Source organism: Paenibacillus sp. FSL H8-0317, from assembly GCF_045040685.1.
Lineage (GTDB): Bacteria > Bacillota > Bacilli > Paenibacillales > Paenibacillaceae > Paenibacillus.
In genome coordinates this window covers 4,900,856-5,823,601 of record NZ_CP150294.1, presented here as the reverse complement: position 1 = coordinate 5,823,601, position 922,746 = coordinate 4,900,856, and the positions used below count along the sequence as shown (strand labels likewise).

The 922,746-nt window shown below is 45.2% G+C and carries 795 protein-coding genes, 15 tRNA genes, 3 rRNA genes, 1 other RNA gene, 10 pseudogenes, 1 riboswitch and 4 other annotated features (2 of these 829 only partly in view); of the genes and pseudogenes, 666 read left to right on the top strand and 158 right to left on the bottom strand.

Features of this window, described 5'->3' with window-relative positions; translation table 11 throughout:
- Positions 1-960, bottom strand: partial view of a dipeptidase gene (locus tag MHB43_RS26080; protein WP_340387382.1) — the 5' portion only. 396 nt of this gene lie to the left of the window's left edge; the window shows 960 of its 1,356 coding nt (coding positions 1-960); the start codon lies at positions 958-960; the stop codon falls past the left edge of the window.
- 215 nt (positions 961-1,175) lie between these two features.
- Here MHB43_RS26080 and MHB43_RS26075 point away from each other — a divergent pair, with 215 nt between their 5' ends.
- The 7 genes from MHB43_RS26075 (at position 1,176) to MHB43_RS26045 (ending at position 13,820) form a co-directional block, all read left to right on the top strand.
- Positions 1,176-3,581: an AraC family transcriptional regulator gene (locus MHB43_RS26075; protein ID WP_405130739.1), complete on the top strand. Its 2,406-nt coding sequence runs from the start codon at positions 1,176-1,178 to the stop codon at positions 3,579-3,581.
- 335 nt (positions 3,582-3,916) lie between these two features.
- Positions 3,917-4,846 carry a sugar ABC transporter permease gene (locus MHB43_RS26070; RefSeq protein ID WP_221821028.1) on the top strand — a complete coding sequence of 310 codons (930 nt, stop codon included), beginning with the start codon at positions 3,917-3,919 and terminating at the stop codon, positions 4,844-4,846.
- A gap of 12 nt (positions 4,847-4,858) precedes the next feature.
- Positions 4,859-5,746 carry a carbohydrate ABC transporter permease gene (locus MHB43_RS26065; protein WP_017692544.1) on the top strand — a complete coding sequence of 296 codons (888 nt, stop codon included), beginning with the start codon at positions 4,859-4,861 and terminating at the stop codon, positions 5,744-5,746.
- Positions 5,747-5,764: 18 nt separating this feature from the next.
- Complete coding sequence (locus MHB43_RS26060) at positions 5,765-7,270, top strand: extracellular solute-binding protein (protein ID WP_405130738.1); 1,506 nt, start codon at positions 5,765-5,767, stop codon at positions 7,268-7,270.
- A 129-nt stretch (positions 7,271-7,399) separates the two neighbouring features.
- Complete coding sequence (locus MHB43_RS26055; RefSeq protein ID WP_405130737.1) at positions 7,400-10,747, top strand: glycosyl hydrolase; 3,348 nt, start codon at positions 7,400-7,402, stop codon at positions 10,745-10,747.
- 17 nt (positions 10,748-10,764) lie between these two features.
- Positions 10,765-11,586 (top strand): polysaccharide deacetylase family protein, encoded by an 822-nt coding sequence (locus tag MHB43_RS26050; protein WP_405130736.1) that lies wholly within the window; start codon positions 10,765-10,767, stop codon positions 11,584-11,586.
- Between the two features lie 56 nt (positions 11,587-11,642).
- The gene (locus tag MHB43_RS26045) at positions 11,643-13,820 is read left to right on the top strand and encodes a glycoside hydrolase family 105 protein (protein ID WP_405130735.1); all 2,178 of its coding nucleotides are present in this window, start codon (positions 11,643-11,645) and stop codon (positions 13,818-13,820) included.
- Between the two features lie 190 nt (positions 13,821-14,010).
- Here the strand turns inward: MHB43_RS26045 and MHB43_RS26040 are convergent, their stop codons facing one another.
- Positions 14,011-14,886 (bottom strand): DUF72 domain-containing protein, encoded by an 876-nt coding sequence (locus tag MHB43_RS26040; protein ID WP_405130734.1) that lies wholly within the window; start codon positions 14,884-14,886, stop codon positions 14,011-14,013.
- 232 nt (positions 14,887-15,118) lie between these two features.
- On the opposite strand from MHB43_RS26040, the gene MHB43_RS26035 reads away from it, so the two are divergent.
- The 5 genes from MHB43_RS26035 to MHB43_RS26015 all read left to right on the top strand — a co-directional run bounded on the left by MHB43_RS26035 (position 15,119) and on the right by MHB43_RS26015 (position 19,214).
- Positions 15,119-15,862, top strand: a complete 744-nt coding sequence (locus MHB43_RS26035) for a class I SAM-dependent methyltransferase (protein WP_405130733.1) — start codon at positions 15,119-15,121, stop codon at positions 15,860-15,862.
- A 27-nt stretch (positions 15,863-15,889) separates the two neighbouring features.
- A complete protein-coding gene (locus MHB43_RS26030) occupies positions 15,890-16,873 on the top strand; it encodes an MBL fold metallo-hydrolase (protein WP_405130732.1) in 984 nt (327 codons plus the stop codon).
- A 194-nt stretch (positions 16,874-17,067) separates the two neighbouring features.
- Positions 17,068-17,484: a hypothetical protein gene (locus MHB43_RS26025; RefSeq protein WP_405130731.1), complete on the top strand. Its 417-nt coding sequence runs from the start codon at positions 17,068-17,070 to the stop codon at positions 17,482-17,484.
- Positions 17,481-18,524, top strand: a complete 1,044-nt coding sequence (locus MHB43_RS26020) for an FAD:protein FMN transferase (protein WP_405130730.1) — start codon at positions 17,481-17,483, stop codon at positions 18,522-18,524. The genes MHB43_RS26025 and MHB43_RS26020 overlap by 4 nt, the downstream gene beginning before the upstream one ends.
- Positions 18,525-18,560: 36 nt before the next feature.
- Positions 18,561-19,214 carry a ferric reductase-like transmembrane domain-containing protein gene (locus tag MHB43_RS26015; RefSeq protein WP_405130729.1) on the top strand — a complete coding sequence of 218 codons (654 nt, stop codon included), beginning with the start codon at positions 18,561-18,563 and terminating at the stop codon, positions 19,212-19,214.
- A gap of 162 nt (positions 19,215-19,376) precedes the next feature.
- On the opposite strand, the gene MHB43_RS26010 is transcribed toward MHB43_RS26015, so the two are convergent.
- Entirely contained in the window at positions 19,377-19,943 is a 567-nt protein-coding gene (locus MHB43_RS26010; protein WP_017692570.1) for a phosphatidylglycerophosphatase A, read from the bottom strand.
- A gap of 271 nt (positions 19,944-20,214) precedes the next feature.
- On the opposite strand from MHB43_RS26010, the gene MHB43_RS26005 reads away from it, so the two are divergent.
- The 9 genes from MHB43_RS26005 to MHB43_RS25965 all read left to right on the top strand — a co-directional run bounded on the left by MHB43_RS26005 (position 20,215) and on the right by MHB43_RS25965 (position 30,413).
- Positions 20,215-21,270 carry a GerMN domain-containing protein gene (locus tag MHB43_RS26005; protein ID WP_405130728.1) on the top strand — a complete coding sequence of 352 codons (1,056 nt, stop codon included), beginning with the start codon at positions 20,215-20,217 and terminating at the stop codon, positions 21,268-21,270.
- Positions 21,271-21,389: 119 nt separating this feature from the next.
- Positions 21,390-22,145 (top strand): ribonuclease PH, encoded by a 756-nt coding sequence (gene rph, locus MHB43_RS26000; RefSeq protein ID WP_017692572.1) that lies wholly within the window; start codon positions 21,390-21,392, stop codon positions 22,143-22,145.
- 1 nt (position 22,146) lies between these two features.
- Complete coding sequence (locus tag MHB43_RS25995; protein WP_017692573.1) at positions 22,147-22,770, top strand: XTP/dITP diphosphatase; 624 nt, start codon at positions 22,147-22,149, stop codon at positions 22,768-22,770.
- Between the two features lie 350 nt (positions 22,771-23,120).
- The gene (locus MHB43_RS25990) at positions 23,121-23,963 is read left to right on the top strand and encodes an STM4015 family protein (RefSeq protein WP_405130727.1); all 843 of its coding nucleotides are present in this window, start codon (positions 23,121-23,123) and stop codon (positions 23,961-23,963) included.
- A gap of 21 nt (positions 23,964-23,984) precedes the next feature.
- Positions 23,985-25,232: an STM4014 family protein gene (locus tag MHB43_RS25985; RefSeq protein WP_405130726.1), complete on the top strand. Its 1,248-nt coding sequence runs from the start codon at positions 23,985-23,987 to the stop codon at positions 25,230-25,232.
- Positions 25,225-26,010, top strand: coding sequence for an STM4013/SEN3800 family hydrolase (locus MHB43_RS25980; RefSeq protein WP_405130725.1), 786 nt, complete (start codon positions 25,225-25,227; stop codon positions 26,008-26,010). The genes MHB43_RS25985 and MHB43_RS25980 overlap by 8 nt, the downstream gene beginning before the upstream one ends.
- 47 nt (positions 26,011-26,057) lie before the next feature.
- On the top strand, positions 26,058-27,446 hold the full coding sequence (locus MHB43_RS25975; protein ID WP_405130724.1) for an STM4012 family radical SAM protein: 1,389 nt from the start codon (positions 26,058-26,060) through the stop codon (positions 27,444-27,446).
- On the top strand, positions 27,443-28,303 hold the full coding sequence (locus MHB43_RS25970; protein ID WP_405130723.1) for an STM4011 family radical SAM protein: 861 nt from the start codon (positions 27,443-27,445) through the stop codon (positions 28,301-28,303). The genes MHB43_RS25975 and MHB43_RS25970 overlap by 4 nt, the downstream gene beginning before the upstream one ends.
- A gap of 412 nt (positions 28,304-28,715) precedes the next feature.
- Positions 28,716-30,413 (top strand): methyl-accepting chemotaxis protein, encoded by a 1,698-nt coding sequence (locus MHB43_RS25965; RefSeq protein WP_405130722.1) that lies wholly within the window; start codon positions 28,716-28,718, stop codon positions 30,411-30,413.
- A gap of 146 nt (positions 30,414-30,559) precedes the next feature.
- Here the strand turns inward: MHB43_RS25965 and asnB are convergent, their stop codons facing one another.
- A complete protein-coding gene (asnB, locus tag MHB43_RS25960; RefSeq protein ID WP_221821026.1) occupies positions 30,560-32,404 on the bottom strand; it encodes an asparagine synthase (glutamine-hydrolyzing) in 1,845 nt (614 codons plus the stop codon).
- A 192-nt stretch (positions 32,405-32,596) separates the two neighbouring features.
- On the opposite strand from asnB, the gene MHB43_RS25955 reads away from it, so the two are divergent.
- Positions 32,597-32,896, top strand: coding sequence for a hypothetical protein (locus MHB43_RS25955; protein ID WP_145325243.1), 300 nt, complete (start codon positions 32,597-32,599; stop codon positions 32,894-32,896).
- Positions 32,897-32,926: 30 nt separating this feature from the next.
- Positions 32,927-33,283 (top strand): hypothetical protein, encoded by a 357-nt coding sequence (locus tag MHB43_RS25950; RefSeq protein ID WP_145325244.1) that lies wholly within the window; start codon positions 32,927-32,929, stop codon positions 33,281-33,283.
- A gap of 165 nt (positions 33,284-33,448) precedes the next feature.
- On the opposite strand, the gene MHB43_RS25945 is transcribed toward MHB43_RS25950, so the two are convergent.
- A complete protein-coding gene (locus tag MHB43_RS25945) occupies positions 33,449-33,742 on the bottom strand; it encodes a DUF4870 domain-containing protein (protein WP_062837822.1) in 294 nt (97 codons plus the stop codon).
- Positions 33,743-34,022: 280 nt separating this feature from the next.
- Here MHB43_RS25945 and MHB43_RS25940 point away from each other — a divergent pair.
- The 3 genes from MHB43_RS25940 to MHB43_RS25930 all read left to right on the top strand — a co-directional run bounded on the left by MHB43_RS25940 (position 34,023) and on the right by MHB43_RS25930 (position 39,431).
- Positions 34,023-34,096 (top strand) — tRNA-Arg (locus MHB43_RS25940).
- Between the two features lie 199 nt (positions 34,097-34,295).
- Positions 34,296-35,069 (top strand): class I SAM-dependent methyltransferase, encoded by a 774-nt coding sequence (locus MHB43_RS25935; RefSeq protein WP_405130721.1) that lies wholly within the window; start codon positions 34,296-34,298, stop codon positions 35,067-35,069.
- Between the two features lie 393 nt (positions 35,070-35,462).
- Positions 35,463-39,431, top strand: a complete 3,969-nt coding sequence (locus MHB43_RS25930) for a S8 family serine peptidase (RefSeq protein WP_405130720.1) — start codon at positions 35,463-35,465, stop codon at positions 39,429-39,431.
- 129 nt (positions 39,432-39,560) lie between these two features.
- On the opposite strand, the gene MHB43_RS25925 is transcribed toward MHB43_RS25930, so the two are convergent.
- The 3 genes from MHB43_RS25925 to MHB43_RS25915 form a co-directional block, all read right to left on the bottom strand.
- Entirely contained in the window at positions 39,561-40,790 is a 1,230-nt protein-coding gene (locus tag MHB43_RS25925) for an MFS transporter (protein ID WP_221820874.1), read from the bottom strand.
- Positions 40,791-41,154: 364 nt separating this feature from the next.
- Positions 41,155-41,364, bottom strand: a complete 210-nt coding sequence (locus tag MHB43_RS25920; RefSeq protein ID WP_221820873.1) for a hypothetical protein — start codon at positions 41,362-41,364, stop codon at positions 41,155-41,157.
- A 58-nt stretch (positions 41,365-41,422) separates the two neighbouring features.
- A tRNA-Arg gene (locus MHB43_RS25915) sits at positions 41,423-41,496 on the bottom strand.
- A 194-nt stretch (positions 41,497-41,690) separates the two neighbouring features.
- Here MHB43_RS25915 and MHB43_RS25910 point away from each other — a divergent pair.
- From MHB43_RS25910 to yajC, 66 genes are all read left to right on the top strand, one after another.
- Positions 41,691-42,665: a hypothetical protein gene (locus MHB43_RS25910; RefSeq protein WP_397376256.1), complete on the top strand. Its 975-nt coding sequence runs from the start codon at positions 41,691-41,693 to the stop codon at positions 42,663-42,665.
- A gap of 138 nt (positions 42,666-42,803) precedes the next feature.
- On the top strand, positions 42,804-44,144 hold the full coding sequence (tig, locus tag MHB43_RS25905) for a trigger factor (RefSeq protein ID WP_221820872.1): 1,341 nt from the start codon (positions 42,804-42,806) through the stop codon (positions 44,142-44,144).
- Positions 44,145-44,523: 379 nt separating this feature from the next.
- Positions 44,524-45,114: an ATP-dependent Clp endopeptidase proteolytic subunit ClpP gene (gene clpP / locus MHB43_RS25900; protein ID WP_076216932.1), complete on the top strand. Its 591-nt coding sequence runs from the start codon at positions 44,524-44,526 to the stop codon at positions 45,112-45,114.
- Between the two features lie 12 nt (positions 45,115-45,126).
- Positions 45,127-46,380, top strand: coding sequence for an ATP-dependent protease ATP-binding subunit ClpX (gene clpX, locus MHB43_RS25895; protein ID WP_076216933.1), 1,254 nt, complete (start codon positions 45,127-45,129; stop codon positions 46,378-46,380).
- A gap of 120 nt (positions 46,381-46,500) precedes the next feature.
- Positions 46,501-47,598 carry a flavodoxin-dependent (E)-4-hydroxy-3-methylbut-2-enyl-diphosphate synthase gene (gene ispG, locus MHB43_RS25890; protein WP_405130719.1) on the top strand — a complete coding sequence of 366 codons (1,098 nt, stop codon included), beginning with the start codon at positions 46,501-46,503 and terminating at the stop codon, positions 47,596-47,598.
- Between the two features lie 167 nt (positions 47,599-47,765).
- The gene (gene lonB, locus MHB43_RS25885; protein WP_405130718.1) at positions 47,766-49,520 is read left to right on the top strand and encodes an ATP-dependent protease LonB; all 1,755 of its coding nucleotides are present in this window, start codon (positions 47,766-47,768) and stop codon (positions 49,518-49,520) included.
- A gap of 86 nt (positions 49,521-49,606) precedes the next feature.
- The gene (lon, locus tag MHB43_RS25880) at positions 49,607-51,946 is read left to right on the top strand and encodes an endopeptidase La (RefSeq protein WP_405130717.1); all 2,340 of its coding nucleotides are present in this window, start codon (positions 49,607-49,609) and stop codon (positions 51,944-51,946) included.
- A gap of 156 nt (positions 51,947-52,102) precedes the next feature.
- A complete protein-coding gene (gene yihA, locus MHB43_RS25875) occupies positions 52,103-52,759 on the top strand; it encodes a ribosome biogenesis GTP-binding protein YihA/YsxC (protein WP_405130716.1) in 657 nt (218 codons plus the stop codon).
- Positions 52,760-53,026: 267 nt separating this feature from the next.
- Complete coding sequence (locus tag MHB43_RS25870) at positions 53,027-53,614, top strand: non-ribosomal peptide synthetase module (RefSeq protein WP_405130715.1); 588 nt, start codon at positions 53,027-53,029, stop codon at positions 53,612-53,614.
- Positions 53,615-53,950: 336 nt separating this feature from the next.
- A complete protein-coding gene (speD, locus tag MHB43_RS25865; RefSeq protein ID WP_091011877.1) occupies positions 53,951-54,352 on the top strand; it encodes an adenosylmethionine decarboxylase in 402 nt (133 codons plus the stop codon).
- Between the two features lie 342 nt (positions 54,353-54,694).
- Positions 54,695-56,080 (top strand): glutamyl-tRNA reductase, encoded by a 1,386-nt coding sequence (gene hemA, locus MHB43_RS25860; RefSeq protein ID WP_221820868.1) that lies wholly within the window; start codon positions 54,695-54,697, stop codon positions 56,078-56,080.
- A gap of 14 nt (positions 56,081-56,094) precedes the next feature.
- Positions 56,095-56,922, top strand: a complete 828-nt coding sequence (gene ccsA, locus MHB43_RS25855) for a cytochrome c biogenesis protein CcsA (protein WP_371129100.1) — start codon at positions 56,095-56,097, stop codon at positions 56,920-56,922.
- 5 nt (positions 56,923-56,927) lie between these two features.
- Positions 56,928-57,578 carry a bifunctional precorrin-2 dehydrogenase/sirohydrochlorin ferrochelatase gene (locus MHB43_RS25850; protein ID WP_405130714.1) on the top strand — a complete coding sequence of 217 codons (651 nt, stop codon included), beginning with the start codon at positions 56,928-56,930 and terminating at the stop codon, positions 57,576-57,578.
- Between the two features lie 2 nt (positions 57,579-57,580).
- Positions 57,581-58,537 (top strand): hydroxymethylbilane synthase, encoded by a 957-nt coding sequence (gene hemC / locus MHB43_RS25845; RefSeq protein ID WP_076216941.1) that lies wholly within the window; start codon positions 57,581-57,583, stop codon positions 58,535-58,537.
- A 4-nt stretch (positions 58,538-58,541) separates the two neighbouring features.
- Positions 58,542-60,104 (top strand): uroporphyrinogen-III C-methyltransferase, encoded by a 1,563-nt coding sequence (gene cobA, locus MHB43_RS25840; RefSeq protein ID WP_237177855.1) that lies wholly within the window; start codon positions 58,542-58,544, stop codon positions 60,102-60,104.
- 105 nt (positions 60,105-60,209) lie between these two features.
- Positions 60,210-61,211: a porphobilinogen synthase gene (gene hemB, locus MHB43_RS25835; protein ID WP_017692601.1), complete on the top strand. Its 1,002-nt coding sequence runs from the start codon at positions 60,210-60,212 to the stop codon at positions 61,209-61,211.
- Positions 61,212-61,237: 26 nt separating this feature from the next.
- Entirely contained in the window at positions 61,238-62,542 is a 1,305-nt protein-coding gene (gene hemL, locus MHB43_RS25830; RefSeq protein WP_405130713.1) for a glutamate-1-semialdehyde 2,1-aminomutase, read from the top strand.
- Positions 62,539-63,447 carry an RluA family pseudouridine synthase gene (locus tag MHB43_RS25825; RefSeq protein WP_405130711.1) on the top strand — a complete coding sequence of 303 codons (909 nt, stop codon included), beginning with the start codon at positions 62,539-62,541 and terminating at the stop codon, positions 63,445-63,447. The genes hemL and MHB43_RS25825 overlap by 4 nt, the downstream gene beginning before the upstream one ends.
- A gap of 366 nt (positions 63,448-63,813) precedes the next feature.
- The gene (locus MHB43_RS25820; protein WP_405130710.1) at positions 63,814-65,397 is read left to right on the top strand and encodes a LysM peptidoglycan-binding domain-containing protein; all 1,584 of its coding nucleotides are present in this window, start codon (positions 63,814-63,816) and stop codon (positions 65,395-65,397) included.
- 155 nt (positions 65,398-65,552) lie between these two features.
- Positions 65,553-65,833 (top strand) — a binding site (T-box leader).
- Between the two features lie 61 nt (positions 65,834-65,894).
- On the top strand, positions 65,895-68,561 hold the full coding sequence (locus MHB43_RS25815) for a valine--tRNA ligase (protein WP_405130709.1): 2,667 nt from the start codon (positions 65,895-65,897) through the stop codon (positions 68,559-68,561).
- A gap of 78 nt (positions 68,562-68,639) precedes the next feature.
- A complete protein-coding gene (locus tag MHB43_RS25810) occupies positions 68,640-70,016 on the top strand; it encodes a folylpolyglutamate synthase/dihydrofolate synthase family protein (RefSeq protein ID WP_036673600.1) in 1,377 nt (458 codons plus the stop codon).
- A 56-nt stretch (positions 70,017-70,072) separates the two neighbouring features.
- Positions 70,073-71,392: a UDP-N-acetylmuramate--L-alanine ligase gene (gene murC / locus MHB43_RS25805; RefSeq protein ID WP_047841184.1), complete on the top strand. Its 1,320-nt coding sequence runs from the start codon at positions 70,073-70,075 to the stop codon at positions 71,390-71,392.
- A gap of 118 nt (positions 71,393-71,510) precedes the next feature.
- Positions 71,511-72,740, top strand: coding sequence for an SPOR domain-containing protein (locus tag MHB43_RS25800; RefSeq protein ID WP_405130708.1), 1,230 nt, complete (start codon positions 71,511-71,513; stop codon positions 72,738-72,740).
- A 145-nt stretch (positions 72,741-72,885) separates the two neighbouring features.
- Complete coding sequence (locus MHB43_RS25795) at positions 72,886-73,128, top strand: DUF4321 domain-containing protein (protein WP_047841183.1); 243 nt, start codon at positions 72,886-72,888, stop codon at positions 73,126-73,128.
- Positions 73,129-73,222: 94 nt separating this feature from the next.
- Positions 73,223-73,834, top strand: coding sequence for a nucleoside triphosphate pyrophosphatase (locus tag MHB43_RS25790; RefSeq protein ID WP_091037560.1), 612 nt, complete (start codon positions 73,223-73,225; stop codon positions 73,832-73,834).
- A gap of 37 nt (positions 73,835-73,871) precedes the next feature.
- Positions 73,872-74,561, top strand: a complete 690-nt coding sequence (radC, locus tag MHB43_RS25785) for a DNA repair protein RadC (RefSeq protein WP_339178855.1) — start codon at positions 73,872-73,874, stop codon at positions 74,559-74,561.
- 183 nt (positions 74,562-74,744) lie between these two features.
- A complete protein-coding gene (locus tag MHB43_RS25780; RefSeq protein ID WP_017692612.1) occupies positions 74,745-75,779 on the top strand; it encodes a rod shape-determining protein in 1,035 nt (344 codons plus the stop codon).
- A 185-nt stretch (positions 75,780-75,964) separates the two neighbouring features.
- A complete protein-coding gene (gene mreC / locus MHB43_RS25775; protein ID WP_405130707.1) occupies positions 75,965-76,837 on the top strand; it encodes a rod shape-determining protein MreC in 873 nt (290 codons plus the stop codon).
- Positions 76,837-77,370: a rod shape-determining protein MreD gene (gene mreD, locus MHB43_RS25770; RefSeq protein ID WP_091037552.1), complete on the top strand. Its 534-nt coding sequence runs from the start codon at positions 76,837-76,839 to the stop codon at positions 77,368-77,370. Before mreC ends, mreD begins: the two co-directional genes overlap by 1 nt.
- 74 nt (positions 77,371-77,444) lie before the next feature.
- Positions 77,445-78,107, top strand: a complete 663-nt coding sequence (gene minC, locus MHB43_RS25765) for a septum site-determining protein MinC (protein ID WP_017692615.1) — start codon at positions 77,445-77,447, stop codon at positions 78,105-78,107.
- 3 nt (positions 78,108-78,110) lie between these two features.
- Positions 78,111-78,905 carry a septum site-determining protein MinD gene (gene minD / locus MHB43_RS25760; protein WP_053783092.1) on the top strand — a complete coding sequence of 265 codons (795 nt, stop codon included), beginning with the start codon at positions 78,111-78,113 and terminating at the stop codon, positions 78,903-78,905.
- A 148-nt stretch (positions 78,906-79,053) separates the two neighbouring features.
- On the top strand, positions 79,054-79,902 hold the full coding sequence (locus MHB43_RS25755) for a M23 family metallopeptidase (protein WP_339178853.1): 849 nt from the start codon (positions 79,054-79,056) through the stop codon (positions 79,900-79,902).
- Positions 79,895-80,755 carry a M50 family metallopeptidase gene (locus tag MHB43_RS25750; RefSeq protein ID WP_339178851.1) on the top strand — a complete coding sequence of 287 codons (861 nt, stop codon included), beginning with the start codon at positions 79,895-79,897 and terminating at the stop codon, positions 80,753-80,755. The genes MHB43_RS25755 and MHB43_RS25750 overlap by 8 nt, the downstream gene beginning before the upstream one ends.
- Positions 80,756-80,861: 106 nt before the next feature.
- A complete protein-coding gene (locus MHB43_RS25745; protein WP_036605911.1) occupies positions 80,862-82,112 on the top strand; it encodes an Rne/Rng family ribonuclease in 1,251 nt (416 codons plus the stop codon).
- A 56-nt stretch (positions 82,113-82,168) separates the two neighbouring features.
- Positions 82,169-82,253: a sequence feature (ribosomal protein L21 leader region), on the top strand.
- Between the two features lie 14 nt (positions 82,254-82,267).
- Complete coding sequence (gene rplU, locus MHB43_RS25740; RefSeq protein WP_017692620.1) at positions 82,268-82,579, top strand: 50S ribosomal protein L21; 312 nt, start codon at positions 82,268-82,270, stop codon at positions 82,577-82,579.
- Between the two features lie 14 nt (positions 82,580-82,593).
- Complete coding sequence (locus MHB43_RS25735) at positions 82,594-82,923, top strand: ribosomal-processing cysteine protease Prp (protein WP_036605912.1); 330 nt, start codon at positions 82,594-82,596, stop codon at positions 82,921-82,923.
- Between the two features lie 23 nt (positions 82,924-82,946).
- Positions 82,947-83,258, top strand: coding sequence for a 50S ribosomal protein L27 (gene rpmA / locus MHB43_RS25730; protein ID WP_017692622.1), 312 nt, complete (start codon positions 82,947-82,949; stop codon positions 83,256-83,258).
- A gap of 90 nt (positions 83,259-83,348) precedes the next feature.
- Positions 83,349-84,146: a Spo0B domain-containing protein gene (locus tag MHB43_RS25725; RefSeq protein WP_017692623.1), complete on the top strand. Its 798-nt coding sequence runs from the start codon at positions 83,349-83,351 to the stop codon at positions 84,144-84,146.
- 17 nt (positions 84,147-84,163) lie between these two features.
- Positions 84,164-85,474 carry a GTPase ObgE gene (gene obgE, locus MHB43_RS25720; RefSeq protein ID WP_076216952.1) on the top strand — a complete coding sequence of 437 codons (1,311 nt, stop codon included), beginning with the start codon at positions 84,164-84,166 and terminating at the stop codon, positions 85,472-85,474.
- Positions 85,475-85,702: 228 nt separating this feature from the next.
- On the top strand, positions 85,703-86,140 hold the full coding sequence (locus MHB43_RS25715; protein WP_017692625.1) for an ACT domain-containing protein: 438 nt from the start codon (positions 85,703-85,705) through the stop codon (positions 86,138-86,140).
- 61 nt (positions 86,141-86,201) lie between these two features.
- Positions 86,202-87,488 carry a homoserine dehydrogenase gene (locus tag MHB43_RS25710; protein ID WP_221820856.1) on the top strand — a complete coding sequence of 429 codons (1,287 nt, stop codon included), beginning with the start codon at positions 86,202-86,204 and terminating at the stop codon, positions 87,486-87,488.
- Between the two features lie 115 nt (positions 87,489-87,603).
- The gene (thrC, locus tag MHB43_RS25705) at positions 87,604-88,674 is read left to right on the top strand and encodes a threonine synthase (protein WP_036605915.1); all 1,071 of its coding nucleotides are present in this window, start codon (positions 87,604-87,606) and stop codon (positions 88,672-88,674) included.
- Positions 88,671-89,639 (top strand): homoserine kinase, encoded by a 969-nt coding sequence (gene thrB, locus MHB43_RS25700; protein WP_221820855.1) that lies wholly within the window; start codon positions 88,671-88,673, stop codon positions 89,637-89,639. The genes thrC and thrB overlap by 4 nt, the downstream gene beginning before the upstream one ends.
- Entirely contained in the window at positions 89,636-90,508 is an 873-nt protein-coding gene (gene pheA, locus MHB43_RS25695) for a prephenate dehydratase (RefSeq protein ID WP_221820854.1), read from the top strand. Before thrB ends, pheA begins: the two co-directional genes overlap by 4 nt.
- Before the next feature lie 148 nt (positions 90,509-90,656).
- Complete coding sequence (gene ilvE, locus MHB43_RS25690; protein ID WP_017692630.1) at positions 90,657-91,541, top strand: branched-chain-amino-acid transaminase; 885 nt, start codon at positions 90,657-90,659, stop codon at positions 91,539-91,541.
- Positions 91,542-91,736: 195 nt separating this feature from the next.
- Positions 91,737-93,365, top strand: a complete 1,629-nt coding sequence (locus MHB43_RS25685) for a LysM peptidoglycan-binding domain-containing protein (protein WP_405130706.1) — start codon at positions 91,737-91,739, stop codon at positions 93,363-93,365.
- Positions 93,366-93,914: 549 nt separating this feature from the next.
- Positions 93,915-95,467, top strand: a 16S ribosomal RNA gene (locus tag MHB43_RS25680).
- Between the two features lie 312 nt (positions 95,468-95,779).
- A 23S ribosomal RNA gene (locus tag MHB43_RS25675) occupies positions 95,780-98,707 on the top strand.
- Between the two features lie 78 nt (positions 98,708-98,785).
- Positions 98,786-98,902: ribosomal RNA gene (gene rrf, locus MHB43_RS25670) — 5S ribosomal RNA — on the top strand.
- The 16S, 23S and 5S rRNA genes sit together here with 9 tRNA genes alongside, the layout of an rRNA operon.
- An 84-nt stretch (positions 98,903-98,986) precedes the next feature.
- Positions 98,987-99,062: transfer RNA gene (locus MHB43_RS25665), tRNA-Asn, on the top strand.
- A 4-nt stretch (positions 99,063-99,066) separates the two neighbouring features.
- Positions 99,067-99,138: transfer RNA gene (locus MHB43_RS25660), tRNA-Glu, on the top strand.
- A 122-nt stretch (positions 99,139-99,260) separates the two neighbouring features.
- A tRNA-Val gene (locus tag MHB43_RS25655) sits at positions 99,261-99,336 on the top strand.
- A 17-nt stretch (positions 99,337-99,353) separates the two neighbouring features.
- Positions 99,354-99,427 (top strand) — tRNA-Met (locus MHB43_RS25650).
- Positions 99,428-99,454: 27 nt separating this feature from the next.
- Positions 99,455-99,532 (top strand) — tRNA-Asp (locus tag MHB43_RS25645).
- 23 nt (positions 99,533-99,555) lie between these two features.
- Positions 99,556-99,630 (top strand) — tRNA-Gly (locus tag MHB43_RS25640).
- Positions 99,631-99,636: 6 nt separating this feature from the next.
- Positions 99,637-99,713: transfer RNA gene (locus MHB43_RS25635), tRNA-Arg, on the top strand.
- Positions 99,714-99,729: 16 nt separating this feature from the next.
- Positions 99,730-99,808, top strand: a tRNA-Leu gene (locus MHB43_RS25630).
- Positions 99,809-99,815: 7 nt separating this feature from the next.
- Positions 99,816-99,889 (top strand) — tRNA-Pro (locus MHB43_RS25625).
- A 204-nt stretch (positions 99,890-100,093) separates the two neighbouring features.
- Positions 100,094-100,786 (top strand): BofC C-terminal domain-containing protein, encoded by a 693-nt coding sequence (locus tag MHB43_RS25620; protein WP_221824769.1) that lies wholly within the window; start codon positions 100,094-100,096, stop codon positions 100,784-100,786.
- 308 nt (positions 100,787-101,094) lie between these two features.
- Positions 101,095-101,598 (top strand): crossover junction endodeoxyribonuclease RuvC, encoded by a 504-nt coding sequence (gene ruvC, locus MHB43_RS25615; RefSeq protein WP_017686765.1) that lies wholly within the window; start codon positions 101,095-101,097, stop codon positions 101,596-101,598.
- Complete coding sequence (gene ruvA, locus MHB43_RS25610; RefSeq protein WP_036616866.1) at positions 101,595-102,209, top strand: Holliday junction branch migration protein RuvA; 615 nt, start codon at positions 101,595-101,597, stop codon at positions 102,207-102,209. Before ruvC ends, ruvA begins: the two co-directional genes overlap by 4 nt.
- 55 nt (positions 102,210-102,264) lie before the next feature.
- Entirely contained in the window at positions 102,265-103,275 is a 1,011-nt protein-coding gene (ruvB, locus tag MHB43_RS25605) for a Holliday junction branch migration DNA helicase RuvB (RefSeq protein ID WP_221824768.1), read from the top strand.
- Positions 103,276-103,366: 91 nt separating this feature from the next.
- The gene (locus tag MHB43_RS25600) at positions 103,367-105,454 is read left to right on the top strand and encodes a SpoIID/LytB domain-containing protein (protein WP_405130705.1); all 2,088 of its coding nucleotides are present in this window, start codon (positions 103,367-103,369) and stop codon (positions 105,452-105,454) included.
- Positions 105,455-105,460: 6 nt separating this feature from the next.
- Complete coding sequence (queA, locus tag MHB43_RS25595; RefSeq protein WP_405130704.1) at positions 105,461-106,489, top strand: tRNA preQ1(34) S-adenosylmethionine ribosyltransferase-isomerase QueA; 1,029 nt, start codon at positions 105,461-105,463, stop codon at positions 106,487-106,489.
- A 43-nt stretch (positions 106,490-106,532) separates the two neighbouring features.
- Positions 106,533-107,669 (top strand): tRNA guanosine(34) transglycosylase Tgt, encoded by a 1,137-nt coding sequence (gene tgt, locus MHB43_RS25590; RefSeq protein WP_076212514.1) that lies wholly within the window; start codon positions 106,533-106,535, stop codon positions 107,667-107,669.
- 67 nt (positions 107,670-107,736) lie between these two features.
- Positions 107,737-108,051 carry a preprotein translocase subunit YajC gene (gene yajC, locus MHB43_RS25585; RefSeq protein ID WP_145324035.1) on the top strand — a complete coding sequence of 105 codons (315 nt, stop codon included), beginning with the start codon at positions 107,737-107,739 and terminating at the stop codon, positions 108,049-108,051.
- Between the two features lie 125 nt (positions 108,052-108,176).
- Here the strand turns inward: yajC and MHB43_RS25580 are convergent, their stop codons facing one another.
- The gene (locus MHB43_RS25580; RefSeq protein ID WP_017686772.1) at positions 108,177-108,569 is read right to left on the bottom strand and encodes a TIGR04086 family membrane protein; all 393 of its coding nucleotides are present in this window, start codon (positions 108,567-108,569) and stop codon (positions 108,177-108,179) included.
- Between the two features lie 227 nt (positions 108,570-108,796).
- On the opposite strand from MHB43_RS25580, the gene MHB43_RS25575 reads away from it, so the two are divergent.
- The gene (locus tag MHB43_RS25575; RefSeq protein WP_221824799.1) at positions 108,797-109,516 is read left to right on the top strand and encodes a DUF421 domain-containing protein; all 720 of its coding nucleotides are present in this window, start codon (positions 108,797-108,799) and stop codon (positions 109,514-109,516) included.
- A gap of 7 nt (positions 109,517-109,523) precedes the next feature.
- On the opposite strand, the gene spoVB is transcribed toward MHB43_RS25575, so the two are convergent.
- The gene (gene spoVB, locus MHB43_RS25570) at positions 109,524-111,146 is read right to left on the bottom strand and encodes a stage V sporulation protein B (protein WP_405130703.1); all 1,623 of its coding nucleotides are present in this window, start codon (positions 111,144-111,146) and stop codon (positions 109,524-109,526) included.
- 227 nt (positions 111,147-111,373) lie between these two features.
- On the opposite strand from spoVB, the gene MHB43_RS25565 reads away from it, so the two are divergent.
- The 6 genes from MHB43_RS25565 to MHB43_RS25540 all read left to right on the top strand — a co-directional run bounded on the left by MHB43_RS25565 (position 111,374) and on the right by MHB43_RS25540 (position 117,888).
- Entirely contained in the window at positions 111,374-111,613 is a 240-nt protein-coding gene (locus MHB43_RS25565) for a post-transcriptional regulator (RefSeq protein ID WP_036617497.1), read from the top strand.
- A 91-nt stretch (positions 111,614-111,704) separates the two neighbouring features.
- A complete protein-coding gene (gene secD / locus MHB43_RS25560; protein WP_405130702.1) occupies positions 111,705-112,955 on the top strand; it encodes a protein translocase subunit SecD in 1,251 nt (416 codons plus the stop codon).
- The gene (gene secF / locus MHB43_RS25555; RefSeq protein WP_221824764.1) at positions 112,945-113,853 is read left to right on the top strand and encodes a protein translocase subunit SecF; all 909 of its coding nucleotides are present in this window, start codon (positions 112,945-112,947) and stop codon (positions 113,851-113,853) included. Before secD ends, secF begins: the two co-directional genes overlap by 11 nt.
- Positions 113,854-113,926: 73 nt before the next feature.
- Positions 113,927-114,886, top strand: a complete 960-nt coding sequence (locus MHB43_RS25550; protein WP_145150218.1) for a cation diffusion facilitator family transporter — start codon at positions 113,927-113,929, stop codon at positions 114,884-114,886.
- A 40-nt stretch (positions 114,887-114,926) separates the two neighbouring features.
- On the top strand, positions 114,927-117,335 hold the full coding sequence (gene recJ, locus MHB43_RS25545; protein ID WP_221824763.1) for a single-stranded-DNA-specific exonuclease RecJ: 2,409 nt from the start codon (positions 114,927-114,929) through the stop codon (positions 117,333-117,335).
- Between the two features lie 37 nt (positions 117,336-117,372).
- Entirely contained in the window at positions 117,373-117,888 is a 516-nt protein-coding gene (locus tag MHB43_RS25540) for an adenine phosphoribosyltransferase (RefSeq protein WP_405130701.1), read from the top strand.
- 155 nt (positions 117,889-118,043) lie between these two features.
- Here MHB43_RS25540 and uraA read toward each other — a convergent pair whose 3' ends face one another.
- Positions 118,044-119,360, bottom strand: coding sequence for a uracil permease (gene uraA / locus MHB43_RS25535; RefSeq protein WP_405130699.1), 1,317 nt, complete (start codon positions 119,358-119,360; stop codon positions 118,044-118,046).
- A gap of 374 nt (positions 119,361-119,734) precedes the next feature.
- Between uraA and MHB43_RS25530 the strand changes: the two genes are divergently transcribed.
- The 12 genes from MHB43_RS25530 to MHB43_RS25475 all read left to right on the top strand — a co-directional run bounded on the left by MHB43_RS25530 (position 119,735) and on the right by MHB43_RS25475 (position 136,477).
- Entirely contained in the window at positions 119,735-121,912 is a 2,178-nt protein-coding gene (locus MHB43_RS25530) for a bifunctional (p)ppGpp synthetase/guanosine-3',5'-bis(diphosphate) 3'-pyrophosphohydrolase (RefSeq protein WP_036616894.1), read from the top strand.
- A 12-nt stretch (positions 121,913-121,924) separates the two neighbouring features.
- A complete protein-coding gene (dtd, locus tag MHB43_RS25525) occupies positions 121,925-122,386 on the top strand; it encodes a D-aminoacyl-tRNA deacylase (protein WP_221824761.1) in 462 nt (153 codons plus the stop codon).
- Positions 122,387-122,462: 76 nt separating this feature from the next.
- A complete protein-coding gene (locus MHB43_RS25520) occupies positions 122,463-122,630 on the top strand; it encodes a hypothetical protein (protein WP_221824760.1) in 168 nt (55 codons plus the stop codon).
- A 265-nt stretch (positions 122,631-122,895) separates the two neighbouring features.
- Positions 122,896-123,402 (top strand): type 1 glutamine amidotransferase domain-containing protein, encoded by a 507-nt coding sequence (locus tag MHB43_RS25515; protein WP_221824759.1) that lies wholly within the window; start codon positions 122,896-122,898, stop codon positions 123,400-123,402.
- Positions 123,403-123,507: 105 nt separating this feature from the next.
- Positions 123,508-123,954 (top strand): hypothetical protein, encoded by a 447-nt coding sequence (locus MHB43_RS25510; protein WP_405130698.1) that lies wholly within the window; start codon positions 123,508-123,510, stop codon positions 123,952-123,954.
- A gap of 631 nt (positions 123,955-124,585) precedes the next feature.
- Complete coding sequence (locus MHB43_RS25505) at positions 124,586-125,854, top strand: SEC-C metal-binding domain-containing protein (RefSeq protein ID WP_405130697.1); 1,269 nt, start codon at positions 124,586-124,588, stop codon at positions 125,852-125,854.
- Positions 125,855-126,639: 785 nt separating this feature from the next.
- Positions 126,640-127,893, top strand: a complete 1,254-nt coding sequence (gene hisS, locus MHB43_RS25500) for a histidine--tRNA ligase (protein ID WP_405130696.1) — start codon at positions 126,640-126,642, stop codon at positions 127,891-127,893.
- A 217-nt stretch (positions 127,894-128,110) separates the two neighbouring features.
- Positions 128,111-129,889: an aspartate--tRNA ligase gene (gene aspS, locus MHB43_RS25495; RefSeq protein ID WP_076329184.1), complete on the top strand. Its 1,779-nt coding sequence runs from the start codon at positions 128,111-128,113 to the stop codon at positions 129,887-129,889.
- 17 nt (positions 129,890-129,906) lie between these two features.
- Positions 129,907-130,665, top strand: coding sequence for a ThiF family adenylyltransferase (locus MHB43_RS25490; RefSeq protein ID WP_145324006.1), 759 nt, complete (start codon positions 129,907-129,909; stop codon positions 130,663-130,665).
- Positions 130,666-130,908: 243 nt separating this feature from the next.
- Positions 130,909-132,207 carry an NCS2 family permease gene (locus MHB43_RS25485; RefSeq protein ID WP_405130695.1) on the top strand — a complete coding sequence of 433 codons (1,299 nt, stop codon included), beginning with the start codon at positions 130,909-130,911 and terminating at the stop codon, positions 132,205-132,207.
- An 84-nt stretch (positions 132,208-132,291) separates the two neighbouring features.
- On the top strand, positions 132,292-134,070 hold the full coding sequence (locus tag MHB43_RS25480) for an ABC transporter ATP-binding protein (protein ID WP_405130694.1): 1,779 nt from the start codon (positions 132,292-132,294) through the stop codon (positions 134,068-134,070).
- Between the two features lie 226 nt (positions 134,071-134,296).
- Positions 134,297-136,477 carry a HelD family protein gene (locus tag MHB43_RS25475; protein WP_405130693.1) on the top strand — a complete coding sequence of 727 codons (2,181 nt, stop codon included), beginning with the start codon at positions 134,297-134,299 and terminating at the stop codon, positions 136,475-136,477.
- Between the two features lie 125 nt (positions 136,478-136,602).
- Here MHB43_RS25475 and MHB43_RS25470 read toward each other — a convergent pair whose 3' ends face one another.
- The 3 genes and pseudogenes from MHB43_RS25470 to MHB43_RS25460 form a co-directional block, all read right to left on the bottom strand.
- Complete coding sequence (locus MHB43_RS25470) at positions 136,603-136,782, bottom strand: EamA family transporter (protein WP_405130692.1); 180 nt, start codon at positions 136,780-136,782, stop codon at positions 136,603-136,605.
- A 67-nt stretch (positions 136,783-136,849) separates the two neighbouring features.
- A pseudogene (locus tag MHB43_RS25465) lies at positions 136,850-137,425 on the bottom strand (DMT family transporter); the annotation flags it as partial.
- A 77-nt stretch (positions 137,426-137,502) separates the two neighbouring features.
- Positions 137,503-138,246 (bottom strand): SDR family NAD(P)-dependent oxidoreductase, encoded by a 744-nt coding sequence (locus tag MHB43_RS25460; protein ID WP_405130691.1) that lies wholly within the window; start codon positions 138,244-138,246, stop codon positions 137,503-137,505.
- A 136-nt stretch (positions 138,247-138,382) separates the two neighbouring features.
- Between MHB43_RS25460 and MHB43_RS25455 the strand changes: the two genes are divergently transcribed.
- From MHB43_RS25455 to crcB, 4 genes are read left to right on the top strand one after another with little or no spacing between them, the layout of a single operon-like run.
- Entirely contained in the window at positions 138,383-139,273 is an 891-nt protein-coding gene (locus MHB43_RS25455) for a LysR family transcriptional regulator (RefSeq protein WP_221824750.1), read from the top strand.
- Positions 139,274-139,315: 42 nt separating this feature from the next.
- Positions 139,316-140,623, top strand: a complete 1,308-nt coding sequence (locus MHB43_RS25450; RefSeq protein WP_133385886.1) for a replication-associated recombination protein A — start codon at positions 139,316-139,318, stop codon at positions 140,621-140,623.
- A gap of 32 nt (positions 140,624-140,655) precedes the next feature.
- Complete coding sequence (locus MHB43_RS25445) at positions 140,656-141,057, top strand: CrcB family protein (protein WP_339178797.1); 402 nt, start codon at positions 140,656-140,658, stop codon at positions 141,055-141,057.
- Positions 141,054-141,413 carry a fluoride efflux transporter CrcB gene (gene crcB / locus MHB43_RS25440; protein WP_339178794.1) on the top strand — a complete coding sequence of 120 codons (360 nt, stop codon included), beginning with the start codon at positions 141,054-141,056 and terminating at the stop codon, positions 141,411-141,413. The genes MHB43_RS25445 and crcB overlap by 4 nt, the downstream gene beginning before the upstream one ends.
- Before the next feature lie 131 nt (positions 141,414-141,544).
- Here crcB and mnmA read toward each other — a convergent pair whose 3' ends face one another.
- Positions 141,545-142,669 carry a tRNA 2-thiouridine(34) synthase MnmA gene (mnmA, locus tag MHB43_RS25435; protein WP_036616942.1) on the bottom strand — a complete coding sequence of 375 codons (1,125 nt, stop codon included), beginning with the start codon at positions 142,667-142,669 and terminating at the stop codon, positions 141,545-141,547.
- A 321-nt stretch (positions 142,670-142,990) separates the two neighbouring features.
- Between mnmA and cymR the strand changes: the two genes are divergently transcribed.
- Positions 142,991-143,410 (top strand): cysteine metabolism transcriptional regulator CymR, encoded by a 420-nt coding sequence (gene cymR, locus MHB43_RS25430; protein ID WP_405130690.1) that lies wholly within the window; start codon positions 142,991-142,993, stop codon positions 143,408-143,410.
- 177 nt (positions 143,411-143,587) lie between these two features.
- Here the strand turns inward: cymR and MHB43_RS25425 are convergent, their stop codons facing one another.
- Positions 143,588-143,962 carry a hypothetical protein gene (locus tag MHB43_RS25425; RefSeq protein WP_339178791.1) on the bottom strand — a complete coding sequence of 125 codons (375 nt, stop codon included), beginning with the start codon at positions 143,960-143,962 and terminating at the stop codon, positions 143,588-143,590.
- Between the two features lie 132 nt (positions 143,963-144,094).
- Here MHB43_RS25425 and MHB43_RS25420 point away from each other — a divergent pair, with 132 nt between their 5' ends.
- From MHB43_RS25420 to MHB43_RS25355, 14 genes are all read left to right on the top strand, one after another.
- Entirely contained in the window at positions 144,095-145,246 is a 1,152-nt protein-coding gene (locus MHB43_RS25420) for a cysteine desulfurase family protein (RefSeq protein WP_339178788.1), read from the top strand.
- 164 nt (positions 145,247-145,410) lie between these two features.
- Complete coding sequence (locus MHB43_RS25415; protein ID WP_017686814.1) at positions 145,411-145,932, top strand: PRC-barrel domain-containing protein; 522 nt, start codon at positions 145,411-145,413, stop codon at positions 145,930-145,932.
- A 10-nt stretch (positions 145,933-145,942) separates the two neighbouring features.
- Positions 145,943-146,152, top strand: coding sequence for a hypothetical protein (locus MHB43_RS25410; RefSeq protein WP_017686815.1), 210 nt, complete (start codon positions 145,943-145,945; stop codon positions 146,150-146,152).
- A 294-nt stretch (positions 146,153-146,446) separates the two neighbouring features.
- A complete protein-coding gene (locus tag MHB43_RS25405) occupies positions 146,447-147,514 on the top strand; it encodes an AI-2E family transporter (protein ID WP_076212453.1) in 1,068 nt (355 codons plus the stop codon).
- A gap of 436 nt (positions 147,515-147,950) precedes the next feature.
- Positions 147,951-150,572, top strand: a complete 2,622-nt coding sequence (alaS, locus tag MHB43_RS25400; RefSeq protein WP_339178785.1) for an alanine--tRNA ligase — start codon at positions 147,951-147,953, stop codon at positions 150,570-150,572.
- A gap of 129 nt (positions 150,573-150,701) precedes the next feature.
- Entirely contained in the window at positions 150,702-150,962 is a 261-nt protein-coding gene (locus MHB43_RS25395) for an IreB family regulatory phosphoprotein (RefSeq protein WP_036616950.1), read from the top strand.
- Between the two features lie 128 nt (positions 150,963-151,090).
- Positions 151,091-151,507, top strand: coding sequence for a Holliday junction resolvase RuvX (gene ruvX / locus MHB43_RS25390; protein WP_036616953.1), 417 nt, complete (start codon positions 151,091-151,093; stop codon positions 151,505-151,507).
- 12 nt (positions 151,508-151,519) lie between these two features.
- Positions 151,520-151,819 carry a DUF1292 domain-containing protein gene (locus MHB43_RS25385; protein WP_017686820.1) on the top strand — a complete coding sequence of 100 codons (300 nt, stop codon included), beginning with the start codon at positions 151,520-151,522 and terminating at the stop codon, positions 151,817-151,819.
- Positions 151,820-152,134, top strand: a complete 315-nt coding sequence (locus MHB43_RS25380) for a DUF1292 domain-containing protein (RefSeq protein WP_047844066.1) — start codon at positions 151,820-151,822, stop codon at positions 152,132-152,134.
- 76 nt (positions 152,135-152,210) lie between these two features.
- A complete protein-coding gene (mltG, locus tag MHB43_RS25375) occupies positions 152,211-153,251 on the top strand; it encodes an endolytic transglycosylase MltG (protein ID WP_339178782.1) in 1,041 nt (346 codons plus the stop codon).
- 14 nt (positions 153,252-153,265) lie between these two features.
- A complete protein-coding gene (locus MHB43_RS25370) occupies positions 153,266-154,195 on the top strand; it encodes a peptidase U32 family protein (RefSeq protein WP_036616959.1) in 930 nt (309 codons plus the stop codon).
- A 17-nt stretch (positions 154,196-154,212) separates the two neighbouring features.
- Entirely contained in the window at positions 154,213-155,541 is a 1,329-nt protein-coding gene (locus MHB43_RS25365; RefSeq protein WP_221824739.1) for a U32 family peptidase, read from the top strand.
- A gap of 234 nt (positions 155,542-155,775) precedes the next feature.
- Positions 155,776-158,064, top strand: a complete 2,289-nt coding sequence (locus MHB43_RS25360) for a methyl-accepting chemotaxis protein (RefSeq protein WP_405130689.1) — start codon at positions 155,776-155,778, stop codon at positions 158,062-158,064.
- A gap of 238 nt (positions 158,065-158,302) precedes the next feature.
- Positions 158,303-160,000, top strand: coding sequence for a peptidoglycan D,D-transpeptidase FtsI family protein (locus MHB43_RS25355; RefSeq protein WP_405130688.1), 1,698 nt, complete (start codon positions 158,303-158,305; stop codon positions 159,998-160,000).
- Here MHB43_RS25355 and MHB43_RS25350 read toward each other — a convergent pair.
- Positions 159,979-161,175 (bottom strand): AI-2E family transporter, encoded by a 1,197-nt coding sequence (locus tag MHB43_RS25350; RefSeq protein WP_339178776.1) that lies wholly within the window; start codon positions 161,173-161,175, stop codon positions 159,979-159,981. The genes MHB43_RS25355 and MHB43_RS25350 overlap by 22 nt on opposite strands.
- A gap of 174 nt (positions 161,176-161,349) precedes the next feature.
- On the opposite strand from MHB43_RS25350, the gene MHB43_RS25345 reads away from it, so the two are divergent.
- Entirely contained in the window at positions 161,350-162,753 is a 1,404-nt protein-coding gene (locus MHB43_RS25345; protein WP_405130687.1) for a polysaccharide deacetylase family protein, read from the top strand.
- 85 nt (positions 162,754-162,838) lie between these two features.
- On the opposite strand, the gene ilvD is transcribed toward MHB43_RS25345, so the two are convergent.
- The 3 genes and pseudogenes from ilvD to MHB43_RS25330 form a co-directional block, all read right to left on the bottom strand.
- On the bottom strand, positions 162,839-164,524 hold the full coding sequence (gene ilvD, locus MHB43_RS25340) for a dihydroxy-acid dehydratase (protein WP_074096200.1): 1,686 nt from the start codon (positions 164,522-164,524) through the stop codon (positions 162,839-162,841).
- Positions 164,525-164,842: 318 nt separating this feature from the next.
- Positions 164,843-165,085 (bottom strand): annotated as a pseudogene (locus MHB43_RS25335) (KGG domain-containing protein); the annotation flags it as partial.
- 123 nt (positions 165,086-165,208) lie between these two features.
- Positions 165,209-166,249: an acyltransferase family protein gene (locus MHB43_RS25330; RefSeq protein ID WP_405130686.1), complete on the bottom strand. Its 1,041-nt coding sequence runs from the start codon at positions 166,247-166,249 to the stop codon at positions 165,209-165,211.
- A gap of 222 nt (positions 166,250-166,471) precedes the next feature.
- On the opposite strand from MHB43_RS25330, the gene MHB43_RS25325 reads away from it, so the two are divergent.
- The 6 genes from MHB43_RS25325 to mgrA all read left to right on the top strand — a co-directional run bounded on the left by MHB43_RS25325 (position 166,472) and on the right by mgrA (position 171,979).
- Positions 166,472-167,437: a sugar kinase gene (locus MHB43_RS25325; protein ID WP_405130685.1), complete on the top strand. Its 966-nt coding sequence runs from the start codon at positions 166,472-166,474 to the stop codon at positions 167,435-167,437.
- An 87-nt stretch (positions 167,438-167,524) separates the two neighbouring features.
- Positions 167,525-168,190: a bifunctional 2-keto-4-hydroxyglutarate aldolase/2-keto-3-deoxy-6-phosphogluconate aldolase gene (locus MHB43_RS25320; protein ID WP_017686833.1), complete on the top strand. Its 666-nt coding sequence runs from the start codon at positions 167,525-167,527 to the stop codon at positions 168,188-168,190.
- Positions 168,191-168,284: 94 nt separating this feature from the next.
- Entirely contained in the window at positions 168,285-169,049 is a 765-nt protein-coding gene (locus tag MHB43_RS25315; RefSeq protein WP_405130684.1) for an alpha/beta fold hydrolase, read from the top strand.
- Between the two features lie 64 nt (positions 169,050-169,113).
- On the top strand, positions 169,114-169,881 hold the full coding sequence (locus tag MHB43_RS25310) for an HAD family hydrolase (protein ID WP_405130683.1): 768 nt from the start codon (positions 169,114-169,116) through the stop codon (positions 169,879-169,881).
- A 271-nt stretch (positions 169,882-170,152) separates the two neighbouring features.
- Positions 170,153-170,893 carry an NAD-dependent protein deacylase gene (locus MHB43_RS25305; protein ID WP_339178759.1) on the top strand — a complete coding sequence of 247 codons (741 nt, stop codon included), beginning with the start codon at positions 170,153-170,155 and terminating at the stop codon, positions 170,891-170,893.
- 78 nt (positions 170,894-170,971) lie between these two features.
- Complete coding sequence (gene mgrA, locus MHB43_RS25300) at positions 170,972-171,979, top strand: L-glyceraldehyde 3-phosphate reductase (protein ID WP_036674510.1); 1,008 nt, start codon at positions 170,972-170,974, stop codon at positions 171,977-171,979.
- A gap of 80 nt (positions 171,980-172,059) precedes the next feature.
- Here the strand turns inward: mgrA and MHB43_RS25295 are convergent, their stop codons facing one another.
- Positions 172,060-173,034: an AraC family transcriptional regulator gene (locus tag MHB43_RS25295; RefSeq protein ID WP_339305430.1), complete on the bottom strand. Its 975-nt coding sequence runs from the start codon at positions 173,032-173,034 to the stop codon at positions 172,060-172,062.
- 153 nt (positions 173,035-173,187) lie between these two features.
- On the opposite strand from MHB43_RS25295, the gene MHB43_RS25290 reads away from it, so the two are divergent.
- From MHB43_RS25290 to ptsP (MHB43_RS25240), 11 genes are all read left to right on the top strand, one after another.
- Entirely contained in the window at positions 173,188-174,369 is a 1,182-nt protein-coding gene (locus MHB43_RS25290) for a galactokinase (protein WP_405130682.1), read from the top strand.
- Between the two features lies 1 nt (position 174,370).
- A complete protein-coding gene (galE, locus tag MHB43_RS25285; RefSeq protein ID WP_017686840.1) occupies positions 174,371-175,360 on the top strand; it encodes a UDP-glucose 4-epimerase GalE in 990 nt (329 codons plus the stop codon).
- Between the two features lie 14 nt (positions 175,361-175,374).
- Positions 175,375-176,973, top strand: coding sequence for a UDP-glucose--hexose-1-phosphate uridylyltransferase (locus MHB43_RS25280; protein WP_405130681.1), 1,599 nt, complete (start codon positions 175,375-175,377; stop codon positions 176,971-176,973).
- Between the two features lie 148 nt (positions 176,974-177,121).
- Positions 177,122-177,709: an MSMEG_1061 family FMN-dependent PPOX-type flavoprotein gene (locus MHB43_RS25275; protein WP_405130680.1), complete on the top strand. Its 588-nt coding sequence runs from the start codon at positions 177,122-177,124 to the stop codon at positions 177,707-177,709.
- A gap of 93 nt (positions 177,710-177,802) precedes the next feature.
- Positions 177,803-178,966, top strand: a complete 1,164-nt coding sequence (locus MHB43_RS25270; RefSeq protein WP_047844049.1) for an iron-containing alcohol dehydrogenase — start codon at positions 177,803-177,805, stop codon at positions 178,964-178,966.
- Between the two features lie 276 nt (positions 178,967-179,242).
- Entirely contained in the window at positions 179,243-179,779 is a 537-nt protein-coding gene (locus MHB43_RS25265; RefSeq protein WP_221824722.1) for a protease, read from the top strand.
- A gap of 63 nt (positions 179,780-179,842) precedes the next feature.
- A complete protein-coding gene (locus MHB43_RS25260; protein ID WP_145323943.1) occupies positions 179,843-181,396 on the top strand; it encodes a flotillin family protein in 1,554 nt (517 codons plus the stop codon).
- A 166-nt stretch (positions 181,397-181,562) separates the two neighbouring features.
- Positions 181,563-182,417 (top strand): glucose PTS transporter transcription antiterminator GlcT, encoded by an 855-nt coding sequence (glcT, locus tag MHB43_RS25255; RefSeq protein ID WP_076212401.1) that lies wholly within the window; start codon positions 181,563-181,565, stop codon positions 182,415-182,417.
- Between the two features lie 286 nt (positions 182,418-182,703).
- Positions 182,704-184,755 (top strand): glucose-specific PTS transporter subunit IIBC, encoded by a 2,052-nt coding sequence (gene ptsG / locus MHB43_RS25250; RefSeq protein ID WP_221824720.1) that lies wholly within the window; start codon positions 182,704-182,706, stop codon positions 184,753-184,755.
- A 77-nt stretch (positions 184,756-184,832) separates the two neighbouring features.
- Positions 184,833-185,108, top strand: coding sequence for an HPr family phosphocarrier protein (locus MHB43_RS25245; protein WP_036617010.1), 276 nt, complete (start codon positions 184,833-184,835; stop codon positions 185,106-185,108).
- The gene (gene ptsP / locus MHB43_RS25240; protein WP_047844045.1) at positions 185,101-186,813 is read left to right on the top strand and encodes a phosphoenolpyruvate--protein phosphotransferase; all 1,713 of its coding nucleotides are present in this window, start codon (positions 185,101-185,103) and stop codon (positions 186,811-186,813) included. Before MHB43_RS25245 ends, ptsP (MHB43_RS25240) begins: the two co-directional genes overlap by 8 nt.
- Positions 186,814-187,052: 239 nt before the next feature.
- On the opposite strand, the gene gcvPB is transcribed toward ptsP (MHB43_RS25240), so the two are convergent.
- The 3 genes from gcvPB to gcvT form a co-directional block, all read right to left on the bottom strand.
- Positions 187,053-188,492 carry an aminomethyl-transferring glycine dehydrogenase subunit GcvPB gene (gcvPB, locus tag MHB43_RS25235; protein WP_405132470.1) on the bottom strand — a complete coding sequence of 480 codons (1,440 nt, stop codon included), beginning with the start codon at positions 188,490-188,492 and terminating at the stop codon, positions 187,053-187,055.
- Between the two features lie 134 nt (positions 188,493-188,626).
- Positions 188,627-189,982, bottom strand: coding sequence for an aminomethyl-transferring glycine dehydrogenase subunit GcvPA (gene gcvPA / locus MHB43_RS25230; RefSeq protein ID WP_405130679.1), 1,356 nt, complete (start codon positions 189,980-189,982; stop codon positions 188,627-188,629).
- Entirely contained in the window at positions 189,979-191,115 is a 1,137-nt protein-coding gene (gcvT, locus tag MHB43_RS25225) for a glycine cleavage system aminomethyltransferase GcvT (RefSeq protein ID WP_405130678.1), read from the bottom strand. Before gcvT ends, gcvPA begins: the two co-directional genes overlap by 4 nt.
- 320 nt (positions 191,116-191,435) lie before the next feature.
- A riboswitch (glycine riboswitch) is annotated at positions 191,436-191,558 on the bottom strand.
- A gap of 344 nt (positions 191,559-191,902) precedes the next feature.
- Between gcvT and gcvH the strand changes: the two genes are divergently transcribed.
- The 5 genes from gcvH to MHB43_RS25200 all read left to right on the top strand — a co-directional run bounded on the left by gcvH (position 191,903) and on the right by MHB43_RS25200 (position 197,883).
- Positions 191,903-192,295: a glycine cleavage system protein GcvH gene (gene gcvH, locus MHB43_RS25220; RefSeq protein ID WP_047844042.1), complete on the top strand. Its 393-nt coding sequence runs from the start codon at positions 191,903-191,905 to the stop codon at positions 192,293-192,295.
- A gap of 419 nt (positions 192,296-192,714) precedes the next feature.
- On the top strand, positions 192,715-194,169 hold the full coding sequence (locus tag MHB43_RS25215; RefSeq protein ID WP_339178744.1) for a PTS mannitol transporter subunit IICB: 1,455 nt from the start codon (positions 192,715-192,717) through the stop codon (positions 194,167-194,169).
- Positions 194,170-194,207: 38 nt separating this feature from the next.
- Entirely contained in the window at positions 194,208-196,310 is a 2,103-nt protein-coding gene (locus tag MHB43_RS25210; protein ID WP_339178741.1) for a BglG family transcription antiterminator, read from the top strand.
- A complete protein-coding gene (locus MHB43_RS25205) occupies positions 196,307-196,741 on the top strand; it encodes a PTS sugar transporter subunit IIA (RefSeq protein WP_017686856.1) in 435 nt (144 codons plus the stop codon). The genes MHB43_RS25210 and MHB43_RS25205 overlap by 4 nt, the downstream gene beginning before the upstream one ends.
- Positions 196,738-197,883, top strand: coding sequence for a mannitol-1-phosphate 5-dehydrogenase (locus MHB43_RS25200; RefSeq protein WP_339178739.1), 1,146 nt, complete (start codon positions 196,738-196,740; stop codon positions 197,881-197,883). Before MHB43_RS25205 ends, MHB43_RS25200 begins: the two co-directional genes overlap by 4 nt.
- Positions 197,884-197,948: 65 nt before the next feature.
- On the opposite strand, the gene MHB43_RS25195 is transcribed toward MHB43_RS25200, so the two are convergent.
- Together MHB43_RS25195 and MHB43_RS25190 are read right to left on the bottom strand one after the other, a co-directional pair.
- Positions 197,949-198,200, bottom strand: a complete 252-nt coding sequence (locus tag MHB43_RS25195; protein WP_339178737.1) for a cysteine-rich CWC family protein — start codon at positions 198,198-198,200, stop codon at positions 197,949-197,951.
- Positions 198,201-198,338: 138 nt separating this feature from the next.
- Positions 198,339-200,342, bottom strand: coding sequence for an endonuclease MutS2 (locus MHB43_RS25190; protein WP_405130677.1), 2,004 nt, complete (start codon positions 200,340-200,342; stop codon positions 198,339-198,341).
- A gap of 527 nt (positions 200,343-200,869) precedes the next feature.
- Between MHB43_RS25190 and MHB43_RS25185 the strand changes: the two genes are divergently transcribed.
- The 14 genes from MHB43_RS25185 to MHB43_RS25120 all read left to right on the top strand — a co-directional run bounded on the left by MHB43_RS25185 (position 200,870) and on the right by MHB43_RS25120 (position 223,915).
- Entirely contained in the window at positions 200,870-203,206 is a 2,337-nt protein-coding gene (locus MHB43_RS25185; RefSeq protein ID WP_405130676.1) for an AraC family transcriptional regulator, read from the top strand.
- Between the two features lie 282 nt (positions 203,207-203,488).
- Positions 203,489-204,442 (top strand): sugar ABC transporter permease, encoded by a 954-nt coding sequence (locus tag MHB43_RS25180; RefSeq protein WP_145323915.1) that lies wholly within the window; start codon positions 203,489-203,491, stop codon positions 204,440-204,442.
- Positions 204,443-204,487: 45 nt separating this feature from the next.
- Positions 204,488-205,360: a carbohydrate ABC transporter permease gene (locus MHB43_RS25175; RefSeq protein ID WP_076212380.1), complete on the top strand. Its 873-nt coding sequence runs from the start codon at positions 204,488-204,490 to the stop codon at positions 205,358-205,360.
- A 62-nt stretch (positions 205,361-205,422) separates the two neighbouring features.
- Positions 205,423-206,922 carry an extracellular solute-binding protein gene (locus tag MHB43_RS25170; protein WP_405130675.1) on the top strand — a complete coding sequence of 500 codons (1,500 nt, stop codon included), beginning with the start codon at positions 205,423-205,425 and terminating at the stop codon, positions 206,920-206,922.
- A gap of 24 nt (positions 206,923-206,946) precedes the next feature.
- The gene (locus MHB43_RS25165) at positions 206,947-208,059 is read left to right on the top strand and encodes a glycoside hydrolase family 105 protein (RefSeq protein ID WP_405130674.1); all 1,113 of its coding nucleotides are present in this window, start codon (positions 206,947-206,949) and stop codon (positions 208,057-208,059) included.
- Positions 208,060-208,280: 221 nt separating this feature from the next.
- On the top strand, positions 208,281-209,792 hold the full coding sequence (locus MHB43_RS25160; RefSeq protein ID WP_339178722.1) for an extracellular solute-binding protein: 1,512 nt from the start codon (positions 208,281-208,283) through the stop codon (positions 209,790-209,792).
- Positions 209,793-210,130: 338 nt separating this feature from the next.
- Positions 210,131-211,408: an S-layer homology domain-containing protein gene (locus MHB43_RS25155; RefSeq protein ID WP_405130673.1), complete on the top strand. Its 1,278-nt coding sequence runs from the start codon at positions 210,131-210,133 to the stop codon at positions 211,406-211,408.
- A gap of 477 nt (positions 211,409-211,885) precedes the next feature.
- Positions 211,886-215,098 carry a DUF5704 domain-containing protein gene (locus MHB43_RS25150; protein WP_405130672.1) on the top strand — a complete coding sequence of 1,071 codons (3,213 nt, stop codon included), beginning with the start codon at positions 211,886-211,888 and terminating at the stop codon, positions 215,096-215,098.
- A gap of 170 nt (positions 215,099-215,268) precedes the next feature.
- On the top strand, positions 215,269-217,317 hold the full coding sequence (pulA, locus tag MHB43_RS25145) for a type I pullulanase (RefSeq protein ID WP_405130671.1): 2,049 nt from the start codon (positions 215,269-215,271) through the stop codon (positions 217,315-217,317).
- A gap of 481 nt (positions 217,318-217,798) precedes the next feature.
- On the top strand, positions 217,799-220,675 hold the full coding sequence (gene pulA, locus MHB43_RS25140; RefSeq protein WP_405130670.1) for a type I pullulanase: 2,877 nt from the start codon (positions 217,799-217,801) through the stop codon (positions 220,673-220,675).
- Positions 220,676-220,956: 281 nt separating this feature from the next.
- Complete coding sequence (locus tag MHB43_RS25135; RefSeq protein WP_076212356.1) at positions 220,957-221,586, top strand: 50S ribosomal protein L25; 630 nt, start codon at positions 220,957-220,959, stop codon at positions 221,584-221,586.
- A 158-nt stretch (positions 221,587-221,744) separates the two neighbouring features.
- Positions 221,745-222,266: a hypothetical protein gene (locus tag MHB43_RS25130; protein ID WP_339178707.1), complete on the top strand. Its 522-nt coding sequence runs from the start codon at positions 221,745-221,747 to the stop codon at positions 222,264-222,266.
- Between the two features lie 272 nt (positions 222,267-222,538).
- Positions 222,539-223,510 carry a YafY family protein gene (locus MHB43_RS25125; RefSeq protein ID WP_076212352.1) on the top strand — a complete coding sequence of 324 codons (972 nt, stop codon included), beginning with the start codon at positions 222,539-222,541 and terminating at the stop codon, positions 223,508-223,510.
- 42 nt (positions 223,511-223,552) lie between these two features.
- Positions 223,553-223,915 (top strand): HIRAN domain-containing protein, encoded by a 363-nt coding sequence (locus MHB43_RS25120; protein WP_237176987.1) that lies wholly within the window; start codon positions 223,553-223,555, stop codon positions 223,913-223,915.
- Positions 223,916-223,935: 20 nt separating this feature from the next.
- Here the strand turns inward: MHB43_RS25120 and MHB43_RS25115 are convergent, their stop codons facing one another.
- Positions 223,936-225,039 carry a glycosyltransferase family 4 protein gene (locus tag MHB43_RS25115; protein WP_405130669.1) on the bottom strand — a complete coding sequence of 368 codons (1,104 nt, stop codon included), beginning with the start codon at positions 225,037-225,039 and terminating at the stop codon, positions 223,936-223,938.
- 215 nt (positions 225,040-225,254) lie between these two features.
- Between MHB43_RS25115 and MHB43_RS25110 the strand changes: the two genes are divergently transcribed.
- The 6 genes from MHB43_RS25110 to msrA all read left to right on the top strand — a co-directional run bounded on the left by MHB43_RS25110 (position 225,255) and on the right by msrA (position 231,383).
- Complete coding sequence (locus tag MHB43_RS25110) at positions 225,255-225,566, top strand: DUF3817 domain-containing protein (protein ID WP_237176989.1); 312 nt, start codon at positions 225,255-225,257, stop codon at positions 225,564-225,566.
- Positions 225,567-225,840: 274 nt separating this feature from the next.
- Positions 225,841-226,662 carry a TerC family protein gene (locus tag MHB43_RS25105; RefSeq protein ID WP_083657153.1) on the top strand — a complete coding sequence of 274 codons (822 nt, stop codon included), beginning with the start codon at positions 225,841-225,843 and terminating at the stop codon, positions 226,660-226,662.
- 496 nt (positions 226,663-227,158) lie between these two features.
- Positions 227,159-228,622, top strand: a complete 1,464-nt coding sequence (locus MHB43_RS25100; protein WP_405130668.1) for an RtcB family protein — start codon at positions 227,159-227,161, stop codon at positions 228,620-228,622.
- Positions 228,622-229,926 carry an ATP-binding protein gene (locus MHB43_RS25095; protein WP_405130667.1) on the top strand — a complete coding sequence of 435 codons (1,305 nt, stop codon included), beginning with the start codon at positions 228,622-228,624 and terminating at the stop codon, positions 229,924-229,926. Before MHB43_RS25100 ends, MHB43_RS25095 begins: the two co-directional genes overlap by 1 nt.
- Positions 229,927-230,234: 308 nt before the next feature.
- Positions 230,235-230,492, top strand: a complete 258-nt coding sequence (locus MHB43_RS25090; RefSeq protein WP_062835823.1) for a GlsB/YeaQ/YmgE family stress response membrane protein — start codon at positions 230,235-230,237, stop codon at positions 230,490-230,492.
- A 375-nt stretch (positions 230,493-230,867) separates the two neighbouring features.
- Positions 230,868-231,383, top strand: a complete 516-nt coding sequence (msrA, locus tag MHB43_RS25085; protein WP_405130666.1) for a peptide-methionine (S)-S-oxide reductase MsrA — start codon at positions 230,868-230,870, stop codon at positions 231,381-231,383.
- An 89-nt stretch (positions 231,384-231,472) separates the two neighbouring features.
- Here msrA and MHB43_RS25080 read toward each other — a convergent pair whose 3' ends face one another.
- A complete protein-coding gene (locus tag MHB43_RS25080) occupies positions 231,473-232,285 on the bottom strand; it encodes a putative RNA methyltransferase (protein ID WP_405132469.1) in 813 nt (270 codons plus the stop codon).
- 352 nt (positions 232,286-232,637) lie between these two features.
- Positions 232,638-233,906, bottom strand: coding sequence for a hypothetical protein (locus MHB43_RS25075; RefSeq protein ID WP_405130665.1), 1,269 nt, complete (start codon positions 233,904-233,906; stop codon positions 232,638-232,640).
- A 262-nt stretch (positions 233,907-234,168) separates the two neighbouring features.
- On the opposite strand from MHB43_RS25075, the gene MHB43_RS25070 reads away from it, so the two are divergent.
- The 3 genes from MHB43_RS25070 to MHB43_RS25060 all read left to right on the top strand — a co-directional run bounded on the left by MHB43_RS25070 (position 234,169) and on the right by MHB43_RS25060 (position 236,482).
- The gene (locus MHB43_RS25070) at positions 234,169-234,765 is read left to right on the top strand and encodes a restriction endonuclease (RefSeq protein WP_221824687.1); all 597 of its coding nucleotides are present in this window, start codon (positions 234,169-234,171) and stop codon (positions 234,763-234,765) included.
- A 120-nt stretch (positions 234,766-234,885) separates the two neighbouring features.
- A complete protein-coding gene (locus MHB43_RS25065; protein WP_339178692.1) occupies positions 234,886-235,113 on the top strand; it encodes a hypothetical protein in 228 nt (75 codons plus the stop codon).
- A gap of 121 nt (positions 235,114-235,234) precedes the next feature.
- Entirely contained in the window at positions 235,235-236,482 is a 1,248-nt protein-coding gene (locus MHB43_RS25060; RefSeq protein ID WP_405130664.1) for a DNA glycosylase AlkZ-like family protein, read from the top strand.
- Between the two features lie 180 nt (positions 236,483-236,662).
- Here MHB43_RS25060 and fabV read toward each other — a convergent pair whose 3' ends face one another.
- Positions 236,663-237,856 (bottom strand): enoyl-ACP reductase FabV, encoded by a 1,194-nt coding sequence (gene fabV, locus MHB43_RS25055; protein WP_339178688.1) that lies wholly within the window; start codon positions 237,854-237,856, stop codon positions 236,663-236,665.
- Between the two features lie 203 nt (positions 237,857-238,059).
- Between fabV and MHB43_RS25050 the strand changes: the two genes are divergently transcribed.
- The 4 genes from MHB43_RS25050 to MHB43_RS25035 all read left to right on the top strand — a co-directional run bounded on the left by MHB43_RS25050 (position 238,060) and on the right by MHB43_RS25035 (position 241,486).
- The gene (locus MHB43_RS25050) at positions 238,060-239,340 is read left to right on the top strand and encodes an XRE family transcriptional regulator (protein WP_405130663.1); all 1,281 of its coding nucleotides are present in this window, start codon (positions 238,060-238,062) and stop codon (positions 239,338-239,340) included.
- Positions 239,341-239,439: 99 nt separating this feature from the next.
- Entirely contained in the window at positions 239,440-239,673 is a 234-nt protein-coding gene (locus MHB43_RS25045) for a transcriptional regulator (RefSeq protein WP_076329132.1), read from the top strand.
- Positions 239,674-240,176: 503 nt separating this feature from the next.
- Positions 240,177-240,593 carry a hypothetical protein gene (locus MHB43_RS25040; RefSeq protein ID WP_221824681.1) on the top strand — a complete coding sequence of 139 codons (417 nt, stop codon included), beginning with the start codon at positions 240,177-240,179 and terminating at the stop codon, positions 240,591-240,593.
- 98 nt (positions 240,594-240,691) lie between these two features.
- Complete coding sequence (locus tag MHB43_RS25035) at positions 240,692-241,486, top strand: hypothetical protein (protein WP_339185444.1); 795 nt, start codon at positions 240,692-240,694, stop codon at positions 241,484-241,486.
- A 97-nt stretch (positions 241,487-241,583) separates the two neighbouring features.
- Here the strand turns inward: MHB43_RS25035 and MHB43_RS25030 are convergent, their stop codons facing one another.
- Positions 241,584-242,399: a class I SAM-dependent methyltransferase gene (locus MHB43_RS25030; protein WP_036674482.1), complete on the bottom strand. Its 816-nt coding sequence runs from the start codon at positions 242,397-242,399 to the stop codon at positions 241,584-241,586.
- A 73-nt stretch (positions 242,400-242,472) separates the two neighbouring features.
- The gene (locus MHB43_RS25025; protein WP_405130662.1) at positions 242,473-243,414 is read right to left on the bottom strand and encodes a helix-turn-helix transcriptional regulator; all 942 of its coding nucleotides are present in this window, start codon (positions 243,412-243,414) and stop codon (positions 242,473-242,475) included.
- A 308-nt stretch (positions 243,415-243,722) separates the two neighbouring features.
- On the opposite strand from MHB43_RS25025, the gene MHB43_RS25020 reads away from it, so the two are divergent.
- A complete protein-coding gene (locus MHB43_RS25020; RefSeq protein WP_339178678.1) occupies positions 243,723-245,156 on the top strand; it encodes a glycoside hydrolase family 1 protein in 1,434 nt (477 codons plus the stop codon).
- Between the two features lie 162 nt (positions 245,157-245,318).
- On the opposite strand, the gene MHB43_RS25015 is transcribed toward MHB43_RS25020, so the two are convergent.
- Positions 245,319-245,984 carry a phosphatase PAP2 family protein gene (locus MHB43_RS25015; RefSeq protein WP_221824790.1) on the bottom strand — a complete coding sequence of 222 codons (666 nt, stop codon included), beginning with the start codon at positions 245,982-245,984 and terminating at the stop codon, positions 245,319-245,321.
- Positions 245,985-246,152: 168 nt separating this feature from the next.
- On the opposite strand from MHB43_RS25015, the gene MHB43_RS25010 reads away from it, so the two are divergent.
- Positions 246,153-246,725 (top strand): hypothetical protein, encoded by a 573-nt coding sequence (locus MHB43_RS25010; RefSeq protein ID WP_221824679.1) that lies wholly within the window; start codon positions 246,153-246,155, stop codon positions 246,723-246,725.
- Between the two features lie 344 nt (positions 246,726-247,069).
- Here the strand turns inward: MHB43_RS25010 and MHB43_RS25005 are convergent, their stop codons facing one another.
- Together MHB43_RS25005 and MHB43_RS25000 are read right to left on the bottom strand one after the other, a co-directional pair.
- The gene (locus MHB43_RS25005; RefSeq protein ID WP_339305386.1) at positions 247,070-247,855 is read right to left on the bottom strand and encodes an AraC family transcriptional regulator; all 786 of its coding nucleotides are present in this window, start codon (positions 247,853-247,855) and stop codon (positions 247,070-247,072) included.
- A gap of 19 nt (positions 247,856-247,874) precedes the next feature.
- Entirely contained in the window at positions 247,875-248,456 is a 582-nt protein-coding gene (locus tag MHB43_RS25000) for a LysE family translocator (protein WP_221824677.1), read from the bottom strand.
- A gap of 206 nt (positions 248,457-248,662) precedes the next feature.
- Between MHB43_RS25000 and MHB43_RS24995 the strand changes: the two genes are divergently transcribed.
- The 6 genes from MHB43_RS24995 (at position 248,663) to mmsB (ending at position 257,058) form a co-directional block, all read left to right on the top strand.
- Positions 248,663-249,670 (top strand): substrate-binding domain-containing protein, encoded by a 1,008-nt coding sequence (locus tag MHB43_RS24995; protein WP_124116413.1) that lies wholly within the window; start codon positions 248,663-248,665, stop codon positions 249,668-249,670.
- Between the two features lie 91 nt (positions 249,671-249,761).
- Positions 249,762-251,630, top strand: coding sequence for a sensor histidine kinase (locus MHB43_RS24990; RefSeq protein WP_339178670.1), 1,869 nt, complete (start codon positions 249,762-249,764; stop codon positions 251,628-251,630).
- An 8-nt stretch (positions 251,631-251,638) separates the two neighbouring features.
- On the top strand, positions 251,639-252,937 hold the full coding sequence (locus MHB43_RS24985; protein WP_405132468.1) for a response regulator: 1,299 nt from the start codon (positions 251,639-251,641) through the stop codon (positions 252,935-252,937).
- 316 nt (positions 252,938-253,253) lie between these two features.
- A complete protein-coding gene (chvE, locus tag MHB43_RS24980) occupies positions 253,254-254,339 on the top strand; it encodes a multiple monosaccharide ABC transporter substrate-binding protein (RefSeq protein ID WP_076252890.1) in 1,086 nt (361 codons plus the stop codon).
- Positions 254,340-254,360: 21 nt separating this feature from the next.
- Positions 254,361-255,926 (top strand): multiple monosaccharide ABC transporter ATP-binding protein, encoded by a 1,566-nt coding sequence (gene mmsA / locus MHB43_RS24975; protein ID WP_133385831.1) that lies wholly within the window; start codon positions 254,361-254,363, stop codon positions 255,924-255,926.
- The gene (gene mmsB / locus MHB43_RS24970; RefSeq protein WP_036674453.1) at positions 255,895-257,058 is read left to right on the top strand and encodes a multiple monosaccharide ABC transporter permease; all 1,164 of its coding nucleotides are present in this window, start codon (positions 255,895-255,897) and stop codon (positions 257,056-257,058) included. Before mmsA ends, mmsB begins: the two co-directional genes overlap by 32 nt.
- A 69-nt stretch (positions 257,059-257,127) precedes the next feature.
- On the opposite strand, the gene mgtE is transcribed toward mmsB, so the two are convergent.
- Positions 257,128-258,498, bottom strand: coding sequence for a magnesium transporter (mgtE, locus tag MHB43_RS24965; protein WP_405130661.1), 1,371 nt, complete (start codon positions 258,496-258,498; stop codon positions 257,128-257,130).
- Positions 258,499-258,689: 191 nt separating this feature from the next.
- On the opposite strand from mgtE, the gene MHB43_RS24960 reads away from it, so the two are divergent.
- The 11 genes from MHB43_RS24960 to MHB43_RS24910 all read left to right on the top strand — a co-directional run bounded on the left by MHB43_RS24960 (position 258,690) and on the right by MHB43_RS24910 (position 266,529).
- Positions 258,690-259,394, top strand: a complete 705-nt coding sequence (locus tag MHB43_RS24960) for a DNA alkylation repair protein (protein ID WP_221824669.1) — start codon at positions 258,690-258,692, stop codon at positions 259,392-259,394.
- A 42-nt stretch (positions 259,395-259,436) separates the two neighbouring features.
- Entirely contained in the window at positions 259,437-259,991 is a 555-nt protein-coding gene (locus MHB43_RS24955; protein ID WP_221824667.1) for a methylated-DNA--[protein]-cysteine S-methyltransferase, read from the top strand.
- A gap of 218 nt (positions 259,992-260,209) precedes the next feature.
- Positions 260,210-261,436 (top strand): amidohydrolase, encoded by a 1,227-nt coding sequence (locus tag MHB43_RS24950; protein WP_221824788.1) that lies wholly within the window; start codon positions 260,210-260,212, stop codon positions 261,434-261,436.
- Between the two features lie 128 nt (positions 261,437-261,564).
- The gene (locus tag MHB43_RS24945) at positions 261,565-261,975 is read left to right on the top strand and encodes a GNAT family N-acetyltransferase (RefSeq protein ID WP_339305374.1); all 411 of its coding nucleotides are present in this window, start codon (positions 261,565-261,567) and stop codon (positions 261,973-261,975) included.
- A gap of 28 nt (positions 261,976-262,003) precedes the next feature.
- A complete protein-coding gene (locus MHB43_RS24940; protein WP_221824663.1) occupies positions 262,004-262,432 on the top strand; it encodes a GNAT family N-acetyltransferase in 429 nt (142 codons plus the stop codon).
- A gap of 41 nt (positions 262,433-262,473) precedes the next feature.
- Positions 262,474-263,211, top strand: coding sequence for a DUF1361 domain-containing protein (locus tag MHB43_RS24935; RefSeq protein WP_221824660.1), 738 nt, complete (start codon positions 262,474-262,476; stop codon positions 263,209-263,211).
- A gap of 421 nt (positions 263,212-263,632) precedes the next feature.
- On the top strand, positions 263,633-264,577 hold the full coding sequence (locus MHB43_RS24930) for a GNAT family N-acetyltransferase (RefSeq protein ID WP_405130660.1): 945 nt from the start codon (positions 263,633-263,635) through the stop codon (positions 264,575-264,577).
- Positions 264,574-265,314, top strand: coding sequence for a metallophosphoesterase family protein (locus MHB43_RS24925; protein WP_339178651.1), 741 nt, complete (start codon positions 264,574-264,576; stop codon positions 265,312-265,314). Before MHB43_RS24930 ends, MHB43_RS24925 begins: the two co-directional genes overlap by 4 nt.
- Before the next feature lie 34 nt (positions 265,315-265,348).
- Positions 265,349-265,498 (top strand): hypothetical protein, encoded by a 150-nt coding sequence (locus MHB43_RS24920; RefSeq protein WP_165790026.1) that lies wholly within the window; start codon positions 265,349-265,351, stop codon positions 265,496-265,498.
- A 17-nt stretch (positions 265,499-265,515) separates the two neighbouring features.
- Positions 265,516-265,974 (top strand): NUDIX pyrophosphatase, encoded by a 459-nt coding sequence (locus MHB43_RS24915; RefSeq protein WP_339178649.1) that lies wholly within the window; start codon positions 265,516-265,518, stop codon positions 265,972-265,974.
- 27 nt (positions 265,975-266,001) lie between these two features.
- Positions 266,002-266,529 carry a DinB family protein gene (locus MHB43_RS24910; protein ID WP_339178647.1) on the top strand — a complete coding sequence of 176 codons (528 nt, stop codon included), beginning with the start codon at positions 266,002-266,004 and terminating at the stop codon, positions 266,527-266,529.
- Between the two features lie 66 nt (positions 266,530-266,595).
- On the opposite strand, the gene MHB43_RS24905 is transcribed toward MHB43_RS24910, so the two are convergent.
- Complete coding sequence (locus tag MHB43_RS24905) at positions 266,596-267,501, bottom strand: ArsR/SmtB family transcription factor (RefSeq protein ID WP_405130659.1); 906 nt, start codon at positions 267,499-267,501, stop codon at positions 266,596-266,598.
- Positions 267,502-267,674: 173 nt separating this feature from the next.
- Here MHB43_RS24905 and MHB43_RS24900 point away from each other — a divergent pair, with 173 nt between their 5' ends.
- Positions 267,675-269,165 carry a glycoside hydrolase family 43 protein gene (locus tag MHB43_RS24900; protein ID WP_221824654.1) on the top strand — a complete coding sequence of 497 codons (1,491 nt, stop codon included), beginning with the start codon at positions 267,675-267,677 and terminating at the stop codon, positions 269,163-269,165.
- Positions 269,166-269,237: 72 nt separating this feature from the next.
- On the opposite strand, the gene MHB43_RS24895 is transcribed toward MHB43_RS24900, so the two are convergent.
- Complete coding sequence (locus MHB43_RS24895; RefSeq protein WP_338539556.1) at positions 269,238-270,566, bottom strand: IS3 family transposase; 1,329 nt, start codon at positions 270,564-270,566, stop codon at positions 269,238-269,240.
- A gap of 174 nt (positions 270,567-270,740) precedes the next feature.
- Between MHB43_RS24895 and MHB43_RS24890 the strand changes: the two genes are divergently transcribed.
- The 13 genes from MHB43_RS24890 (at position 270,741) to MHB43_RS24830 (ending at position 278,673) form a co-directional block, all read left to right on the top strand.
- The gene (locus tag MHB43_RS24890; RefSeq protein ID WP_405130658.1) at positions 270,741-271,313 is read left to right on the top strand and encodes a hypothetical protein; all 573 of its coding nucleotides are present in this window, start codon (positions 270,741-270,743) and stop codon (positions 271,311-271,313) included.
- 99 nt (positions 271,314-271,412) lie between these two features.
- Positions 271,413-271,958: a GrpB family protein gene (locus tag MHB43_RS24885; protein WP_405130657.1), complete on the top strand. Its 546-nt coding sequence runs from the start codon at positions 271,413-271,415 to the stop codon at positions 271,956-271,958.
- Positions 271,959-271,999: 41 nt separating this feature from the next.
- Entirely contained in the window at positions 272,000-272,422 is a 423-nt protein-coding gene (locus MHB43_RS24880) for a hypothetical protein (protein WP_405130656.1), read from the top strand.
- 30 nt (positions 272,423-272,452) lie between these two features.
- Positions 272,453-272,974 carry a cysteine hydrolase family protein gene (locus tag MHB43_RS24875; protein ID WP_405130655.1) on the top strand — a complete coding sequence of 174 codons (522 nt, stop codon included), beginning with the start codon at positions 272,453-272,455 and terminating at the stop codon, positions 272,972-272,974.
- 47 nt (positions 272,975-273,021) lie between these two features.
- Positions 273,022-273,456 carry a hypothetical protein gene (locus tag MHB43_RS24870; protein WP_405130654.1) on the top strand — a complete coding sequence of 145 codons (435 nt, stop codon included), beginning with the start codon at positions 273,022-273,024 and terminating at the stop codon, positions 273,454-273,456.
- 186 nt (positions 273,457-273,642) lie between these two features.
- Complete coding sequence (locus MHB43_RS24865) at positions 273,643-273,990, top strand: hypothetical protein (protein WP_405130653.1); 348 nt, start codon at positions 273,643-273,645, stop codon at positions 273,988-273,990.
- An 8-nt stretch (positions 273,991-273,998) separates the two neighbouring features.
- Positions 273,999-274,178 (top strand): hypothetical protein, encoded by a 180-nt coding sequence (locus MHB43_RS24860; protein ID WP_405130652.1) that lies wholly within the window; start codon positions 273,999-274,001, stop codon positions 274,176-274,178.
- A 30-nt stretch (positions 274,179-274,208) separates the two neighbouring features.
- Positions 274,209-274,688: a DinB family protein gene (locus MHB43_RS24855; RefSeq protein ID WP_405130651.1), complete on the top strand. Its 480-nt coding sequence runs from the start codon at positions 274,209-274,211 to the stop codon at positions 274,686-274,688.
- Positions 274,689-274,726: 38 nt separating this feature from the next.
- On the top strand, positions 274,727-275,605 hold the full coding sequence (locus MHB43_RS24850) for an aminoglycoside phosphotransferase family protein (RefSeq protein ID WP_405130650.1): 879 nt from the start codon (positions 274,727-274,729) through the stop codon (positions 275,603-275,605).
- Positions 275,606-275,732: 127 nt separating this feature from the next.
- Positions 275,733-276,080 carry a hypothetical protein gene (locus MHB43_RS24845; protein WP_339178621.1) on the top strand — a complete coding sequence of 116 codons (348 nt, stop codon included), beginning with the start codon at positions 275,733-275,735 and terminating at the stop codon, positions 276,078-276,080.
- A 239-nt stretch (positions 276,081-276,319) separates the two neighbouring features.
- The gene (locus MHB43_RS24840) at positions 276,320-277,321 is read left to right on the top strand and encodes an endo-1,4-beta-xylanase (protein ID WP_221824637.1); all 1,002 of its coding nucleotides are present in this window, start codon (positions 276,320-276,322) and stop codon (positions 277,319-277,321) included.
- Between the two features lie 198 nt (positions 277,322-277,519).
- Positions 277,520-277,690 carry a hypothetical protein gene (locus tag MHB43_RS24835; RefSeq protein ID WP_179088539.1) on the top strand — a complete coding sequence of 57 codons (171 nt, stop codon included), beginning with the start codon at positions 277,520-277,522 and terminating at the stop codon, positions 277,688-277,690.
- A 164-nt stretch (positions 277,691-277,854) separates the two neighbouring features.
- Complete coding sequence (locus tag MHB43_RS24830; RefSeq protein WP_339178615.1) at positions 277,855-278,673, top strand: purine-nucleoside phosphorylase; 819 nt, start codon at positions 277,855-277,857, stop codon at positions 278,671-278,673.
- A gap of 120 nt (positions 278,674-278,793) precedes the next feature.
- Here the strand turns inward: MHB43_RS24830 and MHB43_RS24825 are convergent, their stop codons facing one another.
- Positions 278,794-279,870 (bottom strand): LacI family DNA-binding transcriptional regulator, encoded by a 1,077-nt coding sequence (locus MHB43_RS24825; RefSeq protein ID WP_339178613.1) that lies wholly within the window; start codon positions 279,868-279,870, stop codon positions 278,794-278,796.
- Positions 279,871-280,410: 540 nt separating this feature from the next.
- Between MHB43_RS24825 and MHB43_RS24820 the strand changes: the two genes are divergently transcribed.
- The 6 genes from MHB43_RS24820 to MHB43_RS24795 all read left to right on the top strand — a co-directional run bounded on the left by MHB43_RS24820 (position 280,411) and on the right by MHB43_RS24795 (position 286,962).
- Positions 280,411-281,271 (top strand): sugar ABC transporter permease, encoded by an 861-nt coding sequence (locus tag MHB43_RS24820; RefSeq protein WP_223200008.1) that lies wholly within the window; start codon positions 280,411-280,413, stop codon positions 281,269-281,271.
- A gap of 16 nt (positions 281,272-281,287) precedes the next feature.
- Positions 281,288-282,169: a carbohydrate ABC transporter permease gene (locus MHB43_RS24815; protein ID WP_036617174.1), complete on the top strand. Its 882-nt coding sequence runs from the start codon at positions 281,288-281,290 to the stop codon at positions 282,167-282,169.
- A 55-nt stretch (positions 282,170-282,224) separates the two neighbouring features.
- Complete coding sequence (locus tag MHB43_RS24810; protein ID WP_143760332.1) at positions 282,225-283,832, top strand: ABC transporter substrate-binding protein; 1,608 nt, start codon at positions 282,225-282,227, stop codon at positions 283,830-283,832.
- Positions 283,833-283,857: 25 nt separating this feature from the next.
- Complete coding sequence (locus MHB43_RS24805) at positions 283,858-285,333, top strand: glycoside hydrolase family 32 protein (RefSeq protein WP_339178607.1); 1,476 nt, start codon at positions 283,858-283,860, stop codon at positions 285,331-285,333.
- A 34-nt stretch (positions 285,334-285,367) separates the two neighbouring features.
- The gene (locus tag MHB43_RS24800; RefSeq protein WP_221824786.1) at positions 285,368-286,267 is read left to right on the top strand and encodes an ROK family protein; all 900 of its coding nucleotides are present in this window, start codon (positions 285,368-285,370) and stop codon (positions 286,265-286,267) included.
- A gap of 251 nt (positions 286,268-286,518) precedes the next feature.
- Positions 286,519-286,962, top strand: a complete 444-nt coding sequence (locus tag MHB43_RS24795; RefSeq protein ID WP_339178603.1) for a GNAT family N-acetyltransferase — start codon at positions 286,519-286,521, stop codon at positions 286,960-286,962.
- A gap of 242 nt (positions 286,963-287,204) precedes the next feature.
- Here MHB43_RS24795 and MHB43_RS24790 read toward each other — a convergent pair whose 3' ends face one another.
- Together MHB43_RS24790 and MHB43_RS24785 are read right to left on the bottom strand one after the other, a co-directional pair.
- Positions 287,205-288,455, bottom strand: a complete 1,251-nt coding sequence (locus MHB43_RS24790) for an MFS transporter (RefSeq protein WP_339178601.1) — start codon at positions 288,453-288,455, stop codon at positions 287,205-287,207.
- 56 nt (positions 288,456-288,511) lie between these two features.
- Positions 288,512-289,417: a winged helix-turn-helix domain-containing protein gene (locus MHB43_RS24785; RefSeq protein ID WP_339178598.1), complete on the bottom strand. Its 906-nt coding sequence runs from the start codon at positions 289,415-289,417 to the stop codon at positions 288,512-288,514.
- A gap of 353 nt (positions 289,418-289,770) precedes the next feature.
- Between MHB43_RS24785 and MHB43_RS24780 the strand changes: the two genes are divergently transcribed.
- Entirely contained in the window at positions 289,771-290,964 is a 1,194-nt protein-coding gene (locus tag MHB43_RS24780) for an MFS transporter (RefSeq protein ID WP_405130649.1), read from the top strand.
- Entirely contained in the window at positions 290,946-292,268 is a 1,323-nt protein-coding gene (locus MHB43_RS24775; protein WP_339178593.1) for an LLM class flavin-dependent oxidoreductase, read from the top strand. The genes MHB43_RS24780 and MHB43_RS24775 overlap by 19 nt, the downstream gene beginning before the upstream one ends.
- A 127-nt stretch (positions 292,269-292,395) precedes the next feature.
- Here the strand turns inward: MHB43_RS24775 and MHB43_RS24770 are convergent, their stop codons facing one another.
- A complete protein-coding gene (locus MHB43_RS24770) occupies positions 292,396-293,037 on the bottom strand; it encodes a DUF6199 family natural product biosynthesis protein (RefSeq protein ID WP_339178591.1) in 642 nt (213 codons plus the stop codon).
- Positions 293,038-293,330: 293 nt separating this feature from the next.
- Between MHB43_RS24770 and MHB43_RS24765 the strand changes: the two genes are divergently transcribed.
- Positions 293,331-294,158, top strand: coding sequence for a sugar phosphate isomerase/epimerase family protein (locus tag MHB43_RS24765; protein WP_339178589.1), 828 nt, complete (start codon positions 293,331-293,333; stop codon positions 294,156-294,158).
- A 70-nt stretch (positions 294,159-294,228) separates the two neighbouring features.
- Here MHB43_RS24765 and MHB43_RS24760 read toward each other — a convergent pair whose 3' ends face one another.
- Positions 294,229-295,107, bottom strand: a complete 879-nt coding sequence (locus MHB43_RS24760) for an SDR family NAD(P)-dependent oxidoreductase (protein WP_339178586.1) — start codon at positions 295,105-295,107, stop codon at positions 294,229-294,231.
- A gap of 136 nt (positions 295,108-295,243) precedes the next feature.
- Between MHB43_RS24760 and MHB43_RS24755 the strand changes: the two genes are divergently transcribed.
- Positions 295,244-295,705 carry a MarR family transcriptional regulator gene (locus MHB43_RS24755; RefSeq protein ID WP_339178584.1) on the top strand — a complete coding sequence of 154 codons (462 nt, stop codon included), beginning with the start codon at positions 295,244-295,246 and terminating at the stop codon, positions 295,703-295,705.
- 130 nt (positions 295,706-295,835) lie between these two features.
- On the opposite strand, the gene MHB43_RS24750 is transcribed toward MHB43_RS24755, so the two are convergent.
- Both MHB43_RS24750 and MHB43_RS24745 read right to left on the bottom strand, forming a co-directional pair.
- Positions 295,836-296,180, bottom strand: coding sequence for a hypothetical protein (locus MHB43_RS24750; RefSeq protein WP_339178581.1), 345 nt, complete (start codon positions 296,178-296,180; stop codon positions 295,836-295,838).
- Between the two features lie 268 nt (positions 296,181-296,448).
- The gene (locus tag MHB43_RS24745) at positions 296,449-296,745 is read right to left on the bottom strand and encodes a hypothetical protein (RefSeq protein WP_339178578.1); all 297 of its coding nucleotides are present in this window, start codon (positions 296,743-296,745) and stop codon (positions 296,449-296,451) included.
- A gap of 366 nt (positions 296,746-297,111) precedes the next feature.
- On the opposite strand from MHB43_RS24745, the gene MHB43_RS24740 reads away from it, so the two are divergent.
- The 8 genes and pseudogenes from MHB43_RS24740 to MHB43_RS24705 all read left to right on the top strand — a co-directional run bounded on the left by MHB43_RS24740 (position 297,112) and on the right by MHB43_RS24705 (position 304,194).
- Complete coding sequence (locus MHB43_RS24740; protein WP_339185439.1) at positions 297,112-298,059, top strand: YafY family protein; 948 nt, start codon at positions 297,112-297,114, stop codon at positions 298,057-298,059.
- A gap of 67 nt (positions 298,060-298,126) precedes the next feature.
- Positions 298,127-298,561, top strand: a pseudogene (locus MHB43_RS24735) (DinB family protein); the annotation flags it as partial.
- A 129-nt stretch (positions 298,562-298,690) separates the two neighbouring features.
- Positions 298,691-299,167, top strand: coding sequence for an EVE domain-containing protein (locus MHB43_RS24730; RefSeq protein WP_339185438.1), 477 nt, complete (start codon positions 298,691-298,693; stop codon positions 299,165-299,167).
- A gap of 918 nt (positions 299,168-300,085) precedes the next feature.
- Positions 300,086-300,931 (top strand): polymorphic toxin type 44 domain-containing protein, encoded by an 846-nt coding sequence (locus tag MHB43_RS24725; RefSeq protein ID WP_192133377.1) that lies wholly within the window; start codon positions 300,086-300,088, stop codon positions 300,929-300,931.
- A gap of 124 nt (positions 300,932-301,055) precedes the next feature.
- Positions 301,056-301,592 carry a DUF5412 family protein gene (locus MHB43_RS24720; RefSeq protein ID WP_192133379.1) on the top strand — a complete coding sequence of 179 codons (537 nt, stop codon included), beginning with the start codon at positions 301,056-301,058 and terminating at the stop codon, positions 301,590-301,592.
- A gap of 316 nt (positions 301,593-301,908) precedes the next feature.
- Positions 301,909-302,649 (top strand): hypothetical protein, encoded by a 741-nt coding sequence (locus tag MHB43_RS24715; protein ID WP_339178573.1) that lies wholly within the window; start codon positions 301,909-301,911, stop codon positions 302,647-302,649.
- Between the two features lie 572 nt (positions 302,650-303,221).
- Complete coding sequence (locus tag MHB43_RS24710) at positions 303,222-303,815, top strand: YdeI family protein (protein ID WP_339178571.1); 594 nt, start codon at positions 303,222-303,224, stop codon at positions 303,813-303,815.
- Positions 303,816-303,936: 121 nt separating this feature from the next.
- Positions 303,937-304,194, top strand: coding sequence for a type II toxin-antitoxin system HicB family antitoxin (locus MHB43_RS24705; protein ID WP_339178568.1), 258 nt, complete (start codon positions 303,937-303,939; stop codon positions 304,192-304,194).
- Between the two features lie 26 nt (positions 304,195-304,220).
- Here MHB43_RS24705 and MHB43_RS24700 read toward each other — a convergent pair.
- Positions 304,221-304,757: pseudogene (locus MHB43_RS24700) on the bottom strand (DUF554 family protein).
- Between the two features lie 517 nt (positions 304,758-305,274).
- On the opposite strand from MHB43_RS24700, the gene MHB43_RS24695 reads away from it, so the two are divergent.
- Complete coding sequence (locus MHB43_RS24695; protein ID WP_339178566.1) at positions 305,275-305,850, top strand: papain-like cysteine protease family protein; 576 nt, start codon at positions 305,275-305,277, stop codon at positions 305,848-305,850.
- A 25-nt stretch (positions 305,851-305,875) separates the two neighbouring features.
- Positions 305,876-306,673: a hypothetical protein gene (locus MHB43_RS24690; RefSeq protein ID WP_339305312.1), complete on the top strand. Its 798-nt coding sequence runs from the start codon at positions 305,876-305,878 to the stop codon at positions 306,671-306,673.
- A gap of 210 nt (positions 306,674-306,883) precedes the next feature.
- Here the strand turns inward: MHB43_RS24690 and MHB43_RS24685 are convergent, their stop codons facing one another.
- The 3 genes from MHB43_RS24685 to MHB43_RS24675 form a co-directional block, all read right to left on the bottom strand.
- Positions 306,884-307,258, bottom strand: a complete 375-nt coding sequence (locus tag MHB43_RS24685) for an amidohydrolase family protein (RefSeq protein ID WP_405130648.1) — start codon at positions 307,256-307,258, stop codon at positions 306,884-306,886.
- 119 nt (positions 307,259-307,377) lie between these two features.
- Positions 307,378-308,205 carry an amidohydrolase family protein gene (locus MHB43_RS24680; RefSeq protein ID WP_405130647.1) on the bottom strand — a complete coding sequence of 276 codons (828 nt, stop codon included), beginning with the start codon at positions 308,203-308,205 and terminating at the stop codon, positions 307,378-307,380.
- A gap of 197 nt (positions 308,206-308,402) precedes the next feature.
- Positions 308,403-309,014 (bottom strand): TetR/AcrR family transcriptional regulator, encoded by a 612-nt coding sequence (locus MHB43_RS24675; RefSeq protein ID WP_339178560.1) that lies wholly within the window; start codon positions 309,012-309,014, stop codon positions 308,403-308,405.
- A 285-nt stretch (positions 309,015-309,299) separates the two neighbouring features.
- Here MHB43_RS24675 and MHB43_RS24670 point away from each other — a divergent pair, with 285 nt between their 5' ends.
- The 4 genes from MHB43_RS24670 to MHB43_RS24655 are packed head-to-tail and all read left to right on the top strand — an operon-like array spanning position 309,300 to position 314,166.
- Complete coding sequence (locus tag MHB43_RS24670) at positions 309,300-310,355, top strand: MBL fold metallo-hydrolase (RefSeq protein ID WP_339178558.1); 1,056 nt, start codon at positions 309,300-309,302, stop codon at positions 310,353-310,355.
- Positions 310,356-310,359: 4 nt separating this feature from the next.
- Positions 310,360-311,715, top strand: coding sequence for an ABC-three component system protein (locus tag MHB43_RS24665; protein WP_339178556.1), 1,356 nt, complete (start codon positions 310,360-310,362; stop codon positions 311,713-311,715).
- Positions 311,712-312,278 (top strand): ABC-three component system middle component 1, encoded by a 567-nt coding sequence (locus MHB43_RS24660; RefSeq protein WP_339178554.1) that lies wholly within the window; start codon positions 311,712-311,714, stop codon positions 312,276-312,278. The genes MHB43_RS24665 and MHB43_RS24660 overlap by 4 nt, the downstream gene beginning before the upstream one ends.
- Positions 312,268-314,166 carry a hypothetical protein gene (locus MHB43_RS24655; RefSeq protein WP_405130646.1) on the top strand — a complete coding sequence of 633 codons (1,899 nt, stop codon included), beginning with the start codon at positions 312,268-312,270 and terminating at the stop codon, positions 314,164-314,166. Before MHB43_RS24660 ends, MHB43_RS24655 begins: the two co-directional genes overlap by 11 nt.
- A gap of 8 nt (positions 314,167-314,174) precedes the next feature.
- Here MHB43_RS24655 and MHB43_RS24650 read toward each other — a convergent pair whose 3' ends face one another.
- The gene (locus MHB43_RS24650; RefSeq protein WP_076210700.1) at positions 314,175-315,131 is read right to left on the bottom strand and encodes an IS30 family transposase; all 957 of its coding nucleotides are present in this window, start codon (positions 315,129-315,131) and stop codon (positions 314,175-314,177) included.
- Between the two features lie 198 nt (positions 315,132-315,329).
- Here MHB43_RS24650 and MHB43_RS24645 point away from each other — a divergent pair, with 198 nt between their 5' ends.
- The 5 genes from MHB43_RS24645 (at position 315,330) to MHB43_RS24625 (ending at position 323,765) form a co-directional block, all read left to right on the top strand.
- Positions 315,330-316,487 (top strand): hypothetical protein, encoded by a 1,158-nt coding sequence (locus MHB43_RS24645; RefSeq protein ID WP_405130645.1) that lies wholly within the window; start codon positions 315,330-315,332, stop codon positions 316,485-316,487.
- Positions 316,488-316,624: 137 nt separating this feature from the next.
- Positions 316,625-316,894, top strand: coding sequence for a hypothetical protein (locus MHB43_RS24640; RefSeq protein WP_339178550.1), 270 nt, complete (start codon positions 316,625-316,627; stop codon positions 316,892-316,894).
- Positions 316,895-317,093: 199 nt separating this feature from the next.
- A complete protein-coding gene (locus tag MHB43_RS24635) occupies positions 317,094-318,131 on the top strand; it encodes an ROK family protein (protein WP_339178547.1) in 1,038 nt (345 codons plus the stop codon).
- 334 nt (positions 318,132-318,465) lie between these two features.
- A complete protein-coding gene (locus MHB43_RS24630) occupies positions 318,466-319,665 on the top strand; it encodes an MFS transporter (protein ID WP_339185437.1) in 1,200 nt (399 codons plus the stop codon).
- A 305-nt stretch (positions 319,666-319,970) separates the two neighbouring features.
- Positions 319,971-323,765, top strand: a complete 3,795-nt coding sequence (locus MHB43_RS24625) for a DUF4073 domain-containing protein (RefSeq protein ID WP_339178545.1) — start codon at positions 319,971-319,973, stop codon at positions 323,763-323,765.
- Between the two features lie 181 nt (positions 323,766-323,946).
- Here the strand turns inward: MHB43_RS24625 and MHB43_RS24620 are convergent, their stop codons facing one another.
- Positions 323,947-324,552, bottom strand: coding sequence for a DedA family protein (locus MHB43_RS24620; RefSeq protein ID WP_211082661.1), 606 nt, complete (start codon positions 324,550-324,552; stop codon positions 323,947-323,949).
- A 326-nt stretch (positions 324,553-324,878) separates the two neighbouring features.
- Here MHB43_RS24620 and MHB43_RS24615 point away from each other — a divergent pair, with 326 nt between their 5' ends.
- The 6 genes from MHB43_RS24615 (at position 324,879) to MHB43_RS24590 (ending at position 331,790) form a co-directional block, all read left to right on the top strand.
- Positions 324,879-325,202, top strand: coding sequence for a hypothetical protein (locus MHB43_RS24615; protein ID WP_339178541.1), 324 nt, complete (start codon positions 324,879-324,881; stop codon positions 325,200-325,202).
- 254 nt (positions 325,203-325,456) lie between these two features.
- The gene (locus MHB43_RS24610) at positions 325,457-325,759 is read left to right on the top strand and encodes an AbrB/MazE/SpoVT family DNA-binding domain-containing protein (RefSeq protein WP_017687001.1); all 303 of its coding nucleotides are present in this window, start codon (positions 325,457-325,459) and stop codon (positions 325,757-325,759) included.
- A complete protein-coding gene (locus MHB43_RS24605) occupies positions 325,756-326,091 on the top strand; it encodes a type II toxin-antitoxin system PemK/MazF family toxin (protein WP_339178538.1) in 336 nt (111 codons plus the stop codon). Before MHB43_RS24610 ends, MHB43_RS24605 begins: the two co-directional genes overlap by 4 nt.
- A 238-nt stretch (positions 326,092-326,329) precedes the next feature.
- The gene (locus tag MHB43_RS24600) at positions 326,330-329,497 is read left to right on the top strand and encodes a GNAT family N-acetyltransferase (RefSeq protein ID WP_339178535.1); all 3,168 of its coding nucleotides are present in this window, start codon (positions 326,330-326,332) and stop codon (positions 329,495-329,497) included.
- A complete protein-coding gene (locus MHB43_RS24595; protein WP_339178532.1) occupies positions 329,484-330,362 on the top strand; it encodes a TatD family hydrolase in 879 nt (292 codons plus the stop codon). The genes MHB43_RS24600 and MHB43_RS24595 overlap by 14 nt, the downstream gene beginning before the upstream one ends.
- Before the next feature lie 264 nt (positions 330,363-330,626).
- Positions 330,627-331,790 carry an iron-containing alcohol dehydrogenase gene (locus MHB43_RS24590; protein ID WP_221824569.1) on the top strand — a complete coding sequence of 388 codons (1,164 nt, stop codon included), beginning with the start codon at positions 330,627-330,629 and terminating at the stop codon, positions 331,788-331,790.
- 154 nt (positions 331,791-331,944) lie between these two features.
- Here the strand turns inward: MHB43_RS24590 and MHB43_RS24585 are convergent, their stop codons facing one another.
- Entirely contained in the window at positions 331,945-332,370 is a 426-nt protein-coding gene (locus MHB43_RS24585; RefSeq protein WP_221824568.1) for a hypothetical protein, read from the bottom strand.
- Between the two features lie 276 nt (positions 332,371-332,646).
- On the opposite strand from MHB43_RS24585, the gene MHB43_RS24580 reads away from it, so the two are divergent.
- Complete coding sequence (locus MHB43_RS24580) at positions 332,647-334,704, top strand: methyl-accepting chemotaxis protein (RefSeq protein WP_339178525.1); 2,058 nt, start codon at positions 332,647-332,649, stop codon at positions 334,702-334,704.
- 99 nt (positions 334,705-334,803) lie between these two features.
- Here MHB43_RS24580 and MHB43_RS24575 read toward each other — a convergent pair whose 3' ends face one another.
- The 6 genes from MHB43_RS24575 to MHB43_RS24550 form a co-directional block, all read right to left on the bottom strand.
- Entirely contained in the window at positions 334,804-335,190 is a 387-nt protein-coding gene (locus MHB43_RS24575) for a Rid family hydrolase (RefSeq protein WP_339178523.1), read from the bottom strand.
- A gap of 19 nt (positions 335,191-335,209) precedes the next feature.
- A complete protein-coding gene (locus MHB43_RS24570; protein ID WP_221824565.1) occupies positions 335,210-336,586 on the bottom strand; it encodes an amidase in 1,377 nt (458 codons plus the stop codon).
- Between the two features lie 193 nt (positions 336,587-336,779).
- Positions 336,780-337,811 carry an ABC transporter substrate-binding protein gene (locus tag MHB43_RS24565; protein ID WP_221824564.1) on the bottom strand — a complete coding sequence of 344 codons (1,032 nt, stop codon included), beginning with the start codon at positions 337,809-337,811 and terminating at the stop codon, positions 336,780-336,782.
- Between the two features lie 34 nt (positions 337,812-337,845).
- A complete protein-coding gene (locus MHB43_RS24560) occupies positions 337,846-338,718 on the bottom strand; it encodes an ABC transporter permease (RefSeq protein ID WP_221824563.1) in 873 nt (290 codons plus the stop codon).
- Positions 338,718-339,494 (bottom strand): ABC transporter ATP-binding protein, encoded by a 777-nt coding sequence (locus MHB43_RS24555; RefSeq protein WP_221824562.1) that lies wholly within the window; start codon positions 339,492-339,494, stop codon positions 338,718-338,720. The genes MHB43_RS24560 and MHB43_RS24555 overlap by 1 nt, the downstream gene beginning before the upstream one ends.
- A gap of 241 nt (positions 339,495-339,735) precedes the next feature.
- Positions 339,736-341,415 (bottom strand): PucR family transcriptional regulator ligand-binding domain-containing protein, encoded by a 1,680-nt coding sequence (locus MHB43_RS24550; RefSeq protein WP_339178517.1) that lies wholly within the window; start codon positions 341,413-341,415, stop codon positions 339,736-339,738.
- Between the two features lie 351 nt (positions 341,416-341,766).
- Here MHB43_RS24550 and MHB43_RS24545 point away from each other — a divergent pair, with 351 nt between their 5' ends.
- The 4 genes from MHB43_RS24545 (at position 341,767) to MHB43_RS24530 (ending at position 346,366) form a co-directional block, all read left to right on the top strand.
- Positions 341,767-342,792, top strand: coding sequence for a hypothetical protein (locus tag MHB43_RS24545; RefSeq protein WP_339178515.1), 1,026 nt, complete (start codon positions 341,767-341,769; stop codon positions 342,790-342,792).
- Between the two features lie 341 nt (positions 342,793-343,133).
- On the top strand, positions 343,134-343,667 hold the full coding sequence (locus MHB43_RS24540) for a hypothetical protein (protein WP_339178513.1): 534 nt from the start codon (positions 343,134-343,136) through the stop codon (positions 343,665-343,667).
- A complete protein-coding gene (locus MHB43_RS24535) occupies positions 343,606-344,481 on the top strand; it encodes an AbfB domain-containing protein (protein ID WP_339178512.1) in 876 nt (291 codons plus the stop codon). The genes MHB43_RS24540 and MHB43_RS24535 overlap by 62 nt, the downstream gene beginning before the upstream one ends.
- A gap of 40 nt (positions 344,482-344,521) precedes the next feature.
- A complete protein-coding gene (locus tag MHB43_RS24530) occupies positions 344,522-346,366 on the top strand; it encodes an RICIN domain-containing protein (RefSeq protein WP_339178510.1) in 1,845 nt (614 codons plus the stop codon).
- Between the two features lie 132 nt (positions 346,367-346,498).
- On the opposite strand, the gene solA is transcribed toward MHB43_RS24530, so the two are convergent.
- Positions 346,499-347,635: an N-methyl-L-tryptophan oxidase gene (gene solA, locus MHB43_RS24525; protein ID WP_221824558.1), complete on the bottom strand. Its 1,137-nt coding sequence runs from the start codon at positions 347,633-347,635 to the stop codon at positions 346,499-346,501.
- Positions 347,636-347,800: 165 nt separating this feature from the next.
- Between solA and MHB43_RS24520 the strand changes: the two genes are divergently transcribed.
- The 6 genes from MHB43_RS24520 to MHB43_RS24495 all read left to right on the top strand — a co-directional run bounded on the left by MHB43_RS24520 (position 347,801) and on the right by MHB43_RS24495 (position 352,441).
- Complete coding sequence (locus MHB43_RS24520) at positions 347,801-348,358, top strand: GNAT family N-acetyltransferase (RefSeq protein WP_221824556.1); 558 nt, start codon at positions 347,801-347,803, stop codon at positions 348,356-348,358.
- 110 nt (positions 348,359-348,468) lie between these two features.
- Positions 348,469-349,224, top strand: a complete 756-nt coding sequence (locus MHB43_RS24515; RefSeq protein WP_221824554.1) for an exodeoxyribonuclease III — start codon at positions 348,469-348,471, stop codon at positions 349,222-349,224.
- Between the two features lie 234 nt (positions 349,225-349,458).
- Complete coding sequence (locus tag MHB43_RS24510; RefSeq protein ID WP_405130644.1) at positions 349,459-350,442, top strand: alpha/beta fold hydrolase; 984 nt, start codon at positions 349,459-349,461, stop codon at positions 350,440-350,442.
- A gap of 50 nt (positions 350,443-350,492) precedes the next feature.
- Positions 350,493-350,639 carry a hypothetical protein gene (locus tag MHB43_RS24505; protein WP_017687030.1) on the top strand — a complete coding sequence of 49 codons (147 nt, stop codon included), beginning with the start codon at positions 350,493-350,495 and terminating at the stop codon, positions 350,637-350,639.
- Between the two features lie 32 nt (positions 350,640-350,671).
- Positions 350,672-351,250 (top strand): hypothetical protein, encoded by a 579-nt coding sequence (locus MHB43_RS24500; RefSeq protein WP_405130643.1) that lies wholly within the window; start codon positions 350,672-350,674, stop codon positions 351,248-351,250.
- A 213-nt stretch (positions 351,251-351,463) separates the two neighbouring features.
- Positions 351,464-352,441 (top strand): diaminopimelate dehydrogenase, encoded by a 978-nt coding sequence (locus MHB43_RS24495; RefSeq protein ID WP_372238418.1) that lies wholly within the window; start codon positions 351,464-351,466, stop codon positions 352,439-352,441.
- Positions 352,442-352,603: 162 nt separating this feature from the next.
- Here MHB43_RS24495 and MHB43_RS24490 read toward each other — a convergent pair whose 3' ends face one another.
- On the bottom strand, positions 352,604-353,458 hold the full coding sequence (locus MHB43_RS24490; RefSeq protein WP_221824546.1) for a pentapeptide repeat-containing protein: 855 nt from the start codon (positions 353,456-353,458) through the stop codon (positions 352,604-352,606).
- Positions 353,459-353,613: 155 nt separating this feature from the next.
- Positions 353,614-354,999, bottom strand: coding sequence for an NADP-specific glutamate dehydrogenase (gene gdhA / locus MHB43_RS24485; RefSeq protein WP_221824545.1), 1,386 nt, complete (start codon positions 354,997-354,999; stop codon positions 353,614-353,616).
- 388 nt (positions 355,000-355,387) lie between these two features.
- On the opposite strand from gdhA, the gene MHB43_RS24480 reads away from it, so the two are divergent.
- The 5 genes from MHB43_RS24480 to MHB43_RS24460 all read left to right on the top strand — a co-directional run bounded on the left by MHB43_RS24480 (position 355,388) and on the right by MHB43_RS24460 (position 359,860).
- A complete protein-coding gene (locus MHB43_RS24480; RefSeq protein ID WP_221824543.1) occupies positions 355,388-355,861 on the top strand; it encodes a GreA/GreB family elongation factor in 474 nt (157 codons plus the stop codon).
- Positions 355,851-356,357 (top strand): cation:proton antiporter regulatory subunit, encoded by a 507-nt coding sequence (locus tag MHB43_RS24475; protein WP_221824540.1) that lies wholly within the window; start codon positions 355,851-355,853, stop codon positions 356,355-356,357. Before MHB43_RS24480 ends, MHB43_RS24475 begins: the two co-directional genes overlap by 11 nt.
- 3 nt (positions 356,358-356,360) lie before the next feature.
- Positions 356,361-357,566 (top strand): cation:proton antiporter, encoded by a 1,206-nt coding sequence (locus tag MHB43_RS24470; protein WP_221824538.1) that lies wholly within the window; start codon positions 356,361-356,363, stop codon positions 357,564-357,566.
- Positions 357,567-358,086: 520 nt separating this feature from the next.
- Positions 358,087-358,803, top strand: coding sequence for an expansin EXLX1 family cellulose-binding protein (locus MHB43_RS24465; RefSeq protein ID WP_017687038.1), 717 nt, complete (start codon positions 358,087-358,089; stop codon positions 358,801-358,803).
- 109 nt (positions 358,804-358,912) lie between these two features.
- Positions 358,913-359,860, top strand: a complete 948-nt coding sequence (locus MHB43_RS24460) for an alpha/beta hydrolase (RefSeq protein WP_405130642.1) — start codon at positions 358,913-358,915, stop codon at positions 359,858-359,860.
- A gap of 65 nt (positions 359,861-359,925) precedes the next feature.
- Here the strand turns inward: MHB43_RS24460 and MHB43_RS24455 are convergent, their stop codons facing one another.
- On the bottom strand, positions 359,926-360,804 hold the full coding sequence (locus MHB43_RS24455; protein WP_405130641.1) for a PhzF family phenazine biosynthesis protein: 879 nt from the start codon (positions 360,802-360,804) through the stop codon (positions 359,926-359,928).
- 195 nt (positions 360,805-360,999) lie between these two features.
- Here MHB43_RS24455 and MHB43_RS24450 point away from each other — a divergent pair, with 195 nt between their 5' ends.
- Positions 361,000-361,926, top strand: coding sequence for an NADP-dependent oxidoreductase (locus tag MHB43_RS24450; protein WP_339297656.1), 927 nt, complete (start codon positions 361,000-361,002; stop codon positions 361,924-361,926).
- Here the strand turns inward: MHB43_RS24450 and MHB43_RS24445 are convergent.
- Entirely contained in the window at positions 361,910-362,545 is a 636-nt protein-coding gene (locus tag MHB43_RS24445; protein ID WP_339185436.1) for a type 1 glutamine amidotransferase family protein, read from the bottom strand. The genes MHB43_RS24450 and MHB43_RS24445 overlap by 17 nt on opposite strands.
- A 200-nt stretch (positions 362,546-362,745) precedes the next feature.
- On the opposite strand from MHB43_RS24445, the gene MHB43_RS24440 reads away from it, so the two are divergent.
- The 5 genes from MHB43_RS24440 to MHB43_RS24420 all read left to right on the top strand — a co-directional run bounded on the left by MHB43_RS24440 (position 362,746) and on the right by MHB43_RS24420 (position 366,930).
- Entirely contained in the window at positions 362,746-363,483 is a 738-nt protein-coding gene (locus MHB43_RS24440) for a cyclase family protein (protein WP_405130640.1), read from the top strand.
- A 214-nt stretch (positions 363,484-363,697) separates the two neighbouring features.
- On the top strand, positions 363,698-364,237 hold the full coding sequence (locus MHB43_RS24435) for a nucleoside deaminase (protein WP_339178484.1): 540 nt from the start codon (positions 363,698-363,700) through the stop codon (positions 364,235-364,237).
- Positions 364,238-364,586: 349 nt separating this feature from the next.
- A complete protein-coding gene (locus MHB43_RS24430) occupies positions 364,587-365,033 on the top strand; it encodes a LytTR family DNA-binding domain-containing protein (protein WP_221824528.1) in 447 nt (148 codons plus the stop codon).
- Between the two features lie 12 nt (positions 365,034-365,045).
- Positions 365,046-365,474 (top strand): DUF3021 family protein, encoded by a 429-nt coding sequence (locus MHB43_RS24425; protein ID WP_221824526.1) that lies wholly within the window; start codon positions 365,046-365,048, stop codon positions 365,472-365,474.
- Positions 365,475-365,625: 151 nt separating this feature from the next.
- Positions 365,626-366,930, top strand: a complete 1,305-nt coding sequence (locus tag MHB43_RS24420; RefSeq protein WP_221824524.1) for an alpha/beta hydrolase — start codon at positions 365,626-365,628, stop codon at positions 366,928-366,930.
- Positions 366,931-367,203: 273 nt separating this feature from the next.
- On the opposite strand, the gene MHB43_RS24415 is transcribed toward MHB43_RS24420, so the two are convergent.
- Together MHB43_RS24415 and MHB43_RS24410 are read right to left on the bottom strand one after the other, a co-directional pair.
- Positions 367,204-367,704 (bottom strand): AAA family ATPase, encoded by a 501-nt coding sequence (locus tag MHB43_RS24415; protein WP_405130639.1) that lies wholly within the window; start codon positions 367,702-367,704, stop codon positions 367,204-367,206.
- Positions 367,705-367,932: 228 nt separating this feature from the next.
- Positions 367,933-368,133: a hypothetical protein gene (locus MHB43_RS24410; protein WP_091034774.1), complete on the bottom strand. Its 201-nt coding sequence runs from the start codon at positions 368,131-368,133 to the stop codon at positions 367,933-367,935.
- A 205-nt stretch (positions 368,134-368,338) separates the two neighbouring features.
- On the opposite strand from MHB43_RS24410, the gene MHB43_RS24405 reads away from it, so the two are divergent.
- From MHB43_RS24405 to MHB43_RS24395, 3 genes are all read left to right on the top strand, one after another.
- Positions 368,339-368,794 carry a hypothetical protein gene (locus MHB43_RS24405; RefSeq protein ID WP_405130638.1) on the top strand — a complete coding sequence of 152 codons (456 nt, stop codon included), beginning with the start codon at positions 368,339-368,341 and terminating at the stop codon, positions 368,792-368,794.
- A 607-nt stretch (positions 368,795-369,401) separates the two neighbouring features.
- Positions 369,402-370,409 (top strand): ROK family protein, encoded by a 1,008-nt coding sequence (locus tag MHB43_RS24400; RefSeq protein ID WP_405130637.1) that lies wholly within the window; start codon positions 369,402-369,404, stop codon positions 370,407-370,409.
- A gap of 58 nt (positions 370,410-370,467) precedes the next feature.
- Positions 370,468-371,112: a sugar O-acetyltransferase gene (locus MHB43_RS24395; protein ID WP_405130636.1), complete on the top strand. Its 645-nt coding sequence runs from the start codon at positions 370,468-370,470 to the stop codon at positions 371,110-371,112.
- 59 nt (positions 371,113-371,171) lie between these two features.
- On the opposite strand, the gene MHB43_RS24390 is transcribed toward MHB43_RS24395, so the two are convergent.
- The 3 genes from MHB43_RS24390 to MHB43_RS24380 form a co-directional block, all read right to left on the bottom strand.
- A complete protein-coding gene (locus MHB43_RS24390; protein WP_405130635.1) occupies positions 371,172-372,992 on the bottom strand; it encodes an ABC transporter substrate-binding protein in 1,821 nt (606 codons plus the stop codon).
- A 74-nt stretch (positions 372,993-373,066) separates the two neighbouring features.
- Positions 373,067-374,578: an ABC transporter permease gene (locus tag MHB43_RS24385; RefSeq protein WP_221824514.1), complete on the bottom strand. Its 1,512-nt coding sequence runs from the start codon at positions 374,576-374,578 to the stop codon at positions 373,067-373,069.
- Between the two features lie 36 nt (positions 374,579-374,614).
- Positions 374,615-376,057, bottom strand: a complete 1,443-nt coding sequence (locus MHB43_RS24380) for an ABC transporter permease (protein ID WP_397376297.1) — start codon at positions 376,055-376,057, stop codon at positions 374,615-374,617.
- Positions 376,058-376,207: 150 nt separating this feature from the next.
- Here MHB43_RS24380 and MHB43_RS24375 point away from each other — a divergent pair, with 150 nt between their 5' ends.
- Entirely contained in the window at positions 376,208-377,959 is a 1,752-nt protein-coding gene (locus MHB43_RS24375) for an ABC transporter ATP-binding protein (protein ID WP_313771511.1), read from the top strand.
- A 114-nt stretch (positions 377,960-378,073) separates the two neighbouring features.
- Here the strand turns inward: MHB43_RS24375 and MHB43_RS24370 are convergent, their stop codons facing one another.
- From MHB43_RS24370 to MHB43_RS24360, 3 genes are all read right to left on the bottom strand, one after another.
- Positions 378,074-378,853: a hypothetical protein gene (locus MHB43_RS24370; protein ID WP_221824510.1), complete on the bottom strand. Its 780-nt coding sequence runs from the start codon at positions 378,851-378,853 to the stop codon at positions 378,074-378,076.
- Positions 378,854-378,963: 110 nt separating this feature from the next.
- The gene (locus MHB43_RS24365; protein ID WP_405130634.1) at positions 378,964-379,725 is read right to left on the bottom strand and encodes a LuxR C-terminal-related transcriptional regulator; all 762 of its coding nucleotides are present in this window, start codon (positions 379,723-379,725) and stop codon (positions 378,964-378,966) included.
- 26 nt (positions 379,726-379,751) lie between these two features.
- The gene (locus tag MHB43_RS24360; RefSeq protein ID WP_221824506.1) at positions 379,752-380,816 is read right to left on the bottom strand and encodes a suppressor of fused domain protein; all 1,065 of its coding nucleotides are present in this window, start codon (positions 380,814-380,816) and stop codon (positions 379,752-379,754) included.
- A 147-nt stretch (positions 380,817-380,963) separates the two neighbouring features.
- Between MHB43_RS24360 and MHB43_RS24355 the strand changes: the two genes are divergently transcribed.
- The 6 genes from MHB43_RS24355 to MHB43_RS24330 all read left to right on the top strand — a co-directional run bounded on the left by MHB43_RS24355 (position 380,964) and on the right by MHB43_RS24330 (position 389,413).
- The gene (locus MHB43_RS24355) at positions 380,964-381,257 is read left to right on the top strand and encodes an antitoxin Xre/MbcA/ParS toxin-binding domain-containing protein (RefSeq protein WP_083657375.1); all 294 of its coding nucleotides are present in this window, start codon (positions 380,964-380,966) and stop codon (positions 381,255-381,257) included.
- Positions 381,258-381,546: 289 nt separating this feature from the next.
- Positions 381,547-383,004: a glycoside hydrolase family 1 protein gene (locus MHB43_RS24350; protein ID WP_169481317.1), complete on the top strand. Its 1,458-nt coding sequence runs from the start codon at positions 381,547-381,549 to the stop codon at positions 383,002-383,004.
- 135 nt (positions 383,005-383,139) lie between these two features.
- Positions 383,140-384,822, top strand: coding sequence for an S-layer homology domain-containing protein (locus tag MHB43_RS24345; RefSeq protein ID WP_405130633.1), 1,683 nt, complete (start codon positions 383,140-383,142; stop codon positions 384,820-384,822).
- A 48-nt stretch (positions 384,823-384,870) separates the two neighbouring features.
- On the top strand, positions 384,871-386,295 hold the full coding sequence (locus MHB43_RS24340; RefSeq protein WP_405130632.1) for a glycoside hydrolase family 1 protein: 1,425 nt from the start codon (positions 384,871-384,873) through the stop codon (positions 386,293-386,295).
- 233 nt (positions 386,296-386,528) lie between these two features.
- Entirely contained in the window at positions 386,529-387,380 is an 852-nt protein-coding gene (gene licT, locus MHB43_RS24335) for a BglG family transcription antiterminator LicT (RefSeq protein WP_036668684.1), read from the top strand.
- A gap of 128 nt (positions 387,381-387,508) precedes the next feature.
- Entirely contained in the window at positions 387,509-389,413 is a 1,905-nt protein-coding gene (locus MHB43_RS24330; RefSeq protein ID WP_405130631.1) for a beta-glucoside-specific PTS transporter subunit IIABC, read from the top strand.
- 72 nt (positions 389,414-389,485) lie between these two features.
- On the opposite strand, the gene MHB43_RS24325 is transcribed toward MHB43_RS24330, so the two are convergent.
- Complete coding sequence (locus tag MHB43_RS24325; RefSeq protein WP_221824498.1) at positions 389,486-390,388, bottom strand: LysR family transcriptional regulator; 903 nt, start codon at positions 390,386-390,388, stop codon at positions 389,486-389,488.
- A 184-nt stretch (positions 390,389-390,572) separates the two neighbouring features.
- On the opposite strand from MHB43_RS24325, the gene MHB43_RS24320 reads away from it, so the two are divergent.
- Positions 390,573-391,160 carry an ankyrin repeat domain-containing protein gene (locus tag MHB43_RS24320; protein ID WP_405130630.1) on the top strand — a complete coding sequence of 196 codons (588 nt, stop codon included), beginning with the start codon at positions 390,573-390,575 and terminating at the stop codon, positions 391,158-391,160.
- A gap of 50 nt (positions 391,161-391,210) precedes the next feature.
- Complete coding sequence (locus MHB43_RS24315) at positions 391,211-392,554, top strand: uracil/xanthine transporter (protein ID WP_405130629.1); 1,344 nt, start codon at positions 391,211-391,213, stop codon at positions 392,552-392,554.
- A 77-nt stretch (positions 392,555-392,631) separates the two neighbouring features.
- Here the strand turns inward: MHB43_RS24315 and MHB43_RS24310 are convergent, their stop codons facing one another.
- Positions 392,632-393,009, bottom strand: coding sequence for a PilZ domain-containing protein (locus MHB43_RS24310; RefSeq protein WP_036617371.1), 378 nt, complete (start codon positions 393,007-393,009; stop codon positions 392,632-392,634).
- Between the two features lie 188 nt (positions 393,010-393,197).
- Between MHB43_RS24310 and MHB43_RS24305 the strand changes: the two genes are divergently transcribed.
- The 7 genes from MHB43_RS24305 to MHB43_RS24275 all read left to right on the top strand — a co-directional run bounded on the left by MHB43_RS24305 (position 393,198) and on the right by MHB43_RS24275 (position 397,689).
- A complete protein-coding gene (locus tag MHB43_RS24305) occupies positions 393,198-393,665 on the top strand; it encodes a DUF6386 family protein (protein WP_405130628.1) in 468 nt (155 codons plus the stop codon).
- Between the two features lie 28 nt (positions 393,666-393,693).
- Complete coding sequence (locus tag MHB43_RS24300; protein WP_405130627.1) at positions 393,694-394,374, top strand: hypothetical protein; 681 nt, start codon at positions 393,694-393,696, stop codon at positions 394,372-394,374.
- 27 nt (positions 394,375-394,401) lie between these two features.
- Entirely contained in the window at positions 394,402-395,049 is a 648-nt protein-coding gene (locus MHB43_RS24295; protein ID WP_405130626.1) for an SMI1/KNR4 family protein, read from the top strand.
- Positions 395,050-395,063: 14 nt separating this feature from the next.
- A complete protein-coding gene (locus MHB43_RS24290; RefSeq protein ID WP_405130625.1) occupies positions 395,064-395,390 on the top strand; it encodes a hypothetical protein in 327 nt (108 codons plus the stop codon).
- A 36-nt stretch (positions 395,391-395,426) separates the two neighbouring features.
- Positions 395,427-395,828 carry a hypothetical protein gene (locus tag MHB43_RS24285; RefSeq protein WP_405130624.1) on the top strand — a complete coding sequence of 134 codons (402 nt, stop codon included), beginning with the start codon at positions 395,427-395,429 and terminating at the stop codon, positions 395,826-395,828.
- A gap of 180 nt (positions 395,829-396,008) precedes the next feature.
- Positions 396,009-396,557 (top strand): sigma-70 family RNA polymerase sigma factor, encoded by a 549-nt coding sequence (locus MHB43_RS24280; protein ID WP_405130623.1) that lies wholly within the window; start codon positions 396,009-396,011, stop codon positions 396,555-396,557.
- Positions 396,547-397,689: a DUF4179 domain-containing protein gene (locus MHB43_RS24275; RefSeq protein WP_405130622.1), complete on the top strand. Its 1,143-nt coding sequence runs from the start codon at positions 396,547-396,549 to the stop codon at positions 397,687-397,689. Before MHB43_RS24280 ends, MHB43_RS24275 begins: the two co-directional genes overlap by 11 nt.
- A gap of 122 nt (positions 397,690-397,811) precedes the next feature.
- Here the strand turns inward: MHB43_RS24275 and MHB43_RS24270 are convergent, their stop codons facing one another.
- Positions 397,812-399,797, bottom strand: coding sequence for a beta-galactosidase (locus MHB43_RS24270; RefSeq protein ID WP_405130621.1), 1,986 nt, complete (start codon positions 399,795-399,797; stop codon positions 397,812-397,814).
- Positions 399,798-399,911: 114 nt separating this feature from the next.
- On the opposite strand from MHB43_RS24270, the gene MHB43_RS24265 reads away from it, so the two are divergent.
- The 4 genes from MHB43_RS24265 to MHB43_RS24250 all read left to right on the top strand — a co-directional run bounded on the left by MHB43_RS24265 (position 399,912) and on the right by MHB43_RS24250 (position 405,258).
- Positions 399,912-400,754 carry an AraC family transcriptional regulator gene (locus MHB43_RS24265; protein ID WP_405130620.1) on the top strand — a complete coding sequence of 281 codons (843 nt, stop codon included), beginning with the start codon at positions 399,912-399,914 and terminating at the stop codon, positions 400,752-400,754.
- A gap of 286 nt (positions 400,755-401,040) precedes the next feature.
- Entirely contained in the window at positions 401,041-402,084 is a 1,044-nt protein-coding gene (locus tag MHB43_RS24260) for a polysaccharide lyase family 1 protein (RefSeq protein ID WP_036617386.1), read from the top strand.
- A gap of 301 nt (positions 402,085-402,385) precedes the next feature.
- Positions 402,386-403,864, top strand: a complete 1,479-nt coding sequence (locus tag MHB43_RS24255) for a methyl-accepting chemotaxis protein (protein ID WP_405130619.1) — start codon at positions 402,386-402,388, stop codon at positions 403,862-403,864.
- A 185-nt stretch (positions 403,865-404,049) separates the two neighbouring features.
- A complete protein-coding gene (locus MHB43_RS24250; RefSeq protein WP_405130618.1) occupies positions 404,050-405,258 on the top strand; it encodes a GNAT family N-acetyltransferase in 1,209 nt (402 codons plus the stop codon).
- 118 nt (positions 405,259-405,376) lie between these two features.
- Here MHB43_RS24250 and MHB43_RS24245 read toward each other — a convergent pair whose 3' ends face one another.
- Positions 405,377-405,742 carry a VOC family protein gene (locus tag MHB43_RS24245; protein WP_405130617.1) on the bottom strand — a complete coding sequence of 122 codons (366 nt, stop codon included), beginning with the start codon at positions 405,740-405,742 and terminating at the stop codon, positions 405,377-405,379.
- 164 nt (positions 405,743-405,906) lie between these two features.
- Positions 405,907-407,559: an alkaline phosphatase gene (locus tag MHB43_RS24240; RefSeq protein ID WP_405130616.1), complete on the bottom strand. Its 1,653-nt coding sequence runs from the start codon at positions 407,557-407,559 to the stop codon at positions 405,907-405,909.
- Between the two features lie 724 nt (positions 407,560-408,283).
- On the opposite strand from MHB43_RS24240, the gene MHB43_RS24235 reads away from it, so the two are divergent.
- Positions 408,284-410,527 carry a carboxylesterase/lipase family protein gene (locus MHB43_RS24235; RefSeq protein ID WP_405130615.1) on the top strand — a complete coding sequence of 748 codons (2,244 nt, stop codon included), beginning with the start codon at positions 408,284-408,286 and terminating at the stop codon, positions 410,525-410,527.
- A 146-nt stretch (positions 410,528-410,673) separates the two neighbouring features.
- Positions 410,674-410,886, top strand: coding sequence for a hypothetical protein (locus MHB43_RS24230; protein WP_405130614.1), 213 nt, complete (start codon positions 410,674-410,676; stop codon positions 410,884-410,886).
- 134 nt (positions 410,887-411,020) lie between these two features.
- Here the strand turns inward: MHB43_RS24230 and MHB43_RS24225 are convergent, their stop codons facing one another.
- Positions 411,021-412,607: a choice-of-anchor I domain-containing protein gene (locus tag MHB43_RS24225; protein WP_405130613.1), complete on the bottom strand. Its 1,587-nt coding sequence runs from the start codon at positions 412,605-412,607 to the stop codon at positions 411,021-411,023.
- A gap of 231 nt (positions 412,608-412,838) precedes the next feature.
- On the opposite strand from MHB43_RS24225, the gene MHB43_RS24220 reads away from it, so the two are divergent.
- From MHB43_RS24220 to MHB43_RS24210, 3 genes are all read left to right on the top strand, one after another.
- Positions 412,839-413,798, top strand: a complete 960-nt coding sequence (locus tag MHB43_RS24220) for an AraC family transcriptional regulator (RefSeq protein ID WP_339178406.1) — start codon at positions 412,839-412,841, stop codon at positions 413,796-413,798.
- 111 nt (positions 413,799-413,909) lie between these two features.
- Entirely contained in the window at positions 413,910-415,112 is a 1,203-nt protein-coding gene (locus MHB43_RS24215; RefSeq protein WP_405130612.1) for an MFS transporter, read from the top strand.
- A 191-nt stretch (positions 415,113-415,303) separates the two neighbouring features.
- Positions 415,304-415,747: an Hsp20/alpha crystallin family protein gene (locus tag MHB43_RS24210; RefSeq protein WP_405130611.1), complete on the top strand. Its 444-nt coding sequence runs from the start codon at positions 415,304-415,306 to the stop codon at positions 415,745-415,747.
- Positions 415,748-415,882: 135 nt separating this feature from the next.
- On the opposite strand, the gene MHB43_RS24205 is transcribed toward MHB43_RS24210, so the two are convergent.
- The gene (locus MHB43_RS24205; RefSeq protein ID WP_405130610.1) at positions 415,883-416,440 is read right to left on the bottom strand and encodes a DUF1697 domain-containing protein; all 558 of its coding nucleotides are present in this window, start codon (positions 416,438-416,440) and stop codon (positions 415,883-415,885) included.
- 34 nt (positions 416,441-416,474) lie between these two features.
- Entirely contained in the window at positions 416,475-417,125 is a 651-nt protein-coding gene (locus tag MHB43_RS24200) for a hypothetical protein (RefSeq protein ID WP_405130609.1), read from the bottom strand.
- A gap of 286 nt (positions 417,126-417,411) precedes the next feature.
- On the opposite strand from MHB43_RS24200, the gene MHB43_RS24195 reads away from it, so the two are divergent.
- A complete protein-coding gene (locus MHB43_RS24195; protein ID WP_405130608.1) occupies positions 417,412-419,046 on the top strand; it encodes a nucleoside hydrolase-like domain-containing protein in 1,635 nt (544 codons plus the stop codon).
- Positions 419,047-419,131: 85 nt separating this feature from the next.
- Here the strand turns inward: MHB43_RS24195 and MHB43_RS24190 are convergent, their stop codons facing one another.
- Positions 419,132-419,695, bottom strand: coding sequence for a TetR/AcrR family transcriptional regulator (locus tag MHB43_RS24190; RefSeq protein ID WP_339283812.1), 564 nt, complete (start codon positions 419,693-419,695; stop codon positions 419,132-419,134).
- Positions 419,688-420,902, bottom strand: coding sequence for an MFS transporter (locus MHB43_RS24185; protein ID WP_405130607.1), 1,215 nt, complete (start codon positions 420,900-420,902; stop codon positions 419,688-419,690). Before MHB43_RS24185 ends, MHB43_RS24190 begins: the two co-directional genes overlap by 8 nt.
- 218 nt (positions 420,903-421,120) lie before the next feature.
- Between MHB43_RS24185 and MHB43_RS24180 the strand changes: the two genes are divergently transcribed.
- Both MHB43_RS24180 and MHB43_RS24175 read left to right on the top strand, forming a co-directional pair.
- Positions 421,121-421,927 carry an alpha/beta fold hydrolase gene (locus MHB43_RS24180; RefSeq protein ID WP_405130606.1) on the top strand — a complete coding sequence of 269 codons (807 nt, stop codon included), beginning with the start codon at positions 421,121-421,123 and terminating at the stop codon, positions 421,925-421,927.
- 24 nt (positions 421,928-421,951) lie between these two features.
- Entirely contained in the window at positions 421,952-422,935 is a 984-nt protein-coding gene (locus MHB43_RS24175; RefSeq protein WP_405130605.1) for a diguanylate cyclase, read from the top strand.
- A 130-nt stretch (positions 422,936-423,065) separates the two neighbouring features.
- Here the strand turns inward: MHB43_RS24175 and MHB43_RS24170 are convergent, their stop codons facing one another.
- The gene (locus MHB43_RS24170; protein WP_405130604.1) at positions 423,066-424,553 is read right to left on the bottom strand and encodes a DUF5123 domain-containing protein; all 1,488 of its coding nucleotides are present in this window, start codon (positions 424,551-424,553) and stop codon (positions 423,066-423,068) included.
- 102 nt (positions 424,554-424,655) lie between these two features.
- Here MHB43_RS24170 and MHB43_RS24165 point away from each other — a divergent pair, with 102 nt between their 5' ends.
- Complete coding sequence (locus MHB43_RS24165; protein ID WP_017687085.1) at positions 424,656-425,312, top strand: DUF2625 domain-containing protein; 657 nt, start codon at positions 424,656-424,658, stop codon at positions 425,310-425,312.
- A 153-nt stretch (positions 425,313-425,465) separates the two neighbouring features.
- Here the strand turns inward: MHB43_RS24165 and MHB43_RS24160 are convergent, their stop codons facing one another.
- Positions 425,466-426,806, bottom strand: a complete 1,341-nt coding sequence (locus MHB43_RS24160) for an MFS transporter (protein WP_405130603.1) — start codon at positions 426,804-426,806, stop codon at positions 425,466-425,468.
- A 285-nt stretch (positions 426,807-427,091) separates the two neighbouring features.
- Here MHB43_RS24160 and MHB43_RS24155 point away from each other — a divergent pair, with 285 nt between their 5' ends.
- On the top strand, positions 427,092-427,475 hold the full coding sequence (locus MHB43_RS24155; protein WP_237177150.1) for a VOC family protein: 384 nt from the start codon (positions 427,092-427,094) through the stop codon (positions 427,473-427,475).
- Positions 427,476-427,878: 403 nt separating this feature from the next.
- Here the strand turns inward: MHB43_RS24155 and MHB43_RS24150 are convergent, their stop codons facing one another.
- Positions 427,879-430,530, bottom strand: a complete 2,652-nt coding sequence (locus MHB43_RS24150; protein ID WP_405130602.1) for a cation-translocating P-type ATPase — start codon at positions 430,528-430,530, stop codon at positions 427,879-427,881.
- A 310-nt stretch (positions 430,531-430,840) separates the two neighbouring features.
- Between MHB43_RS24150 and hcp the strand changes: the two genes are divergently transcribed.
- The 9 genes from hcp (at position 430,841) to MHB43_RS24105 (ending at position 442,764) form a co-directional block, all read left to right on the top strand.
- Positions 430,841-432,133: a hydroxylamine reductase gene (gene hcp, locus MHB43_RS24145; RefSeq protein WP_340984545.1), complete on the top strand. Its 1,293-nt coding sequence runs from the start codon at positions 430,841-430,843 to the stop codon at positions 432,131-432,133.
- A 298-nt stretch (positions 432,134-432,431) separates the two neighbouring features.
- On the top strand, positions 432,432-433,820 hold the full coding sequence (locus MHB43_RS24140) for a PTS transporter subunit EIIC (RefSeq protein WP_405130601.1): 1,389 nt from the start codon (positions 432,432-432,434) through the stop codon (positions 433,818-433,820).
- Between the two features lie 251 nt (positions 433,821-434,071).
- Entirely contained in the window at positions 434,072-435,697 is a 1,626-nt protein-coding gene (locus MHB43_RS24135; RefSeq protein WP_405130600.1) for a helix-turn-helix domain-containing protein, read from the top strand.
- Positions 435,698-435,799: 102 nt separating this feature from the next.
- Positions 435,800-436,816, top strand: a complete 1,017-nt coding sequence (locus tag MHB43_RS24130; RefSeq protein ID WP_405130599.1) for an ABC transporter substrate-binding protein — start codon at positions 435,800-435,802, stop codon at positions 436,814-436,816.
- Positions 436,817-437,860, top strand: coding sequence for an NAD(P)/FAD-dependent oxidoreductase (locus MHB43_RS24125; protein ID WP_405130598.1), 1,044 nt, complete (start codon positions 436,817-436,819; stop codon positions 437,858-437,860).
- 140 nt (positions 437,861-438,000) lie between these two features.
- Positions 438,001-438,678, top strand: a complete 678-nt coding sequence (locus tag MHB43_RS24120; protein ID WP_405132467.1) for a BclA C-terminal domain-containing protein — start codon at positions 438,001-438,003, stop codon at positions 438,676-438,678.
- A 313-nt stretch (positions 438,679-438,991) separates the two neighbouring features.
- Complete coding sequence (locus MHB43_RS24115) at positions 438,992-439,534, top strand: CueP family metal-binding protein (protein ID WP_405130597.1); 543 nt, start codon at positions 438,992-438,994, stop codon at positions 439,532-439,534.
- 183 nt (positions 439,535-439,717) lie between these two features.
- Positions 439,718-440,719: an ABC transporter substrate-binding protein gene (locus MHB43_RS24110; protein WP_405130596.1), complete on the top strand. Its 1,002-nt coding sequence runs from the start codon at positions 439,718-439,720 to the stop codon at positions 440,717-440,719.
- Positions 440,716-442,764: an iron ABC transporter permease gene (locus MHB43_RS24105; protein ID WP_405130595.1), complete on the top strand. Its 2,049-nt coding sequence runs from the start codon at positions 440,716-440,718 to the stop codon at positions 442,762-442,764. The genes MHB43_RS24110 and MHB43_RS24105 overlap by 4 nt, the downstream gene beginning before the upstream one ends.
- A 286-nt stretch (positions 442,765-443,050) precedes the next feature.
- On the opposite strand, the gene MHB43_RS24100 is transcribed toward MHB43_RS24105, so the two are convergent.
- Both MHB43_RS24100 and MHB43_RS24095 read right to left on the bottom strand, forming a co-directional pair.
- On the bottom strand, positions 443,051-444,223 hold the full coding sequence (locus MHB43_RS24100) for an aminotransferase class I/II-fold pyridoxal phosphate-dependent enzyme (protein ID WP_339178371.1): 1,173 nt from the start codon (positions 444,221-444,223) through the stop codon (positions 443,051-443,053).
- Between the two features lie 94 nt (positions 444,224-444,317).
- A complete protein-coding gene (locus MHB43_RS24095) occupies positions 444,318-446,393 on the bottom strand; it encodes a methyl-accepting chemotaxis protein (RefSeq protein WP_405130594.1) in 2,076 nt (691 codons plus the stop codon).
- Between the two features lie 257 nt (positions 446,394-446,650).
- Between MHB43_RS24095 and MHB43_RS24090 the strand changes: the two genes are divergently transcribed.
- Positions 446,651-447,679, top strand: a complete 1,029-nt coding sequence (locus tag MHB43_RS24090) for a hypothetical protein (protein WP_405130593.1) — start codon at positions 446,651-446,653, stop codon at positions 447,677-447,679.
- 12 nt (positions 447,680-447,691) lie between these two features.
- Here the strand turns inward: MHB43_RS24090 and MHB43_RS24085 are convergent, their stop codons facing one another.
- The 3 genes from MHB43_RS24085 to MHB43_RS24075 form a co-directional block, all read right to left on the bottom strand.
- A complete protein-coding gene (locus MHB43_RS24085; protein ID WP_405130592.1) occupies positions 447,692-448,411 on the bottom strand; it encodes an SDR family oxidoreductase in 720 nt (239 codons plus the stop codon).
- Positions 448,412-448,656: 245 nt separating this feature from the next.
- Positions 448,657-450,720 (bottom strand): family 43 glycosylhydrolase, encoded by a 2,064-nt coding sequence (locus MHB43_RS24080; RefSeq protein WP_405130591.1) that lies wholly within the window; start codon positions 450,718-450,720, stop codon positions 448,657-448,659.
- 33 nt (positions 450,721-450,753) lie between these two features.
- Positions 450,754-452,694 (bottom strand): carbohydrate-binding protein, encoded by a 1,941-nt coding sequence (locus tag MHB43_RS24075; RefSeq protein WP_405130590.1) that lies wholly within the window; start codon positions 452,692-452,694, stop codon positions 450,754-450,756.
- Between the two features lie 870 nt (positions 452,695-453,564).
- On the opposite strand from MHB43_RS24075, the gene MHB43_RS24070 reads away from it, so the two are divergent.
- Both MHB43_RS24070 and MHB43_RS24065 read left to right on the top strand, forming a co-directional pair.
- Positions 453,565-453,924 (top strand): hypothetical protein, encoded by a 360-nt coding sequence (locus MHB43_RS24070; protein ID WP_307416623.1) that lies wholly within the window; start codon positions 453,565-453,567, stop codon positions 453,922-453,924.
- A gap of 34 nt (positions 453,925-453,958) precedes the next feature.
- On the top strand, positions 453,959-455,545 hold the full coding sequence (locus tag MHB43_RS24065; protein ID WP_405130589.1) for an exosporium glycoprotein BclB-related protein: 1,587 nt from the start codon (positions 453,959-453,961) through the stop codon (positions 455,543-455,545).
- Between the two features lie 180 nt (positions 455,546-455,725).
- Here the strand turns inward: MHB43_RS24065 and MHB43_RS24060 are convergent, their stop codons facing one another.
- Together MHB43_RS24060 and MHB43_RS24055 are read right to left on the bottom strand one after the other, a co-directional pair.
- Positions 455,726-457,687, bottom strand: a complete 1,962-nt coding sequence (locus MHB43_RS24060) for an AraC family transcriptional regulator (RefSeq protein WP_405130588.1) — start codon at positions 457,685-457,687, stop codon at positions 455,726-455,728.
- Between the two features lie 163 nt (positions 457,688-457,850).
- Positions 457,851-458,156 carry a DoxX family protein gene (locus MHB43_RS24055; RefSeq protein ID WP_405130587.1) on the bottom strand — a complete coding sequence of 102 codons (306 nt, stop codon included), beginning with the start codon at positions 458,154-458,156 and terminating at the stop codon, positions 457,851-457,853.
- 140 nt (positions 458,157-458,296) lie between these two features.
- Here MHB43_RS24055 and MHB43_RS24050 point away from each other — a divergent pair, with 140 nt between their 5' ends.
- Together MHB43_RS24050 and MHB43_RS24045 are read left to right on the top strand one after the other, a co-directional pair.
- A complete protein-coding gene (locus MHB43_RS24050; RefSeq protein ID WP_405130586.1) occupies positions 458,297-458,683 on the top strand; it encodes a winged helix-turn-helix transcriptional regulator in 387 nt (128 codons plus the stop codon).
- Positions 458,684-458,704: 21 nt separating this feature from the next.
- On the top strand, positions 458,705-459,742 hold the full coding sequence (locus tag MHB43_RS24045) for an NAD(P)/FAD-dependent oxidoreductase (RefSeq protein WP_405130585.1): 1,038 nt from the start codon (positions 458,705-458,707) through the stop codon (positions 459,740-459,742).
- Positions 459,743-459,900: 158 nt separating this feature from the next.
- Here MHB43_RS24045 and MHB43_RS24040 read toward each other — a convergent pair whose 3' ends face one another.
- Positions 459,901-460,752, bottom strand: a complete 852-nt coding sequence (locus MHB43_RS24040) for an ankyrin repeat domain-containing protein (RefSeq protein WP_405130584.1) — start codon at positions 460,750-460,752, stop codon at positions 459,901-459,903.
- A complete protein-coding gene (locus MHB43_RS24035) occupies positions 460,728-461,696 on the bottom strand; it encodes a phosphotransferase (RefSeq protein ID WP_405130583.1) in 969 nt (322 codons plus the stop codon). Before MHB43_RS24035 ends, MHB43_RS24040 begins: the two co-directional genes overlap by 25 nt.
- 634 nt (positions 461,697-462,330) lie before the next feature.
- Between MHB43_RS24035 and MHB43_RS24030 the strand changes: the two genes are divergently transcribed.
- Positions 462,331-462,918, top strand: coding sequence for an imm11 family protein (locus MHB43_RS24030; RefSeq protein WP_405130582.1), 588 nt, complete (start codon positions 462,331-462,333; stop codon positions 462,916-462,918).
- A gap of 454 nt (positions 462,919-463,372) precedes the next feature.
- Positions 463,373-464,932 carry an acetamidase/formamidase family protein gene (locus tag MHB43_RS24025; RefSeq protein WP_405130581.1) on the top strand — a complete coding sequence of 520 codons (1,560 nt, stop codon included), beginning with the start codon at positions 463,373-463,375 and terminating at the stop codon, positions 464,930-464,932.
- A 211-nt stretch (positions 464,933-465,143) separates the two neighbouring features.
- On the opposite strand, the pseudogene MHB43_RS24020 reads toward MHB43_RS24025, so the two are convergent.
- Together MHB43_RS24020 and MHB43_RS24015 are read right to left on the bottom strand one after the other, a co-directional pair.
- Positions 465,144-465,998 (bottom strand): annotated as a pseudogene (locus MHB43_RS24020) (sulfurtransferase).
- Between the two features lie 34 nt (positions 465,999-466,032).
- Complete coding sequence (locus tag MHB43_RS24015) at positions 466,033-466,227, bottom strand: hypothetical protein (protein ID WP_405130580.1); 195 nt, start codon at positions 466,225-466,227, stop codon at positions 466,033-466,035.
- 417 nt (positions 466,228-466,644) lie between these two features.
- Between MHB43_RS24015 and MHB43_RS24010 the strand changes: the two genes are divergently transcribed.
- The 8 genes from MHB43_RS24010 (at position 466,645) to MHB43_RS23975 (ending at position 477,911) form a co-directional block, all read left to right on the top strand.
- Complete coding sequence (locus MHB43_RS24010; protein WP_405130579.1) at positions 466,645-467,070, top strand: hypothetical protein; 426 nt, start codon at positions 466,645-466,647, stop codon at positions 467,068-467,070.
- 719 nt (positions 467,071-467,789) lie between these two features.
- On the top strand, positions 467,790-469,175 hold the full coding sequence (locus MHB43_RS24005; protein WP_405130578.1) for a radical SAM protein: 1,386 nt from the start codon (positions 467,790-467,792) through the stop codon (positions 469,173-469,175).
- On the top strand, positions 469,156-469,455 hold the full coding sequence (locus MHB43_RS24000) for a hypothetical protein (protein ID WP_405130577.1): 300 nt from the start codon (positions 469,156-469,158) through the stop codon (positions 469,453-469,455). Before MHB43_RS24005 ends, MHB43_RS24000 begins: the two co-directional genes overlap by 20 nt.
- 210 nt (positions 469,456-469,665) lie before the next feature.
- Complete coding sequence (locus MHB43_RS23995) at positions 469,666-471,552, top strand: S8 family serine peptidase (protein ID WP_405130576.1); 1,887 nt, start codon at positions 469,666-469,668, stop codon at positions 471,550-471,552.
- Positions 471,553-471,555: 3 nt separating this feature from the next.
- Positions 471,556-473,328 (top strand): ABC transporter ATP-binding protein, encoded by a 1,773-nt coding sequence (locus tag MHB43_RS23990; RefSeq protein WP_405130575.1) that lies wholly within the window; start codon positions 471,556-471,558, stop codon positions 473,326-473,328.
- Complete coding sequence (locus MHB43_RS23985) at positions 473,321-475,111, top strand: ABC transporter ATP-binding protein (RefSeq protein ID WP_405130574.1); 1,791 nt, start codon at positions 473,321-473,323, stop codon at positions 475,109-475,111. Before MHB43_RS23990 ends, MHB43_RS23985 begins: the two co-directional genes overlap by 8 nt.
- Before the next feature lie 20 nt (positions 475,112-475,131).
- The gene (locus tag MHB43_RS23980; protein WP_405130573.1) at positions 475,132-476,274 is read left to right on the top strand and encodes a hypothetical protein; all 1,143 of its coding nucleotides are present in this window, start codon (positions 475,132-475,134) and stop codon (positions 476,272-476,274) included.
- A gap of 41 nt (positions 476,275-476,315) precedes the next feature.
- A complete protein-coding gene (locus MHB43_RS23975; protein ID WP_405130572.1) occupies positions 476,316-477,911 on the top strand; it encodes a hypothetical protein in 1,596 nt (531 codons plus the stop codon).
- Between the two features lie 466 nt (positions 477,912-478,377).
- Here the strand turns inward: MHB43_RS23975 and MHB43_RS23970 are convergent, their stop codons facing one another.
- Together MHB43_RS23970 and MHB43_RS23965 are read right to left on the bottom strand one after the other, a co-directional pair.
- Positions 478,378-479,217: a sulfurtransferase gene (locus tag MHB43_RS23970; RefSeq protein ID WP_405130571.1), complete on the bottom strand. Its 840-nt coding sequence runs from the start codon at positions 479,215-479,217 to the stop codon at positions 478,378-478,380.
- Between the two features lie 63 nt (positions 479,218-479,280).
- A complete protein-coding gene (locus tag MHB43_RS23965; protein ID WP_405130570.1) occupies positions 479,281-480,225 on the bottom strand; it encodes a DMT family transporter in 945 nt (314 codons plus the stop codon).
- A gap of 228 nt (positions 480,226-480,453) precedes the next feature.
- Here MHB43_RS23965 and MHB43_RS23960 point away from each other — a divergent pair, with 228 nt between their 5' ends.
- The 3 genes from MHB43_RS23960 to MHB43_RS23950 all read left to right on the top strand — a co-directional run bounded on the left by MHB43_RS23960 (position 480,454) and on the right by MHB43_RS23950 (position 483,083).
- Positions 480,454-481,356, top strand: a complete 903-nt coding sequence (locus tag MHB43_RS23960; RefSeq protein ID WP_313771507.1) for a polysaccharide deacetylase family protein — start codon at positions 480,454-480,456, stop codon at positions 481,354-481,356.
- A gap of 40 nt (positions 481,357-481,396) precedes the next feature.
- The gene (locus MHB43_RS23955; protein ID WP_221824386.1) at positions 481,397-482,050 is read left to right on the top strand and encodes a YkyA family protein; all 654 of its coding nucleotides are present in this window, start codon (positions 481,397-481,399) and stop codon (positions 482,048-482,050) included.
- A 142-nt stretch (positions 482,051-482,192) separates the two neighbouring features.
- Positions 482,193-483,083 carry a hypothetical protein gene (locus MHB43_RS23950; protein WP_405130569.1) on the top strand — a complete coding sequence of 297 codons (891 nt, stop codon included), beginning with the start codon at positions 482,193-482,195 and terminating at the stop codon, positions 483,081-483,083.
- A gap of 246 nt (positions 483,084-483,329) precedes the next feature.
- On the opposite strand, the gene MHB43_RS23945 is transcribed toward MHB43_RS23950, so the two are convergent.
- Positions 483,330-484,502 (bottom strand): mannitol-1-phosphate 5-dehydrogenase, encoded by a 1,173-nt coding sequence (locus MHB43_RS23945; RefSeq protein WP_405130568.1) that lies wholly within the window; start codon positions 484,500-484,502, stop codon positions 483,330-483,332.
- 47 nt (positions 484,503-484,549) lie between these two features.
- Positions 484,550-485,218, bottom strand: coding sequence for an HAD family hydrolase (locus tag MHB43_RS23940; protein ID WP_405130567.1), 669 nt, complete (start codon positions 485,216-485,218; stop codon positions 484,550-484,552).
- 499 nt (positions 485,219-485,717) lie between these two features.
- On the opposite strand from MHB43_RS23940, the gene MHB43_RS23935 reads away from it, so the two are divergent.
- Together MHB43_RS23935 and MHB43_RS23930 are read left to right on the top strand one after the other, a co-directional pair.
- Positions 485,718-486,644 carry an ADP-ribosylglycohydrolase family protein gene (locus MHB43_RS23935; protein ID WP_405130566.1) on the top strand — a complete coding sequence of 309 codons (927 nt, stop codon included), beginning with the start codon at positions 485,718-485,720 and terminating at the stop codon, positions 486,642-486,644.
- 25 nt (positions 486,645-486,669) lie between these two features.
- On the top strand, positions 486,670-487,917 hold the full coding sequence (locus MHB43_RS23930) for an MFS transporter (protein ID WP_405130565.1): 1,248 nt from the start codon (positions 486,670-486,672) through the stop codon (positions 487,915-487,917).
- A 66-nt stretch (positions 487,918-487,983) separates the two neighbouring features.
- Here the strand turns inward: MHB43_RS23930 and MHB43_RS23925 are convergent, their stop codons facing one another.
- The gene (locus MHB43_RS23925; protein WP_405130564.1) at positions 487,984-490,371 is read right to left on the bottom strand and encodes a hypothetical protein; all 2,388 of its coding nucleotides are present in this window, start codon (positions 490,369-490,371) and stop codon (positions 487,984-487,986) included.
- 678 nt (positions 490,372-491,049) lie between these two features.
- On the opposite strand from MHB43_RS23925, the gene MHB43_RS23920 reads away from it, so the two are divergent.
- The 6 genes and pseudogenes from MHB43_RS23920 to MHB43_RS23895 all read left to right on the top strand — a co-directional run bounded on the left by MHB43_RS23920 (position 491,050) and on the right by MHB43_RS23895 (position 495,587).
- Entirely contained in the window at positions 491,050-491,862 is an 813-nt protein-coding gene (locus tag MHB43_RS23920; RefSeq protein WP_397376299.1) for an alpha/beta hydrolase, read from the top strand.
- Positions 491,863-492,087: 225 nt separating this feature from the next.
- Positions 492,088-492,267, top strand: a complete 180-nt coding sequence (locus tag MHB43_RS23915; protein WP_036615241.1) for a hypothetical protein — start codon at positions 492,088-492,090, stop codon at positions 492,265-492,267.
- A 130-nt stretch (positions 492,268-492,397) separates the two neighbouring features.
- Positions 492,398-492,595, top strand: a pseudogene (locus tag MHB43_RS23910) (RNA polymerase subunit sigma-70); the annotation flags it as partial.
- Between the two features lie 257 nt (positions 492,596-492,852).
- Positions 492,853-493,053, top strand: a complete 201-nt coding sequence (locus MHB43_RS23905; protein WP_405130563.1) for a hypothetical protein — start codon at positions 492,853-492,855, stop codon at positions 493,051-493,053.
- 190 nt (positions 493,054-493,243) lie between these two features.
- Positions 493,244-494,578 carry a DNA sulfur modification protein DndB gene (locus MHB43_RS23900; RefSeq protein WP_405130562.1) on the top strand — a complete coding sequence of 445 codons (1,335 nt, stop codon included), beginning with the start codon at positions 493,244-493,246 and terminating at the stop codon, positions 494,576-494,578.
- Positions 494,571-495,587 (top strand): hypothetical protein, encoded by a 1,017-nt coding sequence (locus MHB43_RS23895; protein ID WP_405130561.1) that lies wholly within the window; start codon positions 494,571-494,573, stop codon positions 495,585-495,587. The genes MHB43_RS23900 and MHB43_RS23895 overlap by 8 nt, the downstream gene beginning before the upstream one ends.
- A gap of 741 nt (positions 495,588-496,328) precedes the next feature.
- Here MHB43_RS23895 and MHB43_RS23890 read toward each other — a convergent pair.
- Complete coding sequence (locus MHB43_RS23890; protein ID WP_405130560.1) at positions 496,329-496,574, bottom strand: helix-turn-helix domain-containing protein; 246 nt, start codon at positions 496,572-496,574, stop codon at positions 496,329-496,331.
- A 406-nt stretch (positions 496,575-496,980) separates the two neighbouring features.
- On the opposite strand from MHB43_RS23890, the gene MHB43_RS23885 reads away from it, so the two are divergent.
- A complete protein-coding gene (locus tag MHB43_RS23885) occupies positions 496,981-497,409 on the top strand; it encodes a hypothetical protein (protein ID WP_405130559.1) in 429 nt (142 codons plus the stop codon).
- 135 nt (positions 497,410-497,544) lie between these two features.
- The gene (locus MHB43_RS23880) at positions 497,545-497,901 is read left to right on the top strand and encodes a hypothetical protein (RefSeq protein WP_405130558.1); all 357 of its coding nucleotides are present in this window, start codon (positions 497,545-497,547) and stop codon (positions 497,899-497,901) included.
- Positions 497,902-498,459: 558 nt separating this feature from the next.
- Here the strand turns inward: MHB43_RS23880 and MHB43_RS23875 are convergent.
- Positions 498,460-498,879 carry a hypothetical protein gene (locus MHB43_RS23875; protein ID WP_405130557.1) on the bottom strand — a complete coding sequence of 140 codons (420 nt, stop codon included), beginning with the start codon at positions 498,877-498,879 and terminating at the stop codon, positions 498,460-498,462.
- Between the two features lie 960 nt (positions 498,880-499,839).
- Here MHB43_RS23875 and MHB43_RS23870 point away from each other — a divergent pair.
- The 12 genes from MHB43_RS23870 to MHB43_RS23815 all read left to right on the top strand — a co-directional run bounded on the left by MHB43_RS23870 (position 499,840) and on the right by MHB43_RS23815 (position 508,027).
- On the top strand, positions 499,840-500,544 hold the full coding sequence (locus MHB43_RS23870) for a hypothetical protein (protein WP_405130556.1): 705 nt from the start codon (positions 499,840-499,842) through the stop codon (positions 500,542-500,544).
- A 234-nt stretch (positions 500,545-500,778) separates the two neighbouring features.
- Positions 500,779-501,150, top strand: a complete 372-nt coding sequence (locus tag MHB43_RS23865) for a hypothetical protein (RefSeq protein WP_405130555.1) — start codon at positions 500,779-500,781, stop codon at positions 501,148-501,150.
- A gap of 27 nt (positions 501,151-501,177) precedes the next feature.
- Positions 501,178-501,495 carry a hypothetical protein gene (locus tag MHB43_RS23860; RefSeq protein WP_405130554.1) on the top strand — a complete coding sequence of 106 codons (318 nt, stop codon included), beginning with the start codon at positions 501,178-501,180 and terminating at the stop codon, positions 501,493-501,495.
- 24 nt (positions 501,496-501,519) lie between these two features.
- Entirely contained in the window at positions 501,520-501,906 is a 387-nt protein-coding gene (locus tag MHB43_RS23855; protein ID WP_405130553.1) for a hypothetical protein, read from the top strand.
- A 44-nt stretch (positions 501,907-501,950) separates the two neighbouring features.
- Entirely contained in the window at positions 501,951-502,466 is a 516-nt protein-coding gene (locus MHB43_RS23850; RefSeq protein ID WP_405130552.1) for a DUF1643 domain-containing protein, read from the top strand.
- A gap of 34 nt (positions 502,467-502,500) precedes the next feature.
- A complete protein-coding gene (locus MHB43_RS23845) occupies positions 502,501-503,016 on the top strand; it encodes a hypothetical protein (protein WP_405130551.1) in 516 nt (171 codons plus the stop codon).
- 52 nt (positions 503,017-503,068) lie between these two features.
- On the top strand, positions 503,069-503,356 hold the full coding sequence (locus MHB43_RS23840) for a hypothetical protein (RefSeq protein ID WP_405130550.1): 288 nt from the start codon (positions 503,069-503,071) through the stop codon (positions 503,354-503,356).
- Positions 503,357-503,414: 58 nt separating this feature from the next.
- Entirely contained in the window at positions 503,415-503,672 is a 258-nt protein-coding gene (locus tag MHB43_RS23835; RefSeq protein WP_405130549.1) for a hypothetical protein, read from the top strand.
- Between the two features lie 29 nt (positions 503,673-503,701).
- On the top strand, positions 503,702-504,229 hold the full coding sequence (locus tag MHB43_RS23830; protein WP_405130548.1) for a hypothetical protein: 528 nt from the start codon (positions 503,702-503,704) through the stop codon (positions 504,227-504,229).
- A gap of 508 nt (positions 504,230-504,737) precedes the next feature.
- Entirely contained in the window at positions 504,738-505,490 is a 753-nt protein-coding gene (locus tag MHB43_RS23825; RefSeq protein ID WP_405130547.1) for a hypothetical protein, read from the top strand.
- A 181-nt stretch (positions 505,491-505,671) separates the two neighbouring features.
- The gene (locus MHB43_RS23820) at positions 505,672-506,358 is read left to right on the top strand and encodes a hypothetical protein (RefSeq protein ID WP_405130546.1); all 687 of its coding nucleotides are present in this window, start codon (positions 505,672-505,674) and stop codon (positions 506,356-506,358) included.
- Positions 506,359-507,415: 1,057 nt separating this feature from the next.
- Positions 507,416-508,027, top strand: a complete 612-nt coding sequence (locus tag MHB43_RS23815; protein WP_405130545.1) for a recombinase family protein — start codon at positions 507,416-507,418, stop codon at positions 508,025-508,027.
- A 103-nt stretch (positions 508,028-508,130) separates the two neighbouring features.
- On the opposite strand, the gene MHB43_RS23810 is transcribed toward MHB43_RS23815, so the two are convergent.
- The 3 genes from MHB43_RS23810 to MHB43_RS23800 all read right to left on the bottom strand — a co-directional run bounded on the left by MHB43_RS23810 (position 508,131) and on the right by MHB43_RS23800 (position 511,888).
- Positions 508,131-508,523, bottom strand: a complete 393-nt coding sequence (locus MHB43_RS23810) for a hypothetical protein (protein WP_405130544.1) — start codon at positions 508,521-508,523, stop codon at positions 508,131-508,133.
- Positions 508,524-508,637: 114 nt separating this feature from the next.
- Positions 508,638-509,264 (bottom strand): hypothetical protein, encoded by a 627-nt coding sequence (locus MHB43_RS23805; RefSeq protein WP_405130543.1) that lies wholly within the window; start codon positions 509,262-509,264, stop codon positions 508,638-508,640.
- Between the two features lie 632 nt (positions 509,265-509,896).
- Positions 509,897-511,888 carry a recombinase family protein gene (locus MHB43_RS23800; protein ID WP_405130542.1) on the bottom strand — a complete coding sequence of 664 codons (1,992 nt, stop codon included), beginning with the start codon at positions 511,886-511,888 and terminating at the stop codon, positions 509,897-509,899.
- A gap of 676 nt (positions 511,889-512,564) precedes the next feature.
- Between MHB43_RS23800 and MHB43_RS23795 the strand changes: the two genes are divergently transcribed.
- Positions 512,565-513,017, top strand: coding sequence for a hypothetical protein (locus MHB43_RS23795; protein WP_405130541.1), 453 nt, complete (start codon positions 512,565-512,567; stop codon positions 513,015-513,017).
- A gap of 183 nt (positions 513,018-513,200) precedes the next feature.
- The gene (locus MHB43_RS23790) at positions 513,201-513,416 is read left to right on the top strand and encodes a hypothetical protein (protein ID WP_405130540.1); all 216 of its coding nucleotides are present in this window, start codon (positions 513,201-513,203) and stop codon (positions 513,414-513,416) included.
- A gap of 401 nt (positions 513,417-513,817) precedes the next feature.
- On the opposite strand, the gene MHB43_RS23785 is transcribed toward MHB43_RS23790, so the two are convergent.
- Together MHB43_RS23785 and MHB43_RS23780 are read right to left on the bottom strand one after the other, a co-directional pair.
- Entirely contained in the window at positions 513,818-514,270 is a 453-nt protein-coding gene (locus MHB43_RS23785) for a hypothetical protein (RefSeq protein ID WP_405130539.1), read from the bottom strand.
- Between the two features lie 759 nt (positions 514,271-515,029).
- Positions 515,030-516,604 carry a DEAD/DEAH box helicase gene (locus tag MHB43_RS23780; protein WP_405130538.1) on the bottom strand — a complete coding sequence of 525 codons (1,575 nt, stop codon included), beginning with the start codon at positions 516,602-516,604 and terminating at the stop codon, positions 515,030-515,032.
- Between the two features lie 716 nt (positions 516,605-517,320).
- Here MHB43_RS23780 and MHB43_RS23775 point away from each other — a divergent pair.
- From MHB43_RS23775 to MHB43_RS23700, 16 genes are all read left to right on the top strand, one after another.
- The gene (locus MHB43_RS23775; RefSeq protein WP_405130537.1) at positions 517,321-517,497 is read left to right on the top strand and encodes a hypothetical protein; all 177 of its coding nucleotides are present in this window, start codon (positions 517,321-517,323) and stop codon (positions 517,495-517,497) included.
- Positions 517,498-517,524: 27 nt separating this feature from the next.
- Positions 517,525-517,971, top strand: coding sequence for a hypothetical protein (locus tag MHB43_RS23770; protein ID WP_405130536.1), 447 nt, complete (start codon positions 517,525-517,527; stop codon positions 517,969-517,971).
- Positions 517,972-519,549 carry a hypothetical protein gene (locus MHB43_RS23765; RefSeq protein WP_405130535.1) on the top strand — a complete coding sequence of 526 codons (1,578 nt, stop codon included), beginning with the start codon at positions 517,972-517,974 and terminating at the stop codon, positions 519,547-519,549.
- Between the two features lie 390 nt (positions 519,550-519,939).
- Positions 519,940-520,695, top strand: coding sequence for a stalk domain-containing protein (locus MHB43_RS23760; protein WP_405130534.1), 756 nt, complete (start codon positions 519,940-519,942; stop codon positions 520,693-520,695).
- Between the two features lie 72 nt (positions 520,696-520,767).
- A complete protein-coding gene (locus tag MHB43_RS23755; RefSeq protein WP_405130533.1) occupies positions 520,768-521,187 on the top strand; it encodes a hypothetical protein in 420 nt (139 codons plus the stop codon).
- Positions 521,188-521,324: 137 nt separating this feature from the next.
- The gene (locus tag MHB43_RS23750) at positions 521,325-521,696 is read left to right on the top strand and encodes a type II toxin-antitoxin system PemK/MazF family toxin (protein ID WP_405130532.1); all 372 of its coding nucleotides are present in this window, start codon (positions 521,325-521,327) and stop codon (positions 521,694-521,696) included.
- Positions 521,697-521,839: 143 nt separating this feature from the next.
- A complete protein-coding gene (locus MHB43_RS23745) occupies positions 521,840-522,076 on the top strand; it encodes a hypothetical protein (protein ID WP_405130531.1) in 237 nt (78 codons plus the stop codon).
- 88 nt (positions 522,077-522,164) lie between these two features.
- Positions 522,165-522,956 carry a hypothetical protein gene (locus tag MHB43_RS23740; RefSeq protein ID WP_405130530.1) on the top strand — a complete coding sequence of 264 codons (792 nt, stop codon included), beginning with the start codon at positions 522,165-522,167 and terminating at the stop codon, positions 522,954-522,956.
- A gap of 165 nt (positions 522,957-523,121) precedes the next feature.
- The gene (locus MHB43_RS23735) at positions 523,122-523,310 is read left to right on the top strand and encodes a hypothetical protein (protein WP_405130529.1); all 189 of its coding nucleotides are present in this window, start codon (positions 523,122-523,124) and stop codon (positions 523,308-523,310) included.
- A 46-nt stretch (positions 523,311-523,356) separates the two neighbouring features.
- Positions 523,357-525,000 (top strand): recombinase family protein, encoded by a 1,644-nt coding sequence (locus MHB43_RS23730; RefSeq protein ID WP_405130528.1) that lies wholly within the window; start codon positions 523,357-523,359, stop codon positions 524,998-525,000.
- Positions 524,939-525,478 carry an RNA polymerase sporulation sigma factor SigK gene (sigK, locus tag MHB43_RS23725; RefSeq protein WP_405130527.1) on the top strand — a complete coding sequence of 180 codons (540 nt, stop codon included), beginning with the start codon at positions 524,939-524,941 and terminating at the stop codon, positions 525,476-525,478. The genes MHB43_RS23730 and sigK overlap by 62 nt, the downstream gene beginning before the upstream one ends.
- Positions 525,479-525,885: 407 nt before the next feature.
- Positions 525,886-526,938: a Wadjet anti-phage system protein JetD domain-containing protein gene (locus MHB43_RS23720; protein ID WP_405130526.1), complete on the top strand. Its 1,053-nt coding sequence runs from the start codon at positions 525,886-525,888 to the stop codon at positions 526,936-526,938.
- A complete protein-coding gene (locus MHB43_RS23715; protein ID WP_405130525.1) occupies positions 526,911-528,437 on the top strand; it encodes a replicative DNA helicase in 1,527 nt (508 codons plus the stop codon). Before MHB43_RS23720 ends, MHB43_RS23715 begins: the two co-directional genes overlap by 28 nt.
- Positions 528,427-529,197 carry a DUF6063 family protein gene (locus MHB43_RS23710; RefSeq protein WP_339186353.1) on the top strand — a complete coding sequence of 257 codons (771 nt, stop codon included), beginning with the start codon at positions 528,427-528,429 and terminating at the stop codon, positions 529,195-529,197. Before MHB43_RS23715 ends, MHB43_RS23710 begins: the two co-directional genes overlap by 11 nt.
- On the top strand, positions 529,181-533,626 hold the full coding sequence (locus MHB43_RS23705; protein ID WP_405130524.1) for a chromosome segregation ATPase: 4,446 nt from the start codon (positions 529,181-529,183) through the stop codon (positions 533,624-533,626). Before MHB43_RS23710 ends, MHB43_RS23705 begins: the two co-directional genes overlap by 17 nt.
- A 421-nt stretch (positions 533,627-534,047) precedes the next feature.
- Positions 534,048-535,409: an amino acid permease gene (locus tag MHB43_RS23700; protein WP_405130523.1), complete on the top strand. Its 1,362-nt coding sequence runs from the start codon at positions 534,048-534,050 to the stop codon at positions 535,407-535,409.
- A 59-nt stretch (positions 535,410-535,468) separates the two neighbouring features.
- On the opposite strand, the gene MHB43_RS23695 is transcribed toward MHB43_RS23700, so the two are convergent.
- Entirely contained in the window at positions 535,469-536,653 is a 1,185-nt protein-coding gene (locus MHB43_RS23695) for a serine hydrolase domain-containing protein (RefSeq protein WP_405130522.1), read from the bottom strand.
- A 170-nt stretch (positions 536,654-536,823) separates the two neighbouring features.
- Here MHB43_RS23695 and MHB43_RS23690 point away from each other — a divergent pair, with 170 nt between their 5' ends.
- Positions 536,824-537,276 carry an Lrp/AsnC family transcriptional regulator gene (locus MHB43_RS23690; protein WP_221824361.1) on the top strand — a complete coding sequence of 151 codons (453 nt, stop codon included), beginning with the start codon at positions 536,824-536,826 and terminating at the stop codon, positions 537,274-537,276.
- 111 nt (positions 537,277-537,387) lie between these two features.
- Here the strand turns inward: MHB43_RS23690 and MHB43_RS23685 are convergent, their stop codons facing one another.
- The 3 genes from MHB43_RS23685 to MHB43_RS23675 form a co-directional block, all read right to left on the bottom strand.
- Complete coding sequence (locus tag MHB43_RS23685; protein WP_405130521.1) at positions 537,388-538,587, bottom strand: MFS transporter; 1,200 nt, start codon at positions 538,585-538,587, stop codon at positions 537,388-537,390.
- Positions 538,588-538,711: 124 nt separating this feature from the next.
- On the bottom strand, positions 538,712-539,572 hold the full coding sequence (locus MHB43_RS23680; RefSeq protein ID WP_405130520.1) for an alpha/beta hydrolase: 861 nt from the start codon (positions 539,570-539,572) through the stop codon (positions 538,712-538,714).
- Positions 539,573-539,628: 56 nt separating this feature from the next.
- Positions 539,629-540,075 (bottom strand): MarR family winged helix-turn-helix transcriptional regulator, encoded by a 447-nt coding sequence (locus MHB43_RS23675; protein WP_405130519.1) that lies wholly within the window; start codon positions 540,073-540,075, stop codon positions 539,629-539,631.
- A 460-nt stretch (positions 540,076-540,535) separates the two neighbouring features.
- Here MHB43_RS23675 and MHB43_RS23670 point away from each other — a divergent pair, with 460 nt between their 5' ends.
- Both MHB43_RS23670 and MHB43_RS23665 read left to right on the top strand, forming a co-directional pair.
- On the top strand, positions 540,536-541,612 hold the full coding sequence (locus tag MHB43_RS23670) for a FecCD family ABC transporter permease (RefSeq protein ID WP_405132466.1): 1,077 nt from the start codon (positions 540,536-540,538) through the stop codon (positions 541,610-541,612).
- 2 nt (positions 541,613-541,614) lie between these two features.
- On the top strand, positions 541,615-542,382 hold the full coding sequence (locus tag MHB43_RS23665) for an ABC transporter ATP-binding protein (protein WP_405130518.1): 768 nt from the start codon (positions 541,615-541,617) through the stop codon (positions 542,380-542,382).
- Positions 542,383-542,527: 145 nt separating this feature from the next.
- Here the strand turns inward: MHB43_RS23665 and MHB43_RS23660 are convergent, their stop codons facing one another.
- Positions 542,528-543,160, bottom strand: coding sequence for a DUF421 domain-containing protein (locus MHB43_RS23660; protein ID WP_405130517.1), 633 nt, complete (start codon positions 543,158-543,160; stop codon positions 542,528-542,530).
- Positions 543,161-543,314: 154 nt separating this feature from the next.
- On the opposite strand from MHB43_RS23660, the gene rnhA reads away from it, so the two are divergent.
- The 3 genes from rnhA to MHB43_RS23645 all read left to right on the top strand — a co-directional run bounded on the left by rnhA (position 543,315) and on the right by MHB43_RS23645 (position 546,337).
- A complete protein-coding gene (rnhA, locus tag MHB43_RS23655; protein WP_405130516.1) occupies positions 543,315-543,968 on the top strand; it encodes a ribonuclease H in 654 nt (217 codons plus the stop codon).
- A gap of 210 nt (positions 543,969-544,178) precedes the next feature.
- On the top strand, positions 544,179-545,048 hold the full coding sequence (locus tag MHB43_RS23650) for an alpha/beta fold hydrolase (RefSeq protein ID WP_405130515.1): 870 nt from the start codon (positions 544,179-544,181) through the stop codon (positions 545,046-545,048).
- A gap of 299 nt (positions 545,049-545,347) precedes the next feature.
- A complete protein-coding gene (locus MHB43_RS23645) occupies positions 545,348-546,337 on the top strand; it encodes a serine/threonine-protein kinase (RefSeq protein ID WP_339178295.1) in 990 nt (329 codons plus the stop codon).
- 181 nt (positions 546,338-546,518) lie between these two features.
- On the opposite strand, the gene MHB43_RS23640 is transcribed toward MHB43_RS23645, so the two are convergent.
- The gene (locus MHB43_RS23640; protein ID WP_405130514.1) at positions 546,519-548,573 is read right to left on the bottom strand and encodes a vWA domain-containing protein; all 2,055 of its coding nucleotides are present in this window, start codon (positions 548,571-548,573) and stop codon (positions 546,519-546,521) included.
- Positions 548,574-549,149: 576 nt separating this feature from the next.
- Here MHB43_RS23640 and MHB43_RS23635 point away from each other — a divergent pair.
- The 21 genes from MHB43_RS23635 to MHB43_RS23535 all read left to right on the top strand — a co-directional run bounded on the left by MHB43_RS23635 (position 549,150) and on the right by MHB43_RS23535 (position 572,464).
- Entirely contained in the window at positions 549,150-551,318 is a 2,169-nt protein-coding gene (locus MHB43_RS23635) for a transcriptional regulator (protein ID WP_091013787.1), read from the top strand.
- A 184-nt stretch (positions 551,319-551,502) separates the two neighbouring features.
- Complete coding sequence (locus tag MHB43_RS23630) at positions 551,503-551,928, top strand: hypothetical protein (RefSeq protein WP_056695746.1); 426 nt, start codon at positions 551,503-551,505, stop codon at positions 551,926-551,928.
- Positions 551,929-552,054: 126 nt separating this feature from the next.
- Complete coding sequence (locus tag MHB43_RS23625; RefSeq protein WP_339178288.1) at positions 552,055-552,516, top strand: DnaJ domain-containing protein; 462 nt, start codon at positions 552,055-552,057, stop codon at positions 552,514-552,516.
- 42 nt (positions 552,517-552,558) lie between these two features.
- Positions 552,559-553,110 carry an FHA domain-containing protein gene (locus MHB43_RS23620; protein WP_127545040.1) on the top strand — a complete coding sequence of 184 codons (552 nt, stop codon included), beginning with the start codon at positions 552,559-552,561 and terminating at the stop codon, positions 553,108-553,110.
- 43 nt (positions 553,111-553,153) lie between these two features.
- A complete protein-coding gene (locus MHB43_RS23615; RefSeq protein ID WP_091013796.1) occupies positions 553,154-553,687 on the top strand; it encodes an FHA domain-containing protein in 534 nt (177 codons plus the stop codon).
- Positions 553,672-554,553 carry a PP2C family protein-serine/threonine phosphatase gene (locus tag MHB43_RS23610; protein WP_405130513.1) on the top strand — a complete coding sequence of 294 codons (882 nt, stop codon included), beginning with the start codon at positions 553,672-553,674 and terminating at the stop codon, positions 554,551-554,553. Before MHB43_RS23615 ends, MHB43_RS23610 begins: the two co-directional genes overlap by 16 nt.
- A 40-nt stretch (positions 554,554-554,593) precedes the next feature.
- Positions 554,594-556,438, top strand: a complete 1,845-nt coding sequence (locus tag MHB43_RS23605) for a serine/threonine protein phosphatase (protein ID WP_405130512.1) — start codon at positions 554,594-554,596, stop codon at positions 556,436-556,438.
- Positions 556,438-557,730 carry a normocyte-binding protein gene (locus tag MHB43_RS23600; protein WP_405132465.1) on the top strand — a complete coding sequence of 431 codons (1,293 nt, stop codon included), beginning with the start codon at positions 556,438-556,440 and terminating at the stop codon, positions 557,728-557,730. The genes MHB43_RS23605 and MHB43_RS23600 overlap by 1 nt, the downstream gene beginning before the upstream one ends.
- Positions 557,731-557,737: 7 nt before the next feature.
- Positions 557,738-558,427 carry an iron-dependent peroxidase gene (locus MHB43_RS23595; RefSeq protein ID WP_339178278.1) on the top strand — a complete coding sequence of 230 codons (690 nt, stop codon included), beginning with the start codon at positions 557,738-557,740 and terminating at the stop codon, positions 558,425-558,427.
- Between the two features lie 32 nt (positions 558,428-558,459).
- Positions 558,460-561,111, top strand: a complete 2,652-nt coding sequence (locus MHB43_RS23590) for a molecular chaperone (protein ID WP_339178277.1) — start codon at positions 558,460-558,462, stop codon at positions 561,109-561,111.
- Positions 561,112-561,142: 31 nt separating this feature from the next.
- Entirely contained in the window at positions 561,143-561,916 is a 774-nt protein-coding gene (locus MHB43_RS23585) for a DNA and RNA helicase (protein WP_405130511.1), read from the top strand.
- A 34-nt stretch (positions 561,917-561,950) separates the two neighbouring features.
- A complete protein-coding gene (locus tag MHB43_RS23580; protein ID WP_339178273.1) occupies positions 561,951-562,589 on the top strand; it encodes a hypothetical protein in 639 nt (212 codons plus the stop codon).
- Between the two features lie 15 nt (positions 562,590-562,604).
- Positions 562,605-564,020 (top strand): phage baseplate assembly protein V, encoded by a 1,416-nt coding sequence (locus MHB43_RS23575; RefSeq protein WP_339178271.1) that lies wholly within the window; start codon positions 562,605-562,607, stop codon positions 564,018-564,020.
- Positions 564,021-564,055: 35 nt separating this feature from the next.
- The gene (locus MHB43_RS23570) at positions 564,056-565,162 is read left to right on the top strand and encodes a pentapeptide repeat-containing protein (protein ID WP_339178269.1); all 1,107 of its coding nucleotides are present in this window, start codon (positions 564,056-564,058) and stop codon (positions 565,160-565,162) included.
- Positions 565,162-565,677, top strand: coding sequence for a hypothetical protein (locus tag MHB43_RS23565; RefSeq protein WP_339178266.1), 516 nt, complete (start codon positions 565,162-565,164; stop codon positions 565,675-565,677). Before MHB43_RS23570 ends, MHB43_RS23565 begins: the two co-directional genes overlap by 1 nt.
- A 15-nt stretch (positions 565,678-565,692) precedes the next feature.
- The gene (locus MHB43_RS23560; RefSeq protein ID WP_339178265.1) at positions 565,693-566,127 is read left to right on the top strand and encodes a DUF4280 domain-containing protein; all 435 of its coding nucleotides are present in this window, start codon (positions 565,693-565,695) and stop codon (positions 566,125-566,127) included.
- A 2-nt stretch (positions 566,128-566,129) separates the two neighbouring features.
- Entirely contained in the window at positions 566,130-569,549 is a 3,420-nt protein-coding gene (locus MHB43_RS23555; RefSeq protein ID WP_339178264.1) for a DNA/RNA non-specific endonuclease, read from the top strand.
- A gap of 17 nt (positions 569,550-569,566) precedes the next feature.
- Positions 569,567-570,022 (top strand): immunity protein YezG family protein, encoded by a 456-nt coding sequence (locus MHB43_RS23550; RefSeq protein WP_192269227.1) that lies wholly within the window; start codon positions 569,567-569,569, stop codon positions 570,020-570,022.
- Between the two features lie 140 nt (positions 570,023-570,162).
- Positions 570,163-571,404, top strand: a complete 1,242-nt coding sequence (locus MHB43_RS23545; protein ID WP_339178260.1) for an HNH endonuclease — start codon at positions 570,163-570,165, stop codon at positions 571,402-571,404.
- Between the two features lie 23 nt (positions 571,405-571,427).
- Complete coding sequence (locus MHB43_RS23540) at positions 571,428-571,898, top strand: SMI1/KNR4 family protein (protein ID WP_339178259.1); 471 nt, start codon at positions 571,428-571,430, stop codon at positions 571,896-571,898.
- A gap of 323 nt (positions 571,899-572,221) precedes the next feature.
- The gene (locus tag MHB43_RS23535) at positions 572,222-572,464 is read left to right on the top strand and encodes an SMI1/KNR4 family protein (RefSeq protein WP_405130510.1); all 243 of its coding nucleotides are present in this window, start codon (positions 572,222-572,224) and stop codon (positions 572,462-572,464) included.
- Here MHB43_RS23535 and MHB43_RS23530 read toward each other — a convergent pair.
- Positions 572,381-573,337, bottom strand: a complete 957-nt coding sequence (locus MHB43_RS23530; RefSeq protein WP_339178257.1) for an IS30 family transposase — start codon at positions 573,335-573,337, stop codon at positions 572,381-572,383. The genes MHB43_RS23535 and MHB43_RS23530 overlap by 84 nt on opposite strands.
- Positions 573,338-573,521: 184 nt before the next feature.
- Between MHB43_RS23530 and MHB43_RS23525 the strand changes: the two genes are divergently transcribed.
- The 39 genes and pseudogenes from MHB43_RS23525 to MHB43_RS23335 all read left to right on the top strand — a co-directional run bounded on the left by MHB43_RS23525 (position 573,522) and on the right by MHB43_RS23335 (position 606,531).
- Positions 573,522-574,055, top strand: a complete 534-nt coding sequence (locus tag MHB43_RS23525; RefSeq protein ID WP_339178255.1) for an SMI1/KNR4 family protein — start codon at positions 573,522-573,524, stop codon at positions 574,053-574,055.
- A gap of 428 nt (positions 574,056-574,483) precedes the next feature.
- Entirely contained in the window at positions 574,484-575,179 is a 696-nt protein-coding gene (locus tag MHB43_RS23520; RefSeq protein ID WP_339178253.1) for a hypothetical protein, read from the top strand.
- Between the two features lie 2 nt (positions 575,180-575,181).
- The gene (locus MHB43_RS23515; RefSeq protein ID WP_133385604.1) at positions 575,182-575,628 is read left to right on the top strand and encodes a hypothetical protein; all 447 of its coding nucleotides are present in this window, start codon (positions 575,182-575,184) and stop codon (positions 575,626-575,628) included.
- A 26-nt stretch (positions 575,629-575,654) separates the two neighbouring features.
- Positions 575,655-576,044 (top strand): hypothetical protein, encoded by a 390-nt coding sequence (locus tag MHB43_RS23510; RefSeq protein ID WP_339178251.1) that lies wholly within the window; start codon positions 575,655-575,657, stop codon positions 576,042-576,044.
- A 278-nt stretch (positions 576,045-576,322) separates the two neighbouring features.
- Positions 576,323-576,898, top strand: coding sequence for a hypothetical protein (locus MHB43_RS23505; protein WP_339178248.1), 576 nt, complete (start codon positions 576,323-576,325; stop codon positions 576,896-576,898).
- Positions 576,898-576,966 (top strand): HNH endonuclease, encoded by a 69-nt coding sequence (locus MHB43_RS23500; RefSeq protein WP_405132464.1) that lies wholly within the window; start codon positions 576,898-576,900, stop codon positions 576,964-576,966. The genes MHB43_RS23505 and MHB43_RS23500 overlap by 1 nt, the downstream gene beginning before the upstream one ends.
- A gap of 36 nt (positions 576,967-577,002) precedes the next feature.
- A complete protein-coding gene (locus MHB43_RS23495) occupies positions 577,003-577,479 on the top strand; it encodes an SMI1/KNR4 family protein (protein ID WP_339178246.1) in 477 nt (158 codons plus the stop codon).
- 145 nt (positions 577,480-577,624) lie between these two features.
- On the top strand, positions 577,625-577,858 hold the full coding sequence (locus MHB43_RS23490) for a DNA/RNA non-specific endonuclease (RefSeq protein ID WP_276324000.1): 234 nt from the start codon (positions 577,625-577,627) through the stop codon (positions 577,856-577,858).
- Positions 577,859-577,869: 11 nt separating this feature from the next.
- Positions 577,870-578,358, top strand: coding sequence for an immunity protein YezG family protein (locus MHB43_RS23485; protein ID WP_339178244.1), 489 nt, complete (start codon positions 577,870-577,872; stop codon positions 578,356-578,358).
- A 704-nt stretch (positions 578,359-579,062) separates the two neighbouring features.
- Complete coding sequence (locus MHB43_RS23480) at positions 579,063-579,470, top strand: HNH endonuclease (protein WP_339185433.1); 408 nt, start codon at positions 579,063-579,065, stop codon at positions 579,468-579,470.
- The gene (locus MHB43_RS23475; protein ID WP_339178243.1) at positions 579,431-579,871 is read left to right on the top strand and encodes an SMI1/KNR4 family protein; all 441 of its coding nucleotides are present in this window, start codon (positions 579,431-579,433) and stop codon (positions 579,869-579,871) included. The genes MHB43_RS23480 and MHB43_RS23475 overlap by 40 nt, the downstream gene beginning before the upstream one ends.
- A gap of 76 nt (positions 579,872-579,947) precedes the next feature.
- Positions 579,948-580,310: pseudogene (locus MHB43_RS23470) on the top strand (HNH endonuclease); the annotation flags it as partial.
- A gap of 15 nt (positions 580,311-580,325) precedes the next feature.
- Positions 580,326-580,793, top strand: coding sequence for a DUF6985 domain-containing protein (locus MHB43_RS23465; protein WP_339178241.1), 468 nt, complete (start codon positions 580,326-580,328; stop codon positions 580,791-580,793).
- Positions 580,794-580,966: 173 nt separating this feature from the next.
- Entirely contained in the window at positions 580,967-582,595 is a 1,629-nt protein-coding gene (locus MHB43_RS23460) for a hypothetical protein (protein WP_405130509.1), read from the top strand.
- A gap of 322 nt (positions 582,596-582,917) precedes the next feature.
- On the top strand, positions 582,918-583,619 hold the full coding sequence (locus tag MHB43_RS23455) for an SMI1/KNR4 family protein (RefSeq protein ID WP_339178236.1): 702 nt from the start codon (positions 582,918-582,920) through the stop codon (positions 583,617-583,619).
- Positions 583,620-584,738: 1,119 nt separating this feature from the next.
- Positions 584,739-585,329: pseudogene (locus MHB43_RS23450) on the top strand (HNH endonuclease); the annotation flags it as partial.
- Positions 585,330-585,346: 17 nt separating this feature from the next.
- On the top strand, positions 585,347-585,814 hold the full coding sequence (locus MHB43_RS23445) for a DUF6985 domain-containing protein (protein ID WP_339178234.1): 468 nt from the start codon (positions 585,347-585,349) through the stop codon (positions 585,812-585,814).
- Positions 585,815-585,987: 173 nt separating this feature from the next.
- Positions 585,988-587,925, top strand: a complete 1,938-nt coding sequence (locus MHB43_RS23440; RefSeq protein ID WP_405130508.1) for a hypothetical protein — start codon at positions 585,988-585,990, stop codon at positions 587,923-587,925.
- A gap of 2 nt (positions 587,926-587,927) precedes the next feature.
- Positions 587,928-588,425 carry a hypothetical protein gene (locus MHB43_RS23435; protein WP_339178226.1) on the top strand — a complete coding sequence of 166 codons (498 nt, stop codon included), beginning with the start codon at positions 587,928-587,930 and terminating at the stop codon, positions 588,423-588,425.
- A gap of 221 nt (positions 588,426-588,646) precedes the next feature.
- Entirely contained in the window at positions 588,647-589,189 is a 543-nt protein-coding gene (locus tag MHB43_RS23430) for a hypothetical protein (RefSeq protein ID WP_339178224.1), read from the top strand.
- A gap of 17 nt (positions 589,190-589,206) precedes the next feature.
- Entirely contained in the window at positions 589,207-590,172 is a 966-nt protein-coding gene (locus MHB43_RS23425; RefSeq protein ID WP_339178221.1) for a hypothetical protein, read from the top strand.
- Positions 590,173-590,189: 17 nt separating this feature from the next.
- Positions 590,190-590,645, top strand: a complete 456-nt coding sequence (locus MHB43_RS23420) for a hypothetical protein (RefSeq protein ID WP_339178219.1) — start codon at positions 590,190-590,192, stop codon at positions 590,643-590,645.
- Between the two features lie 171 nt (positions 590,646-590,816).
- Positions 590,817-593,405: a DNA/RNA non-specific endonuclease gene (locus MHB43_RS23415; protein WP_405130507.1), complete on the top strand. Its 2,589-nt coding sequence runs from the start codon at positions 590,817-590,819 to the stop codon at positions 593,403-593,405.
- Between the two features lie 15 nt (positions 593,406-593,420).
- Positions 593,421-593,885, top strand: a complete 465-nt coding sequence (locus MHB43_RS23410; protein ID WP_339178208.1) for a DUF600 domain-containing protein — start codon at positions 593,421-593,423, stop codon at positions 593,883-593,885.
- Positions 593,886-594,600: 715 nt separating this feature from the next.
- Positions 594,601-595,380, top strand: a complete 780-nt coding sequence (locus MHB43_RS23405; protein ID WP_339178206.1) for a hypothetical protein — start codon at positions 594,601-594,603, stop codon at positions 595,378-595,380.
- Between the two features lie 26 nt (positions 595,381-595,406).
- Positions 595,407-596,120: a pentapeptide repeat-containing protein gene (locus MHB43_RS23400; protein ID WP_339178205.1), complete on the top strand. Its 714-nt coding sequence runs from the start codon at positions 595,407-595,409 to the stop codon at positions 596,118-596,120.
- Between the two features lie 849 nt (positions 596,121-596,969).
- Positions 596,970-597,296 (top strand): annotated as a pseudogene (locus tag MHB43_RS23395) (deaminase domain-containing protein); the annotation flags it as partial.
- Between the two features lie 23 nt (positions 597,297-597,319).
- Positions 597,320-598,009, top strand: a complete 690-nt coding sequence (locus MHB43_RS23390) for an Imm3 family immunity protein (protein WP_339178202.1) — start codon at positions 597,320-597,322, stop codon at positions 598,007-598,009.
- Positions 598,010-598,463: 454 nt separating this feature from the next.
- Entirely contained in the window at positions 598,464-598,685 is a 222-nt protein-coding gene (locus MHB43_RS23385) for a hypothetical protein (RefSeq protein ID WP_405130506.1), read from the top strand.
- Entirely contained in the window at positions 598,682-598,921 is a 240-nt protein-coding gene (locus tag MHB43_RS23380; RefSeq protein ID WP_405130505.1) for a hypothetical protein, read from the top strand. Before MHB43_RS23385 ends, MHB43_RS23380 begins: the two co-directional genes overlap by 4 nt.
- Positions 598,902-599,657 carry an endonuclease V gene (locus MHB43_RS23375; protein WP_405130504.1) on the top strand — a complete coding sequence of 252 codons (756 nt, stop codon included), beginning with the start codon at positions 598,902-598,904 and terminating at the stop codon, positions 599,655-599,657. Before MHB43_RS23380 ends, MHB43_RS23375 begins: the two co-directional genes overlap by 20 nt.
- 10 nt (positions 599,658-599,667) lie before the next feature.
- Positions 599,668-600,222, top strand: coding sequence for a T6SS immunity protein Tdi1 domain-containing protein (locus MHB43_RS23370; protein ID WP_339178191.1), 555 nt, complete (start codon positions 599,668-599,670; stop codon positions 600,220-600,222).
- Between the two features lie 696 nt (positions 600,223-600,918).
- A complete protein-coding gene (locus MHB43_RS23365) occupies positions 600,919-601,980 on the top strand; it encodes a WG repeat-containing protein (protein ID WP_339178188.1) in 1,062 nt (353 codons plus the stop codon).
- 185 nt (positions 601,981-602,165) lie between these two features.
- Entirely contained in the window at positions 602,166-602,645 is a 480-nt protein-coding gene (locus tag MHB43_RS23360; RefSeq protein WP_339178185.1) for an antitoxin YezG family protein, read from the top strand.
- A 387-nt stretch (positions 602,646-603,032) separates the two neighbouring features.
- Positions 603,033-603,530: a hypothetical protein gene (locus tag MHB43_RS23355; protein WP_339178182.1), complete on the top strand. Its 498-nt coding sequence runs from the start codon at positions 603,033-603,035 to the stop codon at positions 603,528-603,530.
- Positions 603,531-603,830: 300 nt separating this feature from the next.
- Entirely contained in the window at positions 603,831-604,412 is a 582-nt protein-coding gene (locus MHB43_RS23350; RefSeq protein WP_339178180.1) for a hypothetical protein, read from the top strand.
- 37 nt (positions 604,413-604,449) lie between these two features.
- Positions 604,450-605,346 carry a nucleotidyl transferase AbiEii/AbiGii toxin family protein gene (locus tag MHB43_RS23345; RefSeq protein ID WP_339178178.1) on the top strand — a complete coding sequence of 299 codons (897 nt, stop codon included), beginning with the start codon at positions 604,450-604,452 and terminating at the stop codon, positions 605,344-605,346.
- A 179-nt stretch (positions 605,347-605,525) separates the two neighbouring features.
- Positions 605,526-605,966, top strand: coding sequence for an Imm48 family immunity protein (imm48, locus tag MHB43_RS23340; RefSeq protein ID WP_339178176.1), 441 nt, complete (start codon positions 605,526-605,528; stop codon positions 605,964-605,966).
- A gap of 31 nt (positions 605,967-605,997) precedes the next feature.
- Complete coding sequence (locus MHB43_RS23335) at positions 605,998-606,531, top strand: RNA 2'-phosphotransferase (protein ID WP_405130503.1); 534 nt, start codon at positions 605,998-606,000, stop codon at positions 606,529-606,531.
- 172 nt (positions 606,532-606,703) lie between these two features.
- On the opposite strand, the gene MHB43_RS23330 is transcribed toward MHB43_RS23335, so the two are convergent.
- Both MHB43_RS23330 and MHB43_RS23325 read right to left on the bottom strand, forming a co-directional pair.
- On the bottom strand, positions 606,704-607,561 hold the full coding sequence (locus MHB43_RS23330; RefSeq protein ID WP_339178171.1) for an SDR family oxidoreductase: 858 nt from the start codon (positions 607,559-607,561) through the stop codon (positions 606,704-606,706).
- Positions 607,562-607,672: 111 nt separating this feature from the next.
- Positions 607,673-608,098, bottom strand: a complete 426-nt coding sequence (locus tag MHB43_RS23325) for an Rrf2 family transcriptional regulator (RefSeq protein WP_150364426.1) — start codon at positions 608,096-608,098, stop codon at positions 607,673-607,675.
- Positions 608,099-608,521: 423 nt separating this feature from the next.
- Between MHB43_RS23325 and MHB43_RS23320 the strand changes: the two genes are divergently transcribed.
- The 17 genes from MHB43_RS23320 (at position 608,522) to MHB43_RS23240 (ending at position 642,312) form a co-directional block, all read left to right on the top strand.
- Positions 608,522-608,998 (top strand): DUF6790 family protein, encoded by a 477-nt coding sequence (locus tag MHB43_RS23320; protein WP_026080959.1) that lies wholly within the window; start codon positions 608,522-608,524, stop codon positions 608,996-608,998.
- Positions 608,999-609,061: 63 nt separating this feature from the next.
- The gene (locus tag MHB43_RS23315) at positions 609,062-625,858 is read left to right on the top strand and encodes an amino acid adenylation domain-containing protein (RefSeq protein ID WP_405132463.1); all 16,797 of its coding nucleotides are present in this window, start codon (positions 609,062-609,064) and stop codon (positions 625,856-625,858) included.
- Positions 625,848-630,044 (top strand): beta-ketoacyl synthase N-terminal-like domain-containing protein, encoded by a 4,197-nt coding sequence (locus MHB43_RS23310; RefSeq protein WP_405130502.1) that lies wholly within the window; start codon positions 625,848-625,850, stop codon positions 630,042-630,044. The genes MHB43_RS23315 and MHB43_RS23310 overlap by 11 nt, the downstream gene beginning before the upstream one ends.
- Positions 630,041-630,298, top strand: coding sequence for an acyl carrier protein (locus MHB43_RS23305; protein ID WP_036668520.1), 258 nt, complete (start codon positions 630,041-630,043; stop codon positions 630,296-630,298). The genes MHB43_RS23310 and MHB43_RS23305 overlap by 4 nt, the downstream gene beginning before the upstream one ends.
- Complete coding sequence (locus MHB43_RS23300) at positions 630,295-631,446, top strand: acyl-CoA dehydrogenase family protein (RefSeq protein ID WP_405130501.1); 1,152 nt, start codon at positions 630,295-630,297, stop codon at positions 631,444-631,446. The genes MHB43_RS23305 and MHB43_RS23300 overlap by 4 nt, the downstream gene beginning before the upstream one ends.
- The gene (locus MHB43_RS23295) at positions 631,443-632,423 is read left to right on the top strand and encodes an ACP S-malonyltransferase (RefSeq protein WP_405130500.1); all 981 of its coding nucleotides are present in this window, start codon (positions 631,443-631,445) and stop codon (positions 632,421-632,423) included. Before MHB43_RS23300 ends, MHB43_RS23295 begins: the two co-directional genes overlap by 4 nt.
- Positions 632,420-633,739, top strand: coding sequence for an aspartate aminotransferase family protein (locus tag MHB43_RS23290; RefSeq protein WP_405130499.1), 1,320 nt, complete (start codon positions 632,420-632,422; stop codon positions 633,737-633,739). Before MHB43_RS23295 ends, MHB43_RS23290 begins: the two co-directional genes overlap by 4 nt.
- A gap of 28 nt (positions 633,740-633,767) precedes the next feature.
- A complete protein-coding gene (locus MHB43_RS23285; RefSeq protein WP_405130498.1) occupies positions 633,768-634,619 on the top strand; it encodes a 3-hydroxyacyl-CoA dehydrogenase family protein in 852 nt (283 codons plus the stop codon).
- The gene (locus tag MHB43_RS23280) at positions 634,609-634,971 is read left to right on the top strand and encodes a hypothetical protein (RefSeq protein ID WP_339178156.1); all 363 of its coding nucleotides are present in this window, start codon (positions 634,609-634,611) and stop codon (positions 634,969-634,971) included. The genes MHB43_RS23285 and MHB43_RS23280 overlap by 11 nt, the downstream gene beginning before the upstream one ends.
- On the top strand, positions 634,941-635,192 hold the full coding sequence (locus MHB43_RS23275; protein ID WP_405130497.1) for a hypothetical protein: 252 nt from the start codon (positions 634,941-634,943) through the stop codon (positions 635,190-635,192). Before MHB43_RS23280 ends, MHB43_RS23275 begins: the two co-directional genes overlap by 31 nt.
- Positions 635,193-635,207: 15 nt before the next feature.
- Positions 635,208-635,471 carry an acyl carrier protein gene (locus MHB43_RS23270; RefSeq protein ID WP_017687156.1) on the top strand — a complete coding sequence of 88 codons (264 nt, stop codon included), beginning with the start codon at positions 635,208-635,210 and terminating at the stop codon, positions 635,469-635,471.
- Positions 635,468-636,352, top strand: coding sequence for a hypothetical protein (locus tag MHB43_RS23265; protein ID WP_179088561.1), 885 nt, complete (start codon positions 635,468-635,470; stop codon positions 636,350-636,352). The genes MHB43_RS23270 and MHB43_RS23265 overlap by 4 nt, the downstream gene beginning before the upstream one ends.
- A 25-nt stretch (positions 636,353-636,377) precedes the next feature.
- Entirely contained in the window at positions 636,378-637,118 is a 741-nt protein-coding gene (locus MHB43_RS23260) for a thioesterase II family protein (RefSeq protein ID WP_405130496.1), read from the top strand.
- Between the two features lie 35 nt (positions 637,119-637,153).
- Entirely contained in the window at positions 637,154-639,487 is a 2,334-nt protein-coding gene (locus MHB43_RS23255) for an ABC transporter permease (RefSeq protein ID WP_405130495.1), read from the top strand.
- 12 nt (positions 639,488-639,499) lie between these two features.
- Complete coding sequence (locus MHB43_RS23250) at positions 639,500-640,267, top strand: ABC transporter ATP-binding protein (RefSeq protein ID WP_047843824.1); 768 nt, start codon at positions 639,500-639,502, stop codon at positions 640,265-640,267.
- 60 nt (positions 640,268-640,327) lie between these two features.
- A complete protein-coding gene (locus tag MHB43_RS23245) occupies positions 640,328-640,963 on the top strand; it encodes a TetR/AcrR family transcriptional regulator (RefSeq protein ID WP_339178147.1) in 636 nt (211 codons plus the stop codon).
- Between the two features lie 20 nt (positions 640,964-640,983).
- Positions 640,984-642,312, top strand: coding sequence for an MFS transporter (locus MHB43_RS23240; RefSeq protein WP_405130494.1), 1,329 nt, complete (start codon positions 640,984-640,986; stop codon positions 642,310-642,312).
- Positions 642,313-642,473: 161 nt separating this feature from the next.
- Here MHB43_RS23240 and MHB43_RS23235 read toward each other — a convergent pair whose 3' ends face one another.
- The 3 genes from MHB43_RS23235 to MHB43_RS23225 form a co-directional block, all read right to left on the bottom strand.
- Entirely contained in the window at positions 642,474-643,298 is an 825-nt protein-coding gene (locus MHB43_RS23235) for a carbohydrate ABC transporter permease (protein WP_405130493.1), read from the bottom strand.
- A 1-nt stretch (position 643,299) separates the two neighbouring features.
- Complete coding sequence (locus tag MHB43_RS23230; protein WP_017687164.1) at positions 643,300-644,172, bottom strand: carbohydrate ABC transporter permease; 873 nt, start codon at positions 644,170-644,172, stop codon at positions 643,300-643,302.
- A 100-nt stretch (positions 644,173-644,272) separates the two neighbouring features.
- Positions 644,273-645,577, bottom strand: coding sequence for an ABC transporter substrate-binding protein (locus MHB43_RS23225; RefSeq protein ID WP_405130492.1), 1,305 nt, complete (start codon positions 645,575-645,577; stop codon positions 644,273-644,275).
- A 178-nt stretch (positions 645,578-645,755) separates the two neighbouring features.
- On the opposite strand from MHB43_RS23225, the gene MHB43_RS23220 reads away from it, so the two are divergent.
- On the top strand, positions 645,756-647,633 hold the full coding sequence (locus tag MHB43_RS23220; RefSeq protein ID WP_405130491.1) for a sensor histidine kinase: 1,878 nt from the start codon (positions 645,756-645,758) through the stop codon (positions 647,631-647,633).
- 4 nt (positions 647,634-647,637) lie between these two features.
- Complete coding sequence (locus MHB43_RS23215) at positions 647,638-648,447, top strand: response regulator (RefSeq protein ID WP_036668535.1); 810 nt, start codon at positions 647,638-647,640, stop codon at positions 648,445-648,447.
- Here the strand turns inward: MHB43_RS23215 and MHB43_RS23210 are convergent, their stop codons facing one another.
- The 4 genes from MHB43_RS23210 to nirB all read right to left on the bottom strand — a co-directional run bounded on the left by MHB43_RS23210 (position 648,448) and on the right by nirB (position 652,932).
- Positions 648,448-649,077 (bottom strand): YfbR-like 5'-deoxynucleotidase, encoded by a 630-nt coding sequence (locus MHB43_RS23210; RefSeq protein ID WP_221821926.1) that lies wholly within the window; start codon positions 649,075-649,077, stop codon positions 648,448-648,450.
- Between the two features lie 208 nt (positions 649,078-649,285).
- Positions 649,286-650,068: a formate/nitrite transporter family protein gene (locus MHB43_RS23205; protein WP_133385581.1), complete on the bottom strand. Its 783-nt coding sequence runs from the start codon at positions 650,066-650,068 to the stop codon at positions 649,286-649,288.
- A gap of 49 nt (positions 650,069-650,117) precedes the next feature.
- Complete coding sequence (gene nirD, locus MHB43_RS23200) at positions 650,118-650,444, bottom strand: nitrite reductase small subunit NirD (protein WP_076214275.1); 327 nt, start codon at positions 650,442-650,444, stop codon at positions 650,118-650,120.
- Between the two features lie 58 nt (positions 650,445-650,502).
- Entirely contained in the window at positions 650,503-652,932 is a 2,430-nt protein-coding gene (gene nirB / locus MHB43_RS23195; RefSeq protein WP_405130490.1) for a nitrite reductase large subunit NirB, read from the bottom strand.
- Positions 652,933-653,207: 275 nt separating this feature from the next.
- Between nirB and MHB43_RS23190 the strand changes: the two genes are divergently transcribed.
- On the top strand, positions 653,208-653,915 hold the full coding sequence (locus tag MHB43_RS23190) for a metal-dependent hydrolase (RefSeq protein WP_036615169.1): 708 nt from the start codon (positions 653,208-653,210) through the stop codon (positions 653,913-653,915).
- A 230-nt stretch (positions 653,916-654,145) separates the two neighbouring features.
- Here MHB43_RS23190 and MHB43_RS23185 read toward each other — a convergent pair whose 3' ends face one another.
- Positions 654,146-654,466 (bottom strand): hypothetical protein, encoded by a 321-nt coding sequence (locus MHB43_RS23185; RefSeq protein WP_076214284.1) that lies wholly within the window; start codon positions 654,464-654,466, stop codon positions 654,146-654,148.
- Positions 654,467-654,625: 159 nt separating this feature from the next.
- Positions 654,626-655,699, bottom strand: a complete 1,074-nt coding sequence (locus tag MHB43_RS23180; RefSeq protein WP_405130489.1) for a M42 family metallopeptidase — start codon at positions 655,697-655,699, stop codon at positions 654,626-654,628.
- A gap of 579 nt (positions 655,700-656,278) precedes the next feature.
- Between MHB43_RS23180 and spoVAC the strand changes: the two genes are divergently transcribed.
- The 17 genes from spoVAC to leuS all read left to right on the top strand — a co-directional run bounded on the left by spoVAC (position 656,279) and on the right by leuS (position 673,421).
- A complete protein-coding gene (gene spoVAC / locus MHB43_RS23175; protein WP_036615164.1) occupies positions 656,279-656,782 on the top strand; it encodes a stage V sporulation protein AC in 504 nt (167 codons plus the stop codon).
- Positions 656,779-657,795, top strand: a complete 1,017-nt coding sequence (spoVAD, locus tag MHB43_RS23170; protein WP_076214289.1) for a stage V sporulation protein AD — start codon at positions 656,779-656,781, stop codon at positions 657,793-657,795. Before spoVAC ends, spoVAD begins: the two co-directional genes overlap by 4 nt.
- 5 nt (positions 657,796-657,800) lie before the next feature.
- On the top strand, positions 657,801-658,151 hold the full coding sequence (gene spoVAE, locus MHB43_RS23165; protein ID WP_036615159.1) for a stage V sporulation protein AE: 351 nt from the start codon (positions 657,801-657,803) through the stop codon (positions 658,149-658,151).
- Between the two features lie 208 nt (positions 658,152-658,359).
- Entirely contained in the window at positions 658,360-659,316 is a 957-nt protein-coding gene (locus MHB43_RS23160) for a MoxR family ATPase (protein WP_221821935.1), read from the top strand.
- A gap of 66 nt (positions 659,317-659,382) precedes the next feature.
- The gene (locus tag MHB43_RS23155; RefSeq protein ID WP_237175703.1) at positions 659,383-660,567 is read left to right on the top strand and encodes a DUF58 domain-containing protein; all 1,185 of its coding nucleotides are present in this window, start codon (positions 659,383-659,385) and stop codon (positions 660,565-660,567) included.
- Positions 660,564-662,777, top strand: a complete 2,214-nt coding sequence (locus tag MHB43_RS23150; RefSeq protein WP_405130488.1) for a DUF4129 domain-containing transglutaminase family protein — start codon at positions 660,564-660,566, stop codon at positions 662,775-662,777. The genes MHB43_RS23155 and MHB43_RS23150 overlap by 4 nt, the downstream gene beginning before the upstream one ends.
- Before the next feature lie 110 nt (positions 662,778-662,887).
- Positions 662,888-663,415, top strand: coding sequence for a YqeG family HAD IIIA-type phosphatase (locus tag MHB43_RS23145; protein ID WP_221822062.1), 528 nt, complete (start codon positions 662,888-662,890; stop codon positions 663,413-663,415).
- Positions 663,412-664,539, top strand: coding sequence for a ribosome biogenesis GTPase YqeH (gene yqeH / locus MHB43_RS23140; protein WP_017687184.1), 1,128 nt, complete (start codon positions 663,412-663,414; stop codon positions 664,537-664,539). Before MHB43_RS23145 ends, yqeH begins: the two co-directional genes overlap by 4 nt.
- A 45-nt stretch (positions 664,540-664,584) precedes the next feature.
- Positions 664,585-665,454, top strand: coding sequence for a shikimate dehydrogenase (aroE, locus tag MHB43_RS23135; protein WP_405130487.1), 870 nt, complete (start codon positions 664,585-664,587; stop codon positions 665,452-665,454).
- A gap of 81 nt (positions 665,455-665,535) precedes the next feature.
- Positions 665,536-665,829 carry a ribosome assembly RNA-binding protein YhbY gene (gene yhbY / locus MHB43_RS23130; protein ID WP_017687186.1) on the top strand — a complete coding sequence of 98 codons (294 nt, stop codon included), beginning with the start codon at positions 665,536-665,538 and terminating at the stop codon, positions 665,827-665,829.
- 15 nt (positions 665,830-665,844) lie between these two features.
- Positions 665,845-666,435 (top strand): nicotinate-nucleotide adenylyltransferase, encoded by a 591-nt coding sequence (locus tag MHB43_RS23125; RefSeq protein WP_076328126.1) that lies wholly within the window; start codon positions 665,845-665,847, stop codon positions 666,433-666,435.
- Positions 666,419-666,985 (top strand): bis(5'-nucleosyl)-tetraphosphatase (symmetrical) YqeK, encoded by a 567-nt coding sequence (gene yqeK, locus MHB43_RS23120; protein WP_221821943.1) that lies wholly within the window; start codon positions 666,419-666,421, stop codon positions 666,983-666,985. Before MHB43_RS23125 ends, yqeK begins: the two co-directional genes overlap by 17 nt.
- A 200-nt stretch (positions 666,986-667,185) precedes the next feature.
- Positions 667,186-667,533 carry a ribosome silencing factor gene (gene rsfS, locus MHB43_RS23115; RefSeq protein ID WP_221821945.1) on the top strand — a complete coding sequence of 116 codons (348 nt, stop codon included), beginning with the start codon at positions 667,186-667,188 and terminating at the stop codon, positions 667,531-667,533.
- Positions 667,530-668,435, top strand: coding sequence for a S1 RNA-binding domain-containing protein (locus tag MHB43_RS23110; RefSeq protein ID WP_405130486.1), 906 nt, complete (start codon positions 667,530-667,532; stop codon positions 668,433-668,435). The genes rsfS and MHB43_RS23110 overlap by 4 nt, the downstream gene beginning before the upstream one ends.
- Before the next feature lie 129 nt (positions 668,436-668,564).
- The gene (locus tag MHB43_RS23105; protein ID WP_405132462.1) at positions 668,565-669,335 is read left to right on the top strand and encodes a class I SAM-dependent DNA methyltransferase; all 771 of its coding nucleotides are present in this window, start codon (positions 668,565-668,567) and stop codon (positions 669,333-669,335) included.
- A gap of 225 nt (positions 669,336-669,560) precedes the next feature.
- On the top strand, positions 669,561-670,517 hold the full coding sequence (locus tag MHB43_RS23100) for a phosphotransferase family protein (protein WP_405130485.1): 957 nt from the start codon (positions 669,561-669,563) through the stop codon (positions 670,515-670,517).
- A gap of 111 nt (positions 670,518-670,628) precedes the next feature.
- Positions 670,629-670,898 (top strand) — a binding site (T-box leader).
- A gap of 78 nt (positions 670,899-670,976) precedes the next feature.
- Positions 670,977-673,421: a leucine--tRNA ligase gene (gene leuS / locus MHB43_RS23095; RefSeq protein ID WP_074095915.1), complete on the top strand. Its 2,445-nt coding sequence runs from the start codon at positions 670,977-670,979 to the stop codon at positions 673,419-673,421.
- Here leuS and comER read toward each other — a convergent pair.
- Positions 673,402-674,247: a late competence protein ComER gene (gene comER / locus MHB43_RS23090; RefSeq protein WP_036615122.1), complete on the bottom strand. Its 846-nt coding sequence runs from the start codon at positions 674,245-674,247 to the stop codon at positions 673,402-673,404. The two genes, leuS and comER, sit on opposite strands and share 20 nt — an antisense overlap.
- A 185-nt stretch (positions 674,248-674,432) precedes the next feature.
- Between comER and MHB43_RS23085 the strand changes: the two genes are divergently transcribed.
- The 3 genes from MHB43_RS23085 (at position 674,433) to MHB43_RS23075 (ending at position 678,602) form a co-directional block, all read left to right on the top strand.
- On the top strand, positions 674,433-675,068 hold the full coding sequence (locus tag MHB43_RS23085) for a helix-hairpin-helix domain-containing protein (protein WP_405130484.1): 636 nt from the start codon (positions 674,433-674,435) through the stop codon (positions 675,066-675,068).
- 39 nt (positions 675,069-675,107) lie between these two features.
- On the top strand, positions 675,108-675,626 hold the full coding sequence (locus MHB43_RS23080; protein ID WP_339178100.1) for a cytidine/deoxycytidylate deaminase family protein: 519 nt from the start codon (positions 675,108-675,110) through the stop codon (positions 675,624-675,626).
- 102 nt (positions 675,627-675,728) lie between these two features.
- Positions 675,729-678,602 carry a ComEC/Rec2 family competence protein gene (locus MHB43_RS23075; RefSeq protein ID WP_405130483.1) on the top strand — a complete coding sequence of 958 codons (2,874 nt, stop codon included), beginning with the start codon at positions 675,729-675,731 and terminating at the stop codon, positions 678,600-678,602.
- Between the two features lie 15 nt (positions 678,603-678,617).
- Here MHB43_RS23075 and MHB43_RS23070 read toward each other — a convergent pair whose 3' ends face one another.
- The gene (locus MHB43_RS23070; RefSeq protein WP_339178095.1) at positions 678,618-679,070 is read right to left on the bottom strand and encodes a hypothetical protein; all 453 of its coding nucleotides are present in this window, start codon (positions 679,068-679,070) and stop codon (positions 678,618-678,620) included.
- A gap of 675 nt (positions 679,071-679,745) precedes the next feature.
- Between MHB43_RS23070 and MHB43_RS23065 the strand changes: the two genes are divergently transcribed.
- A complete protein-coding gene (locus tag MHB43_RS23065; protein ID WP_339178092.1) occupies positions 679,746-680,135 on the top strand; it encodes a hypothetical protein in 390 nt (129 codons plus the stop codon).
- A 135-nt stretch (positions 680,136-680,270) separates the two neighbouring features.
- Here MHB43_RS23065 and MHB43_RS23060 read toward each other — a convergent pair whose 3' ends face one another.
- Positions 680,271-680,573, bottom strand: a complete 303-nt coding sequence (locus tag MHB43_RS23060) for a hypothetical protein (protein WP_221821956.1) — start codon at positions 680,571-680,573, stop codon at positions 680,271-680,273.
- A 352-nt stretch (positions 680,574-680,925) separates the two neighbouring features.
- Between MHB43_RS23060 and MHB43_RS23055 the strand changes: the two genes are divergently transcribed.
- From MHB43_RS23055 to holA, 3 genes are all read left to right on the top strand, one after another.
- The gene (locus MHB43_RS23055; protein ID WP_339178090.1) at positions 680,926-681,474 is read left to right on the top strand and encodes a sigma-70 family RNA polymerase sigma factor; all 549 of its coding nucleotides are present in this window, start codon (positions 680,926-680,928) and stop codon (positions 681,472-681,474) included.
- Positions 681,471-682,754, top strand: a complete 1,284-nt coding sequence (locus tag MHB43_RS23050; RefSeq protein WP_339178088.1) for a zf-HC2 domain-containing protein — start codon at positions 681,471-681,473, stop codon at positions 682,752-682,754. The genes MHB43_RS23055 and MHB43_RS23050 overlap by 4 nt, the downstream gene beginning before the upstream one ends.
- 256 nt (positions 682,755-683,010) lie before the next feature.
- Entirely contained in the window at positions 683,011-684,027 is a 1,017-nt protein-coding gene (holA, locus tag MHB43_RS23045) for a DNA polymerase III subunit delta (protein ID WP_036668560.1), read from the top strand.
- A gap of 189 nt (positions 684,028-684,216) precedes the next feature.
- On the opposite strand, the gene rpsT is transcribed toward holA, so the two are convergent.
- Positions 684,217-684,489, bottom strand: a complete 273-nt coding sequence (gene rpsT / locus MHB43_RS23040) for a 30S ribosomal protein S20 (protein ID WP_024628504.1) — start codon at positions 684,487-684,489, stop codon at positions 684,217-684,219.
- A 175-nt stretch (positions 684,490-684,664) separates the two neighbouring features.
- Here rpsT and gpr point away from each other — a divergent pair, with 175 nt between their 5' ends.
- The 18 genes from gpr to MHB43_RS22950 all read left to right on the top strand — a co-directional run bounded on the left by gpr (position 684,665) and on the right by MHB43_RS22950 (position 702,457).
- Positions 684,665-685,666, top strand: a complete 1,002-nt coding sequence (gene gpr / locus MHB43_RS23035; RefSeq protein ID WP_221821961.1) for a GPR endopeptidase — start codon at positions 684,665-684,667, stop codon at positions 685,664-685,666.
- A 145-nt stretch (positions 685,667-685,811) separates the two neighbouring features.
- Positions 685,812-687,107, top strand: a complete 1,296-nt coding sequence (locus tag MHB43_RS23030; RefSeq protein ID WP_076211676.1) for a stage II sporulation protein P — start codon at positions 685,812-685,814, stop codon at positions 687,105-687,107.
- 53 nt (positions 687,108-687,160) lie between these two features.
- Positions 687,161-687,520: a hypothetical protein gene (locus MHB43_RS23025; protein ID WP_076211674.1), complete on the top strand. Its 360-nt coding sequence runs from the start codon at positions 687,161-687,163 to the stop codon at positions 687,518-687,520.
- A gap of 145 nt (positions 687,521-687,665) precedes the next feature.
- The gene (gene lepA / locus MHB43_RS23020; protein WP_036615097.1) at positions 687,666-689,480 is read left to right on the top strand and encodes a translation elongation factor 4; all 1,815 of its coding nucleotides are present in this window, start codon (positions 687,666-687,668) and stop codon (positions 689,478-689,480) included.
- A 207-nt stretch (positions 689,481-689,687) separates the two neighbouring features.
- Positions 689,688-690,872, top strand: a complete 1,185-nt coding sequence (gene hemW / locus MHB43_RS23015; protein ID WP_339178085.1) for a radical SAM family heme chaperone HemW — start codon at positions 689,688-689,690, stop codon at positions 690,870-690,872.
- Positions 690,873-690,990: 118 nt separating this feature from the next.
- Positions 690,991-691,461 carry an N-acetyltransferase gene (locus tag MHB43_RS23010; RefSeq protein WP_017687214.1) on the top strand — a complete coding sequence of 157 codons (471 nt, stop codon included), beginning with the start codon at positions 690,991-690,993 and terminating at the stop codon, positions 691,459-691,461.
- A gap of 255 nt (positions 691,462-691,716) precedes the next feature.
- Positions 691,717-692,748: a heat-inducible transcriptional repressor HrcA gene (gene hrcA / locus MHB43_RS23005; RefSeq protein ID WP_076211670.1), complete on the top strand. Its 1,032-nt coding sequence runs from the start codon at positions 691,717-691,719 to the stop codon at positions 692,746-692,748.
- A gap of 44 nt (positions 692,749-692,792) precedes the next feature.
- Positions 692,793-693,356, top strand: a complete 564-nt coding sequence (gene grpE, locus MHB43_RS23000) for a nucleotide exchange factor GrpE (RefSeq protein ID WP_076211668.1) — start codon at positions 692,793-692,795, stop codon at positions 693,354-693,356.
- 160 nt (positions 693,357-693,516) lie between these two features.
- The gene (gene dnaK, locus MHB43_RS22995; protein ID WP_339178081.1) at positions 693,517-695,361 is read left to right on the top strand and encodes a molecular chaperone DnaK; all 1,845 of its coding nucleotides are present in this window, start codon (positions 693,517-693,519) and stop codon (positions 695,359-695,361) included.
- A gap of 129 nt (positions 695,362-695,490) precedes the next feature.
- The gene (dnaJ, locus tag MHB43_RS22990; protein ID WP_062835521.1) at positions 695,491-696,615 is read left to right on the top strand and encodes a molecular chaperone DnaJ; all 1,125 of its coding nucleotides are present in this window, start codon (positions 695,491-695,493) and stop codon (positions 696,613-696,615) included.
- Positions 696,616-696,855: 240 nt separating this feature from the next.
- On the top strand, positions 696,856-697,224 hold the full coding sequence (locus tag MHB43_RS22985; RefSeq protein ID WP_017687219.1) for a hypothetical protein: 369 nt from the start codon (positions 696,856-696,858) through the stop codon (positions 697,222-697,224).
- Positions 697,225-697,252: 28 nt separating this feature from the next.
- Positions 697,253-697,432, top strand: a complete 180-nt coding sequence (locus MHB43_RS22980; protein WP_339178079.1) for a YfhD family protein — start codon at positions 697,253-697,255, stop codon at positions 697,430-697,432.
- Positions 697,425-697,817: a hypothetical protein gene (locus MHB43_RS22975; RefSeq protein ID WP_221821967.1), complete on the top strand. Its 393-nt coding sequence runs from the start codon at positions 697,425-697,427 to the stop codon at positions 697,815-697,817. The genes MHB43_RS22980 and MHB43_RS22975 overlap by 8 nt, the downstream gene beginning before the upstream one ends.
- Before the next feature lie 190 nt (positions 697,818-698,007).
- On the top strand, positions 698,008-698,973 hold the full coding sequence (prmA, locus tag MHB43_RS22970; RefSeq protein ID WP_339178076.1) for a 50S ribosomal protein L11 methyltransferase: 966 nt from the start codon (positions 698,008-698,010) through the stop codon (positions 698,971-698,973).
- Between the two features lie 3 nt (positions 698,974-698,976).
- Entirely contained in the window at positions 698,977-699,657 is a 681-nt protein-coding gene (locus MHB43_RS22965; protein WP_339178074.1) for a site-2 protease family protein, read from the top strand.
- Positions 699,658-699,795: 138 nt separating this feature from the next.
- Positions 699,796-700,560 (top strand): 16S rRNA (uracil(1498)-N(3))-methyltransferase, encoded by a 765-nt coding sequence (locus MHB43_RS22960; RefSeq protein WP_339178072.1) that lies wholly within the window; start codon positions 699,796-699,798, stop codon positions 700,558-700,560.
- 2 nt (positions 700,561-700,562) lie between these two features.
- Positions 700,563-701,909, top strand: a complete 1,347-nt coding sequence (gene mtaB, locus MHB43_RS22955; protein WP_339178069.1) for a tRNA (N(6)-L-threonylcarbamoyladenosine(37)-C(2))-methylthiotransferase MtaB — start codon at positions 700,563-700,565, stop codon at positions 701,907-701,909.
- A 113-nt stretch (positions 701,910-702,022) separates the two neighbouring features.
- Positions 702,023-702,457, top strand: coding sequence for an NUDIX hydrolase (locus MHB43_RS22950; protein WP_221821973.1), 435 nt, complete (start codon positions 702,023-702,025; stop codon positions 702,455-702,457).
- Positions 702,458-702,520: 63 nt separating this feature from the next.
- On the opposite strand, the gene MHB43_RS22945 is transcribed toward MHB43_RS22950, so the two are convergent.
- Positions 702,521-703,522: a Na/Pi cotransporter family protein gene (locus MHB43_RS22945; RefSeq protein WP_017687227.1), complete on the bottom strand. Its 1,002-nt coding sequence runs from the start codon at positions 703,520-703,522 to the stop codon at positions 702,521-702,523.
- Positions 703,523-704,076: 554 nt separating this feature from the next.
- On the opposite strand from MHB43_RS22945, the gene MHB43_RS22940 reads away from it, so the two are divergent.
- From MHB43_RS22940 to MHB43_RS22915, 6 genes are all read left to right on the top strand, one after another.
- A complete protein-coding gene (locus MHB43_RS22940) occupies positions 704,077-705,453 on the top strand; it encodes a class I SAM-dependent rRNA methyltransferase (RefSeq protein WP_405130482.1) in 1,377 nt (458 codons plus the stop codon).
- A 232-nt stretch (positions 705,454-705,685) separates the two neighbouring features.
- Positions 705,686-709,189: a helicase-exonuclease AddAB subunit AddB gene (addB, locus tag MHB43_RS22935; protein ID WP_405130481.1), complete on the top strand. Its 3,504-nt coding sequence runs from the start codon at positions 705,686-705,688 to the stop codon at positions 709,187-709,189.
- Entirely contained in the window at positions 709,186-713,613 is a 4,428-nt protein-coding gene (gene addA, locus MHB43_RS22930; protein WP_339178060.1) for a helicase-exonuclease AddAB subunit AddA, read from the top strand. The genes addB and addA overlap by 4 nt, the downstream gene beginning before the upstream one ends.
- A gap of 59 nt (positions 713,614-713,672) precedes the next feature.
- Positions 713,673-714,857 (top strand): exonuclease SbcCD subunit D, encoded by a 1,185-nt coding sequence (locus MHB43_RS22925; RefSeq protein WP_339178058.1) that lies wholly within the window; start codon positions 713,673-713,675, stop codon positions 714,855-714,857.
- Positions 714,854-718,273: an SMC family ATPase gene (locus MHB43_RS22920; RefSeq protein ID WP_339178055.1), complete on the top strand. Its 3,420-nt coding sequence runs from the start codon at positions 714,854-714,856 to the stop codon at positions 718,271-718,273. The genes MHB43_RS22925 and MHB43_RS22920 overlap by 4 nt, the downstream gene beginning before the upstream one ends.
- Positions 718,274-718,862: 589 nt before the next feature.
- Entirely contained in the window at positions 718,863-719,207 is a 345-nt protein-coding gene (locus tag MHB43_RS22915) for a hypothetical protein (RefSeq protein ID WP_237174357.1), read from the top strand.
- A gap of 781 nt (positions 719,208-719,988) precedes the next feature.
- On the opposite strand, the gene MHB43_RS22910 is transcribed toward MHB43_RS22915, so the two are convergent.
- Together MHB43_RS22910 and MHB43_RS22905 are read right to left on the bottom strand one after the other, a co-directional pair.
- Positions 719,989-721,122 carry a bifunctional cystathionine gamma-lyase/homocysteine desulfhydrase gene (locus tag MHB43_RS22910; protein WP_339178053.1) on the bottom strand — a complete coding sequence of 378 codons (1,134 nt, stop codon included), beginning with the start codon at positions 721,120-721,122 and terminating at the stop codon, positions 719,989-719,991.
- Position 721,123: 1 nt separating this feature from the next.
- Positions 721,124-722,074 (bottom strand): PLP-dependent cysteine synthase family protein, encoded by a 951-nt coding sequence (locus MHB43_RS22905; protein ID WP_405130480.1) that lies wholly within the window; start codon positions 722,072-722,074, stop codon positions 721,124-721,126.
- A gap of 220 nt (positions 722,075-722,294) precedes the next feature.
- Between MHB43_RS22905 and MHB43_RS22900 the strand changes: the two genes are divergently transcribed.
- The 24 genes from MHB43_RS22900 to rnpB all read left to right on the top strand — a co-directional run bounded on the left by MHB43_RS22900 (position 722,295) and on the right by rnpB (position 745,120).
- A complete protein-coding gene (locus tag MHB43_RS22900) occupies positions 722,295-722,654 on the top strand; it encodes a histidine triad nucleotide-binding protein (RefSeq protein ID WP_024628477.1) in 360 nt (119 codons plus the stop codon).
- 232 nt (positions 722,655-722,886) lie between these two features.
- Positions 722,887-723,060, top strand: coding sequence for a 30S ribosomal protein S21 (rpsU, locus tag MHB43_RS22895; protein WP_005547957.1), 174 nt, complete (start codon positions 722,887-722,889; stop codon positions 723,058-723,060).
- Between the two features lie 15 nt (positions 723,061-723,075).
- On the top strand, positions 723,076-723,519 hold the full coding sequence (locus MHB43_RS22890) for a GatB/YqeY domain-containing protein (RefSeq protein ID WP_017687237.1): 444 nt from the start codon (positions 723,076-723,078) through the stop codon (positions 723,517-723,519).
- A 282-nt stretch (positions 723,520-723,801) separates the two neighbouring features.
- Positions 723,802-725,124, top strand: coding sequence for an NfeD family protein (locus MHB43_RS22885; protein WP_339185430.1), 1,323 nt, complete (start codon positions 723,802-723,804; stop codon positions 725,122-725,124).
- Between the two features lie 161 nt (positions 725,125-725,285).
- Positions 725,286-726,296, top strand: coding sequence for a flotillin-like protein FloA (gene floA, locus MHB43_RS22880; RefSeq protein ID WP_339178046.1), 1,011 nt, complete (start codon positions 725,286-725,288; stop codon positions 726,294-726,296).
- Between the two features lie 13 nt (positions 726,297-726,309).
- The gene (locus MHB43_RS22875; protein ID WP_339178043.1) at positions 726,310-726,909 is read left to right on the top strand and encodes a hypothetical protein; all 600 of its coding nucleotides are present in this window, start codon (positions 726,310-726,312) and stop codon (positions 726,907-726,909) included.
- A gap of 182 nt (positions 726,910-727,091) precedes the next feature.
- The gene (gene yqfC, locus MHB43_RS22870; RefSeq protein WP_017687241.1) at positions 727,092-727,385 is read left to right on the top strand and encodes a sporulation protein YqfC; all 294 of its coding nucleotides are present in this window, start codon (positions 727,092-727,094) and stop codon (positions 727,383-727,385) included.
- Positions 727,382-728,575, top strand: coding sequence for a sporulation protein YqfD (yqfD, locus tag MHB43_RS22865; RefSeq protein WP_339178040.1), 1,194 nt, complete (start codon positions 727,382-727,384; stop codon positions 728,573-728,575). The genes yqfC and yqfD overlap by 4 nt, the downstream gene beginning before the upstream one ends.
- 6 nt (positions 728,576-728,581) lie before the next feature.
- Complete coding sequence (locus MHB43_RS22860; protein ID WP_017687243.1) at positions 728,582-729,553, top strand: PhoH family protein; 972 nt, start codon at positions 728,582-728,584, stop codon at positions 729,551-729,553.
- Positions 729,554-729,569: 16 nt separating this feature from the next.
- The gene (locus MHB43_RS22855; RefSeq protein WP_036674803.1) at positions 729,570-731,819 is read left to right on the top strand and encodes an HD family phosphohydrolase; all 2,250 of its coding nucleotides are present in this window, start codon (positions 729,570-729,572) and stop codon (positions 731,817-731,819) included.
- A gap of 113 nt (positions 731,820-731,932) precedes the next feature.
- Complete coding sequence (gene ybeY / locus MHB43_RS22850; protein ID WP_036615036.1) at positions 731,933-732,430, top strand: rRNA maturation RNase YbeY; 498 nt, start codon at positions 731,933-731,935, stop codon at positions 732,428-732,430.
- Positions 732,430-732,798 (top strand): diacylglycerol kinase family protein, encoded by a 369-nt coding sequence (locus MHB43_RS22845; protein ID WP_339178036.1) that lies wholly within the window; start codon positions 732,430-732,432, stop codon positions 732,796-732,798. Before ybeY ends, MHB43_RS22845 begins: the two co-directional genes overlap by 1 nt.
- Before the next feature lie 300 nt (positions 732,799-733,098).
- Positions 733,099-733,512, top strand: coding sequence for a cytidine deaminase (locus MHB43_RS22840; protein ID WP_076211616.1), 414 nt, complete (start codon positions 733,099-733,101; stop codon positions 733,510-733,512).
- A gap of 37 nt (positions 733,513-733,549) precedes the next feature.
- A complete protein-coding gene (gene era, locus MHB43_RS22835; protein ID WP_076211614.1) occupies positions 733,550-734,449 on the top strand; it encodes a GTPase Era in 900 nt (299 codons plus the stop codon).
- A 104-nt stretch (positions 734,450-734,553) separates the two neighbouring features.
- Positions 734,554-734,694 carry a YqzL family protein gene (locus MHB43_RS22830; protein WP_074095877.1) on the top strand — a complete coding sequence of 47 codons (141 nt, stop codon included), beginning with the start codon at positions 734,554-734,556 and terminating at the stop codon, positions 734,692-734,694.
- Positions 734,695-734,727: 33 nt separating this feature from the next.
- Entirely contained in the window at positions 734,728-735,480 is a 753-nt protein-coding gene (gene recO / locus MHB43_RS22825) for a DNA repair protein RecO (protein WP_339178032.1), read from the top strand.
- Positions 735,481-735,890: 410 nt separating this feature from the next.
- Positions 735,891-736,778, top strand: a complete 888-nt coding sequence (glyQ, locus tag MHB43_RS22820) for a glycine--tRNA ligase subunit alpha (RefSeq protein ID WP_017687252.1) — start codon at positions 735,891-735,893, stop codon at positions 736,776-736,778.
- Positions 736,771-738,846 carry a glycine--tRNA ligase subunit beta gene (glyS, locus tag MHB43_RS22815; RefSeq protein WP_405130479.1) on the top strand — a complete coding sequence of 692 codons (2,076 nt, stop codon included), beginning with the start codon at positions 736,771-736,773 and terminating at the stop codon, positions 738,844-738,846. The genes glyQ and glyS overlap by 8 nt, the downstream gene beginning before the upstream one ends.
- Positions 738,847-739,075: 229 nt before the next feature.
- Positions 739,076-739,543, top strand: a complete 468-nt coding sequence (locus tag MHB43_RS22810; protein ID WP_017687254.1) for a YaiI/YqxD family protein — start codon at positions 739,076-739,078, stop codon at positions 739,541-739,543.
- Positions 739,544-739,590: 47 nt separating this feature from the next.
- A complete protein-coding gene (gene dnaG, locus MHB43_RS22805; RefSeq protein ID WP_221821991.1) occupies positions 739,591-741,411 on the top strand; it encodes a DNA primase in 1,821 nt (606 codons plus the stop codon).
- Between the two features lie 43 nt (positions 741,412-741,454).
- The gene (gene rpoD / locus MHB43_RS22800; RefSeq protein WP_017687256.1) at positions 741,455-742,594 is read left to right on the top strand and encodes an RNA polymerase sigma factor RpoD; all 1,140 of its coding nucleotides are present in this window, start codon (positions 741,455-741,457) and stop codon (positions 742,592-742,594) included.
- 184 nt (positions 742,595-742,778) lie between these two features.
- A complete protein-coding gene (locus MHB43_RS22795; protein WP_339178021.1) occupies positions 742,779-743,537 on the top strand; it encodes a class I SAM-dependent methyltransferase in 759 nt (252 codons plus the stop codon).
- Positions 743,513-744,628, top strand: a complete 1,116-nt coding sequence (locus MHB43_RS22790; protein WP_339178018.1) for a Nif3-like dinuclear metal center hexameric protein — start codon at positions 743,513-743,515, stop codon at positions 744,626-744,628. The genes MHB43_RS22795 and MHB43_RS22790 overlap by 25 nt, the downstream gene beginning before the upstream one ends.
- Before the next feature lie 82 nt (positions 744,629-744,710).
- Positions 744,711-745,120: RNase P RNA component class A (gene rnpB / locus MHB43_RS22785), an RNA gene on the top strand.
- Positions 745,121-745,375: 255 nt separating this feature from the next.
- Here the strand turns inward: rnpB and MHB43_RS22780 are convergent.
- Complete coding sequence (locus tag MHB43_RS22780) at positions 745,376-746,605, bottom strand: PLP-dependent aminotransferase family protein (RefSeq protein WP_221821996.1); 1,230 nt, start codon at positions 746,603-746,605, stop codon at positions 745,376-745,378.
- 107 nt (positions 746,606-746,712) lie between these two features.
- Here MHB43_RS22780 and MHB43_RS22775 point away from each other — a divergent pair, with 107 nt between their 5' ends.
- Positions 746,713-748,233: a PLP-dependent aminotransferase family protein gene (locus MHB43_RS22775; RefSeq protein WP_405130478.1), complete on the top strand. Its 1,521-nt coding sequence runs from the start codon at positions 746,713-746,715 to the stop codon at positions 748,231-748,233.
- Positions 748,234-748,319: 86 nt separating this feature from the next.
- Positions 748,320-748,577, top strand: coding sequence for a hypothetical protein (locus MHB43_RS22770; RefSeq protein WP_076211601.1), 258 nt, complete (start codon positions 748,320-748,322; stop codon positions 748,575-748,577).
- A 100-nt stretch (positions 748,578-748,677) separates the two neighbouring features.
- Here MHB43_RS22770 and MHB43_RS22765 read toward each other — a convergent pair whose 3' ends face one another.
- Positions 748,678-750,552 carry a S8 family peptidase gene (locus tag MHB43_RS22765; protein WP_405130477.1) on the bottom strand — a complete coding sequence of 625 codons (1,875 nt, stop codon included), beginning with the start codon at positions 750,550-750,552 and terminating at the stop codon, positions 748,678-748,680.
- A 283-nt stretch (positions 750,553-750,835) separates the two neighbouring features.
- Between MHB43_RS22765 and MHB43_RS22760 the strand changes: the two genes are divergently transcribed.
- The 6 genes from MHB43_RS22760 to thiI all read left to right on the top strand — a co-directional run bounded on the left by MHB43_RS22760 (position 750,836) and on the right by thiI (position 755,687).
- The gene (locus MHB43_RS22760) at positions 750,836-751,342 is read left to right on the top strand and encodes a YpuI family protein (RefSeq protein WP_017687263.1); all 507 of its coding nucleotides are present in this window, start codon (positions 750,836-750,838) and stop codon (positions 751,340-751,342) included.
- Positions 751,343-751,507: 165 nt separating this feature from the next.
- Positions 751,508-751,726: a DUF1540 domain-containing protein gene (locus MHB43_RS22755; protein ID WP_076211597.1), complete on the top strand. Its 219-nt coding sequence runs from the start codon at positions 751,508-751,510 to the stop codon at positions 751,724-751,726.
- 36 nt (positions 751,727-751,762) lie between these two features.
- Positions 751,763-752,176: a hypothetical protein gene (locus tag MHB43_RS22750; RefSeq protein ID WP_221822001.1), complete on the top strand. Its 414-nt coding sequence runs from the start codon at positions 751,763-751,765 to the stop codon at positions 752,174-752,176.
- Positions 752,177-752,365: 189 nt separating this feature from the next.
- Positions 752,366-753,118, top strand: a complete 753-nt coding sequence (locus tag MHB43_RS22745; protein ID WP_237174367.1) for a lytic transglycosylase domain-containing protein — start codon at positions 752,366-752,368, stop codon at positions 753,116-753,118.
- A 173-nt stretch (positions 753,119-753,291) separates the two neighbouring features.
- The gene (locus MHB43_RS22740; protein WP_339178007.1) at positions 753,292-754,440 is read left to right on the top strand and encodes a cysteine desulfurase family protein; all 1,149 of its coding nucleotides are present in this window, start codon (positions 753,292-753,294) and stop codon (positions 754,438-754,440) included.
- Between the two features lie 5 nt (positions 754,441-754,445).
- The gene (thiI, locus tag MHB43_RS22735; RefSeq protein WP_405132461.1) at positions 754,446-755,687 is read left to right on the top strand and encodes a tRNA uracil 4-sulfurtransferase ThiI; all 1,242 of its coding nucleotides are present in this window, start codon (positions 754,446-754,448) and stop codon (positions 755,685-755,687) included.
- A 122-nt stretch (positions 755,688-755,809) separates the two neighbouring features.
- Here thiI and MHB43_RS22730 read toward each other — a convergent pair whose 3' ends face one another.
- Complete coding sequence (locus MHB43_RS22730) at positions 755,810-756,520, bottom strand: TerC family protein (RefSeq protein ID WP_405130476.1); 711 nt, start codon at positions 756,518-756,520, stop codon at positions 755,810-755,812.
- An 87-nt stretch (positions 756,521-756,607) separates the two neighbouring features.
- Here MHB43_RS22730 and MHB43_RS22725 point away from each other — a divergent pair, with 87 nt between their 5' ends.
- The 6 genes from MHB43_RS22725 to MHB43_RS22700 all read left to right on the top strand — a co-directional run bounded on the left by MHB43_RS22725 (position 756,608) and on the right by MHB43_RS22700 (position 762,380).
- Positions 756,608-757,267: a TerC family protein gene (locus MHB43_RS22725; protein WP_145323217.1), complete on the top strand. Its 660-nt coding sequence runs from the start codon at positions 756,608-756,610 to the stop codon at positions 757,265-757,267.
- A 298-nt stretch (positions 757,268-757,565) separates the two neighbouring features.
- On the top strand, positions 757,566-758,060 hold the full coding sequence (locus MHB43_RS22720; protein WP_253439362.1) for a hypothetical protein: 495 nt from the start codon (positions 757,566-757,568) through the stop codon (positions 758,058-758,060).
- Between the two features lie 177 nt (positions 758,061-758,237).
- A complete protein-coding gene (gene typA / locus MHB43_RS22715) occupies positions 758,238-760,082 on the top strand; it encodes a translational GTPase TypA (RefSeq protein ID WP_036674819.1) in 1,845 nt (614 codons plus the stop codon).
- Between the two features lie 298 nt (positions 760,083-760,380).
- On the top strand, positions 760,381-760,677 hold the full coding sequence (locus MHB43_RS22710) for a YlaH-like family protein (protein WP_405130475.1): 297 nt from the start codon (positions 760,381-760,383) through the stop codon (positions 760,675-760,677).
- A 90-nt stretch (positions 760,678-760,767) separates the two neighbouring features.
- A complete protein-coding gene (locus MHB43_RS22705; RefSeq protein ID WP_405130474.1) occupies positions 760,768-761,829 on the top strand; it encodes an LCP family protein in 1,062 nt (353 codons plus the stop codon).
- A 98-nt stretch (positions 761,830-761,927) separates the two neighbouring features.
- A complete protein-coding gene (locus tag MHB43_RS22700; protein WP_076211583.1) occupies positions 761,928-762,380 on the top strand; it encodes a pyridoxamine 5'-phosphate oxidase family protein in 453 nt (150 codons plus the stop codon).
- A 7-nt stretch (positions 762,381-762,387) separates the two neighbouring features.
- On the opposite strand, the gene MHB43_RS22695 is transcribed toward MHB43_RS22700, so the two are convergent.
- Positions 762,388-763,086, bottom strand: a complete 699-nt coding sequence (locus MHB43_RS22695; protein WP_405130473.1) for a YhcN/YlaJ family sporulation lipoprotein — start codon at positions 763,084-763,086, stop codon at positions 762,388-762,390.
- A 152-nt stretch (positions 763,087-763,238) separates the two neighbouring features.
- On the opposite strand from MHB43_RS22695, the gene MHB43_RS22690 reads away from it, so the two are divergent.
- Positions 763,239-764,573 carry a PhoH family protein gene (locus MHB43_RS22690; protein ID WP_405130472.1) on the top strand — a complete coding sequence of 445 codons (1,335 nt, stop codon included), beginning with the start codon at positions 763,239-763,241 and terminating at the stop codon, positions 764,571-764,573.
- A gap of 221 nt (positions 764,574-764,794) precedes the next feature.
- Positions 764,795-766,066, top strand: a complete 1,272-nt coding sequence (locus MHB43_RS22685) for an extracellular solute-binding protein (protein ID WP_405130471.1) — start codon at positions 764,795-764,797, stop codon at positions 766,064-766,066.
- A 23-nt stretch (positions 766,067-766,089) separates the two neighbouring features.
- Here MHB43_RS22685 and MHB43_RS22680 read toward each other — a convergent pair whose 3' ends face one another.
- The gene (locus MHB43_RS22680) at positions 766,090-767,169 is read right to left on the bottom strand and encodes a coiled-coil domain-containing protein (RefSeq protein WP_405130470.1); all 1,080 of its coding nucleotides are present in this window, start codon (positions 767,167-767,169) and stop codon (positions 766,090-766,092) included.
- Positions 767,170-767,353: 184 nt separating this feature from the next.
- Positions 767,354-767,590, bottom strand: coding sequence for a DUF2626 domain-containing protein (locus MHB43_RS22675; protein WP_017687281.1), 237 nt, complete (start codon positions 767,588-767,590; stop codon positions 767,354-767,356).
- 315 nt (positions 767,591-767,905) lie between these two features.
- Between MHB43_RS22675 and MHB43_RS22670 the strand changes: the two genes are divergently transcribed.
- The 37 genes from MHB43_RS22670 to MHB43_RS22490 all read left to right on the top strand — a co-directional run bounded on the left by MHB43_RS22670 (position 767,906) and on the right by MHB43_RS22490 (position 810,971).
- The gene (locus MHB43_RS22670; RefSeq protein WP_076211575.1) at positions 767,906-768,556 is read left to right on the top strand and encodes an RsfA family transcriptional regulator; all 651 of its coding nucleotides are present in this window, start codon (positions 767,906-767,908) and stop codon (positions 768,554-768,556) included.
- Positions 768,557-768,705: 149 nt separating this feature from the next.
- A complete protein-coding gene (locus MHB43_RS22665; protein WP_405130469.1) occupies positions 768,706-769,665 on the top strand; it encodes a ketopantoate reductase family protein in 960 nt (319 codons plus the stop codon).
- Entirely contained in the window at positions 769,665-770,039 is a 375-nt protein-coding gene (locus tag MHB43_RS22660) for a DUF3397 domain-containing protein (RefSeq protein WP_237174376.1), read from the top strand. Before MHB43_RS22665 ends, MHB43_RS22660 begins: the two co-directional genes overlap by 1 nt.
- A gap of 153 nt (positions 770,040-770,192) precedes the next feature.
- Positions 770,193-771,890, top strand: a complete 1,698-nt coding sequence (locus MHB43_RS22655) for an ABC transporter substrate-binding protein (RefSeq protein ID WP_221822019.1) — start codon at positions 770,193-770,195, stop codon at positions 771,888-771,890.
- A gap of 189 nt (positions 771,891-772,079) precedes the next feature.
- Positions 772,080-773,012, top strand: a complete 933-nt coding sequence (locus MHB43_RS22650) for an ABC transporter permease (protein WP_076211567.1) — start codon at positions 772,080-772,082, stop codon at positions 773,010-773,012.
- 47 nt (positions 773,013-773,059) lie between these two features.
- Complete coding sequence (locus MHB43_RS22645) at positions 773,060-773,941, top strand: ABC transporter permease (protein ID WP_370511422.1); 882 nt, start codon at positions 773,060-773,062, stop codon at positions 773,939-773,941.
- 17 nt (positions 773,942-773,958) lie between these two features.
- Entirely contained in the window at positions 773,959-775,728 is a 1,770-nt protein-coding gene (locus tag MHB43_RS22640) for an ABC transporter ATP-binding protein (protein ID WP_091028470.1), read from the top strand.
- Positions 775,729-775,885: 157 nt separating this feature from the next.
- Positions 775,886-777,517: a bacillithiol biosynthesis cysteine-adding enzyme BshC gene (gene bshC / locus MHB43_RS22635; RefSeq protein ID WP_405130468.1), complete on the top strand. Its 1,632-nt coding sequence runs from the start codon at positions 775,886-775,888 to the stop codon at positions 777,515-777,517.
- Between the two features lie 44 nt (positions 777,518-777,561).
- Positions 777,562-778,827, top strand: coding sequence for an adenosylhomocysteinase (locus MHB43_RS22630; RefSeq protein WP_047843755.1), 1,266 nt, complete (start codon positions 777,562-777,564; stop codon positions 778,825-778,827).
- A 273-nt stretch (positions 778,828-779,100) separates the two neighbouring features.
- Entirely contained in the window at positions 779,101-779,538 is a 438-nt protein-coding gene (gene mraZ / locus MHB43_RS22625) for a division/cell wall cluster transcriptional repressor MraZ (RefSeq protein WP_017687291.1), read from the top strand.
- 18 nt (positions 779,539-779,556) lie between these two features.
- Positions 779,557-780,507: a 16S rRNA (cytosine(1402)-N(4))-methyltransferase RsmH gene (rsmH, locus tag MHB43_RS22620; protein WP_036614882.1), complete on the top strand. Its 951-nt coding sequence runs from the start codon at positions 779,557-779,559 to the stop codon at positions 780,505-780,507.
- Positions 780,508-780,534: 27 nt separating this feature from the next.
- Positions 780,535-780,963, top strand: a complete 429-nt coding sequence (locus tag MHB43_RS22615) for a hypothetical protein (RefSeq protein ID WP_339177983.1) — start codon at positions 780,535-780,537, stop codon at positions 780,961-780,963.
- 12 nt (positions 780,964-780,975) lie between these two features.
- On the top strand, positions 780,976-783,318 hold the full coding sequence (locus MHB43_RS22610; RefSeq protein WP_339177980.1) for a penicillin-binding transpeptidase domain-containing protein: 2,343 nt from the start codon (positions 780,976-780,978) through the stop codon (positions 783,316-783,318).
- Between the two features lie 94 nt (positions 783,319-783,412).
- Positions 783,413-785,365: a stage V sporulation protein D gene (locus MHB43_RS22605; RefSeq protein ID WP_237174383.1), complete on the top strand. Its 1,953-nt coding sequence runs from the start codon at positions 783,413-783,415 to the stop codon at positions 785,363-785,365.
- 139 nt (positions 785,366-785,504) lie between these two features.
- The gene (locus tag MHB43_RS22600; RefSeq protein ID WP_339185427.1) at positions 785,505-786,992 is read left to right on the top strand and encodes a UDP-N-acetylmuramoyl-L-alanyl-D-glutamate--2,6-diaminopimelate ligase; all 1,488 of its coding nucleotides are present in this window, start codon (positions 785,505-785,507) and stop codon (positions 786,990-786,992) included.
- Positions 786,992-788,404, top strand: coding sequence for a UDP-N-acetylmuramoyl-tripeptide--D-alanyl-D-alanine ligase (gene murF / locus MHB43_RS22595; RefSeq protein ID WP_339185426.1), 1,413 nt, complete (start codon positions 786,992-786,994; stop codon positions 788,402-788,404). The genes MHB43_RS22600 and murF overlap by 1 nt, the downstream gene beginning before the upstream one ends.
- 12 nt (positions 788,405-788,416) lie before the next feature.
- Entirely contained in the window at positions 788,417-789,385 is a 969-nt protein-coding gene (mraY, locus tag MHB43_RS22590; RefSeq protein WP_047843751.1) for a phospho-N-acetylmuramoyl-pentapeptide-transferase, read from the top strand.
- Between the two features lie 3 nt (positions 789,386-789,388).
- Complete coding sequence (gene murD, locus MHB43_RS22585; protein WP_405118022.1) at positions 789,389-790,810, top strand: UDP-N-acetylmuramoyl-L-alanine--D-glutamate ligase; 1,422 nt, start codon at positions 789,389-789,391, stop codon at positions 790,808-790,810.
- A gap of 48 nt (positions 790,811-790,858) precedes the next feature.
- A complete protein-coding gene (gene spoVE, locus MHB43_RS22580; RefSeq protein ID WP_405118021.1) occupies positions 790,859-791,956 on the top strand; it encodes a stage V sporulation protein E in 1,098 nt (365 codons plus the stop codon).
- A 7-nt stretch (positions 791,957-791,963) separates the two neighbouring features.
- Entirely contained in the window at positions 791,964-793,073 is a 1,110-nt protein-coding gene (gene murG, locus MHB43_RS22575) for an undecaprenyldiphospho-muramoylpentapeptide beta-N-acetylglucosaminyltransferase (protein WP_076211539.1), read from the top strand.
- Positions 793,074-793,222: 149 nt separating this feature from the next.
- Entirely contained in the window at positions 793,223-794,128 is a 906-nt protein-coding gene (gene murB / locus MHB43_RS22570) for a UDP-N-acetylmuramate dehydrogenase (RefSeq protein WP_221822038.1), read from the top strand.
- Between the two features lie 17 nt (positions 794,129-794,145).
- A complete protein-coding gene (murA, locus tag MHB43_RS22565) occupies positions 794,146-795,429 on the top strand; it encodes a UDP-N-acetylglucosamine 1-carboxyvinyltransferase (RefSeq protein WP_221822039.1) in 1,284 nt (427 codons plus the stop codon).
- Positions 795,430-795,487: 58 nt separating this feature from the next.
- Entirely contained in the window at positions 795,488-796,255 is a 768-nt protein-coding gene (locus tag MHB43_RS22560) for a cell division protein FtsQ/DivIB (protein ID WP_091014077.1), read from the top strand.
- 293 nt (positions 796,256-796,548) lie between these two features.
- On the top strand, positions 796,549-797,832 hold the full coding sequence (gene ftsA, locus MHB43_RS22555) for a cell division protein FtsA (protein WP_036614863.1): 1,284 nt from the start codon (positions 796,549-796,551) through the stop codon (positions 797,830-797,832).
- Positions 797,833-797,982: 150 nt separating this feature from the next.
- Positions 797,983-799,098 (top strand): cell division protein FtsZ, encoded by a 1,116-nt coding sequence (gene ftsZ, locus MHB43_RS22550; RefSeq protein ID WP_017687306.1) that lies wholly within the window; start codon positions 797,983-797,985, stop codon positions 799,096-799,098.
- A gap of 261 nt (positions 799,099-799,359) precedes the next feature.
- Positions 799,360-800,340 (top strand): sigma-E processing peptidase SpoIIGA, encoded by a 981-nt coding sequence (gene spoIIGA / locus MHB43_RS22545; RefSeq protein ID WP_405118020.1) that lies wholly within the window; start codon positions 799,360-799,362, stop codon positions 800,338-800,340.
- Positions 800,341-800,351: 11 nt separating this feature from the next.
- Complete coding sequence (gene sigE, locus MHB43_RS22540) at positions 800,352-801,074, top strand: RNA polymerase sporulation sigma factor SigE (RefSeq protein ID WP_017687308.1); 723 nt, start codon at positions 800,352-800,354, stop codon at positions 801,072-801,074.
- 111 nt (positions 801,075-801,185) lie between these two features.
- Positions 801,186-801,968 (top strand): RNA polymerase sporulation sigma factor SigG, encoded by a 783-nt coding sequence (gene sigG, locus MHB43_RS22535; RefSeq protein ID WP_017687309.1) that lies wholly within the window; start codon positions 801,186-801,188, stop codon positions 801,966-801,968.
- A 174-nt stretch (positions 801,969-802,142) separates the two neighbouring features.
- Entirely contained in the window at positions 802,143-802,535 is a 393-nt protein-coding gene (locus MHB43_RS22530; protein WP_017687310.1) for a YlmC/YmxH family sporulation protein, read from the top strand.
- Positions 802,536-802,586: 51 nt separating this feature from the next.
- Entirely contained in the window at positions 802,587-803,486 is a 900-nt protein-coding gene (gene pgeF, locus MHB43_RS22525; protein WP_339177967.1) for a peptidoglycan editing factor PgeF, read from the top strand.
- A 6-nt stretch (positions 803,487-803,492) separates the two neighbouring features.
- Complete coding sequence (locus MHB43_RS22520) at positions 803,493-804,194, top strand: YggS family pyridoxal phosphate-dependent enzyme (RefSeq protein ID WP_339177963.1); 702 nt, start codon at positions 803,493-803,495, stop codon at positions 804,192-804,194.
- Positions 804,185-804,652, top strand: coding sequence for a cell division protein SepF (locus MHB43_RS22515; RefSeq protein ID WP_036614853.1), 468 nt, complete (start codon positions 804,185-804,187; stop codon positions 804,650-804,652). The genes MHB43_RS22520 and MHB43_RS22515 overlap by 10 nt, the downstream gene beginning before the upstream one ends.
- Positions 804,653-804,659: 7 nt before the next feature.
- Positions 804,660-804,929, top strand: coding sequence for a YggT family protein (locus tag MHB43_RS22510; RefSeq protein WP_017687314.1), 270 nt, complete (start codon positions 804,660-804,662; stop codon positions 804,927-804,929).
- Between the two features lie 199 nt (positions 804,930-805,128).
- Positions 805,129-805,911, top strand: a complete 783-nt coding sequence (locus MHB43_RS22505; protein WP_091014083.1) for an RNA-binding protein — start codon at positions 805,129-805,131, stop codon at positions 805,909-805,911.
- A gap of 238 nt (positions 805,912-806,149) precedes the next feature.
- A complete protein-coding gene (locus MHB43_RS22500) occupies positions 806,150-806,659 on the top strand; it encodes a DivIVA domain-containing protein (RefSeq protein ID WP_017687316.1) in 510 nt (169 codons plus the stop codon).
- Between the two features lie 57 nt (positions 806,660-806,716).
- Positions 806,717-807,009, top strand: a binding site (T-box leader).
- Positions 807,010-807,347: 338 nt separating this feature from the next.
- A complete protein-coding gene (gene ileS / locus MHB43_RS22495) occupies positions 807,348-810,446 on the top strand; it encodes an isoleucine--tRNA ligase (RefSeq protein ID WP_405118019.1) in 3,099 nt (1,032 codons plus the stop codon).
- A 165-nt stretch (positions 810,447-810,611) separates the two neighbouring features.
- Entirely contained in the window at positions 810,612-810,971 is a 360-nt protein-coding gene (locus MHB43_RS22490) for a DUF5665 domain-containing protein (RefSeq protein WP_017687319.1), read from the top strand.
- Between the two features lie 31 nt (positions 810,972-811,002).
- Here MHB43_RS22490 and MHB43_RS22485 read toward each other — a convergent pair whose 3' ends face one another.
- Positions 811,003-811,740, bottom strand: a complete 738-nt coding sequence (locus MHB43_RS22485; RefSeq protein ID WP_091028495.1) for a TraR/DksA C4-type zinc finger protein — start codon at positions 811,738-811,740, stop codon at positions 811,003-811,005.
- 221 nt (positions 811,741-811,961) lie between these two features.
- Between MHB43_RS22485 and lspA the strand changes: the two genes are divergently transcribed.
- The 8 genes from lspA to MHB43_RS22445 all read left to right on the top strand — a co-directional run bounded on the left by lspA (position 811,962) and on the right by MHB43_RS22445 (position 818,480).
- On the top strand, positions 811,962-812,456 hold the full coding sequence (lspA, locus tag MHB43_RS22480; RefSeq protein WP_017687321.1) for a signal peptidase II: 495 nt from the start codon (positions 811,962-811,964) through the stop codon (positions 812,454-812,456).
- Positions 812,449-813,411, top strand: a complete 963-nt coding sequence (locus tag MHB43_RS22475; RefSeq protein ID WP_370739101.1) for an RluA family pseudouridine synthase — start codon at positions 812,449-812,451, stop codon at positions 813,409-813,411. The genes lspA and MHB43_RS22475 overlap by 8 nt, the downstream gene beginning before the upstream one ends.
- 110 nt (positions 813,412-813,521) lie before the next feature.
- Positions 813,522-814,775: an LL-diaminopimelate aminotransferase gene (locus MHB43_RS22470; protein ID WP_076250778.1), complete on the top strand. Its 1,254-nt coding sequence runs from the start codon at positions 813,522-813,524 to the stop codon at positions 814,773-814,775.
- A 203-nt stretch (positions 814,776-814,978) separates the two neighbouring features.
- Positions 814,979-815,869: a decaprenyl-phosphate phosphoribosyltransferase gene (locus MHB43_RS22465; protein ID WP_405132460.1), complete on the top strand. Its 891-nt coding sequence runs from the start codon at positions 814,979-814,981 to the stop codon at positions 815,867-815,869.
- 18 nt (positions 815,870-815,887) lie between these two features.
- Positions 815,888-816,520 carry an HAD family hydrolase gene (locus MHB43_RS22460; RefSeq protein WP_339177952.1) on the top strand — a complete coding sequence of 211 codons (633 nt, stop codon included), beginning with the start codon at positions 815,888-815,890 and terminating at the stop codon, positions 816,518-816,520.
- A 26-nt stretch (positions 816,521-816,546) separates the two neighbouring features.
- Positions 816,547-816,837, top strand: a complete 291-nt coding sequence (locus MHB43_RS22455) for an EamA family transporter (RefSeq protein ID WP_197997836.1) — start codon at positions 816,547-816,549, stop codon at positions 816,835-816,837.
- Positions 816,824-817,144: an EamA family transporter gene (locus MHB43_RS22450; RefSeq protein ID WP_339177950.1), complete on the top strand. Its 321-nt coding sequence runs from the start codon at positions 816,824-816,826 to the stop codon at positions 817,142-817,144. The genes MHB43_RS22455 and MHB43_RS22450 overlap by 14 nt, the downstream gene beginning before the upstream one ends.
- A gap of 31 nt (positions 817,145-817,175) precedes the next feature.
- Positions 817,176-818,480, top strand: coding sequence for a DUF6080 domain-containing protein (locus MHB43_RS22445; RefSeq protein ID WP_339177947.1), 1,305 nt, complete (start codon positions 817,176-817,178; stop codon positions 818,478-818,480).
- Between the two features lie 95 nt (positions 818,481-818,575).
- On the opposite strand, the gene MHB43_RS22440 is transcribed toward MHB43_RS22445, so the two are convergent.
- Together MHB43_RS22440 and MHB43_RS22435 are read right to left on the bottom strand one after the other, a co-directional pair.
- Positions 818,576-819,903, bottom strand: a protein-coding gene (locus MHB43_RS22440) for an IS3 family transposase (protein WP_405118018.1) whose coding sequence is annotated in 2 segments (ribosomal slippage) — positions 818,576-819,534 and positions 819,534-819,903 — 1,329 coding nt in all. Because the reading frame shifts where the segments join, the coding sequence is not laid out codon by codon here.
- Between the two features lie 141 nt (positions 819,904-820,044).
- Positions 820,045-822,720, bottom strand: coding sequence for a YhgE/Pip family protein (locus MHB43_RS22435; RefSeq protein ID WP_405118017.1), 2,676 nt, complete (start codon positions 822,718-822,720; stop codon positions 820,045-820,047).
- 709 nt (positions 822,721-823,429) lie between these two features.
- On the opposite strand from MHB43_RS22435, the gene pyrR reads away from it, so the two are divergent.
- The 21 genes from pyrR to MHB43_RS22330 all read left to right on the top strand — a co-directional run bounded on the left by pyrR (position 823,430) and on the right by MHB43_RS22330 (position 845,042).
- A complete protein-coding gene (gene pyrR, locus MHB43_RS22430; protein ID WP_405118016.1) occupies positions 823,430-823,993 on the top strand; it encodes a bifunctional pyr operon transcriptional regulator/uracil phosphoribosyltransferase PyrR in 564 nt (187 codons plus the stop codon).
- A complete protein-coding gene (locus tag MHB43_RS22425; RefSeq protein ID WP_036674848.1) occupies positions 823,993-824,904 on the top strand; it encodes an aspartate carbamoyltransferase catalytic subunit in 912 nt (303 codons plus the stop codon). The genes pyrR and MHB43_RS22425 overlap by 1 nt, the downstream gene beginning before the upstream one ends.
- Before the next feature lie 126 nt (positions 824,905-825,030).
- A complete protein-coding gene (locus MHB43_RS22420; RefSeq protein WP_405118015.1) occupies positions 825,031-826,335 on the top strand; it encodes a dihydroorotase in 1,305 nt (434 codons plus the stop codon).
- 434 nt (positions 826,336-826,769) lie between these two features.
- On the top strand, positions 826,770-827,912 hold the full coding sequence (gene carA, locus MHB43_RS22415; protein WP_047843735.1) for a glutamine-hydrolyzing carbamoyl-phosphate synthase small subunit: 1,143 nt from the start codon (positions 826,770-826,772) through the stop codon (positions 827,910-827,912).
- A gap of 1 nt (position 827,913) precedes the next feature.
- Positions 827,914-831,132, top strand: coding sequence for a carbamoyl-phosphate synthase large subunit (gene carB, locus MHB43_RS22410; RefSeq protein WP_047843734.1), 3,219 nt, complete (start codon positions 827,914-827,916; stop codon positions 831,130-831,132).
- Between the two features lie 103 nt (positions 831,133-831,235).
- Entirely contained in the window at positions 831,236-831,976 is a 741-nt protein-coding gene (gene pyrF / locus MHB43_RS22405) for an orotidine-5'-phosphate decarboxylase (protein ID WP_405118014.1), read from the top strand.
- Positions 831,973-832,614 carry an orotate phosphoribosyltransferase gene (pyrE, locus tag MHB43_RS22400; protein ID WP_036674850.1) on the top strand — a complete coding sequence of 214 codons (642 nt, stop codon included), beginning with the start codon at positions 831,973-831,975 and terminating at the stop codon, positions 832,612-832,614. The genes pyrF and pyrE overlap by 4 nt, the downstream gene beginning before the upstream one ends.
- 272 nt (positions 832,615-832,886) lie before the next feature.
- The gene (locus MHB43_RS22395) at positions 832,887-833,834 is read left to right on the top strand and encodes an ABC transporter ATP-binding protein (protein WP_405118013.1); all 948 of its coding nucleotides are present in this window, start codon (positions 832,887-832,889) and stop codon (positions 833,832-833,834) included.
- The gene (locus MHB43_RS22390; RefSeq protein ID WP_405118012.1) at positions 833,797-834,906 is read left to right on the top strand and encodes an efflux RND transporter periplasmic adaptor subunit; all 1,110 of its coding nucleotides are present in this window, start codon (positions 833,797-833,799) and stop codon (positions 834,904-834,906) included. Before MHB43_RS22395 ends, MHB43_RS22390 begins: the two co-directional genes overlap by 38 nt.
- Positions 834,906-837,830 (top strand): ABC transporter permease, encoded by a 2,925-nt coding sequence (locus MHB43_RS22385; protein ID WP_405118011.1) that lies wholly within the window; start codon positions 834,906-834,908, stop codon positions 837,828-837,830. The genes MHB43_RS22390 and MHB43_RS22385 overlap by 1 nt, the downstream gene beginning before the upstream one ends.
- Positions 837,831-837,832: 2 nt before the next feature.
- Positions 837,833-838,696, top strand: a complete 864-nt coding sequence (locus tag MHB43_RS22380) for an ABC transporter ATP-binding protein (protein WP_076211502.1) — start codon at positions 837,833-837,835, stop codon at positions 838,694-838,696.
- Between the two features lie 21 nt (positions 838,697-838,717).
- Entirely contained in the window at positions 838,718-840,169 is a 1,452-nt protein-coding gene (locus MHB43_RS22375; RefSeq protein ID WP_076211500.1) for an ABC transporter substrate-binding protein, read from the top strand.
- A gap of 106 nt (positions 840,170-840,275) precedes the next feature.
- Positions 840,276-840,467 (top strand): hypothetical protein, encoded by a 192-nt coding sequence (locus tag MHB43_RS22370; protein ID WP_047843730.1) that lies wholly within the window; start codon positions 840,276-840,278, stop codon positions 840,465-840,467.
- Positions 840,468-840,538: 71 nt separating this feature from the next.
- Positions 840,539-840,612 (top strand) — tRNA-Met (locus tag MHB43_RS22365).
- Positions 840,613-840,668: 56 nt separating this feature from the next.
- Positions 840,669-840,742: transfer RNA gene (locus MHB43_RS22360), tRNA-Ile, on the top strand.
- 183 nt (positions 840,743-840,925) lie between these two features.
- The gene (locus MHB43_RS22355; protein WP_091014129.1) at positions 840,926-841,351 is read left to right on the top strand and encodes a hypothetical protein; all 426 of its coding nucleotides are present in this window, start codon (positions 840,926-840,928) and stop codon (positions 841,349-841,351) included.
- A gap of 236 nt (positions 841,352-841,587) precedes the next feature.
- Positions 841,588-843,144 (top strand): tetratricopeptide repeat protein, encoded by a 1,557-nt coding sequence (locus tag MHB43_RS22350; RefSeq protein WP_405118010.1) that lies wholly within the window; start codon positions 841,588-841,590, stop codon positions 843,142-843,144.
- A 141-nt stretch (positions 843,145-843,285) separates the two neighbouring features.
- Positions 843,286-843,465 (top strand): hypothetical protein, encoded by a 180-nt coding sequence (locus MHB43_RS22345; protein ID WP_405118009.1) that lies wholly within the window; start codon positions 843,286-843,288, stop codon positions 843,463-843,465.
- 171 nt (positions 843,466-843,636) lie between these two features.
- Complete coding sequence (locus tag MHB43_RS22340) at positions 843,637-844,311, top strand: hypothetical protein (protein ID WP_405118008.1); 675 nt, start codon at positions 843,637-843,639, stop codon at positions 844,309-844,311.
- Between the two features lie 116 nt (positions 844,312-844,427).
- A complete protein-coding gene (locus MHB43_RS22335; RefSeq protein ID WP_083657089.1) occupies positions 844,428-844,553 on the top strand; it encodes a sporulation protein YjcZ in 126 nt (41 codons plus the stop codon).
- Positions 844,554-844,712: 159 nt separating this feature from the next.
- Positions 844,713-845,042 (top strand): DUF1904 family protein, encoded by a 330-nt coding sequence (locus MHB43_RS22330; RefSeq protein ID WP_091028528.1) that lies wholly within the window; start codon positions 844,713-844,715, stop codon positions 845,040-845,042.
- Positions 845,043-845,082: 40 nt separating this feature from the next.
- Here MHB43_RS22330 and MHB43_RS22325 read toward each other — a convergent pair whose 3' ends face one another.
- Together MHB43_RS22325 and MHB43_RS22320 are read right to left on the bottom strand one after the other, a co-directional pair.
- Complete coding sequence (locus MHB43_RS22325; protein ID WP_405118007.1) at positions 845,083-846,306, bottom strand: MFS transporter; 1,224 nt, start codon at positions 846,304-846,306, stop codon at positions 845,083-845,085.
- A gap of 144 nt (positions 846,307-846,450) precedes the next feature.
- A complete protein-coding gene (locus MHB43_RS22320) occupies positions 846,451-846,639 on the bottom strand; it encodes a DUF6199 family natural product biosynthesis protein (protein WP_145323098.1) in 189 nt (62 codons plus the stop codon).
- A 315-nt stretch (positions 846,640-846,954) separates the two neighbouring features.
- On the opposite strand from MHB43_RS22320, the gene MHB43_RS22315 reads away from it, so the two are divergent.
- Together MHB43_RS22315 and MHB43_RS22310 are read left to right on the top strand one after the other, a co-directional pair.
- Positions 846,955-848,103, top strand: a complete 1,149-nt coding sequence (locus tag MHB43_RS22315; protein WP_221825414.1) for a HAMP domain-containing sensor histidine kinase — start codon at positions 846,955-846,957, stop codon at positions 848,101-848,103.
- Positions 848,104-848,212: 109 nt separating this feature from the next.
- The gene (locus MHB43_RS22310; protein ID WP_405118006.1) at positions 848,213-848,695 is read left to right on the top strand and encodes a DNA-entry nuclease; all 483 of its coding nucleotides are present in this window, start codon (positions 848,213-848,215) and stop codon (positions 848,693-848,695) included.
- A 193-nt stretch (positions 848,696-848,888) separates the two neighbouring features.
- Here the strand turns inward: MHB43_RS22310 and MHB43_RS22305 are convergent, their stop codons facing one another.
- Entirely contained in the window at positions 848,889-849,113 is a 225-nt protein-coding gene (locus MHB43_RS22305) for a hypothetical protein (RefSeq protein WP_017687353.1), read from the bottom strand.
- 207 nt (positions 849,114-849,320) lie between these two features.
- Here MHB43_RS22305 and MHB43_RS22300 point away from each other — a divergent pair, with 207 nt between their 5' ends.
- The 8 genes from MHB43_RS22300 (at position 849,321) to MHB43_RS22265 (ending at position 864,108) form a co-directional block, all read left to right on the top strand.
- Positions 849,321-849,770 (top strand): general stress protein, encoded by a 450-nt coding sequence (locus MHB43_RS22300; protein ID WP_124116048.1) that lies wholly within the window; start codon positions 849,321-849,323, stop codon positions 849,768-849,770.
- Between the two features lie 234 nt (positions 849,771-850,004).
- Positions 850,005-850,090: transfer RNA gene (locus tag MHB43_RS22295), tRNA-Leu, on the top strand.
- A gap of 243 nt (positions 850,091-850,333) precedes the next feature.
- Positions 850,334-850,567, top strand: a complete 234-nt coding sequence (locus tag MHB43_RS22290) for a helix-turn-helix domain-containing protein (RefSeq protein ID WP_405132459.1) — start codon at positions 850,334-850,336, stop codon at positions 850,565-850,567.
- Positions 850,461-850,937 (top strand): hypothetical protein, encoded by a 477-nt coding sequence (locus tag MHB43_RS22285; protein ID WP_405118005.1) that lies wholly within the window; start codon positions 850,461-850,463, stop codon positions 850,935-850,937. Before MHB43_RS22290 ends, MHB43_RS22285 begins: the two co-directional genes overlap by 107 nt.
- Positions 850,938-851,362: 425 nt before the next feature.
- A complete protein-coding gene (locus tag MHB43_RS22280) occupies positions 851,363-854,887 on the top strand; it encodes a helicase-related protein (protein ID WP_405118004.1) in 3,525 nt (1,174 codons plus the stop codon).
- 5 nt (positions 854,888-854,892) lie between these two features.
- Positions 854,893-857,748, top strand: coding sequence for a DUF1156 domain-containing protein (locus tag MHB43_RS22275; RefSeq protein ID WP_405118003.1), 2,856 nt, complete (start codon positions 854,893-854,895; stop codon positions 857,746-857,748).
- Between the two features lie 30 nt (positions 857,749-857,778).
- Positions 857,779-860,631, top strand: a complete 2,853-nt coding sequence (locus MHB43_RS22270; protein ID WP_405118002.1) for an ATP-binding protein — start codon at positions 857,779-857,781, stop codon at positions 860,629-860,631.
- 555 nt (positions 860,632-861,186) lie between these two features.
- Positions 861,187-864,108, top strand: coding sequence for an insulinase family protein (locus MHB43_RS22265; protein ID WP_405118001.1), 2,922 nt, complete (start codon positions 861,187-861,189; stop codon positions 864,106-864,108).
- Between the two features lie 154 nt (positions 864,109-864,262).
- Here MHB43_RS22265 and MHB43_RS22260 read toward each other — a convergent pair whose 3' ends face one another.
- Positions 864,263-864,970, bottom strand: a complete 708-nt coding sequence (locus tag MHB43_RS22260; RefSeq protein WP_221825411.1) for a helix-turn-helix domain-containing protein — start codon at positions 864,968-864,970, stop codon at positions 864,263-864,265.
- Between the two features lie 248 nt (positions 864,971-865,218).
- Here MHB43_RS22260 and MHB43_RS22255 point away from each other — a divergent pair, with 248 nt between their 5' ends.
- The 5 genes from MHB43_RS22255 to MHB43_RS22235 all read left to right on the top strand — a co-directional run bounded on the left by MHB43_RS22255 (position 865,219) and on the right by MHB43_RS22235 (position 868,851).
- On the top strand, positions 865,219-866,439 hold the full coding sequence (locus MHB43_RS22255) for a MalY/PatB family protein (protein WP_339177901.1): 1,221 nt from the start codon (positions 865,219-865,221) through the stop codon (positions 866,437-866,439).
- A gap of 240 nt (positions 866,440-866,679) precedes the next feature.
- On the top strand, positions 866,680-867,348 hold the full coding sequence (gene ung, locus MHB43_RS22250; RefSeq protein WP_339177899.1) for a uracil-DNA glycosylase: 669 nt from the start codon (positions 866,680-866,682) through the stop codon (positions 867,346-867,348).
- Between the two features lie 19 nt (positions 867,349-867,367).
- The gene (locus tag MHB43_RS22245; RefSeq protein WP_017687369.1) at positions 867,368-867,787 is read left to right on the top strand and encodes a hypothetical protein; all 420 of its coding nucleotides are present in this window, start codon (positions 867,368-867,370) and stop codon (positions 867,785-867,787) included.
- A 230-nt stretch (positions 867,788-868,017) separates the two neighbouring features.
- The gene (locus MHB43_RS22240) at positions 868,018-868,602 is read left to right on the top strand and encodes a TIGR00730 family Rossman fold protein (RefSeq protein WP_339177898.1); all 585 of its coding nucleotides are present in this window, start codon (positions 868,018-868,020) and stop codon (positions 868,600-868,602) included.
- Positions 868,603-868,722: 120 nt separating this feature from the next.
- Positions 868,723-868,851, top strand: coding sequence for a hypothetical protein (locus MHB43_RS22235; RefSeq protein ID WP_255319930.1), 129 nt, complete (start codon positions 868,723-868,725; stop codon positions 868,849-868,851).
- Between the two features lie 219 nt (positions 868,852-869,070).
- Here MHB43_RS22235 and MHB43_RS22230 read toward each other — a convergent pair whose 3' ends face one another.
- The gene (locus tag MHB43_RS22230; protein ID WP_076211469.1) at positions 869,071-869,337 is read right to left on the bottom strand and encodes a hypothetical protein; all 267 of its coding nucleotides are present in this window, start codon (positions 869,335-869,337) and stop codon (positions 869,071-869,073) included.
- A 230-nt stretch (positions 869,338-869,567) separates the two neighbouring features.
- Here MHB43_RS22230 and MHB43_RS22225 point away from each other — a divergent pair, with 230 nt between their 5' ends.
- From MHB43_RS22225 to MHB43_RS22185, 9 genes and pseudogenes are all read left to right on the top strand, one after another.
- Positions 869,568-870,305, top strand: coding sequence for a glycerophosphodiester phosphodiesterase (locus tag MHB43_RS22225; protein WP_405118000.1), 738 nt, complete (start codon positions 869,568-869,570; stop codon positions 870,303-870,305).
- Between the two features lie 278 nt (positions 870,306-870,583).
- Positions 870,584-871,639, top strand: coding sequence for an iron ABC transporter permease (locus MHB43_RS22220; protein ID WP_036614761.1), 1,056 nt, complete (start codon positions 870,584-870,586; stop codon positions 871,637-871,639).
- 2 nt (positions 871,640-871,641) lie between these two features.
- Entirely contained in the window at positions 871,642-872,673 is a 1,032-nt protein-coding gene (locus MHB43_RS22215; RefSeq protein WP_074095819.1) for an iron ABC transporter permease, read from the top strand.
- Between the two features lie 44 nt (positions 872,674-872,717).
- Positions 872,718-874,433: an ABC transporter ATP-binding protein gene (locus MHB43_RS22210; RefSeq protein WP_145322952.1), complete on the top strand. Its 1,716-nt coding sequence runs from the start codon at positions 872,718-872,720 to the stop codon at positions 874,431-874,433.
- A 233-nt stretch (positions 874,434-874,666) separates the two neighbouring features.
- Positions 874,667-874,996 carry a hypothetical protein gene (locus MHB43_RS22205; RefSeq protein WP_336761679.1) on the top strand — a complete coding sequence of 110 codons (330 nt, stop codon included), beginning with the start codon at positions 874,667-874,669 and terminating at the stop codon, positions 874,994-874,996.
- A 124-nt stretch (positions 874,997-875,120) separates the two neighbouring features.
- Positions 875,121-875,702, top strand: coding sequence for a DUF3221 domain-containing protein (locus tag MHB43_RS22200; RefSeq protein ID WP_405117999.1), 582 nt, complete (start codon positions 875,121-875,123; stop codon positions 875,700-875,702).
- Between the two features lie 178 nt (positions 875,703-875,880).
- Positions 875,881-876,952: pseudogene (locus tag MHB43_RS22195) on the top strand (DUF3626 domain-containing protein).
- A 186-nt stretch (positions 876,953-877,138) separates the two neighbouring features.
- Entirely contained in the window at positions 877,139-877,318 is a 180-nt protein-coding gene (locus tag MHB43_RS22190) for a ribbon-helix-helix domain-containing protein (protein ID WP_405117998.1), read from the top strand.
- A gap of 141 nt (positions 877,319-877,459) precedes the next feature.
- Positions 877,460-877,753, top strand: coding sequence for a DUF6809 family protein (locus tag MHB43_RS22185; RefSeq protein ID WP_405117997.1), 294 nt, complete (start codon positions 877,460-877,462; stop codon positions 877,751-877,753).
- 223 nt (positions 877,754-877,976) lie between these two features.
- On the opposite strand, the gene MHB43_RS22180 is transcribed toward MHB43_RS22185, so the two are convergent.
- Positions 877,977-878,879: a manganese catalase family protein gene (locus MHB43_RS22180; RefSeq protein WP_036614750.1), complete on the bottom strand. Its 903-nt coding sequence runs from the start codon at positions 878,877-878,879 to the stop codon at positions 877,977-877,979.
- A 261-nt stretch (positions 878,880-879,140) separates the two neighbouring features.
- Here MHB43_RS22180 and MHB43_RS22175 point away from each other — a divergent pair, with 261 nt between their 5' ends.
- From MHB43_RS22175 to MHB43_RS22160, 4 genes are all read left to right on the top strand, one after another.
- Positions 879,141-879,449, top strand: coding sequence for a hypothetical protein (locus MHB43_RS22175; RefSeq protein WP_405117996.1), 309 nt, complete (start codon positions 879,141-879,143; stop codon positions 879,447-879,449).
- A 56-nt stretch (positions 879,450-879,505) separates the two neighbouring features.
- Positions 879,506-879,826, top strand: a complete 321-nt coding sequence (locus tag MHB43_RS22170) for a DUF3889 domain-containing protein (RefSeq protein ID WP_405117995.1) — start codon at positions 879,506-879,508, stop codon at positions 879,824-879,826.
- Between the two features lie 146 nt (positions 879,827-879,972).
- Positions 879,973-880,194, top strand: coding sequence for a hypothetical protein (locus MHB43_RS22165; RefSeq protein WP_017687387.1), 222 nt, complete (start codon positions 879,973-879,975; stop codon positions 880,192-880,194).
- Positions 880,178-880,459 (top strand): hypothetical protein, encoded by a 282-nt coding sequence (locus tag MHB43_RS22160; RefSeq protein WP_405117994.1) that lies wholly within the window; start codon positions 880,178-880,180, stop codon positions 880,457-880,459. The genes MHB43_RS22165 and MHB43_RS22160 overlap by 17 nt, the downstream gene beginning before the upstream one ends.
- A 409-nt stretch (positions 880,460-880,868) precedes the next feature.
- Here MHB43_RS22160 and MHB43_RS22155 read toward each other — a convergent pair whose 3' ends face one another.
- The 3 genes from MHB43_RS22155 to MHB43_RS22145 form a co-directional block, all read right to left on the bottom strand.
- Positions 880,869-881,105: a DUF3892 domain-containing protein gene (locus MHB43_RS22155; RefSeq protein WP_105410271.1), complete on the bottom strand. Its 237-nt coding sequence runs from the start codon at positions 881,103-881,105 to the stop codon at positions 880,869-880,871.
- Between the two features lie 113 nt (positions 881,106-881,218).
- Positions 881,219-881,662, bottom strand: a complete 444-nt coding sequence (locus MHB43_RS22150) for a GNAT family N-acetyltransferase (RefSeq protein ID WP_036614958.1) — start codon at positions 881,660-881,662, stop codon at positions 881,219-881,221.
- A gap of 238 nt (positions 881,663-881,900) precedes the next feature.
- Positions 881,901-882,158, bottom strand: a complete 258-nt coding sequence (locus MHB43_RS22145) for a hypothetical protein (RefSeq protein WP_405117993.1) — start codon at positions 882,156-882,158, stop codon at positions 881,901-881,903.
- A 143-nt stretch (positions 882,159-882,301) separates the two neighbouring features.
- Here MHB43_RS22145 and MHB43_RS22140 point away from each other — a divergent pair.
- The 5 genes from MHB43_RS22140 (at position 882,302) to MHB43_RS22120 (ending at position 887,059) form a co-directional block, all read left to right on the top strand.
- A tRNA-Val gene (locus MHB43_RS22140) sits at positions 882,302-882,374 on the top strand.
- A 187-nt stretch (positions 882,375-882,561) separates the two neighbouring features.
- Positions 882,562-884,772: a M1 family metallopeptidase gene (locus MHB43_RS22135; protein WP_405117992.1), complete on the top strand. Its 2,211-nt coding sequence runs from the start codon at positions 882,562-882,564 to the stop codon at positions 884,770-884,772.
- Between the two features lie 340 nt (positions 884,773-885,112).
- On the top strand, positions 885,113-885,370 hold the full coding sequence (locus tag MHB43_RS22130; protein ID WP_405117991.1) for a hypothetical protein: 258 nt from the start codon (positions 885,113-885,115) through the stop codon (positions 885,368-885,370).
- A 1-nt stretch (position 885,371) separates the two neighbouring features.
- Entirely contained in the window at positions 885,372-886,370 is a 999-nt protein-coding gene (locus MHB43_RS22125) for a hypothetical protein (RefSeq protein ID WP_405117990.1), read from the top strand.
- A 2-nt stretch (positions 886,371-886,372) separates the two neighbouring features.
- On the top strand, positions 886,373-887,059 hold the full coding sequence (locus MHB43_RS22120; protein WP_405117989.1) for a hypothetical protein: 687 nt from the start codon (positions 886,373-886,375) through the stop codon (positions 887,057-887,059).
- A 124-nt stretch (positions 887,060-887,183) separates the two neighbouring features.
- On the opposite strand, the gene MHB43_RS22115 is transcribed toward MHB43_RS22120, so the two are convergent.
- The gene (locus tag MHB43_RS22115) at positions 887,184-888,395 is read right to left on the bottom strand and encodes a chromate transporter (protein WP_405117988.1); all 1,212 of its coding nucleotides are present in this window, start codon (positions 888,393-888,395) and stop codon (positions 887,184-887,186) included.
- A 218-nt stretch (positions 888,396-888,613) separates the two neighbouring features.
- On the opposite strand from MHB43_RS22115, the gene MHB43_RS22110 reads away from it, so the two are divergent.
- The 5 genes from MHB43_RS22110 to MHB43_RS22090 all read left to right on the top strand — a co-directional run bounded on the left by MHB43_RS22110 (position 888,614) and on the right by MHB43_RS22090 (position 891,507).
- The gene (locus tag MHB43_RS22110; protein ID WP_017687397.1) at positions 888,614-889,033 is read left to right on the top strand and encodes an organic hydroperoxide resistance protein; all 420 of its coding nucleotides are present in this window, start codon (positions 888,614-888,616) and stop codon (positions 889,031-889,033) included.
- A 174-nt stretch (positions 889,034-889,207) separates the two neighbouring features.
- The gene (locus MHB43_RS22105; RefSeq protein ID WP_405117987.1) at positions 889,208-889,774 is read left to right on the top strand and encodes a YdhK family protein; all 567 of its coding nucleotides are present in this window, start codon (positions 889,208-889,210) and stop codon (positions 889,772-889,774) included.
- A 109-nt stretch (positions 889,775-889,883) separates the two neighbouring features.
- Positions 889,884-890,063 carry a hypothetical protein gene (locus tag MHB43_RS22100; protein ID WP_017687398.1) on the top strand — a complete coding sequence of 60 codons (180 nt, stop codon included), beginning with the start codon at positions 889,884-889,886 and terminating at the stop codon, positions 890,061-890,063.
- A gap of 474 nt (positions 890,064-890,537) precedes the next feature.
- Positions 890,538-891,092 carry a copper amine oxidase gene (locus MHB43_RS22095; RefSeq protein ID WP_405117986.1) on the top strand — a complete coding sequence of 185 codons (555 nt, stop codon included), beginning with the start codon at positions 890,538-890,540 and terminating at the stop codon, positions 891,090-891,092.
- A 97-nt stretch (positions 891,093-891,189) separates the two neighbouring features.
- Positions 891,190-891,507 (top strand): DUF1292 domain-containing protein, encoded by a 318-nt coding sequence (locus tag MHB43_RS22090; RefSeq protein ID WP_036614722.1) that lies wholly within the window; start codon positions 891,190-891,192, stop codon positions 891,505-891,507.
- Between the two features lie 208 nt (positions 891,508-891,715).
- On the opposite strand, the gene MHB43_RS22085 is transcribed toward MHB43_RS22090, so the two are convergent.
- Positions 891,716-893,191, bottom strand: a complete 1,476-nt coding sequence (locus MHB43_RS22085) for an aminotransferase class I/II-fold pyridoxal phosphate-dependent enzyme (protein WP_047844430.1) — start codon at positions 893,189-893,191, stop codon at positions 891,716-891,718.
- Positions 893,192-893,367: 176 nt separating this feature from the next.
- Between MHB43_RS22085 and MHB43_RS22080 the strand changes: the two genes are divergently transcribed.
- The 4 genes from MHB43_RS22080 (at position 893,368) to MHB43_RS22065 (ending at position 898,197) form a co-directional block, all read left to right on the top strand.
- Entirely contained in the window at positions 893,368-894,660 is a 1,293-nt protein-coding gene (locus MHB43_RS22080; RefSeq protein ID WP_405117985.1) for an MFS transporter, read from the top strand.
- A 253-nt stretch (positions 894,661-894,913) separates the two neighbouring features.
- Positions 894,914-895,513: a hypothetical protein gene (locus tag MHB43_RS22075; RefSeq protein WP_405117984.1), complete on the top strand. Its 600-nt coding sequence runs from the start codon at positions 894,914-894,916 to the stop codon at positions 895,511-895,513.
- Positions 895,514-895,685: 172 nt separating this feature from the next.
- Complete coding sequence (gndA, locus tag MHB43_RS22070) at positions 895,686-897,095, top strand: NADP-dependent phosphogluconate dehydrogenase (protein ID WP_237174432.1); 1,410 nt, start codon at positions 895,686-895,688, stop codon at positions 897,093-897,095.
- A 592-nt stretch (positions 897,096-897,687) separates the two neighbouring features.
- Positions 897,688-898,197, top strand: coding sequence for a shikimate kinase (locus MHB43_RS22065; RefSeq protein ID WP_223868845.1), 510 nt, complete (start codon positions 897,688-897,690; stop codon positions 898,195-898,197).
- A 136-nt stretch (positions 898,198-898,333) separates the two neighbouring features.
- Here MHB43_RS22065 and MHB43_RS22060 read toward each other — a convergent pair whose 3' ends face one another.
- Positions 898,334-898,639: a rhodanese-like domain-containing protein gene (locus tag MHB43_RS22060; RefSeq protein ID WP_017687407.1), complete on the bottom strand. Its 306-nt coding sequence runs from the start codon at positions 898,637-898,639 to the stop codon at positions 898,334-898,336.
- A gap of 105 nt (positions 898,640-898,744) precedes the next feature.
- Between MHB43_RS22060 and aroA the strand changes: the two genes are divergently transcribed.
- The 4 genes from aroA to ptsP (MHB43_RS22040) all read left to right on the top strand — a co-directional run bounded on the left by aroA (position 898,745) and on the right by ptsP (MHB43_RS22040) (position 904,369).
- Positions 898,745-900,040: a 3-phosphoshikimate 1-carboxyvinyltransferase gene (gene aroA, locus MHB43_RS22055; RefSeq protein WP_145151207.1), complete on the top strand. Its 1,296-nt coding sequence runs from the start codon at positions 898,745-898,747 to the stop codon at positions 900,038-900,040.
- A gap of 59 nt (positions 900,041-900,099) precedes the next feature.
- Entirely contained in the window at positions 900,100-900,534 is a 435-nt protein-coding gene (locus MHB43_RS22050) for a CoA-binding protein (RefSeq protein WP_221825360.1), read from the top strand.
- A 197-nt stretch (positions 900,535-900,731) separates the two neighbouring features.
- On the top strand, positions 900,732-902,612 hold the full coding sequence (locus tag MHB43_RS22045) for a glucose PTS transporter subunit IIA (protein ID WP_221825358.1): 1,881 nt from the start codon (positions 900,732-900,734) through the stop codon (positions 902,610-902,612).
- Positions 902,609-904,369, top strand: coding sequence for a phosphoenolpyruvate--protein phosphotransferase (ptsP, locus tag MHB43_RS22040; protein ID WP_237174436.1), 1,761 nt, complete (start codon positions 902,609-902,611; stop codon positions 904,367-904,369). The genes MHB43_RS22045 and ptsP (MHB43_RS22040) overlap by 4 nt, the downstream gene beginning before the upstream one ends.
- A gap of 120 nt (positions 904,370-904,489) precedes the next feature.
- On the opposite strand, the gene MHB43_RS22035 is transcribed toward ptsP (MHB43_RS22040), so the two are convergent.
- Complete coding sequence (locus tag MHB43_RS22035; RefSeq protein ID WP_036674874.1) at positions 904,490-905,014, bottom strand: type 1 glutamine amidotransferase domain-containing protein; 525 nt, start codon at positions 905,012-905,014, stop codon at positions 904,490-904,492.
- A gap of 276 nt (positions 905,015-905,290) precedes the next feature.
- Here MHB43_RS22035 and MHB43_RS22030 point away from each other — a divergent pair, with 276 nt between their 5' ends.
- From MHB43_RS22030 to MHB43_RS22015, 4 genes are all read left to right on the top strand, one after another.
- Positions 905,291-905,704, top strand: a complete 414-nt coding sequence (locus MHB43_RS22030) for a hypothetical protein (RefSeq protein ID WP_221825352.1) — start codon at positions 905,291-905,293, stop codon at positions 905,702-905,704.
- Positions 905,705-905,826: 122 nt separating this feature from the next.
- Positions 905,827-906,174, top strand: coding sequence for a bacillithiol system redox-active protein YtxJ (gene ytxJ / locus MHB43_RS22025; protein WP_405117983.1), 348 nt, complete (start codon positions 905,827-905,829; stop codon positions 906,172-906,174).
- Between the two features lie 92 nt (positions 906,175-906,266).
- On the top strand, positions 906,267-907,280 hold the full coding sequence (ccpA, locus tag MHB43_RS22020; protein WP_169481547.1) for a catabolite control protein A: 1,014 nt from the start codon (positions 906,267-906,269) through the stop codon (positions 907,278-907,280).
- Between the two features lie 128 nt (positions 907,281-907,408).
- Positions 907,409-908,104 (top strand): 5'-methylthioadenosine/adenosylhomocysteine nucleosidase, encoded by a 696-nt coding sequence (locus MHB43_RS22015; protein WP_405117982.1) that lies wholly within the window; start codon positions 907,409-907,411, stop codon positions 908,102-908,104.
- Positions 908,105-908,213: 109 nt separating this feature from the next.
- Here the strand turns inward: MHB43_RS22015 and MHB43_RS22010 are convergent, their stop codons facing one another.
- Positions 908,214-908,846 (bottom strand): GNAT family N-acetyltransferase, encoded by a 633-nt coding sequence (locus tag MHB43_RS22010; protein WP_405117981.1) that lies wholly within the window; start codon positions 908,844-908,846, stop codon positions 908,214-908,216.
- 296 nt (positions 908,847-909,142) lie between these two features.
- Between MHB43_RS22010 and acsA the strand changes: the two genes are divergently transcribed.
- A complete protein-coding gene (gene acsA, locus MHB43_RS22005) occupies positions 909,143-910,867 on the top strand; it encodes an acetate--CoA ligase (protein WP_405117980.1) in 1,725 nt (574 codons plus the stop codon).
- Positions 910,868-911,107: 240 nt separating this feature from the next.
- Here acsA and MHB43_RS22000 read toward each other — a convergent pair whose 3' ends face one another.
- The 3 genes from MHB43_RS22000 to rpsD form a co-directional block, all read right to left on the bottom strand.
- The gene (locus tag MHB43_RS22000; protein WP_405117979.1) at positions 911,108-914,203 is read right to left on the bottom strand and encodes a transglycosylase domain-containing protein; all 3,096 of its coding nucleotides are present in this window, start codon (positions 914,201-914,203) and stop codon (positions 911,108-911,110) included.
- Positions 914,204-914,432: 229 nt separating this feature from the next.
- Positions 914,433-916,538, bottom strand: a complete 2,106-nt coding sequence (locus MHB43_RS21995) for a methyl-accepting chemotaxis protein (protein ID WP_405117978.1) — start codon at positions 916,536-916,538, stop codon at positions 914,433-914,435.
- 188 nt (positions 916,539-916,726) lie between these two features.
- A complete protein-coding gene (gene rpsD, locus MHB43_RS21990) occupies positions 916,727-917,326 on the bottom strand; it encodes a 30S ribosomal protein S4 (RefSeq protein ID WP_062835377.1) in 600 nt (199 codons plus the stop codon).
- 465 nt (positions 917,327-917,791) lie between these two features.
- Here rpsD and MHB43_RS21985 point away from each other — a divergent pair, with 465 nt between their 5' ends.
- The 5 genes from MHB43_RS21985 to MHB43_RS21965 form a co-directional block, all read left to right on the top strand.
- Complete coding sequence (locus MHB43_RS21985; RefSeq protein WP_405117977.1) at positions 917,792-919,783, top strand: diguanylate cyclase; 1,992 nt, start codon at positions 917,792-917,794, stop codon at positions 919,781-919,783.
- 100 nt (positions 919,784-919,883) lie between these two features.
- Positions 919,884-920,774 carry a hypothetical protein gene (locus MHB43_RS21980; RefSeq protein ID WP_405117976.1) on the top strand — a complete coding sequence of 297 codons (891 nt, stop codon included), beginning with the start codon at positions 919,884-919,886 and terminating at the stop codon, positions 920,772-920,774.
- Positions 920,775-920,885: 111 nt separating this feature from the next.
- Positions 920,886-922,001, top strand: coding sequence for an aminopeptidase (locus MHB43_RS21975; protein ID WP_076211404.1), 1,116 nt, complete (start codon positions 920,886-920,888; stop codon positions 921,999-922,001).
- Between the two features lie 96 nt (positions 922,002-922,097).
- Positions 922,098-922,343, top strand: coding sequence for an HPr family phosphocarrier protein (locus MHB43_RS21970; RefSeq protein WP_036614658.1), 246 nt, complete (start codon positions 922,098-922,100; stop codon positions 922,341-922,343).
- Positions 922,344-922,568: 225 nt separating this feature from the next.
- On the top strand, positions 922,569-922,746 hold the 5' portion of the coding sequence (locus tag MHB43_RS21965; protein WP_017687426.1) for a YlaN family protein. The gene runs 116 nt beyond the window's last position; 178 of the gene's 294 nt are visible here — the first part of the coding sequence; its start codon is at positions 922,569-922,571; the stop codon falls past the right edge of the window.

Genomic DNA, 922,746 nt, shown 5'->3' with positions numbered 1-922,746 from the left:
AGCTTCCTTTGGAATAACCGTTTTGCTGCCTTCGCCTTGGAAACCACCCCATACGCCGTTCAATTCCAATGTTGGACGAGCGCCAACACGTTCCACGAACGAGTAACCTTCTTCGCCGTACAATTGCTCCAGCCCGAGGTCTTGACGAAGCTGTTCCTCATTGAAGCCCTGTTTTACAAATTCTTCTCTCATCTCAGGAGACAGTGGCAGTACGCCGTCATAGAAACCATCTACACTTACACGGCCTTGCTCATCATGCAACGAAGCGAGCAGGGATACGAGTGCATGCAGTGCGTTGGGTACTCCGCCACCAAATGAACCGGAGTGCAAGTCGGTATTGGCTGTGTTCAGATCGACGTGAAGTGAGCATAGGCCACGCAGACCAGTGGAGATCGCCGGTTTTCCTTTTTCAAGCAGGGACGTATCCGAGATCAGTACCATGTCTGCACGCAGCTTGTCTGTATGTTCATTCAGATAGATGGGCAGGTTCGGGCTGGAGATTTCCTCTTCGCCTTCGATACAGAACTTGATGTTAACTGGAAGTTCTTTGTTTTCGGCGAGAATGGCTTCAACTGCCTTGATATGTAGGAAAATCTGTCCTTTGTCGTCCGTTGCACCACGGGCATACAGCTTGCCATCACGAACGGTAGGTTCGAACGGAGGCGTCTCCCACAGGTTAAGCGGATCAACAGGTTGTACATCATAGTGTCCATAGATCAGAGCCGTTGGTTTGCCGGGTGCATGCAGGTGATCTGCATAGACAATCGGATGTCCAGCCGTTTGAATGACCTCTACGTTTTCCATGCCTGCACGTGTGAGCGCATCTGCTGCCCATTGTGCTGCACGGTTAATATCCTCTTTATGCTCTGAAATGGCAGAGATACTTGGAATGGACAACCATTCATTCAGTTCTGCCAGGTGTTTTTCTCTATTTTGTTCAAAATAAGTCTGTTCTTTCATTAAAAAGGCCTCCTTCATGTTTGCTATATCTCATTGTAATCCATTTTGTCATGTTAATAAAACATTGGTTAAAAAAATGATCGGTTACAGATCGTTTCATTCACCTGAGGATTGTGCGTATAATACAAGAAAAGGATTTCATCCATATATTCTCAGGGGAGTTGAGGAAGTTTCCATGACAGTCAGACCCGATGCAAGCAGGCAGGTGAGCAGCGATGGAACCGACTAGGAGCGATAGAATATTTGGCAGATTCAAGCGATTATCCGATTTGAAGGCTGGAAGGCATAAAGGACGATTTTATCGAAACAGCCTCATGCTTATTTTACTCATTGCCAGCATTCCCGGACTAATCACAGGTATCGTCATGTATCAACAGGTTGTTGGCCGGATGGAAACCGAGTTCAATCAGATGCATCAGAACCAGATCGAGAACCGGGCACGTAATGTGGATGACCAGCTGGCTTATCTGGAAATGAACTTATCCCATTGGGCTTTTGAACCGAGGTTTGGCAATGCTTTGCGAACGCTTGATTTTGTGTATTATTTTAATGAAACGCAGGAGATTGTGACTACCTTATACGTATTACAAGGTTCCCATCCACTGATCAAGTCAGCACAGCTGTATTTACAGGAACCGAAGCCAATCTTGTTTAATCGGGATTATACCGAATTGAACGATGAAGCCAAAGTACAAGCATATGATCGATACCTTTCCATGGGGAACCACGTGTACTGGACAGACTGGGTTTCCAGCATCAACAGAGATACCGAACCTTCGACCAACGATAGTCCACTGCATACGGATGCAGGCAATGCACTTGTTCTGGTACATAAGATACCGGGGGAGAGCATTAATCCGTTTGGTGCACTGATCATCACGCTGGATAACGAGAAAGTTGCCAGTTTGTTGAAAACGCTTACTCCTTATGACGAAGGGTTAACGTTCCTTATGGATCAGGAAGGAAACACACTGGTTACCGGGAATCCGGGAACGCCGGGAGAGACTTCTGCTTTTGAGCAGCAGCTAAAAGAAGAAGTAGCCCTGCATGCGGGCAGCCGCTCATTCCTGTTCCGATATGAGGATCAGACCTATTCTGTCTCATATGGCTCATTGAGTCGGATTGATTCAGACTGGACTTACGTCTCCGCAGCACCTTTGACCTCAGTCACTTCGCCAGTCAAGCTGGTATCCAAAATCATCGTCATTGCGAGTGCAGGCAGTCTCATCCTGGGATTATTGTTATCCTGGTTTGCTTCCCGCCGCATCTATTCGCCTGTAGCACGGATGCTGCATCTGCTTACGCCTGGCAGAAATGAAACAACACCAACGGATGCCAAGCTGGACGAGTTTGAGCTGCTGGAGCAACAGTGGAACGAACTGACCTCCCGGAGTGTCACGGCACATCGCCAATTGCAGGAGCAGCTTCCCCATCTGCGCGACAGTTTTGTCTTACAACTTGTACAGGGCCATCTATATGCCTATAACGAGCAGGATCTTCAGCAGCGGATGCGTCATCTCGGATTTGAGCTGGAGGGTCAGCAGTATCTGCTGGTGCAGATGTATTTTACGGGGTACGAGCAGCTGCAAGGCAGATTTGGAAGCCAGGACACGGGATTAGTCACCTTTGCAGCAGTGAATATTACACAGGAAGTGGCGAAAAATTATTTCAGACAGATCAGTGTCATGAACTTTCATGACCTGTCTTCCGCCATGCTTGTGATTGCTCCCCGGGACGAACCTGTGAAATCACAAGCGCTGTTATGGGGACAGGAACTGGTGGAAGTCATTGGACGTACGCTCAAAATGAAGGTGACCTTGATGGTCAGTCGCCCGGCAGCTTCACTTCAGGAACTGCCCGGACGATTCGTTGAGATGGAACAGGCCGTGGCTTATCGCAGTGTGGAGGAAGGAAGTCAGATTCTCGATCTGGAGGATGAGGAGTGTTTCCGCAGAAATGAAGCAGCTTCCTATCCGCTTGGGCTGGAACGGGAGTTGTTACAGGCGGTCAGGCTGGGCAAACGAGCCGAAGCCGAACGTGTGCTGGAACAATTCATGAGTGAAATTACGCGGATGGGCAGTACCGAATTTCAGGTGCAACAGATGATGCTTCAATTGCTCGGTAGCATTCAGCACATGATGCTGCAAACGGGGGTCACACCTTATAAGCTGTTTGGTGGTTACAACATGTATGAGCAACTATCCGGTATTCGTGAACCTGTACAGATGAGGCAATGGATGATGAATGAGGTGTTCATACCGTATATACAAGAGGTTGAAGTCCGATCGCAGGAACCGCTGAAACTGGTGGTGGAACGAACGATGTTGTATATCGATACACATTACCGCAGCGACATTTCGCTGGAAAACTGTGCTGACGAGGAGCAGATGACACCCTATGCACTGAGTAAGGCTTTCAAACAGGTATCGGGCATCAATTTTATTGATTATCTGACACGTGTGAGAATGGATGCGGCGAAGCAATTGTTACGGGAGACAACGATGAAAATCAATGATGTTGCGGCGGCTGTGGGATATCAGCATAGTTATTTTAATCGGATTTTCAAGAAACAGGAGGGAGTTACACCGAGTCAGTATCGCGATCAATGGTTTGGACAATAACCGTTTATATCTTTGTCATTTGCAGACCGGCATTCAGCTTTAATGGATGTCCGGTTTTTTCTTTTTTTTACCGTGATACAAAGAAGGATAAACCCGCAAAAATGTGCAATTCTACCTGCTACGTTATGTGCAATTTCTTGTGAAAATGGCGTTATAGCGGGATTTTCGGTCATCATGCCACAGCAATGCAAAAAATGAAGGTTGCCGGAAAAAGATCGGCTGTATAGTCTGAGTATCAGGTTAATTGATAACGCTTACATTATTGAGGGAGGGGAGACATGATGAACGGGAAGACGGACTGGAATACCAACGCCACTGCAACTGCTCAAGCGAATATGGCAACAAGACCATTAAAACAGGAATCCAATTGGAAAAGGCAGATCAAACGAAACAAGTGGTTATATGTGCTTGTGCTTCCCGGCTTTTTGTACTTTGTCATCTTTAAATACTTGCCCATGTGGGGGATCATCATTGCCTTTCAGGACTACCAGCCTTTCCTGGGCATCCGGGAGAGTAACTGGGTAGGGCTAGAGAACTTTACGAACTTTTTCTCCAATCCAGACTTCTATCGACTATTACGCAATACGCTGGTCCTTGCCCTGTATGATCTTATCTTCTTTTTCCCGGCACCAATCATTATCGCTTTGTTATTAAATGAAATTCGGGTCGCTTTCTTCAAAAGAACGATTCAAACGCTGGTCTATGTACCCCATTTTGTATCCATGGTGATTATCGCCAGTATCACGTACGTGTTCCTGACCCCGCAGGGCGGGGTGTTATACGACCTGATCGCCTGGATTACAGGCAAGCCTATTGATGTACTCTCCAGCCCGGGTTCGTTCCGCCCGCTCATTATTGTGCAGATGATGTGGAAGGAGATGGGTTGGGGCACAATCATTTTCTTGGCAGCCCTCGCAGGTGTCGATACGGAACAATATGAAGCCTCCATTGTGGATGGCGCAGGACGATTACGGCGGATGTGGCATATCACGCTTCCCGCCATTCGTACGACCATAGTCATTTTGCTCATTCTCAGATTGGGGAACTTCCTCGATACCGGTTTTGAGCAGATCTATCTGATGACCAACTCCCTCAACCGGGATGTCGCAGATGTGTTTGATACGTATGTGTACACGGTGGGGATTACGCAAGGTGCATTCAGTTACAGTACCGCTGTTGGACTATTCAAGTCTGTGGTGGGGATTATCCTGGTGCTTGGCAGTAATAAACTTGCGAAAAAATTCGGTCACCCCGGAATTTATTAAGGAGGAGCGCCCATGAACAGCCGTCTATACAACAGCCCTGCCGGCAAGGTATTTGATATCTTCAATTACGTCATGCTGGGGATTCTGGGCATATTAACCGTCCTTCCTTTCCTGTATATTATAGGGAATTCTTTCGCAACGGAAGCCGAGATTACCGAACGCAGTTTTTTCCTCATTCCGAAGGTGTTTTCCTTCAGTGCGTATGAGTATATTTTCTCCTCGTCCACGATCTTTCGCAGCATTGGTGTTTCCATTTTCATCACGGTGGCAGGTACATTGGTTAATCTGTTCTTCACACTCACGATGGCCTATCCACTATCCAGAAGTGACTTCTGGGGCCGTAATGTCATGATGAACATGGTGATTTTCTCGATGTTATTTGGTGGTGGCATGATTCCAACATATCTCGTTATTCGTGGACTGGGACTGCTCGATTCTTACTGGGCCCTTATGCTTCCTGGCGCGATCAGCGCTTTTAACTTAATAGTTGTCAAAAACTTTTTTCAGCAAATGCCGCCCGGGCTGGAGGAAGCGGCCCGCATCGACGGCTGTTCGGATTTAGGCGTGCTGTGGCGAATCGTTCTGCCTTTATCCAAACCGGTCATTGCCACGTTTGCCTTGTTCTACGCCGTAGGCCACTGGAACAATTTTTTCTCGGCACTGCTGTACATTTCCGACAGTGACAAATGGCCGCTGCAAGTCATGCTGAGACAGATCGTGTTACTCTCGCAAGCCAGTGTCGGAGATATGGCAAACATGGACCCCAATTTTGTGCAGCCACCAGAGCAGTCAATCAAAATGGCGGTGATCGTTGTAGGTACCATTCCGATTTTGCTGGTGTATCCGTTTTTGCAGAAGCATTTTGCCAAAGGTGTCATGTTAGGTTCAATCAAAGGCTAAAGCCAAGGGGGAGAACGTATGGGACAAAAAACGGGATTCAAAAAAGGTGCACTGTTACTCTCTGCGTCACTGGTACTTAGTACGATCTTAGGAGCATGCTCCACGGACAAAGAAAGTTCAGGAACCGCTGCGGGTGGCACCGATCAGATTACCATTATGCTTCCGAACTTCGAAGCGGAGAATCCGCCGGAGAACAGCCCGGTCATCCAGAAGCTTGAAGAACTGACCAAGGTGGATGTGAACCTGCAGTGGGTGCCGAGCAGCTCGTATGAAGACAAATTCAACATTACACTGGCCTCGGGAAAGCTGCCTCAGATTATGGTGGTGTTAGGTAAGTCCCCAAGTTTCATTAATGCGGCACGAACCGGAGCATTCTGGGAGCTTGGTCCTTATCTGAAAGACTATCCGAATCTGAGACAAATGAATGAAATCATCACCAACAATGCGTCAATCGATGGCAAAACCTATGGGATCTATCGGGCACGCGCCTTAGGACGTAATGGGGTCACAATCCGCAAAGATTGGCTGGAGAAGTTGGGGCTGGAAGAGCCAAAGACGATTGATGAATTTTATAATGTATTGAAAGCGTTCACGAAGGATGATCCGGACGGTAACGGCAAGGATGATACGTACGGTCTGGTTGCCAGCAAATTCACGGGCCCGTGGGATAATATGCAGGTATGGTTCGGGGCACCCAACAAATGGGGAGATGATGGCAGCGGAGGTCTGATCCCGGCGCATGAGACACCAGAATATATGGAAGCCCTGAAATTTTTCCGGCAAATCTATAGCGAAGGTCTGGTGAACAAGGACTTTGCCGTGATGGATGCGACCAAACTGCCTGATCCATTTGTAAACGGTCAAGCAGGTGTCATGGTGGATGTGGCAGATAATGCGCAGCGCATGGATCAGAAAATACTGGATAAAGACCCGAATGCGACAGGGCGCGTAGACGTGCTGCAAGCGATGGAAGGTCCAAAGGGATTGCGTGATATGCCAACGTCGGGCTACTCCGGCCTGATTGCCATTTCCAAAAGCAGTGTCAAAACGGAAGAAGACCTGAAGAAGGTACTGAGCTTCCTGGATCAGTTGAATGAACCGGAATTGCAGGCATTGTTGTACAACGGACTGGAAGGCAAGCAGTATGAGAAAAAAGAAGACTACATCATACCGAGCACTGACAAGCTTGCGCTCCGCGACCTGCAGGGCTTAAATCAGATTTTGATGTTTGTGCCGGAAGACAGAACGCTTCGTGTACAACAGACACCTGTCCGTGAAAAGGTTGCACAGGTGCAGAAAGCCAACGAAGAGATTGTCATCGCCAATCCTGGCGAACCGCTGATCTCTGATGTTTATGCTCAGAAAGGACCGCAGCTGGACAATATCATTAACGATGCGCGGATCAAATATATCGTAGGTCAGATTGATGAGAAAGGATTCGAAGATGCTGTTGCCCTGTGGAAGAACAACGGCGGAGACGATTATGTGAAAGAAGTCAATGAACTGTACGCAGCACTGAAGTAGTTGGAAATTATGGCTTCCTAAATATGGTTTTTGATGTATAATCATAACGAAACAAACCTATATGAACTGAAATGAACGTTATTGGTAAAGTTAAACGACCACTCTTGAACATGCAGGGAGGAAGGCAACATGTGGAACGGGGATGCTTTTGAAAATCCCGAGGCGCAGTACAGGGTCCATCCCTTTTGGTTCTGGAACGGGGATATGGAAGAAGAGCAGGTTAAGCGGCAGGTGGCTGAGATGGCGGCGCAAGGTGTAGGCGGATTCTTCATCTGTCCGCGTCAGGGACTACAGATTCCCTATCTCTCTGAAGCATGGTTTGATAAGGTGCGGATTGCAGTGGAAGCGGCGGCTGCTCACGGCATGCAGGTATGGTTATATGACGAATATCCCTATCCAAGCGGGATGGCTGGTGGGGAAGTGACCCTTGATTTCCCTGAAGCCAAGCAGCGACAGCTCGTGCATCATCAGTTGGTGGTTCAGGGCGGAGAAGCTGTGGATCTGGAGTTGCCATGGGGACGAGTCTTGGTTGCCAAGGCGATTCCCAAGGATGAACAGGGCAAGCGTCTGTGGCATGAGTCCATCGATCTGCGCAGCAAAATCGGCAATATCCAGACCGATCAGGTCTATCAGGAGACCGGACTCACATCGTATAACCGCAAGCGGTTCTTCACCTACCGAACAGCGTTCCGCTTGTTGTGGGATGTTCCCGCGGGTGATTGGGAGTTGATTATATTTCAAGAAATGGAGATCGACGATTTCAAATATTACGGCAACTTTGTTGATCCTTGCCACAAGGAAGCGATGAGTCGTTTTATTGAACTGACACATGAGCGTTATAAGTCAGCGGTTGGAGATCAATTTGAGAGCGTAATCAAAGGTATGTTCTCGGATGAAATTGCACCGCTGGGCCGTATCCCCTGGTCACCACAGCTTCCCCGTTATTTCAGAGAGCGTTGTGGTTATAGTCTGATCGATTCGCTACCGGCGCTGTTATATAGTGATGTTCCGGACGCGCATCGGATTCGGTATGACTACTATCAGTCCCTACACCTGCTTCTCAGGGAGTCCTATCACAAACAGGTGCATGACTGGTGTGAGGAAGCAGGAATCCAGTACGCGGCAGAGGTGCCTGGCGTACGGATGACTACCCAGTTGTTCAGTCATATGCCAGGTGGTGATTCGGCCCATGAGAAAATCGGACGATCCTTATCGTGGATTCTGGAACGGTATGGTCAAAAGATGCGTGACAATCCCAAGATGGTCAGTTCGCTTGCCCGGCAATTGGGCCGAAGCCGCAATCTGATTGAATGTTTTCACAGTGTAGGCTGGTCCATGACGCTACAGGATGCCAAGTGGATGATTGATCGCATGGCCGCCATGGGCACCAATTTCTATAACTTTCATGCCTTTTTCTATACGATTGGTGGGCTTGCGAAGCATGACGCACCACCGTCTCAATTTTTGCAGAATCCCTACTGGAAGCATTTCCGGCAGTTAGGGGATTACACCGGACGGTTGAGCTATCTCATGAGCACTGGAGTAGCAGACATTCGAATTGCTGTGCTTGACCCAACGACGACATTCTGGAGTCTGATGGGTAATCCGCTGCATGGATTTGAGTATAGCGGCGAGGACGAAGCAGAACGGGTGCAACTGGAGCGCCTGACGAAGGACTGGATGAGGATCACGACACTTCTGCTCGAAAACAGACGTGACTATGATCACCTTGATCCCGAATTGTTGGCTGAAGCTGACTTAACGGATGGTATCATTCAGATCGGCGTGGCCCGTTATGACGTACTGATTCTCCCACCGATGCTGAATCTGGAGGCCGCGGCCTGGGAACAGGTGAAGCGATTTGTTCGGCAGGGAGGAACGGTCATCTCTGTTGGGATGCCTCCGCATATTGCGATTCAGTCGGGAAGTCCGGAGGGAGATGAAGCTACCCAGTTCTTTGGCGCGGGCGAGCAGCCGCAAGAGGTGTACTGGGGCCGTAGCGTGATAACAGATCACGATAACCGTGAAACCATGTGGCATCAGGGTGAGGGGAATGCCTATTTTCTACCCGCAGGAACAGGGCAAGGAGATGACTTTTCGCTGGAGCTAATCTCTCTCCTGCTCGATCAGGTATTGCCGGAACCCATCTGCTGGATCATGGAGGAGGAAAGTGCCTCTCTGCTGATGCACACCCGTCAATTGTCGGCTGGAGAGCACATGGTTTTCTTGACCAATCAGGAGGGTCAGGAATTGAAGGGGCAATTAAAGCTGGTTGCCAGACAGCTGTGGGATGGAACGAAGCTGGCAGAGGGTGTTTGTCTCGTGGCAGAACGACTTGATCTGGAGACAGGGCGGCTTCAAGCATTGCCGTATACGAGCAGTGGTGGGGAATGGTGCATTTCACTAACGCTGGCGCCTTACGAAGCGCATGCTGCTCGTCTTACTTTACAACCTGCGAAGGAAGAGGCATTAACAACGAAGGTGGATGTAACAGACAAAACGGGTTCGGCGTTCGTAACGGATGTATCGGCAGGAGCTAATCAGCGTAAGATCATGGTCCCTTCGGAAGGGCCATGGCGACTGGAAACGGTGCAGCCTAACATTTTGCGAATGGGACAATTCCATCTTCAGGCTTCCAATGCTAATGGTGTGATTCTGGAAAGCCAGCATGTAGCTGTAAAACCGTTTATTGATCAGGCGGCAGAATTATCGGAGCAGCATCTGCCAGTTCAGTTTAATCAGGTGTTTGGCACACCGAAAAAGGCATCCGTTGCTTACCCGATCGAGTGCCGTTATACGACCACATTTGAGCTGAGAACGGCATTGCCTGCATGCCTTTTATTCATGGACAGAGCGGCGATCTCGGGCACTTGGTCCATGGAGATTAATGGGCAACCACTTGGAAAAGAACAGTTCGATCCAATCGAAATAACCGATCACAATAACATCGCTTGTGATATCACGGAGCTGCTGCACAGCGGTCTCAACGAAATGAGGGTGATTGTGCAGGTGACGAAAGATGAGGATGGCATCGTGGATCCCTTGTATCTACAGGGAAGATTCGGCGTGGAGTTCCATCATGAAGGTATGGCTTCGCTTGTGCGGGAACCGGACACGGCCCTTCGTATCGTGCCTGAACCTCAACCTCTGTATCCCCATTATGCCGGGGAAATGAGTTATAAACGTACGTTCTGGCTGGATGAGTCAGGGGAAGATGTTACCTCGTTTGAACTGGAATTTAGCGATTGGCGTGTGCAGGATGTGGTGGAAGTGCGGGTAAACGGACATAGCTTGGGTGTAAGATGCTGGTCTCCGTATCGCTGGAAGGGGGAGGCTTCCTGGTTGCGTCCGGGAGACAACGACATTGAAGTGCGGATTACCAACACATTGATCGGCCTGCTGGAAGGTACGTATTTTGATTCGGAACATCATCGATTACAGGATGCAGGCCATGTACCTGTTGAAGAAATCGGATAAAGGAGTGGAAGCAAGGGATGGGACATCGTATTCAGTTTGACCGCTATCCAGGCGGTGTGATGAAAGCGTTAACGCTCAGTTATGACGATGGAGTGGTGCATGATCGCAGACTGGTGGAAATCTGTAATCGGTATGGTCTACGGGGAACCTTTAATCTGAACTCCGGTACCTTGGGTAATCCAGGCCGCATTGAGGCTGGGGAAGTCGCTGAACTTTATACGGGGCATGAAGTAGCCGTTCACACCGTTACTCACCCTACGCTGCCTTATGTTCCGAATGAACTATTGACCGAAGAGATTATCGAAGACCGAAAAGCATTGGAGCAGCTCGTCGGTTATCCGGTACGAGGCATGGCTTACCCCAACGGAGGGTACGACCGTGCGTTAAGTACCAAGCTGGAGTGGCTTGGCATTAATTATGCCCGTACCGTTGAATCACATGGCAGATACACGTTGCCAGATCGGCCGCTTGAATGGCATCCGACCTGTCATCATAACCAAGATCTGGCGGGGCATGCCAAACGTTTTATCCAACATTCCAAAACAGGTACACCACTATTACTCTACGTCTGGGGTCACAGTTATGAGTTCAATGACAACGACAATTGGGAGATCATCGAACAGTTCGGTGAGCAGATTGGCGGCAGGGACGATATCTGGTATGCCACGAACATCGAAGTGATTGCCTATTGGAAAGCGGTGCAACGATTGGAGTGTTCAGCAGATCGCTCCATCATCCATAATCCGTCTGCCATCCCGGTTTGGTTCACAGCGGATCAGCAGGTTGTTGAAGTGCAGGGCGGAGAGACATTGCGGCTAAGCGAACGAATCAAGGTATAAGGAAGGAGCTGACGATCATTCGTTATTTTCATGAGAACGAGGCGATTGCAGGCAAGGTGTACGATTCAATTCCGGATATATTGACAACGGTAGCTCAGCGTTATATTGGCGATCATCCGAAACATTCATTTTTGTTCAGAGCCTATCATCAGGGAGGTTTTCGTAGACGTGGGGACTACCGCTACGACCTGAATCTGAATGAGAAATGCGTTGGGGCGCATGCAGGGCAGTACGTGTATGTATGGGGCAAGTTATGGAGCGAGCAAAATGCAACGTTAAATACGGGCCTGAACTGTTATAGTCCGGTGACGATTTACGTGAACGGCGAAGAGGTATTCAAGTCCGAGTTGTTGCAGGAATTATTTCCCGAGCGAAGAACCCAGATTCCAATTTCCGTGAACTATGGCTGGAATGATGTGTTGCTATGTTTTGTCAAAACAGAAGTGGGATTCGGCGGTATCTACGGAACAGCCTCGTTCAAAAATTTCCCGCTGCACTTCCTCACTCCTGGGGCAGATCGTCAGGGTCAGGAAGGCTGGTTATATTCGGAACCCGTCGATGAACCTGTATTATCTCTTCCTCGTGACGGCATGACGGAAGAAGAGACGGGCCTTATCTGGTATCCGCGCAGGGGCTGGACAGATGAGGAGCAGAGCGCAGGTTCATTTGCTCGAATCTTTGGTACGGAACAACCGGCTGTTGCCTATGCGTGGTCCAAACTGGATGTAAACTTGCCAGAATCAACGCCAATTATTTTAAAAGGCCGTCATGATGGAGCTTTGACCCTGTATGTGGATGGCACTGAAGTATACTCTGCTGGAAGTAGCGGTAACTTCCGCGTTGAACTCCCGCGCCGTTACGGTACATCCGATCTGGTGGCGAAAGGTGAAATCCAGGCAGTTGGCGGCTCATGGGGATTCACGTTGGAAGATGCCGAGCGCTCGGATTCCAAAGGCTGGAGACTGAAATCACCTCATCCGGTTGCGGGATGCTCTGACCCCTGGCTGTACACGGGTGTGTTTGCTCTCAGTGCTGAACCATCGCATGCCGACATCGTGCGAACAGATACCGTATTTGATGATGGCGCACAAGGTGTGTATTGGCGGGTAGATCTTCCTGATACGTATGTTCGTCCCTATCTGGAGAACACACATTACGGAAAGTGGAATTATCCGCTCGGCGTCACCCTGCTTGGACTTCTCCAGACGGGACAGGAATTGGGAAGGGATGATTACATTCAGTATGTGCGGCAACATATTGAACTGAGTACTTCATTTGACCGCTATGGTCTGTGGGATCGGGAAGGGTATGGTGCGGCAGGAATCAATAATCAGCTGTCTGCCATCGACAGCCTGGATGATTGCGGTTCGTTTGGGTCTACGCTGCTTGCTGCGATGGAGTTCGGCGATATCCGTGGGGGAAGAGATACCGCGGATCGGATTGCGGGTTACATTACGGATGAGCAGGAACGTTTGGAGGATGGTGCCTTTTACCGGGTTCGCGGCAGTGGAGAGATGCGTCAGGAAACGATGTGGTGTGATGACTTGTACATGAGTACACCTTTTCTGATGCGTTATGGTCAGTTGACAGGAGATGCGACGTATTGGGATGATGCGGTCAATCAGTTCCTGATGTTCCGTAAATACCTCTATCTTCCCGAACAACAGATCATGTCCCATGTGTATGATTTTGTGCGTGGTCGGGCGACAGGTATCCCGTGGGGACGCGGAAACGGCTGGGTGCTTTTCTCATTAACCGAACTGTTATCCATCCTGCCACATGATCATGTGAAACGAACGGAACTATTACAGTTCTATCGTGATTTAAGTGAAGGTTATTTGGCGCTGCAAGGGGAAAATGGGCTTTGGCATCAGGTGCTGAACCGCCCGGATTCGTATGAAGAAACCTCCTGCACATCCATGTTTATCTACGCTTATGCCCGTGGTATTCAGGAAGGCTGGCTGGAACAGCCAGAGCCCTATCTAGAGGCAGTGCGCAAAGGATGGGAAGGCATGACACGTTTATCGATTGACTATAAAGGCAATATATACGGGGTATGCCGGGGCTCCGGGTACTCGTTTACCGCCTTGTATTATCGCGATGATCTGGGTTGGAATCTAAACGATACCCATGGAATCGGCATTGTTCTCTTGGCTGGTATCGAGGCTCACAAAATGAACCAGCAGCTACGCGAGGTGTCTACCGATTCTTCGGTTACAGCCGCGCAGCGCTGATGTTTGACACAACAGAACGGATGTATGTGGATAGCCTTCTATAGGTAGATTACCAGCTAAAGAAAGCGGCAAAGCCCTCGGGCTTGCCGCTTTTAGTTTGTTTCCAATTTCGAATCCGCTCTGCATAATAGCAATGATAAATACACTTACCTTCACCCAATAATATGAATAACTCCGTTTATAGCACGTATTAAAATAGCTCCAGCTGCTCCGGTCCTTCTTCCTTCTCCGGTTCAGAACGGTCAGGGAAAGGCTTCACCGGCTGATCCAGCAGGTCCATCATCATCTGGGCATTCGCTGCTGCATCGCCACCGGAGTTGTTATTAAAAATAACATAGACATCCTTGCTCTGCTCCTGCAATTGCTCCAGATATCCTTTCCATTCCAACAATTCTTCCTTGTTGTAACGGTATAAATAACGGGTCTCGCGCCAATTAGGCGCACCATTCTGATGCCACCCGGACACATTGCGTCCGTGCATACGCACCAGCGTCATCTCGGAATCCGTCGCCTGTGGCACGATGGGGATAGAACCAAGACCTGCCTGAGGTTCGTCACAGACGCTGTGAATCCAGCCTTGCTCTTTCAGGAACGCAAGCGTCCGCTCGCGCATGTCACCTTCATACCAACTGCGATGACGGAATTCCAGGGCACACGGAATGCCCTCCATTCGAAGTTTCACTTCACGAAGCTCTTTCACGTTGTCCTTATTGCACTCAAACCATGGTGGATATTGAAACAAGGTTGCCTGCATTTTACCAGCTTCAATGACGGGCTCCAGTGATTCCCGAAAAGCCTTATACATCTCCGACGTGCTGGTGAAGTATGGTTTGCCTCGCAGATGTCCGGTCATTCCCTGATAGGCTTTGATGATAAAAGCAAAGGATTCGGGCGTTTCGGCAGCCCACCGTGCCATTCGATCCCGCGGCTGAACGGCGTAGAAGGAACTATCCACCTCCACGGTGGAGAAGTATTGTCCGTATAGACTGAGCTTGTCTTTAGCTTTGGTACGGTTTGGATAGAGATCTTCCTGATCCCCCCATCCGGTAAGTCCGATGCGAATCATAAGAACACCTCCTGTTGCTTTTTGAACAAGCTCTTATAATTAACCGATTTGCAGGCGTATGTCTAACATTATATCGTGTGCATTTTGGCTCTTCAATGTTGGAAACTTACTGGAATTTTTTGAGTTTGCAGTATAAAGACGTTACAATACATTAAAGCTAGGGGAAATGATCAGGCCTGTACATAGCGTACTATAGATAGAGAGCCAGTGACCAAGTGGAGGGCGAGAATGGATGACGGAATGGTATAAAAAGAGTTTTGGAGAAGATTATCTGCTCGTATACAAGCACCGGGATGTGCAGGGTGCCCATCAGGAAGTACATAAAATGATCAATTGGTTGAAGCTTGAGCCCAATGCTGAAGTATTGGATCTATGCTGCGGTATGGGACGTCACTCCATGGCACTTGCTGATGCAGGATTGCGAGTGACCGGGGTCGATCTGTCAAATGTGCTTTTACGCGAAGCGTGCCAAATGGACACCGAACACCGAGTATCGTGGTGTCATGCGGACATGCGTGAACTGCCGCTGAAAGGTGGCTTTGACGCTGTAGTTAATCTGTTCACATCGTTTGGTTATTTCCTTGAGGACGGAGAACAATTGAAAGTATTACGTGCCATTCATCGCATGCTTCGGCCGGGTGGAAGCTACATTATTGATTTTATGAATACGGCTTATGTGACTCGGCATCTGGTGCAGCACTCCGTTCGAGAGGATGAAGGACAGCGTATTGAGGAGTATCGCAAGATTGAGGAAGGGTTTGTGCAAAAGGAAATTCGCATTACGGATACCACATCCGGACATGAACCGAGGGTATATCAAGAGCGTGTGAAGTTGTACACACGGGATCAACTGAGTCAGATGTTAAGTGCCGCCGGACTCCGGGTAGATCAGGTACATGGTGGCTATGACGAAGAGAAATATGACGAGCAGACTTCTCCACGAATGATTTTTGTGGGTCGTCGTCCTGTCGAGTGAACAGAGACAGTCTGGAAGGGGGATAACATGAAGCGCACAGAAGAGATGCCCATGACGAAGGGCATACACCGGGTCAAGATCAGCATGTCGTTTCCCTTACGATGGGTGAACAGTTATGTGTTATCAGAATCGGATGGGAAGATAACTATTATAGATCCGGGACCGCGTAATTCGGAAACAGAACAGGAGTGGAGTGAAGCGCTGGCAGATCTCGGCCTGACCTTTAGCGATATTCGTCAAATTGTACTCACTCACCATCACCCCGATCATCTTGGGTTATCGGGTTGGATGCAACAGATGACGGGGGCACCCGTTCGAATGTCCACACGCTCCCGCCAAGAGGCTGATTATATGTGGGGACCTGATTCACGCATCAATACAATATTACCTGATTATTATGGTTGTCATGGTATGCCGGAAGACAAGACTGAGCAGATACATGAACATATGAAGGCATTTACTTCGCAGATCACGCCACTTCCGAAGGTGACACCCATTGAAGATGGCGAATGGCTTAATATGGGCGGGAAAAATTGGGTTGCTGTGGAGACGGGTGGACATGCCCCAGGCCATTTATCCTTTTATGCGCCGGAGTCCATGGAGATTCTGTGCGGAGATGCAGTTTTGCCACAGATTTCACCGAATATCAGTCTGCAACCCGGCAGTGACCCTCAGCCATTATTGTCTTATATGGAAGGATTGCAACGTCTTGGGGATTTGAACGTCAAGCAGGCGTATCCGGGGCATCGGAATCCTTTTGCCCAGTTCAACGAACGGACAGTTCAATTGCTGGCTCATCACGAGGAACGTCTTCAGAAGATGACGGAGCGAATTCAGGAGTCACAGGCGAATGCTTATGACATCTGTGTGCACATGTTTGGTAATCGGCTTGGTACCCATCAACTGCGGTTTGCCATGAGTGAGACGTTAGCCCATTTGCAGGAGTTAATTCGACGCGAACTAGTGAAGCAAGAGCAGCAACCGGATGGCACGTTCTATTTTCAAATCTAAACGGAATGATGATATCGATATGAAATGATAATACGATCTTATATAGAGGCTCGGGACAGGCAATTCACCTGTTCTGGGCCTTTTTAGCCTCTCTTAACGGTTCATTCATCTATTTTTAAGCCAGCGCGCCTATGATACATCTATGAACTTAGGGCGTGTCTTGAGACACACCCTAAAGAAAGCAGGGAAGAGCGATGACCAGAAGAAAACGGAATCAATGGAGAAAATGGCAAGCTTCAGCGGCAGCAACGTTGACTGTGGCTGCACTCTTTCAATATGTACGAACTTCGGATGCCTTTGATGTGGCCTATGCAGCAGCGAATGGCACAGATACCAATGTTACTGCTTCAAGCCAGGTGGATACGCATGATGATGTGATGGATGAATGGATCAACAGTACAACGGACAGCAACAACTGGAACACGCAGGACAATAACAATAATGATAGTCAATACAATGGAACAACTGATAGCACACAAGCAGCTCGGCCAGATCAGAGCACGAGTAACGAGGGGAATTATTCAGATTCTCAGCGTATCGGGCAAAATAACCAGGGTACAGACTCCGGATACAGCAGTGGCAACTATCAGTCACGTACAGGTGCGTCATGAGCCGCACGGAGCAAGTTGCTCGTCCGCTCCGATTTCAATTCCGTGCGATGAACACGGATGTTGAAGTGCAACTGTCCGCTGGGCGGGAAGAAGCTGAACATGCAGCAACCGTCGTGAAGAATTGGTTTGAGACGCAGGAGCAGCGTTTCAGCCGATTTGTGGCAGACAGTGAACTAAATCGTCTGAATGCTTCAACCGGATGGATGCCCATCTCCGCTGCGATGGATGAAGTTTTGAGTCTGGCCTATGGATATATTGGGCTGACCGAAGGGATTTTTCAACCGGGTATCTCCCAGGCTCTTCAGGCTTCGGGATATGATCTAAGTTTTGAGAAAGTGCAACAACGACAACCGCAACGTCCGTTGCTTGAACGCATATTGCGAACGAGAACACCTGAATCATCAGGCGGGATGGAAGATCGATATGACCACAGCCGTCCGAGCTGGATTCAGCGGGAAGGTAGCCGGATGGTTCATCTGGACCCCGGAGCTGAGTTGGACCTGGGAGGCATTGTTAAGGGCTGGGCAGTGGAGCGTATCGCTGACTGGTTGCAGCGAACGTTGCATATTCCAGCGGGGTTGATTAACGCGGGTGGAGATATTCAAGTATGGGGTTCACCAGACCATTCCCAGTGGACCTTGCAGGTAGAAGATCCTTTGCAGAATCAGGGTGCTATGTCGGGAGCGATCTGTTTACAGCGAGGAGCTGTTGCTACTTCGGGTATTTCCCGCAGACAATGGCAGAATACGGATGGAAGCCTTGCGCACCATCTCATTGACCCTCGGACGATGGAGCCGGCAGATACGGACGTATTGCAGTGTACCGTTATGGGACAGCATGCTTCGCAATGCGAGATCATTGCCAAGACGGTCTGCATTCTGGGAAGTGCCGAAGCCGTGGGCTGGTTAAACCGACATTACGATCGGCATGACGCCCTGTGGATGACACGGGATGGGAGTATTTATTTTAGAGGGAATACGGATACGCTTGCTGAACATTGGCCCGGTTTTGATCCGGATCATCGCTTCAGTCTATTATAAACGAGGACAAGTCTAACAGATATGGGGGAGCCGGTTATGGCACAATGGATTGTAGATTACCTGCCAACGTGGAATATCATTCGAATTAGTGGAATTGCTGCTTATGTGCTGCTCTTTGCCGGTGTGTTTTTGGGCATTGCGCAAGGGATGCCTCTGGCCAAAGGCAAACCAAAAGCAGCCATGTTCAAATGGCATACCCGAACGACCTGGCTCGCCTTCGGACTTGGACTCGTGCACGCATTAACGTTATATATTGATCATTACAGCCCATTTACCTGGGGAGAACTTCTGATTCCTTTTACCGCCTCCGTACATCCGATCGGCAGTGGTCTGGGAACGTTAGCCTTCTACGGATTAGTGATTGTCCTGTTATCCAGTGATCTGGGGAACAAGCTGGGCCGTAAATGGTGGTTCATGTTCCACATGTTGTCCTATCCGGTGTTCATTGGTCTGCTGGTTCACGGCATGGTTACCGGAACGGATTCTGACAATATCATCATGCGGATGATATATGTATTTACCGGACTCAGCATTCTCGGTATCACGGTGTTGCGTGGCATGTTGCGAGAGCGCAAAGGCCCGGAAATCACGATTGGACCGAAACGGGCAACATCTGGTTCACCTTCCGAGCAGAATTGGGTTGAAGGTTTTGGTTTGGTGGGAACGGTACGACCTAAACATCTGAAATAAATAACATGTGGATTATCCAATATGTATCGTTACACATGCAAAAGAAGCGGCCATCAGGCCGCTTTTTCCATGAACAGTTATTTTATTGAACAGTCATTTCACGAAGCATCCATACACATGTCCAATGTTCCACATGGCTTCAGATATAAAACGAGTTACGCATTATACAGCGTCATCACTAACAGGTTTTTCTCCCAGTGCTTCTTCAAGCTCGGATTGTTTGCGATGGGCGATCCGACTGCTCGCTGCTGATGCAATCGCACCGACAATATCATCGAAGAACGTGTGGACAGGGCCCAGGCTCTTGTCATTCAGTCGTTCAAGCACCCCTGGTTTCAGCTTGTCCACATAACCATAATTCGTAAATCCAATGCTGCCATATACATTGACGATGGAGAATGCCAAAATCTCATCCACGCCATACAATCCTTCATCGTTCTCAATCATCTCCTGCAAAGGAGATATGAGCTGCCCCTGTTCTGCCAGAATATCAAGCTGAATTCCGGTCAGAACAGCGTTCTGTACCTCACGTTTACGGAGAACCATCTCCACATTTTCGATACATTCTTCCATCGTAAGACCTGGATAATATTTTTGTTGCAATAACATGACCAGCTCTGCGATCTCAGGGATCGTGACGCCCCGCTTATGCAGCCATTCCCTTGTTGCCTCCGCCACCTTGCGGCTATTCAGGCTGTAAGGGATTTTTTCTTGCTCAGGATGTTCCATGGGCGATTCCTCCTCTGAAGTTAGCAATGTCCCTACTCTTGCTTCCTAATACGTTATTAACCTGGTTTACGTTTCTTTAAGATAATAAAATTATAAGTTTCAGTGAAGTTGACAATTCGATTACCACATGGAAAATTTCAGTTAAACACGGTCTGTCTTCCGTGAAAGTGTGTTGATAGACATTTTTCTTATTATCTTTTAGTTATTTTTTGGACAAAGGTTCGTATACATGGTAGTACAAACTGTAAAAATGATGAGGGGGAACGTGATCATGAGAAAGATCCAATCTTTGCGTACGGTATCGGCAGCAGCGCTGCTGAGTATTCCTATGGTATTGTCAGGCTGCGGCATGTTTGGAGCACAGTCTTCCGAAGCTGTTGATCCACCACCGCCCATTCAGGAAGCAGCCATGATTCAGGCAGCCGAAGGAAATGGTGCACTCGCAATGCTCCCATTAACGACGGTATATCTGCAAGACCAGCAGGGGCTGCTCGCTCCGGTATCCCTGACACTTCCTTCTGGAACAGACGCAAGCAGTCCGAAGACAGCACTGGATACACTTGTCACAGGCGGGGCCTATGCGGGTATGCTGCCTGAAGGATTCCAGGGTGTTCTCCCGCAGGGAACGGTTGTGCAGAATGTAACGATTCACGCGGATGACAAGCTGGCGGTTGTTGAGTTCTCGGGTAATTTTGCCAAGTATGATGCGAAGGAAGAACGGAAAATGCTAGAAGCTGTCACGTGGACATTGACGGGAACGCCTGATGTGGAGAATGTGCAGATCTGGGTGGATGGCAAAAAGTTAACACAAATGCCGGTAAACAGTACGCCGCTGCCTGAACCGCTGAATCGGGCTGTGGGAATCAATCTGGATCTGGGTGATACGTTTGTGACGAACAGCAGTCCGGTCACGGTCTATTTCTCCGCTGCTTCGCCAGCAGGCATCCAATATTATGTTCCGGTGACCCGTCTGGTTACACCAGGTGAAGATCGGTTGCAGGCAGCATTGAATGAGCTGATCAAGGGACCTGACAAAGGCGGAAAACTGGAAGAGGTCATGACAGGCGGAACGGAGCTGCAATCGGTCAAAACGGCCGAGGATGGCACGGTAACGGTTGCCTTGAAAGATGATATGTTTGCCGAAGGGGATATCGTGCCAAGTGAGCTGTTACAGTCTGTCGTATTAACCACTGCGGAGAACACAGCAAGCAAGGATGCCAAAGTTCAGATCGAATGGAATGGCCAAAAAACGGTCATGGGTGACGACAACAGGGATTACAGTGCACCGGTTTCCAAGCCTGAATATATCAACGAAATTCCGATTTAATGAACGAAGAAATGCTTAAGGATGCTTTTAACCGAACTCTTTGGTAAAATATAAGGGATTAGTAAAAGTGTGAACAAGCTCAACATTACAGGATGCTTAAGTCGTAGGAGGCAGAAAATATGAGATCAAACGGACGAACCAGCGAACAGCTGCGCCCGCTGAATTTAACAGTGAACACGAATAAATACGCCGAGGGCTCTGTACTGATTGAAGTTGGAGATACAAAGGTGATCTGTACAGCTACAGTAGAGGAACGTGTACCACCCTTTATGAAAGGGCAGGGTAAAGGCTGGGTAACAGCGGAATATTCCATGTTGCCACGTGCAACACATACCCGGAACCAACGTGAAGCCAATCGTGGCAAATTAACTGGACGCACCATGGAAATCCAGCGTCTGATTGGTCGGGCACTGCGCTCGGTAGTTAATCTGCAGGCTCTTGGTGAGCGTACGATTACCTTGGACTGTGATGTTATTCAAGCTGACGGAGGCACACGCACAACGTCCATTACCGGTGCATTTGTAGCGCTGGCGCTTGCCGTGAACAAGATCTCCCAACAGCACAAACTGCAAGTGTTCCCGATTACGGATTTTATTGCCGCAGTAAGTGTGGGTGTTGTGGGTGAACAGCCTGTACTGGATCTGAACTATGATGAAGATTCCAAAGCCAAGGTAGACATGAACCTGGTGATGACAGGCGGCGGTAAATACGTCGAGCTTCAGGGAACAGGTGAGGAAGCACCATTTGATCGCCGTGAGCTGAACGCCATGTTGGAACTGGGCGAACAGGGAATTCTGGAAATGATCGAGCGTCAAAAAGAAGTGCTTGGACCGATTGCGCTCAAGATCGGCGCGCGTGGATTAGGGGAAGCCTAAGATGAGTTTGGACAGCCCAATTCTCATTGTCGCCACCCGCAATGCGGGTAAAGTCCGTGAATTCGCTCATGCTTTCGCACCGCTTGGCAAAGAGGTTAAGAGCATGTTTGACTATCCGGAACTGCCGGATGTGGTAGAAGATGGCGTAACGTTTGCGGAGAATGCCTGGAAGAAAGCCAAAGCGGTTGGTGATGCGCTTGGTTTGCCCGTTCTGGCAGATGATTCAGGTTTATGTGTAGACCTGTTGGATGGTGAGCCAGGGGTATATTCAGCGAGATATGCAGGTGAAGGAGCAACGGATGCACAGAATAATGCGAAGTTGCTGGAGACGCTGGAATCGTTGAAATCCGGTGAGGACACCGAGCAGCCGCTACTAAGTCCAGCTCGTTTCGTTTGTGCGCTGGTCCTGTACGATCCGACAACAGGTGATAAGTATGAATCAGAAGGCACTGCGGAAGGCTGGATTACGGCTCAAGCTGCAGGTGCTGGCGGTTTTGGATATGACCCACTCTTCTATGTACCTGAATACGAGATGACGATGGCAGAGCTGACGCTTGAGCAAAAGCAGGCGATTAGCCACCGCGGTCATGCGCTGAGAGCGCTTGTATCCAGACTTGAAGGCTGAGACTAAACGAAACATCTTGATTTAACTTCATGATATGTGAACATCAAAGCGTTAATGGAAGGATAGAAGCATTCCGATGGGATGGTTCATCCGCCATTAACGCTTTTTGTGTGAAATGAAGTGTTTGATCGGGTTTGGTGAGGGTCCATCCATATACCTAATTGAAGATAGCTATTTCTGCGACTATACATCAGAACGTACGTTCTTGTACCTACATGAGAAATGGTTTACATTGCACGATTGGGAATCTCATTGGGACTGGAGTTGGAAGAAGTTGCAAGCCTTGTGTGGTATGGGTTAACATTCAAACTAACGAATCACATATGAACCTTAAACGGAGGGATCTACTCATGCAAGAAGTGAAGCTTGTTGTATCTTACGATGATTATGAGGACGGCATTCGTATGGAAAAATTAATTAAGGAACTGGCAGCTAAACCGGAGGCTAGCTCATTGGAAAGTCTGGTCATCGGAGATTGGGGACAGGCTTATGAAAATTCGCCTGACGAGTTCATAGGTACGCTTGCCGAGTCTGCTCCAAGCTTTCCGTCATTGAAGAAACTGTTCATCGGAGATATGGGATTCGAAGAATGTGAAGTATCGTGGATTATCCAGACAAATCTCACACCACTGTTAGGTGCTTTTCCAGAATTAAAATCATTCTCTGTAATGGGCAGTAGCGGCCTTAGTCTGGAACCACTCCAGCATGCCAAGCTTGAAGAATTAATTATTATTTGTGGTGGTCTTCCGAGAGAAGTGTTATCTTCAATCACCCATGCCAAGTTGCCTGAATTGCGTAAACTGGAACTGTACCTGGGTGTGGATAATTATGGTTTCAATGGATCACTTGAGGATGTGCTTCCTTTGCTAGAAAAAGGATTGTTTCCAAAGCTGGTTTACTTGGGTCTGAAAGACAGTGAAATTCAGGATGAGATTGCCAAAGCAGCAGCTGAAGCACCTATTCTGGATCAACTTGAAGTACTGGATCTATCGCAAGGAACGTTGTCCGATGAAGGGGCTGAAGCGTTGCTTGCCAGTGACAAAATCAAGAAACTGAAACATCTTGATCTAAGTTACCATTACATGACCAATGAAATGATCAGTCGCTGGAATCAATCGGGTATATCTGTAGATGTTAGTGACCAGCAACAGAGTGATGAGGATGACTGGCGCTATCCATCGTTAACGGAATAGTTGATGTCAGGTGTGAAGGAAATGAATGAAAGCCTGCATCAACCGATAGATGTACCTGATTTAACGCAAGATCAGCCATTTTTATTGATCGGAAACCCTGATAACCGACGAACACAAGGGTTGCAAGAGGCTAGGCATAGATTGGGTTTGAAACCTGCGGTTGTACTGCCATATGCTCAATTGCTCCAGAATTGGAGACACGGACGAACCATCGCTGATACAGTAGATTCCAATCTGCCCGTACCCCTGATTCGAATAGATGCTCCTGGAGAGGATTGGGAAGTGGAACGTGAACTACTGTTCCTTGGGGCTATGGACGATACGTCAACATTAACGGGTGGAATGGGTACAGAAGTATTTCCCGCAGAACAGGCACTTGCGCTGGAACAGGAGTGGGGAAGAATCTACGCTCCCGCCCAGTGGTTCCGTGGCTGGAAAGCATGTCTGGATCGAATCGGCCATGAAGCTCGGGAAATGTGGCCTGAAGTCCGATTCATGAATGATCCCCCCGATATCCAATTGATGTTTGACAAGAGAACATGTCAGCAGCATCTATCTTCACATGGAGTTGATGTACCTCCGGCGCTGCAATTTTCGCAGCCAATCCGTAATTATATGGACCTGCGTAGCTCAATGAAGTCTGCCGAGATGCATCGTGTGTTTGTGAAGCTTGCGTGTGGCTCCGGGGCTTCAGGAGTTGTTGCCTATCAAGTCAATCCCCGAACGGGTGATGAAATCGCTGTAACAACGTTGGGGATGGAACAGAGGCAGGGCAAGACGATTTTCTTCAATGAAGGACGTCTACGCAAGTATACCCGCAGTGAAGAGATTGCTACGCTGATGAACTGGTTATGTGCAGAAGGTGCACAGATTGAACGGTGGATGCCCAAAGCCACGCTTGATCAGCGGGCCTATGATATTCGCCAACTGGTTGCAGGTGGACAGGCAGGTCACGCGATTATGCGGCTGAGCCGTACCCCGATTACCAATCTGCATCTGCGCAATGAGCGTATGCTGCCTGCTGAAGCAGGCCTGGATGAACAGCGGATGTCGCTGGTACGGTCGGCAGCGCAAGCAGCCATGTCTGCATTTCCCAACTCGTGGTCAGCCGGGATTGATGTGATGCTTACTAGTGGTTCGAATCCGCGTGCCTATGTGCTGGATGTGAATCCATTTGGAGATCTGTTATACAGGGTTGAGCATCATGGCCTCGGAACCTATGAGTGGGAAATGGAACTTTTACGAAAGGAGCCTATTCAACATGCCTGATATGAACACCATTGTGGGCTCCCATGATCTGTTAATGATTACGCTGGATACGTTACGCTATGACGTAGCCAAGCTGGAAGAGGAGAATTGTCCTAATCTGTGTGGTTCGGGTCCGTGGGAGAAGCGTCATACCCCAGGCAGTTTTACATATGCGGCACACCATGCTTTTTTTGGTGGTTTTATGCCGACTCCTGCCAATACAGATAAGGCATCTCATGTAAGGCTATTTCATTCCCGAAATACTGGGCTCAAAACACATCCGCACACCTGGCTGTTTGATACACCGGATATCGTATCCGGGTTCGCAGCTGAAGGTTACCGTACCATCTGTATTGGCGGCGTCATCTTTTTTACGAAAAAAAACCCGCTTGCAAAAGTATTGCCTGGCTATTTCCAACACAGCTACTGGAGAATGAACTTTGGGGTAACCAACCCCAAATCAACAGACCATCAGGTACAGCATGCATTAAAGCTACTTGAACAGACAGCGCCGGATGAAAAGATATTTATGTTTTTGAACGTGTCTGCCATTCATGGACCCAATCGTTACTTTGTAGAAGGAGCGAAGGAGGACTCGGTGGAGACTCAACGTGCTGCACTTCGATATGTAGATGAGGCTCTTGGACCATTGTTCGAGGCGATGAGGAAACGCGCCCGGCCTGCATATTGCCTGGCTTTTTCCGATCATGGTACAGCTTACGGTGAAGACGGGTATCAAGGACACCGGCTTGCACATGATGTTGTCTGGACGGTGCCTTACCGTGAATTTTTAGTATAGAATGTATTGATCTTATGAGAACAACAACCGGAGACAGGAGGAAACCGATGGAGAAACATATACAACATACAACAACAGGCCATTCCACACAGTCCGGATCCAATATAGCTACAAGTCTCAGTGAAGTACTGGCATTCCCTTATCGTTCTTATTTATACTCGTACCCACACAAGACCGCCTATCGGGAGCTTGACCCACCACTGCCGTTAGGGCCACTGTGGGAACGAGAGAATACCGATACGTATTTTTTATATATGCACATTCCCTTTTGCGCTGCTCGTTGCGGATTCTGTAATCTGTTCACACTGCCGGATCGACGGGATGATACACATGAACGCTATGTGGATGCACTGGAACGTCAGGCGAAGCAGTGGGCACCTATTACATCTCGAAGACCGTATTCACGGTTCGCGATTGGTGGAGGAACGCCTACATTATTGAATGAGGTTCAGTTAAATCGTCTGTTTGATATTGCTGAACATGTGATGGGGCTGGACCCTGCGCAAGCATCGATTTCGGTGGAAACGTCGCCGGATACCGTTACGGAAGCCAAGCTGGCCATCATGAAGGAACGAAGTGTGGATCGTATCAGTATGGGCATCCAGAGTTTTATTGAAGCTGAAGCATCTGCCATCTATCGTCCACAAAAACCGCAGGAAGTTGAACGAGCGCTTGAGAAGCTTACTCGGTATGATTTCCCATTGTTAAATCTGGATCTGATTTATGGTTTGCCGGGTCAAACGGTGGAATCGTGGATATATTCATTGGAAAGAGTTCTGGCCTACGAACCGGGCGAAATCTTTATCTATCCCTTGTATACAAGGGAAAATACAATCGTAAAGCCTGATGATATTCGCCGTCAGGGACCTGATATTCGGATGAAGCTGTATAAAGCTGCACGTGAGACTTTAAAAAGTAAAGGTTATGTGCAATATTCGATGCGCAGATTTGCCAAAGAACAGTCGTCCTCCAAAGTGCTTCTGCCTTATAGTTGTCAGGAGGAGGGCATGGTTGGATTGGGATGTGGCGCACGATCTTATACGAGTGAAGTACATTATGCTTCCAAGTACGGCGTGAGTTACAAGGCCACACAGAGCATCATTGCCGATTATGTAGCGACCGAGCGCTACGATGTGGCGGATTACGGTATCGTGTTAAGCCGTGAGGAACAGAGACGTCGCTTTATTCTGAAAGCCTTGCTGCATCGCGAGGGATTGACGTTGTCTGACTACCAACAGCGCTTTGGTACCGATGTGATGTCCGACTATGTCTGGTTGGCTGAACTGTTGACAGAGGGCATGGCGGAGTTGGAGAGTGATGAGGGCAAGCGGGTGTTGCGTCTGACAGAGGAAGGACTGGGTTACTCCGATGCGATTGGAGATTGGCTTATATCTGCCGAAATTCGTGAACAGATGGAAGGGTTTGTTTTCTCATGAGAGCGACTTTGTATTATCGGGGGAAGTTGTCTTCCTGTAATTACGACTGTCCATACTGCCCTTTTAGCAAAACCGTGGATTCCAAAGAGACGTTGGAAGTGGATGAACAACAATTGCGTCAATTTGTGAATTGGGTCAGGGAGCAAGAGAGTGCTGGGCATCAATTTTCGATTTTCTTCAATCCCTATGGTGAAGCTTTGGTGCGTCGGTGGTACCGGGAAGCGATGGTTGAGCTGTCACATATGCCACATGTGGATAAAGTTGCAATTCAAACCAACCTGTCCGTCAAGCTGGATTGGGCGAGGGAGCTGGATACGAGCAAAGCAGCCTTTTGGGCGACGTATCATCCTCGTGAGACAAAAGAGGCTTCTTTTGTTAAACAATGTCTGACCTTGCGTCAGATGGGACTTGCTTTTAGTGTCGGTACTGTCGGACTCCGTAGTGCTTTCCCCTCAATTGAGTCCATGAGACAGGCTTTGCCGGATGATGTGTATATGTGGGTTAATGCCTTCAAAGATCGGCCGAAGTATTACACTCCAGAGGAAATTCAGTTTTTACGTGGGCTTGATCCGCTTTTTGAAGGTAATCTGCAGGATTATGAGAGCTTGGGCAAACGATGTGCTGCCGGTTCGGAAGTGTTTTATGTACAGGGGTCCGGGCATGTGAAGAGATGTTACAAGGATCGACGAATCATTGGACATCTATATCGCGATGGTTTGCAGGCTTTGTCTGAGGATCGGCCCTGTCGCATGAAAAAATGTGGCTGCTACATCGGTTATATCCATATGGAGGATTCCCCGTTCAGAGAAACGTTTGGCAGCGGGCTGCTTGAACGTAATCCGGTATTGATTCGTTGACCGGCATTTCATATTTAGCTATTCCACTGGGGAGCTGGAATATGTTTATCCGTTTCTAAACCACATATCAGCGTAACTTCAAACGCATCTTTTAGTATAGGCAGGATCAGACCTTTGGTTTGGACTTGCCTTCTGGAAGGTGTTTTATTTGTTTTACCGGACTAGAGTTAGTGTTTGTGTTCTTTATTAAAAGGGCCTTGACAATTTTGAAAAAAAATATTTTTAAGTTTATGATTCAAATTTTATATTTTATGGGTTAGTATGAATAGGAAAAAAGACCCTGTTATGAATAGTATTTGTACATATAATCGCGAATTATATTTTTAATTAGGTCTAAAGTCTCAAATTAATTGAAAGGAGGGTAGATGTAGGAAGTATCATGCACGTTATCTGAACTTTCGGGGGAGTACACATGAAAAAAATCTCAATTAGCCGTAAATTACTTATGGGTTTCTCATCTGTGCTGTTATTATTGGTGGCTATAACGGTTATAACATATACGCAGTTTATAGCCGTTGAGAAAACGTATACAGAATTAATTAATGATAGAACAAGCAAACTATTACTCATTAAAAATATGTCGATTGATCTTAAATCACAGCAGATTGCTTTGAGAAATTATATTCTGGAAGACAGTGCAGAGAACGAACAGGCATTTAATAAAGCTTATGAAGATTACATAGCATTAAATGAAGAATTAAAATCATCAGTTTCAAGTTCAAAGATGAAAGATTACCTTTCACGATCGGATGAAGCGATGAGCCAATATTATGAACTTGCGCAGCAGATTATGACATTGACAAGACAGGGGAATAACAGTGAAATCTCAAGATTACTGAAGGATACAGCCCCAAGTCTGATCTCTGAATTTGAAGGCATTGTGGAAGGTATGGAAACGCATCAACAAGATGCCATGAACTCAGGCGTTGTGGAGGCTAATCTTCAGATTGTGCAGGTCCTTAGGTGGATTGCAATTATTGGAGTGGCTTCTCTTCTAATCGGGGCACTTGTGACGTATGTCATTGGCAGAATGATATCCTTGCCTGTTGCTGCTATTGCCCAATCCGCGAGCCGGATTGCAGACGGAGATCTGACTGGTGAGCCTATTGTGGTCCGTAACAAGGATGAGATTGGTGATCTCGCCCAAGCCTTTAACATCATGTCTGCAAATTTGCGTACACTCATTCATCAGGTAGGAGACAGTGCAGAACGGGTAGCTGCCTCTTCAGAGGAGTTGACGGCAAGCACCGAACAGACAGCAACCGCCACAGAGCAAGTGGCCATCACAATGGGTGAGATTGCAACAGGTATGGATACACAGGTTCGAATGGCGAGAGATGGATTCCAGACGATGAATGAGTTAACGACAGGCTTTCAACAAGTTACGGAGAACACACTCCATATGTCTGAAGAAGCTACCAAAGTCTCCGTAAAAACAATATCGGGTAGCGAGTCAGTTCAGTCTGCGATAGGTCAAATGAATTCTATACAAGGGACGGTGTCGAATCTGTCGGTCGTGATCCAGGAACTGAGCAGACACTCTCAGGATATTGTGAAAATGGTGGACAGCATCTCGGAAATATCAGCACAGACGAATCTCCTATCCCTTAATGCTGCTATTGAGGCTGCACGAGCTGGCGAACAGGGAAGAGGGTTTCAGGTTGTTGCTACAGAGGTTCGGAAGCTGTCTGAGCAGTCTGCGCTTTCTGCTAATCAAATTGTTCCATTGGTGGCATCGATTGAGAAGGGAATGCGAAATGCTGCTGAATCTATGGTGGTTGTATCCGCAGAGGTTCAAGAGGGGATAACACTTGTTCACCAGGCGGGAGCCACATTTGATGAAATTCGTGAGGCGGTTGGGGGCGTAGCGGGGCAAACACAGGAAGTCTCTGCTTCAATTGAGCAAATGTCAACAGGGGTAGAACAGATTAATAGGTCTATGAAAACAATCATGGAAGTGACCGAAACGGGGGCCGCCGGAACAGAAGAAGTGAGTGCATCTTCTGAGGAGCAGTTGTCTGCGATGCAGGAGATTGCTTCCGCAGCCAATGATCTCTCCTTGATGGCAGAACAGTTGCAACAGACCGTCAGTCGTTTCAAAGTGCAATAAATTGAACTGAGTGGAATGTGGATGAAGAACGAACGCATACGTACAGAGATTCTTATAAAAAAGTAATAAAGGGTGTCCAAACACAGTAGTTACTGTTTGGGCACCCTTAAATAATTCACCTTGATGAATCAATGCATAACATGATTTTAACGAATAGCGACTTTATATGTCCGCAACCAGGTATTGATCTGAGTCAGATAAGCAAATAACTGGGGACCCGACATTAACTGTCCGAACCAGGGAAGATTGGAAGCTGCATCTGGTGAAGACGCAAGATTCCGGATCTGAGTTTTGTCGATCAAAGGCAAAATCGGCGAAGTGGGATCATCCAGGATATCAAGTACCTGTTGTTTGACCGCGGCCAGATATTGTGGATTATGTGTTTTCGGATACGGACTCTTTTTGCGATATAACACATCGTCAGGAAGGACACCTTCGAGTGCTTTACGCAGAATACCTTTTTCCCGTCCGCCCGTTATTTTCATTTCCCAAGGGATGTTAAACACATACTGGATCAGACGATGGTCACAGTAAGGTACCCGCACTTCCAGTCCTGCCCCCATGCTCATCCGGTCTTTGCGATCCAGAAGTGTAGGCATGAAACGTGTAATGTTCAGGTATGACATCACCCGCATTTGTGCAGCTTTACCCGTTTCCCCGTCCAACAGAGGCACTTCAGCCACTGCATCCGAATAGCGGTCTGCCAAATAATCGAGTGGCCGAATCCATTCCCGAATATCCGGGGATAACAATGCTGCTCGCATATCAGGCGCTACAGACCACGGAAACGTACCGGAGTTCAGCATATCTTCTCGATGGAACCAGGGGTAACCGCCAAACACTTCATCCGCTGCTTCGCCTGAGATGGCAACGGTGGCCCCTTTTTTGATTTCTTTACAGAACAAATAGAGCGAGGAGTCTACATCTGCCATACCTGGCAGGTCCCTGACTAGCATGGCCTGTGTCAGTGCATGAACCAGTTCTCCGTTCTCAATCTCAATCCAGTGATGGTCGGTCTTGAGTTCATCCACCATTCGCTTAATCCAGGGACCATCTGCACCCGGCTGAAAGGAATGCGCCTGGAAATGCTTGGCGTTATCCACATAATCGACAGAATACGTACTGATTTGGCCTTGCCCGGTCCGGTTGTAATAATCCACGGCTAATGCAGACAAGGCACTGGAGTCCAGTCCTCCTGATAAAAGAGAGCATACTGGAACATCCGAAGCCAACTGGCGCTCCAGTGTATCTTGCAAGAGAGAGCGTACCTCGGCTGCCGTCTCTTCCAGGTTATGTTCGTGGTTCTGGCTTTCCAGTTTCCAGTAGGCATAGGTTCGGATACCGTTTCGGTTATAGATCAGCGCGTGCGCGGGCTTGAGTTCGCTCAGTGAAGAGTATACGCCGTGTCCTGGTGTCCGTGCAGGCCCTACGATAAACACTTCGGCCAATCCTTCCGGGCCTACAGCGGCTTCCACATCAGGGTGAATAAGTAGAGCTTTGGGCTCTGAACCAAATACGAGAGTGTCTTTGGCATTACTGTAGAACAGGGGTTTCACGCCAAGGCGATCTCGTGCGATAAAAACCTGTTCGCGTCCCCCATCCCATATGGCAAAGGCAAAAATACCGTTAAACCGGTCAACACATGCCGGTCCCCACTCAATATAAGAGGCGAGCAACACTTCCGTATCACATTGCGTGCGGAACTGATGCCCCCGCTGGAGCAATTCCTTTTTCAACTCGGGTGCATTGTATAGTTCTCCGTTATACACGACGGTATAGGAGGTATCTCCCTGTAACGCATGCATGGGCTGTGCGCCGTTCTCGGGGTCCATTACACTAAGACGCCGATGTCCAAAGGCACAAGGATTGGAGATCCATGTACCTGAAGCGTCGGGCCCCCGGTTCGACAAGCTATCCGTCATACGGACCAGCAGCTCTGATTCCTGGGTCAAATCCCGATTCCACTGTATGAAGCCGGTAATACCGCACATGGTTTGTTCATCCTTTCTTGGTCGAGTCATTCATCCGTATGGCTGCTTAGTTACTGGCAACCAGCAAATGTTGTCTTTTCGTCAGAGGTCGTAACAAATATATGCCGAAAGCAGGCATAAAATGTCTGTCCTCTTCGGAAACTAGTTCTAGGGACAACGGCCTCAACATGCCTGTGAAGGAGAGAACATGCAATGGACAGTATGAAGTATTATGTGTCTGTCATGGGCCGCTCCGTTATTCCGGATCCGTCTGTAACATCGTATGAATGGATCATTCAGGCAACACCACAGGAAGCGGAGCAATTACTGGGACTGCTCAATCTCATGCAGGAAAAGGAGGAAGAGGCCTTTCCTGGCATGGTATTCCCATGGCCAGATACACCGGAGGAGTCCGTAAACCGGGCGTATGAAACGGTATTACAACAGGTGTATCGGGAGATTTATCGATTGGGTACACCAGAGACGCGATACCAGATTGAACAAAGTACATGATAAGCACAAAGGAAAAGGAGCGCGATACGAATGTATGCCATTCAAGATGCCAAAATACGCAGATTAACTGAGGTAGATGGGTTGTCCTGTGCAGAGGTTGAAGTGCAGCCTGGAAATGCCGGAGACCCGTCATTACTTGTATACGTGGCCTCCACTCAGCCCGGAAATTCGCTGGAAGTTGTTCGAATTGTACGTAATCACTCCGATTCGGCGATCGACTGGTATAACAATAATATGCATACCGCATTTGAAGAGGCGACAGAAACCGCCTTTGAGAACAGCGAAGGCATTACTGCCGAAGAAGATAAAGCTCGGTTTCAAAGTGAACTGTTTGCCTTTGGTTTGCTTGGTCCAACACTTCAGCGCTATCTGATTGGGCAGGCTTAACAGGGAAGACACCTGCAACAACATGTGGTGATTGCGGGATAGGAGCTAGACGTTGAACTGTACAGCGTACACATTGACCTTCTATAATGCACCTAAACTAGAAAACCCCGCCGTTGTTGAACGGCGGGGTTTGTTATGCGAGGTCAGATCCAGGTGGAGAGGTAATCAAGCATACTCACGAAGCACTTGAATCCCTTTGACCACGTTATATACAAAGCTTAATCCGTAGATCACAAAGAATAGGATGACAAACCCGACGGCGGAACCCAGGCTATGCGCTGTCACGAAGAAATAAAATAGCGGAATGGCAGCGAGAAACGGGAATACATGAGAGAATAAGGCGCGTTTGGCATGTCCCTCAATGTAAGCATCTTTGGCAACAATCCATATAATGATCGGAAACAGGAACGGGGCAAAGAAAATGCTAAAATAGGATAGGGCTGATAAAAGTTGTCTCATGACGATTCTCTCCTTCAATGGAACATTGAAATGTATGTATGCAAAAGATTACCCAGCAATCCTGACATTGAAAATGTCTGATGTTAATCCTGCTCAAGAAGTACCCATCTCCTCAATATAGCCCGGTTCAAGCTATCATATTCCGAAGGGTACTGGAGTATGATAATAACACGGAAAAGTACAGTTATAAGTATAATTATTAATTTTTTTATAAAACTATTGAAAAATATAGAAAACAGAGTATAATAAGAACCGCGCCGAAAATTTATTATACATATTTGTCTCAGTAGCTCAGCTGGATAGAGCAACGCCCTTCTAAGGCGTCGGTCGGGGGTTCGAATCCCTCCTGGGACGTAAAGAACAAGAAGCTTCCTTCGGGAAGCTTCTTCTTTTTCGTTCAGGGGAAGAGAACCCCCAATGGTTCGTCGGAGCATCCGCTTCGTTAGCACCTTTATTGGTTATACCTATAAACAATATAGAATTTATATATTTAAATAATAAACAATTCTATGCCACAATGAGGATATCAATAACGAAAGCGACGGTGGTATTCATGAAATCATTAAATCAATGGCAAGCAGATGAGTATGACAACAAACTGGCTTTTGTGTCCGGATACGGCAAAAACCTGATCTCTTGGCTTCAACCCCAAAAAGGGGAATACATCCTTGATCTGGGTTGCGGGACGGGGGATTTGACACATGAAATTTCTCTGGCCGAAGCTGAAGTTATTGGCATGGATGCATCGACGGACATGATTCGCCGTGCGAGGAAGAAATTCCCTGAACTTGAGTTCGTGGAAGGAGACGGTCATCAGTTTGAGACGAATAGACTGTATGATGCCGTCTTCTCCAATGCAGCCCTGCACTGGATGCGAAGCCCGCGATTAGTGGTGGATAGTATATGGGAATCTTTGAAGCCTGGAGGGCGTTTTGTAGCAGAATTTGGTGGTAAAGGGAACGTGCAGACCATTGTGAATGCATTAGAGCAGGTTATGGAGCGAAACACGGGCATTCGTGCATCGGAACGCAACCCTTGGTACTTTCCTTCGATCGGAGAATATAGCCATATTTTAGAGCAACGTGGATTTGTGGTGCGTCATGCCTATCACTATGACCGTCCAACCAGATTGGAAGATGGTGAGCAAGGTATAGCAGGCTGGTTGACTCATTTTGGAGGGGACTATTTTGAGGGTCTCAATCATGGGGAGATACAACAAATATGCAAGGAAACCAGTCAGATCGTGATGCCTCACCTTTGGAAAGATGATGCCGCCCTGTATGCTGATTATAAGCGTCTGCGTATTGAAGCTGTGAAGCCAGAATAAAGTAAAATTTTGTGAATATAAAGCAATTTTATCGATGTTAAACGAATTATCGCAATTCCTTTATATGCTAACCACGCTTCACCTATACACCAGGAATCTCTTTCGGATAAAGAGGCTCTTGGTTTTTTTGATGCATTATTTTAAAAATGAAATATTCAAACGACAAATAATTACAAATGGATATTTTTATCATACTGAAGACCCATATAAGTAATTTCTATATCATATTTGTAATTATTTAGAAGGAAAATGTGGTATTTTGATAGAATAATTTACCAAGGGTCAATCTTCTTGCAGATAGGCGGTGAAATTGGAGTGTGTATTGCAGTACGCACAAACAGCAGGAACCCATCATTTGGTGACGTATTCACATTTAAAAGGAGGGGCAAAGCCTTGAGTAAACGATTGATATCCACGTTATTAAGTGTTCTGATGGTCTTTTCTATTATTCTCCCCGCGGCTGGAGCCGCTCCCGCAGATTCAGTTATTCAGCTTGACAACTTACCCAGTACAGCCGAAGCCAAACAATGGAGAGAGATTCTTGCAGGACGGGAAGCAAAACTTGCCGCAGATCCATTTTTGGATAAAAGCTTGGAAGGTCTGGGTGGCGAGAACACCCGAGTGATCGTTGAGCTTTCCAATAAACCTGTTGCAGTAGCGCAAGGTGAATCAACCCTCTCCGGAAAATCTTTTACCTCCTCTATGGAAACAAAGGCTGTGACTCAAGTTGAGCAACAACAACAGTCATTTGTACATAGCCTCACTCAGAAGAAAATCAAACATGAAGTATTGGAAGAATATGCATATGCCCTGAATGGTGTAGCGATTGAGCTTAAAGGAAACCAGGTGGGACAATTGCTTCAAATACCTGGCGTGGTCAGCGTATATCCTGACCTTGAAGTTACAATAGCGCCAGAGACAGATGAAGTGAACCCGTACATGAAAGACACAGCGCCTTTTATTGGTGCACCTGAAGTATGGGATCTGGGTTACAAAGGAAATGGCATCAAAGTGGGTGTCATCGATACAGGGATTGACTATGAACATCCTAATTTGCAGGAAGCTTACAAAGGCGGATGGGACTTTGTTGGAAACGACAATGATCCGTATGAAACAACATATCAAGAATGGAAAGGATCGGGCGAGCCTGAGCTTAACGAGCTTGGAAGCCCCTATTACACATCTCACGGTACGCACGTAGCGGGTACCGTTGCTGCTCGCGAAGCAGGGGACTACGGTATTGTTGGTGTGGCTCCTGAAGCAGATATCTATGCTTACCGTGTACTTGGACCGTATGGTAGTGGTCAAACCTCATGGGTACTCGGCGGAATTGATCGTTCTGTTCAAGATGGCATGGACGTAATCAATCTCTCGTTAGGTAACGCCGCCAACGACCCGAGTTATATCACTTCGGTTGCCCTGAATAATGCCATGCTGTCTGGCGTGACAGCGGTTGTGGCAAGTGGTAACAGTGGCCCCAACCGTTATACACTCGGTTCTCCGGGTGCGTCTGCAATGGCCATAACAGTAGGTAACTCTACAGGACCTAGCCAGGTGATTACAGCCGATACCCACTTCTGGATTGGTGAGGAAGGCGAAGAGGCACAACCTGAACAACAACCGGTGCCAGAGGTTGAACAATCTCCTGAACTGGGTACGGCACCTGGAACAGAAGAGCCAGAAGGTTCGGAGGAAGGTGTACCTACAACTGCTGACGAGGAAAGTGCGGCAGCTGTGGAGGACACAGTTTCTAACGAAGCTGAAGTTCCGAATGTAGAAGAAGTTACAACAGAAGAAAATACTGAAAATACTCCATCTGTATCACCTTCTGCACCGGTTGAAGCTTCTCCTGAAGCTGCTCCTGTGGAAGAAGAGTCTGTAATTGCTCCGACTGAAGCTCCACTGGCTGTTACAGAGTCGGTTTACCGTCTGGATCTGATGGGATGGAGCTTGTCAGCAGACCCTGAAACTGTTTTGACAGGAAAATATGAACTTGAATTTGCAGCACTGGGTAAGCCAACTGATTTTGAAGGCAAGGATTTTACAGGTAAAGTGGCATTAATACAGCGTGGTGAAATCGCATTTGTAGAGAAAATCGCCAATGCTAAAGCGGCTGGAGCCTTGGCTGTTATTGTATATAACAACATTCCCGGCCCAATCGGTGTAAGTCTGGGCGATAACTTTGAACTCATTCCAACACTGAGCATGTCCAAGGAAGATGGAGATGTGATCAAGGCTGAGCTGGACGCAGGCCAAGCCGTTGAAGTGAGCTTTAGTGATTTTGAACGTTCCCAAACTCCGGGTGATGAAATGAATTCATCCAGTTCACGTGGACCTGCAAAGGTAACACTGGACATCAAACCGGATATTGTTGCACCAGGTACAAGTATTTTGTCTACGATTCCTGCCTACGGCAAGGATGAGCCAGACGCAGATTACGCACAAGCTTATGATCGTAAATCAGGTACAAGTATGGCTACACCTCATGTAGCTGGTTTGATTGCGCTGCTGATCGAGAAACATCCGGAATGGACACCATTTGATATCAAAGTTGCACTGATGAACAATAGTAAGGTGCTGGATACAACCAAGTTTGATGTATTTGATCAAGGTGCTGGCCGTATTCAGGCTGTAAATACCATTGATCCTGCTGCTTTTGTCAAAGTGGTTGATGTAACTCAATACACAGAAAGTGGCTCTGTTGTTGAGAAGGAGAATATCACGGGAAGTATCAACTACGGTAATTTCCTGAGCACAGATGAAAAGACGATTACCAAAACGATTAAAGTTGAAGCGCTGAATGGTAGTGGAGGGGATTACACCGTAAATGTGAATCCAACTCGTAATGTCGCTGGTGTATCCGTTACGGTAGAAAAGAGTTCCTTCACACTGAATGGTGAAGAAGAACTTGCAGTGACAATCACCGTTCCACGAGGGGTTACTGCGACTACAGAAGCACAAGGATACATTGAGTTCTCGAACGGAACCAACACTTTTACTGTGCCATATGTTGCTCATTTCAACGTTACGTTGAGTGGGGTTAAATATATTGAAACCGTAAAAGGCACTGAGAAAAATCCATTCCACTATCCATTGAAGGCTGATGGTACGTTGGATACCCTTAATGTAGCTATGGAATTCTATAATCCGATGACATTTGCCCTGATTGAGATCTATGATGGTCTTAATCCGGAAGGTGGATATTATCAAGATGGTTATATTGGCTCCATCTTTGGTAACTATTTTAATTTCAATGCCAATGCAAGATACAATCTTGCTTGGGACGGCTCATATGCAGATTACACAACCGATGAAGTGACTGAGATCCCGGATGGTTTATATACGGTAGACATCACTACCATTGGTACAGACGGCAAAACCTATAAGGAAGACACTTCGCCATTTTTGGTGAAAAAGACAGCTCCGGCTGTAACTGCACCAGAAGCGTTGGAGTTCAGAGAGGATGAGCCTGTTGTTCTTAATGGTAGCGTGGAAGACTTGTACTTCCGTGTAGCTCCTGCGCTTGCCAGCGGATGGGACATCACGTTTGATCCGGCCGCTTCCCTGGAAGCAACGTATGTTGTGAAAAAAGAGGATGGTTCGGTTTATAAAGAAGGAGTCTTTGAAGTACAAGCTGATGGCAGCTTCAGCCTTCCTTTGGAGGGGATTGTAGCCGGTGAGTATGCTGTTGAACTTACAGTAAAAGACCAACAGGGGCTTGCGGGCACAGCCAATACGGCACTGAAATTGGAAGCCGTGGAGACTGAACCTGAAACTCCGGCAACCAAGGCCCCAGGTACGCCTGTGTTGTCTCACAATAACTGGGTAGGCAACGGCCTGCCAGAGGGCTCGTATATCGTTACCATGAACCTGTGGTGGGGTGAGAACGGAACTAGCTACAAGTTATATGAGGACGGGGTTTTGATTGATACGCAGAAGCTGACTTACAACGCACCTTGGGCGCAGTTTGCTCAGACGAAGATCACGGGCAAAGCCAATGGCACGTATACGTACGTGGCTGAGCTGACCAACGACAAGGGAACAACGCGGAGTCAGACGTTGACTGTTCGGGTTACCAACGCTACGCCAGGCAAAGCGGTTCTCTCTCAGGATAACTGGGATGGCGATGGAAAGTATAAGGTGACCATGAACCTGTGGTGGGGGACCAACGCCACAGAGTATCGTCTCTATGAAAATGATAAGTTGATCGATACGCAAGAACTCCGTTCGGCTACACCTAATGCGCAAAGTGCTGTGACTACACTGTCCGGGAAAGCATCGGGCACGTATACGTATCGGGCAGAGTTAATTAACGCAGCCGGAGTGACCAGCACAGACACGATTAAGGTAAAAGTGAAGTAAGTTTATCCCTCATTGAAATTGAATTAAAATTGATTAAATTAATGAAGGAATTTTTTTATGCATAAACAGCCTCCATCCTGATTTGCAGGATGGAGGCTGTTTTGTTTTTTTTATAAATGAATTGTATGACTAACCGATCATTCTATTTTTGCTGGCCTGAATCCCTGCGATTAGCAAAGCGATGGCCAGAATGACCTGTATTAGCAACGGCAGGGTCCATCCTTTTGTCCAGTCATGAAGCATGCCGAACAGTAGAGGTCCTACTGCCGCAAGCATATATCCGAAGGACTGGGCCATACCGGACAGGCTGGCAGCTTGTCTGGCATCTTTTGTGCGAAGGACGAAGAACATGGTTACCATGCCAAATGAAGCTCCAGCACCTATTCCTGCCAACGTGACACCAATGGTAACGAGCGAAGCGATGCCACTTAACAATAAAGCATACCCGACAATCAAAGAAGAGCACGTAATCGCGGTTAGAACACGCTGATCTCGCGTTCGGCCGGCGAGGATTGGAACGATAAAGGTAGCCGGTACACTAACCATCTGCATTAGGGAGAGCATCCACCCTGCTGAGGTGGGACTGAATCCTTGCTCAGCGAGAATCTCGGGAAGCCAGGTAATCGTTGTATAGAATATTAGAGATTGCAGACCCATAAATAAAGTAATGAACCAGGCAAGGGAAGAGGTCCGTAGACGTACAGGCGTCCCTTCACTCTGTGTGGCTATGAATAACATTCGCTGACGTCCTGCGGCGATCTGGGGGAGCCACAAGAGAAGCGCCAATATGGACAACAAGGCCCACATGCCTAACGAAGCACGCCAACCCATAGATGTGGCTCCTGCTACGGGTACACTCACACCTGAGGCGATGGCGCCAAATATGTTCATGGATACAGAGTATAATCCGGTGACGATACCTACTCGCAATGGGAAATCGCGTTTGATCAAACTTGGCAAAAGCACGTTGCTTAATGCAATGCCGCACCCCAAAATTGCGGTTCCAGCATATAAGGAGAGAGCGGAAGGCAACAAGCGTAGGGCCACCCCAATGGTTACAATCATGACAGCCAATAGCAGAGCAGATTCGAGTCCTAACCGTTTGGCAAGACGTGGAGCAAAAGGGGAGACTGCTGCAAAGGCGAGCAAAGGAAGTGAGGTCAGAAGCCCGACCATTGTATGGCCGATACCTGTATCTGAGCGGATCATCTCCACTACAGGTCCGGTTACTGTAATCGGTGACCTCATGGTAGCGGCGATGACGATAATGCCTGCTAACAACAGGCCGAATCTTTTGGATGTTGAAGAATGTTCTTCCTCGGTATGGATAGATGAGTGTTGCTGTATTGAAGATGACATTGATAAAATCTCCTGTGTCCTATGAAGTTAATATGTATGGATTGTTACATAATCCACTCCGTAAGCATAACATTCTATGTCAATATTGAGCAATGAAATGAAAAAACACCCAATGGACCGTGGGTGCCTTGACTAACCTGTGAACTCTAACGAATCCACGAGGTCTTATAATGGGTAAAACCGCTATTTTCAGATTCTAACGAACCTCAGCGACGTTAATCAGGCTATGAAGTGCAAATAAGTGAGTTAATACCCCAGAATGGTGAAATAAGCTCACTAAGATTCGTTAAAATTCCATGATGCTGAATTTGTAGCAAATAAACTGTCCTGTGTTCGTTAGAACATCGATACTTCAACGTATTGCTTATAGAGTGAGCAAATGCAGACGCTCCAATGCAGCGACATAGAGCACGTAACGAAGCGAATGCTCCGACGAACCATTGGGATTCTCATCCCCAGAACGCAAAAAAACTTCCCGAAGGAAGTTTCTTTTTAATACGTCCCAGGAGGGATACTCTCCTTGCAGTCGAGACTGCGAAGTGGTGCTAACGAAGCGAATGCTCCGACGAACCATTGGGGTTCTCATCCCCAGAACGCAAAAAAAGCTTCCCGAAGGAAGCTTCTTTTTAATACGTCCCAGGAGGGATTCGAACCCCCGACCGACGCCTTAGAAGGGCGTTGCTCTATCCAGCTGAGCTACTGAGACATGATTTTTTTCAAGCAAAATTGATTTTATCATATGCATACAGGAATATCAAGCATTTTATTTTAAACTGTTTTTCGTATATGATATTTGGCGGCAGTAACGTTTTTTTCATTATATTTAAGGTTATGTTAGAATATCAGGAGAACTCAAAAAAATAGATCAACAATCGTTTTAATATATATCTATTTAGGTTGATGCCAACTGGAGATTCAGGATATAGAGGAGGTGCTCCCATTAAGGAATCCACGACCCCGGAAACCGAGCATAACAACAATATTGTGCTGTTTCCTAAGACGCTGGACTATTACCAGATTCAATTGACAGTTATGCTTGAAAATGAACGGTATGGTGAAGCGATGAAATTGCTTCACTTTTTGCTGCAATGTCAGGGACAGGAAGAGCGCCACTACGATGAATGGCGGGCCCTGCTCGAATGGCTTCAGGCTGCGTTTCCTCAATATGAAGAAACCTCGCCTGCCGTTCTTGAAGAACGAGAAGAGGAAGAAGAGATTAGTGAGGAGGACATGGCACGACAGCATGCCCGAATGAAGCTTGAACAGGATGATGGCTATGCAGATAAGATGCTTCGCACAGTCATGGAAGAGCCGCTGTCTGAACAGACAATGCTGGCTTTGGAGCAGCTGGCCTATCTTGATCTGCCGAAGATTGATGAGGCACTTACGAGTTGGTTAAAAGAGAAGTCACTTCACCCTTTGCTTCAATTTCGGGTGCTGCAAACCTTGCGTCGCCGAGGCGTTCAAGGTATGATCCTGTTTACGAGAGGCGAAGAGCAGGTTGAAGTCGAGATTGATACCGTGCCTCTTAAACCAGAGGAATTCCCGCTCCAGATCGTTCAGATTTTGGAACGAGTGGCAGATCAGACGGAGGTTCATGAACCTACGCTCTTTTATTTTGCTCAGGAGTTATGGATACAATATGTCATGGCCGTGTATGGAACTCGTGATTATGTATCCATGTTGGAAGAAAATGATTCCATGACAGATATATGGGCAGCAGCTCTACATATGACCGTTGCAGACAGTCTGGGTGGCTCGCATGATGAGGAAAATACTCGCTCAATGTATGCTGTGACAGGGGCAATGCGCTTTCGGCTGGAGCAGGCTTATCGTTCCATGAAGCAGTTTGTATCTGCCGGATTGGATGGTTAATAGAGGCCGGAAACGTTTTCCTTAAACCGTATCAAGGGATTCCCCTTGAAAAAGAATCTAATCTTGTTTATACTAAAATGGTTATTTTGTACGTGATTGCCTACGTGAACATGTGAATTTTGGAGGGGAAAGTATACAATGAAAGCAACTTGGGAAAAGATAGAGAAGAACCTTGGGGTTCTTGAGGTTGAAGTGGATGCAGATCGTGTAACTGCAGCGCTCGACAAAGCTTTTAATAAAGTGGTTAAACAAGCAAACGTACCTGGATTCCGTAAAGGTAAAGTACCACGTTCCATCTTCGAAGCACGTTTTGGTGTAGAAAGCCTTTATCAAGAAGCAATCGACATTTTGCTTCCTGAAGCTTATACAGAAGCAATCGACCAAACGGATATCTTCCCGGTTGATCGTCCTGACGTAGATGTTGAACAATTCGCTAAAGGACAAACTTTCAAGTTCAAAGCAAAAGTAACTGTGAAACCTGAAGTTACTCTTGGTGACTACAAAGGAATCGAAGTTGCTGTAGCAAAAGGTGAAGTAACTGAAGCAGAAGTGACTGAAGAACTTGAGCGTCTTCAACAACGTCACGCTGAACTCGTTGTAATCGATGAAGGTTCCGCTGCTAACGGCGACGTTGCAGTAATCGACTTCGATGGTTCCGTTGATGGTGTACCTTTCGAAGGTGGACAAGCTGAACGTTATTCCCTGGAACTGGGTTCCAACACATTCATTCCTGGATTTGAAGAACAAGTTGTGGGTCTGTCCACAGGTGACTTCAAAGACGTAGAAGTGACTTTCCCAGAGAGCTACCATGCAGCAGAACTTGCTGGCAAACAAGCGGTATTTAAAGTGAAAATTCACGAAATCAAACGCAAACAGCTTCCTGCATTGGATGATGAGTTTGCTAAAGATGTTAGCGAATTCGACACTCTTGAAGAGTACAAAGCTGACCTGAAAACACAATTGGAATCCCGTAAAGCTGACGAAGCCAAAGCTGCACAAGAAAATGCAGTTGTAGAAAAAGTGGCTGAGAACGCTGAAGTGGACATTCCTGCTGCAATGGTTGAGAGCGAAGTACAAAACATGATGCGCGATTTCGATAACCGTTTGCGTAACCAAGGTATGAACCTTGAAATGTTCCTGAGCTTCTCTGGCCAGACTCAAGCTGACCTGAGAGGACAAATGCAAGAAGATGCTTCCAAACGTGTTCGCAACAACCTTGTGCTTGAAGCTGTAGGTAAAGCGGAAAACATTGAAGTATCTGACGAAGAAGTGAATCAAGAACTCGAGAAAATGGCTGAATCTTACAAGCGTCCTGCTGATGAGATCCGTGGCATCCTCGAAGGTAATGGTTCCCTGGACAGCCTTCGCGATGAAGTTAAACTGCGTAAAACGATTGACGTTCTTGTTGAGAACAGCACAGTTGTTGAACCGGTTGAAGCTCCAGCTGAAGAAGTTGTTGCAGAAGCTGACGAAAAATAAGACAAGCTATTATCAACTTGTCAGTTGAATAAACGATAAGGCACGTGAATTATTGCGTGCCTTATTTTTAAATTACGACATCCATTTTATAGAAAATGAAGTAATTATATGGATGAACACTAATTTTATTGATCCCTGTACACTTTTTACATACCTATGTACTTCATGCAAATAAAAAAAGGCAATACGGCATAGGATGGCTTCAATTTGCACATACATAGAAAACATGGTTAAATATGATCAGGCTAAAAAAGTAAACAAACGGATGTCTGACCCTTCTTGTGAAAAATGACATTGTCACAGGAAAGTGTTAGAATGAATTTGGGTTTGCTTTACAGGTGGCCTATGTCTAATTACATGTAGAAAAGAGGTTGGTCTCATGAGTCTGGTGCCAATGGTTATAGAACAAACCAATCGAGGCGAGCGGTCTTACGATATATATTCACGTTTGCTGAAAGATCGCATTATCTTTCTAACCAGTGCGATTGATGACGATGTAGCCAATCTTGTCATAGCACAGCTTTTGTTTTTGGCAGCCGACGATCCTGAGAAGGATATCAGCTTGTACATTAACTCACCTGGTGGTTCTGTCACCGCAGGGATGGGTATATACGATACGATGCAATTTATCAAGCCGGATGTATCTACCATTTGCGTTGGGATGGCAGCAAGCATGGGCTCGTTATTGCTGACAGCCGGTGCACCTGGCAAGAGATATGCGCTGACAAATAGCGAAGTAATGATTCATCAGCCGCTTGGCGGCATTCAAGGACAGGCTGCGGATATTAAGATACACGCAGAATGGATTATTAAAACACGTCAGAAACTGAATCAAATATACGTCGATCGTACGGGTCAGTCTCTTGAGAAAATTGAGCGGGATACAGACCGTGACTTCTTCATGAGCGCTGAAGAGGCTAAGACGTACGGCATTATTGACCAGGTGCTCAGTAGACCGATCAATTCCTAAAGGGGTGGTTTCATGTTTAAATTTAACGATGAGAAAGGGCAACTGAAATGCTCTTTTTGCGGTAAATCTCAGGAGCAGGTGCGTAAGCTGGTCGCTGGACCAGGCGTGTACATTTGTGATGAATGTATCGAACTTTGCACCGAAATCGTTGAGGAAGAACTCGGTCATGACGAAGAAGTAGACCTCAAAGATATTCCAAAACCAAAAGAAATTCGTAATATCCTGGATCAATATGTTATTGGACAGGAACAAGCGAAGAAGTCATTGTCTGTTGCGGTGTATAATCACTACAAACGGATCAACACACAAAGCAAAATTGAAGACGTTGAATTGTCAAAGAGTAACATTTTGCTGTTAGGACCAACAGGTTCTGGTAAAACGTTGCTTGCGCAAACGATGGCAAAAATTTTGAATGTTCCTTTTGCTATTGCGGATGCTACGTCATTAACAGAAGCGGGTTATGTAGGTGAGGATGTAGAGAACATCCTGCTCAAACTGATTCAAGCTGCTGATTATGATGTGGAAAAAGCAGAGCGTGGCATTATTTATATCGATGAGATTGATAAAGTAGCGCGTAAATCCGAAAACCCATCCATTACTCGTGATGTATCGGGCGAAGGTGTGCAACAGGCTCTCTTAAAAATTCTTGAAGGAACTGTGGCTTCTGTACCACCACAAGGTGGTCGTAAACACCCTCATCAAGAATTCATTCAGATCGATACAACGAACATCCTGTTCATTTGCGGCGGTGCCTTTGATGGTCTGGAGCAAATGATCAAACGCCGGATCGGTAAAAAAGTCATTGGCTTTAATACCGTTTCTGAGCAAAAAGATCTGAAACCAGGTGAATACCTGGGTATGGTATTGCCGGAAGATTTGCTGAAATTTGGTCTGATTCCGGAATTTGTAGGCCGTCTGCCAGTCATCTCCACTTTGGAGCCATTGGATGAAGATACGTTGGTACGGATTCTTTCTGAACCAAAAAACGCGCTTACCAAACAGTACCAAAAACTGCTTGAGCTGGATAATGTGAATCTGGTATTTGAACCAGCTGCATTGCTTGCGATTGCAAAAGAAGCAATTAAACGTAACACAGGTGCACGTGGATTACGTGCCATCATTGAAGGTATCATGCTTGAAATCATGTATGAAGTGCCTTCACGTGATGATGTTACGAACTGTGTCATTACCGAAGAAGTTGTTGAGAAAAGAGTCGTGCCTGAACTAAGCCAATCGAAGGACGATAAGCAGGAAGAGAGCGCCTAATAAAGGCCTGAATCCCGTTGAACTCTGAAATATAGACTTGTCAGTTCTCCACTTTGGCAGAAGGCGAATTCATGTCTCTGTCAGGGTGGAGCTTTGACGTTGTGGGGAGAGAAATCACTCATGTATTTAAGACAGGATACACGTCCCGTGAAAGTGGGAAACGTAACGATCGGTGGCAGTAACGAAGTCATTATCCAAAGTATGTGTACAACCAAAACGGCAGACGTTGAAGCAACGGTTGCAGAGATTCTGCGACTGGAAGAAGCGGGTTGTCAAGTGGTACGTGTAACGGTGAATAATGAGGAAGCTGCCGCAGCCATCAAGGAAATCAAGAAACGCATTCATATACCGCTCGTAGCGGACATTCATTTCAACTATAAGCTGGCTTTGCTTGCGATTGAGAACGGCATCGATAAAGTTCGGATTAATCCAGGTAACATCGGTAAACGTGCGAAAGTGGAAGAAGTGGTTAAGGCTTGTAAAGACCGTGGTATTCCGATTCGGATTGGAGTAAATGCGGGGTCTTTGGAAAACCATCTCCTTGAGAAGTATGGGTATCCTACGGCAGATGCTATGGTAGAAAGTGCATTGTATCACATTGGTATTTTGGAAGAGCTTGATTTCCATGATATCATCGTGTCACTCAAAGCATCGGATGTGCCGATGGCGATTGAGGCATATACCAAAGCAGCTCAAATCATTCCGTATCCGTTGCATCTCGGGATTACCGAAGCAGGTACACTGTTCTCCGGTACGATCAAAAGCTCCGCAGGTATGGGAGCCTTATTGTCCATGGGTATTGGTTCTACGATGCGGATCTCACTGAGTGCGGACCCGGTAGAAGAAATTAAGGTCGCTCGTGATCTGCTCAAAACATTTGGACTCATTACAAATGCAGCTACATTGATCTCCTGCCCAACGTGTGGACGATTGGATATCGACCTGTTCTCCATTGCCAACGAAGTGGAAGAGTATATCTCCAAACTGAAGGTGCCGATTAAAGTATCAGTGCTGGGTTGTGCAGTGAATGGTCCAGGTGAGGCGAAAGAAGCGGATATTGGGATTGCCGGTGCTCGTGGAGAAGGTCTCCTGTTCCGTCACGGTAAGATGATTCGTAAAGTGCCTGAGGAAATCATGGTTGAGGAATTGAAAAAAGAGATCGACAAAATCGTCGAAACCTATGAAGAGACAGGAGTTATTCCTGGTCGTTCGCACTGATTGATTCATATCTTGTTTCTGTTACAGCCCGCCAGCAATGGTGGGCTTTTTATTTTCTCGCAGACAAATTCCGCATCGCCCGTTTACGTCGCGTTGAAAAGGCTATACTACCAAGTATTAGCATAATCTCATATGAGAATAGCGACAAAATAGGAGGATGTGAAGACATGGAATTTGGTATGGTCATCATGTTGATTCAGTTATTTTTTGGAGTGGTGATTGGTTTGTATTTCTGGAACCTGCTGCGTGGCCAGAAAACGAATCGCAGTGCCGTTGAGCGAGAATCTCGCAAGGAACTGGAGAAGCTGCGTAAGCTGCGTTCAATCTCACTCACCAAGCCGTTGTCGGAGAAGACGCGTCCAGCTACCATTAACGATATCGTTGGGCAAAAGGATGGGCTGCGTGCCCTTAAGGCTGCATTATGCAGTGCGAATCCGCAACATGTTATCATCTATGGCCCTCCGGGAGTCGGGAAGACAGCCGCTGCAAGGGTTGTGTTGGAAGAGGCCAAGAAGAACCCATCTTCGCCATTTAAGCCAGATGCCAAATTCACAGAGCTGGATGCAACAACAGCCCGTTTTGATGAGCGTGGGATTGCGGACCCCTTAATCGGTTCGGTCCATGATCCGATATATCAGGGAGCAGGAGCCATGGGCGTTGCAGGGATTCCTCAACCCAAACCGGGCGCTGTAACGAAAGCGCATGGGGGAATGCTTTTTATTGATGAGATTGGTGAATTGCATTCCATTCAGATGAATAAGCTGTTGAAAGTGCTGGAGGATCGCAAGGTGTTTTTGGAGAGTGCGTACTATAACTCGGAAGACACGCATACTCCTGCTTATATCCACGATATTTTTCAAAATGGCCTGCCGGCTGATTTCCGCCTTGTTGGAGCAACGACACGTTCGCCTCATGAGCTACCGCCAGCTTTGCGTTCGCGGTGTATGGAAGTCTATTTCCGTCCTCTATTACCTGAGGAGATCGGGCGAATTGCCGAAGACGCTGTTCAGAAAATAGGGTTCAGCCCATGTCCGGATGCCGTCGATGTGGTCAAGCGATATGCAACCAATGGACGTGAAGCGGTCAATATCATTCAACTGGCTGCGGGACTTGCGCTGACAGAGAAACGTGAGACGCTGCAGGCGTCTGATGTGGAGTGGGTGGCAGGTAGCAGCCAGATCCAGCCACGGCCTGATCGTAAGGTCCCTTCGCAGCCACAGGTGGGGTTTGTTAACGGTTTGGCGGTATATGGACCGAACATGGGGACCATTTTGGAGATCGAAGTATCTGCTGTTCCGGCTCTCAAAGATCAAGGCCGAATCAACATTACAGGCGTTGTGGATGAAGAAGAGATTGGAGGCGGTTCGCGTACACTCCGGCGAAAAAGTATGGCTAAAGGCTCGGTTGAAAATGTGTTAACCGTATTAAAAGCCATGGGGATTCGTCCGAATGATTACGATTTACACGTGAATTTCCCGGGTGGGACGCCTATTGATGGTCCATCGGCAGGGATTGCCATGGCGACTGCCATTACATCAGCCATTCAGGGACGCCCTGTGGATCATGAGACAGCGATGACTGGCGAGATCAGCATCCATGGTCGGGTCAAGCCAATTGGTGGCGTACTGGCCAAGGTGGAGGCTGCATTTCAGGCTGGAGCGAAGACCGTTATTATTCCCGCGGAGAACTGGCAGTCCATTTTTGAGAATCTGGATGGCTTGCGCGTTATCCCGGTAGATACCGTAGAGGATGTATTCCGTGAAGTGTTCGCCTGGGTTCCGGAATCACAACAGATGGAACAAACGAAGCTTGCAGAGGAGACAGTTGCACCTGCACCGGAGATTTTTCCACCGGCATCCGCTTCCTATTTGCGTGCGGACGTGCCTCGCCCAGGACAGGTTACAGATTCGGGAAGCTGCTAAGCGCTTCCCTTCATTGGTTTTTTATGTGAACATTTGATAGAATAATGAATGACTACAACCTGAGAGCCATTGGAGGTGCGAAAGCGATGGGACCGAGCAAAGTGAAAGGTCGTCGTTTTCCTTTACTGCCTTTAAGAGGACTTCTCGTCTACCCGAGTATGGTACTGCATCTCGATGTGGGCCGGGAGAAATCGGTCAAGGCTTTAGAAAAAGCGATGGTAGAAGAACATCTGATTCTCCTATGTTCCCAAGCCGAAGTAAATATTGAAGAACCAACACAAGAGGACATTTTCAGAATCGGAACCGTGGCCAAGGTCAGACAGATGCTGAAGCTTCCGAACGGTACGATTCGTGTACTCGTTGAAGGCTTGGAACGGGCTGAAATTATTGAATATACGGACAACGAGGAATATTATGAAGTACTGGCTAAAGAGCTGCCTGAAGAGGAGAATACCCATCCGGAGACGGATGCCTTGATGCGTACCGTTCTGAATCAGTTCGAGAATTATATTAATCTGTCCAAAAAAGTGACACCAGAGACACTCGCAGCGGTGTCTGACATCGAAGAACCAGGGCGTCTGGCCGATGTCATCACGAGTCACCTGTCCTTGAAGATCAAGGATAAACAGGAAATTCTGGAGACCATCGACGTGCGGGAACGTCTGGAGAAATTACTGGATATCCTGAACAATGAGCGCGAAGTGCTGGAGCTTGAACGCAAGATCAGCCAACGTGTGAAGAAACAGATGGAGAAAACGCAAAAGGAATATTATTTGCGCGAGCAGATGAAAGCGATCCAGAAAGAACTGGGTGAAAAAGAAGGCCGTGCGGGTGAGGTCGAGGAACTTCGCACACAGATGGAAGAACTCGGCTTACCGGACAAGGTGAAAGAAAAGGTCGAGAAAGAAATTGATCGACTGGAGAAAATGCCTGCAAGTTCAGCTGAGGGCGGAGTCATTCGCAACTACGTGGATTGGCTGCTTGGCCTTCCTTGGAGTCAGATGACAGCGGATGATCTGGATATCCAAAAAGCCGAAGATGTGCTGAATGCAGATCATTACGGATTGGAAAAGCCCAAAGAGCGTGTGCTTGAATATCTGGCTGTCCAGAAACTCGTCAAGAAGCTCAAAGGGCCAATTCTCTGTCTGGTTGGACCTCCAGGGGTTGGTAAAACATCACTTGCCCGTTCGATCGCGAGATCGCTGGGTCGGGAGTTTGTAAGAATATCTCTTGGCGGCGTGCGGGATGAAGCCGAGATTCGTGGTCACCGACGCACTTATGTAGGCGCCATGCCTGGGCGTATCATTCAGGGGATGAAAACGGCAGGTTCTCTGAATCCGGTATTCCTGCTGGACGAGATTGATAAGATGGCTTCAGACTTCCGCGGAGATCCTTCCGCAGCGTTACTTGAGGTACTTGATCCGGAACAGAATAATACGTTTAGTGATCATTTTGTAGAATTGCCGTTTGACTTATCCAACGTTATGTTTATAACAACTGCCAACACGGTACACAATATTCCGCGTCCATTGCTGGATCGGATGGAAATGCTCAACATCCCTGGTTACACGGAGCTGGAGAAGCTGCAAATTGCGAAAAACTATTTGTTGCCCAAACAGAAGCAGGACCATGGTCTGGAAGAAGAGCAATTGGAAATACCGGATGACGCGTTGTTGCGTGTAATTCGTGAATATACACGGGAGTCAGGTGTGCGTAATCTGGAACAGCAGATGGCTTCGTTGTGCCGGAAAGCTGCCAAGAACGTCGTATCTGGTGTGGAAGGTCAGATTAACATCTCATCAGATAAGATCAAAGACTACCTTGGACCTGGCAAGTTCCGTTATGGTATGGCCGAACTGGAAGATCAGATTGGTACCGTAACGGGTCTGGCGTGGACTGAAGTGGGTGGAGATACCCTTATCATTGAAGTGACTGTTGTGCCTGGAACAGGTAAATTGACTCTCACAGGTAAACTGGGGGATGTCATGAAGGAATCGGCACAAGCCGCATTCAGTTACACCCGTTCCAAAGCTACACAGCTTGGAATTTCGCCTGACTTCCATGAGAAGAACGATATCCATATTCACGTTCCGGAAGGAGCGATTCCGAAGGATGGTCCATCTGCCGGGATTACGATGGCAACAGCGTTAATCTCAGCTTTGACAAACAAACATGTGTCCAAGGATATCGCGATGACTGGTGAAATAACACTGCGTGGACGTGTACTGCCGATTGGTGGTCTGAAAGAGAAATCACTGGCAGCCCATCGTGCCGGTTATAAAAAAATATTATTGCCTAAGGATAACGAACGGGACCTGCGTGACATTCCAGACAGCATCAAGGAAGATGTGGAGTTTGTACCTGTAGCCCATATGGATCAGGTATTGCAGCATGCACTTGTGGAGCAGACAGGCATTAACCTGTAATCCACACATCCGAAAGGTTCGTATGAAGAGTAGACCGTTCTGCGGAGGCTTCGGCGTCCGCTGGAACGGTTTTTTTGGTATGATAGAACAATCCATGGCATAATACCTTCAACAGGTGATGCATAGCATAGGCGTTCAAGAGAGGAAAGATACAATATGAAAGTAAATCAATCTGAATTTATTATCAGTGCCGTTCGGCCTGAACAATACCCCGATGACGGTCTGCCAGAGATTGCTTTGGCGGGACGCTCCAATGTGGGAAAATCTTCCCTGATCAACCGTTTGATCAATCGTAAAAATTTGGCTCGGACGAGCTCAACACCGGGTAAGACACAGCAACTCAACTATTATAAAATTAATCAGGATATCTACTTCGTCGATTTTCCGGGATATGGCTACGCTAAAGTTTCCAAAGAGCAACGCTTTGCCTGGGGTAAAATGATGGAGAAATACTTGTTGGGACGCGAAGAATTGAAACTGGTTATGCAGATGGTGGATATGAGACATGAACCGTCCAAAGAGGACAAGATGATGAACGAATGGCTTCGTCATAATGGACTGCCTTTGGTTGTTGTAGCAACCAAGATGGACAAGATTCCAAAAACACGCAGAGCCAAATATATCAAAGTCATTAAGGAATCACTGGGTCTTCGTTCAGGGGATTTGTTTGTGCCGTTTTCATCCGAAGAGGGATTGGGGAAAGAAGAGTTATGGGACATCATTACCCGCCATGCACGCATAGATAAGTATGCACCAGCGCTGGATGCAGAGGGTGCTTCTGATGAGGAAGAAACCAACGGAATTAACGGATAACCGAGATAGTATACCGTTTTAGTGCAGGAAAGTGAGCATGCTAAGTGAATCTTTGTTGATATCCAGATTAATCCGGTTTTTTATGGGATTTCGTGAGAATTCATCATCTGGCTCTGGAGAAATATAACGTTAGGGTAGTGTATAATGAGCATAGGTGCATATTGCCAACAGTACCAAACATACCGGCTTAGCCGGCCTGAAGAATTTTGAGATGACTGCTACATGTGCAGGAAGACAAAACAATCGGGAAAGAATTGAGGGATTTGTATGGCTCAGCGGTTAGCCACAGAGTATGTTAAGGCCACTATGAAATTGTCAGAACCCCAGATGCATCAGTTTTTGCGCATGACAGAAGACGGCAGGCTTCATCATCGGGTTAAGGTGTTGGACAATGGTTGTCAGGAGATCGTGCTGGGGGATGTAAGTGGAGAAGAAGTGCATTTCCCTTTTGACCGCATAGAAGGGTTTTATATCTGTGAGTTATCTTGCCGCCTGGTGAATCTGCATCTGACCAATGTTGTCCGGAAGCTCTTTGTGACTTTTAAAGGTGACGGGGTCGTTCATCGGATCTATAAAGGGTTCACCATGACGTATGTTTATGCTCAAGGCACTGTCCACAAAATTGTGGAGAAGACCGGGGAGAACACTCGAGTGATCTATGAATACAAAAATACGTTGCTTGAATTGCAACATCTGTTCCAGGCCAGAGATGTAGAACGCGAAATCAACCATGTGTATGCCGAGATCGATTCACTGCTGGACACTAGAAAAGATGCGACTGCTGATCAGCTCCATCAGATTGATGAGACCCTTGCTCGTCATCAAAAACGGTTGTTTGAACTTGAAGCTTATTAGCTTAAAATTGTATGTTTATAAACGTATATGTATATAATGAATTCCCTTGTATCTTCCGGGCAGTGGCACTCGCCCATGTGGAGGTTTCAGGGGGATTTTTTGATGTGAGATCAAATATTCCGAATTGAACATATTTATTTTACAATCTTCTGGAAAAGGGTTGATTTCACTCTGATTCAATGTTATTTTTAATCTCGTTGAAAACAATATAGGAACCAGGATTCACTCAGGACATTATATGTTGCGAGAGATTTTTCCCTCGGGAAGTGAATGACGTAGGTCCTAGCGGATGAAATTTTTTCAAACATTTTATTCCTAGGAAGGGGGAACCGAAGGATGGAATATTCAACTTTCGGAAGACACGTTGCTGTTGATACTTGGGGTGTCGACTTTAATCTACTGAACAATGCAGAGTATCTGGAAGCCCAAATGGTTGAAGCAGCGGAGGCATGTGGCGCGACAGTAATGTCCGTGCAGTCCAAGCAGTTTGACCCACAGGGAGCGACCGTACTTGTACTATTGTCTGAGAGCCATCTCTCCATTCACACATATCCTGAGAGAGGTTTTGCAGCGATTGATTGTTACACTTGTGGGGAGACTGTAGATCCACAGCTTGCTATTGACTACCTGGTATCCGTATTAAAACCTGAAAAAACGTATGCAAAGAAGTTGGTACGTGGATTGGGCGAATTGCAAGTTGAAACACCAGAGATGAACAACCAGACGGAACGGGTTTAAATAAAAAGTATATTGCATACACAATGTTCACATATCGGGATGGACACATAACCTCCCAAACTCTAATAGTCATGGAATAATTCCATGGCTATTTGTTTTAATATGCGTATCGTTATGAATATTCATAATCGACACTTTTTAACGCATAACGGTGAACTTTGGTGAGACACTACAATAAATGACAGTGCATATGATGATGAACATGGTGATTTCATAAACATTTCATAAAAATGACCCGGTCACGGCTATGATGTGTGATATAATTAACCATGTCAATCATAAATGGATAGACATATGCAGTAAGCACTTTGATTGGAAATTTATTAGGCAGGTGAACTTGCAATGCACATCGTTGTCGTTGGTTTGAATTATCGCACGGCGCCTGTAGAGGTTAGGGAACGATTCACATTTGCAGAAAAGGACTTGTCTGAAGCGCTGCAGCAGCTCAAGCTGACCAAGAGTGTATTGGAAGGTGTAATCGTAGCCACATGTAACCGTACCGAGTTGTATGTTGTGGTGGACCGTCTTCACATGTGTGGTTATTTTATTCGAACATTTATGGAACAATGGTTTAATGTACCACGGGAAGAATTTACGCAACACTTATATATATATGAAGATGATCAAGCCATGCGCCATTTGTTCCGTGTCATCTGCGGACTAGATTCCATGGTCATTGGTGAGACTCAGATTCTTGGACAGGTGAAACAGGCTTTTCTTAAAGCGCAGGAAGAGAAATCAACAGGTACCTGGTTTAATAAGTTATTTAAACAGGCCGTTACATTGGGCAAACGGGCACATTCGGAGACTTCCATTGGGGAGAGCGCCGTATCTGTCAGTTATGCTGCTGTTGAACTCGGTAAGAGGATTTTTGGCATGTTCACAGACAAGAAGGTGCTCATTTTGGGTGCCGGCAAGATGAGTGAACTAACCGTGAAACATCTCTATGCCAACGGGGCATCCGAGGTCATCGTGGCGAACCGTACGCTCGCAAGAGCTGAAGAATTGGCAGCCAAGTTCCGGGGCACACCTTGTACCATGGAACAGGCGTTAGATCGACTTAATGAAGTTGATATTGTGATTAGTTCCACTGGAGCTGAACGTTATGTCATGGATGCAGCAGTGGTACGGGAGAGCATGAAGCGTCGTCAATCTCGCCCATTGTTCCTGATTGATATTGCGGTTCCACGCGATATTGACCCAGCGATTGGTGAATTATCCAACGTATTTCTCTATGACATTGATGATCTGGAAGGAATCGTGGAGAGCAACCTCGAGATGCGTAAGGTGGAAGCTGCCAAGATTGAGAGAATGATTGAGCTTGAGATGGAGGATTATTACCATTGGCTCAAAACGTTGGGTGTTCGTCCCGTTATTCGCGCTTTGCAGGAAAAAGGTGTTTCCATTCATGAAGAAACGATGGATAGCCTGTTTAATAAACTGCCTGAGCTCGATGAACATCAACGTAAAGTCATTCGTCGTTTGACCAAGAGTATTGTGAACCAAATGACGACAGATCCGATTAATCGGATTAAGGAAATGGCAGGCACGAAGCAAGGTGATGAAGCTCTGCGCATGTTTACTCAGATTTTCGCTCTGGAAGATTCAGTAGAGATGGCCGCTGAAAAAGTGAGTCAGAGTGATGCCACAGCTCTGGCGAAACCAGCCGCTCACCTTAACGAAAACCGGCAAGACCCCGTGCCGGCTTATGCTCCGGCAGGCGTATAAGGCGGGTGGGCAGCTTGACCCTTGCTGAACAAGTTTATGAAGCTCTAATCTATATGTATGCCCTGAGCCTACTGTTCTATTTCTCGGACTGCATTCGACGCAATGCGGGGGCGAAGCGGACAGGCACAGGGTTTCTTGTCGTTGTTTGGGGACTGCAGGTGACACATGTCATATTGCGCATGTGGACTGAAGGCCATTTCCCCATCTACACCACCTTTGATTTTTTGTTTATATTTTCATTCAGTATTGTGCTGATGTCTCTCGTCATGACTCGCATCCAGCGTTCTGAATTTGTCATTTTGTTGCTGAATGTTGTAGGTTTTTCCGTTACGGTATTAAACCGACTGTGGTTTACGGCCGGAGAGATATCACTGCATAACTGGCAAACGGTACATGGATTACTCATTATGCATATTACCTTGGCGAATCTTGGTTTTGCGGCGTTAACCGTTGCTACGGTATTTGCCTTGTTATATCTGTTCTTGCACCGTAAGTTGAAGAAAAAAAAGTGGAATGATACGATGCGACGGCTGCCAAGCCTGGAAGTGATCGGGAAGTATATGGATGGTGCTACGTTGATAGGAACACCGTTACTTGGTGTTTCTGTGATGCTTGCCGTATTATCCATTGTGGCGGAAAGACGCTGGATTCTACTCTTGGATCTCAAAGTTATTTCGACAGGTCTTGCTATAGCCATCTATGTAGGTTACTTCGTATCCAAGAGAAGGAAACAGTTCTCTACGATTATCATGGCAAGATGGACACTGATCGGGTACGGATTTGTCATTATAAGTTTTTTATCCAATGCGTATTCAGCGTTTCATCGTTGGACGGGAGAGTGAAGGGGATGGACCGTTACACGCCGATATTTGTGAATACTTCAGGCAAGAAGTGCTGCGTGGTTGGTGGTGGACGTGTTGCCGAGCGTAAAATTAAGGGATTGCTGCATGCCGAGGCACAGATTACGGTCATTAGTCCGGAGCTTACTCCCGTGTTACAACAACTGCATCATGAATCCCGAATTCAATGGATAGACCGGTCCTACCGCAATGGAGATTTGCGGGGGGCCTTTCTCGTATATGCAGCGACTGACCATTCAGAGGTCAATTCAACTGTGGTTAGGGATGCTAAGACTGCGGGCATATTGGTGAATGACGCAATGTCTTCGGAGCACAGCAGCTTTATTACGCCAAGCGTGGTCAGGCGTGGGAGATTAAGCATAGCGATATCCACAGCAGGAGCGGGACCGGCAGCAGCTGCGGAGATACGTGCCACACTCGAACGACAGTTCGGTGATGAGTATGAGACGTACCTTGAGTTTTTGCACCAGATGAGGACTGAGGTGAAGTCACGCGTGTCATCTTCAAGTCTCAGAAGTACGTTGCTTCGGCAATTAACTGAAATGCACATATTAGAAGATATTCGTATAGGCCATTTTCGGTGGTGGACCGAAGAAGAAATCGGGGACTGGATATCCCGTAATCAGGAGGAAGTGTAGATATGCGTACAATTAAAGTTGGAAGTAGACAGAGCGCGCTTGCGCTAACCCAGACAGGTCATGTCATTCAGGATTTACGCGATATTTGTGAGCGGGAAGGATTAGCTTTTGACTTTGAAGTACATAAGATTGTTACCAAGGGAGATCTCATTCTGGATGTAACGTTGTCAAAAGTGGGAGGCAAAGGTTTGTTTGTCAAAGAGATTGAACAGGCGATGATTGATCGTACGATTGATATGGCTGTTCATAGTATGAAAGATATGCCTTCCGAGTTACCCGAAGGATTAACGAATGGTGCTATACCTCGTCGTGCAGATCCACGGGATGCGCTGATCTCCAATGGTGGGCTTACTCTGGATCAACTGCCAGAAGGAGCCAGAGTTGGAACAAGCAGTCTGCGCCGGTCGAGCCAATTAAAGGCCTATCGTCCAGATTTGCAATTGGAATCGATTCGCGGCAATATTGATTCCCGTCTGCGGAAGCTGGAGACCGAAGGGTTCGATGCGATTATTCTGGCAGCTGCAGGATTGTACCGTATGGGCTGGGAAGACCGAATCACAGAGTACCTGACGGAAACAGCTTGCCTTCCGGCAGTAGGTCAAGGCGCGCTTGGTATCGAATGTCGTGAAGACGATGAGGAACTGTTGCACTTGCTGCAGCTGTATAATGATCCGGAGACAGCATTTCCTGTACAGGCGGAACGCCGTTTTCTCAGTGTATTAAATGGGGGCTGCCAGGTTCCGATTGGTGCTCATGCGGTATGGGTACCTCAGCAAGATGCAGATTCCCTGAATGGTGAAAACACGTTACAATTAACAGGTATGGTCGGCACGCCGGATGGTGGACTGATTCTTAAGGAAGCTCTGATCGGCAAGGACCCGGTTCGTCTGGGTGAAGAAGTGGCTTGGAGATTGATCGAACGGGGAGCAGAGCAGATACTGGCAGAAGTTAGGGGATGAAGACATGGTGGGAAAGGTCTTTTTGGTAGGGGCAGGTCCTGGGGATGCAAAGCTGATTACGGTAAAAGGGTGGGAATCCATCGGTAAAGCTGATGCTGTAGTCTACGATCGTTTGGCAAGTCCGAGATTGTTGAAACAAATGAAACCCGGCGCAGTCAAAATTTACGTGGGCAAGCGCCCGGATCGGCATACGATGAAACAGGAAGAGATCAATCAACTGTTGGTTGATCTGGCGCTTGAAGGCAAGGTTGTGGTTCGGCTTAAGGGCGGCGATCCAACTATCTTTGGACGTGTAGGCGAAGAGGCGGGTTTGCTGCACAAAAATGGAATTCCGTTTGAGATTGTACCTGGGGTTACCGCTGCAATAAGTGTACCTGCGTATGCCGGAATTCCTGTGACTCACCGTGACTATGCATCTTCCATCTCTATTATTACGGGGCACGAGAGTCCGGACAAGCTTGATCGCAGTATCCATTGGGATAAAGTGACGAATGCAACGGGCACACTTGTATTTATGATGGGGGTTGCCAAAATTGGATATATCAGCGAGCAATTGATTCGTCATGGTCGTCCAGCGCAAACACCGGTGGCTCTGATTCGTTGGGGAACACGAGCGGAACAGGATACCCTTACAGGTACCCTTGAAGATATAGAAGCGAAAGTGATCGCAGCCAATTTTCAACCGCCTGCAGTTATTGTGGTGGGGGATGTCGTCAATCAGCGGGAACAGTTGAAATGGGCTGAAGCGCTGCCGCTGTTTGGCAAACGAATTCTGGTAACCCGTGCTCGCAGTCAGGCGAGTGAACTGGTGAATCGCATTGAGGAACTCGGCGGCGAACCGTATGAGTTTCCGGTCATTGAGACGGTCATGCCGTCCAGTGAATCTGCGCAGCAAAGTGTCAAAGACGCCTTCAGTGCTTTAAATACCTACGACTGGGTGTTTTTCACAAGTGTGAACGGAGTGGAGTTTTTCTTCCGCCATCTGGAACAGGAAGGCAAGGACATTCGCTCGATTCATCAAGCGAGAATTGCAGCCGTAGGACCTTCCACAGCAGATGCTTTGCGCAAACATGGCATCGTTGCAGAGGTTGTCAAAGGCCCTTTCCAGGCCGAAGGCATGCTTGAGACTTTTGAAAGTGAACTGAAGGAAGGTCAGAGAGTACTGCTTCCGCACGGTGATCTTGCACGTACGTGGTTGCGTGACCAGTTGAGAGAACGAGGACTTCAGGTCACCGAAGCCATCATCTACGATACAATCCTCGCTGGTGAGGATGATGACGAATTGCTTAAGTTGCTTGAAGAAGGTGGTATTCATGCGGTGACCTTTACAAGTTCCTCGACGGTTACCAACTTCATGAGTATGTTGAAACGTATGGGACTGCAAGATCCATTGCCTTTATTGAAAGATGTGGAGGTTGCGTGTATCGGACCTGTTACAGCGAAGACGGCAGAAGCCGCTGGACTAAAGGTTACACTGATGGCAGAGGAAGCAACGATGGATAGCTTGATCACAGTGCTATGCGACTGGAAACGGACTGGCACCAAAGAAGGCGCTCTTCGAAATTAATACACATGTAATCATGTCAACATATGAAGCGTGCTGAATTCGATAGGATACCAGCGCGCTTCCCTTTTTGCTCTATTTAACTTTTTTCAAGGAGGTTTTACTCGTATGAGTTTTCCAATTGTACGGCATCGCCGTTTACGCCAATCCACAGGTATTCGTAATATGGTCAGAGAGACCCATCTAACCGTGGACGACTTTATTCAACCGATCTATGTGACGTATGGAGAAAATGTAAAATCTGAAATTAAATCTATGCCTGGCGTATTCCGCTTCTCGCTGGATCGTCTTCAGGAGGAAGTAACGGAAATTGCCGAGCTGGGAATTCCAGCCGTGTTATTGTTCGGTATTCCGGAGACTAAGGACAGTGTGGGTTCATCTGGCTTCGCTGAAGATGGCATTGTGCAGGAAGCGACAAGATTGATCAAATCCTGGTACCCGGAACTGCTGGTTGTTGCGGATACTTGTCTGTGTGAATTCACGGATCACGGTCACTGCGGTATGGTACACACCGTGGAGATTGACGGCCACATCTGCGGAGATGTATTAAATGATGAATCACTGGATCTGCTCGTGCAAACGGCAGTGTCTCAAGCCAAAGCAGGAGCGGACATTATTGCACCATCCAACATGATGGATGGATTTGTACAAGCGATCCGCGCGGGACTGGATGAGAATGGATTCAGTCATATTCCGATCATGTCCTACTCTGTTAAATATGCATCTGCATTCTATGGTCCATTCCGTGAAGCTGCGGATTCCACACCACAATTCGGAGACCGCAAGTCATATCAGATGGACCCGGCGAACGCGCGTGAAGCCTTGCGTGAAGCAGAGACGGATGTGCTCGAAGGAGCGGATATGTTGATGGTAAAACCATCCCTTTCCTATCTTGATGTCATGCGTACGATTAAGGATCAATTTGATCTTCCGCTTGTTGCCTATAATGTAAGTGGCGAGTATGCCATGGTGAAGGCGGCGGCGATTCAAGGCTGGATCGATGAGAAAAAAGTTGCCATGGAAATCCTGCTCAGCATGAAACGCGCAGGTGCAGATATGATCATTACCTACTACGGAAAAGACGCTTCACGCTGGTTGGCTGAGAAATAAAATAAATGACATTAAGGAGGATAATCATGACTGCACAACAAGGTAATCGTCGCAAGGATGAGCGCTCACGTAGCGCGTTTGAGGAAGCGAAGCAGTACATACCCGGGGGTGTGAACAGCCCTGTACGCGCATTCAAATCGGTGGGACTTACTCCGATCTATGCAGAACGCGGCGAAGGGTCCAAAATCTACGATATTGATGGCAATGTTTTTATTGACTATGTAGGATCGTGGGGCCCACTCATTATGGGGCATGCACACCCTGACGTTGTAGAAGCTTTGCGTGAGACAGCTTTGAAAGGAACAAGCTTTGGTGCACCGACTTTGCTGGAGACCGAGATGGCAAAACTGGTCTGTGAGCGTGTACCTTCTATCGATATCGTGCGGATGGTTAATTCCGGTACGGAAGCAACGATGAGTGCCATTCGACTGGCACGCGGGGTAACCGGACGCAGTAAAATTCTGAAGTTTGAAGGATCATATCATGGACATGCGGACAGTTTGCTGATCAAGGCGGGTTCAGGTGTTGCAACACTGGGTCTACCGGACAGTCCAGGTGTACCTGAAGGTGTAGCTGTGAATACAATTACGGTACCTTATAACGATCTGGAGTCCGTTACGCTTGCTTTTGAACGTTATGGTGAAGAACTGGCCGCTGTTATTGTGGAACCTGTGGCAGGTAACATGGGGGTTGTTCCTCCGGCTTCCGGTTTCCTTGAGGGACTGCGCAGTTTGACGACCCAATATGGCAGTTTGCTTATTTTTGACGAAGTCATGACTGGTTTCCGCGTAGGGTTGAACTGTGCTCAGGGACGGTATGGGGTTACACCTGACCTGACTTGTCTGGGTAAAGTTATCGGTGGCGGACTCCCGGTTGGTGCTTATGGTGGTCGCCGGGATCTGATGGAACAGATTGCTCCTACAGGACCGATCTATCAGGCGGGTACATTGAGCGGAAATCCGCTGGCTATGGCAGCAGGATATACAACGCTCAAATTGTTAACACCAGAGGTCTATGACCGTCTGGAGACATTGTCTGCACGTTTGCAAGCCGGATTCGAGAAAAATGCAGCTGAGACGGGTATTGCGATAACCATTAACCGTGTGGGTTCCATGGTTTGTCCATTCTTCAGTGCCGTTCCAGTAACCAATTATGATATTGCCAAAGAAAGCAATCCGGATCAATTCCGTCGTTATTTTGCGGCCATGATTGATCATGGTGTGAGTGTTGCGCCTTCGCAATACGAAGGTATGTTTGTCTCTGGTGTGCACACGGAGCAGGATATTGACGATACGATTGAGGCGAATCGTAAAGCTCTTCAATCGTTATGACCATCAAAAGTTGGAAACGCCGCGGGGAATGGCTTGAGTTGATGCCAGGGAGAGCCGTAACAGGCAGTTTGGACAAACCGATGGCCGCAGAGCAATGGTTATTGTCTGAACTTCAGTTTCCGGAGAAACTGCTTCGTCAGCTGAAAGCAAACCGAGGAATACAACTTGCAGGGGACCGGCTTCGGCTGGCCCTTTTTGCGTCCCAGCCAATCGATGTTGAGCCACGCTGGGCTGATGTGGATGTATTGTATGAGGATGATTTCTGTCTGGTTATGCACAAACCGGCAGGCATGAAACTGCATCCGGATGGAAGCCGTGTTGATCAGGCCATCACGCTGGATCATGTGGTTGCCTCCTATTATGAAATGAACGGAATTCAGGCAAGCGTACGCCATGTTCATCGACTGGATGAGGATACAACCGGACCTGTTCTGTATGCCAAAAATGCTTTTGCCCTCGCCAAATTGGATGAAGCGATGCGTCGCAAAGAGATTGGCCGCCATTATGTAGCCATTGCAGGTGGACAAATCCCCCTTGAACTCCACAAAATTGATGCTCCGATTGGCAAGGACAGACATCACAAACAGCGCAGGCGTGTCTCCGAAGGTGGACAGGAAGCGGTTACTCATGTGGAGATCGTCGAAGTATGGGAACGAGCAACCCTTATACGATTGAAGCTGGATACAGGACGTACACACCAAATTCGTGTACACCTGAGTTACGCTGGACACCCGCTTATTGGTGATACATTGTATGGAGGTAGAGCGGATGCCATTGGGCGACAAGCACTTCACGGAGAGATGCTTAAGTTTAGTCATCCTTTAACCGGAGCGATGATTGAAGTGAACGACCCATGGCCGTCCGATTTTACACAATTGGCAGAGCGTGAGCGTCAAAATTATTAATACACTATATAAGTTCGACTAACTATTTACACGAAAACAGAGAGGACAGAAACAACCAGAAGAAGCAAAGCGTTCGCCTAAAAGCTTTCTGAAAGAAAGCTGCTTCGGAAGCATAAGCTATCCCCGGATTTTCCCTTTATAAAAAGGAATGAAAAGAATCTGGGGATAACAGCGATCAGAAGTTTGTTCTGTCATTGGAGTGACAGTGTAAATAACCATGAGTTGAACATATATAACAAGGTTTTTCAAAAGGTGGCATGCTCCTCTCATTCAAGGCATATAGATGGGGTAACGAAGGATTTGGACCATGGATCAGTCCCATGAGAAGGATCATGGTGAACATATGCCGAAAGGAGGACGCCACCTTTGTTGAATCAACCTTATGGTTTGCGGTTCGATATTTATGAGCGCGTTCATTTGTCTGAGGGAGTCCCTGCGATTGAGGAATTGGAGGAGATTGAACTATACCCGCGCATTCAAGTCATAGGGCAGGATGATCATGCCACCTTAAGAGGGCATCTTTTACTTACAGGTGCGTACAGAGGAGAGAATGAGGCTTCAGAGGAGCTCAAACATTTCATTCCCGTGGAGATCACAGTGCCGCTGAACCGGGTCAGATCGATTGAGGATATTTCCATTGAGATCGAAAATTTTGACGTGGATCTGTTATCCAATCGCAGTCTGAACATTACAGGCGTATTGTCGCTGCGAGGCATCGAAGGTTTTCCTGTTGAAGAGCCACAAGTGTGGTCAGCAGATGAGTTTACAGTTGTCCACTCATCTGATGCTCAGCAATCCAACCGTTCCGATGAAGCAGCACAGACAGGCAGCGACCCCAACACATTTGCACAAGAGTACCTGCTCCAGCGGAGTGAGGAAGAGAGACTTGCGAATGCAGCAGAACTTGCATATGGTGCTCCTGAATTCGCTGACCTGTCCACAAGGGAAGAGAAATTAGGGAATAGCGAAGAATCGCAGCAGGAATATGCGAATTCGTCATTGGCCGAGCCACTTCAATCCGAGGAGCAAAGTGCGGAGTACGCTAACGAAAACAGACAACCTGATGCAAACGAAGATCCCGCATCTCTGACGGCGAATGCAGATGAATTGGCATCTAATGAGCAATATAGCGAACCTTCTCCGATCTCGTCATTTATGGCTGAGACCGCTGATCGGTTAGCTTCTTACCCTGAGTCGGAACCATTGCTGCCTCTGGAAGATGAGTCTTCGGGTTGGTCCGAGCCTTCCGTGGATGCATTGCCTGCGAACCCGAGAAGTGCAGATCAAGCAGTCTCAGAGCCTACTGCTCAATCATCTAATGAGTTGGCAGCACGGGATGTACCGGACGCACCAGAGGTATGGCACTTCGAATCAGCGAGATCTGTACCTCAGCAGGAGAATCAGGCGGTTGCCGATGTCCCGGGCGAATCACAGGCGGAGAACTGGCAAGGTGTATTTGCTTCGTCCGAACCAGATAACGAGGAGGAAGACCGGCCGTCTTTTGAAGCAACTGAGGTAGACGAGTTCGTACAGAACGAAGCATTTGTTCCTGAACCTGTGGCTGAGACGGAAGACAAGCCGGAGCTGAAGGTTGCTTTTGGCAGCAAAAAAGAATCCGCACCACGGCAAGAAGAGGGCGTAGGTATCTCTTCCTTGTTATCCTCGGGCAGAGCGGCACGCGATGCTGAAGTGGAGCGAGGTGATGAGGTTCCTGCGGGGGTGGTACAGGAAGAAACATATCCAGCTGATGATGTGGAATGGAAGAACCTGTTCCTGGGAACAATCGTGGACCAGACCCCATTCCGCAAGGTGAAACTGTGCATTGTTCAGCGAGAAGATACACTGGATGCCATTGCAGATCGTTATCAATTGAGCACGAGGGAACTTCAGTTGTATAACCGATTATCTGAGCAGGTTGTGGAAGAAGGTCAGATATTGTACATCCCTTAATCCGCAGTTAAAGCCTTCGTTATGACCCGTGATCCCCTTGAGGATTGCGGGTTTTTGCATGATTCGTCCTAAACCTGCATTCCAGCGCTCTTTATCCGCTGTTGTCAGGTTGACTATCGCGCACGAGCAAGGTATGATGTGTGTAGGTTTTTTGAAGAACAACGTGGAACGGGAGTAGTAGACAGTATGACCTTTCAGAGAGTGGAATTGCAACGCTGTGAGATTCCGCAGGAACCAACTGATCGAAGTCGCCCGGGAGTTGCCTGTTTGAATACAAGGGATGAATGAGATCTATCGTCATTTATTTCTGAGGTAGGATGGGCCGGTAGCAGCCGTTATCTGCTTGAAGTGTCACGTCATGACAGAGGGTGGAGTCTATCTTGCTGTCGGCGTGAAACAAAGGTGGTACCGCGAAAGCTAACCTTTCGTCCTTTGATGGATGAAAGGTTTTTTTTGTTTTTTTTGGCGAAGATGATGAAGTAACGGAGGAATGACACATGTCTGAGGAAAAGAAATCAGCTGCAACAGAAATGCCGACCACTTACGATCCTAAGGCGGCAGAGGATAAATGGTACTCCACCTGGATGGAGCGTGGATATTTCAAAGCCGGTCAGCGTAAAGATGCCGAGCCGTATACGATTGTTATCCCACCCCCGAATGTGACCGGGATGCTGCACATCGGGCATGCGCTCGATTTTACACTGCAGGATATACTGATCCGTACGAAACGGATGCAAGGCTATGATGCGCTGTGGCTTCCGGGTTCCGACCATGCAGGTATTGCTACTCAAACCAAAGTGGAGCAGAAGCTGCGTGAAGAAGGTCTGACTCGTTATGATCTGGGACGCGAGAAGTTTCTGGAGAAGGTATGGGACTGGAAAGATCAGTATGCCACTACCATTCGTCAGCAATGGGGCAAAATGGGATTGTCGCTTGACTACTCACGTGAACGTTTTACGCTGGATGAAGGTCTGTCCCAAGCGGTTCGCAAAGTATTTGTTCAATTGTATGAAAAAGGCCTTATTTACCGAGGCAAACGTATCATTAACTGGGACCCGGTGAACCGGACAGCTCTGTCCGACATTGAGGTTGAATATAAAGAGGTTCAGGGTCACTTGTACCATCTGCGTTACCCGCTCAAAGACGGAAGTGGCTACGTTACCGTGGCAACAACGCGTCCTGAAACGATGCTGGGCGATACAGCGGTTGCTGTACATCCGAAGGATGAGCGTTATGCAGATATGATTGGTAAAGTACTTGTACTGCCAATCATTGGACGCGAAATTCCAATTATCGCTGATGATTATGTGGATAAAGAGTTCGGAAGTGGTGCAGTTAAAATCACGCCTGCGCATGATCCGAATGACTTTGAAGTAGGTCTTCGTCATGATCTGCCTCAAATTACTGTAATGGATGAGAGCGGCACAATGAATGCTGAGGCTGGCAAGTATCAGGGACTGGATCGCAGTGACTGCCGCAAGCAGATTGTTGCAGACTTGAAAGAGCAGGGCGTATTGATCAATATTGAGGATCACACGCATCAGGTTGGACACAGTGAACGTACCGGAGCTGTTGTTGAGCCGTATCTCTCTACACAGTGGTTTGTTGAGATGAAGCCACTTGCAGATAGAGCGATCAAGAAACAACAGAGCGGCGAAGGGGTTAATTTTGTTCCAGACCGTTTTGAGAAAACCTATCTGAACTGGATCGAGAACGTTCGTGACTGGTGTATTTCCCGTCAACTGTGGTGGGGACATCGTATTCCTGCCTGGTATGATGAGGAAACGGGTGAAATCATCGTATCTGCTGAAGATCCAACAACGCTGCCAGAGTATGCTGGACGCAAGCTCAGACAGGATGAAGACGTTCTGGATACATGGTTTAGCTCCGGATTATGGCCTTTCTCCACACTAGGCTGGCCGGAAGATACGGAAGATCTGCAACGTTATTATCCAACAAGTGTACTTGTGACAGGGTATGACATCATATATTTCTGGGTTGCACGTATGATTTTCACTGCATTGGAATTCACTGATGAGATTCCGTTCAAGGATGTACTGATGCATGGTCTTGTTCGTGACGCAGATGGACGCAAAATGTCCAAATCATTGGGCAACGGTGTAGACCCGCTCGATGTGATTGAGAAATACGGCGCAGATGCAATGCGTTACATGATCTCAACCAGCAGCACGCCAGGTCAGGATCTGCGTTTCCGTTGGGAACGGGTGGAGCAGGCTCGTAATTTCGCCAACAAGATCTGGAATGCTTCGCGCTTTGCATTGATGAATCTGGAAGGATTCACCTATGAGGAACGTGACATCAGTGGAGAGCTTGGTACAGCGGATTATTGGATTTTGCACCGTCTGAACGAAACTTCCCGCGATATTACGCGTCTAATCGAAGCGTATGAATTTGGGGAAACGGGTCGTGTGTTGTATAACTTTATCTGGGATGACCTGTGTGACTGGTACATTGAGTTTGCGAAGCTGTCCTTCTATGGGGAAGATCCGGTTGCCAAGAAGAAAACACAATCCGTGTTGGCTTATGTGCTGGATCAGACCATGCGCCTGATTCATCCGTTTATGCCATACATCTCCGAAGAGATCTGGCAGCATCTGCCTCATGAGGGAGAGACCATTACGCTGGCTTCCTGGCCGGTATATGATCCTGCACTCGAGAACCCAGAGGCTGTTGCCGAGATGAACCTGCTCATGGATACCATTCGTGCAGTTCGAAACATTCGTGCAGAAGTGAACGTGCCGATGAGCAAAAAGATCGAGTTGATGGTCAAAGCAAATAGTGCTGAGACGTCCAGCATCATTGAGCGTAACAGTCACTACATCAAACGTTTCTGTAATACGTCCGAGTTCGATAGTGGGCTGGATTTAAACTCACCGGACAAGGCAATGACTGCGATCATTACGGGGGCAGAACTATACTTGCCGCTCGCAGGTCTTATTGATATCGAGCAAGAAGTGGCTCGTTTGGAGAAAGAGTTGGAGAACCTTGAGGGCGAAGTTCTCCGTGTAGAGAAAAAGCTGGCGAACGAAGGCTTTGTTGCCAAAGCTCCTGCCAAAGTTATTGAGGAAGAGCGCGCCAAGCAAGCCGATTATTCCGATAAACGGGATAAAGTGATTGCACGAATCAAGGAACTTAAAGGTTAATATATGTGGGTCGGATGGAGAGCCATTATGCCATCCGGCCGCTTTTTTCACTCAAACTCGGGACCGAAGGTGAATCAGATGACGGAATTAGACGGGACAGATGCAGCAGCTCCTTTACTTACGTACAACGAGGCCGTGGACTGGATCAATGGCCTTATTCCTTTTGGCATCCGACCTGGATTGGAACGAATCGAGAGTCTGATGTCCATGTTAGGCAATCCACACCAACGTCTCAAATTTATTCATGTCGCGGGAACGAACGGCAAAGGTTCGACTTGCGCTTTTTTGACGTCAGTGCTTCTTCAGGCTGGATATGATGTGGGTACCTTTACGTCGCCTTATATCACCAAGTTTACAAACCGTTTTCAATACAACGGTGAGGATATTCCTGAAGAAATCCTGCTTAAGCTCTCGAACCGATTACATCCACTGGTCATGGAAATGGCCTCCACTCCGCTTGGGTCACCCACGATGTTTGAGGTGTCCACGGCTCTCGCGCTTCTGTACTATGCAGAGGAGTGTTACCCTGACGTTGTGGTATGGGAGACGGGGCTAGGGGGAAGGATGGACGTAACGAATATTGTCGCACCTGTTGTGTCCGTCATCACCAACATTGGTATGGATCATACGGATGTGCTTGGAGATACGATTGAGCAGATTGCTGGAGAAAAGGCAGGTATTATCAAGCCGGGAGTACCCGTTGTGACATGCGCGACTCAACCCGAAGCTGTGAAGGTGATTCAGGAGAAAGCACAGCAGCTTCAATCAAGCGTGTATTTGGCTGGAGATCAATTCTCTTATCATAGACTGGACAGCAATGAGAACGGACAATCTTTTCATTTTACAGGCCCGTTTCGTGACCTGGACGTTCGCATACGTATGCAGGGCTCACATCAATGTGACAATGCAGCGGCCGCACTTATGGTGCTTGAATTGCTTAGACAATACATGGCATTTATGCTGGATGACAACGATATTGCACTTGGACTGGAGAATGCTTTCTGGGCAGGAAGATTCGAAAAAGTCGTCGATGAACCCCGAATTGTGCTTGATGGAGCACATAATCCAGAAGGGGCAGAGTCACTGGCCAAGAGCATTATGGATGTCTATCCGCACAACAAGTTAATTTTGATGATGGGTATGTTGGCAAATAAGCATCACGAAGCGTATTTGCAGCATATACTGCCACTAGTGGATACGCTGATCCTGACCGAGCCAGATTTCCGACGCAAAATGGATGCAGCCGAATTGCTGCAGATTGTCGAACGGGTACGTCCCGCCATTGCGAAGCAGGAACTGGAAATCATCGTCGAGCCCGAATGGGCAAAGGCACTTGATCTATTGAAGTCACGGACGGAAGCGGAAGATCTGGGGGTGGTCTCCGGCACACTGTACCTGATTGCGGATGTGCGGGCAGCCCTTTTGCATCAAACCGATTCTGAAAAAGGTTGGTGAAAGTTTTGTTAAATACATCGGAACACGTTCATTTTATAGGGATTGGCGGATATGGCATGAGTGCCATCGCAAGAGTTATGTTGGAAATGGGATACACCGTTACCGGATCGGATGTCGCTTCACAGGAGTTGACCGAGAAGTTGGCAGCCAAGGGAGCGAAAATATATATCGGACATACGGCAGAGCACGTCACTGGAGCAGACCTTGTTGTCTACTCTACGGCAGCGCCTGCTGATAATGTGGAACGGGTAGCAGCTGCAGAGCTGAACATTCCGATTCTGCATCGTTCCCAGATGCTTGCACGTTTGTTGAACGAACGTAAAGGTGTGGCTGTAGCTGGGGCTCATGGTAAAACAACCACTTCATCCATGATTGCACTTGTTATGGATAAATGTGATACAGATCCGACATACATTATTGGCGGAGAAATCATGAATGTGGGTACCAACGCGAAGGCTGGTCAAGGCGATTGGGTAGTCGCTGAAGCGGACGAGAGCGATGGTTCGTTTTTGCAGTACCATCCATGGCTCGGTATTGTAACCAATATTGAGGCAGATCATCTGGAGAATTACAACAGTGATTTTGAGGAGCTCAAAAGGGCTTATGTGCAGTTCCTGAGCCAGATTCGTCCGGAAGGAACAGCGATTGTGTGTTCTGACGACGAGAATGTTCAAGCGATTTTGCCAGAACTCAAGTCACGGATTACAACCTATGGTATTGATCGTGCTGCAGATTATACGGCAACGGATATTGTACTGGGCGATCGCCGTATCTCCTTTACGATGAATCATCAGGGTGCTGCTATGGGCACGGTGGAATTATCAGTGCCGGGTAAGCATAACGTTTATAATGCAATGGCTACTGTGATTACCTGTTTGGAAGCGGGCATTCCATTTGAGAAGATTGTAGCAGCCATCATCCAATTCCACGGAGCCAAACGCAGATTCCAGGTATTGGGTGAGGCGCGTGATATGCTGATCATCGATGATTATGCTCATCACCCGACTGAGATTGAAGCTACCATTAGTGCCGCCAAAGCAACGGGCAAACGTATTATTGCGGTATTCCAGCCACAGCGTTATACGCGGACGTTCTTCCTGCTGGATGCGTTCAGTCGTGCTTTCGCAGAAGCGGATGAAGTGCTTATTACGGATATCTATTCTCCTGCGGGCGAAAAACAGATCGAAGGGGTAACCTCAGCCAGACTGGTTGAACTGATCGTTCAAAACAGTAATGCTTCTGCACGTTACCTTCCTACAAAAGAAGAAGTGGTAGCTGATCTGCAGCATCGTCTGCAGCCAGGAGATCTTGTGATTACGATGGGTGCAGGGGATATTTGGAAAGTCGGCGATACACTTGCCAAAGGTTTGAAATAAATCAATTGAGAAATCGCCTGTCTTCGATACGAAGCAGGCGTTTTTTTTGCGTTATATGGAATGTAACCTCCAGTCTCTGCATATAGCTGTTATAAATGGGACAAAGGAGAGGGTACGGGTGAGCAATGCTAGAATGACGTTTCGCTTCGGAGATCATGAGTCGGACAAGCCTGAGAACAAGAGGATATCCGGGTCCAGTCCATTGGTGACGTTAAGTGAAGAATTACCGCATAATCAACCGCTAACGCCTAAGCAGATGGATACAACCCCATCATGGACGCCTGAGGATATCCCCGGAGACTGGGGAGAGACGGTGCTGACAAGCTCTACTGTACCTGAACCTGACGAGCGGGTGAGTCATGATTCGAACTTGAACTTGGATGAGACCCATTATTTTGGGAACCGTTCCGGTTCCGGTTATGTTAATCACACCGATAATGCGGAGGAAGAGCGTCGTGATCTGTCCAATACACATGATGATCAGGGCCACGACTGGCTTGCAGATTCGGAGAACTATTCCTATAAACGCAATCGCCCTCCAAGGGGATGGAAAATGATTGGTTCTGTCACTGGGGCACTTGTTACGGGAGCACTATTCGGCATGGTTATTCTTTCATTTTTCAATAAAGAAGGAGCCGTCAAGCCAGGCGATCTTCTTCCCGTCAATCAGGCAGTTTCCACTGTGACGGGTCAGGAGGGGACTGCAGGTACAGAACAGCAACTTCAGACAGCTACGACTGGCAGCACGTATTATGCACTTCAATACGGTGTATTTAGTTCTCCTGAACGTGCTGAGCAGGCCAAGCTTGAGCTCGCTCAGGCAGGTATAGCCGCAGGTTCTGATCCTGAAGATGGCAATCGAGTATATGCAGGCATTTCGGCTGATCGTGAAGAGGCCAAGCTACTTAGCTCCAGGTTAAAAGCCCAGGGAGTTGAGCTATACGTCAAGGAGATCGTGAACCCTGAGATCAATCCGGCTATATTCGGTGGCAAGCAAGAGGATGTGCAGCTTTTCTTCACAAACAGTTCTGCACTGGTCGAACAATTATCTACCTTGTCCATTCAGCAGCTGGGACAGTCTGCTCCGGCAGCAGTCTCTACAGAAACGATGACCGCGCTTCAAAATAAGCACCAGTCATGGCTGACCGGATTGAATAGTCTTACACCTGGCCTGACCGCAGATGTACAACCTCTTATTGGTGGAATGGAGAAATCAATGAACAGTGCAATTACGGCTATCGCAGAGTACAACAAAAACCCGGATGATGTGCACATGTGGTCCGTGCAGTCCGATCTGATGGAATATGTACTGCAGCAGAAAAAATGGCTTGAAGCGATAAAGCAGTAACATGCTCTTTCCCATAACAACGCTTGGAAATACCCATCCGGCAAGGAACTGGAAATAGTTCCCCTTGCCGGATTTGTGTTTGTATTGACGTACAAAACCCCGTATAATAATGTGGGTGTCAAAAAATGGCGAGGGAAGATTACCGATGAAAAAAAACTTCGGCATGTTATTGCTGTTTCTGCTGCTCGGCTGGATGGCCGGAGCGTGGATCGCCAAGGCACTGCAGCCTGTAAAGGCAGTAGCCTTTCTTACGAAAGCCACGACCATACGTTGGTCGCCACAGGCTGATCTGGATATTATCAGTTATGATATTTCACTTCAATTTCAAATGAGCCTTCTGAGTCTGATCGGTATGATTGCCGCTGTGTGGCTTTATCGCAGACTGTAGGAGAATGACGAGTTATGACGAAAAAAATTAAACCAGTGACATCTATTATCGTGATCCGGACAGGATGTTGCCGTGGCATAAGGAGCCGTTCATTTTGGATAACACACAACAGCGCCCTATTATTCTGGCCTCCACATCGCCTCGGCGCAAAGAACTGATCGCATCACTCCACCTAGCGTTTGATGTAATACCAAGTCATGCCAATGAAGATACACCACCAGAGTGGACACCTGAACAGACGGTGCAGGAGCTTGCTTTGCGCAAGGCGCTTGCCGTGTATCGCGGGCTTGAAGGCCGCGAGCAGGAAGCCATTATTGTTGGTAGTGACACCGTTGTTGTTCTGGATGGTGAGATTCTAGGCAAACCTGTAGACGAAGCGGATGCTGAACGTATGTTATCCCGGCTGCAGGGCCGCGTACATCGGGTGTTTACGGGCGTTGCTTGTATTGATGCGGGCAATGGACAGTCGTTAGTTCATTACCGCCAGACCGATGTAACAATGAAAGAGCTGTCGGATGCAACCATCCGTGCTTATGTGCAGACAGGTGAGCCTTCAGACAAGGCAGGATCATATGCCATTCAGGGCATTGGTGCTTCACTGATCGATCGCATTGAAGGATGTTATTTTAATGTAGTTGGCTTGCCGCTATCTTTGCTAAGTGATATGTTGGACGGGTTCGGCGTACATGTGTTGCCACGAACATGAATGAAGCCAAATGTTGTGAAATGAAAAGAGGGAACTTATGGAGTCGCCTCAATACATGATGCGCGACATCCCCCAGGAAGAACGCCCGAGAGAACGCATGATGGAATACGGGGCGGGCGCCTTAAGCCATGCTGAATTGCTGGCAATTTTACTTCGAACAGGCACAAGACAGGAATCCGCGGTGCATATGGCACAGCGGATTCTGGCCGAAGCGGGTGGCATTCGCTCGTTGATGGATTTGAGTCTGGAAGAACTGATCACGATGAAAGGGATTGGCAATGCCAAGGCTGTGCAATTGAAAGCTGGCATTGAGCTGGGTCATCGGATTGCCAAGAGCAGACTCACACAGTCGACTTCAATTCGTACACCCCGTGATGCAGCTGATATCCTGATGGAACAATTGCGTTACTTGCAAAAAGAACATTTTGTGTGTCTCTTTCTGAATAGTAAAAATCATATTATTGCTCAGGAAACACTCTCCATGGGCAGCCTTAACGCTTCGATTGTACATCCACGTGAAGTGTTCCGGGCTGCCATCAAATGCAGCAGCGCATCGATTGTGTGCGCACACAACCATCCGAGTGGTGATCCTACGCCGAGTCCAGAGGATATCCAAATAACCAAGAGACTGATTGAAGCAGGCGCTATTGTTGGCATTGACGTGCTTGATCATATTATTATCGGAGATGGAACGTACGTAAGTTTGAAGGAGAAGGGCTTAGTATAATATAATGGTTGGCGTTGATGTTTTCCTATGAATGTTAACGGCGTTGTCCGTAAAAGATAGGTTCACTTTACAAATGCAAAAAAACAAATGCGAATATTAGCTCCACGTGTTGCGTGGGAATGAAATTATTACGCTCTGGATCATGATGGAGCGGCTATATGAGGCAGAAAAGGAGATTATGTTATGTTTGGTGGTTTTACGAAAGATTTGGGTATTGACTTGGGGACAGCAAATACGTTGGTTTATGTACGAGGAAAAGGAATTGTGGTGCGAGAACCTTCGGTTGTCGCTATACGGACAGATACAAATAGCATCGAGGCAGTAGGTGAAGCCGCCAAAAAAATGATTGGACGTACACCAGGTAACATTCGTGCCATTCGTCCAATGAAAGATGGCGTTATTGCCGATTTTGATACAACGGCAACGATGATCAAATATTTCATCCGTGAAGCTCAGAAACAACGCTCCATGTTCCAGCGTCATCCAAACGTGATGGTATGTGTACCATCCGGGATCACGGCAGTAGAACAACGTGCGGTTGAAGATGCAACCAAACAGGCCGGAGCACGTGAAGCCTATACAATTGAAGAGCCTTTTGCAGCTGCAATCGGTGCAGATCTGCCTGTATGGGAACCAACGGGTAGTATGGTTGTAGATATCGGTGGCGGCACAACAGAAGTGGCTGTTATCTCTCTTGGTGGTATTGTTACGAGCCGTTCGGTTCGTGTAGCAGGTGACGAGATGGATGAATCCGTTATCCAGTACATCAAACGCCAATACAATCTGATGATCGGTGAGCGTACATCAGAGCAATTGAAGATGGATATTGGATCAGCTATGCCATTGGAACAAGTAGAAACGATGGAAATTCGTGGACGTGACCTTGTAACAGGTCTGCCGAAGACCATTACGATTACTTCGGACGAGATCAGTGAAGCGCTGGCTGATACGGTGAATGCAATTGTTGAAGCGGTAAAAGTAACACTGGAAAAATGCCCGCCTGAACTTGCTGCCGATATCATGGATCGGGGTATCGTTCTTACAGGTGGTGGGGCATTGCTTCGTAACCTGGACAAGCTTCTCGCTGGTGAGACAGGAATGCCTGTCATTGTGGCTGAGAACCCGCTGGATTGTGTAGCAATCGGAACAGGTAAAGCGCTAGAGAATATTCATTTGTTCAAAAGCAGAAGCAGTTCGGCAGTTCGTTCCAAACGTTAATTGGTATTTGCCTAACTTGGCATAGCGACCAAGTGGCAAGATATCTTTATAGAGGACCCGGTTAACCCCGGGGATGAGCTATTACCCGCTTAACAGGGGAGGATCGGCTGATATTCTCGCAGGGACTACAGGTCTGACAGTCTCCCCGCCGGGCATGGCTCGGAAGAGAATATGGATGTTAGAGGGTGTTCGAACTGTTTAAACTGCTAGGCAACAAAAGACTTTTTGTTTTGCTGGTGGGCCTTGTTACATTTATCGCGTTAATGGGCTTTACGCTCAGTCCGCGAACCACTCTATCCTGGCCGGAGAAATTCGTGAAGGATTCAGTTGGATTTGTACAATACGTATTTTACAAGCCCGCTTCCTATGTAGCGGGCTTTTTCAAAGATGTAGCGAACATGCGTACGGTATATGAAGAGAATGAAGAGCTCCGCATCGCGATGGGTCACTATACCCGAGATCGGCTGAAGTATAATGATATGGAGCAAGTGAATGAGCAACTTCAGAAAGCGCTCAATTTCACAGAAGAACAGAAGAATCGCTATAATTACGGTTCACGAATTGCTCAGGTTATCAGTGCCAATTCGGATCCAAACAGCAGAACCATTAACATTGATATCGGTGAAAATGCGGGAATCAAGCCGGGGATGGCCGTTACCTCCCAGGAAGGGCTGGTCGGCGTGATCAGTCATGTCAGCTCCTATACATCAACGGTTAATCTGTTAACGTCCATGGACGCCAATGATCCAACATCCAATGCCATTGCAGCAACGGCAGTAGGTAAAGAGAAAGTGTTTGGTATGATTGAGAGTTACGATCCGAAGACGGGCATGCTCAAGATGACCAAAATCTCAGAGGATTCTAATATCAAAGAGGATGATGAGATTATCTCCTCCGGAATTATTAACAATTTTCCGAAGTACATGCGGATTGGTAAAGTGGAGAAGGTTGAAGTTGGGGAATACGGTTTAACAAGGACTGCGATTATCGAACCATACGCCAGCTTCCTTGACTGGAAAGAGCTGATTGTCATTATCCCGCCTGAGGTAAAAGAATAATGGTAACACGCAAGCAAGTTTTGTTCTTGTTACTATTCGTTTTGTTCATTGCGGAAGGCACAATTTTGCCGCTGCTCATCCCTTCTGGCTGGCACATGCGTATTTCTGCCAATCTGGTCTATATCGTAATTTTGTTTATCGCTGTATATCATCATCGACACACGGCACTAGTGCTCGGTATATTTTTTGGACTATTGCATGACGTCGTATTCTACGGCGAGATGATTGGACCTTATGGATTCTCGATGGGATTATCGGCATACATGATGGGACTCATTTTTCAAGCACCTCGTGCACCCTTGCCGGTTATGGTATCGGTTGTCATTTTGGGAAGTCTGCTTAATGACACCATGCTATTTTTCCTGTACAAGCTCTTCCAACTTAACCACGTGACCTTTGACTGGGCGTTGATTGAATACATGATTCCTAATTTGTTCATTCATTTTGTGTTTGCCTTGATCATATATGTCCCGCTTCGGAAACAACTGGAGCGGATCGGCAAGAGACGGAGCAAGACAGAAGAAGCTTCCTAAATACATTTATGGAGCGCAAAGCAGGAACTTGGGGCCCCGGGCACGAAATGTAATGAGATGGGAGGGACAGGCTTATGACGGTAAAATCGAATCACGTAACGATTAAAGGCATCCGAGACGGCCTGGTTTTCCTGTTGGACGATCAATGTGAATTCGAGGAATTGCTCTATGAGCTCCGCTATAAGCTGGAACACAGCCATCAAAATATTTTGACCGGACCGATTGTTCATGTGGATATCAAGTTGGGTGCCCGCGAAGTGACAGAGGACCAGAAAGAAGCAATCCTCGATATATTGAAGCAAAAAGGGAATTTGCTTATTCGATCCATCGACTCACCTGCACTCCAACCGGAGGTTAAAGGACCGCCGCCGATTGTAACCATGTGTGGTATGGTGCGTTCAGGTCAGGTGCTTCATCATGAAGGAAATCTCCTGTTTCTTGGGGATATCAATCCGGGGGGCACAGTGACGTGTACCGGAGATATATATGTGTTGGGTTCACTCAGAGGTATGGCTCATGCCGGAATTGGCGGGGACGAGGAAGCGATCATTGCCGCTTCGGTATTTGCACCGACGCAGCTACGGATTGCGGATATCATCAGTCGTCCTCCCGATGAATGGGAGAGCCGAGAGACCGGAATGGAATTTGCTTACTTACAGGACAATCAGATGCAGATAGACAAAATGAGCAATATCGTTCGGTTACGCCGAGATTTTAATGTGTTTAAAGGAGTGTAGCTCATGGGAGAGGCGATCGTGATCACTTCGGGTAAAGGCGGCGTGGGTAAAACAACCACCTCGGCAAACATCGGGACAGCGCTGGCGCTGCTCGGCAAAAAGGTTTGTCTGGTAGATACCGATATCGGCCTTCGTAATTTGGATGTCGTGATGGGACTCGAAAACCGTATTATTTACGATCTGTGCGACGTTGCGGACGGCCGCTGCCGTCTGAATCAGGCTTTGGTCAAAGACAAGCGTTTCGAAGAATTATACATGTTGCCTGCAGCGCAGACGAGAGACAAAAACTCAGTGTCGCCAGAACAGGTCAAGGATATTATCCTTGAATTGAAAAAAGATTTTGAGTACGTCATTATTGATTGCCCAGCCGGCATAGAGCAGGGTTTCAAAAATGCGGTAGCAGGAGCAGATCAGGCCATCGTGGTCACTACACCGGAAAATGCTGCAGTACGTGATGCGGATCGTGTCATCGGCCTACTGGAGAGTTCGCACATTCAATCACCAAAGCTGGTGGTGAATCGAATTCGCAATAATATGGTTAAATCGGGTGACATGTTAGATATCGATGGTATTTTACAAGTACTTAATATTGACTTGATCGGCATTGTGCCTGATGATGAACTGGTCATCAAAGCTGCCAATTCAGGAGAACCTACGGTCATGAATCCGGATTCACTTGCGGCGATTGCGTATCGAAATATCGCACGACGCATTCTGGGAGATACGGTCCCATTAATGCAGCTGGAGCAGAAAAAGGGAGCTTTCACTCGGTTCAAAAAGTTCTTCGGAATGGGTTAACTCGTTAAACGAACTTATTCATTAAGCAATTACATGACAGCCGTGGCATATAGCCCGGCTTTTTTTGTTACCTGCGGGCAGGCTTGTTCATATTATCAAGCGCCTCTTCATAGGATGTAGTAAACAAGCCTCGGCGGGAGGACATTTCATGAACACGAAACTCAGAATCAAGCAGAGACGAGAAGAACGCATCCGGCGATTGATGGATGGTGCCACTGTGGAGGTCTTACAGGAGCAAAAAGTAGGTTCACTTTTGGACAAGAATGAGATCATTAACCCAAAACCATTTACGCCTAGTGAGGGGATACAGGAAAGAGATCCGGAATGGTTGTGGAAAAAAGAGAATGGTCATTTTGTTCCAGGGGGGCATTCGAGATTCAACCTGTTCAAGTCACTTCTCAAACGGACGGTCATTAGCGCTTTGATATTTGGCGGAGTATGGGGTCTGTTTCAGTTGGATACATCGTGGACGACATCAACCAAAACAGTAATTGCGGATGCACTCCATCGAGATATGGATTTTGCCTCAGCAGCGGCTTGGTATGAACGGCATTTTGGAGGAACGCCTTCGTTTCTTCCAGTCCTCGGACATACGACGGATGCTGTCAATGGTTCAGGCATTCGGCAGTTACTGGGCAAACCGATCTCAGGCACAGTGGTTCAGCCATTCGCGCTGAGCATGAAGGGAATTGAGATCGTTCCGGATGCCACAGGTGCAGAACTTATACAGGTCGCAAGTTCTGATGCAGGGCGTGTCATGGAGGTTATCGGCGATGCAGCAAGTGGATTCACAGTTGTCATCCAGCATACAGGCAATGTCACGGCAATATACGGTCGTCTGAACGAAAGTGAAGTGAGCGTGAATGACTGGGTGGAAGCAGGGAATCTGGTGGGGAGTCTCAAGGCTACGGGTGGTGAACAACCGGCCACGCTCTATTTTGCAGTCAAAGAGGGGGAGGAGTACGTAGACCCAGCGGAAGTTGTTGCCCTTGATTAGGGTGTGGGGAGTCCGCATTACGTTTCATCCGTTTTTTGTAATTATTATGATGGCCTCCCTTCTGACTGGACATTTCATTGAACTTATTACGTTGTTTGCCATCGTATTCATTCATGAATGTGGACATGCTACGGCTGCTGCCCTTCTGGGCTATCGTGTTTTGTCAATCCAGATGCTCCCTTTTGGAGGAGTAGCGGTTATCGAAGATGGAGGTACAATCACGGCCTACCGGGAAATCATGATTGCTCTGGCTGGTCCATTACAAAACATCCTGATGGTTGGCGTGGTTATGCTGTTGCAGTATGGCAATCTGGGCGATCCGGTATTTCTCAACTATATCATTCAGGGGAACCTGCTCATTGCTCTCTTTAATCTGCTGCCTGTACTTCCTCTGGACGGAGGTAAAATTGTTCAGGCGCTTGTCAGTCTGTGGGCACCCTACTACACAACTTTAATGTGGACTTACAGAATTAGCATTCTGTGTAGCGTAGGGGTTATTTTATATGCTATCAGCCGATGGTTTACTGGCGACTACGGCCTACCGCTCAACATTCTGTTAATCGGCCTTTTTTTGTTCTATTCCAACGTAACGGATTATCGAAATGTGCCCTATCGCTTCATCCGTTTTCTCATGAATCGGGAAGGCGCGTTCGCTCGTCACGCGGCTACTGGCAGTTTGGCGCAGCCAATAATCTCATTTCCGGCGAAACCTTTGGACACTATTTTGCGTCTATTAAAGAGAGAAAGATACCATATGGTATACGTGATGAACAGACAGGGGCGAATTATGGCCGTCTTGCCTGAGCAACGGATAATCGGTTCCTATTTTCAACAAAATGGTGATAAATTGTAGTGTTCTGGTGGACCTGTTCTGAAATGGGTTAATATATGTACAATGAGAATTGAAAAGATACTGAAATGGATGTGGATGATTTGAATTGTCTTCTAGAGGTGAAGCCATGAAACAAATGATAGTACATAATGAACATAACCTCATGCAAATGGCGCTTCTGGAAGAAGGCAAAGCTGTGGAATTTACGGCAGAGCGTACACGTGATCGTGGACTGCTGGGTTCCTTTTTCAAGGGACGGGTCGTGAATGTGTTACCAGGTATGCAAGCTGCTTTTGTGGATATTGGTCAGAAAAAGAATGCGTTCCTCTATGTGGACGATGTGTTGCATCCCCATCTGGAGAAACAGCCCAAGGTGAAGCCTTCCATCTCGGAGTTGCTTCGCCCGGGTCAGGAAGTCATTGTTCAGGTTCTGAAAGAACCGGTAGGAGGCAAGGGAGCCCGGGTGACGACTCATTATTCACTCCCGGGCCGTTGGCTTGTCTACATGCCTGTTGCTGACTATGTAGCGGTATCCAAGAAAATTGCCCGTGAAGGGGATCGTTCCCGTCTTAAGGCACTTGGGGAGCAACTGAGGCGGGATGAAGAAGGACTTATTATTCGGACCGTATCTGGAGAAGAGCAGCATGAAGCCATTAAGTCGGACTTGGAAACATTACGCGCGCAGTGGTATCTGATTCGTGAAAAAGCGGACAGTTTGCCTTCACCAAGCCTCTTGCATCGGGATCATAGCATGGTACAGCGAATCATCAGAGATGTGTATACGCCAGGGAGTGACGAAGTCATCACTGATAGTGAAGGACAAGCCCGTGAGGTAAAAGCATTGCTCGAAGAGATTAGTCCTGGTCACCAACCCAAAGTACAGGTGTATCGGGGAACAGAATCCATCTTTGCAGCCTATGGTGTGCAGGAACAGTTGAATAAGGATTTTGCCCGGAAAGTGTGGTTGCCCGGAGGCGGATACATTGTTATTGATCATACCGAGGCTCTGACTGTCGTGGATGTGAATACGGGGAAGTATACGGGAGCTGGCGGTGACAGTCTGGAAGAGACCGTGACAGAGACCAACATACAGGCAGCAGTAGAGATTGCCCGTCTGATGCGCCTGCGGGATATCGGTGGCATGATTATTGTCGACTTCATTGATATGGAGGAAGCCTCGAATCGGCATGAAGTCGCAGCAACCTTGGAGGGTGAGCTCAAGAAGGATCGGACCAAAGCGTTTGTAATGGGTTGGACCAAACTGGGTTTGCTCGAACTTACCCGTAAGAAAGTGCGGGAAGAAAGTACGTTGCCCTATGTGGAGCCGTGTTCTTCCTGCCATGGAACGGGAAAAAGATATATTTCACCTTTGCATTGATTTTTGATATATTGCGTGATATAATCTTCAAGTATGTGTTTAGCCTAATGGTCTTGCACATGCTGTAACCGCACTGGCCGGGTATAAGAACAGTTCCGCAAGGACACTGTCACCTGAGAACGGGCGAGTCTGAGACATGAGGAGGTGCAAGGCAAATGTACGCAATTATTGAAACAGGCGGCAAACAGTACAAAGTCCAAGAGGGCGATGTTCTGTTCATCGAGAAATTGACTGCGAACGATGGCGAAAGCGTAACGTTCGACCGTGTCCTGGCTGTATCTAACGATCAAGGTTTGACAGCAGGTACACCATTGATTTCCGGAGCTACTGTAACGGCTAAAGTGGAGAAACATGGCAAAGGACAAAAGGTTATCGTATACAAATACAAACCTAAAAAGAACTACCATGTGAAGCAAGGTCACCGTCAACCGTACACTAAAGTAACTATCGAAACAATCAAAGCGTAAAGAAGGTGCGATAAGTGATTATCGTTCAAATCTTTCGTGATGAGGACGGGAACATCGAACGTTTTTCCATTGAAGGGCATGCTAATTTTGCCAAGCGGGGAGAAGACATCGTATGTGCCGGGGTATCCGCTGTTACAGTGGGTACGGTGAACTCGATTGAAACATTGACCGGTGTCGAAATGGATGCCAAGATGAAGAATGGCTTTTTAAGCGGTTCTTTACCTTTGTTAGAGAGAGGGGAAACCTGGTCCCAGGTACAATTGTTACTCGAATCCATGGTGGTTATGCTCTCTAATATTGCAGAGTCATACGGGAAGTATATTAAAATACAGCAATTCAAATAAGCAAAGAAGGAGGACAACCAATCATGTTGAAATTAAATCTTCAGTTATTCGCATCGAAAAAAGGTGTAGGTTCCACGAAGAACGGACGTGACAGTAATGCTCAACGTCTGGGTGTTAAACGTGCTGATGGTCAAACTGTAACTGGTGGTAGCATTCTCGTTCGCCAACGCGGAACGAAAATTCACCCAGGAACTAACGTTGGCATCGGTAAAGATGACACTTTGTTCGCGAAAATCGACGGCGTTGTAAAATTCGAACGTTGGGGACGCGATCGCAAAAAAGTAAGCATCTATCCTGTTAATGTTGCTCCTGTAGCAGCAGCAGTAGAAGCGTAATATCGGCATTCCGCCTAAGGAGCCTTCGGCATTTTTGCCGAAGGTTTTTTGTATTCAACGGTTATTCGATAATGAACTGGCAGAAAAGACATGTTATACTTGGTTACGGTGGGTGTAGACCAACCGAGTTTTGTAGAACGGGGAGAAGCCATGAAATCTTGGAAAAGAGTGCCGTGGATTGCGGCATGTTCACTTCTGATTCCTTTGGTTTTCGTTATGTTGTATCCGGCGATGATCTCAAGCGTCGTGTGCGCATTGTGGTCCGTCGCAGTATTGCTCATTTCTGTGAATGCGATGAAGAAACAGGCCGAGGCGGAACGCAGAGCCATCATACAATCCATGGAAAAAACAGCAATTGCTTCATTAAATCATCATCGACACGACTGGATGAACGACCTTCAGGTGTTATATGGATATCTTCGGCTGGGCAAACTTGATAAATCCTTGCAATGTGTGGAAAGAATAAAAGAGCGGGTTACAGAAGAAAGTCGAATCTCCAGATTAGGCATTCCTTCCCTCGTATTTTATCTTCAGTCTTTTCGGGCCAGTGGAATCGCGCTGGAATTGCATGTGGAAATAGAAGATGAGTTGCAGCTTAGTGCTCTGGTCTCTCCCGAGGATGGCGAGTCACTTACCGGGGCCATTGCAGATGCAATCAGGGCCTATCAATATGGCGGCGGCCGGTCTTCTTGGGGAGAGGTTCGCAAACTGACCTTGAACTTCGGACAGGATCATGGAGATGTGGTTGTCCGACTGGACGGGGATCAAACACCCGATCCGGAAACACTGCGGCAGCTTACTGCCGTGCTCAAAGGAAAAAAAGTCAGAACGGAGCAGTTTCCGTCTGAGGATACGTTTATACAATTCAGAATGCCGTGTGGAATATAGGAAGAAGGGGTTAACCAATGTTTGTAGATAAAGCGAAGATTTATGTAAAAGCCGGAGACGGAGGGGACGGAATTATTTCTTTCCGTCGTGAGAAGTATGTACCAAACGGCGGACCTGCCGGGGGCGATGGAGGCAGAGGAGCTGACATCATTTTCCGCGTGGATGAAGGTTTGCGTACGTTGATGGATTTCCGTTACCAGCGTCACTTCAAGGCCCCACGTGGTGAGAAGGGACGTAATAAAAGTCAGCATGGTGCAAACGCGGAGAATATGATTGTGCGCATTCCACCAGGAACTATCATCTTGGATGAAGACAGTGGAGAAGTACTGGCGGATATGACACGTCACGGTCAACAGGTTGTTATTGCTCGTGGTGGTCGGGGCGGACGGGGTAACATCCGATTTGCTACACCGAACAATCCTGCACCTGAACTTGCTGAGAACGGTGAAGAAGGACAAGAGCGTTACATCGTACTCGAACTGAAAGTTATGGCAGATGTTGGTCTGGTTGGTTTCCCGAGTGTCGGGAAATCCACATTGCTTTCTGTCGTTTCGTCAGCCAAGCCAAAGATCGGGGCATACCATTTCACAACCATTACACCGAATCTGGGTGTAGTCGGTGTAGGAGAAGGCCGAAGCTTTGTTATGGCCGATTTGCCTGGACTGATTGAAGGTGCACATGAAGGAGTCGGACTGGGGCATGAGTTCCTGCGTCATGTTGAGCGTACTCGTATTATTGTTCATGTCGTAGATATGTCGGGTTCAGAAGGACGCGATCCTTTTGAAGACTGGCAGAAAATCAATGACGAATTGAAGTTATACAATCCGCTTCTCGCCGAGAGAACGCAAATTGTAGCAGCTAACAAGATGGATATGCCAGACTCTGAAGCGAACCTGGAGCAATTTTTACAGCAAGTTCGCGAAGTTCAACCTGATATTGAAGTGATGCCAATTTCATCCTTGACCCGGAAAGGTATTCAAGAACTTCTGTATCGTGCAGCTGATCTGCTGGATCAGGTTCCAGACGAGCGAGTGGTTGAAGAGGTAGCAGATGTATCTGAACGTAAAGTATACAGTCTGGACAAAAAAGAAGACGATGGTTTCAAAATTGTGCGTGAGAACGAAATGTTCGTTGTCGAAAGTGCCAAGATTGACCGCATGATGAAACGGATGCAACTGAACTCGCATGAAGCTATACTGAAACTCGCACGTACACTTCGTTATATGGGTGTGGACGCTGAGTTGCGTAAGCGCGGAGCTGTAGAAGGCACCATCGTGCGTATTGGAGACTTTGAATTCGAATTCGTGGAAGGCAGCAGTTACTATTAAGTAGCTGTCTTCCGTGGAGAGACAGATCGATATAGGAACGCAGAGAAGTGGGAAGTTGACCCGCAACTCTGCGTTTTTTTGTTTTTTCCTGACATGGGAGAGGGATAAACTTGTATACTGTGAGGAACGTATTTCAAAAAATAGGCGTGTCATGTATTGCCCTTTTGTCATAGATCCTATATAATGTCCACTATATGAATACATGAGTCTTTGAGGAGAGGACGTTCTGTGAACGAACGCTATTACTTAGTACGGGAAGATATTTTACCAGAGGCAGTGGTGAAGACCATGCAGGTAAAAGAACTACTGGCTTCTGGCGATGTTAAAACAGTGCATGAGGCGGTTGAACAGGTCGGATTAAGCCGGAGTGCCTTTTACAAGTACAAGGATGGAATACATCTGATCAACCAGCTTGAGCGCGAGAGAATTGTAACGATCTCCATTGACTTGGAGCATCAGTCGGGTATCTTGTCTCGTGTGCTTGGACATGTAGCTGGTTATGGAGCTAATGTACTCACGATTAATCAGAGTATCCCGCTTCAGGGAAGAGCCAATGTTGTCATTTCAGTGGAAACGACACATCTTCATGGTGAAATTGGTGAAATGCTGGATCGAATGCAAGATATGCCTGGAGTAAGACGCACACGTATAGTAGGCCAAGGGTAATTAGGCTTTAATAACATACAGGACTGACAGACAAGAATAGACATTAGGGGGTAGATCGTTAGTGAAACCAGTAAAAGTCGGATTGTTGGGTCTGGGAACTGTCGGAACGGGAGTCGTTCGCATTGTGGAAGGGAATCAGGAGGATCTGAGCAGTCAGGTTGGATCGCCGATTGTCATCGAGAAGATCGCAGTGAAAAATACAGAGAAAGAACGTGTTATTGCTGTAGACCGTGCCAAGCTTACGGAAGATCCTTGGGAAGTCATTCGTCATCCGGATATTGATGTCATCGTTGAAGTCATGGGCGGCATTGATCAGACGAAGGAGTATATTCTTGAAGCGTTGGAACGTGGGAAGCATATCGTAACAGCAAACAAAGATCTCATGGCACTGCATGGTACAGAGATTTTGGCGAAGGCACAGGAAAAACAATGTGACGTGTTCTATGAGGCGAGTGTTGCTGGAGGGATTCCGATCATTCGTACGCTGATTGAAGGTTTCTCTTCTGACCGGATTACCCGCATTATGGGGATTGTGAACGGAACAACGAACTTTATTCTGACCAAAATGAGTCAGGAAGGTGCATCCTATGAAGAAGTACTGACTGAAGCACAGGCTCTGGGATACGCCGAATCGGATCCAACATCCGATGTGGAGGGACTTGACGCAGCTCGAAAAATGGCGATCTTGAGTACACTCGGTTTCCGCACCAATGTGGAGTTGAAGGATGTAACCGTTAAAGGAATATCCTCCGTGACTCGTGAAGACATTATGTATGCCAAAAGACTGGGCTATGAGATGAAGTTACTTGGTATTGCGGACCGTATTGGCGATGAGATCACGATCAGCGTTCAGCCGACAATGGTTAGACAGAATCACCCGATTGCTTCAGTCAACGGTGTGTTCAACGCAGTATATGTACACGGTGAAGCTGTAGGGGAGACAATGTTCTACGGTGCGGGTGCGGGAGAACTCCCAACGGCAACTTCGGTTGTAGCTGACATTGTGGCGGTTACCAAAAACCTTAAACTTGGCGTGAACGGTCTCAAAGCAATTGTGCCTTATAAGATTAAGCGACTACAAAGCGACGAGCAGATCGTGTCGAAAAACTTTATTTTACTACACGTAGACGACAAAGCCGGGGTGTTGGCACAAATCACACAAATTTTCGCAGAGTATGATGTCAGTCTGGCGTCGGTTGTTCAACAGCCGAATGAGCACAACCCGGATGCCGAGATCATTATCGTTACACATAATGCAAGTAAGGCAAGCATGGATAAAGTGTTAAAACATTTTGAATCACTCAGCGTCATTCGCCGCATTAAGAGTGTCTACCGGGTCGAAGGATAATAGTTCTTATCCCATACGGCATCTCAATTATTTCAGTTATAACGTACAAGTTAATCATATCCGGTTCAACAGGTCATCATTTCAGATTAATAAAACATAAAGGAGTTTACCCATAATGAGATATCAAGGACTTTTGCAAACGTACAGAGAGCACCTTCCAGTTAATGAAAATACACCCCTGCTTACGCTTCAGGAAGGAAATACACCGTTGATTCATGCAGAGAATCTGTCTGAGGAACTCGGTTTAAATGTTTACTTCAAATACGAAGGTTTGAACCCTACGGGATCTTTCAAAGACCGCGGTATGGTTATGGCTGTTGCCAAAGCTATGGAAGAGGGCAGCCGTACGATCATGTGTGCATCCACAGGTAATACGTCAGCAGCTGCAGCGGCCTACGCCGCACGTGGTGGCCTCAATTGTATCGTACTGATCCCGAATAACAACATTGCACTGGGTAAACTGGCCCAAGCCATGATCTATGGAGCCAAAGTGATAGCGATCAATGGTAACTTTGACCGTGCACTGGAGATTGTGCGTGAGATCACAGCCAAACATCCGATCACGCTTGTAAACTCTGTGAATCCGTTCCGGATTGAAGGACAGAAGACAGCAGCGTTTGAAGTAATTGAACAACTTGGCGAAGCGCCTGACGTTCTGGCTATTCCAGTCGGTAATGCGGGTAATATCTCGGCTTATTGGAAAGGTTTCAAAGAATATAAAGAGGCAGGTAAATCCAACACGCTTCCACGTATGGTTGGTTTCGAAGCAGAAGGTGCGATGGCCATAGTCAAAGGTGAGCCGATCCTTGAACCTGAAACGGTAGCAACAGCAATTCGAATCGGTAATCCGGCGAGCTGGAAAACGGCAGTAGCTGCAGCTGAGGAATCTGGTGGACAGATCAACTATGTAACGGATGAACAAATCCTTACAGCGTATCGTACACTTGCTTCTCGGGAAGGAATTTTTGCTGAACCTGCTTCTGCGGCTTCCCTTGCTGGTGTATACAAACTGAAGAGTGAAGGGTACTTTAAAGGCGGAGAGACTGTAGTTTGTGTACTGACAGGTAATGGCCTGAAAGATCCTAATATTGCGATCAAAACAGTAGCGACTGAGCCACTTGTTGTTGAAGATACGGAAGAAGCGGTAATGGCGGCCATTGCACAACTGGAGCAGCAATCTGTATGAGTTTGCGTGAAAAGGTAACCGTAAAAATACCTGCAAGCACAGCCAATCTCGGTCCGGGGTTTGATACCCTGGGCATGGCATTGTCTTTGTATGCCTGGTTGGAAATGAAACCTGCCGAGCAGACGTCATTTCATCTTCACGGCAATCATTTGACAGGCCTGCCAACAGATAAATCGAATTTGATTTACGAAGTGGCACAGATGGTATTCAATGAAGCTGGGGTATCCGTCCCTGAATTGGAGATTTCCATGTATTCGGATATTCCGCTTACGCGGGGACTCGGGAGCAGTGCATCAGCCATCGTTGGGGCATTGGCAGCGGCTAATGCATTAATTGGTGCTCCTTTATCCGATGCGAAGCTTCTGGATATGGCCACATCCCTTGAGAAGCATCCTGATAATGTTGGAGCATCTCTGTATGGCGGTATTATTACGGCTGCATGGAATGGTCAACAGGTAGATCATATACGTATTGAACCACACCAGGATCTGCAGGCTTTGGTTATTGTACCTGAATTCCAGCTGTCTACTTCAAAAGCAAGGAATGTAATTCCAGAGCAATTTGGCATGTCTGATGTGGTGCATAACATTAGCAGATCCTCACTGCTCGTTGCCGCTATGGCGAGTGGACGACTGGATATGATTCAGAAGGCGATGTCAGATCGAATTCACCAACCATATCGGGCATCATTGGTGCCAGGCATGGCTGAGATATTGGAACATGCCGTCGATCATGGAGCGTTGGGAGCTGCCCTGAGCGGAGCTGGACCGACCGTATTGACTTTGGTAGATCGTCATGACACCCGGAAAGCGGGATTGGAACAATATTTGCTGGACACCATGGAGCGGGAGGGCATATCTGCTTCTGCACTGTGGCTCGATCCGGATTTGGACGGTGTAACCGTGCTGCCTGATCAAGACGAACGTCCTTTTCTGGACAGAATCAAAGGGGAAGTTAATGCATGAAACGAATTGCAGTATTACCTGAAGGATCAGTTTCTCATGAGGCAATTGATTTCCTTTTCAACGGGGAACCATTAGACTTGCTTCATTCCAAGCTGATTTCGGATGTGTTTAGAGCAACGGATAGCGGGATTGCACAATACAGTGTCATTCCGATTGAAAATACCATTGAAGGCTCCGTTAGTCTTCATATGGACTGGCTTGTGAATGAAGTAGATATTCCGATGCAAGCAGAGTGGGTATATCCATCTATCCAGAATGTGATTGGACATGGCTCGGAATTTAAGACAGAGAGTGGCGAGTATGACTTTGGTAGAATTACCAAGATCATGTCTCACCCTGTGGCTATTCCACAGTGTCAGAATTTTATTCGGCTGCATTCGCCTGGGGCGGACCTTGAAGGTGTGAACAGTACGGCCGAAGCTGTAGAAATTGTGAAAAAAAATCCGGGTAAGGGCTGGGTGGCGATCGGTACCAAGCTTGCTGCTCAGAAGCATGGGTTGGACATTATGGCTGAAAAGGTTACAGATCATGACAACAACTACACCCGTTTTGTGCTCATCGGCCATGAACCTGTGAACATTCCACGTGAACCGGATCATGTAAAAACCAGCTTGCTGGTGACATTGCCAGAAGATGCACCGGGTGCGTTGCATCAGGTATTGTCGGCTTTTGCATGGCGGAAGCTGAACTTGACCCGTCTCGAATCTCGTCCAACGAAGAAACGATTGGGCAGTTACTATTTTTACATTGATGTTGTGGAAACGGTCGATTCGGTATTGCTTACCGCAGCCATGGCAGAGATTGAAGCATTGAATTGTCAGGTGCGCGTTCTGGGTAGCTATCCTTGTTATACATATCCTTCAAGATAATTGACCTGGTGGTGTTTGGGAATGTTAGAAGGTTGTCATAAGTCGGGATAGAATGAGCGAGTAATGGCTTGTCATTTGGTGTACAATGGACGGGTTAATAACGTTTCGGAGTACAGTGAATGGATATTTTATGGAGGTGCAGTCATCGGTGGCAGAACAATGGATCTATTTGGATGGTCAGTATGTGACCAAGGAGAACGCAACCGTTTCGGTATATGATCATGGATTTTTGTATGGAGACGGGATTTTCGAAGGTATTCGGATCTATAACGGAAATATTTTCAGATGTAAGGCCCACTTGGATCGTTTGTATGATTCGGCGAAATCCATCAGTTTGAACATTCCGCTGTCCATTGATGAGATGCTGGAAGTCATGGCTGAAACGGTGCGCCGCAATGATATGCGTAATGGTTATATTCGTCTTATTGTATCGCGCGGCCCTGGTAATCTGGGGTTGGACCCGTTACGTTGCCCTAAGGCATCCGTAATCATCATCGTGGAGCAATTGGCGATCTATCCCGAGGAAGCGTATCTTACTGGATTGAAAGCCGTGTCGGTATCCCAACGCCGGAACATTCCGGACGCATTGAATCCAAAAATTAAATCGTTGAACTATCTCAATAACATACTGGTTAAAATCCAGTCTAACTATTCAGGTGCTGGTGAAGCAATCATGCTGAACTCCCAAGGTTACGTTACTGAGGGTTCAAGTGATAACATCTTCATCATCAAAAATGGTGTAGTGTACACGCCGCCTTGTTATCTCGGAGCACTTGAAGGGATTACACGTCAAGCGATTATCGATCTATGTGGCGAACTGGAGCTTGAATTAAAAGAAGTGCCATTCACCCTGCATGATGTGTATATCGCAGACGAAGTCTTTTTCACCGGGACAGCTGCAGAAGTTATCGCTGCATATGAAGTGGATGGAAGAACAATTGGCACGGGGGTAGCAGGTCCAGTAACGCTGAGACTGCTGGAAGCATTTCGTCAGATTGTTGACAAAGATGGATATAAAGTGTGGGAATCTTAAGTTAGAATTGCATAACATAGGGAACAGGAATCCTCCTTGTCCGATAAAATTCTGCATACCTGGTGTATGGGGATTTTAGAGACAGGAGGATTTTTTTTGTTTAGTTGATGTCATTAGCCCGGTTTCTGCATAGGATGTAGTAACGGTATGGGCGAATGTACTGCCCAAGTATGACGTCTAGGAGGTTAGTTCCCTGTGAAAATACACATGGTGAAAAAAGGCGACACATTATATCTGCTGTCCCAAAAATACAATGTAGCGCTGGACAAATTGATCGCGGCTAATCCGCAAATCACAAATCCCGACAAGCTGGATATTGGCATGAAGGTCAAAATCCCTGCAGAGCCAGTAACACCGAAGCCGGAGGGTGTGCTCCACAGTCACAAGGTGCAGCAAGGAGATTCGTTATGGAAGTTGGCACAAGCCTGGGGAGTTCCTTTAGAAGATATGGTCAATGCCAATCCACAGTTGAAAAATCCGAACGCTCTGCTGGTGGGGGAGACAGTTTACATTCCATCTATGCACGCACAAGGAAACAGCACATCTAATCCGGGTGCCGGCAACATTGCTGCTCATGAAAAGTTGTCACCTGAAGGTAAGGAATATACGGGAGTCAAAGAACCGGAGCCCCCGGCTCCAGTTACGCCAACTCCCCCTGCCCCGGTAGCAGAGGTTCCTGTTCCGGTCCCGGTGCCTGCTCCACCACCTGCCAATCCGGTAATGCCGAATGTAATGCCGGAACTGGAGGTACTGCCGCAGTTACCAGAGCTTCCTGAAGTGAAGCCGGAAAAGGAAACGCACAAAAAAGAAGAGGTTAAAACCGAAGTTCATGTAAAACCGGTAGCAGAATCCAAGAAATATACAATGCCTAATCTTTCGCCTGAAATTACGCCTTTGCCTGTAATGCCTAATACAAAGTCTCCAACTGAGGTTGCACCAGCAACGAAAAAGCCTTGTGGTTGTGGTAATAAGTTGCATCATGCGCCAGCCGAACACCCTTATGTTCAAATCCCGGTTCCTGCACAAGAGGTGTATGGTGCGCAGCAAGACATGTACACGGCAGGAGCGAGTAACAATACGTCGTTTCCGGGGATTCCGGAAGTTAGTCCTTATAGTAGCAGTGATCTGCCAAACAGTCCGTGGACTGGTGCGGAACAGGGTTATAACCACAATAACGTTATGCCGAATCTGTCCGCAGCAATGCAAAACAACTCATTTCCGATTGCGCCAGCTGCCGAAGTGAATAGTCCATTTCCGACGTATGCAGCACCTGGTCATATGAATCATCAGCCGCCTTTCATATCTCCATACTCAATGCTTCCGTACCCTCCATGCGGATGTGGCTCACATACACATATGCCTCAGTATACTTATCCTTCTCATGGTTATCAGGATCCGGCTTGGAATATGTATGGTCCTTCGTACGGTATGCCGCCTGAAATGTCCACATCCACGATGCCAAACCAGCCTATTGAGTATGCTTATCAGAATCCGTATCCTACTCAGAACATGGTTCCGCCGTCTCCGCTTGGAGCATTTGGTGAAATGTATCCTCCTCATGGGCAAGGAAAGGGTGGTAAAAAAGGGGGGCGTGAAGACGCTAACTTAAGTCAGGTAGCAATTGAAGAGGTTGGATCAGATTCGGAAGGGAAGTCCAAGCAAGCAGGGAATAAGCTGGCAGCTGCAAAACGCAGAACAACCAAGGCTCCTCTGAAGAATAAATCCAAAGTATCCGTGTCCGGGAAAACATCCAGAGAGGGTGCAGCTCCTTCTAACCAACGGAAATCCGATAAAAAGCGTCGTAATCCATGGATACAAAACTAACCTAGCGCGGATTGCGATTGATGAAAAAGTCAGGTGCATGTTTTATTTAGTGGGAAGTCTGCTCTGTAATGGAGAGAGGCTTCCCGCTTTCCTTAATAAACATTGAGTTTCGCATTACGGAGATACAGCTGTTCTGGAAATGATAAAGAGCATTTTTTTGAGAAGTTGTTGTAAACCCTTTCATAAATGTGTTAAAATATTTGTACCCTATGAGCGTAAGCTATTATGATAGGACAAGATAGGGAACGGATATGGTAGCTTTAGCTAATGCAAAACTACTAAAGAAAAGAAATGAAAAAAACTGTTGCATTACATTCAGCCGTATGATATATTATTTAAGTCGCCGCTGAAACACACGGCTGACACGGGAAACACAAGAGATAATGAAACAAGTTTGATCTTTGAAAACTGAACAACGAGTGAGTAAACATTCTGCTTGCAGAATGAACGCGAAAGTTAGAGACAAGCCTTGGCTTGAATCGACTGGAGCACAAATGAGATTTTTAATCTCGTCAGATTCAAAATGAGCTTATCGCTCTTTTCAATACTTTATTGGAGAGTTTGATCCTGGCTCAGGACGAACGCTGGCGGCATGCCTAATACATGCAAGTCGAGCGGAGTTGATAGGAAGCTTGCTTCCTTGATACTTAGCGGCGGACGGGTGAGTAACACGTAGGCAACCTGCCCTCAAGTTTGGGACAACTACCGGAAACGGTAGCTAATACCGAATAGTTGTTTTCTTCGCCTGAAGGAAACTGGAAAGACGGAGCAATCTGTCACTTGGGGATGGGCCTGCGGCGCATTAGCTAGTTGGTGGGGTAACGGCTCACCAAGGCGACGATGCGTAGCCGACCTGAGAGGGTGATCGGCCACACTGGGACTGAGACACGGCCCAGACTCCTACGGGAGGCAGCAGTAGGGAATCTTCCGCAATGGGCGAAAGCCTGACGGAGCAATGCCGCGTGAGTGATGAAGGTTTTCGGATCGTAAAGCTCTGTTGCCAGGGAAGAACGCTTGGGAGAGTAACTGCTCTCAAGGTGACGGTACCTGAGAAGAAAGCCCCGGCTAACTACGTGCCAGCAGCCGCGGTAATACGTAGGGGGCAAGCGTTGTCCGGAATTATTGGGCGTAAAGCGCGCGCAGGCGGTCATTTAAGTCTGGTGTTTAATCCCGGGGCTCAACCCCGGATCGCACTGGAAACTGGGTGACTTGAGTGCAGAAGAGGAGAGTGGAATTCCACGTGTAGCGGTGAAATGCGTAGATATGTGGAGGAACACCAGTGGCGAAGGCGACTCTCTGGGCTGTAACTGACGCTGAGGCGCGAAAGCGTGGGGAGCAAACAGGATTAGATACCCTGGTAGTCCACGCCGTAAACGATGAGTGCTAGGTGTTAGGGGTTTCGATACCCTTGGTGCCGAAGTTAACACATTAAGCACTCCGCCTGGGGAGTACGGTCGCAAGACTGAAACTCAAAGGAATTGACGGGGACCCGCACAAGCAGTGGAGTATGTGGTTTAATTCGAAGCAACGCGAAGAACCTTACCAGGTCTTGACATCCCTCTGACCGGTACAGAGATGTACCTTTCCTTCGGGACAGAGGAGACAGGTGGTGCATGGTTGTCGTCAGCTCGTGTCGTGAGATGTTGGGTTAAGTCCCGCAACGAGCGCAACCCTTATATTTAGTTGCCAGCACTTCGGGTGGGCACTCTAGATAGACTGCCGGTGACAAACCGGAGGAAGGTGGGGATGACGTCAAATCATCATGCCCCTTATGACCTGGGCTACACACGTACTACAATGGCCGGTACAACGGGCTGCGAAATCGCGAGATGGAGCCAATCCCAACAAAGCCGGTCTCAGTTCGGATTGCAGGCTGCAACTCGCCTGCATGAAGTCGGAATTGCTAGTAATCGCGGATCAGCATGCCGCGGTGAATACGTTCCCGGGTCTTGTACACACCGCCCGTCACACCACGAGAGTTTATAACACCCGAAGTCGGTGGGGTAACCGCAAGGAGCCAGCCGCCGAAGGTGGGATAGATGATTGGGGTGAAGTCGTAACAAGGTAGCCGTATCGGAAGGTGCGGCTGGATCACCTCCTTTCTATGGAGAATCGTTTCCTGCAACGGAAACATTCAAATACAAAATCTAGCCAGGTCGGCTAGTTACTCACTCGTTGCTCAGTTTTGAGAGCTCAAACTCTCAAACAGCTTGCTTTTGCATGGAGCTTGTTCTTTGAAAACTAGATATCGAAACGAAACAAACGCGAATTAGAACATTCCTTTTTAGCTGAACTTGTGTTAAACAAGTTTAAATAAAAACGGTAGATTGCACGTACGATGGTATCGGGTGAGAGCGACTTTTGGCTTTGCACAAGCAAAACAAGGGAAGCGAGCAGTCGAAACCGGAGCACGAGGTTAAGCTACTAAGAGCACACGGAGGATGCCTAGGCGCTAGGAGCCGATGAAGGACGTGGCGAACAACGAAACTGCCTCGGGGAGCTGTAAGCAAGCTTTGATCCGGGGGTGTCCGAATGGGGAAACCCAGCTGGGGTAATTTCCAGTTACTCACAACTGAATACATAGGTTGTGTAGAGGCATACCAGGGGAACTGAAACATCTAAGTACCCTGAGGAAGAGAAAACAATAGTGATTCCGTCAGTAGCGGCGAGCGAACGCGGAGAAGCCCAAACCAGAGAGCTTGCTCTTTGGGGTTGTGGGACGTCTCACATGGAGTTACAAAGGAACCGGTTAAGCGAAGAGGTCTGGAAAGGCCCGCCAAAGAAGGTAAAAGCCCTGTAGTTGAAAGTTGGTTCCCTCCGAGACGGATCCCGAGTAGTGCGGGGCACGTGAAACCCCGTATGAATCCGGCAGGACCATCTGCCAAGGCTAAATACTTCCTAGCGACCGATAGTGAAGCAGTACCGTGAGGGAAAGGTGAAAAGCACCCCGGAAGGGGAGTGAAATAGAACCTGAAACCGTGTGCTTACAAAAAGTCAGAGCCCGTTTTAGGGGTGATGGCGTGCCTTTTGTAGAATGAACCGGCGAGTTACGTTCCCGTGCAAGGTTAAGGTGAAGAGCCGGAGCCGCAGCGAAAGCGAGTCTGAATAGGGCGACATAGTACGTGGACGTAGACCCGAAACCGGGTGATCTACCCCTGTCCAGGGTGAAGGTGCGGTAACACGCACTGGAGGCCCGAACCCACGCATGTTGAAAAATGCGGGGATGAGGTGGGGGTAGCGGAGAAATTCCAATCGAACTCGGAGATAGCTGGTTCTCCCCGAAATAGCTTTAGGGCTAGCCTCGGAAAACAGAGTCGTGGAGGTAGAGCACTGATTGGGTGCGGGGCCCGCAAGGGTTACCAAGCTCAGTCAAACTCCGAATGCCATAGACTTACTTCCGGGAGTCAGACAGTGAGTGCTAAGATCCATTGTCAAAAGGGAAACAGCCCAGACCATCAGCTAAGGTCCCCAAGTGTGTGTTAAGTGGGAAAGGATGTGGAGTTGCACAGACAACCAGGATGTTGGCTTAGAAGCAGCCACCATTGAAAGAGTGCGTAATAGCTCACTGGTCGAGTGACTCTGCGCCGAAAATGTAACGGGGCTAAACACACCACCGAAGCTATGGCTTGATGCTTTGCATCAGGGGTAGGGGAGCGTTGTATAAGGGTTGAAGGTGTACCGTAAGGAGCGCTGGACATTATACAAGTGAGAATGCCGGTATGAGTAACGAAAAGATCAGTGAGAATCTGATCCGCCGAAAGCCTAAGGGTTCCTGAGGAAGGCTCGTCCGCTCAGGGTAAGTCGGGACCTAAGGCGAGGCCGAAAGGCGTAGTCGAAGGACAACAGGTCGAAATTCCTGTACCACCGTAAGCCGTTATGAGCAATGGGGGGACGCAGTAGGGTAGTGACGCGGACTGATGGATGTCCGTCTAAGCAGTGAGGCTGATGTGTAGGCAAATCCGCACATTGTAAGGCTGAGCTGTGATGGGGAGCGAAAATTGTAGTAGCGAAGGTCATGATCTCACACTGCCAAGAAAAGCCTCTAGCCAGGTGATGGTGCCCGTACCGCAAACCGACACAGGTAGGCGAGAAGAGTATTCTAAGGCGCGCGGAAGAACTCTCGTTAAGGAACTCGGCAAAATGACCCCGTAACTTCGGGAGAAGGGGTGCCCCGGTAGTGTGAATAGCACGAGGGGGCCGCAGTGAAAAGGCCCAAGCGACTGTTTAGCAAAAACACAGGTCTGTGCGAAGCCGTAAGGCGAAGTATACGGGCTGACGCCTGCCCGGTGCTGGAAGGTTAAGGGGAGTGGTTAGGGAGCAATCCCGAAGCTGTGAACCGAAGCCCCAGTAAACGGCGGCCGTAACTATAACGGTCCTAAGGTAGCGAAATTCCTTGTCAGGTAAATTCTGACCCGCACGAATGGCGTAACGACTTGGGCGCTGTCTCAACGAGAGATCCGGTGAAATTTTAATACCTGTGAAGATGCAGGTTACCCGCGACAAGACGGAAAGACCCCATGGAGCTTTACTGCAGCTTGATATTGAATTTGGGTACGATCTGTACAGGATAGGTGGGAGCCTTTGAAGCATGAGCGCCAGCTTGTGTGGAGGCAACGTTGGGATACCACCCTGATCGTATCTAGGTTCTAACCTGGTACCGTAATCCGGTGCGGGGACAGTGTCAGGTGGGCAGTTTGACTGGGGCGGTCGCCTCCTAAAGAGTAACGGAGGCGCCCAAAGGTTCCCTCAGAATGGTTGGAAATCATTCGAAGAGTGCAAAGGCATAAGGGAGCTTGACTGCGAGACCTACAAGTCGAGCAGGGACGAAAGTCGGGCTTAGTGATCCGGTGGTACCGCATGGAAGGGCCATCGCTCAACGGATAAAAGCTACCCTGGGGATAACAGGCTTATCTCCCCCAAGAGTCCACATCGACGGGGAGGTTTGGCACCTCGATGTCGGCTCATCGCATCCTGGGGCTGAAGTAGGTCCCAAGGGTTGGGCTGTTCGCCCATTAAAGCGGTACGCGAGCTGGGTTCAGAACGTCGTGAGACAGTTCGGTCCCTATCTGTCGTGGGCGTAGGAAATTTGAGAGGAGCTGTCCTTAGTACGAGAGGACCGGGATGGACGTACCGCTGGTGTACCAGTTGTTCCGCCAGGAGCACCGCTGGGTAGCTATGTACGGACGGGATAAACGCTGAAAGCATCTAAGCGTGAAGCCCCCCTCAAGATGAGATTTCCCAGTATGTAAGACCCCTTGAAGACGACGAGGTAGATAGGCTGGGGGTGGAAGTGCAGCAATGCATGGAGCTGACCAGTACTAATCGGTCGAGGGCTTATCCAATAGCAAGTGATAATTCGCATGTTTCGTTTCGAATCTAGTTTTCAGAGAACGATCTCTGAATGTAAGCTAAGCTATGCGTTTGGTGGCGATGGCGGAGGGGTTCCACACGTACCCATCCCGAACACGACCGTTAAGCCCTCTAGCGCCGATGGTACTTGGACCGCAGGGTCCTGGGAGAGTAGGACGCCGCCAAGCGAACTCTTTCATCATACATAGAAAACAGGCTCTGCATGTTGATGTTGTACGATGAATTGCATTTGCAGTGCAAATGCATATTATTCCCTGATAGCTCAGTTGGTAGAGCACTCGACTGTTAATCGAGTTGTCACAGGTTCGAGCCCTGTTCGGGGAGCCAGTAAGGCCCGTTGGTCAAGGGGTTAAGACACCTCCCTTTCACGGAGGTAACAGGGGTTCGAATCCCCTACGGGTCATAGCTATATTTATAGCTTTAACAAGGGATGAGAATCCCAAAGGTTCGTCGGAGGATATACCTCGTTAGCAACTGCTTCGCAGTCTCGAACGAAGTGAGAGTATCCCCTACGGGTCATATTATGGAGGCTTAGCTCAGCTGGGAGAGCATCTGCCTTACAAGCAGAGGGTCGGGGGTTCGATCCCCTCAGCCTCCACCATATAAACTTTATAACGACGCGGGGTGGAGCAGCCCGGTAGCTCGTCGGGCTCATAACCCGAAGGCCGCAGGTTCAAATCCTGCCCCCGCAATTATACTTTCCTTTGAGAAAGTGATCTGGAACCGTGGTGTAGTTGGCCTAACATGCCTGCCTGTCACGCAGGAGATCGCGGGTTCGAATCCCGTCGGTTCCGCCATTTTTATATTAATAATACCGTATGCGGAAGTGGCTCAGCGGTAGAGCATCGCCTTGCCAAGGCGAGGGTCGCGGGTTCGATTCCCGTCTTCCGCTCCAATATTTGCGCCCTTAGCTCAGCTGGATAGAGCGTTTGACTACGAATCAAAAGGCCGGGAGTTCGAATCTCTCAGGGCGCGCCATTATAACTTCAAATTTGCCGGCGTGGCGGAATGGCAGACGCGCTCGACTCAAAATCGAGTGGGAAACCGTGGAGGTTCGAGTCCTCTCGCCGGTATATATAACGGGATGTAGCTCAGCTTGGTAGAGCACCTGGTTTGGGACCAGGGGGTCGCATGTTCAAATCGTGTCATCCCGATCTCTAAAAACATTATCTATAATTAGATAGTGTTTTTTTTATTTATCTATATATAAGATTCTATAAATGCAGGTTCCGGTATTCACTATGACAAATTCTCTAAGCTATCACATGCGTGATCCTTCTTCAGACGACAAGTTAGTTGTGCATAAAGCCTCGTTCTTTAGGTCACAATAGGTTTAAAAAGTGATAGAAGGGGTTCATGTGAACACGTTTAACTTCAGAAAACAATTCAAGAGACGCTGGCGACGGTGGAAACGAACAGTATGGATGACGGCGGCTTTACTTGCAGTTACGATATTGGCTTACAGTGGGTTGTCTATCTCATCGGCCATAGAGCGTTTATTGACAACTAATTTTAGTGAGGCAACCAGTGTGATGGGCCCTGTTACGCAGGAAACAAGATCAGAACAGGAGATTCAGGCGTTAGTAGAGCAACTTGATTCTGATCCGGATCATTTAACGAGTGTGGTTTTGGAGATACAGTACATCTGCGGAGTGGAGACAGAGCAGTTAGGCAAGATGGCTAGACCGCAGTTGAAAATGCTACTAGCTCAACATCCGGAATGGGATGCTACCGTTGGAACATCAGATGAGTTGCATTTGAAGCAACGTGTAGATGACCTTTCACCGCTATGTAAACAACAGGCTTATATCAGCATTGATGCTGTAGGGAACCTTAATTTGTACGAGGGCAAACCTGCAGAAGAGAAGGTTATTCGTACGTTCTTTCAGTTGGATGTTGGGACGTTGGAGAGTTCTTTGCCTGATGGGGTGCTGGAGCAACTTCAGCAGGGTATTCGGATTCAGGATAAGGATGAGTATGATAGCGTAATCTCCACCTTCAGTGACTATGCCGTGGATGAAGATCACCATTTAATCCGCAATGGCGGGTAATCCAAACGCCCTCACCTACAGTATTAAGATTGTGAATTACTGAAACGATGGTGGCAATAGCAATAACATTCGTGGTTTACGTAACCAAGCGATAGAATCCAAAATACGTGGAATGTGGTGAAGGACATCGAAGAGATGTCCTTTTTGTCGTTTGAACTGAAATACATGAAAATACGCATAAACATGTAAAAAATCCGCGAATAAAGACGAGTAGTCAGTTAGACAAAGTTTTTCCTGCCGCAGGGTCTATCTTTTGTTATAATGAAATGAACGATACATATGTTCGCTTTTGTGAGGGAGAGATGGTTTTGCGTTTTTTGGGAATTGACCCGGGGATTGCGATTGTTGGTTTTGGTTTTGTGGATAAAATCGGCAGTAAGGTGGTACCCGTACAATATGGATGTATTCAGACGGAAGCTCATACCCCTGAAGAGGAACGATTGCTTCACGTATATGAAGGTATGGTGCAATTGATTGATAAATACAAACCGGACGCAGTAGCGCTGGAGAAACTTTTTTTCAATCGGAACGTTACAACAGCGATGTCTGTGAGTCAGGCTAGAGGAGTTATGGTACTCGCTGCCGCACAGAAGGGTCTGCCTATTGCAGAGTATACGCCAATGCAGATCAAGCAGGCTGTTGTGGGGTACGGTAAAGCAGAGAAGAAGCAAGTACAGGAAATGGTCAAAATGTTCTTGCGTCTTCAGGTCGTTCCTAAGCCGGATGACGTAGCGGATGCATTGGCTGTAGCCGTGTGCCACGCACACTCTTATACATTAAATTCCAAGTTGAATGAGGTATTGCGAAAATGATTGATTTTCTAAGAGGACAGTTCATTCATGTAGAGAATGATTATATTGTGCTGGATGTTCATGGTGTAGGTTATCGCGTATTCTGTCCAAATCCATTTGCGTTTGCGAAGCAAGAAGGTGAAATTACCGTGTACACTCACCATCATGTGCGTGAGGATGCGATGTTGCTGTTTGGATTTGTTACACGGGATGAGCAACGTTTGTTCCGTAAACTGATTGAAGTATCCGGTATCGGTCCAAAAGTAGCTCTGGGCATACTCGCTGGAGGTACACCAGAACATGTGGTTACGGCGATTTATCAGGAGAATCTTACGTTCTTGACCAAATTGCCAGGCATCGGCAAGAAGACTGCTCAACGCATGATTCTGGATCTTAAGGATAAGCTGGATAGTTTTGGCGCGGCAGCGTACGCAACAGGTTTGTTCGCTCCTCCATCGGAAGAGTCGGGAAGTGGTTCAGCCTGGGATGAGGCACGTGAAGGTCTCAAGGCACTTGGGTATACTGACAGTGAGCTTGATAAAGTGTGGCTCAAATTGAAAAAGGATGTTACTACAGCAGATTCCGTTGATGTGTTGATGAAAAAGGCGCTGCAAATGCTGTTTACGGGATAATACAAATTGCATATTATAATATAGCTGTAGCCTGCAAAAAAAGGTAGGGATGAACATGGATGACCGAATTATTTCCGCGAACCTGATGATGGAGGACCAAAATGTTGAGTTGAGTCTTCGTCCCCGGTATCTGAATGAGTATATCGGGCAGAATCAGGTGAAGGAAAATTTAAAGATATATATTGAAGCTGCCAAATTTCGTAATGAGGCATTGGATCACGTTTTGTTATATGGACCACCTGGACTTGGTAAAACAACACTTGCCAATATTATTGCCAACGAATTGGGTGTTAATTTACGAACCACGTCAGGCCCGGCTATTGAACGCCCGGGTGATCTTGCAGCATTGTTAACCAATCTGCAGGAAGGTGATGTCTTGTTTATTGATGAGATTCATCGTTTGCATCGTACGGTTGAAGAAGTCATGTACCCGGCTATGGAGGATTCGGCATTGGATATTATGATTGGTAAAGGTCCAAGTGCACGTTCCGTTCGGCTGGATCTGCCATCATTCACTCTAATTGGGGCTACAACGCGTGCTGGCTTGCTGTCTGCTCCACTTCGAGACCGATTTGGTGTTATCAGTCGATTGGAATTCTACACGGTTGATGAGCTGGCTTATATCGTCTCACGCTCTACCGAAATTTTGGGTGTGGAGATTGTGGGAGATGCTGCGCAAGAGATTGCATTGCGCTCACGTGGGACACCGAGGATCGCCAACCGTTTGTTAAAACGAGTACGCGACTTTGCACAGGTGCGTGGTGACGGGATTATTACGCAGACACTGGCGGAAGAAGCACTGCAACGTCTCCAGATTGATCCGCGTGGCCTGGATGAGATTGATCACAAAATGCTCAAATCGATGATCAACAGCTTCCGGGGAGGCCCGGTAGGGCTGGATACCATTGCTGCTACGATTGGTGAAGAAAGTCAGACGATAGAGGATGTCTATGAACCGTATCTGCTTCAGATTGGTATGATTCAGCGTACACCAAGGGGCAGGATCGTAACAGATCTCGCCTATCATCATTTGGGTCTACCTGTTCCACCAAGAGACGGTAAATAGTCGAATCTGTTGAACATTCATCATAAACATTGAAATAATCACTTGTTAACCCGATATAAAGTGGAAGAAATGCATGGAGAGGAGTCTGATTGTGGGAAAAGCAATACGAACGAAGAAGTGGAGTCGTCGATTGAAGGTACTGGCGGCAGCTCTTTTGACAGTGGGTTGTTTGCAAGTGCCTGCGTATGCAGCAGCAAATGATGGACAGACAATCCGGGTAGCCATGTTTGCAAATCTGGGTAGTACGTATAAATCAACTACACCACTCATCACGCTTGAATCGACAGGACAATGGAGCATCCAATCGGAGAGCGGCGCATATGTAAACCTTCCGGCAGGACAGGTCCGTTTCAGTGCAGATGGATTCCGAGTAAAGGTGTTGGAAACAGCGGACTTTAAGGCAGCATCTGCAGCAGCAAAATTGTTGCAGGCAACCGCAGATAAACCGTTGCTGTTCACAACGTCTGTGAATGGAAATGCCATTTACCAGCTCTACACAGGCAACTATGCAACGGAGGCACTGGCAGGACAAGCTGTTACACGAGTACAAAAGGTAGCAGCAGCTCAATTGGCTGGTCAAAAGCCAACTGTAACGGGAAGTAAACGCCTGTCTGCTGGAACCTATGGTTCGATTCAGGAAGCAGAGGCAGCACAAGCCAACCTTTTATCAGCGGGGGTTAGTAGTGTCTATCCAGTCCTTCAACTGAGTGGAGGAAGCCAAGCCTATGCGGTATGGGTGGGTGAAGCTTCAACGGATGCGGAATTAACCGCATTGAAGAACAGTGTGGAAGCCAAAGCTCCAGGGGTAAGCCTTTCACCTGTCAACAATAGTGCAGGGCTCATCATCCGTCAGGATGCGGGATTAAGTACGGATGCACTGAAAACAGCTCCGCATTACACCATCGCAGGTACTGAATCCAAAGCATTGGTACAAGGGAATGGCAATGGCATCAAAGTAGTGGAACGTTCCCAGCGAACGTATCGTGGAGATATGGAAATCAGCATCGTAAGTGGTGATCTGGCGTTGGTCAATGTCGTTCCACTGGAGCAATACTTGTACTCTGTCGTAGGGGCAGAGGTGTATTCCTCCTGGCCTGCTGAGGCACTGAAAGTACAAGCTGTAGCTGCTCGATCCTACGCGCTTCAACAGGGTGATCGTTTCAAAATTGCCAATGTCGTGGATACAACGCTCAGCCAAGCCTATAACGGGATTGGTTCGGAGAACGATAAAGTAACCAGCGCAGTGGATGCAACTAATGGAGAAGTGGTCAAGAGCGGTGGTAAAATCATCGAAGCTGTGTTCTCCTCCAATGCGGGTGGCCAGACGGCTCATCCTTCTGAGGTATGGAACGGTGGAGCAGGTGTTTTCACCAATGTAGTTAGCTCGGGGGATACATCAGCCCAGGCAGGATTACATACGTGGTACCATGTGCTGCTCAGTTCAGGCGTTAGCGGGTACATTCGTGAGGACAACATCAAAGAATTAACGACCAAGACCAATGCGGGACTGGCAAAAGTGACGGTAACGGCTCAGAATACCAATGTGCGTTCCGTTCCGTTAATTCAATCCACCGTGGAACCTGTAGCCAAAATGAATCCAGGCAACGAAGCTGTTGTGTTGGCAAAAGTGGCTCAATCCAACGATTATGCCTGGGTGAGAGGACCTTTCACGTCTGCCCAGTTGGTTAAATCCCTTCAGGGCAAAACAACAGCATCTGTTCCTGCTTCAATCTCAACCTTGGAAGTAACCAAGCGTGGACCTTCGGGAAGAGCAATTGAAGTCACTGCCAATGGACAGGCTATGACGGTGAAATATGCCGATACATACCGCTCTGCGCTCGGTGGATTACCGAGTACTTTATTTGATATTGCAGGGACCGGAAGTTATACTGTATTAGGCGCTGACGGCAAAACAGCCAGTAAAACCGGCTCAAATGGTGCCTCTGTATTGTCTTCTTCTGGCGCAGGAACATCATCCGGTAATGCACTTGTAGTTATGAGTGGTGATGGTCAAGCGAGATCGGTAACGCAGGGTCAGACCTTCATGTTCATCGGTCAGGGCAATGGCCACGGATTGGGCTTGTCCCAATGGGGAGCCAAAGGCATGGCAGATGAAGGGTATGATTACCAGGCAATATTGAAACACTATTATCAAAATGCGACTATTGTTAAGGAATGAAACTAAATGAATGTGAACTTATATGATTTTGAACTACCAGAGCAGTTGATAGCACAGACGCCGTTGCTTGATCGCGCGGCATCCCGTTTGCTTACCTTGAACAAAGATAGCGGTGAGATTAATCATCAAACGTTTCCTGATATCATCGATTTTCTGAATCCCGGCGATACATTGATTCTGAATGATACACGTGTTCTACCAGCCCGTCTATTCGGTACAAAAGAAGATACCGGAGCAAAAGCGGAAGTGTTATTGCTCAAAAATGTGGAAGGTGACAAGTGGGAAGCACTGGTTAAGCCGGGTAAAAAGCTGAAAGCCGGTTCAGTCATCGTATTTGGTGAGGAACTCAAGGCAATCATTGAAGAAGAGGGCGAGATGGGGGCACGTACACTTACGTTTATGTATGATGGAATCTTCCAGGAGATTCTGGATCGTCTGGGTGAGATGCCGTTGCCACCTTATATCAAGGAAACATTGGATGACCGCGAACGGTATCAGACCGTGTATGCCAAGCATGAAGGATCGGCGGCTGCACCTACAGCAGGATTACATTTTACGGATGAGTTGTTGGATCAGATTCGTGCGAAAGGTGTTAATGTGGCCTTCATTACGCTTCATGTAGGACTGGGAACATTCAGACCGATGTCGGTTGACGTTGTTGAAGATCATGTCATGCATGAGGAGTATTACTCTTTGTCACAAGAAACGGCAGATCTGATTAACCAGACCAAAGAGAATGGACACCGTGTTTTTGCGGTTGGGACAACGAGCTGCCGGACTTTGGAAACGGTAGGCAGCAAATTTGAAAATGGCATACTGCAAGCGAGCAGCGGATGGACCAGCATTTTTATCTATCCGGGCTATTCCTTCAAAGTGATCGATGGGATGCTTACAAATTTTCATCTCCCGAAATCCACGTTGGTTATGTTGGTTAGCGCACTAGCAGGCAGGGAACATATTATGCAGGCATATGAGGAAGCCATCCAAGAGAAATACCGGTTCTTCAGCTTCGGCGATGCCATGTTGATATATTAGTATAACGGTATAACGATTAACTTTTAGAGGATGATTAAAACCAATGGCAGCAATTACGTATGAACATATCAAAACTTGCAAACAATCCGGTGCACGTCTGGGACGTGTACATACACCTCACGGTGTTATTGAGACACCAACCTTTATGCCTGTAGGTACACAGGCGACTGTCAAAACAATGAGCCCTGAAGAGTTGAAAGAAATGGATGCTCAGATTATTTTGAGTAATACCTATCATCTGTTTCTGAGACCAGGACATGAAATCATCCGTGAAGCTGGCGGACTGCACAAATTCATGAACTGGGACCGTCCTATTCTGACGGACAGCGGCGGATTCCAAGTGTTTTCTCTCAGCGAGATGCGCAAAATTACGGAAGAAGGCGTTAACTTCCGTTCTCATCTGAATGGAGACAAGAAGTTCCTTTCTCCTGAAGTGGCGATGGAAATCCAGAATGCACTTGGCTCCGATATTATGATGGCTTTTGATGAATGCCCACCGTATCCGGCTGAATATGAATATGTAAAAAAATCACTCGAAAGAACAAGCCGCTGGGCAGAACGTTGTCTCGAAAGTCACGCTCGTCCGCATGACCAAGGTCTGTTTGCCATCGTACAGGGAGGCATGCATGAAGATCTTCGCCGTCAGAGCGCTGCAGATTTGACTTCCATGGATTTCCCGGGGTATGCTATTGGTGGACTGAGTGTTGGAGAACCGAAACATTTGATGTATGGTGTATTGGATTATACGTTACCTTTGTTGCCGTCCAATAAACCACGTTATTTGATGGGGGTAGGTTCGCCCGATGCGTTGATTGAGGGATCTATTCGTGGAGTGGACATGTTCGATTGTGTTCTGCCTACTCGGATTGCCCGTAACGGAACAACGATGACCAGCCAAGGACGTCTGGTAATTCGTAATGCCAAGTTTGCAACCGATTTTGGACCATTAGATCCTGAATGTGATTGCTACACTTGTCGCAACTATTCCAGAGCTTATCTGCGTCATTTGATCAAAGCAGATGAAACATTTGGCCTGCGTTTGACAACGATCCATAATCTTCATTTCTTGCAGAATTTGATGCGTAATGTACGTAAAGCCATTATGGAAGATCGTTTGCTTGATTTCCGGGATGAATTTTTCGATCAATATGGTCTTCATGACAATGACAAAGGTTTCTGATTGAGGTTTAAGGGAACTGGCGTAACAAGTAATATCTGTATGTATAGTCGATAAGGGGGAGTTTTGAATGTTTCAGGGAATGACTCTAGCAGGAGCACAAGCGGGCGGCGGAATTGTATCTTTGATCGTACCTTTGGTACTCATGGTTGCAATTTTCTACTTCTTGATGATTCGTCCACAGAACAAAAAGCAAAAGCAACGGAATTCCATGCTGAGCCAATTGAAAAAAGGCGATAAAATTGTAACGATTGGTGGCCTTCACGGTACGATCGCTGAGATTACGGACGATGTGGTTGTATTGCGTGTAAACGATGTAACTAAGCTTACGTTTGACCGTAATGCAATCAGCACGGCTGTAGCTCGTGACACGGCTGTTGAATAGTTACTGTAACATAGAATAACGAGGGTGCGTTTGTGGCGCATTCCCTAGTAGAGAACCGGACCTCCTTGGAGACCCGGTTCTCTTTTTTGATTTATGAGGGAAGGTCGATGTTCTTTACCAGTCAGCTAGGAGCGATGCGTATTAACACCGAACATGCCACCGAGAGCTGAAATGAAGAATGCGCTAAGCAGTTGTAAACTATCCTTCCAATTAAACGAAGCATCCAGCGCGAGAAATCCGATCAATAGCACAAGGAGTCCATATACAATTCCGGTAATGCCTCCGTAGTACCATCCTTTTTCACCAGAACGTTTGCCTGCCACAAAACCACCAACCAATAATGACAAGCCATGAACAACATAGGTATAGAGTGAGAGGTCCTGTTCCCGCATTCCGCTCATCCAGAGAAACAAAGAGAGTATTAATGCCCCGATAAACATCCATACAAAAGCCTGACAGAGGCCTGACAGAATCGGATTGGACACTCGAAACGAAACCAAGCGGCGGATCAATTGCATGAAGCAACCCCCTTGTACAAGTTATAAGTTAATACAGTGTATGGTCAAGCCTTTGGACTTATGAACTGAATTTCCATTAAATGAACGGATTATTTCTGCATGAGCATATAAGGTTCAGGTCAAAATAGGGATTGCACTACAGCTAACTGTAAAAAACTCAGTTTCGAAGGAGGACCCCTGTTGTGAACTTCCCAGATGTCGGATCACATATCTTTCGAACCATTCTCATGTACTTCCTTGTGTATTGTGCTATCCGGGTTATGGGCAAACGCGAGATAGGTAAGTTATCCATGTTTGATCTGGTCGTCTCAATTATGCTCGCTGAGATGGCTGCCTTTGTGATTGAAGATATAGATAAACCATTGTCTCATGGCATTGCACCTATGTTGACGGTTATCATCGTGCAAATCGGAATGGCCTTTGTCGGTTTGAAGAGTCGGAGACTCCGTTTGATGATTGATGGCAAACCTACCGTATTGATCTCCAAAGGAGTTCTTCATCGGGATGAGATGCGCAAACAGCGATATAACCTGGATGATCTGTTATTACAGCTCCGAGAACAAAATGTAGATAGTATTGGTGAGGTTGATTTCGCAATATTGGAGACCACAGGTAAGCTGACCGTTTTTCCTAAAGATCAAAATGCTTCTAATGGCAGCAGTAACAGTTCTACTGATTCTGACTCAGAAGGGTCTTCTTCCAGCAAATCCAAAACAGGAAAAAACCAAATCGATGGATTTCCAAATATCAAATATGAAGGTCTGCCGTTGCCTCTGATAATGGATGGTAAAGTCCAGGATCAGAATCTGGAGCTCATCCAGAAAACGAGATTTTGGCTAAAAAATCAGATCCAGCATAATGGCATTTTGGATTTCAAAGATGTATTTATATGCTCCATCGATCACAATGGCAAAGTGTATGTAAGTCCAAAAGATGATAAAAAATGAATGAATATCATTTGCCTGAACGACGTTTGAACCATGAACCAATAAAAGGAGCACGGGACAGATCATGAAAGTCAATCATTTTCGTCCAGCCCATGACGATGAAATAAACGATAAGCCCTACAAAAGGAGCAAGAAGCATCCTGACCCAAAAAGGCAGTATCATGACCGTCTCTTCGTATACCAGCAGGGTCGCTGCTCCCATGATAAACATTCCGGCAACCGTCTTGACCCAATCCATGATCTTAAAGCGGAATTGTAGCAGTTTACGTACGCTTTGGGCATGTAGTAGGGTAACCACAGTAGAATTTACACAGATAGCAATAACCGCACCGAAGATGCCATACTCGGGCCGGGAAGCGAGTGTTAAAATTAAGGTGATTTTGATAACCGCACCGATAAACGTATTCAGCAGTGCTTTACCTGGACGGTCAAGAGCTTGTAACGCAGCTTGAAGAGGAGCTTGAATATAAATGAACAACGCAAAAGGAGCCATTAGCTTCAGCATGCTTCCGATCGATGCATCATTATACAGAACAAGACACATCGGTTCGGCAAGCACATACATAAACACGGAAAACGGAGCACCTGTCACAAGTGCCAAGCGTAAGGCCTGATGCATTCTTTTGTGAATCAGAGCGCGATCTCCCTGAGCAGAAGCTTCGGACAGTGAAGGCACAAGTGATGTCGCGAGCGATGAGGTTAGTGCCCCCGGCAGCAGCAGCAAAGGAATAATCATACCTTGTAATGCACCATATTGTGCTGTAGCAAGTCCCTTGGATATGCCTGCCAGAGCCAGACTCTGGGCAGTAACAATAGTTTCGGCAAGATAGGATAAGGAGCCAACCAATCGGCCTGCTGTAACAGGAATAGAGATTGCAAGCAAACGCCGGATTAATCCGGGCTGTGGAGTACCCGTTTCTTTCAGAACTGAAGGTATTGGGTTTAAAGGTTTGGTTGTGAGATTGGGCATGTTCTGATGTTTGGCGAGCGGTAACTCTTTCTTCTGCCTGTTATACTTCCACAAGAGTACAAGCATACCGCCGAATTCTCCAACGAGTGCGCCCAGCATGGCACCAGCAGCAGCTTGGGCAATACCGTGGGGGAGGAGAAGCCAGGCAAACCAAATGACACAGACGATACGAATGATGGTTTCAACAATGGATGAAATGGCAGTAGGCATCATGTTTTGCTTACCTTGGAAATACCCTCTGTAGACAGCAGATACGGCGATAATAGCAATCATGGGGCTCATACTAACGAACGTATGGTACACCCGCTCATCTGTGAGCACGTACTTGGTAACCCAGGGTGCAAACAGGATGCACAAAAACATGAATACAACACCCAGAGTCAACGTAAAGCTTAAGCTTACTTGCAGGATTCGCTGAGGGGAATAACGATTGGCACCGGTATCAGCTTCGGCTACGAGCTTGGCTACGGCGAGCGGAATGCCACCCGTAATTAATGTCACCAGTACAATAAAAAAGGGATAGCTCAATTGGTAGATGCCAACACCTTCTGCACCAATGACTCGTGGCAGCGCAATGCGCGGAATGAAACCAAGTATTCGATTAATTATGCCTGCCGCGAGCAGGATCATGGCCCCCTGGATAAATGTCTGTTTCTTCAAGACTACCCCTCTTTCCCGGTTGAAAGTACAGGCTATCAACATAAACGGGACAAAGCCGTTGTTCTTCATCCTATGCCAGTCCTTTATCTTCTCATGACAACTTGGACACGATTAACAAAAAGAACCATAATCAGCAAGAAGGAATATGATCAGGCGAAGTCGAATCATGTAATATTGATGCCGCATAAAGGCTTGGATGTACGAAGGGAGGCTCCCCGTTGGAAGAAATGAATGATGTGGAGTTGGAACAGTCAATAGAGATGCTCTGCCGTAGCAAAGCGGAGGAATTAAGGCTTGTCGGTTACGAATATGTCACCAGCAAAGATGTCTGGAATTGCGTCAGTCATAAATATGAAAAACAGGGCATTCCACCGCTTCACCAGCTGGTGAACGACATTTTGTCACTGAAAGCAACAAGCTTTATGAACTTTATGACCGTGTCTGCATACCGGGGGTCCTCTTTCTAGACGAAAGGGATCTTTTTTGTTGAAAATTGACTGCTTTTTACGGCATCGCTATAATAGGAATATTGAGAACGAAAGGGGATCTAGGAACGGCATGAAAAGAATTATCAGTTTCATTCTGGTCGTGCTTGTCACCACAGGGGTAATGGTGGGAACAAGCCCGGAACTGCTCAAAAATATACGCTTGGGCCTTGATTTAAAGGGAGGCTACGAGATCTTATATGAAGCAGAGCCGCTCGAAGCAGGTCAACAAGTCACCAAAGCATCTTTGGTGCAAACGGCCAAAAGCCTTGAAAGCCGCGCCAATGCGCTCGGAACAAGCGAACCGGAGGTAACCACTGAAGGAAGCAACCGGATTCGATTGAAGTTGGCAGGGGTTACGGATGAGGCTGAAGTTAGAGCCAAAATGAAAGAACCGGCTGTTCTGACCTTCCGTAGTAAAGCTGAGAACGACAAGGAAGGCGAATACACCAAAATTGAGCTTCGCGGAAATGAATTTGTTGAGAATGCAGCCAAAGTTGTGTTCACTCAATTGAATGAGCCTATGATTGACATTCAAGTGAAAGACAAAGCTAAGTTTTCCGAGATCACCAAACGTTTGATCGGACAACCTCTCGCCATTTATTTGGACGATGAGCTGCTCTCTGCTCCAACCGTTAGACAACAGTTGACAGATGGTTCCGCTCAGATTTCGGGTGCTTACACACGTGACGAAGCAAACCAGCTTCGTGACACCATTAACCTGGGTGCATTGCCACTGAAACTTACAGAGAAGTATTCACAAAGTGTTGGTGCAACACTTGGTAAGCTTTCTCTGGATCAGACCATTAAAGCGGGATTGATTGGTTCCGTTATTATTCTAGTGTTCATGATTGGGCTTTATCGCATTCCTGGTATTATCGCGAGTTTTGCCTTGATTACACATACGTGGCTGGTACTTGCAATCTTCTATATGGGAGAATTCGTGCTTACCCTTCCAGGTATTGCGGCGTTTATCCTGGGTATAGGGATGGCGGTGGATGCCAATATCATCACGTACGAACGGATTAAGGAAGAGATGCGCAGTGGTAAGTCGATCTTGTCATCGGTTAAAGCGGGTGGTAAACATTCCTTCCGTACAATCATTGACTCCAATGTCACAACCATTATTGCAGCCGCTGTTATGTTCTTCCTAGGTACAGGTGCGGTTAAAGGGTTTGCACTCGTGCTGATTTTTGATATTGTCACCAGCATTATCACGAATATTTTCTTCTCCCGCTTCCTGTTGACCCTGCTCGTACGGGCTAACGTGTTGAAGAAGCCTAAGTACTTCGGAGTGAAGGAGAGTGAAATTCGTGCGCTTTAATTGGAATTTTGATTATATTAAAGGAAGTAAAATTGCCTATACATTCTCGATCATTTTGACTGTAGTAGGGATTATCAGTTTGCTCTCACTTGGATTGAACTACGCCGTTGATTTCCGTTCAGGATCAAATGTGGATATCACCGTATCCAAAGCCATCACAGCGGAGCAAATCAATCCAATCGTGAATGAACTGGGTGTTGACACAAAGGAAGTCCAGATCACGACTGGATCTGATCGGGTTAATGTTCGATTCTCGAACGTACTGGATGAAAACCAAGAAAGCAAATTCAAGCAAGAATTTAGCAAACTGGATGAGACGGCTTCCTATGAAGTGAATACCGTTGATCCAGAGATGGCCAAAGAGCTTGAGCGTAATGCGATCTATGCGGTACTGATTGCTAGTATCGGAATCATGATCTATGTTGCGATTCGATTCGAATGGCGATTCGCTTTGGCAGCGGTTGTTTCCATATTCCATGATGCTTTCGTAGTTATAAGTGTATTTTCTATATTCCGTCTTGAAGTGAATCTGACCTTTATTACGGCTGTACTAACCATTGTCGGATTCTCGATCAACGATACCATCGTTATCTTTGACCGGATTCGGGAGAATCTGCGTTTCGCCAAAAAATCAACGAAAGCTGATCTACGTGAAGTGGTCAACCGGAGTTTAGCCCAAACGATGACGCGCTCGCTGAATACAACATTTACTGTATTTATTGCTTCACTCTGTTTGTTTATTTTTGGCGGAGAGTCTATTCGTATGTTCTCTCTGGCGATGGTGATCGGAACATTCTTTGGTGCCTATTCTTCAATCTATATCGCCGCTCCATTATGGTTCACGCTCAAAGGTAAACAAGTGGATAAGCCAAAAACAGTAGCTAAAGAATCTAACTAAACATCGTATTGTGAAGCCGCGTCTGCCAGGCGCGGTTTTGCAACTTTATGTACAGAATTAAGGGGGAATATTCATGACCAGAGAACATATCCCATCTGCTCAAGCTGCCACATGGAGCGGTATTGCTGGTAATATGGGACTTGCGGTGATCAAGGCTGGGGTCGGTTACATGGCAAATAGCAAATCGTTGCTCGCAGACGGCTTGTATTCTGCTTCTGAAGCTGGTTCTGCCCTGGCTGGTCTCTTTCCCTCCAAGTCTGTACGCCATAAGAGCAAGGCACGCAGGGAACGCTTTAAAGAACACTCACGTGTTGCTAGACCGGGAATTTCAGTATTGTTATCTGTGCTGATCCTTATGGGCGGCTTACAGCTTGCCATCTCCGCATTGGGGAGTCTCTCCGGAAGTGAACCGGAAGCACCCGGCAAGTCGGTACTTTTGGTGGCTGTTGCAGCTCTGGCTGTGAAAGAAGCGATTTTTCAATTTCAGTACAGATATTTCCGTAAACGAAACCAGTCTCAGGCGCTGGCCTATGCACAGCAACATCGCCGTGCACTCTATTGTTCGCTCACCGTGTTAATCGGCATTATAGGATCGATGGCTGGTGAAGAGACGGGTTTGAGCATGCTGCTCTACCTGGACCCCACGGCTGCGTTGATTGCTTCCTGTTTTGTGCTTCACAAGGGTTACCGAATGATTGTGGACACAGTCTATGGTTCACTCGTTCAGGAGCTGGAGCAGGAAGAAGCGTCAGATTTCAAAGAGACCGTACAGCGGGTATATGGCATCATTACCATTGAGCATTTGGTTGCACGTGAACAGGAACATGACGTTACGATTGAGCTGGTCATTAGTGTGAATCCGAGAATCTCAATACTGGAAGCACAGGAGATTGCTAATCGGGCCAAGACTCTACTGCTAACCCGTTTCAGTCATGTGAAAGAAGTACAGATTCAAGCGATACCTTATGATCCAGGCTATCCTTATAAATCCAATCATGAACTGCCCGATCACGAAGCGACATTAATTCAGTAGTGAAGCGCGGGTCCAGTAGATCAGGAAAGGAGCGTTATCATTGCTTTATTCGCAATACCGGTGGAATACACCGAATATCGATCTGGAGGCGGCTGCGGGACTCTCGCAGGCGCTTTCCGTTTCACCCCTTGTTGGACGTTTGCTTGTGAGTCGAGGAGTGCACAATGAGAAGGAGGCCGAACGTTTTTTGCATCCTGATCTGAATCAGATGCATGATCCGTATCTGCTACTCGGCATGAATGAAGCTGTCCCTCGAATTAAACTGGCTTTGGAGCGGGAAGAACATATTTTAATCTATGGGGACTATGACGCTGACGGCGTATCCAGTACATCGCTGATGATCCACCTGATGCGTCATCTTGGGGCCTCGTATGATATATATATCCCTCATCGCTCGAATGAAGGGTATGGATTGCACAACCATGCGTTGGATTGGGCCCATCAACAGGGCGTTTCATTGATTATTACCGTGGATACCGGAATCAGTGCTGTTGAACAGATTGCCTATGCGGCAACGCTGGGCATCGAGGTCATTGTGACAGACCACCACGAACCACCTGAAATTTTACCGGAAGCTTATACACTTATTAATCCGAAACTTCCGGGATGTCCGTATCCTTTTAAAGGTTTGGCAGGTGCGGGGGTAGCCTTAAAGCTGGCTCAGGCATTGATCGGGGAAGTGCCCGGTGAATGGATGGAGATTGCCGCTATCGGTACGGTTGCCGATCTGATGCCTTTGGAAGGTGAAAATCGGGTTATCGTCAGTTATGGAATAGAATCCATGCGTGGCTCGCGTCTTCCAGGTGTAAGTGCGTTGCTGGAAATCAGTGGTGTGGATCAGAGTCAGGTGACCTCGATTAATATTGCCTTCGCCATGGCACCACGTATTAATGCTAGTGGACGTTTGGACCATGCGGGACGGGCGGTGTCGCTGCTCACAACCGAGAATCTGGATGAAGCTCATACGCTAGCCGGTCAGCTTGATCTATTGAATCGGGAACGGCAGCAAGTCGTAGAGGGCATATTACAAGAAGCAACGGCACAGTTGGAACAAAAGATACAGCTTCGTTCTGGATCCGTTCCAGATGTAATCGTATTGGCTGGTGAAGGCTGGAATGTCGGAGTGGTTGGTATTGTGGCTTCCAAATTGCTGGACCGCTATTACCGACCTACACTTATTCTTGGGATTGATCCAGAGAGTGGAGTCTGCAAAGGCTCTGCGCGCTCCATTGAGGGCTTGGATATCTATGAGGCACTCACAGTCAACAAACACACCATGGATCATTACGGAGGACATCCGGCTGCTGCAGGGATGACCCTGCATCGGGATCAACTGGAAGAACTTGAGGTGGGGTTGAATGAGTTTGCTGCAACCGTGTTGACCGAAGAGGACTTTGTACCTCAACGTCTTGCGGATGATGAATGCAGAATTAGTGATGTTCCGCTGAAAGTGATCCAGGAGATCGACAGATTGCAGCCTTTCGGGATGAGCAATCCTTCGCCACGGTTTGTATTGAGAAGTGTGACTGTGAAGGAAACCAGAACAATGGGACGAGAGAAACGCCATCTGAAACTGGTTCTGGAGCAGGATGGTCTGCAACTGGAAACCGTCGCTTTTGGCAAGGGAGCGTTAGCAGAGTTTCTTCTCCCGGGTTCCGTTATTGATGTGATGGGGGAACTGTCCATCAATGAATGGAATGGGATGAGAAAACCTCAATTGATGCTTCAGGACATTCATGTTCCTCAGGTCCAAGTGTTTGATTTACGCGGTAATGCCGAGCCACTAAATGCAATGAAGCATTTCTTGAGCTCACTTGAGGTGCATCTGCGATATAAATCAGGTTCTGTTGGTGCTATTGTTCGGAAAGAAACAGATGTTTCCGAGGGAAATTCATTGTATGAACCTTGCCTTTGGGTATATGATAGAAAGGTCGGGTTATTTCCGTGTAATGCTGCTGCACAGCATTATGGACAGGAACAAGTCCGGACGTTATTTGTGTTTGATACGCCGGAAACCCCGGAACAACTTGATGCCATGCTGGCTTTGTTCAGTGGAGCTGAGAATATCATCCTTCTGCACGGATCAGGCAACCGCCGAGATCGCCTTCAGATGCCTTCCAGAGAACTCTTTAAGCGTATTTATATGCAGGTGTTGAAATGGAAAGCTGAACCCGTGGAGGAACAAGAGATTACTCCTGTGCTCAGTCGTCAGTGTGGTTGTTCGCCGCGCATGATTACGATGATGTTGGATGTATTCGAAGAGTTATCCTTCATTACCCGTGATAACGGCAAAATTGCGTTTGTGGATAACCCGCCTAAGCGTGAACTAACCGCTTCACGTCACTATCAGGCGCTCGAAAATATGGCTGAGATAGAACAGGTGATGCTGGATGCAGCCACACCGCAACTGACACAATGGATGATATCCCGGATGAAGGGCGTATCTTAGATGGAAGTTTGTGTATTTATTTTAGGAGGAGATTATTTTGGATTTTAAAGATTATATTCGTGTCATTCCTGACTTTCCACAACCGGGAATCAGCTTTAAGGACATTACAACATTGTTGAAGGATGGAGAAATGTACCGCAATGCGATCAATGAACTGAAAGTGATGGTTTCTGATCTCAAAATTGACGTTATTGCTGGACCTGAAGCACGTGGTTTCGTTGTGGGCGCCCCTCTGGCATATGCTCTTGGTGTCGGTTTTGCTCCGATTCGCAAAAGTGGAAAACTGCCTGGAGAGACGATTGAAGTTGGTTATGATCTCGAGTATGGCAAGGATACACTCGCGATGCACACAGATGCGATTGAAAAAGGTCAAAATGTCCTGATCGCAGATGATCTGCTCGCAACGGGTGGAACGATTGCAACTTCCATCAACTTGATTGAACAATTGGGTGGGAACGTTGCCGGAGCTGCATTCCTGATCGAACTGTCTGATCTGAATGGTCGTGCTAAATTGCCAGAGAAAATCGATGTATTCACATTGATGAACTACTAAGTTTAAAATCTCCACTTGGAGTGTTGTGATTAAAACCTGAATTGCTTTTCCCTTTTCCCGGGAAATAATATACAGCATTAATGATTATCAAAAAGCCTGTTCTCCCTAACCTTACGGTTGGAAGAACAGGCTTTTTGATGTGTATATGATGGAAATTAATCAGGTGTTTTTTCAGTAATAGGCTGTTTTCTGGAGTCTTCATTCAACCAACCCAGCACTTCAAACAGCTTAAACAACAAGCTCATCAGGATTCCAACGATGGTTGCGAGTGCCATCCCTTTCAGATGAACGCCGTAGAAGATAACTTCTGTACCACTCAGTCCGATGACCAGTACAAGTGTAGTGAGAATCAGATTGGTTGGTTTGGCAAAGTCAACTTTCTGTTCAACCAGAATACGCAGACCGGATGCCGCAATTACCCCGAACAGAAGAAGGGATACGCCGCCCATAACAGGTACAGGGATGTTGGCTACAAGCGCCGAAAATGTTCCTGAGAAGGAGAGTACAATTGCAATAACCGCTGCGCCTCCAATAACGTATGTGGAGTATACCCGAGTCAGAGCCATAACACCGATGTTCTCACCATAGGTTGTATTCGGGGTTGATCCTACAAACCCTGACAGTATGGTGGATACGCCGTTACCAAGCAGGGAACGATGGAGGCCAGGGTCTTTCGAGAGATCTTTGCCTACAATGCTGCTCGTTACAAGCAAATGTCCAATATGTTCTACAATAACCACGAGTGCTACAGGTAAAATGGTGAAGACAACAGACCAGTCAAATGTAGGAGTGGTTACGGTTGGTAGTGAGAGGAAATCAGCATTTCCAATAGCCTGTTTATCAACCAGACCCATAGAATAACCAAGGATATAACCCACTACGATACCGATTAGAATATGAATGATTTTGGGGAATCCACGGAATGTTACGGCACCAATGACAGTGATCCCGAGCGTGGCCATGGAGAGTATAATAGGTTTCGCCTGAGGAACCCAGCTGGGATTAGCTACCGGATCGGAATTAATCAATCCGGCCATACCAGCTGCAACAGGTACAAGCTCCAGACCGATCAAAGCAACGATGGCACCCATAACTGCTGGTGGGAATACCACGTTAATCCAGCCTGTTCCGACATATTTCACAATGAGAGCTACCAGACAGAAAACAATACCTGTTATGATAAAGGCGCCAAGAGCCATCGAGTAACCGTTCTCTGGATGTTCTTTTAATATCATCGTGACAGGAGCAATAAAAGCAAAGCTGGAACCCAAATAGGCGGGGATTTTTCCTTTACACATTAGTATGTACAGCAGGGTTCCAATTCCGTTCATCAGCAATATCATACTAGGGTCGACACCGAACAGGTTCGGTACAAGCACCGTACTGCCAAACATGGCGAACAAATGCTGAAGGCTAAGCAGTGAACCTGAGCCGAGTGGCATCTTTTGATTAACCTGAATTTCGCGTTGCAATGAATTTCATCTCCTTTTCCGAAACACAAACTTTCAATAGATTACAGAGTTTCTCTTAATTAAGCAATAACATTTTTGACGTAGCAGAGCCATGGAATTTATAATTTCATGAATTTTCCTTCTATTTCAGCAAATAACGGCAATAATACATAAGAAAATAAGAAATACATCCAATCCCCTGTGAGTCATAGGGAAACGGGTTAGAAGTAATTCAGATCACCAATATAAAAATTGGATAAGCGCTCTTATTCGTCAGCAGTTGACGGGAAACGGGTGAAGCGTCATAATTATAGGAAATTACTTTTACGGGGAACCTGTGTTGCAGCACTGTCACGGGTTCCATTTGGTATAGAAAGGACACGGAACAGATCAGAATGGGCATAGAGCAATTACTCGAGAAGGCCGGGGCATATATCAAAGAACCCGATCTGGTGCGCATACGAGAAGCTTACGAATTTGCTGATCAGGCCCACCATGGACAGACGCGAAAATCGGGAGAACCGTATATTCTGCATCCGCTTGCGGTTGCCGACATTGTTGTGAACATGCAGATGGACACCATCTCCATAATAGCAGCGCTTCTTCATGATGTAGTAGAGGATACTACGGTCTCACTTGAAGAGATCCGCAATCATTTCGGCAATACGTGTGCCATGCTTGTTGACGGCTTGACGAAGCTGGAACGTATTCAGTTTCGCTCCAAGGAAGAACAGCAGAACGAGAACTACCGCAAAATGTTCATCGCCATGGCGCAGGACATCCGTGTCATCGTGATTAAATTGGCTGACCGTCTGCATAATATGCGGACACTCAAGTTTCAGTCGGAAGAAAGCCAGCGCCGGATTTCATATGAGACGCTGGAAATTTTCTGTCCGATTGCAAACCGTTTGGGTATCTCTGCAATCAAATGGGAAATGGAGGACATCGCCCTCCGTTATTTGAATCCGCAGCAGTATTACCGAATTGCAAACCTAATGCACAAAAAACGTGCGGAACGGGAGCAATATATTGATACGGTTATGGATGGAATTACGAACAAGCTCGATGAGATGGGAATTCAGGCAGACCTTTCGGGCCGCCCGAAACATATCTACAGCGTGTTCAAGAAAATGACCACCAAAAACAAGCAGTTTAACGAAATTTACGATCTGCTTGCCATTCGTATTATTGTGGATAATATCAAGGATTGTTATGCTACCCTGGGAATTATACACACGCTATGGAAACCGATGCCTGGACGCTTTAAAGACTACATTGCGATGCCAAAGGCGAATATGTATCAATCGCTGCATACAACGGTAGTTGGTCCCAATGGCGAACCAACGGAAGTACAGATCCGGACATGGGATATGCACCGGACTGCTGAATTTGGTATTGCTGCCCACTGGGCCTACAAAGAAGGCGCTGCGAACGGAAATCATTTTGAAGATAAGATTACGTTCTTCCGTGAAATTCTTGAACTTCAAAACGAAGCACAGGATGCATCAGAATTCGTAGAGTCACTCAAAATGGATTTCTTCTCGGATCTGGTATTTGTATTTACGCCAAAAGGAGAAGTCATTGAATTGCCAATCGGCTCTGTTCCTTTGGATTTTGCTTATCGAATCCATACAGAGGTTGGTAATCGTACCATTGGCGCCAAAGTAAACGGTCGGATTGTTCCGCTCGATTATCATCTGAAGACAGGTGACATCATCGAAATTTTGACGTCCAAACATTCTTACGGACCGAGCCAGGACTGGATGAAAATTGCGAAATCTTCTCATGCACGAGCGAAGATCAAGCAATGGTTCAAGAAGGAACGCCGTGAAGAAAACGTTGAAAAAGGTCGGGAGAGCTGTGAGCGTGAACTGAAACGCATGGGGCTTGATCCTTCTGCGTGGATGACGGATGACAAGCTGATGGAAGCTGCCAAAAAATATGCGTTTAATGATATTGATGACATGCTTGCGGCTGTTGGATTCGGTGGGATTACTGCTGCACAGATTGTAACCAAAGCAACCGAAAAACTGCGTAAAGAGCAGGAAGAGTCCAGTTTGCTGGAATTAAATTCCGAGATGCGCGAGCTGAAACCTGCACCTGAGCGCAGAAATCGACCAACCAACGGTATTCGTGTCAAAGGCATCGATAATCTGCTTGTTCGATTCGCAAGATGCTGTAATCCTGTACCTGGAGATGACATTATCGGATACGTTACACGCGGACGCGGCGTTTCCGTACACCGTAGTGACTGTCCGAATATCCCGACAAGTGCAGACGGTGAAGAAGCAGCACGTGTTATTGAGGTCGAGTGGGAAGAGAATATCGAAGCAAGTTACAGTGTGGATATTGAGATTACAGGCCATGATCGGAATGGCTTGCTTAACGAGGTACTTCAGGCTGTATCCGAAAGTAAAACTAATATATCTGCCGTTACAGGACGGACAGATAAAAATAAATTAGCATTGGTGCACGTCACAATTCTGATTCGTAATACGGATCATCTGCAATCCGTTGTAGAACGGATCAAACGTGTGAAAGATGTCTATTCGGTGCATCGGATTATGCAGTAAGGAGCCTGTTAGATGAGGGTGCTTGTACAACGTTGTAAAGAGGCTCAGGTGACCGTGGGAGACGAGCTTACAGGTAAGATCGAATCCGGATTAATGCTGCTCGTAGGCATTACCCATGAGGATACCGAGAAGGATGCCCAGTATCTGGCTGACAAAGTTAGTGGGTTGCGGATATTTGAGGATGATCAGGAGAAGATGAATCTCAGCCTGCTTGATGTAGGCGGTGCTGTATTGTCTGTTTCCCAGTTCACCCTGTACGGAGATTGTCGCAAAGGAAAGCGTCCGAGCTTTGCTGCTGCGGCCCGACCTGAAGCGGCAGAACTGTTATATGAAACATTTAATCAACTACTACGGGATAAAGGTATTCAGGTTGAAACCGGGCGTTTCGGAGCGATGATGGATGTAACATTTACCAACTGGGGACCCGTGACTTTGATACTTGAAAGTCCGGTTCGTCAGGAACCAGGTGCATAATTTCATAGGGTTCAGGCCATAATAAGGGATAATTCGTTGATGACTATTTCATGATCAAAGGAGTACCCATCCAATTATGCGCCAATCTGCGAAAGAAACACGTACCCGTACAGAACCTTTGTTACTCCCTGGCAACCTGTATGAATCATTGCACCTTGCCCGTTCGGCTGCAGAGTATGTTGCAACGATCTGGGCACTTCAGGATTCGGACAAAGGGAAGAAGAGTCATCTTCCGCGATCTTGAATGTTTACACAGGTATATAAATATCCGATATTTGGATTATACAGATTCTAAAAAGTCCTGATTCCTTCCCGAATCAGGACTTTTTGTCGTGAGTTGATTCTTTTAACTATTCGTTTGAGGACTTCGTCACAAAATGAAATTACACCCAATTGTTATAAATTGCTCTGGTGAGGGTAATAACAAAACGAGGCACAATGAAGTGCCAATGTACTGCAAGACCCGATTTTATAAAGAAAGTTCGAACACGGAAAGGAGAACATACGTTATGAGTAAAGTTGCTTTTTTATTGGCGAATGACTTTGAAGATTCGGAGATGCAGGTCCCGTATGACGAAGTAAAAAAAGCTGGACATGAAGTGGAGATTATCGGATTGAAAGTCGGTGAGACCCTTAAAGGTAAAGGAGGAAAGGCCTCCTATACCACAGATAAGGCGATTGGTGATGCATCCGCTTCAGATTATGATGCAGTCGTGATTCCTGGTGGATCATCCCCAGAGAATTTGCGAACGGATGCACACATCTTGAAGTTTGTCACCGAGATCAACAGTGCGAAGAAACCAATTGCAGCGATCTGCCATGGTCCGCAAATTTTGGCTAGTGCCGGTCTGTTGAAAGGCCGCACCATTACATCCTATCCACCACTTAAGGATGACATGGTAAACGCAGGAGCAGAGTTCAAGGATCATGAGGCCGTTGTGGATGGAAACTATATTACATCCCGAACACCCGAAGATGAGCCAGCGTTTGTACGTGAACTGCTAAAAGTTATATAACTTCACCCAGTTCAACTGACATACATGGATGTATCTTAACTACGTTACGTCGTGACGTTTTACAAACTTCACGTTGCATTTCATTCCGAAAAAGGAGGGTTTGACATGACAAAACATATTCAGGCGTATTTTCGAACCGAAGACGAGGCAGAGGGCGCAAGAACTTCACTTCAGACGTTCCGTACAGAGCATTTGGAAGTAGGTCAGCTCGATAGTGCGATAGGTAGAGACACGCGTGTTATGGTGCCACTGGTGCCTTATAATACAGCAGGTGGCGTAGGTACCAACGGTGCAATGGGTGTAGGTGCAGCCCCGGGTGTTCCAACCAGCGAAAATGTGATCCCTGTGGTAGCCAATGTGGACCGTGATGCAGAACGGGATACTCGTGATAGAGTGAATGAGGATGGAGACATGCTGAATGCTTCGGATGTGTCTTCGGCCGATTATGATGATCTGCATTATGTTCTGTCTGCCAAAGTAAGGGATGAGGATTATGAAGAGATTGTTCATAAGCTTCGTTCCAACCATGCCTATGTGGAAGAGTTGAATTAACGTGTAGATACTTCTAGGCCCTTGCACTGCTTGACTACAGAGTCGAGTAATGTGCAAGGGTTTTTCAATTATAAATATATTAAAAAACACAATTATAAAGCGCTATCATTTTTGTAATATTACTGTAATATTAGTTACATAAGCCTTTAACATAGTGGGCTTATAATAACACACATGACCCCCTTTTTTTATATATCCTTTGAGCCTGCACACCGTGTGCAGGCTATTTTTTTTGAGCTGAGAATGTGTATGTTTTGGGCAGAGCTTACCCCTTTATTCAATTTTTGCTAGAATAGAGAGATGGGTTTATATATTCTACAGCGAATTGTTTTCATAGTTGGCCTACATTGGACGGTAAATCTAGCTCCAGCGATTGGGTTCAGGCGAATCCAATCCTATGACAGAGAGTATGAGGAACTCATCGCCAGAGTGATCCGTCATATTCCAGATGAACATATACTCGCTGAAACGGCCCCACCTTTTTTATATAAGTACGGGGCAGCCGTTTCTGTTTGATCGATGGAATTTGAAAGTTATATAGAATGCCTCGTTTGAGAAATGACACCTACAAGGCTAAAGCAACAGAGTTCTCATGCGAATGGCTAGAGACAGATTTAAGGGGGAATTAGTTTTGAGTAAGGTTGGAAGAAATGATTTATGCCCATGCGGTAGTGGGAAAAAATATAAGAAATGTTGTCTGAACAAGGAGTCCTCTGCTGTAGAATCCATACTGGGGATAATATCAACGGAGAAACCGGTTCGGGAAGCCTCCATTCAGCCTGAGAGCAAACTGACCTTGACCAAGCTGAAAAAGATGGTGGCAAGCGATTTGAAATGGGAGCACCCGGCTCACGAACAGCTGGCCCTGCAGACTATTGAGAACATGAGGAACCAATACGAGCCAGAGGTAATTTTGGAAGCTCTGGTGCTATGGAACGGCTACTCCCGTCAGACCCGCCCTACTGTGAAGAAGACAGGCTCGTTCTCTGCTGCAATTGAGTATTTGCTGTCCGAGGAGTACGGCTTCAATGTCTCAAAGGCTGAGCTGGCTGATAAATATGAGGTAACGACAGGCACGATCTCCCGGAAGGTTAAGGAGATGAATAGTTACATCGAAGAATACGGCATGGGCGGTGAAACGGACGAGCTATTGATGCTGAACGGTCCAGGCACATCGAAAGACAAAGCACAGGCTCTGCTGTCTAAGGCGAGGGAAGCGAGCTCTTCCAAACGGAGAGTACATCTGGCGGAAACAGCGCTGGAGATGTATCCTGACAGCTCTGATGCGTATCTTATTCTAGCTGAGGAATCGGACAATGAGGATGATGCACGATCTTACCTCAAGGAAGGAATCGCTGCTGGCAAACGTGAACTGGGCGAACTGTTCTTTGAGGAGAACAAAGGGGACTTCTGGGGGCTTCATGAGACACGTCCCTATATCCGGATATGTAAAAGTTATGCCGAATCCTGCTGGTTTGGTGGAGATACGAAAGAAGCAGCACAGATCCTGGAGCATATGCTAGAGCTTAATACGGAAGACAATACCGGAGCACGTTACCTGCTCGCTGCTGTGTATTTGTACAGTAACCAATTGGATCAGGCAGAGCAATTGCTGGAGGAGTATGGAAGAGGTGACGCCGCAACGGCCTTTGCCTATGACAAGATTATTCTGGAGTATAAGAAAAACGGAATCACCTCCCAGCTCAAAATGCTGTACCGTGTGGCCCGGGGTGTGAACAAACATGTGCCTGATTACCTGTTAGGTTTGAAACGGCTGCCGCATAACCTCCCTGACTTTGTCGGAATGGGCGACTCCGACGAAGCGATTGAATATGTCATTATGCATTCCCGTTTATGGGCGAGCGCGCCGGATCTGTTGAAGTGGATGCTGCAACAATAGAGGAATAAAAAGCGAATAGAAGTTGGAATTCATATGATGAATTCAGCTTCTATTAGCCATATTTTCTGTGGACTCCTCATACCATGCTGTGTGTGAGCAAAAATTTCTAGAGCTATCTTTTCGTGTTAACCCTTGACTTTAGCACTGCGGTTCATTACAATCAGAAAATAATACGTTGACTACAGTCAATACAAGTCGATTTTTGAACTATAATACTGATTTGATGACGGGACCAAGTACTCCGTGCCCACATGACCAGAGAGGAATCCCCAGGCTGTAAGGATTCTCTTGATGAGCGGACGAATGACTTCCCCGAGAACAGACGGTGAACACAGCAGAGATGATCTGTTTGACCAGTAGCTGGCCTGCGCAGGACGTGCGTTACACGTAGAGCGGAATATCTGATTGATCAGAATGCCTTAGGCAATTCTGAATCACAGAGATCACCTGAACGGCTAAAGTGTCAGGTTTCCGGAATGTGGGTGGTACCACGGGTGAATGTATATTACACAATCTCTCGTCCCTTTGTTTGCTGTATATACAGCGACAGGGCGAGGGATTTTTTTGTTATATAAGTTGATTCTAACATTTATACCATAACGGAGATTGTAGAACCAATCTGTAGAAGCGAAGCGTTCGCCTTTATCCCCGGATTTTCACATTGGAAAATTAATTCAAATAATCTGGGGATAACAGCGATCGAAAGATGGTACTACAATCGGAGTGGCCAAGTGTAACATTTCTGGAATTACTTTTAGAGAAAAATCAATGCTGGAGGGATCAAGATGGCTTTTCAAAAACCGACTGGAACGCAGGACTTACTGCCTGGAGTTGTCGAGAAATGGCAGTACGTAGAAGAAAAAGCACGAGATCTGTGTCGACGGTTTAATTACCGTGAGATTCGTACACCGATCTTCGAACAGACTTCTTTATTTGTACGCGGTGTAGGAGAGACTACCGATATCGTTGAGAAAGAAATGTATACCTTTGACGACAAAGGCAATCGCAGCATGACTCTTCGTCCGGAGGGAACAGCAGGTGTTGTCCGTGCGTATGTAGAGAATAAAATCTACGGTGAACCGGATGTGAGCAAGCTCTATTACATCGGTCCGATGTTCCGGTATGAGCGTCCGCAGGCAGGTCGTCAGCGTCAGTTCCACCAGTTTGGCGTAGAAGCCATCGGTGCGCTGGACCCGGCAATTGATGCGGAAGTAATCGCACTGGGCTACCAGTTGTGCGTAGAACTCGGCTTGAAGGATGTCAAAGTGGAGATCAACTCCGTTGGTAACTCAACCAGCCGTGCAGAATACCGCGAGACGTTACTTGGATTCCTTAGACCGATGAAAGACAGCTTGTGCAAGGACTGCCAGTCACGCATGGAGCGCAATCCACTGCGTGTACTTGACTGCAAAGTCGATCAGGACAAATTCGTAGGGGCACCGTCCATACTGGATAGCCTGGATGAAGAGTCTTTGAACCACTTTGCCAAGCTGCAGTCATACCTGGATGATTTCGGTGTGGATTATGCTGTGAATAATCGTCTGGTGCGGGGCTTGGATTACTACACACTGACTGCGTTTGAATTAAAAGCCCAAGGGATTGGAGCAATCGATACGGTTGGCGGCGGCGGTCGGTACAATGGTCTGGTTGGAGATATCGGCGGACCTGATCAGCCTGGCATCGGCTTCGGTATTGGTCTGGAGCGTATTCAACTGATTCTGGAGCATCAAAACATTGAGGTTACTACGCTGGCTCCACTGGATGTGTATTTTGTTGCTCTGGGAGAGGCAGCTGATCGTGAAGTGAACCGTCTGTTGTTCAAACTTCGTCAGTCTGGACTGTCTGGGGAACGCGATTATCTGGGCCGCAAGATGAAAGCACAGATGAAATCAGCTGACCGTTTCAAATCCCGCTATACTGCCATCCTTGGTGATGACGAGCTGGAGCGTGGTGAGATTGCCCTCAAGTCGATGGATACAGGTGACCAACAAACTGTGAAGCTGGATGATCTGGTAGGGGCTATACGCGAGGGTAAATAAGCACGAAGTGTTGCATTAAATCTTAAAACATTCAAGTAAAACAATTGATCCGGCAAAATCACTGAGGTTCACTGACGTTTCTGACTAATTGGAAGAAGTTGGCGAGCCAGAGGTAACATGCCTTTTCGAATACATGGTCTACACGTAACCGGACTGTTGAAGAGCAGGCACTGACTGCCCATACAGAACGGAAATTCACATAATGAGGAGTTTGGTTATGAAAAGAAGTCATCATTGCGGCGCATTAACACCCGCACACATCGGTGAAACAGTAACATTGAACGGTTGGGTTCAGACCCGCCGTGACTTGGGGGGCGTACTCTTCATCGACCTGCGTGATCGCAGCGGGATTGTACAAGTTGTCTTTAACCCGGCTTATTCCGGTGAAGCTCTGCAAATCGCAGATCGCGTACGTAGCGAGTATGTTATCGCTGTAACGGGTAAAGTTGTTAAACGTGATGCAGAAACAGTGAACAAAAACCTGCCTACAGGCGAAATTGAAGTTCAAATTACAGAAATCGAAGTGCTGAACGCGGCAAAAACACCTCCATTCTTCATTGAAGATGGTGTCGAAGTTGATGAATCCCTTCGTTTGAAATATCGTTACCTGGATCTGCGTCGTCCGGAAATGTTCGAAACATTGAAACTGCGTTCCAAAGCATCCAAAGTGTTCCGTGACTACCTGGATGGAGAAGAGTTCGTTGAAGTGGAAACACCGATCCTGACTAAGAGCTCCCCGGAAGGTGCGCGTGATTATCTCGTACCGAGCCGTGTGCATGAAGGTGAATTCTTTGCCTTGCCACAATCCCCACAAATCTACAAACAGTTGCTGATGGTGGGTGGCGTTGAGCGTTATTATCAGATCGCTCGTTGTTTCCGGGATGAGGATCTGCGTGCAGACCGTCAACCAGAATTCACTCAAGTCGACATCGAGACTTCTTTCTTGCAACAGGATGACCTGCTGCCAATGATGGAAGAACTGATGGCCAAATTGCTGCGAGAAACCAAAGGTATTGAGCTGGAACTACCTTTCCAACGTATTACGTATGCAGATGCAATGGGCAAATACGGTTCAGACAAACCAGATCTGCGCTTTGGTATGGAACTGGTTGAAATGAACGATATCGTAGCGAACAGTGGTGTAAAAGTATTTGCTTCTGTCATCGAAAAAGGTGGAGAAGTGAAAGTGCTGAACGCTAAAGGCTGTGGCACATGGAGTCGTAAAGAGATCGATGATCTCGGACCATTTGCGGCACGTTACGGTGCGAAAGGTCTGGCTTGGATTCAAGTGAAAGACGGCGAGTTCAAAGGGCCAATCGTGAAGTTCTTCACGCCTGAAGAAATCGAAGCGGTCAAAGAACGTACTGGTGCTGAAGATGGGGACTTGCTGCTCTTCTCCGCAGACACGAAAAAAGTGGTTGCTGACGTTCTTGGCGCACTGCGTCTGAAAATCGGCCGTCAACTTGGATTGATCGATGATAGCAAATTCAAATTTGCTTGGGTTGTGGACTTCCCACTCCTCGGATATGATGAAGATGCCAAGCGTTATGTGGCAGAACACCATCCGTTCACACGTCCAAAAGATGAAGATGTACATCTCTTTGACACTGATCCGGGTGCAATCCGCGCTCAAGCCTATGACCTTGTTCTCAATGGTTATGAAGTAGGTGGTGGTTCGATGCGTATCTACAAACGTGATGTTCAAGAGAAGATGTTTGCTGCCCTTGGACTCTCACCAGAAGTAGCGAATGAGAAATTCGGCTACTTGCTGGAAGCATTCGAATATGGAACTCCACCGCATGGTGGTATTGCCTTTGGTCTGGACCGTCTTGTGATGTTGCTGGCGGGTCGTACGAATCTGCGTGAAACGATTGCCTTCCCGAAAACGGCAAGTGCAACGGATCTGCTCATGAATGCACCTTCCGAAGTGGATGATTCTCAATTGGAACAACTTCACATCCGTGTAGCCCGTAAACCGGTAGCGGAAAAGAAATAAGGAGGCATCGATTCTCAATGCTCCATCAATTTTCAAGAACAGAACTTGCGATCGGACCTGAAGGTCTGAACACATTGAAGAATAGTACAGTAGCCGTGCTCGGTATTGGCGGTGTAGGTGGAATTGCTGTAGAAGCTCTTGCCCGCAGCGGTGTAGGTCGCATCATCCTGATTGATAAAGACGTTGTGGACATCACCAACATTAACCGCCAGATTCATGCGCTGACCACGACAGTAGGGCAGAAAAAAGCGGATCTGATGGTGGAACGTGTGAAACTGATCAATCCGGAATGTGATGCGATTGCCCTGAATATGTTTTACACGGAAGAAACGTATGAGGAATTGTTCAAATATGAACTGGATTATGTGCTGGATGCATCCGACACGATTATCTACAAAATCCATCTCATTAAAGAGTGCCTGAAACGTAAAATTCCGATGATCTCCAGCATGGGTGCGGCGAATAAAATGGATCCAACGAAATTCCAGGTTGCGGATATTTCGAAAACGACCATGGACCCGATTGCCCGTGTTGTGCGTACCACACTTCGTAAAGACGGCATCAAAAAAGGCGTGAAAGTGGTCTTCTCGACTGAAAAACCGATGAAGCCGCGTGAGGACGTAACACAGAAAATCGTTCCCGAGAATGCTCCGGAAATTCGTAAGGCCAAACAGCCACCTGCGAGTAACTCATTTGTGCCTCCGGTAGCTGGACTGATTATGGTCAGTGTTGCGATTAAGGATTTGTTAGAAATTGCAGAGAACAAGCAGCAGTAACTTGCTGCCAACAGAACAGCGTGGATGCCGACAAGGCATCTGCGCTTTTTTGTGTGATCATACTTCGCAAGAGAGGAGCGGATGGGACGTCAATCGTCTATGATAGCTGAACTGTATTCATAGATAAATGTCAGAGTTACGTCATGTACTTCAAAGTCAAAACCGTGTATGATATTCACTGCTGCGCGAAATGATGATACATACATAATGAATTTGCGGCTAGAGAGAGGGGAATAGAACGAAATGAAACACGGATGGATGACCAGACGTCTTGGCATGGAGCCAGGAGACCAGTGGAAAAAGGAAGTTGTGGCGGGAGCCATTTCCTATTTTGCCGTGGTCTATATCGTTATGGTCAATGCTACAATTCTTTCCGATGCCGGAATGCCCTTGCAGGCGGCCATGGTTGGAACCCTGCTGACGTCCATTGCAGGCTGTTTGCTCATGGCATTTGGCGGAAAATCACCGATTATCGTTGTGCCTGGCATGGGGATTAATGCATTTTTCACGTATACACTTGTACATTCCATGAAATTAAGCTGGCAAGAAGCGCTGGCCGTTGTAACCGTTACAGGTATACTGTTTGCCATTGTTGCGTTTACGTCACTATACAAAATGATCAGCGAAGCGATCCCGAAAAATCTGCAGCATGGCATTACGGTCGGGATTGGTTTGTTTCTGACATTTATCGGTTTACAAAAAAGTGGAATCGTTATTGCGCACCAGACCACATTTGTCGCGATTGGGCACTTCAATGATCCGAACGTCATTACAGCCTGCGTTACACTGGTGATTGCCTTGATTTTATTTATACGTAACGTGCAGGGTGGACTTCTCATCAGTATTCTGGTCGGGACAGGTCTTGCCTATGTACTTGGAGCAGTAAACCCGGGCGAGTCCGTATCAGCGATGGATGCGCTGCGTCAATACGGTGGGTTGTTTGGCGAATTGTCTTTGATGAAGCTGGCTGATGTTGCATTCTGGATCGCAGTATTTTTGCTACTGCTGATTGTGGTGTTCGAAAATATCGGATTAATTACGGCTCAGACACAGATGATTGGTCGTCCAGAGCGGTTCAAAGGAAGTCTTCGCGCCCTATCGATTAGTACCGTGCTGGCAGGTATATTCGGAAGTAGTCCTCCAGTTGCTGCAGCCGAGACTACAGCTGGAATTGCCGCAGGCGGTCGCACAGGTTTGACCCCGCTCGTTACAGCCGTGTTATTTGGGGCTACTTTTTTCTTCATCCCGCTGCTCGGTTACATTCCGGACAGTGCAATTGCTCCCATTTTGATCATTATTGGTGGCCTGATGGTGCAAGGTGTGAAAGATATGGATTTTGGTGACTTTACAGAGGCATTCCCGGCATTTCTGATCATGGTCATGATTCCATTTACATATAGCATCGTGGACGGTATGGCGTTTGGGTTTATTGCCTATCCACTAGCGAAGCTGACAGCAGGTCAAGGTAAGCAGGTACCTGTGGTCATGTATGGCATTTCCATCCTCTTTTTAGCCAATTTTGTGTTACATGGTATCTTGTAAAGCTGTGTTAACAACAAAAGGCAACGTCATGTAACTTCATACGTATGATCTCTGGTGAACAGATGGAGAACGGGAGGAACGGGAATGGAAGAGCAGCAACAAACAGGGCAGAATGAACCGAAGGTAGGAAAAAAGGGATTCAAGGATTTCGTCAAGCTTATCGCTTCTACGAACCCGCCAAAACTGATCCTGATTCTGGCCCTCATTTTAACCCTGATTCAAACGGCGGCCGGACTGATTGTGCCACTGATGACCAAAGGTTTGATTGATGGACTTACCACTTCGGCACTGAACAAATCTGTTATTTTATTGTTACTCGGGGCATTTGTGATTCAAGCGATTGCTTCGGGTATCAGCATTTATATGTTGAATTACGCCGGACAACGCGTGGTCGCGACGCTTCGCACCAAGCTGTGGAACAAGGTATTGTCGCTGCGAATGCCATATTTCGATCGCAATCGGACAGGCGATACGATGAGCCGGATTACAAATGATACAAGCCAGATCATGACGTTGATCGCAGATTATTTGGTGTCTTTTGTATCCAACATTGTTGCCGTTGTGGGTGGTGTGGCATTACTGTTCTACTTGGATTGGGTGATGTCGCTCATTATTCTGAGTTTGGTTCCACTTACGCTGCTAATTCTTCTGCCTGTGGGTAAGAAGATGTACAAGATCTCCAAGAAACAACAGGACGAGATGGCAGGTCTTACGTCCGTGCTCAGTCAGGTTATTGGCGAGATCCGTTTGGTCAAAGCCTACGGTACGGAAAAGCAGGAAGTGGAAGCAGGGGATTCCCGGATTCGTAAAATGTTTGCTTTTGGCTTGCAGGAAGCACGCATTCTTGCTTTGATCGGTCCCTTGTTTACATTTGTCATGACTGCCGTACTGGTCGTTATTCTGGGTGTCGGGGGAATGCGTGTAGCGTCTGGCATGCTGTCACCGGGTGAACTGGTCGCGTTCATATTACTGTTGTTCCAGGTCATTATGCCAATGGGACAATTCACGACGTTATACTCCCGTTTACAGAAAGTTGTAGGTGCAACGGAGCGCATACAAGCTATCCTTGCCGATGAGGAAGAGCCGCATGACAGCACTAAGGTAGCACCAAAAGGAAATGAGACGATTGCATTCCATGATGTACACTTTTCCTATGTCACAGGTGAGGAAGTGCTGCACGGGATCAATCTGACGGTACCTACACAAAAAGTGACAGCCATTGTCGGTCCCAGCGGTAGCGGCAAATCAACACTGTTCTCTTTGATGGAGCAGTTCTATATGCCCGATTCAGGCCATATTTCATATGGGGGACAAGCGATAACGGATTATTCTTTGTCTTCTTGGCGCAGTAAGATCGGGTATGTGTCTCAGGAAAGTCCCCTCATGGCGGGTTCAATCCGAGATAATATGACCTACGGATTAAACCGTGAGGTCACGATGGATGAGATCAGAACAGCGGCAGAGATGGCGTATTCGGCAGACTTTATCGACAAGCTGCCACAGGGCTATGACACGGAAGTGGGCGAGAGGGGAATCAAGTTATCCGGGGGCCAACGTCAGCGGATTGCTATTGCTCGTGCCTTACTGCGCAGTCCGGATATTCTTATGTTGGATGAAGCGACATCCAGTCTGGACAGTACCTCAGAGTATGAAGTACAACAGGCTTTATCCAACCTGATGGAAGGCAGAACTACGATCGTGATCGCGCACCGATTGTCCACTGTGGTGGATTCCGATCAGATTGTTGTATTGGAGCATGGACATGTTACCGGAACAGGAACTCATGCGGAATTGATCAGCAGTCATCCGGTATACCGTGAATTAGCGCAGAAACAGTTTGTGGCACAGGAAGGGCAAGATTGAAGTCAGAACTAGATCGATAACTGTTTTTCAAAGATAAGGTTCAAAAATAGTTCAACTTAAGACCGTTGTTCATTCGTTCAGTACGAGCGTGAGCAACGGTTTTCTTTTATGAGATTCCCAGGTTGCTGTAGCTTTTTACACATCAATATGATATAGTGGGTATCCTTTTGCGTCGTCAGTGATTGGCGATGCAGAGCAAAACATATTCTTAGGAGGTAACTGAAACATGTCAGACAGCTTTCAAAGTGCCTATCAAGAAGAAGAGTACAGGTTAGAGCGAACGATGGAGGAAGTGGACAGTCAGTTGGAACGACTGCAGAACATTCCGGTATACACCGGCCACGACTTCACAGAACAAGTGCTGGAAGCTGGACGCGAAGAGCGCCGCACCGCCTTGTCCAAGAGCGCGCAGCAACCCTATTTCGGACGCTTGGATTTCGAAGAACAGGGCAGTGGTGCACGGAAACCGCTGTATATTGGCAAAATCGGCGTAGACCGCGAAGAGGTGGGAGAGCATCCGCTCGTCATCGACTGGCGTGCTCCTGTCGCAAGCCTGTTTTACTCATTTACGGGAGGGGAAGCCTCCGCTACGTATGAAGCCCCGGAAGGGCTTATCGAAGGTCTCGTATATCTGAAACGAAACGTTGTCATTCGGCAGCGGATATTGGAACGTGTGGCGGATACATATAACCGTGACAGCGACCAACCAGCGGTATCTGATGAATTCCTCGTTTATCGTCTGGGAGAGAACAAGGACAACAAACTGCGTGATATCGTATCGACGATTCAGGCGGAGCAGGATCTAATTATTCGTGCGGCGCGAAATACCGCATTAATTATTCAAGGTGTGGCTGGATCCGGGAAAACAACGGTTGCCCTGCATCGGCTTGCCTTTTTGCTATATCAGTACAAGGAGCAGGTATCTGCGGAGAAAATGGTTATTTTTGCACCCAACCATATGTTCCTGGACTACATTTCTGATGTGCTTCCGGAACTTGGAGTAGGGGACATCCAGCAGCGGACATTCCCGGATTGGGCGATGAACCTGCTGGGGCTGGATATGCCTTTGGCGAATACGTCGGATACATTGAACACCTGGTTCGAAACACCAGATGCGCGGCCTGAATTGAATGATGATGTACCTGGACGTTACAAAGGATCGATCCGTTTCATGGAGCTTATTCGAGAGTGGCTGTCGGGCATGGAAGCGGATTCCGTACCGGATATGGACTTCAGTCCATGGGATGGTAAGGTGCTCAGCAAGACGGAGATCGAGAACTGGTTCGGTGAGGAATACAAACATTATCCACTGGCCAAACGCAAAGAGCGGGTCATGGCGCGGGTTCACCGCTGGATTGAGATGGAACTTAAGAAACCGATGCCAGAAGCTGTGCGCAAAGAGCGTAAGAAAAAAGCATCTACTCGTGAGAAAGCTTATGCCAAAAAATGGCCGCAATACGAGCCGCTTACGTTATATAAACAGCTGTTTAAAGCTGCAAAGGGTGGTTCTGTGCCAGCCTCGTTCAGCGGGCTTATCCCCAAAGGCGTAATGAAACAAACGGCAGCAGATCTGAAACAGGATATCGTCCGTGAAGAGGATCTGCCTGCATTGGTATACATTCATACATTGGTCCATGATATTGAGGGTTCGGAGCGGTTTGATCATGTCGTGATTGATGAAGCACAGGACTTTTCTCCTTTTCATGTGGCGTTATTGGATCAGTTCGTCAAAGGGCATTCCTTCACTATACTGGGCGACTTGTCTCAAGGCATTCATGAGTACCGTGGTGTTCATGCGTGGGAAGAGATGAGTTCTCTATTTCCTGAGGAACAGAATGCATACTTTGCATTGACCCGAAGTTATCGTTCAACAATGGAAATTATCGATTATGCCAATACAATCCTGGAACGTGGCGTCAAGAGCGGGATTACGGCGATTCCTGTTTTCCGTAGTGGTGATCCGGTTCGGACGTTGGCTTATGGAGGCGAAGGGCGGACAGCGAGTCTGGAGCAGGCTTTGAAGGTGTTAACGGTCAAAGACTACCGAACGGTCTCCATCCTGACTCGTACACTGCATGAAGCAGAGGAACTTCACCGTGACCTACAGGCCGCAGGCTGGGATCTAAACTTGATCGATGGTGGCAAAAAGCAGTACACAGGTGGGCACTCCGTTTTACCGGTCTATCTGTCTAAAGGGTTGGAGTTTGATGCCGTTATTGTGGCAGACGTAGATCAGAAGCATTATTTGCCAAATGCAGGTGATGCAAAGCTGTTGTACGTTGGTTGTACACGGGCCTTGCACGAATTGTGGTTGTTCCATGACGGTGAACTGCCGATCTATGCGGCTGCAACACATAATCCCGATGGCGAGCCTGTAACCATTCAAGGTTGGCCAGAGCTTGGTTAGATAAAGTTTGTTTATACAACAAAAGGCATGACGTTCATGGGAAAGTCCCATAAGCGCATGCCTTTTTCTGCTTTTGTGCGAGAATTGCTTAATCTTCCGACGAAGGACGATGGAGGAGTTCAAGTTTATGTTACGCTATTTCTCATTCTGGATGAGCGACGGTTCACCAGGAATATGCCAACACCAATAAATAAACCACCTGCTAATGCAAACCATTGAACGTGTTCTCCTAGTAAAATCCAACTCGATAATACACCAAAGAACGGTGCCAGAAACAGATACGAACTGGTTTGGGCGGGGGTCACTATTCTGCAGCAAATAAAACCAGAGTGAGAACTGGATGATGGAGCAAACAAGCGTTAACCAGAGCAGCGCCATAACCGAGGTGGTATTCATTATAAAGTGAGGCTGTTCAGTCCATACGCTCAGCAGAAGAAGCGCAGCACCTCCCGCGAGCATCTGATAGGCTGTTAAGACAAAAGTATCGTAGCCATTGCCCCAGCGTTTGATGAGCAATGTGGAAACGGCAAAGGAGATCGCTCCACCAAATCCAATCCAGGTTCCGGGGCTAAAGCTCATCTGCCATCCAAAAGTTAACATTATCCCGATGAAACCGAGTATAACACCGATCCACTGACTAAAACGGTAGGTCACTCTATATAAGAGAGCACTGAGGATAATGACCAGTAGCGGATTGGTAAACGTAATAATGGCGGATTCACCGGATGTAATCCAGTTCATGCTGTAGTAGGCGCAGCCCATCACTCCTGCGGATTGGAACAGACCAATGAGGATTATTTTCAACCAAGACTGCCATCCAGTAGGCAAAGGACGTTTACGAAGGAACAAGGCCATCAAGCCACCTGCCAGTATATAACGTATGCCCATGAGCAGGAAAGGTGGGGCATATAACATGCCGATCTTGCCAACTGGAAAAGAAGTACCCATGATTAGCGTTGTCAAAATGATCAAAATTGTATACTTCAAGGGTTGTATAATCCGGGTATCTTTATCATGACTGGAGCTCATAACGTCTGTCCGCTATCTACAGTAATTAGTTGCCCGGTCATGGATTGCTGTTCCAGCGCAGCACAGATCATGTGTGCGATATCTTCAGGTGAGGCAATATGCTGTAATAACACTTCTCCACCAAGACGATACATTCGCTCCTCATTTCCAGCCCACCACCTTGTAGCAACTGCGCCAGGGACGATAGCATTCACCCGAATGTGTGGTGAGAGTGCGTGCGCAAGTGATAAAGTTAGACCGTGAACTGCCGCTTTGGAGACGGCGTATGGGAGAGAGGAGCCCGAACCCGTACTGCCTGCGATACTGCCCAAATTCACGATAGAGCCACCGCCAGCCTGTCTCATACCTTCCGTCACTGCACGAGCGCAATGAAACATGCCTTTCACATTCACATCAACCAGCTCATTCCAAATGTCATCTGTAACAGACTCCAGATCGTGCATGGGGATATGGTGTGTGATTCCGGCGTTATTTACAAGGGCAGTGATCGGGCCATAGGTTTCAGTTATTGTAGTGAACATCCGCCGGACATCAAGATCATTGGCAACATTAGCTTGAACGGCGAATGCATGGCCTCCTGTATCCAAAATGTGTTGAACAGTCTCTCTTGCTGCATCTTGTGAGCGGGAATAGTTGACAGCGACCAAGGCTCCGCGTTCAGCGAGCATCTCACTTACAGCACGACCTATACCTGTTCCACCACCTGTGATTAGAGCAACTCTATTTTTCCAGTATGTCATGCTGAACACTCCTTATCATCAACCAGTCAGATGACTGGTTTGGGATCTACATGAATTGTAGTTCGGTTTACACATGAAGTATAATGATTGGTAATGAAGCCGATATCATTTTGAATGATGTCAGAGTGGGGGGACCATGGAGAGCGGGGATCTTAGAATATTTCAGTGTGTTGCACAGGAAGGGAATCTGACCAAAGCTGCTTCTAAACTGGGGTATGTTCAATCCAACGTAACGGCACGAATCCGGCATCTGGAAGCAGAAGTAGGTACAACGTTGTTCATTCGTCATAACCGAGGCATGACGTTATCTCCAGCCGGAGAGATGCTGCTGACCTATGCAGATAAAATTATTGGTTTGCTGAATGATGCTTCCAAGGCGCTTCGGGCGAAGAGCACACCATCGGGTCCAATGCGAATAGGGTCTACACAAACCTCAGCGGCCGTGCGACTACCTGAACTTTTCGTCAGATATTATAAACAGTATCCAGATGTCTCCTTGTCACTGGTTACTGGCAATTCGCAGATGCTTATGGATCAGGTTATTGGGTATGAATTGGAAGGGGCTTTCATTGGTTGTCCCTGTGATCATCCCGACATCGTTTCTATTCCCGTATTTGATGAGGAACTATTTGTTGTTTATTCTGGTATGGGTCCTACGGATGAAGATCTTAAGAGTAAACCCATTCTTGTCTACAGCATGGGGTGTTCCTATCGTCAGGTTTTGGAGGAATGGTTAGAGGTGGGTGGTGTTACCCGCCCAGTAATTATGGAATTCGGAACCCTTGAAGCGATTATTAGTGGGGTTACGTCCGGCATGGGAATTTCCTTATTACCAGAGATTGTGATTAGGCATCAGATCAAAAATGGATTATTACGCACGCATACACTCCCCGTAGGTATGAATCGCATGATGACTCATTTTATTACTCGCAAGGATGCCTTTGTCAGCAGTGCACTTCATGCATTTATGGCTATGTTACCGCGAGAGTATGATATGATAGAGAGTGGAGAACCATCAGAAGTGTAATTGTAATCAAGGCAAGGCAATCCGTTAAGGAAGTGATGAGCAATGGATTTATTTTCGTTTCAACAGGACTCAAAACCACAAGCTAGATTGCTCGCGGACCGCATGCGGCCAGAGCATCTGGATGAATATATTGGACAGGAACATATTATTGGACCAGGGAAATTACTCCGGCGCGCCATCGAGGCTGATCAGATTTCGTCCATCTTGTTATACGGCCCGCCGGGATGTGGCAAGACTACCTTGGCACATATTATTTCTCAGCAAACGCAAGGACAGTTCGTACGTCTGAATGCAGTGGAAGCTTCCGTCAAGGATGTGCGTGAAGTCATCGAACAGGCCCAAACGAACAAACAGCTGTATGGAACGAAAACCATTTTGTTCCTCGACGAGGTACATCGGTTTAACAGTTCACGTCAGGATGCGCTATTGCCAGCGGTAGAGAAGGGCACGATTATTTTTATCGGCGCAACAACAGAGAATCCCTTTCATTATGTCAATGGAGCCTTGATGAGCCGTTCCACTCTGTTCCAGCTAGAATCGCTAAATAAGGATCATTCCCTAATTGCAATGCGCAGAGCATTGAGTGATGCGGACAAAGGTCTGGGGTTCATGGAGCTGCAGGCGGACGATGAGGCGCTTGAACATATTGCCACGATGGCCAACGGGGATATTCGGCGTGCGCTTAATGCGCTTGAACTGGCTGCGTTGACGACGCCACCGGAGAAGGATGGGTCCATTCATATTACGCTTGGTGTGGCAGAAGAGTCTATTCGGCGACCGATTGTTAAGGCGGATGAATCCACACAGTATGATGTGCTGTCTGCATTTCACAAAAGTATTCGGGGTTCCAGTGATGCGGCGCTGTTCTGGTTTCTATACGCGGTGGAGAAGCTCGGCATGGACCCGATGACCTTCATTCGGCGCCTGATTGCAGCAAGCAGTGAAGATATTGGACTTGCGAACCCGCAAGCCATGACTCAGGCGATTGGAGCACTTGATGCGTACCGAAATAACGGCTGGCCCGAAGCCAAGCTGAACATTGCACAAGCGATTCTGTTCGCGGTCGAAAGTCCAAAATCAAATGCGGTGTACACCGCCATTTCCAAAGCCATGAACGCGATTGATGAGGTGAAATCGGCAGAAGTTCCGCTTCACTTGCGAGATACGCATTACTCGGGTGCTGTAAAACTTGGACATGAGGGCTATCAATATCCACACAACTACCCGGGGCATTACGTGAAGCAAGAATATTTGCCAAAGCAGCTCTCACGGAGAGTATTCTATGAGGCAACGGAGCAGGGCAACGAATCGAAGATCAGGCTGAACCAACAGCGGCGCAGAGAACTGTAAGACAGACAGATCACTCGGGAGATGCACACAACATGAAAGAGCTTTTGTATATAGGGGCGGGCGGATTTCTTGGTACATTGACCCGATATGCCATACAGTTAGCGATACCAACTGTCCACGGAGGGTTCCCTTGGGCAGTGCTGCTAATCAATGCGATGGGCAGCCTTTTTTTGGGTTGGTTCTTTACCATAGCTGTTCCAGGCAAAATAACACCACAACTTCGACTGGCGATTGGTACAGGTTTTACTGGCGCATTTACGACATTCTCCACGTTTATACTGGATATTGTTCGTTTATCCGAAGGGGGCGAATGGATCAGTGCCGCTATTTATATGATCGTAAGTCTGTTGGCAGGGTTGTTGCTCTGTGCGCTGGGTATGAGCCTTGGACAGCGTATGTTGGCAGCACAAAGACAAGAGGGTGATGCCTCATGATCCTGTGGATTGGTTTTGCAGGTGTGCTGGGTGCGGTACTGCGTTATAGTCTGGGAAAATGGGTCTCTGGCTTGCTGGGAACGGCTTTTCCATGGGGAACATGGATCATCAACGTCAGTGGTTCACTGCTGCTTGGGCTGTTATACGGGTGGCATCAATCTGCAATGATCTCAGATGGAATCTGGGTGATCTGGGGAACCGGATTTTGCGGTGCGTACACCACGTTCTCTACCTTTGGTTATGAAACGTTAGGACTTATGGGTCGACAACGATACGCAAGCGCGGCGCTCTACGTTGTCAGTTCGGTTCTAGTTGGGGTGTTGGCCGCCTGGGCAGGAGTCTGGTTGACTGCATAACGAACTATTTTTTATTTTTTTGCAAAAAAAAGCAGGAAAAAAGCCATCCTTCATGGTATACATGAAAGACGGCTTTTTTTATAGGGATACACGGTATTGTGTATAATCCGCATTTTAATGGACAAGCTCTATTATTGCATTGCGGGTACAGGTACTTTTTGCACCTGATCGATCGTACCCCCACCCAGGCAGACCTCTCCGTCGTAGAAAACAACGGCTTGTCCTGGCGTGATGGCTTTTTGCTGCTGGTCAAATTGTACATCGACACTTCCATCTTCTTGCCAAGTCAATGTTACACCTTGATCCGGCTGACGATAGCGGAATTTGGCAGTACAACGGTATGGCACATTAGGCATGTGCTCTGCACCAGCAATCCAGTTCACACCCGTTGCGGTAAGACCAGTGGAGTACAGGCTTGCATGGGCATCGCCCTGAACAACAAGCAGTTGATTCTTCTCCAGATTCTTGTCTGCAACGAACCAGGGTTCACCATTGCCGGAACCACCAATGCCCAGACCTTGGCGCTGTCCAAGTGTGTAGTACATCAGACCGTCATGGCGGCCTTTGACTTCACCAGTTGCGATATCAACCATGTCTCCGCCTTTGGCAGGCAGATAATTACTCAGGAACTCTTTGAAATTGCGCTCACCGATGAAGCAGACACCTGTACTGTCTTTTTTCTTGGCAGTATACAAACCAGCCGCTTCTGCGATTTTGCGCACTTCCGGTTTGGGCAGATGACCAATTGGGAACATGGCTTTGGACAGCTGGTTCTGATTGAGTGCGTTAAGGAAATACGTTTGATCCTTATTGTTGTCCACACCACGCAGCAACTTGAGGGTGCCATCTTCTTCAATCAGTCGAGCATAGTGTCCTGTAGCTACATAATCTGCGCCGAGATCCAGAGCTTTGTTCAGGAATTCACCAAATTTGATTTCACGATTACACATGACATCCGGATTTGGCGTGCGACCCGACTTATATTCATCAAGGAAATAGGTAAATACTTTATCAAAATACTCTTTCTCGAAGTTGACAGTGTAGTAAGGAATGCCGATCTGTTCGCATACACGGCGTACATCCTCTGAATCTTCTTCAGCGGTACAGTGGCCGAACTCGTCGGTGTCATCCCAGTTTTTCATGAAAATGCCGATGACATCGTACCCTTGCTCTTTCAGCAGCAGTGCGGTAACGGAAGAATCGACACCTCCGGACATGCCAACGACGACCCGTGTATTTTCAATTGTTTTGGACATCGTTATCACCATTTCTATATATAAATGTGTTTCGTTTCTTATTCTAGCATAACCGGACTCAAGATACGATACACCCGGCCAATTTTGGATAGTGTCCACCACAGGCGCACATTTTGGAATATCGTCAATCTTTCTTTTCCATAAAGCATGCAGATATGTTAACATTAGCTGAGGGTTATGATCGGAATACGGAGGATTAGAAGGTTTATGCTAATCTCAATGCATCTCCGCTGTGGACAGATCGTGAAACATACGGTCATGGACCATAGGATTAAATATAAAGTTTCCAATCGTTTCTGAAAATTGAAAGAGGTGACTCCTTTGAAAATATCGACAAAAGGCCGTTACGGCCTCACAATCATGATGGAGCTTGCTGCCAGAATAGGCGAAGGCCCTACATCACTTAAAAGCATTGCTGAGCGCAACCAGCTCTCGGAGCATTACTTGGAGCAACTGATTGCTCCACTGCGTAATGCAGGACTGGTGAAAAGCATTAGAGGTGCTTACGGCGGTTATATCCTTGCGGGTGATCCTGCAACCTTGACTGCAGGCGATGTAATCCGTGTACTGGAAGGGCCAATCTCTCCAGTAGACTTCACGGAGGAAGATGATCCGGCGAAACGTGATCTGTGGTTGCGTATTCGTGACGGGATTGCGGAAGTATTGGATTCCACAACACTGAAAGACCTGATTACCTTCCAGGATCAGGACAAAAAAGATAGCTATATGTTCTACATTTAAGGTCACTAATTCGCATCACAGAAGACACAATAAAGCCCCCAACTTGGGGGCTTTAGACATGCCAATGGGTACTTTGTTCTTCAATTTCTACAGATTATTTTAATTGAGCAGGGCTATGTATTCAGCCGCGGGATTTACAAGATGGTCAAGTGTGAACTTAACTGGATCACTTGTAAATCAGCGACTTTTTAAGGTTTCTATATCAGCTTCCATGCGTAACTGACGGCGATTCAAAATATCAATGCTGTGCTGATGGGTATTCAATTCGGTAGTTACTTTGCGTTCAGAGGCGGATTGGGAAGCGTCAAGACGTTTCGTAACGGTCAATGTTTCCAGAACAGCTTGATGAAGAAGCGGAATGTTTTTAGTTTGTTCCTCAATAGCATTAAGTCTGTCATCGACAGTGTCTAGTCTGCTCTCTACGGCACCAAGCCTCTCTTCCATAGCATCAAGCCGGTGGTCTATTTTTCCAAGATGTCCATCAATGCTGTCGAATCGTTTGTCCATTTGTTGAAGCTGATTCAGAATCTGCCCGAGAATGGGATCACTCATGTCTCTCTCTCCTTTTTGAAATGGATATAGAACATTATACACGAAGATGTGACAATAGAGCATCCGTTTCAGTTTCCAATTTTGACAGTTTGCCATCAAATAGAAATTTAACATATAACGGGGTGAAGATAAATGAAACGAATTTATTTGGATCACGCCGCATCGACACCTATGCATCCACAAGTCGCAGAAGCGATGATGAACGTCATGACAGGACAATTTGGCAATGCATCAAGTATCCATGCCTTTGGGCGTGAGGCCAAACGGACTGTCAGCGGAGCAAGGGATGTCATTGCGGCGTCTTTGGGCTGTTTCCCGGACGAACTGGTATTCACCGGAGGCGGCACGGAGAGCGACAATCTGGCAATCTTTGGAGCAGCCTCATCCAGACAGGATAAGGGGAAACACGTCATTACGACCGCAATTGAGCACCATGCTGTTTTGCACACCTGTCAGGAATTAGAGCGGCAAGGTTATGAAGTAACCTATCTATCTGTTGATCGTCATGGACGAATAAATCTGGATGAGTTGCGAGAGGCCATTCGACCGGATACGGTGTTAATCACCATGATGTATGCCAACAATGAAGTAGGCACGATTCAGCCGATCCGCGAGGTGGGTGAGCTTGCCCGTCAGCATAATATCCTTTTCCATACCGATGCAGTTCAGGCTCTGGGCAGCCAGAATATTTCCTGTAAGGAACTGCCTGTGGATCTGATCAGCTTCTCTGCACATAAAATCAACGGACCTCAGGGCGTGGGCGCACTCTATGTACGACGAGGAATTGTGCTGGAAGCAAGAGCTCACGGTGGGTTGCAAGAGCGTCAGCGTCGCGCTGGTACGGAGAATATCGCAGGTATTACCGGATTTGCAGAGGCGCTCAAGATTGCATCAGCACAGACGGAGGCGCATCGTCAGCATGATTCGGAATTGCGTAAACTTTTGTTGGAACAGCTTGAAATTCATGTGGGGACGGAGCACTTTCACGTGAATGGACACCTGGAGCATACGCTGCCAAACATCCTGAATATCAGCTTTCCCGAAGTGTCCACAGAGACGATGTTAATGAATCTGGATATGGAAGGGATTGCTGTTGCAAGCGGTTCTGCCTGCACTTCCGGTTCACTTGAAGTCTCTCATGTGCTGAAAGCGATGAAATTGCCTGAAACATTTTTACACTCTGCGATTCGATTTAGCTGGGGATTGGGTAATACTACGGAAGAAATCATGATAACCGCCGAAAAAATTGGAACCATTCTTGGACGACTGCGTAATAGACCCTAAGGGGAACTTTACACATGGAACAGAAGGAGGGAAGAAGTTCCATTTCATCGGTTGGATAGAAGCGGTTTTGATGATCGGCGTCTGATTGCCACTCATCAACTTTGGGCATACCTAGCAATAGCGCCGCGCCTATTTAATGATAAGAAGATGAGGGGGACCCAGCGATGAAGCTTCAGGAAATGATCGGACTTGCCGTTTTTGATGTTGAGGACGGGAAGCAGGTCGGTAAAATCCAGGATTTCATTGTGAATGATGATTGGGAGATCGAAGGCATTGAGCTTGAGAACAAAGGTCTGTTTACCAATCATGTCAAAATCGTGCAGTGGCAAGATATCGTTGCCTACGGCGAAGATGCCGTCATGATCCGTAATCAACAGGCTGTCCGCAAGACGGGAGCCGACGACATAAAATACACGTACCTCCTCGGTCGGTCTAAATTGAAGGAGATGTCCGTGCTCACCGAAGAAGGTTTGCTGCTTGGGCGTGTCTCCGATGTTTATTTTGACCAAGAGTTGGGAAATACAATAATAGGGATTGAAATTACGGACGGTTTTGTGTCCGATCTGATCGAGGGCCGCAAATGGCTGCCATGTACAAGCGATATGTCCATCGGGGAAAGTGCCATTATGGTGCCGTCGCTGAGTGAACAACGCTTGGAAAATGCCATTCATTCTGTTAATGGATAGGTGAATGAATATGAAATGTCCAAACTGTAGTTCCAAAGATATCGGGAAAATTGGTTCCCACCAGTTTTATTGCTGGGGATGCTTTATCGAATTAACGGTGAACGGTGAGAAAATGTCTGTATATCAGGTGGAAGAAGACGGTACGCTGAGTTCTCTGGATGATTTGTTTTTCGGGGACGAGCTGCCACAAGACTTCCCTCATCTTCACGCTTCTTCTTAATAAGCAGGATAACTTCCTCTATATGCGATTTCATGACAATGTCTGTCCTGGGAGGCTGTCGATAATTGTTGGCAGATGTATATAGATGCGGTTACATAGTGGTTCGGCTGGTGTATGGTTGATTATATGCTAACCCGTGCAGCAAAATGCGCTTCCTTCTCTGATGAAGGGGGCGTTTTTTGGATTTAAGAAAAAATGTTCGGATTGCTCCTTTCCACTTCTGGGCTGTGTTAATAAATATTACCTTTCCTACATATACTGACTCTCAGAGCCAGTCCAAAAGGAGAGATGCAAGTGGAGCAATTAACCAAAAACAAGCTGTTCCGTTACGCGATCTGGCTGCTGCTCGGATTGATCATTTTATATTTTATCTGGCTGCTGCGGCCTTTACTGCTTCACATATATGCGTTCCTGAAAACAGTGCTGGCACCCTTTATCGTAGCCCTTATTATATCCTATGTACTCAATCCGATTGTCAGCATGCTGGGAGGGCGCAAGGTGCCGCGTACGATTGCGGTACTACTCATATATGCCTTTTTCCTGACCTGCCTCGGTGTCATTCTGATGAATGTCATTCCGGTATTGATTGAACAGCTGGGGGAACTCAACGAGCATATGCCGGAACTGTCCATGCGTGCCCAGAGCCTGATGAACAATATGGATCACAAATTAATGCCGCCAAGTGTGCGAACAGGCATGAACAGTTGGTTTTTTCAGATGGAGGATCGACTAACTCAGGGAATTACTGTGCTCATGGACAATATCGGGGCCACGATTAATGTGTTATTCAATGTGTTTATCGTGCCATTTCTGATCTTTTATATGTTAAAAGACTTTGAGGTGTTTGAGCGCACCATTGTGGCGTATCTTCCGCGTTCACGTCGTAAAGCGATTGTCTCGGTGATGAAAGAGATCGATACTGCACTGGGGAACTACATTCGGGGACAGTTTATTGTCTGTGTCATTGTTGGTATTTTTGCCTACATTGGTTATATCGTCATTGATATGCCGTATGCCCTGCTGCTTGCAAGCATTGTAGCTGTGTTTAACATTGTACCCTACTTGGGGCCGTTCCTTGGAGCTGCTCCTGCTGTGGTCATGGCATCAACCGTATCGTTCAAAATGGTGCTACTTGTTGTCATTGTGAACACACTGTGCCAAGTGTTGGAGAGCAACGTTATTTCTCCTCAGGTGGTGGGACGTACGTTGCATCTGCATCCACTGTCGATTATATTTGCACTGCTCGTCGGAGGTGAATTGGCAGGCATTGTAGGTTTAATTCTGGCAGTACCTGTTTTTGCCGTGCTGAAGGTGATTGTGCAACACTTTTTTGCCTATTACATCAAACGAAGGACCGACTAAATAGCAGGGGTAAAACATCAACGAGGCCGCGTTGACACCCGCTTGTGCTATCGATATAATGAGTGTGTATGTTGAGAACATGAAATCGATGATGAAATAAAGTACGCCGAGGGTTCCTTTCCTCAGAGAATAGACTTCATCGGATCAGGGTGAGCCTGAACTGATGGCTGGAAGAGTCTTGAAAGATGATGCGGCGGAAAGCTAATTTCGGAGTGCAGGACAACCCTGCCGGGAGCGACCGTTATTTCGCATGAACGAGGAGATTGTTTGTTTGTCCGGGCAGCAAGGGATAAACAGCAATAACCAGGGTGGTACCGCGATAACATCGTCCCTGATTATTCAGGGGCGTTTTTTGTGTTTATTTTTACAAAAAAAAATGTTGACCAACCGGAGCGAATACGCAACGGACTATTATAATTTAATGGGGGCATCCAGTATGAAAGCCAGTGAAATCCGGTCCAAATGGATAGAATTTTTTGCAAGTAAAGGTCACAAAATCGAGCCGAGCGCATCGCTCGTGCCTCACAACGATCCTTCCCTTCTGTGGATCAATGCGGGTATGGCACCGCTCAAACCTTATTTTGACGGACGTGAGAAGCCAGAGAACCCGCGCCTTGCGAACTCCCAAAAATGTATCCGTACCAATGATATCGAGAATGTTGGTAAAACCCGTCGTCACCATACGTTCTTCGAAATGCTCGGCAACTTCTCTATTGGAGATTACTTCAAGGAAGAGACCGTAACATGGGCGTGGGAATTCTTGACCAGCAAAGAGTGGATCGGATTCGATCCGGAACGTCTTTCCGTAACGGTATATCCAGAAGATGAAGAAGCTTTCAAACTGTGGAACGAAAAAGTAGGACTGCCTGCTGAGCGTATCATTAAATTGGATGAAAACTTCTGGGATATCGGCGAAGGCCCATGTGGACCTTGTACCGAGATCTTCTATGACCGCGGCGAAGCTTACGGAAACGACATGAGTGATCCTGAAATGTATCCAGGTGGGGAAAACGAACGTTATCTGGAAGTATGGAACCTGGTATTCTCCCAGTTCAACCATAACAAAGATGGTAGCTACACACCGCTTCCTAACAAAAACATTGATACAGGTGCAGGTTTGGAGCGTTTTGCTTCCATTCTGCAAAATGTGGATTCCAACTTCGACACAGACCTGTTCCAACCTATGATTCAGAGAACAGCTGCTCTTGCGGGTGTGAAATATAACGACAGCGTCGAGATTGATGTTGCACTGAAAGTCATTGCCGATCATATCCGTACGGTTGCTTTTGCAGTAGGTGATGGCGTTCTGCCAAGTAATGAAGGACGCGGATATGTCATCCGTCGCTTGCTTCGCCGTGCAGTTCGTTATGGAAAAGTACTTGGACTTGACCGTCCATTCCTGTATGAACTGACAACAACCGTTGGTGAAGTAATGGGCATGTACTACCCTGAGGTAGTAGACAAACAGGAGTTCATCGCTAAAGTGATCAAAACCGAGGAAGAGCGTTTCCACGAAACACTCACAGATGGTCTGGCTATTCTGGCTGATATCAGCGGCACAGCCAAATCCGAAGGACGCACAGTTATTAGCGGACCTGAAGCTTTCAAACTGTATGATACGTACGGTTTCCCGTTTGACCTGACAGAAGATTATGCAGCAGAGCATGGTCTGACTGTGGACCGTGAAGGTTTTGATGCTTCCATGCAGAAACAGCGTGAGCTTGGACGTGCTGGGCGTCAAGAGAACGAGAGCATGAAAGTTCAAGGCGGACCACTTGCTGACCTGGAGGTTAAAAGTGAGTTTGTTGGTTATACTGACCTGTTGACGGAAGCAAAAGTGGTAGCCATCGTAGCTGGTGACGCCCTTGTTGAATCTGTAGGCGAAGGACAAACGTGTCAGGTTGTTCTGGACAAAACTCCGTTCTACGCGGAAAGTGGCGGTCAAGTGAGTGATCAGGGCTTGCTGCGAGGTGCTGGTGTAACAGCAAAAGTACAAGGTTTGTTCAAAGCTCCGCAGGGACAACACGTTCATCTGGTGACGGTAGAGTCCGGTGAATTGCGTGTGGGTGAAGTTATCCGTGCTGAAGTAGATGCAGCCAAACGTGGTGACATTATCAAAAACCATACAGCTACCCATTTGCTGCACAAAGCACTCAAAGATGTGCTCGGAACTCACGTAAATCAGGCGGGATCGCTCGTTGAGCCACAGCGTCTGCGGTTTGACTTCTCTCACTTCGGCAGCATTACGCCGGAAGAGTTGACAGAGATTGAGCGTCAGGTGAACGAACAGATCTGGAATCGTCTGAACGTGAACATCGAGCTGAAAGCTATTGATGAAGCCAAAGAAATGGGTGCGATGGCCCTGTTTGGTGAAAAATATGGAGATATTGTGCGTGTCGTTCAAGTCGGAGACTACAGTTTGGAACTTTGTGGCGGCTGTCACGTAAATAATACTTCAGAGATCGGAATCTTCAAACTGGTGAGCGAGAGCGGAATTGGCTCCGGCGTACGCCGGATCGAAGCTGTAACTGGCCGCGGCGCATATCTGTATGTGGAAAGCCAGTTGGAACTGCTCAAACAATCAGCAGCACTGCTCAAAGCCAATGTGGCTGATGTACCTAAACGGATTGAAGGTCTGAACCAACAACTGAAAGAAGCAGCCAGAGAGACTGAATCCCTGCAAAGCAAGCTGAGTGCCATGGAAGCGGGTCAATTGACGGATCAAGTGGTACAAGCAGGAAATACACAATTGCTGGCAGCACGCGTAGATGCTCCGAACATGGATGCGCTGCGTACAGTGGCAGATGAGTTGAAAGTAAAATTGCCTAACGCGGTACTCGTATTGGGTGCTCCAGCGGACGGCAAAGTGAATTTTGTTGTAGCTGTACCTGCTGAACAAGTAAAACAAGGACTACACGCTGGTAAAATCGTCAAAGAAGTCGCAGCAGTATGCGGCGGTGGCGGTGGTGGACGTCCAGATATGGCGCAAGCCGGAGGTAAGGATGCGACCAAGCTGGATGAAGCGCTGAAACTGGCGGTTTCGCTGGTTAGCCAGTAAAGGACAAGCAAAAAACACAATTGCCTTATCCTTTGTTTACTTGTGGCAGTCAGAATATGTTATTATATAAACAGAAATCAATTCGGCAGGACATGGTCCCCATGTTCATGCAGGAGCGAGGTGTCATCAATGGACTCCATGGATAAGACGGTTAAATTTAATGTGAAAGGTGACGAACAGGAAGCATCATCCAAAGAGATTCTTCTCACGGTATATGATGCATTGGTCGATAAGGAGTATAATCCGATCAACCAGATTGTTGGGTATCTGATTTCTGGAGACCCGGCATACATTCCTCGTCACAACAACGCACGTAGTCTGGTCCGTAAAAAGGAGCGCGATGAGCTGATTGAAGAGCTTGTACGTTCCTATCTGGCCAATCACCGGTAATGTACGCCGCTTCCGCTGTGTTGCAGCCTTGCAGGCAGCGGGAAATGAACCGACAGAAGACAGCCTGAAGCTTGAGAAGGCGATTATTTGTAATCGACCTGAGCAGGCCCCAGGATGGGAGAGCATGGATGAAAATATTAGGTTTGGACTATGGGGACCGAAGAATCGGAGTTGCCGCGAGTGACGCCTTCGGTTGGACTGCCCAGGGATTGGAAGTGCTAGAACGCCGCCGTGATGAAGGCGAGTTCGCTCGGATTGCCGAACTTGTGCGTGAGCATGAGATTAGTGAGATCGTAGTCGGACTTCCCAAAAACATGAACGGCACCGTAGGACCGCGCGGTGAGATATGCATTGCTTTTGCCGATCGCCTGCGGGATGAACTGAATTTACCTGTTCACCTTTGGGATGAACGGCTGACAACCATGGCAGCAGAACGTACGCTGATTGAAGCGGATGTCAGTCGGAAAAAACGCAAACAGGTTGTGGACAAAATGGCCGCAAGCTTGATTTTGCAAAATTATTTGGATGCCAATAGTAGAAGGTGAGGGGGATCAACAATGGCTGAAGATCAACTGGGTATGGAAGAAGAAGCGGAAATTATTTACATTGCGGATGACGAGGGTAATGAAGAGGAATTCGAAGTCATCATGAAGTTTGAAGTAGATGGTTCGGAGGCCAAGTACATGATGGTTGCTCCGGTTGAACCTGAAGATGGCGAAACGGATGTATATGCATTCCGTTATGAAGAAGAGGGCGACGATATTAAACTTTTCGTCATCCAAGATGATGCCGAATGGGATATCGTTGAGGAGACGTTTAATACATTTCTTGCTGAAGATGAAGAGGAAGCGAACTAAATGACGGAATATAGCCGCAAAGACCTGAAATGGACAGATTCACTGCGTCTGGCATTCGGTGCTCATGTTGAGCTCGAGGAAGAGAACGGTAAATCACAACCGTATGACTTGTTGGCTGAGTTCGAAGTGAACGGTCAGCAGTACGCGGTGCTCCGCAGTTCGTTGCGACCTTATGACGAGGTTGAACTTCTGCGGGTATCACCTGGAAGTGAAGACCAGATCATGCCAGAGTTAGTTACGATCGACGATGATGATGAGTGGGAGAACATCTCGGAACTGTATGATGAGTGTACACTCCCCATTGACGAAGATTAAATCAGCTTCAAATTGAAGAAACCGGGAGGGCGGAGAAGTCCGCTCTTTTTGGTTGTGTAAAGGAGTTGTTTCTTTTTTGAAAGGGAAAGCAATTGTAGTCATACTGCTTATCATTGTAGTTCTTGTCGGAGGCGCAGGCGGTTACGTGTGGAGTATGATGCGTCCTGTGGAAGTTTCTACAGAACCGGTCGTATTCGAGATTAAGAGCGGATCGGGAACTTCGAAAATCGCGGATCAGCTTCAAGAAGAAGGCCTCATCCGAAGCGGGTTAACCTTCAAAGGGTATTTAAAGTGGAAGAAACTAGGTTCTAATTTCATGGCGGGTACATATTCAATGAATCCTGGCGTGACATATGATGAGATTGTTAGCAAGCTGAGGAGTGGCGAAGTTGTACCGGAAGAAATGGTGAAATTTACGATTCCGGAGGGTTATAACGTTCTGCAAATGGCGGGTAAGCTTTCTTATGAGCATGTTGTAGATCGGGATGAATTCATCAAGCTGGCCAATGATCCTTCGGCCTTTGATGTAGATATCATCAAAGATATTCCAGTGGATGAAGAACTTCGCTACGTATTGGAAGGGTATCTGTTCCCGGAGACGTATGAGCTGAAAAAGGGAAGTTCCACGCATGATGTGATGCAACGGATGCTGGAAGAATTCCAGACCAAGATTAATTCCATTCCTGATTTGAAAGCCAAGCTCCAGGAAAAGAACCTTTCCCTGCATGAACTGCTGACGATTGCGTCACTCGTGGAGAAAGAAGTTGTAGTGGACGAGGAACGTGCTCTGGTTGCAGGTGTAATCTACAATCGGATCAATCAGGATATGAAGTTGGAGATTGATGCTACCGTGCAATATCTGCTCGACAGACCGAAGGAGCGATTGTTTTTCAAGGATCTAAAGGTGAAAAGTCCCTATAATACGTATCTGAACAAAGGCTTGCCACCAGGTCCAATTGCCAGTCCAAGTCTTCCGTCCATTGAGGCAGCGCTAAATCCGGAAGCTTCGGAGTATCTGTTCTATGTGACAAAAAAGGATGGCTCGTCTGGACATCTATTTGCCAAAACGTATAAGGAACACCAGCAAAATATAGCCAAAAGTAAGGCTGCGCAATAAGCGGAGGGGATTATATGAGTAAGAAACATGAACTGCTCGTTACAGCAGCGAATGTGAAAGAGGCAGAAGTGCTTCTCCAAGCGGGAGCAGATGCTCTGGTCATTGGAGATGATCGATTCGGCATGCGTCTTCCAGGCAGCTTTAGCGTGGAAGAGACAGCAGAGGTGGTTGCCATTGCAGCCAAACATCAGGCGCGTGTGTATGTATCCATGACTAATCTGATGTCCAACGAACTGTTGAAAGAATTGCCTGAATATGTCCAAGCACTTGGCAGAATCGGTATTGATGGTGTGGAGTTTAATGATCCATCCGTGCTGGCTACCATGAAGGAATACGCGCCACATGTGAAGCTGCACTGGAATGCGGAGATGACTTCAACGAACTATGCGACGGCCAACTATTGGGGAACCAAGGGAGCTAGTCGTGTTGTGCTTGCCCGTGAGTTGAATATGGACGAGTTGACGGAAATGGTCCCTTTTCTGAAAGTGGAAGCTCAGGTTCAGGTGCATGGCATGACGAATATTTATCATTCCAAGCGCAGTCTGGTGCAAAGTTATATGGCTCATCAAGGGCGGCCGGTTGAGGGACATCTGGGGAAAGAGCGGGGATTGTTCCTGATCGAGGCTGAACGTCGGGATGAGAAATTCCCGATCTACGAGGATATTAACGGTACACACATTATGAGCTCTGAGGATATATGTATCCTCGAAGATCTTCATCTGTTGATGGAGGCGGGTGTGCACAGTTTCAAAATTGAAGGTATGTTAAAATCACTCACCTACAATGAAGCTGTTGTACGTGCATATCGGACAGCGATTGACAGTTATGTAGCCGATGCTGATGCATATGCGTTCTCTGAAGAGTGGCTCGCTGAGGTGCGGAAGTTACAGGACCCTGAACGTGAATTGTCGTTTGGATTTTTCTATAAAGAACAAGTGTATTAATAGACGAGGTGAACAGAATGGAAACAGTGGCGGTACAGCGGAAGTTTTCGGGGAAACGTAACCGTCTGGACAAACCGGAGCTGCTAGCTCCGGCGGGTAATCTGGAAAAACTGAAATTTGCAATCCATTACGGTGCAGATGCCGTATATATCGGTGGACAGGCCTATGGACTGCGTTCCAACGCGGATAACTTTAGCTTTGAAGAGATGCGTGAAGGTGTGGAGTTTGCCAAAAAGTATGGAGCCAAGGTGTTCGTAGCGACAAACATCTATGCACATAATGAGGATGTTGAGGGGATCGAAACATACCTGCAAAACCTCTATAATGCGGGGATCTCTGCGATCATCGTAGCCGATCCGGCTATCATTGAAGTAGCCCTTCGTGCTGTGCCAGGCCTTGAGGTACACCTAAGTACTCAACAATCCACACTCAACTGGCAAGCCGTGAAGTTCTGGAAAGATGAAGGACTTCCACGTGTTGTTCTCGGACGTGAGACCAGCTTTGAAGAGATTGAAGAGATCAAGGCCAATGTGGATATCGAAATTGAAGCCTTTATTCATGGGGCGATGTGTTCCTCGTATTCCGGACGTTGTGTGCTCTCCAATCACTTTACGGATCGGGACTCCAACCGGGGCGGCTGTTGCCAGTCTTGCCGCTGGAAGTATGATCTGTTCGAGGATGCGAGAGAAGATACGGTGTGGGTCAGCGAAGAGGACATGCAGATGAAGGCCCCTGCGACATTCAAACTGGGTGAGAACCAGCTTCCCCTGTTCGAGGAACAGGATAATTCATTCTCCATGGGATCAAAGGATCTGTGCATGATTGGCCATATTCCCGAGTTGATTGATGTGGGAGTGGACAGTTTCAAGATCGAAGGACGTATGAAATCGATCCACTACGTGGCAACTGTGGTTAACGTCTACCGTCAAGCTATTGATTCCTATATGGCAGACCCGGAAAATTATGTTCTGAAACCTGAATGGGTTGAAGAAATGAACAAAGCGGCGAATCGCCCGCTGAATACCGGATTTTTCTATGATACACCAGACCATGAAGATCATATCTATGAACCGGAAGAAAAGGCTGTACCTTTTGACTTCGCTGGCTTGGTCATGGGGTATGATGCTGAAACAGGAATGGCAACCATTCAACAGCGCAATCACTTCAAACCAGGACAGGAAATCGAATTTTTCGGTCCGGGAGGTCACTTTTTCAAACAGGTCGTCGGTGAAATACAGGATGAAGAAGGCAATGTTCTGGATGCTGCTCGTCACCCGTTGCAGCTGATTAAAATGAAGGTAGACCAACCGGTTTCGTACTTCGATATGATGAGAAAAAAGAAGTAGGCTCAAATACCTACGATGTGTCAATATTGTATTATGATTTAACAAAATAGTGTTATGAAATTTACTTGGGGACCTCCGTTTATCGGCAGATGGGGGTCTTTTTTTTATAGAAAAATAGGAATAAAGTTGTAAAATATTTCTGGGAAGTGAAAGGGGAACGAAGAAAGCTGTCGAATACTACATATTTATAGGGGAGAGAAAGAAAAATCCAACAAGTAAATTACTGGCAGGTGAATGGGATTGGTTCAAAAGAAGCAGAAAGACAGTGGGGAGCAAGTGACAAAAGCCGAGCAGGTTAATCCTGAGAAGGTTCAGAAAGTGAAGAAAGAAAAAGTAGTCAAAAGCAAAACAACAGGCACTGGCAAAAGATTGTTTAAGATTGACCGCAGCAAGCTCAAGCTGGGCTGGATCAAGACTGATTGGGTGAAGAAACAATTTAAAAACCGGGATTGGAAAAACCTTGGAGGTTCTTCTTTCCAACAGATTAAGAAGGCAAATCCGGTTAAATCCGTAGGGGTTAAACTGTTCTTGATCTTTTTTGCGGGAATTATGATTTTTGTAGTGAGTTTAGGTCTATTATCCTATTCAAAAGCCAAGGGTACGATAGAGAAAAATGCCTCACGTGCCAATCAGGAGACCATTGATCAGACCAAACAAAAAATGGACATTATTTTGGAGAGATTTGTGGATACATCCACACAGATTTTCTTTGATCCTGAAATGCAGTCCTTGCTACAAAAAATGTCAGATCAAAATCTGACTGCGTATGATACATTCATAAACTCAAGTTCAATCAACAAGCAATTATCCAATGTTGCATTTACAAATAAATCTATGGAAGCGATTTATTTGGTACCTACGGACGATACAAAGTCCATTATGGGTACAGGTAGTAACAGTTCATCCATGGGCAACATTCGCCAAGAAGCATGGTACAGTGAGTTGATTGAGGCGGGCGGTTATCGCTGGCTTCCAACTGAGGTCAAGGAAGATGGCTCAACCCCAACGTTTAAAATTGCACGTTCAATGAAAAACCTGCAGGGAACGACCCAGTCGTATGTTCTGGTTATTGAACTGAAACTGGAAGTTCTGGAGGAACAATTGAAATCGCTTGATCTGGGGCCAGGAGCTATTCTTCAACTGATTGCTCCGGATAATAAAGTGGTTGCATCCTCAATCTCGGATCGTACGGGACAAGATACAGAGCTTGCATTTGTCAAAGAGTTGACCGAACCAGCAGGTAGCACGAATACGGAGTATACGGTAGATGGCAAATCTACGGAAATGCTGGCTGTATACAGTACGATGGATACATCCAATTGGAAACTGGTTGGTATGATACCTACCTCTGTTTTGGTCCAGGATGCAAAGGGCATTCTAACCCTGACCTTGTGGATGGCGCTGATTGATGCGGGGATTGCCGTATTGATCGGGATCTGGATGGTGCGTATGATCGCTCGTCCACTCGGCAAATTGAAAGACCTGATGCAGGAAGGTGCGAAAGGTAATCTTAAAGTTCGTACACCTTATAGCTCCAAGGATGAAATTGGTCAGCTCTCGACCGCCTTCAATCTGATGATGGAGCAGATTACTAAGCTGGTTGAACAAACCAATCGTTCTGCGCAGGAAGTATTGGATACGGCCTCTGAGCTGAGCAGTGCATCCAAGAAAACGGCTGTATCTGCTTCGGAGATCGCCGTAGCTACAGAGGAGATCGCAGGCGGTGCAGGCAGTTTGGCAACCGAAGCGGAACGTGGTAATGAATTAACTGACAATATCTCTCGTCAGATGCAGAGTGTAATCGCTGCTAATGAACAGATGGGTGATTCTGCTCGTCATGTAGAGAAGTCCAGTCAGACAGGAACACAACATCTGAATCAGTTGATGACCAAAACCCAGAAGACAGAAGAAATGATTGGTGCACTGGTGAATAAGGTTGATTCGCTGAAAGAGAGCACGTCCTCTGTTCTGAAAGTGCTTGAAGTACTGCAAAACATAACGAAACAGACCAATATCCTTTCCCTGAATGCGACCATTGAAGCAGCACGTGCCGGTGCAGCCGGACGCGGATTCATGGTGGTGGCAGATGAGGTTCGTCAACTTGCGGCTCAATCCAGACAATCCATTGAGATGGTTGGAGAGATAACAGACAAAATCATGACTGAAATGAATGAGACCGTGGATGCTTTGTCTGCAGCTTATCCGTTATTCAAGGAACAGATGGATGCGGTTAAAGACACCAACGTCATCTTTGCTTCCGTACAGGAACAGATGGGTGCATTTGTGGAACGTCTGGGCATGGTGACAGGTTCTATTGGAGATTTAAATAAATCTCAAGGTACGTTGTCTGAAGCAATGAGTAATGTCAGCGCTGTAGCTGAAGAATCTTCTGCAACGTCCCAAGAAGTAGCTTCCTTGAGCAGTGAACAGCAAAATATCAGTAACCAGCTGGTCAATCTGTCTGGCAAACTGGAGAATGTGTCTACTGAACTGAAAGAAACCTTGTCACGCTTTACGGTGTAAAAAGCCAAGGTTGAAATGTGGAGAACCTGTCCCGCACATGGGACAGGTTTTCTTTTTTGTTTACCGGATAATTCCAAGTCATATCAGCAATAATATGATCAAAACGACAAAAGGTGAGATTGGGATGTATCTCCTTGCGAAACGGCGAATCTATATAACTTGTATTCTTCTAACTCTTGTCTTTGGAATGCTTATATTACGATTGGGTTGGGTCCAGATTGTTCAGGTGAATCAGACGATGCCCGGATTTCACCGAACGGTACGTGAAATGTCTGTATTGCAGCGTGAACGCGGGGTGATGCTTGACCCGGGGCGGGGACAATTTACGGATTACAAGGGTGAAGCGTTGACTGGTAAGCTGCAATGGGGATTGATTCTTTTTCCACAGGCAGGACCATTAGAGACATTACGCAAGCATGGGACATTAGAAGGCTCCGAGATGATACAGTTGGCAGCTATATTACATACCGATCTGGATCAATTGAAGAAGGAATGGAATCAGGAAAATGTACCTCATTTCTGGACAGCAGGTACACATCAGCCTGTTCATTTGACGTCTGCTCAGGTGGAGCGCCTACGTAGTTTGCAGCTGCAAGGAGCTGGCATCTATCCGATGATGACAAGGTATCTTCAGGGGCATACAGGGATGCAGTGGATGGGTTATCTGTCTGAACAGCCTGAGTCCTCCAAGGTTATAACTGGGCATCAGGATGAAGTAAAACAGCCATTTGCTATGAAATCAGGGGCAGCTGGACTGGAGAGGACACTTGAACCCCTGTTAAGGGGAATTGGCCCTACGCTTGTATCACGCATGGTTTCGGGTGGTGGAGAGATTATCCCCGATGTTCAGCCACATGTCATTGCACCAGCCAATAGCCATTATCCTTTACGTGTAGAAACCACAGTGGATGCTGAGTTACAGCGTGGGTTGGAGGAGTTGACGCAAGAATCAGGATTACAAGAAGGGGCCGTGGTTGTGTTAGATGCCGCTAATGCAGATGTTCGCGCCATGATCTCCCGCCCTTTCTATCAGCCACAACATGTGAACCCCAAGCAATCGGCCTGGGGTAATCGTGCAGTAGAGGGAGCCGTACCGGGTTCCATTTTCAAAGTTGTCACTGCGGCTGCTGCTTTGGAGTATCATGCGGTTTCTAGCGGAGAAGAATTCCATTGCGGTGGTGAGTACGGAAGATATGGGCTGTCTTGCTGGAAGGAGCATGGGCATGGAGACCTGAATCTGGAGCAAGGATTCGCGGAGTCTTGCAACATCGTATTCGCGGAAACGGCGCGCAGGCTTAGTATGGAGCAACTGGAGAACACGGCTGATCGTCTGGGACTCGCGCGTCCGATTGGCTGGGAGGGGAAGCAGATGGCAGGAATGCCCGTGTTACGACACTTTGATCATGAGGATCACGGTCGTGTGAGAACAGAGACTGTTTCTTCTGCTGATGAAGGTGCGAAAATACAGACAGCAATCGGCCAGCGCGATGTCTTGGTCACACCGCTGCAAGCTGCCAATCTGATCGTTACACTGTTACATGATGGAAAGGTTAGTGCACCACGTCTCGTTAAGCGCATCCGATATGCGGATGGTGGTACCATGCTGGAAATGCCCTTGCATGATTCACCTTCAACATCAGGACAGATTGCTCCCGCAACAGCGCATAAACTGTTATCATGGATGAATAAGGTAGTACGTGAGGGAACAGGAAAATCCCTGCAGCGTGCACGGTGGCATGTTGCAGGGAAATCAGGTACAGCTCAGGTACAAAAACATGGAGAGAAGCGCAACAATCAATGGTTCATTGGTTATGGACCGGTAGAACAACCCCAATATGCTGTAGCTGTTCTTGTTCAAAATGTCTCTCCTGACAGCCAACATCAAGCGACGGCTCTATTCAGGAAGGTGATGGACTATTTGGCTGAGTCCTCATGATCCTTCGCAGAAACGGGACGTTGTACAGTAGACTCGGCAAAATTCGCTGAGGCCTTACTAACCGGTGGGTCCATGACCAATGGAGAGGATTCAAATTCATCTTTTGGCAGGTGAATCCACTTTTGCAGGTACCCTTGTTGTAACAGTTCTTTCAGAAGGATCAGAAGCACTGGAGATAACACGACACCAGCCAGGCCAAAGATCGAAAGGGAGATCAGCATAAACGAAAGCATCAAGTACGCCGAAGATACACCAATCGAGTTACCCGATATTTTCGGTTCCAGCAATTGTCTTGTCAGCATCGTCACTGCCAGAATCACAATCAGGCCAATCGCCAGGCTACTATTGCCAATAATGAACAAGTAGACGATCCATGGAATAAACACAACAGGAACGCCAAGCAATGGTACCAGATCAAAAACCGCACAGACTGCTGCAATGGTAAAGGCGTTAGAGGTTCCCAAAATCAACAAACCTGCATAAATCAATACAAACGTAATGAGCATCATGATCATCTGTGCCTTCAGATACGAGCGGATTGTCTTGAACACGTGATTACGCATGAATTCAATAGCTAACTTTAATGTTTTGGGCGTTTTCGCACGGGCGAACTTGCGCCAGGACTCAATCTCGATACTCAGGAAAAATGCCAGAATAATCGCAATTCCGAAGTTCGTAATAAAAGAAGAGAATGAACTGAGGAAACCTACGACGAATTGCGCGCCGCTAGTTACCCATTTGGACAGGAATCCGGTCAGTGTTGCAAAATAATCATTCGCTTTTTCCATAACTCCATCAGGGAGAGCATCTGACTTGTCCTGAATGAATAACACCAGATTGGTGAATTCACGTTGTATCATCTCAATGTATACGGGGAAATTATCTTGCAGATTGGAAATTTGTGAAATGATAATTAAGCCCACACCAAAAAAGGCAGCGACAATCAATGCAAGAAACAACAAGACGGAGATGGCGGCTCCAAGCGTCTTGGGCATTCCTTTGCGATGTAAAAATTTGGCCAGCGGTTCAATCATCCAATACACGATGAATGATAGAAAGACTGGTGCAGCCACTTGGTATAATTGACTGAAACTGTACATGATCACATACACGGTTAATATGAGCAATGCGATGTCAAAGACAGTTCGCCCGTATTTTTTGTAAAGCGGTAACATGGACATGGCTCCTTTGATGGCAATAATTAGATTGTATTTATTGTACACGATAGCTATCTTTTTGGGAAAACAGGATTCAAGAAAAGTCTGAACTATGATAAAATTAAAGGCGGTTTATTTTAGATAGTGCCATAGTGCACCGTAATTCAGCAGGAGAAGTGGGGAGCTTGCAACATGACAATGATACTTCAGAGTATTCTACTGTGGTTATTGTATCTTTCATCTTTTTACGCCTTTATTCCAAGTTTGATCAGCAGGCTTTTTGGTTTTCGTGTATTTCGACGGGGAAGAAGTAATACACAATTTGCATTAACGTTTGACGATGGGCCAGATCCACACTATACGCCAAGACTGCTCGATCTGCTTCGTCAGCATCAAGCAAAAGCCACATTTTTTGTCGTTGGAGAACATGCTGCGAGTCATCCTGAACTCATACAACGCATACATGACGAGGGTCATCTTATTGGCATTCATAATTATATTCACAAGACGAACTGGCTCATGCGGCCGCGTACTGTTCGTGATCAGATTCAGCGAACAGGTCAGATTATTCATGAAGTAACCGGTGTGAAGACTTGTTATTATCGTCCGCCGTGGGGGATTATGAATCTGTTTGATTTTTTCAGTAAGAAAGAACGAAAGATTGTACTGTGGTCTTCCATGTTTGAGGACTGGAGAAGCCGAGTGGGTGCCCAAAGATTGACCGAACGGATGCTGAAGGAACTAAGAGGCGGAGAGGTCATGCTGCTGCATGATCGAGGAACGACCCTTGGTGCAGATGCACACGCGCCGGAGCAGATGCTTCAGGCGCTGGAAGTCGTCTTGCAGGAAGCTGAACGGCTTGGGCTGCAAAGTGTACGCGTCGATACGTTGATGGGAGGTATCACAGTGAGCGAATCTCAGAACAAAACGCAATTACAGACACCACTGAAGTTATGGAAGCGGCTCGTTGTGGCCTTGTGGCTGGGTTGGGAGAAGTTGTTTCACTGGGTATATCATCTGCGGACGGCTTCGCCAGAGGACCCCATGCTGCACTTCAGATCACGTGTATATCACGGAGCGCGGGTGGAGATGAATGACGGCCATGTTATTCAAAATGGAGATCCGGTGATCGAACTGCATTTTGACAATCAGAAATTGTTTGAACTTGGAGTGACATCACGTTCCAGTATGCATTTGGCTATTCGCATGATTCGGACCATGGAACAGCAATTGCCGGATCTGGCACGCATGGTGGCACTCGAACCTGAGTTACGCTCTGCCAAGGCGATATACGGTGTGAGCATGATTAATAGAGGCCCAGAAAAATTCGGATTTACCATACAAGAATTGCCTCCTGGACCGTTCAGTGCTGCATCCAAAGTATACTTGAAGCTGCTGTTAAGTGTAATCCACCCGGCAGGAACCAAACGTCTAAAACAGCGTACAGACCAACTGGTACCCAAGATGATTGCCATGCCGCTGGATCTGCTGTTGGAACGTTACGGTCAACATACAATGCAGGTGGCAGCAACGGTAGAAGAATCCAGAGATGAATCATTGTTAATTGAACAAGAGATACTGCCAGAGCGGCACTAAACGGACTGATCACACCAACCAGCAAAAGAAAAGGGTTGCCCTTCGCCAGATTTGGCAGAAGAGCAACCCTTTATTTATTAATGAATTAGATACTCAGTACGCCGCCGTTGCTTGCATTGGTAACCAGTTTGGAATAACGAGCCAGGTAACCGGTTTTTACTTTCGGTTCAAAGCCTTTCCAACCAGCGCGACGACGTTCAAACTCTTCGTCACTGATGTGCAATTCGATGATACGGTTGTTCAGATCCAGCTCGATGATGTCTCCTTCTTCAACAAAGGCGATTGGACCACCTTCAGCTGCTTCCGGAGAGATATGTCCGATACTGATTCCGCGGGATGCGCCAGAGAAGCGTCCATCGGTGATCAGACCGACTTTAGCACCCAACCCCATACCTACGATCTGGGAAGTAGGAGCCAACATCTCAGGCATACCTGGTCCGCCTTTTGGTCCTTCATAACGGATAACAACAACATGTCCTTCTTTTACTTTGCCGTTAGCAATGCCTTCGAGCGCTTGCTCCTGGGAGTCAAAGCAGATGGCAGGACCTTTGTGGTATCCGCCAACCGAAGCATCAACAGCACCAACCTTGATGATAGCGCCTTGTGGTGCAAGGTTACCAAACAATACAGCCAGGCCGCCTTTTTCGGAATGCGGGTTATCCAGGTGGTGAATGACATTTGTATCCTGAATTTCTTTTCCTTCAACGTTCTCACGGATCGTTTTACCCGTTACGGTAATGCAGTCACCGTGAATCGCGCCTGGTTTCTTGAGCAATTCGTTCAGCACTGCGCTTACGCCACCTGCATTGTGAACGTCTTCGATGTGAAGATCGGAAGCAGGTGCAAGTTTCGCCAGATGCGGAACGCGGTTAGCTACTTCATTGATGCGCTCGATTGGATACTCGATGCCAGCTTCATGAGCCAGTGCCAGCGTGTGCAGTACTGTATTCGTAGATCCACCCATCGCCATATCCAGTGCAAACGCGTTATCGATTGCTTCTACAGTAACGATATCACGTGGTTTCAGATCCATTTTAATAAGTTCCATTAGTTGTTTAGCAGATTGTTTAACAAACTCACGACGCTCAGGAGCAACAGCCAGGATGGTTCCGTTACCTGGCATAGCCAGTCCCATCGCTTCAGCCAGACAGTTCATGGAGTTTGCAGTAAACATACCGGAACATGATCCACATGTTGGACAGCCGAACTGTTCAAGTTCAAGCAAGCTCTTATCATCGATTTTACCTGCTTGGTAAGCACCTACGCCTTCAAATACAGAGGTCAAGGACAGAGCTTTACCATTGCTGTCACGACCGGCTTTCATCGGTCCACCGCTGACAAACACGGTAGGGATATTACAGCGGAGTGCACCCATCATCATGCCGGGTGTAATTTTATCGCAGTTCGGGATACATACCATGCCGTCGAACCAGTGAGCTGATACAACCGTTTCCACGGAATCCGCGATAATGTCACGGCTTGGCAGCGAGTAACGCATACCAATGTGTCCCATGGCAATACCATCATCTACTCCGATGGTGTTGAATTCGAATGGAACGCCACCGGCTTCACGAATAGCATCCTTTACAATTTTACCGAACTCCTGAAGGTGGACGTGGCCGGGCACGATATCAATGTATGAGTTACATACGGCAATAAACGGCTTGCCGAAATCCTCTTCTTTAACGCCCGCTGCGCGGAGCAAACTCCGGTGTGGTGCACGGTCAAAACCTTTTTTGATCATATCGGAACGCATCTTCTTGGCTGACATGGTGTATTCCCCCCAAATATATAATATTGAGCAACATGAATGGAAAAGTAAATGGCAGTGCATCTGTCGTTTAATTTCATCCGTACTCTAAAAAAAAGGACCGGCATGCCGGTGTCGAGCTCCCCGTAGTTTGTGAAATTCTTTGCTGCTTTAAACCCGTGAACACCCGGTTTTTCTATTGAGTCTATCACAACCGTCGTCATATTTCTACAATCAATAGAAAGAAGCCTCAAACCATTTTCATGGAATTAGACTTCTTGATTTTGCGGAAAAGCTATGATCATGTTTCGATGTGGCGAGCGGAATTCATTAGTTGCTTCCACCTTTGCGTCCAATCTCACGATAGAATTCCTTATTATGAGTTTCGGAGGTTGCTTCGCCGCCCTTGCGACCAATCTGCTTGTAAAAGTCAGTGTCATGGGCATCTGAAGTCGCTTCTCCACCTTTTTTTCCAATCATCTGGTAGAAGCTTCGATCATGGTTCTTGGAAGTGGCTTTACCACCTAATCTGCCAGCTTCCTCACGGCTCATCTTGCGTTCTGACGTCGGTTGACGTGCCATTACAAATCACTCCTTACAACGATAAGTTGTTTTTTGTAGCGCGTATCCCTAATTTACCACCTTATTTCCAGCCTGAAACAACACAGCAGGATAGAATCGATGGTGAAGAGATCCGTCAGAGCATTAGGCCGACCGTTTAAACACCTCAGGTCGATGGAAAGAAAATCGGGATATATCCGGTTCAATTAAGGGTTTGAACGTGTGACGTACAGCCGGCAGAGCCAGGGTGACTGCGAAGAGTACGGCAATGACAAGTATGACTGGAATATACGCCGAGCTTCCCATATAACTGTAGACTCCGGACCAGATCGCGAGACGAACGAGAAACCCATGCAGCAGGAATACATAAAGTGTGCGTCGTCCAAGGTCCGTCAGTCTGGAAGTCAAGGAAGGTACCCAGGCCAAGAACAGTGCTGCCGATGCGATCTCCAATAGGTAGACTCCAAGTCGGAAGATGCCGGCATACCATTCGTGGTGACCCAGTTCGGCGTACGTCATGCTGCCGAGTAACCATCCGGATGAAATATTCAAACCACCATACCCGATCCATACCAACAGTGCAGCAGAGAGGATGGCTGCGGTTTTTCGCCCCCAACCGGATAATAAATGTGAACGGATGGTTGCTCCATAGTCATAACCGATGACAAAGAACGGCAGAAATACAAACGTACGGCTGAAGCTGAGCCAGAACCCGTCGATGGGCAAATACCCGGCAATTATACCGAGCGCAATCGATCCAATCAGCCGATATATCGGTTTCCAGGAAATCGTCAGACGAAGCAGCAGTCGCCAACAGAAATGACTCGCGAGAAACCATAACAGCAAGTAAGGTGCAAAGAAGGAAAGCCGCATATGGGGTGTATGGAATACGGTAAAGTCCATCAATGCGTATAAGGACTGAAACAGTACGTACTGTAGTGCAATCTGTTTCAGGACGTTTCGCCCAGATGCACCTTGGAGTGAGTGTGTCGCAAAATACCCGGTTACCCATACAAAGAGCGGCATGTGAAACGTATATATCCACAGGAACAGAGCTTCCGCTCCTGCAAAACGTGTAATGAGTGGTTCAAGTGCATTGCCAGCAAGGACACAGACGATAAGCATAAAGCGCAGATTGTAAAAGAAAGATTCCTGATCATCCCGGATCAGTGTCTGATTTTTCATGGTGTAGCCCCCTTATAGATCCTGGTTGAAAGGTCATTTGCATCTGTAATAAGGGTAATATGGATGTGTATTCTCTATTGTGATTTAATTCACATTGGTAAGCGTTATCTTTTCTCAAAGCTGTGACAACAAAATGAACACAACGGGATTGACAACGGTTGCATAGAGGATGACAATAGTAAAAGAAGATGAGGGAATGTAAATATAAGGAGGGAAGAAATCATGTCAACGAGTCCTTATCCAAGCCCGGAAATTATTACGTTTGGGGAGAGTATGGGTTTGCTGACTGCCAAGGATACAAGAGGGCTGGAATATGCAGCCACACTGGACAAGTCTTTCGGGGGTGCTGAGAGCAATCTGGCTATTGGCGTATCACGCCTGGGGCATACCAGTGGTTGGTTTGGACGTTTGGGCAATGATCCGATCGGCAGTATGATACTGAAAGCCATTCGCGGTGAAGGTGTAGATGTATCCCGGGTAAGGTTAAGTGATCACGAGCCGACTGGTTTGATGATTCGTGAGAACGCTTCCGGGAAAGCCTCGGTGCATTATTATAGGAAGCTATCTGCTGCAAGTGCGATCACACCTGATGATCTGGATCCCGACTATATTGCCGGGGCGAAGATATTGCACGTTACGGGTATAACGGCAGCGATAAGCCCGTCCGGACTTGCTACGGTAGAGGCTGCCATACATATTGCCAAACAGGCAGGGGTGAAAGTAAGTTTTGATCCAAATCTGCGTCTCAAATTATGGTCTGCGGATGAGGCCCGTCCAGTTTTACTGCGTTTAGCTGAACTGGCGGACTACTTTTTACCGGGTCTGGACGAGATGAAACTTCTATATAACGAAGAAAATGATCAAAAAGTACTTGAGCGTTTATCTGCCATGAATGCTGTGTGCATCGTGAAGGGTGGCCCTGATTTGACCTACGTATTGGCGAATGGTACCCTAACGGAAGTTCCGTACTTTAAGGCGGATTATGTTCTGGATACGGTAGGAGCAGGAGATGGTTTCTGTGCGGGATTTTTATCGGGTATATTAAAAGGATACTCCCCGCAGGAAGCAACCCGTCTCGGCAATTTGACCGGTTCCATGATTATACAGGCTGTTGGCGATTGGGAGGCGCTCCCGACGTGGGGGCAGGTCGAGGCCAAGCTGAACAACGTTGCCCATGTTGAGCGCTAGTCGCTCTGAAATCATATATGGCTCATCTTCGTTCTTAAATGTAAGGCTTGTATACACAACCACCACATTGACAAGGGAGAGAATGAAATGAAGAAGCTTCAGCTGTTGCAAAAGATTACGGACAATGGGGTTGTGGCAGTTCTGCGTGCAGATTCTGCTGATCAAGTCATTGCCATGGCCGAGCAAGCGATTGCGGGTGGCATTAAAGTTATCGAGATTACGATGACAGTACCCAGTGCACTCAAAGCCATTGAAAAATTAAGCCGTGTATACCATTGGAACACACAAGATCCAGAGAAATTCGCGATTATTGGTGCGGGAACGGTGCTTGAACCGCAAACGGCGAGAGCGGCCATCATGTCGGGTGCCGAGTTTGTAGTTGGACCTTCCCTGAATCCGGATACGGTTCAGATCTGCAATCTGTATCGAATTCCGATTCTGCCTGGTGTGATGACGATTGCTGATGTTCAACGCGCACTGGAACTCGGTGTGGACATTGTGAAGTTGTTCCCGGGTAATCTGTATGATCCTTCGATTATCAAAACGATGAAGGGCCCTATGCCGCAGGCGAATTTTATGCCAACTGGCGGGGTATCCTTGTCTAATCTGGGGGATTGGATCAAGGGTGGAGCAGTGGCTGTAGGGATTGGTTCCGACTTGACATCGGAAGCTGTGAAGACGGGTGACCTGAGTCATGTCCGTCGCAAAGCGGAACAATATATGGATGCTTACCGCAAGGCCAAGGCAGAATAATATTTTTTCAATTCGGAGAAGGGGAGCCTGATGAACAAAGGCTCCCAATTCTGTGAGCCGCGGCACCTGCGGAAGTGAAGAAAGGTGATTAAAGTTGAGAAATCGTTATAATACAGGGCGCAAGAAGAGGGGCATCGGGAAATTCCTGCTCGTACTTCTGGCGCTCATTGTCATTGGATGTGGATTTGTTGCGTGGAAATTATTCACACCATACGGTCCACAGGAATCAGCTCAAACAGCCATGGAAACAGCCAATCGGGTGACGGTGAGTGAACAAGAGAACTGGATTGATTTTGTGCCAGATAAACCGATTGGAAAAAGTGTACTTTTCTACCCTGGTGGGCTGGTGAAACCGGAAAGTTATGCACCACTCGCGCATGAGCTGGCTGCTGCGGGTCATCACACCATTATTGCCAAGATGCCAGTTAACCTGGCAGTGCTTAAGCCAAACTTGGCAGATGAGATTCTGGCCGCCTATCCAGACGAACAATTCGTTATGGGTGGACACTCTCTCGGCGGGTCCATGGCTGCACGTTATGTAGCAGCACATCCAGATGCACTTCATGGGATCTTCTTCTTGGCATCTTACCCGGATGAAAAAGGGAGTGTAATGACACTGGGAATACCTGCTTTAACCATTTTGGGTACTAAAGATGAGGTTGTGAATATGACCAAGTATCAGAGTGGACGTATGTATTTGCCCGTGGAGACGGTGTACTACACCATTGAAGGTGGAAACCACGCTCAGTTCGGTGATTATGGTCATCAAAAAGGAGATGGCAAGCCGGAAGTGAGTGGAGAAGAACAGTTGAATCAGACGGTCAAGACAGTACTGGCTTGGTTAAGTACGATCAAATAGATTTTGATTATTCTGCATTAAGGGCTGTATGCATGTATAGCATAACTTGATGGAGGTGATACGGATGACCATGCTTCAAATGCATGGAGTGCAGATCCCATGTAAAGGTATCCTGTTCGATAAAGATGGAACACTGTTGGAATTCCTCCAGCTATGGGGGCCGTGGGCAGAGACGTTGCTGAGTCAGTTACAATCACGTATGAATGAGCTTGGAGCTTCATTTACGGTTGAACGGGAGCACGTCCTGGGCACCATTCATAATGCAGAAGGTCATATTGTCGGCTATGATCCGCAAGGCCCACTGGCCATTGCGACTGTGGATGAATGTACGGGATTGCTTGCCGGCCAGCTGTATGCAGCAGGCATGCCATGGAATGAAGCGATCACAACGATACGCCAATTTTCAAGTGTGGCCATGAAATCGGTAAGGGAGCGCAAATCGGCTGAACCGATGCCAGGATTACTTGCTTTCTTAGACAGTTGCAGGGCAGCAGACATACAGCTGGCAGTAGTCACTTCAGACAGTACAGCGGCAGCAGAAACACATCTGGATTGGATGGGGATTCGTTCCTTTTTCACCTCCATTGTGGGCTGTGATCGGGTGACACAGGGCAAACCGGATGGAGAAGCAGCACTCTTGGCTTGCCGTGAATTACATATCGATCCTGCGGAGGCCATCGTAATTGGAGACAGCAATGGGGATATGCAGATGGGGCGGCACGCAGGCGTATCCTATGCGCTTGGTTACTGTCCACAGTCAGATCAAGGATCTCATCTGGTTGATGCCCATGCCATTATTCGTCATTATAATGAGCTAAGCGTTACTTCATAAGTTAGCCTAGCCAGAATGAACTATATAAATTGAACTAACATTTACACGAAATGGAGAGGACAGAAATAACCTGAAGAAACGGAGCGTTCGCCTAAAAGCTTTCTAAAAGAAAGCTACTTCGGAAGCATATGCTATCCTCGGATTTTTCCCTTTAGAAAGGAATCAAAAAAATCTGTGGATAACAGCGATCGGAAGGTTGTTCTGTCATCGGAGTGGCCAGTGTAAATATTCTTTAGTTCAATTTATATAGTAAACAAAAGGAGGAGAGAGGATGAACGCAACAGAACAACTGGCTGCCTGGATTCAGGCAAGCTCCCGGATTGTTTTTTTCGGAGGGGCCGGAACTTCAACGGAAAGCGGGATTCCCGACTTCCGCTCGGCTGCGGGTCTGTATCAGACGGAGCAGCATTCGCCTTATCCACCGGAAGAGTTATTAAGTCGACATTTTTTTGATCAACACGCCGATATTTTTTATGATTTTTATCGAGGCAAAATGCTTCATCCAGATGCTGAACCGAATGGGTGCCATCGACTATTGGCCCGTCTGGAGCAGGAAGGAAAACTTCAGGCAGTGATCACGCAAAATATCGACGGACTGCATCAGAAGGCAGGCAGCAGCAATGTTTTTGAGCTTCACGGCTCAGTTCATCGTAATGCCTGCATGGATTGCAAGCAGTTTTATACGCTGAATGATATTATACAATCCCAAGATACGGTACCTCGCTGTACCGCATGTGGTGGTGTGATCAAGCCGGATGTGGTGCTGTACGAAGAGGAACTGGATCAGACGACATTGTACCGCTCCATTGATGCACTGTCTTCTGCAGATCTGTTACTCGTGGGAGGCACTTCACTGACGGTATATCCAGCGGCTCAGTTAATTACGTATTTTCAGGGAAAACATACCGTTCTGCTCAACGCTACACCTACCGCTTACGACCGCAGGGCGGATTTGCTGATTACAGAGCCGATTGGTGAGGTAATGAATAATGTGGACCAGCTTCTTGGTTGAACGGATGGACTGAATAACCGCATTCTCCGGCATAGACCGGACACAAGAGGCGGAACCTGGGGAAAGAAGGGATTCATAATGGTCTACGTAGCAAGCGATACTCGCTATGAAACGATGAAATATAACCGCGTTGGACGTTCAGGTTTGAAACTGCCAGCGATTTCACTGGGGCTGTGGCATAATTTTGGCGGTATCAATAACGCTGAGAATGGCCGTAATATGATTACCCGATCATTTGATCTGGGCATTACACATTTTGACCTTGCCAACAATTATGGCCCACCGGCAGGTTCAGCAGAGCAGTTATTTGGACAGGTACTGGCCCAGGATCTGAAACCTTATCGTGATGAACTGGTGATCTCCACCAAAGCGGGTTATTATATGTGGCCCGGGCCGTATGGAGAGTGGGGTTCACGCAAAAATCTGGTATCCAGTCTGAATCAGAGCTTGAAGCGTATGGGCCTGGATTATGTGGATATTTTCTATTCACATCGTTATGATCCCGAAACGCCTTTGGAAGAAACGATGATGGCACTGGATCATATTGTTCGCTCGGGCAAAGCCCTTTATGTAGGGATCTCCAACTATCCCGCAGAGCAGACAAGACAGGCTGCCGAAATTTTGAAAAGTCTGGGTACACCCCTGTTAATCCATCAACCGAAATACTCGCTGCTGGACCGCTGGATTGAAGATGGTTTGCAGGACGTGCTGGATGAGTATGGAACCGGCAGTATTGCATTCTGTCCATTGGCACAAGGTGTGCTCACGAACAAATACTTGAATGGTATCCCGGAAGACTCACGTGCCAAAGGACCATCGGTATTCCTGAATGAAAACAACATTTCTCCAGAGACGCTCCGCAAAGTACGGGCGCTGAACCAGATTGCAGCAGCCCGTGGTCAGAGTTTGGCCCAATTTTCACTCTCATGGGTGCTGCGTAATGGCAGGGTAACATCCGCGTTGATTGGCGCAAGTCGTCCTTCCCAGATTGAAGAGAATGTGGCTGCGCTCAGTCAGCTGGATTTCTCTACAGAGGAATTGGAACGGATTGAATCCATCCTGTCTCCGGAGCCTGATGACAAATAAATAAAGTGCAAAAGGTGCATCTTAGCCATAATGGCGGAATGCACCTTTTTTGTCGTCCGTGGTTCCGTCCGTTATGTTGCTCACCGTTTGTTTTGTTGAGCATTCTGCTGTAACCCCTGATGTAGTGGGCGGGACAGTATTTTCTCTCGATACAAGCTGGGCGCTTCACCGTGAAATCGTTTGAACTGTTTGGAGAAGTACAGCGCGTCTGGCAGTCCGACCGATGCAGATACCTGTTCGATGGACAGATCCGGACGTTCTCTCAGGAGTTGGCGCGACTTGTCGATCCGAAGTTTTAGCAGATAAGTGACCGGTGACAGTCCGGTTTCCTGTTTGAAAATACGGGATAGATACGCACGGTTGTAACCAAGACTCGCTGACATTTGTTCAATGGAGACAGGATAGGCATATTGAGTGGACATATATTGAATCATCTGTTTCACCGTACGTCGGATGGAGGATTCACCGGGAATTAAGGTTTGACCCTGCGAAAGGTGATTCTGTGCTTCAGCTAGAATCATATATAACGTACCCAGTGATGTGAAATGGGAGCTTTCTTTGCGCTCGGCAAAAGCATCCTGCATCACGGATAACCAATCGGAAATTCCACAGGATGGTCCGGCATGAAAAACGGACTTCTCCGGGCGGAATCCCGCCTCGTCAGCATGCTGGGCAGCCTGGCTGCCCGTAAAAGCGATCCAGCGGTATTGCCATGGATTGCGGGCGTGAGACTGGTAACTTACCAGTTGCCCGGGATGAATGAGGAAACAATCCCCTGCGGATAACTCGTAGGTGTGCAGTTCGGTACGGAACGTACCTGCTCCTTTTTCTACATAATGCAGCAGATAATAATCAAACAGTTTGGGCCCAAGGGCGTGACCCGGAAGGGTTTGGCTTGCCCCGGCGAATAGGACATGCAGTGCGCCTTGTTCATAATAGACAGGATTGGAGGCAACCGAATAACTGAGTGCTCCACTCTTACCGGAAGGTGGTTCCTGTATTTTTTCGTTAGAAGATGCAAGGGATTCTTTCTTGAGGTTGGATTGATCTGACATAGTCGTTTCCTTCTTTCCGGGATGCTCCGATCATTATACGTCTTAAGGTCACATTTATCCATATGAAACACACATGGTTGCATTACAAGAGGGATCGCTTTCTTATATAATAACATTAAGAAAACCACAACAACGAGGCGAGGTGCACCAGCAGTGAACGTAACTGAATTGAAACAAAAGTTTATTGAGAAGTACGGAGAGAGTGGAGCGGACATCCGTGTATTTCATGCCCCTGGACGTGTGAATCTGATCGGTGAGCACATTGACTATAACGGTGGATACGTGCTTCCGGCAGCACTTGAATTCGGAACAACTTTGATCATTCGTGAGCGTCAGGACAACAAGTTGCAACTGGCTTCCACGAACATGTCTTATGAAGGGGTACTGGACACTTCCTCCATCGGTAAGGAGAAAACCGGAGAATGGACTGACTATCCTGTTGGTGTCATGGTTGAACTACAAGGCAAAGGTGTGAATGTAACAAAAGGCTACGACTTCCTGTACCACGGGGAGATTCCGAACGGGGCAGGACTTTCATCATCCGCATCTCTGGAGGTACTTACCGGATTTGCGATTCAGTCTCTGGAGGGTGTATCGGATATTGACACGGTTCAACTGGCGCTTCTGTCCCAGAAAGCGGAAAATGAGTTCGTAGGCGTCAACTGTGGAATCATGGATCAGTTCGCTGTCGCAAACGGTGCTCAGGATCACGCGATCCTGCTGATGTGTGACACACTGGAGTACGAAAAGGTTCCTTTCCGTACAGGCTCCTACAAATTGGTCATCGGGAACACGAACAAACGTCGCGGTCTGGTGGATTCAGCTTACAATGAACGTCGCTCCCAATGCGAGCAGGCACTTGCCATCTTGAAGGAACAGCTGCCTGCACTGAATTACCTGGCTCAATTGACGCCAGAGCAGTTCGTAACACTACAGGATCAGATCAAGGATGAGAAAGTAAGACAGCGTGCACAGCATGTCGTGGAAGAGAACGCTCGTGTGCTCGCATCGGTCGAAGCATTGAAGGGTAATGATCTGGAAACCTTCGGCAAGCTGATGAACGCTTCTCATGAATCGCTTCGCGATTTGTACGAAGTAAGCTGTGATGAGTTGGATGTTATGGTTGAAGAAGCTCAGCGGATTCCAGGCACGCTTGGTGCTCGAATGACTGGCGCAGGATTTGGCGGTTGTACCGTATCACTTGTGCATGAAGATGATGTCGAGCGTTTTGTAAGTGAAGTGGGCGCTGCATATGAAGCGCGTACCCATCTCAAAGGTGATTTTTATGTATGCGGCGTAGGCGACGGTGTTAAAGAATTGAAGGAGGCGAAGTAAAATGGCAATTTTGGTGACAGGTGGAGCAGGGTATATTGGGTCTCATACGGTAGCAGCATTGTTGGAACGTGGAGAAGAGGTTGTTGTACTGGATAACTTGCAGACAGGGCATCGTGAAGCGTTGCTCGGCGGTAAGTTGTATGAAGGGGATCTGCGTGACAAAGAAATTCTGGCGAAGCTGTTCGCTGAGAATTCAATCGATGCAGTCATTCACTTTGCAGCCAACTCACTCGTAGGCGAGAGCATGAAAGACCCGGTTAAATATTATGACAACAACGTGTTTGGTACACTCTGTCTGCTGGAAGCGATGAATGCAGCGAACGTACGCCGCATCGTCTTCTCCTCTACAGCAGCTACCTACGGTGAGCCTGAGAAAGTGCCAATCGAAGAGAGTGATCGTACGGAGCCAACCAACGTATATGGCGAAACAAAGCTGATGATGGAACGCATGATGTCATGGTTCGATAAAGTTCAGGATATCAAATACGTTTCCCTGCGTTACTTCAATGCAGCCGGTGCACATGACAGCGGCAAAATTGGTGAAGATCACCAGCCAGAGAGTCACCTGATTCCACTCGTACTGCAAACAGCATTGAAACAACGCCCGCACATCGCCGTGTTTGGTGACGACTATGCAACAGAAGATGGAACATGTATCCGTGACTATATCCACGTGAGCGACTTGGCTGATGCACATCTGCGTGCAGTAGATTATCTTCGCAAAGGTGAGAACAGTAACGTGTTTAATCTGGGTAACGGCACAGGATTCTCTGTAAAACAAGTGATCGAAACAGCTAAAAAAGTGACTGGCCTCGATATCCCGGTTGTACAGGAACCACGTCGTGCAGGTGACCCGGCTGTGCTGGTAGCTTCATCTGCAAAAGCGAGATCTGTCCTGGGCTGGAATCCAAAATGGACCAATCTGGAAGATGTCATTCAAAGCGCTTGGAGCTGGCACCAATCACGTCCTGACGGCTACGGAAAAAACTAGGAGGCGAATACCTTATGTCACAGACTCATATTGCAGCAGGTGCCACAGAGCGGACACCGGAGCAGCAGGAAGCACTGCATGCCATTGAACGTCTGGTTGCATTTGCCTTGCAGAAACAATTAATCGAGGAAGCGGATTGGGATTATAGCCGCAACCTCTTGCTGGAACAATTCGGATTCTCAGAGCCTTATGCCGGCGAGTTGGACACGAATGTGCCCGATGGCCCACAGGCTATGCTGGATACGTTGATCGATTATGGATTTTCCATTGGACTCATTCCTGAAAATAGTGATACGTTCCGTGATTTGCTGGATGCCAAAATCATGGGTCATCTGATGGCTCGTCCATCCGAGGTGGTACGCGCATTCCGCCACACGGAGCAGACGGAAGGCATTGAGGCGGCCACATCTCAATTCTATGACTTGTCGATTAACTCCAACTACATCCGTATGGATCGGATCTCGAAGAACGTTTACTGGACACAGGACACTGCCTATGGAGACATGGAGATTACCATCAACCTGTCGAAGCCGGAGAAAAGTCCAAAGGAAATTGCCATGGCCAAGTTGCTTCCGCCTCCGGTATATCCTAAATGCCAGCTGTGTCGTGAAAATGTAGGTTACGCTGGTCGGGTGAATCACCCTGCTCGCCAAAACCTGAGAGTCATTCCGTTGAAGCTTAACAACGAGCCTTGGTTGTTCCAATACTCGCCGTATGTTTACTACAACGAGCACTGCATCATTTTCCATCATGATCATGTGCCGATGAAACTGACGAAGGATACGCTTCGCAGACTGCTTGCCTTTGTCGGGGAGTACCCGCATTATTTTATCGGATCTAACGCGGATCTGCCGATCGTAGGTGGATCGATTCTGACACATGACCATTTCCAGGGCGGACGTCATACGTTCGCGATTCAAAATGCACAGCCTGAGGCCGTCTTCCGCCATGCGGATGCACCTGGACTTACACTGAGTCTCGTAAAATGGCCAATGTCTGTAATGCGTCTGGCTTCACACGATCCTGCAGAGCTGCTTGAAGCGGGTAACGCCGTATATGAAGCGTGGAAGGTCTACAGTGATTCTGCTGTGGATATCGAAGCGTTCAGTGAAGTGGACGGGGAACAAGTGCCACACAATACGGTAACACCAATCGTTCGTCGTAGTGCAGATGGTGGTTATGAGATGGATCTTGTATTACGTAACAACCGTACAAATGATGTGCATCCGGAAGGGATTTTCCATCCGCACCGTGAGATGCACCATTTGAAAAAAGAGAACATTGGTCTGATCGAAGTGATGGGACTTGCCATTCTGCCAGGTCGTTTGAAAGAAGAACTGGACAGTATCGCGGATATCCTCGCTGGAGATGCCAAACTTGCTGAAGCGGCCAAAGCTTCCGATCATGTGTTGAACAAACATCTGGGCTGGGCGGAAGAATTGATTGAACGGTTTGGTCCTAAGCTGGACAAAGAACAAGCGGTTGCCATTGTACAGCAGGAAGTCGGCTTGAAATTCGCCGAGATTCTGGAGCATGCAGGTGTCTACAAATATGATGAAGCAGGACGCCAGGCTTTCCGTCGTTTTGTAAGCAGCATGGGATACACTGAATAATCAACATAATCAACAAATCAAGAACACCCGCCCATTCAGGAGCGGGTGTTTCTTGTCATGAGCACGCATTGGAATGAACCTCCGAGGCAGTTATAATGGGGAGAAGTCCTAGAGTACCATGATGAATTGAGGAAATGGGGTTAATGATTTGGAAAAGAAGGCGCTGAATATTCCGTTGATTACAGATGCTGAGGAACTGCAAGGCATGGTGGGTGAACCGCATGAACATGTGCGTAACAAGGCAATTTCATTTGTGGATTCACATGTTCAGAACTTTATATCCATGTCACCATTATTTTTCCTCTCCACCTCCGATCGTGATGGAAAAAGTGATGTGTCACCTCGGGGTGATGGAGCGGGATTTGTGAAAGTGTATGATACATACCGGCTCGTTTATCCCGAGCGCCCAGGCAATCGGCGGATAGACTCGTTGTTGAACATGTTGTCGAACCCTGGTATTGGCATGCTCTTTTTGATTCCGGGTATGAATGAAGTGCTGCGTATTAATGGTACAGCATCCATTACCAAGGATGAGGAATTCATCGCCAGTATGGGGTGGAGTGGTAAAACCATAGGTGCGGCTGTCATTGTGGATGTGGAAGAGTGCTTTATCCATTGTCCGCGGGCATTCAAACAGGCTGGATTATGGGCCTCAGAAACATGGGTAGACGCTGAGGATTTGCCTTCAACGAGCGAGATGTTTCGAGCCCATTTGGAGATTAACGGGTTGTTATAAAGTGAGTGACTATGGATTTGTTTTTCTATAAACAGGGTACTATAATTGGAGTTGCACTAAAAATACTAAACTCCATTGGAGGCGACAATAGATATGAGATCTTTCCAATTCTATAATCCAACCCGGCTGATTTTCGGCAAAGGACAACTGGAAGCATTAAAGACAGAAGTGCCGAAATACGGTAAACGGGTTCTGCTTGTATATGGTGGCGGCAGTATCAAACGTAGTGGTCTGTACGATCAAGTGATCGGTTTGCTTAAGGAAGCCGGAGCAGAAGTGACTGAACTGGCTGGTGTGGAACCTAACCCGCGTCTTTCTACGGTGCATAAAGGGGTAGACCTCTGTAAAACAAATAACATCGACCTGATCCTGGCTGTAGGTGGCGGTAGTGTACTAGACTGCTCCAAAGCCATTGCGGTAGGTGCCAAATATGATGGCGATATGTGGGATTTTGCTCAGCGCAAAGCCGTTGCACAGGACGCTCTTCCACTCGGTACCGTATTGACGATGGCAGCAACCGGTTCGGAGATGAACTCGGGTTCGGTTATTACGAATCAGGATACACAAGAAAAATTGGGTTGGGGTAGCGCATACTCATTCCCTGCATTCTCTATCCTGGATCCGGTGAATACATACACTGTTCCGCTGGACCAAACGGTATACGGCATGGTGGATATGATGTCCCACGTACTGGAGCATTACTTCCATCTGGATGCCAATACACCGGTTCAACTCGGTTTCTGTGAGACGATTCTGCGTACTGTCATGGAAGCAGCGCCTCGTCTGGTTGAAGACCTGGAGAACTATGAACTGCGCGAAACGATTCTGTATTGCGGAACAATGGCACTGAATGGCGTGCTGAATATGGGTCTCGCAGGAGATTGGGCAACACATAATATTGAACATGCGGTTTCCGCAGTGTATGATATCCCACACGGTGGTGGACTTGCGATCTTGTTCCCACACTGGATGAAACATAACCTGGATGTGAATGTGGATCGATTCAAACGTCTGGCAATTAATGTATTCGAAGTGAACCCTGAGGGCAAGTCGGACAGACAGATTGCTGAAGAAGGTATCGATGCGCTCAGCAAATTCTGGACATCCATTGGTGCACCTAACCGTTTGGCAGATTACGATATCGATGACAGCCAGATCGACGTAATGGCTGACAAAGCGATGTTGTTTGGTCCATTCGGTAACTTCAAGAAACTGCAACGGGAAGATGTTGTATCCATCTACAAGGCTTCTCTGTAATTCTATAATCACTGCAAAGTGAAGGACACATTCTGTCGTCCAATAACCGCAAGTCTCCTTCATGGGGGCTTGCGGTTTTTTCGTGTATTCGGATCTGCACGAGAATGATGGAGGAACATGAAGCAAGGAGAACAGAATGTTGTGATAATACCCATTATCGGCTCCAGAATACATTTGAGGAAAGATTTTGAAACATTTTGATGGTAGCTACGTATTTATTTACATGTGGAATGCTCAGTTAGGATGAATTTGCGGCAGAGAGAGGAGGAACAGGGGATGGAAACAATGTATTGGGGGTGTCTAATCGGAGGGGCGATATTTGCGGTTGTCAGCCTTGTGCTGGGTGACTTGATTGATGGCTTGCTGGACGGAGCTTTTGAAATGCCAGGCCTTGATTTTTTCAAACCCGTTGTGTTAGCTGGTTCCATTACAACCTTTGGTGGTGCAGGCATAATGCTGACACGTTATAGTTCATTAAGTGCGATGTCCGGTCTAATACTATCCCTGCTTATAGGTATTGCTGCAGCCATGCTGGTATTCTTCGCATACATCAAACCGATGCGTAACAGCGATGTCTCTATTGCATTTTCAATGAAAGAGTTATCTGGGAAAATTGGGGAAATCACCATTCCGGTGCCGGAAAAAGGTTTTGGCGAAGTGATGATCCGCTTTGCATCCGGTAGTACGATTCAAACGGCATCCAGTTTTGAACACCTCCCCATTGCGGCGGGAGCACGTGTTGTTGTGGTGGATGTTGTAGATGGCGTACTGCGTGTGTCGGAATGGGATGAAAATGTACTTAAAGATTTATAAAGTATTCTAATCACCTAATTAGTTTAAGCACTCATCATGAATGAATAAGGGGAGAGATGTGGAATGGATTTAAATTTGAACTGGGATGTTTTGTTGATTCCTATAGTTGTAGTCGGAGTCATTCTAATTTTGGGTCTGGCTTTCTGGGCGAGGTACAAAACGGTTGGACCGGATGAAGCGATGATCGTTACGGGGTCATTCCTGGGTAGCAAAAATATCTCCGATGATGATTCTGGCCGAAAAATCAAAATTGTTCGTGGTGGCGGTGCATTTATCCTGCCGGTATTCCAGCAGTCCGAGTTTATCTCCTTGTTGTCCCACAAGCTGGATGTCTCCACACCTGAAGTGTACACGGAGCAAGGGGTTCCGGTTATTGCTGACGGTGTAGCTATTATCAAGGTTGGAGGCGCTGTAGAAGACGTTGCTACGGCAGCTGAGCAATTCATCGGTAAACCTGTAGAAGCGCTGAGAAGCGAAGCACAGGAGGTACTGGAGGGGCACTTGCGGGCCATCCTCGGTACAATGACGGTGGAAGAAGTATATCGGAACCGGGATCGTTTTGCCCAAGAGGTTCAAGGCGTAGCAGCTAGAGATCTGAAGAAAATGGGACTGCAAATTGTTTCATTTACCATCAAGGATGTTCGTGATAAACAGGGTTACCTGGATGCTCTCGGTAAACCGAGAATTGCCGCAGTGAAGCGTGATGCCGAGATTGCTGAAGCAGAAGCAATGCGTGATGCACGTATTCAGAAGGCTAATGCGGAGGAACAGGGGCAAAAAGCAGAGTTGCTGCGGGATACCAATATCGCCGAGGCAGCCAAAGAGAAAGAACTGAAAGTAGCCACGTTTAAGCGGGATCAGGATACAGCCAAAGCAGAAGCCGATCAGGCTTACCATATCCATGAAGCTCGCGCCAGACAGACTGTGGTGGAGGAAGAAATGAAGGTTGAACTTGTTCGTAAAGAACGTGAGATTGACCTCCAGGAAAAAGAAATCGTTGTACGTGAGAAGCAATACGATGCTGAAGTGAAGAAAAAGGCAGAAGCGGACCGTTATGCGGTGGAGCAGGCAGCCGAAGCGGATAAAGCCAAGAGAATGCGTGAAGCCGATGCGGTACAGTACTCCATCGAAACACATGCCAAAGCAACAGCTGAACAGAAGCGACTTGAAGGTCAGGCCATGGCGGATGCGGAACTTGCCAAAGGTACAGCAGATGCAGAAGTTATTCGTTTGCGTGGTCTTGCTGAAGCAGAAGCAAAAGAAAAACTGGCCGAAGCGTTCCAGAAGTTTGGCGAAGCAGCTGTACTCGATATCATTGTCAAAATGCTGCCTGAACTGGCTGGTAAAATTGCAGAACCAATTGCATCCATTGATAAATTGACGGTGGTAGATACAGGTAAAGGTGAAGGTGCAGCGCGAGTGAGCAACTATGTTACTGAACTTATGGCGACCGCTCCAGAGATGCTCAAAAGTGTATCCGGCATCGATGTAGAGCAGCTGATCAAAGGCCTTACGAAGTCTAAAACACCTGCGCCAGTTGCCATTCAACAGAGCGAGGCTGTTACAACTCCTTCTATAATCGACAAGATTGTGGAAAGAGCTGGCGTTGACGAGTAAGAAACACTTCGAATCTTGCATGGTTGCTCTATTGACCTTAAGACGAATTTTTGTTACTTTTTAAGCGAGACGTCCGGCGCGGTTTGCCCGCTCCGGGTGTCTTTTCGTTCGTAAACAGGGTGTGACTTAATCACACCTAAGATGGTGTGAAAAAGAGGTGCAAACAATGAGCAGCCTGCATGTAGATAAAGCGCTAAATAATAATGTAATCATTGCACAGCATCCAGAACACGGGGAAGTCGTTGTTATTGGTAAAGGCATTGGCTTTAACCGAAAACCGAGTGATCACATTCCATTGATGGCTGTGGAGAAAATGTTTATTTTGAAAAACCAGCAGGAGCAAGAGCAGTACAAACAGCTTCTTCCACAGGTGGATGAAGCACTGATCGAGATTATTAACGAAGTTATTACGTATATTGCAGAGCGTACGGACGTTCCTCTGAATGAACATATCCATATTGCATTAACCGATCACATTTCTTTCGCGTTAAAACGCAAGGAGCAGGGCATTATCATACAAAATCCATTTTTATATGAAACCCGCGAGATTTATCCTGAAGAATATCGAATGGGAGAATACGCTGTTCGTTTGATCAAAGAGAGAATGGGCGTAGATTTGGGGATGGACGAGATTGGTTTTGTTGCCCTCCACATCTATAGCGCAATGACCAATCAAAATATATCTCAGGTACGTGAACATTCACAATTGATCACTGATTTGGTGAACCTGGTGTCTGATCAACTCGATTATTCGTTTGAAACAGAATCGCTTGATTACTCTCGTTTGCTGACTCATCTTCGTTTCGCTCTTGAGCGTGTTCGGCGTGGAGACAAAGTGGAGGAGCTTCATAAGTTGGATTCCCTGCTCAAGTTGGAGTATCCCGAAATGTACTCGCTTGCATGGAAACTGACCAAAGTGATGGAGAAAAGACTGAAACTGCCAGTTTATCCTGCGGAGGTAGGTTATCTGACCATTCATCTGCAAAGGCTGAATCAGCGGAAGGAAGAAGAGAATAAGTGAGATCATTCCAGTGATGGAATGCGGGATTTATTTTTTGGGTGTAAAGGCTTGCAATGGATTAGAACTGGTGCTACAATGGTTTCCGTAATCAAGCAACTGAATAAACATAAGCGACGTGTTACTGACTCGATCAGGCATGAGTTAATTAAAGTGTGATTGTTCTTTCCTTGTACAGGGTATGCTATACCCCAAGGTTGGCACATTTCACTTTGTTAATTCATGCCTTTTTTGTGTTCCCTTGCTTGTATCACAACATATAACTTAGACGAAAGGGAGAAACGACGCGATGTTCAAAAAGCTTTTTGGTGTATTGCAAAGAGTAGGTAAAGCTCTTATGTTGCCTGTAGCCATTCTACCTGCGGCAGGTTTGCTGCTCGGAATTGGTAACATGCTGGTTAATCCAGATTTCTTGCAATATGTAACGGCGCTCGACACCCCTTGGGTGAACTCGATCGCAACAATTATGATGAACGCAGGTCAGATCGTATTTGATAATCTGGCATTGTTGTTCGCCGTCGGTGTAGCCGTCGGATTGGCCGGTGGCGAAGGGGTTGCAGGTCTCGCAGCGATCATCGGTTATCTGGTCATGAACGTCACATTAGGATCTGCAGTAGGTGTTACTCCGGCAATGATCGGTGAAGTACCGGGTTATGCCAGCATCTTGGGTATCCCAACATTAAGTACAGGCGTGTTCGGAGGTATTATCATAGGTATTGCCGCCGCGCTGTGTTACAATCGATTTTTCAAAATCGAACTGCCGTCTTACCTCGGTTTCTTTGCAGGTAAACGTTTCGTTCCGATTATCACTTCGGTTGTATCCCTCTTAATCGGGTTGCTTCTGGTGATTATCTGGCCACCGATTCAAAATGGATTGAATGCTGTATCTCACTTCATGGTAGATACAAGCCCGACATTGTCGGCATTCATCTTCGGAGTTGTGGAACGGTCATTAATTCCGTTTGGTCTTCACCACATTTTCTACTCCCCATTCTGGTTTGAGTTCGGTGAGTATGTGAATAAAGCCGGAGATGTTATTCGTGGGGATCAGAAGATTTTCTTCAGCCAGTTACGTGATGGCGTTGCTCTCACAGCAGGAACATTCCAAGTTGGTAAATTCCCGTTCATGATGTTTGGTTTGCCAGCAGCGGCACTTGCGATGTACCATGAAGCAAGACCGGAGCACAAAAAGTATGTTGCAGGTATCATGGGTTCAGCTGCACTGACCTCGTTCCTGACAGGTATCACAGAACCACTTGAATTCTCGTTCTTGTTTGTAGCACCAATCCTGTTTGCAGTACACTGTATCTTTGCAGGTTTGTCTTTCATGACCATGCAAATTCTGGGTGTAAAGATCGGTATGACCTTCTCCGGTGGGTTCATTGACTTCCTGATTTTCGGGATTATTCCGAACCGTACACCTTGGTGGGACGTTATTATTGTCGGATTGATTCTTGCGGTGATCTATTACTTCGGTTTCCGGTTTATCATTCGCAAATTTAATCTCAAGACACCTGGACGAGAGGATGCAACGCCTGAAACCGAATCTGGCGGAGGATCTGGTTCAACGGATGATCTGCCCCATAACATTCTCGAAGCTTTCGGTGGCAAAGAGAATATCAAACATCTGGACGCTTGTATTACTCGTTTGCGGATTGAAGTTAATGAGAAATCCAATGTGAAAAAAGATCGTTTGAAACAATTGGGTGCATCTGGTGTACTTGAAGTGGGTAATAATGTTCAAGCCATCTTCGGAACACGTTCTGACACGATCAAATCTCAGATGCAGGATATTATTGCAGGAAGAACACCAGCACCAACGCCAGCAGCTGCCAAACCAACTCCTGAAGAGGAGAAGGCACAAGGTGAGCAAGGCGAGCGCATCGTTGCTGAGGATATCGTCATGCCAGTCAATGGTGAATTGCTGGACATTACAAATGTACCTGATCCGGTCTTTGCTGAGAAAATGACAGGTGATGGGTTCGCAATTTTGCCACATGATGGTACGATTACTTCTCCTGTGTATGGTAAAGTGTTTAATGTATTTCCAAGCAAACATGCCGTGGGCATCATGTCCGATGGAGGCAAAGAAGTGCTTGTTCATATAGGTGTTAATACGGTGAAGCTGAAAGGTCAAGGCTTTAACGTACTGGTACAGGAAGGTGATCTGGTATCGGCAGGTCAGCCGATTATGGAAGTGGATCTGGAGTATGTCAAAGCAAACGCTCCTTCGATCATTTCACCAGTTATTTTCACCAATCTGCCAGAGGGCTCCACAGTAACTCTGAAGAAGAGCGGAGTGCTGAAAGTTGGCGAACAGCCAATCATTGAGATAAAATAAGAAGTGTTACGACAATGGCAAGCAAGTGTAAATATATGCAATGCCTAAACCAAACTACTGAAAGTGAGATGATTGTAATGCAACAAACATTCAGAATTACAGACGAAGATGGTATCCACGCACGTCCGGCGACAGCCCTGGTAAATACAGCAAACAAATTCAAAGGTGCAGAATCCTTTGCAGAAGCTAACGGTAAAAAAGTAACTTTGAAGTCCATTCTGGGTGTTCTTTCCCTCGGATTGGAACAAGGCGACACCATCAGCATTATCGTTGAAGGCGAAGGCGAAGCTGAAGCTCTTCAAGCTTTGACTGACGTTATGGTTAACGAAGGGTTGGGCGAAATTAATGCTTAATGTCTCCGGGATCGCGGCTTCGGCGGGTATTGCTATCGCCAAGGCGTTTATCTTGGAGCATCCTGACTACTCTGTAGAAAAACGCCAAATTAACGACGTTGACGCAGAGATCGCGAAACTCGACTCAGCTCTGGGTAAATCCCAGGCTGAGCTTGAGGCGATCAAAGAGCGCACTTTACAAGAGCTTGGCGAGAAAAAAGCAGAGATTTTTGCTTCGCATTTGCTCATTCTGAATGACCCGGAACTAATTGATCCGGTTAAAGCTAGAATTGCGGATGACATGATCAATGCAGAATTTGCTTTGAACGAAACAGCATCGCAATTTATCTCCATGTTTGAGAACATGAAGAGTGCATACCTGCAGGAACGTGCAGCAGATATGCGTGACGTTACCAAACGTGTGCTAAATCACTTGCTTGGTATCGACTTCATGAGTCCGGCTGAGATCAATGAAGAAGTGATCGTGCTTGCGGAGGATCTAACACCTTCTGACACGGCTCAATTGAACCGCCAATTTGTTAAAGGTTTTGCAACCAACATTGGTGGACGTACTTCTCACTCGGCGATCATGGCGCGCTCACTTGAAATTCCAGCTGTTGTTGGAACCAAGGACATCTTGGCTCAAGCGAAACAAGGCGATATGATCATTGTTGACGGTCTGGATGGTCACGTACTGGTTAACCCTACTGATGAAGTTATTGCTGAATACCGTGCCAAACAGGAACAGTATGATGCACAACGTGCAGAGTGGAGAAAACTTCGTGATGAGCCAACGGTAACGGTGGACAACGTTCATGTTGAACTTGCAGCCAACATCGGTACACCAAATGATGTAACGGGTGTTCTGGAGAACGGTGGCGAGGCTGTAGGCCTGTACCGTACCGAGTTCTTGTACATGGGCAGAGACAAGCTCCCTTCCGAAGACATTCAGTATAATGCTTACAAAGCGGTACTGGAAAAAATGGAAGGTAAACCTGTTGTTGTTCGTACACTCGACATCGGTGGAGACAAAGAGCTTCCATACCTGGATCTGCCAAAAGAAATGAATCCATTCCTCGGCTTCCGCGCAGTTCGTCTGTGTCTGGACCGTCTGGATATCTTCCGTACACAATTGCGTGCATTGCTGCGTGCAAGCGTACATGGAAACCTGCGTGTCATGTTCCCGATGATCGCAACACTCGGTGAATTCCGTGAAGCAAAAGCTGTCTTGCTCGAAGAGAAAGAGAAGCTGGTTGCTGAAGGCATTGCTGTTTCTGACAGCATTCAACTCGGAATCATGGTCGAAATTCCTTCGACTGCAGTTCTGGCGGATCAGTTTGCCAAAGAAGTGGATTTCTTCAGTATCGGAACGAACGATCTGATTCAATACACAATGGCTGCTGACCGTATGAACGAAAGAGTAGCGTATCTGTACCAACCTTACAACCCAGCCATTTTGCGTTTGGTTAAAATGGTTATCGATGCAGCGCATCGTGAAGGCAAATGGGTTGGCATGTGTGGTGAGATGGCAGGAGACGAAACAGCAATTCCATTGTTGCTTGGTCTTGGATTGGATGAGTTCAGCATGAGCGCAACCTCCATTCTGCCAGCTCGTAGTCAGATCACCAAATTGTCCCGTGCGGATATGCAGGAACTGGCTGCTAAAGCTCTGGATATGCAAACGGCTGAACAAGTTGTTGAATTGGTTCAAAGCATTCAAGCGTAATTTTGCCGGGGTTTCCTCCGGATTTGAGGTTTTTTCTTTTTCCGATAATAAGCTGCATTGATGTAGCGATTTTGCCGATATCCGCGATTCATTGTGGATACCGGCTTTTTTTGTTGCGTAGATGTATAGGAATTAGAAGGGGAGTACGAGGAGAAAGGTCCTGTAATGTCTAACCAAAAAAATGCTCTTACTGGTGTAGTTAACATCAGCAAGAGCATGATTAGTAATACACTTAGTGCTTAACTGCAAGCGCAGTTCAGTACAGGTTTGCGAGCGGCGGTGGTTTCATCCAGACGAGTGACCGGTGTTCCGTAAGGTGCGTTGAGTACCAATTCTGGTGTCTCTTCGGCTTCTTTGGCAATCCGTATCATCGTATCAATGAACCCATCCAGCGTTTCTTTACTTTCGGTTTCTGTCGGCTCGATCATGATGCATTCTTCGACGTTGAGCGGGAAGTACACGGTTGGTGGATGATATCCAAAATCAAGCAATCGTTTGGCAACGTCAAGTGTGCGTACACCATATTGCTTCAACCCCCGTCCAGACATGACAAATTCATGTTTGCATACACCCGGATACGGAATCTCGTAGTAAGGTGCGAGACGGGCCATCATATAGTTAGCATTGAGTACCGCACATTCAGATACACGGCGCAATCCTTCCGGTCCATAGGTACGAATGTAGGCATAGGCACGTACCAATATACCGAAGTTACCATAGTAGGCTTTCACTCGGCCAATGGATTGATCGCCTTCACGATCGAATGCATACATACCGTCATCATTTTTGATCACCATGGGTTTAGGCAGGAACGGAATCAGACGGCTCTTCACCCCGACTGGTCCGGCGCCAGGTCCACCACCGCCATGAGGTGTACTCATCGTTTTGTGCAAGTTCAGATGCACCACGTCAAAGCCCATATCACCCGGACGGGTAATGCCCATAATGGCATTGGAGTTCGCGCCATCGTAGTATAGCAAACCACCAGCCTGGTGTACGATGGATGCAATCTCCTGAATGTCTTTCTCGAACAAACCAAGTGTATTCGGATTTGTCAGCATCAATGCCGCCGTATCCGAACCGACGGCTGCACGGAATGCATCCAGATCAACTAGTCCGTCTGCCCGGGATGGAATCGTCACAGTTTCAAATCCTGCAACGGTAGCACTTGCCGGGTTGGTCCCGTGAGATGAATCGGGCACGATGACTTTGGTACGTTGTTCGCCACGACCTTCGTGGTAGGCACGAATCATCATAAGTCCAGTCCATTCTCCATGGGCACCAGCGGCTGGTTGCAGAGTCACAGCGTCCATACCTGTCAGACCTGCAAGGTCGTTTTGCAACGTATATAACAGTTCAAGAGCACCTTGAATGCTGGATTCATGCTGGTACGGATGGATTTTGGCGAAACCGTTATAACGTGCAACATCCTCATTAATCTTTGGATTGTATTTCATCGTACAAGAGCCCAGTGGGTAGAATCCGTTATCTACACCGAAGTTGCGACGGGATAGCGCAGTATAATGTCGAATAACATCTATCTCGAACACTTCCGGCAGTGCCGCTGCTTCCGAACGGAGCATTTCCCGGGGAATCAACGTATTGGCGGCCTGACGAGGAACGTCACATTCTGGCAAGGAATAAGCGACACGCCCCGGGCTGCTGAGTTCAAAAATCAATGATTGTTCCGGAGCAGGAGATAAGGTCTGTGCACTAAATGTTGTATCCGTCTCAGGTTGAACCGAAGTGGAGACAGAGGTACCTGTTTCCGATTGTCCCTGTACCGATGTTGTCGTTGTCGTCGTTTCCTGAGTCACAGCGATCCCTCCAATGCTCGTGCGAATTCGTCAATCTCTTCCTTACTGCGTCGTTCGGTAACAGCAATCAGCATATGTCCGGCAAGCTCTGGATAATCACGTCCAAGTTCGTAACCACCAATAAAGCCCGCATCCAGCAGTTTCAGTTGAAGGGCATCCACATCGGTTCCTTCAGGAAGTTTAATCACAAACTCATTGAATGTTGGTGCATTAAACGTCAGGCTAACGCCTGAAATCGCAGTTAATGTATTCAGGGTGTAATGACTCTTTTGCAGATTCAGATCCGCGACATCGATCATGCCCTGTTTACCCATGATGGACATATATACAGATGCGCTGAGTGCAAGTAAAGCCTGATTGGAACAGATATTGGATGTCGCCTTTTCGCGACGGATATGCTGTTCACGCGCTTGCAGCGTGAGTACAAAACCACGTTTGCCGTTACGATCGGTGGTCTGACCTACGATTCGACCAGGAATGCGGCGCATATGAGGCTGGGATACGGCGAAATATCCGCATGTCGGACCGCCGAGTGAAGCGGCGATGCCGAGGGGCTGCGCATCACCTACAACGATGTCGGCACCCAGCTTGCCTGGGGCTTCCAGCAGACCCAGCGATAGCGGGTTGGCACTTACAACGAGCAGGCCCTTGTGCGCATGCACCAGATCGGCAGCCTGCTTTACATTTTCCACGGCACCAAAGAAGTTTGGACTCTGGATCATGACAGCAGCGGTATCGTCGGATATGGCTGCTTGCAGGGCATCCCAATCAGTGACGCCATCCTTATAACCAATCTCGACAATCTCCAGACGGAGTCCGTGCGCATATGCCTGCAATACCTGACGGGCTTCCGGATGAACGGTACGGGATACGATGAGCTGTTTGCGACGAGTTGCTGCTGCGGCGAGATTACCGGCTTCCGCAAAAGCTGTTGCGCCGTCATACATGCTGGCATTGGCTACAGCCATACCGGTTAATTCACAGATGTAGGATTGAAATTCGAAAATGGCCTGTAGTTCACCTTGGCTGATCTCAGGCTGATAAGGTGTGTAGGCAGTGTAAAACTCGGAACGGGAAATGACATGATTGATGACGGAAGGAACATGATGATCATATATGCCAGCGCCGAGGAAGCTGGCGTGTGTTTCGAAATTGGCGTTGGCGCCGGCTTGTTTGGACATGTGACGTGTCAGCGCATATTCATCAAGTTTGGAGGATACGGGCAGCTCGCCCTGATAACGAATCTCCTGCGGAATGTCCTGAAACAGATCCTCCAGCGTACCCACACCAATGGTTGCGAGCATGGCGTTCTGATCTTGCTCAGTCATGGGAATGTAACGGTGCTTGCTCATGCTTGATCAGCTCCTTGAGTAGGTGTCTTCGACGTACGTGTCCGTTTAAGAAAAGGGGTCTTCACGACCTCGGCTTTTAATTTCTTGCCGCGAATCTCAATCTCAAGCGGGGTTCCCAGCGCAGCGTATTTGCTGTCGATGAGGGCAAGCCCCAGATTACGCTTCAATGTAGGTGATTGCGTGCCTGTTGTCACTTCACCGATCTGTACGCCTTCGGCGTAAATCGGATAGTGGGGACGGGGAATACCGCGCTCCAACACTTCGATGCCGACCAGTTTGCGGGCAGGCCCGTCAGTTTTTTGCTGTAACAAGGCTTCGTGTCCGATAAAAGGTCCGGCGTGCAGCTTCACAAACATGCCAACACCAGCTTCAAGCGGAGAGATGGTTGCCGACAATTCCTGTCCATACAGTGGTAACCTTGCTTCAAAGCGCAGTGTATCCCGGGCACCAAGTCCGGTTGGTACGAGTCCGTGACCTTTACCCGCTTGCATTAACCCATTCCAGACCGCAGCGGCTTGGTCCGCAGATACATATAGTTCAAATCCATCTTCACCTGTATAACCGGTACGTGACAACAGTAATTTTACTCCACAGACTTCGGCATCCTGTACAAAACGGAACGGTTCAATCGTGGATACATCCGTATCTGTAACTTTTTCAATAATGTCTGTAGCCAGTGGACCTTGCAGGGCGAGCAACGCCGTCTGCTCCGAATCGTTGGTCATGCTTACGCCAGGGATCAAGTGCTCTTGCAGCCACGCCCAATCCTTGTCGATGTTAGAGGCGTTAACCACAAGCATATAATGCTGATCTTTCAGCTTATACACGAGCAGATCATCCACCACACCGCCATCTGGATAACACATCAGGGTGTACTGGGCTTGATCGGGAACCAGCGTGGTCACATCATTGGTCATCATTTGTTGCAAAAACGCTTCAGCCTGCTCACCCTGTACCGTGAATTCGCCCATATGGGATACATCGAACAGTCCCGCGCGCTCGCGTACCGCTTCATGTTCTTTCTGGATTCCGCTAAATTGTACCGGAAGCTCCCAGCCTCCAAAATCAATGCACCGTACGCCTTCGTATTGCTGATACAGTGGGAAGAGTGGTGTTCTAAGCAAATCGGACATCAAATCACCTCGTCATGGGCCGTGAGCCGGCCGGATATACAATCGTGGATCAATGAACCAGGGTATTTTTAAATTTTCAGCTAGATAATTTCATCACATAAGTATGGTAAGGCAGCTATGGCAGCGCCGTTCTACATCCTGTTTTTCGTTTTTTGGGAAAAAGGAAAAGGACAGGCCAAAGAATCGGCATGCCAAGTAGCACGCTGTATTCTAAGGCTCTGTCCCTTGTACCTGAGAGTTACCCCACTACGTTGTGCAGCAGGTTTCCCCTTGGGTGATCATAACGCCCGCACAGGGCGAATAGATGCTCTCCAGAGTTGCGTCCCGTAAAAGTCCTTTTGCCTGAGAGATTCACCCCCGCTTATCGGTGGTTTACTCCTTCGGCGTTACCTCATGTGCATCCCGAATCGGGTGTCACGGGTAATCTCTCCCTTTACATTCATCCGCGGGTATAACATAGTCCAATAAACACATTTACTCCTCTCATTAAAACGTGAATCCACTGCTGATGTCAAGAACGATGTCATAGATAATAATTAAAAACCGAATGTTTAATTTGTATTCACTATTATTGTTCGTGTATCCAAAAAGACTACGCTTACTATTCTAATATTCACCAATATATGAAGAAAGAGTGTAATCCGGTTACAGGATTTAGAGGTGTTCAGTAAATAAATTGTGAGGTATCTTGACATTTGATTCATAAATATCATACGCTATGTTCTGGGAAAAAGGTTAAGGTCAAAGAACGCATGCACTCATTTAATGAAAAGCGAGGCGGATATCGATGAGCGAATTGAAAAGTGATTTCCTGTACAGTGAAGAGCATGAATGGGTGCAAACCGTAGGGGAGGATACTGTACGTATTGGCATTACCGAGTTCGCACAGCATCAGCTGGGTGACATTGTGTTTGTGGAACTGCCTGACCTTGAAACCAATGTAAAAGCAGAAGATAGCATTGGAACGATCGAATCGGTCAAAACGGTTTCGGACTTGTTCTCTCCCGTCACAGGTTCAATTATTGCAGTCAATGATTCGTTGCAGGATTCCCCTGAACTTGTGAACAGCTCTCCTTACGAGGAAGGCTGGATGATTGAGATCCGTGTTGAGGGAGATCTGACAGCAGCATTGTCTACATTGATGAATGCAGACGCGTATCGGAAACATACGGAAGAATAGTATCAACGAACTTGTACTTATTAACATATATTTTATATTTAAATGATATGAGCTTCATATTGTTTCGACCTGTGTGAGCCTGATGCTTGCACAGGTTTTTTGTGCTTTCCAAGAATGGTTTTGAATGTGGATTGAATCAGATTGTGGATGTAAATCACCTGATTGGACCAAGCTATAGGTTAGAAAATGATTCTGGAAATGATAAAAGTCATAGGCGGAAAAAGCCTTGTGTATCAAGGGGTTGAGTCATTATGCATCGATTAAAACGATTACATAACCTAATGTTGTCATCATTGTTCATGACGAAAGTACGCTTTCATTTCATTGAACAGGAGAGCATTCTCGCTTAGGATTACAACAGGGGAGAAATGATACCCCTTTCATAAATCATAATCACTTGATCCAAGGAGGATAATACAATGAGTAATTTGGACCAATCGTCCAATTCCAAAGGTGGGCTACGGGTAGGGGTTCAGCGCTTCGGCCGATTCCTGAGTGGTATGGTCATGCCGAATATGGGCGCATTTATCGCCTGGGGATTAATTACGGCTCTGTTCATTCCAACAGGCTGGTTCCCTAACGAGACGCTTGCCCAGCTAGTCGATCCGATGATCAAATATTTGCTGCCACTGTTAATTGGTTACACCGGGGGTACGATGGTGCATGGTCAGCGCGGTGGTGTCGTGGGTGCCATTATGACCATCGGGGTCATCGTGGGTAGTGATATTCCAATGTTCCTCGGTGCCATGATTGCCGGACCACTGGCAGCATGGATCATTAAAAAGTTTGATAAATCCATTGAAGGTAAAGTTAGAGCCGGATTTGAAATGCTGGTTAACAACTTCTCAGCCGGTATTATTGGCGGGATCTTGGGGATTTTTGCGCTACTGGGCATCGGGCCTGCTGTAGAAGCGATTAGCAAAGTATTGTCTGCCGGGGTACAAGGCTTAATGAATCTGGGCTTGTTACCGCTGGTCAATCTAATCATTGAACCAGGTAAAGTATTGTTCCTGAACAATGCAATCAACCACGGGATTCTGACACCGATTGCAACAGATCAGGCAAGAGAATTAGGGCAATCCGTTTTATACATGCTTGAATCGAACCCGGGTCCGGGACTTGGTATCTTGCTTGCTTACTGTTTCTTCGGACGCGGAATGGCCAAATCTTCTGCACCGGGTGCTGTTATCATTCATTTCTTCGGGGGAATTCATGAGATCTACTTCCCTTACATTTTGATGAGACCGATTCTGATTCTTGCCGCAATTGCGGGTGGCGTCGCAGGTACATTAACATTCATGCTCACTGGAGCAGGACTTGTTTCGGCACCATCACCGGGTAGTATTATCGCGTATTTCCTCTTAACACCAAAAGGTGGATACCTGCCGATGCTCGCAGGGGTGCTTGTAGCAGCAGTTGTATCCTTCCTGGTTGCAGCAGTGTTGCTGAAAACGGGTAAACAAAAGGACGAAGATCTGGAGTCCGCATCCAGTCGGATGAAAGACATGAAGAGTCAAGGAACCGTGCCAAACGCTGGTATTACGGCTAATCAACGTGAAGCAGACAGAGTCGCAGATATGGCTTCTTCTACAGTGAAAACAGATGTGAAGAAAATTGTCTTCTCCTGTGATGCAGGCATGGGGTCGAGTGCCATGGGCGCTTCCATTCTACGCAAGAAGATGAAGGCAGAGGGGATTGACGTTACGGTGACCAATACGGCTATCAGTGATATCCCGCCGGATGCAGATGTGGTAATTACACAACAAGTATTAACCGATCGTGCCCGCTCCGTAGCGCCGAACGCAGAACATATATCCATCGACAACTTCCTAAAAAGCCCGGAATACGATGCGCTCGTTGAACGTCTAAAGTAATTGCACGCATTCGTTTTCCCTGAGCCGGAGGCTGAGATATGAGTATTACCAAAAGACAACGTGAAATCGTGGAGTTTCTGCTGGAGCATCCACATGAAGTCACTGCCGGCGAAATCGCCGTTGAAGTAAAGGTCAGTACCCGAACGGTTCACCGGGAGCTGCAAATGATTGAACAATGGCTTGAACCTTTGGGCATGAGGCTGGAAAAAAAATCAGGAACCGGTATCCGAATCGATGCCAGTTCCGATGATCTGGCTGTATTGCGCAAGCAACTAGAGGGTAAAGAATATGTAGAGTTTACGCCAGAAGAGCGTAAGCTCTTCATGCTTTGCATCTTGCTGGATGAACCGGAGCCTGTAAAGTTACTCGCCTTGGCTTCGGATCTGAAAGTGACCGTATCCACCGTAACCACGGATCTGGACGATCTGGAGTCACGGATCCGTCAGGCGGGACTAAAGCTGGTTCGCAGACGTGGATATGGCGTCAAGATTAACGGAAGTGAGACGATTCATCGCACAGCCATAGCTGCACTTGCTCTCGAATTTTTGGATGAGTCCGACCTGTTCGGAAGACAGCCAGAACAAGGGGGCTCCGTCGTAAACCAAAAACTGTTGGATATGATTGGACACGGTGATGTGCTTACGGTCGAAAATGCGTTATGGCAACCAGACATCGAATGGCTGGAGAACATCCCGGAACGCCAATACATGAAGCTGCTGATTCAATTATCCGTAGCGGTTGTACGTATTCGTAAAGGCTTTGGCATTGGCCGTATGTCTCCACAAGAGAACACGGGAGATAAAGTTGCAGAGCAAGATGAGATGAAGGTTCCACCTTATATGGCTTCCCGCTTGTGTGGTGTGTTATCCACCCAACTGGGACTGACATTCTCCCAAGATGAGCAAGCTTATTTTCACAGACTATTAATTGAGACAGAGCAGCGGATTCACTCTTCACGGCTGTTGCCAATAGACGACTTGATATTACTGGACAGGGTACATTCACTGATTGATCAGATGCAGGCGAGAACACATTATGCCTTTCATGAGGATCGGTTGCTTCGTGAAGGTCTGCTTGGTCATATGCAACCTGTAATGGAGCGAATTGAAGGGCAACAGATGATTCGTAATCCGCTACTGCAGCAGATTCGCAAGGATTATGATTCACTCTTCGAAGAAGTCAAACAATCCGTGCATCAAGCTTGGCCAGGTACTGACGTTCCGGATGAGGAAATTGGTTTCTTAGTCATGCACTTTGGCGCTTCCATCGAGAGGTTACGTGCATTGAAACGGGAGATCAGGGCCATCATCGTGTGTACAAGCGGAATCGGATCATCACGCATGCTTTCCAGCCGATTATCCAAGGAGATTCCCGAAATTCGGATCATGGACAGCGTGTCCTGGTATGAAGCTGCCCGGATGCCTACAGATCAATATGATCTGGTCTTATCCACTGTCGATCTGCCGATGGATGAGCATCAGTATTACAAAGTGAGTCCACTACTTACGGCGGAAGAGAGCGAGCGTCTGCGTCATTTTATCCGAACAACAACATTACAACAACAGCATAATAACCCTTGTGAAATAGAGGTTCAGACGACAAGTCGTTATTCTGACCCTGACGGAATGGAAGCTATTTTAGTTGAGATCGTCCGAATTATTGGAAAGTTTCAGGTGTATCCGCTGGATAACCAAGATATCGGATTCTATAAAACGGTGTATGCGATGTGCAACGTACTCCATGGATCTGGTGTGTTGAGGGAACCGGAGGAGGTCGCAAAACGGTTGGAGGCACGTGAGGCAGTGGGGAGTCAGAAGATTCCCGGCACAAGACTTGCGCTGTTTCATACACGCAGTGAGGGGATCTACAGGCCGTCCATTAGCTTGTTTCAGCTCACTGAGCCACTCCTTCGTACGCCGGATGATCCGGCAGGAGTTACCCATGTCCTCTTGATGCTCGGTCCCAGAGAATTATCCAAGGAAAGCCTGGAGGTTCTCAGTGAGATCAGCGCCCTGTTATTACAGGAAGAAATGATTACATTGCTGGAAAAGGGAATCAGGGATGAACTCATTCATTACCTGTCCCAGGAACTCGTTGGATTTTATCGCAGTAAAACCGAAATTGGAGGTCAACCATTATGAGTATGTTAACAACAGATAAAGTCATCATGAATGCGACGGCTCAGGATAAATACGAAGCGATTCGCATGGCAGGACAGATTCTGAAGGATGCGGGACATATTACCGCTGATTACATTGAGAAGATGATTGAACGTGAAGAGATTGTCTCAACCTATGTAGGGAACGGCCTTGCGATCCCACACGGTACAAAGGAATCCAAAGCTTTCATTTTATCCACAGGTATCTCTGTCATTCAGTATCCACAAGGTGTTGATTTTGGCGAAGAAAAGGCTTATATGGTCATTGGTATCGCGGCTCAAGGCGGGGAACATATGGAGATCTTGACTAGCATTGCGGTGATCTGTGCTGAGGATGAGAATATGGAGGCCCTGCGTCTGGCGAAAACAGCCGAAGAAGTTATCGCTATTCTGGAAAGTGAAATGGAACTATGAAGGCTCTACACTTTGGCGCAGGTAACATTGGACGTGGGTTCATTGGATTGATTCTCTCCCGTGCAGGGTATGAGGTGATTTTCTCCGACGTGAATCAGGACTTGGTAGCAGCTCTCCAGCAACGGGGGCAGTATACAGTGGAACTGGCTAACGAGAGCAAGGATCAGGAGACCGTTACAGGTGTAAACGCAATCGATGGGACTCAGCTAGAAACGGTTGCCCAAACCGTGGTGGAAACTGATCTGATTACAACCGCAGTGGGCGTAGGCGTGCTGAAACATATTGCACCAGGTATAGCGAAGGGACTGGAGAAAAGATTGAATTCCGGTCCGGTTCAAAACCCACTTCACATTATTGCTTGCGAGAACGCCATTGGAGCCAGTACGCAATTAAAAGAGCATGTATATGCTCTGCTTGATGAAAAAGTACGTTCCCTTGCAGATCAGTATGTTTATTTTCCAGATTCAGCCGTAGACCGGATAGTGCCTATTCAGCATCATGAAGATCCGTTGCATGTACAGGTTGAGCCTTTTTACGAGTGGGTAGTTGATCGTTCCCAGATGGCTCCTGCATTCAAACCGGTTGAGGGCATTGTATATGTCGATGATCTGGAGCCGTATATCGAACGGAAACTGTTCACTGTTAATACAGGACACTGCGTTGCAGCATATATCGGTAATGTGCACGGGTATGACACGATTCAGAAGGCTATTGCCGACGAGAAGGTGAAATCGATTGTCTACGGTGCTTTGCAGGAAACTGGAAAAGTTCTAGTGAAGCGTTTTGCATTCAACCCGGAAGAACATGAGCAGTATATTGTCAAAATATTGGGACGGTTTGTCAACCCGTATCTCACCGATGAGGTTACTCGTGTTGGTCGTTCCCCGCTGCGCAAGTTGTCTCCGAATGATCGTCTGGTTCGCCCGGCCCTCCAGGCATATGCGGATGGAAGCGAAACGACCTATCTGGCTTTGGGCATGGCAGCAGCCTGCAAGTTCGATGTCTCCGATGATCCGGAAGCGGTTGAACTGCAGGACATGATCCGCCAGAAGGGGGTTTCGGCTGCACTGCATCATTATACGTCCATAGATGAGCATCATCCGGTGCTTCAACAGGCTGTTGCCCAGTATAACCAAATGTAAGAGCAGTGGTAGCGAGGCTAACAGTCTAGATAATGCATAATAGAAGAGGAGCCATACAGTTGTTGTTAACTGTGTGGCTCTTCTTTTGGTTGGAGTTTATCGGCATAGTCATCCAAACAGCGTTGACATATGCACGATTTTCGGCGCTGCTCTGGCGGAATGCGGTCAAACACACCCTCGGGGAAAGTAGCCCGGTTACACCAGCATTCCGAATGAGGATGTCCTGCGGCATAGGAACAGCGATTAGCTTCCCCGCATAATGGGCAGACAAGAACATCGATATGGATGTGCTCTTGATCGTCTTGTTCTGCAGACATAGAGTTCTTCCCTCCCTGTGGAATAGCTACGAGCTGAAGTAAACATACTGGTCCCAGTATAACAGAAATGTGCTTGTGATTATGGATTTCACTGTGTATATATGACTTCCAGTTCACTACATCTGTTTCTCCCATCGGCTATTCTTCAGGCGGTAATTCGATTTGGAGGCCTTCCACATGTTTGCGTCCCATCAACTTACGTTTCTTTCGATTTTCCTTTGTTTCTAGCACAATGTCCAAGTCATAATCATCACCTGGATAAAGCTCATCGGCAGATATATGCAGGGTCAGGCGTTTCTTATGGATTTTGACTTTGCGTCCCCGCAGCATGACCCCGATATTTCCACGGCTATCCTCCATATCACAGACGATGCCCGACTGATTAAGATAGGCCGCGTACACCCGATCTCCTTTGCGAAAAGTTTTGGAAGGAGCAGGAGAATCCGACTCTCTGGTTGTTGTCTTTTTGTGGTGACCGACTGGATCCTTTGACTGTTTCGACTGGTTTCTCCTGGATAACTCTGCTGGGCCGTCTGATTCTGGTACAGAACGATCAGGCGTCAGGACCGGAGTTTCCGAAGGAGGTGACGTGAACCCTAATGTACGTTCTTTCGAAATACTTTGATCGGACAGGGACTTGGATCGCTCGATAATTCGCTGTGGCATGCCCAGCTTTAATGCGATGGAGTAAGCATAACTCTCACCAGCTTCTCCGATACGCAATCGATACAGTGGCTGGAGAGAAACGGTGTCAAATTCCATGCGGGCATTTTCAAATCCTGGGGTGGCAGCAGCAAAATGTTTGATTTCACCAAAATGTGTTGTCGCCACAACGGTTGCTCCGCGGCTATGAAGTTCCTCCAGCATGGCGATGGACAGTCCAACACCTTCACCGGGATCTGTGCCGGAAGCCATCTCATCAATGAGCACAAGAGTTGATGTATCAGCCTGTTCCAGTATGCCAATCATATTGCGAATATGTGCGGAAAATGTACTGAGCGCTTGTTCCAAACTCTGCCCGTCACCAATATCAACTGCTACCTCGTTATAAACAGCCATCTTGCCACCTTCCTCGACCGGAATAAGCAAACCTGATTGCATCATCAAGGTTAACAAACCAAGTGTTTTGAGTGCGACCGTTTTACCCCCGGTATTGGGGCCAGTAATAATGAGCGACGAGTACGTTTTGCCAATGGCAAAATCAAGGGGAACCATGGAAGAACCCATGAACGGATGACGTGCACGTTGAAGGCTGATGTGGCCCTGAGTATTGACTCGAACGGTACGTCCATCCATGGTGGCCGCATATTTGGCTTTGGCAAACAGGAAGTCCAATACACCTACCGTTTCGGTGTTCAGGGCGATTTCACGGTTATATGATTCGGCCAGGGAGGTTAAATCACCGAGAATCCTCATCTCCTCTCGGGACTCCTCCGCTTGCAGAGCGACCAATTCCATCTGCAGAGTTACTAACTCAACAGGTTCAATATATACGGTTTGCCCGCTCCCGGATTCATCCAGCACACTGCCTTTCACCTGTTTACGGAACTCTTTCTTAATGGGCAGAACCGTTCTTCCTCCCCGTTGGCTGATGACATGTTCCTGCATAATGGAGCGATGTTTACTCACCAGAGAATCAAGCTTTCGTTTCATGCGTTCCGCATTAACCGTTATTTTTTTACGAATTCGAATCAGTTCCTTACTCGCCTGATCCTGAATGCGTCCACTATGGATGCAACGCTCAATCTCACTCAGCAAAGGTTCGATCAGAATCATGGATGCTGCATAACGACTGACGGTGGGAGCGGCCCCGGATTTGCCCTCCATGTATTTCATAAGTTGTGCACAGCTCCGCAGGAACTGAGCTAGATGACTGAAGTCGCGTTCACTGAATAGATAACCCGTGCCAAGCAGATCCATAATGGTTTCCATTCCGTCGAGTGAAGGGAGGGGGATACTGGCCCCAAAGCGAATCAACGCAGCTGCTTCTGCTGTTTCTTCCAGGCGAATCTGAATCAGGTGAGCATCTGCCATCGGTTTTAGTTCTCTGGCATAACGTTTGCCCAGATAAGATAGGGCGCAGTCTGCAACGTTTTTTTGAATTTGTGGATAGCCCAAACTGTTTAATGTGTTCTCATTCATGCGTAATCTCTCCTTGAATTTGAATTGGGATTTCAGTTGACGCGCTGAAACATATTCCTGGAAAACGCAAAAAGGGCGGAGAATGAACAAACGTCATTCTCCGCCCTAAACGTATGGGAAAGCAAAGTCCACTACAGGTCTATATTAAAAAATCCGCGCTGAACACAGCGCGGAAATAGACCCGGACAATTACAATCCCGGAGGCGATTTATGATATCCGCTGTTCTTAACTAAGTGCAGGGATCTGGCGCATCATGAAATACACGTATGCCATATGGGCACAAGCGCAATGAAAGGCCAAACTCCTGAATATGAAACTTGGTTAGTTAAGAACATTCACCGACATTAAAAATCTCTCCTTTGATTGAGGAATATGCAACCAATATAAACTGGAAATTGGTTTGAAGTCAACCTTTAGAATAAATGAGTGGACTTGAATAAGAATGGGTTTTAAAATAACAATAGTAAATTAATCCAATGAAAGCGATTTATTTTAATAAACATACGTATAAAGGAGGATGCTCTTCTTGCCTAAGTATTTACTGCGTTTGCTCTGTTTTACCCTGATCCTCGGAGCCCTTCCGGTCATTGTTATTGGTTCGGTCTCGTATACGATTGCATCACGTGACATTGAACAGAAAGTGCGTGAGAGCAATCTTCAGATATTGCATCAGACCCAAATGAGGGTAGAACAAGTTCTGCGCAGCCTGCAATTATCATCCATCCAGTATGTTAATTCGCCCTTGGTACTACAGGCGATGAAGAAACCACTAGACAGCAGCGAGTTTCAGGAGATTCGTGATCTGACATCCGGTTTTAACAACTTGCAAGCGGTTACGAACATTGACCAAGCCTATCTGGTTAATCTGGATGAAGATTGGGTCGTGTCGATGCGTTCTTTTGGCAAATTGGATGATTTCAGCATTCGAGACCGAATTGGCTCCTACCTAAGTTATACCAACAGCCTGTTCTGGGTCACTCAGAATGCCAGTTCAGCCAAAGAAAGTGTACCTGTGTCAGCAGGTATGGGTGAACTAACACCCGAACAGGCACCTGCCCTTATATCATCGGATAATGTGGTCAGTATGGTATTCAAAATCCCGATGATACCAACCAATGTGAAACCAAAGGGATTTCTTGTGATTGATATCGCCGATACGGAACTGAGCACCTACTTGAGCCGAAATACGAATTCTGGAGATATGTACGTTCTGGATCGGGAGCAGAAGTATTTTCTGAACGACATGCAGCAAGGCGGGAAATATGACGCGCTGAATAAGGAAATTCAGGAAATGGTGCAAACGACGGGCCAGCCAGAGGGTTTCTTCAGTGCGGAGGTGGAAGGTAATCAAGTGGCGGTTAGTTACAGGCAATCTCCGCTCAATGGCTGGTTATACGTGTCCGTTGTATCTCTTGGACAGATTACGGCCCAGTCGCAGAAAATTGCATTGGTTACCGGTATCGCTACACTTGTCATGTTATGTGTAACGGGATTGTTCGCCATATACGGCAGTCGGCGGATGTACTCACCGATCTCCAGACTGCTGCAATTTACGAAGGGGTTGGATTCCCCAGTTGCTCCGTCAGGACGCCGACAGGATGAATTTATCTATATTGAGGAGCAATTGTCAACCTTGTTCAGCTCGGAGAAAACGATGCGTGAGCAGATGAAGGGGCAGCATGTGCACCTCCAGGAGTTTTTTATGACCAAATTGCTGACAGGCAAAATCTCGGAAGAAGATTTCAGATATCAGGGAGAATTGTACGACTTCCCGACAGGGTGGGCAAGTCTTGGCGTACTCATGCTCCAGATCGATACCTTGGAAGGGACCCGATATGAGGAACAGGATCGCGATCTGCTGCTGTTTGCTGTCAACAATATGGTAGGTGAGCTACTCCCTTCGGCAGTTCGGTTCACCCCGGTCATGCTGGATGATGCTCAGGTCACCGTTCTTGCCTCCGAACTCACGGATGAGGTGAAGCTGAAGGAATGGATGCATACTCAGGCAGACTGGATTCGTGAACGTGTCGTGACTTATCTGAATCTGCCCGTAAGTATCGGCATCAGTCGTTCTTACACTTGTATCGGAGATACGCCAAGAGCGGTTCAGGAGAGCCGCGAGGCTCTGCAAGGCCGGGTAAGTCTGGGCAGCCGTATTATTTTGCATTACGAGGATATTCAGCCACGTGGTCAGATGGAGGCCGCATTGTATACCCAACTACGCATGATTGAGGATCAGCTCGCTTCTGCGCTCAAGCAAGGAGATGAAGAAAAGACTGACGCCTATTTTAAGCAATATTTGGGATTACTTGCAGACAAAAAGCTTCATTTCAGTGAATACCCCGTCATTATGGTTCAGTTATTGTCTCGTGTATATCAGCTTGTGCAGGAGCAAGGTGGGGATGTAGCCGAAGTACTGGGTGAAAAAGCATCCATGTCACATTTGCTGAAGTTGTCCACATTGGACGAAATGACCAATTGGTTCCGCAAGCGGCTGTTCCTGCCCGTCATTCGTTTCTGGCGAGAGCAGGAAGAATCCCAATACATGAATATTGCGAGACGTATGATTCGTTTGATCGAGGAACGTTATGATCGTGAATTGTCGCTGGAAGCCTGTGCCGCTGAGCTTAATTTTCACCCTGTCTACCTTAGTCGGGTATTCAAGAAGGAAGCTGGAGTCAATTTTACGGAATATCTCGCAGAGTATCGTATGGAAAAAGCAAAGACATGGCTGCAAACAACAAATCTTAAAATATCGGAGATTGCCGAGAAATTAAACTATACCAACCCAACCGCTTTTATCCGTACATTTCGCAAAATCACAGGAACAACCCCCGGCAAGTACCGGGAGCAGCAGCGGTAAAACAAACCTGCTCTGCCCGCCATGGCGGGCAGGCTTTTTTATGTTCGGCTGAAGGAAAAAGACCACTTTCCTCCATGAAGTTAAGACAGGAATATGGAGGTTGAAAGCAGTTCATTATGCCTTTAGATTCTGTGAGGGGAATGAGCTAAACCCTTGCTACATAAGGAAAAATAAAAGGCTAAAACGAGAGGATAGCCAGTCATTCGTTTATCCTCCACAATGAAGACATGAATTCAGGAAGTGATATTTTGTAATCGTTTCCAATGTGGGGAGGAAGACAATATGAAAGCCGAAACGGCGGCTCGAACACGGCCCGCTACCCGCAGTGACAAAAACCTGCTGTGGAGGGACATTATCAAAAACCGGTGGCTGTATATCATGTTAATACCGGGTGTGCTTTACTTTGTTATTTTCAAATACATACCCATGTATGGCATCACGATGGCTTTTCAGGATTACACCCCTTACAAGGGTATCTTGGGGAGTGAATGGGTAGGCTTCAAACATTTCCAGCGTTTCTTCGGAGAACCGCAGTTCTGGACATTATTTCGGAATACGTTTTTACTAGCCATTTATAACATTGTGTTCTTTTTCCCACTGCCGATTGTACTGGCACTCATGATGAATGAAGTTCGCCGTGAACGTTTCAAACGATTTGTACAAACTCTTGTTTATGTTCCACACTTTGTTTCCTGGGTTGTTGTTGTTGGTGTGTTCTACATGTTGTTCACAACCGAGGGTGGTGCGATTAATGAATTGCTCTATAACCTGACAGGACAAAAAGTGGCATTCCTGCTTGAACCTGGTTGGTTCCGAACGATGATTGTCGGACAATCCATCTGGAAAGAAGTCGGTTGGGGCACAATTATCTTCCTGGCTGCGCTTTCCGGTGTGGATACACAGCTCTATGAAGCTGCACGGATTGATGGTGCCAATCGCTGGCGCCAAACATGGCACATTACGCTGCCGGCCATTCGCAGTACAATCGTCATTTTGCTCATTCTGCGTCTGGGCAATTTCCTGGATACAGGTTTTGAACAGATCTTCCTGATGCTGACTCCGACGAACCGGGATGTGGGCGAGGTATTTGATACCTACGTGTACACGAAGGGTCTTACACAGGCACAGTACAGTTATAGTGCTGCTGTCGGGTTGTTCAAATCGGTTGTCGGGCTGGCGCTTGTCCTTGGTGCCAATACGATGGCCAAAAAATTCGGGGAGGAAGGCGTCTACTAACCTTTGGGTGCAGACGTTCTTCACCAGACAGGAGTGAACATTAAGATGCAACAGGATAAAACGTGGGGCAACCGGATCTTTGATATTCTCAATCATGGCTTGCTGCTGTTGATTGGAATCGTGACGGTCATCCCGTTCATTTATATTTTGGCCGTCTCGTTTACCAGTCCGCATGAAGTGGCTAAGGGAGGATTTATTCTTTTTCCCAAAGAGTTCTCTCTGGCTGCGTACCGTTACATTTTCTCTACAGATACCTTGATTCGCAGTCTGGGCGTATCGATCTATATTACGGTGATTGGTACCTTCATTAACCTGCTGTTTACGTCACTTATGGCTTATCCGCTCTCCAGAAGATATTTGCGTGGACGTCAGCCCATTTTGCTCGGTGTATTGTTCACGATGCTCTTCAGTGGCGGGATGATTCCAACATACTTTGTCGTAAAATCCTTGCACCTGACGGATACGTTGTGGTCGCTGATGCTACCGACCGCTATTAGTGCATTTAACTTGATTGTACTGAAAAACTTCTTCCAAGCCATTCCCGATGAACTGGAGGATGCAGCCAAAATTGATGGATGTAACGATGTCAGCGTATTGTTCCGGATTGTCCTGCCGTTGTCCATGCCAGCCATGGCGACATTTTCACTCTTTTACGCGGTGGCCCACTGGAACAGTTTCTTCAGCGCTGTTATCTATATCAACGATAGTGAGAAGTGGCCTGTCCAAGTCTGGCTACGTGAGATTGTCATTCTGGCACAGAGCCGAATCGGCGATACAAGTATCGAAGAGACCGAGATCCAGCCGCTTACCATTCGCATGGCAGTTATCGTATTCTCCACGATTCCGATTATGCTGGTATACCCATTCCTGCAAAAGCACTTTGCCAAAGGAGTGATGCTGGGTTCGGTGAAAGGTTGAGTCGTCAGATGGTTCAAAGTCAGTTCACTATGACTGCATAAAAAAAGGGAGGTTTTCATGTTATGAAAGCAACAAAAAAGAAAGCCGTAGCTGTCTTGAGCACACTAGCACTGGTGACAGGTTTGCTGGCAGGATGCGGATCAGACGAGGGTCAGGCTGCCGAGGGCGGCGTACAAAATGTGTCCATAGCCATTGCACAGGTAGGTGATGTGCCAAGCAAAGGCAATGAAGTTCAGCAAAAGATTGAAGCGTATACCAATACCAAACTGGATATCCAGTGGATTCCGGCTTCGGCCTACAATGACAAAATTAACGTAATGATCGCTTCAAGTGATATGCCGAAAATTGTGAAGGTGCAATATAATCCAACGGTGACCAGTGCAATGCGTAATGACGTGTTCTGGGAAGTGGGGCCTTTGCTGAAAGATTACAAAAATCTGTCGGCACAGAACGAGCGTTTCTTTGACAACATCAAGGTAGAGGGCAAAATCTATGGTGTTCCCGTATTCTCGGATATTGCGCGGGCTACAGTGATCTATCGCAAGGACTGGTTCGAGAAGCTGAATCTGAAGGTGCCAACGACACCGGATGAATGGTATGAAACGATTAAAACACTGGCTACCTCCGATCCGGATGGAGATGGTCAGGATAATACATTTGGACTGATGCTTTTCAAAAAATACAATGAGGACCAATATTCCTTCACGACTCGCCTTGGCGTAAGCTTTGGTGCACCTAACAAATGGAAAGTCGAGGATGATGGCAGCTTCACGCCGGAATTCATGACACCGGAATATATGCAGGTGTTGGATCTGCTGAAACGTTTGTACGATGAGAAACTGCTGAACCAGGACTTTGCCGTATTCGACTCTACAGAAGCGGAGAAAAAGTATGATTCCGGTGTTGTCGGTATTCGTGTTGGTGTTGCTCAGAACGGAAAAAGTCAGCAAGAGCGTCTGTCCAAAAACAATCCGGATGGTGTGGTAGACATCGCTGGTTTGCTTGGACCGAACGGAGATCGTGTTGCAGGACAGACGGGTAACTCCGGAATTCTGGCATTCCCTAAATCAACGGTGAAATCGGAAGAAGAACTCAAGGATTTGCTCTCCTTCCTCGATAAATTGATGGACCCTGAGATGGCTACCCTGTTGATGCGTGGTATGGAAGACAAACATCACACCAAAGTGGGCGAAAATCAAGTGGAGATGAGTGACTTCGATGCATTCCAGCGTGAAGTGAAACCTTACCGTGACAACCTTCCTTATGTGGAAGGATATAACGTACCGAAATTGAAGGATACCGAACTGGGGGAAAAAGGTACGACACTTGCCAAGGAACTGGCGGAGCACGCTGTGCCAAACCCTGCGCTGACGTTATATTCTCCAACGTATGGTGACCGTGGGGCGGATCTGGATCAGGTGATTGCCGATGCACAAACCAAATACATTATGGGCAAGATCGATCAAAGTGGCTGGGAAAAGGAAATCGAGAATTGGGGCAATGCTGGTGGAAACAAGATTCGTGAGGAATATGCCGAAGATTACAAAAAACAGGCTCAATAAAGAGCCGGAAGCGGAGGCTTGATCATGAAGGAAACACTGCAATTCACATCGGTGCGCATGGCACAGCAATTCATGGAGAGTTATCGCAACCATGAGCTGTACGCCACTTGGCATTACGAGAACGGCTGCTTTTTGAAAGCACTGGAGGAGCTTTATACACACACGGGGGAGCAAAAGTATTTTGACTACATCCGTGAGCTGATGGATCATTTCGTTCAGGAAGATGGCTCCATTCGCTCCTATGCGATCGAGGAATATAATCTGGATCAGATCAATCAGGGAAAATCACTGTTCCTGCTGCATGAGAAAACGGGAGAAGAGAAGTATCGCAAAGCTGCGGAGTTGCTTATGACTCAGCTTAAGGGACAGCCACATACGAGTGAAGGCGGGTTTTGGCACAAAAAGATTTACCCTTTCCAGATGTGGCTGGATGGATTGTACATGGCTACTCCGTATCTGACCCAGTATGGCGCAGTGACGGGTGAAGAGAAGTGGTTTGACAAAGCGGCTCTGCAGCTCTTGCTGGTGGAGCAACGCACACGTGATCCGCGTAGTGGTCTCTTGTACCATGCCTGGGATGAGAGCAAAGAGCAGCGCTGGAGTTCGGGAGAGACCGGATGTTCTCCACATGTCTGGAGCCGGGCAATGGGCTGGTATGTGATGGCGGTTGTGGACACCTTGGATTACCTGCCAGTAGATCATCCGCAGCGCGGGCAGATTGTGGGTATCTTCGAACGGATAGCAAACGCACTAGTGCATGTGCAGGATCAGCAGACCGGACTATGGCCACATCTGTTAGATCAGCCGGGACGTGAGCGGAACTATCTGGAAGCTTCCGGTACTTCAATGTTTGTCTATGCATTGGCCAAAGGTGTGCGTAAAGGATATCTGAGTGGCAAGTTCAAAGCGGTTGCGGAAAAAGGATATCAGGGTCTGCTGCAGCATCTGCTGCAAACGGATCGTGAAGGCGTACTGTCCCTGACGCAGTGTAACGGCGGAGCCGGCCTCGGAGGAAGCCCGTATCGTGATGGGTCATACGAGTATTATGTTACCGAGTCCATTCGAATCAATGATCCGAAATCGGTTGCTCCGTTCATTTTGGCAGGAGTGGAGATTGAACTTTACAAGTCCAACTAACATGTACATGAGAACGTAGAGGACAGAAATAACTTGAGGAAGCGAAGCGTTCGCCTAAAAGCTTTCTGAAAGAAAGCTGCATCGGAAGCATAGGCTTATCCCCGGATTTTCCCCTTGTTTAGAAGGGAATCAAAAAAATCTGGGGATAACAGCGATCTGAAGGTTGTTCTGTCATCGGAGTGGTCTGTGTACATAACCTTATCCAAAAGGAGAGATGGTTCATGAGTCCAAAAGGTCCAATGTCCCGTTTAGGCGGAATCGTTGTAATTGGTGCAATGTCCGCTGGATTGCTTGCAGGTTGCGGGGGAGAAAAAGCACCTGCTGCAGGGGAAGGTAAACTTCCCATTTCCATCTCTTTAATGCAGGTAGGAGACATACCGGCCAAGGAGAACGGGATTGAAAAGAAGATTGAGGAATATACAAATACGGATGTCAATGTACAGTGGATTCCGCAGTCTGCTTTTGATGATAAGGTGAATGTTATGGTTGCTTCAGGCGAGATGCCGACCATTATGCGTGTGAATTATGTGCCGACCACATTTAATGCCGCCAAAACGGGACTGTTCTGGGAACTGGGGCCTTACTTGAAGGATTATAAAAACCTGTCTGCGCAATCCGAAGCTTATTTTAACAATATCAAAATTGAAGGCAAGGTCTACGGTATTCCGAACTTCCGGGATATTGGACGGACTGCGATCGTATATCGCAAGGACTGGTTTGATACATTAAAGCTGGATATACCCAAAACGCTGGATGATTGGTATGAAGTGATGCGCTCCATTCGTAAGGACGACCCTGACGGGAATGGTAAAGAGGATACGTATGGTGCGCTGCTGTTCAAAAAATATAATGAAGGTGTCTCGTCCCCTCTGACGCGGATCGCTGTAAGTATCGGTGGCGTTAATAAATGGGGAGTGGATGATGCCGGGAAATTGACCCCGGAGTTCCTGACCACTGAATATGTGGATACGATGAAACTCTTCAAGCGACTGTTCAGCGAGGGACTGATTAATAGTGATTTCCCTGCCCTGGACCCTTCCGATGCGGACAAAAAAATGGATTCCGGCCTGGTTGGCATGAAGCTTAACGGTGTGGCCCAAAACGGAAAGTCCTCTCAGCAGCGACTTACACCTAATGCTCCGGATGGGGAGATTGACGTGGCTCCTTTCCAGGGAACCGATGGTATTCGTATCGCCGGGGAGCCAGGAAACTACGGAATGCTGGTCATCCCGAAGGCATCCGTTACGGATGAGGAGCAATTGAAGCAGGTTCTTACGTTCCTGGACCAGTTGATGGATGAGGAATTGAGTACGTTGCAGCTCCGTGGATTGCTCGATGTGCACTACAGCAAGACTGCGGATGGGAAAACCGAACTTAAAGATTTTGACGCTTATCAGCGTGAAGTGAAGCCATATCGGGATAATCTGTTAAGTATTGAAGGTTATAATGTGCCTGAACTGGTTGATGTTCCGATTGGTATGAAAGGTACAAAGATGGCGCGTGAGAATGAGCAGTACGCCATCGCCAATCCGGCACTCACCTTGTCTTCGGCAATCTATACCGAGCGTGGTCAGGAGTTGGATCAGATGATCTGGGATGCGCAGACCAAGTACATTATGGGCAAAATCGATGATGCAGGTTGGGAGCAGGAAATCGCAAGCTGGAGAAAAGCCGGTGGTGATCAATTGATTACGGAACTCGAAGCATCCTATAAGGAATTAAACGGGAAATAAAGCTGGCTGAAATAAAAAAAGGGTTGATCAAATGGAATGATATGGTTTATTCTATGAATGAGTTCATTTTTCCAATATCATAAGAAAAACCACACCCTTAAAGCATAAGGCTATGAATCTGCGGATTCATGGCCTTTTTTTGTGTTTTAGGCGAATGAAGTGGGTCTATGGAAGGAGGGGTGCACACCTTGAAGTAATGGGGATGGACGAAAAATAATACCAATAGCCTAGTACAACATGGTAGAATATTGATTATTATGGCAAATTTAGGTTTTGGTTATGGAGAGAGTGACTAGGTTGACCAAGTAAAGCATCCCCATACTAAGGTACATAGGAGCGTGAGTAGATTGAAGAAGCAGATCAAAGGACACGAGAAGAAGAAAAAACGGAACGTGTGGATCGTCGGGTTATTAACGACAGCTGTATTGGCAGGAACACTATTGAACGTTGGACCTGTACATCTGACCTCAACAGCGAATGCTGCATCGGGGATAAGTGATACTGCTCTTAGCAAGTTCAAGGATATCAAGGGCCACTGGGCTCAAGCGACTATTGCCAAAGCTTATGAAAAAAATCTTATCTCTGGTTACCAGGACGGAACGTTTCGTCCTAATGGCAAAATCACGCGTGGGGAATATGCGACAATACTCGCCCGTGCGACTGAACTGGAGAAGGTAGAGGGGCAGAATCCCTTTGCTGATCTCAAGGGACATTGGTCTGAAGCGGCGGTTAGCCAACTTGTTGGACAAGGATTCATTAACGCTGGCGATTACGCCAAAGGGTTCAATCCGAATGCGGAACTGACACGTTACGAGATGATGAAATGGATTGCCAATGGACTGATCAAGTCCGGAGCCAGCTTCCAGGATGCTTTTAACGATACAAAAAATACGCTTCTCCCCACACCGGAAGTGAACCGCGGCACCATTCGTGCCGAGCAGATTCCGTATCTTGCTCTCGTTCGTGGGACGGGCATTGTCGGTGGATTCCAGGATGGCACATTGAAACCAGCGGATTCCACCACTCGTGCAGAAGTATCGGCCATTTTGCTGCGTTATATGGATGTGGAGGGCACGGATGCCGGGAAGTACAGTGACCTGAATGAGATGAGAGAGGTCGGCACGACGGGGACAAATTTAACGACAATTAGTAATTATAGGTACACTAAGAATTCAGTCAAAGTTAGTGATATATCAAAAGAAGAAATTAATTTATCCAATAAATCTGGTGTAGTTACACTCCATAGATATATCGTAGTGGATGTTACCCAAGGTAAAGCAAAAGGTATCTATGCACCATTATTTATTGGTACAGAAACACATCTTTTCAAAGGTAATTATATGGCTTTTGCAGATATATCTTTTACATCAAAAATTGAGAAATCCAATTTAATCACCTTTAATGGCGGCTTATATAGTGGTTTTTTACAGTTTAATCGATTGGATCTTGAACAAACCTCTAAGAATGGCTTGGTTACTATCCCTGAGAGTTCGAGTGAATTGATTAAGAAAGATGTAAAGAAGAGATTTTGGATCACATCCGTTTTGGATGGAAAAAGGGGGGCATATATCTTTAATGAAAAAAGTAAAAATGTCCTACAAATCCAAAATATGTGATTAGTATTAAATGGTGGTGAAGTATTATTGTGGGTCCATGGTGAGAAAAAATCCTTAATTGTTATCTTAATTTTTCTTTTTATTATACTATGTTTGAATTTATCATCGCCTATAGAAGCTGCAGGCTCGGATCCGTATGGGCCTAAGAAACAAGAAATATCTAATACAATAGAGTCGTTAGAAAGGGTAGCAAATCCAGGTGTTTATTGGTATCAGCTTGATAATGGTAGCTTCAGGGCAGATCACACTAACGGACCAACTTTCTCGGATAACCTTAATAGTAATTCGTGTTCTAGACCATTCCCAGTTGAGAAAGAAATACCTAACGAAGTCGATTTTTCCAGGTGGCCTGCTGAACATTGGCCAGAGTTCCAATCCCAAAGAATTACACAGCGAATGGTAGAAAACATTCGGATTAAGAGCGTAGATTATCAAACAAGCAATAAGCAGTTATTCTATACTGGGGTTGGTACTACGGTGATAAGAGAAGGTAGTACTATAGTAAAAATCATTACCAAAACAGGAGGTTCACACCAAGTAACTGAGTGGGATGATTATGAGAATGGTGGTAGAACAAATCAAGGTTGTCTCAAGCAAGTGGTAGCCTACCATACACCAATGGACATCATTTGGGAAGGCGATCTGGTTGAAGAAAAAGAAATCGATGTAACTCCAAATAAAACCCTTACCCTAGGTCAAACTCAGCAGATGGAAGCCAAGGTGAAGACGAAGGGCTATGGTGCGAGAGCCTTTGGTGAGGGCATCGACGTATCGCGAAGGGAAGCAGAGATCAAATGGTTTTCTTCTGACGAGACGATTGCGAGTATAGAGTTGAAAACAGGGATGCTAACGGCCGAAAGTCCGGGCACGGTCACTGTGCGTGCGATCTGGAACAATGGTACATATCTAATCTCGGATACTGCCACCATAACTGTCACGTCTGAGCCAGGACTCGTTGTGAATTTGCCGAACGCTTGTAAAGCCAATACGACACCTCTACAGGCAGAAGCCGTTCTAACCAAACCGGATCGCTCTGTTCATAAACTGACGGCTCATCCCAAATTGACGTGGCAGAGCTCGAATCCGGCTGTGGCAACGATCGGTGCTGATGGCAAAATCACGACAAAAGGGATCGTGGGTAGCACGACCATAAAAGCTCATTTTCTTGATTCTGCTCAGCAACTGAATGAACAAGGGACTCAGGTGCTTGAGGTGAAGGACTGCACAGATAATGGAGAAGGTGGTAATGATGGTGATCCGGGGGGCGACCCTGTGAACGCTTGCCCTGTGACCATCAGCCCACCGAGTAGAGGCACGGTTATTGAAGCATCAGTTATGGACCCGTCTGTTGGAGGTGTGTTGAAGGCAGACGATCGGGGATCTGAGAAGTTTGATGTTACCCGTGGTATTCCAACTTCGGAAGATCTTTATGCCAATGTTTTGGCCAAGGAATATCTGTTTCAGCACCGTTGGGTTAACATGACAGGAACGGTGACTTACACTGTTAAAGTGAAAAGGGTGTATCATAAAACCTGGACGATCCCGGGAAGAGCGTCTAGTGGTGAGGGGGATCCAGGAACACCTCCTGAGCCAAAAGAACTTGATGTGCCCGGGGATAAAACCATGCAAGTAACACGGACATATAGCTATTGGCAGATCGATAACCTGGAGGTTTACAAGTTAAATGAGGCCAAGGTATCTAACTATGCGTTAGGCGGTTATGGTGACACCGTGACCCTGATGCCCAATGCATATACACCACCGACTTTGCAATCGGCTATGGATACTGCGATTACCAATCATGTGAAACCTGCGCCATGTCGAGAAATTGATCTTGGTATCAAAGGGGTTCCGGGTGGTTCGGCTGAACCGCCTACGCCAGATGAAACGTCATTGTTTCAATCTGAAGCTGAAGCGGAGGTTAGAGAGAACACCGTTAATAACGACAAGGTAAACTTTAATGGAGCGACAATTATGGATCCTGCCCCGGTGGAGAAAACAACTCCAAGACCTGGGACAATCCCGCAGCCTGGCGTGATTGGAGAAGATGTTCTGTACCAGAACCGTCTGACAATCAAGAACACATTGATGAACAAAGCTAACCAGCCAACCACGGGTGAGATTACGTATGGACTGCTCCCTGGCAATGTTAACGGAGGTCAGGATCAGAAGTTCCCCATTCTGGGCATTAACACGGTGACAGTACATACTCCAGTTGTGAACTATGCCTGGGTGTCTGATGATCAGCCTCATAATCAGAAGACTACGCCTGATCCGACCAGAGCTGCACTTATTTTAGAGCGTCCATTCATTGTGCGGATACCGACCTCAGGTCAACATTTGGATGTAGCAAGTTACCCAGGTTATGGAAACCATGATTATGCGAAATATTTCCGGATCAAACAGGTTCGTTTCCCATTCGATGTCTATAACGGTGCCAGAAGTCAGTTTATTCCGGCTATGACATGGGTGGATATTCCGGTAAATCAGTTGGACACTCCTTTTTATCTTCCTGTATGGGTAGATGAAGGGAATTACCAGGTCGAGTTTCGTAATATCGCCGAAAATGCACCTGCAAACTTCACAGGACAGCAGGATGCCAATACGAATCTGACTCATCATGTCGCAGCAGATACCGTTGCTGTAGAGGTTATCGGACGATTGTATGATTTTCACATCACCGATATTTCAGACTACAACTGGGAGATTGTGTTCCGTAAGCGGATAGGCAGCCCCGAACCAACGGGTGTAAGCTACTGGACCGGAGGAAACAGTATAGACGGAGATCCCCGAGGTAATTTGGCTCCCTATGTCCTGCCTATTCGTCCCGGCAGTCATCCGATACAGGGTTTCCGAAATGCTGCAGTGAAGACGGGTTACCATTTCAAGTTTGATCTGAAAACCAAGGGTAATATGTTTGGGAAACAGGACGGTATCCGAATCACGCCGACGTTCTCTTTTGTGAGTAAAGATGGCACCACCCGGCAAGGAGTGGATTTATACTACCATCGAGGACAGGAACGACTCATTCGTATTGGATCGGCACAAGATTTAGAAAAACGCTTTGTTGTCCTGAACTCACGTTTGCGAAATGTCCCCGGTACGGAGTTAGGTGATACAGCGCGTTATCAGTATACCTATGAACTGTCGGAGGAGGAACGCAATCAGGGTACAATGGCGGAACATATGGTTCGTTTCGTGGATCAGACCTCTCATCATAAAACGTGGGTAGGTCGTTATGACTGGATGATTCTTCCTTCACAGATCCGTACACTCATTGGCCCAAAAGCAGATATTCCCTCCAGTGTTAATGTAGATCGGGCGAATGCAGCGATTCAGCGCTGGTATGGGGAATATAGCTTGCCAGCAGATGTATATGCAGTACCCAAAGGAACCGATTTAGAGCCACTTGCCAAACAAAACCAGTTGGATGAGAAGGCAATGGTATTTCTGAGGGATGGTTACATTGTGGTTAACTTCAATATCGAAACATTGCGCAGTGGCAATACGAGTGCGCCACATCTGCAATATATTCACGCACCGTTGATGAATCAATGGCATATGGAAGGTTTTGATAACAGCCCGGTAGATGGTCAGGGGAGAAGCTGGCCGATGCAAGATGGGGACGTGGTTTTGTACCACGCCGATCAATCCAGCCGGAATGATTTCCAATCCCAGGTACCGCATTAGAGAGAATCGTTTTACCCATAAAGAAGGCAGGCGTCATGTGAATCTACATGACGTTTGTCTTCTTTTGTGTAATTGGGATTATGGTTGGGCAGCAGAACGGGTATAAAGGGTAAGGAGCACTCGTATCATCCATGTTCATCAATTTTCTCAACGAGAGGGGAAGAACACACATGATTGAAGAGGATAAGCAGGAACTATTGATTTCAGAAGATACATACCAAGGAAGAGATTTAGGTGTCACATTAGAAGCACAAACCTGTCACTTTAAAGTCTGGTCACCGTTAGCCGTTCAGATGGAACTACTTCTGTACCCACCTTTGACAGGGGGGAGCCCGGAGGAAGAGCCCAATCAACGGAAACAGCAGGCGTTACCTATGCAAAAGAAAGAACAAGGCATCTGGGTTCTGGAACTGGAGGGTGATTTAAACAGCTACCGTTACATGTACAAGCCTACTTTCGAAGATGGACATTCGACCCATGCTGTAGATCCCTACGCACGAGCAGTGACCATGAATGGAGAAATGGGTGTAATTGTGAGACTGGAGCAAACACATCCGAAGGGATGGAGTGAGGATATTCGCCCGCAATTGACCAGTCCTGTAGATGCAATCTTGTACGAACTGCATGTACGTGATTTTTCCATTCACCCATCATCTGGCATAACGAATAAAGGCAAATACATGGCTTTCACCGAGACGGGTCTGCGTGATTCGGAGGGCAACACACTGGGGATCGATCATTTGGTTGAACTCGGGATTACACATGTGCATCTGCTGCCTGTATTTGATTTTGCGACGGTGGATGAATCCAGAGTAGATGGTGATACGTCTGATGGCTCCAACTATAACTGGGGATATGATCCGCTTCATTACAATGTCCCGGAAGGTTCCTATACATCACGTGCAGATGATCCGGAGACACGAATTCGTGAGTTCAAATCCATGGTGCTTGCCCTTCATAACAAGGGGATAGGTGTCATTATGGATGTGGTATATAATCATACCTTTAACACAGCAGGCAGCTCTTTTGAAAAACTTGTACCAGGGTACTACTATCGTCAAAACGCCGATGGGACCTACAGCAATGGTTCAGGTACGGGCAATGAGGTGGCTACTGAACGCACCATGGTTCGCAAGTTTATCATCGACTCGGTCCGTTACTGGGCAGAGGAGTATCATGTGGATGGTTTTCGATTTGACCTGATGGGTCTGATCGACACAACTACGATGAAACAGCTTGCAGCGGAGGTGCACACCGAAGTGTCACCTTCCATATTGTTATATGGTGAACCATGGGGTGCACTGGATTCGCCGCTTGGAGATGATATGACCCTAAAAGGAGCGCAGCGCGGGGCGGGTTTTGCTGTGTTTAACGATAATTACCGCGGAGTGATCAAGGGAGACAGCGATGGTGTGGGTACGGGATTTGCGACAGGTGCGGACGGGAAAGAAGACGAATTGTGGACTGGCGTCCGGGGAGCCATTGAGGATTTTACGGATGGTCCATCCGAGACGATTAACTATGTAACCGTGCATGATAATCTCAATCTGTGGGATAAAGTCGCGCGTACACAAGGACTCCACGATACCCTGAATTTCCTCAGCTATAACGAGGATGGAAGTATTTGTGGTTGCGAGAGCGTGGAAGAGGCTGTAGAGAAGGCTAAGCCTTACCTGCAGATTGATCCGGAACACATTCTGGAGAATGAGACCGTTAGGCGTAGTTTGCTTGCCAATGGTATCGTTCTAACCTCCCAGGGTGTACCCCTGATCGCGGCTGGAGATGAGCTGCTTCGAAGTAAATATGGGGACGCCAACAGCCACCAGAGTGGAGACATGGTCAATGCCATACACTGGGAGCAGAAGAAGCTGTTCAAGCCGGTATTTGATTATTATCGTGGGCTGATCCGTCTTCGGCGAGAACATCCAGTATTTCGACTTCGTACACGGGAAGAGATCGAGAAGCATGTTCGTCTAATAGAAAAAGGAAATGGGCTGCTAGCCTATGAACTGAACGGTACAGCAGCCAGCGATTCATGGGAACGCATTGTTGTTATCTATAACGCGGCAAAAGAAAACCGTGACATCGCTGTTCCCACAGGGACATGGAATGTGATTGTAGAAAAAGGACAAGCAGGCGTTGATACGATACGTACCATACAGGACGGACAGGTACATGTGAATGCGATTTCCCTAACGGTAATGTATTCCAATTCCTGATGAACGCAATGCTTGCCAAGAATTGAAGGGTACCAACAAACCATTAGTAAAATCGCTACTAAGGCCCGTTCTAGATATCCAATCCAATCTAATCAAATAAATTGAGATAAAACAAATCCCCCTTTTCTGTATGAAAGGGGGATTTGTTGATGCGTCAGAAACCATTGCCTTGGTCGCAAGGCTATACCTTGTCATGTCTGACCTTCTTTATGCTGTGCACCTGTTGGTGCATTTTAATCTCAACCAAATGACATCCTGCAATTTATTCTTGTATATTCCAAATTTTTTTTGTCGGGACAGGTACAAATGCTGTCAATCTATGGCGCTTGTTTTCATATCCTATATTTTGAAAGCGATTGCTAATTGAATACGCAAATTGGACCGATATGATGAGTACAGACAACCCCGGGTTGACAAACAACGTCCCGCTCCGTAACATCGGGACAACACGAAATCAATGGATATAAAGGCGGTGGGAACGATGCCGGAATGGACTTCTTTTTGTTACGAAGGCAACGATCTTGGCTTAACATATACTCGTGCGGCAAGTACTTTTAAATTGTGGGCACCTACGGCACAACAGGTTTATATATTGATTTTTGACGATGAAGGGCATTACAACGATAGTGGTAAAGTACAAGATCATGAAAATGGGCAGGAACATACTCTGACACGTGATGCGGACGGAATATGGAGTCTGAAGCTCAGCGGCGATTGGGCAGGACATTATTATATGTACCGAATTATCCATGATGATCAGCGGATTGAAGTCGTTGTTGATCCTTATGCCAGAGCGGTAACGGCTAATGGGCAACGAACGGCTATTATAGATCTGGAGACAACCAATCCGATCGATTGGGACCTGGATGTCAAACCTGCTTTTCTGCGTCCTGTTGATGCCGTGTTATATGAGTTGCATGTCCGTGATTTCTCCTCAGACCCACATGCAGATATTCCGTATAAGGGAAAATATCTGGCATTCACAGCATCCGGTCTGACGGATAGAGCAGGCAATAGTATTGGCGTAGACCATCTTGCCGAACTGGGAGTTACTCATGTACATCTTCTGCCTGTGGCGGATTATCAGACGGTGAATGAACTTGCTACGGCAGATGTGGGTTCAAACGTCAGAGCACCATACAACTGGGGGTATGATCCCCAGCATTATAACGTTCCCGAAGGTTCGTATGCGACAGATCCTCGTGATCCTGCAGTTCGCATCCGGGAGCTCAAATCACTCGTTCAATCCTTGCACAGACAAGGCATTCGCGTTGTACTCGATGTTGTCTATAATCATACGTATAGCGTGGAAGAGGGACCTTTTGAACGGATTGTACCAGGCTATTATTACCGTTATCGGGAGGATGGCACCCTCAGCAATGGTTCTGGTGTAGGCAATGAATTGGCGACAGAACGTCCAATGGTGCGAAAATATATTTTGGATTCTCTCCGATATTGGGCAGAAGAATATCATGTGGACGGATTTCGATTTGACCTTATGGCCCTGATTGATACGGAAACGATGAATGAATTGACACGTGAATTGAAGGAACAGATCGATCCGGCGTTTCTGATCTATGGGGAACCCTGGATGGGTGGAGATTCACCTTTGGACCGCAAAACATTAAAAGGAACCCAGCGAGGTCAGGGGTTTGCAGTATTTAATGATCATTTTCGCAGTGCAATCAAGGGCGATAGTGATGGCAGTGGCAGAGGGTTTGTCACGGGTGCCGGAGGGCAGGAATATGAGCTTATTAGGGGATTAGCGGGAGCACTGGATGATTTCACATCTTCACCTGTGGAAGTTGTTAATTATGTAACTGCTCATGATAATCTCAATCTGTGGGATAAAATTGCGACAACAATGAACCTTAGACATGAATTAGGATTTCCCGTATGGAAGGACGGACAGCCCGTGGGTGGTGGGAGTGCTGAGTCCGCTGTAAAAGCAGCAGATCCTTATCGGTATGTGGATGCAGATGATGTTTTGAATCATGAGATGGTTCGTCGCTCTTTACTGTCTTCCGGCATTCTGCTTACTTCTCAGGGAATTCCGTTTCTGCATTCAGGGGATGAGATGCTCAGATCCAAAGCCGGTGATCATAACAGTTATCGGAGCGGGGATGCGGTGAACGCCATCACATGGGCCAACAAATCACGGTTCAGACCGGTGTTCGACTACTATCGTGGTCTTATTCATTTGCGGCGAACCCATCCCGCTTTTCGTATGATTGATGCTGAACAGGTACGAAATCACCTTCGTGTTATTCGTGCGGATGGCAATGTAGTTGCCTTTATACTTCAGAATGGTGCGAATCAGGACACCTGGAATCAGATTATGGTCATTTACAACGGAATGGAACATGAGCAGCATGTCGACCTGGGGGAAGGGGACTGGCATGTTGTAGTCAATGATCGTCAGGCAGGCACAGACCTGATCGAGACTGTTCGTGGTACTGTTCAGGTAGAACGATGGTCCTTAATGGTACTGTATGACACAGAGCATGCTGGAGGCGCTGAACCATCAACAGTGGAGATTAGTTTTCCTCGCCAGGTATATAGTCCGAAGGAGACCACTCAACTGCGAGCGATCGTACGGGACAGTATTGGCAATGTGGTGGAAAAAGCTCCAGTTACCTGGACTTCTTCTGATCCGGATATCATTCAGATCCAGCCTGATGGAACAATCCATGCACTGGAACGAGGGGAAGCTTCGATTACAGTCCATTGTGGGGACATAACGGCAAGCTGTATGTTACAAGTGGATTATCGTCATGCTGAACGAATCGAAATTGTGGGCGAACCTGTCATGTATATGACTCGAATTAGTCGCTTCCGTGCCTTGGTTCTGGATCAATTTGGTCAGCCGCTTCAGGATTCAAATATACGCTGGAGCTCTACTCATCCAGAACTTGCAGCGGTGAGTGCAGCAGGGATCGTACGTGCGATGACACCTGGAGTAACCCATATTATTGCTGAAGCTGGAGGAATCCGGGCAACGCTTGGCGTAACGATTCATAAACAAATTTCGCGAACCGTCACGCTTCGATACGAACGGGAAGACCAGCACTATGAAGGTTGGGATGTCTGGGTATGGGGCACAGGTATGGAGGACGGAGCAGTACGGCTGGAACAAGTCGGAAATGCCGCCGAAGCCCGCTTCCGCGTTGCTCCGGGTCTGCATCACCTGGGATTGATCATTCGATTAAACGAATGGGAAGCTAAAGATACGTGCGGAGACCGTTACGTGGACATTGTACCTGAAGACGGTGATGTGCACATTATTGTCCGTAGCGGATCAGACGAGATGCAGATCATTCGTGAAATCGAAAAAACAGAGGATCGTAATAGCGCATAATTTTCTTTATTTATAACGTCGAATGTAATTCGTCAAAACCTTGTTAAATCAGCAGTTGGAAGAGATTCCGACTGCTTTTTTGGTCTGATTATGAGCCGCATAACTTGCCGGAAAATAATTAATTGTCCTCTTGCGTGTTTGAGATCCTCTATCATTGGGGTAAATATAGATATGGCCCACGATTCGGCCAAAGGAAAAAAGACCATCATGGTCTATGAGATAAGCCTCAGCGCTTTCCAACAAATATAATGTAGTGATCCCTTGAAGGAGGATGTTCAATCATGAAATCCAACGGAAAAATGGCTCAACTTACAGCAACGCCAAGAACGGAAAAGAAAGGTGCAGCACTGCGCCTGTTAAGACAAGGCGGACGAGTTCCTGCAGTCGTTTACGGCCCGGGACTTGAAGGTGCTTCAATACATGTAGATGAAAAAGAAATGCTGAAAGTGGCACGCACAGGCCGCTCCGAAATGTTCAACCTGAATGTTGAGGGCGGTAAAACGGTTCCGGTGCTGATCAAGGATCAGCAAGAGCGTAACGGACGTTTGCTGCACGTAGACTTTTTGCAAATTTCCAAGAACAAGCCGATCAGTGTAAGTGTATCGATCGACTTCCAGGGTACAGCGGCCGGCTCGAAAGCTGGCGGTGTATTCCAGACACAGGAGACACAGCTGGAAGTAGAAGGATTGCCTGCGGATCTGCCAACGTCCATTGAAGTGGATGTTAGCGGATTGGATATTGGTGATCGCTTGACTGCTGCGGATATCAAGCTGGACAAAGGTTTGACACTTATAACATCACCTGAGTCCATCATCGCTTCCGTCATGCCGCCACAAGCCGCTGAGGAAGAGCCAACGGCTTCTGCTGAGGAAGCTGAACCGGCAGCTGAAGAAAAAGCTACAGAAGAATAAGCAAAGCTCAGGGATCTTATCAGATCGCATGTTTAGCCGAAGCCCAGTCCTGGTGACTGGGCTTTTTATACTTTCAGGACAATGGATTGGGCTAGTCGCATGAAAATTGAGAATGTACTACAATACATGTTAAAGGGTTAGAAAGTAGGTTTATTTCAATGTTTGATCCAACGGTGTATGACAATCTGAAAGTCGGGTTTGAGAATTATCTCTATGATATGGATAACCTGGATGAACGTATTCAGATTACGGGGCGTAAAGATCGGCTGGAGATGGCAGTGATGTCCAGAGAGTTCACATTACAATTCTGTCTCAGGGATCGCCCGGAAGTAACAGGGGAAGTTGTATTAAGCAGCTCCCTTGAGGAGCTTGCAGCGGAGATCCTGGAGACGCCTGGTGCGAATCCGGGTTGCCGTTTGGAACTACGGTTTAGCATGGTTGTGAAGGAGCCTGAGAAGCAGTGTCCGGTTATTCGTCCAATATTACAGAAGAGCTGGCCTGAGCAGAGGATGTGCCAGAACATCCGGTATATTTTTGATGAACAGCCAATCATGTATAACGTCACGGCTCACGTTTATTTTGACCGCAGTGTGAATGAAGACCAGATGGGAGACATTGCTGAACTCTGTGAGCATATGGAAAATGTGATGGATCAATTATTACAGTTGCATAACCAGTAATTTCGAGAAAAGCCTTGTCTCTTTATAGAGATCAGGGCTTTTTTTGTATTATTTTTAGAAAATTGTATAGGCTTTCAGACTTAGGTTTAAGGTCTTTCGGGTTAATGTTTTACGCAAGCAAGTAAGAGAATGTATATTAAAAGGGGGTAAAAGTGCAATTGGACTATACAAAAATGGTGAAATTGCGAAAATAAAATTGGGACTAAAGATTTAGTCCTGTACTAAAGGAACTAGTTTTCCTTGCCGATAAAATATCGAAGGGGAGAAACTACATGACAGAGAAATTAATTCGTCTGCTGCGTATACTTCAGGCTATACAAGCAAATCCTGGAATTTCGGCCAAGGAATTGGCGCTGAAATGCGGTACGACTGTACGCACGATTTATCGTGATCTCCGGATTTTGGATAGGGTCGCCCCGATTATGAATGAAGGATACGGCAAAGGTTACCGATTTATTGGTGAGTTTGCGATGTATCCATTAGATTTTACTGAACAGGAAGCAATGGTCTTCTCCTTGCTGCCGTCCGTAGTTGATACCTCCAAGTTACCTGCTGAGTTCGATTCAGCTTTTGACAAGGTCATGTCGGCTCATACCAAATTAAAATCAAGAAACAGTGATATTGTAGAGAATATTGCGGGAATTATTCGGATGGGCACGCCAGCTTATCGTGAGGAAGGAAAAGACCCTAATTTGCTGATTCCCATTATCGAATCTATTCTAAGCCAGCAAACCATTCGTACTCAATATCATACGCTGACAAGAAATGAGATTACAGTCCGGGATATCGATCCTTATTATCTCATTCCACGTGATCAACGTTTTTATTTGATTGGATACTGCCATTTGCTGCAAAAAGTTCGATTGTTTCGAATTAGTCGTTTTTTGGATGTGACACGAACAAATGCCGGTTTCGACAAGGGTGATTTCAACATAACGCAGTACATGAAGAACACATGGTCTATTGACCGTGGCGACGAAAATATCCATTTCAAGGTAAGATTCTCTGAGAAAGTGGCCCCCTACATAAAAGAAGAAGAGATGTTTGTTCGCCCGCGAATGACGAATATGTCGGATGGGGGATTGTTATTTGAAGTGACACTGAATAGCAGCAGAGAATTTTTGAAATGGTTGTATCAATTTGGGCCCGAGGCAGAGGTACTTGAACCTCGTGAGTTTCGTAGAGAGATACGCAGGCAACTTGTCGAGTGGTTGGAACATTATGAAACCGATGTATCTTTGTGAAAATTTTAATCATGGAGAAATACAGGAAAAGGAGCAGGTAATATGAGCACCAAATTATTCGCAGCTATGTATGGGATGGACCACTACCATGGCGTACAAGCTTTACATGTGGGGGATACCGTGTATCTCGTCAAAGATCCAGATAATCGGTTGGATCATCAAGCGATTAAGGTTGTTATTCCCCCGATTGGAGCCGTAGGTTATATCGTTAATGATCCGCTGGTCGTACCACATGGATGTTGGACCGGGACGGCATTCTACGATGTATTTCATCAACTAACGTGTGCTAAAGTACGATTCATGATGAGAGATATGGTTATTATGGAGTTAATTGAGATGAGTCACATTCCTGTTCCGCAGATGGATTCTTTGATTAAGGGATGGCAATTTCGTGAGAAAGCTTGATCATCGCAACAGAAGAAGGCTCATTTACGGATGAGCCTGGTATAGGTCGCTTCCAGATGCATGGCTGTTCTTGCCCAACTGAAATGTGCCCTTGCGCTGTCTCGGCCAGCCTTCCCTAACTTCTCCGCAAAAGTGGGATTGCTTGCAAGTGTGTACAGGTAAGAGGCGAAACGTTGGGGACGCTTATAAGCGGTGACAAGGTATCCATTGATACCTGGTTCAATAATTTCACGAATACCTCCGTTATCCGAAGCAATGACAGGTAATCCTGAAGCCATCGCCTCAACATTAACCAGGCCAAAAGCTTCATGTTCTTGAGACGGACAGACCAGACAATCGACTGCCCGATACAACTGATCGATATGCTCATGGTTTATCTGACCACGGAAGGAAACATGGACTTTTTGTTTTTGGGCAAGTTCGCGAAGTTTACGCATGTAATACGGAGGTCCTTTGCCTGCAACAACCAGTTGAACAGGCATCTGTTGCTGAAGGAGGGCAGTTGCACGAATTAATACGTCTACCCCTTTTCCAGGGATCAGTCTGCCGACATAGAGAATAGAGAATGGTTTAGTTACTCCGAATTGTGTACGCAGATGAATCTGTTCTTCGCTGGATTCAACAGGTCTGAACTGGCTTAGATCTGCACCCAATGGAACAACACTCATCCGGTGTTTTACCAAGGGAAATCTGCGGCCTAACCTTTGTCTTAGAGATTGACTATTGACGGCAATCCAATCGGCTTTTTTCATTAGTGTGAGTGTGGAAGGTCCGGGCTGAGCAAACGTTAACGAGTGAAGATAGAGTACAACTGGTGTGCGTGGAAAAGCCCGTTTGATGGTAGCCATGCTTCGTGGCCTGTTATCCACTTGAATTACATCAAAGGGGTGTTGGGATAACAGACGTATGACTGCTTTGGTGTAGCTGACAGAACTCGATGCAGGGACACGTTGAATGGTGATCCCGTCGATCTGTTCTGTGGCGGCGAGACCTTGCATTTGACGACTTATAATGGTCACCTGATGGCGGTGTGCAAGTTCACGAGCGATGCCCAGGATACAGATTTCCACGGAACCATTACCAGGCAAAGGCAATTTCTCGGGTGCAACCATAGCTATTTTCATGATCCGGCTCCTCCTTGTCCGACATCTGTAACAATCTTCGTCATATATCTTATGAGAAGTTAAAGCATTTGGCTCCTGCAAAATGGTAGATGAACCACCTATATAAGCGTGCAGGAATAATCTGCTACATGGCATTAAGCGAGATATTCAGCTTTTGTGATATACTGTACGGGAACAATTGAATTCGTTACATGTATAAAAGCAGGAGGAAAATAATGTTACATTCTACGCTGGGGCGCTTCCGGCTGATGTTGTGGTTGCAGGGCATTTCGTACGTGTTGCTACTGTTTGTTGCTTTTCCGTTGAGAGATGCCGGGATTATGCCGCAAGCTGTCACATGGTTTGGAAATCTGTACGGTTTTTTGTTTTTAATGTACTTGTTATTTATGGTGAGTATGTACACCTCACAGAAGTGGCGTCTGCGCCGTCCAATTGCTCTGTTTTTTGTTTCTTTCATTCCACTGGGGAATATGATCTACGATGTTGTCGTATTCCGTAAGCTGTATCGTCAACTAAATAAAGCTTGACTTTATTTAACGTTATGAAATATGATGAGTACAGGTTAAACAACCCGTTCCAACTAAAACTACATATTCCTGTTAAAGGGGAGTAGCTTTTACAGTAAAGTCGTCAATTCGGGATCATATCCCCGGCTTTATTGGCAGCAATTTTGTTGTTAGCGAGACCTTTACCAAGTTTTCATGCTCGGTAAAGGTCTCTTTTTGTGGATATAAAAGGACCTTACCAGTGATGGTAAAGGTCCTTTTTTTTGTACATCATAAGAATATTAAGGAGGAGTCAATGTTGGATGTTTCATTATTATTAGAATATGGGTGGGTGCTTGCTGTCTTAGTGGTCCTTGAAGGATTACTCGCAGCAGATAATGCATTGGTACTCGCAATCATGGTTAAACACTTGCCTGAAGATAAGCGCAAAAAAGCGTTGTTCTATGGTTTGATGGGTGCATTTGTTTTCCGTTTAGGTTCGTTGTTCCTGATCTCTTTCCTCGTCGATGTATGGCAGGTGCAAGCGATCGGTGCCCTGTATCTCCTGTATATTTCGATTAACCATATCGTTAAAAAGATACTGGGTAGTCGCAATAAGACAGATGAAGCAGCTGATTCCACGCCTAAGAAACCGAAAAAACAATCCGGTTTCTGGATGACCGTTTTCAAGGTCGAAGTAGCGGATATCGCATTTGCAGTTGATTCCATTCTGGCTGCTGTTGCTTTGGCCGTGGCGTTGCCACCAAGTGGATTGCCTGCAATCGGCGGACTTGACGGTGGACAGTTTATCGTTATCTTCCTCGGTGGATTCATTGGGCTTGTGATCATGCGTTTTGCAGCTTCATACTTTGTGAAATTGCTTCATTCCCGTCCAGGGCTTGAAGTTGCAGCCTTTGTGATCGTAGGTTGGGTAGGGGTTAAGCTGGCAGTTATTACACTCGCACACCCTTCATTGGGTGTTCTGGATGAGCATTTCCCGGAAAATAAAATTTGGAAATTCGGATTCTATATTGTACTGATCACCATTGCGGTATGTGGTTGGTTCCTGTCTTCCAAAGTTCCTGAAAAAGAAGACGAAAATCCGGTTGAAGAGTTGGAAAAACAAGCAGGTCTGTAATAATCATGTTACGCTAACAACATCATTATTATTTGGAAAACAGGAGATTGTCCTCGGACAATCTCCTGTTTTTGTATACATATGAAAAATGCAACATGCTCCAATTTCCAAGAAAAGGGTTGACACATGAATTCTAGTCCCCTTAATATAAGACTAACATTAACGAAGGGAGGCCGAGAGACATGATGCTTGGTTATGAGTTGATTCAAACAGGGCGCAACGTAGACACAATAGCATATCCGGCTCATCGTTTCATTGGCCTCATACGGTCGACATAGGGGATAGGCATATCGTTTAGCGGGTTTTATAATCGATATGCGTTCTTCGCTTATATTATAGCGATGGATGACAGACACACAGCATGTTTATGCGGATCTGTTCTCCGTTATTGTCATTCAGTAGAAGTCATGGGCGATTAGCCTATGGCTTTTTTTATTTTACAGATGAGTCAGCAAACCGAATTTGCTGAACGTACAGGAAGGAATAATACACTTTTATGAATACAGAATTTAATTTATTTACTAATCCAGATGAAATCGCAGGCGACTACCGGCATGAAGTAAAATTGCCTGCCGGCGACCTAACCGTATATGCGGCGCAACAGCTCTTCTCCTCGCTCGATTACAAGGTATTCGAGATGGCAAACAATAATCTGCAGATTCCGGGGATCTCTTATATGAGTTACACGCCAGACGTGCACGTCGGGGTAGGTACATGCATTGGAACGACAGCCGTGTGGGATGCGCAGAGCGGATACGTTTCTCCCTCCATCGTCGGCAGTGACATCGGCTGTGGCATGCGAGTGCATATGACAAACTTGCACAAGGACGAATTAAAAGACATCAAGCTCCGCCGCAAACTCGTCAAGGCGATTGAGAAAGTATTGCCGATGGAGGCGAACCAGCGAGGTCATTACTCGGATATAAGACTGGAGCATATTGTTCGTAAAGGACTGCATGGTTTACCCAAAAAGTATATTCCAGACAGCTATACACCGAAAAAATCAACAGCGATGACACATGTGGAAAGCAGCAAGTTCAGTTACGATGAGGATGTGTTAAACCACGTTCCTGATATGACATGGCATCGTTCGCATCGTCAGCTCGGAACACTGGGTGGGGGGAATCATTTTGCCGAGATCCAGGCGATTGAGATTGCTGAAGAGAATCGTGAAATCGCCGAAGCTTGGGGATTGTATGATGGACAGGTCGTGGTCATGATTCATTCCGGCTCTCGTGCATGGGGTGGTTATGTAAGTCAGACGAGTTCCTCAGCGATTGCCAAAGTCATGCAGCGGCTCAACCTGGGTACATCCGATCCCAGACTGGTATTTGCTCCACTTGAGCATGCGGAAGGTCGTCATTATGTGAACATGATGTATTCTGCATTGAATTACGCTGTTGTCAATCGTCACCTAATTGCGTATGCTATTCGCGAAGCATTCCGGGATGTATTTGGCTCCAAATGTGAATTCCGTACGTTATACGATCTGATGCACAACTATGCCTGGGAGGAATCTCACGTAGAAAAAGGTTCCGTTTTTGTACATCGCAAAGGGGCGACACGTGCGTTGCCTGCAGGTCACCCGGACAATCCAAAGCCTTATCTGGCAACAGGGCATCCGGCGCTTATTCCCGGTTCCATGGGAACTGCTTCATATATCATGGTAGGTCAGCCGCAGGGTGCTGATAATTATTATTCAATATGTCACGGTGCGGGTCGCATCCGTTCACGGACGGCAACAAAACGATTGATTAGCGTGGAAGATTTTGCTACGGCACTGGGTGTGGGTACAGAAGATGAGATCGTGGTAAACCAACGCTCACTTGAATCCATTATTGATGAATCACCTCAGGCTTATAAAAATGTAGATGAAATTATAGACAGTGTTACCGGCGCAGGCCTGGCTCAAGTTGTAGCCAAATGCAAACCGCTTGTAGCGGTAAAGGGAGCGAAATAATGACAATAAGCGAAAAACAAACATATCCAACTCAAGCGATCTATACCTATGACGAACAACATGATACCCGAATTCGAGTGGAAGGGTACGCCATCTATTCAAGGCTGATTCGTGGAATCAGTGAGGCGCTCCATAAGCGCTATGGAGTTGAGTACAAGCTTTATGCAAGTTCTGACCCGAACAATGAATACTGGGAGTTACTCCGGGAAGACTTGCAAAATGGCAGTGACGAAGTGGAATTGGTAGCCCGTATATTCGAGGATCTGGAACTTCAGACGTTGCATTACGACGATGATGGAGATGTACCCACTTATGGTGTGCACTACTCCATTCGCAATAACGTATTTGCTTATCCGAAATGGGGCGTAGCACTTGTGCGGGTTCCATTTTTCCGAGATAACGGGATCTACAGTGAAGACTTTGTCTTTGCCATCGGTGATGAGGAGATGAAGCAATTTCTGGGAAGTGTCCGGGAACGGGAACGTCAGCAAAATATGAAAAAAGTAACGGTCTACACCGATGCCCGGAATGGCAGCGATCGTCATGTGGAATCCATCACTCGCTCCGTGGGACGAGAGGATGTTGTTCTCTCGGCACAGATCAAGCAGGATATTTTCCGCTCGCTGGATCAATTTTTCGAAGCGGATCGTTCTTTTTACAGGGATTATGATATCCCGTACAAAAGAGGCATTTTATTGTATGGGCATCCGGGGAATGGCAAGACCACATTGGTAAAATCCATTGCGGGAAGTATCCCGGGCCCGGCTGCGTATTGGCAGATTACGGAGTATACCAACAGTGAATCGGTGCGTGAAGTGTTCGAGGCTGCCAAGCGGTTGGCACCCATGGTACTGATCATTGAGGACATCGATTCGATGCCGGATGAAGTCCGTTCCTTTTTCCTGAATACACTGGATGGTGCTACGTCGAAAGAAGGCATTTTCCTGATTGGGACAACGAATTATCCGGAGAAAATAGATCCTGGTCTCATGAACCGTGCTGGACGGTTCGACCGGGCTTATGAAATTCCGTTGCCAGATGAAGCGTTGCGCCTGCAATATTTGCGCCAACGAGGCTTCACCGTATTTGCGGGTGAAGAAGGCACGATAGAAGCAGCCCGCCTGACCGACACGTTTTCTCTTGCACAGCTAGGTGAGTTGTATGTGAGCGCTGCGCTGGAATGGCATCAGAATGGACAGACAGACATAGTGAAAGTCATTCAGTCGATGCGTGGCGAGCTGGACAAGAGCCATAAACATACTTGGCTGGCGCAGCCAGGTAAGGGCCGTGCAGGCTTTTATTGATCAGACCTAACCCATCCATCCTATAATATGACGCACTTTTATAAATAATCCTACCTCAATTGGTGATACTAACCTTGTCTGCTCTAACATACAATGACTTTCGGGAGGTACATAACGCAGCCCTGAGCTGGTGAGATGCCGGAAAGTAACGCGATCTGTTCCATACCTGACTAAGGCTTGTTTTGCAGATGGAGATGCATGGGGACAAAAGGTAATATGCAAAAATTTTTATGCCAATTGTTTAAATGCTTCTGTAGCGGTTAATAGTAGACAGACAACAACAAAAACTTTAATTAGAGGTGAATGATATGGGTTGGTTATGGTCATTAATTATCGGTGGTATCATTGGATGGTTGGCAGGTTTGATCGTTGGTCGTGACATTCCAGGTGGTGTTATTGGTAATATCATTGCCGGTTTCATCGGTGGATGGTTAGGTGGAGTAATCTTGGGCGATATGGGTCCTGAGATGGGCGGATTCCACATTGTACCTGCATTGATTGGTGCGATCGTTCTTGTAGCCATCGTAAGCTTGATCTTCCGTTCGATGGGACGTAGTCGCGGGTAACTTAATCAAGATAATTTCTTGCATTAGTTGTCAGCTAAATGTTTTGCCAATGAAGAGGTTGATTGAGAGCCATAACCATGGCTTTCAATCAACCTCTTGTTGTTTTAAAATATATAAAGATATGCGTGATAGCTATCTATATAAATTGGACTAAACATTTACACGAGAACGTAGAGGACAGAAATAACCTGAAGAAGCGGAGCTAAAAGCTTTCTGTAAGAAAGCTGCTTCGAAAGCATACACTCGCCTTTATCACCAGATTTTCTCCTTGTAAAGCCAAATATAAAAAATCTGGGGATAACAGCGATCAGAAGGTTGTTCTGTCATCGGAGTGGTAAGTGTAAAAGGTAGTTTAGATAAGAGGGGATGAACGGAATGGAAAAAGCTACATTCGCCGGCGGATGTTTCTGGTGTATGGTTACACCGTTTGAAGAACAACCGGGCATTCATGGCATTATATCAGGTTATGCTGGCGGCCACGTCGAGAATCCAACATATGAGCAGGTCAAAACCGGGGAGACCGGTCATGTCGAAGTGGTTGAAATTACATTTGATCCAGATGTATTCCCTTATGAACGACTGCTGGAGCTATATTGGCCGCAGATTGATCCGACGGATGACGGAGGTCAGTTTCAGGATCGGGGGACACAGTATCGTACCGCAATCTTTGTGCATAATGAACGTCAACGTGTGCTTGCTGAACAGTCCAAACAGGAACTGGCAGCCAGCGGACGATTCACTCAACCCATTGTTACGGAAATTCGGGATGCAGCTATATTCTATCCGGCTGAAGACTATCATCAGGATTACCACAAGAAAAACGAAAAACATTATAAGGAAGACCGTGCGTTATCCGGACGGGACGAATTTATCGAGCAGAACTGGAAATAATGCATCAGATCACATGAAAAGCCGGGAAAGTTCCAGTTGGAACTTTCCCGGCTTTTTGGCTGTATGGCGGCTAAAATCAGCCATAATGGTTATCTGATTGTTCCCACCAGTATTTCTACGTCAACGGTAATCTTCGACAAGGAAGCTTGAATGCTCACCAGGGATGATCCCGACCGATGCCAGGAAAGTGGTGTCATATGAACGAGTGAATTCAGCATGTTTTCGGTGACGGGCAGCGTGTAGGTCAGCGGAATGCTGGCGATGAGATGATGATGTTTGCGGAATCGGTCCAGCGTAAGTTCCCGGCCGTCTGCTCGATCAGGTCGATTCAGGAACAGCATTTCTCTCAGTTCAATTAAATATCGTTCACGGGGGATGACTTTGATGATCCATCCCCCATCCTTCAGAATTCGTCCAAATTCTTCATAGTTGGAAGGAGAAAATATATTCAGGATGATGTCCAGTTGACCTTCTGCAAACGGACTGCATGCCAGATCGCCGACAAACCAAATTTGCTGGTTGTAGGCAGAGGAAGCCATGGCAATGCCTTCTTTGGCAATGTCGATGCCCCAGCCAACGGCTGGAGTATTCTGCGTAATCTGCTGGAGAAATGTTCCCTCTCCTGTGCCTGCATCCAGAATATGCACGGGATAGTTGATGTCAACGGAATAACGTGCGATCCACCTGCGTAGTACTTCGGTCAGAGGAGCATAAATACCGGTTTCCGATAAGATATTCCTTTTGGCTGTAAATAAACGTTTGTCATAGTTGCCCTTGAAAAAACGTGTCATGAAATTGATATAGCCTTGTCTTGCAAAATCAAAGCTATGCCTGGACACACATTGAATGCTCCCTGAGTTAATGGTTGCCATAGGGCTATGACAGATGGGACAGTTCAACATATGGATGTATGGATTAATAAGCGCAGCGCTGCGTTCTCTGCGATGGACTGACATGGAATAACACCCCATTCATTCAGATTTGGATAACTGAAGAAAAGGGCATAACAAATAAACCTCTGCACGAAATTCAAAAAAAGAGGTTTATGGCTATGCCCCAAGTTATCTGTATCGAATGAACTGAATAATCATAGGAAGGTTAAGCTCCTTTGCCTATCAAGATTAGGGTGAAGCAAGAGAACGTTAATAGTATAACAGGATGAGAAGAAATGACAAGTAAGGGGAGCCAGGGGAATTTGAAATAAAAGAGCGCCCTGTCAACCGTTTAGGCGGTCATACAGAAGCGCTCTGTTCATTATTTTGCAGCAGCCTTTAATACATATTTGGACAATGTCTCATTGTTCATGGAATAGATGACATCATCGACATAGGTAGAGACACCTTCTAATGAAGGAACCGAGGCACTGGTAGTGTAGATATGCACGTCTTCCAGCTTCTGTGGATCAAGAATGTATCCTGTTTTGGCAAAATCAAGCTGGTACTGTCCATCCTGCGTCTGGTCCACACGCATAAGTGCAGGCTGTGCGTCCTTGAATGTACGCTCAGTCACTTTGCCTTTCATCGTGTACAATTCCAGCTTCTGCCCTGTAAAGACTGTATAACCGTTGCCAGCCGTCTGAATGTAGGCATCACCAGCAATGGCACGTCCCCAAGCAAGCTTGCCATCGACGCCAAAGCCCATCAGTCGGTTACCTGTGTTCTCAAAATTGGCACGCATAATGATGGAACCATCGTCCAGAATGGCCAGGGATTCACCGCCGCCATCTCCTAATGTATTTGCATTGGCAGGGAATTGGTAGAAGGACAGACGATTCAACGTACGATCATAGATCTCCACTTTGGGATTTTCAGCTTGCTGCCAGAAGTTGCCTACCTTGGTTTGTTTACTGGCATCCACCACAATTCGACCATGATCAGCCTTAAGCACGCTACCGTTAATGGTCTTCTCGGTAATCAGCTTGCCCTTTTTGTCATATAACGAGATGGCTGAGCGAACTGAACCATTCGATTGTACGCCCTGACTTGAAGCAACCATCAGCGTATCGTTATCCAATAGGGATATGCTTGCAGGTGAATTCACCGTTTTGATCCAGTTGGTTTTACCGGATGTATTGAATGAGTACAATTTTTTGGTTTTGTCCGAATATTCCATATACACATAAACCGTACCGTTGCTGGCATATACCGAATCGGAGTAGGTGGTATAAGGACCACTTTTCTCATGGAATATTGTATTCCACTTCAATTGTCCAGTCGTAACATCGAATGCTTGGAGAGAGTCCAGTTGCCAGTCGAGTGTTGTTTTGCTGCTTGTTTTGGTCACGGGCTGCGAGGCATGCACATATACAAGATTTTTGGATGGCACGGCATGGATTCCCTTGATCATGACATCTTTCTCTGTATTAGCCTCAGATAACATCAGGGAAGATGACGTCCACGCAGGTTTCGGCATGGATTCGGTTGACGCAGCGGCGTAACCAGTTGTATTCATGGTGAAGAGGAGCATGCTACTCAGAATGAGGGCAGCCCATGTTTTGGACTTGTGTTTGGTCAATGTATGCAAGTGATAAACCACCTTTCTTCTTCGGTTCAAATAGAACCGATTGTTGAATTTTACCATTAAAGTCAAGCTGAATTCAACCGAACGTACTGTAACCTTTTATCATTGGTTTGTCGAAATCACTATGTTTCGTGAAGTATAAGGGTTACAGGGAATTCATCTTCTTTCGATGAAGGTGGAAGTCTGATATATTTAGTGCGGTGACAAGCCGTATCTGCGTAAGACGTTGGATAGAATATAGGAAATGACACAAGGAGAAGAATTTATGAACTGGAGTGAAAATGTGACCCTATGGGTCATAGGAATTATTGTCATATTACTACTGCTGGCCTGGATTATTCGGCGGGTTATCGGGCGCGGGCAGCGGATCCGAAGTGAAGCCAATCCTCGTAAGATCACAATAAAGGACATCGACAAAATGGAGGATGGTTCGGAATTTGAATTATATCTCTATCATTTATTCGAAGAGCTCGGGTACGATGAAGTTCATAAGACGACGAGCAGCCGGGATTTCGGGGCAGATCTGGTGTTTGTTGATAGACTTGGCAGACGAAGTGTTATACAAGCGAAGCGATATGGTGCGAACCATCCCGTAGGGTTGAGTGCTGTGCAGGAGATATATACATCGATGCGTTATTATGAAGCCGACCGGTCGATTGTATTAACGTCCGCCCGTTACACCGAAGCCTGTCGTACGCTTGCAGCGGTTAATGGAGTGAAGCTGCTGGACCGGGAAGACCTGATAGAGTTAATTTTGTTGTTCAAAGCCAGAAGAGTAGACGAAGCATTGGAACTGATCGAAGAAGATGATCATGAGCCAATCGAGACGTGGCAGTCCCGGCGAAAGCGACAATCCCGCTAAGGTACTCGGTGGAAGTCTTCTTAATTATGTATATGCCCATTCCAGTAGGAAGCACCTTCACTTGTGTAGCTGCACATGATATATTGAGTGTATATCAACCAAAGGAGTGTGTGATCCATTATGGCACGTACACAAACACAAAAAGCATTACGCAAAGCAGAGCGGTCAGGTCAATGGTGCTTGGAACAGAGCCGAAGAGTTAACGGAGATTATGGTGCGTTATCCCAGCATGTACGGCTCATGCCTACGAAGCAGGAAAAATTGCAAAAGGTCAAACACAAGAAGCAGATCATCCAGGATGGTGGTGCTTCTTTTTATTTTGTCCATAAGGAACGGATTGCTGGATAAGTAAGACATTGAATTCTTTCTTTGGTTGGAAAGTAATCATGTGGACTGTTAAAATCAATGTATCTTGATAAATTGGACTATAAAGCCTTGTATATATGAATGAAGGGAAGAACCTATACATATGACAACAGCGCTGCGCATGAATAAAAAAATCGTTCGGCGTTTTTTGCTGCAAACGCAAGCTTTACTGGGACGTTGGCCCGCAGTTTCCTTACCTTCAGGACCGGACCAAGTTTTGAGTATGATTCGCTCCCTTGGTTGCGTGCAGATCGATCCTGTGGCTGCTGTAACCGGAAACCAGCATTTGGTGTTGGGGGCTCGTGACCCTGGTTATACTGCTGACAGCTTAAATACACTGCTGAGTGATCACAAGGTGTTTGAATATTTTGCAAATGCTGCCTGTGTCATTCCAATCGAGGACTATGCTCTCTTTGAACCTGTGCGTGCTCGATTAAAGGAGCGTCTGGCTCCCTCCTTGCAAGGTTTAGAGAAAACAGTGCAGCATGTGTTACAGCGTTTGAAGGAAGAAGGACCTTTACCTTCCAGAGCCTTCCGTGCTGTTGAAAGGGTAAGTGGTTATTGGGACAGTGCAGATGTGCCAAAGACAAAGGATACCACACTTGCTCTGAATTTACTGTTGGACTCCGCTGTCATTCGTGTGGTGGCGAGGCAGGGGAATGAACGTTATTTTCATATTACCGAATCCGGATTGCAGCAACAGGGACTTACGATAAAAGAAGACATCGATGTGTTGGCCCAGAGACAGGCTCTGCTGGATAAATACATTTATGCGTATCGTGTCGTAGATGCCCGTGATCCCCGTCTGGGTTGGTTAAAATCTACAGCGGCTGAACGACGCGCCGATATTGCTGCCCGTGTGTCAGATGGGCGAATGATCCCGCTTAAGGTGGAGGACGTGGCCACGCCTTATTATATTCGTGCTGAAGATGAGGAATTGCTGCTGCACATGGAAAGGGAAGAGCCACACTATGATCCGTCCGGTCCGGTCCGTTTCTTGCCGCCGCTGGACAACCTGTTATGGAGAAGAGAGCGTATTGTGGATTTATTCGATTTTCATTATAAATGGGAGATTTATACGCCAGAGGTGAAAAGAACCTACGGTTATTATGCCATGCCTATTCTTCACGGTGATCGGTTGATTGGACGTATGGACCCAAGACTTGATCGCAAAACGGGAGTACTTACCGTTCGTTTGTTATCGATGGAAGAGACTGCTCCACCTGTGGAGGAATGGATCACGGATTTTCGGGAGGGGCTTCAATTCTTTGCGTCCATGCATGGAGCACGTTCTATTACTATCGAGAAGACGATACCAAAAGAGCTGAAAAAGCTGCTTAAATCGATTTGATTCGGGGAAATACGAAAGAATGTATGGATAAGGAAATTGGAATTGATGAGTGATTTTAAAAGGGCAAAAAAAAGAGGAGCCAGATGGCTCCTCCTTCATTGATTTTAAAATCCGATCTTTAACATGATATCCGCAAGTTAGCTAACGAAAATCTAAGCTCACGTCCACGCCCAAACTTCTTTAGTTCACCAGATGAGGCATTTCAACGTTTGGATCAACGTCTGCTTCATAATCCACACCATCGGTTTCAAAACCAAACAGCTGGAAGAATTCACGACGGTAACCTTCCAAATCGGACAGATCGTAGATGTTCTCTGTGGTCAACTCATTCCAGAGCTTCGCCACTTCTTCCTGAACGTCAGCTCTCATCTCCCAATCGTCAATGCGAATGCGACCTTCTGCATCGGTTGGAACTTCTCCTCCCGCATACAGGCGATCAGCGAACAGACGTTGCAATTGCTCGATGCATCCTTCATGCAAGCCTTTTTCTTTCATGACTTTGTACAATGCTGAGATGTACAGCGGCACGACTGGAATTGCCGAACTGGATTGAGTCACCAGCGCCTTGGCTACAGTTAAGTACGCACGTCCACCTTTTTCACTTAAACGATCATTCAGCTTGTGTGCAGTCGCTTCCAGATGATTCTTGGCTTGACCGATGGAACCATCACGATAAATAGCATGGGTAAGTTCAGGACCGATGTAAGAGAAAGCGATCGTTGTTGCATCGTCAGCAAGCACGCCGCCTTGTTGCAGGGCATCCATCCATAGTTCCCAATCGTCTCCGCCCATAACGGTTACCGTCTGACGAATTTCCTCTTCGTTTGCCGGTTCAAGGGTAACGGAGCTAATTTCGCCTGTGTGGAAGTTCACCGTTTTGTTCGTGTAGGATTGTCCGATAGGCTTCAGCACAGAGTTGAATACTTCACCCGTGTTCGGATCGGTACGGCGTGCCGAGGCTACGCTGTATACGACCAGATCGACTTGACCGAGTTCACTGCGAATCAGTTCAACGGCTTTGTCTCGTGTTTCGTTTGCGAATGCATCACCTGTAACGCTGTACGATTTCAGGCCTGCTTCTTCAGCGGCTTTTTCGAATGCAGCGGAGTTGTACCAGCCTGCAGAAGCCGTACGTTTCTCTGTGGAACTGCTTGGACGATAAATGCCGACTGTATTCGCTCCAGCTCCAAAGGCAGAAACAACACGTGACGCGAGACCGTATCCGGTGGAAGCACCGATCACGAGCACATTACGCGGTCCTTTCAGCTCAGGCTGGGATTTCACATAATCAATCTGTTCCTGCACTTGCGCAGCGCAACCTACAGGATGGGAAGTGGTACAAATAAAACCACGTGTTCTTGGTTTAATAATCATTTATTTGCATCCTTTCATATTCAGCTCATGTTTCAGCATTTCGATAAAATGCTCTTACACATACTTTCTTATTGTAAAACAATTACCTCGGAAACGGAAACCGTTTCGTTTGATTTCGCTGGAAGGGTGGCGTGATATCTCTAATTTTGCGATGATGTGAATAGAATGTACTCGCTTGTTAGGATAGAAAGGACAGGGATACCATGCTGAAGGAACGCATTGAACTGCTAAGCAAAAGAAAACAAATCTCCCGTAAAGACCTTGTGGAAGGTCTGGTCACGCAGGCCCACTTTGCCAATATCCTGGCGGATCGTTATCCTCTACCTGAGGACTTGGCAGAAGCCATCGCTGGGCGTCTTGGGGTATCCCCTTCCTATATTCTAAAAGCTGCGGCTCAGGACGAGGAAACAATTGAACGGGCAGAGGTCGTTTTCGAACAAATGTCTGTTCCAGCGTCGGCGATATCCGAAGATACGGTGCATGCACTGGCAGATCGGGATGACACGTTGACCGTTGAGCTGACAACGGCCTTGATGAAGGCGGTTTATTATCAGCAATTAAACGATGCAACAGCTCATGAATATATACATACGTCCTACCTCAATTTTTACCTGGAGAAATACGATCGTCCAGACGATATTGATTTGCCACGTCCGTTAGTCAAGGCACTTTTATTCTATAAAATACAATATTATCGTTCCAAAATGGCTTTTGTGGATGTATTAACTCATGCAACCAGGCTCAGTGAGCTGGCGCTTCCTGGTAGTGAATTCTGGTTGTCTGTGCAAAATATCAAGATGGAAGCCTACATCCAGGTCAAACAGTATGAAGAGGCAAAACAGGTATTTGAGCTTACGATGCATCATGTCTATGATCAGCGGATGTTTCATCGGTTGTCTGGATTATATGTGGCATATAGTGGTTATTGCTTCGCAATGGGGCTGGTTCAGGAGGCACTTTCGGCATTAACCATGGCGGAGGCAAACCTCGTGTATGCTGGCAACCAGGGAGATCTGGTGACGGCGATTGCCAACAATCGGATTGTCATGCTGACGATGACAGGTGAACTGGATCAGGCACAGGCGGAGATTGAACGATTTGAATCGTTATTGCAGCAGGAAACGGAAGAAACACAGATCGCCATGCAGCCGCTCGTCAGTGTGTATCGATGCGAAGTGGCTCTGGCACGGAAGAACTGGGGCGTGCTCGCGCAGAGTGTAGATCAACTCTTGAAATGTGCCACAACACAGGACCAGCAGATGAGCGCAACCTTCTACCAAAGCCATCTGGCTCTTGCGCATGGAGATCGCGAAGTTTTCATGGAGCGTGCACTTGCGTGTCTGCCTTATTTTGAATCCGCGCAGCATGTCATGCGGCTTGAACCGTTATATGAGGGGATGGCCGTAGTATCCGAGGATCAGCGGAAATACAAAGAAGCGGCGATGTATTATCGGAAGCTTGTCTATCTGTTACGCAAAAAATAGAGCGGAAATCAGCTTGGATTTATCCATAAGAGTATATTCATGCTGGCAATGGACCACGCTTAAGGTTAAATATTATCTTATGCGGGAGGTCATCGCTTCTTGAAATTTGAACTAGGACGTTGCTTACTGAGTGAACGATTGATGGAATCCGGAAAGTCAGCAGAATGGTTGGCAAAAGACTTACTTTTTAAACCGGAACGAGTTTACGACTTTATTGAAAACAAAAGAGTGATGCCACTCAAAATTGCCATATCGATCGCCGATTCCATCGGTTGTGATGTTCGTACCTTGTATGAATTAATACCGAACGACAATGAAATAAAAGGAGATTAATGGAGTAAGTGGCAGGTTGCATTAAGGCTACCACTAGTCCGTCTGGAGGTTCGGGAAAGCTTAAAGTTATGTTTTTGGCATGATTTTGTGCATTGCCGATGGATTTGGCACAAAATATGGCTACCAATCGTGAAATGAAGATCGGATCAGTAGATCTTTTTTTGTGAAATTAGCATCATTCCTTACTAAAGAGGCGATCATTCCGTCATTCAATGACCGGATTTTTCGTTTTTTTTGTATGCCGCCAGAAGGGTATTCAAGGACAAGTCACGGTGTTTATAATTTAACTATAAATACGTGTTCAAAAAGTCTGGTTTTCAGTACCGAGAAGATGGAATGAAGATAGAAATGGAGTAGCGGAGCGTAGGAGACCTACGTGAGCAACGGACATTTCGGCTGAATTTCATATTCGATGCTGATGATGCCGCTAGGCATGATTCGTAATCAAAAGTGGACTTTTTGAACAACTTCTAAAAACAAATAAAACAAATGAGGTGTTTGATATGGGATGGTTCGGTAAAAAGAACAAACAGGAAGATGCGATTGCTAAAGCGGATAAAATGATGAATAAAGGACTCACTGGCATGATGATGAAAGGTTTTGTATCAAAGGAACATCGGGAGGCGATCAACCAAAGTCTGGATTCGGCAAAGCAGGCACAGTTGGCTGCGAGTGGTTCTCTGCCTTTAACGGCAACAGCAACGGTGGTGACAATCACCGATACAGGCAAACTGATCAACTTTGATCCGATTGTTGTGCTTGTATTGGATGTGACCGAAACGAATGGTAACCAGTATCAGCGGACATTGGAGACACTGGTGTCCAAAATGCAGATTCCACGAGTAGGCGATCGGGTGGGATTAGGTCAGAATCCAGCAAATCCGTCCGAGCTGATCTACATGGGGCTATTGTCCAGCTAGAAGGTATTTGGTTATAAGACGTCATAATCTATTTAGATAATGCTTATAACAACGTTGAATAGAGATATTAAGAAAAGGATTAAGAGAGGGTGGATCATATGGTGGGATTTCTGAGATTCATTGGCGTATTAACTGTATTCGGGGTGGGGTTCTCCCCATTTCTGGCACAGCAGCTGTGGAATGATCCGTTTATGATTATGCAGGCATGGTGGTACACTCCGGCGATCTTTGCCGGGTTTGCACTGATCTTTGTTCCTGCGATTTTGAGCAATATTTTTGGCGTAGGTCGAGTAAGGACAGGTTTACCAGCAGTGGGAGTCATTAAGACAATACAACTGACGGGGACGTATATTAATGAACAACCTGAGGTTCGATTGGGTCTGACGGTGTCGCGTAAAGGGCGAGAGAAATACGATACCGAGATGAAAAGCGTCATTCCACTGACCTCCATGGCACAGTTTCAGCCGGGCAGTTTTATTCCGTTAGTTGTCTCCGTAAAGGATGAGCGCAAGGTAGGGCTTGATATGAAGGGGCAATTATCACAGGAGGATATGCAGCAATTGCTGGATGAAAAGATGGTACAGCAAGGGGTATCACCTGAAATGATGGATATTGCAAGAACAGGGGAAAAAGCGATGGCCAAGATCCTTGATGTCACTCCACTTGGGAGTGGAGGCACTAATAAGATCAAGCTTCAGCTCAAACTCAGCATAACGAAAACGAACGGTGAAACCTTCATTGTGACAACGCAAAAAGAAATTTTATCATCTGCGCTGCCCCAGGTGCAGCAAGGTCATATCATTAACGTCATTTATTCAAGACAAGATCCAACAAAATTGGTGTTGGCATTGAATGTACAGGAGCGACAATTAAGTGACTTATTCTCTTCCTGAGGATGTAGACAAAAGGAGGTCCTACAGATCATGTTTATGACGTGTAGGACCTCCTTTTTCATTTGGTATGTATAGAGATACAAGGAACGGACGGTTTTCAAACAATACCAAGGCGCATGCGATAAGAAAAGAGTACTTTTCTGGATTCTCCATCAAATACACGATTAGCCAGCGCTCTGAACTCGTCAGCAGCTGTTAATAGATCATCCGCTCCGAGCTTCAACGCCGTTTGCAGGCCGCCTTGGCTCAGGGCGAGATTGACATATCGATCGGCTGTGAATGTCTCGTGGTGATGAAATACGATTTCCCGAACATATCGGAACAGCCCGGACTGCTGAATCTGCTGCAAATGCCCATCCTTGCTCCATTTGTGTGCCTGACTATCCTGGGGAGCCAGACTGGCTGCTCGTTGATCTGCTTCCTTATTCAGCTGCAGATAGGCTTGTTCTAACTGCCAGTCTAACATTGGCGGCCAGTCACAATCGTAGGCTGCAAATATGCCCCCTGTACGAAGTACACGTGCAAACTCGCGTAGTGTGGGTTGCGGCTCCATCCAGTGAAACGATTGCGAGCAGGTCAGCACATCCACACTGCCATCTGGTAGTCCAAGGTCGTGAGACAAGCCGGACACAAACCGCAGGTTATCCGGCTTCCCGGCAGATTCCCACTTGGATTCAGCTACAGACCTCATGTCATCGCTGGGTTCAAAGCCGATGATACGTTCAGCTTCATTAAGCCAGATCCACGAGGATAAGCCGGTGCCACAACCAATATCTGCGACCATACGCGGTGTGCTGCCAAGATATGTCGTTAGAATATCCACCACTTCAGTGGGAGCAGCTGGTCGGTTCTGATCGTATAACGTACCAAAACCTTTGAAACGTTCCACATTGTTGCGTCTAATGTCTTGCATGAATAAACCTCCTTCGGTCAGATGGATGACGGAGAGTCAGCTGTGATCAAAAGTTGTATAGGCCTATATTATATCATTCATGGTTGGGAAGTTTGTTCATGACGTTCTGCAAATGTTCAACGGCTTTGATATGACGTCTGAGCAATTCCTGTCCAACATGAACAGGCTCAATTACGGTCAGCTCGGAACCAAATGACAGCAGGAAGGAGTAGAGCCATTCCCCTACATTCAGTTCGAGAGAAACACGGAGCCTGCCATCAGGCTCTTTTTTAATGAGGGAGGGTTCGAAAAAATCATACACTCGGTATGCAATATTGCTGGAGAACGAGAGTGTAAGAGGAGTCAGGACAGGAGCTGCTTCTGATTCAGGGTCGTTTGATCCGGCAGTAACAGAGTGATCGTGTTTTCTCGTTAGAAAACTCAATTGGGTGATCCGTTTCATTTTGAATGTCTCGAATTCTTTCCGCTCAGGATCATCATGAATATAGCCTTTGAAGTACCATGTACTGTTTTTGAATATAAGTTTCTGTGGCTCCACGGTCGGAATGCTCTTCTCACCATCCGAATTAACATAATGAAACGTAATCAGTTGATTCGTTAATATAGCCTGCTTCACCTGATTGAACAGTTCTCTCTCCTGCAGAGGGATGCTGCCCCATGGTGAGAAATTGAATTCGATCCAATCCAGCTTGTGATCAAAAAGGGCGGTTAACCGTTGGAGCATATGGGCACTGTTAAGATGGGGGATCGCACTGATGCTGTATAGTCCCATCAAAATTTCATTCTGGTCTTCTTCTGACAACAGGGACTTGTCCATGACATAGTTGTCCATCAGATGGATACCGCCATGCTTGCCGGTCGTTGTATAGACGGGAATGCCCGCAGCACTCAACCGATCGATATCACGATACACCGTGCGTACAGAAATCTCGAACATACGGGCGAGTTCGGGTGCGGTGGCTTTCTTTTTCTCCAATAACAAAAGCAACATTCGAAATAGTCGGTTATTTTCCATGCTCTTATTATACCATGACAATAGGTGTCAGGGTATGGGTGGTACACTGGTGTAAAAGTCTTACCAAGACATTTTGACTCAGTCTTATAATTTGTTCTTCATTTATTGCGAAGTAGTGAAGGGGACGATATCGATTCTGAAGAAACGAAGTGTTCGCATTTATCATGGGATTTTTCCATTTAGAAATGGGAATAAAAGAAATCCGAGGATAACAGCGATCAGAAGAACGATTCGTGACCGGAACGGCTACTCGCATAATATCAAGCACTTTATATCGAAATGAGTTAAATATGAAGGAGGAACTGGTCATGACAATGAAAGAAGGATTTTACTGGGGTGGCGCAACGGCTGCCAATCAATTCGAGGGTGGATGGAACCAGGGTGGCAAAGGGCCAAGCACGTCGGACATGATGACAGGGGGAACTCACACGATTCCACGCCGGATTACGCCTGTATTGGAAGAGGGCACGTATTATCCGAGCCATGAAGCGGTTGATTTTTACGGACATTACAAAGAAGATATTGCCATGATGGCAGAGATGGGCTTCAAAATGTTCCGCATGTCCATCAACTGGTCCCGGATCTATCCGAACGGTTACGATCTGGAGCCAAACGAAGAGGGATTGCAGTTCTACGATAACGTCTTTGCCGAGTTGAAAAAATACAATATTGAGCCGCTCGTAACAATCTCCCATTATGAAACGCCATTTGGTCTGACACAGAAGTATAATGGCTGGGCTTCCCGTGAAGTCATCGACTGTTATATCCGCTATTGTACAACCCTCTTTAATCGATACAAGGATCAGGTCAAATACTGGCTAACGTTCAACGAAATCAACTGTCTGACGATGCCGATGGGTGCTTATATGGCTGCAGGTATTCTGTTTGAAGGTAAAGAGACACTGGTCGACGGAGTGGATGATCCACAGACTCGTTTCCAGGCATTACATCATCAATTCATTGCCAGTGCCAAAGCGGTGAAGCTGGGACATGAAATCAACCCTGATTTTCAGATCGGCTGTATGGTCGCTTTCATGACAACCTATCCAAACACATGTAACCCGGACGACATGTTGCTCGCACAGAAGAAAGACCAAATCTCCAACATGATCTGCGGTGATGTTCAGGTTCGTGGAGCGTATCCTGGATTCGCCAAACGTTTCTTCGCCGAAGAAGGCATCCAGATCGAGATGCAACCAGATGATGAACAGACCCTGCGTGACGGCTGCGTAGACTTCTACTCCTTCAGTTATTACATGTCTTTGGTTGAAAGTGCAGACGAGTCCCTCGAGAGAGCAGAAGGTAATCTGCTTGGCGGTATCAAAAATCCATATCTCGAAGCCTCCGACTGGGGTTGGCAGATTGATCCAAAAGGACTGCGTTACACGCTGAATCATCTGTATGATCGTTATCAGATTCCACTGATGGTGGTTGAGAACGGTCTGGGCGCTGTTGATGTGGTAGAGGAAGATGGCACCATTCAAGATGACTATCGCATTGATTATTTGAAAGGTCACATTGAGCAGATGAAAGAAGCGGTAGCTGACGGCGTAGATCTGATTGCCTACACCATGTGGGGATGTATCGACCTGGTTAGTGCATCCACTGGAGAGATGAAGAAGCGTTATGGCTTCATTCATGTCAATAAAGACAACGACGGTAACGGAGACTTGAGCAGAACACCGAAGAAGAGTTTCCACTGGTACAAAAAAGTTATCGAATCCAATGGTGAAGAGTTATAATTTGGTGTAAAAAAAAACAGATCCGTCTGTTCGCTTAAATGGGACAAGCGGATTCATGTATCTGAACGAGTTCAGGACTACTATAATGAATATAGAAATACCCGGCTATCCTTCAGTTAAGGAAAGCCGGGTATTTCTTTGTGTAGTACAACAGCGGGCCGCCTAGGCCAGTCTTCTGCTTTGCAGTTGGGACATGCGTTCCAAATGCCGCCGATAAAACCATATGCATGTGGAGAGCCAGCAACCACTTAAGAAGTATCCGCCGACAATATCACTTGGATAATGTACCCCCAAGTAGATACGACTTATCCCAATGGTCAGTATAAATACGGCGCTGGCAATAATCATCAGTACACGTCCAGTGACGGTGGGTACATGTTTCCAGATTAGAAAGGCCAGTCCACCATACAGGCTAAATGCTGCCATAGAATGCCCACTGGGGAAGCTATAACCGCTCACTTCAATGATTCGGTTAATGGTAGGTCTGGCACGCTGGAATACCAGCTTGAGCAATGCATTTAACAGGGTTGAACCTGCGATCACACAAGCCAGGAAGAGCAGTTCGCGTTTGTGTCGCAGGAAAATGTATAACACAATCATGGCGATGATGGTAATGAAGACCACTGGCATTTCGCTGCCGATCCAGGTGAAAAGGTGCATGAATTGTGTCATACCAGGGGATTCCAACCCCTGAATCCATCCGATTAAGGTATCATCAAATCGATGAATCTGGTTGTCGCTGATGGACAGGGCGATGCTTACAAAAGCGATCATGCATAACGCTGCAACGAGCAACGGGAATGAGACGTTTCTTTTCCAGTTTTGCATCAAATGTTCAGTTCCTCCGCGATGTTTGATTTTGTAGATTGTGTCTGCGAATGCGATCATAGCCATATTGGTATTGTGCTATAATTTTACAATAATTATTGCAGCAATAAAAATATGTAACCTTAACACGGTTGTTTGAGCAGAGAATCTAATAGGGGAGTGGGCGGAATGAAACGACGGTTGGTGATGTGCATGTTGGTCTTACTGTTGGTTACGTCTGGGTTAGCTCTATTTCCCGGAGAGAAAGTGTATGCTTGCAGTTGTGTCGAGAGTAATGTTCAAGAGAGATTGAAGACAAACACAACTGTATTTACAGGAGAAGTGGTGAAGAAGGGACGTTCTCAACAGTCGAAGCATGATGGCATCTTAAGAGAGTATACCTTTGATGTAGATACTGCATGGAAGGGGGTTAATGCCAAAAAGATGAAAATTCTCGCGAGTGACGGTGGTTCTGAGTCCTGTGGCATTCAATTTGAAAAGAATCAATCCTACCTGATCTATGCTTATCAATATGAAGTGGATCATAAGCTTCATACGAATCTGTGCAGTCGCAATGTTCCAATTGAACAAGCCGGAGACGATCTGAAATTGCTGGGTGCGGGCAAGCTTGTAAGTAAAGAAGATTTTGGAGAAACCACCGATGGGAGAAGTGAATATATCCAACTCATATTATATGGTGGAGTCATTTTATTGGCAGCGTTGGCAGTCGTGTGGATATGGAGACGAAAGAAAAGAATCTGAGTGCCCAACGAAAAAAGAAGCCAATCCCCGTAAGAACGTTGAGGTACATCCGCGTTCCATACGGGGATTTTCAGGAGTGGCGTCAAAATTGTATCCAATTGGAGCTGGAACTATCGATCCGATGAAACTATATAAATTAAACTAAACATTTACACAAAACGGAGAGGACAGAAAGAACCAGAAGAAGCGTAGCGTTCGCCTAAAAGCTTTCTGAAAGAAAGCTACATCGGAAGCATACGCTATCCCCGGATTTTCCCTTTATAAAAAGGGATCAAAAAAATCTGGGGATAACAGCGATCAGAAGGTTATTCTGTCATCGGAGTGGCCAGTGTATATTCTTTAGTTCATCTTTTATAGTTTAACTGCAACATGTATTCATAAGCTGTGACACCAAATACCCGTTTGAAATGACGATTCAGATGGGTCAGATCAACAAATCCGCAATCGGCAACAGCAGTATATACGTCCTTCTGCTTTTCGATGGATTGACGGGCACGCTCCACCTTGCAGTTTAAGAAAAACTGGTAGGGGGATATACCTGCATGTGCCTTGAATTCACGGATAAATTGAAACTTGGACATGCCAAATTCGGAACTTAGGTTGTCCAGCTTGAGCACATCTTCGGTGCTGCAAAACATGATTTCCTTGGCTTTTCGAACCAGACTGTCCTGAGGCAACCAGAGCTTGGTGTCCATTTCCTTCTGAGCCAGAAGGTGAACCAGATCGAAGACCCGTTCGCTGCACTCGGCTTCGTCCTGTCTGAGTTGAACGGCGTCGTTCAGCATCAGGATCTTACGGGCAAGCTCGGGATCATAGACGATGGGACTTCCAAAACACAATTCCTTTTTGCCTATAATCTCCTCTACCAATTCCGGCTTCAAATACAGCATCACATAGTCAATGCCAGCCTTATCATAGGAACTTCCATCATGGGACTGTTCACGGTTGAACAACATGACACCATTTTGGTGAGACGCCTGATATTGTCCGTCCAGGTTGTATTGTTGAATGCCACGCAGGGTTACGCCAACCGCATACTCTTCATGGCAATGTTTTTTGTATGCAAAATCAGTAAAGCTGGCGGATAGTGCCAGCACGTCTTGCGACTTTTTATAGTTAAATCGTTCCATGCAGCACACCTCCCAAGCTTTAGATTAATCCGGATACTATAATGGCTGAGTATAACAAAAAAAGGGCCATGAGAATACTTAGTATTTTCTGGTGGCGATTCAGCAACGTTTTGAAAACCGTGCCAAAAACAACCCAACTGGAATAGGCCAGGAATCCAATGAAGGTAATTAACACCACGAACAGGAACGAAGAAAATGAACTTTGATAAAAGGGCAATACATAACTTGGAATGACAGTGAAAGTAAACAAGACTACCTTTGGATTCACAAATTGCATGATGAAACCGTTCCAAAATCCGGTAACTTGTTTTGGTGCATCCTCCGTGGTACCCATCTTGTAGATCTGGTACGCCAGATACACCATGTACAGGCCGCCGACAATCTGCATCACCTTCAGAATTCCGGGCAACACTCCCGCAAGAAGCTGATTAAGAAAAGCTGAAGCGGTAAGCAGCAGACCAAATGCCAGCGTAGCTCCCCACACATATTGCATCGTTTGACGTGCCCCAACATGTTGTACGGAAGAAAGAATTACGATATTGCTGGGGCCGGGGGTGAATGTAACGACGATGCAGTAGATTAAAAAAGATGCAAGATTCATAGTGATGATGCTCTCCTCAGGTTGTAGTTTAGTTCCATGATCATACGTCTAGAGGGAGAAACCATATAGTACATTATTGCAGCAGGTACACCGTTAGCAACAGGAGCTTCCTTTTAAAAGATAAGGGGGAGTTTTCTTTTTGAATGATTGCGTTTACAATTTAAACGAAGTACAAGGTGATCAGACAACTTGAGGAAGTGAACGGAATGAAAAAAATGTTGCTTGTTTACATTTTGCTAATCTCAGCATTTGCGTTGTATGTGTTGAGATTCGAATACACCAGTCAGGTAAACAGTTCTTGGGAGGACCGGGGGCTGCGCGGTGATATCGGAGAGACGTATATCATGATTACATTCCAGTCCGGGCTGGAGTATTGGAAGAGCCCGCTCAAAGGCTTCGAGGATGCCGCGGATGCGCTTGGCGTGACCGTAGAATATCGCGGGGCTACCCGGTATGATGCGAAGGAGCAGACCATGGTAATCGAGCAGGCTATCGCTCGTAAACCCGCAGGCATTGCTATATCTGCAATCGATCCTCAATCGTTAGTTCCAGCGATTAACAAGGCAATCGACGCAGATATCCCTGTTGTATTATTTGACGCGGATGCACCCGATAGCCAGGCCTATTCTTTTCTTGGGACAGATAATTACAAGTCGGGTGTAATGGCTGCCGATAAAATGGCTGAACTGCTGGGTCGTGAGGGAGAGGTCGCGGTATTAACCTTGCCCGGACAACAAAATCATGAAGAGCGCACGAAGGGCTTCCGCGATACGATCAAGGAGAGATACCCTTCCATGCAGATTGTTGAAGTTGCAGACGGACACGGCGATGCGATGGTATCCAGAGACGAAACACAGAGAATGATGAAGGAACATCCCGAGCTGGCGGGTATTTTTGTGACTGAAGCTACCGGAGGGGCAGGAGCGGGGGAAGCCGTTCAAACTGCCGGGGACAGACATCCGTTGCAGATTATTTCGTTTGATACAAATAAGGCTACATTGGATATGATCAAGAACGGTACGATCTCAGCTACAATTGCACAGGGAACCTGGAATATGGGATATTGGTCACTCCAATATCTGTTCCATCTACATCACCAGTTAACGGTTCCTGCCCCATCTTCATCCGGTGAAAATGCACCGCTTCCCGTGATGGTGGACACAGGCATCTCTGTGGTGACACGCTCGGATGTGGATGATTACTATGCCAAATAACAAGGAGGATTTTAAGAGTCCAGGGCATTGGAGCAGGAGAGCGATTCTCTCAACTTTCAGGAACGGGATTCGGCGTTTACGCTTGCGTAATATGCCCCTTCGCTACCAGCTGATGCTGCTTTTTCTGTTATTCGCCATTGTACCTTCCGTAGGACTTGGGTTGCTTGTGAACTGGACGGTGGAGCGGGTAGTTGAGCGACAGGTTGAAGGGCATACCATGCAACTGATTGGCAAAGTGAATGAAGCTCTGAACAGCAAAATGGAGAATTTGCAAAATATGACCTATCTGATTGCATTTGACCCGGATATTGATGGTTTTATGAACGACAAAATGCCACCGAATGATGATGCAGGCATCGAATCGATGGACATGGACACAATTACCGAAACACAGCAAAATCGGTTATATGGCATCAAACAAACCTTGCAGGGGTTCACAACATTGTATCCTGAAATCGCCGGGATCGTTCTCGTCAATGCAAGTGGTGACTATATTAGCAACGAGATGTATCCCCGAGCGGAACAGAGCCTGATCCAGGAAAATTGGTACCAAAAAGCTTCGGCCAATCCGGGCATCTTCATGGTATTGGGTCAGCCGAAAGACCGTAATCTCACGACACATGTACGGTACAAGGATGATGAGATTGTATCGGTTGCACGCTCCATAACGGATGAAGCGTCAGGACGTGTGCGGGGCGTTATTATGATTGATCTTAAACTAAGGTCCGTCTCTCAGGCTGCCCGTAATGTAACCTTGGGGAAATCCGGTTATGTGATGGTGACGGATGCAGAAGGTCAAAGTGTATACAAGCCGGAGCACCCGCTAATAGAACACATTCCCACAGACTGGTTCCCCTCCGGTGAGAGTGGAACATTTACCGCCGATACAGAAGGTGGAACGTTATTATTCATGTATCAGTCGTCTACCTTTACGGGTTGGAGAACGGTAGGGGTATTTCCCACAAGAGACTCGATATCCGAAGTACGCCAAATCCAGTTTTACGTGGTTAGCTTTGTATTTGTGGTGTGTTTGTTTGGCCTGAGCGCCTCTTTATGGTTCTCCCGTTCCATTGCTCAGCCCATTTTTCGGCTCATGTCCTACATGCGCAGGGCGGAGACCGGCAATCTCAGACCAGGCCGCTGGAGTGATCGCGCTGACGAGATTGGCATGCTTGGCAACAGTTATAACCGAATGCTGGCACAGATTCGAGAACTGATATCACTTAATGAATTGCGGGAGCGGCAGAAGCGTGACGCTGAGATGCGAAGTTTGCAGGAGCATATCAAACCACACTTTTTGTACAATACCCTGGATACGATTCATTGGATGGCACGCAAAGAGGGTGCAGAAGATGTATCCGGCATGGTAGGCGCGTTATCTCGATTATTTCGCATAGGGCTTAGTAAAGGACAGGATTACATTCCGCTGCATTCCGAGATTGAGCATATGACCAGCTATCTGCAAATTCAGCAGACACGATACCGCGATCGTCTTCAGTATACATTGAATATTCCAGAGGATCTGCGGAACCTTTTTGTGTTAAAGCTGCTGCTTCAGCCCCTAATAGAGAATGCAATCTATCATGGAATCAAGGGCAGACGTGGGCCGGGACACATTCGGGTGGAGGCCAGATTGGAACATAACAGACTGCTGCTGACCGTTCAGGATAATGGAGCAGGAATGTCCAACGAACGGCTTGCCGAGATGCAACAGCTGCTCGAAGCTCCTTTGGCCAGTTTGGAAGCGTCTTCGCCTGGGATGACAGGCAAAAGTTATGGAATGTTGAATGTGCAGGCCCGTCTCCGGCTGTCCTTTGGTGACGAGTACGGTATTGTGCTGGAGAGCCAGGAAGGTGAAGGAACGAGTGTGACCATCATTCATCCGTTGATGCGGGAGCTCCCACCAACCAAGCAAATCAATAACGAAGAGAGGCAGGAGAGTGAATGGGAAAATTCATGAAGTCGACCGTGACAACTTCCACTGAAACAGATGAGACACCCGCTTCAGCCACGGTAATGGAGATTACGCAGGATAGCGATGTGGCGAAGAAATACCGCGTGCTCATCGCTGATGATGAACCGATCATTCGTGAGGGGATTCGAGATGCCATTGACTGGGCAACGCTTGGGATGGAGGTTGTTGGTGAAGCGGAAGATGGCGAGGAAGCGCTGGAACGGGCGGCTGACTTGGGTGTGGATATTGTTCTCGTTGATATGAATATGCCATTCCTGAACGGTATCGAACTAATCCGTGCCCTTCAGCAGAAGTGCCCGGGCTGTCGTTACCTGATCATCTCGGGACATGATGAATTTGCATATGCGCAGGAGGCGGTTCGTCTTGGCGTAGAGGATTACATCTTGAAGCCTGTGCAAGCAGAACAATTATATGCTGCACTTGAGCGATTGCATCAGCGACTTACTGAAGAGCACCAGAGGACGGCATATGTACAACAGGCAGCTCATCAGATTGAACGTAATATCCCGTTGCTTCGCCAGCGATTTATGCTGGAGTGGCTGGAGGGGCAGGCTGAAGGAAGGGATCTGACGGAGCAGCTTGTGTTTTTACGGCTGCCCGCCGTCCCACCTGTGCAGATCGGGGTCGTACGCTGGCCTGCCGCTGAAGCTCGTCAGACGATACTGAGAGAGAATGATCGTCAGTTGTTTCTGTTTGCAGTGGAAAATATAATTAGTGAACTGCTGGGGGACGTGCCACATGTCCTGTTTCGGGACGTAAGCGGCTTGATCGGCATGTGTCTGTGGCAGGAAGCTCCTGAAGAAATAGAGTCTCTATTGGAACAACAGATCAGTTCTTGCCTGAATATTGCCATTCATGCTCATGTGGCGACACATGCAGGGACACTGGAAGAAACGCCCGATACGTACCGTCATTGCCGTGAACGGGTTTACGGGGAAGTGCAGTTGTCGCCTCTGGTGCGCAGGGCAAGACAACTTATTCACGAAGAGTATGCCGATCGGGAACTGACGCTGGAATCGCTCGCTTCCCGTCTACAAGTATCTGCTGTATATCTTAGTCGTGTGCTGAAGAAAGAGCTGAATGATTCCTTTGTCACGCTTGTCACGCATGCTCGCATTCGCAAGGCTATACAGCTGTTGGACTCAACAACACTGCCGATCCACACCATAGCTGAGCGTGTAGGTTATGATACCCAGCATTATTTCAGCACTGCGTTTAAGAAAACAATGGGCATTTCACCAGTGCAGTATCGAAAGAACGGGGGGACAGCTTATCATCCTTCCGCGAATTAAATATCGCATTACAGTTGTTCATTCAGACGTGTGATAAATGAGATGGATATGTTCTACTTCGTGTGAAGCGAAGTGGAGCATGTCTTTTTTTGATTCTGGTATGGTTTCTCATGGGTCACACTTGTATTTTAAGCGTTTCCATCAAAAGTTGAATTTTTATAAAAAAGGTTCAAAACGTGCAAAGACCTTGCGGCATCTCGAATGCTACCATTAGTCTCAGACAGGAACAGCAAGCAACAGGATGCACTACATGTATTGTAAGCGTTATCTTATAACTCATTCAGAACCGTATGACGTGAGGAAAGGGGAACTTCATATGAAAAAAGGAGCAATGCTCATCTGGCTTCTGGTGATGACCTTGATGCTCTCGGCCTGCAATCTGGCAGAGAGTGGCCCAGGCAGCAAAGAAAAGGGATATGTCGGTATATCGATGCCAACCAAATCATCAGAACGATGGGTGGGAGACGGGGAGAACATGGTCCGTCTGTTTCAGGAGCAGGGGTACAAAACTGATCTTCAGTATGCTGAGGATGTGGTCGAGAATCAGATTTCACAGATTGAAAACATGATCACCAAAGGTGTGGATGTGATGGTGATTGCGTCCGTGGATGGCAACACATTAACGGATGTTATCAAGAAAGCGCATGACGAAGGGATACAAGTGATCTCGTATGATCGGCTCATTCGCAATACGCCCTATCTAACCTATTACGCCACGTTCGACAATTTTAAGGTGGGTGTGCTTCAAGCCTCCTACATCGAACAAAAGCTTGGACTCAAGGATGGAAAAGGACCGTATAACATTGAGCTGTTTGGTGGCTCTCCTGATGATAATAACGCCTATTTCTTCTTCGACGGTGCGATGTCTGTGCTGAAGCCGTACATCGATTCCGGCAAACTGGTGGTACGGAGCAAGCAGATGACGATGGCTCAGATTGCGACCTTGCGCTGGGACGGAGCACTGGCCCAGTCACGGATGGATAACCTGCTGAGTGCGTATTACTCGGGTGATAATCTGGATGCAGTATTATCTCCTTATGATGGAATCAGTATTGGTATCATCTCATCCTTGAAAGGGATTGGTTACGGTACTTCGAACAAACCGCTGCCCGTTATTACAGGACAGGATGCCGAACTTGCCTCGATCAAGTCAATTGTGGCCGGGGAACAGACGCAGACGGTGTTCAAGGATACACGGAAGCTAGCGGAGAAGACGGTAGAGATGGCCAATAGTATTTTGCAAGGAAAACAGGCGGAAGTTAATGATACAACATCATATAACAACGGAATTGAGGTTGTTCCGGCGTATCTCTTGGATCCCATCTCGGTGGACCGTACAAATGTGGAGCAGGATATCGTTGGTACACAGTATTACACGAAGGAAGAAATCGGACTGAAATAATAGATGAAAGGAGCACATCCCATGGCCGGAATCATTCTGGAAATGAAAAACATCACCAAAACCTTTCCTGGCGTCAAAGCGCTGGAAAATGTCAATCTAAAAGTCCGGGAAGGCGAAATTCATTCCATATGCGGTGAAAATGGTGCAGGTAAATCTACGTTGATGAAGGTACTGAGTGGTGTATATCCACATGGCACGTATGAAGGCGACATTTTATTTCAGGGCAAAAAGTGTGAGTTCAAGGATATTAAGCAGAGCGAGGATCTGGGGATCGTCATTATCCATCAGGAGTTGGCCCTGATTCCCTACCTTTCGATTGCGGAAAATATATATCTGGGCAATGAGCGTGCCAGCAGAGGAATTGTCAACTGGAAGGAAACTTTTGTAGGTACACGGGAACTGCTCTCGAAGGTGGGGCTGAGCGAAAATCCAAACACGCTGGTATCCAGCATCGGGGTAGGCAAGCAGCAACTGGTCGAAATTGCGAAAGCGCTCTCCAAAAAAGTGCGGCTGCTTATTCTGGATGAGCCAACCGCTGCGTTGAACGAGGACGACAGTGAAAACCTGCTGCAATTGATGCTGGAATTCAAGAAACAAGGCATCGCCTGTATCCTGATCTCACACAAGCTGAATGAGGTATCCAAGGTATCCGATTCCGTGACCATTTTACGGGATGGCAAGACAATTGAGACATTGGATATGAAGAAGGAAAAAGTGACGGAGGACCGGATTATTAGCGGAATGGTAGGACGTGATCTCACCAGCCGTTATCCGGAGCGTCATGCCACCATAGGGGAAGTCATCCTTGAGGTAAAGGACTGGACGGTATATCACGAACATCATGCCGAGCGGAAAGTACTGGATCAGATCCATATGAATATCAGACGTGGTGAGATTGTAGGTATTGCCGGGCTGATGGGCGCTGGGCGTACGGAGCTTGCCATGAGTATCTTTGGCAAATCCTATGGCCGGAATATTTCGGGTCAACTCATTAAGAATGGTAAACCGATCCACAACAATACTGTCACAGAGGCTATTCAGAACGGTTTTGCTTATGTGACAGAAGACCGCAAGGAATACGGACTCATTCTGATGGATGACATCAAGCGCAATATTTCCTTGACGGGTCTGAGCAAGCTGACGCGAAACGCAGTAGTGAACGAGCGTGAAGAAGTACTGGTAGCAGAAAAGATGAAGAAAAGCATGAACATCAAAGCACCAAGTATTTTGCAGAAGACCGGTAATCTGAGTGGAGGCAACCAGCAAAAAGTGGTGCTCAGCAAATGGATTTTTGCCGGACCAGATATTCTTATCCTGGATGAACCTACCCGCGGTATTGATGTGGGAGCAAAATTCGAAATCTATACGATCATTCATCGGCTTGCTGCTGAAGGCAAGGGTGTACTGGTAATCTCATCCGAGCTTCCGGAGGTTCTTGGCCTGTGTGACCGGATCTATGTGATGAATGCCGGACGAATCACCGGTGAAGTCAGCCGGGAGCAAGCATCGCAGGAAACGTTGATGAGATATATGACCAAGTCTGGAGGCGGCAAGCATGGAAATGATAACAAAACTGTTCAAAAATAATATCCGTCAATACGGCATGATTATTGCCTTGGTAGTGATTATGCTTTTGTTCGAGGTACTTACAGGCGGGCTGTTGCTCAAGCCGATTAATATTACAAATTTGATTTTGCAGAACAGTTACATTTTGGTGCTGGCGATCGGAATGGTGCTGGTCATCATTACCGGGCATATTGACCTGTCTGTTGGTTCCATTGCAGCCTTTGTTGGTGCCGTTGCTGCGATTATGATGGTTGATTGGCAGCTTCCGGCTTGGCTTGCAGTCATCGCTTCCTTGCTGGTTGGAGCTTTGATCGGTGCATGGCAAGGCTTCTGGATCGCCTATGTGCGGATTCCGGCATTTATCGTGACGCTGGCAGGGATGTTACTGTTCCGCGGCTTGACGATGATCGTGCTGGAGGGGCAATCGATCTCTCCTTTCCCGGGTGGTTTCCAGAAAATAAGCTCTGGCTTCCTGGCGGACATTCAGTTCTCAGGTTTCGGTCTGGTATCTATCATTGTGGGTCTTGTGCTCACCGTCTGGTACATTGTCAATGAACTGCGGGAACGCCGTTCCCAGCGAAAATATGGATTCGAGGTCGTGTCACAGGGACTGTTTTTGCTCAAGTTGATTGTGGTGGCAGTTGTGACAAATCTGTTTACGTTTGTACTCGCAAGTTATGCAGGTATTCCGAATATCCTGGTCCTGCTGTTTGTCCTGATCGTTGTGTACTCCTTCGTAATGAATCGAACTGTCATGGGACGGCATGTGTATGCGCTTGGAGGTAATGAGAAGGCCGCAGGTCTGTCTGGGGTCAAAACAAAAAAGGTAACCTTCTGGGTTTTCGTAAACATGGGTACACTTGCCGCGGTATCCGGGTTGATCTTCGCCGCACGTCTGAATGCAGCTACGCCAAGAGCGGGTACCAACTTCGAGCTGGATGCCATTGCGGCCTGCTTCATCGGTGGTGCTTCCGCTTCAGGGGGCATAGGTACGGTATTTGGTGCCATCATCGGTGGTTTGGTTATGGGTGTGCTGAATAACGGGATGTCCTTGATTGGTCTCGGTATTGACTGGCAACAGGGAATTAAGGGATTGGTACTACTGCTCGCTGTAGCGTTTGATATCTATAATAAAAATAAAAGATCAGCGTAACACTTGGTAAAATGAAAAAACAGACCTTGATCTCAGGATCAGGTCTGTTTTGCTGTATGCCCAACTTAGTTACATCAAGGCATCGAGGAAACGTGTGGCGATTCCAAAATAGATAAACAGGGACAAGATATCATTCAATGTGGTGATTAACGGGCCAGAGGCAACAGCCGGGTCGACTTTGAAACGGCTAAGCAGAAGCGGGATGCATGTACCGGTCAGTGTACCAATGACAAGAGTGAGGAACAGAGATACCCCAATAATGGCGCCCAGCAGCCAGTCCCCTTGCCAGAAATAAGCGATGACAGTAATCAGCAATCCACATACCAAGCCAATCATTATGCCTACCTTGATCTCCCGACCAATCAGTGCGAGTACGGTGGCTTTGTCGAGTTTGCGTCCGATCAGTCCGCGTACCACAACAGCCAGAGACTGCGTTCCTGTGTTACCGGTCATACCTGCGATCATCGGCATGAAGAATGCCAATGCCACAACCTGATTGAGTGTATCTTCGAAAAAATCCACGATACTTCCCGAGATTAATCCAATCAAGAGAAGCAATATGAGCCAGGGAAGCCTGCGTCTGACGGCCACAAGTGGTTTGGTATCAAAGTCGATATCCTTGCTGCCGCCCCCCATCTTGGCCAAATCTTCACTGGCTTCATCCATAATAATATCGATGACATCATCCATCTGAATGATACCGCATAACCTGTGATTTTCATCCACCACCGGAAGTGCAATAAACTCATAACGCTGTAGAAGCTGTGCTGCTTCTTCCTGGTCCATATCTACCGTTGCATGGATCACCCGCCGGGTCATCAGTTCTTCAACCTGGGTCTTATCGTCAGCCAAGGCAAGAGATCGATAACTCACAACACCGACCAGTTTGCCTTCATCATCGGTCACATAGAGGTAACTGGAGGGGGAGATATGCATGGTGCCTTGCGATTGCCGTAGGGCTTCCTTTGCTGTCTCGTGGGAGAGCAGGGTCCGGTACCGATCTGTCATGATGCGTCCTGCCGTCTCCGGCGGGTAATTAAGCACGGATCGGATAATGGCAGAGTGATCCAGGTTCATGTTGGACAGCAATTCTTCTCTGCGTTTGGCAGGCAAATCGTGCATGAACCGGATCAGATCACTTTTGTCCATCTGCTGCATGACTTCAAGTGTTCGTTCCGGCCCAAGTCGTTCAAACAGTTGAATCTGTTCGTGCAGCTTCAAGGTCTCGGCGAGATCCGCCAGAGCATCGGGTTTGAACAGGAGCAGAAACCGATTGGTTTCTTCTTCAGGGAACTTTTTATATACAAGTGAGAGGTCGTAGGGATGCAGTTCTTTCACCAATTTATAGAAATCGGGAAGGTTCTGGGATTGTACATGTTGCACGAGTTGTTCGGTGATCTCCTCCACAGAGAAATCTTTTTTGGTATGAGGTCCGTTCATATCGACACTCCTTTCTAAACGGTCAGCTTCATATTTTTAAACGAAATGGGTTGGCGGTTAAACAAAATCGAGAAAAAGAGAATATCCAAAATGGATATTGTAATCTTGCTCAAACATTCGATATGGGCTTACAAACAGCCGCTGCAAGGATATACTTGTTGTACAGCAACAGACGAGGAGGACATGCGCTAGTGGAAGTAGATATCAGAACACAATTGCTCAGCATGGTTGAGCCGGAGTATCAGAAATTCTCGGCTGCACTTATTCCCAACATCACAAATGTACTTGGTGTAAGGTTGCCAGCCTTACGAAAAATTGCCAAGCAGCTTGCCGCCGGGGACTGGCGCACGTATCTGGAAACGGCAGAGGATGAATATTTTGAAGAAGTGATGTTGCAAGCAATGGTCATTGGACATGTACAGGCTGATCTGGACGAACTGTTAAAGGCTATTGAAACATTTGTACCGAAGATTGACAACTGGTCGGTGTGTGACAGCTTCTGTGCGGGACTGAAATATACGAAGGTCCATTCGGAGCCCATGTGGGCGTTCTTGCAGCCGTATCTAAGATCAGATCAGGAATATGAAATCCGGTTTGGTGTGGTAATGCTGTTGAATTTTTATCTGAATGAGCGATATATCGATCAGGTTCTATCCGCATTGGATCAGATTAGACACGAGGCGTATTATGTGAAAATGGCAGTTGCTTGGGCCATCTCAATGGCTTATGTGAAACAACCTGAGGTGACTATGCGTTATCTAAAGGATAATACCTTGGACGATTTTACGTATAATAAGGCACTTCAGAAAATCACGGAATCTTATCGCGTTGATCCGGAGAGCAAGCAGATCATCCGCAGTATGAAACGTAAGGTGAAGAGGCAGGTTACCTCTTAGTCCTAACTTGAAGCATTCCACCGGGGAGAGGGCGATAAACGAATGAGAAATAAGTTGATGTACACCACGATGCAGTTGGACGGTCGTCCATGGGTGCTGCTCGCTACGGAACAGGGATTGTGCCGAGTGGTTATGCCCAACGAAACATTGGAAGATTGGAACGGCTGGATACAAAAAGTTGCACCTGGCGTGGAACTGGAAGAGAACGAGGATGCTCTGAAACAAACAGGTATGATGAACTGGTTGCAGTCCTATTTTGCAGGAGAGCCCATGACTTATACAGAAGCGATCCCACTGGACTTGATCGGAACGAACTTCCAGCAGGAGGTATGGAGAGAGTTAGGGCGTGTGCCTTACGGTGAAATTCGGACCTATGGTGACATTGCCGCTGCGATTGGAAGACCTTCGGCTGTGCGAGCGGTTGGTGCTGCAAATGGAGCCAATCCAATTCCGGTTCTGCTACCGTGCCACCGCATTATTGGGGCTAATCGCAAGCTGACCGGGTTCCGGGGAGGCCTGGAGATGAAGCGCAGACTGCTGGATATCGAACAGATTGAAGGCGTGACCGATGGAGGGCATGCGCGGTTTCATTTTTAATAGACTCGCGTAATCAAGAAGATTAAGGTGAGTGGACGGGGCAGGCACGTATTGTGCCTGTTTTTTGCATGTATATAATGTAGCGTAATACAAACGTTCCGCATATGGAACACCAACGTTTTACGTATTTTTGCCCGGTGAAACCGTATGGTACCATGGATCATAGATCAATCGGTATCCGGGGGACGTAATGCCGGGTAAGAAAAGAGGGAGACATGATGAAACAGGCTTATTGGTTAACAAACGTGACTGTGGAGCGGAGTTATATTCGGGAGGGGGAACAGGTGACGGGGACACGGACAAGCTCCGCTCATCTGCGGATTAAAGATGGAGTGATCGCGGAGATTGTGGAAGGAAACAAACCGTTGTCTAGCGATCTACCACAAGTAGATGGCAAGGGACTTCTGCTGTTACCTTCGTTCGAGGAGGCACATATTCATCTGGATAAAACCTACTACGATGGGCCGTGGAGAGCCGTTAAGCGTATCTCCAGTATTTTCGAACGTATCGAAGAAGAAAAGGTTCTGTTGCCCAAACTGCTACCAGATGCCCAGCGTCAAGCGGAGAGTATTCTGACCTTGATCCAGGGGTACGGCTCCACTCATGTACGTAGTCATTGCAATATTGAACCTGTCAGTGGCTTGAAAAGACTGGAAGCGACGCGGCAGGCTCTGGAATCATTCTCGGGCAAAATCTCTTCCGAGATCGTGGCTTTCCCGCAGCATGGACTTCTTCGCTCCCATTCAGTGGAGCTTATGGGCCAAGCGATGAAGGAAGGGGCAACACATGTGGGCGGACTTGATCCCCATACGGTGGACGAACAGATTGAGAAATCACTGAACGCCATGGTTGAACTGGCTGTTCAGCACCAGGCGGGCATCGATATTCATTTGCATGATGGCGGGCAGGCCGGCAAACAAACGCTGCTGGAACTCGCGAATCTGACCGAAGCCGCAGGGCTTCAGGGTAAAGTTACGGTAAGTCATGCGTTCTGGTTCGGCGGCGCAGACCAGCAGGAAGCAGAAGATATGGCGCAGCGAATGGCCTCGCTTGGGATGAGCATTGCTTCCACGGTGCCCATTGGCAGAACGATGATGCCTCTTCCAATGCTCCGCCGTATGGGTGTGAACGTGAAGCTGGCCACAGACAGCTTGACGGATCATTGGTCTCCTTTTGGCAATGGGGATATGCTTGAGAAAGCGGGACGATTCGCAGAACTGTACGGATATAGTGACGAACTGTCCTTGTCTCAATCTTTGGCATGGGTAACAGGAGGGATTACACCACTGGATTCACAAGGGGAGCAAGTCTGGCCGAAGGTAGGCGACACCGCGAGTTTTGTATTGGTGCATGCGAGTTGTTCGGCGCAAGCCGTTGCGCGGCGATCTGCGCGGCAAGCTGTATGGTACATGGGGCAATTAGTCAGCGGATCAACAACGGATTGAGGAAAATAGAACAGGTGTAGCCACGGGAAACCGTGGTTTTTTGGCATGGGAGAAAAAGAGGAAGGAACTGTTCGCATATACCACATTTTGGGTTATGATGGACGTAGTTAATGAAGGGGGCAATTCCAATGAAGATTGAATATGCAACGGAAGCCGACTATGACTATATCATTGAAAGAGATCGGCATATCCATCAGCCACTTGTGAAAACGAAGATTAGTGAGAAAGAAATATTCATCCTATGGGACGAGGACGAGGGATCAAGAGTTGGATGGATGAGGTACGGTTACTTTTGGGACAACCTTCCCTTCATGAATATGATCTGGATTGATGAACCCTATCGAAACGGCGGATATGGCAAAAAAGTGGTGCATCACTGGGAAAATTTAATGAAGCAACAAGGCTTTGATACGGTGATGACTTCAACGCAATCAGACGAACATGCCCAACATTTCTATCGAAAGCTGGGGTATGTTGATGCTGGGGCTCTGTTGCTCGATACACAACCTTTGGAGATTATATTGACCAAGAAAATTTAGTGGATAAACCTCAAGGAGGGGGAGTTTGATGATAAGAGAAGCGGAAGCTAGAGATGCAGCAGTTATCGAAAGGTTGTATAAAGAATTATTGCCAAACAACTTAAACACGAAGGTACTGGCAGAACGGATTGAAGAGGTTCGGAATAATCCAAACAGTTTTTTGTTTGTGTATCAAATAGGTGATCAGGTGATCGGCACTGCTCATTTACATATTTGTCTGGATGCTTTGGTGGAAAATAGACCATTCGGCGTAGTTGAGCGGGTTATCATTACGGAACATGTGCAGAGCAAGGGATATGGGTCTGAATTGATGAAACATATAGAGCATGTATGTGAGCAGAAAAATTGTGTGAAGGTGTTTCTTACGAGCGGATCATCCAGAAACGAAGCACATCACTTTTATACAAAATTGGGGTACAACGGAGAATCCAGCAAGGCATTTAAAAAGTATTTATAACTTATAACATTCATCAACGAAAAGGAAGTAGAAGCAAAGAAATGAAAGATAACAAACATCCGGTTCAAGATGTCCGACTCATCGTTACTTTGCTCGTGGCTACTTTATGTTGTCTAGGTGTTGTGATGTATTTACGTGCTCAAACAGATACGAATATGTATCGATTTTTAAGTTGGGATATGTTCCTGGCATGGGTACCATTCATCATCTCATCCTGCATTAGATACATGTTTAATAAGAAATTAACCACAACGAGCATGATATGTATGGGGCTGATGTATGGAGTATGGCTCTTTTTTCTGCCCAATGCGGCCTACCTTTTTACGGAGATTCTGCATTCATTCAGATATTTTGATGCTCAAGGGGAAGTTAGATTTTGGGTTAATATTGATTTTTGGTATGGACTCACCCTGACGTTTGCCGTAGCGATCATCGGATTGCTGCTCTCGACTTGTTCGATCATTCAGATCCACGAAATGTTAAACAAATTAATAAATAAGTACATTAGTATGATGGTTGTCGGTGTTATTTTGCTATTGAGCAGTATAGGGGTCTACATTGGTAGATTTAATCGGTGGAATTCGTGGGATGTATTATCCCGACCTGGGAAGATCTTTGTGGATCTTGTGAATGATTTTAATGCAGCGAACAGCATAATGGTTGAGTTTGTCGCCATTGTATTTACGGTTCAACTTTTTGGATACGTTATTATATCCTTGCTAACCGCAAGGTCTGGCAGTTCATCTTCATTGGAAAGGGCAAAGGATCTGAAATTATGAAGGCGATAACGCAGGAAATTACGGAAGAATTGTTGGCTGTGATGGATATGTACCAAAAAAATCGCGCGGCAATTGATCGACCAACTGATACTGGAAACCGATCAGCCTGATCGGGCGGAAATCCTCGCAGGTGCGTACCATCTGCTGACCAATGCGGATGTAATCCACGGAGAAGAAGAATTAACGGGAAATTGGTATTTTGATGTTCACGGCGAGCACTGTATGTTCAAGAATACAGAAACAGGGCAGACATTAGAGGTTTTCCTTGGTAGTCTTCGTATTTCGAGAATCCGTTTAAGGACATGTTGGATTTCTTCGAACGTATGGAAGCACAGCAGGTGTTAATTCATGTTCACGGGGTGGCGTATAGAAAAATGATTTGATTGTTTTTCATTTAATTAGAATTAAGGAGGAATGACGTATGGGGTTAACTGAGTGGTCTACAGATATTCTTCAATATGATCTGTCGGATGAATATTCGATTCGCAAAGCTGATTTTGCCGAATGGGGATTATATTGCACGGTTTATTATGATATGCGTTATGTCGGATTTTTCAGAGAAGAAGAGTTCAGTTCTTCCAAGATCAGTGCGTACTGGATTTACAAAGGTGAAAGCAAAATAGGTGGCGTGAGAATGGAGCCTAACCGGATGTATCATTTATTTTTTGTCCCGCCATTCCAGCAGTGCTTTGAGGTATTGAAGCTTCTGAAGCATAAATTATTACAGTGGTCGGATCGCAGCAAACGTATTCTGACCTTTGAGATTCTTCCAGACCAAGTCGATCTATATGCAAGAGCTGGATTCTGGCCAGTGGAGTTCAGATGTCGCTGGATGCAGCGGCCTACAGATCATTTTGAGATCGAGTGGGACAGCAGGGTAACCGTGAAGAGTCCAGAGATTATTGAAAGTGAAACCGGAAATAGAAAATATGCGAATGAAGATGAGATTGCTCAATGTGACCTGGAGAGTTTTGCAGGAAGTCTTGAAGCTACACGAAGAAAACATACCACGTACGCAGATTTTATTCCAAATGATGACCCTAATTATACGAATGAGATTCTAACTCAGGCATCTACACTTTTATACGATAAGGAAACGGGGCAGCTTATTGCCAACTGTCGTCTTTGTCTGCAGGATAATCAGGCTGCCGTATACAGCATAGGGGTTCGGCCGGCCTATAGAGGAAGAGGGCTTGCTACACTGATGTTACAGAGAGCATTAAATGAACTTAAGGGTAAGTATCCCGTTCTACGATTGTATGTGATGCAAGGAAATGATGCGGAGTCCGTGTATCTGAATCTGGGCTTTATTCCCGGCGTACAGGAGATTCAGACGATGTATATTCCTGAGGAGGAATCACAATGAAGGTTGCCATTTTAACCGATATTCATGGGAATGTTCCTGCGCTTCAAGCGGTATTGGCTGATATTGATTCCAGAGAAGACATTGAGCATACGTTTTGTTTGGGGGATATGATCGGTATTGGCCCTTACTCCAATGAAGTGATCGAGATGTTGTACAGCCGCGAAAATATGATAGCGATTTCGGGAAATCACGAAGAGGCCGTATTGAGTTTGCTTCAAAATAAGGGTCCATTAGAAGGGCACAAAGGCATGACCGAGCATCACGAATGGATTGGTCGGCATTTGAGTGCAGAATCGATCAAGAAAATTCAAGCTCTACCGAAATTCGTTGAAAAAGAGGTAGAAGGACATCGGTTCCTTTTAACTCACTATCATATGAACAACGACAAGTTGGATGTCATCGATAAAGAACCATCCGGAACCAAATTGGATGCAAGATATCAGGGGACGGCCCTTGATTTGGTTTGTTTTGGTCATTATCATATTCTTCATTATTATAAGACAGATCAAAGAGTATATCTGAATCCGGGAGCTTTAGGCTGTAACGACCTTGCCATTGCCAGATATGGGATCGTGGATCTCCAAGAGGGCAAAGTGGATGTGAAATTCATTGGCGTTCCATATGACAACAGGGAGTATCTGAAATCGTATGAACGGTTGAACGTTCCAGATCGGGCTTTTATTTTGAAGGCATTCCATGGCAATCAGTTGGAGAGAGAGGATAGTAAACGTTCGTAGCAATGTGCTGCTACTTTGGAAAGGAGAGATATACATGGGAATGATCATTATGTTGGTGGTGTATCTGTTCCTCGGTATTTATGTTGTGAAAGTTGGAATAGATAACTCAAAAAATAGCCAGCACACCAAAGAAATATTATCAGAGTTAAGGGAGATTAAGGACCTGTTAAAAGAACGAGGGTAAAGAGGAGGGATGTACTTGTGTCTCGAGCACCATTTCAAATATTAGTTTTTCCTTATACCAGGTTGAAAGATTCAAATGACTATGCATACGCTATCTTTCGAAGATCAAGAGAAGGTTACTGGCAGGGCATAGCTGGGGGAGGGGAAGATGAAGAAAAACCATTAGAAGCAGCTATGAGAGAAGCATTTGAAGAGGCGGGTATCCCTTTAAATAGTAAATACAGGAGTCTTAATTCAAGATCGACTCACTCCGTGGTAGATGTGGTTGGTTATTTTATGTGGGGACCTGATACATTTGTTATTCCTGAGTATTGCTTTGGAGTAGAACTGGATGAAATGGATCTGTCTTTATCCAATGAGCACTCAGAATATAAATGGGTGGCTTATGAAGAAGCTCGTGAAATACTTAAATGGGATAGTAATAGAGTAGCAATCTGGGAATTAAATCAAAGACTGAACAGAGAGTCAGCGAAATAGACATGTATTCAAGCGAGGAGGGATGCTATGATTTACGATTTACAAGGTGAAGCAAATATGGAACCTATTGTTGGAATGTTATTTTCGGCAGTAAGAGAGAATAGTGAGCGACTTAAATCGATTACTGAGGGGATGTCGCAAGAAGAGGTAGATTACAAAGGTGAACAGAACCAGTTTAATAGTACAGCTCAATTAATACGACATATTACGTTTGTTGATATGAATTGGGTTTATAGAATAAAGGGAGTTGCCCTTCCGCAGCCATTAATAGAGGAATATGGTCCCATGATTGATGAAAATAATAGACTTCCGCTGGTTCAAGGTGTGTCACGTGACATACTTATCTCTCAATATGAGGGTATATTAACCCTTCTGAAAAAAACCTGCACACAAGTAGCAGATGCTGACCTAAATCGAGTAGTTACTTTTGGACATCAGAACGAAAAGCAAGCTACGGTACGTTGGGGATTATGGCATATGGCTGACCATAACCGTTATCATCAAGCTCATATGAATCAGCTAAGAAAGTGGTTCCAGACACAAAATGATTGCTAACACATAGACAGGTTATTTTTCTAATGCCAGATCTGATGATATCACCACCTCCCCTCAGTGGTTACTTCAGATCTGAAGTACACGAATAACAATATCCTGATCATGGTTACCAAAACCGGCACCATAGATCGTTAATCCTCCTACGTTGGGGCTTTCCTCGTCAACTGTGAAGCGAAGCGTCCAGAACGGTTCGCTAAGCTTAATATCCGCGAGAGTAACGTCTGACATCCGCTCACCATCCATATACGTACCGGAGGCATCAATGCGGATGGTCTTGAATAATCCATACTGATTCACATTGCGATGCCACCATTCCGGCGTATATTTGCCGCGTGCTGCTCTGCCAAAGTCGGCAGGGCTTGTCCACGTTCCAAGTGAAATGCCATTGAAGGTGAAACGAATATCCGAAGGCCAATGATCTCGCAATCCCGGAGCTTCAGACGCCAGTTCCATCGAAATTTCAATAGCATCAGTTGTCTGATCCGGTAGTACAAAGTTAGGTGTTTTATATTCAACATAGCCCTTCCCAAACCACAAGATAGCGGCGTGAACACGTTCAGGATCAAGGAAGTAACGTGGATCGTCCCATACGCCGATTTCTTTCTCAAGTGTTCCTAGCCCACAGGTAGGGTGAATATCAAAAGCAGTGTAGTGTCCCACGGCTATCGTCTGTTCTCTGGTTCGTGAAGTTTGGCTTGGGGATGGCAGCTCGATCTCAATCTGATTTTGCTTGAGGTAACATAATTTGTGCGTCCCTCCGTTTATCCGAACTCGTCTGCTCCCAATTAGACCCGCATCCTCCAGTTTGCGAATATGCATCGTGACAATGGAGGGGCTAAGCTCTAGGGCTGCCGCAATATCCTTCACATTCATTTCGCGATCTGCAATCATATCCATGATTCTCCATCTGACTTCGCTTGCCAGCGCCTCATATAAAGGAAGGAACTGGGGCTCCCCATTTGCTTTGATCATCTGTACAACTCCCTACCCTCTAAAATCACATATATATTAATTTAATAAAATTAACACCAAGCTGCAATTCAGATTCATTGCAAGTTTATGCCCGATGGTGTTTAATTTTTGTAGTTGTTACAAAGTTAAATTCTTATATATGTGAATTTTATAATAAGAGATGGAGTGGAGTAATGAAATACAATAACCCTGTTGTAAAAGGTTTTTATCCAGACCCTAGTGTGATTAAGGTGTACGATACCTACTATATGGTGTGTAGTTCTTTTCAATATTTTCCGTGCGTACCGCTCTTTGAAAGCAAGGATCTGCTGAATTGGAAGCAGATTGGTCACTGCCTGACTCGTAAAAGCCAGATTCAGCTAGAGACGGTGAACAGCTCTGGGGGTGTATTTGCCCCAACCATCAGGCACAATGACGGGCGTTTTTATATGGTCACAACCAATGATACAACGCATCAGAATTTCTATGTCTGGACGGATAATATCTACGGAGAATGGTCTGAGCCTATCTATGTGGATCAAGGCGGGATTGATCCCGATTTGTATTTTGAAGATGGAATAACCTTGTTTATGAGTAACGGGGTGGATGATGAAGGCGTTGGCGGAATTGTTCAGTGTGAGCTTGAGATTGAAACTGGCCGCAAACTGACCCCGAGTCGTTCGATATGGAACGGAACAGGTGGACGATATCTGGAAAGTCCGCATCTCTATAAAATGAACGGTTATTATTACCTGCTTGCAGCTGAAGGCGGCACGGAGTATGGTCACATGGTAACGTATGCCCGGGGAACTTCATCCTCAGGACCGTTCGAGGCCTACGCGCACAATCCAGTTCTAACCAACCGTAATCTGGGCGGGTATGAGCTCCAGGGTGTGGGTCATGGTGACCTGGTTGAGGATGATCGGGGAAACTGGTGGCTCTTTCACCTGGGATTCCGACAGATCGGCAGATGGGCTACGTACCATCATCTGGGCCGAGAAGTATTTCTGACTCCAATTACGTTTGGTGAAGACGGATGGTTTACAGCCGGGCATGAAGGAACAACGCTGACGAGTTTTGAGACCAATCGTATCCTAGATACGGTGATCCAGCAGGATAAGAAGCATTATACGTTTGAAAATACAGACTGGAACCTCGACTGGTGTTACCTTCGTCATCCAAATACAGAGCATTATCAGCTTGAATCAGACAAGCTTACGCTAACAGGAACCGATGTAACGCTGAACGCTCCGGCATCCCCAACGTTCATCGGGCTACGTCAAAAAGACTTTAATGCAACAATTTCAGTTGATATTAGTCTGACGATTGGAGAAGCCGGCATCACGATCTACATGGATGAGAATCATCATTATGAAGTGGCTATTCGTCAGGAGCAGGACGGTTATAAGGTGGTCGAGCGTCTAAATATCGGTGATATCAAATCGATAGAACATGAAGTGGATCTGGGAAATAAACAGCATGCAACGCTGGTGATCCGCTCAAGTCAGGAACGCTACAGTTTCCTGATTCAAACAGATGGTGAAGAGATTCTGCTGGGCACGGCACAGACGAGATACCTTTCTTCGGAGGTGGCAGGAGGTTTTACAGGTGTACTTATTGGGTTATACGCGAGCGGGCAAGATGCTTCAGCTGAGTTTACAAATTTCAAGTGTGATTATCACTGAGAAGTTAAGGGAAGGGCCTAAGTAATCTGGCCCCCGTGTCAAGGACACTAAAAAAAGAGTGGCATTAAAGATTTACGAGGCGAATAATAGATGATTCCTGTATTGAACAGGGGTCATCTTTTTTAATCCCCATTGATATCTGTGGTTGTTGTAATAGCGAATGTAACGATCGATTTCTTGCTTTAACTCTTGAAGGGAACGGCAACTACGATGATCGACATGGTCCTTCATGTGGCCGAAGAACGATTCTTGGGGAGCATTGTCCCAACAGTTCCCGCGTCTGGACATCGACTGGCCTAACCCATTCTTCTTTAACAACTCCTGATAGATGGGACTGGTATAATGGCTGCCCTGATCTGAGTGGATGAAAGCATCCTTTTGGAGCTTTAGACGTTTCTGTTTCTTGAGAGCGTCAACAGTATCCGTGGCAATGTCTAATGTCAGCCGATGGGATATATTGTGAGAGAGGACCTCACTTGTTGAGGCATCCAGTATGGTCGACAAATAGGCCATCCCGGATCGGCCGTATGGAAGGTACGTGATATCCGTAAGCAAGGCCAGACCCGGTATGCCCTTCTTGAAGTCCCTCTGCAGAGTATTGGGTAAGGTTCGGTGTTCCAGCGTAGCTTTGGCCATGCGTTTATAAGGGTTGATTTTTCTGTGCGGACATACGATGTTAAATTTCTTCATCAATCTACGGATTTTCTTTAGGTTATAGATGACACCAAACTCGTGCTCAAGAATCATCTTGATGGAGCGTGAGCCCTTCTTGTAACCCCTTCGTTCGAAAGCCTTCTTAATCAGCTTCCCTGCCTCAGCATCCGAACGGACCCGCTCTAAACGTAAATCTGCAGCTTGTAAGTAGCTGTAATACCCCGAACGAGATACGTTAAGCAATGAGCAGAGGTATCCCGTCATACGTTCCAAGCCTTGATCCACGGCTTCCTTTATGAGCTCGAACAACTTAATCTTGCTTAGGTTCATTCCCTTTGCTACCAGCAACCTTTCTTTCGTATCTAGCTTTTTTAGCAGTTCTACTTGAGATTCGAGTAGATGAATCCGTGCTTCTTGTTTTGCAATGATTTCTTCCTGCGATAACTCTCTATGTAAAGGGCGACCCGAGGCTTCTTTTCGGGAGTCAGACAACCCAATAATCCCTCCAAGGTCATAGGCTTTTTTCCAACGTCCGGCAGATTGTTCTACTCGTTTCATTCCAATTACGGTAACATCAAACCCATGAGTTTCAAAGATCTCTCTAGGTGTCTTTCCCATCATATATTCGTCAATGAATAACTGCTTAAATTCATCTGCATAGGTTATCGCTTTGTCGCTAACATTCCTTACATATCTGTTCTTTGATATCTGTTCACGTTCTTCTTCTGTGAATCGCTTCTTGCTCACGATGTAATCCCCTCCATTGCTTCTTCAGTATACAAAAAGGTACCCACAGTCCGCACACCTTTTTTCAAAGTGTCCAGTCTATGGGTACCAGTGTAAAGGGTCCTTCTCTTTTTTTTAATTTGTGTCAAAATATAGATATATTAATACATGCCAATAGAAGAGAGGTATGCAAACGTGGAAGTACATTATAAAATGCCAAAATCCTTAGTAGACATCGTTCGAATAGATAAGGAATTACGTAAACAACAGGATGCGACCCTTCATGACTATGTGGGGTTTTATATTAGTTTTAACAATGATGATGATAGATACTATTGTACGCCAGATGATGCCATCATATATGGAAGAACGGGGGCAGATGGTGACCATTTTGCTTTTTTTACATTTAACAGATCCATTAGTGATTTGGAAGAAGCTCCGGTTATCTTTATCCAACCTACGGCGTTTGGTAATCAAGTAACTTTAGTGGCCAGAAACTTTAAGGATTTTGTAGCATTATTTATTAATCTTAAGGAAGTATATGTTTTGGAGAGATTTCGATTTTATAAGAACAAATTAGATTTTATGAATGACTATAACGATAACTATATGGAAGATATAAGGATGAGAGAGAGTGATTATAATTTAATTATTGAACTGTTAAAAGAGAATATTAAAGGGATAACAGAAATTGATGATGTGTACGAATACATGATCGAATCCCAAAAACAAATAGAACTAGGGATAAACAATGATGATTTTGCATGATATCTATATGGCATCACTAAATAATCTACATGTAACAAAAGGGTAAAAGAACGTGTTGTTTAATTATATAGCTTGATTGGATATCTAAGGAGGAGTTGTATGGAGGATCAATGGAGAATCGTAAAGTATGATCCGAAATGGCGTGATTTGTTTCTCGAAACGGGTTCGAAATTAAGAGAAGCGTTAGGAGAAAAGGCTCTACGAATTGATCATGTTGGCTCCACTTCAATTGTGGGAATAGACGCCAAACCCATCATAGATATACAAATATCTGTTCCCCATCCTGATAATTTATTGGACTACAAACATGAGATCGAAACAGTCGGATTTGTATTCAGAGCAGAAAATCCAGATAAGACTAAACGTTACTTTCGGGAAGTGCCCGGAAGCAGAAGGATACATATACACGTTAGACAGGCAGGCAGTTTCTCCGAGCAGATGACCTTGCTGTTCAGAGAATACTTAAGGGAGCATCCAGAAGATTGTTTGAACTATGCGGAAGAAAAGCACAGACTCATGTCATTGTATAAAGATCAACGTCCCAAATATGTTGAAGGAAAAGGACCAATAGTGTGGAGCATATTACAGAGAGCGCATAGTTGGTCTCAAGATATCGGATGGCAACCGGCAAAATCTGACGCATGAGCACATCCAATGAATAGAGATAACTGTATTGGAGTGATGAGATGAACATGGGAAGAAAGCTGATAACAACCGTTCTAACCATCATTTGTTTTACTTTGGCTGCAAGTCTCATATCGATGAATGAATCCTACAGTTTTGATTTTTATATTCTTATTTATCTGGTATACGCGACTCCCTTGATCGTATTGATCGGGCTACCTTTATCAATACTGCTGGACTATCTGCTCAGCCGAATACAATTCGACAATCATGTATTGTATCTAAGTACTAGGATATTGAGTTATGCATGTGCTGGAGTTTTGGGCATGTACATCTATTATCTGGTCATGGGCGCAGGAGAAGCAATCTTGGATTTCAAAGAGACGTTAGTTCTGACCTTATTTGGCGTTCTTGCCGCTATCCTATTTGTACTGATTGATATGGGATTGGAAGTTTTGTTAAAGGTAGGAAGAAAAAAGAGTTGAATTAAATTGATTTGTCAGGAGGAAAGAAAGATGACAACGCATTGTACACTTCTAATTATTGACGTACAGGTAGCGATGTTTGATGAAGCAGATCCCGTATATCAGGGGGAACGATTGCTTCAGAAGATCCAGGTGTTAATTGCCAGGGCCCGTGAAGCAGGGCATTCCATCATATATATCCAGCACTGCGAAGGGGCAGGCAGTCCACTGGAACGAGGAACTCCGGGATGGGTCATTCATCCGTCCATTACACCTAGTGCTGGTGACCTTGTGATCGAAAAAGAGACACCGGATTCATTTCACGAAACCAATCTGCATCTGAAATTGCAAGAAAACGGCTTGACGGAGTTGATACTCGCGGGAATGCAGACCGAGGTATGTGTAGACACGACTTGCCGCAGAGCCTACAGTCTGGGATACACGGTCAATCTGGTTCAAGATGCGCACAGCACATGGAATTCAAAGACGCTTCAAGCGGAGCAGATTATTGAACATCACAATACGGTACTGAGACTGTTTGCCAACGTGGTGGATACGAAGAATGCGCTGTAATGCTAGGAAAACGTAGGCGATTCTGGTTTTTCATAGGTGCGGCAATCATGTTTTTGTATTTTCTAATCACGAGTAACCCTGATCCAAATAAGCCGATTTCGAGAAATCAAGTGATAAGCACAGAGATGAGCATAGTCGTGTACACCAGGACAGGCGACGGTGGAGGACACGTTAGTATTGATAATGTTACGTTAAGTAAAGAAGACATTAGCCGTATAGTCGGCTGGCTGAATGCAGCCCCGGAATCGGCCAAAATACCAGTAGATGATGTCACAGGAAGCATTAGTGCAGGAATTGCTTTGAGATTAAAGCATAATGCTGAAATTACAATTCAATACAATCGGAAACAGATTATTGTATACACAAAAAGCAGATTTAATAGAGATTCGAAATATATACTTGATCAAAAGGACTTAAGAGACTTTATGGATCAAAAGCTGAAGGGAACGTACTTTGGAAAAGATCCCGTCAGGGAGGAGTAGGGGGAAGAGGTATTGACGATTAACAAAAGAATAATGAATCTATCAGCCTCCCGGAGTTTACCATTATAAAATGAATCAAAAAAATCTGGGGATAACAGCGATCGGAAGGTTGTTCTGTCATCGGAGTGGTAAGTGTAAATATTCAATAGTTTAATTTATTTAGAATATCAAGATGGAGTGATTACGATGAAACAACTTCCAGTAGAATGGAAGTCAGACCGACTTATTGTCTCGAATGTGGAAGAATCTGATATTCCTGAACTTGAGTCCATATATGAGACCAGTCGGTACTTGCATCAATGGGATGGACAAGAGCATGATCGGAACTATGTGAAAGAATGTTTTGAAGAAGGCCACCTTCCGCCAGGAGGCAGGCTGGAGAATTATCGAATTCAATCCATTCGCACGAATGAGGATGACCGCTATATTGGTTTGTTAAGTGTGTACCATGGGTATCCCTCCGAGGATTCGATCTATCTCGAATTTTATATATCCATAGCGAGATCCAGAAGCAGGGATATGGACAAGAATTAATTCAGGCGTTGACGCGTCAATTTTCCGAACTTGGTTACAAGGAAATTCGAATCAACGTAGCGCTGAAAAATTGGCCTGCATTACGCTTCTGGATCAAATCCGGATTCAATCAGGTCAGCGGAATTTATGGTGATCTTGAACATTCTGATGAAACCTTTGCCAATACAGAATTGATCAAAGCTCTCTGAAAAACATAGCCGATAAAGGGGAATATACCAATGGAAACATTCTTTCGTTATAACTGGATGGTACGTGAGCAATGGTATGCGTGGTGTGAAGATGTATCGCTTGAAGAATTGATTCGGCCTCGCACAGGCGGAGTAGGCAACATATTAGAAACATTATTTCATATCATTGATGTAGAGTGGAGCTGGCTTCAGTTGCTTCAGGGCAAACCGGATGATGCAGAAGATTTTGCAAACTACCAGAATCTTGAGGCAGTAAGGCAACTCGATCGCAAGTTACGTCCTGATGTGGAGGCATTTGTTACAGCCTGGGATTCGAGTATGGAAAAAAGCGCTTATATCGATCATCGCTCAGCTGGCAAGGCCAGTACAGATTCATGGGGAGAAGTTATGCGACATGTGATTGCCCATGAGATTCACCATATGGGACAGTTATCCGTATGGGCGAGAGAATTGGGCAAGCAGCCGGTATCCGCTAATGTCATTGGCAAAGGCCTGATTATATCTGACTAACCAGGAGAGGCGTTCATAACACGGAAGAAGGGGAAACGATGACAATTCAACTTAGCCAGATGAATTGGATAGAACTGGATGAACATATCCAGCAGGTGATTGAACAGGAGTATCAGATCATTTCCTTGCCACCTGGACTGGAAGCCAGTGTGATGAGAATTGAAACGGAAGATCAGCGGTACGTATTGAAAGTCTGGGACAAGGATTCCAAACCGGATATCGCCAGACAATATCGATTATTGTCCAAGCTTTATCAAAGTGGAATTCGTGTTTCCAAACCCTACGGTTGGGGATTAGACGAGCAAGATAATCAAGTGCTGTTAACGAGCTATGATGGAAAGCCCGTTACCCAATTAACACAAACCAAACTGACACATTTGGCTGAGCGATTAATGGAGGTCCATCGTTATCCGGTGAATGAAGTGGGTACTGGTGAAGATGAAGAATACATATTCAGGTACGATTTTGTTCAATACTTTTTTCCTCAAATTGAATTACATGACGATATAAATGATCTTCTGGCAAACTTGATTCAGCAGGTCCAGATCAGACAGGACCGCTTGATTCATGGCGATTATAATCTGGGAAACATTCTTGAGATGGACGACCATTACACCATCATTGATTGGACTAATGGGCAGTATGGTGATCCAAGGTACGATATGGCATGGTCTGTATTTCTGATCACCGTCTATAATGGGGAAAGTTACGGCGAGATGTATCACGCTCAATTTGCACGTTCTGCCAGTTATACGTACACGCTGGAAGAGGAACAGATTTTTGGAGCAATAGCTTGCCTGCGCTGGATTCTGTTGAGGCGTGTTGGGGATGTACCCATGGGGCCAGATGTAATGGAAAGGGTTCACAGTATGGCTGTCCATAATCCATATTTAAATGAACACCTGCTGCAATCGTAATACGGGGATACACAATGAGATAGTATACGATTAAGTAATAGAAAGACCACTTTTTTTAATTAAAATAAACAGCCAGTCCTAAACTAGCGATCCTCGCATACCTATGATAGTAGGGAGCGTGATCGATATGGAGCAGAAAGTACAAACTTACTTTGACCTGAAGCAGCAGCAAAAAGATATTGAGCAGCAGCTGTCTGTACTACGAGATGAGATTGTCGCGTATTGTGTAGAACAAGGGGTGTATGAGACGCAGGTTGGTGGTTACACCGTGAAAACAGTGCTTCAGAACCGGAAGGAATACGATGATCAGAAGCTGTATGCTTCTCTTCCAGACCCGGACATCTGGCGATTGTTATCCAAGGTAGACAGCCATAAGCTGAAAAGCCTCATCAAGCTGAACATTCTGTCCGAGGAGCAAATTAACCCGGCATGCACAGTGAAACAGGTGACCTTGTTACAGGTGGACAAGCTGTAACGCTTCATACCCTCTTTGGTACATGAGTTGAATTTAACTGAACATCCGATCACAAAACACCTTCCGAGAAATGTTCTGTTGCGATGAGCAGTGGAACATACGTGGAGGTGTTTTTGTTGTGCGAACAGGGCCGAGGATCATAAATAGTTAAATATGAGGGGGAAGAAGTATAATTTGTTCATTGTAAGCGTATTCAACAAACGATATGATGGATAAAAAATGGCAGGGAGGAATTGTAAATGCCAACCGAAATTCCATCACTACATGCTGCTTATGCCAATACGTTCAAAATAGGTGCTGCTGTACATACCAGAATGTTGCAGTCCGAAGGGGATTTCATCGCCAAACATTTCAATAGCATCACGGCTGAAAATCAGATGAAATTTGAAGAAATTCACCCGGAAGAGGATCGTTATAATTTTGAGGCGGCGGATAAAATTGTTGATTTTGCTGTTGCCCAAGGGATTGCGGTTCGCGGACATACCTTGGTCTGGCATAATCAAACATCGAAATGGGTCTTTGAGGATAACTCAGGTGCTTCTGCTTCCAGAGAGCTATTATTATCTCGCTTGAAGCAACATATTGATACGGTAGTAGGTCGGTATAAGGGGCAAATATATGCGTGGGATGTCGTCAATGAAGCTGTTGAAGATAAGACCGACCTGTTCATGCGGGATACGAAGTGGTTAGAGCTGGTGGGGGAAGATTATCTGCTGCAAGCGTTCAGTATGGCTCATGAAGCTGATCCAAATGCGCTTCTTTTCTATAATGACTACAATGAGACAGATCCGGTCAAACGGGAGAAGATCTACAATCTGGTTCGGTCTTTGCTTGACAAGGGAGCGCCTGTACACGGGATTGGGTTGCAGGGGCATTGGAATATTCATGGTCCTTCGATTGAGGAGATCCGAATGGCTATTGAGCGTTATGCTTCACTGGATGTACAGTTGCATGTTACGGAGCTGGATATGTCGGTGTTTCGTTATGAGGATCGTCGAACGGACCTCACCGCGCCAACTTCGGAGATGGCTGAGCTACAGGAGCGTCGATATGAAGAAATCTTTAATTTGTTCCGTGAGTATAAATCATCCATTACCTCTGTGACATTCTGGGGAGTAGCGGACAATTATACCTGGTTAGACCATTTCCCGGTACGCGGACGCAAAAACTGGCCCTTTGTTTTTGATCAGCAGTTGCAGCCTAAGGAATCATTTTGGCGTATCATTAACCCTATGTCCTGAACATCAGGGAAGTGGAGAGAATCGGTCACGATGTGGCCGGTTTTTTGCTGTACTCCATATAGATTGTACAGTACGGCTATCTCGTGCATGATTGAGGCGTTTGTTTTTGTGGATGATAAAAATATGGTTTTAAATGGAAGTGTGTGATAGGGTTGAAGAAATGGTGAACCAAATTCTTTCCTGAAATGAGATGAGAAGATGGATTACATCCGAAACTATTTAATTACTTTTGCCGGAAATTTTACATTTAGTTATTATATTTTTGAAGAAGGTACTTTTGCCAAACCGCTGATGTTTGCTACATTGATGCTGTTGCTGATCATGACAATTGATTACATGAAAAGTAGAAACAAATATACATTGGATTAGGACATGTCCATGTTTTTAAACGATTCTGGAACACAGGGTCGTTTTTTTATTGGATATAGAACAGCTTCCATTTACATCAAGACCATTGTTCATTACACTTGATGAGTAACACCTCATTAACTCAGTTTTCGTTACTCAATTCAGATCATCAGGAGGATATCATTATGCATCAATCCGCACATATTCAGGAAGCAAGAGATTACATATTAAACCGAATCCATACCAAACCTGCCGTAGGCATGATCCTGGGTTCCGGACTGGGAGCGCTCGCGGACGAGATTGAAAATGCGACCGTTATTCCGTATACAGATATTCCGTATTTCGCCCAATCGGAGGCTATTGGTCATGCCAATGAATTGGTTATTGGTGAACTGATGGGCAAAACGGTTGTAGCGATGAAAGGCCGCCTTCATTATTATGAAGGTTTTACACTAGACGAAGTGACTTTCCCCGTTCGGATCATGAAGGCGCTGGGTGTCGAGCAATTGCTTATCACCAATGCCTGCGGAGCCATCAACACAAGCTTTGAGCCGGGTCAACTGATGCTCATTACAGATCATATTAACCTGGTAGGCAATAACCCGTTGATGGGACCGAATAACGCCGAACTGGGTGTTCGTTTCCCAGACGTATCACAGGTATACAATCGCGAACTGCGCAGCATTGCCCTTAAGGTTGCAGAAGAGCAGAATGTTGGCCTGCAACAAGGTGTCTATGCATGGTGGAGTGGCCCGGCATATGAGACACCAGCGGAGATTCGCATGATTCGTACGATGGGTGCGGATGCAGTGGGGATGTCGACGGTACCTGAAGCCATTGTTGCCATTCATGGCGGTATGAAGGTACTAGGCATTTCCTGTCTGACCAATATGGCCTGTGGTATTCTGAATCAGCCGTTAAGTCATGATGAAGTTATTGAAGTGGCTGCGCAAGTGAAAACAACCTTTATCGGACTTGTAAAAGGCATCTTGAAAGAGATCTAATCGCGAGATGATTTTTTTTCTAGGCCGCGATGGATAGGATGGAATTCTCATCCAACCCAATCAAAACCACCAAAAAACGTATGCTTCACGAGCTGTTACTCGTGAGACATACGTTTTTTTTTATTTTGCAGAACTATGAACCATCTGAGAATGATCGGCCATGATTGCTGGTGTGGACTCCCTGATGATGGGTTTGGTCACAATGTGGGAGACCTGATACGGCTGTGTCGGGCTATTAATCCGGGATAACAGCATCTCCGCAGCCTTAATGCCCATCTCATTGCTATAAATATGAACCGTCGTTAATGCTGGCTCAATAATTCGAGATTGGGGTGCATTATCGAATCCGCATATCACAATATCCTGTGGCACAGCGACATTTCTATCTTTTAACGCCCTGATCAGATCAACTGCTATAAAGTCATTAGCGCATACGTAAGCAGAAGGTAGGGATGCCAGCTCGGCCACTCGGTGGTTCAACCATCCTGGCTTGGAGAAACACAGGCGATCATTGTCCAGGATGCAATGGGACGGGTCGACCTGCAACCCCGCCTCCAGCATAGCACGGTGATATCCAACCCATCGTTCATTAAAGCTCTTGCAGTGATTGTAATCTCCAACGAATCCAATACTTGTGTAGCCGCTCTCAATTAATTTTGTGGTTAACTGGTAGATGCTATGTTCATTCTCCATGAGTAGCAAATCTGCTTGGAATTCGGGATAACATATGTTGGAAGCGCAATCGATAAAGATGGTGGGGATGCCCAGATCGGTAATCAGCTGTGTATATTCCAGATCAAATAATTCAATGCAAATAATGCCGTCTACTTTGGCTATATCAAAATTGTTGGGAAGTGTAAGTGTATCTTGATCGTCTTCACGCACGATATGAATCGAGAGATTGTATCCCTCCGCACTGATTCTTTTCTCCAGACCGCTGATTAACAACGAACCAAAGTGAGATGTATTAGGCAGGTTTTCAGTTAACAGGGCGATATTTCCCGGAGCCTTGCTTAGAACATGCTCATTGTCCATATAGGCAAACTGTTTATATTTAAGTTCAATTGCTTTTTTAATTACACGATTTCGGGTCTCATCCGGGATGTTTCCGCTATCATTTAATGCTTTGGAAGCTGTATTCCTGGAGATCCCCAAAGCATCAGCGATGTCTTGTATCGTGACTTTTTCCTTTGCCATCTAATGCTTCACCTCTAATCATCAATAGTCATCCATATTCTTCTCTAAGTCAAATGTATAATAGAACGGGACAAATAGCAATCTCTGTTTTACAAATGCACAATTACATTTACATTTAGATAGGTGAATTCTATTTTCATAATTGTTCCAGAAGTTTCGTTAACTAGTGTAACAATGATGATCTATTACAGTAATGATATAGAAATATCTAGGCTGGTATTAACGATCCAGTGCTGTATACATGCAAATTCAATCCTCTTTAGTTACATTAATGCAAAGATGAAATGATCAAATGCACAAATATTTTTTTACAAAACGTATTGACTAAATCCGTTGAAACCTGATAAATTGTAAATTATTAAATAGGCAATTGTAAATATTGAAAGCCCTTACTGAAAACAATTGTCAACTTCTAGAATGAACGGAGGTATCGTGTTGGATAACATAGCCGACAGCAAAAAGGGCGAAGGAAGGGTACTGAAAGTGAGGACGACAAGCGGTCACAGGTTGCAGCAGCTCAAAAAAAATTACTTTTTATATATGTTGCTTGCACCTGCCTTAATTTTGACTCTTATCTTCAAGTACATTCCGATGTACGGAGCCATCATTGCGTTTAAGGATTTCAGTCCGATCAAAGGCATCATGGGTAGTGATTGGGTAGGCCTGAAGCATTTTGAGAAATTTATAGCTTCACCCAATTTCGATATCATTTTAATGAATACGCTTAAACTCAGCTTTTTGGGATTAATATTCAGTTTCCCGGTGCCCATTTTACTGGCACTCATGCTGAATCAGGTACGCAAAGCTGGCATCAAGAAAAATATCCAATTGTTTCTATACGCACCCAATTTCATCTCGGTTGTCGTTGTTGTGGGTATGCTATTCATCTTCCTCTCACCGACAGGGCCAATTAATCAATTAGCCACATGGATTACAGGTCAGCCAATCATGTTCATGTCTGAACCGGAATATTTCCGCTGGATCTACATTTTGTCCGATATCTGGACTGGAGCGGGTTGGGCTTCCATCATATACGTCGCGGCTTTGGCCAATGTTGATCCAGAGCTTCACAATGCGGCTAATCTGGATGGAGCCAATCTCCTTCAGCGTATTCGCCACATTGATCTTCCAACGATTCGTCCGATTATGGCCATCGTCTTTATCCTTGCAGCTGGCGGGATTATGTCCATTGGATTTGAGAAGGCCTATCTGATGCAGACGTCCATGAACCTGCCGTCCTCCGAGATTATTGCCACATATGTCTACAAGGTGGGGTTACAGTCTGGAGATTATGCTTATTCAGCGGCAGTTGGATTGTTCAACTCGGTTATCAATGTGATTTTGCTGGTGACGGTGAATCTGATTGTGAAGAAATTGAATGAAGGCGAAGGCCTCTATTAGGAAAGGAGTATTATCCATGGTTGTTAAACACACGGGAATGGATCGGTTGATCCTCACACTCAATGCCATCTTTCTCACCTGTGCTGTACTGGTTGTGGTTGTTCCCCTGATTTATATTGTTATCGCCTCATTCATGGACCCCACGGTGCTACTGAATCGTGGACTGTCCTTTAATGTATCGGACTGGAGTCTGGACGGATATCAGATGATTTTGTCCAATCCAGCCATGATCCGGGGGTTTGCAAATGCGGTATTGTACTCGGTTTCTTTTGCACTGATCACCGTGACCGTATCCATATTTGCAGGTTATGCATTGTCGGATGATAGACTCGCGGGACGTGGATTTTTTATGATTATCTTTATCATTACGATGTTCTTCGGTGGGGGATTAATCCCTACGTATCTACTCATACGTAATCTCGGCATGCTTGATACGGTGTGGGCGATCATCATCCCTGGAGCGGTTAACGTCTGGAACATCATTCTCTCCAGAACCTTTTTCAAAGGAGTCCCTCGAGAACTGAAAGAAGCTGCTAACGTGGATGGCGCTTCTGAGATGAAGATTTTCTTCCAGATCGTCATTCCGTTGTCGAAACCGATCATTTTTGTACTTGCACTCTATGCGTTCGTTGGGCAATGGAATTCCTATTTTGATGCAATGATCTATCTCGATAATCCGAACCTGCATCCGTTACAGCTCGTTCTGCGTTCCATTCTGATTCAGAATCAGGCTGCACCGGGCATGATCAGTGATCAGCTCGCGATGGCGGAACTGAAACGGCTCTCCGAGATGATTAAATACTCAGCGATTGTCATTTCGAGTCTGCCACTCATCATCATGTATCCGTTCTTCCAGAAGTATTTCGAAAAAGGTGTCATGGTCGGTTCCCTCAAATAGTGAACAGCCTGCGATACAGTAAGTTGATCCAATCCAACACATGGAGGTCATTATTATGAAAAAAGTAAACAAGTCCAGAAAAGCCGTTACAACGGCGTCCATTTCCATGTTATCTGCAATGCTCTTTCTAACCGCTTGTGGCGGAGGTGGAGGCGGCGCGGCAAGTGAGGCGCAATCCCCTGATGGCAAGGTGACATTGAATTTTATAACACAGAGCTCTCCGCTGGCTCCTGCTGATCCGAACGACAAGCTGATTAACAAACGACTCGAAGAGAAAACCAATGTGCATATCAACTGGAAGAACTATACGAGTGATGTGTTTGCGGAAAAAAGAAATCTGGCGGTCGCCAGCGGTGATTTGCCGGATGCCATTTTTGATGCAGGTTACGGGGATTATGATCTCCTGAAACTGGCGAAGGACGGGGCGATCATTCCACTAGAGGACATGATTGAACAACACATGCCCAATCTGAAAAAGGTGCTGGAGGAAGCTCCCGAATACAAGAGCATGATCACGGCTCCAGACGGACATATCTATTCATTCCCATGGATTGAAGAACTCGGAAGTGGCAAACAACGGATTCAGTCAGTGGATAACTTGCCCTGGATTAATGTGGAATGGTTGAACAAGCTTGGACTGAAGATGCCAACGACAACCGAAGAACTGAAAGAAGTATTGATCGCGTTCAAAACTCAAGATCCAAACGGCAACGGCAAGGCTGACGAAATTCCGTTATCTTTCATTAACAAACCGGGCGGAGAAGATCTGACATTTCTCTTTGCGGCATTTGGACTCGGAGAGAACTGGGATCATACCGTGGTAACCAATGATGGGAAAGTGGTCTTCACGGCAGCTGATGAAGGTTACAAGGAAGCGGTTAAATACATTCATGAGCTGGTTAAGGAAGGCCTCGTGGATGTCGAATCGTACCAACAGGATTGGAACACGTACCTGGCGAAAGGCAAGGATAACAAGTACGGCATGTACTTCACATGGGATAAGGCTAACATTACAGGCATGAATGATACGTATGATGTTCTGCCTCCGGTTGCCGGGCCTAACGGAGAGGTCAATGTCACAAGAACAAACGGAATAGGACTTGATCGTGGTCGCATGGTCATTACCAGCAGCAATAAAAACCTCGAATCCACAGCCAAGTGGGTAGACCAATTGTACGATCCGCTCCAATCTGTGCAGAACAACTGGGGTACCTATGGAGACGAGAGTCAGCAAAATATCTTTGAATTCGATGAAGCCAAAGGGATGCTGAAGCATCTTCCACTGGAAGGATCTGCACCCGTGGAACTCAGACAAAAAACCAGTATTGCAGGACCATTGGCCATTCTCGACAGTTATTATGACAAATACACAACCAAACCGGAAGATGCGGCTTGGCGGATGGAACTTCTCGACAAGGTTATGGTTCCGCATATGAAAGCGGAGAACGTATATCCAAGTGTGTTCTTCTCCATTGATGAACTGGATCGATTGTCCACGATTGAGACCGATCTCTTCGCCTACGTGTTACGTCTGCGTACAGAATGGTATCAGAACGGGAAAATAGATCAGGAATGGGATGCTTACTTGAAAGAGTTGGATCGCCTTGGATTGCAAGAATGGCTGCAGATTAAACAAGCGGGATATGACCGTAACAACAAATAAAGAAAAGTACGGAGGAGAAACCATAATGTCGACAATTCTTAAACAAGATTACAGAAATGAATACCATTTCTCACCGAAAGAGAAGTGGATGAACGACCCAAACGGCATGGTGTTTTTCAATGGGGAGTATCACTTGTTCTATCAGCATCACCCACATGGAACCACATGGGGCCCCATGCACTGGGGCCATGCAGTGAGCAGGGACCTGATCTCCTGGGAGGAACTTCCGATAGCCTTACTCCCCGATGAGAATGGCACTATATTCTCGGGAAGTGCCGTAGTGGATTGGAATAACACGACCGGATTCTTTGAGGGTGAGCCAGGATTGGTTGCTATTTTCACCCATCATCTTGAAGTTAAAAACCAAGATGCCATACAAACCCAGAGTCTGGCGTATAGCAAAGACAACGGCAGAACCTGGACTAAGTACGAGGGGAATCCGGTATTAAAGCATGAGTCCTTTGTTGATTTCCGTGATCCCAAAGTGTTCTGGCATGAGCAGACCAAAGAGTGGATTATGATTATCGCTTGTGGTCAAACGGTATGTCTGTATCGTTCTCCCAATCTGAAAGATTGGACGTTAGGAAGTGAATTCGGCGCCGGGATTGGTTCACACGACGGTGTGTGGGAATGCCCCGACCTGTTCCCGCTTGCAGTGGATGGAGATTCAGGGCAGGAGAAATGGGTGATGCTTGTTAGCATCGGTGCAGATCCTGCTTTTATTGAAGGCTCCAGAACACAATATTTTACCGGAGAATTTGATGGAACTACATTTGTCCCAGACGAGGCATCCCATACGGTTCGCTGGATTGATCATGGTCGGGATAACTACGCAGGAGTTAGTTGGTCTGACGTTCCTGAGGAAGATGGAAGACGCCTCATTATCGGCTGGATGAGCAACTGGATGTATGCCAACCAGACGCCAACCAATGATTACCGTGGAGCAATGACCATTGCCCGGGAGTTGACACTGGAGACAAGAGCGGGAGAAGTTATATTGATTCAACGTCCTGCACGTGAACTTGAGCAAGCCCGTACACCAGTATTGTCCCTACAGGATGCTTCGATTCAGCAAGTGAGTGAGCAGTTGAACGCTTTGCAACTCGTGAACTATGAGATCCATGCAGAGTGGGCTCAGGATCAGTCGTTCCATTTTGCGCTAAGAAGCGGCGCAGATCACGAGACGGTCATTGGTGTAGACTCGATCCGAAGTGAAGTGTACGTTGATCGTAGTCGATCAGGCATCGGCAATTTTCATGAACTTTTCCTGAGCCGTCATACAGCTGAGTTAAAAGAAGTGAATGGAAATCAAAGTTTGCGTATCTTTGTAGATCATTCATCTGTGGAGGTATTTGCAAATGATGGTCAGGCCGTTATTACGGATCTAATCTATCCTGATGCGGATTGCCAAGGCCTCTCTGCTCATGCAGAAAATACAGATCTGGTCTTCTCTTCACTTCATATCTATGAGATATCACCGACCAAGGCTAACAAGGCTTAAGGTTAATTGTAATGAAGGAAAGGAGCCCAGAACGATGCGTATTGGAGCCATAGAAGCGGGCGGAACAAAGTTTGTATGTGGTGTAGGCAATGAGCATGGACAGATTGAAGATCGGATCAGTTTTCCAACAGAACATCCTGAGACAACACTTGCCAAGGTTATCGACTATTTCAAGGATAAAGACGTGGAAGCAATCGGGATAGGCTCTTTTGGTCCGATTGATCTGCAAGCGGATAGTCCCACGTATGGCTATATTACGACCACGCCTAAGCCTGGGTGGGGAAATTGTAATGTCATTGGAACCTTGAAGCATGAATTTCCGGTTCCCTTTGGATGGGATACGGATGTGAATGCTGCCGCGCTCGGTGAAGTGACGTGGGGAGCAGCGCAAGGACTGGACAACTGTGTATATTACACGATTGGCACAGGCGTTGGTGTCGGACTCGTGGCAGGGGGCCAACGCGTCCACGGATTGTTACATCCCGAGGGTGGACATATTCGCACAAGACGCCATCGAGACGATCACTTTAATGGATTATGCCCATATCATGGCGATTGCCTGGAGGGAATGGCAGCAGGTCCAGCCATTGAAGCTCGCTGGCAGATCCCTGGCAGTGAACTGCCGGCAGATCATCCGGCGTGGGAGATCGAATCCTTTTACATTGCGGAGTCGATTACTACGGTCATCTTGCTTCATTCGCCGCAGAAGATCATCCTGGGTGGTGGTGTGATGCAGCAAGATCATCTGTTTCCTATGATCCGGGAGCAGGTAGTGCGGAATCTCAATGGTTATGTGAATGCAGCCCCAATCACGCAACATATCGACCAATATATTGTGCAGCCCGGATTGGGCCAGCATGCGGGCTTGTGTGGTGCGCTAGCATTGGGTCTGGAAGCATTACAACATGCGGCACAAGCTTCACATGTTTCATAGTTTTCTATAATAATCTACAATCTACATCCCAGAAGGGATGGCTGCGGGTTCGCTTATTTGTATAAGCCAATGATGCACCGTCCTTTTTGGGCTTTTTTATTTTTTTGGAGTTCAATAGGTTTGAAAAAAAATAGTACGTTCTAAAATCCGATGTTGCTCAAGTGAGCTGCCAAAGGTATGATTTTTAGTGTTCTATAGTGCGATAAGACATTCAAAAATTAACGTGTCTCTAATGGAAAGGAATTCAACAAATGAACCCAATAACAATGCGTCAAGCTGTACAGGCAGACCAAGAGCAACTCGCTGATTTGCGAGCCTTGGTACTGTACGATGATCTAACCAGACTGGGAAGGTACGATGATGTGAAGGTACGTGAACGTTTCCGGAATACTTTTGACCCTGCCGATACACATATTATTGAAGTGGAGGGTTCAATGGTAGGTTGTGTCGCCTTGAAGCCCAAGTCTGAGGCATTTCTATTGGAACATTTCTACATACATCCCGATTATCAGGGACAGAAAATAGGAACTCAGGTACTAAAATTGCTGCTGGAAAAGGATCAAATTCAGGGGAAAAGGGTTATTTTAAATGTGTTGCAGGGAAGTCCTGCTCGCCGATTGTATGAACGATTTGGATTTATATTGGACAGTGAAGATGAGGTCGATGTGTTTATGTCGGTCCAATTGAAGGAATAGTATGATCGCGATGTGTAGTGTAAAGTTGATTTCATACTTACACGATAATGGAGAGTATAGAAAAATCTTTAGAAGCGAAAATTTGGCTTTTATCTCCGGATTACCTATGTCAGGATACCGATCCCGTATGTTTGGGAAGTGGGGGACAGATGTTGTATTCTGGCATGTTTGAGGTAAACTGCTATCGTTGTCACACGTCAAAAGCGTCGTTCCTATAAAAAGGGACGGCGCTTTTAGTATTATTAACTGCTTGTAATACGAACTTTATTGGATGACTTATGTAGTAGAGTATCGAGGTCGCCATTCAAATCTTTCAGGTTCGGGAGAAATGAAGCAGCTATCGAACAGATGAAAGGAAGAAGACCTAAAGACAGAAAGAGGAAGGGAAGGCCATAGACTTCTGCAACCGCTGAACCTGCAAAAGCGCCTACGGGCTGTAATCCTCCACCAATCAGGAATCGGATCGAATTAACCCGGCCTTGTAGAGAACTGGGCACAAGCGTACCATGTAACGAAGAGCTTAGAGAACCGAAGAAAGGTCCGGCTGCTCCTGCAGCACATAAGGCAATAAGTGCAAATGGGTAACTCGGAAATAGTCCCAATAAAGCGTTGAAAAGCCCAATCACAGCTAAGCTGCACAGCATGACCGTGCGTCTTCTCTTGATTTCACCCATCCACGAGATAATAGCTAGTCCTGCTAGTGTGCCAAATGCCGAAGCTGTGGTCAGAGTGCCCATGGCGGCGGCATCCCGGTGCAGCACTTCGCGGACAAAAGGAATCATCATGGTCCAGATAGCTACAGAGGACATATTGCTGATCGAAACCATTATCATAATCGAGAGCATGGCTGGGAATCGCCGATAAAAAGAGAAGCCCTCTCCAATATCTCGGATATAAGCTTTAAGAGAAAAAGAAGTTTGTGCTACTGGTTTCTGCATTGTGGGCAGATAGAGCAGTGCGATGACGGCTGCAATGTAACAAATAGCATTTATTCCAAGTGTTGGTAACGCTCCGGATGCAGCCGTTAGAGCTCCGGCAAAGGCAGGTCCCAGCAAAGCAGCGGCATTCCGACAACCATCAATCACTGCGAATGCCCGCAGAAGTTTATGTTTGCCAGCTACGCCTGGTACAACAGCCATGGCCGTTGGCATGAAGAGGGCTGAGCAGGCTCCGCTGAGTGCTGCGGCGAGAAATAGGTGCCAAAGCTGTAATTGGCCCGCGATACCCATACTCAGTGGCAACAAAAGAGCCAGCAGTCGTACTGCAGCCAGTCCGGTCATGAACCGTCCACGATGCAGTCGGTCGGACAGCGGTGATCCAAGTAGGCGGAAGGCTACTTCGGGAATGCTGAAGCTTAGTGCCATAGCACCCATGGCTAGCTTAGAGGTAGTTAATTCATAAACAAGCCATTCCATGGCCAAAAGACCAAACACATCACCGAGAGAACTAAGAGTAACAGTAGCCAATAAACCGTAGTAACTTCGCTTCAGCATTAAGGTTCCTCCGTATGTTTGAATAGTGCACTTTGTGGAGAAGCGAATGCTTGAACTCAACCCTCAATATAAGCTCCAATCTGCCGTGGAAAGTTGTTCAGAGCTTCCAAGCGCAGGCTATATTCGGTGTTTTTGTAATCATAATGCACGATAATCAGCCCGGCTGCTCGCAAGGCTATTAGATGGTAATGCACCGTGCTCTTGGACAGTCCAACCTCACGGACAATTTCAGTGAAGGTCAGCTGTTTACCAGCCAGTAGTCGTAAGATGAACAGTCTGGTTTCATCGGAGAGTGCCCGCGTTAGACGCAGTAATCCAGGGTCTGGTCGTCCCGGTTCTGTTGGAAGAATATCGCAAGAGTAATTAGTGAAAATCATCTCGTCGAAGATTGCTGAGGTGACAAATGGACGTGCATGATATTGAGGGATGAGGATTATTTGTTTTAACGTATTGTTGGGATATATCCTCATGCCCTGTGTAGCTTGTTCGTAGACTTCTTGGTCATTCATCCCGTTCAGACTGGAACGTCTCGATTCAGCTTCCAAAAAGAGTCCCTCAATAATTGTCGGATCGATCTGCCCAAAATACTGAGTATCCCATTCTCGTAGCACTTCGGATGTCCGACTGCGCAATTCGGGCAGATTGGAGGGGACGGTTAACTTAAAGCGCGCGGCGATGTCATACAATTGGCCCGAGGACAATTCTTCAAGCCAATTCAAAAAGCCATTCACCGAACGTTCCCCTGAACAGCTCCATATATATGGCGCAAGGCTGAAGTTGTCTGTGGCTTTCATCGTATCTCGCATTTGTTGAAGTTTGGCTGGTGAGAATCGATCCTGTACATCACGAACCCACCGTTTCCCGGCATCCAGGTTAGTATGATTTTGTTTACTCAAAAAAGCGTTCAGGGTGCTTACACATTCATAAATTGGCGCAAAATCAACTTCTACTGTGTAGCTCATAAGAGTATAGTTCCTTTCTAAATTAGTTCTATATTTATAGAACAAGTAATTGATTTTATATTATACGAACTTATTTGTTGTTTCAACATAAATTTTCCATGTTGGTACCAAACATCCTAATTCCACAAAAAATGTTTCACCAGAAGGAAAGTGAAAAACGTACCACTTAACAGAGGATTTTTGTCTATGCACCAATCATATCGAATACCCACATGAAACAAAGTCATAGACCCATTCATTTAATTCTTGAATGGGTCTATTGAACTTTTCTATTATACTTTCCAGTGGTCGTACCCTAATATGGGTAATAACCTACTTTTTATATAGGAATTATATAGTATGGAGAAGCCAAGATGCCACAATGGAAACGAAATCTGTATATTCTGTGGTTCGGTCTGTTTTTCAATCATATGGCGTACTCGCTATCCGTTCCGTTCTTTCCTCTATTCCTGCAAAATGATCTCGGGATCGATACCGGTCTGGAAGCCTGGTCCGGTATCTCCATCTCCATCAGCTTTCTGATCAGTGGATTATGCGCACCCTTCTGGGGATCGCTGGCTGATCGATATGGAAGCAAATTGATGCTGGTGCGTTCAGGCGTTGGGCTAGGCATTGCGCATCTGGCTAATTTCTTTGTTTACGATCCGTATACGTTTATCGCGGTAAGGGTCTTTCAGGGACTCATGGCTGGTTTTCATCCCGCCTCAATTACACTGATCGGCACCAATACTCCGGAGAAACATGTGGGTTATGCACTTGGCGTGATCTCCACGGCCAGCGCTGCGGGCGGAATACTGGGTCCTCTTGCCGGAGGGGTATTAAGTCACTGGATTGGACTGAGGGGATGCTTCATTGCATCGGCTGTGATTACGTTGCTTGCGGCTCTGATGGTTCTGGGTGTGAAGGAGTCACGGCTAACTCGTACGGTGGTTCCAACAAGGATCATGGGGGATTTGAAGAGAGCCGCTTCTACTCCCGGGTTGATGCGCATCTACGTTTTGATTTTGCTGGTTTCAACGTCAGTGCTCATTATCGAACCGGTGCTGACGCTCTATGTCGTACAGATTGGCGGAGATATCGGCAGTGCAACACTTAGTGCTGGTATCGTCTTCTCAGCCATTGGTGTGGCAACAGTTATTATGGGGCCCCGGTGGGGGAAGATTGGTGGCAGGATCGGATACGAGAAAACATTGTTTATTGGACTGATTGGTGGTGGAATTGGCAGTCTGCTGCAGATGACAGCAAATCTGATTTATTTTGGCAGCCTGCGATTTGTCTATGGTCTGTTCTTTGCCGCGGTCTATCCGGCGCTCAATGCGCTGATCATCAAGTATGCTGATCACGATTTTCGTGGAAGGGCTGTCAGTTTGAGTCAGACGGCGAGTCAGTTCGGTATTGTACTAGGACCGTTAATCGGTGGTTTGCTCGGTGGATGGGTCGGCATTCCGTTTATTTTTCTCTTCACAGGCATTGTATTGCTTGGAGCGGCTTGGGCAGTGTCATTACCACAACATAGGGAGGAATATATATGTCACAACGACAATTGAAGTTGGGAGCTAATCTGAACGGAGTGGGTAACAGCATTTCCTTTTGGCGTCACCCCGACATTCCCGTTAACGCGAGCGTTAGTCTGGAATTCTACCAGAAGCAGGCACGTATCGCGGAGAAAGGGAAGTTCGATCTGCTTTTTATTGCAGATGGTCTCTTCATTAACGAGAAGTCCAATCCTCATTTTCTCAATCGCTTCGAACCTCTGACGCTTCTGTCCGCACTCGCCGGGGCAACTTCTCACATTGGGTTGGTTGCTACATTGTCTACTTCATATAGTGAACCCTTCACGGTTGCGCGGCAATTTGCCTCACTGGATCAATTAAGCGGTGGGAGGGCCGGGTGGAATGTGGTCACTTCACCTCTGGAAGGCTCGGCACTGAACTTCGGCAAAGGCGAACATCCGAACCATGCTCTGCGCTACGAAATTGCGGAAGAACATCTGAATGTGGTCAAAGGCCTGTGGGATTCCTGGGAGGACGATGCCTTTATCGGAGATAAGGAGCAGGGCGTATTCTTCGATCCTGCGAAGATGCATACGCTGAATCACAAGGGGGAGCACTTCTCCGTACAGGGTCCGCTTAATGTGGGACGTTCGAAGCAGGGTCATCCGGTGATTTTTCAGGCGGGTTCATCCGAATCTGGTAAAGATCTGGCTGCCCGATCGGCGGATGCCGTATATACAGGACATGAGACGCTGGAGGAAGCAAGGGAGTTCTACCGGGATGTGAAGGCAAGAGCAGTGGCATATGGACGTCAGGCAGAGGACATTCTGATCTTCCCAGGCATCGGTCCCATTGTGGGTAGAACAGCGGAAGAGGCTGAGCGGAAGTATCAGGAGATTGCTGAATTGGTCAGCATTGACCAAGCGCTGAATTATCTGGGACGTTACTTCGACCATTATGACTTCTCCCAGTTCCCGCTGGACGAACCTTTTCCCGAGATAGGGGAGATCGGCAGCAACAGCTTCCGCAGTACAACAGATAAAATTAAGCAGCAGGCACGGGAACAGGGGCTGACCCTGCGCCAAGTGGCGTTGCTGGCATCGACTCCACGCACATCGTTTATTGGTACACCGGATCAGATCGCAGATCAGATTCAGGAATGGTATGAAGGCGAAGCGGCAGACGGATTCAATGTTCGTACCGTGGTGCCCAATGGACTGGAAGATTTCGTGGAACTGGTTGTCCCGGTTCTGCAAGAACGAGGGCTGTTCCGGACTGAATATGAACAGGATACGCTCCGTGGTAATCTGGGTCTTGAAATTCCGCGTAATCGATATACGTTAGAGCGTGTGAGATAGATATATTTTAATTGTGAGCCTTATAAAATAAAACAAAACGGTAATCACATCATCCATGGATTGGACGTGATTACCGTTGTTCTGATGCAGAGCATTTCTGAGCACACTCCACTCAGAAGAAAATATCTTAAAATGCTTGAAACGCGGCCCATATGGCTACGATCATGCAAGCTATACCGCCAATTTTGCTCATGACGTAATAAAATTCGCTAGGTTCGGGATCTTTTAACCATATCCAGCGGAGAGAGAGCAAGAATTGAAACTTCTGAAACTTTGGATAATAGAAGCTGCACCATCCATAGATGAGTCCGGCAAGCGCGATGAACAGGAGAACGGGTGTACCTGGCGTGTGATGATATTCCGGATAGGCAGCAGTCACGAGCATAGCAGGTGTATACTGCTCTTCGTCATCCTCCATGACTCGTTGGCTGTCTACATACATGTTGACCGGAGAAAGCATCTTCCCGGTTTCATCGTAGCTTAATAATTGCTCGGATTGTTGTTCAACTGTATATTGGTGGTCGTTAGGGTATACCACGTTATACGTTGCAATAGGGGTGGAGGCGATTTGGGTAATGACATAGTTCTGCTGATCGATGCTGACCGTACGCTTCTGCTGATTGACGGTGACCTGAATGGGGTCTGCTGTACTGCTCTCATACGTAATTTGATAGCCTTGCTCGTGATCGTAAGTGTACTTATGCTGATCTACATAGAATATGGGCTCAGTAAAATAGGGTCTGGATAATATCCCAACAAGTAAGGACACGACGACAACGCATACCAGAAAGATTAGGGTAGGGACATGTTTTTTGGGTATGGAGTTCATTTTTAAGATTACCAATCCCTTCCTTAATTAGATGTTCATTTTAATACGTGAAAGTTGGATATAAGTTGCAGCTGCTTGCACTACTCTTTTCAAGAATGGGATATGATGGTTTCTTTTTGAGAGAGTACTGTTATTATAAAAATATGCCCTGTTCAAACCAGAGTGTTGGTTAAGGGGACAAGAAAGTGGTTGGACAATCTGTAATTCCAGACGAGTCACAGGAGGAGATTGGGATGATTAGAGGGTTAACAAATGCGGGATTGGGGAACATCGAGTCTGATGAACAATATATCACAGATGCGGCCAAGCACGGATTCGGATCTGTAGATTTGAATCCGCTCTCATTGATTGAAACGTATGGCAAAGAACAAGCGCAACATCTGTTGGAAAGCAATCAGGTGATCATCGGTTCATCGGGCCTGACAGTGGAGTGGCGGGCGACAGATGAACAGTTCCGTGAGGGGTTGCAATCGTTGGTCGCTATGGCAGAAGCTTCTGCTTCGCTGGACTGTTACAGCTGTTGCACGTATATTTTACCCTCAACGGATCAACCGGCAGCGCAATTTATGGCCGCGGCTACGAAACGCTTGAGACTCTGTGCAGATATCTTGGATGCTTACGGGATTAAGTTGGGTCTGGAGTTTGTGGGCTGCCACCATTTGCGGACGCAATGGAAGAATCCGTTTATCTGGCGTGTGGAAGATACGCTGGACTGGATTGAGACGATCCATGCGCCTAACGTAGGTTTATTGGTAGATTCCTATCACTGGCATACGAATGGTTTACCGATGGAAGATCTGTTGAAGCTGAAGAAAGAACAGGTTGTTCATGTTCACATTAATGATGCCTATGATCTGCCCGTTGAAGAATTGCTGGATTATGAGCGTTTGTATCCCGGGGAAGGGGTCATTGATCTGGGTGGGTTTCTGAGAAATCTGCAGGCGATTGGTTACAATGGCGTGGTGGCTCAGGAAGTACTGGCACCGGCATCGAAACTAAGTTTGAGTGAAATATTGGCTAAGTCGAAAGCGGGTTTTGACAAGGTATTTGCAGCAATCTAAGTACTGAAAAAAGGAGGGGGTGTTACTAGCTGTGTTTATGGCTTTTGGAACACCCCTGTTCTTTTTTTGATTAATCCAGCACGCCGTGATCGTTCATCAGTTGTGTCGTAACGATCCACAGTCTGTTTTGCATGGCCTCATCTCCGCCAGGATGTATAGGAACAATAGATGCCCCAGTTCCCACATTGAAATATCCTCCCGAAACCTCGCCATACTTCGGTTCCACAGCCAACCGAGTAATGATATCCGCACCCCGGCGCGGGTCGCCGATGTGCAAAAAGGTTAACATGCGTTCAAGCACACTTGCAAACCATAGCTCTCGTCCAAGACCCGTAACATTAAAGCCAGGGTTCAAGGCATTTACGCGAATTCCGGTTCTGCGCCATTGTCTGGCGAGTTCACCAGTAAACATAATATTGAGCAGTTTGGTTTTGCCATAGATTGGAGATGAACCGCGTGCAGTAAAAGGAGTGATATCCGTTAAGTCATCTGGCAATACTAGTGTGCCGTGATTTCGCGAAGCTTCAGATGCAACATTGACGACTCGAGCATGGCCGGATTGAATCAGGGAAGACTGCAAGGTGTGCGTTAACAGCCAAGGTGCCAAATAGTTGACGGCTATCATCTCGGCATATCCTTCGGACGTGACTCTCTGTTCAAAAGCATGAAGTCCGGCATTATTCAAAAGTACGTCTATACGCGGATAAGCGGCAACAATCTCTAACCCAATACGTTTTACATCACTCAGTAAAGACAAATCTCCATAGAAAAATTCGATTTTGGCAGAAGGCATGATTTCCTTGATTTTGTACCTGGTAGCCTCTGCACGTTCCTTACTTCGGGCTGTGAGTATAAGATGTGCCCCGCGTTTGGCGAGTTCCATGGCAGCAAGCTGCCCTAAACCGCTTGTTGCTCCGGTAATTACAATAATGGGATGTTGAGTTTGCATAAGAAGATCTCCTTTTGACACGAATAGATTCGAAAATATATAATGGACATAAATCAACTATAAATATTAATTGATATTTGTCAACTATATTTCTGGAAGCCTACTTTCATGTATCGAGGAGAGGGAGTTAACAATAATGAGTGAAAATCCAGTCCAAACCAAAGATAGAGCAACCCTGGAGCTAGCGCTGGGTGAGCAGATTCATGCACTGATCAGTGCTTCGCATGCGCTTAACGTTCGCTCTGCCGAGCGTTTTGATGCGAACCTGCAACCTGCCGCTTTTCACCTGGTTCGATGGCTGTACTCCTATGGCCCAACAAGCGCCGCAGCTTTGGCAGAAGCGACTGCAATGGACCGCAGCTCGGTCAGCCGATTAATCAAACACCTCGAAAAGTCGGGATATGTTAGCAAAGAGCCAGACCCCGAAGATCGGCGCGGGGTGTTACTATCTCTTACGGAACTTGGTCAACAATCGACGATCGCTGCCCTCAAGGAGAAGGAGTCAGCTTTTTATGACCGTATATCCAGATGGGATGATAAGGAACTGGGGCGTTTCACCGCCATGCTCAGGCAGTTTAATGGATTGGAAGAAAAGTGAGAGGAACAATAGTGTGGATTGTATTTGATACCTGAACCATAGGACATGTCACCATTGAGCGAGTGAGACTATAAATTCATAGCAAAAGCGGACATCTGGTGATGTCCGCTCGTGAAGTTCCCAGATCATTTTATAGTTTCCAGGGAAGCTGTGGGATTTTATATCGGAAACCCTGATGGTTTCCTGTTCTCACATATATCCAAGGTGGTGGGACAGGGGTGCCTAGTGCTTTATACAAGACCGTTCCTTCATCGCTTGCGGAATATTCTTCGATACTACTTTGGATATCCTCCCAATGAACCTTACCTTGGTAAGACAGTGTCTGCCCTTGAACGATAACATGAGGTGCACCTGAAATGACTCTCTGCGTTATGTTGAGAACGCCAACCTTTCCTGAGGACAACATCATCAATTCGCTCATGAAAAGTATGATAATCAAAATGACTATGCTCACAATCCATCGCTTTTTTCTCATTTTGTGACCTCCACTACCTAGGGAATCATTTCCTCGTAGTTAATGTCTTTTAATGACATAATCTCGTCAGAGATGGTATTGATTTTGACTGAATAGGGCCTAATAGCTTGCAGGAATTCATGAATGATTTTCTTGCGATCCTTATCAAAGACGGCAGATGTTATGTGATTCTCTTTTAATACGTTATTGTTCATTATGACTTGTTTAGAATAACTAACTGAATCACTATAATCGATTAGATGCGTAACCCCCGTGAATTTGCCACTAGTTAATGTACCTTTGGAGAATTCGGATGGTTTAATCCCAATATATTTTCATTAATCCATGATCCGGTGTAGGTTTTTGTAGTGAATTCACCTGTGCCATGGCCCATATTAGATTCATTGTAATCCTCAAAGGGGACACCTCCACCTTCAACTAATGTATATGTATACTTGCCTTTTCCTTGCCGCTTACCACTCACCCAATCTCCAGAGTAAACTTCGGTTTCTCCCCATCTTGCTGTTCCTTTACCATGAGGTTTCCCGTTTAAAACTTCACCATAGTACGTCGCTCCATCTGACAATTTTAAGGTTACTTTCTTCGATGCTGCTTCTGTTGGAGTAGAGCTTGATAATAGTCAAATGATAATAGTGATCGTTAATCCAAAACCTAGATAGAATCTTTTCAAAAGTGTACAACTCCTTCAATGAATAATGATTGTTGCGTTGTTAGCTATCTTCAACATTATCGGTTTATGTATCGTATTTTTCCAGTATGAATATAAAGTGGAGATAGGTCTGATTTCACAAACAACTCGCTCTAAGTCCACATAAGATTTTCTTCTGGTGATATGTAAGACGTTCCATTGATCTAATCCACGAAACGAAAGGGCAAGTTACTGTGATAGAATGAGTTAGGTTTGAACGATGAAACGGTGGGGGCTTGGAAAATGAACAAAACGGAGCGGCAACTTGCGATTACGCTTGAATTGCAGCGAAGAAAGATGTTAAGAGCAGAAGATTTAGCTGCTCAATTTGAGACAAGTGTACGTACGATATATCGAGATATTCAGGCATTAAGTGAGGCTGGTGTTCCGATCATGGGTGCTCCGGGTCATGGGTATTCCCTCATGGAAGGATATTTTCTGCCCCCGGTAAGCTTCACAGCAGAAGAAGCCGTATCCCTGCTCATGGGAGCTGATTTTATCGAACAGAGAATGGATACAGAATACGCGATGGAGGCTAAGTCGGCTCAACGCAAAATTGAAGCGATTTTACCTGAATCCGTTCGTGACGAATCAATACGTGTTCGGGAAACGATGCGACTGCTTCATACGGTTGAACCTTTAACCCGAGCGCGGGTGAAAACATACCTTAACCAGATACGTAATGCCATTCTGGATCAACGTAAGATCAGCTTTATGTACCTGAAAAAAATGCCAGGAACGGATGGCAATCGCTATAATATGCGTGAGGTTTCACCTTACGGACTCTCACTGGTTCAGGAGAATTGGATGTTAATTGCACGTTGTGATATGCGACAAGACATCCGTCATTTTCGTTTGTCACGCATGACTGAACTTTCCGTGCTGGAGGATCAATTCCTTTTGCCACCGGATTTTGATCTAAACAGTTATCGACCTCCTGAGGACCGTAACGAACAAGTATTAATTCGGGCTAAACCTGAAATTGCTGACAAAATTATGGAGGCCCTTCATTTTTATATGGATGCATTTGAAGAGCAAGAGGAAGGTGTTGTTTTTCATTTTCGTGTCCGCTATCCGGAGGAAATATTGCATTATTTACTTGGTTGGGGTGGAGATATCGAGGTCTTGGAGCCAGAGTCTTTACGCTTCCGCATGCAGGAAGTAGCCAAAAATATCTTAAAACACTACTGACATACACCTGTCAGTAGTGTTTTTTTATACTTTGATATATCACAGATCAAGAGGAGTGGGTTGAAGGATGAGAAGTACAACGGAAGTATTGAAATCATTTGAAACGGCAGTAGAACGATATTTGGCAGAACTGAACAAATTGGATATGGGGAGCTTACATAAAAAACAGAGTGAAGAGGAATGGTCCATTGGACAGACGTATGTACATTTGATTCAATCAGCGCTTTTCTTGCATCTGCATAATATTGAGCAGTGTTTGAGCAGTGAGGATTCAACGTTAAACTTGGGGGAGGAAAAAACAGAACTGGGTAGGCAAGTGTTTGAATTAGGACAATTCCCTCCCGTGCCTGTTAAAGTCCCTGCTTCCCCGCAGTACACCCCGCAACCACCCGAGAGCATGGAGTCCTTGATTGATGGGCTTCACATGGTCATGGAACGGATGAGGAGTACAGAACCTCTTGTATACCAAGCATCGGTAAATAACAAAATACATCATCCAAGGCTTGGCGCTCTAAACGCTCAGGAGTGGTTTTTGTTGATAGACATGCACTACAGACATCATTTTTTTGCAATTAGATCGATTGATATCGAATCTGGAAATGTATACGAGAAAAGAGGATGGGATGTATCTATGAAACCAAATCAGGACAGCAGATATTGGATTGGCGTTGTATCTGCTTCTCATGTGAATGTAGCCGTAGAGGGAGGATTTGCGCAGCTGTGCCATGGCAAGTCAGCACTGTTGCGACAGATGTCCGCGGGTGATTGGCTGATATACTATTCTCCACGCACAGACATATCAACAGGCAAGCCACTTCAGGCTTTTACCGCTATTGGCCAAATTACCGACAATAGGATATACCAATACCAGATGTCGGAATCCTTTGTACCCTTTCGCCGAGATCTCCGTTATCTTCCGTGTCGAGAAGTGAAGATCGCAACGTTGTTAGACCAACTTAGTTTTACACGCGGAAATCGCAATTGGGGGTTTCCATTTCGTAAAGGTCACTTTGAAATTGGGGTTGATGACTTCATGATGATAGCTTCCTCCATGTTGGAAGATGAGACACAGTCACTACTGGATATTAGCTTAAGCCAGAAATGTTAACCAAACCAAAAGGCCCATAGACAGTCTATGGACCTTTTTGCTTTATGGATAATCATATCCTCCACCGTTGATATTACATTTGCGAAGACGATGAATGCCAAGGAAAGACCTTTAATTGCCCCGTATTTCTCAATAGCTTGAATCATATACACGAACAGCTATGATTGCAAAATGGGGGTATACAAGTAAAAGTGGGTTGTATACATGTGGAGTCATATCTTCTTGTGAAAGAACCCGGTCCGTGCTTTCCAAATCCGGATGGAGGTCTGTATATGAACCATCAACTGTCACGGTTGTCTGTTATGACTGACGAGCAACTCAATGGAAATATTGCACGCTGCCTAGGGTACATCTAATAAGGATCAAACCCGCTTGCTGAAGGGGAATTTCGGAAATATTTAGAAAAATGAGTGAGAATCTAGTTTTCAAATTCAGCAAGAAATAGATTTGATAGATATGTATCAGTCAGCACGTACAAACCGATAGTTAACATTACACTGAAGCTCCATGAACAAGAGCGGGCATAAGATTATTTTTGAAGTGCAATCTCGTATTTAGTATCCATTCGATAAGCTACCCTGAAATTAGGAGGATGGCTTTCTTTATATCTTATGGATTATTGTGGTGTATAAGCAAAATAGTTAGCCGTTGTTTACAAATTGTAACAATTAAATGTAAAATACTAGAATCAATGTATTTAATAAATATTTTTATGTAATATATATGTTTAATCTAGATTATGTATAAATACATATATTAGCGGTAATTTATCTTAACTTCTTTACCAGAGTTGAATTGATTGTCTACTCCAAAATAGGAGTTAACAATAGTATCTTTAGCTGTTTATTCAAAGCCTCATATGTAGAAAGGAGGATAGTAACTTCGTCTAACTTTTTAATTTGAAGGGAGTTATTCTAAATGAATACTATAAATCACAAATCACTGAAGTACGTACTGGGAACGATCTTAGCAATAGCGCTATTCATGAGTTTCAATCTCTCTGCAAAAGCTGCAGACTCTGAAGTAATAGAGGTCGCTCAAGTCCAACAATTACATGAAAAAGCTAAAGATCTTAACCTTATTAAAGTTGTAAGAGGTCTGATCAACATCAATGAAATTGAAGTCAATAAAGAGAAGCTTGGAGTTACAGATGAAAACGTATACCAAGACTATATTAATAGTCTTCAATCAACAAATGTTCTGATTAGAGCGGGCTACTCATATATTGACGATAATAATGACCCTCAGATGGTATCTGATGAAAAAATCGCTAAGTTATCAAGAGAAGAACCAAGCAATTTAATTACTGTTGAACCTTCTAATCCTTCTGATGATATAGTTACACCATATAGCGAAATTCTGGATCTTAAAGGAATGGTTACAGCAAATAGAAACCAACTGACGAGTTACTATTGGAATGTTTTTTATTCTTCCGCTACGACGGGCCAACCCGCATTAGTAGCAACAGCGTCCACAGCAATATGGTTTAAAGCAAAAGTAAATATACGTGGACCTTGGGATTATAAAACCCAACCAGGTTGGGGTGGTGCTCAGAAACAATGGTTGGCCGATACACACACAGGACGTCGAACAGTAACTACTGAATATATTGGAAATTACAATTATGGGTTCACTGGACAATTTTTATTTCCTTTGCAAATTTTGTTTTATGGTGGTCAGTATGCTAACGGTGATATCTGGACTCCAGAAGATAAAAATGATAGAGCCGCTATACAACAAGGATTCAATGACGCTACAAGATAATTAACAATGGACATAATCTTCGACTAAACTTTATATATTGAGGGATATGTGTCATCTCATTAAGCAGGAAAGATGTATTAACCGCGAATTTTTATCTATTTAAGGAAAAGGGGGTTCATTTTTAGTGAAAAAAATAAGCTGGTTAGCTTTGTTTTTAGTACTTTTTTTGTCCATTATTTCGATGTATTCACTGTATTCTAATATGAATAATAAATGGTTAGTTATACCACCAAACTACGTGATTCTACTATTTTCAGTTATAGGCTTGGTCCTAAGTTTAATAAGTTTCAAAGATAAATCGAGCAAGTCAGCTAAGGTAAGAAGTTGGATATCCACGCTTCTTTCGGTAGTACTGATCGTTTTACTTTTTGGTGTTTTATCATTTACATCCATGTTTTCGGGTTCAAAAGAATTACTTACGACTACGCATTCACCAGACAAGAACTATACATTAAATTTCTTTAAAACTGACGCTGGTGCCATGGGGTCTTCTGGAGTTATAGGAGAACTAAAAGGACCTCTATGGTTTAAACGAGTATTTTACTATGAGCGAAAGACAGATCAAGTTAAGTTGGAATGGGTTGATAACCACACAATCTCAATTAATGATCAAACTGTAAATTTATTGAATGGAGAAACTGTACGCCGTAACCTTAATTGATTTGTTTAAGCTCAACTTCCAAAATATTGTATAATACGTGAAGATGCTGATTTCATAATAAACTTAAAGCGAGATTCCCTCAGGAGTATCGCTTTTTTTAGTGTTAGAAAGTAGTATCAACACTTTGAATGTTTTAGAGATTAAATGCGAACGTAATACACTGAGTTCCATATTGGATAGTATGGTTAATTCCTCACTAAGTGGATTGTTAAGTACAAAACGGATAATTATATAGAGGATATGAAATGTTAGGCACGTAAAAATCAGAATAAAGCAATAAGAATATATACTGACTAAATAAGAGGAGGGCCAACCTGTGAAGAAAAAAACATTGGTTACACTACTCACCATTCCACTGGTAGCTGCATCTGTGAGTGGCTACATGTACTTGAATGAACCGTCTGTAGTTAGTGCTCAAAGCGATGTTGAAAACGCAGCACTTAAGGCGACCCAGGGTAAGATTGATTACATTAAAGAATCGTTTGAAGACGGATCATATATCGTTCGCTACCGGGACCGTGTGAATTTGACAGAAATCACTGAGGAATACCGTGATAACCAGCTTCATAATAAATTGATTATTGAAGATGGTGGTAAGAAAATCACTTCGTATGGTCGAGATTTCGAGACAGGAAAATTGGTTGGGAATACTTGGACCATGCCGGACAACATAGCTGCTGAAAATGAGAAGTTGCTACAGATCTCGCTGTTGGAGAATGCTAAAGAAGAATTACAGAGTCAGGATTGGACAGTACTGGAAGCAGCGGGCACACAATCCCGTTCTGCTACACAGAGTAACGAGCAAAAAGCTGTTTCGGAGGATAACCTCCACAAGGAAGTTGTAACCATTGATGTAAATACGGGTTTACCGACAAAACGTGTGATTTATCAGAAAGACAAAAACGGTGAAATTGTAACTAGCTCTACCAAGACCGAAGAGTACAAGTACCTGGATTCTATGCCGATGAAGATCCAGAGCTTTGCTCCGGAAGAATCCGTAGAGATTAAAGAAATACCGGCGCCTGTAATTGAAGATAAGGTGCTTGAAGGTTCATAAGACTTTCTGTTCCATCAACAACTACAATTAAATAAGACAGCCAGCCCCCGTACTTGGGAGCTGGCTGTCTTATTTCTTATCCGTAGCCGGAATTAACTTGATGGGGTTTCAGATTGTTCTACGAGTTTATCAAACAGTTGTGGGTCCGTCTTTTTAAAGAATTGAAGTTGTTCTTCAGTTAGTTTGCACATAGTTCCTTTTTGCTGAGTCATTATAAACATTGAAAAGGATAGTTGTTTAGTTGGGAAAAAGGATTTTAGAATCAGGTCCGTTGCTCTCCATAAATAATTAACTGCCATAAAAGAGTACAACAGATTATACTCTACGTCCATATTGACTTCTTTAGCCATTTATTTAATAGAACTCGCCCCAAATAATTCAAACCAATTAATACGTCTTCTTAAATCACTTTCTTTAATTATAGGCCATCTAACAGGATGGTCTTTGTTGCTATTCAGGTTTAAATTCAAGTGGAAAAGTCAATAAAGGCTCTGTAAGCAACGCTGTACAATCCACTGAAAACCAGTACAATTGAATCTATAAAACCATGAGATAAAGAGAGGTATTTCTCCATGACCGATACAAGTGGGAATCGCAAAGTTGACGGCTATCTAAAGAAACTCAAAACGTGGAAGGAAGAGTCCACAAAGCTGAGAGAGATTATTCGGGATTTTGAACTGACAGAGGATATGAAGTGGATGCATCCTTGTTACATGCTCGATGGGAAAAACATCGTACTAATTCATGGATTCAAAGAATACGTGGCCATTCTGTTCTTCAAAGGTGCTCTGCTGAAGGATACACACGGCATTTTGGTCCAGCAAACGGAGAATGTACAGGCAGAACGCCAGCTTCGCTTCACCAGTCTGGAGCAAATTGAGGAGCAGGAGGCTATGATCAAAGCCTATATCCAGCAAGCGATTGAAGTGGAACAGGCCGGACTGCAAGTGGAAATGAAAAAGACTACCGAATATAGCGTTCCTGAGGAACTTCAACAGCAATTCGATGAGAATCCTGCTTTCCGAGATGCATTTGAAGCACTGACACCCGGACGGCAGCGGGCATATCTCTATTATTTCTCACAACCGAAGCAATCCAAAACAAAAGTGTCACGAATCGAGAAGTACATGCAGCCGATCCTGGAGGGCAAAGGATTGAATGATTAATCTTATAACAATATATTTGAGGGAAATTAAGAGTAAAAGCGAGTTGAGAGCCTTTCAGATATAATCCGAAAGGCTTTTTGCTGTTTTTGCTAAAAGTATAGATAACAGGAGAGTGTCCCATATGATTCGAACTTACCAATACTACGCAATTTTTAATTTTGCTGAGGATGGAATTAATGTTACATTTCCTGATCTGCCTGGGTGTATCACCTGTGGCGATTCAGTTGAAGAAGCATTATTGATGGCGAAAGAAGCACTTGAATTATTTTTGGATGGAGAACCTGTTGAAGATATTCCGCCACCTCAAAGAATAATGCCTGAATTATTGAATCCTAAAGATAAAGCATATTTAATTGAAGCAAGTATTAAGTATGATTGATGAACTCTATATTTACATATCTGAAGCTACAGCATAAAGATAGGAATAAATAAGGCAGGCAACAGATTCAACACTTTGATCTTCGTAATCTTCAAGATGTTTAACCCCGTACAAAGCGCCAGGATACCACCTATCAGAGTGATTTCGTTCATGATGTTTGTCGTCATGAAGACGGATAAGAAATCAGCCGAGAAGAAGACCAGTACTTCGATAATCAATAGAATGAACGCTGAGAAGATGATGCCGATCCCAAAGGTGGATGCCAGAATCAATGACGTAATACCTGAGAAAATCGTATTGATTTGTAAAAAGGTATTATCCCCCTGTAATGCACTTTATAGTGGCCCCAGAATCGGGATCGATCCCACGCACAACAATGAGATGGCAACCGTTAATCCTTCATTTAAGCCATTGGACGAGAATTTGGTCCTGATGTTGGACAAGATGTTCTCGAAATCAATGAGTTGCCCAATTATCCCGCCTATCGTCAGGAAGAAGAACGACGTTAGGTTTATTTTGGTACCAACGAATGATTTCGTCGCCCATTTCGGAACCGTACCCAATGGTATCCACACCACCTTGTAAAGCGACCCTTATTCTTCATGCTTCCCATGGGAAGTTGCTCACCAGTGCCAGATAAGGAGCCCCATTTCCATCCGTACATTTAGGAAAAAACCGGAGACGAGCAGATTGGGTCTGACAAATCATCGTTGTTAATCTCATCCCGCAGCTGCACGTCAGTGTAAAAGAATTCTCCCACACGACGCCTCGTCGTCACACCTGCATGGAGTACGGTCAGTGCGTTTCACTCTTTTTTTTTCCGAACTTGGTATCCAATATCCGATCATAGGCATACTGCAACAAGCCTCAAATGGTGGATATGCTTTGCGCTACTTTTTTTGAACTTAGATTAAAGTATTTTTAAAAAAAGGAAACATTTATGATGAATTACTAGTTATATACAGCGTGGGTGACATGAATATGGAAGGTTTGGATTGGAGGGAACAAAAAAGATTGAGGTAGATAAGCGCAGTTTAACAAATTTATTCAAATCTAATGAAATGAGGGGGCAGGTTTAAAATGAAATCTCGAAGAACTTTTTTATTCTCCGTATTTGCACTAATATTCACACTCTCTTTTGTGTCACAAGCATATGCTGCTTCTACTGATTTGCCATCATATCCTATTGCAAAGCAAGAGAAGAGTGAATGGTGTTGGGCAGCAGTTAGTTCAAGTGTTCTTAAATTCACGGCTAACAAAAATGTCTATCAATGCGATTTCGTTAAGAAAGTGAAGTCAACCAGTTCTTGTGCTAATATATCGGCATCCACAGTAGAAGCCCAAAGTGGAATGCATGACTATGGAGTATCTTCTAATTATTACTCAGGTAATCTAAATGTTGCCCAAGTAAAAAGTCAGATTGATGGAGGGCGCCCCGTATATGTGAGTTGGAAATGGAATAGTCCTACGGCTCTTATTGGTCATGCAGTTGCTATTTATGGCTATAGTAATACTCCTACCTATACTTATTATATGCATTATCTGGATCCTTGGGATGGTGTGAAAACTTCAATGGAATTCTCGAAATTTAACGGAGGTACGGGAGCAGAAAGAACGTGGAGATGGGGACTTAAAGACTTTTGGCATTATCAATAAGGATTAGCTGAGGAGGTCTATAATCATGAAATATATTAGAATTTTAATGATGATAGGGATAGGTCTAATGGTCAGTTACATTATGGCTCCAAGTAGTTATGCCAGCAATGTACCTGAAGATGTACAGACCTTTGCCAAAGGACAAGGATTGGATGAATTCAAAAAAATGGTATTAGACGATCCTGTGGGATATGGCTATGAGAATGAAGAAGAAGTTAAGTCTGTCACTTTAGGCCCTGGCTTCGAAGTATACTTATTTGACTCTGAGAAATTTGAAAAAGTATCTGACAGTCTGATTGATGTGTCTAAGCCGACAGGACAGTATGACTTTATTGTGCAATCGGGCGGTGTTGGAAAGTCATTTCTTAGTATAGAACAATTCGAAGGTGAGTTCAGATTGGTTCTTGCAGGAGGAGATGCCTCCAGGTTGGATGCGTCCTTAAATACGATGACAAAATCCTTATCTACTGACGTAGATACGCTTAATCCGGTATTAATCAAGGACGGAAATATCCGTTATTTGGCCGTGAAGATCAATGGTAAAGAAGTAAATATACCAGATGTACCTACTGAGAAAAAATCACTTATGGGAGGTATGGATAATAATCAGCTATGGGATTCCTCCAAGACGATTGATTTCTTAAAAGATGTGCAATCCCAAGGAGTTGATCCAGAAGTAGACGGTGCGGGTGGCTATCCGGTCATTAACTCCGGTACATCTCCGAATAATTATATGAGTATAACAATAATGAGTTTGGTCATTGCTTTAGTAGGTTCAATAGTAGTGTACATGTGGGTAAGAAAAAGACAGAGCTTGAAATGATTTAAACACCACAGACACTCCATTCAACGAAGAACTCTCCTTCCGTTCACAAAAGTAAGCATGTTGAGGGTTAAATTGAAGTTTTGTTTAACCAAAAGCACCTACGGTTTCAGGGTATCCTCCCTTCGTAGTTGCTTTTTTATACTGGGTTTTACATGTTTTTGAAGAGGGTGGTGGAATGATTTTGTTCATTAATATTCACTCCTGAATTCACCAAACTGAGTTTAGAACATCGTCGACTTCTTTGATTCTTGTGACAGATGGTGTTTGAATTAGATTTCCTTTGACCATGACCATAGAGATGTCTGACAAGGCCTCGATATGTTCGAGCGGATTTTGCTCCATGATAATCAGATCGGCATGTTTCCCGATATCCACCGTCCCTGTAACATCGTCAACGCCTAAGATCTTCGCATTGGTTCGGGTCACCATGTCGATGACCTGTTTGTTGTTCAGGTTGGCCTGTCTCATGTAGTGGTCCATCTCTCTCCACATATCATAGTGAGTCACGTAAGGCATGGCGGCATCAGTACCTATACCGATGGTGATGTCGTTTTCGATCGCCTGTTTTACGCCTTTGAGCATGGAATCGTAGACGAGTCGGGAATTCTCTTTTACCGTTGCACTTACCTTCGTTACGCCAGTATCCAGTGAATCGGAGGGATAAGCGGCTTGCAGAGTGGGGATGAGTGCGGTGTAACCATTCAGGGCATTGGATTATTTTTGTACAAACGAATGATTTCGTCGTCCATCTCCGAACCGTGCTCGATGGTATCGACGCCACCTTGTAACGCAACCCGTACGCCTTCCGTGCTCTCCACATGTGCTTCCACCCGCAAGCCAATCTTATGCGCTTCATCGCAGATCGCTGCAACTTCGTCCACCGTCATCTGTAATCGGCCAGCTTCGCCCACCATTTTCGCATCCGTCACGCCACCCGTCACACAGATTTTGATCAGATCCACGCCGTGTTTCACATTGATGCGCACATTCTTTCTGGCTTCCCACGGAGAGTCGCCCACAAGAGCCAGAAATGGAGCACCATGTCCGCCCGTGACACTTAGGAAAAACCCAGAGACAAGCAGATTAGGGCCGACAAAGTCGCCGTTATTAATCTCATCCCGTAGCTGGACATCGGTGTAAAAGAATTCCCCCACACTGCGCATTGTCGTCACACCCGCATGGAGTGCGGTCAGCGCGTTGCGTTTCATGCGTTTTTTCAAAACGTTTCTGCCAAACTTGGTGTTCAATATCCGATCATAGGCAAACTGCAACAAACCTTCACTGACCGAGAGACTGAACGGTTTACCATCTGCAAAGAGGTGTACGTGTGCATTAATTAATCCAGGCATCACGTATTTCCCTGAGAGGTCGATGGTTGTGTAGTGACTTGGGATATGCAACTCATGATCTCGGCCGATATCCTGGATAAGTCCTTGTTCATTGACGAGAATCGTCATGTTTTTTTGCAGATTGCGGCTTGAGTCGCCGTGGATCAGATTGACCTTTTCCAATGCGTAAGCGGTGTTCATATTGTGTTCCTCCTTGGAATGTAGGTGAGGTGAGTAGTTAAGGTAATGAAGATACATGTTTCAATAATGAATAAATAATTCATTTTTAGGTTAAAAAAATAGCCAGATCTATGATGTAGTTTTTTTTCGTGCAAACCAAGTGAAGTTGATCTGATCGGCACGCTTTGTCTAACCGGCATAAATGATGAGATGGAGCGTTATTCGTTGAGACTCTTCATACCGTACAGTCTGTATACATATAACGCTTCGAATATTTGCTTCCGGCTGTCCTCACTCATATCCCGTTTCAATAGATCCAGGTTCATGTCGATCACGTTGTGTGCGAGGATGTTCAGTAAGATCAAGTTCTCCTCAGTGCCAATCTCATACCGTTTATATTGATTTTTGAGATATGCCTTCTTGGTTTCGATCATCAGCTCAACAAGTTCATTCTTGGCGTTGGTGTAGATGGTGCCTTTATTCTTTTCGAAGATGATAACAATCTGATTCCGGTATTTCCGTAATACGTCTACCTGTTCCTGCAACAGCGCCGACTTTCGCTTGCTATCCGTTTCCTCGAACAAGGTCTGGTTATCAAAGTGAATCGTCTCCACCAGCACATTTTTCAGATAATCCACCAGATCCGGCGGCACGACGGCGTAAAATAGTTCTTTCTTGTTCTTAAAATAAGTATAGATATTGCCCACGGAAATATTGATTTCATTCGCGATATCGCTCATCTTGGCATCCACATAGCCCTTTTCAAAAAAGACTTTGAGTGCCGCGTATTCAATCTCTTTCCTGACTTCGTCTTTCTTGGCTTGCACCATCGGGAACGACTCCTTAATAGTGAATGATTGGTTCGTTATTAGGATAGAGTCTTTTTTGGGGGTTGTCAATGAGGTGAGGAAGGGGACTTTATGTGAGAAATACTCTAACACAATAAATATTCTTCCAATTTCTTGATAATATTTCGGAATAGCAAATATCAGTATAAAGAAAGAGAACACTAGTTTGGAAGGTATTGGGTAACATTATAGCGAAATCTGTAGAACCAATACCATGAATGTTGTGTTGCTTTATGATGGAAAAATTAAATTATACATGGAGGTAAGATGAATACTGAAATAATGGCGCTACCTGCGTTGGATGGAGACTGTTTTTTGATAAAATTTGGGGAAAAAAAAGATATAAAAAATATCTTAGTTGATGGAGGAAGAGGGCCTATTGGTTTTCAAAAATTAAAAAAAGAAATACATAATATGATTTTAAAAAATGAATTCATTGATCTATTAGTTCTTACACACGTGGATCGTGATCATATTCAAGGAATATTATCACTATTTAAAGACAAAAGTATACCCAAAAATATATTTAGGAAAATTTGGTTTAATTCAGGAAGGGTTTTATATGAATATTTTAGTAACGAAATACAACAAAATAGGGATATCTACCTAACAGACACCGAATCATCAAGAGTTAGTATTGCTCAAGGCATTCAATTTGAATCTATTATTGAAACTTTAGGTATTTCAAATAAAGATATAATTAAATCACTTGATTACTTTCAAATTGAGGGTGCAACATTTACTATATTATCTCCAAACATAGAAACTTTAACTAAATTACACGAAAATTGGGAAACCGAGTTGGGTGAAGAGACCTCTAAAATCAGTTTTTCTACACATTCCAAAGATAGATTTGATATAGATCAGTTGATAAATGATAAATTTATTGAGGACAAAAGCTTACCCAATAAAACAAGTATAGCTTTTATATTTGAGTATAGAAACAAAAAAATAATGATGTTAGGCGACTCTCATCCATCCATTATTGTAAATAGTTTAGAGGCATTAGGATATTCAAAAAGAAATAAGTTGAAAATTGATTTAATGAAAGTATCTCATCATGGAAGTAAGTATAATACTAGTGATGAGCTTCTTCAAATTATTGAATGTAGAAAATTTTTGATTAGCACTAACGGAGTAAAACATGGTGTTCCTGATAAGGAATGTTTGGCGCGTATCATTAATTCTAATAAAGATAAGACATATTTATATTTCAACTATAAACAACGAAGTGATATTTTCACAAAAAAAGATATGGAAAACTATGATTTTGAATGCATTTTGCTAAATTCAAATCAGTACAACTATCATTTGGAGGTCTAATAGATTGTTTAGCGATAATTATTCTCAGATGGCTGTTAGAATTCAAGTGGGTGGTACTAAACCTTCTCTAGGTAGTGGTTGTTTGTTTCAGCCACATTCAGATGAATATTCATATGTCTTAACAGCAAAGCATTGTCTAATAGGTAAAGATTTTGATAACCCAAATGTTTTGGAACTATCTGATATTAGTATATTCAGAGATTCAGATTTTGGAGGAGAAAAATTGAATGTGATATCTTATAAGATACATGAAGATGACTCTTATGATATTGCTTGTATTATTGTGAAAAAAGTTAATGATCTCCCCAATCTATTAATGGGTGAGCCACATAGGAACTGTGAAATTATCTCTTATGGATACCCGTATATCTTGAATGATCGAAACATTTGTGGGCAATTATTTGAAGCTAAAATTATGCATATTCAAAGAAATGAGCAAAAGCAGTTTACAGCGAAGGTAGATGTGGGATTTTTAACATATGAGAATGATGCTTTGACAAATATTGAAGGATACTCTGGATCGGCCGTATATATTCAAGAGAATGAAGGTTTACTTATAGTTGGTGTAATAATAGAACTTAAACATCCATCAGGTGTTTTTTCTGAGTTTATTGTTGAAAATATATCAAGCTTCAACGAGTTCTTGTTGGCAAATTCGTTGAAGCCATTGGAGCCAAGTTGTTTATCAACATTTGATTATTATTTCCATCATGCATTTTTAGGATATAGTGAATTCGAAAGGTCTTGGTTGAAACAAAAACTGCAAAGTTCGGTTAGTGCGGAAGTTACTCCAGCAAAAATTAAAGATGTTCTTAGAGAGAAATTATTGGTTCCTTATTCGGATTATAGTGAATCGGTATCTATTCATGATGATTTATGGAGGGGATGGGTATTATTATTAGTTGCGCTAAGTCATGATAGTAATTTTAAATTAGAGTCAAAAGACCTATCATCCCCTATTCTTTTATATAAAACTAATTCTGAAGCCAGAAAAGATCCAATTCATCACTTTTTCGTTAAAAGATTTTATAACTTCCATGACTTTATTGAACACATTGTTACTAAAGATAATATTTATGATGATATTCGCCAAGACGGAATAATCATTGTAAATAACTCTGGATCATTCAAAGCAGCGGCTCTAAATAAGTCTCAGATAAAAAATATAATAACCGATATTTCACAAACTAAACCACTAAATGGAGTAATTAATATTGATGACCCAGAGATCGACAAAAACATTTCTGTATTTCATTTGAAGAAATTTGAAAATATTTTCGAATCGGTAGACTGGAATAAGGATCTTAATACAATCGATCAAGAATTAAAAATAGAGTTAGAAAGGGTATTTGAAAAATGATAGAACAGAATAATATTATAATCCCTAAATTAGAACTAGATAGTCAACAAAGTTTAGAGCACTTGCTATGTTGGGAAAAAAAAGATCCTAACTTCTCATTTTATATATTCAGTATTCAATTTCATAGCAATGTTCAGTTGGAAGAAATGTGGAAGAAAATCAATAACATCATAGCTACATATTTTCAAAGTAATCTAAATAAAAATGTTGAAAAATGGAATATTTATTTATTTTTCTTTGTTGTAGATAAAGTATCAAGAGATGTTAAATATAAGATTGAACAAGATAAATACTGTTCAAGGAAAATAATAATTGATAGTAATGAAGAATGGTTAGATGAAAATAAGATAATGAATTATATACAAATGCAACTATTTACCTTGAAAATTGAGAAAAAAATTGATGGATTGAATGATATTGCATTGGCAAGTAAATTATTCAACTCAGATAATGCTGAATTAGCTAATCTATTCCTAGAATTCACACAACTGAATAACAAAAAATTAAAAAAAGAAAAAATACAAAATTACTTAAATGAAAGGAGAAAAAGAAATGAAATTTAAATCGATTGAGATTGAAGCATTCCGGGGTTATAACAAAAGTCAGATTTTTGATTTTACAGTAGAAGAAGAAATTATGAATTTGATAGTTATCTATGCCCCTAATGGTTTCGGGAAAACTTCTTTTTTTGATGCGGTTGAGTGGGGCTTCTCTGGAAATATAAAGAGGATATATGGCAATAATCGAGTAAAAGAAATTGCTAATCATGATAAAGGTTACATATTGAAGAACAAAAATAGTTTGAATAGATATGGAAGAGTAGAGTTTATATTAGAAAATAATGAAAAAATTGTTTTAGGAACACCTGTATTAAATGGTAAAAGACAACGTGATGATGATAAGCCAGTTATCTTTCAGTCTAGTGAATTCTTCAAAGAACATCGGAATAAATTGTTTATAAATCAGAATGTATTAACACATGATAAGATAGATTCTTTTTTAAGGTTTTCAACTTCTACTGAAAGATTCAATGCATTAAAAGAATTTTGGGATCACAGTGATGATACTCTGGTGTACAGTAACTTAATCCAAATGAACAAAGACGTTCAAAAAAAATGGGAGGATACCTCTAATAAGATAAGTGCTCAGAGGACTGAACTCAATGCCAGTAAACCTAATGAATTAGTAATTTTGAATGTGCATAAATTGGTAACTGAGGTTTTCAGAAATGATCCGGATAACATGCCAATTATTATGGATGAATCTTCAGATTATGACCAGGCTATGCAAAGTCTTAACAAAAAGTTGTCTGTTTTTGAGACAATAGCGACTCAGAGTAAGAATGAAATTGAAAGGGCAACTAACTTAAGTGTAAGACTTAAGAAGGACTATATTAACTCCAAGAGTTCAATTGCAGAAAATTTTAGTCAGAAAAATGAGTTGAATAAAATTTTAAATACTTTCAACAATTTGAACGTAGAACAACAGAATTTCAAGCAGTATGAAGCAAAGATAGCAGAATTAAATTTAAAAATTAGAGGTGTCACATACTTAATAAATCAATACGGTTTTTATGAAATGATGAACAGTAAAATTGCTGGATTAAGTGCGAGTAAATCTGAGTTAGATAGAAGAATATATAATATTAATGAAGAGATGTTTCTTATTGAAAAAGAGCATATAAATGAAAATCAAGAATATGAATTTCTTATAGAGAAACGAAAAAAGATAAAAAACGACCTATCTTTATTAGAAGATTGCTATAGCAAAATTTCGTCTTTAGAAAAGAAAATATTCTATGAAAATAGAATAAGGAGAATTGAACACTGTTTAATCGAGCAAGGGAAGAAAGAACAACAATTAGAATTTATTATCAATAAGTATAAAGAATATAGAGCTGCAGATAATAATACTTTATGGGGAAAAGTATCAATGGAACATCCATCAGATGATATTGAAGTTCTATATGATCAATGTGTAAAACTGTTCAATAGAAATGTTGAGCTTAGTAATTTAATTGACGAAAAAAACAGTTTATATTCTAAATACAATGGATTAAATGGTGATTTGTTAGAATTAATTGAGTTAGGGACTAAACTCGTTACAGAAACAAAAAATTCTTCTTGTCCCTTGTGTAAACATCAATATAACGATTTCAATGAACTCTTAAAAAAAATAAACAATGACACGAAGTATCTCTCAGAAATAGATATCCTTACTAATCATATAAATATGTTAGAAGAAGAGAAAAATAATAATACTAACAAGCTAATAATACTTAGAGAAGCTTATAACGAAAGTATTAGTACTGCCATAGAAAGTCTCCAAAGTAAATACGTGAGGTATATTGATAAAGAGAAGTATTTAATTGGAAAGTTAAAAAATTCAAAAGAGCTATTCAATAAACATCAAGATAATATAACTTTAATCTATGATTTTCTTATAGGCTAGACAGATTGTCAAACCAAGTGCGACAGTTCCTCTGTGAAAGATTCGTGAGCGGTTCTCCAGCCCAAGCATTTTCGGGGTCTGTGGTTAATCAGATCCAGTGAGTGGCCGAGATCTTCATCCTCTACTTGAGCGAAGTCGGTACCCTTGGGATGAAACTCCCGCAGTAGTCCATTCCCATTTTCGTTGGAACCGCGTTGCCAGGAAGAATACGGGTCAGCAAAATAGACGTGAAAGCCATGTGTGTCTTCCAGGTTTGCATAGCAAGCAAATTCCTTGCCTCTGTCAGCCGTGGCTGTAAGGAAGGTGCCTTTAGGGTACTGGGAGATGGCTACACCAAGCGCAATTTCCATGGACAAAGCGGTACGATCCGGCATGAGAATGGCGGTATACAGCCGGGTTTTGCGTTCAATGAGCGTGGCTACGCATCCTTTACTTTTCCCACGACCTGATACGACGGTATCCAGTTCCCAGTGCCCAAACGTTTCTCGGGAACGAACCTCATTGGGGCGATCCGAAATGGATCTGCCGATAGCGAATTTACCGCGAGTTTCTGTGGGTTTCTGACGCTTCCCTTTGTGTCGAAGGACCTGTAACACGCCTCGAACTAGACGTCCGGCATAGAGCCAACGATAGATGGTTTTAAAGGAGACCGACGGCAGGCCTTGGATGCGGAAACGTTCCGTGATCTGTTCCGGAGACCACGTGGCTTGCAGTTTTTCCTCCAAGGAAATAGCTAAGACTTCGGACCATTTACCAGGTGAGACAGAAGCCTTACGACGCTCCTCATACGCGCTCTGAGCCTGTTCTGCCTGATAGGCTTGCGATGAAGTAGCACGATTCAATTCACGACAAATCGTCGAAGGATGTCTTCCTAATTCTTTTGCGATGCCTCTTGAACTTTGACCTTGCCGATGGAGGATTTCTAGCTTGCTGCGCTCGATTATGCTAAGATGTCTGTAGCTCATGGTGGATTCTCCTTGTGTGAATGGTTGTTGTGGTGACTTCATTCTACACGAATCCGGCCATGGGCCATTATTTATTTATTTCCAGCGGGTGTCGCACTTCATATTACAATCTGTCGCTATAATAAATCAAACTATTTCGAGGAGACTCGTCAAAAGCTTAATTTAGTTTCACATGAAATAAATTTAAATCTTGAGCGAATGAAAGAGACAATAGGTGGAATTGAAAATTCTATAGAAATTACGAAAAATATAATAATAAGTAAGAAACATGAATTAACTAAATTGAAAAGTAACTTTGAATTTATTAACAATCAAATCTCTGATCTTTTAAATAATAAAGAGTTTAATGAATACAGAAGAATTTTATTACAGGAGTATGAATTGTTAGAAAATGAGAATTTCATTGAGACACTAACACAAATGAAAGATTCTTTTAATGCTTTACTAGTTACCGAAACTTTAGGTTTAAATGAAACAATTAAAAATTACAATAATTTTTTAAAGGAGTTAGAAGGTAAGAATTATGAAAATATTGTTAACAGTGTTAATCAAATTGATGTATTAAACCATGAATTAAATAATATCAAAAACCAATTTTTCACTGAATACAAACTGCTCCTTGATGTAGATGATGTCTCTCTGAATCATTTAGAGCAATTTATATCACAAAAAAATGAAACTAAATCCCAAAATGATAAATTAATACAGGTGTGTAAAGAAGCTATTAACAATCTCGATGTTCTAGAAAAAAATGAGTTATGGATAAGGAAAAAAAATATCTTAAATGATTTATTGGCTGAACAAGAATATGTTGATCAGTTATTAAGAGATACAAATTCATTAGTTTTAACTGGCAAAGAGCATATTCAAAAACAAATAGAAACAAAATTTAATTTAGCAACAATCAACAAAATATATCAAATGATAGAGCCTCACCCCGACTTCACCAATATTGAATTTAGAATAATACAACAAGAGGATAGTCAATTAGGCTTAATGGTTTCAGCCTTGAATAAAGAAAAAACAAAAGAAGAGTCTCCAATACTATTCTTTAGTTCTGCCCAAGTAAATATACTTTCTTTAAGTATATTTTTAGCTAAAGCTCTTGAAAGTAATAATGGTTATAACACTATTTTTATGGACGACCCGATCCAACATTTAGATAGTATAAATTTACTTTCATTTATAGACCTGTTAAGAATAATCACAACAGAACTGGACAAGCAGGTTATAATTGCTACCCATGATGATAGATTTTTTAATTTAGTGAAAAGGAAATTAGATCCAAATTTTTTTAAGTCTAAATTTGTACAACTAGAGTCTTTTGGGAGAATTAAATCTGAAGATCATTATTGATTTTGAAGAAGAATTAATATAGCGCTCTAACTGTTAATGCGCTTTTGTACAAAATTATTAATTTCAATTGTACGTCTTCGCGTACCACTTTCGCCTTTAGTCTATGTTAATCTCTTTTTAACAAAGGAGAGATTAACATGACAAGTACCAACAGCGAAGACCTGTCTTCGCAGTATGCACAACTCGTCCAACAAGAAGACGATTACGTTGATCAACTCGTCACATGCAATAAACTCATCCTAGACGCCATGGAGATAATTTCGAAGCAGGCAGGTGTGCTAGACATGGATACGGTGAAACAAGCAGCATATCACCTTCATGCCATGGAACAGGATCTGAACCGAAAGTTATTTGAAGTTCGACTGGAGAAGAGCATCTTGGCCAATCACATAAGCCAGTCTACATAAACTACCTTAACTAAAAGGACAGTGCAGGATGATATTAGATGATCTTGAACTGTCTTTTTGCTTTCCCGTCCATACGTTTATCGCTCTCAATTTAGCATTGACTTTCCTCCCAAATCCCCCTACACTTCAATTATTAAAACACTTTTAAAAACATTCATTGAATGGTTCGAAATGAACGAAAGGAGGCATATAACTAACTATGCTACCCACATCACACAACACCCAGCAGGTGAAGCGCATTAACGTTGAATTGGTGAAGAACACGCTCCGATCAATGGGCGTAGGCACGAAGGCTTCCATTGCGAACCTGACAAAACTAAGCGTAGCGACATGCGGCACAATCCTTAACGAATTACTCCAAACGGGTGAGATTATCGATCTGGGTCCAGACGAATCGAGTGGGGGAAGACCGGCGAGTCGATATCAATTCAATGCGGACTACGCCAGTGTGCTGTGCCTAATTATTCGAACAGAGGGCGGTATTCACTCCATTACACATACATATGCCAATCTGAACGGAGAGATGGCGGACGAACAGACGCTCATTTTGGAAGAAATTAATGTAACGGTGGTAGAGGATCTAATTGCGAACCTGATCGAACAACACCACAATGTTCAGGCGATTGGGATCGGCATACCTGGGGTGGCGCACAACGGCGTTATTGGGATTTGCGACGTACCGAAGCTGATGTATCAGCCACTCGGGCCAAGGCTTAAGGAGCAGTATGAAGACGTGGAAGTGGTCATTGGCAACGACATGAACCTGACGGTCTACGGACTGTATAACCAGCAGCAGTTTGAGGAAGAGAAAAACTTCGCGGTGGTGACGTTTCCGGAGAACCATTTTCCGGGTGCAGGCTTTATCATTGATGGTCGCCCGCTGACCGGGAATACGCAATTTGGGGGCGAAGTGTCCTTTTTACCTTTTGGCGTATCACGGGAAGAGCAGCTGCGAATGTTGAAAACGACGGAAGGGTTGCAGGAACTGGTGGTACAGACGCTGGTATCCATCATCGCGATCATTAACCCGGCTACGATTGTGGTTACAGGGGATACGATGGACCCGGCGATGCGTGATGACCTGACGCAAGGTTGTTTGGATCGAATGATTCCACTGGAGCATATGCCGGAGTTGATTATTCAAAGAGACACTCGGCGCGAATATGTTACGGGGCTAGTCGCGGTGACGCTGGAGAGCCTGACCTACCGCATCCAGGTGATTGAGAAGCAGTGGTAAAGGAACTGAACGTTGATCAGAAGGATGATCTTTCATCTGATCGAATAAAATTGTAGTAATCCTTTTATATAAGATGAACTATTTCATTAAACAGTAACGGAGAGGACAGAAAAAACCTGAAAAAGCGGAGCGTTCGCCTTTATCACCGGATTTTCCCTTAACAAAAGGGAATGAAAAAAATCTGGGGATAACAGCGATTGGAAGGTTGTTCTGTCATTGGAGTGTCCAGTTTATGACCCTTGTTTCAACTTATATAGACACAATGGAGGAACTTATTTTGAATCAGCAAGCAGGTACACAAGGGAACAAACGAAAGTTCAACAAGCTGTACGCCATGCAACTGGCAACAATCTTTCTGGGATTTATCGTATTCGGGATATCGGAAAATATTAAGGGGCCGGCCATTCCGCGTATTCAATTCGACTTCAATCTGGATGAGAAACAGCTCGGGACGTTATTGTCTCTGAACGCACTGGGGTACCTGATCGCCTGCTCGTTCACGGCTATTCTGGTTCGCAAATGGGGTATCAAGGCCGTCAGCATCATATCTTTTGCATCGATGATCTTATCGGGTGTGTTCATTTACATGTCTCATAACTATCCTCTCTTTGCTTCATCGTACTTCTTCATGTACATCGGTAACGGCATGCTGGAGATTGCTTTGGCGATTCTGGGTGCGCGGATCTTTGTGAAGAACACAGGTACGATGATGAACCTGTCCCATTTCTTCTATGGGCTGAGTTCAACGGTGGCGCCTTTGCTGGCGACAGGGGTGATGTCGTTGAGTGTGTTCGGACACGTACTGGACTGGCGCGGCATGTATCTGGTGATGTTGTCACTCTGTCTGCTGCCGATCATTGCGGCACTGCGCAGCAAGTTTCCGGGGGATGATCTTCCTCATGAAGATCGGACCTCGCTCAAGACGTTAACACGTGATCCAGCCATCTGGCTGATGGTGCTTATTCTTTCTTTTGGCGTGGTATCAGAATTGGCGGTTGGGGGTTGGCTGGTTAACTTCCTGGAGAAAGCCTACACGTGGGACACCGTGAAAGCTTCGGGGTTACTGTCCGCATTCTTCCTCACGTTCTCGCTTGGACGTTTGCTGCTGGGTCCTCTAACGGATCGGATCGGATTTGTACTGTCACTGATTCTGTTCTCGGCTTTCTCGGGAGTGTGTACGTTCGTGGCACTTGCAGGGGGAGAGCGTCTTGCGATTTTCTTTGCAATATCTGGCGCGGGCATAGCGATGATCTATCCAACAGTTATGGCGTTTATCGCACGCAGATATCCGAATGGCAGTGACACCGCGATTACGTTCACGGTTACCTTGATGGGGGTTGGTAGTGTCATTGGTAACTATGTGATTGGCTGGGTGATTGAGGGCGTGAAGAATCTGTACGGTTCAACGACTCAGTTGGGACTGCTGCGCGGACTTCAAGCGGGATATGGATTCATCGGTTTATGTGCTGTGATCTGTGCGGCATCTGGCGTAGTGTTGTACGTGTATTTGAAAAGAAGGCAGGAACTGATATAGATAATATGATAAGTGAAGTTTCTTTGATAACTCTTTCTCATCCAATTATGGAGTGGGAAGGAGTTTTTTTATGCTTCATGACAGATTTTCATGTGTAGACAGGGAACAACGGAGTAATTGCTACGATATATAGCTTGGGTTCAACTATTCTCAAATGATACAAAATAGTACTATTTTCCTTAACGATCAGAATATTTTGGTAATTAATTATTGTTATAAGCTAAATTACATATTATGATGTATAGGTCTTTTGGTTCAATATTATACAAAAATCAGGAGAAAAGACTTAATCATTAGGAGGCAATATGGATATTTCGAAAAAACTGGGTGTAGCAGCTATGGCAACGATAGCTCTTACGCTAAGCACGGCAATTCACTCCAACGTGTCGGCAGCATCCGATCCGTTCAAAGATGTTGCACAGGCATCGCCTTGGGCAAAGGGACTTATTCAAGAAGCTCAAGAGAAGATGTTCATGAATGGAGATCGTGAGGGTTATTTCCACCCCTTACAGGAGGTAACTCGCCAAGAAGCGGCAGTCGCGCTTGCCAAATTAATGGGCCTTCAATTAAGCAACAATGTGGTTTCTTCATTTACAGATGTTGCTCCTGGTTCATGGAGTGAAAGTGCGATTAATGCGGTACAAAAAGCAGGATGGATGAATGGAGATCGTAACGGAACATTTCGTCCTAAAGCAGTAATTACAAGAGAAGAATTAGCTTCCATTTTGGCCAGAGCTACACAAGTAGATGCAGTGGCAGTTCAAGAAGATGAGCTTCCAGGTATTAAGGATAATCAGAAAATATCCGCTTGGGCTAAAAACTCAGTTTCATCCATTGTTTCATCAGGTTTGATGACAGGAAGTAATGGAAGCTTTCATCCACAGAAACCAGTACTTCGGCAGGAATTGGCAGCTATTTTAGTAAGAATGGATTCTAAGACTACAATCAATAAACTTCAAACGATCAAGAAAATAGAAAATGGAATGGTGACGATTGGAAATACCAATTATAGTGTGACGGAAGCATTAAAACCGCTTTTCTCGGAAAATAATGTAGCTGCACTTGCTAACGCGGGAGTTCGTGTTGAAACCGTAGATGGTCGTATCACCAAGGTATTTGAACTAAAACTTCTTACGCCAGGTCAGGGAGCAGAATCGGGTAAAAAAGAGTTCTCAGGTAATACCGTACTAGATGGCGGACAAGCAGTCATTGAAGGCAATGTAAAAGTTGCAGCTGACTACATAACGATTAAGAATATCAACGTTAGTGGCGATTTGGAAATTACGAAGGAACTCGAAAATGACTTTTACGCAGAGAAAATTACGGTAAAAGGTACAACATACGTTAAGGGCGGAGACAATAATACGGTCGTATTCGACCATTCGTCACTCCAAGGAATGAATGTTACCAAGGAAGATGTTCGGGTTGAAGCAGTAAATAAAACGGTCGTTAAAGAAGTCCATATTGAGTCCAAGCTCTCTGGATTGTGGGGGGATGAATCCGTCACATATGAGAGTGTAACTGTAGGAGAAGGTGTTCAAAATACTTCATTGTATGCCCACATCCAGAACTTGGAGATCAATACAGGTAATAAAGAAACAACAATTTCTGGAACAGGTCATATCGAATCGGTGACCATTAAAGGTTCTGGCACAATTGCACTACAAGGTACCGGGGTAATAGGGTCCGTAACGATTACAGATAGTGCCAGCCAAGTGTCACTCCCAGCTAACGGTTCCATTCAACGTCTAGTGCTTCCAGACGGAATAGCACCAGAGAGAGTGATTGCAAACTACGATAAAGTAAAAACACAGATCGCTACGATTAACGGAGCATCGAATCCAGCTTACGTACTCCCAAGTTCAGGAGGCGGTAATTCTTCCAATAGCGGAGGTAATGCGGGGAACTCCGGAGGAGGAACGCCTTCTAATCCGGATACAACACCAACACCAACGAATCCGGACCCAATAGCATGGTATCCGTACACTTACAAGAGTTATCAAAACCGTACAGAAACTTCGGCTGATGGTTTGATGACCACGAACAAAACGGGTACGGTCTATTACATGGCTGTTCGTTCAGGTGATAATGTACGTCCTACAACTGAACAAGTGAAGAGTGGAATACTTCCTAATAACCTGCCTTCAACACATGGTATGTTTTCTATAACAGCTAACCAACCTGTAACCTATAAAATAGAAGGCCTGGAACCGACCAAAGCATACAGCATGTATGCCATTTTCAAAAATGGAGAAACGGGTCAGGAAACGCAACCGATGCTTATCCATTCCGTTATGAATTATCTTGCGAATGACATTAGTGTTCTTCCTTATGAGAATTCAAACTTAAGTCAGATTAGAATTCAGTTCACTGGCTTACTTACTCCTCCGGCTACAAGTACAACTAACCCGTCTGCCATAGTTAAAAATGGTCATCTTCGAAATTATGGATATGGATTTATTGAGATTAATTCAATTGACTGGGATCTAACCATTCCCAATATGCCTATTATGAATCTGAATTTTGACCCGGTAACATTGGGAGATGGAACGTCTTATAGATTAGACTGGACCTACGTAAAAGATGCTCTAAAGATTAAATTTACAGAACAAAATGGTTCTCCAAGTGCCCATTCATTTGGCGGACATGGAAGTTACTCAGGTCCCGAAGTGGTCTCATTGATCACCAAACAGTTATCCATAGAAACGGGTAACACGATCGATCCGTTAAAGGGAGAAGCAGTCATGCACATTCTTGGTGTGTATCCTTCTCCGTTGAAACAGGAATTGGGGTTGGTGGAGTTCAATGGACAACATTATCAGAAAGCTCTTGTGGAAGCAGGCACATATTCAACATTTGCTGATGTGAAAGAAATCATCTCTGCAGTGAATACACAATATCCTGCACCATCAGCGAATGAATCAAATGCGATTAAAACTATGAATAACGCTGTAAATGCAGCAAATATAGAGTCAACTCTAAAAAGATACGCAGCCATTTTAAATATTGATGTTAGTGCGTTTGATAGGCTCAATAGCTTGGCGCGTAAAGAGATTGCTCAATCCATTCTTAACCAAAGAAATGTACTTCCTGAAAGTGAATTCTCTAGTATTCAAGAGATCAAGTCAGCATATGAAGAAGCGTTTTTGGCAGCTTCTAATATCCCTCTGAACTTAAATTTTGTGGATACTGATGCCACACCCGGATCTGTTGGAGGCGATATTACATGGACTCCAGCTACAGACGAGAACTCGGTAGTATCTTATGAAATTCTTTGGGGAAGCAACGGACGAAGTACATCATCGATTGCAACCGTAGACAAGAATGCAGGTAACCGATATAGATTGCAATCAGGAACGTTTTTAACTACTGACACCACCCAACTGTTTATTCGAGCTCTACTAAAAGATGGAACGTACACCCCATCAATTTTTATCGATGTAAAAGATACATTGCCTTCAGCTCCTGAGAAACCAGTCTTGACTGAGGATGAAACTAAAAATATCATCATTGGCGCTGATGCTTCAATGGAATTTTCGGTAGACAATGGAACGACATGGATTCCATATGATGAGCAGGATCCACCGGTTTTCCCAGGTAAAGCAAGAGTACAGGTTCGTTTACAAGCCGATCCAGTAAATCAAATACCTGCTGGAAAAACAGCATCTCTCTCCTTTTCGGATCAGGTAGGAATACTTATTTATCATAATGATAGTACCAACAAATTCGATACCATGTATATATCATCAGTTATGGAGTATTCATCCGATGAAGGAGGAAGTTGGACCTCGTACGATGAGGTGAATCCACCTGAATTTCCAGGGGATCTCACCATATTGCTTCGTGAGAAAGGTGGCAAGTATCTTCCAGCAGGAACTGCTAAAAGTTTTGTATTCACCTCTAATGTAAATGTGAAAAGAACGGGTAATTCACTTGCACCACTCACGTCAACTCTTGAGTATTCCATGGATGGAGTAGATTGGATTGAGTTTAGTCGGGATTTAGTTGTCTCCCTTCAAGCCGGAGAATCGGTTCAGGTTCGGGAAGCAGCACGTAATCTTTTGCCAGCTGGCGCAGCAACGACATATAATTTCGAATAAATAGAAATATCAAAGGGAGAATCTCTAAACGATTCTATACCCAACAATCACAATAAAGCCCCGCTGATTTTTTAAATCAGCGGGGCTTTACATAACATATAAATTAGATGAGTTTTTTCATAAGACTATTTCAAAGAATCAACATCAAACTTCCCATCTCTTTTCCCCTAACTCAACAAGACTATGACTTGTTCAAAGCCGTTCTTCTTTTCCAACGTTTCAAAAGCACGTACAATCCAAAAGCACCTAAGAAAACAACCGCTGCCGGAACGATATAAGGTTTAACAATCTCGTCCACGTGCTCCCATTGAGAGCCTAATTTGAAGCCTAAGTAAATGTACAATGAGGTGATCGGAAGCATGGCCAAGAAGGTAAAGATACTGAACTTAAACACATTCATCTTAGCCATTCCACATGGGATCGAGATCACGGTCCGAATACCGGGTACAAAACGTCCATAGAAAGCTACCCCGCTGCCATATTTCTCGAAGAACTTATCGGAAGCGTCCAGATGGTGGGGGCGAATCAAGAAATACTTGCCAAATTTTTCGACCATCGGTCTGCCACCGTATCGTCCCAGGGCATATAACGTCAGAGGTCCAAACGTACCACCTACGGTACCAGCGAGTATAGCCAGCCAAAGCTTCATATCCCCAAGATACACCCAATATCCCGCCATGGGCAGTACAAGTTCAGCAGGTACGAATTCAAACGACAAGGCAATAACCAGACCTGCGTATGACAAATCTTTAAAAAAGAGTATAAATTGCGTGATCCATTCTGTCATGCTTTCCCTCCATGAATCTATCTTTTTTTATATATAAAAGAAACACTCCTGTACAAAGAGTAACAATAGCGAATAGAGCTTGTCAAAGTTCACATGAATATCCATTTCAGGACATACTGCGGCAATATGTTTGCCCGTACATAAGGGTTGCATGGATTCATTGACACTTCATACAGAAGTGGATACCGAGGCAATGATATAATGCTCTGAAAATGCTTCCAATTATAGTATGATAAGACTATCACTAGCTTCTTCACCATCCTGTACATAAAGAGAAGGAGATCAGAACATGACCGAAACTTCGATTATCGACCAGATCCATACTATTGAATACGCCCCCTCTTACGCTGCTGTGCGCAAGACCGTGGAGGCCGGATGGCCGACGGGAGTGTGGTTTTGATTTCTTTGACTATACGTGGAAAAAGGGAGATGTCTCCCTGCGGGCTGCATTTGAAAAGTCGGGTCGAGGGCTGACTGCCCTCGAAACACCGGATTACGAAATCTCTACAGAGGTCGATGATCATGATCTGGTTTTCGGTTCCAGCTATAAGGTTCGCTATCGCATTAAGAACACTTCTGCGTCCGAACTGGCAGTCGAGATCAAGGCACATAATACAAGGGTAAGTTACCGAAGGACTATAGCTCCATAAAACAGGGGCAGTCTGGACTTCATTTTTTTCGTCTAAGGCTTACAGCTGTTTTTCATTGTTGGGGATGATCTGACTGCGAAACCTCGTTTCGACCAAATGAGGTTTTTTTATATGCTTATTTTGCTTTATACCAATGGTATATCTATTCATAATCATAGGCTGTACAATCATTATTTTATGGTTGAATACAATGTATCCTTTTATTGTTTCATGTATATCATATAGATATACAACTGTAGGGAGGTGAGGTATAATTGGAGCATCAATCAAACGAAAGGCGTGGGATTGCCATGACTACAGCCACACTTAGCAAATGGGGAAATAGCAGTGCAATTCGCATTCCTAACCAATTGCTTAAGCGTCTTAATCTGGAAGAAGGCTCGGAAATCGAGATTTTGGTGACAGAAGATAATGAATTGTTGTTGCGTCCAAAAACCAAGCCTGTAGAGTCCAATGAGGAACTACGTAACCATCTAAAGACTTTGCTCTCTAAAGTGAAACAGGATACAAGACATGAAGAAATAGACTTTGGTACTGAAGGGAACGAGTTACTTTGATTATTCCCAAACGAGGCGATCTGATATGGCTTGACTTTGATCCTCAAGCGGGTCACGAGCAAGCCGGGAGACGACCGGCTATTGTTCTATCGGAACTTGAATTCAATGAAATAACGGGTTTTGCCGTTGTATGTCCCATAACGAGCCAAGCCAAGGATTATCCTTTTGAAGTTACATTACCAGAAGAGCTGCCATTTTCAGGTGTTGTTTTGACGGATCAGTTGAAGAGTCTTGATGTGCGGCAACGACGTGTCCAAATTGCGGGGCATGCCGAACCAACCTCTGAATTTATGAAATCAGTTCTACGCAATGTCCGTTCTATATTGGCATAATTGAAAATTAGTAGCTGATCATATTCCTAAATCCACGTCTAACTAAAAGACGTGGATTTTTTCTTTCATGTCTAAATAGATTCGTCCATCCTTGACGCTTCTAACAAGAGCTTCCGAAAGGCACATATAAGTTGGAAAGAAAGATTTTTAATTCTCTGAAAATGCTTCCAATTATAGTATGATAAGACTATCACTAGCTTCTTCACCATCCTGTACATAAAGAGAAGGAGATCAGAACATGACCGTAACTTCGATTATCGACCAAATCCATATTATTGAATACGATCCCTCTTACGCTGCCGCACTTGCGGATATGTGGAACCGCAGTAACGAAAGCTGGGGAGGTGGCACCAACCTTAGAACAGAGGAAACAGTTCGCCGTGAGATGGAGAGTTCGTCCAATCTTTATGCATTTCTAGCCGTTCATGAGGAAGAGGTTGTTGGCTTCTGCAGTTTTGCTCATTACCGCTATGACGAGAGAGCGTTATATGTACCGCTGCTTAACGTACGCCCCGACTATCACGGGTATAAGGTCGGACGTAACCTGATCCTGAATGCTGTGCGCAAGACCGTGGAGGCCGGATGGCCCCGCCTGGATCTGTTCACATGGGCAGGCAACACGAAGGCTGTACCGATGTACAAGAAATGTGGATTCTTCTGGGAGAAAAAAGATGATAATGTGCATCTGATGAATTTCATCCCTACCATTTTGCAGACCGAAGCACTTGCTCCATATTTCGAGGAGTTGGATTGGTATGCAGACAGCACGCGTGAACTCGTGGTCGAGCCGGATGGCCGACGGGAACGTGGTTTTGATTTCTTTGACTACACGTGGAAAAAGGGAGATGTCTCCCTGCGGGCTGCATTTGAAAAGTCGGGTCGCGGGCTGACTGCCCTCGAAACACCGGATTACGAAATCTCCACAGAGGTTGACGATCATGATCTGGTATTTGGTTCCAGCTATAAGGTTCGCTATCGCATTAAGAACACTTCTGCGTCCGAACTGGCGGTTGAGATCAAGGGTGAGGATAACAAAAACATTCGATTTGCGCTGGACGTTGCACGAGCAGTGGCTCCGGGAGAAACCATCATCGTGGAAGGTGAGTTTCACCTTGATCCGATTTCAGAGGAACAGAATAACAATAAAACGCATCCTGTGGTTGCCAGCACATGGTTGATCGGCGGTAAGAAAGCGGAGTTCAGGTTGGGTATTGCCCCGAAATTTCCGGCCAAGATCAAGACCGTCTTGCCTGTGAAGGAACTCTATCCAGGCATCCCGGCTGAGTTGGTTCTGAACGTGGAAAATAATGTGGATGCAGAAACGGAGTTCAGCTTGGACCTGCCTGAGGATGAATTCCTTGAATGGGCGGAGCGTTCGGTGCGCTTTACGGTGCCTGCCAAAGGTAAGATGTCTGTGCCAGTGCCTTTCACCTTGCGTTCGTATGGTCTCTATTCCCAAGAAGTAGAAGTGACGGCTGTCCCAGCGGGGAACCATGCGATCTCTTTTACAAGCAAAATTTCTGTACTGATGAAGGGAATCGAAGGGAAATATGGCGGGCAGATTGAGGATCAATGGGTGGCTGTGAATGGCGCATTCTCCCTTCATATGAGCAAACAAGATAATAACATGTGGATTGAATACCCGGGCTCCCGTCATTCATTCTGGTGGACTTATCCGAAGCTGGGTAAGCCGTTTGCCGAAGAGTTATCCAAGAAACAAGCAAAAGAAGTGAATATTTATCCCGAAGGTGAACGTCAGGTTCTTGAAGCACTGTATGACTCAGAGGATTTCCCTGGCTTGCAGATCAAGTCCGTGGTCAAGCTGTCTGCGAATGGAATCGCCGAATTCCACCACGAGGTTGAAAATACACGAGGTACCGCTTGGGAAGAAGACCTGTTTCTAATGAACAACTTCGGGTTTTACGGAAACCGGTTAATTCTCCCGTATCAAGATCGTTTTGTGGATATGGGGGATTCTTACGCTGGCGATCCGAGCCATTGGGACAGCGCCCAAATCACGGAGAACTGGCTGTTCTGTAAGGAGGAGTATGGTGCCAGCGGTATCTATTGGGACCCTTCTCTGAAGTTGCTTCGCCCGGAATACACGCTGGGGTTTCAGCATGAGCTTGGCCGTATTCCCGCAGGAGCCGTTGTGCGGACAAAAGCAACTGTATATGCTTTGAACACGTTTGCCAAATGGTCGGATTTCCGTGCGTTTGCACAGAAGCAGCGTAACCCGATCATTCCGTTGCTGGACAGTCATCTGGATCTCACATTGAGTGAGGGGAATCCATTTGCCCCGGAAGTGCTACAAGCAACGTTGACTGAACACAAACTGGTTCCGCTTGCGGGCAAGCTGGAGCTGTATGTACAGCAGGGTGGTGAACAGGAGGTTATGGCCAATGCTGAGGAATTCAGTCCGGAGCAGAACCTAAACTCCGCCAAGCTGACATTTTCACCAGACGAAGCGGACCGAGACCAGCACGTGAGTGGTTGGAAAGTTCGTGGGCTATACCGGGGCGAAGATCGGATTCAGGAGCGAACTGCCCTTTGGTTCCCGCAGAGCGGAACAGAGGTGAAGCAGAAGATTGAAGAAGGTTCATCTGGACCTTTGTATACCGTAGACAATGGAGTATTGTCGATCGCCGTTGCTCCTGAATTCGGGAGTGTAGTACACTCTCTGAAATATGCAGGAGAAGAATGGTTGGATAGCTCGTATCCTGAACCGGCTCCACGCTCGTGGTGGAATCCGTGGTACGGCGGACTGGGTGTGGGGATTCCGGGCATGAATGGTTTCAGCCGGCAGTTGGAACAAAGAGTCGCTTCCTGGACAGAGCAGAAGGATCAATACGGCAACGTCTGGAAAGGCATAAAGCTGACTACCCGGATTGAGAAGCATGAAGCGAATCGGGGAATCACGATCCACCAGCATTATCTGATGCTCCCTGGTGTTCCTGTGCTATGTACGCTGCTTGCCGTGACAAACGAAAGCGGCCTGACGCTGACGGATTACTCGCTTGCGGAGGAACGTTTCCTCCAGCCTTCATCTGTATTTGCGGAAGGTTGGATAGAACAACCGGGTAAAGATCGATTCCCGCTGGGCAAGGTGGATTTGGGCCTGCCACTTGAAGACCTTTTGCGAGTAGGTTCGGTTTCGCGTGAGAACATGCTGCATGCGGTCCATCGTTACCCGAATCAGAGTGCGTGGGGGTTTGCCAATAATCAGGTGACGGGTCTGAACGTGAATCATCATCTGACACTCCAGCAGGGGGAGACGGTCTGGACGGAGCCGACATATTTGGTTCTGGGACAGATCCCGCTGAGTTCAGCGGATGTGCATGACCTTCTCAAACTGAATTTTGTATCTTCTACCGATGAAAAGGAGGCTTCACATGCCGATCATTGATATTCATATTCATCTGTCGGACATCGACAGCTTTCACCGAACAGCAATCGATCTGTCGAAAGTGGATTACTCTGCCGCTGGTCTTAAAGCGGAGTTTGATAAAAACGACGTCATTCTGGGTATCGGAATGGGGGTTACGGAGCAGACGAAGGGAGCGTTCCCGGATTCCAGTTCCCCTAACCCGATGGGACTTGACCTGGAAGAGGAGGTTCCGTCATTCCTCATGGAATGCGTGGGCATCAACCCTAATGCGCTAGACGGTAAAAACGCTCAGGACGAGCTGGACCGGATTGAAGCTAGACTGCAATCCCCCGAGGTAGCCGGAATCAAACTCTATGCCGGATACTATCATCACTATGTGTATGACAAAATCTATACTCCGGTCTATGAACTCGCAGCCAAGTACAACTTGCCTGTTGTGATTCATACTGGAGACACGTACTCGATGAATGGGTTGCTCAAGTATTCGCATCCATTAACGGTGGATGAATTAGCCTTGCAGCAGCGCGGTGTGAACTTCATGATCTGTCATCTGGGTGATCCTTGGGTAATGGATGCAGCTGAAGTGGTGGCGAAGAATCCTAACGTGTACGCGGATTTGTCCGGTCTTGTGGTGGGGGATCGGCCTCATTTTGAACGGTTCATGAACGAACCTTTATTCATGGATCATTTCCGCCGGGCCTTGGTCTATTCGGATCATTACGAGAAAATGCTGTTTGGCACCGACTGGCCGCTTGCGCCAATCGATCTGTATGCCGAATTTGTCCGCCGACTTGTACCGGAACAGCATCATGATAAAGTCTTCTACGAGAATGCCTTTGGGCTGTTTCCACGTATTGGACAGCGGATTGCCGATCTGGGGTAGAACCTAAGTGCCGAATTCTTAATATCTGAGGGGATGTAGACCATGCATGTTATGGAAGCATGCGATGGTTATATTGAATCCCTGTGATGTAAGCTCCTGCCGCTTTGCTGGCAGGAGCTTTTTTGTCCAGGAAAACAGTGTTTAGCCATGACAGACTCCATACTCATCGGTTATCTCCTTCTTGCCTGTATTTGTTTTTACGAATAAAGAGAACTATAATGGTGGATGCACAAAATTTCAGACTTCTTTGGAGGAACATACGTTATGAGATCTTTTCAGTTTTATAATCCGACCCGGCTGATTTTTGGCAAAGGGCAACTTCAAGCACTACAAACCGAAGTTCCAAAATACGGAAAACGTATTTTGCTTGTATATGGTGGTGGAAGCATCAAACGTAGCGGGCTGTACGATCAGGTAATCAGCCAGTTGAATGAGATCGGAGCAGAGGTTACGGAACTGGCTGGTGTGGAACCGAACCCTCGTCTGTCTACGGTTCATAAGGGTGTAGAACTATGCAGAACACATAACATTGATCTGGTTCTTGCGGTTGGCGGCGGCAGTGTACTTGACTGTGGGAAAGCCATTGCAGTAGGAGCCAATTACGATGGAGACATGTGGGATGTTGTTGTGCGTGAAGCAACCCCGGAAGGCGGACTTCCGCTGGGGACAATTCTAACGATGGCAGCGACAGGCTCCGAGATGAACAACGGTTCAGTAATAACCAATCAGGACACGCAGGAAAAATGGGCATGGTTCAGCGAGTATTCTTTCCCAGCGTTCTCCATTCTCGATCCGGAGTACACATACACCGTACCACTGGATCAGACTGTATACGGCATGGTAGACATGATGTCTCATGTGTTTGAACATTATTTCCATCTGGATACGAATACACCGGTTCAGCTTGGATTCTGTGAGACGATTCTTCGTACCGTTATCGATACAGCCCCTCGTCTGATTAAAGATCCGGAAAACTATGAACTGCGTGAAACCATTCTCTATTGTGGAACAATGGCGCTTAACGATGTCCTGAATATGGGTCTTGCCGGAGATTGGGCTTCTCACAATATAGAACATGCCGTTTCGGCCGTGTACGACATTCCGCATGGGGGTGGCCTTGCAATCCTCTTCCCACACTGGATGAAACATAATCTGGATGTGGATGTAGATCGATTCAAACGTATGGCTGTTAATGTATTTGATATTAATCCTACTGGAAAGTCGGACAAACAAGTGGCTGAAGAAGGCATTGAAGCGCTGCGTACATTCTGGACTTCAATTGGTGCCCCTAGCCGTTTGGCTGACTATGACATCGACGACAGTCAGATTGATGTGATGGCTGATAAAGCGATGCGATTCGGTCCGTTCGGATTCTTCAAAAACTTGCAGCGTGAAGATGTAGTACAAATTTATCAAGCTGCACTGTAATTGTAAATCTCACAATCACTTTGTATAGTGAGTGACATTAAACAAGGACCTTCCTTTAATACTAAGGAACGCCCTTGTTTTTTATTATGACATCATATCTTGTGCGCTCTACCTTTTTTTCTGGACTTCAATGTCATGTGATCCCCTTTTTGAATTAATTCTTCGGTTCAACTACGGCTTCATTGACAGGGGTATCCTTTCGTTTCAGATACATCTTGCTTGGACGATGCAAAAGCACGATGAGCAGGGCGAAGAGATGAATCAGGGTGAACAGGTTACTCTCATTCGGAATGGAAACGAATAGCGCCAGACTCAGAAACGTCACGGTGAGCTTGAACTTTCTTTTGGTGATGAATATAACAGCGAGCAGACTGGGACCGATGATAAACAACATTCTGGCTAAGATTACGCCAGAGGCGTAAGCCAGATCATCTCCTTTGCGTAAGAAACCCAGATAGGCCTCCATGTTCTGGTTGAAGTCAATGAGGAACACGATAAAGGACACGATCACATAGATCAGTTTTACACTTAATAAAATGCGCACGACATTTAATAGCGTGGGTAATGCTGTTTTTACCATATCACTTCTCCTATTCGACATTTAATATAGTAGGCATTTTCGGATTCAATGCGTTGTCCCTCTTCCTGCACGATATGTATTTCATATATTATACGATGTCGATGTCATATTTTGTATTAACCCAAAGTCTTCATTTTCCAATCGTTTGCAGTGGCCTTTGACCTAGTATAACTGGCGAAACAGCTTACAGATTATTTGATATCGACCGATATAAAGTAGATACATAGAATTTGGACTTCATAATGATGAAAATGAAAATGGATGGTGAATGTAATCATGGTATTTAGCAAGGCAAGAGAACGCATGCGCAACATGTCGTTCAGAGTCAAACTACCACTTATGATCAGTCTGCTGGTGTGTATCGTACTGGCGGTAACTGCGGTAGTGTGTTACAGCGTAGCGGCAGTTATTACACTCGACAAAAGTAAAGATGAAATTAAGGCAACCTCGGATCGGGTGGGGGCAGGGTTGTATGCTTCACTAAGTTTGGAAGAACAATCCACCTTTCTGATCACAACACATCGTACCTTCCAGGATCTGCTGGAGATTCGGAATACGGATGGGCAGGAAGGTGAGAACTTTTTCTCGGAAAACAATGAACTGCTGGATAAGGCAAGTGGTATTCTCGCGGACAGTCTGGCAGGTATGGAAGGTAACAACAGTCTGATTTTGTTGGATCGGAATGGCATTATTATTGCAGCGAATGATCCGGCAGTTATCAAGGCGGAACGCGGAGATCGGGCATATTTCCAAGAAGCAATTCAGGGTAAAAACGTGATTAGTGAAGGGATTGTAGCCAAGTCCTCAGGACAACTTGGTACGGCTTTTGCCATGCCAATCTACAATGAGAATCAAGAAGTACAGGGAGTGCTCGTATCTGCGGCATCCACCTCGTTCTTCGTTAATCAGCTACAAAATATCAATATTAATGATGAGGGAAAAGTGATCATTTTGGACCGTGTAGGTACGGTCATCTACGATTCAGCGGATGAGAAATTGGCAGGCCAGAAGATGGAGTCCGGCGAATACCAATCATTGATTGATCTTGCTCCAAACGCTGAACTACAGCAAGGGGAGATTAGCACAGATGAGAAAGTGGCGTATTACTCCAAAATTCCAAGATCCGACTGGACCGTCGTTGTTGAAGATAAAATGAGTGATGTGCAGAAGCCTTTGCGTGCGATGGCAAAACAGATGTATATTGTTCTGTTTAGTGCGATTGCGGTTTCCGTCGTAGCCGGTATCCTGATCTCTTTGCTGGTAACCAGACCAATTACAAGACTAACTGTGTTGTTCAGACAGCTTGCGGGCGGCGACCTGACGGTGCAGGCTCAAGGTAAATATAGCGGAGAATTCAAACAATTGGTGGACAGCTTCAATACCATGGCAGCAGGCAATAAACAGCTGATCTCCAGCATGAACCATTCCATCGGTATCCTGAAAACAAGTACATCCGAGCTGGAACAGTCCACTCAGCAAACTTCGACCACGATTGCCGAAACAACGACAACAGCATTTGAGATTTCACGAGCTATGGAGTCCCAGGCGAACGATACGGGAGCCATTGTGGACAAATTCATGAATGTGGGTAACAAGATTGCGAACGTGAATGGAATGTCGCAGGCAGTGAAGTTCAAGGCAGATGAAATTACGGATGCTTTCCAAAATAATCATGAAGTTATTGATGCACTCATTGCGGTGAACGGGCAGAACGAGATTGAAGTTGGCAACATCTCCAAAATTACAGTGCAACTCGCCGAAAGTTCCTCGGGCATTCACCAGATTACAGGAACGATTGCCGAGATCGCAAATCAGACGAAATTACTTGCGTTGAATGCTTCAATCGAGGCGGCGAGAGCTGGTGATCAGGGACGTGGCTTCGCCGTCGTTGCTTCTGAGATTCGCAAGCTGGCAGAGCAGACGACAGCTCAATCGGAGGATATCAACCGAATCGTAATGCAGACCATTGATCACGTGGAGCAGAATAACCGAAGTGTTCAGGCTATTGAAGCGATTGCGGAACAGCATAAGAGCAGCGTTAGCCAGACGAAGGAGACATTCAATTTTGTCACCGAGAATATGAATGAGATGATGAGCCAGGTTCAGGCTATTGCCACGGAGATCGAATCGATTGAACGTGATAAGGATGACGTCATTGGAGCTGCACAGAACTTGTCTGCTTCCGGTGAAGAGGTGTCGGCTTCTGTTGAGGAAGTCACAGCAACCATGCAGGAACAGTCCGGCATGACTGAACATTTGACAGATATGGTGCAGAGAATTGATGAACTGACCAAACAACTTGCCGAGGAATCATCTCGCTTCAAAACAACATAGGAATACGAAAAGAAACCCGTTTTTCTAAAGAGAACCGCGTTTCTAGACAAAGAGAGCACCTGTACCCATCTATGGCTACAGGTGCTCTTTGGTGATGTGTTACTCTCCTCGAATGGAAGGCGCATACGCCAACACTTCCATCTCGATTAAATAAGGGCCTAACCCGCTAAATACGGTAATGCGGGCGGGATAGGGCTGCTTAATCATTCGCGCATACACTTCGTTGTATTCGGACTGATCCTCGACTCGGGCCAGATGAGTGGTTACCTTCACAATATGATCAAGTGTAAGTCCGGCTTCTTGCAGGATCACCTTAATATTACGAATACACTGCTCAGTCTGCTCCTTAATGCCGCCGATAGGCTCAAGCGTCTGTGGATCGACACCTACTTGACCTGCGACGTAGACTAAATCTCCTGCGCGGACAGCATGGGAGAAAGGAAGTGGGAACTTGGGTGCTGCACTTGCATGTATGATGGTAGACATCGTAGCGGTCATTCCTTTCCTAATGAGTGTGTATGATTGGTGTTAACTGATGCCAGTTCGTAGCCTGCTGATAATGATGAGCAATGGACAACAAGCGGTCTTCTCGCATAAGTGGACCAGCAAGCTGCATGCCGATAGGTAATGGCTTCCCTGAGGTGGTATCAAACCCGATGGGTACGGTGATGGACGGTAGACCCGTATTGGTGAACGGTCCGTTGAAAATCGGGCTGCCCGTCTTGTAGCCATATGGGGCCACATAGGGTGTTGATGGAGTCAATAACACATCCACTTCATCGAACAACAACATCATCTCGCTCCGGAATATCGTTCGGATACGTTGTGCCTGTAAATAATCAACGGCACGCGTCTGGTAACCGAGCTCAAGCTGCTCCCGCATCGTGTGGCCGTAACGATCAGAGGCTTCCGCGAAGCGTTCCTGATGGAAGGCGGCAGCTTCTGCCCGCATAACCGTACGATGAGCAGCAATGGTCTCTTCCATATAAGAAGGCAGGTCAACTTTCTTCCATTGCATGCCCAGCTTCTCAAGCACAGCGATTGCCGACTCTACCGCTAACAAGATCGCTGGTTCATCGGTTTGGAAGAAGTTGCTCGGGAGACCGATCACCATTTCTGAAATAGGATGCTCAAGAGCATTTTTTAAGTCTGGCTTGCCATAAGGAAGCGTGAAGGAGTCCAGCTCATCTTGCCCGGCCATTGATTCCAGAACGATTGCGTTATCTTGTGCGGATCGAGTGAAGGCGCCAATATGATCCAGGCTCCAACTGGCTGTAATGACACCATTACGGCTAACCCTGCCGTAAGTGGGTTTCATACAGGTTAATCCGTTGTAAGCTGCGGGTCTAAGCAGAGATCCAAAGGTCTGTGTTCCGAGTGTGAAGGAAGCCATGCCTGCCGCTACTGCAGCGGCAGAGCCGGAGCTGGAACCGCCTGGGGTATGTTCTAGATTCCATGGGTTGCGGGTTGGCGGTTCTCCTCCCTGAAAGGCATATTCCGTCGTTGTTGTCTTGCCGAGCAGGATAGCGCCTGCAGCTTGCAACTTATTAATCACAGTTGCATTCGTTCCAGGTACGAAGTCTGGAAAGGTACTTGATCCGGCCGAGGTGCGTATGCCAGCGGTATGGATAATGTCTTTGGCTCCATAGGGAATGCCGTGCAGAGGACCGAGATATTCGTCATTCATCAGTTTTTGTTCAGACTCTCTTGCGGCCTGCAAAGCCTGTTCGGCGGTGACCGTAACGAAGGCTTGCACAGCAGGCTCTACTTTCTCAATGCGATTCAAATAGGATTTTGTAAGCTCGACAGGAGATATCAACTTATTTTTAATCAGTGTTGCGGCTTCAGCAATCGTCAGCTCGTTAAGTGGTTTCGTAATCATCGCAGAGGCACGCTCCTATGTGGGGGATTGGGCCCTACTTCTTCTGGCAACTTGAAGTTTCGAATCAGCTCCAAGTCTGCTGTAAATAGGGCAAGCTCCTCGCTTGTAATAACTCCGTCTGCATATTTGGTGCTTTCTGTACGGCGGTGTGTGAGATAGTCGTCCTGGTTCAGAGTAATCACCCTTTCTCTCTCTATTTGGTGGTGAAGCTTGAATCGATAATCTCCTCGTAAGCGAGGTCTTCCTTCAGATTGCCGATGAAGCGTTGCATATCGATTGCGGTCTCGAAGGCCGATTCATTGATGAGTCCTTCCGCAGGATATACCTTGCTGTCGATCATGCGTTGTACCGCTTGCTCCACGACGTTTTTGTCCAGATTCGGGAATTCCTTCACGGCAACTGCTTTTGCGCCTTCAGGATTCGATTGAATGTAGTCCAGGGCTTGCTCAATAGAGGTAACGAAGCGCTGGGTGAGATCAGGATTCTTTTCAATGAAACTTGCGGTTGTATTCATCGTTGCAAAGGCGAAGTCAGGATAATCCTTCGTGAAATCATGGACAATATGCAGTCCCTCAGCAATGCCTTGATCCAGCTGCGGCTCGTAAACGATAGCAATGTCAGCTTTGCCTGCTAATACAGCACCAAGCTCGGAACCATTCTGAACCTCAGTAATCGTCACGTCCTTGTCAATATCGATGTTGTTGTCAGCGAATAACTTCCGCAGTAAGCTGTTGGAACTTGTAGGTGCCAAGCCCACAACGATGGTTTTACCTTTGAAATCTGCTGTCGAGTTCACGGTTACGCCTTCTCGCGCAACTGCCCATACTGGAGCGCTACCCGATAGAAGAACCAGTGAGCGAGCATCTCCGCCCTTTGCATTAGCAAATGCGACATGCTCAGGACCGTGGAAGGAGAACGCAGACTCGCCTGAGATCACCGAAGACAATGCCGTTGGACCACTTCCGGCAGCACGGATGGAAGATAGCTCAATACGATTCTCCTTTAGAAAACCTTGGTTGTTCGCTACATACAAGGGAAGGTAGAGCAGGTTGTGATAAACTTCGGACACCATAATTTTGTCTACCTGCGTATTTGCTTGCCCCCCGCTATCAGATGCACCTGCGCCACTCGCAGGTGTTGTGGCATTGCTGCCGCATGCACTGAGCAGTGAAGTCAATATAACCGTCATGGTTGCTAGAAAAGCTATCTTTTTGAATGTACGCATTAGTCATCAGTCCCCTTTAATCGTTGTAGGTCAGCTATACAGATGTGGATTTGCTGCTGGTCTTGTTGTCATTCCATGGAAGGAGACGGGATTCAATATAACCGACACAGGTGTAGAGGAGCATGGCGACCAGCATAAGCATGAACACGCCGACCCATACGGCCGGAAGGTTGAACAGGTTACCTTCGACGAATACCATGTGTCCAAGTCCTTTATCTGAAGAGATGAATTCTCCACCTACGACAGATACCAATGCCAAACCGATATTGATCCGGAAGGCTGAGATGATCCATGGCAGAGAGGAAGGAACGATAATTTTGCGGAAAATTTGTGATTTCTTTGCACCGAAGGATTTCATCAGATTAATCTGGGATTCGTCGATTTGATGAGTCGCTTGGTAGGCGGATAATAGCGCTACGATAAATGTTGCTACGGAGGCCAGAGCAATCTTGGAGAAGATGCCTGAACCAAACCAGATGATAATCATAGGAGCTAGGGCAATCTTCGGGATGCCGTTCATGGCTACAATGAATGGATCGAGCACACGGGCAACGGACTTGGAATACCACATGAGCAGTCCTGCCAATGAGCCGATTAAGCTTCCGGCTACGAATCCGATAACGGTGGCATTCACCGTTGCAAACGCGTCTGTAAGCAGTTGCCCTGAGCTGGCCATCGTGATGGCGGCATCAAGAATGGCGCTTGGTGATCCCATGAGGAAACCGTTAACCATTTCCAAGCGAACGGCGGATTCCCATATCACTAGGATGACCGCAACAATAATGAACCGCCACAGCATCGTCATCAGCCATTCTTTGGAGAAGGTAGACTGTCTGCGTTTGCTCTTGCTCTTCGTAACTCCAGCAGGCTTTCCGGCAAGGGTAACTTCAGGTGATGTGCTCTTCATTAGCTGATCCTCCCCATTTGGATATCAAGCTCTGACCAGATCGATTCAAAATACTGCTTGAACTTGTGGTCGGAGCGGGCTTTCAGTGCTGAGCCATATTGCGAGGCGAGACCAATGTCATACACCTGCTTCACGGTTGTTGGTCTTTTACTCATAACGGCAATGCGGTCGGAGATGGCAATCGCTTCCTCGATGTCATGTGTGATCAGGACGCCTGTCTTGCCCTCGGATTTCAGGATAGACAAGATCTCATCTTCCAGAATGAGTCTGGTCTGATAATCAAGTGCGGAGAAGGGTTCGTCCAGTAATATAATATCGGGCTGGGTAACGAGGGTACGAATGAGGGCTACACGTTGGCGCATACCGCCTGATAGTGTAGAGGGATAGGCTCCTGCGAATGAAGCTAGGCCATAACGATCCAGATAATCCATGGCAATATCGCCGCGATCCTTTTTGGACATGCCCTTCACTTCCAAGCCTAGCGTGACATTGTCCAGGATGCTTCTCCAAGGAAGTAACAGGTCCTTCTGCATCATATAACCGACATGACCGGTGGTCTGATCGATCTCTTCGCCACAGACGATAACCTTGCCATTTGTTGGCTTAAGCAGACCTGCGATAATGTTGAAAATCGTACTTTTGCCGCAACCGCTCGGTCCCACGATACTGAAGAATTCCTGTTTCTTGATTTGCATCGAAACCTCAGCCAGGACCTGAATATCTTCTCCGGTTGCACTGACAAATGATTTGGATACGCCTTGTATCTGTATAGCCATGATAGGTAGCCCCTTTCCTACAGCCTGATGTTTTTTCGTTTCTTGATGTGATTTGATGTTAATTAACATGACATTAATGAATATATTCCTAATCATATAGACTGTTTGCATCATTGTCATTAGTTACTCTGAACATAAAAATAGAATTAAATCAGTTAAAATGCACAAATGAAGATTGAACATGAATTGAATATGAAAAGGAAACAAAAGAACGTGTCATTATACATGACACATTCTCGGTTTAAGACGTATGATTAGCTTCACTAGGAGCTGGATTAACATTCAGAAGGGACTCAAGTGCGAAGGCAAGTCGGAAGCGAAGGCTCTCCATCGGGTCCTTAATGTTCCTGCCGGTTAGTTTCTCGCATTTCTCCAATCTATAGATCACGGTATTGCGATGTACGAACAGCTCTTTCGCCGTATCGACGATCTGGCAGTGATTCTCATAGAAGGAGGACAAGGTTTTCATAAGCTCGTTACGCTCGTTTGGATCTCGGTCGTTGAAGGGCTTAAAGGTTTCGTGATGGAACTGCAGCATCTCATCGTGGGGAATCATACGCAAAAGACGGCTTATATCCATGGTTTGATAGGAATGAGCGAAGCGGGTCTTTCGCATCTGATAGCCGGACTGGAGCGCCTTGACTGCTTCTTTGTAGGAGAGTCCAATATCCAATACATTCGTGTAGGAATTACCTATGCCGAAGGATAGGCTGAGCTGCGACTCTGTATACAGATTGCTCGCCATCCGCTCAAGCTGCTGAACCACGGTGTGTTCGTCCCAAGACGATTCGGCCAAAAAGACAAGTATGCCGAACTGGTCGTTCTTTGTGAACATGACAAAGGAGAGATCCAATCGGGCAAATTCCTGTTTAATCAGCTCATAATTAGCATCTCGTTCCGAGATGAACCGCTCTTCCCCGGAGGATGTAGAGTTTTGCTTAGATATGCCCGCTAAGGATTCATCCTTTTTGGCGATGATGAGAACGGAACTGCCTTTGGTTTGCAGCCCATATTTCTTGCCGCGATGCAGCGCTTCTTGTTCCGAACGAATGAAGCCTTGAATGAGATCGGAGAAATATTCATTTTTGTACCGGCGGGAGCGCTCCTTGACGGCTTGCTTCTTGGTTAACTCCAGACCGATCACATTGACGGCTTGTTCCAGTGCCAGAGTGGAGAGCTTAGAGCTTGCGGAACTGTCGTATAGTGAGATCAAATAACCCTCGTGCCGATCCGTGAAGATGGGATGAAGTTCAGCATGTCGATATTTATCAGCAGTAAGTAGACAGATCGAGATTGCGGTGTGGAAGGAAGGGTGCTCATCAATAAATGTCAGTAAGGGCGCGGCGAGAGACTGGTGATCCATCTGTTGTGCATAATGGGAGCTTGCCGTAATCTGCTTCTTCGAACCAAGCAGAAGTACAGGTGAGGATAGCAACTGAGACAACGTATCTACGATGGATGGTATGCCTTTTCCCTGCATCACCATCGTGGAAAATTGCTTGTGAATAGATAAGGCGTAGTGCAACTCATGGGTTTTGTTCTGAAGGATGGCACTGATCGAATGTTGAAATATCTCACCGAGTGTATTGTCTATCTCCGACAGCTCAATGATTGGGAAGCCCAGTCTGTTGGCTGTCTCAAGCAGTTGCGGAGATAATTCAAGAGAGAAACGCTGTGTCTTGACAGCAAGCGCTGCACAACCAATTGCATGCATGTCTGTAATGAATGCAAGATGCGCATCGGGGCGGTCCTTCAGGATATAACCGTTGGTCAGCAGCATATCTCCCGGCTTCAGGAATTGGACAATATCTGGTGCGTCCATAATATTAATCGATTGCACCAAGCGATCAAGGCCGCGATGTCCGGCGATAACCTTTGCGCTGGAGAGAATGGGGATAGTCAATAACTGTTGCAGATCCATCTTCAACCCACTCGCTTTCATAATAATATGTTATAAAATCTAACATTAAGTGAGGTGGGCGTAAAGAAGAGTTTGAATAAAGAGGCTAAAGGATATCGTATTTTAAGCATGTTGCAAAGTGCCGAGGATGTTCTTTTGTAAATATAGTATACGGTCCCAGATTGAAAATACACTTGTAGTATAACTATTTGAAATGTGATGATGACAGATATCTAATGTACTACACTGCGCTTTAGTTGTTCAATTATGAAAGCCTTTTCATTATAGGGTAAATTCTGATATGATAGAAAAAAATTGGTCTAAATTAAATATTTAGTAATAAATCTAGCGGATTAAGAAAGGAAGATAAGGATGCCAACAGAAAAAGGGTTACCGATTAAATATCCAATGATTACTTCACTTCCTGCGTTTGCAAACATGACTGCTATTCTTAGCACTCAAGAAGACGTTTTTTTTCCGTGGTTTTGTCATAATCATGTCCAGCTAGTAGCCTGGGAGACTCCAGAGGTTTACATACAATTTTATACGCCTGTTTTTAGAGAATACTATCGATTGTTTGAATTACACCACTACCATAAGAAGGTTTTAGTAAAGTGGTGTGACGATATAACACAGTTTATTATTGATGCAATTGATGAAGACAATTATGTATATTTAAGCATAGATCAATACTACATTGCTGCCTATGATAATTTTGGAAAAGTGCATGCCCCGCATGATATGTTGATCTATGGATATAACAAAGAAAAACAAATGTTTTACGTAGCTGATTTTTTTAATTCCAAATATTCGTTCTCAGAAGCAAATTTTGATAGCATTAACGAAGCATTTGTAAGTCCTCATTCTGAGGGAGAATGGTTCAGAGGAGTTCAGCTTTTGCAATTTAATGAACGAAAAAGTGAGTTCAAGTTTGATCTGGGTTATCTGATTAAACAGTTGCATGACTATATAAATGAAACAAAATCCTCTAACGATTATAAGTTGGTTGAAGAACCTGGAAAAGATACAGATGCTTGGGGAATAGGAGTTTATCGTTTTTTAAGAGAACATATTACAAAGACTGCTTTATTTGAATTTAGTCTGATTAGATCTCTTCATTTGCTCTTTGACCATAAAGAAGTGATGTTGAGAAGTTTGGTTTATCTCGATGAGAAAAAGTATATTACTAGATTTGATATTCATGAGAAGGCTTACAGAGAGATTAAACAGATGTGCTTAATTCTTAGAAATTTATGTATAAAGCACAGAATTTCAGAAAAAACAATTCATATAAAAAAAATAATTGAATTAATTGAGAAGATTGAGAAGGAGGAACGGATGGCAGTTCAGGAACTGTTATCAGATCTTGAGGAAGTGAGATTAACCTATCTAAAGTAGATTGAATTAAATATCTTTGATAAATACAAGAAAGGTGAACTCTCTCGTGCAGAGATCACCTTTTTTATTTTCTTAATAACCAAACTCATTTTAACTTCAATTGAATGATGTTAAGTATGTTATACTCTCCCTTCGTTACAGTTCCTACGGATGAATCGCCGATATTCGGCTGGAGTACAAGAAAAGTGCTTCTTAAAAATACTCGTAAACTGAGAATTTGAAATATACCCGATGGCAGTCGTGAGGTGTTGATCTTCAGGGGCAGTCCCAGGTACGCTCTGTCTTTGGTAATACAGTAAGGTATTCCTCTGTTCATCACTCATGGATAAGGAGATGACCCAATGTTGACGAAGAAGGAAGAGGGGATAGGAATAGGAGCAGGAAAGTCCAATGGTTTCAAGGCCGGAATGATTCTGCTGCTTGGAACATTACTGCTATTAACCATGTTATTCCCTAATACAGCCAGAGCAGCGACAAGTGTATATACGATATCAGCCTTTACGAACACAAGTGAGTCCAATATGTATATCTATGAATCCTATAATGCGACCCACTATGGTTTGCTAAAAGGGCCAGCCTATACACCTCCGGCCGATCTGATCCGCGATCCCAGCATCATGAAGCACACAGATGGTCTATATTACGTTGTCTACACCACGAACTGGTCGGGTAACACCATCGGCATCGCCTCCAGCCCGGATAAAGTAAACTGGACATTTGTCCGTAATATTACATTATCCACACCTACCACAATTGCACACACCTGGGCACCAGAAATGGTTCAAAGACAGCAACGGCAGTCTGAACATTATCGTGTCCCTCTCACCAGGCAACTATCAGAATTTCAAACCTTATGTACTCACAGCTTCAGGTAGCAATCTAACATCTACCTCATGGTCTGCACCTACTGAACTGGCAGGCATTGCTCCCAATTATATCGACACTTTTATCGTGAAGACAGGCTCAACCTATCATGCTTTTACCAAGAACGAGACCACCAAATACATTGAATATGCGACATCCACCTCGCTAACGGGTCCTTATACCTTTAAAGGCGCAGGGGATTGGGCAGGTTGGGGTTCTTGGGTGGAAGGCCCGGCGCTTGTTCAGCTGGATAATGGCTCCTGGCGAATCTACTTTGACGGCTATGCAACACAAAAATATTATTACAGCGACTCTGCTGACAACTTCCAGACTTGGGGTGCCAAACAAGAGATTGCAGGTCTTACCGGACTCGTCCGGCATATGACCGTATTGAAAGAGTCTGGACAACCGGGTGATATCTGCAAGCTGGGGTCATTCAATGTGCCGGGCAGCTTCATTCGTCATTACAACTATCAGGCACGGATTGATGCGAGTGTCAGTCCGGCGGAGGATGCACAATTCCGTATCGTACCCGGGCTGTCGAATGTAACAGGCATTTCGTTTGAGTCCATGAATTATCCAGGTTATTTCCTGCGCAATAATAATGGCAGCATCACACTTGTGAAAAATGACGGCAGCCCTTCGTTCGGAAATGACGCCACGTTCAAACGTATAAATGGACTTGCTAACGCCAGTTGGACATCGTATACCTCGTTCAGTAACCCGAACCTGTACCTGAGACATTATAATAATGTGCTGAAACTGGAATCTGTCGTTACCGCACTCGATAAGTCAGACGCGACCTTCCGAGAGGTTGCACAATAATAGGTGTTCGTGTTCCGAAAAATTCTAAGGAGTGAAGCGGATGAAGTGGTTAAAACGAATGAGCTCGCTGCTGCTGGCAGGAAGTCTGCTAACAGGCAGTTTGGGACTGGGGACAGAGGTATCTGCTGCGGGAGCTTACACGGCTGTTGCCGATCCATCGAAGCAATACCAGACGATGGAAGGATGGGGAACATCGCTCGCGTGGTGGGGCAAAGTGGTAGGAGAATACTCCAACCGGGATGAGTATGTGGAGAAAATATTCAACGCAAATACCGGACTGGGTTTGAACATCCTGCGGTATAACATTGGAGGCGGGGATAATCCATCGTCCAATATTCTCGAATATCGCAAAGCCGTTCCTGGTTACCAGCCTTCTCCCGGCGTGTATGACTGGAATGCAGATGCAAACCAACGATATATGCTGCAAGCTGCCAAAGCTCAAGGCGTGGATGTCATCGAAGCTTTTGCGAATTCCGCACCTTACTGGATGACCATCAGTGGCAATGTGTCGGGTGCAGCGAATGGAGGGAATAACCTCAAGCCTGAGTATGTTGATGATTTTGCCGATTATCTGACTGAGGTCGTGAAGCATTTCCGGGATAACTGGGGGATCACATTCGATAGCGTAACTCCGCTCAATGAACCGATCTCGACGTGGTGGAAGCAGGGCAATGATCAGGAGGGCATGCACTTTGACCGGGCGGATCAGAACACGATTCTGAGTCAATTACAAGCTTCGTTGAATGCAAAGGGCCTGTCCACAAAGTTGAGCGCACCGGAAGAATATAGTATCGATGATACCAATGTATCATTCAACAGCTACAGCACCGCGGTGAAATCAGCAATCAGTCAGATCAACACCCATACGTATGGCGGAAGCAATCGTACTGCTTTGCGCAACACCGCGACGTCTGCGGGCAAACATCTGTGGACCTCGGAATATGGAGACGGAGATGCAAGCGGACTTACCATGTCACGTACCATCCTCAAGGATATTCGCAATATGGGCGCAAGTGGATGGGTGTATTGGCAAGCCGTCGATAGTGCAGAAGGATGGGGATTCTTCAAGAACGTGTTGAACAATACGCAAACGACCAGTTACACGGTGAACCAAAAATATTATGTCATGGGCAATTACAGCAAATTTATTCGTCCTGGATACAAGATTATCGGCATGAGTGATGCCAATACCCTTGCAGCCTATGATGCAGCTTCCGGCAAAGTTGTACTGGTTACAACCAATTCGGAATCGACGGATACAACGGTAACCTATGATCTAAGTCGTTTTACTAACACAGGCACGTCTGCTCAAGTATACCGGACTTCTTCAACAGAGAAGTTGCAGCAACTGACTAATATTTCGGTGCAAAACAAAACCTTTACCGCTACGGCCAAGGCCAATTCGGTCACAACCTACGTCATTTCCGGTGCAACTTATAATGGTGGTACAGGATATGAAGCTGGGGCCATCTACAAATTAATCAACCGCAACAGTGGACTTGCACTCGATGTTAACGGTGCTTCTTCTACGGGTGGGGCAACAATCATTCAGTGGAATGATAATGGAGCAGCGAACCAGCAGTGGAAGCTGGAGTCGGCAGGTAACGGATATTACAACATCCGCAATGTGGGTAGTGGGCTTTTACTGGATGTGAATTCAAGTTCTACACAAGGCGGAGCCGCTCTGATTCAGTGGCAGGATAACGGGGGCAACAATCAGCAATGGCTGCCCATTGATGTGGGAGGAGATGTGGTACTTGCGAATCGAAACAGTGGCCTGACGGTTGACATCAATCAAGGGTCTCTGACCGCGGGTGCCTCGACGATTCAGTGGGCCGACAATGGCGGAGCCAATCAGCAATGGAGCCTAATCAAAGTTAATTAGTGTGAGTTGGCATGAGCTAACGTTCGTACGTGTCCTTCTTTCTTGGAGGAGGCGCAGTGCTCTAAGCAACACTGCACCCTCTAAGAAAGTAGCTATTTTAGACATACATATATTCATCCACCCAGCTGGTACTTAACGAAAACGGGATAGGGTGAACCTGCTAATATCCTGATCCGTGTGCCCCGTTTGCACCAAGTCGGATAGAATCTGCCCAATGGCACTTGCGAATTTGAAGCCATGACCGGAGAAACCGCCAGCCAGCCACACACGCTCATGGGCAGGGTGTCGGTCGATAATAAAATCTTCATCCGAAGTGAATTCATACTTGCACACACTACCACGTTTCAATTCTCCAGCTGCCTGAGGCATATGAAGTTCGAGCAGCCTGCGCAGATCACCCTCGTCCGTTTCTTCCGTACCAAAAGGAGCCATCGTACTTCCTGGTGTCCACACCTGGCCCGTATCATGACGACCCATCTTCAGACCTGATCCGCCAATGCTTGGAAATCCATAATATGTACCTTCCTTTCCTGCCAGTGTAAAACCGGGGAAGTGTTCCTCGCCGTACAAAGCTTCTGGTGCATCAAACCATCCAACCGTTTTACGCACTGCCTGGATCGGGAGATCCACGAAAGGTTTCAATGTCTGAAACCAGGCACCAGCGCTCAGGATGATTTGATTCGCGTGGTAGGTCTCACCACCTGAAGTTTGAACTGCGACGGAATGTGGTCCGTATTCAATATGCTCTACCCGAGTGTGAGTTAACAAGGTGGCACCATGAGTCTCGGCTGCTTTGCGGTAGGCACGAATACAGGGTTCACTATACAGATAACCCGCATCCGGTTCATACATGCCCTCGTAGTGTTCAGGTACGGTAATACCTGGCCAGCGTTTCATCACCTCGGCTGCGTGCAACGTTTCATACCGAATGCCTGCATCATCTGCATGGCTCAATCGGTTGTGGAAGGAATGAATCTCTGGATCAACCACATTTATTACACCGGAAGGAACAAATAGTTGATCGTCCACCGTTTCCTCCAGCTCGTGCCATAACTTCTGTGCGAGTAATGCCATGGCAATATAGTCAGCTCCGCCACTGTACACATGGCGCATCAGTCTGGTATCCCCGTGATGACTTCCTTCCGTGTGTGGAGGATCAAAGGCATCAATTAATAAAGTTTTACATCCACTGCGCGATAGATAATAACCTGCACTCATACCCATGGAGCCGGCTCCAACGATAATAACGTCATATGATTGTGTGGTCATGGTTCCGCCTCCCAGTCTATTTCCAATGTTAGTCTTCTAAAGCATAATGTAGTCTCCCTAATTTTAATAGTCAATAGAACAGCTTATAGAGAAGAGAGAGATGTTAATAGAACATATTAATAGTAAAATGGACTTCTACAATGAATGTTGCAAAGGAGACCTCGCATGAGTGAGCAATTTAGGTTTGATCTATTTCCATTAATTCAGACAGAACGATTCATCCTCCGGTCAGCCGAGACTGGAGACAGCCATGATCTGTTGGAGTTATATTCCGATGAAGCTGTGGTTCAATATATGCCATTCACTCCTTTTGAATCCGTGGAGGATGCACAGGGTGAGATGAGCTGGTATACGAAGATTTTCAAGGAACACACAGGATTACGCTGGATGATTGAAGACCGTGAAACTAGTAAAGTGATCGGAACCTGTGGGTTCCTGAACTATGAAGATGTACATAACCGTGCAGAGATCGGATACGACCTGCGTTCCTCTTTCTGGGGCCGCGGTGTTATGACTGAAGTGGCCCGTGCTGTGTTACATTTTGGATTCACAAGCATGCAGCTCAACAAGATTGAAGCAAAGGTTGAACCGGAGAACGAGGCGTCGATTCGCCTGTTACACAAGCTTGATTTTCAACAGGAAGGTGTACTGCGGCAGCATGAGTATGAGAAAGGCAGATATATTGACCTTGCGGTGTTCTCGAAGTTACGAAGCGAAAAATAGGCAAGCTAGCCTCATAAGGATTCCAATAACTCCATCTCAGCCCAAATCCGTAAGGCTTGTCCCCCGGAATGGGCCCATGCTATATTGGAGAGATGTGAGGAGATGAGGATATGAAGCTGGTGTCCTGGAATGTGAATGGCTTAAGGGCATGTGTGACCAAAGGATTCATGGATTATTATCAGGAGAGTCAGGCGGACATTTTCTGCCTTCAGGAGACCAAATTGCAAGCCGGGCAGATTGAGATGGAGCTGGGGGAAGATGTTTATCAATATTGGAATTATGCGATCAAAAAAGGATATTCCGGCACGGCTGTATTTAGCCGAATCAAGCCTTTATCCGTTCGTTACGGGATGGAGGAGGACAGCGAGCCGGAAGGACGTATGATTACACTGGAGTATGATGAGTTTTATCTGGTGAACGTCTATACCCCTAACGCGAAGCGGGATCTGACCCGGCTGCCTTACCGTCTGGAATGGGAGGATCGATTCCGGGGATACATTCTGCAACTGGAGCAGACCAAGCCGGTTATCGTCTGTGGTGACCTGAATGTGGCTCATCAGGAGATCGATCTGAAGAATCCGAAGCCCAATCTGGGTAATTCCGGATTTACCCTTGAAGAGCGCGGCAAAATGACCGATTTGCTTGCTTCTGGATATGTGGACAGCTTCCGCCATCTGTATCCGGATCGTACGGATGTATACAGCTGGTGGTCTTATATGCCGAAGGTTAGAGAACGGAACGTGGGCTGGCGCATTGATTATTTTCTCGTATCTAATCAATTGGCACCTAAGGTGGCAGATGCGCATATCGACTGCCATGTGATGGGCAGTGATCATTGCCCGGTGGGTCTTACATTGGAACTGTAGGTACAAGGATTATCGTGAGATGGACAGAGGCATGAATTATAAAATATAGGCATAGATGAACTGCAAGTTTCCTAAATGGGAGATTTGCAGTTTTTTTGCGTCACAAGTAGGGGAGGGATACTGGACTTTGGTTGGGGAAAGGACTGGACTCGGGATTGTTTCAATCCCGCTATTTCTTGGGTACGATTGAAGCATACATATATAGATGAACCTTTGGGATAAGGGGTAGAGAAGATGAAGAAGGGGTTACGGAGAGGGTTAAAAGTGCTGGGAGGCATAATGCTTGCCACAGGACTTTTGTTGCTGGCAGGTACAGCGTATGAAGCGTATCAATCCACGCAGGATATGAAGTCCTATCCCCCGCCAGGCAAGTATTATGAAGTGAGTGGTCGCAACATGCACCTCTACACCGCTGGCAAAGGAGAGGTAACCGTGGTGTTTGCCTCAGGCTGGGGTACACCCAATCCGTATGTGGATTTCAGTCCGCTATATGACAAGTTGAAATCACAGGTAAAAATTGCGGTATATGATCGGTTCGGGTATGGATACAGCGACTATACGGATGAACCTCGTGATGTTGATACCATCTCGGAAGAGATCCACCAATTGCTGCGAACATCCGGTCAACGTCCACCTTACATCATGGTCGGTCACTCCCTGGGTGCGCTGGAGACACTTCGTTTTGCGCAAAGGTATCCTGATGAGGTGGCTGGCATGGTCATGATCGATGGTGGAAGCCCGGAGTATTACAGTACGGTGGAAATGGATACGCCCGAATGGTATTTTACTTCAGTCCGATTCCTAGTTAAAACAGGGATTGCGCGTACATTGTTGCATTCGGATCAGATAATGGCAACACTGGTCATTGACCCGGAGTTGGTTTCTGCGCCGATGAAAAAGGCTGCCACCATTTCTACCCTGAAGCATGCATACAATGACAACGTGATGGATGAGATTCGTCATTCCAAGACCAACGCATTACGTGTGCTGGAGAACAAAAAGGAGTTTCCTTTCCCTCTGACGATCCTGACAGCCGGATCAGATCAACCCAGTGAGGGGAGTCGGGCATGGCAGGCAGATCAAGTGAAATTTGCTTCATGGTCCAGACAAGGAACCCAGCAGATTGTCCCTCACGCCGAGCATTACATCCACAACAGTCAACCGGATATTGTCGCTGCCGAGATCATGAAATTAGTGACACCGTCCAGTGACCTATGAGTAACATGACCCCACAAACACATGATGAACAGGATGAGGAGGAGGGATGGATGAAAAAGTTTAAAGTAATCACCCGCTTCCTGTCCATTCTGGTAGCCAGTTGTCTATTGTCTTTAAGTGTATTATCTGTATCTGTGATATGGGTTAAGAATAACGTTCATGCGGTGCCTGTGATCCAGCCGTTTGAACGTGATTAGCACATAAAATGAAGATGAAGGAGTGGTAACGGATGGTGAAGAGAAGGAAATATGTATTGGCCTGTGCAGCACTGGCGATGATGGTTGCCTTGAGTGCTTGCAGTAGCGCGGCAGACGAACCGAGTGATACGGAGAAGGTGGACACTGAAGTTTCCTCCGGAACCGGTGAACAAGCGACTGATGAAGGTGCAAGCAAAGCAACTACAAGTACAGTGACCGAAACGGAAGGTACGACTGCACCAGCAGACTCCGATTCAGAAAGCGGTGAGGAAGCAGCTGCTGGAACCAATGAGTTGCCGGAGAACTTGCCAAGTGATTTCCCATTGCCGGAAGATGCAACAATACGTTTAGCCAATTCTGGTGAGAATGAAGGCAAGCAATCGGCCATGGTGATTTTCTCCACTGAACAAGATATGAAAACCGTATCCCAGCTGTATAAAGATTACTTCAACGCCAAAAAGTTGACGGATGCAGGTCAGACGATCGATGCCAAAAATATTATCATTCAGGGAACCGACCCGGAGACACAGGATGTCTGGTCCTTGATTGGAGGAACATTGGCGGGACAGGAAGGCGTCATTGAACTGACGTTGACCTGGACAGAATCATAAGCAGAAGATAAGGGGGAATTTTTCTTTCCTGCTTTCTGCCTTCCTAAAATAACGAATGAACGCCATAATACCTTGCATACGGAGCCGCATTATTGCTGCACCGCTGCAAGGTATTTTTATTTCGAACTGGAAACCTGACAGGTTACATGGTATGTTATATCATTATAAACAGAGTAATAGACAACTATAGAAGAAGACAGGAGAGGATTGAACATGATTAGAGTGGGTATTGTTGGTTACGGTAACTTGGGTAAAGGTGTAGAGAAGGCCATTTCCCAGAACGAGGATCTGGAACTGATTGCAGTGTTTACACGTCGTAATCCGGAGCAGATGGTCGCTGAAAGCACAGAAGTACGTTTTGAGCATATCTCTGCAGCGGAGCAATACATAGGCAAGATTGATGTTATGATCCTCTGTGGTGGTTCTGCAACCGACCTTCCAGAGCAGACACCAGCCATCGCCAAGTTGTTCAATACGGTAGATAGCTTCGATACACATGCGAAGATTCCTGAATTCTACAAAGAAGTTAATGCTGCGGCAGAGCAAGGCGGTCACGTAAGTGTCATTTCCACAGGTTGGGACCCAGGCTTGTTCTCCATGAACCGTCTGCTTGCACAGTCCATCCTGCCAGAAGGAAAAGAGTACACGTTCTGGGGCAAAGGTGTGAGCCAAGGCCACTCGGATGCTATTCGTCGTGTTCCAGGCGTTAAGGCGGGTGTACAGTATACTGTACCTGTTGAAGAGGTGATCAACCGCATTCGTGCAGGGGAGACACCAGAGTTGTCTACACGTGAGAAACATCTGCGTCAATGTTATGTGGTAGCAGAAGATGGTGCCAACCAGGATGAGATCCGTGAGACGATTGTATCGATGCCTAACTATTTTGCAGATTACGATACAACGGTAACGTTCATTAGCGAAGAAGAATTGAAATCCGAGCATGAAGGTATGCCGCATGGTGGATTTGTTATTCGCAGTGGGGTTACAGGTGCCGGTCAAAAGCAAATTATTGAATTTGGTCTGAAACTCGACAGCAATCCTGAATTTACAGCAAGCGTACTTGTGGCGTATGCAAGAGCTGCACAACGCTTGAGCGTGGAAGGACATAAGGGAGCGAAAACGGTATTTGATATTCCGCTCGGTCACTTGTCTCCGAAATCGGCTGAAGATCTTCGCCGCGACTTGTTATAATTCTGATTCGTTCCAGTGATTTGTATAAAAAACAGCTCGTCCTTGGATGTACAGGACGAGCTGTTTTTTTTGGCTGTTGCTGTACACGATTCATACATTCATATGAATTAGCAGGTATAATCCTGCCTGTATCCCTGCTCGTGCTCTTGTGGAAATGGCGCCCTACACCCAGTGTGAGGGAATGTTAAGATGATCCGGCAACTTGGTATTCACATTACCTTTGGCTGCATTAATCTGGGATTGCGTCAGGAAGATGCCACCTCTCAGGTCTGCATCGCCCAGATCCGTATCCCGCAAGTCCGCGCCAATCCAATCCGCATTTCGTGTATCTGCATTTCGGAGATCGGCTGCGATCATTAAAGCTCCTCGGAAGCTTGCGCCCCGCAGGTCAGCCCCTTTTAAATTGGCACCAAAAAAGTCACTTCCGGTACGTTTTTTACTCTTCTTCGACTTCCCTTGTCCATGAGCGGTGGGGGGGACATTCGCGCGTACCATCTCACTTGCCTGGACCAAGAGTTGATTCACACTGAATCGATAATTGGCGATGTCCAGACGGAGGAGTGCCGCGGGCTCCAGATTGCTCAAGTGCTCAATCTCCTCATATAACTCACCAAATGCCGAGTGAAGGGATGACGTCTCCGGTCTCATCATCATTTCCTTCATATAACTGAGTAACTCGTGAAGTTGTCGCAAGGCAGGCAGACACTCGAACATCTCGTTAGCAGACTCTGGATGATCACGCCAATCTTTGCCCGCGTAGGTCACTTGGGACAGCTTCTGTCCAGCTCCGAAACAGTCGTATACCGTGCAACCTTTGAACCCTTTCTGCCGAAGCTGGGTATGGATACCGCAGCGATTGTCCGTGCGCAGATTGGGACAGGGTGTGCCGCTGGCCTTGTCAAAAGCAAAGTCCGATGACTTGCCATAGGGCAAGGCAACACAGCACAGGCCAAAACACTGCTCGCAATCTGCGCTTAGATGCGGACTCGCAGTGCTGGCAAATGGTTGGTTAGACAATGTAAACACTTCCTTATAATAGTACAAATAGATGGAATTACGTCAGTACCACTTTACCATTGCCTTGCGATTAGAGCAATTGAAGACAAGGAAAAAAGGGCAGTTACCCAAATGGATGGGAACGCCCTTTGATCGTGGAGAATCACGTATATAAATTAAACTACACCTTGAGCGATCATGGAATCCGCTACCTTGAGGAAACCGGCGATATTCGCTCCGGCTACGAGGTTGCCTTCACAGCCATACTCTTCAGCAGCTTCTACACAGCTGGTGTAGATGTTCTTCATGATGTCATGCAGCTTGGCGTCTACTTCTTCAAATGACCAGGACAACCGCATGCTGTTCTGTGACATTTCAAGAGCAGACACGGCTACACCGCCGGCATTAGCCGCTTTGGCTGGACCGAACAGCACGCCTGCACCGTGGAAGACGTCAATGGCGGCCAGGGTGGAAGGCATATTTGCGCCTTCGCCAATGGCCTTCACGCCACCTTTGATTAGAAGGGCCGCAGCTTCTTCATCGATCTCATTTTGCGTTGCACATGGAAGAGCAATATCACAAGGGATGGACCAGATGCCTTCACAGCCTTCGGTATATGTAGCATGCGGATGTTCTTTGATGTATTCGCTGATGCGAAGACGATCAACCTCTTTCAGACGTTTCACGGTATCCAGGTTGATGCCTTGTGGATCGTGTATGTAGCCACCTGAGTCACTACACGCAACGACTGTAGCTCCAAGCTCCTGTGCCTTCTGAATGGCATAGATGGACACATTACCAGAGCCAGAGACAACGACTGTGCTGTCTTGGAAGCTGAGTCCCTTGGATTGCAGCATCTCCTTCACGAAGTACACACAGCCGAAGCCAGTCGCTTCCTTACGTGCCAAGCTTCCTCCGTACAGCAGTCCTTTACCTGTCAATACGCCTGCCACATGTCCGCCATGGATACGTTTGTATTGGCCGAACATATAACCGATTTCCCTTGCGCCTACACCAATGTCACCTGCCGGTACATCGGTATCGGAACCAATATATTTGTACAGTTCAGTCATGAAGCTTTGCGTGAAACGCATGACTTCCAGATCCGATTTTCCTTTGGGATCGAAGTCAGAACCACCTTTACCACCGCCAATAGGCAGACCGGTCAAAGCATTTTTGAAGATCTGTTCGAAGCCAAGGAACTTGATGATGCCCGAGTATACAGAAGGATGGAAGCGAAGTCCGCCTTTGTAAGGGCCAATGGCACTGTTGAATTGCACCCGGAATCCACGGTTAACCTGAACTTTGCCCTGATCATCTACCCATGGGACACGGAATGTGATTACACGTTCGGGTTCAACAAGCTGTTCCAGCAGACTATGGTTCCTATACTTGGGGTGTGCTTCAATAACAGGAATAAGGGAATCCAGAATTTCTTTGACAGCTTGATGGAACTCATCTTCGTGCGGATTTCTGGCGACAACCGACTCATAAACGGAATGAACATATTCTGCGGCAGTAACTTGAACGGACTCTGTAGTTTCTTTTGTTATCGTGGACACTTTTTCGATGCACTCCTTTATTGTGTTAAAGTCTGTAGAGGCTTATTTGCATAAATTGAATAAAAGTTTGTAGTTAAATATACAGGAAAGCAAATAAAAATACGAGATGAAAATTCATAAAATGTTTTTTATGCAGTAATTAAAATGTTCTATGGATCTACCATATGATGTGAAGAATTAAGTTATTAAATGGAAGATATGACCACAAATGATAATAAAAAAGCAAGTTAGACGAATATACTGGATTAAAATATTAGTTTTGGTAAGATGGTAAGAAGGTCTCGTATCCCGGGGTCTTTTTATAATAAAAAGGAGGAAAACAAGATGATGAAGAGAAACATGCCAATCAACATGGAGAATAAGGCTTGTATAGGGGGTGAAATCTACTATGAACCATAGGACTTCCCGCCATAATTGCAGAGAGAAGCTGGTGAGCCAGCTATTTACATTCGGTGAAGAGAAAAGAACATTTCTCGACGCCTATTTCGACGTGCGTGATCCAGAGCGGATACAGTTGGAAAAACAACTGTCGGCATATACGGAGTATGTGGAAAAACTACTCCTGGGCCCTGATGAAGATTTGGACTCAGCTGTATTGATCGGCAGTCATATTGATTTTGAATATCTCGATTTTCATACGTCAGATTCGTTCATGATTGTTATGCCAGAAGATACCGATCCTGATGAGGGTCGTATTTCCTTCCTCTCTCCAGTAGGGAGTCAATTACTGCTTGGCAGTATAGGGGAAGTTAGGCCTGTTCATACACCATCAGGTTCCATGAGAATTCGCATCACGGGGATTGAGCTGAGGAGCGAAACCTTGAACGAGCCGGCCCTAGGGGGTGCAGATCATGCACTTTAAAGAGACAGACTTACCAGGGATTGGACGTAAATACTGGTTGCATACCCGTAGTGGTGAGCACTTGGTCATTGTGATTCATAACGACGAGCGACGTGACTTGTTCCATATGGAGTCAGGGGGTACGCCTGAAGAAGTGGGTGATATGGTATCTCTTGTCACCCTGGACGATGATGAAGCCCGGGCAGTAGCCGCCATCGTTGGTGGTATGACCTATAAACCGAAGTTTCAGGATGAGCGTGAAGTGATGCTTGAAGGGCTGTTAATCGAATGGCTGCGAATTGAACCTCACGCCGCAAGCGTTGGCATGACGATTGGTGAACTGGATATCCGTCAGGCCACGGGCGCCGTAATTCTCGCTGTTGTAACCAAGGATAAGGAGAAGCATTTTAATCCAGGCCCGGATTATGCTTTTACCGCTGGAGCTACAATTGTAGTTGCCGGTGAACGGAATCAGATCAAACATCTCAAACAATTGTTGACTGATGGACGGACTTAGCCTATGGATATGCTCATATTCGAAGTGGGAATTGCCGTTGCGCTGATTACACTTACTGGGCTGATATCTTCAAAATTACGATTTTCGGTCATTCCTTTCTATATCCTCATTGGTATGGCTGTTGGACCACATGCACCACAGATTGGCATAGTGGATTTACGTTTTATCGAAAGTTCGACCTTTATTGAATTTATGGGCAGGCTTGGCATTCTGTTTTTGTTATTTTATCTGGGTTTGGAGTTCTCGGTCTCCCGTTTATTAAAGTCTGGTAAAGCCATTCTGACCGGGGGCATGTTCTATGTAGGCCTAAATTTTGTCTCTGGATTGCTGTTGGGGTGGTTCATGGATCTGCCCCTTCAGGAGACACTTGTTGTCTGCGGGATCATGACCAGCTCTTCTACAGCCATTGTAGCTAAAGTGCTCGTTGATCTGAAACGCACGGCAAACCCTGAAACAGAGATTATCATGGGCATGATCATGTTTGATGACTTGTTCATCGCGATTCATATCTCCATCCTGACTGGGCTTGTGCTCAGCGGGGCAACTTCATTCTTAAGTGTTCTGCTGGTATCGCTGTCTGCCCTGCTGTTTATTGTGCTGTTCCTGATTATTGGCAGGAAAAGCATCAAATATATTGATAAGGCACTGAATATCAAGTCATCAGAGTTGTTCCTGCTTACCGTCATGACACTGCTCTTCCTGGTGGCTGGTTTCTCGGAGACACTGCATGTAGCGGAAGCTATTGGAGCGTTGATGATGGGGCTTGTGCTGGGCGAATCAAGACATGTGAGTCGGATTGAACATCAGATCATGCCTTTCAAAGATTTTTTTGGTGCAATTTTCTTCTTCAGTTTTGGCCTGACCATCGAGCCGGCTTCACTTGGCGGAGCTGTTGGGATGACGATTATTGCCGTTATTCTGACGATTGCCAGTAACTATGGTGCAGGTATGATCGCTGGCAGACTGGCTGGAATGAGCCCTAAAGCATCATTGAATGTGGGCTTTACCCTGGTCTCGCGGGGTGAATTCTCCATTATCATGGCGAACATCGGCAAGGCCGGAGGGCTGATGGCATCCATCCAATCGTTTGCCGTGTTGTATGTGTTAATTCTGGCTGTGCTGGGGCCTATCCTGACAAAAGAATCTCCGCGGATTTACGCATCGTATGAGCGACTAAGGAAGCGGATGAAACGAAGGGAAACGGGTTGAGTCTAACGCTGGCTGTCCTTGGACAGACCGGATATTCGAACCGTAGTGTTTAATAGGCGTCACACCATTTGGAGAGAGAAATTCCTCCGGGGTGTGGCGCTTTTTTTATTATTGGGAATCGACCAAATATCGGCTTGTAATCATGCTCATTCCACCAAATTATGGTATGTATCCATATCTTGTGCGTGGTCGTGAATGTTTAAGTCTAGAGGCAGGACTATCGATGTCATTTGGTAGAGAGGGATTGAAAATAAGAAGTTATTATGTAAAATAATGTTATATTCAAATCTAGCAGTTGAACCAACCATTTACACGAGAACGTAGAGGACAGAAGAAACCTGAAGAAGCGGAGCGTTCGCCTTTATCAACAGATTTTCACCTTTGTAAAATTGAATCAAAAAATCTGGGGATAACAGTGATCGGAAGGTTATTCTGTCATCGGAGTGGCAAGTGTAAATATTCTTTAGTTCAACTTATGTTTCAATGTAACAGAAGGTAGAATGACGAGGAGGAATAGCTCATGAACAAGAAAAGTAGATTTCAACGGTTAAAATGGGCCGGTACAGGGATGTTGCTCAGTCTCGTATTATTTGCTCTACCTGCATCTGCTGCATGGAACGATACATATCAGGGTTACGCGACGTATACAGGCTCAGGTTACTCGGGAGGTGCAGTGTTGCTTGATCCCATCCCGGCGGACATGAAAATTACTGCACTTAATCCGTTCCAACTCAATTATAACGGTGTCAAAGCCGCTTTAGCGGGAGCCTATCTCGAGGTGCAGGGTCCTAAAGGCAAAACAACCGTCTATGTAACAGACCTTTATCCAGAAGGCGCCAGCGGAGCGCTGGATCTCTCACCGAATGCCTTTAACCTGATCGGTGACCCAAAGGCAGGCAAAATCAATATCAGCTGGAAAGTGGTCAAAGCTCCAATTCAAGGCAACGTCTCCTATCGGATTAAGGAAGGCAGCAGTCAGTGGTGGGCAGCCATTCAGGTTCGTAATCACAAATATCCGGTGCTAAAGTTCGAAGTGAAACAGAAGGATGGTACGTGGCTCAATCTTGAAAAGCAAGACTATAATCATTTCCTCGGAACTGGACTGGGCAAAGAAAAACTAAACGTGCGTATTACCGATATTCGCGGTCAGGTATTAAATGACACGATCCCGGCTCTGCCTAATGATGGGTCAGGCGGTGCATATATCGTACCGGGCAATGTACAGTTTCCCGATTGACAGATATACGAAGGTGTTATAAAAAGAAGTATGGTCATAGACGTATTCTTAACGAAAAGTCGTACACTGTACGGCTTTTTTTGTATACGAAAAGAGGAGAATGTACCATATGAAAAAAAGTTTGCCTTCATATCAGACAACACATCCCTATTGGAAACAGTATCAGGCCTTTTTCCCGGAAGAAGTCAGGCTAGGGGAGCATACAGTTCCTGAGGAAGAATGGTGGGAGTCAAATGGGGTTCATCTGCATATCGACCGCTTGCCTGCGCCGGAGTCTTCAATCAAAATCCTGTTCATTCATGGGGCGGGAGGCAATGGCAGGTTGCTCGCTCCGTATGCCCGTATGTTGCAGCGGCATGGATACGAGGTGGTATCGCCAGATCTTCCGCCGTATGGGTTAAGTTATGCAATGTCTGGTACACGTATCAACTACGAACTATGGATAGAGCTGCTTGTCTCACTCATCGAACGGGAATACAAGAAAGACGGCAAGCCAATCGTTGTATTGGGAAGTAGCATCGGAGGTATGCTTGCCTATCACACCAGTGCACGCAGCAAGCGTGTTAAGGGTTTGATCGCAACTACATTTGTAGACACGAGTAATCAGGAAATGCGTGATCAACTTGCACCGAATCGTCTGGTGAGCCGGGTGGGAAAACGGATGATGGATATGTTCCCTGGTCTGCTGGATCATGTACGTATTTCGGTCAAACAGGTATCCCGTATGCAACTGATTACTAATAACAAGGAATTAACCCGGCTTATTATGAATGATCCACAAGCGGCAGCTACACGTATTCCGTTGGAATTATTAAGAACATTCCTTAATAGAAAACCGGAGGTAAGCCCGGAACAGTTCAGCCAGTGTCCGGTCCTGTTGGTTCACCCTGAACTGGATCCCATGACACCGATCAGGTTTAGCCAATCTTTTTTTGATCGTCTGGTGGTAGACAAGGAATGTGTGATCTTGGAAGGGGCAGGCCATTTTCCTATAGAGCAGCCAGGACTGAACCAGTTGGAGGTAGCGGTACTACGATTTTTACAACAAATTCAATGATTTAAGATCATGATATTGCTTCAAGTACATAATTCTAAAATCCTAAGTACGTAAAACCCCTCCCATTAAGGGAGGGGTATTTTAATGTTCTTGATATGAACTGCACTACCGCCAACCTGAATCTGTGTGATTTCATTAGAGCTGCCCAGCGTTAATCTGGCTCGGATCTCGGAGGGGCGGTTCATGGTATACCCTTGTCTGATCGTGTACGTGTGAAGATGAGGATCTGTAAGCTGGTTGTACTGGGATAAATAACAGAGCATTGCACCATTGGATGTGCCCGTTGCGCTCTCTTCCGGTATATCATAAAGCGGTGCAAAATTACGGCATTCTGCGAGAACGTTCATATCATCTGATTCGAGTGTAAACACGTGATAACCTATGGCATGATGAGCCCTACTTATTTCAGTGATACGCTGGAAGTCAGGATCGATTTTGGTTAGAACATCAATATCTTTAACGGCTATCATGATATCGGGTAGCCCGGTAGACACAATCTGTACAGGTAGTTCAGCATGCAAATCCTCCATAGAAATACGTAACGAATCGGCAATCTGCTGTCGATCCACGATCTCCCCAAACTCCGGCAACGTCTGAGACAGATAGACTTCTCCATTGACTTCGATATCAACTTTAAGAATTCCGGCCAGTGTCTCCAGTGTATATGTACCAACATTAACGAGCAGCTGTGTCTTCATTAGATAAAACAAAGCAATTGTGGCATGTCCACATAGATCGACTTCATCACTTGGGGTAAAGTAACGCACTTTGAAATCTGCCTGATCCGACGGCATAACAAATGCAGTCTCTGAAAAACCGACTTGTCTGGCAATCTCCTGCATCTGGGTTTCAGACAAATGTGCTGCTTGTAAAACAACACCTGCGGGGTTTCCTCCATGAGCCTGATCCGAAAATGCATGTAATGTACTTACTTCTACTTCCATCGTGTTACCTCGCTTGTTCAGTTATTGGGTTAAGATTTAACTTCATCACTAATCGACATTATATCACGAGTGTTGAATTGGCTTGTGAATCTCAGATTGTTGTGAATTTTGAATGAATAGGTCAAGTGATTGCTGGGAAAGGGTAATGATGGAGGAGAGCATAACGATAATCCAATGGAAAGGCTGGTATCTCTAATGAAAGCAATTGTGATTGAGGAATTTGGTGGAGCGGAACAATTGAAGGAACAGGAAGTAGCCAAGCCAAGATGTGGAGTGAATCAGGTGTTAATCCGAACGCATGCCACGTCGGTGAATCCGGTAGACTTCAAAATCAGACAAGGTGATATGAAAGAAGCAGCGGAGAATTTTCCGTTGATTCTGGGCGGCGATGTTGCGGGTATTGTGGCTGAAGCAGGTTCCAATGTCACGCGGTTCAGAGAAGGTGATCGGGTATTTGCGCGTCCGCGTCAATTCGGGACCTATGCAGAATATGTTGCTGTCGATGCAGACATTATAGCCCGTATACCGGAGCAACTGAGTTTCGAGGAAGCGGCAGCGATCCCGCTGGCTGCGATGACGGCTTGGCAAGCCCTTGTGGATCATGGACGTTTAGGCAAAGGGCAGAAGGTACTCATTCATGCTGGTGCAGGTGGTGTGGGAACATATGCAATTCAGATCGCCAAGTCCCTAGGCGCTGAAGTGGCTTCCACAGCAAGTGAATCAAACGAAGCGTTGCTTCGCTCGTTGGGTGTGGATCATTTTATCAACTATAAAAAAGAAGATTTCTCGGAGATTCTCTCCGGTTATGATGTTGTACTGGACACCATGGGCGGTGATATTCAGCGCGACAGCTTCAAAGTGTTAAAGTCTGGCGGACATCTCGTGTCCTTGGTGGAACAACCGGATGAGAAGCTTGCCAAGGAAGCCGGAGTAACGGCCAACGTCTTCATGATGGAGCCCAAAGGGGATCAACTGGATCAGCTGGCTGAACTGGCTGCGGAAGGCAAGCTCAAATCGATTATTGATGGAACGTACCCGCTAACTCAACAGGGAGTAAGGGAAGCACATGAGAAGAGTGAAACCCATCATACCCGAGGGAAACTGGTTATTCAGGTGCAATAGAATTCATTAACTGGTAGAAGTATTTGGACTCATGAGTCTGATACAGATTGAACCAGGCCTGTAATGTTTCTGGTGCAAAGACATTCAACAGCTTCAACACATGCATCGTAAATTCTAACGGAGCTATTCCAGATGCAGTAACTAGATTTCCATCGGTTACTGCTGGCTCCGTTTGATAATATGTTTCCCCAGTATATTCTGGGCATATCATCTTCAGGTATTCTAAATCATTGCTTGTATGTTGTCTGGAATCCAGTATCCCTATTTTTGCAAGTGCAACAGTCGCACCGCAAATCGCCGCAATAACCGTACCCTCTTCTATAGAGGCAGCAACTTTTTTCAATAGGGGATCATGGATGGTGTCCATCCAGGTGTTTCCTCCTGGAAGAATGATGACGTCGTCACCTTTCAATGAACATTCATCAATAGAAATATGAGGAAGGATGTTCAATCCGCCCATGGTAGTTACCGGATGTTTATCCACGCCTACGGTTACGACCTGTAAAGGCTTGATCTCTTTCCTGAAATACCTTCCCGAGTTCAATTCAGCAGTTAGATATCCTATCTCCCAGTCTGACATCGTATCAAATACATATAGATATACGTTCTTCGTTTGCATCATACACGCTCCTTTTGTTATTCATGATTGAATGGATTACTCTCCTATTATAAAAAAACTTCACTGACATCTACGGTCAATGAAGTTTTTAAATTTGAAAATTAACTGCCCTGCCAACCAATATAGGTATTCTCCCCAATTGTAGTGGAATAAGATATAATAGGAGAAATTTATTCCATTTTGTGCATGAGGTGATTAGGATGTCCAACGAACTCATTCAAGCCATTCAATTGTTAAAAGAAAAGAAATGGGTGGATCTGACTCATACGTTTGGTCCAGGCTCTCCACATTTTTCAGCTTTCGAAGCAGCGCAATTCGATACACTGTTTGATCACGATCAAGGCTTCTTTGCCCAGAGCTTCAAGTTCCCGGGTCAATACGGGACACATCTTGATGCGCCGATCCACTTCGTTCGGGATACCCGGTATCTGGATGAACTAGGTTTGAAGGAGCTTGTGCTCCCGCTTGTGGTCATTGACCAGTCCGCTGAAGTGCAGAATAATCCGGACTTTACACTGGATGTGGAGCATATTCTTGCATTTGAAAGAGAGCATGGCGTGATTGAAGCTGGAAGCTTTGTAGCCTTACGTACCGATTGGAGCAAACGTTGGCCTAATCATGAAACATTTGATAACAAGGATGACGAGGGCAACAGTCATGCACCCGGATGGTCGGTTAGTGCGCTCATGTTTTTATTTGAGGAGAGAAAAGTACAAGCCATTGGGCATGAAACCTTTGACACGGATTCAGCGGTGGATTATCAGAAGAATGGAGCACTTCTGGCAGAATATTATGTACTTGCTCAGGATACATACCAGGTCGAGCTGTTAACAAACCTGGATCAGGTGCCGGCTAAAGGCGCTGTTATTTTCAATATTGTACCCAAAGCGGAGAAAGCATCTGGCTTTCCAGTCCGGTCTTTTGCCATTTTGCCGTAAAACTAGCTAGATCAAAAGCTGAAATAGATAAATCAGGCACAGAACTCAGAATACTCAAGTAGACAGCCGGCTAAATAGTCGGCTGTTTTTCAGTTAAGATAACTGGCAGGTTAGCGTAGCCGTACAAGAAAAATTAGCATTATGGGAGAAGGAGTAGCAGTATATTTCTGGAATATATTATTATTGGGAATTACTGAGATGGGGTGTGTATAAGATGGACAAGCATTACGAAAACCTTCTGTTAGCTTTTGAAGAAGCAGAAAAGGCTAGAGATGAAGGTACTTTTCCTATCGGTGCAATTATTGTTGATGCAGATGGTTCAGTTGTAAGCCGAGGTAGGAACAGAGTTTTTTTAAGCTGTGATTCTACAGCTCACGCCGAAGTGGACGCTATAAGAAAAGCCGGAAATGTGATACTTCATCTTGAGAGCAAGAAATTTATTCCAAAGAACGAACTTACCTTATATACTACCTGTGAGCCTTGTCCCATGTGCACAGGTACAATCGTGTTGTCTTTGATTAAAAAAGTGGTTTGGGCTGCAAATGATAGGGATATAGGTGCATTTAAAAAATTCAAGGAATTAAATAGCGAATTACCTATTTATAATGATCTGTTCCACGACATCGTGTTTGTTGCAGCCCCTTACAGAGATTTAGAGTTGAGACAAAGAAAAATGTTAGCAGAATGGAACAACAGCCGTGGGTATAGCGATAATCATTGGAATGATGAATTAGTAAATGAAACTGTTCAATAATAAATGAAACTTTGCACCTGATGTATTAAGCTAACGGGCAGGTTAGCTTAAATGAACAGTAAGCATAAAATAGATTATTCTACTATATTCCAGTAAGATGAGTGGTAATATACCTGAACGAAGAGGAGGAATCAATGGAACACGGAAAATTATAATAGGGTTATGTCAATTTGTTTCTGGAGGGACGACTTTAAAATTAAGGTAATAAGGACATTATTGGACGCCGATAAGTTCGCAAGCACCAGGACCTACTTCTAATTTAGAAAGGCGTGGAAATCGAGATTATCTGATTATTTGGATTTATGATTCATGTTATAAACGTTAACAAGTTTTAATTCGAGTTTTTGAGGTGATTTTCATCGAAATTTTCATCGAAGTTATAGACCATACAGAAGAAGAGGAGATCCGCATCAGGTGTCACCAGGTAGACGAAGAAATATATGAGCTCGTTAATAAAATAAAAACCGAAACGCTCATTATACTTGGTTACCATGAGGATAAGATCAGCCGTATCAAACTTAGTGATATTTATTATTTTGAAGCTGTTGACGGCAGAGTGTTTGCGTATGGTAAGAACAACGTTCATGAAGTCAAACAAAAGCTTTATGAACTTGAGGAACTATGCAGAGAGAAGCATTGTTTTCGCGCCTCCAAATCCACCATCCTAAATATAGCTAAGATTACTAGTATTCATCCGTCGATTAGCGGCCGTTTTCAGGCATTATTGGATAACGGGGAAAAGGTAGTCATATCACGGCAGTATGTGCCCATGCTTAAGCACATGCTTGGATTATAAAGGGGGACCTACATGAAGTATTTTGGCCTCATCAAAGAAATGATCAGAGATTTCTTAATTATATTCGCCTCCATCATGATAATCATCGCTATATTACGGCAAATCTATACTCCTGATTCTAGTTTTGAGTTAAACACGATTTTCACAATTATGGCGTTCTCTTTTCTGGGTGCTTTAACTGGAATCATATTATATATGCCGCATTCGATTAGCGAGAATAAAATGCGCTTGTGGGTAGTTTTTCATTTTCTCTTTCTGGAATCTGTTTTAATTTCTCTCGCTGTCATATTGAATCTCGTATACACCACTTCCGGTATATTATTATTGGCTTTGCAAATTGCCGTAGTATATGCGATCGTTCGCCTGCTGGCCTATAGGAGCGACAAAAAGGAAGCTCAAATGATTAATAAAAGATTAAAAACATTTAAAAACGAGAATTAGAAGGTATACACAACGCAGAGTAAGTACACTTCATTGCGTTGTTTTTTACAACTTAGTGGCCTTCAGCTACAGCTTATCGTTTATGCGTATACACATCCTCTACCATTTCTTATGATGAACTCATAAAAAGTTGGAGGAGGAGAGAAGACTTATGGAAATTTTAATACTTATTGTTATGTTGGTTTTTGAGCTTGCAATTGCCGTTTATTCCATTGCAACCAAGCAAAGCCACAGCAAGATAAAGAGTTTGATGAGAATCACAACATTTATAGTATTCATAATGCTGATCTTAGGGAACATCGTCGTATGGGAGTACACTTGGGGGCTGTTTGCAGGCTTGCTCTTTATATTAGCTTTCAAAGAAATGGTTGCACTCCTGCGCAAACAAACACATACTCCGGGTTACAAAGTTTTTTCTACGATTTTGAAATTCCTTTTGCTAGCACTGACTATCGTTGTCACTCTTGTTCCGGTTTTACTTTTTCCACAGTATAAATTGCCACAAGTGACAGGTCCGTATGCAGTGGCCACCGCCACTTACAGCTATGTGGACATGAATCGTATTGAAGAATTTACGGATCGAGAAAACAATCGGTTTGTTAATGTAGAATTTTGGTATCCTGAAAATGCAGACGCAACCTATCCTTTACTTATGTTCTCCCATGGAGCATTCGGTATTAAAGCAAGCAACACTTCTACCTTTACAGAACTTGCGAGCCACGGTTATGTCGTCGTTTCCATTGATCATCCTTATCATTCTTTTTATACCATTTCCGAGGCTGGAAAGATTGTGACAGTTAACCCCGAGTATATGCAAGAAGTCAACAATGCAAATAAAGCAGGTTTTTATTCGCTTGGTGAGTATTTCGAGCTTACTCAAAAATGGATAACAATGCGAACTGATGATATGGATTTTGTCATGGATACTATTTTAGAACAAGCAGGGCAAAATAAAGATCCTGTATATGAGCGAATCGATATACAAAAAATAGGCGTGTTCGGTCATTCTATGGGTGGAGCGGCAAGCGTAGCACTGGGCAGAGAACGCGATGACATTGACGCAGTGGTAAATATAGATTCTCCGTTCTTTAGCGAGCTTTCGTATGATGAAGCTACGAACGAACTATCTGTAAAATCCGAAGCTTACACAATCCCGCTTCTTAACATTTATTCGGATGATGTATGGGTACAGCTGGACAGCAGCTCTTCTTATATCGCGAATAAAATTTCAAATGAAAATTTTAAAGGAGCATACACCGTTCATTTTAAAGGCGCAAAACATTTAAGTTTGACTGATCTACCTTTATTCTCTCCTATATTGGCAGACCTGTTGCAGGGTGGAAAAGCAGATATCGATAAGTATTATGCGATTGAAACTCAAAATGAACTTATCCTTCGTTTTTTTGACTCTGTGCTAAAGAATCAAGGTCAGTTTGCTCCAAAAGCGACGTATTAAGTATCTGTCGAGTTAATGAATTTAAGTAATGTGGGCAAGTAAAACAATTGTGAACACAAGATAAATTATGCCAATGACAAAGATGGAGCGATAGGAAGCAGTATAATCTTTATATACTAGATTATTAAACTAACGGGAAACGTTAATTCAATAAAACTAAGAAAGCAGCCGACCATTGTGATTGGATGCTTTTATTCAACTAGCGGGCAGGTTAGTTTAACAAGGTACTTAGATTGGTCGAACTGGGAGGTTTTGTACAGTGCAAAGAAGTGATCAGCTAGTGGAGTTGGCAATGAGTTCAAGCTCGGTTACAACTTCATCAAGCGGCTTCCTGGTGTCGATCTCAACAGTAGCTCCAGCACGTAAGAGCGGCTCAACACTAGCGACGTTTTGTATAATTTCTTCACGTTGTTCAACAGTTTTTCCATAATCGTTCGTCTTACGGGAAGCTATACGTTCAAGGATTACTTCGAGGGGAGCACTTAACAACACTATTGCATCAAACATCGGGTAAAACTTCCCCTGATTAGATACACAACCCGAAATGAATAAAGTACCTTCTCTATGTTCAGTGAGCATCTCATCAATTCGATTCTCGTTCCATAACCACCCAGAACCATCCACATTCTCACTCCAACCATCATAATCGGTATCGATAATTCTATGCCCCCTATGAGCAAGTTCGCCTAGAACCGTTGATTTACCTGTACCCGACATTCCTGTCACCAGAATTATCACCTTCTTTATTGATATTGAGTCCGAAGTATTTGTCATATTTTCACTCCCTTTATAAGAAAGTCCCTTGGACTAGATTAACACATAAAGGCAATAAACTGGCAACAGGTAAGAAACTTATCAGGAACCAAGTCTAGCTAGGATTTGACCTATTGAAACAAAAAATTGTATTTTGGCAAACTTATGGGTTAAGTCACAACTAACAAAGCTAAATAATTCACATATGTAAATAGCAAGGGAGGCGTATTCTGCCTCCTTTTTATGTTGTTACTTTTGATCCGAGTGAGGATCTTGATTAAATCTTTGTGAGATTTTTTTCTCTGTTTTCTTACGCCGTATCCAGCGCTTGAGTAAGCCTTCTTCTTTGCGTTCTTGCAGTGTTTCCTTCAAACCTTGAATCATAAATTCCGATCTTCGTCTGTCATCCCGACTAATCTCGCGTAATTCCTTAATAAATTTGTCGTCCATATCTGCCTCTCGCTTGTTCAGGATAATTCCATTATACCGAACGTACGTTCTTTTATCAAGTTTTACCATGTTGAATAATTTTCGAAGCCTATGTAGTGAAAAGAAGCACAGGAACATAACGTGCTGTGTGTGAGAATGATACGAGATGGTTTGAGAATAATCCTCCATGAATGTATAAAGTACGAGAGAACGGAAGGAGCAATTCATGATGAAACGGAGTATGGGCAGGTCGTGGTTACTTATAGTGATGCATGGATTTCTGGGAATGGGGGCGATCGTTGGAGGAAGCATTTTAATCATGGACCCAACGGGAAGTATGGTGAATCTGCCCGATTCTGTATTGGAGCATTCACCTTTTACCAGTTTTTTGTTTCCGGGAATCATCCTATTGCTGGTTCTTGGCGTGATGCCTCTAGTGATTGGTATATCGCTCATGCGCTACGTTCATTGGGAGCTGGGTGAGACACTTAATCTCTATCCTGACCGCTACTGGGCTTGGACATTTTCTTTGTACACGGGTTTTGCTCTCATCATCTGGATTATGGTGCAGGTGTACTGGATTCAGGATGTCTCCATCATTCACTTGGTCTATTTTGCATGGGGAGTGGGTATTCAGGTTGTGACCTTATGGCCCGGGGTACAGCAAAAATACTCGAAATAAACTGCTCGCATGTTGAACAAAAGGCTGCCGTCAGATTCTTGAATGATTGTGGTGGCAGCTATTTACATTGGTATCCCAGATGATAGGTGTGGTGGTCATGCTTCCCTCTTGTTTTCTAGGATTAAAAAGGACTCGGACAGATCATATTGACAAAAATACATCATCCTCGCATACTTACGATATACACTTTATAAAGTTTATTTATTAATCATACCTAAAGAAATGGACTCAAGCTCATGAGCTATCAGATAGTCGCTGCTTCTGCAACCGCATTGCTTCCCCACTGGCTTGCAGAAGCGACCAACCGAAAAATCATAATCCGCAGGAAACAGGGAGGTAAGTAGGGATGGTATACGTTATTATGGCAGTTATAATATGGGCAGGTACCTATGCCAATATGGCCTTGTCAAAGCAGCCGATGGAAGTGAAGCCTGTGAAGTCAATGGATGATTTGTTTGAGTGAACAAAATAACTCTGCCGATTTCGATCCATTGCCAGCACGATGGAACTCATGTGTTCGAGTAAGGCATTATGGTATGATATGGTGTGAAATGACATCCATACCATTGCTTTGGCTCAATTGAACCAGAGTAGAAACGAGAGGGTTATGAAAAAAGCCAACGCTACAATGATGAAATACATCAATTTGAATAATGTGCGTGAAGTCATGCAGCAGATTGAGACGGCGACCAAACCGCAATTAGCTTTATTAACCAATCTTAGTGTTGTTACCATTAATGCGCTGATTCAGGAGTTATGTGATGGCGGAGAGTTGTTCCAGGATAAAGTGGTTCCCTCTAACGGCGGTCGTCCTGCACAGGCATATCGATATAATTATAACTTCAAGCTTGCTTTGGTTCTTTACATCAAAGAGATGAAAGGCCAGGAGTTGATTTCGGCAACGGTCATGAATCTGGAGAATAAGGTTGTGTTGAAGGAAGAGCGCATTTTGCCTGCTTTTGATAAACAGCATATGCTGCAACTTATCGCGCGTTTCATTACGGAGTATCCCTCCATTGATATGATCGGCATCGGTATTCCGGGGCAAGCCGTGGATGGGGACATCACGGTGAGCAGTCATGAAGAGCTTATCCATTCACATCTGATACGGGAGATCGAGAGCGAGTTCCAACTGAACGTTCTCGTGGAGAATGATGTTAATGCAGCGATTAGCGGATACTGTACACAGCATGCGGATATGAAGGAACAGAGTGTAGCAGGAATTTATTTTCCAAACCGATACCCGCCGGGTATGGGCATGATGTTGAATGGACAGATGATCCGTGGGAAAAACGGGATGTTTGGTGAGATCAAGTATCTTCCTTATTCACCTGATTGGCACCGTGACATAAGCAAAGATGATTTTGTACTGAACGTATGTCATATCCTGCAAACGATTAATGCCGTCGTTGCCCCGCACCAGATTGTCATTTATCAGGAACGGGTGGAGAGAGAAGAGCTGGATTTGGCGTGGAAACAGTACGGGAAGGATCACCCCATGCCGTCGTTGCCCGAGATTGTACATCAGGATTCGTTCCAACATGATTTTGATGCTGGGTTACGAGGAATGGTACTTCAGGCGTTGAAGTCAGGCATTCTATCAGAAGCCTTATAACCTACAGTTCATGTCTGTGGCTTTTATTTTATAAGCTAACTCTTGTAGAGGAGGATTCATGATGCGTGAAGAAGAGAGAATCATGAAAGGCGTATTGTTCAGTCCAAGTGATCCGGAATTAAAGGCCATCAAAAGGCAAGCCCATAATCTCAGTCAGCGTTACAGTCAGACCTTTGAAGAACAGACTGAGGAGAGGAATCAAATATTGCAACAGTTACTGGGAGAGGTTGGAGAAGGCGGATTCATGCAAGGCCCCATCTTTTTTCATTATGGTGTGCATACCCGAATAGGCGATCACTTCTTCGGTAATTACAATCTGACGATACAAGACGACGCGCTAGTGACGATCGGGGACTATACCAGTTTTGGACCCAACGTCACGATTGTTACCCCCATTCACCCCATGATTGCCAGCGAGCGGAGACAGATGGTGGATCAGAACGGTGATGTGAAGTCACTATGTTATGCCAAACCGGTCACAATTGGAAACGATGTATGGATCTCGGCAAACGTCACAGTGTGCGGGGGCGTAACGATTGGAGACGGCTGTGTGATCGGAGCAGGTAGCGTGGTGACTCGTGATATTCCACCGCATTCTTTTGCAGCAGGCGTACCGTGTAAAGTTATTCGCAAAATTACTGATGCGGACAGCATGCGAAACTATCCCGATGTTCTGGCAGATTGCCGTGTGCTGGAAGAATAAAAAAAGGTTGTCACCAGGATCTGTAGATGATCCGGTGACAGCCTTTTGTTGTTGTACGTTTACTTGGAGGCGTTGTAGTTACTCAAGAATTCTTTTACTTTTGCAGGATCAGCTTTCAATTCATTCCCGGTCTGAACGAGCGGGCTTACTGTAGAGTATGCTTTGAGTTTGTTGTTCTTGTAGAAACTCAAAATCTCATCCTGATTAATGGAGTACAGCACGGCTTTTCTCAGGTCACTGCTCTTGGCAACTTCACGATTGGCCGTGTTGAACAACAGATAGGAGACAGCGTTACTTGGCAGACTTTGCAGTTTCAGCTTGCTGTCATTTTCGATGATGTCATACTTGGTTTCAGGTACACCGTAGTATAAGTGAATTTCACTGCTGCGAAGAGCAGAGAGGGCGCTGTCTGCATCCGCGATGAATCGGACGTTAACCTGAGCAATTTTTGGCTCATCTTCCGTGCCTTTACGGTAAGCCGGATTTTTTAAGAATACACCTTCATAGTCATTTTTATAAGACAAAATATAAGGTCCGCTAGTATAAAGGGTGTTATTGTATGCTGCGCCTTCAGTCACCGTGTTCTGATCACCGTAAGGAATATCTTTGTTGACGTCAAAGGAAGCTACATCATATGTGTTGATGCTCTCCACCTGTTTTTTGGACACGATACCCGCAGATTGGTGAGCCAGGTAGTTCAGAACTTGCGGGAAAGGTTCAGTTGTGGTCAGTTTAACGACCTGATATTTACCTGCGCTATTATCTGCTTTGATTTTGTCAGTCACGAGTTCTGTAATTTTGCTGCCCAATCCTTGTTCCAATGCTTCGAGGATTGTGCCGTTGCCGCTGGATTGTTTGATGGATTGTAATGCACTCAGATCCGTTACAACCTCAGCTTCTTTGATGTGTTCATGCAGACTGTACGTCCGGTGATCCGGAACGGAATCTTTATTTTTAGCACGATCCAGGGAGAAGATCACATCATCTGCACCGACACGTTCTCCTGTATCTACAGCTTTTTTGTTATCAATCTTCGCAAAGTTGATATCGTCTCTGAGAATGAAGTAGTAGTCCGAATTACCTTCAGCAATACTAAAGTTATGGGACAGTGCTCCATCTGCTGTCAGCTGATCGTCATCCGTCAAGTTAACGAGACGTACGTACATATTGGTGTTCAACTGGTTGATGGAGCCGTCGTTTCCTTTGATTGGATCAAGGGAAGTCAGTACGGATGCACTTTGCGTCAGAATCAACGGATCTTTGGCATTTTTGGAGCTGTCCTTGAATTCAATCGGTTCCCAAGCCATGGCGCGGGATTTGGAGAGACGAACGGTGTCTACATTCAGAATGTCTTTGTTCACAGCCTGACTTTTCAGGGAAATGTACAAAGGAGCGATATATGCCTGATCCGTTACCAAGCGATCTTCCAATTGTTTGTACGTGTCTTTGTACTCATCTGGAGTTTGAGTAGCTGCCTGATCGATGAGCTTATCAAGTTCCCCATCGGCAAGGATACTGTAATCTCCACCTGTTTTGAAAAGGGAACGCACCGCATAATCGGGATTTCCCGTTACCGTTGTCCAGCTGGACAAGGCAATGTCATAATTCCCTGCATCCTGTTGGGATTTGAAGCTGCCGTAATCCGGCTGCAGGTTCAGTTTCACATTGAAGCCGTTTTTGGTCAGCTGGTCGCGGACAATGTTTACATCATTTTCGGAAGAACTCATGGCGAGCAGTTCAATGTCAGCCGGTTTTTGTGCAGTTTCTGTTGTGTCCGCTGGTGCGGTCTCCGCCTGGGATTCGGTTTTCGTTTTTACACTGCAGCCAGAAATCACAATGACGAGAATTAATAACAATGAGATCAGTGTACGTTTTTTCATGGGATTACCCTCCATATCTTGATTGTGTGATGTGTGTTTTCTTTTTTTCTATATCATTCATTTCAACCAATCAATTAGGCCTTTTCCAGCTTGGGATCAAGCGCATCACGCAGACCGTCACCGAGAAAGTTAAACGAAAGAACCAGCAGAATAATAGCCAAGCCTGGATAAATCGCCAGATAAGAGTGGGTCTCCAGGTATGTACTGCCGAGCTTCAGAATGTTACCCCATTCTGGAATATGCGGCTCCACGCCGAGTCCCAGATAACTCAAACTGCTGGTAGCAATAACGGCTCCACCAATCGTGAGTGTGGATTTGATAATCATGGGCGCAAGGGAGTTGGGAATAATGTGTTTGAAAATAATCGTACGATTGTTGTACCCCAGTGCACGTGCAGCTTCCACAAATTCAAAAGTAGATACATAGAGCACACTGGCTCTCATGGTACGAGCGTAAGTTGGAATCGAACCCAGACTCAGCGCCAGAATGAGATTGACCGTATTGGCTCCAAACGCCGCAATAATAGCAATGGCGAGCAGAATTCCCGGAATCGCATAGAGAATATCCAGCAGCCGCATGATGATGTTATCCGTATGCCTTCCGTAGAAACCGGAGAATGCTCCGAGGACTCCACCGATCAACACAGGAATGATGGTCGACATGCAACCTACGATCAAGGAAATCCGGGCACCAAATACAATCCGGGAAAATAAACATCGTCCGAAGTCGTCCGTTCCCAACGGATACGCAAGGGAAGGCGGTTGAAGCAGCGCCGAGTAGTTATTTTCCACAGCCATGCTGTAGTCAAAGGTAAAGAAGCTGCAGATCGATATCGAGAACAGAAAAATGATAAAAAACAAACCGGACATGGCAGTCATATTTGGAGCAAGTCGCTCCCACAGATCATTCCAGAAGTTTGATTTTTGTTTCCCCTGTCTGCGAATGCGCCCAATAATGGAGATGCCGAGCAATAGGGCAAATACATTACCTGTGATTGAGGTCAGAATCAGTACTACACTGACACCGATCATCCAGCGAGGGAGGATAGAGGTCGCGTTATATCGGGATACGATAATCAGTACGACCAGGTCGATGACCAGAATAAATATGAGCACCGCCATGGCTGGCAGAAAGTTGTCAGCCACATAGGGTTTGAAAACATTTAACGCCGATACACCGATGACGAACAGCTGAGTTAACAGCATATACACCGCAAAGGTGTACTCCACATTCCTGGCTTTTCGAATCAGATGAAAGGCTGCCGTTACGATAAATATATTGCCAGAAATGATGGCAAGCAGTTGAACCCAGGCAATCCTGCGTGTCAGAGTAGAGATCGTACCTGTACGGATCAAGTCTTTTCGAATTCGAAGGGTGATGACACTTTGGACCAGTGTGAAGAATACATAGATCCCAAGTATCGTTAGCAGATATGGTTTGAACGTCTGCCCGCTCCAGTCATAACTATTGAACAGCAATAATGCAGTCAAGAGAAGGGACGTGATCCAGGCAAAGCTTGCCTGACTGTATTCTCGAGAAGACTTAAGCCGGAAACGCATTTCTTGTGTTAAGGATGAATTTGTCATAATACACCTGCTTTAAGAGGTAGTTCAACACACACGTTAATATTGTTTCATCTTGGAGCGCACTCTTGGATCAATAAAAGCGTAGAGCAGATCAACCGCTACATTGATAATGGAGATCGTAATTGCTGTGTAGATTACTCCGCCCATGATACTCGGAATATCGGGGATGAATTGTTTATCCACAATATAGCTGCCGAGACCGCTGATATTAAACACTTTCTCCGTCACTGCTGCCCCGCCGAGCATGGCTCCGAATTGAAGTCCAACCACAGTAACGATTGGAATCAATGCATTACGTACAGCGTGTTTCAGCATGACCTGACGTTCGCTTAACCCCTTGGCGCGGGCGGTCATCACATAGTCCTCATGAATGACTTCCAGTGTGGAAGATCGAGTCATCCGTGCCACCGCAGCCGTAAGTCCCGTGCCCAGCACAATGGTTGGCATAATGATCGAGAGCCAGCTCTGCGGGTTGAAGGTGGCAGGAAGCCACTGCAATTTGATTGAAAAATTCAGAATGAAAATAAGTCCTTGCCAGAAATTCGGGATCGATAATCCAATCAGAGCGATAAACATAAACGTATAATCGAACCATGAATTAGGCTTAATCGCTGAGATGATACCGATAGGTAATGCAATGATAAGTGCTAATAGCAGAGAAATGACCGCGAGGGTCAAGGTAATTGGAAACTTCCTTGCAATCGTTGCTGTGACATCTTCATTTCCAGCAAAAGATTTGCCAAGATCGAAGAGAGCAACTCCCTTAATATTGTTCCAAAGCTGTGTAAGATAAGGCTGATCCAAGCCATACACCTGATTGAATGCTGCAATCTGTTCCTGCGTTGCTGTCTCTCCGAGAATGTTAGCTGCCGGGTTGAACGGAGACAGATACAAAATCGTAAATACGAGTGTGGCTACGCCCAGAATGACAAATACCGTCATCAGTATTCTTTCAAATATGTACTTTAGATAAGGATTTCCATACAAAAAGAGGATGCCATACATCAGACAGCCGGGAATAATCGATATCGCGAAAAACCACGGTTTTTCAAAAAGCGAACGGAACGTATCGGCCATCGTTAGACGGTGATTTCCCTGTTCCTGAAGTATGCGAGAAGTCCGCTCCTTCAACTCTTTCTGAACCGTCTCTTCCAACCATTCCTCGGTCTGACGTGTGAATTCTTCCTCACTGACCTGTTGCTGGAAAAAACGATGTTTGCGTCGCAACTGATCTTCGACTTCCAACTTCAGCTTGTTCCGATAGGAAGAAGCGAGCAGTTCTTGCTCAGCCGTCTGCCTGGCAGCTACCCAGCCGTCATTTTTTCGATTTGAACGCCATATTAGAAACACGACCAGATTGATCGGTAATCCAAGAATGAACAGAACATATCGGTAGGAAGGATGAAGCAGCATTTTGCCATAAATAAAACTTAAATTGTGCACCAACCGCGAGAGTCTGCTGCCTTCTGCAAGATTCAAACCAAGCGTGCCTCCTCTCATTCAGGTTTAAATTGCATTATTCCGATTGATATAGTATATATTATTTAGGGTCTAAACAATTGTCAAGGATTTAAATGGTATACATATGAGATGAGTGAATGTGAAAAACGGATGAGAGCTGGTGATGATATGGAACCTTTACTGAAAGTGAATGATCTATCGGTCTCTTTTCATTCTGGAGAGAGTGAGTTTCAGGCAGTGCGAGGAGTGAGTTTTGAAGTGTGCAAAGGCGAGACGCTGGGCATTGTAGGCGAATCGGGCAGTGGAAAGAGTGTGACCGCACGTTCCATTATGAGGCTGCTTGCTTCCCCGCCTTCGCAGATGAAAAAGGGAGAGATTCTATTTAAAGGGGGCGACCTGGCCAATAAAACGCAGAAAGAGATGGAGAGCATCCGCGGGCGTGATATTGGTATGATCTTTCAGGACCCGATGAGTTCTCTTAATCCGACCATTAAAGTAGGGAAACAGATCTCCGAGAGTCTGATCAAACATCAGAAGGTGTCCAAAAGGGAAGCCAAGAAACAGGCAATTGCCATGATGGAGCGGGTGGGGATAACTCGTAGTGAAATACGCTACAACCAATATCCACACGAATTCTCCGGAGGCATGCGTCAGCGGGTCATGATTGGTATTGCACTTGCTTGTCGTCCTGAATTGCTCATTGCCGATGAGCCGACAACCGCACTGGACGTTACCATTCAGGCCCAGATTCTGAATTTGATGAAAGATATGCAGGACCAACTGGGCACATCGATTATTCTGATCACGCATGATTTGGGCGTAGTAGCAGGCATGTGTGATCGGGTTGTTGTTATGAAAGAAGGACAGATTGTGGAAACCGGGACAACAACAGAGATTTTTGCTAATCCCAAACATCCGTATACGATCAGACTTCTGAATGCATTACCACGTCTGGATCAGAAGAAAAAGCCAAAACCGGTATCATTGGTCCCGAGAGATCTGGAAGATGATCAGCCGTTGCTTGAGGTGAAATCGCTCAGACAACATTTTAATCTGGGGAAAGGCAATACCTTAAAGGCAGTGAATGATATCAGCTTCCATATTCGGCAAGGAGAGACACTTGGCGTTGTAGGGGAATCTGGCAGCGGAAAATCAACCACGGGGCGTGCGATACTGCGGTTGCATGAGCCAACAGGTGGAGATGTACTCTTTAAAGGAGTCCCTCTCAATCGCTTGTCAGCTTCGGAGATGAAAACGATGCGCAGACATATGCAGATCATCTTCCAAGACCCCTACGCATCTCTGAATCCCAAAATGAGGATTATGGATATCATTGGAGAAGCGCTTGATATCCATCAACTTGCAGGTACTGCATCTCAGCGGGAGAAGCGGGTGGAGGAGTTACTGGAGATGGTCGGTCTCGATCCCACCCATGCGCAGCGTTATCCACATGAATTCTCGGGTGGACAGAGACAGCGGATCGGTATTGCACGAGCTCTGGCTGTGGAACCTGAATTCATCGTATGTGATGAGCCGTTGTCTGCACTGGATGTATCGATACAGGCTCAGATCGTACAGCTGCTTGAAGAGTTGCAGCAGCGACTCGGATTGACGTATCTCTTCATCGCGCATGACTTGTCTATGGTTAAACATATCAGTGATCGAGTGGCGGTGATGTATAACGGGAAGATTGTGGAGCTGGCTGAGAGTGAAGAACTCTATTCCAACCCGCAACATGCCTATACCAAGGCGTTGCTGTCTGCTATTCCTGTGCCTGACCCAGCGGTAGAAGCGAAGAAAAAGAGACATGTTGTCAAAGAAACAACAAAAGAAAATATTGAAGTAGAGGACCGTTATAATCTCGAACATTCCAAGTGGGTAGAGATCACGGAAGGGCACTGGGTAGCCATATCTAGCTAGTGCAAGAGCAAGACATCTTTTTTTAGTAAAAAAAGAACCCCGACAATGATCTCCATAGATCGTTATCGGGGTTGTGTTATATGTGCTTTGAATAATGGCAGTAATCGAAAGCGATTATTTGAATTGAACCGATTTTTTGATGGTATCAATCTCGGCTTTGGTCTTATCATCCATGTAAGTGAAGATGAAGTTGAAAGCATAACCTTCAATGATTGTACTATAGTAATCTTGAGTAATGGTTGAACCGTCACCTGCATCCATCGTGATTTGCATCAGATCCATCTCTTTACCACCGATGGTTTCCGTTGTCATTTCCTTATAATCGTAAGGGAACTGGCTATCCACCATGAATTTTTTGGTTGCTTCCAGGTAGTCTTTACCTGTACGAATGCCTTGCAACAAGCTTACTTTCTCAGCAATGGCCATAGCGGAAGGGCCAACTTGACCCCCGTCCAGTGGATACTTTGAAGCCATAAGCAGATTCAATGTTTTGGTCTGAGACAGTTCGATTTGTTTTTTCTTTGTTTCATCATCACCAGCAATCGCTTCGGATGAAGCACTTGTCAGCTCATTCATGCCTGCAGCATCCTGGAACTCCCATGCTTCCGGGAATTTCAGAGATACGCCGAAATAATCATTGTTGTAAGAACCTTTTTCCGTCGTCCCCAGCTCAACGTCTTGGGAATTATCAGTTTCCTTGGACTCTTCGCTTGCTGGTTCTGTTTTCTCTGTTTCTTCTGTATTCGCTGTATCTGAATCAGTACCAGTCGTTGTTTCTGTCGGGGTAGGCTCTTCTGTTGCGGCTGTGTTATCTGCTTTGTCACCGCAAGCGGCTGCAACCAGCATAATCATAATAAGCATGGCGAATAAAGAAGCTTTTTTTGGAATTGTCATATTACCCTCCTGAAATGTGTGTGTGTGTTTCTCTCTCTACATGTTGCCTGCTTTCTAAATTGTAGCACAAACGTTCTCATATACTACCTATAGGAATCTATAGGGGTCTTCTATACATAAGACATTCGGCTGGCAATTGAAACAGCTTCTGTGCTGGATTGCACACCTAATTTGTTAAAAATCACTTTTTTGTGATGATTCACGGTGCATTCCTTGATCTTTAATTTCAAAGCAATGGCTTTTACAGTGAGGCCACCGGCTATCATCTCAAGAATGGTTAACTGACGCTCGGTGAACTCCACCGTCGGTTTGTCGCACAGTTCAGCAGTCTGTTGACTCTGGTAACAGTTCTGCATGTAAGCTGGAATTAGCTTGGCAATGGCGATTAGTTCACCTTGCATATCTGCATTAATGGTGGACACATCCAGATAACCAACATGTTGTGATCCCATGAACAGAGGTGCGGCATAACAATGCCAGCTTTGAAAATAAGGACTTTCATGCTGTTCCGGCAGCAACAGTGCAGGTTTATTGTTATCCATCGATTCTGATATGGCGTTAACTCCACAGCTCTTTGCGGTGAAGATCATACCCGGACATATAGGGGAATGTTTCACCACAGCTTCAAGATCTGAACTGTAATCCATGGAGAGTAACACACCGTCCGTATCTGTGAGTAGAAAAAGATAGGTGCCCGTTAAATTCTCTTTGATATCCGAGATACTGTTCTGGAATGCATGAATCAGAAAGTGATTGATTTTGCGAAGCCTGTCCAGACTGGATTTTGGTAAATAGTCGAACGGAGCCGTTCCTGCTGCATCCGAGCAAGTCGGGGACTCTTCGTGTAGTGTGGCAAATGTAATGGCAGGCATGTTGTTTCCTCCTTGCTGTACAGTTCTCATCCAATCGTTTGAATGACATGTCCTTCCTGGTCCTTAATCTCTGTTCTAACAATCTGAACGAGAAGATGATCTAACGAAACCACCTCGAATGTCCCTTCAACCGGATGAAGGTTCTCTGCCAGCTCCTCAACAATTTGTTTGTTTACCGTCAGGGTAACTTGTCTGTCCGATTCCAATACGGCTGGTTGTTCTCCTGCTTCGAACAGAATATTCGTATCCGGTCCAATCAAGGATAGGGAGGCACCTTTCAAAATTCGGCTGCGAAGGATGGTGCCAACTAATACGGCTTGTTTGGCTCCAAGCTGGAGTTTGGCCGGGACCGATTTTTGCAGCAATCTTTTGCGAGGAGACTCCCAAGCCAGTTGTTGTATGAATAAAAACGCTGTACTGGACCCGTCCTTCTCCATTCCATCCTCAACCGCTTGTATAACCGAAGGAATATCTGCGTACGAATTTCTCATCAGATCCGTCACATATTTGGGCATGAACATGGAGGAGACAGACAGGAATCCACGAGCATTCCAGCTTTGAACCATTTCCAATTCCCGACCTGTAATGCCAACCATCTGAATAAATTGCACTGAACCATTAGGCGTAGAGATTGCGGGTAGATCCGGGTCTTCAATAAACGAGAGAGCAGTCAGCAAAGTATCGGATTCCAGACAGATGGGGCCATTGGCGTCCATGTAATCTCCTGGCTGAAAGATATTTCCGCTGTTGAACACGTAACGTCCTACATTCTGTAGCAGATTCAGCGCCCAGGCTGGCGGATCAGTCTCTGCTTCACTGCGTGTAAGACGAAAGGTGAGCTCGAATCCATATCCGCTCTTGGATGCATCCTGCATCTCTTTTTCATATAATTCAGAGAAACCATATGTGACAAAATGCCAGTGAGGCATAGGTGTGTTCACCGCATAGACGCTGATACCATCAAGTGGATCAGGCCCACCGAGCATATACGGAAGGGCAGTGCCGTAGTGTTTTGGTTCCTGTTCCCCATACAATTCACGCATGGATTGATCAATCGCATCCCAACCGGATGTGTTTTCTTCCTGAGTCATTATTGAATCCTCCTTGACTGTTCTTTCCCCCGAAAAACATTTAAAATTAAGTCTACCTGTTACAGAAACGGATTCAAGCGGCTTAAGGATGAATTGTGTCAGATAGGACTTCGGAGTTATTAATTGCAATCCAGGGAGTGAAATTACATGAGTATGAAAGGTATCTATTTAAAGGAGTTTAATCAGGCAAGCTGGGACTCATTTTCCGAATTGTTCGAAGAACTTGGACAAAAGATGGATCCTGCATGGGTAGAACGTGCGCGATTACAAGGGATTCCGGCAGATATAAGTCGGGTGCTTTTGTGTGAAATGGGGGAGTACGCTTTTGAATGGATGGCGAAAGATATCCCGGCTTTAGGGGACCAAAGTCCCGCTGTTTACCTGGAAACGGAGGAAGGAGCGCAGGCATTAAGGGCAGCGATTATGCGTATGCCGCGTTAATTTTTTCGATGGTGAGAGTGTGTGAACGATCAGTTGATCCAGTGAAGTTGATTTTGCAAAATAGATATGTTACGCTTACATTACAAGAGCAAACACAACAGAATACGCAATAACATCTTTTGATGGATTGTAACTGTGAAGACAGGCAAAACCTAAACTGATGGTGAAATGAAAGCTCCTTTTTTTGGTGCTATTTTACCTTGAGTTTAGGTTTTTCTTGTTTTCTGCTCTAAATTGCAGTTTTTTACCTGGAAAAACCAAAATAAATTTCGAAAAGAGGTTGTTGTTCATGACCACGGCAAAAAAAGGATTCCCCGAAAACTTCCTATGGGGCGGCGCTACAGCTGCCAATCAATTGGAGGGTGCATTCGATAAGGACGGCAAAGGCCTCTCCACAGCGGACATGATCGCTCATGTTCCCAAAGAGAAGCGTACAGGCGGACATGCCATGGAAATCTCCTCTTCCCGAATCGAAGAGATCCTCTCCGGCAAAATCGAAGAACGTTTCCCGAAACGTTTTGGTATCGATTTCTACCATCACTTTAGAGAAGATATTGCATTGTTTGCTGAAATGGGCTTTAAAGTATTCCGTTTGTCCATTCACTGGGCACGTATTTTCCCGAACGGTTATGATCAAGAGCCGAATGAAGCAGGCTTGAAATTTTATGATGAAGTATTCGACGAATTGTTGAAATATGGCATCGAGCCGCTCGTTACATTGTCTCATTATGAGACACCGCTTGGCTTGACGCAAAAATATAACGGTTGGGCAGGCCGTGAAGTGATCCAGCACTATGTTCGATATGCAGAAACGGTGTTCAACCGTTATAAAAATAAAGTGAAATACTGGCTGACGTTTAATGAAATTAACGTCATGCTGTTCAGCCCGTACACTGGCGGCGGCATTCTGATCGATAAAGTGGACAACAAACTGCAAACCACTTATCAAGCGCTGCATCACCAATTTGTAGCAAGTGCATTGGTAACAAAGCTTGCTCACGAGATTATGCCTGGTTCCCAAGTAGGTTGTATGCTTGCTCGTATGGAAACTTATGCAGCAACATGTAATCCAGTAGATGTTCGTCTGGCTCAACACGAGAATCAGATTAACCTCTTCTTCACAGACATGCATGCTCGTGGTAAATATCCGAACTACATGGCTCGTTATTTTGAAGAAAACGACATCGTGATTCAAAAAGAAGCAGGCGATGATGAGATCTTGCTGAACAATACCGTTGATTTCATCTCCTTCAGCTACTACATGTCCGTAACCAAATCTGCATCTGCAGACAAGGAAGAAACATCGGGTAACCTGACTGGCGGCGTGAAAAACCCTTATCTGGAAGCATCCGACTGGGGCTGGGAGATCGATCCGATCGGTCTGCGCGTAACCCTGAACAACTTCTGGGATCGTTATCAGAAACCATTGTTCATCGTAGAAAATGGTCTGGGTGCATATGACCGTGTTGAAGAAGACGGTTCGATCCATGACTCCTATCGAGTGGATTACCTGAAAAAACACATTGAACAAATGAAAGAAGCCATCAAAGACGGTGTGGATCTGATTGGATTCACAGCATGGGGCCCAATTGACCTTGTGAGTATGTCCACTTCCGAAATGTCCAAACGTTATGGTTTTATCTACGTGGATCTGGATGACGAAGGTAACGGAACACTCAAACGTTCCAAAAAGGATTCATTCGACTGGTACAAAAACGTAATCTCCAGTAATGGTGAGCAACTGTAGTTCTCACGTTTTCTGAGCGGGCAAACCTGATATAACAGTTAGTGTTTAATGGAATTTAATGTTCCTGAGGGCCTGCTGATTAGCGTTTGTCCGTTTTTTTATGTGCTGCAAACATTACATATGGAGGGATATCTTTTGAAAAGATGGAGTATGAACACAAAAAGTATGGGATGGATGCTTGCCCTGACACTAAGTCTGAGTGTGATCTGGCCAACCACCGTTGGTGCGGAAAGCACCCAGGTTACTCGAATCCAGGCCAATACCTATGTTGGTGATCCTGGAGAGATGGTAGAGTCCTTTGACATTACTGTAGCGAATCCGGAGAAATATCAGAATCTGAAAGCTTCAGACTTCGAAATTACTGGCAATTATGATGGCTATCCTTTAAATGAAGCGGAAGAGATCATACAGAATGAGTATGAAGATGACGGAATAAAATTGACAATTACGGATCATACCATCCATATGGCGGTAAAGCCTTTTAAATATCCAGGTGGATTTAAGTCGGCATTTGCAGTCACAAGCAAGGCGTATCCTGAACTTTCTTTTGACGATAAAAATGTAAATGTAGTCAAAACGCGTACGGTCGATGAGTTTGAAAACGGACAATTTACAGGCAGTAATGGTGCGAACTTGTCCTATCAACTGAAACGAAGCACGTCCGAAGAACCAAAGCCGCTCATGGTATGGCTCCATGGTGGTGGCGAAGTTGGTACGGACGGGCGCAGCCATCTTACTGCAAATCGTGGAGCTGTAGTCTGGACGGAATCGGGGTATGATACTTCCGTACTGGCCGTACAGTATCCTGAGAATTACAGCTTCAAAATCTATGATAACCCGGAGCAACTGGCCCAGATGCAGGCGTACTTCGTGGCGCAGTATGAGTTGATTCAAAAGCTGGTTGCTGAAGGTGAAGTTGATCCGAATCGGATCTATCTGTCTGGTGTTTCCAGTGGCGGTGGTGGTGCCTTCCGTTTCTTGACACAATATCCCGATCTGTTTGCTGGAGCGATTATTGTAGCGGCCAAGGATACGGTAGCGGATTACACCGGATCTGTTGAAGCATTCAAAAAAGAACTGAAAGATATTGTGGATGTCCCAGTATGGATTATGCATGCCAAAAATGATCCAACCACTGACAGCCGGACAAGCTCTTTGGCTTATCAGGCTTTGACTGAGCTTGGAGCCAAGCATGTCAAAATGACGCTGTATGAAGATGCATACATGGATAGCCAAAGACTGTACGGTGGCATGAAGCATTGGTCATGGGTACCGGCTTTTGACAACAAAGAAGTACTTGCCGACCTGTTCCAACTAAGCAAAGGGACTTCAGGGGAACAGGATGGGGGCAACATAGAGCATGGAACAAAACCAACTGAGCCTGTGACAAGAGCGCAGATCGCCCTCGTGCTTGCCGACAAGTTAAATCTTCCTGAAGTATCCGAATCTGCTTACCCGTACACAGATTCTGCTCCTGAATGGGCTCGTCAGGCCATTGCAACAGTGACCAAGGCAGGATTGATGAAAGGTGTCAGCAATCAGATGTTTGCCTCGGGAGAGGAAGTAACACGTGCACAGATGGCAGTGATCGTAGACCATATTTTGACGAGTCGCGGTTGGAATGCTGCAGGCGAGTCAACTGTAGTATTGTTCAAGGATTTGAATGATAAGCATTGGGCTTATGAAGCCGTTCAGAATAGTGCCAAAGCCGGTATTATGTCCGGTATGTCCAAAGATCAATTTGAGTCATCGAAGTCGGTTACAGGTACTCAGCTGGAGCTGATTCTACAACGATTGGAACAATTGCCAACCAACTAAGTTCAATAACCAACTTTATAATGATAAATAATGAGAGGAATGATTGATATGACTACACCATTTCCGAAGGATTTCCTATGGGGCGGCGCTGTAGCAGCCAACCAACTTGAAGGAGCTTATAATACAGATGGCAAAGGTCTTTCTGTTCAAGATGTCATGCCTCACGGGATTACAACCCCTAGAACGGAAGGTCCTACAGAGGATAACCTGAAACTGATCGGGATTGATTTTTACAACCGTTACAAAGAGGATGTTAAACTGTTTGCTGAAATGGGCTTCAAAGTGTTCCGTACATCTATCGCTTGGTCCCGTATCTTCCCTAAAGGTGATGAATTGGAGCCAAATGAGAAAGGTCTGCAATTCTATGATGACCTGTTCGATGAGTGTCACAAATACGGGATTGAACCACTCGTAACGATCTCTCACTATGAGACACCGCTGCATTTGTCCAAAACGTATGATGGCTGGGTTAACCGTAAAATGATCGATTTCTACGAGCGTTATGTAACAGTGCTGTTCAACCGTTTCAAAGGCAAAGTTAAATACTGGCTGACGTTTAATGAAATCAACTCCATCCTGGAGGAACCATTCATGAGTGGTGGGATCTACACGCCAAAAGCAGAACTGTCCAAACAGGATCTGTACCAAGCGATCCATCATGAACTGGTAGCCAGTGCCTTGGCTGTGAAACTGGGTCATGAAATTATGCCTGAAGCGAAAATCGGCTGTATGGTACTGAGCATGCCTACGTATCCGTTAACTCCGAACCCGGATGATGTGGTTGCAGCGATGCATGCGGAACAGCGCAATGATATCTTTGCTGATATCCATGCACGTGGTTACTATCCGAAATACATTAATCGTTATTTCAAAGCGAATAATATCAATATCAAGTTTGAAGATGGCGATGCTGAAATTCTGAAGCATACTGTAGACTTTATCTCGTTCAGTTATTATGTAAGTATCTGTGAGACAGGTGATCCGGAGAAACGGGTTGAAGGAAAAGGAAACCTGTTCGCAGGTGTGCAAAACCCTTATCTCAAAGCGAGTGAGTGGGGCTGGCAGATTGATCCGCAAGGACTACGCGTAACGCTGAACAAATACTGGGACCGTTATCAAAAACCATTGTTTATTGTCGAAAATGGTCTGGGTGCAGTCGATGAGCTGATCACGGACGAAAATGGCAATAAAACGGTGAACGATGATTACCGTATTCAATACTTGAATGACCATCTGGTACAGGTGGGCGAAGCTCTTGAGGATGGCGTAGAAGTGATGGGTTATACGTCATGGGGCTGTATTGACCTGGTAAGTGCTTCAACAGCAGAGATGAAGAAACGTTATGGTTTCATCTATGTAGATCGCAACAATGATGGTTCAGGAACACTGGATCGTTACAAGAAAAAATCATTCCACTGGTACAAAGAAGTTATTGGTACGAATGGCGCAAGTCTTAAGAACAACAACGTGTAAATATTAGTTCTTAAAGCATGGTTGTACACGCACCTTCTTATGTCACATTAATGCACATTAACCGCTTTCACAAAAACATTGTCATATGGATAATTATATGGTAAGATGGGCCTAAGGCTAATGAATACTGGATTGTTACTGTTCAATCAGGCAAAACCAGAAGCAGGGCATATCTCGTGACCTGCTTTGGTTTTGCCTTTTACTACTTTGACGGTGCAAGGTGATGTGAAGAAATGAAAATTGAGAAGGTGCTGAACAACAACGTAGTTACCGTAATTGATCCGGGAGGAAACGAACTGGTCGTTATGGGACGTGGAATTGCCTTCAAAAAGCATACTGGTGAATCGATTGACGAGAGTCTCGTCGAAAAAATATTCTCGCTTGAAAGTAAGGAAGTATCACAGAAACTCAAAACACTTCTGTCTGATATCCCGGTTGAATATGTCGAGTGCTCGGATGAGATTATCCGTTATGCCGAGACGGTGTTAGGTGAGAAGTTGCATGAAAGCATCTACATTTCACTGACGGATCATATTCATTTTGCCATTGATCGACATCGTCAAGGATTGCAGATCCGTAACGCATTGTTCTGGGAGATCAAGCGCATGTACCGGAAGGAATATGCCATTGGACTCAAGGCGCTACAGATTATTGAGGAAACGTTAGGTGTCCTGTTGCCCGAAGACGAATGCGCATTCATTGCAATGCATCTGGTTAATGCCCAGATGAACGGTGAGATGAGGGAAACGATCAGTATTACAAACATTGTTAAGGACATACTTAACATTGTAAGACGTAGTTTTGTGATTGAACTTGATGAAGATTCATTGAGTTATTATCGATTTTTAACTCATCTGAAGTTCTTTGCCCAACGTGTGTTGCAAGGAACGGCGATTGAAGATAAAGAAGAAGATAATCCCCTTCATGACTTGGTGAGCAAGCAGTATCCGGAAGCACATGCATGTGCAGTAAGGATCAGTGACTATACGCGTAAGATCTATAATCGGGTGTTGTCCAAGGAAGAAATACTGTATCTGACCATTCATATTGAACGAGTTGTCAGAAATGAACAAACAATTGAATAAAGTTGGGATTGTTACTGCTAAAAAGGCAAAACCTAAACGTTGAATAATGATAAGCTTTTCTGCTTTGTCATTATTCAGTGTTTAGGTTTTTTTTTAACCTTCATTACACATAAAAGGAGCAAAACACAATGGATAAACAACAATTGTCCAAGGATATTTTGAAGCTTGTTGGTGGCGAAGAGAATATCGATCAAGTCACACACTGTATGACAAGACTCAGATTCAACCTCAATGACAACAAAAAAGCGGACAAAGCGACGCTAAAAAATACACCAGGCGTTATGGGTGTTATGGAGAACGGTGGACAGTTCCAGGTCATCATTGGTAACGATGTACCTATCGTGTATAACGCACTTGTTGGCAACATGTCCAAATCTCCAAACGCAGATAATGCAACATCAAGTGCTTCAACTGGGGAAAAGAAAAAGAGAAATCCAATAAGTGCGCTGTTCGATTTCATCTCAGGTATGTTTACACCAATCCTGCCTGCGATTACGGGTGCAGGTATGATCAAAGGGATCGTGGCGATCCTGGTCGCACTTGGATGGTTGTCCGATACCAGCTCAACCTACATCATTTTGTCAGCAATCGGCGACGGTGCATTCTACTTCCTGCCAATCATTCTGGCGATCAGTGCTGCACGTAAGCTGGGTAGTAATATGTATATTGCTGCGGCGCTTGCTGCGGGCATTATGCACCCGACCATTACAGCATTACTGGCAGATGGTCACAACTCATCCTTTATGGGGATTACAGTCATAGCGGCAACGTATTCTTCTACAGTTATTCCGATTGTTCTGGCAGTTTGGATTGCTTCATATGTAGAGAAAGCCGTTGATCGTGTTATACATGCTTCACTTAAGTTACTCATTGTTCCAACAGTTACCCTTTTAATTATGGTTCCTCTGACGTTGATGACTGTAGGACCACTCGGTACTGTTCTTGGTAATGGTTTGTCTGGTGGTATTTCATGGTTGTTCGATAACATGTCCATCTTCGCAAGTATCCTGATTGGTGGTACGATGTCACTGCTGATCATTACGGGTATGCACTATGCGTTGTTGCCAATCGTTGTAGGTTCAATGACAACACTGGGTTACGACTTTATTATTCCACTGATGTTTGCAGCTAACCTTGCACAAGGTGGCGCAGCATTTGGGGTGGGACTCAGATCGAGAAATAGCAAAACCAAATCCCTTGCCTATTCCACAGGTCTTACGGCTATTATGGGGATCACGGAACCAGCGATGTATGGTATCAACATGAAGTTCAAAAAACCATTTATCGCAGCTCTCAGCGGGGGTGCTATTGCTGGTGCATTTATGGGAATCTTCAATGTTAAATCTTATGTTATTACAGGACTTGCAGGTCTGCCGAGTATTGCGGCATTTGTCAGTCCAGCAATTAGCACTTTGATTTATGCTCTGGTTGGTGGTTTGATTGCCATCGTAGCTGCAGCAATCATTACGTATATCCTGGGCTTCCAAGAAGAAAATGCAACTGAGCCAGCAGCACCAGCAGCTGAGCCTGCAAAATCAGCAGTAACGACTTCTGTTGTAACTGAAGAAGCAAAAGCACAAGATGAGCAAGTATTCAGCCCGATCACAGGTGAAGTTAAACCGCTGAGCGAAGTTCCAGACCCTGCATTCTCTGAAGAGATTATGGGTAAAGGATTCGCGATTCAACCATCTGAGGGACGTGTTGTATCTCCGATCAACGGTACAGTATTCTCGTTATCGAAGAGTGGACATGCCATTGGTCTGGTAAGTGATACAGGCGCAGAGATGTTGATTCATATCGGGATTGATACCGTGAAGCTGAAAGGTCAATTCTTCTCTCCTAAAGTTCAAGCAGGTGCGAAGGTTACCGTAGGTGATGTATTGATGGAGTTTGACCGGGAAGAGATCGAAAAAGCCGGTTACACGACGATTACACCTGTTATTATTACAAATATGCATCAGTATGAGTCCATTGAATCTGCTGGTCGCACTACGATCAAAGAAAAAGACTTGTTGTTTACAGCTAAAGCTTAACCATAAAAAATGAAACAGCAGCTTCACCGGAGTGTAATCCGGTAAAGCTGCTGTTTTTTTTGCTTATAGCTTTTACACGGGAAGCATATCCTGCACCAATTGCACAAAATGTTGTGCAGGCTTGGACAGATAGCGGTTTTGTAGCCAGACCAGCGCCGAGCCAACCGTGGAATGCTGATCCTGAATGCAATATACGTGGAAAGGGTGCTCTTGGTATAGCTGCAGTACCGTATGAGGCACGATGGAACTGGCGAAGCCGAGTCGGACCAGCTCGAGCAACATATTAATGTCTGAGCACTCACCCATGATGGAGGGGGTAACCTGATGCTCCCGGAACTTGTCCAGAATCAACTCGAACATGCCGAGTCCCTCTGTACTTGGAAGCAGTAGAGGGATACCTGTAAGCTGTTCAAAATAAGTCCCCATCTCCACTCCTGGTCCCATCTCTGTCGGACTATCAAGTGGTGTCGAAGAAATATAGAAAAGGGGCTCCTGTGGCAGATGCAGCACCTCATAACGTTCAGTCTGGACAGGCATGCGTACACAGGCAAGTTCAACTTTGCCATCTTCCAGCAATCGGCATAATTGCGCAGATTCATTTTGTTGAATTTTATAGGTAACCTGTGGGTGGGTGGTGCGAAACTGTTGCAGTGCTTGCGGGATCAGGCGATCCGATATGGTATTGATGCCGATCGCAAGTTTGCCCCGGATGCCATGACGGAAACTTTGCATCTCCATTACAGCTTCCTCCATATATTTGGTCAAGGTAACCGCATAATCATAGAAGCTGCGACCCGCCTGCGTTAGCTCCATCATACGTCCTTTGCGTTCAAACAACATTACACCAAGCTCTTCCTCCATTAACTTAAGCTGCTGGCTTAAGGGTGGCTGAGCCATGTGAAGTCTTCGGGCTGCTGCTGTAATCTGTTTCTCCTCAGCAATGGCAATGAAATAGCGACATTGTTTGATATCCAAGTGGTTGTTCTCCTTCGCTTGCAATGTATATGTAATTCGTATGGAAAGCCAACAAAACATGTATTTTTAATATACTACGATCTTATGTTACCATACATTAGATTTGCATACCTGACTAACAGGGTTTGGTTTCTATATCAATATTACTGCATGAGAAAGACCTTGAATTGGAGGATAAAACAACGTGGTTAAAACAATACATGATGCTGCTCAAGCGGGCCATACCGATGAGGTCATTCGATTTATCACACAACAGGGTAACCGGTTGAACGAACGGGATGCATTGGGGCGGACACCTCTGATGGCTGCGGTGCACGGTAACAAGATAGACACGGCAAGGATGCTAGTGGACGCCGGAGCCGACATTAACCTTCAGGATGCACGATTGGACAACCTGCTGTTATACGCGAGTGCTGAGGGTATGTATAACATGGTCGAATTGGCGATTACAGCAGGTGCAGATATGAAGTTAACGAATCGTTTTGGCGGCACAGCTCTTATCCCGGCAGCGGATCGGGGCCATGTGGACATTGTGGAGCTTCTGCTTACACGCAGTGATGTGGATGTGAACCATATCAACAACCTGGGGTGGACAGCCTTGCTGGAAGCGGTCATTTTGGGAGATGGTGGGCCGCGTCACCAACAGATTGTTGCCTTGCTTTTGCAATATGGTGCAGATCCAAAGATTGCGGATCGGGACGGGATTACACCGCTTGCACATGCGAGCCGACATCGGTATGCCGTGATGGAACGACTATTAACCCAAGTCTGAAGAGACTTATACATTTATGATACAGAACAGTGAAAGGATATTCCAAACGAATGAACAGACATCAAGAGCATTTTTCACAAAAGAATATGAAGGACGTATCTTCACTGATTTTGGCAGGTATACAGTGGTTTTTCTTCCTGTTTACCAATACAGTTGTTGTTCCGCTATCCATTGGACATAATTTTCATCTGTCTCCGGATGCCATCGCTGCCTCCATGCAGCACGCATTTATCCTTACCGGAGCAGTGTGTATTCTTCAAGCTGTATTCGGTCATCGATATGCGATTATGGATGGTCCGTCAGGGTTATGGTGGGGATTGACGCTAAGTTTGACGGTATCTGCTTCATCGGCCGGTATGAGTCTGGAGCGTATTGGCGGTGGGTTGGCTGCAGGTTTTCTATTAGCGGGACTAACGATGGTGATTCTGGGTTGGCTGGGAGCAGCGCAAGTGCTGCAAAAGCTGTTCACACCTATGGTGAAGAGTGCCATGTTGTTTCTAATGACGATTCAATTAACCATGAATTTTTTCAAAGGTATGATTGGATATACGGAGTTTGGTCGCTTCGATCTGCCTGTTGCCGCATTGTCCGTTGTCATTGCATTTTTGGTGGCATGGATTCAATTAAAGGGCAGGGGGAAACTGGGGAACTACGCGATCCTGATTGGGATTGTGGCAGGCTGGATCGCTTATAGTCTATTGTTTCCTGGACAACATGGCGGACAGCCTAATCAGGCCCCGGCTGGTCTCGAACTGTTTCCGTGGGGAGCACCCAGATGGGAACCGGGTATTGTCATTACTGCATTTTTCGTGGGACTGGTGAACATGACGAATTCGATCACCACATTAAGCACAGTTGAGAAACTATACCGGACAGAAACAACAAGTCGTCAGTATAGGCATTCCTATGCGCTAACGGGTCTGTTCACGATGTTGTCAGCCTGTGTAGGTGTGCTGCCCTTTGGTTTATTTGCATCATCGATCGGGTTTCTGGAGAGTACTCGCATTCTGCGTCGTGCTGCCTTGATTATTGGAGCGGGGATGTTATGTATGATGGGGCTTACACCTTCAGTGACAGCATTTTTTGCACAAATACCACCAAGCGTTGGCAGTGCTGTTTTGTTCGTGGCTTATCTTCAGATGTTCGGCACGGCACTAAGAACGCTTGAAGGTACAACGTTTAATTCTAAAACGATCTATCGTGTAGCGCTGCCGGTCCTCACGGGAGTTGCGGTCATGAATATTCCTGCTGAGGCCTTTCAAACTTTGCCCATGTACCTCATTCCGATCATAAGTAATGGTCTCGTCATTGGGGTATTGGTTTCACTGGTTCTTGAAAAAACTGTGAACTGGTCCAAAATGGAACAACCAGCGACAGTTAGTAAAGCGGCATAAAGAGTTTCATCTTGCGACAGTCCAATTTGATTGGGCTGTTTTTTTGTTTTTTTGTTATCAGGCTATATGGCATCTAACTATTTCACAATAATTTTGCCTTGTCCTGCAAGCATTCGCATCTCTCTAGAGAGACGGTCCTGGTTCCCATCCTGCATTTCGAGTTGAACCCCATAGTGCCATGAGGTATTTTTTTCTTGACCCCAGCGGAGAGTGCCTTCCATATATAGAGGGTCTTCAAAAAGCAGCATATTCATTCCAATCCGAATATCGTTATTCTCTACAGGAAGGGATAGCGGAAATGACAGCTGACAGCCGGAACGACTGATGTCACAGAGTTCAGCCTGAATGGGCTTGGCTGGTGCGTTAACCCCGTTGATGCTGAGAATATAGATCTCAAAGTGGATCGGTTCCTTCAATGTGTATCGAAAGGGTTCTTTTCTATTGTTAATTGACATGGCTTGGCTTCCTCCATCAGGTTCAAAAAAAGTCAGTTATGCTTATATCGACCATTTGGAGCAAGAAATGAAGAGTTGCGCAAGCAGAGATGGTCCATGGGTTCCTTTTACACGTGTATCAGGCTTGATATAATGATGGAATATATTTCTGAGGTCAGACCTGGATCTGGCAGAAGGGACGGGTGAATATGAGAGGAACATTTCAAATGGTTACAGATACGGCAACATTGTGCCTGTATGATCTGGCAGCGTTAAAACATCGACTTGAGGACACTTCGGACTGGTGGTCCATTCCAGTGGATGAGCTGGCTGAGGTGAATGCAGGGCATTGTCTGTTCTTGAATCTGGGTGCGGATGGAGTGTATAAGGTGGAATGGAGCCTGGAGGATGTAGAGGAGGATTCAGATCCAGATCACGCAGCGGAACGGGAAAAGGTGTATCATCTGCAAGTTCCGTCTGGGCACGTCTATCTGGGAGCGGCGGATGATGTCACTGGCGGTGAATTGGAGCCGGATGAGACGTGTGAAGGGGTTCTGTTTCAGTTAAAGCCCGGAAATTATGCGTGTATCGTCTCCAGAGAAGCCAGTCGGATCACCATTGTCATGACACCAAGTATTCAGGGAAATAACACGCTGGATGAATTAATCCGGATATAGTGTACATATACGAACAGGAGGGATTCATATGCAGGATTGGAACGAGACAACGATGATGAATGCAGATGCCCTACGTAAACGGATGAGAATACTCGCTGCTTTGGATATCATTTTTTCGGAGGAAGAATGGTTACGCGTTCATCATTATGATGATAAACTTCAGCCAGGTCTGGCATGGGGAAACATCAATAACGGCGCAGGTGATCATCTGCATGTCTTGTTTACGAACTCAGGCACGTTGATCAAAGGATTCGATCATGAGTCACCCTTGAGCCCACATGCTCGTGAGGACGGAGAAATCTATCCGGGCATGTACGATGAAGTGCCAGAGGCCTTGATGGCTGTACTGCGAGTTCATGAGGAAACGTTGGATATGGAGGATGTGACCTTTTGCCTATGGCAGGAAGGTAATGACTTGCCATGGAAGTTTGGTAACTGGATTCAGCTGGCGATGGCCGAGGAAGACAAAGCGGACGCCAGAGGTGGCGCAGAATTTTTGCTGGGATATTTGGAGAAGAACCCGGAAGATTACGCTGATTGGGCTAAAGGATACTATGACTTGCCGGATCTGCCGTTGGAAGCCGTAGCTGAAGTATATGAAGGAAAACCGGTGACCGCCAGACTGATTAAGCAGTTGTGTCCTGAGCGAGATGTGGCAGCCACACTAGGTGAGTTGCAGCAACGCGGGTACGCCGTGGAACAAACGTAATAGAGTAGCAAAGGAGGGAAGTAAGCCATGTACAATGTACAACTGGAACGTATGCGTGAAAAGTTGATCACTCTCCGAAGTCTGGACCCGGATCTGGAGCTGTTTGGCGCAGAAAACCATGAATATGAAATGGCACCTGTATGGACCCCGGAGGATATTACGCAATTTGAACAGAAATGGCGAATTGAGTTGCCGGAGGACTATAAGGTATGGCTTCTTCATATGGGAACGGGTGGTACAGGACCTTATTATGGTCTGGAAAACCCGGATGACGGCGTATACGCTGTTCTGGGTTATAACGATGAGCTGAACGCGGTCTCGGACCCTTTCCAATTCACGGAAGCATGGAACTGGAACTATGACTGGTTCGATGACAGCAAGGAAGAAGAGGAATGGGAAGCGCTGGAACATGAATATTTTGATCCAAAATGGTCGGCAGGCATGCTGCGTATCAGTGATTTTGGCTGTGGTATCTCCATGAATCTGATTGTTAAGGGAGCCTCCTACGGAGAGATCTGGGTTGATGACCGGGCTAACCGCAATGGAATCTATCCTGATCAGTATTGGGGCAATACGAATCGATTACATTTTCTGGACTGGTACGAGTTGTGGTTGAATCGTTCGATCCATCAAATGCATGAACAAAAGCAACAATCTGGAGCGAACGAAGTCTGAAGGAGGTTGTACATATGGGCTGGGAATATGGGATTAGAACAACGGAGCCTGCGATTTTACCTGAAGTCGTGGAGCGTTTGGCAAGTTCATTAAAATTTACCGAAGTGTATAGTTTGGAACACCAAGCCAACGGCTTTGTATTGAAACGTGAAGATCCTTCCTGGCCTAGAGCACTTGAAGTGTGGATAGAAGAGGCTTCCGGGTTTGAAGAGATTGTGGATGGGGATTCGTATATCTACTGTTTGTTTCATATCTGGGGTGAAGAGGCGCGGAGCTGGATGCATCAGATGGAGCGAGAAACCAGGCAGGTTGATGGTGGTTTAATCTGGTTTGAACTCTGATCGGTAGAAGATTTGCCTGAAACAGGAGGAACATATATGGCTAAAAAATCAAAGAGAACAATTCCTGCGCTCATATATCAGTATCAAGGTCCACAGCGGAATGTGGGTTTTGTTTTATCCCCTTTATACATAGAAGAAGCGGTTGAAGTAGAGATGGAAGACATGCTGTTCATATATAATGAAGACTTTGACTATATTCGTCCTGCATTGGATCGCGCATTTCCCTTAACTGACCCGCGAACTGGAGAAGAGATGAAGGCTCTTGATCCCTGCTGGGAGAATCCGATTACGAAGGAAGTGTGGGTGGGGATTTTATCAGAGCTGGATCAACAGGTGGTTGCAGAGCCAGAATTACGGATGTTTTTGAATCAGTTCACCACTTGGGTGAGAAATCATCTGCAATTGGCTGACGGGATCGAAGTCACCGGGAACCTATAAGTTAGTTGATCTTGGATTGTTCATGCTTGTGTGTAATTCAGTATATCGGCGGCCGATTTGCTAGGTAATCAAGCTCCCTCATGATGATGGCGGGGCTTTTTATAATGAACAAATATTAAAAACCGTTTGCTTCACTCACCCGTCTTATACCACAGAAAGAGAGAGAAGGAGGGATGCGGGGTGGAAACAAAAGCAGAGATGAACCAGAGGATCTATGTACAGACCGAAGACGAGACGGAATTTGTGCAATCCATTATGGAACATCAAGATACGCTCATTTCCATTGCCTATAGCTACCTGCGTAACCGGCAAGATGCGCTGGAAGCTGTGCAGGAGATGACATGCCGTGCTTGGATCAAACGTCGTACGCTGAACAATGAGAAGGCGTTCAAGTCGTGGATCATTCGGATTCTGATCTATGTCTGCATCGATGAACAGAGACGCCGCAAGCGGGCGACACCTCTGGCGAAGGAGGATATGGAGGACAGCATTCCGGCGTCTTGGATGATTAGCGTTGATGATAATCGAATAGCTATGGAATCTCTTTTGCAAAAGGTGAAACCAAAATACCGCCATGTATTATTGCTGAAATATTATAACGACATGACGCTGACGGATATTGCCTCGATCCTCGGCAAACCGGAAGGTACGATCAAGACCTGGCAGCACAAGGGGCTCCAGCAGTTGCGCAAGTTGATGAAGAACAGGAGGGATTGGCATGACCACTAACCCTGAGGAGAAAGCACTTCTTGCAGACGCATATCAGGTGAAAAGAGAGAAACAGCACTGGAATCCGGCGGACACGACTGCGGCAATTCAACGTGGTCTCGCGAAGGGCAGAACAAGACGATCAGGTAGGACCGTTCATATCAAATGGATTACGGCAGTGCTGGTCACGGCCCTGGCCGCGGGTTGGTTTCTCTTAGGTCCGCTTGGGAGTTATGGTCAAGAGCAGGCAACATATACTGAGCCTGTAACCCATTGGGGAGTGCTAGAGCCCTTTCGTGGCCTGCTAACTTCGGATATGGACCGTGCTACGATTACTTCAACGCTCAATCATGGTTATGTGCAACTTGTGGATCGGACGGTTACATCGGGCATATATCAGTTTACCGTGAATGCGGTTATGGCAGATGAGAACAGGATAACCGTATTGTATACCGCCAAGACGGATGCTTCGCAAGAGATTTATTCGATAGTCAATACCAAGATGACGGATGCAAGAACAGGTTATGTCCTTGATAACGGAAATATAGGAGGTATACATTTTTCGAAGGATAAGCATACCATTTATGGCCGGAATACAATTGAGCGTAATCGAAATAAACCGCTGCCTGAGCAAGTGAATCTTCAGTTCCAGCTTTCTTCCGTTGTTCCAGATGTGGTGGAATATTCAGAAAACGGGGAAAAGGAACGGAAATATAAATATTCCAAAAAAATGAATCTTTCTTTTGCGCTGGATCCTAAGTTTTCTATCCCCAAAACGGAAGTCATTAACGTTAATCGGACTTTTACTCTTGGAGGCTATGAGGTCTTATTGTCGGAGGTGGAGATGTCTCCGCTAGTAACTCGGGTCAAATTTGTCCATGCACCTGATCAAGAGATGGATTACAAAACGAAGTTGTCGCTCAACGAGATCGTTTGGCCTATCGAGATCATTTCGATCTCCAGGAATGGGAAGCAGACCAAGTTATCCATGGTAGGCGGGAGCGGAACGGAAGACGGAATGATGTATTCTTTCAGCAGCAATCTGCTGGACAATCCGGAGTCAATGATATTAATAATTCGTGGCAAACCAGATAAGGTCTATGATGATTTACAAGAAGCCAAGCAAGATGAACTGAAAATCAAAATCAAATAAGAAAACTAACTGGCAATACTCTTATTCAGATTAGGTGGACGTTAGTGAAATAAGAGAAGGGATGTCCCTCAAGGTCGTAAGCCTTGTGAGACATCCCTTCTTAAATATGAAAACGGCGGATCTTATACAGTTAAAATATCTACTCCCAGAGCTGGAAGAGTCAAATTTTGATCCAACCTCTCGCTGGTCAACAAGCTCTGATACGGAACGTCCAGCGTAATCTCTCGTTGCTCATTCGTCAAATTGATCAGGAAGAGAAATTTTTGCTCCCCCTTTGTTCGAATCGACAGCTCGACACCTTCCGGCAGCTGGAATTTGGGCGCCAATTCCTTTTTCTTCAAAATGCCTTCAAACAACTGATAGAAATACGATGGCTCCGGCCAAGTGCCGACATAATACACTTCACCTTCACCAAACTTATTGACAGTAACCGCTGGTATACCTTCGTAAAAGTCGTTATCATACCAGGCGATCGGCTCTGCCCCTCGCAGTTCCAGTAGATCACACCATTGCTTCGCAGCGAATGTCTTGCCTTCCGCGTTCCGTATCCGATGCTCACTGTTGCCGATTGCATCATATTCACTTACGACAACACCCGCCGCTTGGGCCAGTAGCCCAGGCAGAGGAAGCATCTCACACACATTTCTCATGTTCTTCACACCAGTCCGATTGGTGAGGACAACCGTTCCACCCTTGGCTGCGAATCGCTCCAGTCGTTGTGCTACTTCTTCACTTAACAGGAAGAGGGAAGGGACAACGACCAGCTTGTACCCGTCGAGCTCCTCGGTCCAATTGATAACGTCTGTACCTACGCCCATTTTCAGAAATGCATTATGCATGGAGGACAAGTTGTCTATATAGTGTATTCCTCCTTCCGCCTGCGGCTGAAGGGAAAGCGCTGTATGCTGATCATGCGAATGCAGAATCGCAACCTGGGTAACAATGGTCGAGTCGGCAAGCAACTCTCCTACCTGGTTCACCTCGCGAGTAAGCTCGGCAAACTCCCTGAACCTGCGTCCAGGAACATTGCTGTGGTCGATCAGCCCATGCCAGAATTGTTCGGCTCCGACGGTTGCACTCCGCCAGCGGAAATGGACGACCATATCTGCACCGCGGGCGATTGTCTGCCAGGAGCGAGCACGGATCAGGCCAGGATAGGGGGTGCGCTGAATCGGCATCCAGGCGCCCTGTGCTCCGCTGAGTTGTTCCATTACCCAGAAATTCCGGCGTTTGATGCCGCGAACCAAGTCCAGCGTAAGCGCTCCGTTCCTCGGAAACCGATCGCCATAATCGCGATACAGCTCATTTGGATAATAATCAACAGAGACGAAGTCCAATTCGTTGTGCATATCATAATAGTCCAGGCTATTCGGATATTGCCACATGTTATGCGTCACGAATTGGCCTGGACAGTTACGGCGTAAAATCTCAAGCTGCCATCCCAGCAGATAACCTACGCTGTCGGAACAAAACCGCTTGTATTCCAGAAGATAGGAAGGATTCATCGGTTTGCTGGCACCGAGCGGTGTTGTTACCTCAGCCCAGCTGCTGTACTCACCACTCCAGACGACCGTACCCCACTCCCGGTTCAACTCCTCCAGATTGGAATAACGCTTTTGCAGCCAAGCGACAAATGCACGATTACATGTATCACAATGGCACTCCTGGTAGTGCATCTCGTTATCGATTTGCCAGCCAATGACGGCTGGATGCTTACCATAACGCTGTGATATCGCTTCCACAAATTTGGAACCCAGCATTCTCAAGGAAGGGCTGTTGTTGCAGCGATGTCCACGCACACCTGGCCGAATAATGTGGCGTTGTTCATCCATGGGTAGCACATCCGGATAACGGGTTGTCATCCAGTTTGGCGGGGTATTGGTGGGAGTGCATAACACAATTTCCATACCACGCGAAGCGAATACTTCTATGGCCGCATCCAGCCATTCAAACTGATAATTACCCTCAGTCGGTTCCATTCGGCTCCAGGCGAACTCCGCCATTCGCACAACTGCAACCCCTGTCTGTTGCATAAGTATGGCATCTTTCTCCCATAACTCCGGGGTCCATTGCTCTGGATAATAATCAATTCCGATCTTAATTTTCATCCTGTGATCTCCTTTATTTATCAATATATTGCGATTATATGTTATATTAATTCGAGTGAATATCTTAAATAATTAATATGATATAACAATATTAAGATTAGGAGAGTTAGCCGTATGCCTCATCCCAATCGTAATTTTCCGGTGTTATCTTCCCGAGACAAGCTGCTCCCTTTTTATTTACTTGGCATCGGCCTGCATTATGAACAGGAGCATATACGCCGAGACCAAGGCATTGAGGATTATCAGTGGATACAATGCCGCAGCGGTGTGGGTAAGCTCAAGCTCAGTGAAACGGAACATATTGTCAAGCCAGGTATGGGCATGCTGTTATTCCCTGGACAGAAGCACGAATACTATGCGCTATCCGGCAGTTGGGAAGTCGACTGGATCATTTTCGATGGCAACGGGACAGCAAGCTTGTTTGAAACCGTTGGCATTGTTGACACATGCGTATACACGCTTGCACAGCCTGAATACCTTCTATCCCGAATGCGGGAGCTGCTGCAAGCTGCCTTAACACCACAAGAGCAGACATTAAGCAATTACGCTTGCTCCGCCATTCTCTACACCTTATTGACAGAGATTATTCAACGCGTATCTGTCGAGGGAAGTGATACGGTCGGGCAGCAGTATGAGCGATTAAAACCGGTTCTGGACTATATTGAACAGCATTATGCTGAAGAGATTACTTTGCCAATGCTGGCTGGATTGATCTGTGTCACACCAGAATATTTCTGTCATTTGTTTAAGAAGACGACAGGCATTCGTCCCATCAGTTATGTTAATCAGGTAAGAGTCAACAAGAGCAAGGAACTGCTGCTCGATAATGTGCAACGCGGGATGGAGGATATTGCTCGTCAAGTCGGCTTCGAATCGACCAGCTATTATGGAGCCATCTTCAAGAAGCTGGAACGAATCACACCCGGTACCTTCCGCCGCAGCTATCAGAAGTCGTAACATATTATTATCCCCAAGTTAATGGTTTTCGTCAGAGGCTTTAGGAACTGACCCGAGGGCGGATCAGTTCCGAGTTGTATCACATAGTACTCGTGAATAGAGCCGCTAATTAGCGGCTCTATTTTGTATGAAAGAATGGCCTGGTTTTGTTTTTCACGATATCTGATCTGCTGTTGCGAAAAAGATAATATTGTTGTCTTTTTGCAATTATTGTATTGTCACAGCCAAAGTTACACGATATAATCGAGTTGTCATAGAGGATAATATTATAAAGGATGGTGAAATTTTGAAGAAATTTTCGATGCTTTTACTGGCTGTAACTCTATTGTTGCTAACTGTCTCCACAGCCCCGTCTACATATGGTGCGGCCAGTTATCCAAACACAGGTACGAACGGGTTGACTGGTTTTGCAGGCAGTGCCAAGAATGAAAATGGTGTATCCAAGTCAGCTACGACAGGTGGCAAGAACGGTCAGGTGGTTTACGTTAGTAATCTCAATGACTTGAGAACACATATGGCGGGCTCTACAGCCAAGATTGTCGTCGTTGAACAGAATATTTCTTCCTCTACGCTGCAAAAGGTTGAATTCGGAGCGAACAAGACACTTGTAGGTTCCTTTGGCAAACATACATTAACGAATATTCATTTCAGATCCACGAGCAGTTCAAGCAATGTGATTTTTCAGAATCTGACTTTTGAACACGCTTCCAATATTAATGCCAATGACGATATCCAGATGTATATCACTTCAGGCTCCAATTACTGGATTGATCATGTGACGTTTGCTGGTCATAGCTACAGCTCTGGCGGTAGTGATCTGGACAAACTTCTGTATATTGGCGATCGCGCGGACTATATTACGATTAGCAATTCCAAATTTGCGAACCATAAGTATGGCGTCATCCTCGGTCATCCGAATGATGGGAACAGCAGTTACAATGGTGTGCCTCATGTGACGATGTCCAACAATTACTTCGAAAATTTGTATGTGCGTGGTCCTGGACTTTTAAGATATGGTTACTTCCATCTCAAAAACAACTATGCAAACAACTTTAATCAGGCCATCACAATTGGTGAAAAAGCACGGATTTATTCCGAAAACAACTACTTTGGTGCTGGTGCTGAAAAGGGTGGCATCCTGGATGACAAAGGAAAAGGTGAGTTTACGGATACGGGAAGTACACCGGCGCTTAATAGTCCGACTTCTCCTAAAACGAACTGGAGACCAAGTTCCAATTACAGTTATCAGGTAGAGAGTGCCAGCTACGCGCGTGAGTTCGTCACCAAGTATGCAGGCTCTTCCAATACGACACTTGTATTCGGAAAGTAAGAGCTGCTGCACATCCATTCACGACCAAAAGGCCTGTCTTGTGCGCCATAACGCATAAGACAGACCTTTTTTGTTTGTAAAATGATATGCTTGCATATCATTTTACAGTTCATATAAATTTTTAATTAACAATACCGATATACATAAAGTAGCGCTGATTTCATACTTGTGAAGTTAATATGTACTATGTTAAGGCGCTGCGTATTTGCGATTTGTGCATAAGCAGGACCAAAGACTAGTAGATGTAGTACAGAAAGGCCCTACAGTTCACATTTAACCTACATAAAAGGACGGGGTATGCATGGATCGTATGGACGAAATTATTTGGAAAAGGAACAAATTAATCGGTATCATTTTGTGGATTATTATTGCCATTGGTATGGGTCTGGCCTTTATGATGCCGAAGTTACTTGTGTCCAATGGAGTAGCTCTGATCTTTGTAGTTTGGATTACATACGCTAATGTGAAAAAGAAACATATTCATCTCATTCCATGGCTGATTACCGTATTACTAACAATATGTGGAGTCTATGTCGGTTGGGGAACGGTCAATTTTGCGTTAAGTTTGGTGATAACCGCAGTTCTACTGTTATTTCCTAACAAGAAATTTTTTGTGGTTGGATTTTCGGTATTACTAGTCAACAGTGTTCTTCAGTTATTTGTTATGCATACCGTTGACTCTGCTGAGCTAATGGGTAATATCGTCAATGTGGGATTATTTGCTCTCACAGGAGCCGTCTTGATGCTGGTCTCACAATTGAATCAAAGGCTCTTCCATGAAAGTGAAGTACGCCAGAATGAGGTGGAGCACTCTAAACAAAGAGTGGAAACCATGCTGGAACGTGTGAAGGAATCGGTCGAAGGTTTATCACGTTATACGGATCAATTGAAGCAAAAAGTGAATGCGACTGGCTCCATTACCAATGAGGTGACGCTTGGGTTCAGTGAGGTTGCAAAAGGTGTTGAGTTCCAGGCGACCAGTGTGGCCGAGATTTCGGAATCCTTGTCTGTGTCGGATCAGCATATCAAGGACGTTGCTTCGTATTCCCAGCAGATGAAAGAGTTGTCCGCAAGTATGGCAACAAGCACGCAAACTGGAAGTACACAGATGGACCAGCTAAACATCCAAATGCAAGATCTATATGAAACGATCAATACAACTGCAAATGACATGCGAAAGTTCAACGAGGAAAGTGAATCCATGACGCTTATGTTGAACAGCATAGTGGATATTGCGAGTCAGACCAACCTGCTTGCACTCAATGCAGCCATTGAAGCCGCTCGTGCGGGTGAGCATGGACGCGGGTTTGCTGTTGTATCAGAGGAAGTTCGCAAGTTGGCAGAGAACTCGGGTCAGTCCGCAAGTGATATCGGAACCATCCTGTCTCGATTAAAAGGGCAGACGCAGGCACTGACGGATCGATTCGAACGCATTCGTCAATCGTTACAACAAGGAAGAGATAGCGTCCATACGGCAGAGGAAGTATTCCGTACGATCAACAGCAACTCTCAGCATGTGTTGAATCAAGCGACAGATATCGAGACTAGTTCGGCGACCATGAAGGAATCTTCCACCAGAGTTGTGAATGAAGTTTCCGAGATTTCGAGTGTAACGGAGCAATCCAGTGCAGCGACAGAAGAGATTCTGGCAAGCATGGAAGAACAACGTAACCTGACACAGAAGATGGTAGAGAGCTTTGGAGAATTGGAGCAACTGATTGTGAACCTGAATGAGTTAGTCTCGGATCATCAGGCTTCTTCCGTTGGGAATAAACTTTAATATTAATAGTTGAGGGCCTGTCGGTGCGTATTTAGCGTACTGGACAGGCTTTTTTTTATCTGCAAAACAGCTTGATGCCGACATTTTTTTCCTATACAGTGTGTTGTGTAGAGTATGAAGAGTGTAGAACTAAAAATGTAATGGTAGTTAAAAGTAGATGTTACCTCATGGGGGAGTAAAAGCTTATGAAAGACAGCTCGGCCTACGATGACCGTACATATGAGGTTAGGAATGATAATTGCGCTGCAAGCGTACGTTTGTATGATCAGCATTCGTACAAAGACATGGACTGGCCCGATACAGAGGATGGCAGATATGCCAGAGCTTATCTAGAACCTATGATGCTGGACGGGACCCAAAGTTTTATGTCCAACGTGGAAACGACATTGTTGCTCGCCCGGATTGATGATCTCGTTATTCCGCTGACGGTGAATGATACAGAGTATGATAATGCTTACGTTTGTTCGCCATATACGCATTATGTGAGTTACGCCAAGCAGGAATTGACCATGTTGCAGAAGCCTGTGTTAGAAAAAGGTCTTTCTGTGCTGCTCGGTCTAATAGGTTGGGGAATGAAGCAATCGCAGATCAACAAAGTTGTGCATGTTAACAACTGGTTGTTGTCCACCAATCTGTATCCAGCCATGTCCGGTGAACAGGCGGAATGTCTGCTTGCATCGGTACAAGAGCGATACCCTGAGCATGTCATTGTATTTCGCTCCTTGTGTCCGGGACTTCATCCCGATCTGACGGCGAGGTTAACAGAAGCAGGGTGTAGACTGATTCCGAGCCGACAAATCTACCTGTATCAAGCGCATGATCCGAACTTTGGCAACTCCAAGTCGCGCTGGCTGTTGAAGCGGGATTACGAATTATTGGGCAAGCATGGATACGAATTCGTTTCCGAATCAGATATGACGGATGCAGATATTCCGCGAATTGTGGAATTGTACAAGCTGTTATACCTTGAAAAATACTCCTATCACAATCCCCAGTTTACGGAACGGTTCATTGCTGCTGCGATGGCATCTGGAACACTCAGACTGTATGGACTGCGGAAGGAAGGACGACTGGATGCGGTCATGGGTTATTTCTGCCGAAATGGAATCATGACAACACCGCTCTTCGGTTACGATACAGCGGTGCCCCAGTCCGTCGGACTATACCGCATGTTATCGGCATGCCTGATCGGACAGGCTCGCGAGAACGGCCATCTGTTACATGAGAGCGCCGGGGCTGCGCAGTTCAAACGCAATCGTGGTGCTGTGGCGGATTTTGAGTATTCGGCTGTGTATGAGCGCCACCTTCCATGGGGCAGACGCTGGTGCTGGCTGCTGCTTGATCGGTTGTTGAATCGTATAGGTGTGCCGCTCATGCGCCGAATGAAGCTGTAGACAGACACAAAAACGTGCTTACGCTGCCCGATGCAGGTGTGAGCTTGCATCTGGTTTGACTGCACACATGCACAACCAACTGGTCATCGAATACGCACACTTGTGCGCAGTCGTTTAATTAGACATGCTCTGCGAGTTGCACCTCGAAGCCATCTGGATCTGTAATGTAAATAAACCGCAGATGCGGATTGGGCTGGATCGGGCCGCGCACAATCGGAATATTCAGTTCTGCCAGTCGTTCCATGGCTTCATCCAGCGAGTTCACCTCATAACCGATCGACACGCCAGCCTCTGGTTTAAGAATCGATTCACTGCCCTCAATTAGTTCCAGCTGGGCTTCATTCTCCATGCCCAGCATGGCAATTTGCCGTCCACGACTTTCGAATCTGCGCTGAATTGGAAGTCCGAGCATATCGTGGTAGAACCCGAGTGAAGCTTCCAAATTACTGACCCTCAGCGTGATCCAGTTTAATTTGACTAACATAGGTGAATCTCTCCTTTTTCTTGGATCATATGTATTTTTGTTACGTTCATTATACGATAGGCGCTAGCAGGAACCTACTGCTTATCAGAAAACAATAAAATAGCTGCCGAAATATTCGGCAGCCAAATGTTGTAATCTCCTGTAGTCCCAGTAGTTCTAACGAATTATTGAATCAGATCAACGGCTGTCTGGGGTACAAATGCCTCTACACCGTTATAAACAATGACACCTTCCAAAGTTGTCTTTTTGCCGTTTACCAGTGCAATATTTTTGTAGATTTGCAGTTCCAGCTTGGTGTTACCTTTTGTTACGAGGATCTTCGGATTTTTGGCGTCCGTCAGATACAGTTTGTACGTCGCGCCTTTGGCTGTAAATGCCTGTTTGGCAGGTACAAACAATTGTTTGCTCACGCTGTCGAGATCCAGATCCAGTACACGAGCCATATATTTGGCGACATCCGTGTTATCAATCACACCGAATGGACGGTCATTGTTCGGAGCATACGTGTACAGCACAACATCTCCACCAGTATGACCACCGGTTGTCCAGCCAATCCCTGCACGTTTGCTGATCATTGGACCGATTGCATAGTTAAGACTGCCCGGCTCGGCCGCTTTAATGGTGGCAATCTCCTCGGAAGTCAGGTCCGTAATGCCATAGTACTGTTTCATCACTGCTTTGATGTTTGTGCGCTTGGCATTCAGCTTCGCTTCAACGCCCTCGCCTGTCAGCTTGGCCTTTTTCAAAGGTCCGATAAATGTGGACAATGGCTCTTTGTCATAAGTGCCGGAAGTTGCGTTGTTACCAATGGTGAGTCCACCATTACCGTGGTCCGTAACAGCCACAACGGCCGTCTCTCCATCGGCTTTGGCAAAATCCATGGCTACTTTTACGGCATCGTCAAAAGCCAGCACGTCACTGATAATACCAATCGGATCATTGGCATGAGCTGCCCAGTCCACTTTACTGCCTTCGACCATCAGGAAAAAGCCGTCTTTGTCTTTGGACAGAACTTCAATGGCTTTGGATGTCATCTCGGCAAGGCTTGGCTGTTTTGCAGGATCACGGTCCATATTATAAGCCATGCCCGCTGGTGCGAACATACCCCACAGCTTGTTCGAATCGGATGTTTTCATTGCAGCTGGTGTAGTGACGTAATCGTAACCCAGTGCTTTAATGGACGAAATCAGATTCTCGCCGTCTTTACGTCCGGCCGGCTCAAGATATTTGCTACCTCCGCCCAACACAACATCCATGCCATTGTAGACTTGTTGTTTGCTGAGTGCATCATAGTTTTTACGGTCCGGATAGTGAGAGGAAAAGTCCGCTGGTGTGGCGTGCATAATCTCGGATGTAGCGATAATGCCAGTTGCTTTACCCGCCAGTTTGGATGCTTCCAGCACGGAAGCAACAGGTTTTCTTTCGTCTCCAGGCGCAATAGCCTTTTGCCCAGGCATGGTAGCCTTGTCCGGTAGTACACCGACAAATCCGGTATGAGATTTATAACCTGTAGCAAAAGCGGTTCCGGCAGGGGCTGAGTCCGCAATCGGCGCATCGGCGGAGTGTGTCCGAACCATGCCGCTTGCCATGGAGTCCAGTGTCAAGGATGAGCCCTTATACCAACGAGCCAGAGCGGTAGCATCGTTAGCCATACCGTCAGGAATCAGAATAATCACATTTTTAATCGGTGATGCAGATGTCGTTGAGGTGGTGTCTTCCACAGCCCACGCTGCACTGCTACCTCCGAGTGTAGCCGTAACAATTGTTGTCACCGCGAGCATCATTTTGGCTGCACGGACATTAAACCGGTTTAACATGAATGCATCCTCCTAGAATATATGTATAGTTGGTATCTCAAACCAAGTGTATACAACAATTGCTAAACTAACGTACGAAATGGGTTAACTATGTGTAAAATTTACGATTAGTGAAGGATGCTAGAATTCAGGTGAACTGGACAAAGTGAGGAGTAGACGATTTAAGAGACAGTATTTTAGATCATCATGTTGTAAGTTGAGTTTAAACACGCATGAGAAAGCAGTTTTTTATGTTGCCCTGTCAGAAGTCCTGTGAAGACGATTAGAAATAAGATGTTGCGAACGCTTACATTATGTGCTAACATCACCATAACAACAGGATTGTAACCGTGTTTAGGGCAATACCTGTGTCAGTTCATTCGTTGGTTCTTTGTTCATCAAACGATTGATTGCGTTTACATTTTCATATGGAATGAACCTCATTCCTCAGGGTTGTTACTGATTGCAGGCAAAACCTGAATTGAGGGCAGTAGACCACGCTAAAGCGATGTCTGTTTGCCTTCGGTTCAGGTTTTTTTATATAAAAAAATGCCTGATGGCATGACCGCAAGCGCCGTAGCGGATATTTCGAGCAGAAAGGAGCGCAGCAGATTTAATTTTTCATAAATAGAGATATAGACTCATCCAGACATTGGAATACTGATTCTTAGATACGCATTTCAACTGAACATTTCCAATGAAATTATCCCATCACACACTATTCGACAGCGAGGAGATTTATGACATGAAAACCATTAAACGTTCGATTGCTGTAGCAACAATTCTGGGGTTATGTGTATCCGCTCTACCAGCTTATGCAGCAGGCAATACAGGACCTCCTTCTTCAGCAGCGATGGACAAGCTGATCCAATCCGAGCTTATTCGCGGCAGCGGTCAAGGTGTTAATGCAGCTTATCTGAACCAAAAGGCTACACGCATTCAGGCCGCAGTACTTTACTTGCGTTTGTCCGGATTGGAGAAAGAAGCACTCGCTTATCAGGGATCGGAAACGTACGACGATGCGGCTCAGGCAGGCAAAGTATTGCAACCGGTCGTTGGTTACTTGAAGCAGCATCCGTATGTGTCTGAGATTGTAACAGGAACGGAGAAGTTTGAACCTAATGCACCCCTTACAGCGGAAGGTTATGCCGAAATGCTGCTGAAGGTGCTTGGATATGAAGCAGGTACGGATTATGAGCAGGGAGCGGCTTCCACCTATGCGGCTGGGAAAGGAATCAAGGCACTTCAAGGGAAGGGCGCGAGTCAACTTACCAATCGCCTGATGGCAGAGGCAACCGCACAGGCTTTGCAGATACAGCTCAAGAATGGCAGTGGAACCTTGGAACAGAACTGGTTGAAACATAAAGAAGCTGGAGCGTTCCAACCTCAAACGGTACAACAGACCAAGTATGGCGCGATTAATGGCAAAACCTATGAGCAATATGGGACACTCGGTTGGCTTGGTGTTCCTTACGCGGCACCTCCGGTAGGGGAACTGCGCTGGAAAGCCCCGCAAGAACCGGAATCATGGACAGGAACGAGATCCGCTAAGGAATTTGCAGCGAACAGCTTGCAGATCTCCGGCAAGACTACAGCGGGAAGCGAAGATTCGTTGTATCTTAATATCTGGCGTCCCGACACAACCAGTTCGAAACTTCCGGTTATGGTGTTCCTGCACGGCGGCGGGAATATGACCGGATCAGGTAAAGATTTTCAAGGTGAACAGCTTGCACGGAGCACCAACAGCATTATCATCTCAGTGAATTACCGTTTGGGAGCCCTTGGATTCTTCGAGAATGCAGCGCTGAAAACAGGCAATGCCCTGGATGACTCAGGTAACTATGGTCTGCTTGACGCATTCCGTGCATTGGAGTGGGTGCAGGATAATATCGAAGGGTTTGGCGGAGATACAGGCAATGTTACATTAGCCGGACAATCTGCTGGTGCACGTGATGTGCTGGCAACTCTGATCTCTCCACTTAGCAAAGGATTGTATCAAAAAGCAGTTGCTTTCAGCGGAGGATTGACGACAGGATCACCGGAAGAAGGCGAGCAAAAATCCGAGGATGTGCTTGTGAAGCTACTCGTGCAAGAGGGGAAAGCGGCTAATGCAGAAGAAGCAAAAGTATGGATTGGCAAGCAATCTCAGGCACAGCTGGAGAGTTACCTGCGTGCACTGCCTGCGGACAAGTTGGTCACTGCGTTTGGCGCAACGGCAATCCGTATGGACCCATTCCCGCATCTGTTCCGGGATGGCACAGTGATTCCAAAAGAAGGATTTGACGCCATCAATAATGGCAATTATAAGAAAGTTCCTGTATTGCTCGGCAGCCTGGAAACAGAGTTCTCCGGATTTGCCTTCGGTGATCCAAACTTCTCTCCATCCATCACGGATGAGACTCTGTTTACCGATAAAACCAAGGCGGAACAATATGCTGCTGCGTTGAAATATGGTAGCGAAGCTTATGCAGGCTTTAATGCAGAGCGTGTAGCGGAGCAATTGACAAATGAAGCAGGTCAACCACCGGTATATGCGTATCGTTTTGCATGGGGCACACAACCTGGGGTCATCTCTGAGCGTTTGCTCACACTACTGGGCGCACCACATGGTGCGGATATGGACTTCTATACAGGACACGCAGACGGAATTGCTGCCTACTTCCCTGATGGGTACTTTAGCGATACAAACAAACCAGGACGTGATCAGTTATCCGCCGCGATGGCAGCATATCTGAAGCAGTTCCTGTACACAGGCAATCCAGGTACGGGTGGATCACCTGATCTGGCGGCATGGACACCTTGGACGAAAGATGCTCAAGCCCCAATCATGCGTCTGGATGCTAGCAATACAACGGCAGAGATTGGCATGTCCACACAATATAACCAAGGCAAAGAAGCCGTTATGGCAAAGATGAAAAAAGAATTGCCTGAAGAAACGTATAAACTGTTGACGGAAAAAGTGTTCGGAGGTCGTTTCTTCTGGGAATAAGGATCACCGGATAGGGAGGTATATATAGATAAATTAAAAGCCAAGGGGGCATGCTCTCTTGGCTTTTTATACTGTTCGTTATGCTTAATTATGGTATTGTTGTAAATATAAATTAATAAGATATGGGAAAGGGGAAAACGTACATTATGAATGGAGTTAGTAATTTTGGTATTGCTGGGATTATAACGCTATTAATTTTCTTTATTATGATTGGTCTTGTATTATATCTGGTTTTCTATCTTGTGATGAAGAGGTCTGGCGTCAAAGAGGAAGTATCCGCATTAAGGATGGAAGTACGAGTGTTACAAGAGGAAGTAGAGCGGAACAGGCGGGAATTGGAAAATATGAAGCGTCGATAACCTCTACACCACTAGTTTTGGATACGCGGAATGGTGTGGGGACAACAGTAGGAGAGACAGGGGCTCTACGCCCCCACCTACTCAATAGAGTGTGAAACGTTCAATTCAGCCTTTGCATACTAAGGACACTTGATCTATTTCTTGGCAAAAAAACTAAGGGTTCCCGTGCTTTCATCTGCACTCACAAACAGGTTACGTCCATTTACCCGATGAATTCCCTCTGGTGATTCTCCGGCTGTAGGAATCAGACCCAGATAGTCCGGATTGACCGGATCAGCAAGATCAAAGAACAAAATGGCATCTGCCCGTTCAGAAGCTACGGCTGCATACGTAGTGTCGTCTACAGTAGCAACGGTCAGGTTCTCGACTTCGCTGCCCTTGTTGGGACTGCGATCATCCGGATACAAGCCGACCCTAGCGGTTGCCTCGTCAATGAGATTCTGGCTATCGTACATCCGCTTGCCTTGCAGATCCCAGACAGCAATATTACGTCCGCCTGCTTTTACACCATCCTCAAATTCATTCTTGCCTAAGTCCCCTTCGTTAGCTGTCAGCAGGTATTTTCCATCTGCCGAGAAAGCAATCCCATCCGGTTCATAACGAGCGGTCAACGCCTCTTTAAACTGAACGATACCATCATCTTTCAGATCTGCTTGATGTGAAGTGGTACCCAGAGCGAAGATTGAGCTGATTTTTTTTGTCTCCAGATCTACGATGGCAACGACATTGTTTTCCTGTAACGTGATGGCTGCTGTTTTGTTATCTGGACTAATGGCAACATACTCCGGTTGTGGATCATGCGGATAGATGGCACCCTCTACATTGTCCAGAGATACCGGCAAGTTGGTGATTTCACCCTCCAATACGTTCCCGCCAGCAAAAGATACAACCATAATGCTACCCGGACGTTTGGTGTTGGCATAGTCAATTTCATCGGCAGCTTTATTTAGCTCCTCATCCTCTATCGCGATCACCGCATGCAGACCGTCAGTTGACAGTGCAATCGAGTCAGGACCAATGCCCAGTTCATACGTTTTGATGGTTTTGTAGGTTGTCAGATCCACAATGGCAAGCAATCCTTTGTTTGCTTCACTGTCTGTATCCCCTGTACGAATAACAGCAAGACCGTATTTACCATCTTTGGACACGGTTACGCTTGTGACTTCAGCTTTGGCGGAAAGGTCATGGAAGCTGACTGTCTTTAATATGTTAATGTTTTTCAAGTCAGCAATATCCAGTATGGCAATGCTACCATTGTCCGCTTCGGTTACGAGCAGGCGCTGTCCATCTGGCGTGGAGGCTGATATTTCTGCTTTGCCACCGGGCATCTGAAACGATGCGGTCTGTTCAAAACCGGTTTTATTTTGTTTCAGGATCAATTGATCCGTAATTAATTTTAGTGTTTGTGAAGATATATACGTTGTACCTTTGGTGATGTAGCTTTTACTGTCCAAAGGGGTTTTCACACCGTTGATGGTGGCTGAAGACGTCCCTACAGGAAGTTGTACGTTAGTATCTGCGATCTGGATATCAACACTGCGACTGCTTCCGTTCCATGTGACCGTACCCTGCATATTTTGGATGGCTGTGCGCAGTACGACATGATCGTTAGCAGATTTAGTTGCGTCAGCGGCATGAATCATGGATGTGTAACTGGTTGTTCCTGCGCTAAGAATGGCTGTCATCGACAGAACGGCGAGCCATTGATTTCTCTTTTTCAATGTTCCAGATCCCCTTTATCGTTTCGTGTGTAATGAGTTGTACAATTGTTTTAGTATAGGGAGCTTATGTTAAGGAGAGGTAAGAGAAGTCTGCGATTTGTGTAAAACATGTTACCTTTCCAACTAGCCGAAAAGAAGAAATTGCTGTAGAATTAATTGAGAATCATTATCAATTAATTCGGATTTTCTTTACTGACAAGTCTGATCAAGATATAGGCGAGGTGAATACCCATGCGCACGGATGATGCATTAGGCGTAGTATATCAGCATTACCTGACCCAGGAACCTTACAGTCAGCAAGATGAACATACGTATCTGCTCTCTCCCAAGGCGGGCAGTGGTAATATTAAAAGAGTAACGACATACAGTGGCATTGAGATTTTATATTCCCAGGTTGAATATCATCAGCCGTATCCAACATATTTTGCGTCCGAGACACCCATTGTGGAATTGCAATTTGCCTTGTCAGGAGAGCGAAATGTGGATATATCCGGTCAGGATTATTCATTATCGATAGGGCAAGGGGCCCTTATTTTTATGCATGATTTCAAAGCGTGGTTTCATCCTCCGGCAAGGGAGCTGTATACGTCCTTTTCGCTGGGGATTCCGGTTTCTCTGTTTAATTATGCTGCGGCGCAACTGGGCAGTTTCAAGTCGATTGCGTTTAATCAGGTGTTAGGGCGAAAAGTGTTTAAGCCGATTGTATTTCAATTGGATAATCGGATACGAACGATGATCGACAGTCTGATTGTAGAATTAAACAACAGTTATCGATCATCCTTAATGATGGAAGCAACAGCGTTGGAAATCTTGAATCGATTTATGATCCAATTGTTTGATCTGGCGCCAATTCCCGCGGGATTCTCCAGAGAGGACATCCGGAAGTTACATACGGCACGGGAGATTATGGAGGCCTGTATGGTAGATCCTCCATCTTTGCTAGCATTGTCCAGACAAGTAGGTCTTAACGATTTTAAATTAAAAAAAGGATTCAAGGCACTTTTCGGAAGCACGGTCTTCGAATATTTGCGTCAGGTTCGTCTCGACAACGCCATGAAGTTGCTGCGCAATCAGGATAACAACGTCACCGAGGCCGCGATTGCGGTCGGTTACAGCAATGTCAGTGCCTTTTCACAGCAATTTTATCGCAAATTCGGCGTGAAGCCCTCAGAGATGAAAAAGATTTATTAATAAATCCGTCTTGCCGTGAATTGTTCCGTATAGAGGCAGTGGGGATTCTCTCAGCCTTGTATACTCCAGGTACAGTGGATACTGTACTGAAATATAGAGGAGTGTATGAGCATGAACCGAATCAGAGGAAGTATTTTTTTTAGCGTATTTGCAGCCATGTTGGGTCTGATGCTGATTGCACCCATTATGCCACCGCTTATTCGCGAGTTGGGCATGAAAGAAAGCCATTCCGGTCTTATTATCTCGCTAGGGTCCATTATGATGGCTGTTATGGCTCCGGTATGGGGCAGATGGAGTGATATAAGAGGAAGAAAACCCATCATATTGATTGGATTCATAGGCATGTCTGTGAGCTGTGCATTATTTGCACTGGCATTGTACGGGGGATTGAATGCATGGATCGGAGGGGGCGTATTGTTAACCCTTCTGATTGTGACGCGCAGTCTGATCGGTATGTTTATTCCGGCTGTACTTTCTTCTGCCCAGGCCTATATGGGTGATGTGACAGAAGGGGAAGAGCGGGGAAGCGGGATGGCGATTATCAGTGCTGCGAATGGACTTGGCCTTGTATTTGGACCTGCGATTGCAGGAGCTTTTACCCTTATCGGTCTGCTCTGGCCGCTTTATTTTGGCATTTTTATAGCGATAGCTGCGTTTATTATTGCCTTGTTGTTAATCCCGGCAGCCAAACCGGTCATTCAGGCAAAACCGCCTAAAGTCAACCCGTTCCAACGTGGATTACGAATGTACCTTGCTGCAGGCTTGGTTACGATGATGGGCATCATGACACTACAGGTTGTCGGGGGATTTTATTTTCAGGATCAACTGACTCTATCCCCAGCGGCGACGGCCCAAATGGTTTCGTTTGGACTTATGTTCTCTGGAGTAGCGATGTTGATCATGCAGGTCATTCAGATGAAATGGTTGAAATGGCAACCACGCCCGATGATTTTGCTCGGTTCCCTTTTTCTGATCGCAAGCATGATCCTTTTTTTGGTTTTCAATGTGTTATCCATGTATTATTTCTCGTTTTTCCTGTTTGGCATGGGTTCAGGTCTGATGATGCCCGGGTTCATGGCAGGTGCTTCGCTGGCAGTTAGCAAAGAACAGCAGGGGAGTGCAGCGGGGTTGGTAGCAGCGATTCAGGGGATATCCGCCGTCATTACGCCTTTACTTACAACGACTCTCTATCAGGTGGACAAACATGTTCCATTTATGCTCGTAGCTGTTCTGGTTGTCTTGCTGGCAATCATGATGCTGGGAATGCGAAAGAATCAATCCCATAACGTAGTGGACCCCACTCATTCGTTATAGTCAGACAAAGTCAGAAGATCAAATAAGGTCAAAATAAAAGTAAAAAGGATTTAATTAAAAATAGTGAACCATGATGAAAGAAAATCGGTTTTTTTCGTCTTTTACGGACTTTGAGCCTTATTTGCACGGGTATTATAATAATTAATGTAAGCAACACCAATAAACCAACCACACAAAAGGAGCTGATTTTCATGTTTGATCTGATACCGTTTCGTAAACGAAATGAAGACCCGTTCGGACACATGTTGAAATCCTTCAATGACATGGTTGAGAACTCATTCCTCTCCCCTTTTGGAACTGGCTCCCAGCCATTTCGGACCGACATTCGTGAGGAAGAAGACAAATATTCGGTAGAAGCCGAGCTTCCGGGCATCGCCAAAGAGGATATAGACATTCAGGTTCAAGGTAATGAATTGATTATTCGTGCCAAACGCCATGACATGGTTGAACAGAAGGATGAATCCAATCGAATCATTCGGCAGGAGCGTCGTTCAGGTGAATTTATCCGGCGTTTCTATGTGGATCATATTGATGAGGAGCACATTAAGGCCAAATTGGAAGAAGGTGTGCTGAAGCTCGAGATTCCGAAACGTCCTGGTGATGATCAATCTCGCAGACGCATTCAAATTGACTAATACACAGTGGAAAAAATAGTTTCCTAACACGGCAAAAAGCATGCAGGAGACATCCATAAGGATGTTTTCTGCATGCTTTATTTTTCATATGAACTGGACGATACATAACTGACTATCCATTGTGCTGGTTCCGAGTTATTTCTCTGCTGCTGCTTGCATCAGGGCATAGATCTTACGTGTGGTATTCACATTTCTAACCGTCATGTAGGCATATACTTTGGATCCCACAAGCTTGTTCATGCCACTTTTGGACGCATCTTCTCTGCTGACTGAATATAAAATCGCTCCGGGAACATAGATTAGTGTACCAATTTCCGGTTTGATGGGCAGTTGGTCCAGCACGGAGGGCTCATTGATCTCATCCCAGAGGAACATCACATCACTTTTGGCGGTGTCATCATTAACCCATTCTTCTGGAAGCACCTGAATAACGCTATGGATTTCATCCATATTCCGCACCATTACCCTGATCTGTAAGCCAAAATCGGCGGCGATGACCTGTTCTAACACATGGGATATCTCCACATTCGCATTGGCACGTTCCTGATGAGCGGCAAAAATAATATTGCCAGAATTGATGTAGGTAACAACATCCAGCATGCCTGCTTGTTCAAATGTTTCTTTCAGCTGCTTCATATTGATTTTATTGTTCCCGCCTACATTAATGCCTCGTAGCAAAGCCACATAGATCATATGGGCGCCCCTCCAATTCCTTCAATTCACCGTTTTAACAAAAGGACAGATACTCGAAAAGATGAGCAGTATACTCTTCTCCCAACAGATCTTGCAATAAAGGCTCCACTTGCTCCAGATACTCGGGCTTGGTTTCATAGGTTTCTTCATCTTTTACTTCTCCGGCATAGGTGCGCGCCGCTTCAATCAGGATGGCTAGTGCACTGAAAAAGTCTGACAGCGAATCAGCAACACGGTTTGGTTCTCCACCTGTAAAAGCAGCGTATACGGGAGAGTTTGGTGCTTCCACATCTACAATTAACGGATCATCATTAAAGTTTGCGATGACGACGTGATTTTTTGGCCAAGTGGAGGATTCCTCATAAGGTTCATTCATGCCAATCCAGCGGAACCCCAATTGCTGACGAAGCAGATGTTCAGGTGCAACAAAGGAAATCAGTGCGGCATCACCGATTTCGACGGCGGCATTTTTCATTTTGAGTGTACCTTCAGCTTCGGAATCCACCATTTCATAGTGGCTGTAGAGGTACTGAAGTTCCGGTGAAAGAGGTATTCGTGCGTCCACTTCCGGCTGATGATGATGTTCGCGAGGACGCAGATCATGATTTTGGAAAAGTCCATAAGCTTCATTATATAAATCCTGCTGTTCCACAAAACGGCTCAAGGCCGCATCCAGTTGTTGCATGGTGTCTGATTCCTCCCGATGAATTGGTTTAGTACTACGCCGATCATTTGATTCTTGGCTATAAGCATTATACTATATCGAAGATGAATTCAAAAAAAAATTGAATACGTTTACATTCCTGAGTGGACATGGTATACTTTCACTCAAATAAGGATTGTTACTGCTTCGGGCAGGCAAAACCTGAGTATCATTATGCGTGGACTTGGTCCCATTCATAGTGATGTTCGGGTTTTTTTGCATTGATTCCAACACCAACATCACGCTGTACAGAAGAAAGGGGAGCATTATGAACAAGAAAAAATGGTTAAACGGTTTTGCCGCAGGTTGTCTCAGTATAATCCTGGTGATTAGTGGATGCGTATCCAAAGCGCCACAAACCGCGAGTGACACACCCAATCAGGCGACAGAACAGGCAGGAAATGAAACTCAGGAACCAGCAGCCAACCAAGCCGCCAAAGGTAGAACGGTGATTACAACCGACGGTGAAGTGGATGATATGAACTCGGTCATTCGTTTTCTCTTGTATTCGAATGAGATGGACCTCGCCGGAATTGTACTAACCAGTTCGGTGTATCATTATGCTGGAGACGAGGAAGCGGGGATCAAACCGTTCCGGTGGACAGGCACACAGTGGGTATACGACATGATCGATGCCTATGGCGAGATATATCCCAACTTGTCCAAACATGCGGAGGGCTATCCGGAGCCAGAACAGCTTCGAGCGATGACCAAGATCGGTAATATTTCCGATAAAGGGGAGATGGAGAAGGAAACCGAAGGTTCCGAGTTCCTCGAAACTCTTTTCCTCGACGATGACTCCCGTGATCTGATTGTTCAGACATGGGGTGGCACCAATACCACGGCCAGAGCGCTAAAATCGATTGAGGAACAATACAAGGATACGGCCGAGTGGGATGCGATTCGCAAAAAAGTCAGCGACAAACTGGTCCTGTACATCATCCTCGATCAGGATGACAGCTACAACGAATACATTGCGAAGAATTGGCCGGATATCCGCATTCTCAACGACCAATCAAACTTCTGGCATTTTGCCTATGCATGGAAGATGCATGCCGAAGAAGTGAACAGTAAGCTTCATGGCGACTGGATGGTCAAGAATATTCTGAACGGACATGGCAAACTGATGGATATGTATGCATCGATGGGTGATGGTAAAATGATCGAAGGCGAACTAGCCGAAGAACAACGGGGAAGTGCTGAGTATCTTAAGAACAATCCACAATATGACAAGTACGATTTTATATCTGAGGGTGACTCTCCTTCCTTCTTTTATCTGATTGATAATGGGCTGCGCAGTATGGAAGACCCTTCCTACGGCGGTTGGGGTGGACGCTTTGGAGTTGTGAACGACAAGCTGTTTAGAAACAATGTGCTTGATTACGATCCGTACACCAAACGCTATGAAGCCGAATACTCTCTGATGAGATGGTTTGACGATGTGCAGGATGATTTTGCAGCACGTGCAGACTGGGCAGTTGCAGACACTTACGAAGGTGCCAACCATAATCCGTCTTTAACGATTAAGGAAGGGGTGGATCTAAGTGTTAGTCCTGGGGAGCAGGTTACTCTTCACGCGGAGGGTAAAGACCCGGATGGAGATCAACTGACCTATACGTGGTGGAGATATTTCGAAGCGGACACGTATGAAGATTCCAAAGTAACACCGAACAAAGTTCAGCCTGAAATGGCGGGTGATCTGCAGCTTGGATTACATCGTGAACTTGCCAAGGATGAGCAGGTGGATACGATAAAATTGCAGGGCAGTGACACCGAAGCGGTGACATTTACCGTTCCTGACGATGCCAAATCGGGTGATACCCTTCATATCGTTGCCGAAGTACAAGATGATGGAGAGCATCAGTTGAAGCATTATCAACGTGTGATCCTAACTGTGAAATAAAGAAATAGAGGGGTTGTCCCAAAAGTCATCAACATGGCTGGTGGGACGCCCCTCTTATTTGTGTAATCTCATCGTAATCGATTCATTAACGCTGGATGCCTGACCAGAAGACATTCCAGGTGATCGCCAAAGCTTGTTCATAGGATTGCCGTGTCTCATACACGAGCTGTACATCCAATCCATCCATCACGGTGACAAAAGCTAAGGTGGCTTCTTCCGGACTCAGGCGTATATCGGAATGTCTGGTAAATACGGCTGCCAGCTCTTCCTTCAGTGTCCCGAGGTACGTTCGATACTGGGCCAGTACAAAATCATGCACCTCCAGCGGTGTGATAAAGGACAGGATATACATAAAAGCAACGTTTGGATGAGTCAGAAAGCGATTTTTGTGTTCATGCAAAAAGGCATATAGCTGCTGATCCAGCGTTTGGGTAACAGACTCGCTGAAAAATTGGCGTACAAACTGTTGTTCCTCCTGCACAACTTCCTCATATAACTCCAGCAATAACGCTTTTTTGGATGAATAATGATAAGCCAGAGATTGCTTGCGGATGCCTGCCTCTTCGGCAATCTGCGCCATCTTGGTCCCCTCGTAACCCAGACGATTAAAATGTTGAATGGCAATTTCCTTGATTCGTTTTTTACTCAATGTCTACCTCCAGTTGGCGAGCTGTATACCTCTGCTGTTTTTGGGAGTATACCAAATATAACAAGATATATACCACAAAAATGCCTATAGAGATAGCATACACCACCGTATAGGAAAATGCAGAAGCCACCACGCCCAGAATCAACGAACCACCACCAATTCCGAGGTCAAAGAAGTTAAAGAAGGAAGCCATCGCACTTTCGTGCTCATGTTCTTCTACAAGATTCACACACCAGGTCTGAATCGCCGGGAATATGGCACCAAAACCAAAGCCGTATAACGCACCGGCGATCAGGAATTGCACATCACTCTGGGCGATAATCAGAACCAGTAGCCCCGCGATTGCAAACACGGCAGAAGGTAACAACACGGAACCTGGTCCCCATCGATCAAACATTTTCCCCGAGAACAGTCGAACGGCGAAGCTGGCAATAGCGACGATGAAGAAAAACCAGGCTATATTCTCAAACCCTCTTTCCGCGGCGAATAAAGCCACAAAGGACATGATCGAACCCGCTGCAATACCAACGAGCATAATGAGAAGGGAAGGGAAGAGTACCTTCTTTTCAATCAGTTTCACCGAAGGGACATGAGTTTGCAGGGACTCGCTACTACCTCCTGTTTTCGGCTTTCTGGATACAAACACTGTCATCAGGAGAGCTAACAGCAAAATGCACATACCTCCCATAAACAGGCTCTGGTAGTCGTACCTAAACAACAAGCTTGTTCCAATCAAAGGACCGATGGATATAGCGACCGTCTCCCCTACGCCGAAATACCCCATACCTTCTCCCCGGCGATCTCTTGGTATGTTTTCAGTGGCAATCGTTGCAAAATATGTCGTTGCCAAACCAAATCCGAATCCATGGATCACTCGGAATACAAGAATCATCCAAATACCTGACGACAGGTAGTATGCACCTGTCATTAATGCACAGATAGTGATGCCGATAATTAACAGAACCTTTTTATCTATTCGAGCTGCCAAAACCGAAGTGAAGGGTCGAATCAAGATGGCGGAAAACATAAATACGCCGGTAACAAGCCCGATTTGGGAGGCTTCGCCACCAAGACTTGAGACAAACAAAGGCAAGGTGGGAAGCAACATTTCAAAGGCCATAAACAATAATGCGTTGGCTAACATGATAAATAGGAATGATCTACCCCAGAGTTGCTGAGGAGTTGGGCTGTGTGTTGAAATAATCATGGTTTTCCTCCGTAATGTTGATCTCTGTCGCGCGACATGTTGAACCGATTTTACCTGACTATCGTCAGATTGTAAAGCGCGTATTCAGAGCAGGGTTCATGATTTTTTGGTAGGTGAGAGAAGTTATTAAACATTTTTAATTCATATCCTAACATTTTCCGGTATAATAACCAGATAAAATGATTCAAGTGAATACTACCTCGGAGAGGTGATATGTAATGACGGTTGATATACTTGTAAGAAATAATGTTAAGGTACTTGGCTCGGGTAGCCAAACGATTGTATTTGCTCATGGTTTTGGATGTGATCAGGATATGTGGCGTTACATTATTCCAGGTTTTATGGAGAACTACCGTGTGGTGTTATTTGATTATGTTGGATCTGGCGAATCTCAAATTAACTATTATGATGCTATCAAATATAGCAACCTTCAAGGATACGCCCAGGATGTGCTGGAAGTTATGGAAGCGCTCGAACTAAAGGACACCATATTTGTCGGGCATTCCGTCAGTAGTATGATTGGTATGCTGGCATCCATTCAGAACCCCAAATATTTCAAAAAAATTATAATGTTAGGGCCCTCCCCACGTTACGTGAATGATCTGCCGAATTATTATGGAGGTTTTGATCGGAATGATATCGATGAATTACTTGAGATGATGCAGATGAATTTTATTGGCTGGGCGAGTTATCTGGCACCCATTGTGATGAACAATCCGGAACGGAAAGAGCTGACGGAAGAGTTGGAGAAAAGCTTCTGTTCCAGAGATCCGCATATTGCGAGACAATTTGCCGAAGTGACGTTTTTATCTGACTGTCGTATTGATCTGGATCAGGCAACTGTACCAACGTTGATTCTTCAGTGTTCCGAGGACAGTATTGCCCCGGTTGAAGTAGGGGATTATTTACACGCTCATCTGAAGAATAGCAGGTTGCAACAGATGACGGCCAAGGGACATTATCCGCATCTAAGTCAACCGGAAGAAACGATCCGAATGATTAAGGATTATTTGACGAGCGCATAAAACGCGGAAGAAAGGCTGTTATTGATGGATACCCAACTAGATTCAGCGCCCTGTGGATACTTCTCTATCTCTGATTCGGGCGTCGTACAGTCGATGAATCAAACTTTGCTTACGATGCTTGGATATGAACGCGATGAGCTCATAGGGCAACATATTGAATCCACCATGTCGGTAAGCAACAAGGTGTTTTTCCATACGTATTTCTATCCCTACATCCAGTTATATGGACATGTGGACGAGATGTACTTTAGTTTCCGTACCCGTGATCAGCAGGCTGTTCCTGTTCTGCTTAACGGTGTTCGCCAGACCCGTAACGGGGAAAACGTGGTAGATTGTGTCGTTGTAGTCATGCGTAAGCGAATCGAACATGAGAAGGATATTTTGCATACCAAGACGAAGCTACAGGAGCTATATCAAGCGACGCAAGAAGCGAACAAGGAGCTTGAACGACTGCATGAGGAATATAAAATTAAAGAGCAGGCGCTAATCAAAGTGAATGATCAGTTGGAGACACTGGCCTCCACCGATTTGTTGACAGGATTGAAGAACCGCAGGTTTTTCCAGGAGAAAATGGCTGAGAAACTATTGCTATTCCAGGAGAAGCAACGTCATTTCTCTCTTCTGGTTGTGGACATTGATCATTTCAAAAGCGTTAATGATACGTACGGACATCCGATCGGAGATCTGGTGCTCGGTAATCTCGCGGGGCTGCTGCAAACGGTATCGCGAAGTATGGATGTGGTTGCACGTTACGGTGGAGAGGAATTTGTTATCATTCTTCCGGATTGTGAAGAGGAGCAGGCGATCGGTATCGCAGAACGATATCGTTCACAGGTTGCTTCAGCCGACTGGGGTGAATATAAAATTACTGTGAGTATCGGTGCGGCCACTGTAGTAGAGGAAGATACGGAAAAGTCCTTGTTCCAAAGAGCGGACAACGCCCTGTATGCCTCCAAAACCGGAGGACGAAACCGGGTGACACATGCAGCTCAGATGGTAAAAAGTTAAGGATTGGATTGCATCAAAAGAAAGCAAAAAGGAGCCTGTGCATGATGAGGGAGATGATCCCACATGCACAGGCTCCTTTTATTTGCGTGAAACAGAATGAATAAGTTGAGATGGCGGACTCAGGGTTAATCTATCGCGGAGCAAGGTAACCATACGCCTTAACCGGAGAGTTCGCCTGAGGACGAAAATCTTCGCTCGGTTCATCCATAAATGCCGGGTTCACATATATGGAGTGTGCATCATTGCCAGATCCCTTGATGTAGGCGGCGATGCCGGAGTAGGCTTTATTTTTCCAGACCCACAGGGCATCTTCCTGCTCACCTGGTGAGTAATAGACATTATGGTCAAACACATTGCCGGTATTGCTAGTATATTCGTTGTATATCAGTACTTCCGAGCTGCCCGATACGAGAATGTTACGCACGAACGTATTGTTCTTTGTCCGTGACTGCATGAATAACTGTCCATTGCCAGCATTCAGGGTATCATTTCCCACAAGCGTATTGTACATAATTTTGCTATCCTCGGTAGCTCCTCGTTCCTTGTCATAACCTCCCATGGCAATACCCGTCAATCTGTTGGAATAAATCAGGTTATCACGCACGGTAATGTTGCTGGTTGAACGTCCGGCATGCTCTGAGGCAATCTCAATTCCGATGTCGCTCCGGTATACCCGGTTCTGGTCGATGATATGATCTTTCCCGCCATCTACATAGATGCCGCCCGCCGAGTTGGTATCATTGGGCAGGTCTGTACCGTAGGAGGGGTTGTTATTGGACGTAATATCGTATACTTCGTTGCCTCGTACAATGCCGTTCCGAGCCTGATCGTATGTATCATCCTCGGACGTACCCTCGTACCCGATCAGATCAATACCAATATTATCGGAATCATGGATGATATTGTCCTGTATGGCAAAGGTATCAACATTACCGTTAACTGCGAGTGACTCGCTTGAACCAAGTGTAAGATCATACAATTCATTATCCTTGATGATGATATCGCGTAAAGCTTGAGGGTGCTCTGTGCCATAAATGGCAATACCGTGGGCATCCCTGCCCCGCAAATCGGGACCTTCAGGAGTTGCATAACTAGCAATCGCGTGTATGGTGTTGCCTAACAGCTGAATATGCTCACCTGCTCCGTGGACATAGATCCCGGTTGGAACTTGGCCCCCGAGTGTGGTCGTGAAGTTACGAATTTCGAGATTCTGAATCGTGATATAACTGGCATTTTCAATTTCAATCAACCCTTCAATGCCCCGAACAGATAAACCTTTACCATCAATGATAACCTGCTCCTGAGGATAACTTGAAAATAGGGTTGGATTAGCGGAAGAATTACCGCTCTTGGTGATTTTGACTTTCTGATGATAGACACCTTCACGCAAATAGATCGTGCTTCCTGGCGAAGCGTGGTCGGCTGCGTGTTGCAACGTTTTCCAAGGAGATTGAATCGTTCCTTTATTCGAGTCGTTTCCTTGGGGTGATATGTAATGGATGACCTGGGGATCAGACTTTTGAACAGAAACGGGGTCCTTCATGGAAGATGTATGATTCTGACAACCGGATACGAGCAACATCAGAATCGGAATCATAAGTATAACTACGCGAATCAAATCGTTTCCCCCTTGAATTTAGCTTTGAAGATAGATTATAGCAGATTTGAACGGGTTAATAACCCATGATATGCTCTTATAAAATCAGCGAGGAGACTGCTCATGAATACATTAACGATAGCTGAATTAGTAGATCGGGAGAATCATGCATGGGAAGAACTCAAGGAACTCCTAGATAGCGGGCAAAATACATATGTGTATGTTCCAGCAAAACAAGAGGCTGGAGAGGATACCCTCTATCGTCTGCAAATAAGCACCAAATCCTATTTGGGGGCTGTTGCTTATGAGACAGAAGGTATTGTACTGGACCATGGCTGGATCACGCTGCTTGGTGCGGGTGGTGACAGTACATCGGGGAGTCTCACCAGTTGGAATGGTGTGAGTGAGCAACCTTGGGTAGATGTGCTTGAAGGTATGATGGTCGTTGCATATGATGCGGCAGGTGGTTTCTTCGGACTGGATACAGGCAAGTATGGCCGCACGGGACACATATATTATTTTGCACCGGATACACTCGAATGGGAATCTACAGAACTGGCATATTCAGGTTTCATCAACTGGCTGGCGAATGGCGATCTGGAGCAGTTCTATCAGACCTTTCGCTGGAAAGGCTGGCAAGAGGATATGTCTCAGCTCCAGACAGGACAAGTATTCGCGTATTATCCACCACTTTGGACGCAGGAAGGTGACGGCGAGAGCAGCAGTAAAGCCCCAATTAGCATAATGGAGGCCTGGAAGTTCGCACTGGACGGGAAATAGTTGGCATGCTGCTGTAGGACGAAATCAGGAAATTAACCGGTAAGTTCAAGTTCATTGAGTGATCTACTTTAAAAAAACGGCATTTCTGTTCCAAACTAAAAAAGGCTCGCGCTTGGAGCGGGCCTTTTTGTTCTGAACTTTAAACTTCAATTATCAATTGTCCAATGTAACAGGTTTAATGCCTGAGCGTGAAGCTCTGCTATGCCAGACGGTCAAGCCGAGTGAAACAACGCAGACAAACAACAGACATGCATAGACAACTTGATAAGCTTCCTCGACCGAGACTCCCGGAATGCTGTGTAGCAGCAGCCCACACACGGCTACAGACACCGAACCACCGAAGAACTGAATCAATTGTAACATGCCCATACCGGAACCGATTTGCGCTTTGGGCAGCACACGTGACGCTTCATTATTCAGTGAAGCCATGGAGGCTGATAGTGCCGGTGAGAAAAAGAGATAACCACTGGTAATGATCAGGGCGGATTGATCCAGTCCGAGCATGAATAAAGCAAGTACCGCTGCGAGCAGGGTGTGTCCAATGATCATAAATCGCATATTGCCATAACGGTCGATCCAGCGTCCAACGAAACGGGTGCAGAATGCTGAAACAATAGCTCCAGGAGCAATCAGCAAACCAATGGCGAGCGAAGAGCGCCCATATAGATCAGCAAGCACAAGCGGCATCAAAAACAGATTGCCCAGATTCACCACCAGCACGCAGAATCCGATAAGGATTAACCGGGTGTATCCTGGCGTTCGGAATATTTGTGGATTCACAAACGGAAGACTTGCTTTCCGAATATACAGGAGATGTGCAACAAGTGAAATAACGCCAATGGCAAACCACAACCAGGACTGCTGGGTGATCGCGACCAGAAGTGTAGTGGCGTTAATGACGGTTAATATGGCACCAATAACATCGAACGGCTGATCTGTTTTGACCGTTTCACGGGGGAGAAAGTAGAGCAATACAGGCAGGGCGAGCAGGACTAGCACGGTTATGGCAAAAAGTCCGTTCCAGCCCCAGTACTCGCTAATGAGTCCGCCGACAATGGGACCAAGTCCAAAAGCCATGGCGCTACCTGATGAGATGAGTGCGATGGCAGCTCCGCGCCGTTCCACCGGGATGTAACGACTTGCAATGACGAGACCCAGACCTGCCATAACTCCTGCACCCGCAGATTGCAGAATGCGTGTCAGTAACAAGATAGCGAAGTTATGCGCGAACAACCCCAGCAATGAAGATAACCCCAGGATCAGAAGCCCGACCGTTAACAGTTTGCGTACCGGGATACGGTCTGACAATCGGCTGTAGATCACCGTCGACAGGGCGTAACCAATCGAATAACTTGAGATGACCCAAGACCCCAGGTCTGAGGTGATTTGAAGATCATGAATAATGACTGGCAAAGAAACATTGAACATGGTGGTATTCATCACAACGATGAACAGACAGCATGTCCAGAGTGGCATGACAATTTTATCTTTCACGGTACCATTCCTGTCTTGGGTATGAATATGAATTCGGATTGAGCTTTGATGAAAATGTGATGAAAAGCAATATATCATTTTACACCCAAATTTATAATATGGCAATAATGTCATAATAATTCGTTCGGATGTGATGAGCATAGAAAGATATTAATAATAAACAATAGACGGATTTCCTGAATTTAACTAAAATGATCATTGAAGCATACATAAGCAGATGGATCAGCGGTTAGGTAACTAGATATATAAGTAATTAGCATGTTGAAAATGAAGGAGATTATACCCATGACTCATGCATTATTAATGTCCCACAGCGTATTTCCGACGCTTGATATGAAGCGAACCGCGCAGTTTTATGAAGAGAAGATGGGCTTTCGGGTGGCCGAATATCTTGATGCCGCAGAACCTCATATCTGCCTGTATCGTGATCTTACCGAAATTATTTTGACCCAAAGCAATGGACAGAAGGTCATTCCCAACAGAGAATTATATGGCTATGGATATGATGCATATTTTATTACCCAGAACCAGGAAGAGCTTCAACAGGAATTGATCAACGCAAATGTGAAAATCGTACGTGCCCTCAATCATACAGACTATAATAACAAGGAGTTTGTGATCGAGGATATTGATGGACGCTGGATCGCTTTTGGCATCAAACAGGGGTAATTAGATACAGAAATCGGATTTATGAATCACTAATGCTGTTTTATAGCGAAATATGTGAGGGTGTCATCTACATGGTAGAAGGAATTTTGTTGTTGTTTGCCCAGATCGGTTTAATTATTGGAGTAGCTTTAATAGCATCCGGATTAACAAAGGGTTCAAACGGGAAAGAAAAGTTTAACTGGTCGGCGACCATGCCCTCGGTATCCCGGGGATTATGTATCCTTATCCTGTCCATCTGTTGGTTGGTATATAGATATCAACTTAATGCTTAAATTTTTTGCGAAGATACCCTAGAAATCATCAGTATGGCTGAGAAGTGTACGCTTTGTCTGTGTAAAAAAACTGTAAACAAACAGGCGCTCCGAAATGGGGCGCCTGTTTGTGCATATGATATCCGCTGATTTTATGCCGCAGTAACTTGTTTACCGCGATTGCGAATCCACTTGATGACATCCATCAGAATGACGGCAGCAAGAGCAAGTCCGCCTGCAATCAGGAACTCATTCCAGCCGAATGTATCCGGGATAGCGAAGACGCCGCGAACACCTGGAATCAGTGTGATTGCATAGAGACAGAGACATACCAGAATGGAGCCAAGCACGAATTTATTGGTCATGAAGCCCACCTGGAAGATCGTTTGTGTGTTGGAACGTGCTGCAAATGTTTGCAGACTGCGTGCGAGAATCAAGGTTGTGAAGGCCATAGCCACACTGATTTCCTCTGAGATGCCAAGTCCGATATATTGGGACACAATAACAGCCGCACCAATCAGGACACCACGTGTAATCACAGCCTGCAGGGTTCCACCTGCGAAGATACCCTCGTTAATGTCACGTGGTTTACGCCGCATGACATCTGGCTCGGGTTTCTCTGTACCCAAAGCAATGGCAGGCAGGGAGTCGTTCACCAGATTAATGAACAGCAGCTGAAGGGCCGTAAATGGATTAACCCAGCCGACGATCAGGGCAAACAAAATGGCAATAATGGCGCCGAGGTTACCGGCAAACAGGTATGCGATGGCTTTTTTGATATTATCAAATACCATCCGCCCAACACTGACCGCATTCACGATGGAGACAAAGTTATCATCCGTCAGAATCATGGCAGCCGCATCCTTGGCAACATCTGTTCCGCTACCCATCGCTACGCCGATGTCGGCTTGTTTCAGCGCAGGTGCGTCATTAACTCCATCTCCGGTCATGGCTGCCACTTTGCCTTTACGCTGCCATGCACGCACAATCCGGATTTTGTTCTCAGGTGATACTCTGGCGTATACCGAGATGTGTTCGAGTTGTTGATCCAGCTCTTCATCAGACATTTTGTCCAGTTCGGCTCCGGTAATGGCGAGGTCATCCGGTTCGGCAAGGCCGATATCCACACCGATCGCCTGAGCCGTCGTTTTGTGATCTCCAGTGATCATGATGGTGCGGATACCCGCTTTTTTGGACTCTTCAATAGAGCCGTATACCGCTTCACGCGGTGGGTCAATCATCGCTGTCAGACCAACAAGTGTCAGATCATGCTCGTCATCAATAGTGACCTGGTTTTTATCATCGAATTTTTTGTACGCGTAGGCCAGCACACGGAAGGCTCGTTTGGAGAAGGCCTCATTTTTTTCTTCAAATTGTGTGCGAATCTCAGGTGTGAGGGGCTGAACCTCACCGTTGATAAACACATGACTACAGCGACTGAACAGCACATCCGGTCCACCTTTGGTCAGCAAAGCCGTCTGTCCCTCGAAGGTATGCACCGTACTCATGAGTTTTCGATCCGAGTCAAAAGGAAGCTCAGCTTCACGCGGGAACTGGTCACGGATTTCATTGTAATCCTTGTTCACCCGGTTGCTGAAGGCAATGAGGGCCACTTCGGTAGGATCACCCAGTTCCTTGCCTTCCTGATTAATATTCGAATCATTGCAGAGCACTGCAATATGTAACAGACGTCGTTCCTCTTCTGACCACTGATCGGGATCATCAGGGAATTCATCCTTGGTACCATGGGGAATGTAATAATCCACAACGGTCATCTTGTTCTGCGTTAGTGTACCTGTTTTATCGGTACAGATGATACTGGCAGAACCGAGAGCTTCCACGGCAGGCAGTCTGCGAATGATCGCATGTTGTTTGGCCATCTTATTTGTTCCGAGTGACAATACAATGGTCACAATGGAGGATAACGCCTCAGGAATGGCAGCAACCGCGACAGCTACGGCAAACATCAATGCATTCACGATGGAAGGCCCGATATTCTCCGTGCCTTCGGTCAACCATACACGACCGGCTTCAATGCCAAAGATGAGAATCGACAAGCCCAGGATGAAAAAGCCCAGTTTTTTGCTGAATGATTCCAACTTGCGCTGTAATGGCGTGTTCTTGGCTTCGGCATTTTCAATCAATTCGGCAATTTTGCCGATTTCGGTTTTGAGAGCTGTTCCTGTAATGACAAGCATGCCTCGTCCATATACGACGAGTGAGCCACTGAAGGCCATATTGCGACGATCTCCGATTGGAGCTTCATCCGGGATGGTATCGGCGTGTTTCTCCGCAGCTTCGGATTCTCCGGTCAACATGCCTTCGTTGATTCTCAGACTTCCTGATTCCAGGATACGTCCGTCTGCCGGGACATAATCACCTGCATCCAGCATAACAATATCACCGGGAACAAGTTCCCTCGCTGGAATGGTCTTTTTCTGCCCGTCACGAATGACTTTGGCTTCGGGTGCAGACATTTGTTTCAGCGCGTCAAGCGAACTCTCGGCTTTTTTGGTCTGCACTACACTGATCACCGCGTTGAGCAAAATAACCAGGAAAATGATCAACGATTCAATCAGGTGTCCAAGAACAACCTGTACCGCGGCTGCAATCAGCAGCACGATGACCATCGGATCTTTGAAATTTTCGAGAAACAATTTCCAGACTGGTGTTGCATCTTTACCTTTTAACTCGTTATATCCTTCCGTTTCAATTCTCTTGGCAGCTTCGGAGGTCGTAAGTCCCTTGGAGGAACTCTGTACATCCTGAAGGGTTTCCTCCGCACTGTGTCTGTAATGTTGCAATTGACCAGCTCCTTGAATATTAGATTTCTCTGTGTATTACCCTTACGGGCAAAATCTAGAATCGTTTCATTTTCGTATTTTTTTAAGATTATGGATTTATACGTTTTTTAGCTGTACACAGTATTTTTCATAATGATCCGAGATATGCCTTTTTACGAATGTTATTATTTCCAGTTTGGATGAAAGTCTGGAGAACCATATATAGATATTGGATCAGAAACTGTGTGCACCATCACACTAGCTCATATCAGGGTCTGTTACGCTAATCCATAACGAACAACGTTTAATCTAAGTTTGGAGGGGAAACCATATGTTTTGTTATCAGTGCGAACAGACGCCGAGTGGCGGGTGTACCGTGGTAGGGGTATGCGGCAAAAACGAAACAATCGCAAGTTTGCAGGATACGATGATTTTTGCGTTAAAAGGCATCGCTGCTTATGCGACACATGCGCGCCAGTTGGGATATTCTGATCCTGAGGTGGATCGGATTACACATGAGGCATTATATATGACATTAACGAACTCGAATTTTAATGTACAGGAACATCTGGAGATGGCGATGAAGGTAGGTAATGCAGCAATCCGCATTATGGACGTGCTGGATCGTGCGCACACGGACCGCTTTGGTGTACCGCAACCGATTACGGTTAGCCAGAATCAGATCGAAGGACAGTGCATCGTGGTAACAGGGCATAATCTGTATGCATTGGAGGAGTTGCTTCGTCAAACTGAAGGGAAAGGAATCAACATCTATACGCACTCGGAAATGTTGCCCGCGCACGGTTATCCGGCGCTGAAGAAATACGCCCATCTCAAGGGAAATATCGGCAAAGCCTGGTACGATCAAAGAAGACTTTTCGAACAATTCCCGGGTGCTATTCTTGCAACAACCAACTGTGTCATGCCAATCAAAGGCACATATGCAGACCGCTTTTTCTCGTACGAAGTGGCGGGTCTGGAGGGGGTTGCCAAGATTATGGATGATGACTTCTCACCGCTGATTGAACGTGCATTGTCACTGCCTGCGGCTAATATACAGTCCGAGCAAGTCCTAACAACAGGATACCATCATGAGACCGTGATTGGGCTTGCACCCGAGATTATTCAAGCGGTAAAAGACGGCCATATCCGTCGATTCTTCGTTATTGCAGGTTGTGATGCGCCAGGCAAAGGTGGCAACTACTATCGTGAACTCGCGACATCCTTACCGAATGATACTGTAATTCTGACGACATCCTGTGGTAAGTTCCGCTTCAATGATGTGGATTATGGTACGGTTGGAGACACGGGGATACCGCGTTATATCGATCTGGGTCAATGCAACAATTCCGGTTCTACGGTGAAAATTGCAATGGCTTTAGCTGATGCTTTTGGCTGTACCGTGAACGAGTTGCCTGTCAGCATTGTCCTGTCCTGGTTTGAGCAAAAAGCAGTTGCGATCCTGCTCGGCCTGTTCAGCCTTGGCATTCAGGACATTCGCATTGGACCAAAACCGCCTGAGTTCATATCGGAAGGTGTCTTGGATGTACTCGTGGATATGTTTGGTCTGAAGTTAATTACAACAGCAGAAGAAGATATGAACGCGATGTTGGCACTGTCATAGGATGAGGATGTATATTTACGTGCAACGCCATCTGATGACTGCGAAGTCGGTTGTGAGTATGAAGAGTATGACTCATAAGTAAAGATGGATAAGAGCCTACATAAGAGTAGGCTTTTTTGCTACGTAAACAATGTCATAGGTCCATATACCTTGTATAAATGAACATGCAATGTAAGGGAAATTAGTTTTTTTATCCTATTGAAGTTTTTTCATGGAAATGTGTATATAGATAGAGGCATATTAGATCATAACACATCACAAAACACGGGTTTACCGTAACATGAGGAGATTGTACATAATGCATGACACACAGATTGAAGATTGGTTGAAACTCGCAGGTGGCAAGGAGAACATCAGGTTCGTAGAACACGATAAGGGCACAACGACGCTGGTACTGAAGGACAGTACACAATTGAACATGTCGGCTCTTGCCTTCGCAGATGTTGTAGCAGATATTCGGGTAACAGGTGAGCAGTGCCATCTGACAATAAGAGATGAATCTTCACTTATCTACAATACGTTACTGGGTATGGACGCTTGGGAATCTACAGGGACAGGGTTGCAGGAAGAAGGACACACGAAGAAGAACAGATTCTCGATCTTACATTTTGTATCCGATGTATTCAGGCCCTTGATGCCTGCGATTCTGGGAGCCGCTGTTATTAAAATTATAGTCGCCATTATTGCGTTAATGGATACGTACAGTTCTGCGGACTCTTCTGCGTTGATGGACAGCCAGACCTTTACGATCTTCAGGATCATTGGAGACGGTTTATTTTATGTACTGCCTGTATTGGTAGCAATCAGCACAGCGTATCGGTTGAAGAGCAATATCTATGTTGCAGCATCTATTGGCGGACTCATGTTTTATCCGGAGATGACCATGCTGATGTCGGGGGAAAAAGAGGTGCATTTCCTGGGTTTGCCACTTGTGTCCCAGCCAGCTTTTTACTCTACGCCCATCTGGGTCATTCTCACGATCTGTGCAGCGGCCTACCTGGAAAGAGTCGTTGAACGATGGAGTCCAAAATTCTCCAAAGGGATGGTTGCTCCATTCCTGACGTTACTGGTTCTTGTTCCGTTAGTATTGATGATTCTTGGTCCAGTCGGCACCTGGATTGATGAATATCTGCCGGAGGCATTGGATTCACTAGTAGCTAATGCTCCAGTGTTGTCGGTGATGTTACTGGGAGCTGTCTTCTCACTGATGTTAATTATGGGATTACACTACTGGCTGATTGCCATCATCATTAATGAAATGGTTATGAATGGTGGTTCTATGGTGATTGCTGCCATGTTAGTGGCGATTGTAGGACAAGCAGGGGCTGCGCTTGCAAACGGTATCCGCTCGAAAGAGCCAGCATCCAGAAGACTTGCTTTCTGGGCAACAGGAACAGCGCTCCTTGGAGTGGTAGAGCCTGCATTGTATGCAGTCAACATGAGAAAAAGATCCTCTTTCTACGCGGCATTGCTGGGTGGAGCTGCGGGTGGACTGTATTTTGGATTATTATCTGTCAAGGCATTTGCTATGGTGGGGAATCCGAGCTTGGTCAGCCTCCCGCTCTTCATCGAAAAGGGTAGCCTGAATCTGTTACACACATGCATTGGTGTGGTTATTGCGTTTGGTGTCTCGTGTGGACTAACGTATTGGATGGCAGGAAAAGGACAGAAACGGGGACAGGGGTGACCGAAACCCAGCATTGAGTAATACGTAGAACGTACTAATTGAAAAAGTAGTATTAAAGTTGTAAGAAAGAGCCTGTGCCTGATGGTACGGGCCTTTTGTTGTTTTTGCATCTGAATAATACAAGTATGAAATGCTCAGTAGCTGTCCACCATTTTATTCAAGCCATAGCTTGTTGGTTATGGAGTTGTCATGTATTTTGATATAGTGAAACCTATAAATCTGGATTACTAATCCCTTTGAAAGGATAACCTATGTCTGACAACATGGAATGGATTGCGCAATGGAAGTCAACGGACGCACTAAGCAACGCATGGATAACAAAAGGCGAGCTGCATCACTTTTTCAGTCACACCTTGATATTTATCATTGATGGAAAAGCGATCTGGAATATAAATGGACACCGAGCTCACGTCTCCTATGGAGAATTAATTGCGCTTGAAGAGAACTCCGTAATGGAGGTCATTGAAGGTGGCAACCTGGATCTGGCAGGCTGGCATGTTCAGTTCGATACATATTCGGTGCTGCATGATAGACGGGAGGCTGAGAAGTTCGAATGGCATTTACCATCAGGAGAGGCGTATCAGAAAGTGCAACTGTCCGGTGGAGGCTTGGCAAGTATCATTCAGCATTGGAGTGAAGCACATTCACAGGAACAGAGTGCAGAAAGGATTGGCAATCACCATTTGTTATATGAGTTGTTAAGTAATCTATATCGGAAACAGCCGGATAACGAGTTGAAGCCAGAACACGGTATACTTCGCTCCATTGACTACATGCAGCAGCATTATGATCAGGTCATTACACGTACACAGTTAGCACAGATCGCTGGTATTAGTCCATGGCATTATTCCCGCAAATTTAGTGAACGATATGGTAAGCCACCTCTGGATTATCTGGCCCACTACCGGATCTATCGTGCGCAGGAAGAACTGTTATTAACCGATGCAACCTCCCAGGATATTGCCAAAAAATCTGGATTTGAAGATGCTCATTATTTTAGCCGACGCTTCAAACAACTGACTGGCGTATCACCTAAGATATTTAGACAGACGATGACGCAGCGCAAGATCGTATCACTTTCTCCAATCTGTGCAGAAATTATGATTCATCTGGGTGTTATCCCCCATGCCGTATTGGTTACCCCGATCCTGTTGTCGCCACATCACCATGAACAATTTATAGCGCATGGAGTGCAGATGCTGGAGGTTACACAGTATGAGGTGGAGATAGAACTTGTTCGACAAGTTCAACCGGAGATGCTGATAGGAAACGTATTGACGGAAGAGGTCAAAAGGGAGCTGCGCACAATTGCACCGATTCTAACCGGACTTCATCAAGATGTAGAACCCATGCTCGATCAATTGGCAGCCTGGTTTCTCAAAGAAGAAGAGGTTTATAGACTGCATCAGCAGATGAAACATGAAGTCAGCTTAGCTAAGCGAAAGTTGCAACCCATCATCCAATCCGCGTCCACTGTCATGCTGCTGAGGGTGGAAGCGTTTGGTTATCGATATCTGGGTGGGCATTCACACGGGGTATCACACTTGTTATATGAACAGCTTGGATTAACACTGCCGCAAGCACTGGATTCAGGTACAGCATGGTTTAACCCTTGTTCGCTGGACCTGCTCACACAAGCCAATCCCGATTATCTGTTTGTGGAAAAGCGGATTATGCAGCACTTCAGTGCTGAAGAAAATATGAGGAAACTATGGGAGAGTCCGCAATGGAATGACCTGAAGGCTGTAAAAAATAATCGGGTATTTTACGTAGATACTCACCTGTGGGTAGACGGTCACGGAATTACGGGACACACTCTGATTCTCAATCAGATCGTTCGCCATCTTACGGAACCTCTTCATGAGAGAGCACAATAATCCAACGGAATACGCACGATATGCTATGGAAGCAACACTTCTTATTTGATACTATTTGATAATAATTATCATTATCAATATACATAAGGGGCGAAGTATATCATGTCACGAAGATTTAAAGGGTTTGGTATCATGCTGTTGGTGGTTAGTGTAATGCTGGCGGCATGTTCCGGTGGAACCAAGGAAGAGAACGCAACAGCTGGAACAGCAGTTGCTCCAACTGAAGGAGCAGCGAGTACTGCAGAAGAAACAGCGACTGAAAGTGGGACTAAGGTGGTGAAGGATCAGTTTGGAGAAGTAACGATTCCAACTCATCCTCAAAATCTGGTTGTGTTTGATTCGATCTATGCCGAGTATCTGATTGAAATGAGTATTACACCCCAAATCGTTTTGTTAACTCCGGAGGTTGAAGCGGAATACCGCCCTGATTATTTGAAAGAACATGGAGTCCAGATCATTGAAGTCGAGCAATATCAATATAATTATGAGCAGTTGCTTGCGTTGTCACCGGATATGATCCTTACAGCTGGCGAAGGTATGGAGCAAGGCGTATATGACGAGTTGTCCAAAATCGCTCCAACGGTGGCACTGGAAGCCAACAGTGAAATGAAACGTGCTATGCCAAAGCTGGCTGCCATATTTGACAAGACCGAAGAATCTGCCAAAATACTGGCTGAATTCGACCAGAAAGCCTCCCAAGCGAAAGAGAAAATTGCGGCAGCCCTGGGAGACAAGACCGTATTGGTTCTCCGGGTGGAGCACAATCGTTACCGTTTCATGGGTCCAAAAGGAGGAAGCAGCAGTGTTTTCTTCTATGATATCCTGGGTCTGAATAGTCCTGAAGCGATCAAAGACTCTACAGATTGGTTTAGCCAGTTCTCACTGGAATTCTTGCCTGAGATGAATCCGGATTATATTTTCCTGGAAGACAGGACCCTCGTAGGTTATGACACGAAGAAATCTATGGAAGATCTAAAAGCAAGCCAAGTGTGGTCGAATCTGGAGGCTGTGAAGAATGATCATGTCTTCCCGTTGAAGACAAGCCAATTCGTATCGGGTGTGGGTCCGATTGGCTCTGTAAAATTGATGGACTATGTTGTTGAAAAGTTGGTGCCTTAAATGACAACCGAGACACAATTGGATATCTACGATATTACGATTATAGGTGGTGGGCCTGCTGGCATGTATGCCTCATTTTATAGTGGTATGAGAGCCATGCGTACCAAGATCATCGAAGCCAAACAGGAACTGGGTGGATTCATGCGTACGTACCCGGAGAAGCTGATCTGGGATGTGGGCGGGGTTGATCCGATTCGCTGTGAGAAGCTGATTGAATCGCTGGAGAGACAAGCGAGAACGTTCGATCCAACGATTGTGTTTGGGCAGGAAATTGCTGAGCTTGAACGACGTGAAGATGGTGTATTTGTACTCATGTCTAAAACAGGGGAGCGCCATTACACACGTACCATCCTGTTATGTGCGGGTAGAGGCATGACTCAGGTGCAAAAACTGGCTATTGAAGGTGCCAACCGATATGAGCTGACAAATCTGCACTATACGATAACCGACCTGTCCCGATTTGCCGGGAAGCGTGTTCTGATCTCGGGTGGTGGTGATTCCGCAGTCGACTGGGCGAATGAAATGGGCAAGATAGCAAGTGAAGTTACAGTAGCACACAGACGTCATGAATTCACCGGACATGAGTCGCCTGTTGCTCAGATGAAAGCTCAAGCCAACGTCATGACGCCATATACTATCTCTCGCTTATACGGTACAGGTGACAAAATAGATCGTGTCGAGCTTGCCCATATAGAAACCGGTGAGATCACATATGTTGAAGTGGATGAAGTTGTCGTAAGCCATGGGTATGATCGTGATTTTGGTAACCTTGTGCAATGGGGACTGGCGCGGGAAGATTACGGCGTATCCGTAGATCAGCGCATGCGCACCAACATTCCGGGTATATTCGGAGCAGGTGATTTCATTACCTATGGAAGCAAAGTTCGACTGATTGCAGGTGCTTTTAACGATGCGGTGCTCGCAGTCAACAGTGCCAAGACGTATCTAGAACCTGCTGCTTCCGATATGGCGGGTGTATCTTCTCACAATGCCCGGTTCTATGAGAAAAACAAAGCACTTTGTCATGAAAAGAATCCTATGTAGAATGTAAACAAGCAAAACCCGTCTAACCACGAGATATTCTCGTATGTTAGACGGGCTTTTTCCGATTTAATGAAATTGATTAAAATGCATCAATTTCCCATAATAGGCACTATGATTTTATGAATTATAGTTAATTGTCTATGCACTCCGTGAAAGGTTCTCCAGGGATTCCTGGCCCACTAGGACCGATAGGTCCAAAAGGGGCAACTGGCGCTCAAGGGATACCCGGGCCACAAGGACCGATCGGTGCTCAAGGGATACCGGGACCACAAGGTCTGCAAGGGGTTCCGGGTATACAAGGTCCAGTCGGGCCAGCAGGCGCGCTCGGAGCAGTGGGTCCAGTAGGTCCAGTAGGTCCAGCAGGCCCAGTAGGCCCAGCAGGAGCAACAGGTCCGGCTGGTCCAGTTGGGGCTGGAATATCCGATTTCCTAAGTGTTTTCCGGGCAGATCCCGGCACAGGCACAGACACAGTACCTGGCAACTCACCAATAACTTTAACCGGGGTTTTGGCTAATGTTGGAGGTGCATTCACTTTCGTGCCGCAGTCCTCAACGATAACAATCAATGAAACAGGAAGTTACTTGATCTCTTTTAGCATTCATAATCAGGGCGATGCGGCTTTCAACCTCACGGTAAATGGAACACCCATAACACCTGTGCCATTCACAGGTAATGGAGGTGGACCTATATCTGCTGAAGTTATTGTTACGGTTACAACGGTTCCGACGACGATCCAGCTGGTAAATGCGAATGCAACTCCTGCACAGTTGCATAACAATCTAAATACCACTGTGACCATTCTAAAACTGACTCCTTAATTCCGATTCTCAATATAGTGTATGTCAGCATAAAAATAAAAGTTTATGTCTTTTATCCAGTCAATAAGTCTATTTATTCAGCAAAATAGTCTGAACTAGTAGGCTCTGGAGAGTGGCGGGACGATGAAGCTCATAGACTTCAACGCTGCTCTCTGCGTTTCCATAGCCCAGCCTACCATTCGAACCAATCAACTATGATGCAAAGAGATTCGTACCAATAATGTGATAATCTGGTGAATTGTTTGTTGTATAAGTCCATATTGCTTCGTTCTCCATTATACTTGATGAAAACGGACGAGGAGATGGACTCCAAATGAAAAAACAAATGTGGATCATTGCAAGTGTTGCAATTGTAATTGTGATCGGAACCTATCTGTTTGCAAGCAATACGGGTAAGGATGAGGCGGGTACAGCCAATGCGCCCAACATCCGAAAATTGGTGGAAGATATCAGCACAGGAAAAGAGACACCGGAATCTGCCTCCATTAATGCCAAACAGTTAATCGTCGCCGACCGAGATAAAAAGACCATTACTTACGATTTGCCTGAAAATGAATTTTTCCTTTCCATTGCACCCTATGTTGATCAGACCCATCCCTGTGCAATTCATAGCTTGACCGGTTGTCAGGGGGAAATGAGCAATAAGGAATTCAGTGTTACCATTCACGATTCTCAAGGCAACACTTTTATGAAAGATGAAGTGATGAAGTCTGGTGCAAACGGATTTATGGATTTTTGGGTGCCTAGAGACAGAACCTATCTGATTCGTATTGTTCGAGATGGAAAGGTTGCAGAAACGCAATTGTCTACATACGAAAATGATAATACATGCATCACTACGATGCAGTTGAGTTAATGTAAACAGCAATCAATAGAAGGGAAGGATGGATTTTGAGCTATCCCTTTCCTTTTTTTATCTCATAAAAGAATTGGAATAAGGTACTTTGCATTGACAAAAATCAATTCCTACGGCATAATCCAATAGTGATAATGATAATTGTTATCATATAAATACATACAAACAGGGGAGAAAAGAGATATGAAAAAAGGGTTGAACGGATTGTTGATCATGCTGGCCTTTGTGCTGGTTTTGGCGGGTTGTGGTAAAACCACGACTACAACAGATACAAGTCAAGGTAGTGACTCCGGTAGTGCTCCGGCTGAAGAGACAGCAGGTCCTGTTACCGTGAAGCATAAACGTGGAGAGCTTAAGCTGGACAAGCCAGCAGAACGTGTCGTTACGCTTGAATGGACATATACGGAAGATGTTGTTGCCTTGGGTGTTCAACCAGTAGGTAACGCAGATAACGCTAACTATAAAGTATGGGTAACATCCGAAGCAGCACTGGATGACAGTGTAACGGATATCGGAACACGCAGTGAACCCAATCTGGAAGCTATTGCTGCATTGAAGCCAGATCTGATCATTGCCAATGCGGATAATAATACAGCGGTCTACGATCAGCTGAATGCAATTGCACCAACGATTGAATATGATCCGTATGATGGTGACGGCTATGATTATGACAAGATGACAGAGATCTTTAATAACATTGCAACAGCTCTCGGTAAAGAAGACAAAGCAAAAGAAGTTTTGAGTAATCTCGATCAACACTATGTAGAAGCCAAAGAAAAACTGGCTGCTGCGGGGAAAGAAAACTTCAACTTTGCACTGACACAAGCGTTCACATATCAAAATGCAGTCAGCCTGCGTATGTTTACCGATAACTCGGTTGTCATTGGTACATTGGACAAAATCGGACTGGTTAACGATTGGCAGCCGGACAAAGTTGAAAACTATGGCTTCTCTACAGTAGGCATTGAATCCTTAACCGATGTGAAGGACAGTAACTTCATTTATATTACACAACCAGACGATGACGTCTTTGGCACAGCCATGAAAGACAACTCGGTATGGAACGGACTGAACTTTGTGAAAGAAAAACGCACATATCAACTCGATAGCACAACATGGACATTTGGTGGACCGATCTCCTCCAAAGTATTGGTTGATGGGGTAGTCGAGGCGATTACCAAATGAGTTCGGTTCAAGGATCTAAGCCAGCTATGAATTGGCGTACAATAAGCATATATGGGGGCGGTCTAACCGCTCTCATCGTGCTTTTTTTTGTAAGTCTGTGTTATGGAGAAGCTTCCATTCCTTTGCATGTTGTTTGGGACGCTCTTACAGGCAGACAGGATTCATTAGAGCACAATATGGTCTGGGACTTGCGCATGCCGCGTACAGTAATCGGTATTCTTGCGGGTGGCGCACTGGCTGTTGCGGGCGCTTTGCTGCAAACGATTACTCGTAATCCATTGGCTGCTTCAGATACCCTGGGCATTAATGCAGGAGCATACTTTGTGGTGGTGCTGGGAGCTATCGCTTTTCCAGGTCTATTAAGTCAGTCGCCTTTTCTTTTCGCAGCCCTAGGTGGTTTGCTGGCAGCATTTGCGGCTTATTTTATGGGCGGCGGACGAACATCAAGCCCGGTTCGACTTGCGTTGTCCGGTATGATTGTATCGATGGTGCTTGGTTCATTTACAAGTGCCTTACATATTTTTTTCTCCATGGAGACACAAGGGTTGTTCCTTTGGGGCTCCGGAACACTTGTCCAGAATGACTGGAGTGGTGTGTTTTATGCTTTGCCTTGGGTGGTTGGTATTACCCTTCTCTCGTTAATCCTGTCCAGACAGTGGGATATGCTGGAGTTGGATGAATCGACGGCTTCTTCCTTGGGACAAAAGGTTACATTGGCTCGTGCAGTAGGGTTAATTCTTGCTGTATTGCTGGCCGCTGTGATTGTAAGTGTAATTGGGCCGATTGGCTTCGTGGGACTGGTCGCACCACATTTGGTTCGATTGAGTGGTGTACGTTCTAACCGATTACTTTTACCCGGTGTGTTCATATGGGGCGCAGCGCTCCTGGTTGGAGCAGATGTCCTCGCCAAGATGGTGCATAACTCCAGCATGGAACTGCCAACAGGTGCCGTTATGGCAATCATTGGTGCACCGTGGCTCATCTGGCTTGTTCTTACACGCATGAAGGCTACGAACGGTTCAGGCATGTCTACTTCAATGAGCACAGGAGGAGCTGCGCGTCGCTTTGCATTTGGCCCGATGGCTGTATTATTCTCAGTCATAACGGTCGTGCTTATCTTGCTCAGTACGATGTTTGGTGGTATGCGAATTCCCCTGGCCGATTGGTTACCAAGTCTGTTCCAATCGGATGGACTGTTCTCCGCGCTGATTCAGCTTCGGATTCCGCGTACACTTGTTGCCGCAGGTGCAGGAGCTGCACTGGCAATCAGTGGTGTACTCATTCAGATGGCGGTACGTAACCCGCTGGCTGATGCTTCAATTGTTGGTGTGTCCTCAGGTGCAGGGCTTGGAGCGATGATGGTCATCATCTTATGGCCGGGTCTTCCGATATACTTGCTGCCAATTGCGGCAATCATCGGTGCAGCCAGTGCTGCAGTGGTGGTGTTCTCCCTCGCCTGGAAGAAAGGACTGAACCCTTCGGCGGTTGTGTTGCTGGGGATCGCGATGTCTGCCATTGCTGGAGCAGGTATTCAGATTCTGATTGTCCGTGGTGCGGTATACGGTAGCAGCGGATATATCTGGCTGACAGGAAGTACCTATGCTCGTACCTGGGAACAGGTGAGGGTTATCGGATTATTTTTAGTTATTCTGGTACCGGTGGCTTGGTGGCTGGCACGCAGATTCGAACTGCTGGTATTTGACGACAATAGTGCATCCGGGCTTGGTCTCGGAGTACGTCGTACACGATTATTAGCCATGACAGTTGGTGTATTACTTGCAGCAGGTGCTGTTGCTTGTGTAGGAACCGTTGGTTTTATCGGCCTGATTGCACCACATATGGTTCGGCTATTGACGGGGAATAAGTTAAGACGATCCATGTTCCTATCCGCATTAGCGGGTGCAGTTATGCTGGTGCTCGCCGATACAATCGGCAGAACCGTCATGGCGCCGACAGAGATTCCATCAGGCATACTCATTGCGATTATCGGTACACCGTACTTCCTGTATCTGATGTATCGTTCTAACTGGCGCAAGTCTGTATAAAAGTCCAAACCAGAAGCCTGCTCTCCGAGCAGGCTTTTTACTGTAACTTGGCACCATTTAGCCGACGATCTTACGATCTTGTTTACGTGTTTGCACAGATCATGATTTGTATCCCCCCTAGCTGGCACAACACACACCATCACCTCATGAATGTTTAGTCCTCTGAAAATGATAAAAATCCCCTCACGTCTACAAGAAGTGGAGATCACGTTATCAAACGTGAAACTCTTACTTCCTGTGGACCTTGAGGGGATATTTGCTTGAGCACATTCGAATTGTGCTCCCGTTAGCTGGATTTCAGAATCCCGCTGTCATCGACGGATTGTACCGCCTGTTGCAATATTTCATTATCCTGAACGAGGGCGAAGCGCACATACCCTTCACCCGAAGGACCAAAGGCACTACCTGGGGTTGCGATGACCCCTGCATGTGTAACCAGATCCATGGCAAATTGCTCCGAGCTGTCGTAGTGCGCCGGAATCCGGCTCCAGACGAACATTGTTGCATCAGGTTTGGCAATCGGCCAACCGAGATTGCTGAATCCATCACAGAGGATGTCTCTGCGCTGTTCATAAATAGCTCTGACCCGTTCAACCTCGGATTGATCACCGGTAATGGCGGCAATTGCTGCTTTTTGGATCGGTAGGAACATCCCGTAATCCATATTGGATTTCAGCTTTTTCAGCATGGAGACCATGGTTGTATTGCCCACACAGAAGCCGATTCGAGCTCCGGCCAGTCCGTACGTTTTTGACAGGGAATTGAATTCCACACCGACGTCCATGGCGCCAGGGAATGCGAGGAAGCTTCCACATGACTTTCCGTCAAACACGAGCTCACTGTACGCATTATCATGGAGCACGATAATATCATACTTCTTCGCAAAGGCAATCAGGTCGAGATAGAACTGATCTGGTGCCATCGCAGTTGTTGGATTGTTGGGATAGGAGACCAGCATGAATTTTGCTCGATGAGCGATATCTTCCGGTATATCCTGAAGTTGAATAACATACCCGTTTTCTTCTTTTTGCGGCATATAATACAGTTCTGCACCTGCCAGTAACGGTCCATCCGCGAAGACGGGATAGCAGGGGTCAGGGACCAGCACCAGATCACCTTCATCGACAATGGAGAGGGATATATGTGCCAGCCCTTCCTGTGAACCGAGTAAGGAACAGATCTGTGTTGCAGGGTCTAACTCGACCTGATAGCGCTGCTTGTACCAATTGCTCGTAGCTTGTAACAACTCACTCTGATCATTCACAGCATATATATAATTAGCCGGATCAGCTGCGGCCTCGCATAGTGCAGTTATAATATGCTGCGCAGGTGGGATATTTGGCGTACCCACACTGAGATCAATAACGGGCTGCCCGTTCTCCAGTCTGCGGCGTTTGATCTCCAGTAACCGGGTGAAAATTCCTTCGTTGAAATGATCCATTCGTTTGGCAAAGTTCATGATGATGATTCAGCCTCCAATCCTCTTCGTACGCATATTCATTAATAATAAATGGACAGCGACTAAAAGAGAAGAGCAGGGGAAAGCTTGTGGATCATGACTTTACTTTAAACTGGCTTAGTTCGTCTTGCAGTTTGCCAGATAGCTGGTTCAACTGTTTCGACAGATCTGCTACTTGTTCGATACTATCCAGCTGATCCTGCGTGCTGGCGCTTACTTCTTCCGTCGATGCCGAGTTCTCCTCTGTGGTGGATGAGATAATCTCCAGTGCCTGGAATATCTCATCTTTGTGTTTGTGTACATTGGCGGTATTAGTGGTAATCTGCATCATACGTTGCTGTAGATCTTTCAGGTCTTTGTTAATACTGAAGAATACATGTTTGGTATCTTCTACGGATTTGGCATTCTCCTCCGCAATCTTCATACCGCGCATGGTATGCTCAACCGACAGGGTTGTTTTCTCTTCAATAACATTCACCTTTTTGTTGATTTCCTCTGTTGCCTGAGCCGTCTGTTCTGCAAGTTTGCGGACCTCTTCGGCAACGACGGCAAATCCTCTTCCATGTTCGCCAGCACGTGCAGCCTCGATGGAGGCATTCAGGGCGAGCAGGTTCGTTTGAGAGGCAATCTGTTTGACTGTATCCACAAAACTGGATATTTCATTCCGACTCAGGTCAATCTCCTGGATAATAGAGGACATTGCTTGGGTGGACTGATGGTTTTCCTCGGACCATTTCGATAATTGTTCCACGACCGCAAGTCCTTGGCTGCTTTGATCAGCAGATGTCTGCACGACCGTTCCCATAGCCTGCGCATCGGTAGCAATTTCATCAATTTGGCTGGATAATGAGCCTGTTTTGCGTAAGATATTTTCCGTTTCGATGGACTGATAATTCGTTGCATTGGCAATCTCGTTGATGGCTGTTGATGTGTCATTCATGGTCACAGCCGTTCGTGAGGAGATGGCTTGCAGATCATTCGACGACTGGTTCAGGATTTGCGCCGAGCTGCCGACCATTTGCAGCATGCCCTGAATTTTCTGCACCATGGAATTCAAGCCTGTGGCGATCTGGCCAATTTCATTATTAGATTTGATATCCAGTTTGACAGTCAGGTCACCTTGTTCAATCTGTTTAATCTTGGCCAGCAGCTGTGGTATGGAGCGTAACAGACGGCGAAGGGTAATGTAACAGATAATCACAAGCAGAAGGGTGGCTGCAGCAAAACCGCCAAGCGTAATCCACGTGAATGTTTTTAATTCCGCAAGAACTTCTTCTTCGGATATGGTCAGACCAACGGACCATCCCGTATCTTTGCTGGTAGCGTAGCCGATATATCGACGTTCCCCATTGTCGTTCATAAGTTGTACGCCGTTTTCACCGGCAAGCATTTTCTTGCCGATGTCTCCCATGTCCCCCGTACTGTTCAGGATGTTCTCCTTCAATACCTTCTCTTGATCCGGATGGTACAGAATTTCCCCGCTCTTGGATAGCAACATAGAATAACCTGTGCTTCCAAGGGAATAACTCTCCATAATCGCCGGGATATCCTTGAATGCAATATCCGCTGCGGCAAAGCCGATCGTGTTGTTGTTTTCGTCTTTGATCGGATAAAAGATACCCATGAGTACATCGCCTGCTGCAATATCAATGTACGGATCGGAGAAATAAAGTCCGTCTGCGTCGGTAACCGGCTTGTAGTATGGACGTGACTGGATATCAAAGTCCGGTGCAGATACGACACCATCATTTTGAATCCAAAAGCCTTTTCCATCCAGACCCGCGACCCAGGCATCGGCAAACGAAGGCTCTGCCTTAACGATAGCGGCGAGTGTCGCCTGTGTTTCCGCAGCGTAGGTTGAACTTTTCGCATCCGCAGCAGATGCTGTTGTTTCTATGTATTGCTGAAATAATGTGTTGGTGGACATTTGCTTGACCAGTGCACCTTTTTCCTTGAATAGTGCATCAAATTCACTAACAATGGCTTGTGTCTTGGTCTGGAGCATGGATTCCTGCTGTTTCACCAGAATGTTTCGTGTGCTTGCAAACATAAATGTTCCCAGCACGGCAAAGACAACTACGATAATGATCAGCAGCACAATGGACAACGTATTTGCCATACTGGATGTCCGTGCTCCCGTTTTCCCCCGCTTGTTTAACATGTTCGACATATTCCATCTCCCCAGATGATTAATAAAAAGCTCAAAACGCCTAAGTTATATGTCGGTATGATCTCTAATTTTATGTAGATTTCTGTCGAATAATCCTGAAAGTAACGGAAAGGAAAGGCATGAGTATGAGAAGGGTGAAAGGGGAGGGATGAAAAAAGAGGAAAGGAATGAAAAAATGGGATCGGTGGTGGTTCATTCAGGTGATCTTGTTTATAATGGAATGAATTGGAACTATGGATGGAAAAGGGGGATTATCTGTGAGTGAGTTATGGCATGCTTCAATACAGGGGCTTCCATGGAATGCCGAAAAGATGCACCAGGCGGTGCATCTGTTGCGCCGCAGAGCAACGGTTCATTTTCGCGTTGACGCGGATACATACGAGGACCTTGCCGAGCTCGATGCCAAAGTATTCTTTGCCCGGCCGGATCTGATCCTACACATATCACATATGGACCCTAAAGGGGTATATTCATCCGGATTTTTGGGGCGACTGGCACAGTTGAAACATGTGTCTGCCTTGCAGCTTGATCTTTCGCAGGCACAGGATTTGACGATCCTGGGTGCGATGGAGCAACTGCAGTTTCTAAGATTGAATTCACCTGCAAAGGCGACCGTGCTCGATTTTATTAAACACTACAAACGATTGACCTTTCTTGAACTGCGTGGCAAATTCAACGGATTTGCTTCCCTTTCAGCATGCCTCCAACTGCATACGCTCATTCTGAACTGCACGGTCGAAAGTGTTGATGTGTTGGCGGAACTGCCCATGCTTCAGTATCTGTCCCTGGATCACTGTGAGTTAAAAGGGGGACTGGATGCATTGACACAGTCGACCATCTCAATGTTGAAGCTAAGCTCTGTTCGCAAACTGACGAGTATTCAGGGACTCGAACAGATGCGCGGGCTGGAATATCTGCATCTGTCGTTGCCCAAGCTGGAGCATTTATGCGACTTCTCCCATATGACCTCTCTCAGACAGCTCGAACTGGACTATATGAAATCGTTGCGGGATACCAAACATCTATGGACAGCACGTGCTTTGGAGTCTATTGAACTGAAAGAGATTAATACGGCGCTCAAGGCGGATTCGTTTGCTGGACTGACCGGGCTGGAGCATTTGCGCCAAATCGATTTTCGTTTTATTGATGTTAACAAGGGACGGATTGCAGCTATGCGTGATCACCTGGAAAAGGCCGGAAAATCCCATTTGTTATATGAAAATATCCCTGAGCATGAACGCCTGAATTCCATAGGTATTGCGCACTTGTCGCATGTATTAATGTAAACGGGTTTCTATCTAGGTGTTCGTATCCGTTAAGGCGGGCATGTTGATCTCTTTTACACAGGCCGCTTTGGACAAGCTGATGATACATCGAACGATGGCGACCATATCCTGCAGGGGAATGCGGGTCCCATCATACTCGGCCAATGCACGTTCCATCCCGTCTTCATACGGAATTTCTGCCGCCAGTTCTCCCGGGTTGATGCATGTCACCGCGATGCGGTCATTCCTCGTATGTTCTCTTAGAGCTTCCGTAATACCCCGTATGGCAAATTTGGAGGCGACAAAAGAAACCTGGCTGCTGCCTGCATTGCTCAAACCGGCTGTTGAACCGATCAGGATGATCTTCCCTGCTTCAGACTGGCGGAGCTGAGGCAGTAACGCCTGTATACATACAATTGTAGAAGTCACATTCACATGGATCAGCTGACTGATATCTGCCGGTTCATCCTTATCAAACGTATAGTGCTCTTCAAATCCTTCCTTTTCCCAGATCCCCACGTTATAAATAAGCACATCCAACGTCTCGCCTTGAAGTTGGCTGGCAACTTGATTTGCGGCCTGAAGCTCGGAAAGATCAGCCTGAATCCATATTCGCTCGACGCCATCCTCCACGGAGAGACTTTCCGGCTTGCTGCGAGAGACCACCCAAACCTTATCACCGGATTGCGGCACACCTCGGACAAATGCATCGCCTAATCCCTTGCTTGCACCAAAGACAATTATATTTTTCAAATAAAACCCTCCTTATCGATTAGAAATTAATAATGTTTACATTAATCTATATCTTACTATAGAGGTGATATATGGAACATGAAGTTTACATGAGGTATGCTTCATCCTTGTCAAGATTCGGGATTTTTGAAGTTAAAAGGTGAATCTCTTCATATAAAAATATACTGAAAAGGACCTTGCTCCACACAAGGTGAAGTCCAGGTCCTGATCATAAGCGAAAAATTAATAACCGAATAAAACTACATTTATTCTACGCGGAAGTAATCAAAATCTGCATATCCTCCGGTAGACTTCGTTGCATAATTGAATAGTGCAAACCGATATCCCATAAAGTGTGGCAGTGTGTAAGACATTTGAAGTGTATTACCAATGGTTGTCCAGTTACTTCCATTCAGGCTATAAGCAAAGTAGGCTTTGTCGGTCTGGTTCGTAAAATCACAGATGACGCGGAGATAGATTCTGTTCTGGTTTAATGGCACAGTTGCTACTTCAGTCATGGTGCCGGAACTGGCATTAGCCATAACGATGGATTTGGTGCTGCCCTTCATTTTTACGCCGACAAAACCATATTTGGCCTGAAAAGCAGCGAGTCCAGCATAATCACCATCCTTCATGCCTGCTGTATCCAAAGCAGTCATCCCTGTGCTTTTTGGACCAAAGGTTCGTTGTGTCAGCGTGTTGCGGGCTTCTAACAGGTTTTTGCTGATTTTGCCTGCGGTTAACCGCATGAAACCGGGCCGCTGGAGCAGGGACCAGTTGGCAGCATCAGGGTTATGATTCCACTGCCAGAAAGTAGCGAGACTGGTTGTACCAGAAGATGAGTTGCTTGTCAGGGAGACGTCATCCACATAGAACGCCATCAGATCATTGGTCGGGTCCGGATTCGGGTTATACGGTGTTTCCACAAAAATAAAGCTTTGGGACAGGTCTGCATTTGACGGAACGGTATACGTACCTTGAATGGTACCCCACTGTCCGCGGGTTAACGTTGCACCGCCCATAATGGTAATTCCGGTATAACTTGCACCGTTCTGGATGCTAAGATTGAACGTTTTGGTTGCAGGACCAGTAGTGTATTTGATCTTTGCCGAAAAAGAGTAAGTTCCTCCGGGTACCAGCTTGCCTGTAACCATCTGTTTGGCTCCGCCTGCTGTCTGCTGTCTGCCGCTGACGAGCAGGCTTTTTGTACCGCTGAATGCTTCGGCATTTGTTACGGTGATGTTCGCCGTATTGTTGCTGGTCCACGGCTGAACGTTGCTTTCCTCAAAGCCGCCGTTCACTAACAGTTGCGTTACTGAGGGTGTGCCTGATGTGGTTGCATTGAACTCATCGGACCCGTGGATTTTGGCAGCAGGCTGACCTTCAACGGGCATATTCATGTTAAGGGGAACCTTGCCGTTTACCCCAAACACAGGCCAGTTATCCGACCACGTCACAGGAACGAGATAGGGGATGCGTCCAATGGCCCCGCTATCACGAAACAGCAAGCCGTACCAAGCGCCGGATGAGGTATCCACGATGCCTCCTTGGGCGATTCCCGAGTCTCTGAGTACAACTTTACCTGTGTATGGACCTGTCAATGTTTTTGCACGATAGGCAAGCTGAATGCGACCATCACCCGAAGGCCAGGCAATCAGGAATACATAGTACATGCCATTGATCTTCTGGATGTGTGCTCCTTCTGCCTTTACAATCATGTTGGAGCCGGCTACACTGCTCGCGTTTGGAATCAGGACCTGATTGAGCCCGCCGGATTTAACGGCCTTGGCATCAGGTGTCAGCTCAACGATACTGATGTTATCACTGCCATGAACAAGAAAGGTTCGATTCCCGTCAAACAAAAGGGAGGGGTCATGGTAATAACTGTTCAATGTGTAAGGTGTCCATGGCCCTGTTTCAATATTGCTGGTTTGGTAAATATACGTCTTGCCCGTGGAAAGCGATCCAAAGGCCACATAATATATACCGTTGTTGTGCCGCAAGCTGCTCGCCCAGGAACCACGCCCATACTCGTTTTGTCCATTGTTCAGATTCTGTATATCCCCGTTTCCAAGCGTATCGTATACATAGTTTACGATGCTCCAGTTGACCAGATCATAAGACTTCATGACCGGGACTCCCGGATTCATATGCATCGTTGTGCTTGTCATATAAAATGCATTGCCTACCCGAATGACGTCACTGTCAGGAACATCCGCGTAAATAACCGGATTGATGAACGTTGCGGCTGAAGCTGCCGGTCTTGTCAAAGGGAATGATGTTATAAGCAAAGGAAGAGCGAGTAGAAGAGCACTGATTTTTTTCCACATATTCTATCCTCCCAATTGATCATGTCCTATGAATTAAAGCGAGTACTCCAGATAATCAATGTAAGCATCCCAAGTGCCATTATCCGTTGTTACGACCAGCTTGATTTCCTGATTACCTGTAGCGTGTGTGATGCCGCTGAGGGTTTGAACGGTCGGCTCCGTTCCCGTGAAGTAGAAAGAACCAGCGGTTACACCCCCGATGACCAGATCAACACGGGCTGTATTATTATTGTTGGAAGCGCCGCGGACAGAGAATTGATGGGTTGGGAATGCAAAATATTGATTGTATGCTGCATAATCATTGTTCCCGTAAAGAGCGACTCCATTAAAAGGGGAACTGATTACGCCAGCGTATTGGCCGCCAAGCGTCATATTCTCGGCTTCGTAACGCGTAACGTTTGGATTGGGATTAGGATTTGGGTTTGGGTTAGGGTTGCCGCCCGAACCGGATGTGAACTGCCAGTAGTCCAGTTTGAACAGATTTCCATTGCCCGAGCCTGTAAACACCAGATACAAACGATGTACCCCTGTAGCATTGATAACATTGGTCTCCATCTCGCGCCAAGTTTGCGAACCGCCAGTTGAACTTACGTTAAGTGTTCCAACTAGTGGGCCTGTCGGACTGTCCAGTCGAACCTCGATGTTGCCATTTCCGGTAGAAGCGACATTGGCCTTGAACTTGGAGGCTCCAGCTGAGCCAAAATCAACATTGCCGACCGCGATCCAATCCCCGTTATGAATATTAGTGACATTCTGATTGGCTACAGGTCCACCGCTCGCTTGACTCGGTTCAGTGTTAATTCCTGCTTGCCAGCCAATGGTTTCTGCTTCCACCCGGACATACGGGTTGAGGTTAGTGGTCTGAGGTACACCTGTCATATTCCCCTGAACTTCCTGGATTGTTCCATCCGCATTATGTGTCAGTTTGTTGATATGTGTGGAACGGTACCCTTTACCATCACCGAGGAATGCCTTGCTTACCGTTTGCGCATGGTACGCCACATACCATTCGTTGTTGAATTGGAACACCGCATGGTGGTTATTGCCGCCTACACCGAAGAACGTGCCGGGATTTTTCAGAAAGTGTCCTTTATACGTGAAGGGCCCCATCGGGCTGTCGCTGACCATGTATCCGATCTCACCTTTTGGATAGGCAGTGGGGTGTGTTCCCGCGAAGTTGATGCAGTAGGAGTAATAATATTTGCCGTTATACTTGTGAATGCCGGAATCTTCGAACATATAAGGAGAATCAATAGTCACAGCACTGCCCACCACGCTGGTCATGTCGGCACCGAGACGAATGACCCGAGCTGTTTTGGGGTTGGCAATGGAAGCAGCGTTGGTATCGTTCGGAATGCCGCCTCCAGCATACAAGTAAGCAGAGCCATCATCATCGACAAGTACAGCCGGATCAAAGAGCCAGGTTACGCCGGACATACCCGGTGTACCGTGAGTCAGGAGGGCACGACCAATTGGATCGGACCACGGTCCAATGGGGGAATCCGCCGTGAGTACGCCAATACCTCCACCCGAGTTGGCAAAGTACAGGAAAAACTTTTCTTTGCCAGCAATGGTTTTCTTCGCCATCGAAGGAGCCCAGGACTGGGTAGCCCATTTGGCAATTCCTTGTCCATTATTGGCATTATTCGCACCCGCTACCGGGATGGAACCATGGTCTGTCCAGTTCACCATATCAGCTGATGAGATGACGTTAATTTTCCCGATCGTGCTGTACTGGTTCTCTCTGACAGAGCCGTCACTGTTGTACAGATATGCATCACCTGTCATGTAGACATAGACCCGATTGTTATGGACGAGCACATAAGGATCGGCTCCCAGTTTATGATCGATGAGGGGATTAGAGTTTCCAGGAAGTTTGGCAACGGCTGCATTGGCTGCATGGCTCGATTCAACGGGCAGGGTGACAAAGATTAGCAGACACGACAACAACAAAACTAGCGGTTTACGGATCATACATTTCGCCTCCATGAGATTGGATTGGTTGGTGAGCTGAAATTCAGAATAGCAGTGATGATGAAATACCGAAAAAACGAAGAGATTTTCCTCATGTCACCCCCTTCTTGAAATAATGGTTAGGTTGGCTGTTAGGTTAAGTCTTCATGTTGTCATATATGGTTTAAGCCAGACGACCTGTGCACCGGGTACGTGGTCACGGCAGCAAGGGGAGTGGCTATAACCCGAAGTAAGCCTGCATCTGTGGGTGTGATTAGAAAAGCTATAATCTGTCAGGTTTCTTTTTGTAATCGCTTTCAATAAAATGGATTAGAACACTGAAATTTGGCGAAGAAAGAGGTTTGGTCCCATTTAAATGTAATTATTTTTCATATTTTCTTTTAAATGTTTATTAACTTGACGATATCATATCACAATTTTAAGATAATACAATCTTTTTCTATTTTTTAGTAGAGGATGAAGAAGACCATTATTATTCTATGTGTTTAACATTGGGCTTGATGGTAAAATTCGATCTCGTATTCTATAAAACTTAGATGCGAGAAAAAGATGTCTTAAGCTGCGACCGTTTCCCTGGAATCTACCGGGGGAACGGTCATTTCGTTTTTTTCTGGAATTAATCCTGGTTATATAACAAAATCTACTCTTACTTGCTGACCAACTTTGACATTGCATAATTTTTTCTCTTTGTTGTACATATCCCAGTTTTTGTATAGCTAAAGCCCTGAGCGTAAAAGGTTGTTAAGTGATAATGGTGGATTGCCCCCTGTGTGTTGTCCACACCGTTGGTTGAGTGTTTGAATATTACTATCTAGTGAGCTTATGCCAAATACTGCTAGAGTCAGAGGTTCATAAAGGTGGGATGGGAAAATGGCTATTTTGTCAACTGGGCCGATTGAAAACAATCCGGTCTCCGGGGTTAGACCGACTCAACAGGTAACGATTAGATTGGTAAGTCGAGCTGAGGTGGATTCTGTAACAGTGTCCATTCAGGGTTATGTATTAAGCACAACAAGAACGCTGTATGTGAGTGAAGTAATCAATATTGCCCCCAATGAAGCAGTGACCAGAAATTATTTTGCAGATTTAGATGCTTTTGAGTTTGTTTTTGGAACAGATGTGGAAGGTGTGGAGGAAGTAGGGATTTCAGTGTGGGGCAAACAAGCGTCCGGACAATTGGTTGATGCACATCGTGTTGTAGAGCACGAAAAAACAGTCAAGAACAGCTAAAAGATAAAATCTACTCAAAAAAGGAGATGTAGCGATGAGTTTTTTATCAACAGGGCCGATTGAAAATAATGCTGTTAGCGGTGTAAGACCGACTCAGACAGTTACTGTCAGAGTTGATAACCGCAGTAATGTCACAGCCTCAACCGTACAAATACAAGGGTATTACATGGAAAGTGGAATAAGAGTACTGTATGTCAGTGAGTCTTTTGACATCGCACCCAATCAAGTAATAACCAACAACTATTATGCTAATTTTGATGCCTTCGAGTTTACTTTTTCAACACCAGCGGTGGTTAATGATCCTGTTCAAGTATCCGTATGGGGTAAGAGCAGCACAGGCGCTTTGGTAACAGCCCATCGCTTGGTTTCTTCCGAATTGCTGGGTGAAATCCCAAGTATCACGGGAGTCACAGGTGCAACCGGGGCTACGGGAGCAACAGGTACAGCAGGTGCAGCGGGAACAACAGGAGCAACCGGAGCAACAGGCACAGCAGGGACAACGGGTGTAACAGGAGCGACAGGCACAGCAGGTACAACCGGAGTAACGGGAGCAACAGGCACAGCAGGTACAACGGGTGTAACCGGAGCGACAGGCGCACCAGGTACAACGGGAGTAACGGGAGCGACAGGCACAGCAGGTGCAGCGGGAACAACAGGAGCAACCGGAGCAACAGGCACAGCAGGTACAACCGGAGTAACGGGAGCAACAGGCACAGCAGGTACAACCGGAGTAACGGGAGCAACAGGCACAGCAGGTACAACCGGAGTGACCGGAGCAACAGGCACAGCAGGTACAACGGGAGTAACGGGAGCAACAGGTACAGTAGGTACAACCGGAGCAACGGGAGCAACAGGCACGGCAGGGACAACCGGAGCAACGGGAGCTACAGGCACGGCAGGTACAACCGGAGTAACGGGAGCAACAGGCGCATCAGGTACAACTGGAGTAACGGGAGCAACAGGCGCATCAGGTACAACCGGAGCAACAGGCACGGCAGGGACAACGGGAGTAACGGGAGCAACAGGTACGGCAGGAACAACCGGAGTAACGGGAGCGACAGGTACAGCAGGTACAACCGGGGCTACGGGTGCGACAGGTTCCGGAACAATTATTCCTTATGCATCAGGACTTCCGGTTGCGTTGACTACAGTTTTGGGTGGACTTTTGAATACTTCCAGTTTAGTTGGTTTTGGCAACAGTGCTACCGGAGTAAGTGTTAACGGAGGAATTATTGATCTCACAGGGGCTGCAGGCACATTGCTTAACTTTGCTTTCTCGGCATCACGTGCAGGAACAATTACTTCACTGGCCGCTTATTTCAGCACGACAGCCGGACTTAGCTTGGTTGGATCTACAGTAACCATAACTGCACAATTATTCCGTTCCACTACACCTAATAACTCCTTTACAGCTGTTCCGGGTGCATTGGTAACCTTAGCTCCTCCACTAACCGGCGTTTTGGCACTGGGTACAATATCCAGCGGAGTGACTACAGGACTGAGTATTCCGGTATCTGCCGGTGACCGCCTGCTTATGGTGTTCTCAGCATCAGTAACAGCCGGAATTGATGTGGCTACATCCATAGCCGGATATGCAAGCGGAGGCCTTACCATCACTTAACGGAAAATGGGCTATATAACAAGTTTAAAGACAGGGACCCTTGCCAACATGGTGAGAGGTCCCTGTTTATGTGTGTGCTTTTGTTTTCAAACTCTCTTCAAATGAAAGGTAAGAACTACACAAAAAAATAAAAGGGCGAGGATTGCTCCTCGCCTCGTACATACCGTGGTCTACTCAATTTCACTCTGTTTTGGTTAGGCTGTCTACGACAAATTTAAGCTGTGCTTCCAACGAAATCGGGTCACTAAACACGAAGCCACGGCTTTCCTCGCGATAAACGTGATTATTCTGGACAGCAGTGAGGTTATTCCAGATAGGACCTTCAAAAACGGAATCCCCACTCTCATCCCCTGTCCATCCACTAATAAAGATATAATCTCCTGCATATTGTGGTAACAATTCAAGTGATAACTTGGCCCAACCTTTGCCGCTATCGATGGCTTCCTTCTGAATGATCGGCGGTGCCTTCAGGCCGAACTCGCCATAAATAATATCTCCACCTCTACCAAAGCTCCCGTAGGCATAAAATTCTTTGGCACTTCCCGTATCAAAAATCGAAACCGTGTGATTACCTACTGCTTGCTCCACGAGTGGTTTATATTCAGCGATTTTAGCGTCCCACTCTGCGATCCAGGCCTTCGCTTGCTCTTCTCTACCAGTCATCTTGCCAAAATCCATCAATTGCTGCCGCAGAGGTACTCCATATTCAACAGCGACGGTCGGTGCAATTTTGGACAGCTTTTCGATCGTTTCAGGGTCATTCCAAACGACAATTAAATCCGGCTGCAACTCCATGATTTTCTCGTAGGGTACATCGTTACCGATGTTGACAACGTCATCGAGCTTTCCTTCTGTATAACTGTTAAAGGACTCATCACCAGTTCCAACAGGCTTAAGGTCAAGAGCTAGCAAATGACCAGTAAAGGCTCCTGCAACCATTACGACCCTTTGAGGTTTTTTGGGGATTTGTACTTCACCGTTAACCGCAGAATAGGTCACCATCTCCGAGCTTCCGTTTGTGGTGTTACTGATATTACTCTCTGCACCTACAGTTGGACTTTGCGTACTGCCAGTGCTTCCATTCGTGTTTGCTGGCCTGGAACATGCGCTAACCAATAGAGTTAGGCACAACAGTAGGGTAATTCCTACAGGTAGTTTGCTTCTATACATCCGTAAATCTCCTTTTTCGCTATGTTGATAATGATTATCATCTCTGATATCAATATAACGACGGAGTTTACGCGGAGCAATGGATGATCGAAGCCTAAGGATAGGACGATAAGAACCTCTCGTCACTTGTCCGGACTCATCCTTGAATTGCTTTGGTGTCACTCCCGTATGCTTTTTAAACATTCTTATAAAATAGGATACATCAGCATATCCGACGCTTGCAGCGACTTCTTGCAGAGATAACTTAGTCTTTTGCAGCAGTGTTACTGCTTTGTTCATCCTAATACCGATTAAGTAATCGATTAGACTTGCGCCAGTTTCACGTCGGAAGTACTTGGACAGATAAGGGACGCTGTAATGGAATGTACGAGCGAGGGTTTCCCGCGTCAGCGGCTGGGCGTAGTGCTCCTGCATATAGCGAATAAGCTGAGAAGCAAGGTTAGGCCTAACAATGCTTACCTGCTGTTGATCCAGTTGTCTGAGCGATTCATATACAAATTGATAGAATAGTGTTTTGGTATAGAGTCGCTCCAAGCGTCCCGGTCTATTCCACTCGCCTAGCATTCGCTCAGTGATTTCGTAGAGGATGGCAGGATGGTATGGAATAAAACCGTACTGGAGGTGGAATGGCAATGGTTGATCCGGTTGTTGAAGTGTATGCTGATTGCCAGGCAGCGGTAAGGAGGCTTTATAGAGAATCAGGTAATAATGAAAGGATTCGTCCGTTGGGATGATTTCCAGACGGGTGTTTTTGCCCCCATGAAGCATATAAAATGGTTTGGTAGCATGCTCATTTCCGTCTAAGATCACGGTTGCATTGCCATCCGTTACGTACAGAAAGGCGCTGGCAGGGAACAGGTAAGGACGTACGCACTCATCGGCCTGTATGACAATATGTCGTACATCCATGATTTTGAGCGATGCACAATTCCAGATGAGTATGTGCTCTTGTACATTCAAGGTTGCTTTCAATAGAGAGTTGACTTCCTTCCATGAGCTGTTGAAGCCAGCCTTTTATGTGGTGAGCTTATTATATAATAATATTAGTGCCTTTTTGTCACTTTCCAAAACGTTCCCCGTTTCCTTTATAGTCTTCCAAAGGCTATGATCAATGCGAGAACTATAAAAAAGATATTCACGCCAAGCTCCCGGTACTCTTTACGCCGAATATGAAACAGCATTCCAAGCAGTGTGACAACACAGCCAAAGCGATTGCGGCGATCGGCGTAAGCACTGGAGCGATGTTCAGTGCCCAAGGCAAAACAAGGCCCAGCGCTCCGAGTAGCTCCGCGATACCGATCAGAACAACTAGACTTTTCGGCACATCATTGACCCAGGCCCAGGTCTTTTTTGACGACTCGATAAGAATGGTTTTCATCCATCCTGAATATACGAAACCTAGCGCCAATATGATTTGTACGATCCATAACGTTACATTCATCTTTTCTGATCCCCTCACTTGCTCGATATTAATATCTGCCTCTATACTAAAGTGAGAAGGCCCAATCTGGAAGTAGGCACTTAAACCTAACCAGGTAACCAAAAGTATACCCGGGTATGGTCAGAAAGTGAGGAATAAGAATGACGGTATATTGCAAATTCGGAACGGCCTTGGATATCCTTACGGGTAAATGGAAATCTCTGATTCTTCTACGCCTGCTGAGCAACGGTACAATGCGGTTCAGCGAATTACAAAAAGCCATTCCAGATATTTCGAAAAAGATGCTGACCCAGCAGTTAAAAGAACTGGAGTATCACGATATTGTGCATCGGGAAGTGTATCCTCAAATTCCGCCTAAGGTCGAATACTCAATTACGGAGTACGGACAGCTCATGAAACCTGTGCTCCAGACAATGAGCGACTGGGGAGCCGGCCATATGCAGCATATGGAGAAGCTGTACAGCGAAGAAGACGAAAAAGGAGCACACCCATCCGAACCTCGGAAAATCGATTCCTTGGGGGGATAGGGTGACAAGGGAGAGTTAGTTTTGAATAAACAAAAAATTGTGATTATTGGTGCAGGGATTGTTGGGGCGTGTATGGCCTATCATCTAGCCAAACGAAATCAAGATGTAACTGTTATTGAACGGCACTCAGCCGCGGCGCGTGAAGTCACGGAAAAATCATTTGCCTGGATACATACGACGCATAGAGTGGCTCCTGAATACTGGCATTTGTACGATGCGGCTGTGGAAGAATATCACACACTTCAGCAAGAGTTGTCCGAACTGAACATTCATTGGCATGGTGCGCTAACTTGGGACACCCCGCCTCTAAGGGAGCAACACTTTCAAAAATTAAACCGGGAGCAGCTTGAGGCATTGGAGCCCAATCTGAAGGAATATCCGGATGAAGCCATGTTTGTCAGCAAAGAAGGTGCGGTGGACCCTATAGCGGTAACGGAGCTGTTGTTGAGCAAAGCGCAAGAGTACGGAGCAAAGATTCAGTTCGACACCAACGTTACACAGCTGAAGCAAGAGGGTTCCCGTCTGGTTGGTGTTCATACATCCAAGGGTTTTGTGGAGTCGGATGTTGTGGTATTGGCTGCAGGAACAGGTACACCCGAACTTTGTAACCCGTTAGGTTGTCACGTGCCGGTAACTTCGTCACCTTCGATTCTGATTCGGATGAAAACTGCTAATAAACTGATACACACATTAATCTCCAATGCGCAATTTGAAGCGCGTCAACTGACAGATTATACGCTGCTGGCTGCGGAAGATTATATCGACGAGTCGGATGAAAACGGACCACAGGCGGTCGGTAAGCGAGCTTACGACACATTGCGTCGCAGTCTCAAGCACGGTAATCAACTGGAACTGGAGAGCATAAAAGTTGGATGGAGACCCATGCCTGAAGACGGTTATCCGATTGTGGGCTTCCATGATCACATGAATGGACTTTATCTGACGCTAATGCATTCTGCAATTACGCTGGCGCCGCTGATTGCGAATCTGGCTGCAAGTGAAATTATTGATGGCAAATCAAGAAATGAATTAGACCCTTGTCGCCTCTCACGGTTCTAGGGTCACTCCACAACGAAAAGTACATCGCTCAAGTGGCGATGTACTTTTCGTTGTGGATATTTGTTGGAGTCTTCTTCACTTTCCCAGTAGTCACCGGATTCTCCTCATAACTGTATTCGCAGCCACAGGCGATTGGAAATTCCATGCTAGCCATTCATCTACATGTGAATCTCGCTAGCGGATTTGGCACCTTGACTTTCAAGCCACGGGATCAGTTCAGCTGAAAAATTGCGTTTTGCTGTGTCCAGTGGAGTCATTCCATCCCAGCTGGCAATCCAGTTCAGTTCGGCGCCTTGGTCAAGTAGGTACTCTGCTGTTTCTCTTTGACCTCCATGGCAAGCACACCAGAAGGCAACGGTTACTGCATCGGGAGGAGAAGGGGAGGTGTTTGTTCCCCAAGGATAACGTCCCGGGAGCTGGACCCCTTTAAAATGTTCTTGTATGGCGTGAATATCTCCAAGGGCGGCCGCATGCCAAAGGGCAAAGATTGCACCGCGCTCAACCAAGCGCCGTGCTGCATCCCATTGTGCAAAAGCAATAGCATCATCCAGCGGCGTTCCACCGGCGATCACCGCGCCAGACGCTTCAATGTCTGCGCCAGCATCTAGAAGGGCATCAAGCACTTGAACATCATTGGAGCTTGCAGCCCAATGCAAAGGTGTCTCAATATGTGGACCGACAAAAGGAGCGTTCACTTCCGCACCAAACTTGGTCAATACTCGCACGGTATCCGCACCATTAGGGAAGTGCCCCGGCCAATCCGTCACCACGTGCAGCAGTGTTCGTGAGATCCTAGAGTCTGCATCTACGTCGTCAGGCTTTCTTTCCAATATTCTTATCTTTGCCAATCCCGGATTCTCTGCCAGCAGTTGCTCTAACGTTGGAATATCTCCAGTGTGGATGGCTTGAATAACGCTCACTGCAAGTTTTTCATCTTCGTGAATAAATTCCATGCTCAAATCTCCTTCCAGCCTTATATCCATATTCATGAAAGCATCTGAACTGCACATCTGGCATGATACTCCGAGAGACCCCTAGCGAATTGCTGATCGGGGAATTGTCTGTGAAGCAGTTTCAATCCTCCTGATATCAAGGACAAATGATGGCAAAATCGATAAAATGTCATCCGCTCCGGGTCGAGATCGTTATTTTTTAAGTAGTGATAAAAATCTCCAAATCGAAACTCCAGAAAGCTATGCTCATGTTCGAGATCGAAGAATCCTGCGCCATCAATATCAATAAGGCATGGTTGCATAGCATGATCTATCCATATATGATCCGGACCTAACTCTCCATGAATAAAACTATAGAGATCTCTCGGTTGAATGGCTGCTTCCAATTCGTAAAGTTTCTCAAGCAACCTTTCGTCATTTTTCCGTATATCTGTCATGTGCTTGGATGCATAGGATAAGGCTGTTTCGGCATCCAACCGCTGAACTTGGTAGCAAGGCCCAGCCTTTTTACTGTTATCGTTGGCGTTTCCATAAACGTTTCTTTGGATTCCATGCATATTAGACAACATATCCCTGATCCGTTGAAACAACTGATCCCGATCTTTGTGATTTTTATGCTGGAAATACGCTTCGGCTTTCTGTCCATCCACATACTCAACAAGAGCAAAATCATAAGAGTTCCGGTCTCTATCATTATTCAGATCATACAAAGTTGGCGTTCGAATTCCATGTTGAGCGAGAAAGCGAGTATTCAAAGAGAAAAGTTCACTGCCATAGGAACTGTGGAAAGTGGGTTCATTCAAGATCTCTTCCTGAAAATAGTTGCTGGAAATATCCCAAACGTACAACATACAAGTGAAACCATTCTTGCAGTCAATTTTGTAAATGACTTTTTGTGCACCGCCATGTATTCTTGTGCACTGCGTTATGAAGTAACTGGCACCAAATACATTGTGCACATAATCCTGTAATTCCTCACGAGTAAGATGGTTGTTGGACATTATTGATGTATGCTCCGTTTCAACTGTATTTTGCCGGCCAGCAACCTAAATATATAGAACATTTTCCCAAAAATATAGACTGTTTCTTTTTGATCTGTTAAAGTGTTGATTAAGGTCTGTATATTCATATGTACATCAAAGCAAGGGGTTGGGTACTCACGTTAGTGGGTGATCCGGCCCCTATTTTGCATGCAAGTTGACTCTCTGTTGACTAATATATGAGCAATGATTTTAAGGAGCTAGGAAGCCATCTTACATTTCAATGAACATCTGCTACTATGGAACAAGGCATCTATTAAAATAATGGATATTCGCCATATAACTATGCAAAGCCAGGAGGGACTTCACTCCTATCGATTCCCCCTCGTTTCAAGCGTTAACAAATCTAGCGCATCTTAAATGGTGGATTATGAAAGACTACAAGGTTTAACGAACCTCAGTAACGCTATTCATTAAAACAATATAACCCTAACGAAGGTCCGCATCGTTCGATGTGGGCCTCTATGTAGTCTATCAAAAATGATAAAGTTCACCAAGATAAGAGAAATCTAACTTGTCTTGGTGTTTTATTTATCGTTATTTGACCCGTATAATTGATTGAAAAGCACTTTATTCGGAAAGGAGACATTATTCTTTGAACTATTATTTTCTGGAATCTCAATATCCACGTAGAGGGTTTATTAGTGGCGGAACAACCTTCACTCCCCAATTAGATATGAATTATTTGGCGATAGAGAATCCGTTGCCAGAGGGGACAACGGCAGAGGTTGAGTTACTGTCTACGGTGCGGAATCTGAATGTAGATTATTTTGAGACGATCACAGGAACGAGACACGTATCAGATCGTTTTAAAACGCTGTTGGAGGAAACGAAAACAAATACACAGTTTATACCGACAACCGTGTGTTACCACGACGGTCGTTCGGTTGAAAAAACCTATTGGACTGCACATCAGCTTGATCGTTTGGATGTTTTCGATTATGAACGTTCGGAATATGGGCGCAAAGCGGTCATTGCTGCATCTGTACAACAGCCTCCACGTAAGATCGTCAAAGTTGTATCTCGAATCTGCCTTCATGAAGAGCGAATTGGCGAGCATGAATTTTTTATGCTGGATTATATCAATATCTTCAAACCCGTTGTTTCAAAAGATTTTTACGAAGTATGCCGAAAACATAAGCTAAACCTGAACGTGACAGAAGTCGGAAATGTAAGCAGCTAAATGCTACATGATTATAATGAAAGCACAGAGAAGCCCGTGCAAAACGTGGGCTCTTTAGCTTTATTTTCCCCCGTTGCCACCGGATTCCCCTCATAACTAATCCAGTCACTCCAGCTCCCGCAATACAACTTCACATTCGTATATCCCGTTTTTTCCAGCGCAATCACGTGCGGAGAGGTGACTATCCCTGAACCGGAGTGCAGTAGTATTCCTGAAATTAATTTCGTTTGTTCAAGTCTCTGAAGGAGGATCCTCAAGTTTACTAAATGTATTTAAGTTTTACATGACTTATTTATGTTAAGTATATTGACATTTAGTTTATAGTTATTAGTTTATTCTTGACACGCAGATTTTGGTGTTAAGTTTATTGACAGAAAAATATTGTTGTAAATATTTTTATATGTTAGTGTATATTTGTGTTAGAAAATATTACATAGTAAAGAGGGGGAGCGTAATGTTTATTAACCGAACGATTAGGAAATTTGGGGTTTCAGTAGGGATTATAAGTATGTTTACATTTGCTCTACCTTCAGTGGGCTTTAGTATGCCACTGCAACCAACAACCCTTGAAAAGGTAGAAGGTGATTATTATGTAACGTCTGCGATTGAGAACATTCGCTGGGGATCACTGCCTAATCGAGACAGCTCTCCGATTCTTACTGTACCATCAGGAAGTGCTGTAACATTTGATGCGGTATCGCATGAGGGACTGATAGAGGATCAAGGGAGAAATCCAGTGGAGTACTTCGGCAAATTCGGTATCTCACCCGATGGGGTGTTGGATGATGCGAAGGTGATTGCGGCTTCTGAGATTAAGCATGATTATGTAAAAGACGGACCTCATATTATCACTGGGCCAGTAGCGGTTGAGGGAGCGGAGCCAGGAGATGTTCTTAAAGTGGAAGTCCTTTCGTTGCAGACTCGAGTTCCGTATGGTGTCATTTCTAACCGCCATGGTAAAGGTGCCCTTCCTAACGAATTTCCAGAAAATACAGGCCCACAAGAGGGAGCTAGCGCAACAAAACCGGAATTATATAATAATGTATCTATATTTACGCCTATTGAAGAAATCAACGGCAATTGGTATGGGGTATTACCAACAAAAGCTGGCAAGAATGTACGTTTCCCAATTAACCCGTTTCTAGGTGTTATGGGAGTTGCACCAAATACCAGTGAAGTTGTGAGTTCTATCCCACCTATTGAAACAGGAGGGAATATGGATATTAATGAGTTGGGTGTTGGTGCAACTATTTATTATCCGATTCAAGTTAAAGGTGGGCTATTCTATACTGGAGATCCACACTTTGCTCAAGGAGATGGAGAAGTAGCGTTAACTGCATTGGAAGCCTCCTTAAGGGGGACAGTTCGGTTAACGGTATTAAAGAAAGGTGATCCATCACTACCATACAGTGGAGAATTCACGCAACCCTTTGCTGAAACAGAGGATTATTGGATTCCAATTGGACTGGACCCTGATTTGGATGAAGCCATGAAAGAATCAGTACGTGAATCGATTCAATTCTTATCTGATAAGCTTGATATGGATAGAAGTGTAGCTTATGCGTACCTATCGGCCGCAACGGATTATGAAGTATCTCAGGTCGTAGACCGAACTAAAGGGGTTCATGGACTCATTCGAAAGACTGACTTCCTTGAATATGTTGACGTTGCAATGAATGTAGGTGGTACGGTAATCAAACCGGTGGTTCATAACAATGAGTTCTACGTACCGATTCGAACAATTTCGGAGCTATTGGGCGGTACAGTAGTGTGGGATAATAAGACACGTACAACGCAAATCAAATTAGGCACGAAAAATATAAGTGCTCAAATTGGTTCAGATGTGTATTCAATTAACGATAAACTGGTGTTCAACAATAACGTACCAAAGCTTTTAAATGGCGAAACTGTAGTTCCGGTTTCTGTTATTAATGAAATACTAGGTGCTTATGTCAACTGGACGACGATCGACAAGATGTTAACAGCAAATGTATCGTTAAGTAAAAAGCAATAATAGATTTCATTATTCAACCGTGGTGGGCGGATGTCCATCACGGTTTTTTCGGTTATCATGAATCCAAAAAAATGCTACTTGATGTCTACTTCTGTGTGCTTGTAAATACTTACAGGGTGGTGTTGTTAACTCGATGTTGACTCCGAACATAGAAAAATACATCGCCGGGGCAGATAAGCCACCTGGCGATGTATTCAACATCGATACACTGTTATACGTCTTTGTGCTCTTCCGCATTACCTGTAGCCACCGGATTCTCATCATAACTAATCCAGTCGCTCCAACTTCCGGAATACAACTTCACATTCGTATACCCCGCTTCTTCCAGCGCAATCACGTTCGGGCAAGCAGAGACGCCGGAGCCGCAATACACGATGATCGCACCATCCTTGTCCAGTTTACTGAAACGCTCTTCTAACACCCCAGTATCTGTCCAACGTCCATCCCAATCCAACACATCTTTCCAAAAATAATTCACCGCACCTGGAATATGTCCGGCCTTGGCATCAATCGGTTCCTCCAGACCCGCATAATGGCGAGCATCGCGAGAATCGATCAACACAGCGCTGCCAGTTACCGAGGCTTGTTGCACATCTTGCACACTTGCCAGCAACTGCGGCTGTACGTTCACCTCAAAGGAAGCCGGAATCTGAACGGGCACATCCTGAGTCACCGGAAACTTGGCATTTTGCCAAGCGGAGAAGCCTTAGCCTATGACATACACCTGCTCATGACCGATGTAGCGAAGCAACCACCACAATCGTGAGGCATTCATACCGCCTTGATCGTCATAGGCGATGATGCGTGCATTGGAGCCGATGCCAGCTTTGGATAGGCGACTTGCGAGAACAGCCGGATCAGGAAGCGGGTGACGCCCGCCATGTTGGTGACGGGAACGGATAGGTTTTTTTCGAGATCAAGGAAGACTGCACCTGGAATAATGTCCGGCTTCGTAAGATTCACGCCCGGCATCAGGCTGACCAAGCAGGAAGCGACAGTCTGCGATGACAACGTTCGGCTCGTAAATTCTGGCGAGCAGCCAGCGCATGGATACAATATTTTTCATAAAACAAACACTGCCTTCTTATGTAATGAGTTTTTTACACCGTCTTGGGTTCAACTGGAACTGTGGCAGCGATGGGCGCATCAGCAGGAATCGACTGTGGTTTGGTTTTGCCATATCGAATGAAAATCTGCATCCTGAACAGGATCACGACACCTGCCAACATTTGAAGTGTACTCAGTGCTTCATCCAGCAGTACCCACGCCAGCAAGAATGAGAATACTGGCTCCACGAGAACACCCATAGGGTTGAAACGATAAATACAAAAGTCATGAGTAACTGTAAAAGTCGTTAACTATTTGCTGAACTATATACAAAAATTCAATAGGCTTGAAATGTTTTCACCTTCTGGTCTTTTTAGAGAATATAAAGCGAAGTGATGTAATGTGTTTTGTGAATAAATGTTAAGCAACCTTCGCTCGCTTTTTAGGGGGTAGAGACGAAATGAAATGAGAAATGTTGAGCTGGCTGAGAATAATCCCTGTATTTATTGATCGTGTGTAAGAATATGGTGCTTAAAAATGATGAGATATTGAAGTGTTTTAAATTAAAATATTTTCCAAAGTATCGGGGAAATGTATTATTAAATACTGAAATCAGTTTAAAAATTACGTGTAATACTGTAATATGGCATAAAGGAGTGAAGAAAATGGATATTCAAAAAGCTACAGAAGAAAAGCTTGAACGTGCAATACAAATGGGAGTTCCGATTGATGAAGCTATTCTTGAAGGTCTTATACAAAAAAAATTACTTACTGAAGATGCATCTCAGCGTCTACTTGCTCAAAAAAATTATCAAAATAAAGAAATCAGAAAAAATGTCGTTTCAGTTCGTATTTCAGATGATGTTATGAATATTATCGATGATTTAATAACAAGTGGGCATGTAAACAGCCGTTCTGAAGGAGCTTCATATTTAATAATGTTGGGAGTAAAAAGCCATTATTCTTTTTTCAATGAACTTTCAAAAGAGGTAATAGTTATCGAAGAACAGCAGAAAAAAATTAAAAATCTCATCGAAAGCTCATTAATCTTCCCGGGTATTTCTCAAAATGGGCAACATACGGATTTATAGTAATTTTTTCAAATGTGAAGCATCAAGAGTCATCATTAGAAATGAGGAAGTAATCAGCTTATAATACTTTGAAATTCAATTAAAACTGCAGGTTTATTTTGCGAATAGACATGCTGAGTAGCGATTCAATGCTTTCCTTATGTGTTACGGGCAACTGTAACTTAGATTCAATAGCTTGGATTTTTCGTCGTTTAACAAATATAGAAAAAGATTTCAGACCAATAGACTGTTTTCGGAACTATACCGAAGACAGTTTATTTAGTTTTCATTGTGCTCTGTATGTTGTTTATTCGAGTCAAATTATCTTTTTTACTCATCCATATTTATTAAGGATTTTCAATTTACTTTTGGCTGAATTATAGAGATTTCAGTAACAAAGGTTCAATTAGCAAGTAACTTGATTGTAATTATCTATAAATTGTCAGGTTTTTTAGAACTGATTTGTATGTTAATGTTTCAACAAGTAAGGAGAACGTTTTTTAGTCGTCTTTCATTAATTATTCGCTAGAATAGTTTTTATAAGACGTATCTCTTTTAGGTGTTTATATATTTGAAGTAGTCATATATTATACCTTTTCAAGAGATTTGACGTACATATTTAAGTTCTCAATTCATTCTTACATTGATTTAGAAAGTTCTTGTATTTAAGGGTTTTTGATTACGCACTTAACTGGGGTAGAAATCTGGAAAAAAACTATTTTAAGATAGGGGACACAGATATGAAAGTCACAGGAGATGAAAATAAATTTACTAAAGAAATCAAAAAGAAAGAGGGATTCAAAGCCTCCAGATACAACATCATATCAGAAGACGGAATCGGAAATTTACTTTTGGTAAATACATTTGCCGGATCATTCACCAAATTTGGGTTTTCGATGAACGGTGAAGTTAGGAATATTCTAAAAAGGCCCGACGAATATTCAAAACTGGGTGGGTTATTCACAGAGCTAGTAACTCGAGGATATATTATTAATTCTAACGTTGATGAGTTTAGAAAAGCTGAATTGTTACATCAAAATACACTATCTATTAACTCGGGGCTAGAATTAATTTTAATGCCAAATGAAGATTGTAATTTTAGATGTAAATATTGCTATGAATCTTTTGCAAAGAACTTCATGACAGAATCTGTTCAACAAGGAATAATTAAATTTCTTGAAAGAAATATACATAGATATAGTTCACTTCATGTCAGCTGGTTTGGAGGCGAACCATTAACGGCCATTCCCATTATTGAACGTTTGTCGAAAAAAATGATTGAAATATGTAAAGAAAAAAGAGTTCCTTATTCTTCAAGTATGACAACAAACGGGTATAATCTTACACTAGATGTTTTTGAGAAAATGTTAGAATGCAGAGTCAGAAAATATCAAATAACACTGGATGGCATTGAGTGTACACATGACAAACAAAGAGTACAAGTTGATGGTAAAGGCTCTTTTAAGAGGATTTTAGAAAATTTATTGAACATCAAAGAAAATATTAATTCAAAGACATTTCATATTATGATTCGTAGCAATATTACTAAAAATATATTGGATAATATAGATGAATTTATTAATTTTCTAAAAGATAATTTTGAAGATGATTATAGATTTAGCTCCTTTTGGCAAGCAGCGGGTGACTGGGGGGGGGATTCAGTTAGAGAAATTGAAGAAACCTTTTGTAGCTCTAAAGATTATATTCAGTCCCTGAAAGATGCTAGTAAATTGGGCATAAAATTTAATATGTATCGCGATATGATGAAGCCTGGTGGTAGCGTTTGTTATGCATCAAAGAGAAACAGTTATGTGATTGGATCTGATGGTATTATCTACAAATGTACAGTTGCTTTTGATTTAGATGAAAATCAAGTCGGTGTTTTAACAGAAAATGGTGTTATGCAGTTAGATTATGACAAGTATGCTTTATGGGTTTCAGGACACGAATCATCAGATTTATCATGTCAGAAATGTTACTTTAGACCATCGTGTCAGGGCGCTAGTTGTCCATTAGAACGTTTAAAAAATAATATAGCTCCATGCCCAGATGTAAAGAGAAGTATAAAAGATTATATGAAAATAATTTCTGAGAGCGAATACAGCTATGAATATATTGAATCCTGACGCCTATGAAGATTTAGATAATAAAAAAGGTAGGTATAAGATGGAGAATTTGCAGGAGAAATTAGAAGATTGTTTATTCCGAGTAGGCATAGATATAGAACATAATGAAGAGTTTGATTTACGTGAAGCCATTATAGATTCATTCTTTTTTATTACGGTTATTCTTGAAATCGAACAAGAATTTAATATCGAAATTCCTGATGAATATTTAACCATTAATTTATTTTCTTCAATTGAACACTTGGCAGATATTATTAGCTCACAAAAAGAAAATATTTAATCAGACTAGCACATTTCTTACAACATGACAAAAGGAGGTGAGAATTTTGAAGAGAAAACTAGTAAAACCAGTGATAAAACATCAATATTATTCGATTGTCCAAGCTTATAACGTAGAGTGTAGCAACACATGTGCAAACCCGGGTTGTTCAAATTCAACATGTACTAACCATTGTTAAGATTTCGACATGGTTTGGAATTGTTCCGAACCATGTTGATTTTTTACTACAATGAATATGCGGAAAGGGTGAATATATTGAGGGGCTTTTCTCATATTAAAGGTGAAAATGTAAAAATAGGTATAATTGATAGTGGTGTGATTTTATCCCACCCAAAAGTAAGATGTACTAAAGAATGCGAAGGTTTAAGAATTGTAATAGAGAAGGGGGAGGTTTCATTTGATAATTTTATTGAAGATCAAATTGGTCATGGTACTGCAGTTACGTCAATAATTACTAGATTTGCTCCGAACTCTTCGTATTTTTTCTTCAAAATTTTTGATCAAGAATTAGTCTGTGACTATAAAAAGTTGCTGTTAACACTCTATAAAATAAAAGAAAGTTTCCAACTGGATATTTTACATTTAAGTCTTGGAATTGTTTCATCAGATATCGTACCTGAGTTAAAAAAAATAATTGATGAAATAGATCGAAGTGGCACGATTATAGTTGCAGCATTTGATAACAGTGGATCAATCTCATACCCTGCGGCTTTTGAAAATGTTATAGGTGTGGACACTAGTGCAAATGTTACAGCAGACTATGACTATGAATATATTGAATCTTCAGAAGTTAACATTCGAGCCAAAGGTTGTAATCAGAAAGTTGCTTGGAAAGATCCCTCGCAATTAATTTTACAAGGTGCTAGTTTCGCAGCGGCTTATGTCACCGGCTTTATTGCAAAAATAATAGAAACAGGAGCGGAAAATAGGCTCCAAGTGCTAGAAACTCTTAAGGAACATGCCAAATTAATTGTCAACCATGGAGTTGAAAACAGTTACATTAAAGATTTTAAACAAACTATGCCCGAAATAAAAACTGCTGTAACCTTTCCGTTCAATAAAGAGATTCACAGTATTGTTTGTTTTTCGAAATTACTTTCCTTTGAACTAGTTGATGTTTATTGTTCAAAATATTTAGGGAATATAGGTCGAAAGACTTCAGCTTTGTTGAAAGCTAGTTGCAATAAAGATTACATTGTTAAGAATATAGAATCTATTAATTGGGACAGTTTTGATACCCTAATCTTAGGCCATACAGATTCTATTTCAAATAGATTAGGCTACGATATTTCTAAGGAATTAATACATCATTGTATTGAAAAGAAAAAAAATATATATGCATTTGATGATATATCAAGGCATTTGAACTTTTCAAAACAAATCGAAACTTCTATTACTTTCCCGCAAATAAATAAAGATATGATTCCATTAAACCGATTTGGGAAATTGTTCGAAATAAGCAAACCGGTTCTAGGGATTTTTGGAACAAGTTCTAAACAAGGGAAGTTCACTGTACAACTTACATTAAGAGAACAATTGCTAAAAGACGGGTATCATGTAGGTCAGCTTGGTACTGAACCATCGTCATTGTTATTTGGCTTTGATGAAGTTTACCCTATGGGCTACAACTCGACAGTAAACGTTAGTGGTTACGACGCTGTACAAGTTATTAATCAATTACTTAGAAATATTGAGATTACGAATCCGGAAATTATTTTAGTGGGTTCTCAATCAGGCACTGTCCCGTATGCTACTAACAATCTATCATTTTACACTACACCACAATTAGAATTCTTACTTGGTACATGTCCCGATGCAGTTATCTTATGTGTTAATCATAATGATGAAATAGGCTACATTAAAAGAACAATTCAAACTATTGAAAGCCTAATTTCATGCAACGTCATAGCTATAGTTGTCTTCCCTAAAGAGTTGTCACAAGATTACACCTTAATTGAAAAAAAAACTCGTGTACGATCAGAAGACTTTGTGGAATTGATAAAAACTCAATTAAACAAGAAAGTTTTTCGATTAGATAATGCAATTGAAATGAATCAAGTATATGAAGAAGTACTAAATTATTTTGAGGAAGGTTGAGCGATGTTTAAAATAACAACTTTATCTGCAATTCTATTTTCATATAAGAAATTAATAAAAATAAATCCTGTTACTACGATTACATACTTTTTATCTACAGTTCTGATAGGGACATTTCCAGGGATACAAGCATTTTTAATTACTGATCTAATTTACTCTTTATTGAAAAAAAATACAGAAAGTAGTTTAAATCTTTTTCTCTTCTTAAGTGTAATTTCCTTTATACAAATTATTGCTGTGAGCTTGCAGAATCTCACAGCAAATACTCTTTTCAATAGATTGCAAACACTGCAGGCGCTAGATTTAATAAACATCACACGTAGAATTCCTATCATTGATTTAGAGACTGAAGATACTCAATTTTTGATTTCAAGGGCGAAAGCGAACGGAAGTTCGATATTTTATTTAATTGAAGGATTTCAAGGATTACTTCAGACAATCATAGCGTTCACAGGATTCGTAATATATACATTCTCTCTAAACATTTTTCTTTGTATTATTTTTCTTGTTAGTATTTTGATCTATTCTGTAAGTTCGTTTATTCAAAGTAATCGCGAATATGAGAGCCAAAAAAATTTAACTTTTGAAGAACGTCAAGCGAGTTACCTGACCAACATTTTAACCAATGTGGATTTCTCTAAAGAAGTAAGAATCTACAATTTTATAGACTTTATCCTTAGCAAGTGGGAAGAGAAAGTCACAAAAATAAAAAATGTAACAATAAGTTTGCAGAAAAAACATTACAAACAAAATATTTTAATAAATGGGACTGGTTTTCTCATGGTAGGTGTTTTTTTTGTATCAACTTCTATAAGTATCTATTACGGTCAGGCGAATATTGGAGCTTTCGCTGGGTTAGTTTCTTTTATTTCACAGCTAACACCAATGATTAATAATGTCGGTTCCACACTGAAGACTTTCAATATCAATAAAAATAATATAACGGAATTGTTAAGTTTTTATCGAACTTTTGAGAATGATCTGAAACCTGTTTCAAAAGGGGTCATTGGGAGGACATCTAATAATAGAATCATTCGATTAGAGAATGTTTCATTTAAATATCCGAATAGCGAAAAATATATATTGAAAAATATTAATCTGGAAATCAAGTCTGGCCAAACGTTAGCAATTGTAGGATTGAATGGAGCGGGCAAAACAACATTAGCTAATATTATTGCAGGCATTTATGAACCGACTAATGGACAGGTTTTCATAAATGATACAGATTATTCAGATGTTGATAAAAAATTAATATACAACCAGATAGGATATATTTTTCAAAATTATTTAAAAATCGAAGGGACTTTATTGCAGAATATATCGTTAAGTGATGAATCTATCGGTTCTATGAATTCAAGACAATTGGATTTTATCTTTAAGTGTGGCTTTAGACAGGATGAACTCGAGAAAGTTTTGGGAAAACAGTTTGAAAATGTTCAGCTTTCGGGAGGGGAATGGCAAAAAGCCGCATTTGCAAGAACATTTTTTCATGGAAAATTATTATATATACTTGACGAACCGACAGCTGCACTTGATCCAAAAACTGAAGTTGAAATTTTTAATTTATTTAATGAATTGGCCCTTAATAAAGCCAATATATTGATAACCCATAGGCTAGGTTCAATTACTCATGCAGATAAAATTATTGTAATAAATGATGGAGAAATTATCGAAGTAGGTACTCATCACTCATTGATTAATTTGGAAGGGCAATATAAAAGAATGTTTGATACTCAAGCTCAATGGTACCGAAACGGAGATGTGGTTAATGTTTAAGACGGGATGGCTAACACTAAAATTCATTTATTCAAATAATAAATCAAAATTTTATTTGTTACTTACTGGTAATCTGATCATTGCTCTTTTACCTTCAAGTGCGTTAATAATTTTAAGCTATCTTGTTGATTCATCTACCTCCATACTTTTGAAAGAAAGTAATGCTTCAATTCAATTCGTGATTACCATTTCGGTATGTTACATTCTTTCTGCTTTAATCTTGCCGAACGTATTAACACAAGCGACTTCATACTTGCACAACGTTATACAGTATAGTATTCAGATTTCTTTATCCAAAAAGTTGATGATGAAATCTGCTTCAGTTCATCAAGAAGTAATCGAAAGGCCTGCCTATCAGGATTTACTTCAAAGTATAAGAAGCATTGATGGAAATAAGCTTGTAGCTTACTTCACAAAAAATTTAGGTTTAGTGACTTCGACTATTCAGTTAATCACTACATTAACTGTATTATTCTCTTTTTATTGGATGCTTCCTATTCAATGGATCATTGTAATCCTACCAGATATTATTCTTAAATTTCGAGCAACAAGAAGAAATCTGAAAATTTACGATGATATTAATCATCTAAATAGAAGAATGACTTATTTCTCAGATCTTTTAACCGGATCGAAGTATGAGAAAGAGATTAGATTATTAAATGGTTATGATTTTTTGTTGAAAAAGTTTATTGAATATGCTGATAAATTTCTTGCAAAGACAAAGAGCGTAAATATAAAAAATCAACTTGATGGATCAACGGGGCAGTTTCTTTTTTTTGTATTGCATAGGGGATCAATACTATTCGCCATTTTTGCTGTAATTGATAATAAAATAAGTATCGGTGAGTTTACAACATTCTTTTTCGCTGGCAACACAATTTTCAATGCGATAAATACTTTTAATAATAATCTGTCCAATATGAAATTTGATTCGTCATTAATTCAAAGATTATTTAACTTCCTTGATGAAATTAGTGTATCACCCCCTCAGAATATTCATACTGATAAAATAGTCGAAATAGAATTTAAAAACGTATCATTCTCATATAAAAATGACAATGTATTTGCCTTGAAGAATATAAATATTATTTTTAAATCAAATGAGAAAGTTGCTATTGTTGGTGAGAATGGCGCAGGAAAAACAACATTTATACGGCTACTACTTGGCCTATCAAAGCCGACAACAGGCGATATCTATGTAAATGGTCAGAATATAAAAGAGCTTCATCCTAGATATATACTTAGTCAGGCAGTGGCGGTATTTCAAGATTACAATACATTTTTACTTACTATTGGCGAAAATATTCTATTAGGAGATACAAATTTAAAATATGATTCTGACATATTTATTGAGGCGATTGAGAAGTCTAACTGTAAGCAGGTGATACTCAAACATTCACTGGGTTTAGATCAACCAATTGGAGATTTATACAATAAAGGAATAGACCTTTCTGGAGGAGAGAAACAAAAACTTGCATTAGCTCGTTCCTATCTAAAAGAAGCTTCTATAGCAGTTTTGGATGAACCTACGGCTTCAATGGATTCTTTTGCGGAAATGAAGTTGTATAAACAATTTCAAAATTATGCAAAAGACCAAATTGCGGTCATCATTTCTCACCGTCTAGGTTCAGCGACACTTGCGGATAAGATTATATTTCTTGATAAAGGAGAAATACTTGAGGTTGGAAATCACAAACAACTCTTGCGTGAGAATGGAGCATATCATAAATTATTTCATTTACAATCATCGCTGTACGGCAACGATGTCCTATCTAATATCTGATTTCAAAAGGAGGGTAAAATATGAAAAAGGAAATTATCTTTTATTCTGACGCTTCTTTATTAATGGCAATAGGCTTTCAGTCGGAAGCGCACTTTCTTACTATGCTAAGAGAAGCTATAAACAATAAATATCCAAGTTACTCTATTAAATATATTTCTTCCAAAGCTGGATCTGTATCTTCTTTGCTTGAAAGAGGAAAATCAATTGACATTGTAGTAGATTCAACTGGCGAGTTGATACCGAAGGGAAAAACGAATAGATTTGAAATGAACCTATTAGAGTACTACCCGCATCTTAAGAATGATCAAACGAGATTATATAAAATTCCATTCACAAAATGTGTGTATGGTTTTTATTATTCAGTTAATTTCCAGAAGGAGACAGACTTATCAATTAAAAGTTTAGAATCTTGGAGTGATTTGATAAATAATTTAAAAGACTGCTCAAGCCGTTTCAGTTCAAAAAAGTATCTGTTAAATACAGGGCACTTATCTCATACTCTGAGACAATTATCTTTGAGCTATCTTGATGATGACGGAGAAACTATGAGTTATTTAGATAGTTGGAAAGAATTGACTGAATTTCTGAAAAGAGCATATTCTTTACCTGGAAATAAACCAATCAATAAACTAGCACTGGTTTTCGGTGGAGTAGGAAATTTTGAAATGTTTCCATCAATGGGTCATCAAGTTATGCGTAAATTTATTGAAAACAACATCGAATATCAATGTACTGCGATACCAACATTTGAAAACAAAATTGGATATCCAGAAAATGGTCTCAATATCTATGTGAATTCAACTTCTCGTTCCATTGACATCATCATAGATTGTATCAATATTATCATTTCAAAAGAATTTCAGTTGCAACTCTTTTATCAAGGAGTGGCCCCATTAGAGAGACAGGATGACTCAAAGAAATTTGGCGAACATATTGACTATCTCAGGGAAGTTGATACTTCTGTCTTCTTTAGTAGAACTCCATTTAATAGGAATAGCTTGGCTGCTCTTGAGAATGAGTTTGAATACCTTTTTTGGGGTCCTACTAGAAACGCATATATAAACCATCTGTTTAACCAATTATCTGAGGAGGCTTCTTTAACACAACTTAAGCAGGCTGTTGAGGATAAACTAACTTATGTGAAGCAGTACCAGAATAATTAACCAGAGCATATACTCTAAATTTTAAAAGTGAAGGTGGAAAAATGAAAAAAACTCTAGCCTTAAGTAAGAAAAGTTTCCTTACATCGTACCCACATTATGCAAACATATCTTCAATTCTCCTCGATGACGATTCTGATAATGCTTATAACGTTGAGTTTTCAGATCTTAAAACAATACCTGAATATTATTTTAAAAATGATTGGTTTGAAAAAAGTATATCTGATTATGGTGACGAAAAAAATCTTGAACCCAATCATAAGATTTGTATAAAAGAACTTAAAGGCGCATGTTGCAACGAAGGAGACGTTACTGGACAAAATGATTCATTTAAATTTATTTATTCCATACTAGAAGGAAATGGGGGAATGGAATTTAAAATAGATTATCAAAAAAATACTAGTGTATGGGCAAAAGCTGGTCTAATGTTTCGTGAAAACCTAACATCCGATTCAAGGTATATTTCTATATTTGCTACACCATCAGTTAACGGGATAGTAGTACAAATGAGAGAAAGTACAAATGAGGTTTCAACATATGAATATTTATGTGATTCTGAATTTCCAGCCCGAATGAAAATTGAACGGAACGATAGTTATGTAAAATTGTACTGTGGAGATTCATTAGGCGAATGGATACATAGTAGAACAATTCCCTTTAGTTTTGATACAGCAGTTTACATGGGAATTGCATTATGTACACCTAGAGATAATGCATATAAACCTTGGTTTGTCTCGAATTTCATTCAAATGTATTGTTATAAAGACTTTAGTATACATGCAAATCCTATAAATTTTAATACAGGTATATACTTAAATGATGATTTTTACTCATTTTGTCCGTATTTAAGAGTACAGAACATTAAGTATTCCCTATTGAAAAAAAATAATGTTAGTATTGTTCAGTTTATAATAGAAGCTATTGATGATAATAACTACGTAGACGTGCTACTTGATGAGTTTTATGTTCCTCAAGGTAAGGGATATAAAGAATATACATATTACCATGGAAATATGATTTATGGTTATGACTTACAAAATGGAATTTTTGAATTAATTGGATATAATGAGAATAATGTCATCAGGCGTAGTAAGTTGACTTTTCGAGAATTCGAAAGTGCGTTTGTGGAGGGAGGAAGGGAAGGGTGGTATAGAGAAGGTTTAATTTCAATATTTAAAATACACCCGTATTCAACATATGATTTTAATATAAATATTATGTTACAACAGCTATCAGATTATGTGAATTCTATTGACTCACTGTACTCCCTATCTATTATGCAAAATTGCGATACAAGGATAGTGCATGGAATATCTGTATATGATTATTTGATTCGTAATATTTCTAGCTATAAAGATGATATGAGACCTTTGCATATAATATGGGAACACAAAAAAATAATGCTTTTTCGGCTCAAATATCTAAAAGATTACAATATCATTAACATGACAGATTTCGATCAGCTTTACTCTGAGTATTCATTAATTGAACAATTAGCACTGAAAACAAGAAACTTGCAATTAAAGAATAAGGTTAGACCCAATGACAAGAATATTTCGAAAATAAAAAATAATATTGAAAAGATAAAAATAGGAGAATTGAATTTGATTCCTCTTCTTATCAAATCATGTATAAAATAATAAAGTTTTGATATCTAAAATGAATATATTCCTTTTTTAAGCGCAACTCATTGTTGTGGTTCTCATTAGAGATTATGTATGCCTGCATTCAAATGGGCCAGCTCTTTGAAGCTTCGCATCTTAATTTTGAAAATTGAATGACTTTTGATTTAGTTAAATTTAACTGTCCTCTTGATAAACATTAAGAAGAGGAGTTGTTACGATGAATCAAACACTGGCTATTGAATTACAGCTTTAATTTCGTATACCCGGCTTCTCCAGCCCGTTGTGAAAATGAGCTGGAAAAGCCGGCCAATTCAGTCCGCTAGCGGAATCTTGGTACCTTTCGCAGAATATGAAATAGCATTCTGAGCAGTAGGAGTGCAGTAAGAACATCTGAGGTGATATTGGGGTACCAAAGAGATATGTTCCTAGCAACCCGAACAAGGCTCAACGATCCCAATAGCCCCATGATTCTGGATAACGATTAGTTCTCTTCCCCCGTTGCCACCGGATTCTCATCATAGCTAATCCAGTCGCTCCAGCTTCCGGAATACAATTTCACATTCGAGAATCCCGCTTCTTCCAGTGCAATCACGTTCGGGCAAGCTGATACGCCGGAGCCGCAATACACGATAATCGCACCATCCTTGTCCAGCTTACTAAAACGCTCTTCTAACACCCCAGTATCTGTCCAACGTCCATCCCAATCCAACACATCTTTCCAAAAATAATTCACCGCACCCGGAATATGTCCGGCCTTGGCATCAATCGGTTCCTCCAGACCCGCATAGCGGCGAGCATCACGGGAGTCGATTAACACGGAGCTGCCACTTGCCGAAGCCTGCTGAACATCCTGGGCACTTGCCAGCATGGCTGGCTGCACATTCACCTCAAAAGATGCCGGGATCTGAACGGGCACATCCGTGGTCACGGGGAATTTGGCGTTTTTCCAAGCGGAGAAACCTTCGTCCATGATATACACCTGTTCATGACCGATGTAGCGCAGCAGCCACCATAGCCGAGATGCATTCATCCCGCCTTGATCGTCATAAGCAACAATACGACTATTCGAGCCGATGCCAGCTTTGGAGAGACGACTTGCGAGAACAGCCGGATCAGGAAGCGGGTGACGCCCTCCGTGTGCAGACACAGGAGAAGACAGATCTTTTTCCAAATCGAGAAAGACAGCTCCTGGAATATGTCCAGCTTCATAGGCTTGTCTTCCAGCCTCCGGCTGACCGAGCAAGAATCGGCAATCTGCAATGACCAAATCCGGTTCATACATTCTGGCGAGCAGCCAGCGCATGGATACAATGTTTTTCATCAAAATACACCGCCTTATGAGAGTGGTAGAGTCGTTTATAACTATGCATTACGAAAAAAATCGTTATACCGTGGTAGGTTCAACAGGCCCTTTGCCAGCGATAGGAGCATCAGCAGGAATAGGTTGAGGTTTGGTTTTGCCATATCGAATGAAGATCCATACCCCGAATATAATGACAACCCCGGCAGACATCTGTAATGCACTGAGGGATTCGCCGAGCAGCATCCAGGCCAGCAACGAAGAGAATACGGGTTCCCCAAGTACGCCCATGGATACCGTTGTGGCATTCATATATTGAAGCAGCCAGTTGAAGAGATAATGTCCAAAGATCGTTGGCACAATGGCGAGCAGCAGGAAGATTCCCCACTCTGACGCAGCGTAACCTCCGAACGGATGGCCCATGATCAGATTATATACCGCCAGCGTGCAGGCAGCCACGAAGAATACCCAGAAGTTATACGAAAATGCACTAAGTCCCGCTCGCAAAAATTGACCCAGCAGCATATGGACAGCAACTGCAATTGTGCCAAGTAAAGACAGGATATCACCTTGCAGAGCAGTACCTGCCAACTGGAAATCTCCTGCGCCAATGACGATTGATCCAAACAGGGCGATGCCCATGCCAATGATCATCATGCGGTTAATTTTGGCTTTGAACAGCCATACCGAACCGGCAAGAATCAGTATAGGCTCCAGCGCGAGAATAACTGTGGAACTGGCAACACTGGTGAGCCGCAGCGAACCCATCCAGAGCAGGAAATGAAGGGCCAGCATCACACCGGATGCAAGCAGCAAGCCCCACTGCCGTAAGTGTAGACGCGTCATCTCATGTCTGTATTTCCAGACAAAAGGCAGCATTAGCAGATTGGTCAGAAATAGACGGTACATGGCAATGACCGCAACATCTGCGGTGGACCAGCGTACAAAGATCGAAGAAAAAGAAATGGCGATAATGCCGACAAAGAATAACAGATAGATGGATCTGCCGGCATGGTTCAAGCTTGTCATGGGTGTAGCTCCTTCTTGAAGTCTGATGGCGTAAATCACTTCATTATACAGGAGAAGGTAACCGCAGGAAAGATAAAGAGAACGAAGAGATAAGTAGATTGTAACCGGGCTTGTAACTATTCTGTCATTCTCCCGATCCATTTTTCTATTAATCTTCTATATAGAGACATGAAACGAGATAATATACCAATAATCGGGAAAAAATGAAAGTAAGGAAGTGGCATGACAGTGAGAGTTCAACAAGAGAGAGCGGGAGAACGTGGCAGTATTCCGCCTAGCACAAGTCGCACGAAAACACATAAACGAAGAAAAATCCGGTATGGAAGGGTAAGCATAGCTCTAATGCTCCTGGTACTGTTCGTTACCGGTATTACATATGTATTCCTTGGCATGACGCATTGGATCAAAAGCGTTGTGGCGCCGCCTCCGATTACTGTAATAGAACAGCCCGCCAAGCTTGGCATGATACAAGTTACTCCGGATGCGAAGGAGGAGCCGGCCCGGTTCCAGGGCCAGGTTCGCAAATTGGCATACATAACGTTTGATGATGGGCCAACTGAATATACGGAACAACTGCTGGATATTTTGAAGCAGCATGAGGCAAAGGCTACCTTTTTCATGATCGGACGTCAGTTGAATCAGCATCCGGAAGCAGTGAAACGGCTGTTGAAGGAAGGCAGTTACCCTGGACTCCACAGCATGACGCATAACTATAAAAAGCTGTATAAGAGCGGCAGTTCTGCGAACTTTGTGAAAGAGTTCAAGAAAGAGCAGAAGATGGTGCAGGACCTGATTGGTTTTACACCTCATCTGATTCGTGCACCTTATGGCAGCAGTCCACAGATCGGTGAAAAGTTCAGAGGTGACATTGCTGCGGCCGGGTTCAAATTGTGGGACTGGACGACAGATTCACTCGATTGGAATCTTCCCGGTCAGCCGGACAAGATTGTGGCCCGGGTGAGCAAAAGTGTACATCGGGATAAGGAAGTGATTCTGATGCACGAGCGCGAGCAGACCGTTCAGGCTTTACCGCGTATTCTGAAGCTACTTGAGGATCGGGGTTACGAGTTCGAAGTATACGATCCGGATGCACACTGGGTAGCTAATTTTAGCGCAGATAGCCGTTTGTAATATAACAACAAGATGATGATGCAAGAGAGGAAGAACTTGGGTGCTAACGAGTAAAAAAGTGGCGCTTGCGGCAGTCAGCGTATTGCTAATTCTGCTGGTAAGTGGTTGTGGAGATCCGCAGGAGCCTGCGGCAAATCAGGTGAACCAATTGGTGCTCAGTGGTCAGGAGATCGATCAGAGTCTGAAGACGCTGGTCAGTCATGAGCAGGAGGATATGAAGTTATACAAATCTATTTTAGACAAGGGCAAGAACAAAAATAGTGATCTCGAAGCACTGCTGGATCAGGCAGCAGATCATATTCATGAACGAAGAACGTTGTTGAAACAGGCGGAAGAGGCCATGAAACAGACCAACGAGAAGGCGGTGGCCCTGCGCAGTTCATTGAAAGAACTATCATTTGAAAAAGAAGATACGTTGGCACAGGCGGAAAAGGTGCTGGATCAATATGAAGCAAGAGCACGTGCATTGGAAAATTTTATTGCCTCGTATCAGTTGAGTCTAAGTGCCGATGAGCAGCTGTATGATCTAATGAGAGAAAGTGCAGAACCTAATCTGGTTAAGATTAAGCGAGCCATTCGGGTACGGAATAGCGAATATGCGAAGCTTGCTGAATTCCGAAAGCAATTTAACCTCCAGACCAAAGCATTTAACGGAGCCAATGCCAAACTGGTACAGATGGATCAAGCCAGTTAGGTAGAGGATTACAATAATCGTTCAGACATTTTTCATGATTGAGCTGCCTGTCTCCCGTGTAAGTACTAGTATACAGCCAAGCCAATGGATGAGAAGCAACATGGACAAGCATCATTGCGTATAAGCTAACGGAGGTGTTCATATGCGAAAAGGAAATACAATGAAAGTCAGTGCATCACTCCTGGTTTTACTTATGGGATTCTCGCTTGTGGCATGTGGGAACAGTAATCCTGCTGCACAGCCAACAGTGAATAATACGGAAGAACAGTCACCAGCACCGGAGCAACAACCAAATGAAAGTGCTGCAATTGAAGCAGAAGGTATTCTGACTGGATGGGCTGATCCGCATACCGTGGAGATTCGAGTGAATGAGAAGCCGATGTCATTCCAGGTGAGCGAAGATCTGCAGAAGTCTCTGGATGATATCGATGACGAAGATTCCGTGCGTTTCAAATATGTAGAGAAAACGATTGATGCAACAACGAAACAGTTGGTACTTACAGAGATTGCAAAGATTGAATCGAGTAATGACAATAACGGTTCCAATGCAGGCGGTACAGTAACGTCCGATCGTCCGAAGACATCAGAGCTGGAAGTGACGGTAGAAGGAATAACCGAGAAACGTCCAGTGACATTGGCACAAGCAAAAGGTTATTCACTTTATGTGTTTGAACCGATGGCTTTTGACGCGGAAGACCATGAATTAACAATGAAGATTGATCCGGATTATGAGGTAGAGATTGAGAAGCTGCCGGCGAATTACAATCTGGATGCGCTGAAGATGGATGCCAAGGAAGAGTTGTCCGAGACCGGAGAAGTGAAGCAGTTAACGGCTGAACAACTCAGCAACGGTCCGATGAAGGATGCAAGATTATATATGATGTCCCAGAATGATAAGAAGACAGAGTATTTTATTGTGAAAGAACTGGACGGCAATGGTTTCATTTTCCACATCCAAGCACCTATTGGTGAACCTTCGGAAGGTTTCCTGCTCATGGCATATGCATCCCTTAATTCCATTATGAATGAGTAGAAAAGGGATGAGCCACATGGTTAAGCAGGACGGCTAAGTAAAATTAAAACGATTCCCTACACAGCGTGTTTCCTTGAGAGAGGAGATGCGCTGTTTTGTTAACGTTACTACAATATAGATACAATGTACCGTGCCGTGCATAGACAAATAGCCAGAAGGACCGATGCTGCAGCATAGGTTCCTCCCGGCTTCTTGGCCGTGCTTCTATTCAGTTTGCAGGACCGAACCCATGCCCTGATCCGTTACTCAGGTTAGTATAGTCGATTCCTTGTGTCCTCTGAGTTCTTGATAACGGGCGATTACATTCTGATGAACGGGATGTTCGTCGGGAATTCCCATGCGTTCACGGATGAAGGCGGAGACGCCATCTTCGCGAATCATGTGTTGTAGCTTCATGGCTTCCTCGTCGTGTTTGTCATTAAAAAGCATTGCGGCCGCCATAGCAGAAGTTAAATGAGGAATTTCAATTCCGAATTCACTGGCCTGCAGCGCTGGGCGAACAAGCCGATCATGAGGCGAAAGCTTGCGAAGGGGGGAACGTCCAACCCGGGTGACCTGATCCGTCAGGTTGGGATTGGCGAAGCGTTCCAGTATGGTGTCGATATATTTGTTATGCTTCTGTGCGTTGAATCCGTGCTTCTGGATGAGCATCTGACCTGTCTCTTCCATAACATGGCGGACCGTGGCCCGAAGGGTAGAGTTACTCATGACCTGTCGAATGGTCTCGAATCCTTCGAGATAGCCGAAGTATGCGGCGACACAGTGGCCTGTATTTACCGTAAACATTTTACGCTCAATATAAGGTTCAAGCGAATCCACATAGTGGACGCCATCTATTTTCTTGAATCCATCCAGAAGTGCTGGACGATGAACGACCCATTCGTAAAAAGGTTCAACAGTGACCTGCAGCGGGTCTTTGTGGTTTTGAGCCGGAACAATCCGGTCCACAGCTGCATTGGGGAAAGAAACATAACGTTCAGCTTTTTTGCGAGTTTGTTCATCCAGAAATGGATAGATGCGTTTCTTCAGCCTGGTGCTACCACCGATGGCATTTTCGCAAGCGATAATATGCAATGGAGCCTGATTATTGTTTTTCATGCGGAGTTGAATGCCTTTGGCGATAGGTTCGGCGATATCTCCGAGTGCAGATACCCCCACCGCGGTTGTGATCACATCGGCTGAAGCGATCTCTTCAGCAACCAGATTCTGCTCACTCACATTGATCGCCGTCACGTTGTTGACAATCGTAGTGTCCCGATCGCTATTGGCAAGTGTAATCGGATATTCCTGTCTTTCTTGAAGCATGGAGATTTTCTTCGGGTTACGTGCGACAAAGCAGACTTCGTAGTTGGAAGCGGACAACATATGACCGATAAAACCGCGGCCTATATTGCCCGCACCAAAATGTACAGCTTTCATGTATGAACTCCCCCTTTAAGGATTGAATCGCGAAATTCGTGCAGACCTTAGACGGTAGTGACGAGTGGCTTCGAAATCAAATCGTTAAATGTAAGGTCAGTCAAGCAAGACAGCCGTTGGTGAGGCATATCGAATTCCAATGTTCCTGTAATGGTATTCGAGATGACTACGCAGTGCATACCAGCCGCAGCAGCTGCACGCGCGCCGTTAGGTGAATCCTCAATCGCTACGGCTTCGTCTGCAGTTACTCCAAGGGCTTCAAGCGCTTGATTGTAGAGTTCCGGATCAGGCTTCACATGTGCAACATCATCTGCCGTACGGATAACTTCAAAATAGTCTTTCAGTTTCAATTGTTCCAGATGCTGTTCAACCCACTCCCGTTTGGAGCTGGAGGCTACAGCGAGTTTTAGTCCAGCTTTACGCGCTTCATCAAGGTAGCTCTGAATGCCCGGACGAACCACCTCTTTGTTCATCAATGCAGCGTGCTGCAACTGAACAGATTCCCTGAACGCTTCCCGATCGATCGGAAGATTCAAATCTGTGATGAGGTACTCATATGGATTAAATGTTTTCAGACTGGTACCGATGCATTGTGAATACATCTCCAGGGTTAAATCTACGCCGTGTTCCTTGTAAGCATCGCGAAAAGCAATATACCATGCTGTCTCTGTATCAATAATCGTTCCGTCGAAATCAAACACCAGTGCCTTAATCATAAATTTGTTCCTCCTGTTTCAGAATTAGTTTGGGGATAAAAAATGAAAATTTTCTGCAAATTCATTCCCTGTATTCATTAACATACGGGATATTAGTTGACACAATAAACCGAAAATGAATATTAATTTGGGAAAAAATATGCGTTTGAAGCTAATAAAACCGTAACATAGGACAAACCAAAGGGTCAAGTGCGTCATGATTGTTTACATTGAAAATTTTCACAGGTATGATTTGTTCTCAGAAAAAGGTGAACGTTGCAAACCGTTAACTCTTTTGCATGTAAGCGGTGTACTGAATAAACTGTTTTTACAGCTCAAAAAAATAAAACTTTTTTTATGAAAATTAGATAGTCTGGCCGTTCAACAGCTTTCGACACTTTTATAATAGAAGAAATGGAGCTGAATGTATTGGATTTTATTAGCTTTACGCCAGATCAGGCCCTGTGGGAGAATGGAAGAAAGATTCTGAAAGTATATGGAGTAAGGGAGGAAGACAAGCATGCTGCAAAAGGACCGTTTTAATGGCTGCTTCATCGGGCTTGCAGCGGGTGATGCGTTGGGAACTACGGTGGAATTCAGTAGCCCGGGCACATTTGAACCCGTAACGGATATCGTGGGTGGCGGCGTATTCGGGCTGGAGGCAGGGCAGTGGACAGATGATACATCCATGGCTCTATGTTTGGCAGAAAGTCTGGTACGCAATGAAAACTTTGATCCTGCGGATCAGATGCGCAGATACACCAATTGGTACAAGGTCGGGTATATGAGCAGTACAGGCGATTGCTTTGATATCGGCGGGGCCACGCGAAGTGCCTTGGAGAGGTTTGAGATAACTGGAGAAGCTTACAGCGGATCAACTGACCCGATGACGGCGGGCAATGGCTCTATTATGAGGCTTGCGCCTGTCGCGATGGCTTACGCTAATCAACCAAACGAGGCGGTTCGTTATGCCGGGCTGAGCTCCCGGACAACACATGCTGCAACAGAAAGCGTGGAAGCATGTGAAGTGCTGGTCGCCATAATTGTTGCCGGTCTGCGCGGAGCGGACAAGAGCGTCATGCTGATGCCGGAGACATGCAGACAGTGGAGGGAAGAACCTACTTTTTCGCCTGCAATTGAAGAGGTTGTTTTGGGTTCTTATCAGAGAAAAGAACCTCCCGAAATTAAGGGCAGTGGTTATGTGGTTCGTTCACTTGAGGCAGCACTATGGGCGTTCCATAAGTCGTCAAGCTTTGAAGAAGGCGCGTTGTTAGCTGTTAATCTGGGTGATGATGCGGATACCACGGGTGCGGTGTACGGACAAATCGCAGGTGCTTATTACGGGCTAAGCGGCATTCCGGCACATTGGCGGGACAAGCTGGCCATGTGTGGAATGTTCGAACAACTAACAGATGCCTTGTGGTTGAAGGCGACAGAAAATCGTTGATTAGAGACAGGAGAAGAGAACATCTATGAGCACCACAGGACACACAACAGAACCACAGGCTTCGCAGTCAGGTAAACGAGGGGCGTTTCCATTATCCCTGTTATGCCTGACGATAGGGGCTTTTGCGATTGGTATGACTGAATTTATTATTATGGGCCTGCTGCCCAATGTGGCAACAGATCTGAATGTAAGTATTCCGCAGGCTGGACAACTCATTACGGGATATGCGCTTGGTGTAGCGGTAGGTGCGCCGATATTGACCGTATTGACACACAAGATTCCGCAGAAAAAACTGCTGGTACTGCTGATGTGCATTTTCATTATCGGGAACGCATTGTCCGTTATTGCTCCCACCTATGGGTTGTTAATCTCAGCACGGATATTAACGGCATTTGCCCATGGTACGTTCCTTGGTGTAGGTTCAATCATGGCGACACGGCTTGTTGCGCCCGAGAGAAGGGCAGGAGCGGTATCGGTTGTTCTTGCGGGCCTTACGATTGCCAACATCATTGGCGTTCCGTTTGGTACGTTTATCGGGCAACAGCTTGGATGGCGGTCATCTTTCGGGGCAATTACGATCTTGGGCATCATTTCGTTGATTGGTATCATTCGTTTCATTCCCGTCCTCCCGCAAGGAGCACCAGCCAACCTGGGACAGCAATTCCGGAATCTGGTTCGTCCCCAAGTGTTGCTGGTTCTGCTTATTGGGGCGTTAGGGTGCGGAAGTTTGTTTACAGTCTTCACCTATATTACGCCGATGCTTGTGGATATTAGCGGCTTTGCGGAGCAAAGTGTGACCTGGATTCTGGTGTTGTTTGGCTTCGGTGTAACCTTGGGCAATTTGGTTGGCGGCCGTCTGGCAGACTGGAAGCTGATGCCTTCGTTAATCGTCAACTTTGGTATCCTTGCTGTTCTTCTGGCAGTGCTCACGCTGACGCTGGAGAATCAATATCTGGCAGTGCTCACGATATTTTTCTGGGGGGTTGCCGCTTTTGGTATTATGCCGGGACTTCAGATTCGGATTATGAATATGACTCGTGAAGCACCGCTGCTTGCGACAACCTCAAGTCATTCGGCATTTAACCTGGGAAATGCCGCTGGTGCCTATATGGGTGGGTATGCAATTACGCATACGGGACTTATCTCAGTGCCTTTGTATGCCGCAGTAATTGCTGCACTGGGTTTGCTGGGTTTGTTCATCAGTCTGTTGATGAAAGACAGACAGACTTCACCCGAGGGTGCAGAGGTAGTTAATCCAGTATCCGTACACTAAACAGATGTCAAGAAAGCCTCAGCCATCCTGTGTAACCAGGGGCTGAGGCTTTTTGGGTATGTTGTTTTAATAGATTTCAAGCTCATTGATTCGCACATAGGTTGGCTGATGGGAAGGACCTTTACTCGCTACGACACGGATCTTGGAGGTACTGACTGCTGAAAATGTGTGTGAACGCGTTAACTCTTGATTGCCTGTAATCTGTACAAGATTCACCCAATTTGAGCCATTCCAGTATTGCAGATCATAATTGGCAAGCGGGTATCCCTGGGTGGTATACAGATCAATTCGCTGGATTGAACTCGATGTCGGCAAATCAATGATGACATATTGGGGAAGTGAGGAATTACGGTTATTGGCCCAGCTATAACTTTCCCCCAAGGCCGTGTTACGATCCCCGTCATTGATTCGGGCTGCAGAATACCCGGGATAGGTGGAAGTTACCGTTATGGCAGCATTTCGTGCCAGGTTCTGTCCGGTTCCCGGATTGGTAGGGGTTTTCACCAGATTCACCAAATTCCAGCGCAGCTCGAAGAGTTTGAAGGACTTATTAAATACAGCTCCTTCTCCTTTGACGAGAGCATCAATCTTTAGAGACATAGTACTGGGCACATTATTGCTGCTTATCCATTTCCCTGTGCCTTCAATGCCGGCAAAAACACTTACCTCAAGTATTTTTTTGCCGGCAATTTTCAGACCGACTTCAGCTTTGGCTCCTGCCCAAGCTGTGATCTGTCCCTCAATTTTATGAGTAACCGTAAGGTATCTGTTTACACTACTGTAAGGCTGGATTTTGACAGGGATGAAGACACGTGTTTTTCCTTTAACTCCTGCAGTGACCGTGTATCCCTGATCGACCTGGAATTCAAAGGTGACGTTGCCGTCAATACCAATGACCAGAAAAACGCCGACTGATACGGCTCCGAGATTGCCAGCACCAATGTTGAAGCCCATGATTGGAACTTTGACCTCTTTTTTGAACTTGGCATCACCTTTGATATAGATGTTGGCTTTCTCACCAGCAGTGAATTTCAGATCATATTTTCCCCAAAATCCGTATTTCCCCGTAACTTTGGGTGCAATCAAGCTGAGCTTGCCACCTGCTTCAACGAACACTTTGTTACCGTTTGCATTTTGTTGATTTACAAGTACCTTCTTGAAATCACAGACAAACTCATTGCCGGATTTTTTGCAATTGGCAAAATCACCTGCTCCAGCAGCACGAATCACATCATTCATGTCCGTTGAATGAATATCAGTTAATTCTGTGGAATTTATTTCATTCAGATCCATATCATTTGTATCATTCATGTCCATGGGTGCGATATCCGTGGAAGCGATATCCATTCTTTCTGCATCCGCAATCATGTCCATATTTGCATCCAAATCATTTTGAATCGTGTTGTCGATGTTGAACTGTCGCATTTCAGCATCGTCAGTTATATCGGTCTCTAACAAGGAAGGGGTTTCCTGAACAAGCCATTCCTTGCTATCCAATACCATCTCAGGATCAGGCATGACGATATTACGCTCTTCGAACGAGACCTCCTGCTCGGGAATATCATAGTAATCGAACAATTCCTCCACACCCGGAGTGATGTAATCTACCCGCATACCACCAGAGCTTCTATTGACGCTTGTAACTTTGATAGCCCGGGCAGAGGACTGATCGAGAAAGATCTGACCAGGAGCTAGGTTATTACCGATTTGGGCAGCCTCTTGGGTGCTAAGTTCTATTGAACCTTTCTCTTCCACCGTTTCAAAGACGGCATTTACCACGGGAAGTCTCTTGACCATGGAAGCAGGCATGGGTTGGGTCGGTTTTAACTGATAATCGACTTGCTCGAATTGACCTGAAGAAGAAATGGGATTGCTAATAGCCAGTCCATCTTCAGAGACGTTAAATGAGATTCGAAAATATGCTTCTGAAACTGGAGCATTCACATTGGTCTTGCCTGCCCAGATCCAGCGTGCACTGGTCTCCTCAGGCATGCCACTAATCTGTTTCCAAGGATCACTGCCATACCGTCCGAAGTCAGTAGCACGTGACCATGACGAATCATCGAATTTGGGTTGCTCCCAACCTTCAATATATCGTTCAGATACTTTCCAGTTGAAATCCGTAACCAGATTCTCATCTCCGTAGCTAAGGTCTGCCAGCAGTCCCGCATAGAGGCCTATATCCTTCGCTTGAACTGCAATCACATTGATGCCAGATTGAATCGGCACAGGGAACGTATAGGCTTTGGCCCAGTCGGTGCCTTTTCCCGTCTGTCTGCCGTTTATAAAAAGTGTGAACTCATCATCTGCGGTTATGGATATTTTTCCTTCATTGTTAGATGCAGCATAGACATTGGATGGCCATAACCCGACAAGTAAAGGCAGCAATAATGTAATAACCAGAAATGAAGCCCATGCTTTTTTGATCGAAAAGCGTACATTGAACATCATCATTTTCCTCCCAGAAAATAAAGTAGTTGCAAAAGATATTGGCGAACGAGACGTTGAAACTTTTGCGAAAGCATCTCTCAGAAGAAAACTATTATGAATCTATTGAAATTGTTCATAGACACCCCCCTATGGAAGTTATAATAAGGTAAAATATTCAATTTAACAACAGTATTTTACAATTTTTGATTATGATTCGAGAACAAAGAACAAAGAAGAAAGAAAAAAGAAGAAAGAAGAAAGAAGAAAAACTCTGATGCTATAAGATCATTGAATTGAATCGCTAGAAATGAAAATATTGTTGCGAAAAATGGATAAATAAGTTTAAATATACTATATAAGTAATTCCATGTCGGAAAAACAGAGTGAAATCTACAGGTTCAGTTTTTTCTGAAGGGAAGGGAGGTGATCTAACCTGTTTATTGTAAGGGCTTTCAATTTTGGTTTGAGAGGAAGCTTGCTTCACCGCGTTAGAAAAAAGTTGAACTTCAGCATCAAGCGTAATCCAGTGAAACTTCGAGAAACGCATACTTAAGTTTGACAAAATTGAGAGGAGAAATTGAGATGAAAAAACGTATTACAATCCTTTTAAGTCTTTCGATGATCGTTGCCATGATTGCCCCAACAATGGCTTTTGCTACGGATTCCAGCGAGGTTGGTGCTCAGAACACAGCGTATGAATCTATGAATGTATCCGGCAATGACGCAAACAATGCGCTTGCTAATACTCCGGTGGTGCCGGCACCACCGGGTTTTGATGGCTATCGAAACAATATTCCGCACGGAAATACCAATCTGATATCCTATTACTCCACAACGGTGGGCAATACACGGAAAGCGACCGTGTATACACCGCCAGGATATTCTCCGAATAAAAAGTATAACGTCTTGTATCTCCTGCACGGTATCGGCGGGGATGAGCATGAGTGGGTCAATGCAATGAAACCCAAGAACATTTTGGACAACCTGTATTCGGAAGGCAAGCTGTCCCAGATGATCGTTGTCATGCCGAATGGCCGTGCCATGAAGGACGACCGTCCAGTCGGTGACATTTTTGCTCCGGACAAAGTGGCTGCGTTTGAACGGTTTGAGCAAGACCTGCTCAAGGATCTGATTCCTCATATCGAGGCCAATTATCCAGTGTACAAAGACAAGAATAGTCGTGCGCTAGCCGGACTGTCCATGGGTGGTGGGCAGTCGCTTAACTTCGGATTGAAAAATCTGAATACCTTCGCCTGGGTAGGGGCCTTCTCGGCCGCACCGAATACGCAATCTGTATCGCAGCTGGTTTCCAACCCGGGACAAGTCGCTAGCCAACTCAAATTGTTGTGGATCTCCTGTGGATCAAGTGACGGTCTGTTATGGGTCAGCCAGAACTTCAAAAACGGCTTGAGCAGCATGAACATTCCGCATACCTGGTATCAGGATGTAGGTGGACACGAACCATCTGTCTGGAACAGCGGCCTGTATCAGTTCTCTCAACGCATTTTCAAGTGATTAACCGGTATGCACGGGAATTTAAGGGTTCACGAATATTTACGGGGATTCCCATAGGGTGAGTAAAGGCCTCAGTTCTGTTTTGTACAGGGCTGGGGTTTTTGTTTTGGATCAAGTTATCTGAATGGAGCACATGGATATTTTTAATTTTGGGATGGTGTTAATGAGATTGTAAGTAGTGGTTTAATTTATTACATAGGTAGTGTTATGAAGGAGAGGGATCTGATGTTTTATTACAAAGGTGCGTTTCGGGAAACGGACAATGTGATCTATTTTAAAAGCGATGTTTCATTAGCTCAGAATGATGTTGTCCTATTTGGTGAAAAGAAGTATTTTATCGAAAGTGTGGAAAAAGAATTTCTCCTGCTTCAGCGAGTGGGATCCATCGTTTCTGTGAGTCTGTGAAATCTTCGCAAGATCATCCCCTTTTTCAAGTGTACGTGCACTTCTGGGCCACTGCCTACATACAATAGATCGACCCTGTTCCCACATGTGCTCAGGCCAGATCGTTGTAAAACTGCAGGAGGTGTCATCTGTGCCCGGATTGTTTACCGCAATTGCTCTATTCATTAAAGAGTTAACGTTACTCGTCTCATATGTCAAAAATAATGCGTTCCCCCAGCCACTGGCTGAGGATGATGAAGCCAAACATTTACGCCTTATGGCTGAAGGCAATGCTCACTCTCGCAATCTGCTCATTGAACACAATCTGCGCCTTGTCGCGCATATCGTCAACATGATGTACACGCAAAACAAGGTAAGACTGAAGATGGATCAACTCTTATTCTTAAAGGAAAACTCACTCTTGAGAAGTTGGTTAGAGGATCAACTAAAACACGAAAAGCAATTAAGAAAACATCTACTGTACATATAGTGTAGGACTAAACTCTATATGTAGTAAGTGGAATAGTGGGATTGGAAGCCGTTGGTGATTTGCAAGCGTGTAGTAGTCACATGGTATAATATCCCTATTAAAAAGGGAGGTTGTACATGAGATCATTATCGTTAAAGGACAAACTTATACTTGTTGGTGGCTCTGCATTTCTCATCTTGTTTTACATTGCTTACAAGACAGATTATAGCTATCAAGGTGTGGGTGATCTTATTGGATACTCATTTGAACATTTATCAGGCTTTATAACATCAGTTCTTACGCCGCTTAAACCAGAAATACCTCAAATAAACTTCTAGACAGCCCTCACACGGCTGTTTTTTTGTTTCCCGATAAGTTGTCAACCGACTCATAAAACTCCAACACAGCTAATCCTCGCCATCTGAAATCGTGTCACCAAGTGACATGTACACATCGAAAAAAATGTCCCGCTTATTATCTTTGTGTTTTTGTGATACCATACTATATGTATGGAAGGAGTTAATGTACATGAAAATAGACAGGTCTAATATTGAGAAATTGATCAGCATTCAACTTGAAATAATAAGTGCTTCCAAGAAGCTCAAGTATCATTTTAAGTATCAACTCATTGAACTGAATATTCCTGTAGAGGTAATTGACTCACTCCTGAAAAATGAAGAGTACGTTGCACAGTACATTCCACAAATCGATACTTCGATATTGTACGGTGTATGCCAAGCTTTATTCACTGTAACGGGAAATGAGCAATTAGAACCCAATCAACTGTTCGGCAAACGTGAGATTAGAGATGCTCAGGACAACCTTAGATCCATTGTTCAGAAGAGAATGGAATTACCTATTTCATTTTCAGACACTACAAAGCTTAAATATGACAGCTACATAACCAAGATTGCAATTACAGATTTAGTGAAGATGTCTGAGAGCCAATTAATTGTGTATGATTATGAAACTCAACGTGGTGCTAAGTATGAACTGAACCAAAGTGGAGGAGTAGTCAAAACGCCAATCGTTAATAAGGCTAGTGTTAAGAGGATCGCATCCAAAATGGCTGATAATCAATACTTTGAGGATATGATTACCCTGAACGTATGTTCTACAGAAGTCGATCCTCTGACGTACTACGAGGACTTTAGAACGCTAATTATTAACGATGGGGCAGTAATATCTATACTTGATGGTTTCCACCGATTACAGGGTGCTATAGCAGCTCTACAGAGCAATCCTAATTTAGACTTGGATATGATACTCTCCATTAGGTCATATGACCATGAGACAGCTCAAAAGTATTTTGGACAGATCAATACAATCAACGTGTTGAAGAAAGAAAGAAGAGATGAACTGTCACAGGAAAGAATGTCTGATAAGGTAGTAGCTAATCTACAAAGGAAGTCAGAGATAGGGAAGCAAATTGCTTCATCAACAACTGTTAATGAATTAGCTGGAGAGTTGACCACCTTTGATATCATGAGTTACTCAATTGATCGCATGTATCATTTTGAAAGACAGTTAGACGTTATTAAAACTTCAAATTATCTCAATGATTTCTTTACTTACTTGGTCGGTAGTTATCCAGATGAGTTTTCAATTAATGCAAATAAGCGCAAAAATCTAATTATGAGTCATCCATTGATGTTTATTGGATACATTGTACTCTCAAAGTTCATGAAAGATCATGATATAGGTTTAGACCAGATAGAAAAGTATGTGAACAGTATTATCTTTGATGTTGATAAACTTGAGCCGCTTCTTAATGCAAAGAAATCACTGACAGGAAACAAACGTCTCAGAAATCAATTAATTGATTACTTTGAATCTAAGCTAGAGGGGAATAATAGTGAATAAGATATATGAGGATAGTCTCTATAATGAGTCACAGAAAGAGCGATTTCTGCAAAGACAGAATGAGAACACAAAGGATGCATACTCCAGAGTACTTCGTAGAGCATCTGCTATTGAAAAACGGTTAGAAATGGATTTATATGATTTTAATCTAAGTGAAATCAAACAAGTATTGCTTCTGTTAGAGTCCACTAAACTTGCTACAGTTAAAAGTACGGGGAGCATTATACAAAACTATATCCGGTGGGCTATAGAGCAAGACTTACGTAAGGACAATATAAATCCACTTGATGCTGTTTCATCTACTGACTTTTATATTCAATTCGTGGACGATAGTAAGCCAACGCTATTCAGTGAAGAAGATATCGAGAATATCGTGAGTGATTGCCTTAACTTTCAGGATAAAGTAATTGTCCAAGCATTGTTTGAGGGGATAATGGGTAGAGGGAACAGTGAGTTGCTTAATATGAAAATGGAACACGTATCTGAGACAGATGAGATAGACAAATATAAAATAACCCTCTACAATGATACTCGCAATGGTCAAGAGTGCAGAGAAATAACTATATCGAGCTATCTATACAATATTCTCAGGATCGCAAATAAAGAAGACAAGTACATTAAGAACAACGGAAATTTAATGCCCACCACAAAAGTTACTCACAATAATTTGATAGATAACGATTATATTATTAGATCGGCTGTGAACGCAGGGATTAAGCAGAGTGTTGATGACCCAGCATCTATTTATTTAGTTACAATGAGAGTAGCTAAGATATCAGAGTGGCACAATCTACCTTTGTTAACTCCTACCAACATCAGAAATAGTGGAATGCTTAAGATGGCAAGAGACCTGTATATCAAGCATGGAAAACTGGAGAGAGAAGAATACTATACAATTTGTGAACATTACAACGTGGCGAAGCAGCGTGATGGATCATATGCCTATTCAAAATATAAAGTTGGCTTTCTGAATATGGACAATTTAGGGTTGATATACGGTATAGGATAGTCTACTGGGTTGACATTGCGTCAACCTTTTTGCTTTGTAAGGAGGGTTAAATTTCGCCCCCCTTAAAGTTATAGTTATTCGTGACTTCACGAAAAAGCCTATGAAAAACGCATAACCTTTTCACTACCCATAATTGGGGAATGATACTTGTTAACATGGTGATTCACCATATTAGAATTGGAGTAGGGGTGCTTGAAATTTCAAGCAGAGGGAGTATTTCTCGGTTTCGAGAATAAGTATGTGATGTACTCATAGACTTTCAGACATTCCGATTCAGAATGACTGGATTGAATTATCGTTATACCGAATGTCGACATTCGATTTGAGTCCTAACCAAGTTGATTAACACTGATCAAAGGAGGTTAAATTCAACCCTCTCCACAAATATACGCGACACGTCAATATGACGTTTTGACTGTGCAAAGCTGCACAGTGACTTATAGCAATACAGAATATCCGTATCAGTCAATGTTCCCCGAAATTTCCGTGGAAGCTTCTCGTCAATTTGACGATCACCTATTTTACATAGTTTTTCGGGATTCCCCGAATAAGTCCATATATATCAACCACTTTACATACTACCCATATGATCAATCTGACAAGTTTAACTGTGTACTCAGTGTACTCATACCTGATCCTCAAAATTGAGGGAAAGCTTCAACGAAAATGTACTACATACGAGTTTGAATTGTTGTTGGTGTGTCCACGACAAAACTGCTCAGAGAAAATAAAAAACCCACATCATTTTGATGTAGGCTCATCCTTATCTGTATCGGGTACTTCTTCAAACTGAATTAACTCAGATATATCTGTGATATCTAGTGCAGCAGCTATTTTCTCAAGGAGACCTAAATTGATTTCTTGTCTGCCCGGCTTACAGAGTTGAGATATCCTAGCCTGATTAACTCCAGACATGCTTTCTAATTGTCTTTGAGTAACGTTTCGTTGTTTTAGCACATCTTTAAGTTTAATTTTCAAAACGTGCAACTAAAGATTCCCCCTATAAAACAGTTGACATGATTCGCATAAGCGAATATTATGTAGAAGTGAACAATATTCGTATATGCGAATCAAATTATGAGTATCAAACGTTAACATCTGTATACACATTGTACACCAAATAAGCGCAACATTGTACCGGAACTTGAATTCCGATTTCGAAAAGCGAATCAAATAATCAACAATGTACTGTAACTATTATCCGTGTAACAACTATAAATAAAGATGTGCAAAATTTTGCACAGCAGAAGGGAGCGATACAGATGTACAAACATGGCAAGCTGATCAATCGTCAATTATGTATACGTACTCGTAACGGTGCGTGGATATCACTGAAATCTGTTGCATCTTTAGGTTAGCAAATTCCCAACATGTTGAGAAAGGAGTTCCCACAATGATAATTTACTATTTTGATCAAAAACAGAATTGGACACTGGATGAGATATATATTGCTTGCGAAGTTCCTAAAAAGGCATCGAATATTATTCATGGGATTGAGGCGCTTCTCACAACTCAGGAATTGCGTCAACAGTTTATGGCAAGGGTTCCGATTTATCCAACATCTATTCAGGTGTTTAGCCTATTGAATCAGTTCAGACGTGAACAGCTTGAATTGAACCCTATGAGCGATGAGGATTTCAAAGATATGTTCTTACTCAATCCTGTAAAGGCGCTCACGCAATACTTTAAGGAACAGGTTTCACCTATATGTGTTGAACGTATGAGGACATGTGGTGTAACCATTAAACATCTAATCGAACAACGAAAGTTGAACAGACACATTCATGTAGTCAGGGCTATCAGCAATGCATCTCATAATTGATTCTATACATAAACAATGTACTGTAACTATGGTTAACAAATTCCTATAACAACTTAAAATAAACACAATAATCTCTATGAAATCCTAGTTTTATTTCATTTGGATGGACAGAAGAGAATGGAGGTAACAGAATACATGGATGTAAACGAATTGTATAAGCAGGACTATGACAATTTACCACCCGATGAAAAGGCGGCCTGGACGTATGATAGCTACCAGCAAACTCGCTTAGCCATCGACAAATACTTTATCTCATACGGCCTAGATATTGCCATGATCATAGAAATGATGGAGAGAGCAAAAGAGTATGATATTAAGTATCAAACGATAATTGATATTATTGATGCAAAACTATTACCTCCATACAGCCGAGAACTAGATAATCTTCAAATGATGATTTCCATTTTGTTTGATAAAGTATTGCGACCTTTACCGCCAGAGTTTTCAATAGAAACGAAGAATAGGAGGGTTGGATATGTTGGACACTATTAAAACTATATTCGTAAATGTGCACGCAACATACACAGAGAGTAGAACGAAATCCAATGCACAGTAATGAGACACTGTTTGAAACGATAATGAGCCTGAATCATACGGAAATTCCGTATCAGTCGCCTAGTAGTAAACGCAGAGCCAATCGTATTAAGCCAAAGAAACAACGTAAAACTAAGCCTATAACACTTGAATCAAGGTATAACTATCTGGTTAAAGAAGGATCGAAATTAGACATAACAATTGAACAGAGAATAGAGATACGTGAAGAGTTAACTTCGATCAGGAAACAGAAACGAATGATGAAAAGTGGATATGATGTATGAGGATGGTGCAAAATTAAACTGGACCTTAGACATCATCAGAAAGAACAGTTGATGAAGAGTCTCATGTGCACGTTAGCCGAGTTTTCCATTATACTTGGACTTGGTTGATCATTTAAATAAATTAATTATAACGGAAACAACAAAATATGTAATAATACCTAACAAAAAAATAAACAATAGTTTTTTCATTTTTTTTCCTCCATTTTTTAAAAAAAGGTGCTCATCCTCCTAATTACTTATATAAATCAGTTGAAAATGAGCCACTAGACCCTGAATGACAGATAGGCTTCGAAGTTGCTTTACTAAAGTATATATTAGTACATGTAGGGACTTCTTTCTGATAACTTAGAGCTTTTGCTACCCATTCTCCCCCTGAATGTCCGGTTGCGTGGATAAGAACTCCGTCAACAATCCACGCAACTACTATCCCAGCTATGAAAACAACAACCCCTACGACCACTCCCTGAGGTTGAATTTCATCTCCGCCATATTTTGAAGCATATTCCTCATAGGTAAGAATTTCTATATCCTCTTGTGTTACTTCCTGTATTTTTATTTCATTTGCCGACACACTAGAAGTTATCAATAAAGTGTTAAGAGCCAATACCAATGCTAACATAAACGATATTTTCTTAATATACCCAACCAACATCCATATCACTACCTTATATGTTTTTTTTTAGGAGTGAGCACCTTTATTATCTATACTAAACGATAATTCCATCAAAGTATACCAAATAATAGAAAAATATATATAAATTTAGGAATTGTTTAATGCGTAATTAAATGACGGGAAACCTTTCTGTTTCTTTAACCAGTCAATAATATTAGAAACTCAACTTTCGCAATATATTGAATCCATCTCTTGCAAATGTAAGACAATTCACTATATTTACTAGGATACACGACAATAAACACACGTAAGCATCAAGTTGATTAATGAATCTAAAAAGATGTCCCTTGTACAATACAAAAAGCACCTTTTTCAAGCCATGTAGGTAATTTTTTTAGGAATGTCCTCTACGTTGGGGCAGATTAAATTGCACTGTACTATTGTTATCTTTCGAATTCTCAATATAGACAATTTTGTCTACATTGGATTATGTATCATTAAGACGTATGAATAGGTAAATACACGAAGAATACTCCTCCACGAAATCGCGGTAAACTAAGTTACCCTCAGTTTAAGGGGCACTCAGTCTCCGTCAGATTGACGGTAACTAAGCAAGGACCATTGGTCATGTTGAACCTACATCCTTTTGTTGTACGCAGCGTACAACAATTTAACGCCGTGTTAAACTAACTGAGGGAATAATCTTATCTCCCTTAGGTAGAAAACCATATCGAGTACGCCCTCGTTGATACCAGTAGGCCAGGTTGGTTGGCCCTGTGCTAACCTTTAAGCTAATCATCGGAAATATTCCGCAAGTTCACTATTTTCGGATGTCGCAGTTCACGACAACTAATCCAACCTGCACGAAAATCGGATAGGTTGTAAATTCCAAAGTAACAAACGGTAAATATGATGGTTCGTCCCATCAGAATATATCATTACCAGTTTGGACACCAGTTAGTGGTACAATATTCCTATCATACATAAGGAGTGATATAGATGAATGAAGAAATGCTATCTAGCTTAATTGATATGAGTCAGGACATGAGAACGAAGGAGAAGAAGGTTGAGGATGCTCTTGGCGTGACTTGGAGTGTTTATGACTCATATATCAATGACATTCAAGAAATCATCTTAGACTCTGTTGGCATGCCTAGAGATAACACAGTTGAAATGACTAAGCTACACGGTGATCCAGAAGGATATGAACATGAAGATATGTTCTGTAGAGATACTGCTTCTGAGTGGTTTTACGCTCATGGTAAAGGCGAGCTGAGCAAAGAACAGCTAATCCAGAATGTAGTGACTTGGAGAAAGTTCTATTCTAAGTATAAAGAGGACAATGAAAGAATTGATGGCGTGGTTGAGATAACATTCTTAGATGGATCTAAAATTACAATTGAAAATGAAACTGTGATAAATGGATATATGAATGATTCAGATGTTACTAAAGGCACTGAAAACGAAGATACTGAACCTAAAATTCCTGAAAAAGAATTCTATATACGCCAATTTTATTCTAATTCAATCGACGGGAGCGAGGGAAAAGAAGCTTCTTTACTAGCTACATCTGATTTTAAAATCGGCATTATGGGATTCGTCCTTTCAGTGGATTGTTTTTCCATTGGGAGAGATACGAGAAATGCTACGCTTTATCGTTCATCATCCGTAAGATCAGTAGATAATTTGGAATTCATATTTTGAATAATATGAAGCATCCTTCCGGGTGCTTTTTTATTGTTGACTGAGTAGTAGTTGAATTGCTCACTATAGCTACATTTGTTTCAGAAAACATAGGTAGACTGACACTTGTTGTTGTATAATTGTGGTAGCGAAGTAAGTGTATTGATAGGGACAAACCTATTATCTACTGATAATAAAATTTAATTTTCGAGGTTATCTTAGTGAAATAATACTTTTACGAGGAGGGTAATACTAATGTTGAACCAAAGCATTTATCCGAAGGACATTGAATTTTTCTTTATGCTAGACAGTGGGACATGTTTTAAGCATAAGTTTGGAACGTGTTCTCTCCTATTGGATGAATCAGAAGTTAATCAATTTCCTGACGACTATAAGAAATCTTCTGCTAATTATTGCAGAAAAATTTCTAAATCCATAATTGAACGAGGACAAGAAGAAGTTGTAAAATTATTTAAATTTGATTGTGGGCATTTAGGCTTTACTGATGGACAGCACAGGACATGTATTGCTAAGCATCTAAGTTTATCAATCGATGCAATTATTGACGATGCTGGAATGACTTGTCCAATTTGCGATGGTCGACAATGCGATGCATATTTAGGATAAACAATCCTTTTACTAGGGGGTTCTTTGTTGATCACTGATGAAGAAACTTTTGAGTTGCAGGTTGAAAGGAATTCAAGAGGTAAGAATTACGAAAAAGAAGGTCAGACTGACAAAGCAATTAAATTATATGAGACAAATGTAAATGAGGGTTTTGAGGGCAACTTTCCGTACGATCGCTTATGCATTATATATAATAAAATGGAGCGATATGCTGATGTTATACGAGTCTTAGAAAGAGCAGTTTATATTTTTGAAAATGAAGTCTACAAAGATAGAGGTGATAGATTGCCAAAACTAGAAAAGTTCAAGAAGCAATTAGAAAAATCGAACAAGAAGATAAAATGAGACACTTATAAGGAGTGAATAATAATGTTGACCGAAAAGGCAAAAGGTCTCATACATATCATTGATGAATTGGTAAATACGAAAGCGGACATTCTTGTAAATGGTGAAGTTACTTATAACCTTTCTAAACAATTGGAATATGAAGAAGTTTTGATACTGCAATCAATTATGTACATTGGGCAACAAGAGCAGAAGCCAGATCCTAAAGATTTCAGTAATTATTATGCCTTTGAAGAAGAATTAAAGAGGTATAGACCTGAAAGGTTGCTAGAAGACTACATGAAAAACCTAGGGGCTCATTATGAGGCTCCGTCAGTAAGGCTTTATAGCATGTTATCAAAAAGACCACTTAGAGAATATCTTCAAAACGGCCTCAATATTTTGGGGATTCGACATGAAATAAACAGATAAGATAAAATCAGCCTTTCATATTAAACGGAGGAAGGTTTTTAAATATGTTTTACACGGATAAAAGGAGCATAGAATCTGTTGCTGTTATGTCCAATAACAATGAATATAGGTACAGACTAACAAGAACTTGGGATAGTAATAAAGAGATTGTTGCTGTAGTTATGCTTAATCCGAGTAAGGCAAATTCATTGAAAACAGATGACACGATAATGAACCTTACTAATTATTTGATTGATAACAACTATGGTGGCGTAGATATTGTTAACATGTACGCATATATGGCAACAAATCCGTCTGAACTTCAACACAGAGATCAAGGATATGAGGATTATAATGATAGCTACATCACTGAAGCAGCAGCCAAAAGAGATGTCCTTATTGTCGCGTGGGGATCTGACATAAAGAAATATGTGAAACGAAAAAGAGAGGTTGAGACCTTATTGGTTCCATATGCTCACAAAATAAAATGCTTAGAAGACCTTCAAGGTAGGAGCCCAAGACACCCACTACTTTTAACAACAGGATGGAAACTAGTGTCATATAGCTTTAGATACATCTGATCAAACAAATTCTTATATAAGGAGGGTCTCGTTAATGGCAGCTAGAGGAAAGAATAATCCATACTACAGAACAAGGGAACAGTTAGCAGATGATGTTTATAATGTACTTAATTCTGACAAGTTGTCTCTTGGAGCAAAACATGCTGTGATTTTTGAGACAACTTGGTTGTGGACAGAGATTGAGGGGAAATACACTGGTTGTCAATATTGGTCTAAGAAGGCGTGTGCTCACCTACATGAATCAGAGACGATAAAGGCGAAGATATTAAGACATGATCATGTTGTTCCTAGAAATTATATTGTTAAAAGGTTTCTTTATGGAGATATGATGAATTCCGAAGAGGTATATAGTTTCTTGAAAACTAACTTAGTGGGTTGCATTTTATTAAAAAGCGAGGATGATTACTTAAATGAGATAGGATACCAAAGGAAAATGCCGAGTAAATGGAATTTTGGTGACAACATTTGGTCTAGGTATACTGAAGCTGAAATTGATGTGTGTGAAATTATATGGGAAAAAAAGAAAGGCAGTGTTCTTGAAAATACGTAATTTAGTTGACTAGTTCAAGTGATACATTTGATGAGAAAGTGAGGTAAGAGAATTGAAGTATTATTCGATGCTTGAAAATGTTAAAGAACAAAGCAAGAATGCTCGATACTCATATACAGTTGTGGTTAATCTATATGCTAGTCAGGATGACGCGGAAGAATACATAAACAGGAACGTGAGAGTTAATTCTGATGAGAAGCTGGATAAAGAGGAACTAGCACAACGAGCAGCAAATGTAGTGCATGGATTAATTGAGTCTCGTGAAGAGTTTCAGAGTTATGATCAAGTTCAGGTTGTGGGAATTACTTTTGCAAATGCTTACGACAGTGAGTTGAAATGAGATTTTTGAATGAGAAATGGTAATTGTAGGTCTATTTTATAAGGAATGAGGGGTCACTTTGTCTGAACAAAATGAATACATCAATACTTTGTCTGAATTAAACAATCTGAGAATCGGTCAATCAATTGAGGCAAGAGGATATTTCTCATGTAGAGGGGTGGATGGATTAAGTGTAAGAACACTCCAGCTTACTGTTAAATCTATAGATGACTACACTAAAGACCGCCTGTTTGTTGATCAGGAAGGAGAGAACTGGACATCCGTAGGCATATATAACATTGTCGATGGAGACTCATCAGGTTATATCAAGTATTAAAAAACTATTGGAGTGGGAGTTGGTAGCGTATGAATACAAGAAATGAAGCCAGCGAAGGAATAGTTAGCTTTCTGGAGTCTGATAAAAAAGTGCTGTTAATCACTGGGACTCACCAGTATGAGAAACATAAACTTGTTTTACAAACCATTTCTGAATACTGTTCTCACAAATCTAGGATATTATTTCGTGGTAACAGCATGCAAAATTTCGGGACATTTTTTGAGAATAATACAGCTAGTTTCAAAACGGGGGAAGGGTATAAGATTGCCAATCATACTATGTACCTGGATACTATTAATAGAACAAGTTGGAAGAAGACTAGATACGATTATGACTTTGGAATTCTTTATCCCTTAGATTCTGCCTATAAAGATGCTAAAAGAGATGAACTATTACAGGATTTGATTAATAGATGCAATAAAGTCCTTTTGGTGTCTTGGACTGATAACACTTCTTTTGATTATTCAAAGATCAATCATTTTCTTGATAGTCATGTTATTTTTGATGCACTTGAAGAACGTCCAAACTATCATCAAAGAATACTTGATTCTCTATGAGTATCCTAGAGGGATTTGATTAGTCGCTAATAAATTGAATGTTTTATCTCACAACTAGGAGGAAACTAAGAAGAATCATCTTGAACAATTATCAGCGCGCGCCCAAGTTTGACACATTATGTGGATCAGTTTGTACGAAATGATCTTGGATATATTTATTCCAAACACAGCGGTGAAGATGTCAACAAAATTATTAAGAAGGTGTATAACAAATTTCTACATCTAGGAAATGAACAAGAAAAATATAAGGAAATTAATGACGCATTTCTTTCTTCGCCTCTGTTTATTGAGGACTTGAAATCGTATATTGTTGATTTTCTAGAAATTAGACCAACTCTAGAGAGAGTAGAGTATTATCAGTCTTTAATCGCAACTCAAAATCTATTGGACAAAAAAAATATTAATAGAGATAAACTTGAACAGAGAATTTCTGTATTGGAGTCTACACAAGGTGTTTCACAAGACATCTGATCTAATGGCTATTTCAATGAGAAGGGGATAGTGGATAATGGCATTAGATATTTCTATAGATTGGGGAACTGTTGTAATCTCCGCTTCTGCTGTGCTTTTTTCAATTATTAAGGGTGCGCAATACTTTTCTAAAAAATATGTAGACCAACGCTTTTTAGAAAAGCTTGAACAACATAAACATGAACTACAGGGTATAATGGAATATAATAAGTTTGATCTTCAGAGAAAAATGCAAGATTTTAATTTATTCACAACAAAAAGACACGAGGCTTACACCACTTTATATAAATTGTTTCTTGAAGCTGATGGTTACGCTGGGAGTTTAATGGGATACAGAGAAGTAACGGATTACAAAAAGTATTCATACGATGAGGTTTCAAGGCTCTTTGATGAATACAATATTGGAGATACAGACAAGAATCCTATACTAGATAATTGGGATAAAAGACACAATGACGATTCTGTAATAAGCAATTTAAAATACGTAATGAACAGGACTCATGTGAATGTAGCAAAAGACTATCAAAGAAAAGCACAAAATGAATTTTACTATTCTAAACTTTATTTATCTGAAAAAGTTGATGAGATTTGTTACGAACTTTCTAATTGCCTTAGATTCGTAATCACAGACATTGAGGTGTATCACTGTGGTACTAAGGATTCTCGTGTTTTATCTGAAGCAATGAGAAATATAAATTCTAATAACCAAAGAATAAGTGTTCTTTTTAGAGATCTGAAATTAACTATGCAAGAAGAGTTGAGCATCGGTTATTATAAAAATCAAACGTAAAAGATGTGTATCACGAAGAAAGAAGGAAGGATGTGCGACCATGACAGATAAGATCAACCTATACGTTGACGGCCTCAGAGACTGTCCAGACGGCTACGTGGTCGCTTGTATTTACTAGAACTATTTACCTATGTTGGAAGACGGTATACAATGTACTAAATACATATTAAAAGGAGAAAAAATGAAGAAAGTAATATTTTCTGTATTAGCAGCTAGTACATTATTATCAAGTTCAGTTTATGCCACTCCTCAATCCGAAATGATAAATATTAAATCAAGTAGTACTAGCAGTTCCAAAAAAGAAAGCAACAAAATTAAGTATGCAATATATCACTTATCTGATCAGCAGATTAAAAATGCAATCGCATTAGGAAAAAAGGGATATGATTCTCTTCAAGCTTTCACGCTGAAGCAGAACTTACCTATTAGTAACGATAAAATGAAAATATGGCAGCCTGAGGTTCAACTCGACACTCCATATAGTTTTGTGGCTCTGGCTTCTTTTCTAGCTTCGAATAAGTACGAAAACTACACATTAAAAGAAGCTAAGTATTATGCTAATTATTACAGAACAGCAGACAGAATAAGTTTTAACTTGAAAGCTTATGGCAACAATATAGATTTCGCTGACAACATCAATGTAGTTTTTAAACAAGGAAACAAAATTTATCAGCCAGTAGAAATCAGAGGAGCAGATGATGTGTCAAGATCTTTGAGTTGGCCCGATGCTCCAGCCTACAGAGCTAACATATTTGCATACTTTGATATGAAAAATGTAGATTTCAGCAAGAATGCTGAGTTGATATATTTATATGCGGGAAAAGAACTTTCAGTAACATACAAAGTAGACTTTTCAAAAATAAAATAGATTTTAACTTCTGACCCTTTTAAGAGGGTCTTTTTCTTTCAATAATAGTTAACGTACTTTTTGTTTTTGTCACAGGAATATTGTCATTGCTCATTGCGGCTTTTAATCTTTGTGTATCGTCATTTTCTGTAGCATCAAAGAAGCTTGAAATGATTATTGCAAAGTTTGCCTCTATCATAGCAATAGCTCTAGAAATTTTTTTATATGCTATATTCCATACGATTTTTACGGAATTGTTCAATACCTAAAAGAAGACGAGTTTTCAAGAGAGATAGATATTTTAACTTTTGCATCTATGATTATACTATTTCTACATAAAGCAATGGAAAAGAGAATTAAAAGCAATCAAATGTGACTAATAAGTAGTCTGTATAACCCAACTCCTTTTTTCGGTAAGGTTTACTTGCTTTCTCTTGCTCTTATTTATCAACGTATTAGTAAGTATGAATAAACGTGAAATATTGCTTAAATATGTCATCATTTTAAATAATCCTGTTACTATACGATTGAACTTTTGGAAAACGCTGAAATTCCTTGTCCTGCCTACGTTATTTGATATTTCAATCGTAAAATTTACAAAATTTTCTAATGTGTTAAAATCGTTGCTACGACTAGCTTTTTAGGGTGTTGTTGATCATTCTACGATTGCGCTTACGATATAGGATAAATTGACCTGATAAAGAAGCTAAAACGTTGATTTAACTGCATAAATGGATAGTTATTGTATCGTACACGATTGGAACCATGATCTATGTGATTGTAATCTGTCGATTCAATCAGGTTACAGAGACGAATTTCTAAGACAGGCTCACACTGTCCCAAGAGACTTCGTAATTGTCCGATATTGTTCCAGTACCACATTGGTACGTGCCTACGATTGAAAAGGTGTGTCTAAAAGTATACTTTTTGAAAGACCCTTTCAATGTATGTCAAAAGTATATATGATACATTGCAAATACTGTAAAAACATAAATGAAACATTTCATAAATGCCTATATATATTTTGAAACAATTTTGCTATAATAACTTTAACGACATAGCAGAAGGTGGTTGAATTATGGGAGAGATTAGACATCATGGTTACATAAGAGTTTCGACTAAGGATCAGAACGAAGCAAGACAATTAGAAGCAATGAAGGATTTAGGAATATCGGAGCGGGATTTCTACATAGATAAGCAAAGTGGAAAGAATTTCGACAGACCACAGTATCAAGTAATGAAAAATGCTATTCGTAAAGACGACATACTGTTTGTGAAGGAACTGGATCGTTTGGGACGAAATGCACAGGAGATTAAAAAGGAATGGGAAGATATTACCCAGAACATTGGAGCTCACATTGTTGTGTTGGACATGCCTATCTTGGACACAAGACAGTATAAGAATGGATTAGAGAAAGTCATATCAAGTATCGTCCTTGAGTTGTTGTCCTACATGGCTGAACGTGAACGTGAGAAGATTAACGGTAGACAAGCTGAAGGTATCGCGGCTGCTAAGAATAATAATGTAGTGTTTGGCAGACCAAAGCAAGCAATTAACGAGGAGTTTAAGCAAGCATACACAGAATGGAAACAAGGCGGTATCACAGCCGTTGAAGCTATGAGAAGGGCAGAGATGAAGCCTAACAGCTGGTATCGTAGAGTTAAGGAATATGAGCAATCATTAGCCTAGAGTTATAGTTTTGTTATTTTACTAGTGTTAGAACTTTAATATATGAAGATTCTTATAATATGTACTATATAATAGGACATTAATGTGTCCTATTATATTTCATTTATCTTTTAGGTGCGTTTTCTAACTCTAGGCTAAGCTGCTCACCAAATTGATTAAGAGCATCGCTCGTAACTTTAATTGCATGTAGAGTGCCAACATCACTGAGAATTAACATATAATTACCGGTATTGTATTCCTTAATCCATTGAAATTCAAAGTGTTTTTCAAAATGCCCAAAGGAATCAGTGTCCGTAACATTTGGGAAACGGGATAAATGATCAAAGAAATCTTGTATAATCATATTTGTCCAGCCGATCCGCTGTTCCCTAACAAGCTTATTATTTCTAAAGTATTTAAGATTAAAGGCACTACCTTCATATTCACCAGGTATAGTGTAAAGAAATGAGATTTCAATGTAATTACTGTTATCATCGCATTCAAATAACTTAGCCATTTATGCCTCCGAGTCATGATATCTTTAAATGAATTTGATTTACTGTATTTATATTGCTTACTAGAGCAGGAAAATCTTTTTCATATCTTTTTTCATGCTCTAGTAAGTTCTACTTTACTTTTTATTGAATTTCCAATCCGAGGGCTTCCAAACATCATCGTTAGGACGATTTATGATTGAACTACCGGAATCTTTATAGATTGTTAGGATTGTATTTGAATCTCTCGCTAATATTACTACAACTTTATTATTTGGATCAACTGCAATACGAGATAATCCTTTCCCTTTTCTAATATCATCAAAGTGTGCAATAGCCCACATTCCAGATGACTTTCCTGATAATACATTATCTACCATGAGCGATGTTATTCCATCTTTCACTGCTTCTTCCATAGCGTGTTTTGTTAGATTGGCACCAATGTTTTTAGATGTTGCAAGAACTTTAGTTGCGCCCCCTGGTCTTTTAAAGACTACTTCAATTAATCTTCTTATAATTGCATTTTGTGTTGTAACTTGATCTTCTTGTTCTTTTAGTTCTTTATAATATTCAATATAAGCCCTGTCGATTCGTTGTGAAAGTTCATCATTATAAACAACTGGTGATTCAATGTTGATTTCAGTGCTGTTATCTAAGACAGCGCTTCTGTCGTCCTCCATTGCGTATGTACTAGTGATTACAGATGTGCTTACAATGGCAACAGCAGAGAGTGAGGCTAGAAATTTCTTCAATATTTCTTTCAAAGTATATTTCCTCCTAATATTTTCTTGTTTACAAGAAGTGATATTACACTATTGTCTTTGGGAATGGAAGAAAAATTTTCCATATATAATTTTTTGTATGTAATTAGTGATACAAGTTAGATATAAAGTTAAAATCCATTCATATTGCTTAGGAAAGAAATCAAACTAGTTTTTTGATGTTATACTGTCTTTAAATGTATATGTTTAAAATTTGAAGGTACAAAAGAAGTAAGCTCAACCGTTATGGTTAGGCTTTATATGCATATAATTTTATGTTTGTTTAGGATTAAGTTGCATGTAGGGGTACATATACACCTGAAATTGAGGTGAAATTTCCAGATATTCCGCTAACACTTATCCTTACACCGCAATGTTGGATTCAGTAACGATACACACTGACATGCCAGACTGATCATGAGATAGTATGGGGGGCTATTTTAAATTTTAAATAGTATTCATTTTACAGAATATGCCCCTAGCACATCTGATTCGACACGAGAGTTGAATTTTAACGAGTGAAATTCTATTGAATAAACCGAAACCATAATGCCATCCCATCTACACAAAATAGCCCTCCATAGAGGAGGGGGGAATACACTATTCATTCCAGAGGACACAGAGGGGTAATTTTTTTAATTTATTATCTTGTTCATATTTTCTTCAAGTACCTGTCTACAATATGGTGGACTTAATTCATAATCTTTATAAATCTTTGTAAGGGACAACCCTTCAACATAGTGTAGATTATAAATCTTCTCAAAGTCACGAGCTCGTCTTTTCATGCCCCTTTCTTTTGTTGAAAGTAGCTCTGCCCCCTTAGCTTTAAACATTTGCTTTATCGTCCACCAATCAGTTTCAGTAGCTTCAGCAATCTGTTCAAAGCTAAGTAAGTCTTCATTGTACATTTTCAACATGCGGGGATACATGTGTTCAATCTCCTTCCATTTAGGAGCTGATGATTCAAGTACCCACTTAAGCTTATCGAAGTTGATTGAATCATAAACGTCGTTATAACTCAGAATCAAATCACTTTCAGCGGTGAATTTGTAGAATATCTCAATACGTTTATTATCATGTAAGACTATTTTATCGACGAGGATACTCATTAATTTTCTTGCATCTTTCATCTGTAATTCGTTATTAATGATATTTTGATATTTTTTTAGCAATGGCCCCCCTGGTGAAGTATTCTTATTTTGTCTTTTGTTCAGCTCTAAATTGTCTGTGATTAAGCTCAGCTCTTTGTTTAGTTCGCTAATTTCAGTATCTGCTCGTTCCAATTTAATAGAAAGATCTTCTTTGGATTTAATGATACATTCAGCGTATAGGTCAATGTATCTTGCCTTAGAAGATTCCTTATCTTTAATCAATTTTCCAATGTCATCTCTGTTTCTCTCCAGTTCTTTTACTTTGGATACATCAGAAATTCTTTCTAGCATCTTATCGATTAACGTTTTAGGGTTGTCTATCAACCTCAATACTTCACTCCAGATTAAAGAGTCTACCATATCTACTCGCCAATTTTCTCCCAAGCAAATCTTGTTTGGCTCTCCTGTTTCAACGCTGTAGGATTTTCTTGTTTTTCTTGTGCAACTATAATATTTCAACAATCCATTTTGTGTCCTAGATGTAATACCCGATGAAACTGCTGCTCCACATCTTCCGCATCTAGCAATCCCTTTTAACAGGTAATCTTCAGATGGACGACCACCATTTTTTATATTACCGTCTAAGCACTTCTGTAAGCGTCCAAATGTAATCTCATCAATATAAGCAGGTATAGTTATCTTTTGCCATCGATCTCTAGGACGTGGTACTTGTCTTCTTTTCCCGTTCTGTTGTTCTACCTCAGTTTTACCATAGTAGTACGTTCCCATATAAGACTCATTTCTGAGTATTCTACTGATGGTCGCTTGATACCAATTATCTCCTTTTGGTGCAGGATGTTTCTTTTTAGCTAAGTATGCGGCAACTTCAGAACCAGTCGAACCTTCCAGTACCATATTTACCATAGTCAAATAACGTTCTTTTTCATACTCGTTCTCAACAAGGGTGTTCAGGTCTTTATCATAAGTGTACCCGTATATTCTGTTCATACCGGGTATCTTATTATTTGACACCATAGTCTGTCTTCCACGCTTTGTGTTCGCGAGAATCTTTGCCTTGTTGTACTGAGCAATAGAGCCTTGTATATTGTAATTGAGCATTGATTCTGCATTTCCTTTTTGTAAATCAAACTCAACGAAATGTAGATCACAGCCCAACTCCCAAATCCTATGTGTAATCTGTTGTTGTAAGTGGAGATGTCTACTTAATCTATCAGGATGCAAAAAGATAACTTTGTTCCCTAAACCTTTTTCAAGCAGAAACAAGATGTAGTTCAGCATTGGACGGTTAGGGTTATCTCCAGACTCTGCCTCTTCTCTTAGCACAACAATCTCTTCCTCATTAATATCAAACTTCGCTTTCGCTTCCTTTACACATATATCAATCTGCGACTCTAGTGAATAGTTATCAATTTGGATATCAGATGATACACGAGTATAAACAATAGCCCTGATCTTACCGATCAAGGCTGTAATTTCACTTTTATCTAACTGTTCATGATCTTTGAGTACTCTCATCGAAAATCACTCCTCCGAATTTTGTATGTTTTCTATCTTGTTCTCAACGGAATAATTCAGAAGAGCAAATTCCATCCAATTGAGGATTTGAGTCTCTATAGTTTCTTCTGGAACTGCAAGGTCGTTGTCTGAATAACGAGAAATAATCTTATATTCATACCTTTTCTTATATCTCATAGTGACCTCCTTATAGATGATCAATTACTATTTGGTTATATTATCGCCCAATTATTACATTCTATTCTTTTGAATGAATTGAAAGAGTGAGGGAAGTAAAAGACTGAGCATGTAAAATATGATGAAAAGTGAATTCAAGCGAATATTATTTCGTTTTATTCGGGCATATTGGAGGAACGGGTTGCTAAAAGATATGTAGTTTCTAGAAAAGTAGTTATTTTTACGAAGATCGAAGGTGAGTGAGAGATGAGGAAAATAATTGAAAAGAAGAATGTGCTGGATGTGAATTGGGACAAAGAACGTATTTAGTGTCACAAAGTTGAGTGAGACAAGAGTCATCGGAGATGACTAGCTGCTAATGGATGAGGATGAAAACAAAACATTTTACAATGAAAATAGGAGGAAAACACCCTGAGATGGGTGTTTTTCTTATTTGCATAAATACCCTAATATGGTAGAATGGTGTGTTTGATAAAATACATATAAGGGAGCATCAAAAATGTTTAAAGGTAAATTTCTAATTGTGTCATTGCTTATCTTTTTACTGACTGGTTGTGGCGGTGAGAAAGTGTCGACCGACGAAGATTACTTCAATCAGACTAATGAAATCATTAGTGAGTTGAAACCAGCTGTAGCCGTTCTAATGGGAGCCATTGAAATTTATACTGATGATCATTCAAGATATGCTGAGATGGGAGAGCCTGGGCAAAAAGCATACGATATATTTACCAAGGAATATGAAGCATTAACTAATATCACAGCTGTTGCGGGCTGGGAAAGTAGACACAATGAACTAACTGATGATGTAAAATACTTTCAAGATTTTGCCCGAGAAGTAGTTCGAACCTCTAAGAGTGGGGATCCAATTGATTTGGGTAGCCCAGCATCTAATTTTCCTTCTAGATATACAAGCGTTAATAGCCTTACTGAGCTTTATCAAGCCAAAAAGTAGCTTGTTCTTTTTTAGTTTTACACCGAGGGATTTTAATTGTTTGAAGCCTACATGCTCTTGTCTAGATGAACTCCCTTATTTCAAGTGGAAGGACAATAACATGACCTTTTGAAAGTCTGATATTATTTAATGTTCGCGCCCAACGTGATAAAATATTGATGTGACATAAAGGAGGTGAAATACATGCTGATGGTAACGAAAACTACGTTTAACAACGCTAAAGTTGAAACTTCTATAATGGAGTTGGACGGTCGTACATATATTGTCCATTTACATTCGATTGGTGGATTCACTTGCTATTTGGAGGACTTCGAAACTCGCAAAAGGTCTAAATCTGAAAAATGCAATGAAGCAGATGAAGCAATTGAAGACGCTTGGAACAAAATCATCAAAGAGTAGCCTTCGGGCTGCTTTTTATTTTTCTAAGAAAGATTAATTTTACCCAGATGTTGCTTTAGCGCGCCTAGCTACACAGTAAACCTAGATTCAGTGACGATACATACTGACACGCTACATTGATCATAGGAGAAGGTGGGGGGCATATAAAAATCTAAAAAGTTGACTGCTTTACAAAATATACCCCTAGCTGTTCCACTCCGACACCATGATCCAAACTTTGACGATTAAATTTCTGCTGGTCATAATGCCGCCAACAATACAAATAACCCTCCATATGTAGGAGTGGGATAATTAGCATTCGATTATGTATTCTACGTATGCTCATGTGCTACCTTGATAATTTTGAACAATATTAAAAAGAGGATACCTCAATAAGAAGTATCCTCTCACCAATTAGTATATTAATATTGTCGAGCACTGATAGTCATATCGATTTTATGTCCTGTTTTACTAACTACTTCAACTTTAAAACTTGTTGTGACCCCTGCAACTAGTTGTATTGTTTTTTGAGCCCCTTTATCAATCGGAACCTCTAGCGGTGAGTTACCATTCATAGATATTTTTAAGTATATAGTGTCTGTGCTGGTATTTCTAACCCAAAGGTTAGCATCTTCACCGTTTCTCGGATCCATTGTAAAGCTTTTTTCAAAACTTGCATAACTACTATGATTTGTTGAAATGATAAGTTGTACATCCATTGGAGTAATAATCGGATCATCTGGGTTCTCCACAGTGATTGGAGGGTTGGTATAAGTATCTTTTACTCTATCCTCTAATGCACCAGCACTAGCTGAACTTGCAGAAAGTAATACAGACAAAGCTACACCAGCACCAAAAATTTTATTGAATGACAATGTAATTCCTCCTCTTAGACTAGTAGTATGTAATCTTGTTCCAATTACTTCCATAATTGTATTACCGAAACATAGGATAGTATATAGGTCGAAAGTATAAATGTTAATTACTAACATATATAACAATTATAAATATTTAATGCATGGTCCTAACTAGGAAAATGTAACAAATTAAGGTTAAAGTTATGGCTGGATTAACATATATGGCGTAATTGTCGGATTAAAGATAGCCTACAAATTTTGGAGAAAAATATTTTTCAATAGTGCTTTCGATGTATATCTACCTTATTATACCATAAAAATTAAATTAAAGAACTAAAGGATTGTTCAATAAAGTAAACCAAATGACAGACACAACGGTTTATGTTGTGGATGAAGGTGAGCGACAGCCATGGAGTGAAACGGAATGGATCTCGCCACCTATTATTGTTGATGTGTTCAGTGATAGTAATCAGGAACGATACCATCCTAATTAAATCACTTCGCTACGCTCGTAAACGAATTAATCAGCCTATCGCGTTCCTCTTGGCTACGCCAATTCACCTTCCGATTCAATTTGGTACATTCAAATCCCAAATAAATAATCAATCATTAGTCATAAATGCAGTCGTATCAAGGATTTTGAGCAATTGTTTACCTAAACAAATCCTTATTATAAGGGTTTACTCCATGAAAAATATGCAAAATCATCAAAAAACCTATGTAAACACTGACTTTTTTTAATTTTAGCCGTTTTCATCTTTGCACTATTTCAAATTATCAATTGTGTTTCGCCAGTGACCAATACGTCTTAGTGTAGTTTGGATTAGGCTCATTATTATCAAGTTTCCGTTTGTTATTCTTCATCTTGTCTTTCACACTATATGGAAAGTTATTCTCTATAAAGTATTCGTTAATAATTCGACATCCACGTTGTAACCTATTTCTACTGTCTCGAATATTGACCTTCTTAATTAACTCTTCTTGTTCCTCTTTATAAAGTTGCTTGCCTACAATACTATCTAAGTAATCTGAAAGTGTAGCTTTTTCATATGTATCGTCCAATATCGTGTAACTATTTTGTTGAAGCTTAGTTTGTAGATGTTTCATGTATCCATTTTCCTCCTGTAGTATATCTTCGTAAAATTTCTTGTCATAGCTTTCCTTAAAATATCGTAATTCGTTGATTACCTTTTCAACCTTGTCATTGTCTACGGTCACAGTGTCATAGATAACTGGACTACTATATTTCCTGTATTTCTTAACATATTCTAGCGATCCATTATCCATTAGATACTTTGCAGGATCAATTATGCGTTCACAGTCTTCAAGTTTCTTATTGATCATCTTGTCTGAAATATTCTTGATTATTACGGTTACCTTATCACTATTATCAGCAATCCTTTTTCTACCCAAGCACTGTATGAGTATATCTATGTCTTCAATATCGACAATTACATACTTGATTTGTTTGTCTTTGAGGTTGACACCGTTATCCAGTGTGGAAGTTGTGAATAGGAACTTTTCTTCAAATCTCTCTTTTAAAAGCATTTGGCTGATTTTTTCTTTGTCGAGATACTTCTTTTCTCTAGATGTCCCAGATGCAGAACAGACAAAAAGTGAATCCTTGAATATATTATGTAGGGTAAATGCCTTCTTCGCACTCTTGCTGAAACAAACAGCCTTTTGATTCTTAGGAATCGTATGTAGAAACTTTTCTAGCACCTTGTCGTTTCTATAGAAAATTAATTCCTTGATATGACTGTAATCATGAGGGACGTTGTAACTACGATGCTTAATACCTTTAAAGCGGAAATATTCTATTGCCCCATCTGATGTTGCGGACATGAATATCCTGGTCTTTTCTGATTCGGAGATAATCAGATTGAATGAATCTTCTGTGTTGTTGTTAAACTTTGATTCGGTGAGGAAGTAATGGAACTCATCTGACACTATGTACTGGTATTCATTGCTTATTACTACATTTCGTTTCCGTACAACATCCTCGACATTCTGATACAACAGAATCTTTATTACATCTGTCTTATTGTCTTGTTCAATCTCTCGTTGAAATTGTTCACTGAGTCGTGTTCGGTTAAGGAGAAACAGTATCTTAGTTCCTTCACGCTTAGCCTTCTCGTACAGAGTATTCTTGATGAAGTATGATTTACCCACTCCTGTGCCAGCTTCTATTGTTATTGTTTCTCCTTGCTTCCATTGTTCGAACTCGTTTCCTATGATGTCTGTTACTGTGCGTCTCTTTTTGCGAGCAATAGTGGTTGTCCTCCTTATAGTGATAATATGTGTAAGAGTGTTCTTTGAAATATAGAACACAAATATAATACCTGAACTCATGTTATCATAGGTCGTTGACTGTGGCAAGTTCCAGTTGAGATTGTGGATGTTGACGAATGGCAAGCTGAATACATGCTGATTGCTGAGAATACGGAGCGCAGAGGGGAAGCGGAAAGTGACCCAGTTAAGAAGGGAAGGCAAGCAGCATTCTTAAAGGAATATAGGAAGGCAGGACATGGAGGGGATCGCTCAACGGGACAATACGGCCTGTTGAAAAATGTTGCCGATGCTATAGGAGAATCAGAAAGGACGACTAAAAGATTGATCAAATACAATGGAAATAAGAGGTGACTCTGTTAGGGTCACTTTATACCAGTTGGGATAGTTGTGCTCTCATTTCCTATTAATTAATGAAGGATATGAGGAAGAGAATCGAAACTGAGATGTCACTATAGTAGAAGAGAAAAGAAATATTTTAAAACACAAAGATAATGCTTTACAAATTAACTTAGTTTGAATTATATTAAGAGAGTAAGGTTAACGAATTCCAAGACGAACCCTTGGAGCCTATGAATACAGTTGAACGGGGGAGGGATGAGATACGCGCAGGATTCCATATGTGTGGTACAGGTTGATGCAGCGGATAGGCTGGAAGTGATCCAAGGAGAACATTAGGTAACAGGGATGAAGACGAGGAATAGGGAAGAGTTCGGATATAGATTGACAGTAGATAGTGAGAGTCGAAAATAATACATATAGAATGGGGAATTGTGAATATGAAAGTGAAGATTCTATTGAAGGATGGAAGAAGTATCGTAAGTAGAACAAGTGACTATGAGAGAGAGCAAATTGACGGAATGCTGATGTCCATTCAGAGTAATTTTGATATGTATGTAGAAGGAAGCTACATCTGTAAAGGTAACGAGGTGAAAAAGCTCACCGTTGAGTTTTAAATCATAGATACAGGGAGAGATATATTTTTGAAAATACCTAATTATCATATACCATGGTTGGGGAAGTATATCCTTAACCTTAAGATGAATGCTCAAGGCGAAAGAATGAAAAAGCGTTTCCTAGATGATATACTTTCTCCATTGAATGACACATGGAATAAGGAAATTGAGAGTCTTACAATGCTATATGCGGAGAGAGACGAATATGGGGATTTAATCATTCTTGAATCAAATGAAGTTGGAGATAGGCTTGCTATGAAAGACAAGGAAGCATTCATTAAGGATTACAATGATCTTGCCCTAGAGAATGCGTACATTCCTACTGAGGGAGAAAACGAAGACATTGTTATTCATATTGTGAAAATGTTCCTTGAAATGGACTGTCTTGCTCAAACACCAGAAGCCTATGAGATATATGAGTTCTATCGAAATAAATTCACTGAATTTCTAAAAGATAAAAAGGGAGATGTCTAATTGAGTTATTGTCAGGTTATGTTCAACAAAGATTTTTTGTATATGGGGGCTGATTCAGCCATATCTACTGAAGTTAATGGTGTGAACTTCCGACTTAGTAATGATGGTAAAAAGATTTGGAGAATTGATGATATGATCATTTTCTCGGCTGGTGATGTTGATCTTGCAAAGATAATTATGGAAGAGTTCGAGAAATCACAACATAGAGACATGAAAGCTTTGAAGAAAATCATCAAATTTTGGTTTGAGCGATATTACAAAAGACGGCCTGGTATTAAAGAAAGGGTTGATAAAGGTAAATTAATTGCTCATACATTAGTAGCCAAATTTGAAGATGGGAGCCCTGTTTTATATGAATTTAGTCAGGAGAATGAGTTTGAAATAAACAAAATTAGAGCTCATGATAAAACGGCTTTTTATACATCTGGCGTCAATGTTGATCGGGATCGTGACTTTTTCATCGAACAGGCAGAAACAGCAAATGATGTTTTCGAAGCCTACAGAAATACATACAGTTTTGCATCAAACTCACAAATTGGAGGGAATATAGAATTGTACGTCCTTGCTAAACAGGGAATTCGTAAGATTCTAGATGAGAAAATTGAAGAAAATCCATTTGAGTGGTTTCTAGGAGATAGAAGATTCACGAATCACACAGAGAGAATTAAGAAGTACATTTTGGCTGAAGCTGATCTAGTAGGCAACAGGCTTACACTTAGAGATGGTGAAGGTATTATGAAAATGTTCCCGAAGATTGGATTTTGGAGTGGGTCAGAAGATTTTGATGATGCAGCATTTTCCGTGGATCTATACGGCAACCTTAAAGCTCACAAAGCTAAGTTTTACGGTAAAGCTGGCGATGTTCTGCTGGATACAGATGCAGGAATCCTAGACATGGATAAGTTTGATATCATTAATGTGGGAAAATTGGTTGCTGAAATGCTTGAGGTTAACACAATCCTTGCTGACGAGGGCTACATCAACAACCTTACCGTAAACCGAGTAAAAACAATTGGAAAAGACGCAGATGTTGGGCAGTTCATTGACTACATTGACATCCAAGACAATTACCAACGTTGGATTACTGCACAAGTTCAGTCAAAAACACAGGCAAAGGATTCACGTGATCGACTGTTGTTCTGGCAGGATAGTGAAAAGCGGATACTTACAACTGATGGTACAGGTATTATTGCGTATTCCTATAAGTTGACTAATGAGAAGATTAAACGAGAGATTAGTTTTGATGGTTCAGGTGATGCAGCACAACCTACAGATATTATTGGTACAGGTGATGGTGGGGCAGATAATCGGGCTAAGATGGTAAACACGAAGTACAACGGTGGTTATAAGCAACTTTATAAAGCAAGCAATACTGGAAAAGAGCGTAGTGTTGAATTCAGGGATGACGGATTATATCTAGACTCTCAAGACGAGAAGGTAGTAATCACCGCTAAGGAGTTAACAGCAATGGCTGATGGAGGGCCAATGAAGATCGGTAACACGAATGGTTATATTGAGATTACAGCAGACGGTACGTTTGAATTCCATGGTAAAGCATTCAATTTTCACACAAACTAATCAATAAAGGGGAACATACATATGAGTAAAAACTATGATCTAGAAAAAGCATTAATGACGGAACTAATTGAAACGAGAGATTTGTACGAAACGACCATGAACGAAAATGATATGTCATGGAGCACAATCTTACAAAGATGCTAGATAACTACATCTATGAACAAATTAAAGAATACACTGAGCCAGACATGTTAAATAGTTACATAAGCCTGATCACACATGAACCAGAAGAGACTAAGGAGCCAAACCTTAATATTGGTAAAGAGGTTTACATCAATGGAGTAAGAGTGAAGTAGTTAAGTAACAAAATTCATTCGTGTGACCGATATATGGATATACTGTATCTAGATTTTACTAGGTATATCCCATATTAAATTGGAGGTACATAAGATGAAAAAGATGTTTAAAAAACTACCAACATTTCTACTTGGAGCAATTGTTGGTGTTACTCTTACAGGAGCAACGGCGGTAGGGGCAGCTACATACCTTAAAGCGACACAATCTAGTGTTAAGCTAGTGGTTGACGGTACTCAAGCTAAATTGTCTGATTCACCATTAAACGTAAATGGTCGCTTATATTTGCCTGTGCGTGATACCGCAAATGCTATGGGTTATTCAGTTGAATCTGTTACAAAGTCGCAAGTTTCATTGAAAGAAGGCGTGTCATCCAGTGACACGACAAACAACTCTAGTTCAACAGGCAGTAAAACTGGTTCGGCAGAATCGCCTAGCCAAAATACAAATACGACAACAAGTAAAAAGGTGAATAATTTGAAAGAGACTTATTCGACAGACGGAAAGCTAGATGCTGATAAGATTCGCACAGCATTAAACGCTGGTACATTGGATGTAAATGCTCAGGACTCATCTAATGGTGGAAATACACTGCTAATGTACGTTATTGAAGAAAATAATTACGAAGCTTACAAAGCAATCAAGAGAAATGCCCTCGATGTTAATGTTCAACGTGATGACGGAAAAACGGCGCTAATGTTGACCGTGATTACTAAGAATGTGTTTTATTTTGGGGAAATGACAAATTTGAAAGCAGATGCAAAAATCAAAGATAGTTCTCAAAAGCAAGCAATAGATTACGCTGACGATAACTCAACTGAACAGAGGTATCTTAAAATTTATATGATGTAAGAAAGGAAGATTATTATCGCTAAAGTAGCACTTGTAGGATCAACTATACAAGAATCAAACAAAAGTGGTCACGTGTCATATGTTGAAAGATATCAAAGTGGAACGGAATGTTCATCTTGGGATCAATTCGGCAACTGTACGGGATATAGTCCTACATACACCACCACAACTCACACAACTGGAGCTAAGGTTACGGGCACTTTAGCATCCAACAGCAACAAGTTTACAGTCAATGGTGTCCCCATTGCGTGTGTGGGTGACCAGACCAACGAGAACTGGACTGCTGATCCATCTCCTTCCCCCAAGCTTGGCGGTACAATTATTTCAATCAGTCCCGGCACATCTGGTAGTGGTCAGGGACGAATTACAACAGGTAATGGAGCACATGTGACATTGAACGATAAATTGATTGCTGTAGAATCTTCAACGGTTGCAACACATCTAGGAACGTCTACAACGATTAATGAAGGCAACAGTCTAATTAACATGTAACATCATCACAATAAAGGATTGGGCAAATAAGCCTGATCCTATTTCTTCTATATAAAACACAAAAATAATACTTGTAAAATAGTGTAGTCTGAATTATAATTCAAATATAAAGAAAACGACAAACGGAGTGATGAAAGTTGACTGCTGAAACTAAAGAATATCGTCGGTACGAATTATGGTTCGCAAATTTGACAAATGCCAACAACGGTAGCGTGCAGAGAGGGAAACGTCCAGTTTTAATTACGCAGAATGACATGGCAAATCGTTATAGCCCCACTGTTCAAATTGCATCCGTGACCACCTCAAAAAAGAAGGACTTGCCAACTCATGTCAATCTGAATGCAACGGAATGTGGCTTACGTAATGACTCAATTGTAATGTTTGAAACGATAACCACCGTTCAAAAGGATCAGCTTCTTTGGAGGATCGGGGCTGTGCCTGAAGAGTATATATCTATGTTGGATCGAGCTGGTCAGGTGCAAATGGGATATATCAGTGCATGGGATTAATTAACTACATACAGCTTAAGCAGTGTTTTATATAGATAGACACCGTTGATTTACTATAAGGGTGGTGATGCCATTGACTTGATTTTGCTTTAAATTAACCTGTCAATTGTGTTTATCAAATATAAAAACACGGAGGAAAGTATATGCAGCCTGAATTAAAACAAATTGCAGACATAAACGAAGCAGATTTTATTGAACTTCTAAGTGGGGAAACAGATGATTTTTCTAAGGGAAAAATATATGAGGTTGAAGTCGATACACAGGGTTTGATATTCACAGAAGATGAGCACTTTGTGTACGATGATTTACATATACCCAATACCGAGTTTTTTTACAATCCACAACTAGAAATTCGGAGTTACAAGAAAATTAGTGAGTAGAGATTATACAATTACAGAGTCGGGCTTAATGTCCGACTTCTGAATTCTCAATAACACAAAAATAATATTTTATAAAGGGGTTAATGATTTGGCAAAACGTCTCATTGCAGATGAAGTATTAGAAGAGTGGATTAGTACATATGGTGATCAAAATTACGTTGACTATAAGTTGCGCGCACTAGCATTTGCAGAAAAATGTTCCGAAGAAGGCATAATTACACATGATGAAAAATTCAGCGCATTTCTACTCCATGGGAGCATCTACAGCCGAATAACCAATTGTAAGTACAACACTGGAATGTATAAACACGTAGAGTGTGAATGGGAGAATGAAGAGGAAACTTTTTTAGCTGTCCTACATAAAAAGCAAGCATTCTGGTTATTGTGGAAAGAAGTTACGGAAGAATACATGAAAAATGATTTTAAGCATTCATTCAGACCAACGATTGACAGATTGAATGAAAAAGAAGGTTATAGCTTGGATAACATACAAGTATTAACAAATGCAAAGAATTGCGCCAAAGCAACTAGCTTTCCTCACTATCTATTTACTGTAGTAAATACTACTGATCCAACGAAACAGCAAACTTTTCGACGATTTGATTCTAAGGGCGCGGCATTTAAACATATAGGCTTACCCTATTCAAAGTCTGACACTGGAAGATTCCATCAGGTAGGTAACTGTCTTTATTTACTCCAGTCGGAAGACGTAACTTTAGGAAGGGTAGAAATGGAAGAATATGAAAACCCTGAAGACGTAAGTTATACGGGATCTTTCTCAATAACTACAGAGCATCCGCATGGTGGAACAATAACGATCAATAGAAATTTCACTTATGAAAGAATGGCAATTATTTTAAAGCAAGACCAACTAATATAAATCATATTAGAAGCTATTGTGTTCGTTAAATTGAGAGAGTTAGTTACATTGGACATGTACATTTAGAATCTTAGAAGTGATTTAGGTAGTGTGAATAGGCTGAAGTGAAGCAAATTGTCAACCGTGAAGTTATACAGACAAATTAGGAATAGGACGATCTCTCCTTTGAATAAAGTTTCTCAAGAGGGGGAGGGATACAAAATAGCCATTAAAAAAGAAGTTGAGATTGTGTATGTTCCAAATGAAGAAATCATGCAAAATACATACTATAACGATGAACCACTACATCAAGTAATTGACTATATTATCGACAAAATGTTTCAAGATCAACAAAGTGATGAGGGTGGCGAATAGCCACCTTTTGTCATTCTAATTTACTCTATATGGAGGTGAGTCAGCATTGAGACAGGTCGCAGTCTATCCACGTGTGTCCACCGGAATGCAAGCATCTGAAGGAACGAGTTTGGAGGGACAACTTGAGCTATGTTACAAGAAAGCCAGAAGCTTAAACATCTCAAAAGAAGAAATAAGAGAATATATTGAGTCTGGATTTACAGGGGAGGACATAGACAGGCCAGCATTAAATGCTTTGATGCAAGACGTAAAGGACAAAAAAATAGGGAAATTGATTGTTACACACCCTGACAGGCTTACAAGGGATTTAACTGATAAGCTGATAATATGTCGTGAACTTGAAAAGAATGATGTAGAACTAATATTTGTAGATACTGAATACCTTACGACGCCCGAAGGTCAACTGTTCTTCAATATGATGTCATCTATTGCTCAATATGAGTTGCAGTTAATCAAAAAAAGAACAGTAAGGGGAAGAATCAGGGCAGTGGAGAAAGACGGAAAGATAATGCCAATGAGGGTAGCGCCATATGGATACAACCTTGCTGGTGGAGAACTAACTATAAACCAAGAAGAAGCAAAGTTTGTTCATCTGATATATCAGTGGTATGTACATGATGGGAAAACTCTAAGAGAGATAGGAGAAGAACTTTCTAAGCTTGGGGCTATCCCAAAGAGAGCAGAAAGTAAAGCTTGGAATGCAAGTTCGATATCTAGAATACTTACATCTCAAATCTATATTGGTAAATATTTTTACAATAAGCGTGAAACCAGAAAATTAAAAGGGCAAAAGACTGCCAAGGGAAAAACGAAAAAAACATACAAGATTAGAGATGAAACGGAATGGATTCAGGTTAATGTCCCATTAATAATTAATGAAGAATTGTTTAATTTAGCTCAAATCCAAAGAGGTAAAAATTTGACGCGCAAAGGTGGAAATGTCAAACACACATATCTTCTCAAATCCCTTATGCGATGTGGTCACTGTGGTAGAAGATGGGAGTCAACAACATACAACTCAAAAAAACAAGGCGAAAAAGTGACTTACCCCATATATCGCTGTTCGGGAAAATATCCAAGAAAGTTTGGAGAATCAGTCCATAAATGTCCCGTTCCAACTTTGCGTACAGATATACTTGATGATTTTGTATGGAATATTATAATCAAACTCTTGAACAATCCAGATGAAATCATATCTAGACTTAAGTCTACATCTAATTCACCAGATGATAATTTAAAAGATCTTGTTGCCGAATATTCCCGACAATTAAAAAGCAAAGAAGATGAACGTACTAAAATTAAACTTATGTTTCGCAAGGGAATTATAAACGAAGAAGAACTGGATATGGATATTAGCCAATTAGATAAGGAGAAGACCAAAATACAGTGCGAACATGACAAAATCCAATCTAAACTGAATGCAAGAAATAAACATGAAGTAACGCAAGAGCAACTGATAAATTTGGCTAAAGAATATAAGAAATTTATGAAATTGAACTTATCCAGTGAAGATAAGAGGTTTATTGTTGACAAGTTAATTGATGAAATTATCATAACTCATGAAAAGGATAAGAATCGCTTCTCCATATCATGCACTGGCTACTTAGGCAATAAATTTACATTGCACAATGATTCATATGTTAACCTTGTTTCGAGTACACAACGTCAAGAAGTTCGACAATACGGGTGAAGATCAGGAAGACCTGATTTCCATCGGAACCATTGGTTTGATCAAAGCCATCGAAAGTTTTCAACAAGGCAAAGGTACGAAGCTTGCCACATTTGCGGCGAGATGTATTGAAAACGAGATACTTATGCATTTGCGTTCCCTGAAGAAAACACGCAAAGACGTATCCCTGCATGACCCCATTGGTACGGACAAAGAAGGCAACGAAATCACACTGATCGATATCCTCGGAACAGAAGCCGACGACGTTGTAGATAAAGTGCAGCTCAAGATTGAAAAAAGCAAAATCTATCGCAATCTCGACATCCTGGATGATCGGGAGAAGGAAGTTGTAATCGGTCGATTTGGCCTGGAAGCAGGCGGGGAGGAACGAACTCAACGCGAAATTGCGAAGGAACTGGGCATCTCACGTTCTTATGTATCACGGATTGAGAAGCGGGCGTTAATGAAGCTGTACCACGAGTTTTATAAGCAAAAGTAGTTGCTGAACAGACCAGAGGGCGCCTTGTACAAAAGGTGGCCTCTTTGCTGTTTGAACGGATGTGTAGATTTCTCTTTTTTTAAATTTGGTCTCCTGAATCTGGTTAGATTAAAGAGGTCGACTTGTCGGCTTTGGTGGGGAGTGTAGTGTATACTGTAAATACACATTATTTTAGTTGCGACACAATTTAAAAATATTAATGATTGGAGCGTTTTTCATGGGAAAGTTGAATTTATCGGCAGCGTTGATTGAGAGAATTGCAAATAGGAACGACGAGATTGTATGAAACAGATACATATATTGGTTGAGTCCCAACAGACAGTCAAAGATTTGATATCCTTTGAAAAGTCATTTCAAATTTATCACTTTTATGTTGAATCCATTCATTTATTTGAGATGCATTGCCTATGAATATCAAGCAAACGATAAAAGAGAAACTTAGTCTTTTCAAAAAAGTGACAATTACCCTTGAAGAGTTGGAAATGCTGTTTGGCAGCATTGAATCCAATCCTAGTGAGTTTGTAGAGTTGGTATTAGAATTGGAGCAAGATGGAGTGCTCGAACCGGTGAAGTCTGCTGGTCGTACAATGAAACAGAAGTCACTTGCTTACCGTTATCGTGTCAACAGACCAGCCATTGTGAAGCAGCACAATCAGCATCTCCAACAGTATCGTCTTAAGATTCATTCAACAATACTGTTGGATAGCTATTTTGGAATGTCGGAACAGCAATTTATTGAGGATCGACCGTGGATTGACCGTATCGATTATTTCCTGAAAACCAAGGGTTTTCCATTATCGATGGTTCCGGCTCCGGAACGAAGCTATCAGCTCACCGGAAATGAGAAGTGGATTACTGATCTAGGTGGAGCTGCACTGCTAAAGCGGCTTGGAGTGTGGGACTTGCTTCGTATTCATCCGGTATCCGATCCGTTAATGTTGGCTGTAAATCCATACCAGACAACAGAATCTCTTTTTTTAAGGTGTACACATTTAATCGTAGAGAATAAAACGACATTTCAAGCACTGCTCCCTGTTTTGCCGTCAAGTTCTTTCAATACGTTAATTTACGGCTGTGGCAATAAAATTACTGGGAATTTGGACATGTTTTCGTTGCAGTATCCCATAACAAATCGTGAGCACCGTTTCTTTTACTTTGGGGATCTTGATTATGAGGGGATACGTATCTGGCATGAGGCAAACAAGCAACAGATGATGATCCCGGCGCTTCCATTCTATGAAGCTTGTTTGGAGCAACCCTATGTACTAGGAAAAAACAATCAGCGAAGAGTAGATCATGCTGTAGAGGAATTTTCCTCGTTTTTCAGCCAGCGGCAGCAGTCTCAGATCAAAAACTGCCTTCATTCAGGAGGATACTACCCGCAAGAAACGTTGTCATCGCAACAATTGCAGCACATATGGAGGAGTGAAGCATGGAATCAATGGATCGATTTGAATTAGAAGACACGCTGTCTGGTTTTCAGGAACGTATGTCGAAGGTGGCTCTGTTTGATCCTTTATTTGAGTTGCAACGGAAAAAGAAAAACGACGAGCTCGGACAGCCCATTGAGATGATGGAGCTTGGTTTGCTGGCCTTGTTGTTTTTCTTTGAACATAAGCTTATGAGAAATACGAAGGTGGGGGTCAAGGATCTAGCTCTATATTTACTGCGTATTACGGAAGGGCAGTTGAAGGTAGACATCTCGCAATGCGAGGATTTGGCACGGGACATTATTCAAGTTTTTCGTCCAGCTTCGGGTAAAAAGCGTGAATTTACGTTTTTCAATTGGGAAACCCGAGAACGGCAGACGATATATACATCTATTCTGAGGGCGAATGCTTTTGATTCAAAGAACAATACACAATTTTATGCGCTGGATGAGGATGGGCTTGAACTGGTGTTTGCAACGAAGGAGTTTTATTCAGAATTTCAGCTGTCCATTCATCAACTAGTCCTCCGCAAGCAACTCGAAAAAGGTGAGTTCCAAGGAGCGCTGCGACAAATCAATGAAATGCGGGTAGACGTCGAGTCATTGCAGGAGCGAATGGTAAAACTTGAGCATGAAATTAAACGCAGTATTGTATCAGAAGAGACACTAAAACGGTACAGTGTACTGTTGGAGGATATTTATGCTCGATTACAACGGGAAAATGAAGAGTTTGAAGAGCTAAGACAATTCGTGAAAGAAACGCTGACGCGTTTGTATGCGGATACGAACTTGGAGAAGCAGGAACGCGCTTATGAGTATATTTTGCGCATTTCCAATGAGTTAGAGAGAGTTCACGCCGAGCATTCGGGCTTATTACAGCAATGTATGAATCTAAAGAATCATGCTCTGCATTCGGCCAAGGAGTCGCTGTATTACACGGGACTTAGTTCTTTCAATTTTGAACAGGATGTTGCAGGTATCGTATTCGGGCTACCGCTGCCTCTTGAGTCGATGAAAGGGGTAATATCTCCTTTTATGAGGCTGGGGCAGATACGAAGTTGGTCGCTGTTGACGTTGTTTGCTGAACAAAATATGACCGGCATGGATGAGCAAGCACCACGGGTAGATAGCTTCCTGGAGGTTTCTGGTGAAGACAACGATCTACAGTTTGCATTGCATCGGGGAGCTTTCTTTATGGAGATCATGAAATTGCTCATTCGGGAGCTTAATGAAAAAACGGAGATTGAATTGTATCAATTTATAGAACGATTGGAAAAGTATGGACGAAGACATTGGTTAGACAGGCGCAGCTTTTATGACTTTTGGCTGATTCTACATCAACGAAGCCCAGTCCAGGCATTGTCCATGGATCGAAGAGATGATAACAATACTGGACTGGAGGAAGTATTTGGTCTGCTGGGACATCAGATGCTGGTTGTCTCTGAGTGTCCAGGTATGGTCGAGACGGGTACGCGCTATCAAATCCAAAATATGAAGTTAAAGTGGGGGAACGAGCAAGGTGACCTATAGCTATAATAATGAAACGGTAATGAAGGCGTTCAAGCTGTATTCGCAACTGGCCCTGAGCGGGGAAGTAGAGAAAGAGAGTATGCAGGAATATATGGCGGATGACGAAGTTCGAGGACTTGTCGATCAGTTTGCGGCTGAGGTGGATTGCGCTGTGATTGTAACAGGCGATGGGTTGTATCTGATTCCACTCGTTCGTTTGTCGCCGTTTCATGTGAGCAATGACTATATGAAGAAAACCTATCTACGGTCTTCTGCGGTAAATGCAGACTTGTACCTTATGTACATGGCCATCATTGTGTTTATTGGTGCTTTCTATGACAGTTATCAGAGTCTGGAGCCAACCAGGAATTTTATTCCTCTGGATGAATGGGCCGTGTTGTTACAGGAGAGAGTTGAACTGCTCAAGGAGTTTGAAGAGGAGCAATTAAAAAGTTACGAGGTCGAGTTCTCTTATCATTGGTCGGCTGTCATTGAGAAATGGGATACGATGGATGATATAAAAGAAACAGCAAAGCGGCAAACAGGGAATACGATCAGCCGTCTCAGCTTTCTGGATACGGTCAAGCGTTTTTTGCTGGAACAGCAGCTGGCTGAAGAGGTTGGTGCAGGTGAGTTAGCTTTGACCGAGAAGGCCAAAATGATTGTACAGCGATATTTTATGGAGCTGGAGTATAATCGGGGGATTCTGAATTTTCTTTACAGTCTGGATGAGCGAAAAAAAATTGCTGGAGAGGATGAAATTCATGCCGTCGATCTCTAAAATCAGGTTTACCCATGTGCTCTATGAAGGTGGGAACAAAAGATATAATGATGAGATATTTCAGTTTGATGGCCATAACGGTGCGATTCTCCTGGAGAACGGCGGCGGAAAAACGGTGTTTATTCAAACGGCGCTGCAGGCAATGTTGCCGCACTCGGAATTGGCCGGGAGAAAGCTCAAAGATACGCTTCTTTTGGAGAATGGCCCGGCTCATGTTGCGATAGAGTGGATTTTGAACGACAAGCCGCGTCGCAGATATGCGATGACGTGCGTTAGCCTTTTCCTTAACACCAGCGGTGTTGATTCTTATCGTTATACCTATGAATATGGTGAACATGATGGGAACGGACTGGAGTCTATCCCGTTCGTCAAAGAGCATATGGGGAAGACAAGGCCGGCAGACAAAGGTGAAATGCAAGAGTATTATTCCTCGATGGCACAGCGCTTTCCACTGACGGCTCAAACTTTTGGTACGCTTAAGGAGTATAAGGCCTATATTGAAGAGAATTTCCATATTATAGCGTCAGAGTGGGAGGCTGTAGCGAAAATAAATAGTACGGAGGGCGGGATAGAGAACTTTTTTGATGATTGCAAATCAACATCACAGCTGTTTGACAGACTGCTGATCCCTACGGTTGAAGAAGCAATGGAAGGCTTTGAGAAGGGCAGCTTCGTAGACATATTTAATACACATCGTGAAGGTTTCAAGCGCTATAAGGAATTAAAAGAACAAATCGAGGAAAATAAGCTGATTTTGCAGGAGTTAAGCCACTATGTGCAATTATATGAAGGACTGCATCAAGCCGGGGAACGTTACAATGAAGCACGCGCAGAGGGGAAAGCGTATCAGAAGTTAGCATGGCAGCAGCAAGGGGAGCAACAGATGGAGAAGGCCGGGCTTGTCGAGCGTTTACAGCTTTGGACAAAACAGCAAGAGGAGCTCCAGTTGCAGCTTAAATCCCTGGAACTTGCGGAAGCTGAGCAGGAACACTCCGTGCTGGTGAACAGCTTAAATCGAGTTCAGGAAGAGACGGATATGCTGTACAAGCGGCTTCAGCACGCAGCAAGAACTTTTTATTCACTGAAATACTCAGAGCATCGAGTAAGTATGGAAGTGGCCGAGGCACGTTTGCAACAGGTGGAGCAGCAGCTTGAAAGGCTTGAACAAAATGAGGACGAGCAGCAGCTGCAAGAGCGCTGGGAACAAAACGGTGGAGAATTGCGAACGGCTTTTGCCCTGGACGACGAAGAGATATCTCTGTCTCTGACAGAACAGGCTTCTATTCTTGAGGGTCTGAAAATCGAAGAGATTGAAATGAAAAAAACCATTGATCGGCTTCTTGCTGAGACCCGGTCATGGGACCTGAAACTACATGAGAAACAGACCAAATTTGATGAAAAAAAAGAACAGCAGCACAAAATTGCTCGCGCTATTCTGGCTAATCCTTCACTGGAAAAGGTTGAGGAGCAGATTCCGGTTTGGTCTGCACGACAGCAAAAGTTGGAGGACAAACGGATCGATCATATGCGTCAGCTCAAGCAGATGAATGAAGAACAGGAAATCATTCGGACCCGTCGACGAGTAATGGAGGAGGAACTCCGCGAGAAGGAACGAGAAAAGGCAAGACTGGAACAGCAACAGAAGCAGCTAAATGAAGAGCATGACACTGTGGTTCGTGAGTTGGGTATGCTGCGTCCGAATTGGGAACGGCTCACCTCTGTATACGATAAAGAAGCTTCCGTCAAGGAGCGGCTCAAGGAAGGGATGCTAAAAAGACAGGAACAAAAAAAGACATTTTTGCACAAAGAACGGCTCGCTTACCGCTATGTAGATGACTACAATGAACAGGAGATATTTTTCGCTGACACTGTCATTGAACGATTCGTCAAGACTTGGAAAAGACAACTCAGTTTGCTGCAAACGGGCACTGAATATGCTCGTGCACTGAATCTGGGGGATGATGCTTGGGAACGGTGCGAAGATAGTCTGTGGTCCGTGACCCTGGTCACAACAGAAGGGGAAAAGAAACTGCTTATGCAGAAGCTCGCGGCTGTAAAAGATGAATTTGCTTATCCCATCCGTGTGCTCAGTACGGCAGAAGCGGCGGCGATGATACAAGGAACTGGGAAGCAAGAGTCCAAAGAGCATTGGATCGTTCCTGCACATTGGCAGGGAAATGAAGAGGAAGCCGGCTTTCAGCAGTGGAAGGCAGGATTGCTGGAGCGGGCCGAGCAGATCAGGCGGGAGCGTGAGAATAGAGAAGAGGAACTGATGAAATGGCAAACTGCCGAACATCTTTTTCGGCAGTTTCTACACAAATACCCGTTGTCGTATTCCCAGGCGTTGGAGCAGCAACTTTATGCAAGCCGCCAACGGGTGATCCGCTTTACACAAGAAATCCAGCAGAATGAACAGCGATCCAGGCAGCTTGAAGAGTCGATGGACAAATACCGTACGGAACTTATTGAAATGCAAGATGTGATTCATCAACTGGGAGTCTGGCTGAAGGATGGGCAAAGTTATGTAGTACTTGGTGTGGAGCGAGGCAAGCTGGAGAAGGAGCTTGCGCCGATCAGTGAGCAACTGTCTGGTATGCAAAAACAGCTTAGGATGAAGAAATATGGGTTGACCAGAGTTCTGGAGGAACAATCTGTTGTGCAGCAGGAGTACCATGACGCGAATACGAGGCTGCAATTGTTGCGCAATGATGAGTTATACCGGAAAGTGCAGGGATTTGTTTATGTTGATGCAATCCGCTCGATGACGGAGCTTAAGGAAGAGCATAAAGTCTTGGAGCAGGAGCGCTCCGGTATCATGAAAGAACGCAATCAACTTGAAATGGAGCAGGGGCACGAACGGGAAAAGAGGTCTTTGGCGGAAAAGGGAATGAGCGATTTGCTCCGTGAGCATTCTGATTTGGATTTGGATACAGAGCTGTACCTGCCGGTCGAGCTGGAGAGGCAGAAGCAGTCGGCATGGCAGCGAATCGAACGATACCGCGATGAATTTGAACAGCTGACAGAACAGCTACAAAAACAAAAGGCTGAGATACAAAATAATGAAGGACGCATGACAATTTTACGACAGCAGTTTAGCATTCAATTTCCGGAGAAGCAGCCAGCCCGGTTTGACGATGACCTGAAGGCAGTTAAGCTGAATCTGCAACAGGAAAATATAAAGCTAAAGCTAGAGAAGAAGGAATGGCAACAGCGAAGCGATGCCGTAGAACATCAGATTAATGAACTGAATGGTGTGCTGCAGCTATGGGATAAGCATACCCTCGTGCATCGTATGAATGACGAACGGATACATCCTGCACATTTGGAGGAACGTCGTGTACTGGATTTTACTTATGCTCGCATGGAGCTTAGCGAGCGCTCTGTCACTGAGCTCAAATCCTGTTTGCAAAAGAAGGAGCGGGAGCAGAGTATCGTTGGCAAAGGTAGGGACAGCTTTAAAAATTTCTGTATTTCCAAAGTCAAGGAAGTGAAACTTCGGCAAATGGCCATCCAGGGGATCGAATTGAAAGATTCCTATGCAGAAGTTATTGAATTCAGACAGACGATGGAGTCGAGAATTCAGAAGGCAATTCACATCATGGAAGAAACGATTCAGACCTATGATCGTGATCTGCAAGAGTTTATTCAGAGGATTCACACGCATTTGAAGCGAATTGTACAGGAATTGAAAGAGCTGCCGAAGAAGACGCGGATTAAATCCGTTGAAGGTTGGCGGGAAATCTTCAGTTTTTCTATCCCGGAATGGGAAGAGCAAGACGGTAAGGATCGCATTCGCAGCTATATGGAGTGGATTCTGTCTCAGTTAGAGGGGATTCAATATACCATCGATGAGTCTGGTAATACACAGCAGGGCGATCTGCGTAAAAGTCTGGAAAAATGGCTCGATTCAAGACAACTTCTTCAGGTTGTATTGAAGGGTGAAGCGATGAAGGTCACCTGCCGTAAAGTGACGAATGACCACCAGGTGACGAGAGCTTCATATTCTTGGGAGCAATCGAACCGCTGGTCGGGTGGAGAAAAATGGAGTAAGAATATGACATTATTCCTCGGATTATTGAACTACGTTGCTGAACGTCGTCAGTATATCAAAGCCAATATGAAGCTACACCGTACAGTTATTCTGGACAACCCATTTGGAAAGGCTTCGAGTGATCATGTGCTCAGTCCTGTATTCTTTATTGCGGAACAGCTGGGATTTCAGATCATTTCCTTGACTGCACATGCAGAGGGCAAGTTTTTGCAGGACTATTTTCCAATTGTATACAGCTGCCGTCTTCGGAGTACGAACGATGCATCCAAGCAAATTATTGATTCGACCCATCGAGTACAACATGCTTATTTCCGGGATCATGCCCCTGAAACGCTGGCAAGAATTGACTTGAGGGTGGATCAGATGGAGCTGTTTTAAGGTTGGGATGAGGATACATTAAGGGTTAAATTAAAGGAAAATGGCCGTTACTAGAATAGGAATTTATTCTATATAGCTTGAACTAACTGTTTATGTGAAGCATAGGCTTCACATATATCCCCAGAGTTTCACCTTTATAAAAGAAAATCAAAATAGTTTGAAGATAACAGCGATTGGAAGGTTGATCTATCATCGGAGTGGCAAGTGTAAATATTCTTTAGTTCAATTTATATAGTCACGCCCATTTTATAAATTATGAATTATCAAAAATGGCTTGTGAGGGCACCTTTTACAAAAGGGCCCTATTTGCCGTGAAAAAATATATAAGGGAGGGATATGTATTCTGGGCAGATTATTATATGATGAGTAATAATATTTTGCATCGTAGAGAGCATTTGCAGAAAGAGAGTGGTGGTTGATCATGCAGCAAGAAACGTTAACAAGGGGATTAAAGAACCGACATGTGCAGTTGATGGCGATCGGAGGTGCGATCGGTACAGGGCTGTTTCTCGGAGCAGGCAAAACGATCCAGCTAACAGGACCATCCATCTTGCTGGCCTACATTATTACGGGTGTTGTGTTGTTCCTGATCATGCGTGCATTGGGGGAGCTGCTGTTAAGCAACTTGCAGTATCATTCCTTTGTCGATTTTGTGCGTGATTACCTGGGAAATATGGCGGCATTTATTACAGGCTGGACCTATTGGTTCTGTTGGATCTCCATTGCCATGGCTGATATTACGGCCGTTGGATTGTATACACAGTTTTGGTTTCCAAATGTACCTCAGTGGATGCCAGGGTTAATTGCGTTAGTCATTTTGCTAATCATGAACTTGGCAACGGTCAAGTTGTTTGGGGAGATGGAATTCTGGTTTGCCCTGATTAAAGTCGTGGCTATTCTGGCACTCATTATTGTTGGTTTATATATGATATTCAAAGGTTTTACCACGGATCAGGGTCCAGCGAGCTTCACCAATCTGTGGAGTCATGGGGGATGGTTCCCGAATGGACTGCATGGGTTCATCATATCGTTCCAGATGGTGGTGTTCGCCTTTGTAGGCATGGAACTGGTGGGACTCACAGCAGGGGAAACGGAGAACCCGGAGAAGGTTATTCCAAGAGCCATTAACCAGATTCCGATCCGGGTACTGCTCTTCTATGTTGGCGCACTGCTGATTATTATGAGCATCTACCCGTGGAACGCCATTGTGCCTACGGAAAGTCCGTTTGTACAAGTGTTTGCCGCTGTGGGTATTGCGGCTGCCGCCGGCATTGTGAATTTCGTTGTGTTAACATCAGCGGCTTCGGCGTGTAACAGTGCCATTTTCAGTACAAGCCGGATGGTGTTCTCCATGGCAAAAGATCACAACGCACCCGAGTCGTTTGCACGATTGAACAACAGGAAAGTGCCTTCCAACGCGCTGTTTTTCTCCACAATTGTTATTTTGATTGCGATTGTTCTGAACTATATCATGCCAGAAGGCGTATTTACACTGATCACGAGCGTGTCGACCGTGTGCTTCATCTTTGTCTGGGGTATCATGGTCATCTGTCATCTCAGATATCGTCGTACTCAGCCGGAACTGGCGAGTCGCAGCCGCTTCAAACTGCCACTATATCCGTTCTCGAACTACTTGATCCTGGCGTTTCTGGCGTTTGTGCTAGTGGTATTGGCATTGGCCGAGGATACGCGTGTTGCACTGTTTGTCACGCCGGTGTGGTTCATCCTTGTTGCGGGGATCTATCTTTTCAAAAAGAGAAATTTGAGCAATAACAGACAGTAAAACTTACCTTTGTTAATAAATATACCCGCCCAATCAGACTGGGCGGGTATTTATGTTTTTTAAATTCTTGCAGCCTCTTTGCCTTCACGAATGCTCGCGTAGATGGCATCACAGATATCGGTTGTATACTGGCCCGACATCCCTTCAAGTGCCGTGTTGGTGAATGCTGCAACACTAAGTTCTTCTTTTGGATCAACAAACCAGGAATGACCGTAAGTTCCACCCATTCGCCACGTACCCGCTGATTCCGGTGTACCGGCTGCGACAGGATCTTTAAGTATTGTAAAACCAAGGCCAAACCCTCTGCCCGGCCAGTATGGCATCACGAGATCACCGATTTGATTGGTAGACATCTCAGCCGCAACGGCTTCTGTAAGAAGAGGCTGTCCTCCTTGTCGCAATGCTTCAAGTAAAGTAAGAAAATCTCCGGTACTTCCAACCATACCCGCTCCGCCCGATAAGTAAGCAGAAGTACGATTCGCACGATTGGGTGACAGTCGGAAGCCAGCAGTACCCTCAATAAAAGGAATCAACTCCAACTCATTATGAAGGAGACGCGGTTCTTCAGAACCATTAGCATATGCGGCTGTCAATCGTTCCGAATCCACCGCAACAAAGTCAGTGTCGGTCATGTGGAGTGGATGAGTAACCAGCGTTTGAACAGCTTCTCGTAGTGACATCCCAGTTACTTTTTCGATAACGGCACCAAGTACATCTGTCGCAATGGAATATCTCCACATGTTTCCTGGCTCATACAGAAGAGGAGCAGAAGCCAGCCTCTGCAGATTCTCCTCCAGACTAATTTCAGACCAATCCATTCCGTCCGATACTCCTGCAAGCTCATAGGTTCCCTGATCTTCTTGGAAGAAACGATATGTCAAGCCTGCGGTGTGCGTCATCAACTGATGTACTGTGATTAAAGCATCCTGACCATTAGCAAGTTTGGGCCTGAATGCAGGAAGCCAGCGGGTCACCGGATCATGCAGACTCAGCTTTCCTTGTGAGATTAATGCCAGAGCTGCTGTCGAGACAATAGGTTTGGTTACGGAAGCAAGTCGAAACAGAGCGTTTTCCGACATGGTACGCTTTTGCTCCCTGTCTGCGAAACCAGCTGCCCGGCTATATACCAGTTCCCCTCCTAATGCAACCTGTACAACTGTTCCTACGATTCTTTTTTCGCTTATAGCTCTGTCAATGGCTTCATCCACATAATTATGCAATGGCGTCATGTCTTTTTTTCTCATGCTTATCTTCCTCTCACCAACTGATGTATTTGATTTCTCGTGATAACTGTGTTTATTATATAAATGATTGATCTTGTATTACATGGTTTGTTAAAGGCATTATAATGAATTGACGAATATACTTAAGGTTATTTTTGAATATATCTTATGTATTTAAAGGAGTGGATCACATGGACGAAATAGATCAGCATATTCTGTATCACTTGGAGAATCAGGCGAGATTATCCATGACCGAACTAGGTAAATTGGTGGGGTTATCTCAGCCCGCTGTTACTGAACGAGTCAAACGAATGGAAGAAAAGGGAATCATCGAGGAATATCGAACCGTGATCTCCCCCTCCAAATTGGGCAAGCAAAGCACAGCCTATGTTCTTTTTCGTACGCGGGATTGTTATCCTTTCCTGGATTTCTGTCGTGCGTCACCTGAAGTTGTGGAATGTTATCGGATAAGCGGGGAGTACAATTACTTGCTGAAAATCCTCACAGACACCATTCAGGGACTCGAGGAGTTTGAGAACAAGTGTGATCCGTACGGTACTTACATGACTTTAATCACCATGTCTTCTCCAATTGCACATAAGAATCTCGTGGAAGGACCAAATCTGTTGGCACAGGCAGAATAAGATTCTAGTCTATAAAACTTTGAAATGTAATGCAGAAGAGGAGTCCACATCAAGTGAACTCCTCTTTTGTCTTACGTTTAACTCATGCAAAATGCCTTCCTGTTATTTTACTTACTTGGGAAATCCATATTTATAAGCACGCATAGCTACAAGCAACGCAGGAATGAGCAAGATAAACAGCACCCCAGAAAGGTATCCTGCTCCAAATAATTCAAGAAGGATGCCCCCGATGATGCCTCCTCCGCCAATCGCCAGATTCCATGCTGTAACCAGCATCGATTGGGCGACATCTGTGCTTTTGCCTCCGGCTTGAGCGATGGCAGTTTGTAACAGTGTCGCGGCCCCGCCAAACGTAAGTCCCCAGATCATGACGCCAAGAATAATAATCACAGGTTGATGAGTAGCGATTCCCATCACGACAGAGGCCAGAGCGAATGATGCCAAGCTAATGATAACCAATCTCCTCAAAAACCGGTCAATAAGCATTCCGGTTAACCAAATTCCAACAATGGAAGTAATACCGAAAATGAGCAAAATCAAGTCTACTCTGTTAGCAAATACGGTCTGGGCAAGGTAGGGAGAAATATAGGTATATAGGATATTATGGGCAAGCATCCAGGCCAGAACAACAAACAGAATAGGCCTAACTCCCGGAATTAAAAACACCTTGTGCAGCGGAAGACGTTCCCCAGCGGGCTCTCCGGCAAAGTCCGGCATTTTCCAGAGAACCCATACGATTAGAGCTACGGTCAGAAGAGATACTATCCCGAAGATGAGGCGCCAGCCGATATAAGAACTGAGAAAACTACCGATTGGAACACCAAGGGCTAGTGCCACGGGTGTGCCGACCATAGCCACAGCCATGGCTTTACCTTTTAACGAATCCGGGACCATCCGACGAGCATAACCTGCTGTCATTCCCCATAACACACCCGCAGAGACTCCCGCCATAAAACGAGCAGTAAGTGTCAGGATATAATCTGAGGATAAGGCGGTAACGGTGTTAAAGACAAGAAAACCGCTAATGCATGCCAGCAGAAGAGGTCGGCGTCTCCATCCGCGTGTAGCAGCAGTCAAGGGAATGGCAGCAACAAGTGATCCAATGGCATAAAGAGTCACCAACTGTCCGGTAAGAGCCTCTGTGATCCCCAAGTCTTTTGCAATTTGCGGCAGCAGTCCCGCAGGCAGACTTTCAGTGAGGATGCAAATGAATCCCGCCATGGCTAAAGCAAGTAGCCCAGCCCACGGAAGGCGTTCTGAAGATATGGAAAGCAGCTCCCTTTGTTTTGGGAGGGGTGTGTTAATGGCCATGAATAAAACCTCATTTCTTATATTTTAATCCTATCCAGAACTATGCATATAAGCTTATCTGAAAAAATCAAACTTTTGCATACAGGATTAAAGGTAAAAAGGAGGTCTTAACATGGTATTTATTTTAATTTGTGAGTTTTTCCGTTAATTCAAAGGGGAACTGTCTGTTCATCCAATTAAGGATGATATCGACAGGTTCCATGTACCGTTGGCCTACCAGTAAACCCGTATGGGTCGTATCCCACAGTCCGGCATATGCAGCATGCAGCTGCTTGGCGGTTAATTTGCCTCTCTGATCTTCGTCTTCACTGGAGACAGCCTTGATCACCAAGCTGGGGCAATGGATAAGGTCACCATTAATGGATACTCCATCGGCTCCACAAAGAACTGAAAAGGTAGCAAATGCCTTCGCGGACTCCGATTGCAGATATTTAAGCTGAAAAGCAATGTCTTCTGCCGTCTCATCTATACTGGTTAGTTCATCACGGACAGGTGCAGGCATGATAATTCCAGGTGTGATACGATTACTTTCAGGGTAGGGGATTAGCTCATGGACTTCCTTGCTCAGACTGGCGTCGATCACAACCAGGCCTGCCAGAGTAACGGTTTCTGCAATCTTTTGACTGAGAATCCCACCCATGCTAAAGCCAATGAGAACGGGAGGCTCGTTGAACTCGGCTAACACTTCACGAATATCCTCCAAATAATCGTCAAACGTAATCTTTGTCATATCCATGACCCGACTCTTGTAGTGACTTCTCAGGTTCATGACATAACAGGTCCAACCGTGCTGGACAAAGTGGGGAATATATTTGCTCCACATCCAGCTGCCTGTGTATGCACCGTGTACGAACAGCAGTGGGGGCTTCTTGGTCGTTGTTTTTTCGTCATGAAGCGGGGTTCCTGCGAATATCTCCAAGTGTAAATCATGTTCTCCGATCTTCTTTACCTCATGTTCCGGTAAAAATTGTGTGTAGTCCGTCATACCAAAAACCTCCTCTAAACTATTAGTTTGATATCAAACTATTTCTCCAAAAAAAATTAGAAGTTGCTATGAATTTTCATTAAAATTCGCAGCAGTTCTTTTTTCTCCGCTTCCGTAACGTCCGCATAAAACACGTCCAGTATGCGCTGTGATATCTCTTCGAAGACTGGCTTTAATTCTTCGCCTTTTGCAGTCAAAGCCACATGAACAACTCGTGAATCTGTTGCATCACGCTCCTTAACGACGTATCCTGTCCGCACCAATTTGTCCACAAGTGCAGTCACCGTGGATTTATCCTTGCCAATTTTTTTGGAGATTTCAGCCATATTCATCCTGTGATTATTGTACAGGGCATAGATAATATCCCCATGGGACGTAGCGAGATCCTGGATTCCCTGCTCAGCCATCTCGCCCAGGATAAAGCGGTTGACCTTCTCTTTAATTTTGGATATGAGTGAAATAGCGTCTCTTGTTTTCATACGTGTAATATAGTTTGTTATCAAACTAATGTCAAGCTTTGTTCCGTGAAGATCTGCCCAAGTTGTGCAATATCACTATATAGGCTATCGAGTGAGCCTTTATGATTCGTCGTTTGCACGAACGTACGGATATTCATGACATTCAATCCGTCGACGGTACCTACGCCCCAGTCTGCATCAGCGAACAGGTCGCCCCGAACGAGTACCAGATCCGGGCTTGCACCTACAACCAGCTCTTTACCTACATGAAATTCTCAATTGTGAGCGGATACGTCGTTTTATTTGTATTCTCAACATGCTTCCGGATGTGAATTTCATTAAATGATGAACCCCGTTTCTATGTGTTTTAAATTGACAAAGATAATCATTCTCAATTATAATCCGAGAAAACACGTTGTAAATAGCTAAATTTATGATGTTCTACATTTTATATGAATTGACGGGGGAAGAGATGGCACAGACGGTTCAGGTTCAGACACAGCGTATGGGGAAAAGAGAGTCTCTGATTCATAGTAAATCCGGGTTTGCTATACTGATTGCAGCTTTAATCATGATTACGATTATATCTGTAGGGATCGCGGTTTCCATTGGACAGGTTCGTATTCCGCTGGCGGAGTCATATCGTATTCTTTTAACCAAATTAACAGGATTTCAGTGGGGGGCAACACCCATTGAGGCAGGCTCCTTTACCGATATTATCTGGCAGATTCGTTTTCCACGTGTGCTGATGGCGATGTTTATCGGTGCAGGATTGGCCTTGTGCGGTGCTGTTATGCAGGCTGCTGTTCAGAATCCGCTAGCTGATCCTTACATACTGGGTATATCCTCAGGCGCTTCACTTGGAGCAACTTTTGCAATTCTCATTGGATTCGGTGCGATTGGGTGGTTAGGTCAGACGGGGGTGGCTTTCTGGGCCTTTGCCGGTGCGATGGGTGCGTCCTTACTGGTCCTGACTTTGGCAGGGATTCGGGGGAAAATGACGTCGGTTAAGCTGGTGCTTGCCGGAATGGTGATTAACGCGTTATGCAGCGCTTTTTCGAACTTTATTATTTATTTTGCCAACAATGCTGAAGGCATCAAAACGGTGACATTCTGGACCATGGGCAGCCTGGCGGTTTCAGGATGGAACAAGCTTCCACTCGTGGGTATCGTCGTGCTGGTGGCGATTCTATTTTTCCTTTTACAGTCCAGAGTTCTTAATACGATGTTGTTGGGGGATGAAGCAGCGGTTACGCTGGGCATTAATCTGAGTGTGTATCGCAGACTGTACATGCTGTTAACCGCTTTGGTGACAGGTGTTATGGTGGCGAGCTGTGGCATGATTGGTTTTGTCGGACTCATTATTCCACATATCGTCAGAGGTCTAGTGGGTTCCGACCATCGTAAGGTGATGCCTGTATCTGTGCTGTTTGGAGCCATTTTCCTCATCTGGACGGATGTTATTGCACGATCCCTCATATCCAGCGTGGAGTTGCCAATCGGTATTATTACGGCCATGATTGGCGCACCAATGTTTATGTATATGCTGGTCAAAAAAGGCTACGGTTTTGGAGGAAATTAAACATGAAGCTGAACGTAGAAAATGTATCCATCTCTGTGCTGAACACGGACATCATCAAAGATATTTCATTACAGGTGAACGGTAAACAGTTCGTCGGACTGATCGGACCCAATGGTTGTGGCAAGTCAACGCTGCTCAAGAGCATTTATAAAGTGATCAAACCGCAGCAAGGTAAGGTTTTTCTGGACAATACCGATATTCTCAAGTCCAGTCCAAAGCTTGTATCCAGACACATGGGCGTTGTTGGCCAGTTTAATGAATTGAGTTTTGATTTTACAGTACGCGAGATGGTCATGATGGGCCGTACCCCACACAAAAAAATGCTGGAGACGGATAATGAACGGGATCACGAAATCGTCGAGCAGGCTTTGGAAAAAGTACATCTGACTGGACATGCAGACCGCAATTACGTGTCTCTGTCTGGTGGAGAGAAACAGCGTGTGGTCCTGGCGCGTGTCCTGGCACAGCAACCTGAATTCCTCATCCTGGACGAGCCGACGAACCATCTGGACATCAAATACCAACTTCAGATTCTAAATATTGTCCGTGGACTCGGCATTGGTATACTTGCAGCGCTGCATGATCTCGAACTCGCCGCAGAATATTGCGATTATCTCTATGTGGTGAAAAAGGGCCATATTGTGGTCCATGGCAAACCGGCAGATATTCTGACTCGTGAGATGATTGGTGAGGTATTCGATGTCGATTGTGAAATCTATAAGAACCCGGTTACGGGTGGTTTGGGCATCGCTTATCTGAGTACACGTTGATTAGGACTATATCTTTCGTCTGGATGACGTGGAGAAATCTTCGCAATAATCAAATGAAGTGAACATAGACCGTACCTGTTGGAGCGATGTTGTTGAGTGCTCACAGGGCCGGTCTTTTGTTTTTTTAGGTGGGGGTAGGGATCAATTATTGAAGCTTAGGATCAACGGGATGAGCATGAGCACCTTTGCTGACTTCTTGAAAAATATCTGAGGAGTTATCACTATGCGTTGAAGAATTGTTGCTGTTGTCTTGTTGAGAGTGTTCTCCCGTTGCTGGGCTATTACGTGTAATTGCATAACTTCGTAGGATCTCTTCCAGATCTCCAATCGTCACGGGACGAGCATGTCGTTTCAGAACATAACCGAGTTGACCATTGGGTTCCACCGTTGCCGTCTCCAGATCGTCCACACTCGTAATACCTTCCTTCCTCAGGTGCATCTCGAGCTGATCCATCGTGTAACGCATACGTTTCAGATTCGGGATAATGACCTTCCCGTCCTCTACCACGATTTTGGAAGTGCCACTCATGAGCCGTTCAAAAAAATTAAATTTCAATTGCAGTTGTTCCACTACAAGCAATGTCACAATGAATACCGATGCTGATCCAATCGCTTTGCCTAGCTCATGATTTGCGATGGGCTGCACAATCGTTGTTCCAATGGAGATCATGATGACCGTTGTAACCACACTCATCTGGGAGATTGACTTGCGTCCTGCAATTCGCAGCAGGATCATGCCGACAAGTACAAGTAAAACGGATTTCCATATCCAGTCCATACGTATATTCCTTTCTATTCCAGTTTGCTCTTTGCTTCTTAGGCTGTTCTGGAGATGAGGGAATTATGCAGTTGGCTAAATCCGTAGCTTTCATTCCGCCCACCGGATCGTTTACAATAGGGTATTGATGAAGTGAACAAAGGAGCGGGTCACAGTGGCAAAACAGAAATACTATGTTGTCTGGGAAGGCAAGAAGCCTGGTGTGTATAACACATGGGCAGATTGCAAAGCGCAGACGGATCATTATACCGGAGCAAAATATAAATCATATGAGTCCAAAGCAGCCGCAGAAGAAGCGTATCGTGCTGGATGGAAAGGGAACTGGGGTTCAAGTGCAGGCGGAGCGTCGAAGACGAAGTCGGCTGGGAGCGGAAGAAGCGCAGGCATGGAAACGTCGGAGGAAGTGGATTATGACAGCGTCTCCGTTGATGTGGGTACACGCGGTAATCCTGGACCTGTAGAATACAAAGGGGTGGACACCCGCACTGGTGAGATTATTTTCTCTGTTGGACCGATCTCCAAAGGCACGAACAATCTGGGCGAATTTTTGGCCATTGTACATGCCCTCGCACATCTGAAGAAAGAAGGCAGTACCAAAACGGTGTATACCGACTCGGTCAATGCCATGAAATGGCTAAAGCAGAAAAAAGTAGCCACGACGTTAGCACGGGACAACTCCACGGAAGAGATCTGGCTGATGATTGATCGTGCGGAGCAGTGGCTCCAGACGAATACGTACAGCAATAAAGTGCTAAAATGGCAGACCAAGCAGTGGGGCGAAATCAAGGCAGATTACGGACGAAAGTAGGAATTTTTCCAAAGGATGCCTCCTTTATTTCTTGTCTATTATAATCGATATTTACAATTTCCAGTTTCCGCTCTATAATCATCTGAATATGATTAGTTAAACATATGGAGGAGCCTGTCATCTGCAGGCCCTCTTTATCTTTTTGGTCCATTGATTAGCAAGTCCATTCACTAGAATGGGTTATTTGAGTATATATTGCAGGAGGCAGACATGAGTTCCATTTATAGAAGTGAAGAAGGCAAGAGCAGCATACTTGAAGAGTATGAGATTTATTTGAACGAGTTGGGTGAGAAATTTACTCGGGAGTATGTAGAGACGCGTTTTGGCAAGACGCATGTTTTATTGACGGGTCCTCTAGATGGCAAGCCGTTATTTATTCTCCAAGGCGGTAATTGTGTGAATCCGATGACGTTGTCTTGGTTCTCTTCCTTATTTAAGGAATACCGGATTATTGCTCCTGATACGATTGGTCATCCTGGTTATAGTGAGGAAGCGAGTATCTCCACACGGTTTGATAGTTTGGCTTTATGGGTGTCGGATCTGCTGGATTACTATGATATTGAAAAGAGTGCGTTTATCGGCCCATCGTTTGGAGGAGGCATTATTCTCAGACTGGCTACCTATATTCCGGAACGCATCTCGTGTGCCGTATTGGTTGCTCCTGCGGGTCTTGCGGTCAACTCCAAAATTAAAACAGCTCAGGATATCACGCTGCCGCTCGTCAAGTACCGCATGACGTCTTCACCATCTTCTTTGCAAAAAATTACGGACAACATGTCGTGCAACTGCATGAAAGAAATGGATAAAAACATTATCGGCAAACTTTTTAAATACGTCAGCATAGATCAGGATCTGCCCAAGCTCACGGAGCGAGAAGAACTGGTGAATTATACGTCACCAACCTTGTTGTTGGTAGGGGAGAAGGATGTCTTTTTCCCTGCGGATAAGTGCATTGAACGGGCTCAAAAGATTATTCAAAATGTTCAAGCCATCAAGTATGATACAGGACATTTTCCTTCACAGGACGTTTTGGTTCAGATGAATGAGGAAATACAGCAGTTTTTACAAAAGAATTATTAATAAAAGCTGCAAATGAAGGATGAGAAATGTTTTTCTCCAGTTTAATAAAGTAATTCGCTTTATCTGTCGATACTCTATATAAGAGAATGCTTTTCTTCTATAGAATAGTGTGGATAGGGATTAGCAGTAGATCGTAGAAGGCCTGATATCATTAATATTTAAATATTTCGCGTTAAGCTGTTTCAAATTGCATCATTTGGTTTATATGTATAGTTGGCGATGAATGGCTGACTGGTTGAACCAAATGATGCATTTACGCGGAAAGTCTTCCGATCGACAAGGTTGAAAAGAGGTCTGTTATGAGAAAAGACAATTGTAAAATGACATTGCAGCGCAATGTGATTATAAATGATACATATCAGGTAAGACAGGTATTAGCCAGCAGTGAGTTGGCTATTGTATATGCAGGACGAGATCGTAACACGGGTGCCAAGGTAGCCATTAAGGAATTTTTCCCACAGAGACTGGCTGAACGTCAGGCAGACAAGCGGAGAGTGTTCTGTTCTTCACGAGGATACGGTGGGCAATATCAGGAGCTACTGGCTGCATTTCTGCTTGAAGGTGAACTGTTATCGAAACTGGACCATCCTCATATTGTTTCGTATTTGGATCATTTTGAAGCAAATGATACGGGGTATCTGGTTACGGAATACTGCACGGGAATCACATTGACCGAGTATCTGAATGAACACAATCATGCTCTTGATGCTGCCTTCATAACGGAGACGCTGCTTCCACTGGTGGATACATTGGATTACATACATAAGCAAGGCATTCTTCACCGGGACGTGAAACCTTCCAACATTATGGTTATGGAGGACGGTACACCCAAACTTCTGGACTTTGGCTCAGCCACCCGTTGGCCTATGCAATCCGGAGAGAAACAGGTGATATTTACATCGGCAGGTTATTCCCCGCTGGAGTTCTATTCCGAGAAATCCAGTCAAGGACCGATGTCGGACATCTATAGTTTGGCAGCTCTGCTCCATTATTGGGCATGCGGGCAACCCCCTATGGACGTGAAACAGCGGTTGTTCCAGGATGAATTGCCATCTGTTCGCTCACATAATGAGTATGTGAATCCTTGGCTCGCTCGTGTTATTCATTGGGGGTTGACGGTTCGTTCCGAGAAACGCTGTGCCTCCCTAGCCTGGGTCAGAAGCTCGTTGCGAGTTCAAGCCTGGGTGTGGAAAGTGCGTAAACCTGGAACGGTGGAATGGTCTTTGGCCGAGAATGAACATACACAGGTCTATGAAGTGGAGACCAAAAAGCAACATGAGATGGCATAAGCATGCGTGACCTATGTTCATAAAGTGGATGCACTTAAATGAGCATAGCAGTTGAATATATGAACAACATAAACAAGCCAGTTCTTACCATTGAAGGGGACGAACTGGCTTGTTTTCTTTTATATTTTGATAGAAGGCATGCATCAGTGTGCTTCATTTCCACGTAGTTATCACACGGTGTTTACTGTGAATCTCTCTTTTGTCCTACATAGATGTTGGTACTTGGTTTGATGGCTTTGTAACGAATTTCGATCTCCGTAACGCCATCCTCAAACGTAATGTACAACTTTTCGTTGTACTCCATAGCTTCCGTATGTCTGCGCTTCACTGGAGTTCGGCCTCGGACAACCGTACAATTTGTATCGTGCCGTACCAATAATGTTTCTTTTTTACCGGCTTCCAGCCAGATTCGTCCCGACTCCGGTACTTTGACCCCGATATCCATTCGATCAAACAGCTCACGGAGACTTACTTTTCGGTGGTCCAATGAAGTCAGCGGCCAATTTGTCACCGGTATATCCTCTCCGTTCGCTGTAGCTAGAAAGTATCCTTCCAGTCTTCCGCGGAATACGGGTTTTGGTTTCAATACGAACCAATACAGTGCGAAAATTCCACCAGCAAGAAGCAGGCCCAACCCTGTATATAGGAGTACCTTTTCACGTAAAGAATGAATTTGCAACGAAATATCTGTTGTTATACTGGCTCCCTCAGAATCCGTTGCTGTCACCTTAATGGTCGAACTTCCAGTGTGAAGAGAGGACCATCGCAACAGGTTACCTTCAATGATGGCCTCCCCGAGCTTGCGTTCATTTCCACCTTCAGCAAGGACATACGTTAATGGATCATTATTGGCATCCTTAAAGTAGTTGTTCAGGTCGACATCTGTATTGCTGTCATCTTTGGATAACACCATGGATTCGCCGGTGGCTACGGGTGCTTGATTCGTAATGTCTACTTCAACCGGAGTAATTTCCCGATAAAAGTCTGGACCATCGATCCGTAGTCCCCATGTGTACAGATCTGACTTGGGAAAAGTGTATTTTCCCGTAAACCCGCTGCCTGTATTGGTCAAAGGGATACGTTCTGTTTTTCCGCTAGATGGCGTTATAATGAGTTCCGCTTCCAGTCCCTTGTACACATCCAAGTCCTGAATGGGTTTAGGGTCCACAGCCTGATCGTAGAGTGATGCCTCAAATGTGATGCTCTTCCCCTTGACTGGCTGCTCCGTTGCCATATTTGCGACCGCAGAGACGTTGTAATTCCCTAATAGGTTAATCTTCACCAGATCACCGCTACGGCCTTTGAATTTCAGTTTGAACTGTCCTTTGACCGGACGAATGATCTTCATCAGAGCATATTTATCAGACCGAATGAAGCTGACATTGCTCGATTGATAATAGAGCTGAGCTTCCGAGACAGCATGATCAGAGAGCATGATAATGTTGGCATCCGCCATGCTGGAGTTAGGAATATCCACGATTACTTCCTGCATTGCTCCGGTTGCAGTCACAGCCGCTACAGATACAAGAACAGATTGAATCTGATCTGCAAAAATACGATTGAAGATTTCAGGCAGATCGTCCGCACTTCCGGTGATAAAGGAAGAACCACCCGTTTCTTTGGCGATGCGCTCCAGTTCTGCCGGGTTAACCGTACCGTCGCGGTTTAATCCTACAGTATAGATGGGATAACCAGCTTGTTGTGCCATCTCAATAACCTTGTCCACATCTTTGGATGAGTCGGCAGGTGTTCTGCTCGTCGATCCTCGTAAATCGGTTTCTCCGTCAGAGAGCAAAATCATAAATGGTTTACGCTTGTCCGTCTGGGATTGTTCAAGCAGGCTAGCACCTCGGCGTAAGCCAAGTCCGAGATCTGTATATCCTGAACGATTTAAGCCATCCACACGACTACGAAGATTATTGCGAGCTCCAGAGGATGAAATATCCATCAGTGGTACGGATGAAGTGATCTTGTCATTGTAGGCTACGAATCCCAATCGGGTCTTAGGTCCACTACTCATATCCATAAACATATGTATAACTTCTTCGGCAATGCGATCTTTGTCGGTCTCATTCATGGAGTAGCTAACATCCAGGACAAACATGGCATCGAGACCTTCGTACGCGTGGGTCTTGACAGATGATTCTGCGTGTATTTCCCCAATGTCCCATGCTGGAATTAAAAAGCTGATGAACAAGAGAGTGAAAATTGCTTTTTTGAATTTTATTAATATCATATGATGCTTTGAATCTCCTTTCTGTTTTGGGTACTGCAAATGTTTTTGATATCAAACTAATTTTTGTTGAAAAAAAATTTTTTTCTACACGATATAACCCCGTTATGCGTAGTTTCAATAAGTTAAAAATATTGCAACACCGCATACGTTAAGGCGATTTCCTCTTGATTAGGAGTAAAACTCTACTAATTTTAAATCATTGAACATCATCCAGATTATAGGATATTCTTTATCATCGGCATGATTCGAAGGGAAGTGAAGCGAAAATCGGAAATTAGTTCTATAGGTATATCGAAGTCACATAAATGAGCTTTTAGACCTATATAGGGGAATATTGACAAAACATATCGCTGATGATTAAGATGAATTCCATAAATCTCCAAAGCAAACGGCATAATCTGGTACATAAGTTCCAGTCATATGTTGACAGCTCGTTCTATTGGACTTGTGAGCGCCTGAGAAGATGATTCTCTTAGATCATGACCAAAGACTGATAGAGCGTGCGGAGTGTCAAAAATTGATGGAGGGGGGGAAGCATTCGCCCGAATGAACCATCATTAGGGGGATGTTGCCTGAATGGATATTATTAATCAAACGAACCGAACGATGCTTTTTGAAGAGATCAATCCTGAGAAAATGGATTTGATTACGATTGTCGGTGACGTAAAAGGGATCGACAGTCTGAATGACGACAAGATCAAGGAGATCAATGAACACCTGCTTGTACGAAGCTTCGATGAGTTTTTGGACAAGTTTTCTCCCAGTGTGTATTCCTTTTTCAATGCGGTAAACCAGAAAGTCATGTATACGCTCAAAAAGCCCGAAGGGATTCCGGATGAAGCAATCTCTGAGATCAAAATTGATCATAGCAATGACTTCCTGAGAATGTTGTTTACCCTGATCGATACCAAACGTAGTCAGGGGATTACGAATGTAGATTTTAAGTTTGAGAATTTGCTGGATATGATCTCACCGAAAAAGGTTATGGATGACATTCGGCAGGTACGGAAAGAAATTCATTACATGTACGGCCAGCATGAGAAGCTGGATGACGGGGACCCGAAGAAGTTGGATATCGGGGATAAACTTAATGTCATGTTTGAAGATGCGAGCCGGAACTATAACAATGTCATGGCGATGCTGCCACTGGCCATCGAAGATATCAAAACCCGCTTGTTGCTGGGCCGTGCTCAAGAAGAAACTTCTTCCGAAGCGATTCAGGTAGGACAACTCACGATTGGTGAGAGCGGAGAATTGAAAATTATCGAAGCTCCAAAGAGTGATAACAACGAGTTGATGCTCCTGGATGAGTCGACAAGCACAGATTTGACTCAGGTGTTTGCCGAAGATTATGATTCACTCTCCGAGGCACCTTCACCGTATGTACAGGATCTGGTCGTTCGTACATTCTGCCCACTGCCTGCGGTTCAGACGGATGTCGATACGGCAGTTGAAGTACAGAATTACAATACATACCTGGAATTTTACAAGAACGCCAAGGATGACTTTGTAAAAACCGTAAAACCGCTGGTAGAGAAAATTTTGGGTGTCAAAATGTTCTTTGATCAATATGCGACCAAAAACAAAGGCATGCTGCCTTCCATGCTGATTGCCAATGCCAAGCTGGATATGCTGGTTAAGAGCAGTAACATTCCGCGGCTGGAGACCTATCTCAACACAGTCAATGCCAAGAATGATTTTACCGACACCATTTGGTTCGGTATTGTTCCTTCCGTTGAACTGGAGAATACGGGACAAGTTCAAGTCAGCCGAGCCCGTTTCCGTGGTAACGAGAAAGTGGTTAAACAAGATGGAAACAGTATGGAATCCCTGTCCATGCTCCTGCAAGTCGTTAAAGACTACAAAGTACAAGTATTCTTCAGCTTTGAATCCGGAGAAGAGACTACATTCAGCAGCATGGCTACTGCGGGCATCGATAAATATATTGATAAATGCGCGGTATTAACTCGCAAGGACTACAGCGAATTCGCCATTCCAAGTGCTCCGAATTTCACCATCATTCCGAAAGAGAAATCGGGTGTCGTTATCGACAGCCGTATGCTTCAGACAGAGAATGGTGTGGAACTTTCCAAGGAGAAAGAAGACATTCTGAAGCTGTGGATTGAAGGTGTGTATGTCGGTGCGTCTTATGTATCTGCCGGAATTGTGGCTGCATATCAGTGCCCCGAGTATCTACGAGGCGCATTCAAAACCGTGAACCGGGATTATCCAGGTGTGCGTTTTGATATTGAGGCAGGGGATAACAGTCTGCGTGTAGTGACTACGATGACCAAAGAAATCTCCGGATTCACGAACACCATCAAGGATTCGATTAACCGGAAAAACTTTGGATTTATTTTCTCATCGGAGAATGCCCAAATCCAGGATAGCGACATCAAGCGGATCACGGTATACAAAGCGAGAAGCATGGCGATGTCCGAAGATGGCTTTGATTCCTTGTATAAAACACTCGTAAGTACTTACATTGAGCGCTTGCTCCGTTTCCAGACGGGTGATTTCAAGCATGAAAATATCGTCAAATTCTTCAGCAACAATCCGAGCAGTCAGAAGAGTCGGTGGCTGGGAACCCGAGGGTCGATCAATTCGATCATTCAGGAAGGTGACGATATGAGCTTTATCATCGATGAGAAGAGCAATATGTGCCACATTGACCTGGTATTTAACGGCAACGTGAAGAACCTGGAGGTCATGATTACCAAAGGCACCAGCGCGATGAAGGTGTAAGAAACTGGAGTGGGTACAAGTTTTAGAAATGGAATATGATTCTTTAAACAACGAATTATAGACATTCATTTTGGTGTTAGAGGCGGCCTTTACTGGCTGACCTTATACATATATTTCGGTACCTCTCCCCAGATGGAGAGCATGCCGGGCACATTGTTTTCTAATCTTAAGGAGGTTTTTATTAATGGGTTTTGTATTGAAAGTAGAAGGCGCAGAAACAATCGAATTGGGAATGGATAATATCCGCACAGTAGTGTATGACACAGATACACCGGATGATTCCAACGCTAGATCCACAGATGTAGGTGCAACACTTCGCATCAGTGGCAAAATTATTACAGCAACAGACGGTGACAATGCAGATGACACGATGAAACTTGCTCTGTGGTCACTCGTTCCAGCTGAAAAAGCAGATTGCTACCGTAAAGTAACCCTTGAAGTGGTTGCGGCGGATCAAGTGGTACGCAAAATTTACATGCCTAACGCGTTCGTTGTGGATTACACAGAACGTTTCGGAGATACCGAAGGCGTGGGTGAATTCAGTCTGTTCATCAAACAGAAAAAAGACAAAACGGAATTCACTAAAATTGAAGGCGGCTTCCCGGTATAAAAGGGAGCAGCTGATGTTCCGGGTCAGTTATGGCTGGCCCAGAATAATTCTGTCATGTTAAGGGGCCTTGGTGCCCCTTAATCTTTATTTACGCCCGAATACGGCAGGGAGGCAGGGACGAATACCATGAATGATTATTATGCCGTGCTTGGTGTGGAACGTGAAGCTTCTCCGGAGCAGATCAAGAAGGCTTATCGTCAATTGGCGAAGAAATTCCACCCGGATGTTAATGGGGGAGATCCGCAGGCAGAGATGCGTTTCAAGCAAGTCCATGAGGCCTACAGCACACTCGGAAATCCCGAGTTAAGGGCTGCATACAATCAGCAACCTCGATCTACAGGGAACCCAGGAGGACCAAATGGAGCAACATCCAGTACTGCACGAGAAAAGAGTGGACAAGCCCAAAATGGACCTATGAATACCGATAAGGTATGGTCGGATCCATCACGAATGCAGGAACAGTTTGAACAATTTTTTGGCTATCGCCCCAAAGGCAAGGGAAGCTCAAACAGTGGCAAAGCCGATCCCAACAAAGGAATGGATATGTCCGCCATGTTTGACCGATATTTCGGAGTTCGAAAAAAGTAAGCCGGTGGCCTGTAATGGATCGTGCCGGTTCAGGCGGAGGTTATGGAAGTGAAACGAGGAAGGTCGGTAATGACGATAGGGGTTGACGCATGCGTCGCCATGATTTCGTTAGCCGTGCTGTATTACATATTCATCATTAACCGGGACATGAGTGCCCAGTGGATAACTGGAATTATTGTGGTCCTCTCCGGGGGAGCATACCTGTTTTTTAAATACTTACCTGCCAGCAAGAGGGAAAAGAAGAAGTTGTCTTCACGGGTTGTGAAACTCGTACTGTTGGACGATGACGGTACAAGTGTGAAGGAATGGTACATTCAGGGTGAGACAAGTGTATTGATCGGAAAAAGTTCGAAGAACAGTGAGGCGGACATTGATCTGTCCGATACTCCATATGCTTCCCTCATCAGTCCGCAACATGCTGTGCTGAACAAAGCTTCGGGCCAATGGTTTATCGAGGATATTGACTCCGCCAGCGGCGTGGGCGTACGTAAGGGAAATCAAAGCAGATCATCCAAATTGGAAATCGAAGAACCCAGCCTGATTGAGGCAGGAGACTTAATTTATATTGCCAATACCCGCATTTTGGTGAAATAACGTTGGCGTACCATCATACAAACTTACGGGGGAATGAAAAGAAATGAGTCTGACAAGATGTGGAAACGGACATATGTTCAGCACGAGACGGCACGGAAACACCTGTCCATATTGCAATCTGGCCGTCGAGTCACCGCCTTCCGGCAATAGTGAAGCAGGGGGAGCAATCCCACGCGCGCCTCGCACGGCAGAGGATGACAGAACGATGCCATACCTGGGAGAAACGACAGGAATTGAACCGGTAACGGGATGGATGGTGTGCATCGAAGGTCCACAGATGGGCCAGGATTATCGAATTATGGCTGAAAAGAACTTTATTGGGCGTTCGGAAGAGATGCATGTTCGAATCCTTGGGGATAACACGATTTCAAGGCGTAATCATGCGGTGATTGTATATGATCCCAAAAAACGCAATTTCTATCTGCTGCCCGGTGATGCTTCCGGCCTTGCCTACCATAACAACGAAGCGGTCTATTCTCCGGTGGAACTGGCTGCGTACGACGTCATTCAATTGGGACGCAGCAAATTCATTTTCATCCCATTATGTGGTGTGCATTTTGAATGGGAGCAACAGTGAATACCTTCATGATCTTGTGGAACGACAAGGAGCTAACGCCTTATTGGGTTCTTGCAGCAGGCTGTTTGTCGATCTGGTTGTTGTTATTCGTCCGAAGCCGGATTCCGGTAAGGCAACGTGACGATAGGCCAGTAGGTGTTCAGATCGGGAATGGACAGACCATTGGTGCTCGCAGTGAGCAGGATGATTATTTTGCCTGTGCCGTGGAGCCATATGGTGTGCTCGCGGTACTTGCCGATGGAATTAGCGGCTTATCTGGTGGGAAAGTAGCCAGTACAACTGCTGTAGAAATATTTATCCGTGAGTTCGAAGAGTTGGAGCGGTTTCCTGATCCAGAGGAGTTTTGGGATGCATCTTCCCATGCAGCAAATCAGGCGATTCTTCGCAATTTACTTGGCGTTCCTGGAGGAACGACGTTGGTATCAGCCATGATCAAGGGCAGGGAGCTGTATTGGGGCGCAGTAGGGGACAGCATTTTGGCCGTGTTTCGCAAAGGTGAGCTACTTGCTATCAATCATAAACATACACTGGAAACTCAACTCGAAGAACAGTATATGTCTGGAGAGATATCGGAGCAGGAGGCGTTGGATAATCCGCAGCGCAAAAGGCTGGTCAACTATTTGGGGTACGACCATTTTAAACAAATGGAAATCGCGGACGAGCCGTTTGCACTGCAACCGGCGGACAAGATTGTGTTATGCAGTGACGGGGTGTACAACTCCCTTACTGAGATGGAACTGGAGACTATACTGGCGAAAGACATGGCGCCATTTGATGCAGCCCAGACCATCATTGATTTGATTGAAGAAAAACAGCTCGTGCATCAGGATAATGCCACGATTATCATTTTGGAGCAAGGATGGTAGCGGATCAGGCAACGCACAGGGAAGGGAAATGGGGAGACGGATGAGGAAGGAGAACAGTGAATTCAAGACGGCTTTTGTCTCGGAAGCAGGATCTTTCCTGAAGAATCGGGATTTCTACGGCTGCGTTGAGCTGGAAGATTGGGCCTGTTATGTCATTGCAGATGGCCTGGATACAGATACGGAAGTGAATAGCGCACAGATCACAGTGCAGACCATTCTGGAATCCTTTTTGGAAAAGCCAACCATGTCCAAACGCAGACTAACAGAGTATATCAAGATTGCCCATGAATGGTTGCAGTATGAAAGCCGCCGAGTCAGGCTCAAAGCGGGATTCGTCATTGTTGTGACAGATTATACACGTATGGTGTGGGCATCTGCCGGACACAGCCGGTTGTATCATTTTCGTGGAAATCGGCTTGCACTAAAAAGCAAAGATCATAGCGTTGCTGTCCAGTTGGCAGCCGAAGGCCAGATTGCAGAGGATCGCGTGGATCAGCACGATGAACGCGGCAATCTGAACGAATACGCGGGCAAACCTGGCATGATCAGGCCGTATGTATCGGATAAGATCAAGCTGGCCGATGGCGATGTACTTGTGCTCTGCACCCCTGGATTATGGGAAGGGGTTCAGGATGCCGAGATGATCGATGCGGTTGAAGGTGCCAATGACCCGCAGACACTGGCGGATACGCTTGAAGAAGTAATGCTTAGCAAGCAGCGTGCCCGTATCGAGAATTATAGTGCGGCAGCCATATATGTGAACAAGATTTTTCATGAAGAGCCCAAGAACCGTAAGAAATGGATTAAGCGGATTGCCATCATGCTGGTCATGCTCCTGATTTTTGGTGGAGCCGGCATATTCTACGCGGTGAAAAGTGCAGCCAAAAAAGCTGAATTGGTCGTAGATATGCTGCAATATGAACAGACCGCAGACCAGTACGTCAAGGAACAAGAGTATGCCAAGGCGGTCTCGGACTACAGCCTTGCACGCAATAATTCCATCAAAATCAAGGACCCGATACATAAAAAGCTGTTGACCGCGAAGATGTCTGCTGCCCAGACGCTGGTTGATGGGGAAGCTCACCTGAAAGAAGGCGACATTACCAAAGCAACCGCGAGTTACACCAAAGCATTGGAATTGTCTGAATCCTATAGCATGTTCAACCGGGAAGTTATTCAGGAGCGCCTGGAGCAGATGACCACCTTCCAGCAAGTGCAAGACTGGATCACCGAGGGCGATCTGAAACTCCAGAACGGAGATTACAGTGGAGCAATCATTTTGTATAAACGGGCCAGAACGGCCGCTACGGAGACAGCTTACAAAGATGCGCTGAAGGAAATTGCTACGCAACTGGAGACGGCCGAGACCAAACGTGCAGATATCAAACGGCAATCCCGGCAGCTTCAGGCAGATACGCTGGAACAGAAGGGTGACCGCTTCAATGAAGCCGGAGACTACAGCGGAGCCATGGATGCCTATGCTTCGGCACAGGGAATTTATCAGGAGATCGATATGCTGGAACGTGTGCTGGCCATGGAGCGGAAAATAAACAAACTGGATGAGAAATTGAACCCACCGATACCGGCGGCTGATCTTACGCAGGATACGGCAGGATTAGATTCACCAAATACATCGGGCGTAACCTCGGATATGACCGGGAGTACAGGAAGTGTGAGTACAGGCAATACAGTGGGGAACGGTTCTTCCGCTGGTAATGGCACCTCGGCTGGAAATGGCAATGCGGATGCTTCTGGCTCAGGTGCTTCTTCTGGAAAAACGACAAGTAATGCTGGCAGCAATTCTGCCTCCAAGGCTGACGGAAGCACCGATACCACGGAGGCTGACGTGAACGAACAGGAATCATCGGAAGGAGGAGATTCATGATGAAAGACATGATTCGTGACCGTCTTAACAAGATGGAGGATCTCGAACAACGCCGCATGCTCAAAGATCTCATGACAGGCGTTTTTCTTAATCTTGTGGAGTATCAGGAGACGCTGAACAAGCAGATTGAGCAACGGGTTTTCGATGAGGTATTGCCGCAGGAGGAACGACATGATGTATATGTCACGTTATGCGCGCGGGAAGATCTGGACCCCATTCACGAATTTCTGTACCCGATCATTCCTGAGGATGTTGAACCACAGACCGTCTATTTGAGTGAGGCTTCAGAGGCACTGGCGCGTAAGGAAGAGATGAAATTATTCACGTTCTACATGGAATGTGGGCAACAGGAACTCCAATCTCTGCTGAACAGTAATCGGACATTTCGCGGGGAGATAGTAACCAATGAAGGCAGGCATGCCATAACGGTTCGGTTGAAATCAAGTGCAGCGTATATCTCCAAAGTTGAAGAATTGTACCGGGTCTTTCGTAAGAACAGCCTGCCATGGAAATCGATCAATGCACCCTATGTGTTCAAATTCGTTGATTGTGTTCTGGTCAGTTCGGACGATGGAGAAGCATGGGACAAACAACATACTGTCAAGGAACTTTCCATCCATCTGGAAGAGTTTGAGCCTTATAAAAGAACCAATATGATTCCGCTGTGGAACATTCAGAAGCTGGATATGAAAACGGGTGGATTCCCTGTTCCGGCTTCGGACCGAATCAATTATGAACATGTGTTGCCACTCCGCAAAACCGGAACGGAACACGGATATCTGGTGGATGGAGACGAATCGCATATTCGGTATATCAAAAGATCGGAAGAAGATATCACCATCGTATCACCACTGGAAAAATCCGATTCATGGACGGTGCTGAAAATAGCGGGTCCCGTCGCAACCCGCATTGGCAGGATGGACTATCCGCTGTTTTCCAATAACAAGCGGGAAGGGTTTGCCGGTAAATATGCGCGCCAGGAAGGGCGTTCTGTACGATCCAAAGGAGAGATTGCCCGCATGGTTCACGCTTTTCAGGCAGCAGAGGGGTTGGAACTGGAAGATGTGCAAGTAGTGGCGCCAGGACCCGCTTTGGGCATTACGTATCCACTTAATACATTTGTTAGCGATCATGTCCGTGTTGAAACAGATAAACATCGAATGATTTTAAGGTTCAGCAGACACGGGAAGCAGCCGGGACAGGCCATTTTTCTGGATGATCTGCTGAGCTTTCTGGTATCCGAAATCCAGCTGGCTTTCCCGGAATACTGCTGCGAAGGGGAATGGGTGTGAGTACAGCATGAATTACATCTGGGATCTGATTATTCGGGCCAAGCGTAATGGAACCGATCTGCGCGACGTAACCTTTGTGCCAGCACGTGTGTACTCGCCTTACATGGAACTTAGCCAGACAAACCTGAATGCTTCAGGCGTGGAAGGCACGGTTGAAGTCAATCCGTATTATCGCTTTTTTGATATTTTCCGGGACCTCTTCGATATCAATAATGAAGAGCAGGTGGAGTTGCGGGAAGCGCTCTTTGATCTGGTCATTCATTTTCTAGCGGATATGGATTTGATGCAGGGGATGAACAAGAGGGAGTATTATATTCGCTTCATTCTGAAGGATATGCATTCGGGTGTATACGGGGATCGGGTTCGGCGGCGACTGGAGCTGTTCGGACAGGAGAAGCAGGAAGTGATCGCCTGCAATATGCTCCGTTTGTATGATACGGGTGAGGCGGTTCATCTGCTGAGGGATACCCTTGTTCGAATGTTCCCGCGTTCAACCCTATATGCCAATTGTGAGGAAAAGGATGAATTGCTTTTGTACATTGGTCAGGTAGAACGTACGGAAGCGAAGGAGAAGCTGGAACTGATTCTTGAACTCTTTCTGCCGGTTCGTTTCGACACGGAAATATACTGGGGGCATCATTTTGGCATTCTGGATGTGGACTATACGATGATACAGGACGGGATTGCTCTATATTAAGCAGCACCAGCAGTTGTAAGGAGGAAGTATAGATGAACGGCTATTCATACCGATTGTATCCTGACGCCACGAGCAGGGAACGTTCCAGAGGAACCATGCGTTATACGCGTGAAGAATTGATGGACATGACCACATTCCAATTACGGAACATTTGCTACAAGGAACGGTTAATCGAGGGATTGGGCCCTCGGACGGAGCGGGAAGAACTGATTCGGATTATTTTAAAATTTCTGGGAGCGGACGATATATTGTGGATCAATCAGTCTGTTGAAGGTGGATTCGAGCGGATACAAAAGGCTATTTCTCGTCATATGACGGCGCCCATGAGCAGTGATGGAGGCATTAGTGTGCCTGCACGACTGATTCTGTACGAAGGATTGAACGTGGACAAGCTGGATCGATATGTGGTTACGGCACCGGGTGGACTAACCGAATCCAACGTACTTTTAGTCAATGAGAGCATGGAGCTGTGTGGCATCTTCAACCTGGTTAAGGACGACTCCGTATCGGGAACCTTTTATTTGACGGCAGGAGGTGGGTCGACCTGGAAGAAATCGGGCAACAGACAGTACAGTCTTCTCTTTTTCCGTAAACGCGACTCGGAGTATCTCTATCAGACCTATTACTCCAGCAGACCGCTTCCACCCGTTCATATTCAGTATACCCAAATCCCACTGGCAGATCTGGACATCCGGGAGCTTGAACCGACAGAAGCGGTGCTTGCGATTGATTTTGGCACCTCCAATACGACGGCAGGCGCCTATTTGCATAACGGTTATATTCAGGCACCAAGCAGCCAGGATGTGCTGAATGGACGAGTCCGTATGGATGCCATCAACTACGTTTCTTTTCCCGATCCTACATACAAAGATACGGATTGGATCGAAGTCTTGCCTACGGCCATTGGGGTGGCGGAGTGTTCGGATCCAGCGAACATTCGTTACGAGTTCGGCTATGAAGCGCTGCGAAGTATGCGTCGGGGAGGGTACAGCAGCCGGGCGAGTGTCTTCCGCAGCATGAAGCGATGGGTGAACAATTACAACAAAATGGAAGAAATCGTCGATGTTCATGGCAATGCGGCCATGGTGTCTCGTATGGATCTGCTGCGTGCGTACATGAATTACATCATCCGAACGGCAGAGCATCAGTTCAAGTGCAAGTTTCGCCATGTGCATTTTACGAGTCCCGTGAAGATGAAAACACAGTTTTTGCAGATGTTCGGAGAGATGCTTCCGGATTATCGGATTGAGCAGACGTATGCGCTGGATGAGGGAATGGCTGTGCTCTATAACACCCTTGCTGACGGCATGGAACGTGGTGCTTTCATGGAAGGGCAGACGTATCATGCGCTCGTGATTGATTGTGGCGGTGGAACGACGGATTTGTCTTCCTGTGCCTTTACGATCGAGGATGGACATATGGCGTACAAGCTCGATATCCATACTACCTACGAAAATGGGGATACGAACTTCGGAGGTCACAACATTACCTATCGTATTATGCAATTCATGAAAATTGTATTCGCCGACTACTATAGCGGACGCCGTCAGGTGACGGATATTGATAGCCTGATTGAGGCACCTGGTGCGGATGTGTTCCGTCAGGTGGACGAAGAGGGTGTGAAGTCCGTTTATCAGAAGCTGGAGCAGCGATATGAGGAGGCAGAACACATCATCCCTACCGCGTTTGCGCGCCGAGAGAATCGTTCACGGGACGAGTATTTGCGGGTAAGAGGCAACTTCTACTTTCTATGGGAAATCGCAGAAGAGATGAAGCAGCAATTTTTCCGCAAAACCGGCATCTTGCGTAACCGATTCCACTCGGAGATGGATGGCGACGGGGACAGTGATCTGCAGATCACCACCATGGAGCGTTGGTTCCTCTCGGTAGAACGGAATGGGGAGTTGAAGGATGAATATGAGTTCCCCGATGTGGTGTTCAATATCAAGGAAATTACCCAGCTGATTAAGGCTGATATCTATGAGGTGGTTCGCAAGTTTTTGGATGATTTCTATCGGCAAGGGCGGATGAACCAGTACTCGATTATCAAGTTGACAGGTCAGTCCTGCCGCATTGATGTATTTCGGGAAGCATTGAAAGAGTTCGTTCCAGGCAGAAGCATTGAGTTTCGTCAAAAACCTGCGGAAGGGCGTGTGCCTGATCTTAAACTTGCCTGCCTTCGAGGGGCGATTCGTTATCTGAGTGCCCGCAAAACAGGAAGCGTTCAAGCCGATATCACGCATGATGCCGCTGTAATTCCGTATACCGTAAGTGCCTACACGCATAATGGACGTGAAAAAATGCTGATCAGCAGTCTGGATCGGAGTGATGGCATTCCAGGTAGCATTTCCCGTCCATTCGAGACGGCAGAAGTGGAGTTGTATCTTAGCGGAAGTGATGGCCAGCTGAGACAAAAATTCGTATATGCGAACCGCCCGGATTTCTATAAAGAGGTGCTCTACGAAGACATTCGAGATCGATATGGAGATAAAATTCCGCAAGATGATACGGATTCCATCGTGAATGGAGAGACAAAGTTTTTTGTCTTTCCGGATGATCGTCATTGGGGCTTCCATGTGTTGCCTGTAGCTCGTAGAAATGAACGGCTGTATCTGGGATCGCAGAAGCTGCTTCCGTTTGAAACGGACTTGTCGGAACTGGACTTCTTTGACGGAATGAAGTGAGGACCACGAGCAGAAAGGGGGAACACCGCTCATGTTCACATATTCGTATCCGCATTTTAACAAGGGAAGAATTCTGAAAACATCCATGTTGGAGGGACTACGTGATTTCCCCAGAGACTTCATCGAACTGTACTATCGCGGTTATGCAGATGGCATTCTTGCAGGTGCAGAGGTAGAAGTGTTCCCGGACAAATTGTTCGTCGCCCCTGGGATGGTGCTGCATAAAGGAAGGCTTTATATGCTGACAGAGCCTATGGAACTGGCATACCAAGCTACGGGACGGGTCAATGTGCTGAAGCTTCGGTTTACCGCGGAGGAGACCGTGAGTGACATGACGATAAGCCATTCAGAGCTGCTCTTGGATGAAGAGACAACGTGCACATCGAGAGAGTTGGAGCTGGCTCGATTCAAGCTGAAGGAAGGGGCCCGGCTGCGGCGTGACTACCAGACCTTTGCCGACTTGGCAACGGAGTTCAACACCCTGCATGTCATTCATGTCCCTTATGCAGCCGAGGGGGCAAGCACCTTATCTCCTGTTGTCATGAAGGATTATGCCGAGAGGTTGCTTCGAACGGGGACCTCTGATCCCCAGGATCTGGTCTTTGCCATGATGTGTCTCAATGAAGGAACGGTTGCGCGTAGCGTCATTTTGCATCACATTGCTAGTCGATTAGGGCTGGAGTACAGAGAATATGATAATGCGCAGATTCATCGATATCTGGATCGCATACTGGCGAATGCAGGTCGGGGAACGGGACGTTCGGGTATGCCGGTGGGCGGACCACATCGTATGATTGTGGATTGAAATTTTCAAGTGAATGGGAGGATGGAATTCGTTTATGGAACATATGGATCGCAAAATCATCCCGATGTTATATGGCAAAACATTGAACGGTGAACCTCATCAGGGAACAGAGACTAGAGATGTTGAAGTCTCTCCTGAATCAAGAGAAATTAAACCATTCGAGCCAATAACCATGATACGTCTTGAACAGGAAACGATACATCTGAGAAGAACGGAGCTATACGAGGGCAAGGTTACGGTGTCTCTTCCCCGCACATTTCGTTTGGTGACAGAAAGAGAAGCTCAGTTAAAATATCCGTCGTCCCATCGTCCTGAATGGATCTATACCAATGATTCGGGAACGATCAACTTTACGTTCAAGACATTGGATCATCGTCTTGCTCCGGAAGAGTTGAATTCCTTTACGGAATCGATGGCTGATGTGATTCGTGCAACTCAACCTGTACGAGAATGGAAAAAACACGGTGTTCGAGTGACGGATGCTGGTCTTTCCACGGGTTACTGCCAATTCGCTGTTCAGGGGTTGAATGATCAAATTTATAACCATATGGTGTTCACCATTTTAGATCAGAAAGTTCTTGTTTATGGCTTTAACTGTACGGACGATGAGAAGAAAAATTGGATGGAACCCGGTGGTACACTTCTGGATACACTCATTGTCGAAATGAATTAGAGAGGAGCTGAGTCCATGAGCCTGACGTATGAAAATCTGATTATTGAACCTTATGAACTAGTACATCTGCAAGAATTGACAATCCGCAAAAAGATGAATGAGCACACCCGCCTTGTTTTCAAAGGCATGGTATCTGAGGAATGGAAAGATCGTTATGTGGATGTTACGGATAAGAATACCCCGATTGAAGTGTGGCAAAAGGACGAGGAGGGGAACAAAAGTCCGCTATTCAAAGGCATTCCTTTATCTGTAGAAGTGCAAGTTGTGAGGGGCGTATATACGCTCCAGGTTGAAGCAATCTCACATACGTACCTGATGGATGTCAAAAAGCGAACGCGTACGTTTCAAAACATCCAGATGACGCTCCCTGAATTGTTAAAGGAGCTGGATCAGGATTATCCGGGACTGGACGTGATCGATGAGGGGACCGGGGGAGCCAAGATTGGCAAGGTGGCCGTGCAATATCAGGAAACAGACTGGGCATTTCTCAGAAGACTGGCTTCCCGGTTTCATACGAGTCTGATGCCTGCGGCTCAATTCGACAGCCCCAAATTTTATTTCGGCGTATATGAGCATGGGAACTCGATCGAACTGGATAATACGCGTTATACCGTCCACAAAAACATGACTCCGTTCATGTACTTCACGGAGAACGAGACTGTAAATGTGAATGAAAGTGACTTCATTGTATACGAAGTGGAGACAGATCAAGTTATGGAACTGGGACACCATATCTCATTCCGTGGCAGAAGTCTGTATCTTACGGAAGCCTATACGGAACTCGCAGGAGGTATTCTAAAGCATAAATATGTGCTGAGTCTTCACAAAGGATTGCGGCAAAAGACGTACTACAATCCGCTGATTGCTGGAAGCTCATTAATGGGGCGCATATTTGCGGTACATGGCGGACATGTCAGAGTGCAACTGAATTGTGATAAAGAACAGGAAGCGGAGAATGGACTATGGCTAATGTATCAGTCTCCCTATATTGCTGAGGGGCAGACCGGATGGTATGTGATGCCAGAGATTGGTGATCCGGTGGCGGTTTATTTTCCAACCCAGCATGAAGAAGAGGCATATGCTACGCCAGCGCCCAGACTAGATACACAGGTGACGGGAACGAACCAATTGAACAATCCGGATCACAAAATTTTTCGCACACCCCATGGCAAGGAGATTAGACTGACACCAGACTCCATTGTTATCACTGGAAAAGAAGGAGAAGTGTTTATCCGATTGAGTGGTGATGAGGGCATTCAAATCAAGGGCAACCAGCAAGTCACAATGTCTGCAGGGGGCAGCCTTTCCCTGAAAGCAGGAAAGAAAATGATATTGTCTGCCGGTTCTCAGTTACTTCTTGAAGGTGGAGGGGGGACATTCCGATTGGATGGGCAGGCACAGATGAGTGGTTCTGAGGTGAAATCCAACTAAACATATGTATTTGTAGTCGAGGGAGGGGGGAGCAAATGAACCGAAAGGATTCGTTGAAGCACTTTTATGCCGATCAGGTGGAGCCAGAGCGAGTCAGGCTGATGGAGGATTTAAGGCGTACCTTAGAGAGCAGATCAACCGAATTGACGGCAGAATATATGGAACATTTCAGAGAGTTTATTAAAGAAGTTGCGCTTGCTCAAGAGGTTAGGACAAAAGGGGAAATCGCCTACATCCAGTACTCTATATTGCGAACGGAAGTACTGGGTGGGGCGATGAATGTGCTGGTTGAGGCTTGTGATTCGTCGTGGTTGCTGGACCGCAGGCCAGTTCGAGCGTTCTATTCTGCACAATGGGCCTACGAATGTGTAGAACGGATGATCGAAAGATTGAAACAGACTTTAGCTTCTTATCAAGGTGCCGTGACGGTTGTGGAACTGGAAGGTATTCGGTTGCAGCAGGTACCTTTGGTGAACCGGTATCTCGTCTATTTCATCCGACGATGCGGCTATTTGCTAGAAGACATGGAATTGCATTTGCAAATGAAACTTGAACAGAACTTCGAAGTACGTGTTGGGGAGTATCTTGATGCGAGCGAATGCGTATTCCGATTGGATCAGAGAGAGCGAAGCATTGAAGAAATTGGCGAGGAACTGGAGGAAAGCAATGGTATTGCTGTTATGTATGCGCATTTTCAAGGACTGAGTATGGCGGAAATGGAGTGCAGCGATTTGGACTTTCGTTTCAGCAGATTTGAGAATATAGATTTGAAATTGACGGATTTTCAACGTTGCATGCTTGTGGGCACACGCTGGCGGAATTGCGAAATGGAAGGAGTGAACTTCTCAAATAGTCTTATTTATGGAGCGGATTTCAGTGGTTGCTCCCTACAAGGGGCTGTATTTAGAGGTGTAGTTGGAGATATAGGACACCCAGAGGGGCTTGTACAGGGACCTGGGTATGATGCAGTTAACTTCAAGAATTCAAACCTGAAAGGAGCAGATTTTAGAGGGGCTGACCTTCGAGGTGCCAACTTCAGCGGAGCTAATCTGGTAGATACACTGTGGAATAATGCCAATATTGAAGGGGCGATTTTTGACAATGCCGAAGGGAGGACAGGGTTATCCAATACTTTCGCTTAATGGCAGATTCGAGATGGATTCATCGCGCTGAGACTGAGCCCGTAGGTGAACTTCAGCGAAGGGTATGGAGTCAGGCTTTTCAAGATTCCAACATCGATCTTACGGCGATCAGCTTGAATGTCCGCGGTGGAGTTCATGTGGATTATACAGATTATATGGAACATCCAATTCCGCTCGTATCAGATCGTTTACTTGAAGTGTTAACACTATATCAGCCCAGTCTGAAGCGCAGGGCGGCTGTCCTTACGGACAGGGAGCGTATGACCCAGGAAACATATTGGGCGATTCATCCGCCAGAACTTGCAAATGTGCTGTCACCTCATACAAAGCGGCGCATGGACGGCAGTTTGGAACAGCTCGTCCTTAGACGAGAAATGGTGGAGGTTCCTTTGTTCCAATTAGTGGACCTGCGCGAAACGGTCATGATCGTGAATCTTGCATTGGCAGAGAGTATTCTGCGGCGGGATATCACAGGCGTACGACTGGTGAAGCTGGAACAGGAGCTAACAGCTTAGAAGGGAGATAATCGGATGGCGCAAAAACAAGAATTAGACACGCAGATTCAAAGTGCTGGAGATGCACCTAAAAGCTATGTCGTTGCTGGCGCAATCTTGAAATGCAACTGTGGTACACAACGAACACGTTTGAAAATTCCATTTAGTCATGGGGTTTACATTAAAGGTAAGGCACAAATGACGGTCGAGGATTACATTCCCGGCATACATATCGGTTCTTTCGGCAACTGCTCCAATCCACTGAATCCTGCTGTAGAGACCAGTACCATGGTCGATATTTATGGAGTCAAGAAAGCCCCATGTATGCCCGTTTTGACCATGTCCTGGCTACATGGCAAGGGAGATACCGAGGTAGAAGGGAAAGCAGCCCTGCTCAGCCAATGTACACATAAGTGTCTGTATGGTGGAGATATCGTGATTGAAGATGACGGGCAGCAATTGGATTTCTAGCCATGGACGAATTGACAAAGGTTCTACAAGATCGTATTGGATACGAACAACTTCGTCTGTATTGGCCATATAAGGCCCAATGGTTGGAAGAAGTACGCATTACACGCCAAGTGAACGAGCACGCGAAGTTGTACGTTAGTGGAGTCGTTCCTGAAGAGGATGGCCCGGGTATCCTTCGAATTCAGGCTGAAGGGGAACCGATTGTGCTCAGGCAAGTTGATGAAGCAGGAAAGTCTGTAAGACGTCTCTTCCATGGTGTCATGACGTCTCTTAAGGTTCATCTCTCTGGAGGAATATATCGATTTGAGATCGAAGCGTTATCTAATACATATCAGATGGATATTCATATTGCAGAACGCGCGTTCCAAAACAGAGGTTGGACATTTGGAGATCTTGTTCGATTCATCATGAAACCATACCGATATTCTGACGTCATAGATCAGGTAACGGGGAATACCCAATTAAGCGGACTTGTTTTACAATATAAAGAAACCGACTGGATGTTTCTGCGAAGGCTCGCATCCCGGTTTGGCACGTTCTTGGTTCCTGAAGTAACGGCTGCCTCACCCAAGATCTTTTTTGGTCTACCCACAGGAAGGTTATGGAAATGGCCGCAAGATCAATCCTATCGTGTCCGGAAAGAACTGGGAGAAATGCGATGGTATGGTCCGGAGGTTGAGGAGAAATATGTGATTCGAAGTCCCAAGGGTAATCAGGGTATTCTACAGTACACGATGGACAGTGCCGAAACCTATGCGCTGGGTGACAAGGTTGAATTTCCTGACGGCAGGGAGCTCACGGTCGTTGAAGCTATATCGCGCCTCGAATCTGGTCTACTGATGACCTCCTACCGTATGATGTTGGAAGAGCAGATGCGTACACCGAGATGCGAGCTTTCAGATCTGATCGGTCTGTCCCTGTACGGAGAAGTTGTCCGGGTGATACAGGATCACGTACAAATCCAATTGTCTATGGACGATGGCCCAATGATTCAAGGTGCCTCATGCCCATATCCAGTAGTACCAATCTATGCAGCGGAAGGACATAGCGGGCTGTACATGATGCCAGAGATCGGGGACACCGTAGAACTGTATTTCCCCGAGAGTCTGGAATCCGGAGCGTATATTCGCCATTCCGTTCCGGAAAGCAAACGTTCTGTTGGAGGTGGCACGGAGCATAAGGTTATGGGTCATCCAGCTGGGCCTTCGGTCGGCATGTCGCCTGAGGAGGTGAAGGTGCAGGCAGGATCAGGTCTGACGATCACCCTTAACGATCAGGGCGTAGTATTGTCCAGTCCTGGTAACCTTTCGATTCAGGGAGGCAACATTGCGCTGGACGCTGGACAGATTCAGGGTTCTTCGCCAGAAGCGATCTGGCTGATGGGCGGAGGGAGCAGCTTCATACTGGATGGACAGGCCGATGTACGCGCAGCCCAGATTCAACAGGAGGGTAGCAACAAGGCGCCTGTGCACGTTGCTGATTTACCTCCAGAGCCAGAGCCGCCACTGATCCCACTGGAGCAATACGAAGCGGCTCAGGCTGCGGCGCTGGCTGCCAAGACAGAAGCCACCGTGCAGGCATCCACAACGAGCATGAAGGAAGCGTCTTTATTTGGCGCAGCGTTAGCCATTACGGCTATGATTCCCATCGTGGGTACCTTGGGCGGAGCCCCTGCTGCAATAGCTCAAGGCGTAGGTATTGCTTCTGTAGCAGCAGGTGTGATCTCAAGTGTACCGAAAGTGGGATCATTCAAGCCTTCGGCTCGTAGCTTATGGGATCAAATGAAAGCCGGGTTCATCCAATTCGTCCAAGATGAGCAGGATGCCAAGCGCAACTTACTCGGCAAGGTGCTGACAGCAGCTCGCGAATTATCTACGGCAACGTCGTTTCCTGACTTTATTAAGAAACTGCATCAGCAACATCAGGAGATTAGTACATTCGTCCATCAGATTTCTGAACCGGTTAAGAAAAAGTGGGTGTATCAACAACAGCAGGCGAACATGGAAAAGGGCTACCGTATGGCATATGATTACGAATGGAAAATATGGAAGCCCGTGGGCGAAAATGGGGATAGCGACCATGCCGCCATGCAAGCGTATGAGAAGGATAAAGGTAGCCTGGATTATGCCACGCTGAAACAGGACCCACATCCCGTGGAACCTGTGCAGGATATATACCAACTGCAGATTAAGGCGTTTGAGTTGGGGATTCACCCCTTTACAGGTGAACCCGTTTCAGATTCCTATGCCCAGATGATGATCACTATGCTCAAATGGAATCAAGTCGGTATGGGCGTGCAAATGGTCGTGGGCAGCATGTACAGTGGCAAGAGTATGTCTAAGAGCCCAGCGATGAACTCGGCAACCAGCCAGATGATGAGAAACATCCAGAATGCGGAAGCGGCGAGTAAGAAGACGAGTGTAGGTAACGGGTTAGCCACAGCGAAGTCATTTATTCAGAAAAAATGGGAAGAGAGTCAGCGGGTCGGTATTGTCCCGGGGGGCTTCTTATCGAATCATGATTCGAAAAAACCAAGTTCAGGCACCTTATGGAAAACCAGCGGTGAAGATGGAGTTGGTTCCGATGCCGGGAAACCGCCCAAGACAGCACCCGAAACTCCGAAGCCGACGGTGAAACCCGGCTCAACCGCCGGGCCTGAGAAACCAGGAGGCTCAAAACCAAACTCTTCGAATAAGGACAAAGACGGTTCAAGTGCGAAGCCGAAAGATGCAACACCGAAGCCAGAAAGTTCGAAATCGAATCCGGTTAACAATAAAACACCGAATGAAGTGAATACCTGGAAGCCGTCTTCAACGAAGGATAAAGATGTGTCTAAGCCAAAAGACGACACTAAGCCTTTACAGCCAAAGGAAAATGATGCTAAACCTAAGGAAAATCAAGAAGGTCCTGAGGGGACGGGTAAAGAATATTCAATAAGTAACGATAAAACATTAGTAGGTGAAAACGAACAGTATACAAACGGAAGAAAAAACAAGTTAAAGCCTAATATTAGCTATAAAACTGGCGAGTATGATTATTTTTATGAAACAGATGGGAATAGTAGAATTACTAAGTTTGAAACGGACAGCTTACAATTAACTAAGAGAACTGGCAGATTATCTCACAGCAGAAATACACCAGGAAAAATAAAAGGAAAAGATGAGGCAGGTCACTTAGCAGGTGATAGGTTTGGAGGATCACCTAAAGTCGATAATTTAGTTTCGCAATTATCAGAGGTAAATCAGAAAAAATTTAAGAAACTTGAAAATAAATGGGCTGTTGCTCTGAAAGAGAAACCTCCTAAAAAGGTAACTGTTGAAATTGAAATAGTTTATTCAGGTAATAATATGCGCCCAGACAAATTTATAGTGAAATACACTATTGATGGTAAGCCAGGAAGTGCAGAATTTAAGAATTTTTAAGGGAGTGAAATGTAGTTATGAAAGATTTCGAAGGAAGATTTAGTGAATTGCAAGCAGATATGGTATCTATATGTATGGAGTATGTTGAAGATCGAACCGATAAAGTATATATTTATGCTTCATGTGAAGACGATATGATATCGAGCAGTTTCTTTTATTTAATTAATAATAAGTATTTAGAGTCTCATAAGGTAAATGATGCATTGGAAGATGCGGACGAAAGTTATGATGTGTCCACGGAAAGACAGTTTATGGTATTGAAAATTATCAATGATAATATCGGGAAAATTGAAGAATTGTGCAATGAATATGAAAAAGACATGCCAACGGAGATGAAATTAATTTATGATGCTACTAGTGGGAAATTTCAGGCTGAATACAAATATGATTTAGTGCACACAAATGATGAAATAAAATCGGCTGATGATTTTGCCGATGAATGGTTTGAAGAGGTACAACGTAAAAATCTATAAAATGAGAATTATTGCGTTACGATGATTGGATGCTACAGTTGATTGAATTAGGGTCTTTCACTTTTTTTTGAGATAGTAGATAACTAAACAACGAACAATACCGCAATACAAGCTATCGGCCTGTATTGCGGTATTGTTCGTTGTTATATCAAATAATATATAATCCTGTTTTAACGCAGCTCAAGGCGTGTGAGCTGGGGATTCACCCCTTTACAGGAGAGCCTGTTCCAGATTCCTATGCCAAGATGATGATCACTATGCTCAAATGGAATCAAGTCGGTATGGGCGTGCAAATGGTCGTGGGCAGCATGTACAGTGGCAAGAGTATGTCTAAGAGCCCAGCGATGAACTCGGCAACCAGCCAGATGATGAGAAACATCCAGAATGCGGAAGCGGCGAGTAAGAAGACGAGTGTAGGTAACGGGTTAGCCACAGCGAAGTCATTTATTCAGAAAAAATGGGAAGAGAGTCAGAGAGTTGGTATTGTCCCGGGGGGCTTCTTATCGAATCATGATTCGAAAAAACCAAGTTCAGGCACCTTATGGAAAACCAGCGGTAAAGATGGAGTTGGTTCCAATGCCGGGAAACCGCCCAAGACAGCACCCGAAACTCCGAAGCCGACGGTGAAACCCGGCTCAACCGCCGGGCCTGAGAAACCAGGAGGCTCAAAACCAAACTCTTCGAATAAGGACAAAGACGGTTCAAGTGCGAAGCCGAAAGATGCAACACCGAAGCCAGAAAGTTCGAAATCTAATCCGGTTAACAATAAAACACCGAATGAAGTGAATACCTGGAAGCCGTCTTCAACGAAGGATAAAGATGATCCTAAACCGAAGGATAATCAAGAAGGTCCTGAGGGGACTGTTAAACCTGAGAAAGTCTCCTTAGATAATATTAATGACTTTGTTCTAGGTAAAAAGAAGTTTGAAGAGATTATAGATGATTATGCTAAACTTTATGTTGAAGTTATAAATATTAAAAACTGGTCTTGGAAAAAAAACATACCAGGTGGAACAAAATTGACAGCTACTCAAAGAGCTCTAATAAAACAAAAAGCAGAGATTCTTGGATTAATACCAAAAATAACTGTAACTAAAGTTCCAGGATTAAAATATGGTTTTGCTGATTTTGAGGGAGCTGGAGTAGTTGTACATGTTGATGAATTACCAAAAAGTCTTTGGTTGAAAAAGGATGGGCCTCAGTTTGAATGGCTAGACGCAAGGCTTCCTGATAATGTAAGGGAGCTGGTGGAAAATGGGACGTATACCTGGCATCACACTGAAACACCTGGTAAAATGCAATTAGTACCGTTTGGAATTCATAATATCACTTTACACAATGGGGGAAGAACAACTGGATTATGGGCAGATGCCCCTAGATAGTGCAGTAATAGGAGGAGAATGAAATGAAAATAAAGTCCAATTCGATTATTTTACCATTGCCACCTCAAAAATTAATCTCTGAAAATGAAATAGCATGGAGAGTTACGTTACCTGTTGATTATAAAAAGTTTATCGAATTAAATAATGGAGGTATTCCGGAAGAATCAGTTTTCGAATGTAATAACCACTCTTATAAGTTAACTAGATTTCTTTGCATTCTAGAAGATCCAGAAGAAACAGAATTAGGAATGTTCGATATAGATGTAACTTGGACGCAATTAGATGAAAGACTTACAGATGATGGTGATCTAATTGGAGTGGCTTTATTACCAATTGCAGTTTTATTTGCTGGTGATTTTCTTTGTTTAGATTTTCGGAATTCAAGAGAAAATCCGATAGTTTGTGTATGGGATCATTCGAATTCAGGTGAGTTTGATCCAGTATGCTATCATGTTGCAGATAGTTTTGAAGAGTTTACAAGCCTGCTTCAATAGTTATTCTTCAAGTCTATAAAACAGTTTTTAGAATTTGAAGTAGATCCATATGTATAAACAACCACGCCACAATGCGAGCTTCACCGCCGTGTTGTGGATTCTTTATTCGCGGCAATAAGTAAATAATGCAATAGGCAGCTATTCAAAAATCCCCCACCCAGTGCCGAATAAGTAGGACGGCTGATTTCAAGTATACTTAACCCACGTAATACCCGTATGACGTCCGAATCGGATAAAGGGTTCACCTTCCAGTTGCTCAGAATTCAGGTCTTAGTATTGATCCAGACCGCCGGTTTAGATTTAAATAGACAAGGAGAATAACTATGGCGAATATGGATCGAACTAATGAGAAAATAACTATAAATGAAATTCTTGAATTTGAAGGTCAATATGTTCTTAGGCTTCCTGAGCAGTATATTAATTTCTTACTTAAATATAATGGAGGGTATCCTGAAGCATCAACTTTTAAGATTGACAGATTGTCAAACCAAGTGCGACAGTTCCTCTGTGAAAGATTCGTGAGCGGTTCTCCAACCCAAGCATTTTCGTGGTCTGTGGTTTATTAGATCTAGTGAACTGGCAAGATCTTCATCCTCGACTTGAGCGAGATCGGTGCCTTTCGGGAAAAACTCTCGAAGCAATCCATTCGCATTCTCATTGGAACCGCGTTGCCAAGACGAATATGGATCAGCAAAATAAACGTGCAGGTCATGGCTTGTTTCCAGATTGGCATAGCATGCAAACTCCTTTCCCCGGTCAGCCGTGGCTGTGAGGAAAGTGCCTGTGGGATACTGTGAGATGGCTACACCAAGCGCAATTTCCATGGACAAAGCGGTGCGATCAGGCATGAGAATGGCGGTATATAGACGGGTTTTGCGTTCAATGAGTGTGGCTATGTATCCTTTACTTTTCCCACGACCCGATACGACAGTATCCAGTTCCCAATGCCCAAATGCTTCACGAGAAAGAACCTCTTGGGGACGATCCGAAATGGATCTACCAATGGGAAATTTACCGCGAGTTTCTGCGGGTTTCTGACGCTTTCCTTTGTGTCGGAGAACCTGTAACGTGCCTTGAACCAATCGACCTGCATAGATCCAGCGATAGATCGTTTTTAAGGATACTGCTGGCAAGCCTTCGGTACGGAAGCGTTGATTGATCTGTTCCGGAGACCACGTTGCCTTCAGTTTTTCCTCCAGTGAAGCAGCTAAAGTGTCTGACCATTTACCTGAAGAGACAGAGGATTTACGACGCTTCTCATAAGCGTTCTGAGCGTGTTCTGCCTGATAAGGATACGATGAATTAGCCCGATATAATTCACGGCAAATCGTGGAATAATGCCTCCCCAGTTCTTTTGCAATAGCTCTTGAGCTTTTGCCTTGTCTGTGGAGGATTTCTAGCTTGCTACGTTCGATTATGCTAAGATGTGAATAACTCATGGACTGATTCTCCTTGTGTGAATGCTGGTGTGGTAACTTTCATTCTACACGAATCAGGCTATGAGCCATTTTTTTATTTAAGTAAGGGTGTCGCACTTCATATTACAATCCGTCCTGGTGTGAAATTCATTGGACTAAACAGAAATAAATACAATCAATATCACTTGTGTTGGAGAGAAGAACTATGAGTTATAACGTAAAGTGGTCAGATCAAACAAATCTAGATATCCAAAAAATAATTGAGCTAGAGAGAAAATGGAATATCCAATTTCCCAAGAAATATGTCGATATTGTATTAAATCATGACGGTTCAGTGCCTTATGTTATGAATGAACAGGGGGAGTGGGATGCTGGAATTGTAGAAGTACCAGGGAAATTAGCTTGGAATATTCAATTACTTTCACTAATAGAAAAAGAAGTGCTTGGGGAAATTATTTCTCCTATCGAACTAGCATATAGTACTTTGAGTGAGGCATTGCCTCCAAGAGTGTTTCCTTTTGCGATTAATGGAGCTGGTGATAAATTTCTATTTGATTATCGAGAAGATGAGAATATACCTAAAATCGTTTACCAGAATCATGAGGATGTTATCTTAGAATCTGAAATTACAGAGGAAGAATTAGAAGAGAAATCACTTAATGATTGGCAGAGTGAAACATTAGACTTCGTGTGTGAATCTTTTGAAGTTTTTCTTAGTGTAATTTCACCAGGAAACTAAAATATCTTTCAAGCGTGTTTTATAAACTACATTTACACACCTAACTGAACATTGAAAAATCCCCCCAGCATAAGAAGAGGCTACTGAAAAAGTCTCTTTCAAAAAAACGAGCCTATAGAATCGCTTCTTAGGCTCGTTTCGCGTTCCTCGAATCATACTTTGACCCCTATCTTCTCGTCGAACCATAATTCGAGAAAACCAAGTTTAAGCACCTTATGGAGAGCCAGCAGTGAGGATGAAGTCGTTTCCAATGCCGGGAAACCTCCAAAGACTGCAGCCGAAACTCCGAAGCCGACGGTAAAACCGGGTTCAACCGCCGGGCCTGAGAAACACCTTCTTCGAAAACGAATGAACCTAATGTACCGACAACGCCGAAAAACAGCACGACATCGAAGACGAAACCAGAAAAAAATGAAACGCCGAATGAAGTGAATACGTGGAAGCCATCTCCATCTAAGAAAAAGGACGAAGGTAAACCGCAAGCCGATACGAAACCGCCTAAATCATCCGAACCGGAGAAATCGCAGGAGAGTCCGAATATAAACAAACCGAAGGATAATCCGGAAGGCACTGAGGGGACGGGTAAAGATTTACTGTCTTCCAATGGAAAGTTTAAAGATTCTAAGTTAGAATCGGATTATCAAAAGTATCTTGCTCGTAAATCTAAAGAGGGGAAACCACCACGAGATCGGTTGGAGTGGAAAAAGGCCAGAGATTACTGGTTGAATGATTCGCCAATGGCTAGAGGCAATGCATTCAATAAAAAGTCAGTTGTGGAAGAATGGTATCCATGTAATGAAGTACATTTGAGTAATGGAAAACGTTTGGATTCATACGATCCTATAAAAGGCGAGATAGTATCAAGAAAAGCGACTGATTTAGCAGATATTGAGTTATCTACATTTGAGAGTTATTTAAAGGAAATGAAGGTGAAGTACGAGCCGGGAACAATAATTAGAACAGATAAATACGCTGATTTTAAACCTCCAATTGACGGTCAACCACTTAAGGGAAAACAAATACTTGAGATTCCTGCGTCTAATAAGAACTTTTCAGGGATACAAGATTACATTGATTTGGCAAAGAATAAATATGGGATCGAAATCAGATTTAGGGAGGAGTAAATATGATAGATAAACATACTAAATACACTTTTGAGAAGATAAAATTTATTGAAAGGTATAAGAATCTAGCCACAAAGTATCAATTTAATGTTAGTGAAAGTTTCGAAGACTATGAAAGTAACCAAGTAGTAAAAATTATTAGTGAATTAGGGTACGAGTCCTCGTTTAATAAGAAGGAAAAGTTTTTTAAGATTACAGAAACGCAGAATAATTATAAGTTTCAATATGTTATTTCTTTAAAATATGGTGTAGCTGAATTTATATGGTCTCTATGGGAAAATTCCGAACTTAAGATTGGTGGGACATGGGGAATATTAAAAGAACAACTAGATGGTCTGGAAAATGATAAAGTAAGGAAGCCGATATTCCGTAATTACGAAGAATTGAAAGAATTATTAGCTGATGCATTTTTAATTTATGAAGACTTTAAACGAGAGTATATGCACTAATGAAAAACGATTGAGAGGTTTGTATCATGGCGATTTCAATATATTACTCAGCAAAACGAAAGGAATCATTAACAGATGTCGAAAGAGACCTTATAAAGAAATTGATTTCCGAGTATTCGGTACAACAAGAAATTGAAAAATTCAACAATACAGGAGAAGGATACAATTGGACTGGTTTTGATGTATATGATCTGAAAGATTCGTCTGATCCGGAGATTATTTTTGAAGGTTCTACACAGTTACCTGATAACATGGATGATGCAATCTGGGAAGGTGTTCAGCATTGGACTGCTTTACTGTCACAAATACGATGTACTGTTTTGAATACTGAATGGTATGTGGCGGTAGAAGATCATGTTCTCAAATGGGATGAGGAATATTTAGAATACGATTTATCCCCACCCAGTGCCGAATAAGTCGGGCGGCTGACTTCAAGTAGACTTAACCAATGTAATACCTGTATAAAGATTTCTACATTCCGTTGGTACGCACATCAAATGCTTTAATTTTATAACCTAAATAACGCTATTCCGTTACATTGAACAGGTCGATTATGGTCAGATACCACCATAATTGATCTGTTTTTTTTGTTATGTTCTTGGAAAAAGAATGAAGGAAAAGGAAATTTAACGACAACGTCGAAACCAAGTACGACACCAAAGACGAATCCAGAAAAAAAGAAACACCTAATGAAGTGAATACCTGGAAACCGCCAACGAAGAAAAAGGACGAAGGCAAACCGCAAGCCGATACGAAACCACCTAAATCATCCGAATCGGAGAAACCGCAGGAGAATCCGAATAAACCGAAGGAGAGTCTGAAAGGTACAGAGGGAACGGGTAATAGTGGCAGTGTTGACAGGACAGCTAACCTTGAAAACATAAAAGATTTTGCAAAAGGTAATAAAAAATTTAATGAGGTTCTTGATGATTATGCTTTTATATATGGGGATATTGTAAAATCAAATAAAGTGTGGTCATGGCAAGATGACTTTGTTGGTAAATTAAATTCAGACCAAAGAAGTATGATTAAACAGAGAGCCTTAGAATTACATTCTGATATTCCTACGATTCAAGTGAAGAAGATTCCAAGATTGAAATTTGGATATGCAGACTTTAAAGGGGCAGGTGCAGTATTGCATGAAGATGTATTACCAAAGGACCTTTGGAAGGCAACAGAGGTTGTACAATTCAAGTGGCTGAACGCTAGATTACCAAATAAAGTACAACCAGAAGAACAATTTGTCACCATAATGAGGAAGGCGGATTGATGCAACTTGTACCTTTTGGTATTCATAATATTACAAAGCATAATGGAGGAAGAACAAAGGGACATTGAGCAGACGCCCCAAGACATTAATTTGAGAGGTGAAATATGTTAAAAATAAAAAATAACAGTATAATTTATCCGCTTCCAGGTAGTAATTTAATTAAGCGTGTAGAAGAGAATTTTGAAATCGAGTTTCCTAAAGATTTTATAGATTTTATATCGGAAAGCAATGGATCTATTCCAATAACTAGATTTTTTGAATTTAAATCGAATAGATATGTGGTTGATCGTTTTCTTTGTTTATTGGACAAGCCAAGCGAGCATGATAAAGGTATGTATGATATTAAGGTTGTTTTCAGTCAATTGGATGAAATGATACTCTCTGATGGAGATATGACAGGTGCTGAATTAGTACCAATTGCAGCTCTATTTGCAGGAGATTTCGTTTGTTTAGACTATACTGAAAGTAAAATCGATCCAGTTGTTTGTATATGGTATAATGAGGAATCAGATGAGTATGACCCAGTTACAGAAAAGATTGCAGATAATGTTAATCGTTTTCTTGATATGCTAGAAGAATAGGTTCTTCTTATAATGCAATCATATGACAAAAATAATTAAAAGGCTTATTCCTACTCAAACAATGAGTCAGGAGTGAGTTTTTTTAATGTTTATGAAATGGATATATCGAAGACAGCACCCGAAACTCTGAAGCCTATGGTAAAACCTGGTTCTACCGCCGGACCTCAGAAACCAGCAGGCTCAAAACAAAGCTCTGGCGGTGAATATGGAGTCTAAATGGGCGGATGCGTTGAGAGAGATACCTCCGAAAAAAGTTACTGTAAAAATTGAACCAGTTTATTCAGGTACTTCAATGAGACCAGATTCCTTTGAAGTAACTTATCAAATTGAAGGAAATAGGCCAGTACAAAAAACTATTAAAAATCAAGCTGGAGGTTGATTTCGTTGAGCATGGAAAAAGAGATGAATCAAATATATAATCAAATAGCTGAAACAGTTAATGAAATGATCCCGGAAGAATGGGGGAAATTTCATTACTATGCACAAATTTCTGAAACCGGGGGCGGGACATACTTTTTTTATAACACACCTGAGGATGTGGAAAATTTTAAATATAGTTTAGAAATCCCTCTTTATTATCATGATTATAGAGCTCAATATAAAATCAAAGGCAGAGTGCTGCTTGAACTGAGTGAAAAACTAAGAAAGAATTTTCTAGATAATGAACAAGAACCTTGGTATTCCTTCACATTATCTATTGATAGGAATGGGAAATTCAAGATTCATTATGACTATACAAATTGGTTTGATACGAAATATAGCTTTAATGACCAGCTACTTATTTGGGAATATAAATATTTGGGTAACATACCAGGGAATGAAAAAAGCAGACAACTAATAGATAGGTATCTAGAAGAGTATCCCAATAATCCGATATAAACCCATTATAATGAGTGGGAGTATGAGCTTTAAAGATACTGTCAAATGAGTCAGATGATTGACTCTAATTTTATATTCTGAAAGCTACTTTTTAGTTACATTAAACAGGTTGATTATGGTCTGATACCACCGTAATTGACCTGTTTTTTTGTTTCTTAGTTTTCTTGCGTTTCAAATTTACTCACAACTGTAGATGAGCTTAATTTTGCATATTCCGTAGTAGACATAACAGGAATAGACAAAAAGAAATTTTAAGCACATTGTAGTTCGAATGGAGATAACAAGGCAAAAGACTATGCTGATTTCTCGTTAAAGCTACCTAAACCAAAGTATGAGGCCACTCTTGCACCTGATAGGGGTGGAAATATAAGAAAAAGAGATAACACTTTCTTCGAAAACGAATGAATCTAATGCAACGAGAACACCGAAAAGAAGCATGACATCGAAGACGAATCCAAAAAAAATGCTGCTCATGGAGGAAATATATGCCAAATATGGATGGTAATTCGGAAGAGATACAAAACCACCCAAGCCACCAAAACCAAAGGTAGAATAGGATACAAACAATCCGAAGGAAAAAACGGAAGGCACTGAGGAGACGGGTAAAGGTAAGAAGTTAGAACTGTCGGATTTGACATAAGAAGTAATGGAAACGAAGCCAATGAATTTCCTATCCCTAAAAAAGGTAGGATAAAGGTGGACATATTTCAATTGATGGGAATGGAACATGGACATATACTAACAAAAATGGAATATCGGTTAGTTATCCTAATGGGTGTCCTGACTTTTCAGCATTTTACCATCTAACTATTAAACCAGCAGTAACAATAGAAATTACTATTCCTAAAAACCCTCAGGCGGACTCCAAGAAGGCGAACTTAGAAGCAGGACTAAATAAGGATTCTGATCCACCAGTTACTGAACTAAATCAACCTCCAACTGGGTACACTTGGCATCATCAAGAAGATGGAAAGACAATGGTTCTTGTTCAGAAGGATATCCATAGGGACTTTAGACATATAGGTGGTCAGTCTACAGTTAACGGAAAAAATGATTATAAAGGAGAATTACCATGGCAACGATTTATAACACAAATAAAAAAATTAAATTAAAAAATATTGAGGAATTTGAAGCAAAATATGCTGTCTTGCTTCCGGTTCAATATCGCGATTTTTTGCTTGAGTATAACGGTGGTAATGTAAAGCCAAATGTTTTCAAAATTTCAGATGATGAAGGAGAGACTGCTCTCAACACACTTTATGGGCTAGATATCAATGAATCCTACGATGAGTTATCAAGTGTGTTTGACTCATTATATGGCGAAATCCCAAACGAATTTATATCTATAGGTGATGATTCTGGAGGAAATCAAATTTGTCTGGGAACTAGCGAAGAGTATGCGGGGAAAATATATATTTTACTTCATGATATAGAACCTACTGAGAAGATGAGCAATATGTTTCTTATATCTGATTCTTTTGATAGCTTTTTAGATAGTTTATATGAAGTTTAATCTTTAGAAAATGACGGATGCAGAAATGCTAATTTCAACTTGAATTATAAGTCGAAATCGGCTTTTTATTTGTCTGATCCCTGATCTTTCACCAGTAGCTAAAGCAGAAGTGCAAATTGAGTATATGTTAGGTGGAAAAGGCACATACGGAGGAGCAGCGAGAAGAGCTAATTTTGCTCAATCAGATCAAAGGTTAGCTGAACAACTTAATAATTCTCCTGAAATAGCACGCCAATTTGGTATGGAGTCTGGTAAAATTACTGCTAAAGATATAAAGATTTATCGAGATGGAAATAAACTAACATGGCACGAATTAAATGATGTTAAAACAATGCAGCTAGTACCTACAAAGATGAATAGTACTTTTGGGCATCTTGGAGGTGTGGGAGAAATGAATGCAGGAGCGTTTGAACCTGGGGGATTCTCTAATAAACAATAAAGAGGGGAGTACACAATGATAAAAAATGATCCTGTTTTTGGAGTGCTCGAATATAACTATGGTTGGACTAGGAAGACTATGTTTCAATTATTCGGAGGAGAACTTGGAATTACATTGATGATTGATGGAGATGAAGATGGAAGATTTGATGAAAAACAATATTCGGCATATCAATCATTGATACAAGATTGGAAACAAGTGCAATTTAACTTATTACAACCTATTTTGGATTATTACATACAAAAAAGAAGTGAATTGGGTTATGATGTTGCGTTTAATGAGAATTATCCATTAGTTGAAACAACAACTCAATTGATGAAGATGATTACTTTAGAGGGGATTGTTGTTCCGTATGGAGACATTAATGAAGAACGTGACATTGGAGTTCTTTTTAGTTGTACATGGGATTCAGAGAATGGTTTAGGGTTGCGTTTATTAGACGAAGAAATAGCTGATGTAGGATACCAAGATGTTGCAATTTGATACCAGGCTAATTAAATCGTATAGCACAACCATATCCAACGAACCCAACATTAGATGATTCAAACATTTGATTAACATTCAAAAGCTCTTTCTTACTTGATTTATGAGTTGGAGAGAGCTTTTTGCGTGTCGAAAATAACTAATGGCTGCTTGGCGGGGGTGGTAGCTTCATTTTGGACGGGGAGGCCAACGTACGAGCAGGTCTATTGCAACAGGAGGGCAGCAACAAAGCGACTGTTCATGTGGCGGATCTGCCTCCGGAGCCGGAGCCACCGCTGATGCCGATTGAGGAGTACGAAGCGGCTCAGGCCGCAGCAGCCGCAGAGGCTGCTGCAGTGACGCAGGCATCAACGACGAACCCGAAAGATGGATCGTTGGCTGGAGCTGCATTGGCCATCACTGCTATGATTCCGATCCTGGGAGCTCTAGGGGGGATTGCTGCTCAGACAGCCATCGGCGTAGGCATTGCTGCCGTTGCCACGGGTCTCATCGCGAGCGTGCCGAAGATAGGCTCCTTCAAGCCTTCGGCTCTGAATTTGCTGGACCGATTTACGAATGGATTTGCTGAACTGCAACAGCAGGAGAACGAAGCGAAATGGACGATGCTGGGTAAAATGTTGACGGCCGCCAAAGAGTTGACTACAGCGACTTCCCCCATTGATCTACTCAAGAAGTTGCATCAGCAGCATCAGGAAATTAGTGCCACATACTATGATATTCCAGCTTATATTCGAGAGAAATGGACGAAACAACAGGCGGATCAGGAACTGAAAAGTTCGCTGGATTTTTTCAAGAAAGTGATGAAAAACCCGGAGCAGTATGATGTCCTTTTCGTAAATCCTTATTTTGCAAATATTACCTTCGACATAGGCAGGCCTCATATCACGGTAGAGGAACTGGGCAGTTATGACTATTGGGAGACTCAAGAGCTAAGTCTCGAAGAAAAGAAGTTTTTATCCTGGAGAATCAAGCGTACGACAATGAGCAATGAAGAATTAGCTGAACTTGATGGATATAACCAACTAGACGCCATGCAAAAAGGGATGGATACGCAATTTGGTATGAATCGCAGAGGAGGTTCAGCAGGTGGTTCTGCAGGCCTCGTACGGTCCATCCCGCAGGCAAACGGAACAATGTCGCCCAAAACTAGCAACAATGCATTTAAGACTATGATGCCCAAAGTGAAGAGTTTTTTCAAAAAACAATGGAAAAAAAGCCAGATGATGCATGCTGTTTCTTGCGGAGGAAGTCGTTGGAGCAATAATAAGACGAACAAAACAGGTGAGACGGCTTCGGGGAATGGAAAGACAGCAAACAGTGGGGGAGGATCAACCTCTAAGCCTGTAGAGAACCCGCCGAAGTCGAAAACAGGTTCGGGTAGTTCACCTTCTTCGAAAACGAAAGAACCTAATGTACCGACAATGCCGAAAGATAGCACGACATCGAAGACGAAACCAGAAAAAAATGAAACGCCGAATGAAGTGAATACGTGGAAGCCATCTCCGTCTAAGAAAAAGGACGAAAGTAAACCGCAAGCCGATACGAAACCGCCTAAATCATCCGAACCGGAGAAATCGCAGGAGAATCCGAATACAAACAAACCGAAGGATAATCCGGAAGGCACTGAGGGGACGGGAGATTCTAGGACACCGCCTCGTTATGGAGATAGACAAATTACTGATAAAGAATATAAAATATTGAGAGATGAGACGCCAACACCAGAGCTAAGAGACAAGGTTAACGAGGGACACAACAAAATGTGGAGACAAAGGACGAAGCAATACCCGGAAAAACTTTTATAGGTTCTTTAGAAGCAGACCATATCGTACCAATGAATAATATAACTAAAATGGACGGTTTCGGGAAATTAACAAAATCACAACAGCTTGAAGTTCTTAATAATCCAGATAACTTTATTGGATTAAGCAAGTCAGCCAATACTTCAAAACAGTCAAAAATTTGAAGAATGGACTCATTATAAAAAAGGAAAGAAAGGTGAAATTGAAATCGATCCTGAATTCAGACAAAGAATGATGATTATTGAAAGAGAAATAGAAAGGAAGCTACAAAAGCAAATAGATGATTTGAATAATTTGAATAACAAGTAGGGAGTTGAAAATTTCAATGGATGATAAACTGAAGCATTTAAGAAAATATAACCAAGAGATAAGATTGCTTACTCATGAAGACATCAGTAGTATTGCAATTAACCAACTTCCAGATGATTGGTATGATATTTTTAAAGAACAAGATAGCACAGTCAGAATAAAAAGAATTCTAGGAATTTGGAAAGAATATTTACGGATAGAATTACGCAACACAATATCTTATTTAAGCGAATTTCTTGTAGATGTTGAATTAATGCAATCAGGTGAGGATTTTTCGGTTCTATATACAATCAAAAATTCTAAGGGAAACATACTATATTACGAGGGACGTAATCCACAGGATCAATTTAACAATAATGAATTACGTGAAGTTTGGGAAAAAATGCCCAACTTAATTCAAAAATTCTATGAAGAAGTTCACAATGGTTTTTATTACTATGCTAGTGAATCTATGGGGCTAGTTCCTATCAAGTCTGTAACGTTTCTAGGAGACGAAGATTTAGAATGGGGGATAATTGATGAATTAGAAGAACCCATCGGGATTAATTTAGAATCATCTTTTGGTTTTTTCACAAATGGTATGGGAACGTATATAGTAATAGACTATCAAAATTGTAATAATAATAATGCGACTTTTTGGTCATCAAAAAGACAACCGAATTATAATATAAATTTTTGGAGCTATGTAGATGAATGGATTGTAATTGGTTTTGAATAGTTGTTTAATATATATGAGCAGTTACTAAATTTGTAAATAATTTTTACAATAATAACTTATTTTTGGAGTTACTATTCTGATTTATAAATTGCCGCAATGGGAGTTAACTGCCCAAGTCTGTAAAATAGATTGTGTACACTCTTTAACAGATTCAAGCTTGGAGCAGCTACCAAGTGCCGAATGACTCCATCATACAACCAATAACACATATAACCCATGTAATACCCGTATAAAAGATTTCGCTATTTTGTTTGTACGCACGGAAAAAGAGCGTCATATCCAGTTGTATATTTAGTTCAAAGATAAGTCAGACAGGCTCCAGTTATTTGACTGGGGCTTATTTGTTTTGAGGTTTTTTAGAAAGGGTTAATCTTGCGTTTTAAAATTCAAAACTTTGATCAACCATATAATGCATAAAGTTTTTAAGATTTATATTCAGTGAAAAAATATGAAAAATGACAAAAGATTTGGATAAACAGCATGGAGTCCGGGTTGCTCATGACTGCACATCGTATGATGCTAGAAAATCAAATGACGAAATGTAAAAAAGGCCTGGATGCGGAATTTAATTTTAAGGGCAGAGGAGGTTAGGCAGCTGGTTTTTTAGGCCAAGGCCGACATCCACAGGCAAGTGAGACAACGCCGCCTAAAGTGAACATGAGCCCATCTTCGTCCATCGTGCCCAAAGTGAAGACATTTGTCCGAAAGTATTGGGAAGACAGTCAGAAGATGGGGATCGTGTCGGGTGGAGGAAGTCACTGGAGCAATAACAAGAAGAACAAAACGGGCGAGGCTGCTTCTGGAGGCAGTAAGACAGCAAACAGTGAAACAGGATCGACCTCCAAACCTGTAGGGAACCCGTCGAAACCGAAACAAAATTCGGATAGCATACCTTCTTCGAAAATGAATGAACCTAATGTACCGACAACGCCGAAAAATAGCACGACATCGAAGACGAAACCAGAAAAAAATGAAACGCCGAATGAAGTGAATACGTGGAAGCCATCTCCATCTAAGAAAAAGGGCGAAGGTAAACCGCAAGCCGATACGAAACCGCCTAAATCATCCGAAACGAAAAAACCAGAGGAGAATACAAATAAACCGAAGGATAAACTTGAAGGCACTGAGGGGACGGGAAAAGGTGAAGATACTCCGCCTGCTTTCAAGCAAACTGAATTTGCCAGTTCTTATGAAGCAAGACTTAATCAGACACCTGCACCTGGGAATCCAAGAGTTGGTTTTGAAGGAACTAGGGGCGAAACTAAGTGTACTCTTAAGCCACCACCTGATCCTGAATTGAAGAAAATATTAGACGAAGCAGGGATTGATGGTATAGATTATAAGAATGCTGTACCTGATCTTTCACCTGTAGCAAAAGCGCAAGTAGAAATCGAATATATGCTAGGTGGCAAAGGAACTTATGGAGGAAAAGCCAGAACGTATAATTTTGCACAGTCAGATAAGAAGCTAGCTGATCAGCTTAATAATTCTCCAGAATTAGCAAGTCAATTTGGCATGAAGCCTGGTGGAATTACAGCAAGAGATATAGAAAAATACAGAGATAAAAATAAATTAACATGGCATGAGTTAAATGATGTTAATACAATGCAACTTGTCCCAACAAAGATAAACAGTACATTTGGACATCTTGGCGGTGTTGGGGAAATAAATGCGGGTGCGTTTGAACCTGGAGGATTTGCGAAAAAATAATAGGGGGAGATTTTAAAATGAAAATTAATGATTCAGTTTTTGGCGAACTCGAATTTGATTATGTTTGGACTAAGGGCACTACTATTAATTTTCTTGGAAATGAAACCGAAATATCACTCATTGTTAAAGGGGATGAGGACGGTAGATTTGATGAAGAACAGTATTTGGCATATCAAGCATTAATGAAAAATTGGGATCAATTGCAGCAAAGCTTCTTGCAACCAATTTTAGAATATTATCAACAAAAGCGTTATGAACTAGGTTATGATATTGCTCTTAATGAGAATTATCCTTTAGTTGATACAACCGACCAAATTCTTCAGATGATTGCTCTAGATGGAATTGTGGTCCCATATGGCGATATAAGAGAAGGTCGAGATATTGGAATACTTTTTAATTGCACATGGGATTCAGAGAATGGTTTAGGGTTGCGTTTATTAGATGAAGAAATAGCTGATGTAGGATACCAAGATGTTGCAATTTGATACCAGGCTAATTAAATCGTATAGCACAACCATATCCAACGAACCCAACATTAAATGATTCAAACATTTGATTAACATTCAAAAGCTCTTTCTTACTTGATTTATGAGTTGGAGAGAGCTTTTTGCGTGTCGAAAATAACTAATGGCTGCTTGACGGGGGTGGTAGCTTCATTTTGGACGGGGAGGCCAACGTACGAGCAGGTCTATTGCAACAGGAGGGCAGCAACAAAGCGCCTGTTCATGTGGCGGATCTGCCTCCGGAGCCGGAGCCACCGCTGATGCCGATTGAGGAGTACGAAGCGGCTCAGGCCGCAGCAGCCGCAGAGGCTGCTGCAGTGACGCAGGCATCAACGACGAATCCGAAAGATGGATCGTTGGCTGGAGCTGCGTTGGCCATCACTGCTATGATTCCGATCCTGGGAGCTCTAGGGGGGATTGCTGCCCAGACAGCCATCGGCGTAGGTATTGCTGCCGTTGCCACGGGTCTCATCGCGAGCGTGCCGAAGATAGGTTCCTTCAAGCCTTCGGCTCTGAATTTGCTGGACCGATTTACGAATGGTTTTGCTGAGCTCCAACAGCAGGAGAACGAAGCGAAATGGACGATGCTGGGTAAAATGCTGACGGCCGCCAAAGAGCTGACCACATCGACTTCGGTGACCGATTTCTTTAAGAAGTTGGAACAACAGAACAAGGAGATTAGCCTTGCTTATGAGCAGATTCCGAGTTACTTCCGTGAGAAGTGGGCGCGTGAAAAAATCCAACGTGACTTGCAGAAGTCGCTGGAATTTTTCAAGAGTGTGGAGAAAGACGATGTTCAACATCAAACCTTCTTTTCGCCCTATTACCAAGAAATTTCATGGGCATTAGACAGGGCGGGCATATATCATAATATTACCGTCGAGGAAGTAAAACATTATGATTTTTGGTTGCGTCAGGACCTGACATTGGAACAGATGAAATATCTGACACAGTTGATTTACAATCCGATTAGCGATGAGAAGTTCGTAGAGATGATCTACGATTATGAAATGCATCGCGATTTAATAGAGAACGGAACGATGACTGGTGGTAATCTAAGGGTCAGGACGCCAGACATTGAAGGAAAGGTCATGCAAGTTGTTGGTAACGGATTTAAAAAAGCAGCGACATTTGTAAAGAAGAAATGGACAGACGGCCAGAAAATGAGGATCGTTTCTGGGGGAGGAAGCGATTGGAGCGGGGATAAGTCGAAAAAAACGGGACAAGCAAGTTCTGGTGGTAAAACAGAAGGTGAACCTGAAACTAAACCTAACCAAGCGGGTAGTGATCAGAAGCCACCAAAACAGAAACCAAAAGATACCGAAACTAAGACGAATCCAGAAAAAAATGCTACTCCAAATGAAGTGAATTCATGGAAGAAATCTCTGCCAAATAAGGTTGAGGGTAATTCTGAAGCGGATACTAAACCACCCAAGCCACCAAAACCAGAGGGAGAACAGGATACAAATAAACCGAAGGGAAATACGGAAGGCACTGAGGGGACGGGTAAAGATTCAGTTAATATTCCAAAGATTGATTGGAGTAAGTACAACCGTGTAGATAATTATAAACCGACTTTTGAAACTATACCTGATGAAGCAAATCATAGGCTTGCATCAAAGCACTATGATGAGATCAGAAGTGTGGGTATGGAAGATATTGAACAGGTTGCAAAAAATACTGGTTTATCAGTAGAAGAAATAAGGGCAGTGAAGCAACACATTTTTCTTGATTCACATAAAATACCATTGAGTGATAAAAGCTATCGAGTAGGTCACTTTACTCCAGATGCTGATTTTGGTTACGCATGGAAGCAAGCACAAAAAGAGAAAGCGTTAACACTTTCACAAAAAGAGTGGTTACAACAAATGATTAAACATGAACTTACGGAAATTAAACTTATGAAGCAAGGATATCCATATAAAAACCCTAATGCATACAATTCTGACTCGAATACCTTTGGTTCTGATCCTCCAGGAGCACACGATGCAGCTGAGCCTCAACCTAGAGGTGAGTTTGATGGGGCGTTTAGCTATAATCTTAAAGAACAAGGTAAAATAGAAAAACAATTAGAAAGAGAAAAAGGAGAATGAATGTGGGATATTTAAGTCAGGCAATTAAACGTATTTCCTTAATAGATTGGGGTTGTCTTGGAGAAAAGGAATTCGTGTCACAGAGTTATTTGTGTAGAGAATATTTAAGAAGAGCAACCAAATTTTTAAAGAATTATCCAGGTACTTGTATACCTCCTTTTATTATGATTTCAAATTCGATCATTGAGCCACAAGAAAACATTGAAATGATTGAAATACTGAATGAAATAAATAATTCTTACCACAAAGCTCTCGTTACGAGTTACCTTGAATTATGCGCTCTTATTGATGAAAAAAATCCAATAGCTATGGATAATAAGGATTTGTTTGAGCCAGCAATAAAGCTATATGAAAGGGGTGGCTTTTTTTATAGAAGGGAAGGATATTTATATATAAATGGTAATTCTATTATAATTGCAGATGTTGCTTGGGATGAAAAGGAACCATTAGATATTAGTGATGAAATCTTGGATGCGCTAGATAATCGGTCTGCCGAGTGAACTATTTTTACATTTTAAATATTAGTTAGTGGAATTATATCATCATTCAACCAATATCAAATATAACCCATGTACAGATTCCTCCATTCGGTTGTAAGAAAATTAGATGCTTTAATTTCATAGCTATTTCGTTACACTGAATAGGTTGATTATGGTCAGTTATTACCGTAATTGACCTCTTTTTTGTTATCTTCTTTTTCTCACAGATTTTAAATAAGCTGATGATCAGTCAAGACAACGGAGCAAGGTATCCAATCAATCAACTAAATACTCCAGATGATATAAGTAGTAAATTTGATTTATCCGGTGTAGAAGGGTATGAGCGAAAAATCGATAATACAGAATATTATGATCATGATAAGGGTGACTTTGGAGAGGAAGTTGCGAAAAAAATCGCAATAAACAACAATCTGGGTAAGGATATTTCCGATCAATTTCAAGTTGGTAGGAACGGAATAGATGGAGCCTTTTTGTCCAAAGGTCCGCCTCCTAAATTAACCATGATTGAGGCTAAGACTTCCGAGTGGGGAAATTTCAACTATTCAACAGAGCAAAAACTCGGTGGTCCAAAATATTTTGAAGTGATGTCAAGCCGTAAAAATAAAAGTTTTGCGGATTTTAAAGCAAAGTACAAGAAACTTTTAAAAGATAACCCAGGGTTGGAGTTTGAATATATCAGAGTAGAAGTTGATATTTCGAAAACTTCGGTTGGTTTTGGAGTAGATGTTGTAAAAGTAAAAGATTGGAGTAAAGAGATAAAATAAAACATAAGGAGAACACAATGGTTAATTCAAAAAAAATGCATTTGGCCTACAAAAAGTATGTCAAAAACTTTGTTGATAGTAATGCCGTAATTGAATACGAAGAAGGTAAAAATGAGATTGTTGAAATCATCGATATTAATGATACAGAGAGAGATCATATTCTATTAATTGATATGGATAATATATCTTCCTTTTGGTTAGAGGTGTGGAAAAATGACGTATTGATTAAAAACGGTCGAAATGTAAGTGCGCTAAAAAAAATTCAACAAATAAAATTTTATCAGTGCATGGGTAGGCATATTTATAGAGAGCGTTATCCGAGCATGAAATTGATTGATTATTCTTTTGAGTATAGCATCATCGCATTAATACACTTCAATTTATATGGATGGATAAAAGAGGAAAAGGTATTTTTTGATTTTATAGTCAAATATCTTGGAGATAATTTAATGGAAGCAAATGATTGGAATCAACATATTTGGTTTTTACTAGAGTTATACCTCCAACATACCAAGCAAGAAATTGAGGGAACTAATGAATATGTTCACTTGGCTGTGAAATCCGCATTAACAGATCGGGAACAGCCATGTGGCTTGATTCCAGAAGAACTTGGAATCTACAGAGAAGTATTGGAACACTGGAATACGCCTGATTTGGATGGAATTACGCGTTTAATTGGAAGAATGTCCGAACATCATTCCATGCTTGCATCGGAGTTAGGGAAATCGCTTGAATTTGGTAATTATGATTACGCTTTTTATCCTTATGAAATTTTGTATTTGCTTCATGTGAGAAAAAAACAAGGTCTGCCCAATCCAAGTCATTTTGATGATTTCCTGATGAACTCACCGGAGGCTAAAATGAACATTCAAGATCCTGAACCGTATCCAGAGTGGGATCCCGTTCTACGAATGATTGACGACTTTTATCGGAAAAACTATCCAGAGTATATCCCGAACCACCATGGAGTTCTGTTTGAGTAGGAGAGGAGGAAGACTGCATGGCAGATGAAGATTTGGTGCCGTTAATTTTCGATGATGCAGAGGATATCGACATGATTTTGAATGATCCGGATGAATCACTGGCGTATTATAGTATGCTGAATCATGGCTTAGCGACCAAACGGTTTTTATTTCTGGACTACAAAGGAGAAGTGGATCAGGAAATCGTCAATTACATTTTAGACTATGAGTATGCCTATGATATCGAATTGGGAACTGCAGATCAGCTAGAAGAGTTGGGAGAGTTTGACTACAAATATCTACCAGAGAAAATTAGGGAGGTGAACAAGCTGATTTCTCGAAAAGGTTACGGTTTATTTTCTTATCCGACAGCAGGAGACTTCTATGCATTGTTCATCGCTGAACTTAAGCATGAGGGTGCGCTAAATCAAGTGGATTTATTAGAAGATGAAGATATTCCTGAAAAAGAGCGTCATATCCAGTTGTATATTTAGTTCAAAGATAAATCAGACAGGCTCCAGTTATTTGACTGGAGCTTATTTGTTTTGAGGTTTAGAAAGGGTTAATCTTGCGTTTTAAAAGTCAAAACTTTGATCAACCATATGATACATAAAGTCATTAAGATTTATATTCAGTGAAACAAAATATGAAAAATGACAAAAGATTTGGATAAACAGCATGGAGTCCGGGTTGCTCATGACTGCACATCGTATGATGCTAGAAGATCATCATATGCGAAAACCACGATCTATCTGCTCTTGATGCCAGAGATTGGTGACACGGTGGAACTGTACATTCCTGGAAGTCGCGAGTCCAAGGCTTATATTCGTCATGCAGTACCCGAAAGCAAGCGTTCGGTTTCCGGTGGAACGCAACACAAAATGTGGGGCCACCCTGACGGACCATCTATTGGTATGTCATCGGATGAGGTGACCGTACAGGCTGGAGCTGGATTGGTCATCACACTGAATGACCAGGGTGTAACGATGCAGAGTGCAGGTAACATCTCGATTCAGGGTGGTAGTCTATCACTTAAAGCAGGTCAGATTAAAGCAACCGCCCCTGAAGCTATTTGGCTTCTTGGCGGAGGAAGCAGCTTTATATTGGATGGACAAGCTGATGTTCGTGCTGGACTGCTCCAACAGGAAGGCAGCCATAAGGCACCGGTAGTGGTAGCTGATTTGCCGCTGGAGCCGGAGCCGCCCCTTATTCCGCTTGAACAATATGAGGCAGCTCAAGCAGCAGCTGCAGCCGAAGCAGCTGCTATGCAGCCTTCCGTGGTTAACATGAAGGAGGTTTCCCTGTTTGGTGCAGCGGTCGCCATGGCGGGCATGATCCCCGTTTTGGGTATGCTTGGAGGTGCACCAGCCATTGCGGCACAGGCCGTTGTCGTTGGCGCTGCAGCAATCGGCTTGATCGGGAACATCCCAAGTGTAGGATCCTTTAAGCCTTCGGCCCTACAACTTCTGAATCATCTGAATGGTGATTTCGTGGGCAAGATGCAGCAAGAAGAGGCTTATAAGCACCAATTATTTGGTAAAGTTGTCTCAGCAGCACGAGAGTTAAGCACGGCTACTTCCTTTATGGATTTTGTGAAGAAACTGCATCAGCAGGAAAAGGAAATTAGCCAGATGTATTATCAGATTCCAGGCAATACGAGGGAGCATTGGGCTCATCAACAGGTTGACCAAGAGTTGAAGGAAGCACTCGTGTATTATGGGGATGTGAAGCAGAATGACATTAAATATGAACTCTTTTTTGGCCCTTATCATAACGGCATTGCTCGAGATATCGGAAGAATAGACATCACCGCCGAGGAAATGGGTGACTATAATTACTGGCAGAAACAGAATCTGACGGTCGAACAGAAGAAGTATCTTGCCCGGCGAATTATGGCTCCCATGAGTAAAGAAGAATTATCTACCCTGATGGGTGAATTCGAGCAACATGAGATGACTATGAAAGGGTTGGACGGGGAGTTCAATGGATTTACGGGCAGAGTAAGCACGAAAAAGGGTTCTTCAGGTGTACCAGAGCCCTCAGACCCTCCAGGAACAACGGGTTCTCCAAGTGCTGCTTCTAAAGGAACAACGACGACGACAGACAAACCGGCTACAAGCAAAACAAAGACATTTGTGAAAAAGTCAAAAGATGTGATTGTTAAAGCCTTCAGCGATTATTATAAAGAGAGCCAGGTCATCCGGTTTCAGCCTTGGGGCAACTTGGGAAAGAACAAGCCCAAAGAGTCGGGGAATGCCGGGGAAGTGGGTTCTGGAGGGAAAACAAGCTCGAACGCTGGGAATAAGTCAAGCGACGGGGCAGGAACAAGTTCCTCCAGCAATGGCAAGAAACCGAATCAGACCCCGAGCAGTAGTAAGAAGTCGCAATCGTCAGGTGAAACGGATGCTACTGCATCGAGTCCAGGTACAGGGAAGAAGTCTGGCGATGGTGAAGAAACAGGACCATCAAGTAGTGGAAAGATAGAGGATCCAACTCCGAATACCAGTAAGAAGACCCAAACATCCGGAGAACCTGATACTACAGGATCAAATACAGGTACAGGAAAAAAGTCGAGCGAGGGTGAAGGAACAAATTCATCTAGCACTAACAAGAAAAATAATCAGATTCCCAACAGTCATAATCAGTGGAAACAAGATTCATCGAAGAAAAAAGGAAAAGGTAAAAATGATAAAAAGAAAAAAGAGGAGGAACAACGTAAAAGGGAAGAGGAAGAAAGACAAAAAAGTGAATCAGAGGCTGAGGGGACGGGTGGAATTGGTAAGGTTGATAGCCCGGCTGATGATGTTTTACGTGATGGAAGTCATATAGTAGATGGGAAGCTAAAGCCAAATGTAACATATAAAACTGGTGAATATGAATATATCTATAAAACTGATAGTGAGGGAAGACTTGAAAAATTTACTGCTGACGATTTAAAATTAACTGAGAGGGGTAGCAGATTACCTCATGATCCAGTTACTCCAGGCAAAGAGCCAGGCGACCATGCGGGTCATTTGGCAGGGGATAGATTTGGTGGCTCACCAGAAATTGATAACCTTGTTTCTCAACTAAGTAATGTGAATTTAAACCAATATAAGAAAATCGAGAATCAATGGGCTAATGCGATTAAAGAAGGGAAACAAGTAAAAGTAAATGTTGAAGTGAAATATGACGGAGATAGTGTGCGCCCATCTAAATTTAATGTGCAATATGAAATTGATGGGGAAGTTTTTTCAAAGAGTATATTAAATTAAAAAAGGCAGGTTACTATGAGCAAAGTATTTGAAGATATTTTTAGTGAACTTCAAGCGGATATGGTCTCCATTTGTTTAGAGTATGTTCACAAAAGAGCGGAAAAAATATATATCTATTGTTCATTTGAAGAAAGAGTTATTTCCAGTGATTTCTTCTGTTTTATTAACGGTAAGCTTGTAAAGAAACACAAACTTAACGATGCATTAGATGATAGTTATGGTTTTCTATATGACATATCAGTCGAAAGACAAAAAGGCGTTTTGAATATTATTAATGATGATATTGAAAAGATATATAGATCATGCGACGAACACAAAAGAGAAATGCCAACTGAAATAAAATTGGTATATGATGTTACAAAAAATAGCCTTAAAGCAGAATATAAATATGAACGGGTTTATTCAAATGATCCTGTAAAAACTGCAGACGACATTGCAAAGGAATGGTTCGAGCAAATTCAAAAAGAACATAGCGCTTAAGATGATTTCTCATCTACTTTATATCACGCAAAGCTATGAGCATCTTTTAAAATATTGAGAATTAGTAGTGCCGAATGAACCCATCGTTCAACCAATAACACATATAACTCATGTAATACCTGTATAAAGATTGATTTCTTCATTTCGGTTGTACGCATATCAAATGCTTTAATTTTATAACCTAAATAACGCTATTCCTATACATCAAACAGGTTGATTATGGTCAGACACCACCTTAATTGATCTGTTTTTTGTTATCTTCGTTTTCTTGCGTTTTTTTCGAAACTTTAGAATAAGCCGCCACGATAGGGAGGCTGAAATAGCGGTAAATCGCATCTTTTAGGATAGATACCACCACAATTAAGAGCAAGGCGGCTAAAACGAAGGTTTTTTCATATCGTCCGCAACTCAATTAAACCGTTCAGCGATTGTTAAAGCGAAGAAAGAACTCTGCTGATGAACAGTTGATATAGAATAAGGTGGATACAGACTTGTGGAATAAACTTAAAATGTCAATTCCTCTGTGAAAGAGCGCCGTTTCTTGGCATAGGGATTCACTAGATGCTACGGTCTATGATTCCGTCTGAGATTTTACATGGAGATGAACCGGCCGTCGCAGCACAGGCAGTGTTTTAATCAAAAAAATAGCGGAGTCAGATGGGGAAATATAAAAACAATATACAATTAAAATGTTTTATTAGTAAGGAGAATATCTATGAAGCCTGAGTTATTTTCGATTATAATGTACCCGACAGTTGATTTAAACCAGAGAGAAGTACTAGGCCATATACTGGATGCGTTTGAGGCAACCGAGAAATTTACTCCTACCCATTGGGGAAGTAATGAGATGGTTAAAACCGGATATAACCGCAATGAAATTTTTGAAAAAGTATTCTCAGTTTGTGGTATTTCTGAAGTTCATCTATATCGCAATAAAGCTGTGAAATTTTCTGGCAGTTTTGAATTGAATATGAGTTCACGTTCTTTTTTGAAGTTTGATTTTCATAAGTCAATGCCAAGAATATTGTGGCCAACGTTTTTTGAATTATCTGATAAAATTGCAGAAATTGTAAAACCTAGCTATGGAGTTACACATATTTTTGGAGAATCTTATTACCCTTGGAGTAATGAACATCAGAAACAGCATATCTGGATGGATGCATGCTCTTATCCTGTACCTGTCCAATTTCTTCAAAATGGACCTTTAGGGGTGGGATCGCGAACATATTTTGGCTCTTATATATTAGATATGATTGATCGGGAAGTTTTACTTAATAGTCCAGGTGTAGTTTCTAAACTTAACTGGGGTGGCATCGGTATTGATATATTCAATGGGTCATTTGAAACTGAAGAAGATAGGTTAATTGATAACTGGTTACGTGTAATGAAATACTTGGAACCATCCCAAGTTTTCGCTATCCCATGTTTTGATGAAGATCGGATGGGGGTGTCGTTCCATCCGAATATGGTTTGGAAGGAATATCTAAGAAGATGAATATGATATTTGAGAGGTGGAAGTGAATGGTTCAAAATAGAGATGAAAGAACAAGGATTATAGAAGTTTTCAATAGATCAAAATCCAATGATGAGGTCATTGATGGATTAGATATTAGCGATATGGATCTAACTTTCTTGGATTTATCACATGTTATGGCGGATGGAGTTATTGCAAAAAGGGTTTTATTAAAAGCATCTTCATTAAATGAAGCCTCTTTCTTGGATTGTGATTTTGAACAAGCTGACTTTAATAACTCCAGTTTAGAGGGAACGGATATTGCAGATTGTTCCTTTAGTAGAGCGAACTTCTATAAGGCAAATATGAAATATGCAAAAATAAACATAAGCATGTCTTCAGAAGCATGTTTTGGCGAAGTGAATTTATCTCAAGGAGAATTAATTGGATCAACTTTCATTAATTCGGATTTTCGTAATGCAAATTTATCTGATATCAACGCTAGTCAGGTGAGTTTTTCTGGTACGGATTTAAGTAAATCTAATCTATCAAATGGAAACTTTGAAAATGGGACATTCTTGAATGCAAACTTGTCTGAAGTCAATGCTTGTAATGCTAATTTTATCGAGGGGGACTTCTCTGGAGCGACACTTTGTAATGGGAATTTTACAGACGCTAATTTTATAGGTGCGAATCTTGAAAATGTAGTTTGGAAAGGGGCTATTGTGGAGGGGGCTCTATTTGACGAAAATGTTAAGGATAAAATAATTAAAATGTTATAACGATAAATTCTAAGTGGTAGAAGAAGACTAGTTGTCTAAAAGTCAAATTAAAATAAATCAAACTAAGTATGAATTCGAAGGATTTTGATTTCAAAGGCTTATTCCAACCTAATCAACGAGGGGGATGAGTCTTTTTTTTATTGAATAATTGTTCTAAGTAATAGAGACGATAAGATTCTGATTAACCTTAAAACTAAGTAAGAATGGAGCGCTGGGAATAAGTCAAGCGACGGGCAGGAACCAGTTCCTCCAGCAATGGCAATAAACCGAATCAGACCCCGAGCAGCAGTAAGAAGTCCAAATCATCGGGTGAAACGGATAGTACGGGTTCAAGTTCAGGTACAGGGAAGAAGCCTGGGAATGGTGAAGAAACAGGACCATCAAGAGTGGAAAGATAGAGGATCCAACTCCGAATACCAGTAAGAAGACCCAAACATCCGGAGAACCGGATACTACAGGATCACATACAGGTACAGGGAAAAGTCGAGCAAGGGTGAAGGAACAAATTCATCTAGCACTAACAAGAAAGATAATCAGATTCCCAACAGTCATAATCAGTGGAAACAAGATTCATCGAAGAAAAAAGGAAAAGGTAAAGATGATAAAAAGAAAAAAGAGGAAGAAAGGCAAAAAGGTGAATCAGAGGCTGAGGGGACGGATAAAGTTCCAAATGTAAGTCATGGAAAAGTATTCCTAACAAGAGTAATTGATTTAGAAACAGAAGGTTTTATTATTGATAAAGTTAAAGTGTTAAGAAGTAAGCTTTCTAATAGGATTAAAGGTGATCTAAATTTTGCGTATGCGAAGGTAGAAATTGAAGGAATTGACAAGAATTAATTTTATTCTCATAGTAGTTTGAACGGGGATAATAAGGAAAAGACCTATGCTGATTATTCATTAAAACCAACAAAACCAAAGTACGAGGCTAATGAAGCACCAGATAGGAGTGGTAATGTAAGATTAAGAGACAATGATACTGAGTATAAAATTCTCAATGATTTGGCCTCTAGACTTGATAAATTGCCAGATCCATCAAAAGCTCGTGGAAAAATTAAATTATTTACCGAATTAGATACATGTGGAAGTTGTAGTAGAATTATAGAAAAGTTTCACAAAGATTATCCCAATATTGATATTGAGGTAATCCATAATGGTGATAAGATAGTTGAGCCATAAGAAATTTATTGGGAGGACATAAAGTGAAACGAAACTATGAGGCTTTATTTGGAGCTTTTTATGAAAACTATTTTTATTTTAAAAGTGAGGGAATGAGTGGTCCTGAAGCTCTTGCTTGCACATGTGAGGCATACTTCGGTATGGATAAAAGAGGTGAAATGGAAAAAGCAGTATTGTCTATTGCGGAAGGGAGAATTCATTTAACACATTCGAAAATTTTTGTCAAATCGAAACAAAAGATAATTGATGCATTAAATTCTCTAGATTTAAATAAGTTACAACATGAAATAGCTCCAGATGACTATCAGGACATATTAGAACGAAGAGATATGGTGCTTGATGGAATTGAAAGTATACCTGTAGATTATAGTCCGAATACAAGATATTACTACTTTGAAATAGAAAAGGAAGTTAAAAATTACTTTGGGATTTTATTCAATGAGAAGAAAGATGCAATTGAGCTTGTTGAGGAAATAATGGAACGATTCGAGCGTGAATGTAGGAGTACATTAAGTGAAAAAATAGTTGTTAGAACAACACTTGCAGAACTACTTATCAGATATAGAATTAATGCTAAAGGGGAGTTTTTGAAAATAAAAAATGAATTAGAGCATTTTGATATGAATGATGTGGGGGAACAATTGTCAGAAAATGAAAAGTTGGATCTTTCTATGCGAATCAAGGAAGTCTTAACTAAACTTCAAAATTTATAGATAAATTTGTTTTTTCAACGATCTGTATTTAGAATGATACAAACAACAACGCCACAATGCGAGCTAAACGCTGTATTGTGGTTTTTTATCCCCCTTTATTATCCAAAAAATCCAAACTAAAGTGTACCTTATGAGATGGACACTTTAAAAAAAGTCCATCTCATAAGGTACATTTTAGAATAGAAAATATGCCAGACGACATTTATGATTCCTATAGTTTGTATACACATGGTTCAGGATCGCATGCTGAGGTGTATGCAGCTAATAAGGCATTATTGGATAATCCGAGTGCTACTATTGATGATATCTTAATATATGTGATAAAACCTGGAGGCTCATCAAAGCCAGTCATCGATATACCATTCCAAACATGTCCGCACTGTAATTATATTTTACGGGATTTTAAAATAGAATCTGATTTACCCAAATAATCTAAATGAGTGGATGATATTAAATGATTGATGTTAATATTTTGCGAATGGAAGATGTATTGTTAACAGGTATAGAATTTACTGATGATGTTTGTTTTTCTGGAAATAGTGGGCAAGAAGTTTTTGATAAACCGATAGAGGATGGAGGGAAACCTATATCTGGTCTTTTATATGAAAGATACGATAATGGGAATTTAGCATATTACTCTTACTATAAAATGGATTGGCTGATGGAGACTATGTGAACTATTATGAATCTGGCAGAATTTCAAGCTTCCAGAAAATGAGCAAAGGTGTAATAACAGGAGAATTTATCTCTTGGTTTGAGAATGGTAATCATAAATCAATCGCGAATTACAAATATGGATTTGCCATAACATATAGAGAGTGGGATATAGAAGGGGTACTAATTAATGAAAAATTAGAGCCAAGTGAATTTGAAAAGAAAATGATCGAAAAATATGATGCGCGTGCAAAATAAGTTAATGAATAAAATAATAGATGAATTTGATAAAATTCAGTATGATTTAACTCGGAAAATAAAATTAGAAAATGATTTCCACAAAGAAAATATTCTGCTGATTGCAGGTATTGACCTGGCATATTGGGAGGAAAATGAAACGACAATTGCAGTTTGTTGTATATGTGTCGTGGATTTTATGACGAAAAATGTTATAGAGACGAAATCTATGACAGATGAAATTGCGGTCCCGTATATACCAGGATATTTATCTTTCAGAGAATTACCATTAATTTTAAAAACATTTAACACCTTAATTAATGAACCAGATATCGTTATGTTTGATGGAAATGGGTACTTACACCCTAGGAATATGGGGATTGCAACGCATGCTTCCTTTTATTTAAATAAACCAACAATAGGTATTGCAAAAAGCTACTTGAAAATTGACGGGGTTGATTTTATTATGCCTGATGAAGAAGAAGGGGCTTTCTCTGATATTGTGATAAATAACAAAATCTATGGGAGAGCATTACGAACACATAAAAGTGTAAAGCCCATTTTCGTCTCCTGTGGTAATTGGATAAATATCGATACTGCTACAGACCTTACATTAGCGTTAATTAATAAGGAAAGTAGACTCCCTGTACCAATCAGACAAGCAGATTTAGAAACAAAAAAAATGAGGGGAATTGCAAGTAACATGACCAAAGAAGAAAGAGAATCAACCTTTCTAAATATTAAATTAAAGTACTGAGGTGACTTGTATGTCAGATAAGCCAACTGCGTTCCAGTTTTTTGTGTTAGAAGAGAAAGCATCGGATACAGTTATCGAAAATTATAAAGGATTAATTCCTACAGAAATTACCGATATTTGGAGTGAATACGGCTTTGGAAGTATCCTGAATGGTTATTTGAAAATAATAAATCCTGATGATTTCAAGGGAATATTAGTAGACCTGTACGTTAGACATGAGGATTCAATTCCATTGTTTACTACATCTATGGGAGATCTAATTGTTTGGGAAAAAGGAAGATACTTAAACCTACTTAATTATCGGAAAGGTACGGTAAATGTAATAGCTGCTGGATTTGATTTCTTCCTTGAAGATATAAACGATGAGAGTTTTTTAGAAGAAGAGCTAGATTGGTTACCTTTTACTGAAGCAATTGAAAAATATGGTGAAATAAAATTTGATGAATGTTTCGGATATGTTCCAATTCTTGGACTTGGTGGATATGAAAGAATTGAGAGTTTAAGCAAAGTTAAACTTATTGAGCATATTTATTTAATCACTCAATTTATGGGGCCTATCGAATAAATTGCAGTATGAACAATGAACGAAAATCATAGCCTGCCAGCCTATTCCAACTTGGACATTTCTACGGAGGAATAGGCTTAATTTATATCTGGTGTGAAATTCATTGGACCAAACAGAAATAAATAAAACAATATAAATTCACACGAACTTAGTGAAAATCCTGGTAAAAACTATACTTGTTGAAATACTAATTAAATATGAAATTAAGGAAAACGAACAGATTTTAGAATTTGAAAATGATTTGGAAGAATTTGATTTAAATGATGAGGTGAAAAATTAACAGAAGATGAGAAGAGAGATCTATCTATTCGAATTAAAGAAGTAATAAGTTAAATTTATCCTAGATTTTTCTGTACCTTACCTTAACCCTCAGACAAAGCAGGGCACTATCGCTGGGAGTCTACAAAACAGGTCATTCAAGCTGTTCATTATCAGAGCATAGAATTGTAGCTGTGAGCAGCTAGGGAAAGTTTTTAAGGAAACAGTATGAACATAAAGTAATGTTTCACAAAGTCAAAGTCGTGTAAGTGTTTTAACGTCCGTTTAGATGGTTCTGTACGAATGCTTGTAAGAAGCCCGGCAAGAAAATACCTAGTTTATCTTAATCATTAGACTGTTTCAATTCTAAGAGGAAAACAACCATACGGGAAAACATGGTATCACTTAGAAGTTGCAGCATAATGGGGTTTAATCCGTATGTTATACATATATTCCCTGAAAGACAAAGGTAGAAGAGCTTTAGATGGACGTTCTTTGCCAAGTCTGCTTTTTAGTTATGAAGTATTAGCAGTGAAAAAGAAGATTAATGGGAGAATTTATAAAATGAAGGATAATAATCTTTATAAAATTAAAATAAATGAGAAGTATGGTTTTATTAATAAACAAGGTGACATTATAATTGAGCCTTCTTATAAGGCTGTAAACAATTTTTGTGAAGGTTTAGCATATGTTTGGACGTTCGATGATAAGGAAGGATATATAAATACTGAAAACGAATGGGTAATTGAATTGAGTGCCGACTTTCTAGGGGACTTCGAACATGGCTTAGCATTGGTTTATTATAAAGGAAAGTATGGATGTATTAATAAGCAAGGAGAGTTTGTAATAGAACCAATCTTTGATAGAATACATGGAATAAATCCGGGGTTTTCAGTTATAGCGGAGAAAAACAAGAAAGTAGGTATTTTTGGGGTATCTGGTGAAATTATTATAGATCCAATTTTTGATGTTATGGGTACATTTTCAAATGGATTGGCTTTAGTAAAGCAAGGGACAAAATTTGGTTTTATAAATGATAGAGGTGAGCTGAAAATTGATTATCAATTTAATTCAGTATCCAATTTTTCAGAGGGATTAGCTGAAGCCTCAGTGGACGGTGAATTCTATGGCTTTATTAATCAACAAGGGGAGTTTCTTATACAACCTGAGTATTATCAAGTTTCAAGTTTTTCCGAAGGATTAGGAGGATTCAAATTAAAAGCAAATGGAAAATGGGGATTTATAGATCACTTGGGGAGTAGGGTTATCAAAGATAAATTTCAAAGTGTAGGTGAATTTCAAAATAATTTAGCACCAGTTGAAAGTAAGGATATGTATGGATACATTAACAAAAATGGAAATTATATTATTAAAAATATATTTACAACAGCTGATTCTTTTTACAATAACCTTGGCTGTGTTACATTTAATGGAGAATGGGGCTATGTGGATGAAGGAGGAAAATGGGTATTCAAACCCAGCAATTTTAATCTTTGGTAAACGGAGGTTTTGTTCAAAGTGGAAAATAGAAAACAAGTACTAGAATTGGTGTTAGAACGATCCCCATATTTTGAATATTTATGTAAATGTGTTTAATCAATGATAGTTTGATAGTAGAGTACTCGATAGATGGAGTAGGACAAAGAAAATTACAATAGAGAATTAAATTGGAGGTTAGAGGAATAATGGAGCAACAGATGGATCCTCTTTATCCCATGATAGCAGAGCATATTCTAAGTATGATACCTAGTGATAACTGGAATGAGATTTATTTGTACGCCGAAATACTAGATGGATCCAGAGAGGTATACTTTTATTTCAACACTTCTGAGAATGAGGAGTTTATATACTCTCATGATATTCCTGAAAAATATAGACTGATTGAAAAAACTTATGATAACTTATTATTAGAATTACAAACAAAATTTAAACAATTAAGACAAATTTTTATAGACAATGATCAAGAGACGTGGACAAATTTAACCTTAACTTTAAAGCATCCTGGTAAGTTGAAAATTTATTATGATTATGAAGATGTAATAGCTTCAACTGTAACCCCAACTCAAAGACAAATGATTTTTGAGTATAAATATTTAGGATTACTTCCTGAAAAAGAAAAGAATAAACAGTTCGTAAAGAATTATTTAAATAGTCAAAATAAATAGCTGTAGAAAAAAGCTAATGTAAAGTAATTGTGTTATACGTTATAGGTCCAATTTAGTTATTTAACAGCATAATTGAGCTGTTTTTTGTTTTCTTGCCTTTTTATTAAATTTAGTCGTAGATGTAACACCCTAAATCAATCGGAAGTATAAAAAAAGATGAATCACAAATTTTAATATGAAGGTAAATATTGAGTAAGGAAATCAAATAACAATTGAGGGGAATAAATTTAAATTCGAATAAAGTGAAAATGGTATTTAAACGATCCTCCTGGTGCACATGATGTAGCTCCTGATCAAACCTTCATTTAAATTCCCAGGAGCATACGAATATTATTCAAAAAAAGTTCTTGGACAATAAAAAATACAAAAGATGGAGCGAAATAATTGATGGGAAATTTTAATCAGGCAATTAAGCGTATTGCTGCAATAGATTGGGGTTGTATTGGAAATAAGCAAGCAAGATCACATGTTCACTTGAGTAAAGAATACTTAAGAAGAGCATCAATATTTTTTCAATATTATTCTGGTCCGTGTAGGTATCCTTTTATTATCATTTCAAATTCAATAACTAAGTCACAAGTAAGTGTTGATGAATTACAGATACTAAAGGAGATACATAATAGTTATGTTAGAGAAATTGTTACCAGTTATTTAGAGTTAAACGCACTCATTGATGAAGGAAATAAAATTGCTATTGATAATAAAGATTTGTTTGAGCCAGTAATAAAGCTATATGAAAGAGGTGGCCATTTCTTTATAAGGGCAGGTTATTTGAATGTAGCTGGTGCTACTGATTTTCTTTCGCTTGCAAATCGAGTTAAAAGGGAACCACTTGATATAAGTGATGAAACCTTGGATGCACTTGACAATGGGCATATTGATTAATTTATGGATTTATTCGGATTATTAAACAACTTACAATACTAATACAAGATCGTACAATACATGAACAAAAGGATAAGCTTCTCAGAAGATCTTTCTTACTTGAATTATGAGTAGGAATGAGCTTTTATTTGGTTTCATGAGAGTCGGAAGAGCATTCTCCTTTAACACAAATGTGGCACAAAACTTATCAGATTTTTTGATATGCTATGATTAAGCTCCCTCTAGTCATAGGTAGTAAGTTAGTAATTAATGTTGTACCTTGCCAATGGAGATGACAAAAACCAGTAAGGAAGTGACCTGATGGAATTTGAATATCATGTAACCATGCGTGATCTGAAGCGGAACAAGAAAGAGACCTTTATCAACATCTGTAATGAAGAGAACGTGAAGCCCGTGTTGATCGTATTGGACCAAGGTGAATATATTAATCAGCCAATGATTACAGGCATTGTACATAGCGCGAATTACGAAGAAGTGAAGAATGTTATTGAAGAGGTTGCCGCCAAGTTTCGGGATAACGGATTCACAGTTGTTCGGACGAAGGTGGAAATTCCGGCTAAGGAAGAAACGTATTTTGATCAGCCGATGCTGGCGCAGTCGAAGCCTTATTTTGAATGGCACGGTAAAGTATATGTTGATGATGTGGGCAGGTTGAAGCAGTTATGCGCCGACTCAGGCGGACATATCTCACGGAACTCGCTGAATGCGGATGGGAAAGTTAGATTCGTAACCGTCCGGGAATATGAGAGTGCAGAACATTTTTATCGTAGAGTGGGAGAAATTCATGACATTTTGCAAATGAACAAGATCGAACTGTTAAAACAGCAATATGAACTGTGCATCTATGACAGCCGGGAAGAACTGGATCGTGGATGGATCTAATTGGATGTTGAGTACGATGAATGGAGGAGGAGAACGAGTGTCAGAAAAAAATAAAAAAATGCACCTCCTAAATGAGGATGAGAGATTCATTGTTGTGTTAGAAGCTCTATTAAAACGCGCTTCTCTAGTGAATAGTCCATTTGTATTAAAAGGAAGCTTATTAACAAGACAGTATTTGGAGAATCCCAATATTCGTTATGTGGATGACATCGACTTTCTGTATACAGGTCGAATTGAGACTGAGGATCAGGCCAATGCAGTATTTACAGACTGGATGATCCGGGTAACGGAGATGGACCTGAATGACGGTATCATATTCCGAAGCTTTCGGGAGAATGCCTTCTGGAGAAGAATAGACTACGCGATGGCGGATGATTTTCCTACGGTGAACACGGAGCTTGCCTTTTATATTGATAGTGAACCAAGGAATGAAAATGAGTATGAGGATGAACTGCATCTTGATATATCTTTTAACCTCGACTTGGATGAGAAGCCTGTTACTCTATCCTACCAACCCATGGTTGGTGAAGCTTTTGTCGTTCCTTACACTGTACCACTCTCCATCCAAATTGCATGGAAGCTGCATCAAACGATAGTGAGGCCCAGGTTTAAAGACTTGTATGATTTGCAGCATCTGTTGTCTAACCCGTTATACGATCAGCAGGCGCTCAAGGAGACAATGCAGACCCTGGCCAACGAGTGCAGCATGGACCCAGCTATTACGAGAGAGGATATGAAAAAGATACTGGTTGACGATCTGCATGATGTATTTTCGAGGTTAAAATACGATTATGACTTGCAGTATTATGCCGCAAGCCGTAGTCCTGAAGTGTATTTTATGGAGTTTGTATCGGAGCTGCGCCAAACGATGAATCACGTTGGTATTAACAGTGACGCATATGAACATTTACCAAGTTGCCCCACGCATACATAAAGATCTTCATGCACTGAAGAAGCAGACCTAGAAGCTTTCTGTAAGAAAACTGCTTCGGGAGCATTCACTTCGCCTTTATTCGTAGATGAATTTGAAACGTACACCCCAACTCCGATACAATGTTCTCATAGAGTCTGAGAGAATGGATCAAATACGGTGCAGAAATGGAGAAAAAAAATATGACTGAATTTATCAACGCTGACGATATTAATGACGTAATTCTGGCTGCGGCGGCAAATGAGCTGGAGCAGATGGTGGACAAAATATGTGAGCTGATGGGCACGCCATTGGAACAAACGACGGAACTGGAGCGTCAGGTGATGGCTGCTTTTGGGTTTGGTGCGGTGTATGGTATTACGAACAGGGATCAGCTGGCGGAGCCACAAGCGCATGCACTAAGTATCCGGATGCTGATTAAGCCGTTTAACTACAGTGAGCAGCAGGCCGTCGACTTTGCCGACGATCTGATTCGGGTAGCTTCCGATCGTGAGGTTCATCCGGTGATGAATACGATTATCCAACGTGGGATTGATGGACACCGCCAATTCAATCAGGAAGATGATGAAGGATTGGAACGTAACATTCAGGAGATTTTAACAGCGGTTCAATCGCAAAAATAGACGGTTTTATTAGATGTGGGAGATGATTGCATTGGATCTGATGAAATTAAGCAAGGAACTCTCATACGCTCTGCGACATGCACCATGGGAGTATGAACTGGATGAAGAGGGTTGGGTGGAAATCTCGCAATTGCTGGTGGCTTTACATGAAAGTCCGCAATGGAAGGAAGTCACGCAAGCCGATCTGGAGCAGATGATTCAAGCCTCGGACAAAAAGAGACATGAAATCCGTACAGGCCGCATCCGGGCATTGTATGGACATTCGACACCGCATAAGATATCGAAGATATCTGCTGAGCCACCGGAAACCCTGTACCATGGGACCCCGGCACGCGCAGTGCATTCTATTATGGAACATGGCTTACAGCCGCGACAAAGGCAATATGTACATCTGTCCGCAGATATCGATACGGCCAATCAGGTGGGACGAAGACGGGATGATCAGCCTGTCATTTTGAAAATCAATGCTGCTCAAGCGGCCATGGATGGCATCCTCTTTTATCATGGAAACGAAAATATCTGGCTGGCCGATCATATTCCCGCACGTTATATTCTTGAGCAATGAGTGATGAACGGTTGTGGAAAGCATAAACACCTATCTTGAATTACAGCAGTCGCAATCAACGGGGAGTGTACAGTCATCCGTTCAACGTGTATATCATTGTATTGATCTTTAACTACACCAAAAAGGGACGCATCCAACATTTGTTGGTGTGTCCCTTTCTCATATCCAAAACTTACTTGCCTACAATTAATTTAATACCTTCGCTAAGTGGTTGAGCCGGACGGCCAAGCAATTTCTCTAAAGTATCACTTTCTACAGCCAATGCGCCTTCACGGATGGCACTTTGCATATCAACAAGCATCGATACGACAAAGTCCGGTAGACCTGCGCCTTTCATGATTTCAGCGTAAGCGGCATCGTCCACGTTCTGCACGTTGATTTCTTGTCCAAGCACTTCACCAACAATGGCAGCCAGTTCAGCTTGCGTGCGTAGCTTGCCGGACAATTCATACACAGTATTCTCATGTCCTTCTCCTGCGAGTACAGCTGCTGCAGCATGGGCGTAGTCACTGCGGGTAGCCCAGCCTACTTGGCTGTTGTTGGTGGCATGAACCCAAGGCGCACCTTGCGTAGCTGCTTGCACACTGCCTGCTTCATTTTCCAGGTACCAGTTGTTACGCAGGAAGGAATACGGAATGCCGGATTCACGAATAGCTTTTTCTGTAGCGCGGTGAACTTCCGCCAGGGAAAGGGTATTTTTCTCTGCATTCACAACGCTTGTATAAGCGATGAATCCCACGCCTGCGTTCTTGGCAGCGTCAATGGCAGCCTGATGTTGGCGAATTCGCGTTTCATTGTCACCATCAGTCGAGATGAGCAACAGACGGTCTACACCAGCAAAAGCTTGCTCTAAAATCTCCGGTTGATCGAAATCACCGTGACGTACGTCAACGCCTTGAGTGCGGAGTCCTTCCGCTTTCTCTGGATTACGCACACTTACTGCCACATCCTTGGCAGAATTGTTTTTTAACAATGCCTCTACAACCAGTGAACCCAAATGACCTGTGGCGCCAGTAACCAAAATTTTCATTTTCTTTTCCTCCTATGATATGTGTTGTTGGTTGCATATGGATGTAATCAAATATGTTATAACAGGTGTGATTACAACGAAAGGGTTAAAAAAAGCTCATGATGAGCTTTTTTATTCAGAGACATGAATCTGATCCATCATCTGCTGTATGGTTACACGATTCAAGCGCTGTTCCATGGCTGTCTGAGCCTCAATGAGTTCGGCACGCAAGGTGTGTTCAATCATGTTGCCGACCGGACATTTCGGATTCGGATGTTTGTGAAAGTTAAACAATTCCCCATCTTCCACCACCTCAAGCGCTCGATATACATCAAGAAGGGTAATCTCAGCCGGATCTTTCAACAAGGAAGCACCGCCCACACCGGGTCTGACGTCAATCAGACCAGCCTGTTTCAGCTTGGACATAATCCGCCGAATAATCACGGGATTAGTATTCACACTCTGCGCGATCACATCTCCGGTACATTCATTGGGCATAACAGCGATCAGGGACAGGGTATGAACCGCAATGGAAAAGCGACTGCTGATTTGTCTCATGCGATAATCACCACCGTTGTAACTATAATAGTTACAAAGAGATCGAATGTCAATTCTTTTATATCATAGGTTAATTGATCGTTGCTGTTATCCTGTAATCGTAGATGATCAAACAGATGATAATTGAACTATCACCCATGTCAAATAAATGAGTTGTGGTTCTTTTGAAGCGTTAAAAAAGAAGTAGAATTCAAACCTTTTAATGTAATAATAGGGCTAAATTCCTATTATTTTCAAGTTAAATGGAACTATATGGTTTTCTTGTTTGCGTATAGAAGAATAAAAATGACAAAAGCTTCGACAAAATAGAAAATTATGTATGAATTGACAAAAGTAAAAGCGATTATATAATGTGTGTATCTACAAGATTGTACATTTAGTTACAAATGATTCCAAATAACAAACGGCGGGAGTGGGACAAGCATGTGGTTTTTGGTTCTATGGTTGTTAGGTCTAATTTCAGGGGGAGTACACCTATATGTGTTAGGTTTTCCCGGAGAAATGAGCGAGATTAGCAGAGTATTGCTGCTTCATCAGTTTGTGGTTACGTTTGGATTGGTTGGAGTGATTGGTTATGTTGTCAACATTGCCAGAGCGGATCAGACAGCCAAAATGTTAGGATGGCCTGGTGGACCATTTCAGGTTAAATACGGTTTTTCCCAGGTAGGGCTTGGAGTTATGGGGATTATGGCCATCTGGTTCCAGGGGAACTTTTGGGTTGGTGTATTGGTAACGATGTACATATACGGATTAAGTGGTCTTTGGTCACATACTTATGTCATGATTAAAAATCGCAAGGCAGATGGAGACAGTATCGGGAATCTCATTATGGATGTGGTGTATCAAACGTTTATCACGGTTCTCTCCGTATTGGCTGGCGGAATCTGGGTAATGCACTAAGCTGTAATTGATTTTTTGCCTTACACAGCTTGAATCTCAATTAAACGATGAGGTGTGGTCGTGATGGTACAAAAAACTGTTGAACTTTCCGAAACACAAAAGGGAATCTATTTTGATTGTCTGGTGAATGATCCCGCTTCGTATAACATCTCAGCTTCAATGCAATTTAATCATCTTCAAATGGAGATATTTCGCCGGGCCATCGAATTGCTTATGTATGAGCAAGTGGTGCTGCGTACTCGGATTGAGATTCAAAATGATGTACCCGTGTTATCCGTTCATGAAGATATGGATTATTCACTTGTCTTGTGGGACCTAAGTAGCGAGAACCAGGATAATCCAAAGGAACAACAGTTAGAAGCACTGGTGGATGAATGCATCGGGACACCTTTTGAGCTGGAGAAAGGTCCTCTGTTCCGTATAATGATTGTTCAGATGGATAAAAGCCGATATATTCTGACCTTATGTATTCATCATTTAATATGTGATGGCATATCGCTTGAACTGATGAGAAACAAACTTATCCAGTCATATACGTGTCTTCTTGAAGATCAGCCTGTGGATGTCAAGCTGGATGAAGGATTCATCTCTTATGTTGAGGCAGAGAACAAGAAACTGCACGAAAACAAGTACTCCAAAGAGCGGAAATACTGGTTAAACAAAATGAAGGGAGCGGAACCTCTTTCTCTAAAGCACGACTTTCCAGCAGGTTCTGTACAAGAAGGGATTGGTCATGAACTGCGATTTGATATTTCGGAATCGTTAATGGCTGATATTACACAGATGTCCAAAGATAATGAAGTAACCGTTTTTATGTTCTTTATGGGTGCCTTTGGCATTCTTATGAGTAAATATGTCGGTACAGACGATATCACCTTTGCCTCCCCATATTCTCATCGTCCCGGTATGGACTTGGAAGAAACGATTGGATGTTTTGTCCATATGTTGCCTATGCGATTCCATATTGACCTCGAATCAACTCTAAAACCTCTGCTGCAACAAGTAGCCACAACCTGGATGGATACGTACAGGAACATCGGATATCCCAATAACCTCATTGTCAGAGACAGCATGTTACAGGCTCAACCCGGATCACCATCGTTGTTTGATATCTCCTTTGTGTATGATTCCTATGAGGAAGATATGCTCGGAACTCGTATTCTGGATCAGGATAAGGTTACGTTTCCAGGAGATCTAATGGTGGTGTTGAGTCGTTTACCGCAAGGTGCTCAGTTGAAGCTGCAATATAAACCGAGCTTGTTTCGTGAAGATTCAATGGAGCGATTGGGCCAACGATTTCTATACTTGCTGAATCAACTAGTAACCAATTCTGATCAAAAAATCAGTGAGTTCAGTCTCCTGATGCAGGATGAGAAAGAAAACTTACTGTACCGATTCAATCAAACTTCTTATTTTCCCTACACTCCACAACATATTATGGATATATTTCACGATAAAGTAGCACGTTTCCCGGAGCGGGTAGCTCTAATGGAAGGCAAGCAGCATCAGACCTATGCGCAGGTCAACGCAAAAGCGAACCAATTGGCTAGGCAGATCGTTGCGAGTAAAAAAAGTGATAACGCGGCAGTTGGCGTGCAGATGCCACGTTCCTCGGATATGGTCATTGCCCTATTGGCTGTATTAAAAGCCGGATGTGCTTTTGTACCTGTAGACCCTTCCTATCCTTTGTCCAGAAAGGCCTATATTATATCGGATGCAGACATATCCATCGTGCTGGCTATGCAGCCCGAAAAAGATGACGAGACTCTGGATGTCCAGTACATCTACGTTGAGGGCGATCAGGCCTATACGGGGGATGTCTCAAACCTCGAAGAGGCGCTGAATCCGCATAGCCTTGCCTATATCATGTACACGTCCGGATCAACAGGCAAGCCAAAAGGAGTCATGGTTGAAAATCATAGCGTAGTCAATACACTGCTTGATCTGGAGCATCGTTTTCCAATGCAGGCGAAGGATGTTTACTTGCTGAAAACGGCATATACCTTTGATGTGTCGGCCACGGAACTTTTCGGCTGGTTCATGGGTGAAGGCGCACTAAGTATTCTTGAGCCTGGAGCAGAAAAAGACCCTGCTCGTATTGTGTCTACGGTGGCATCACATAAGGTTACGCACATCAATTTTGTTCCAACGTTATTCCGTCTTTTTCTGGAAACGATGGAGCTTCGCCCCGATCTGTCAGCATTGGAAACGCTGAAATGGATGTTTGTTGGCGGAGAGGCAGTCACACCAGACATCATTGAGAAATTTAACAGGTTAGGCATTAGAGCAAGTCTTGAAAATGTTTATGGTCCAACCGAATGCACCATATGGGTTTCTCATTATCCGTTAAGCCATTACGAAGGCTTGGGCAATGTACCGATTGGCTACCCGCTCAATGAGTCCAGATGGTATGTCGTCGGAAATCATGATGAGCTTCAGCCGTTAGGTATTCCAGGGGAGCTCTGTCTTAGCGGTGTTGGGCTTGCACGTGGATATCTGAATCTGGAACAGATGACCCGAGAGAAGTTTGTCCCTAATCCTTTCTTTCAGGAAGGACAGGACGCAGAGCATTTCAGGTACATGTACCGCACAGGTGATCTGGTACGTTCACTCCCAAGCGGTACGATCGAATATCTGGGACGTATTGATTTTCAGGTTAAAATTCAGGGAGCCAGACTGGAGACAGGCGAAATTGAGAATACCCTGTCATCCTATCCAGGTGTCATTCAGACCGTGGTAGTCATGAAATCATTTGAAGGTAGGTCCGGTTTGCTGTATGCCTACTATCTGTCAGAGCAGGAGCTGCCTTCTGTCGAATTGAGAGAGCATCTGTCTCGTTTGTTACCGGCATATATGATACCATCCGTTTTTGTACATAAATCCGAATTTCCATTGAATAGCAGTGGGAAGATTGACCGGAAGGCACTCATGGCAGATATCACGCATGCTCACGCTTCCAGTACGTTCTATACCGCCCCGTCTTCTGAGCTTGAGAAGGTTATAGCCGAAGTGTGGGCCGAAGTGCTCGGTGTTGAGAGAGTAGGGCGCGATGACCATTTCTTCGAATTGGGCGGAAATTCATTTTCTGTCATTCAGGCTCACAATAAACTTAAGCATTATACCGATGTGGAGTTCCCTGTTCCTCGTTTTTTCGAGTGCCCGACATTGCGTCAATTTGCAGCGCTAGGACCAAAAGATGAGGGAGTTCGGATACCGACTGAAAGGGAACAATTGTTTCAACGAAAAGACGGCATTATGCGTGAGGACATTGCAATTGTGGGCATGGCGGTGAATGTGCCGGGTGCTGAGGATATAAGGGAGTTCTGGAGTAACCTTGTTGAACGGCGGGAAAGCATTCACTTTTATAGTGATGATGAATTGAGGGAGCTTGGCGTGGAGGAAGCGCTGCTGCGTTCACCTCGTTATGTCAAGGCAAAAGGACGTGCCAACGGCATCGATGAGTTTGACGCAGGGTTCTTTGATTATACTCCCGGTGAAGCCAAAATGATGTCTCCCCAATTCAGACTTTTGTATCAGGGAATATGGGAAGCGCTGGAGGATGCGGGCTGCAGAACGGATGAAGCGGGTAAGGTGGGGGTGTTCCTTGGCGGGTCCGATGACTTCGAATGGTACCGTCAAGTACTTTTTAACGATGCTAACTATAGCAGTAAATACGAAGCATTTACCCTCAGCACCAATCATTTTCTCGCTACCCGAATGGCTTATAAGCTGAACTTAAAAGGGCCGGCCTATACCGCTCTGACGGGATGTTCTACTTCATTGGTTACACCTCATCTGGCATGTCAATCTTTGATCGTTGGAGAATGTGATGTGGCCGTGGCTGGTGGAATTACCGTGGAGTTGCCCAATGAAGGGGGTTACATATTTGAGGATGGCATGATGTTCTCCACAGATGGACACTGTCGTCCATTTGACGCGGCAGCCAGTGGAACCGTCTTCTCCAATGGTATGGGAATTGTGGTGTTGAAGCGGGTAACCGATGCTCTGCGGGATGGAGATCATATCTACGGGGTCATCAAAGGCTCAGCAATTAACAATGACGGACAAGAGAAACTCAGTTTTCTTGCTCCAAGCGTAAGCGGACAGGCTGAAGTCATTCAGGATGCTTATAAGGTAGCCGGAGTAGACCCCGAAACGGTGAGTTATATCGAAGCACATGGTACGGGAACGTTGCTTGGCGATCCAATTGAAGTAAACTCGTTAACTCGGGCCTTTGCTTCCGACCAAAAGCAATTTTGTTATCTGGGTTCGGTCAAGGGCAATGTGGGACATATGGATACAGCCGCAGGTGTGGTTGGTTTAATCAAGGTAGCGCTCAGTCTTGGACAAGGTTATATCCCTGGAACAGCGAATTATGAGCAGCCTAATCCCAAAATTGATTTTTTGAATACGCCTTTTAAAGTTAATGCACAAGGTGTGGACTGGAAACAGGGCCATGTTGGAGTCATGCGCGCAGGGATCAATTCATTTGGTGTGGGGGGCACGAACGCTCACATGGTATTGGAGGAGGCTCCCGAGATGGAGAAGTGCAGTCCGGATGATGACGTAAATATATTGCTTTTTTCCGCCAAAACAGAGTACTCGCTGAACCGCACCGCTGAACGGATTATGGAACATCTGACCCAGCAGCCGGAGCTATCTGTGTCGAACGCAGCGTGGACCTTGCAATCAGGTAGATCTATTTTTGCGTATCGTAAGGCACTCATTCTGGATAAGACATGGAAGGATAATCCGGACAAGCTGTTACAGCAGCTGGGGAAAGCACGCGTATACCAATCAGCTCAAGAGACCCGTCCCGTATACTTTATGTTCCCCGGACAGGGCAGTCAGTATCAGGGAATGGGTGCAGAACTATACAGATCTACAGAGCAAGCCGGCCTGGCTCCAATCTTCAGAAGTTATATTCAGGACATATTGGACCTTCTGCCCGCTGAAGAACGAGAAGATATGCTTTCCGTTGTATACGGGGATCAGCAGCCTGAGCGAATAAACCAGACGGAGTACAGCCAATTCGCACTGTTCATGACAAGTTATGCGCTGGCCAAGTCGCTGCTGGATCTGGGCATCAAGCCAGATGGCATGATCGGGCATAGCATTGGTGAATTGGCTGCCGCGGCGGTAGCGGGTGTATTCGAACTTGGAGATGCTGTCAAGTTAGTTCGACTTCGCGGACGTCTGATGCAGCAACAACAACCCGGGGTCATGCTTGCCGTTATGGCGGATGCACAGCAGGTGAAGTCACAACTGGAGGAAGACATGTGGCTTGCCCTGGTGAATACTACAGGTTCCAGTGTGATTGGTGGGACAGCTGAAGCCATTTCACGGATGGAAGCCAAGGCTGAAGGACTGGGCTGGAAGTGCATTCGTGTGAAGACTTCCCATGCATTCCATACGCCAATGATGAATCAGGCCGCGGAGGAATTTAGACGTTATTTAGCAGAGCATTCACTTCATACGCCACAGATCCCATTACTGTCCAACACCAGTGGAACATGGGCGCTTGGAGATGAAATCACACAACCTGACTATTGGTCCCGTCATATTTTACAGCCGGTGTTGTTTGAATCAAACCTGGGTGAAGTGTTGAAGGATGAGCGGGCTGTATTAATTGAAGTAGGTGCAGGACGAACGCTAAGCTCCTTTGCCAGACAGCACAGTCAATCAAGAGATTCCCAGACGGTACTGAATATGCTACGTCACGTAAGGGAGACGGAGCAGGACAGTATCTATGTGAACCGCAGACTTGCGGAGTTATGGTGCGAAGGCATTGAACCGGACTGGAAGGTGCTCAAAGGGCAGACGGTACGACGCAAATGCTCTCTGCCTACTTATGTTTTCAACAAACAATCCTATCCTGTCAGTGTTTCTCTTTCTGGCTCATCAGCAGTGGAAGGAATGGGTACCGGGGATGATAGGCAGCATGCAGAGCAGGGTAAGGGAAGTGGCTCTACTCTAGTAAAAGGGACAGTTTATACTGGTGGTTCAGACCAACTGAAACAGATTGTCCTGGACGCATATCGAACGATTTTTGGCATCGATGATCTAGATGAAGAGGTTAATTTCTTTGCGGTTGGAGGAGATTCTCTCAAAGCAGTCAGCTTGACTGCATGGATCCGGTCTCATTTAGGAATTCAGCCTGAGGTAGCAGATGTTTTTAATCATTCAACGCCTATTCAACTGGCGGAGCATCTCTATGTCATGGCGAAACCCAAAGTGGACCAACAGACAATTCAATCTGCACCCACTATGGATGCGTATCCAATCTCTTCTGCACAGATGCGTATGTTCACACAAGCGATGCTTGATCCAGGCAATACGGCCTACAACCTACCGTCTGCAACCATTATTGAAGGTGAATTGGACCGTATAAGAGTTGAGGCTGCTTTGCAGAAGTTGATGCAGCATCATGAGGCGCTCAGAACATCGTTTGAGATACGGGGTGGTCAGATCGTTCAGATCATCCAACCTTCGGTTCGCTTAAGTATGGGCTATGCAGAGCAGCATGTGGCAGATGAGCAAGAGTTGCCTGCGATGATCGAGACATTGATTCGTCCTTTTGATCTGGGGAGTGCTCCGCTTATGCGGGTTGAACTGATTAAAATAGACGAGCGCAAGCACCTGTTATTCTTTGATATTCACCATATTATCGCAGATGGTACATCTGTCGAAATCATCACTCGTGACTTCAATGATTTATATTTTGGCAAAGAGCATGCAGTTCGATTGCAGTACAAAGATTACGCGGTATGGCAGCAGCAGCGTCTCGCTTCAAATGAATACAATTCACATCAAACGTACTGGCTGGACCATCTTGGCCCTTCTTTACCTGTGCTGCAGCTTCCGCTTGACCATGAGCGTCCATCACAGAGATCCATGCAAGGGGGGCGTCTCCATTTCACATTGAATCGTTCGTTAACACAACACTTGCACGAGCTGGCTTCCTCATCGGAAGCATCCATGTATATGGTAATGCTAAGTGTGTGGAATCTTCTTCTCGCACACCGCTCAGGTCAGCAGGACATTGTGGTAGGAACGCCTGTTGCAGGAAGGATGCAAGAGGAGTGGAAAGAGACGGTAGGCATGTTTGTCAATATGATTGCGATGCGGAATTTTCCAACGTTTGATCGTACGTACACTGATTTTTTAAGCGAACTTAAACAACATACACTGGATGCTTTTGCGTATCAGGAGTATCCGTTTAATGAGCTTGTGGCACAACTGGGCGTGGCACGTGGGTTGAACCGAAGTCCGGTATTTGATGTTTGTTTTGATTATCAGAACATGGATTTGCATGGACTTGAACTTAATGGTTTGCAATTCAGTTCTTTTCCGGTGGAGACGGGTACCTCTACTTATGATCTGTTATTGACCTGTCAAGAAAACAGGGAGAAGCAGGTGATTGAAGGATATATCGAATACTCGCTGGATCTGTTCCGCCGGGACACAGTTGAAGGGATGATGCAGGAGTTTATCGGACTCTGCCAAGAGGTTGTACAACAGCCCAATCTGTATCTGAGCGAACTGTTTGAGAGAAACGAACGTTCTCAAGAGCACCCAGTCCATCGTCTTGTTGGTCCACGTCTGGATTACAATCCTGCGGTGGGTCTGCATCGGCTGTTCGAGCTGCAGGCAGAACTCACACCAGACAAGAAAGCTCTCCTTGTATCATCCGGAGCCGCTTTTACCTACAGGGAGCTTAATAAAAAAGCTAATACGCTGGCTTGGAAGCTGATTGATCAAGGTGTGCGCCGGGATGAACCTATAGGCATATTATCCAGACGAGATGAATCGTTGATCATTATGCTATTGGCGGTGCTGAAAGCTGGGGCGGCTTATGTGCCTCTGGACCCTGCTTTTCCGCCGCAGCGCATCGTGAATATGATCGAAGACAGCCGAATGAACGTATTGCTGTGTACGCCTGATGAAGAAGGCACAGTGACTTTTAGCGGAGAGCGATTTGTGTATGATCCAACTGCCCAGGATGTGCGCTCATCCGTTAACCCGGACGTAAACCTCCTGTCTTCGGATCTGTCCTGTGTGATTTTCACCTCAGGATCAACCGGTCGTCCCAAAGGGGTCATGATTACTCATGAGGCAATGGTCAATTTTGTTGAGGACATCAGGCACCGACATATTTTTGCACATGAGACAGATCGCATCATCAGTGTGACGACCATATCTTTTGATATTTTCGGATTTGAAGTGTGGACACCATTATGCACCGGATATTCGTTGTATCTGGCCAATGAGCAGGAACAGCTTGACCCGGCTCTTGCTTCCCGTCGAATACGTGAACATGGTGTTACACACATTCTTAGCACGGTCTCACGCATTAAGGCATTTGTCGAAAATCCGGAATTCGCTCAGACGCTGGGCAATCTGCGGTGTGTTCTTACCGGAGGGGAAAATGTCCCTGTGGGACTTCTCACCGATCTGAAGCGGCTTACACCTGCTCGAGTCTTTAATATGTATGGACCAACGGAAACTACGATCTGGTCAACAACCAAAGAATTGAACGACACAGCCGCGATTACCATTGGCAAGCCCATTACCAATACAGAGATTTATATTCTGAATGATGAAGGTGAAATACTGCCACCTGGCAGTTATGGAGAGCTGTGCATTGCAGGAAAAGGATTATCCCGCGGTTATCTGCACAATGCAGCTGAGACCGATGCCCGATTCATGGCAAACTCCAATGTTTTGGAAGGCCGTTTGTACCGAACTGGAGATCTGGCCCGTATACTGCCGGATGGGGATGTTGAGTTAATGGGACGGTTGGATCAGCAGGTGAAAATTCGTGGCTACCGGATTGAACTGAACGAGATTGAGCAGGCAGCAATGAATTATGAACGGGTAAGAGAAGCTGTCGTTAAGGTAGAAGGGGCCGAGCCACATTCATTGCAATTAATCCTTTTCTACAGTCTGAAGCCTGGGAGTGGGCCTTCCGTTATGGAAGATGAAGACGTACAGCTTCGGAGCTGGTTAAAGCAGCGGCTTCCACAGTACATGATGCCTTCTCGCTTGATTCGTCTGGAAAATCTGCCCGTGCTGCCTAATGGCAAACTGAATCGCAATGCTCTTCGTCTGGCTGATTTTGAGCCGGGAGAGAGAACTAATCCGGCTTTGGTTTATGGCTCATCGATTCAAGGAATGGAGCGGGCAAAAGTTGATCTGGAGCAGATGCTCATTGCAACGTGGAAGGAAATATTGAATCTGGATACGCTTAATATCCATGATCACTTTTTTGACATCGGAGGCAACTCGCTGGGGCTTATTCTGATCAATAATCGGCTGAATGCCTATCTGGATAAAAGCGTTCCGCTGGTGCAATTGTTTGAGTATTCCTCCATTGCATCACTGGTCAGTCATCTGGTGGCTGAGCAGATGCTGCCGACAGTTACACAACAGGTACAAGAGGAGAGCGGGCATATCGCTTCGGCTGGATATCCTGTTACGAACCCGGAGCCGACAACAGCTCCAAAAGAGTATGTGATGAGCACAGTTGAACACAGCAAAGTGGAACAGAGCAGACCAGATCAGAGCAGACCGGAACAGAGTATCCAGTTTGCCTCAGAACACAGTAGCAGAATTCCTTCTTCGTCGGATATCGCAGTCATTGGCATGGCAGGGCATTTTCCCGGCTCAAGAAATATTGAGGAGTTCTGGGATAACCTAATGGCAGGTAAGGACGGTATCACCCGTCTGGATGAAGATGATCTAACCGCTGCGGGTGTACGACCGGAAGACTTCAAACATCCCGATTATGTACGGGCCAAAGGTGTACTGCAAGACACTGAGTATTTTGACTCCGGATTTTTCGAATATCCGCATCAGGAATCCAACATGATGGATCCGCAAATACGGCTGCTGCATCAGTGCTCATGGGAGGCGCTTGAGCATGCCGGATGTGATCCTTACAGTTATGAGGGAGCTATAGGATTGTTTGCCGGAAGTGGACTGAGCTTACCATGGATGGTGCAATTTCTAGGTCGTTCCGGTAATTTGCTACAGGCTTTTGAAGCCATGACTTTAAATGAAAAGGACTATATTACAACCCGAGTATCTCACAAATTAAATCTGAGAGGGCCAAGTATGGCCGTACAGACCGCATGTTCGACTTCTTTGGTCGCTATCCACCAAGCTGCTGAATCGCTGATTCGGGGGGAGTGTGATGTGGCACTTGCGGGAGGGGTCTCTATCTCCTATCCGCTCAAAGAAGGTTATCACTGGCATGAAGGCATGATTTATTCCAAGGATGGTCATTGCAGACCGTTTGATGAGCAGGCTTCTGGTACTGTGTCTGGTAATGGATGCGGAATGGTTGTGCTCAAGTCACTCCGCGACGCACAGAGAGATGGAGATCATATCTATGCAGTCATTAAAGGTTCAGCGATTAATAATGATGGCATGGACAAAATTGGATATACGGCACCGAGTGTGGCCGGGCAGGTCAAGGTTATTCAATCTGCCCTGCATCGTTCGGGAGTATCTCCAAAAGAGATCTCCTATCTGGAGGCGCATGGAACAGGAACCAAATTGGGTGACCCGATTGAAATCGAAGCGCTCAGGCAGTCATGGGGAACAGATCGTAGAAATTATTGTGCTCTAGGTTCTGTGAAAGCCAATATTGGACATCTTGATGCGGCAGCAGGTGTCGCCGGTTTTATTAAAACCGTACTGACGCTTTATCACCGGGTGGTTCCGCCACAGATTCACATGAATCGGACGAATCCGATGTTGGAGCTGGAGCATAGTCCCTTCTATATCAACAAGGAGCCACAGCCATTAGAAGAGGCGAAGGGTATCCTGCGAGCGGGTGTCAGTTCGTTTGGGATCGGGGGGACCAATGCTCACGTCATTCTGGAGCAACCACCCGTCCAAGAGAGCCAAGCCAATTATGAATCTTTGCTTCTGCTGCCCTTCTCGGCCAAGAGTGAATCTGCGCTGGAACGCACGTATGATTCGGTTCTACAGGCGATCCATGCATTGCCGGAGCAGTTGCCCAATGCTGCGTGGACGCTACAGAAGGGAAGAAGCAGATTCATTCATCGTAAAGCACTAATCGTTGTAGACGGTTATATTCCGCCAATCGAGCAATCTGTGGAGTTTGAGACACAGGCAAGTGTGATGAATGGGAAGCCTAAGGTCATGTTTTACCTTAGCGGGAATGCAAGTTGGGAAGCGCGCAAGATTCGGGAACTATATGCTTCTGTGTATCGCAGCCAGGTCTCAGAGATATTTAAACAGCACTTTGAAGAGATACTGAACCTCTTTGAGTCCAAGGAACAGTATGCCATTCGCCAAGGCATAGGGCGATCGTTAACCGATTCAAGGCTTGAGCGCATGCAGTGCTTTGTTGTGCAATATGCTCTTTATCAAACCGTGATGCAGCTTGGTATCAAGCCGGATGCTGTCTGTGGACAAGGCGTTGGCGAACTGGTGGGGTTGGTCATTAGTGATGCACTTGATCCAGTACATGCCGTGGGGCTTCTATACAATTGGGAGCATTGGTCACTAGAAGAAGGAGCATTGTCAGATGCTATGACAGGAAGGATGACAGATGCAACTGTAACAGACCTTGCGTCGAGCATTGCACCACTGTTATCTCCAAATTTCCTGTTTACGCTGCTAAATCGCAAGACGCTTTCTGAATCTGCTGGGCATACGCTGTGGATCGTTTCGAATCAGCAGCAGGATACAGACCAAATAGCCCCGGATTCATTATCAGAGCCAAACATCATTGCTCTTACTGGAGATCGTCAGAGCTTGCTTGAGGCAGACGTGTATTTAATGAAAGTACTTGCTTTTTGCTGGTGCTCTGGCATGGAACTGGATTGGGAACAGTTAAACGGAACGGGGCGCAGGCAAAAAATGTCCCTGCCGACGTATTCCTTTGACCCCATTGTTCATCAACATGATGTTGCGTTATATCAGCTTGCAGGTATGTCACAGGTTGCAGCGGGTTCTATCACAGTATTAGAGCAATCTCCAGCTGGGAAAGTCAGGGTTCAACGGACTGATGATGAGATAAGGCATATATTGTCGCAATTGTGGCAGGAGTTGCTTGGTAATGGAGCAGTCAGCCTTGAAGATGATTTCTTTGAACTTGGAGGTCATTCTTTAAAAGCGATTTCCTTGGCGTCGAGGATTAAAGAAATGTTTGGATTAAATTTGGGGCTGGAAGAGGTTTTTGATCATTCTGTATTTGAACACATGGTTCAATGGATTGCTGAACATCAGGCTACAAGCGACTCTGATTCAGTGAATTCAATTTTGCCTGTTACTAAGAAAGAGAAATACAAGACCACTTCTGCACAGCGAAGAATGTATGTGGTACATGAGTGGATGAAAGGTGAGAGTACGGCGTACAATCTCGCCAGCTCTTATATGGTAAGAGGAAAACTTGACCCTGCCCAATTCAGATTAATAATGGATGCACTGGTAGAGAGACATGAAGCATTCCGTACCAGGTTCGAAATGATTGATGGTGAGCTTTTCCAGGTTGTTGAGGATCAGGTTCCAAGCGTTGTGGAGTTGCTGGAATTAGAAACGGCAGGGTTAGAGCAGGTCATGGAATGGATCAAGCCTTTTGATCTGACCTGCGCACCATTGGTTCGTGTTAAGCTGATTCGCCTTTCTCAAGAGGAACACATCTTATTCATCGACATGCATCATATCATTTCGGATCAGAGTTCCATTGCTATCCTGATGCAGGATTTCGCTCGTATGTACAGAGGAGAAACATTGCAATCTCTTGATATTCAGTATAAGGATTATGCGGAATGGCGTGATGAAGCTGCGTCACATGGACAATCTGTTGAAGACGCCGAGTTTTGGATACGGGAATTCAAGGACATGCCTGCACCTGTTGAATTGCTTACAGACTTCCCAAGACATGGGGCGTCATCCTACAGAGGAGACAGACGTTCCATTGAACTTGGTGAGTCGTTAAGTACACAGGTCAATGATTTCTGTACTCAACAAGGGCTTACACCCTACATGTTGTTCATGGCAACTTTGAATCTATTAATCTGGAAGTATACGGGTCAAGACGATCTGGTCGTTGGTACAGCGGTTGCGGGGCGTGAGAAGCCAGAACTCAATAACGTTATGGGTATGTTCGTGAACATGCTTGCCATTCGCACCAGCATGGACAGAGAATGGTCCACAGAGGCGTATTTGAATAAGATGCGTGGCAAGCTGTTATCCTGTTATGAGCATCAGCATTATCCTTATGAAGCACTGGTAGAACAACTTGGTCTATTCGGTGATTTAAGCCGCAACCCCCTATTTGATGTGGTTCTAAATTACATTAATATGGGGACCGATGATCCTGAAGCCGGGGAACTGATGCTTGAACCATGGGTCGAAGGTAAGGTGGATGCCAAATTTGATCTGACTTGGACACTGGTCGAGCATAAGCAATGTTACACGGTTGAACTTGACTATCGCTCGGATTTGTTTAAAGCGGAGTCCATGGAACGGATGCTGGATAAATTCCGGTATATCCTGTCTCAGATAATCACAACAGGGGATAATGAACGAATTGGACAGATTAAGCTCACTACACCGGAGGAAGAGGACTGGCTGCTGTACGGAGTCAACGATAATGCCGCCCAGTATCCGCGAGATGCGACCATCTCCCAATTATTCGAGGAACAAGTTCATATGCATCCACAGAAGACAGCATTGGTCTGGGAAGACGATGAGTGGAGCTATGCAGATCTGTATGAACGTGTTCAGTGGCTGGCGTCCAGGTTGCTTGGACAAGGGGTAAAATCAGGCTCCAGTATTGCTCTCATTCTGGACCGTGGACCGATCCAGATGATCAGTATTCTTGCTACACTCAAAGTGGGGTGCAGTTATGTTCCGATTGATCCGGCTTCGCCGCCATCGAGAATTGAATTTATTTTGCAAGATTGCGATGCGGCTGTGTTATTGACTGAAACGGCGTATGCCTCCACATGGCAATCTGTAGTTCCTTGTATCGTGCCGGCAGATGAACTGGCAGCATTTGATTCAGGAGATATGCAGGAGCCTGTTGAAAATATGAACAAGACCGCTCTTGACCCGGCTTATATCATTTATACATCAGGGTCAACAGGAACCCCAAAAGGGACTGTGATGAGTCATCGCAATGTGACCAAAGTCATGAAAAATAGCAATTTTGTCACCGTCGTGCCAGAGGATCGTATCCTGCAAATTTCTAACTATGCGTTTGACGGTTCCATTTTCGATATTTTTGCTTCATTAATAAACGGCGCTACTCTTGTATTAATCTCAAAAGAGACCATCTTGGATATGGCTCGTTTGGCGGATGTCATCCGACAGCAACGGATTTCAGTATTTTATATTCCGACATCCTTGTTTAATATGCTGGTGGATTGGGATGCTGATTGCTTGAGGAATGTGCGTAGAGTGATGTTTGGTGGTGAAGCTGCATCGGTGAGTCATGCCAACAAAGCGCTTGCATGCGTGGGGCCGGGCAGGCTGTTAAATGGATATGGGCCAACGGAAGCGACCTTTTTTGCCTCCTACCACTTATTACAGCAAATAGAGCCTTATACTGGCTCGCTGCCTATAGGTTATCCCCTGTCTAACACAGCCTTGTATGTTCTGGATGATGAGCTGAAGCCTGTGCCACCGAACGTTCCAGGTGAACTGTATATCAGTGGGGATGCGGTAGGTATTGGATATCTTAACCGTGAGGATCTTACCCGAAAACACTTTCTTGATGATCCCTTCCGCAAGGGAGAACGAATGTATCGGACAGGTGACATCGTCAAACGTCTGGCTGACGGCAGTCTGATTTTTATTGAACGTTCGGATTTCCAGGTCAAGATTAGAGGTTTCCGCATTGAGTTATCGGAGGTAGGCAATTGCATGGAGCGTCTTTCGGGAGTTCGTGATGCCTTTGTCATGACAGTTACAGAACCATCAGAAAGTCTATACATTGCCGCTTTTTATACAACCGATACTGGAGCAGATGTGGAGTATATTCGAAGAGAACTTCATCAGCAGCTGCCAGAGTACATGGTGCCTGCACGAATTATTCGAATGGATCATCTTCCGATTAATGCCAATGGCAAAGTGGACCGAAGAGCATTGTCCGAGCATTTGGTTGAAGAGCAGCAGAGGTCTCTGGAAGTGAGTTCACCTCGGGCAAAAACAGAGCGTGTCATTCTTGCCGCCATGCGACAGATCCTGGGGAATCCAGGCATTGGTGTGGAAGATCACTTCTTTCAAAATGGGGGGCATTCGCTCAAAGCGATTGCATTCACTCAAATTTTGGCAAAAGAAGGAATTGCCATCAATGTGAACGAATTATTCCAATATCCTACAGTTAGAGGGCTTGCCAAATTGGTAGACATTAATCCTCCGGCGTCAGTTGGGTCACAAGATAGCCTGCATATTCAGTCCCCGATAGTCATACCACAGGACATAACACTTCATGAGAAACAACTGGACAGCCTGGTCCTGCATGTCTTAAACAGCTGCAATCAGGTTTCATCTTTTATGGCGGGCATGACCCCTATGGGTCGATTCCCACTATCTCCAATTCAACAAGCACATGCTTCTACCACTTCACGAGCAAGCGGATTTACAACAACGCTGGAAGGCGAATTGAATGAACAAGCTGTAAAACACCTGATTCTTGGGGTGATATCCCGGCATCAGTTGCTGCACAGCATAATATATGAGGAAGAACAATTGTATTGGCATCCATGTGATATGTCGTTAGCGGCGGACATGCTGCAACAGCTTATCCCCTATCTTGATATTCGTCATTATGCTTCGGCTACCATGGAGCAGCTGGAGTACAAACTGGTTCAGTCTCTGTTACACAAAACGTATACGTTGAAGGAACTACCTTGGCGTCTGTGTATTTTGTGTACAGGAGCCACAGAGCATAAGCTGATTTGGAGTTTTGATCACCTTGCGTTTGATGGTATGAGTGCCCAGATCATCAAGCAGCAACTTGAGTCGAAGGCATTATATAGACGGCAAGGTGTAGGGACAGAGAATGATCTTCTGTACCAAGTACGAAATTATGAGGATTATGTAAGTTTTCTGTCTCAAGGCCCCGTAGGGGTATCAGAAGATGAAATGGAGAAACAATTTTCGCTTCAGGCATGGAATAGATGTAACACCATCGTCATGAACAAGTTGAAGGAAACAGAAACATTGTCGCCTTCAGCGATGACTGTCGAGTTGTCTCTTGCAGGGAAGGAGCCTGCAGAGGTTTGGTGGACATGCTTTGAAACTTTTGCCAACATCATTGCGGCTTATCTGAACATAAGCCAATTGCCAATAGCCCTAGTGCACTACGGAAGGGAGTATGGCGAAGAATCCTACTATGATTATGTGGGAGAATTCCTTGATCTGATTCCGGTGCTGGTAGACAGTGAATTCACACAGGAAGATCTGTTGGAACGTCTGGAATTTACGAAGCGACACAGCATTAACTTTATGGCACTTACACATGATTCTTCCCTCTCGGCACAATATGATGGCATACAGGAACAATTGGGAACTGCCTACAGGCAAGCAGAACAGGAGCCGCGTCAGATGATTCTGTTTAATTATCAAGGCTTCATCTCCAGCAGCGAAGCGATCCCAATGTCGTCTCAGTCGTCGGATGACCAAGATTCGAATTCGGGACTCGCCCAATTTGAATGGGTTATTCGCTACGACGAAGAGTGTCTGTATGTACATCTTTCCTGTCAGACTGGTCTGGACATCAAACGTATGAAACAGCTGATTGACGACAGGCTTGGTAGCGATGTGAAAGTGGTAGTTCACAATGAGGCAATGGAGGTGCAACATGTCCAGTAAATCCATACAGCGAGGACCCGAGCTGATTGTGCCAGAACATTATTCAACAGTGGCTGAGATGCTAATCTACATTGCAGATATTCATCCAGAAAAGGGAATGACCTATATCAGCTCTTCAGGTGACGAACAGTTTGAATCATATCCTGAATTACTGATGCAGGCGCGCAAGTACCTGCAGTCTCTTCAGGAGCAAGGCATTCAACAAGGACAGGTCGTTATTTTGGAAATTGACCAGTCACAGGAATTTTACCGTACATTTTGGGCTTGTATGCTGGGGGGCATTATTGTCGCCCCGGTTAGTCCTCCGGCTGCCTGGGAACCAGGCTCAGCCGGTCTGGAGAAATTCACGAAAGTGTGGGAGGTGCTCGGGCGTCCGGTCGTTATCGTCGAGGAAGCCTACATGCCCAAGTATAAGCAACTTGCGGAAAGTCCGGTATTCAAAGGTCTTATGTTGATTAGCGTGAACAAGCTTCACGCAGGCCAGCAGATGGCTGATCTATGCCCAACCTCTCCTGATGACATTGTGTTCCTGCAATTCTCATCAGGAAGCACGGGAATTCCCAAAGGTGTGCAGTTAACAAATCACAATATTATCGCCAACAGTATTGCATGTAAGACTTTTCTTGGAGCCGAAGAAGGAGATAATGTGTTTACCTGGTTGCCGCATACGCATGATATGGGGATATTTGGACAGCATCTGACACCTGTCCTGAGTGGAGCCAACATCATGGTGATGTCACCTTATACCTTCGTACGGTCCCCTTATCTGTTCTTGCGCAAGATTACGGAGCATCAGGGAAAATGGTTTTGCTGCACCAATTTCGGTTTCGAATGGATGGTTCAGAAGATCCCGGATTCCAAGCTCTCAACGCTGGATCTATCTTCACTGCGTATGACCTTGAATGGTGCAGAGCCTATATCAACGTCTGTTATCGAGCGATTTGTCAAAAAATTCAGCTCTTGTGGCTATCGTCCCAATATGATGTTTCCTGCGTATGGCATGGCAGAAGCGACAGTAGGTGTATGTACCTCCAGACTGGGGGAAGAGCCGCGAATTGAACGTATCTCGCGTTCGCGGCTGGTGCAGGAAGGACTGGCTGTGCCAGTCCAGCTACCTAGCAATGAAAGTCATACTTCGGATGTGATCGAATTTGTTCATGAAGGATATCCCATGACAGGGATTCAAATCCGGATTGCGGATGAACAGGGTGAAGTGCTGGATGAGCGGGTCGTTGGCGAAATCCAGATTCGTGGGGAATCGGTAACCTCCGGATATTACAGTCTCCCAGAGATCAATCGTGAAATGTATGTGGATGGGTGGCTTCGCACTGGAGACTTGGGTTATATGGCTGATGGCTCCCTGGTTGTAAGCGGACGGATCAAGGACATTGTGTTTATCCGGGGACAGAACCATTATGCGCATGATCTTGAAGAAATTTTGTACCAGAATAGCAGCATTCCGAGAGGCAATCTGACGGTAGTCGGGCACTTTAACAGCCTCAAACAAGTAGAGGAGCTGCTTGTATTTGTTAAATACAAATCGGGAACTCCACAGTTTCTGGATGTACGACAGGATCTGATCCAACGTATGAGGGCTGGATTGGGTATTGAGATCACCCATGTTCTCCCAATCAAGGTTATTCCCAAAACCACGAGTGGCAAGGTCCAGCGCTTCATGCTGAGAAACGAATATGAGCGTGGAGTATTTACCAAGGACATCGAGGCCATTGAAGAGCTGATTCGCGAAAACACTCAACAACAACACGAGACGGTTTCCGCATCGTCTTTGGAGTATACCGTACGTAAAGCCTGGGCCGAAATTCTTCAATTGCCCGCAGGAAAGATTGAGATGGATACTTCTTTTCTCGCACTTGGAGGCAATTCCATCCTCTCCTATCAACTACTTGACAAGCTGTCTGCACATATGGGGCGTGAATTAGGACAAGAACTGCTTGTTTTTTGCAGTACCGTACGTGAGATGGTGGAATATCTGCAGGAACTTCCAGCAGATACGAAGGACTTTGAACAAGCTGAAAAAACAGATAATCACCTGAATGTGCATCGTGCTATTGCTATTACCGGGCTGTCTCTGCGTCTGCCTGATGCTGACACCCAAGAGCAGTTCTGGAGCAATCTAGTTAACGGGGTAGATAGTGTTGACCGGGTTAGCTTAGAGCGTGCAACACGTTCCAAGCAACCTGGTTGGGATGACTGGATTGGAGAGCTGAAGCAACCGGATACGTTTGATCATGAGTTCTTTGAAATCCCGTCTGAACAAGCTGCATTTATGGATCCGCAGCATCGCAAGCTGCTGGAAGTTGCTCATGAGGCGCTGGAGGATGCGGGTATGCTCGTGGACCATGAGGATAAGCGTGATGTGGGTGTGTATGTAGGGATTAATCCAAGCACATACTTCGATCTGGTTGTTGATTATATGAACCGGAGTCTTGGCAAGGCTGTTCATTCTCACGCTATGGTAGGCAATATGTCCAATATTGCAGCAGCCTCCATTTCACACATGTACAATTTTACAGGGCCGGCACTGTCCATAGATACAGCATGTTCTTCTTTTCTGGTAGCACTGACGCAAGCTGTGGCGGCCATTCAGGACAAGCGTATCTCTGGGGCAGTTGTAGGTGGAGCGAACATTTTGGCTACACCGCATGTTCATCAACTATCACGCAATGCTGGAATCTGTTCTTCCACTCAACATACGAAGGTATTTGACCGGGAAGCAGATGGTTCAGTCTTGGGAGAAGGTGCTGTTGTTGTATATCTGGAGCCGCTAACAGAGTCAATTCGCAACAATAAGCATGTTTATGGTGTGATTCGCGGGACAGCGGTGAATAACGACGGATATTCACTTGGCATTATGGCACCCAACCCTCAGGGTCAATATGAGGTACTCCGTGCCGCTTATCGCGATGCCAACCTAAACCCGAGCGAGGTCTCTTATATTGAAGCACATGGATCGGGGACAAGAATTGGAGATCCAATTGAGGTGAATGCCTTGCTCCGACTGTTCCGGGAAAAGGGATATCCAAGCGATAATTCGATTGGATTAGGTTCAGTCAAAACCAATATTGGACATTTATTTGCAGCCTCCAGTGGGGCCAGTCTTGCCAAGGTTCTGCTCAGTATGCAGCATGGTGAACTGGCACCAAGTCTGCATATGGATAATCCGAATCCGGCCCTCCGACTGGACCAATCGCCGTTCCATATCGTTAGCGAGCATAGATCGTGGGATGTACCTGAAGGGAAAACGCGGAAGGCAGGCATCAGTTCATTTGGCCTGGGAGGTACGAATGCCCACATTGTGCTGGAAGAGTGGAAAGCCCCTGTCCGTGCAGCTGCCCCGGCACGCGGTCAATTGTTAACGTTCTCTGCGAAATCAGAGCAGGCTCTAAAAAAGTTGATTGATAACACGGAGCAATATGTGAAGAAACATGTGGACCTGGCACTAGAGGATCTTTGTTTTACCCGGAACAGATATAGAAAACATTATCGGTATCGTGCGGCAGTAACTGTCAGCTCAACCGGAGAGTGGAACATCGAAGAGATGGAATTTGGCTTCAAGCCTAGAAACCGAGCTGCTCGTGTCAGTATTGTGGTTGGGGGGCATGAGATTGGCGGAGAAGATGAAGCTCATGCACGTCAAGTAATCAGGCCAGACGATTCTAATGAAGATACGGTATCAACCTTGAACTACTGGGTGACCTTGCTTGAGACACTTGTACGTCTGGTCCCTTCCATTCAGGAGATTCGAGGAATAGCTGCAGGAGAGAAGCTTGTATCCAGTTTACATCTGGATGGCGAGGAACATCACAGCGCTCATACAAGCCAATCCATTCCAGTGAACAACAGAGTGACGTTAGAGAGTCTGCAAGACACACCTGGCAAGATGGCAAACGCCGACATTGTACTTATGATTGCTGCAGATCAGACAGTGCAGCAGCTTGAATACAGTGGCAAGGAGAGCTTCATCCGCCTGTCTGCCGAGCCGAAACTCACCATGGAGGATCAGCTTGCATTATTGTTGGGACAGCTTTATGTACGTGGTGCTGCGCTGGATTGGGAACAGTTACATCCGAATGGCTCTGGCCAGATTGTACATCTGCCAGCACATCCATTCGAGCCGTATGTACATTGGATAGATGTGAATCAGGGAACGGAGGTCATGATATGACAAAAGAAGAAATTGAGCTTTTTCTCAAAAGCGAGATTGCTGCAGCGTTGAATCAGGAGCCAGAGGACATCGATGAAGAGATGAATTTTTTGAAAATTGGTGTCTCCTCTGTGCAGGCGCTCAAGATCATTAACCGTGCGCGTAAGCATCTTCAAGTTGACATCAGTCCGGTTGCGTTGTTTGAATACAAAACAATTGCCGAGTTCGCTGCCTATCTCAATGAATCTCTTCTTCAAGAGGGGGTTGCCGAATGATTGAAGCGGATGTAGAGCAAGAGATTATTCATGAAGCTGAATTGTTTGCTGCCCGTGAGATTCGTCCTTATGCTCAACAGATTCAGGAGCAGCAAGCCATTCCCAGAACATTGATCCGTGCCATGGCTGAAAAAGGTTACTTGGCTGCCTCGATCCCGGCTGAATATGGCGGCATGGGTCTCGGTCCTAGGGCGTACGGGCTGTTGACTGAAGTATTTGGCAAGGCTCTTCCAGCCGTTCGCAGCTTGTTAACGGTACATACTTCACTTGTAAGTGAAACTTTGGTGCGTTTCGGAACGCCTGAGCAAAAATCGTCCTGGCTGCCCAAGTTGGTGAAGGGAGAATGGATTGCTGCCTTTGGCCTGACTGAACCGGAAGTTGGTTCGGATGCCAAAAGTGTAAAGACCGAGTGGAGAGAAGAATCGGACTGTTATGTTTTGAATGGGAAAAAGAAGTGGATTACGTTTGGACATCTGGCAGATGTATTTATCATTATTGCCTCGAATCAGGGACGAAGCACTGCTTTTTGGGTCGAACGGCAGTTTGAGGGTGTACAGACCAAACCTATTGAAGGTGTCATGGTTGCCGGAGAGACAGGTATAGCTGAGATTGATCTCCATGAGGTGCGTGTACCAAAGAATCACATTATTGGACGTCTGAATGAAGGTTTTGAGTACATCGTAACCGGGGCGCTGGACCAAGGCAGATATAGCATTGCCTGGGCAGGGCTGGCGATTGCGCAGGAAGCGCTGGATGCCATGGTGACTTACTCAAGGAAGCGGAAGCAATTTGACCAGAAGCTGAGTCATTTTCAACTGATTCGCGGCATGATTGGAGATGCGGTGACAAAAGTCCATGCAGCACGAGCATTATGTTTACGGGCAGCCGAGCTGAGAGAAGCCAAGGACCCGCAAGCCGCCATGGAGACAACGATCGCCAAATATTTTACGTCCAAAGTTGCTGTTGAAGTTGCAAGTGATGCGCTACAGGTTCATGGTGCGAATGGAATTAGTAACCAATATCCTGTTGCCAGGCTGTATAAGGAAGCCAAAATTCTGGAGATTATTGAAGGTTCTTCTCAGATGCAGCAGGAGATGATCTCGCATTACGGATTAAAAGCCTATTACAAGCGTGGCGGTAGCGTATGACGTTCTGTGCGCTATTTCCCGGCCAGGGAAGCCAGTATATCGGAATGTGCAGTGAGTTGTTGGACAGTGAGCCGGAGGCGAATCAGATCTTTGCGGAAGCGAGCGAGGTGATCGGATTTGATTTGAAGGCACTGGTTATGGAAGGGACCCTGGATCAATTGACGGTCTCTGAATATGCTCAACCTGCTGTACTGACAGCAAGCTACGTTCTATTTGACTCATTTGTTCGCCGGACAGGAATGACTCCAGATTATGCAGTAGGTCACAGTTTGGGGGAGATTTCGGCTTTAGTAGCGGCGGGAGCATTGCGATTTGCTGATGGAATCCGTTTTACAGCTCAGCGTGGTGCGTTGATGCATCGCTCCATTCAGGAGCAAAAAGGAAGAGCGGGCATTGCTGTTGATATAACCCAAGAAGCGCTTGAAGAATTAGTCGAGAATATTCGTCAGAACGAGTATGTGACGATCTCCGGTTATAATTCACCAGGACAGTTTGTCGTCGCAGGTACTGCGAAGGGTCTTCAACTGCTGGATGATCAGGTGGATGGCTACGGTGGGGAGTTCATTCCTTTTCGCATGATGCCAATGAAGGCAGATGCACCTTATCATAGCGAGTTGATGCAGTTCATTCAGCCTGAGCTTGAAGAGATGCTTGCAGGGATTTCCTTCTCTGCACCGGTGTTTCCCATCTGCTCAACAGTACATGGTGAGTTCATTCGCGGAGCCGAGGACATTCCTAAGCTGCTGAGCAGCCAGCTTTTGCAACCCATTCACTGGAATCAGGCATTGGCACGCATTCAAAATCTGGGAGCGACGGTATGGATCGATATCGGTCCAGGCCAGAGCGTAAGAAATATGCTGGCTGAGAATAACACCTTGCCTGCAGCCTATTCGCTGGATGATCCGCAAGATCGGTCCAGGTTACTGGAGCGATATGAAGCAGTAAACCAGACAAGTGGGGGAGGCGATAAGGGATGATCACGGAGATGATGCAGTACAATCAGCGGGTGAAACAATGGCTGCCTGGCGGTGTGCACTATAATTTCCACCTTCCTTGGGAAGAGACACCGCTCCATTTCAAGCATGCTTCCCGCAGCAGAGTGACGGACATGAACGGCAACGAGTATTTGGATCTATATGCCCGCTTTGGTGCCCTCATCGTTGGCCACGGCAACGATGAGTATAACGAGTGTCTGAAGGATACCATTGACCGTGTTCTTTCCGTAAGTCATTGCGATCTGGATGCAGAGGCTCTGGAACTGATCCATCAATATGTACCTTCAGCAGAGATGATTCGTTTTGGGTTATCAGGCACGGAGATTGTCCAGAATGCACTTCGTCTTGCCCGGGCGTGGACAGGTAAAAATCGCTTTGTACGTTTTGAAGGCCATTATCATGGCAATGCGGACAATATTATGGGTGGCAAGACTGCACGTACAGGTCTGCCTGTACCTTCAGACTATCCTGGTGACATGAAAGGAACAAAGGGGAGGGCAAGGGATGCCATGGAATCTCAATCCTACCTCTTGCCATGGAATGACGCACCCCGTCTGGAGGAACTATTTCGCCAACATGGAGACGACATTGCAGCAGTAATCATGGAGCCGGTTTGTGTAAATGGAGGCGGAGTCATGCCTGCTCCGGGTTATCTGCAAAAAGTCAGACATTTATGTGATCAGTACCAGGTCGTGCTCATTTTTGATGAGATTATAACAGGATTCCGTATGGGTCTCGGTGGTGCCCAACAGTTATTCGGTGTAACGCCTGATCTGACTACACTTGGGAAGGCAATCGCGGGTGGCGGAGTTCCGGTGTCAGCCCTGGTTGGCCGAGCGGATATCATGAAGTTGCTTGTAGACAAAAAAGTAATTCATGCGGGTACGTTTAATGGCTATCCATTAGGTACAGCTGCTGTAAAAGCTACGCTGGAAATGTTGGGACGCAATGGAGGACAGGCGATGCACAGCATGAACCGCCACGCTGAGATGATGCATGACATACTCTGCCAGGAAGCAGTGAAGGTAGGTCTGCCTTTAATTGTTCAAGGGCCGTCTGGCTGTGCTTCTTATCACTGCTGCACGGAGCCGCTTACGGATACGGCTGATTATACGTTTGAATTGATGTCTTTTGATATTTTGTTAAATAGCAAGCTTGCTGAGCACGGTATTCTGGTATCTACGCTCTCGCGGATGTATCCGAATATCTTGCTTGATATGCAGGATGTTGCCTGGTTCGGTGAGCGTGTCCCTGCAGCACTTGCAGAAATGAAAGAGATCTACGACGAGCTGATCTAATGGTAGCTCAATAAGGAGGTGATTAGGCATGCATAATCGACTCATTGCAATCATTGGCGCAGGGGTGATGGGATGCGCCACAGCACTGGATGTCGCGAGGGCTGGTTATCGTGTAATTTTGCAGGATATTTCGGCGTCGGTCATCGAACATGCCCCTGATGTTATACGTCGTGAATATCGCTCAGCTTGCTTTCTGAAGCAAGGGTACGGTCAGGTGCCCCTGGATCAGATCATGGAACGAATCTCGTTCCAGATACAAGATGAAGGTGTGGAAGAGGCAAGTATCATTATTGAAAATGTAACCGAGAATCTGGAGTTGAAAAAGGAAGTTTACGCACGACTATCCCACAGGGCTCGTCCGGATGCTTTATTTGCGCTAAATACAAGCTGTATTTCCGTAACAAAGCTCGCTTCATTTTTGCCTGACCCAGGTCGAGTCATTGGGGTGCATCTGATGAATCCAGTTCCCGTTAAATCCATGGTGGAGGTGATCAAAGGACATCATACAACACAGGGTACGGAACATGAGATGGTAGCGTTTTTGGAAACTCTTGATAAAAGTCCAGTTGTCATAGAGGATCTGCCCGGGTTTGTCTCTAATCGCCTCTCGCACTTATTAATGAATGAAGCGGCGTACATTGTACAGGATGGAATCGCTACACCCGAGCAGGTGGACGCCATTATGAAGAAGGGTTTCAATTATCAGATGGGGCCGCTGGAGACGGCGGATCTGATTGGTCTGGATACGGTCGTGCATTCATTGAAAGTATTGTACGACAGCTATCAGGACCCCAAATTCCGATGCTGTCCGATGTTGCAGAAAATGGTTGATGCAGGACAGTGGGGGCGGAAGACGGGTCAAGGATTCTATGCCTACTAAGATGAAGGGTGGCATGACCAAGGAAAAGCTCAAGGATATCAAATGTATCGTTTGGGATCTGGACCACACCATATGGGATGGGGGTTTGCTTGAATCTTCAGATGTGCAACTGAAGCCGGGCTTAAAGGAGGTGATTGAAAAACTGGACCAGCGAGGTATTTTGCATCCTGTTGCCAGTAAAAATGATGCAGAGCTGGCTTGGGCGAAACTGAACGAACTGGGCATCGCCGAATATTTTCTGTATCCCGAGATCCATTGGGATGCGAAGTCCGTCTCTGTTCAGCGGATTCAGCAGAACATTAATATCGGTATGGATGCCATTTGTCCAGGGGAGCAGGGAGTGTACTGCTAACGTATATCATGCGTGAAGCTCAGAAGCAGGGCAAACAGATGCTTGCGGACTTCAGGGATACCGGAAGGAACCGGATGATGAATATCAGCTACCGCTTTGCCGGTTTCAAGCAGCAATCTGCAGATCAGGAAGGAAGAGTACTGTTTTATCATGATTTGCAACAGGCTGTAGAGTTTCCAGATTACATTGAGGTTTTGGTGCCCGAGGGGCAACATCAATAACAAGGGGGAAGGGCAGTGGATTATCGTCAGGAAATTCGGGAGTTTATCGGGAACAACCTCACCATGGATCATGAAGACACTCAAATTAATGATAATGACAATTATTTTGAGCAGCGGTTCGTCAATTCGCTCTTTGCGATGCGTTTGGTGGACTTTGTAGAGCGTAGATTCCAGATTGAGATAGCAAATGAAGATCTGGATTTGGCTAATTTCTGCACGATTAACCGTTTGCATGATCTTATTGAGAGAAAGTTGACTGAGAAGGAGGCGGCACTATGATTACAGCTAATCAGGCATCCATTCGTCCAGTCACAAGTCCGGCAACCAGCCCGTCCAACAAATATATGTATTTGTTTTTGGGAATTTCCTTTGGCACATGTTATGGAATCGCAAGTTTGTTCTTGTTCTTTGCGGATTTTATTGTACCCATAACAGGTGAGTTAACCTTGATGCATCCACTTGCGATCGTTGCTCTGTATTCACCTTCCATTGCCGGATTAATTACATGTTATGTGATGGGCGGAACGGAAGCATTAAAAGGAATGTTTATGAAGCTGGTTCCGCGCAGACAGGACCTGTTCTGGATACCGCTCATTATTGGCATTTCCATCATCTTTGCATCAACAATGCACTTTGGTTCCTTGTTATTCGGCATACCGGTCCCTGAGTTGACATATAGTGTACCTGAAATGATCTGGTTGGGGATTGTGAATCTGATCAAGGAGACGGGGCTGATTGGTGGGCTGTTTGGCTGGATCGGATTTTTGCTTCCATTCTTGCAAGGGAAGTTAAAAAATAATATAACAAGTGGTCTGATTACCGGCCTGTTGTTCGGATTATGGGTGCTTCCGGGATACTTGATTTCCTCTTTTGGCACCTCAACCACTTACATATACTATGTTGTTCAGCTTATGGCATTTATCGTGTTCCAAAGTTATATCTTCAATGCAACCAAAGGTACACTTCTGTTTTATCTGCTTGCATTCTGGCTTGTAGCCACAGGAAGTCAAATTGATTTGTACTACTTTAATCCGCAAGTTCAAATTATGCAATTCTTCTTTTTTGCAATATCGGCTATTGTCATACATGTCATCTTCAAGCGTAAAAATGTGGATACTTCACTTCAGACATTCCCTGCATATGTTCTGGAAAGAAAGTAAGCCTGGTTATGGTGGTGGATAAGTGATGGAACCGATCTACTTGGAGCAGCTACAAAAGGGGGAGGGAAACAGACAGATGGTCTGTTTTCCTTATCTCGGTGGCAACTCCAACAGTTTTCAGCCCCTAGTGCCGTACCTTCCTGACACGGAAATTTGGGCGTTTACGCCCCCGGGTCATGGTCTGAACACCGAAACACCCCTGGAGCATATGCAGCAACTCGTAGAACTTTATACCAGCAAGCTGCTCGATGTTATACAACCTGGCAGTCTGTTATTTGGACATAGTCTGGGAGGGATTACAGCCTACTTCGTTGCGCAGCGCTTATATCAGGAACATCCAGATGTAGCTAAAACGCTACGGCTTGTGTTATCAGCCTGCAACACGCCTGACGAATGCGGGATGCAGAATTATGATCGGATGTCAGACGAAAATCTGATTGATCATCTGTTTTCCTATGAAGCTCTTCCGCAAGAACTGATACATGAAAAAGAATTATTGAATTATTTTCTGCCCGTCATCCGGGCGGATTTCAGGATGCTGGAATCTGCAGCAACGCTTGAATATGAGCCGCTCTCATTGCCGGTATTGTATCTGTGGGGAGAACGGGATCGCACCGTTACCCTTCAATCCGCGTTGAGATGGGGCCGATATTTTGGCACATCCATGAAGCTTCAAATCATCAAAGAGGGTGCTCACATGTTTATGATGCATCAACCTTCAACGGTGGCGCATTGTCTGACAAGCTTTATGACTCCAGATAAATAGGAACAACTTGTAGATGAGAGGAGCCATGTTCGTTTATGCTGCTACGAATGCTGAGAAACGATATAACGAGAAAAAAAGGGATTACGGCTGCTTTATTTATTTTTGTACTGCTGGCCGCCTTGCTGGTATCTTCGGGGTCACGAATGATTATGGAACTGACGAGTTCCATCCAATATCTATTTTCTGAATCCAAAACACCACACTTTGTGCAAATGCATGCCGGAGAGATCGATCAGGCCAAAGTGAACACATGGGCTGAAGAAAATGCCATGGTCCAGCAACATCAGATTGTGGAAATGGTCAACATTGACGGCTCTAATCTGTTTCTCGGAGCAGAGTCCGAAAAGAACAGTGTTATGGACATTGACTTTGTTACACAGAATCAGGGTTTCGACTATTTGTTGAATCTGGATAGTGAGATTATTCAGGTTAACGATGGCGAGATCGCGGTTCCGGTATATTACATGCAGCAAAAAAAATTGAGCGTGGGCGACCAGGTTCGGATCGATAATGGTCAATTTGAGCGTTCTTACACCATCGTTGATTTTGTCCGTGATGCTCAGATGAATCCATCGGTTGTGCACTCCAAACGTTTTATTGTGAGTGATGGGAATTTACAGGAATTGAAGCAGGGCATCGGAGAGATGGAGTATCTCATCGAATTCCGGTTGACCGATCCCGGACTGACGAGTGAATTTACCCAGGCTTACCAAAATGCCGGACTTCCCAATGCGGGCCCAGTCGTAACCTATGGGCTATTCCAGGTACTGAATGCCATGACCGACGGAGTTATTGCAGCCGTTATTATTCTGGTCAGTCTTGTGCTGATTCTGATTGCGATGCTCTGCATCCGATTCACAATGCTTGCGACCATCGAAGAGGATTATCGTGAGATTAGTGTCATGAAAGCGATAGGGATCGCAGAGAAGGATATTAAGAGACTGTATCTGATGAAGTATGTATTTATGGCCGGATTTGCATCCGTGCTTGGTTACATTGCATCACTTGGCGTTAACAGACTATTTGTTTCCAACATCATGTTGTATATGGGAAAAGCACCCGCAACCCTGTTGCATTTCGCGATTCCGTTATTAGCCGCTGGAATAATATTTGCCATGGTTGTTCTGTTCTGTCGAACGGTATTGCGGCGTTTTCGTTCCATCTCCGCGGTGGATGCTCTCCGTACCGGGAGCCTGGGAGATACACAGATCATTCGAAACCGGCTTAGTTTGTCCCGCAATCGCTGGTCTTCCGTACCTGTCTTTCTTGGTCTGAAGGAAGTGATACAGCGAATCAAGATGTTCCGATTATTGTTGTTCGTCTTTGTAGTCAGTTCATTTATTATGATTGTGCCGGTCAACTTCCTGAACACTTTGCAGGCGCCAAGTTTTATCTCTTATATGGGTGTTGGACAAAGTGATATTCGCATTGACTTGAGGCACACAGACGATGTGGAGCAGCGTTACGATAATCTGGTTGCCCAGATCCAAAATGATAAAGACATCAAAACGTATTCCCCATTGGTAACAAGCCAGTTCAAGATTAAAAATGCGGAAGGAAGTTACGACAATCTGAGTGTGGAAACTGGGGATTTCAGTATTTTCCCATTGTCTTATGTTAGCGGTAATGCGCCAACAACCGAGAATGAAATTGCGTTATCTGATGCAAACAGTAGCGAGCTGCGCCTGAAGACTGGTGAGCAACTTACTTTGCTAGTTAATGGCAAGGACCAGATGATGACGGTCAGCGGAATATACCAGGATGTTACAAATGGTGGGAAAACGGCGAAGGCCTTATTGCCCTACAACAAGGATAGTGTGTTGTGGTACGTGGTTAGTCTGGATCTGAATAATCGTGGGGACATGGCTACCAAAATTGCTGAATATGAGACGGCTTTCTCGCCAGCCAAAGTAACCGATCTTCAAGGTTATTTGGATCAAACGTTAGGCGGAACCATCCAACAATTGAAATTGGTGACGATGCTGGCCTTGGTCATCGGTGTCTTCATATCTATTTTAATTACAGCACTGTTCCTTCAGATGTTAGTAGCCAAGGACAACAACGACATTGCTGTACTGAGAAGCCTTGGGTTTGCCTTGTCTAAAATCAAGTTCAAGTATGTCGTAATGTCACTTCTCATATTAATCTTAGGGGTTGTTACTGGAACGATATTGTCCAATACGTTGGGTCCATTGCTGGTTAGTGCCATTATGTCGACGTTTGGTGCTTCCAATATTGTTTTTGTTGTTAACCCGTTACAGGCATATATTGTGTGTCCATTGTTACTTGCGGGCACGATTGTACTGACAGCATGGATTAGCATCCAATCAATCAAGGAAACAAGCATATCCAAAATGATTGTCGAATAGGGAGGATCAACGATGACAACTATACTTGAGGCTAAAGACGTGAATAAATCCGTAGCGATCGGCGAGAATGAAGAACATAACATCTTGAAAGATATCAACCTTCAATTAAAAAAGGGAGAATTTGTATCCATCATGGGGCCATCTGGCTCAGGCAAGTCTACCTTACTGTACAACATAAGTGGTATGGATCAGATTAGTGCTGGAAGTGTCTATTTTAATGGCAAAAAAATATCGGCGTTTGAGGAGAGGGATCTGGCAAGTCTACGTTTGACCAAGATGGGATTCATCTTTCAAAATATTCATCTGCTCAAGAATCTGAATCTGTTAGACAATATTGTACTTTCCGCGTATCTGGCCAAGAATAGCAGCAGAGAAACGATTAATACACGGGCGATGTCATTGATGAAAAAAATGGGGATTGATGAGCTTGCTGGGCATAACATCACCCAAGCCTCAGGCGGACAGCTTCAACGGATTGCCATCTGCCGTGCGCTGATTAATAATCCAGATATTTTATTCGGCGATGAACCAACGGGGGCGCTGAATTCCAAATCAACGTATGAGATCATGGATATTCTGGGCGATATCAATGCAACGGGTACAACCATTCTGCTGGTGACCCATGATGTGAAAGTCGCTGCCAGATCGGAACGTGTACTGTTTATGATGGACGGTAAGCTGGTTGCAGACAGAAATATTGGGAAATATGCAAGAGAGCGTCAGGATCTAAAAACAAGGGAAAGCCATTTGGCGCAATGGTTGACTGAAATGGGGTTCTAAAAAAAGAACCTCATGACTACAATAGACCGACAGTCGGTCGAACGTATCGGAGGCCAGGATATGAGACTGATAAAAAACCCGGAAGAACGCAGGAATGAGATTTTGGATGCGGCCGAGATTCTGTTTGTGACAAAGGGATATACCAAAGCTACGGTTATGGACATCCTTCAGGCGTGCAACATTGCCAAGGGTACATTTTATTATTATTTTCAGTCCAAGGAAGAGGTTATGAACGCCATCGTGATGCGTTTTATTCTGAGCGGGGAGGCATCGGCCAGGCACGTGGTGTCCGATCCCAAACTGAATGCCCATGACAAAATTTTTCGCATCATGATGGCGCAGAATCAGCCTGACGGTAGAAAACATGATCTCATCGAGCAATTGCACAGTGTTCATAATGTGGAGATGCACCAAAAGAGTCTTGTAGAAACGGTAATTCGATTAAGTCCCATCTTGGCCGAGGTGGTAGAGCAGGGCATTCAGGAGGGGGTATTTCATACGCCTAACCCAAAGGAATCCATCGAATTCCTGCTCGTATCTTCACAATTTTTGCTGGATCGAGGCATCTTTCAATGGGAGGAGGAAGAACTCCAAAAAAAGGTTGAAGCATTCACACATATTATGGAACGTGTGCTGGGAGCAGAACAAGGAAGCTTCGCCTACGTCACTCGTCTTTATTTTCCGAATCAAGCTTAGCCGAGAAAGGAGTATCATCCATGGAACATACCGTTCAAAAATCATTTAAAAAGTTTCTGGTAGTATGGTTCGGTCAGCTCATCTCCATGATTGGGATTGGACTTACAGCCTTCTCCCTGGGGGTGTATGCCTTCGAAAAAACGAATACGGCAACAAGTGTTGCATTGATTACCTTATTCACGTTTCTGCCGAATATCCTGCTTCGACCTATTGGAGGGGTACTGGCAGACCGATTCGACCGTCGAACGATGATGATTATTGGCGACCTGGGGTCGGCAGCCGGTTTGATTTTCATTCTGTCCATTATGCTCACAGGTGATATCCAATTATGGCATATCTATGTGGGAGTGGCCTTTAGTTCGGTGTTTTCCGCGTTGCAGAGCCCGGCATATAAGGCCTCTGCTACGGACCTGCTGGATAAGGATCAATTCTCAAAAGGCAGCGGTCTTGTACAACTGGCTGAATCCTCGAAGTTCCTGTTTTCACCCATCATTGCGGGTATTCTGCTTAGTATAACAACCATTGAAGTCATTCTGGTCATTAATATTCTGACATTCCTGGTTGCCATTCTGGCTGTGCTGGTTATTCGGAAGAGCATGAAGGTGGAGCGAGAGGATCGAGAAGGAAAAAACTGGATCACCGATATTCAAGAGGGCTGGAGGGAAGTTGTAACCAACAAGGGAGTATTGTTGCTGGTGGTGATTATTTCTCTTGTCACCTTTTATCTGGGATTCCTGGAGACACTCATTGGTCCGATGCTTCTGTCATTCACGGATGCAAAGACACTTGGAACATTTCAGTCTGTTAGCGCCATCGGCATGCTGATTAGCAGCTTATGCATCGGCATATTTACAATAACAAAGAGATACGCAAGTGTGCTTGTGATGGGTCTGATTTTGTGCGGTTTGTCCTTCTCGCTTCTGGGGATATCCACCAACATTTATTTTATAATCTTCGCAGGTTTCCTGTTCCTGTCGTCGCTGCCGTTTGTCAACATGAGCGCAGATGTGCTGGTGCGAAACAATATCGCTAACGAAAAGCAGGGTAGGGTATGGGGAATCATTGGTATTCTGTCACAACTCGGGTTTATTATTGCGTACAGTTTGGCTGGATTTCTGGCCGACCATGTATTTAATCCATTGCTGATGGAGGGGGGAGCACTGGCTTCATCTGTTGGTCAAATTATTGGAACTGGGCCAGGCAGAGGTATTGCCTTTCTGTTTATCATCGCGGGTCTGTTTGTTATTCTGATCGCAATAATCACATCCCGTTTGAAAATGATCAAATCTCTGGAGCAGAGCCCAGATATAGCGGCTCCATCCGATGTTGGCGGGTTGGCGCACGATTAATTCGAATCCAACTGCGTAAGCCCTTGTCCGCAGCAGCGTGTGATACTTCTTCTGTACGAAGAAGTTATTCACACGATGAGCAGACAAGGGCTTTTTGTGCTGAGGAGTCGGCAGATGTACTTAAACAAGATGCGTTTGTGTATTTGGATTGTCGGTGGAGCTTACCCTTTAACCGCCCCTGAAGTTAGCCCTCCTACAATATACTTTTGCCCAATGAGGAACACAATCAACACAGGCAATGACGTGAGCACGATATCAGCACTGACCAGGTTCCACTGGGCACTGAATTGTCCAAAGAAGTTATATACAGCCAGCGTCATCGGCCACATCTCCACTGTATTCAGCATATAGAGTGGGGCAGTAAACTCATTCCAGACACTCAGGAAATTAAGAACAAATACCGTTACCAGCACCGAGGTTAACAAAGGTACAATGATTCCCAGGAACAGCTTGATCCCATTACACCCGTCCATGATCGCGGCTTCATCCAGCTCCTTCGGAATGTTAGACACGAATGCATATGTAATGAACAGCGAGATTGGAATCCCCATAGCCGTGTAGAGCAGAATCATGCCTACATGTGAATTGATCATACCCATGGACTTCATGACTTCCATCAGCGGAATGTAGTTAAGCGGTAGGGTGATACCAAGAATCAGGAAGAAGTACAGGAACTTGCTGAGCCTCGAATGGTTGCGTGATAACGTGAAGGCTGAGAAGGCCACAACAAATACCAGTAGCAGAGAAGAAGCCCCGGAATGCAGCAGACTGTTGAAAAAAGAACCGCCCAAGTGTCCCTGTTCATAGACGATTTTGTAATTTTCAAAAATAAACTTCTCGGGCAACGTCAGTTTAAGCACTTTGGCCTCGGCGTCCGACTTGAATGAATTCAGTACAATGACGACAAAAGGAATCAGAACCACCAGGCTGAGCAGCCAGGCGAGTACATTTAACCCGATCGAAGCCAATCTTTTTCTCAATTTCATGTCAGTATTCCACCTTTCGGTTCATCAAACGAATGATGAAAAAGGAGATGATCGCCATGATGACAAACAGAATGGTAGATAGCGCACTTCCGAGTCCCCAATATCCTTTGGCAAAAGAGGAATAGACAGCTGTATTAATGACATCTGTTGCGTTACCGGGGCCACCGTTGGTTAACACGTATACGGCATCGAATACTCTCAGCCCGTACGTAATATTAAGCACCGTGGCGATGGTAATGGTAGGCATCAGCATCGGAATGGTGATTCGGAACAGCTTCTGCCCAAACCCGGCACCGTCAATGGACGCTGCCTCGTAATAATCGCGGGGGATGGCGAGCAGTCCGGCGATGAACAGCACCATGATATACCCCATGCCTTTCCACGTATCAACTGCCATAATGGATGGCATGGCCCAGGTCAGGGAGCCCAGCCAATTCTGGGCGAGAACGTCCAGTCCCATGGAACGTAGGGTTACGTTAACGAACCCGTTGTTGGGGTCGAGCAGACTTTTGAACACAAGTCCAACAATCAGGAACGACAGCACCTGCGGGGAGAAGATGATCATCCGATGCAGATTGGCGGCCTTTACACCGCTGACCAGCAGCAGCGCCAGAAACAAGCCGAGAACCGTCTTGGCGATGGATGTCACGAGGGTGAACAGGACTGTGTTTTTGATAAAAAGAAGATAGGTCGGATCACCCGCCAATATGGTACGGAAATGCTCCAGACCGATAAAGTTCTTCTCCGAACTGTAACTGTTCCAGTCAGTGAAGGAATAATAGATGCCCAGCAGGGCGGGAGCAACGATGAACAGCAGATATAATACAATCGCTCCAGATGAGAAATACCAGGGATAGATTTTGTTTGCATTCATAACCGGTAACACCTTTCCTTCCTGCCAAAATACATGAGCGGGCAAACGCCCGCTGCATGTAACGCTGTTCAGCGTTTATATTTATCTGAGATATGCGATGTTACTGCCACTTCTCATCTTTCAGCACTTTGGCTTGTTCAGCACGACGTTTATCAATATTTTGCAAAATCTGATCCGGTGTCATTGCGCCAGCGAACATGCCTGACAAGTCCTTGCCAATATCCATCCATTGTGGATCAATGTATTTCACAGCGGCTTGCATGACCGTACCTTTTTCATGATTTTTCTCGTAATCAATGTAATCCTGTGTCAGCTTTGGTTCGATTTCCGGCCAGCAGATCGTCAGGTTACCTTCACCTTCATCGAACACACGCTGCAGATGATCATGCTCGGTAATCCAGCGGAAGAATTTCAGCACTTCTTCGGGATGTTTACTGTTTTTGTTACCAAACATCGCAGCTGAACCGCCCGGATTCACACCAATCGTCTGATTATCCCCCCACGGCATGACGAAAAACCCCATATTGTCTTTCATTGCGGGATACGCTTCGGAGACTTCCTTTTCCGTCCCTGGAACCCGCAGTAACATCGCTGCCTTCTCCTGACCAAACGCTTCAATTCCCGCTTCTACCGTATTGGACAAGAAGTCTTTGCCGAAATAACCGAGATCCGCAAATTCCTTCAATTGTTCAATGACCGTCTTGAGTTGCGTCATATCTGCGACTTTCATCTCATTGTTGTTTAATTTCTCGTAGGTTCCCGCTGTTGTTTGCTCATAGTTAGGCCCCGTTTCGAACAAAGGTAGGACCTGATACCACCCGCTGGCAGGTGCCTGATAGAATGGAATAATGTCTTTATCCTTAATTTTCTGGCTGATCGCCTTGAATTCGGCATAGGATGTAGGAGGCTCTATACCGAGCTCTTGGAAGATACGTTTGTTATAGTACACATACCAGATTTTCGTTGGCGCAAAAGAAACCCCGTAGACCTTGTCATTGTGACTGACGGTTGGCAAAATCTCTTCAGACATCCGACCTGTAAATTCCTCATTGGTCAGGTCAATGGCATTTTCCTCTGGTCTTACGTTAGCCGGCATGCTCAATGGGTCCACATCGACATTAAAAATGTCAGGTGCTTCGCCAGAGGCCAGCTTCACCTTGATCAGGTCCCGCCACTGTGCGTCAGGTACGACCTGGAAGTCAATTTTGACACCCGTCTCCTGCTCATATTCCTTGGCCATCGTCTGCATAATGCCCGTGCGAGGAATACCGGATTGACTCGTTCCAAAAGTGAGTGTCACCTTACCGGAACCTTCAGCACTTTTCCCTGAGTTGCACCCGGCAAGCAGCAGAGTGGAGAGCAGGAGCACACTTGCAAGCGAAAAAAGAAATCGTTTTCTCATCATTGAACCTCCCGGAATATAAAGAAAATTGTCACTTGCCGAAACGCTTAATGTAAGCGTATTCTTATGTGGATAACTTTACTGTGAACAAGGGATGTGCTCAATAGACAAAAGCGTTCTGTTGGGTGGACATTTTCGAATGGTGTGACAGATATCATCATAGGACGAGGTGTGTGGGGATTTGCGATATCGATTTGGAACGCTTCAGCAAAGTCTGTTTGCCTATTACTCTGCGGTATTCATTATTTTTTCGCTCATTGTGGCAGGACTCCTGTATGTTTTTCTCGCAAGTGACATCCGTCATCGAAGTGAAGAACAGCAGAGACAACTGGGGGTATCAATCGTCAGTAACCTGGATCAGGAAGTGGTGAAAATGAACAACTTCTCCATGAATATTGTGTATTCCAATCTGGTCAAAGAACACTTCAGTCACTACTTGGCACCAGCGGAGGATAGTGAGCAGACAATGACGAGTGATCCGGCATTGTATAAGGATACAACCACTCTGATTGATGTCATTCTTGCGATCATCAGCAGCTCCAACACAGCCAAACAGGCCAATATCTATGATGTGAATGGCAAGATGCTGGGAGCGGGTGCATTCAACGGTCAACTGTCGGTAGACCTGACTCAGCGACCGTGGTACAAGGAAACCTGGGAGCGGAGTGGATGGCGGGTGATCCGGTTGTTAGAGGGGGGAGCTTTGCCCATGCTGACGGGCGAGGGTAAAGCAGATCAACCTTACATTTCGCTTACCCGGGTATACAAAGATGGCAATTATGTCAGCCAGGGTGTCGTTGAGATTTTGCAGGATGCCGGAACCCTGTTCCAGCATTTGAATGAATTGCAGGCGAATAACAACGATCTTCGGATCTATGTAGTGGATGAACAAAATACACGGTTGTATCCACTTTCTTCGGATGCCGATGTTTCTCAAGCAGGCCATTTCGATGATGTGGAATTGATTCAAAATCTTTCATTTCCGCCTGATACGATGCAGGAGATTACTGATCCTTTGAGTCAGTCCAAACAAATGATGACGTACATGACGTCACAGGAGACGGGATGGACCGTTATTGTCATGCAGTCCAAACAATCCCTTTTCGCAAGTCTCAACCGGATGGCTGTGATGTTTATCGGTGCCACGTTAGCTACTCTCATGCTGATTCTGGTTCTCTCGTATCTGATTTCCAAAAGGGTTACTTTGCCGCTGCATCGTTTGCAGCGCATTATTCAGAAAACGGGTGAGAATGATCTGGTATCGGGTCAGGATTCCGGTCAGTTGTTCAAGCTGGAGCATCCCGGTTCTATTCGGGAGATGGATGAGCTGAATGATACGTTTATACGGCTGAATCAACAGCTTGTACAGTCTTTTCAGGACAGGCTGGCGATGAAATCTCAGGAGACAGAAGCGAGATTACTGGCGCTGCAATCCCAGATGAACCCGCATTTTCTCTATAACAACATCACCAATATCAGCATCATGGCGGAAGAAGGCATGAATAAGCAGATTGTCGCGTTCTGCGCCAATATTGCGTCTATGCTGCGTTATATTTCTACTCCGGGAAAGAATGGGGTTCCCCTGTCTCAAGAATTGGATTATTGTGAGCGATATCTGGAGTGTATGAAGATTAGGTTTGAGGATGATCTACACTATGAGTTTCATATTCCGGATGAGATGCAATATATTCAGGTTCCAATGTTAATGGTACAACCACTACTCGAAAATGCCATGAAATATGGACTGGGTGATACCCCTCCATGGAAACTGAATATTACTGGACAGTTGGATACGGTACAGCAGACCTGGCAGATCCACGTGGAAGACAACGGGCCTGGCATGGAACCCGAGGCACTTGCCAAGATCATGCATTATATCGAACAGTCACAGGAGTGGGAGCGTATGCCTGACTTCGAAATTAACGGCATGGGACTCAAGAATATAGGGGTCCGATTGAAATTATGGTATGGCACAGCAGCCCACATGCAGATTACGAACAAGCCTTCCGGCGGTGTCCAGATTACTATAGGTGGTTCCATTCGAAAGGAGCATGACTGAACCCATGACAATCAAATATAGAACGATTATTGTGGAAGATGAAGCCTTGATTCGCCGGAATGTCTCGCGCAAATTCAGAGAGCTGGATACCCGGTTCGAGGTGATTGGTGAAGCGAGGAACGGTCAGGAAGCGTTACAGCTTATTGAACATTCCGTACCTGATCTGGTTGTAACTGATATACAGATGCCGGTAATGAATGGATTGGAACTTGCCAAACATCTGTATTTTGCCTATCCGCATGTGAAAATTGTCATTCTGAGTGGTTACCATGAATTCGAATATGCACGGCAGGCGATCAGTTACAAGGTGGAGGATTATCTGCTCAAACCATTATCGGAAGAACAGCTTCGGACACTGCTGGATGCGATGGAATTGAAGCTTGGGAGCGCTGTGGATTCGCTTGCCCATGTCAGTGCCGTGCTGGATGAGCAGGTGAAGCCGGAGGATATCGCAGAGGCTGTTAAGTTGTATTTGAAGCAGAATTACATGCATGAGATTACACTCCAGGACATGGCGGGACAGATGCATTTTAGTGTGGACTATCTGGGAAAGTGCTTCAAGAAGGTGACGGGGGAGACTCCACTGAAATATATGACAGGTCTGCGGATTAATGAAGCGAAGCGCATGCTCGTCACTCACGAGAATATGGATATCAAGACCATTGGTGGAGCGGTAGGGTATAGTGATTCCCACTATTTCAGCCGGATCTTCAAAAACAAAACGGGCATGTACCCTAGCGAATACCGACTGCAATTGCAGGAACGAAAAAAAGCCCTGTCCATGGATGATGAGCACCATGTTGACTTGAGCTGATTACTGGGCCAGAGCTTCTTCGGTTATTTTGCGAATATCAAACGGGGAGCGGATACCTTCTTCGATCATGTCGGGGAGAATCTGCTCCAGGAAATACTGTACACAGTGGAGGTCGATATTTTTGATTTTGACCAAGGCATAACGGTACATAACGATAAATTCTTTCTCCGTATTGCCACGTTGGAGCTCAGCAAAGGCTTCATATACCTGATCCATCTTGTCTGCGACTTCGAGAATCAGTCCTTCAACCGATTGGTCTTTGCCCTCACGCAGCTGTCTGCGGAAAATAGGCTGGAACTCTTCAGGAATATTTTCATTAATAAAATGTTCAACCATGCCTTCTTCCACCTTTTGCAGCATCGAACGCAGCTCCAGTGAATAATGTTTGACTGGTGTTTTGATATCACCGATGAAGATTTCGCCATAATCATGACTGCTGGTAATCTCGTATAACTTCTTCCAATCAATGCTTACGCCTTGCTGTTCTTCAATATCGGCCAACGTTTTGGCGTACTGAACCACTTTCCAGGAATGGGCGGATACACAATGTTCTTCGAACTTGAATTTGCCAGGGGTCCGAATAATGCGTTCAAGATCATTCAGTGATCTGAAGTACGTATGAATTCCCATAAGAAGAGATCATCCTTTACAAGTTAGGTGGGCGTATACACTGACTATACTTCAGTTATATTAACCACGGATTAACGATGTATACATTGAATGTAAAATGAAGCCAGAAAGCCACGATGGGTGACTGAACGTGAGTCCGTCATCCATCGTGGCTTTATCTGTGCAAATGTTATGCTACCTAACGTAGATAAGTGCAATAGATCAACTATTATGCCTTTTTTCGTACCGGTGAAGTGTACCAGTACGCCATGCCGACAAAGAGGGCACCCCCGATAATATTACCAAGCGTTACCGGAATCATGTTGTGGAACCAGCCTGCCATCGTGATTGTATCCGGGTGGTTTGGCAGCAACCAGGATAAAGACAGCAAAGTCATATTGGCAACACTGTGCTCATAACCACTTGCGATAAATGCGTACAGACACCACCAGATAAGAACAAGTTTGGCGATATCTTCTTTGGAGCGAGCGGCCATCCAGATCGCCAGACAGACGAGCCAGTTACAGAGAATTCCTCGGAAAAATAACTCAGATACGGGCGCCGCCATCTTTTTGGCAGAGACGACAAACAGCAGATGTTCCGGTGTGGCCGTTTTAAACAGGCCGCTACCGACTATAAGTAGACTTAATAGAATTGCGCCGAGCAGGTTACCAACAAAGACGAGCCCCCAGTTCTTCAACGTTTCGTTCACTGTGGTTCGGCCAGCCAGTGTACTCATGGTAAAGAACATATTGTTACCTGTAAAAAGTTCCGATCCGGCAAAAATGACCAGCGTGAGCGCGAGTCCGAAGGACATGCCCATCAACATGGTTTGCAGTGGTGACTGCGCCGCAAGGAGCGGAGCACCGATACTGAAGATCAGAACGATGCCAAGTCCTACATAGGCACCAGCCATCAAGGCTGCAACCATATACCGTGGCAGGCTTGCGTTCATTTGATCCCGTTTTTTAACCGCAGCTTCAATAATTCCCTCAACACTTGGTGTATACATCACGGTTTCCCCCATTATTTTGCATCAATCTTTGAACGTTTCAATGGAGCTATATTTCAATCCAGACTTGGCCGTTCTCTACTTTCACCGGATACATCTGTACTTGACCGTTGTCCGGTGCTTGCACAAGACCGGTAGTCAGGTCGATTTTCCAATCATACAGTGGATCGTACAGATAATGCCCGGACACGATGCCTTCAGCCAGCGGCCCACCCTTAGGGTGGGGATTGTGATTATCCGCAGCGAAGATGGTTCCATCCGATGCACGAAAGACAGCAAGCTGTTGATCCTTAATTTCAACTACTCTTCCGATTCGTGGCAGGAATTCTTCAACTACTCCGGCAGGGAAGTAGGTGCCTGATTGTTTGGTCGTCATCTTAAACCACTCCTTATCTATATTTAACATTCCGGCAATATTAATCTTGCGAACTTACTTATGGACGAGCCGATACTTCGATACCATGGAACATTTTGCTTTGGCCTTCTTCATTGCGAATCGCTTTTTGCCAAGGTTCTTCAACATGCTCAAGTGCAAATTCAATCCGCTGCATCAACGCTTTACGTTCCTCAAGGTTATCCACAACCACCGAACGAATATGCTCCAGACCCATGCGTTCCACCCACTCGGACGTCCGTTCCAGATAGTTACCTGTCTCGCGGTAATATTGCATGATGGCTCCACACAGTTCAATCAACTCTTCATCCGTTTTCACTTTACATAGGGAATCAGCCAGTCTTGCTTTAATACCACCGTTACCACCGATGAAGATTTCCCAACCTCCGTCGTTACCAACGATACCGATATCTTTGGTACATGCCTCTGCACAGTTCCGCGGACAACCGTTGACAGCATATTTAAACTTGGCTGGCAGATCCAGACGTTCGAATTTACGTTCGATGCGAGCGCCCATGGCCATGGAATCCTGTGTACCGAATCGGCAGAATTGGGAGCCGACACATGTTTTGACCGTACGCAGCGATTTGGCGTAAGCATAACCTGAAGGCATATCCAGTTCAGCCCAGACTTTGGTCAGATCTTCTTTTTTAACACCAATCAAGTCGAGACGCTGACCCCCAGTCACTTTGACTGCTTTCACATCATATTTGACTGATACGTCAGCGATTCGTTTAAGGTCCGCTGGTGTAGTCACCCCGCCATACATCCGAGGTACAACCGTATACGTTCCATCCTTTTGAATATTCGCGTTCATACGTTCGTTAACAAAACGGGATTCTTTCTCATCTTCGTGTGTATCTGGTGCAATCATGCCAAGGTAGTAGTTGATCGCCGGACGACATTTGGAACAACCTTCAGGTTGACTCCAACCCAGTACATTCATGACCTCTTTGGTCGTTTGTAATCCCTTTGCACGAATCTCGGCTACAATCTCATCCCGTCCCATGGAAGTACATCCGCATATTCCCTGTTTGGCTCCACTGCTGAAACTGTCTCCAAGTACATATTGCAGAATCTGTTCCACAACCGGTTTACAACCACCGCAAGAGCGAGTTGCACCGGTACAGGCTTTGATTTCATCTACAGTAGTAAGGCCCTGGTTTGTAATGACATCAACAATGGTTCCTTTGGTTACCCCGTTACATCCACAGACGATCTCGTCCTCGGGCATCGTTTCAACAGAGGTTGCTTTCTTATGACCACCGCAGCCTGTACCCATGAGTGAACCATACAATTCTTCGGTCATTTCGGTCTGTTGTTTAATCAGCTTCTGCAATTCGGCAGAATCCGTAATGTCACCGAAGAGCACGGCGCCGACCATTTTATTATCACGGAGCAGAATTTTTTTGTAAGTCCGTTTCCAGTCATCTTTGTGCGAAATGACGGTGTGCTCCGGACTGTCGATGAATTCACCGGTTGAAAAGACGTCTACACCCGAAATTTTCAATTTCGTAGATACAACAGAACCTTCATAAGGAGCCGTTTCAACCCCGCAGATATGTTTCGCCAGAATCATACCTTGCTCGAACAATGGGGCAACGAGGCCGTAACATACCCCGCGGTGCTCTGTACATTCCCCGACCGAGTACACATTCTCAAGTGAAGTCTGCATATAGTCATCCACGACAATCCCCCGGTTGACTTCCATACCGCTTTCGCGGGCTACAGCCGTATTGGGTTTAATGCCTACAGCCATGACCACAAAATCAACATTCAGAACCGTATCATCTGCAAAACGTATCCCTTCAACCCGTTCGCCGCCCAGCAGTTCGGAAGTCTGCGCACCCATTTTGAACCGGATACCCTGACGTTCGAGTTCCGCCTTCAACATGGCTGAAGCTTGCGGATCAAGCTGACGCTCCATCAGATCCTGCATTAAGTGCACTACGGTAACTTCCATGCCAAGTTGTACCAACCCTTTGGCAGCTTCAAGGCCTAGCAGTCCGCCTCCGATAACGGCCGCTCGTTTATACTGCTTAGCAGCTTCCAGCATGACATTGCAATCGGCGATATCGCGGAAACCGACAACACCTTCTTTGTCATGTCCAGGTACGGGGAGAATAAAGGAGTTAGAGCCTGTCGCAATGATGATTTTGTCATAAGGGAAGCGAGTTCCATCCTCCGTCACAACCTCATGGGTATCCGAATCAATTCGGGTTACGGTTGTTCCTGTATGGAGGGTAATACCATAATCCTGATACCAGTGGAGATCATTCAGTACGATGTCATCCAGTGTTTTGCTTCCTTCCAATACATAGGACAACATAATGCGGTTGTAGTTAGGGTAGGGCTCTGTGCCAAAAACAGTAATATCAAATCGCGTAGTTAATTTCAAAATTTGTTCTACGGTACTGATTCCTGCCATTCCGTTACCTATGATAACGAGTTTCTCTTTTTTTCCGTTCATGTGTGTATGCCTCCTTGTTTAGACGCTGTACATTACCAACAATTTTAGTGGTTTATATTTGAAATTATACAAGTAGTTGACGACAGTTTATGTGATTTAATTCACTAATAAAGATAAAAGAGTCATAAATATAATGGTGTGAGCCCCATCACAGAAAGTGATATTTATTTTTATACAAATAAGAAATGCGAACTATTGTTCTTATTTTGTTTTCGTTGTAAAATCGGAAATGGGCCGTATTGTTCCCGATTTCTTCGAAAGGACGTTTTTGCATCATGATGGGAAGATCCCACCTTATTATCGGGACAGGCGTGTCACTTTCTGTTCTGCAGTTGGCCGGTATGCCGGTGACAGCGCCGGCAGTTACGGTTGCTCTGATTGGTTCGTTATTGCCTGACATTGATGAGCCGAATTCGCTGCTGGTATCCAGAGCCTTGCCTAACAGTCTGATCAGGCTGTTACAGACGATTCTGTTGCCCACAGCTGTATTTGTGTACTTCTATGTTCATGCCAAACCATGGAACCTGTTGCTTGCGATCCTCATTGCGCTTGTGTCATTCCTGCCTTCGCGTTCGCTTCGCAAAGTGTTGATGTTTGCGATTGGACTCGGGCTGGTCTTTTATGGTCACGCGTTCGCACCGTGGAACTTGATTGCAGGCAGTTTGTTAATGCTCTGCACCACACTGACTCATAGGGGACTGACACATACCCTGTACGGAACCGCAATATGGGCGGGCTTGTTGTACAGCACGACCCAGCAGCAGGGACCGGAGATCTGGGTAGCGGGAGGCACGGCATATGCGATGCATCTGTTGGCCGATTCACTAACCAATCGGGGTATTCGTCCGTTACCACCGCTCAAGTGGCGAATACGGGTGAATCTGATGAGTACAGGGACCAAGCGTGGGGCCGTTGTAGAGAATGTCTGCATTGTGCTTACTCTTATTTTGGCCTGGATTGCATTCTCACCGCTATTTCTATAGCCATCCAAAAACGCCAGCCCGCATATTGTGGGCTGGCGTTTACAGGAATGCATTTCATAATGAATGGATCGTAATAACCTAGCCAATTCAGGATTGAGAAGGAGAATCAGTCAGGTCGTCAATATCGGAAGAACCGAATACAAATAAAACAACAAGAATGACAATAATCAATAGCTCAGCGAAACCATTTCCGTCAAAGTCAGACATCACTTCAACCTCATTTCTTGGCGTTAAGAATTGATTCTTTGTTGGAAAGCCCGTATAACATCATTCAACGTCATGTCCCCACCAATCTCATCCAGGAATTGCACCAGTTTGTCTTGATTCGATGGTGTGATATTTTGTAACGTTTTATATTGTCCGACCAGTTCAACGACCAGTGTAGCTTCTCGAAACAACGTGACCGCATCCACTCTTAACTTCCCACTGACCAGTAATGCTGCAACGATAAGTTCCAGATTTCTTCCTTTAAGGTTGCCATTGAGAAGGGTGTTTGCGGCATTTGTTTTTTTGGAGCCTTTATTCGATTTTCCATTCCTTCTCACTGCCATAACAGGTCCCCCGCTGCTTGGTGTTTAATTCATCTTCCGTTATTGTATCTTATGTATAATTCCCTATAATGTTCGGCCTATTAATCTACGTGTCTAACTGATATCGTTGTGAATATAAAAAAAAGACCTCCCGATTGTTAGGAGGTCTCTTGTCAGCTATTACGCGTTATTAATTATGGTATTCATCGTTGTCCGATCAAGACCTTTGACCAGCTTCACGATCAGTTCTTTGGCTGCATCGTAGTCATCCGTGTGAATGATGGAAGATGAGGTATGGATATAACGTGCGCAGATACCAATAACTGTTGATGGTACACCAATGCCACTCAGGTGAACTTGACCTGCATCGGTACCACCTGGTGAGATGAAATACTGCATTTTGATCTGATTGGATGAAGCCGTATCTTGAACATATTCCACCATTCCGCGATGGGTGAACATACCCGGGTCAAAAATACGAAGCAATGCGCCTTCTCCGATATGTCCAAAGGACTGTTTGTCACATGTCATATCATTCGCCGCGCTACAGTCAAGTGCAAAGAAGATATCAGGCTGAATCAGATTGGCCGCCGTACGTGCACCGCGAAGCCCCAGTTCTTCCTGAACCGTTGCACCAGCATAGAGTGTGTTAGGCAGTTTTTCCTTGTGAAGCGCTTCAACCAGTTCAAGTGCAAGTCCTACGCCGTAACGATTATCCCACGCTTTAGCCATAATCTTCTTAGGATTGGCCATAGGTGTGAATTCACAGATTGGCACAATCTGCATACCTGGGTGGATGCCCCAAGATTCTGCTTCCGCACGGTTGTCCGCCCCAATGTCGAGATACATGGTATTCAGATCCACAGGTTTGTTCCGCTGCGACTCATCCAGCAAGTGTGTAGGGGTAGAACCTACCACTCCGGTAATCCGACGATCAGGTGTGATAATTTCCAATCGTTGAGACAGTACAGCCTGACTCCACCATCCACCCAGTGGGCGGAATTTGATCATGCCTGTTTCCGTAATGCCCGTAGTCATGAAACCTACTTCGTCAAAGTGTCCGGCTACCATAACTTTGGGACCGGATTCCTCCCCGCGTAATACACCAAATAGACTCCCCAGACGATCCTGGACGAACTCATCGGTATAAGCGGAAAGCTTATCTTTCATCCAGCCGCGAAGCTCACGTTCAAAACCGGATGCGGAAGGAAATTCCGTCAACGTACGAAACATATCCATCGTTTTTTCATTCATGTGTCAACAACTCCTCTGTTGGTATGTATTTCAGGTCACAGTAGAACGGCTACCCGCCTGTTGTTATTTAACCACTGGTCACATTACAGTATGAACCTTGCGCAAGTGATTGTCCATGTTTATGTCACGTTTTTAAGGCATGTTTTGGGCGCTTACCGTGTCCAAGTTTCATGACTTTATCCGCTTTAGACTTAGTCCTGATGACACTTCAATGAATATGAATATATGGAGGAAGTGTCATCATTTTGTGATGTTCTTTATGTTCGATATTTGTTTGTCTGTTTCAGGAAGGAGCTAAATATCCAATGAAACCTCCAGAAGAGGGCACGGAAAAAGTACTGTTTATCGTTCTTTTTATCTTGCTCGTGATTGTTCTTCTTTATTTATAGAACGTATCTAAAAGTCCTCAGAACCGGCATATTCGCATCCTGCTTCCACAACATGATCTTGTTGGAAACATATGCTGTCTGTCGCCGGATACATAACCTTCCGATTATTAACAAACAATGAATATAGGATTACACACATTGGCATTCAGCCGTAGCTTTGAACCATTTCACATAGAGGAGGTCTTGTATCTTGCCAGCTCAATCTGCATCCGGAAGCGAAAAAAAATCGTCGTCCCTGTCCATGGATGAAAAGGAATACAAAAAAGTCGCAAAAAAACATGAGCCGCCTCGTCCAATCCTGAAAAATTGCCTCAAAGCATTTCTGGTTGGGGGTACGGTCTGTTTGATTGGACAGGCCATTCAAGAGGCTTTTATGGCCGGTTTCGACATGACATCGAAGGAAGCTTCTAGTCCTACAGTGGCGGTCATGATTCTCATATCGGTTATTCTAACGTGTCTCGGCGTTTACGATAAAATGGCTCAATGGGCAGGGGCAGGAACTGCTGTGCCGGTTACCGGCTTTGCCAATTCCATGTGTTCTGCTGCACTGGAACATCGTGCTGAAGGACTGGTGCTCGGTGTAGGGGCCAACATGTTTAAACTTGCTGGTTCCGTTATCGTGTTTGGTGTCGTGGCAGCATTTGTCGTAGGGATTGTTTACGCCTTTTTGGGATTTGGAGGTGGGCACCTGTGAAACGATTGGGTCGCCAGACGTGGCAGTTTGAGAATCGTCCGCGGATCATCGGTAAAGCCGCAGTTGTAGGACCAGAAGAAGGCGAGGGTCCACTGTCATCTGATTTCGATTATGTCTATGACAATCTCGAGATCGGCGAGAAGACGTGGGAAAAGGGAGAACGCAAACTGCTCGAACAGGCCTCCCAACTGGCATTGGTTAATGCAAATATCACCAAGGAAGAGCTTCAATTTTTTGTGGGTGGAGATCTGATGAACCAGATTATCAGCAGTTCCTTTTCAGCGCGAAAACTGGGTGTGCCTTACCTGGGTGTCTTTGGAGCCTGTTCTACTTCCATGGAAACGTTAGCGTTAGCGTCCATGATAGTTGACTCCGGGGCTGGAGATTATGTCCTTGCAGGAACGGTGAGCCACAACTGTACGGTGGAAAAACAATTTCGGTATCCGACGGAGTATGGTTCCCAAAAGCCGCCTTATGCGCAATATACCGTCACAGGATCAGGGTGTGGTGTGGTCTCCCGTACTGGTGATGGTCCCGTTGTTACCAAAGCCACGATTGGACGCATTATGGATCTGGGCATCAAAGATCCCTTTAACATGGGTTCAGCCATGGCGCCAGCAGCAGCCGACACCATAATCTCTCATTTCAGGGATACGGGATTGGAACCCGGCTATTATGATCTCATTGTGACCGGGGATCTGGCTTCCGTTGGTCTCCCAATTACGAAAGAGCTTTTGCAAAAAGAAGGCATTCCCATGGAACAGACGGTTTTTAATGACTGTGGCCTGATGATCTATGATCGGGAGAAACAGCCTTATGTTGTTGCCGGTGGAAGTGGCTGCGGATGTTCTGCCACCGTCACCTATGGTCACATTTTGAACCGGATGCAGAAGGGTGATCTTAAACGGGTGCTCGTCGTTGCTACGGGTGCGCTGTTATCTCCGATTTCGTACCAGCAGGGTGAAAGTATTCCTTGTATTGCACATGCCGTAGCCATAGAAAAGGAGGGATAAAGGTAATGCAGTTCTTGTGGGCATTTATTGTTGGCGGTTTAATCTGTGTTATCGGACAGCTTCTAATGGATGGGGTTAAACTGACGCCAGCTCATACCATGAGTACACTTGTTGTGACAGGTGCGCTTGCGGATGCATTTGGTGTGTATGACCCCCTGGTTAAATTTGCAGGTGCGGGTGCAACCATCCCCATCACAAGTTTCGGTAATTCCTTGGTGCACGGGGCATTGACGGAGCTGGAAAAAGAGGGATGGCTGGGTGTGATTACAGGGATTTTCGATCTGACTGCGGCGGGAATTTCGTCAGCGATCATCTTTTCTTTTCTCGCGGCATTGGTCGTTAGACCAAAAGGCTAACATAGAATGAGAAATCTACTTGAACATATTGCGATTCAACAGAGGCTTCGGATAACTTCTATCCGGGCCTTTTTTGTCGTATTCATGCGAGAACTGCGGTGAATCTGACGGGCTGGAAACAAATTGTGAGTTCCTTCGAGTGTACTCGTGACTCTGGATCATGTACAATAAAAGGAAATCTGTATGCTTTTTTAGGAGGTTAGACCACATGCCTGTGCGCAAAGAGTCGATCCAAATCATATCCGCAGTTCGTTCAAATCTGGAATCCTGTATTATGGGGAAATCCTTTGAAATTCAACTTTTACTTACAGCTTTGCTTGCAGGCGGGCACGTTCTGATTGAAGACGTACCGGGAACTGGCAAAACGCAATTAATCAAGGCATTATCGAAATCCATGCGTGGTGAGTACCGACGCATTCAATGTAATCCTGATATTCTACCAAGTGATATTACGGGGGTATCTGTGTTTCATCCGAAGGATGAGCGGTTTTACTTCCGGCCAGGTCCTGTGATGACCAACATTTTGCTAGCTGATGAGATTAACCGGGCCACAACAAAAACCCAATCGGCTCTGCTCGAAGTGATGGAGGAGCGCAGTGTAACCGTTGATGGTGATACGTATGATCTGCCACATCCATTCATGCTCTGTGCAACTCAGAATCCGATTGATTTTGAAGGTACGTATACTTTGCCGGAAGCACAACTCGACCGGTTTATGTTGAAAATAAGTCTGGGTTATCCTGATAAGGAAATTGAGAAAATTCTATTGAAACAGCATCAGCTCGGTCAGCCTGTAGATCGCCTTGAATCCGTGACTCATATGGACCAGATCTCGGCAATCCAGCAGGAGATTAAAGAGGTCTTTATCGGTGATCCGGTTATGGACTATTTGTTGGATGTTGTTCGTCAAACTCGCTCCCACCCATCTGTATTGCTGGGTGCCAGCCCACGGGCAGCCATATCGTTCATGATGGCCGTAAAAGCCTTTGCTTTCTTGCAGGAACGTGATTATGTGCTTCCGGATGATGTGAAAACGATGGCCCCTTATGTGATCTCTCATCGTATTGTGCTTCGTCCCGAATCGAGACTGGACAGTATGAGTTCCGAGGCCGTTTTGAAAGCCGTACTCCAGCAAGTACGCGTGCCCGTCTCCATGGGGCAATAGTTCATGAAGCCGCTTTTTAGAACAGTCAATAGAGGGTTACGCCACCCACGCGTATGGAGCATCGCAATGGTGTGGATGTGCTGTCTGGCTTATGTTTTGTTTCAGGGCGGGAAGACATCCCTTATGTTGCTGTCGATGGTGACCCTGCTCTGTGTGTATCTTGCCATTGCTGGATTTAGCGGGGTAAGACGTGCTCAAGGAGTTCGTAGGTTATCTTCTGGTCCAGACCACGAAGAATTGCTGCATGCGGGTGACCAGGTTCAAGTACAGCTGAGTCTGACGATTCCGGGATTCCTCCCGCTTCCCTATGTTGTTGTACGTGAAATGCTGCATCGGCACAACGGAGAATCGTGGTCGTTCAAGGAAAGTTTGATTCCCAATATGCGAGGTAATGGCGAGTTGTCTTTTCAGACACCGCCACTTGAGCGGGGAAAGTATGTTTTTTCGGAAACTGAATGTGCCAGCGAGGACATATTTGGACTGATTGAACATCGAGGAAAGTTTAAGGCCAAAGGTGAGTTTCGCGTACTGCCAAGAACGGTATTTATTCCATATTGGCAGCTCTACGACCGCAAATCACGGTTATCCGGTCCTCAGACGGCGTTAACCCGTTCACGGAGAGAGACCACTCAGATCAATGGTGTACGTGACTACGTATACGGAGATCGACTTTCCCGCATTCACTGGAATGCCACGGCAAAGACAGGGAACTGGAAGTCCAAGGAGTTTGAACATGAGTCTGTGCCCAAAACCATTCTGGTTCTGGATGCGCTGGCATCAAGTTATGAACATGGGGATGCTTTCGAAATTGCCGTTTCCACGGCTGCCTCTCTGCTGGAGTATGGTGTCAGGGAACGAATGGGGATGGGTTTGTTGACATTGTCAGAACAGACATCCTTCATGGCCCCCAGTGAAAGTCTGATGGAACGACAGAAGATGATGCATCATCTGGTGGATATTCAATATAACGGTCAGGATACCCATCTGTTGCCCGGCGTGGAAAGAATCGCACGTCAACTGCCTCAGGGAGCCTACTTTGTCGTGATTTCTCCCCAGAAGGATGAAAAAATAATGGAACTGTTGCGCTGGGCCGATACGCGGGGCATGACTCCATGTCATATTCTGATCGATACCAGTGAATCCCGCCGGAGTGCCGAGTGGAATGCCATGTTGCGTGGAAGAGGCACGAGGTCATTCACTGTTTCTCACTTGCAGGAGCTTCCAACGGTGATGGGGGGAGGTTCTGTATGAGTACAAAAGGAAATGAAAGTGTTGCAGGCAAACGATCCTGGTATCATGCAGCGTCGTTGCTCTGGATTTTCCTGATTGGAATGCAGTGGATTTCATTTACGCAGGAATCGTGGTACACGGAGACCACTTCTCTGGTGTTATGGACACTTGCAGCGGTCAGTGTGCTGGAGGTCATTCTGCCCTTCAAAACGATGTATCGGGCGATCATCAAGGCGGTCGTTGTTGGTTACATTTTGCATAAAACGCTAATTGATTATACGGTGTACATCCCTTATGGCTCTTTAACGGACCGAGCGGAACAATTCATATTACACATGACGCCGTACATCTGGTTCTCCCTGTGTGCATGGGTGATGCTTGAAGCTGCGCTTCGACTCGTGACCACAACACGTCGCATTCTTGTTTTTCTGGGTGTTAACATCATTTCGATGGGGATTCTCGATTCTTTCACTCAGATCCCACTCTGGATTGAAATCGCGTGGGTGATGTTTGCGGGGATGGGATGGCTCGTATGTCAGCATTTCCGTAACTATCAGCTACAGTATCCACAAGGTTGGAAACGAATCATCCGTTATCCTTATAAGGTCCTGGCCAATATTGCCATTATCTTTTCTTTGATTATTGTAGCCAGCGTTAATATGCCGGAGATTCCACCCACCTTGACGGATCCATACACAGCTTGGCGTAACTATACCGGAACTTCTACCAATCAGGCTGGTAATGGAAACCTTGATATTCCGACGGCTACTGAATCGGGATACAGCAGGGAAGACAATCAGCTTGGTGGAGGATTCAACTTCGACTATACCCCTGTCATGTCTGTCACCACCAATGAGCGCAGTTATTGGCGCGGTGAAACACGTGCAGAGTACACAGGCACAGGCTGGGATGACCGTGGACGGGGTTCAACAGAGAATGTTGAAGCCGGACAGCCTCTGGAGAACCAGGAATCCGGTAATGTGAATACCAAACAAGTGACTCAGAATGTAACGATGCTGAATGATAATGTCTATCCGATTCTCTTCGGTGCTTATTCGATCGCTGAAGTTAGCTCGATTAATGGTGAAGACAGAACGGAACGGATGTTGTGGAATGCCGAACAGGCTGAACTTCATGTGGTGACAGACCGTCAGCAACCACAGTATCCCAAGACGTATACTATCGTATCGGAAGCCCCTGTGATTGTGGAAGATGAGCTTCGTACGAAGTCATTTGAAGATCTTTATAACAGTAATCCGGCAGATGATATGTACTTGCAATTACCATCCCGTTTCCCTGACCGGGTGTCAGATCTGGCAGCCGAGATAACGGCATCTGCGAATACTCCGTATGAAAAAGTGGCATTACTGCAAAACTATTTACAAACTAATTTTGAATACACGAACAATCCGGATTTATCTCGAAAAGTAAGCAGCGACTTTGTGGAAGGTTTCCTGTTCGATATTATGGAAGGCTACTGTGATTACTTCTCCACTGCGCTGGTGATGATGGCGCGCTCGGAGGGCATTCCTGCAAGGTGGGTTAAAGGTTATGCGCCTGGACAACTGTCCCTGAACTCGGACATGCAGGCTCCACGTCAACCTGGCGCGGAGATTGAGACGACCTACACCGTTACCAATGCAGATGCACACTCCTGGGCAGAGGTCTATTTTGGTGAGTATGGATGGATTCCTGTTGAAGCAACGCCGGGCTTTGATATGCCGCTGCTGACGGAACAGCCTGATGTACAACCTGTAGATGAGCCTGAAGAAGAGCCAGAAGAGGAGCCGGTACAAGAGGAAGAGCAGACCCCTGCACCTGAGCAGACATCGTCTGCCATCCCAACTTTTGTTATCTGGGCTGCAGGAGCCATTATTGTATTGTGGGTAGCATATATGTTCTGGCGTAATCGTTTCTCCATGCGATTCTTCCTGCTTCGTCTACGGACAGGTGGACCGCTCACCCCTGAACAGAAGGTAGTGGCAGAGACCGAGCGTTGGATTCAGTATGTGAAACGCAAAGGGTTGACCCGGAGCGGAGACGAGACACTTCGTGAATCGGTAACCCGCTGGAGCCAGGCAAAACCTGCTGCAGAAGCAACATTGCATGAGCTTCTCACGAAGTTTGAACAGACTCGTTACAGTCCGGCGTCCGTAACTGCCGACGACTGGAAGGGCGTCTATCAGACCGCCTTGAAGCTGCGGAAGGAACTGAAAGCGGAACGGGCATAGTTGTTGCCCGTCCCGTTTTTCCTTTTTTCCTATGCCATCAGGCGCTGTATGCATTTTCAGGAAAGACGGATTTGTGATATAGTGTGTCGTATGAAACTGAGGTGACTTCTTTGTTTAAAATGTTAATGCCCAAGCTGCGTGTAGACACGGTTTTTGACATTAATCTGGAAGAGCTGTACGCTCAAGGCTACCGTGGAATTATAACTGATCTGGATAACACACTCGTTGGAGCCAAAGCCGCTGACGCTACGCCCGAACTGATTGAATGGTTTGCACGTGTGAAAGAGGCGGGTTTCAAGCTGATGATTGTGTCCAATAACAATTTGAATCGTGTATCCCTGTTTGCGACCCCGCTGGATATCCAGTTTGTGCATAGTGCACGCAAACCATCGAATGTACCGTTTCGTAGAGCAATGAAAATGATGGAGTTATCTCCTGAAAACACGATTGTAGTAGGTGATCAGATGCTTACAGACGTTTATGGAGGGAACCGAATGGGGTTATATACCGTTCTGGTACTGCCAATCTCCATTGGGGACGAAGGTTTTATGACCCGCTTCAATCGACGCGTGGAACGGATTGCTCTAACGAGTTTACGCAGGAAAGGCTTATGGCTTGAGGAGGAAAAGAAGAAATGACAGAACCGCATAACGGCAATCTTGCCGTAAGGTGCAGCGGATGCGGCGTGCATCTGCAAACAGAAAATTCGGAATTACCAGGGTTTATCCCCGAGAAGGCATTGGATCGTGAACCGGTTATATGCCAGCGCTGTTTCCGCATCAAAAACTACAATGAGTCATCATCCGTTACGGTGGATCAGGACGAATTCCTGGCGCTGCTTAGCAAAATCGGGGATAAGGATGCACTTGTCATCCATATCGTTGATTTGTTTGACTTTGATGGCAGCATTATCTCCGGTCTGCAACGTTTTGTAGGCAACAATCCGGTATTGCTTGCTGTGAACAAAACGGACTTGCTTCCGAAAGTAACCAACTGGAACAAGGTTCGCAACTGGGTACAGAAGCAAGCCAAAGAACAGGGTTTGCGTACCGTGGATGTAGTCTTGTGCAGTGCAAAGCAAAATCAGGGCTTCGACCGACTGCTTGAGCTTGTAGGAACGTATCGCGAAGATCGTGACGTATACGTGGTTGGTGGTACCAATGTGGGTAAATCCACACTGATTAACCGTCTGATTCGTGATTACAGCGATCTGGAGCAGGAGCTGACCACCTCCCGTTATCCGGGAACAACGCTGGATATGGTGAACATTCCGCTGGATGATGGAAAATATATTATTGATACGCCTGGAATCGTGTATCCATGGCGTTTCAGCGAGATTGTTTCACGTAAGGATCTCGCTGCCATCATGCCGGAAAAACCGCTTAAACCGGCTGTGTATCAGTTGAATTCCGGTCAGACGCTGTTCTTCGGCGGCATGGCTCGATTTGACTTTGTGGAAGGTGATCGCCAGTCGTTTACTTGTTTTATCAGCACTGCGCTAGATATTCACCGGACGAAGCTGGAGCGTGCAGATGATCTGTACCGCGACCACCTGGGAGAATTGTTGTCTCCGCCAACCCGTGAGGATGCAGCAGAGATGGCTGAATGGACCAGACATGAATTCCGCATCAAACGCGGCAGTCAATCGGATGTATTCATCTCGGGTCTGGGCTGGATTAAGGTTAATGGCGATATTGGAGCACTTGTTGCTGTGCATGCTCCAAAGGGCATTCGTGTACAGATCCGTCCATCCTTAATCTAATGTAATCTCAGAACCTGTACATCAGAGCGGATTGGAGGCGGACCTATGTCTGAGCGGAACAAATTCAACCCTTCATTTCCCGTGTTGCTTGGCGTTATGGGTGATCCTATTGCTCATTCCAAATCACCGGCAATGCACAATGCGGCCCTGCAGGCTGCAGGAGTGAATGGAATGTATATGCCACTGCATGTTCATCCGGGTCAATTGGAAGCGGCAGTTCGGGGGATTGTGGCATTGGGCTATCGTGGTGTCAATGTCACGATCCCGCATAAAGAGCAGGTGATGCAGTACCTGGATGTAATCGATGAAAGTGCTCGCCTGATTGGTGCGGTGAATACCATCGTTAATGAAAGTGGAACACTGACAGGGTACAATACGGATGGTATTGGCTATGTCCGATCGCTGAAGGAAGAGGCTGTGCCTGAGCTTGCGGGTAAACGTATTGCTGTACTGGGAGCTGGTGGAGCGGCAAGAGGCGTTATATACGCACTTGCATTGGAGAAGCCTGAGCAGATTCACATTCTGAATCGTACAGCGGACAGGGCTGTTGCACTTGCTTCGGATTTACGGGGCCATGGCTTGGGAGAAATCTCAGGCAGTGGCATGGAAGACGCTGCGACGGTCTTGGCTACGGCTGATATTGTGATCAACACAACGGCTGCCGGAATGTATCCTCATGTTGATGACCTGCCGGTTGATCCCCCACTAATTCGTGAAGGCGCAGCTGTGAGTGATCTGATTTATAATCCGCTGGAGACCCGTCTGCTTCGGGAGTCGCGGTTACGTGGATGCACAGTGCACGGTGGTCTGGGGATGTTTGTATACCAGGGTGCAGTGGCCTTTGAACATTGGCTCGGCATTCCGGCTCCTGTGGAGACGATGAGACGTGCGGTACTAAACAGTTTTGAAGTGTGAAAATAATAATTGAATGGTCAGGTCCGGACAGTTTTGTGCTGTCGATCAGGTCCTGCTCAACATAAGGAGTATGGAGTATTCATGTTAAACGGTAAACAAAAGCGCTTTTTGCGGTCACAGGCACATCACCTGACCCCTGTATTTCAGATTGGTAAAGGTGGAACCAACGAGCACCTGTTCCGTCACATCGAAGATGCGATTGAGAAGCGCGAATTGATGAAAGTGCAAGTGTTGAACAACAATGACGAGGACAGAAAAGAGATGGCAGAAGAAGTTGCCCGTGAAACGGGAAGTGAGCTTGTACAACTCATCGGTAATACAATCATCCTGTACAAAGAATCTCGCGATAACAAACAAATCGAATTACCTAGATAAGGGAGCGTGACGCAGGTGAAGATCGGCATCATGGGTGGTACGTTTGATCCGATCCACATGGGACACCTCCTGGCAGCTGAAGCGGCAAGGGACTCGCATGCACTGGATGAGATCTGGTTCATGCCTTCCCATGTTCCACCTCACAAACGCGGAGCCGGAGCTTCGGGACAGCAACGTCTCGATATGACGGAAGCGGCTGTGAAGGGTGTGCAGCAATATGAGGTGCTGGATATCGAGATGGAATTGGGCGGAGTGTCTTATACCATTGATACGATGAAGGAACTGTGGCGTCGCCATCCTGAACATGAATTCTATTTCATTATCGGGGCGGATATGGTGAACTATCTTCCCAAATGGGAGCAGATTGAAGAGCTTGCAGAACGCTTAACCTTTATCGGTGTTGGTCGGCCGGGCTTCCAGTTACATCTGGATGATTTACCAGACGAGTTACAGGATCGGGTCCTGCTGGCCGAGATGCCCTTGGTCGATATTTCATCGACAGCCGTACGCAGACGTCTGGCCAAAGGACATTCGGTACGCTTCATGATTCCTGATGAAGTGCACCAATACATTGTAAGGAGCGGTTTATATGGCACTAAGCCGTGATGAACTGATTCAAGCCGTATCCGGACAAATGCCGGAAAAACGCTGGAAGCATACACTGGGTGTAATGGAATCGTCAGTGATGTTGGCTGAAAAATACGGTGCTGATCCTGTGAAAGCAGATCTGGCAGCGATATTGCATGATGTGGCGAAGTACTGGCCCATAGCGGAGATGGAAGCGGTCATCCGTGATAACGGATTAAACCAGGAACTTCTGCAGCATGACAAGCAGCTCTGGCATTCCGAAGTCGGTGCTTTTGTAGCCAAGCGTGATTACGGTGTAACGGATTCCGAAGTTATTAATGCCATCCGGTGGCATACCTCGGGTCGGGTAGGTATGAGCTTGCTGGACAAAGTGGTATGTCTTGCCGATTACATTGAACCGGGACGAGATTTCCCGGGAGTGGAACACATTCGCGAACAGGCCGAACGTAGTCTGGAGGAAGGTTTAATTGCCGGATTCGATTCGACGATCAGCTTGCTGATCTCGCAACGACGTGTCATTTATCCTTTGACCATGCTGTCGCGGAATGACTTAATTGCACAATTATAGAGGTTGTTCAAAAAGTCCACTTTTGATTACGAAGGATGCCTAGCGGCATCATCAGCATCGAATATGAAATTCAGCCGAAATGTCCGTTGCTCACGTAGTTATCCTACGCTCCGCTACTCCATTTCTAGCTTTATTCCATCTTCTCGGTACTGAAAACTGATCTTTTTGAACACACAATTATAGATTATGGAGGTTGGTTCATGACAGTATCATCGAAAGAACTTATGAATATGGCGGTTACTGCCGCTGACGACAAAAAGGCATCCAATATTGTAGCATTGGATCTGATTAATGTTTCTCTGGTGGCGGATTATTTTGTTATTTGCCACGGGAATTCCGATACACAGGTACAAGCCATTGCCACTGAAATTCGCAAACAGGCTCATGCAGCCGGAGCGACGATCAAAGGTATCGAAGGTATGGATTCTGCACGTTGGGTACTGATGGACATGGGCGATGTTGTTGTTCATATCTTCCACCGCGACGAGCGTGAATACTACAACATTGAACGACTCTGGTCTGATGCCAAAGTGGTGGAAACTGTATGAGTTTGATTGCTGGAACAGTCGTCTCTTTGCCGGTTTCACGTGAAGTGTCTCCGTTTGGCTTCTTTTTGACGACAGGATCGGAAGATGTACTTCTTCACTATACCGAGTTAACGCGGGATATTAAGATTGGTGAGACGCTTGAGGTATTTGTATTCTTTGATACGGAAGATCGTCTGGCCGTAACGATGAAAAAGCCTTATCTCATGCTCGGCGAAATGGCACGACTGGTTGTGGCAGATGTTCACCCACGACTGGGCTGTTTCCTGGAAATGGGCCTTGGACGGCAATTGCTGCTTCCTATTCGCGAACTGCCTGAACTGGAAGAACTGCGTCCTCAAGTGGGGGATGAAGTCTTTGTAATCATGGAACATGACAAGCAAGGACGTCTGCGTGCCAAATTGGCCGGAGAACGTGAACTTTCACCATTGTCTTTCCATGCTCCAACTTCATGGTTAAACGAGTGGGTTGAAGCGACGGTATACAAGCCACTGCAGATGGGTACTTTTGTACTTGTAGAGGGCGGTGTACTGGGCTTTGGCGCAATTGGCATGATTCATTCATCCGAACGTAGTCATATGCTGCGTCTTGGGGAAAAAGTGAAATGTCGGGTGACACTGGTACGTGAAGACGGACGTGTGAATCTGGCCATGACTCAACTCAAACAAGTTGGACGTAACGAAGATGCAGACAAGCTGCTCGCCTTTATGAAAGAGCGCCCTATGGGCGGCATGCCTTACTCGGATGCAACTCCGCCGGATATCATCAAGCAGCGCTTTGGCATCAGTAAGTCTGCGTTCAAGCGTGCCTTGGGCAAATTGATGAAGGATGGACTGGTGGTTCAAAAGGAAAGCTGGACGTATCTGTCCGAATCTGCTTCTGCGGATCAAAGTGAAGACAAGTAATCTTCTTGATTAAATAGTTGTAATATGGAACTCGGATAAGGCAGGGATAGGCTGGGTAAACACCGGATGCCCCTGCTTTTTCTTTTGTTAACAGGATTGGAAAATGAAATTGAAAGTGCGGTGCCTGACATGTCTTACCGGAAATTTGCCTATGTGTATGATGAATTAATGGAAGATATGCCTTATCCGGACTGGATAAGGTTTGCAAGAACAGCATGGGAAAAGCATGGAATGCCCAAAAGTGTCGCTGAACTTGGCTGTGGAACGGGCTCCATTACGATCCCGCTCGTGAACTCCGGTTTTGAAGTTACAGGCATTGACCTCTCAGCAGATATGCTGTCGGTTGCGCGCAGCAAGATGGAGGCTACACCTCAGGGTCATCGCTTGTATCGCGAGGGCAGTGTCCGTTGGGTGCAGCAGGATATGCGGGAATGGCGAGTTCCGGAACCTGTGGATTCGGTGATATCTTTCTGTGATTGTGTCAATTATTTGCTTGAACAAGAAGATGTCATTCGAACATTCCAGCGGACATATGAGATGCTGAAGCCTGGTGGAACGTTCCTGTTTGATGTGCATCATCCCAATACCCTTATTCGTTATGATGAGGAGCAGCCTTTTGTACTGGATGAGCGCTCCGTATCTTATATCTGGACTTGTGATCTGGACCAGGATCGCTGTGAGATTGAACATCATCTTAGTATTTTTTCGCGTGTGGATGACGGTAGCAAGGATATGTATCAGCGGTTTGAAGAAGTTCATGTCCAGCGTGCATATAATCCGGACTGGATGAAGCTGGAGTTGTCCAAGGCAGGTTTTAGAGACGTGAAGGTATATGCGGATTTTGAATGGAAAGAGGCCGGAGACAGCGCTCAGCGCTTGTTCTACGTGGCGGTGAAGTAAGAGCCAATAATGAGAACTGTCCTTATGTATGGTGCATAAGGGCAGTTTTTTGTTTGATTTTCCATGGAGAATGAATAGCAATAGTATTAAATAGGGTAAAGGAATGCAAGAAAAGACATAACGACGTGACAAAAAGTATTGCCAGTTAAAGTAAAGGAGGCGATAATAGTCGGATAGAAAGCGTTTTCTGAGGAAATAAATCAAATGTCAATGTGAGGTGTAGAAATGGAAAGTACATATAAAACAAGACTTACGTCAGAACAGTTGAATGCCATAATAGAGCAGCATTTCTCTGCAAGTATAGAGGACTACAAGGAAATGGTGGATGGCTGGGCCAATCATGCATATCTCATCACACTGAGTGACGCACAGCGAGTGGTACTGAAAATTGCACCGTCGGCTTCGACAAATCTGATGCGCTGTGAGCAGGATCTCATGATTGCCGAAGTTGAGGCACTGCGCCTCATCACGGAGCTACAGGATGTTCCTGTACCGCAAGTGTTGGCCTATGATGATTCGTTAACTATGGCTTCAGCGCATTATTTTATCATGGAGTACATGTCTGGAACACCCTATAATCAGGTCAAGGATCAATATTCTGCGGAAGAGCAGGAGGCCATTGAACACCAGCTCGGTTGGTACAATCGTCGGATTAATGAGATCAGAGGCGAGAAGTTTGGATATTTCTCGGAGGAAAAACAGCGATATTCCACATGGAAAGAAGCATTTATGAATCTGATGGATGATATTCTTACCGACGGGGAAGAAGCTGAAATCACATTTTCGATCGATTACCCTGAATTGAGACGTTTGATTGAAGAAAAATCGGATGTGCTGGACGATGTCAAAGAACCTGTGCTTGTCAGTTGGGATCTGTGGGATGGCAATGTTCTGGTAGACAAAAGTCGCATCACAGCGATTATTGATTTTGAACGTTCTCTGTGGGCAGATCCTCTGATGGAGCATTACTTTAGTCATTTTAACTATACTCCCGGATTCGTGAAGGGATATGGGCATGCGATTACCACTGAAAGTGAATTGAAAAGAAGAAGTCTCTATGACTTGTACTTTGATCTGGTGCTGCGCATTGAGTGCGCTTATCGTCAATATGATAATCAGGAACATGTGAATTGGACCATTCATAATCTGGAGGAAGGCATTGAGCGTTTTCGGATATCCTGAACAGCAACGAGTGTTATGAACGGTACGAACCATAAACTTCAAGATGGCGATTATAACGTGTAATATTGACTTTGGGCTTGCTTTTTTGTATAATGGTCCCGATATTGTATACATATTTCGATGATAAGGATCAGTAGTAATTCCTGTACATAACAGAGAGCCGGCGGTTGGTGCAAGCCGGTTGACAGTGATTTGCGAACTCGCCTTGGAGAAATGCGGTGATTACACCATTCTGTTTAACCTGCTTGTATAAAACTTGGGTTCAGGAATGGAAATCCGCATCGGTTAACCGCCGTTACAGGTCCAAAGGGAGTGGATGACGAAGCACGTTCGTCCGCTAACTAGGGTGGTACCACGGGAATTCAACCTCTCGTCCCTAGCGCTGCAAACGCTACGGGATGCTGAGGTTTTTTTGTTGCAATTAAAGCTAACGCGAATAACCTGAAGGAGGAACAATAGATGAGTGAAAATAACCAGCCGAAACACGGCTATCAGCCACAAGTCATGGAAAAAAGTTGGCAGCAATACTGGGATGCAAATAAAACGTTTAAAACGGGTGAGGACCCTGCTAAACCGAAATTTTATGCACTGGATATGTTCCCTTATCCATCCGGTTCAGGTCTGCACGTAGGTCACCCGGAAGGATATACGGCAACGGATATCGTTTCCCGCTACAAACGTATGCGCGGTTACAATGTATTACACCCAATGGGTTGGGATGCTTTCGGTCTGCCTGCTGAGCAGCATGCACTGGATACAGGTGAACATCCACGAGATATTACATTCCGTAATATTGACAATTTCCGTCGCCAGATCAAATCGCTTGGTTTCTCCTATGACTGGGATCGTGAGATCAGCACAACGGACCCTGAATACTATAAATGGACGCAATGGATCTTTATCCAACTGTATAATAAAGGCCTCGCTTATGTGGATGAAGTAGCAGTTAACTGGTGTGAAGCACTTGGAACGGTACTGGCTAATGAAGAGGTTATTGATGGCAAGAGTGAACGTGGTGGACACCCGGTTGTACGTAAACCGATGCGTCAGTGGGTCCTGAGAATTACCGAGTATGCAGAGCGTCTGTTGGAAGACCTGGAAGAGCTGGACTGGTCTGAAAGCATCAAGGATATGCAGCGCAACTGGATCGGTAAATCGACAGGTGCAGAAGTTGTATTTGCCATTGAGGGTCGCGAGGAAGTCATCAAGGTGTTCACTACCCGTGCGGACACATTGTTCGGTGCGAGCTTTGCAGTACTTGCTCCAGAACATGAATTGGTAGAAGCAATTACAACCGATGACCAACGTGAAGCGATTCAGGCTTATCAGGAGCAGGCTTCTCGTAAGAGTGATCTGGAACGTACAGATTTGGCCAAAGACAAAACAGGTGTATTCACTGGCGCTTATGCAATCAACCCTGTTAATGGTGCAAAACTGCCGATCTGGATTGCTGATTACGTTCTTGCAGGTTACGGTACAGGTGCGGTTATGGCAGTTCCGGGTCATGATGCACGTGACTGGGAATTTGCGAAGCAGTTCGGTCTAGATATCATTGAAGTTATTCAAGGTGGAGACGTTACACAAGAGGCATATTCGGGTGATGGCGCGCATGTGAATTCCGATTTCTTAAATGGACTGAATAATGAAGAAGCGGTTGCCAAGATGATTGCTTGGCTGGAAGAGAACGGTAAAGGACAAGGGAAAGTAACCTATCGTCTGCGCGATTGGCTGTTCAGCCGTCAGCGTTACTGGGGTGAGCCAATCCCGATTCTGCATCTGGAAGACGGAACGATGAAGACCGTACCGGAGGATCAACTTCCACTGCTGCTGCCTGATATCGACCAGATCAAACCTTCGGGTACAGGAGAATCACCACTGGCGAATGTTACGGAGTGGGTGAATACGGTAGATCCGGAAACGGGAATGAAGGCACGTCGTGAAACCAACACCATGCCACAATGGGCGGGTAGCTGCTGGTACTACCTGCGCTTTATCGATCCGCACAATGACAAGGAACTGATCTCCAAGGAGAAACAGCAGCAGTGGCTGCCAGTTGATCTGTACATTGGCGGAGCAGAGCACGCCGTACTTCACTTGCTGTACGCTCGTTTCTGGCACAAAGTGCTGTATGATCTGGGTGTTGTGGAGACCAAAGAGCCTTTCCACAAACTGGTCAACCAAGGTATGATCCTGGGTACCAATAATGAGAAAATGAGTAAATCCCGTGGTAATGTCATTAACCCGGATGAAATCGTGAATGAATTTGGTGCAGATACATTGCGTCTGTACGAGATGTTCATGGGACCATTGGAAGCGACAAAACCGTGGAATGCAAACGGGGTTGAAGGCATGCACCGCTTCCTGTCACGTGTATGGCGTCTCTTCATTAACGAAGACACAGGAGCCATCAATGACAAGATTACGGTGGACGGTGGAACGGATGAGTTCAAACGGACTGCTCACAAAACGATCAAAAAAGTTACGGAAGATCTGGAACATCTGCGCTTCAACACATCCATCAGCCAGCTGATGATTTTCATCAACGATGCATACAAAGCGGACACACTGCCTCGTGAAGCGATGGAGAAATTTGTACAGCTGTTGTCACCACTGGCACCGCATATGGCAGAGGAACTGTGGAGCCGTTTGGGTCATGAAGGTGGAATCTCTTACGTGGCTTGGCCTGAATATGATGAGTCCATGACAGTGGATGCGGAAGTAGAAATCGTTGTTCAGGTAAACGGTAAAATTGTAACTCGTGCTACAATCGCGAAGGATCTGGATGCACAGGGTATGCAGGACTTTACGATGGAGCTGGCACCTGTTAAGCAGGCGCTGGAAGGCAAGACCATTCGCAAGGTCATTGCCGTTCCAGGCAAACTCGTTAATATTGTTGCCGGTTAATCTCACCGGCTCGGAATAGTTCATCCAGCTTTAACAAATCTTCATCATATTTGTCATGTGTCGTGTGGATCAGGCTGTCGAAAACGCCGTCAAGACTAACCTTCAGCAGTGCAAGTGCCTGAGCGGTAATACCGCCAGGTACAGCGACACGAGCCTGAAGCTCTTGCGGGGTGTATCCTCCTTCGGTGAGCAGCTTGCCTGTTCCCAAGAGCATTTCGCCAGCCAGAGCGCAGGCATCTGCCCTTTTGATGCCGGTCAGCTTCACTGCACTTTCGATCCACTGTTCCAAAAAGAACGATATGAATGCAGGTCCGCAGCTGGAGAAGTCGGATGTGATTCGTGTACAGGCTTCATCCACTTGGTACGGCCTGCCTATATGACTGAGCAGACTTTCCAACACAGCGCGGTCTTCACTGGTCATTCGTTCGCCATGTATGCAGAGGGATGCTCCACTGCCGACTTGGTGTGTGACGCTGGGAATTACCTTGGAGACTTTGCAAGGAAGTGAAGATTCCAGATGTCGCAGCTGCACGGGACTGGTGATCGAGACAATTATATGATTGGGATTCACGACAGGCAGGATGTCGTCAATAACATGTTTGAATTCAAGCGGCTTCACGCACAGGAAGATGATATTACTTCGGATCACCGTTTCCCGATTGCTCTGGGATTCATGCAGACCGGGGTAACGGAGGGATAACTGACGTACTTTGGACGGGGTTCGATTGCTGGCCGCGATCTGCCGGGGCTCAAGTGCACCCGATTGGATCAGGGCATAGATTAGCAGGCTGCCCATGCTGCCAGTTCCGATAAATCCAACCTTCATTGTTTCAGGCCTCCTTTCATGCTTTACGGTACTGGCGCAGTTCATTCCCTCTATTCTATGCGTGAGGACCTGTTTCACATGACATGAAAAATGAACAACTTGTTTCATCAGGAAAGTTCAACGGTTCGGAAGCACCGCCCGTGTTCGAAATGAATGATTTTGAATTCAGGGAGAGGTGTGGAAGAATGAGATGGAACAAAGGGATGACCATTGCTGCTGCGGTGGTTGGAAGTATACTTATATTATGGTCGGGCAAAAGTGAACAACCACCTAGTGGCTGGGAACCCTTGCAGCTCGGCACCGAGAAGCCGACGATAGAGCAGGAACTCCCTGCTGTACTGTCGGCTACTTCGGTTCAGGGCAATACAGGAGCATCTTCGGGAACGGATTCAAGTGGGATGCAGACTGGGAACGATGCAAGGGCAGGAGAGTCTAAAGAGCTTGCGAGCGTTGGGGTTGCAGATGATTCGGGAGTTCAAACTCCAAATCAGATGAATGATAATCCTTCAGATACGGCTACTTCGATTGAACCAGTGGCGCAAAGTACGAATTCGAATCCTTCGGTTACCCCCGAGACGGGCTCGAACAGTAACCCACCTGTAGTTCGTGAGGAAGCTAGCGACAATGGGAAGATTGATGTGAATACTGCACCTGTCTCCAAACTTACGGAGCTTCCCGGAATTGGAGAGAAGAAAGCTCAGGCTATTGTGGACTATCGGAATGCACATGGTCCTTTTGCAAAAGTCAGTGATCTGACAAAGGTCAAAGGAATCGGTATGAAGATGCTGGAGAAGATGGCGCCGTATGTGCAGATCCGTTAATATTAAAATATAAATTGTGTTAAGCGGGAGGAAAGCAGCATGAGTACAGAGGTACGCAAGGACTGGGATACGTATTTTATGGACATCGCGTATATGGTTTCCACCCGTTCCCGCTGTTCGCGTCGTCATGTGGGTGCCGTTCTTGTTCAGGGAAAGAAACTGCTGGGAACAGCCTATAATGGTGCACCCACCGGCGTCCCGGATTGTTCTGAAGCAGGTTGCATGATATCGGAGGAGTATGAGTTGGTCGTGACCGATGGGCAAGAAGAAATGGTGAAAAAGCAACGATGCATTCGCACAATCCATGCGGAGCAAAATTTGCTTTTATTCACAGATCGAATCGACCGCGAAGGCTCGTCCGTGTACGTGACCGACGAGCCGTGCTGGACATGTGCCAATATGCTGGCGAATAGCGGGATTACAGAAATCGTGTTTCATCGTTCTTATCCTAAAGATACCGGCAAGGTTACCAATATGATGGACCAGAAGGGCATAACGTTCCGCAGGCTGGAGAATTACCAGCCCCCGCGGGAAACGATGATGACTGTGAGCAATTAATGTGAATATGGTCGAATACGTGAGGGAGAACCTCCGGCAAGCCTGAATTGGCTTTTCGGGGGTTTTTCTGCGTTCAACGGGTGAAATGAGGGAGGGGTAGAAATGAAAGGCAGACCGTTATTAAGTTTTACGATTTGTTGGTTGTGCGGGAGTGGGATAGCATGCGCGTTAACAGGCTGGACGTTAATCTGGGGGGTAATTGGAGCTCTGGCATGTCTGCCACTTTTACTTCATTTTATTAATGTGCGTGGATGGTCTGTTTTATTTTTACTTGTTGCCTTTATTGGAGGCGCTGCACATTGGGAGTGGAATGATGCACGCAATCATAGCAGTCTGTCCAAGACTACTCACATCTCTGCTAAAGAATTGGACGGTTTGGCAGCCGAAATTAAGGGTGAGCTGGTGTCAGGTGTACGTATTGATGGAGATCGGGCTGACTTTAAGATACAGATGTCTTCAATATTGCCAACATTGGATTCGTCAGCAGATACAGATCTCGCATCATCATCTGCATTCAATATAAATGAACAATTGATCGTACAAGTCAGACTGTTGGAGGAGGAAGAACAACAGGTAGCAGCGGGCTGGAAGAGGGGCGATGAAATCGCACTTAATGGCTCTTTTGCCCTTCCTGGCGAAGCAAGAAACTTTGGCGGATTTGATTATCGCAGTTATTTGCGAACCCTGCATATCCACTGGTTGTTCAAAGTGAAGGGAGCCAGTTCGGTAACAGCAGTTGCTCCTGAGGGACTTGGACAATATAACATACTACGGTGGACAGATTGGACTAGGCATAAGTTGGGCTCGGCGGTTGAGCAGTTATTTCCAGAGCCTCATGCAGGATATATGAAGGGGCTTATTATCGGGATGGCTACTGATATCGATCCTGGTACCTATGGTCAGTTTTCTCAACTGGGTCTAACGCATATCCTGGCAATATCCGGGACCCATGTCGCTGTATATGTAGCTTCTCTTCTCCTTATTTTATCCTGGCTAAGGCTTACCAGAGAGACGGCACTCACGATTGTTCTGATCCTGGTGCCAGCTTATGTACTGTTATCCGGAGGTTCACCTTCAGTGATTCGGGCAGGAATGATGTCCATGATTGGGTTGTACATGGCACGCCGTGGCCTCGCCAGAGATGGTCTTCAGATGATCAGTGCAGCAGCGTTGCTGATGATGTGGTGGGACCCGTACTTTTTGCTAAGCGTGAGCTTCCAGTTATCCTTTCTCGTGACCGCAGGTTTGATGATCTACATGCCATTGATTAACCGGCTGTTCAGCAGCTGGCCGAAATCTCTGGCTGCAACGGCATCCGTTACAGTGACCGCTCAGCTGATTTCGTTCCCAGTAACCATTCTGTATTTCAATCAGTTCTCATTACTCTCATTTGTGGCCAACTTTCTGCTGGTTTCTTTGATCAGTGCCATTGTATTACCTCTGGGGACGGTCGCCATGTTATTGTCGTTTATATGGGTTCCCTTGGCGAAACCCCTCGCATGGATCGCGATGCAACTGAATCAACTGACATTTGTAAGCGTGGAGTGGTTGAACAGCCTGCCAGGTTTTGTATTGATCTGGGCAACACCGCCCTTGTTATGGATTGCCGCATATTATGCTGTGTTGTATGCCTTACTCTACCTGTTGCATCGTGGCAATGGTGAGAAGCAAGAAACAGCGTTTGTTGAGGAAGAGACGGCTCCTCTTGTGAGGGGACAACCTTCAGTTTCAATGGCGAATATGGGCATTCGCTCTTGGATGTCTACCGTGGTACAGGATCAAGGTAAGAACCGTGTAGATGGAAAAGAAACTTCATTAACGACATTAGGAGCCAGCATTGCCTGGCCGGAGTATACAAGTGCATTTACCGCGCGAGGTGCAGGATATTATGCACATGAACGAATGAGTAAAGCTCAGCAATGGTTGTGCGGGTTGCTCGCAATCAGCTTTATTGCTGGATTGTGGTGGGCATATCAGACTCCCAAGCCTGCTGGAACCGGCATCGTGCAGTTTTTGGATATTGGACAAGGGGACAGCACATTGATTACAACCCCGGAAGGCAAACACATTCTGGTGGATGGCGGGGGAACAGTTAGTTTTGGGAACAACGAACAATCTTGGAAAACAAGGCGTGATCCGTATGAGGTGGGAGCCAAGGTCGTTGTTCCTCTATTGAAAAAGAGAGGTATCCATCAACTGGACGCTGTCATTGTAACGCATGCCGATCAGGATCATGCCGGAGGACTACAGGCTGTGCTGGAACAGATTCCGGTTAAACGTTTCATGTTTAATGGCACGACCAGCGGTAAAGAAAACTTTGATAAATTACTGGACACAGCCATGGAACGGAAAATTCCTCTGTACGCCATTCAGCAGGGCATGTCCTATAAGGCTGATAAAGAGACGAGTTTACATTTTATAGCTCCGGATCTGGCACATATGGATGTAAATGTATCGGGCAATTTACCTGTATCTGAACACCAGAATCATGATTCCGTTGTCTTTTTGCTGGAAATGGCGGGGGCTTCCATGTTGTTCACCGGAGATATGGATGCAGCAGCCGAGCAGGACCTGCTCTATATGATTCAGGATGGATCGCTAGCTGCCCAGTTTGAACAGAAAGGTGCAGATCTTGGAGTTACAGAGGGGGTCGTACAAAGGGTACTTACACGCCCGTTGCAGGTTGATTCAAATGATGCTTCAGCGGAGGCGTCTGTATCCATTGACGTTCTAAAGGTCGCTCATCATGGTAGTAAAACGTCGTCCACCGAAGCCTGGCTCCAATACTGGAACGCCAAAACCGCTGTGATATCTGCAGGAGTTAACAATACATATGGGCATCCCAATCCGGGAGTCATGGAACGTCTGGAAGCTACCGGGTCAGATATTTATCGGACAGATCAGATGGGTGAGGTCCAGATTAGAGTAAAGGATGGGAAGATTGATATTAGGTACAAGTTGTTTGGAGTTGAGTGACGGCACACGATCTATTTATCGGTGAGTAGAAGAGTGAAGAAAACTCCGATTTAATACCAACTGTAAGGTTAAAAAGACAAGAGAACATACCACAATGTGGATAGTTTGAGCAGAAAAAGTATTGAAGTTACGTGTAAATATCGAGTAGGTGACCCCACCTGTGAAGCCTAATAGAACATATGCGGCAATAGCAACGAGCAATCTCATATACGTATTATCTTTTTTTCTGCATAAAAGTAATCCATCCACCAATATAGAAAGGGGCGTAAGTAAGAAAAGTAAAATAGCGAGGTTAATCAATAATCCAACTGCAAATTTATACCCGAATGAATAATAGTAAGTATTCTCTAATCTTTCATCTATAGGGACATAGTGATATATCCCCATTGCAAGTGAAATGAACACTGCAGTTAATACAGCTGCAAGTATTTTTCCGCGGGGGATTTTAATTCTATGGTTTTTTGTCATTATGAGTATTAACCTCCATCTTGAATAACAATATTCAACAACTGATAGACTTAGGGATACTATATTTTAACATACACAGGCTGAGAAAGAATGAGTGAGCAACATTGAGAAAGTAGTACATGATTGACCACTAACAGAAAAAAAGTCGTTCCGCTGCGAACGACTTTTTTTGAATTGCATGATAATAACACATTTCAATCGTTATGCGCTATAAGGATACTTTGGCTGTCTCTTAGGGAAGTTGACTAGGAAGGAATTACTCTCTTGCTTTTGAGATACTAATCGGCAAGCTAATTATAGTTGCGCTGAATAAGTTGAGTATGTGATCAATTTGATCCCAACTTTTATGCCCTATTATCATATTAAATGCAATGAATAAAGCACTACTGAGTAGAAAGAATCCCAGGAAGTATTTGAAAAATATTTTTAGATTCATCTAGTCTCCCGCATATCCATTTAGATGTTTGTTACGGTTGCACGCCCTATTTCGTTTGTAATATGTTTTCTATTTTAGATTATTAAATGCAATCATTTGTATTTGGTTTGTTGGAGTTATGTAAATGTATGGTTTTAGTTGCGGTTTTATTATTGTTAGGTGATTTTTGTTGCAGGATTATGGTTGTTTTTACCGAATAATAGTTAGGCCCGCCTTGAGGAAGGGCTAGAGATACCAAAGTGACCATATCAGATATCAAAATTGAGAAGATTAAATACGGTGATCGAAGTTACTCTATTATCTTCCGTAATGCAAAAGGAAAAACCGTTTCTGCCTACGCAGGAGGTGCACCTTCCAGTGTGACGGAGATGCTTGCCGATTCCAACCAATTCTTCTCTTCTGATCCGTATAAGAAATACAATTGGTCCAAGTCCACTTGGAATAAAATCATTGCTGGAGAAGTAGCTTTAGGAATGAACATAACTCAGGTGCGCCTTGCATGGGGAGATCCATCGAGCATTACGTATGAAACGAGTTCAAAAGGCAAAATCGAGGTTTGGGTGTATGCCAGCTCCGCAGGCATAAGAGCTTTAGGGTTTCTCAATGGCAAACTGATGGCGATTTACTGATGAATATACCAATTAATCGCTTCATTTGATTGCAGGTTACAGCACAGCACAAAAAAAGCCCGCTTCCGTTACACTCCACGAGGGAGAATATCGGAAAACGGGCCATTTTTTCAAAATGTAGAAGAAATATAAGAACTATTCTACGCCATCCTTAAAGTGTTTGTTCCAGTGTTTATCGCCCTTGTGCAACAGATCTTCTACCGTTTTCTCAAGAGTCATCAACAGTTGTGCTCTCACATCAAGTACGGTTTCTCTGTACAAGCGTTCTTCCGTTCCAACGATTTTATCGCCGTATAATGCCTGTGCAGCTACGTACTTCCGATGTTCCTCAACCAGAGTATCAATGGAGTCCAATGCATGTTCCACAAAGTGGGAAATACTTTGATATTCTTTGGGCATTTGTTCTTTTAAAGCTTGAATTTTCGCAAGAGCTGGCATGCTCATCACCTCGTGTTTATGAATGTAAATTTACAATACACTATTTTCATGAAAATTGCATTAAAAACAGCTTAAATTTGGACAAATTTCGACTTTTTTTTATTTTAGGACCCAAAAAAGTGCTTATCTATAATGTATGCCATTGCATTTGAATTGAGTCGTGTAAGTAATGGAATCCCTTTTGGATACGTTTGGTGACTCGTTATGCAATTTCTGTTATTCTAAGAGAAGATTTCAGCGGCCCTAATACATACGCCGTTATTTTGTTATGGCAAATTAAAAAAAAACTTAACTTTGCAACAATTTTATTGATGATCACGTCTGTAAGGTTGCAGGGAGAGGGGGATCCTTTGTGGTAGAGCCGGAACTCATCAGAGCCGCTCAATCGGGCGATCGCGACGCTCTAATTACCCTATTGCGGGAGATTGAACAACATGTCTATCGGACCGCATATTACATTCTAAATAATGAACAGGACGCTTTGGATGCTGCGCAGGAAGCGTTGATCCGAATTTACACCAAAATCAATTCATACGAAGAAAAGGCCCAATTCAAAACATGGGTACAACGCATCGTCACAAACATCTGTATTGATAAATTCAGAAGAACCAAGCCGTCTGTCTCCATTGACGAACATGACATGGTTTTTCAGGATAATCAGGATGTGGAGTACGAGGTCATGTCTACATATGTGGCCCAAGACATTCAGGATGCGATCAACAAGCTTCCCGAGCATCATCGTATCGTTATTGTTCTAAGATATTTGCAGGACTTATCCTACAATGAAATTGCGGATTGTCTCGATCTTCCGTTGAATACGGTGAAATCTTATTTATTTAGAGCCAGACAGCAATTACAGAATCTACTACAGGAATATCAGAAAGGTGGTGTGACAGGATGAAATGCGAAGAGGTGGTGGAATGGATGCACCGCTATCTGGATCATGATCTGGGCGAGGCGGAAACCGCTCAGATGCTACAGCATGTGGCGAAGTGTCCGGAGTGCGCCGAGAATTTTAGTTTACTCAGAGCTCTTTCCAGAGAACTGGAAGAATTACCGCAAGTAAGCCCGAAATTTAGTCTGGTTGATGCGATTATGCCACAGCTTGATGCTATTGACGAAGCGTGGAAGGAACAAAGTAGCACCATACAGGAAATGAATCCTGTCCCCGCTGCATTTGAGAATCTACAACGTTCAAGTGAGCGGAAAACGAAGCAAAAATGGCTTAACTCGATGGCAGGACGTATGTCGGTGGGTGCAGCGGCTGCGGCAGTTGTATTGGGATTCGCCATCTGGGGATATCAGCCTGAACAGATTGAGAATGCCGATTCCATGTTGATGAGCTCTGGAGCTTCTCAAGAGAGCGGCAATGTGGATGAAAATCCATTAAGCAAGAATATTGAAAATTATGATCCTGCCACTTCGTCCCAACCAAGTAGCAACGATGTGTTTGTGGATCAATCGAATGTTTCACCAACTAAACCAGATAACCAAGACGTAGAAACAATGCCTGAAGAGAACGGTGGAGATGAGGTACAGGAGCCTGAAGTTCAGTCAGATCCGACACCTCAACAACCGGCTACTGAATCAACGCCTGCTCCGAATAAAGGACCGCAGGATAATTCGTCCAGAACTCCTTCGACCGATAATCAGAAGAATCCTGCTCAAAACCAAGATTCTGAGCAGAGAATTCAGGGATCAGGAGATTCTCCTAAATCTTCTGCAGATGGGGAAGAGAGTGGAGTAACAGAAACAGAAAATGGAGATGCGCAATCCTTCACTTCTCAGGATACAACACCTAATATGACTGAAGATGCTCCGGTTGAAGGTAACACTGTACCTGATTCCAGTGCAGGTGCAGACGCTTCTGGAGGAAACAAAGGATTCGCAGCAGGACCGGATCAGGGAATGGCTACAACAGCAGCACCGAAAGAATGGAAATCACCTGACGGCTCTTATGTAGTTATGCTTATTGGTGATCAAATCAGCATATACTCCAAACCTGCCGACGAACCGGATGTTCTAAATTTGGTTGAACAACGCAGCATAGAGGGGACACTGAAGTCAGCGAGTTGGTCGAAGGATGGTACCCTATTTAATTACGAAACGGACAAGGACGGAACAACAGCGAAGAACTCGTTTAATGTACCTGCTGTTTCAGGTGGAGCTCCTGCGAAATAATTAAAAATGGGGAGTGCGCTCCTCTAAACGAAAGAACATTTTCAGTATGACAAGCATATAGTGGAAGTAACAAAACGTCCTATCTCAGTTCAAACAACTGACGTCGTATGACCGCGCACCGGCTTTTTCTAGAACTGCTGGTGTCAGCGTTTATATAGATGTAGGACAGGGGACCTTCATCCATAACTGGATGTAAGGTCCCTTTGTTGTCTTGCGTTTTTTCTGGTAGGATAAGAGGGATAAGGAGGCGCCGTGAATGGATGTAAAAAGTGCAACAAAGGCAATACGTAATGGAGAAACGGCACCGATCTATGTGCTGTACGGAACGGAGAAGTACCAGATACAGCAATTTACGGATATGTTAAAAGAACAGGTTATTGAAGAAGAACATCGTGATTTTGCGATTATTCCATATGATTTGTCTGAAACGGCTGTGGAGGTCGTTATTGAAGAAGCAGAGACTGTACCTTTTCTGGTTCCACGCAAATTAATAATTGTAAGAGACGCGAGCTTGTTCACCGCAGGTAAAGAATCCAAGATTGAACATCAGGTTGATCGTCTGCTTACATATATGGAGAATCCGGCAGATTACAGTACGATTGTTTTCCTGGCCCAAGGGGATAAGCTGGATGAGCGTAAGAAACTGGTGAAAGCTGTCAAGAAACAGGCAGTAGTTCTTGCTTTTGCTCCACTCAGTGGAGAAGAGTTATTGAATTGGATAGTGAAACTTGCGAAGCAGCGGGATGTTTCCTTGGAGACGGGAGCGGCGGAAACGTTGATCAGCTATGCAGGAACAGGTCTTCAGACCCTGTCTGCTGAAGTAGACAAGTTATGTTTGTTTGCGGGTAATGGGGGGACAATCAAGCGTGCTGATATCGAGTCACTGGTTGCCCGTAGTACAGAGCAAAATGTATTTTCACTGGTGGAGGAACTTGCTAATTTGCGACTGGAGAAAGCGTTGGCTCTTTTCTATGAGTTGCTGAAGCAGCGGGAAGAACCGATTAAAATTGCGGCATTAATCGCACGCCAGTTTCGGATCATGATCCAGGTGAAAGAGTTGGGCCAACAAAGTTACTCCCAGCAGCAGATTGCCAGTCAGCTTGGGCTGCATCCGTATGCTGTTAAGATTGCGGGTGAGCAAGCCCGTAAATTTCAGCCGGAACGTCTAAGAATGATTCTGAGTCACCTCAGCGAATTGGATTACCAGATGAAAACAGGAGCGGTGGATAAAGTGCTTGGTCTGGAGCTGTTCTTATTGAGACTTGGTGCGTGAATGAATACGTAAACGTAATAGATTACTAGTGTGAATAACAAACAAAGCGACCTTTGCTCCATGATGGTTAAATCATCGGAATAAAGGTCGCTTTTGTTTGTGTCTTATACTTATCGAATCAGATACTAAAAAATCCTGAAAGCCTATGCTGTTCAGGATTTTTCCATTGGATCGTATAAGTAACGCTTCTTACGCTTGTGCGGAAAGAGCGTTCAGTTTTTTCGCCAAGCGAGACTTTTTGCGTGCTGCAGCATTTTTATGAACCAGACCTTTAGTTACAGCCTTGTCCAGCTTTTTGGAAGCAGCTTGAATCGCAGCTTTTGCAGTATCAACTTCGTTACTTACCAGAGCAGCATCAGCAGCTTTAACAGCTGTACGGAGTGCAGACTTCTGGGAAGCGTTGAGTGCGCGGCGCTTGTCGCTCGTTTTTACGCGTTTAACAGCGGATTTGATGTTTGGCATTACATTCACCTCCTGTAAGGCATTTGCATGAATACAAACGTTTCACAACTTAAAATATTCTATCACGCTAGCATGTAAAATGCAACAGATATTCCTACGATGTTCGACATGCTGTATAAAGAAACTCTTTTTCCCACACAATATGCTCAAATGCGGTAAGGGAGGCAGGGACAGAATGACACTGGATTTGCAAAACTATACAGTTCGTACCGATTTGGCAATCGACTCCAAGGAAATGGCGCAAGGTGGACAGAAACAGACGATTCCCGGACTACGGGAAGATGTAGAGAAAAAAGAGGGTATTACGATTACACGTATTGATGTCCTGAATGAAGAAGCAGCCAAAGCGATTGGACGGGTGAAAGGTCACTATGTCACCTTGGAAGTACCTTCACTACGGAATGGTGATACCGAGTTACAGGAGCGAGTTGCTGCCGAGTTCACCCGTGAAATGGAAGATTTTATGGTTAAGGCCGGAATCAACAAAACATCCAAGGTCTTGATTGTTGGCCTGGGTAACTTAAATGTCACCCCGGATTCACTCGGACCACTTGTTGTGGAAAATCTGATGGTAACCCGTCAGTATTTCGAATTGGTGCCAGATCAAGTTGCGCCAGGGTATCGGGAAGTCAGCGCGATTGCTCCCGGTGTATTAGGTACAACAGGCATTGAATCCAGTGACATCGTACAGGGGATTGTAGACCGGACCAAGCCGGATGCCATTATTGCGATTGATGCGCTGGCCTCCCGTTCCTTGGAACGTGTAAATACAACGATTCAGGTCGCGGACATTGGTATTCACCCGGGTTCCGGTATTGGAAACAAACGGCGTGGCCTGACTCGTGAGATATTAGGTGTGCCTTGCATCGCCATCGGAGTACCAACCGTATGTTATGCGTCCACCATCGTGAATAATGTGATTGAGATGATGAGCTCACACTTTCGCCAGGAAACGGATCAGACCAAACAGATCATGGGCATGCTGGACGACATCGGTGAACAAGATCGCTTGAGTCTGGTGAAAGAGGTACTGGAGCCACTAGGTCATGACCTCATTGTGACCCCAAAGGAAATCGATGAGTTTATTGAGGGAATTGCCAATGTTATCGCTTCAGGACTTAACGCCGCGCTCCATGATGCCGTGAATCCAGATAACGTAGCCGCTTATACACATTAAAACTTAAAACTGCTGAGAAGAAGGTCCGAATCTATCGGACTTTCTTTTTTTGTTTCTGGAATCTTTCATTTTCCTGTTCTATCAAATTGGACCGGCTCATAGAGTTGAAGTATAAGAGTTGTCCAGCAGGGAAGGAGACAGCAGAATGAACAAGATATTGGCCTGGAATATTGGGAAATGGAAAAAAAGATGTCTGCACGTGCTGGCCATGGGCCGTACGTTGTTGTTGCTTATGATCATATCTGCCTTGTTTTTTGTCGTACTGGGTCTGGGGGGCATGGCAGAGAAACGCTTGAATAATTCACCCGTTTCTTCCATGAAAGGATTTGCAAGTGCCGTGTCAAGCCGCTTTTTCGTCGATATGCTCGGTATGGAGATGCCTCATCTCACCCAGAAGGAACAGACCTCTGCCATATCTGGTGAGAATCTCACCTCTTTTGTTTTCCAATTACTAACAAATGTAAATCCACAAGATCCGAAGAGCCTGATTGCGAGAGAAATGCCGGGCATGGGTTCCAACCAACCTGTTCTGCTCCGTCCTGGATCGGGTAACGAAAAAGCCGAGGCTCCCGAAGATTATCAGCCCGGTCCCGGTCTTACGGATACAGCTTCCGCAGGTGGAGGGAAACCCGGTAGTGAGCTGCATGTTCCACCAGGCCAGGACAATACGGATCCACCTGAGTCGACTGAGCCTGGAGATGGAGAAGGTAAAGAAGATCCCCCAGCGAAGAATGGCGAGAAAGACAATTCAGGCTCACCGACAACAGGCAAAAAGTCAATTCTTATCTATCATTCCCATCCACGGGAAGGCTATAATCCACTGCTTGGTACGAAAAGTGATAATCCATCATCAGGCAAATCAACAGGTAATGTGTTTCAAGTGGGAACCTACCTCTCAGACAGTCTGGAGAAGCTGGGAATCGGCGTAGAACACGCCAAGGATGATTACCCCACCAAAGTAAAGGACTATAACTGGAACTATTCCTATAAATACTCCCGTCAAACGGTAAAAGCGGCACTCGCCCAAAATGATGATCTGACGTATCTCATAGACATTCATCGCGATTCACAGCGTCATGGCAAAACAACAACAACTATTAATGACTTGGGCTACGCCAAAGTATATTTCATTATTGGACATGAAAATCCAAATTGGCGGCAGAATGAAGCCTTTGCAGCGAAAATTCATAAGAAACTGGAAGCCAAGTATCCTGGGGTATCCCGTGGTGTGTGGGGCAAGGATGGCGGAGGAGCCAACAATGGAGAGTATAACCAAACCCTCTCACCTAACAGCATTTTGATTGAGATTGGTGGTATCGACAATACAGGAGCTGAGCTCCAACGGACATCAAAGATTCTCGCAGACATGATTTCTCAAGTGTATTGGGAAGATCAGAAGGTGGACAAAGCCAGTGTGGAAACCTCGTCGCAGGGTGGGTAGAAACCATATATGTTAGAAGGAAAAATAGTAGAGAGTGACAGGAGGCAATGCACATGTCCAGATTCGGTAAAAGACTGTTATCCATCGCTGTATTAATGTTGCTGGGTGTTCTGTTTGGAATGCAGCTGGCTGGCAGCAACTTTCATATGGGCAATCCCTCAGGAGGCACGTCAACCGTTGTGACAACTGAGCCAACTTCATCGGTGACCGAATCTGTTCCGACTGCTCCTGTCCAAAAGGAAATTAAAGAACCACCATTTGTACCTGTTCAGTCACCAAGCCAAGTGCTTGGGGCAGATCAAAATAAGGCTCCGGTTGATGTGTTGGCAGACAAAACGGCTGGACTATTGCAAAATCTCTCACACAGTGGAATCAAGTGGGTGGTCTCTCTTTTTAGCGGCGTCGCTGAATAAAATACCATAATTTTAAGGTACAATATAACCTCCGGGAGTGCATGATGACACTTTATTATAAAGTTGAGACATCACGGGATTGATGCACTGTGCTTCAACTGTTATAATGAAGTGATTGACACTAGGCTGTTTCTGGGGGTAAGGAATGACTGACATTCGGGCAAGACAACGTAAAATTCGTAACTTTTCTATTATTGCACATATAGATCACGGCAAATCAACACTTGCGGACCGGATCTTGGAGCACACAGGTGCGCTCACTTCACGTGAAATGCAGGAACAAGTTCTGGATAAGATGGACCTTGAACGTGAACGTGGAATAACGATCAAGCTACAAGCAGTAGCCTTGACTTACAAAGCGGATGATGGTGAAGAGTATTTATTGAATCTGATTGATACACCGGGACACGTAGACTTCACGTATGAAGTATCACGCAGTCTTGCTGCATGTGAAGGTGCTCTGCTGGTTGTGGATGCGGCTCAGGGAATTGAAGCCCAAACACTTGCCAACGTGTATCTGGCATTGGATAACAATCTTGAAATTTTACCGGTTATCAACAAAATTGACCTTCCGAGCGCTGATCCTGAACGGGTGAAGCAGGAAGTGGAAGATGTTATTGGTTTGGACACAAGTAATGCGGTTTTGGCTTCGGCCAAATCAGGAATCGGAATCAAAGAAATTTTGGAGCAAGTGGTGAAAAGTGTTCCGGCACCAACTGGTGATCCTGACCAGCCTTTGAAAGCGCTGATTTTTGACTCGCACTACGACCCGTACAAAGGTGTAATCGTATATGTGCGTGTTGTTGACGGCAAAATCAAATCCGGTTCCAAAATCAAAATGATGGCAACAGGGAAATCATTTGAAGTCATTGAAGTTGGAGCGTTCAAACCTCGTATGACCATCGTGGACGAGCTGAACGTCGGGGATGTTGGATTTATCGTTGCAGGTATCCGGCATGTTGGCGATACACAAGTCGGGGATACGGTAACGGATGCCAAAAATCCAACACCGGAACCTTTGCCGGGTTATCGTAAAATTAACCCAATGGTGTATTGTGGTCTCTATCCGATCGAAACATCGGACTATGTTGATCTGCGTGAAGCGTTGGAGAAATTGCAGTTGAACGATGCGTCTCTGAGCTTTGAACCGGAGACATCCAGTGCACTCGGTTTTGGATTCCGTTGCGGATTCCTTGGACTGCTTCACATGGACGTTATCCAGGAGCGGATTGAGCGGGAGTTTAACATTCCGTTGATCACAACGGCACCAAGTGTAATCTATCACGTCACCTTAACCAATGGTGAAGTGATGAAAATCGACAACCCATCCAACTATCCTGAGGTGGGCCGGATTGATTACGTCGAGGAACCATACGTCAAGGCAGATATTATCGTACCGAATGATTATGTAGGTACCATTATGGAGCTGTGTCAGACTAAACGCGGTGAATATGTGAATATGGAATATCTGGACACAACTCGGGTTACCATTACCTATGAGATTCCGCTGTCCGAGATTGTATATGACTTCTTCGACCAGTTGAAATCCGGTACCAAAGGATATGCATCCCTGGATTATGAGCTGTCCGGTTACCGTCAGTCCAATTTGGCGAAAATGGATATTGTACTCAATGGCGAACAGGTGGATGCTCTGTCCTTCATCGTTCACCGTGACCGTGCCTATAACCGCGGACGCATTGTCTGTGAGAAACTGCGTGAGCTGATTCCACGGCAAATGTTCGAGGTGCCAATCCAGGCATCTGTAGGTACCAAAGTCGTTGCTCGTGAAACGGTAAAAGCAATGCGTAAAAACGTACTTGCCAAGTGTTATGGTGGTGACATCTCGCGGAAACGGAAACTGCTTGAGAAGCAGAAGGAAGGTAAGAAGCGGATGAAGCAGGTTGGTAACGTTGAGGTGCCGCAAGAGGCATTCATGGCGGTACTGAAAATTGATGATTAAACAATCTATTTTGAGGTACAACACAGAATGTGTGTATTCAAATTAGATTAAGGAGAATTCAATTTCGGGTACATCACATAATGTGTGTATCGAAATTGAATTGTAGGACGTTTGCTTGCAAACGTGGGTACAACACAGAATATTAAATAACTAAGCTGAAAGGGAAGCCGGATGGCTTTCCTTTTTTCAAATAGAGGGGGACTTGCCATGACATTGGCAGCACACAGCCGGAAGACAGGTGCGCCCCAAGCGGTGTATCTTCACATTCCCTTTTGTACGAATAAATGTTTTTATTGCGACTTTAACTCCTACGTTCTGAAAGATCAGCCCGTGATGCAATATCTCGAAGCGCTGGAACGGGAGATGGAACATACAGTTAAGGCCAATCCACCGGGCGAGATCAAGACCATATTTGTAGGTGGGGGTACGCCAACAGCTCTGAAACCGGATGAGATGGCAGTATTTCTTCGTTCCGTGAAGACGTATTTCCCAAATTGGGCAGACGATATTGAATTTTCGATGGAAGCCAACCCGGGAACAACGGATGCGGAGAAACTCGCTGCGATGAAAGAAGGCGGCGTCAACCGTGTCAGCTTTGGCGTACAGGCTTTTCAGAATGATCTGCTGACAGGCATTGGCCGTATTCATAATACGGATGATGTATATCGCAGTTTGGAGAATGCTCGAAAAGCAGGCTTGAATAACCTGTCCATTGACCTGATGTTTGGGTTGCCAAACCAGACCGTAGAGATGTTGAATGAGAGTATCGACAAAGCGCTGGAACTGGATCTGCCACATTACTCCATCTACAGCCTGAAAGTGGAAGAGAATACACTCTTCCATACACTGTATCAAAAGAACCAGTTACCACTTCCTCATGAAGATGATGAGCTGGAGATGTATCTTCTATTAATGAGACGTATGAAAGAAGCAGGCTATGGACAATACGAGATCAGTAACTTTGCCAAGCCGGGCTTTGAGAGTCGTCACAATATTACCTACTGGCGTAATGAGGACTACTATGGTCTGGGTGCAGGTGCACATGGATATGTGGGCCGCGAACGGCATATGAATATTAAAGGTATAAATCCTTATGTTGAAGCTTCACGAGCAGGGCTGCCTCGTCTGGATCATTTTGAGATTGCTCTCCCGGAAGCCATGGAAGATTATCTGATGGTTGGACTGCGAATGTTGGAGGGAGCTTCGGCCTCACGTTTTAGCGAACAGTTCGGAGAGTCCATGGAAGAAGTGTTTGCGAAGCCTTTGGGCAAAATGTTGAACGCAGGGTTGCTTGAGCGGACGGCAGACGGCTTCCGACTGAGCGAGCAGGGTATCCTGTTCGGAAATGACGTTTTTGCGGAGTTTATCGGGTCCATATCGCTGAATTCATAGCTTGAAATTCTATACGCTCTGTTGTATATTTATTCATATTGATTTTACAGGGCGTGTTAATTTAACAACTACGAAGTCAGCTTTCCTCTGGAAAGCTTGGTAATAGGAGGAGAGCAGGATGTCGGTAATATGCAGAAAAGCCGTGCCGGAAGATGTTGAACCACTGTATGAAATGATTAAGGGCTATGCAGAGCGTGGGATCATGCTTCCGCGATCACGGGAAATACTGCACCGACAGCTGGAGCACTTTGTTGTAGCCGAAGTTGATGGTGAAGTGGTGGGCTGCGGCTCGCTTTGTCGTCTGGGGAATGATTTGGTGGAAGTCAGATCACTCGGTATCTCGGAAGGGCATAAAGGGCTCGGTATTGGCTCCCGATTGCTGGATCGACTGGTAGAAGAAGCGGAGAAACAACAGATTCCTAAAGTTATGGCGTTGACATATGAAGTATCCTTCTTCCTCAAAAACGGCTTTGCCGTAGTGGAAAAAGAGATTTTCCCTGAGAAAGTATGGACCGACTGTGTTCATTGCAGCAAGCAGGATTGTTGTGATGAGATCGCGGTATTAAAAGAGCTTAACGTTTCAGCCTAACAACTAAATGGACTGCATGGATCGAGCCGAGTCAGCCTCTGCCCTACATGCAGTCCTTTTTTACTTCAAAGTATGTTCATTAAAGTTGTTAGGACTTGTCGACATTGGTCTATACTATAAATAGATGAGCCCACTCATCAAACTCACTTGACAATGTTCACGTCAGTTTGGTATTTTTGTATTACCGCTTAGCACTCATCTAACTGGAGTGCTAACGACATGGGACAGTACAGTCAGAAGGAGGGAATACTCACCATGTTAACTGAGCGTCAACGAATGATTCTGAACGCTATAGTGGATGACTATATCCGTTCAGCTGAGCCCGTAGGGTCCCGGAGCATTTCCAAAAGGGGAGATGTTGGATATAGTCCGGCGACGATCCGTAATGAAATGGCGGACCTTGAAGATATGGGTTTCCTGGAACAGCCGCATACATCGGCAGGACGCATTCCTTCTCATAAAGGCTATCGATATTACGTCGATCATTTGGTTCCCTGGAATCAGGTGGAGCCTCAGGAATTGGACGATCTGAAGTCGTTCTTCGCCGAAAAGCTGAATGTCATGGAACAAGTTATTCAACATGCATCCAATATTTTGTCACATATGACGAATTATACTTCGATCCTGCTTGGACCGGAAGTATTCCATACGTCCCTTCGCCACTTCCAATTGCTTCCGCTGAACGAAAGTGAAGCTGTGGCAATCATTGTGACCAATACCGGTCAGGTGGAGAACAAGACGGTCCAGATTCCTCCAGAAATCTCGGTAGCCGAGATGGAGAAAGTGGTTCGACTGTTGAACACCAAGCTGGTTGGTGTGCCAATTTACAAATTGAAATCCCGTCTCTATACTGAACTTGGGCAAGAGATGGAACGGCATATTACACGTTACGAGGAAGTTATGCAAGTGCTGAACAGTGCCTTTGACAACGAACACGATAATCGTCTGTTCCTCAGTGGTGCCACCAATATGTTGACTCAACCGGAGTTTAAAGATATCGAAAAGGTCAAAGATATTCTTGACCTGCTGGAAGAGACACCAACACTCATGAAATTGATGATGCCCGTGCCGGGTGGATCTGGTATTCAAGTGCGAATCGGCACTGAGAATGATCATGAAGCCTTTGCCAACTGCAGCCTGATTACAGCCTCCTATTCATTGGACGGTGAGGCTTTGGGTTCGATCGGTATTCTAGGACCCACGCGGATGGATTACGCACGTGTCATTCATATTCTAAATACACTATCCCGTGACTTGACGGCGATGCTCACGCATCGTTTCAAATAAGATTCGGGAATGAACCATTTCATTCGTATAAGGAGGTGAACATCTTGAAAGAGGAGCAATCATTTACAGAAGAACAAGAGGTAACAGCAGCTGAGCAGGAGCCTATTAATGAAGCTGGCGCTGCAGAAGCACAAGCTGAAGAGATGGCTGATCAGGAGCAGGATGAGCTTGCACGTCTGAAGGCAGAAGCTGAGGAGCAACAGCAGCGTTATGTCCGTGCACAGGCTGATTTTGATAACTTCCGTCGTCGTACTCAGAAGGAAAAAGAAGAATTGGCTAAATACGCTTCGATGAAGCTGGTCACCGAACTGGTACCGGTTATTGATAACTTCGAGCGCGCCATGGCTACTGTACCGGAAGGAGCAGAGGTCGAATCTTTCTCCAAGGGCATCCAAATGATTTTCCGTCAATTGGAAACCGTAATGAATAACGAAGGCCTGACGGCAATGGAATCGGTAGGACAACCGTTCAATCCTGAATTCCACCAAGCAATTATGCAAGTGGAGAGCGACGAGTACGAAGAAGGTATCGTTGTTGAGGAAGTCCAAAAAGGCTACATGCTGAAAGATAAAGTGCTTCGTCCAGCTATGGTTAAAGTCAGCTCATAATTCCTTATAGGAAGGAATGAGTCGGCTCCATAGTTGAACAATGTGGGCGAAGTTTAATATAAAGGTTTGTACACATAGAGCACGATTAGCAACATGAACATCTAAATAAGGGTCAGATCAGACCCATTCATTTTAAATTGTTGAGGGAGGAAATTTTCGGATGAGCAAAGTAATTGGTATTGACTTAGGAACAACAAACTCATGCGTAGCAGTAATGGAAGGCGGCGAGGCTGTCGTAATTCCAAATCCGGAGGGCGCACGTACAACTCCATCCGTAGTTGGTTTCAAAAAAGATGGAGAGCGCGTTGTTGGTGAAACTGCAAAACGTCAAGCGATCACCAATCCGGATCGTACCATCATGTCGATCAAACGTCACATGGGTACTTCCCACAAGGAAACAATCGATAGCAAAGACTACTCCGCACAAGAGATCTCTGCAATCATTCTGCAAAAATTGAAAACTGATGCTGAAGCTTATCTGGGTCAAACGGTAACTCAAGCCGTTATCACTGTACCAGCGTACTTCAATGACAGTCAGCGTCAAGCGACTAAAGATGCGGGTAAAATTGCAGGTTTGGAAGTTCTGCGTATCGTCAACGAGCCTACAGCAGCAGCTTTGGCATACGGTATGGAGAAATCCGAAGACCAAACGATTCTCGTATATGACCTGGGTGGCGGTACGTTCGACGTATCCATTCTTGAACTGGGTGACGGCTTCTTCGAAGTTAAAGCAACGAGCGGGGATAACCAACTGGGCGGGGATGACTTTGACCAAGTAATCATTGATTATCTCGTAAGTGAATTCAAAAAAGATCAAGGCATTGACTTGAGTAAAGATAAAGCAGCGGTTCAACGTTTGAAAGATGCAGCGGAAAAAGCGAAAAAAGAACTTTCCGGTGTATTGACTACAACAATCTCCTTGCCGTTCATCACGGTTGCTGATGGCGTTCCACAGCATTTGGAGTTGAACCTGAGCCGTGCGAAATTTGAAGAAATCTCTGCAGGTCTGGTTGAGCGTACGCTTGAACCAACTCGTCGTGCATTGAGTGATGCGGGTATGACAGCTAACGATATTGACAAGATCGTATTGGTTGGTGGTTCCACACGTATTCCTGCAGTACAAGAAGCAATCAAAAAACTGACGGGTAAAGATCCACACAAAGGCGTTAACCCCGATGAAGTTGTAGCTTTGGGTGCTGCTGTACAAGCGGGCGTACTGACAGGTGATGTGAAAGACGTTGTATTGCTTGACGTAACTCCATTGTCCCTGGGTATCGAAACTGCGGGTGGCGTATTCACAAAAATGATCGAGCGTAACACAACGATCCCTACAAGCAAATCTCAAGTATTCTCCACATATGCAGACAATCAACCTAGCGTTGAGATTCATGTTCTGCAAGGTGAGCGTGAGATGGCAGCAGGTAACAAATCGCTTGGACGTTTCATGTTGGGTGATATTCCACCAGCTCCACGTGGCGTTCCACAGATCGAAGTTAGCTTCGATATTGATGCCAACGGTATCGTTAACGTATCTGCAACAGATAAAGGTACTAACAAAACTCAAAAAATCACAATCACTTCTTCCAGCGGTTTGAGCGATGCTGAAGTTGAGCAAATGATGAAAGATGCTGAGTTGCACGCTGAAGAAGATAAAAAACGCAGAGAACTCGTTGAAGCGAAAAACAGTGCAGATCAATTGATCTACTCTGTTGACAAAACGATCAAAGATCTTGGCGAAAAAGCAGATGCTGGCGAAGTTGAAAAAGCAAATGCTGCCAAAGAAAAACTGCAAGGCGTTCTGGCTTCCGACAACCTGGAAGATATCAAAGCTGCTACAGAAGAGCTGACAGAGATCGTTCAACAACTGTCCGTGAAACTGTATGAGCAAGCTCAGGCGCAAGAGCAAGAAGCACAAGGTGCTGAAGAGCAACAAGGTTCCGCTAAACGTGATAACGTCGTAGACGCTGATTACGAAGTTGTGGATGAAGATAAAAAACAAAACTAATTCGTAGTTCTACGCGAATTAAACATCGGTGACGTTCGAATTAGAGGGAAAGTCATAGCCGGGGCTCCCGCGCTTTGGCTTTCCTTTTGTCACGATGTGCGATAAGGTGAATGATATGGGGGTGGAAGAGTGGCTGAAAAGCGTGATTATTATGAGGTGCTTGGCGTTAGTAAAACGGCTAACGACGATGAGATTAAAAAGGCTTACCGTAAGCTTGCCCGTCAGTATCACCCTGACGTAAACAAGGCTGCTGATGCGGAAGCTAAATTTAAAGAAGTTAAAGAAGCTTACGACGTAGTGAGTGACGGTCAGAAGCGTGCACAATATGATCAATATGGTCATGTCGATCCGAATCAAGGTGGATTCGGTGGTGGCGGTGATTTTGGCGGCGGTGGATTTGGCGACATCTTCGACATGTTCTTTGGCGGCGGTGGCGGTGGACGGCGTGATCCAAATGCTCCGCAACGGGGGAATGATCTGCAGTACACGATGACGATTGAGTTCAAGGAAGCTGTATTCGGTAAAGAAACGGATATTACGATTCCGCGTACCGAAGGCTGTGATACCTGTCATGGCTCAGGTGCCAAACCTGGAACGAAACCGGAAACCTGCTCGGTCTGCCAAGGTAGCGGTCAGCAGGAAGTCGTGCAAAATACACCGTTTGGTCGTATGGTTAATCGTCGTGCATGTTCGAACTGTAGCGGTTCGGGCCAAATTATCAAAGAAAAATGTACAACGTGTAGTGGTAGCGGTAAAGTCCGCAAGCAACGCAAAATCCATGTCCGCATTCCAGCGGGTGTAGATGATGGCGCGCAACTGCGTATGACAGGTGAGGGCGAGGGAGGCCTGCGTGGCGGACCAGCGGGAGACCTGTATATTGTCATTCGCGTGAAATCACATGATTTCTTCGAGCGTGAAGGTGACGATATTTATTGCGAAATCCCACTTACCTTTGCTCAGGCAGCTCTGGGAGATGAAGTTGAAATCCCAACGTTGACCGAGAAAGTGAAGTTGAAAGTACCAGCTGGTACACAAACGGGAACGTATTTCCGACTCAAAGGCAAAGGCGTACCACGCCTACGCGGTATGGGGCAAGGAGATCAACATGTGAAAGTGGTTGTAGTTACACCTAGTAAGCTGAATGACGAGCAGAAGGATCTGCTTCGCCAAATTGCTGCGCTGGATGGAGAGCAAACACATGAGCATGAACAATCTTTCTTTGATAGAGTGAAACGCGCCTTCCGCGGCGACTGAGAATAAAATAAAGCAAATTCTTAAGGACACCACAGCGGTTTTTGCCGTATGGTGTCCTTTTTTGTACGCCTTTTTTTAGTGGTTCAGTGATTTTGGCAAAATTCATGGATCTATGCTACAAAGAACGACAGCAATTTGTGAGAGCATTCGGTATATTCTGAGCGAACTTGCGGAAAGATAGCATGGCGAGAATGATATGCATAGCTGATATGCGAGAAATTAGGGAAGCAGGTGAAGCGGATGACCGAGAAAAATATTTTGGCGTACTTTCACAGCCCGGAGCAGGCTCAAGGGGCAGCCAAAAAACTGGAGGCATTGCGAGTGGAGGACCTGTCAATTAATCGATTCAGCCGTTATGCGGGTGTAGGACCAAGTGGCGCTTCCTACAAGCCGGGCGTTTCCGGCAGTTTTTCATCATGGGTGCCCGATTCGATGCAAACAAATGCCAGTGCTGGAATCATGGCGGCGGCGGACCCTTCTGCAAGCGGCATGAGTGATGGTGGACAGGGTGGCCCTACAGGAAGAGATGTATTACTAACGGTCATCGTAGATGAATCGGTACATCACCGCGCTATGTCTATTATCGAACAAGCCGGTGGAATGATCTAGTTTCCCAATTTGAAGGAGGAGCATTACAATGGCAGAACATGAACGTCCAGGCAAGATTTTAACGAAAACGGAAAAGATGAAACGTATGCAATCCGCAAAAAATGAGGACGTGGAATTCAGCGCTGAAGCTGCGGATCATGAAGATGTTGAAGCACTACGCCGCAGTGAAGCGGCTGATCGACGACAGGGACGGGAGCTTAATGACTGAAGATCGCTCGGCAGTGACCCTCGAAGCTGTTTTTACAAGCTGGACTGAGGCCGAGTCTGCACGCAGAGCCCTCGAATTGTTGCACCCGAACCAATTGAGTATTGAGAGCCTTGGCAATGAAGCGTCTGCATTGGACTCAAACGATGTTAAGAGCTTCGATAATTCTCCTACGGCCGTTGTCGGAGGGTTTAGTGGCGAACTGAATGTACTTGCCCTGATTAGTGATGAAACGGAAATGTTGTCCAATGGTCAGGTGTATGATTCACCCAAAGAGGACTCGGCAAACAGGCTGAAACAAGAAATTTTGCTGACCGTGTCCGTATCCAACGATTCGCTCCCGCAAGCCGCAGAGATGATCACACAGAATGGTGGGCGTTTTTGCTAAGTGAGATTCGAATTATACAAAATGCTGAAGTAAATGAAACAGATATGTATGAATAGATGACAGGATATTCGAGCAGTCAGGCTGCGGATATCCTGTTTTGTTTTTCTTTTACTGGTGCGGCTTTGTGCTCCGGCTAGCTTGTGTAGTACAATAGTTGGGATGTTTGAAAAATGAGGAGGAAAAACCAAGTATGTTATGGCATGAACTAACAATACATACCACAGAAGAAGCTGTGGAGATGATTTCGAATTTTTTACATGAAGCGGGTGCTGGAGGGGTTTCGATTGAAGAGTCCGGTACTTTAAATAAAAAACGGGACACGACATATGGGGAGTTATACGACGTTCCTTTGAATGATATTCCGGAAGGCTTTGCGGTCATCAAAGGGTACTTCTCCGAAGGTACGGACATGGTTGCATTGCAGTCAGAAGTTAATCCAAGAATCGAAGAACTCACTGAATTCGGAATTGATACGGGTGAGGTTCGTTATGAGACACGTACAGTGGATGAAAATGACTGGGCAACGGCCTGGAAGCAATATTTCAAACCGGTACGTGTATCAGAACGTCTGACGATTAAACCAACGTGGGAAGAGTATACGCCAGAAAGTCCGGATGAGAAAATTATTGAACTTGACCCAGGTATGGCTTTTGGTACAGGAACTCATCCAACGACTTCCCTCTGCTTGCGCACACTGGAAACGGTTATTCAAGGCGGCGAGGAAATCATTGACGTAGGTACAGGTTCTGGCATTTTGGCAATTGGAGCGATAAAGCTTGGTGCTAAACATGTGTTGGCGCTTGATCTGGATCCAGTTGCGGTCATCAGTGCCAGAGAGAATGTGGAACTGAATGGGCTGGAGCAACAAATTACGGTTAAAGAGAGTGATCTGTTGTCCGTCCTCGGGAGTCAGGACCCTGCGCTAGGTGTGCAACTGCCAGTTAAGGTTGTCGTGGCGAACATTCTGGCTGAGATCATTTTGTTGTTCGTAGACGATGTCTATCATGCGCTTGAGTCTGGTGGTACCTATATTGTATCCGGCATTTGGAAGAACAAAGAGCAGGTTGTACATGACGCGCTGGTATCCTCCGGGTTTGAAGTTAGTGCGATCCACCGTGATGAGGATTGGCTGGCGTTTGTAGCCAGAAAGGGGTAACGTATGGACTTTTGGAATTCGTTCTTTCGTTATCCGATCGATCAGCTTCCTTTTTTCCTGCTGACCATCCTGATCGCATTTACGGTGCATGAATTCTCGCATGCGTATTTTGCCAACAAATTCGGTGATCCGACAGCCAAGCTGTTGGGTCGGGTCACGCTGAATCCGGTTGTACACTTTGACTTGTTTGGTGTGCTGTTGCTCATTATTGCCGGCTTTGGTTGGGCACGTCCAGTTCCGGTTAATCGTGCTAACTTCGACAAACCTAGATTGATGGGCATCATCGTATCCGCAGCAGGGCCTCTGAGCAATCTGTTGCTCGCGATCATCGGTACAATCATCTATGCTTCACTGGTTGGTTCGGGCGCACTCGGCGGCATTGATAATGAACGGTTGCTGACAGCAATCACAACGTTTTTCGCTATCTTTAACTTAACCAACTTTTTCCTGTTCCTGTTTAACTTGATTCCGTTGCCCCCACTGGATGGTTATCGGATTCTGGAAGATATAGTGCCACCTTCAATCAGCCGCAAGATGCAAGGGGTGGAGCAATGGTCCATTTTTATCTTCCTATTGATTCTTGTTATACCTCCGTTGCAAAATGTGACGATTCAACCTTTGTATGAGTTTGCGCAAACGATGTATGTGGATCTGGCAAAGCTGGTTATTGAATTATATCGCTAAAAGCGCATCGTGTTTTGGGCTGATATACTGGTCAGATACACGTAAAAGTTGTATGATCATCTGTGGCGATTGGATTCACGCTTGTCATCAGGCGGGGTGAATTCCAGTCATAACAGGACAGAATGGGTGGATTGACTAATGCAGCGATATTTTGTATCTGCAGAACAGTTTAATGAACACGCTGTGATCATCACAGGTGATGATGCACGCCATATCGGCAAGGTTATGCGTGGTAAACCTGGAGATAAACTGATTGTCAGTGACGGAAACTCCAGAGAAGCACTCGTGGAAATTGAGACCATTGAAGTTGGCCAAGTTACTGCAAATATTGTAGAGTCTTTGGCTATGGACCGTGAAGCACGGATTCGTGTAACCGTGGCACAAAGTTTGCCCAAGGGTGACAAGATGGAAACAGTCATCCAGAGGTGTACTGAGATTGGGGCGGTATCATTTGTACCCTTCCTATCAGAGCGTACGATTGTGCAATATGATGCCAAGAAAGAAGGCAAACGGTTGGAGCGGTGGCGGAAAATTGCCAAGGAAGCTGCAGAACAGAGTCACCGGAATCGTATTCCATCCGTTGAGCAGCCGCTTTCCTGGAAAGGGCTGTTATCTTCTTTTGAGGGCTATAGCCTGGTATGTTATTGTTATGAGAAAGAAAACGGTAAACAGCTGAGAGATGCACTGAAGCCGTTTATAGAGCAGCTTGCACCTGATGCAAGTGCAGAAGTTTTGATCGTGGTTGGACCGGAAGGTGGATTTTCTGAGAAGGAGACGGCAGAGGCAGATCAGGCAGGTGCTGTGTCTGTTGGACTGGGCAAACGCATTTTGCGTGCTGAGACAGCTGGAATGGCAGCACTAACTTGCGTGCTATATGAATCCGGAGAAATGGGAGGAATGTAATTATGCCATCCGTGGCGTTTTACACCTTAGGCTGCAAAGTTAATTTCTATGATACAGAGGCGATTTGGCAATTGTTCAAAAACGAAGGTTACAATCAAGTGGACTTTGATGAACAGACAGCGGATGTATACTTGATTAATACTTGTACAGTAACCAATACCGGCGACAAAAAGAGCCGTCAAATTATTCGTCGTGCCATTCGGCGCAACCCGGAGGCGATTGTGGCAGTTACAGGCTGCTACGCGCAGACTTCTCCGGCAGAGATTCTGGACATCCCAGGGGTGGATCTGGTTATCGGTACACAGGACCGTGACAAGATTTTGCCATATGTTAATGAAATTCAGGAGTCCCGTCAACCGGTTAATGCGGTGCGTAATATTATGAAAACCCGTGTGTTTGAAGAGATGGATGTACCTGATTTTGCTGATCGTACCCGAGCATTCCTGAAAATTCAGGATGGATGCAATAACTTTTGCACATTCTGCATCATTCCGTGGTCTCGTGGTCTCTCACGCAGCCGTGAGGCGAATAGCATTATTCAACAGGCGCATCAGCTCGTACACGCCGGATACAAGGAGATTGTTCTGACCGGTATTCATACAGGTGGGTATGGTGATGACATGGAGAATTATGATCTCACCGATCTGCTGTGGGACCTGGACAAGGTAGAGGGGCTGGAGCGTATTCGAATCAGCTCGATTGAAGCCAGTCAGATTGACGACCGTATGCTCGACGTGATCAAACGTTCGGACAAACTCGTTCGCCACTTCCATATTCCGCTGCAAGCGGGTGATGATACGGTATTGAAACGCATGCGCCGCAAATATACGACAGAAGAGTTTTACAACAAGATGCTTCGCATTCGGGAAGCAATGCCGGATGTAGCGATTACAACAGACATTATTGTTGGATTTCCAGGTGAGACGGATGAGATGTACCGTAATGGCTATGAGTTGATGCGGAAGATCGGTTTTTCCGAAATGCACGTATTCCCTTATTCCAAGCGTACGGGTACACCAGCAGCACGGATGGAAGATCAGGTGGACGAAGAGGTCAAAAATGCACGTGTGCATGAACTGATTGACTTGTCTGAGCAGATGCAACTGGAGTACGCTGGGCAGTTTGTCGGACAGGTACTGGATGTTATTCCCGAAGGTGAAGCCAAAGGCCGCGAGGGAAGTGGCAAGCTGCACGGTTATAGCGACAACTACATTCAACTGGTCTTTGACGGAACGATGGATATGGTCGGTAAAGTGTGCCGAGTCAAAGTGGTTGAAGCCGGCGTCAACGAGAGTCAGGCTACGCTGGTACGTGTGTTGGAAGAGAATCTTAAGTCCGCCGCGATGTGATCGAGGCGTCAGAAACAAGGATTTCATTTCCTTGGGGAGCTTACCCGGGGAGATGAGGTCCTTCTTTTGCAAAAAATAAGATAAAGATATCGAAGTTGATGGGGGAGAGCACGATGAACAAAAAAGAAATTTCAGCAGGCGGAGTTGTTTATAGAACAGGGGAAGACGGACGTCTTCAAATTCAGCTTATCGTAGATCGTTATGGTAAAACAACTCTCGCCAAGGGCAAGATGGAAGATGGAGAAACAATCGAACAGACGGCACTGCGCGAGATTTTGGAAGAGACAGGTATGGTGGGTCGCATTGTAGAGCCGGTCGATATCATTGCTTACACGTACCAACATGCAGATTTTGGCCCGGTGGACAAGGAAGTTCATTATTATCTCGTTGAAGCCGAGAGTGGTGATCTACAGCCTCAGATTGAAGAAATCAAGGGTGTGGATTGGTATGCTCCAGAAGAAGCATGGTCCTTACAGCAGCAGAGCGGATATGATAATAACGATGATATCTTGCGTGTAGCCCTGAACAAGTTAGGCTTTAACGTATAACGAGGTATAGTTCTAGTTCGAGTCAGTTAGCCGCGAGTTCTGTGGGTCTGCATAGGCAGACCATCAAGCCACGGGTGACTTCGCCGCGGGGGCGTGAACCGGTGGTTTTTTGTGCCAGATTGGCAAGTAACAGAATGGCAAAGCAAGCAGTGAACTGGTGATGTTAAAAAGGGTCTGGGCATGCGCAATCTGTGCCCCGTTATCCGCTGACAGCCAGGCCGAAGCTGCATGCAGCTGGCCGATCAGCGGCATAAACAGCAGCGCTCCCGCAATGTTTAATACAACATGGGAGGCTGCGACAAATTTGCCTGCGGATGCTCCACCCGCGGCAGCAATCACAGCGGTGATGCAGGTCCCCACATTGGACCCGATCACAATGGCGATGCCGATCTCCACAGGCAATACCCCTGTGGCAGCGAGCGTAATCGCCATGCTAATGACAGCTGCGCTGCTGTGAATGAGCGCTGTCAGACAGGCACCTGCCAGGAAGCCCCACCACAAGCTGTCGGCCGAGCGGTCGAGAAACCATTGAAATACGCCCATGCTCCGCAAGGGTAAGGCAATGGATTGCATCACCTGAATGCCTGTCATAACAAGTGCAAATCCCGCAGCTGCGAGGAAGCTGTACTGGATGTTAAACAGAGTCTGGCGCGTGCGTTCAGGAGCGGCCAGATTGCGTTCACCAAGAACAACAAACATGGCCCAGCCCGTTAGCGACAGGACGAGTAGCGGCAGGGAAGCGCGTCCGATCTGCAGTCCCACCAACTCCGTCGTCAGGCATGTCCCGATGTTGGTGCCGAGGATGATGCCGAGTGTGCGTCCATAGGTAATTAATCTGGCATTAGCCAGTCCAATGGTGAGTACGGTGACCGCAGTACTGCTCTGTAACAGGGCTGTTGCGCCCGCACTGAAGGCCATGCCTTTCCATGGAGCAGAGGTGGCGCGATTGAGCCAACCTGCCAACATGGGCCCTGCCATGCGCTGCAAGGCCGTCTCCATCAGCTTCATGCCACCAAAAAAGATAATAAGCCCATAGAGTAGGGGCAATATCACATCTCTAAACATAGAAATATCATTCCTTCCGTCCGGGTTCCTTAACTCATCCTATGAGTAAGAAAAGACAACCATGACAAGCCTAAAGGAATTCAGAGGGAAGTTACCTAAACTACCCCACCCCAATTCGAAAGATACGGTGATTCGTGCAAACGTAGCGAAGAAGACGAAATTGTTGCCGAAGAAGCGAAGCGCTCGCCTTTATCCCCGGGTTTTCCCTTTAAGAAAGGGAATCAAAAAAAATCTGGGGATAACAGCGATCAGAGGAACAATTCGTCGCTGTAGTGTCACTCATACAGCGCTTAAAGTAACAGCTTAGCGCCAACATGCTCTCAACTGCCCCACCCCAATTCGAAAGATACGGTGATTCGTGCAAACGCAGCGAAGAAGACGAAATTGTTACCGAAGAAGCGAAGCGCTCGCCTTTATCCCCGGATTTTCCCTTTGAGAAAAGGGAGTTCAAAAAAATCTGGGGATAACAGCGATCAGAGGAACAATTCGTCGCCGTAGCGTCTCCTTTGCACCAAACCTAGTTTTCAACTAACTATGAAAGAAGTGGATCTACCTTGCCATCAGTTACACTCGAACGCAGTCGCAAAAAGCGGCTTGAACATGCACATCCATGGATATTTAACAATGAAATTGCCTCTGTTGACGGAAACCCGGAACCGGGAGATCTGGTCAATGTATTGAATCATCAAGGTCGCTATCTGGCGACAGGATATTACAATCCCGCATCTCAGATCACTGTAAGAGTTGTAGCGTATCAACCGCTGGAGTCCGAACAGATGGACACCGCGTTTTTTGCAGCGCGTTTCCGCGATTGCTTGCGTCACCGTGAACGTTTTATCCAGGATGGAGAGGCATACCGTCTCGTTTACGGCGAAGCTGATTTTCTACCAGGCTTGATCGTTGACCGATTCGGCAGCATCCTCGTTGTACAGTTGCTTACACTTGGCATGGATCGTTGCCGTGAAGCCATCGTAAAGGCACTCATTGAAGTAATGCAGCCGGAAGGCATATATGAGCGCAGTGATGTCTCGATTCGTGAACTGGAAGGTTTGGAGCAGACCAAAGGTCCACTGTACGGAGATTGCCCAAGACATGTCACGGTTACAGAGAATGGACTACTCATTAAAGTGGATATCGTGGAAGGGCAGAAGACAGGTTACTTCTTCGACCAACGCGAGAATCGTGCAGCGATCGAACCGCTCATGAAGGGTTGGGGCTACAAGAGTGGAATCACACTACAAACGACCGAGCAGGATGGCACACAGCAGATGTTGCCTGTGAATAAAAGCGGTAAGGTAGTTACATTCCCTTATTGGGACGGTGCCACCGTACTGGAGTGTTTCTCACACACGGGAAGCTTTACGTTGAATGCTTGCAAGTATGGAGCCAAGAAAGTGACTTGTCTAGATATTTCGGAACATGCCATTGAGAGTGCACGAACAAATGTGGAGCTTAACGGTTTCACCGACCGGGTCGAATTCGTAGTTGCTGATGCATTCCAGTACTTGCGTGAACAAGTGAAAGGGCTGGATGAACGTACCGCACGTGCACGTGCAGGCGAACAGAAAGTGGATACATCCAAAGCGCTTGCAGCTGGCGGTAAAACATTTGATGTGGTCATCCTTGATCCTCCTGCATTTGCCAAAACGAAATCAGCAGTCAAAGGTGCATGCCGTGGATATAAGGATATCAACCTGCAAGGAATGAAACTGGTCAATGAGGGCGGATATTTGGTAACAGCCAGCTGTTCGTATCACATGCGTCCTGACCTTTTCCTGGATACGATTGCCGATGCAGCCGAAGATGCAGGCAAAGTGCTGCGTCTAATTGACTGGAAGGCAGCAGGTAAGGACCACCCGCAAATTTTGGGCGTGGATGAAGGACATTACCTGAAATTTGCTATTTTCGAAGTGCGCAGTAAAAAGAATTAGAAGAGTCTCGTTTCACTTTTTTTAATTTCTCGTGAGATAAAGTGAAGTTTAAATAAATGATACTTTTGGCAAAAAGTCCACAGTGTGATAGCTGCGGGCTTTTTGCTGTTTGGCTGTGTTAACGGAGATGATCTCCGTTTTTACCGGATAGTGGCAAACGTATGTTCCGAACAAAGTCAGATATGTTATACTGGGAATTAAAATCTTGTACGTGTAGTTTGGAGGATTAGACATGTCCGTTCGTTTTGTTATTGGCCGGGCAGGCAGCGGCAAAAGCTCGCTGATTACCCGGGAAATTACAACCTTGCTTCAACAAGAACCGCAAGGTAAACCTTTGATTTTACTCGTTCCAGAACAGAGTTCCTTTCGAACAGAGCAAGCGTTGGTGTCTTCTGGAGCAATTAAAGGTACGATGCGTGCAGAAGTGCTGGGCTTTCGCCGTCTAGCCTATCGCGTAATGCAGGAAGCAGGCGGTTCTGCTCGTATTCCGATCGGAGCCGAAGGCAAAAAGATGCTGCTCTACAAAGTTATCCAGCGCCGTAAGGAAGAATTGAAGCTGTTTGGTGCATCCGGCAGCCAGCTGGGTTTTATAGGCGAATTAAATGAGTTATATAGTGAATTTAAACGTTATGAAGTTGATCCATCATTGCTGGAAGACGGGCTGTCTGGAGGGAATACCTCATCCACTTCGCCGATTCTGGAGGACAAGTTGCATGACTTGAATCTGATATATCGTGACTATGAACAGGAACTGACCCATTTATATATTGATGATGAAGACACGTTGACTGAGCTGACAGATCGTTTGTCGGAAAGTGCATTGCTGCAGGATGCCCAGATCTGGATTGATGGTTTTCAGGGATTCACACCACAGGAGATGAGTGTGATTGGTCGACTGATGTTGCAGTCCTCTTCCGTGACGATTGCACTGACATTGGATCGTCCTTATGATCACGGCGCACTGCCTGGGGAACTGGAACTGTTCTATCCCACGGCAAGTGCCTATGCGCGCCTGAAAGGGATGGCTGACGAACTGGGTATACCGAGCGATATAACCGTGCTAGATTCGGAGATTCCACCGAGATACAAGGATCGTCCGGGACTTGCTCATCTGGAGGCTGGTTTCGACCGGCGAATTCGTTGGAAAAGTGAAGGCCTTGATTCCGGAATCCGACTGGTTGCAGCGGAGAACCGACGAGCTGAGATGGAGGGGGCACTGCGTGAGATGCGGCGTTTGGCGCAAAACGAAGGTGCGCGTTATCGGGATATGGCGGTACTTGTTCGTCAGTTGGATACCTACGCCGATATAGCTGAACCTCTATTCAGGGATTATGACGTACCCGTCTTTCTGGACCGCAGAAGAAATGAACTTCATCATCCATTATCCGAGTTTATCCGTTCCGCATTGGATATTGTTCGTCGCCACTGGCGTTACGAGGATGTATTTCGCTGTGTCAAAACGGATCTGCTGCTTCCGCGTGATGGTTCCATCACTCGTGAAGATATGGACCAGCTTGAGAATTATGTACTGGCTTGTGGTATTCACGGGTATCGCTGGACTGATGGCAAACCATGGAAGTATGTACCAAGCCTGTCGCTGGAAGACAACGGTCAGGATGGCCGTAGTCGAGGGCGGGACCAGATGCTTTCTCTAATTGAGAGCTGCCGAACGGTCATTACAGATTCCTTGGGTGTTTTTGAGAAACGAATGAAAAAGGCAAAGACAGCCAAAGCCCAGTGCGAGGCACTATACAGACTGCTGGAAGATGCTGAGATTCCATGGAAGCTGGAGAATATGTCTGCTGAAGCTAAAGCTCAGGGGGACCCCGAACGTTCGAGAGAACATCGGCAGATGTGGGGAGCTGTGCTGGATTTATTGGATCAGATGGTCGATATGATGGGGAATGAACGGCTGGATATCACGCTGTTTGCCGGGATGATCGAGACCGGATTGACGGAACTGAAGCTGGGTCTGGTACCACCGGCACTTGATCAGGTACTGGTTGGTTCCATGGACCGTACACGACTTCAGGACATCAAATACGTATTTATCCTTGGCGCCGTTGATGGTGAATTACCCGCCGTACCTCAGGATGATGGCTTATTAACGGAACTGGAGAGAGCGTTACTGACGGAACGTGGCATGGCGCTTGGACCAGGTGCAACAAGGCAGATGCTGGATGAACGTTTCCTGATCTATACGGCACTTACAGCCGCAAGCAGCCAGTTGTGGCTGAGTTACCCGGTTGCTGATGATGAGGGGAAAGCACTGTTTCCTTCCGAGATTGTCCGCCATGTACGGAAGATGTTTGGTTTACAAGAACAGCCATTACTCGCTCAACCACCGGTTGCGAACTCTGAAGAAGCGCATTGGTCCTATGTCACCCATCCAGGTCAGAGTCTGTCTGCACTCATTGGACAATTGCGCAAATGGCGCCGCGGAGAAGACATCCCTGAAATGTGGTGGGCGGTCTACAATTGGCATGTATCTCGAGAGACAAGCAGACCTCAGCTGGAGCGGTTGATGGGATCGATCTTTTATCGTAATCGGGCATTGCCACTACGTACAGCTACCAGTCGCAGATTGTATGGCACAGAGGTGAGGACGAGTGTTTCGCGAATGGAGCGTTTCGTCGCTTGTCCGTTCTCCCATTTTGCTTCGCACGGGTTGCGTCTCAAAGAACGGCAATTGTACCGCCTTCAGGCTCCTGATATCGGACAACTGTTTCATGCTGCACTTAGCCAACTGGCTATGCGGTTGCGTGAAGAAAATCGTAGTTGGGGCAGCTTGACTCCAGACCAATGTCGTCAGGAAGCCGAGCAAACCGTGGAGCAGATTGCACCACAGCTGCAAGGGGAGATTTTGCTAAGCACCAAGCGATACGGTTATATTTTCCGCAAATTGAAGGACATCGTGAGCCGGGCATCCGTTATTCTCGGTGAACAGTCCAGACGCGGAAGTTTTGAACCGATTGGATTGGAGCTTGATTTTGGACCGGATAAAACGTTGCCGCCACTACGTTTTGAACTGGAAAACGGCTGTGTGATGGAGATCGTGGGTCGGATTGACCGTGTGGATGTCGCAGAAGGAGAGAATGGTCTGCTCCTGCGTGTCATTGACTATAAATCAAGCCAAACGGACCTCAAGCTTCATGAAGTGTATTATGGTCTGTCATTGCAGATGCTCACCTATCTGGAGGTGCTGCTTAGTGCTGCCGAGGAATGGCTTGGAGAAACGGCGATGCCGGGAGGAACGTTGTATTTCCATGTGCATAACCCGCTGTTGCAATCTGCAAATGGCATGACATCGGAGCAGGCCGGACAAGAACTGTTGAAACGGTTCAAAATGAAAGGTTTGCTGCTCGCGGACCGGGATGCAATCGCACAAATGGACAACACCCTGGATAAGGGGTATTCAGCGATTATTCCAGTTGCTCTTAAGGCGGACGGAAGCTTTTATAGCAGCGCCGCTGTAGCTACGCCAGAGCAATGGGATACGCTGCTTGCTTCGGTTCGCAGTAATATCCGCGAGATTGGTACCCGGATTACGGATGGGGATGTGGCCATTGAGCCTTATCGTATTCAGCAGGAAGTGGCGTGCACGTTCTGTCCGTATAAACCTGTTTGTCAGTTTGATGAGAATATTGAAGGAAATGAATATAACCTGTTGTCCAAACCGGGCAAACAGCAAATCTGGGATATGTTATCTCACACCAAGGGAGGGGAAACATCATGACGAATATGCCAAAACCGGAAGGAAGCTTCTGGAGTGATGACCAGTGGAGTGCCATCTCGGAAAGCGGAGAAGACATCCTTGTTGCCGCAGCTGCGGGATCAGGCAAGACAGCCGTGCTGGTTGAACGAATTATTCGCAAGATCGCAGATCCCTCCCAAGGATTCAGTGTGGATCGTTTACTTGTAGCCACGTTTACCAAAGCGGCCGCCGCCGAGATGAAACAACGGATTCGGGAAGCGCTGGAACGTGCGCTTGAAGAACGGCCTGGAGAAGAGCATCTGCGTAAACAGCTGTCGCTGCTTGGACGGGCATCTATTACAACGCTGCATTCATTCTGTATGGAAGTCATTCGCCGTTATTATCAGCAAATTCCGTTGAACCCGGCTTTTCGTATATTGAATGAAAATGAAGCGGAAATCATGCGCCAGGAACTGCTTGAAGAACTATTTGAGGAAAAGTATGGCGAAGAAGATGAAGGTAGTACATTCCGCGAATTGGTCGACTGGTTCAGTGGAGAACGAAATGATGATGCGATGCATCGACTGGTGCAACGATTGTATGATTTCTCCCGCAGTCATTCCTGGCCGGATCATTGGCTCTCAGAGATGGCATCTGCTTTTCAGGTGGAAAGTGTGGAGGCACTTGGACATTCAGCATGGGTTCAGAGTATTTTGCGTGATGCGGCTCTTGCTTTGAGTGGTGCAGCAGGACTACTCCGTCAAGGCATTCATATTTCCATGCAGCCTGAAGGTCCGGCACCTTATGCAGATACGTTAAAAGAAGATCTGGTGATGGTGGAAGAGCTGCTGTCTGCGGTTGAGATTATGCCATGGGAGAGGTTGCCTGAAGTGTTTCAACCCGCTGCATTTGGCAAACTGAAACCCTGCAAAAAGGATCAAACGGACCCGGCTTTACAGGATCAGGTGAAAGAACTCCGTGAGGCTGCGAAAAAGGCAGTTACCGACCTGAAAGGTTCATTGTTTGGAAGAAGTGCTTTTTCGTTCTGGCAGGAGCTGGAGCAAGCGGCACCACTCATGCAGGAACTGTCGAGGCTGGTTAGTACATTTGGAGAACGTTATCGACAGGCCAAACAGGAACGGGGGCAAGTTGACTTCAGTGATCTGGAGCACTACTGCCTTCACATTTTGCGACATGAGGATTCAACGCCTGAACTGTCGATGCCTTCCGATGCGGCTATGGAGTACCGTTCGCGATTCGATGAAGTGTTGCTTGATGAATATCAGGACACCAATACGGTTCAGGAAGATATCGTGAAGCTCATCTCCAGAGAAAACCCGGGTAACCGATTCATGGTCGGTGATGTCAAGCAGAGTATTTATCGTTTCCGGTTGGCCGAGCCGGGATTATTTATGAACAAGTATCGCCAGTATGGAGCAAGCGCACGTGAGGATGGAATGGTGGAAGATCGTCTGTATCGTACAGGTCAACGTATTGATCTTGCACGGAATTTCCGCAGTCGTGCGGAAGTCGTGCATTCGGTCAATATGTTATTCCGGCAACTCATGAACGAAGGTGTGGCAGAGATTGCTTACGATGAACGAGCGCAACTGGCATATGGGGCTACGTTCCCGTCAGAGACGCTTGGCGATGAGGCGTATACACCTGAACTCATGCTGATCGATCGTCAGGGTGGTGGTCCTGATCTGACAGAGAGTACGGATGAGAATGGGGATGCATCGATCTCCGCAGAACTGGAGAGTGCCGAGCTTGAAACAGCCCAGTTGGAAGCGAGGGCGATCGCAAGGCGTATTCGTGAGATGGTTGGGGATACGGACAAACCTGCCCTCCATGTATATGACAAAGCCCTGCAAACGATGCGCCCGGCACGTTACGGTGACATGGTCATCTTGTTGCGTTCAACCTTGATGTGGGCTCCGCTCATGATTGAGGAATTCAGACAGCAGGGAATTCCTGCTGGAGGAGAACAGAGCAAGGGCTACTTCCAGGCTACAGAAGTGGAAATCATGATGTCTCTGCTTCAGCTTGTTGATAATCCAAGGCAGGATATTCCGCTTGCTTCCGTGCTTCGTTCTCCGATTGTCGGACTGGATGAAGAGGAACTGGCACAGATTCGGCTTGGTGACAAAAGACAGTCATTCTATGATGCGGTTGTATCTGCTGCTGGTGAATGGAACAATTCCTCCACTAATGCCGTACCGCAATCCCGTCAGGATAACGATCCTGATTCCAATATCGTCCAGTTACAGTGGCCGGAAGCCTGGTCAGAGATGGAACAGGGACAGCGGGAGACAGCAGCTTCAGTCGAGGCAGAGATCCTGGAGAATGGGTATGAATTCGATGTGCATACAGGGCATACAGATGGAATGCAGGATGCTGGTGTTACTGGACATGTAAGTGAGGATCTGGGCATAACGGAGATCTCAGGCTCGGAGTTACAGCAAAAATTAATTCGTTTTATGCGTCAATTGGAGCAGTGGAGACTTGAGGCAAGACAAGGCAGTCTAAGTGAACTGATCTGGCGTATGTATCGGGAAACCGGTTATTTGGACTGGGTTGGTGGTCTTCCAGGAGGACTGCAACGTCAAAGTAATCTTAAGGCATTGTACGATCGCGCACGACAATATGAGGAATCAACTGCGAATCGCGGCTTGTTCCGTTTCCTGACCTATGTTTCCAGACTGCGGGAAAACGGGGGAGACCTCGGGACTGTAACAAGTAGTTCTGGGGAGCAGGACAACGCCGTACGTATCATGACGATTCACCGGAGTAAGGGTTTGGAGTTTCCAATTGTCTTTGTCGGTGGCATATCCAAGATGTTCAATCAGCAGGACTTGAACGCACCGTTTCTAATGCATAAGGAACTGGGATTTGGTCCGAGGTTTGTGGATCGTGAGAACCGGGTTGCCTATCCTACATTAGCCAATCTGGCGATTCGTCGTCGTGCGCAATTTGAACTGCTTGCTGAAGAGATGCGTGTGCTGTATGTTGCGTTGACCCGTCCCAAAGAGAAAATGATTTTGCTGGGTACTGTAAAAGATGCCGCGAAAAAAGCGCTCGCGTGGTCTCAGGTCAAGGACAGCCCTGAACTGGCATTGCCAGACTATCTGCTTGCTGCTGGACGGAGTTACCTGGACTGGATTGGACCATCCCTGATGAGACATCCAGATGCGGTTGTGCTGCGTGAACTTGCTGGAAGCAATGATTCGTTCTCAGCTTGTCTTGCAGATGATCAATCACGATGGGCAATCTCTATTATTTCCGCCGATCAGGTGTCCCGTGACCATGTGGTGGATCAGACACTCGGAGAAGAAGACGGGATGACTGCGGTTCGGAAAGAGCGAATTGCTGCACTAAAAGCGGTTCAACCCGTGAAGTTGGTTACATCTTCAACGGTAGAAGAGCTGACGAAGAGTGCACAAGATACGGCTAACCAAAACATTGAAGATGAAGGTGCCGATACAGTAGCTCTTCAACTAGAGGAGACAGAACTGATCCACGAGGTTGATCAACGGCTTTCATGGACGTACCCCTACGAAGCAGCAACTCAAGTAGCAGCCAGTACATCTGTCACGGAGTTGAAAACGTTACTTGCGATGCAGGATATCCAGTCCGTAGAGGTGATGGAGGAACTGGGAGAACAGTCCGAGAAATTATTGGCTCACAACACCCCAGGAATCAATTACACCAAAGATGAAGCAGGCCATGTACTACGTGGCGTATCCGATGAATTTAACGAGCGCGAGACTGGATCAGGGTCAGATTCAAACCCTACGGTGAACGTTCCGGATGCGGGATCTGTGGGTACGTCTTTCAAACTGCACCTGCGTCGTCCGAAATTCATGGAGGCAACGCAGCTGACAGGGGCAGAACGGGGGAATGTGTATCATACGTTGATGCAGCATCTTCCTATAGATGGATCATCCGTTGATTCACAGCTTATTGAACAGACGATTGAGCGGTTGATTAAGCTTCAGATTTTGCTGCCCCATCATGCTGCGGCTATCGAACCTGAAGAACTGGCCGGATTTTTCAATACAGAACCAGGGAAAGAATTATTGCGTGCAAAGTGGGTGAAACGGGAAATTCCGTTTGTGTATGGACTTCCGGCACATCAGTCTCCAGTGGAATGGCTACATGAACGGGCGACGAACTCAGATATACAGATGTTAAAAGAAGATAGCAAAATGCAGGCAACGATTGAAAATGAAACCGTGCTTGTACAGGGGATTATCGATTGTCTGTATGAGGTGGACGGCGAGCTTGTCTTGCTTGATTACAAGACGGATCGGGTATTGGAGCATCGTGGTGGTTTGGGTGAACTCACCAAAAATTATCGCTTCCAGCTAGATCTGTATGGACGGGCCATTGAAGATATATTGGGACGGAAAGTTGATCGGAAATGGCTGTACTTTTTTGATGGTGGACATGCAGTGGAATTGTAAAAGAACTGGATCGGAATTGTAAACCATGGATTTCATATGGGAGAGGGGTGGAACGGACGATGCGTATTTTGCATACAGGGGACTGGCATTTGGGAAAAACGCTTGAAGGACGAAGCCGACTGCGTGAACAGGAAGATTTCGTTGATGAACTCGTCAGGTTGGCTGATGAGCAGCAGGCGGATGCCATATTAATGGCTGGAGATGTGTATGATTCGGTGAATCCTCCCGCAGCGGCGGAACAACTTTTTTATGAAGCGGCAGCGCGTCTGACGGAGCATGGAAGACCCCTCGTGGTGATTGCAGGAAATCATGATCAGCCAGAGCGGGTGGCTTCTGTGACTCCGCTTGTGAACAGACAGGGCATCACACTCGTAGGCATGCCTACTTCAGAAGCAGTAACCATCCATGCACAACGTACCGGAGAGATTGCACAGATTGCCGCATTGCCTTATCCTTCTGAAGCCAGATTGAATGAACTGCTGACAACAGATGGGGATGAAAATGTGCTTCGTCAGGCATATAGCCACCGGGTGGGCATGTTAATGCAGCGTCTGGCAGCTTCTTTCCGCCCGGATACCGTGAACTTGGCCATGAGTCATATCTATGTGCTCGGCGGTCTTGAGAGTGATTCGGAACGTCCGATTCAGATCGGTGGGGCCTACACGGTGGACCCTTCGTCTTTATCGACAGGTGCGCAATACACGGCACTCGGGCATCTTCATCGTGCACAGGCTGTCAAAGGAGACGGTGTGATTCGATACAGCGGTTCTCCTCTCGCTTACAGCTTCTCGGAAGCAGGGCAGAGCAAGTCTGTCACGATGGTTGATCTGGCACCGGGCGGAGCTGCACAGGTAGAGGAAGTTTTGTTAACATCCGGGCGTCCGCTTGTGCGTTGGCAGGCCCGTGGTGGTCTGGCAGAAGTATATCGCTGGCTGGATGAGGGACGTGATCCACAGGCTTTTATTGACATGGAAGTGTGGCTGGACGAGGCGATGTCCCTGAAGGAGATTCAGCAGCTGCGAAAATCACATGAAGGTATCATTCACATACGCCCCGTGTATCCCGAGATGGCTGCAGCAGGACTTTTGGAGCAACGATCGGAACTGCCGGTCCACGAACTGTTCCGTAAATTTTATCAGCGTCAGACCGGTGGTGCACAACCGGAAGACAGCCTGGTACAGCTTTTCCTAGAACTTGTGGATGAAGACGAGCCGGGAGTGCGTGAGGAGGTCGAGGAAAGATGAAGCCGATTCTATTAAAAGTTGCCGGACTGCAAAGTTATCGGGAGATGCAGGAGATTGATTTTACCGTGCTTACAGAGACGGGGCTATTCGGTATTTTCGGTCCAACGGGTAGTGGTAAATCTTCCTTGCTCGATGCCATCACACTCGCCATGTATGGAAAAGTGGAACGTGCTGTGAACGGGACGCAAGGCATTATGAATCATGCAGAGGATTCGTTGTCGGTTGCTTTTACATTTGAACTGATGTCGGCGGAAGGCACTCGGAGGTTCCGGGTAGAGCGACGTTTCAAACGAAATAATGAAGTGTCGGTGAGTAACACGATCAGCAAATTCATAGAGACGGTCAATGGCGAAGAACAGGTACTTGCCGACAAATTGGCAGATGTGAATCGCTGTGTTGAAGATGTGATCGGTTTGAAGATGGATGATTTTACACGGGCAGTGGTGCTTCCGCAAGGGAAGTTTGCCGAGTTTTTGTCACTCAAAGGCAGTGAACGTCGCCAGATGCTGCAACGCTTATTCCATCTGGAGAAGTATGGGGATCGGCTGGCCATCAAATTAAGCCGTCGGGTCAAGGATAATGATATGGTTCACCAATCTCTCGCTGCGGAGCAACAGGGACTGGGCAATGCCAGCAAGGAGACGCTGGAAGAAACGAAACGTCTTCTTCAAACCGCTGTTCAGCAGTCTGCATTATCCCGCAAAGCGCTGGATGAAGCTGCAAAGGAAGCTGAACAACTGGGCAAAATTCGTGAGTTAAGTAACGAACGGCATGCCCGTACGGATGAACAGCAGAAGCTTAAAGCGCTGGAACCGCAGGTCGAGGCAGGCGAACAACGGCTGAAACAATCCGTTGCGGCAGATGCAATACTGCCTGCATTGCAGACGGTTCGAGATGCCACGGCTACACAGAAACAGCGGCAGGACACTGCCGAGACAGCTCATCAGCAAGCACTGGAACATGAGCGTCTGGCTGTTCAGGAAGCGGAGAAGGCTGAGACGGCACGCAAGCAAATGACTGAGGAAGAACCGAAACTTTTGCTGCGCCTGGAGCAACTCGAACAAGCGAAAGAGCTGCAACGTGAACGGGACGGACTTCAGACCGATTGCTCGCGCCTCGCGCAGTTGCTGGAACAGGGGCAGAGCGAACAGACTGCGCTGGGACAGCAGCTTGAGAAAGAAAAGGAATTGCAACAGCGTGGACGCAAACGGCGTGAGGAACTACAGGAGAGCCTTAAGCCAAATGAAGTGAAGTCAGAGGAACGCAGGCAACTTCAAGCTGCACTTGAACTGAAACATCGTGTGGATACTGCCGCGGAGCAGTTGCAACAAAATAAGGCTGACATGCAGGCCTATAAGCAATCGGCAGAACAGGGAGCCGACAAGCTGAAGGCGGCGGCTGAGGAAGAAAAACGCCTGAGTGATCAGCGTCAGCATCTGGTAGAACAGGCGTCAGCAGGTCTTGAGGCCTTGCTTGCCTGTGAGCAGGACATCAGTCGCGAACAGAGCCTGCTGGCTCTAGCGGAGGAACAGCTGCGTGGCACAATGCGTGAGCAGGAGCTGCACCGGCTGTCCTCCGCCTTGCGCGCCGAGCTGCGTGACGGCGAGCCATGCCCGGTGTGCGGCTCGCCGCACCACCCGCTCCCGGCTGCGCCGCCGGGAGAAGGTCCGCACGCAGGCGATGCGGACCTGGAACTGCTGCGCAGCCTGCACGCGGAGCTGCAGGAGCTGCGCTTTGGGCTGCGCCAGCAGCTGCACGAACGTCGCAGCCTGCTGACGCAGCTTGGCGCTGCGGCCGGCGAAGCTCCTGCCGCAGCCGAGGCCGCGCCTGCGGCAGCGGAGCCCGAGCCCGCCGGGTCGCCCGAACACGGGCGCTCCCCGGCAGGCTGGGCATCGCGTGCCGCTGCGCTGCGCGAAGCCGCGCAGGCGCTGGCTGCCGCAGCAGCGCCGCTCCAGGCCGAAGCCGCCGCGTTGCAGCAGGCGGCTGTGGGCGCGCAGCAGCGCCGCATGGAAGCGGCAGCTGCGCAAGAGGCCGGCCGTGCCGGGCTCGCCCAGGCGGAGCGCAAGCTGGCCGAGAGCGAGGCCGCAGCGGCTGCCTTGCAGGGCCGCTGGGCCGCGGAACTGCCGGGCATCGCTCAGGAGGAGGCCAAGGCCCTCTATCAGGCGATGCAGGAGCGCGATGCGCGCGCCGAAGACATCAAGGAACGTCTGAACAAAAGCGTGACGTTCCTTGAGGAAAAAGACCAGATCATTCAATCTCTTCAGCAGAAGCTGGTCGAATTGGACAAACAACTGATTCAGTGGCAAACGCAGTGGCAGGGCAATAGCAAACAACTGGCCGAGAAGGAAGAACGCTTGCGTCAGTGGGTTGGGGAGCTGCGGGTAGAAGACCTGATTGCTGCGGCTCAGGCTCGTCTGGATGGACTGCGGAAAATAGCTTCGGACTCGGCACAACGCTTCAAAGAAGCGGACACGCTGAAGCAGGAATCAGCCAAAAGAGACGTTATGGCTCAACAGGCAGCCGCCTCGGCAACAGAGCATCTGCAACAGGCACAGGAGCGGTGGAAGCAATTGCTGGAACAATCCCCGTTTGACTCGGATGATGCTGTTGTATCCGCGGCAATTCCTTCCCAGGAAGCAGAACGACTGGCAGGAGAGATCCAGCAGCACCGTGAACGTGAGCGTGAACTGGCATCCCAATTGCGTGAACTGGAACAAAAGCTGGGTGGTGCTGCCGTATCGGAGGAACAGTGGTTAGCGTGCACCGAACGATTGCAGCAGGTCCGGACTCAGGATGAGGCTGCCCTTCGTGCCAAAGCACGTGCAGAACGTGATCTGGAGGATGTGGAGCAGCGACATGTTCGCTGGACCGAACTGGAGAACAAGCGGGTGGAGGTAAGCCGTCAAGGCGAACTGCTCAGCAAACTGCAATCCGCGTTCAGAGGCAATGCTTTTGTCGAGTATATTGCTGAAGAACAACTGATGCAGGTTAGTCATGCGGCATCTCAGCGTCTGCGCTTCCTGACCAAACAGCGTTATTCACTGGAGGTGGATTCCGGTGGTGGTTTTGTGATTTGTGATGATGCCAACGGGGGAGTCAAACGACCGGTATCAACGTTGTCAGGTGGCGAGACGTTTTTGACTTCGTTGTCACTGGCTTTGGCACTGTCAGCCCAGATTCAGTTGCGAGGTCAGTACCCACTTCAATTCTTCTTCCTGGATGAAGGGTTTGGTACACTTGACCCTGAGCTGTTGGATACCGTCATTACGTCTCTGGAAAAACTGCATGACGACCGATTGGCTGTTGGTGTAATCAGTCACGTACCTGAACTGCGTGCACGCTTGCCGCGCAAACTTGTGGTGATTCCGGCAGGTGAGGCCGGAAACGGCTCACGTGTGGTCTTGGAGACCCTGTAGAGGGCAATGTGTAAGCAATATAGATCATAGAAGCGCCTCTAATAGTCCAAGCAAAATGAATAATAGAGGTTGTTCAAAAAGTCCGCTTTTGATTACGAATGGTGCCTAGGGGGCATCATCAACATCGAATATGGAATTCAGCCGAAATAAGTAGGGGCTTACGAAGGTTGTTTCCTTCGGAAACATTGCGGTTCTCACGTAGCTCTATCTATGCTCCGCTACTCCATTTCTAGCTTTATCCCGTCTTTTTGGTACTGAAAACCGCCCTTTTTAAACACGCACTATTTCCGAATGTTATTTATTGTAAAAATATTTCTTTTCTTGCTTGTACAACATAGCGGAGTGAGTTACATCACAGATACAGGTTCATCTCGCTGTTATACTACAGTTAAGCCGACAAACTTTATTTAAGTACCCCGGCGGACATCTGATCAGGACGTTTCCTGAATAGATGTCCGCGCAGCAGACTTCCAAGGAAGCCGCTCACGGGGTGCTTCTTTTTTTGTGTTTCTCGTCAGTAGTGTCAATTCGCCCAGTTCTGAATACCATGAAAAGGTGATCAAGAGCAGAATCAGGGAGGCGTTGGCAAGTGGAAAAAGTGGAAGCAAAGAAAATATGCAAGGAACACATGCACCGTTATGTATGTGTACAGATGAGTGACGGTATGCACTACGATGGCATTATGGAAAATGTGGATGACGAAATGATCTACCTGGCTGTTCCCGTTGGACCGGAAGCCATGGTGAATCATGCGAACTGGGCTCCAAATGCAATGCCGGGAGCAAACTATCCGATAGGTCATACTCGCGGATTTTATCCAGGTTACGGCTACCCTACACCTTATCCGTATTATGGTTATGGCCGTAGACGTTTTAACCGACTGGTGCTCCCGTTATTTGCGCTTACAGCGTTAACCCTTTTACCGTACTATTGAAATTAGAAAAACAGTCATAACTGCAAGTGACACATTCTTATGTACCCTATGGGCATCCTATGAAAATCCTCGAAAATAACTAGCTGAGGATGGATGTTTCATTCATGGTACCGTACAGCATGAATTAGAGAGGTCTTATCACATACGGAGTCTCAGCCTGATGTATCGCAACAGTCTTTGCAATACAACTGGCAACATACCGAATATCCAAAAAGGTCATGTCTGTGCAGAAGCAAACTTCTGTAAGGCATGACCTTTTTTTGAATCTAATTAGTGTAAGGTCGATGATGAACGGATGGCAAATAGCTTCTATTTAAACCTGCTTAAATCAGAAGCGGGCCTTAACGTGTCCGTAGCAGCAAGCAGCTTACTGCATCCTGAATAAGCGAGAACGTGCCCATGTGCGAGCAACGATCAAGACAACGAAAAGCTTTAATTCTCTATTCCGATTAAAAGCTTCGCTTTGGGTGGGATCGATGTTGTTCTCTTGCCCAGGATTGGAGGAGCAAAGCATGATGTGTGAGTGCTGACGAATCTGAGGCATCTTATTCAAGGCTTTGAAGCGCCCTCAGAATTTTAAGGAATCTGATACACGTTATAACCGGATAAACAGCCGCTTTCAGCATTTTTTTGAGGTTATTTCGGGAAAAACGTGCCTGATGTTCCTTATAATTTCAAATTTGGCCTGAACGCCAAATAAGATGCCCTGTGTTCCTTGGAAAATCGTCCATCGTCCACTACTCCTTCTCCAAGATCAGCCAGCATGGACTTCAAAATGCCCTCAACTTAATGCAGATTTCAAATCCTCAAGTAAATCCTCAACATCCTCGATCCCAACGGAGATACGAATCAAACCATCCGTGATCCCCAATTCTTGCCGACGTTCATAAGGAATGGAGGCATGCGTCATTCGGGCAGGTACAGAGATTAAACTTTCCACCGCGCCCAGACTTTCAGCCAATGTGAAATAACGGACTTTGCTTAACACGTCATCTACTTTTTCAGCACTACCTACATCAAAGGAAACCATACCGCCGTATCCTCTCGCTTGCGTGGAAGCAAGCTTATGCTGTGGATGGTCGGGCAGTCCGGGATAATAAACTTTACTCACTGTTGGATGCTGATTCAGAAATGTCACAAGCTGCTCTGTATTGCGCTCTTGCGCTTCCATCCGCAATCCTAATGTTTTAAGACCTCGCATTAACAGCCAGGAATCCATAGGTCCCAGGACTGCGCCAATTGCATTTTGAATAAAATGCAGATCTTCACCAAGTTGCTCGCTGTTGACAACCGCAAGTCCTGCCACGACATCACTATGACCACCGATATATTTTGTTGCAGAATGCAGTACAATATCTGCCCCCAAAGCCAGCGGGGTTTGCCAATAAGGCGTACTAAACGTGTTGTCTACAATGAACAGCAATTCATGTTGTTTCGACCATTTCGCTACAGCAGCAATATCGGTGACCTTGAGTAACGGATTGGTAGGTGTTTCTACATAAATGGCCTTTGTATTGGATTGCAAAGCCTGTTCCAGTGCTTGTAGTGAGGTGGTATCTACAAAGGTAGATTCGATCCCCAGACGATTCAGCACCTTGGTGAAAATGCGATAGGTCCCGCCGTATACGTCATCCGTCAGAATGACGTGATCTCCAGTTTTTAACAGAGAAAGTACAGCGTGAATTGCAGCCATGCCCGAACTAAAAGCAAACCCTCGAACGCCATCCTCCAGCTCTTTAATGACTTCTTCCAACGCATGACGGGTAGGGTTGCCCGTACGTGAATACTCGTATCCTTTGTGTACGCCAACCGATTCTTGCTCATACGTGCTCACTTGATAGATCGGTACACTCACTGCTCCAGTGTGTGGATCACCAACAACACCTGCATGAATCAGCTTGGTTTTTGGTTTCATTTCATTGTCCTCCATTATAGATATTTTGGCTTAAATACCGTTCGCTGCTATCCGGGAAAATAACAACGATGTTACTTCCGGGAGCTGCGTGAACAGCTTCGTTTAATGCGGCTTGCATAGTTGCACCTGAGGAACTTCCTACCAGTAAGCCTTCCAACAAGGCCAGATCCTTGACCCGCTCAAAGGCATCTTCATCTGAGATCGTATGAATGGCATCAAAGTAACTCACATCCATAAAAGAAGATAATGTTTCGACCCCTATTCCTTCTGTACGATGTGGTCCCGATGGACCTCCTGCCAGAATGGAACCTTCGGGTTCTACGATACATGTTTTAATTAACGGGTTTTGCTCCTTCAAAAAGCGAGATACCCCCATGAAAGTTCCGCCAGACCCGGCTCCGGCGACATATACATCCACCTGCCCGTTCAGATCACGCCAAATCTCAGGGCCCAGATGTTCATAATGTGCGAGTGGGTTATCCGCATTGGAGAACTGACCTGGAATATACGAACCTGGTATTTCTTTCGCGAGCGATTCCGCCTTGCGTATGGCACCAGTGATTCCTTCGGATGTGGGTGTGTTGACGACCGTAGCACCAAGGGCTTTCATCAACAGTTGCTTCTCAACGCTGAACTTCTGAGGTACTGTGAAAATGACCTTTAAATTCAGGCCTACAGCCGCCATTGCAAGACCAATTCCTGTGTTGCCTGCGGTAGCTTCGATCACCGTTCCACCTGGCTTAACATCTCCTCGTGCCAAGGCCTTCTCCAATAAATACTTGCCGATCCTGTCTTTCACACTTCCTCCGGGATTCATGAATTCCAGTTTGGCGAACAGGCGGATTCCTTCCGGTAATGGATAACGAGTTAATTCAAGCAGTGGCGTATTACCGATAAGTTCCTGTACATGTTGATAAACGGTCAAATTAACCAATCTCCTTTTGTGTGTCATTAACCATACATATTTGTTTAATTGGGAAAAGTGCGTGATAAAACCATATTTCAATAAAATGGCTTGGTATACTTCCAATGTTGTAAAGTGTTTGGCTCGATGATAGATGGAGAGTTGACCTGGAATGCCTGGTTGTGTGTCTAGAGATTGGACGTGGGTTTTTACTTCTAGTATGATAGAAGGGAATACATACACTGGAATACAAAGGAGGGTATGAACTATGGATTGCTTATTTTGCAAAATTGTAGAGGGCAGCATTCCCTCCAATAAAGTACTGGAGAATGACCATGTTATCGTTTTTCATGACATCCAGCCCGCTGCACCGACACATGTTCTTGTCATTCCTAAGAAACATATTGCTTCCATGAATGAAGTTACTGCAGAAGATCTGCCATTGATCGGCGAGATTCATCTGGCTGCTCAAGAAGCGGCGAAGCGTCTTGGCGTGGAGGAAACGGGATATCGCTTAATCAATAATTGTGGTAAGGATGGAGAACAAACCGTTCATCATCTGCATTATCATTTGTTGGGTGGTACCAGACTTGGCGTGTTGACAAGTCTGTCCGATTCTCACAAATAAACGAGCTAATGGGTACTAATATTGAGGATTTAGTCATATGCATTAAATCCACGAATGTGTGACCAAATGCTTATATAATGAATTCATTTCATAATACCTTTGAGTTATAAAATGGATTCAAATAAGTGATCATTACATTGAGGTTGACACCTTTATTATCTTTCGCCTATAATGTAAGATGATGAACCGTGTTATTGCTCTTGGACGGTCTGGTCGGAGGGAGGGAAAACTGGTGTCTGAAACTAAAGTTCGCAAAAACGAGACTATTGATGCTGCACTTCGTCGTTTTAAACGCTCCATCGCTAAAGATGGCGTATTGGCTGAGGTGAAGAAACGTAAGCATTATGAGAAGCCAAGCGTAAAGCGCAAGAAAAAGTCCGAGGCTGCTCGTAAGAGAAAGTTTTAGGAGGATTTTAACTACATGAATCTTAGCGAACGATTGAACGAAGATATGAAGCAAGCGATGAAGAGTAAGGACAAGTTCAGACTCTCCAACATTCGGTTGATTCGTTCGACGATCAAGAATCTTGAAATAGATTTGAAAAGAGATTTGGATGACAACGAAGTGCTTGATATCCTGAGTCGTGAAATCAAACAGCGCAAAGATGCCCTCCAAGAATTTGACAAAGCGGGCCGTGAAGATCTCGCGGCAAATGCAAAAGCGGAAATTGAAGTACTCATCCAGTACCTTCCCACACAGCTTACCGAAGAAGAAATTAAAGTTATTGTACAGCAGACCATCCAGGAAACCGGTGCTTCTTCGAAAGCCGAGATGGGGAAAGTCATGGCGGCCCTTATGCCGAAAGTTAAAGGCAAAGCGGACGGCAAACTGGTAAATCAAGCAGTTCAACAATTTCTGCAATAAAGCAAATCAATAAACACCTTCTGACTTGTCAGGAGGTGTTTTTTCCATTTATCTGAAGGCATGATGTCTTTGGGATGACAGAATTCCTTTTTAATGGTTAATATATATTATTATGGTTTTTTATTCTTGCAATTGATTGAGTTTTCAAATATAATTTTAAGATTTTGAAACGAAATGTTGCATTGCACGTAATAAATACCATAAGCTGGACAGTATAACATTAATGGAAAAGGGGGGACTATTGTGAAGGGAAAGCGCCGGAAGAAGCTTACGGGGCCATTGATGCTCTTAATGCTGCTGACGCTGTTGCTTCCTGTCTGGATTGGATCACCGTCAGCGCATGCAGCTGAGAAGAGTGGCGCCGTATATATTATTCCGGTTGATAAACCAATCGAGCAGGGACTTGGCAAGTTCATGGAACGCGGGTTCAAACAAGCAGAAGAGATGAATGCTGGCCTGATCGTTCTTGATATCAATACGCCGGGAGGCCGTGTCGACACTGCAGAAGCATTGGGTACCCTGATCAAGGACAGTCCGATTGAGACTGTTGCATTTGTTCGTGGAGATGCTGCTTCAGCCGGGAGTTTTCTGGCTCTGAATGCAGATAAGATCGTAATGTCACCAGGCAGTATGATTGGTGCGGCAGCAATGGTGGACAGTACGGGTAAACATGTTGATGATCCAAAGCTTGTTGCATTCTGGAAAAGCAAAATGCAGGGAGCAGCTGAGATCAGTGGTCGTGATGGCAAGATTGCAGCTGGAATGACGGATGTTAACATGGTTGTGGAAATGCCAGAGATTAATAAAACCAAGCAAAAAGGTGAGATTATTGCTCTCTCTGCTGAAGAAGCGCTGAAAGTCGGTTATGCCGACCACATCAGCAACACACCGGAAGAAGCGGCAGCTTGGGCAGGTTACAGTCAGGATGACGTATTTAAGGTAGAACGGACGACAGCAGAGAACATCTCATCCTTTCTTACCAATCCGGTTGTCATGACCATATTGTTGTTCCTCGGAATCGCAGGTGTGGCCATTGAATTGATCGTTCCTGGGTTCGGAGTACCTGGTATTGTCGGTATCGTATGTTTTGTCCTGTATTTCTCAGGAAATTACGTTGCCGGTTTTGCAGGAGCAGAGACGTGGGTATTGTTCACTGTTGGACTCATCTTGATGATTCTGGAGATGTTCATACCAAGCATGGGTATTTTGGGTATTCTGGGATCAATTGCGCTTGTTGCAGGTGTTGTGAGGGCTGCTTATGATACGAGTGATGCATTCGTATCCTTGGGAATCGCTTTCGGAGCAGCATTGGTAGTGATTGCGATTATCGCAGTACTGTTTAAAGATCGAGGGATATGGAATCGATTCATACTGAGTGACAGTCTGTCCGCTGAGCGTGGATACTCATCCGCTACCGAGCGTAAAGAGTTGATTGGACTGCAAGGCATTAGTCTCACACCGCTTCGACCTTCTGGAACAGCGATGTTTGAAGGAGAACGAATTGATGTTGTGACAGATGGTGATTTCATTCCGGTTGACACCCCGATTATTGTGATTAAAGCGGAAGGTACCCGGATTGTGGTTCAGCAAGCATTACCGGTGTAACCCGCTCTGTTGTCGAAGCGGATTAACGCTTCGGCAATGTACATAACTACGTAGCTGAAGCTGCCAGCGAGGTGGTGCATTCTTTAATTTAGCAGCAGACTCGTGAATGTCTTCTCAAATGTTTTTATCAAATTCAAATTGCAAATGGAGGAAATTAAACAATGGAACCAACTATGATTACGGTTTTGCTCATTGCGGTAGTTGCCATCATCGTATTGAGCGTATTCTTCAGCTTTTTCCCGGTCATGCTCTGGATCTCGGCAATTGCATCCGGTGTGCGTGTTAGTATTATTACACTGGTTGCGATGAGACTCAGACGTGTAACACCTAGCCGAATCGTAAATCCGATGATCAAAGCCACTAAAGCAGGTATTCAATTGTCGATGAATCAACTGGAAAGTCACTTCCTGGCTGGTGGTAACGTTGACCGTGTGGTTAACGCTCTGATCGCTGCCCAGCGTGCAAACATTCCACTTGAATTCGAACGTGCTGCTGCGATTGACCTTGCTGGTCGTGACGTATTGCAGGCGGTTCAAATGAGTGTTAACCCGCGTGTTATCGAAACGCCTGTTGTATCTGCGGTGGCAAAAGATGGTATCGAAGTCAATGTTCGAGCAAGAATTACAGTTCGTGCAAATATCGATCGACTCGTTGGTGGTGCTGGTGAAGAAACAATCATTGCCCGTGTCGGTGAAGGGATCGTAAGTACCAACGGTTCAGCAGAAACGCATAAAGTGGTTTTGGAAAATCCGGATCTGATCTCTCGTACAGTCTTGTCCAAAGGGTTGGATTCTGGAACTGCCTTTGAGATCCTGTCCATTGATATTGCGGACGTGGATATCGGTAAAAATATTGGTGCTTTCTTGCAAACTGAGCAGGCGGAAGCTGACAAGCGAATTGCTCAAGCCAAAGCGGAAGAACGTCGTGCGATGGCTGTAGCACAAGAGCAAGAGATGAAAGCACGCGTTGTAGAGATGAGAGCGCGCGTTGTTGAGTCTGAATCCGCAGTACCACTTGCAATGGCAGAGGCTTTGCGTAGTGGGAAAATTGGTGTGATGGACTACATGAATCTCAAAAATATTGAAGCAGATACTCAAATGCGCAATACATTGGGAAAACCTGGTGAAGGTTCGAATTCCAACGATCAGGGTGATTCCAAAAACGGAAGATAGGCGGTGAGTGCATATGGGCCTATTCGAATGGATTTTTGATAACTTGTACATTGTAGCTGTTGTCGGTTTTGCGCTCTTCTCATTCTTGGGGAAAGCTGCCAAATCGGCTGATCCAAACAAAAAGCGTCCTGCCAGCGGGATGCCTACGTTTGGAGGCGGCGGTGATTCAGACCGGGAAGAACGCTCAAGAGACAATTCATCTCCGCAGCAGTCTTCCGGACATACTGATCCCCGTTATGATGAACAGTATGACGATCGGTACGAAGACGAACAATATGAGAATCAGTATGGTCAGCCATATTCGGAGCCTGCTGCTTCTTCTAGCACAGCCAGTAACCACAGAAGTGAGAGTTCCTCAAGAGAAACGGAAAGCTCGCTTGAGCAACAAATGAAAGAAGTGGAACGACAGGAGCGTTTGATTCAAGAGAGATTAAATCGCTTCTCTTCTGCAAATAAACCTGTTGTGTCTGATTCCAGTTGGGATATACCCAACACCGATGAATCGGGAGCATCTCCGCTTCGCCCTGCCGATATTCGTACAGGTGTGCTGTGGGCAGAAGTACTGGGTCCTCCTCGTTCCAAACAGCCGTTTGGTACAAGAGGGAAACTGTAAACAAGTCTTCATAATGAACAGAAAAATAGAGCCGTCTCTGGTGCGCAGAAAGCCGCCGGAGACGGCTTTTTCTGTGTTCCTTACTTTTTTCTCAACATTCGTCCCTAACACGCTCCGGAATTTTCATAAATTCATGAATCTGCGCATAAGTTGAACTGTAGAGGAAGGGGGAAGACCTTCGAATGACCCGGATCAGCCGCAAGCTGCGCAGATGGACCAGTGAAGTGTTGGATCTGCCGCAGGATGTGCTTTATGATATGCCACGGTTAACCCTGATTGGCAGTAAGCAACTGTATATAGAGAATCATCGCGGTGTCATCCATTTCACCCCGGATCGTATCGTGTTGGCTCTTTCCCAAGGCCAGTTGGAGATCAAAGGAACTGCCTTGGTGATACGTAACATTTTGCCGGATGAAGTAGCTGTTGAAGGAACGATTCTGGATATTCATATGAATGGAGTGGAGGGGAACGGATGAAGCAGCCCAGTCTGTATAAACTGCGGGGAGCAGTCCGAATCACGGTCACTGGGGGAGACATTGAAACATTAATCAACACGGTGGCAGAGCAGGGGCTGGAAGTTTGGAACCTGCGTGCTCACGATGGACGCGTGGCAGAGATGAACATTCTGCTGCCGCATTTTTTCAGGTTGCGTCCTGTGTTGAAACGGACAGGCTGTAGGGTGAAAGTAACCCATCGCAGTGGTTTCCCTTTTTTTGCGGCCCGATTATTGCGGAGGAAGTTCTTTCTTGGGGGGATGCTGTTTTTTGTGGCAGCTTTGTTTGCGTTGTCGTCCATGGTATGGGATGTGGAGGTCAAGGGTAACGTCACCATTCCTACCGACGAGGTGCTCGCAGCAGCGAAGAAAGAGGGCATATATCCTTTCCAATGGGGGTTCCGCTTGCAAAGCCAAGACAAGCTCTCCAGGCAGCTTGCACTCGCTCTGCCGGATGTAACCTGGATTGGCGTGAGCAAAGAGGGGACAACCATCACCATTCAGGTCGTGGAATCGGCACAACCAAAGCGCGAACCATTACTGAATCCCAGACATCTGATCAGTAAGTCAGATGCTGTTGTCACTCAAATCTATGCGGAGCAGGGACGCCCTGTTGTTCAGAAGGACATGCGTGTCAAAAAGGGTCAGGTATTGATCTCGGGGATTCTCGGGGATGAGGAGAACACCAAAACCATTGTTGCCAAAGGTGAAGTTCGTGGTCTGGTATGGCGTGAGTATCAGGTAGAGGTTCCGCTGGTGCAAAAACATAATACAATGACAGGTGAGAGCAAAGAACGTTTTTACATGGTGCTGGGGAAATGGGCAATCCAACTGTGGGGGTACGGAAGTACACCTTTCAGTTCATTTGATACCGAGAGTAATCATAAACCATTGACGTGGCGATCCTTTACACTTCCCATGGGTTGGCTGACAGAGAAAGATCTGGAGACACGAGAGCATGAGCAACAACAGACGATAGAATGGGCCAGAACGAAAGGATTGGAAGGGGCAAGGAATGATATTATGGCCAAAAACGGCAAAGGAACAAAAATTATAAGTGAAAAAATTTTGCATGAGAAGAAAGAGAATGGTAAAGTTTATATGAAAGTCTTATTTGAAGTAGAAGAAAGCATTGCGGAAGAACTTCCGCTAGTCCATAGTCAAGGAGAATGAGGATATTTGTCAGAGCAAACACGCAGCATACAAATCTCCCTCCAGAGTGCGGGAGAGGGCCAATCCCTTTTTGGACCCCAAGATACTTTTCTTAAACTGATTGAATCCGAGATTCCTGCCCAGATTGCATCCCGTGAAGCGGAGATTGTGATTTTTGGCAACGCACAGCAGGTGGAATCGCTTGAACAATTATTTGATGTGTTACTGCAATTGATACGCAATGGATATGTGTTAACCGAGAGAGATGTGAAGTATGCGATTGAACTTGCCAAGGATATGCGGGCAGACCAACTATTGGATCTGTTCAAAGGCGAGATTACGACGACATACCGAGGTAAACCAATCCGTGTTAAAACCATTGGACAGAAGCACTATGTAACTACAATTAAAAAACGTGATATTGTATTTGGCATTGGTCCTGCCGGTACGGGTAAAACCTACCTTGCTGTTGTACTGGCTGTTGCCGCAATTAAAGAAGGCAGCGTCAAACGCATTGTACTCACACGGCCTGCTGTTGAAGCGGGAGAGAGTCTTGGATTTTTGCCAGGTGATCTTCAGGAGAAGGTAGACCCTTATCTGAGACCACTGTACGATGCCCTGTATGACGTTATGGGACAGGAACAGACCGCGAAGGCACTAGAGCGAGGGTTAATCGAAATCGCGCCACTCGCCTACATGCGGGGGCGTACGCTGGATGACTCCTTCATCATTCTGGATGAAGCACAGAACACAACGCCGGAACAGATGAAGATGTTTCTGACCCGTCTTGGTTTTGGCTCCAAAATGGTCATCACTGGAGACGTTACACAGATTGATTTACCGCGTGGTAAGAAATCCGGGCTTGTGGAAGCGAATACGATCTTGAACGAAGTTAACGAGATTGGATTTGTCTATTTTGCCGAGCAAGATGTTGTGCGGCATTCTCTCGTCCAGAAAATTATCGTGGCTTACAACCACGCCGCAGAAAATCAAGCATAGAAAGGGATTGTCTAAAGTGACCTCGAAGGAACCGTCAAAAGGCAAATCTTTTCAGAATAAGGCTACAGGATGGAAGTATAGCGTGTGGGCACGCTATCTTCTGTTTTTGTTTCTGGTGATTCTTTTCTACGTAAGTCTGGCTTCCAAGCTGCTCCCTGAGCGGTATGATATTCAGGAAGGGACACGGAGTGAAGTGGATATTGCTGCGCCCATGCAGATTCCGAATAACAAGGCCACACTCAAAGCACAGGAAGAAGCTGCTGAACGGGTACAGCCGATATTTCAGATTGTCCAGTTGCGAAACGAAAATTTGATGACTACCCTGCTTGACCGTGTAGATCGATTAAATCAGGATGATCAGATTTCAAGTCAGGACAAGATTGATATTTATCGGGATGAAATTCCGCAGCGCCAGAAGGACTTTGTGACCAACTATATCAATAATAATCGGAAAGCCGGTACATACTCCGAGACTCTTTTGGAAGAGATCAGAAATGTGGTACAGGAGCAAAGCTACCGTATTCCCGAAGAAACTTACATCAAAATCTCACGTCTGACATCGGATGATATCCAGGAGATGAAACCGGTTGCGAGGGATATTGTTGCCCGGTTAATGACGGATCAGATCAGCGATGCAACCACTGCCCGTGCCAAAGTAGCTGAGATGGTGAGTGTCAGCTCTCTTGGTAAGCGTACGCAACGTGAGGTCGTGCAAGAGCTTGCTCGGCTCGTGGTGACCGCTAACCGCTTCTACGATGAAGAGGGAACCAAGGAAGCGAAAGTTCAGGCGCGTGAGAACACTCAAACTGTCTTTATCAAGCAAGGGGACACATTAGTTGCCAAGGGTGAGATGATCACCCCGGAGATGTATACTTTGCTGGATGAGAATGATTTGCTTAAAAATGAAGTGAACTACTGGCCACAGCTTGGTCTTCTTATGTTTTCCTGCCTGTTGTCAGCAGCAATTCTGATGTATATTCAGCAAGGCAGCGGAACGCACTTTAAATATAATAATGCGCAGCTGTTGATGCTTGTTCTCATTTTTATTATTACGATTGTAGTTATGCATGTGACAGCGATTATCCAAACCAATGAGCGGTCTTATGTGGGCTTCCTTGCACCTGTTGCGGTAGGGGCGATGTTAATTGCCTTATTGCTGGATACGTCGCTTGCCTTTGTATGTTCGATATTGATCGGTATGTTATCCAGCATTATTTTGAATACGCATCAGGGTCAACTTTTTGACTTCGAACTGGGTTTCTTCGCTGTATTGGTTTCATTTGTTGCGATCTTCGCAACACATAAGGCTAGCCAGCGATCCACGATCCTGAAAGGGGCCATTATGGTCTGCTTGTTCGGGTCCATAGCCGTCTTCACCTTGGCTTTGATTGACTCGGGCGATTGGAATCGAACCACGACGCTGTATGGCGTTGGGTTTGCATTTGCTGGTGGCGTGCTGACTGCCATACTGGTCATTGGGTTGATGCCATTTTTTGAAACTTCATTTGGCATTTTGTCAGCGCTCAAACTGGTAGAACTGTCTAATCCGAACCATCCGCTTCTACGTAAGTTGCTGACGGAGACACCGGGTACCTATCATCACAGTGTTATGGTAGGCAATCTGTCCGAAGCAGCAGCAGAAGCCATAGGAGCTAACGGATTGCTCTGCCGAGTGGGTTCGTATTATCATGATATTGGCAAGACGAAGCGGCCCATCTATTTTATTGAGAATCAGAACAATATGGAGAATCCGCATGATTCAATTGATCCGAAACTGAGCAAATCCATTATCGTTGCCCATGCGCGCGATGGGGTGGAAATGCAGAAGGATTACAAGCTGCCCAGACCTATTCGGGATATTGCGGAACAGCATCACGGCACGACATTTCTTCACTATTTCTATCACAAAGCACTGCGCCAGGCGGAAGAAGCAGGCGTTGAGCCTGATTTCACGGAAGAAGATTTCCGTTACCCTGGCCCGAAGGCTCAGTCCAAGGAATCGGCTATTGTTGGCATTGCCGATAGTGTGGAGGCTGCTGTGAGATCTTTGCGCAAACCGACAGTGGAGCAAGTGGAGTCCATGATTGAGAAGATTATTAAAGGTCGATTGGACGATCATCAATTCAATGATTGTGACCTTACGATGCGTGAACTGGATATCGTCGCCAGAACATTGAAGGAAACGGTGATGGGTATCTTCCACTCCAGGATAGAATATCCGGAGGAGATTAAGAAACCAAAGCCGACTTCACCCGAAGCAGGCTAATTTAATAATAGTTCGTGTTCAAAAAGGTCGGTTCTCAGTACCGAGAAGATGGAATGAAGCTAGTAAGGCTTTTTGAACAACCTCTAATATGAGCAGACAGGAGTTATGAAAGAATGAGTCTTAATCTGGCATGGAATAATGAACAACAGGATAAAGAAATTACAGACCCAATGATTGCAATGCTGGAACAGTTGCTGAATCTCGCCGGAGAAGCGGAAGGTGTTGCAGACGGGGAAGTGGCTCTGACTTTTGTAAACGATGAGCAGATCCATGAGTTGAACCGTGATTATCGCGGTATTGATCGTCCTACGGATGTACTGTCTTTTGCGATGAACGAAACGGTGGATGAAGAGCTCGATATTATCTATGAGCTGGACGAAGATGAAGAAATGGAAGAAATGCCGGATGTTCTTGGAGACATCATCATTTCCGTACCACGGACCATCCTGCAAAGTGAAGAGTATGGACACTCATTTGAACGTGAACTTGGTTTTCTGTTTGTCCATGGTTTCTTGCACCTGCTCGGATACGACCATCAGGATGAAGCAAGTGAGGCTGAAATGATGGGCAAACAAGAAGCGGTATTGGCCCAGGCCGGGTTGACACGATAATGAAAAGGCGCTCCTGGGGTCTGGTATTCCGCAATGCTGCGGAAGGAATCGCATATGGGTTGCGGACTCAGCGTAATGTGAGAGTTCACACGGGAGTGGCTATTTTGATGTGTGTAGCCGGCTTTTTTTTCAGAATCTCAAGAACGGATTGGATGTTTGTGCTGACCGCTGTCTTTTTGGTCCTGGTGACTGAATTGATGAACACGGCTGTAGAGGCAGCGGTTGACTTGGCACACCCCCATATCCATCCGCTGGCAAAAGCGGCAAAGGATTCCGCGGCTGGGGCAGTTCTGCTGGCTGCGGTATTCGCCGTCATCATCGGTTGTATCGTTTTCATTAAGCCGGTGATGAGCTGGCTGGGTTTGTAATGATTTTGTTTTAACCTTGTTTTGATTTTAATACTACACAAATTTGTGAAGTTAGACCTTTTTTAAAAGTGGAACTTGTAGACATCACACGATAACGAAGAGGACAGAAATAAACCTGTAGAAGCGAAGCGTTCGCCTTTATCACCGGATTTTCACATTGAAAAAGTGAATCAAAAAATCTGGGGATAACAGCGATCGAAGGGTTATTCTGGACTCGGAGTGACTAGTGTGAATTTGGCTTTGGTTGAACTTAATTCGTAGGTACTAACTTTATATTGCACCCTAAGGGAGAGAATAATGATGGATAACGGTTTGTTAATGCAAGAGGCAATTAAGGCACGTACGAAGGCGTATACGCCATACTCCCATTTTGGTGTAGGCGCGGCTTTGCTTGACAGTGAAGGTCATGTGCATCATGGTTGTAATATTGAGAATGCTGCGTATACACCAGGTAACTGTGCTGAGCGTACGGCGATGTTCAGTGCCATTGCAGGTGGGCAGAAGCCTCGCAGCTTCAAAGCGATTGCCATTGTGGGCGACACGGATGGTCCGATTGCTCCATGTGGCGTATGTCGTCAGGTGATGTACGAACTGTGTGAACCGGATATGAAAGTTATCTTGGGGAACATGAAGGGTGATCTTCAAGAGACCACCGTTGCTGAACTGTTACCTTGGGCTTTTGGGCCTTCTGATCTGAATTCTGCCAAAAAATAAACCAATATTCCAGGCCTAGGCGCCTGAGGAGGAACATATGAAAAAACAAGCATTCAAATCCGGTTTTGTAGCTATTATTGGACGTCCAAACGTAGGTAAATCCACACTGATGAACCAGGTGATCGGACAGAAAATTGCGATCATGTCGGACAAGCCACAAACCACACGTAATAAAATTCATGGTGTGTATACATCCGAACATCAACAAATCGTATTTCTGGACACACCGGGTATTCACAAACGTCAATCCAAACTTGGCGATTACATGAACCAGACTGCTCTGAACACACTTGGAGAAGTAGAAGCAGCGTTGTTCCTGATTGATGCTTCGGAAGGCATGGGTGGCGGTGACCGTTATATTGCGGAACAGTTGAAAAATATTCGTACGCCTGTCATTCTTGTCATGAATAAAATTGACAAAATTGAGCCGGAAGCACTGCTTCCACTCATTGAGACGTATCGCAAGCTTCACGATTTCGCTGAAATCGTTCCTGTCTCTGCCATGCTTGGCAGCAACGTCAGCACGTTGTTGGAACAGCTCGGCAAGTATTTGCCTGAAGGTCCACAGTACTATCCTGATGACCAGGTTACTGACCATCCGGAGCAGTTTGTATGTGCCGAGTTGATTCGTGAGAAAATTCTGCAAATGACTCGTGAAGAAGTGCCTCACTCCATTGCAGTAACGATCGAAGATATGAAAGTGCAGGATAATGGTGTCGTTTATATCTCAGCCGTGATTTTTGTGGAACGGGATTCGCAAAAAGGCATCATTATCGGCAAGCAAGGTGCCCTTCTGAAAGAAGTGGGTAAACGAGCTCGACATGACATTCAGAATTTGCTTGGCTCCAAAATTTTCATGGACCTGTGGGTTAAAGTGAAAAAAGACTGGAGAAATCAGGATAGAGTTCTACGTGACCTTGGCTTTGGCCGCGACTAATCTTCGGAATTGTATCCAGTAATTGCAACACATAGTTTACCTTGCAAGACTCCATCCTATTTGGTAGATGCAGACGTCATTTCCGAAGAGAGGATGAAATTCCGATGCGAGATTTTTCGTGGAAGGTTTTTGCGATGACGGGGGATGTGGAGTCCTATTTGTTATATACCGAGGCGTGTAACTCGTTAGGACAGGAGTCGGATAATGCAAGGGAAGTGATTGAAGATGAAGAAGCCGAAGGATAATTGGCTGATTCGGGAATGGTTAGGTGACGAGGCATGCTATACAGGGTGGAAGGGATTGTCATCCGCAGCATGGACTACGGCGAAGGGAACAAAATCATTACGCTTTGCACCGAAAGCGGCGGGAAAGTAGGGGTACTCGTCCGCGGTGCCAAAAAGCCCAAGAGCCGACATGCTGCACTGGTGCAGCCGTTTACGTATGGTCAATATGTATATTTTCGCAATACAGGTCTAGGCACACTGAACGCTGGAGAAATTGTTGAATCTTATCATGATTTGCGTGAAGATCTGGTCAAGGCCTCATATGCTTCTTATGCGTGTGAACTATTGGATCGGGTGCTTCAGGATGAAGAGACAGGTACATTTTGGTTCAAACAGTTAAAGGCGTGTTTGCAGGCGTTGAAGGAAGAGAAAGATCCGGTTGTTATTACAAGTCTGTACGAAATGAAAATATTACAGGCATCCGGATATGGTCCGCAGTTCGATGAGTGCATCTCCTGTAACCAGGAGCGACCAGATGAGCAGTTGTTTATAAGCCCCAGACTTGGTGGAGTCTTGTGTCGAGCATGCAAACATTTCGATCCTCCAGCGATGTCAGTAAGTCCAAAGGCTCTGAAGTTGTTGCGTTTGTTCGCACAGTTGGATCTGCAGCGCTTGGGGAATATATCAGTGAGTGAGTCTACCCGTGATGAGATCAAAAAGTTGATGCGTGCCTTTATGGATCATCAGCTTGGTCTGAATCTTAAATCCCGTTCTTTCCTCGATCAGATGGAGAAGTACGGGATTTGAGGCGTTTTGGTGGAAGTGAAACTATATCTTGACTTCATACTAGATTTTATATATTATGAAATATAATTTCTCTTTATGAGACATGCATTGAACGAGAAAGTAAAGGACTAGATTTATTGCATTTATGGAGACAAGTCGTTGTATAACACTTGAGAATCATGAATGAGCGAGCCGGGGATGGTGGGAGCCTGGCTGAATCGGTCTTTGAAACGGCACTCGGGAGCATGAATGGACACGGAAAAGTGGGCTGGAACGAACAGGATCATCCTGTTTGATCTAAGCCAAGTAGGGTGGAACCGCGGGAATAGCTCTCGTCCCTACGTCTGTACAACAGGCGTAGGACGGGGGCTATTTATTGTTGTCTTCACCGTCCTAAGCTTGCTAACAAACCATTGAAAAGGAGCATGATTATGAATTTTCAGCAGATGATTCTAACGCTGCAACAATTCTGGGCCGAGCATAACTGTATTATTGTCCAGCCATACGATACGGAAAAAGGGGCAGGTACGATGAACCCGATGACCTTTTTGCGTTCGCTTGGACCCGAACCTTGGAAAGTAGCCTATGTGGAGCCTTCCCGTCGTCCTTCGGATGGACGTTATGGTGAGAACCCTAACCGGCTGTACCAGCATCATCAGTTCCAAGTAATCATCAAGCCTTCACCGGACAATATTCAGGAAATTTACCTGGAAAGTCTGAAACGTCTGGGCATTGATCCGCTCAAACACGATATTCGGTTTGTTGAAGATAACTGGGAGAATCCTTCCCTTGGTTGTGCAGGTCTTGGTTGGGAAGTATGGTTGGACGGAATGGAAATTACACAATTTACGTATTTCCAACAGGTTGGTGGAATCGAGACAAATCCGGTAGCTGTTGAAATTACGTATGGTATGGAGCGTTTGGCTTCTTACATTCAGGATAAAGAGAATGTGTTTGATCTGGAATGGGTGGAAGGTATCACTTATGGTGATGTATTCCGTCAGCCAGAATTCGAACACTCTAAATATACGTTTGAAGTATCTGATGTCAAAATGCTGTTTACACTCTTCAACATGCATGAAGAAGAAGCAAACAAGGCCATGGCGCAGCATCTGGTATTCCCTGCATATGACTATGTGCTGAAATGTTCCCACACGTTCAACCTGTTGGATGCACGTGGGGCCATCAGTGTAACGGAACGTACGGGTTACATCACACGTGTCCGTAATCTGGCTCGCCAAGTCGCTGCAACATATATGGAAGAGCGTGAGAAGCTAGGCTTCCCGCTGATCAAGAAAGGGGGAGCCGAGCATGTCTAAGGATCTGTTGTTTGAAATCGGGTTGGAAGAAGTACCTGCACGCTTTATGCGCGCAGCAATCGCACAGCTGCAAGAGCGTGTCGTGAAATGGCTTGACGCATCCCGCATTGCTTATGGTGAAGTGAACGCGTATGCCACACCGCGCCGTCTGGCTGTTTTGATTCAAAATGTGGCTGAGAAGCAGGAAGATATTGAGGAAGAAGTGAAAGGTCCTTCACGCAAAATTGCACTGGACAACAGTGGCAATTGGAGCAAGGCTGCACTCGGATTCGCCCGCAGTCAAGGTGTTGAACCCGACCAGTTCACGTTCAAGGAACTGAACGGTGTCGAATATATCTATGCAACAAAGAGCAGCAAAGGTGTAGAGACTGCTTCTGTGGTTGGCGAAGGATTACTTTCTGTATTACATGCCATGACGTTCCCGAAATTCATGCGTTGGGCTTCCTATGATTTCAAATTTGTACGTCCAATCCGCTGGATTGTGGCTATGCTCGGCAGTGAAGTTATCGATCTGGAAGTGACAGGTGTTAAGTCGGGTAATGTAACTCGCGGACATCGTTTCCTCGGTAAGGAGGCCGTGATCTCCAATCCGTCTTCATACGTGGAAGTGTTGCGTGCAGAACATGTCATTGCTGATATTCAGGAACGTGAACAGATGATTGTATCCCAGATTCAGGCACTGGCTGCTGAGAAAAAATGGGATATCGCGATTAAGGAAGACTTGCTGGAGGAAGTCCTGTTCCTGGTGGAAACACCTACCGTATTGTTCGGAACATTTGACTCTTCATTCTTGAATATTCCACAAGAAGTATTGATTACTTCCATGCGTGAGCATCAGCGTTATTTCCCTGTACTGGACAATGAAGGACAATTGTTGCCATTCTTCGTGACGGTACGTAACGGTGGAAGTGATTCATTGGACGTTATTGCCAAAGGAAATGAAAAAGTTTTGCGTGCACGTCTGTCTGATGCCAAGTTCTTCTATGAGGAAGATCAGAAGCTACAGATTAAGGATGCATTGTCGAAGCTGGAAAGTATCGTCTTCCAGGAAGAATTGGGAACGGTTGGAGATAAAGTACGCCGTATTCGCAAGATTGCCGATGGACTTGCTGCCAAACTGCAAGTATCCGGTGATGTTGCTGAATCCGTTAGCCGCTCAGCAGATATCTGCAAATTCGATCTGGTAACACTGATGGTGGGTGAATTCCCGGAACTGCAAGGTGTGATGGGTGAGGATTACGCTCGTAAAGCCGGCGAAAAAGATGAGGTGTCCAAAGCGGTATTTGAACACTATCAGCCACGTTTCGCTGGAGATCAATCCCCTGCTTCTCTTGTGGGTGCCATTGTGAGTGCTGCTGACAAAATGGATACAATCGTGGGTTGTTTCTCCATCAACATTATTCCAACGGGTTCACAGGATCCGTACGCGCTGCGCCGTCAGGCTGCAGGTATTGTACAGATTTTGCTGGATCACAAGCTTCCGCTGACATTGTCAGACGTGTTCGGAGTAGCACTTCAAGTGCATGCCCAGATGAACCTGTTGAAACGTGCAGATGAAGAGGTTCGTAAAGATCTGCAAGACTTCTTTGGTCTTCGTGTGAAAAAATTGTTGTCCGAAACCGTTCGCTACGACGTAGTGGATGCTGTAATTTCTTCCGGATTCGATGATATCAGCGCTGTGGTTCCAAAAGGTGAAGCGTTGATGGCGGCTGTTATGACAGGAGACGCATTCAAAACAACGGTTGAATCGTTCAACCGTGTGGGTAATCTGGCTGCCAAAGCATCCAATGCTTCCGTACATCCAGAACTGTTCACGGAAGATGGAGAACGTCAGCTACATGAGGCATGGAGCAAAACGAATGCAGAATATCGTCAGGCGTTGACTCAGCATCATGCTGCTGAAGCACTGGCTATTGCATCTGCCTGGAAGGATGGTATTACCTCATTCTTCGATTCGGTTATGGTTATGGCCGAAGATGAAGCTGTTCGGGCGAATCGACTTGCCTTGCTCGCGGCTATTGATCGTGACTTGAAAGGATTTGCTGATTTTTCCAAGTTGGTTTGGTAATTGGGCGTATTTCATGAGTCCTTTTCCACAGACTTGGCGCAAAGCTAAAATTCAGTATTAAAGAAGGATATATGAGGGTATAAATATACGGAACGGGTTGTGAAATGTATTTTTTACAACCGCTCCGTATTTTAGCCTTTGATTTCCCTTGTTGTGCCAGAAGGATTTTGCCTGGCCGGGGTCGTATATAACAATATGCAGCTATTTTATGAAACCGGGTGGTCTGGGTTTGAGTGAGTTAAATATACGTCACATTGTTGTGGATGGTGATGCTTGCCCGGTCAAAACCGAGATTGCGCAAACCGCTCGCCTTTTCAACATCCCCGTACTGTTAGTCTCTTCATTTGATCATTTGCTTCAAGGAGGAGAAGGGGTACGAACCGTGCAAGTGGATCGCAGTGATCAGAGCGCAGACCTGTATATTGCTAATCATATTAAGCCATATGATGTGGTTATCACTCAGGACTATGGACTTGCGGCACTTGCGCTCGGCAAACGTTGTTATGTTTTGTCTTTTCGTGGTCGTGAATTCAACGATCGTGACATTGATTTCATGTTGGATTCTCGTCATACTGCGGCAAAAGCACGAAAAAGAGGCCATTACGGGAAAGGCCCAAAGCCTTTCACAGAGCAGGATCGAGAAATGTTTCAACATAAACTGACAAAACTTTTAAAAGATTTGCAGGAGAATGTGTAAGTTTATCGAATTATATTTACGTGTTGAAGAGATGAAGGTGGCCAGAGATGAGTACCGGACAAGGCGGTATACCCGAAAGTATTATTGAATCGGTGTTACAGCAGAATGATATTGTCGATACGGTGAGCCGATTTGTGCATCTGACCAAACAGGGGAAGTATATGAAGGGCCTCTGTCCTTTTCATTCCGAGAAGACGCCTTCGTTCACCGTTACACCTGAGAAACAAATTTTCTACTGCTACGGTTGCGGCACGGGTGGAAATGCCATCAAATTCAGGATGGAAATCGAAGGGTTATCCTTTCCCGAGGCTGTCAAAACGATGGCGGAAGAAAGTCACATCTCTATGGGGGACTGGCAAGGGCGTGAATCTGCTCATGTGAATCCGGAGACTGAACGTCTGTTGGAGGCTTATGAGCTTACCGCGAAGCTGTATCATTTTTTGTTGAAAAATACAGAGCATGGCAAGTCAGCTATGGAGTATTTACGCTCAAGAGGTTTTGGCGACAAATTGATCGACCAGTTCCAGATTGGTTTCGCACCAAATCGTTGGGACACACTGGTACAATTTCTCGAGAAACGTAACTATCCGCTCGAAGAGATGGAAAAGGGTGGACTTCTGTCACCGCGAAATGAAGGTCAGGGATATGTGGACCGATTCCGAGACCGGATTATGTTCCCGATTAATGGCAGGAGCGGTAAGCCAATTGCATTTGCAGGACGCATATTGGGAGATGGGCAACCGAAGTATCTAAATTCACCGGAAACCCGGTTATTTAACAAAAGCCGTGTTCTCTATAATCTGCATCATGCCAAAAATGCAATTCGCAAACAAAGACAAGCCATTTTGTTTGAGGGATATGGTGATGTCATCTCCGCATGGGATCAGGATATCCAGAATGGTGTAGCGGCAATGGGTACTGCGTTAACCGAGAATCAGGCACTGATGCTTAAAGGCATGTGCGACGAAGTCATCATATGTTATGACGGCGACAGAGCAGGACAGGCTGCTGCACTCAAAAATTTCCCTATTCTTGAGGAAGCTGGATTGCAGGTCAAAGTGGCTCTCATTCCCGAGGGACTTGACCCGGATGATTTTATCCGGAAGCATGGTGGTGAACGGTTCCGAAACCAGATTGTGGACGGTGCCGTGACAACTACAAAATTTAAACTTATAAACTTAAAAAAAAGCCATATACTGCTAGAGGGTGGCGGACAAATCGCCTATTCGAAAGAAGCAGTAAAATTGATTGCACCCTTACCTTCTCCAACAGAGAGGGAAGTGTATCTCCGTGAACTGGCTGCAGAAGTGGACGTATCCTTCGAAACATTGAAGCAGGAGTGTAATGAAGAACGGGAGGCAATGAAAAATAACCTCCAGTACGGGGATAATAACCCGAAAAGGTGGAATAATGGTAGGCAACAAAATAGGCAGGTGCCTACACCGAATCTGTTGCCGGCTTATCACGCTGCCGAACGCAAACTGATTGCCTGGATGTTGCAGGATGATGAGGCTGCCCAGTACGTGAATGAACATCTTGGTGAAGCTTTTAACTTGGAGGATCATGCAGCTATTGCTGCTTATCTATATGCCTACTATGCGCAAGGCAAACCGTCGGATACAAGCCGTTTTATGTCTTCACTGCATGACGATCGCCTGGAAAAAACGGTCAGTTCAATCTCGATGATGGATGGTCCAGGTGAATGGAGTATTCAAATGCTCGATGATTGCATCAGGGAAGTGCTGAAGCATCCGCGTAAGAAAGAGTACGATTTGAAAAAAGAAGAAATGATTGCTGCAGAGCGGGCAGGTGATTCTGTACGCGCGGCACAGATTGCAATTGAAATGATTGCCCTAGAGAGACAGTGAACGTCTGATGATTAGATGTTTCTAGGGAGGAGGGAGTCGAGTTATGGCGAATGATCAGCATACTGAACTAGAAACAGAATTGACACTGGATCAGGTTAAAGATCAATTGATTGAATCAGGTAAAAAAAGAGCTTCGCTGAATTACAAGGAAATTATAGAGAAACTCTCTCCTTTTGAGCAGGATGCAGAGCAAATGGATGAGTTCTATGAGCAACTGAGCGATCTGGGTATCGATGTAGTGAATGAAAATAATGAAGAGGTTACACTTCGTCCTAGTGAAGATTCCGAGAACAACACCAGAGAGGGAGAGGACGAATTCCACTTTGATGATGATCTGAGCTTGCCGCCAGGTATCAAAATCAATGACCCTGTCCGTATGTACCTCAAGGAAATTGGTCGTGTGCCACTGCTGTCGGCAGATGATGAAGTGCAACTGGCTAAACGGATTGAGAACGGGGATGAAGAGGCCAAGCGTCGTTTGGCTGAAGCGAACCTTCGACTTGTAGTCAGTATCGCCAAGCGTTACGTTGGACGTGGAATGTTGTTCCTTGATTTGATTCAGGAAGGTAATATGGGTCTGATCAAAGCGGTTGAGAAGTTCGACCACAAAAAAGGATACAAGTTCAGTACGTATGCTACGTGGTGGATTCGCCAAGCGATCACTCGTGCTATTGCTGACCAGGCGCGTACCATTCGTATCCCTGTGCACATGGTGGAGACGATTAATAAGCTGATCCGGGTATCCCGTCAGCTGTTGCAGGAACTTGGGCGTGAACCGACACCAGAAGAAATCGCTGCTGAGATGGATCTGAGTGTAGAGAAAGTTCGTGAAATTACGAAGATTGCACAGGAACCGGTTTCTCTGGAAACTCCGATTGGTGAGGAAGATGATTCCCATCTGGGTGACTTCATTGAGGATCAGGAAGCACTTGCTCCGGCGGATGCTGCTGCGTATGAGTTGCTCAAAGAACAGCTCGAAGATGTATTGGATACACTGACTGAACGTGAAGAGAACGTGCTTCGTCTACGTTTTGGTCTGGACGATGGACGGACGAGAACGCTGGAGGAAGTTGGCAAGGTATTTGGTGTTACGCGTGAGCGTATTCGTCAGATCGAAGCCAAGGCTCTTCGTAAATTGCGTCACCCGAGTCGTAGTAAACGACTCAAGGATTTCCTCGAATAATCGAACTATGGGAGACTTTCCGTAAGACGCTTTAGCGGCGGCGGGGTCTCCTTTATTTTTAATTTAAACGTCTTGATTTCTTGGTTTTGGAAATTCATCCTTGAAATGTTTTATTGGATTTTATTTTATCGCTTTTCCTTGTTCAATGCAAATCAATAAATTAAATGAATGGTGTAGGTGCTTCATGAAACTTTCGAATCGATTACAGCGAATACATGATCAAATTCCCGATGGCAGCTGCATGGCTGATATCGGTTCAGACCACGCGTTGCTGCCAGTAGCCGCAATCCGCAGTGGGAAAGCTGCAAGTGCAGTAGCCGGGGAAGTCAATCCTGGCCCTTATGATGCTGCATGCAAACAAGTCAGCGATGCTGGCTTGAAAGAAAAAATAACGGTGCGTCGTGGAGACGGTCTTGATGTGATCACTGCGGGTGAAGTGGATGTCATCACCATTGCAGGCATGGGTGGTGCCCTGATTGCCTCTATTTTGGACCGAGGTTTATCCAAACTGGAAGGAGTCCAGTTACTTATTTTGCAACCAAATGTGGGAGAGGATATCCTCAGACGCTGGTTGTTGGAGCATCACTGGGTGGTTGTAGCAGAACAGTTGCTCGAAGAAGATGGCAAGATCTATGAGATTATAACGGCGATGCCACAATCCGTAAGCCCGATTGCCAATGTAGAGGTGTATCGTGCACGTCCGCTTCAAGGCGGGGCAGAATTAACGGAAGATTTGCTGCTGCGTATGGGACCTTATTTGGTGGATCGTCCATCGGATGTATTTTTTGCCAAATGGGAAAGTGAGATCATCAAGCTGCAAGGGGTTGTAAACTCGATCTCCAAATCCGATCAGGATTCTTCCCGGGACAAGGCGGCTGAGGTAGAGCGCCTTATCGCAAACTTGAAGGAGGTTTTGGCATGTTTGCCAAAGGTCAAACTGTAATTCAACTGATGGAGCAACTCGCTCCCAAACATCTGGCTGTACCGGATGACCGCATTGGTCTGCAGCTCGGCAGTTTGCAAAAAGAAATCAGTCACGTATTGGTTGCTTTGGATGTGACGGATGAAGTGGTGGACGAAGCGATTCGTATCGGTGCCAACCTGATTATCGCTCATCACGCGATCATTTTCCGTCCGGTTAAGTCACTGAGTACAGATACACCGATGGGTAAATTGTATGAAAAGCTGATTAAGCATGATATTGCTGTCTATATTAGTCATACAAACCTGGATGTGGCCGAGGGTGGTATGAACGACTGGATGGCCGAGGCACTTGGCATCGAGAGTAAAGAATCGTTGGAAGATGTACACACAGATCATCTGTACAAGCTGGCTGTGTTTGTGCCTCGTACCCATCATGAACAGGTTCTTCAGGCCATTCTGGAAGCCGGAGCGGGTAGTATCGGTCAATATAACAAGTGCAGCTTCAACACGGAAGGTACAGGAACGTTTGTACCTGGTGAAGGGACTCAACCGTTTATCGGTACCCAAGGGCAGATGGAACGTGTGGAAGAAATGCGGATTGAGACCATCGTACCCCAAAGTCTGCGCAGTAAGGTCGTTCAGGCGATGCTTAAGGCTCATCCGTATGAGGAAGTCGCCTATGACCTCTATGCAATGGATTTAAAGGGCCGTACGCTTGGTCTGGGACGTTTGGGACCCCTTAAGGAACCTAAGACATTAGGTGAGCTTGTGGAGGTTGTGAAGACCCAATTCAGTGTGCCTCATGTGCGTGTAGTAGGAGATCTGAACAAGCAGATCAAAAAAGCTGCGGTTCTTGGCGGCTCTGGCAGCCGTTATGCGCTCACTGCCCGCTTCAAAGGTGCGGATGTTATTGTGACTGGAGATATCGATTACCACACGGCTCATGATGCGTTAATGGCAGGTATGTGTATCATCGACCCGGGACATAATTCCGAGAAGATTATGAAACCAAAAACAGCGGATTGGCTTCGTTCCCGTTTGGAAGAAAAACGATATGATACGCAAGTTACAGCTTCAGAGGTAAATACGGAAGTATTCCAGTTTATCTAAAAAGACCGTTGATGTACGGCTTCCAGTAATATTAAGCTTGTCTGGGAACCTAAATGCCTGTATACTATGTAATGTTGTTCGGAAAGTTTGACAGACAATCGCTGGTGGCCTTTGTTGCCACGAGAGGAAAGTCCGGGCTCCACAGGGCAGGATGCTGGATAACGTCCAGTCAGCGCGAGTTGAAGGATAGTGCCACAGAAATGGACCGCCGATGGCCGGATTTTCCGGCACAGGCAAGGATGGAACCGAGGTGTAAGAGACCCCGAGGAACGCTGGTGACTTCGTTCCTGGTAAACCCCATCTGGAGCAAGACCTAATGGGACACAGCCGCCTTTTCGGAGGAGGCAACCTTAGCCCGAGGTGTGTCTAGGTTGGTCGCTTGAGCTGTGCAGCAATGTATGGCCTAGATAGATGATTGTCGCTTCTGGTGGGAGGGTAGTTCCCGTATGAACCACGAAGAGCACAGAACCCGGCTTACGGTAAGCTTTCCTAACTGCAACAACAACATTATAGCAACACAATGTAGTCCACCTATCAGTCGAGGACAACTCGTATGATTCATCCGATGGCCTGACTGATCAGAAGGACCCATGAACATCTGAACAAACATAACTCCTGTTGATAACAGGTTCTATAAAATAAGGCGGCATGCCCGAGATTCTCGGGCATGCCGCCTTATTTTTGTTTCTCATATCAAGTCATTAACCTTCATACGCTAGTGGACAGCAAAACGTTTATGACAGTTCATTACAGTGTAACAACACTGTCCGATGTCAAGGAAGCATGCCAGCGTTGGATGGCGCGATCCATTCTTTCCACCGCTTCCGGAAGAAGCTCAGGGTCCGTATGAGTAAAGTTGATTCGCATGCGGTTTAACTCTGGTGTACCTGCATAGAAGGAATCACCCGGGACAATGCACACTTTCTCCTGGATACCATATGTGAACAGATTGCTTGCTAGCATGCCTTCAGGCAGTTGCAGCCACAAGAACATGCCACCTTGTGGTGAATTCCACGAGATGCCTTCCCAGGCTTTGGCTGCCATGAGAGTCGTCAGTGTTTTCATGCGTTGTTCGTAATCCTCTGAAATATGGCGGATATGCGCATCCAGATCGAAAGATTCAAGCAGTGCATGAAGCGCTCTTTGGTCAATGCTGCTGGAGTGCAAGTCTGCACCTTGTTTGGCTCGTGCTGCCATTTTGACAATATCGGGAGCAGCCAGTATCCAGCCCGTACGAAGGCCAGGTGCTACCGTTTTGGAGAATGTACTGGTGTAGATAACGTTAGAAGGGCCGTCATAGGATACTGCATCCAGTTCTGCGAGAGCAGGGACATCCAATTGCTCCGGATTGAACCGAATTTCACCATAGGGATCATCTTCCAGAATGAGTACACCATACTTGCGGCACAGATCCACAGCCTGCTGTCTTCTTTCTCGTGACCACACTTTTCCCGTAGGATTGGAGAACGTGGGATTAATGTAGACAAGTTTTGGACGATGCGACTGGAGCTGTTCCTCCAGAGATTCAGGCAACATGCCGTGATCATCACAGGCTACTCCGTGAGATTCAGCCTGATAGGAATGAATGACTTGCAGAGCAGCGAGGTAGGTTGGTGATTCAACCAATACGCGGTCACCTGGGTCAAGAAGGATGCGGCAAACCAAGTCAATGGATTGCTGTGAACCCGTAGTGAGAAGCATGTGATCGGGTGAAGCGGGAATGCCCTTGGATTCAAGACGTTCGGCAATTTTGGCGCGAAGAGGACGGTAACCCTCAGTCTCCGCATATTGAAGAGCGGCTGCTCCGCTCATAAATACTTTTTCATATGCAACGCGGATAGCTTCCAGCGGGAATGAAGTCTGGGCTGGTAATCCACCGGCTAGTGAGATCATTCCAGGTGCCTGAGCGGCCTGGAGCATGTCGCGAACGACAGAGGACGGGGTGTTTTGTGCCATTTTGGACCAAGGGATACTCATGTTATTCTCATCTCCTGTTATTCACTGTTATACTGATATTATAAACTATAATAGACGGACTACACTATAACAGTAAAATGAAGATCATAACAGTTGGGGGAGCACACATGCATATTGAATTAAAGCGGGGAAGCAGTACCAAATTGTACGTGCAGATTGCGCTAACGATTGCCGATCGCATCAGATCAGGACTCATTGAACCCGGAACCCGGCTTCCTTCTGTTCGTAAAATGACCGCGGATTTGGGTGTCAGCCTGGTTACTGTATCCAAAGCGTATGCTGAACTTGAAGCGATTCAATTGATCACCTGCTCCCAGGGGAAAGGTTGTTATGTGAGAGGTACATTGAACGTGGATCAGATGGAGGATGTGGACCGAGCGCAGCGAAACCATGCCAACAGTGAATCTAGTACGTCATGGAATTGGCAGATGGCACTGGTGGATTATTTACCGCGAGCCCAGCTCTGGAGACATTTTGATACGTCACCACAAGTACGGTATGAACTTCATATGTCAGCGATTCAGCCTGAACTGTTGCCTACACGCGAGATTATCGACAGCGCCTACCGACTCTCCTCTGATCATACAGAGCGTATGGCAGCTTACGGATCTTTTCAGGGGGATCGGGAACTTAGACAGATCTTTGCCGAACATTTTGCCGAGCGTGGACTACAGGCTGCACCTGAACGCATGTTAATTACAAGTGGTGCTCAGCAGGGGATCGATCTTGTGGCACGAACTTTTGTCGGACCTGGGGATGTTGTGTACATGGAGGCACCAAGCTATACCGGAGCTATTGATGTATTTACGAGTAGAGGCGCGAAGATCATTACGGTCCCGATGGATGACGAAGGCATGCGTATTGATCTGTTGACCCGATTATGTGATACCTATCCGCCCAAACTGATCTATACGATCCCGACCTATCACAATCCAACAGGGATCACGATGAGTGCAAGAAGACGGGCACAGCTTCTTAATCTCGCGCAAAGCTACCACTGCCTCATTCTGGAGGATGATCCTTTTGCCGATCTTTATTTTCGTGAGCCTCCTCCGGCGTCCATTAAATCGATGGATGGGACAGGTCATGTCGTATATATCAAAAGCTTCAGTAAGGTGCTCTCTCCCGGTTGCCGTATAGCCTGCGCCATCGCAGACGGAAGTGTATTGACCCGGCTTGTGGCCGCGAAATCTACGGCCGATTTGGGGAGTCCGCTGCTTACACAAAAGGCGCTGCAATCTTTCATTCAGAATCAGTACGGTGCCTATGTATCCCGATTGAGGGATGAATTGTATTCTCGCTTGTGCGCAGCATCCGAAGTGCTGGAACAGCATGCTACTACGGGTATGCAATGGCGCTTGCCAGAGGGAGGACTCAATCTGTGGCTTCAACTTCCGAGTAACCTGGATATGCGTGAGTTGCATCATCAGTCACTTGCTGCAGGGGTTTCTTTCCTGCCAGGTTCCGCCTGTTATGTAGGGGAGATGGATACACCAAGTCTGCGTATCTGCTTCACTGTAACAAACGTTGAGCTTTTGTGTGAAGGACTCCGTGTACTGTGCCAAGTCATTGATAGAGTAACACCTGGGCAGGGTGGGACAGTGGCGGACAGGCTACCGCTTATATAATTTTTCGGACTATGGACATACATCCAATCCACTTTCGACCTGCTGCAATAGGTTATAGTATCACCAGAAAGGGAGTTGGTTTTGAAATGAACCATTACTGTCCACCGCTTTGCCCGATTGTCTGTGACCCGATCCAGGTTGTTGAGGATTATTACATCCCACAAATCGTGCCTGTAATCCACCCGATTGAAGTGATCAAAAAACATCACTGTGTTCCGATTCATCACCACATGTATCCTGTTGTTGTCAAAGAAGAAGACCCTTGTTATGTATCCAGCCATAATCCGAAGAAAAAATCCGTAAAAAAATCAAGTAAAGCCCGCACATCTTCTCGCAAGCGCTAAGCGCAGCGGGTGCCCCGGGGAATTGGATATAAACCAAAAGAGCAGCGTACGCCCCGGGGCGCAGCTGCTTTTGTATTTTTACTGAGTAGAGTTATTACGATTAAGGAGTATACTTTTTCATCGTATTATCCATTTGTTGTCTGACATGTTGCGGCCAGAACTGCAAAGGAGCGCTGTTGCCTGATGCGGCTTGCAGTGCCTTATAGACATCGATTTGGCCATAGCCGAAATACTTGTCGTGACCCGGATCACCGAGGTCAATAACACTTTGGCGCATCAAATCCATCACTTCCGTGTTGGTCAAGTCCGGGTTCAACGAACGGATCAAACCTGCAAGTGCGGCTACATGAGGGCTAGCCATGGACGTTCCAGACAAGGCCGCATACTGATTATTTGGATAGGTACTGGCGATACTGGACCCTGGAGCCATCACATCTACATAATCCCCATAGTTGGAATAGGAAGCTTTGCTCATATCCGGGTCCGTAGCAGATACGGCAAATACTTCCGGATAAGCAGCAGGGTATCCTGGACGCTCGGTATTATCGTTCCCTGTGGCTGCAATCAGGACGATATCCCGGTCAAAAGCGTATTTAATGGCATCATGAAGAAATTGTGCATCAGCATAATTGCCCAGACTCATATTGATAACTTTGGCTCCATGATCGGCTGCCCAGATGATGCCTTCGGCAACGGCATACGTGGTACCAGAACCCGAGTTGTCGAGTACTTTAACCGGTAGTACCTTGTTATACCAGCTCATGCCTGCCACGCCTTCATTATTGTTGACAGTAGCGCCGATAATGCCTGCGACATGTGTTCCATGTCCCACATCATCCATCGGTTGGCTTCCCGGCTCGACCACATTATAACCCTCAAGGAGCTTGCCCTTCAGGTCAGGATGATTCATATCAACCCCCGTATCAACCACTGCAACGATGACATCTTTGTTTCCTTTGGTAATATTCCAACCTCTGTTTGTCTCAATCGCAGGCAGGTTCCACTGATAATCGGAGAACAAAATGTCATTGGGTATCGTTACATCTGTTTGTTCAGTTACAGTATCATTGGTTAAATACATATAGTGGGGCTCCATATAGAGTGGATTCCATTTGCTTTCAAAATAACTATGCAATTGTTTGTAACTCATGTGTTCTGACCGAAAAACATACGTGTATCCCAGCTTGCGCGCAGATTGCGCTCTCAGATCAGATTTAATGATACGCATGTCCCGTTCACCGGGATCCTGGCGAAAACGGATGACGATTTCATTTTCATAAAAATGACTGGCATTGGCATTATCATGTCCGGTCTTCACTGTGATTTCGTTAAGCGTATCCGGGTGAACAGATTCAATTTTGAATTTACCCTCACGCGGATAAGGGATCATGCGCAGATTTTTGCGCTGATGTTGTTCAACAGCATTTAATACGTTCTGGCTGAACAAGGCAATGACAGCTCTTTTGCCATCTTTGGAGGGTTGCCCCATAACAAAATATTTTTCTTTTCCCAAAGGAAAAGAAGAGGATTCAAAACTTTGGCGTTTGTTTACCGCTTTTTTGGCAAGATTGAGCGCATGTTGAAGTTTCTGTTGTTCCAACTTGCTTCCTTGTGTGGAGGCCTGATCAAAGGGTTTGTTAAAAGAGCCATTGGTATTCATGAGATGAATGGATCTGATATGTTCATGTGAACTTTGGAGATCCTTCACATATCGGCTAACCTGGGCACCATTCATTGTGGCGGTTTTCTCCAGCATGATACTGAGATGTTGCTTGGCATCCATACGGGTCAGAAGATCGGTTGCTTTGACATCCTGCACTTTCAGACGCTGCTTACTCGTGTGCTCTTCATGAGCAGAATTTGACAGGGCACTTGGCTTGGGTTCTTGACGATTTGATGTTGGAAGCAGAAGCGTCAGGGCGAGTGCTCCTGCACCAGCTGCAAGGGCCCAGTTAATCCATTTCGGTCTGGACATGGTGGATGGAACCTCCTTCGTTCATTTTGGACAATCATTAACAGTGCTTCATCGTTGTCACTGGTTATATCTATCGTTAGAAAAAGCGGATATTTTTATGCAGGCGAGTTCGAGTCTGACTGCGTATAATAGGCATGTTTAACGGCAGAAGCGGAAAGCATGATTAAGGGATACCGCTCGTCATCTTTTTATGGTAGGATTATAGCTGAGAATTCAAAGGTCAGGGGAAAACCACCGTTGGCCGACCTATATGTAAGGACTTATTTAAGGGGGAGCTACCTTTATGTCAGCAGCCAATGTACAGAAAACATGTGAGTCAACTAGGGAAAAGTTAAAACCGGCTATCGATCGGATTGAAAATTTTTTGAATGAGAATGCTTTGCCTGAACTGGATCAGAATCAGACGGAAGAATCAACAGCCTTCTACAAAGGATTTCTTTCAGATCTCCGTCATTTGCTCGTTTTTTCTGAAGTTTCTTACGAAAAACTTGGCGTTGTGCTGCGTCGTGCCAACTTTGATGTCGATTTTGCCGAAAAGGCTCTTTATAATACGTATCACCAATGCGTAAACAGCTTTTTCTATCCCAAAAATGAATGTTATTCTGAAGACGGAAGATACGCTTACACAGGACAAGATGCCATTCGTTTCCGTGACAAGCCAATCCGTGCAGTACGGGATGTCATTCTTGAGGTTTCCAAAACGTACGAAGAATTGCGCGATGATCTGGCATATTACGAAAGTGATTACCTGACTCAGCGCCGTATGCAAAATCAACGGAATCACGCCTAATGAACGTTTAAACCTGAATATGAAATTGGACGAAACCGCCCTTGTGGCGGTTTTTTTGTGTTTTCAGTAAGGATCAGACGAGGTTGATCATGTCATCATCTGGCATTTTGACGGGGGAATATCAGGTTTGTGGCGGGGAGACAATAGTAGTCGAGGTGATAAAAAATGAGCCAAGACAAACCAATTGTCAAATGCAGCGTCTCCAACTGCAACTTTTGGGGAGAGAACAACTTCTGCCAAGCTGATGCCATCATGATTGACATTGACCAACATGCCACCCGTCGTCTGCATGAGGAATTTGCCGGTGAGACATTTGACTCCGATCACCATGATCATGCACGCACATCCTCTGCAACATGCTGTCACACGTTCAAACCCAAGTGAGCAGTCATCCCTATTTCATAACGGAGGTGCTTCCAAATGGAAAATGACGATAATAAGTTTAATTTTAAAGATCGCCCTGAAACCAATGTTGACGGTGAAAAACAGCGTATGCGCGTCGATTATCCCAGAAAAACACATCGGGAAGAATACGGGGCAGAGGTTGCTCCTCCGACTGTCGTAAGAACTGGAGGTACCGAACGCTCAGAACCTGTACCTGAGAAACATGAGGCAGACCGTGTCATGGAGTCAACAGGCAAGGTCGCAGGTTATATGGGGCTGGCCTTCGGCATCGCGTCCTTGTTCATGTGGTCAATCGTACTTGGACCAGCGGCAGCCGTTCTGGGTTACTATGCTTATGTGAATGGTCGTAAGACAGCGGGAGCTTGGTCCATCGGACTCGGTATTGTAGCCACGCTGAGTTATTTTTTCATGATTCCATTTGCTCGCTAGAGTGTAAAATGTTCATTCAACAGCCTTCTGTTCTCACCCAAATGCGGTGATTTACAGAAGGTTTTTTTCGTATATGTGCAGGTTAGGTGGGAAGATTCATATATTTTTTTGAAAACAATGGAACCTTGCTGTAAAACCATGTAGAATAAGGTCATAATACGCTTAATTATACGGGAGTGGGTATAACTCATGCAGATTGATCCAAGCGGATCGCGGCAGTTATTGGAACTGCAATTGTCCAATGTGAATAACCAAACTAGTGGATCACAACCAAATGCTGGTTCAACTGTGGATTTCGCCAATGTGATGGACGGGCTGTTAGGTACGGGTACCAATTCGATGAGTAATACGGATTCCACCGCTACGGTCTCCAAAAGATCCAGTGACGGTTTGTTGTGGCTGCAACTCGGAAGCACGTACAATCCAGATATAAATACGGCAGGATCGTCCTCTGTCTCCAATAACATCGTTGGGTCTTTATTATCTTCATCCAATACAGGAATCGTGGATTCCGGTGCATCTGTACCTACGGATTATGAATCTTTGATTGCCGAGGCAAGTGCCAAATACGGTGTTCCTGAATCATTGATCAAGGCCGTCATTGACACAGAGTCCAATTTTAACCCAAATGTCGTGTCCTCCGCGGGTGCCAAAGGGCTTATGCAATTAATGGATGGTACGGCTGCAGGGCTGGGTGTGAGTAATTCATTTGATCCTGCCCAGAACATTGATGCGGGTACGAAGTATCTTTCCCTTCAGCTCCAGCGTTTCGGTGGAGAAGTGAAGATGGCACTTGCTGCATATAATGCAGGACCGGGCCGTGTTTCACGTCTGGGCGTGTCTAGTGATAGCGAACTGATGAGTGTACTTAACCGTTTGCCTTCCGAAACACAGAATTATATCTCCAAGGTGGAGAAGGCACAGTCGAAATATGTGATCTAAACTCACAGATAGACATTTGTGAAAACACATGATAGGCAGGATGAGATCAAATGTGGGAGCAGTAGCGCTTGAAACGCCTGTTCCCGGTTGGTCTTTTTGTGTTGTATGGGTATCGTGTTACAATGCTCACTGTAGGTTCATGAACGAAGAGATAAAGGGAGGTCTAACCTCATTTGAAATATTTTGATTATGCTGCAACCACACCTCCCCATCCCGATGTGATTCGTACGATGGCCGAAATTATGGAGACACAATTTGGTAACCCGTCCTCCATCCATGGGTATGGAGAGCGTGCTCATCAGTTGCTGCGTCGTGCACGATCTGGCTGTGCTGCGGCAATCGGCGTTAAGCCTGAGGAGATTGTATTTACTTCCGGTGCGACCGAGAGTAATAATCTTGCGATAAAAGGTGCGGCATTACGTTATCAGTCACGAGGCAGACACATCATCACTACGGCTACCGAGCATGCCTCGGTGTATGAAAGTTTTATGCAATTGCAGCAGTGGGGATGGGAAGTGACATTAGTTCCTGTGAATTCCGATGGAGTGGTCAACGCTCAGCAGGTTGTAGACGCGATCAGGCCCGACACGGTGCTTGTAAGTCTGATGCATGTAAATAATGAAACGGGAGCCATCCATCCGATTGCAGAAATCGGCAAACAGCTCAAAAAGGAAGCACCACGGGTGCTTTTCCATGTGGATGGTGTTCAAGGCTTTGGAAAAATGAAGGCAACGCCTGCCGCTTGGGGTGCAGATCTGTACAGTTTGTCTGCTCACAAGATTCGTGGACCGAAGGGAGCAGGTCTCCTGTATGTGCGAAGTGGAGTGGAGCTTACGCCACTAATGTCAGGGGGATCACAGGAACAAGGCCTAAGAGCAGGCACTGAAAACGTGGCCTTGCTGGTAGGCATGGCAAAGGCCATGCGAATGGCAGCAGAAGATCAGGTTGATTTTGCCCGGCGTACAACGGTGCTCCGTGATCGGTTGATGGACACGATACGTGACATTCCTGAATTTGAATTGAACAGTCGCACAGAGGGTGCACCTCATATTGTGCACTTCTCCTATCCCGGGATGAAGGCAGAAGTGGCGCTGCACACCTTGGAGCAACTGGGCGTAACGATATCCACCCAATCGGCCTGTTCTTCACGTTCGGCTGAACCGAGTCGGGCTCTGCTTGCGATGGGCAGAGATGCAGCTTGTGCTGGTGGCGGATTGCGTATTAGTCTTGGAGATGAACATACAGAAGAAGATGTAGCCTTGCTTGAGCGGGCTTTACATCAGATGGTGGCCCAGTTGCGGCCCCTCGAAAGGCGGATGTAATGGATATGAAATATGATATGCTGCTTCTCCGTTTCGGAGAGTTTATGTTAAAAGGGAAAAATCGTGCCCGATTTGAAAAAACGATTATTACACAGGTGAAAGCTTTGCTTAAACCTTATCCAGGAGCGAGCCTTCGCAAAGAGTATGGCCGTGTCTATGTGGATCTTGGCGGTGAATCACATACTGAACTGATTAAGGTGCTGAAGCGGGTATTCGGTGTGATGTCGATTAGTCCGGTTAAAGTTACTCCATCCGAGCTTGATGAGATTGTGAAAACAGCAGTTGCGTTTATGGACGAAAGGGAAGACGAATTCAAGGAAGGTACCACATTCAAGGTAAATGTAAGGCGGGTATGGAAGGAGTTCCCGAACTCTTCCCATGAAATGAACCATCTGGTTGGTTCCCCGATTCTTCGGAAGTTTCAGCAATTAAGTGTTGATGTTCGTCAACCTGATATCGAACTGCGAGTGGAAATTCGGGATCAGGGTACCTATATTTTCAATGAAACCATTCCGGCAGTAGGTGGCTTTCCACTGGGTACGAATGGCAAAGCGATGGTACTGTTATCAGGTGGAATAGACAGCCCGGTAGCAGCCTGGTCTTCCATGCGCCGTGGACTTGAAGTGGAATGTGTACATTTTTACAGTTACCCGTTCACAAGCCAGCGTGCCAAAGAGAAGGTCATTGATTTGGCGCGTGCCCTTGCTGATCATGCAGGAACAATCAAGCTGCATCTGGTTCCATTTACAGAGATTCAAACGGCATTTACCCAGCTGGGTCAGGACAATCTGATTATTACGCTGATGCGACGTTCAATGCTGCGAATTGCATCCAAACTTGCCGAGCGTGAGCGGGCATTAGCACTGATCACCGGGGATAGCCTGGGCCAAGTAGCGAGTCAGACTCTTCCGAGTATGAATGTCATTGGTCGTGCGACGGATCTGCCACTGTTGCGACCACTGGTTATGATGGATAAACAGGAGATCATTACCTTGTCCAAACAGATCGGAACGTATGACATATCTATTTTGCCATATGAGGATTGCTGTACTCTCTTTGTACCAAAGTCACCTTCAACCAATCCAAATCTTCGAATTGTGGATAAAATAGAATCAACAATGAGCCATTTGTCAGAATGGGTGGATCAGGCGGTGGAACAAACTGAAACGATCACTCTGCATGCCGGTGAAACTTCTGTGGTAACGAATCAGACAGAAGACAATGGCATGAAGGATAACTGGTTCTAAACTCAATAAAAATTAGCATGGCTGACATAATAAGGGCTATGTTAACTACAAAAAAGGACTGTCCGATGAAATATCGTTCAGTCCTTTGCTGTATTCAGATGAAATTTTTAGTTTAATTTAGCCTACGAATAGGAGTACTGCTGTTCCCCGTCAGATCCCTTGTGGCTGGAACTGCTGGAGCGTTTGCGATAACCTGCAAAGACTACACCTGCAATAACCACAACAATGAAGAGAATCCGCAATGCCGGATGTTCAGTAAAGTAAGGCAAGAGTCGCTGCTCCTCAGTGATCATATTGGAAGCCGTATACCCGAGAACGATGGCCCCGACATAGATGATCCAAGGGAAATGATTGATGAGCTTGATAAACAGGGTACTACCCCAGACGATGATCGGTACGCTGATCAAGAGTCCGAGAATGACAAGCACGAGATGCTGCTGCGCAGCTCCAGCGACTGCAATCACGTTATCTAATCCCATGGCTGCATCCGCGATCACAATGGTACGAATAGCGGTCCACAAGGAAGTTCCCGCCTGAATATCATTGTGTTCATCCCCCTGATCCGCCAATAATTTATAGGCAATCCAGATCAGAAGTATGCCCCCTACAAGCAAGAGCCAAGGAACCTTAAGCAACCATAACACGACAACCGTTGCCAAAATCCGAATCAGTAGTGCACCGCCAGTTCCGTATAAAATCGCCTTTTTCTGCACGGAAGGGTGCAAATTTCGAGCTGCCAGGCCAATGACGATAGCATTGTCTCCAGCCAGAATGAGATCAATAAAGACAACGTTCAACAAAGCCAGCCAGAATGTGGGACTAAATAGCTCCATGGGATATGTCACTCCTTATATACGGTTCAATCATTAAGAATAGCATGGACAACTCTGACATACAAGTTAATGTGGGGGGATGAGGACATGGATACGCTATGGCTGTTAACTGAGATTTTAATGATCAATCTGGTATTAAGTGGAGATAATGCGGTTGTGATTGCGCTTGCCAGCAAGGATCTGCCACCGATACAACGTAAAAAGGCGGTATGGTGGGGGGCTTTTGGTGCGGTAGTGCTACGCTGCGTATTAACCTTCGTAGCAGTATTATTGCTGGGAATTCCGTTTATCCAGGCCGCAGGTGGGCTGCTGTTACTGTGGATTGCAGTGAAGCTGTTGCTTCAAAATGATGATGAAGTACATATTAGAGAGGCTTCGACGACCTGGAAAGCCATCCAAACGATTCTGATTGCCGATTTTGTAATGAGTCTGGATAATGTCTTGGCCATAGCAGCATTGGCGGATGGAGATCTGGCTTTGATCGTGATCGGGATTGCGATCAGCATCCCTATTGTCGTATGGGGGAGCGGTCTAATCGTTGGTTTGTTGAAGCGATTTCCAATTCTGGTGTTCGTCGGCTCAGGCATTCTGGCCTTCACAGCAGGTGAAATGGTTATGAAAGATCCAAAGTTGGGAGAATGGCTGGGAGGAATGGCATCAGAGGTGCACACGCTACTACCCACAGCAATGGCTTGCCTTGTGGTCGCGGTTGGAGGCGCACATAAATTTGTGCGGAAGAACGCATAGTTTGATTTCGGGAAATTGCTTGGACAAAGGGCCGTCTGAACCATCCGGTTTAGGCGGTTTTGTGTAGAGAGAATTACGCTTGACGATGCAGTTCTCATTGGGCTAGTCATAAGTTGCAGATTTTAGGGTAATACAGGTAAAGGGAGCAAGCAAAGTACGACATAAAGTATAGTTTTTTGCCGAAACATCGGATACACTAGAAGCAGGATTACAGGTTAGGAAACCAAAAGTCATCATGGAATGCGCATCGATTATAAGAGTAAAAGTACATAGCCAATGGTATAAGAGGTGATTGCAGATGAGGATGAGAAATGAAAAAGCGATTGGATTATTTATTGTAGTTGCGGGAATTATTATTCTGCTTGGCAAGTTTGGCGTGTTTGGATTTATTGGTCGCAATTTCTGGCCTTTGCTGATCCTGCTGCCAGGCATCGCCCTTCATGCGTTATATTATGCGCGTATTTCACCATCGTGGTCACTCGTTCCTGCCGGCATACTAACGGTGTATGGTGTTTTATTCAGTATAACGAATACATGGGGCGCTGGACTTATGAGCAGGCTGTGGCCAGCATTTTTGCTTGGGATCGCCATAGGTTTGCTCGAATATGGAATGGCTGAGCGGCGAAGACCGGAATATGTGTTACCTGCAGCTTTGATCCTTGGTGCGGTGTCCATCATATTATTCGGATTTACCTTGCTGCAAACGGGAATAATCTATGTACTTGCTGTCCTTTTGATCTTGGGCGGAGTCTGGTTATTACTTGGACGAGGACGTCAAGGGAGAGGCTGGTAACATTCCCAGTGGTCTTCTCGTGCGAAATATCTTGATTTTTACCTATAATAAACTATAATATAAGGGATATAGACATGCGTCGGGATATCACCGACGCTTATTTTGTGAGTAACCTGCGAAATTGCGGGAAGTTTAAGTAGATATGATTTGAAATTGGAAAGGATATGGATACAAAACATGCATTCAAGAGAACACATTCGCAATATTGCGATTATTGCCCACGTCGACCACGGAAAAACAACACTCGTTGACAAGTTGCTCCAGCAATCCGGTACTTACCGAGATCACGAAACGGTACAGGAGCGCGTAATGGACTCCAACGATTTGGAGCGTGAACGCGGTATTACGATTTTGGCCAAAAACACGGCTATAACTTATAAAGATTACCTGATTAATATTGTGGATACACCAGGACACGCCGACTTCGGTGGTGAAGTTGAACGTATCATGAAAATGGTTGACGGTGTATTGCTCGTTGTTGATGCTTATGAAGGCTGTATGCCACAAACGAAGTTTGTACTTCGTAAAGCACTTGAGCATAACCTGACACCAATCGTTGTTGTAAACAAAATTGACCGTCCAGCGGCTCGTCCGACTGAGGTTATTGATGAAGTATTGGACCTGTTCATTGAACTGGGTGCCAACGATCAACAACTCGAATTCCCTGTTGTATATGCTTCCGCATTGAACGGAACATCCAGCATGGATAATGATCCTGCCAAACAAGATGACAACATGATGGCGATCTACAATACCATCGTTAGTCATATCCCACATCCTACCGAAAATGTTGAAGAACCGCTTCAATTCCTCGTTACTTTGATGGACTACAATGAATACCTTGGCCGTATTGCCATTGGTCGTGTTAACCGCGGTGTGATCCGTCAAGGACAATCGGTAACGGTTATTATGCGTGATGGTAAGAGCAAAACTGCACGTATCGAGAAACTGTTCGGTTTCCAGGGTCTCAAACGTATTGAGACGGAAGAAGCAGGAGCAGGCGACATCGTTGCCATTGCAGGGATCAAGGACATCAACATTGGTGAAACCATTGCCGACCCTAACAACCCGGAAGCTTTGCCAGTTCTGAAAATTGATGAGCCAACACTGCAAATGACGTTCCTCGTGAACAACAGTCCATTCGCAGGTCGTGAAGGTAAATGGGTAACTTCCCGTAAACTTCGTGAGCGTTTATTCAAAGAGTTAGAAACAGATGTTTCCCTTCGTGTTGACGAAACGGATAGCCCTGATGCATTTATCGTTTCCGGACGTGGTGAGCTTCACTTGGGTATCCTGATTGAAAATATGCGTCGTGAAGGATATGAGCTTCAAGTATCCAAACCAGAAGTTATCGTAAGAGAAGTTGACGGTAAGAAAATGGAACCTGTTGAGCGCTTGTTGATTGATATCCCTGAAGAGAGCATGGGTTCCGTAATGGAGAGCCTGGGCGCACGTAAAGCAGAGATGGTTAACATGGTTAACACAGGTAGTGGTCAAGTTCGTCTGGAGTTCCTGATTCCAGCACGTGGTTTGATCGGATATAGCACAAACTTCCTGACATTGACTCGTGGTTACGGTGTAATGAACCATGCATTTGACAGCTACGCTCCAGTAGTATCCGGTCAAGTGGGTGGACGTCACCAAGGCGTGTTGATCTCAACTGAAACGGGTACATCTACGTTCTATGGCATGATGGGCGTTGAGGATCGCGGTACGCTCTTCTTGGAGCCGGGAACTGAAATCTACGAAGGTATGATTGTTGGTGAACATACACGTGACAATGATATCGTTGTTAACATCTGCAAAGAAAAACAACTGACTAACGTTCGTTCTTCCGGTAAAGATGATACGGTTAAAATTAAAACTCCGATTATCTTCTCATTGGAACAGGCGCTTGAATATCTGAATGAAGATGAATATTGTGAGATTACACCAAAATCTATTCGTCTTCGTAAAAAGATCCTGAACAAATCCGAGCGTGAGCGTGCAGAAAAACAACGCAAAATGGCTTCTAAAGCCTAATAACAACAAAAAAATATATATAAGTTAGCATTTGATGGAATACAGAAGTTAACGATGTTGTGCACAGTGGAAGTAGTGAAGGGATCGGAATCGATTCTGTAGAAGCGAAGCGTTCGCCTTTATCCCCGGATTTTACCATTGAAAAATGGATCAAAAAAATCTGGGGATAACAGCGATCAAAAGAACGATCCGATACCGGAACGGTCACCTCCGATGTGTGTTTTACTCAGAGTTATCGAAAGGGTTTCACAATAGTTAACTTATATCCTAGCATGAACACGAAAGGAGCTGGCTGTGCATGCAAGCATGGTTCGCATCACACCCGATCGTAGCCTACATCGTCATCTTTGTATTGATTGCTTACGTATATAACAAGGTGTTTCGGGTACGTCAGAAATTGCCACTGGGTAAGGAAATCGTTCTCTATATTTTGATGGCGATGGGCACATTCATGCTTCTTATTTTTCAGATCGACAAGCTGCCCATCATTCAATGTTTGTTGGTCGCGGTTGGTTTGATGTTGTTAGTGAGAGTGCGTTATTTTATTGAAGGTCGTCAAAAGAAAAAAGCGGAAGCTGCCGCTCGAAACTCATAAATCCTGTCTTGTACAGACCATCCGTTTTCCTTAGGGAAAGCGGTTGTCTTTTATTTAGACAAAAACAGATGTGATAAAGGTGTTGAAGATATGAACTCAAATTCGAACGGACTGCCTCCACGGAGACAGGCACCAACGCAATCCGGTGCTTCTGGATCGAAGAATGGCAAGGGTAAGCAGCCTAAGAAGAAAAAGAGAATGAATGCTTTTGGCAGAATCCTTTTAAGTCTATTGGTTATTGCCATTGTGGTAGGCGGTGGATATGCGTACTGGGTATATAATCAAGTCGTGGATACAGGCATCGATAAACCGGTACCTCCCGGGATGTCAGCCACAACCAAACCGATCACGATGCTGTTATTAGGTACAGATAACCGTCCTGAAACTGGCACATATCTCTCGGATGTTGTTATGGTGGCTTCGTTAAATCCGGAGACCAAGACGGCAACCATTGTATCTTTGCCTCGAGACACGCGTATTCAATTGGATGGGTACAAATCCAACAAGCTGAATTCCTATTATCCAAGATTCAAAGCACAGGAAAAAACCACTGGCAAAAATGCAGAGGATCAGATGAAAGAAATGATGGGCAAGTATTTGGATATAGATATTAATTATACAACCGTCCTGAATTTCCAGGCATTCCGTGATGCTGTCAATGCCGTGGGTGGCGTGGACGTGACTGTGGATAAAAATATGTGTTATAGAGATACAGCCGATGGTACAGATATCAATCTGGTCGCAGGCGCACAACATCTCGATGGTAAAGCGGCACTGGATTTTGTTCGTTACCGCAAATCCAATTGTAATCCAAAGACGGATGAATCCAATGACTTTGATCGTAACAAACGTCAAAACCAAGTGCTGAACTCCATGCTGGATCAGATGAAATCTCTTGGGGGCATTACAAAGATCAGCAAAGTGATTGGTGCAGTTGACAAGAATATGACGACAGATGTGGAATCGGAACAAATGAAAAACTTTATCTCGACGTATTGGAACATTTCCACTTCGGATGTGCACTATACTCCGGTTACCGGAGAGTGGAGAAGTCCATATGTGTATATTAATGAGACGGAACTCGCCAATGCAAAGCAGGCTTTACAAGATACACTTTCAGGTAAAGTAACGGCTTCACCTTCAGGCGAATAACCTTCATTCTTTTGGGATTGGAAGCACGTTAATCGGTATGCTATAATAACATAAACCAAGTACAAGAATTGCATAAAGAAGGTTAGGGGGCTGGTTGAATGTCCGAAGCCGTCACACAATTAACTGAATCTCTTTTACAGCAATTCAAGAATGAGACCTTTGTGCTTCTTAGCACAGTGGATGTAGAATCCGGAGGTCCGACTTCAACAGCCATCTCCTGGATTTATGCGGAGAATGCTTCTACTTTTCGTTTAGCGATCGATCATCGTTCACGTTTAGTGAATAACATGATTACTAATCCGCTCATTACGGTGACTGTCTTTGGAGAAGAGACGGTGTACGCAGTGAACGGACGTGCTGCAGTACGACAAGATCCGCTGCAGGACGTTCCATTTAATATGTGCTGTTTCGACATTACAATTGAAGCGGTGAGGAATGCTCTGTTTTACGGCGCCCAATTGTCCTCTGTGCCTCAATACGTCAAAATATATGATCAGCGTGCTGCTGAGAAATTAGATGAGCAGGTTTTTGCTGCCATGAAAAAAGCCTAGTGAGAGATCACTGGGCTTTTTGTTGTCTTTTGTCAGATGAATGCAGCTGCTGCATTTGTTGTTTTTGATTCACGGGTTCATCCGGATTTTGACGGACTTTGACGTCTTTCGGGAGTTGAGGGATAATTCGTCCCACCATGTCAGCAAGTTCTGAAGCAAAACCGGAGATTGGATGCCCTTGACGAATATGTTCACCGATTTCTTTAATTCGTTCAGTGACATCTGCATCTGCGGTAACGATGGAATCTACACCTTCGGGGTCTTTGCGAAGTGCTTCGGCAACAGCGTACTTAATGGTACCAACCCGAGCACGTTCCAGTTCACCATCAACATCGATGCCAACTACGGCTGTATTACCGAGTATGACGCAGTTCGCATCTTCAACACCTTCCACTTGCTTGGCAAGGGCTTTAAGGTGATTGATTCGTTTTTCATTGGACATCCGGCCAATCTTTGCATCATCCGCAATGTTGGTATCATGGACTTCACCTGTATCCTCATTGAGGCGGTCCAAACGTGAAGGATTCATCCGATCTTCCTGTGCATTAAGCATGTGAGATCCTTTCCTTTGATCTTGCTGAGTTGTTATATTTCCTCCGTAACTTCTTGGATGCGAGGTATGTGGCTCCTGTGAAGCACTGCGTGTGGAACTGTTGCAACCTGTAAGTATAAAGATCAGAAGCAGCGTGCAAACCCATTTTTTCATAAATGTTCATCCTTTCTTGGAGTTTTTCAGAATGGTTGACAATTATTTTGCCCTAGTCGAATACATTTATGTATGGGATCATGATTGTCCATGCCGCTGCTGAAAGATCACACTATCCATGCCTTTAACGACGCCGCTTTGGAGGGGATTGAATGAAAAAGATTTTTGTATTGGATACCAACGTGCTTCTGCATGACCCCAATGCCATATTTGCCTTTGAGGAACATGAGGTAATCATTCCCGCGGTTGTACTGGAGGAGATTGACTCCAAAAAAAGAAATGCTGATGAAATTGGGCGTAATGCCCGTAATGTATCCAGACTGTTAGATGGATTACGAGAGCTGGGTCACTTGCACAGTGGGGTACCTTTGGCTAATGGAGGTAACCTGAAAGTAGAGCTGAATCATCGGAGTTTCGTGAAAGTTCAGGAGATGTTCGGTGAAGTGTCCAACGATAATCGCATTTTGGCTGTCGCACTGAATTATCAGATTGAGGAGAACGAAAAGGAAATAGTCGAACGTCAGGTCGTGCTTGTCAGTAAAGATGTACTTGTGCGTATCAAAGCGGATGTACTTGGTCTGTTTACACAGGATTACTTATCAGATCGGACGGCAGGACTCAGTGAGTTATATCCAGGTTATACGGCCCTAAAAGTTCATCCGTCAGTGATTGATGAGTTTTACACATATCGTTTTTTACCAATCAAACCGTTACAGTTGTCTTATTCGTTGTACCCGAATGAATTTGTCATTCTCAAGGATGAGATGGGAACCAATAAATCGGCTTTGCTTAAAGTGAACACAGAGGGAACAAAGCTGGAGCCGCTTTTCCTCAGTAATGATAATGTCTGGGGTATTAGTGCACGTAACGCACAACAACGCATGGCACTGGAACTGCTTTTGAATGATGACATCCCGCTTGTTACCATCACCGGTAAAGCTGGAACAGGGAAAACCTTGCTGGCACTTGCAGCAGGTCTGCTTAAGGTAGAAGATGATCATAAATACAAAAAACTGTTGATCGCTCGCCCTGTCGTTCCGATGGGGAAAGATATCGGTTACTTGCCTGGTGAGAAGGAAGAAAAACTACGTCCTTGGATGCAGCCGATATATGATAATCTGGAGTTTTTGTTTGATACCAAAAAAGCCGGAGATATCGATAAAATTCTAATGGGGCTTGGCAGTATTCAGGTGGAAGCCTTAACGTACATTCGTGGAAGATCGATACCTGGACAGTTTATCATTATTGATGAAGCCCAGAATCTGTCGCGCCACGAAGTGAAGACCATTGTATCAAGGGTCGGTGAAGGCAGTAAGATTATTTTGATGGGAGACCCCGAACAGATAGACCATCCGTATCTTGATTCTGCCAGTAACGGTCTGACCTATATCGTGGAACGGTTCAAACAAGAGGGAATCAGCGGACACATCATGCTCGAAAAAGGAGAACGGTCCAAGCTGGCACAACTTGCAGCTGATTTATTGTAATATTTAGGGGGTTTATTTCCCGGAAAATGTTGTTATTGAAGCCGGCTCCTGGAGCCGGCTTTTTGCTGAAAAAATAAGTAAGCGTTATTACACAGAACTCGATATGCTCGTATTATGCAAAAATCCGAAAAAGTGTTTTTCGGCAGGGTAGGACAAGAGTACTACTTATTTGTTACAATAATTGCTGCAGGAAAAAACTAGGTGGGCAGGGAGGGAAGTTAATGAAGCGTAGACATCAGGTTGTTTTGTTCGCGGTATTGCTGCTTTCGTTAACGATCTTGTCACCGAGTTTTGACTTTAGAGGTTCACAGCTTAATCAGGAACGCGATCAGGAGAAGGATGCTTTTCCTGGGTCTTCGTCCCGTAATGAAGATGCTCAAGCTCCGCTGGAGATTGTAGTGGCCATGTCGGATGAAGAGTTTCAAGCCTTTCAAAAAATAGCCAAAGAAGTTGCTGCTTCCCAGCTGGTAGAGATTAATCTTCGGAATGAGAAGCCGGATACATATAAACATGTTTTGGATCTTGAATTTTCACTGGGAGAGAACGGTGATGTTGTTCTGCTTGATAGTGAGGAAGTGCAATACTATGCCCAAAAAGGGTACTTGTATCCGTTAAATGGAACAACATTATCAAAGTCACTAGGAGATACGATAGTGGGGTTACGGGGAATGACAGAGTGGAATGGTTATCAGTGGGGAATGCCTTTTGATTTTGATCCGTACATTCTGGCTGCACAATCTTCATTTCTGAAGAGAGCTGGTCTGGAGTCATTACCTCGCAATAAAGATCAGTGGGTCAAACTTACTCAACAAGCCATTGCGGAAGGCATCCCTTTAATTACAATGAACATCAATGATATGTACGGAACGAATGCGTGGCTGAATCATTTGGAACCGAGGATGGCACCAGATCAAGTTAAACGAACGAAAATAGATTCGCAAACGGGGGATCTTCAGCAGGGGATTCAGTTGATGAATCAGATTCAGCCCCTTATTAGGCTTGATTCTACCAATTCGGGGTTCTCTCCGACTGCTGACCCGAACGACACACCGATGGTTGTATCATTGTTATCTCAATTATTAAGTGCGGATCAAGCGAGTACAGTTGATAAAGATTCTTTGGAGCGGATTTCTTTCGAAACCTTGGATACTGTTAAATCCAGAAGCCTTGTCATTACTGCGGGTTCCGTTGAGGCAGAGGAGGCAAGTAGATGGATTGAAGGAATGACGTCTGCTACGACACAGTTGAAATGGTACCAACAGGTTAACCGGTTGCCCGCAAAGCAGCAGGAACTGGATTTGGAGTCTGAGAAACTTGCTGGACGTTATGACATGACAAAGGGACAATCCTGGTTATTAACCACCCAAGATGTCCCCGCTGCAACGATCAAAAGTCATGCTCTAATAACTCGTTTTCATCAAAAAGTACAACAATTCTTAAAGGGAGAAATTACAGCGAATCAATACGTAGACAGTATTAGAACGACGAATTAACTTTAAGTTCGTGTTCAACCTCTTTAAAATGATATAGCTAGTTTCACTTCCAGTACGCCTTCACTTGTTGAAACATCGGTTGCTTTGACAAACGACAGGATTTTCTGCGGATAGAACCCAAGGTCAAATTCTCTTTCCAGCATTCGACGAGTCGTATCTGGTAATTCAAGCTGGTTGAATACAAGTTTGTCCACATGAAAACGAATGGAGTTTTGAGGTTCATTTTCTACCGTATAATGTCCTTCAATGCTTAATTGCAACTGATCCCGCTGACCGGAAGCTATAATCTTATCCTGGTTAAACTGAAAGGCAAAGTCTTCAAAGATTGAATTTTGGGAACGCAGAAATGCATTAAGCTCATCCTGCCCAATTCGAATCGTATAGGTTGTTCCAGTCGTGGATATACCTCCGTTTTGTTTTTGGATAAAATCGGGCAGGTTCTGCATGGCAGATGCCAAAGCTTTGAAATATCGTTTCACCTCATAGATGCCTATATTCTCCCAATAAAGGGTAAGTTCATCCATCAGTTTCTGAATCGCTGCCGCATCTCCGCTGGTGGCTATTTGGGCATCCATTTCTTTTTGCAAGGTGACTACACGTTCCCGCTGGTTCTGAAGATTAGTCTTCATTTCGGTTAATTCTGTTGTAGTCTGACGAATCTGAGTGGAAGTCTGTTGCAGGTTGTGATAACGGTCCTGATACTTGTCCAGCACAGCCTGGTCCCGTCCGATAATAATCTGGTAATAATCATACAGTACAAACAGGTCTTTGAATGACCTGGCTCCCAGGACCGTCATGAGGAGGCTGTCGCGTTCTCCTGTGTAGTAGGACCTTACTACAGCTCCGGCCCGATCTTGCTGAATATGTATCTGTTCTTCCTGTTCCTGAAGCTGGACGGATAATGTCTCGTATTGTTGAGCCAGCTGCTTCTGCCTTTCGGCGATGCGTTCGATTTCGTGATCGATTTCAACAATGGATAGACTTTTTTGCAAAATCTCACGTGTATCCTCAGGTGAAGATTCTCCATAGGCATGGGCTAAAGGTAGCTGGAGGAATAAAATGATGCATAATATAAAGGCGGAAATGCCGTATTGACGTTTCACCGATCCATTCTCCTTTCCACTTCTTAAATGACTATCGTACAGGCTGGTTGCCTTCCAGACAATATATGAAACAAATACGTGAAATATCCTTAGTGGTTACATAACACCACGAACATTCATTTAATCTGAACACAACAAAAAAGCAACCCGACAGATATCGGATCACTTTGATGCTGCAGGTGGATTAGAGCGGCAACCCCATTTCGAATACGGTCCAGTAGCTGAACCCCGTGAATGTTACGATCATATAACCCCAGAAGAGCAATATGTACGTTCGCTCGGTAAATTTCAAGTATCCCAAAATGACAAAAAACGCAGTCTGCAGGAAAAAAAGCAAAGCCATTTCGACCAGATCTCCCGCAAAAGCCATCAGGCCAATTGCAAGCGTGAAGAACCCGAGTACCCGAAACATGCGTGCCACGGTAAATCCTCCTCTCCTAAGTACGTTCATAGATTGTCTACACAACATTATACCGGGAAAGGAAAAACGTGTAAACAAATTTGGATATGAAAGCGAATTCTTTTTTTTGCTAAAAGTAAGTATAGAGGGATATGTTTTGCATATGTCACGTATGAGCAAGCCTGAATGTGGAAATACATTTTAGTATGAAATCAATTCTATGAACTCTATGAGAGGCATAAGAATGAATGAAGCAGCTTTTATACCTAATTCACATACCGGGCTTCCGGTAATGCGGACGGTTATTTTAGGATGTTGTTAGGAGGGTATTATAGCATGACTGCAGTGAGACAGGATGCTTGGAGTACAGAGGACGATTTGATATTGGCTGAGGTTACTTTGCGTCATATTCGGGAAGGCAGTACACAATTGGCCGCTTTTGAAGAGGTGGGCGAAAAAATTGGCAGAACATCTGCCGCATGCGGTTTTCGCTGGAACAGCTGTGTACGTAAAAAGTATGATTCAGCCATCAGTAACGCCAAGGCACAACGACAAAAACGAAGTTATCTCAGAAAGCAGCCAGCTATGCTCGGACCACAGGTTGCAGCATTGTCTACACTGGACACTGAAGAACATCTGTACAAATCAGATGGGATCTCAGACGATTCATTATCGATGGATGCAGTAATCCGCTTCCTGCGACAATGGAAGGGAACAGTGCAGGAGAGTAATCGTCAACTCAAGATGCTGGAGAAGGAGCTTCGGGAGAAAGAAGATGAATTGCTTGAACTACGTCTTGAGAATGACCGTCTCTCCAAGGAAGTGAATGAAGTACAGACGGATTACCGTGTGGTGAATGACGACTACAAAGCTTTGATTCAGATTATGGATCGGGCTCGCAGACTCGCATTTTTGTCCGAAGAAGAAGAGGAACTTAAGACACGTTTCAAGATGGATGCCAACGGGAATCTGGAACGAATTGAATAACGAGTTCAGACGTTTGTTTTGTGAAAGTCAGGTATGAACCCGCCACACCTCCGTTACACAACGGCAGGTATGACGGGTTTTTAGTTTGGTGTTTTTGTTCTATTATAGATATTAGAAGGCAACTACTGAAGCGGAGAGGAGTGCATCATATGATCATTGACATCGTAGGAGCGGGGGCACTTGGTCTTTTGTATGGCGGGAAACTGCTGGCATCAGGTAACCAGGTCAGATTTTGGACCAGAACAACAGCTCAGGCAGACCTCCTCAGTCATAATGAAGTAACCATTGTGGAACAAGACGAGGAGATACATATTCTACCGGATCAAATACAGGCGAAACCAGTAAGTGAGCTGACTGACACTTGGAAGAACACACCAGGAGAATGGTTACTGCTCATGGTTAAGCAGACAAGCATTGATGATTTCATTCATGAGATTAGTCCATTACAAGATCATGTGGTGAATATCGCTTGTTTTCAGAATGGGATGGGCCACCTGGCAAAACTTCACGCAGCTTTGCCAAAGTCGCTTCTGTGTAGTGCGGTTACAACAGAAGGTGCGAAGCGTACACAAAGTCAGGTGATTCGTGCAGGTACAGGTGAAACCAGGCTGGGAAGGTACAATATAGATATAGTAGCTTCAACCTCTATAGAGGAGAAGAGAACATTTACTCTGTCGGGATCGTTGCAGCAGGCAGGATTTGACTGTACAGTGTCGAATGAAATCGATAAGCTGATATACAGGAAACTATTGATTAATGCAGTCATTAACCCGCTTACAGCATTATGGCGAATCCCTAATGGAGAATTGATCGTCAAGGAAGAACGAAAGAGGCTAATGCGCCAGTTATATGATGAAGTATTGTTAATCTATTCTGCAAGTGGAATATGTTTGGATCAGGATATGTGGGATCAACTAATATCGGTCTGTCGTTCTACTGCCACGAATACTTCCTCCATGCTTGCAGATGTTCTCGCTGGACGTGGTACAGAAGTGAGGTCAATTAACGGTCATATTGTAAGAATGGCACAGAAGTTGGACCTTGTTGCACCTACACATGAAATACTGCTTCATCTGATTGAAGGAATGCAACCGGAAGGAGTGAATTAATGGGACTTTTTATTGTGTTGAGCATATTGCCCTTTTTTCCGTTCTTTCTTGTTTATTGGGGAATGTATGTGTGGAAAAAAGACAAACGCAAAGCATTGCGAATGGCAATGGATGTAACCACTTTTTTTCTTGTATTTTCAGTTTCAGCGTTATTCAACTTAACATTTGATTCGAATTTTGGTTTTTATCTGACATTAATACTCATACTAGTAGCACTTGGATTCATCGGGGGTGCGCAAAATCGACTAAAAGGGAAGGTTGATAGGGGTAGAATGTTCCGGGCCGTATGGCGCATGTCTTTCGTCATCATGAGTTTCGGGTATATTTTGTTTACTTTATTTGGATTATTTAGATACTTCATGCAACAGATGTAAGGATACATAACGCAAAAAGGCTAAAAAATGTGTCGATTTTGTCGAAAACTGAAAAAAACATTACTTTCTGAAAAAGTAATGTAGATTTTTTTGACCGGTGGTTGTATAATCTATAAACATATAAACCATATCAATTTAGGGGGAACGTGTTAGATGAAAAGGAAAAGTCTATTAGTCCTTTTGACGCTGATTTTGGCGTTCGGTACCGTACTTGCAGCGTGCGGATCGAAAAACGAAGGCACAGGTAACACCGATACTGGTTCTGCAAGCGAAGGAAATGGTCTTGCTAAAGATCAAATTCTGAAAATCAACCTGTCAGCTGAACCTCCTACGTTGGACCCGGCTCAAGCAAAAGACAGCCAAACCAACACAGTTCTGAAATTCTTGTATGAAGGTCTTGTACGCATCGATGCTGATGGCAAAGAACAAGCTGGCGTAGCTAAAGACTGGACAATCTCCGAAGATGGTTTGAAATATGTTTTCAACCTGAACCCGGATGCTAAATGGAGTAACGGTGATGCAATCACTGCCGAAGACTTTGTTCGTTCTTGGGAACGTGCTTTGAAACCGGAAACAGCTTCTCCATATGCATACCAATTGTACTATATTAAAGGCGCTGAAGGTTACAACCTCAGCAAAGATGAAACATACAAAGGTACTAAAGTCACAGATTTCTCACAAGTAGGCGTTAAAGCTACTGATGAGCACACATTGGAAGTAACATTGGAAAACCCAACACCTTACTTCTTGGGTCTGACAGCATTCTACACGTACTACCCAGTACATGCATCTGCTGACACCAATGACAAATTCTTCACAGACTACAAAAACATGATCGTTAACGGACCATTTGTAATGGATCAATACTCTAAAGGTCAAAAAATTGTTGTGAAGAAAAACGATGGTTACCATGCAGCTGCCGATATTAAATTGGCTCAAATCGATATGTCTCTGACAAACAGCAGTGCTTCCGAACTGCAAGCTTACAAATCAGGACAATTGGACTACACTGGTGCACCTAACGGTGAAATTCCATCCGACCAAATTCCTTCTGTAAAAGCGGAATTGCCGGACGAGTTCAAAGCTACTGGTATTGCAAGTACGTACTACTATCAGTTCAACGTAAACGAAGCACCATTTAACAACGTTAAAATCCGTAAAGCATTTGCAATGGCAATTCAGCGTCAGCTGATTGTTGACAAAGTTACACAAGGTGGACAAATTCCAGCATTCGGCTTTGTACCTCCAGGTATCCGTGGTGAAAACGGCGAATTCCGTGATGAGCACAAAGACGATTACTTCACAGAAAATGTGGAAGAAGCTAAAGCATTGCTTGCTGAAGGTATGAAAGAAGAAGGTTACACAACATTGCCAGCTGTTACGTTGATCTACAACACTAGTGATGGTCACGCGAAAATCGCTTTGGCGGTTGCTGACATGTGGAAACAAAATCTTGGTGTTGATGTGAAAACAGAAAACCAAGAGTGGGGCGTATTCCTTGAGAACCGTCAAAACCAAAACTTCCAAGTAGCTCGTGCAGGTTGGTCTGCTGACTACAACGATCCATACAACTTCTTGGAAATGTGGACTACTGGAAACACAAACAATGATTCCAAATTCAGCAACGAACAGTATGACAAAGATGTTAAAGAAACTGTAAAATCTGCTGATCCAGCTGCTCGTATGGCTGCATTTGCTGACGCTGAGAAAATCCTGATTCAAGATGAAATGGGCGTTATGCCAATCTATTATTACACTAACGTATCTTTGACTAAGCCTTACCTGAAAGGCGTACAACTTGATTTCAGTGGAGCTATTGACTACACTCGTGCATATCTGGAAGAGAAATAAGTTGTTCTGAAGTCTAATATGAATACTTCGGGATATATATGTGGAATTCCATATATATCCCGATTTTTTGTATGTGCACCGATTTTCCTTATAATTCTTGAAATTTCCGATAAATGGATTGGACTTTATTTCTGTCTAATTCTACAATCGATTTGTATACAAAATATTGTTTGTGGAGGTGTGCAAGGGTTGGTTAAGTATGTGTTGAAAAAACTATTATTTATGCTGCTATCGCTTTTCATACTCGCATCTGCAACCTTCTTCCTGATGAAGGCTATTCCGGGTGACCCTTTTACATCCGAGAAAAAAGTATCGCCTGAAATTCGGGTCTTGCTGGAACAGAAGTATGGATTGGACAAACCGATGTATGAACAATACCTGAAGTATATGGGTGGAATCCTTAAGGGAGATTTCGGAGTCTCAATGAAATATCTCAATCGAGATGTAGCCGGAATGATCGGCGAAACATTCACCGCTTCGTTGAAGCTTGGAGTGTTTGCAATTGTTATCTCCATTATCGTGGGTGTTCTGCTGGGGCTTATTGCTGCAGTTTACCATCGTAAACTCATTGATGATATCACGATGATCCTGGCTGTCATAGGTATAGCTGTTCCGAGCTTCTTGCTTGCGTCACTATTGCAGTATCTCTTTGCTACTAAATTAGGCTGGTTTAACGTTATGGGCTTTGATGGTCCATTGGATTACGTTCTTCCGGTTGCAGCGTTATCTGCATCTCCAATTGCTTTTATCGCTCGTTTGACGCGTTCGAGCATGCTTGAAGTCTTACATGCAGATTATATCAAAACAGCTAAAGCCAAAGGTCTGAAATGGCCTGCAATTATGTTTAAACACGTTGTAAGAAACGGTATTCTACCAGTAGTAACTTATGTTGGTCCAATGACAGCGAATATCATCACAGGTTCCGTTGTAATTGAACAGATCTTTAACATCGGGGGAATTGGTAAAGTATTCGTAGAGAGTATCACAAACCGTGATTACACTATGATCATGGGGATTACAATTTTCTATGGTATCCTCCTGATGTTGGCTCGTTTCTTTACGGATATCGCTTACGTGCTGATTGATCCTAGAATTAAGCTGGAAAGCCGGAAGGGGGCATAACGTTGTCTGGCACGAATAATAAAAAGAATGAAACGGCGAACACGAACCTGACTAGTCAGGCAGCGGTTAAACCGCAAGAAAGTGTATCCCTTTTTAAAGATGCCATGTACAGACTTGCAACCAATAAGGCTGCAATGATCAGTCTGAGCGTGTTGGTTCTTGTCGTGATTTTCTCTTTGATTGGTCCAACTTCTTTGTTTACAAGTTATAATTATTATTCCAATGATTTGTTGAATGCCAATGCAGCACCGAGTGCGGAGCACTGGTTCGGTACGGACGAGCTTGGTCGCGACGTGTGGGTAAGAACTTGGGTAGGAGCACGTGTATCCCTTACTGTAGGTTTGGCCGCAGCCTTGATTGACCTTGTTATCGGGGTTATTTATGGAGCGATCATGGGTTTCTACGGTGGACGTGTAGATGGAATTATGAACAAGTTTTCTGAAATCCTCTACTCCTTGCCGTACATGCTTGTTGTAATTTTGTTGCTGGTTGTACTGGAACCAAGTCTAACAACGATTATCATTGCCCTCACCATCACAGGCTGGATCAGCATGTCATGGATTGTGCGTGGTGAAATTATGCAACTCAAAAACAGAGACTTTATTCTTGCTGCAAGGTCCATGGGAGCAAGCACAGGGCGTCAATTGTTCCGTCATTTGTTGCCCAATGCAATAGGACCGATTCTTGTAACATTGACGTTGTCCATTCCAAATGCAATCTTTGCCGAAGCGTTCCTGAGCTTCCTTGGATTGGGTGTATCAGCACCAAGATCTTCACTAGGTTCTATGATCAATGATGCACTTACAGGCTGGACGCTATTCCCGTGGCGGATGTGGTTCCCAGCAGGTCTGATGGTTCTTACAATGCTTGCATTTAACTTGCTCGGAGACGGTCTGCGTGACGCACTCGATCCGAAATTACGTAAATAGAAACAGGAGGTGGGATTATGGAGCCGATTTTAACTGTCAAAGACCTGAGTGTGTCGTTCTCAACACGTTCTGGTGAATTTGATGCCGTTAAACATGTGAGTTTTGAACTTGGCAAAGGAGAGACGCTGGGGATCGTAGGTGAATCGGGTAGTGGTAAGAGTGTTACCGCCCAAACCATCATGAAATTGATTCCCTCCCCGCCTTCGAAGGTCAAAAGCGGAGAAATTACTTTTCACGGGCAAGACCTGCTGAATAAGACAGACAAACAAATGGAAGCGATTCGTGGTAAAGATATCGGTATGATCTTCCAAGATCCAATGACTTCATTGAATCCTACCATTAAAATTGGTAAACAAATTACCGAAGTATTGCGCAAGCACCAGAACATGTCCAAACAAGCGGCGAATAAAGCGGCTTTGGAGATGCTTGAACTTGTAGGTATTAAAAATGCGGCTATTCGCATGAATCATTATCCACACCAATTCTCTGGTGGTATGCGTCAGCGTGCCATGATTGCGATCGCACTTGCATGTCGTCCATCCCTTCTGATAGCGGATGAACCGACAACTGCACTTGACGTTACAATTCAGGCTCAAATTCTGGATGTCATGAAAGACATGCAGCAAAAGCTGGGAACATCGATCATGCTGATTACGCATGACCTTGGTGTCGTAGCGGGTATGTGTGACCGTGTTGTTGTTATGAAGGAAGGCGAAGTTGTTGAAACAGGAACAACTGCTGAAATCTTTAGTAACCCTCAACATCCATACACCATTAAATTGCTGAATGCTTTGCCTCGTCTGGACGAGCCCAAAAAGGAAAAACCAGCTCCGGCTGGTATTATCAAAGGCAGCAATAAGCCTCTGGTACAAGTGAAAAACTTGAAACAGTACTTTAATTTGGGTAAAGGTAACATTCTCAAAGCGGTCAATGACGTAAGCTTTGATATCTTTGAAGGTGAAACACTTGGCGTTGTAGGCGAGTCTGGCTGTGGTAAATCCACAACAGGTCGTACGATTCTGCGTCTTTATGAGCCAACTGGCGGAAATGTTAACTTCAACGGAACGGATATCTACAAGTTGTCCCCGCGCAAAATGAAAGAAATGCGTAAAGATATGCAGATGATCTTCCAAGATCCATATGCATCTCTTAACCCGCGTTTCAATGTTATGGATATTATCGGGGAGTCCCTCGATATTCATGGTCTGGCTTCCAGCTCTAAAGAGCGCAAGAGACGAGTGGAGGAACTGCTTGATCTGGTAGGTTTGAATCCAAGTCATGCTCTTCGTTATCCACATGAATTCTCCGGTGGTCAAAGACAACGGATCGGGATTGCGCGTGCACTTGCTGTAGACCCTAAATTCATCATCTGTGATGAGCCATTGTCTGCACTGGATGTATCCATTCAGGCGCAGGTCGTGAAATTGCTTGAAGAACTTCAGCAACGTCTCGGCTTGACTTACCTGTTTATCGCGCATGACTTGTCGATGGTTAAACATATCAGTGACCGTGTCGCTGTAATGTACATGGGTAAAGTGGTTGAGCTCGCAGAAAGTGAAGAACTGTATGCGAACCCTATCCACCCTTATACCAAAACATTGCTCTCAGCAATCCCTGTACCTGATCCGGAAGTGGAAGCGAACAAACGTCGCATCTTGCTGCCGGAAGAGCATATGAGCCCGATTCAGAATGGATCTGGTGGTCCTGCAAATGACCCGTACAACCTGGAAAATGCTCAATTGATTGAGGTTTCCAAAGGTCACTGGGTTGCAGAACCTTACGTATAACAGGAACCTTAAAGCGATATGCTATTATTGATGTATTAAGAGCCGCCGACTTGTTCGGCGGTTTTTTTCGTATTTTAATCACTTTCTTTTGACGAAGCGGCCTTGAATTCGGTACAATCAAGAAAGGCTCTTTGAAGCAGAATAGGAGGCAGACCTCATGAACGGTATTACCGAGGCACTCCGCAGCGGATCAAGACTTGCAGAAGATTATATCTGTTCAAGAGATGCTGCGCGTGGCCTTTACGAGTATGACATTCGCTGGGAATCAGGACTTCAGGCGCGTGCCGAGTGGCTGGACCAATCGGAAAACACACGTATCGATCGTCGTGATCTGGCAGAGTATTTACGTATATATAATAAGCGGGTGAACGACCATGGAGAGGTTCATGCGTCCATCACACGTCTTGCAGAACAAGATGCACTAGTGGTTACAGGAGGACAGCAGAGCGGTCTGCTCACCGGACCACTGTTCGTCATATACAAAGCCGCCAGTGTAGTGGCAGCTGCGCGTGAAGCGGAAGAAAGACTTCAACGCCCGGTAGTCCCAGTATTTTGGATTGCCGGTGAAGACCATGACTGGGATGAGGTTAACCACACATATTTGCCTGATCATCAGGGAGACATGAAGAAGGTTAAGTTACAAGGGCGATTCGCAGGAAGGGATTCTGTGAGTAATGTTCATGTGGATACGCAGCAGTGGATGAATGTACTCGAACAGGTGGAACATCTTTTACCTGATACGATACATAAACCAGGACTGATGAAATGTATCACAGAGATCCATCAATCTAGTTCAAATCTGAGTGATGCATTTGCCCGCATGATATCTGCCTTGTTTGCCAGCAGTGGACTTGTTCTAATGGATGCATCGGATCCAGATTTACGCAGATTGGAACAGCCCGTGTTTGAGCGGTTGATACGAAAAAATGAAGTGCTGCGCAGCGCATACACACAAGGTGCTTCGCTGGTACAACAAGCTGGTTATGCTATGCCTGCCGAAGTAGCAGAGGATGGAGCCAATCTGTTCTACATTCATGAAGGTGCGCGTCTACTCTTGTTGTTGAAGGACGGGTTATATAGTGATCGCAAAGGTTTGGTTTCTTTCACAGAGGAACGTTTGCTTCAGGAACTGGGAGAACATCCGGAGCGCTTCAGTAACAACGTATTGACACGACCATTAATGCAAGATTCCGTGCTGCCTGTAGCCGCAGTTATTTTGGGGCAAGGTGAAATTGCATATTGGGGTTTGACTCGGGAAGCATTCCGTCAGTTCGGACTGCAAATGCCCATTTTGTTGCCGCGGTTGTCTTTCACCATTATGGAAGATATTCATCACAAACATATGAAACAATATGGACTTTCTTTTCAGGATGTTCAATATCATATGGAAGAAAAGAAAGAGCAGTGGCTCGCACAGCAGGAGACGTTCCAGGTAGATGAACAGTTTGACAAGGTTCAGGAAGCGTTTCTTGATCTGTATGGACCGTTGCTTGATGAGATCGCGGAGATTCATCCGGGGCTGGAACGAATTGGCGATACCAATTTGAGTAAAATCAACGAGCAAATGCAGTATCTGAAACAGCAGACTCACAAAGCTATCGAAGATAAACACAATGTGAGTCTAAGGCACTGGAACGGCATTCAGAACTCCTTATTCCCAACGGGCAAACCACAGGAACGAGTACATAATGCACTCTTTTACCTGAATCGTTATGGCACCGAGTGGATCGATGAACTGATTAAGGACTCAAGTGAATTCCTTGGAGAGCATAAGGTTATTGCACTGTAGAGCCCTTTATAATAGAAGAAACACATAAATGAGGAGGATATGAAATGACTACACCTGCATTGCAAAACAGTATTGTTAAAGATATGGGACTCGCTTCAGAGGGTCACCTGAAAATTGATTGGGTAGAAGCGCATATGCCGGTACTGAACCGCATTCGTCGCCAGTTCGAACAGGATCTGCCCTTCAAAGGTTTGAAGGTTGCGATTTGTCTTCATCTGGAAGCGAAAACAGCTTACTTGGCAAAAGTGATCCAAGCGGGTGGTGCAGAAGTAACAATTACGCATAGCAATCCATTGTCTACACAAGATGATGTTTGCGCAGCATTGGTGGAAGACGGCGTTACGGTGTATGCGAAGTACAATCCGGAGCCGGCGGAATTCAAATCATTGCAACTGCGTGCGCTTGAGGTGAAGCCTGATCTCATTATTGATGATGGTGGAGACTTTGCAACCATTATTGCATCCGAGCGCCCTGACCTCGCAGCAACAATTCGCGGAGGAGCAGAAGAAACGACAACGGGTATTATTCGTTTGAAAGCATTGGCGAAAGAAGGCCAATTGAAGTTTCCGATGGTTGCGGTTAATGACGCATACTGCAAGTATCTGTTTGACAATCGCTACGGTACGGGACAATCTGCATTCGACGGGATTATTCGTACAACCAACCTGGTTATCGCTGGTAAAAACGTAGTGGTAGCAGGTTATGGCTGGTGTGGTAAAGGTGTAGCGATGCGCGCCAAAGGTCTTGGTGCAAATGTGATCGTAACCGAGATCGATCCAATCAAAGCGGTAGAAGCACACATGGATGGGTTCCGGGTCATGACGATGGTGGAAGCCGCCAAATTGGGTGATTTCTTTATTGCAGTTACAGGCAATAAGGATGTTATCACAGGTGAGCATTACGATGTGATGAAGGACGGAGCGATCCTGAGTAATGCAGGTCACTTTGATGTTGAAGTGAATAAACCTGAATTGGCTAAACGTTCCGAATCGATTCGCACAGTTCGTCGCAACATTGAGGAATATCGTTTTAAAGACGGTCGTAAAATGTACCTTCTTGCAGAAGGTCGTCTTGTAAACCTGGGCGCAGCAGATGGTCACCCTGCCGAAATCATGGATACGACGTTTGCTCTGCAGGCACTTGGTCTGCGTTATGTAAGTGAGAATTATGAAAACTTGGGTAAAAACGTTGTTAATGTACCTTATGATATTGACCAGCAAGTTGCCAGCTATAAACTTGAAAGCCTGAATATTGGCATCGACTCCTTGTCAGCTGAGCAAGAGAAATACCTGGATAGCTGGAAATTTTAAGCTTTATCCAATAATTACAAGCTGATGAAATGGTTCAATAGGTATAGAATGGTTTATTGATGATATGGCTCATGTGCGGGTAGACATACGATTGCCCGTTTAAGGGAAGCGTCTTTGATCCTGAGTGACAGGATCAAGGGCGTTTTTTTATGCTGAAAAATTAAAAAATCAAGTCATGCAAGAAGGGTTTTGATTTTTTTGTGCGAATCTATTATGCTTAGGTGGTGGAAAGTGGGGCAAAGTGGGAGAAACGGGTGAGGAGTGAGTGGGCCAATGTTTATGGGGGAGTTCCAACATAGCATTGATGATAAGGGTCGGGTTATCATTCCGGCTAAATTCCGCGAATCTCTGGGACCGTCTTTCGTTGTCACACGGGGTTTGGACCAGTGTCTTTTCGTGTACCCCATGGAGGAGTGGGGGGTCATGGAACAGAAGCTCAAAGCACTGCCATTGATGAAATCTGATGCACGTGCGTTTACCCGTTTTTTTTTCTCGGGTGCAACCGAATGTGAACTGGACAAACAGGGCAGGGTAAATCTGCCGGGCAATTTAAGAGAGTATGCCAAGCTGGACAAGGATTGTGTTGTTCTTGGCGTGTCAAACCGGGTGGAGATTTGGAGCAAAGGCATATGGGAGAGTTATTTCAATCAATCCGAAGAAGCATTCAACGACATTGCCGAAAAGCTGGTCGATTTTAATTTTGATTTATAAAGTCAGGAGGGGTGCAGGTTGTTTCACCACATAACCGTACTCAAAGAAGAGGCAACAGAGGGATTAAACATCAAGCAGGACGGTATATACGTGGACTGCACTTTAGGCGGTGGCGGACATAGCTCCGTGATTGCTTCCAAGCTCGGTCCAGGGGGACGTCTGATCGCACTTGATCAGGATGATTGGGCTTTGGATAATGCTCGCGAGAAGCTCGCAGCTTATGGAGAACGTGTAACATTGGTGAAAACCAATTTTCGAGATCTGGAACAGGTACTCAAGGATCTGGATGTACCAATGAAGGATGGTGCACCACAGGTCGACGGTATTTTGTACGACTTGGGTGTGTCATCTCCGCAATTTGATGAAGGAGAACGTGGATTCAGCTACAATCACGATGCTCCGCTCGATATGCGAATGGACCAGGATGCAATGCTGACGGCCAAAGAGATTGTGAATGAGTGGCCAGAAGAAGAGATTGCTCGAATTTTGTATCGCTATGGTGAAGAGAAGTTTTCGAGAAGAATTGCCCGTGTTATCGTCGGAAAACGAGCGCAGTCTACCATTGAGACGACAGGTGAACTCGTGGAACTGATCAAGGAAGGCATCCCGGCGGCAGCTCGCCGTACGGGTGGACATCCTGCCAAACGTAGCTTCCAGGCATTACGCATTGCCGTCAACGATGAGTTGGGTGCTTTTGAAGAAGGCTTGCATCAGGCTGTTCGTTGTCTGGCACCAGGAGGACGTGTATCTGTTATTACCTTCCACTCCCTTGAGGATCGGATATGTAAACAGATTTTCAGCAGTTATCTGGAAAAATGTACATGTCCACCCGATTTTCCGTTGTGTGTATGCGGCGGCAAAGGGACCCTGCGTTTAGTTAACAGAAAACCGTTGATTCCAACGGAAACGGAATTGACCGAAAATTCACGTGCTCGTTCAGCCAAGCTGCGCGTAGCCGAGAAATTGTAGATCAAGAGTGGAGGAGAGAATCGGAGTATGGCATATACACGTGGTAATCTCGCTGTAAAAGAAAAAGCGTCCCAGGAACGTGTGACCCAGCAACGATACAAAGAAACCACCAAAGTGGTGACCCGTCGTACGGGTCTTCCGGCACGCGAGAAGATTCTGTATCTGATTACCTTATTTGCAGTTATCCTGGTTGGAGGAGCCTTGATGTCTCGTTATGCTCATATCTATGATCTGAACAAGCAGGCTCAGTCCACTATTTCGGATATCAAAGGGTATGAAAAGACGATTGCAGACCTGCAGGTGGAAAAAGAAACATTGAACAACCAGGTCATCGAAAATGCAAAACAACTTGGTTACGTTGAAGCATCCGGTAAGGATGTCATTTATGTACCTCGCTCAACAAGTACGAATTCAACTGGTACTGAGTCGTCCTCGAATACAGCAAGCAGTAAGTAAAGAGGTGTTCCGATGATAAAAAGAATAAAGATGCGCACGTTGCTTATAGGGGGATGTATTACCCTCTTTTTTCTTGTACTCGTAACCCGAATCTTTTTCATTCAAGTTGTGAATGGCGGTGTATGGCAGGAACGGGCAGCCGGTTTGGTAGAGCGGGAACAGACGATTAAGGCTGCACGTGGAACGATTACGGATCGAAACGGTAACATTTTGGCTACTGACGCGCCTGCGTATACGGTTTCCGTTAATCCGTTATTAATTAATGAACTCGGAATCCAGGATGTTGTTACGGAGAAACTCTCTGCCCTTCTTGGGAAAAATGAGAGTGAGATGCGTGCTTTGGTCACAGCGAAGAAAAAAGATGGTGAGTTTTTTCAACAGCGTGAAGTACGCAGTGAAGGATATAAAATAAGTCCTGAACTTGCGGCACAAGTCAACGAGTTGCGTGAAGAACTGCAAGATGAATATAAGGCGCGTAATGCAATTGTGATGGCTCAGGAGTCGAAGCGTTTTTACCCTGAAGAAACACTTGCTTCTCACCTCTTGGGATATATGAGCCGTGATGGGAAAGCTGTCAATGGACTTGAAGTCTCATATGATGAAGCACTGACAGGTACAGATGGATATCTGAATTATCAGAAAGATGCCAAAGGCATCAAACTTCCGGATTCACAGGATAACTATCTGCCACCTCAGAACGGTAAGAACCTTACGCTGACCATCGATGATACGATCCAGTTCTACATTGAGGATGCAATGAAAGAAGCCGTTGCCAAGTATAATCCATTGAGCATGACGGTCATTGCTGCGGACCCAAATACGATGGAGATTCTAGGGATGGCGAACTGGCCAACCTTTAACCCAAATACGTATGGAAGTACACCTGATCAAAGAAATTTTATTAACCATGCTACGCAATCCATCTATGAGCCAGGGAGTACATTCAAAATAGTTACGCTAGCAGGGGCTGTTGAAGAAAAACTTTTCGATCCCAATGCAAGTTTTGAATCCAAACGCATGTATATCGGTGGTTTCCCCATTAGTGATAATGGTCATGCCTATGGTTGGATCTCGTATCTAGAAGGTGTTAAACGGTCAAGTAACATTGCTTTTGTTAACTTGGGTTACAACATGCTTGGCGGTGAACGTCTGCGTCATTACATAGACGAATTCGGTTTCGGCAAAAAGACGGGTATTGATCTGCCGAACGAGGCAGCGTCCCCGATCAAGCCACTGGTTTACAAATCCGAGATTGCTACTGCTGCTTACGGACACGGTCTTGTACAGGTAACACCAATTCAACAGGTCGCAGCAATCTCTGCGATTGCCAACGGCGGCAAATTGCTGGAGCCACATCTGGTGAAGGAGATCAAGAACCCGAATGATGGGACAACGGAAGTGATCAAACCCAAAGTTGTTCGTCAGGTGATTTCCAAGGAATCTTCCAAACTGGTGAGTGGTTATCTGGAACAAGTCGTTGCAGACCAAACGATTGGTACGGGTCGTAACGCCTATATTGAAGGTTACCGTGTAGCTGGTAAGACAGGTACGGCAAGAAAAGTTGTTAACGGAGCATACAGCAAGTCGAAAGACGTTGTATCGTTTATTGGATTCGCGCCCGTGAATAATCCGAAGATTGCTATACTTGTTGTCATTGACCAACCGGATGGAACCAACATTGGGGGAGGAACCGCAGCTGCCCCGGTGTTCAAAAAGATTGTCAGCCAGACTCTTCAATACATGGGAATACCCAAAGATACAGCCAAAACTCCTGACAAAAAGTCAAAAGAAGTCTCTGTCGTGCAAGCCAAGGCGCCTGACTTGAGTGGCAAGACAGCCAAACAAGCCAGAAGCCAGCTTCTAAGCGCAGGAATTGCTTATGTGACTCTTGGTCAAGGTGATAATGTAATTCGGCAGTATCCGGTTGCTGGCGCCTCTATGAATCCAGGCCAACGAATCTATCTGCTAACGGAAGAAAGCAGCAAGATGAAGATTCCCGATCTAACAGGTGAATCTCTCCGTGATGCCCTTGAAGTACTTTCTCTCATGAAGGTGGGGGTTACGGTCAAGGGTGAGGGCTATGTGGTGAAGCAAACGGAGCAGGTCGCAGGTGAGCAGAGAACTGTACAGTTGAACTTGCAAACTGCCAAAGCTGCAGTGACAGGTATAGCCGATGAGGCTCCAATCTCTTCTGATCCGTCGTCAGAAGCTGAAGTGAAGGAACAAGAGGCTTCGGCCGGAGAAGCTAAAACCGACGAAACAGACGGAACAGAAGAAACAGATAACAACAAAGCTCCTGCCAATGAATCCGAATCCTCTGATGATCCAGCAACAAACGGAGCTTCGCTTCCTTAGAGAGCTCTGACAGCTTGTTCTAACCCCCGGTTGTCCTGAATATTCATGAATGGAACGAATGTCATGATTTTGGGACGAGTGGGGGGATCTTTTCGTGAAGGGATCAAGCGTAAATCTGCGACGCAGGTTGCTATGGAGTTTAATGATTTTAGTTTTGTTATTTTCGGCCCTGATGATCAGGCTTGCTTATGTACAGCTCGGGGAAGGCCCTGAATTGTCAGCAAAAGCAGAAGAATCCTGGCGGCGTAATATTCCTTACTCAGCCAAGCGGGGGGAGATCCTGGATCGAAATGGAACCTCTCTGGCCTATAATGTGACAACACCAACCATTATGGCCATTCCGGCTCAGGTTAAAGAAGCTGAATCGACAGCTAAAGCGCTGGCCCCATTGCTTGGGATGACGGAAGAAAAAGTGCTGGCAACCATCAAGAAACGAGAACTCATTGTACGACTACAACCCGGCGGCCGCAAAATTACGATGGAGAAAGCTCAGCGCATCCGTGATTTGAAGCTTCCGGGTATCGTTGTTGCTGAGGACAATAAACGTTTTTATCCTTATGACGATTTGGCTGCCCATATTCTTGGTTTTACGGGCATTGATAATCAGGGCTTAACGGGTGTTGAGAAGAAATATGATGATAAGCTGAATGGTTTGAATGGCAGTGTGTCCTACTTGTCCGATGCGGCCGGAAGGCTAATGCCGGGCTCATCCGAGAAGTATGTGGAACCGAAGGACGGCCTTAACCTCAAGCTGACCATTGATAAATCCATTCAGTCCATCATGGAGAGAGAACTGGATCAGGCCATGGTGAAGTTCCAGGCGAACTCAGCATTGGCCATAGCGATGAATCCCAAAACGGGTGAAATCTTGGGGATGTCCAGCAGGCCGGGATACGAACCTGCCGATTATCAGCAATATCCAGCCGAGATATACAATCGGAATTTGCCGATCTGGATGACCTACGAACCGGGTTCCACATTTAAGATCATTACCTTGGCGGCGGCGCTTGAAGAGAAAAAGGTCAATCTGCAACAGGATCAATTTTTTGATCCCGGATATGTTGAGGTGGGTGGAGCCCGTCTACGTTGCTGGAAAAAGGGCGGCCACGGAAGTCAAACTTTCCTGCAGGTGGTTGAGAACTCGTGTAACCCGGGCTTTGTGGCTTTGGGGCAGAGGCTCGGCAAAGAATCGTTGTTCTCCTACATTAAAGACTTCGGCTTTGGTACCAAAACAGGGATTGACCTCAGCGGAGAAGCCAGTGGAATTCTGTTCAAACTGTCCAGAGTGGGACCTGTCGAGCTTGCAACAACGGCTTTTGGTCAAGGCGTATCGGTAACGCCCATTCAGCAAGTAGCTGCTGTGTCAGCGGCCATCAATGGGGGTAAACTTTACAAGCCTTATGTTACAAAAGCGTGGGTCCATCCGGTCACGGGAGAAGTCATGGAAGAAGCCAAGCCGGAACTGGTTCGTCAGGTGATCTCGGAGAATACATCCAAACAAGTACGTGAAGCACTCGAGAGTGTTGTCGCAAAAGGTACCGGGCGTCCGGCATTCATTGATGGATACCGGGTCGGTGGCAAAACAGGTACAGCCCAGAAGGTTATCAACGGACGTTATTCCTCGACTGAGCATATTGTATCCTTTATCGGGTTTGCACCGGCAGATGACCCACAGATTGTCGTCTATACGGCAGTTGATAATCCCAAAGGAATTCAGTTCGGAGGTGTGGTTGCCGCCCCGATTGTGCAGAACATCCTTGAAGATGCTTTGCATTATATGAATGTCCCTGTTCGGAAGGATCAGGTCGCCAAAGAATACAAGTATGGTGAAACCAAAATCGTGACAGTCCCAGACCTGACAGGAGCTACTGTTGAAGATCTGTACGAAGACCTGAACATGAATTTTATGCTGGCGAAGTCTGGCAGTGGTAAATACGTGATTAATCAGGCACCCAAACCTGGGGCGAGGGTAGATCAGGGATCAACCATCCGCATATATATGGGGGATGTTCTGAACGATGCACATGATCACACAAAGGATGAATAACAGGGCTTAGGGGTAGTTTGAGCTTCAAGCGCAACAAAATTCATCCAAGTGCGTTTCATTATTGGGTTGTATTGACGATATTAATAAATACAGACATATGTTAAAACAGAAGTATAATTGGAAAAGTGAGGTTATTCATGTGCTTTTAAAACAATTTGCATCGATGCTGACCACCGCCCGCCTCGTGGGCGAATCAAATACAGAATGCCAAAACCTTCAGACAGATTCCCGGCAGGTAAAACCGGGTGATCTGTTTATCTGTCTTCCGGGACATACGGTAGATGGTCATGATTATGCAGAAAAAGCTGTAAATGCGGGTGCAGTCGCATTGGTGGTTGAACGGCTGCTGGATCTGCCTGTACCACAATTGCTGGTGAAGGACAGCCGGTTTGCGATGGCTGTTCTGGCAGATTTCTTTTTTGACTCGCCAAGCCAAAAAATGAATATGATTGGTGTAACGGGAACGAACGGAAAAACAACGACCACCTATTTGATTGAAAAAATCATGAGTGATTACGGACGCAAGACGGGATTGATCGGCACTATTCAAATGCGGTATGACGGTCGCACCTACCCGATGTCAGGAACAACACCAGAGGCGCTTGATCTGCAGCGTAGTCTGCATGATATGGTTCAGAAGGGTACGGACTGCTGTGTTATGGAAGTTTCTTCTCACGCATTGGAACAAGGGCGAGTAAAGGGAACAAATTTCCGTACTGCGGTATTCACTAACCTGACGCAGGATCATCTGGACTACCACCATTCCATGGAGGAATATCGCGGGGCCAAAGGATTGTTCTTTGCACGTCTGGGTAACGGTTATACAGAAGATGTTTCACAGCGCAAATTCGCTGTCATCAATGCAGATGATCCGGCTGCGGCTTATTTCATCTCTGTGACTGCGGCTGAAGTGATTACATATGGCATGGGTGAAAAGGCGGATGTACGCGCATCCCAAATCTCAATTACATCTCAGGGAACTTCTTTCCATGTGGATACATTTGCAGGCAACGCGGATATTCGATTGCGCATGGTAGGTAAATTCAATGTGTACAATGCAATGGCAGCCATCTCTGCAGCGCTGGTGGAAGGTATTCCGCTGGAAGAGATCAAGCGCAGTCTGGAGACGGTTCCGGGCGTGGATGGACGTGTTGAAGGAGTGGACGAAGGACAGCCATTTGCTGTTATTGTCGATTATGCCCATACACCGGATGGACTGGAGAATGTGCTGCGGACGGTGAAGGAATTTGCCGAAGGACGTGTGATCTGTGTGTTTGGCTGTGGTGGTGACAGGGACCGTACCAAACGCCCTCTCATGGGGAAAATTGCTGCGAATTATAGTGATTTTGTACTGGTTACTTCCGATAATCCACGGACAGAAGATCCGGATCTGATTCTCAAAGACATTGAACAGGGCCTGATTGAAGAATCCGTTCCTGCTGAACGTTATACGATGATTGTGGATCGGCGCCAGGCGATTCATGAAGCTATTGAAATGGCAAGCCCAGCCGATGTAGTATTGATTGCGGGCAAGGGTCACGAGACCTATCAGATTATCGGCACAACCAAAACCGATTTTGATGACCGAATCATAGCCAAAGAAGCGATAAGGGGCAAATCCAATTGATAAAAAGAACATTGGCACAATTGGCCGAGATGTGTGGAGGAACATTAAGTGACGTTGCTGCTCATGGCAATGTAATGGTGGAAGGAGTGTTTACCGATTCGCGTAAACCTCTGGAAGGCAGTTTGTTTATCCCGCTAGTGGGTGAAAGGTTTGACGGACACGAATTTGTGCAAGCCTGTCTGGAGAAGGGGGCTGCAGGCGCGATCTGGCAAAAGGATCATGGTATTCCGCCGCAAGGAGCTGTCATTGTTGTTGACGACACACTTGTTGCACTGCAAGCACTCGCATCTGCTTATCTAACGGAGAATAAAGCGGCTGTAGTCGGCATTACAGGCAGCAACGGCAAGACAACAACAAAGGACATCGTTGATGCCATTCTCTCAACGACGTTCAAAGTGCATAAGACGCAAGGCAACTTCAATAATCACATTGGTTTACCACTGACTGTACTAAGCATGGACCCGGATACCGAGATTATCATTTTGGAGATGGGTATGAGTGGTCGCGGGGAAATTAACGATTTGTCAGTTATTGCTCAGCCAGATGTAGCGATTATAACCAATATTGGTGAATCTCATCTGCTTCAGCTAGGGTCCAGATTGGAGATTGCCAGAGCCAAAGCTGAGATTGCCGCGGGATTGAAGCCTGGCGGGTTACTGATCTACAACGGAGACGAGCCTTTAATTGCACAAGTCCTTGAAGAGCCCGCAACGAAACAACCTGATGGATTGCAGCGGTTTACATTTGGTCTGCAAACCGATAATGATGACTATCCTACCGGACTTATGAATGCACAGAACGGCGTAGTTTTCACCACCAAACAGTCTGGAGAACATGCATTTACGCTACCTCTGCTAGGAACGCATAATGTCGTTAACTGTCTGGCTGCTTTGGCTGTAGCCCGTCATTTCAAAGTGACAACGGAGCAGATTGCCGCGGGATTGTCTCGCTTGAAACTGACAGGCATGCGTATTGAGGTTACTCAAGGCGTTAGTGGTCTAACCTTGCTGAATGATGCATACAATGCAAGTCCAACCTCCATGAAGGCCGCAATCGATGTACTAGAAGGTCTGAAAGGATACCGCATGAAAGTGGCTGTGCTTGGTGATATGCTTGAACTTGGTCCTCAGGAGCAGAATCTGCATCTTGGAATTGGGGAGTATATTACCTCTGCCAAAATGGACATGGTGCTCGTATATGGCCCGCTATCAGCACATATTGCTGAAGGAGCAAGAAAGCATATGCCGGCAGAGGCTGTGCATGCTTTTATAGATAAAGAAGAAATGACCCGTTATCTACTGGAGAAACTACATCCCAGAGACGTTGTCTTGTTCAAAGCCTCAAGAGGCATGAAGCTGGAGGACGTGGTCGAAGCACTACAAATAGCACCATTACAGAATCGAGTAGACTAGAGGGGTGAACCCATGGATTTTCAGGTATTACTGTTAACAATCGGTGTTTCATTTATTCTGGCGGTGATTGCCGCACCGCTCCTGATTCCGCTGTTACGTCGAATGAAATTCGGACAGCAAGTTAGGGAAGATGGGCCTCAGAGCCATTTGAAAAAAAGCGGAACACCTACAATGGGTGGAGTCGTCATTTTAGTTGCGTTCACATTGGCCTTTTTGAAATTTTCGGCAGTCAAGAATACAGACTTTTATGTCTTGCTCGTGGCTACGCTGGGATTTGGGCTGATTGGCTTCCTGGATGATTACATCAAAATTGTGTTCAAACGTTCGCTGGGACTGACGGCCAGACAAAAAATGCTGGGCCAATTGTTCTTCAGTGCAGTGATGTGTTTCTTGTTGATCCAGAATGGACACAGCACAGCCATCTCTATTCCGGGTACGTCATTCTCGTTTGACTGGACCGGATGGTTCTATTATCCGTTTGTTGTATTCATGATGCTTGCCATTACCAATGCGGTTAACTTTACCGACGGTCTGGATGGTTTGCTGTCAGGGGTAAGTGCCATTGCCTTTGGCGCGTTTGCCATTGTGGCGATGCAAGCCACGTCGATGCCGGCAGCAGTGTGTGCAGCAGCGATGATCGGAGCCGTACTCGGTTTTCTGGTATACAATGCACATCCGGCCAAAGTGTTTATGGGAGACACCGGTTCTCTGGGGATTGGCGGTGCGATTGGTGCGGTAGCGATTGTAACCAAGACGGAGCTTCTATTTGTCATCATTGGCGGTATTTTTGTTATCGAAATCCTGTCTGTCATCATTCAAGTGGTATCTTTCAAGACTCGTGGCAAGCGTGTATTCAAAATGAGCCCCATTCACCATCACTTTGAATTAAGTGGTTGGTCAGAATGGCGGGTTGTTATTACCTTTTGGGCGGTAGGCGCAATTTTGGCCGCTCTTGGACTTTATCTCAACAAGGGGTTGTAGATCATGAATCATCCTGAATCATATCGCGGACAACAAGTAGTCGTGCTCGGATTGGCCAAAAGCGGCGTACAGGTCGCCAAAGTGCTGGATCGCGCCGGAGCGAAGGTTACAGTAAATGACATAAAAGAGAGAGATCAATGTCCCGAAGCTTCCGAATTGGAGGCTTTGGGAATTTCTGTTGTATGCGGAGGACATCCGGATGATCTGATTCACAGTGGTGTGAAGCTGGTCGTTAAAAACCCGGGTATCCCATACCATGCAGCTCCTGTGCAGCAAGCTATGGCATTGGGCATTGAAGTGGTGACCGAAGTAGAGGTTGCTTATCATCTATGTGCTGCACCCATGATCGGGATTACGGGCTCCAACGGTAAAACAACAACCACCACGTGGGTGGGTAAAATGTTGGAGCATGCCGGCCTCAAACCGATTGTTGCCGGTAATATCGGAACACCTCTCTGTGAAGCGGCAGAGCAAGCTTCTCCAGATAACTGGATGGTTGTTGAGCTTAGCAGTTTCCAACTTAAAGGAACGGTTGATTTCCGTCCTCGGATTGCCAGCTTGCTTAACGTTGCAGAGACGCATCTGGACTATCACGGGAACATGGATGATTATGTGGCTTCCAAAGCGAAACTGTTCGCGAATCAGCAGCCTGACGACGTGGCCATTCTGAATTGGGATGATGCGGTATGTCGTGGTCTAGTTCCTTACATCAAAGGCAGATTGCTTCCCTTCTCAATGATTGAGAAGTTGGATGTAGGTGTGTATGCAGATCCTCCTTATGTGGATGGAGAAGAGGATGATGTGAAGCGTCAGATTATCTACGCGGATGAAAAGGGAAATCACCACACCATTATTGACATCGAGAACATTGGCATCGCTGGACGATTCAATGTGGAAAATGCAATGGCCGCTGTGGCCATTGCCGTAGCGGCAGGAGCTGATCCAGCAGTGCTGGCTGCTCCACTTGCAGATTTCAAGGCGGTTGAACACCGACTTGAATATGTTCTAGAGCATAATGGCTCTGCGTACTACAACAACTCCAAAGCGACCAATTCAAAGGCTACGGTCATGGCCCTGAATTCGTTCAAGGAACCGGTCGTATTGATTGCAGGAGGGCTGGATCGTGGATCAGACATGATGGAGTTGTTGCCCTTGTTCCAGGAACGGGTAAAAGCTGTCGTTGCAATTGGTGAGACACGGACAAAAATTGCCAAGGTCGCGGAACTTGCCGGATTAAAGCAAATTAAGGTCGTCGATAATGAGGAGGACGCTGCCCGGACGTTAACCGTTGCTGTGCAGGAAGCATCGAAGCTTGCCAGTGCCGGTGATGTCGTTTTGTTATCCCCGGCATGTGCAAGTTGGGACATGTTTGGTTCCTATGAAGAGCGGGGACGCATTTTTAAAGAGGCGGCGCATAACTTGTAAGTAGGGGGGTGGAAAAGCCCCTACTTCCATGCAAGGGGTGGCCTCCTGATGAAACAGACGCGACCGGCACCAGATATTTGGTTGCTGATTTGTATTTTGGCATTGCTTGCCATCGGCATTATTATGGTATATAGTGCGGGCTCGGTGCTTGCCTTTCATGACTATGGCGATTCATTTTATTTTGTAAAAAGACAGGCCCTGTTTGCGGTGCTTGGGCTTGCGGCCATGTTCGTAACTGCTAATGTAGACTACCGGGTGTGGAGGAAATATGCCAAGCCTATACTGATTGCCTGTTTTATTATGCTCATTGCGGTGCTCATTCCTGGAATTGGTGTGGTTCGCGGTGGCGCACGAAGTTGGCTGGGCATTGGTTCGTTCGGTATTCAGCCTTCAGAATTCATGAAGCTGGGCATGATTCTGTTTCTCGCTCACTGGCTGAGCAAGGAACCGGGTAAAATCAAAACCTTCACATCGGGGCTTCTGCCACCGCTGGGATTGATCGGGTTGGCTTTTGGGATTATTATGCTGCAACCTGATTTGGGGACTGGCACCGTGATGATGGGCGCATCGATGCTTATTATTTTCACAGCCGGAGCGCGAATGAAACATCTGAGCTTGCTTGCTCTTGGTGGCGTAGCGGGGTTTGCAGCTTTGATTGCAGCAGCACCCTATCGGTTGCAGCGTATCACAGCGTTTTTGGACCCGTGGTCCGATCCACTGGGTGCCGGATATCAGATCATTCAATCCTTATACGCGATTGGTCCTGGTGGACTGGCGGGATTGGGACTGGGTATGAGCCGGCAGAAGTACAGTTATGTACCAGAACCGCAAACGGACTTTATTTTTAGTATTTTGGCCGAAGAACTCGGCTTTATAGGTGGAATGATTGTATTATTTTTGTTTCTGGTGCTGGTGTGGAGAGGAATGCGTGTAGCCATGACCGTTCCGGATGCCTTCGGCAGTCTGCTTGGTGTTGGTATCGTAGGTATGGTCGCCGTACAGGTCATTATTAACATTGGTGTTGTCATTGGCATGATGCCTGTTACGGGGATTACATTGCCTCTGATCAGTTACGGTGGATCATCTTTGACCCTCATGCTCACAGCACTGGGCATTTTAGTGAATTTATCCCGTTATGCGAGGTGACTATGCGATGCGAGTCGTTCTTAGCGGTGGCGGTACGGGTGGACATATCTATCCGGCCGTTGCCATAGCAAGACAATGCGAGGCGGAGAACCCGGACTCGACATTTCTATACATCGGAGGAACCAGAGGGCTTGAAAGCAAGCTGGTTCCCCAAGAAAATATTCCTTTTAAATCCATTGATATTACGGGATTTCGGCGGAAATTGTCCATCGACAACCTGAAAACGGTCATGCGTTTCATTCAAGGTGTACGCAAGTCCAAAAAAATGCTGAAGGAATTCAAACCGGATGTTGTGATTGGTACAGGTGGATATGTATGTGGACCTGTGGTATACGCAGCAACAAAACTGGGAATTCCGAGTATAATTCATGAACAGAACGCCATTCCTGGTCTGACGAACAAATTTTTGATGCGTTATGTGGACACGGTTGCCGTTAGCTTTGAAGGTTCTGAAAAATCGTTTTCCGGCGCAAAAAAGGTGATCTACACCGGTAATCCGCGAGCGACTACGGTAGCCCAGGCTAGCCGTGATCGTGGTTTTGCCACGTTAGGTGTACCGATGAACAGCCGTGTTGTTCTTGTGGTTGGTGGCAGTCGCGGGGCAAAAGCAATCAATCAGGCTATGGTGGACATGGCTCCAATGCTGGATCAACTGGACGATGTACATGTCGTTTACGTGACAGGGGATACCTATTTTGATGAAACGCGTGAAGCCATTCGCAGCTCATTGGGTACGATGCCAAACCACCTGCATGTCCTGCCTTACGTGCATAATATGCCTGAGGTGCTTGCCTGCACATCCTTGATTGTAAACCGCGCAGGTGCATCATTCCTTGCGGAGATTACATCCCTGGGAATTCCTTCGATCCTGATTCCGTCACCTAACGTGACTAATAATCATCAGGAAGCCAATGCACGCACGCTTGAAGGTGGAGGCGCATCACTCACGATGCTGGAGAAGGAGCTTACAGGCAAAGTCCTGTATGAAGCCATTGCCAAGATTATGAATGATGAATCGGGACGCAAACGAATGGCTGAAGCCTCCCGGAAACTGGGGAAACCCGATGCAGCTGAAGTGCTTGTTCATGAAATTCAGCGTCTTGCTGCACGCCGATAAAGTGTGTTTGTGGGCGATTGTCACACACAAGACGGGGCTGACATAAGATACCGTATAAATCGTGACCATCGTTCCATGGCGCCAGAGCACGGTCTGTAACAACAGAATATACCGTGTTCATCGGTTTTGAAGCAAAGGAGGAAGCAAACATGCATCAGTGGATATCGTTACTATCCCAGAATAATGTTGGCAGAGTTCTTGAAAACGAATCGCTAGCCAAATACACCACATGGAAGATCGGCGGTCCTGCGGATGCACTGGTCATTCCCGAGAATAAAGAGCAGATGATGAATCTCGTTCAATTGCTTCACACGTATCAGATTCCGTGGATGCAACTTGGACGGGGCTCAAACATGCTGGTGTCAGACAAAGGAATACGCGGTATTGTGGTGAAACCAGGCGAGGGCTTTGATTATGCCGAATTTCACGAAGGCGGTGTAACCGCCGGAGCGGCGCATTCTTTTGTTAAACTCAGTGTGGTTGCTGCCAAAAAGGAATGGACCGGTCTGGAATTCGGCAGCGGTATCCCCGGCACTGTTGGTGGAGCTGTGTACATGAATGCAGGCGCGCATGGATCGGATGTGTCACGGATATTCAAATTCGCTGAGATTGTACTGGAGACAGGGGAATTGGTACGTTACAGCAAGGAGGACATGGATTTTGCCTATCGCCACTCTGTTCTGCATGATCGGAGAGGCATTGTGCTGGAAGCAACATTTGAACTCCAGCATGGAGAGCGCAACGTCATTTCGGAAACGATGGCGGCTTACAAAGATCGCCGGCGCCGCACACAGCCACTGCAGATGGCATGTGCAGGTAGTGTATTCCGAAATCCACCGGGTGATCATGCAGCCCGCCTGATTGAAGCAGCAGGGCTGAAAGGAATGACCCAGGGAGGCGCACAGGTATCCACCATGCATGCCAATTTCATTGTTAATACAGGCCAAGCAACAGCAGAGGACGTTATCACCCTAATGCAGCAGATACAGAGCACTATATCATCTCAAAACGGTATTAACCTGGTACCGGAAGTCTTCGTAGTGGGTGAGCGGTAAACCCCGGAGGTGATACATTGGACAAATTGGTGATTGAAGGCGGGAAACCCCTCTCAGGATCCATACGCATCCATGGAGCAAAAAATGCCGCTTTACCGATTATGGCCGCAAGTTTGTTGGCAGATGGAGAAGTTACACTGCATAACGTTCCACACTTGCTGGACATTGAAGTGATGCTGTATATCCTGGAACGGCTTGGATGCACGTGTCGGCATGAACAGGGAACAGTGACGATTAATACCTCGTCTATCCGGTCATATGATGTGCCAGAAGATCTAATGAAGCAGATGCGCTCTTCCATTTTTTTGATGGGACCATTGCTGGCTAAGTTTGGGCAAGTGTCAGTGTATCAGCCAGGTGGTTGTGCCATTGGAGAACGCAAAATTGATCTTCACCTCCGGGGCCTGGAAGCGCTCGGAGCCTTGATTGAAGAGCAGGACCAACAGATTATCTGTCATGGGCACAATCTGGTGGGTACAGATATTCATCTGGATTTCCCGAGTGTGGGAGCAACCGAGAATATCATGATGGCAGCCGTTCTGGCTAAAGGCACGACAACCATTTGCAACGCGGCAAGAGAACCTGAAATCCAGGACCTGCAACACTTTTTGAATGCTATGGGTGCAAGCATTATTGGTGCAGGAACGGATACAATTACGATCAATGGCGTTGAGGAACTGAAGCCTTGTTCCTATGAGATTATACCGGATCGAATCGTTGCCGGAACCGTAATGATTGCAGCAGCAGCAACACGAGGCAATGTTACGCTTACACACTGCAATCCTGCTCATCTTACTTCACTTATACATGTATTGAAGCGCACTGGTGTTCAAATCACAGTCTGCAATGATATAATGACGGTGAGCTGTATGAGCCGTCCCAAATCAGTAGACCGTATTGTGACTTCTCCGTATCCTTCGTTTCCGACAGATTTGCAATCGCAAATCATGGTGCTGCTCAGTCTGGCAGACGGATTCAGTGTGATGAAGGAAACGGTATTCGAGGGCCGGTTCAAACATGTGGATGAACTGAATGTGATGGGGGCTGATATTTCAGTCGATCTGAACGCAGCATTTATCCGTGGTGTTCCCCGTCTGTACGGGGCTACAGTAGAAGCAACCGATCTTCGTGCAGGTGCAGCTCTGGTCATTGCTGGTCTGGCTGCTCAAGGCAAAACGGTTGTGGAGCAAGTGCATCATATTGACCGGGGCTACGATCAGATCGAGAAGTTATTCCAAAGTCTTGGAGCATCGGTTGAGCGTCAGTCGCCCGTTTCGAAACAGTTGGATTTTGCCAATTAACGTCCTTGGAGTCCCCTTCTTGAAGGGAGGGGACCTGAGGCTTTGTGGAGCGCTACTTATGCCTAAAAGTCAAATTCCGGTTCTGAAGAAGAATCGGCCAAAAGGAAACACAAGCCGCAAAATTGTAATTATTCTCTTATTATTATTTATTGTTTTGCTCGCTGTACTATTCTTTCGTTCTTCCATGAGTCGGATTTCGGCAATTGAAATTACGGGTAATGTATATACAGCAACTTCAGAACTGCTGGAGAAAAGCGGGCTGAAAGAAGGCGAACAATTTTTTGGGACAAGTACTGCCGAGGTTATTGAGCGTCTCAAGACCATCAAGGCGATTTCCACCGTTACCGTGGACAAGCAATTTCCGGGTATTATTCATATCAAGGTTCAGGAATATGCCACGGTTGCTTATGAGCTTGGTTCTGACGGTACGTTAAAAGCGATATTAGCCAGTGGGACAAGCTTGACGGTTCCGGCAACAATTGGCGTTGCTGTGGAGAAGCCCATATTGACCCAATGGAAGGCTGATGATCCACTCAAAGCCAAACTGAGCCAGACACTGGCTAAAATTCCAAATGAATTGACGACGGATATTTCGGAAATTATTCCGAACCCAACGCCTTCATTTCCGGATCAGATTCGGATGTATACCAAATCGCAGTTTGAAGTGATTACAACCGTCTCTCTTTTATCGGATAAAGTGGAGTATCTGAATCAGGTGATTGAGACCGAACGGCCTGGGAAAATCACCATGCTTGAGGCAGATACCTATGTCCCTTTCATCCCGGATGATCCCGAAGATGATGCTGAACCAGGAGCAACCCCCTGATCTTTGCCATTATGAGGCTGGACTGAATATGAAAGCCTAGGCAGGTCGGGGTTTGGCCCCGTCAGAGCAATGAAACTTGTTCTTTCTGAGATGAAGAAAAAATGATACACTTGAACTTATGGCACCTGAGTTGCCTCCTTCTTTTTTCTTCAAGGTTTTATGTCTGGCAACCAGATTTTGACACCCAAAAACATTGTAGAAAAAAGAGGGAAAGCCTGAAGTGTGTTGAATATGTTTTAAGAGTGTTTAAATTCGAACGTAATTTACTATTGGAGTCAGGAGGTGCCACAGACTTGAGCAACAATGACATCATTGTTAGTTTGGACATCGGTACATCCAAAATTCGCGCTATTATTGGGGAAATGAATAATGGAACCTTTAATATTATAGGAGTTGGATCTGCCGACTCGGAGGGAATTCGCAAAGGTGTAATCGTAGATATCGATCAGACGGTGCAGTCGATTCGCAACGCAGTGGATCATGCAGAACGTATGGTAGGTATTCAAATATCCGAAGTGTATGTTGGAATCTCGGGAAATCATATCGGACTGATGAGCAGTCACGGCGTCGTGGCTGTGTCTAACGAGGATCGTGAAATCGGAGAAGAAGACATGGAACGGGTGTTGAAAGCAGCCGAAGTCATTGCAGTTCCTCCGGAACGGGAAATTATTGATGTTGTCGCCAAGCAATATGTTGTAGATGGCTTGGAGGGCATACAGGATCCCCGTGGTATGATTGGTGTTCGTCTGGAAGTTGAAGCAACGATCATAACGGGTGCAAAAACCGCGATACATAATCTTTTGCGCTGCGTGGAAAAAGCGGGTCTGAAAGTAAGCGATCTGGTTCTCATGTCGCTTGGAGCGGGTCAACTGGCTTTGTCCAAAGATGAAAAAACGATGGGTTCAGTGCTTGTTGATATTGGAGCAGGTGCGACAACCATCGCCATTTTTGAAGAAGACAGTCTTGTTGCAACATCAACGTTGCCTATAGGTGGGGAATTCGTAACAAATGATATCGCCTATGGCTTACGCACGTTAACGGATCAGGCGGAGAAGGTGAAACTGAAATATGGCTGCGCCTGGTTGGATGATGCTGCTGCGGATGTGATGTTCAAAGTCACCCGAATTGGCAGTAATGTAGACAAGGAGTTTTCACAGGAGGATCTGGCAGCAATTATTGAACCTAGGGTTCAAGAAATATTCCAGATGATATCCCAAGAAGTGAAACGTCTTGGTTACAACGAGCTTCCTGGAGGTTATATACTAACGGGAGGTACGGTCTCTATGCCGGGGGTTCTGCAGGTCGCTCAGCATGAGCTTGCTGCTTCGGTACGAGTTGCAGTTCCGGATTATATTGGTGTGCGTGACCCTGGGTTTACAAGCGGAGTCGGCATATTGCACAGTGTAATTCGCAGTTTGCGCATTCGTCCCTCGATCAATAACGGCGGTGGAAACAACAACAACAATAATAACAACAAGAAACCGACCAACCGTCCGAAGCCAAATACGGCACAGGAATCGGAGCAAAAACCCGGTCTGTTCGAGCGGCTGAAGAATATGTTCAGCGAATTTATATAACAGGTTGGATCCATTTCATACATTCTTGAAGCCGTCTGAATGCGCCGGTACTAAAATAAACGCTTTCGTTCGTCGATATATGAAATTGATTCGGTTCAAATCAAAAATTGGACGGGCCATCCATGCACATTGAGGGGGAGATGGAATAATATGTTGGAATTTGATTTCGAGATGGAGAGCTTGGCTCAAATTAAAGTCATCGGTGTAGGCGGCGGCGGAAGCAATGCAGTCAACCGTATGATTGAAAATGGTGTACAAGGTGTTGAATTTATTACGGTGAATACGGATGCTCAGGCGTTACACCTGGCGAAATCCGAGCATAAATTGCAAATCGGTGATAAATTGACTCGTGGTCTTGGTGCTGGCGCCAACCCGGATGTAGGTAAAAAAGCAGCGGAAGAGTCCCGCGATCTGATCATGAACACGTTGAAAGGTGCAGACATGGTATTTGTTACAGCCGGTATGGGCGGTGGTACAGGTACAGGTGCGGCTCCGGTTATTGCCGAAATCGCTAAAGAGTGTGGTGCACTTACCGTTGGTGTCGTAACTCGTCCATTTACATTTGAAGGACGCAAGCGTTCCAGCCATGCAGAGCAAGGTATTGAAGCTCTCAAGGAAAAAGTCGACACACTGATCGTGATTCCTAATGATCGTTTGCTCGAAATCGTAGACAAAAAGACTCCTATGCTTGAAGCATTCCGTCAAGCGGACAACGTACTTCGTCAAGCTGTACAAGGTATCTCTGATTTGATCGCTGTACCGGGTCTGATCAACCTTGACTTTGCTGACGTCAAAACGATTATGCACGAACGTGGTTCAGCCCTTATGGGGATTGGTGAATCAACTGGCGAGAATCGTGCCGCAGAAGCAGCACGCAAAGCCATTATGAGTCCTTTGCTGGAAACTTCTATTGAAGGTGCTCGCGGCGTAATCATGAATATTACAGGTGGCGTTAATCTGTCCCTGTATGAAGTGAACGAAGCGGCAGAGATCGTAACTTCTGCTTCCGACCCGGAAGTGAACATGATCTTTGGTGCCATCATTGACGAAGATCTGAAAGAGGAGATTAAGGTTACAGTTATTGCAACTGGTTTTGAAGATAAACCTGCTCCACCACCACCAGGACGTAAACCAGCTCCAGCAACAGCGGAGACGACGGATACACGTTCGCCGAACCTGCGTCCTTTCGGAAATCAGCCGAGCAATGATCAGCTGGACATTCCGACATTTTTACGCAATCGTTCACGCAATAATAACAACGATTAATACGCAAATCAATTTATTGGAAACCCGGTACTCCTTATGGAGCGACCGGGTTTTTTCTGTTTATTCAGATATCATAGCATACAGCAATGAACAAATTCTGAACAAAGGGCCTGAGCAATTCCGACAAAAAAAGTTGGAACCACACCCCCATGATTAGACAGACTTTGAACAGGGGGCTCCGTATACTTGTGAATATGCTCATGAATATCAGGATATCGGGTACCGGTATTTCGATATGTTGCGCGCAGGCAGGTGAAGACTTTGGTTGTTTATGTGGATCTGATTTTTTTGACAAACCTGTGTATTGACGGTGCACTCATCGGAATGACCGCCTGGATGCGCAAGACAAAGCTAGTTTGGTGGCGGTGGTTGCTGTCAGCCATTGTGGGCGCATTATACGTGGTCATGATGTTTGTACCGGAGTTTGATTTTATGTTCACCTTTCTGATCAAGTTCGGGTTCTCGCTGGTCATGCTTACGATTGCTTTTGGTTTTAAGGGTCTGCAGGCTTTTGCGAGGACGCTCGGTACCTTCTATGTGATTAATTTTGTCGCTGCCGGAGGTATTCTGGGTGTGCATTACATGCTTCAGAGCTCCGGTGAGTTGTTTAACGGCATCTGGTTTACGGCTTCTGGCGGTATGTCATTTGATCTGAAAATTGCTTTCTGGTTCACGTTTATCGTATTTTTTGCTGTTCTGTTTTTATTCAAAGCTGTGCAGAGCTCAAAACGGAAAACGGATCGCATGACGACCTATTTGGGTAAAGTTGAGGTCTGCATCGATGAGGTAGTCATTTCTTGTACAGGCCTTCTGGATACGGGCAATCAACTTACAGATCCCTTATCGCGCATGCCGGTCATGGTGATGGAAGTTTCGTTATGGCAAGACATGTTACCTGCTTCATGGAAGGATAGACTCAAGGACGAGGCGCCGGACAACCTTATTCTGGAGCTTGATCAGGAAAGTTTTCAGTGGCAGGATCGACTGCGGCTAGTGCCTTATCGGGGCATTAACAAAGGGACTGCGTTTATGCTGGCAATGAAGCCGGACCGGGTGAAGGTGACGATGGAGGAAACATGTTATGAGACGACAAGAGTACTTATTGGGCTGGATGGAGGTGTTTTGTCGTCGGATGGGAAATACCAGGCCGTGATTCATCCTGAACTTGTGCAAGACGCTGTTTCTGCGCAGTCTACGGCTCTCTCTGCGGGAGCAACAGAAAAGCCGCTGAATGTGGTATAGGAGGAACGTACATGCTTGTGAAATGGAAACTGGTGGCGCAGCTGCAATATTACCGTCTGTTATTTTTGTTGGGGCTCAAGAGTGAAGAGATCTATTACATTGGGGGAAGTGAGGCACTTCCGCCGCCATTGACAAGGGAAGAGGAAGAATTTTTGCTGCAAAAATTATCCTCGGGAGACTCGGCCATTCGCGCGATGCTCATTGAGCGCAATCTGCGCCTGGTGGTGTACATTGCACGAAAGTTTGAAAACACAGGAATCAATATTGAAGATTTGGTCTCCATTGGAGCCATCGGATTGATCAAGGCAGTTAATACATTTGACCCGGAAAAGAAAATCAAACTGGCAACCTATGCATCACGTTGTATCGAAAATGAAATTTTGATGTACCTGAGACGTAATAGTAAGATCCGAACTGAAGTTTCTTTTGATGAACCGCTCAACATTGATTGGGATGGAAATGAACTATTATTATCCGATGTATTGGGCACAGAAAACGATACAATCTATCGGAATATTGAAGAGCAGGTAGACCGGAAACTTTTGCACAAGGCACTGGAAAAATTAACGGAGCGCGAGCGAATGATTATGGAGCTTCGTTTTGGCCTGACGGATGGGGAAGAAAAGACACAAAAAGATGTAGCGGATCTCCTCGGAATCTCCCAATCCTACATCTCTCGACTCGAAAAAAGAATCATTAAAAGACTCCGCAAGGAGTTCAATAAAATGGTCTGAAATACATCTTTGGTCAGAATGGGTATTACTGGCAAGGGTGCCAAGTACGAATAAAAAAGCCTGCCCCGGAGATAATGTACATTAATGTTTCTCCTTGGGAGGTAAATCACGATGACCCGAAACAAAGTCGAGATTTGTGGCGTGGACACCGCAAAATTGCCTGTCCTCACCAACACTGAAATGCGGGAATTGTTTCATTCCCTTCAGCAACACCATGATCGCTCAGCAAGAGAGAAATTAGTGAATGGCAACCTGCGTCTGGTACTCAGTGTCATTCAGCGTTTTAACAATCGGGGGGAGTTTGTCGATGATCTGTTCCAGGTTGGTTGCATCGGCCTGATGAAAGCCATTGATAATTTTGATTTATCCCAGAATGTCAAATTTTCAACCTACGCGGTGCCGATGATTATCGGTGAAATCCGTCGATACCTGCGTGATAATAACCCAATTCGGGTATCTCGCTCCTTGAGGGACATTGCTTACAAAGCACTTCAGGTCCGTGACAGCCTGACGAATAAAAATTCCCGGGAACCGACGATATTTGAAATTGCGGAAGTACTGAATGTGCCGAAGGAAGATGTTGTTTTTGCATTGGACGCCATTCAGGACCCGGTCTCGCTCTTCGAACCGATTTATCATGATGGTGGAGATCCGATCTATGTTATGGATCAGATCAGCGATGACAGAAACAAGGATGTGTCATGGATCGAGGAAATTGCACTCCGTGAAGCGATGCATCGTCTTGGTCAGCGGGAAAAAATGATTCTGTCGATGCGGTTTTTCGAAGGGAAAACCCAGATGGAAGTGGCTGATGAAATTGGCATTTCCCAGGCTCAGGTATCACGTCTGGAGAAATCAGCGATACAGCAGATGCAAAAACATGTAAAGTCGTAACACGATGCAAGGGCAGAAGGACGATCAATCGGGGCAGTGTATACCGTTGGTCGTCTTTTTGTATTGGAACGTTGCCACTTTCGGTGAAAAACAGGACATTTTTCGCCCCTGAAACATATATTGTATAGAAGCGTGAAGAACGGGCAGAAGAGGAATAACAGGGGGCGGAAATGAATGAAAGTGAATACGAGCGAAGTAGCGGCACGAGGCATGAAAATCTCGGACTTTCAGACAAAGGATGTCATTAACATTACGGATGGTAAACGCCTCGGTCAGATCAGTGATTTGGAGTTGGATCTGAAGCAGGGACGAATTGAAGCGATTGTTGTGCCAGGGTACAGCCGTTTTATGGGTCTTTTTGGCGGGGGGACAGATCTGGTGATTCCTTGGAGAAATATCGTAAAAATTGGTTCAGATGTGATTTTGGTGAAGATGGATGAGGTGAAGGAAAATACGTATGATGAGCGTGATCGTGAAGCGCGCCTGTATGATGAACAGCAACATAACCGCACAGAGCGAGTGGAACGCATTGAACGGTCTGAACGTAATCAGCGTCGAACGATATAAATGAGACAGAATGTGGCTCATTTGGTACACTGGAAGTGGTGAGGTGAGATAATGGAACCCTTTGTATTAGATAAAGAATTACTTGAACGGACCAAGAACCCAAATTCAGATTTCGGTCCTGATCCGTTATTATTATATGTTGAGCCTTGGACACAGCAATTTGAACAGCTGTCAGTCGGGTTTACGACGAGACATGGTGGAGTTGGAAAAGTTCCGTATGCCACGCTCAATTGTGCTTATCATGTGGGGGATGACCCTGAAGTTGTACTTAACAACCGCAGGCTTGTAACCGAGAAGCTTGGTTTTGCAGCAGAAGCATGGACCTGTGGAGAGCAGGTGCATGGCAAACATGTAGCTGTAATTACCGTTGAAGATCGGAGCAGAGGATTACTTGATCGTCAATCTGCGTTGCAGGATACGGATGGATTGGTCACGAATGTGCCTGGTGTGCTGTTGACTTCTTTCTACGCAGACTGTGTTCCGCTTTATTTCTATGACCCTGTGCAGCAGGCGGTAGGTCTTGCTCATGCCGGCTGGAAAGGTACAGTCGCGGGTATTGCTGTATCCATGGTAGAGACGATGGAACGGGAGTATGGCAGCCGTAGGCAGGACATTCGAGCTGCAATCGGTCCGTCGATTGGGGATTGCTGTTATGAAGTGGATGAGGCGGTCATGCAGCATGTACGGGTTTGGTTTGATGATTCCCCGGTTAATGATGAATACAAGGATTCTGCTTCTAAACAAGCATATCGAGCCGTGAATAACGGTAAAACGATGTTAAACTTGAAAGAATGTAATCGACACATTATGATGAAAGCAGGAATAATGCCGGATCATATCGAATGTACAACATGGTGTACAAGTTGTCATCCCGAACTATTTTTCTCCTATCGGAAGGAAAATGGTGTTACAGGACGGATGGCGAGCTGGATTGGGCTGGAAGAGAGGTGACCCTCTGTGTCATTGGAGGAGCGTATACAACAGGTAAATCAGAAGATCGAGGATGCATGTCGGCGCAGTAACCGTCATCGTGATGATGTGAATGTGATTGCGGTCACGAAATATGTCTCACTTGAAACAACGGGATCGGTGCTGGATCATGGTCTTGAGCATATTGGAGAAAACCGGTGGCAGGATGCACAGGCCAAATGGGAAGCTTTTGGTCAGCAGGGTACCTGGCATTTTATCGGTCATTTGCAGACAAACAAGGTGAAAGACGTGATTGGCAAGTTTCGTTACATCCATTCACTGGATCGTTTGTCATTGGCGAAGGAGTTGGATAAAAAAGCAGCTTCACTTGGCATCCAAGTGGAAACGTTTTTGCAGGTGAATATTTCGGGTGAAGAGAGCAAGTATGGATTACAGCCTGAACAGGCAAGTTCTTTTTTGCGTGATATTCGTTCGTTCAACAATCTCAAGGTCGTCGGCCTGATGACCATGGCACCTCATGAGGAAGATCCGGAGCTGACGCGTCCCGTATTTCGTGGATTGCGTGAGCTGAGGGATCAATTGAATGGACAAGCCCTGACAGCAGAGCAATTGACTGATCTGTCGATGGGGATGTCCAATGATTTTGAAGTGGCCATTGAAGAAGGTGCAACCTGGGTACGGCTAGGATCGATTCTCGTAGGAAAAGAGGAGGGTTCACGATGGGCGTAATGAATAAATTTATGAATTTCCTCGGACTTCAGGAAGAGGAAGAGATTGTGGAACGTGAACGAATGGCTGCGCAGGAGGAAAATGAGGCTGAACATCAGGAAGCTGAAACCTCCAGTCTCGATAAACGTAGAAACCAAAGGGGGAATAATGTGGTGAGCATTCATTCCCAGAAAAATGTTAAAGTTGTCCTGTATGAACCGCGTTCTTATGACGAGGCTCAGGAAATTGCCGACCATCTGCGTTCGCATCGTACCGTTGTGGTGAACTTGCAACGTATTCGCCAGGACCAAGCGCTGCGCGTTATTGATTTTTTGAGTGGCACGGTATATGCACTGGGTGGCGGTATTTCGAAAATCGGCGGAAACATTTTTCTCTGTACGCCAGATACGGTTGAAATTCAGGGATCAATTACGGAAATACTGGCTGACAGCGAGCAAGATTATAACAGAATGAGGTGAGCCGTTTTTGGAGTCGTTAGTTAATATTTTGGGTTTTGCATATCAAATTTACTTTTACATGGTCATCGTCTACATATTGATGTCATGGCTTCCCAACGCACGGGAAAGCTTTATTGGTGAATGGCTGGGCAAATTAGTGGAACCATATCTAAGTCCGTTTCGCCGATTTATACCGCCTTTGTTCGGTGTGCTGGATATTTCCCCGATTGTGGCGCTGATTGTTCTGCAACTCGCGCTTAATGGGTTGATCTCCATACTTCGGTATTTTGCATATTAGAGGTTGTTCAAAAAGTCCGCTTTTGATTACGAAGGATGCCTAGTGGCATCGTCAGCATCGAATATGGAATTCAGCCGAAATGTCCGTTGCTCACGTAGTTTTTTCTACGCTCCGCTACTCCATTTCTAGCTTTATCCCATCTTCTCGGTACTGAAAACCGGTCTTTTTGAACACGGACTATTAGGGTAGGGTGACATAGATGAGCGGTGAAATTTACGAACATTTTAGCCATGATGAGCGGGATTTTGTAGATAAAGCTTCGGATTGGGTTGAGCGGGCAGGTAAGTATCATGACATGAAGCTAACTGACTTCCTTGATCCAAGACAGGTTTTTATATTACAGACTCTTGCCAATCGCCGTAACGACGTTCAGATTCGTCTGGATGGTGGTTACGAAGCTGCTGAACGCAAGCGTGCGCTGGTTGCACCTGATTATATGTATCTGGATGATGAGGATATGGGAATGCAGGTGCTCAGTATCACGTCTGATGATCAGAAAATCTCGGAGCTGGAGCATGGGGACTATATGGGTTCCCTGCTCGGGCTTGGGATGAAACGTGGAAAGATCGGGGATATCCAAGTGCTGGAGGACGGTTGCCATACAGTGGTGGCGGCGGAAACCGGCGCTTTTTTATCGCTTCAACTGAATCAGGTGCATCGGTTACATGTGTTCACAGAGTTACTTCCTTTGGATCAGATGCGATGGTCAGAGAGTAAACTGGAGACGATGGACATTACGGTCGCTTCTCTTCGTTTGGATGGAATCTGCGCAGATGTGTATCGGCTTAGTCGCAGTAAAGTGCTGGTGCCGATCAAAGCTGGTCGCTGCCGTGTGAACTGGAAGGTTGAGGAAGATCCCTCCAAATCGCTAAAAGCGGGTGATGTCGTATCCATTCAGGGATTTGGCCGTTTCAAGGTTATGGAACAGGATGGGATGACTAAAAAAGGGCGCTGCCGAGTGAAAATCGGCAAATTTGCCTGAGTCTGTTGCAGGAAAATCCGCTTTCTTGTCGAAATGGTTATCATAAAGGTGTAGAAAATACGCGGTGTATCCGATATACATTAAGTCAAAGCTTTACATGAACGTTGGAGGATGCAATTGGATCCTGCATTCCGTATACGTTGCCAAGGTTAGGCATCAACGATACGGCCCCTTGGGTGGTACCCATATGCTGCAACCTTCTCTAAACGGGAAGGAACTTTTACAGGAGGTGGACAGCATGCCATTAACGCCGCTGGACATACACAACAAGGAATTTTCCCGACGTTTGCGCGGGTATGACGAGGATGAAGTCAATGAATTCCTGGATCAAGTCATCAAAGATTACGAAGGCGTCATTCGCGAGAACAAAGAGCTGAGCAATCAGTTGCTGTCCGTTCAGGAGAAACTGGATCATTTTTCTACAATTGAAGAGACACTTAGCAAAACGATCATCATTGCGCAGGAAGCTGCTGATGATGTGAAGGGTAATGCGAAGAAAGAAGCGCAGTTGATCGTGAAGGAAGCAGAGAAAAATGCAGACCGGATCGTGAACGAATCGCTGGGCAAATCGCGTAAAATTGCTTTGGAAGTGGAAGAACTTAAAAAGCAGGCATCGATTTATCGAGCCCGTTTCCGCACGCTTGTTGAAGCGCAGCTTGAACTGTTGACTCAGGATGGTTGGGAAGTGCTGGAGAGCCGGGAGCAGGAAGTGCGTGACCGTGAGCGGGAGATGAAAGAAATTTATTAGTCTGTCGCCTGGTTGACTTTTGTCTGCAAAGAGGCTATAACTATATTCATAATGAATAGTGATTCCATGACGGGTTCAGTACGTTATGATCTCATCCCTCAGAGAGTTGGTGGTTGGTGCAAACCAATGGATGAGTTATAGCCGAATATCTCCCCGGAGAAGTGACGCTGAAGCGGTGATTATGATTGCCGTGTGTAAGCCGAACCGTAAGCCGTACGTTATAACGGCACCCTGCAGTAGTTTAGCGGGGCATAAGCGCTGTTGATGACAGAGCATACCCAGGCTTGCCTGGATGTGGTTTGTGATGAACAGAATTAGGGTGGTAACGCGAGTATAGTCTCGTCCCTTTCCAGGGATGGGGCTTTTTTGTGTTCAAAAAAGGGCGAACGTCTATGAGGCCCGAAGGACCTCAAGGAGAGAGCCGCCCGCCGGGGGAGCGAAGCGCCCGGCAACACCCGTCTCGCGGTAAGGCCATGCGGCGTTCACGCAGGGAACAGCCGCAAAATGGCCGCCACTACGCACATCCCCCCTCGCCCATAAGCGCCACCGATTCCACACCGACAACCATCTCGGGTGTCCAGAGGGCGGAGCGCCTATGGGGTCCCCCTTGGCAAGGGGGATTTAGGGGGATTGAAACGCTTTTTGTGGACGGTCCACAATCCAACCAAAGAAAGGGAAGATAATCATCATGCAACGAGTTGACGTCAAAGAGAAGGCACGTGCCAGAGAATTACGCGTGTTAGATAAATGGAAAACGGAGAACACATTCAAAAGATCCATCGAAAACCGGGAGGGCAAGCCAAACTTCGTATTTTATGAAGGGCCGCCTACAGCAAACGGTAAACCGCATATCGGTCACGTACTGGGACGCGTAATCAAGGATTTTGTTGGACGGTATAACACGATGAAGGGTTACCGTGTTGTTCGTAAAGCAGGCTGGGATACACATGGTCTGCCTGTAGAGCTGGGTGTACAGAAGAAGCTGGGTATCTCCCACAAGTGGGAAATCGAAGATTACGGCGTGGAAAAATTCATTAACGAATGTAAAGCGAGCGTATTCGAGTACGAGCAACAATGGCGTGATCTGACAGAAGGTATCGGATACTGGACGGATATGGATAACCCGTATATCACCCTTGATAACAACTACATCGAGAGTGTATGGAACATCCTGGCGACAATTCATGAGAAAGGCCTGTTGTATCGTGGTCACCGTGTGAGCCCGTATTGTCCTTCTTGTCAGACAACACTAAGTTCCCATGAAGTTGCACAAGGGTACAAAGACGTTAAAGATCTGAGTGCTACAGCGAAATTCAAACTGAATGACAGCGGAGAATTTGTACTGGCTTGGACGACAACACCTTGGACACTGCCTTCACACGTTGCACTTGCCGTGAATCCGGATATGGACTACTCCCGTGTTCGTCAAGGTGATGAAGTGTACATCATGGCAACCAATCTGGTTGAAAAAGTGATGAAAGATACCAAGGGTGAGTATGAGATCATCGGTGCACTGAAAGGTGCCGACCTGGTTGGCAAAACGTATGATCCTCCGTTCAACTACATTCAGGCTGAGAAAGCCAACATCATTCTGGGTGCAGGCTTTGTAACGGATGCAAGTGGTACGGGTATCGTACACATGGCTCCTGCCCATGGTGAAGATGACTACCGTGTATGCCGTGAGAATGGCATCAGCTTTGTGAACATGGTGGACTTGGAAGGTAAATTTGTCGCTGAAGTGACTGACTTTGCCGGACGTTTCGTGAAGGATTGTGATATTGATATCGTGCGATATCTGTCTGAGCATGGACGTTTGTTCAGCAAAGAAAAATATGAGCATAGCTATCCGTTCTGCTGGCGTTGTGATACACCGCTTCTGTACTATGCAATGGACAGCTGGTTTATCCAAACAACAGCCATCAAGGACCAATTGATTGCCAACAACAGTGAAGTGGATTGGTACCCGGGTCACGTTCGTGAAGGTCGCTTCGGGAAATTCCTCGAGGATCTGGTGGATTGGAACATCAGCCGTGATCGCTATTGGGGAACTCCGCTGAATATCTGGGTATGTGAGGAGACTGGCGAACAATTTGCTCCACACAGCATTGCAGAATTGCGTGCTCGTGCAGTAGGTGATGTGCCTGAGAATCTTGAATTGCATAAACCATATGTGGATGACGTTAAAGTCATGAGCTCTTGTGGCAAATATGAAATGAAACGTACACCGGAAGTGATCGATGTCTGGTTCGACAGCGGCTCCATGCCGTTTGCCCAGCAGCACTATCCATTTGAAAATAAAGAAGTATTCGAACAGCAGTATCCTGCTGATATGATCTGTGAAGGGATTGACCAGACACGTGGCTGGTTCTACAGCTTGCTGGCGGTTTCCACCCTTTTGACAGGCAAAGCGCCTTACAAAGCGGTTATGGCTACAGGACACGTTCTTGATGAGAACGGACAGAAGATGTCCAAATCCAAAGGTAACGTTATCGATCCTTGGGAAGTGATTGAAGAATACGGTACAGATGCATTCCGCTGGGCTTTGTTGTCTGACAGTGCACCGTGGAACAGCAAACGTTTCTCCAAAGGTATCGTAGGCGAAGCAAAATCCAAAATGGTGGATACGCTGGTCAACACCCATGCATTCCTGACGCTTTATGCTACCATTGATGGATTTGATCCACAGGAGCACCCGTTCCAACTGTCTGCACACAAGCTGGATCGCTGGATTCTGTCGAGACTGAACAGCCTGATCCTGGTTGTAGAAAAAGCGCTGTTGGTTAACGACTATCTGAACTCTTCCAAAGCGATTGAAGCATTTGTTGATGAGTTGAGTAACTGGTATATCCGTCGTTCCCGTGACCGGTTCTGGGGAAGTGGTCTGACAGAGGATAAACTGGACGCTTACCGTACATTGACTGAGGTACTGGTGACTACTGCGAAGTTGGTTGCTCCGTTTACACCGATGCTGGCAGAAGACATCTATCTGAACCTTGCAACAGGTGAGAGTGTACACATGGAAGACTATCCTGTAGCCAATGAAGCGCTGATTGATGCAGGACTGGAACAGGATATGGAGACGGCTCGCCGCGTGGTTGAACTTGCCCGTAACGTTCGTAACGAAACAGGTATCAAGACACGTCAACCGCTGTCCGAATTGATCGTTTCTCTTGATAAAGGGTTTGACCTGGCAAGTTATGAAGAAATCATCAAGGAAGAGATCAATGTAAAAGGAATCCGTACGGAGCATAATGATGCGGAATTCGTTGACTTTACATTGAAGCTGAACCTGAAAGTTGCAGGTAAGAAATACGGTAAAAACGTAGGATTCCTGCAAAACTTCTTCAAGGGAATGTCGGCCGATGAGACACGTAAAGTGGTTTCGGAGGGTATGCTGAACATCGTTTCACCGGAAGGCGAAGAGCTGCAAGTGACGAACGAAGAATTATTGGTTGATAAACAGGCCAAATCAGGTTTTGCATCAGCATCAGGTTACGGTCTGACGGTTGCGCTCAATACCGAAATCACGCCAGCATTGGAACAGGAAGGCTGGGTCCGTGAAGTGGTTCGTGCTGTGCAGGATACCCGGAAACGACTGGACCTGCCGATTGAGAAAAGAGTACGTTTGACGCTGGATGTGGATGCATCCCTTCAGGAAGCTATTCAGGCGTTTGATGATGTGTTGCGTGAAAATGTTCTCGTAACCGAAGTTACATTTGGCTCGAATGAGTCCATGGAACGTGTTGAAGCCGGAGGCAAATCGATCGGTATTTACATCGAAGCGTAATTCGGAGCATGTCCCATCCAATTAAGACAGAATATAGAGCATAAACAAACGAGCCGCAGAGGCAGGGACATATTCCCTGTATCTGGGCTCGTTTGTTTTTTAGGCAAAAAGGCAATGATTCTATAGTGCAGTCAATCTATATTGATCAAAGGAACTGACCAAAACATGAGCGAACATGACAAGCAAACCGCATCCACTTCACAACAATCAACATCAGATAATCTGAATTCCCATGACAAAATTGAAGAGTTACATACCCTGACGAACCGTCTGGCGAATGAACTGGAACGTTCACGAATAGCGCAATACACAGAATTGCTGAACAGACCATGGAAATTGATTGGACTTAACCTGTTGTCAGGAGCCGCCCGAGGTGTGGGGATCGCGATTGGGTTTACCTTTTTCGCAGCAACGATCATTTACGTTTTACAGCTACTTGGGGCGCTCAATCTTCCCATTGTTGGAGACTACATCGCTGATATTGTGCGCATTGTCCAGCGTCAGCTTGATATGAACACCTATTAAGCGATTAAAGGTGAAGGATATCAAAGTGCATTTAGTACATGTCATCCGTCTCCATATCCGGTTCTAACAGACCCTCGCCCTCACGGTTCTCCAGGTACTGGCGATATTGCCGATTGCGCACGATGGAGACGTCATGACCATAGATGTCTGTTGCAACAAAGCTTTCGTACGCTTCAACGCAGCCTTCCACTTCATCGGTGGCTTCAATCGCCATAACATCATAGCTGTCGATATCGCGTCCTTCAGCCATGGCTGGTGAGTTCGATGTGCCCCAGCTTTCAACAATCTGCCAAGTGTCTTCACCATCGAAGCCATTTTGATCATCGCGCTCGTCCAGACTGGTTCGACCAAATGCCGGGGCGAGGAATTCTTCCTCTACAGGACGGTTCTCAGAGACAACGGTTTCCGGTTGATGTTTTTTGCAGTATTTGGTGTAGGGAACAGCTTCCATGCGTTCATAAGGGATGGGTTGCTGGCAGACCGCACATGTACCGTAATGTCCTTCTTCGATGGAGTGCAGTGCAGAATCGATTCGTTCCAATTGGAATTCATCATGTTCCAGCAGGGAAATATCTTTCTCGCGTTCATACACCTCCGTAGCTATGTCGCCAGGATGGTTATCAATTGGGGATAATTCACCTGTCTGTAGTTTAAGGGAATCTCCAAGGCCATAATGCTCGTTTTCCGAAAGTCTATGTTCAATATCGCGCTTATCGGACATCAGTTGGGAACGTAGAAATTGTAGCTGTTTGTTAGTAAAATGTGACATGATTTTCCCCTTTCTGCTTTCATGCTGAAATCCGGATTTTGACTCTATTGTAGGATGTGCCATTGAGGGCAAGATTACAGAAGGGAAATGTTATCGTTTTTGCCATAAGCATTGCGATGTAGCGCGTCGTGGACGATTTCCAAACAGCTGTGCTACAATAAACAAGTCTGGCGTAAGCCTGGTATCGTTTGGAAAAGACAAGAACGGAGTGACAAACAAACGTGGTGTATTATATCCTCGCTTTTATCGTATTTTTATTGGATCAGGGAACCAAGTATCTGATTGCAACCCGGATGGAACTCAGAGAAGAAATTCCGGTCATTGGCAATTTCTTTGTCATCACATCACATCGTAATTCAGGTGCAGCATTTGGCATTCTGCAAGACCAGCGTTGGTTCTTTATCGTGGTTACGTTGATTGTGGTCGTTGCCTTGATTTGGTATTTGCAAAAGGTAAAAGATACCCCGCACAAATTGCTGCCTGTGGCGCTTAGTTTGGTGCTTGGTGGAGCAATTGGCAACTTCCTTGACCGGGCATTGACCGGAGAAGTTGTAGATTTTGTACAACTTAATTTTGGAAGTTATACGTTTCCCATTTTTAACATCGCCGATTCGGCAATCTGCATCGGTGTAGGGTTGATCATAGTGGAGACATTGCTTGAAGGACGGCGCGAAAAAGCAGCCGCGAAGATTGAAGGGAATGAACATCATGAGTAATCCGAATAAGGAACAGATTAACGACGAAGAACTAATGAATGGCAATGAACGTATGGAATGGACCGTTGCCGCTGAACATAAAAAAGAACGAATTGACAAATATATTACGGAAGCCGTCGATAACGTATCTCGCTCCCAAGTTCAATTGTGGATCGGAGACGGAATGGTCACGGTAAATGGTGCTGTAGTCAAAGCCAATGCCAAGTTATCCGAAGGAGATCTGGTTGAGTTACAGATTCCAGAACCAGCTGCTGTGGAGATCGTTGCCGAAGATATTCCGCTGGAAGTGGTATATGAGGACAGCGACCTGATTGTGATCAACAAACAGCGTGGTCTTGTGGTGCATCCGGCACCAGGACACACGTCGGGTACCCTCGTTAATGCACTTATGCATCACTGCAAAGACCTCTCGGGTATTAATGGGGAGTTGCGTCCTGGTATTGTGCATCGTATCGATAAGGATACATCTGGCCTGATTATGGCTGCCAAGAACGATCGTGCGCATGCATCACTGGCTGCTCAGTTGAAGGAACATACGGTGAATAGACGGTATATTGCGCTTGTTCATGGTCATCTTAACCATGATCAAGGGACCATTGATGCACCGATTGGACGCGATACCAATGACCGCAAAATGTATACGGTCACAGAACGTAACAGTAAACATGCCGTTACGCATTTTACCGTTACAGAGCGGATTAATGATTACACCTTGCTGGAATTGAAACTGGAGACAGGACGTACTCACCAGATTCGGGTTCACATGAAATTTATTGGTCACCCGCTTGTAGGAGATCCAACTTATGGACGGAATAAAGGCATCAAAATGCAAGGACAGGCTCTTCATGCGGCCATTCTTGGATTTGTGCATCCAACAACGGGAGAATACCTTGAATTTTCAGCTCCGATTCCGCAAGATATGGAAGACGTGCTCGCCTCGCTACGCAGTCGTTAACAGTTCCAAGAAAGTACAAATGTTCGGATACTTTGTCCATGGCTTTGATCACGCAAATGCTTCATATTAAAGTGTAGAAATTTGCGTCAAATGAGGAGATGAACAACGTTATGAGTATCGATAAATACCAAGAAACTTACATTCAGACTAATTTTGCCGACCGTATCGGTGGCTCCAACTATGGTAAAGACACGAACATTTATAAATTCGAGAAAATCAAACGTGCCAAAGCTTCGGCCAAAAAAGATTTTCCCGATGTGGAACTGATTGACCTTGGTGTAGGTGAACCGGACGAAATGGCTGATGCAGGCATTGTAGCTGCACTTGCAGAAGAAGCTTCCAGACCTGAGAACCGTGGTTATGCCGACAATGGTATTCCTGAATTCAAAGCTGCTGCTGCTTCCTACCTGAAAAACGTATTCAACGTAGAAGGTATCGATGCAGATACTGAGATTGTACACTCCATTGGTTCAAAACCGGCTTTGGCGATGATGCCTTCATGCTTCATCAATCCCGGTGATGTGACGATCATGACCGTTCCAGGTTACCCGGTTATGGGTACACATACGAAGTATCTGGGTGGAGAAGTGTTCAACATCCAATTGACGAAAGAGAACAACTTCTTGCCTGATCTGACGGCTATTCCGGAAGACATCGCAAAACGTGCGAAGTTGCTCTACCTGAACTATCCGAACAACCCAACAGGCGCAAGCGCGACGGTGGAGTTCTTCACTGAAGTCGTTGAATGGGCTAAGAAATACAATGTTGTGGTTGTACATGATGCTCCATACGCAGCATTGACGTATGATGGCAAAAAACCGTTCAGCTTTCTCTCGGTACCTGGTGCGAAGGATGTCGGCGTAGAGCTGCACTCTCTGTCCAAGTCCTACAACATGACAGGTTGGAGAATCGGATTTGTAGCGGGTAACCCGCTTGTAGTCAAAGCATTCAGTGACGTGAAGGACAACAATGACTCCGGTCAGTTCATCGCGATTCAAAAGGCTGCTGCGTATGGATTGAATCACCCTGAAATTACGGAAAAAATTGCAGAGAAATATTCTCGCCGTCATGACATGCTCGTTGCCGCATTGAACGATTTGGGCTTCCAGGCTGAAAAACCTAAAGGTTCATTCTTCCTGTATGTTGAAGCACCAAAAGGGGTGGTTGGCGGACGTCGCTTCGAATCCGGCGAAGATTTCTCCCAATTCCTGATTCGTGAGAAACTGATCTCATCCGTACCTTGGGATGATGCGGGTAACTTTGTTCGTTTCTCTGTAACCTTTGAAGCGAAGGGTGAAGAGGAAGAGAAACGTGTTATTGCTGAGATCAAACGTCGTCTGAGCGACGTACAATTTGAATTTTAATCGCATTACCCAATAGTTCAATCATGTACTAACGAAGAGACCGGAAACGGTCTCTTTTTTTATGCCCATATTATAATTTTTTCATTTACTCCCTTTACAAAATTATACAAGCAACATATGATTAGATCTTTACGTTATTTGTTATATACAGAAGTTGTTGTTGAAGGGAGTTATTACAATTGTTATCATCACGAACAAGTACGGTGTCCTCACCGGCTACAGGAACAGGCAGTACAGTGTCAGGATTAATCAGATTGTTAAGACCCAAACAGTGGACTAAAAATCTGCTGTTATTTGCTGCGTTACTATTCTCTTTTGAGGAGATTCGGACTGAAACCATTCTTGCGACGTTGCTTGGTTTTATTCTATTTAGCCTTGTTGCAGGCTGTGTTTATATTTTGAATGACTTTGTAGATCGGGACAGGGATCGACAGCATCCGGTGAAAAAGTATCGTCCTATGGCTTCTGGGCAGGTGAATCCGAGTCATGCTTTGTTGTTTGGCATTATTCTATTAATCCTTTCCGTAGGAACGGCCTTCATGATGAACCCTCTATTCGGGGTGTTATGTATCGTCTATTTCCTGTTGAATGTATCATATTCATTTGTGCTGAAACATCTCGTTATCCTGGATATGATGACCATTGCAGCCGGTTTTGTACTTCGTGCCATTGCAGGTGGTGTGCTGATCCATGTGCCATTTACGCCGTGGTTTTTGATCTGTACAATGCTGTTGTCGTTGTTTTTGGCTATTGGCAAACGCAGAAATGAACTTACGTTGCTTGAGGGAAATACGGGATCACATCGTAAGGTTTTGGATAACTACTCCATTACGTTACTGGATCAATTCAATACGATTGTGACGACAGCTACGATTATCAGTTATTCCCTGTTCACATTCACTTCAGATCGAACCATTCATCTCATGTGGACGATTCCATTGGTTATTTACGGCATGTTCCGTTACCTGTATCTGATCCACATGAAGGACCAGGGAGGTTCGCCCGATCGTGTGCTGTTTGAGGACAAGCCCATATTAATTACGGTTACGTTGTATGTGATAAGTGTTATTACAATCTTTGCAATCTTTGAATAAAAGCTGAGGGGGATCAGGGTGAAAAGCACGAAAGTTGCCATTTTTGATATTGATAAAACGATCATACGCAGTGATTCCATGTTTCAATTTGTGCATTACGGAGTTCGCCGTTACCCGTGGCAGGTATGGAGATTACCTGTTATTGCATTACATACCGTGTTATTCAAGGCAGGCTTCATGACGGTTGAACAAGTCAAACGATCCTACTTTCAAGAAATTGAGCGTATGTCTGAAAAAGATCTCGAACATTTCTTTGATACTCGTTTGCGTACGTCCATTTTTGCCGAGGCCAGTGTAGAGATGCAACATCGCAAAGAAGCAGGTTATCATGTCTTGCTGGTAACTGCATCTCCTCATGCCTATATGAAATACTTTAATAATTTTCCCTGGGTGGATCACGTAATTGGAACTGAACTTGTCCGCCATGCGAATGGTTACACATGCAGAGTTGATGGCAGCAATTGCAAAGGGGAAGAGAAAGTACGCCGAATTCAGGCTTATCTGAGTGAGAAGAATATGGTCATTGATTATGACCAGTCATGTTCCTACTCGGATTCTTTATCCGACCTTCCAGTCATGCAGCTTGTAAGTCAACGATACTTTATTAACAAGCGTGTACCAGACATGGAGGCATTAACGTGGGGGAAATAAAATCGCGTCATACTGGTAAATGGTTGATGCTCGTTTCCGCTTTTCTGACAGCAACGGGTCAATTGTTCTGGAAATGGGGACTAACCGAGTGGATCTACCTGGGTGTTGGTTTTCTGTGTTATGGACTTGGAGCGATTTTGATGATCAAAGCTTTTGCTCTGGAAAAACTCTCTGTTGCTTATCCTCTGATGTGTGCCAGCTACGTATTTGCCTTAATCTATGGGTATTTTTTGCTTGGGGAAGAAATTACGGTGCAAAAGCTGGCAGCAGTTGTGTTGCTTGGAATCGGGGTGACATTAACCAGTGTTGATCGATAGCTGGATGGTTGCCGTATTAATTGTCATGACGTTGTGTGGTGCACTGGGCGGGGCCGGACTGAAAGCTTATGCTTCCAGTCGCAATCGTCTGCATGTATCCATGGGACTTGGATTCTACGGAACGGGTGCGTTGCTGAATATTGTATTGCTGAAGTTTCTTCCATTAACTGTAGTGTTGCCTGCGAACGCATTAACATATGTGTGGACTCTTATCATAGCGCGACTGGTATTTAAAGAGACAGTGGGCCCTTTACGCTGGATCGGTGTGGCATGTATTATGGGTGGCTTACTATTACTGGTATTTTAGAACTTAATTAATCAGGATGTGAAAAGAAAGCATGAACTTTTTAGATTACTTATTTTATAATCGCAGAGCCAACTGGACAGCCTTTTACCTGTTTGCAGGATTTGCTCTGTTCTATGGTTTAATGAACGGCTCGTATGTTCTGTACATTGAAAATAATGCAGAGATGCTTGGGGCCTATAGCCCATTTAATACAACGCTGTTTCCAATCAATTTATTCAACTTTGATCCTTCAATGTATTATGGGGACAACAGTTCTTCCGTGATCCATCCGCTGATCTCCTTTCTCGCAGTCACCCTTGCGGCTGTAGCGAAGCTTCTGGGAGGCAACTGGTTCTTTCTAATCCTGCAATCGCTGGTGAATGCGGGTTCGGTGGTGCTGGCGTATCTGTTCCTGAGTCAAAAAGAAGATAAACAGACCATCGTACCGTTGCTGTTCGCCTTACTGTTTGGTTTCAGTTCCTACCTGATGTATACTGCGTTGATTCCGGACTCGTATCCGTATGTACAGTTCGTTATCTTTCTCTCTGTAGTTTACATGCAATATACTCGTGAGCGTCAGGACGTACGTTATGTACCCAACGCATTGCTTGCATCGATTAACTTTGGACTAACCTCGACCAATATCGTACCATTTGCTGCTGCCACATTCTTCAATATGCATGCATGGCGCAATAAGGCGAATTTGAAAAAATACATCGGCATCATGGCACTGGCGGTTCTGGTCATCGTCGTATTAACTGGCATTCAGTATGTTGCCTTTGGAGGTCGCAGCTGGGTTAGTAACTGGCTGTTGGGCATTCAAAATGGTGGAACAAGCTATGCAACACCATTCCAGTTCGCTGTTCATTGGAAAGCATTGAACATGTTAACCATTAATCCGATGCTGACACCGAAGATGCATTTACTGGACCCGGGCATGGCGGCCTTTGTTACGGATCTATCACGTTCCAATCCAATCTATGTGCAGATGACAGGTATCTTTGTTTTACTACTGGCATTCATGGGCTTCATTAAGGGTATTCGTGAACGTGAAGTGTGGACCCTGGTGCCATATATTCTGTTTGCCTTTTTTCTTCATGTCGTCGTGGGCTTTGGTCTGGCTGTATTTCAATATGATATGTACCTGTATGCGGGGCATTATCTGTTTGCGTTTTTCCTGTTGGGTGGAGGTTTCGTCATCAGCCTTCGTCCGGGATTGAGGAAAAAATTGGTTATAGGCTTGATCATGTTATGTGTCATCGTTACGGTAAGTAACAACATCTATCGCCATGTAGAAACATTAACAACAATCAAACAATCCTATAATCAGTTGGAACAGGAACGCTCAGTGAAATAGTCAAATAGTAAATGTATCGATTCATATAATGAAACGAGAAAAGGCCATTGGATGTAAATAAACTGTACCCCTTGTAAAGGACAATTTAAAAAAGGTTAGGCGACTTCAAGCTGCTGTCTGTATCGTACAGGCGGCAGTTTGTTTAAGTTCCATTGACCTCGATAATGATTGTAATAGATCATGTAGCTCTTCACTTCTTTCCTAACTTCTGCCAAGGTCATGCACGTTTTGAAATTCGTTTCATCTTTGAAATGCCCAAAGAATGACTCTTGTGGAGCGTTATCCCAACAATTTCCTCTACGGGACATGGATTGATTCAGCCCCATTTTCTTCACAAGCTTTTGGAACTTCGGATTGGTGTAGTGAAATCCTTGATCCGAATGAATCAAGGCATCCGGGGTGAGATGGCGATGTTTCTTGAGTTGTTTCAACGTGTCGATTGCAATGTCCAAACCAAGTGAAGCAGAGACTTCATAGGCCAAAATCTCATTCGTTTCGGCGTCTTTTATCGTTGATAAATAGGCACGCTTGTTTTTCCCATAGGTTAAATACGTGATGTCGGTTAAGAGAACTTTACCGGCGATCCCTTGCTTAAAAGCTCGCTTTAATATGTTGGGACAGGTTCGATGTTCTTGGGTCGCTTTAGCCAAACGACGCGCGGGATTTGCTTTTCGAATTGGACAAACGATGTTGTACTTTTGCATGACTCGACGGATGCGCTTGAGGTTGTATGTGACTCCATATTGATGCTCTAGCGTCATTTTGATTTGACGAGCCCCCTTCCTTCTTCCCCGGTAACGGTAGGCTTTCAGAAGAATCGCTTTGACTTTTTCATCGTTTTGTTCCTGTTTTTGACGATGTAATTGAGCATTTTCACTACGATATCGGTAATAGCCGGAACGTGAGACCCCTGCGATTTCACAAAGAACATGCACCTTTCTTTGGAAAGGGTATGTCTTCATCATCTGTTGGATCAGTTCGAACTTTTGTGACGTACATAGTTTGATTTCTTTTTTTTCATCTGCCTTTCGAGTTGATCGAGCTTTTTTAAGAATTCATTCTCCGCCTCAAGCCATTTCATTTTTGCTTCCAAACGGGTGTATTTTTCTTCGAGACTTAATTCACGGGTCAGAGGACGGCCTGAGGCGTGTGTTCTAGCGTCTGTTAATCCAGTCGGCCCTTGTTCTTGAAAAGCCGTGAGCCAACGATTGGAAGCCTTCCGAATCCGGGTTGCACCCAAAGCATCAATATCAAAACCCGCTTCCTGAAAAATCTCACTTGGAAGTTTACCTTGACCATACTCTTGAATAAATCGTTCTTTAAAAGCATCCATATATGTAATGGCTTTGGCACTGACATTTTTCACATAGGGATTTGTTCTTAACTGCGTTTGCTCTTGAGTTGTAAATAACTTTTTAGACATCTGCTTCGACCACCGCTCCGTTTTTTTATTAATTGTACACAAAAAAGACCCTGCAAGATGACCTTTTTTAAAGTGTCTATCTTGTAGGGTACAGTTTAAAAGTCCAATGGCCTTTTCTTAATTAGTGTTGAGCAAAATGAGTTAAGCAATAATTTTGGTCTTCTTGGCATTCTCGGCTGAACGTTTGGTGAGACTGCTGAGTGGACGTTTCAAAGCGAGAGCAACAATGAGACTCAGCGCGATGAACATACACAACCACAGAATATCCTTGATGGCAGTAGACCACAATATGCCGCCGACCGACTCACGCAGCAGACTGATCGCATACGTGAAGGGCATGAACGGATTCAATGCCTGGAAAAAGGGAGATGTCATGCTGATTGGGAACGTACCGCCGGAGCTGGAGAACTGGAACACCATGAAGATAATGGCGATCCCTTTTCCGATATTTCCAAATACGGACAGCAGGGTGTACGTTATGGTGACAAATACGGCACTCACCAGCATGGCAAACAGGACAAACCACAGTTTATCTGCAACATAGGTACCCAGGATTAAGATATCTCCCAGGGTGACACATATCGCCTGAAGTAACCCAATGGTCAGAAAAGTAGCGAGACGTCCAAGATACAACTCATATCCCCGGAACTTACCCCCAGGATTCTCAGCTTCGGCACGAAGCAGAGAAATCAACAGTGTTGAGCCAACCCACAGAGACAGCACGCCATAAAATGGTGACATAGCCGATCCATAATTCGGAATTGGGTAAAGCTGTTGTTCCTTAATTTGCACCGGACTTGCAAGAAAAGCACTTTCTTCTTCGATATCGCCGCGCAAAAGTTTGGCGATTTCGGCAAACTGGTTATTACCTTCGACCTCACGAAGTTTGTCAGCAGCCTTGCTGATGGCACTTTCCAATGCTGGCAGATCATCACGTACCAGCGTGGCAACTCTGTGAACTCCTTTTTCGACCTCCGGAAGCTGGTTCTGGACAAAATCCGATGCCTTGCCTATCTGTTTCTCGGCATTAGGCAGATCATTACGAACAAAGTCAGCGGCTTCGTTCAGTTTGTTTCCCAGCTTGGGCAGATCGTTTCGAATTAATGAAGACACTGTGTTCAGAGCTTGGATAAAACCTTCACTTTTGTTCGCGAGTGTCTCTGATATCTCATGGATCTTAGATTGTATTTGGGGCAGTTCGCTCTGGATTTTTGTCAACTCAGTCCGCCCAAACATAATTCCTTCTTTGGCAGACGCAAGAATGTCCGCAATATCCGGAATACGATCTTTTGCTCCTTGTAGAGTTTCTGCTGAAGTGGAGAGGATAGACCTAAGCTTGTCCGTACCAGCTGCAAGTGCAGGCGATATTTCACTTTCATAGGTGTTTAAGATATTGCCAATCCCGCTGCTGATGTCCTTTGAGAGAGTATTTAACTGAGCGATGACGTCTGTCGGTGGAGTTGTATTACGACGCATGGCATCACTGATGATGCTAGCCAAGCGGATTTGCAACTGAAGTTTATCTGAAATGGAGTTCAGTTGTGTAATTTTATCGGCAAGTGGTTGGCTTGGAAGCAAGTTATTGATGTTGCCCAGTAGTTCTGCCATACTGTCCACGAGTTTTACCGCAATCCCTAAACGCGAAGCAATCCGGTCGAGATCTTCTGCTGTAGGAAGGTTACTAAGATCCGAATGTTGCAATTGTGCAAATACGTCTCCTGCAGCGTTAGTAATCTGCTGCACCAGCAGCAGATTTTGGCGGATCGCCGGGCCAATTGTCTGAAACACTTCTTCACTGGAATCCACGAACTGATTTAATCCCTCAGCAAGCTCAATCCCGTTGCCAGCGATTTGTGATACTTTGTCCAAATCTTGCTCTGCTGCCGTTACGATAGACAGAGCTTTGTTGGTTTTATCCAACGCCGTTTGGATGACATCTGCTACCTGGCCAAAGTTTTCATCCACTTCTCGAATGCGTTCTACCGCTTTTTGTATATCCGGTATCCGCCCTTGAATAGCCAGCACTTCGGAAGCCGCATCATTAATTTGTGGCCAATACTCCTGCACCTTGAGCACATACTGTGCTGCTTCATTGATTTCAGGCAGTTTTTTCTCGATTTCAACGATCTTTTGAGCATCTTTTACAATCTCGGGCATGGCTTTTTCTACTTCCAGAACCTTTTGACCTGCAGCTCGAATAGCCGGAAGATTTTTCTCCAGTGTAAAAATGCCATTCTCCATCTTGCGCAAAGTTGGAAGCTGGGTGTTAATTTCAACCCCGGCTTCCTTCAACTTGGTTAGAACGGCCTCACTGACGGCTTCAGTGAAACTTTCATTGATTTGTGTTGTTATGGCAGATACACCGGAGCCTGTGATTTTAGGAGCAATGGCATTCACTTTCTCATTAACGGTATAGATTACCTCTGGGCGTTCCAGCTTTCCGTCAACGATACCTGTAATTTTGGACGAAAAGTCTCCGGGAATGAGCAGGCTTGCATAATATTCTCCTGTTTGTACCCCGCGACTAGACTCAGCTCGATCTACAAAAGTCCAGCCCAGCTTTTCGTTGTGTTTGAGGCTGGTTACCAGTTCGTCTCCGATATTAACATTGGTTCCTTCAACAGTCGCACCCTCGTCCTCGGTTGTCACTGCAATTTTGATCCCTTGAGTGTTACTGTATGGGTCCCAGACGGATTTCACATTGACCCAGTCATACACCCCAGGTAGTAGAATAATAGCCATAATTAGAAATATACCTGTGGGGACCTTCAGAATATGCAACCAGTCTGTTTTGTAAACGTACCAAATGTGACGCATGACTTCCTCCTAAATGTACATAAATGTAGGGCGTATCTTATTTCTATGTCGCATATTTGTGAATCTTATGTATATCGGCATTATTGCAGCATCTATGAATGGGTTCATGTTTATAAACTGTACCCATTTCACTCGGTACTAATTCGGAGTCTTCATATATTACTTAAATGAAACTCACCGTTTGTTCTAAAAAGAAGTGTTTTGTCTCTACTTGAGTATAGTCAGAGGTTTATTTTGGTTATATCAAATTTCTCATTTGCCTATGGATAAATATGCAGAAATGTTGTATAATTATGAATAACCAATGAGATGTATTGTGCATGGATGTTTTTCAGCCTAACTGCTGATTCTAAGAAGAACGTAGCAGAGGGTTTTCACCTGCGATGGTGAGGTGTTGACAGGGGGTTGTCTTTCTGTCATAATTCATGAAGACAAACGGACATATTGATTACAGAACCCTGTGAGGTCCTGCAATATGAACGACATGAATAGCACCTTTAAATCAGTCCCGTGAGACTGGCAAGGTAACGTGAACGATACATCGTTTTTTTGCTGCGGCAAATGAAGCGATGCATCCCCGAGAGTAAACTTTCTTCAGAGCGGTCTGAAGTTCGGAGACTCCTTGCCAATAAACACGGCAAGGAGTCTTTTTTTTTCTCCTCGTCACGGGGCCATGATGCTGAAGGGAAATCCTGAGGAGGCTGAACGCATGAGCACAGAGACACATGTCATTATGGATGAGACGGCGATCCGCCGCGCATTAACACGGATTGCCCATGAGATATTGGAGAAAAACAAAGGAATCGACGATTGTGTGTTGGTCGGTATCCGCACACGCGGGGTTTACCTCGCAGAACGGATTGCCGCCAAAATTGAAGAAATCGAGGGCGCCAAAGTCCCCTGGGGAGAACTGGATGTGACTCCTTATCGCGATGACCGCTTGGACGAAAATAAAGCAAATCGCAAGGAAATGTTGATTATGACACCTGAATCACTTTCGATCCACAACAAAAAAGTGATTTTGTTCGATGATGTGCTCTATACCGGACGGACGATTCGCGCAGCGATGGATGCCCTGATGGACTGTGGAAGACCGCAGAACATTCAGCTGGCTGTACTCGCAGACCGCGGACACCGGGAACTTCCGATTCGACCTGATTTTATCGGCAAGAATGTGCCGACTTCCAAATCAGAGGAGATCGAAGTTGCACTCATGGAAACGGACGGACAGGACGAAGTCAAAATCATTCAGAACCGGGGGGAGCAAGCATAATGATTACACAGACAGCATTGAGAGACCGAAGCTTGCTTGGACTGAAGGAACTTAGTCGAGGAGAAATCGAGTCCATTCTGAACAGAGCGGCTCACTGGGAAGCGCAGAAAGAGAAGTTGGTTCCTGTACTGGAATCACGCTTTGTTGCAAACATGTTCTTCGAGAACAGCACACGTACCCGTTTCTCCTTCGAAATGGCAGAGAAACGCCTGGGTGCACAAGTGCTGAACTTTACGGCAGCCGCATCCAGTGTGGAAAAAGGAGAGTCCATCTACGATACGGTACGAACACTTGAGTCGATGGGCATTGATGCAGGCGTGATCCGGTTGAAACCGGCAGGCGTTCTGCAACAACTGGCTCAGAAAGTGAATGTACCACTCGTGAACGCCGGAGACGGCAACAATGAGCATCCCACACAGGCCTTGCTGGACCTCTACACGATGAGGAAAGCATTTGGCGAACTGAAAGGCTTGCGTGTTTCCATCATTGGTGACATCCTGCATAGCCGTGTAGCTCGTTCCAACCTGTGGGCACTGCAAAAGTTTGGTGCAGATGTACGCTTCTGTGCACCACAAACGATGCAGGCACCGGAACTCGCAGAGCATGCTCCTTATGTCGGTCTTGAAGAAGCGCTGGATGCAGATGTAGTCATGATGCTCCGTGTTCAACTGGAACGTCATCAACATGGCTTAATTACTTCAGCTGAGGATTATCGCGAACACTACGGATTGACGGAAGAACGGGCATCACGTCTAAAACCAAGCACCATTATCATGCACCCTGCTCCTGTGAATCGCAATGTCGAGGTAGATGACGCGGTTGTGGAAAGTGAAGCATCGCGGATCTTCCCGCAGATGGCAAACGGCGTTCCAATCCGCATGGCGGTTATGGAACGTGCGATGAAACTGTAACAGGGTCTGGCTGTGGGTCATAGGCTGACGGTACGGTAGTTCTTATAGAGCAATAAGAGAGTACACGATAAAGAAAATCATTCGGCTTGCCTGGTAAGCCGGACAGAACCGAAGCGGAGGGCAATTATGCTACAGATTATAAAAAACGCGAACGTCTTGAACCAAAAAGGGGAACTTGAACGGAAAACCATCATTATAGATGAAGGTAAAATTAAAAAGATCGCTGCTCTGGAAGACCAAGCCGTACTGGATGCCGAAAAGTCAGCGCAAAGTGTGACAGACGCATCGGGCAAACTGGTCATTCCGGGATTGATCGATATGCACGTACATCTGCGTGAACCTGGATTCGAACACAAAGAGACGATCGAGACAGGTGCCCGTTCAGCAGCACAAGGTGGTTTTACAACGATCGCTTGCATGCCGAACACAAGACCAGTAACAGATACAGCGGAAGTTGTGAAACTGGTATTGGATAAAGCCAAAGAAGCTGATCTGGTTAAAGTATTGCCTTATGCAGCCATTACAAAAAACGAACTGGGTCGTGAACTTACCGATTTTGCCGCATTGAAAGAAGCAGGCGCTATTGGATTCACAGATGACGGTGTAGGCGTACAAAACGCTCAAATGATGAAAGATGCCATGAGCCTCGCGGCAAGTATGGATATGCCCGTGATCGCTCACTGTGAAGATGATTCGCTGGTTGTTGGTGGATATGTGACGGAAGGTGAGTTTTCTAAGCGCCACGGCATCAAAGGAATTCCAAATGAATCCGAAGCTATCCACGTTGGCCGTGATATCTTGCTCGCAGAAGCAACAGGAGTTCACTACCATGTCTGTCACGTAAGTACAGAGCAATCGGTTCGTCTGATTCGTCTAGCGAAGTCCATCGGCATTAAAGTAACTGCTGAGGTATGTCCACACCATCTGGTGTTGTCGGATGAAGATATCCCGGGCATGGACGCCAACTGGAAAATGAACCCGCCGCTGCGCTCACCACGTGATGTGCAGGCTTGTATCGAAGGTTTGCTAGACGGCACACTGGATATGATCGTAACTGATCACGCGCCACACAGTGAAGAAGAGAAAGCCAAAGGCATGGAGCTGGCACCTTTCGGAATCGTAGGATTCGAAACAGCCTTCCCGCTGCTGTACACCAAGTTTGTGGAAACAGGACTGTGGAGTTTGGAGTTCCTGGTGAAACGTATGACAGCTGATCCGGCGCGTGTATTCCGACTGGATACAGGCAAACTGGAAGAGGGAGCACCAGCCGATATCACGATGATTGACCTGAACGAAGAAAAAGCAGTAGATCCTGCAACGTTCGCAACCAAAGGAAGAAACACTCCATTCACAGGCTGGAAGCTGAAAGGCTGGGCAACACAAACATGGGTGGATGGCAAAAGCGTATGGAGCAACACTGTACAACAATAAAACGGTAATTTAGTAAATTGATAAATTAGTAACTCTATATCTTTAACTCTTTAAATCAGTAACAGTAATCCTTAACTTTTTTAAAACAACAAATCTTTTTAACTCTAAAACTTATCTATAACTTTTACAACAGTAACATCTTTTCAACTAACTCGAGGCAAATCATGCCGAGAGTCTAACATACGAAACAAGCAAAGTTGAATGTCATGATTTTGAACTTGGACACCAACGTAACTGCGGAGCGGACAGAAAAGACCCGAAGAAGCAAAGCGTTCGCCTTTATCACCGGATTACATCATTTGAAGAATGATAAAAAGTAATCCGGGGATAACAGCGATCAAAGGGTTTTCTGTACGCGGAGCCGCACAATCGTAACGTCCCCCATGTTCAACCCAATGCATTCAACGTTCATAAACACAGAGGAGTGAAATGGGATGCAGGCACAGGCAAGATTATTGTTGGAAGACGGCACACTGTTCACCGGGAAAGCATTTGGTGCTGAAGGTGAAACTACAGGTGAGGTCGTTTTTAATACGGGAATTACAGGCTATCAAGAGGTGCTTTCGGATCCTTCCTATTGCGGTCAAATCGTGACCATGACGTATCCGCTGATCGGAAACTACGGCATTACGCGTGATGACTTTGAGTCGATTCGTCCATACGTGCACGGTTTCGTTGTGCGTCGTCATGAGCCAACGCCAAGCAACTGGCGTGCGGAATATAGCGTAGACAATCTGCTCAAGGAATACGGCATCGTAGGAATCAGCGAAATTGATACACGCATGTTGACTCGCCGGATTCGTCACCACGGCACAATGAAGGGAATTCTCACAACAGGATCGAAGCCTGTGGAAGAACTGCTGGAGATGATGGGAGACACTACCATTGCCGAGCTGCGTAACCAAGTGCCAATGACTTCTACAGAGCATGTCTACAACAGCCCGGGAACGGCTGAGCGTATTGTGCTCGTGGATTATGGTGCTAAAACAGGAATCTTGCGCGAACTCAGCAAACGTAACTGTGACGTTGTTGTTGTTCCACACGATGTAACAGCAGACGAGATTCGTCGCCTGAACCCGGACGGCATTCAACTGTCCAACGGCCCTGGGGACCCGAAAGACGTACCTCACGCAGTTAACATGATCAGTGAACTGCTTGGCGAATACCCGATCTTCGGTATCTGCCTGGGTCACCAGTTGTTCGCACTTGCAGCAGGAGCAGACACCGAAAAGCTTAAGTTTGGACATCGCGGAGGAAACCACCCGGTGAAAGAACTGGAGAGCGGACGTTGCTTCATCACATCCCAGAACCATGGCTTTACCGTAAACGAAGAGTCTGTGAAGAGTACAGATCTGGAAGTTACACATATCAACAATAACGATAAGACCATTGAAGGTCTGAAACATAAATCATTCCCGGCATTCTCGGTTCAATATCACCCTGAAGCAGCCCCGGGTCCTTACGATAACAGCTACCTGTTCGACCGCTTCATCGAGATGATTCGTGAGCACAAGATCACTAACCCGCAAAAGCCGCGTCAAGCCGTATTGGCAGCCGCAGTGAAAGGAGCACAATAACATGCCGATTAACAAAGATCTCAAAAAAATCCTGGTGATTGGTTCCGGTCCAATCGTCATCGGTCAAGCGGCCGAGTTCGACTATGCCGGTACACAAGCTTGCCAGGCTCTGAAAGAAGAAGGCGTGGAAGTTGTACTTATCAACAGCAACCCGGCGACCATTATGACAGATACAAACATGGCTGACAAAGTATACATCGAGCCCATCACCCTGGATTTTGTGACCCAAATCATTCGTCAGGAGCGTCCAGATGGCTTGTTGCCAACACTGGGTGGTCAAACAGGTCTGAACATGGCTGTAGAACTGGCTCGTGCAGGCGTGCTGGAACGTGAAAATGTGAAATTGCTCGGAACGCAACTGACATCCATCGAAAAAGCGGAAGATCGCGATCTGTTCCGTGACCTGATGCGTGAATTGGAACAACCTGTACCAGAGAGTGTCATCGTAACGACACTTGAAGAATCACTTGAATTTGCGAATGAGATTGGTTATCCAATCATCGTGCGTCCAGCCTATACACTGGGTGGAACAGGCGGCGGAATCTGTGCGAACGAAGAAGAGCTGCGTGAGACGGTGGCAGCGGGAATTCGTTACAGCCCGATCGGGCAATGTCTGGTCGAGAAGAGCATTGCAGGCATGAAAGAAGTCGAGTATGAGGTTATGCGGGACAAAAACGATAACTGTATCGTTGTCTGCAACATGGAAAACTTTGACCCGGTAGGTGTTCACACAGGCGACAGTATCGTCGTAGCACCAAGCCAAACGTTGTCGGACCGTGAATATCAAATGCTGCGTTCAGCTTCCCTGAAAATCATCCGTGCCCTGAACATCGAGGGTGGATGTAACGTACAGTTTGCACTGGACCCACACAGCTTCCAATACTATGTTATCGAAGTAAATCCACGGGTAAGCCGTTCATCAGCTCTGGCTTCCAAAGCAACGGGTTATCCGATTGCAAAAATGGCTGCCAAAATTGCCATGGGTTATACCTTGGATGAAATCGTGAACCCGGTAACAGGCCAAACGTATGCTTGCTTCGAGCCTACACTGGATTATATCGTGAGCAAAATCCCACGCTGGCCGTTCGACAAGTTCATCTCGGCGAACCGTAAACTGGGAACGCAGATGAAAGCAACAGGCGAAGTCATGGCGATTGGCCGGACATTCGAAGAGTCGATCCACAAAGCGGTTCGTTCCCTGGAAATTGGCGTACATCGCCTCTACCTGAAGGATGCCGAAACGCTGGACGAAGCTACCCTGAACGAACGTCTGATCAAAGCAGATGATGAGCGTATCTTCCTGATTGCCGAAGCATTCCGCAGAGGGTATACGTTGCAACAACTGCAAGACCTGACCAAGATTGACTGGTGGTTCCTGGACAAAATCGAAGGTCTGATCGCATTCGAAGATCGCATTCGCGAAGAATCCGAATTGTCTTCCGACATTCTGTATCAAGCGAAACGCCTTGGATTCACAGACCGTGCCATTGCTGAACTGCGTGCGCAAGGTCAACCAGGAGGCACATTAACAACTGAAGCGGAAGTTAGAACTCGTCGGGAAGCAGAGAATCTGCGCCCAGTGTACAAAATGGTAGATACATGTGCGGCTGAGTTTGAAGCCACAACGCCATATTACTACTCCACTTACGAGACAGAAAATGAAGTAATCCCTTCTGACAAGAAAAAAGTTGTGGTACTAGGTTCAGGACCAATCCGGATCGGTCAAGGGATCGAGTTCGACTACTCTACTGTACACGCAGTATGGGCATTGCAAAAAGCAGGCTATGAAGCAGTCATTATCAACAATAACCCGGAGACGGTGTCTACGGACTTTAATACATCGGATCGCCTGTACTTTGAACCGCTCTTCTTCGAAGATGTCATGAACGTGATTGAACAGGAGAAACCAGTAGGAGTTATCGTACAATTTGGTGGTCAAACGGCCATCAACCTGGCAGCACCACTGCGTAATGCAGGTGTAACCATTCTTGGAACGGATCTGGAAAGCATCGATGAGGCGGAGGATCGCAAGAAGTTCGAGCGTCTGCTCTCCCGTCTGGAGATTGCACAGCCAAAAGGTAAAACGGTCATTTCCGTTGATGATGCAGTAGAAACAGCTCAAAGTCTGGGCTACCCGGTACTGGTTCGTCCTTCCTACGTACTCGGCGGTCGTGCGATGGAGATTGTATACTCCGATGCTGAATTGCTGACATACATGGAACAGGCGGTTAAAATCAATCCGGAGCATCCGGTCCTGATCGACCGTTACATGATGGGTAAAGAAGTTGAGGTTGACGCCATCTGTGATGGTGAAACGGTATTGATTCCGGGAATCATGGAACATATCGAGCGTGCAGGGGTTCACTCTGGTGACTCCATCGCGGTATATCCTCCTCAACATCTGTCCCAGGATTTGAAAGAGAAAATTGTAGAGATTACAATCAAAATTGCGAAAGAACTGAAAACGGTAGGTTTGGTCAACATCCAGTTTGTTATCCATGATGGTCAAGTGTACATTATCGAAGTGAACCCGCGTTCATCCCGTACCGTACCATTCCTGAGCAAAGTAACCAACATTCCGATGGCTAACTTGGCAACACAAGCTATTCTGGGTGTGAAACTGAAAGATCTTGGTTATGTCGATGGACTGTGGCCTGAATCGGATCATGTATCTGTTAAAGTTCCGGTCTTCTCCTTCGCGAAGCTGCGTCGTGTAGAACCAACCCTCGGACCTGAGATGAAGTCTACAGGTGAGGTTATGGGTCGTGACCCGAATTACGCTAAAGCGTTGTTCAAAGGTCTCATCGGCGCAGGAATGAAAATTCCGGCAACCGGAGCGATCGTAGTAACTGTAGCAGACAAAGACAAAGACGAAGCGGTTCCTTTGCTCGAAGGTTTCTACAGACTGGGTTACAAAATCATGGCTACCGGCGGAACAGCAGCTGCGCTTGAAGCAGCGAACATTCCAGTAACGACTGTGAACAAATTAAGTGAAGGTTCGCCGAACATTCTGGATATGATCCGCAGCGGCGAAGCAAACTTTGTCTTCAACACACTCACCAAAGGCAAAACACCGCAGCGTGATGGATTCCGTATCCGTCGTGAAGCGGTAGAAAACGGCATTGTATGTATGACTTCATTGGATACGATTCGTGCGCTACTGATCATGCTGCAAACGATCAACTTCTCTTCGGAAGCAATGCCTGTCTTTGTAAAATAAATAACTCTCTGATGAAGGACATCAGTCAGCCTGCGGGCTGGCGGGATGTCCTTTATATCGGGCAAAAACGGAAAAAATGAGCAAGTGGAGGGGAGCGCTGGTGATGAATCACACGAATTTCAATGAAATGGCTGGCCGTCTGATGGTGGCACTGGATTACCCTGGAGCGGAAGAAGCGAAAGCATTGGTACAAGCTCTTGAAGGCATTCCCTGTTATCTGAAGGTGGGCATGCAGCTGTTCTACGCAGCAGGACCGGACTTTATTCGGGAGCTGAAATCCAAAGGTTACTCCGTTTTTCTGGATGTGAAAATGCATGATATTCCTAATACCGTTCGTGGCGGTGCTGAGAGTATCACACGTCTGGGTGTAGACATGTTCAATGTACATGCAGCCGGTGGAACCCTCATGATGCGTGCTGCACGTGAAGGTGCTGAGGCAGCGATCGCTGCCGATCCTTCTTTACGCAAGCCCGAGATCATTGCGGTGACCCAATTGACCAGTACAAGCCTGGAAACGATGAATACCGAGATTGGTATTCCGGGAAGTGTGGAAGCTACTGTGGTTCGTTATGCTGGACTGGCCCAAGAGGCCGGACTGGATGGAGTTGTTGCTTCCCCGCTGGAAGTGCCTGCAATCCGAGCAGCGTGCGGAAGTGCTTTTCACACCGTTACACCGGGAATTCGTCCAGCAGGTAGTGGTCTGGGAGATCAGACACGCGTCTTGACGCCAGGTGAAGCCATCGCCAGAGGCAGTCATTACATTGTTGTAGGCAGACCCATTACAGGCGCCCCCAATCCGCGTGAAGCGGCAGAAACCATTTTGAAGGAGATGTTGAACGCATGATCGAACTGAATGAGATTCCGAATCATATTGCTTCCCAACTGCTGAAAATCAAAGCCGTGGCGTTACGTCCGCAGCAGCCATTTACATGGACATCCGGCATCAAATCACCAATATATTGCGATAACCGCTTAACGATGTCCTACCCCGAGATTCGCAATGATATCGCTGAAGCTTTTGCAACAATCATTCGTAACCAGTACCCGGATGCAGAAGTCATCGCAGGTACAGCAACCGCAGGTATTCCGCATGCCGCTTGGGTGGCTCAGAAGCTGAATCTGCCGATGGCCTACATTCGTGATAAAGCGAAAGGACACGGCAAGGAGAACCTCATCGAAGGTCTGATTACGGAAGGACAGAAAGTGGTTGTCATCGAAGATCTGATCTCTACAGGTGGCAGTTCGATCAAAGCAGCCGAAGCTGTACGTGTAGCAGGTGCAACACCGTTGGCCGTACTTGCCATTTTCAGCTACCAGCTGGATAAAGGTGTGAAAGCATTTGAAGATGCTGGAATTCCACTTCAGACGCTGTCCAATTATACGGCTTTGATGGATGTGGCTTTGGCTCAGGGAACGATTCAAGAGAGTGACTTTGAATTGCTTAAATCCTGGCGTGAAGATCCTTCTTCATTTGGTAAATAATATCATTGATACCCCAAAAAAATGTTCATGATTGAACGGTATCAAAATTGTAATGATTGCCGTCATAGCGGCAAAACCATCGAATATGCAAGAGGCATCCCGCACTTTGGGGTGCTTTTTTTGTTTGTTCATCAAAATATTAACTTTTTCCCTCTACCGTTGTAAAAAGCTTGTAACTTTTAGTTGGGATCGGTCGTTTATAATTCAGTGTAGGATGGAACAGATTTCTAATTTTAGGTTTTTTGAAGAAATGAACGGGATTTCAAGAAAGGATGAGCGTGATTGCTGGCATGAAGAATTTATTTCTCAGAAAAAGACCTGCCAAGAGCCAGTCAGGCGATGAACATCAACAGGGGGAAACACCGTTGGAGACATCGACGGAGTCGGGGGAAAATACATACAACAATGAACACGATTACCCGACGAATAAACCTCCGTTACCTGAAAGTGAAATCGCTTCAGATGAAGTGGCTGCAACGACTGTCACTACCGTTGATGAACCCCAGAAGAAGATCAAACCAAAGAAGGATATGCTGCCTCCATATGATGGACCTGTACTGGAGGTGCGTAACGTGCATCGCAGTTTCCAGACAGGCAGTCGCATTATCCATGTGCTCAAAGGCATTGATATGGAAGTGAATCCGCAACAACTGGTCATGCTGAAGGGGCGATCAGGCTCAGGCAAAACAACACTGCTGAATATGCTCGGTGGACTGGATCAGCCTTCAAGTGGAGACATTCTGTTCTCCGGTCAGCCTCTTCAGGATTGGGGAGACCGGCGGCGGACCGCTTTGCGGCGCAAAGAGATCGGTTTTATTTTTCAGGCATATGCACTCATGCCCTTATTATCTGCTTGGGAAAATGTAGAACTGTCGCTGCGTATGGCGGACGTTCCGCGAGCGGAATGGAAGGACAGGGTTGGTCACTGTCTGGATCTGGTTGGACTCTCCAAACGGGTGAAGCACCGACCTTTCGAGATGTCCGGGGGAGAGCAACAGCGGGTGGCTATAGCCAAGGCGATTGCCCATAGACCCAGATTGTTGCTTGCGGATGAGCCTACAGCGGAACTGGATTCCAAGATGGGCGCTCAGGTCATGGCCGTATTCCGCAATATTATTGAAGTAGAACAAGTAACAATATGTATGACTACACACGATCCTACAATTTTGGAGGTTGCGGACCATGTTTATGAAATGGCGGACGGCAGATTTATCACGTAAAGGGGCCGCTCCGAAGAGGGGGAAACGCGCAGCACTTGTTGTACTTGGTGCAATAATGGTTGCAACGATGTCCGGCTGCTCATTGCTGCCGTCAGAAACAGAGGAAGAAGTGCTTCCACCTATCACACCACCAACGATCTCCAAGAAACCGGAATATGAAGTCCGGACGGAAACGTTGGAGAAAAAAGTAAGTGGCAGCGGTAAGATGATGAGTCAGCGGGAAGAGAAGGTGTACTTCACGCTTGATGGCATGCATGTCAAAGAGTTAAATGTTAAACCAGGGGATAAAGTGAAAAAGGGTCAACTTCTTGCTGTCCTCGATGTGGAGAGTGTAGAGAAGGAGATCCGTGGCAAGAAACTTGCTATTCGCAAATCCGAAGTTCAAATGAAGGAAACACTCCGCAAGAAGGATGAGATGGACCCGGTAGAGTTCGAAGAATCAACGATTGCGTTTGAAGAACTGCGCCAGGAACTCGCTGATCTGGAGGAACAACTGGGCAAAGCCACGTTGACCGCTCCGTTTGGCGGCACCGTTATTGCTGTGCAGGTAGAGAAGGGTGCAGCCGTGAAAGCGTATGATCCGATTGCTACCATTGCGGATACATCCAATCTGGTAGTAGCAGCTACCTTTGCCAAGGAAGATCTGGAGAAGTTCTCGGCTGGTATGAAGGCAGAAGTAGATATTAATGGAGCTGGTAAAGTCGCTGGCAAAATTAAAGTCATGCCTATTGCGGAAGCATCGGGAAGCGGCAGTGGCGAAGGGACGGGTGAAGGCGGTACGCCTCCAACCAAGGAAACGCTGGATAAGTATGTTATCGTTACACTTGCAAAAATGCCAAAAGGCGTCGAACGTGGTACACCACTATCGGTCTCGATTGTAACGCAGCGTACCGAGAACGCAATTGTGATTCCTGTATCCGCTTTACGCTCCATCGGTTCAAGAACGTATGTACAAGTGGTGGAGAGTGATGGCAGCAAGCGTGAAGTGGACGTTGAAGTTGGACAGCAGACATCGACAGATGTCGAGATTCTGAAAGGTCTGACCGTAGGTCAGAAAGTAGTGGGACGCTAATGGGGCTTCCATTGCTTCGGCTGCTGTTCCGCAAAATGTGGAACACGCGCTGGATGACCTTCAGCACACTGATCGGATTGATTGTGGCGGTAGCGTTCACCGTCAGTATTCCAATGTATGCCGATGGTGCGTTGAAACGGGTCGTCGCGCAAACGCTGCAGGATAACAGTGAAGGGTTGCCAGCCGGTTCGTTGCTTATGAGTTATCAAGCACCTGGTGGCGTGAAGACAGACACACGGGGTCTGGATGAAGTCGATCGTTATATTCGTGAGGATGTCCCTCGCGATATTGGTTTTCCTTTTCATACGTATGTGAATTCAAGATCTATTCGCAGCACAGAGGTGAGCCCGGAAGATCCAACCAAAGTGGATGCCAGCAGGGCGCGCAGTATGAGTCTGGGTACGATGAGTGGGCTGGATGCACAGGTGAATTACTCTGCAGGTGTGAAACCTGGAAACCAGGTCAAAGATGACACGATCGAGGCAGTCATGTTGGAAGAGGGCATGTATCGTAACGATCTGCATATCGGTGACATTCTGGAATATCCGGTGTATAGCGGTCTTGATATCACGTTACGTGTGAAGATTACGGGTTCCTTCAAGGCAGATGATCCGAACAGCCCTTACTGGGTACAAGGATTTGACGGCATGATGAATGGACTTTATGTGGATGAATCGGTTTTTAATGATGTTTTACTGAAGGAAAAAGGGATTCCACTTCAAAATTCACGTTGGTATTATGCCTTTGATCTGAAAGAAATTCAAACCAGCCAGTTATCAGGTCTGACTTCCATGCTGGAAAGGCTGGATATCGATCTGTACCAGCGGCTGAAAGATACGAAAGTGGACATCACCTTTGGTGATCTGCTCAAGCAGTTCCGCAGTCAGAGTCTGCAATTGCAGACCATGTTGTTTACCTTGGCAGCACCGATGATTGCGATGGTCTTTTATTTTATTGCGATGAATGCCAGACAGTCATTACAGAAGCAAGAGAGTGATATTGCGGTATTGCGCAGCCGTGGAGCTTCAGCTCGGCAGATCTTCTCTCTCTACCTGCTTGAAGGCATATTTCTGGGGGCTATTGCGCTCGTTATTGGGCCGTTGCTTGGTTGGTTTATGGCCAAGAGTATCGGTTCAGCAAGTGGCTTTCTCTCATTCGTAGATCGGAAGTCTATTCCGATCGGTGTATCAAAAGAAGCCATTCTCCTGGGCGTAGCAGCGGTCCTTGTTGCGATCATCGCATCCCTTATCCCTGCGATAACCTATGCACGGGCAACCATTGTATCGGCCAAACGGCGGCAAGCACGGACAGACCGCGCTCCAGTATGGCAACGCTGGTTCCTGGACGTTGTGTTGCTGGGTCTGGCTGGATATGGATACTACCTGTTCTATGAACGTCAGATGTTGACCTTCCAGACGGGAATGACAACCGATCAGCTGCAGGTACAGCCGTTTCTGTTCTTTGTACCCGCACTCGCGATCTTTGCGCTTGGACTATTCTTCCTGCGCTTGTTCCCATGGATATTGAAGCTCATCCAGCTGATCGGTCGTAAGTTTCTCCCGGTCCCGCTGTATCTGACATTAACACAGTTGTCGCGTTCATCTTCTTCATATTACCCGCTGATGATCCTTCTTGTACTGACACTGGGACTTGGGGTATACAACTCGGCTGCTGCTCGGACGATTGATCTGAATTCCACTGAGCGTACCTTGTACCGTTATGGTTCTGATGTGATTATGCAGACTGTGTGGGAAGGAACACCTGAGGTTAAACCTGGTGGTTCGGGACAGAATGGCGGTACAGGTGGAGGTCAACAAGGTGGTGGCAATGGAGGAGGAGGTTCTGCTGGAGGGGGTTCCGGCGGAGGAAATGGCGGTGGAGGTGCTCCAGGTGGTGGCGGTGGCGGTTCTTCGCAGCCATCCAAAGTCATCTACTCCGAACCTCCATTCGAAGTGTTCCGCAGATTAGACGGGGTTGAACATGCAGCACGAGTGCTGCAGACCAAAGGCAATATTATCGTCTCTGGTAAATCGGGCGGACAGGGGCTGCTGGTCGGAATTGATAATGTGGACTTTGCTCAAGTGGCATGGTTCCGCAACGATCTGTTCCCGGCACATCCCTACAAGTACCTTGACTTGCTTGGTAAATATGAAGGGGCTGTGTTGATCTCTTCCAAATTTGCTGACAAATTCAAACTCAAAACTGGAGATCTTGTCTCCATGGGTGTACAGGGACAGGCGATTGAATTCGTCGTGTTTGGGATCATTCCTTACTGGCCAGCCCAGTATCCGGATCAGATGCCATTTTTCGTGGCGAATCTAGATTATATCTATGATCAGGTGCCTCTGATTCCTTATGAGGTATGGTTGAAAATGGAACCGGATGCCAAAGTGGCTCCGCTTATGGAGAAACTTGCAGCAGAGGGCATTGAGTTATCTTCTGTGCGTGACGTCCGCACCGAATTGGTATCTCAGGGTAAACATCCGTCACGAGGTGGCGTATTCGGGATTCTGAGCCTTGGTTTCCTGGTATCCGTTATTATCTCGTTGATTGGATATGTGCTGTACTGGTTCTTCAACCTGTCCGGCCGTGTTGTGCAGTTTGGTGTATTACGGGCCATGGGGTTATCCCGGGCACAACTGAGCGGTATGCTGCTGCTGGAGCAGGTGTTCACAGCGGGGCTGTCGATCCTGCTGGGTATTGGGATTGGTCAGGTATCCAGTCGTTTATTCCTGCCATTCCTGCAAACGACGGATAATGTATCTGCTCAGGTACCTCCGTTCCGGATTGTGTTTGAACAGCAAGATATGTTGCAACTGTATGGGGTCACTGTGGTGATGCTGGTCATTGGTGCAACGATGTTGCTCTGGCAGATTCGCAGATTGCGGGTTCACCAGGCAGTCAAAATGGGAGAGGAGAGGTAAACGTGATCCAATGCGAAGGACTTGTCAAAATTTTTAAATCCAGCGATGTGGAAGTCGTTGCCCTTCAGGGTCTCAACCTGACTGTCAATCAAGGTGAAATGATGGCGATCATCGGTAACAGCGGTAGCGGTAAGTCCACACTGCTGAATATTCTGGGCGGGCTTGATCGTCCTACGGCTGGTACGGCCGTTGTGGGAGACTGGGATTTGCTTAAGATGACAGATGCCCAATTGGTCGAATACAAACGTCATACGGTAGGTTTTATCTGGCAAAATAACGGTCGTAACTTGCTGCCTTATCTCACTGCACTGGAAAATGTGGAGACTCCCATGATTCTGGGAGGCAAGCGTGATCGTGCTTATGCAAAACAATTGCTCGAATGGGTAGGCCTTAAGGATCGGATGCATAACAAATTGCATCAATTGTCAGGAGGAGAGCAGCAACGGGTAGCGATTGCGATCTCATTATCCAATCGTCCCAAAATTCTGCTTGCAGATGAACCAACCGGTTCGGTCGATTCCGAGACATGTGATACAATCATGGGCATTTTCCGAAGAATGAACAAGGAACTCGGCGTTACGATTGTCATCGTTACCCATGACTTGACGCTTGCTGGCAAGGTAGACCGGATCGTTGCGATTCGGGATGGCTTGACCAGTACCGAGTTTGTGAAACGCAACCCGAATCTGGATGATGAACATAACTTGTCCGAAACGGGTATGCCGGACATTCACGAAGCATTTGTCATTATTGACCGTGCAGGACGGCTTCAGGTGCCAAAAGAGTATCTGGAGGCCTTATCCATTGATAATCGGGCTACATTGGAATTTGACGGTGAACGTATTGTTATTACGCCACCAAGATAATTAATGAGGGGGAATTGGAAGATGAAGAACAGGTTGTGGGGAAAACGTGTGCTGGCTGTCATCGCTACTGCGACGCTGGCACTGCCGCTGATTGCCGGCTGTACGGCAAGTGAGGCCAAGGATACGGAACAGCGTGTATTACGTGTGGCAACGTTGTGGGGAGGACAGGATGACAGTTACTTCCGTCAGCAGTTCACCGATGCTTTTGAGTTGACACATCCCAATGTAACCATCGAAATTGTGGCTGCTGTTGATCAGAGCAGCATGTATGGGTATGGCAACACGGAAGAACAGCCGGAAGTTCCGGATACGATGGAGAGTCTGAAAAAGATTATGACTGGGGATAACCCGGTTGACGTTATCGTGGCCGATACCGCCACAGTGAAATCATTAATTCAGGAGAATCTGGTGAAACAGCTGGACCCACTGATGCAGGAAGATAAGTTTGATACCAGTGATATCGTGCCTAGTGTACTGGAGGGAATTAAGGACCTTGGGGATCAGAGCATTTATGCATTGACACCAACGTTCTCCTCATCCGCTTTGTTCTATAACAAGGGCATGTTTGCAAAAGCAGGCGTGGAACCGCCAACGGACAACATGACATGGGACGATATTTTCAATCTGGGTACCCGCCTAACGAAAGGTGAAGGTAAAGATCATGTATTTGGTTTCTCCTTCACGACATATCAGGGTGGTTCGCCTTACTACTCCATGCAGCAGTACTACAGCTCGTTGCAGCTTAAGACGTTTGATGACAAAGCAGAGAAGATGACCGTAGATTCTCCTCAATGGGAGAAAGTGTGGAGCACCATCAGCAAACTTGCGATTGATAAAGTTATTCCTAAAGGCGACGAACCACAGGATCAGAATCCGAGTGGGCGTTATGATCCAGTACAGGGTGACCTATTCCTGAGTGGCAAGTCAGCCATGGTTATTGGTGATTACAGCTATATTAATCAATTAATTGATGCCAATAAAAATGCGGATAAAATGAAAGACTTTACGAAAGTGGATTGGGATGTGGTAACACCTCCAGTTCACCCGGAAGCTCCTGAAATTGGAGGCAGCATCTATCTGAGCAACCTCATGGCGATTAATAGTGCGGCTCAGAACCCGGATGATGCGTGGGAACTGATCAAGTACATGAACAGTGAGGACTGGGCTAAGATCAAAGCACGTAGCAGCTACGAGATGGTATCACGGAAGAGCTTCATTAAGCCCAAAGACGGCCTGGATTATAACATTCAAGCATTCTATGCGCTGAAGCCGATTCCACCAACCAATACCAATCTGGATAAAATGTATCAAAAATCCCCAGGCTTATGGCAAGTCAATGAAAAAGGTATGGAATATTTCAACCAAGTACTAGAGAACAAAAAGACACCAAAAGAAGCGCTTGGTGAGTGGGCAGCTAAAGGAAACGAGATGCTGGAGAAATTGAAAAAGGATCCTAAAGCTACGTTTCAATAAGATTTGATGAAGTAGTCATATCATAAGTTAAGGATAGCCGCTGAAGATTTTAATCTTTGGCGGCTATTTTTATGAAAATGGGGCATTCTACAAAAAGCAGGAATAAATGACGACTCCGGAAAGGACGAGCGGTATGCACTGGGTATATTTCAGCAAGTTGTATGCAACCAAATTTCAGGCAGGATGTCTGGCCAAACGTATGGAGCAAGATGGGTGGATTTACGGTCATAATGAACCAGCGGAAGTGGAAGTTTATCGATCACGTAAAGGACGTTACGGTGTACGTTTTATTCCCTGACATTACCCCTTGACTTATATGGTGATGATAGTGTATATTAATTAAGTCGCTGTTTTAATATTTCTTACTGACGCGGGGTGGAGCAGCCCGGTAGCTCGTCGGGCTCATAACCCGAAGGCCGCAGGTTCAAATCCTGCCCCCGCAATTTAGTTTCACTTGGATGATTCACAGCCATCATCTGCACGTTATACATTATGTCTAGGGCCCTTAGCTCAGTTGGTTAGAGCGGTCGGCTCATAACCGATTGGTCACAGGTTCGAGTCCTGTAGGGCCCATACTCTTAAAACCCTTGCCTAGCAAGGGTTTTTTTCTGTCTGCATGTAAGGCTCTGGAGTAGAAAGTATCTTGTTAATGGTGTCTTTCTAGTATGCCCTTTTTTTCGAATCTCATTGTATGTCCATGCCGTACCCCAAATCTCGCATATACTATCCTATTCCAACCCATAGGAGGTAGATTTCATGAGTCAATTTATTGATGCAAGAACCTCGCAGAATGCGAGTTTGGCTAACTCTATTGCAATACCAATCCTGGTTATTAACACACCACAATTATTTGGCCAGATTGGTCTAGTGACAGGTGGCAGCATTGGAGCTAACCCACGGGTACAATTCAAAGGAACGGTGTCTGTGCAACTTCCTTTGGCACTCGTTGGTATAACCATTACAATTGTTAGGGGAACTTTGGCTACGGACCCTGTGATTTATTCCGCAACGTCTACGTTCAGCTTGAGTATCCTTGCACCTCAGATTATTACGTTCTCTGCAGATGACTTCAATCCGCCTATCACGCCTCAATTGACGTACACTGCATTTGTCAGTTCCAACTTGCTCGGTACGATCCGTGTAGGTCCTGAGAACTTTGACGGAGTGTTGTATTCCGACTAATATTGAGCGCCCATGCCTAAGTGAAACTAGATTAATAATCTTCTTAAATGAAGGAAATCACAGACCTGCCCTCAAAAGCAGGTTTTTTTCCTGTTGAAGGGGAAAACTGAACTTCATCGAGTAGGCAGGGTTCTATGATATAATGCATTACAGAGATTGAATGGATTGGACATAAAATAGTATGTGAACATCTGAGAAACGTATGAATTAGTTATAGAAAGCAGGTTTATATTTTAATGACGTCAAATGAAAGTCAACGTTTTCGTTACAGCGAAGCTCCGGTCTGGGATTGGCAAAGAGCTTATTATGAACAGAAGGGGTTACAAGCTTGGACAGAGAACCAAGTCCCGCAATATATTACCAGTAATCCGATGATTGCCACAGCGTATGCAGAGATGATCTTTGGCTTTCTACAGGACCTATCCAACAAAGGAAAGATCAGCGAGACCGTGACCATTCTTGAACTTGGAGCGGGTGTAGGGCGTTTGGCACATCAAATTCTCCTGAAACTGCTTGAGTTAAAGGAATTTGCCGGAATACAGTTACCACCTTTCAGATATGTGATGACGGATCTCGTAGCGGAGAATGTGCTGGGTTGGCAGGAGCATCCATCCATGCAATCCTTTATTCAACAAGGTATAGTGGATTTTGCACGTTTTGACGCTGTAGCGGATACGGAGTTGAATCTGGCCGTTGCAGGTACGGTTATTCGACCCGGTGATCTGAAACAACCGTTGTTGTTGATTGCTAATTACTTTTTTGACAGCATTCCACAGGAATTAATCTACATTGGCGATGGCGAGATCTATGAGTGCGATCTGCTTGTACAATCCCCGGATCATCGTCTTGATCTTGAGCCTGCTGAGATGCTGAAGAACATGACGCTGAGTTATGAATATCGCCGAGCACCGGAGTACAGTGCGGATAACTATCCGTATCAGGAGCTTATCACATTGTACAAAGAGGAACTGGAGGATTCGCATATTCTGTTCCCTGCAATCGGGTTGTCCTGTCTCGAACGGTTGAACAAGCTGTCACAGTCAGGTTATGTGTTGATTACCGCTGATAAAGGGGATCATCGCCTGGATAACTGGAAGTTCGCAGAGCCACCTGAATTCGTTCTTCACGGGAGTTTTTCTCTAACGGCTAACTACCATGCCATTCAATATGTCTTGGAACAACAGGGCGCCTATACACGATTCACAACACATCATTATAAAGATCTGAATGTTGGATGCATGTTGATGGTGGAGGAACCCATCAGTTATGTGAACACTCGTCTGGCCTACCATCGATTTGTTGAACGTTTTGGCCCGGATGACTTTTTCAGCATGAAACAATGGATAGACCAACGAATAGAGAGTATGGAGTTGAAGCATATTTTACCGTTTTGGCGTCTGGGCGGGTATGATGCTGAGTTCTTGATTCACAGTGCGACGCACATTTCCAGTCTTCTTCCTGATGCAAGTGATGAAGAAATGCTTGATATTCAGTCTGGTATTCATACGATGTGGTCGTCCTACTATGTGATGGAGCAGCAAGGGGGACTCGCATTTCTGGCAGGGCAGCTGTTATATGAGATGTATATGTATGAGGATGCGAAACGGTTTCTGGAGATATCGTTGGTTGCAGATTCGAGTAACCATAATCCAGCCGTCTTGTACGATTTGGCTGTGTGCTGTTATGAACTTGAACTGGAAGAAGAAACCCTGTCATATACCCATAAGGTACTAGCTCTGGAACCTGATCATGAAGAGGCAGCAGCGTTGCTCCAAAGTTTTGAGTTGATCTGAACGGAACAATTGTAGTTTGTCTCATGTATGTAGGATGTAATTGGTAATGTTTATATAGAAATTGAAACCTTTAATTGAACTTCATCGTATTAATGGGATATTAAACCAATTATTTCTATAGTACTTAAAGGAGACAGAGCTATGAAGAAAATGTTATCCATTGCATTATATCCACTTGCTTGGGTACTGGGGGCACTGAGTATTTTATCTGGAAATGCAAACAGTGTCGCAGACAGCGCTCTATTGGCTAAGGATATCGCGACAGATCGAAGCTATGATGGGCAGGCGATATATGATAGTATTGAACGTAGAAATGCCTAACTACATATCATTCAACTGTAAAGGTAATTGTTTCAGCGAGCAATAACATGAGAACCAATTACTCTTGAAGCGAAGTACGGTGAGCAGAAGTTCTGTCCGTACAACCTTTAAGCCGGTTTCGTACCTTATTCAGGTATGAACCGGCTTTTATTTATGAATGGGGGATGCCAGATGAAGATTATCATTGGACAACCGAGGCTCGAACAGGATTTGTTGCAGCTTGAAGCCGAACTCAAGCAACATCCTGATGCAGATGTATTATTTTTTCCTGAAGGTTATCTGAACCAGAATGTTGAGGAAGCTTGCAGGTTAGCGGCTGAATATGGGACCATGATTGTATCAGGTCATCGCAGACTGAACGAACGTCCAAAGGACCGATCCGTTATCATCAGTAAGGCTGGAGAGATTGTATTGGAGAAAGCAAAATATACACCTGCTGAGACGGTTGAGGAACAGGGTTGGGTAATAAGCACTTTGTTGTGTGATGAACTGGTCCTGCAAGGATTTTGCAACGAGAATATAGGAAGTGTGGACATTGTGATGCATTCCATTGGTGTGGGTATGTTCAGTGAAGAGCAGTACAGTGAGTGGGTCGAAGAGGCTCGGCAGATCGCCTTGCAGCATCAATGTATTGTCATGGGGACAAGCCATGCGGATGGTTCGTACCGTGATAGCGAGATCTCCATTCCAATCGCTTATTGTATAACTCCTGATGGAGAGGTTGTTCTGGCATCCCGAAGTGATACACGTACTCGTACAATCCTTCTGGACAGAGGAAATACAGACCCTTCACCTCAGGAGTCACAAGAAATACAACTGAGAATCTCCATCGATCCATCTGGTTAAGTTACCAGGCATGAATACCAGATGAATGGGCTGATGAACTTGCCGAATCGCCCGGTCAATTGCGCGGAATACGCATATGTTATGGCATACCTTGAAATTCAAAGGAGGCCAATCAAATGAGTCAAGTTGGATACGGTTGTGGTGGTAATGTTGGAGGATTTGGCGGTGGATGGACTTCTACAAGCGCAATTCTCGTACTGTTCATTCTGCTCGTAATCATCACAAAATCTTTCTGGCTGTAAGTCACGTGTAGAAACGTGCAAACAGTGGCTCCGCTGAGACTTCAGCGGGGCTTTTCCTATGTATAAGAAGCCACATATGCCATCCATGACATTTGACAACTGAAAACAATGTGCTTAAAATCACATAAGAGACTATTAACAGAGATTGAAGGGATAGCAATGCCGTTTATTCGCTTTAAAGGATTCACAGGTCCTCAGCTAGAGGAAGTTGTACCCCAAATTACAGAGCAGATGGCCCTAATTACTCATATTCCAAGGGAGAGAATGAAGGCAGAGCGTCATGATGTACAAGCGCTAACACCTTCTCCGGCTTCTATAGAGATTCTGATGTTTCAACGTGACCAGGAGATTCATAATCGGATTGCATCGTCGGTGCAAGCTATTTTGGAAGAAGCATACATGCCGGATGTGCATATTTTCTTCAATATATTGTCACCTAATTTGTATTATAAAAAAGGCAGGCCGCTGACAGATTATCGATTGGATTGAGATTGTGAGGGACGAGCAGAATGTTGCTCGTCTCTTTGATTTACATATTTTTCGTATGTTTAGTAATGGGATGGTTCCTGTGAACCCTGCTCAAGGATAATGAGCATATCGCAGACACAATAAACAAGGCTCCACCGATAAGGTATACCCATCGAACGCCCAGTTGATCTGCGACTAGACCCAAGATGACTATGGATACACTCATAACCGTGGATATCAGGACGCCATGAATGGTGTATACCTTGGTTAGGGATTCGACAGGTACACTGTTCTGAAGCGCTGTCTGCTGAGCCACATCACGAATCTGATTAACTGGACCCATGAGTATGCATAACACCAGAGCGAGCCAGGGCAGGTTGTTTAGACCATAAACGATGGTCAGCAGGCTGAAGAGAAGAGAACCCATGGTCATACTTGCGATTAGATGCTTCTGAATACGTTTGGCCAGTGCAAGAACCAGAATACCTCCAAGCATGGTTCCAACAGCGTAACTCGAGTTCATGAGTCCCCACCAACCTTCTCCTCGTCCCAGAGCTTCTTTTGCAAAGGCTAGCGTAACAGCTCCGATCCAGATGGAACCCGCCAGAGCCTGGGCAATGTCCATAAGCGTAATCAGTCGTAATGATGGATTGTTCCAAAGCATACTCCAGCCTTCTCTCAATACATTCCGCGATACAGCAGATTTCTGGGGTTGTTCTACATTCCGTGTGAGCGAGCCCATGGCAATCATGAAGATCAGAACGGCCCAGGACAGGCTTGTAGCTGCCCAGAATGTCTGTGACGCCCCCCAGTTCATCACGGCGAATCCCGTCATGGCATAACCGACAATGGTTACAGTCTGATTGGAGAAAGATAGCAGGCTATTTGCTTTTATAAGGTCTTCACCTTGAACCAATCGTGGCGTTAAAGTCTTCAGTAACGGAGTTTCCCATCCGTCCAAGAAGGATAGTATGACCACTCCGATCAATAGAAGCGGCAATTGTGAAATCAAGTGATTCAACGAAATGGCTATACAGGTCATGATTAATGTTTTGGCTATGGAAATGCTGATCAATAGTCTGGAGAATGGGAAACGGTTCACAAGTAATGGCAAAGTGAAACCTGCTATTATGCGTGTAATGATCTGAATAAGTGGAAACATTGCAGCAGAGAGTACCGATCCAGTGAGACCGTATATATACGTAGTAATGACCATGATATATATGACATTAATAAGCGAGAGCAGCGTTTTGGCGGCCCAGTACGGATAAAATGCGATGTTCATGCCAATGATGTCCTTTCCGAAACGATATATCTATATTACGGGCATTGTCATCTTCGCACCACAAACAAAGTTATCATTTTCCCGTCATTTCAGCACAAAAAAAGAAACTGCCCAATAGGACAGTTGTCTTCGGATTTCTATAGTTCATGCCATAGTCAGAGTGAAGGCGATAAGCAACATCAACAAGCTGGTCATTCTGACCATAGTCATATAAGGCCTGCTGGGCTCCGTTTCACCCCGGGAAATCCAGCCATATCGTAGATACCAGCCGAATTTTGGGAAACAGAAATTGATGATGCACAGGATCATGAATATAAAAAAGAGGGTTCTCATACCCATCTTCCTTTCTTGACTTACATAACAGATCTCATCTCAACGTTTGCGTCTGGTAAAAAAGACTACAATCAAAATGATAATGATGATAATTAACAAAAATTTCATGTATGTTCCTCCTGATGAGTTGTTTAGATTATTGTGGGATGTTAGTTATCAACTATTACCCAAGAACCACATGACTTGAATAACTGTGTTACAATTATAATATATTGGTTTTATATCAACACATACCATTCAGTTAGTTTTCTCTCCTTATAATGTACGATTGCAGAATATATAAACATTAATGTGTATGAGATGAAGGAGGAAGGCATGAGCCAACATAATCAACTCCCATTACAATGGGAATTTATCATCTCGAAAGTGAAATCCTCCGTGACGGTGGTCGATGCTACCTTGCCTGAGCTTCCGCTCATGTATGTAAACGAACACTTTACCCGGCTGACAGGATACACGTATGAAGAGTCTGTCGGACTCAATTGCCGATTTTTGCAAGGGCAGGATACAGACTCCGAAACGGTAATGCAGATCCGTGATGCATTAAAGAAACAACAATCCATTAAGATTGATATTTTAAATTATACAAAAAGTGGTCAGAAGTTCTGGAACGAACTGAATATTGATCCGATCTTTAATGAATCCGGAGAGTGCTTATATTTTGTAGGCATTCAATACGATATTTCAGAACGGAAGTATGCTGAACAGCAATTGAAGTTTGCCGCTTCCATGGCTGAGATGAACAGCAGAGGGCAATTGGAATTCATCGGCAAGTTGAATCACGAGCTTCGTACCCCGCTTAACGGCATTATGGGTATGATCGAACTTGTCGGTATGGGTGAAACTTCGGATGAGCAGAAAGAATATCTGGAGTTAGCACGTCAATCAGGTGAGGCGCTACTTAACATCATTAACAATAGCCTGGATATGGCGAAACTGGGCAGAGGCAAAATGGATGTTGAAAACATTGAGTTTCAACCTCTAAAGCTGATTCAACAGATTGTAAAGACACATGAGCCTGCGGCACGGAATAAACACGTACGTCTGCTCTGTCATGCTGATCTGAATGTTCCGGATGTGCTTATCGGTGATCCGCTAAGACTTCGGCAGGTACTGGATAATTTACTGAGTAATGCGATCAAGTTTACAGAACAAGGTGAAGTGCAGTTACAGGTGGATGTGAGGCAACAACTGATGGATACCGTTGTACTGATGTTCTCTGTGCGTGATACGGGGATTGGCATTCCCCAGCATCAGATCGAACAATTGTTTGATGCATTTACCCAGACCGACATCTCCCATGCGCGCCGCTTTGGCGGAAGTGGTCTTGGTCTGACCATCTGCAAAGAACTGCTGGAACTGATGAATGGCCAGATTTCGGTGGAGAGTACTGAGGGGAAAGGCACACAGTTTGAGGTGATACTGCCCTTGCTGCGCCATCAGGCCATTCCCAATGTAGGATAATCAAACAAGCTGGACAGCCGGGCGGTCTCGGCTGTTTTTTTATTTTATTGGATTGTTTTACGAACGGGCGTTCTGTTATAATGCAAGTGTTGAATGGGGGAGACACAGCATGAGTAAGAGACGCACAAGAAGAAAACGTAAAGGTAAGCAAGGTTTCAAAAAGCAGGTTCTGACGCTGGTAGCGATGCTGCTGGTAGCTCTTTATGCCTGGGCTGGGGGAGAATGGCCGGAGGAGATACCTAATCCATTTGTAGGGACTAACAAGAGTGTAGACCATACCATTACGTTCCCTTCAGAGCGTTATCCCGAAACGGCCAACCATATTAAAGCTGCTATCAAGGCAGGGCATTCGGATGTATGCACCATTGATCGTAATGGAGCGGAAGGCAATCGGGATTTATCACTTAAGGGTGTTCCGGTCAAAAAAGGTAAGGATCGTGACGAGTGGCCCATGGCGATGTGCGCTGAGGGAGGATCAGGTGCAGATATCCAGTACATTACCCCGAAAGATAATCGTGGTGCAGGTTCATGGGTAGGGAATCAGTTAAGTACATATCCGGATGGAACACGAGTGAAGTTTGTAGTGAAGTAACAACAGGATAGGTCGGGCAGAAACAAGGATAGTCAGGCCTGTGTTGTGAGGTCAGTGGTAGCGTGGTACAGGATAAGTAGAAGAGAAAAACCAGACGTGCATGCGTCTGGTTTTTTGGTATAAAGTGCTGGCATCAATAGATCTAGTTAACGTATTTATACGGGAACTGGAGTTTCAAGGATTACAGAGCCGACTAAACGAGTTGCATTCCGCTTAAATGATGAGATCGGATGCTCAACAGACGCGTAACATGTTCCACCTCATCAAACGGTATCCACAGACTTCCGTGAACCGTACGTAAGGAGAGAATGGATGTATCAGCGGTACGCTCGGGAAATCCGGTTACCGTCTGACCGCTTGTATTACGAACCATGATCTGTTGTTTGCGCCGGATGGCAATTTCTACCTCTTTTTTCATAAGTCATTGCTCCTGATTATGAGATGTTAAATCCGTATGTCAATGTTTTCAATGGTTAATTTGTCTTCTTTATCTAGTCTATCAGAACTAGGTATAGATTTCCAGAAGAGAAATCAACATTCTTCTAGGTGATTTGTCTTAGCTGTGGATGATCCGTTTTTGAATGGGGATTACGGGGTTATATTAGGGTAAAAGGAGGGGAACGGAATGACACAATTGATTATTGGGCTGGCCCGTACCGAGAACGAGGCTATATTGATGCTGAATCAGGTGAAAGAGGAAGGCATCAAGGATAAATATTTGGGAGCGGTGGCGAAGGAGCAGCTTAATCTGGAGCTGGTGAGCGAGAAGACAGGTCTGCCCAAACCGTTGAAGGGTGCCGGAACAGATGGTGCCTTCGGCGCTCTGAAAGGCATATTGGCTGGTCTGGGGAAGCGAATGGATCAGACGATGTCGATCGGAAATGCAGTACGCAGGCTCGCTGGCAATGAGATTGGGAGTGAGACCGATGATTTGGTGCTTACACTGACTGAAGCGGGAATCTCGGAGGAGGATGCGCGGTATTACGAAGATTGGCTGTTAAAGGACCATATCTTGGTTATCGTGGAGTGCAGTGAGGAAGAAGCGGCTCGTGTTCGACCTATTTTACTTTTTTAGTTTAATTTAAGGCTGATTTTAGGTTTCTTTAATGTTGGGGAGGTATTCTTATCTCACACCTCCCTTAATATAGATTGGTTTACCGGAAGTCCGGGACCGCAACTCGGACTTTCTAGGCACTGTGAGCTGACGCTTGCAGTGCCTGTTTCATTTTTTTATTATTTTTAATAAAAGTGTTGCAAAGTTAATTAGTTCATGGTAAGATATTTTTTGTCGCCAAGAAATAATATCCATGCCGGGGTGGCGGAATTGGCAGACGCACAGGACTTAAAATCCTGCGGTAGGTGACTACCGTACCGGTTCGATCCCGGTCCTCGGCATCTTAAAAAGAAGGGTTTCAGCTCATTTGAGTTGGAACCCTTTTTTTTAAGTGTTTTGCTAAACGAGTTCCTTATATTATTAATTTGAAAATTTCAAAACACCGGATTGTAATATGAAGTGCGACACCAACTGGAAATAAGAGCGGATTCGTGTAGAATGAAGTCACCACAACAACCATTCACACAAGGAAAATCCATCATGAGCTACACACATCTTAGCATAATCGAACGTAGCAGCTAGAAATCCTCCACCAGCAAGGCAAAAGCTCAGGAACGATCGCAAAGGAACTATGCAGACACTTTTCAACCATTTGCCGTGAATTAGAGCTTGTAGCTTCATCCGAAACCTACGAAGCAGAACAAGCCCCACATGCTTATCAGGAACGTCGTACAGCCTCGACATCCAACGGTAACTGTGGCTGCTTCGCTCGAGGCCACATGGTCTCCAGAACAGATTACCGAACGTTTCCACGCTGATGGTCTGCCTGTAGTCTCCTTAAAACCATCTATCGCTGGATCTTCGCAGAACGTTTGGTTCAGGTGCGCACTACAGGTCCTTCGTCACAAAGGGAAGCGTCGGAAATCCGCAGAAGCTCGCGGTAAATTCACCATTGACCGAAAGAAGTCCACTCCCGTGAAACGTTTGGGCACTGGGAAAAGTAAGGGTTGCGTAGCGGCGTTTATCGAACGCAAAACGCGTCTATACATCGCTGTTCTCATGCCGGATCGTACCGCATTGTCGATGGAGATTGCGCTTAGTGCAGCCATCTCACAGTACCCCAAGGGAACCTTCCTTACAGCTAACCTACTGAACTTGAGAAGGCCTGTGAGAGCTTTAAATTGTTAGCATATATAAGTGTAGCTGCTGAAGAGGTATGGATACCGCTTTCTCCTCTATGGTGAAGCTAGATTAGCAGAATTGCGGTATTGATAGGTGGGCTACTAAAGAGTCGCTAATAAGAAGCGAAACGATGCTTTTATTACTACAACGCCTGTAAGATAATGGAAATTATCTGTTATAAGAGATTAGTCGTTATATTGTATACTCGAAGTTAACTATTATATACAAATACTTGAAATAAATTAATGGAGAGAGAGAGCATTCGGTGCGGGAAGTATGTATAAGATTCTTAGAACCTAAAGCTACGGAATTGCTTTGTAGATGCATAAGAAGGATGAACGTTATGGCTTATAATACCTCGTCAAATAATGTGAACAAGGATATAACAGTTTGATGAATGAGGATTAACTCATGATAAGAGGGTGTCGAATTTGGTAAGATTAGAAGACATTAAAAAGGATGCAATAATAAATGGTCTATTACAAAATGAAACTGCAAAGATTATTTTAGCTGAGCTTGTTGGAGCTGATGCTCTTTCAGTTGTCTATAAATCAATGAGTGGGGATATTCAAGAACAACTGTTGTTTCGGAGTGATGAGACGAAGTTATCATTTGCAATGGCAGGTCGTCCGTGGTCGTTTGAAGCCGATGCTGATTCCTTCAAACTAGCCGCTGAGGCTTATCGGATAAACGTAGCCCATTTATTCGATCCTATGATGGCAGTACATACATCTAATGTTGAACCGTTGCCTCATCAGATTACAGCTGTCTATGAATCAATGTTACCCCGTCAACCGTTGAGATTCGTCCTTGCAGATGATCCTGGGGCAGGGAAAACGATTATGGCTGGTCTACTTATGCGCGAGCTCATGATTCGAGCAGATGCCAAGCGTATTCTAATCATTGCACCAGGAAGCCTCGTTGAACAGTGGCAAGATGAGTTATATGAAAAATTTGATCTGGAGTTTGAATTATTCACACGAGAACTTGAAAACGTCAGTCGATCAGGCAATCCATTCGAAGAACGTGACTTTCTGGTCGTTCGTCTTGACCAATTAAGTCGAAGCGATGACCTCCAAGAGAAGTTAAAGGTCACGAATTGGGATCTTATCGTTGTGGATGAAGCTCATAAAATGTCGGCGAACTGGTACGGGCAAAAAGTTAATGAGACAAAGCGATTCAAATTGGGGAAACTCGCTGGTAGCATAACCAGACATTTCCTGCTAATGACCGCAACACCCCACAACGGTAAAGAGGAAGATTTTCAGTTGTTTCTTTCCTTGCTGGACTCTGATCGGTTTTATGGGAAATTCAGAGATGGGGTACAGCAGGTTGAGGTCAGCGATCTGATGCGTCGAATGGTTAAGGAAGAGTTATACAAATTTGATGGTACAAAACTTTTTCCTGAACGACGCGCAATTACAATCAATTATAGACTATCCGATATGGAAGCAGATCTATATGGTAAGGTTACGAATTATGTTAAAGAAGAAATGGATAAGGCGGATAAACTGGAAGACAAGAAACGTAAGGGTACTGTCGGCTTTGCGTTAACCTCTCTTCAGCGTCGATTAGCCTCAAGCCCAGAAGCTATATACCAATCCTTGAAAAATCGGAAAGAACGTTTGGAACGCCGCATTGAAGAAATGAAAGCTCAGCAGCGGACTAGAGTCGGTTGGGATAATACTTTTGAGGTACCCGATGACATTTATGAATCAGATGAAGAGATGGCTGATGCACAATATGAGGAGTTTGAAGAAGAAGTTGTTTCTCAAGCTACTGCCGCACGGACGATCCAGGAGCTAGAAAGAGAAATTCAATCGCTTAAGCAACTGGAACAGGTTGCAAGAGAGGTCGTTCAATCCAACCAGGATACGAAATGGTCACAGCTTTCAAGTCTGTTGCTAGGTGAGCCGATGATGCGTGATGCCTCTGGTAGTCGGCGAAAGTTAATTATTTTTACGGAGCATCGTGATACGTTGAACTACTTGCATAATAAAATCAGCGGATTGCTTGGTAATGTTAAGGCAGTTGTAACAATTCATGGCGGAGTGAAGCGAGATGATCGGAGAAAAGTTCAGGAACTGTTTAGACATGATCATGATACACTTGTGTTAATTGCGACCGATGCTGCGGGTGAGGGTGTCAACTTGCAAAATGCCAATCTGATGGTGAATTATGATCTTCCATGGAATCCTAACAGACTGGAACAACGGTTTGGACGTATTCATCGTATTGGACAAATGGAAGTTTGTCACCTCTGGAATATGGTTGCTTCAGAGACTCGTGAGGGAGATGTATTTCAACACCTCCTGAATAAATTGGAAATAGAGCGTATGGCTCTTGGAGGCCGTGTGTTTGATATACTAGGTAAGGTGTTTGAGCATCGATCTCTCCGTGAATTACTTATAGATGCCATCCGATATGGTGATCGGCCAGATGTTAAAGCTCAATTACAGCAGCAAGTAGAAGGAGCTCTGAGCCAAGAGCATCTTCATGACATCTTAAAGCGAAGTGCGCTTACTGAAGAAGTAATGACGCTTGATCAAATGTATAAGGTTAAGGACGAAATGGAAAAAGCTGAAGCGAGGAGACTACAGCCCTATTTTATACGTGCCTTTTTTCGTGAGGCATTTCTCCGTCTGGGAGGCGATTTGAAAGAACGTGAGCAAGAACGATACGAAATATCTCATGTTCCCGCAGTAATTCGTGAGCGTGATCGGCAAATCAGTGGACGAACACGTAATCGAAAACCAGTCTTAACCAAATACGAACGAGTTTGCTTTGAGAAGCAATTGATTCGAATGAAAGATAAGCGCGAGGCAGCGTTAATTCATACAGGGCATCCTCTAATGCAATCTGTAACCGACTTGATCCTAGAGCAAGAACGTGGGAAGCTAAAACAAGGAACTGTACTAATTGATGAGAGTGATGATGGAAATACCCCTAAAATGCTTTTTATGGTAGAACATGCGGTCAGAGAGAATGATTTAGAAAATACTTCCCGTGAAGTATCTCGGAGGATTCAGTTCGTTTCCATTGATGAACAGGGAAATGCTACTTCAGCTGGTTACGCACCGCATTTAGATTTACGAAAAGCATCTATTGAGGAGCGCAACTTAGTTACCGATGTGCTTCATGGTCAATGGATTACAGGGGACTTAGAAGGATTTGCATCCCGATTTGCAGCTGGACATATTGGTATGCCGCACTACGAGGAAGTTAAACGACGTAGGGAGTTTGATGTTGAACGGACACTTAAAGCAGTTCATGAGCGCCTAATCGTTGAGATCAGTTACTGGCAAGATAGGTATTTGAAACTTCAAGAGGATATTGCAGCGGGTAAACAGCCTCGCGTTCAACTCGAAAACGTTCGGCGTACCATTGACGAATTAACCGCTCGGCTGGAACAACGTCACAGAGAGTTGGAAGCCAAGCGACATGTTGTATCGGCAACCCCTATTATCATTGGCGGTGCACTTGTTATTCCAGCAGGACTTCTATCTCTAAGAAGAGGTCAGCATTCCCCTGTGGATGTAGCAGCCCGTAGACGAATAGAACTGTTGGCTATGCAGGCAGTTATGGATGCAGAGAGACGGCTTGGACATGAGGTGATTGATGTATCTGCTGACAAGTGCGGTTGGGATGTTACCGCTCGTGTTCCCCTTGGTGACGGTAGGTACGGTGTGGACCGCCACATCGAAGTTAAAGGCCGTGCTAAAGGACAAGATACGATTACAGTAACACGCAATGAAATGCTTTATGGTTTAAATCAAGGGGATAAGTTTATCCTTGCCATAGTGATCATCAATGGTGACGCGGTAGATGGACCTTATTATATCCGCAACCCATTCCAAGAGAGACCCGATTGGGCTGAAGTTAGCAAAAATTTAGACATTAGCCTCCTTTTAAAAAGGGCTGAACGAGTAACTACTATAGACGAAGTGAGTGATTAACATACATGGCCAACATAAAAACGCCAAAAAAACTAATCGAAGTGGCATTACCACTTGATGACATAAATACTGAAGCATCTCGTGAAAAATCTATACGACATGGACATCCCTCGACCCTACACTTATGGTGGGCTAGACGTCCGCTTGCAGCAGCTCGTGCTGTGCTCTTTGCGCAGTTAGTCAATGATCCAGGATTCGAGCGCCATTTAGGAAGAGGAATGAATAAAGAAGCAGCTCAAAAAGAGCGTGAACGATTGTTCGGTATTATTCGTAGACTCGTCAAATGGGAGAACATCAACAATGAGGAAGTATTAAATGAAGCTAGGGAAGAAATACGTAAGAGCTGGCGCGAAACCTGCGAATTGAATAAAGGCATTCCAGGGTTTGACCCCGATCAGCTCCCTGCATTCCATGATCCTTTTGCTGGTGGTGGTGCTATTCCACTTGAAGCTCAAAGATTAGGGCTTGAATCTTACGCAACAGATCTTAATCCCGTTGCTGTTACGATCAATAAGGCTATGATTGAGATTCCTCCCAAATTTGCTGGTTTAAAGCCAGTAAACGCAGAATGTAACAGTGACCTGATTAGCATAAAAGATGATTGGAAAAATGCTCGTGGATTAGCAAAAGATGTCCAATATTATGGTGAATGGATTAAAAACGAAGCTTATAAACGATTAGGACACCTATATCCTGAAGTATATTTACCTAAGGAGGCGGGAGGAACTAAAGCTACTATAATTGCTTGGCTCTGGGCTCGAACGGTTAAAAGCCCAAACCCTGCTTACAGCAATGTAGAAGTTCCATTATTGTCTTCATACCTTCTCTCGTCTAAAAGCGGTAAAGAATCATATATTCAACCCATTATCGAAGGTAGTAATTATAGGTTTGAAATTATTAAAGGAGTACCTCAAGATTTAAATAAAGTGAAGTCGGGGACGAAGATTGGACGGGGAGGTAACTTTGTATGTCTTTTATCTAATACTCCTATAAGTGTAGAATATATTCGTCAAGAAGGAAAGGCGGGGCGGTTAGGGAGAAAACTGATTGCTATTGTGGCAGAAAGTAAAAATGGCAGAGTATATTTAGAAGCAACAAAGGAATTTCAGTCGCTTGAGGAGATCGCAGAACCAAATTGGAGACCAGATGTAGATATAAATTATAACCCTAGAGATATAAGAACTCAGCTGTATGGACTTTATAAATATTCAGACTTATTTTCAAACAGGCAGTTACTATCACTTAATACTTTCTCGGAATTAGTTAGGGAGGCGCGTCAGAAAATTTACATGGATGCCATTTCAGCTGGTATGGACTCTGATGAAAAAAGCCTACGAGATTCAGGAAAAGGTGCACTTGCTTACGCAGAGGCTGTTTCAGTATATCTTTCATTTGTAGTAGATAAGTGTACCGATTACTGGTCAACATTGTGTAGCTGGAATGCGCCTGGTGAAAAAATGAGAAATACATTTGGTAGGCAGGCTATTCCAATGGTTTGGGACTATGCAGAAGCTAATCCATTTTCAAATTCCACAGGAAATTGGATGGCAATGGTTGATTGGGTATGGAAGAGTATCAATAACCTTCCTGCAAATGTGACTTCATTTTCATTTCAAGCTGATGCTCAGAGCCAAGCTTTAAGTAATAATAAGATAGTATCAACTGATCCACCTTATTATGATAATATCGGATACGCAGATTTATCAGACTATTTTTATGTATGGATGCGTAAATCGTTAAAGGAAGTCTATCCTGATGTGTTTGCTACATTAACTGTACCGAAGCTTGAGGAATTAGTTGCAACCCCATATCGTCACGGTACTAAAGATAAGGCAGAAACTTTTTTTCTTAATGGAATGACACAAGTTATGAGTAATATCGTTGGGCAAGTACATCCAGCATATCCAGTAACAATATATTATGCATTTAAGCAGTCTGAAACAGAAGAAGATGGAACATCCTCGACAGGATGGATTACGTTTTTAGATGCTATTGTAAAATCAGGATTTTCAATAGTTGGAACCTGGCCTATGAGAACAGAAAAGTCTGGGAGAATGGTTAGTTTTGAATCAAATGCTTTAGCTTCAAGTATTATTCTTGTTTGTCGAAAGCGGGATTATAAAGCTGAAACCATAACTCGTCGTTCATTTATTCGAGAGCTTAATGATGTAATGCCAGAGAGCTTAGAAACAATGGTTGGGGGGAAAAGTGAATCATCTCCTGTGGCTGCGGTAGACCTTCAACAAGCTTCTATCGGTCCAGGAATGTCTGTTTTCTCAAAATATGCAGCTATCTTAGAGGCTGATGGTTCAACTATGACAGTACGTACAGCGTTACAATTAATTAATCGTGTAGTGGATTCTTACCTCAATGCTACTGATGGAGAATTGGATGCCGATACACTGTGTTGTCTCAACTGGCTTGATCAATATGGTTGGAATCAAGGAGATTATGGTCAGGCTGAGGTGTTAGCAACTGCAAAGGGAACAACGGTAGAGAGCATGAAAATAGCGGGAGTCTTGGAATCAGGTCAAGGCAAAGTACGCTTGTTAAAATGGCAAGAATACCCTGTTGGTTGGAAACCTGAACATGATAATAGAACCCCTGTTTGGGAAGCACTACATCATCTGATTCGAGCGCTCCAACAAGAAGGGGAACAAGCTTCAGGGAGTCTACTTGCATGTATGCCAGCGCGATCAGAAGCAGTACGTAACCTTGCTTACCGACTCTACACATTGTGCGAACGCAAGGGGTGGGCAGACGATGCACGAGCCTATAACGAGCTTATAACAAGCTGGGATGAAATCGATGCAGCGGCGCATGAAATCGGATACCACGGATCACAGTTGGAGTTATTTTAACTGAAGCACAGTTAAGGGAGATAGTTATTTATGAGTATAAAACCTTGGAGAGAGATCGCTATACCGCATCAAGATGTATTACAAGGAACGTTTCAACAATCAGAATTTGCAGCTGATTTGAGCCGAGTGCATCAAGGGTCAGCATCACCTGAGTACGGTGATCCTAAGCTATTCTATTCACGTACTTTCATTACGGAAGGTATGAAGCTACTGCTCGATTCTGTGATTAATCGATTGAGTGGACGCGGGGGAGACCCTGTTATCCAACTCCAGACAGCGTTCGGAGGAGGAAAGACACATACGATGCTTGCCGTGTATCATTTGGCTAGTGGTAAAGCACCTATTAGCGAATTGCAAGGGATAGCGTCAATAGTTGATGATGCTGGTATTATAGATGTGCCAAAAGCACATGTTGTGGTACTGGATGGGAATGAGATGTCACCGAACCAAACTCAGATTAGAGATGGAATTTTGGTTCATACTATGTGGGGTGAATTAGCATGGCAACTTGGACAAGAGGAAGCCTACAATATCGTCAAAGATGCTGATGTGAGTGGCACATCACCAGGTAAAACTGTTTTGGCAGAGTTGCTAGGAAAATACTCTCCATGTGTAATTCTTATTGACGAATTAGTTGCATATTTACGTCAGTTTGAAGAAGGTAGGACCTATGCAGGTGGTACATTTGATTCTAACTTATCCTTTATCCAAGCACTAACGGAGGCTCTTAAGGCTGTTCCTCAAGCCATGATGCTGGCATCTTTACCAGAATCACATGCTGAACTTGGTGGCATTCGCGGGCAACAAGCTCTTGACGCACTTGAGAAATATTTCGGTCGTGTTCAGGCTCTATGGAAGCCTGTAGCCACTGAGGAAGCCTTTGAAATTGTACGGCGCAGGTTGTTCACGAATATTACTGACGTGCATGGAGTAGAAGGAGTCTGCCGAGCCTATTCAGGTCTTTACGTTCAGAACAGTTCAGAATTTCCTACCGAGACGCAAGAGACTCGATATATGGATAGACTTAAGCAATCTTACCCTATTCATCCTGAAGTATTTGATCGGCTATATGAGGATTGGTCTTCACTCGATAAGTTTCAACGTACTCGTGGTGTGCTTAAGCTTATGGCCAAGGTTATACATAAACTTTGGACAGAAGGTAATGCCTCTCCAATGATTCAGTGCAGTGATCTTCCATTAAATGATCAAGATGTTCGGAACGAGATGGTTTATTATCTGCCGCAAGGATGGGACCCTGTTCTTGAACGCGATGTTGATGGGCACCGTTCAGAAACTGTAATTATTGATCGTGATTCTCGATTCGGTGCTTATCAAGCTGCACGGCGGGTAGCGAGAACTATCTTTTTGGGCAGTGCGCCAAGTGTTACGCTTCAATCGCAGAAAGGGATTGATCAAGCGAGGATACTACTTGGCTGTGTACAACCTGGACAAACCATTAGTGTTTATAAAGACGTACTGAGACGTATGAGCGACGTTCTTCACTATTTGAACAATGTAAACAATAGGTTTTATTATGATACTCGTCCTAACCTTCGCCGTGAGATGGAAGAGCGTAAGGTGCGATTTACCGATACGGATTCGGAAATTCGTACTCGTCTCGCTAAGCAACTGGATACAAGGAGAGAATTTACGGGGGTGCATATTTTCACCCCGTCAGCTGATGTACCTGATGATGAGGAACTGCGATTAGTAGTTCTCCCCACAAGTGGGGCATATAGCCGTTCGGAACATAATCAGGCGACAGTCATTGCTAACGAGATCTTAACTAAGAGAGGAAGTCAGCCTCGAAGCCATCAGAATCGTCTAATTTTCTTAACTGCAGATTACGAAGCGATACAGCGTCTTCGAGAGAGTATCCGTACAGTGCTATCTTGGCAGTCCATTGTGGGTGACATAAAAGACGCAAGACTCAATCTGGACCGTATACAACAGAAACAGGCCGAGGAACAACTCGGACGATCCCAAGACATTGTTACTAGAAGTATATCTGAAGCATACAAATGGCTTCTGGTGCCTTATCAGGAGGCGCGTCAAGGCCAAGGTGTTACAGAAGTAGCTTGGGAAGTCGTATCAATTCAGCCTAATGCTAATGGTGCAATGCTAGAAATTGTAAACAAGCTTAAGGAAAACGGAGTACTTATAACAACATGGGCTCCTATCCACCTTAATAATATGCTTAAGACTTGGTTCTGGAAAGATGAGTTAAATGATGCACAAGCTCTAGATGTCTGGAAAAAGACTTGCCAGTACTTATACTTACCTCGTCTGCACAATCAAAGTGTTTATCATCAAGCGATAGAGACAGGTGTCCAAAGTAAAGACTTCTTCGGCGTTGCATATGGTAGAGAAGGTCAAAATTATATAGGGTTTGCATTGGAACAAAACATAAGTATCATTCTAGACGGAACCACACTTTTAATTCATCCAACAATTGCTCAAGCTTATGATGCGGTTCAAATGCGATTGAAAGCTCAGAGAGAGGAGGAGCAAGGAGAAGGGAAAGAAATGCCACCTGGTGTGGGTTCCCTACCTGTTACTCCTCCTGGAGGGTCAACTGGAGGGCTGGGCAGACCTATTGGATCTGTTAGTCCCAAACCACCTGTTGTACTTCAGCCAGTGGAACAATTGAAACACCGATTTTATGGTAAGGTACAGATACCCAAAACAACTGCTAAGATGGACTTTGCCAACATTTATGATGAAGTGCTGAGCCACTTTGCTCTTAAATATGATGGAACTGTAACAATTACCATAGAGGTCGAGGCTACTTCTCAAGGTGGTTATGATGAGGCTTTTCAACGCATTATTCGAGAGAACGGCGGACAACTGCGGTTCAGCATGACAGAGTTTGAAGAGGAATAATAATTAATCAATTATCCATTCATCTGAAGAGGTTAGGTTAGTGCCTAGCCTCTTTTATCATTCTTTGAGTTGATGAGATGTTTGCCATTCATATTGCAATGTATGTAGGAGGGGGTTGTTTGACTACCTTAAGTTTAAAAGAAAACGACCGGGTCAGTGTAATATTAGTCCGATATTTAGCAGCATTCCGCGAAAACTGATACTTCCGCTTTTCACTACCAACCAGTTATCTTTTTTTGTGTTCTTTAACATCCATGTAATGTTATATAACAGACCACATCACCATGCAGTTCATAAACATAAACCCTGCATAATACATATCAGAAGGTACATTTATCTGACTTTTATGAAGAGACGGGACAATGGTGTATACTATCCGTAGGCATATATTACCTTTACCTTGCTGAACGATATAAGTTCAACCACACATGTACACGATAACGGGGAGGACAGCTGTTATTCTGTCATCGGAGTGCGAGTGTAAATAAACATATTTGAACTTATGTAGAGTCACAAAACCAATAAAACAATCTTATGGACGGAGGACTCAAGTTTATGTTGAAACAGCTTAAGCCATACAAGGTGTTACAGGAGCGCAGAATCGAAGAATTGAAATCGGATGCGTATCTGTTGGAGCACCAAAAATCCGGGGCCAAAATTGTACTTTTGTCCAATCAGGACGACAACAAAGTATTCAGTATCGGTTTCCGCACACCTCCGGAAGATGATACAGGGGTAGCCCATATCCTCGAACACTCCGTGCTCTGTGGGTCCAAGAAATTTCCGGCCAAGGATTCTTTTGTTGAGTTGCTGAAAGGTTCATTGAATACATTCCTTAACGCCATGACGTATCCCGATAAGACGATCTATCCGATCGCGAGTCGTAATGATCATGACTTCCATAACCTGATGGACATATATCTGGATGCGGTATTAAATACAAATATTTATGAGAATGAAAAGATATTTTTGCAGGAAGGCTGGAACTACAACCTGACCTCTGCTGACGATGAGTTAACCTACAACGGTGTTGTATATAACGAGATGAAGGGTGCTTTTTCTTCACCGGAACGAATGGTGCGCAGAGAAGTGCTGAACTCCCTTTTCCCGGATACCACATACTCCTCCGAGTCTGGTGGATTCCCGGAAGCTATTCTGGATCTAACGTATCAAGGGTTGCTGGATTTCCACACGAGATACTATCATCCTTCCAACAGTTACATCTATCTCTACGGCGATATGGATATGGAAGAGAAGCTGCAATGGCTCGATGAGAACTACCTGAGTGCATATGATCGAATCGAGATTGATTCGGCCATTCAACTTCAACCTGCTTTTGCAGAACGGGTAGACACAGTTAAGACTTACTCTGCGGGAAGTACGGAATCGGAAGTGGATAACAGCTTCTTGACCTACAATGCGGTGATCGGCACAAGTCTGGACAAGGAACTGAACATTTCGTTCCAAATTTTGTTATATGCACTGCTGAACGCTCCGGGAGCGGTATTGAAACAGGCTTTGCTGGATAAAGGAATTGCGAAGGACGTCTACGGTTCGTATGATGACAGCCTGTATCAGCCTGTGTTCACGGTGGGACTGAAGAAGAGCAATCTGGCGAGCAAAGAGGATTTCCTGGGAACGGTCAAAGAAGTGCTTGAGCGTGTGGTAAAAGAAGGCTTTGATCCTAAAGCGCTGCTTGCTGGAATTAATTCGTATGAGTTCAATCACAGAGAAGCGGACTATGGCAGAATGCCGAAAGGCCTGATCTACGGATTCTCCTCCCTGCAAAGCTGGTTGTACGATGAAGAAGCACCTTTCACCCATCTGGAAGCCAATGACGTATTTGCTGAACTGCGGACAAAAATGAACGAAGGTTACTTCGAGCAACTCATTGAGAAGTATATATTGCAAAACACACATACTTCCTTTGTGGCGCTTACCCCGGATAAGGGGCTGAACTCACGCAAGGAGGAAGCGTTGAAAGAACGTCTGAAAACCATTCAGGCCGGTCTTAGCGAGGAAGAAGTTCAGACGTTGATTCAGAAAACGGAAGCACTTGCCGAATATCAGAATACACCTTCAACCAAAGAGCAGCAGCAGGTCATTCCAACGTTATCGATTGAAGATATTGAACCTAAGGCCTCTACCTTGCATCAAACGGTGAACCAGGTCGATGGCACAACCATTCTTCATCATAACCTTTACACCAACGGAATTGGTTATCTGAGACTGCTGTTTGATATCAAAGAAGTACCACGTCATCTCCTGCCGTATGCAGGATTGCTCAAGAATGTATTGGGTTACGTGGACACTCAAAACTACTCGTTCAATGAACTGTCCAATGAGATCCATATCCATTCAGGCGGTATTCATAGTGGGATTGGATCTTATGCTAACGCGCATAAGCACAATGAATTCAAGGCGACCTATGAGTTCAACGCAAAAGTGTTGTATGACAAGCTTGGATTTGCCTTTGATATGATCAAAGAAATTGTGTTCACATCCCGATTCGACAATTCGAAGCGATTGTATGAGATCATCTCTCAGATGAAAGGTAATCTGCAACGTAATCTGATCAATAGCGGACACTCTGCGGGAATTGGCCGGTCTTCGTCCAAACATTCAGCGGTTGCGGATTTTAGGGAAGCGGTAAGTGGTATCGCGTTTTACCAGTGGCTTGAGGATCTTCAGGAGAACTTTGAGGCGAGAAAAGAAGAGTTATCTTCCAGTCTGCAAGAGTTGACGGGGTATATTTTCAGACCGGAGAACTTGCTTGTTAGTTATACTGCCGATGAACAGGGATATGAGGGACTGGAGCAACAGGTATCCGATCTGAAAGCGAAGCTGTTCACACATGAGGTTGCCAAGGAAGAGTTTACGTTCACACCTGCAACTCATAAGGAAGGATTCCGTTCCCCGTCAGAGGTGCAGTACGTGGTGCAAACGGGCAATTATATCGACAATGGATATCAATACACCGGTTCACTTCGGGTCTTGCAGGGAATCCTGTCTCTGGATTACTTGTGGACCAATATCCGCGCCAAAGGCGGAGCTTATGGCTGTATGTCAGGCTTCAGACGGAACGGAGACAGCTACGTTGCATCGTATCGTGATCCAAATCTCGATAAAACGTACAAAATATATGAAGAGATACCGCAATATTTGACCGATTTCCGGGCAGACGAGCGGGAAATGACGCGTTATATCATTGGTGCGATTCAGGATCTCGATACGCCGAGAACGCCTTATGGAGAAGGAGCTTTCTCCCTGGAGTGTTATCTGTCAAATGTGACTGAAGCGGATCTGCAACAGGAACGTGACGAAGTGTTAAGCACAAAGGAAAGCGACATTATCGGTTTTGCTGAGCTTTTATCGGCTATACTTGAACAGCAACAGCGCTGCGTGATCGGTAATGAGAACAAGATTGAGGAACAGAAGCAAATGTTTGACGAGACGCTGGATTTAATTAAAAACTAAGCGTTAGTCTCGTTTATTCCACGATCCAATAAGCGTCAAAGCAAAAGGCACTTTTATGAGAGCTGGTTTCAACAGCTTATAGAAGTGCCTTTTCTAATGGGGAGGAACTGTCTCCATCCCATATGATATGAGAATGTGTGACGCGCTGCGTTGTTCAAGTGACAGCGAGCATGTTGTATATTTTCAAGGTCCGCAGATCTTCCTTTGAGATTTTTAATTCATTATATAACTCCTGATTCTCGGGCAGCGGGGTTCTGGAGAATAACATTTTTAGCGCGATCGGCATGAAAGGTCTGAAGGAGACACCCGCCATCAGTCCCCACTTTTTCTCCGATTCCTGAAAAGACGCCAAAATATTAATATATAGGTTTTCCAGCGGCGTGGCCTGATTTTTCAAAATCAGGGTGGTGAGTGTGTCATAATGCTCGGTGTGGCCCCAATACATATTCTCGCACTCTTGATAGTTCTCAAAATCCTTCACATTCATATACATCACGGTGCGATAACGGTTGGCATCCGATTGAGCCATCATGTCAATGACACAACGAATGAGACTGTTGTTACGCCCATCATAGAAGTAGGAATAGAAACGGGTGGAGTTCTTGAAAAAGCTGGAAGGGACCGCATTCATCAGGGGAGAAGCATGTCTTGGCTCTTGGTACAAGAGTTGCTCCACCTGGATGTTGAGTGCGTTCGCAATGTGATGTAACGTCACCAGATCGAGTGTAATATCTCCGCTCTCATATTTGGACAGCGTGCCCTTGCTCTTGAAGATCTGATCCGCAAGCTGTTGAATGGTCATTCCCCGCCACTTCCGAAAGTTTCGTATTTTCTTGCCAACTTCCTGATTGATATTGTTCATAAACGGTTCTCCTTATGCAATGTTTCTTGAGAGTACGTGAAAATGATGAAAGTCATCATAAAAATGATGTTATATGAGAAATATATCACTTTTTCGTCGAAATACCTATTCTGGAGAAACAATTAACTTCATTTGTTTCGTCAGGATAGATTGTATTGCATTTGATGCAATTCCAGCGTCATGGAATAATGGATGTAATACGACATGAAACGACAATGAAATGTTGAGCAGACAGAGGAGCAGAAGCTATGAAATATAACTTTGATGAGATTATAGACCGCACAGGTACAAATGCTATGAATACGGATGGTTTCCGTCAATATATTTTTAAAGCCACAGAGGACATGACTTTTCCATTCAAGGATGAAGAATTTATTCGCATGTGGATTGCAGATATGGAATTTGCCACACCTCCCGAGATTCTGGATGCAGTTAAGGATCGTCTGGATCGTAGAATCATGGGTTACTCCCAAGTATTCGATCCCGCATACTACGAAGCTGTCTCCAATTGGATGAAAAGATACTATGACTGGTCCTTCGCGAAGGAGCATTTGGAGACCTCAAACGGGATCATTCCCGCTTTATATGAATTGGTGGAATATCTCTGTCAATCGGATGAGAAAGTACTGATCGTGACCCCGTCTTATGGTTTCTTCAAGTCAGCTGCGGAGCATAACAATCTTGAACTGGTCTGTTCGGATATGATCAATGAGCAGGGGCATTACTCGATTGATTTTGAGGATTTTGAAGCCAAAGCGAAGGATGAGAAGGTAAGGGTATGTATTTTCTGCAATCCCCATAATCCGTCTGGACGTGTCTGGACAACGGAGGAGCTGCAACGTGTGGGTGAAATCTGCCTGAGGAACAACGTATGGGTCATTTCGGATGAAATTCACTGTGATCTGCTGCGGACAGGCAAAAAACATACGCCACTCGCAAAGCTGTTCCCGGATACGGATCGAATCATTACATGTATGTCTCCGAGCAAAACATTCAACATGGCTGGTCTGATGTTCTCCAATGTCATCATTCCGAATAATGAACTTCGAGACATCTGGCAGGCACGCCATTATGGTTTCAAAAACCCACTGAGCATCGCTGCCACTCAAGCGGCTTACGAAACGGGTGATGAATGGCTGAAACAATTAAAAGGTTATCTAGACGCCAATTTCGCCTGTGTTGAACAGTATTTGAAGCAGCATCTGCCACGGGCTGTTTTTCACATCCCGGAAGCCACGTATCTGGCCTGGATTGATATCTCGGCATATGCTCCCCATAATGTAAGCTTACCATTATTCTTCGCTGAGCAAGCGGGTGTATTGCTCGAAGATGGTCATATGTTTGTAGCCAATGGTGAGGGTTGTATTCGGTTGAATCTGGCTTGTCCCCGTTCTGTCCTTCAGGAAGGGTTACGGAGAATTAGCAGTGTGCTTGTGAAAGAAGTCGAAGAGGTGCCCGTTCAAGTATAAATCATCAAGTCATCACGCAACAGCGAGGTGACTTTTTTGGATTGAGTATACTGAATGTAGCAAGAATACGATTTATTTCGAGGTGGACCTATACCTGATGCGCAATTCTGGTCTGCTGTCCCCGGTTATGTTAAAATGGTGGATAGTCTATGAGTTGCATGACATGCGGCTCTCAGAAGGAAGAGCCCAGTAGTTGGGCTGAACGAAACTGCATTCATCAGGGGAAAGGAGCCTATACATATGTTTGGAAACGATTGGGACAAGGTGCTTCAGGAAGAGACGGAAGCCGAATATTTTAACAAGATTCGTTACACTCTCGCCGCCGAGTACAAAACGCAGACGGTCTTTCCGCCCAAAGAAGACCTGTTCTCGGCACTGAAGCTGACGCCGTATCATCAGGTTAAGGCCGTTATTATTGGTCAGGACCCTTATCACGGAGCAGGACAGGCTCATGGATTAAGCTTTTCGGTTAGACCGGGAGTGCGTGTACCGCCTTCTCTGAAAAATATATATAAGGAACTTCATGCCGATCTGGACCTGCCGATTCCGAATCATGGATCTCTGGTTCATTGGGCACAACAGGGAGTCCTGCTATTAAATGCTGTTCTGACGGTTCGTGAAGGTCAGCCGAACTCCCATCAGGCACTGGGATGGCAGACGTTTACGGATGCGGTCATTCGCGCGTTGAATGAGCGTTCAGAGCCAATGGTATTTATGCTATGGGGCAGTCATGCCCAGAAGAAAGGTTCTTTTATTAACAGGGACAAGCACCTTGTACTGGAGTCTACACATCCCAGTCCGCTGGCTGCGCATCGTGGATTCCTCGGCAGTCGTCCCTTTTCCAAAGCCAATGACTTCTTGACCTCCAAAGGTATTGAACCGATCGATTGGAAGATACCTGAAAACTAGACAGATGGAGGTGAGAACATTGCGACATTGGATAGGACGAAAAGTAGCGGTATATCGTGCAACAGGCATACGGGAGCCATTGAAGGGAACGCTGGTCGAGTGGGATGAAGAAGCGGAATGTGTACGGATCGGACCGAAACGGATTAAGGTATCGTTTGACAATATCGCAATGATCAGACCTCTTCCCGAAGAGAGTCTTCCCTTAAAGAAAGCACGTTCTGAAGTACACAAGGTTGGATATGTGATGAAAAAGGCGATTCAGTTCGAAAATGCGATCTATTTCAAGTCACAGGTTATGATCTGGCGCCGGGCCAAAATTGTAGCGTTATCCACGACGATTCTGCGTCATGACGAGGATCAGGTTGAACTTGCAGATGGTCGGGTTCTTCGTAAAGACAAGCATATGTTTGTTGTACGTTCACGCCGTGGGATACGTTAGTTATACGAAGATTTAATATTCATTTCATGCAAAGATCATACGGATTTAATGTTCGGTCTGTATATTAGGTAATAACAACCCCTTCTAAATTGATGTGTATTGAAATGGGAGCCCGGCCGGCTGCAAACGGTCGGTTTTTTTTGTCCATTGATTCTGTTAACCTATTGTACATACCCATTACATTCATGTTGTATACTATTAAAATAGATCACGAGAAGGAGTGAAACCCAATGAAACGTATAGCTGTTTTTGCAGGCTCCAATCCGGGAAATCACCCCGAATATACAGAGAAGGCTGTTCAACTGGGCAAACAGATTGCTGATAGTGGTTATGCACTGGTCTATGGTGGTTCTTGCATGGGCTTGATGGGTGCAGTAGCCGATGCTGCTCTTGAGCGAGGGGGAGAGGTTATCGGGGTTATGCCTACCGGATTGTTCCGGGGCGAGGTTGTTCATGGAGGGCTCACACAACTGATTGAAGTGGGAACCATGCATGAACGGAAGGCTACGATGGCTGAATTATCCGATGGATTCATTGCACTTCCCGGAGGCATGGGTACATTTGAAGAACTATTCGAGGTACTGTGTTGGGCACAGATCGGTATTCATCGTAAGCCTGTTGGCTTATTAAATGTCAATGGATATTATGGACCGCTGATGAAGATGGTAGAACATAGCGTACAGGAAGGGTTCTCCAACAATTCGCATCTCAGTCTGTGGAGTCTGGAATCTGATCCGGCTGAACTGATCAAACAAATGTCATCCTATATTCCTGCAGAGCTGACTCAGAAGTGGTCACAACTCAACGGGAAATGAGTGTATAAGAAGACGGGCCTGTATCCAATCGTTCCTCGGGAGAATTTTCGATCTGCCCAAGCAAGTTGCGCTATTGGACATAGTCTATAGTGTACTTCGATGAAGAGGGGAGTGTCACTGATGAGCGAACTCAAAGGTACAGGTTACGGATATTGCGGAGGCTTCGGTGGTGGAGCATGGACATCAACAGGTGCAATTTTGGTATTGTTCATTCTGTTGGTTATTATCTCTCGCACATTCATTCTGTAATTCGGTCAGTATCCCGGGACGGGGATTAAGCTGCAGAGGCAGCGCCCCAATAACAAATGACCTTTCCAAAGAGACGCCGGTATATGCTGGCGTTTCAGGGGAACGGTTTTTTGACGTTTTCAGCATACGTTGAGTATTTGAAAAAGCAAAAACCTGCCCCTGAATAAGGTCAGAAGCAGGAGAGAGCCTCCTGAGCCATTAGCTGTGCAACAAGCAGCTTTACACCACAACAGCAGTTTGATCCGGATTACTTAACGATTTCCAGGCGATATATAGCCCGATGGCGGCTGCAATTAAGGAGAGTATTGCTGCAACAATAGCCAGCTGATCCAGTGTGTTGGGTGAACTGGAGTTAAGAGAACGCTGATTAGCCGTCTTGCCAGATTTGTTTTTGATATGGACAGATGCTCTAGAATGCCTGGAAGCCGACTGTAACTGGGATGTGTGAGGACGCGTAGGTATCGATTTTTTCTTTGAGGGATTCAATAGTCAACCTCCTTATAACGGAGTTCAGTGCTTCCATCGTTCATACTATGTTATGTCGATTTTCAGATTGAGTTCGCAAAAATGAGTGAATCCCCAGCCCGTTGATGTTCAACCCGGTCGCTAGTATTAGCGAAGCAGGTAACCCATTATACGCTCTGTTAATACAGGTCTAACAAACCGTGTTTATAGTAAGGATCATAGAACGAAGCTTGAACACAGGAGGCGCTGGAATGAGGAACATGGAGATTATTGCCCACCGCGGTGCATCTGCCGTATGCCCGGAGAATACGATGAGCGCTTTTGAACGAAGTCTGGAGCTTGGAGCGACAGGGATCGAAACCGATGTGCAGATGACGAGTGATGGCAGACTGGTACTGATTCATGATGAGACGTTAAGTCGAACTGGTGGCACAGAAGGCTGGGTTAAAGATACGACTTACGATCAATTGCGCACAAGGGATGCCGGCTCCTGGTTCCATGCTGATTTTACCGGGGAACGTATTCCTTCTCTGGAGGAGTTATTCAAGCTGGTACAGGGGAAAGGAACCCTGCTTAATCTGGAATTGAAAAATGGTATTGTGAGCTATAAGGGGATGGAAGAGAAGGTTATACAAGCGATCCGGGACTGGAATCTGGAGCAACAGGTCGTGCTGTCCAGCTTCAATCATACTTCCCTCGTGAGATGTAAACGTCTTGCCCCGGAGATTCGTACAGCACTTCTATATATGGAAAAGTTGTACCGTCCTTATGATTATGCCGCCAAACTCGAAGCTTCCGGCCTTCATCCCTACAAGCTGGCGGTCACACAAGAAGATGTTGCTGCTGCACTGGCACATGGCGTTGTTACCTACCCATTTACGGTGAATGATCCTGCCGAGATGCAGGCCTTGATTGACATGGGTGTGCAAGGGATCATTACTGATGTTCCGGATGTCCTGGCATCCTTACTTACGGTACATGTCCGTTAAACGAGTCTATATTTTACATGTTCTACATATGCAATGATAAGGCTGTGTTCGAGCTTTTTGGCTCCTGCGCAGCCTTTTTGCGTGTAAAATTGTGTGCAAATCTTCATATATGCAATAAACATGTCCTATTTGTCCATTGCCAGAGCCCGTGGATTCACTTACAATGGTCTATGGGAATGAGAATCAATATCAATATCATTAAAGTTCGGTATTTATAGAGAGGTGATTGTTATGTACATAGGTTTGAGCAGCTCCACTCATAACGAGGGTGGGCGCGTATGAGTTCACAAGCTTCACCAGAAAAACATAATCCGGATTCACCCACAGCGAAGATACACACTCGTCCGTGGGCGGCGACACTTATTCTTACAGGGGGAGTTTTGCTACTCGCTCTGGGTATGGCGTTGTCCATTTCTTTTGGCGCTGCTGATATTAAGCTTAGTGTAGTCTGGAAGGCCATCTTTGACTTCAATCCTGAGCTGACTCCACATCAGATCATATGGGAGATTCGGTTGCCACGTATTCTTGGAGGAGCAATGGTAGGTGCATGTTTCGCTGTAGCTGGGGCGATCATGCAGGGCATGACTCGTAACCCGCTGGCCGATTCAGGTCTGCTTGGGTTGAATGCGGGAGCTGGATTTGCACTTGCAGTTTGTTTTGCCTTCTTCCCTGGCTTGCCATTTATGTATATCATCATGTATTCCTTCCTTGGTGCGGGGCTTGGTGTCCTGTTGGTGTATGGTTTTGGTGCAGCTTCCAAATCAGGCCTTACACCACTACGCCTTGTACTTGCAGGTGCGGCTGTATCAGCGATGTTGTCGGCACTCAGTGAAGGGATTGCATTATATTTCAGGATTGGACAAGATCTGGCTTTCTGGACGGCCGGTGGTGTAGCCGGAACGAAGTGGTCTCAACTTGAGGTCATGTTCCCATGGGTACTCGCAGCACTGATCGCAGGTCTTCTCATCTCCCGTTCCATTACTCTGCTTAGTCTCGGAGAAGATATTGCGGTGGGCTTGGGGCAACGTACTGGGCTGATCAAGCTCATAGGCCTGATTGTTGTACTAATCCTCGCAGGTACGGCCGTGTCCGTCGTGGGTGCGGTTGGTTTTGTTGGACTCATTATTCCCCATCTCACTCGGAAGCTGGTTGGGGTCGATTATCGCTGGATTATTCCATGTTCCGCAGTAATGGGCAGTCTGTTGCTTGTATTTGCGGATCTGGCTGCACGTATGATTAACCCGCCGTACGAGACGCCAATTGGCGCATTGGTTGCCCTCATCGGGGTACCATTCTTCCTGTATCTGGCGCGTAAAGAAAGGAGGACTCTGTAACGATGGAATCCTCAACAATAGTTGGAGCAGAGCGCAAGAAGAGAACCAAGAGTACGATTGTCCTCATTGTGCTTGCCCTATTAATTATTACGGCTTTTGTGGTGAGCATGAACACAGGTTTTACCAAGCTTTCGCCGCTTGAGGTGATGCGAACCCTGTTTGGTGGAGGCACGGCGAAACAGGAATTGATCCTGTTTGAATTCCGTCTGCCACGTATTGTGATTTCGGTGCTGGTCGGGGCCGGACTTGCATTATCTGGTTGTATTTTGCAGGGAGTATCTCGGAATGCGTTGGCAGATCCGGGGATCCTCGGGATTAACGCAGGTGCTGGTCTGGTCGTCATGTTATTTGTTTCCTTTTTCCCGACAACGACAGCAGCGCCGGTATTTCTTTTGCCAATTCTGGCCCTGATCGGTTCTGGTTTTGCTGCATTTCTGATCTACATTCTCTCTTACAAAAAAGGAGAGGGCATTCTGCCTACGCGTATGCTGCTTACAGGGATCGGGGTAGCGGCGGGAATCAGTTCTGCCATGATCGTGCTTACGTTACGGCTTAGTCCGGAAAAGTATCAATTTGTAGCTACCTGGATGGCAGGCAGCATCTGGGGCTCGAACTGGAAATTTGTAACGGCATTGCTACCGTTTCTTATTATTCTTGTCCCGCTTGTTCTGTATAAGGCACGTGTACTGAACGTGTTGAATCTGGGTGACCAGACTGCAAGTGGACTCGGGACTCCGGTTGAGCGTGAGCGACTGATTTTGCTTGCGGCTGCTGTAGGACTTGCCGGCTCATGCGTATCTGTGAGTGGGGGGATCGGTTTTGTAGGTCTGATCGGACCGCATTTGGCACGTCGTCTGGTGGGTCCAAAACATCAATTCCTGTTACCCGCATCTGCACTGATCGGTTCATTGCTTGTACTGGTTGCAGATACGCTGGGTCGTGTCATCCTGCAGCCTTCGGAGATTCCTGCGGGGATCCTGGTTGCCATTATTGGTGCGCCATACTTCCTGTACCTCTTAAGCAAGACGAAATAGAACGTAATCATTATTGTGTGATTGCATAAGGAGGACTTCAGTCCATGCTTCGCCGTTTCTTTGCCTATTACAGGCCTTACAAAAAGCTCTTTATTCTTGACTTCAGCTGTGCGATTCTGGTCGCTCTGCTGGAGCTGGCTTTTCCACTGGCGGTCAACCGGGTAGTCGATGATCTGCTGCCAGGCGGTCGCTGGGACTGGATTCTATGGGCATGTCTGGCATTGCTGGGCATCTACTTATTGAATTCATTTTTGAACTTCGTGGTTACCTATTGGGGACACAAGCTGGGTATTAACATTGAGACGGATATGCGTAAAAGTCTGTTTAATCATGTGCAGAAGCTATCGTTCCGTTTCTTCGATAATACGAAAACAGGACACCTCGTGTCCCGCATGACTAACGATCTAATGGATATCGGTGAGATTGCCCATCATGGTCCAGAGGATGTTTTTATCGCGGTGATGACGCTGATTGGTGCTTTCAGCATTATGATGAGCATTAATGGCAATCTGGCCGTGTTAACCTTTATCATTGTTCCGCTGATTATTTATCTGTCGCTCTACTTTGGCAGCAAAATGTCGAAGGCATTCAGCCGAATGTTCGGGGATATAGCGGACTTCAACGCTCGTGTTGAGAACAATATTACAGGTATTCGTGTTGTTCAGGCTTTTGCTAATGAAGAGCATGAAAAAGCACAATTCGCTGTGAACAACGGTCGTTTCCGTCAGACCAAACTAATCGCATACAAAATCATGGCCTGGAACTCCTCTGTCAGTTATATGCTGATGAAGCTGGTATCCCTCTTTGTCCTGGTATGTGGAACTTGGTTTGTGATTAACGGCAGTATGACTTACGGTCAGTTCATTGCATTTATTATGTTGTCCAATGTGTTCCTGACACCGATTCAGAAGATTAACTCGGTTATCGAGACGTATCCCAAAGGGATTGCGGGTTTCAAACGGTATACGGAGCTGCTCGATATGGAACCGGATGTGGAGGATCGTCCAGGAGCTGTTAAGGTATCACACTTGCGTGGGGATATTCGTTATGAACAAGTGACCTTCGGTTATTCGGATCAGGAGCCTGTTCTCAAGGGTATCGATCTAAACGTGCATGCAGGTGAAACGGTGGCCCTTGTCGGTCCATCGGGTGCAGGGAAAACAACGTTGTGCAGTCTGCTGCCAAGGTTCTATGATGTGCTGGAAGGTCGCATCACGATTGATGGTCAGGAAATACAGAACATGACGCTGGACTCCTTACGCAGTCATATCGGTATTGTACAACAGGATGTATTCCTCTTCGATGGAACCATTCGGGAGAATATTGCCTACGGCAAGCTGGATGCATCCGAAGAAGAAATCTGGATGGCCGCCAGACGTGCACAGATGGAACCTTTGATTCAATCGATGCCGGAAGGGTTGGATACGTTAATTGGTGAACGCGGCGTGAAGCTGTCCGGCGGACAGAAACAACGGTTGTCCATTGCCCGTATGTTCCTGAAAAACCCACCGATTCTGATCCTGGATGAAGCCACATCCGCTCTGGATACAGAAACGGAAGCGGCAATTCAGCAATCCCTTGCTGAGCTATCCGAGGGACGGACGACACTGGTCATTGCTCACCGATTGGCTACGATCAAAAATGCAGACCGCATTATTGTCGTTGCTGAACAAGGTATTACCGAGCAGGGGCGCCATGAAGAATTACTCGCAGCAGGTGGGGTGTACAGCCGCCTTCACTATGCGCAGTTTGGCGCGTAACGTATCCGATGTGGATATAATAACGTGGTTATAAGAAATGACGCCATCGTTCATGACTTGGAAGGAGTCATGAATGGTGGCGTTATTTTCTGTTTTATGAATATAGTATGGGTCGAGGGTGCTGAACCGTTGCCTGCCTGTGGTCATGGATATGGAAACGGGTAATATAGTAAAGAGAACGCTTAACGTGTAAGATATGTTCATCATATTGCAAGATGTAGGAGGTGCACGATATGCAGGTAAACGATATGCTGAAAATTCTTATAACCTGTCTATTATTTATTCTGATTTGGTGGCTTCTGACTCAAGGGATTCGCAAACTTTCCAGTACTCGTGCGGGGTCCGGTTTACAACGCTGGGGTGGATGGTCCATTGGACTTTTCATTGTTGGCGCCGTGCCACTCGGTTTTGCGCTATACACAGAGATCTTTGATAAGCGCCTGGATGCCAACATCGGATTGGGGCTTGCCATGTTTTTTGTATGGGCTTATTGTGTGATCTTGTTGTGTGCGGCGTTGGTGGTATGGGGAAGGTACGTGTACAAAAGGGATATGAAGAAGTGAATATTTGGGTTGATCGTGTTGAGCCCGTCAGGAAGTTAAGGTGAGCTAACAGCTGTATTTGTAACAATAAACTGATATGGAACGTTAAATTTAGAAAGAGGTGTTCTTAAAGGGGGATTTACATATGCCCAATCTTCGTCGAGTCCTCATATTGCTCTCAATCCTAATCGTATGCCTTACGGGATGTTCAGGACATATCGAGTGCAACTCTGTGCAGACTCAAGCGAATGCACCAAGTGAAGATGGATTCACTGGTTATGTGGTTGAACGCAAAGACAATTCCATTCTTGTGGTTGATCCTGCGTATGAGGATTTCAGTGCGAACGGAGGAAAAAATCGGTATTATCCGGCAAAATGGTTCTCCAATGCGCCTGATCCGCAGATCGGCTCCTATGTTGAAGTCTGGACGGATGGAGGCCCGGAAAATGAACCCTATCCTGGGCAGGCCAGAGCAGAAAAGATAGCGGTATCTTGTCCAGTGGCACCGGATGGCGCGCATATGACGGATGCCGATGCGATTCGTAGCGGACTTCTTTCACCTGATGCAGAGAACATCCGTGTTCCAATCATTGAGGACAAGCGGTTTGATGCAGATTCAGGGGCATGGACCCTTCTTATTCGAGATGCGATGACAGCGAATGAAGGGCAAGTAGTTCATGTGACCGTGAAGGACGAGAAGCAAGTTAAGATACAAGGCGAAGAATAAGGAGTTCATAGCTTTATGATGGTGGAGAAGCGTGCGTTGCACAAGATATGATTCAAATTGAAAGAAGTGACACGGATTGATTCATTGCACAATATCATGATTTTTGAACCGCCTGTAAGTTCACTTACTGTCCATCATGTATTATGATTCTATAAAAAGGGAAAGGACTCCCCTGCCCATGGAACTATCAAGGTCTCAGCAATTAGCTCAAGAGCATGTAACCCATTATGCAAGAAGCCGTAAAAATGAGGCGGAGCAAACTATTAGAGAAATCCTTCGTATGTCCAACATCGAGATGAAGACATTTGAAAAAGCTATCAATAAACTAAAATGCGCTACACTTTCACCCAGATCGATTAGATCCGAATATGAAAAGCGTGGCTGAAGCACTACTTGAGCAGGGAGTTTATAAAAGTCAGTTTGAGACTTTTTTATCAAATGGAAGTGTCTCCGCATTTTCAGGCGGTGAACGTGACGTTTGGGAGAATAAAATGTTTGGCGGAGCGTACCAAATAAATGGCTCAACCAATAGCGAACGGCCCAAGTATGGGGCACTCAATGTTATGTTACATCCCGATGGACCTGCTCCGCGTTTTGGATCATGTTACTTCCTTTTATCCACTGAGGTCTCTAAGCGTTGCACGTATACATATTTGGATTCTCATCAAGAACCTGAGGGAAAGGGAACGTATGAGGAATTTGACCTCATTTTGGCTGCTCTCATGAGGGATGTATTCTATAGTAATTTTGCCATTGGTGAAAGAAATCTAACGGTTCAAAAGTTAATCGATCATATGCTCGTCAATCTTGAGAAACCATTCCAAAATCCATCAAACCAAGAGCCAAACCGAAATCTGGACCATTATATCGAAGCTCAGGTTCATGGTGATATTTCCCTTGAAAAAGATGTAAAGATGCTTGTTGCCGAACCATCATTTAAAGGCACCCATACAGGAAGAATCTTAGAGCAGATATGTTTAAAGTATTCAATTGATCTCCACTGGCACATGGGCTTTACACTATTGGTTGATGAAGTTCCTATGGATTTTCGAGGTCCTTCGATGCCTTCACTAGCCAAGAGAATTGCAAAAAGTGATTTGATTGATGCAAATATCATTGGTTCTGCAGCTATGGACTTGAAACGAAACCCAAGCCATTGGAGCGATAGAGGAACCTACAAAGAAGTTCTACAAGAGTTAAAATTACTCTGGCATGTCTTAGTGAGATATGGAAAGCCAATGGAAGAGTGAAATAGTACTCTAACGACCTTGAGCGCCTAGCCGTTCAAGGTTGTTTTTTATCATTCAAACGGATTACAGACTATACATTTATCTATGAATCTGCTATCACAAAAACGAACGTATGTTTTATAATTATATTGACTTTTTGTCCTGACAATAATATATTGTTGTCAGGACGAAAAAAGAGGTGAAGCAATGTCCGCCAAAAAGATGGGGCGCCCTAAATCTGACAAACCCAAAAGCAGAACGATCGAGATACGTGTTGACGAGGACATTATGAACAAGCTCGATATTTCGGCTGAGAAGCTGAATACGAATCGATCAGACATCGTTCGCAAAGGGATTGAGAAGGTTTACGACGAACTCCAAAAATGAAAAAAGGAAGCAGCGCAAGTCCCACGAAGAACACGCTGCTTCCTATCACGCAATCACTTGAATGAGCGACTGCATAAATATCCTACCATGTGTAGAACGTTCATTCAAGCGAGGTGCGAATTGATATACAGGAGGATGCACATGAATTCGATATTAGAAGCATTATATAATGGACGACTTCGACCGGATGAGATGATGATGCCGACACATCCTGAATACCAAGCGTTAGGGCGGCAGATTGCAGCTCTGACAAAGCAGTGGAAGAATCGATTGAGCGATGAAGAATTCCGTGAGCTTGAACAGTTATTTGACTTGTGTGGCAGATGTGAGGGCATGCATACCGAAGCAGCGTTTGTACAAGGTTTTCGTCTGGGTGCCAACATGCTAATTGAAGTCATGAGTCAGCGGGAGGAATCGGTGTTGGAGTTTAACTAAGTTTAACGATGTGAGCAGAGATCCGGTTTACTTTTACAGCTAAATTCTCAGGAAATGACGTGCATACAACATACTCATTTTGCATCATAAAATTGTATCATAAATTGATTATAACAAAGCCCTCCAATCCTCTCTGCATTCAACAGCAGGGTTCGAGGGCTTCACTTAAACATAGAGTTAACAATTTATATATAGGGAAAGAGCCTGTTAAACAAATTGTTCCTTAATCCGCAATATTCCCTGCCATCTTCAGACGACGTGCAATTTCCTTAAAGTCTTCTTGCGATATGCCCGGTGCAAATTCTTCCTCGACCGCAGGAGCTTCTGGAATCGGGAATCCTTCAGGTATCCCTTGGATGACTTCAAGAGGTTGTCCATCTTCGGGGTGAGTTCCTTTCCAGATCTGGCCGATCGTGTTGAAATCTTTATCACTATAGGTGTACAGTTTGGTGTGTACCCCTTTTTCTTCATATTTGCGAGCCTCGTTGAAGGCTTTGTTGTTCAGTGAAGGGATAGGAACCAGCTTGGTCACATTTACGCCAGTTGCAATCTCAAGTGCTTTTGCATATGCCACGACATGCACACCGCCACGTACCAGCAGGAAACCAACCACTTCCCGGGCTGCCGGGTGATCCGTCATCTCATATACTTTCATCTTATGGGTACGAGCGCCACATTCTAGGAAGAAGTTATGCAGCAGATCCTCGACCAGATTGCCGCTGTTGAAGACGTTTGCTCCCGTCCATGGATTACCCATAGAGTCAAAAGGCATTGCGCCTTGTGCACCTGCCAGGTAGTGATACGACAGACGAGCATCTTTTACGGAACCTAGCGGTGTGTCGTCGGGTTCTTTGTACTCGGTTGAACCTCTGAGGCATTTGTTAATACCATGAGACACGAGTTCAACATGACCCAATTCTTCTGCCGTAATGCTCATGACGAGGTCATAGAAGGGCTTTAACTTTTCTTTGGATCGAAAATTAAACGATTGATAGAGGTAGTTGTTCAACGTTGACATTTCTCCGAATTTGCCGCCGAGTAATTCTTGTATGGCTGCCGCAGCATTCGGATCTGGCTTCTCGACATTGGGAATCTCAATCAGGATTTCATCCAGGCGTTTGAACATTCGGGTGTAACCTCCTCATATTGGTATTACAGATCGTGTAGGGTTTAAGATCGTGAAGTCACTCTGTCATGGCCTATTACACGTCTATTGGGTTTTTTAAACAAAAAAACAACCAAATGGGACTTAAGCATCGCATAACGCAAGCGCATATTTTCTACCACTTGTTATTTCCTACTATGGTAAAATTTTTGTATAATAAAACATTCAAACAAGTCTTCACGTAGAAGAGAACAGAGTCATGAATCCATAAAGGAGTATGAGATGAACAAGCGTTGGATACAAATAGTTTGGATTGTGATGTTTCTAGTGATTCAGATGTACATAAGCAACGAGCCTGCCACAGCATACGACGTTACGAACGAGGTTCAGGTGGATGAAGCAACGAGGCAGTTACTTGAAAAGAAATACGGGTTGGATCGTCCTCAGGAGCCGAAGACACAACAACACTTTTTCTCAGGTGACTGGGGAATGAGTTTCCGGACAGAGCCTCCTGATTCGTTTGACCGACTTGTTCATGTGATTCCTTTTTCCCTGCGGCCACTGGCCTGGATCTTTCGTTTATTCGTGTAAAATGAAACCCGGACGGGCAATATAACAGAAACATATTGTCCCAAGGAGTGAGTGAAATGAGAATGCTCATCGTTACCGTCATGTCGGTAGTCCTGAGTTTGGCTGGAATTACATCCGGATCAGGGGCCGCTATCCCTGATTATGCGAAGTGGGGAATTATTGCGGTCAAAGAAACACAGACCAAGTATAATGTGGATATTTTGGACTATAAGCATATCGGTCGCACCTCTCTAACAGCGGATCAATCACGGGAACAGTTCAAGTTATGGGTTCGTGCTAAAGACGGCAAGCAATTCGCAGTTTATGTGAATGTTGATTTTAATCCATCTACACAACAGTTAAAGAAAGTACAATTTTCAGAATCGGATCGACACTGATCCGTTATGAACCAGACTGCCTTAATGATTAAGGTGAAAGTCTGGTTTTTTTATTTTACAAAAACCCTTTTTTTACTATTGAATAAAGAACTTATGTTCGCATATAATATAAAATACAAACAAACGTTCTTATCGGAGGGATGATTATGCTAGGGAAATATATTGGCCAGATGGTGGAGCTTGTCTACATGGATCGTGCAGGGCAGATTACGCAGCGACAGATTCGAATTAACAGTGTACGTGGCGGGATGATTAGAGCATCAGCGGGAAAAGAAGGCTCACCCCGAACATTTCTGGAGCAAGGTATTCTGGCATGGCGTCCTGTTACCGATCTGAATGGGGAGGTAAAGTATGCTGAACGACTTTGAACGCAAGATTTTGCGTATTATGGTGAACTATGCAGGGCAACGGCGCAGGTTGCCACGTATGGATGAACTGGAGAACAAGACAGGACGAAGCAGAGCTTACATTCATGAGTCATTGCTGGAGCTTGAACGCACCGGGCACATCGCCTGGGAGAACCGGTCTACTCTGGAAGGGATACAGATTTTGCAGGCATGGGAACAAGTACAACAGCCGGTTCACAAAAGCCAGCCTTCCGGGGACTCCGTAAAATATTTTACGGACTATTAGGGTGTGCTTTCAAACTTAAGCAAGCTATACGACGATGATGGAGGTCAGCATCTAAACAGCCTGGCAGTCCAAGTTGGCTGATCCTGGTGAATGAGCAGATGATTTCTAAGGAACACAGGACGTCTTATTTGGCCTTCCGTTCCTCCTTTTTTAAAATTGTATGGAACATCAGACAAGTTACTTCCCGCAACCCCCTGACAAAAACGCTATAAAAGGCCAAAAATTCTGATATAGCGTGTCTCAGATTCCTTAGATCTCTAAGGTGGCTTCAAATCCTTGAATAAGACGCCTTAGATTCGTCGTGGGTCTGAGTTCGGCTTTCAGTAGGTTTGAAGGCACTTTCTAGGAACATAAGAAAACACCAACCCGGGTAACCGGATCGGTGCTTATTGTGTCATGTGCATCTATTTTAGAAATGGGGAAGTTGGTCCAGGTTGTTGGTTGGGTCACCGTCGGCATCGCCGCGAATGTACATTTCGCCATCCTTGCCTTTAAATACATTCACACCGGCAATAGCGCCAGCCTGTACTTCTGTAAGGGCCTGCTGATAATCCAGTACACGTCCTGCTGAAGTCTGAAAGGCTGTCAGGTCACCGTCACCATTTTTTTGCACGGCTGTGAAACTCTCGCGTGTTGTTTGATCCATGATGTCACACTCTCCTTATATGACCAGATAGGAATCTGCTTACCTGATTAGCCTATCCTAATTCATCGGAAGTATGCACCATATGCTAATAAAGACCTGCCAACGCGGAGGTTTTACAGGCTCTTTCTCATACGAACATGCAGAATATCTGCATCATAAAAAGGTTCTTCCGAAATCACTTCATAACCCAGTTTTTCATAGAATTTCTGTGCCTGACACTGCGCATCCAGTACAGAATAGGATAAGCCGAGTTCACGTGCCAGCTCCTCCATCGCGAGCAGAAGCACACGTCCATAACCAAATGAACGATGAGATTCAAGCACCGCAATCCGCTGCATTTTGGCCGTATCCTTGCTGTAATAGATCAGACGTCCTGTGGCTACAGCTTGCCCATCCGTACTTAACAATACATGATGCACATCTGGACTGATGACATCATATTGATCAATCTCAATCTCCGCAGGCACCTGTTGCTCGATCACAAAAACGTGATGGCGAATTCCCAGGGCTTGCTCCAGTTGTTCTTCTGTTGATACATAACTAATCTCAGCTGCCAATTCCATTCCTTCTTTCTGCTCTTGCGCGACATATCAGACTGAATTATACAAAAAAATGTTTTTCCTGTATAGTGAAGTCTGGAACATACTGGGAGAGGAGGGGGTAGTGATGGGCATGACAGGCATCATGGTAATTACATTGCTAATGTCGGCGGGAATGATTACTCTGTTGTATTACGTTACGAAGAAAGCATACTCACGCAGGTGGGATGAAGATGAGTAATTCACCTGTTAACCTTCACGGCAAGACTTCACTGCTTCCTCGCGGAGAATATACATCTTGAATTACAGAATTGGAGTACACGTCCAGCCAGACGGGCAGAGACTCACCATTTTCATTGGGCTGTTGTAATTGTTGGAATTGTACCGTATGTTCATCCCTCTCCAAGCCACAACCAGTAACGGTTGTAATGAGAATCACAAGCCCAACGCAGGGGAAGAAGCATTTGGTAAATGTATGTTTATTGGATCTTGACCGTTTTGTTATGTTTCTCATAGGGAATTCACCTCGTTGTAGAAATGGTAATCTTTCCTTTATTGTGTACCATTTCGGGTGAATTATAACCAAATAAATCATTGACAATGAACACGGTTACTTGATATGATACTGTTACTTGATTGGGAAACAATTATATACATGATCTGTTAGCTCAGCTGGGAGAGCACTATCTTGACAGGGTAGGGGTCAGTGGTTCGAGCCCACTACAGATCATACACGAGAAGCCTTACAATGTAAGGCTTCTTTTCTTTTTTTACATACAAATAGGAATGCGATTTGCGATAGTTTCAGTTTCTCTCCTCTTTTTAAACAAAACTTAAATAAAACATAAATTCAGCGTAAGGTTCGTCTTCTATACTTGGTTCTGAGGTCAACATAGAACAGGAGAAGGAGAGAACTTATGAATTATTCAAACCCATTTACATCAAAGTTAGCCAGAGTAGGGATCGCGGGTACACTGGCTTTAATACTGGCAACAAGCCCACTTGTCAACATGGGGGTTGTTGCCGCGGAAGCAGACCTAGCGCCTGTATCTACAAAGATACATAACACTCAGAAAGACTCTTTAGAGCAGACCCCGATTCAATACCAGATCCAGGCTCGGTTGAATGAGAAGGACATGACAATCCAGGGGAGCGAGATGGTAACGTATCGCAACACAAGCAAGGATGCACTCCAGCAGTTGGTCCTTCATACATATGCTGATGCAAACCTCTCCAAGTCTACACAGGCGAGCATGTACCAACAGCATAATGAGAAGATTAGTGAAGATCATCCGGAGAAGACAGCGGAGGACTTTCTGGGTGGCATCGATATTCAGGCTGTAACCGCAGATAGCCAATCACTAGGCTTCCATAAGGAAAACCAAGCGTTGACCGTGCAGTTGAAAGAGCCCGTTCAACCAGGCGAATCGGTATCATTCCAACTGGAGTTTCAGTTGAATATACCCTATGGCTCACAGCGAGTGTCCTACTACAAGGACATGATCAATGGTGCACACGGGTTCCCGGTGATGTCTGTATACGACGAGGTTAAGCATCAATGGAACAAGGCACCGTATAGTCGAACATTTGAGAGCGATTATTACACCTCATCGGACTTTAAAGTTCAATTAAATGTTCCTGATGAGTATCAGGTAGCCATGCCGGGCACGATCACCACTCAAAACAGTACAGAACATGGTCGTAAAGTTATTTCTGCTGTGGCCGAGAATACAAGGGAGTTTGTATTCTTTGCTAGCCCAAACCTTCAAGTGGAGAGTGTTACCCGTAACGGTCTGACGGTGGAATACTACTATTACAACGATGATCCATCCAAGAAAAAGATAGTTGACCGCTACATTAATCAGGCATTCAAGGTCATCGATTTTTATAGTGAGAAATATGGCAAGTATCCCTATCCAGAGTTCCGAATTGTCGAGACGTATGTACAAGGCGTTGCCGTGGAGTATGCGAGGCTCATTCAGATGGGACAGATTCAAAATGTTGCTGTTCCAGAAGAAGATACAACATTTGTTCATGAAATAGCGCATCAGTGGTTCCATGCATTGATCGGTAATAACTCGGAGACAGAATCCTTCCTGGATGAAGGCTTTGCTGATTTCTCCATGGTGTATTTTGCCGAGAAACAGGGAGACAAGCTAAATGGGTTCAGATCCATACAGTTTGATACTGCGCCCGTAGATATGGTCATTGCGTCAACAAACGATGAAGCTGGGGATTTGGCAAGTTTGGTATATTATCAGAAGGGGCGACAAGCGATCTATCAGCTTTACCGTTCCGTCGGTGAAGAGAAATTTGACGAGTTCATGAGGACATATTTCAAACGCTACGTGTACCAAAATGCAACGGTAGAGGGGCTGCTCCACACCATTGAAGATGTGCTTGGTAAGGAAGTACGTACAGAAATGCAAATGGCCCTATATCAGCCTAACTTTGTCTTAAAGCCGGAATACCAATTATCACAGGAAGAGACCGCCGCCTATGTACATGACATGTTACAACTACAGTATCAGGCTGTCATGAGAATGATCCCTAATCTGCCTTATGAAGTAATGAATCGATTGATGGACAAAGTCCTTCAAGGCGAGGAATTAACCATTGTACTCAGCGATCAGGTGAGTAAGCTTGCAACTAAACAGCAGGAAGATATGGTTAATCAGTTGATCGGATTCCTTGATATGACCGGTATGAAATACGACGTTATACGGGATCGCAAGGAACTGAAGCAAAAGATGAAAAAAGAGATCGGCAACAGCAACCTTATTGTCATTGGCAATGCCAAGTCAAACGGATTGGTGCAGGCTTTAAAATCCAGCATGATCGATCGGGCGAAACAGACAGGTTTTCCTTGGAAAAATACCATGAATGAACCTCTCGCTGCTGGTGCATATGTTATCAAACATCCCTATAACCAGAATCGATTGATGCTTCATTATTTTTGGAATGAGGATCATCTGAGTGATGCGGCATATGAACCTTTTAAGCTGAAAATACAAGAGTCTGTCGGATTCACTAACGATTTTTACCAATACTATCTATTGGATTACCAAGGCAAGGAGAAATCCAATAAAAAAATAGCGAATCCCATATCTTCATTTTTTGCGGAGTAATAAGTCATTGGTTTTAAAAAGTGAAGAAAGCATCCCTTGTAACACCACGAAATAATTGTTTAAGAGAACATCTATATTGCAGTTTCTTCCTCTAATCAGGTTAGCCAATTGTTATTGGTTAGCCTGTTTAGTCATTTTAACAAAAGCAAACCGATGGTTGCACAACTCACTCCCCTCCATAGAAAAAATATAACCTTCAAAAAGTCTAAAAGGAGATAAAATTTTATGTTGTTTTGCAAACCAGTCTTGGAATATTAGGCCTTAAAATGGGCATGATGCTTTAACAGAAAGGTAACTTCATGAATATACTTATGGTGAGAAAACAATAGGAGGGATTAATATGAAGGATCAACATTATCCTGGCATGCCATGGAAAGAGACAGTCACTGATCACAACGGTAAGGAAAGCAAAGGAATTAACAAAATGAAAGCGTATTCATATAATACAGGCATTCGCTCTATCATTCGTGTTATTCAGGGGCCGGCTGCGAATATGGGTAATGTTGTTGATCTCTCAAATCTACTAAAGGGCGCATCGGAATTAGTATACTTCTCTCCATTGGACATTGTCACCCTGCACGTTAAGGAGGTTGTGTAACATGTCAATGGTTGAAAAAAATATCCAGGCAGAACAGACTGCTAATGTCACAGCCAACAGTTTCACTTCACCTTATGATTATTGCGATGCAGAAACCAGACGGATGTACACGCCTCAATTTGATAAAAAAATGGACAATCCTATCTATACCGCTGCAATGGCGGGTCTGCAATCGATCTATTGGTTTCGGGCGATCAAGGTAAAAGGGCTTATCCCTGATGCAAAAGCAGATTATTATGCTACGTATTCTACCAACCATAATCAAATCGGAGGAATTGGACTAGCCTATTCGAACAGCCCGACAGGACCATGGACCAAACATGGACAAGTGTATCTCGATACCGTGGTTGGGAATTCGACGGAAACTCCATTTGTGATCTGGAACGATGAAGAACAATTGTTCTTTATGTATTATCAACAAAACGGTCTAGGGATCAATCAATCAACGGCACTTGCGACCTCTGTAGACATGATCAACTGGACAAGAGTGGGTTTGATTTTGGACAAACCTCCTGGGTTCCCTGGTGATGGTCATACCGGTTACTTCTCGTGTTTCAGAAATGGCGGCAAATGGATCGGTTTCTCGGTGATGGGCGGTGGTGACTTTGGTCGTAAATGTATCTGGCATTCACATGACGGACGTAGCTGGTTAGCTGATCCAAGGCCATTAATGGGTGGGAATGATGCCACTTTAAGTGCAGGAGAAAACATTTCGAGACCCAATGCTGGTGTATTTATGTACAAAGGGAGTATGTGGTGGCTGGGTATGTTATCAGCTTATGCTTCCGGTGGGGTTACGACAGTAGCTCGGCCTGCCATTGCCAAGATCAGCGCAGACTTTCGTCAACTGCTGGACAAACCTACAGATATATATTTTCCGGCATTGAATTGGGAAACGACCAATATGCAATCCTTGATGGTGTCCGTTATGGACGGCGTAGTGTACGTGTATTACAATACCGATCATAATATCGGTGTAGCCTATTCGGTGGGGGTGTAGAGATGGTTATACGTGATGCAGCGGGTCAGATCGTGCCCTTTGGAAAGGTTCACAAACAGCTTGTGGCCGATTTTCTTTACGGAACGTTACCGGATTGGGTGGAGGTGGTGGGCACCCCTACGTTTGAGCCTTTGCCCGACAGAGGGACCATAACCGTTACAACACCAACAACGGCAGGAGCCACAGCAGAGTTGAAAATGAAACATCTGATTGACAGCTCGAAAGTAACCGCAATTGCAATCACTTTGGAAGCGCTACAATTAAACGGGAACATTGGAATCTCAGTTCAGGTGGGCATTAAATCGAAGGATAGCAAGGCCGGAATCACCTTTTTTCAAAATGTAAATCAGAAGTATGGTATGGTCCGTGCCTATAAATCAGATGGAACGTACACAGATTTTAATCAAAACATGGTGTTCTTCACCACACATGGTGTAGCAGGAGATGAAGCACAGAACCGTAAGAATCTCACTGTGCTGCTCTGTACCGGATTACAGTTCTCACCGGGGTTCGAGAGACCGTCCGTATGGCTTGGTGCGGATGATCAATATGGCGGTGTTGCTGCTGACCTTAGCGGGGGGGTGTTCCAACATGGAGAATTGCAGTGTCTTTTGAAACTAACTACAAGTAAGGCAGAGGCCAAGTATTTCAAATGTGCACAGATGAAAGTGGATATCTGGAGTAACTGATTGGAATGACAAAGAGAATAAATAGATTATCTGCATGGATAGGTGAAAGATATACTTGAAGTAATGTGGTACCTAAACACGGACGCTTTGAAAATGAAGTGCAGTGTTTGGGTACCTTTTATATTTAGAGAAGGTTCATGATTGTACCGCCTGCTGCACCAGCAACGACAACGATCCACGGTGGTACTTTCCAAAAAACGAGCATTAGAAACAACATACATACCAGTGCAAAATCAACAGGAGTTAGGATCGCAGTTGTCCAAAGTGGATCGTACAACGATGCTAACAAAATACCTACAACAGCTGCATTAATTCCGATTAATGCTCCTTGGATTTTTGAACTTTTACATAAAGAATTCCAGAAGGGCAATGCGCCTACGATCAGAAGGAACGCTGGCAAAAAGATAGCAATCGTTGCAACCAAAGCACCGGGAATCCCACGCATCATCGCTCCTAAATAACTGGCAAAGGTGAACAATGGTCCGGGTACAGCTTGTGCTGCTCCATATCCCGCCAAAAAGTCGGACTTGTTCATCAGACCTGTAGGGACAAATTCACGTTCCAGTAACGGAAGTACAACATGCCCTCCACCAAATACAAGTGATCCTGAACGGTAGAAGCTATCAAAGAATAACAGCCATCCCGAATGATCAAATGGTGTGAGTAACGGGAGAAGAATCAGGATTCCAAAAAACATAGCCAAACAGACTATTGCCAAGTTACGACTTACCGGGACAGACAAGTCTGTTGTCTTAATACCTGTCATTTTTCTAAAATAAATCATGCCTATTATGCCTGCAATAACAATAAAAAGGATTGGAGTGAACGCAGTCTGCCACACAAGAGTTGCCGCTGCAGTAAAGATCGCGATGGTTGCCCTGTAACGGTCAGGAGTTAGTTTTTGCCCCATGCCCAATATCGCCTGAGCGACAATAGCTACAGCAACAATCTTAAGGCCGTGAATCCAGCCAGTACTGCTGATATCAAATCCTTGCAGAAGGAAAGCGAACAAAACTAAAACAATGACAGAAGGAAGTGTGAAACCAAGCCAAGCCACCAGTCCCCCCAACAAACCGCTGCGGATGATGCCAATTCCAATCCCGACTTGACTGCTGGCAGGCCCGGGCAAAAATTGACACAGCGCAACTAAATCTGCATAGTTTCGTTCATCCATCCACTTTCTACGGCGAACATATTCTTCATGAAAGTAGCCGAGATGAGCGATCGGTCCTCCAAATGAAGTCAGGCCAAGTTTGGTTGATACAGCCAACACCTCAGAAAGTGCTCTGACTGTATGTTTGGGCTTGTCCGGGGTTAGAAATGAATTATTCTCCAAACGTGTTATTCCTCCTTAACGGTTCGATGCAGGCTATCCAATAACTACATTATAATTCTCATCATCGCTATTCATTTAAACGCAGCATTAAACTATATTATTTTTTATATCAGCTATTTACATACGCAATTTAATTGTGTACAATGTAATTGTTAGCGATGAAATATAGATCAAAATTTAGTCAAAATAAATCTAATCAACTAAAGGAGTTTTCACAAATGAAAACATTATATGAAACAACAGTCATCAATACAGGCGGACGTCAAGGCATCGTACAATCCCCAGATAACGTGTTTATGCTGGATGTTGCTGCACCGCCTGAACTCGGAGGACAAGTGACGACAGCTACTAATCCGGAGCAGTTGTTTGCAGCAGGGTATAGTGCTTGTTTTAACTCCGCACTGGAGTTTCAATTGAAGAAACACAAAGTTGAGATTGAGAGAAGTACCGTAGCTGCAACCGTAATGTTGGTGACGGACTCTGAGGATAACGGCGTGAAGCTTCAAGTCGATTTGGAAGTTAAAATTCTTGGTCTGGACGAGGAGACAGCACAGAAGTTTGTGAAACTTGCCCATGACTACTGCCCATATTCCAAAGGAATTAAAGGAAACGTGAATGTTAACGTGGAACTGGCGTAATCATTGATACTAGTTGTTGTTGTTGATAAGAAACCTCCGAGAAATCGGAGGTTTTTTGGTGTTATTTTGTTCCGTTGTAAGATTTGCTTTGCCCTGAAAAAGCAATATTAATGATTGCGATATACCTATAGGGGGTATAATGATAGTATAAATAGAATTAAAGGAGTGCAGAACATGAAAAAGTACGTATTGACCATATCGACTATATTGATTACAAGCAGTTTGGTTTTGAGTGGATGTGGCAAGGAGACTCGGCAGACTATTAAAAGTAACGATGGCAGTCATACAGCTGCCGCAGGTGAGATGCACCATTCTGAATCGGGAGAGCTACCGGAAGGACTGCACGAAAAAAACAATCCTACCTTCCCAATAGGAAGCCAGGCGCTGATGAGTGCCGACCACATGTCGGGCATGAAGGGTGCGAAAGCAAAGATCGTTGGAGCATATGAGACTACGGTATATGCAGTTACGTATACGCCAACCACAGGCGGAGATCCCGTGCAAAACCATAAATGGGTTATCCATGAGGAAATTGAGGGCCATACGGATCAAGCGTATGCGGCAGGTTCTGAGGTAGTGTTGAGCGCTGATCACATGAAAGGAATGAAGGGCGCCAAGGCCACAATTGACTCTTCTGAACAGACAACGGTATATCTGGTTGATTACACCCCTACAACAGGGGGAGATTCGATAAAGAATCACAAATGGGTCACAGAAGAAGAATTATCTGCTATCGAATAGAACCATTTGTATGAAACAGCCTTTTTAAGCATAAAAGTCAATTTCACACTCAATTATGGGTTATAATGGTATTAAGTTTACACATAACTGCTGAAAGGGGAATGTACTTATGATGGATTTTAGCAAACCACCCCATGGCTCTGAGACCGATACTCACCGTCAGCGTCATCAGGAGAATGAACAGAAATACCTGTCCGGAGGCAAGAGCATTTGGTATGAGATCAGCAACTGGCTCATTCTCGGAGGTATACTCCTTGTCATATTTTTATTATTTAAATACGTTTTCTAAATAGACACACAACCGGGCGAATCCCCATATGATGGACTACATCAGTAAGCACTTGGGGAAATGGGGAATCCGGGATGGCAAAAGCAAAGGGCAAGAAAGCTCCCGCATTAAAGAGTGATAAAATACGTGTATCCATGAAGTTGGTCACTTCGGATGTATGTGAGAGATGTAAGACACCCTGTACACGAGGAATGGATTATGCTGCACGTATGAGAATTGAAGGGGCTTTAGGCAAGGGCGTTCCCTGTATATTGACCCGCCATACTTCTTCATAACTCTTCGTATAATCCCGTATATATAACAATTATAGATCAGGGGCATCCTTTAATGAGGATCGCCTCTTTTTGTGCATTCCAAGGGGTGGAAAAAATTCTGGATAAAAAATGAAAAATGATGAAAAACAGCGCAACTTTGTGGATGAATCTGCAGTATAAATGTACAACAGCTAGCAGCAGGGGAGGGAATATTGACGGGATGAAATGGAAACGAATATTGCTTTGTGTCACGGTATTCTCCTTGCTCGGCGGGTCTTTATTGTTTGCTGACTCAGTGAACGAGAAGATTCGTGTTCTCATTAACGGCAAGGAAGCAGCTGATGGAGGTTATCTCATTGATGGAACGACCTATGTACCTGTAAGAGAAGCCGGAGGCGTCGTCAAATGGGACAGCATTAACAAGAGAGTAACGGTGATCAAACCGAATGTACATATTTTTCTCTTCAAGGGAGACACTGTATTTGGCAACGTTAACGTAGGTAAGCTGAAATTCAATGTATTTTCACAAGTGGACAGTCTGACAGCAGATGTAGCTGCGGTGAAAGTAACGATTACCAATCCAAGCGGTCAGGTGAAGGATATCCAGTCACAGGAGCTTACGACACAGAAGGATAACTTCTGGTTCCGCACATATGATTTTACGTATGATTTCAGTCGTGCTGGCAAGTATCAGGTTGGCTTTCATATTAAAGAAAATGCAAACAGCAGCTACGTCCTGGTAGCGGAGAAAATCATTACAGCGCTGAACGATTGAAGCGAAAATAACCCTGTGAGTTAAATTGACCTGGGTCATTGAACATGTTACGATATGCAAGGTTACACAATTTCTATTTATAAAGCGAGGTATTTCAATGAGCGATCACACACATGAACACGGCGATGGCTGCGGATGCGGGCAAGACCACGACCACGACCACGAGCATGAAGAAGTCCTTCTCACATTAACAGACGAGAACGGCCAAGACGTGGAGATGGTTTTGGTGGAGACGTTTGACGTGGAGAAGCATGTTTATGCGCTCCTGCTGGAACGTAACAATCCTGAAGCTGACGGCATCATCCTGCGTATGGAAGAAGAAGACGAGGAAATGGTGCTCTACAATATTGAAGACGAAGAAGAGTGGAACCGCGTTGAAGCGGCTTACAACGAACTCGTTGCATCACAAGAATAGTCATTCTTTTGGAACATAACATGAAGGCTCCTTGATCTCAGGGGGCCTTTTGTTTGTTTTTAAGAGGTATACGAGCATGTACACCACCGGTTTGAACGACGAAATAGACGGGAAAATGCAAACTCGTTTGTCCCATAAAATAAAAAAAGGACCAAGCTTAAGGCTTGGTCCTTCAAGTTTATTCCATTCACAGGGTGATGGAGTTGTTTTAGAAAATGGCATCGGCTTCCACGATCACTTTAACGTTGGTTACGCTGCGATCTTCGGGTCCTTTGACGGGTAATCCAACTTCAACATGATCGATGATGTAGTCGATGTTTTCCTGGGTGATAACCTCACCCGGTAACAGGATTGGAATTCCTGGCGGATAGACATAGATGAATTCCGAGATAATACGTCCCGCGGATTCCTTGAACGGAATCACTTCGGTATCACCGTAGAATGCATCGCGTGGAGTCAGCATCAACTGTGGAATGTCCGGTACTTTTACGACCAGTTCATGGGCCGGGTTCACTTGATAATAGGTACGGGAGAGATCCTGCAAAGCGTTCAGCAAGATATCCACACTGTCATCCGTATCTCCTGGCGTGATGAGACACAGAATATTGTACATATCACTAAGTTCGACCTCGATGTTGTAATGTTCACGCAGCCAGTTCTCTGTCTCATATCCTGTAATACCCAGATGGCGAACATGGATCGTTACTTTGGTTGGATCATAGTTGAAGGTCGCTTCTGTACCCAGCAACTCTCTACCGAAGCAATACAGTCCATCCATATCGTTAATCGAACGTCTGGCAAACTCAGCCAGTTCAATCGCCTTCTGTGCAATCTCACGACCGTGGAGTGCCAGGTTACGTCTTGATGTATCGAGTGAAGCAAGCAAAATGTATGAAGTTGATGTTGAGGTGAGCAGACTCAGGATCGTCTGTACACGCTGCGGGTTCACGAACCCATTCTTCGTGTTCAGGTTGAGTACGGAACTCTGTGTCATGGAGCCACCAAGCTTGTGAACACTGGTTGCAGCCATATCGGCACCTGCTGCCATTGCAGACAACGGCAGATCCTCATGGAAATGAATGAGTACGCCATGTGCTTCATCAACAAGTACAGGGACTTGGTAGCTGTGTGCAAGCTCAACAATCTCTTTCAGATCGGTAACCACGCCGTAATAGGTCGGGTTAATTACAAGCAATGCCTTGGCATCTGGATGACGCTCAAGTGCGCGACGGATAGACTGTGTAGTCACTCCATGGTCAATGCCCAGATTGGCATCTTGTGAAGGAGAAACAAATACGGGTTTGGCGCCTGAGAAAATAATCGCGGACAAAACCGATTTATGCACATTACGGGGCACAATAATTTTGTCACCCGGTGAACATACAGACAGAATCATGGTCATAATGGCACTGCTTGTGCCTTGTACACTAAAATAGGTATAATCGGCTCCGAAGGCATCTGCTGCCAAAATCTGTGCTTCCTGAATGACACCGGTTGGCTGATGCAGGTCATCCAACGGTGCGATGTTAATCAAATCTATGGAGAAGGCATTATCGCCAATAAATTCACGGAATTCGGTATCCGCTCCCAATCCTTTTTTATGGCCCGGAATATGAAACTGTACCGGATTGAGTGCCGCATGATTTTTTAAAGCGGTAAACAGCGGCGTACGGTGGTGATTCATCAGTGCTGTCACAACCCTTCCTAATAAAATTGGTAAACAAAGATGAGTATAGCAAATTAAGAACCGAATGCAACAGTATAATCGACAATTTTTTAAATTGCCGAGATTTGGGCACATTCCCCACGGTTACACTAAGGATAGGGAATAGGCAAATGAACACCGAAAGGGGAAAAAGAATGCAAACCGACACAAAACCAGCCAAAATTTTGCGATCACCATTTTTTATCGCGATGTGGCTGACACTTTTTCTAGTTGAAATTATCAAAGGAGCCCTGTTGGTAGCTGTTTTGCCCGTGTATATGGACAATATACTGGGTCTGTCTGCAGGCGTCATTGGTGTGGCATTTGCTCTTCAATATCTGGGTGATAATCTGTTCCGGGCGCCTTCCGGCTGGGCAGCAGAACGGATCGGGTTCCGCGCAACGATGGTTACAGCACTAATCTGTACCTTAATCGCTGTTATTATGATCCTTTTTCTCAAAAGTGCCTTTGGACTGGCCATGGCCTGTCTCATTCTTGGCATTGGTACGTCACCACTATGGCCTTGCGCCATGACAGGGGTGACTGCGATGTCAGGCCCACAGAACAAGAATGGTACAGCAATGGGGGCGCTGGAGATGGCTGCTCTCGGGGGAACGGGGCTTGGACCTATAGGCATGAACTGGCTGCTGGAGCGCACGCATCATGATTATCGAACCATATTCCTTGTGCTGATGGGTTGTGCCATTCTCGTTATTCTGGTGGCCATGATTCTTCCTGGACGTGTCATTGTTGAAGGGGAGCATGCCGAGCAAGCAGCGAAGAATAGTGATATGAAATATCCAGCCAAACCGAATCTGCTCACGCCGTTCATCCGGCTGCAAAAGAGTGTGAAGGGCACACTGCAAAGGGTACGCAGCACGCTTAATGTTAATCCGCTCGTGTATCCTGCCTTGTTTATGCAATCGTTTGTCATTGGGCTGCTCAGTCCAGTAATCACGCTATATACACGCACAGACCTGCACATCTCACCGAACCTTTACAGTTTGTTGCTGATTGCGGGAGGCGGAATAACCGTTATTGCCTTGCTGCCTGTAGGTAAAATGGTAGACAGGTTTGGTACTAAACCATTCCTGAACGTTGGTTTTTTGATGGCGGCGGCGAGTCTGTTCGCATTCTCCTCCATAACATCCATTCCGGTGGTGTTTGGTGTTGTCATGCTGGTGGGCATCAGTTATGCCATGATTTTGCCCGCTTGGAATGCTTTTGTAGCCACACTGATTCCCAAAGGAGAGCGGGGAGCAATCTGGGGATTCTTCCTTACATTGCAGGGATCAGGCATGGTTGTAGGCCCCATTGTTTCCGGACTGCTGTGGGACCACGTGAGCCATCCGGCCCCATTCATTGGCAGTGCCATCGTCATGGCAGGACTTGCCGTTGTGCACTTTGTGTTATCCCGCAATCCGTTTCGCACCGCTCCAGCCAAATAAGCAAAAGAAAAGGGAGTTCCACCAACCGTCTTGGTTGTGGAGCTCCCTTTTTCGCGTCCATTATATCACGAGAATCGGGGGCTTGCCCCTGTGCGTCTGCGGAAAGCTGCAATCCTGCGGTCCTTTCGGTGAAAAATAGTCAAATAACCAAGTACCCTTACATAAAATGAAGTATAAAATAGGGTAAGCCGATTGAGTAGAAGCGATTGAAGACGAGGGCCGGAGTTGATCCGGTACAGATGGAGGGAGTGCCGTGAATAAGAGTTATGAAGTTGAATATTGCAATCTGGAGCTGCGGTTCAACCGTCGGCATATCCAAAATTTGATCAGAGACCTTATTCGTGAGGGATATTCACTATATTGGAGCGAGGACGAATCCTTTTTTATCCTGTCAGTCCGGACCGGCCGCAAGCTGGTAAAGCTCCGCTTTCAACAGACACGCACGGGGAACTACAAGATGACTGGGGATTACATCATTAAGGATGCAAAACTTGCAGAGTGGCTGGAGAAGCTGATTGGAGATACACGCGGGCATGCAGTTGTGAAGCGGTTCAAGGATCAACAGATGACCGTGGAGAACATTTTATTCGGTGAAGTCATTCGGCTCGTGGAAGTCTCTGGGTTCAAACAGCGTGTGATTTTTCAAAAGGAACCTGCGCCGACGGCGGAAGAGATGGAAGAAATGTTCCTCTCGCGTGAAGGCGAGGAAAGGCTCATGTTGCTGCGCATGGAAGTGGACGATGAACTGGAGCGCCTCTACATGGCCATGCAGATGGATAATATCGAAAAAGCAAATGCTTGCCGTGAAGTCTTAAAACAGTTGTCTGGACATCTGTTAATGTTGGAAGGATGACAAGATAAGGCCGTATTTATGAAAATACGATGAACACCTCAGCAGATTGGGGTGTTTTCTCGTTGCGTAGCTGTGCCACGGGGTTCACTTCTATACATAAAACCGTTAAAATGGGAGTATTGTTGATAATTTATTTCAATAAAATTACTTGGAGCAAAGGATGGAGGACCAGATGACAAAACAACAAATTGGCGTAATTGGCCTGGCTGTCATGGGCAAAAATTTGGCCCTTAACATTGAAAGCAAAGGTTTCTCAGTATCGGTATTTAACCGTTCCCCGGAGAAAACCAATGATCTTCTGAAAGAAGCTGAGGGTAAAAACCTGACAGGCTCATTCTCCATTGAAGAGTTCGTAGCATCCCTGGAATCCCCGCGCAAAATTTTGATCATGGTACAAGCTGGTAAAGCAACCGACGCTACCATTGAACAACTGCTTCCTCACCTGGATGAGGGCGACATCATCATTGACGGAGGGAACGCATACTTCCCTGACACGCAACGTCGCAGCAAAGAGTTGGAAGACAAAGGCATTCGTTTCATCGGTACAGGTGTATCCGGTGGTGAAGAAGGCGCACTGAAAGGCCCTTCCATCATGCCAGGTGGACAGGAAAGTGCTTATAAACTGGTTGAACCGATCCTGACGGCGATCTCGGCCAAAGTCGGTGACGATCCATGTTGTACATATATTGGACCTGATGGTGCCGGACACTATGTGAAAATGGTGCATAACGGTATCGAGTACGGAGATATGCAGTTGATTGGTGAAGCATACCACTTGCTCAAATCCGTATTGAACGTTTCTGTTGAAGAGCTTCACGCGATCTTTACAGAATGGAATCAAGGAGAGCTGGATAGTTACCTGATCGAAATCACAGCAGATATCTTCTCCAAATACGATCCAGAAACGGGCAAACCAATGGTTGACGTCATTCTGGACGCGGCTGGTCAAAAAGGAACAGGGAAATGGACAAGCCAAAGCGCGCTGGATCTCGGCGTACCATTGTCCATGATTACGGAATCCGTATTCTCCCGTTTCCTGTCTGCCATGAAGGACGAGCGTGTAGCAGCTAGCAAAATCCTGAATGGACCAGCGACTGAAGCATTCTCTGGCGACAAAAAAGCGTTCATTGAGAGCGTGCGTAAAGCCCTCTTCGCAAGTAAAATCGTATCCTACGCACAAGGATTTGCACAAATGCGTGCAGCTTCCGATGAGTATGGCTGGGATCTGAAATACGGCAACATTGCCATGATCTTCCGTGGCGGTTGCATCATCCGTTCGCAGTTCCTGCAAAACATCAAGGAAGCTTATGATAAAGACGCAGCTCTGAAAAACTTGCTCTTGGATCCGTACTTCCAAAACATCGTTGAGTCTTATCAAGACGCATGGCGTGAAGTTGTAGCGGCTGCTGTAAAACAAGGTGTTCCGGTACCTGGCTTCTCCAGCGCTCTTTCTTACTACGACAGCTACCGTACAGAGCGTCTGCCAGCCAACTTGCTGCAAGCACAACGTGACTACTTCGGTGCTCACACGTTCAAACGTGTGGACAAAGAAGGCAGCTTCCACCACAACTGGATGGAGTAGTACCACATATACAAGGTCTATTAGATTTGGCTAGTGCCCCTTTAAGTGGCAGGTTTGGCCTGCTAAGGGGCTCAAAAGAGGTTTGGCGTTCCGGTGATTGCCGGTCAACGCTGGGCCTCTTTTTTTACTGTGTTATACAGTAATAATGTTGATAAAGAAGATATGTAGCTGATTCTAGACCTAATGAACAGGAGACACTCTATTTTGGCAAAATGAGCCGGTTCTATTTTTTAACGAACTCAGAAGGCACTATTTCGATAATTCATAGCGAGATGTCGAGGTTTTGACGGTGATTTTTGGAAATAAGTTTACTCAGATTCTTAAGAAGTTTAACTGCGCCTATTTACCGTAAATAAGCTCATTGGAGTTCGTTAGGTTAATAGTTGGTCACTGATTGAGACGTTTGGGGGCTCAAAACTGCTTGAGGGTGATCTGACGTAGGCTTAGATGCCGGAAGTTACTTGATCTGTCTTGGAAGGTTGCGGAAGGTCGAAAAGAAGTCGGTCAGGAGATGGTCTTTCCCAGTCCGCAGGGCTGTGTTATGATAGGACAAAAGTGCTCACGAATTGCTTGAATTAAAGGAGTGTACACCTTGAGCAAGTCTAACAATATTATTCTCATCGGCATGATGGGAACCGGCAAATCAACCGTCGCTGACATGCTTGCACGTGAGCTTGGTTATCGATTGATTGATGTAGACGCCGCGGTGGAAAAAGAGGAAGGCTGTACGATTCCAGAATTGTTCACTGGCAAGGGAGAGACGTATTTCCGTGATGCCGAGAGCCGCATGTTGTGCTCGATGCTGGAGAAGAAGTCACAGGTCATAGCGACCGGAGGTGGCGTGGTGCTGCGTTCGGATAATTGTGACGTGATGCTGAAGAATGGTTGGGTTGTTGCCTTGACTGCTGATCCGGCAGTGATTGTAGAGCGTGTTAGTGGCTGTGACAACCGTCCACTTCTCGCAGGCAATGCAGAGGAACGCATTCAGGCAATTATGGAAGAACGGAAAGACGCATATCGGTTCGCACATTATACGGTGGATACAACCGAGTTATCCGCTGCCGAAGTGACTCGTTTAATTTTAGCGCATTACCGCGTCTAAGCTTGTTATCATCGAAGTTTGATGGTTGATAGGTGGTGGCAGATATAACAAAACGGGCCATATAGGCCCGTTTCTAGGAGTGGAGCAGAACAGAAGTCACAAGGTTACAAATGACTTCGCTTCTCTCCGGGTTTCTCTAGTCTTCCTGTTGCCACTGAAGCATACCGCCGACCATGTTTGTACAGCCTTCATATCCCAGTTGTTGCAGATATTCACAGGCACGCTCACTGCGGTAACCGCTACGACAGATAATCACGATCTCGCCTGATTTCTCAATCTCAGACAGTCGGTCCGGAATCTGTCCAAGCGGAATATGCTTGGCTCCTTCGATCATGCCTTGCGCGACTTCATCGTCCTCGCGGACGTCTATCATCTGCAGCTTCTCTCCCGCCTGTAAACGGCGGCGCAGCTCAGACGTTTCAATTTCAGCTATTTGTGTCATATTCAGGTCCTCTTTTCTGTATGGACTTAACGCTATAATGATACCCAAGCGATGCACGGAATGTCAATTTGGCCACAATATAATCAACGAAGGAGAATTTCATCCATGGACGTTATTGTTAAACCAACCCCCACTCTGAACGGGGAAATCGGGGCTCTGTCCTCCAAAAACTACACTACCCGCTATTTGCTGGCTGCTGCACTGGCAGAAGGCACAAGTACCATTCATTTCCCGGCACACAGTGAAGACAGTGACGCCATGCGCAGATGTATTCGCGATCTGGGGGCAGTACTTGAAGAAGACGACAGCAAGATTGTGATCCAGGGCTTTGGCAGTCATCCCCGTGATGTGCGTGAATTGAATGTTGGGAATGCGGGTGCTGTACTTCGTTTCCTGATGGGCGTTACAGCGCTCTGCCCTGAAGTTACTTTTGTGAATACGTACCCGGATTCACTGGGCAAACGCCCCCATGATGACCTGATCGATGCGCTTGGTCAATTGGGTGTAGAAGTACAACATGAACAAGGACGCCTGCCGATTACAATCAAGGGTGGCAATGCCAAGGGTGGACACATTCGTGTATCCGGCTCCGTCAGCTCCCAATATCTGAGTGCATTGTTGTTTGTAACTCCGTTGCTTGCAGAAGACAGCACCATTGAAGTACTGAATGACCTGAAGTCCAAGGTCGTTATCGGACAGACGCTGGAAGTGTTGGAGCAGGCAGGCATCGTTATCCATGCAAGTGATGATTACATGTCCTTCCGTGTACCAGGTGGACAGGCTTACCAGCCGACGACCTACACGGTTCAAGGGGACTACCCGGGCTCGGCAGCCGTTCTTGCCGCAGCTGCGGTTACACAGTCTGATGTGAAAATTCTGCGACTGATGGAGCAGAGCAAACAGGGTGAACGTGCCATCGTTGACGTTCTGCGCATGATGGAAGTGCCTTTGACACATGAGAACGATGTCGTACACGTTCAAGGTAATGGCAGACTGAAAGCGATTGAATTCGATGGGGATGCCGCGACGGATGCCGTTTTGGCTATGGTAGCCGCAGCTGTGTTTGCGGAAGGCACGTCACGGTTCTATAATGTAGAGAACCTGCGTTACAAGGAATGTGACCGAATCACCGATTACTTGAACGAACTGCGGAAGGCAGGAGCGAACGTTGAAGAGCGTCAAGCTGAGATTATTGTACACGGACGTCCGGAAGGCGTTGAAGGCGGCGTGGAGATTAATGCTCACTACGATCATCGTGTAATTATGGCGCTAACTGTCGTTGGTCTGCGTTCCAAGGAGCCGCTTCGTATTCGGGATGCACACCATGTAGCCAAGTCTTATCCGCAATATTTCGATCATTTGCAGGCGCTTGGCGCCTCGGTTCAATGGGTAAAAGAGTAAAATAACTGAAACCTGTCTTTTGAACACGCACTTTAATCAGAAAAGGATGGTGCTTGAACATGGAATTTAACAACCCTACTCGTGAAGAAATTGGGCAACTTTTGCGCAAGGCAGGCAACATCGCAGTCGTCGGCTTATCAGACAAATCAGATCGCACTTCCTATATGGTGGCAGAAGCCATGCAGAGCAGAGGTTATCGCATTATCCCGGTTAATCCACAGGCGCAAGGTGAAATCCTAGGCGAGACGGTATATGCCACACTCGCGGATATTCCAGAGCCGGTAGACATTGTCAATGTGTTTCGTCGCGAAGAGTTTTGCGCGGAAGTCGCTCGTGACGCCGCTGCCATCAAAGCTAATGTGCTGTGGCTGCAGCTTGGCATCCATAGTGATGAAGCGGTCCAGATTGCTGCAGAGAACGGCATGACAGCGGTAACGAATCGTTGTATCAAGGTAGAAGATTCCATCGTTCTGCGCGGCGCTGGACGCGGCTGAGAGGCTCGTTCACCTAAGATCGGTTGATCTCCTGATCTGACCCAATTGAATGAACATAGGATGAATCCCGTTAACTTGAAGTTGACGGGATTTTTTCTGTTCTATTTTTGCCATTATTAATTACCAATTGGTTACTGTTTTGCTTTGACAAAACGTTGCGTAAAGCTTACCATCTAGGATAGAAAGGAGAGGTCGCCATGAATTGGCTCGGATCCTTGCAGCAGCTCGGACGAGCGGTAATGCTGCCTACAATGGTCCTGCCCGCCGCCGCAATTTTGCTCAGTGTTGGCAGTCTGCCTTGGGACGCCTGGGGATTGGATATTGTCGGTGAAGTGTCTACCGTGGCCGGACACGGTATTTTTTATTTCTTACCGTATTTGTTCGCTGTCGGTGTAGCACTGGGACTCTCCAACCAGGCCGGACAAGCGGGACTTGCTGCTCTGGCTGGTATCGTGATATATGATCAGGTGACTCGGAACTTCGGGGATGGCACCGTTCAGCCCGCTTCCTTAATCGGAATCATACTCGGCGCGCTTGCCGGTGGGATGCATAATCGGTTTAAAAGCATTAAACTGCCTGAAATTTTACAGTTTTTTGGAGGTTCAAGGTTTGTTTTGCTCATCGTCGGACTTTGTTCGGCATTGTTTTCCTGTTTTATGTTATGGCTCGCTCCGATCCTACAGCATGGATTGAACGGCATTGCCACTTGGGAATACAGTCTCGGGGGTTTTGGACTGTTCATTTACGGGGTGTTATACAGGGTGCTGGTCGCTTTTGGGCTTCATCACCTGCTTAACAATGTGTTTTGGTTCCAGTTAGGGACGTTTGAAACGCCTGATGGTAACATTGTGCAAGGGGATTTGCCCCGATTTTTTGCAGGTGACCCAACAGCAGGATTCTTTATGGCAGGTTTGTTTCCCATCATGATGTTTGCCATTCCGGCGATAGCCTTTGCTATTATTCAGGAAGCCAGGGAAGATCTGAAACCGAAAATCAAGAAAACTTTTCTGACATCGGCACTCGTTTGTTTTCTAACCGGGGTATCGGAACAGATTGAGTTTGCTTTTTTGTTCGCGGCTCCTTATCTGTTCATCGTGCATGCAGTGATGTCCGGCGTTGCCATGTGGATTAGTTACTGGCTGGATATCCGGCATGGATTCTCTTACTCCGCAGGTATTATTGATTACATACTCAATTTCCATCTATCGGAGAATGCGTGGAAGCTCATTCCGATTGGCATACTATATGGGCTGCTTTACTACTTCCTGTTCCGATGGGCGATTCGTACGTTCAAGATTCCAACACCAGGACGTGAAGAGGGCTCCATGCTGGAAGATTGGGTAGGTAACATTCCTTATCAGGCACCTTTAATCCTCGAAGCATTGGGTGGGAAGAGTAACATTGTACAGGTTGAAGCATGTATTACACGTCTTCGCCTTACTGTGCATGATGACCGGCTGATCGACACGGGTGCCATGAAGAGTATGGGGTCCGCAGGACTGATCAAGCTGGGTGGCGGTAACGTACAGGTGGTATTCGGGACCTACTCGGAATTGATTCGGGAAGAAATCGCGAAGTTGCTGGAAAGAGATCTGCAACAGGTTCTGTTCTGTGCCCCCGTTCAGGGCAAAATGCTCCCGATTGAAGAGGTACCTGATCAGATTTTTGCAGCCAAGCTTGTCGGTGATGGTGTAGCCTTTGTTCCGGAAAAGGGAGAGCTGGTCTCACCCGTGTACGGAACGATTATGCACTTGTACCCGACCATGCATGCCTTGGGTATTTCTACCCGTGAGGGGCTTGAGGTATTACTGCATATCGGCATCGATACCTCTCAGTTGAAAGGCCATTTTGAAGCTTTTGTTCAGGAGGGCGATACGGTGGAGCCAGGGCAGTTGTTGATCAAGTTTGATCTGGCAGTACTCCGCGAGCAAGCGGCATCACTAACAACACCCATGGTAATTACGAATCCGGATCGTGTAAAATCATGGAGTTTTGCTCCATTTAAGCAAGTTAAGAAAGGTCAGGCATCCGTTATGTCCGTGGTGCTCTATGACAGGAACGTTGGAGGGGTAGAATGAAGATACAAGGCATCAACGGAGCTGCAGGCATAGCCATCGGCAAAGCATTTGTCCTGCCCAGTTGGGAATGGGATCTGCCGGATCAAAAGATGGATTCGGTGGATCTTGCCCAAGAGTTCGAACGGCTGTATGAGGGCATACGGACATCAAAGGATGAGATCGAATATATCAAAAATGAGTTCAAGGAAGTTGTTGGTCCAGAGGAGTCCAGTATCTTTGATGCACATCTGGCCATCTTGGAAGATCCGGTATTCATGAACGAAATTCGCGGCATTATCGAGCGTCAATATAAGGCAGCAGAAGTGGCGGTCAAAGAAGCCATTGACCACTTTGTCACGATGTTTGACTTGCTGGAAGACGAGTATATGAAGGAGCGGGCCATTGACATCAAGGATGTGGGTAACCGTCTGCTCAAGCATTTGCTCGGTGCACCGGAGATTACACTTCCTTCGGATACCCAGCCGTATGTGCTCGTTGCCAAAGAATTATCGCCATCCCAACTGGCACATCTGAATCCGACCCATGTGCTAGGCATTGTAACCTTGATTGGCGGGAAAACATCACATTCCGCGATTATGGCTCGTGCCCTTGGCATTCCTCTCGTTTCCGGTCTGGAAGCGAGTCTTGGCATGCCGGTAGAGACAGGAGATATGCTTGTCGTGGATGGTGACAATGGCTTGGTATTTACGGACCCGGATCGTAAGACGATTGAACGGTATACGATGCTTCGCAGCAAACAACTGAAGAAAAAGGAACAACTTCAAGTCCTTGCTACCGTGGATGCTGTAACCAAAGATGGGGCTGTTTTGCACTTGGCTTCCAATATCAGTTCGGTGAAAGAATTGGACCTTGCTTTGAAACAAGGAGCCAAAGGTGTGGGCTTGTTCCGAACAGAATTCTTGTACATGGACCGTGCGACTTTCCCGGGTGAGCAAGAACAGTATGAGGTATACCGTCTTGTGGCAGAGAAAACAGCAGGACAATCCGTTGTTATTCGTACACTGGATATCGGTGGTGACAAGCAACTCGATTACTTTGAACTGCCGGAGGAAGACAATCCGTTTCTGGGTTACCGAGCTATTCGGATTAGTCTCGATCGCAAGGATCTGTTCAAAACACAGCTTACAGCCATTCTCCGTGCCAGCGCTGCCGGAAATGTCAAAATCATGTACCCGATGATCTCTTCGGTGGAAGAACTTCAGCAGGCCAATGAGATTCTCCGTGAGGCGATGGCCGATCTGGACGAGCGCGGATTAGCATACGACCCTCACATTCAGGTGGGAATTATGATTGAAGTTCCTGCAGCGGTGATGATTGCTGATCTGCTCGCAGAGGAAGCTGATTTCTTCAGTATTGGTACGAACGACCTGGTTCAATATGTACTGGCAGTAGATCGAATGAATGAGCAGATTGCTCATATGTATCACCCCTATCATCCGGCTGTTCTGCGGATGCTTCGTGCGACAGCAGATGCGGCTCATACGGCTGGAATTGATGTCAGTGTGTGCGGAGAGATGGCAGGGGACGAACGTGCCATTCCGCTTTGGTTGGAGCTTGGCATTCGCCACTTGAGTATGTCTCCGCAATCCCTGTTACGTGTGAAGCACAGAGTGCTGAACACAACAGCATCGGCCGCCAAAGAAGAAGCGCGAAAGTGCTTCGCCTTACGGACCAGCGGAGATATTGAGGAGCGACTGCAAGTCTTTAATGACTCCACGGGAAGTCCAGATGAACAAAGTGGATCGAACGCATCATAATTGGGTGAAATGGATATAAATACCTTTAAGTTAATGTATTTACATTTGTGATAATTATGTATTGGACACCTTGTTATATAAAATAACCCCACTGTGCATGAGAGCACAATGGGGTTGTTTTTATTTGTCAGCGAGTGCATCACAGAATGCCTTGCCATAAGGGGGAAGGTCAGGCGGACGACGTGCTGAGATGATATGTCCATCAACAACAACGGCTTCATCTTTCCAGATCGCACCTGCATTTTCCATGTCATCGCGAATGCCTGGTGTAGAGGTTACTGTAACCCCGTCCAGAATTTTGGCAGAAATCAGCACCCAGCCCGCATGACAGATCTGTCCAATCGGTTTCCGGTCTGCATTCATTTCCTTCACAAGCTCCAGTACTTTCGGATAACGACGCAGCTTGTCTGGCGCCCAGCCGCCTGGCACGAGAATGCCATCGTAATCTGAACTGTCGAGTTCATCGAAACTGTATTCGGCTTCAGCAGGCACACCGTATTTGCCAATATAGGTTTTTCCTTTTTTCTCTCCAGCAAGATGCACTTCTGCACCTTCTTCACGAACCCGATGTACAGGGTACCACAATTCCAAATCCTCGAATTCTTCATCGACCAGAGCGATGACTTTTTTACCGGTTAATCTCATGTCCATCTCTCCTTTTTGCGGTGATTAGGTCTGTTGCGTCTTTAATTGTAACAGATTCTCCAAGGGACTTCATGGAAGTGCATATTCAGTTTGGAGGAAGCGATTACAAGTCAGTAACTGCCTGCATTCGACAACCTTCATCTGGTGGGAGTGGTAATTTGTGCAACCTTTCGTTTATAGCAGGATTTGAGCCGAAATAGGTCGAATGGTACTTATATAGAGTATAGAACGAATGAGGTGATGGTTGTGCGCAAGTCGTGCAGATGTGGACATGTAATGGAGTTGGAATTAAGAACAGTGGTATACGCCAAAAAAGTGGAGATTCGAAACGTACCCGTATTTGCGTGTACAGACTGTGTATCATACGAAGTGCTTCCGCCGGTCAAGCCGGACTTAACAGAATGCATAAGCACATTGGGTGAACAGCCCGTGAAGCAAGACGTATCTTTTGGTGAACGTAATGAACTGGCAGACGTGTTTCATGAGCTACTGCTGGCCTGGCCGGATGCGACCGATCGGGAGATGGAATATCGAATGCAGCAAGCAGTGGAGGAGCGTATCAATCTGCTGCTGGACATTATGGGTTACGCAACGAAGTCTGGTGATGCAGCGTGGATTGAGACCACGGAGCGCAGATTAAGTCAATTATCCGGATTTGTGTGGCAGGAGTACTTCTCAAATGCTGTCTAATTTTGACGTGTAAAATGCTTGTTTTCATGAAAATTGGCTTTTTCGCGCACTTTTTGTTAAGATATCGAAGAGTGAAAACGCTCAACATAGCGGTATTCCTGGTAAAGGGGGATGTATATCTAATGGCTGACATGACTAAAATGACAAGTATTGAACAGCTAAACTCCGCAGTGGAGGCTACCAAGGATCAACCCTTGCTTCTGTTTAAGCATAGTACGCGCTGTCCGATCAGCTCGAATGCTTATCAGGAGATGAACGATTATTTGCTTAACAATGCCAATGAACAAGTGAAATATGGCATCATCTATGTTGTGGAAGATCGCCCGGTATCGAATGAAGCAGCAGAAAAGCTGGGTGTTAAGCACGAATCTCCACAGGCAATCCTGATCAAAAAGGGAATTCCTGTATGGCATACTTCCCATTCAGATATTACTAGAACCACACTTGCGAATGTTTTGAGTGAGTCCTAAAGCCTATTTTAATTGATTAATGCAAAAATTTGTCGTAATATAAATCTTAATGAAAATGGTATGAAAATTTACTGGTAATGGAGAGAAGTACTGTGACGGTAACCATTTATGATGTGGCACGTGAAGCTGGAGTGTCTATGGCAACGGTATCACGGGTAGTTAATAATAACCCTAATGTCAAACCGCAAACGCGGAAAAAAGTATATGAAGCCATCGAACGGTTGGGATATCGTCCGAATGCGGTAGCCAGAGGTCTGGCAAGCAAGAAGACAACCACGGTCGGGGTTGTTATTCCAGATATTTCGAACTCCACCTTCGCGGAGATTGCCCGCGGAATTGAAGATATTGCGAATATGTATCACTACAATATTATTTTGTGTAATGCAGATAAGAAGAAAGAAAAAGAAATTCGTGTTATTAACACGTTGCTCGAAAAACAAGTAGACGGACTGCTCTTCATGGGTGGAACAGTAACGGACGAACACATTCAGGCGTTCCAGTCTGCGGCTGTGCCGATCGTACTTTGTGCAACGAGTGATGAGAAGGGCTCATTCCCTTCAGTGGATATTGATCATGAGGCTGCTGCGTTTGACGCGGTAAACACCCTGATTCGTCATGGACACAAGGAAATTGCGATGATCAGTGGTACGCTGCAAGATCCAGCGAATGGATATGCACGTTTCCAAGGTTACAAGAAAGCACTGGAAGCAGCAGGCATGGAATACCAGGAGGATCTGGTACGTATCGGTAACTATCGTTATGAATCCGGTGTGGAAGCGATGAAATATTTCCTCGGACTGAAGAAGAAGCCGTCGGCGATTTTTGCTGCAACAGATGAAATGGCGATTGGTGCCATTCACAGCATTCAGGATGAAGGCCTGAAAGTACCGGATGATTTCTCCATTATTAGTGTGGATAACATCCGTATGGCTTCCATGGTGCGTCCTCAGTTGACAACAGTGGCTCAGCCAATGTACGACCTTGGCGCAGTAGCGATGCGTTTGCTGACCAAGTTGATGAAAAAAGAAAATGTGGAGAACCCACGGGTTATTTTGCCGCATGAAACAATTCTTCGTCTGTCTGTAAGTCACGCAGATGTAGTTTAATCGGGATTATATACAGATATATTAAGGGAGAAGTCCTTATTCTCTCTACATAGTGGACATGCGAAAGCTCCGGAGACGGAGCTTTTGTGCTGAATGAGGCTAAAAGTGAAAATAGGAGGTATCAGAAGATGCGTGAAACGATTGGTATCATCGGAGCGATGGATGAGGAAGTTGAGCTTTTGCTGGCAGGTATGAAGCAGCTTGAGACGGTCAAACAAACCGGTATAACATACGTTGCCGGGGAGTGGCTGGGCAAGCAAATTGTCGTGTGCAAATCCGGCGTAGGTAAAGTAAATGCAGCGGTTACAACGCAGATCTTGATTGATCGTTTTCAGGTTAATCGGATTATCTTCACAGGTGTTGCGGGTGCAGTTAACCCCGAACTGAACATCGGAGATATGGTTATATCGTCTGTATGTGTTCAGCACGACATGGATGTAACGCCACTGGGGTTTGCACGCGGGGTTATTCCTTACCAGGAGACATCTGCATTCCCTGCCGAGGCTTCGCTTATTACACTGGCTGAAGAAGCATGTAAAGCTCAGGGAGCCAATTACCTGATCGGTAAAGTGTTATCTGGAGATCAATTTATTGCGAATAAAGATACGGTTAAGATGTTATATACTGAAATGGACGGTGCATGTGCCGAGATGGAAGGGGCAGCAGTTGCTCAGGTCTGTTACATGAATCGAGTACCATTTGTTGTCCTGCGTGGGATGTCAGATAAAGCGGATGGTTCAGCGCTTGTTAACTTTGCTGAATTTACCGTGGAATCTTCGCAGCGTTCACACCGTATTGTGGAGCACATGTTAGAAAATATGTAATGGCAGTAACTTGAAAACCGCCTTTCGATTAGCTGTTCCATGAAGTATGGAGCAACGCTGCGAGAGGCGGTTTTTATTATGTATATCGTTTGTCGAACAGATCATCAAATTAGTACATGAACCGATGGCGGAAGCGTACACGATCAAACTGTTCTTCTGATGTGATGGGCACCTTACTTCCGATACGTACCATCAAACAGTTCGCAGGATGTGAACAGATTTCGGGGTCGTCTGTTGCATACCAGGTCATGTCGATCGTTTCCATCAGCCTCTCCATCATTTTACGATAATCCCATACGTTTAGTCCGCTGCCCTTCAGATCCCAATGCCAATAATATTCTGTGGTGAAAATAATGTAGTTCTCCATGTATTTATCTTCCAGAGCAGTAAGCAACATCTCACGTCCAATGCCAAGCGAGCGATAGTCGTCCGCAACTTCGATTGCCCCAAGCTCAATCAGATCAGTCATGTTGCCCTCAGACCAGCGTTCACAATCATCCGCATAGTGAAAGGTTACATAACCGATAATCGTTTCATTTTCGTGTGCAATGATAATTCGACCTTCAGGCAATGATGCAATCTCTGCGAGAGCTTCCTGCTGCTCCGTTGGGCGCCGAAAGGCATCCAGATCCGGATGGAAGGCAAGACGGGTTATCTCCTCGGCCTGCACGGGACCTTCAACAGTAATTCGGTGGCCGGACTTGAAGATGGAACGCATATGATGTTCTTTGATATGTTCCATGGTTCATGCTCCTCTCTCTCCTACTTATAGAGGTTGTTCCAAAAGGAACGCTATAGCAAAAATCCAAAAAATTGAAAAGCCATAGACGACAATTGAAAAGATTTGCTATAATTGCGTAGACAAAAAATGTTCACAATTCAATACAGTATAGTTAACATCTGTTTGGCCGAGCAAGTACATGATGAGAAGTTCTCTCTACTAATGTAAGCGCTAACTGGAAGTTCAGTCAACACAAAGGCAATGAGGATTGACCCCTAACGGGAATCGAAATGTCGAGTTGAAGGAGGCTGGCAAGCATGAGTCAAGCACATGGTGAGATGCTGCAAACGGTTGTGTCCGAATCTAACCTGGGCGATTACACGGAGGCGAGAAGCCGGTTCGATTGGGAATCGGTGGAAAGGCACTTTACGTGGCACGCCAGCGGAAAAGTAAACATGGCGCATGAAGCGATTGATCGTCATGTGCTGGAAGGAAGAGGCGGGAAAACCGCTTTATTGTATAGCGATGCTTCACGTGAAGAGGCCTATACTTTTGCTGATCTGAGCGAACAGTCGAGTCGGTTCGGGAACGTTCTCCGCAAATATGGCATAGCCAAAGGGGAACGGGTGTTTATTTTTATGCCTCGAAGTCCTGAGCTGTATTTTAGTCTTCTGGGCATATTGAAAGCTGGAGCCATCGCGGGTCCGTTGTTCGAAGCTTTTATGGAAACGGCAGTGAAGGATCGGCTGGAGGATAGCGGAGCAGTAGCACTCGTCACCACTCCGGAATTGCTAAAACGCATCAAACGTTCCGAATTGCCCCAACTCAAACATATATTTATTGTGGGTGGGGGCGCGCAGACTGAGGAAGGACTCATCGATTTTGATGCAGAGATGTCTGCCGCTTCGGATGAGATGGAAGTAGAGTGGCTGAATCGTGAGGATGGTTTGCTTATTCATTATACCTCAGGCTCTACGGGTAAACCCAAAGGGGTGTACCATGTTCAAAATGCCATGATTCAGCACTATTATACAGGTAAGGTTGTTCTGGATTTACGTGAGGATGATGTGTACTGGTGTACTGCTGACCCTGGTTGGGTGACAGGCACCTCTTACGGTATCTTTGCTCCATGGCTCAACGGAGTAACCAATGTGATACGAGGCGGTCGTTTCAGTCCTCAAGATTGGTACAGCACCATCCAGAAGAACAAAGTCACGATCTGGTACAGTGCACCAACGGCCTTCCGTATGCTGATGGGAGCGGGAGAAGAGACCATAGCCCAGTTTGATCTGAGCAGTCTGCGTCATGTCATGTCTGTTGGTGAACCGCTCAATCCGGAGGTTGTTCGTTGGGGATGGAAAGCCTATGGTCAGCGAATTCATGATACATGGTGGATGACGGAAACAGGTGCACAGCTGATCTGTAACTATCCCGGAATGCCAATCAAGCCTGGCTCCATGGGACGTCCGTTGCCTGGAATCGAAGCAGCCATTATTGATGATCGCGGGCAGGAATTGCCGCCGTACAGTATGGGTAATCTGGCCATACGGACACCTTGGCCATCCATGATGGCGAAGATCTGGAATAACCCTGCGAAATACGAGGAGTATTTCAGGCTTACGGGTTGGTATGTATCCGGTGACTCCGCTTATATGGATGAAGAAGGGTATTTCTGGTTCCAGGGACGGATTGATGATGTGATTAATTCGTCAGGGGAGCGTATCGGCCCCTTTGAAGTGGAGAGCAAGCTCGTGGAGCATCCTGCGGTAGCAGAGGCGGGCGTAATTGGTAAGCCGGATGTGACACGTGGGGAGATCATCAAGGCCTTTGTGGCGCTTCGTGAAGGATATGAGGCGACACCGGAGCTAAAAGAAGAGATCTATCGTTTTGTCAAAGAGGGCCTGTCTGCCCACGCTGCTCCGCGTGAGATTGAGTTTAAGGATAAACTGCCCAAGACACGTTCCGGCAAGATCATGCGCCGTGTCCTGAAAGCCTGGGAGCTTGATCTGCCAACAGGAGATCTATCCACCATTGAAGACTAACGCGACAGTGCTAGGATCATCAATGTGGCGCTATCGATACCGATACATTGAGTAGTGGGGAAGAAGTTAATATTCTGCGGTTCCAAATACAGTGACTCTACCCATTAAAATGGATTATAAAAGCCTGTTTTATGCCAATGGCATGAAGCAGGCTTTTTGGCTTACTGTAAATACAAATAAAAAGCCGCACACTCAGATACAGTCTGAGGATGCGGCTTGTTTTGGAAAGCTATGCCTTAATTAGGGTTGAAAATGTATGGCTGCAGAAGGTTCGGATTCACCCGCACTATTGCTGGCAGATACCTTGAACCATCCACTGGTGGATGCGGGTACTCCATAATCCATGGTATTTCCCGCTGTTGTTCCAATTTTGGTGTAAGGAGCTGAGCCTGTTTCACTGTAATATACAGCATAACTATCTGCGTTTGGACTGGATGCCCATTGAATACGCAGTCCTTGAGAGAGGGCAGATACGCTGACTTGACCAGGTGTGCCTGGGGCTGTCGTTGTTGTATTATCGGTCTGCGTTTCTCCTGGTGTAATGACTGTACCTGGAACTTCAATTGGCTCATTAATCTCTTCTTCCACAGGAGGAGCTACACCAGCACTATTTACTGTAGCGCTAGGAGCAGACTCTCTACCGGCAACATCCACTGCCGTTACATAGAAGGCAAAGTTACCGCCTTGCGCAGCATATGCAGAGAATGATCTGGATTCACCGGCCAAGACAACCTGACCCTGGTTCTGGAATCCTCCACCGTTTACCGAACGGTACAGACGATAACCCACGACATCATTTTCAGGTGTGGCATTAAATGTAATGACTGCTCTGTCACCCGAGGTTGAGATCCGTACGTTGCCTGGTGCATCAGGAGCTTTGCCGTTATCTGTTCTTGGATCAATCTGTGTTGGCATGTCTGCATCCGCATCTTCAGGAAGATAATAAGCGAGTGATTCATGTCGACTCATACGTGAGAATGCATTTTGCAATTCTTTGATGAGATCCGAGATTGGCTTTTTGCGCTTGATTACTGTTTTTTCCTTCAACATGTCCGAAGGTGTTCCGTCACGCGGAATATAGTTTACGCCATTGTAAGTGATGTACCTGGCTTTGGCTACACCGTCATCGCTGTCCTTCGGAACAAACTTGCTGTTGAAAATATCCGTAACAAATTTATCAGTCATGGATGTTGGCAACTTGCCACTGTATGCAGACACCGTGCGCGTTTCGATGCCAGATGGTTTTTTGAACGAATCCGTGACGAACAGATCTTTTTGCGTATCGATCACTTCGTTCAGGATTTTCGACCACAGTTGCTGCGCACGTTTTCTCTGTGATTTACTTTCCAGCGTATTCACCGGCTGTTTGTATCCAACCCACACGCCAAGTGTGACATCTGGTGTATAACCTTCAAACCAGACATCTGCGTAGTTTTGAGTGGAACCCGTTTTACCTACGATTGGCACACTCTTTGAATATTTGTAATTTTCACGTACTTTATCTGCCGTTCCTTCTGTAATAACGGTCCGCAGCATATCGGTCATCAGGTATGCTGTCTGCTCCGAGAAGGCTTGGACAGGTTCAGTATCATGTTTATAAACGATGTTGCCTTTGGAATCTACAATTTTGCTAATCATGTAAGAATCATTATATACACCCTTATTGGCGATAGCACCATAGGCACTGGTTAATTCTTCAACGGTTACACCGTATTGGAGACCTCCGAGAACACCAGTCTGAGCCTGATAGTCTTCCTTCTGGATGGTGGTAATCCCCAGTTTCTTGGCGAAGGTCCAAGCTTTCTCGATCCCTACTTCTTCATTAAACAACTTCAGAGCTGGTATATTGAGAGAATAATTCAGTGCTCTGCGGGCAGTGACCAGTCCCTGATACCGATTGTTGGCATTCTTGGCGATGTGGTAGCCGCTCGGACCATTTTTGAGAATGATCGGTGAGTCATCAATAATAGAAGCAGGTTGGACAAGACCCTCATCCAGAGCTGGCAGATAAGCTGCAATAGGTTTCATCGTTGAACCTGGCTGACGTATCATCTGCGTTGCGTAGTTCATCTGTTCGTCCTGGAAATCCCGGCCCTCAATCATTCCAAGAATAGCACCGGTTTTGTGATTAATCAGCATGGCAGCAGTTTGTTCTTTTCCTTTGACAGGATCATCTGCTGAGAAATTGCTGTCATCTTCCGCAATGGTACGCATCGTTTTGTAGATACTTTTGTTGATGGTCGTGTATATACGATATCCACCTGTCCGCAGTTGCGTCTGAGCTTCCTCTAATAGTGCACTGCTTTCCTTCTGAGGTGTGGCTGCATCCGTAGCTTTGTCTGTAGATTCAGCTGTGTCGGAATTCAACTGTTTCATCAAAATCTGTGCAGCTTGTCGTTCCGTTTCCATCATAAGATATGGATAAGTGTTGTAAGCCTTGATGGTCTTCGGAGCGAGAGAGCTTTTGATATCAAAAGCAAGAGCTTTGTCATACTCGGACTGATTGATTTTGCCCAGTTCAAGCATACGGCGCAGTACCAGATGCTGACGGTTGATTGCGCGGTCAAAATTCTCCTCTACAAAATCACCTTTACCGTTAAAAGCGGAGTAAGAGGAGGGGAGTTGTGGCAATCCAGCAAGATAAGCAGCTTGAGCGATGTTGATTTTTTCTAGATCATTAATATTGAACAATCCTTTGGCGGCCGCTTTGATTCCGTAAACGTTGTATCCGCTGGAACCATTACCAAAAGGAACTTTGTTCAGATAGGCTGTCATGATCTCGTCTTTGGTCAGGAAACGTTCGAGTCGGAGTGAGAGCAAAATTTCTTTCACTTTCCGATCTTCCGTGCGATCCAGATTCAAAAACACACGACGCGCCAATTGCTGAGTCAGTGTACTACCGCCGGTTTGTACTGATTCTTTCAGCACTTTCTGTTTCACGGCACGTAGTGTTCCGCTCATGTCTACACCTTTATGTTCGTAAAAATGATTGTCTTCAATCGAAATGACAGCATCAATAACCTTCTGTGGGATCTGGTCCGTAGTGACCGGACGCCTGTCTTCTTCCGTACGTAATTGACCGATCGGACTGCCGTCGGCAAAGTAAGCAAAGCCTGTGATGGAGTTTTCGCTGACTTTTTGTTCAATCAGGGCCCTTGAACGGACAGGCTCGTCTTTCACAATGGAACTGACGTATCCCATCAAAGCACCGCCTACAAATAGTGCCCCCATAAATCCTAGGACAACCATCCATTTGACGAAACTTCCCAGTCTGCGGGCAAAGCTGCGTTTGCGTACAGGCTGTTCATCGGGCTTTTTCTTATTAACATCAACCATTCAGTGTCTTCCTCCTTTTAACAGCACTTATTATAGCATAAAAAGGCGGGTTTGCATGCCTGAGAAATACAAGTAATGGTCGAAATTTGCCATTCTGCCATGCATTATGCTATATATCATGCGATATTGAAGCACATTTCATGAGTTGTAAGCCAAAATAAGCAGGCCACCTCCATGCTGAGGTGCACAGGGTGACCTGAATGATGTGTCGTAATGGAGGTCTTCTACATTAGGTTTTGAATCGTTGAATCAGTTCTAATAGTTCCTGGGTAAGATTAGCCAGTGAGGCAGATGCCGCCGTAATCTCTTCCATGGATGCGAGTTGTTCCTCAGAGGCGGAGGCAACACGAGTTGCATGATCTGCCGTCTCATGACCAATGGTTTTGAGTTGCACTAACGTGGCATCCACCTGCTGTGATCCAGCTGACATCTGCTGCGCAATGGCTGATACATGCTCAATCTGCTCATTAACATCTGTGATCTGTGATGAAATGGAGAGGAATAGTTCACCACTTTCATTAATCACTTCCGCTATATGGCTAACCTCGGCATTCCCCTGTTCCATATTTTCAACGAGAGAAAGGACCTCTTGCTGAACACTATGAATTAACGCTGCAATCTGCGCTGCCGATATTCTGGATTGTTCAGCCAGATTACGAATCTCGGAAGCAACAACACCAAAGCCGCGCCCATGTTCACCTGCTCGTGATGCTTCAATGGAAGCGTTAAGGGCAAGAAGATTGGTTTGTCGGCTAACTTCTGTGATCATGCCTGTAATATGGCCAATCTCTTCCGAACGTTGACGGAAATTCTCCAGTGCGGTCATGGACGTCTGCACAGAAGAGGTGGCACTATCGACCATACGCATGGCGGACTGAATCTTATCGGTTCCGACAGTTGTTCGCTCAGCCACAGCTCGCGATGAATCCGATACATCGGAGGCGGCCTTTGCAATTCTTCCGATCCCTGCAGATATTGCATTCATGGAACGGGAGGACTCTTGCAGCTCCTGCACCTGTTTACCTGCTTTATCTGCAACTTCGACTCCTGTTAATGCAATCAGTTCGGCTGCTTTACCTGTTTCTTCGGCACCTGCGGTCAATTGTTGAGAAGTAGAGCCGACAGATAAAGCATGTTCGGATATAACCGATATGGTATGCCGCAGTGTATCCATCATCTGATTCATATGACCCGCCATGACGCCAAATTCATCTTTGGATCGTACAGGTAACTTTTGTGTCAAATCCCCGCCAGCCAGCTGTCCAGCGACGATATTAACTTGATTCAACTGCCTTACAATGGAGACGATAGTGTAGGTAACCACACTTGCAAGCAGAAGGACAGCCAGTGCGGCAATCAGAATGGACCAGTTCAAGCTGTCATAGAAGGGTTGAAGGATATGGCTCTTTGGCAGCGCCGATACAAGGTACCAGTTTGAATCCGTTCCTTGTAACCTGGCGGGCTCGGCAATAAATAGTTCTTCCCCTACTTCAGGGTCAGTGGCGTAAAACTGAGACTCGCCAGATTGTATACGCTGAATAATTGTCTTCATTTCAGATGGAATTACGGCTCCTTCATTAGCCAGTTCCGGTTTGGAGCCGTGTGCAGCAATCTGTCCTTCACTAGTAATCAGCATGGCATAACCCTGATCCGGATTAAGTGATGCTATATTTTGCTGAAAGCGATCAATGGTAAAGTCGGCCCCAACAATGCCCAGAAAAGTTTTGTTTTCATCTAATAGAGGGAGGACAATCGAAACGAGCAGTGTTTCTTTTCCGCCAACTGTATAGGTAACTGGCTCGGACCAATAGATGGATTTGGTTTTCTTCGGCTGTTGATAGTATGTACTAGTTTCACTGTTTCCCTCATAGGTAGTCAGAGGCTCAAAATGCAGGGAGTTACCGTCCCGTATGGCGTAGGGGATGAAGCGGCCTGTAGCATCATCATAGTCATTTTTATTCACGTGATCCGCATCGTTTCCATCAAAGGCATTTGGTTCCCAGCCCGTATAAAAGCCAAAAACTTTCTCGTCCTTTTTCAGATACTGTTCAAGGAGTCTAACGACTTCTTCGCGGTTGAGAGACCCGTTCTGAGCGGCATCCAATAACGTGGTGCTCATGGTGTCCAATGTGTTTTTGACCTGATTAATGTCTGTCATAAACTCATTCGTAGCCCGGTTTGCTGCTTGTCCAGCAACAGTTTCGCCGTACTGGAGGCTTTTGTCGTAAATGGATTTGGTATTAAATGCAATCAGGGCTCCAATACAACAGAGTAATACGATCCCGAGTAAAAGTCCAAGCTTAACAGCGAGCTTGCGATTGCGAAAAAAATGCATGTTTTAATCCCCCTCGATGTCATTCTTGTGATGTATATATGGATGTGTGCTTCTCCTGAAGGGAGTCTATATTTTATATCGTTATTTACGTTCCTATAATGAAGATAATTAAAAAAAAGCATAGAAAAACAGCTGCCGAGAAAATCTCGACAGCTGTTTGGATTGAAACTTTAATGTGATTGCAACGATTAACGGTTGTAGAACTCGACGATTTGTTTTTCATCGATGTCTTGGGACAATTCAGCACGCTCAGGCAAGCGGATGAATTTACCTTCTACAGCTGCTTCGTTGTATTCAACGTATGCTGGAAGATGCGAACGGCCTTCCAAAGCTTCTTTAACGGAAGAAAGAGCGCGGCTCTTCTCACGCAAGCCGATTACATCACCAGTGCTTACTTGGTAAGAAGCGATATCGACTTTTTTACCGTTTACAGTTACGTGACCGTGTGCTACCAACTGACGCGCTCCAGCGCGGGAGTTAGCGAACCCAAGGCGGTAAACGAGGTTGTCAAGGCGGCACTCAAGCAAGAACATGAAGTTCTCACCGGCAATACCTTGCATTTTTTGAGCTTTAGAGAACAGTGTGCGGAATTGCTTCTCGCCCAAACCGTACATGTGGCGCAATTTTTGTTTTTCTTGCAATTGCATACCGTAGTTGCTCATTTTTCTGCGTTGGTTAGCTCCGTGCTGACCTGGAGGGAAAGGGCGTTTCAATTCTTTGCCTGTTCCGCTAAGGGAAATGCCGAGGCGACGGCTCAATTTAAATTTAGGACCAGTGTAACGTGCCATGTTTAAAGTAGCTCCTTTTTAGTTAAAGTTCATATTAGGGCTCTGTTTGCGCTCCAATTTGTTGATGCGGGCTTGGCCTCGCATAGAACGATCAGGAAAGTTCAGCCGCTGTCCTGAAAGCAACAAAAAGAATGAGGGTGACACAACCGGTAATGCCCAAATTTAAAGACCCATTAGTAGTCTTCATCAACAATTTATATTACAGCTTAAGAGAAACAAAGTCAAGCATAGAATAAAAGCAAAAAAACGTCTAAATTTGTCGATAGGTCATTGGGCCTAAAATAATGGGACAATTTTCTGAAATATGGATGCAAAAAAGCTATAAACAGAGTAAAATAGATTGTATCTTAACTTTAAATCATCTTTATGTAACAAGGTTATCGCAACGAATTTGCAGGTTTGCGATAACGTCTGCAGATTAATGCATCCTGGTGGATGCAAAAACGGTGCAAAGGAGCGCCTGACATGTTAGAACATCTAAGAAGTTTACCTGCCAGCTTGAATTCACGAAGTTCGGGCGATTCCGCATCTTTTGCCGCTCCTCGTTCTCATGAAGAGCATGTGTTGTGGATGCAAAAAATGGATATCACACCTTTTGATTTTTCATATTTGGGCAGCTTGCTAGAGCAGGCATACAGTGACTGGAACTCCAGAGTGGGTTCAAGGCTGCCCAGAACATCAACCTTTTACAGCGTTTGGAACACGGAAGGTGATTGCATAGAATACGATAGCGATCATGAAGCTGATCCGGGTGTAAATGCACGCAGGCTGGTATTGGAATGTTTGGATAAGAGACAGGTCCTGTCCCTTAAAGGGACAAGCGAACACGGAGAGTATCTTATAATAACACATCCCTTATTCTCCAGAACAAACAAGGATATGTTTGCCGTATTCACTGCTGTGATCTATGAATCCAATGGATATGAAACGTCTGAAGCTGTGGTTCAATCTGAGGCATTGCATTATCGCACCTGCTTTTACCGAAGATTTGAATACATATTTATGACGGACCTGTTACATGCTCATGAACAAACAGCTCGTGAGGAACACCGGAGGTCCATCCTCTTTCAGATTGTTCAGCGAATGCATGACAAAATGGATGTCGAGGCCATATTGGATGAGGTATTTGACAGTATGGACTACTTGTACCCGGCCACTTATATCAAATTGTATATGTCTCAGGATCAGAGCAATTCTGATCCACGGATTAAACCGTTGCTTGTCCACGAGCGAGGAGAAGATATTTGTGTGCGTTCATTTATGGAAGGTAAGCTGATCGTTGCTCGCTCAGATGATGCAGAGAACCGCATTGTAGATATAGGGATTCCGCTCAAAGGCAAACAAGGCATATACGGTGTGTTCCATATCGAAATGAATGAAGAGATTATGGAAGAATCGGACTTGCAATTGATTACGATGATGGTAGACACTGCAGGAACGGCCTTTGAGAACGCCAAGCTGCATGAACAATCCAATATGTTAATTCAGGAACTTCGTTTAATTAATGATCTTACACAGCGGTTGAACAAAAGCCTGCATCTTTCGGAGATCTATCAATTATCCGAGCAAGAGTTAAAGGAAATATTCCAGGCTGAAACGTGTTGCATTCTTCAACTCAATGACAGTACAAATGACTTCGAAGTCATGTCATCTAACGTGAAAGATGTTTTTCACCAATCCTTTTCTGTAGACTACGGTATCGCAGGTTTGGTGTACCGAACAGAGGAACCACTTATTATAGTTAATTATGCACAGTATGATAAAGTGTCCTCCTTTTTCATGGAAGATACGGGATCCATGTCACTGATTGCATCACCGATCAGAGTCAATGGTGAAGTGAAGGGTGCCATTTTGCTGGGACACAGTAGAGAGCACTACTTTTCATATGATAACTATCGGCTTTTGCAGATGTTATCCATCCATATCGGACTTGCTCTGTCAAATGCCACGCTGCATGCCGAGGTTCGGCGCTTGGCTAATCTGGATATGTTGACAGGTCTGTATGTGAGGCATTATCTGGACAGTGTGATTCACGAGCGACAGGCTCATGAATTCTGTGGCTCCCTCATTGTGGTGGATATTGATCAGTTCAAACAGGTGAATGACACATTCGGACACCAGACGGGGGATCAAGTATTGAAGCAAGTGAGTGAGATCGTCACCAGCTCTGTTCGCTCAGAGGATGTCTGTGCCAGATGGGGTGGAGAAGAACTGGCGATCTATATGCCACAGGTGAGTGTAAGGCAGGCGTTAGATTATGCGGAAGTGATTCGAAAGAGAGTCCAAGAAGAGACCAGACCGCCCGTTACAGTATCCAGTGGCATCGCAGAGTGGAATTGGATGGATGAAAAGGTCAGTGTAGAGTCCTTGTTTTATCGGGCTGATATGGCTTTGTACAGCGCCAAGAATGGTGGTCGGAACAGAATCGTTGTAGAGGAACAGAATGTAACACGTTAAGAGAACAATTCCAATTGCGGAGTCGTTCTCTTTTTTTTGTGCATGGGAGAATCAAGTTGTGTATAGAAGGAAGTATAAGCATATACGGGCGGGGCAATCTATGGAGAAAGTTCACGGAAGGGTGAAGATAGACATGTTTAACCGCCATTCGGTACGTACATTATGGTTATTTGTGAGCATCGTGATTATTGGTGTTCCGGGTTGTGGATTAATCCAGCGAGATCAAACGCCTGAAGAGGTTTTTTCCTTGGCTTTATCGGGGATAGCGGGAAAAGAAACGTTGAGTTTTGAAGGAGAGGCAGGACTTCGACGGGAGAACAGTGGGCTGTTCGAAAATCAGTTCAAATTTGAAGGCAAGCTGGAGAATCATGATCGTCTGACCCTTCAGACCCGGTTACCTGGAGAAGTGACCGCTGTGGGTACAGGCATTCAAACAACTGCCGTAAAAAATAATGGACAGCCCAGTGGGTTTAGCGCCTCTTTCGAGCGGAAACAAGGGCAATGGATGGCATTGTCAGCGCAGCATGAGCCACTCCGTGGGTCTCTTTCTCGTTTTAATCCAATTGCCCAATTGGAGAAGATCGATGAGATGCACAAAACCATTCAATCCGAGTATGGTGCCGGTCGTCGAACCAGAACATTACGGATTGAACTTGCACCGGAAGACGCCAAATCATGGGCTGTAACCCAGCTAAACGACGAGATGAACGCCATTCGGGCAGAATATATGCATAAGGCAGCTACGGTGAAAGGGGCGCGTAAGGAGAAGCTTGAGAAGGATCTGGAGAAAGTTTGGAAACAGGGTGAAACAATGATGCAACAGATGATGAAACAAGCGAGCGTGCAGACGGTATATCATCTCACGGTAGATCGGAAGAGCAGTCTGCCTCTTCGCTTATCCTCTGAAAGTCAGATGAGTTATACGAACAACAACCGTAAAAGTAACAAAGAAGCCCTTGTCACCGATGTTAACTTCAAGTCATATCAATAAACGAAGTGAGGGACTGCCTGCTGACGGGATGACTGTTCGCGTGCTACAATAGTATCGTAATTTACCGTTGTTCAATTCAAGTATGGCAGATGACAGGAGGATTTTACCAAGATGAAAGACCCAAGAATTCAAAAGCTTGCAGCAAACCTGGTGGGCTATTCAGTAGATGTACAGCCTGGTGAAAATGTATTGGTTGAGATGATTGGATCGGAACGTGATCTGATTAACGCCATTATTGAAGAGGTAGGCAAAAAAGGTGGTAACGTCTTTGTACAGTTGACTGATAAAACCGTACAGCGTGCGATGCTAAAAAATGCCACAGAAGAAATGATGAAAACATGGGCAGAGATTGATCTGAACCGTATGAAACAGATGGATTGTTACATCGGTATTCGCGCGGGAGAAAATGTGAATGATCTGTCCGATGTGCCGGAAGAAAAAATGAAAATGTACAATTCATTGTACTCCCACCCGGTACATAGCGAACAACGTGTCAAACATACGAAATGGGTTGTACTTCGTTACCCTAACGCAAGTATGGCGCAACTTGCCAATACAAGTACAGAAGCGTTCGAAGATTTCTACTTCGACGTATGTAACCTGGATTACGCCAAAATGGACAAAGCGCAGGACTCGCTCGCTAACCTGATGAAGCGGACGGACAAAGTTCGTATCACCGGACCAGGAACAGAGCTGAGCTTCTCCATTAAAGATATCGGTGCAGAGAAATGTTCTGGCCAAAAAAATATCCCGGATGGCGAAGTGTACAGTGCCCCTGTGCGTAATTCCGTGAACGGAACGATTAGTTATAACACACCAACACTTTATAACGGAGTGACATTCGAAAATATCAAGTTCACGTTCGAGAATGGAAAAATCATTGAAGCGACAAGTAACGATACAGAGCGTTTGAATGAAATCCTGAATTCGGATGAGGGTGCTCGTCATATCGGTGAATTCGCGATTGGATTTAACCCGCATATTCTGCATCCAATGAAAGATATCCTGTTCGATGAGAAAATCGCAGGCAGCTTGCACTTTACACCGGGTCAGGCATACGAAGAAACGGACAATGGCAACCGCTCGTCCATCCACTGGGATCTGGTATTGATCCAGCGTCCGGATTACGGCGGCGGGGAGATTTATTTTGACGATGTGCTGATTCGCAAAGACGGTATCTTTGTTATTCCTGAGCTGGAATGCCTGAATCCGGACCGTTTGAAGTAGGAGCAGGATTTTGCTGTTGCTAGGAAAGCGGATTCACGGTATCATGTAGTGGTAATTAATAGATGATACCAATAGTAAAAAGACGGAGGGATTCCTATGTCGAGTAATAACGCGGCTGTAGTGGAAATTGCTCAAACAGCAGGCAAGTTTACTTCTTCAATCGTGCTTCATTCGGAGAACAAGTATATTGATGTAAAAAGTATTCTCGGATTGTTTACAACGCTGATCAGCACGCACAGCTATGAACTGCATGTTCATGGTCCAGATGCAGTTGAAGCAAAAGCAGCCATGTCAGAAGTATTTGCCAAGCATGGACTGAATGTAAGCATCGCATCTGAGTAATAGCTCTCAAGAAGCACCTTTGCCTTTTTAGGCAGGGGTGTTTTTTGGCATGAAATGATCTGAATACTCGTCTGGACGTGACTGGAACAGGTGGATTAAGCTTCAACAAAAGGCTTAACTTTGCGGGCTTATTTTGGTCAGGTTCTTGTATTAGCTCTTCATTTCGTCTAATATTAGAGGTAGAACGTCTTTACGCGATTTTTGGGACATAGGGGGGAAAAATGCATGACTTCATCTGATCTGCAGGACCAGCTGAATTTGAAAGCGATCAGTCTTCTTCAAGAAGATGCAGATAAAATACAGAAGCTTATTGAAGTACAGATGGAGAATCTGGCTACCCGCTACTGCCCTCTCTATGAGGAAGTATTGGATACACAGATGTATGGGTTCTCCAAGGAAGTTG

Bases quoted from the DNA above. Each gene is read 5' to 3' on its own strand.
- MHB43_RS26075 (WP_405130739.1), top strand. From the start codon at position 1,176: ATGGAACCGACTAGGAGCGATAGAATATTTGGCAGATTCAAGCGATTA.
- MHB43_RS26070 (WP_221821028.1), top strand. From the start codon at position 3,917: ATGGCAACAAGACCATTAAAACAGGAATCCAATTGGAAAAGGCAGATC.
- MHB43_RS26065 (WP_017692544.1), top strand. From the start codon at position 4,859: ATGAACAGCCGTCTATACAACAGCCCTGCCGGCAAGGTATTTGATATC.
- MHB43_RS26060 (WP_405130738.1), top strand. From the start codon at position 5,765: ATGGGACAAAAAACGGGATTCAAAAAAGGTGCACTGTTACTCTCTGCG.
- MHB43_RS26055 (WP_405130737.1), top strand. From the start codon at position 7,400: ATGTGGAACGGGGATGCTTTTGAAAATCCCGAGGCGCAGTACAGGGTC.
- MHB43_RS26050 (WP_405130736.1), top strand. From the start codon at position 10,765: ATGGGACATCGTATTCAGTTTGACCGCTATCCAGGCGGTGTGATGAAA.
- MHB43_RS26040 (WP_405130734.1), bottom strand. From the start codon at position 14,886: ATGATTCGCATCGGACTTACCGGATGGGGGGATCAGGAAGATCTCTAT.
- MHB43_RS26035 (WP_405130733.1), top strand. From the start codon at position 15,119: ATGACGGAATGGTATAAAAAGAGTTTTGGAGAAGATTATCTGCTCGTA.
- MHB43_RS26030 (WP_405130732.1), top strand. From the start codon at position 15,890: ATGAAGCGCACAGAAGAGATGCCCATGACGAAGGGCATACACCGGGTC.
- MHB43_RS26025 (WP_405130731.1), top strand. From the start codon at position 17,068: ATGACCAGAAGAAAACGGAATCAATGGAGAAAATGGCAAGCTTCAGCG.
- MHB43_RS26020 (WP_405130730.1), top strand. From the start codon at position 17,481: ATGAGCCGCACGGAGCAAGTTGCTCGTCCGCTCCGATTTCAATTCCGT.
- MHB43_RS26015 (WP_405130729.1), top strand. From the start codon at position 18,561: ATGGCACAATGGATTGTAGATTACCTGCCAACGTGGAATATCATTCGA.
- MHB43_RS26010 (WP_017692570.1), bottom strand. From the start codon at position 19,943: ATGGAACATCCTGAGCAAGAAAAAATCCCTTACAGCCTGAATAGCCGC.
- MHB43_RS26005 (WP_405130728.1), top strand. From the start codon at position 20,215: ATGAGAAAGATCCAATCTTTGCGTACGGTATCGGCAGCAGCGCTGCTG.
- rph (WP_017692572.1), top strand. From the start codon at position 21,390: ATGAGATCAAACGGACGAACCAGCGAACAGCTGCGCCCGCTGAATTTA.
- MHB43_RS25995 (WP_017692573.1), top strand. From the start codon at position 22,147: ATGAGTTTGGACAGCCCAATTCTCATTGTCGCCACCCGCAATGCGGGT.
- MHB43_RS25990 (WP_405130727.1), top strand. From the start codon at position 23,121: ATGCAAGAAGTGAAGCTTGTTGTATCTTACGATGATTATGAGGACGGC.
- MHB43_RS25985 (WP_405130726.1), top strand. From the start codon at position 23,985: ATGAATGAAAGCCTGCATCAACCGATAGATGTACCTGATTTAACGCAA.
- MHB43_RS25980 (WP_405130725.1), top strand. From the start codon at position 25,225: ATGCCTGATATGAACACCATTGTGGGCTCCCATGATCTGTTAATGATT.
- MHB43_RS25975 (WP_405130724.1), top strand. From the start codon at position 26,058: ATGGAGAAACATATACAACATACAACAACAGGCCATTCCACACAGTCC.
- MHB43_RS25970 (WP_405130723.1), top strand. From the start codon at position 27,443: ATGAGAGCGACTTTGTATTATCGGGGGAAGTTGTCTTCCTGTAATTAC.
- MHB43_RS25965 (WP_405130722.1), top strand. From the start codon at position 28,716: ATGAAAAAAATCTCAATTAGCCGTAAATTACTTATGGGTTTCTCATCT.
- asnB (WP_221821026.1), bottom strand. From the start codon at position 32,404: ATGTGCGGTATTACCGGCTTCATACAGTGGAATCGGGATTTGACCCAG.
- MHB43_RS25955 (WP_145325243.1), top strand. From the start codon at position 32,597: ATGGACAGTATGAAGTATTATGTGTCTGTCATGGGCCGCTCCGTTATT.
- MHB43_RS25950 (WP_145325244.1), top strand. From the start codon at position 32,927: ATGTATGCCATTCAAGATGCCAAAATACGCAGATTAACTGAGGTAGAT.
- MHB43_RS25945 (WP_062837822.1), bottom strand. From the start codon at position 33,742: ATGAGACAACTTTTATCAGCCCTATCCTATTTTAGCATTTTCTTTGCC.
- MHB43_RS25935 (WP_405130721.1), top strand. From the start codon at position 34,296: ATGAAATCATTAAATCAATGGCAAGCAGATGAGTATGACAACAAACTG.
- MHB43_RS25925 (WP_221820874.1), bottom strand. From the start codon at position 40,790: ATGTCATCTTCAATACAGCAACACTCATCTATCCATACCGAGGAAGAA.
- MHB43_RS25920 (WP_221820873.1), bottom strand. From the start codon at position 41,364: ATGGTTCGTCGGAGCATTCGCTTCGTTAGCACCACTTCGCAGTCTCGA.
- MHB43_RS25910 (WP_397376256.1), top strand. From the start codon at position 41,691: ATGCCAACTGGAGATTCAGGATATAGAGGAGGTGCTCCCATTAAGGAA.
- tig (WP_221820872.1), top strand. From the start codon at position 42,804: ATGAAAGCAACTTGGGAAAAGATAGAGAAGAACCTTGGGGTTCTTGAG.
- clpP (WP_076216932.1), top strand. From the start codon at position 44,524: ATGAGTCTGGTGCCAATGGTTATAGAACAAACCAATCGAGGCGAGCGG.
- clpX (WP_076216933.1), top strand. From the start codon at position 45,127: ATGTTTAAATTTAACGATGAGAAAGGGCAACTGAAATGCTCTTTTTGC.
- ispG (WP_405130719.1), top strand. From the start codon at position 46,501: ATGTATTTAAGACAGGATACACGTCCCGTGAAAGTGGGAAACGTAACG.
- lonB (WP_405130718.1), top strand. From the start codon at position 47,766: ATGGAATTTGGTATGGTCATCATGTTGATTCAGTTATTTTTTGGAGTG.
- lon (WP_405130717.1), top strand. From the start codon at position 49,607: ATGGGACCGAGCAAAGTGAAAGGTCGTCGTTTTCCTTTACTGCCTTTA.
- yihA (WP_405130716.1), top strand. From the start codon at position 52,103: ATGAAAGTAAATCAATCTGAATTTATTATCAGTGCCGTTCGGCCTGAA.
- MHB43_RS25870 (WP_405130715.1), top strand. From the start codon at position 53,027: ATGGCTCAGCGGTTAGCCACAGAGTATGTTAAGGCCACTATGAAATTG.
- speD (WP_091011877.1), top strand. From the start codon at position 53,951: ATGGAATATTCAACTTTCGGAAGACACGTTGCTGTTGATACTTGGGGT.
- hemA (WP_221820868.1), top strand. From the start codon at position 54,695: ATGCACATCGTTGTCGTTGGTTTGAATTATCGCACGGCGCCTGTAGAG.
- MHB43_RS25850 (WP_405130714.1), top strand. From the start codon at position 56,928: ATGGACCGTTACACGCCGATATTTGTGAATACTTCAGGCAAGAAGTGC.
- hemC (WP_076216941.1), top strand. From the start codon at position 57,581: ATGCGTACAATTAAAGTTGGAAGTAGACAGAGCGCGCTTGCGCTAACC.
- cobA (WP_237177855.1), top strand. From the start codon at position 58,542: ATGGTGGGAAAGGTCTTTTTGGTAGGGGCAGGTCCTGGGGATGCAAAG.
- hemB (WP_017692601.1), top strand. From the start codon at position 60,210: ATGAGTTTTCCAATTGTACGGCATCGCCGTTTACGCCAATCCACAGGT.
- hemL (WP_405130713.1), top strand. From the start codon at position 61,238: ATGACTGCACAACAAGGTAATCGTCGCAAGGATGAGCGCTCACGTAGC.
- MHB43_RS25825 (WP_405130711.1), top strand. From the start codon at position 62,539: ATGACCATCAAAAGTTGGAAACGCCGCGGGGAATGGCTTGAGTTGATG.
- MHB43_RS25815 (WP_405130709.1), top strand. From the start codon at position 65,895: ATGTCTGAGGAAAAGAAATCAGCTGCAACAGAAATGCCGACCACTTAC.
- MHB43_RS25810 (WP_036673600.1), top strand. From the start codon at position 68,640: ATGACGGAATTAGACGGGACAGATGCAGCAGCTCCTTTACTTACGTAC.
- murC (WP_047841184.1), top strand. From the start codon at position 70,073: ATGAGTGCCATCGCAAGAGTTATGTTGGAAATGGGATACACCGTTACC.
- MHB43_RS25795 (WP_047841183.1), top strand. From the start codon at position 72,886: ATGAAAAAAAACTTCGGCATGTTATTGCTGTTTCTGCTGCTCGGCTGG.
- radC (WP_339178855.1), top strand. From the start codon at position 73,872: ATGGAGTCGCCTCAATACATGATGCGCGACATCCCCCAGGAAGAACGC.
- MHB43_RS25780 (WP_017692612.1), top strand. From the start codon at position 74,745: ATGTTTGGTGGTTTTACGAAAGATTTGGGTATTGACTTGGGGACAGCA.
- mreD (WP_091037552.1), top strand. From the start codon at position 76,837: ATGGTAACACGCAAGCAAGTTTTGTTCTTGTTACTATTCGTTTTGTTC.
- minC (WP_017692615.1), top strand. From the start codon at position 77,445: ATGACGGTAAAATCGAATCACGTAACGATTAAAGGCATCCGAGACGGC.
- minD (WP_053783092.1), top strand. From the start codon at position 78,111: ATGGGAGAGGCGATCGTGATCACTTCGGGTAAAGGCGGCGTGGGTAAA.
- MHB43_RS25755 (WP_339178853.1), top strand. From the start codon at position 79,054: ATGAACACGAAACTCAGAATCAAGCAGAGACGAGAAGAACGCATCCGG.
- MHB43_RS25745 (WP_036605911.1), top strand. From the start codon at position 80,862: ATGAAACAAATGATAGTACATAATGAACATAACCTCATGCAAATGGCG.
- rplU (WP_017692620.1), top strand. From the start codon at position 82,268: ATGTACGCAATTATTGAAACAGGCGGCAAACAGTACAAAGTCCAAGAG.
- rpmA (WP_017692622.1), top strand. From the start codon at position 82,947: ATGTTGAAATTAAATCTTCAGTTATTCGCATCGAAAAAAGGTGTAGGT.
- MHB43_RS25725 (WP_017692623.1), top strand. From the start codon at position 83,349: ATGTTATACTTGGTTACGGTGGGTGTAGACCAACCGAGTTTTGTAGAA.
- obgE (WP_076216952.1), top strand. From the start codon at position 84,164: ATGTTTGTAGATAAAGCGAAGATTTATGTAAAAGCCGGAGACGGAGGG.
- thrC (WP_036605915.1), top strand. From the start codon at position 87,604: ATGAGATATCAAGGACTTTTGCAAACGTACAGAGAGCACCTTCCAGTT.
- thrB (WP_221820855.1), top strand. From the start codon at position 88,671: ATGAGTTTGCGTGAAAAGGTAACCGTAAAAATACCTGCAAGCACAGCC.
- pheA (WP_221820854.1), top strand. From the start codon at position 89,636: ATGAAACGAATTGCAGTATTACCTGAAGGATCAGTTTCTCATGAGGCA.
- ruvA (WP_036616866.1), top strand. From the start codon at position 101,595: ATGATTGATTTTCTAAGAGGACAGTTCATTCATGTAGAGAATGATTAT.
- ruvB (WP_221824768.1), top strand. From the start codon at position 102,265: ATGGATGACCGAATTATTTCCGCGAACCTGATGATGGAGGACCAAAAT.
- queA (WP_405130704.1), top strand. From the start codon at position 105,461: ATGAATGTGAACTTATATGATTTTGAACTACCAGAGCAGTTGATAGCA.
- tgt (WP_076212514.1), top strand. From the start codon at position 106,533: ATGGCAGCAATTACGTATGAACATATCAAAACTTGCAAACAATCCGGT.
- yajC (WP_145324035.1), top strand. From the start codon at position 107,737: ATGTTTCAGGGAATGACTCTAGCAGGAGCACAAGCGGGCGGCGGAATT.
- MHB43_RS25580 (WP_017686772.1), bottom strand. From the start codon at position 108,569: ATGCAATTGATCCGCCGCTTGGTTTCGTTTCGAGTGTCCAATCCGATT.
- MHB43_RS25575 (WP_221824799.1), top strand. From the start codon at position 108,797: ATGTACTTCCTTGTGTATTGTGCTATCCGGGTTATGGGCAAACGCGAG.
- MHB43_RS25565 (WP_036617497.1), top strand. From the start codon at position 111,374: ATGAATGATGTGGAGTTGGAACAGTCAATAGAGATGCTCTGCCGTAGC.
- secD (WP_405130702.1), top strand. From the start codon at position 111,705: ATGAAAAGAATTATCAGTTTCATTCTGGTCGTGCTTGTCACCACAGGG.
- MHB43_RS25550 (WP_145150218.1), top strand. From the start codon at position 113,927: ATGACCAGAGAACATATCCCATCTGCTCAAGCTGCCACATGGAGCGGT.
- MHB43_RS25530 (WP_036616894.1), top strand. From the start codon at position 119,735: ATGGGCATAGAGCAATTACTCGAGAAGGCCGGGGCATATATCAAAGAA.
- dtd (WP_221824761.1), top strand. From the start codon at position 121,925: ATGAGGGTGCTTGTACAACGTTGTAAAGAGGCTCAGGTGACCGTGGGA.
- MHB43_RS25520 (WP_221824760.1), top strand. From the start codon at position 122,463: ATGCGCCAATCTGCGAAAGAAACACGTACCCGTACAGAACCTTTGTTA.
- MHB43_RS25515 (WP_221824759.1), top strand. From the start codon at position 122,896: ATGAGTAAAGTTGCTTTTTTATTGGCGAATGACTTTGAAGATTCGGAG.
- MHB43_RS25510 (WP_405130698.1), top strand. From the start codon at position 123,508: ATGACAAAACATATTCAGGCGTATTTTCGAACCGAAGACGAGGCAGAG.
- hisS (WP_405130696.1), top strand. From the start codon at position 126,640: ATGGCTTTTCAAAAACCGACTGGAACGCAGGACTTACTGCCTGGAGTT.
- aspS (WP_076329184.1), top strand. From the start codon at position 128,111: ATGAAAAGAAGTCATCATTGCGGCGCATTAACACCCGCACACATCGGT.
- MHB43_RS25490 (WP_145324006.1), top strand. From the start codon at position 129,907: ATGCTCCATCAATTTTCAAGAACAGAACTTGCGATCGGACCTGAAGGT.
- MHB43_RS25485 (WP_405130695.1), top strand. From the start codon at position 130,909: ATGAAACACGGATGGATGACCAGACGTCTTGGCATGGAGCCAGGAGAC.
- MHB43_RS25480 (WP_405130694.1), top strand. From the start codon at position 132,292: ATGGAAGAGCAGCAACAAACAGGGCAGAATGAACCGAAGGTAGGAAAA.
- MHB43_RS25475 (WP_405130693.1), top strand. From the start codon at position 134,297: ATGTCAGACAGCTTTCAAAGTGCCTATCAAGAAGAAGAGTACAGGTTA.
- MHB43_RS25460 (WP_405130691.1), bottom strand. From the start codon at position 138,246: ATGACATACTGGAAAAATAGAGTTGCTCTAATCACAGGTGGTGGAACA.
- MHB43_RS25455 (WP_221824750.1), top strand. From the start codon at position 138,383: ATGGAGAGCGGGGATCTTAGAATATTTCAGTGTGTTGCACAGGAAGGG.
- MHB43_RS25450 (WP_133385886.1), top strand. From the start codon at position 139,316: ATGGATTTATTTTCGTTTCAACAGGACTCAAAACCACAAGCTAGATTG.
- MHB43_RS25445 (WP_339178797.1), top strand. From the start codon at position 140,656: ATGAAAGAGCTTTTGTATATAGGGGCGGGCGGATTTCTTGGTACATTG.
- crcB (WP_339178794.1), top strand. From the start codon at position 141,054: ATGATCCTGTGGATTGGTTTTGCAGGTGTGCTGGGTGCGGTACTGCGT.
- mnmA (WP_036616942.1), bottom strand. From the start codon at position 142,669: ATGTCCAAAACAATTGAAAATACACGGGTCGTCGTTGGCATGTCCGGA.
- MHB43_RS25425 (WP_339178791.1), bottom strand. From the start codon at position 143,962: ATGAGTGATCCCATTCTCGGGCAGATTCTGAATCAGCTTCAACAAATG.
- MHB43_RS25420 (WP_339178788.1), top strand. From the start codon at position 144,095: ATGAAACGAATTTATTTGGATCACGCCGCATCGACACCTATGCATCCA.
- MHB43_RS25415 (WP_017686814.1), top strand. From the start codon at position 145,411: ATGAAGCTTCAGGAAATGATCGGACTTGCCGTTTTTGATGTTGAGGAC.
- MHB43_RS25410 (WP_017686815.1), top strand. From the start codon at position 145,943: ATGAAATGTCCAAACTGTAGTTCCAAAGATATCGGGAAAATTGGTTCC.
- alaS (WP_339178785.1), top strand. From the start codon at position 147,951: ATGAAAGCCAGTGAAATCCGGTCCAAATGGATAGAATTTTTTGCAAGT.
- MHB43_RS25395 (WP_036616950.1), top strand. From the start codon at position 150,702: ATGGACTCCATGGATAAGACGGTTAAATTTAATGTGAAAGGTGACGAA.
- ruvX (WP_036616953.1), top strand. From the start codon at position 151,091: ATGAAAATATTAGGTTTGGACTATGGGGACCGAAGAATCGGAGTTGCC.
- MHB43_RS25385 (WP_017686820.1), top strand. From the start codon at position 151,520: ATGGCTGAAGATCAACTGGGTATGGAAGAAGAAGCGGAAATTATTTAC.
- MHB43_RS25380 (WP_047844066.1), top strand. From the start codon at position 151,820: ATGACGGAATATAGCCGCAAAGACCTGAAATGGACAGATTCACTGCGT.
- MHB43_RS25370 (WP_036616959.1), top strand. From the start codon at position 153,266: ATGAGTAAGAAACATGAACTGCTCGTTACAGCAGCGAATGTGAAAGAG.
- MHB43_RS25365 (WP_221824739.1), top strand. From the start codon at position 154,213: ATGGAAACAGTGGCGGTACAGCGGAAGTTTTCGGGGAAACGTAACCGT.
- MHB43_RS25360 (WP_405130689.1), top strand. From the start codon at position 155,776: ATGGGATTGGTTCAAAAGAAGCAGAAAGACAGTGGGGAGCAAGTGACA.
- MHB43_RS25355 (WP_405130688.1), top strand. From the start codon at position 158,303: ATGCCCGGATTTCACCGAACGGTACGTGAAATGTCTGTATTGCAGCGT.
- MHB43_RS25350 (WP_339178776.1), bottom strand. From the start codon at position 161,175: ATGTTACCGCTTTACAAAAAATACGGGCGAACTGTCTTTGACATCGCA.
- MHB43_RS25345 (WP_405130687.1), top strand. From the start codon at position 161,350: ATGACAATGATACTTCAGAGTATTCTACTGTGGTTATTGTATCTTTCA.
- ilvD (WP_074096200.1), bottom strand. From the start codon at position 164,524: ATGTCAGCCAAGAAGATGCGTTCCGATATGATCAAAAAAGGTTTTGAC.
- MHB43_RS25330 (WP_405130686.1), bottom strand. From the start codon at position 166,249: ATGAAAAATCAGACACTGATCCGGGATGATCAGGAATCTTTCTTTTAC.
- MHB43_RS25325 (WP_405130685.1), top strand. From the start codon at position 166,472: ATGTCAACGAGTCCTTATCCAAGCCCGGAAATTATTACGTTTGGGGAG.
- MHB43_RS25320 (WP_017686833.1), top strand. From the start codon at position 167,525: ATGAAGAAGCTTCAGCTGTTGCAAAAGATTACGGACAATGGGGTTGTG.
- MHB43_RS25310 (WP_405130683.1), top strand. From the start codon at position 169,114: ATGACCATGCTTCAAATGCATGGAGTGCAGATCCCATGTAAAGGTATC.
- MHB43_RS25305 (WP_339178759.1), top strand. From the start codon at position 170,153: ATGAACGCAACAGAACAACTGGCTGCCTGGATTCAGGCAAGCTCCCGG.
- mgrA (WP_036674510.1), top strand. From the start codon at position 170,972: ATGGTCTACGTAGCAAGCGATACTCGCTATGAAACGATGAAATATAAC.
- MHB43_RS25295 (WP_339305430.1), bottom strand. From the start codon at position 173,034: ATGTCAGATCAATCCAACCTCAAGAAAGAATCCCTTGCATCTTCTAAC.
- galE (WP_017686840.1), top strand. From the start codon at position 174,371: ATGGCAATTTTGGTGACAGGTGGAGCAGGGTATATTGGGTCTCATACG.
- MHB43_RS25280 (WP_405130681.1), top strand. From the start codon at position 175,375: ATGTCACAGACTCATATTGCAGCAGGTGCCACAGAGCGGACACCGGAG.
- MHB43_RS25270 (WP_047844049.1), top strand. From the start codon at position 177,803: ATGAGATCTTTCCAATTCTATAATCCAACCCGGCTGATTTTCGGCAAA.
- MHB43_RS25265 (WP_221824722.1), top strand. From the start codon at position 179,243: ATGGAAACAATGTATTGGGGGTGTCTAATCGGAGGGGCGATATTTGCG.
- MHB43_RS25260 (WP_145323943.1), top strand. From the start codon at position 179,843: ATGGATTTAAATTTGAACTGGGATGTTTTGTTGATTCCTATAGTTGTA.
- glcT (WP_076212401.1), top strand. From the start codon at position 181,563: ATGAGCAGCCTGCATGTAGATAAAGCGCTAAATAATAATGTAATCATT.
- ptsG (WP_221824720.1), top strand. From the start codon at position 182,704: ATGTTCAAAAAGCTTTTTGGTGTATTGCAAAGAGTAGGTAAAGCTCTT.
- MHB43_RS25245 (WP_036617010.1), top strand. From the start codon at position 184,833: ATGCAACAAACATTCAGAATTACAGACGAAGATGGTATCCACGCACGT.
- ptsP (WP_047844045.1), top strand. From the start codon at position 185,101: ATGCTTAATGTCTCCGGGATCGCGGCTTCGGCGGGTATTGCTATCGCC.
- gcvPA (WP_405130679.1), bottom strand. From the start codon at position 189,982: ATGAGCAAGCACCGTTACATTCCCATGACTGAGCAAGATCAGAACGCC.
- gcvT (WP_405130678.1), bottom strand. From the start codon at position 191,115: ATGTCCGATTTGCTTAGAACACCACTCTTCCCACTGTATCAGCAATAC.
- gcvH (WP_047844042.1), top strand. From the start codon at position 191,903: ATGAGCGAATTGAAAAGTGATTTCCTGTACAGTGAAGAGCATGAATGG.
- MHB43_RS25215 (WP_339178744.1), top strand. From the start codon at position 192,715: ATGAGTAATTTGGACCAATCGTCCAATTCCAAAGGTGGGCTACGGGTA.
- MHB43_RS25210 (WP_339178741.1), top strand. From the start codon at position 194,208: ATGAGTATTACCAAAAGACAACGTGAAATCGTGGAGTTTCTGCTGGAG.
- MHB43_RS25205 (WP_017686856.1), top strand. From the start codon at position 196,307: ATGAGTATGTTAACAACAGATAAAGTCATCATGAATGCGACGGCTCAG.
- MHB43_RS25200 (WP_339178739.1), top strand. From the start codon at position 196,738: ATGAAGGCTCTACACTTTGGCGCAGGTAACATTGGACGTGGGTTCATT.
- MHB43_RS25195 (WP_339178737.1), bottom strand. From the start codon at position 198,200: ATGTCTGCAGAACAAGACGATCAAGAGCACATCCATATCGATGTTCTT.
- MHB43_RS25190 (WP_405130677.1), bottom strand. From the start codon at position 200,342: ATGAATGAGAACACATTAAACAGTTTGGGCTATCCACAAATTCAAAAA.
- MHB43_RS25180 (WP_145323915.1), top strand. From the start codon at position 203,489: ATGAAAGCCGAAACGGCGGCTCGAACACGGCCCGCTACCCGCAGTGAC.
- MHB43_RS25175 (WP_076212380.1), top strand. From the start codon at position 204,488: ATGCAACAGGATAAAACGTGGGGCAACCGGATCTTTGATATTCTCAAT.
- MHB43_RS25170 (WP_405130675.1), top strand. From the start codon at position 205,423: ATGAAAGCAACAAAAAAGAAAGCCGTAGCTGTCTTGAGCACACTAGCA.
- MHB43_RS25165 (WP_405130674.1), top strand. From the start codon at position 206,947: ATGAAGGAAACACTGCAATTCACATCGGTGCGCATGGCACAGCAATTC.
- MHB43_RS25160 (WP_339178722.1), top strand. From the start codon at position 208,281: ATGAGTCCAAAAGGTCCAATGTCCCGTTTAGGCGGAATCGTTGTAATT.
- pulA (WP_405130671.1), top strand. From the start codon at position 215,269: ATGATTGAAGAGGATAAGCAGGAACTATTGATTTCAGAAGATACATAC.
- pulA (WP_405130670.1), top strand. From the start codon at position 217,799: ATGCCGGAATGGACTTCTTTTTGTTACGAAGGCAACGATCTTGGCTTA.
- MHB43_RS25135 (WP_076212356.1), top strand. From the start codon at position 220,957: ATGAAATCCAACGGAAAAATGGCTCAACTTACAGCAACGCCAAGAACG.
- MHB43_RS25130 (WP_339178707.1), top strand. From the start codon at position 221,745: ATGTTTGATCCAACGGTGTATGACAATCTGAAAGTCGGGTTTGAGAAT.
- MHB43_RS25125 (WP_076212352.1), top strand. From the start codon at position 222,539: ATGACAGAGAAATTAATTCGTCTGCTGCGTATACTTCAGGCTATACAA.
- MHB43_RS25120 (WP_237176987.1), top strand. From the start codon at position 223,553: ATGAGCACCAAATTATTCGCAGCTATGTATGGGATGGACCACTACCAT.
- MHB43_RS25115 (WP_405130669.1), bottom strand. From the start codon at position 225,039: ATGAAAATAGCTATGGTTGCACCCGAGAAATTGCCTTTGCCTGGTAAT.
- MHB43_RS25110 (WP_237176989.1), top strand. From the start codon at position 225,255: ATGTTACATTCTACGCTGGGGCGCTTCCGGCTGATGTTGTGGTTGCAG.
- MHB43_RS25105 (WP_083657153.1), top strand. From the start codon at position 225,841: ATGTTGGATGTTTCATTATTATTAGAATATGGGTGGGTGCTTGCTGTC.
- MHB43_RS25100 (WP_405130668.1), top strand. From the start codon at position 227,159: ATGAATACAGAATTTAATTTATTTACTAATCCAGATGAAATCGCAGGC.
- MHB43_RS25095 (WP_405130667.1), top strand. From the start codon at position 228,622: ATGACAATAAGCGAAAAACAAACATATCCAACTCAAGCGATCTATACC.
- MHB43_RS25090 (WP_062835823.1), top strand. From the start codon at position 230,235: ATGGGTTGGTTATGGTCATTAATTATCGGTGGTATCATTGGATGGTTG.
- msrA (WP_405130666.1), top strand. From the start codon at position 230,868: ATGGAAAAAGCTACATTCGCCGGCGGATGTTTCTGGTGTATGGTTACA.
- MHB43_RS25080 (WP_405132469.1), bottom strand. From the start codon at position 232,285: ATGTTGAACTGTCCCATCTGTCATAGCCCTATGGCAACCATTAACTCA.
- MHB43_RS25070 (WP_221824687.1), top strand. From the start codon at position 234,169: ATGAACTGGAGTGAAAATGTGACCCTATGGGTCATAGGAATTATTGTC.
- MHB43_RS25065 (WP_339178692.1), top strand. From the start codon at position 234,886: ATGGCACGTACACAAACACAAAAAGCATTACGCAAAGCAGAGCGGTCA.
- MHB43_RS25060 (WP_405130664.1), top strand. From the start codon at position 235,235: ATGACAACAGCGCTGCGCATGAATAAAAAAATCGTTCGGCGTTTTTTG.
- fabV (WP_339178688.1), bottom strand. From the start codon at position 237,856: ATGATTATTAAACCAAGAACACGTGGTTTTATTTGTACCACTTCCCAT.
- MHB43_RS25050 (WP_405130663.1), top strand. From the start codon at position 238,060: ATGCTGAAGGAACGCATTGAACTGCTAAGCAAAAGAAAACAAATCTCC.
- MHB43_RS25040 (WP_221824681.1), top strand. From the start codon at position 240,177: ATGGGATGGTTCGGTAAAAAGAACAAACAGGAAGATGCGATTGCTAAA.
- MHB43_RS25035 (WP_339185444.1), top strand. From the start codon at position 240,692: ATGGTGGGATTTCTGAGATTCATTGGCGTATTAACTGTATTCGGGGTG.
- MHB43_RS25030 (WP_036674482.1), bottom strand. From the start codon at position 242,399: ATGCAAGACATTAGACGCAACAATGTGGAACGTTTCAAAGGTTTTGGT.
- MHB43_RS25025 (WP_405130662.1), bottom strand. From the start codon at position 243,414: ATGGAAAATAACCGACTATTTCGAATGTTGCTTTTGTTATTGGAGAAA.
- MHB43_RS25020 (WP_339178678.1), top strand. From the start codon at position 243,723: ATGACAATGAAAGAAGGATTTTACTGGGGTGGCGCAACGGCTGCCAAT.
- MHB43_RS25015 (WP_221824790.1), bottom strand. From the start codon at position 245,984: ATGCAAAACTGGAAAAGAAACGTCTCATTCCCGTTGCTCGTTGCAGCG.
- MHB43_RS25010 (WP_221824679.1), top strand. From the start codon at position 246,153: ATGAAACGACGGTTGGTGATGTGCATGTTGGTCTTACTGTTGGTTACG.
- MHB43_RS25005 (WP_339305386.1), bottom strand. From the start codon at position 247,855: ATGGAACGATTTAACTATAAAAAGTCGCAAGACGTGCTGGCACTATCC.
- MHB43_RS25000 (WP_221824677.1), bottom strand. From the start codon at position 248,456: ATGAATCTTGCATCTTTTTTAATCTACTGCATCGTCGTTACATTCACC.
- MHB43_RS24995 (WP_124116413.1), top strand. From the start codon at position 248,663: ATGAAAAAAATGTTGCTTGTTTACATTTTGCTAATCTCAGCATTTGCG.
- MHB43_RS24990 (WP_339178670.1), top strand. From the start codon at position 249,762: ATGCCCCTTCGCTACCAGCTGATGCTGCTTTTTCTGTTATTCGCCATT.
- chvE (WP_076252890.1), top strand. From the start codon at position 253,254: ATGAAAAAAGGAGCAATGCTCATCTGGCTTCTGGTGATGACCTTGATG.
- mmsA (WP_133385831.1), top strand. From the start codon at position 254,361: ATGGCCGGAATCATTCTGGAAATGAAAAACATCACCAAAACCTTTCCT.
- mmsB (WP_036674453.1), top strand. From the start codon at position 255,895: ATGGAAATGATAACAAAACTGTTCAAAAATAATATCCGTCAATACGGC.
- mgtE (WP_405130661.1), bottom strand. From the start codon at position 258,498: ATGAACGGACCTCATACCAAAAAAGATTTCTCTGTGGAGGAGATCACC.
- MHB43_RS24955 (WP_221824667.1), top strand. From the start codon at position 259,437: ATGAGAAATAAGTTGATGTACACCACGATGCAGTTGGACGGTCGTCCA.
- MHB43_RS24950 (WP_221824788.1), top strand. From the start codon at position 260,210: ATGAAACAGGCTTATTGGTTAACAAACGTGACTGTGGAGCGGAGTTAT.
- MHB43_RS24945 (WP_339305374.1), top strand. From the start codon at position 261,565: ATGAAGATTGAATATGCAACGGAAGCCGACTATGACTATATCATTGAA.
- MHB43_RS24940 (WP_221824663.1), top strand. From the start codon at position 262,004: ATGATAAGAGAAGCGGAAGCTAGAGATGCAGCAGTTATCGAAAGGTTG.
- MHB43_RS24935 (WP_221824660.1), top strand. From the start codon at position 262,474: ATGAAAGATAACAAACATCCGGTTCAAGATGTCCGACTCATCGTTACT.
- MHB43_RS24930 (WP_405130660.1), top strand. From the start codon at position 263,633: ATGGGGTTAACTGAGTGGTCTACAGATATTCTTCAATATGATCTGTCG.
- MHB43_RS24925 (WP_339178651.1), top strand. From the start codon at position 264,574: ATGAAGGTTGCCATTTTAACCGATATTCATGGGAATGTTCCTGCGCTT.
- MHB43_RS24920 (WP_165790026.1), top strand. From the start codon at position 265,349: ATGGGAATGATCATTATGTTGGTGGTGTATCTGTTCCTCGGTATTTAT.
- MHB43_RS24910 (WP_339178647.1), top strand. From the start codon at position 266,002: ATGATTTACGATTTACAAGGTGAAGCAAATATGGAACCTATTGTTGGA.
- MHB43_RS24905 (WP_405130659.1), bottom strand. From the start codon at position 267,501: ATGATCAAAGCAAATGGGGAGCCCCAGTTCCTTCCTTTATATGAGGCG.
- MHB43_RS24900 (WP_221824654.1), top strand. From the start codon at position 267,675: ATGAAATACAATAACCCTGTTGTAAAAGGTTTTTATCCAGACCCTAGT.
- MHB43_RS24885 (WP_405130657.1), top strand. From the start codon at position 271,413: ATGGAGGATCAATGGAGAATCGTAAAGTATGATCCGAAATGGCGTGAT.
- MHB43_RS24880 (WP_405130656.1), top strand. From the start codon at position 272,000: ATGAACATGGGAAGAAAGCTGATAACAACCGTTCTAACCATCATTTGT.
- MHB43_RS24875 (WP_405130655.1), top strand. From the start codon at position 272,453: ATGACAACGCATTGTACACTTCTAATTATTGACGTACAGGTAGCGATG.
- MHB43_RS24870 (WP_405130654.1), top strand. From the start codon at position 273,022: ATGTTTTTGTATTTTCTAATCACGAGTAACCCTGATCCAAATAAGCCG.
- MHB43_RS24865 (WP_405130653.1), top strand. From the start codon at position 273,643: ATGAAACAACTTCCAGTAGAATGGAAGTCAGACCGACTTATTGTCTCG.
- MHB43_RS24855 (WP_405130651.1), top strand. From the start codon at position 274,209: ATGGAAACATTCTTTCGTTATAACTGGATGGTACGTGAGCAATGGTAT.
- MHB43_RS24850 (WP_405130650.1), top strand. From the start codon at position 274,727: ATGACAATTCAACTTAGCCAGATGAATTGGATAGAACTGGATGAACAT.
- MHB43_RS24845 (WP_339178621.1), top strand. From the start codon at position 275,733: ATGGAGCAGAAAGTACAAACTTACTTTGACCTGAAGCAGCAGCAAAAA.
- MHB43_RS24840 (WP_221824637.1), top strand. From the start codon at position 276,320: ATGCCAACCGAAATTCCATCACTACATGCTGCTTATGCCAATACGTTC.
- MHB43_RS24835 (WP_179088539.1), top strand. From the start codon at position 277,520: ATGGATTACATCCGAAACTATTTAATTACTTTTGCCGGAAATTTTACA.
- MHB43_RS24830 (WP_339178615.1), top strand. From the start codon at position 277,855: ATGCATCAATCCGCACATATTCAGGAAGCAAGAGATTACATATTAAAC.
- MHB43_RS24825 (WP_339178613.1), bottom strand. From the start codon at position 279,870: ATGGCAAAGGAAAAAGTCACGATACAAGACATCGCTGATGCTTTGGGG.
- MHB43_RS24820 (WP_223200008.1), top strand. From the start codon at position 280,411: ATGTTGCTTGCACCTGCCTTAATTTTGACTCTTATCTTCAAGTACATT.
- MHB43_RS24815 (WP_036617174.1), top strand. From the start codon at position 281,288: ATGGTTGTTAAACACACGGGAATGGATCGGTTGATCCTCACACTCAAT.
- MHB43_RS24810 (WP_143760332.1), top strand. From the start codon at position 282,225: ATGAAAAAAGTAAACAAGTCCAGAAAAGCCGTTACAACGGCGTCCATT.
- MHB43_RS24805 (WP_339178607.1), top strand. From the start codon at position 283,858: ATGTCGACAATTCTTAAACAAGATTACAGAAATGAATACCATTTCTCA.
- MHB43_RS24800 (WP_221824786.1), top strand. From the start codon at position 285,368: ATGCGTATTGGAGCCATAGAAGCGGGCGGAACAAAGTTTGTATGTGGT.
- MHB43_RS24795 (WP_339178603.1), top strand. From the start codon at position 286,519: ATGAACCCAATAACAATGCGTCAAGCTGTACAGGCAGACCAAGAGCAA.
- MHB43_RS24790 (WP_339178601.1), bottom strand. From the start codon at position 288,455: ATGCTGAAGCGAAGTTACTACGGTTTATTGGCTACTGTTACTCTTAGT.
- MHB43_RS24785 (WP_339178598.1), bottom strand. From the start codon at position 289,417: ATGAGCTACACAGTAGAAGTTGATTTTGCGCCAATTTATGAATGTGTA.
- MHB43_RS24780 (WP_405130649.1), top strand. From the start codon at position 289,771: ATGCCACAATGGAAACGAAATCTGTATATTCTGTGGTTCGGTCTGTTT.
- MHB43_RS24775 (WP_339178593.1), top strand. From the start codon at position 290,946: ATGTCACAACGACAATTGAAGTTGGGAGCTAATCTGAACGGAGTGGGT.
- MHB43_RS24765 (WP_339178589.1), top strand. From the start codon at position 293,331: ATGATTAGAGGGTTAACAAATGCGGGATTGGGGAACATCGAGTCTGAT.
- MHB43_RS24760 (WP_339178586.1), bottom strand. From the start codon at position 295,107: ATGCAAACTCAACATCCCATTATTGTAATTACCGGAGCAACAAGCGGT.
- MHB43_RS24755 (WP_339178584.1), top strand. From the start codon at position 295,244: ATGAGTGAAAATCCAGTCCAAACCAAAGATAGAGCAACCCTGGAGCTA.
- MHB43_RS24750 (WP_339178581.1), bottom strand. From the start codon at position 296,180: ATGAGAAAAAAGCGATGGATTGTGAGCATAGTCATTTTGATTATCATA.
- MHB43_RS24740 (WP_339185439.1), top strand. From the start codon at position 297,112: ATGAACAAAACGGAGCGGCAACTTGCGATTACGCTTGAATTGCAGCGA.
- MHB43_RS24730 (WP_339185438.1), top strand. From the start codon at position 298,691: ATGAAACCAAATCAGGACAGCAGATATTGGATTGGCGTTGTATCTGCT.
- MHB43_RS24725 (WP_192133377.1), top strand. From the start codon at position 300,086: ATGAATACTATAAATCACAAATCACTGAAGTACGTACTGGGAACGATC.
- MHB43_RS24710 (WP_339178571.1), top strand. From the start codon at position 303,222: ATGACCGATACAAGTGGGAATCGCAAAGTTGACGGCTATCTAAAGAAA.
- MHB43_RS24705 (WP_339178568.1), top strand. From the start codon at position 303,937: ATGATTCGAACTTACCAATACTACGCAATTTTTAATTTTGCTGAGGAT.
- MHB43_RS24695 (WP_339178566.1), top strand. From the start codon at position 305,275: ATGAAATCTCGAAGAACTTTTTTATTCTCCGTATTTGCACTAATATTC.
- MHB43_RS24690 (WP_339305312.1), top strand. From the start codon at position 305,876: ATGAAATATATTAGAATTTTAATGATGATAGGGATAGGTCTAATGGTC.
- MHB43_RS24685 (WP_405130648.1), bottom strand. From the start codon at position 307,258: ATGCTCAAAGGCGTAAAACAGGCGATCGAAAACGACATCACCATCGGT.
- MHB43_RS24680 (WP_405130647.1), bottom strand. From the start codon at position 308,205: ATGAACACCGCTTACGCATTGGAAAAGGTCAATCTGATCCACGGCGAC.
- MHB43_RS24675 (WP_339178560.1), bottom strand. From the start codon at position 309,014: ATGGTGCAAGCCAAGAAAGACGAAGTCAGGAAAGAGATTGAATACGCG.
- MHB43_RS24670 (WP_339178558.1), top strand. From the start codon at position 309,300: ATGAATACTGAAATAATGGCGCTACCTGCGTTGGATGGAGACTGTTTT.
- MHB43_RS24660 (WP_339178554.1), top strand. From the start codon at position 311,712: ATGATAGAACAGAATAATATTATAATCCCTAAATTAGAACTAGATAGT.
- MHB43_RS24655 (WP_405130646.1), top strand. From the start codon at position 312,268: ATGAAATTTAAATCGATTGAGATTGAAGCATTCCGGGGTTATAACAAA.
- MHB43_RS24650 (WP_076210700.1), bottom strand. From the start codon at position 315,131: ATGAGCTACAGACATCTTAGCATAATCGAGCGCAGCAAGCTAGAAATC.
- MHB43_RS24645 (WP_405130645.1), top strand. From the start codon at position 315,330: ATGAAAGAGACAATAGGTGGAATTGAAAATTCTATAGAAATTACGAAA.
- MHB43_RS24640 (WP_339178550.1), top strand. From the start codon at position 316,625: ATGACAAGTACCAACAGCGAAGACCTGTCTTCGCAGTATGCACAACTC.
- MHB43_RS24635 (WP_339178547.1), top strand. From the start codon at position 317,094: ATGCTACCCACATCACACAACACCCAGCAGGTGAAGCGCATTAACGTT.
- MHB43_RS24630 (WP_339185437.1), top strand. From the start codon at position 318,466: ATGCAACTGGCAACAATCTTTCTGGGATTTATCGTATTCGGGATATCG.
- MHB43_RS24625 (WP_339178545.1), top strand. From the start codon at position 319,971: ATGGATATTTCGAAAAAACTGGGTGTAGCAGCTATGGCAACGATAGCT.
- MHB43_RS24620 (WP_211082661.1), bottom strand. From the start codon at position 324,552: ATGACAGAATGGATCACGCAATTTATACTCTTTTTTAAAGATTTGTCA.
- MHB43_RS24600 (WP_339178535.1), top strand. From the start codon at position 326,330: ATGACCGTAACTTCGATTATCGACCAAATCCATATTATTGAATACGAT.
- MHB43_RS24595 (WP_339178532.1), top strand. From the start codon at position 329,484: ATGCCGATCATTGATATTCATATTCATCTGTCGGACATCGACAGCTTT.
- MHB43_RS24590 (WP_221824569.1), top strand. From the start codon at position 330,627: ATGAGATCTTTTCAGTTTTATAATCCGACCCGGCTGATTTTTGGCAAA.
- MHB43_RS24585 (WP_221824568.1), bottom strand. From the start codon at position 332,370: ATGGTAAAAACAGCATTACCCACGCTATTAAATGTCGTGCGCATTTTA.
- MHB43_RS24580 (WP_339178525.1), top strand. From the start codon at position 332,647: ATGGTATTTAGCAAGGCAAGAGAACGCATGCGCAACATGTCGTTCAGA.
- MHB43_RS24575 (WP_339178523.1), bottom strand. From the start codon at position 335,190: ATGTCTACCATCATACATGCAAGTGCAGCACCCAAGTTCCCACTTCCT.
- MHB43_RS24570 (WP_221824565.1), bottom strand. From the start codon at position 336,586: ATGATTACGAAACCACTTAACGAGCTGACGATTGCTGAAGCCGCAACA.
- MHB43_RS24565 (WP_221824564.1), bottom strand. From the start codon at position 337,811: ATGCGTACATTCAAAAAGATAGCTTTTCTAGCAACCATGACGGTTATA.
- MHB43_RS24560 (WP_221824563.1), bottom strand. From the start codon at position 338,718: ATGAAGAGCACATCACCTGAAGTTACCCTTGCCGGAAAGCCTGCTGGA.
- MHB43_RS24555 (WP_221824562.1), bottom strand. From the start codon at position 339,494: ATGGCTATACAGATACAAGGCGTATCCAAATCATTTGTCAGTGCAACC.
- MHB43_RS24550 (WP_339178517.1), bottom strand. From the start codon at position 341,415: ATGGATCTGCAACAGTTATTGACTATCCCCATTCTCTCCAGCGCAAAG.
- MHB43_RS24545 (WP_339178515.1), top strand. From the start codon at position 341,767: ATGCCAACAGAAAAAGGGTTACCGATTAAATATCCAATGATTACTTCA.
- MHB43_RS24540 (WP_339178513.1), top strand. From the start codon at position 343,134: ATGTTGACGAAGAAGGAAGAGGGGATAGGAATAGGAGCAGGAAAGTCC.
- MHB43_RS24530 (WP_339178510.1), top strand. From the start codon at position 344,522: ATGAAGTGGTTAAAACGAATGAGCTCGCTGCTGCTGGCAGGAAGTCTG.
- solA (WP_221824558.1), bottom strand. From the start codon at position 347,635: ATGACCACACAATCATATGACGTTATTATCGTTGGAGCCGGCTCCATG.
- MHB43_RS24520 (WP_221824556.1), top strand. From the start codon at position 347,801: ATGAGTGAGCAATTTAGGTTTGATCTATTTCCATTAATTCAGACAGAA.
- MHB43_RS24515 (WP_221824554.1), top strand. From the start codon at position 348,469: ATGAAGCTGGTGTCCTGGAATGTGAATGGCTTAAGGGCATGTGTGACC.
- MHB43_RS24510 (WP_405130644.1), top strand. From the start codon at position 349,459: ATGAAGAAGGGGTTACGGAGAGGGTTAAAAGTGCTGGGAGGCATAATG.
- MHB43_RS24505 (WP_017687030.1), top strand. From the start codon at position 350,493: ATGAAAAAGTTTAAAGTAATCACCCGCTTCCTGTCCATTCTGGTAGCC.
- MHB43_RS24500 (WP_405130643.1), top strand. From the start codon at position 350,672: ATGGTGAAGAGAAGGAAATATGTATTGGCCTGTGCAGCACTGGCGATG.
- MHB43_RS24495 (WP_372238418.1), top strand. From the start codon at position 351,464: ATGATTAGAGTGGGTATTGTTGGTTACGGTAACTTGGGTAAAGGTGTA.
- MHB43_RS24480 (WP_221824543.1), top strand. From the start codon at position 355,388: ATGAACCATAGGACTTCCCGCCATAATTGCAGAGAGAAGCTGGTGAGC.
- MHB43_RS24475 (WP_221824540.1), top strand. From the start codon at position 355,851: ATGCACTTTAAAGAGACAGACTTACCAGGGATTGGACGTAAATACTGG.
- MHB43_RS24470 (WP_221824538.1), top strand. From the start codon at position 356,361: ATGGATATGCTCATATTCGAAGTGGGAATTGCCGTTGCGCTGATTACA.
- MHB43_RS24465 (WP_017687038.1), top strand. From the start codon at position 358,087: ATGAACAAGAAAAGTAGATTTCAACGGTTAAAATGGGCCGGTACAGGG.
- MHB43_RS24460 (WP_405130642.1), top strand. From the start codon at position 358,913: ATGAAAAAAAGTTTGCCTTCATATCAGACAACACATCCCTATTGGAAA.
- MHB43_RS24455 (WP_405130641.1), bottom strand. From the start codon at position 360,804: ATGGAAGTAGAAGTAAGTACATTACATGCATTTTCGGATCAGGCTCAT.
- MHB43_RS24450 (WP_339297656.1), top strand. From the start codon at position 361,000: ATGAAAGCAATTGTGATTGAGGAATTTGGTGGAGCGGAACAATTGAAG.
- MHB43_RS24445 (WP_339185436.1), bottom strand. From the start codon at position 362,545: ATGCAAACGAAGAACGTATATCTATATGTATTTGATACGATGTCAGAC.
- MHB43_RS24440 (WP_405130640.1), top strand. From the start codon at position 362,746: ATGTCCAACGAACTCATTCAAGCCATTCAATTGTTAAAAGAAAAGAAA.
- MHB43_RS24435 (WP_339178484.1), top strand. From the start codon at position 363,698: ATGGACAAGCATTACGAAAACCTTCTGTTAGCTTTTGAAGAAGCAGAA.
- MHB43_RS24425 (WP_221824526.1), top strand. From the start codon at position 365,046: ATGAAGTATTTTGGCCTCATCAAAGAAATGATCAGAGATTTCTTAATT.
- MHB43_RS24420 (WP_221824524.1), top strand. From the start codon at position 365,626: ATGGAAATTTTAATACTTATTGTTATGTTGGTTTTTGAGCTTGCAATT.
- MHB43_RS24415 (WP_405130639.1), bottom strand. From the start codon at position 367,704: ATGACAAATACTTCGGACTCAATATCAATAAAGAAGGTGATAATTCTG.
- MHB43_RS24410 (WP_091034774.1), bottom strand. From the start codon at position 368,133: ATGGACGACAAATTTATTAAGGAATTACGCGAGATTAGTCGGGATGAC.
- MHB43_RS24405 (WP_405130638.1), top strand. From the start codon at position 368,339: ATGATGAAACGGAGTATGGGCAGGTCGTGGTTACTTATAGTGATGCAT.
- MHB43_RS24400 (WP_405130637.1), top strand. From the start codon at position 369,402: ATGAAAAAAGCCAACGCTACAATGATGAAATACATCAATTTGAATAAT.
- MHB43_RS24395 (WP_405130636.1), top strand. From the start codon at position 370,468: ATGATGCGTGAAGAAGAGAGAATCATGAAAGGCGTATTGTTCAGTCCA.
- MHB43_RS24390 (WP_405130635.1), bottom strand. From the start codon at position 372,992: ATGAAAAAACGTACACTGATCTCATTGTTATTAATTCTCGTCATTGTG.
- MHB43_RS24385 (WP_221824514.1), bottom strand. From the start codon at position 374,578: ATGACAAATTCATCCTTAACACAAGAAATGCGTTTCCGGCTTAAGTCT.
- MHB43_RS24375 (WP_313771511.1), top strand. From the start codon at position 376,208: ATGGAACCTTTACTGAAAGTGAATGATCTATCGGTCTCTTTTCATTCT.
- MHB43_RS24370 (WP_221824510.1), bottom strand. From the start codon at position 378,853: ATGACAATTCCAAAAAAAGCTTCTTTATTCGCCATGCTTATTATGATT.
- MHB43_RS24365 (WP_405130634.1), bottom strand. From the start codon at position 379,725: ATGCCTGCCATTACATTTGCCACACTACACGAAGAGTCCCCGACTTGC.
- MHB43_RS24360 (WP_221824506.1), bottom strand. From the start codon at position 380,816: ATGACTCAGGAAGAAAACACATCCGGTTGGGATGCGATTGATCAATCC.
- MHB43_RS24355 (WP_083657375.1), top strand. From the start codon at position 380,964: ATGAGTATGAAAGGTATCTATTTAAAGGAGTTTAATCAGGCAAGCTGG.
- MHB43_RS24350 (WP_169481317.1), top strand. From the start codon at position 381,547: ATGACCACGGCAAAAAAAGGATTCCCCGAAAACTTCCTATGGGGCGGC.
- MHB43_RS24340 (WP_405130632.1), top strand. From the start codon at position 384,871: ATGACTACACCATTTCCGAAGGATTTCCTATGGGGCGGCGCTGTAGCA.
- licT (WP_036668684.1), top strand. From the start codon at position 386,529: ATGAAAATTGAGAAGGTGCTGAACAACAACGTAGTTACCGTAATTGAT.
- MHB43_RS24330 (WP_405130631.1), top strand. From the start codon at position 387,509: ATGGATAAACAACAATTGTCCAAGGATATTTTGAAGCTTGTTGGTGGC.
- MHB43_RS24315 (WP_405130629.1), top strand. From the start codon at position 391,211: ATGAACAGACATCAAGAGCATTTTTCACAAAAGAATATGAAGGACGTA.
- MHB43_RS24310 (WP_036617371.1), bottom strand. From the start codon at position 393,009: ATGTCAATTAACAATAGAAAAGAACCCTTTCGATACACATTGAAGGAA.
- MHB43_RS24305 (WP_405130628.1), top strand. From the start codon at position 393,198: ATGAGAGGAACATTTCAAATGGTTACAGATACGGCAACATTGTGCCTG.
- MHB43_RS24300 (WP_405130627.1), top strand. From the start codon at position 393,694: ATGCAGGATTGGAACGAGACAACGATGATGAATGCAGATGCCCTACGT.
- MHB43_RS24295 (WP_405130626.1), top strand. From the start codon at position 394,402: ATGTACAATGTACAACTGGAACGTATGCGTGAAAAGTTGATCACTCTC.
- MHB43_RS24290 (WP_405130625.1), top strand. From the start codon at position 395,064: ATGGGCTGGGAATATGGGATTAGAACAACGGAGCCTGCGATTTTACCT.
- MHB43_RS24285 (WP_405130624.1), top strand. From the start codon at position 395,427: ATGGCTAAAAAATCAAAGAGAACAATTCCTGCGCTCATATATCAGTAT.
- MHB43_RS24275 (WP_405130622.1), top strand. From the start codon at position 396,547: ATGACCACTAACCCTGAGGAGAAAGCACTTCTTGCAGACGCATATCAG.
- MHB43_RS24270 (WP_405130621.1), bottom strand. From the start codon at position 399,797: ATGAAAATTAAGATCGGAATTGATTATTATCCAGAGCAATGGACCCCG.
- MHB43_RS24265 (WP_405130620.1), top strand. From the start codon at position 399,912: ATGCCTCATCCCAATCGTAATTTTCCGGTGTTATCTTCCCGAGACAAG.
- MHB43_RS24255 (WP_405130619.1), top strand. From the start codon at position 402,386: ATGGATCGTATGGACGAAATTATTTGGAAAAGGAACAAATTAATCGGT.
- MHB43_RS24250 (WP_405130618.1), top strand. From the start codon at position 404,050: ATGAAAGACAGCTCGGCCTACGATGACCGTACATATGAGGTTAGGAAT.
- MHB43_RS24245 (WP_405130617.1), bottom strand. From the start codon at position 405,742: ATGTTAGTCAAATTAAACTGGATCACGCTGAGGGTCAGTAATTTGGAA.
- MHB43_RS24240 (WP_405130616.1), bottom strand. From the start codon at position 407,559: ATGTTAAACCGGTTTAATGTCCGTGCAGCCAAAATGATGCTCGCGGTG.
- MHB43_RS24235 (WP_405130615.1), top strand. From the start codon at position 408,284: ATGAAAACCATTAAACGTTCGATTGCTGTAGCAACAATTCTGGGGTTA.
- MHB43_RS24230 (WP_405130614.1), top strand. From the start codon at position 410,674: ATGAATGGAGTTAGTAATTTTGGTATTGCTGGGATTATAACGCTATTA.
- MHB43_RS24220 (WP_339178406.1), top strand. From the start codon at position 412,839: ATGCGCACGGATGATGCATTAGGCGTAGTATATCAGCATTACCTGACC.
- MHB43_RS24215 (WP_405130612.1), top strand. From the start codon at position 413,910: ATGAACCGAATCAGAGGAAGTATTTTTTTTAGCGTATTTGCAGCCATG.
- MHB43_RS24210 (WP_405130611.1), top strand. From the start codon at position 415,304: ATGTTTGATCTGATACCGTTTCGTAAACGAAATGAAGACCCGTTCGGA.
- MHB43_RS24205 (WP_405130610.1), bottom strand. From the start codon at position 416,440: ATGATCTATGTGGCTTTGCTACGAGGCATTAATGTAGGCGGGAACAAT.
- MHB43_RS24200 (WP_405130609.1), bottom strand. From the start codon at position 417,125: ATGCAACAACTGGATGCGGCCTTGAGCCGTTTTGTGGAACAGCAGGAT.
- MHB43_RS24195 (WP_405130608.1), top strand. From the start codon at position 417,412: ATGAACAAGAAAAAATGGTTAAACGGTTTTGCCGCAGGTTGTCTCAGT.
- MHB43_RS24185 (WP_405130607.1), bottom strand. From the start codon at position 420,902: ATGATTATTTCAACACACAGCCCAACTCCTCAGCAACTCTGGGGTAGA.
- MHB43_RS24180 (WP_405130606.1), top strand. From the start codon at position 421,121: ATGACGGTTGATATACTTGTAAGAAATAATGTTAAGGTACTTGGCTCG.
- MHB43_RS24175 (WP_405130605.1), top strand. From the start codon at position 421,952: ATGGATACCCAACTAGATTCAGCGCCCTGTGGATACTTCTCTATCTCT.
- MHB43_RS24165 (WP_017687085.1), top strand. From the start codon at position 424,656: ATGAATACATTAACGATAGCTGAATTAGTAGATCGGGAGAATCATGCA.
- MHB43_RS24155 (WP_237177150.1), top strand. From the start codon at position 427,092: ATGACTCATGCATTATTAATGTCCCACAGCGTATTTCCGACGCTTGAT.
- hcp (WP_340984545.1), top strand. From the start codon at position 430,841: ATGTTTTGTTATCAGTGCGAACAGACGCCGAGTGGCGGGTGTACCGTG.
- MHB43_RS24140 (WP_405130601.1), top strand. From the start codon at position 432,432: ATGCATGACACACAGATTGAAGATTGGTTGAAACTCGCAGGTGGCAAG.
- MHB43_RS24135 (WP_405130600.1), top strand. From the start codon at position 434,072: ATGTCTGACAACATGGAATGGATTGCGCAATGGAAGTCAACGGACGCA.
- MHB43_RS24130 (WP_405130599.1), top strand. From the start codon at position 435,800: ATGTCACGAAGATTTAAAGGGTTTGGTATCATGCTGTTGGTGGTTAGT.
- MHB43_RS24125 (WP_405130598.1), top strand. From the start codon at position 436,817: ATGACAACCGAGACACAATTGGATATCTACGATATTACGATTATAGGT.
- MHB43_RS24120 (WP_405132467.1), top strand. From the start codon at position 438,001: ATGCACTCCGTGAAAGGTTCTCCAGGGATTCCTGGCCCACTAGGACCG.
- MHB43_RS24115 (WP_405130597.1), top strand. From the start codon at position 438,992: ATGAAAAAACAAATGTGGATCATTGCAAGTGTTGCAATTGTAATTGTG.
- MHB43_RS24110 (WP_405130596.1), top strand. From the start codon at position 439,718: ATGAAAAAAGGGTTGAACGGATTGTTGATCATGCTGGCCTTTGTGCTG.
- MHB43_RS24105 (WP_405130595.1), top strand. From the start codon at position 440,716: ATGAGTTCGGTTCAAGGATCTAAGCCAGCTATGAATTGGCGTACAATA.
- MHB43_RS24100 (WP_339178371.1), bottom strand. From the start codon at position 444,223: ATGAACTTTGCCAAACGAATGGATCATTTCAACGAAGGAATTTTCACC.
- MHB43_RS24095 (WP_405130594.1), bottom strand. From the start codon at position 446,393: ATGTCGAACATGTTAAACAAGCGGGGGAAAACGGGAGCACGGACATCC.
- MHB43_RS24080 (WP_405130591.1), bottom strand. From the start codon at position 450,720: ATGTGGAAAAAAATCAGTGCTCTTCTACTCGCTCTTCCTTTGCTTATA.
- MHB43_RS24075 (WP_405130590.1), bottom strand. From the start codon at position 452,694: ATGATCCGTAAACCGCTAGTTTTGTTGTTGTCGTGTCTGCTAATCTTT.
- MHB43_RS24070 (WP_307416623.1), top strand. From the start codon at position 453,565: ATGGCTATTTTGTCAACTGGGCCGATTGAAAACAATCCGGTCTCCGGG.
- MHB43_RS24065 (WP_405130589.1), top strand. From the start codon at position 453,959: ATGAGTTTTTTATCAACAGGGCCGATTGAAAATAATGCTGTTAGCGGT.
- MHB43_RS24055 (WP_405130587.1), bottom strand. From the start codon at position 458,156: ATGAATGTAACGTTATGGATCGTACAAATCATATTGGCGCTAGGTTTC.
- MHB43_RS24050 (WP_405130586.1), top strand. From the start codon at position 458,297: ATGACGGTATATTGCAAATTCGGAACGGCCTTGGATATCCTTACGGGT.
- MHB43_RS24040 (WP_405130584.1), bottom strand. From the start codon at position 460,752: ATGTGCAGTTCAGATGCTTTCATGAATATGGATATAAGGCTGGAAGGA.
- MHB43_RS24035 (WP_405130583.1), bottom strand. From the start codon at position 461,696: ATGTCCAACAACCATCTTACTCGTGAGGAATTACAGGATTATGTGCAC.
- MHB43_RS24025 (WP_405130581.1), top strand. From the start codon at position 463,373: ATGTTTATTAACCGAACGATTAGGAAATTTGGGGTTTCAGTAGGGATT.
- MHB43_RS24010 (WP_405130579.1), top strand. From the start codon at position 466,645: ATGGATATTCAAAAAGCTACAGAAGAAAAGCTTGAACGTGCAATACAA.
- MHB43_RS24005 (WP_405130578.1), top strand. From the start codon at position 467,790: ATGAAAGTCACAGGAGATGAAAATAAATTTACTAAAGAAATCAAAAAG.
- MHB43_RS24000 (WP_405130577.1), top strand. From the start codon at position 469,156: ATGAATATATTGAATCCTGACGCCTATGAAGATTTAGATAATAAAAAA.
- MHB43_RS23995 (WP_405130576.1), top strand. From the start codon at position 469,666: ATGTTGATTTTTTACTACAATGAATATGCGGAAAGGGTGAATATATTG.
- MHB43_RS23990 (WP_405130575.1), top strand. From the start codon at position 471,556: ATGTTTAAAATAACAACTTTATCTGCAATTCTATTTTCATATAAGAAA.
- MHB43_RS23985 (WP_405130574.1), top strand. From the start codon at position 473,321: ATGTTTAAGACGGGATGGCTAACACTAAAATTCATTTATTCAAATAAT.
- MHB43_RS23980 (WP_405130573.1), top strand. From the start codon at position 475,132: ATGAAAAAGGAAATTATCTTTTATTCTGACGCTTCTTTATTAATGGCA.
- MHB43_RS23975 (WP_405130572.1), top strand. From the start codon at position 476,316: ATGAAAAAAACTCTAGCCTTAAGTAAGAAAAGTTTCCTTACATCGTAC.
- MHB43_RS23970 (WP_405130571.1), bottom strand. From the start codon at position 479,217: ATGAAAAACATTGTATCCATGCGCTGGCTGCTCGCCAGAATGTATGAA.
- MHB43_RS23965 (WP_405130570.1), bottom strand. From the start codon at position 480,225: ATGACAAGCTTGAACCATGCCGGCAGATCCATCTATCTGTTATTCTTT.
- MHB43_RS23950 (WP_405130569.1), top strand. From the start codon at position 482,193: ATGCGAAAAGGAAATACAATGAAAGTCAGTGCATCACTCCTGGTTTTA.
- MHB43_RS23945 (WP_405130568.1), bottom strand. From the start codon at position 484,502: ATGAAAGCTGTACATTTTGGTGCGGGCAATATAGGCCGCGGTTTTATC.
- MHB43_RS23940 (WP_405130567.1), bottom strand. From the start codon at position 485,218: ATGATTAAGGCACTGGTGTTTGATTTCGACGGAACGATTATTGATACA.
- MHB43_RS23935 (WP_405130566.1), top strand. From the start codon at position 485,718: ATGCTGCAAAAGGACCGTTTTAATGGCTGCTTCATCGGGCTTGCAGCG.
- MHB43_RS23930 (WP_405130565.1), top strand. From the start codon at position 486,670: ATGAGCACCACAGGACACACAACAGAACCACAGGCTTCGCAGTCAGGT.
- MHB43_RS23925 (WP_405130564.1), bottom strand. From the start codon at position 490,371: ATGATGATGTTCAATGTACGCTTTTCGATCAAAAAAGCATGGGCTTCA.
- MHB43_RS23920 (WP_397376299.1), top strand. From the start codon at position 491,050: ATGAATGTATCCGGCAATGACGCAAACAATGCGCTTGCTAATACTCCG.
- MHB43_RS23915 (WP_036615241.1), top strand. From the start codon at position 492,088: ATGTTTTATTACAAAGGTGCGTTTCGGGAAACGGACAATGTGATCTAT.
- MHB43_RS23905 (WP_405130563.1), top strand. From the start codon at position 492,853: ATGAGATCATTATCGTTAAAGGACAAACTTATACTTGTTGGTGGCTCT.
- MHB43_RS23900 (WP_405130562.1), top strand. From the start codon at position 493,244: ATGAAAATAGACAGGTCTAATATTGAGAAATTGATCAGCATTCAACTT.
- MHB43_RS23885 (WP_405130559.1), top strand. From the start codon at position 496,981: ATGATAATTTACTATTTTGATCAAAAACAGAATTGGACACTGGATGAG.
- MHB43_RS23880 (WP_405130558.1), top strand. From the start codon at position 497,545: ATGGATGTAAACGAATTGTATAAGCAGGACTATGACAATTTACCACCC.
- MHB43_RS23875 (WP_405130557.1), bottom strand. From the start codon at position 498,879: ATGTTGGTTGGGTATATTAAGAAAATATCGTTTATGTTAGCATTGGTA.
- MHB43_RS23870 (WP_405130556.1), top strand. From the start codon at position 499,840: ATGAATGAAGAAATGCTATCTAGCTTAATTGATATGAGTCAGGACATG.
- MHB43_RS23865 (WP_405130555.1), top strand. From the start codon at position 500,779: ATGTTGAACCAAAGCATTTATCCGAAGGACATTGAATTTTTCTTTATG.
- MHB43_RS23855 (WP_405130553.1), top strand. From the start codon at position 501,520: ATGTTGACCGAAAAGGCAAAAGGTCTCATACATATCATTGATGAATTG.
- MHB43_RS23850 (WP_405130552.1), top strand. From the start codon at position 501,951: ATGTTTTACACGGATAAAAGGAGCATAGAATCTGTTGCTGTTATGTCC.
- MHB43_RS23845 (WP_405130551.1), top strand. From the start codon at position 502,501: ATGGCAGCTAGAGGAAAGAATAATCCATACTACAGAACAAGGGAACAG.
- MHB43_RS23830 (WP_405130548.1), top strand. From the start codon at position 503,702: ATGAATACAAGAAATGAAGCCAGCGAAGGAATAGTTAGCTTTCTGGAG.
- MHB43_RS23825 (WP_405130547.1), top strand. From the start codon at position 504,738: ATGGCATTAGATATTTCTATAGATTGGGGAACTGTTGTAATCTCCGCT.
- MHB43_RS23820 (WP_405130546.1), top strand. From the start codon at position 505,672: ATGAAGAAAGTAATATTTTCTGTATTAGCAGCTAGTACATTATTATCA.
- MHB43_RS23815 (WP_405130545.1), top strand. From the start codon at position 507,416: ATGGGAGAGATTAGACATCATGGTTACATAAGAGTTTCGACTAAGGAT.
- MHB43_RS23810 (WP_405130544.1), bottom strand. From the start codon at position 508,523: ATGGCTAAGTTATTTGAATGCGATGATAACAGTAATTACATTGAAATC.
- MHB43_RS23800 (WP_405130542.1), bottom strand. From the start codon at position 511,888: ATGAGAGTACTCAAAGATCATGAACAGTTAGATAAAAGTGAAATTACA.
- MHB43_RS23795 (WP_405130541.1), top strand. From the start codon at position 512,565: ATGTTTAAAGGTAAATTTCTAATTGTGTCATTGCTTATCTTTTTACTG.
- MHB43_RS23790 (WP_405130540.1), top strand. From the start codon at position 513,201: ATGCTGATGGTAACGAAAACTACGTTTAACAACGCTAAAGTTGAAACT.
- MHB43_RS23780 (WP_405130538.1), bottom strand. From the start codon at position 516,604: ATGAGTTCAGGTATTATATTTGTGTTCTATATTTCAAAGAACACTCTT.
- MHB43_RS23775 (WP_405130537.1), top strand. From the start codon at position 517,321: ATGAAAGTGAAGATTCTATTGAAGGATGGAAGAAGTATCGTAAGTAGA.
- MHB43_RS23760 (WP_405130534.1), top strand. From the start codon at position 519,940: ATGAAAAAGATGTTTAAAAAACTACCAACATTTCTACTTGGAGCAATT.
- MHB43_RS23745 (WP_405130531.1), top strand. From the start codon at position 521,840: ATGCAGCCTGAATTAAAACAAATTGCAGACATAAACGAAGCAGATTTT.
- sigK (WP_405130527.1), top strand. From the start codon at position 524,939: ATGATTCATATGTTAACCTTGTTTCGAGTACACAACGTCAAGAAGTTC.
- MHB43_RS23720 (WP_405130526.1), top strand. From the start codon at position 525,886: ATGAATATCAAGCAAACGATAAAAGAGAAACTTAGTCTTTTCAAAAAA.
- MHB43_RS23715 (WP_405130525.1), top strand. From the start codon at position 526,911: ATGGAATCAATGGATCGATTTGAATTAGAAGACACGCTGTCTGGTTTT.
- MHB43_RS23705 (WP_405130524.1), top strand. From the start codon at position 529,181: ATGCCGTCGATCTCTAAAATCAGGTTTACCCATGTGCTCTATGAAGGT.
- MHB43_RS23700 (WP_405130523.1), top strand. From the start codon at position 534,048: ATGCAGCAAGAAACGTTAACAAGGGGATTAAAGAACCGACATGTGCAG.
- MHB43_RS23695 (WP_405130522.1), bottom strand. From the start codon at position 536,653: ATGAGAAAAAAAGACATGACGCCATTGCATAATTATGTGGATGAAGCC.
- MHB43_RS23690 (WP_221824361.1), top strand. From the start codon at position 536,824: ATGGACGAAATAGATCAGCATATTCTGTATCACTTGGAGAATCAGGCG.
- MHB43_RS23685 (WP_405130521.1), bottom strand. From the start codon at position 538,587: ATGGCCATTAACACACCCCTCCCAAAACAAAGGGAGCTGCTTTCCATA.
- MHB43_RS23680 (WP_405130520.1), bottom strand. From the start codon at position 539,572: ATGACGGACTACACACAATTTTTACCGGAACATGAGGTAAAGAAGATC.
- MHB43_RS23670 (WP_405132466.1), top strand. From the start codon at position 540,536: ATGGGGAAAAGAGAGTCTCTGATTCATAGTAAATCCGGGTTTGCTATA.
- MHB43_RS23665 (WP_405130518.1), top strand. From the start codon at position 541,615: ATGAAGCTGAACGTAGAAAATGTATCCATCTCTGTGCTGAACACGGAC.
- MHB43_RS23660 (WP_405130517.1), bottom strand. From the start codon at position 543,160: ATGGACTGGATATGGAAATCCGTTTTACTTGTACTTGTCGGCATGATC.
- MHB43_RS23650 (WP_405130515.1), top strand. From the start codon at position 544,179: ATGAGTTCCATTTATAGAAGTGAAGAAGGCAAGAGCAGCATACTTGAA.
- MHB43_RS23645 (WP_339178295.1), top strand. From the start codon at position 545,348: ATGAGAAAAGACAATTGTAAAATGACATTGCAGCGCAATGTGATTATA.
- MHB43_RS23640 (WP_405130514.1), bottom strand. From the start codon at position 548,573: ATGATATTAATAAAATTCAAAAAAGCAATTTTCACTCTCTTGTTCATC.
- MHB43_RS23635 (WP_091013787.1), top strand. From the start codon at position 549,150: ATGGATATTATTAATCAAACGAACCGAACGATGCTTTTTGAAGAGATC.
- MHB43_RS23630 (WP_056695746.1), top strand. From the start codon at position 551,503: ATGGGTTTTGTATTGAAAGTAGAAGGCGCAGAAACAATCGAATTGGGA.
- MHB43_RS23625 (WP_339178288.1), top strand. From the start codon at position 552,055: ATGAATGATTATTATGCCGTGCTTGGTGTGGAACGTGAAGCTTCTCCG.
- MHB43_RS23620 (WP_127545040.1), top strand. From the start codon at position 552,559: ATGGAAGTGAAACGAGGAAGGTCGGTAATGACGATAGGGGTTGACGCA.
- MHB43_RS23615 (WP_091013796.1), top strand. From the start codon at position 553,154: ATGAGTCTGACAAGATGTGGAAACGGACATATGTTCAGCACGAGACGG.
- MHB43_RS23610 (WP_405130513.1), top strand. From the start codon at position 553,672: ATGGGAGCAACAGTGAATACCTTCATGATCTTGTGGAACGACAAGGAG.
- MHB43_RS23605 (WP_405130512.1), top strand. From the start codon at position 554,594: ATGAGGAAGGAGAACAGTGAATTCAAGACGGCTTTTGTCTCGGAAGCA.
- MHB43_RS23600 (WP_405132465.1), top strand. From the start codon at position 556,438: ATGAAAGACATGATTCGTGACCGTCTTAACAAGATGGAGGATCTCGAA.
- MHB43_RS23595 (WP_339178278.1), top strand. From the start codon at position 557,738: ATGAATTACATCTGGGATCTGATTATTCGGGCCAAGCGTAATGGAACC.
- MHB43_RS23590 (WP_339178277.1), top strand. From the start codon at position 558,460: ATGAACGGCTATTCATACCGATTGTATCCTGACGCCACGAGCAGGGAA.
- MHB43_RS23585 (WP_405130511.1), top strand. From the start codon at position 561,143: ATGTTCACATATTCGTATCCGCATTTTAACAAGGGAAGAATTCTGAAA.
- MHB43_RS23580 (WP_339178273.1), top strand. From the start codon at position 561,951: ATGGAACATATGGATCGCAAAATCATCCCGATGTTATATGGCAAAACA.
- MHB43_RS23575 (WP_339178271.1), top strand. From the start codon at position 562,605: ATGAGCCTGACGTATGAAAATCTGATTATTGAACCTTATGAACTAGTA.
- MHB43_RS23570 (WP_339178269.1), top strand. From the start codon at position 564,056: ATGAACCGAAAGGATTCGTTGAAGCACTTTTATGCCGATCAGGTGGAG.
- MHB43_RS23565 (WP_339178266.1), top strand. From the start codon at position 565,162: ATGGCAGATTCGAGATGGATTCATCGCGCTGAGACTGAGCCCGTAGGT.
- MHB43_RS23560 (WP_339178265.1), top strand. From the start codon at position 565,693: ATGGCGCAAAAACAAGAATTAGACACGCAGATTCAAAGTGCTGGAGAT.
- MHB43_RS23555 (WP_339178264.1), top strand. From the start codon at position 566,130: ATGGACGAATTGACAAAGGTTCTACAAGATCGTATTGGATACGAACAA.
- MHB43_RS23550 (WP_192269227.1), top strand. From the start codon at position 569,567: ATGAAAGATTTCGAAGGAAGATTTAGTGAATTGCAAGCAGATATGGTA.
- MHB43_RS23540 (WP_339178259.1), top strand. From the start codon at position 571,428: ATGAAAATAAAGTCCAATTCGATTATTTTACCATTGCCACCTCAAAAA.
- MHB43_RS23535 (WP_405130510.1), top strand. From the start codon at position 572,222: ATGGCGAATATGGATCGAACTAATGAGAAAATAACTATAAATGAAATT.
- MHB43_RS23530 (WP_339178257.1), bottom strand. From the start codon at position 573,337: ATGAGTTATTCACATCTTAGCATAATCGAACGTAGCAAGCTAGAAATC.
- MHB43_RS23525 (WP_339178255.1), top strand. From the start codon at position 573,522: ATGAGTTATAACGTAAAGTGGTCAGATCAAACAAATCTAGATATCCAA.
- MHB43_RS23515 (WP_133385604.1), top strand. From the start codon at position 575,182: ATGATAGATAAACATACTAAATACACTTTTGAGAAGATAAAATTTATT.
- MHB43_RS23510 (WP_339178251.1), top strand. From the start codon at position 575,655: ATGGCGATTTCAATATATTACTCAGCAAAACGAAAGGAATCATTAACA.
- MHB43_RS23495 (WP_339178246.1), top strand. From the start codon at position 577,003: ATGTTAAAAATAAAAAATAACAGTATAATTTATCCGCTTCCAGGTAGT.
- MHB43_RS23485 (WP_339178244.1), top strand. From the start codon at position 577,870: ATGGAAAAAGAGATGAATCAAATATATAATCAAATAGCTGAAACAGTT.
- MHB43_RS23475 (WP_339178243.1), top strand. From the start codon at position 579,431: ATGGCAACGATTTATAACACAAATAAAAAAATTAAATTAAAAAATATT.
- MHB43_RS23465 (WP_339178241.1), top strand. From the start codon at position 580,326: ATGATAAAAAATGATCCTGTTTTTGGAGTGCTCGAATATAACTATGGT.
- MHB43_RS23455 (WP_339178236.1), top strand. From the start codon at position 582,918: ATGGATGATAAACTGAAGCATTTAAGAAAATATAACCAAGAGATAAGA.
- MHB43_RS23445 (WP_339178234.1), top strand. From the start codon at position 585,347: ATGAAAATTAATGATTCAGTTTTTGGCGAACTCGAATTTGATTATGTT.
- MHB43_RS23430 (WP_339178224.1), top strand. From the start codon at position 588,647: ATGATCAGTCAAGACAACGGAGCAAGGTATCCAATCAATCAACTAAAT.
- MHB43_RS23425 (WP_339178221.1), top strand. From the start codon at position 589,207: ATGGTTAATTCAAAAAAAATGCATTTGGCCTACAAAAAGTATGTCAAA.
- MHB43_RS23420 (WP_339178219.1), top strand. From the start codon at position 590,190: ATGGCAGATGAAGATTTGGTGCCGTTAATTTTCGATGATGCAGAGGAT.
- MHB43_RS23410 (WP_339178208.1), top strand. From the start codon at position 593,421: ATGAGCAAAGTATTTGAAGATATTTTTAGTGAACTTCAAGCGGATATG.
- MHB43_RS23405 (WP_339178206.1), top strand. From the start codon at position 594,601: ATGAAGCCTGAGTTATTTTCGATTATAATGTACCCGACAGTTGATTTA.
- MHB43_RS23400 (WP_339178205.1), top strand. From the start codon at position 595,407: ATGGTTCAAAATAGAGATGAAAGAACAAGGATTATAGAAGTTTTCAAT.
- MHB43_RS23385 (WP_405130506.1), top strand. From the start codon at position 598,464: ATGATTGATGTTAATATTTTGCGAATGGAAGATGTATTGTTAACAGGT.
- MHB43_RS23375 (WP_405130504.1), top strand. From the start codon at position 598,902: ATGATGCGCGTGCAAAATAAGTTAATGAATAAAATAATAGATGAATTT.
- MHB43_RS23370 (WP_339178191.1), top strand. From the start codon at position 599,668: ATGTCAGATAAGCCAACTGCGTTCCAGTTTTTTGTGTTAGAAGAGAAA.
- MHB43_RS23365 (WP_339178188.1), top strand. From the start codon at position 600,919: ATGTTATACATATATTCCCTGAAAGACAAAGGTAGAAGAGCTTTAGAT.
- MHB43_RS23360 (WP_339178185.1), top strand. From the start codon at position 602,166: ATGGAGCAACAGATGGATCCTCTTTATCCCATGATAGCAGAGCATATT.
- MHB43_RS23355 (WP_339178182.1), top strand. From the start codon at position 603,033: ATGGGAAATTTTAATCAGGCAATTAAGCGTATTGCTGCAATAGATTGG.
- MHB43_RS23350 (WP_339178180.1), top strand. From the start codon at position 603,831: ATGGAATTTGAATATCATGTAACCATGCGTGATCTGAAGCGGAACAAG.
- imm48 (WP_339178176.1), top strand. From the start codon at position 605,526: ATGACTGAATTTATCAACGCTGACGATATTAATGACGTAATTCTGGCT.
- MHB43_RS23330 (WP_339178171.1), bottom strand. From the start codon at position 607,561: ATGAAAATTTTGGTTACTGGCGCCACAGGTCATTTGGGTTCACTGGTT.
- MHB43_RS23325 (WP_150364426.1), bottom strand. From the start codon at position 608,098: ATGAGACAAATCAGCAGTCGCTTTTCCATTGCGGTTCATACCCTGTCC.
- MHB43_RS23320 (WP_026080959.1), top strand. From the start codon at position 608,522: ATGTGGTTTTTGGTTCTATGGTTGTTAGGTCTAATTTCAGGGGGAGTA.
- MHB43_RS23315 (WP_405132463.1), top strand. From the start codon at position 609,062: ATGGTACAAAAAACTGTTGAACTTTCCGAAACACAAAAGGGAATCTAT.
- MHB43_RS23310 (WP_405130502.1), top strand. From the start codon at position 625,848: ATGTCCAGTAAATCCATACAGCGAGGACCCGAGCTGATTGTGCCAGAA.
- MHB43_RS23305 (WP_036668520.1), top strand. From the start codon at position 630,041: ATGACAAAAGAAGAAATTGAGCTTTTTCTCAAAAGCGAGATTGCTGCA.
- MHB43_RS23300 (WP_405130501.1), top strand. From the start codon at position 630,295: ATGATTGAAGCGGATGTAGAGCAAGAGATTATTCATGAAGCTGAATTG.
- MHB43_RS23295 (WP_405130500.1), top strand. From the start codon at position 631,443: ATGACGTTCTGTGCGCTATTTCCCGGCCAGGGAAGCCAGTATATCGGA.
- MHB43_RS23290 (WP_405130499.1), top strand. From the start codon at position 632,420: ATGATCACGGAGATGATGCAGTACAATCAGCGGGTGAAACAATGGCTG.
- MHB43_RS23285 (WP_405130498.1), top strand. From the start codon at position 633,768: ATGCATAATCGACTCATTGCAATCATTGGCGCAGGGGTGATGGGATGC.
- MHB43_RS23280 (WP_339178156.1), top strand. From the start codon at position 634,609: ATGCCTACTAAGATGAAGGGTGGCATGACCAAGGAAAAGCTCAAGGAT.
- MHB43_RS23265 (WP_179088561.1), top strand. From the start codon at position 635,468: ATGATTACAGCTAATCAGGCATCCATTCGTCCAGTCACAAGTCCGGCA.
- MHB43_RS23260 (WP_405130496.1), top strand. From the start codon at position 636,378: ATGGAACCGATCTACTTGGAGCAGCTACAAAAGGGGGAGGGAAACAGA.
- MHB43_RS23255 (WP_405130495.1), top strand. From the start codon at position 637,154: ATGCTGCTACGAATGCTGAGAAACGATATAACGAGAAAAAAAGGGATT.
- MHB43_RS23250 (WP_047843824.1), top strand. From the start codon at position 639,500: ATGACAACTATACTTGAGGCTAAAGACGTGAATAAATCCGTAGCGATC.
- MHB43_RS23245 (WP_339178147.1), top strand. From the start codon at position 640,328: ATGAGACTGATAAAAAACCCGGAAGAACGCAGGAATGAGATTTTGGAT.
- MHB43_RS23240 (WP_405130494.1), top strand. From the start codon at position 640,984: ATGGAACATACCGTTCAAAAATCATTTAAAAAGTTTCTGGTAGTATGG.
- MHB43_RS23235 (WP_405130493.1), bottom strand. From the start codon at position 643,298: ATGAAATTGAGAAAAAGATTGGCTTCGATCGGGTTAAATGTACTCGCC.
- MHB43_RS23230 (WP_017687164.1), bottom strand. From the start codon at position 644,172: ATGAATGCAAACAAAATCTATCCCTGGTATTTCTCATCTGGAGCGATT.
- MHB43_RS23225 (WP_405130492.1), bottom strand. From the start codon at position 645,577: ATGATGAGAAAACGATTTCTTTTTTCGCTTGCAAGTGTGCTCCTGCTC.
- MHB43_RS23215 (WP_036668535.1), top strand. From the start codon at position 647,638: ATGACAATCAAATATAGAACGATTATTGTGGAAGATGAAGCCTTGATT.
- MHB43_RS23210 (WP_221821926.1), bottom strand. From the start codon at position 649,077: ATGGGAATTCATACGTACTTCAGATCACTGAATGATCTTGAACGCATT.
- MHB43_RS23205 (WP_133385581.1), bottom strand. From the start codon at position 650,068: ATGTATACACCAAGTGTTGAGGGAATTATTGAAGCTGCGGTTAAAAAA.
- nirD (WP_076214275.1), bottom strand. From the start codon at position 650,444: ATGACGACCAAACAATCAGGCACCTACTTCCCTGCCGGAGTAGTTGAA.
- nirB (WP_405130490.1), bottom strand. From the start codon at position 652,932: ATGAACGGAAAAAAAGAGAAACTCGTTATCATAGGTAACGGAATGGCA.
- MHB43_RS23190 (WP_036615169.1), top strand. From the start codon at position 653,208: ATGATGGGAAGATCCCACCTTATTATCGGGACAGGCGTGTCACTTTCT.
- MHB43_RS23185 (WP_076214284.1), bottom strand. From the start codon at position 654,466: ATGGCAGTGAGAAGGAATGGAAAATCGAATAAAGGCTCCAAAAAAACA.
- MHB43_RS23180 (WP_405130489.1), bottom strand. From the start codon at position 655,699: ATGAATGAAAAAACGATGGATATGTTTCGTACGTTGACGGAATTTCCT.
- spoVAE (WP_036615159.1), top strand. From the start codon at position 657,801: ATGCAGTTCTTGTGGGCATTTATTGTTGGCGGTTTAATCTGTGTTATC.
- MHB43_RS23160 (WP_221821935.1), top strand. From the start codon at position 658,360: ATGCCTGTGCGCAAAGAGTCGATCCAAATCATATCCGCAGTTCGTTCA.
- MHB43_RS23155 (WP_237175703.1), top strand. From the start codon at position 659,383: ATGGTGTGGATGTGCTGTCTGGCTTATGTTTTGTTTCAGGGCGGGAAG.
- MHB43_RS23150 (WP_405130488.1), top strand. From the start codon at position 660,564: ATGAGTACAAAAGGAAATGAAAGTGTTGCAGGCAAACGATCCTGGTAT.
- yqeH (WP_017687184.1), top strand. From the start codon at position 663,412: ATGACAGAACCGCATAACGGCAATCTTGCCGTAAGGTGCAGCGGATGC.
- aroE (WP_405130487.1), top strand. From the start codon at position 664,585: ATGTCTGAGCGGAACAAATTCAACCCTTCATTTCCCGTGTTGCTTGGC.
- yhbY (WP_017687186.1), top strand. From the start codon at position 665,536: ATGTTAAACGGTAAACAAAAGCGCTTTTTGCGGTCACAGGCACATCAC.
- yqeK (WP_221821943.1), top strand. From the start codon at position 666,419: ATGGCACTAAGCCGTGATGAACTGATTCAAGCCGTATCCGGACAAATG.
- rsfS (WP_221821945.1), top strand. From the start codon at position 667,186: ATGACAGTATCATCGAAAGAACTTATGAATATGGCGGTTACTGCCGCT.
- MHB43_RS23110 (WP_405130486.1), top strand. From the start codon at position 667,530: ATGAGTTTGATTGCTGGAACAGTCGTCTCTTTGCCGGTTTCACGTGAA.
- MHB43_RS23105 (WP_405132462.1), top strand. From the start codon at position 668,565: ATGTCTTACCGGAAATTTGCCTATGTGTATGATGAATTAATGGAAGAT.
- MHB43_RS23100 (WP_405130485.1), top strand. From the start codon at position 669,561: ATGGAAAGTACATATAAAACAAGACTTACGTCAGAACAGTTGAATGCC.
- leuS (WP_074095915.1), top strand. From the start codon at position 670,977: ATGAGTGAAAATAACCAGCCGAAACACGGCTATCAGCCACAAGTCATG.
- comER (WP_036615122.1), bottom strand. From the start codon at position 674,247: ATGAAGGTTGGATTTATCGGAACTGGCAGCATGGGCAGCCTGCTAATC.
- MHB43_RS23085 (WP_405130484.1), top strand. From the start codon at position 674,433: ATGAGATGGAACAAAGGGATGACCATTGCTGCTGCGGTGGTTGGAAGT.
- MHB43_RS23080 (WP_339178100.1), top strand. From the start codon at position 675,108: ATGAGTACAGAGGTACGCAAGGACTGGGATACGTATTTTATGGACATC.
- MHB43_RS23075 (WP_405130483.1), top strand. From the start codon at position 675,729: ATGAAAGGCAGACCGTTATTAAGTTTTACGATTTGTTGGTTGTGCGGG.
- MHB43_RS23070 (WP_339178095.1), bottom strand. From the start codon at position 679,070: ATGACAAAAAACCATAGAATTAAAATCCCCCGCGGAAAAATACTTGCA.
- MHB43_RS23060 (WP_221821956.1), bottom strand. From the start codon at position 680,573: ATGCCAGCTCTTGCGAAAATTCAAGCTTTAAAAGAACAAATGCCCAAA.
- MHB43_RS23050 (WP_339178088.1), top strand. From the start codon at position 681,471: ATGAAATGCGAAGAGGTGGTGGAATGGATGCACCGCTATCTGGATCAT.
- holA (WP_036668560.1), top strand. From the start codon at position 683,011: ATGGATGTAAAAAGTGCAACAAAGGCAATACGTAATGGAGAAACGGCA.
- rpsT (WP_024628504.1), bottom strand. From the start codon at position 684,489: ATGCCAAACATCAAATCCGCTGTTAAACGCGTAAAAACGAGCGACAAG.
- gpr (WP_221821961.1), top strand. From the start codon at position 684,665: ATGACACTGGATTTGCAAAACTATACAGTTCGTACCGATTTGGCAATC.
- MHB43_RS23030 (WP_076211676.1), top strand. From the start codon at position 685,812: ATGAACAAGATATTGGCCTGGAATATTGGGAAATGGAAAAAAAGATGT.
- MHB43_RS23025 (WP_076211674.1), top strand. From the start codon at position 687,161: ATGTCCAGATTCGGTAAAAGACTGTTATCCATCGCTGTATTAATGTTG.
- lepA (WP_036615097.1), top strand. From the start codon at position 687,666: ATGACTGACATTCGGGCAAGACAACGTAAAATTCGTAACTTTTCTATT.
- hemW (WP_339178085.1), top strand. From the start codon at position 689,688: ATGACATTGGCAGCACACAGCCGGAAGACAGGTGCGCCCCAAGCGGTG.
- MHB43_RS23010 (WP_017687214.1), top strand. From the start codon at position 690,991: ATGTCGGTAATATGCAGAAAAGCCGTGCCGGAAGATGTTGAACCACTG.
- hrcA (WP_076211670.1), top strand. From the start codon at position 691,717: ATGTTAACTGAGCGTCAACGAATGATTCTGAACGCTATAGTGGATGAC.
- dnaK (WP_339178081.1), top strand. From the start codon at position 693,517: ATGAGCAAAGTAATTGGTATTGACTTAGGAACAACAAACTCATGCGTA.
- MHB43_RS22985 (WP_017687219.1), top strand. From the start codon at position 696,856: ATGACCGAGAAAAATATTTTGGCGTACTTTCACAGCCCGGAGCAGGCT.
- MHB43_RS22980 (WP_339178079.1), top strand. From the start codon at position 697,253: ATGGCAGAACATGAACGTCCAGGCAAGATTTTAACGAAAACGGAAAAG.
- MHB43_RS22975 (WP_221821967.1), top strand. From the start codon at position 697,425: ATGACTGAAGATCGCTCGGCAGTGACCCTCGAAGCTGTTTTTACAAGC.
- prmA (WP_339178076.1), top strand. From the start codon at position 698,008: ATGTTATGGCATGAACTAACAATACATACCACAGAAGAAGCTGTGGAG.
- MHB43_RS22965 (WP_339178074.1), top strand. From the start codon at position 698,977: ATGGACTTTTGGAATTCGTTCTTTCGTTATCCGATCGATCAGCTTCCT.
- MHB43_RS22960 (WP_339178072.1), top strand. From the start codon at position 699,796: ATGCAGCGATATTTTGTATCTGCAGAACAGTTTAATGAACACGCTGTG.
- mtaB (WP_339178069.1), top strand. From the start codon at position 700,563: ATGCCATCCGTGGCGTTTTACACCTTAGGCTGCAAAGTTAATTTCTAT.
- MHB43_RS22950 (WP_221821973.1), top strand. From the start codon at position 702,023: ATGAACAAAAAAGAAATTTCAGCAGGCGGAGTTGTTTATAGAACAGGG.
- MHB43_RS22945 (WP_017687227.1), bottom strand. From the start codon at position 703,522: ATGTTTAGAGATGTGATATTGCCCCTACTCTATGGGCTTATTATCTTT.
- addB (WP_405130481.1), top strand. From the start codon at position 705,686: ATGTCCGTTCGTTTTGTTATTGGCCGGGCAGGCAGCGGCAAAAGCTCG.
- addA (WP_339178060.1), top strand. From the start codon at position 709,186: ATGACGAATATGCCAAAACCGGAAGGAAGCTTCTGGAGTGATGACCAG.
- MHB43_RS22925 (WP_339178058.1), top strand. From the start codon at position 713,673: ATGCGTATTTTGCATACAGGGGACTGGCATTTGGGAAAAACGCTTGAA.
- MHB43_RS22920 (WP_339178055.1), top strand. From the start codon at position 714,854: ATGAAGCCGATTCTATTAAAAGTTGCCGGACTGCAAAGTTATCGGGAG.
- MHB43_RS22910 (WP_339178053.1), bottom strand. From the start codon at position 721,122: ATGAAACCAAAAACCAAGCTGATTCATGCAGGTGTTGTTGGTGATCCA.
- MHB43_RS22905 (WP_405130480.1), bottom strand. From the start codon at position 722,074: ATGACACACAAAAGGAGATTGGTTAATTTGACCGTTTATCAACATGTA.
- MHB43_RS22900 (WP_024628477.1), top strand. From the start codon at position 722,295: ATGGATTGCTTATTTTGCAAAATTGTAGAGGGCAGCATTCCCTCCAAT.
- MHB43_RS22890 (WP_017687237.1), top strand. From the start codon at position 723,076: ATGAATCTTAGCGAACGATTGAACGAAGATATGAAGCAAGCGATGAAG.
- MHB43_RS22885 (WP_339185430.1), top strand. From the start codon at position 723,802: ATGCTCTTAATGCTGCTGACGCTGTTGCTTCCTGTCTGGATTGGATCA.
- floA (WP_339178046.1), top strand. From the start codon at position 725,286: ATGGAACCAACTATGATTACGGTTTTGCTCATTGCGGTAGTTGCCATC.
- MHB43_RS22875 (WP_339178043.1), top strand. From the start codon at position 726,310: ATGGGCCTATTCGAATGGATTTTTGATAACTTGTACATTGTAGCTGTT.
- yqfC (WP_017687241.1), top strand. From the start codon at position 727,092: ATGACCCGGATCAGCCGCAAGCTGCGCAGATGGACCAGTGAAGTGTTG.
- yqfD (WP_339178040.1), top strand. From the start codon at position 727,382: ATGAAGCAGCCCAGTCTGTATAAACTGCGGGGAGCAGTCCGAATCACG.
- ybeY (WP_036615036.1), top strand. From the start codon at position 731,933: ATGAGTCTTAATCTGGCATGGAATAATGAACAACAGGATAAAGAAATT.
- MHB43_RS22845 (WP_339178036.1), top strand. From the start codon at position 732,430: ATGAAAAGGCGCTCCTGGGGTCTGGTATTCCGCAATGCTGCGGAAGGA.
- MHB43_RS22840 (WP_076211616.1), top strand. From the start codon at position 733,099: ATGGATAACGGTTTGTTAATGCAAGAGGCAATTAAGGCACGTACGAAG.
- era (WP_076211614.1), top strand. From the start codon at position 733,550: ATGAAAAAACAAGCATTCAAATCCGGTTTTGTAGCTATTATTGGACGT.
- MHB43_RS22830 (WP_074095877.1), top strand. From the start codon at position 734,554: ATGCGAGATTTTTCGTGGAAGGTTTTTGCGATGACGGGGGATGTGGAG.
- recO (WP_339178032.1), top strand. From the start codon at position 734,728: ATGCTATACAGGGTGGAAGGGATTGTCATCCGCAGCATGGACTACGGC.
- glyQ (WP_017687252.1), top strand. From the start codon at position 735,891: ATGAATTTTCAGCAGATGATTCTAACGCTGCAACAATTCTGGGCCGAG.
- glyS (WP_405130479.1), top strand. From the start codon at position 736,771: ATGTCTAAGGATCTGTTGTTTGAAATCGGGTTGGAAGAAGTACCTGCA.
- dnaG (WP_221821991.1), top strand. From the start codon at position 739,591: ATGAGTACCGGACAAGGCGGTATACCCGAAAGTATTATTGAATCGGTG.
- rpoD (WP_017687256.1), top strand. From the start codon at position 741,455: ATGGCGAATGATCAGCATACTGAACTAGAAACAGAATTGACACTGGAT.
- MHB43_RS22795 (WP_339178021.1), top strand. From the start codon at position 742,779: ATGAAACTTTCGAATCGATTACAGCGAATACATGATCAAATTCCCGAT.
- MHB43_RS22790 (WP_339178018.1), top strand. From the start codon at position 743,513: ATGTTTGCCAAAGGTCAAACTGTAATTCAACTGATGGAGCAACTCGCT.
- MHB43_RS22780 (WP_221821996.1), bottom strand. From the start codon at position 746,605: ATGAGTATCCCTTGGTCCAAAATGGCACAAAACACCCCGTCCTCTGTC.
- MHB43_RS22775 (WP_405130478.1), top strand. From the start codon at position 746,713: ATGCATATTGAATTAAAGCGGGGAAGCAGTACCAAATTGTACGTGCAG.
- MHB43_RS22770 (WP_076211601.1), top strand. From the start codon at position 748,320: ATGAACCATTACTGTCCACCGCTTTGCCCGATTGTCTGTGACCCGATC.
- MHB43_RS22765 (WP_405130477.1), bottom strand. From the start codon at position 750,552: ATGTCCAGACCGAAATGGATTAACTGGGCCCTTGCAGCTGGTGCAGGA.
- MHB43_RS22760 (WP_017687263.1), top strand. From the start codon at position 750,836: ATGTCAGCAGCCAATGTACAGAAAACATGTGAGTCAACTAGGGAAAAG.
- MHB43_RS22755 (WP_076211597.1), top strand. From the start codon at position 751,508: ATGAGCCAAGACAAACCAATTGTCAAATGCAGCGTCTCCAACTGCAAC.
- MHB43_RS22750 (WP_221822001.1), top strand. From the start codon at position 751,763: ATGGAAAATGACGATAATAAGTTTAATTTTAAAGATCGCCCTGAAACC.
- MHB43_RS22745 (WP_237174367.1), top strand. From the start codon at position 752,366: ATGCAGATTGATCCAAGCGGATCGCGGCAGTTATTGGAACTGCAATTG.
- thiI (WP_405132461.1), top strand. From the start codon at position 754,446: ATGAAATATGATATGCTGCTTCTCCGTTTCGGAGAGTTTATGTTAAAA.
- MHB43_RS22730 (WP_405130476.1), bottom strand. From the start codon at position 756,520: ATGGAGCTATTTAGTCCCACATTCTGGCTGGCTTTGTTGAACGTTGTC.
- MHB43_RS22725 (WP_145323217.1), top strand. From the start codon at position 756,608: ATGGATACGCTATGGCTGTTAACTGAGATTTTAATGATCAATCTGGTA.
- MHB43_RS22720 (WP_253439362.1), top strand. From the start codon at position 757,566: ATGAGGATGAGAAATGAAAAAGCGATTGGATTATTTATTGTAGTTGCG.
- typA (WP_036674819.1), top strand. From the start codon at position 758,238: ATGCATTCAAGAGAACACATTCGCAATATTGCGATTATTGCCCACGTC.
- MHB43_RS22710 (WP_405130475.1), top strand. From the start codon at position 760,381: ATGCAAGCATGGTTCGCATCACACCCGATCGTAGCCTACATCGTCATC.
- MHB43_RS22705 (WP_405130474.1), top strand. From the start codon at position 760,768: ATGAACTCAAATTCGAACGGACTGCCTCCACGGAGACAGGCACCAACG.
- MHB43_RS22700 (WP_076211583.1), top strand. From the start codon at position 761,928: ATGTCCGAAGCCGTCACACAATTAACTGAATCTCTTTTACAGCAATTC.
- MHB43_RS22695 (WP_405130473.1), bottom strand. From the start codon at position 763,086: ATGAAAAAATGGGTTTGCACGCTGCTTCTGATCTTTATACTTACAGGT.
- MHB43_RS22690 (WP_405130472.1), top strand. From the start codon at position 763,239: ATGAAAAAGATTTTTGTATTGGATACCAACGTGCTTCTGCATGACCCC.
- MHB43_RS22685 (WP_405130471.1), top strand. From the start codon at position 764,795: ATGAAGCGTAGACATCAGGTTGTTTTGTTCGCGGTATTGCTGCTTTCG.
- MHB43_RS22670 (WP_076211575.1), top strand. From the start codon at position 767,906: ATGACTGCAGTGAGACAGGATGCTTGGAGTACAGAGGACGATTTGATA.
- MHB43_RS22665 (WP_405130469.1), top strand. From the start codon at position 768,706: ATGATCATTGACATCGTAGGAGCGGGGGCACTTGGTCTTTTGTATGGC.
- MHB43_RS22660 (WP_237174376.1), top strand. From the start codon at position 769,665: ATGGGACTTTTTATTGTGTTGAGCATATTGCCCTTTTTTCCGTTCTTT.
- MHB43_RS22655 (WP_221822019.1), top strand. From the start codon at position 770,193: ATGAAAAGGAAAAGTCTATTAGTCCTTTTGACGCTGATTTTGGCGTTC.
- MHB43_RS22640 (WP_091028470.1), top strand. From the start codon at position 773,959: ATGGAGCCGATTTTAACTGTCAAAGACCTGAGTGTGTCGTTCTCAACA.
- bshC (WP_405130468.1), top strand. From the start codon at position 775,886: ATGAACGGTATTACCGAGGCACTCCGCAGCGGATCAAGACTTGCAGAA.
- MHB43_RS22630 (WP_047843755.1), top strand. From the start codon at position 777,562: ATGACTACACCTGCATTGCAAAACAGTATTGTTAAAGATATGGGACTC.
- mraZ (WP_017687291.1), top strand. From the start codon at position 779,101: ATGTTTATGGGGGAGTTCCAACATAGCATTGATGATAAGGGTCGGGTT.
- MHB43_RS22615 (WP_339177983.1), top strand. From the start codon at position 780,535: ATGGCATATACACGTGGTAATCTCGCTGTAAAAGAAAAAGCGTCCCAG.
- MHB43_RS22610 (WP_339177980.1), top strand. From the start codon at position 780,976: ATGATAAAAAGAATAAAGATGCGCACGTTGCTTATAGGGGGATGTATT.
- mraY (WP_047843751.1), top strand. From the start codon at position 788,417: ATGGATTTTCAGGTATTACTGTTAACAATCGGTGTTTCATTTATTCTG.
- murD (WP_405118022.1), top strand. From the start codon at position 789,389: ATGAATCATCCTGAATCATATCGCGGACAACAAGTAGTCGTGCTCGGA.
- spoVE (WP_405118021.1), top strand. From the start codon at position 790,859: ATGAAACAGACGCGACCGGCACCAGATATTTGGTTGCTGATTTGTATT.
- murG (WP_076211539.1), top strand. From the start codon at position 791,964: ATGCGAGTCGTTCTTAGCGGTGGCGGTACGGGTGGACATATCTATCCG.
- murB (WP_221822038.1), top strand. From the start codon at position 793,223: ATGCATCAGTGGATATCGTTACTATCCCAGAATAATGTTGGCAGAGTT.
- MHB43_RS22560 (WP_091014077.1), top strand. From the start codon at position 795,488: ATGCCTAAAAGTCAAATTCCGGTTCTGAAGAAGAATCGGCCAAAAGGA.
- ftsZ (WP_017687306.1), top strand. From the start codon at position 797,983: ATGTTGGAATTTGATTTCGAGATGGAGAGCTTGGCTCAAATTAAAGTC.
- sigE (WP_017687308.1), top strand. From the start codon at position 800,352: ATGCTTGTGAAATGGAAACTGGTGGCGCAGCTGCAATATTACCGTCTG.
- sigG (WP_017687309.1), top strand. From the start codon at position 801,186: ATGACCCGAAACAAAGTCGAGATTTGTGGCGTGGACACCGCAAAATTG.
- MHB43_RS22530 (WP_017687310.1), top strand. From the start codon at position 802,143: ATGAAAGTGAATACGAGCGAAGTAGCGGCACGAGGCATGAAAATCTCG.
- pgeF (WP_339177967.1), top strand. From the start codon at position 802,587: ATGGAACCCTTTGTATTAGATAAAGAATTACTTGAACGGACCAAGAAC.
- MHB43_RS22515 (WP_036614853.1), top strand. From the start codon at position 804,185: ATGGGCGTAATGAATAAATTTATGAATTTCCTCGGACTTCAGGAAGAG.
- MHB43_RS22505 (WP_091014083.1), top strand. From the start codon at position 805,129: ATGAGCGGTGAAATTTACGAACATTTTAGCCATGATGAGCGGGATTTT.
- MHB43_RS22500 (WP_017687316.1), top strand. From the start codon at position 806,150: ATGCCATTAACGCCGCTGGACATACACAACAAGGAATTTTCCCGACGT.
- ileS (WP_405118019.1), top strand. From the start codon at position 807,348: ATGCAACGAGTTGACGTCAAAGAGAAGGCACGTGCCAGAGAATTACGC.
- MHB43_RS22490 (WP_017687319.1), top strand. From the start codon at position 810,612: ATGAGCGAACATGACAAGCAAACCGCATCCACTTCACAACAATCAACA.
- MHB43_RS22485 (WP_091028495.1), bottom strand. From the start codon at position 811,740: ATGTCACATTTTACTAACAAACAGCTACAATTTCTACGTTCCCAACTG.
- MHB43_RS22475 (WP_370739101.1), top strand. From the start codon at position 812,449: ATGAGTAATCCGAATAAGGAACAGATTAACGACGAAGAACTAATGAAT.
- MHB43_RS22470 (WP_076250778.1), top strand. From the start codon at position 813,522: ATGAGTATCGATAAATACCAAGAAACTTACATTCAGACTAATTTTGCC.
- MHB43_RS22455 (WP_197997836.1), top strand. From the start codon at position 816,547: ATGCTCGTTTCCGCTTTTCTGACAGCAACGGGTCAATTGTTCTGGAAA.
- MHB43_RS22445 (WP_339177947.1), top strand. From the start codon at position 817,176: ATGAACTTTTTAGATTACTTATTTTATAATCGCAGAGCCAACTGGACA.
- MHB43_RS22435 (WP_405118017.1), bottom strand. From the start codon at position 822,720: ATGCGTCACATTTGGTACGTTTACAAAACAGACTGGTTGCATATTCTG.
- pyrR (WP_405118016.1), top strand. From the start codon at position 823,430: ATGAGCACAGAGACACATGTCATTATGGATGAGACGGCGATCCGCCGC.
- MHB43_RS22425 (WP_036674848.1), top strand. From the start codon at position 823,993: ATGATTACACAGACAGCATTGAGAGACCGAAGCTTGCTTGGACTGAAG.
- MHB43_RS22420 (WP_405118015.1), top strand. From the start codon at position 825,031: ATGCTACAGATTATAAAAAACGCGAACGTCTTGAACCAAAAAGGGGAA.
- carA (WP_047843735.1), top strand. From the start codon at position 826,770: ATGCAGGCACAGGCAAGATTATTGTTGGAAGACGGCACACTGTTCACC.
- carB (WP_047843734.1), top strand. From the start codon at position 827,914: ATGCCGATTAACAAAGATCTCAAAAAAATCCTGGTGATTGGTTCCGGT.
- pyrF (WP_405118014.1), top strand. From the start codon at position 831,236: ATGAATCACACGAATTTCAATGAAATGGCTGGCCGTCTGATGGTGGCA.
- pyrE (WP_036674850.1), top strand. From the start codon at position 831,973: ATGATCGAACTGAATGAGATTCCGAATCATATTGCTTCCCAACTGCTG.
- MHB43_RS22395 (WP_405118013.1), top strand. From the start codon at position 832,887: ATGAGCGTGATTGCTGGCATGAAGAATTTATTTCTCAGAAAAAGACCT.
- MHB43_RS22390 (WP_405118012.1), top strand. From the start codon at position 833,797: ATGTTTATGAAATGGCGGACGGCAGATTTATCACGTAAAGGGGCCGCT.
- MHB43_RS22385 (WP_405118011.1), top strand. From the start codon at position 834,906: ATGGGGCTTCCATTGCTTCGGCTGCTGTTCCGCAAAATGTGGAACACG.
- MHB43_RS22375 (WP_076211500.1), top strand. From the start codon at position 838,718: ATGAAGAACAGGTTGTGGGGAAAACGTGTGCTGGCTGTCATCGCTACT.
- MHB43_RS22370 (WP_047843730.1), top strand. From the start codon at position 840,276: ATGACGACTCCGGAAAGGACGAGCGGTATGCACTGGGTATATTTCAGC.
- MHB43_RS22355 (WP_091014129.1), top strand. From the start codon at position 840,926: ATGAGTCAATTTATTGATGCAAGAACCTCGCAGAATGCGAGTTTGGCT.
- MHB43_RS22350 (WP_405118010.1), top strand. From the start codon at position 841,588: ATGACGTCAAATGAAAGTCAACGTTTTCGTTACAGCGAAGCTCCGGTC.
- MHB43_RS22345 (WP_405118009.1), top strand. From the start codon at position 843,286: ATGAAGAAAATGTTATCCATTGCATTATATCCACTTGCTTGGGTACTG.
- MHB43_RS22340 (WP_405118008.1), top strand. From the start codon at position 843,637: ATGAAGATTATCATTGGACAACCGAGGCTCGAACAGGATTTGTTGCAG.
- MHB43_RS22335 (WP_083657089.1), top strand. From the start codon at position 844,428: ATGAGTCAAGTTGGATACGGTTGTGGTGGTAATGTTGGAGGATTTGGC.
- MHB43_RS22330 (WP_091028528.1), top strand. From the start codon at position 844,713: ATGCCGTTTATTCGCTTTAAAGGATTCACAGGTCCTCAGCTAGAGGAA.
- MHB43_RS22325 (WP_405118007.1), bottom strand. From the start codon at position 846,306: ATGAACATCGCATTTTATCCGTACTGGGCCGCCAAAACGCTGCTCTCG.
- MHB43_RS22320 (WP_145323098.1), bottom strand. From the start codon at position 846,639: ATGAGAACCCTCTTTTTTATATTCATGATCCTGTGCATCATCAATTTC.
- MHB43_RS22315 (WP_221825414.1), top strand. From the start codon at position 846,955: ATGAGCCAACATAATCAACTCCCATTACAATGGGAATTTATCATCTCG.
- MHB43_RS22310 (WP_405118006.1), top strand. From the start codon at position 848,213: ATGAGTAAGAGACGCACAAGAAGAAAACGTAAAGGTAAGCAAGGTTTC.
- MHB43_RS22305 (WP_017687353.1), bottom strand. From the start codon at position 849,113: ATGAAAAAAGAGGTAGAAATTGCCATCCGGCGCAAACAACAGATCATG.
- MHB43_RS22300 (WP_124116048.1), top strand. From the start codon at position 849,321: ATGACACAATTGATTATTGGGCTGGCCCGTACCGAGAACGAGGCTATA.
- MHB43_RS22285 (WP_405118005.1), top strand. From the start codon at position 850,461: ATGCTTATCAGGAACGTCGTACAGCCTCGACATCCAACGGTAACTGTG.
- MHB43_RS22275 (WP_405118003.1), top strand. From the start codon at position 854,893: ATGGCCAACATAAAAACGCCAAAAAAACTAATCGAAGTGGCATTACCA.
- MHB43_RS22270 (WP_405118002.1), top strand. From the start codon at position 857,779: ATGAGTATAAAACCTTGGAGAGAGATCGCTATACCGCATCAAGATGTA.
- MHB43_RS22265 (WP_405118001.1), top strand. From the start codon at position 861,187: ATGTTGAAACAGCTTAAGCCATACAAGGTGTTACAGGAGCGCAGAATC.
- MHB43_RS22260 (WP_221825411.1), bottom strand. From the start codon at position 864,970: ATGAACAATATCAATCAGGAAGTTGGCAAGAAAATACGAAACTTTCGG.
- MHB43_RS22255 (WP_339177901.1), top strand. From the start codon at position 865,219: ATGAAATATAACTTTGATGAGATTATAGACCGCACAGGTACAAATGCT.
- ung (WP_339177899.1), top strand. From the start codon at position 866,680: ATGTTTGGAAACGATTGGGACAAGGTGCTTCAGGAAGAGACGGAAGCC.
- MHB43_RS22240 (WP_339177898.1), top strand. From the start codon at position 868,018: ATGAAACGTATAGCTGTTTTTGCAGGCTCCAATCCGGGAAATCACCCC.
- MHB43_RS22235 (WP_255319930.1), top strand. From the start codon at position 868,723: ATGAGCGAACTCAAAGGTACAGGTTACGGATATTGCGGAGGCTTCGGT.
- MHB43_RS22225 (WP_405118000.1), top strand. From the start codon at position 869,568: ATGAGGAACATGGAGATTATTGCCCACCGCGGTGCATCTGCCGTATGC.
- MHB43_RS22220 (WP_036614761.1), top strand. From the start codon at position 870,584: ATGAGTTCACAAGCTTCACCAGAAAAACATAATCCGGATTCACCCACA.
- MHB43_RS22215 (WP_074095819.1), top strand. From the start codon at position 871,642: ATGGAATCCTCAACAATAGTTGGAGCAGAGCGCAAGAAGAGAACCAAG.
- MHB43_RS22210 (WP_145322952.1), top strand. From the start codon at position 872,718: ATGCTTCGCCGTTTCTTTGCCTATTACAGGCCTTACAAAAAGCTCTTT.
- MHB43_RS22205 (WP_336761679.1), top strand. From the start codon at position 874,667: ATGCAGGTAAACGATATGCTGAAAATTCTTATAACCTGTCTATTATTT.
- MHB43_RS22200 (WP_405117999.1), top strand. From the start codon at position 875,121: ATGCCCAATCTTCGTCGAGTCCTCATATTGCTCTCAATCCTAATCGTA.
- MHB43_RS22190 (WP_405117998.1), top strand. From the start codon at position 877,139: ATGTCCGCCAAAAAGATGGGGCGCCCTAAATCTGACAAACCCAAAAGC.
- MHB43_RS22185 (WP_405117997.1), top strand. From the start codon at position 877,460: ATGAATTCGATATTAGAAGCATTATATAATGGACGACTTCGACCGGAT.
- MHB43_RS22180 (WP_036614750.1), bottom strand. From the start codon at position 878,879: ATGTTCAAACGCCTGGATGAAATCCTGATTGAGATTCCCAATGTCGAG.
- MHB43_RS22175 (WP_405117996.1), top strand. From the start codon at position 879,141: ATGAACAAGCGTTGGATACAAATAGTTTGGATTGTGATGTTTCTAGTG.
- MHB43_RS22170 (WP_405117995.1), top strand. From the start codon at position 879,506: ATGAGAATGCTCATCGTTACCGTCATGTCGGTAGTCCTGAGTTTGGCT.
- MHB43_RS22165 (WP_017687387.1), top strand. From the start codon at position 879,973: ATGCTAGGGAAATATATTGGCCAGATGGTGGAGCTTGTCTACATGGAT.
- MHB43_RS22160 (WP_405117994.1), top strand. From the start codon at position 880,178: ATGCTGAACGACTTTGAACGCAAGATTTTGCGTATTATGGTGAACTAT.
- MHB43_RS22155 (WP_105410271.1), bottom strand. From the start codon at position 881,105: ATGGATCAAACAACACGCGAGAGTTTCACAGCCGTGCAAAAAAATGGT.
- MHB43_RS22145 (WP_405117993.1), bottom strand. From the start codon at position 882,158: ATGAGAAACATAACAAAACGGTCAAGATCCAATAAACATACATTTACC.
- MHB43_RS22135 (WP_405117992.1), top strand. From the start codon at position 882,562: ATGAATTATTCAAACCCATTTACATCAAAGTTAGCCAGAGTAGGGATC.
- MHB43_RS22130 (WP_405117991.1), top strand. From the start codon at position 885,113: ATGAAGGATCAACATTATCCTGGCATGCCATGGAAAGAGACAGTCACT.
- MHB43_RS22125 (WP_405117990.1), top strand. From the start codon at position 885,372: ATGTCAATGGTTGAAAAAAATATCCAGGCAGAACAGACTGCTAATGTC.
- MHB43_RS22120 (WP_405117989.1), top strand. From the start codon at position 886,373: ATGGTTATACGTGATGCAGCGGGTCAGATCGTGCCCTTTGGAAAGGTT.
- MHB43_RS22110 (WP_017687397.1), top strand. From the start codon at position 888,614: ATGAAAACATTATATGAAACAACAGTCATCAATACAGGCGGACGTCAA.
- MHB43_RS22105 (WP_405117987.1), top strand. From the start codon at position 889,208: ATGAAAAAGTACGTATTGACCATATCGACTATATTGATTACAAGCAGT.
- MHB43_RS22100 (WP_017687398.1), top strand. From the start codon at position 889,884: ATGATGGATTTTAGCAAACCACCCCATGGCTCTGAGACCGATACTCAC.
- MHB43_RS22095 (WP_405117986.1), top strand. From the start codon at position 890,538: ATGAAATGGAAACGAATATTGCTTTGTGTCACGGTATTCTCCTTGCTC.
- MHB43_RS22090 (WP_036614722.1), top strand. From the start codon at position 891,190: ATGAGCGATCACACACATGAACACGGCGATGGCTGCGGATGCGGGCAA.
- MHB43_RS22085 (WP_047844430.1), bottom strand. From the start codon at position 893,191: ATGAATCACCACCGTACGCCGCTGTTTACCGCTTTAAAAAATCATGCG.
- MHB43_RS22080 (WP_405117985.1), top strand. From the start codon at position 893,368: ATGCAAACCGACACAAAACCAGCCAAAATTTTGCGATCACCATTTTTT.
- gndA (WP_237174432.1), top strand. From the start codon at position 895,686: ATGACAAAACAACAAATTGGCGTAATTGGCCTGGCTGTCATGGGCAAA.
- MHB43_RS22060 (WP_017687407.1), bottom strand. From the start codon at position 898,639: ATGACACAAATAGCTGAAATTGAAACGTCTGAGCTGCGCCGCCGTTTA.
- aroA (WP_145151207.1), top strand. From the start codon at position 898,745: ATGGACGTTATTGTTAAACCAACCCCCACTCTGAACGGGGAAATCGGG.
- MHB43_RS22050 (WP_221825360.1), top strand. From the start codon at position 900,100: ATGGAATTTAACAACCCTACTCGTGAAGAAATTGGGCAACTTTTGCGC.
- MHB43_RS22045 (WP_221825358.1), top strand. From the start codon at position 900,732: ATGAATTGGCTCGGATCCTTGCAGCAGCTCGGACGAGCGGTAATGCTG.
- ptsP (WP_237174436.1), top strand. From the start codon at position 902,609: ATGAAGATACAAGGCATCAACGGAGCTGCAGGCATAGCCATCGGCAAA.
- MHB43_RS22035 (WP_036674874.1), bottom strand. From the start codon at position 905,014: ATGAGATTAACCGGTAAAAAAGTCATCGCTCTGGTCGATGAAGAATTC.
- MHB43_RS22030 (WP_221825352.1), top strand. From the start codon at position 905,291: ATGGAGTTGGAATTAAGAACAGTGGTATACGCCAAAAAAGTGGAGATT.
- ytxJ (WP_405117983.1), top strand. From the start codon at position 905,827: ATGGCTGACATGACTAAAATGACAAGTATTGAACAGCTAAACTCCGCA.
- MHB43_RS22015 (WP_405117982.1), top strand. From the start codon at position 907,409: ATGCGTGAAACGATTGGTATCATCGGAGCGATGGATGAGGAAGTTGAG.
- MHB43_RS22010 (WP_405117981.1), bottom strand. From the start codon at position 908,846: ATGGAACATATCAAAGAACATCATATGCGTTCCATCTTCAAGTCCGGC.
- acsA (WP_405117980.1), top strand. From the start codon at position 909,143: ATGAGTCAAGCACATGGTGAGATGCTGCAAACGGTTGTGTCCGAATCT.
- MHB43_RS22000 (WP_405117979.1), bottom strand. From the start codon at position 914,203: ATGGTTGATGTTAATAAGAAAAAGCCCGATGAACAGCCTGTACGCAAA.
- MHB43_RS21995 (WP_405117978.1), bottom strand. From the start codon at position 916,538: ATGCATTTTTTTCGCAATCGCAAGCTCGCTGTTAAGCTTGGACTTTTA.
- rpsD (WP_062835377.1), bottom strand. From the start codon at position 917,326: ATGGCACGTTACACTGGTCCTAAATTTAAATTGAGCCGTCGCCTCGGC.
- MHB43_RS21985 (WP_405117977.1), top strand. From the start codon at position 917,792: ATGTTAGAACATCTAAGAAGTTTACCTGCCAGCTTGAATTCACGAAGT.
- MHB43_RS21980 (WP_405117976.1), top strand. From the start codon at position 919,884: ATGGAGAAAGTTCACGGAAGGGTGAAGATAGACATGTTTAACCGCCAT.
- MHB43_RS21975 (WP_076211404.1), top strand. From the start codon at position 920,886: ATGAAAGACCCAAGAATTCAAAAGCTTGCAGCAAACCTGGTGGGCTAT.
- MHB43_RS21970 (WP_036614658.1), top strand. From the start codon at position 922,098: ATGTCGAGTAATAACGCGGCTGTAGTGGAAATTGCTCAAACAGCAGGC.